The sequence below is a fragment of the Paracoccus albus genome, from assembly GCF_027913035.1.
GTDB classification, from domain to species: domain Bacteria; phylum Pseudomonadota; class Alphaproteobacteria; order Rhodobacterales; family Rhodobacteraceae; genus Paracoccus; species Paracoccus albus.
The window spans coordinates 1293203-2187500 of sequence record NZ_CP115775.1; the positions used below are offsets into that span (position 1 = coordinate 1293203).

Here is an 894298-nt window from a genome sequence, read left to right on the forward strand (position 1 = left end):
ACGGCATCCCTGCGCGCAGAGTTTGACGATAGCGTGCAATTCGCCCAGCTTGACGTGCGCGACAGCAGAAGCTGCAATGGCTTTGTTGAAGGTGTCATCGCGGCGCGGGGTCGCGTAGACATCCTCGTCAATGCCGCGGGTATCTATGAGGAGGCCGCGATTGCCGGCCACTCAGACCGCATCTGGGACGACACCATCGACACAAACCTGACCGGCAGTTTCAAGATGATCCGCGAGGTCATGCCTTCAATGCTGACCCAAGGTTGGGGTCGGATCGTGAATATCGCCTCGGTCGCGGCTCATCAGGGCATGGCGAACAATGCGGCCTATTGCGCAAGCAAGGCGGGTTTGCTGGGCCTCAGCCGCTGTGTGGCACTGGAAGGCGCTGCGAACGGCGTCACGTGCAACACCATCAGCCCGACATGGGTGCAAACAGAAATGCTGCAATCCTTTATAGAGGCAGATGTCGCTGAAGGCGCTTCGCGCGCTGATGTCATGGCGAAATATGAAGCGTCAAACCCGCAAGGAAAGCTGGTGCAGCCTGAAGAGGTCGCGGGGCTGGTCGTTTTTCTGGCCAGCGACGCCGGTCGCGCCATGACAATGGCTGACTATCAGGTGAATGCCGGTTCATTGTGGTGATAGAGGCGGCGAAGCAAAAGCTCCTCGGAATCCGAAATCGCTGAAAAGGGACCGAGCCCGGCGTCCCTCCATGCCTTTTGCGCGTTTGCATTATCGAAGCGCGCATCGGCGCTCAGCACATGCGGGCCCTGGTCGATCAGGTTACGCAGCAACTCTGGCAGCGATGCCTGCGCGCACCATTGATCGGCCGGCAGCGTGTCATAGCCTCTGATGGATAGGTCCGGCGAAACCGGGTCGGTGATGAGGTTCAGATAGCTGACCGTATTCGCTTCACGCGCCTTTATATTTGCCAAGAATGCCGCGGCGGCGCGAACATCGGTCATCGGGAAGGTCAGGCCGTCGGGAATGCTGCGCGATTGCACGCAGGCCGAAAGGATGGATTCATAGATATCCTTGCCATTCGGCGCGTCGAGGTCATAAAGCGAAGGCAGCCGCACAACCGCCGCCGTAACGCCAGCAGAGGCAATCTCTGCCTCGGCCGCCAGCTTGGCGGCACCATAGCCGGATATGCCGGGGTAGGGGGAGGCAGGCTCCTCCGGATGCGGTCCGCCCTGATCTGGAAAAACGGCACTGGACGACGAAAAGCGCAGTTCGGCACCCGCGTCCTTGCAGAAGCGAAGCACGTTCGCCATCGCGGTCTTTGTCCAGGCAACCATCTGTGCAGGCTCCACCGCGAGGTTAACCGTCGCTGCACAGTGAATGAGCAAATCAACCTGTTGGCAGAGTTTCGCATAATCATCGTCGCGAAGTCCAAAGCGCATGCCGTCCACGCTGCCAATCACTGGAATGACCCTTTCGGCGGGCAAGCCCGAGGCAGCAATGATGCTCTCCAACCGCTCCTGCGGATCGCGCCTGCGTGGCCGTATCAGGCAATAGACCACCTGATCTTCTGGCAGACGATTAAGGGCTGCCGCCAGTACATGCTGCCCGAGAAAACCTGTGACCCCGCTCAGCAGGATACCGCGTCGTGACATATCGGGGGCGCCGCCAGCCTCTGCCGTCTGTGCTTGCAACAATTCGTGCAGTCGCCCCAGCGGCAGGTTCAGCGCCCAGTCGAAATCGACGCTTCGCGCATATGTCTGCTCAAGCGCGAGGATCAGGTCCACACACATCAGGGAATCGCCGCCCAGATCGTGGAACGACTGCGCCGGATCGACCTGATCAATCGGGCATCGCAAAATGCGTGCGGCGTGGGCCACGCTGGGCAGTGTAGATTGCGCACCTATATCATCGCCCGGGGCAGGCTGGATGTCGGGCAGGGCGCGATACTCGCACTTACCCGACACCTCATTCAGCGGAATGGCATCAAGCCGGACGAGATATGACGGGATGCAGTAAGCGGGCACGACCTTGCGCAGTTCCCGCGCGAGCAAGGGTGAAATCCGTTCGCTGTCGCCCCGCATCTGCCAGCGGAGATTATTGATCTGCGCCTGCTCCTCATCCGCGACGTAGTACAACACCAGAGCCGTGCCCTGATCGCCAATGTCTTTGATCCAGGGTATGGCATGCGAGAAGGCGATAAGCTCACTCAGCGTCGTCGTCAGTTCACTGATCTGAATGCTATGGCCGCGCAGTTTCAGCATATGCGCTTCGCGGCCCAGTATGACGATATTCCCATCCGGCTCGATATAGCCTCGGTCGCCAGTGTCATACAGCCGCGTGATATTTCCATCTATCGAAACATCTCGAAAGCGTCGCGCCGTCTCATTCGGGCGGTTCAGATAGCCGGGGGCAAGCATCCTATGCCCTGCGAAATGCAGCAAGCCGGGCTGACCGGGCGGGCAGGGACGATCGGCGTCGTCAAGAACAATGGGGCGGAGATGCGGCATTGCCCTGCCAACCCGCACACCGGTGGAAAGTGCAGAATCTGTCGTATCACGCTGATCGGTCACATCCGACATGCTGACATCGTGAGTTTCACAAATGCTATAAAGATTCCAAAGCCTTGCCTGCGGAATTTTCGCTCGCGCCTCTGCGATAAGGGAAGGGGTGACGATCTCTCCATTCAGGATGATACGGCGAAGGGGCAGGGTTGCGCCCAGTTGCGGCGTGACGCCTTGAAGGATCTTTCCAAGGAAGGACGGCGTGAATAGCATTTCATGGATGTCATGGCGATCTATGAACCTGGCGAGCGCCTGCGGCGACATCAGGTCGTCCAGCCCGGGAAAGCAAAGCTCTGCACCATTCCTCAGCGGGCGGAACATCTCCCATATCGCGAAAATGTAAATCCCTACCTTCATGCCGGGGCGGTACGGCGTGTAGACATCGCGCCAGACATAGGACAGCAGGGCCGCATCATGGGTAACAGGGATGCATTTCGGACGGCCCGTCGTGCCAGATGTAGCGACGAGGTAGATCGGATCATCCGGTTCTACCTTCGCAGTGGCAAGAACATCCACCGGCCTTGCGCCGATCAGCGAAGCCCCATCGACGGTCGCGATATGATCCGGCAATTGTCCGTGTCGCGGCGGTTGCGCGATCAGGATAAGGCTGATGCCAAGCTCTTCGATGACATTCTGCAGCACCGGATCAGGCATCGCCGGATCAAGGTGAACAAAAGGTTTTCCCGCGATGACACATGCCGTGGCAAGCGCACCAAATAATGCAGACGGGGCGCCGAACACACCAATCGCGCCATGACCATCCATCTGCTGCTGGCAGCGTGCGACGAACCCGCCCAACTGCGCATAGCTCAAAGCCATCCGCTCATCGCGCATCGCGGTATGATCCGGATAGCGCGCAATGGCATCGGCCAGTTGGGCAGAAATGGGGGGAAGGTCATCATGCATGGAGAAAACAGCGGTCCGTACTAGAATATGCGGGTGCGAGATAAGCGAACGGAACTCCGCTGCCGGTTTATTCCATCCGACGCACTACAGGTGTGATATGTTGCGTCGCCTCAGGCGATTTTCAAGCCATGATCTTGCCGCGCCTAAGGCGAAAAAAGGATCATGACACGGTTAGGAAAGCGCGAACTGTCATTTTTCGCGTTGGCCGAGGTTGTCAACTGTACAGTTCGCATGATTGTCGTCGAAGTCGTTTTTTATAGAGAATTTGTACTTCGGACGTGAGACCGCCCAGGTACAGGTATTATTTTTATAATCTGTATTATGTAACTTAATACTTTTGATTGCACCTGAGACCGGCGAAGCGCAAAAACCGGGTATGGTTGCAACACGGAGGAATACCATGGCCGTAACACCACCCGTATGCGATTTTGGTGCGCCGATGCCGCAGTTTACATTGCCTGATCCACACGGATCGACCTTTGCCTCGGAGCAGTTACGCGGCGCGAACGGCACGCTCGTGATGTTTATCTGCAATCATTGTCCATATGTTCAGGCGGTGCTCGACCGGATCGTGCGCGACGCAGCAGAGCTGCAGCGGGATCACGGGATTGGTGTTGTCGCGATTTCAGCGAATGACGTTGCCGATTATCCGAGCGATGCGCCTGAATTCATGAAGGCGGAGGCTGAAAGGCACGGTTTCAGTTTTCCATATCTCTACGATGAATCTCAGGCCGTGGCACGGGCGTTCGGCGCGGAATGCACGCCTGACTTCTTCGGCTACAATGCCGATGGTGAATTGCAGTATCGCGGCCGGCTGGACGCGTCTGGCCGCAAACCCGGCCCGGCGGACGCCAGGCGCGAGTTGTTTGAAGCGATGGTTCAGATCGCCCGAACCGGACACGGCCCCAAGGATCAGACGCCCTCGATGGGATGTTCTATCAAATGGAAAAGCTGATCAGGGATCTATTCCGAAGGCGCGTTTGACATTCGCTGTCCAGCCTAGGAAATGCTGGCCTTCATGCTCTATCGCCGGGCGTTTCATCAGCGCCGGTTTGGCGGCAAGCATATCCTCTGGCGCGGCGGAACGCTCTTCCTCGGACATGCCGCGCCATGTCAGGCTGGCACGATTGACCAGCTTTTCCCCAAAGGCGTCCAGCATTTTCGTCCATTCCGCCTTGCTGGGCGTGTCTTCTTTGACGTCGTGAAACTCTACCGTCCAGCCGGCATCTTTCAGCGCTTTCTGCGCCTTCTGCACCGTGGAACAATAGTCCAGACCATACATTTTCAGCGTCTTGGACATGATCAGATCAGCGGTACGAAGGGTACATTGCAGGCGGACAGTGCAAGGACCGCCGCGACAGCGAGGATGAATTTCATAGTTCTGCTCCTGTTTTTCGTTGTTATCGCGAAACCTTCGCTGCACGTCCAGTCACGATTGATGTATTGCCGCTTTCAGCCGCCTCAGCCCCAGCCACGCCAGCAAAGCAACGATAGGCGTCGCTGCCGCCATCAGCAGCGCCTTGTCGATACCGGAAGATTTGGCGACCGGTGCAAGAAGATAGCCGATCAAACCGACCGCATAGTAACTGATGGCAACGACGGACAGCCCTTCGACGGTGTGCTGAAGCCGCAATTGCAGCTCTGCCCGTCGATCCATGCTTTGCAAGACATGCTGATTCTGTGTGCTCCGATCGACCTCGACCCGCGTCCGCAACAATTCGCTCGCCCTGCCCGTGCGTTCAAGCATCTGGGCCAAGCGTTCTTCGGTCGATTTTACGGTTCGCATCGCCGGGTCATAGCGGCGGATCATGAATTCCGAAAATAGCTGATGGTCCTGAAAGCGTTCTTCGCGCAGGGCCCTGATGCGGTCGTTCACAATCGCCTCATAAGCGCGTGTGGCACCGAAGCGGAACGCGCTTTGCGTGGCCAGCGATTCAAGCCGCGACGCGACGGAAAGAAGCTGGTGCAGCGTCGTTTCCGCCGGGCCGTTTTCCATTTCATCGACCATGCCCGAAAGTTCCGGCTCCAAAGCGTTCAGCCGTTCGGACAGCTTCCGGGCACGCCCCAAGCCCAGCATCGACATGGCCCGATATGTCTCGATCTCGCACAAGCGCTGAATGATCCGACCCGTGCGCCCTGCCCCAACGCTATCGCGCACGAAAACGGCAAAACGCATCCAGCCATTCGGGTCGATTCTGAAATCAGAGGCGACGAGTGCCGAGTTTTCAAGCACCCAGCAGGCCGCCAAACTGTCCTTGCTGAACCACTTGCGAAGATTGTCATTCACCGACGACAGATCATCAGGCAGCGGCTCGACCCGGATCATTGCGGCAGTGACCCGCTTGCCGGGCGCCTCCGCTTGCCAATCCGACGCAAAAATATCAGCGCAACTGGGATCAAACGGCTGTTCCGCCACGCCCTCGGCAATCGCGGTGTAGCTGACAAACTCTGTGTGGCTTTCCCAGATCAGCCGGTGGCGGCCCAAAGCTGCGGAATAATGGCTGTCACCGATACTCGGCTTGGGCGCACCGTGGCGGTCGACAAGTTCGCGAATATGGGAAATGTCTCGCTCACGGTCGCGCGCGGCGGCATCGCCGGGTTCCTTGAAGGCCATATATACTGCGTGGCACGGTGCCTTCACACGCGGTGAAGGACGAGCATGTAGCTCATTGACAAGGGTGCTGCGCATCGGGTGATCAAGTGTACGGTCCATGGCAAAAGCGTAGCCGAGTGAATCGCTTTGCGGAACAATGACGTAGCGCCGCAGATCAAGCTTACGTGAACTGTGGTGCCATTGCACCGCCCGGCCCCCGCGTCCACAATAGGCATGAGGCAGAAAAAACGCGAAGGGACAGCTATGCGGCGGGACTTCCTTAAATTGATGCTGGGCGGGGCAAGCCTTTTGGCGATTTCGGCCTGCTCTAGTTCGACAACGGACACGCGGTTCAAATCCTACAGCGGCCCGCCGGTCACGCGGGTGAACCTGTTCAAATCCCGCCGATTGATGCAGGTCTATTCCGGCTCGACTGTTATCAAGCAGTACAATTTCGGATTGGGCTTCGCGCCGGTCGGGAATAAAGAATACGAAGGTGACGGGAAAACGCCAGAAGGCCTATATTATATCGACAGGCGCAACCCAAACAGCCGATATCACCTTTCGGTCGGAATCAACTACCCAAATGAGGCGGATATTGCACGTGCACTCGCCCAGGGGGTTCAGGTCGGCAGTGATATCTTCATTCACGGTCAGGGCCCGGAGGGCCGGGTTGCGACCGAACGTGACTGGACAGCTGGCTGTATTGCCGTAACCGATGACGAGATCGAAGAGATCTATGCGATGGTTCCCGACGGCACGCCGGTCATGATCTATCCCTGATCTGGGATTATGCCGCGTTCGGCAAAAACCTCTGCCGCCGCGTTCAGCCCGTTGATCGCGGCCGGCATCCCGCCATAGACGGCCATCTGCCAGATCGCCTCCAGGATTTCTCTGGGCTCTGCGCCAGCAGCCAGCGTATGGCCGATATTCACCTTCAGTTGCGGCCCGGTCTGCCCGCCTAGCGCTGTCAGCGCGGCCACGGTGCAAAGCTGCCTTGTCTTGAGGTCCAGCCCCGGCCTTGCGTATTGGTGGCCATAGGCCCAGCCGATCAGGCTTTCGGACATGCCGGGCAGCATGGCGTCGTATTTCGCGGCAAGCGCATCGCGCAGGCCGGGGCTAAGCTGTTCGGCGATGCGCTCGCCCTGCTCCAGATATGTGTCGGTCATGGTCTCGTTCCATCTCTCGATAGGTTTCGATCTTGGCATCGAGGAGATCCAGCGAGCTGTTCAGCATGGCAATCTGATCCGCGACCGCAGCGCGATGCGCCTCGATCATCTGGCGGCGTTCAGCCAGCGTCTCATCGCCCTCGCGGCGCAGATCGGCATAGCGGACGCGGTCGGCCTGTTTCATGCCGGTGGCATTCAGCCGGGCCAGAAAGGCGATCCAGTCCAGCACATCCGCATCGTAATCGCGCCGCCCTGCCTCATCACGGGCCGGACGGTCGATCAGGCCGATCTTTTCGTAATAGCGCAGCGTGTCGATGCTGAGCCCGGTTCTCGCCGCGATTTCGCCGATCTTCATGGCCGATTCTCCTTGCCGACGCCCTTTCTAGGTGCTGGAGCGCAGTCCAGATCAAGCGGAAACTTTGGCTTTAAGGCGCTTCTTATTGTTCGACGCATGGGCGTTGACGAATCCTTATTTATGTAATAATGTAATTACATGATTACGGAACTTGAGATGGACCGTGTTTTTTCCGCCCTTTCGCACAGCTCGCGAAGGGAAATGCTTGACTTGGTCCGCGACAAACCGGGCCTGAGCGTAGGGGAGCTTGCCAGCAACTTCGACGTCTCGCGCATCGCCGTGATGAACCATATCAAGGTGCTGGAGGAGGCGCAGTTGGTCATCAGCGAAAAAGATGGCCGCGCCCGACGTCTTTACCTGAACGCTGTGCCGATTCAGGCGATCCATGAACGGTGGACGGACAATTTTTCCGCTCATTGGCTCGATCGGATGAGCCTCATCAAATCCGTGGCGGAAGCTGCGGCATCAAGGAACAGAAGGGACAAGGACGAATGAACTCTGCGACGACACAGATCAATCGCGTTTTTATCCGCGCACCCAAGGAGACGGTGTGGAATACGCTCGTCAAAACAGATGAGGCGTTGCCGTTCTTCTTTGGTGCCGTCTGCGAAACAAAGAACGGTATGCGATCCGGCGTGAATTACCGAATGGTCAGTGCGAACCGTAAGGTTGCGATGGTCGTGGGAGAGGTTTTGCAGTTCGATCCACCGGATATCTATTCCCACACGTTCCGCATGACGAATATCGACGAGCCGCCTGTAACGGTCACCTATAGATTGACAGAAAAGGATGGTGGAACGGAGTTCGAGCTCGGATCGACGACATGGTGCCGGGCAGCAAGCTGGCGAAAGAGATGGAATCGTCGCAGGGTTTTATCGCCAAGAACCTCAAATCAATTTGCGAGACGGGAAAACCGGCATTCTCCGGCCGCATGGTTGGCTTGCTTGGTCCCGTCTTTACCCGCTTCGCCAAGAAATCACAGGCCGCAGAGAACTGGCCATTATAGCTTCACTTGAACTGGCGAATTGAGATGACAACTGCCACCTTCCCTCTCTGGACCCGCATCACCGCACCTATTGCAGCAGTTTGGTATGCGTTCGGAATGTCGCAAGCAGCCAACCAGTATCTGGCCGATGCAGCGTCTGCGCCCACGGCAATCTGGATCGCCTATGCTGCCGCCTGCATCGCGGGGCTTTTGGGCGCCACCATGCTATATTTTAATCCGGCAGGCGCATCACTGGCTTTTGGCCTGTCGCTTGTCTTCGCCGTGATTTATTTCGGCTGGACATTCACCACTGGCGCGGTAACCGGCGAAGAATACGGTATCGGCGCAATGGTCATGGGAGTCACGCTTATATTGATGCTGGTCTCGCGGCGGTTTCGTAACATCTGATACCCCAATCCACGTCACCATCCAGCAAAAAGCCCCGCCATGTCCGGCGGGGCTTTTCTTTACAACTTATTCGAAGATCACTCTACCAGCGGCAACAGCGCATTGATTGAATCTTTCGCGTCGCCATAGAACATCCGCGTGTTTTCCTTGTAGAACAGCGGGTTCTCGATACCGGAATAGCCGGTCCCCTGCCCCCGCTTGCTGACAAAGACGTTCTTGGCCTTCCAGACCTCCAGCACCGGCATACCGGCGATGGGGCTGTTGGGATCGTCCTGTGCGGCCGGGTTCACGATGTCGTTCGAGCCGATGACGATGACCACATCCGTATTCGGGAAATCATCGTTAATCTCCTCCATCTCCATGACGATATCATAAGGCACCTTGGCCTCGGCCAGCAGCACGTTCATGTGCCCCGGCAGACGTCCGGCGACCGGGTGGATCGCGAAGCGGACATTCTTGCCGGCCGCCCGCAGCTTCCGGGTCAATTCACTGACCGCCTGCTGCGCTTGAGCGACCGCCATGCCATAGCCGGGAACGATGATCACCTCATCCGCTTCATTCAGCGCGGTGGCCACCCCATCGGCGTCGATGGCAACCTGCTCGCCCTCGATCTCCATCGCAGGTCCGGTTTCACCGCCGAAACCGCCAAGGATCACGCTGACAAAGTTCCGGTTCATCGCCTTGCACATGATATAGGACAGGATCGCACCGGAAGAGCCGACAAGCGCACCCGTCACGATCAGCAGGTCATTCGACAGGGTGAAGCCGATGGCTGCCGCCGCCCAACCGGAATAGCTGTTCAGCATGGACACGACGACCGGCATATCTGCGCCGCCAATACCCATGATCAGATGCCAGCCGATAAAGCCCGCCAGCAGCGCAATCAGGATCAGCCAGAAGGCTGCCGGTCCCATATCCCCGATGTAAAGCAGCCCGAGGATCAGCGACAGCGCCGCAGCCCCCGCATTCAGCATATGGCCACCCGGCAGCTTTTTGGGCTTGCCGTCAATCTTACCGGCCAGTTTGCCGAAGGCGACGATAGAGCCGGTGAAGGTCACGGCACCGATGAACACGCCAAGAAACACCTCGATCTGAAGCATGTTCAGCTCTGCCGGTGTCTTGTGGGTCAGAACTTCGGCAAAGCCACGAAACGGGTTGACGGGAATGACTGCCGCGGCACGTTCGCCGGTGACGGCAATGGCGTCGGGCAGACCTGCGGCCTTGGCGCGCAGCACTCGGCCCAGTTCAAGCTGGGCGTTGAATCCGACGAACACAGCGGCCAGACCGACAAGGCTGTGCATCGCCGCAACAAGCTGCGGCATTTCGGTCATCTGCACGCGCTTGGCAACGACCCAGCCGACCGCACCACCGATTGCAATCAGAACGACCGACAGGAACCAGTTGCCCGCCCCGGGCCCGAACAGAGTGGCGATAACAGCAAGCGCCATCCCGACGATGCCATACCAGATCGCGCGCTTCGCGCTTTCCTGATTGGACAGCCCCCCCAGCGACAGGATGAACAGGATAGCCGCGACGACATAAGCGGCTGTGGTAAATCCGAATTCCATCATCCCCTCCTTACGATTTCTGGAACATGGCGAGCATGCGCCGGGTGACAAGGAAGCCGCCGAAGATGTTCACCCCGGCCATCAGCACGGCAAGTGCGGCAAGGATCACAACCAGCCATGAACCAGAGCCGATCTGCATCAGCGCACCAAGAATGATGATCGACGAGATCGCATTTGTGATCGCCATCAGCGGCGTATGCAGTGAATGGGCAACATTCCAGATCACCTTGAACCCGACAAAACAGGCCAGCACGAAGACGATGAAATGCGACATGAAGCTTGCCGGGGCAACGAGGCCAATCAGCAGCAGCACGATTGCACCGCCGCCAAGAAGCATGACCTGCTGGCGCGTTTCCGCCCTGAACGCCGCGACTTCCTGCGCCTTGCGCTCTTCCGCCGTCAGTTCTTTTTTCTTCTCTTTCGGCTTCTGCGCCGCGATGGCCGCAATCTTCGGCTTGGGCGGTGGCCATGTGATGTCATGATCGTGCACCACGGTCGCGCCGCGGATCACGTCGTCATCCATATTCTGGACCAGCTCGCCATTCTTCTCTGGCGTCAGGTCTGTCATGAAGTGGCGGATGTTGTTGCCGTAAAGCTCTGACGACTGCGTCGCCATGCGCGACGGGAAATCCGTGTAGCCGATGATTGTCACGCCGTTTTCGGTGACATGCTTCTCATCGGGTATGGTCAGTTCGGCATTGCCGCCCTTTTCCGCCGCGAGGTCGACGATAACCGAGCCGGGCTTCATCGCCTCGATCATGTCCTTCGTCCACAAAACCGGCGCATCACGGCCTGGGATCAGCGCCGTGGTGATGACGATATCCATATCGGGCGCAAGTTCGCGGAATTTCTCCAGCTGTTTTTCGCGGAATTCCGGGCTGGACGGCGCCGCATAGCCACCCGTCGCCGCGCCATCGGTCTGCGCTTCCTCGAAATCCAGATAAACGAATTCGGCGCCCATCGATTCGATCTGCTCGGCCACCTCGGGGCGAACGTCGAATGCATAAACCTGCGCGCCCAGGCTGGTCGCGGTGCCAATCGCGGCAAGACCCGCAACGCCTGCGCCGACGACCAGGACCTTGGCTGGCGGCACCTTGCCAGCCGCAGTCACCTGCCCGGTGAAGAAGCGACCGAAATTATTCGCAGCCTCGATCACCGCGCGGTAACCGGCGATATTGGCCATCGAGGACAGCGCATCCATCTTCTGCGCGCGGCTGATGCGCGGCACCATATCCATCGCAATGGCGGTAATGCCCTGTTCCTTCGCGGTTTCCAGCAATTCGGCATTCTGCGCCGGATAGAAATGCGAGATCAGCGTCTGACCTTCGCGCATTGCGTGAATTTCGCCGGTCTCAGGCGGGCGGACCTTGGCGACGACATCTACCGTGTTGATCAGATCATTCGCCGTTGCGTCGACGGTTACGCCCGCGCCCCGGTAATCCTCATCGGTAAATCCCGCCGCAGCGCCTGCCCCGCTTTCGACGTGAACCTCATAGCCAAGTTTTTGCAGATACCCGGCGGATGAGGGTGTGATCGCCACGCGGTTCTCCCCCGCCTGACCTTCCTTCAATGCCCCAATCTTCATTGCCATCCCCTTTCGACGTCGGTCCGGAAGTGTCTAGCATTGCGCAATAAATATTCACAAGTCAGTGACGCTGCGCCATTTAGGGAAATATTCAGCGCGAAAGCTGCAATCTCAGGCAAGTGTTACGAAAAACGCCGCCGCAAACGGGTTGCGACGGCGTAATTTTGCGGATTGGGCGTGATGAACGCCCTTTCCAATCAGTTGGACGTTTCCGGCTCAACCGTAACAACGGGCTCTTCGGTAGCGCCATCAACGGCGTCGCCAGCTGCATCCGCGGCGTCAGCGGCTGCGTCGCCCACGGCATCGGCGGCATCGCCCGCAGCGTCCGCTGCATCAGCGGCCGCGTCGTTAGCAGTCTCGGCTGCGTCAGCGGCGGTGTCGGCGGCTGCGTCAGCCGCATCATCGGCCGTATCAACAGCAGCATCTGCGGCGTCATCGGCGGCCTCACCAGCCGAATCTACGGCATCCGCGGCGGTGTCCGCCGCATCGTCTGCGGTGTCAGCAGCAGCATCGGCAGCGCCATCAGCGGCATCCGCTGCATCGTCGGCAGCTTCGGTTGCGGTGTCCGCCGCATCGTCTGCGGTGTCAGCAGCAGCGTCCGCTGCATCGTCAGCGGCTGCTTCTGCATCGTCTGCGGTGTCTTCCACTGCTGCTTCAGCGTCCTCAGCCGCTTCTTCAGCAGGTTCTTCGGTCGTCGCGGCAGGATCGGCGGCAGGCGCTTCTTCCGTAGCTTCAACCACCGGTTCTTCGACAACTTCATCGTCATTGCCCATGAAGCGGGTCAGGACGAAATAGGCAAGCGCCAGGGCCAGCAAGATCCCAATGATCAGCGGCAGAGGGGAAGAGCGCTTTTCTACCGGCTCGACATAGGTTTCGCGTGGTGTTGTCTTGTCGGGATCGTTTGGATCGTAGTTGGCCATTTATGGTCTCCTTCAATTCACTCTTGAGGGCCTTACCCTTACAAACCATGCACTTACCTTCATGGCTTGCGAGGCAGCTATCCTGCGCTTAACTCAAGCGCAACGGACAAGTTCCCGCATCTCAAGCATTTTCTCGGAAGGTGAAAACATGAACCAGCCCGTACGCCATCAGACTCCGACGCTTCTTTCGGATTACAGGCCCTACCCTTTCACATTGCGCCAAACCCGACTGGATGTGCGGCTGGACCCCAAGGAAACAGTTGTTCTGGCTGAACTTGACCTGACGCGGCGGGACACGGGCGATCTGGTTCTGGACATTGGCGCGGGCGTCGATCTGCGCAGCATCAGCATCGACGGGCGGAAGCTTTCATCGGCGGATTATCGCCGTGAAGAGGAGGTTCTGTCCATTTCAGCGCCCGATGGCGACTTCACCTTGTCGACCGAGGTCGTCATAGACCCGTCGGCCAATACCGCTTTCGAAGGGCTCTATCTTTCGAACGGCATCTTCTGCACCCAATGCGAGGCAGAGGGGTTTCGCCACATCACCCCCTATCCCGACCGGCCCGATGTCATGGCGCCGTTCGAGGTCACGATCCGATCTGATCTGCCCGTGCTGCTTTCCAACGGCAACCCGGTCTCCTCTGCGGACGGCGTCGCTGTCTGGCACGATCCCTGGCCGAAGCCCGCCTACCTGTTCGCGCTCGTCGCCGGTGACCTGCGCGCTGTCTCGGGTGATTTCACCACGAAATCCGGGCGGCATGTCGATCTGAATGTCTGGGTGCGCCCCGGTGACGAGCCACGCGCCGACTATGCGCTCGACAGTCTGATCCGGTCGATGAAATGGGATGAGGATACTTATGGACGCGAATACGATCTGGACGTTTTCAACATCGTCGCCGTTGATGATTTCAACATGGGGGCGATGGAAAACAAGGGTCTGAATATCTTCAATTCCAAGCTGGTCCTCGCCACGCCGGAAACCGCGACTGACAATGATTACGAACGGATCGAAGGGGTGATCGCGCATGAATATTTCCACAACTGGACCGGCAACCGTATCACCTGCCGCGACTGGTTCCAGCTTTGCCTGAAGGAAGGGCTGACCGTTTTCCGTGACCAGCAGTTCACGGCGGATATGCGAAGTGCTGCGGTGAAGCGTATTCAGGACGTGCGCACACTGCGTGCACGTCAGTTTCGCGAAGATCAGGGTCCGCTGGCCCATCCCGTGCGCCCGGAATCCTATGTCGAGATCAACAATTTCTACACTGCGACTGTCTATGAGAAAGGTGCCGAGGTTATCGGTATGCTCAAACGACTCGTCGGTGAGGAAGGTTATGCCAAGGCGTTGGACCTCTATTTTGATCGCCATGACGGCGATGCCGCGACGATTGAGGACTGGCTGAAGGTTTTCGAAGATGCGACGGGCCGCGACCTGACGCAATTCAAGCGTTGGTATTCAGACGCAGGCACGCCGGAACTGACGATGGCAGAGCATTGGGATGGCGATGCGGGCCGTCTGAGACTGGAGTTCACGCAGTCCACGCCCCCCACCCCCGGTCAGGACGAAAAGCCGCCGCGTGTTATTCCGGTTGAGATTGGCCTGCTGTCGCACAACGGTGATGAGGTACTGCCTTCGACCGTGCTGGAAATGACAGAGGCGACGCAGAGCTTCAACTTCGACAACCTCTCTTCGCGCCCGGTTGTCTCTGTTCTGCGCGGCTTTTCCGCACCGGTCGTTCTGAAACGCGATATTGATTCGGCTGGGCTGGCGTTTCTGCTTGCCCATGACACTGACCCTTTCGCCCGATGGGAGGCAGGGCGACAGCTTGCCCGGCAGACATTGCGCGCGATGATCGGCGGACAGCGGCCGGATTCGGAATATATCGATGCGTTTGGGCGAATTCTTGCCGATGGCGATGCGGACCCGGCATTCCGCGCCCTCTGTCTGGAACTTCCAAGCGAAGAGGAAATAGCCGTCGCCATAGCCGCTGAGGGTGCAACACCGGACCCGGACGCAATCCATACCGCCCGCGAGGACCTCGCCGCCGCAATTGCCAATGCGCATGAGGGCGACCTGAAGCAGGTTTTCAACGACATGAAGCTTAGCGGCGCGTATCGCCCGGATGCGGAATCGGCTGGAAAGCGGTCGCTTCGTCTCGCCGCGTTGTCGCTGCTCAACCGGATTGACGGTGGTGCGGGTGCCGCTGATCTCTACGCCTCGACCGACAATATGACCGAACGTGCAGCGGCGCTTTCAATGCTGGTTTCTGCCGGTGTCGCGGAAAGCCAGATTCATTCTTTCTATACCGAATTCAGACACATACGGTTGGTCATGGATATGTGGTTCATGATCCAGACGATCAGCGCAGAACCGGATCGGGCTGTCGCGGTCGCTCAGGAACTTGCAGCGCATTCTGATTTCGACTGGAAGAACCCCAACCGATTCCGCGCCCTGATCGGCGGGCTCAGCGCGAACCATGCGGGCTTCCACCGTGCCGATGGCGCGGGCTATGCGTTCCTGGCTGACTGGTTGATCCGGATGGACGGCGCCAATCCGCAGATCGCTGCACGGATGTCGACCGCGTTTGAAAGCTGGACGCGATACGACCCCACCCGACAGTCCCATGCCAAAGCCGCACTCGACCGGATACTTGAAACCCCTAACTTGTCGAAAAACCTCGGAGAAATGATCACCCGTATCCGTAACGCTTCGTAATAGGCGGCACGATGCCAACGCCCTCTTGCGGGTGGGCGTTGGCGGGGCGATAATCACGGCCATGAGCAGCGAAAGCCTGACCCCCCGTGATGAGATGCAGAAGCGTCTCGACCCGCTGATCGAAGAGCGGGCACCGTGGTTATTCTCGGGGCGGATGCATCACAATGCCGCGCGGGCTTTGCTTATGCGGATGCTGGGCTATCCGACCACGCTCGATCTGGGCGCGAAGTTTCGTGACATCCCGACCGATCAGATTTTCCAGTCGATGGAAAACATGATCATCCGCGATCTGGAGGTTTCTGGGCTGGAGCATATTCCGAAGGACGGACCAGCCCTGATCGTCGCCAATCATCCGACGGGAATTGCCGATGGGATCGTGCTTTATTCGCTGATCGGGCGGGTCCGTAAGGATCTGTTCATCTACACGAACCAGGATATTCTGCGCGTCTTACCACAGCTTGAGGATATGATCGTCCCGGTGGAGTGGCGGCAGGACAAGCGCACCCACGCCAAAACCCGTGCGACGATGGAACAGACCCGCGCCTGGCTGGCAGAGGATCGAATCGGGCTGATCTTCCCATCGGGCCGGCTGGCCAAGCGGCGAAAGCTGACCCTGCATGAACGCCCGTGGATGGCCTCTGCCGCGATGATTGCGCGCAAAATGGACGTGCCGGTCATCCCGCTGCGGATCAGGGCGCGCAACTCTATCCTGTTCTACCTGTTCGACGCGATCCATCCGACATTACGTGATGTGACGCTGTTCCACGAGGTGCTGAACAAGGCCGGTCAGCAATATCAGATCACGATCGGCGCACCGGTCCCGGCGGGATCATTGCCAGTGAAAAGTGAAGAGGCGATCGAGATGTTGCGCCGGATCGTGCTGTCGCTGCCGGAACCCGCGGATACCCGCCCGGTTTCGACCACTCGTTTGGTCAAGCGACGTATCTTCAAACATATCTGAGCGCCCGACGCTGCTTTGACCCGGCCGGACTGCATAAAAAAAGGGGCCGCGAGGGCCCCTTTCTTTGGTTATATGTGCACTTACTGTGCTGGCGCTGCCTCTTCCGATGCAGGCTCGGCGGGTGCGTCGGTCGCGCCTTCTGCAGGGGTCGCGGCGGGCGTTTCTGCCGGTGCTGCTGCTTCAGCGGCCGCAGCCGCTTCGCGCATTTCCGCAACGGCTGTTTCAAGCTCTGCATAGCCTGCTGTGAAACCGGTCAGCGACATGGTCAGACCGACCACCTGATCCGCACTTGCGCCATAGGGCAGCAGGCTGACAGTCGCCGCATTGCCACGCTTCAGAGAGTTGAGTTCACCTGATGTCAGCCCCAGGCGGGCCACACATCCGACCGGGGCGCAGAAGTTGAACGGATAGACGTTCGCCGCGCCCGAATCGATCTGCAGGCGAAGCCCTTGCGTCAGGTCGGTTTCAAGCGGGGTCACAATCGTTGCCCCGGCAACGGCTTGGCCGCCATTGCTCAGCGGGATCAGCGTGATCTCCGCGACAGAGTTGCCCTGCCCGTCAGTCATAAGCTGATACAATTCGCAGGGATCAGCGCCGTCGGCAGTCCTGATGCAGCGCAGCGTCCAGTCGCCATGTGTTGTGCGCGGATAATAAGCACCAACCGGCGGCTCTTCGGATTCGGCCTCCGTCGCACCTTCTGCCGTAGCCTCTTCTGCGGCGGGGGCGGTTTCGGCGGGCGCCTCTTCCTCTGTCGGCGCTGCTTCTGATGCCTCTTCTTCTGCAGGTTCTGCTGAATCCGTTACGGCATCCGCCACAGCGTCGGCCGCGTTCTCTGCCGCTGCGGCGGCGTCACTGGCAGCGGCTGCCGCTGCATCGGCGGCGGCTTCTGCGTTTTCGCCGGTCGCTTCGGCTGCACCTTCGGCAGCATCAGCGGCCTGATCGGCGGCGCTTGCAGCCGCAGCGGCTGCATCGCTAGCTGCGTCTGCGGGCGCATCGGCAGGCGGCGCTTCGGTCGTGGTTTGGGCCAGAACTGGCGCAGCGCTCAGCGCGAAAATCAACGCTAGTGCGGTCGAGGTAGTCTTCGGTGACATGCGTGTCTCCTTCCGTAAACGCGGTCTCATCGTCAACGCGATTGGAAGAGCGTTAGCACCTGCGCGGAAGATTGTCAGGTCAGAACCTCTGCATTTGCCACACAGATTCGTCACAGTCCGGTTTAGGGTAAATGCTCACCGATTTTCCGGGATCGAACGGCAATTTCTCAGAGAACGAATTAACAAAACGTTAAAAAGGGCCACGCAGGCGTGACCCTTTCTCTCCCTGCCGGACTGGCCGGTCTTCTGATTGCCGAAACGGTAATAGGGGGTATAAGTTGCGTCAACTATTCTTTCGGATATTTTGATCAGCGTCATGTAAAATTTGAATGACATTGTTATCCTCCCAAAAAAGCCGCGCCCGAAGGCGCGGCAGTCCAACAGGGAGGAATTGTTCGCGAGAAACTCAGATAGTTCCACGAACACCCCCACTGTGGCACAAAAAATCTAAATTAGTATTGTCTTTCCGCACGCATGTTGCAGAAAACGGCGAAAATGCGCGAAAGGATGCCTATGAACAACATCGATATGGAAAGCGGCAGCATCTTCGTCGGGGGTGCGGGCCCGGATTACGCAGAGCCAGAGGTGCTTCTGACCGGTTACGCCAATCGGCACGGGCTGATCGCTGGCGCGACGGGCACGGGCAAGACTGTGACGCTGCAGACCCTGGCCGAATCGCTGTCTCAATGCGGTGTCCCCGTTTTCCTTGCCGATGTGAAAGGTGACCTTTCCGGTCTGGCGAAGTCCGGCTCTGCAGAGGCAAAGCTGCACGAGGCATTTGCCAGACGCGCCGGGCAGATCGGGCTGGAGCTAGATTACCAACAATATCCTGTCACATTCTGGGATGTGTTCGGGCAAAAGGGTCACCCCGTCCGGACAACGCCAGCGGAAATGGGGCCGTTGCTGCTGTCCCGCCTGCTGGGCCTGACGGATGTTCAGGAAGGCGTGCTGAACATCGCCTTCCGCGTCGCCGACGAGCAGGGGCTGGCGCTTCTGGACCTGAAAGATCTTCAGGCGATGCTTGTCTGGGTTGGAGAGAACTCTTCAGAACTGTCGCTTACCTATGGCAATGTCAGCACGGCATCGGTCGGTGCAATCCAGCGGTCCCTTCTGACGCTGGAAAACGAAGGCGGTGACCAGCTTTTCGGCGAGCCGGCGCTTGAACTGAACGACATCCTGCGTGTGGATGGCAATGGCAAGGGGATGATCAATATCCTTGCTGCCGATAAACTGATGAATGCGCCGCGCCTTTACTCGACATTCCTGCTGTGGCTGCTGTCCGAACTGTTCGAGCAACTGCCAGAGGTCGGCGACCCGGCCAAGCCGGTCTGTGCCTTTTTCTTCGATGAGGCGCATCTACTGTTCGATGATGCGCCCAAGGCCCTGATCGACAAGATCGAACAGGTCGCCCGCCTGATCCGATCCAAAGGCGTCAGCGTGTGGTTCATCAGCCAGAATCCAACCGATGTGCCGGAAGATATCCTCGGGCAGCTGGGCAACCGCGTCCAGCATGCCCTTCGCGCTTTTACGGCAAAAGATCAGAAGGCCCTGCGTCTGGCGGCGGAAAACTATCGTCCCAATCCCGATTTCGACATTGCCGACGCGATACAGCAAGTCGGTACGGGCGAAGCGGTGACCTCTTTCCTTGAACGAAAGGGGGTGCCGGGTGTGGCCATGCGCACGTTGATCCGGCCGCCCTTTTCTCAACTGGGGCCGATCACGGATGAGGAACGTTCGGAGGTCCTGAAAACCTCTGTCATGGGGCAAAAATATGATACGCCGCTGAACCGCGAATCCGCACAGGAAATTCTGATCGAGCGTGCGCAGGCAGCAGCAAAAGAGGCACAGGAAACCGCGACACCGGATGATGACAGCGACCTTTGGGTTGTCGGCGGACAGAAGGATGAGGAATTCACCCGCGCCCGCCGCTATAATCCGAAGCTGACCATTCCTGCATCCGGGAAAGATGGAAGTTCGACAAAAAAGAGAAGCTCCCGCCGCGACTCGGTTCTGGAGACCTTCGGCAAATCCGTTGCAAGAGAATTGGGACGCCAGGGTACCCGATCCGTCATGCGCGGTGTGCTGGGTGGCCTGTTCCGCGGCCGCTGAGGCTTTGTCACCGCGCACCGCGTGATTGCTGTGCACGCGCAGACCCTTGCACTGCGGTCAGTTCCGCCAATAGCGCGATCAGCAACATGATATGACGATGGACGTCGTAATCGGCGCGTCCTGCGCGCCGGGCGTCCTCACATGCCTGCTCTGCCGAATGCAGCAGACGCGACACGATATGCGGCGACGGCAGTTCGTCACGCCCAATCAGTCGCGCCAGATCCCGACTGGGATTCCACCCGGACTGCCCTGAACGGGCGGCTCGAATCAAAGGTGCCGGTCGCTTCAACCGTTGTTGCGGTTGCGGAAATGTAAAAATTTTGGGGTCGTTCATGAAGCTCATCTTCAAGATCCTCACAGGTTCAAGCGCGCTCACCTTCGCACAACTAATGGTTGTGTTGCACATCTGACTGTTGCAACGCTCGATTGTGAATTAATTCTTTAATGTTTGCTTAGCAATTATGCAGTTCTTCTTAACCATAACCTGGTCGAACGAACGGCATTTTAACGAAAGGATCAGCCATTGCCGTCCGGCCTGTTTCAACAAAAGGGAAGACAATGACCGTTCTTAAGCCGGATTTCGACATGGCCCAGCCTGTGACTGCCAGCACAAGTGAGATGACGGAAACAGCCTTGGTGCTGCATCGGGACATCGCTTGTGAAGGTGAGCTTACAGATGGGGCACGGCTTTATCTCCGGCATGTCGAAAATGGTGAATCGATACGCTCAATCGCACGGGCAGAGGGCTGCCACCCGTCCACCATCCTGCGCCGTATCCGCCGTTTCGAAGCGCGGCGCGATGATCCGCTGGTTGATAATGCGCTGCGCAAGCTTGGCCATGATGGCGCGCACAAACGTAGCCTGCGCGATCAAGGGGAACAGAACAGGCGCATCCTTCGTCGTCTCGCCGAAAGCGGGGCAGAATTGGTCGTCGCGGCGTCAATGAAAAAGGCGATCGTAACGCGTGCCGATATCCGCACGATGGTGCTGGAACGCAGCGAAGCAGAGCAGCTGGCACTCCGGAACTGGATAAGCCCTGTCGCACAGGGCAAGAAAATGAGCCGCTACCGAATCTCTGCCGCCGGACGCGCCGCCCTGAGAAGCCTTGGACAGGGCGATGGCGGGCTACCGCGTGCCCGCGACTTTGCCGATGCAAAACCTGTTTCCAGCCAAGGCATGGAAGAAGCCGCCGCGACGTTTCACCACGCGGACCAGCACCGGGTCTGGGAGGCACGCACATTGCCCGACCCAGAAGAAAACAAGCCGCGGCGGATGCGCGTCAACATCGCTGAAAGTCCGTTGCTGCTGCTGGCGCGGCGCCGCGATGCCAAGGGCGATGCGTTCCTGAACCCGCGTCTGGTCGCTGCGGGTGAACAATTGCGCGAAGACTTCGAACTTGCGCAGATGGGGCCGCGGATCACCCAGAACTGGCAACGCTTCATGACCGCCGGTATTGACAGCGGCACATTCGGCGCGTCGTCGTCCGGCGGATCGGATTCCGCCCGCAACCGCGTGGCAGAGGCGCTGCGCGAGTTGGGCCCAGGAATGGGCGATCTGGCCCTTCGCGTCTGCTGCTATCTGGAGGGTTTGGAGATGACAGAACGCCGCCTGGGCTGGTCTGCCCGATCCGGCAAGGTGGTGTTGAAACTGGCTCTGGAACGTCTCGCCCGGCATTATGAGGGGCGATATGGTCCTGGTGGGCCGTTGATCGGATAGGCAAGTGAAAGGCTGCCGGAAAAGGTGGCCTTTCCTTTCGGCATGTCGGCTGGCACGTTCATCGAAAATATCAGGAACAAAAATGCCAGAAGCCCCCTATTCCATCGCCGCCCGCTGCCCGACAGTCGATGAATATCTTCACTTGCGACAAGTCTGCGGACTGAGCGCATTCTCAGCAGCAGCTGCCGAACTCGGCCTTCCGCGCAGCATCTTTGCCGTCGTTGTCGAGGTTCACGGACAGGCCATTGGCATGGGCCGGATCATCGGCGATGGCGGCTGCTTTTTTCAGATTACCGATATTGCGGTTGATCCCGCCCATCAGGGCAAGGGGCTGAGCAAGCACATCATGAACGCCTTGATGGATCATGTGCTGAATGAATTACCTGATACCGCGTATGTCAGCCTGATTGCCGACAAGCCTGCCGACCGCCTTTACCGGCAATATGGCTTTGCGGAGGTGTCGCCTGCCTCGGTGGGGATGGCGCTGCGCCGCAGCTGAACCGTGCATGGCAGCCCTGCCCCACACGCCGTTGATCACGCAGCGGAAAGCGATTACTTCTGGTTCTGATACCGATCAGAGGCCGCCATGACCGAACAGCCCCCTGCCCTTCGCGCCCTTGCGGCCCGTGCCCGCCACCCTGAAAAGGCCCATCGGCCGGATCAGGCGCAGCCGAAAAAGCCGGATTGGATTCGTGTAAAGGCGCCAACCTCGCAGGGCTACAAGGAAACCCGCGACATTCTGCGCGAGAACAAGCTGTCAACGGTGTGTGAGGAAGCCGGCTGCCCTAATGTCGGCGAATGCTGGTCGCAGGGTCACGCCACGATGATGATTATGGGTGACATCTGCACGCGCGGTTGTTCCTTCTGCAATATCATCACCGGCAAGCCAAATGCGCTTGATCCTTTTGAACCCGGCCGCGTCGCCCATGCAGTTCAGAAGCTGGGCCTGAACCACGTCGTCATCACCTCGGTCGACCGCGATGATCTGGAGGATGGCGGGGCAGAGCATTTCGCCCAGGTTATCCGCGCCATCCGCCACCGCTCGCCGGGTTCGACCATAGAGGTGCTGACCCCGGACTTTCTGAAATGCGGTCCCGAAGCGCTTGAAATCGTTGTCGAGGCGCGCCCCGACGTTTTCAACCACAACCTCGAAACGGTTCCCGGCCTTTATCCCTCGGTCCGGCCCGGTGCACGCTATTTCCACTCTCTGCGGCTGTTGCAACGGGTCAAGGAACTCGACCCCGCGATGTTCACCAAATCCGGCATCATGGTGGGCTTGGGCGAGGATCGGCAGGGCGTTATGCAGGTCATGGATGATATGCGCGCGGCGGATGTCGATTTCATGACTATCGGCCAGTATCTGCAGCCGACGCCGAAACATCACCGCGTCGACCGATTTGTCAGCCCGGACGAATTCAAGGGTTATGAAAAATCGGCCTATGGCAAAGGCTTCCTGATGGTTTCAGCCACGCCCCTGACAAGGTCGAGCTACCACGCCGGCGACGATTTCGCGCAGCTTCGCGATGCAAGGCTGGCCAAACTGGGCCGGGCCTAACGCGCGGGCGGACGCCAGCCTTCGGCATCCCAGCGACGCGCGACCTCGCCCAGCCCGTTCATCAGGACGCGCAATTCCAGCCCGCGTTCGGTCAGCGAATAGGTGACCTGCGGAGGGATCGTCGCAGCCTGCTCTCTATCCAGAAGGCCCGCAGCCTCCAGCATCCGCAGCCTTTCTGTCAGCACCTTGGTGGAAATTCCCGGCACCAGACGCTGCAACGCGCCGAATCGCTGCGGCCCGTTCTCATGCAGCACCCACAGCAGATAGGCCGTCCACTGCCCGGACACGACGCTCAGAAGACGTTCGACCGGGCAGCAGTTCAGATTTTTTTCGTGCAGGGCGCGCTCAGCTTTCACAGTGAATCTTCCTCGTGGGTAACTCGGTTACCAAAAGGTGCCTACTTTCCTTCTGAAAGTAAAGGTCGCAGCTTCCTGACATCAAAACCAAAGGAAGCGACCATGACCAATATCGCAATCATCTATTACAGCGGCTATGGCCACACCGCCAAGCTGGCTGAGGCCGTCATTCAGGGCGTCCGAGACAAAGGGGCCACCCCTTTCGAAATCCGCATCCCCGATGACGGGGTTATCGGCGATGCTGACTGGGCGGCCATCGAAGCGGCCGACGGTCTGATTTATGGCAGTCCGACTTACATGGGCAATGTCGCATGGCAGTTCAAACGCTTCGCCGATGCCAGTTCCAAGCCGTGGTTGAAACAGGCATGGGCAGAAAAAATCGCGGGCGGCTTTACCGTCTCGGCCAGCACCGTCGGCGACAAGGGTGAGACGATGTCATGGCTGATAACTTTCGCGCAGCAGCATGGTCAGTTATGGGTCGGGCCGGCGCTTCTGCCAAACAATGCCTTGTCGCATACGCCAGACGACGTGAACTGGAGCGGCTTTTCCACCGGGCTGATGGGGATCGCGCGGTCTGATTCTACGCCCGAGCAGGGTCCCTTCCCCGGCGATCTTCAGGCCGGGCGGCTTTACGGTCAGCGCATCGCCGAACTGGCCGCGCATCATGCCATAGCACGGCAAGTCGCGGCCTGAACCACGCCCGACGGACGGCCATACCCGGCGGCTCCCCCTTGCCGCCGGGCGCTTTTCCGGCTATCGCAATGGTCGCATTGGCCCGAGTGGCGGAATGGTAGACGCAGCGGATTCAAAATCCGCCGCCGCAAGGCATGCCGGTTCGAGTCCGGCCTCGGGTACCAGCCAGTTGCAGAAGCAAGCGCGTAAAGGAACAGTGATGGCGATACGCGCCCTGCCCGCTTTGATCCTTGTGCCGCTGATGCTGGCGGCCTGCGGGGATCGTGCCGGCGATTATCCTGACCTGCTGCCCACGGATCAATTGCTGGCAGAGCCAAGCATTCCCAGCCACGCGCAGATTGCTGCTGGCAGCCCTGATCAGGTGCGTTCGGATCTGGAATCGGCCGGTGCCGCCCTTGCGGTATCCTCGGCAGAGGTCACCGCGCAGGATGGCGCAATCGATCCGGCCCTGCCGCCTCGGGCCGAAGCGCTGCGCCGCAGGGCGCGTGCGCTGTCTGACGTCGATCTGGATTGCGAAGACCCGCTTAACCCAGAGACCTGCTAGTCTCACCGACCGGCGCAGGCCAGCCGGGTGCCTCATCAAGTGCGGGGGACTGGCTTTCTCCGCCGCTGGATTCTGCGGTGCGGGCCAGCATGTCATGGACAGTCGCGGTGTCCGAAAGGATCAGAAGCCGCGTCACCTTGCCCCACTTGATTGTCACGACATGGACGCCAGCCGTGGTGGTCGCGACGCCATCTGATGCTTCATTGCTTTCGAACCATTCCACAACAGCGATGGTGTTCCACGGCCCGCCTGCCACATCTATGCGCTGCGGATCAAAGGTGATTTTGGGCAGCAGCCGGTAAAGGCGCGCGTACCATTCCGCAGTCTGTTCGCGGCTGATACGCCTGCCGGCCATTGCGTGATCGCCGATGAAAATATGCTCAAATTCCGGTGCCAGCCCATCGAGAAAGGGCTGTGCGTTGCCCTGATTGATATGTTCGAAAAGGTTGCGGATCCGGCGGCGGACGAAGGAATGATACATTCAGAAACTCCCACGAAATACCAATGTAAGAACCGTTAACATAAGAAACGATATCGCGCCAGCCCGTGGAATCCCTCGTTCTGTGACGGGGAAAAGGTTGTCTCGCTGTTCAAGAAAAACGGGGGCGCGTGGCCCCCGTTCCGGTTTCAGTCCGATGGCGGGGCAAGCCCCGGCGGCGGCCCGGCAAGCGGGTCCATGCCGCCAGATGATACGCCGCTTTCCTGCGCAGCTTCGGGCGCGGCATCTGTCCCGGCCCCCTCGCCGTCTGCGGGCGGCTCTGCCGGTTCGCCGAAGCTGGGCGGGCCACCGAGATCGCCAAGCCCGCCGCCCAGACCACCAGACGTGGCGCCATCATCAGATGCATCACCCGGTGCTGCATCGTTGCCGAAAGGCGAACCGCCCAGACCGCCAAGCGCGCCAAAGCCACCCAGACCGTCATCGTCGCCGCCCATCGGAATATTGATCTCGACATTTTCCATATCCACCGGCGCACCCTTGTAGTGCATGACCAGGCCGGGGAAGAGGATCACGACCGCGATCATTGCTATCTGGATGAATACGAAGGGCACGGCACCCCAATAGATATGGCTGGACTTGATACCGTCGATCACCCGTCCCGTGATACGGTCCGTATAGGCCACGCGCGGCGCAACAGATCGCAGGTAGAACAAGGCAAAGCCGAATGGCGGGTGCATGAAGCTGGTCTGCATGTTCACGCCAAGGATGACCCCGAACCAGATCAGGTCGATACCAAGGCTTTCGGCGGCAGGGGCCAGCAGCGGTACGATGATGAACGCCAGTTCGAAGAAATCGAGGAAGAAGGCCAGGAAGAATACCATGATCGAAACCACGATCAGAAAGCCATATTCCCCGCCCGGAAGCGATGTCAGCAGATGCTCGACCCAGATATGGCCGTTGACGCCGTAGAAGGTCAGCGAGAACACCCGCGCCCCGATCAGGATGAACATCACGAAGCTGGCCAGACGCGTGGTCGAGGCAAGCGCCGACTTGATCACCTCCAGGTTCAGGCGTCCTTTCATCGCCGACAGAACCAACGCGCCAACTGCGCCCATCGCCCCGCCCTCGGTCGGGGTGGCCCAGCCAAGGAAGATCGTGCCGAGCACGAAGAACACAAGCGCCAGTGGAGGCACCAGCACGATGATGACCTGCTGGGCAAGCCTGCTGGTGATGCCGAAGCCGTGGCTTTCATGCCAGGTGAAGTCGATGACACCGGCAATCATGCGGATCACCGCCGAATACAGCACGAATGCCAGAATGGCCGCGCCAAAGACACTTGCGATCAGCACGCCCGTGCGGGTGTTCGTGCTGAGCGCCTGCACCGGGTCCAGCCCGTTGACGAAATGCAGTGCCATCCAGGAAAGCGCCGCACAGACGATGCCCGCCGCGACCTTGATCAGGAAGCGCCAGCCTTCTTTATCGGCCGTCGCGATCAGATACATCGCCGCGACGGCAAGCGCCGCGCCCAGAATATCTGCATTGGTGCCCTGCGACGGCGACAGGAAGTGATGCGCCGCATAGAAGATTGCCACGCCAAGAACGACCAGAACCAGCAGGGAAATGACGCCGGAGCCGAGCGTCCGCGCCTCTTTCGGCAGGGCCGGAACCGCGCTTGGCCGGATGATCGACATGACGAAGATATACAGAAGGTAGATGCCGGTCAGCACGAGGCCGGGAATCAGCGCACCCTTGTACATATCCCCAACGGAACGGCCTAACTGGTCTGCCATCACGATAAGCACAAGCGAGGGCGGGATGATCTGAGCGAGCGTACCCGATGCCGCGATCACGCCCGATGCCAGCCGCCGGTCATAGCCATAGCGCAGCATGATCGGCAGCGAAATCAGACCCATCGCGATCACCGACGCCGCAACAACGCCCGTCGTCGCCGCCAGCAGCGCACCCACGATCACGACCGCGTAGGCCAGACCGCCGCGCACCGGGCCGAAAAGCTGACCGATCGTGTCCAGCAGGTCCTCTGCCATGCCGGACTTCTCCAGCAATATGCCCATGAAGGTGAAGAAGGGAATCGCCAGCAATGTCTCGTTCGATAAGACACCCCATAAGCGATCGGGCATCGTGCCCAGCAGGTTCCAGTCCAGATAGATAGAGCTGGACAGCGGTGCCAGTTCGACCCCGATGACAAAGAAAAGCAAGCCGTTCGCCGCCAGAGCAAATGCCACCGGATAGCCGAACAGCAAGAACAGGATGAGAGAGGCGAACATGATCGGCGCCATGTTCTGCGCAATAAGTTCCATCATGCGCGCGTCCCCCGCCCATCATCAGTCTTGTCCGCATCAAGATCGGTTAGCGGATGGTCAGGTTCGGCAAATCCCGAATCGGCGCGCAGCGCCGGATCAATCTCCAGCGGCGCGTGATGGCCTGACAGCGCGTGGGGATCTTCGATCAAGCCGCGCATGACGGCGATCTTCTTGATGATCTCTGATATGCCTTGCAAAAACAGCAGCAGAAAGCCGACCAGCAGGATCGTCTTTGCCGGCCACAGCAGAAGCCCGCCATAGCTGGCAGAGCCCTCGCCCCGCTCATACGAACGGACGGCATAGGGATAAAGGAAATAGATCATCAGGATCGTGAAGGGCATCAGGAAAAGCACATGCCCGATCAGGTCGATCCAATGCTGCACCCGACGTGACCATGCACCGTAAACCAGATCGATTCGGATATGTTCGTTTTCCAGCAGCGTGTAGGCTGCCGCACCCATGAAGGCCGCGCCGTACAGATACCATTGCAATTCAAGCCACATGTTCGAAGATGCACTGAACACCTTTCGCACAATGGCATTCCCGGCACTGACCAACACGGCCAGCAGGATCAGCCAGGACACTGCCTTGCCGACCGCCGTATTAAGGCGGTCGATGCCGCGTGCCAGGCCCAACAGGCCACTCATGAGAAATCTCCCTCTCTGTCGCATCTCGTTCGTCGGATGCGCATCCCTTTGTGGAAACCCTCTTATCGTGACGCGAGGTTCTGTCAAAGCCCCAACCGTGGGGATGCTGCAATAGCAGGCATTTACGGCAAGTGTGGCTGGGTTTTGTGCACGCGAACCGGAAAGCCGGAAACCGCGCAACGCGACAAAGGCAACGATCGGGACTTGTGCGGTCGCGCTTTTTGCCTAACCTTGCCCCATTCCGGCGCCGAAAGACGCGCCTAAGACCAACAGGGAGACGACCCCATGAATAAGTTTCTGATGAGCACCGCGCTGACAATGGCGCTAACCCTGCCAGCCGCCGCAGCAACAGTTGCAGAAGGCGACGAACTGGCCGAGACGCAGGAATACAACTTCTGGCTGCTCGACGCGATCAAGACGACCGATCCGCAGAAGAATACCGATGTCGAAGGTTCTGACGTATTGCGCCAGATCTTCGAAGGTCTGATGAATGAAGATCTGCAGGGCGGCATGATCCCGGGCGTTGCGTCGGATTATGAAATGTCCGAGGACGGCCTGACCTATACGTTCACCCTGCGCCCCGAAGCCAAGTGGTCGAATGGCGAGCCCGTGACCGCCAAGGATTTCGTCTATGGCTGGCAGCGTGCCGTCGATCCTGCGACAGCATCGGAATACGCTTGGTTCATTGAGTTGATGAATGTGGTGAACGCCACCGAGATCGTAAATGGCGAGGCAGAGCCGAACACGCTTGGCGTGACCGCGATTGACGACAACACGCTGGAGGTGAAGCTGACCCAGCCGACCGCCTATTTCATCAAGACATTGTCGCACCCGACGACCTTCCCGGTGCTGCAATCGGTGGTTGAGGAGCATGGCGATGCCTGGACCCAGCCCGGCAATCTGGTGGGTAACGGCGCCTATACGCTGGCCAGCCATGATCTGGGCGTCCAGATCACCATGGAAAAGAACCCGGAATACTGGGACGCCGAGAATGTCATCCTCGACAAGCTGACCGGCATCACCGTGAACGACATCAATGTCGCCCTGACCCGCTACCAGTCGGGCGAGCTGGACCGGGTCGATATTCCGGCAGGTCAATATCCGCGCCTGAAAGAAGAATCCCCGGATGAGGCCTATTCGCTGCCCTATGCGTGTTCCTACGGCTATTTGGTGAATATGTCCGACAAGGGCCGCGAAGAACTGAAGGATCCGAATGTCCGCCGCGCCCTTGCGCTCGGTCTGGACCGCGACATCATTGTAGAGCAGGTTCTGCAAGGCGGGCAGCGTCCGTCCTATAACTGGACTCATTGGGCGATGGAGGGCTTCGAGGTGCCCGAAATCGAAATGGCCTCGATGAGCCAGGAAGATCGCACGGCCGAAGCCAAGCGCCTTCTGGAAGAAGCAGGCTTTACCTCAGACAACCCGCTACGCCTGACGCTGAACTACAACACCTCGGAAGATCACAAGAAAATCGCCGTGGTCGCCCAGCAGATGTGGAAGCCTCTGGGGGTCGAACTGACGCTGAACAACATGGAGTGGAAGGTCCACACCGACCGCATGCAGAACCAGGACTTCGAACTGGCCCGCTATGCATGGTGCGCCGATTATAACGAAGCCTCGACCTTCCTCGATTATTTCCGTTCCACCGGCTCGAATTACGGTGAGTTCAACAACGCTGAATATGACGCGCTGCTGGATGAAGCCGTGACCTCGGAAAATCCGAACGAACAGTATACGGCAGCGGAAGAGATCCTCGCGCAGGAGCTGCCGATCATCACGATCTACCACTATGCGCAGGTCGACATGATCAAGCCCTATGTGAAGGGCCTTCCGCTCGATAACGTGATGAACTCCTGGTACGGCAAGGACATGTACATCACCCAGCACTGAGCCATGCTTTGCATGATGTGCTAGACTGAACGAACCGGGACGGGCTTTCCCCGTCCCGGTATTCGGTCATTCCTTCGAACCAGCCCGCCCTCGCGGCACCTGACGGAACCAGAGGATGTTTGGATTCATTATTCGACGATTGGCCGTGGCAATTCCCACACTGCTGCTGCTGATCATTTTTTCATTCGTGCTGATGCATGCTGCCCCCGGCGGCCCGTTTACTCAGGAACGAGAGGTGCCTGCGCAGGTGCTGGCAAATCTTGAGGCTAAATACGGCCTGAACGATCCGATGTGGAAGCAGATCGCGGATTACGTCTGGGGCATCGTGCGTCATTTCGATTTTGGCCCCAGCTTCGTCTATCCCGACCGCACGGTGAACCAGATCATCGCGCAGGGTTTCCCGATCACGCTGACCTATGGTCTGCTGTCATTCGTTCTGGCCGCGGTCGTGGGTGTCACCCTGGGCGCAATGGCCGCCATCCGTCAGAACACATGGCTGGATTATCTGGCCGTCGGTATCTCTATCGGTGCACAGGTTCTGCCCAACTTCGTGATGGCGCCCATTCTGGTGCTGATCTTCACATTGACGCTCGGCTGGCTGCCCGGCGGCGGGTGGAGTTTCCAGAACGCCGATTACTGGATCATGCCGGTTATCGCGCTTGGCACGTCTTACATGGCATCCATCGCCCGGATCACCCGATCCTCGATGCTGGAAGTTCTCAGTTCCAACCACATCCGCACAGCGCGCGCCAAGGGTCTGCCCTCGCGCAAGATCATCATGCGCCACGCGCTGAAACCCGCGCTTTTGCCGGTGATCTCTTATCTCGGCCCATGCTTTGTCTCGATGATTACCGGATCGGTCGTCATCGATATGTATTTCTCGACCGGAGGGATCGGAAAAAGCTTCGTGGATTCGGCGCTGAACCGCGATTACGCGGTGATGATGGGCGTGACGATCCTTGTTGGTGCGCTGACCATCCTGTTCAGCCTTATCGTCGACATCATGTACGCGTGGATCGACCCGAAGATCAGGTATTGATGCCATGACAATGATTGAGCACGATAAAATCAAGGGCCTGTCCGATCGCATGGCGGCGGCCGAGGTCAAGGGCCGTAGCCCCTGGGCAGATGCCCGCAAGCGCTTTTTCCGCAACAAGGCCGCTATGGTGGCAGTGATCGTCCTGCTGCTTGTGGTGCTGTTCGCGATCTTTGGAAACCTTATTGCCGTCTGGACCTACGATTCCATCGACTTCTCGGTCATGGGCTCTGCCGCGACGCAAGGTGCACCTTCGATCGAGAACGGCCATTATTTCGGCACCGACGACCTGGGCCGCGACCTGTTCGCACGCACCATCCAGGGCACCCGCATCTCACTGATGGTCGGCATTGTCGGCGCAGGCGTCGCGGTGATCGTCGGCACGCTTTACGGCGCGACCTCGGGCTATATCGGCGGGCGAACGGATGCGATCATGATGCGCACCGTCGATATCCTGCTGTCCATCCCCTATATGTTCGTGCTGATCCTGCTGCTGGTGATCTTCGGGCGCTCGCTGTCGATGCTGTTTCTTGGCATCGGGCTGATTTCATGGCTGGAAATGTCGCGCATCGTGCGCGGCCAGACCCTGACGCTGAAGAACCGCGAGTTTATCGAGGCTGCACGTGCCACCGGCGTGCCCACATGGAAGATCATCATCCGCCATATCGTGCCTAATTTGCTGGGCGTCGTCGCGGTCTACGCCACCCTGCTGGTCCCGCTGATGATCCTGACAGAGAGCTTTATCTCCTTCCTCGGCCTTGGCGTGCAGGAACCGCTGACCAGCTGGGGTGCGCTGATCTCTGAAGGGTCGGGCACGATGCGCTACGGCACCATCTGGCAACTTGCCTTCCCTCTTGGCTTCTTCATCGTCACGCTTTTCGCCTTTTTCTTCATCGGCGACGGCCTGCGTGATGCGCTAGACCCGAAGGACCGCTGATATGGCACTGCTTGACATCAACGATCTCAGCGTCACCTTCACCACCAATGACGGCGAGGTTCATGCCGTCAACAACGTGAACCTGTCGCTGGACCGGGGCGAAACGCTTGGCATCGTGGGCGAATCCGGTTCTGGTAAGTCACAGCTTTCCTTTGCGGTGATGGGCCTGCTGGCCAAGAACGGACGGGCGACGGGCAGCGTCAAATTCGACGGTCAGGAGATCCTGAACGCGAAACCGAAGTTGCTGAACCAGATCAGGGCGGAAAACATCGCCATGATCTTTCAGGACCCGATGACTTCGCTGAACCCGTATATGCGGGTATCCGATCAGATGGCCGAAGTGCTTATGCTGCATCACGGCCTTTCAAAACGCGCCGCGGTTCAGGACTCCATCCGAATGCTGGATGCCGTGCGCATCCCCGATGCCAAGGGTCGTGCGCGCCTTTATCCACACGAGTTCTCCGGCGGGATGCGTCAGCGCGTCATGATCGCAATGGCGCTGCTGTGTCAGCCTGACGTGCTGATTGCGGATGAGCCGACGACAGCACTGGATGTGACGGTGCAAGCGCAGATCATGAAGCTTCTGGATGACCTGCAAACGGAATTCGGCATGGCCATGATCCTGATCACCCACGACCTCGGCGTCGTAGCAGGTTCGTGTGAGCGTGTGTCGGTCATGTATGGCGGGCGCATCCGCGAGGAAGGCGAAACCGACATTCTGTTTGCCGATCCGACGCATCCCTATACCAAGGGGCTGCTGGCCGCGATTCCGCGCGTCGATCAAAAGGGCGACAAGCTGTCGGCCATCCCCGGCAGCCCGCCCAATATGTCGAATCCGCCACCGGGCTGCGCTTTTGCGCCGCGCTGCGATTTCGCGATGGAGATCTGCCGCAGCGACCGCCCGGTGCTTACACCCTTTGCCGAGGGCCGCTCACGGTCTTGCCACGCCGGGATCGACGCAGTTCGCGCGGGCGCTGTCACCCATGACGATCTGCCGATGGAGGCTGCGGCCGACGAAACCGGCGATCAGGATATCGGTGATCCGCAAGACCACATCGAGGATGGGCTGACCGTCGGCCCCGCCACTGCCGGAACCCCGCAGGAGCTTCCAGATGACAAACGCTAAGCCGCTGCTCGACGTGCAGGACATGCGCGTGACCTTCCCGATCCGGCGCGAGGGCGACATGCCCTGGACCGCGCCGCGCCTGCTTCATGCAGTGGGCGGCGTCAATTTCACCCTGAACCCCGGCGAGACGCTCGGCATCGTGGGCGAATCCGGTTCAGGTAAATCGACGCTGGCACGCGGGCTGATCGGCCTTGCGCCAGCGAAGGGACGCGCAATCTGGCAGGACGGCACCGATCTGATCGGCCTGTCGCCGCGCAAGATGATGAAATACCGCAATGACATCCAGATGGTGTTTCAGGACCCGCTCGCATCGCTCAACCCGCGCATGACCGTGGGCCAGATCATCGCAGAGCCGCTGACCACCCACCACCCCGGCCTGAAACGCGATGAGGTCAAGCGCCGCGTCAAGGAAATGATGGAGCGTGTAGGTCTGCTGCCCAACCAGATCAACCGCTATCCGCATGAATTCTCGGGCGGTCAGTGTCAGCGCATCGGCATCGCGCGGGCACTGATCGTCGAGCCAAAGCTGATCATCTGCGATGAACCGGTATCCGCGCTTGATGTCTCGATTCAGGCGCAGGTCATCAATCTGCTGGCCGATCTGCAGAAGGATCTGAACCTCGCGCTGATCTTCATCGCGCATGATCTTTCTGTGGTGAAGCATATCAGCCACCGCGTGCTGGTCATGTATCTTGGCCGCGTCATGGAACTGGCCGAGGCGGAATCCCTTTATGCGGCCCCCCAGCACCCCTATACGCAGGCGTTGCTATCGGCGGTCCCGGTTCCCGACCCCGAACTGGAGCGGACCAAGACCATTATCCCGCTCACCGGAGAGTTGCCTTCACCCATGGCGCCACCTTCGGGCTGCGTTTTCCGCACCCGCTGCCCCCGCGCGACAGCAGCCTGCGCGGCAACCGTGCCGGAACTGATGGGAAGCCCGAACCACCTGACCGCATGCCATTTCCCCGGCAAGCTGACAGAGGAAGAAGTCGCAAGAGCGACAGCGCTTGAAGCTGAACCGGCCTAGGCTCACATCTACAAAAACCGTTCGCGGGTTAGTATTTTTCAACGCTTACACTAGTTGAATTTATTAACCAGATCTGCTCAAAGAATCCCGGTATAGCTGATTCCGGCCAAAGTTACTTCGCTGAGGTTCCCCGCCGGATTTTTCGTGCAGGAGAAGAACTGATGGCTGATTATTCGTTCGGTAGTCTCATCGATGCGACGGGCGCATTTACCTGGGTCTCTGGCGGGGACGACCCCGGCTCGACCATCGACGAGTTGGGCAGCGGCTTGCCCGAGGCTACGGCGGGACAGGTATATACCTACAATGCCCGCGAAAAATATTCGGTGGTTGTAACAGATGACGACGGCGGCTTCGTCGAGGCCGACAACTCACAACAGACGCTGGCACAAGCGGCGACCATCAACGGCATCACCTACCTTCCCCCAACCCGTATAACCAGCACCGGGGAGATCGTTTTCAAAGATACGGCGACCGATATCGAATATCGCGCCTATACCGGTACGGTAGGCACGAACAGCGACGCTACGGCAAGCCCGACCTCATTCTATATCTGGCAGAACGGCGACGCGCCTCCGGACGGTGCGACCCTGACCGTCGTGTCAAGCACCCAGCCAAGTTCTATCCCCTACAGCTCCCTCCCTGCGCCGTGCTTTTGCAACGGCACGCTGATCGACACGCCAGACGGCCCCCGGCCTGTCGAGACTCTGGCAGTAGGCGATCTGGTTAACACGCTGTCTGGCCGGGCGCTTCCAATCCGCTGGATCGGCTCTCGTGAGATCAGCACGGAGGCGCTGCGCGCGATACCGAAACTGCGCCCGGTGCTGATTGGACCCGGCAGCCTTGGACCGGACACACCCGAAACAGAACTGGCCATATCACCTCAACACCGGGTGCGCGTCTCCTCAGCGCTCACCGCGGAACTTACCGGGACCGCCGAACTGCTGATCCCGGCTAAAAAGCTGCTGGGCGTGCCGGGCGTCCGACCCTATCAGGGCGAAGCACCGTTCACCTATTTTCACCTGCTGCTGGATGAACATAGCTGCGTGTGCAGCAACGGAGCCTGGACAGAGTCTCTGTATCTGGGCAAGGAGTTTCTGGGCAGCCTGTCGCCGGAGGGTCGGGCTGAACTGGCACTGATTTTTCCCGAGCTGTTCGGTGCGGATTTCAGCTATCCGCCTGCTGCCCCCTTCCTCTCGCGTCGGAAGGATGTTGACCGTTTGCTCGCGCATCATCTGAGCGAATCCGCCGCGCTGAACTCATCCGGTTCACCGCGAGCGGCGGGACAGCCCATGTCATCCACCTCCGAAAATAGGGAGGCCCTAGCCTGAACATCTGACAATCCCAAGATTCCCGTCTCATGCGCACTGCTCTAGCTTTCTTTCGCCCGTCCCCAGGATGCATCCTGCATCTCGCGCAAGCGTGACGCGGTGCGTTCGAATTCAAAGCTGCCTTCGCCTTCTATATAAAGACGTTCCGGCTCTGCCGCGGCAGAGGCGATGACCCTCACCTTCGCCTCGTAAAGCGCATCGACAAGCGTCACGAAGCGCTTGGCTTCGTTGAAGTTCGACGATGAAAGCTGCGGAATATCGTCTATCATCAGGAGATCGACAGCATTCGCAATCGCAAGATAGTCCGCTGCACCAAGCGCACGAGAGCAAAGGTCCCAAAAGCTCGCCCGCCCCATCCGGCCAAGGTGCTGCGCTATCTCAACTTTGCGACCATGAACCTCCACCGTCATCGGTGGCGTGGGCTGGCCATCGGTCAGCTCTGTCCAGATCGCTTCCATGTCCGCACGGGTTTCACGGTTCAGCGGGCTGAACCAGACCTGCTCGCCTGTCGTTCTGCCCTGTCGGTGATCGTGCGGACTATCGAGGGGCAAAACCTCCATCTTCTCATGCAGAAGATCAATGAACGGCAGGAAACGGTGACGATTGAGGCCGTTCTTGTATAACTCCTCGGGTGCGCGGTTCGAAGTGGTGACGATACACACACCGTGCGAGAACAGCGCCTCGAACAGACGCCCGACGATCATCGCATCGGCAATGTCGGTGATCTGCATCTCATCAAAGCACAGAAGCCGCGCTTTCGCCGCCACGCCATCGGCAACGGGCCTGATGGCGTCGCGGTCGCCGCGCTTGCGTGCTTCGTTCAGGCCAGCGTGAATTTCCTGCATGAACTCATGAAAGTGAACCCGACGCTTGTCAGGGATAGGCGCGGCTTCCATCAGCAGGTCCATAAGCATGGATTTGCCGCGACCGACGCCGCCCCAGATATACAGGCCCCTCGTGCCTTCGGTTTGTGCCTCATCCTCGGTGCCGAACCAGCGTCGCCAGCCCGATCGCGCCTGTACGGGACGCGATTGCGCGACCGATTCGAGAACCGCGTCGAACGCCGGCAAGGCGCTGCGCTGCGCCGCGTCATCTTTAAGCTGCCCGGACCCGACGCGGGATTCGTATAGCGCGGTAACGGTGGTCATCAGGGGACGAAGTTCTCGAATGTGATTCCATCGGCACGCTGCCGGGCCTCTGCTGCCTCGTCGGCGCTGCGCACCGTCCAGCAAAGCACCGGCACGCCTTGTGATCTCAGCGCTTCGACAGCTGGATTTGTAAGGTCGTGCCAGTCGTGAGACGCAAACTCTGCACCGACGCGTTCGAAATCACGTAATTCCGACAGCTTTTTACGCGTCTCATCATCCAGCATTGGCCAGTCGTTCTTGTCGAAAGCGCAGCTTGTCAGCCCCCGCGTCACGTTCGGTGCCGCCTCACCAAAAGCTGCAACAGTGTTCGGATTGAACGACATGACCGCGACCGGGCCATCGTAGTTTTGCAGCAAAGCAGCAACGCGGCTGTGCACCTCGCCTATCGTGGTGCCCAGACGCCCATCCTGATCTTTGATCTCGATCAGCAAGGGGACCCTGCCCGCAATCTCTCGCAGGGTTTCGGCAAGGGTCGGAATCTTCTCCTCGGTGCCCAGAAGCTTCGCCTTGGCCAGATCATCCAGATCCATGTCCGAGATATAGCCTTCATCGTCGCACATGCGCATCAGATCGTAGTCGTGAAACACCATCGGTGTTCCGTCCGCCGCGGGCTGAATATCAAGCTCTATCCCATAGCCCGCTTCGACCGCCGCGCGAAATGCAGGCAAGGAGTTTTCAGGCACGCCGTCTGAGTGCAGACCGCGATGCGCAATGGGTAAACGGATGAAATCTGGATGAAGCGCCATCACGCCACCTCAAAAATAGCTTCGATTTCGACGGCGACACCACGCGGCAGGGCGGGTGCAGAGACTGCTGCGCGCGCATGTCGGCCAGCATCGCCGAACACTTCGACCATCAGATCAGAGCAGCCGTTCACGACCTCTGGCTGGTCACCGAAATCCGGTGTCGAATTCACGAATGCGGTCAGTTTGACGACGCGGGTCACCTTATCAAGTGAACCAAGTGCTGCGCGCGCCTGTGCCAGCAATCCCAGCCCGCAGCTGCGCGCAGCTGCAGCGCCCGACGCGACATCCATATTCGCGCCCAGCTTGCCCTTGATCAGGCCGTCCGGTCCGTTGGAAATCTGCCCCGAAATGAACAGCAGGTTACCGCTCCGCTGATAGGGGACATAATTCGCAACCGGCGCGAGTGCGTCGGGCAGGTCTATCTCAAGCTCGGCCAGTCGGGCATCATGGGACATTGGGCAGCTCCGTCATAAATCGGGCCGATCCTAGGACGGAACGACCCGATTGTGAAAGCCCATAAGCGACTTGCGCGCAGCGCCAATCAGTCGCGCAGGGTTTTAAGCGCTGCGGACCATTTTCCAAGTTCCGCAATCATGGCATCCGCGCTGTCGCGAACGATCTTCGGTGCGGAAAAGACGCCATCTTTCAGATGCTCGAAAACCATCGGAATCATGACCTGTTCGGGCAAAGGCATGACTTTCACGGTCGTCAGGATTTCCTTGGCGCCCTGGCTTGCGCGAATGCCGCCAGACACACCGCCATAGGACACAAATCCGGCGGGTTTATAGTTCCATTCCAGTGCCAGATAGTCGATGGCGTTGAAAAAGCCGGGTGGCGGGGCGTAGTTATATTCCGGCATGACAAAGACAAATGCGTCTGAACCCTTCACGATCCCGGCCCATTTCTTCGTGTGTTCATGCGTGTATTTCTGCGCGCGCGGATGATGCGGCTCGTTCAACAGGGGAAGGCCAAGCTCTGCCAGATCGGACAGAATCACCTCATCAAAGTCGCCGCGATTTTCGGACGCATATTCATGGAACCACTGACCGACAGGCTCTCCGTTGCGTTCGGGTCGGGTGCTGGTGATGATGACGTTCAATTTCATGGCAGTTTCCTTAAATCTATTGAGGTCGACCTATGACGAGTGCTGCGTTGCCGCAAGGGGAAGGCAGCTATGCGCAAAGGACAAATATGGCAGGCTTGGACGACAAAATGAGGGTGCAGACATCTCTAAAGCCGTGGCTGAGTGAGTGGCATCTGGTGCCCGATGGGCCCGCATTTTCAACGCATCATGCCAGATTGATGCCGGTGCTTTATGGTCCTCAGCCAGCGATGCTCAAAGTTACGGAAAACGCCGATGAAATTCACGGCGGTGCCATCATGGAATGGTGGAACGGCCAAGGTGCCGCACGCGTCCTGAAACGCGCTGACGGCGCACTGCTGCTGGAACGGGCGCAAGGAGGGAACTCTCTTGCTGATATGGCGCGAAACGGGGACGACGACGAGGCATGCCGCATCATTTGCGCCGCAGCGCAGCAACTTCACCTGAAGCGACCTGATCCACCCGTACCAGTCCCAATCGCGGTGTGGTTCCGAGAGCTGCGATCGGCCGCCGCGACCCATGGTGGACTGCTGGCTCAATCGTGGAGGACGGCAGAAAAGCTGCTGGCGACGCAAGACGGCCCTGTGATTCTTCACGGTGATCTGCACCACGACAACGTGCTGGATTTTGGTCAGAGGGGTTGGCTGGCGATTGATCCCAAAGGCATTTACGGAGATCGTGCCTTCGATTATGCCAACATCTTCACCAATCCTGACCTGTCAGATCCCACCCGGCCTGTCGCGACCCGGCCGGGCGTGTTTCAGCGCAGGCTTGACGTTGTCTGCAAGGCTGCGGGAATAGACCGGCTGAGATTATTGCAGTGGATACTTGCCTGGACAGGCTTGTCGGCCGCATGGTTCATCTCAGACAACGACCCTATGGCAGAAATTGACCTGCGTATTGCCGAACTTGCGGCGGCTGAAATCGCGACTCTCACGCCACCAACTGTTCCGCCCTTTTCAGGTCGACGCTGACAAGCTGGCTGACACCCTGTTCGACCATCGTTACGCCAAACAAACGGTCCATCCGCCCCATCGTCACCGCATGGTGGGTGATGATCAGAAAACGCGTTTGGGTCCGGCGCGTCATCTCATCCAGCAAATCACAGAAGCGCGAAACGTTCGCATCATCAAGCGGCGCGTCAACCTCGTCCAGCACACAGATCGGTGCCGGATTGGCAAGGAAAACGGCAAAAATCAGTGCCAATGCGGTCAGCGTCTGTTCACCCCCCGACAGAAGGCTGAGCGTCGAGAGTTTCTTACCGGGCGGCTGGCACATGATCTCAAGGCCGGCCTCCAGCGGATCGTCGGATTCGACCAGCACAAGCTTGGCCTCACCGCCGCCGAACAGATGCGTGAACAGCGTTGTGAAGTTGTTGTTGACCGTTTCGAACGCGGCCAGCAGCCTTTCACGGCCTTCACGGTTGAGGCTGGCAATACCCGCGCGTAATTTGCGGATCGCCTCTTCCAGATCGTCTTTCTCTCCGGCAAGCTTTGCGCGTTCTTCCTCCAGTTCGCGCTTGTCCTCATCTGCGCGGAGATTGACCGGACCGATAGCGTCCCGGCTTGCACGCAGACGGGCGATCTTATCCTCTAGCGCTGTCGCGGTCAGATCGGTGTCACTGTCGCCCAGACTTTCCAGCAGCGCCTCTGGTGTGGCTTCGGTTCCCTCGAAGATGCGTGCCCGAGCGGCGGCTTCGGTATCTCTGGCAGCTTCCGCGCGCGCCTCTCGTGCCGCACGCGCCTCACGCGATTCCGAGGCGATCCGTTCTGCATCGCGCTCCGTTATCGCAGCAAGGCGCAGGGCGTTTTCGGCTTCTGACAGTGCCTCTCGCGCCTTCGCCAGACGAGCCTCACCGGCCGCTTCGGCCTGTTGCAGGCTGGTGCGCTTTTCAGCGAGGGTTGCGGGCTGTCGCTCTGCCAGGGCCAGTTCAGCCTCGCTTTCCTCGCGACGGCCGTTCAGCTCTGCCGCGCGCGTTCCGGCTTGTTCCAACCGCTGTTTCCAGCCAGATTCCTCTTTTGCAATCTCCTGAAGGCGGCGCGTGCGGGCATTCGCTTCGCGCTTCAACTCATCCAATGCGCTTCGCCGTGTCATTGTTGCAATGCGCGCAGCCTCGACACCGGTTTTCGCGGCTTCAACGGCTGCGGCGGCGGCACCGCGATCCGGCAGCGCATCAAGCTGACGCTGCGCCTCTGCCAGCCGCGCCCGGGCATCCGAGGCATCTTCACGGTGACGCAGCAACTCGCTGCGTGCCGATTCCGCCCGGGCCCGCGCCATCGACAGATCGCTTTCAGCGCGCGTGGAGGTTCGGGCCGCGTCGGACAATGCGCGTTCGGCCTCTCGTCGTGCCTCACGGGCCGATTTCTCCGCCGCGCCAGACTGGTTGAGCTTCGCCTTCGCCGCATCATGGACTGCAGTCGCATCGGCAGCTTTTGATACCGCCAGCTCTGCAATGGCACGCAGCTCCGTCAGCCGGTTAACCTGTTCCAGATGACGCGCGGCCGCAGAACTCGCATCCCCCGGCAAAGACGTCAGCCCATCCCAACGCCACAAACCGCCATCGCGACTGACCAGGCACTGGCCCGGTCGCAATTGCGGCTGAAGCGCCTGAGCATCGGCGCTTTCGGTGACAATGCCAATCTGAGACAGCCGACGCTTCAAAAGGTGCGGTCCCTCGACCTGCCCGGCCAGAGCCTCCGCCCCTTCCGGCAAAGCTGCCGTTTCATCATATTCAGGCAGCTCGACCCAGCCAGAACCGCCCGTGGCAATAGGAACCGACAGATCGTCGCCAAGTGCCGCGCCCAGTGCCAGTTCAAAGCCTTTTGTCACGCGGACCTGATCAAGCAGCGCAGTGCCGTCACCTGCACCGCGCGCAACCAGTTTCTCCAAAGCGGTCATTTCCGCGCGCAGCGCACCTGCCTCGCCTTCCAGTTCGGCGCGCGTCGCGCGAGCGGTGCTTTCATCATTTTCTGCAGCGGCGCGTGCGGATTCTGCTGCCGCCAGTTGCCGCTCGGCGTTCTCCGCAGCCTTTACAGCGGCCTGATGTGCCGTCTCTGCAGATGCCAAGGTTGATTCGGCTTCCGAACCCGCTAAATCGGCGCGGGAAGCGGCAGCTTCTGCTTCACCGGCAGCTCTTTCCGCCCGATCCCGCATAGAGGTCAGGTCCGACACAAGCCGTTCCGCCGAATGCGCCTGCGCCGTCAGCCGCGCAGATTCGTCCGTCAGTTCCGCAAGCTTTGCCTCCACCTCACGCAGAACATCTGCCGATTCATCGGCCTCTCGCGCCGCGGAATCCTGCTTGTCATTATGGCCCTGCCCGGCTTTTTCCAGCTCACGCTTTTCCCAGGCCAGGCGCTCAACAACCTCTGCCGCATCCCGGTTCAGCTGACCCTCGCGTTCGATGTCCCTGACCAATTGTGCGATCCTGCCGCGAAGGGCGGCAATCGCGGCTTCCGCCCGCGCCTCTGCCTCATCCAGGGCTTCGCGATCAACGACGGCACGGGACAAGACGGCCGCCGCAATCTGTTCTTCTTCGCGCAGCGGCGGCAGAGCGGCCTCGGCCTTTTCGCGAGACGACAACGCTTGTTTTGCCGCAGCTTCGGCAGTCGACGCAGCGCTGATCGCCTCGCGCAGGGCCGCGGCTGCGGTATCGCGGGCCTGATCGGCCTCTGCCCAACGCCGGTAAAGCAATACGCCTTCGGCAAGCCGCAGGGCCGTGCCGATCTCGCGATACTTCGCGGCTGCGCGGGCCTGCCGCGCCAATTGTGCCGCTTGGGTCGCAAGCTGATCCAGCGTGTCATCGACGCGCGTCAGATTGTTTTCGGCACCGTTCAGCTTCAGCTCCGCCTCATGCCTTCGCGCATACAGGCCGGATATCCCCGCCGCTTCCTCAAGAATGCGTCGTCTGGCCTTTGGTTTGGCGTTGATCAGTTCTGATATCTGACCCTGCCGGACAAGCGCGGGCGAATGCGCGCCGGTCGAGGCATCGGCAAACAGCATCTGCACGTCGCGGGCGCGGGCTTCCTTGCCGTTTATCTTATAGGCAGAGCCTGCATCGCGGGTGATGCGCCGGACAATATCAATCCCATCGGCATCATTGACCGCCGCAGGCGCAAGCCGCTGCGTGTTGTCGATGCTCAGCGTGACCTCGGCATGTGCCCTCGCGCCCCGCCGGGATGTGCCCGCGAAGATAACATCTTCCATTCCATCGCCACGCATGGCCGTCGGACGGTTTTCACCCATCACCCAGCGAAGCGCCTCCAACAGGTTGGACTTACCGCAGCCGTTCGGCCCCACCACGCCGGTCAGACCTTCGCGAATGACCAGATCGGTCGGATCGACAAAGGATTTGAAGCCGTTCAGCTTAAGTCGGTCGAATTTCACGCGCTGCCCCGGAATCGGTTTTGTTTTCCGTAATCTTCCGGACTGAGCAAACCAGAGTCAACAAAAACCGCTATATCTAGCATCTGCAGATATGTTATCCACAACCTTTTGGGCGATGAACAAAATATAAGTTAGTCTGAAACGCGCTATTTCGCGGACAGGCTGCCCCGTGACCAAGCGCTTCATTGCAAAACGTAATTACGCTTGGCAGCGTGCCGTTCTTGCACAACTGACAATAACAACCCGCCTTGCTTGCCCCTAGCCACTTTGCGCAATGTTGCTTAACTTCCCGGCCATGATCTCTGCCCTGACAATCATCCTGTCCTTCCAGCTTATCGGAGAGGTCGCCTCACGTGGGCTGGGCCTGCCTTTACCGGGCCCGGTCATTGGATTGGTGCTGCTGGTGATTGCCAGCAGCACCTGGGCAGGTTTCGCCGAAAAGATTCGCGCGGTCGCACAAGGGGTGCTGGGTCACCTGTCGCTGTTCTTTGTACCGGCAGGCGTGGGTGTCGTGGCACATCTGCCAACGCTTTCGCAGCACGGCGCCGGCCTTGCAATCGCGATTATCGTTTCAACCCTGCTGGCCATCGCAGCCGGGGCCCTGGCCTTCGTCCTTGTCGCTCGATTATCGGGGGCGTCCGATGAATGACCCGGCCCTGATCTGGTCCTATCTGGCCAGCCAGCCGCTGCTATGGCTGACGGCGACTCTGGCCGCCTATTGGGCGGGCGACCTGCTTTTCCGGGCCTCTGGCCGCAGCAGTCTTGCGAACCCGGTGCTGATCGCGGTCGTTATTCTGGCAATCGTATTGGGGATAAGCGGCACAAGCTATCGAACCTATTTCGAAGGTGCGCAATTCGTGCATTTCATGCTTGGCCCCGCAACGGTCTGCCTCGGCCTGCCCCTCTATGACAACCTGCGCCGCATCCGCCGCGCTGCACTTCCCGTTCTTGCGGCACTGCTGGTCGGATCTCTCACCGCCATTGTCTCAGCGCTGCTCATTGCCCGGTCATTCGGGCTGGATCAGAGCCTGCTCGCCTCTCTCGCTCCGAAATCGACAACCGCACCGGTTGCAATCGGCATCGCGGAGCGGCTGGGCGGTCAACCGACACTGACCGCTGTTCTGGTTCTGCTGACCGGAATATTCGGCGCTATTGTCGTGACGCCGCTGCTGAATATGTTTCGCGTAACGGATTGGCGCGCCCGTGGATTAGCGGTTGGGGTGGCCGCCCATGGTATCGGCACGGCGCGCGCATTTCAGGTAAATGAAACTGCCGGGGCATTTGCCGGGATAGGCATGGGGCTGAACGCCGTGCTGACGGCTATCATAGCTCCGCTTGTGCTGAGGGCTTTCTGATGGAGCTTTCTGTTTCCGTTCATCAGGCGATTGCGGAAATTCCAGCCAATGACTGGGACGCAACGGGTGCCGCGACGAACCCATTCACCACCCACCGCTTCCTTGCCGCGCTAGAGGCCTCCGGCTCTGTCGGGGAAGGCACTGGCTGGATTCCGGCACATCTGGCCGCACGCAGTGGCGACAAGGTTATGGGGGTCGCACCGGCCTATATCAAGCTGCACTCTCAGGGAGAGTATATTTTCGACCATGCCTGGGCGGATGCCTTTGAACGTGCGGGCGGGCAATATTACCCGAAACTTCAGTGTGCGGTGCCGTTCACGCCAGTCACCGGGCCGCGCCTGATCGCTGATAACCCGGCGGTGCAGCGCGGGCTTTTGAATGCAATGGCTCAGCTTTGCGTTCAGAACGGGCTGTCGGGCGCTCATGTAACCTTTTGCTCGGCCGAGGAGGCTGATCTTGGCGCCGAGGCGGGCTTTCTGCCGCGCTCGACTCAGCAGTTTCACTGGGTGAACGATGGCTATGCTAGCTATGCCGAGTTTCTTGATCGCCTGTCCTCGCGCAAGCGCAAGAACCTGAGGAAAGAGCGAGAGCGGGCGCAGGACTTCGGCGGCAAGATTATCCAATTGCGCGGCAGTGAAATTCAGCCCCACCATTGGGATGCCTTCTGGATTTTCTATCAGCATACCGGCGCAAGGAAATGGGGCCGTCCCTACCTGACGCGCGCCTTTTTTGAGCGCCTGCATGAGACAATGCGGGATGATTGTCTTCTGGTTCTGGCCGAACGCGATGGCGAACCGATAGCAGGTGCGCTGAACCTGATCGGCCCCGATGCCATCTATGGCCGCTACTGGGGCGCGATTGAGGAGCATCCCTTCCTGCATTTCGAACTCTGCTATCATCAGGCAATAGATTTCGCGATTGCCGAAGGGTTGGAACGGGTCGAGGCTGGCGCGCAGGGCGAACACAAGCTGGCCCGTGGTTACCTGCCCACCGAAACGCATTCCTTGCATTGGGTCGCAGAACCCGGCTTCCGCGGCGCGTTGGAAGAGTATCTTGACCGAGAGCGCTCAGCGGTCGGCGAGGAAATCGAGTTCCTGCGGGATTGGGGACCGTTCCGGCGCGGCTAGAGTATATCTTCGTTTAATGGCTCTTTCATTGAATGAATTCTGTTTAAAGACCGATAGATGAAGGCGACCTTCGCGTAGGCGGATTCTGATTGCCACGCAATAGGTACGGATCAAGCGTTGTGACCCGGCAAAAGAGGCGACGCGGACTTGGCTGTATGGACAACCGATTGCTTCTTTATACCGTGCTGTGGCTATCACGGAGGCGTCTTTAGCATTCGAAAAGACAGTATCTTCGTCAAATATCCGCCTCAATTTCGAGAGTGAAATCACTCTGATCACTTGGATAAACACACCCTCCAGTTGTTCAGTCCCTGCTATTCAAGCCCCGCAGACAGGGCAGTCATGGCGTGATAGATATCTGGCTTACCGGGAAACAGCGTCTCGACAGGGCGGCCCGACGCGTCGATTTCGGCGTACCAGCCGCCATGTTCGTGATCGATATGGTGCGCGTCCAGATGCGTCCAGAGTTCGTCTATGTTGCCCAGCCATACGTCGTCTCCCGTTGCGCGATGCAGTGCGTGGCTGGTGGCCACGGCCTCTGCAACCGGCCACCACAGACGTCTGCGATTGTCGATATTTCCGTTCCAGTCCAGCGTATAGGCGAACCCGCCTTCGGGTAGCCACGCATCGCGCATTGCGCGGCTGAAAAGCGCGGACGCGGCCTCTACCATCCAGTCATCCTGCGGGTCCATGCCGCCGGTCTCGCGCAGTTCCAGCACCAGCCGCGCCCATTCAATCGCATGTCCGGGCGTAGTGCCCGGCGGGCGGAACATCGGGTCGCCTTCGAAATCGCGATCGACCTTCCAATCCGGCGTGAAGTGTTCCGGCACAACCCAGCCCTCTGCCCGCGCATGTTGATCGATCATGAAACGTGCAATCGCCCGCGCCATGTCAAGATCAGCCGGGTCGGACCATGTCCGATGTGCGGCGATCAGCGCCTCTGTCAGGTGCATATTGGCATTGCCGCCGCGATAGGCAGGCGGGTTCGTCCAATCTTCGTCAAATGTGTCAGACACCGCGCCCGGATCATTTTCCCAGAAGCGGCTGCGCAAGACCGTCATCACGGTCTCGCGCAGGCGCGCCGCATCCGGATGCCCGACACTTCCCGCCGAAGCCGCCGCCAGAAGCACGAAAGCATGGCCGTAAGCCTGCTTTTTGGTGTCGATTGGGCCTGCGTCATCCACACTCCACCAGAAGCCCCCATTCACCGGGTCCAGATGGCCGTCAAACAGAAACTTCATGCCATGATCGACGATCTGATGCGCGGCCGGATGGTTGAGCTGAGCGCCTTGGGCGTAGGAATGGATCATGCGCGTGGTTTCGTGCAACTCACGCGTATTGCCCTGCCCGCGCGGATCGTCAGCCAGTGGCGATCCGTCTGCGGCCAGTTTGTAGAAGCCGCCCTTCGCGTTCAAAGCACGCGCGTGAAAGTCCAGCAGCTTCTTTGCTTCGTTGCGTTTCCAGCCCGGCCCGTAATCCGTCACCGCATCCTCCGTCAGTGGCAGCGCTATCATAGCGACATGACTTGCCCGTTCGTGCAAAACAGTCAATATGTCTCAGCAAACATAACGGGTTCGATCATGCGTTTTTTCCACCTGATTTCTGCAGTGATGTTGGGCGCCGCCTTTCCAGCCGATGCCGAACAGGTCACCGTATTCGCTGCCGCCTCGCTAAAGACGGCACTGGATGAGGTCGCGCAGAAATTCACGAAACAGACGGGCAATGAGGTCGTCATCAGCTATGCGGGGTCCAACGCACTGGCCCGACAGATCATCGCGGGGGCGCCGGCAGATATATTCATCTCTGCCAATGTCGCCTGGATGGATGAGATCGAGAAGGCGGGTCAGATACAGGCGGGAAAACGTCGCGATCTGTTGGGGAACAGCCTTGTTCTGATTGCGCATGGTGACGCGGCACCGGTCGAGGTCGGTCCGGAACTGGATCTGCCGGCGAGGCTGGGTGATGAAAAGCTGGCGATGGCGCTCGTCGATTCAGTGCCAGCGGGTCAGTATGGCAAGGCAGCGCTTGAAAGCCTCGGGTTATGGGACGGCGTAAGTGCTTCGGTCGCTCAGGCCGATAATGTTCGCGCAGCGCTCGCCCTTGTCGCGACGGGAGAGGCGCCGTTCGGGATCGTTTACGCCACGGATGCGAAGGCAGAAGACGCTGTGCAGTTGATCGGCACCTTTCCGGCGGAAAGCTATCCGCCGATCGTCTATCCTGCGGCAGTCTTGAAAGAGGCAAATGATGCCGCCGATCAGGTTTTCTTCGATATGTTAAGCAGCCCGGATGCCGCCGCGATTTTCGAGCAGCAGGGTTTCACGGTGATCGACTGAACGGAATGGATTGGCTGACACCACAGGAATGGCAGGCTGTGCTGCTGTCGCTGAAAGTTTCGGTTGTCGCTGTGGCTGTCAGCCTGCCGTTGGGGATCTTCTGCGCATATGCTCTGGCGAGATGGCGCTTTCCGGGGCGGTTGATGTTGAATGGCCTGGTGCATCTGCCGCTGATCATGCCGCCCGTTGTCACGGGCTATCTGCTGCTGCTGGCTTTCGGTCGACGCGGCTTTATCGGTGAACCGTTGGAGGCATGGTTTGGCTTCACCTTCGCCTTCCGCTGGACCGGTGCCGCCCTTGCTGCGGCCGTGATGGCCTTTCCGCTGATGGTCCGAACGATCCGGCTGTCCATCGAGGCCGTCGACCCTAAGCTGGAACAGGCTGCATCAACCCTTGGTGCCAGTCGTCTATCGGTCTTTGCCAGCGTCACCCTGCCCCTGATCCTGCCCGGAATTATCGCGGGCAGCATCATCGCCTTTGCCAAGGCAATGGGTGAATTCGGTGCAACTATTACCTTTGTGTCGAACATCCCGGGCCAGACCCAGACCCTGCCGACGGCAATCTATACTGAATTGCAGGTTCCGGGCGGAGAGACGCAGGCAGCGAGGCTTGTAGTGATTTCGCTAGCCATCGCATTGTCTGCCCTGCTCGCCTCGGAGTGGGTCGGTCGGGCCGCTGCCCGCAGGGTTTCGGGCGCATGACGCTTTCGGCAGAGATCAGACACGGCTTTCCGGATTTCTCGTTGGATGTGCGGTTTCGGGCCGGCAAAGGCGTGACCGCGCTTTTCGGACGGTCGGGTGCCGGGAAGTCCACGATCATCAACGCAATTGCCGGACTTTTGCGGGCCGATCACGCGAGGATCGTGCTGGATGGAAACATTTTGGCGGATGGCGGAAAGGGTATATTCCTGCCGCCGCATCGGCGTCGCATCGGCTATGTCTTTCAGGACGCCCGGCTTTTTCCGCATCTCAGCGTGCGGGCCAATCTCGATTACGGTCGCCGCTTCGCGCCAAAATCAGAGCGTGCGCCCGAGGCGCGTTTCCGGGAGGTCGTCGAAATTCTTGGCATCCACACTTTGCTTGAGAGGCGACCCGGTGCGCTGTCGGGCGGTGAACGTCAGCGTGTCGCGCTTGGCCGCGCCATCCTGTCAGCGCCGAAACTGTTGCTGCTGGATGAACCGCTGGCCGCATTGGATGAGGCGCGCAAAGCAGAGATATTGCCCTATCTGGAAGCATTACGTGATATTGGCCTGCCCATACTCTATGTCAGCCACTCGGCATCAGAGATCAGCCGGTTGGCCAGCCATGTTGTCATGATTGAGAAAGGCCGCGTCATCGCATCGGGCTCTGCCACGGATGTGCTGTCCGATCCGCTCAGTGCATTGTCGTTGGGACAAGATGCCGGGGCCGTGCTGACAGCGCAAGTTGTCGCACAGGACGCCGATGGGCTTGCGAGGTTGTCCACTGCTGCGGGCCCGATCTGGGTTGCGAAAGGCGATTTGCGACATGGCATGTCGGTCCGGCTGCGCATCCTCGCCCGGGAAGTGATGCTTGCCACTGCGCCGCCGCAGGGTATTTCGGCGCTGAATGTGCTGACCGGCACCGTCGACCGGGTCGAGAATGAACAGAGCGGCAGCATACTTGTCCGCGTAAAACTGGCGGAGGATGCGGCGATCCTGTCCCGGATCACCGCGCGTTCTTGCCGCACGCTTGAAATCACGCCCGGCAAGAGAATTCACGCTATCCTGAAATCGGTTTCGATTGCCGATGTAGCAGCGGGCTGACACGCCGGTGATCAGGCGTTGAACAGGAAGTGCAGGACGTCGCCGTCCTTGACCTCATAGCTTTTGCCCTCGACCCGGAGCTTGCCAGCCTCTCGGGCACCCGACTCTCCATTGCCCGCGATATAGTCGTCATAGGCGATCGTTTCGGCACGGATAAAGCCGCGCTCGAAATCGCCGTGAATGACGCCAGCGGCGGCAGGGGCAAGCGTGCCTTGGCGGATCGTCCATGCGCGGGCCTCTTTCGGGCCGACGGTGAAATAGGTCTGAAGACCAAGCAGGTCGTAGCCCGCCCGGATCAGCCGATCCAGCCCGGCCTCTTCCAGCCCCATCTCGGACAGGAACATCTCTGCCTCTTCGGCGTCGAGCTGGCTGATCTCTTCCTCGATCTTGGCGGAAATCACCACCTGCCCGGCACCTTGTTCGGCCGCCATCTGCGCAACCCTTTCGGAAAGCGCATTGCCCTGTGCGGCCTCATCCTCGGCGACGTTGCAGACATAAAGCACAGGCTTGGCGGTCAGCAGTTGCAGCATGTTCCACGCCTTGCGGTCGTCATCTGCGACCTCGACCGTGCGGGCCGGTTTTCCCGCTTCCAATGCCTCTTTCGCGGCATTCATCAGGCGGGCGTCTTCCTTGGCCTGCTTGTCGCCTGCATTGATCTTGCGCGACAGGTTGGCCAGCCGTTTTTCAAGGCTTTCCAGATCGGCAATCATCAGCTCTGTCTCAATCGTTTCGGCATCCGCGATGGGATCGACGCGGCCCTCGACATGGGTGACATCGCCATCTTCAAAGCAGCGCAGCACATGGGCGATGGCATCGACTTCGCGGATATTTGCCAGAAACTGGTTGCCCAGCCCTTCGCCCTTGCTGGCCCCCTTCACCAGACCGGCAATATCAACAAAGGTGATCCGCGTCGGGATGATCTGCTTCGAACCGGCGATACCGGCCAGCTTGTCCAGTCGCTGATCGGGGACGGCAACCTCGCCGACATTCGGCTCAATCGTGCAGAACGGAAAATTCGCCGCCTGAGCGGCTGCGGTGCGCGTCAGCGCGTTGAACAGCGTCGATTTGCCGACATTCGGCAGCCCGACGATCCCCATGCGAAAGCCCATGTCGTGGTCCCATAAGATAGGTTTGGTTTGGCCGCGTCTTTACGCGCCATGCGCCGCAACGTCCAGTCGCGTGCATCGCGGCTGGATGGGGCACCCCCAACACCCGGTCTGAACCAGCAAAGCCTGTGCGGCGTTATCTTAACGACATATCCGCGCCAGTTCACAGAAGGGAACCGAAGACCATGAGTTGGAATCCAACGCTTTCGCCAGGTAATCCTGATGAAATCGGACTTGATGCGATTGAGACCATGATCGTTCCGCGCGCACGTGATATTGGCGGGTTTGAGGTCAAGCGTGCCCTGCCCGCCCCTCAGCGGCAAATGGTCGGACCGTTCATCTTCTTCGACCAGGCCGGACCGGCAGAGTTCCTGACGGGTCAGGGCGTCGATGTGCGCCCCCATCCGCATATCGGGCTTGGGACGGTGACCTATCTGTATCAGGGCGATTTTCACCACCGCGACAGCATCGGAACAGATCAGGTCATCCTGCCGGGCGCCGTCAATTGGATGGTCGCGGGCAAGGGCGTTACCCATTCCGAACGGACATCGGAACAGGCGCGGCAAGGTCCGCACAGCCTGTTTGGCATCCAGACATGGATTGCATTGCCCGAAGACCAAGAGGATATGGACCCGATCTTCGAACATCACGGCAAGAATGCCTTGCCAAGCTTCGAGGCAGAGGGGTTCAGCGCCAAGCTCATCCTCGGCAGCGCATATGGAGAAACCGCGCCGGCAACGCTCTATTCCGAAACCTTCTATCTTGACGTGACGCTGGCACCAAACGCGCGGTTTCCGTTGCCGGACGACCATGAGGATCGCGGTCTTTACATCACGCAAGGCTCGGTCACGATTGCGGGCGACGTGTTTGAGGCGGGGCGGATGATGATCTTTCGGCCCGGCGACCGCATCACTGTCGCCGCAGGTCCGCAAGGCGCCCGGCTGATGGCGCTTGGTGGGGCCACGCTGAACGGGCCGCGCTATATCTGGTGGAACTTCGTCGCATCCAGCCGCGACAAAATCGACGACGCGCGGAATGCGTGGCGCGCCGCCGATTGGGGCGAGGGAATGTTCGAATTGCCTGAGGGGGACCAGAGCGAATTCACCCGGGCCCCCGAAAGATAGGATCAGCGCCAGCCAAGCGCAGGTGCGACGTGGCGCAGGATGCTGTCGAGAACATGCACGTTATACTCGACGCCCAACATGTTCGGGACGGCCAGCAAAAGCGTATCAGCCTCTGCAATCGCCTCATCCTGACGCAATTCTTCGATCAGCTGATCCGGTTCTGCCGCGTATCCGCGACCAAAAATCGAACGGGTCTGGTCGATGATACCGACCTGATCCTCTTCCTTGCCACCGCGCCCGAAATACATCCGGTCCTCTGGCGTCATCAGCGCAAAGATCGAACGGCTGACGGAAACGCGCGGCTCACGTTCATGCCCGGCGGCCTTCCATGCCTCCCGATAGGCGCGGATTTGCTTTGCCTGCTGGATATGGAAAGGCTCTCCGGTCTCGTCGGTCTTCAGGGTAGAGCTTTGCAGGTTCATGCCCAGCTCTGCCGCCCAGATCGCCGTCGCGTTTGACGCGGCCCCCCACCAGATCCTGTCGCGCAGACCTTCCGAATGCGGCTCAAGCCGCAACAGACCGGGTGGATTGGGAAACATCGGACGGGGGTTCGGCTGGGCAAAGCCTTCGCCGTCAAGCAAGCGCAAGAACACTTCGGCATGGCGGCGGGCCATATCGGCGTGATCTTCACCCTCCTGCGGCTCATGGCCAAAATAGCGCCAGCCGTCGATCACTTGTTCGGGCGAGCCGCGACTGATGCCAAGCTGCAGACGGCCATCCGAAATGAGATCGGCAGCGCCCGCATCCTCGACCATGTAGAACGGATTCTCATAGCGCATGTCGATGACGCCGGTCCCGATCTCTATCTTAGAGGTCCGCGCACCGATTGCAGAAAGAAGAGGAAAGGGGGAGGCAAGCTGGCGGGCATAATGATGCACGCGGAAATACGCCCCATCCAAACCGATCTTTTCAGCCTCGACAGCCAGTTCGATTGACTGATGCAGCACATCCGATGCGTTGCGCACCATCGAGCCGCGATCAGGGGACCAATGCCCGAAAGACAGAAAACCAAGCTTTTTCATAATGCAGACCTTTATGTCACAAAGCCCGAAGGCCGTTTGGTGACAAACCTAGTCATCCGATCCCGCGTCATTCAACCCACGCATGGCAGCCCTGCATCCCTTCTGTGGCAGGTGTTACGCACCCGCAGTGGCCCGAACAGGATCATATAATGATTTTTCGTGCCGAAGCGTATCCACTTGAAAATCGCACAGTTTATTCACGCGCTAGAAAGTTGGCATCCCGGCCAACCCTCAGGCTGACTCGATAACGTACGAATTCCTTCGCATCCACAGATGCGAAAGATTCTTGACGCTACCGCTGATTCCCCATCCCGAAGATGTTTTGCGGCCTGCTTCTTATCTTGCGGCACGGTCGCTGGTGGCGGAATTTTCTCGACAGCAAACTTTCGTCGGATGCGGATCGGTCTATGCCCACAAAAAGCAGCTTTCACGCGCTTCGAATGGCGGCAAGACCCCCAAACTGACCTGAATGATACAGAAGGGGTGGCGCCGCGGGGGCAGTCTCCAATTGTCGGACACGACCCAGAAAAATGACATGATCACCTGCTTCCAGCTGCCGTACGACATCCGCAATGATGACGGCTGAGGCATCTTTCAGAATGGGCAGACCGTGACGATCATGAAAGGGATCTGGTAGCGTTTTATCCGGACGACCTGCGAAATGCGTAGCGTATCGTTGCATCCCTTCCGACAGGATGTTCACCGCATATCGTCCCGATTCCCGAATTCTGGCCAGCATCTTCGCGCCCTGCCCGACCGAGATGCAGATGAGCGGTGGATCGAGCGAAACAGACATAAACGCACTGGCTGTCATGCCGTGATCACCCTCTGCGGTGCGCGTGGTGATGATATTGACGCCGGTCGCGAAACGGCCGCAGCAATCACGCAACTCTCGCGGGTCAATGGTATCGGAAGCACTGCTGTCAAACATGTCAAAACACCTTTTGCATGGGTCTCAGGCAGAAAGTTCCTGCCGGATGATCTCTGCCCCCGCGCTCAGCGCCGCCAGTTTGCCACGCGCGACCTGCCGGGACAGCGGGGCCATGCCACAATTCGTGCAGGGGTAAAGCTTGTCAGCGTCTACAAATTCCAACGCCTTGCGCAGGACATCGGCAACCTGCTCAGGCGTCTCGATGGCCTCATTCGCCACGTCAATCGCGCCGACCATGACCTTTTTGCCGCGAATAAGCTCTATCAACTCCATCGGCACGTGCGAGTTCTGACATTCCAGCGACACCAGATCGATATTCGACGCCTGAAGCTTCGGGAAAACCTGTTCATACTGACGCCATTCCGCACCCAGTGTCTTTTTCCAGTCCGTATTGGCCTTGATGCCGTAGCCATAGCAGATATGGACCGCCGTTTCGCATTTCAGACCCTCGATCGCCCTTTCCAGCGTCGCGATGCCCCAATCGCTCACCTCATCGAAGAAGACGTTAAATGCCGGTTCGTCGAACTGGATGATGTCTACGCCCGCGGCCTCAAGCTCTTTCGCTTCATCGTTCAGGATCGCGGCGAATTCCCAGGCGAGTTTCTCGCGGCTTTTGTAATGGGCGTCGTAAAGCGTGTCGATCATCGTCATCGGACCGGGCAGAGCCCATTTGATCGGCGCATCGGTCTGTGCGCGCAGAAATTTCGCATCCTCGACAAAAACCGGCCTTTCACGAGCTACCGCACTGACAACGGTCGGCACGCTGGCGTCATAGCGATCCCTGATCCGCACCGTCTCGCGCTTTTCGAAATCGACGCCGGAAAGATGTTCAATGAATGTCGTGACGAAATGCTGGCGGGTCTGTTCGCCGTCGCTGACAATGTCGATGCCTGCTCGCTGTTGTTCGGACAAAGAAACGCGCAGCGCATCCTGTTTGGCCTCGATCAATTCATCACCCTGCAGTTTCCAGGGCGACCAGAGTTTTTCAGGCTCTGCCAGCCAGACGGGTTTCGGCAGGCTGCCGGCAGTGGATGTGGGAAGTAGTTTGTGCATGTCAGTTCACTTCTTGATGTCTTGTCACACGGCCAGCTTCGTGGACCCTTCGTCCAGAAACGCACGGAGCGGTTTGATAAGGTGCTCTTCCGCGTATTTACCCTGCTCGACCGCAAGCCTGCTGCGTTCGTCGCGGTCATAGGTTACGCGGGTCAGCGAATAGTCCTGATGCTTCAGGCTGGGCCTATAGCTTTCACCGGCGACGGAATTGGCGTTGTAGATCTCTGGCCGGTAGATCTTCTGGAAGGCCTCCATCGTGCTGATCGTGGCGATAAGTTCCAGATTGCTGTAATCGTTCAGCAGATCACCGACGAAGAAAAAGGCCAGCGGTGCCACGCTGCGTGGCGGCATGAAATAGCGAACCTGCAGACCCATTTTCTTGAAGTACTGTTCGGTTAACGAAGATTCGTTGGGCTCATATTCGATACCCAGGACCGGATGGCTGTTGGCCGTCCGCCGATAAGTTTTACTGTCAGACACACTCAGGCAGATGACCGGGGGCTTGCGGAAATGCGCCCTGAACGCGTCGGATGCGACGAAGGATTTGAAAATCTGTCCATGCAGTTCACCAAAGTCGTCCGGCACGCTAAAGCCCGCGCGGCCCGTGTTATGTTCAGGAAGACGCACGCTGAAATCGTAGTCTCGAACATAGGACGAGAAGTTATTGCCCACGAGCCCGTCAATGCGCGCGCCCGTCTTGCGGTCAACAATCGTTGGCTTAAGGATCTCGATGGCCGGAAGTGCTTCCTTGCTGCCTTCGACGGTCATCTCGACAGAGACAATGTCCAATTCCACCGCGTAGCGATCCCCCCGCGGATTGTCCCACCGCGCCAGATCGTTGAAGCGATTGTCGATCATTTTCAAAGCATTTGACAGGTTTTCCTGCCGATGCTCCCCCCGTGCGAGGTTGGCGAAATTGGTTGTCAGCCGCGTATTGTCGGCGGGCGTATAGGTTTCGTCGAAACGAAGTTCCTTAATCGCGAATGTAAAGCTCTCGGTCATCTGGTCCGGTGCCCGTATCTGTCGGTGTCCTTGGCACAACGCAGCCGTCATACGGCGCTGCGCTGCGTTCGATATCCACTATATGGACCAGCCGCTCCATGAAGAAAAATGACTTATTTTAAGAAAAACATGAATACGCGTCATGTAACGCGGTGAGAAGCGATGGAGACAAACCGACGCGTCAGACGCGGACCTTCGTGGCCAGATCAATGAAGCCTTTCAGATAGCTGGCGATTTCCCCCCCGCGATGGCCCAGATGAATGGATTTCGGGATGCCCTCGCCGATCCGCACGCCCGTCACGCCGCTGACCCCGCGCAGCAGCCAATCCGGCGTCGCGCTGACCGCCCGGCCCGAAGCCACCAGCCGAAGCATCAGATCGGTGGTTTCCACCGTCCGGTGACGACGTGGCAGCGCGTTGGCGGGAACGAGAAAGCGGGTGTAGATATCCAGCCTTTCGCGGGCAACGGGATAGGTGATCAGCGTCTCGCGTGCCAAATCCTGTGGTTCAACCCGTCCCCTCTTCGCCAGCGGGTGATTATTGGCCACCGCAAGAACCATTTCGTAATCAAAAACGGGTCGGTATTCCAAGCCCGGACGTTCGATGGGATCCGGGGTTACAAGAATGTCGATCTCATGCCCGAGCAGCGCTGCCAAGCCGCCGAACTGGAATGCAGTTGTCACATCCAGATCGACATCCGGCCATTCCGCCAGAAACGGATCCACGACACGCATCAGCCAGTCCTGACAGGGATGACACTCCATCCCGACCCGGATCGCGCCGCGGCGACCGCGCGCGTAATCTTCCAGCACCGAAGCACCATGTTCCAATTGCGGCAGAACCCGCTGCGCCAGCGTCAGAAGATACTGGCCCGCAGAAGTGAGACGCAGCTTGCGGCCCTCTCGCTCCCAAAGTTTAACACCATGACGTTCCTCGAACCGGCGGATTGCGTGGCTGACGGCCGATTGCGTCAGGCAAAGCTGATCCGCCGCCTCTGTCAGGCTGCCCGTTCGGTCGATCTCTCGAAGAATGGTCAGAGGCTGGATATCAATCATGAGTTATGACCCGTTGTCATGTTATTTGCGAAATAGCGCCCAAACAAGTCATACTCAAGCTTGAACGGATGCTCAAAATCGCCCCATATTCAGATGCTTTCGGTTTCCAGCCAAAAAACACGTGCTCTCTGAAAAGCGATAGAATTGACGACCTGCGCCGGTTGAGTGGAAATATAGGCGGGTCGGATTCTGTCCGTCTTGGCTGCAAGTCCGAACAACTGGATCGTCTCGACAGGTCAAGCAGCATTCCTGGATAGGATGATCGGCCGTGCGCATGCACGCTCGTCCTTTCTCACAGGACGGTGCAAAAGGTGCGATCTGTGTTGCTCCATAACGGTAAAACATGCGGCAACGCTGTCGCATAGCAGTCGCAATTCTTATAGTTTGCCATATAATCTATTGTGCGACCGTGGAACCCAGCATCGGCGTCCCCGGCGAAATACCGGGTAACTTGTTCAGTCAGCCACGTCCGGAGGAGCGACGCCAATGACCGAGAAGCATGTGACCGGAAAACCATCCAGTGCTGCCGGCGGATGGGGAGCGCTGAAAAGCGTCGGGCGCCAGTTGATGGGCAGCGGCCAGCCGCTGCGGGGGGCGAAGACTCTGCTCAGCCTCAATCAGGCTGACGGGTTCGATTGCCCCGGATGCGCATGGGGCGACCCGGAACATGGATCTTCTTTTGAGTTCTGCGAAAACGGCGTCAAGGCCGTTGCATGGGAGGCCACACGGGCGCGGATCACGGCGGAGTTTCTGGCGGAACATTCCGTCACCGAGTTGCAGGGCTGGAGCGATTACGACCTGGAACATCAGGGGCGGTTGACCCAACCGCTGCGTTACAATGCCGAAACCGATCACTATGAGGAGATCGGTTGGGACGACGCATTCGCGGAAATCGGCGCGGCGCTGAACGCCCTCGACAATCCCAATGAGGCGGAATTCTACACCTCGGGCCGGGCCAGCAATGAGGCTGCTTTTCTTTATCAGCTTTTCGTCCGTCTCTACGGGACCAACAACTTTCCCGACTGTTCGAACATGTGTCACGAAGCCAGCGGCGTCGCCCTGACCGAGGCCATCGGCATCGGCAAGGGCACGGTCCTGCTGGAAGATTTCGAAAAATGCGATCTGGTCTATTGCGTCGGTCAGAATCCCGGCACCAACCATCCCCGCATGCTGGCCACCCTGCGTGAGGTGGTAGAGCGCGGCGCCAAGGTCTGCGTTATCAATACCCTGAAGGAAAAGGGCCTGCGCCGGTTTGCCGATCCGCAGAATAAGCTGGAAATGCTGCATGGTGGGTCCGAGCCGACCTCGACCGATTATTACCGCCCCCGCCTTGGCGGCGACATGGCGGTGTTCCGCGGCATGTCGCGTCTGGTGCTGGAGGCGGATGACACGGCCCGTGCCGAAGGCCAACCACCGGTCATAGACCGCGACTTCATCGCCGAACACACTGACGGTTTCGACGCATGGGCGGATATGGTTCGCGTGACACCCTGGGATATAATCGAAGAGCAATCCGGTCTGACCCGCGACGAAATCGCAGAGATGGCGGGAATGTATATGCGCGCCGAACGTGTGATCACGACATGGGCGATGGGGATCACACAGCACCTGCATTCGGTGCAGACCATACGCGAGATCACCAGCTTCATGCTTCTGCGTGGCAATATCGGTCGCGAAGGCGCAGGGTTGTGTCCGGTGCGCGGACATTCCAATGTTCAGGGCGACCGCACGGTCGGCATCAATGAAAATCCGCCCAAGGCCATGATGGATGCGATGGAGGCAGAGCTTGGCGTGCCCCTGCCCCGCGAACCGGGCCATAATGTTGCCCATGCCATTGGCGCGATGCTGGACGGATCGGCGAAGGCGTTCGTGGCTCTTGGCGGGAACTTCGCGCGCGCGGTGCCGGACAGTTCGCTGGTCGCGGAAGCGCTTGGCCGTCTGGATCTGACGGTGAATATTGCGACCAAACTGAACCATTCCCATCTGATGCCCGGTCAAAAATCCTATGTCCTGCCCTGCCTTGGCCGAACGGAAATCGACCGCAATGCGGCGGGCGAGCGCCAGATGATCACGGTAGAGGATTCCATGTCGATGGTGCACGGCTCTGCCGGGATCAACCCACCTGCGTCGAAGGATCTGCGTTCCGAGATAGCCATCATCGCCGGCATTGCCAAGGCCACGGTGGGAAGCGATGTCGTGAATTGGGATATTATGGCGCAGGATTACGACAAGATCCGCGACATGATAGCCCGCGTGTTGCCGATCTACGGGGATTTTAACCGCGATGTGCGCCAACCGCGTGGGTTCTGGCTGCGCAACGGGGCCTCGCATCGCGAATGGAACACGCCCACCGGTCGGGCGAATTTCGGGTTGGACGGCTTGCCAGAACGGACCGAATGGCAGCAGGTGCAGGACCGGGATGGGCAGTTTGTGCTGCAGACCTTCCGTTCTCACGATCAGTATAACACCACGATCTACGGCATGGATGACCGCTATCGCGGCGTATACGGCGCGCGGAAGGTCGTGTTTATCAACCCGGACGACGCCGCTGGAATGGGTCTGTCAGCGGGTGATCTTGTCGATGTGACGGGATGCTATGACGATGGCCGGTTGCGGCAATGCCTTGGCTTTCGGGTTGTTCCTTATGACATCCCGTTCGGCTGTCTTGGCGGCTATTATCCCGAGATGAATGAGCTGGTGCCACATCAGGCTGTCGGCGACAAGAGCTTCACGCCGACTTCAAAATCAATCATCGTGCGTATCACTCCGCATCGGCAATGACTGCCGAGGGAGACGCGCTCCGCCGTTCCTTTGACACCGCCGTCGCGTCGGGAACGGTGTTTCTGACACCGATGGGACCGTTGATTCTGGCCGCGGCGGGGCTGGAACTTGCCCTTGACAGTCGCAGCTTCGCCCGGCGATTTGGCGTGGCACATGCGCTTGTAATCCGTGAATGCACCAGCTTGTCCGATGATCTGGGCCTGATCAAGACAGAGTGTCGAGGCGGAAGGTCGCAGAGGCTGTTCTATCGGCTGACCTCTGCGGGCGAACACTCGCTGGGGCTGAAAGGGCGCTAATCGTGCAGGGTCGCGCAAGCTTCTTTCAGGTTCTACTACACCACGTCAGGTGTGCTTCGGCGGCAGGCGTCTGTTGCCGAAGCAAAGCTAAACACCGCTGGTTCTGTGCTTCAGCACATACCCAGCTGTGACAGTTAAAGCCCAAGCCCTGACGCGATAACTTCGATCAGATCAGCGTGCGTCGCGGCACGATCCGTGCCTTCGGGGTCTGTACAGATCGGGTCATCCTCGTCTTGCGCCAACATTTCGGTGGCACCCTCCTGACAAGTACCAAGAAAGGTAAAATGGTTTGCAGGCGCGATCTCTTCATAGGACGCGCCGGGCAGCCGGTTGGCCAGATCATTCCCTTCCGGTCCGACATCAGCGGCGCGCAAGCGTTCCGCATCGCCAAGGTTGATCAGAAGCATTTCGGGAAGAGCATCCCTGACTGTCACCGGATCGGCCGCACCGCCGAAACCCGGATCTACGATCACGGCCTTCGCAACACGCCGGTCGCGCATATCGGCTTCGAAGCCAGGATAGTCCGCAAACCGCACAGCGCCCCGCAGGAAGAACCGGCAATCGGCCGCGTCCGGATTCGTTGTGCAATTTCGGTCCTGCACCGTCCCGTCAAAACGCACACCCGACAGGCCAAGCGCGGTCGCGCCGCCCAGCGAGAATCCAACGACGCCGATCCGTGCCTCGTCTATGAAAGGCGCTAAGGCCGGATCGGATAGGACCATATCCGCCGCCGCTGAAAGATCATTGGCCCGTGCCTCCAGATCGACAGAACGTCGCGGCGAGCTGTCGCCGCTGGAGGAGCCCGGATGATCGACCGCAAGGACAATCGCACCTCGTCCAACCAGCCCGCTGCTCAGCCACCCCAAAGAATCGGCATTTCCACCGGACCCGTGCGACAGAAGAATCAGCGGATATTTGCCCTCGGCAATGGCCGCGCCGACGAATGCGAAAGTAGGTTCGAATATCGGGCCGTCGCCGATGGGCGCGCGATAAGTCGGATTGGCTGCCGGATACCAGATAGATGCTGAAACAGGACGGGCGCGATGATCCGCATTCAGATCAAACCGGTCATATCCGGGCAGCATTTCCGCCGCGACGGGCAATGCGTGAGAAAAGGCAAGGATGGTAAGCAGTGTCAGTCGTTTCATGGCAACCTCCGTTTGAACGATGGCCGGTAGGTGCAAAAAACCCGCGAAACCTGCGTCCTGATTCCGGGATTCAGGTCGCCACGATCCGGATTTCGAACCATAGCGCGTCAGTGCCTATGCTACCGATCGCTGCCTTTGTGCCCCCGTTCTCTGCTATCTTACGATTAGCGCATATCCATCAGACGCAGACACTTTCTGATCGCGCTTTCCTCCGCCTATGCGATGTAGCCTCTGGTCGTGAAACTGGCGGGCGGTTCTCGGGTCGAATGTTCGCGTACGATCTGCCGGTCAGCGCAGTAATGCTGCTACCACTGGCCTCGCTTACCTTTCAGGCTGCATTGGATTAACAAAGCAACGCGTCGCGCGATGGCCATGCACCAAGTGGCACCTGCTTCTGCCTTCTTCTGCCGCGATTTCATACCCGAAACGACCGATATCTTTGTTCGGCTTTTCTTCTCAGCCTATGGCTGCGCGATCCCTCTCGGGTTGCGCGGAACATCCGGTATGCCACCTGCACACCGTAAGCGCCGACCTCCAAAGGGCCTGACGACGCTTGTCTTGGTATTGACAGATCGCAATGCGTCAACACCGGTACGAGCCACGACCTGCGGTCACAACGATATCTTTCGTGAACGCAACCTGCGTACCGTCACGAAAATCATCAGAGCTGCCGCAGCGAGCAGTAGCGCGGCACTGACCGGACGCTGGATCAGGATGGAGGGTGAGCCCCCGCCCATCATAAGCGAAACTTGCAGATTGAACTCTATCTGCTTACCCAGCACCGGAATCTGATCGGATCCCGCCGGGAAGACGCGATGTTCGAGGGAGAATTCAGGCTGGGTGTTCTGGAATCCGTCGGGCTGACATGGCTGCCCAGACTGATCGATGAAATGCGCAAGCGATATCCTCGCCTCACTCCTCATCCAGAGATAAACACATCGGCCAACCTGCTGGACCGGCTTGAAAGGCGGCAGATTGATCTGGCCGTCCTGACCGACACGGGGACATTACCCAGCGAAAATCGCTCGATCGAACTCGCACAGCTACAGATCGGCGTGTTTGGCGCGCCCGCGAAGGTCAAGAACATGGGCTCACTTTGCATCGAAGAGCTTCAGGAAATTCCAATCATCGCCCACAGCCAGCTTTCGGGAACGCAGAAGACGCTTAATTCTTTCATGCGGAGGCGCGGCATATACCTTGAGCCGCACATATCCTCGAACAGCCTTTCGGTAACTGTACATCTTGCTGCATCAGGCATGGGTTTCGTATTTCTGCCACGCGGCGTTTTAATGGCATTCAGTGCCAGCCTGATCGGACTCTTTCTGTCCAACGCCATGCTGGGAATCGGTCAGACCCTGGTCCTTGCCGGACTTCATATTTCGACGTCGCGATGTTCGACGCGCATGCATCGCGATATGATTCTGGGAAATTACATGGTCGCCATCTCGCTGGGTCAGGCGGCCGGTCCCTTGATCGTTGGCATCGGACAGGCGCAACCCGGTTTCCTTGTTCTACCCTGCCTTCTAAGTCTGCTGTTGACCTGGGCAAGCGTGGTTCTGGTCCGACGTCTGCCAAAGACTACGGCGTCAGGTCATGGGCCGCCCAACCTGCGAAACGTCGCAAGAACGCCGGGGCTTTGGTGGCTTGTTATGATCGGTGCAATATGCGTCGCATCGCAGGATCTCCTGCTGGCATTTCTGCCAGTCTACGGTGAAGAGGTCGGCCTCAGCCCTGCATTCGTTGGCATTCTGTTAAGCATTCGGGCATTGGGGGCGATTGTCTCGCGTGCGCTCTATGGTCATATGGTCGCGCGGATCGGGCGCATCCGGGTGACATTTCTTTCTGCGCTTATCGGTGGGTTGAGCTTGACGGTACTGGCGTTTCCGAACTTCCCGCCAGCGTTGATCGCGACCTTTATGGCTGCGGTGGGTTTTGGCCTGGGTCTTGCTCTGACTGGTTCTGTCGCGCTGACGCTGCTGATTGTTCCGTATCAGGTGAGGGGAACGGTGCTGTCGATGCGCCTGACAGTTATCCGGGTTGCGCAGTTCGTGATACCGATTTGTGCAGGTATTGCAGTTGGAAGCTTTGGCGCCGGCGCGACTTTTGCCCTGTCTGGCGCGGCGCTCGTCGGGACAGCGGGCCTTCGCCCGAAGGGTATGTCGCTGAAGAATGTTGGGCGAAAATCGCGGTGTATAAGCTCTTAACACTCGCGGCTGAGCAGTTCATCGCTTCAGTGCTTGGCCTTTTTTTCAACCTTTAAGCAAATCAAACCGTAAAAAAATCCTCGCTCAGCGCATCGGCATTATCCGCAACACGCTCTGCCCCGGCATTCAGCAGGTTTTCCCTGTGTCCGGGATAGCTGTGCAAGCCGCCGGCAAATCCAAAGACGCGCATACCTGCGGCCAGTGCAGCCGTCACACCAGCAACGCTGTCCTCCAGAACCACACAATCGTCAGGATCAACGCCACATTGCTTTGCCGCAAAAAGAAACACGTCCGGCGCCGGTTTTCCCCGCGCCACCTGACTGGCAGAGAAAACCGCCGGTTCAAAGAAATCCAGCAATCCGCAGATTTTCAACGAACGGCGAAGCTTTGGCAGCGCGGATGAAGAGGCGACGGCCTTTCGTTGCGGCAGCCGTCGCAGTGCATCCGCTATGCCCTCGACCGGACGAAGCTCTGTTTCCATCCTTTCCAGCAGCAGACGATCTGCGCGATCCAGAAGCCCCACCGGCCATTCTTCGCCGCGTTGCCCGGCAATGTCTGCCCATATTTCCGCTTTTGGTCGCCCGATATAGTTGCGGATCAGATCGCTGGCCGTCACCGGCCAGCCTGCTTCTGTCATGAGTTCGGCGTCGATGGCGTTCGAGATAATCTCGCTATCCACCAGAACGCCATCGCAGTCGAAGATAATCATTCGCCGTAAGGCACCCAGATATTCTTCACCTGCGTGGCGCGGGTCAGGAACAGGCGGCCCTGCCCCTCTGCCCCGGTCCAATCACGGGCAGCCCCGTCTTCAACCCAAGTTTGTTTCAGGTTGCCGGCCGAGGCTTCCTCGACCATCCGACCGCCTGCTTCCGTGCCGAAATACCACATGGCGTCAACAGCATCATGTTCCGCCAGCGTTTTCGCCAATACATCACGTTCGCCCGTGACGATGTTGATGACACCCCCCGGCACGTCAGAGGTTTCCATGACCTGATACAGGTCGGTCGCGGCCAGTGGATGAGGCTGAGACGGCACAGCCACCACGCGATTACCCATCGCGATTGCGGGTAGCACCAGCGACACGAAACCCAGAAGCGGTCGCGCCGCCGGGCAGGCGATTCCCATGACACCGATCGGTTCATTCATGGCCAGCGTCACATGCGCCGACTTGGTCTGGTGCACCGCACCGTCGAACTTGTCGGACTGCGCGGCATACCAGAAAATACGGCGGATCGACGTTTCGACCTCGGTCTTTGCGGCAGAGGCATTCTGACCGAAGCTCTTCAACCGCTCGACAAACTCATCCGCGCGGGCCGAAAGATTCTCAGCCAGATAATAAAGGACCTGCGCGCGATTATGACCCGTCTGTGCGCCCCAGCCCGACGCCTTATGTGCGGCCTCGACCGCATTGCGGATATCCTTGCGGTTGCCCATGCCAGCCAGGCCAACGGGCCCCTTTGATCCGGCAACCTGATAGGAATAGCCGCTGTCAGGACGTGCCTGTTTGCCGCCGATATAAAGCTTTGCCGTCCGGTCGATCATCCCCGCAGGCAGGCTTTCAGCCGGGCTGGCATCCAAGGCGTCCGCTGCCGCCTCGGGCCTCTTCGCTTTTGGCGCTGCATGACGCAGATAGGCCCGCATCCCTTCACGACCGCCCTCTCGCCCGAAGCCGCTTTCACGATAGCCTCCGAAGCCGGCGCCTGCATCAAAGATATTGGCGGAATTTATCCAGACCACACCCGCCTTGACCTTGCCTGCGACATCAATGGCGAGGTTGATGTTTTCCGACCAGACGGACGCCGCAAGACCATAGCGGGTGTTATTGGCCAGATCGACCGCATCGGCGGGGGTCCGGAACTGGGTCAGCGTGACCACCGGACCGAATATCTCCTCTGTCGCGAGGATGGATGCGGGTTCAACCTCTGTCGCCAGCGTGGGCGGGTAGAAGCAGCCGGCAGGTGCCTTACCCTGATGGATCGTCACACCTTCCTTGCGCCCCTGTTCCACCAGCGTCGTGATCCGTTCCAGTTGAACCGGATGGACAATCGCACCGATATCGGTCGATTTCTGCAACGGGTCGCCTGTGATCAGCTTCTCCATGCGCCGGCGCAACAGCGTGGTGAAACGCTCTGCCACGGCCTCTGCCACGAGAATGCGAGAGCCCGCGCAGCACACCTGTCCCTGATTGAACCAGATGGAATCGACGACACCTTCGACCGCTGCATCGAGGTCGGCGTCGGCAAAGACGATGAACGGGGATTTACCGCCCAGTTCCAGCGTCAAGCCCTTGCCCGAACCGGCGATCTGCTTGCGGATGATGCGGCCCACCTCTGTCGAGCCGGTGAAGGCGACCTTGTCAATTCCCTCATGTCCGACAATCTCGGCGCCCGTTTCGCCATCACCCGTCACGATGTTGAGGACACCTTTCGGCAGCCCCGCCTCTCGGCAGATCTCGGCAAAGGCGAGTGCTGTCAGCGGCGTGTATTCTGCCGGTTTCAGGACGACCGTGTTGCCAGCCGCGAGCGCAGGCGCAACCTTCCATGCCAGCATCAGCAAGGGGAAGTTCCACGGGATAACCTGACCGCAGACGCCGTAAGGCTCGGCACCCGGAAACTCATCGGCCAGGATCTCTGCCCAACCTGCGTGGTGATAGAAATGGCGCACGACAAGAGGGATGTCGATGTCGCGGCTTTCGCGGATGGTTTTGCCATTGTCCAGTGTCTCCAGCACGGCGAGAAACCGGGAATGCTGCTGAATGTGTCGCGCGATCGCATAAAGGTGGCGGGCGCGGTCATGGCCGCTGAGCGCCGCCCATTTGCCTTGCGCCGCCCGTGCAGCCTTGACCGCAGCCGACACATCTTCGGCTGTGCCCTGCGTGACCTTAGCCAGCCCCTTCCCCGTAGCCGGGTTATTCGCGGCGAACAGCTTTCCGGGCTTGGTAAACTCACCATTGATGAAATGGCCGAAACCGTCCTTGTGATCGTTCAGCCAATCGCGGACGATGCTCGAATCCTCAGGTGCAGGGCCATAATCCATGGTGTTCAGGATATCCGTTATCTTGGTCATTTTGGTTCCCCTTACGCCAAGGCGAGGCGAGATGCGGACGAATAACGCCCGGTGACATAGTGTTCGAGCTGGCGTTCGATATCACCAAGCATGGATGACGCGCCCAGCCGGAACAGATCCGGCTCCAGCCAGTCGCGGCCAAGCTCTTCCTTCATCAGGAACTGCCAGTTCATCGCATCCTTGGCCGATTTCATCCCGCCTGCCGGTTTGAAGCCAACGCGATGGCCCGTGGCATCCAGATAGTCGCGCAGGGCACGGACCATCACCAGACTGACCGGGATCGTCGCGTTCACGCCCTCTTTGCCGGTCGAGGTCTTGATGAAATCCGCCCCCGCCTGCATGGCCACCATCGAAGCTGCATAGACATTCCGAAGCGTCTGCAGATCGCCGGTGGCGAGAATGGCCTTCAGATGCGCAGGCCCGCAGGCCGCACGCATCGCCGCAACCTCGTCATACAGCGCCTGCCATTCTCCGTTGAGGACATATTCGCGTGTAATGACAATGTCGATTTCGTCCGCGCCCTGATCGACGGCATAGCGGATTTCCTCCAGCCGCAGGTTCAGCGGCATCAGACCGGCAGGAAATCCCGTTGCAACCGAAGCGACGGGGATGCCGGTTCCCTGCAAGGCGCGGGCAGCATGTTCGACCATCGTTGGATAGACGCAGACCGCGCCCGTCGTCAGGCCGTAATTGCCCAAACCCAGCCCATCGACGATATGCGCGGCAAGGGGGTTCCGCGCCTTGGCGCAAAGCCTGCGCACGCGCTCTGCCGTGTCGTCACCTGCCAATGTGGTCAGGTCGATGCAGCGCACCGCGTTGATCAGCCAGGCCGCCTGCCACTCTTTCTTGACGCTGCGCCGACTGGTCAGCGAAGCAGCACGGCGTTCTGCGGCGCTGCGATTGACGCCGTGGCCTTCGAACATGGCCGTGTCCAGACCGATGCCCGGATTGCGATGATCGTTCCTCAACTGTGACGAGGCGGCGATATCTGCCGCGGCGGTTTCATCGTTCATGTGCATGCTCCAATGCATAATTGGCAGTGCCCTCATCCGTGATGAGAACATTGATCAGCCCGGCTTTCAACGCGCCGAGCGTTACCTTGTATTTCGCAGGTCCGACAGCCAGCCCGATCACGCGGTCGCGGCTACGAAGGTTCGACAGGCCAAGCCCGATGGTTCTCGCATCAATCTCAGGGTCCACGATCTCACCCCGACCATTGATAAAGTGGCCGAGGATATCCCCGACTGCGCCCGCCCGCACAAGCGCCGCCATCTCTGATTGCAGCACGTTGCCCGAGCGCATCAGGACCGAATCCTCTCCGGCGCTGCCCAGGGAAAAGACCAGCACCTGGGCAGAGCGCGCATTGCGCAGCACATCGGCAACGATGCGATCCTTTTCCAACACCTCACGCGTGACGGCTTCGCCAACAATTGCGGGAACTGGCAAAGGGATCATGCGCCCATTTCCCTTGCGTGCAAAGATTTCGGCGACATCGTTGTAATAGGCTACACCCGGTATCGGGGCGACGGTGCCGTTGATCTGAACGACCGTCACGCCGTCGGCCCAGTTCGGTGGCAGCCATTGCGCGAGCGCGGCCATGGTCCGTCCCCATGACACACCGATCGTGCGCGGCTTCGGCTTCATCGCCGCCAGATATTGCCCGGCCGCCTGCGCGACGCCTTCGACACCCTGTTCGACCGGCCCGGGCACGACAACGGCGTCATGCAGGCCAAACGCTTCGCTAAGCCGCGCCTCCAGATCGGGATCGCGCAAGGTTCGTGGCACGATTTCGATCCGCACGACACCCAGATCGCGGGCCTCTTGCAGCAGCCGGCTGACCTGCCATCTGTTCAGCCCCGTCTCGTCAGCGATTTCCGTCAGGGTCTTGTTCTGCTGATAGGTCATACGCGCGACCCGAACCATCAGATGATCGCGCGCCTCATCGACAGGCAGCCGATTTGATCTTCGCTGGCTGTCCTCGGTCATGTCACACCCCCTGCAATTTTGCCGTCGGCAAGATCATGAAGCAGAGGCTTCATTACGTCCACCGCGTGCCGATACTGGGCAAGCAACTGCCGGTATTGCGCGTGCCGGTCCATATCCGGGTCGACCGCCTGAATGTCCGGGCGCAGCGCCGCAGCCGCCGCCTTCAGATCTGGCCACAGGCCAAGCCCCACCGCCGCTGCGACCGCATTACCGTAGAGCGTCAGGTTGTCATCGGGTGCAAGGCCGACAGGTTTGCCGATTGCATCAATCGTAGCCTGCAACCAGACCTGATTGCGCATGATCCCCCCGGCCAAAACGATCCGGTCGATCATGACGCCCTGCGCCTCCAGATCGGAAATCACATTGGCCGAGCCGAGCGCCACCGCAGTCACCGCCGCCCGATAAAGCGAGGCGCGGTCATGCGACAGCGACAGCCCCAGAAACGCCCCCCTCAGCCGCGCATCGCGATAAGGTGTGCGATTGCCCATCCAGAAATCCAGTGCCAGCAAGCGTGTATCGGCGGGCTCAATCTTCTCGACCTGGTCCAGAAGTTCAGGAAGATCGGAATTGTCGATGCCGAAAATATCCTGAGACAGCCATTTCAGGATCGACCCGGCAGAGACCTGCCCGCCTTCGATCATTCGCAGATCCGGCGTCAGCGCGTGCGGATACGGCCCCCACACGCCAGTGATCTTTGCACCGTCATCCGGCACCTGTGTCAGATGCACGTTGGATGTTCCACCGATCAGAAGCATGGATCCGGGGGCAATACAGTCCGCACCGAAACTGCCCATATGCGCGTCGATCCCGCCCTGAACGACGATTGCACCGGGATCGATTCCCCAATCCCGCGCAACGCCGGGATCAAGCGTACCGATCACCGCCCCGATATCGACGATACGCTGCGGCAGGCGGTCGGCAAGTTCCGGAACGCCAAGCTGATCATACAGATCGCGGCAAAACTCCCGCGCGCGGCTGTCGTAGTTCCACTTGCAGGTCGCGTTCATCATCGAGCCAGCCCATTCGCCGGTCAGACGGAAATTGACGAAATCGAGCGCCTCGCAAATGACCTCTGTCCGCGACCAAAGATCGGGTTCGTGCCGAGCAAGCCACATCGCCTTGGGCACAAGCCATTCGACAGCGTTCGAGCCACCGCAATAGGCCAGCACCGGGTGGTCGATACCCTCCGACGCAAGCGCCTCTGCCGATGCGCGGGCATCCATCCACAGGATCGCCGGGGCCAGCGGCCGGCCTTTTTTGTCCGCCACGACCACCGTAGAGGAAAAAGTCGCCACCGTGATTGCCGCTATCTTTGGCGAGCCTGCCTCTGCCATAGCGGCGCGCACCGCCAGTCCAAGGGCGCTCCACCAGTCCTCTGGATCCTGCTCTGCTCTGTTCGGCGGCAGGTGACGGGTCGGGTATGGGGATTCGGCCTTGGCAATCAACCCCCGCGCATCGGTATCGTAGATACCGGCGCGGGCACCGTTGGTGCCAAGATCCAGCGTCAGGATTATCGTCATCTCCCCCCTCCCCTTGTGACCCGACTATGGCCTGAAAAGGACCTTGGAGAAATGAAGATCCTTCTTGTCGAACCGCTCGAAGATACCGGGCAGTTCGGCCAGATCCAGATCGTGCGAGATCATGAATTCCCATTTCAGCTCACCAGTGCCGAATTTCTCCAGCGTGGTGGTCCATTGCGGACCGGGGAAAGGTGCGCCGAAGCTGTTCCACGACCCATGCAACGAAATCTCCTGCCGAAGGAAATACTGGAACGTCGCATTGGCCAGCTTCACATCCGGGACGGGAATCCCGATGAAGGAGACATGGCCGCCCGGCCCGGCCAGCATCACAGCGCTGTTGATCGTCGCATCAAGACCAACTGCCTCTACCACCAGATCCGCACGGGCCTTGTTCTGATCCAACTCTGTCGACAGAACGGTGATAGTCGCCCCGGCCTCTTTCGCGAGCGCGAGCTTCTCCTCGGACACATCGACGGCAATCACGTCCGAGGCCCCCATCAGCCGCATCCATTGGATCGCAAACAAACCGATGGGCCCACAGCCGACCACGCCACCCGTTTGACCTATACGGATGCCGCCAGCTTTCCAGATGGCATGAAGCGCAATCGAAGCTGGGTCGGTCATCGCAATGGCGCGCGGATCGACATGCTGCGGCGCTTTCAGCAGATTGGCGACAGGGATCGCTACATATTCTGCATATGCACCATCCCGGCGGCTGCCAAAGTAATCATAATCACGGCAGCGCGAATAATTGCCCGTCCGGCACTGATCGCATTCATGGCATGGCAATAGCGGCGCGACCGCCACCAGTTCGTTCATATCCCAGCCGGTGACGCCCTCGCCAATCTCGGTAATATGACCGGCGAATTCATGCCCGGTGATAAGCGGCATTTTCCAGGCGCCTTTCACCAGCATACGCGGCAGATCAGAGCCGCAGACACCGACCGAAGCGACGCGGACGACAACCTCACCCGGTCCGGCTGTGGGCTTCGGACGATCTTCGAGTCGGATATCTTTGGGGGCGTGCAGAACGATGGCGCGCATGGCTGAAATACCTCATCAGTGATGAATTGTCACATATGTGGGTACTATCTTCAGCCGATTCGAGCAAGCATAATCACAAATATGATTCTTTTTCACATATGTGATGAACTGCCGAGTTTCTCACCTATGCGCGAAAATAGCGGCGACATGGTTTCCATCGCGTCGATGTAAGAATCGATATAGGGGCGATACTGCGCCGTGGCATCCGGGTCAGCGCGGGTGACAAGCCGGGGTTCACCGGCGAACCGCCGCGCGGTATCGCGAAGATCCGGGAAAAGGCCGACCGCGTGGCCCGCGACGATGGCCGCGCCAAGAGTGCCGAACTCATCCCGGTCCTGTATGCTATAGTCCAGACCCAGAGCGTTCGCCTTGATCTGCCGCAACTCGGGCGACCGCGCCCCGCCCCCGATATTGATAGCGAAGCGCGGATCATAGCCCGGCGCGAGTTCTCGCACGGCACGCAGGTAGAAGGCATATTCATAGGCAATACTTTCCATGATCGCGCGCACCATATGCGCCTTGCTGTGACGCCATGTCAGACCCAGAAAAGCGCCGCGCATGGTCGGATCATTGGGGGTATTCCGCCCGGAAAGATGCGGCAGGAAGATCAGCTTTTCCGCACCCGCAGGCACATGCGCCGCCGGCGCGGTCAGCGCTTCATAGGGATCGCGCCCCTCTTCTTCCCAACCGGCTTTCTCCAGTGGAGAAACCTCGTCGCGGAACCAGCGCAGATTCAGCCCACCGCCGGCGACATAGGACATCGGAAAATAAAGGCCCGGCACGACATGCGGGCAGGTCATCAGACAACGATATTTCGTATCCGTGCCGAAATTGTCGATCACCGTCGCAAAAACCGAGGCAGTTCCCGAGGTATCAAAAACCACGCCGGTATCGACCAGACCGCCGCCCAGAACATTCGCACTCTGATCGCCGCAACCTGCCGCGATAGGCGTTCCCACTGCCAACCCAAGCTCATCCGCCCAATCGGGCTGGACCTCGCCGATGATCTCCCACGGTTCGACGATGCGGGGCAGCTTTTCGGTCGTCAGGTCGAAGCGGGAGAGCAGTTCTTCATTCCAGACGGATCGCTCACCGCTGCCAAAACCGGAAAACACCAGATAGGTGCGATCCATGAAAGCATCTCGCCCCTTTAGGCCTGCGAGACGTCCGGCAACGAAAGCCGCTGGCTGAATGAAGCTTGCAATACGGTCCCAGACCTCAGGCTGATCGCGCCAATACAGAATCTTTGGCGCGTGATTGAAAGCAAGCGCCATGCCGCAGGTCTTGATGATATCCTGCTCATGCGGGCGAAGCTGGTCCAGCCAAGGCGCACATCGCGTATCAAGCCAACTGTCGTAATGGGTGACGGGCTGCCAATCCGCGTCCACAGCCATGATCCCCGCCATCTGCCCATCAAGCGCAATTGCAGCAATCTGATCGGGCCGCAGACCGGCGTTGCGCATTGCAGCTCTTACGGTCCGCAGCACGGACTGAAAGATCTCTTCCGGGTCCTGTTCCACCTGACCGGGGCCGGGATAGCGCAGAACGGATTCCTCGAACGCCTCGCCTTTCAGAACACCGTCACGATCATAGATCCCGGTTTTCGTGCCGGTGGTGCCGATATCAACTCCGATAACGTGATCTTTCATGAAAGCCTCCCCTGCTTCATTGGGATTTCTCGTCAGCCGGTCAGCCCGTCCTCATCGGATGCGCTCCAGTCTGTGACGTCGCGCAGTGGCAGATCGGGCTGCTGCGGATAAATGATGATCTTTCCAGAGACGGTGCCATCGGCGACCACTTTCATGGCCTCCGGCAACGAATTGAGGCCAGCGACAGCGGCGATATTGGCGGAGAGGTCAAGAGTCCCGCCACACACGCGCGAAAAGACATCCTTCATGTCACCTAACGTGCAGCCGGTCGAGCCGGTAATCCGCATACCGCTGAGCGCGACGGCGGCCAAATCAATCTCCAGCAGCTTGCCATAGGGAAAGCCCGCGAACAGGACTAGTAGCCCATCCGGTGCCAGCCAACCCGAGGCAGCTGCAATCGCCAGCGGATCAGGTGCCACAACGGCGATATCATCCAATCCATCAGGCGCAAGTTCCTGAACAAGGTCGTCTAGTTCGTCGGGCTCCGCAACGATCAGCCGGCGACCGTTAGACAGAGCCAGTGGTGCGAAGTCGCTTTGTAGATCGGATAACCGCTTGCCCTTTCGCGACGATGCAATGACGATGCGCGGTCCATCAGGCAATTGCAGCAGCCGATGCACATGAATCCGGCCCATCGCACCCCCCGCACCGTGAATGAGGGCGACGCCCCCCGGGCGCACATCAAAGCGAGCAGCAGATGTATCAAGCGCGTTATCCAGCACGCTGTCGCGTGTTCCCAGAAACGAAAGCCGATCATAATGAATGCGCGCCGGATCAATGGCGACCGGGCCGGGCGACGCGCCGCTTCGCGCCTGAAGCAGCAACCCACCGACATCCAGCCGCGCAGATAGGGCGGCGAGGGTTTCCGCATCCAGGTCCCCGAGCGCCAGAATATCGTCAAAAGGTCCGGTTAACTCCGCGACGCTGTCGGCGCGTGTCACGTCACGCGATGCCAGAAATGACGGCACTGCTCCTATTACAGTCACCTCGGCCCAATCCGGCACACGACGCAATTCGTATTTCTGCGCCCCGGCAGAGACGATCAGCGCGCGACCCGCCGGTTTGAAATCAAGCCTGACATTCGGCCGCCACGCACGCTCGACGCAACCATAAGGTTCCAACAGCGCCACAGAGGCGGCTGCAACATCGTCAGGCACCGCCATAACCTGATCGTTCAGCGCCTCGGATCCAAGGCGCAGGTATTGCGCAAACCCCCCCGGACGATCCATGCCGATGATGCTGCGCTTGCCATTGACGATCAGCGCCGGCTGAAGCGCCAGCCGTTGTCCCGGACGGAAACGACCCGCGTGCCCCTCGCCCACCGCATGGACACGCAGGCAGACCTCGTGCCCCAACACGGTGTCCAGTTCGTCCCTGCCTTCGGCGAAAAGCGGGTGATCGCGTCCCATCCGAACAACTTTTACATCGGATGAACAGATGGAAACGGCCTCTACCTTGGCCACCAGTTCTTCTTTCGCCGGTGACGGAACATCATCATTGCGCGCTTGCGCGTTCAGCAGTTCGTCAAACGTCTCACCACGGTAGGGCCACAACCGGTTCAGCGCAGCTGCCGGATGGTCATTCCTGCTCATTCTGCTGCCTCATGCTGCGGCTCTGACGGATGATCGCATTGCCATGCTCGACCGAGGCGGCAGAGGCGTCGAAATCCCTGACCGCCACCAGCGAATACAGCGCGTCAATCGCGATCAACTGGCCGAATTTGCTGACCATGCTTTCATAGATCGGCTCTTCCCCCGAAGGCGCATATCCCGCCGGTGTCAGGATCGTCAGATCCGCCTGACGTGTCAGCGGGGATTCCGGGAAAGCCGTCATCGCAATCGTCGCGGCCCCGCTTTGCCGCGCTGCCGCCAGAGCCGTCACGGTTTGACTGGTCCGGCCGGAATCGCTGATGCCGATCGCAAGCACATTGCCCTTCAGCGCCGCCGACATCAGCAGCTGATTGTTCCGGTCCCTGTGGAACACCACCGGTTTGCCGATGCGCGCAAAACGCAACACAGCACTCTCCGCCGCCAGAGCCGACAGCCCCGCCGCGAACAGGTAAACCACGTCTGCGGCCCGTACCATCCGCGCGGCCTGTTCCATCGCATCGGACGAAATGGTCGACAAACAGTCGCGCGCGACATCAGCGGTGCGGTGGACGACCTTGTTCAGAATGCTGACGGCATCGTCCTGCCGACCGATATTTTCGTAGATCTGGCCGTGATCCGCCTCATTACCCCGCGATGACGATCCCGCAATCACCTCGGATGCGAGCCGCAGCTGAAAGTCACGGAAATTCGCCAGACCAATTCCCCTGACGAATCGACTGATCGAGGCTTCGGACACCCCGCAAGCCGTCGCAAGTTCGTTCAGCTTCTTGCTTCTCGCAGCTTCCGGGTTGGCGAGAATTGAGTCCGCCACCTGCTGAAGCGCCGGCTTCATGCTGCCGCGAAGCCCCTGAATATGCGTGATAATGCTTATATCAGATTTCATCTGAATCCATCTTCCAGAGTTGCGCACCACCCAGCTTAGCGCGTCGTAAAGTTTGCACCTATGAAATTAACTTTCAAGAAAATAAAAATTGTAGACAGTAAAATTTCCTGCTGTTAGCGTTTCAGAAATATCGATTCCGGCGAGGAGGCTGTTTGAAGCAGCAGGAGGGCCCGGAATTGTCGATGCGAGTCAGGGAGGACAATCATGCGCATCTCAGCACCAAGGAAAATCTTTCGCTGCATCAAACTCGCCGGATTGGCAGGAATTCTGACGACCGGCGCGGCCTTCGCTCAGGATGAAAGCGGGCGAAACTATGTCTATGCATCGCAGTTGCAGGGCCATCCCTATCTGCTCGACAGCCTGCTGGGCATGGACTACGCCGAGGATCGGTTCGGCGTGACAGTTGAACGGCTGGGCCCGCAGGGATGGGACCCGGTTGCCGGTGCCGAAGCAGTTGAACAGGCCATCGCGCGTCAGCCCGATGGTATCATCACGACGTTGTGGGAGCCGGGCGCCGTTCCGGGCATCCGCCGTGCAATGGAACAGGGCATTCCGGTCGTGGTGATCGAAGCCGTGACAGAGGATAATGGCGGCGCGCTGACCTTCATCGGACTGGACAACTATGCGGCAGGCGAAGACACGGCGAGAGAGCTGATCGAACGCGGCGGCGACAGCGGCACGTTGGCGATATCCGGTAACTGGGGCGCATCGAATACCGATGCCAAGGTGCAGGGCCTGACCGATTATCTGGCAGCGAACAGCAGTTGGGAGGTCGCCGGACGGGTCGATGACAAGGCGACAACCTCAACCGCTATTGACGCCGCGAAGACGATGTTCAACACCTATCCGGACATCACCGCTGTGGTTGGTCTGGACAGCTCGTCCGGCAGCGGCATCTGCCTTGCGGCGGAAGAACTGGAAAAGGACATCACCGACCTGACCGTCATCGTTCATGATCGTGAGGACGCGGTGCTGGAGTGCATTGCCGATGGTGTCATCGACGCGACCATCATCAACAAGACCGCTTTGCAGGCCTACCTCGCAGTGCAGATGCTGGAAGCCTATAATGACGACAATGTCGGGCTGGCTGCGGTTCCCATTTCAGCAGACAACGCTGGCGCAGGTGTGAACCCCTTCCCGCAGGCCGTCTATATGGGCACAGAAGTCATCGATCAGGAAAATGTCGAGCAGTTCATGCGCGGCAACCTGCCAAGCTTCTGAACCCAAACGGGGCGCGGCCCAGGTCGCGCCCTTTCCCGTTCTTACGGAATCCGCATTTTCGGGACCGATGATATGAGCGCCGATCCAATTTTGAGCCTAACCGGAGTCAGCAAAAGCTATGGTGCCGTAAAGGCGCTGAGCGACGTCAGTTTCTCTGTCGTGAAAGGCGAAGTTCATGCCATCCTCGGTGAAAACGGCGCAGGCAAAAGCACCACGTTGAAAATCATCAATGGTGAAATCGAACCCGATGAAGGCCAGTTGTCCATAGCTGGGCGCACCACCTCGGCCGCTGATCGCGCGCATGGCGATATCGCGATGGTGCATCAGGAGCTTGCCGTTTTCACGAATATGTCCGTTGCCGAGAATATCTTCGTCGGCAGGATGCCTCGGCATCGCGGGCGCATTGACTTCGCCAAGATGTACGCACGCAGCCGCGAGCTTCTGAAGCTGTTCGGACTGGACATTGATCCGCGCGAAATTCTGGGCCAACTCACACCCGGCCAGCAACAGATCGTGGAAATCCTTCGCGCCGTTGAAAGCGACGCCAGCCTGTTGATCCTGGATGAACCGACATCGGGCCTGAACAATGTCGAGGCAGAGACGCTGGTCGGGCTGGTCAAGCAGTTGCAGGAATCCGGTCACACGATACTGTATGTTTCGCATCGCCTGCATGAAGTGCTGGATATTGCGGATCATATCACGGTGCTGCGCGACGGTGCTTTCGTCGGAACGCTGGCGAATGACGGCCTTAGTGAAGATGACCTGATCCGCCGAATGGTCGGGCGCAATCTGGATTCGCCCACACTGCCAGACCTGATGCGTCTGAATAATGCAGAGGTGGTCCTCAGCATCCGAAACATGACGATGCCGGATGGTTTTGAGGATATGGGCCTTGATCTGCATCGCGGCGAGATACTGGGCATCTTTGGGCTGGAAGGATCGGGGGCAGAGGCGTTTTCCCGCGCGCTTTTCGGGATCGTTCCGCCCGTTTCCGGCCAGATGGAGCTGATCGGGCAGCCGGTGCACGATCTTTCCCCGGCCCAACTGATGAAGCAGGGGATGAGCTATCTGTTCAGCAATCGCAAGGAAGCCGGGCTGTATATGGAGCGAAGCATCGCCGACAATGTTTCGGCCCCTGTCCTCGACCGGCTTTCCAAAATGGGGCTGGTTGACCGCAGCGCCGTCCGGCAACAGGCTGTGGAGGACATCCAGCGTTTCGCCATCCGCGCGCCCGGGCCGCAAAGCCTGCCGATGCAGCTTTCCGGCGGCAACCAGCAGAAGGTGATGATCTCGGCCTGTCTGGCGAGCGAACCCGAGGTAATCGTTCTGAACGAGCCGACGCGAGGCGTTGATGTCGGCGCAAAAGCGGAAGTGCACGAGGTCGCACGCCGCGAAGCGGCAAACGGACGCGCCCTGTTGGTCTTTTCATCCGATCTGCCGGAACTGCTGCGGCTTGCGCATCGGATCGTCGTGATGCGCTCGCGTCGTCACGCCGGGGAACTGGCCGGCGCGGATATGAATGAAGAAGCCGTGATGGCGCTTGCGGCAGGTAAGGGCTGAAACATGATCGACCGGATCAAACTGCCGAACGAGAAAACCTCTGTCCCCACCGCATCGGTCGAGGCTGCCCCTTCACGTTCTGCGCGCAACCCGCGCTTCGGCGCGAACATCCTGCCGCTTGCGCTTATCACGCTGGCCATTTTCGCGTTTCTTGCACTGACACGGGACAACTTCGCGACTGCACAGAACCTCAACTCTATCCTTTTCGCTGTATCAATCGAATTTCTCGCGATTGTCGGTTTCACCTATCTGATGGTCATGCGTGAAATCGACCTGTCCGTAGGGTCAGTCTTCGCGATGACAGGGATGCTGACGGGCTCACTGCTGGTGGCCGGATGGGGCTTCTGGCCTGCCGCAGCACTCGCGCTTGGCGTGGCAGGGTTGATCGGGTTTATGAACGGTTTTCTGGTCGTGCGCTTCAACATCAACTCTCTGATGTTGACCATCGGCACGATGCTGGTCGTAAGAGGGCTGGCGAACGTGCTGGCCAATGCATTAGGCGGTCGCACCTATCCCCGAGAGTTCCGCAGCCTTGCACGCACGGATGTTTTCGATGTGCGGCTGAGCATCGTGATGATGGTGGTCCTTGTGCTTGCGGCATGGGCATTGCAACGACGCGCCGCCCTTTATCGCAAGATGTGCTTTATCGGTGAGAATATGAGGTCCGCGACAGTCCACGGCATCAATGTCGGCCGGATCAAGATCGCAACCTTTGTCGTCAGCGCGATGACAGCCGGGCTTGGCGGAATTTTCACCGCATCGCGCATTACGAGCGCGGATGTGCGCATGGGGCTAGGGCTGGAATTCGTCATGGTGACCGCCGCGATTATCGGCGGCGCCAGCCTGTATGGCGGGCGCGGCGATTTGCGCGGCTCGGCGCTTGGGCTCCTGCTGCTTGCTCTCGTTCTGAACGGGATGATCATGTACGATATAGAGCCTGTGTTTCAGCAATTTGTCATAGGCTTCCTTCTGATCGCCACCGTGACCTTCGACACCCTCATGAACCGCCGGAAGGGCTGATCCGCATGAGCATGACCCGGAAAACTCCGCTTCTTCGCGCATGGAGGTTAGAGCAGGAAAGCCTGACCTTTGCGGCAACGACCCTGATAGCCGTGGTTCTGGCGATGATCAGCCCGGCCTTTCTGGATCGCAACAATCTTGCGTCGTTGCAGACCTCGATCGCGCCGAACCTGATCGTCGCGATTGGTATGATGACGCTGTTCATGATAGGTCGCTTCGACCTGTCGGTCGGCGCGGTCATGGGCATTTCAGGCATCACCGCCGCCATGACACTGAGCGCAGGTGCGCCGGTCTTTGTCGGCGTCGCCGTCGGACTTCTGACCGGGATCGCCATCGGTGCCTTCAACGGGCTCATGGTTGCGTGGCTGGGTATCAACCACCTGATCGTGACACTAGGCGTCCTGTATATGACACGCGGCATTATCGAGGTTATCATGTCCGGTCAGGGTCTGGGCGGTTTCACCAGCTTTCCGTCCGGCTTCAACGCTCTTGGGCAATGGGACATAGGCGGGCTGTCCGGGATATTCCTGTTCGCACTGCTGCTGTGTCTTGGGTTCGAGCTGTTCCTGCGGCTGACCTTCCCCGGTCGCAGCCTGCTGTTTCTGGGTGGCAACGCACAGGCCGCTGAAGCCACGGGTCTGAACCGCCGCCGGATCGAGTTTCTGGCCTTTGTCCTGTCGGGCGGGCTGGCCGCATTGGCGGGCGTATTGATGACCGCACGGGTCGGCATGGCGAACCGCTATATGGGTGAGGGGCTGGAGATGCAGATATTCATCGCCTGTCTGATCGGCGGCGGGTCCATTGCAGGCGGGAAGGGATCGTATCTTGGGGCGTTGATCGGTGTGATCTTCATCGCCCTGCTGACAAACGCGTTCAACTTGCTGACGGTGCCATCGGAATGGCAGGCTGTCGTGATCGGTGGCGTTCTGATCGTCGTCGTCGTGGCCGATGCGACAATGGTCCTGCGCAAAACGGGTCGACCCTGGCGAAATATCTTCGGCTTGCGACCGGCCCATCTAAGGGGCTGAGGGCCGAGACAGGGATTGTAAAGAAACGGGCGATCCCATTGGGTCGCCCGTGCTTCTTGCAAAGATGCGGCCGCCTATTCCTCTAATGGGTTACCGCTGACAAAGCCGCCATCCACCTCAAGACACATGCCCGTCACATAGGCCGCCGCCGGAGAGGCCAGGAACAGGCACGGCCCCACCAGGTCGGCTGTGCTGCCCCACCGGCCAAGCGCCGTGCGATCCGCAACCGCCTTGTTGCCATAGGGAACCGACCAGATCGGCTTGGTCATATCGGTCTGGTGATACCCCGGTGCAATGGCGTTGACCCGTATGCCTTCTCGCCCCCATTTATGGGCAAGCGCACGCGTCAGCCCCAACACCCCCGTCTTGGAGGCCGTATAGGCCGGCACCCCCGGATCGGCCATATAGCTAAGCATCGAGGCCACGTTGATGATCGACCCCTTCGCCTCTGCCAACCGTTCCCGAAGACCTATCGCAAGCCGGAACTGGCTGTTCAGATTGACCTCCATCGTGTCGAGCCAGACGTCTTCGTCCCATTCCTCGCCCCCGCGTGCGACACCGGCACCGTTGACCAGCACATCGCAACGCGGCTGTGCCGCGCAGAAGTCGCGAACGGCGTCGCGGTCGCGCACATCAAGCGCCTTGAACCGGATATTCGCAGGTTCACCCGCCAAAGCCGCAATCTTTTTTTCCGAAGACCCGGTGGCGGTCACATCCGCGCCCAGACCGGCGAAGCCTCGGGCGATGTCCAGGCCGATGCCGCTTGTCCCGCCAGAGACGATGACATGCCTGCCCGCGAACAACTCCGCGCTGAAGCTTGCCAATATATCCTTCATATCTGCGTCGATCATCATGTCCTCCCCCTCAACTCAACTTGCGCAGCGCATCCATCACCATGTCCGGCGTGATCTTCTTCGGTTCATTGTCCATCAGATCGTTTGGACGGCAGGCGCGTTCCCCCACCTTGCGCAGCTTTTCATCGGTCACTTCAGTGATCCCGATATCCGACAAGCGAACCGGCAAGCGCACCGATTTGCAATATTCGCGGACTTTCTCGAACTCGTCCTGCCGGTCATAAATCAGCAATGTTGCGAGAACGCCAATCGCGACCTTCTCGCCATGCAGGTAGCCATGCACATCATGCAATTCGCACAAGCCGTTGTGAATGGCATGAGCGCCCGCGACGCCACCGGATTCGAAGCCTGCCCCTGACAGCAGGATATTGGCCTCCACGATCCTCTCAAGCGCCTCACCCACCTTGTTCTCATCGCATTCCGCCAAAGCCTCTGCGCCGAATTCGACAATCGTATCGCGGCAGAAACGCGCAATTTCAAAGGCAAGCGCGCTGCCATGCGTGCCCCAGCTGTTTTCCGCCCCGGCCTCTCGGCAGCTTTCGGCCTCGTACCAGGTGGCAAGCGCATCGCCGATCCCGGCGGCCAGAAAGCGCGCGGGCGCATCGGCGATGATCTGCGTGTCAACTAGAACCAGATCGGGATTGCGCGAGAGGAAGTAATCGTAATCGACTGTGTGATCCTGCTTATAGACTACGGCGAGCGCCGAGCATGGCGCGTCGGATGCCGCAATCGTCGGCACGATCACACAAGGCAGACCGTCCAGGCGATAGGCCACCGCTTTTGCCGTATCCAGGGTCTTGCCGCCGCCGATGCCGATAATCAGATCGACACCTGCCTTTCGACCGGCATCTACACCGCGCGTGATTTCCTGTTCCGAACATTCGCCGCCATGAACCAGCAGTTCGACAGCAAGCGGCGCAGCGCCGCTGCGCACGGCGTCGCCCTGGCTATCCGCCAGAAAACCGTCCAGCAGGATCAGTGCCGATTTACCAAGCGATTTGGATTCCTCGCCCAGACGAGACAGCAAACCCTGCGCCTGAATATAGCGCCCCGGAAACCGGGCCCCGGTTATTTGCATGATCTTTCCCTCCTCACCAGCAGGTATAGCCGGCATCGGCCAGCACGATTGAGCCCGTCATCAGACTTGCCGCGTCAGAGGCCAGAAACAGGATGACAGAGGCTACCTCATCCGGGTGCCCCATGCGGTTCTGCGGTGTGCCCCCGATCCAGTGGCGCATCAATTCCGGGTCGTCATAGACATAGCTGTTCATCTCGGTCTCGATATATGTTGGGGCTACGGCATTGACCCGGACGCCACGAGGCGCCCATTCCGCCGCAAGCGAGCGGGTCAGTTGGTGCACCGCTGCCTTTGAGGCGTTGTATTGCGACTGCTCCTGCGGGCGGTTGACGATATAGCCGGACATAGAGCCGACATTTACAATCGTGCCCTGCCCGCGTTCCAGCATCTGGGCACCGAACGCACGGCAGCACCAGAAAACACCATTGAGGTTAATGTCGATCACGGATGACCATACATCGTCTGTCATGGTTTCGGCGGGCTCATTCGACCGCGCGATACCGGCATTGTTCACCAATATATCAATCTGGGGATAAGCCTTGGCCAGTGCGTTGACCGCTGCGGAATCTGTGACCTCCAGCCTGTCGGCGCTGACATCCAGCCCTTTCTCCCGCAGTTGCCTTGCAGCACTTTCCGCAGCGTCGGCATCGCGGTCGGTCAGCATAACGCTTGCACCTGCCTGCGCCAGTGCCTCTGCAGTGGCGAAGCCGATCCCGCGCGCGCCGCCCGTGACCAATGCGTGGCGGCCATCCAGCCTGAAACGGTCCAGATACTTCATGTTTTCCCTTCCCGGATCATGCAGATCCCTGATCGAGCCTGTCGAGATCGTTGTAAAACTCTCGCGACGAAAGATAGAGGCGGTCAAAAACGGGCTGCATCCGCGCATAGATTTCCTGCTTCGCCGGGTCGGGCAGGACTTCGCGTCCGATACCGACCAGACGAGAGGCAGCGGCCGCGGGATCGGACGCATCGCCAATGGCAATGGCTGACAGGATTGCACAACCGACCAGACCACATTCGGCTTCGGCCGGGATGAGAATCCGCTTCCCGTAGATGCTTGCCTTGATCTGAAGCCACAGATCGGCTTTCGCACCGCCGCCCGAGGCGATCAATGTCTCTGGCTCTGTCCCAGTCGCGCGTTCCATGATGCGCAGGTGACGGTTTACAGCGAAGGCAACGCCCTCCAGCACGGCGCGATGCATTTGCGGCAGCCCGTGACGCGCGGTCAGCCCGAAGAACTGCGCCCGCGAATTGCGATGCGCTCCCAGTCGTTCACCGACAAGAAATGGCAGAAAGAACAAAGCATCCGACCCGGCAGGCGCCGTCCCTGCCTCTTGCAGGATATCGCCATAGGAGGTGGCGTTGTCATGGAACGCCCGCCGCGCCCAACGCGCGCTGTCACCGCCCGCTTCAAGCAGCACGAATGCGCCCCAATTCCCTTCAGGCGTGCCGACATTGCTGATTTCCGGATCGAGGACCGGCTTCTCTGCAACCAGCGTCAGAATAGACGAAGTGCCCGCGACCTCGGAGGCAAGACCGGGCTTGCACACGCCAGAACCAAGCAACGCAACCGGATAATCGCCACCACCAACAAGAACCGGCGTTCCCGTCTTTAACCCGGTTTGCGCTGCTGCTTCGGCTGTGACCTCACCTAGAATTTCCGACGGATAGCGGATCGGCGCCATCATTCCGCGATCCAGCCCCAGGCGTTCGAACACCCTTTCTGACCATTGCCCGGTCTGTGCGTCGATCAGGAACGAGCACGCGGCTTCGGTCCAGTCCACTGCCCGCTCTCCGGTCAGGCGCAGGTTGATGAAATCTTTCGGCATCATCACCGAAGTCGTGCGCGCCCATGCCTCTGCGTCGTTGTCCCGCAGCCATTGCAGCTTGAATGCAGGCCATGCCGGTGTCGGGGGATTGGCCGTCAGCGGCAGCCAGTCTTTCAGATCCTCTGCAGCCTCAAAATCCCGAACCAGTTCCAGCGTGCGTTTATCGTTCCACAGCGGCACGGTGTCGCGCGTCAGGTTCCTGTTATCGTCAACCATCACCGTGCCATGCATCTGACCGCAAGCGCAGACCGCCGCTATCTGAAAGCCTTCCGTCTGCGCATGGGCTGTGACCTGTTTCAGCGTTTCGCAAGTGGCGGCCCACCAATCTTCCGGGCGCTGCTCGGACCAGCCGAAGGCAGGGGTGATCTGGCTGTATTCGCGGGCGGCGACGAACAGGACTTGCCCTTCCGAGGACATCAGCGCCGCCCGTGTCGATCCGGTCCCTATATCTATCGCAACCGTGGTCTTCATGGCCTACCTGCGAAACAGACTTGTTCCGTTCTGGATCAGAACCGCGACGACGATGATAATCCCAAGATAGACCTGCTGATGATAGCCCGGCACACCGGCAAGGTTCATGATATTGCCGATCACGCCCAGGATCATCACGCCGATGAAGGTATTGATCACACCGCCAACGCCACCCATCAGGCTCGCCCCGCCGATGACAACCGCGGCGATCACGTCAAGCTCGTTCCCTGCCCCGACCGACGCCGATCCGACACCGGAACGCGAGGTGACAAGGATCCCCGCCACCGCCGCCAATGCGCCGGAAATCACATAGACCGACATGACATACCAGGACACGGGGATACCCGACAGCCGCACAGCCTCTTCGTTCGAACCGATGGCTTTGATCAGGCGACCAAAACGGCTGTAGTTCAGGAAAATAAAGGCCACTGCGAACAGCGCGATCATCAGCAGCGCAGGATTAGGAACGCCAAAGGTGAATGAGGTACCGAATGTCTGAAGCGGACGTCCCGCATCGCCCGGCATGATCGGCTGGCCGTCTGAAAAGATCAGCGCGAAACCCCGTGCGGCGGTCATCATCGCAAGTGTTATGACAAAGGCCGGAAGCTTGAAGAATGCGATCAGGATACCGGAGGCCAGTCCGCAGAGCGCGCCCAGTCCGACGACAATCGCAATTGCAACCGGCAACGGGTAGTCCTGAACCACAATCGCCACCGCGACAGAGCCCAGTGCCGCGATGGAGCCAACCGACAGGTCGATGCCCCGTGTCAGGATGACGAAAAGCATACCGATCGACATCACCCCGATGCCGGACATCTGGCGCAGCACGTTCATGATATTGCGCTCGGTCAGAAACGCATCGGATTGGGCCTGAGCGACGAGGATCAGCAAAATGAAAATGATGAAGGTGCCATATTGGCGGAACATCTTGCCGAAACTGAACCGGCGATGGGTTTCTTCTTCATTGATGGTCGCGGCGTTCTCGCTCATGCTTGCGCCTCTGCAGGTTCGGGCTGACGGGGTGTCATGGACAGCGTCAGCAGTTTCTCTTCTTCGAAATCCTCGGGCAGCAATTCGCCGCGCAACTCGCCTTCGCCCATGACGAGAATCCGGTCGCAAAGCCCAAACAGTTCGGCATGTTCAGACGAAATGACGATCACGGCCTTTCCCTCGGCGGCAAGGCGGTGGATCAGCGTGTATATTTCGGTCTTTGCGCCCACATCCACGCCGCGCGTCGGTTCATCCAGAATGATCAGGCCCGGCTCTGTGTTAAACCATTTCGCAAGAACCACCTTCTGCTGATTGCCACCCGACAGGCTGGACACAGGATCGTTCATCGACCCCAGCTTGATGCGCAGGGAATTGATCAGAGACTGGACGAGAGTGCGTTCGGCGGCGGGCCTGAAAAAGCCCATAGACGTGACCGGATCGGTATTTGCTGCCGTGATGTTCTTGCGGATCGACATATTCAGCACGATCCCCTGCCCCTTGCGATCTTCGGGCACCAAAGCGATGCCGCGACGAACCGCAGCGCGGGGCGAGCGTGGTTTATATACTTCCCCGTTCAGGGTCAGATCACCCTCGGTGATCGGATCGGCCCCGAAAATCGCCCGTGCAACCTCTGTCCGGCCGGAGCCGACAAGCCCGCCCAGTCCCACAATCTCCCCCTTGCGTATGGAGAAGCTGACATCATGCACGCCGTTAGGCAGCGACAGGTTAGAAACTCTCAGCGCCTCTTCACCAAGCGTGGTGTCGGGTTTTTCACCGAAAAGCTGTGATAGCGGTCGGCCCACCATCATGCGGATAAGACTGTCGACCGGGGTCGAGTCCGGCGTCACCGTATCGACACGGCGCCCATCCTTCATGACGGTGATGCGGTCGGCGATCTCATATATCTCGTCAAGCCGGTGCGAGATATAGACGATCCCGACACCACTATCGCGCAGGTCTTTGATGATCTGCAGCAGCCGCCGGGCATCGCCTGTCGACAACACAGCGGTTGGTTCGTCAAAGACGATCACACGCGCATCGCGAGACAGGGCCTTTGCGATCTCAACCACCTGCTGATGGGCGACGGACAGATCCGAAATCTGTTCCCCCGGCTTGATGTCGAAACCAAGGTTGGAAATCAGGCTGCGCGCGCGTTCACGCAGGCGGGCCCAGTTGATTCCGACCGGCAGCGCACCCAGAAAGATATTCTCGGCAACGGAAAGATCCGGCGCAAGCGCCATCTCCTGATGGATGACGGAGATCCCGCGCCTGATCGCATCGGTCGGACCGTTCAGCCGGACCTCTTCTCCCTCGATCAGCGTGCGGCCGGCGTTCGGGCGCAACTCACCGCCAAGCACACGCATGAGCGTCGACTTACCGGCACCGTTCTCTCCGCAAAGCGCGTGGACCTCGCCCGGATACAGATCGAAATCGACTTCGGTCAGGGCGTGGATGCCCGCGAAGGATTTGGTGATGCCCTCTAGTTTGACCAGTTCAGCCAAGTGCCCCTCCGTCACCTAAGGTCACAACCGGGCCGCCGAATTTCAGGCAGCCCGAGAAGCATGTGCTTTATCCGTGCCGTCTCAGAAGACGGATTCGGGATCGTAGTAATCGTCGACGTTTTCCTGCGTCACGACGGCCGGTTCGGTGAAGGTGTATTTGGTCAGTTCCTGCTCTTCACCATTCAGCGCCTTAAGACCGACTTCGACGGCCAGTTCGGCGACGGCTGCAGGATCGTTCAGACCCGTGGCGCCATATTCGCCGTTCTTGATCATCTCATAGGCCTCTTTCTGCCCGTCTGCGGCAGCGACCAGAAGAACACCCTCCAAACGGTCGGCCGCCCTCAGCGCCTCACGAGCGCCGATCACCATCGAGTCGTTCTCGCCCAGGACAACGTTGATGTCGGGGTGCGCGGTCAGCAGGTCCTCCATCGCGCTGAGCCCCCCTTCGGTGGACCAGTTGCCCCAGCCCTGCCCGACAATTTCGACATTCGCATTGCCGAAATTCGTCAGTTGCGCATCAATGAGACCACTGAGAACGCCCATGCGGCGTGCCTGCCCGACCACGTTACCCTGAGAGCCGGACAGAAGCGCAATCTTCAGCGGTTCACCATTGGTCTCGTTCGCCAGCCATTCGCCGACGAGCTCACCATTGTCACCGTTCGAGGCGGAGACGTTGGTGATATAATCACCCGACGGATCCAGCATGGAATCCATCGAAACAACATGCACGCCCGCAGCCGTCGCCGCATTGACGGCCGGAATCAGACCCTGCGGATCGCGCGGGTTGATGATAAGGACATTGACGCCGGACGCGACCATGTCTTCAACATCCCCGATCTGCTTGACCATGTCATTCTGCCCGTCCGCCGTGCGCACGGTGCATCCGGCAGCCTCTGCCGCCTCACGCGCGGCAACTTCCTGCGCTGCGAAATACGGCGCACCAAGCGTATACATCGACACACCGACAGAGCAGTCCCCCTGCGCGAAGGCCGCGCCGCTCATCATCAGGGCACCAAACAGGGTACCCGCCACAATCTTCACTTGCATCCTCAACTCCTCCCAATGATCCCGCCGCCCGAAAATCGTCCCCCGAACACGGCAAACACGTTTGATCAGTGCCGCGATGCTAGGAGGGCGACCCGTAGCAGTCAACGGGTTTTCTCATATTTTTGTAGTTTTGATAAAAAAATATTGTCCGCATGGGGATTCTCGCCTAGCATTCAGTCCATATCCGTATTTTTACTACCGTATATTTGGGGGGAACCTATGCAGCTTGCCGAACCGCGCCTTTGTGGCATCTCCATCAAGACGGGCATGTTGGAGAATGCCGACGGCCATTATCGCAAGACATATCGCGACCTGACGGGTCTCTATGCCGATGCAGAAGCGTTCGAAGAGATCCTTTCCGAAAAGGCGGATGAGGTCGCGTATGAAGTCACATCTTACACCCCCGGCGCGCAGACATCTGACCTGATCATGGGCGTCACGCGGATGGAGGCGGGCAAGGTTGGCCGCGAATATTTTCTGACTCGCGGCCACATTCACGCAAAGGGAAACCGCCCCGAGATCTACCAGACCCTTTCCGGCCGCGGGATCATGCAGATGGAAAGCCCCGATGGCCAAGTCCGGCTGGTGGAAATGGGTCCGCAGCAGGTCTGTTATGTTCCGCCCTTCTGGATCCACCGTTCCGTAAATATCGGTGAGGAGGATTTGGTGATGTTCTTCGCCTACCCAGCCGATTCGGGGCAGGATTACGGCATCATCGAACGCTCTGGCGGGATGCGTGTCCGGGTTATGGATGACGGGAATGGCGGCTGGAAGGCCGAGGACAATCCTGCATGGAAGAACCGTAGCGAAGAAGATCTGAAGGCAATTGCCGCAGCAGCGGAGGGCGTAGCATGACAAGTGTATTCAAGAAAATCGCTGAAATCGGCGTCGTTCCCGTGATCGCTATCGAAGATGCAGCACATGCGCGCCCGCTTGCCGAGGCCTTGCTCAAGGGTGGGCTTGGTGTCGCGGAAATCACCTTCCGCACCGATGCTGCGGCAGAGGTGATCGAGACGCTCAGCCGTGATTGTCCGGAACTGCTGACCGGCGCGGGCACAATTCTGACTCGCGAACAGGCAGAACGGGCTGCCAGTGCAGGCGCAACGTTCGGGCTGGCACCGGGCTTCGACCCGGATATCGTGGACGCAGCGCAGGCCCTGAACATTGAATTTGCGCCGGGGATCATGACCCCGTCAGATATCTCACTCGCCGCGGCGAAAGGTTGCCGGTTGATGAAATTCTTTCCTGCAACGCCTGCTGGCGGGCCATCCATGCTGAAGAACATAAATGCTCCTTTCGCCCATATGGGACTGCGCTTCGTCCCGACTGGCGGTGTGACGCTGGATACGATGAAGGACTGGCTGGCGCTGCCCGAAGTCGCAGCCGTCGGCGGCACATGGATCGCGAAAGCCGAACACATGCGCGACGGCGACTGGTCCGGCATTGCCGAGCGCGCCCGCGCAGCCGTTGCGCGCGTTGGGGAGATACGCGGATGAACGATTACTCACCGGCAACCAAGCCAACGCTCTATTTCATCGGCGTGACGACCGGCAAAAGCTCTATCATGAAGGTCTTTCCCGCATGGGCAGAGGAGCTGGGCCTCGGCGATGTGCAGATCGTCGGCATGGATTTTCAGCCACATTCGGACCCTGACGCCTATCGCGAGGCCGTGGCCTTCATCCGCGACGATGCGAACTCGCTCGGGGCGCTTGTCACCACTCATAAGATTGACCTGTTCAACGCATGTCGCGATATGTTCGATGTGATCGACCCTTTCGCCGCGTTGATGAAGGAAACCTCCTGCATCTCCAAGGCGGACGGCAAGCTGGTCTGCCATGCGAAAGATCCGATCTCATCGGGCCTCGCGATAGATGGCTTTCTTGGACCTGACTATTTCGCGCGAACCGGGGCGGATCTGTTCTCTATCGGCGCCGGGGGATCGACAATTGCGCTGACATGGCATCTGATGCGGAAGGAACGCGGGGAAGATGTTCCGGCGCGCATCATCGTATCGAACCGCTCTCAGCCACGCCTTGATGAAATCCGGCACATTCACAGCCAGATTCCTACTGATACACCGTTAGATTACGTGCTGGCACCCCGGCCAGAGGACAACGATCGGGTGATTGCCGACCTCAAACCCGGCTCACTGATCATTAATGCCACAGGGCTCGGCAAGGACGCGCCCGGATCCCCGATCAGCGACGCGGCGGTCTTTCCAGAGAATGCTGTCGTCTGGGACCTGAATTATCGCGGCGATCTGGTTTTTCTGGATCAGGCCCGTTCTCAGCAGAAAGAGCGCGATCTGACAATCGTGGATGGCTGGACTTATTTCATCCACGGATGGACACAGGTGATCGCCGAGGTATTCCACGTCGAGATCGGGACAGACGCAGCAACTATTGCCCGACTGACCGAAGTCGCGCAGAACGCGGTGCGGGGATAGGTCATGGCGCGTATCCTCATCACTCCCCGTTCGCTGACATCCGAGCCGCCAAAGGAACTTGACCCCCTTCGCGTGGCCGGACATGAACTTGTCTTCTGCACAGCCGGAAAAATGCCGGATGAAGCAGAGCTTCTGGCCCTTGTGCCTGATATTGATGGCTGGCTCGCTGGTGTCGAGCCGGTGTCGAACGCGGTCATCGCGGCAGCAGAAAGGCTGCGCGTCATCAGCCGTAACGGCTCGGGCGCCGACAATATCCCGATGGAGAAGATCGATGAACGCGGCATCGTGCTCGAACGTGCGATGGCCGCTAATGCGACCGGCGTTGCGGAATTGGCCATAGCACTTGCGCTCGCCGCCTGCCGCAAATTGCCAGAGGTGGCAACAGGTGTTCGCGAAGGCGGTTGGCCCCGTCCTAAGGGACGCGAGATTGAAGGCATGACTGTCGGGGTTGTCGGCGTCGGCGCAATCGGTCGTAAATTCGCGCGCGTCATGGCTGAACTCGGCGCAAATATAGTCGCTGTCGATCCGGCCCAGCCCGATCTGGGATCGCTGGCGGGCAAGGTCGAATATGTCGGATTTGATGAGTTGGTTAGGCGCGCCGAGATCATCTCATTCCACTGCCCGATGCCTGCGGACAACCGTCCGCTCCTTGACGTCGGGCGCATAGAACGCCTGCGCCCTTCTGTCATCGTGATCAACACCGCGCGGGCCGGCCTTATCGACGAGGCGGCCATGCTTGACGCTTTGGGTCAGGAGCGCGTCGCAGCCTACGCGACCGATGTTTTCAACACCGAGCCACCTCCTCCGGGCGGGCTGGCGGCGCATCCGCGTGTCATTGCGACCAGTCATATCGGCGGCTTGACCGATGAAAGCATCAGCCGGGCCACACGAATTGCCGTCGAAAACCTGCTGAGGCACCTCGGAACGGAAAAGCAGAATGCGGCTAAGTGAACAACCGCTTGAAAGGCCGCTGCGCGAGGTTCTCGCCCAGCCGCCGGGCGAAGGACTGCGGCTGTTTTGGCTCGGTCAAGCCGGTTTCGTGATCGATGGCGCAGGCCGCAGGGTTGTTATCGACCCCTACCTGTCGAACTCGCTGGCTGAAAAATACCGAGGCAAGAAATTCCCCCATACGCGATTGATGCCCGCCCCGGTCGCTGCGGATAAGGTCGCCCATGTCGATCTGGTTATCGCCACCCACGCACATTCCGATCACCTTGATCCGGGCACATTGCCGGCGCTGATGGGGGCCAATCCACTGGCTCGTCTGATCGCCCCGGCCTCCGCCAGCGAGGTCGCAGTCGAGCGGGCGCGAATCGTGCCCGAAAGACTGATTGCCATCGATGCGGGCGAAACGATCAGCCATCGGGGCATCAAGATCACTGCCACCCGCGCAGCACACGAAACAATTGAGACCGACGAAGCGGGCAGGCACCGCTTTCTTGGGATGGCGATTGGAATTGCTGGACGGGTCGTCTATCATTCAGGCGATACGGTCCCCTTCGAAGATCAGACTGCAGAGGTGGCGAGCCTGAACGCCGATTTGGCCCTTTTCCCTGTCAATGGTCGGGACGATCTGCGTGCCGGAAACGGCGTTCCCGGCAATATGACATTGGACGAGGCAATTTCACTGGCGCGTGCTGCCGGCATCGGGACCGTAATCGCGCATCATTTCGACATGTTCGAATTCAACACCCTGCCGCGCGACACAGTAGAGCGTGCTGCAGCGGCATCGCAAAACCCGCAGCTACTGGCAGCGCAGATCAACTTGTCATATGTTCCGGCGCCTGAAACAATTGAGCGGACATCATGACAGACCCGGTCGACAGCCTTGCTCCACGGAACATCCTTGAAACGGTCCGCACCATGCGCCCGGAAATGCGCCGTTCCGACCGCAAGGTTGCTGACGCGGTTCTGGAATATCCGCGCAAGCTGATGAACGCCACGGTGGCCGAAACCGCCGAGATTGCCGGTGTCAGCCAGCCGACAGTGATCCGGTTCTGCACCGCGCTCGGCTGCGAGGGGTTTCAGGACTTCAAGATACGACTCGCCCAAAGCCTCGTTTTGGGCACGCCCGCCACGCAATCGGCAATCAATATCGACGACACCCCAGATGAGGTCGCGGCGAAGATATTCGATTACACAATGACATCGCTGGACTGGGCGCGACACAAGCTGGACATGGTTCAGATCAATGAGGCTGTGGAGCTGATCTTGCAAGCACGAAGCCTTGAGATCTTCGGCTTCGGGGCCTCCGGTATCGTGGCACAGGATTTCCAGCAGAAGTTTCCGCTGCTGGGCGTGCCTTGCCGTGCGACTGTCGACAGCCATCAGCAGCTTATGGCAGCCTCGATGATGCAGCCCGACGACGTCGCCGTCGCCATTTCGAACACAGGCAAAACCATGCTGGTGATCGAACTCGCCCGTCTCGCGAAAGAACAGGGCAGCAAAGTGATCGCCATCACCGGATCGGACCACAGCGCCCTGGCTAATTATTCCGACATCCTAATCAATGTAGAGACATTGGAAAATACGGATGTCTTTACCCCGACCACATCACGCATCGCAGCACTTGTGGTCGTCGATATAATCTCGACCTTGGTCGCCCGAAGATTGGACAAAGTCGCTAACCAACGGCTGGTCCGCATGAAGCGCTATCTGAGTCAGGTGCGCCAGAACGAACCTTTCTAAGTAGTTACAGCTTTCGCGTTTGGCTTGATAGGCGCTTTTGAACGCGTCGCGCATTTGCGCTCAAGTCTCGGCTGACGCGCTGCGTGCCATAAGATAGTTCGAAAACACCCTTGCATTGTTGCCACAATGTTGATGAGCAAAAGCTTCCCTTTGGTCAGCGCGACAGAAGTTTTGACGTGCCGGGAAAAGACTGTCACATTTCCTTCATAAACTGGTTGCTGATTTGTCATGGAGGGGCGTTACCACGCCGACTGATCTCAACCCAACAGGAGGGAAGTGAAATGAAACTTATTCTCACCGGTACGGCGATGGCCGTAGCCATGTCCGTGACTGCTGCAAATGCACAAACCGAGGTGCAGTGGTGGCACGCAATGGGCGGCGAACTGGGCGCCAAGCTGGAAGAAATCGTTCAGGGCTTCAATGACAGCCAGTCCGATTACAAGGTCGTCCCCTCCTACAAGGGCACCTATCCCGAAACCATGACCGCTGCGATTGCTGCGTTCCGTGCCAGTGAACAGCCTGCCATCGTTCAGGTCTTCGAAGTCGGCACCGGCACGATGATGGCGGCCGAAGGTGCTATCGTTCCGGTTCACCAGCTTATGGAAGATCAGGGCGCCGCATTCGATCCGCAGGCATTCCTGCCGCAGGTCGTCGGCTATTATACCGACACCGATGGCAACATGCTGTCGATGCCGTTCAACAGCTCGACCCCAATTCTGTATTACAACAAATCCGTCTTTGAAGAAGCCGGACTGGACCCGGAAACCCCGCCCAAGACCTGGGCCGAGATGGAAGAGTTTTCCAAGCAGATCATGGAATCAGGCGCGGCAAGCTGCGGCTTTACCACCGGCTGGATCAGCTGGATCCAGACCGAAAACTTCAGCGCCTGGCACAACCAGCCGATCGGCACGATGGAAAATGGCTTCGGCGGGCTTGATGCGCGCCTGTCCGTAAATGGCCCGGTTCAGGTCAAGCACTGGGAAAACCTGAAGAAATGGGCTGACGAAGGCATCTTCAAATATGGCGGTCCGGTCGGTGGCGATAACGCACCGCCGATGTTCTACAGCCAGGAATGCGCGATGATCATGAACAGCTCGGCCAGCCGCGCCGGCGTTCTGGCCAATGCGACCGATTTTGAGGTCGGCTTCGGCATGCTGCCCTATTACGACGATGTCGAAGGTGCGCCGCAGAACTCGATCATCGGTGGCGCTACGCTTTGGGTGCTGTCGGGCCGTCCGGATGAAGAATATGCCGGCGCCGCGAAGTTCTTCGAATACCTCTCCAGCCCGGAAGTTCAGGCTGATTGGGCGTCCTTCTCGGGCTATCTGCCGATCACGCAGGCGGCCGCCGATCAGATGTCAGACTTCTTCACCGAGAATCCCGGTGCCGATACCGGTCTGAACCAGATCACGCTGAACGAGCCGACCGAGAACTCCAAAGGTCTGCGCTTCGGCAACTACGTTCAGATCCGCGGGATCATCGACGAGGAATTCGAGCAGCTGATGTCCGGATCGAAGGATGCGCAAGGCGCACTGGATTCCGTCGTCGAGCGCGGCAATGCGCTGATCGAAGAATTCCAGGCGCAGAACCAGTAAACTGAACTTTCGGGGGCCGTTCACGCGGCCCCCGTTTCCTTCGGCCCGAGTGACAAGATGAAGCGCACGATCTTCAACAACCAGCTTTTGCCCTGGCTGCTGCTGGCCCCGCAATTGGCCATTACCTTCATCTTCTTCATCTGGCCCGCCGCTCAGGCTGTCTGGCAAAGTTTCCTTCGAGAAGATGCCTTCGGAATAAAAACCACCTTCGTCGGGATGGAAAACTACTGGCGGCTTCTGGACAGCCCCGAATATATGAACTCTCTGCAGGTGACGGCGGTTTTCGCGGTGTCCGTCACGCTGTTGTCGATGGGCTTTTCACTGCTGCTGGCGGTGGCCGTCGACCGGATGATCAAATCATCGCAGATCTATACCACGCTTCTGGTCTGGCCATATGCCGTGGCACCAGCCGTTGCGGGTATCCTGTGGTGGTTCATTTTCAATCCGACCATCGGCATCCTGCCCTATGTGCTGGATCAGTTCCGCTATGACTGGAACCACATTTCCGACAAGGGAGATGCGATGCTGCTGGTTGTCATCGCCAGTGCGTGGAAACAGATAAGCTATAACTTCCTGTTCTTCGTGGCAGGGCTGCAATCAATCCCGTCCAGCCTTCGGGAGGCCGCAGCAATTGACGGTGCGGGCCCGGTCAAACGGTTTTTCACAATCACCCTGCCGCTGCTGTCGCCGACCACCTTCTTCCTGATGGTCGTCAACATCGTCTATGCCATGTTCGACACCTTCGCCGTGATCGACAGCACGACCGAGGGCGGGCCGGCGCAAGCCACCAATATCATGGTCTACAAGGTCTATTTCGACGGTTTCGTGGGCCAGAATCTCGGCAGCTCCGGCGCGCAGTCGGTGATCCTCATGCTGATCGTGATCGCGCTGACCGTGATCCAGTTCCGCTATGTCGAAAAGAAGGTGGAATACTGATGATCGAGAACCGCCCCGGCCTCAATTTTCTGGCCCATCTGGTGCTGATCTTCGGTGTGGCCATCGTTGCCATGCCGGTCTGGATCGCCTTCGTCGCCTCGACCCATACCGCGACCGACTTTTCGTCCGGTACCATACCCATGCTGCCCGGACCGCATCTGGTGGAGAATTACAGCCGTATGCTGGACAGCGGCCTGTCGACCAGCGGGACGCCGCCGGTCGGCTGGATGATGGTCAACAGCCTGATCATGGCGCTGTCGATCGCAATCGGAAAGATCGTGATCTCTGTCCTGTCGGCCTTCGCCATCGTCTATTTCCGTTTTCCGTTCCGCAATTTTGCCTTCTGGTGCATCTTCATCACCCTGATGCTGCCGGTCGAGGTGCGGATCGTTCCCACCTTTCAGGTTGTCGCAGGCCTTGGCCTGCTGAACTCATATGCCGGTCTGTCGATCCCGCTGATCGCGTCAGCCACCGCGACATTCCTGTTCCGGCAGGTTTTCCTGACCATTCCTGATGAGCTGACAGAGGCTGCGCGGATCGACGGCGCCGGTCCGATGAAGTTCTTCCGCGACATCCTGCTGCCGCTGTCGCGCACGAATATCGCGGCGCTGTTCGTGATCCTGTTCATCTATGGCTGGAACCAATATCTGTGGCCGCTGCTGGTGACCACGGATTCCAGCTATTACACCATCGTCGCGGGCATCAAGCGCATGGCCGACGCGGTGGACGGGCTGCCCCAGTGGCACCTTGTGATGGCGACCGCCATCATGGCGATGCTGCCGCCCGTCGCCGTCGTCATCGCCATGCAGAAGCTGTTCGTCAAAGGTCTTGTCGAGACGGAGAAATAAAAGTGGCATCAATTACACTCGACAATGTCGGCAAGGTCTATCCCGGCGGCAATCGCGCCATTGGCGATGTGAATCTGGATATCGCGGATGGCGAATTCATCGTGTTGGTCGGCCCGTCCGGCTGCGGCAAATCCACCTTGCTGCGCATGGTCGCTGGACTGGAATCGATCACCGACGGTACGGTCAGGATCGGTGATCGTGAAGTTAACCGCGTAGAACCGGCAGAGCGTGACATCGCGATGGTCTTTCAGAATTACGCGCTTTATCCGCATATGTCAGTGCGCAAAAATCTGGAATACGGCCTGAAGAACCGTGGCACCCCGCGCGCCGAAATTAACCGCCGGGTTGAAGAGGCAGCCAATATCCTGCAGATCGGCCCTTATCTGGAACGCAAGCCCCGCGCCCTGTCCGGCGGCCAGCGACAGCGCGTTGCGATGGGTCGTGCCATCGTCCGCGAACCTGCCGCCTTCCTGTTTGACGAACCGCTGTCAAACCTTGATGCGAAGCTGCGCGTCACCATGCGGCTGGAGATCAAGGATCTTCAGAAACGTCTGCGGACAACAAGCCTTTATGTCACCCATGACCAGCTGGAGGCGATGACGCTTGCCGACCGCTTGGTGGTTCTGAACATGGGCCAGGTCGAGCAGATCGGCACCCCGCTGGAGGTTTACCGCCGACCCGCCAGTGCCTTTGTCGCCGGCTTCATCGGCAGCCCGGCCATGAACCTGATCCCGTCCCGCGCGGTGCCGCACCTGCCGGGCAGCGCCCATGCAGGCCTGCTTGGCATCCGCCCCGAGGACGTGAGCATCGATTCGAACGGCCCGATTGAACTTCGCGTCGGAGCGGTTGAAGAACTGGGCGCCCAGCGTCTCGTGCACGGACAGGTTGGTGGAGAGGGGTTCACTGTCACAATGCCCTCTAATGCCGAGCTTTCCGACACGATCCGCCTGTCTGTCCCGCCTGACGCGCTGCACCGTTTCGACACCGAAAGTGGCAGACGGCTGGACTGACGTCGGGGATTGCGGCGGCAATCTTGGGTCGCCATACCTCAACAGCACTGGAAAACCCGTGTCCACCATGCGAGGTCTCTCGCGCAAGGAAGAGATATGGTTGAGCCAATGAAAATTTCCATTCAGACAAAGCTTGAATACGACCTTGAAACGCCCGGACCAGCGGTTCTGACAGTCGAAACGGCAGGTGCGGACGGCCAGGCGATCCTACAAGCCGAGATCGACCTTGGCGATCTGGAAAGCTTTGCCCGTGTGCCGGGGGATGAAGGGATCGGCGAACGCATGGTTATCCGGCCCCGTGCGCATCTGTCCTGCAATTACACCGCAACGGTGCAGGTCGAGCGTCCCAGACCGGATTTTGTATCCCTGCCCGCGACTCCGTTCGAGCGGCTGCCCGGCGACGCCCTGCGCTATACCCTGCCCTCGCGCTATTGCCCGTCAGAGCGTTTCGGGAACTTCGTTCACAAATGCTTTGGCAACCTGACCGGAGGTGCCCGCGTGGCAGCGATGCGCGACTGGGTTGAAGAAAACCTCGATTATGTCGCGGGAGTCTCAGGGTCGGAAACAACAGCGGTCGATACATTTCTGGAACGCCGCGGCGTCTGCCGGGATTACGCGCATGTGTTGATCTCCTTTTGTCGCGCCGCGAATATTCCTGCCCGCATGGCCAGTGTATACGCACCCGATGTCAATCCGCCGGATTTTCACGCCGTGGCAGAGGTTTTTCTGGACGGCGCATGGCATCTGATTGACGCAACGGGCATGGCCCATGCCGACAATATGGCGATCATTGCGGTGGGCCGCGACGCCACCGATGTGGCGTTTCTGTCCTCGGTCCAGATGGCGACACTGGTTTCCCAGTCGATTACGGTCAATCGCGCAGACTAAGTCCCCGGGCTCAAACTTTCACAAAAAGCGCCCAGATAACCCTTGACGTTAACATTAGTGTCAATGGTCTAGCCCGGTCCGGGAAAGGGAGCTGACGATGCAGATCAAGGAAGCCGCAACGCAATTGAAAATCAGCCCGCGCAGCCTGCGCCATTATGAGCAGACCGGGCTGCTTTCGCCTGCGCGCGACGCCAATGGCTACCGCAGCTATTCGCCCGCCGACATCCGCAAGGCCGGTCGCATCCGTGACATGATCGCAACCGGGTTTTCCACGCGCGAGGTGTTGGCGATGGCGCCTTGTCTGACCGATGAAGGTGCCGGCGCGTGTGAGGCCGGACTGGGTGATCTGCAACACAAGCTGACGCAAATAGATCGGCTCATCGCAGATCTTCAGACACGCCGGCAGGCAACGCAAAGCCGGATCGCAAGCTTCGAAAGCGCCCTTTCGCCACGCAATGACGAAAGGGAAAACCCCGGACATGACACCTCATACCCTCATCCTGTTTCTGATCGCCTTTCTGGTTGGAAGTGACGAATTCCTGCTTGGCCCGATCCTGACGCCGATCGGTGCCGATCTGGGTGTCGCGCCAGAGCGGATTACGCTGTTCATCGGCGCTTATGCGCTTCCGCTGGCGCTGTTGTCGCCTTTTCTGGGGGGCTTATCGGACCGCCTCGGTCGTCGCGCGGTCCTGCTGCCATCTGTTGTGATGTTCTGCCTGGGATCGCTGGGCACAGCCCTGTCGCCGTCATATGGCGTCGCGCTCTTTACGCGTGTTCTGACCGGGATCGGGGCGGCGGGTATGTTGCCGATTGCCTTCTCAAGCGCTGCCGATAGCGGGGCAAAGCGCGCACCGGCCAACATCGCCGCCGTTCAGGCCGGGCTGACAAGTGGTATTATCCTTGCGCCCCTGTATGGCGCTGCCGTCACCACAATGTTTGGCTGGCACTGGGCTTTTGCAGGGCTTGCCGCTGCGGGGGCGCTATCGCTTCTGGGCATTGGCCGCCTGCCTGTCGCCCAGGATGGACAGGACCAGCCTGGCTCGGCCGGACCTGTGCTGGTGCCGGGTGCTTTCGCCGCCATCGCGGCGATGGGTCTCGGGCTCGGCGGAGCCATCGGCATCTATGCCATTGCTGGCGAGCGGTTCCGAGACCTGACGGAATTCGGGACTCGCGGCGTCGGTGCTGTCTATGCGGGGTTCGGCATCATGACACTTGTCGGCAACCTGTTGATGCCGCGTATCATCGGTCGCACAAGGGATGGTCGGCAGCTTATGCTGTTCTGCCTGCTGGGGGTCATGGTGGCAATCGTCGCGCTGTTCAGCCTGACGCTGAGCGCCGTGCTTGCATGTCTGGCGATGGCGATATGGGCGGTCCTTGGCGGGATCGGTGCCCCTGCCCTGCAAACATATCTCGCCAGCCTGTCAGAGGCGCGGCGCGGCGTGCTTATGGCGCTTGGCGCAAGCGCGATGAATCTTGGCGTCGCCATCTGGTCCGCAGTGGCGGCTGCCTTTTTTGCCACGGCGTCCAGCCTTGTGGCGCTGCTTGGCTTTGTGCTGATCGGGATAGCCTGTTTATTCCTGGCATCTCACAAGCGGGAGGATAGGGTCGCCAGAGCGTAAAGCAACGCATCAACCGCGACAAAAGACAAGATCGGGCCGCCGGGGGAGGACGGCGGCCCGATGATCGGATCAGTTTTTCTCGACGAGGCGATAATAAACGAAATCCGATGTCGCGCCGTTCACATAGCCTGTGACGGCGTTGTTCATGGCCACCTGATAAGCCGCCTGGAACATGATCACGATGGGAGAGTCTTCCTGAACTTTCTTCTGAAGGTCCTGATACATCTCCGCCCGTTTTTCCGGGTCCGCCTCGGACAGGGCCGCCATCGTTTCAGCATTCATTTCATCCGGCACGGCCCATGCGTTGCGCCAGGTGGTGGTGGCGGCGTAATTCTCGTCCGAATTATCCGAGTTATAGGCGAAGGCCTTGGCGTTGGAATGCGGGTCCATGAAGTCCGGGCCCCAGTACAGCAGCATCGCCTCATGGCTGCGCTCGCGGTATTTGGTGATGACCTGACTGCCGGTACCGGGCAGGATCTCGAAGTTGATGCCGGCATCGGCAAAGCTGGCCTGAAGCGACTGGGCCATGTCCGTAAAGGGTGCCGAGTTGATAACATCCAGCGTCACCGTGATCGGCGTGTCGACCCCGGCATCAGAAAGAATCTGCTTGGCTTTTTCAGGGTCATAGCTGAACGGCGTTTCGTCATATGAACCGGGGAAGCCTTTTGGCCAGAACGCCTGATGCACCTCCATCTGGCCGTTGATGATCGTGTCGGTCATGCCGGTGTAATCCACCAGATAGCGCGCGGCCTCCCATAGCGCGGGATCGGTCAGGCTCTCCGTCTTCTGGTTGAAAGAAAGGAAGTGCACGGCGGCCTGCGGATAGGTCTCAACCTTGATTTCCTCGCTGTTTATCGAGGCGATCTGATCCGGCGTCAGGTTGCGGGCCATGTCGATATCGCCCTGCTCCAGCAGCAATTGCTGGGTCGCGGATTCTGCGACATGGCGAATGATGACACTGCTCATCGCCGGGGCGCCGTTGAAGTAGTTTTCATTTGCCGACATGCGAACCATCTGCGCGGGCTGATAGCGGTCCAGCGTGAAGGGGCCCGAACCGGCTGCATTCTCGTTCAGCCACGCATTACCCATGTCGCCATCGACTTCGTGTTCCATGACTACGGCGCTGTCGACGATAGAGGCCGGGCGGGCGGCAAGCACGTTCAAAACGAAAGCCGGAGAGAAATCGCCCTCATATTTCACGGTGACGGTGTTCCCCTCACCCGTCACCATTTCATCGACATTCTCCGGGGTCCAGCCAAGCTGTGTCAGAATGAACGCGGGCGTCAGATTCAGCTTGATGACGCGGCTGAAAGAATAGATCACATCGGCAGCAGTGACAGGGTTCCCCGAAGCGAAGGTCGCACCGTCCCGCAGCGTGAACGTGATGGTTTTCGCCTCTGCATCGGCCTCCCACTCGGATGCGAGGCCACCGGCCAGCACGGTCGTATCATCAGCGTCATACTGAACCAGCCGGTCATAAAGGTTGGTGACCAGTTCACCCGACGTAAATTCATAGGCCTGCGCCGGGTCGATGGCGACGATGTCGTCAATATTCTGCGCCACGACAAGCGCGTCGTCCGGTGTCTCGGCAAAGGCGGTCAGCGGCAGCGCCATGGCACTGGCCAGCAATACGGATCTGAGATTGTTCACGGTCTTCTCCCTTCAGGTTTCATTCTGGCGATCACGTTTCGTTTGCTACGGTGGCGCGATCCCTGCGCGAAAGTTCGGGCAGTTGCATCCCGCCCGTGCGGTTCAGAACAGCCAGTGTTCCTGTCCACAGCAGGCGGGCTGGCTGATCGGTGCGGTTGCTCCACGCATGAGGGGTCTGGCCGCTGTAGTGCAAGCAATCGCCAACCGTCATACGAATTTCCTGACCGCCCAGTTCCTGAACAAGCTCGCCTTCCAGCACGAAGATCATCTCTTCGCCCTCATGACTGACCGTTTCAGAAGCGTATCCCGGCGGCACCGTCAGCACAAACCCGGACAATTCGGCACCCGGAAAATCTGCCGCAAGGTTCTCATAGGTCATGTCTGAACTTGGCAGCGAGAATTGCGGGCGACGTCCGGCACGGGTCAAGCCGTCGGTCGGCTTCGGCGCAGAAATGAAATAGTCCAGCGACACATCGAGGGCGTCGGCAATCTGCGCCAACGTTCCCAGGCTGGGCGTCGCATTGTCACGTTCGACCTGACTGAGATATCCGACCGATACCGCCGCCCGATCGCCTAGCGCCTGCAGGGTAAGCTGCATCTGTTTCCGTCGCTTGCGAATCGCGGGACCAAGGCGCGGTTCTGCCTTCGGTTTCGTTTCTGACATCTTAACGCTGGTCCCCTGCCAGTTTCAGCCGCATTCTGCGCCGCGTCGCTTGATGCGGCTTGATTAAGCTACAAAAATTTTTTTGGTAAGGCAAAAATATTTTTGCGTTCTGGAAAAATTCCTCTATGCAACGGCGGCGGACAAAGTTGAGATTTCTGTCTGCCGAAACGACCGAAGGAGGAACAAGGATGGCCGCGGACGCCGCAGCGCGCGGAAGATTTCATCGGGCGGCGAAGTCAATAGCCGGCTTCGTTATCCTGACCGTGCTGACCTTCATCGGCCTGCTCGCGATCACGTTCTTCATCGGTCGCGTTGTGCCTATCGACCCGGTGCTGTCGGTCGTCGGCGACCGCGCCACGCAGGAACAATACGATGCAGCCCGTGCCGCGATGGGGCTGGACCGGCCAATGATCGTGCAGTTCTTCGACTATGTCGGCGACGTGTTCCGCGGCGAACTGGGGCGCTCTATTTCGACCAACCGCCCTGTGGCGCAGGATCTGGCCACCGTCTTTCCGGCGACGCTGGAAATGGCGACGCTGGGAATCCTAATCGGCGTCGGACTTGGCGTTCCGCTTGGGGTCTGGGCCGCGTCGCGTCAGGGAACATGGGTCGATCAGCTCATCCGGGTCTTTGCCCTGCTGGGTTATTCCGTGCCCGCTTTCTGGCTGGGGCTGGTCGGGCTGGCGCTGTTCTATGCCGGGCTTGGCTGGGTGGCAGGGCCGGGCCGCGTCGATATTTTCTATGAAGGACTGGTCGAGCCGGTTACCGGCCTGATGCTGGTCGATGCAGCAATCGCCCGCGATTGGGAGGTGTTCATGAATGCGCTAGACCACCTGATCCTGCCTGCCGCGATCCTCGGTTTCTTCTCGCTTGCCTATATCGCACGGATGACGCGCAGCTTTATGCTGGATCAGTTGGGGCAGGAATATGTCACCACCGCGCGGGTGAAGGGCGTTGCCGAATGGCGGGTCATCTGGACCCATGCCTTCCGCCCGATCCGCGTGCCCCTGATTACCGTGATCGGCCTGTCCTATGCTGCCCTGCTGGAGGGGTCTGTGATGATTGAGACCGTGTTCAGCTGGCCCGGTATCGGCAATTACCTGACCGTCGCGCTGCTGAACGCCGATATGAATGCCGTGCTTGGCGCGACGCTGGTGATCGGCGCGGTGTTCATCCTGATCAACCGGCTCTCGGACGTGCTGTATCGCGTCCTTGATCCACGCAGCCGCTAAGGAGGCCCGAACATGAGCACGACCCGCGAGTGGCTTCTGGATGAATCACCTGCTTCGCGCCTTCAGGCAAGCCTCGGACGCAGCTATCGCGTGATTCTGGCGCTGATGCGCAACCCGCTGGCCGTGCTGGGTGCGTTGATCCTGCTTGCGCTGCTGATCGCGGCTGCATTCGCGCCGTGGATCGCGCCCCACAGCCCGTACGGTCAGGACCTGGGCGCAAGGCTGCTGCCACCCTCTGCCGAGCATTGGATGGGCACGGACGAACTGGGCCGCGACATCTTCAGCCGGGTCATCTATGGCGCACGCATCACGCTGATGATCGTGGCGATGGTGGCGGTCATCTCGGCCCCGCTGGGGCTGCTGATCGGAGCGGTGTCGGGTTATTTCGGCGGTTGGGTCGACAAGATAATGATGGGGCTGACAGATGTGTTCCTGTCCATGCCAAAGCTGATCCTTGCGCTTGCCTTTGTCGCAGCCCTTGGTCCGGGTATCGAAAACGCAGTCATAGCCATCGCTATCACGGCATGGCCCGCTTATGCGCGTATCGCGCGGGCAGAGACTTTGACCTTCCGCAATTCGGAATTCATCGCTGCGACCCAGCTTCTGGGCGTATCACACCTTCGGATCATCACAGGTCATGTCCTGCCGCTTTGTACGTCCTCGATGATCGTGCGGGTGACGCTGGACATGGCCGGGATCATCCTGACCGCCGCCGGCCTCGGCTTCCTGGGCCTGGGCGCGCAGCCGCCCCTGCCGGAATGGGGGGCGATGATCTCTCGCGGGCGGACCTTCATCCTCGATCAGTGGTGGGTGGCGACCATGCCGGGTTTCGCGATCATCCTTGTCTCACTGGGCTTCTGCTTCCTGGGGGACGGGCTCCGCGATGTTCTGGATCCGAAACAGGGGGGCAAGTCGTGACCGCGCCGCTTCTGGAGATTGAGGATCTTCGCGTCAGCTTCCCGACGCCGAAAGGCCGGGTCGAGGTGGTCAAGGGTCTGTCCCTGACCCTTGGTCGCGAACGGCTGGGCATCGTCGGCGAAAGCGGGTCGGGAAAGTCGATGACCGGCCGCGCGATCCTGCGTCTGATCCGCCGCCCCGGACGGCAGGACGCCAAACGGATGGTCTTTGACGGGATCGACCTGACTGCAAAATCCGAACGTCAGATGCGGGCGCTGCGCGGGGCGCGCATCTCGATGATCATGCAGGACCCGAAATTCTCGCTGAATCCTGTGATAACGGTGGGCGACCAGATTGCCGAGGCGCTGATCACCCACGAACGCCTCGCCCGCCGCGATGTCCGCGACCGCGTGATCGAGATGCTGCATTCGGTGCGCATCAACGATCCCGAGCGGGTGGTGAAGCTGTATCCGCATGAAGTCTCGGGCGGGATGGGGCAACGCATCATGATTGCCATGATGCTGATCCCCCGCCCCGATCTTCTGATTGCGGATGAGCCGACCTCGGCGCTCGACGTATCGGTGCAGGCGCAGGTGCTGGACCTGATCGACGAACTCGTGCGCGATCACGGGATGGGTCTGATCCTGATCAGCCACGATCTGAACCTCGTCGCCCGTTATTGCGACCGCATTCTTGTAATGCATTCAGGCGAAGTCGTCGAAAGCTGTGCCGCGCGCGACCTTCACAACGCCAGCCATCCGTATACGCGCGGCCTGCTGGCCGCCGTGCCGCGGATGGAGGAAACGCGCGACGAGCTTCCTGTCCTCGACCGCAGCGCATGGGGTGGAACATGAGTGCCATTGTTCTGAAAGACCTGAATATCTCCTACGGTGAGACACCTGTCGTGCACGACGTGAATATCGAGGTGGCCGAGGGAGAGAGCTTTGCACTCGTCGGTGAGAGCGGATCGGGGAAGTCGACCATTCTCAAGGCGATTGCAGGGCTCGCGCCTGACTGGACGGGAGAGATCACCGTCCTGGGTCAGCCGCGCGGCCACAAGGTCGATCACGGCTTTGCGACGCGCTGCCAGATGGTGTTCCAGGACCCCTATGGCTCGCTGCATCCGCGCAAGACGGTCGATGCTGTGCTGTCCGAACCGCTGCGAGTCCACGGTATCGGCAACCGCCCTGCCCGCGTGGTAGAGATGCTCGCCGCGGTCGGGCTGGAACAGCGGTTCCGCTTCCGCTTCCCGCATCAGCTGTCCGGCGGTCAGCGCCAGCGGGTGGCCATCGCCCGCGCGCTGATGCTGGAGCCGAAGGTGATGCTGCTGGACGAGCCGACATCTGCTCTGGATGTATCGGTTCAGGCAGAAATCCTGAACCTGCTGAAGAAGCTTCGCCGCGAACAGGGGCTGACCTATCTGATGGTGACGCACAATCTGCCGGTGGTTGGCTTCATGTGCGACCGCATGGCGCTGATGAACAAGGGCCGTGTGGTAGAGATCGCGCCAGCTACCGCGCTGCATGACGGCAGCTTCAAGGACCCTTACAGCCAGGCGCTCTATGCCGCATCTGGCGGCAACCCCGACCGCAAGGACATCACATGACCGACCACGACGCCATCGCCCATTTTACCACGGCACTTTCGGATGCGCGCAGCGAAGCCCAGGCCTATGACGCGCTTTGTGATCTGGCAAAGCAAACGGTGGGCGCAAAGCTGTTCACCGTCATGACAGCCGATATGCAGGCCATGCTGGCACGCCGCGCCTATACCGACGATCCGCTGAACTACCCCACTTCCGGCACCAAACCGATTGAAATGGATCGCTGGTTCGAGCAGGTCCACACCCGCCACGAAACCTTCGTCGCGAACACATTGGCAGAGATCGATACCGTGTTCCCCGATGCCGAATTGATCGGACAACTTGGCTGCGGGTCGGTCGTAAATCTGCCGGTCATACTTCGCGGGGAAATGGTCGCGACCGTCAACATGCTGCATGAAGAAGGTTTCTATACGCCCGAACGTGTTGCCGCAGTCCGCAATGTCGTGACACTTCCAGCGATGACAGCGATGGCGCTTGCGGAAACTTTTGGCGAAAATATCGCTTGATATTTACAGCTTGTCTCCGGCACCTTTCGATGTTCAGAATTTCTTATCCATCTTCACGCCATAACGGCTTAGATGCACCGGAAATTCTCCATACCCTTAACAGCTCGCTGAAATAGTCCCGGATCCGGAACGCTGACCCTGCATCACGGCTGCGTCACGCGAACGCGCTGCCTCTTGGCGCGTTCGGTGTCTGCGCCGGGGGCGTTTCTCTGCTTCATGAGGCAAGCAAGCTGGGGCAGTCTGGCGAGGTTGTTGGCGGCCATTGTCAGGATGAACGGCGACCGAACGCGTTCGACGCCGCGAAAACCGTCTGCGCCGTGCCGCCAACGGTTTTCGTCCAGCCGAAGGCCTCTTCGATCTTCTTTCGGTGTCTGACCGACAGGGCGTAGCCCTCATGCCGGCTGGTTCGGCCGTCGATTGCCGAATGTCTCGTCTTCTGAGCGATATGTGGCGTGACGCAGGCCTGCCGCAGATCGGCGACGAACCCGGCCGCGTCATATCCCTTATCGGCACCCGACCGCAGCCGCCGGGGTGATCCCGGGGACCGGCGGTGGATCATGTCCAGAGCTGCCTTTCGCCAGGCCTGGCCGTCGGCCCGGGTCAGGTCGCCCTGCATCTTCCCGGCCGATGCGCTTCGACATGATCTGTGATGCCAACGGGATCGAGCATCGCCTGGCCAAGCCCAATCACCCATGGAGTTTGGAGGATCAGAAAACAGTCCGGGGGACAGTTTTCCCGCCAAACGGTCAGGTCGAGCGCATGAACCGGTCAATCAAAGACGCAACCGTCAAACGCTTCCACTACGACAACCACGACCAATTTCACGGCCGCTTACAATTTCGCGCGCAGCCTCAAGACACTCAGCGCCCTCACGCCCTACGAATACATCTGCAAGATATGGACTTCAGAGCCAGATAGATTCACCCTAAATCCGATCCACCAGATGCCAGGACTGAACACCCAGGGCCACGGTCGCGATCCTTCAGACCATAATAGTCAAGGTCGCGGATGATCGGTCCGTCGTCAGAGTTTTTCGGACTTCTCGGGTCGTTTTGTAACGGAGGTTCTGGTTCGGTTTCTGTTCAAGTTTAGGCGGCAGCGGCTTGGTGCTGCAACCGACGGTTTCGGATAGTCTGCTTCTTGGTCTCCTCTCTCTTTTTCAGGATTTTCGCGCCGCGGCCGTGATGGACGTCGGCGGGTGTCAGGTTGGCCAGGCTCTCATGATCGCGGCGATTGTCGTAGTGGTCGACGAAGGCGCCGATCTGCCTTCTCAGGTCGCCGGGCAGGAAGTAGTTCTCCAGCAGAACACAGTTCTTCACGGTCTGATGCCAGCGCTCGATCTTGCCTTGGGTCTGCGGATGACGCGGGGCGCCACGAACATGGTCCATGCCCTTGTCCTCAAGATAATCGGCCAGATCGGAAGCGACGTAAGACGCGCCATTGTCGCTGAGTAGCCTAGGACCATGGCTCATAGCCAACAGATGACGGTTGCGGCGAGTTCGATTGCCGAGAGGAAGACCTTTGGGCATCTGTCGTATCGGGTTGCCACGCGTCGCCAGTCCTTCAGCCTGCCGAACATGATCTCGATGCGTTTGCGTCGTTTTTATCGGCGCTTGTCGTTCTTCACAGTTTTCTTGCGCTGTTTTTGACCGGGGATGCACGGGCGTATCCCTTTGTCTTTCAATGCTTCCCGGAACCAGTCGGCGTCATAGCCGCGGTCTCCGAGTAGCCAATCGACATCCGGTAGGTTGCCAAGCGATGCCCGCGCGCCGATGTAGTCGCTGACCTGACCGGCGGTGACAAACAGGTTGAGCGGGCGGCCATGCTGGTCGCGGTCCGGTGCGCCTTCAGATAGGTGGCGTCAATCATGACCTCTTCTCCTCACCGCGCTCGGCGGCCAGGCCAGCCATGATCTGCTCGAAGACGCCCTTGTCGCTCCACCGCTTCCAACGGTTGTAGAGCGCCTTGTGCGGACCGCATTCAACAGGCGCGTCACGCCAACGCAACCCATTGAGATTGATAGAAATAATACCGTCCAACACACGCCGATCATCGACGCGCGGCTTGCCGTGGGGCTTCGGGAAATAGGGCTCAGGACGCGCCATCTGCGCATCTGTCAGCCAGAAGAGATCAGACATGTTCACGCTCGTTTTCGGGCGGTGGAGCACGTAGACCAACAGAAATCAATGGGTCATGACCCTACCAGCATACCCCGCATAAAGCGGTTCTGGACGAAGGAACCTGCACAAAAATACAATCAAAGGTTGAGCTGATGGTGAAGGAGTTTCTCACACAACCCTGGTTACTGCAGCAGCTCCTGCCCTCTAGCCGAGCGCGTAGCCCGTACCACGCACGGTCCGCACGGGATTGTCGCCTCCGTTCTGCATCAGCGCTTTGCGCAAACGCCCGACATGGACGTCGATGGTGCGGGTATCAACATAGATGTCACGACCCCAGACCCGGTCCAGAAGCTGTTCACGCGTCCAGACCCGGCCCGGCTTTTCCATCAGCGTTGACAGCAGTCGAAATTCGGTCGGCCCCAGATGCAGCGCCTGCCCCGCGCGGAAAACGCGATGTTCGCCAGCATCAAGGATAATATCGCCGAAACTCAGCCGCTCTCCCATAGTTGCCGGGCGCGTCCGGCGAAGCTGGGTGCGCAGGCGCGCCATCAGCTCCACCACTGAATATGGCTTCACGACATAGTCGTCGGCGCCGGTTTCCAGCCCGCGCACCCGGTCCACCTCGTCGCCGCGCGCGGACAGCATGATAATCGGGATCTGGCGCGTCTGTGGGTCGGCCTTGATGCGCCGACAGATTTCGATCCCCGAGACATTGGGCAGCATCCAGTCCAACACGATCAGGTCGGGCTGTTCTTCCTGAACCAGAAGCAGCGCCTCATCGCCGTTTTCCGCCATGATCGCCTCGAAACCCTCGGATTCGAGGTTGTATCTCAACACCTCGCGCTGAGCGCCTTCGTCTTCCACGACCAGAACGCACGGAGTTTGTCGTGCGGACATGCCCTTATCCTTCCACCGCGCCTGCTGGGGTCTTCACAACGCCATCCTTCTTCGGACGCGCCTCATCCGGCAACTCGCCAGTGACCAGATAGATCACCTGCTCGGCGATGGTGGTCGCATGATCGCCCATCCGCTCGATATTCTTGGCGATGAAGTGAAGGTGCACGCAGGCGGTGATATGACGCGGATCTTCCATCATATAGGTCAGGAATTCGCGGAACAGCGCGTTATACATCTGGTCCACTTCCAGATCCCGGTCACGCACATCCGCCGCCAGATCGGCGTCACGCTGGATATAGCTGTCAAGCGCGTCCTTCAGCAGACGCTCAACCGTCACCGCCATCCGACGCAGCGCCATGCCCGCCCCTTCGATCACCGGAAGATGGGACAGGACATGGCTTCTTTTGGCCATGTTCTTCGCATAGTCCCCGACCCGCTCCAGCGAGGCCGAAATCTTGATCACGGTCAGCACCAGACGCAGATCCGTCGCCGTCGGCGCGCGAAGCGCGATCAGCCGCGCGGCCTCTTCGTTCACCTGAAGGTCAAGCCGATCGATTTCCTTGTCACGGCGGCGGACATCTTCGGCCAGTTCCTCGTCAAAGGTTTCAAGCGCCTTGGCGGCATCGATAATCGCTGCCTCGACCAGCCCGCCCATGCGGACGACCAAGGCTTGAAGCGTCTCAAGATCGCGGTCAAAAGCCGAAGCGATATGTTTGGTGTCACTGCTCATATTACGTCTCCCAGTCGCGATTCAGCCGATCCGGCCCGAGATATAGCTTTCCGTCCGGGGGTCCTGTGGTTTGGTGAAGATGTCATCCGTCAGGCCGTATTCAACCAGATTTCCCAAATGGAAAAATGCGGTTCTCTGACTGACACGCGCAGCCTGCTGCATTGAGTGTGTCACAATAACCACCGAAAATTCTTTGCGAAGCTGGTCGATCAGTTCTTCCACCTGGCTGGTGGCAATCGGGTCAAGCGCCGAGCAGGGTTCGTCCATCAGCAGCACTTCCGGCTGCGTCGCCACAGCGCGAGCGATACACAACCGCTGCTGCTGTCCGCCAGAAAGTCCGGTACCGGGTTCCTGCAGCCGGTCCTTAACCTCATCCCACAGCGCAGCACCACGCAGTGACCTCTCGACGATTTCGTCCAACTCGGCCTTGTTTGCGGCTAGGCCGTGGATCTTGGGACCGTAGGCGACATTGTCAAAAATCGATTTCGGGAACGGGTTCGGCTTCTGGAACACCATGCCAACACGGGCGCGCAGCTGCACTGGATCGACACGGCGGTCGTAAATATCCTGACCGTCAATTTCGATGTTACCCTCGATCCGGGCGATGTCGATCGTGTCGTTCATGCGGTTGATGCACCGCAGAAAGGTCGATTTACCGCAGCCTGACGGGCCGATAAAGGCCGTTACCGTCTTGTCGAGAATATCGACATCCACATCCTTGATTGCGTGTTTGTCGCCATAATAGACCTGCACCTTGCGTGCGGTTATCTTGACGTCGTTGTCCTGCGTCACTTGGCGCTCCACCATCGTCATGTCGTTCATTGTATCCATTCCTGCCACCTTTCTACCAGCGGCGTTCAAACTTGTTGCGGAGGAAGATCGCCAGGGCATTCATCATGACCAGAAAACCCAGGAGAACCAGAATTGCGGCCGACGTCCGGCTGGTAAAGCCACGCTCGGGGCTGTCGGCCCAGATATAGATCTGCGTCGGCAGCGAGGTCGCCGCATCAAGCGGTGTCGAAGGTGCGGCCGTAATGAAGGCGTTCATCCCGATCAGCAGAAGCGGTGCGGTTTCGCCAAGTGCCTGGGCAAGACCGATGATCGTGCCGGTCAGAATGCCCGGCATGGCCAGCGGCAATACGTGCTGGAACACCACCTGCTGACGCGAAGCGCCAACGCCAAGTGCTGCTTCACGGATCGAGGGTGGCACCGCCTTCAATGCGTTCCGCGTCGCGATGATAATCGTTGGCAGGGTCATCAGCGACAGCGTGATCCCGCCCACCAGCGGCGCCGAGCGTGGCAGGCCGAACCAGCCAAGGAACACTGCCAGCCCCAGCAAACCGAACACGACCGACGGCACAGCGGCAAGGTTATTGATGTTAATCTCGATCAGGTCGCTTATGCGATTCTTGGGCGCGAACTCCTCAAGATAAATCGCGGCACCGATGCCAACCGGGAAAGAAATCATGAAGCAGACCAGCAGGGTATAGAAAGAACCGATCAGCGCTCCTTTCAGACCCGCGGCTTCCGGGAAGCGCGAGTCGGCATTGGTGAACAACGCGGTGTTGAAGGGCAGCGAAACCAGGCCGGCACCCTCGATTTTCTCAAAGACCACGATGTCTTCCGGTGAAAAGCGACTGCGGCTGCCTTCCTCGATCTCGCGGCCATATACACCCTTGTTCAGCTGGTCATAGGGATCCGACGCCGCGACTTTCATCTCAACCGTCTGGCCAATCAGCGAGGGATCGGCAAGGATTTCGTTACGGATCTCGAAACGGGCCTGGCTGGTCAGCATATCCTCGGCAGTGTCCAGCTCATCTTCCGTCAGGAAGTCAAAACTCTGCGCAACAGCAGCCGAGAAAAGACCACGGAAATCACCATCTGCCGGCGCATCCGGTGAAACATATTCCTGTGTGATCGGCACAGTCAGCGTCATGTGGGTCTGGCGGAATGCCTTTGCCCCTTCGCTGAGAAGCGTCCACAGCAGGATCACCAGCATGGTCACGGCAATGCCAAGCGCGGCAATGCCAAGGGATTTCAGGATCGTCTCACCACGGTGCCGCTTGCGCAGATGCGCTGCAGCGCGGGGCGAATTCCACTGGCCGGTCTGGCCCTCAATATCTGGTTGGGTCGCCATTTAGGGCCTCAATCGTAAAGTTCGCGGTACTTGCGGACAATCCGCAGCGCGAGAATGTTGATGAGAAGCGTGAAGATGAACAGCATCAGACCAAGCGCAAAGGCAGCCAGGGTCTTCGGACTGTCAAACGAGGTATCACCGATCAGCAGCGTCATGATCTGCACGGTGATCGTCGTCACGCTGTCCAGCGGATTCAGCGTCAGGTTCGCCATGATACCGGCGGCCATCACCACGATCATCGTTTCACCAATTGCGCGGCTGACGGCCAGCAAAACGCCGCCGACAATGCCGGGAATAGCCGCCGGGAACAGAACTTTCAGCATGGTTTCCGAACGTGTGGAACCAAGCGCAAGGCTGCCATCACGCAAGCTGCGCGGCACTGCAGACAAGGCGTCATCTGTAAAGGAAGAGATGAACGGGATCAGCATAACCGCCATGACGCTGCCCGCGGCAAGCGCGGTGTTCGGCGAGACAGAAATACCCAATGACGCACCTGTATCGCGCAGGAATGGCGCTACGGTCAGCGTGGCGAAAAAGCCGTAAACGACAGTTGGGATACCGGCGAGGATTTCCAGAATCGGCTTGATCATCTTACGAACTCGCGTCGAAGCGAATTCGTTCAGGTATATCGCCGAGAACAGACCGATGGGCACCGAAAAGAACAGGGCGATGCAGGTGATGACAAGCGTGCCCGTCAGAACCGGCAGCCAGCCAAAGGCACCTTCCGCGGCGATCTGGTCGGCACGGATCGGAATCTGGGGCTCCCAACTGGCACCGAACAGAAATTCGGTGATCGGGACCATTCGGAAGAAGCGGATTGCTTCGAAAAGAAGCGAAAAGATGATGCCGATGGTGACAAGGATCGCGAAGACAGAGCAGGCGATCATGATATAATGAATGATGGATTCTGCGCCCTGCCGGGCCCGGAAATCGGCACCGACACGGCGGCGGGCAAAGGCCAGAAGCCCCAGACCTGCGCCTGCTACGACCAGCAAAAGCAACCAGTTCGATGCGTTTTGCAGGCTGTTCATCCGCTCTGCTGCGGCCACCTTCCAAGGCTCGGGCTCGCCGAAGACCTGACCAGCAGCGATCGATGAAATCTCTGCTTTGACCAACTGCTCCGCGCCTGATCCCATACCTTCAAGCGCTTCGGAAGGCAGTGAGTTCATCACCATCATGTCTATGACGGGACCACGCAGCGCCAGCCAGACCAAGGTAAGGATCAAAAGCGGTACCAACACCATCAGCGCAGCATAGAGACCGTGGAAATAAGGCAGAGAATGAAGACGCGCACCATCCGCACGAATGGCGACGGCGGCTCTTCGGTTAAGGGCATAACCGACAATCGATGCTGTCAGCAGCAGGGCAAAGGCGAAAAGAACCATAGAACGCGTCCGCTTTTGAAGTAGCGGCTCCGCCCCGGGCGGGGCGGAGCCTTCAGGATTTCAGGGCTGATTATTCAGCCGGTGCTTCCATGGCAGCGCCTTCCAGCACGGCTTCCTGAAGCGAAGCGCGCTGATCGTCGTCCAGGGCAACCAGACCACGCTCGGACAGGTAGCCGCCAGCGGCCAGAGCATCATCCGACATATAGGCTTCGATGAACTCGTTCAGGTTCGGGATCACGCCGCGGTGTGCGTTCTTGACATAGAAGAACAGCGGGCGCGACAGCGGGTAGGAACCGTCACCGATGGTTTCCATGCTGGCTTCGACTTCGTTCAGAGCGATGTCGCGGAGCTTGTCCTGGTTTTCGAACAGGAAGGAATAACCGAAGATGCCAACGGCGTTCGGGTCGGCTTCCAGACGCTGAACGATCAGGTTGTCGTTCTCACCTGCTTCGATGAACGGACCATCGGTCCGCATGCGCGAACAGTTGTTCTCGAAGAAGTCTTCGTCGTCCGAAGCTGCAGCCAGCTCTTCCATTTCCGGGATCGATTCGCAGCCGACGATCATGCCCAGCTCAACGAATGCATCACGGGTACCCGAGGTGGGGGGCGGACCGAAAGCGATGATGTCGGTGTCGGGCAGCGAAGAATCGATATCCGACCACTTCTGGTTAGGGTTGTCTACCAGTTCGCCGTCAACCGGAACCTGAGCGGCGAGTGCCATGTAGACCTGTGCCAGAGTCAGGCCGGTCAGTCCTTCATTTTCGACAGAGGTCGCGATCGACAGACCGTCATAGCCAATCATTGCTTCGGAAATGCTGTCCACGCCGTTCCCGGTGCAGAGGTCGTATTCCGACTTCTTCATCGCGCGCGATGCACCGGTGATGTCCGGGGTATCTTCACCCACACCTTCACAGAAGATCTGCATGCCGCCGCCGGTGCCGGTCGATTCGACGATCGGGGCCGGGGCGCCAGTTTCGGCTGCAAACTCTTCGGCAACGGCCTGAGTATAGGGAAACACGGTGGACGATCCCACAATGCGTATCTGGTCACGTGCCGAAGCAACGGTGGCCGAGGCTGCGATGATTGCCGTGGCAGAAACAATCACTTGGATCTTGCTCATAATCGACTCCATAGTCTGAGGGCAGTTACTTGCTCCGCCGCCCGTCTAACGCCTGAATATGTCACCTTTGTGACAAAGAAGTGACGCTTAAGTGTAGTTTGGACCATGGCTCATATCCAATAGATGACAGTTGCCGCGAGGGCGATGGCTGAGAGGAAAACCTTTGGGCATCTGTCGTATCGGGTTGCCACGCGTCGCCGGCCCGTCAGTCTGCCGAACATGATCTGGATGCGGTTGCGTCGTTTGTATCGGTGCTTGTCGTTCTTCACAGTTTTCTAGCGCTGTTTTCGACCGGGGGTACACGGGCGTATCCTTTTGTCTTTCTATGCTTCCCGGAACCAGTCGGCGTCATAGCCGCGGTCCCCGAGTGGCCGATCGACATCCGGTAGGTTGCCGAGCAACGCCCGCGCGCCGATGTAGTCGCTGACCTGACCTGCTGTCACGAACAGGTTGATCGGGCGGCCATGCTGGTCGCGGTCCGGTGCGCCTTCAGATGGTGGCGTCAAACATGACCGTCTTCTCCTCACCGTGCTCGGCGGCCAGGCCAGCCACGATCTGCGCGCAGACACCCTTGTCGCTCCACCGCTTCCAACGGTTGTAGAGCGTCTTGTGCAGGCCGTATTCAACAGGCGCGTCACCTAGGGCCGGAAATCTGCCCGGTCGGCCAATATGTCAGACATTTGCCACCGGACGACCCTTGCTCCAGACAGAGCGTATGACAGGCATACGGCCCGTCTGTGTCACCCGGACGAGATCTGCGCGCAGGCCCGCTTCGATCTTTCCTCGGTCGGTAAGGCCGGTTGCCTCGGCCGGAGCCTGTGTCACGGTCCTGATTGCGCGCGGCAGATCGTTCCAGACCTCGGCAAGCCGAAATGCCGCAAGAATCAGACTGAAGGGGATATAGTCTGATGAGAGAATATCCAGCAGCCCGGCACGGGCCAAATCTTCTGCGGCAACATTGCCCGAATGACTGCCGCCGCGTATCAGGTTCGGCGCTCCCATGATCACTTTTATGCCCGCATCGCAGCTACGCTGCGCCGCTTCGAGTGTTGTGGGAAACTCAGCCAGTCTCACACCGTGGCCCGCGCTGATATCGACCTGGCCGGCAGTCGTATCGTCATGGCTTGCCAGCGTCGCGCCGAGCCGACCCGCGATGCGCACGACAGCCGCTTCATGCTTTTTGCCGTTGCGCGCACTGAGGCCTTCAAGCTTCGCGACATGATCGGCAAATTGCGCATCGCTCATTCCGTGCTTGCCCTTTTCATATTCCGCCAGCTTTGACAGGTCGCGGAACTGGCGTTGACCGGGCGTGTGATCCATCAGGCTGACCAACCGCACCCGATGGTCGTCTCCGAACGCTTCCATCTCCTCGATCAAGGTTTCGGAACAGATTTCTGCGCGCAGATGGATAAAATGGCTGATACGCGTGACCCGTTGTGCGCTCAGCGCGTTAATTTCATTGGCGAGAGCAAGCGCATAGGGCCCGTAACCTCTACCATAAATTGAACCCACCCGCAGCGCATCAAATACTGTTGTGATGCCAACCGAGCCAAGTTCGCCGTCATGGGCAAGAATCGCTGCCTCATGCGGCCAGTCAACGCTGGGGCGGGGACGTATGTGGCGCTCAAGATTGTCGGTATGTAGTTCGATCAGGCCCGGAATCAGCAGGTCGCCATCACAATCCACCGCCCCGAAAGGCACATTATCACCTTCGGAAATGCCGGTTATTGTTTCGCCTTCGATATGAATGGCACCGCGCATCACGCGGTCGGGCAAAACCAGATCGGCATTGGCGAGGATCATTTGGAAAGCTCCTGAACGGCGGAGGTGAAGGCGGACTTTGAGGCAGAAAGATCGCCGGAATTGTCAATGTTGATGACGGTCAACCCGGCTGGATCAAACTCTGCTTCGCGATTGATCCGGGCAGGTATTTCATGCGCCGTTTCGCGCCCGCGTTCGGACAAACGCGCAGACAGAACGTCGGGACTGGCGGTTACATGAACAATGGAAAGCTCTGGCAGGACCATTGCCGCCTGCCGCAGGATACGACGGGACAGGTTGACCAGGCGCAAACCACTCCCGGTTTCGCGCGGGATACCATAGCGCAGACCATGCGCCTGCCATTTCAACACAAACGCGTCGCGTTCTTCCCGCCGCGCAAACTCCGCCTCCGACACGGGTTCGAACTCTTCGCTCTGATCGGCAGAGGCGCGTGTTATGACGCGGCGCACTTGCGATATGCCCGGCAAACTGTCGCAGGCCGCCCGCATCAACGTGTCCTTCCCTGCACCCGATGGGCCAACGACAGCGATGTAGCGCAAGCTCATGTCAGTCTCTCCGGCGTGAATCCCGTCACATCGACCTGCCGGTCACACAGCCTGTCACGCGCGTCTTCATCGTGGAAAATTCCAAGAATGGCAGCACCCCTGTCCTTCGCCTCTTCTATCAGACGAAGCACGGTTTCGCGATTGGCAGCGTCAAGGCTGGCTGTAGGCTCATCAAGCAGCAACGCGGGATAGGGGTGCACGAAGCCGCGCGCGATATTCACCCGTTGCTGCTCGCCGCCGGAAAATGTCGTGGGCGACAGACCCCACAGGTTCTCGGCAATGTTCAGCCGGCCCAGAAGGTCGGCAGCGCGTGCCTCTGCCTCATGCAGGTGCACACCAAGCGATAGCAGCGTCTCTGCCACGACGCGCAAAGTGGGGACGCGCGGCACCACACGCAGGAACTGGCTGACATATCCAAGCGTCGCGCGGCGAAGCGCGATCACCTGACGCGGCTCTGCCCCTGAAACGATCGTATCACCGACGCGGATCTTGCCATGATCGGTGCGGTAATTGCCCCAGATCATGCGCATCAGGGTAGACTTGCCCGACCCCGATGCACCCGTCAGGGCCACGCATTCGCCCGGTGCCACCGACAGCGATGCGTCCTGCATCACGCGCAGCACCGTGCCACCCTGATTGTGCAGGGTGAACTCTTTCGCAACATTCATTGCTTCGATCATCATCACACCTGCAAGACAGAGGAAACCAACAGCTGCGTATAGCTGTGCTGCGGATCGTCAAGAACCTGATCGGTCAGCCCGCTTTCCACGACCCGCCCATCCTTCATCACCATCAGCCGGTCGGCCAGCAGTCGGACCACGGCCAGATCATGCGTGACAAGCACAGCTGACAGACCCATATCGCGAACCAGCCCGCGCAACAGATCCAGAAGCCGCGCCTGCACACTGACATCAAGCCCGCCTGTCGGTTCGTCCATAAAGGCCAGCTTCGGACCCGAGACCAGATTGCGTGCAATCTGCAAACGCTGCTGCATCCCGCCGGAAAAAAGCGAAGGACGGTCGTCAATACGCGATTGATTGATCTCCACCCGGTCCAGCCAATCCGCAGCGGTTGCCCGAATGCCTCCGTAATGGCGGCAACCGGTGGCCATAAGCCGTTCACCGACATTCCCCCCGGCGCTAACGCCCATACGCAGCCCGTCGCGCGGGTTCTGATGAACGAAAGCCCATTCAGTGCGGACCAGCAGGCGACGGTCTGCCTCTGGCATAGTGATTGTATCGACCGGGCCCTGCGCGCCGTGATAGACCACCTGACCAGCATCCGGGCGAAGCTGACCGGACAGACAGCCCAGCAGTGTGGATTTTCCTGAACCGCTTTCACCCACGACACCCATCACCTCACCCGGCCACAGATCAAAGCTGATATCGTCGCATCCGATCCGCGCACCGTAACGCTTGGTCACACCGCGCGCGCACAGCAGGGGCGTGTCGGGATCGGGGTATTTTTGTGAAGAAGAAAGTCGCCCTTCTTCTTTACCGGAAATACCCCCGCCGGAGGCATCTGACAGCAACATCACGTACCGCCTTTCGCATTTTCAGAACAAAAATCCGTGTCGGAGCAGACAAACATCCGCCCGCCCTGATCGTCGGTAATGACCTCGTCCAGATAGCTTTCAGACGAGCCGCAGATCGCGCATTCTTGATCCGCCTTCGATGCAGTGAAAGGATGGTCATCGAAATCGAGACTGACCACCTGCGTATAAGGTGGCACGGCATAGATTCGCTGCTCGCGACCGGCGCCGAAAAGCTGGATCGCCGGGCTGTCGTTCATCTTGGGATTATCGAATTTAGGAATCGGCGACGGATCCATGACATAGCGGCCTGCGACCTCGACCGGATAAGCATAGCTGGTGGCGATTTCGCCGTGCCGCGCGATGTCTTCATACAATCGCACCTGCATCAGCCCGTAATCGGCAAGGGCGTGGATGCGCCGGGTTTCGGTCTCTCGCGGTTCAAGGAAGCGCATCGGTTCGGGGATTGGAACCTGATAGACAAGGATCTGTTCTTCGGACAGCGGCGTTTCCGGAATGCGGTGGCGGGTCTGGATGACCGTGGCCTCACTCGTGCAAGCTGTTACTGCGACCCCTGCCGTGCGCTGAAAGAACTTGCGGATGCTGACGGCATTGGTCGTGTCATCCGCGCCCTGATCTATGACCTTCAGCGTGTCGCCCGGCACCAGAGTCGCTGCAGTGACCTGAACCCCGCCAGTGCCCCAGCCGTAAGGCATCGGCATTTCACGACTGGCGAAAGGCACCTGATAGCCCGGGACGGCCAGCCCTTTCAGGATCGCGCGGCGGATCATCCGCTTGGTGTCCTCATCGAGATAGGCGAAATTATAGGCCTGATCGGTCATTCCGCAGCCTCCTTTGCGGCGCTTTCCGTGCCTGCGCGAAGCCGCCGCACAAGCTCCAGCTCGGCCTGGAAATCGACGTAATGGGGCAGCTTGATATGTTCCAGAAAGCCCGTTGCCTGGATATTGTCGCAATGGGAAAGCACGAATTCCTGATCCTGCGCGGGTGCGCCCTGATCTTCCTCGCCCAGTTCCTGCCAGCGGAGGGCGCGGTCAACGAGCGCCATGGCGATGGCCTTGCGCTCTGTCTGACCGAAGGTCAGGCCGTAGCCTCGGGTGAATTGCGCGGGCTCTGATTTCGAGCCTTTGAACTGGTTCACCGTTTCGCATTCGGTCAGCTCGACCTCGCCCAGGTCAACCGCAAATCCCAGTTCCGGGATGTCCATCTCGACAGGCACGGTTCCGATGCGCAACTCGCCCACAAAGGCGTGGTTGCGTGCATAGCCGCGCTGTGTGGAATAGGCGAGGCCCAGCAGAAAACCTTCGTCCCCACGGGCGAGAGCCTGCAAACGCAGAGGACGATCGGCCGGCAGCTCCATCGGTTCGCGGGTCAGATCGGGCGGGATTGTGTCATCCGGCGGCGCGTCCTCGATCAACCCGTCTCGGTTCAGGAAGGACAGGATATGCGGCACCTGTTCGGGTTCGGCCTGCGCGGTTTCGCCAGCCTCCATCGGCAGCTCACCATCGGCCGCCAACCGGAAATCCAGCAGACGGTGAGTATAGTCGAATGTCGGGCCAAGGATCTGCCCGCCCGGCGCATCCTTGAAGGTCGCGCTGATCCGGCGCTTCACCTGCATCCCGCCGGTATCGACAGGTTCCGAGGCACCAAAGCGCGGCAGGGTCGTGCGATAGGCACGAATCAGGAAGATCGCCTCGATCATATCGCCGCGCGCCTGCTTGATCGCCAGTGCAGCAAGATCGGGATCGAACAGCGAGCCTTCTGCCATCACCCGCGCCACCCCTGCTGCAAGCTGGTCACGGATCTGCGCTGTATCAATCACGGGCTGGTCGACAGGTCCGCGACGTGCGCGGTCCAGCCAGCCATGGGCGGCATCAATTGCTCGCTCCCCGCCTTTGACAGCGACATACATCAGCATACCTCCGTCGAGCGGGGCAGCGCCGCGAGTTGGTTGCCGCCGCAAAAGAACGCGTCCCAGCCAAGGGGAAAGCGGCTGTGGTTGGTGTCAAAAGCAGCGCGTTCAGGCAGCGCAAGCGCGGCACTTCCATTAATACCCGGACCCCGCAGTTCCACCGCCTCACCGTCGAACGAATGATTGTCCACGATCAGCGTGGCGGAGCGGTCGGGATATTCTGGCGTGCCGATCGAAAAGCGGTCGAGCGGCGCGAGATCGACCCAGTGACCAAGCGCGAATGCCGCGTCTTCGGCCGCAACGATCGGCGCGCCGCAGTGAAATGCAATCCAATCACGAAGGCCCGGATTATCATGCGCTCCTGCCAGATGAAGCGGTGTCGTGCGGTCGGTCAGCACCAGCAACAGCGTCGCCGCGGCGGCAGAGATCGGTGCGGGTCCATGATGGGACGCGAGACGTTGGATCTGGCCGGGACGCGCCATTGCGTTCAGGATGGCACGAAATGCTGTTGCGGATTCCACGGCGGCATTGCTGAAGCCGCCCGACAGATCGTTCATTCGTCCTCTCCCCGGACCAAGGTGAAAAACTCCACGCGCGTTCGCGCTGCCTCTGCCGCATTCGCGGCGCGACGGGCTTCTTCGTCGGCGCGCAAGGGCGTCAGTATCTCTGTTTCTATTTGTTCTGGCTCATCCTGTGCCATCGCATCGGCGATGGCGACGCGGCGGGCGTGGTCCTTGTCGCGGCCCTGCACATAACCGTGCCCGACCCGCCCGCTGCCCGCCAGTTTGACCGATGCGCGCGTCACCGTCATCTCACCAAGGTTGAACGCGGCACCTTTTCCCCCTGCCCGGCCGCGCACCATCACGGTTCCGATTTCAGGGGCGCGCAGCAGATCGTGATCTGGCAGATCGGGCAGCAGTGCCGCCAGTCGCTCCGGCTTTGCCCGCGCCATAAGGCCCAGAGCCTCTCGCCGGAAGTCCTGCAATTTGTCAGGTGACATCATCGGAATCCTGAACTATACAACTAGACATCTAATAGCCCGATCGCGCCTGACGGGCAATGTGGGATGCATGAATATTTGGTGACAAATGAGTCTATGGCAGAGCATCGCCGACACGTTGCGCGGTGAAATCGCCGCCGGTCAGTGGCGGCCCGGAAACCAGCTTCCACCCGAGGCGCAGCTTGCGGCGCGGTTCGGGGTCAATCGTCATACTTTACGCCGCGCAGTCCGATCTCTGGCTGAAGAAGGCCTGTTGTATTCACGTCGTGGCGCGGGTGTCTTCGTCGCCGCAGCGCCGCTTGAGTACCGGCTGGGTGAACGCGTCCGCTTTCATCGCAATATAGAACTGGCCGGTCGCGTTCCGGGCCGGAAGATTGACAGCGTCGTGACCCGGCAATGTGACAAGACAGAGGCCACGGCGCTGAACATCCCCCCCGGCAGCAAGGTTCTTGCAGTCGAAGGCGTATCGACGGTCGATTACCGTCCCGTTGCGCTGTTCCGTTCGATTTTCCCCGCTGATTTGTCACCCAAGCTGATTGGGGCGCTGTCCAAAGAGGGCTCGATCACGCGGGCATTGGCGCAATGCGGAATTTCTGATTACACCCGCGTCAGCACGCGGATGGCCGCGGCGCTCGCCAATGAGACACAAGCCGCGACGCTACAGATTGATCCCGGCGGCGCATTGCTCCGGACGGAATCCATTAACGCTGCCAATGGTCGCCGGATTGAGCGCGGGCTGACATGGTGGGCCGGAGAGCGGGTCACCCTGTTCCTTGGCGATCAGGATTCATAACGCGTCAGGAAATCGGCGACCGGCAAACTGCGAAAGTCGGGCAAGGCCTGTCGAAGCTGGTCATGATCCCAGTCCCACCAGCCAAGCCGCATCAGCCTGTCGCCGATTTCTTCGGTGAACCGGCGGCGCAGAGGCACAGCCGGACAGCCCGCGACGATCATCCAGTCCGGCACATCTTTTGTCACGACCGCACCCGCCGCAACGATGGCCCCGTGGCCGATGCGGATTTCGGGTTTCACGATGGCACCATGTCCGATCCATGTGTCATGCCCGATCCAGGTCCGCCGCGCGGCGCGGGCCGCGAAGAAATCTGGATCGGCTTCCGCATCGTCCCAGTAATATTCCGAACGATAGATGAAATGGTGCAGGCTCGCCGTGGTCATCGGGTGATCCGTGGGCCCGATCCGGGTCAGCGCGGCGATATTGGCGAACTTGCCGATGGTGGTATTGGCAATGTCTGCAAGCCGGTCGCAATAGCTGTAATCGCCGAAGCTGCAGTTCAGCACGCGCGCCCCGGCACCAACCTCACAATAACGGCCGAATTGCGAGGCGGCGACGTCGGCGCCGTCAAGAATCAGCGGTTCATCCGCGCTTAAACGCGCCATGTCAGCCCCGGATCAGGCGCGCGCGGATCTTGCCGGATACCCAATCCATCGCGACAACCAGCAGCACGACCAGCACGATGTAATAGGTCACATGCTCCCAGTCCTTCTGGGTCTGGATCGCCTGAACCAGCAACAGGCCGATACCGCCGCCTGTGATGGCACCAATGATCGTGGCGCTTCGCGTATTGGATTCGAAATAATACAGAAGCTGCGACAGGATCACTGGCGCGATTTGCGGCATCACGCCCCACCTGACACGCGGCATCGCGGCAGCACCGGTCGACCGCAGCCCTTCAATCGGCTTTTCATCGACATTTTCCAGAGCTTCCGAAAACAGTTTACCGAAGGTCCCGGTGTCGGTCATCAGGATCGCCAATGACCCGGTCAGAGGCCCCGGCCCGAAGGCGCGCGACAGCACAATGGTCCAGATCAGCGCATCGACACCGCGCAGGAAATCGAACACGCGCCGGAAGGCTTGGCGGATAATGCGCGAGGGCGCAAAGTTGTTCGCGGCCATAAACGCGATGGGAAGCGCTATCAGCCCTGCCCCGAATGTCCCCAGAAACGCCATCAGCAGTGTTTCGAAAATCGCCCAGGCCACATCGCCATGATGCCAGACGCTGTTATACCAGAAATCCGAAGCCATCGCGGCGATATTGGACCTGCCGGGAACAAGCTGATCGCTGCTGAATACCAGCCCGACGAGCTGCGGAAGCGATTTGCCGTAAAACGGGCTGGAGAGATCGAAAAAGAACAGCTCCCAGCCGGGCGAGCGGCGAAACACCTCTGTCCGGGACCGCGTGACGGTCAGTCGCGCCCCTGCGGGCAGGTTCGCGGTCAGGCGCTTGTCAGACAGGTTCATCCAGCCGGGCGGATCGGCAATATCGGTGGTAATGCCTTCTGCCGTGGGGGTGATGTGATAGGCCCCTCCTTCCGCCTCCAACGTGACATCGCCATTAGCCGCGATTGTGACATTGTTTCCGCCGCGCAGAGCAACACGGGTGCCGCCATCCGGCATTGGCTGAACCCATTCGGGTTCCTGCCCCGGTGCATAGGTGGCGTTGCGCATCCCCTCGATCGCGGTGACGACTGCGCCGTCGCCGCGGCGGTTTTCCCGCGTCACATGGGTTTTGTATGACCAGAAATCCTGAAGCAGAAGCGCGCCGTTATCCCATCTGGCACGAGAGGCCAGACCGGCCAGATCAAAGGCTATCGCGATATAAATCAGATAGGTCAGCACCGCCGCAGGCACGGCCAGAGAAAAGAAGCGGCGTCGCCTAAATCCGGCATGAACGCCCGGGCTGAGTTCCGCCATCGCCATCAGATACGCCCCCCGACATTGCCGCGCACCAGACGCTCACGCGCCATGCTGGAAAGCTGATCGAACAGGACGATGGTCAGAAACAGCAGGATGAAGATGGCAGCCGCCGCGTCATAGCGGCCCTGCCCCCAGCTTATGGCATTGCGCAATTCGTAACCGATGCCACCGGCGCCTACAAAGCCAAGGATTGCACTGGCCCGGATGTTGATCTCAAAGCGCAGCATGGCATAGCTGATCCAGTTCGGTGCAACCTGCGGTATAACGCCGAACCACATGCGCTGAACCCAGCTTGCGCCAACTGATTCCAGCCCCTCGACCGGCTTGGTGCTGGCGTTTTCCGCCACTTCCGAGAACAGCTTGCCAAGTGCACCCACAGCGTGAAAGGCGATGGCCAGCGTCGCGGGCACAGGTCCGCCGCCCAAAATGAAGATGAACACAAGCGCGATGACCAGTTCCGGTATGGCGCGCGCGATATCCAGCATCCGCCGGAACAACGGGATCAGCCGCGGCCAGGGCGCCAGCCCCGGCGTCGACAAAAGCGCCATGATGCCGCCGCCGATCACCCCGATCAGCGTTGCAACCGCCGCAATGTTGATCGTCTCGATCAGTGCGGGAAGATAGCCAACCATAAGGCCGGGCAGGTTCGCGGCCTTGCCCGCCGCCTCGGAAATCAGCTCTGCCGGGAAATCGAAAACCTGCGGCAGACCGTCCCAGAAGCCACCTGCATTGCGGTCATTCGCCAGATTGAAGCCCGAAATCATCAGCAGGGCAAAAAGCCCCCAAAGCAGCCCGGAATACAGGCGTTTTCGGCCCGATGCGGCGCGGTAATCCGCAGAGATCTGAGAGATATCGGTCATCGGAAATCCGTTGCAATGGCGGCGCGAGCCCCTGCCCCGCGCCGCCTGCCCTATGCCTTAGCTACCGGCCTGTTCTTCGGCCTTGCGGACCTCGATAATGGTCTTGTACGCATCATGGCTCACCGGCTCGAACCCGGCGGTCTCGCCGCTGGCCACGCCATAGGCGCAGTCGATATCTGTGTCATGCAGATTGGCGAGCAGATCAGTGAAGGTCGATTTGACGTCTTCGGGCAGCGCCTTGCGAACGACCATCGGTCCTTCCGGGATCGGGTTTGAGCGCCAGATCTCGACCAGATCGTTCATATCGACGATGCCGGAATCCACGGCCTTGCGCAGCGCACCGGAATTATATCCGTCTTCCCAGTCTCCCAGACCATCGGCCCAGGTCACGCCGGCGTCAATATCGCCGTTATTGACCGCAACAATGGTCTGCTCATGACCACCGGTGAACTTGATGTCGGCGAAATACTCGCCCGGCTTCACCGAAAAACCGGCCTCCGGCATTTCAACCGCCGGGATCAGATAGCCCGAGGTCGAGTTCGGATCGCCGAAGCCCAGAACCTTGTCCTTGGCGTCTTCCAGCGAAGTGATGCCGCTGTCGACACGGGCAAAGCCGACCGAATAATAGGTCGAAGCACCGTCAACATTGGTCTTGACCAGAACCGGCTCGACCGCCTCGGGGTCGGTCAGATAGGCCTTGGCATAGCCCGATGCACCCAGAATGGCCGCGTCCAGCGTGCCACCCAGAAGGCCCTGGATCACACCATCATAATCGGCCGGCGTAAAAAGTTTGACCGGAACGCCAAGCGCCTCTTCGGTGTAGCTGCGAAGACACTCGTTCGAGGTCATGCGGTCCTGGGCATTTTCGCCGCCCAGCACACCGATGTTGAATTCGCTGATCTCTTCTTGCGCTGCGGCAAGATGGGGCATGGCAAGTGCCGTCGAAAGGGCCATAAGGGTCAGGGTCCGTTTCATCGGAATCTCCATTGGGGGTTGAAACTCAGTCAGCAAGCATCCGGTCGGCAAATTCATTGTCTCCGACGCGGTCACTTGGGATAGAGGTCGAGGTCGTGCCTTCGCTGAACTCGGCACCTGCGCCATAGATGTCGCGTGCGACACCAGTCGTCAGCTGCGCAGGTGTACCGTCAAAGACGATGCGCCCCTTGCGCATCCCGATCACCCGGTCGCAATAGCGCCGTGCGGTATCCAGCGTATGCAGGTTGGCAATCACGGTCCGGCCGTCCTGCTCATGGATCTGGCGCAGGCTGTCCATCACCACCTGCGCGTTCATCGGATCGAGGCTGGCGATGGGCTCATCGGCGAGGATGATCTTCGGGTCCTGCATCAGCGCCCGCGCGATGGCGACGCGCTGCTGCTGGCCGCCGGACAGCGCCTCGGCGCGTTTCGGTGCCTGCTCGGCGATGCCCAGACGGTCGAGAATGGCAATGGCGCGGTCGATATCCTCGCGCGACCAGATATTGAAAAGTGTGGACAACGTGCCGCGCTTGTTCAGCAAACCGTGCAGCACATTGGAAACCACGTCGATCCGGCCAACCAGATTGAACTGCTGAAAGATCATCGCACAATCGGCCTGCCAGGCCCGTTTCGCCTCACCCTTCAGGGCCAGTACATCGCGACCCTCGATCAGCAACCGCCCGCCGCTGGCATCGGTCAGCCGGTTAAACATGCGCAGCAGGGTGGATTTCCCGGCGCCGGAACTGCCAATAACCCCGATCATCCTCGGCTGGTCTATGGTGAAGCTCGCATCATCGACGGCACGGGTGGCGCCGAAGATACGCGTAATTCCCTGAGCTTCGATTCTCATAGTGACTGCATGCCGCTTTCAACTTCCTTTGCGGCAGCAATTAGGCGGCGGTTGCGACAGTCACACGTCGGACAGGTAACACTCTGGTGACGTCTCAGTCGTCATAAAGTCGCAAATTCTAGCAAAATTTATCTAAAACAATCATATGCGACCGGAATCGCTCTCGCTCACATCAAAGTTTTCCGTTCGGTCGACGTATGATTTGTGGGCAAGTTTTCACGGTTAATGACTAATCAGCAACCGTAAGAATTTCATTAAGCGGCTTCTTTATCTTTGCCACCTTCGGCACCTTTGCATCGTCGCGCGGATGGCCGACAGCCACGATCATGATTGCCTTCTCATGATCCGGGCGACCCAGCATCTCATTCAGGAATTTCATCGGGTTCGGCGTATGCGTCAGCGCAACGAGCCCCGCATGATGCAGCGCGGCCAGCAGAAAGCCCGTCGCGATGCCCGTGCTTTCGGGGACATAGTAATTCTTGAACCTCTCACCGTCGTCAAAGTACCCCCAGCGTTGCGCAAAAATGACGATCAGCCACGGCGCATCCTCCAGATGAGGCTTGCTGTCATTGGTGCCGATAGGTTCGAGTGCTTTCAGCCATTCGTCGCCTGCACCGCCTTCGTAAAACCGGCGCTCTTCCTCTTCGGCCGCGTCGCGGATGCGCTTTTTGAAAGCAGGGTCTGCAATTGCAACGAAATGCCACGGCTGATGGTTGGCCCCGGACGGCGCGGTCCCTGCGGTCCGGACGCAATCCTCGATCACAGCTCGCGCCACGGGACGATCTGAAAAATCCCGAACCGTGTGTCGCGCCTTCATCTTTTCGTAGAATGCGCGGGCGGCGGACTGCATCTCCTCATCGCTCAGATCGATGCGATCCGGCAGGTCGATTGCCTCATATTCAATATGTTCACGCGCAAACATTGACTTTCCTCCTCGGTATTTGCGGTCAGGTTAGTTTCAACGATATGCACTGACAACGCGCATCTCACGTCGGTAAGCCAGCTATGGCTTTTCACGACAATTCGCATAAGGTCGCGGCGATGCATCATTTTTGTCACGCACGCGGCCAGAAGAAGGTTATCAACATGCAGTTTCCACATATCGCGATCCTTGGCGCAGGCACGATCGGGCTAAGCTGGGCCGCCCTGTTCGCCGCAACGGGCAGGCAGGTGACGATTTCCGATCCGTCGCCAGATCCACAGAAGCGGTTTTCGGCTTTTGTGGATGGCGCGGCAGATGCGTTAAGCGCGCTTGGCTGGACACAGGCCGGCGACCTGTCCAGGGTCACATTCGTCTCCGATCCCGCCGAGGCGGTTCGTGACGCCGATTTCATTCAGGAAAGCATCCCAGAAAACCTTGACCTGAAGCATGAGCTTTACAGCCGGATAGAGCAGCACCTGAAAGCCGGGGCGATTATCGGCACATCGACATCGGGCCTGCGGCTCAGCGATCTGCAAAAGGGGCTGTCAGATCCATCGCGGCTGGTTCTGGCCCACCCGTTCAATCCGCCCCACCTTATCCCGCTGGTCGAGATCATGGGCAACGATCTGACCGATGAGAGAAGCCTGAACGCGGCGTGGGATTTCTATGAATCGCTGGGAAAGGTCTGCGTCCGGCTTCATAAAGAGGTGCCCGGCCACATCGCCAACCGCCTGCAAGCGGCGATCTGGCGAGAGTCGATCAACCTCGCAATGGAAGGCGTCGCCAGCCTTGCCGATATCGACAAGGCCGTGGCCTATGGCCCCGGTTTACGTTGGGCGGCCTTTGGCCCGACCACCCTGTTCCATCTTGGCGGCGGCGAAGGCGGCATTCGGAATTTCAGCAAGCATATCGGCCCGCATGTCGAGACATGGTGGAACGATCTGGGTGCACCCCAACTTACCCCTGATGTCGTTGACCGGCTGGCTGGTGAAATGGAGGCACTGAACGCGAAATCTTCGCCGCAGGATCTCGCCCAGCGTCGCGACCGTTTGGTTTTGCAATATATCATGGCCGGACTTTCGGACGCCAAGACTTCCTGAGCACTTGCCTCAGCGCAGCAGATGATCCCGCGCCTCGCAGTAAAGCCGATAGCCCGCGTCGTAAGCGCTGCGGCGCGTGCTATCGGGCAGATAGCAGGCCTCTGCCTCATCAACCGCACGTGAAGCCGCAGTAACATCCGCAAACTGCCCCACCGCAGTCGCCGCCAGCAAGGCGGCACCGCGTGCGCCGAACTCGGAACCTCTGGGCACGCGGACCTCCATCTGCAAAATGTCGGCGATCATTTGTGACCAGAAACTGCTCTGACTGCCGCCGCCGGTCAGGCGCAAACTTTCACTTTTGCCGGGCAGCAACGCGATCAGATCACGCATGGCGAAGGCGACGCCTTCGAACACCGCGCGGATCATATCATCGCGGTTGTGGCGCGCCGACAGATTGGCGAATTGCGCACGCGCATCCGGCGCGACCACAGGGGCGATGATCCCGCTTTCGCTGAGATATGGAAGATAGACGACACCATTCGCCCCGATGGCAGAGCGCTCGGCCATCGCCGTCACGGCATCGTAACGGTCGGGATCTTCGGCCAGATCAGGCGTCAGAACCGAAATCACCCAATCGAGGTTCAGCGTTCCCGCAACATTGACCATCGCCCGGAACCAGTGACCATCGGGCAGCGAGAACAGCAGGCCGATATTGGCGGGTTCGAACATTGGTCGGTCAAGGCAGGTGCCAATCATACAGGTCGTGCCCAGAACCGCCGTCACCTCTTGGTTGGCCAAACCGCCCGCGCCTATGACCATCGAAGGCACGTCGCCCGCACCGATGGCGACGGGCAGCCCCTGTGGCAAACCCGTCGCGGTGGCGGCGCCCGCCGTCAGACCGCCAGCCAGTTCGCCGGATTCCCTGACCTTCGGCAGCAGATCGCGGCGATGGCCCAGACCGAAAAGCGCAATCATCTGTTCGCTACGCCCCTGCTCTGCTGCATCGCCCGGCGCGACCGAAGCCTCGGTCCTGTCCGTCGCGGCCTGCCCGGTCAGACGCATCCGCAGGTAGTCCTTATACCCGAACACATACGCGGCACGGTTCAGCAAGTCAGGCTCATGCCGATCCAGCCATGCGAGGACGGGCAAGGTGCAGCCCTGTTGCAGGGCCGAGCCAGAGCTTTGAAATATCCGCGACATGACGTCGGGGTTGTCCTGCACCATCTCATCGATAAGAGGCTGGCTGCGGTTATCTTCCCAGTTGATACCGGGCCGCAGAGCGTTGCCTTGCGCGTCAACCACCCACGCACCGACCATCGCCGCAGACAGGCCCAGCCCGCCGATCTGATCCGGAGAGACGCCGCTTTCTGCGACAGCTTGCCGCAGCACATCGCAAACGGCGCGCCAGCAAGCATCGGGATCAGCTTCGACCCATCCGTTATGTGGCCGCGAAAGCGGGGTTTTGCGCCGTGCCTCGGACAGCTGGCGGCCATCGGCGGTAAAGACCGCCGCCTTGCACAGCGACGATCCGGCGTCGAGACCGATGAAATAGCTGCCCATCAGGTGACATCCCCCGCCAAGGTCAGAGCCGTTTGCCACCGGCATCAAACAGGAAAGCTTTATCTGCAAGCACCTCTGCCATGACCGTATCACCGGGCGTCAGCAGCGCTTCATCCTTGATCTCGATCACCATCGGTTCTTCAGCCTGGGTATCCGCGTAAGCATAGGACACGCTGCCAAGGTTTTCGACGGCATCGGCAACCAATCTGACCTGTGGGCCTCGACCGGCACCTGCGCCACCGAAATGCTCTGGCCTAAGACCAAGCGTAACCTCGCTGCCGGTTGACGGAGCCTGATCGCGCACACGAACCTGCAGGCCATTCAGCCCCAGCCGCGGCACATCCAGCGTCACCGCATCGGCTGCCGCTTGCGCCGTCACCCGCGCCTCGAAAAAGTTGATCTTGGGCGAGCCGATGAAGCCGGCGACAAAGGCATTGTCCGGGTTGGCATAAAGCGCCATCGGGGGGCCGACCTGTTCTATCCGCCCGTCGCGCAGCACGACGATCTTGTCGGCCAGCGTCATCGCCTCAACCTGATCGTGGGTGACATAGATCATTGTCGCACCAAGGCGCTGATGCAGGGCGGCGATCTCCATCCGCATCTTGACGCGCAGTTCGGCATCAAGGTTCGACAGCGGCTCATCGAACAGGAAAATCTGCGGATTGCGCACAATGGCTCGCCCAATGGCGACACGCTGGCGCTGCCCGCCGGAAAGCTGGCGCGGTTTGCGCGACAGATACGGGGTCAGATGCAGCGTTTCGGCCACACGCGCGACCGCCTGCCTGCGTTCCTCCTTTGACATGCCGGACATTTCAAGACCGAAGGCCATATTCTCTTCGACTGTCATATGCGGATAAAGTGCATAGGTCTGGAACACCATCGCAATGCCGCGATCAGCTGGATCGACGCGCGTCACCTCGCGCGTGTCGATGCGAATGCTGCCGGAATTTGCATCCTCCAGACCTGCAATGGTGCGCAGAAGGGTGGACTTGCCGCAGCCCGACGGGCCGACAAAGACGACGAACTCGCCGCTTTCGACACATAGGTCGATATCGTGCAGCACCTGGAGCTCACCATAGGATTTGTGCAGCGATGCGATATTGAGACTGGACATGGTTCCGGCTTCCTTACTTGACGGCGCCTTCGGTCAGACCGCCGACGAACCAGCGTCCAACCAGAGAGAAAAGGATGATGACGGGCAGAACGGCAAAGCTTGCCCCGGCAAGCAACATGCCCCAGTCGATCTGATACTGGCCGATGATGCCTGAAAACCCGACCGGCACGGTGCGCTTCGCATCGGACACGATCAGCACCGAGGTGAAAACATATTCCGTCCAGGACAGTATGAATGCGAAGATGCCAACCGAGGCGATGCCCGGCATGATCAGCGGGATCATCACGCGGCGCAGAATGACCAGGGTGCTGGCACCGTCCATCACGGCAGCTTCCTCGATCTCCGATGGCAAGCCCGCAAAGAACGAACGCAGCATCCAGATCGAAAACGGCAATGCGAAGGTTACGTTGATGATGACCAGCCCGGTCAGCGTATCGACAAGACCAAGGCGGACGAACATGCCGAACAGCGGGATCAGAACCACGATGCTCGGGAAGGCATAGGCCAGCAGTATGGTGCGATACATGACCTCTCGCCCCGGAAAGCGCATCCGGAAGAATGCATAGGCTGCAGGCACAGCCATCATCAGCGTGATGATGGCCGAAATCGTCGAGACGATCACGCTGTTGAGCATGTAGACCGGGTAATCCGAACTGCCGAGAAGCTTCTGGAAATGTTGAAGCGTGAAGGAATGCGGCACCATGGTGGGTGTGCGGGAAATGATCTCCTGCGATTCTTTGAAAGAGCTGGAAACGACCCACCAGAACGGCAGCAGGATCAGCAGGCCCAGGAACACAAGCGACAGCGTCAGGGCGATATTCATTTGCCAGGAACGGCGCATCACGTTGCCTCCGACCGGCTGATATGGCGCGTGGCCAGCAGCGCGAATGACATCAGCAGCAGCGTTGCAAGGACCGAAATCGTCGCCGCTTCGCTGAGGTTATAGGATTTGAACGCGGTCTCGTAGATCAGCACCGGCAGCGTCCGCGTGCCACCCGCAGGCCCGCCAGAGGTCAGCAGCCAGATGATATCGAAGACGTTGAAAGACAGCAGCGTCCCGATCACCAGCAACACCCCGAGAGTCGGTGCCAGCAGCGGCCAGGTGATCCGCGTGAAGCGCCGCCAGCTGTTCGCCCCGTCCAGCCGCGCTGCCTCATACAGATCGGACGGGATGCGGGTCAGCCCCGCAAGCATCATCAGCGCGATAAAGGGAAACCACCGCCAGGAGTTGATGAAGATCAGCGTCGCCATCGCCGTGGCTGGGGTGTTGAAAAAGCCGATGGGCCGTTCGATCAGGCCAAGTTGCATCAGCAGCGGGTTGATCATCCCCCCGGAAGAGGAAAACAGCCAACGCCAGACGATAACCGTCACCACGGTCGGCACGATCCATGTCAGGATCACCCAGGTCCGCGCGATGCGGACACCGGGAAAATTCTGTTGCAGGGCCAATGCGGTTATCAGCGCCAGAATGGTCTGGACCACCGCATTCGCGACGACCCAGATCAAACTGTTCAACCCGGCGCCCCAGAAGGTCGGATCAGACAGAACCTTGCCATAATGGCTGAGCCCGATCATCTCCCCGCCCGAGCCGATGGCGCGGACATTCTGCAGGCTGAGGATGACGGCAGAGATCAGCGGCCATCCCAAAATGCCCGCCAGCAGCAACATTGCCGGCGCCACAAAGGCTATCGCCAGCGGGGTCGAACGACGCATGGCCCTGCCCTTCAGTTCGCTGCCGCGTCAGACATCTGCGCCTGCCCGGCGGCCACGGCATCGGCCGGGGAATTGCCGCGCACAACGATGTCCTGCAACGTCTCTGCAATCAGGTTCCGCGCAGAGATTGCCGCAATCGAGGGGAAGGTCCGCCCGCTGGTAAAGCCGAAAAGCTGGCCGTTGTGCGAATTGGCGATGATGCCTTCAACCTGCTCACGATACTTTGCGGTCAGCGGATCGGACCAGAAGCTTTCCGCCTCTGCTCCGGTCGCGGTCAGGGGCATGAACAGGCCGGGCTCCATATTAAGGAAGCTGCCGTAATTTTCCGGCTCCAGCAGGAAGGAAAGGAACGCGCCTGCCGCTTCACGCTCTGCCTCTTCGGTAGACAGGATCAGACCGGCATTGGCATAGGCGATGGTGTTGTGATCGCCGTCAGCGGATTTAGCCGGGATCGGCGCGACACCCAGATCGGCAGCATCGCCGGCACCCTGCGTGTCATAGCTGGTGATGACAGAGAATTGCAGGATCATCCCACAGCTTTCCGAGATGAAACAGGCTTCTGCCTCGCCCCATGTCCACGAGGTGCTGTCGGGCGGCGACAGCTTCTGCAGATCGGCATAGGTGGTATAGCTGTCCACCGTTTCGGGGTTGTCGAAACGCAGCGTCCCGTCCTCGTTGAAGATTTCGGTCGCGCCGCCATTCACCATGAAGCTGTAGACCGTCTGATCGGTGTAAAGCTGTTTGTTTGCAGGCAGGCCCAGACCATAAACGCCATCCGCCGACAGCGTTTCGGCAGCGGCCTTCAGATCGTCCCATGTCTGCGGCACTTCGATCCCGGCCTCTGACAGGTCGCTTTTGCGATACCACAGGTTCATGGCCATGTTGTACAGCGGCACCGCCCAGATCCCGTCTTCATAGCTGTAAGCCTCGACCGTGCTGTCGATGAAGTCGTGTTTGCTGTCCAGCTCACTCACCAGCCCCTCGACCGAGGGAATATCTGTCACCTGTTTCAGGATCGGAACGAAATCGGGGGTCACGAACATGATGTCGGGACCCACACCAGCGGCCAAGGCCGCCGGTGCCTTGGCGTAGATTTCGCCCCAGTTCTGCGGCTCTTGCGAGACGGTCACGCCGTCATGGCTTTCGTTGAAGGCGTCAATAAGCTGTTGCAGACGCTCAACGCGGTGGGGCGGCTGCTCCATATGCCAAAGGGTAAGCTCGACATCTTGAGCGAAGGCTTGCAGCGGCAGGATGACAGCCAGTGCCGTGCATGTGGTTTGAAGTTTCTTCATGGTATTCCCCCCAAGGTTTGGCCCGTCCGCCCTTCCGGACAGGCATGCTTTCAAAGATGCGGGTTTCGTCCGCGGTATTTGCGAACCAGCCGGGCGTTATGGTCATTCGCCCCCGGCATATTCGCGCTGCGATAGATCGGCGCATCCCCATCCTGCGACAGCGCGGCAGCGACCTCGGCAAAGATGGCATTCAGGATGACCGCACCAATCACGGTGGACACCGGCGCGACCTTCAGTTCCGATCCCGGCACTGACAGCACCGCATCACCGGGCGGAGAGCCGTTATCCAGAACGATATCGGCGATATCGGCGATCCGGGTCCGGCCATTGGCGGCGGCAGTCGAATAAGCGATAGAGGTCAGCGCGATCACCGTGGCCCCTGCATCCCTGCCGAATTGCGCCGCTTCCACAGGGGCCGCGTTTACGCCCGAATTCGACACGACGATCATCACGTCATTCGGCCCGATGCCATAGCGCTCCAGTATCGGGGCCACGATTCCGCTGGTCCGTTCATACACCGTGCCCGCGACCGCGCCCTCATGCACCATGATCGGCCCGGCCAGGATCGGGACAGTCACGGCCAGCCCGCCTGCGCGGTAATGCAGTTCCTCGGCCATGACATGGGAATGCCCCGTGCCGAACACATACACGCGCCCGTCATTGCGCACGGCCTTAACGATGGCGCGCGCTGCATCGCCTGCCGCATCTGCCGTTTCCCGGCGCGTTTCGTTCAGGCGGGCGATGATCTGGTCGTAATATTCCTCGGTCAGGCTCATTCAATCTTTCCCGGTGTCACATTCAGTTCAGCTTTGATTTCAAACAGATCCGCGCGATAAGAGGAGCGGACATATTCGAACGCCACGCCATTCGCGTCGCGTGTCAGGCGGCGGATGTTCAGGATTGGATCGCCGACGCCGATCTGCAGATGCGTGGCGGTCTTGCGGTCGGCGAGTGTCGCCTTCAGCCGCTGCTCGGCCCGGGTCGGGACGATGCCGTAAGCTTCGCTGATATGGCGATAAAGCGACGTAACCGAGAAATCTATCACGTCAATCAGGCCGGGCATGGCTGAGGCAACAAGAAATGTCGTCTCCAGTGCCACTGGCTCTGCATCGGCAAGGCGGACACGAACAAGGCGATGGACTTCCTCGTCCTCGCCCAGCTCCAAAGCCGCGCGCACCTCATGATCGGGACGGCCCGTCTCGCTGACAACGACAAGGCTGGAACTTTTGCGCCCCTGACTTTCGATCTCCTCGGTGAAGCTGGTCAGGCTGGTCAGTTGCTGCTGAATCTGAGCGTTGCGGACATAGTGGCCGCTGCCACCCCGCGCCTCGACCACACCCTTTGCAACCAGTTCGTGAATGGCGCGCCGCGCGGTCATCCGGCTGACTCCGGCTGCTTCGGCCAGATCACGTTCAGATTGCAACCGCCCACCGATCGGGATCTCGCCGTTGCGGATGCGGATTTCCAGTTCCGTCGAGATTTTCTGATATTGCGGCAAAGTGGCGATCGTCCAAAGTGGTATATACCAACACTAGGGACGGAATATACCAGACGTCAACAGAAATTTTCGCCGTATGGTTGAATTGTGGTTAACACCACCCTGCGAGAGGAAGCAGAATGAAACCCTCAAGAGTTTAATTTAATTTGATTTTACCCCGGACAGCAGTGTGGCCACAGCGACCTCCACTGCATCTGCGCCGACCTTCTCGACCCGCAGCAAACCGTCAAGCCTCAGCGTGGTCAGCCCATGAAGCTGCGCCCAGCACGATGCCGCCAGACCCCGCACCGGTCGGTCGCTTATCCAGCCCGCAGATTGACCGCGCGTCAACGTATCGACCAGAAGCAGAAAGGGCGCCATCGCGCGTGGCTGAAGATGCAGTTCGAACGACCGGGCGACATCGGCACCGAACATGAGGTGGTAGAGCGCGGGGTTCCGGGCGCCGAAGTTCAGATAAGCCCGGGCCATGCCAATCAATTCAGCATCGAAATCGCCGCTATCACGCGTGGGAACCTGAAGAGCCTCGTAAAGCCGGTCAAAGCCGATAAGGGCCAGTTCGCCCAGCAAGACGGATTTATCGGCAAAATGCTTATACGGCGCGGCGTGGCTGACACCGGCACGGCGGGCGACCTCTCGCAAGGTGAAGCGCCAATCGCCGTCCTCAACCAGCATCGCCATGGCGGTGTCGATAACCGCGCGCCGCAGATCGCCATGATGATACGCTTTCCTGGCCATTTTCCGCCCTCTCCCACACAGGTTTTCATCGAATGTTGACAGCATCTACATTACACCCTATCTGACTGTAAAGTTACCATTGTCAACTTCAGGTGACATCATGAACGATCCAGCCGATATTCTGCAGTTGCAGCGCAGCGCTTTTCTGCAAGGTGACCCGCCGGATCTCGCGCAGCGCAGGGCCGATCTGAAAAAGCTTCGTCAGGCCATCATCGCCAACCGCGCACGGATAGAATCGGCGATCAGCGTTGATTTTGGTCACCGCTCCCCTCATGAAACGGCCCTGATGGAGATCGTGCCGACCGTGCAGGGGATCGACTATCTTCGCCGGAACCTGCGCCGCTTCATGCGTCCAGAGCGCCGCCATGTCGCTTTGACCTATCAATCCGGACGCGCCTATGTCGCCTATCAGCCGCTGGGTGTGGTCGGCGTCGTGTCGCCCTGGAACTATCCGCTTTCGCTGGCGATGATGCCGTTGGCGACCGCCCTTGCGGCGGGCAATCGAGTGATGGTGAAACCGTCGGAATATACGCCCGAAACCAGCAGTCTCATGGCAGAAATTCTTGCAGATAACTTTGCGCAGGATCAGGTGGCGGTCATAAACGGCGATGCCGAAGTCGGGGCCGCCTTTACCGCGCTGCCCTTTGATCATCTGCTGTTTACAGGCAGCACGCAGGTCGGCCGCGCCGTCATGAAGGCCGCGTCCGAAAACCTCGTTCCGGTCACGCTGGAGCTTGGCGGAAAATCCCCGGCCATCATCGCCCCCGGTCACGCGACAGAGGAAAATGTGGCCAATATCGCATTCGGCAAACTGGCCAATGCGGGTCAAACCTGCATCGCGCCGGATTATGTCCTTTTGCAGGCTGATGACGTGGAAAACTTTCGTTCGGCCTATGTCAAAGCCGTGTCGCAAATGTATCCGGGCGGGGCCGAAAGCAAAGATTACAGCGCCATTATCAATGACCGCCATTTTCAAAGGCTGACAGGTCTGCTGACAGATGCAGAGGCTCAGGGCGCAGATGTGATAACCCTTGCAGAGGCGCCGCAAAACGCGGGCACACAGAAGCTGCCGCCGTCGTTGCTGCTGAACGTCACCGAAGAGATGAAGGTGATGCAGCAGGAGATCTTCGGGCCAATCTTGCCTGTCATCACATATCGCAGCATTGAAGAGGCCATTGCCTATGTCAATGCAAGGCCGCGCCCGCTTGCGCTATACTATTTCGGTGATGACGACGCGGCGCGGCAAAAGGTGCTGACGCGGACGGTTTCGGGTAATGTCGGAATCAACAACACGCTGATGCACTATGTGCAGGACGACCTGCCCTTCGGCGGCGTTGGGGCCAGCGGGATCGGTGCCTATCACGGGGTCGAGGGATTTCGCGCTTTCAGCCACGCAAAGGGCATCTACAGCCAGCACAAATGGAACGCCGCAAACCTGATACGGGCACCATTCGGCAAGCTGGCCGATGCCGCGTTGCGCTTCATGCTTCGCTGATCGTCTTGTGATCCGTCCGGTTACAGCCCGCCAGAACGATCGCGCTATGCCGCCAACGTCCAGTAACTGGACACGTGCGACAGCTCTTTCGGGTGGCCGATCTGGTCCAGATGCTCACGCAGCGCGGTGATGGCCGAACGCTCTGCCCCGGCCCAGACGAAGCTGTCGGGCGCAGGCGTCCCGCACAGCCGCACCAGAACGTCCGTATCGGCGGTATCCTGCGCGTGCCATGTAACGGTAGCACCCGGCGGACCGTCCAGCGGGATTTGCGCGGAAAGGGCCGCCGCGAGGATATGAACATCCGCCCTTGTCGTCGCAGGCATCATCTCCAGCCAGTTGGCGATGGCGGGAATGGCAGTTTCATCGCCGAGCAGCACATAGGAGGAAGCCGGGGGGAACAGTTTCGACGCACGCGGTCCCGCGACATGAATCCTGTCGCCCTGTGTGGCCGATGCCGCCCAAAGTCCGGCAATGCCATGCCCGTGAAGCACGAAATCCAACACCAGCTCGCCAGCATTCTCATCAAATGCCCGAGGCGTATACTCGCGTGAAATGGCTGGCGGGTCTTCGGGCCAGTGCAGCCGCCCGTCACCTTGCTGAGGCAGGCTGAGGATACCGCTTTTCGGATCAGGAAAGAACAGCTTCACATGGTCGTCCGGGCCAAGACATTTCATCGCCGCCTGCATCTTGCCCCCCACGTCGAAAGCGCCCAGCTGCGGACCACCAAGGGTGATGCGACGCATATGTGGTGTCAGATCTGTGACGGCGACGACCTCCAACTCGCGAAGGGTGATTGGAAAACGCTGAATTTCGTGACTGCTCATTACTGCTCGCCATAATCGTTGACAAAAATATCTGGATAGCCGCGGCCAAAGCTCTGGCCACCGGCAATCGCCAATAAACTGACAAAAAGAATCGGAATAGTCCACCCCAACCACGCGGCAAGGGGGGCCATGGCGACCTGCGCCCCAATAATACGATACGATCCGGGCATCTTCGTTGAAACCAGATTGACGCGCTGCTTACTGCATTGTTGCTGCTGCACATAATTTGCCAGCAATAACTGCGCCAAGACAGCACTGAAGGAAAGCTTTGCAGCGCTGCAAAGTCATTCCGAAAACTGGCAAAACCAAAAAAAGATTGCCAGACACTGTGCAGATATTACAAACTTAAAGAATAAGAACCGCAGCCATAACAAACGAGCTGCAAACTGCAACATGGGAGGAATATTATGACCTTGGACTCCAAGAAGGCCGAGACTGTATCACGTCGTTCGTTTCTACGCCGCGGCGGCACAATTGCAGGTGGCGCGGCAGCGACATCGCTTTTGGCGGCACCGGCGGTATTGGCGCAGTCGCCGCTTGTTCTGAAAATGCAGACCAGCTGGCCGGCCTCTGACATCTGGCAAACCATGGCGCAGCAATATGTCGACCGCGTGCAGGCCATGTCGGGGGATCGGATCCAGATCGACCTGCTGCCCGCCGGTGCGGTCGTGGGCGCGTTTCAGGTCATGGACGGCGTCAGCGACGGCGTGATCGACATCGCCCATTCGGTTTCGGCCTATTGGTATGGCAAGCATAAGGCGGCTTCACTTTTCGGCACGGGGCCGGTCTTTGGCGGCGATCCGACCAATATGCTCAGCTGGTATTACGCGGGCGGCGGGCGCGACCTGTATCGGGAACTGACGCAGGATGTCATGGGCCTGAACGTGATCGGCATGTTCGCCTTCCCGATGCCCGCCCAGCCCTTCGGATGGTTCAAGGAACCGATCAGCACGGTCGAAGATATCAACGGCATGAAATACCGCACAGTTGGCCTTGCCGCCGATCTGCTGCAATCAATGGGCATGTCGGTCGCACAGCTGCCGGGCGGCGAAATCGTGCCTGCAATGGAACGCGGCGTGATCGACGCGTTTGAGTTCAACAACCCCTCTTCCGACTTGCGCTTCGGTGCGCAGGATGTGGCGAAGAACTATTACATGGGCTCTTACCACCAGGCGGCAGAGGCGTTCGAATTTCTGTTCAACCGCGATGTGATGGAAGATCTGGAACCCGATCTGCGGGCCATACTGGAACACGGGGTCGAGGCGGTTTCGACCTATAACACCGCCTTCGCACTGGACAATTATTCATCCGACCTGATGAAACTGCGCGACGAATCCGGTGTGACCATTCACAAGACGCCGCAGGACATCCAGCAGGCGCAGCTTGATGCTTGGTCGGATATGATCACCCAGCTTGAAGGCGATGAGATGATCAAGAAGATCATGGACTCTCAGCGTGAGTGGGTAAAGCGCACCGTCTTCTATGAACTCATGGACAAGCCGGATTACGCGCTTGCCTATGAGCATTTCTTCCCCGGTGAGCTGAAACTTTAATACCTTTGCGCCGCCCCCTTCCAGATCGGGGGCGGCGCAGATCGCAGAGGGCTGCATGATATCTTTTATCCACTTTGCCGACCGCGTCTCGGCCTGGTACGGCAAGACGTTCGGCTGGCTGATCCTGCTGATGACATTCGGTGTCAGCTACGAGGTTTTTGTCCGCTACGTCCTGCGCAGCCCGACCACATGGTCGCTGGATGTGTCTTTCATCATGTATGGCACGCTGTTCATGATGGGCGGGGCCTATACGCTGTCGCGTGGCGGCCATGTGCGCGGCGATTTCCTGTATCGTCTTTGGCCGGTCCGGGTACAGGGCGCGGTGGATTTCGTGCTGTATCTGATCTTCTTCTTTCCCGGCATCACCGCACTGATCCTGTCGGGCTGGAAATACTCTGCCCGTTCCTGGCAATACAGCGAGGTCAGCGTGAACAGTCCGGCAGGCATCCCGATCTATCAGTTCAAAACCGTTCTCGTCGCAGCCGGATTGCTGCTGTTTCTGCAAGGCATCGCCCAACTGCTGCGCAGCGTGATCGCCATGCGTGACGGAGTGTGGATCGCGGCAGAGGAGGATGTCGAGGAAACAGAGCAGCTTCTGATAAGCGAGCACGAGGCGCAAACCCAAGTGACTTTGGACAGATGATGCGCGCCCTGCGCCACGACCAGCCAATGCAATGGAGTTTTCTGACGTGACCGATCCACAGATCGCCCTGATGATGCTGGGCATCTTCATTCTTCTGGTCTTTCTGGGATTCCCGATTGCCTTCACTCTCATGGCACTGGGGATCGGCTTTGGCTATTACGCCTATTTCGATGCCGGGCGCATGTGGCGCGCCTTTGACCGCCTGCCCGAAGATACCGGCTGGCTGACCGAAAAATGGACATGGCTGGAGGGGTTATACAATAACCGCATCTTCGATCTGTTCATAAATCAGACCTATACCGTTATGTCGAACGAGGTGCTGACGGCAGTGCCGCTGTTCCTGTTCATGGGCTATGTCGTCGAACGCGCCAATATCGTCGACCGGCTGTTTTCGACATTGGCCATCGCCTCGCGCAGCATGCCGGGTTCGATGGGTGTTGCAGCTTTGATAACCTGTGCGTTATTCGCCACCGCCACCGGAATCGTGGGCGCGGTGGTTACGCTGATGGGGCTGCTGGCACTTCCCGCCATGCTGAAGGCACGATACGATCCGCGCTTTGCCAGCGGTATCATCTGCGCGGGCGGCACGCTGGGTATCCTGATCCCGCCGTCAATCATGCTGATCGTCTATGCCGCAGCATCGGGCGTTTCCATCGTCCGGCTTTATGCCGGCGCGATGCTGCCCGGTCTGGTTCTGGTCGGGCTGTATCTGACCTATGTGATCGGCCGTTCCATCCTGCAACCTTCCGTCGCCCCGCGCCCGACAGAAGAAGAGGTCCCGACGGTCCCGATCGGCAGGCTTATCTGGATGCTGGTCACATCCTTCCTGCCGCTGGCGCTGCTGATCTTCTCCGTCCTCGGCTCTATCCTGTTCGGGCTGGCAACCCCGACCGAGGCTGCCGCCATCGGTGCACTGGGTGGGATGGTTCTGGCTGTCGTTTACCGCGCAATGACGTTCCAGAGGCTGCGCGAATCCGTCTATCTGACAGTTCGCACCACAGCGATGGTCTGCTGGCTGTTCGTCGGTTCCTACACCTTCTCATCCGTATTTTCCTATCTTGGCGGCGAGCAGGTGATCTCGGAATTCGTCAGCGGGCTGGACCTGACGCCGTTGCAATTCCTGCTGCTGGCTCAGTTGATCATCTTCCTGCTTGGCTGGCCGCTGGAATGGTCCGAGATCATCATCATCTTCGTGCCGATCTTCCTGCCGCTGCTGCCACTGTTCGAAATTGATCCCCTGTTCTTCGGCATCCTCGTGGCGCTGAACCTGCAAACCTCATTCCTGACGCCGCCGATGGCGATGTCGGCCTATTACCTGAAGGGGATTGCGCCACCGGGCGTGAAGCTGACCGATATCTTTGCAGGCGTTATGCCGTTCCTGATGATGGTCTTTATCGCCATGGCGATCATGTATATCTGGCCGGATATCGTCTTTGTGCTGCCGAATATGATCTATGGCTATTGATCCTGCATCCCTTGGCGCGATCCAGTTGCGCGACCGCATCGCCTCTGGCGCGCTTACGGCAGAGGCGGCGACGGCGGCGTGTCTGAAGCGCATCGCCGAGACAGAGCCGCAGCTGAACGCATGGGCCTATGTCGACGGCGAATATGCCATGACGCAGGCACGCGCACTTGATGCACGGCGTCGAAGCGGAGCCGCAACCGGTGCGCTGCATGGTGTGCCGGTGGGCATAAAGGATGTCATCGACACCGAAGGAATGCCGACCGAATATGGCACACCCATCGCCAAGGGGCGCGTGCCTGATAAGGACGCGCATGTGGTAGCAAGGCTGCGTGCGGCGGGCGCGGTCATCATCGGCAAGACCGTGACCACAGAGCTTGCCTATATGCACCCCTCGAAAAGCCGCAATCCCCATGACGTCAACCGAACTCCGGGCGGTTCGTCCTCTGGCTCCGCCGTCGCGGTCGCCGCAGGTCAGGTGCCGCTGGCGGTCGGGACACAAACGGGTGGGTCGGTGATCCGTCCGGCCTCGTTCTGCGGTGTGGTCGGGTTCAAGCCCGGCTATGGCGTCGTGGGCCGGACCGGTGCGCTGATCCAGTCGCCCTTCCTTGACACCATCGGCGGATTTGCCCGCTCGGTTCAGGATGTGGCGCTGTTGGTCGGGGCGATGGCAGGACATGATCCGGATGACACAGCCAGCCTGCTGGCCCCCGCCCCCCGCCTGTGCGAGGCATCGCAACAAGAACCCCCGCTTCCGCCCTTGATCGCCGTCATGACCTTGCCGGGCGCGGGGAACGACATGCAGCAGGCGATTGCCGAACTCGCCGCGACGCTTGGGGATCGCGCGGTAGATGTTCCTGCACCTCCCGGTTTCGACAAAGCCGATGAGATGCGGCGTCTCATCAATCTGGCGGAACTTGCAAAATGCTACTATCCGTTGGAACGGCGTGGCAGAGAGCAGATGTCGCCCGAATTGTGCGAAGCGCTTGATGAGGGGAAACAGACCCTCGCCCGCGACTACCTTGCCGCACTTGACTGGCGGCAGGTTCTGAATGCCGGGCTGGAAAAGATGTTTACCCGCTGCGATGCCATCCTTTGTCCGGCGGCAACCGGCCCTGCGCCGCTGCTGTCGGACAACACAACAGGTTCACCGGCGATGAACGGGCCCTGGACGCTTTGCGGTGTGCCAGCCATCACATTGCCGCTGATGCAGGATCAGAACGGGTTGCCTATGGGCGTGCAACTTGTCGGGCGCAGGGGCGCTGACGCGCGGCTGATGCGGGTCGCGAACTGGCTGATGCAGCGATTTGAAACCATGACCGATCAGAGTGAGGGGAAGACGACATGACCGACCGCTTTCTGGCAATAGCCGCTTATCTGACGCTTCTTGCTTTCCTCGGCATTCTGGTCTGGCACGTTCCGCAGCTTGATCTGGGACTGGTCGTGCTGGCGACCCTGGTGCTGGCCGGGATCGACACGCTTCAGGTCATGCGCCGCCACGACAAGCTGGATCACCCGGCTGACAACGACAGCGACAATCAGTCGCCGCCGCGCTGAACGGCGCAGCGGATTAACCCGGGCCGCCCCTGTGCAGCGATATCCGAACACCATCAGCACCAGCCCGAGGATCACAGTCATCGTCACCATCAGCGCGATGATGTTCAGATATACACCGGCGCGCGACATTCAGCTGACCGCCCGCTGTTCATCCCGTGCCTGGGCGCGAATGTCTGTTTTGGTCATACTTTCTCTCCTCAGTCAGGCCGGACGCCCGTGACGGGCCGGTTTCAACGGGCATTACACCTTCAAGGCCGTTCGTCCGGTCGCTTATCCGATCCCTGACGACCACACCGCCGGAGAGCTGATCCGGGCCATGGGGCGCCATCCGATGCGCCCCAGCCATATGTACTTCATGATGCGGAAGGACGGATATCGCCGCCTGATCAGCCAGGTCTTCGATTCACGCAATGAATATCTGGACAATGATTCCGTTTTTGCGGTCAAAGAAAGCCTGGTCGGGCAGTACAAGCCTGCTCCGAAAGAGCTTGGTGTTGATCTGCACATTGAGTTCGACTTCGTGCTGACTCGCGATGAAGGCGCCAAGGTCGCAACGGAATAAACGGGTGCAGGCGCGTGACCTGCCCATCGCATTGAAAGGAAAGCCGATGCCGATACTTCATTGGTCGCCCAGATCGCCCTTCGTCCGTAAGGCGATGGTTGCGATCCATGAAAAGGGCCTCGCCGATCAGATCGAGACCGTGCGCACGCCCGTCGATCCACTGATCCCGCTTGACGATTTCATGGCGATCAATCCCCTCAGCAAAATCCCGACGTTAGAGCGCGAAGGAGCAGAGCCGATCTTCGATTCGCGCGTCATCATGGAATGGGCAGATCATACCGGCACGACCGGGCCACAGCTGTTTCCGAGCGATCCCGAAGCACGCTGGCATGTCCTGTCGATGGAGGCTTTGGGCGATGGACTTCTTGACCACGCGCTGCTCTGGCTGGTCGAGACGCGGATGCGACCGGAGCAATATCGCTACGACAAACAGATCCAGGTCTATCGCCGCAAGCTTTACAGCCTTGCCGACTGGCTGGAGCCGCGCATCGGCGACATTGCAAAGCGTGATTTCGATGCCGGACAAATCGCCTTGGCCGTAGCCTTCGCCTACATGGATTTCCGCTTTGCTGAGGAGGACTGGCGGAAAGGCCGGCCCGCGCTGAGCCAATGGCATGAGCAGGTTTCGCAGCGGCCATCCATGGTGGCAACCGCATTCCGCGACGATCCGCGACCCGACGCCTGACGATCAGAGTGTGCATGTGAAAGGTTTCGTCGAAATCGCCCGCATTGTTCCGCGCAAGGCGCTCGGCTGAGGTGACTTGCACAGGATGACACTGGTCAACAGACCATAAGTTGGCTAATGGACGGCTGGATCAGTTGTGGACATAATCGCCTTATGTTGGCGCTTCGGCATTACGAACTTCTCGTCACTCTTTCGGAAGAGCTGCATTTCGGACGCGCCGCCGAAAGGCTGGGCATTTCGCAGCCGCAGCTCACGCTTGTGCTGAAACAGATGGAGGAGCTGGTCGGCGCAACCCTGTTTGAGCGTAACAGGCGCAATGTCAGCCTGTCGGCGACCGGCGCGCTACTGCTGCCCGAAGCCCGCGCCGTTCTGCGCCACGCAGCGCGGGCCGAAAACGTCGCCCTGCGGGCCGGACAGGGCGTCATCGGCGAACTCGCCATCGGTTATATCGGTGCGGCGTCGTATAACGGTGTGCTGACGAAACTTCTCAGCAGCTACCGCCAGGTCGCGCCTGATACCCGCCTGCGCCTGACGCTGATGGACCTGGACCAGCAGATACCAGAGGTAGAGGCGGGCAATCTGGATGCCGGTATCGTGCGCCTTCCCTATCCGAACAGGCCCGAGAGCCTGACCTTCCGCACACTTCGGCAAGAACGGCTTTGGATTGCGCTGCCGCTGGGGCACGGCTGGGCGGGTGCGGTCGATGGCGTCGCGCTGTCGGATCTGGCCGGTGAGGCATTTATCGGCACGCATCTGCCATCGAATTCCGGATTTTCCGCATCCATGCATCAGGCCTGTGCGAATGCCGGAGTCATCCCGGATATCGTCCATCGCGCGCCTCAATTCGCGGCGATCGTCAGCCTTGTCGCCGCCGGTCTGGGCGTTGCCATTGTGCCCGAATCGATCCGCCACCTGTCCATTCCGGGTGTGGTCTATCATCCGTTGAAGGGGACCGAGGTGACGGCCAATATCTCGCTTGTCTACCGGACCGAGACAGAAAACCCCTCGCTGGAGGTTTTGCTGAGCTGTCTTGAAGAGGTCGTATTCTGACGCTCAGCCGACCGTCACGCCCCCGCAGACGAACAGCGTCTGTCCGGTGACAAACCCGGCCTCAGGCGCACAGAAGAACGAGACCGCATTTGCCACGTCTTCACCCGTGCCAAGCCGTTTGACCGGAACGCCGTCTATGATCTCTTTGGTCAGAGGCGCATCGGGCGGGTTGTTACGCCAGAAGGCATCGGTCGCAATCGGTCCGGGTGCAACGCAATTGACGGTCACGCCATATGCGCCCAGTTCCAGTGCCCATGTCCGCGCCATAGATTGCGCCGCGCCTTTGGTTGCGGAATAGAGCGTACGCAACTCCTTCCCCCTCGTCACACGGCTGGTATTCATCACCACCCGGCCACCGCCAAGGCGCTTCATGACCGGCAGAAAACTCTGCGTGCAAATGATGGAAGGCCGCAGGTTGATATGCATCAGCCGGTCCAGATCGGGCAGCGCCACATCTTCGATCTTTGCTGGCGCAACGATGCCGACATTGTTGACGAGGCAGGTGACAGGCTCTTGCTCGGCAAGTTGCCGGCAAAGTTCCGCTGTCGCATCGGCATCCGACAGGTCGATCCGGTGAAATATGTCGGCGTCGACGTCCGGTCTTTCGATATCGAGGATGATCGTCCGAAAGCCATCCGCCTTCAACCGGGCAGAGATCGCAGCACCGATGCCACGACCGCCGCCCGTCACGAGCGCCGTTCGGCGCTCGTAGCCTGTTTCGGGAACGCTATTCATCTATCCTTCATCCAAGGTGTTGCGGCCGTTGAAATAGGCCTTTCGCCAAAGGGTGACGGTAACGTCCGCGAACAGATCGCCCTTGTAGAACGGATCATCCTCGATGAATTTCTGCGCCTCCTCGCGCGTGTCTACATCAAGGATGTAAAGCCCGCCGCTGGCCACCTGTCCCGTATCATCCAGCTTTGCGCCGCATGCCATAAGAAGGTGCTGATGCGCGTCCAGATAGGCCAGATGCTGGGATCGCAGCTTCAGCCGAAGATCGACGCTGCCCGGCTTGTCGAAGGTTTCAATCATCCATGCCATGTCACACCGCCATAAAGCCCCAGATGGCGATGGTGCCCAGGAAGATGATCCCCAGATAGAACAGCACCAGCACCATATAGCCCATCAGGTGTTTCAACTGCAGGCCGGAAATCGCCAGTGCCGGAAGCAGCCAGAATGGCTGAACCATGTTCGTCCACTGGTCACCGATCTGGACAGCAAGGGCCGTGGCCGGGATGGAAGCACCGATCTGCTGTGCGGCATCCATCATGACCGGCCCCTGAATAACCCATTGCCCCCCGCCTGAGGGCACGAACAGGTTTACAAGCCCAGCCGAGATGAAGGAAAAGATCGGCAGCGTTTCCGCACTGGAAATTGCGACAAACCAGTTCGAGAAGGTGACGATCAGACCCGATCCGGCAAGGATTGCAAGGATACCGGCGTAGAACGGATACTGGATGATGATCCCGCTGACGACCTTGACGCCCTCATTCACCGCGGCAAGGAAGCGGGCGGGGGTCACAAACAACGTGATCCCAAGGAACAGGAACAGCAGGTTCACGAAGTTCAGCGTCACGCCGCCACCTTCGAACAGGTACAGCGCGACATAGAACAGGCCGAACAGCCCCATGCCCACACCGATGATGGCAGAGTTGTTCAGGCGCTCGGCAAAGGTTCTTTCTGTGGTCGGCTCGGTTGCTGGTTCGACCGCGGGTTCCGGTTTGGCCTCGATAATATCCTCGGCCTTTTTCGGGTGCAGCATGGCATTGAAGAAGGGCAGCGTCGCCAGAATGACCAGGTTCATGACGATGATATAGGGCGAGAAGATCGTCTCGCTCAGCGGCACAAGGCCGATGACGTTTTCCATGAAATGATCCGGCGTGTTGATCAGCAAAGGAACAGAGCCGGAAAGCCCCACACCGTAAACGGCAAAGCCAGAATAGCCTGCAGCGATCACTAGCGGATAGTGCAGCCCGTCAACCTTGCGGCCCAGCTTTTGCGCGACAAGCGTGCCCAGAACAAGACCAAAGCCCCAGTTCAACCAGCTTCCGATCCCACCAAACAGCGTCGCCGCAATCACCGCCGCACGCGGCGTATGGATCCCGGCGATGATCATGTCCATCAGCCGGTCGACGGCGGGCGTCTTGGCCAGGATATAGCCTGCCAACAGGATAACGGTCATCTGCATGGTAAAGGCCAGAAGGTTCCAGAACCCCTCGCCCCAGTAACGGCTTACGTCCAGGAAACCACTGCCCTGAAAGATCATTGCGATGATCGCCGAAAGCGCAGTCAGAATGATTGCCACGACAAGCGCATCAGGCATGTATTTGCTGACGATCCGCGTGAAGAAATTTGCCAATGCGTTCAATTGTCCCTCCCCGGCGCCTCCCGCGCCGCTACGCAGTCCTAGTTATAATTATTGCCAATCACTTAATAACACTTATATTGTCAACAGATTTTTAAGCGGGTTTGGGGTGAGGATGCAACGTCTGGTCATCATTGGTGCTGGTACGATGGGCGTGCGCATTTGCCGGCATTTTTCGACTACGGGGTTCAATTGCGCCCTGATAGATCCGGTGCCCGAGGCGCTCGGCACAGCACGGGTGGAACTGCGCGAAGGGAACGAGATCACTTTCGCTGCAAATCTGGACGATTTACGTACCGAGTGGAAAGATGCCGCTGTCGTGATCGAGGCTGTGCCCGAAAGGCTGGACCTGAAACGGCAGGTCATTGCGGATCTGGAACGTTTTTTCACAGCGGATACGATCATAGCGTCCAACACCTCGGGGCTGGCCACTGCCGAGCTGACATCGGGTATGGCCCATCCTGAACGTTTTGTAATCACCCATTTCTTCAACCCGGCCGATCTCATCCCGGCGGTAGAGGTGGTTCCCGCCGAAGCGACAAAGGCAGAGACGACACAGCGCATCGCCACAATTCTGGCCGAAACAGGGAAGCAACCGGCCATCCTACAAGCCGACATCCCCGGCTTCATCGCCAACCGCCTGCAGCATGCCATGTTGCGAGAGTGCTTTCACCTGATCGAACGCGGCGTGGCAGACGCGCAGACCATTGATACGGTCACACGATATTCCATCGGCGTACGACTTGCGCTGAACGGACCTTTGATGCAGCGGGATCTGAACGGGCTGGACACGCATCTGAACATCGCGAGATACCTTTACCCCGATCTCAGTACCCTTCAGAGGCCACCCGAATTGCTGGAGCATAAGGTCGCACGCGGCGAGACCGGGCGTAAGTCGGGCATCGGTTTCTACAACTGGGATGACGCGCAGAAGGCGCAGGCCGACGAAAAGGAACAGCTGCTGGACCAGCTTGTCTCGCTGGTATCTGCGCAGAATACAGGATCAGGAGTGTAGGACATGCCTGAATGGGTAAACAGGCCCGAGGGTTCCAACTGGGGCGATTTCGGCGCGGACGACCAGTTGGGAACGCTGAATTATATCGGACAGGCAGAACGCCTTGCGGCTGCCGCCACCATACGCGAAGGGCGCGCCTTCTGCCTTTCGCTGCCGCTGGACATCCCGGGAAAGCTGCGCCTGAACCCGCGCCGCCATCCGCCCCGCCTTGCGCCGACTTTTCTGGATGATACGCCATATATCAACTATCCGCTCAGCGAACTCGACCCAATGCTGCGCGATGTCCTCAGCGATGATCAGGTGCTTCTGTCCACGCAATATTCAACGCAGTGGGATTCACTGGCCCATGTCGGGGCGTTGTTCGATGCCGATGGCGATGGCGTCGCAGAACGCTGCTATTACAACGGCCACCGCGCGGGTGTGGATGTTCTGGGGGCCGAAGCAGAGGGAGATCACGCCTCCTTCGCGAAGAGACTCTCGGTCAGTGCGATGGCTGCCCAGCCGGTGCAGGGTCGCGCCGTGCTGGTCGATTTCACCCGGCACATCGGCACTGGTCGCACCATTGTCGGTTGCGACCTGCTGCAAGAGGTGATCGAGGCGCAGAATGTCGAGTTGCGCCAGGGCGACATTCTGATGCTGCGAACCGGCTATGCCGAGGCGCTGTTGGACATGCAGGACTATCCCGACCCCGACGGGCTGGAGCGGACAGGTGCTGTGCTGGACGGCACGGATGCGAAGCTGTGCGAATGGATCACTGACAGCCGGATCGCCGCGATTGCAGCGGACAACTATGCGGTGGAAAATCCGCACAGCGACCCCGCGACCTGTTGCCTTCGCCTGCCCCTGCACCATCACTGCCTGTTCAAGCTAGGCCTGCCTTTGGCAGAACTGTGGTACTTCAGGGAATTGGCCGCGGCATTGGAAGCCGCAGGCCGCTCTGAGATGTTCCTTACCGCACCACCGCTGTATCTGCCCGGCGCCATAGGCTCACCGGTAACACCGGTCGCCACGATCTGAGGCGGTTGGCCTACCGTTACCAGAGGCGTGACTGCGACAAATGGCAGTTGTTCTTCGGCCAGAAGCAGATGCTTGGCGGCCCCGCCCCTGTCCGGCGCTTTTTGCCCGATCTGATGGATCGCGTGCTGGCCGGCAAGATCGAACCCGGCAAGGTTTTCGATCTGGTTCTGCCGATTGCCGAGGTGGCAGAGGGATACAAGTCCATGGACGAACGCCGCGCCATAAAGACGATGCTGCGGGTCGAGGAATAATTGCGCAGCGGGGCCATTGGCTCTGGCGAACGGTGTGACATGGCCGTTAGGGTGACACGGGCGGGCCGGTTACTGGCCTGTCCGCAACCGATACGACCGCCCATATGATCGGCCCGGCCATGTTACACACCGCGATGGAACTGCACCACATTCGCAAAAGCTATGGTCGGGCCGATGGGCCTGTCGAGGTGCTGTCGGATGTCTCGTTTTCGCTTGCGCCGGGCGAAACCCTGGCTCTGACAGGCGAAAGCGGATCGGGCAAAAGCACGATCCTGCATCTTATCGCTGGGCTCGACCGGCCCGATGGCGGACGGATCGTCGTTGCCGGTGAGGAGATCACATCCCTGCCCGACCGCGCCCTTGCCCGGCTGCGCCGCCAGCATATTGCCCTGATCTTTCAGCAATATAACCTGATCCCCAGCCTGTCCGTCGCCGAGAACATCGCCTTTCATGCGCGCATGGCCCGGGGGCTGGACGAGGCCTGGGCCGAAGCCCTGACGGACAGGCTGGGGCTGGGCGAATTGCGCGACAGGATGCCGGATGAGGTTTCGGGCGGCCAGCGGCAGCGCGTTGCTATTGCGCGCGCGATGGCGCTGCGCCCCGCGCTGCTGCTGGCGGATGAACCAACGGGGAACCTTGACGAGACGACCTCGGATCAGGTGATGGCGGCGCTGCATGATCTGGTGGCCGAGATCGGCTGTGCGCTGCTGCTGGTGACGCATTCAGGTAAGATCGCAGCCGGGATGGACCGGCATCTGCATCTCAGCCACGGTCGGGTTGATCAGGCATGACCGGCGCGGTGCTGCTGGCCTTCTGGTCGCATTGGCGGCGCAACCCGCTGCAATTCGTGACCCTGATCCTTGGCATCGCCATTGCAACTGCGCTTTGGACCGGCGTGCAGGCCATCAATGCCGAGGCGCGCGCCAGTATGCAGGCTGCCACCCGCGGCGTAAGCGCTGCAAATCTGGCACGGCTTGAACGGCAGGATGGCGGCACTATACCGGTCGAGGTTTTTGTTCGCCTGCGCCGGGCCGGCGTGCTTGTCAGCCCGATTGTTCAGGGGGAATTCGAAGCCGTGCAGGAACGGTCGCTCATGCTGAGCGGTGTCGATCCGCTCACCGCGCCGGATGGGTTATGGCCCGACGGGGATTTCATGGAGGCGGCGGACAGGGCTGATACGTTATTCGTGGCGCCCAATGCCGGCATCCCGGACATGACCGAAGATGCAGCCGTGCCGGATGGTCAGGCCGTCGCCGATTTGGAAACGGCCATGCGTTTGCTTGGGCGAACGGGATATGATGCGCTGCTTGTGATTTCGCCACAGCCCCTTAACGCCCCTGATCCGCAGCAAATCGTCCCCGGTCTTTCCCTGATCCAGCCTGCGGCGGCTTCCGCACCTGCGGCGCTGACAGACAGCTTCCGACTGAACCTGACCGCGTTTGGCGCGCTTTGCTTTCTGGTCGGCCTGTTCATCGTGCGCAGCACCATTGGCCTTGCCCTTAGCCAGCGGCGGCGCGCCATTGTGGTGCTGCGGGCTTTGGGCGCACCGGCAACGACGCTCGCGCTGCTGATCCTGCTGGAAATGACCCTGATTGCCGCAGCGGCAGGGGGGGTGGGTGTTCTGCTGGGCTATCTGCTGGCCAGCGGTCTGATGCCCGGTGTGGCGGCAACGATGGACGGCATTTACGGCGCGCAGACCGGCTCTGCCGTGTCGCTGCGCCCGGTCTGGTGGCTGGGCGGGCTTGGCATGGCCGTTGCTGGCACATTGCTCAGTGCGGCGGGACCGATGCTGGCGATGGTGCGCAATCCCGTGACAACGCCCGCCGGATATAAGACGCGATGGTGGCTGCTGCCCCTTGGATGCGTCCTGATCGTCTCAGCGGCAGGCCTCGCCCGGTGGGGCGATGGGCTGCTTAGCGGCTTCGCGACCATTGCGGCCCTTCTGCTTGGCGGTGCGGCGCTGATGCCTGCGATATTGGCCGGTCTGCTGCATCTTCTGCGTCGGCGCACAAACGGGGCCATTGCAAGCTGGACAGTGGCAGAGGCGCGCAGCCAGATCCCGCAAATATCGCTTGCCATGACAGCATTGTTGATGGCCCTTGCGGCGAATATCGGGGTGTCCACGATGGTCGGCAGCTTCCGGCAAAGCTTTACCACATTCATAGATCAGCGACTGGCGGCGGAAATCTATGTCGCGACACCCGATGGAGCGGCAGAGCTGGAGAACCTGCTTGATCCGGATGAGCGTTTGCTTCCGCTCTGGTCCATCGACGCCTTGGTGGCAGATCAACCCTCGGAGATTTACGGCGTTGCCGACGACCCGACCTATCGCGGATGGTCGCTGCTGACCGGCGGCACAGAGGCATGGGCTGCCATTCATGAAAACGCGGCGATCATCAACGAGCAGCTTGCCTATCGTGCCGGTCTGTCTGTGGGCGATGAAATTACGCTACCCGACGGGACGAGCGAGATTGCAGGCATCATTGCCGACTACGGCAATCCGCTGGGAAAGGTATATATCTCTGACGAAAGACTGCGTCAGATCGCCCCCGATGAGCCGATCCTGCGCCATGCCGTCCGCACAAGCGATCCAAAATCGTTACTCGACCGGCTGGAAAGCGCAGGAATTGCGCCCGATCGCATCGGCACGCAGGACGAACTCAAGGCAGCCTCCGTCCAGATTTTCGAACGTACCTTCGCGGTCACCGCAGCACTGAATGCGTTGACGCTCGCGGTCGCCGGCATTGCCGTTCTGACATCGCTGCTGGCAAGCGCCGATGCGCGGGTTCCGCGCCTGACGCCGCTCTGGGCGATGGGGGTCAGGCGACGGACGTTGTCGCTGCTGGAACTGGCGCGCGTATCGCTGATTGCCGCGCTCACCTCGGTCCTTGCGCTGCCGCTGGGGATTGCGCTGTCGTGGTTGTTGCTTGCCGTGATAAATGTCGAGGCTTTCGGCTGGCGTCTTCCTTTCCGTGCTGATCCAGTCGGCTGGTCCGTGCTGATCGCATTGGGCATCTTTGCCGCTATGCTGGCCGCGTTATGGCCGGCATGGCGGCTGGCACGCATCTCTCCACGTGCATTAAGCGAGGTCACGACATATGATGGATAGGCGCGGCTTCATTCTGGCCCTTTTGTCCAGCGGTCCCGCCTATGCGCAGGGCTTTGCCGGGCTAGGGGCGGATGCGAACGGTTTTGCCCTGCCCGATGCGCAGCAACCGATTAGCTTCCCGCGCGACCACGGACCTCACCCGGATTACCGCATAGAGTGGTGGTATCTGACCGCCCCCCTGCAATTCACCGATGGAACGCCGCTTGGCATTCAGTGGACCCTGTTCCGCATCTCTCTGGAACCGCCGTCCAAGGGCGGCCGACAGGTGCCGCAGGTCTGGATGGGACATGCCGCGCTCACCACACGCGACCGGCACCTGTTCGCGGAACGCTTCGCCCGTGGCGGGACGGGACAGGCGGGCGCGACCGGAAAATCCTTCGAGGCATGGATAGATGAATGGCAGATGGCAGGCGAGACCCCGGACAGGTTAAGCCTGACCGCAGGCGGCACCGATTTCAGCTATGATCTGGAACTGATCGCAGAAGGCCCGCTGATCCGGCACGGCGCAGAGGGCTATTCCCGCAAGTCGGCATCGGGGCAGGCAAGCTATTATTACTCGCAACCCTTCTACCGTGTGCGGGGAAAGATTGACCTCGGGCAAGGGGCACGAGACGTCTCCGGACAGGGCTGGCTGGACCGGGAATGGTCCAGTCAGCCTCTGTCAGCGGATCAGGCAGGATGGGATTGGTTTTCGCTTTTCCTTGCGGACGGGCGCAAGCTGATGCTGTTCCGCCTGCGCGGGTCCAGCGAGTACCGATCCGGCACGCTGATCGCGGCTGATGGCACGACGACCAGCCTTGGCACTGACCAGATCAAGCTGACCGCCGGCGATAAGGTCAAGGGTATCCCCACGGCTTGGCGCGTAGAGGTCCCGCATCAAGGCATTGATCTGCAGGTCGAGGCGCTGAACCCCGGCGCCTGGATGGGCACACGGATTTCCTATTGGGAGGGTCCGGTGAATGTGAATGGCAGCGCCACCGGTCGCGGCTATCTGGAGATGACCGGTTACGAATGGGGCGGCAACTGACACCCGCGTCACATCAGCCCATCATACACCCAGATATTGATCGGTCACTTCAGGGCTGAGTGCGCCGATATCACCCTGCCAGACTGTTTGCCCGCGTTCCAGTATGACCGCCCTGTCAGCGACAGAGGATATCTCCTTCAGCGACTTGTCCACCAGCAGGATCGACAGCCCCTGTGTCTTCAGCTCGTTCACGCCAGCCCATATTTCCTGACGAACGACCGGGGCCAGCCCCTCTGTCGCCTCGTCCAGAACCAGCAGGCGCGGATTGGTCATCAGCGCCCGCCCGATCGCCAGCATCTGCTGTTCACCACCCGACAGGCTGGCCGCAATCTGGCCCATGCGTTCTTCCAGCCGCGGAAACAAGCGGCAGACACGCTCCATATTCCACGGGCCGGGACGCGCGGCGACGGTCAGGTTTTCCTGCACCGTCAGCGGGCCGAAGCAGCGCCGCCCCTCTGGCACAAGCCCGACACCAAGGCGGGCGACGACCGGCGCCGTCAGCTTTTCCAGCCCCCGACCGGCAAAGCGGATGGTCCCGCCGCTATGGTGCAGCAACCGGCTGATGCAGCGGATCGTGGTGGTCTTGCCCATGCCATTTCGGCCCATCAGGGCAACCACGCTGCCCTCGTCCAGCGTCAGGTTAACGCCAAACAGCGCCTGCACCGGACCATAGCCCGCGGTGACTTCGTTCAGTTCCAGCAGCGCGCTCATGCCTCTTCCCCAAGGTAAGAGCGGCGCACTTCCGGATTGGCGCGGATTTCCGCCACAGAACCCGAGGCGATGATGCGTCCATAGACCAGAACCGAAATACGGTCAGCAAGGGCAAACACGGCATCCATATCGTGTTCGACCAGCAGGATTGGCGCATCGGCTTTCAGTTCCGACAGAATGCCGGTCAACTGCCGCCCGCCCTCTGCCCCCATGCCTGCCATCGGCTCATCCAGCAGAAAGGCGCGCGGACGCAACGCAAGCGCCATCGCGATTTCCAGCTTGCGGCGTTCGCCATGCGACAATTCGGCTGCAGCCAGATTGGCACGCTCGGCCAACCCGGCCTGTGCGATATAGTCGCGTGCGGGGCCGGTCATGCTGTCATCCATCAGCGCCGGGCGCAGGAAGCGATAGACGCTGCCTTCGCTACCGGCCACGGCGAGCATGACATTCTGTAATACGGTGAAGTCCGGAATGATCGAAGAGACCTGAAAGCTGCGGGCCAGTCCCAGCCGCGCCCGTGCCGGGGCCGTCAATTCGTTTATCGGCTGACCCAGAAAGCTGATCGCGCCACAATCGGGCCGGATCTCTCCGGTGATCTGCTTGATGAGGGTCGATTTGCCCGCACCGTTCGGTCCGATCAGCGCATGGATCTCTCCCGGACGCAGGGTCAGGCTGACATCATCCGTCGCCTTCAGCGCACCGAAGCTTTTTGACAGGCCGTTGATTTCCAGAACCGCGGCGTCAGGCATGGCGCTTCCTTCCGCTCAGCAGTCCGATCAGCCCGCCCGGCGCGAACAGCACGATCACCAGCAGCATCAGGCCCAGCAAAGCCTGCCAGTATTCACTGACACCACCCAGGACATGTTCCAGCAGGATATAGATTCCCGCGCCCGCGACCGGCCCGCACAACCGCCCGACCCCGCCGAGGATGACAAAGACCATAATCTCACCCGACATGTGCCATGACAGCATCGTCGGGCTGACAAAACGGTTCAGATCGGCGTAAAGCGCCCCCGCCAGCCCGGTTATCATGCCAGACAGCACAAACGCCGTCAGCAGCACGGCGTAGGGACGAATACCCACGGCCTTGCTGCGCTGACTGTTCTGACGCACGGCCTGCAATGCGAGGCCATAGCGCGATTGAGTGATGACCGCCGTGGCGATCAGTGCCAAGGCCAGCAGCGTGGCGCATATGGCGAAATACTGGATCGGGGCGAATGTGTTCATGACGGGGAAATTGTTGCGGACATAGAAGCTCAGCCCGTCTTCGCCGCCATAGCGCGGCCAGCTGATCGCAAAGTAAAAGATCATCTGGGCGAAGGCGAGCGTCACCATGATGAAATAGACACCGCTCGTGCGCTGCGACAGCGCCCCGATAACAAGTGCCGCCAGGCCCGATGCGATCATCGCAATTGGCCAGATCACCAGCATGTTGTTGCTGCCCGCCAGAAAGGCAAAGATCGGCGTTCCATTCGCCGCATGGCTGGCAAGGATACCGCAGGCATAGCCGCCGATCCCGAAGAACGCCGCATGTCCGAATGAAATCATCCCGCCGTAACCAAGCGCGAGGTTCAGCCCGACCCCCGCCAATGCGAAAATCGCGGCCTTCGTCGCCAGCGTCACGGTGAAGCCCTGCCCCGACAGATGCGCAAAGACGGCCACCGCTACCAGAACCGTGAAGATCAGCAGGTTGATCCATGTTTCGCGTGTGAATGCCTGCCCCATCTCAGACCCTCGCCCCGAAAAGGCCCTGCGGCCGCACAATCAGAACCACGGCCATCAGGATGTAGATGAGCATCGAGGCCAGCGAGGCGCCGATGGTGTTCGCGCTCGACACATCCATGAATTGCGCGAAGAAACCCGGCAGCAGCGCCTTGCCGAGCGTATCGGTCATCCCGACCAGCATTGCGCCGATAAGCGCCCCCTTGATAGAGCCGATCCCGCCAATCACGACGACAACGAAGGCAAGGATCAGCACGGGTTCACCCATCCCGACCTGCACCGACTGGATTGACCCGACAAGCGCGCCCGCCAAACCTGCTAGTGCAGCGCCAAGCGCAAAGACGACCGTGTAAAGCCGCGCAATGTCGATACCGAGCGCGGCGATCATTTCGCGGTCCGCCTCTCCTGCACGAATGCGGATTCCAAGGCGGGTGCGGGAAATCAGCAGCCACAGCCCCACCGCAACTGCAGCACCGACCGCGATGATGACCAGCCGGAACAGCGGGTATTGCAGCCCACCGGGCAGCGTCACCGCGCCGGACAATGCGGGCGGCAGATTAAGGTAAAGCGGAAAGGAGCCGAAAACCCATCGCGTGCCCTCAGAGAACACAAGGATCAGCGCGAATGTGGCCAGCACCTGATCCAGATGGTCACGCGCGTACAGCCTGCGGATCACCAATACCTCGATAATCGCGCCCGCCGCAGCCGCAGCCGCAAGGCTCGCCAGCAGCCCCAGCCAGAACCATCCGGTCGAGGCCGCGACGGTCGCACAGGCAAAAGCCCCCACCATATACAACGAACCATGCGCCAGATTGATCAGCCCCATGACGCCGAAAACCAGCGTCAGCCCGGCCGCCATCAGAAACAGCATCATTCCGTATTGCAGGCCGTTCAACGCCTGCTCGGCCACCAGAAGCACCGGCATTCCTTCCGCGTCAATTTCAATCAGGCAATGCGGGCCAGCGTGCCGGCCGGCCCGAAATGCTCAATCACATGCTGCATTCGCCCGCATAGGCGTCGGCGTGATCGGTCAGCACCGGCTCTACGATCTTGTTGGTCAGCACATCGCCTTCCTTCACCACCTCGCGGATATAGAAATCCTGAATCGGGTGCTGGTTCGGGCCAAAGCTGAACTTGCCGCGCACACTGTCGAAATCAGCCTCGGCCAGTGCGGCGCGGAAGGCGTCGGCATCGGTGATATCGGCCTTGCTCATGGCCGACAGAAGCAGGTTCGCCGTGTCATAACCCTGCGCGGCATATAGCGACGGCAGCCGGTCATACTCGGCCTGGAAACCTTCGACAAAGGTCGCATTGGCCTCGTTGTCCAGATCCTTCGACCAGTTCGCCCCGTTCATCACGCCAAGCGCTGCATCACCGGCGGCCGGCAGAATGTCCTGGCTGAAGCTGAAGGCCGGGCCGATCAGCGGGATATCCACGCCGGATTCGGCATATTGCTTCATGAAGGCAATGCCCATGCCGCCCGGCAGGAAGAAGAACACGGCATCCGCGCCGCTGTTGCGGATCTGCGCGATCTCGGCGGCGTAATCTGTCTGGCCGACCTGGGTATAAACCTCATCCGTAATCTCGCCTTCGTCATAGAAGCGCTTGAAGCCGGTCAGGCTGTCCTGCCCGGCAGGATAGTTCGGCGCCATGATGAAGACCTTGCCGATCCCCGCCTTCTTGGCATAGGCACCCGCGGTTTCGTGCATATTGTCGTTCTGATACGAGACCGAGAAATATTTCGGATCGCAGCCCGACCCTGCCAGAGCAGAAGGCGCAGCATTTGTCGACAGGTAGAACTTGCCCTGCGCCACTGCCGCCGGCACCACAGCCATTGCCAAATTCGACCACACGATCCCGGTCAGCAGATCGACCTGATCGGACTGGATCATCTTGTCGGCGATCTGCACCGCCACGTCAGGCTTTTGCTGGTCATCCTCGATCAGCACCTCAACCTCGGACGCCGCATCGCCCGCCTGTTTCAGCGCCAGCATGAAGCCGTCGCGCGTGTCGATGCCAAGTCCCGCGCCGCCGCCCGAAAGCGTCGTTATCATGCCGACCTTGACCGGTGCCGCTACAGCGGTCGAGCCAAGCATCATCACAACAGCAGCTACGCCGCATGTCAGATAGGATCTGTTCGTCATTTCATGTCTCCCTGTTATCTTTCTTATCAGCTTACTGTGCCGATTTACGTCCGTCCTTCAAGCAGCCGGAAGCGTTGAATCTTCCCGCTTTCGGTCTTGGGCAGCTTATCAGTGAAAACGATGCGCCGGGGGTATTTATATGGCGCGATCATTGCCTTTACATGATCTTGCAGAACCTTGGTCATGCTGTTGCCGGTCTCCGCCCCCTCGCGCATAACGACATGCGCCTCGACAATCTGGCCACGTTCCGGGTCTGGTGCGCCGACCACGGCGCATTCCAGAACCTCGGGATGTGCCAGCAGCGCGGCCTCAACCTCTGGTCCGGCGATGTTATAGCCCGATGACAGGATGATCCCGTCATTGCGGGCAGCAAAATGGAAGTAACCGTCCTCGTCCTGCAAGAAGGTATCGCCGGTCAGGTTCCAGCCATCCAGCACATATTCGGCCTGCTTGTCAGGATCGGACATATAGCGGCAACCGACCGGCCCGCGCACGGCCAGCCTGCCCTGTTCACCACGCGGAAGGTCCTGCCCGTCGGGACCGATGATCTTCGCCTCATAGCCCTTCAGCGGCTTGCCTGTGCAAGCTGCGTGGCTGTCGCCGAAACGGTTCGATATGAAGATATGCAGCATTTCCGTTGAGCCGATGCCGTCCAGCAGCGGCTTGCCGGTCTTTTCAATCCACTCGTCATAGACCGGTGCCGGCAAAGTCTCACCCGCCGACACCGCCGCACGCAGGCTGGACAGGTCTGCGCCTTCCTCCATCGCTTGCATCATCACGCGATAGGCCGTCGGCGCGGTGAAGCAGATCGTGGCCTGGTGCTTCTCGATAATCTCGATCATATTCGGCGGAGAGGCTGTTTCCAGCAGCGCCGCCGAGGCACCGAAGCGCAGCGGAAAGATCGCCAGACCACCCAGCCCGAACGTGAAAGCCAGTGGCGGAGAGCCGACAAACACATCCTCCGGCTGCACATCCAGCACTTCCCTGGCATAGGCATCCGCGACGATCAGCAGATCGCGGTGGAAATGCATCGTCGCCTTCGGCTCACCCGTCGTGCCGGATGTAAAGCCAAGCAGCGCCACATCGTCGCGCCCGGTCCTGACCGCTTCGTAAAGCACCGGCTTTGTCAGGGCGCAGCGGTCAAGTTCAGCGTCGTGATTGGCAGTGCCGTCAAATCCCACCACGGTTTCCAGAAACGCGCTGTCTTTCGCCGCGCGCGTCAGCTCGTCCATCAGCCGCGTATCGCAAAGCGCATGGGTGATCTGGGCCTTGTTGATGATCTTTGTCAGCTCACCCGTCCGCAGCATCGGCATGGTGTTCACCACCACCGCCCCGACTTTCGTTGCCGCAAGCCAGCAGGCCACCATCGCCGGATTGTTGGGCGAACGTATCAACACGCGATTGCCCGGCTTGACCCCGTAATCCTCGACAAGTGCGTGCGCGATACGGTTGGTCCAATCCGTCAGTTCCTTATAGGTTCGGATACGGCCATTTCCGATCAGCGCGGTGTGATCGCCGAAACCCCGCTCAACCATGCGATCGGACAGTTCAACCGCAGCGTTCAGATATTCCGGATAGGTAAACTCACCCAGTTTCAGTTCCGGCCACAGATCGGGCGGTGGCAGGTTGTCGCGTGCAAAGCTGTCAATATGTGCTGAAGGTCCAAGTGGTTGATTGCGCGCCATGACGTTTTCCTTCTGCCCGCAATGGGGCCGATATCCTGCGTATTAACCGCAAATCTGCCACAGGAGTGTTATTTATCAAACACAAAAATTTTAAATTCGAAAGAAAACCGCGCCTATTCGTCACGAACCCGGCAAAAAGGTCGGATCATGCATGATGATGTCATAGTGATGCTTGCCGTGTTGCAAATCAAAGCTGACCTCAACGCCGGCCTTGCGCAGATGCTCGGCATAGCTTCGGCTCTGCCGGACGAATTCGGCGGTGTCGCGTTCGCCCACCGTGACGCGATAGCGGGGGCCGCGCAGCGGCACCATGTTCAGCGGGGACAGCGTTTCGATCTCACCTTCCGTCAGTTGCAGCGGATCATTCACCGTCATCAGCGAAATCGGTTCCAGATCGAAGACACCGCTGATCAGAATGGCATCTGTGACCGTTATCCCGGCTTCGGACAGCGCCGCCCCTTCAAGCCCCAACAGCGACGCAACCAGATGCGCCCCGGCGCTGTGTCCGGAAAGGGTCATCCGCGCGGGATCAAAGCCAAGCTCTGCCGCCTGCCCGGCCAGCCAGATCAGCGCATCGCGGCATTCCGCGATCATGTCGCCCAGCCGGGCCTTGGGGGCCAGCGTATAGTTCAGCGTCGCAAATGCCTGCCCCGCAGCCAGCAGCCCCGGCGCCATACCTGCACTTTGCCGTTGGCTCAGCGCCTGCCAATAGCCGCCATGAATGAAGACATGCAAAGGCGCGCCGGACCCAGCTGCCGGAAAATAGTCCAGAACATGCGCAGACGACGCCCCATAAGACAGGCTTTCCTGCACCGAATGGTTCTCGCGCACCTCCCGGCTCAGCGCGTCATAGGCGGCAAGATAGGGACCGAAATTACCGCCGATCATAGAGCTCGGCTGGTATTCCCGCTCCAGCTCCTCTGCCGTGAACCCGCGATAGTTCATTTTGCCCTGCCCCTCTGCACAAGCTCGGTCCGCAGATCATACAGGTCATGGAAGAATTTCAGTTCGAGCGCTTTTTTCAGAAAGGCCACCCCGCTGGAGCCGCCGGTGCCCGGCTGCATCCCGATCACCCGTTCAACCGCCGTCGCATGATCAAAGCGCCATCGCTGGAAAAGCGTTTCCATATCCATCAGTTTTTCGCCAAGCGCATAGAGATCCCAGTAGCGGTCAATATCGCTGTAGATCGTCACCCAGATCTGCACGATCCGCGGATCACCGGAATAGGGCTGTGAAAAATCCCGCTCCAGCAGTTCGTCTGGCACATCAAAACCCTTGCGCGCCAGAAGCATGATAACCTCGTCATATAGCGACGGTTTGGTCAGCGCCGCATCCAGCATCTCCATCACCTCCGCGTCGTGCCGATGGACTTTCAGGGTCGAGGCATCCTTGTTTCCCAGAATGAACTCGATCTGCCGGTAACCATAGCTTTGAAATCCCGAAGAACTGCCAAGCGCATCGCGGAAGGTCAGATAATCGGCGGGTGTCATGGTCAGCAGCGTTTCCCACGCGCCGATCAACTGGCGCTGAATAGCCTTGATCCGGTCTATATTCTTCATCGCCGGACCAAGCTGGTCCAGTTGCAGGAAACGGCGCGTTTCGACAAGCTGGTGATGCATCAGCTTCAGCCACAGCTCGCTGACCTGATGAATGATGATGAACAGCATCTCATCGGGTTCCGCCGGGTCCTGAAAGGTCTTCTGGATGTTCAGCAGCGTCTTGAGTTCAAGAAAATCGCCATAGCTGCTGCGATGCTTGGTGGCGAAATCCGTAACCAGCGAATCCTCGACACCGCGCTGCAAAAACCTGTCGGGTTTATCGTTTTCTGCCATAGCTTCCTCCGCCGTCAGCCGCGCTGTTTGGGGAACCGTCCCGGCACCAGATGCGCGTTCACCGAAAAAATTTGACGTCAACTCAGCCGGTTGTAAAGCTTGTCTCTGACGAGCCGGAAAAGGAGCGGTGATATGCTGTCGAGACAGGATTGCGCGAAGCTTGACGAACAAGACGAGTTGGCCGGGCTGCGCGACCGTTTTCACCTGCCCGAAGGCGTCATCTATCTGGATGGCAACTCGCTCGGCCCCCTACCGAAGGGGGCTGTCGACACGCTGACCCGCACCATTCATCAGGAATGGGGCGAAGGGCTGATCCGAAGCTGGTCAGAGGCCGACTGGTTCACCCTGCCCGAACGGCTGGGCGACCGGCTGGGCGGGCTGATCGGTGCGGCGGCGGGGCAGATCGTGGTCTGCGACGGCACCTCCATCAACATCTTCAAGGCGTTGAATGCGGCAATGGGATTGCGCCCCGGTCGTGACGTGATCGTATCGGAACAGGGCAGCTTTCCGACAGATCTCTATATGATCGAAGGGGCGACCGGCGCTGCGGCGGGCTATACCACCCGCCTGCTGGGCCGCGACAGCGACAATCTGGCCGACCTGCTGGATGAGCGCGTCGCGGCTGTGCTGCTGTCGAACGTCGATTACCGCACCGGGAGGCTGATGGATATGGCCGCCACGGCAAAGGCGGTGCATGATGCGGGCGCGCTGATCATCTGGGATCTGTGCCATTCCGCCGGGGTTGTTCCGTTAAAGCTTGACGACAGCCAGGCCGATTTCGCCGTGGGCTGCACCTATAAATACCTGAATGCGGGACCGGGTGCGCCCGCCTATATCTACGCCGCGACGCGCCATCAGGATCAGGCGCGTCAGCCGCTGTCTGGTTGGTGGGGCCATGCTGCGCCCTTCGCGTTCGAAAGCGGCTTCCGCCCGGCAGAGGGGATCAAGCGCTTTTTGGTCGGCACACAGTCCATACTTGGCCTGAAGGGTGTGGAGGCCGCGCTTGATGACTTTGACGATGTGGATATCGAAGGCATCCGCGCCAAAAGCCGCCGGATGGGTGACGTGTTCATCGAACTTGTCGAACAGCATCCCCACTGCGCGGGCCTGCGTCTTGTCTCACCCCGCGAAAGCGATCAGCGCGGCAGTCAGGTCGCCTTCGATTTCGACAATGGCTACCCTGTCATCCGCGCGATGATCGAACAGGGCGTGATCGGCGATTTCCGCGAACCGGGGCTGATGCGGTTCGGTCTCGCGCCGCTTTATCTAAGCTGTGCAGAACTGTTCGACGCCGTTCAGGTGATGGGCGATTGTATGCGCCGGCAGGTCTGGACCGATCCGAAATACCAGACGCGCGAGGCCGTCACCTGATCCGGCCTACCCCGACGCGGACGATCAAACACCCTCGACAATGGTAATCTGCGCGATCCCTGCCGCCTCGCGGTGACGGCGCGCATTCTGATAGGTGGGCGAGTTATAGCATTCCAGTGCCTGCGCCATGCTGTCGAATTCGATCACGACATTGCGCGGATGCCCCTCTCCCTCCAGCTGCTCTGCCTTGCCGCCGCGGGCAAGGACACGGGCACCGAATTCACGAAACGCTTCGGACGCGCCTTCGGCATAGAGTTTGTAGGGCTTCGGATCGGTCACGGTGACATGGGCAATCCAATAGGCTTTCGGCATGATGCTCCTCCCAAATGGGGCCGGCCCGGTTACGGACCGGCCAGGTTTGATCACTCTGTCAGCGCGATATCCGTTACGACATGCGACCAGGCACCTTCGGGCGTTTCGGAAATCACCGGATCGGACCCGCCAGCCATCAGGATTTCAACCGTCCGGTCAAAATCCGCCGGATCAAGCGCACCGTCAGAACCCGCCGTCAGCTTCGCGACCTCTGCGGCCATGCGCTTCTGATGCTCTTCGGTCTGGGCACCTGTTTCATCGTTGTCCAGCACGATCATCGCGGCTTCATCCGGGTTTTCCTCGGCATATTTCCAGCCTTCCATGCTGGCCTTTACGAAACGCGCCATCTTGTCGACGAAGGCCGGATCATCCAGATTTTCCTCCATCACATAAAGGCCGTCTTCCAGCGTGGCGACGCCCTCATCCTCATATTTGAAGGTGATCAATTCTTCCGGCGTCATTCCCGCATCAATGATCTGCCAGTATTCATTATAGGTCATGGTGCTGATACAGGCCGCCTGTTCCTGCAACAGGGGATCGACGTTGAAGCCCTGTTTCAGCACTTCGACACCTTCGGCACCGCCTTCGGTCGACAGGCCAAGCGTCGACATCCAGCTGAGGAACGGATACTCATTCCCGCCGAACCAGACGCCCAGCACCTTGCCCTTGAAGTCGTCAGGTCCGGCAACGCCGCTGTCCTTGCGGCAGGTCAGCATCATGCCAGAGCTTTTGAACGGTTGCGCGATGTTCACCAGCGGCAGCCCCTTTTCGCGCGCAGCAAGGGCCGATGGCAGCCAGTCCACCATCACATCGGCACCGCCGCCCGCCATCACCTGCGGGGGCGCAATATCGGGACCGCCGGGCTGGATCGTCACATTCAGATCCTGCGCCTCATAGAACCCCTTATCAAGCGCGACATAATAGCCCGCAAACTGCGCCTGCGTGACCCATTTAAGCTGCAGCGTCACGTCATCGGCCGCAAAGCTGGCAGCGGGCATCAGCCCTGCAACAAGTCCTGTCAGAAGGTATTTCATCTTTAGCTCCCTGTTTGTGGGGTGCGATGCCCCGGTTTGTTATTTCCGCTGGCTTGGATGCCAGAAGGTCAGCCGCGCCTCGATCAGCGCGACGATTCCGTAGAATGCGGTCCCGGCCAAGGCCGCCACCACGATTTCAGCCCAGACAAGCGGCATGTCCAACTGCCCGACCGCGGTTGAGATACGAAAACCCATGCCGCGTGTCGGACTGCCGAAAAACTCGGCAACAATAGCGCCGATCAGCGCGAGCGTGGTCGAGATCTTCAGCCCGTTGAAGATAAAGGGCAGCGCGGCGGGCAGGCGCAGCTTCCACAGCGACTGCCAATAGCCCGCGCTCCACGTCGCGATCAGGTCGCGTTGCAGGGCGTCAGTGGCGGCAAGGCCCGCGATCGTGTTTACAAGGATCGGGAAAAAGACCATGACGACAACGACCGCCGCCTTGGATTGCCAGTCAAAGCCGAACCACATCACAAGGATCGGCGCGATGCCGACAATCGGCAGGGCTGCCACGAAATTCCCGATGGGCAGCAAGCCGCGTTGCAGGAACGGGCTGCGGTCTATGGCGATTGCGGTACAAATTGCCGCCGCAGCCCCGATCAGCCAGCCCGACAATGCGCCCTTCAGGATCGTCTGGACGAAATCAATCCAAAGGGTGCGCGCATTCTCGGCAAAACTGGCGGCGATCTGGCTGGGCGCGGGCAGGATCACGGCGGGCACGTCATAGGCACGCACGGTCATCTCCCACAAAACGATCAGCGAGGCCCCGAAGATCAGCGCCACCAGAACACGTGTCAGCCGCGTATCGAAACGCGAAAGCCATGCGTTCAGCCCCCATGAGCCAAGCCAGACCGCTATGATCGGAAGCGCCGTGGTCATCGCTCCAGCCCCATGCGCCGCAGGGTAATCCGCTCGATCCAACCGATGACGATCACCAGCAGGGCCGCCAGTGCCGCAGCCGTGAACAGCGCCGCCCATATCTGAACCGTCTGCCCGTAATAGCTGCCCGACAGCAGCCGCGCACCCAACCCCGCACTCGCCCCGGCAGGCAACTCGCCCACAATCGCGCCGACAAGACTGGCAGCGATGGCAACCTTCAAACTGGCAAACAGATAGGGCATCGAAGACGGCAGCCGCAGCCGCCAGAACACCTGCGCGGCAGAGGCATTCCACGACCGCATCTGATCAAGCTGCATCGCATCCGGCGTCCGCAACCCCTTCACCGTGCCGACCAGCACCGGGAAAAAGGACAGCCAGGCCGAGATAATCGCCTTGGGCAGCAGCCCGGTGACGCCGATACTCGCCATGACGACAATCACCATTGGCGCGATGGCAAGGATCGGCACAGTCTGGCTGGCAATCGCCCAGGGCATGACCGATTGATCCATCGCCCGGCTGTGAACGATCCCCACCGCCAGCAGAATGCCCGCCGCCGTACCAATGGCAAAACCAGCCAGAGTCGCCGACAGCGTCACCCAGCCATGCCAGACCAGACTGCGCTTCGAGGTGATCTTTTGCCCCGCCAGCCCATCCCAAAGCCCGACCGCAACCTGATGCGGCGCAGGCAGAACCGGGCGTTCCTGCGCCATCGTGTTCTGAAACAGCGCCGAGAAGCTCTGCTCTGCCTCTGCCCGCTCCAATTCACGCTCGGCCCATGGCAGGTTCAGCCGGAATGCCGCCGCATACCAGATCAGGATGATCGCCAGCAGAACAGTCAGCACGGGCAGTACGCGGTTCATGCGGCAACCTCGCGCTGCCAGCCCAGCCTGACATCGGGCAGGCCTTCCTCATTTTCACCCTCGGTTCGCTCCAATTCAGCAAAACCCCGCCGGGCATAGAAGCGCCGCGCCCCGTCGTTCACCTGAAACGTCCCCAGCCAGAGCCGGGCGTGGCGGTCCTGCGCTTCCTGCATCAGGGCGGTGCCTATGCCCTGCCCGCGCTTTCCGACGAAAAGCGCGGTGATCTCCCCGGTCGGTTCATCCAGCGACAGATAGCCCGCGACTGCCTCGCCCAGTTCCGCGACCAGAATGCGGCGTTTGACAAAAGCCCGGTCGCGATAGCTTTGCGCCATCTCCTCGGTCGAGCGAGTGCGCGGCGGCATCCATTCGGTCGTGTCGATCCAATCACTGTGAATGGCGGCGCAAGCCTCCATATCCTCCGGCCGGGCAGGACGTATGATCGGGGCCGGCGCCAGCGTCATCCTGCCCTCACCTGTTCAGGACTTGCGTATATACGCATTACATACGGGTTATATACGCGAAATATACGTATTGTGCGGCACGTCCGGTCACGCATCGCCATGCCCCTCTCGCAGCCCCTCGCGGACCTCATGGGCGACGGCGATAAACTCCTGCGTGTCACGAATTTCCAGCGGACGCTCGCGCGGCAAGGGGCTTTCAATGACCTTCGTGATCCGCCCCGGACGCGGCGACATGACCACGATCTTCGTGGACAGATACACGGCCTCGGGGATGGAATGTGTAACGAAGCCAATGGTTTTCCCGGTCCGCGCCCACAGTTCCAGCAGCGCCTCATTCAGCTTGTCGCGCACGATTTCGTCCAACGCACCAAAAGGTTCATCCATCAGCAAAATTTCGGCATCAAAAGACAGCGCACGCGCAATAGAGGCCCGCTGCTGCATCCCGCCAGAAAGCTGCCACGGATATTTGCCGCCAAAGCCCGACAGATCGACGAGGTCCAGCACACGCTCGATCCGCTCGGCCCGATCACCCTTTGAAAATCCCATAATTTCAAGTGGTAAAGATATATTCTTCGAAATCGTTCGCCAAGGATAAAGCCCCGGCGCCTGAAAGACATAGCCATAGGCCCGCGCCTTCCGTGCCTCATCCGGGGTCATCCCGTTCACGCTCAGCCTGCCCCCGGTCGGCGTCTCCAACGCCGCGATCGTGCGCAGCAGCGTCGTCTTTCCGCAGCCAGAAGGCCCGATGAAACTGACGAAATCGCCCTGATTGATGGTCAGATCGACGCCTTTCAGTGCGTGAACCGGGCCATCGGCGGTCTGAAAGGTCAGGTCAACGCTATCGGCTTCGATCACCGGGCCGGTTTCGACAGCAGCGGTCATTCCGGTATCTCCCACAATTTGGGCGACGCGAATTCAATCGAATTTCCGGCGGGATCGCGAACGTAAATCGAGCGCGCTCCGTTCGGCCAGAAAAAATCGCTTTCAATGGCCACACCGGCATGGCTCAGCCTGTTCACCCAATCGTCAAGCGCGTCCATCGGCACCGAAAAGCACAAATGGCCCGGCCCGTCCGCCCCGTGGGATGGCACCGGCAATACGGCATCGGGTTCCAGTGGCTTGCGCGTAACTTCCGGGCGGAACACCAGCACGACAGTCGTCTCGCAGCGAAAGAAAATGTGCCGACCTTCTCGTGCCGTCAGCTCTGTCAGCCCGAGCAGGTCGCCATAGAAACCGCGTGCAGCCTCCAGGTCGTCGGCATAAAGCGCGGCCTCCAGTACGCCGAGCATTGGTGGCATCATCAGACCCCCGACGCCGGTATCCCTGACCGTTCCACCGCCCTTGGCGCGGTCAGTTCCTTCCATTGCGACAGGGCGCGGTTTACCGTTCCGCGCGGTTCGCGACCGACGAATTCGCCGTGGCCCTCGCGGCTGTCCACTTTGCCCTCGGTCACCACGACGACGCCGCGGGTCAGGGTATAGCGCGGGAGGCCTTTGACCTTCTGACCCTCGAACACGTTATAATCAATGGCGGATTGCTGGCTGTCCGCGCCGATGGTCTTTTCAGCCTCAGGGTCCCAGACGACCAGATCGGCATCGCTGCCGACCAGAACCGCGCCTTTCTTCGGATAGAGGTTCAGGATCTTCGCGCTGTTGGTCGAGGTCGCGGCGACGAATTCATTCGGCGTCAGCCGCCCGGTATTCACCCCATGCGTCCACAGCATCGGCATCCGGTCCTCAAGCCCGCCGGTTCCATTCGGGATCTTGGTGAAATCGCCGACTCCATAGCGTTTCTGTTCGGTCGTAAAGGCGCAATGATCCGTCGCCACCACCGACAGGCTGCCCGATTGCAGCCCGGCCCAGAGGCTGTCCTGATGAAGCTTGTTCCGGAACGGCGGAGACATCACCCGGCGGGCGGCGTGGTCCCAGTCCTTGTTCAGGTATTCGCTGTCATCCAGCGTCAGATGCTGGATCAGCGGCTCCCCCCAGACGCGCTTGCCCTGCTGGCGCGCACGGCGGATCGCTTCATGGCTGTCCTCGCAAGAGACATGCACCACATATAGCGGCACGCCGGCCATATCCGCCACCATGATCGCGCGGTTCGTGGCCTCCCCCTCAACCTGTGGCGGGCGGGAATAGGCGTGCGCCTCGGGGCCGGTATTGCCTTCGGCCAGCAGTCGGGCAGATAACTCGGCCACAACATCGCCATTCTCGGCATGGACCAACGCGATCCCGCCCAGGTCGCCAACCCGGCGGAAGCTGGCAAACAACTCATCATCATTCACCATCAGCGCGCCTTTATAAGCCATGAAATGCTTGAAGCTGGTAATGCCGCGCTTCACCACCTCTTCCATCTCATTGAAAACCTGCTCTCCCCACCAGGTGATCGCCATGTGATAGGAATAGTCACAATGCGCCCGGCCGGATTTGTTATCCCACATCTGCAACGCATCCAGCAGCCCCTGCTGCGGAGAGGGCAGCGCGAAATCCACCACCATCGTCGTCCCGCCCGCAAGCGCCGCGCGGGTGCCGCTTTCGAAATCATCGGCGGAATAGGTGCCCATGAAGGGCATTTCCAGATGCGTATGCGGATCGATCCCGCCCGGCATGACATAGCAGCCCGTCGCGTCGAGTTCCTTGTCACCGCTCAGCTTTTCGCCAATCGCAGCGATCTTGCCGCCCTCGATCAGCACATCCGCCTTATAGGTCAGATCGGCGGTGACGATGGTTCCGTTTTTGATAACCGTGCTCATCCCTTGCTTCCTCCCTGTTGCTTGCCTGTCTTTGGTGTGAAAATACCTCGGGGTCCGGGGCAGAGCCCCGGCCGCCTTAGGCTCACCTCACAACCTCCGCCGTTTCCAGCACCGCATGCAGCAGAACGTCGGCCCCCGCGCTCGCCCATTCCGGACTGATCTCCTCGGCCTCGTTATGCGATAGCCCGTCCACGCAGGGGCACATGATCATTACCGTGGGCGCGACGCGGTTGATCCAGCAGGCGTCGTGGCCGGCACCGCTGACGATATCCAGATGCGAATAACCTAGGCTTTCCGCTGCATCGCGTACTGTTTTCACCAAGCCCTCATCGAAAGTCACCGGATCGAAATGACCGACCGGCTCGATCTCTATGCCGAGGCCGAGATCGGCTGCGATCTTGGGCGCTTCATCCTCCAGCCGCGCCCGCATGGCGTTCAGCTTTTCCAGTTGCGGAGAACGGAAGTCGATGGTGAACACTGCCTTGCCAGGGATCACGTTGCGGCTGTTTGGATAGACATTCGCCTGACCGACCGCGCCCACGGCATCGGGCTGGTGGTCCATCGCAATCCTGTGCACAGCGTCAATGATCCGCGCCATGCCGAGGCCCGCATTCACCCGCATGTTCATGGGCGTCGATCCGGTATGCGCATCCTTGCCGGTCAGCGTCACCTGCAACCACCACAGCCCCTGCCCGTGGGTTACGACGCCGATCTGCTTGTTCTCGGCCTCCAGAATAGGGCCCTGTTCGATGTGATATTCGAACATCGCATGCATCGGACGGCCTCCGACGGGCTCTTCACCGCGCCAGCCGATGCGGTCGAGTTCATCTCCGAAGCGCTTGCCATCCGCATCCTCGCGGCTATTGGCGAAATCTTCGTCATGCACACCGGCATAGACGCCCGAGGCCAGCATGGCGGGGGCGAAACGGGTGCCTTCCTCATTCGTCCAGTTGGTCACGACGATGGGTCGGCGGGTTTTGATGCCCATGTCGCGGATGGCGCGGATCACCTCCAGCCCCGAAAGCACGCCCAGAACGCCGTCATATTTCCCGCCCGTTGGCTGGGTATCCAGATGGCTGCCGATATAGACCGGATCGGCGTCGGGGTCGGTGCCCTCATGGCGCATGAACATATTGCCCATACGGTCGACCTGCATGGTCATGCCCGCATCTTCGCACCAGCTCTGGAACAGGCGACGACCTTCGGCATCTTCATCGGTCAGGGTCTGGCGGTTGTTGCCGCCCGCAACTCCGGGGCCGATCTTTGCCATCTCCATCAGGCTGTCCCACAGGCGCGCCCCGTCGATTCTGATATTGTCGCCTTCCATGCGCTCACCCCTGTTTTTCGTCCATCCGGCAAAGCTTTGACCTTGCCCGTTCTTTTACGCTAACTGCGCCCATACACTTGTCAACATTTCTGGCCCGATGACCGACGCCCCGCCGCAAACCCGCATCAGAAAACGCAATACACAAGCGATCCTGAGTGCCGCGTTGAGTGTTTTTGCGGCAGAGGGATTCCGCGGCGCCACGCTGGATCAGATTGCCGCGGCGGCGAAGCTGTCCAAGCCGAACCTGCTGTATTACTTCCCCTCGAAAGAGGCGGTCTATGTCGAGCTTCTGGCCTCGCAGCTTGAACATTGGCTTGATCCGCTTCGCGCCATCGACCCGGATGGAGAGCCGGTCGCGGAAATGCTCAGCTATATTCGCAGCAAATTGCTGATGAGCCGCAGCCATGCCCGCGAAAGCCGCCTGTTCGCGGGCGAGGTTCTGCGCGGTGCGCCCCATATCGGCGATGTGCTGCAGGGGCCGCTGCGTCAGCTTGTCGATGAAAAGGCGGCGTTGATCCAAGGGTGGATGGATGCCGGGCGGCTGGCACCTTCGGATCCCTATCACCTCATCTTCTCCATCTGGGCGCTGACCCAGCATTACGCCGATTTCGCACCGCAGGTGACGGCGGTGCTGGGGCCCGACCGCGACCCTGTGGACGAAGGGATGCGCTTTACCGAAACATTGTACCGGCGAATGCTGACCCCCTGATTGCGGCATCAGCCTCATTCAGCGGCCTTGGCCATCGGGTTGTTGGGATGCGTCGTCCAGTTGCCGAATTCCGTGACCTCCTGCCCTGTGCGGGGATCGACCTCTCCCAAAGGCAATTCGCGCATTGTGATGCAATCCTCCACCGGGCAGACATCGACGCAAAGGTTGCAGGCGACGCATTCGTCATCCTTCACCTCAAACACGCGGCCCGGCAGCATGGCGATGGCCTGATGGCTCGTATCCTCGCAAGCCGCATAGCAGCGCCCGCATCTGATGCACTCATCCTGATTGATCTGCGCCTTGGTCACATAATTCAGGTTCAGATATTGCCAGTCGGTGACATTCGGCACGGCACGACCGATCAGGTCTGACAATGCGATGTCTTTCTCATCCAGATACTGGCCGAGACCCGAGATCATCTCCTGCACGACCTTGAAACCATAGGTCATGGCCGCCGTGCACACCTGCACATTGCCCGCGCCGAGCGCCATGAACTCTGCGGCATCGCGCCATGTCGTCACACCGCCGATGCCACTGATCGGCAGCCCGCGGGTCTCGGCCGAACGGGCGATCTCAGCCACCATGTTCAGCGCAATCGGTTTCACCGCCGGGCCACAATAGCCGCCATGCGCACCCTTGCCATCAATCGTCGGTTCCGGCGCGAACAGATCCAGATCGACCGACGTGATGGAGTTGATCGTGTTGATCAGACTGACCGCATCCGCGCCGCCGCGCTTCGCCGCCTCTGCCGGTTTGCGGATATCGGCGATGTTGGGCGTCAGCTTCACGATACAGGGCATGCGGCTGTATTGCTTGACCCACCGCGTCACCATTTCGATATATTCCGGCACCTGGCCTACGGCAGAGCCCATGCCACGCTCGCTCATCCCGTGGGGGCAGCCGAAGTTCAGCTCCACCCCGTCCGCGCCCGTATCCTCAATCGCGGCAAGAATGGCCTTCCAGCTTTCCTCCTCGCACGGCACCATCAGGCTGATGACAAGCGCCCGGTCGGGATAGTCGCGCTTGACCTGCTTGATCTCTCGCAGATTCACCTCCAGCGGGCGGTCGGTGATCAGTTCGATATTGTTGAGGCCAAGCACGCGCCGATCAGCACCGTGGATCACGCCATAGCGCGGGCCATTGACGTTGACAACGGGCGGGCCCTCGGCGCCAAGTGTCTTCCAGACGACCCCGCCCCAGCCGGCCTCGTAGGCGCGGCGAACGTTATATTCCTTGTCGGTCGGCGGGGCCGAGGCCAGCCAGAACGGGTTCGGGGATTTGATCCCGACGAAATCAGACCGCAGATCAGCCATTGTTTTCCCCCATCAGATAAGTGTGAATATCCTCTGCCGCGTCACGGCCCTGAGCGACTGCGCTGACGGTCAGGTCCTCCCCCTCTGCGGTGCAGTCCCCGCCTGCCCATATACCAGAGACAGAGCTGCGCCCCGCCCCGGTCACGGCAATCTTGCCGCCTGTCACCGCCAGCCCGTCAGGCAGACCGTCCAGCCGCTGCCCGATTGCTGAAAGAACCTGATCGGCGCGCAGACGGAAGGTTTCCTCCTGCTGCTTCAGCCCGTCGGGGGTATCAGCGGTATAGGCAAATTCGATCTCTGCCCCGCCATCACCCTTATGCAGCGCCACCGGCGTTGCGTTGGTGCGTATGCGTACCCCGCTGCCGGTCGCGTGATCCTGTTCGTGATGCGAAGCGGACATCCTCTCCTGCCCGCGCCGATAAACGATGGTCACATTCTCGGCCCCGAGCAGCCGCGATTGCACAGCCGCATCAACCGCTGTCATCCCGCCGCCGATCACGACGACATCCCGGCCAACCGGCAGAGTCGTCAGATCTTCGGTCTGGCGCAGTTCTGCGATGAAATCGACCGCATCGCGCAAGACGCCATTTGTCGCGCCCAGTCCCGGATCATTCACCGCACCCAGACCGACGCCCAGAAACACGGCATCGAATTCCTGGTGCAACGCATCAAGATAAACATCCCGGCCAAGCGCCTTGCCGCATTCCAGCGTGATCCCGCCGATGGATAGCAGCCAATCCACCTCTCGCTGCGCGAACTGTTCGGTGGATTTATATGCAGCAATGCCAAATTCGTTCAGCCCGCCCGGCTTGGGTCGCGCCTCGAACACGGTGACGTCATGACCGTGCATCGCCAGACGATGCGCACAGGCCAGACCCGCAGGCCCGGCCCCCACAACGGCGACCCGCTTGCCCGTCACGGCCGCGCGGCTGAACGGCTGCGCTTCGCGCATCGCCACATCGGTGGCATAACGCTGCAACCGCCCGATCTCGACCGGCTTGCCCTCTGCCGTTTCCCGCACGCAGGACCCTTCGCACAGGGTTTCCGTGGGGCAAACGCGTGCGCACATCCCGCCAAGGATGTTCTGCGACAGGATGGTTTCCGCCGCGGCTTCCGGCGTCCCTGTCGCGATCTGTCGGATGAACAGCGGAATGTCGATTTCGGTCGGACAAGCTTCGACACAAGGCGCGTCGAAGCAGAAATAACAGCGATCCGCCGCGACCGATGCCTCATGCGGATCGAATGGGGGTTCGTGGTCCGAAAAACCTGCGGCAATCGCCTCGGCAGGCAGACGCGCGGCGGCAAGTCCGGGGGTAAGGGGTGAGTTTGTCACAATCGGCTCCCGATATAAGCGGTGGCTGATTGCAGGATGACACAGGTCAGAATTTTATCAATTGGTAAAATTCCTGAGTGAAGCGCTTTAATTTCAGCATGCTGCAAAGCAGCGCAAATCGACCGAAAAAGCGGCAGTGCAGAAATTTTGGCTGAAGCTTCAGCGGTTGCTGAGGATCACATCGGCTGGCAGGCTGTTTTGAATGACAAGCCGCGCATTGGGTAGATCGTTCAGCCGGACCTTCTCTGGCCCATCCGGCTGTCCGAGCCAGCGTTGCTGCAGACGGGCCTCGATCTCGGCCAGATCACCTTCGACCATGACGGTCAGGTCGAAATGCTGCGACAGCGGCCGCCATGCCGGATCATCCAGCAACAGATAGTTTCCCTCACACAGGATCAGCCGGACGTCAGGCCCGATGATGCGTGCACCGGCACGGGAAATCTCCAGCTTGCGGTCGAACACGGGAACGGCAACGTCGCGCCCGTCATTCGCGACCAGCCGGGACAGCATATGTCCCAGCCCATCCACGTCGAATGTCGGGGGCGCGCCTTTGCGTTGCCGCAAGCCCCACGCATCTAGTACGGCATCGTCATAGTGGAAGCCATCCATCGGCAAGATTGCCGATGCGGACAGGTTTTGGTTTAGCCATTCTGCCAAGGTGCTCTTGCCCGATGCAGGCGCACCGGCAATCGCCACGATCCGGCGTTTTTCTGATGGCAACGCGCCGAGCCACGACAGCAGCCCGGCGCGATCAGTGCGTTCGCTCATGCAGCCTCTGGCGGCGGTTCCTTGGCGCCGGTCATGAAGGCAACCGCGTCGGACATGGTGTAGTCGTCAGGCCGGATCACCGCATGACGCCGGCCCAGCCGGTGCACATGGATGCGATCCGCAACCTCGAACACGTGCGGCATGTTATGGGAAATCAGCACGATGGGAAGGCCGCGCGATTTCACGTCAAGGATCAGTTCCAGCACCTTGCGGCTTTCCTTGACACCAAGCGCCGCTGTCGGCTCATCCAGCACGACAACCTTGGAACCGAAGGCCGCAGCGCGGGCAACTGCCACGCCCTGCCGCTGACCGCCTGACAGAGTTTCAACCGGCTGGTCGATATTCTGGATGGTCATCAGCCCCAGTTCGGACAGCTTGTCCCGCGCGATCTTGCGCATCTGCGCCTGATCCAGCTGACGCAGCCATTTACCGGCGAAGCCGTCCTTCCGTATTTCACGCCCCATGAACATATTGTCCGCGATGGACAAGGCAGGCGACAAGGCAAGGTTCTGGTAAACCGTTTCGATCCCGGCCTTGCGTCCATCCATCGGAGAGTTGAAATGAACGGGCTTTCCGTCCAGCTCGATCACGCCCTCATCGGGCTGAACCGCGCCGGAAATCGCTTTGATTAAGCTGGACTTGCCCGCGCCATTGTCGCCGATCACCGCCAGAATTTCGCCCGGATACAAATCGAAATCCGCGTGATCCAGTGCCGTGACACGGCCATAGCGTTTGACCAGCCCGCGTGCCTTCAGAACAGGGGAGCTCATGCCGAAACCTTTCTGATCCATTGGTCAATCGCGACCGCGAGAATGATAAGCCAGCCGGTCGCAAAGACCTGCCACAGCACGTCGACACCCGCCAGACGCAGGCCCGACTGGAAAACGCCGACAATCAGCGCCCCGAACAGCGCCCCCATGATCGAGCCGCGCCCACCGAACAAAGAGATCCCACCGATCACGACAGCGGTAATGGATTGCAGGTTGCCCTCATAAAAACTCTGCGGAGAGATAGAGCCGACACGCCCGATGGATGCCCAACCGGCGATGGCGCAGATCAGGCCTGCCGTAAGATAGACCGAACGCAGAACCTTGTCGGTCTGGATACCCGCCAGTTCCGCCGCCTCTTTATCGTCGCCCACGGCATAGACATGGCGACCCCATGCCGTCTTGTTCAGCATGAACCACAGCACGATGAAGATAATGATCATCAGGATCGAGCCATAGGTGATCTGCGCCCCGCCGATCGGGATGGAGTTGCCGAAGAATTTCAGGAAAGATGCATTGGCGTCGATATCCGCACCCCGAATGGATTGCGCGCCAGAGAAATACAGGATCAGCGCGTAGAACACGTTCCAGGTGCCAAGCGTCGTGATAAAAGGCGGCAGCTTGACCCGCGTAACCAGAAGGCCGTTCAGCCAGCCGCAGGCCGCGCCCAGAACGAAGGACATGGGCAGCGCGATCACCGACGGCACCCCCATCTCAACCGCCAGCTTGCCCGCAATCACCGAACACAGCACCATGATGGCAGCCACTGACAGGTCAATCCCCGCGGTGATGATGACCAGCGACTGCGCCGCCGCCAGCATCCCGATGATAGAGACCTGCTGCATGATAAGCGACAGATTAAATGCAGAGAAGAAGTTATTGGCGATAAGTCCGAAAATCACCAGCGACAGCATCAGCACGATGACCGGCACCATGGTTGGGTTGCCATGCAGGAAATGCTGCGCCCGGTCCACGAAGCCGGTATGGCGGCCCTCGAAACTGGCGACACGCGTATCGCTCTGCTCCAGCGTGTTTTCATAGTCCTGACGCTTTCGGGGCGTCTGTTCTGTATCCGTCACCGCGGTATCTCCCCCCAAGGCCGGTGTGATGAGGCCGGCGACACGATGCCGCCGGCCGGTCCTTCAGGCGAAGCTGGTCAGCCCCAGCACTGCTCCAATGCTTCGTCAGAGGTGATCGACTCGATCCCGTCGACCGGGTTGTCAGTCACCAGCGTGACGCCGGTGTTGAAGAAATCAAGCCCTTCCGAATTTTCCGGCTTTTCTCCGCTGTCGGCGAAGGCTTTGATCGCGCCGATACCCTCTGACGCCATCAGCAGCGGGAACTGCATCGAGGTCGCGCCGATAATACCATCCTTGACGTTCTGAACGCCGGGACAGCCGCCGTCGATCGACACGATTGTCGCCTGTTCGCTGACGCCCATCGCGTTCAACGCCTCATAGGCACCGGCAGCGGCGGGTTCGTTGATGGTATAGACGACGTTGATCTCGGGGTCCTGCTGCAACAGGTTTTCCATCGCGGTGCGACCGCCATCTTCGTTACCGTCGGTCACATCATGGCCAACGATGCGCGGATCGTCTTCGTCACCTATACGGGTCGGTTCCTTGATGTCGATGCCGAAGCCCTGCATGAAACCCTGGTTGCGCAGATAGTCGACAGAGACTTGCGACGGGTTCAGGTCAAGGAACGCGATTTTGGCATTTTCGGCCTCGTCACCCAGCGTCGCGGCAGCCCACTGACCGATCAACTCACCCGCCTTGAAGTTATCGGTGGCGAAGGTCGCATCGGCGGTTTCCGCCGGCTCGAACGGGGTATCAAGCGCGATGACAAGGGCACCGGCATCCCGGGCCTGCTCGATGGCCGGGGCCAGTGCACGACTGTCGGATGGCGTAATCAGGATGCCCTTCGCGCCAGAGGCCATGCAGGTCTCGATCGCGGCAACCTGCGTCTCCACATCGCCGTCGATCTTGCCGGCATAGGTCGACAATTCGATCCCGTTTTCCTCGGCAGCGGCAATGGCGCCTTCCTTCATCTTGGCGAAGAACGGGTTGGTATCTGTTTTCGTAATCAGGCAAGCGCCGACGGTGTCCTGCGCAGAGGCCGCGCCACCGAAGGACAGGGCAGCCGCACCGGCGAGCAAAGCGAGTTTGGTGTTAAAGCGCATGTGATCCTCCCATGGATATGCGGCCTTCACGATGAAGCCAGATTGATCCACTGTCAATAAATCATTTCAGTTGATTTATTCGGAACTTGGCTTAACTACGAAGACAGGGAGACGGGATGGAGGGGTCACATTGCCCGATTCGGCAACGCCACTGTTCAAGGGCAACAACAAGACCAGTATGCGGGCCGGAAACGAGCGGCTGGTGATCACGCTGCTGCATCGCTTCGGTGTGATGTCGCGCGCGGAAATCGCGGCGCAAACGGGGCTGTCGCCGCAAGGCGTATCCGTCATCATCCGCAAGCTGGAGGCTGAGGGGCTGATTATCGGTGGTGATCCGATACGCGGTCGCGTCGGCCAACCCTCGATCCCGTTCGAGTTGAACCCCGACGGCGCTTTCTTCATAGGCGTCAAGGTGGGCCGCCGCAGCACAGAGGTCGTCCTGGGCGACATGAAGGGCAATGTCCGCGAGGCTTTTCCGCAGACCTATGCCCAACCCGAACCCGAACCAGTCGCGGATTTCGTGCTGCAGTCCGTGGCCCAGATCATGGACACGCCGAATGGCCGCCGCGCAAGCGGCATCGGCATCGCCATCCCGTCTGAGATGTGGAACTGGGGTTCGCTGATCGGCATGTCAGACGCGCATATGGAGGGGTGGCGCGACCTGCAATTGGCCGAACGTATCGCAGCCCGATCCGGCCTGCCGGTTTATACCCGAAACGACGCAACTGCCGCCTGCGGGGCAGAGCTTATGTTCGGTAAAGGCGAACTTCCTTCAGACTTCCTGCACCTCTATTTCGGTTATTTCATCGGCGGCGGGTTGGTGCTTGATAACAGGCTGTATGACGGGCCGACCGGCAATGCGGGCGCCATCGGCTCCATGCCCATCGGGTGGGAGGGCCGGCCGAGGCAGCTGATCGAACTGGCCTCGATCAGCGTGATGGAGCATTGGCTGAAGGATGGCCGGATCATCACCGAGGAAAGCTTTGACGACATCCCTGCCCCTCTGCTGGATCGCTGGCTTGATCAGGCATCGGCAAGTGCGGCCCATGCGGTGGCTGCAAGCTGCGCCTTGCTGGATCTGGACGCCGTGGTGATCGACGGCTGGATGCCATCGCATATCCGCGCCGATCTGGCCCAACGGATCGAAGCCGCTTTGCCCGGTTTCGATTTCTCCGGGATGAGCCAGCCGCGCATCATGGAAGGCACGCTTGGCCGCGCCGCCCGCACCATCGGTGCCATCGCGGTCCCGTTCGGGGCACATTTCCTTGTGGATCAGACCGGCCCCGCCGCGACCGGTGGAAACGACGCCTAGCTGCGCCGGCGCGACAGGGTCGCCACAGATACCGCCGCGATTACAATCACACCGACAAGGATTTCCCGCACATAGCTGTCCACCTTTAACTGCGTCAGCCCGTTGTCGAGGATGCCCAGCATCAGCACACCCAAGAGTGTATAAAACACGCGCGGCTCGCTCTGCCGGCTCATGGTCATACCAAGGAAAACGGCAGCGATGGCATCCAGCATCAGCCCCGACCCCTGCGTCGGATTGGCAGAGGCAACGCGTGAGGCATACATCAGCCCCGCGCCCGCCGCGCCCAGACCGGTCAGCGCGAACGCCAGAAGACGCAGGCGCACGACACGGACACCGGCCAGATGCGCCGCCTCTCGATTGCCGCCGATGGCGTAAAGGCGGCGACCGAAGCTGGTATGTTCAAGCAGGAACCAGCTAGCGAGTATCACCGCCGCAGCCGTCAGCGACAGGAAGGGAACTTTCAGATCACCCATCTGCAAGCCGCCACGGGCAAACCCGGAAAAACCGGCGGGAATGTCGCGGCCAAAGATCGTCTTGCCGTCCGACAACCGAAAGGCGAGCCCCGAAAAGACAGTCAGCGTCCCAAGCGTCGCCACGAAGGGCAGGATGCCGATCACCGATACCAGCACGCCGTTGACCAGTCCGCCCAGCAAACCCACCAGAAGCGCGGCGCCAATCCCGGCCCAGACCGGATAACCCAGGGTAAACAGCACCGCCGCCACGATTCCGGCAAGACTGGCCATCGAGCCGACCGACAAGTCGAAATCGTTCATAACCATGACGATGGTCATCGTCGCCGCCACCACCGCCAGCATCGAGACCTGCTGGCCGATATTCATCAGGTTTCGCGCCGTCAGAAACGTGTCCGGCAGTTGCCATGCGAAGAACAGGATGATCAGCGCAAAACCGATCAGCGTGCCGGACTGGCGCAGGGTCTTGGTCATGTCGCGGCCCTCTGGTCCGTTGTGTCATAGAAATGCGCAAGAAGTGTCGCAGGCGTCAGCGCGTCGCCATCCAGCAGATGTGTTTGCCGGCCATCTTGCAGAACAAGAATGCGGTCGCACATGCCGATCACCTCTTGCAGGTCGGTCGAGGTCAGCATGACGGCGCAGCCCGTTGCCGCGAGTTCGCGGACCAGTTCATAGATCTCATGTTTGGCACCCACATCCACGCCGCGCGTCGGATCGTCCAGCAGCAGCAGGCGGGGATCGCCCATCAGAGCACGGGCAAAAACCACTTTTTGCTGATTGCCGCCCGACAACTGCCCGACGGGCTGTTCGGTGCCGCTGTATTTCAGGCGCACATCCTGCGCCAGCCTTTGCGTTTCACGCCGTTCGCCCCCCTTACGGGCGACCGGGCCGAACCTGGAAAGATAGGGCAGAACCACATTCGACCGGATCGGCATATTCAGCATCAGCGCTTCGGATCGTCTTTCGCGTGGGATATAGGCGACGCCGCGTTTCCATGCGGCGAAGGGGGATCGCGGAAGTGGCATGCCATCGAAACTCGCCTGTCCGGCCGTGATGCTGCTTTTGCCGAGGAGCAGTTGCAAAAGCCTGCCCTGCCCCGCCTCGGCTAACCCGGTGACACCCAAAACCTCACCGGGATGCAGGTCAACCGTAATGCCTGTCAACTCTTCCGCGGCAACATCGCGAAGTTGCAGCAAAGGGGTCTCGCCGATCTTCCCACGACGCGCGGGATACACATCTGATACCTCGCGCCCGGTCATCTCTTCGATGATGCGGCCCTTGGAGGTATCGCCGACCGGACGCGTCGAAACATGCCGTCCATTGCGCAGAACAGTCACCTCATCGGCAATCCGCATCACCTCATCCAAACGGTGAGAGACATACAGCACCGCCGCACCTTCCGCCTTCAGCCGTCCGATCACATCGAACAGCATTTCGGATTCCGTTCCAGTCAGCGCCGCGGTCGGCTCATCCAGAACGTAAAGGACCGGGGCCGGGCCATCTGCAACAAGAGCCGCCGCGATCTTCATCAGCATCCGGTCACCAACCGGAAGATCACCCGCATAGGCACTTACGTCGATGTGATCCGCGCCCAGCCGGAGCAGAGCCGCCCTTGCCCGCTTGCGCAACGTCGGCCAATCGACCGCGACGCCGAAGCGGCGTGGATAGCTGTGATTCAGCATGATGTTTTCCGCCACTGATAGCTGCGGAATGATGTTCAGCTCCTGATGGATGATGCGGAAACCTGCGGCATGGGCCTCTGCGGCATCGCGCAATGATACCGCGCGGCCATCCATCACAACGCTCATGCTGTCGGCGGAAATGACCCCGGCAATCAGCTTGATCAGGGTCGATTTCCCCGCCCCGTTCTCGCCCATCAGGGCATGAACGCGCCCCGCCCGCAAAGGCAAGGTCACATCTGAAAGGGCCGGAACCCCTCCATAGGATTTCGACATATTGGCAAAGACCAAATCCTGCATGAGCGCGCGCGCCGCTAAGCCGTTTATTCTGCCGCGTTTTCCTTGGTTATCAATGTGGTCGGCACATAAACCACGCTGGTTAGTTGCTCCTCTCCGGCAATCGCGCGGGCAACGACTTCTGCGGCCTCGGCACCCATTGACGCGAAATCCTGCGCGACAGAGGCCTCGAAACTGCCGCCCTGCGCGATGGCATCGCGGGCTTGCGGATTGGCGTCGATACCAGTGATCACGATGCCTTCGTCGCCACGACCCGCATCCTCAATGGCCTGCAAAGCGCCAAGGGCGGGCTGGTCCCATGCCGCCCAGACGGCCTTTATGCTGCCGGGTTCAGGGTTCGCGGCCAAAATAGCTTCCATCTGGGCGCGACTGTCAGCGATGCCACCGTCCTGAACATCGGGGGTCACACGATCCAGCACCTCGATATCGGGAAAATTGCCAAAGACCGCATCGGCGATGACACCCCTGATCTGCACCGGCGGGAAGGCGTCAAAGACGAACATGACAACGTTGCCCTCTCCGCCGATCCGGTTGGCCGCGTAGACGGCGGTTTCGGCAGCCATCGCATAGCCGTTCGACGTGACATTGGCGACCAGCAGCGGGTCGTTCCCCGCATCCAGGCCGACAACCGGTATTCCCGCGTCCGATGCGGCCAATAGCCCCGCATTCACCTGCGCCGGATCGACCGCGATTACGATGGCATCGGCATTCTGTGTCACGGCATCCTCGATCCGGCTGATCACGGCGGCAACATCACCTGCGGTATCGACGACATTGACCTCCCATCCCTTTTCGGCCGCGGATGCCTCAAAACCCTCAATCGCGGCCTGAGTGCCGGGCTGGGCCAGATAGGGCGTGACCACGGCAACCGATTGCGCAAGTGCGGCGGTTGTGCAAAGTCCAAGAACGGCGGCGGTCAGGGCGAATTTCTGGATCATGAGTCCTCCTGTCGGTCAGCAGAGTGGATCGTTTGTCGGATCATGTATCAGTCAAATCGCAGCAAATTGCTACACCATCCTGTCAGCCCCTTTGTGCAGCAAGCTGTGACAGATGCTTGCCCAATCCGCCGGCGATGGTCAGCGCTGCTTTATAAATGCCGAACAGTTCGTCATAGAATGGCTGCTGTCGGGGATCGGGCAGATATTCCCCCCCCCGCCGACGCAAGCCTAGCCGCGGCATCTGCAAAATCGGCGAACTGGCCCGAACCGATCCCGGCAATCATGGCGGCGCCCATCACCCCCGGCTCTGCCGCACCTATCGTCTTAAGTGGAACGCCCAGGATATCGGCGCGGATCTGGTTCCACGCCGCAGAGCGGAAGCCCCCGCCACCGCAATGGATCAGCCCGACCTCTGTATCTGCAGATTGGCGCACGGCCTCCAGTGCATGACGGGCCGAAAGTGCCACGCCTTCATAGACTGCGCGGCAGAAATCAGCGCGAGCAGTCCGGCGCGACACATTCAGGAACCCAGCCCGCAGATCGGCATCCCAAAGCGGGGCACGCTCTCCCTCCAGCTGGGGCATGAAAAGCGGCGTCGCCTGACTGCGCGGCGTGGCCGCGACCGCCTCTGCCATCTCGGCCAGGGTCATGCCGCTTACACCGGCGAACCATTGAACCGCATCTCCGCCCGATTGCGTCGGGCCGGCATGAATACGAAGGCCCTGATATTCCGGAAAAACGATAGCGCCTTCCGAGGGTCTGACGGCGCGAGAAGAAATACCCATGACCTCGCTTGTGCCGCTGAGGTAAACCGCTACGCCTTCGCGTCCCGCACCTGCACCGACCAGACCGGCCCAGGCGTCCATCGTGCCATTGACGACGGGAACGCCACGGAACGGCCCGGATGCCATCGTACCCGCAACACCAGTTACATCACGAATGGGTGCCACACGATCAGCCGCCCCCGGAACAAGCGCCAGTACGCCATCGATATAACCCATATCAGCGCCAACCAGCCCGACATTCGAAATCGGATCAGTGGACACATCGCCAGTCATACGCCAGATACAGAAATCCTTGGGCAGCAGGACATACCGCGTTTTGCCCCATATTTCCGGCTCGTGCCGCGCGACCCATGCCATGCGCGCTATGGCATGGCTGGCATCAATCGGCATGGGCGAACCCCACCACTCTTCTTTCTGCGCGTCGGATATACCGGAATCGAGTTCGCCAGCCACCTTGCCGGCCCTGCCATCCTGCCAAAGGATCGCGGGACGCAATGCCTCGCCCGATGCACAGACGAAAACATGCGTGTTGACCTGACTGCACATACCAATCGCCGCAACCTCATACCCGGCGAAGTGATCCAGTGCCTGAGAAACAAGCCGCATCCAGTCGTCGGGCGATTGCTCTACATGGTTCGGGCCGGAGCGATGCGTCGCATAGGATTGCGCAAACCTGTCCAACACCTGCCCATCGGGCGCGATGACCGCCGCCTTGACAGTGGTCGTTCCGACATCAATGCCGATGATATTCCGCGCCGCCATAACTGCCCCCGGATACAAGGCCAGTTCTCCAGCCCGCTTTCTGGGTTAATTAACTACACGCCGCAGCGGGCTCGAAAAAGGAAAATCCCAAACATGCCTAATACGCGATCGGGACGCGGCGGATCACGGAATAGCCTTCCAGCTTCGATCGTAAAAGCCGTTCTCTGCCGCTGCCCAAAAGTAAAGCCGCTGCCTGAACGTCAACGTAACCGCCCGCCTGGGCTGTCGATCATCAGATAAGCAGATCACGCGGATTGTGGTCCGTCGCTATTCAGCCGGAATCAACTCTGCCTGCGGCATCAGCCAGTCCTGCCGGTGATAGGCGCTGTCCCAGAAACGCCATTCGTGCCAGCAGCTTCGCGCGAAGACCCGGCGCATTCTGTCCCGTCCGGCGTCGTCGATTGCAGCGCCGATACTGTCGGTCAGTGCCAGCATCCGGTTCACGCTTTCGGTGAACTCCTCGCCCGAATAGGTCGCGATCCATTCGGCATAAGGATTACCGGGTGCTGCCTCTGCCGCGATGGCGTGACCCACATCGTGATAGATCCAGAAGCATGGAAGCACGGCAGCCAGCCCTTCCGCGAAATCGCCGATGGCACAACAGCGGATCAGATGCGCGACGTAGTGATCGCAGGCCGCCGATGTGCCGGCCTGCCGAAAATGCTCATCGGTGACGCCGTACAGCCCCATGTAGTGTCCGTGCAGCAAACGTTCCACCGCGGCGGCATTGGTGGCGGAACCTGCAAGCTGGGCGATAGCCTGTGGGTTCGGGGCCTTTGAAGCCACCAGAGTCAGCGCGCGGGCAAAACCTTCAAGATAATGCGCGTCCTGAATGATGTAGCCGCGAAACACCTCGGACGGCAGGGTACCGGCTGCAAGCTGCCGGTTGAAGGGCATATCGAGGATCTGGCGACGAAGATCTGCTGTGTCTTGGGTGAGTTGTTCGGTGAATTTCATCGCTTTGTTCCTTCTGCGGCGTAGAAATGATGGACCGGGCCGTGACCGCTGCCGACCGAAAGCCGGTCTGCGGCACCTATCGCGCCTGAGATATAGCTTTTGGCCTGCCTGACCGCCTCTGACACTGACAAACCGCGGCCCAGAAATGTGGCGAGTGCTGCTGATAGGGTGCAGCCTGTTCCATGCGTGTTTTGCGTTCGCGAACGCTGTGCCGTTAACCACTCATGACCGTCTGATGTCGCCAGCAGGTCAGGGCTTTCATCGCCGCCCAGATGCCCGCCTTTCAGCAGTACGGCAGCCGGGCCAAGTGCCAGCAAAGCGCCGGCCTGCCCTTCCATCTGATCACGATCAGTGGCCTCCGGCGCGCCCAGAAGATCTGCGGCTTCCGGCAGGTTTGGGGTGATCAGATCGACGCGCGGCAGCAGCCGGTCGCGCAGCGCCGATACCGCATCGCTTGCCAACAGCCTGTCACCGCCCTTGGCAACCATCACCGGGTCCAGAACGATAGGACAATCCAGCCCGAGCAGCCCTTCGCATACGCAGTCGATGATCCCGGCCGTGCCGAGCATCCCGATCTTCACAGCGTGGACCGCAATGTCATCGCGTATCGCAGCGATTTGCGCCGCAATCATCTCGACCGGGATCAGGTGAACGGCGTGAACACCCTTGGTGTTCTGCGCCGTCAGCGCAGTGATCACACTCATCGCATAACCACCATTCGCCGAGATTGCCTTGATGTCCGCCTGTATCCCTGCCCCGCCAGAGCAGTCGGAGCCAGCGATTGTCAGGATATTGGGGATCATGCCCGCCCCCATGCCTGAACGAGGCCCCTTGCCGCTGCTTCCATATCTTCCGCGCGGGAAATGGCGGACACGACGGCGATGCCTGCCGCGCCGAGGGCCTTGAGGTCTGGAATATCGCCTTGAACGAGCCGCCCGATTGCAATGCAGGGCAACTTGCTCTGCCCGACAATCCTGGCCAGCCCGTCCAACCCGATCGGCGGGGCATGGTCAGGTTTCGAGGCGGTCGCACGCACAGGGCCGACGCCAAGGTAATCCACGCCCTTGGGCACAGCCGCAAGCTGGCCTGCATCTTCGACAGACAGGCCAAGCAGCACATCCGGCCCGATCCGTTTCCTGATCCGCGCGGGATCGCCATCGCCCTGACCTATGTGAAGGGCCGGGGCAGCAACCGCCTGCGCCACCTCAATCCGGTCATTTATCGCAAGCATCGCACCGTGCTCTGGCAGGACTGCCATCAGGCGACGCGCGATTTCAGCAAATTCGGCATCCGGCAGTGTCTTGTGACGCAGCTGGATCAGGCCGACCCCGCCGCGAGCGGCCGCAATTGCCTGTTCGACAATCGGGCGCGGCGCATCCGCGTCGGTGATAAAACAGATGGGCGGGATCATGCCGCCGTGATCCTCGCGCCCCGCGTCACATCCTCGGGCTGCAATTGGTACAGCGCGTCTATGAATGCCGTCTGGAAAGAGGCAGGCCCTGCGGCGCTGCGTCCTGCCACCTCTCCGGCCTGTCCGAAATAGGACAGCGCCGTGACCGTGCCATCGAACGCAGGCTGTCCGGCGATGAAGGCGCCTACAATGCCGGTCAGCGAGCAGCCAAGCGCGGTGATGCGCGGCATCATCTCATGACCATTGGCCACCCGAACCGCGCGCGATCCGTCGGTGACAAAGTCCACCGGCCCGGTCACGGCAACGACGATCCCGTGATCCCGTGAGAGAGTCCGTGCCGCCGCCTCTGCCGCCGCGACCTCGTCAGCGGCATCGGCGCCCTTGCCCGCCGCCTGCGCACCCGACAGAGCCAGAATTTCCGAGGCATTTCCGCGAATGACATCCGGGCGCAGGGCCAGCAGCTTCGCCCCCTGATCGCGGCGGAAAGATGTCGCACCAACGGCGACCGGGTCCAGAACCCAAGGCTTGCCCGCAGCCGCCACAGCCTTGGCCGCCATCAGCATCGAACGTACCCACGGCCCCGAGGAGGTGCCGATATTGATCGTCAGCGAAGACACGAAAGTGGCAAACTCCTCCATCTCGTCTTCCGCATGCGCCATCGCGGGCGAGGCACCTGCCGCCAGCATCACATTGGCCATGACATTCATCGCCACGTAATTGGTGATGTTCTGCACAAGCGGCGCGGTTTCGCGCATTTTTGCAAGGTAGAGACCCGGTTCGTTCATCGTTTTCTCCCTCTCTCGCGCGGCGCAAAGTGAGAGGAACACGGGAAAGGGCGAACGACAGGCGCGGGCCATTTCCTGCGCCTCCCTACGCCGGCATTGTCCGGTTCAGGTTCAAAGGGTGCTTCTCAGCCCGGATAGATCCGAGCGCCCCTGTCGCATCGCGGCATAGCTGGCATGACCAAGGGTAAACGTCAAGCTTCGGATATCTCCCGACTTCTTGTCCTTCGCAGCGTCAGGTGCAAAATTGCTGCGTGAGAATTTCCTTTTCCAACACCCGTCCGTGACCCACCCTGCCGACACCCGCATCATTTTCGAGGATGACCAGATCCGCGTCGTCGCGCAGCCCGCTGGTCGCAGCCATCTGGTAATCACCTTCGGCAATCTGGAGATGCTGGCCGAGGGCAAAAGGTTTTTTGCGGATGCGCCGCTGGCCAAACTGGGGATCAGCGCCATCGGTATCATGGCAAAATCCCCGAACTGGTTCCCGGTCAACAGCATGGAACGCGCTGTTGCTGCGATCCGCGCGATTGCCCGCGATTATAGGACCGTGGTGACTTTCGGCAGTTCTATGGGGGGCTATGGCGCGTTGAAGCATTCGGCGCGGCTGGGCGCCACTCAGGTGATTGCCTGTGAACCGCAATGGTCTATCGACGCCGCTGAATGTGCCATTGCACCGGGCTGGAAGGATTACTTTCGCCCCGACATGTCAGGAATGGGTATCCGGGCCGATGAGGTAAGCGGCAAGGTATATATCCTTCACGACCCTTGGCAATCGCGCGACGACTGGCACGCCAGAAAGATCGTGTCGATCTGCCCGCGCAGCCGCATCGCCCCTGTTTATGGCGCCGGGCATCACGTGATGAAAGTCCTCGCCGGAAGTGCCGTTCTTGGACAGATCATCAACGCATGCCGGAATGACGACATAGCCGCACTACGCCGCTCCATAAGCACCGCACGCCGCCGGAGCGCCATCCGGAAAAGAGAGGTCCTGCGCCGCGCCGCCGATCAACATCCCGCATTGGTATTGCCGCAGTTTCTGCGCCTGCCACCCCGCGCCATTGCACGGGAGTTCCCTGAGTGGCTGGAACCCGTGGCCGCGCAACTCAAGGACAAGCAAGGGGTGAAGGCCGTACTATCCTTTTACCGCTCGGCTTTCCCTCATATCCGAACGCTGGCGGGTCGAAACGCCTTCACTCATGCCACAGCGGCCCTGACTTGCAGCAGGCCGGTTCTGGGATTCGGGCCGGATCAGGTGATGGTCTATGACGCGATGACTGACATAATCCGGCCCGGCCGTCGCGACCCCAAGATCGGCGAAGTTCCCCTGCACCCAGAGATCAGGTCGGGGCGACTGCGCTTGTTCTGCATTGCCGAAGAACTGCGCCTTCCGATCCAGACCGAGCCGGAGGGCGGGCTTGCAGTCGGGCCAGAGAATGCCAGAGCCGCGAGGTTCATGATCGAAAGCCAGTCGGTTTTGGAATTTCGTCTGCGGGCCGGTGATCGCTACCTCACAGTTAACGATCGTGGGCACATCCGCTTGCAAAAAGGGCTTGCCGGGGCGGCCGTGTTTTCGCTGACGCTCTGATGGATTGTTCGACATCCGCGGGCGCAGTTGGAACCGACGCCGAGCCGTTTATCTGCTATTGCCGCTGACAGCCGACGACTGCTTCGGTGTCACACCCGAGATGCTAGAGCAGAGAGCGAATTTGACAGCAACGCGGCGGCCTCAGCCCTCTTCGATCAGCGCGCGAAGCTCGGCGACCTTGCGGTTCAGCAAATCGCGATCCCCTCGCGTTTCGACGTTCAGCCGCAGCAACGGTTCGGTATTCGACGCACGCAGATTGAAGCGCCAATCACCCATATCCAGTGAAAACCCGTCCATCTCATCGCGGCCCTTTGCCTGCTTCGCGAATGCACGTTCCACACGGTCGCGGGCGGCATCGGCATCGGTCACGACAAAGTTGATTTCACCGGACGACGGAAAGGCCGCGCGCCGCTGGTCTATCAGCGCCGAGAGCGGCTTGCCGGAACGTCCCATCAGTTCTGCCACCAGAAGCCAAGGGATCATGCCGCTGTCGCAATAAACGAAGTCGCGGAAATAGTGATGCGCCGACATCTCACCGCCATAGACGGCATCATGTTCACGAAGCGCCGCCTTCTGAAATGCATGACCGGTGCGGGCCTGAATGGCAGTGCCACCGGCCTTGGCAACGATGTCCTGCGTATTCCAGATGACGCGCGGATCGTGAACGATGGTCGCGCCCGGCTCTTTCGCCAGAAAGGCAGCAGCCAGAAGACCAACGATATATTCGCCATCGATGAATTTTCCCTGCTCGTCGAAGAAAAAGCAGCGGTCGAAATCGCCGTCAAAGGCGACCCCTATATCGGCACCGGCCTCGCGTACGGCCTTGGCGGTCACTGGTTGATTCTCAGGCAGCAGAGGGTTCGGGATACCGTTCGGAAAGCTGCCATCGGGTTCATGATGCAGGCGAATGAACTCCAGCGGTGCGCCAAGTGACGCAAGCGCCGCTGCTATGGCATCAAAGGTTGGACCCGCAGCGCCATTGCCTGAATTCACGACGATCTTCATAGGTCGCAAAGCCTCAGTGTCGACAAACGCCATCACCCGCGCCACATAGGCCACCCGCGCCTGATCAGCGACGTCCAGACGCCTACCGCCGGATTTATCCGGCCCGAACTCGCCCGCCTCTGCCAGTCGCTGCACGTGGTTCAGCCCCGAAGCAGATCCAAGCGGGGCAGAGCCGCGCTGAACCATTTTCATGCCGTTATAATCCATCGGATTATGCGAAGCGGTGACCTCTATCCCCCCATCGGCATCGAAATGGGTGACAGCGAAATACATCTCTTCTGTACCTGCAAGCCCAAGGTCCAGAACCTCGCACCCTTCCGCGATCAAGGCGTCGGCGACGGCGTCTGCCAACTCTGCCGATGATGCGCGGATATCGCGCCCGAGCACGACACGTTCAGCAGCAAGGGCCTGCGAGAAGGCACGACTGATGCGATGCGCGATATCGACATCCAGATCGACGCCCAGCCTGCCCCGGATGTCATAGGCTTTGAAGCAGTTCAGGCGCATCAGCCTTTTGCCCCCTGCCCGCGCGCATAGATATCTTCGTAGCGAATAATGTCATCCTCTCCCAGATAGCTGCCGGTCTGAACCTCAATCAGGACCATAGGCAGCTTGCCGGGGTTTTCCATGCGGTGAACGGCACCAAGGGGGATATAGACCGATTGGTTTTCGGTCACGAGTTGCACCTTGTCATCAATCGTAACCTTCGCCGTGCCCTCGACCACGATCCAATGTTCTGCCCGGTGGTGGTGGCTTTGCAGGCTCAGCGCTGCACCGGGATTGACGACGATGCGTTTGACCTGAAAGCGCCCGCCGAGAACCAGCGTTTCGTACCAGCCCCAGGGGCGGTAGTCGCGCGGCAGGATTTCTGCCTGTGGCCGTTTGTGTTTTTTCAGCAGATCAACAGCCTTCTTCACATCCTGCGCGCGGTCCTTGGGCGCAACCAGCACGGCATCAGGCATGGCCACGGCAACGATATTCTCCAACCCGATCCCGACCAGCACCTGCCCCTCGCTTTCGGCACGCAGCAAGGTGTCGCGGCAATCTATCGCCTCCGCCGGACCGGACAGGGCAACGCCGTCCTGATCCGGCCCCTGTTCGCGCCACACCGCGTCCCAGCCGCCAAGATCGGACCAGCCGGCGGAAAACGGGACGACGGCAAGGTTATCCGCCTTTTCCATCACCGCATAATCGACAGAGATTGACGGCGCAGCGGCGTAATCATCGGGCGCCAGCCGCAGAAACCCCAGATCCACAACGGCTTTGCCAAGCGATTGTGTGACGGGGCCTACGACATCCGGCGCATGTTGACGAAACGCCTCGACCATATCGGCCGCGCGGGCCAGAAAAATGCCGGCATTCCAGAGGAAATTACCCGAATTCAGCATCTGCTGCGCCTTGTCCACGTCCGGCTTTTCAACAAAGCGCAGCAGGTCGCGCGTGCCACCGGACTCATCCTGCGAAGCGGCAAGTTCGAGATAGCCATAGCCCGTTTCTGGCCGGTCCGGAGTTATCCCGAATGTGACGATCTTGCCTTCGCTCACCGCCGGCAAGCCACGCCTGACCGCAGCAAGGAAGGCCGCAGAATTCGGTATTGCGTGATCCGATGGTGCGACGACCATCACGGCGTCGCGATCGCTGGCCATCAGATAAAGCGCCGCTGACAGCACGGCAGGCGCAGTATTGCGCGGCTCTGGTTCAATAATGACGGCGCCGGGGTCAATGCCGATTTCCTGCAATTGCTCTGTCACAACAAAGCGGAAATCCGCCCCTGTCACGATCACCGGAGACTGCCATTCCGTCTGTTCGCCATCGCCGGCAAAACGCTGCGCCGCCTGCTGAAAAAGGGTCGTATCGCCCAGAAGTGGAACAAATTGCTTGGGGTAGGATTTTCGCGACAGCGGCCAAAGGCGCGTGCCAGACCCACCGCACAGAATGACCGGATAAAGCTTGGTGGAATTTTTAGTAGTCACGCGGAATATCTCGACTTTTCGGACAGTGACGACATCTTTCCGATGCGCCACAATACGTCCGGACGTTATGCCGGGCGTCACGGCAAGGCAACGCAGAATGGGTTAATGCACCGACAGCCGACGGCTCGCGCGGTGTTCAATTCCGCGCGAGCCCGTCTGCCCTTCGCTTCGGGAATCAACCGTAGCTGGACACATTGCTGCCGGCGAGTGCCGAGATATTCATCAGCCCGCGTACGGTAATGCCCGGCGTGACGATATGGGCGCGGTTCTCCATCCCCATCAGGATCGGCCCGACCTCCAGCCCGCCCGCGACAGAACGCAGCATATTGCGCGCCGCATTGGCGATTTCGGCATTTGCATAGATCAGACCATTCGCGCGGCCCTTCAGTCGGCCATCGGGATACAGCCTTTCGCGCAGATCCGGATCGAGAGCCACATCGGCGGGCATCTCTCCTTCATATTCGAAGTCGAGGTTCATGCCGTCCAATATCTCCATCGCAGCGCGCATGTTCCGGCTGGTTTCGCTGTCCAGGTTCCCGAATTGCGAGGCAGAGCACAGTGCAATCTTCGGCTCTATCCCGAAGCGCCGCATATGCCGGGCGGCCCCAATCACAGTTTCGGCGATCTGCTGCGGATCGGGGTCAAGATTGACCTGCGTATCGGCGAGGAACAAGGGACCCCGGTCCAGAATAATCAGCGAAAGCGCACCGACCGGATGGGCATTGCCGCGCGCCAGAATCTCGCTGACATAGCGAAGGTGCCAGCGGTATTCGCCGAAGGTGCCGCAGATCATGCTGTCCGCCGCACCAAGATGCACCATCATCGCTGCAATCGCCGATGTGTTTGTCCGGATGATCGCGCGCGCCAGATCCGGTGTGACCCCGCGCCTGCGCATCAGTTCGTGATATGCGGTCCAATAGTCACGGTAGCGAACGTCGCTTTCGGGGTTGATAACCTCTATCGCATTAAGGTCCAGCCGGATGCCTTCGCGGTCGAGCCGCTGCTGGATCACCTCTGGCCGACCGATCAGGATCGGCGTGTCGTGGCCTTCCTCGATCAATTGACGGGCGGTGTGGAGGATGCGCTCATCCTCGCCCTCGGCAAAGACCAGCCGGCGGCGAGCGACCTTGTCGGCATCAAACACGCTGCGCATGATATTATAGCTGCGATAGACGCGGCCCTGCAGGCGACGGGTGTAATCCTGAAGGTCCAGTTCGCGCGTCGCCACGCCGGATTCTATCGCGGCCCTTGCGACGGCGGTTGCGATGGTCGGCAGAAGGCGCGGATCGAAGGGTTTCGGAATCAGATATTCCGGCCCGAATGTCAGCGTTTCGCCCCGGTAGGCCTGCCCGACCTCGGCCGAGGTCGTCTCGCGGGCAAGCGCCGCAATCGCCTCGACACAGGCGACCTTCATTTCGTCGTTAATCTGGGTCGCGCCAGTGTCCAGAGCGCCACGGAAAATAAAGGGGAAACACAGGACGTTGTTGACCTGATTAGGGTAATCGCTGCGCCCCGTCGCGATCAGCGCATTCGGTGCTGCGGCGCGGGCTTCTTCCGGCATGATTTCGGGCGTCGGGTTGGCAAGGGCGAAGATGATCGGGTTATCGGCCATCTGCGCCACCATCTCTCGCGTCAGCAGCCCGGGGCCGGAGACACCAAGGAAAAGGTCCGCGCCCTTCATCGCTTCCATGGTGGTGCGCATTTCGGTGTCGCGGGCGAATTCCTGCTTTTCTGGGTTCAGGTCGTTGCGCTGCGTATGCACCACGCCCTTGCTGTCCAGCATGGTGATGTTGTTCTTCTTCACCCCCATCACCATCAGCATTTTCAGACAGGCGATCCCGGCCGCACCCGCACCAAGCGCCACAACGCTGATATCTTCGAATTTCTTGCCCGACAGCCGCATCGCATTGCTGGCCGCCGCTGCGGCAACGATGGCCGTTCCGTGCTGGTCGTCGTGGAAAACCGGGATATTCATCCGCTCTTTGCACAGCCGTTCGACAAGGAAACAGTCCGGGGCCTTTATGTCCTCAAGGTTCACCGCGCCAAAGGTCGGTTCCAGCTTGCAGACCAGATCGGCCAGCTTTTCGGGATCGGTCTCATTCACCTCGATATCAAAGCAATCGACACCGGCGAATTTCTTGAACAGAACCGCTTTTCCTTCCATGACTGGCTTGGAAGCCTGCGCGCCGATATTGCCCAAACCCAGCACCGCCGTTCCGTTCGACACCACCGCAACCAGATTCGATTTCGCGGTATAGCGCATCGCATCAAGCGGATTCTTTTCGATCTCGAGGCAGGCCTCGGCGACGCCGGGGGAATAGGCGTTGGACAGATCCCGGCCAGTATCCATTGGCTTGGTCGCGCGGATTTCCAGCTTACCGGGTTTCGGAAACTCGTGGTAATCAAGTGCCTCCTGACGGCGATCATTCCCAATGTCTTCTGCTGGCATCTTATACCTCCATTACGCCGCTTGGCTTTCCCTAGGGTCAATTGCGCATGTTCCGGGCAGGATTTGCAATGCCCGTTTTGTACGCGACCCGCCTTTGCCGTGCCGTTTCATTAGGTTGTCACTACGGTCCTCAGTTAGGGCGAAGGCCGTCTCCATGTCCGATTTCGATCTTGTCTTGTTCGGCCACGTTGCCCTGACAGCGCAAGAGGTTTCCAACGGTTTCATGCTGCCAGCGATGACAGAATCGCACTGATCGGGAAAGTTCGCGCACCGGCCGATAAAAAACGCATCCGTCTTTCCGGGGTTTGATTTGGTGTCCCCATTTTTCATCAACTATGCGATAGAGCGCGCGACGCTGATCTGACGGTTCATAAACCCGCGGCACAGGTCTATAAGGTCGGCCAGCCCAGATTCTATCGCTGGCTTGTGGCCTAATGAAGGTGTTGAATCTCCTTGCTCTGTCGCTGCAAAATAGCGGCTCGGGCAGCAGATTTTCGACGGGCAGACGGTGCTTGCCAAAACTCGACAGGGCGAATTCCTGCGTCCGCCTGAAACCCTTGAACCAAGGAAAACACCTCATGCGTAATCTTCGTGTACACACCGACCGGATCAGATCGGATATCGAGGCTATGGCAGCGATCACCGATCCCGGTCGTCCGTGGACACGCCGTGCCTTCTCTCCGCGCTTTGACGAGGGGCGCTCATGGCTGGAAACACGGTTCTCCGAAGCAGGTCTCGACGTATCGACGGATGCTGCTGGTAACATGATCGGGCGGCGGACGGGCAGTGTAAAAGGGCTTGGCACGATTTTGATCGGAAGCCATTCAGATACAGTGCCAGATGGAGGACGCTTTGACGGCATCGGTGGCGTGATCGTAGCACTGGAGGTTGCGCGGATGCTGAAGGAACAAAAAATCGTTCTGCGCCATGACCTCGCGGTGGTGGATTTTCTGGCCGAGGAGGTATCGGTCTTCGGTGTATCCTGCATTGGCTCACGCGGCATGACGGCAGCGCTGCCGAAGGACTGGCTTGACCTGACGCACGATGGCAGGACACTCGCGCAGGCAATACGCGATGTCGGAGGTGCGCCGGATAAGCCGGTCGATCCGGGCAAGGTCCGGGCTTTTCTGGAATTGCACATTGAGCAGGGCACCGTCCTTGAAAACGAAGGCACCGATCTGGGCATCGTGACCGCCATCGCCGGGATCGAGCGGATCGAGGTTGTATTAACGGGCCAGCCTGATCATGCCGGAACCACGCCGATGGGGACCCGCGCGGACGCTCTTGTTGCGGCAGCAGCCCTTGTCTGCGACATAGACGCAGAGGCGAAACGTCGCGCCGCGGGACCGGATCACTTCACCGCCACGGTAGGTGAGTTCGGGATCGAACCGGGTGCGGCCAATGTCGTTCCGGGCCGCGTCAGAATGCTGATCGACGCGCGCTCATCGCAACGCGAAGCAATGGAAGACTTTCTGGCATGGATCGAAGAGCGGGCACAGCGGATGCCCGAACGCATCCGCGCTGAAACCCGCCTGATGTCCGACAACCACCCAACCCCGATGGATGACGGACTTATCACGATGCTGGAGTCGGCGGCAGAAACAATAGGGGCCAGCCATCGCCGAATGGTTTCAGGAGCGGGCCATGACGCGGCCTATATGGCAAAGATTGCGCCTGCCGCGATGATCTTTGTACCCAGCAAGGACGGACGCTCTCACTGTCCGGAGGAGTGGACGGAGGCCGGCGACATCGCTCTTGGTGCCGAGCTCATGGCCGAGGCCGTCATCGCATTGGATCAGGAAAGAAACTGAGATGCGCCGAGTCCTGACCTAGAAAGACTTCTAACCCGCCCCCATCAGAGCGGGATACGAGTTCTACCGGCATGGCGGCCAGTCCCGAACAGATCATCCACACAGTCGTGGGCGGATATCGCGCGGAAAGATGCTATTCTCATTCAGAGCGCACGGGGCGAGACGGCAAAGTTATCTCTAATCCCGACGATAGCGGCGGAAATCCCGGGCGGTTTCATCGCCTCGATCCACAATCCGCGGCGGATTTCTTATGTGTCATAACATTCGATCCATGGCGGGATCTCCATGGCGCTGACCATCGCACTTGAAAAGGCGGCAGCCAAGCAGATCGGCGGCGTTTCCATCAATAAAGATTTTCCGAAAAACCGGCCCGTACCAGCCTCTGCCTGCTTGCACGCAAAGTGCGCCAGTCAGGAAGCATCACAGACGTAGAGAGTTAAGCAAAGTGACGCTTCAGCGCGTTCATTTCGGTTTCGTTTAGGTTCTACGGGCTAAGTTAAGCTGACGCGATTGCGACTTGTGGAAAACCGTAACCTCCCCGACATTGCAGATTATGATCCAGCTGAAGCGCGAGACAATGAAAACCATAACGCACCTGTCAGCATTGATGATGGTTGCACTGCTGGCTTTGGCAACGCTCGCGGCACCATCTCAGGCGCAACATGGACCCGGCGGGCCGGGACCGGCCGGGCCGAAGGAGGTCGGCGTGATAGAAGTCGCGCGGCAGGATGTGCCCGTCACGGTCGAATTGCCGGGGCGCGCCGTCGCCTATCAGCGCGCGGCGATACGGCCAAAGGTCGGCGGCGAGATCACCTCTATTCCCTATGAAGCCGGAACCGAGGTTGAGGCCGGAACGGTCCTGTTTCAGATCGAGGATGAGACACTCGCTGCAGAACTGACCGCCCGAGAGGTTGCCGTCACCTCCGCCCAGTCGGCGCTCAGCGGGGCGCAGGCAACGGTCGAACGTTATCGCAGGCTCAGCGGTTCGGGTGTGTCCCGCGCGGATCTTGAGGCGGCAGAGGTTGCGCTGTCAGCGGCAGAAGCCAATCTTGGCGCGGCAGAGGCGCAGCGTGATCTGGCCCGCTTGGCCCTGCGCAGGACGGAAATCACCAGTCCGATCAGCGGCCTTGTTTCGGTGACGCCGTTCAGCGTCGGCGACATTGTCAGCGCCGCTCAGGCCGATGCGCTGACAGAGGTCGCGCAGACCGATCCGATCTATGTCGATGTCTCCGAGTCCCGCGCACGCATCCTGCGCCATCAGCAAAGCCTGGCCGATGGCAGCATGCAGCGTCTCGGCGCACCAGACGATGCCCGCATGACGCTGGAAACGGGCGAGACCTATCCGCTGCCCGGTCGCGTCCTCAGCCCCGGAGCAGAGGTTTCGGCCACAACCGGAACCGTCCCGATCCGCCTGCAATTCGACAATCCAGACCGGCGTATCCTGCCGGGTCAGTTCGTGCGCGTCACGCTGACGGTCGGTCAGGTCAACGCCGTGCTTGTGCCACAGCGTGCAACCAGCCGTTCGGCCGGTGGGCAGCTGACCGCGTTCGTCGCGCGTGACGGCAAGGCAACAGAGGTCGCCTTGACTGAAACCGGCACCTATCAGAACGCATGGATGGTGACAGAGGGGCTGGACAGTGGCGATGCGCTGATCCTTGACGGGCTGAACAATCTGCGCGACGGGGCCGAGGTGACGACAGTCGCAGTGACCATCGACGAAAACGGCGTTGTGCGTGACAAAGGCGAAGCGCCTGAGGCGACTGACGCCGAAGCGCCGGCGAAGCCCCCTGAAAGCACCGAAACCCCGGCCACGGCCTCTGCCGATCCAGCATCGCCTGCGCCTGGCGGTGCGAGACCGCAGGGCGAAGCCACCTCGGGCGGCGGCTGAGAATGGGTCAGTTCTTCATTCACAGACCGGTGTTTGCCTGGGTGCTGGCCATTGTCACCATGCTGGCCGGTATCTACAGCCTGCTTGGCCTGCCGGTATCGCAATACCCGGACATTGCCCCCACAACGATCCGCATCGGTGCCAGCTATTCCGGCGCCACGGCGGAGGCGGTGCAGAATTCTGTCACCACACCAATCGAGGATTCGCTGACCGGCGTGGAAGGCATGATCTATTTCGAATCCTCATCGTCTCAGGGCCGCTCTTCGCTGGAGCTGACATTTGACGACAGCGTCGACCCGACCGACGCGCTGAACGATGTGCAATCGAAGGTCCGCAGCGTTGAATCCCGCCTGCCTTCTGCCGTGCAGGATAACGGAGTCAGTGTCACACGTTCCACGTCTTCGATCCTGATGGTCGGCTCTCTGGTATCTACGGACGGCCAGCACTCGACGGTGGAACTCGGCAATATGCTGGAGGAGATTGTCGAAGGCCCGGTGAAGCGGGTCGAGGGCGTGGGCGATATCAATGTGTTCGGCTCTGGCTATGCGATGCGCATCTGGCTGGACCCGTTCCGGCTGACCCAGTTCGGCTTGCTTCCCACCGACATCACATCTGCGGTGTCGGCGCAGAACTCGACCGTATCGGTCGGGTCACTGGGCACGCAGCCCGTCCTGCCGGGGCAGCAGTTCACATCAACCATTACCGCACAAAGCCAACTGACGGGGGTCGAGGATTTCCGCCGCATCCTGCTGAAAACCGGCGAAGACGGCGCGAATGTCTGGCTGGGCGATGTCGCCGATATTGAGATCGGCCAGCAGCGCTATGGCTCTGACAGCCGCTTCAACGGGCTGAACGCGGCGGGTTTCGGCATCAACCTTGAGACAGGCGCGAATGCCGTCGATACGGCAGAGGGCGTGCGCGAGGTTCTGGCCGAGCTGAACGAGGTTCTGCCCGAGGGGGTGGAACTGCGCGTCGCCTATGACACCTCGCCTTTCGTCGAACTGTCCATCGAAAAGGTCTATCACACGCTGATCGAGGCGATTGTACTGGTCGTCGCCGTGATCCTGATCTTCCTGCAAAGCTGGCGGGCGACGATCATCCCGGTCATCGTTGTGCCGGTGGTGCTGCTGGGAACTTTCGCTGTGCTGGGCGTGCTGGGATATTCCATCAACACGCTGACCATGTTCGCGATGGTGCTGGCCATCGGCCTGCTGGTCGATGACGCCATTGTCGTGGTCGAAAACGTCGAACGTGTCATGCGCGAAGATGGCGTCGACCCGGTGGAGGCGACGGAAAGGTCGATGCGCCAGATCTCTGGCGCGCTGATCGGGATCGCTGCGGTGCTGTCGGCGGTGTTCCTGCCGATGGCCTTCATGGCCGGATCGACCGGCGTGGTCTACCGCCAGTTCTCCGTCACGATCATCACCGCGATGGGCCTGTCGCTGGCTGCTGCACTGATCCTGACGCCGTCGCAGACCGCGACCCTTCTGCGCCCACATCAGGGCGAACCGCGCTTTGCCCCGACCCGCTGGTTCAACCGCAGCTTCGACCGAATGGCGGATGGTTATGCGGCGATCATCGCCCGGCTGCTGCGCCGCCCTGTCCTTGCCATCATCGTGCTTGTGCTCATCGGGGCCGGGGCATGGCAGTTGTTCACCCGCATGAACTCGACTTTCATACCGACCGAGGATCAGGGGGTGATGATGGCACAGATCAGCCTGTCCGAGGGCTCGACCTCACAGCAGACCCGCGCCGTTGTCGAGGAGATCGAGGATTATCTGCTGAACGAAGAACCTGCGGTCGAATCCATCTTTGGTGCGCTTGGCTGGGGCTTTTCCGGCAGCAGTCAGGCCCGCGCGATGATGTTTGTAAAGCTGAAGGATTTCGGCGAACGCAGTGATCCAGAGCTTGCGGCGGCAGCGGTCGCACAGCGGGCGAATGAACGCTTCGGCAATAATCGCGCCGGCCGGATCAGCTTCCTCCAGCCGCCCGCCATTCAGGGACTCGGCAATCAGGCTGGCTTCGACATGTTCCTGATCGACCAGACCGGGCAAGGGACCGACGCGCTGCGCGAGGGCTCTGCTGCGTTGGAGGCTGCGGCAGAAAACGATCCGCGCCTGACAAATGTGCGCGGTCGAGGGGATGAGGATGACGCCGCCCTGCGCCTGATGATCGACGCGCAGCGGGCCGAGGCACTGGGCCTGAACGTGTCCGAAGTGAACGGTATGCTGTCGATCATTTTTTCGGGACGCGAAGTGAATGATTTCGCGATGGGCGCCAACCTGCGCCCGGTCATCGTGCAGGGAACGGCGGAATACCGGATGCAACCCGACGATCTGGAAGCGTGGTATGCCCGCAACTCGGATGGTGAAATGGTTCCCTTCAGCGCCTTCAGTTCATACCGTTGGGAACCGGTCGCGCCCCGCCTGCAGCGGTTCGAGGGGATCGACGCCATTTCCATCTCTGGCGAGGCCGCGCCGGGGACCAGTTCGGGTGAAGCTCTGGACGCAATGGAAGAGCTGGTCTCCGAGCTGCCCGGCGGTTTCGGCGTCGCCTGGACAGAGCTGTCCTATCAGGAACGCCAGTCGGGCAATCAGGCGCCTTACCTTTATGCACTGTCGGCACTGGTCGTGTTCCTGTCACTGGCGGCAATCTATGAGAGCTGGACCGTGCCGATGGCGGTCATCCTTGCCGTGCCGGTCGGAATCCTTGGCGCGGTCGCGGCGGCGTTGCTGTTTGGCCAGTCCAATGACGTTTATTTCAAGGTCGGCATTCTGACCACAATCGGGCTTGCCGCGAAAAACGCAATCCTGATCGTCGAATTCGCCCGCGTGCTGGAACTGCAGGGCCGCAGCACCGTCGCCGCAGCGGTAGAGGCCGCACGGCTGCGCCTGCGCCCGATCCTGATGACGTCCTTTGCCTTCATTCTTGGCGTCGTGCCGCTTGCAACGGCATCGGGCGCGGGCGCTGCGGCCCAGAATTCCATCGGTATCGGGGTCATGGGCGGCATGATCGCCGCGACATTCATCGGGATTTTCCTTGTGCCCAGCTTCTACGTCGCGATCCGCAATATTTCTGGCCCGCTTCGCGCCGCGCCGAAACGCGGCCGTGCGTCGCAGCCTATGCCGGGCGAATGATGATGGCACGGAAATCGTTCACATTGGTCAGCGTCGGACCTGTCACCACCTGATCGCCGATTGCTTCGAAGAAGCTATGGGCGTCGTTTCTGCTCAACGCGTCCTCGGGGTCCATATTCGCTGCCCGCGCTTTGCCCAGCGTGTCGGGGCCGATCACTGCGCCCGCGACCTCTGCCGCGCCGTCCACGCCGTCGGTGTCGCTGGCGATGGCCGAAATGCCCGTTGCGCCCTTCAGCGCGAGGGCAAGTGCGAGCGCATATTCGGCATTTGGTCCGCCGACCCCATCGCCACGCCGCGTGACCGTCAATTCTCCACCCGACATGATTATTTGCGGGGCATCGCCGTCTTTCATCTTCGACTGTTCTGACAAGGCAAGCGATGCGTGTTCGGCAGCAACCTCTCGCGCCTCTCCGCCCAGATCGTCACCAAGGATCATGACACGATAGCCTTCCGCACGCGCCATTTCTGCCGCGGCGTCCAACGACTGAGCGGGCGCGGCAACAACGCGATTGTCCACCCGCGCAAGCCGTTTATCACCCACGGGAATGACGCCGAAACCGTTGAAGAGCACTGCTTTCGCGCTTTCCGGCAGATCAATGCCCCACCGTTCCACAATCGCCTTAGCGTCCTGAACCGTCGAATTATCACCCACAGTCGGCCCTGACCCGATCATCGCCGGATCATCCCCCGGCACGTCCGAGATCATAAGCGTCACGACCTGCGCAGGCGCCGCCGCAGCCGCAAGCTGACCGCCTTTCACACGGCTGAGATGCTTGCGCAACACATTCATCTTGTCGATCGGCGCACCAGAGGCCAGAAGCGCCGCGTTCACCGCCTGCTTTTCTTTCAGCGTCATCTCACCCGCAGGGGCGCATAGCAGCGCCGATGCCCCGCCAGAGATCAGCATCAGAACCAGATCATCCGCGCCCAGCCCCTTCAGCAGTTCCAGCATCCGCCCGGTCGCATCGACGCCGGACTGATCCGGCACAGGATGCGCGGCCTCGACAATCTCGATCCCCTGCGTCGGTCGGCCATAGCCATATCGCGTGATGACCAGCCCTTCACAGGCTCCGAGCTCGTGCTCTACCGCCTCGGCCATGCGGGCCGATGCCTTGCCTGCCCCGACGACCAGCAGCCTGCCCTTCGGTTTCGCGGGAAGGTTCGGTCCGATGAAACGCATCGGATCGGCGGTCTCGACGGCGCGATCAAACAGGCCGCGCAGCAACTTCTTGTCGTCCATCAACTCACCCCAAGGCTGGAAGCGCGGGTGATCAGACTGACCGGCGCGCGAATTTCGGCAGGCGGCATTTCGTCATGTGCAAGCCAACGCAGCAACCGCCCTGCCGTATCATCACCGAAGCGCGCAATATCGCAACTGACCGTGCTGAGCGCGGGCCAGACTTCGGTGCATTCGGCAATGCCGTCAAAGCCAACCAGTCGGATATCCTGACCCACACGACGTTTCCCGCGTGCCAGCCCGTTCATCAGACCAAGCGCGACCATGTCATTGAAACACAACACCGCATCGACGTCATCGGGCAAAATGTCGGCAGCCTCTCGCCCTTCCTGCCGGGTGATCGGCCCGTGCATCAGCCTCGGCTCCAGCCCAGCCTTTTCAATCACCTTCAGATAGCCAGAGGCGCGTTCTATGGTGATTGCCCGTTCGGCCCTGCCACCCAGAAATGCGATCCGTTGCGCACCCATATCCAACAAGTGCTGTGTCGCCGCCTGCCCGCCCGCCCCGTAATCGAAGGACGCAAAGGGGATATCAGCACCGCTTCGCTCGATCTGACGCAAGACCTGCAAGGCCGGTATCCCGGCGGCCGCCAGTTGGGACAGCACCGGTCCCGGATCACCGAAGGTTGGAGATATCACCAGCCCGGCAACGCCATGCTCGATCATCGACTGCACAAGCTGCGCCTGACGCGCCGGATCCTCATCCGAATGGCCGATCACCGTTGCGTAACCCTTTTCGGCCAGGCGCATCTGCATGGTCGTCGCCAGTTCGGTGAAGAAGGGGTTGCGCAGGTCATTGATGACCAGCCCGATCAGCCCGGTCTGTGCCGAACGCAAATTCGCCGCGGCGCGGTTATAGACATAGCCAACCTTAACCATCGCTTCGCGGACGGCCTTGTTGGTCTCATCGCGCACCAGTTCGCTGCCCTGAAGGACAAGCGACACGGTCGATTTCGAAACCCCCGCGGCTTGCGCAACGTCAAGAATCGTGGGTCGTCGCTTCATGCCTCTATGCCATAGACCGCCAGAAGTTTACGCATACGGTTCATGGCAAGATCCGGTTCGTTGAGCAAGCCCGCTGCGGCTGCAAGGCGAAACAGGTCAGCGTAATGGGTGATCGGCCGCGAGGATTGGAAACCAGCAGGCATCATAAAGGCCGGCTGCATCCCATTCAACCACGACAGAAAGGCAATCCCCGCCTTGTAGAACTGCGTGGGCGCACGAAAAAGCTCACGCGACAGGGGTATGGTCGGCCCCATCAGCGCGTCGTAACTGGCACGATCGCCCGCCGCCAGAGCGTCCAGGGCTTGCGCCGCAGCAGGTGCAATCGCCGTGAAAGCGCCCAGAAGCGCGTGGGAATGATGTGTGCCATCACCCGCAATCAGCGCAGCGTAGTTGAAATCATCTCCTGTATACAGCTTCACGCCATCTGGCAGGCGGGCACGGAAGGATTCTTCATGTGCCTGATCCAGAAGAGAGATCTTGATACCGTCCACCTTACCCGGATGCGCCGCAATCAGGTCGATAACCGCATCTGACGCTGCAGCTATATCCGCGCTGCCCCAATAGCCTTTCAGCGCCGGATCAAACATGTCGCCCAGCCAATGCAGGATCACCGGGTCCTTCGCCTGCGTGATCAGCCTGTCATAGACCCGCCGATAGTCATCGGGCACCGCGCCAATCGCGGGCAGAGCGCGGGTGGCCATCAGGATCAGCTGCCCACCCTCTGCCTCGATCGCCTCCATCTGATGTTCATATGCGGCGATGATCGCATCCAGATCGGGCAGGTCCGACAGCATCCGGTGGTCGGTTCCAGCCCCGCAGGCCACACGCGGCTTCAGGGGATGGGACTTCGCCTCTGCCATCGTCCGTGCGATCAACTCCCGTGCGGTTTCCCAATCGACACCCATGCCACGCTGCGCGGTGTCCATCGCCTCGGCCAGTCCCAGCCCCTGATTCCACAGGCTGCGGCGGAAATTCAGCGTCGCTTCCCAATCGACGGCGGGACGGTCCGTCCACGGGCTGCGCTCTGCCAGCGGGTCGCTGACGACATGGGCGGCGGCAAAGGCGGTGCGGGTCCATTCGCGCTGCGGCGCACGCGGCACCAGCGGTTCGCGGGTGATGGCAAAAGGCGCAAGCGTGCCGTCTTGGTCGGGCAGGTTCAGCATGGCTCAATCCTTAACAGGAAGGTCGAAAACAAGGATACCGTCGAGGCCGCCGACAGCATTTTTAATCAGCGCATCGCCCACGCTGCGATGATCGGGGTGCGCCTGATAGGCGGCAAGCGCGTCCCAATCGGTGAAATCCGCGACGAAGCCGTGAAGATAGCCACGTTCGATCTGTTCGGGGCTTTCGCTGCGCCCCGAGGTGATCGATATCACCCCCGGCAGAACCTCACGGATGCGGCGAAGATCGGCGAAGATCGTGTCGATGGCAGCTTCCGGCACATCGTCGCGAAAGCGGATCAGGACGATATGGCGGATCATCCGCGTCCCCCGTGATCTTCCTTGATCATATCAGCGGCTTTTTCCGCGATCATGATGGTCGGCGCGTTGGTGTTGGAGGACACCAGCCTTGGCATGATCGAGGCATCGACGACGCGCAGTCCCTCGATCCCGTTGAAACGCAGGCGCGTATCGACGACCGCCGCCTCATCCACGCCCATCCGGCAGGTGCCCGCCGGGTGGTGATCGGTCTTGGCATTGGCGACGGCGTAATTGATGTAATCCTGTTCGGTCCGGACATCCGGCCCCGGCAGGACCTCACGCAGGACGAAGGGTTTCAGGGCGTCCTGACGCATGATCTCCTGCGCCAGTTTCAGGCCCTTGATCGACATGTCGCGGTCATGCGGGTCGGCCCAGTAATTCGGGTCAATCAGCGGCGCGGCCTTCGGGTCGTTATTGGCCAGCCGAACCGTCCCGCGCGAGCGTGGCCGCAGATAGGCCGAGTTCAGCGTCACGCCGCCATTTGGCATGGCTGCGACGCCCGCCTCGATTCCTGAACCCAGGCCCAGATGGAACTGGATATCGGGGGAACGCGCGCCCTCGCCCGCATACCAGAACCCGCCGGTTTCAAACAGTGACGAGGCCACCGGCCCCTTGCGCGTGAAGACATATTGCAGCCCCGCCACCACTGACCAATGCGGCTTGGCATAGCGGTCATAGGTATGCGGGCCGGTGCATTCGGCGATGACGAACAGATCCAGATGATCCTGCAGGTCCGACCCGACACCCGGCTGGTCCAGCACGACATCGACGCCAACACTGCGCAGATGATCCGCGGGCCCGATCCCCGACAGCATCAGCAAACGCGGCGAGCCGATCGCCCCCGATGACAGGATCACCTCTGCCGCCGCGTCGATCCGTATCACACCATTGCCGTCATCGACACGAATACCGGCGGCACGTCCATTTTCGACCACAATCCCAAGCACCTGCGCCCCTGACATCACCGTCAGATTCGGACGGCTTCGCGCCGGGTCCAGAAACGCCACCGAGGTCGAGGAGCGCCGCGCATGTTTCTGCGTCAGCTGGTAATAGCCCAAGCCTTCCTGATCCTCGCCGGTCATGTCGTGATTGGTGGGAATGCCAAGTTCGCGCCCGGCCTTGAAATAGGCCTCACAGATCGGCAGGGGGGCGGCGGGTTTCGACACGCCCAAAGGACCGCCCTGCCCGTGCCAGCGGTTGTTATGGGTGTCATTATCCTCGGATTTGCGGAAATAGGGCAGCACGTCCTCATAGGACCAGCCCTCGCAGCCCATCTGCCGCCATTCGTCGTAATCGAGCGCATTGCCGCGCGTATAGATCTGCGCGTTGATGCTAGAGCCGCCGCCCAGAACGCGGGCCTGCGTGAAGCGCACGACGCGGTCCTGCATATGTGTCTGCGGCACGGTTTCCCAACCCCAACTGCCGATGCCCTTGGTCATCTTGGCGAAACCGGCGGGCATGGCATAGAAGGGGTGGCGCGGTCGCACCCCGGCCTCGACAAGCAGCACGCTTGCATCGGGGTTCTCGCTTAATCGGTTGGCCAGCACGCAGCCCGCGCTGCCGCCGCCGATGATGATGAAATCGTATCCTTCGGCCATTTCGGCCTCCCTCAGAGTCTTGGAATGGACAGACCGCCATCCACGGCGATCACGCTGCCCGTTGAAAACGCCATATCGCCGCGGACCAGCGGCAGGACGGCGCGACCGATATCGGCGGGTTCGCCCCAGCGGGATGCAGGAACCAGCCCGGCTTCAATCAGCGCGTCATATTTGGACGACACGCCCGCGGTCATCGGGGTCGCGATGATACCGGGGCGCAGTTCGAAGACGCCGATCCCTTCCGCCGCAAGTCGCGTCGCAAACAGCTTGACCATCATCGAGGCGGCGGCCTTCGACATGCAGTATTCGGCGCGTTCCGGCGACACCATCTCGGCACTGACCGAGGTCACGAAGATCATACTGCGATAGGGTTCTTCGCCCTGCCCCAGCATCCGCCGCGCCACCTGCTGGGCAAGGAAGAAGTTGCCGCGCAGGTTGATGTTCATCGTCCAGTCGAAATTCTCGGGCAATATCTCCAGCATGTCGCCCCTGATCCGCGCAGGCACACCCGCATTGCAGATCAGTGAGGTCACGGGGCCAAGATCGCTTTCGACGGCATCCATCAGCGTAGGCACCTTGTCGATCCCGGTCAGATCATGCTGATAATACCGCGCATCCGGGCCAAGCTTCTGCATCACACCTTCTGCCGCATCCGGCGGCTGTTCCGCCACAATCGCCAGCTTCCAGCCCGCCACCTGCAAAGCCTGCGCGATGCCAAGCCCGATGCCCTGCTGGCCCCCGGTGATCAGCGCGACGCTCATGCCCAGTCCTTTTCGCTTATATGCCGTGCCGCCCGCAGGGACAGCGCCGCGATGGTCAGCGCCGGGTTTACAGCGGCAGAGGTCGGCAGGGTGCTGGCATCGGTGATGAACAGGTTCGGATGATCGTGACTGCGGTTATGAATATCGGTCACACTGCTGCCCGGATCGCGGCCCATTTTTGCCGTCCCGCATTGATGGCTGGGCGTGCGCCGGTCGAAGGGTTTCGAAAGCACCAGCGGATAGCCTGCCCGGCGCAATTCTTTTTTCAGCCGCGCGACAAGTGCCTCATGCGCGGTCCAGTTCGACCGTTTCCAGTCCAGCACGATCTGATCGCCTTTCAGGCTCACCCGGCTTTCGGGGTCCGGCAGATCCTCGGACATGGCGTAAAGATCAAGCGCACGGGACGAGATCGCATTCGCCACCGGCAAAGGCAAACCCGACCCGGCTTTAAGGATCGGCCCTGTCACCCGCCCGAGCATCTGGATATTGCCCAGCGGCTCACCATCCGGGCCGCCGGTTTCATAGAAATCGTTCACCATCAGCGTTTTCTGATAAACACTTCTGTTGCGCCGGAACGGATGGATCGCCAGCACCGCCGAGCAGTTATGGTTCATGAAGTTCCGGCCAAGCTGGTCGGACCGATTGGCCAGCCCGTTCGGATGCGTCTCATCCGCCGAGCGCAAAAGAAGCGCCGCCGAATTCACCGCCCCTGCGGCAAGTGCAAACAAAGGCGATTGAAGCCGCCGCGCACCATCCGACCCGCTCACATGCAGCGCCACGATCCGTCCATCCTCACCGCATTCCAGTCGGTCGGCCTGCGTCCCGGTCAGCAATGTCACATTCGGATGCCGCAGCGCCTCGGCAATACCGACCGTTTCCGCATCCATCTTGCCGCCGACAGTGTTCGGATAACCGTCCCATCCGATTTTGGCACGTTCCAACCAACGGGTGAGATCCACCCCGAGCGGAAGGTATGAGGGGTTGAGGCCGATCCCCTTCAAGCGGCGGCGCAGATCGGCGATCTCGGGCTCATCCGGGACGGGCAGGAAGGGATAGTTGCCGGAATGCGCGGGCTCTGTCGGGTCGTCGCCCAACTGCCCTCGGACCTGATACATCTCCTCGGCGGCCTGATACCACGGTTCCATCTCGGCATATGTGATCGGCCAGCCGGGGGTGGTGCCGCCCATATGGCGGATCGGGCTGAAATCGGCCTCGCGATAGCGCAGCAGCACGGCCCCATAGAATTTGGAATTGCCGCCGACATAGTAGAAATTGCCGGGGCTGAAAGGCTGCCCCTGCCCGTCGAACCAGGTTTCCTTGGGCCGGAAATGGCCCAGACCATGGATGGCATAGCCGTCCACGGCTTCGGGGCTGTCGACCATCCGCTCACCCGTTTCGACGATCAGGATGCGCTTCCCAGAGGGCGCGAGCGCCGCTGCCAGCGTCGCGCCGCCCATCCCCGATCCGATGATGATCAGATCGGCATCCATCAGTCCACGATCCTGTCTTCGGTTTCAGGATCGAAGACGACGGCCTTGTCCATATTCACGACGAAATCGAAAGGCTGACCGGGATGAACATCCACATCGGCCCGCATCCGGGCGATGCACGGCTTGCCCGACAGCAATGTATCGACATAGGTATCCGATCCAGCCGGTTCGGTCACCGTGACCGTGTTGTGCAAAGGCTGTGTGTTTTTCGCATTGCGGTCCACGCCTTCGGGATCGGTGATCGCCTCTGGCCTGATACCCAGCACGATGGGGTTGCCCAGATAGCGGCGCAGGTTCGGGCCGTTCTGGGGGAGATTCAGCAGAATCTGCTGCCCTTCGGCGCCTTTCAGTTCTGCCGCCAGCCCGCCATCAACCTCGCGCAGGGTCGCGGGAAGCAGGTTCATCGAAGGGCTGCCCATGAAGCCTGCGACGAACATATTGGCGGGCTGATCATAGACCTCTTTCGGGGTGCCAAGCTGCTGGACATAGCCCTTGTTCATCACCGCGATCCGGGTGGAGAGCGTCAGCGCCTCGATCTGATCATGGGTCACATAGACGATGGTGCTTTTCAGCCGCTGATGCAGCTTCTTGATCTCTGTCCGCATATCCACGCGCAGTTTCGCGTCGAGGTTCGACAGCGGTTCGTCGAACAGGAACACATCCGGGTCGCGCGTCAGCGCCCGGCCCATCGCCACGCGCTGCCGCTGACCGCCCGAAAGCTGCCCCGGCTTGCGGTCCAGCAGATGGTCGATCTGCAGAAGCTTCGCGACCTCGTCCAGTTTCTTCTCACGCTCGGGCTTGGGGATGCCGTGCATCTCCATCCCGAAGGTGATGTTCTGACCGACGGTCATGTTCGGGTAAAGCGCATAGCTCTGGAACACCATGGCGATGTTGCGCTTCGACGGGTGGACGTCGTTGACCACCCGATCCTTGATCGAGATCGTGCCGCTGGTGATATTCTCCAGCCCCGCGATCATGTTCAGAAGCGTTGATTTCCCGCAGCCGGATGGCCCGACAAGGACAAGAAACTCACCCTCTTCGACGCCGATATCGACCCGGTGCAGGACTTCGACATTACCGTAGGACTTGGTGACATTGTCTATATTGAGGAACGGCATCGCGTTATCCCTTCACTGAGCCGGCCATCAGACCGCGCACGAAATAGCGGCCGGCGACGATATAAACGAGCAGCGTTGGAAGTGCTGCCAGGATCGCGCCGGCGAAATCGACATTATAGGCTTTGACGCCGGTGGAACTGTTGACGAGGTTGTTAAGCGCCACGGTCATCGGCATGGAATCCAGATCGGCGAAGGATGCGCCGAACAGGAAGTCGTTCCAGATATTGGTGAACTGCCAGATGATGCAGACCACCGCGATGGGGCCCGACACCGGCAGCATGATGCGCCAGAAGATACGGAAGAACCCGGCTCCGTCCATCATCGCGGCCCGCACCAGTTCGGTCGGGAAGGCCGCATAATAGTTGCGGAAGTAAAGCGTCGAAAAGCCGATCCCATAGACCACATGGACAAGGATCAGACCCGATGTCGTGCCCGCCAGCCCGATGCTCCCCAGAACCCGCGCCATCGGGATCAGGACGATCTGAAAGGGGATGAAGCAGGAAAACAGCATCAGCCCGAACAGGATATTCGATCCCCGGAACTGCCATTTCGTCAGGATATAGCCGTTCAGCGCCCCCAGAATGGTCGAAATCGCCACAGCGGGCACCACCATCAGGATCGAGTTCATGAAGTAGGGTTTGAGCCCCGTCGCCTCGACCCCTATCTGGGCGCTGCCCCAGGCAGAGGCCCAAGGCGCGAAGGTATATTCAGTCGGCAAAGCCATCATATTGCCGCCGGTGATCTCTTCCAGCGGTTTGACCGAGTTGATCATCATGATGAAGAATGGCAGCAGATAGAACAACGCGAAGAAGATCAGCACCACATAGATGAACATGCGGGTGATGCGGCCGGTGCGGATGGCCTGGTCCTGTGCGCCCATGGACATCACTTCTGCTCCTTCAACTCGGCATAGACGTAAGGCACCATGATCGCGGCGATGCCCATCAGCATGATCACTGCGGATGCCGCACCGACGCCCATCTGGTTTCGGGTGAAGGTATAGGAATACATGAAGGTCGCGGGCAGTTCGGTCGCCCGGCCCGGCCCGCCGCCTGTCAGCGCGATGACAAGATCATAGGATTTGATGGCGAGGTGGGCCAGGATCACAAAGGCAGACAGGAATGCCGGGCGCAGCAGCGGGATCACGATGCGCCGATACAGGTTCCAGTTCGACGCGCCGTCGATCTGGGCGGCTTTCAGCATTTCGTTGTCAATGCCGCGCAGGCCCGCAAGGAACATCGCCATCACAAAACCGGATGACTGCCAGACCGCCGCAATCACCAGCGTATAGATCGCGTAATCGCGGTCCTTGATCCAGCCGAACTCGAAGCTTTCCCAGCCCCACATATGCATCGTGTTTTCCAGCCCGATGCCGGGGTCTAGCAACCATTTCCACGCCGTCCCCGTGACGATGAAGGAAAGCGCCATCGGATACAGATAGATCGGGCGCAACATCCCCTCGCCCCGGATCTTCTGGTCGAGGAAGATCGCCAGCAGCAGCCCGATGGCAATGCAGATCACGATATACAGCGTCGCGAAGATCGCGAGGTTGATCAGTGCGGTGGTCCATGCCGACAGGCCGAACAGCCGCGCATAATTGTCGAAACCAACCAGATCATAGCTGGGCAGCATCCGGCTGTTGGTGAAGGACAGATAGACCGTATAGACGATGAAGCCATAGACAAAGACCATCATTGCCGCCAGCGAAGGCGACAGGACCAGCTTCGGCAGCCAGTTCTGCAATATGGTACGCATGTCCTGTGGCGCGCGGGTGGACCCGGCCATGAAAACTCCCCCCTGAAATTTTCGTCATGCTTTGGGATGCGGCGGCAAGGCGCAAGGCCCCGCCGCCGCGAAAGGCTTACATCGCGCCTTCGACCGCGTTCAGCATTTCTTCGGCAGCTTCCTCGCTGCTGTATTCGCCGTTGAAATGCGCGGTGATGACGTCATACATCGCGTTTTTCACCGCCGCCGGGTTGGCGTGGCCATGCCCCATGGAGCCGAGCAGTGTCCCGGCCTCGGAGGCCGCTGCCAGATCCTTCATGCCCTGCTTGCCGCAATCGTCGAAGCCTTCATCCGAAACGTCGGTCCGCGCCGGAACAGAGCCTTTCACCTGGTTGAATGCCGCCTGGAATTCCGGCGACTCCGCAGCCTTTGCCATTTCAAGCTGTGCGGTACGCGCACCTTCGTCATCCTGCTTGAACATGACGAACTGGTCGCTGTTGAAGGTCACCACGTCCTCGGTTCCGGGAACGCGGAAGCACAGGAAATCCTCGCCCGGCACCAACTCGGCCCGCAAAAATTCGCCCTTGGCCCAGTCACCCATGATCTGGAAAGCGGCCTCATCATTGATGACCATCGCCGAGGCGAGGTTCCAGTCGCGACCCGAGAAGTTCTCATCCACTAATTCACGCAGCTGACCCATCTTGTTGAAGGCGTCGACCATCTCTGGCGAATTCAGCGCCTCGGGGTCGAGGTCGATCATCGAAGCCTGATAGAATTCCGGGCCGCCTGCGGCCAGAACCGCGCTGTCGAAGATCGTCGCTTCCTGCCAGGGCTGACCGCCATGAGCGAGCGCGACCTTGCCGGAATCCTTCACTGCCTGCAAAGCTGCAATGAATTCGTCCCAAGTGGTCGGCTGAGCGATGCCAAGTTCGTCCAGAATGCCCTTATTCGCCCAGACCCAGTTGGTCGAATGGACGTTGACCGGCGCCGCGATCCAGTTGCCATCCGGTTTCGAGAAACGCTGAAGCGCCTCTGGAATAACTTCATCCCAGTTCTCGGCTTCGGCGGCCTCGTTCAGGTCAGCCAGAACATCGCCCTGTTCAACCCAGTCGAGGATATCAAAGCCCAGCATCTGCACGGCAGTCGGCGGGTTGCCAGAGGTGACACGGGCACGAAGCGCGGTCATCGCCGCCTCACCGCCGCCACCGGCGACGGGCATGTCCTGCCAGCCGATGCCTTTCGATTCCAGATCCTCTTTCAGCACGTTCAGCGCAGCGGCCTCGCCACCTGCGGTCCACCAGTGCAGAACCTCAACCTCTTGCGCAGAAGCCGCCCCGGCCATCAGACCCAGAGACATTGCCGCAGTTGTCGCAAGTTTCATTTTCAAACGCATGGTTTCCTCCCTATAGCGTTATCTTTTATCGCTAACATTCTGTCTGTCAGCTGTCACGCACCCAGTTTGCGCGTCCGCGTGCAACACGCAACTGGATCGTTTTAACTTCCAGATATTCCTCCAGCCCGTAGCGCCCCAATTCGCGGCCCTGCCCGCTTTCCTTCACCCCGCCAAAGGGCATTTCGGCAAAGCCGTCCATCCAGGTATTCGTCCAGACGGTGCCCGCCTGCACCTTGCGGCTGAAGTTCAGGCAGGTGTGGATATCGCGGCTCCAGACGCCTGCCGACAGACCGTATGCCGCGTTGTTCGCCAGTGCGATGGCCTCATCCTCGTCCGAGAATGTCAGAACCGACAGGACCGGGCCGAAAACCTCTTCCTTGGCGATGGCCATATCGGGGGTCACATCGGCAACCACGGTCGGGCCATAAAAGCGCCCGTCCAGCCCCTCGACGTTCAGCGCCTCGCCACCCATCAGAACCTTCGCGCCGGCCCTCTTGGCCTCCTGAACATAGCTGTCGATCTTTTGCTGATGCGCGTCAGAGATGATCGCGCCGACCTGCGTGCGTTCATCCATCGGGTCGCCGAAGGGGACCTTTTCGGACAGGGACGTGACCTTGGCCAGCAGGCCATCGGCCACATCCTGATGCACGATGATCCGGCTGCCGGAATTGCAGCATTCGCCCATGTTGAAATAGACGCCGAAGACAATCGCATCCGCCGCCGCATCCAGATCGGCATCGGGAAAAATGACCTGCGGGTTCTTGCCGCCAAGCTCCAGCGAGACCTTTTTCAGCGTCCCCGCCGCCGATTCGACGATTTTCTTGCCGACGGCTGTCGAGCCGGTGAAGCTGACCATATCCACACGCGGATCGGTCGATATCAGCGCGCCGACCGGATCGCCATAACCCAGCACGATATTCACCACGCCTGCGGGAATGCCCGCCTCGATCAGCAATTCGCCAAGGATCACCGTGGTGGAAGGGGTCATTTCGGACGGCTTGATCACCGCCGTGCAGCCCGCCGCGAGGGCAAAGGGCAGCTTCTGGCTGACGATCAGAAAGGGAAAGTTCCAGGGCGTAATGATCCCCGCCACGCCGATCGGTTCTTTCAGCACCACTCCCAGCATATCCGGGCCGAGGTTATTGTGGCTTTCGCCATGCACCATCCGCGCCAGCGATGCCGCATAGCGCCACAGATCCGCCGCGCCTTCGATCTCGCCGCGTGCCTGCGCAATCGGTTTGCCGGATTCCAGAACCTCAAGCACCGCGATCCGCTCACGCTCGCGGTCGATCAGATCGGCCACCTTGTTCAGCAGCGCCGCGCGGTCCTTGCCCGGGCTTTCACGCCACGCCCCATCATCGAAGGCCGCACGCGCGGCGGCAATAGCAGCTTCGGTTTCAGCTTTGCCGCCTTTGGCCGATGTGCTGACGGTCACGCCATGCGAAGGCGACACGCGGTCAAACGTCGCGCCATCGGCGCTGTCCTGCCAGTCACCATTGATCAGGTGGCGGCCGGTAAAAGCTTCGGGAAGTTCTGCGCCGCTGGCGCCGATTACAGTCATCTTGGTCATATCAGGTCCCCGGAAAGGCGGGTTTGCGTTTCTCGGCAAAGGCGGCGACGCCTTCGGCTTTGTCATCTGTCGCGCCGATCATGCCCGCGCCAAGCGCCTCGATCAGTGCGGCCCGGTCTTCATTCGCACCGGCATGTATCATGTATTTCGCCACCTCCGTCGCGCGGGGTGAGGTTGTCATTAGCTTCGCCGCGATCACCTGCGCCGTGGCCAGCGGATCGTCCGAGACCTCGGCCACAAAGCCGCAATTCAGCGCCCGGTCGGCACCGATCATGCGCCCGAAGACGGCCATTTCCTTCAGCATCGGTTCAGGGATCAGCCGCGCCAGACGCTGCGTTCCCGACCAGCCCGGCACAATTCCGACCTGCGACTCCGGCAAGGCCAGCGTCGCGCCGGGGGCCATCACCCGAATGTCGCTGCAGGCCGCCAGTTCCAGCCCGCCACCGAAGGCATGGGCATGGATAACCCCGATCACCGGCTTCGACAGCCGGGCAAGGCGATCAAAGATGCGATGCCCATCGCGCACCCAATGCCGCGCAAAATCAAAAGGCGACAGCGGCGCCCATGCCTTGATATCGGCACCTGCGCAGAAGGCGCGATCCCCCTCGCCCCGCAGAATCACGCAGCGGATCGCCGGATCACGCTCCAGCGTCGCGCAATGGGCGTCAAGCTGGGTCAGCATATCCGGCGTGAAGGCATTCAGCCGCGCCGGATTGTTCAGCACCAGCGTGGCGATGCCACCATCGGTTGCAAGATCAAGCGAGGCAGTCATAGCGACAGCTCCAACGCCGCTTTCGACAGCAGCGATTTCGGCATCTCGGTGGCATTCTCCGCCAGTTTCACCCGGCCCTGAGAGGCTTCGACAATATCGCGCTGCGCCTCGATCCCCGGCATGATCTCGGTCGCGATCAGACCATCGCGAGTCAGCCGGATCACGCAACGCTCGGTCACATAAAGGACCTTCTGCCCCGTTTCGACGGCGCGACGGCCCGAGAAGGTGACATGCTCGACCGCTTCGACCATCTTGGTGAATTTGCCGGGCTTGCGGACGCGAAGTCCGTCCTCGGTCAGATCCAGATCGGCCCCGGCTTCGAAGAAACCGGAAAAGACAATTTCGGGGGCATTGGCCGTTATGTCGACAAAGCCGCCGCAACCCGCTGTCAGGTAAGGCTTTTTACCAAGCTTCGAGACATTCACATTCCCCTCCACATCGACTTCGAGGAAGGACAGGAAGGACAGGTCGAACCCGCCGCCCTGAAAGAAGGTGAATTGCTGCGGCGATGGCACGAACGCATCGGCGTTGGACGCGCAGCCGAAGGCGAAGCCGGTCAGGGGCATCCCGCCGACCGCGCCCTGTTCGATGGCCCATGTCACCGCGTCGGGGTGTCCGGCTTCCAGCAGGATGCGCGGCACCATGGCGCTGATCCCGAATCCCAGATTGGCGGTCTGGCCGCGCTTCAGCTCCATCGCGGCGCGGCGGGCGATGATCTTTTCGACACCATATTCCGCAAGACTGAAACTGTCCCATGGCCGCATGATCTCACCCGAAATCGCCGGATCGTAAGGCGTTTCGGTGGTCTGCATCTGATCTTCGGCCAGCACGATCAGATCGACCAGATGACCCGGCACATGCACATCATGCGGGCGCAGCGATCCCCGCGCCGTGACCCGTTTGACCTGCGCGATAACCAGCCCGCCATGGTTGCGGGTGGTGATCGCCTGTTCCATGCCGCCCAGATATGCGCCTTCATGTTCATAGGTCAGGTTGCCATGTTCATCCGCCGTTGTGGCCCGGATGATCGCAACCTGCGGGATAATATTGGGGAAATGCAGCCAGGTCTGACCGTCGAAGTCGCGCCGATGCACGATGGGTTGTTCAGCGGCACGATCATTCATCGCGCAGCCTTCGCGGATCGGGTCGGCAAATGTATCCAGCCCCACCTGAGTCAGCACGCCGGGACGACGTGCGCCTGCATCGCGGTTCATGTCGAACATGATACCGGAGGGTACGTTATAGGCCGCGACCCGGTTTTCGACGACCATCTTCCAGATCTCCGGCATCTCCAGCGAGGACGGCCCCGACGGATAGGACCCGGCCAGAATTCGCGCCAACAGCCCATCTTTGGCGATATGGTCGATGCCCTTCACGCCATACATGTCCCCCGCCGCGATGGGATGCAGCGTAGTCAGGTTCTGCGGATGGCCTTCGGCATCGAAGCGTTGACCAATGGCCGCCAGCACCGCGTCCGGACAACCAAGCGCCGAGGATGACGACACCGTCACCACGGCCCCATCCGGTATGCGCGACGCGGCCTCTGCCGCAGAGACGAGCTTCGACATCACTTCTCCCCGTAATCCACTGCCGTCCGCTGACCCGTCCGGGCCGCCTCCGCCACCGCCAGAGCGACGGCCAGCGATGCGATCCCGTCGCGGCCCGTCGCTGCTGGCTGGCCTTTGCCTTCGACTGCCGCGCCGAACAGGCGGGCGCTGCGGGGATAGACCTCTTCAGGATCGAAGGCGACAGGAGTGACCTCCTTACCACGGCGCAGCATGATCTCGCCGCCGGGGCCCTGCATGACCTCACGCGCGATGATCGAGCCTTCTGTCCCGTGGATCTCGATCCCGGTGCCGGCATGGGCGTGGGTGAAGCTTTCATGCGCCATCACCTGCGCGCCTGACGGCATCGACCAGACCGACATCACGCTGTCCTCAACACCCTGCCCCAGCCCGCCAGAGGTTGCCTGCGCGACGACATCAACCGGGTCTTCGTCCAGATAGAAGCGCACCGTGTCGGCGTCATGAACAACGATATCCAGAATCACACCGCCCCCCGCGCCGGCATTGTCGATGCGCCAGCCCTGCAACTGCTCCGGCAGATGCACCGCATGGAACACGCGCAAGCTGAGGACCTGGCCGATCTCACCCTTCTGCACCAGATCGCGGATGGCGCGGTGATTGGCGCCGTTGCGCAGATGGTGGTTCGTCGCAAAGACCAACCCGGCATCTTCGGCGGCCTTCACCATACGCACCGCATCCGCGATATTCATCGCCAGAGGCTTTTCACACAGCACATGCTTGCCCGCCTTGATCGCGGCCATGGCCTGATCGAAGTGCTTTTCGTTCGTGGAGGAGATATAGACCGCATCCAGCCCCGGCAGCGCCAGCAGCTCATCAATGCTGGTCGTCGCGTTGGGAATGTCGTTCTTCGCCGCAAATTCATCCGCGCGTGACTGCCCGCCGCTTTGGACCGCGATCACCTCATGCCCGTTTTCGCGGAATGCCGGAATCATGCGAACCTCGGCAATATTGCTGGCACCGATCAAACCCAATTTCATCGAAATCCCTCCCCAACCGATCAAAATTTGGACCGTTCCAAAATTTTCTAACCTCACCCTTCGATTCGGTCAAGTCGGCCTAGCGCCGGCGCCAGGCCTGCCAGATCGACAGAAGGATCAGCAGACCTGTTGCGATGGTAAAACCACAGGCGATCGGCCGTTCCAAAAACACCATCGCATCACCGCGAGAGATAAGAAGCGCACGCCGCAAATTCGTCTCGATCAGCGGGCCAAGCACGAAGCCCAGCAGCAGCAGCGCCGGGCTGAAACGCGCGATGGCCAGCAGGTATCCGGCCAATCCGATCAGTGCCACGGCAACGATATCAAAGGCCGAGCCGCGCACCGAATAGACGCCGAGGCAGACGAAAATCAGGATCGCGGGATAGAGAAACCGGAAGGGAATGCGCAGCATCGACACCCAGATACCAATCAGCGGCAGGTTCAGGATCAGCAGCAGCAGGTTGCCGATCCCGAAGCTGACGACGAGACCCCAGAACATTTCCGGCCGCGCCTCCAGCATCAGTGGTCCGGGCTGGACGCCGTGGATCACCAACGCGCCCAGCATCAAGGCCATGATCGGATCGCCGGGGATCCCGAGTGTCAGCGTCGGCACAAAGGCCGTGATCGAGGCGGCGTTATTCGCAGCCTCCGGTCCCGCGACACCTTCGACCGCGCCATTGCCGAAGCGCTCAGGACGGCGGGCGATACGTCGCTCCATCGCGTAGCTGAGAAAGCTGGACAGGGTGGAACCCGTGCCGGGCAATGCACCGAAGAAGCTGCCCAGCCCGGTGCCGCGCAGGGTCGGCCCGATCATCCGGCGCAGATCATCCCGCGTCGGCATCATCTGGCGCAGGCTGACCCGTTCCGGGGCCGCCTGACGTTCGGCATCGCGGATATTGGCGATGACCTCTGCCACGCCAAAAAGGCCCATCGCCAAAGCCACAAGGTTGATACCGTCCATCAGCTCTGTCTGGCCGAAGGTGAAACGCTGCGCGCCGGAATTCACATCCGTTCCGACACAACCAAGGATCAGGCCAAGCACAACCATCGCAAAGCCCTTCAGCGGGCGGTCGGAACCGATGGTCGATGCCGCGACAAGACCAAGGATCATCATCGCCGCGTAATCCGCCGCACCGAAGGCGGTCGCGGCATGGCTGAGCCAGCCGGCAAGCACCACCAGCACCACGATGCCAAGGATCGAACCCGCGAAAGAGGAAACCATTGAAACGAACAACGCCACCCCTGCCCGTCCCTGCCGCGCCATTGGATAGCCGTCCAGCGTCGTCACCGCCGATTGTGGCGTCCCCGGCAGGCGCAGCAGGATCGAGGCGACCGCACCGCCATATTGCGCCCCGTAATAGACGCCGGCCAGCATGATCAGCGCCGCCTCGGGCGTGATGTAATAAGTGATTGGCAGCAGAAGCGAGATCGCTGCCATCGCCCCGATCCCGGGCAGCACACCGATGAAGGTGCCCAGCGTCACGCCCAGCAGGCAATAGATCAGCACGCCCGGTTGCAGGGCGACGCTGAAACCATATGCGATTCCTTCCAGTGTGGTCATGGCAGCCTCAGCAATACCGGCAGGCTCATCTTCAGACCCAGCACGAAAACGAGATAGGTCAGCGCTGTGACGACGACCGCCAGCACAATCCGCCAGAGCCAGCCTTTATGCGGTGCCGGCAGCGAGGCAACAAGCACGGATGCAAAGCAGGCCAGCACGACACCGAGCCGTGACATCCCCAGACCAAAGATCAATATGGCGGCAATCACCGCTGCCGCGTCCCACCACCGGATCGGCTGGGCCTCAGCACGCCTTCGCCATGCCGGAATGGCGATACCGACACCAAGAAGCGACAACAGGACGCCGAGCGTGACCGGAAAGAAGCCGGGGCCCATCGCGCGGACGGTGCCGAAATCCAGCCGCAGCCCGGCATGGATGGCAACACCCACGCCGAGCAGGGCCATGACGGCCCCACCACAGATATCCGCCCAGTCACGATGCATCCCGGCTTACTGCGCCTCGATACGGTCGAGGACACCGCCCCACATCGCTGTGTCATCGGTGATCCGCTGGCTCAGATCCTCGGCGGAGCCGCCAGCGGCCTGCCAGCCCATATCCAACAGTTTCTGCTGCACGCTCTCATCGGCGAGGATCGCGTTGATCTCGGTATTCAGGCGGGCAATGATCGCTGGATCGGTATCGGCGGGGGCAATGAATGCGTTCCAAAGCTCTGCCTTGAAATCATCCGGCATACCGGCATTTCCGGCAATAACCGGCACGTCGGGGACTTGTGCGAACGGCTCTGCCGAGGTGACGCCCAGCATCTTCATCTTACCGGCCTCGACATGAGGCAAAGCTGCCGACGGGGCCATGAAACCTGAATCGATCTCACCACCCATGATCGAAGTCGTGACTTCGGCATAAGCGGTGAAGGGAACATGCAGCATCTCGATCCCGGCTTCGCTGTTGAACAGCTCTGCCGTCAGATGCGCGCCGGAGCCCTGCCCGACGGAACCGAAGGACAATGCACCCGGTTCGGCTTTCGCCAGATCGACGAAGCCCTGCAGATCATCGGCCTCGCTTTCGGCATTCACCGCCAGCACCAGCGGCGCTGTGGCGATCAGTGATATCGGCGCAATATCCGCCTCGACATCATAGCCGATATCGGGCACCAGCCGGGGCGAGGTCGTCAGCGGGCCGTTGATCGACGTGCCAATAGCATGACCGCCATCCGCATTGGCCAGCATCTGCTGGATGCCGATCACACCGCCCGCGCCTGGTTTGTTTTCAACGACAATGGGCTGACCCAGCTTCTCTGCCAGCGGTTCGGTGATGATCCGTGCCAGAAGATCGGGCGAAGACCCCGCCGGGAAGCCGACATAGACGTGAACGGGCTCACTAGGCCATTCGGCATCCTGCGCAAGCGCGGGCGATACGAAAGCGGCGGCACCTATTGCCAGTGCGGCGCGGCGGGTCAGTTGAGTGAACATAAATTTTTCCTCCTGCTTGTTTCAGTTTTGGCGCAGGGCAGGCAGCCCCACGCCGGTTGCATCGAAACCGCCATCCGCAGCGATGGTCTGGCCGGTCACATAGGCGGCTTTGTCAGAACAAAGAAAGACGATCACCTCTGCAATCTCCTGCTCTGTTCCGTATCGGTTCAGAGGGATCGCGTCGTGATAGGCAGCCCGGATTTCCTTGCTGTGAACGGCAAGCGCCAGTTTCGTATCGACGGGTCCGGGGGCGACGCAATTGACACGGATGCCACGCTCTCCCAGTTCCGCCGCCTGCTGACGGGTCAGATGAATGACCGCCGCCTTCGACGTGCCATAGGCAACCCGCAAGGTCGAGGCGCGAAGCCCACTGATCGAGGCGATATTGACGATAGCGCCGCTGCCCTGCGTCATATGCGGGATCACAGCCTGCGAGGTCAGGAATACCCCGTCCAGATTGGTGGCCATGACTCTCCGCCAGATCTGAAGGTCGGTTTCACCCAATGGCCGGAAATCCGCGACGCCGGCATTATTCACAAGCGCATCGACGCTGCCGAAGGCATCCGTTACCTGTGCCACCATCGCCGTCACCTGCGCCTCATCCGAGACATCGCAGGTGATCGGCAGAACGTGGTCCAGACCCTCGGCGGCCTTGGCAAGCGCATCGCCATCCCGGTCGATCATCGCGACCTGTCGCCCCTCGGCCAAAAACAGTTTGGCGGTGGCAAGCCCGATGCCGCGGGCGGCACCTGTGACGATGGCATTTGGCATCCTACTCTCCCAGCAGTCGGACAAGAAACAGCGACATTTCGGGGAAGGCCGCGACCCCGATCAGGCCGACAAGGCTGGCCAGCAAGAATGGCAGCGCGCCTTTCGCGACCTTTTCAATCGACAGTTTGGTCACATTGGCGGCGACATAAAGGTTGATACCGACCGGCGGCGTGATCAGCCCGATGGCAAGGTTCACCATCAGCAGCACGCCGAACCAGACCGGCGACCAGCCAAGCTCATGCACCACCGGCATGAAGATCGGCAAAGAGATGAACATCACCGTAACCGCATCCATGAACATCCCCGCGATCAGAAGGATCAGCATGATGACGATCAGAATGACCCAGCCCTGATCCGACAGGCCCAGCAGCGCCGTGGAATAAGTACCGACCAGATCTTCGACCGTAACGACCCAGCCGAACAGGCTGGCATAGGCGACGACCATCATCACAACCGCCGAGGAAGATGCAGCATCCGCCAGCGATTCATACAGGCCCCCGACGTTCAACGTGCGGTAGATGATCCCGCCCACGGCAAGCGCATAGACGGTGGCAACCAGTGCCGCCTCTGTCGGCGTGAACACGCCGGAATAGATACCGCCCAGGATGACGACAGGGGTCATCAGCCCCCAGAAACTGTCGACAAAGCTGCGCCAAAGGCGCGTGGCATAGCCCATCCCCGCATAGGGATCGGGGCTGATCCGATCCAGTGCCGACCGCCCCTTTCCACGTCCGGCAAAGGGCAGAACGGCCAGCATCATCGCGCCCATGAACATGCCCGGAACGATCGCCGCGATGAAAAGATCTGAAATGGAGGTCTCTGCGATCACACCATAGATCACCAATCCGATAGATGGGGGAATGACGATGGAAAAGGCCGCACCCGTCGCCACCAGACCGGCACCGAAGGCGCGGCTGTAACCGTCCTCCTCCATCGCGCGGATCAGCATAGGGCCAATGGCCGCAACCGATGCCGGGCCCGATCCCGAAACCGCGCCCCAGAACAGGCAGACCACGGTGCCGACAACGCCCATGCCGCCCGGAAGGCTGCCGATCAACACGCGGAAAAAACGGATCATGCGTTCGGCAATGCCGAGTGAGCCCATGAGCGAACCGGCAAGAATAAAGAACGGAATCGCCAGCAGCGAATATTTTGCAATGCCCGCCGCGATCAGGTCGCCGGCCAGGTCAAAGCCGAAACCGATCAGCCACATCGCATAAAGCGCCGACAACCCCAGCGAAAATGCCACCGGCACGCCAATGGCCATCAGCAGGAAGAAAGCCAGCACCATCTGGGTGCCCGCCGGAACGCTGCCCAGAAGCTCAGACATCGGGCACCTCGTCCGGCGCATTTTCGGGGTCGCGCAGGAATTTCACCGCGTATTGCAGATATCTCAAGATAATCAGCGCAAAGCCGAAGGGCACGCCGACCTGATAATACCATGCCGGGATCTGCAGCGCGTAAGAGGTCATGCCGTTGCTGATCATGTTCAGAAGCGCCTGCCACGAAAACCACGCCGACATCGCCAGCAGGAACACGGTCAGCGTGGCGGCAAGCACGAAAAGCAACTTTCGCGCAGCTTTCGGCAGGCTGTCGCTCAGCAGGGTTACGGCCAGGTGTTCACCCCTTCGCGCGGCAATGGCGGCACCGAACACCGTCAGCAGCAGGAAGCCATAGGTCAGCAGTTCCTCTGTCGCGGCAAGCGAATAGTTGGTCAGGTAGCGCGCGCAGACATTGGCAAAGCCAACCGCGGTCATGATCAGAAAAATCACCGCGCAGATGATCTTCTCTGCCTCGTTCAGGATGAAGCGCATCATGCCCCCGTCAAGCGGCGGCGGGCAACGTTGCCCGCCGCACTGCCTTTATTGCACCGAAGCGACAGCGTCCTGGAAGGACTTCACCAGATCGGGCCCGACCTTTTCAGCCCATGTATCAAAGGCAGGCTGAGTTGCTTCGCGGAAGGCCGCGAGCTCTTCCGGGGTCGGTTCGTAAACTTCCATTCCCTGCTCTTTAAGGAAATCCACGCCTTCTGCCGTACCCTCGCGGCTGATTTCGCGCTGATACTGCATCGCTTCGGTCGCGGCTTCCTGGAACTGGGCCTGCGTTTCGGCGTCCATATCATCCCAACGCTCCTTCGAGATACCAAGGAACAGCGGGTCATAGCTGTAATGCCAGGTCGTAATATATTTCTGCATCTCATAGACCTGCTGCGGGATGATCACCGCACCGATCGGGTTTTCCTGACCGTCGACGACGCCCTGCTGCAGCGCGGTCAGCGTTTCGGACCACTGCATCTGCTGCGGATTCGCACCAAGCGCGTTCATGACGTCGATATACATCGGGCCTGCAACGCGGACATTCATACCTGCCATATCCGCGGGCGAGGTCACCGGCTTGGTGTTGTTTGTCAGCTCACGAAAGCCGTTTTCGCCCCAGGCCAGCACCTTGATGCCTTTTTCCAGCAGAATATCTTCAAGCGGCTTGACCGCGTCGCCCTGGGTGGTGGCGTCCACCTGTTCGTAGTTTTCATACATATAGGGCAGCGAGAAAACGGCCATTTCCGGCACCAGAGGCGTTACGTTGATGGCCGAGGTCACAACCAGATCCAACGCACCGCGCCCGACCATCTCGGCCTGTTTCATCTGGTCGCCGCCCGAAAGCTGGGCGTTGGGGAACACGCGCACATCGAAATCGCCGCCGGTCTTTTCGGCCAGAAGCTCTCCAAAACGTTCGGCGCCCTGCTGCCATGTCGTGGTATCCCCGACGTTATGCGACAGACGCAGCGTTTCCGCCTGCGCTGCCACCGCCATGATTGCCGAAGCTGCCAGAGCGGCAAAACTGATGCGGGTAAAGCTCATTTAATTCCTCCCATTGATCTGAATCTTTCATGGCCGGTCGAGTCGAGCCCAACCGACAATCACGATCAACATGGCCCAAGGTCGTCGGGGCATACAAGCCGTATACAAGAATAATTCAAGCCAGCAGGTTATTTTTGGACACCGTGCCTAGCGCAGACGGTCCGCGTGCCAGCGGATATGATCGCCCATGAAGCTTTGAACGAAGAAATAGCTGTGGTCGTAACCCTCTTGCATCCGCATCACCGCAGGTTGACGCCGCGCTGTCATGGCCTGGGCCAGTGCCTCTGGCCGTAAAAGGTCAAGGAACTGGTCCGACGTGCCCTGATCGACCAGAATATCGCCGTTGTAGCCACGCTCTGCCATCAACAAGGTCGCGTCATGCGCCGCCCATTTCGCTCGGTCATCGCCCAGATAGGCGCCAAGCTGCTTGCGACCCCATTCGGACTCGCTGGGGTTCGCGATGGGCGCGAAGGCCGAAACGCTGCGATACGTATCCGGCATGGTCATCGCGATGGTCAGCGCGCCATGCCCGCCCATCGAATGCCCCGTGAGGCCCTGCGCATCCCGACGCAGGGCGAAGCGATCGAACACGACCGACGGCAGGTCTTTCGTGATATAATCCCACATCCGGAAATGCGGCGCCCACGGCTCTTCAGTCGCATTGACGTAAAACCCCGCGCCCTTGCCCAGATCATAGTCCTCACTATCAGCCACGTCGTCCCCGCGCGGCGAGGTGTCAGGAAAGATCACGGCGATGCCTTCTTTCGCAGCATGTTCCTGCGCGCCGGCCTTGGTCATCGCATTTTCATGGGTGCAGGTCAGGCCCGACAAATACCACAGCACAGGCACCGGCCCCTTCTCTGCCGCTGGCGGCAGGTAAACGGCGAAGGTCATATCCGTGCCGGTCGCGGGGGATGCGTGACGGTAAACGCCCTGAACGCCGCCAAAGCTGCGGTTCTCGCTTATGGTTTCAACGGCCATCGGGGCCTCCCTTAGTCAGATCGTGATACATGACGAGCGCATCGACATAGCCGGCATCCGGATGGCAGAACGCCGCAGGCAGGCGACCGACAATATCGAAGCCTGCCCTCTGCCAGCTGTGGATTGCATCGGCATTGGTGCTGACGACAAAATTGAATTGCATGGCGCGAAAACCCTGCCCCCGCGCCCAGTCCTTTGCGTGGCTCACAAGCGATTTTGCCACACCCTGCCCCCGCGCCGCAGTGGCGGTTGCGAAGCTGGCATTGGCGACATGATTGCCACCGCCCGGACGGTTTGCGCCGACGTGGCTGGTGCCAAGGATCATGCCGTCTCGCTCTGCCACAAAAGCGGTGAACGGTGCGCCAAACCAATCCGCCAAGGCATCTTCGCGTCCGATATCGCGGGCGATGCAATATGTTTCGCCCGCCCGGTAAACGGCTTCAAGGATTGCCCATATCGAATCGTAATCCTGCGGTCCTGCCTCTCTGACAGAGACGGGCGTGCTTGCCGCTTCGCTCAATACAGCACCACCGAGCGGATGGATTCACCGGCATGCATCAGATCGAAACCCTTGTTGATCTCTTCCAGCTTGAGCGTGTGGGTGATCATCGGGTCGATCTCTATCTTGCCGTCCATATACCAATCGACGATCTTCGGCACATCGGTCCGCCCGCGCGCGCCGCCAAAAGCCGTGCCTTTCCAGATCCTTCCGGTCACAAGCTGGAATGGCCGTGTGCTGATCTCTGCCCCGGCGGGAGCAACACCGATAATGACCGACACACCCCAGCCGCGATGAGTGCATTCCAGAGCATCGCGCATCACCTTGACATTGCCGGTGCAGTCAAAGCTGTAATCCGCCCCGCCGATCTGATCGAAAGGGGTTTTGGTCAGGTTGACGATTTCCTGCACGGTGTTTTCGACATCGGACGGGTTGATGAAGTGGGTCATGCCGAATTTCTCGGCCATCGCCTTCTTGTCGTTGTTCAGGTCGACACCGATGATCATGTCAGCGCCCGCCAGCCGCAGTCCCTGGATGACATTCAGCCCGATGCCACCCAGACCAAAGACCACCGCCTTGGCCCCGATCTCGACCTTCGCGGTATTGATAACCGCGCCGATACCGGTGGTCACCCCGCAGCCGATGTAACATATCTTATCGAATGGCGCGTCCTCACGCACTTTCGCAAGCGCGATTTCCGGCAGCACCGTATGGTTGGCAAAGGTTGAACAGCCCATGTAGTGGTGGATCGGAGTCCCATCCATCATGCTGAAACGGCTGGTCCCGTCGGGCATCAGACCCTGCCCCTGCGTCGCCCTGATGGCCGTACACAGATTGGTCTTGCCCGACAGGCAGGATGCGCATTCACGACATTCCGGCGTATACAGCGGGATCACGTGATCGCCCGGCTTCACGCTGGTGACGCCCTCGCCCACCTCGACCACGACGCCCGCCCCTTCATGCCCGAGGATCGAGGGGAAAATGCCTTCGGGATCGGCACCCGAAAGGGTGAACTCATCAGTGTGGCAGATGCCGGTGGCCTTGATTTCCACCAGCACCTCGCCGGCTTTCGGACCTTCGAGATTGACGTCCATGACCTCCAGCGGTTTGCCGGCTTCAATGGCGACTGCGGCGCGCGTTTTCATCGTAGATCTCCTTTTCCCGTGGCTAATCTCTGGCACGATCAGGGCCGGGTCAAGGACCGCGCGGAAATTGGCGCCGATATTCCATTTGCTGAAACCGTCCCTGTCTGGCAGGCTGAAATCTGTAATCAGTGTTTGGGGGAGTGCTTACGGTGCGGCTTGTTTCAACACTTTCGGCCTTGACGTTGCTGATAGCGGCATCCGTGGGCAGCGCAGCGGCCCAATCCGTCATCCCCGAACGACGCATTCCCCTGCAGGAAGGCTTTGACCTGCCCGGCGGAGATCTTGGCCCCATATTTGAGATCAACCAGTCAGCCTGTATCGAGGCCTGCCTGACGAATGAGGCCTGCACCTCTGTCACCTATAATGCCGGCTCGCGCGCCTGCTTTCCGAAGTCAAACCCCGGCGATCCGATACCCTTTGCAGGTGCCTTGTCCGGAGATGTGCTGAACGCGGACAGTGCCGATCTGTATGCCGAAGCGTCGCGCCTTGAACGCGCCGAGGGCTGGCTGCGCGAACAGGACCGCACCGCTGCGCGAGAGCAGGCCGCCCGTCTTGGCGAAACCTATCCGGGATATGGCGTCAGTGCGGATGAGCTTCGCTATATGGTGCCGAGCAGTGGCAATGAAGGCGCGATTCGCGTTCAGGGTGCATTGACGGCGATCACCGATGACGCGGCAGATTGGCTGAACCTCTCGGAACGGTTCACCGCCACCGCAAGGGATTCCGAAAATCAGGCCGAATTGCGCCGCCTGGCGCTGTCGGCGGCGACCAATGCCTGGCTGCGCGATGCGGGCAATGGTGCGGCAACGCTGGCCAACTGGGCACGCGCGGCAGAGGCTGTCGATCGCGGCCGCGACGGCCTGCTTGCACTACGCAGCGGTCCTCAGGACGCGCCGGAAATCATGGCGCTGATCGACGAATTCGAGGGCCGATATGGCTTTCGCATAGAAGATCAGCAGGTTCGCGCATCGGGGCCGGAGCCCCGCTTTTGCGTGACGTTTTCCAGCCGCGTTGCCCGCAACGCCGATCTGCGGATGTTTGTCGGACTTCCCGATCCAACCCTGGGGGTGGAACCCACGGGAAATGAGCTGTGCATCACCGGGATGCCGCGTGGTCAGGACATCACCGTCAGGATGCGTGCGGGCCTTCCCTCTGCCGAAGGCGACAGGCTGCGCCGTGATGTCGAGCTGACATCCTATATTCCCGACCGCGACCCGACGGTGCGCTTTCCGGGGCGGGCCTATGTCCTGCCCGCGTCCGGCGATCTTGGGCTGACGCTGTATTCCGTAAATGCGAATGAGGCGAAGCTGTCGCTTTATCGCATGTCGGATCGCAACCTCGTCCGCGCGTTGCGCGACGAAATGTTCGGCACGCCTTTACAGGGCTGGCGCGAAAGCCAGTTCAGGTCGGAACTCGGCACCTTGGTCTGGGAAGGCTTTGCCACCGTTGCCCCGCCCGCCGGTGGCGGCACGCATCCCGTCAATGCAGAGGTCGCGACAAGGCTGGACCTGCGCGGAGAGGCAGGGCCGTTGCAGCCGGGCGTCTATGCGCTGACCGCCGCCGTGCCTGACGCAGATGAAGAAGTCAGCCCTGCTGCAACGCAATGGTTCATGGTCTCTGATCTTGCACTGTCCAGCTATTCCGGCACTGACGGGTTGACAGTAGCCGTGCGCGGCCTGTCCGATGCCGATGCCCGTGACGGGGTGGAAGTCTCGCTCGTCTCCCGTGGAAACGCTGTTCTTGGCACGGCCATGACAGACGAACAGGGCTTTGCGCATTTCGAGGCCGGACTGACACGCGGTCGCGCTGCGGCAGAGCCTGCGCTCATCACAGCCTCGCTTCAGGATGGCGATACGGTCAGCGATTTCAGCATCCTGTCTTTGATGGACCCGGAATTCGACCTGTCGGATCGCGGGGTGGAGGGCAATCCCCCCGCACCGCCGGTTGATCTTTTCGCCGCGCTTGATCGGGGCGCCTACCGCGCCGGAGAGACCGCACATGCGACAATCCTTGCCCGCGACGGCCTGGCCGAAGCGATAGAGGGGCTGCCGCTTTCCGCGCGGATACTGCGCCCGGACGGGGCGGAATATGCAAGGCTGATGCCAACGCCAGCAGCAGCTGGCGGCTATATCCTCGATTTTCCGATTCCGGCCACGGCGCCGCGGGGCGCATGGCAGATTGAACTGCGCGTGGAAGAGGACGGCCCTGCCCTGACCTCTCTGCGGATGCTGGTAGAGGATTTTCTTCCGGAACGGATCGACTTCGACCTTGATCTTCCCGATACGCCACTGCCCGTTTCGGGTCAGGTCAGTGCCGAAATTGCGGCCCGCTGGCTCTATGGTGCCCCCGCCGCTGAACTGCCGGTCGAGGGTGAGATGACCCTGTCGCCCGCCCGCAGCCTGCCGGGTTGGGATGGATATGTCTTTGGCCGACACGATGAAACGCAGCCGCAAGGTGCGGGCATGATCGCCGGGGAAACGGATGCAGAGGGGATCTATGATCTGCAAGCGGAACTGCCCGCGGCAATGGCGCAGGCCACCCGCCCGTGGAACCTTCAGGTCAGCCTGAATGTACTGGAAGGCCCCGGCCGCCCGGTGGAACGGCGCGACACTGCGCTGATCCTGCCCGCGCAGGTGGCGCTTGGTATCCGGCCCGACTTCGAAGATCAGACTGTTCCCGAAGGCAGCGAGGCACGTTTTTCCGTCGTGGCGATCGGCCCGGATCTGCAGCCGGTTGCGGGCGAGTATGACTGGCAACTCAACCGGATCGAAAGCGACTATCAGTGGTATTCGATAGATGGCGACTGGCAGTGGGAAGTGATTACCAATCGGTCCTCTGTCGCCTCAGGCCAGGTGACGATAGGCGCGGACGCACCTGGTACGATTGCAACGCCCGTTGAATGGGGTGAGTTTGAGCTGGTTCTCCGCTCTGCCGACGGGGCAGAGACTTCGACCTTGTTCTATGCCGGTTGGGGCGCTGCAACAGGGGCGCAGGAAACGCCCGACCGTTTGCGCGTCACGCTGGACAAACCCGCCTACCGTCACGGCGAAACCGCGACTGTCACGTTCGAGGCCCCTGCTGCTGGTGCCGCCCTTATCTCCGTCATGTCGAACCGGCTGGTTGCCATGCAGGCGGTCGAAACGTCAGAGGGCGTGAACACGGTTGAGCTCCCGGTGACTGATGAGTGGGGCGCAGGCGTCTATGTCGCTGTCAGCGCAATCCGTCCGGTGGGCGAAAATGCTGGTCACGCGCCGATGCGGACATTGGGCCTTGCACCGGCAAGCGTCGATCCCGGCGACCGGCTGCTGAATGTCAGCCTGAACGCGCCCGAGCAGATTGATCCGCGTCAGGAGGCGGAGGTCACGCTGACCGCCGAAGGCGCTGCATCGGGTCAGACGATCTACGCGACGATCTGGGCCGTCGATCAGGGCATTCTGAACCTGACCGGTTACGAACCGCCATCCGCCAGCGATCACTATTTCGGGCAGCGTCGCCTCGGCGTCGGTCTGCGCGATCTTTACGGGCGGCTGATCCTTGCTTCTGGTGCGGCTGACGGCGCGATCCGGACCGGCGGCGATGCCGGTGCTGTCGGCACCGCCGCGCCGCCACCAACGGAAAAACTGATGGCATGGTTCTCTGGCCCGTTGACGCTGGATGGTTCAGGGAGCGCGACTGTCTCTGTCCCCCTGCCGGACTTCAACGGAGAGGTGCGGCTGATGGCCATCGCCTGGACCGATAGCGCCGTGGGTCAGGCGGACCGGACCATGCTGGTTCGTGACCCTGTGGTCATGACCGTAACCGCGCCACCCTTCCTGGCGCCAGGCGACACGGCGCGTGCCCACATAGCACTGACGCATGTCTCTGGCCCCAGCGGCAATGTCGCACTTTCAGTCGAACCGCAAGGCGACGGTCCCGCCATCGGCACGGCAGATCTGCCCACCAATGTCGCCATTGCCGAGGGGGAGCGTATTCCGCTGAACCTGTCGCTCAGCGCGCCGCCGGTTGAAGGGGCCTCTGCCCTGCGCGTGTCGGCCGTATTGCCAGACGGGCGGACGGTGACGAAGGATCTGAACATTCCGATCCTCGTCAACGATCAGCCGGTCACCCGCGCCACAAGGCTGAGCATCGCGCCGGGTGAAACCCTTAGCCCTGATCTGTCCTCGCTTGGCTCTTTCCGCCCCGGCACTGGCCGGCTGACGGCCTCTGTCGGGGCCTATGCGCTGCTTGATATTCCGGCGGCGCTGACATTGCTGCGCAACTATCCCTATGGCTGCACAGAGCAATTGACCTCTGCCGCGATGCCGCAGCTTTATGTGGGCAACCTGATGCCCGACAGCGCACCGCCGATGCCCGGCGACCTGCCACGCGGCATCGATGACGCGATTGAACAAATCCTGACGCGCCAGACAGCCTCGGGCGGGTTCGGGATGTGGAACGCAAGCGGCGGCGAGCCGTGGCTGGACGCCTATGCCACCGACTTCCTTTCGCGCGCGCGAGCAGCCGGACACGACGTGCCGGATGCGAATTTCCGACGCGCCCTGTCCAACCTGCAAAACCGGCTGAATGCCGCGACCGATCCGGAATATGCCAGCCCGGATGAGGGCGCGGCGATGGCCTATGCGTCTTACGTTCTGGCACGGGAACGCGCCGCTGTGGTCAGCGACCTGCGCTACTACGCCGATACCGGGCTGGACGGGTTTGCAACCCCAATGGCGGCGGCACAAATGGGTGCGGCACTTGCGCTTCTGGGCGATCAGCCACGCGCCGACAGGATGTTTGCTCATGCGCAGGGCCTGCTGGCGCGCAACGCCGACCGGCAGGGCCTGCGCCGCGATTTCGGCACCCTTTTGCGCGACCGTGCAGCCGTGTTGACCTTCGCCGCAGAGGCCGGATCACAGCGCGTCGACCGCAACCGGCTAGCGTCTGACATCGCGCGCCAGATTGCAACGCGCGACAACGGCCGGCTTTCAACGCAAGAGGCCATGTGGACGGTGCTGGCCGGGCAAGCACTGACAGCGGGCGGTGATCCCGGACAGGGGGTCACGATTGGGGGTGCGCCGCTGAGCGCCCCTGTCGTCGATCTTGGCGACGCGGCATCGCCGATGACGCTGCCCCTGTCCAACACCGGCACGCGCCCGGTCGATGTCACCATTTCTGCCACCGCCGTATCGCAGGAACCCATCGCCTCTGGCGGGACGGCCTATTCGATTTCGCGCCGCTACTATACGCCCGAGGGTGCACCGCTGGACCCTTCATTGACGGCACAGGGGCAGCGTATGGTTGTTGTGCTGGAGATACAGCCTTTCGATGAAAATGGCGGACGTCTGATCATCACCGATCCCCTTCCCGCCGGGTTCGAAATCGACAATCCGAACCTGATCGAATCTGGCGAAGTCTCGGGTCTTGATTGGCTGGAAGGCGGCGTTCCGACGGAGATGACAGAATTCCGTTCCGACCGCTTTGCGGCTTCGGTCGAATGGAGCGGCACGGAAAGCTTCCAGCTGGCCTACCGCCTGCGGGCCGTGACGACAGGCCAGTTCCACCATCCTGCGGCAACCGTATCCGATTTCTACCGGCCAGAGCGCCGGGGCTGGACAGACAGTGCGACGGTCACGATCGCGCCATGATCGTCGCCCGCGCGATCCGGCGCGCCGGGCGGGTCGCCGGATCATCTCTGCTGCGCTTGGGCTGCTGCTGATCGGTGCCACCGCCGATACTGCCCGTGATGCCTTCTGGCGATGGATCGACGCGACGCCTCTTCCCATGCTGGCGGTGCAGACCGGGACAGAGGTTCTGGCCCGCGACGGCAGCCTGCTTCGGGCGTTTCAGGTTGAAGACGGCCTTTGGCGGCTTGCCCCACCGGCTGCGGGGGTGGATCAGCGCTTTCAGAAGATGCTGATCGCGTGGGAGGATCAGCGTTTCGACGAGCATGATGGGGTCGATCCCCGTGCTGTGATCCGCGCAGGTCTGCAGGCCCTGCGGCATGGCCGTATCGTTTCTGGCGCCTCGACGCTGTCGATGCAAACGGCACGTCTGCTGGAACGCGGACCTACAGCCGATTGGGGCGGCAAGCTGCGGCAGGCGCGGCTGGCAATGGCGCTCGAACGACGCATCGGAAAAGAAGGTGTATTGGGCCTATATCTGCGCCTCGCCCCCTATGGCGGCAATACCGAAGGGGTTCGCGCCGCATCGCTGATGTGGTTCGGCAAGGAACCCACACGCCTGACGCCGGCAGAATCGGCATTGCTCGTTGCACTTCCCCAAGCGCCTGAGGCGCGGCGGCCCGACATTGCAGAACGCCGCGACACAGCGCTGCTTGCCCGCAACCGGGTCATCGACCGGGCGGAAACAGCCGGCATCCTTGATGCGGAAGCTGCGGATCTGGCACGCGAAGCCGCGCTGCCAACCAAACGCCGGGCGTTTCCCAAGCACGCCGCGCTGATGTCTGAACGGTTGCGGCGGGAAAACCCCGGCGCCTTGCGCATAGAAACGACCATCGACCCCCAGCTTCAGCGCACGGCAGAGGCACTTGCGGCACGCGCCGTCGCCAACATGTCTGATCGTGTCTCTGCGGCCGCCATCGTTGCAGATCATCGCAACGGCGAAATTCTGGCAGAGATCGGGACGGCGGCCTATGGGGATACACCGCGTGACGGTTTCGTCGACATGACACGGGCGCTGCGATCACCGGGATCGACGCTGAAGCCCTTTGTCTATGCGCTTGGCTTCGATGACGGGCTGATCCATCCCGAAACACTGATCGAGGATCGTCCCGCGATTTTCGGCCGCTGGCAGCCCCAGAACTTCGACCGCCATTTCCGGGGAACCGTGACCATCCGCCGCGCGCTGCAGGAGTCGCTGAATATTCCCGTGGTCCGCGTGGCAGAGGCGCTTGGCCCGGCGCGGATCATGGCGGTACTGCGCCGCGCCGGGATGCAGGTCGAGGTTCAGGGCGGCACGCCAGGACTGGCCCTTGTACTTGGCGGTGCCGGTATCTCGCTGCGCGATCTGGTTGGCGGATATGCAGCACTGGCACGGGGTGGGCAAACGATAGAATTACGTGAGCAGCCATTTGCCGGGGACGAACCGGATTCGACCCGGCTGGTCAGCCCTGCAGCGGCGTGGCAGATCGGCTCCATCCTGTCGAAACTGGCCCCGCCTCAGGGTCGTCAGGCCGGGCGTGTCGCTTATAAGACGGGCACGAGCTATGGTCATCGCGATGCGCTTGCGGTGGGGTTTGACGGGCGTTTCGTGGCCGGTGTCTGGCTTGGCCGCGCCGATGGCACGCCGGTCCCCGGCGCGTTTGGCGGCGATGTCGCGGCTCCCGTGCTGTTCGATCTGTTCGATATACTGGGCCCGCGACGCAAACCCCTGCCGCCACCGCCGCCTGAAACGCTGGTTGCGGCGAATCCGCAGCTTCCTCTGCCGCTGCGCCGCTTTACCCCTGCCGGCGGGATGAGCGCGGGCGCTGCGACGGGTCTTGCCATGCTGCCGGCGAGCGATCCTCTGACCATCGTTTTTCCGCCTGACGGGGCGGAATTGGAAATGACTTCGGAAAGCATCCCGGTCCGGCTGCGTGGGGGTGTTCCGCCCTATACCTGGCTGCTGAACGGTGCTCCTGCTGCTGTTGCCTCACCCGACGTGGCAACCCAGATCACTGGCGCACCGGGCATATCCGAGCTGACGGTAACTGATTCTACCGGAACGACACGCCGCGCGCGATTGCGGATGATACGGCCCTGATCACCTGACGTTGATCGGTCTTCAACGCCGGATTTCCTTGCCAAGGGCAGGCAAGAACCCCAAATCTGACAAAAATGCTTTGACAATCAGACGCTCGTCTGATGAAAACACTAGGGAATATCGACCGGGCCAAGGAGTTCCCATGCTGCGCCAGACCATGACCGCCATTTCACTCGCGATGCTGGCCTCTGCCGCACATGCTGCCACGCCCGAAGAGGTTGTGGCGAATTACGCGGATATCGCCGAGGCGGCCTATGGTGACAGCCTGACGACCGCGCGGGCGCTGCGTGACGCAATCGGCGATCTGATCGAGAACCCTTCCGAGGAAACGCTGATGGCCGCGAAAACCGCCTGGACCGTCGCCCGCGCCCCGTATCAGCAAACCGAAGCCTACCGTTTTGGCAATGCCATCGTCGATGACTGGGAAGGCCGTGTGAACGCATGGCCCCTGGACGAAGGGCTGATCGACTATGTGGCCGAGGATACGCCTTCGGCTGAAGATAATGAACTGGCGCAGCTGAACGTGATCGCCACCCCGTCGCTTGAACTGGGCAGTGAAACGCTGGACGCCGCCGAAATCACGCCCGATACCATCCGTGCCCTGCACGAGGCTGGCGGGATCGAGGCCAACGTTGCCTCTGGTTATCACGCCATCGAGTTTCTGCTTTGGGGTCAGGATCTGAACGGGACGGGCCCCGGCGCGGGTGAGCGTCCCTTTACCGACTACGCGACCGGCGAGGCCTGCACGGGCGAAAATTGCGACCGTCGCGGCGCTTATCTGGTGGCTGCCGCCGATCTGCTGATCAGCGATCTGGAAGAGATGGTCGCCAATTGGGAAGAAGGCGGAGAGGCTCGCACCGCCGTCACCACTGATGCGCAGGCGGGGCTGAATGCAATGCTGACCGGCATGGGCAGCCTGTCCTATGGTGAGCAGGCAGGAGAGCGCATGAAGCTTGGCCTTATGCTGAACGACCCCGAGGAAGAACATGATTGCTTCTCGGACCAGACGCATCTCAGCCACTATTATGACGGGCTGGGCATCCAGAACGTTTATCTCGGCCGCTACACCCGCACCGATGGCAGCGAAGTCACCGGACCGTCCCTTTCCGAGCTGGTTGCAGAGGCTGATCCCGCGGTGGATGAGGCGCTGAAAGCCGATCTTGATGCGACCATGACGGCGCTGACCGAATTGCGCGACAAGGCCGAAGCGGGCACCGCCTATGATCAGATGCTTGCACCCGGCAATACCGAGGGTGAGGCGATCATTACCGCCGCCGTCGACGCCCTTGTCGCACAAACGCAAGAGATCGAGCGGGCCGTGGCCGCACTGGGCCTGAACAGCATCGCATTCGAAGGTTCAGACAGCCTCGACAACCCCGACGCCGTCTTTGAATAACTTTCATTAACCCTAGGAAAACCAAGGTTTTTTGTCATGATTGTTTGTCATTGCAACCAGATAACGGATCGCGATATTCGTGCTGCGGTCGACTGGATGCGGGCATCTGATCCTGCTACCATCGTCACGCCGGGCAAGGTCTATCACGCGCTCGGCAAGCGCGCCGATTGCGGCGGCTGCATGAAGTTGTTCGTCGCAGAAATGCGCGCGGCGGACGGATTTGCTGTTGGCGATGGTCTTCAACCTGTGCCTCCAGCTTTGACAGGCCTGCGCCGGAAGGTGACAGGCTGAACGAAAGGATGGCACATGAAGGGCGACGAAAAGGTTATTGAGTACCTTAACGCAGCTCTGAGATCGGAACTCACGGCGGTCAGCCAGTACTGGTTGCATTATCGCCTGCAGGAAGACTGGGGTTATGGCAAGATTGCCGACAAATCCCGCGCTGAATCGATCGAGGAAATGAATCACGCCGACCGGCTGATCCAGCGGATCATCTTTCTGGAAGGGCACCCGAATCTGCAGAAGCTTGACCCGCTCAGGATCGGCCAGAACGTCAAGGAAACGATGGAAGCCGATCTTGCGGGCGAACATGACGCGCGCACCCTCTATATCGAGGCACGCGACCATTGCGAGAAGGTTGGGGACTATGTCTCTAAGATTCTGTTCGAAGATCTGATCTCGGACGAAGAGGGCCATATCGACTTCCTCGAAACGCAGATCGCGCTGCATGACGAGATCGGCGCGCAGAACTTCGGTCTGCTGAACGCCAAACCTGCCAGCGAGGCAGAGTAAACCTTCCGGCGGGCGACGACAGCCGCCCGCCCTGTCCGAACCTGGTGTATTTTCAGTTGCATGTCTTACCCCTTCATATCGCCGATCATCTTTAAAGGCGGTATTGCGGGGTTGCTGAGTGCTGCGCTGATTGTATTTGCGTCCAATCCTTCAGCATCGCAGGAACCGACGGACGCCACCCGCGCCGCGCCGGAAGACCCGGAGGCGCCCGCAATCGCAGATTGGCAGACAGAGCCGCATCTGCAGATCGTGCCCCGGACCGCGGAAGAGTCCGCCCGCATCGCCGGGATCATGGCCCCCCCGAAAGATTTCTCAAAACCGGAAAAGTTTGAACAAAATCCCGCCGGGGCAGCGACGACGCGCTATATGGCTATCGCGGATGCCTTCTCGCAGTTTTCACCGAATATGCCCTTCACCAGCGAGATGGACTTCAAGCTTGGCAATGGCATTTTCCGCAAGCTCTGGATCGGTGCGCCGTCCTCGACCAAGGGCAGCGACGGGCTTGGCCCTCTGTATAATGCACGGGCCTGTCAGAACTGTCATATCAAGGACGGTCGCGGCCACATGCCCGAGGGGCCGGATGACAGCCGCGTATCGGCTTTTTTGCGCCTGTCGATCCCGGGTGGCGATCCGCAGCCCGCTATTCCGGACTACATCCCGACCAGCCCCGATCCAGTCTATGGCGGCCAACTTCAGGACCTTTCACTGGAAGGCTATCTGGCCGAGGCGCGGATGGGGATTAGCTGGACCGATATTCCGGTCATGCTTGCCGATGGCGAAACCGTTACGCTCCGCGCGCCTGAATATTCAGTCGATAACCCCGCCTATGATGCGCCGCATGATGGGTTGATGCTGTCCGCGCGCGTCGCCCCGCAGATGATCGGGCTGGGCCTGCTGGAGACAGTGCCGGTCACTGATATCCTTGAAAACGCTGATCCCGAAGATGCGGATGGCGATGGTATCTCGGGTCGCCCGCAGATTGTCTGGTCAACCGAATATGATCGTCCGATGCTGGGACGCTTTGGTCACAAGGCTGGAAATGCAACGATCCATGAGCAATCGGCATCGGCCTTTGCGGGGGATATGGGCCTGTCGACGCCAATGTTTCCTGATCCGTCTGGCGAATGCAGCGATGCACAGGCTGATTGCCGCCGCGCTCCGGCTGGTCAGGAACCGGGCATCCGCGACGGGCTGGAGGTCGATCAGGAAAGTCTGGATCTGGTGACGTTCTATTCACGCAACCTCGCCGTGCCAGAGCGGCGGAACATCGACGACCCGCAGGTGCTGCGCGGCAAGGAAATCGCCTATTCCATCGGCTGCACAAGCTGCCACAACCCGAAATTCGTCACCCATCGACTGATCGGGCAGCCAGAGCAGAGCTTTCAACTGATCTGGCCCTATACCGATATGCTGCTGCACGACATGGGCGAAGGACTGGCCGACAACCGTCCGGAAAGCCGCGCGACGGGCCAGGAATGGCGTACCGCGCCGCTATGGGGAATTTCCCTGAACAAGCAGGTGACCGGCGTCGAGAGCTATCTGCATGACGGTCGAGCCCGGACCTTGCTGGAGGCTATTCTTTGGCACGGGGGAGAGGCGCAGGCATCGCGGGATGCCGTTATCTCGCTGCCTTCGGAAGACCGTAACGCCCTGCTCCGATGGCTTGAATCGCTGTAGCGCAGGCGGCACCCGAAGGCACCGCCCTGAATTGCCCCGCTGTCCTCGGCCTATTCCAGTTCGACCAACAGGTCTTTCGCGTCGATCTGCTGGCCGGGGCTGACATACACGGCTTTGATCGTACCGTCGCGGTCGGCGTGTATCGCGGTTTCCATCTTCATCGCCTCGATGGTCAGCAGCATGTCGCCCGCCTTGACCACCTGCCCGACCGTCGCCGCGACCGAGGCCACGACACCCGGCATCGGCGCTCCGATATGCGCCTCATTCGTCGGATCAGCCTTTGGCGCGGCAGCAGAGGCCGCACCCTCTGCCCGGTTCGGCACGCGGATATTGCGCGGCTGGCCGTTCAGTTCGAAAAAGACCTTCACCTCGCCCTTCTCATCGGTTTCACCGATGGCCTGCAGACGAATTTCCAGCGTCTTTCCGGGGTCGATCTCGACACTGATCTGGTCGCCCTGCTCCATTCCGTAGAAGAAGTTGCGCGTCGGCAGCGTGCGGACGGGGCCATAGGTGCGGTGGCGGCCCATGTAATCCAGAAAGACTTTCGGATACATGAGATAGCCGTTCAGGTCCTCATCATCGACCTTCATGCCTTCAAGCTGCTGTGACAGATCGGCACGCGTCGCCTCCAGATCGACCGGCTTCATCGCGGCACCGGGGCGTGATGTTGTCGGTTTTTCGCCTTTCAGCACCTTCTTTTGCAGCGCTTCTGGCCATCCGCCGGGCGGCTGGCCCAGATTACCGCGCATCATGTCGATCACGGAATCGGGGAAAGCGACATCGACCTTCGGATCCTCGACCTGAGCGCGGGTCAGACCCTGAGACACCATCATCAGCGCCATATCGCCAACCACCTTCGACGAGGGCGTCACCTTCACGATATCGCCGAACATCTGGTTCACATCGGCATAAGCCTGCGCGACCTCATGCCAGCGATCTTCCAACCCGAGAGAGCGCGCCTGCGCCTTGAGGTTGGTGAACTGACCGCCTGGCATTTCGTGAAGATAGACCTCTGACGCCGGGGCTTGCAGGCCGGATTCGAAGGCAGCGTAATCCTCACGCACGCGCTCCCAATAGTTAGAGATCTCGCGAACCGCATCGATATCCAGCCCGGTGTCACGCTCGGTCCCTTCCATCGCTTCGACGACAGAGCCGAGCGTGGGCTGGCTGGTATTGCCCGAAAGCGCATCCATCGCGCCGTCAACAATATCCACCCCGGCCTCGGCCGCGGCCAGATAGGACGCGCCCCCCATGCCCGAGGTATCATGCGTATGGAAGTGGATCGGAAGCCCGACCTCTTCCTTCAGCGCAGTCACCAGCTTGCGGGCGGCGGCCGGTTTCAGAAGCCCCGCCATATCCTTCAGCCCAAGGATATGCGCGCCGGCATCGCGCAGCTCTTTTCCCATGGAAACATAATATTGCAGGTCATACTTCGCACGATCCGCGTCGAGAATATTGCCGGTATAGCAGATCGCAGCCTCACAGATCTTGCCGCTGTCGATCACGGAATCCATGGCGACGCGCATATTCTCAACCCAGTTCAGGCTGTCGAAGACGCGGAACACATCGACCCCGGATTCGGCAGCCTGTTTCACGAAAGCCTGCACCACATTATCGGGGTAATTCGTATAACCCACCCCGTTCGAGGCACGCAGCAGCATCTGGGTCAGCAGGTTCGGCATCCGCGCGCGGATATCGCGCAGACGCTGCCACGGACATTCCTGCAAGAATCGGTAAGCCACGTCAAAGGTCGCCCCGCCCCAGCATTCGACGCTGAAAAGCTGCGGCAGGTTGGCGGCATAGGCAGGCGCCACCCGGATCATATCGATGGAGCGCATACGCGTGGCCAGCAGCGACTGATGCCCGTCGCGCATGGCGGTATCGGTCATCAGAAGACGCGGCTGCGCGGCGACCCAGTCAGCAACGGCCTGCGCGCCCTTTTCTTCCAGCAGCTGCCGAGTTCCCGCGGGCGGCGGCGAGATGCGCGGTTTCGGCGCGACGGCTGGCCTGACCTCTGCCGGGGGCGCGGCGCGGCCTGCGGTTTCGGGGTGACCGTTCACGGTAATGTCGGCCAGGTAGGTCAGGATTTTCGTGGCCCTGTCCTGACGCTGGCGGAACTCGAACAATTCGGGTGTCGTGTCGATGAACTTGGTGGTGTATTCATCCGACAGGAAGGTCGGATGTTTCAGCAGGTTGATGACGAAATCAATATTCGTGCTGACGCCGCGCACACGGAACTCGCGCAGCGCCCTGTCCATGCGACGGATTGCCTGATCGGGTGTCTGCGCCCATGCTGTTACCTTCACCAGAAGTGAATCGTAGAAGCGCGTAATCACCCCGCCGGCATAGGCCGTGCCGCCATCCAGACGAATGCCCATGCCCGTGGCCGAGCGATAGGCCGTAATACGCCCGTAATCCGGGATGAAGTTGTTCTGCGGATCCTCTGTCGTCACCCGGCATTGCAGCGCATGACCCGACAGAGTGACCTGATCCTGCGACGGAACACCTGTTGCTTCCGCCAGAGTCGCACCCTCGGCGACCTTGATCTGGGCCTGAACGATGTCGATACCCGTCACCTCTTCGGTGACGGTATGTTCGACCTGAACGCGCGGATTGACCTCGATGAAATAGAACTTGTCGCTGTCCATATCCATCAGGAACTCGACCGTACCCGCCGCCTGATAGCCGACCGCCTGCCCGATCTTCAGGGCAAGGGCGCAGACCTCTTCGCGCTGCGCATCGGTCAGGTAAGGCGCGGGGGCGCGTTCCACCACTTTCTGATTGCGGCGCTGCACGGTGCAGTCACGTTCGTACAGGTGATACAGACCGCCATGGGTATCACCCAGCAACTGCACCTCGACATGGCGGGCGCGGGTGATCATCTTTTCCAGATAGCCCTCGCCATTGCCGAACGCGGCCTCGGCCTCGCGACGGCCTTCGCGGACCTTCTCGACCAGCTCATCGGGGCCGTTGATCGGGCGCATCCCGCGCCCGCCGCCGCCCCATGACGCCTTCAGCATCAGGGGATAGCCGATCTCGGCGGCTTCGGCCTTGATGGCATCGAAATCCTCGCCCAGAACCTCGGTTGCGGGGATGACCGGCACGCCCGCATCAATCGCCACGCGACGGGCGCTTGCCTTGTCGCCAAGCGCGCGCATGGTTTCGGCCTTGGGACCGATGAAGACGATGCCGGCATCGGCGCAGGCATCGACCAGCTCGGGGTTCTCGGACAACAGGCCATAGCCCGGATGGATCGCATCCGCACCGCTTTCCTTCGCGACCCGGATAATCTCATCAATGGACAGATAAGCCGCTACCGGACCGAGGCCCTCACCAATCCGATAAGCCTCATCCGCCTTGAAGCGGTGCAGTCCCAGCTTGTCTTCCTCGGCATAGACGGCGACGGTCTTCTTGCCCAGTTCGTTGGCGGCGCGCATGACCCGGATGGCAATCTCGCCACGATTGGCCACTAGGATCTTGTTTATCTCACGCATGATATTCCCCCGAGTTTCAGCGCCCGATTTTCTGCAACTGCGAAATCATTACCCAACGAAATCGCATTGTAAACGCGCGATGACGGCGTTTATCTCTGCCAGAACTTTTCCTATGCCGCCAGATCAACCCAGACCGGGACGTGGTCCGAGGGTTTCTCACCGGCGCGAACCTCTTTATCCACACCACAGGACTGAACAATATCAGCAGCTTGCGGCGATAACATCAGGTGATCTATGCGGATCCCGTTATCGCGCCGCCACGCGCCGCCCTGAAAATCCCAGAAAGTGAACGGCCCGCGCTGCCCGAATGGATCGGCATTGCGCAAAGCATCGGTCCAGCCCTGCGCTGCGATGCGGCGAAACGCGGCGCGGCTTTCGGGCAGGAACAGCGCATCCTTGACCCATTCCCCCGGCTCTGCCGCGTCGCGCGGCTGCGGGATAATGTTGAAATCGCCCAGCATCACCACCGGCATTTCCAGTTCCAGAAGTTCCGCCGCACGAAGGCGCAGACGCTCCATCCACGCCAGCTTATAATCGTATTTCGGACCCGGTGCCGGGTTGCCGTTGGGCAGATAAAGGCCCGCGACCCGAACCGCGTGATCGCCCACCACAGTCGCCTCTATATAGCGGGCCTGTTCGTCCGCATCGTCGCCGGGCAGGCCGCGAGTTACGTCCTCTAGCGGCAGTTTCGAAAGTATCGCAACGCCGTTGAAGCTCTTCTGGCCATGGGTTTCCACATTATAACCCATCTCTTCGAAATGTTCTGCAGGGAATCCGTCATCCACGGTTTTGATTTCCTGCAGGACAACCAGATCGGGCTGCGCGGCGGTAAGCCAATCGCTGAGCGCGGAAATCCGGGCTTTGATCCCGTTGATATTGAAGCTGGCAATTTTCATGCGCGGCATCATGTGTCGGACAGCCGCAATTGGCAAGGCGCGGGTGAGTGCTTATCTTGCATTGGCAGAGGTTTGATATGCGCTTTCTTCCAGTCATCATACTTCTGATCGCGGCCCTGCCTGCCGCCGCGGATGAACAGCGTCCAAAGGCGGGGCTTTTGTGGAAGCAAACCGACCTGCCTGCGACCTTGCCCTTGCAGGTGCAGACCGCGCCGGATGCGGATCATGTCGTTTTCCTGACGGACCCGGATGCGAGGGAATCCGTGATGGCCGGCTTTGTCCGGGGTGGTGAGTTCTTTCGCCTGCTGGTCCCGCCGGGTGAATGGCAGGTCAGCATCGCATCGGGCAAATACTGGCGAGGAAAGGATGATCTGTTCGGCCCAGATACTCGCTGGACAGAACTGACCGAACCTCTGACTTTTCGGGCCGGTGCGGCGACTATGAACGGCTAAAACCGCAGCGCGGAAGTCCACGCCTGCATTCGGTCCTGTGTGACTAGCTCAGATCGAGAAGGAGGTCCCGCAGCCACAGGATGAGGCGGCATTCGGGTTTTCAATGGTGAAACGCGCCCCGATCAACTCGTCCGCAAAATCGATAACAGCGCCTTCAAGAAACGGCAGCGACACCGGATCGACCAGCACGCGCTGACCATTGCCTTCCAGGATCAGATCATCGTCGGCCGGCGCGTCCAGCCGGATGTCATATTGAAACCCCGAACAGCCGCCGCCTTCCACCGCAACACGCAGGGCCTGCGGTGCATCGGCACCGTTATTGATTTCAGCCAGCCGCGCAAAGGCGCGTTCGGTCACAGAAGGGGGCAGGTTCATGGGGCGTTCCCGTTTCGCTTGTCTTCCTCAGAATATAGGGTTTGCCCTGTATCGCTGCAAGGAACCCGCATGACCGCGCCATATGCTTGTCATCCCGAAGACAGTCGCGGCCGGCTTTATTCGGAGAGCCTGTCCAGCTTCCGCTCGCCCTGGCAGCGGGACCGCGACCGGATCATTCATTCCAGTGCCTTCCGTCGGTTGAAGCACAAGACACAGGTTTTCGTCGAGCAGGAAGGCGATGCCTATCGTGGCGATTATTTCCGCACCCGCCTGACCCACACGATTGAGGTCGCGCAGGTCGCGCGCACCATCGCAGGCGCGTTGGATCTGAACACCGATCTGGCCGAAGCCGTGGCGCTTGCCCATGATCTGGGTCACCCGCCCTTTGGCCATACCGGCGAAGATGCGCTGTCGGCCCTGATGGAACCCTATGGCGGGTTTGACCACAACGCACAGGCCCTGCGCATCGTGACCCGGCTGGAGCGTCACTATGCCGGTTTCGACGGGCTGAACCTGACATGGGAAACGCTGGAAGGGATCGCCAAACATAACGGCCCCGTCGCGCCGCCCCTGCCCTATGCACTGGCAGAGGTGAATGCCGATTGGGATCTCGACCTGCATACAAATGCCAGTGCCGAGGCACAGGTTGCCGCAGTCGCTGATGACATCGCCTATAACCATCACGACCTGCATGACGGTCTGCGCGCCGAACTGTTCAGCGAAACGGACCTTGCGGAACTGCCCGTCGTCGGTCCTGCCTTTGCCGAGGTCGATGAGCGTCACCCGGACCTTGAGCCCAGCCGCCGCCGGCATGAGGCGTTGCGTCGTGTATTTGGCGTGATGGTCGAGGATGTGATTGCCGTGGCGCAGAACCGTCTGGCGTCGCTTCAGCCGACATCTGTGGACGAGATCCGGCAGATGGAGGGGCCGATCATCCGCTTTTCCAAGCCACTTTATCAGAACCTGAAGGCGATCAAATCCTTTCTGTTCACCCGCATGTATCGCGCGCCCTCGGTCGTAGATGAGCGCAAGCTGGTCACAGCCATGCTGGACGAGTTGTTCCCCCTGTTCATGTCAAACCCGGAAATGCTGCCCGAACATTGGCGGCCCGAAGCCCTGGCAGCGACCGAAACCGAACGCGCGCGGATCGTTCTGGACTATGTGGCAGGTATGACCGACCGCTATGCTATGGCGGAATGGGAGCGGCTCTGCGGCTAGGCGCTGCCTTCGCGCGCTTATCTCAAGAAGATCAACGCCATGCCGATAACGGCGATCAGCGCCCCGGCCCAGCTTGTTGCACTTGGACGCGAGCCGGTGATGATCCACAGACCGGGCAGGATAAAGACGGGCGAAAGCGCCGACAGGGTCGACACAATGCCCACCTTCCCGCCCTCCAAAGCGTAAAGCATCAGCGACATCCCGATCGCCATTGCCACAATCCCAGATCCCGCGAGCAGTAAGAACAAGGGCAGGTTCAGCCTACCTTTGGGCTTCACCTGCTGGATGGGCATCGCCGACAGGATCGTCAGGCAGGCCGCTGCCGTCCCCACCCGGATCAGACTGCCGGTGAAAGGATCGAAGCCCTGCTGCATCACGGGCCGGGCAATCAGCGAGCCGATGGCCTGCGCCAGTGCCGCAAACAGGCCCAGCAGAATACCGATCCAGATTTTACCGCGCACGGCCTCGAAACTGTGGCTGCCGCTTGCGCCCGGTCTGCCCAGCACGGCCAGGCCCACGCCGCCCGCACATAGCATGACACCCAACCACCCAATCCCGCTTAGCTGTTCTCCCAGCACGGCCCAGCCAAGAATAGCAGCAATCGGCGCGTTGAGCGCAAACAGGGCCCCTGCCCGACGCGGCCCCATGCGGCTGACGGCGACGAACAGAACGGTGTCGCCCATGAAGATGCCGATCAGGCCCGAAAGGATCAGTGGCCAAACCTGCGCCGACGACGCCCCGTGCCACAAGCCGCCCACCAGGACGATGATCGCAAGGACAAGCGCGGTGAAGCTTTGCCGGTAAGTGTTGAATGCGAATGGCCCCAATCGGGTCAGGGGCGGTGTCACCATCAACCCTGTCGCTGCCCAACAAATAGCCGCACCGATGGCAGCAAGCTCATAAACGGGCAAAACGGCGCCTCCACAACATAACTTTTGTCGATTCCGTGAACTTACGCTCGATGGGCGCGTTGTTTCGCCAACTACAGGAGGACGACATGATTACCAAGACCGGTTCCGCAAAATGGCAGGGTGGCATCAAGGACGGCAAGGGCGAAGTTTCGACCGAGTCGGGCGCCTTGTCCTCGCAACCCTATGGTTTCAACACCCGCTTCGAAGGTCAGGCCGGCACGAATCCGGAGGAATTGATTGGCGCTGCCCATGCGGCGTGCTTTTCAATGGCACTGTCCAAGGCACTTGGTGATGCAGGCGTGACCGATGTGACGATTGAAACGACATCGGCCATCTCGCTGGACAAAGAGGGTGAAGGCTTCGCGGTCAAGAAAGCTGCGCTGACCTCGACCGTAACAGGCAATGGCGACAAATCCGCGATTGAGTCCGCGGCAAACGGCGCCAAGGAAAACTGCCCGATCTCTAAGCTGCTGAATACGGAAATCACGCTGGATCTGACCATATCATGATGTATATCCGCTACGGCTACGACATCACGATCGAAGGTGACGGTCCGCTGTCGATGCTGTTGCAGATGTCGGTCCGGCCCGAAAGGCAGCTGGACCTGCGGGGGGTCGAGGAATTCTCGACCGACCCCGGCGTCGCCTATTCGACCTTCGTCGACGATTTCGGCAATTTCTGCCGCAGGCTTTCGGCCCCGGCCGGTCAGTTCCGTATGCGGCAGACCGCGTTGATCGCCGACAGCGGTCTGCCAGAGCCGGAGTTCCACGAGGCCCGGGAAATGCCGATTGAGGCGTTGCCGGACGATGTGCTGCAATTCCTGCTGCCTTCGCGCTATTGTGACTCTGATCTGCTGATGCAGCAGGCTTGGGATCTGTTCGGTCAAGTGCCGGCGGGGTGGGGTCGCGTGCAGGCAATTATGGATTGGGTGCATGACCACATTACCTTCAACTACCAGGATGCCGATGCGACACGCACGGCACATGACGCCTTCGAACAGCGCAAGGGCGTTTGCCGCGACTTCGCGCATCTGGCCATTGCGCTGTGCCGCGCACTGAATATTCCGGCACGCTATGTGAACGGCTATTTGGGTGATTTCGGCATCCCTGCGCCGCCCGACCCGATGGATTTCGCGGCATCCGTGCAGGTCTATCTGTCCGGTCGCTGGTGGGATTTCGACCCGCGCAATAATATGCGCCGGATTGGCCGCCTGCCGGTCGGCTATGGACGCGATGCCACCGATGTGGCATTGATTTCCAGCTTCGGCCTGCACCGTCTGGTGAATTTCACCGTTATTACCGAAGAGATCGACGAGGACGGCAATGTCGTGCCGCCCAAGAAGAAAGAAGCGGCAGAGTAAATCACGCTGCGTCTGAGTGGCTAACCCCGCAAGGGCCGCGCACCTGCGATAAGTTCGGAATATTCGTCGTAGATCGCGACAATACGATCTATCACCCGACGGATATGGGGCAGATGGCGGTCGTCATCATGCATCACCAGATATTGCCATTCGGTCAGATCCTCGATCACCTGTCCCACCCGTGCCAGAGACGGATCGCAATCACCAAGCATACAAGGCATGATCCCGATTCCCGCGCCCGCCCTGACCAATTCGTGCACCGTCGCGACCGAGCTTGCCAGAACCGCGACAGGCACGTCCTGATCATGCAGCCATTGTGCCGCCGGATGCCGCGCATTGGCCGGGTCCATCGCCACCCATTCCAGCAATTCGGGACGCGCCACGGCCCAGCTGCGATACGCAGCGAAGCCTAGCTTGCCCAATTTTCGGGTAGCAAGATTGCCGCCCTCTGCCGCGCGGTTACGAATTCCCAGATCAACCTCACGATGGGCGATATCCAGCATTGCCTCGCTGGTGACGAAATGCAGGCGGAACGGGTCGCCGGGCTGCGACAAGGCACAGAATTTGTCAGCCAGAAAACTGGCGGTTCCGGTCCCGGCTGACAGTCTGACAACCGGTCGCGCTGCATCTGGCGCAAGCAGCGCCTCGACCGGGCGCGCCGCCGCCTGCATCCCGCGCACCTTCTGAAACAGCTCACTGCCTGCGCGCGTCAGCGCATATCCACTTTGCGAGCGTTCAAACAAAACCTGCCCGGTCTGCTGTTCAAGCGACAGCATCCGCCGCCCCACCGTCGCCGGACTGAACCCAAGGGCGCGCGACGCAGCAGACAGACCCCCACTTTCCGCGACGTGAAAGAAAACCTGCAGATCGTCCCAGCTTATATTTTTCATAATTGAAAAGAGCCTTGCGAAACGCACCCGATGAAGGGGCGGTTATCGCAGGCTATCTTATCGGTATCGAAAAAGAAAGGAGCCCGCCAGTGACGCCGATCTTGATACAACCAAAGTTGGACAAGATGACCGAAGACGAGTTCTATGCCACGGGCGCTGATGCCGCCGCCATCATGCTTGCACGCTTGGGCGGGCTGCTACCCCGCCCCAAGCCAAAACAGTCTACTTCCGGTCGCGCGGCTTTCCACGCCATGTATCCAGCCAGCCGGTAAAGCCTTCCCGCGCCTCGCTGAACTCTTGCCCGACGCGGTCCATCGCTGCATCTGTGCGGGCATCGACATTGTCCACAGCCGCACCGACCCGCTTCGCCGCCGGATCAATCGTGCGCTGCCGGAACTGGTTCCACATGCGCCACAGCAGGAACAACAGCGCCCCCAGAACAATCAGGATCAGCATGGCGGGCCAGTTCAGCGGCGACACGTTAGGCCCATCCACCGGCCGCATCGAAATCGCATTCGGATAGATAGAGAACATCGGGATGCGCCAGCCATAGCCTGTCACGCTGACCCATTGCGGGTTCGCACCATCGGAACGGAAATTCGTCGCCTCGGCCTGCAGGTTCGAGCTGTCATATTTGAAATAGGGCGGCCAGATCCAGCCGGTATCCTCGTTGCGGTAGACGAAGACCTTGTTGTTGGGCCGTACCGCCTCAATAAAGCGAATATCGCGCTGACCCTGCGCGTTCTGAACCGTGCCGACATCGGCGGCGGCGTAGAACATCGAATTCGCGCCGATATCGGTCAGGCGATTATAGGTATTGGTAATGCGCAGCGTGTTCTTGCTGGGCAGCGCGTAATCCAGAAACAGGAACACGACCAGCCCCAGAAGCACGCCCAGAACGACTTTCACATAATACATCCCATGCGTCTCCTTACTGCACGTTCACATACCACGCGATCACACCGATCGCGATGGTGGGCAGGATAAATACAAGCCCAACCAGTCGGGCCTTCAGCGTCTTCTGAAACCCGACCATCGAACGCCTCACGAACTCTCTTCGTTCCGGGCTATCTCCTGCACGGTCGGGATGCCGCCGGTCCCATTCATCTTCCAGGGACTCGCGCTTGGTGGATCGCAGATAGATCGAGATCAGCAGATAAAAGATCGCTTCGATCAGAAGCAGCATCACGACAAGGCGCAGCAGGACCATGCGTCAATTCCCCCAGGGGCCGCGGAAGGGACTATGGGCCGGATTGTTTCGCGGATCATAGCGGAGCTGGCCCGCATTGCCCTCCGAAATCTGCGTACCTGCCTGCCTGACAGAGCCCCAGGGCCCGGAAAGCGGCGCCGATGCGGCTGCCGGTTCGTTCATGCCCGGCTCCGGCCCGAACAGCGCCTCTCGCGTGCCCTGCTTGTCAATCTGATATTCGCGGGCAAGCTGATTGGCGATATATTCCTTCTTCGCATCGTCCCATGTCTGGTACAATTTATAGAACAAAGGCTTATGCATGATGAACAGGCTGCGCACGTCATGGGGTGCCAGTTCTGTCAGCATCTGGTTGACCAGATCGCGCGACGGCCCCGCAGTTCCCCTGATGGCATAGAAATAGGCCGGATTGGCGCTGTCGATCACCGGCCACGCCCCGCCTTCTTCGGCATAGCGCAGCAGCGCAGACAGGCCGCGCACCTCATCGGGCAGACCGCTGCCCATCCGCGCCGCCGCGCGACGCAGGGCCGAGCGTGTGCCATTGCCCGTGTCGATATCCAGCCGCGTGGCTGCATCCACAAGGATAAAGTCGATCTTCTGGCGCAGGATCGCCGCACCATCAGCGCCCTTCGCGGTGATAATCGGCTCTGCCAGTGCATTACGGGCCATCCACATCGCGACAGAGTTCGTATCCTGCAACGCCATCATCTTGGCGCTGCTCAGATCGGTGTCATATTTCGGATCGGTGAAGATCGCGGGATCGGTGAAGATCATCGCTTTTTCGCGCGGGCTGCGAAACACATACACACCACCGAACAGCGAGGTCCAGAAATCGGGCACATCATATTCACCCGCATCCAGATGGATCGGGTTGCGGATCACATCGCCGGTTTCCTTGGCCTGCTCGATCATGCGCGCGATCAGGACATCGTCATACCAGGCCTCCGGCTCGGACCGGAAGCGCTCGATCAGCGCGGTGAGGTTGTCGGCACCCGCGACATGGTTGCCGGTCGTGTCGGCGCTGATCCGGATGCGGTTGATCTGCATCAGATCGGCGGGCGCATTCACCTGCCAGACCATATCATCCATCTCGCCCACCACCGCATCACGCGCGGTCAGGCTGAACAGCTGGCTTTCATTTTCATGGATGAACTGTTTCAACAGCTCGCGCAGCACCGACAGGTCGGCATTCAGCAGCGGCGCGGTTTTCTGTTCCGTCGTCAGAAGGATGAACTGGCGATGCGCGCCTTCGGGGTTGAGGTAATCCATATCCCCGATCTCATCCCCGATCTCGGGAGAGAACCCCGCAAGGTCGATATGAAATTCCGGCAGGGCAGTTTCCTTGCCCGTGACAAGCTTGAGAGCCCGATTGTATCGCACCACCCATGCCGGGCTGTCCACCCGGATCATGTTGCCGAACATCAGACCTTTTTCGATGAGGCGTTTCATGGGGTCACCTTAGCACCAGAGAAACCGGAAGGGCAGAGCCGCCGGGCAGCGTCCGGCCGCGGGAGGACGCTGCCCCGGCTGATCGGCACACTTTATCGCGCATCCCCGCTGACCGACTGTTCGGCGCGACCCGGCGAAAAAGCGTCCGCCCGAGCGTGCGGCCGGACGCTGCCCGGCGGCGCTTACGCGCCTTGATTCCGGTCGGGGTCGCAGCGGCAATCTCACCCCTCGCCCCGATACCGCTTCTGCGCCTCGGCCATGCGTTCCATCCCGCGCACCGCCTCCTCAATCGCGGTCTCATCGCTGCTATCCGCATAGCGCCATTCGCTGTCGGCGTAGCGGTTGATCTCCTGCGCGATCATCTCGCGGGTGATGGGCTGGCGCAGGGCCTCGATCATTTCCAGCTTACGTTCGTAGGGCTGGTGCATGAAGGGTTCAGGGCTTTCGAACCACTCGTCCGGCATGTCGAAATCCATTGATCGCGCTTTGATCGCATCTGTGATGTTCTTGATCGCGCGGCCGGTGAAGCGCTCATCCGCGACGGAAATCGCGTGCAGATAGGTGCCGAATTCGGCCAGCGTATCCAGCGGCCCGGTTTCGGAGGTCACATCTTTCCAGACCTTGGCCAGCCCCGCCTCTTGCGGCTGGTTGTGGCGCTCCAGACTGTCGGCCACGGCGGTCTTGATCACCTGCGCCTTCATCAGATCATGTTCGCCGACCGGGATGTCGTGCCGTTTGCCCAGAAGCAGCGCGAGGATGTCGATATAGTCCCCGCGCGTCTTCGGCCCGTCGATCAGGAAGCGGGCGCCTGCCCGCTGGCGCAGCGCGTCGTCGATGGATTCGGCATAGTTGGAAAACATCCCGAAGGTCGCATTGCCGCGCACGATGGTGCTGGCGCCGGCAAAAGCCTCCATCAGCACCGCCGTGATCTCTTGCTGGCCGCTCGACGATTGCTTGTCGCCGCGCTTGCCTGCGATCTGGTCGATATCGTCGATGGTGCCGAAACCGATCACGCCGGGATCAATGACATTGTTGATAAAGGCGCGTGCATTCTGACCCGATTTGCCCTGATAGCTGTCGACATTGTCGATGGACAGGTTGGCATAGCGGAACGGATAGCCCGCCACCGTGCAGTAATCGTTGATCAGGCCCGCCATCATCTGGATCAGCGTGGTCTTGCCGGTGCCGGGCTTACCATCGCCAAGGAAGGTATAGATGAAACCGCCAAGCTCCACGAAAGGGTTCATGCGGCGGTCGAAATCATAGGCGACCAGCATCCGCGACAGCCGCATCATCTGATGCTTGGCAATGGCGTTGCCGACGACCTCTTCGGGTTTCTTGAAGGCCAGTTGCACGGGCTTGCCGCGTGCCTTGGTGGCGGGCGCATAGCCAGCGATCGGGAAATCATCCGCCGCCACACGCCAGCTCGCGCCGGTGAAGGCGCCGGTGCGCGGCACGGATTCCGCGCGGGCCTGAACGGCGGCGGACAGTGCTTCGGCATAGGCGATCACCGTGGCGATCAGGGTTTTGTCGTCATGGGCGCCGCGGGACAGGTTCTGATCCAGCTCCCACAGTGCGCCTTGCAGTGCGGTCAGCGGGTTGTCGGTCAGGATTTCATCCGCCGTGATCCCCTCGACCGTTTCCGGCCCGGCATGTTCTGCAAGCAGAAACGCTGTCGCATTGGCAAAAACCGACATCGCGGCGAGCGCCTCGACCGCAAGCAATTCGGCGAACTCACCGCGCTTCTCTGCCGCCAGTCGGCCTTCCAGATTGGCGCGCTTCAACTCCCCCGCGCCGGAACGGGCCGAGACCTCATCCACGACCGCAAGCGAAATCGCGATGGCACGGCGCAGCGCGCGGGCGACCGTTGCCGCAGCGGGCGATGGCAGATCATCGCCGCCCACGCCTTCGATCCGGTCAATCACTTGAATGCCATCAGCCCGCTGCGTCGAACGCCCGGCCAGCCCCGGCGTCGTCGAGCGGAACCGCGATGTGCGCGGAATACCGGGCGAGCGTTCGGGCTGCTGCACGGGCGCAGTGGCCTTGCCCAGACGCGGCGCGTGGTCGAACCCGTTCAGAAGCGACAGCGCCTGTCCGTAATGGGCGCGGATCTCGGCCTCGGGCAATTCCATTTCGTTACGAACGTCCATTCGGGTCCTCTTTAATCCACAATTCCGGGTAATCGGTGACGAAGCCGTCGGCGTCCACGGCCAGATCGGCAGCAATATCGTGACTGGATGAGGCATAATGCCAGCCAGCATCGGTCTTGCGATAGCTTTGCGGCAGGCGTTTCAGCGACCAGTCCGACGGGTCGAGCCATACCGCCGCAAGTTCCGCACTGTCCTTGCCGAGCGCGCGCAGGCGCCGCAGGGGCAAGGTGTTTGTCGCTGGGGTGAAGCCAAGATCTATATCCTGAAGCCCATGCAGATCGGGCATTTCCTCTCCGCCGATGTGCCAGTCGCCCGCTTCGTTTCGGTTGATCGACAGGCTGAGCGCCTTTTGCCCGACATTTCCCTGCACACGGGCAGAACGGGTGATCCAACGTTCATCACAACTGATGTGATAGCTGAGATGGGCGGGGCCGGCATTGTCCAGCCACACGGCGACGCCTTCCAGACCGCAGCGGCCATCCTGCTGCCAGATGCGGCAGGCATCATGACCAGAACGGTCCAGCCTGCGCCACAGGATCAGGGGATCTCCACGCGCCATCAGCGATAGGCCGTCACGCGGCCATCGGGCAGCGGCACATATTTGCGGATATTGCGGAATCCCTTGGGATCAATCTCTGCCAGCGACTGATAGGGACGCGCGGGCAGCACTAATGCCCGCTGCACGGCACTTGCGCCCTGCCCGTTTCCGCCCAGACCCAGCTTGTCCAGCTTGAATATCTGGCGCTCGGTCACGCCAAATAACCCGGTCGATTCCATAATGGCACGTTCTGCCTGCAAATCCTCGACCGTAAGTGCCACGGCCCAATCCTCGCCAGCAGGGGCGCGCGCATTGTCCAGCACCTCGCGGATCGGACCTTCCTGCGTGGTGAACTGCTGGGAATAGATCGGCCCCATCAGCAACCGGCGCAGGCGGTAAGGGTGCAGCTTGTCGAAATCCTTGTCGAACCCCTGCGCGATGGTCAGCAATTGCAGCGTCGTCACCGACTGCGCCATCAGATGGGCCTGCACTTCGGGCCAGCGGCGGCTGTCCTCGGCCAAGGGCTTGCGGCCGCTGTCGTCGCAATCCATCAGATAGATCACCGGCAGGTTAAGCTGGCTGTCATAAACGGCCCAATGGATCAGCCAGCGACGGCGATTGCCTGCATTTGACAGCCAATAGGCCTGTGGGCTCATCTGCGGCCAGAACAAGCCACCCTTCGCCAGAGCCTCATGGTAGAGGCGCTGCGACATCGCGTATTGCAGACGTGTCGGGATCACCAGATCACCGACGATCTGGCGGATCATATCGTCCCTGATCTGCTTGGTATCGGCGGTCCGGGCAAGCTGTTCATTCGCCTGTGCTGCATCCGCGGCCATCTGGGCGATTTCCGACCAGATCGGATAGCCGGATTCATGGACGTCGATGGTCAGGAACTTCCGCAGCGGGCCATCGACTCGGCCAGAAACAAGATATTTCATCGACAACGCATCGGCAGAGCGCAGCATCGCCGTCAGATAGGACCCGATCACCTCGACCTCTGTCTGGGTGAACAGCCCGTCGCGGACGGTTTCCGACAGCACCGCAGGCAGGGTGGATGCAATCAGCCGCAGCTTCTCGAAATAGCGCCGCGCAATCAGATCGTCCTCGATCTGGCGGTGATCGGCGTCAAGATTGCCGGTACGATCCTTGCTCATATCTGGCCCTTGCAACTCTGGACCGGCGCAGCCGTGAAGGGCCGCGACGGTCTTTGTTCTTACTGCTGACGCGCAGCATCAAAAGCGTTTCACCGGCGTGAAGCCCGCTCAGTTTCCGTAAAGGTTGCTGTCGTGCTTCTTGACGATCTCGCTGAAGCGGCGGGCAAAGCGTTCATCCGCCTTGGCCTTTTCTTCCAGCACCTTGCGGGCAAAGACCATATGATCGCCGTGGGCTTCAAGCATATCGGCCATGCGGTCATTCGTGGCCGTGCCGATAGCGGCCATCTGGGCCTGCGCCTCCTGGTCCGTCTTCACGCCGATCTCGTTGATGCGGTGCGCGACATCCTGCTGCTGCGCCGTCTTCAGCGATTTGGTCAGCGCGTCATACAGAACCACGCGCTGCTTGGTATCCGTCTGCAGCTTGTTGATCAGCACCATCTGCGTCGCGGCCTGATTCTGCAGCGAATCGACCCAGGTCTTGCCAGCCTCGATATAGCGCTCCAGCGTCTGCGACTTAGCGAGTGCGACCTGTTCTTCCTGAACAAGGGCATTGTGCTCCTTGTTCGCATTTGCCAGCTCCGTTTCCAGACGCGTGCGGTCGCTGGGATCGGTCGTGCTGGCAACCTTGTTTTCCAACTCGATCAGTTTCGGGTCCATGGCAGCAATCTTGGCACGCAGATCTTCCAGCGTATCCACGGTCGCCTCACGCTCATCCAGCGTGCCGGTCAGGTTGGATTCGACCTGATCCTTCTGCTTGTTCAGTTCGTCCAACTGGCCCTGAAGCAGCCGCGTAATCACGTCAGATTTCGAAATCAGGTCCTGCAGCTTGTCGTCGATCGAGGCCCCGCGCAGACGTTCCTGCCGCATAGATTCGGCCTTGCCCTTGGCGAAGATGCCAACAAAGCTTTCCCACCCGGTCTTGGAGCGCATCTCCTCGAAATCTTTCGAGAACCCTGCCGTCACATCGTCCAGCCCCATGATGAGCTCGGCGATATTGGCATTCATCGCCTCTGTATGGGCATGAACATCGGCCAGCGTTGCATTCTCAATGTCGATACCGGGCTCTGCCACCTCGGCGCGCGCGGCGGCGCGATCAAGCTGGCTGGTCACCTCCGCCATCTTCTGCTGCGTCAGCACGATCTGCTTCTGCGTGTCGGTCATTTGCTGGTCGAGCGATGCCATGATCCTGCCTCTGTCTCGTTACGGTCGGCCATAAGATTAGGGGGATTGCGCCCCGGCGCAAGGGCGCGCGTGTCAAAGGGCGGCGGCGGGCGGCGTCAGATCGCCCCATTTCAACCCGCGCAACACCAGATCGTCCAGCCCCTCCCTGCCGGTGATGATGGCGAAGTCGCCGCTGGTTTCCAGCACCATCAGTTGCACATCGGACAGACCCGCCGCCCCCGCGCCACGCAGCTTGGCGGCCAGATCGTCGCGGGTCAGCCGCGCACGGCGCAGATTTTCGGATGACAGCGTGCCGGCATGGACCAGCACCAGCGGTTCATTGTCGATCACCATCGAGAGCTTCGGCCAGTGCGTGCGCGTCCAGGTCAGCGCGCCCCGCCCCGCGATCAGCGCGATCAGCCCGTAGATGCCGATCCAGAAACTGTCGCCCGTCGCCGTCATGATCGTCGCCAGCACCGAACCCGTGGCGACGGTCAGCGCGAAATCGAACCCGCTGATCTTGGAAAATGTGCGCAACCCGTTCGCCCGAAGCAACGCGATGATCAGCAAAATGGCAATGAATGTTCTTAAAGCCGTTTCTATGAATGGCATCGTGAAACCTCGCTTCTGTAAATCCCCTGAACAGGGAACGGAAGAATGTCGCGCGTTGTTCCATGCGATCTTGCGCCGTCGATTTTCCCCGGCTAGCGTGACCGGCATGACGCCATTTGAACAGGCAATAACGGCCGCGCGCGACGAGCTGATCAGCCTGACACAGGACCTGATCCGCATCCCGACACTGAACCCTCCGGGAACGCATTACCGCGACATCTGCGAGGTTCTGGAGGCACGGCTGGCGTCCAAGGGTTTCGAATGCGAACTGATCCGCGCCACCGGCACACCCGGCGACAGCCAGAAATACCCGCGTTGGAACGTGATTGCCCGCCACAAAGGCCCCCGCACAGGCGATACCATTCATTTCAACAGCCATCACGACGTGGTCGAGGTCGGCAATGGCTGGACCCGTGACCCATTCGCCGCGGAATATGACGCCGGGGACGATCGCATCTATGGCCGGGGCGCCTGCGACATGAAGGGCGGGCTTGCCGCATCCATCATCGCCGCCGAAGCCTTCATCGAAACCTGTCCCGACCACGCCGGAACCGTCGAAATATCCGCCACCGCGGATGAAGAAACCGGCGGCTATGGGGGCGTCGCCTTTCTGGCCGAACAGGGCCGTTTCAACCACGTCGATCACGTCATTATTCCGGAACCCCTGCACAAAGACCGCATCTGCCTTGGCCATCGAGGGGTCTGGTGGGCCGAAATCGAGACGCACGGCCGCATCGCCCACGGCTCGATGCCGTTCCTCGGCGACAGCGCCATCCGCCATATGGGTGAAGTGCTGGCAGAGATGGAGGCCACGCTCTGGCCCCTTCTGGCAGGCAAGCGCACAGAAATGCCGGTCATCCCCGAAGGCGCACGTTCCTCGACCCTGAACATCAATGCGATTCACGGCGGCGAACCCGATCAGGGCCCGGACTATACCGGCCTGCCCGCCCCCGTCGTTCCCGACCGCTGCCGCATCACCATCGACCGCCGCTTCCTGATCGAAGAGGACCTGTCGGAAGTAAAGGCCGAAATCACCGCCCTGATGGAGCGTATCCGCGCACGCCGGCCCAGTTTCCGATACGAGATTCGCGACCTGTTCGAGGTGATCCCGTCTATGACAGACCGGGACGCCCCGGTCGTGCGCACGACAGCCGCCGCCATCGAACGGGTGCTGGGCACCGAAGCCGGCTATGTCGTCAGCCCCGGCACCTATGATCAGAAACATATCGACCGGATCGGAAAACTTCATAACTGCATCGCTTACGGCCCCGGCGTTCTGGAACTGGCTCATCAGCCGGATGAATGGATCGGCGTGGGCGACATGCTCGATTCCGCGCGGGTGATGGGGCTGGTGCTGGGGGATATCCTTGCGAAATAGCTTCGCGCCGCCGGTCAATCCCTCAGAACCTCGCCGCCAGGATTTACGATATCGCCGCAAACCATCTCCTCAAGGTGAACCGTCGCGCCACGTTCGATAGGCAGATCACTGTTAACCATGACCTTCAGCGTGAAAACCACACCCTCTGCAACCATTGCATCAGCCCCAATCATGCCTTCAAACTCGGCATTCGTGGAGGATAGGTGATCCCCGGCGATCATGTCCTACTGCTCGATCATCACGGACCTGAGCTGAAAAGCACGAAAATGATGCCTGCCCTACTGACCCGGTCAGGCACCCACACAAACGGTTCGGCCCTAAGCGCCAAGCTTCGCCGACGTCCCCAAAACACTCAGTAGGCGACCAGCGAAAGTAGTTCCCGCACAGAGTATAGCGCTGTTTTCCGACAGTCATGTGTCCAAATCTTTCTTTTTGAACAAACATTTATCGACCTCGGTCCGGGTAGACCCATAGGGAAGATGGGCATAAGCTGAACACGAATCAGGAGAGCTCGAATGAAACTGACATCGACCGTCGATATCGACGCGCCGCCCGAGCATATCTTTCCGTTATTCCTTAACGCCCGCATGGATGATCGCATTCCCTTTGCCTTTCGTCTGGGCCTGCCGAAAGCGGTCTCCTGTTCCATAATCGAAGGAGATGGCGGGGTCGGCAGCATCCGGCGCTGCATCACGACGCGCGGCTATATGGATCAGGTGATCGAGGGGACAGAGCCGAACCAACGCTTTGCCTACCGCCTGATTGACAGCGATTACTGGGGTCAGCCCTTCATCGGTCATGTCGCGGACGAAATCACCTTGCGGGCAATTGGCGATAATCACACGCGTGTGCGCCGCGTCACCACCTTCGATGCAAAGGGTATCCTGAAGCTGCCCGGTCGCGTGGTTATGCGTCAGGGTTTCCGTCAGGCGCATCGCTATGCGAATGAGAACTGGAAGCGTCTCGCAACCGCCAATGCGGCCATGAGAGAGACGCCGCGGAACGCGCAGCCCCACGCCGCCGAATAACGCCGGCCCCTCATTCAGCTTGCCCGCGCGCCCCAAATCGCCGGTAGCACATGATCGCGCGTCAGCGGAGCCAGAATGAACTCTTCCGTTTCTTCCGGCAGAATCCAGCGTACTTCCTCGATCTCCGATTGCGCGGTGAAGTCCCCTTCGGTTTCCAGCCGGTACAACTCGGCGATGACGCGCTTGTTTTCCTCATTCGCGGCAACAGCCTCGAACCGGCCGATATAGGTGGCGGAACCGTCGGCGGGTTGCATCGCAAGTTCTTCCGCCAATTCCCGATAAAGCGCGACCAGCGGGGCTTCGCCGCTGTCGATCTTGCCGCCCGGTTGCATGAAGGCATTCGTCCCGCGCTTGCGCACAAGCAGCGTCGCACCATCGGACCGGACCACTACGGCGGCAGCGATGTGAATATCCACGGATGCGCACCTCCCCTTTCCCTTCAAAAATGAAACCACGCACCCCACGAATCGACAATGTTCGCGTGGCGTTTGAATAAGAAATTTTGCCGCAATCGGCTGATTTTCGCCGATAAATAAGGTTCCGAAGCAGATATTGTGGTCGCGGCAGCAGCGCAACATAGACGAAGCGCACGTTCGAACGGCTGACAGCGCAGCTTCCAACCGCGCGACAATCGTGTAAAAATGCCCTCAAAGGCCCAAAGAAGGCCGCAATCCGGGGCAGCCCATGTCACAGCGCCTGTCGCTTTCGACGATCATTATTGTTTTTCTGGCCGTGCTGGCCAGCGTCTATTTTGCCTTCGCCGCCGTTCAGGGCCCGTCGGGGGTGATGCGGCGCATTCAACTTCAGGATGAAACGAAGGCGCTGTTGGCAGAGCGTGATGAGCTTCAGGCCGAAGTCGACCGGATGAAGAATCTGACCTACCGGCTGTCTGACGAATATCTGGATATCGACCTGCTCGACGAACGTGCCCGCGAAGTGCTGGGCCTCATGCGCTCGGACGAGGTCATTATACGTTAGGTCAAGATCGCGGATTGCAGCCCCTCTGGCGATGCGCTACGGATAGTTTAACGCTGAACTATTCCCGTCAGCTTGCAGGAGGAAGCCCACATGGCCAGGACACCCGCAGCCAACAAGCCCAAGACCACAACACGCAGAAAACCCGCTGCATCGCGGGCCTCATCCGCCAAAGCACCGGCGTCATCGGCCAAACCGAACGTGTCGAAGGATGAGCTGCTGAAATATTACAAGGACATGCTGCTGATCCGCCGATTCGAAGAAAAGGCCGGTCAGCTTTATGGCATGGGCCTGATCGGCGGCTTCTGTCACCTCTACATCGGACAGGAAGCCGTTGTCGTCGGATTGGAAGCTGCCGCCGAAGAAGGCGACAAGCGTATCACATCCTATCGCGACCACGGTCACATGCTGGCCTGCGGCATGGACCCGAACGGCGTGATGGCCGAACTGACCGGGCGCGAGGGCGGCTATTCCAAGGGTAAGGGTGGCTCCATGCATATGTTCTCGAAAGAGAAGCATTTCTATGGCGGACACGGGATTGTCGGTGCGCAGGTGCCGCTTGGCGCGGGCCTCGCCTTTGCTGACAAATATCTGGACAACAAGCGCGTGACCTTCACCTATTTCGGTGACGGTGCGGCCAACCAGGGCCAGATCTATGAAACCTACAACATGGCCGAACTCTGGGATCTTCCGGTCATTTTCGTCATTGAGAATAACCAATATGCGATGGGCATGTCGGTGAAACGCTCGACCAAATCCACCTCACTGTTCGGTCGTGGCGAGGCTTTCGGCATTCCCGGCGAACAGGTTGACGGCATGGACGTGCTGGCTGTGAAGGCCGCGGGCGAAAAAGCCGTCGCCCACTGCCGCGCCGGCAAAGGCCCCTACATCCTTGAAGTCATGACCTATCGTTATCGCGGCCATTCCATGTCCGACCCGGCGAAATACCGGACGCGGGAAGAGGTGCAGAAGATGCGCGACGAACGCGACGCTATCGAACATGTGAGAGAGCTTCTGTTGCAAGGCAAGCACGCATCCGAAGACGACCTCAAGGCCATCGACAAAGAGATCAAGCAGGTCGTGAACGATGCCGCCGAATTCTCCAAGGAAAGCCCGGAACCGGCCCTGGAAGAGCTGTGGACCGATATCTATGCCGATGTGGCACCCCAGGAAGAAGCGTAAGGGAGGGAAGAAGAATGGCTACAGAAATCCTCATGCCCGCCCTGTCCCCGACAATGGAAGAAGGGACGCTGGCGAAATGGCTGAAAAAGGAAGGCGATACCGTTTCGGCGGGTGACATCATCGCCGAGATCGAAACCGACAAGGCCACGATGGAATTCGAAGCCGTGGATGAAGGAATCCTCGGCAAGATACTGATCGAGGAAGGCAGCGAAGGGGTAAAGGTCAACACCCCCATCGCCGTCATGATCGAAGAAGGCGAAAGCGCCGACGATATCGACACCTCATCTTCCGCCGCATCTTCGGATGAACCGCCCGCTGAAGAAGGCAAAGGCGAGAATTCAAAGGATGAGGTGGGCGAAACCACCTCTGCCGTGGCCGAAGTGAAAACGCCCGAACCCGACCGTTCGCCCGACTGGCCGGAAGGGACGCAGATGAAGTCCATGACCGTGCGCGAGGCTCTGCGTGAGGCCATGGCCGAAGAAATGCGCCGCGACGACACCGTGTTCCTGATGGGGGAAGAAGTCGGCGAATATCAGGGCGCCTATAAGATTTCGCAGGGCTTGCTGGATGAATTCGGCGCACGCCGCGTGGTGGATACGCCAATTTCCGAGATGGGCTTTGCCGGGATCGGTGTCGGTGCCGCCTTTGGCGGGCTGCGCCCGATCGTCGAATTCATGACCTTCAACTTCGCCATGCAGGCGATGGACCAGATCATCAACTCTGCCGCCAAGACGCTCTATATGTCCGGCGGCCAGATGGGCGCGCCCATGGTCTTTCGTGGTCCCAACGGTGCCGCCGCCCGCGTGGGGGCGCAGCACAGCCAGGATTACGCGGCATGGTATTCGGCCATTCCCGGCCTCAAGGTCGTAATGCCCTATTCCGCCGCCGACGCGAAAGGCCTGCTGAAAACCGCGATCCGCGATCCGAACCCGGTCATCTTCCTTGAGAATGAGGTTCTTTACGGTCGCAGCTTCGATGTGCCCGATCTGGAAGATTTCACCATCCCCTTCGGTAAGGCCCGCATCGCACGCTCGGGCAAGGATGTGACCATTGTCAGCTTCGGCATCGGCATGTCCCACGCGCTTGAGGCCGCCGACAAGCTGGCCGAGGAAGGCATCGACGCCGAGGTGATCGACCTGCGCACCCTGCGCCCGCTGGATTACGACTCGATCATTGCGTCGGTCCAGAAGACCAACCGTCTGGTCACCGTTGAAGAAGGCTTCCCGGTCGGCTCCATCGGCAACCATATCTCTGCCTATGTGATGGAGAACGCGTTCGACTATCTCGACGCGCCGGTCATCAACTGCACCGGCAAGGACGTGCCCATGCCCTATGCCGCCAACCTTGAGAAACACGCCCTGACCAACGCCGCCGAGGTGATCGAGGCGGTGAAGAAAGTCACCTACAAGTAAGGAGCAAGCGAGATGCCCACAGAAATCCTGATGCCCGCGCTTTCTCCGACGATGGAGGAAGGCACGCTGGCCAAATGGCTGGTGAAGGAAGGCGATACCGTATCCTCGGGCGACATCATCGCCGAGATCGAAACCGACAAGGCCACGATGGAATTCGAAGCCGTCGACGAAGGCACGGTCGGCAAGATCCTGATCGAGGAAGGCAGCGAAGGCGTGAAAGTAAACACGCCCATCGCCGTGTTACTTGAGGAAGGCGAAAGCGCCGACGATATCGGCACATCCTCGGGCGGTGGCGAAGCAAAGGCTGAAGCCCCGAAGGAGGCGAAGGAAGAGGCGCCCAAAGCCGATGCCGGCAAGGACGCAGCCCCCGCCAAGGCCCCGCCCGCGCCGAAATCGGGCGATGGCGACCGGATATTCGCATCCCCCCTCGCCCGCCGCATTGCCGCGGATAAGGGTCTCGACCTTTCGGCCATCAAGGGCTCCGGCCCGCATGGCCGCATCGTCAAGGCCGATGTGGAAGACGCCAAGCCCGGCGCGAAACCCGCCGCCGCTGCTGCAGGCGATGCCCCGAAAGCCGCCGCGCCCGCTGCCGCAGCACCTGCCGGTCCCTCGGCAGAGGCGATCCTCAAGATGTATGAGGACCGGGAGACCGAAGAGGTCAAGCTGGACGGGATGCGCAAAACCATCGCCGCACGTCTGGGCGAGGCCAAGCAGACCATCCCGCATTTCTATCTGCGCCGCTCGGCCAAGCTGGATGCGCTGATGAAATTTCGCGCGGACCTGAACAAGCAGCTTGAGGCGCGCGGCGTGAAGCTGTCGGTCAATGACTTCATCATCAAGGCATCCGCCCTTGCGCTGCAGGAAGTGCCGGACGCCAATGCCGTCTGGGCGGGCGACCGCATCCTGAAGCTGAAACCCTCCGATGTCGCGGTGGCCGTGGCCATCGAAGGCGGGCTGTTCACCCCGGTTCTGAAAGACGCTCAGCAGAAAACTCTCTCGGCCCTTTCGGCAGAGATGAAGGATCTGGCCAGCCGCGCCAAGAACAAGAAGCTCGCGCCCCATGAATATCAGGGCGGCAGCTTCGCGATCTCCAATCTCGGCATGTTCGGGATCGAGAATTTCGACGCCGTCATCAACCCGCCCCATGGCGCGATCCTAGCCGTCGGTGCGGGCATCCAGACGCCCGTGGTCGAAGATGGCGAGGTCGTGATCCGCAATGTCATGTCCATGACGCTGTCGGTCGATCATCGGGTCATTGACGGTGCCCTCGGCGCGCAGCTTCTGGAAGCCATCGTCAAACATCTGGAAAACCCGATGGGGATGCTGGCCTGACGCGCCTGCCACGAAAGACAGCAAAGGGGCCGCAAGGCCCCTTTTCCTTTTGGCAGCCTATCGCTTAAAAATGCGCCTTCGGCTCATCCGGGCGACCTGCGGCAATGGCCAGCAGACCGGCAGTCAGGCAGAAGCCGATGGGGAACATGGTGAATACCCCGAACCCGAACGCGTAATAGATCAGCCCGCTTGCGACCAGCAGAAGGATACCACCCCACAGCGCCCGCGAAATCGCCATCGCGCCACCGGCAATCGCAAAAAGCGGCGCAAGGAAGCTGGCTGCACGGATCAGATCGGCATTCTCGACCGCGCCGAACGTCTCGGCAAAGGCAGCATGACTGCTGGCGATCTCTGTATAGCCATAGCTGAAAAAACCGACCAGCATGGCGAAAAGCCCGCCGATCACACCCAGCAACATCGCAGCAGTCCGCATTCGTATTCCTTCCAGACCGGGCGGAATCTCTCACCCCTTGCCAAGATGGGACCTTCCGTCACTGGCTTCAAGCTGATGGAACCGACTTGGCAAGTTGTTGATCGGCTTTAATATCACCCCAACGCTGAAAGAGGGATCATGCCGCAGCTTCACATCCATATCGGCTGGCCAAAAACCGGCACCACCGCATTTCAGCATTTCTGCGCCGAGAACCCCGGCCTGTTGGCGCAGCACGGCATCTCTTACTTTGCCACCAGCCGCGGCCATTCCTGCGGCACGATCAGCCACGCCATCGCGAAACAGGAAAACCTCAAGAAACACCGCAGACAGTTTCTTGAATGGGCTGAACGTCAACGTGATCGCGACATGCTGGTCTCTGCCGAAGGGTTTTCCGGATGCGACCCCGACCGCGTGGCAGAGGTATTTGCCACCGACCGCTGGGACCGCGTCAATGTCATCGCCTATCTTCGTCCACAGGAAGAACTGCTCGAAGGCTGGTACAAACAAATGGTCAAATGGGGTGGCAAGCTGTCTTGGGCACAGTATCTTTCCCCCCGATCAGCGGCATGGAAGCTGGGGGATTTCCGCCCCGGCATGACCAGCTGGTCAGAATGGTGTGACCGCAACCGCCATACCTTCATTCCCGCCATCTTCGAGCGTCGGCATATGCCGGGCGGCAATATCGTTCGCGACATTCTCTCGAAACTGGGCGCGCCGGACATCAGGATCGAGGCAACGCCACGCAATGTTTCGCCGTCCGCCGCGCTGATCGACTTGTACCTTCGCCTGCCGCCTATCGAGAAACTGCAAAAAATCAACCGTTTGATGGTAGCCTCTGATCATCCGGCGGCGACCGGCAGCGGCGATTTGTTCGATACAAAGACTGTCGCCCTGATCCGCGACCGCTACGACGAGGCGAATGAACAAATACGCGCCGATCATTTCCCGGATCGCGACCGGCTGTTTGATCTTGCAGATGCAGGGCATCCCTCCGCGCCCTCAGCCGAGGGGCTAGCGGACCTGCTCATCAACACGCTGGCAGAAACACATGGGCAAGCCGTGGCAGACCGCGCGGCAAAGGCGCTGCTGTGCTGAGAGCACGGCGGTGGAGCGTATATACGCGATATATACAGATAATCTACGCGTTATAGACGCAATAAATACGCCGTTTCAGACCATCATTTCCTTGGTCGCGGTCAGCTTCAGATCCGGGTGGTCCCGTTCCACCCGGTCGATATCCCATTGCAGCCGGGTCAGGTAAACCTGATCGCCGTCATGGTCCGTCGCCATATGCTGCTTATTGGCATTGGCGAAAGCATCAACCTTGTCCTGCGGTCCCGCCAGCCAGCGTGCACTGGTAAACTGCGATGCCTCGAAACGCACGGGGATGCCGTATTCCAGCTCTATCCGGCTAGCCAAAACTTCAAACTGAAGCGCACCCACGACACCCACGATGAAGCCTGAACCGATCTGCGGCTTGAACACCTTCGCCGCCCCCTCCTCTGCAAACTGCATCAGTGCCTTTTCCAGATGCTTCGCCTTCATAGGATCCGTCGCCCTGACCGACTGCAAAAGCTCTGGCGCGAAGGAAGGAATCCCAGTGAATTTAAGGGCTTCTCCCTCTGTCAGCGCATCACCGATGCGCAGCTGCCCGTGGTTCGGAATGCCGATAATATCGCCGGCCCATGCCTCTTCGGCAAGCTCGCGATCAGCGGCCAGGAACAGCACCGGGTTTGACACGGCCATGGGCTTTTTGCTGCGGACGTGAAGCAGCTTCATCCCACGTTCAAAATGACCCGAGGCCAGCCGCACAAAGGCCACGCGGTCGCGGTGTTTCGGGTCCATATTGGCCTGCACCTTGAACACGAAACCGGTGACGTTCTTTTCTTCCGGCGCAATTTCACGATCAGCGGCATTCTGCGGTTGGGGCTCCGGCCCGTAATTGCCGATACCGTCCATCAGTTCGCGCACGCCGAAGCTGTTGATTGCGCTGCCGAACCAGATCGGGGTCAGGTGCCCCTCCAGAAAGGACTTCCGATCGAAAGCAGGCAACAATTCCCGCGCCATTTCAATTTCTTCGCGCAGCTTATTCAACTGCTCTTCGGGAATGTGCTCAGCCAGTTTGGGATCGTCGACACCGCTGATTTTCACTGTCTCGGCAACCTTGTTCCGGTCGGCACGATCCATGATCTCTAACCGGTCATTCAGAAGATCGTAGGCACCGATAAACTCGCGCCCCATGCCGATGGGCCAGCTTGCCGGGGCCACGTCGATCGCAAGATTTTCCTGAATTTCGTCGATGATTTCGAAGGTATCGCGGCTTTCGCGGTCCATCTTGTTGCAGAAGGTCAGGATCGGCAGATCGCGCAGGCGGCAGACCTCGAACAGCTTGCGGGTCTGGCTTTCGACGCCCTTCGCGCCATCGATGACCATAATCGCTGCATCTACAGCGGTCAGCGTCCGATATGTATCCTCGGAAAAGTCGCTGTGGCCCGGCGTGTCGACGAGATTGTAACGGAAACCGTCATATTCAAAGGACATCGCCGAGGCGGAGACAGAGATCCCCCGGTCCTGCTCCATCTTCATAAAGTCCGACCGCGTGCGGCGCGCTTCACCCTTTGCACGCACCTGCCCGGCCATCTGAATCGCACCGCCAAACAGCAGAAATTTTTCCGTCAGCGTTGTCTTGCCCGCATCCGGGTGGCTGATGATGGCAAAGGTCCTGCGGCGGGCGATTTCAGGCGGCAGTTGCGGGCGATTGCTGGTCATTTGGACGTCCTTTTTCTGACGGCGGGGTCTATCCTGACCTGACCGTCAGCGCAAAGAGAAAAAGGGGCGCAGAATGCGCCCCCGTTCAGGTCTTTCTGGGCGCCTCAGCCCAGATAGGACGATACGAACCAAGTATCCTTATCAACATCATTCGACGCGGCTGTCAGGATGTCGGCACTGTTCGGATCGCCGGCCTCATCGGTGGTCTCGATCCCCTCGCGCAGCTTGCCGCCATATTCGCGCAGGATTTCCGCCACCGCCTTCGCATGGGCATCCAGTTTGACCAGATTGGTCGGATAGGGCTTCAGCGTCGATGCCTCGGCCACCTTCTGGACCGTGCTGATCGCCGTTCCGTCAAGCTGCTGCACACGTTCTGCAAGGTTATCGACGCCGTCATCGATGCGCGCTTTCACCTGATCCAGCAATTCGTGAAAGCCGATAAACCCGGGTCCTTTCACGTTCCAATGGGCTTGTTTCAGCGCACGGCTGACGGCGATTCCGTCGGCGACGAGAGCGTTGAGCACCTCGACAGAGGTCTTACGGGCGTTATCGGTCAGGTTCTGAAGATCTACGGACATAAATTTCTCCGATGCATTAATTTATGGCACCGGCGGCTGACTGCCCACCGGTTCTTCCTACCATGCATAGATAGTTAACCCATTGTTCAGTTTCATGATCCCTTTTGAAAATTTGAGGGATAAATTGCCCTAAAGTTGGAACGGAACGCCGCCTGATATGTTGACTAGCATGAAAATTCTGACGCATCCTGCGTTCCATCCGAATGAGGTAAACGATGAGTGACAATACGCTGACGCGCATGGATCTGGCCGAGGCCGTCTTCCGTGAAGTGGGCCTGTCACGCCATGAATCCGGCCAATTGGTCGAAAGCGTTCTGACCCATATCTCTGACTCGCTCGTCAAGGGCGAGCAGGTGAAGATTTCTTCTTTCGGAACGTTTTCGGTCCGTGACAAGAATGAACGGATCGGCCGCAACCCAAAAACCGGTGAGGAAGTACCGATTACCCCACGCCGGGTGCTGAGCTTTCGTCCTTCGCATCTGATGAAGGATCGCGTGGCGGACGGCAACAAGGCCTGAAATGAAAAAAGCAGCAGAGGCATTCCGATCAATCGGCGAGGTTTCGCAACTGGTCGGAGTCGCGCCTCATGTACTGCGATATTGGGAAACCCAGTTTCCGCTTTTCTCCCCCGTCAAGCGTCGCGACGGCCGGCGATACTACCGGCCTGATGACGTCAGGATGGCGGCGGGTCTGTGTGAGTTGTTGCGGGAAGAAGGCGTTTCCATCCGAGGGGCGAAGAAGCAGATGAAGACAGATCGCGGGGCGTCAGTGAAGGCGCGCGGCGGGGCGAGGCTGGGCGCCGAATTTGCCGATGCCGCCACCAGCCAGTCGGGGGCAAAGCGTCCTGAGCCAGCAAGTGCGACGGATACGGCCCGCAAACGCAAGAGCAGCGACTCCACCTCTTTGCCGCTGTTTCCGGATCTGGAAACGCGGAACACAGAAGACGCCGAATCGCATCCCGCCGCGGTTGATACCGCGCCAGCGGCCCCGAAAAGGCCCGCTGCTGCACAAGCTTCCGTGGACTGGTTGGGTCGCTTGGTGCGGATTTGCAATGAATTGCAGCACCAGCCCGACATTGGCGCAGACGATCTCGTGACCATACGGGATCAGTTGGCAAACGCACGCAGACGACTGGCCGCCTGACCAGAACTCATACGATCTGAATTTTGTCACACGCCCCCTTGTGTCCCGACCGCGCTTCGCCCTATATGGCCGGCGTCGGGCCGTGGCGCAGTCTGGTTAGCGCGTCCGTCTGGGGGGCGGAAGGCCGCGAGTTCGAATCTCGCCGGCCCGACCATTACCGAAACGCCCACTCCTTCCGGGGTGGGCGTTCGTATATCCGGGGCACGGCATGAGCGGCGTATTTCCTGACAGCAAATTGCGCGAGTTGATCGGCAGCGGTGCGATTGTGGGCAGCCAGCCCATCACCGACGCGCAGGTCCAGCCCGCCAGCCTTGATCTGCGGCTGGGAAAGCGGGCTTGGCGGTTGCGCGCATCCTTCCTTCCGGGCAAGGGCGCGCGCATCGATGAGCGGCTGGCCGATTTCGAGATGCACAGCATGGATCTGTCCAATGGCGCGGTTCTGGAAAAGGGCTGCGTCTATCTGGTGCCACTGATGGAAAGCCTGCGTCTGCCCGAGGGCATAACGGCGGTCGCCAATGCAAAAAGCTCGACCGGGCGGCTGGACCTGCTGACGCGCCTGATCACCGATGAGGGCACCGAGTTCGACCGCCTGCCAGACGGTTACGACGGCCCGCTTTATGCCGAGATATGCCCGCGCAGCTTTTCCGTGCTGGTCCGGCCCGGCATGCGGCTGAACCAGTTGCGGCTGCGGTCCGGTCAGGCGGTGCTGGACGACGCAGGGTTGCGGGCACTTCACGCCGAAACTCCGCTTGTCGGGGGCACGGCACTGATCGACCAAGGGCTGGGCTTTTCCGTCGACCTGCGGCCCGAAAGCAGCGATCTGGTCGGCTATCGGGCCAAGCCGCATAGCGGGGTCATCGACCTGGACCGGATCGGTGCCTATGACCCGCGAGAATTCTGGGACCCGCTTCATTCCAGAGACGGGCGGCTGATCCTTGATCCCGGTGCATTCTATATCCTCGTCAGCCGGGAATCTGTCGCCATTCCAGCCGATTACGCGGCAGAGATGGCACCTTATCTGGCGATGGTGGGCGAGTTCCGCGTCCACTATGCCGGGTTCTTCGATCCGGGTTTCGGTATTGGCCCGTCCGGCAACGGCGCGCGCGGCGTGTTGGAGGTACGCTGCCACGAGGCACCCTTTGCGCTTGAGCACGGTCAAGTCGTGGGGCGGCTGGTCTATGAGAAGATGCAGGCGCGACCCGACCGGCTTTACGGTCAGGACATCGCATCAAACTATCAGGGTCAGGGGCTGAAGCTGGCCAAGCAGTTCAGCGCATACGCCGGGTGATCCTTGCTGCCTGACGCGCACGTTTGACCGCGTTGCGCGAGGTTTTTGACATCTTCTGGGCCTGTTTGCGTTCAGCCTCGGTCATGTTTTCGGGTTTCTTACCGCGACGGGCAGCATAGTCGATGCCCTTGGTAATGCCGATCGCCATCGCAGCGCGCGTCGCCGCGCGAATCAGGTGACGCCCGAATACGCCGCCGAATTGATTGATATTCATGTCTCTTCCTCCTCGCCGAACAGATCACCGGGACGGCCTTCGTCAGCAATATCGTCATCCTCCTCGTCCCTTACAAGCGGGACAGAGAGAGAGGATGGCGGGCGGTTGTCCAGAAGGCCAGCGGCGCGAAGTTCGGAAAGTCCCGGCAGGTCACGCGCGGTTTCCAACCCGAAATGGTCCAGAAAGCCGTCCGTCACGACGAAGGTGACCGGTCGGCCGGGTGTCATGCGCCGCCGGCCGATCTTGACCCATTCAAGTTCGATCAACTGGTCCAGCGTCCCGCGAGAGGTTGCGACGCCGCGAATTTCCTCGATCTCTGCACGGGTGACAGGCTGGTGATAGGCAATGATGGCCAGCGTCTCGGTCGCGGCGCGGGACAGGCGGCGGGTTTCAACCGTTTCGGTCTGCATCAGGAAGGACAGGTCGGGCGCGGTGCGAAAGGCAAATGTCTCTCCCACCCGCGCAAGCTCTATGCCCCTGCCCTCATAGCGCCTGCGCAAACGCGCCACAGCCTCGGCAGCATCTGCCCCATGCGGAAGCCGGTCGGAAAGATCACGCAGGCTGACGGGCTGGGCAGAGGCGAACAGCATCGCCTCTACCATACGCTCCTGCTCTTCAAGGGGCGGCGGCGGAAAATCGGGTTCGTCGCTCATTTTACCTTGCGTCCATCCTTCGCTGACCTGCGCCGGATCGCGATGGGGGCAAAATTCTCTGCCTGACGGATCTCCAGCTTGCCTTCTCGCGCCAGTTCAAGCGTGGCTGCAAAGGTCGCCGCCGTGGCAGAGCGGCCCCGTTCGCCATCGCCCCAGCCATCGGGCAGAAAATCTGCCAAAGATGTCCATTCGCCTGCAAAGCCGATCAGGTGGCGGACACGTTCAAGCGCCTGTTCCATCGTGAACACATCCTTGCGCTCGAACGCATAGGGACGAAATTCATCTTTGGTCTTCAGCCGCGCATAGGCCCGCATCAGGTCGATCAGCCCGACCTCATATGTGACACTGCGCTTGCGGGCGATCTGTTCGGGCATTCCGCGGACAAAGCGGCTTTGCCCCAGACGGTCGCGCCCCATCAGACGCGTGGACGCCTTGCGCATGGCGTCCAGCCGCTCCAGCTGGAAGGCCAGATGCGCGGCGAGTTCTTCTGCTGAAGGACCTTCATCTTCAGGGTCCGGAGGCAGCAGAAGGCGCGACTTCAGGAAGGCCAGCCAAGCAGCCATGACCAGATAATCGGCGGCCAGTTCGATCCGCAGCTGCCGCGCCTGTTCGACAAAGGCCAGATATTGCTCGGCCAGTTGCAGGATAGAGACCTGCATCAGATCCACCTTCTGCACCCGCGCCATGGTCAGAAGCAGATCAAGCGGCCCCTCATAGCCGTCAATATCTACGATCAGCGCCTCTTCCGCGCGCCGTTCCTCAACCGCGCGGGAGACCTCCAGAGGAGGCTGTTCAGCGCGCCTTGGGCGCAGGGGGGTGACGTTATCGCTCAACCATGCCTCGCAGGATCAGTGCCGCAGGTTCGGCCCTGACCGCCCCGCTGTCAAGCCGCTGGCCACTCGACCTGACCGCCAAGCGCGCGATATTCGGCCAGCAGATCGGCAGTCTGCGCCGCATCAGGTTCGCGCCGATTGCTCAAGGCATGATCGGCACGGCGCTTTGCATCGGGGGTCATCTCGCCCGCATTGGCAACGACCTCTTCCATCTCGTTCATATGACCGTGGCAATGCAGGATCAGATCTATCCCGGCTGCGACAGAGGCCGCGCTTCGTTCCCCAATCGTGCCGGATAGGCCATTCATCGAGATATCGTCGGTCATCAGCAAACCATGAAAGCCGATCTCGTCCCGGATGATGCCAATCATCCTTTCTGACGACGTTGCGGGGGTACCATCAAGCGCGTCAAAGCGGATATGCGCGCTCATCCCCATCGGCAGATCGTTCAGCGCCTTGAAAGCGGCAAAGTCGGTTTGCGACAGTTCTTCATGCGAGGTCGTGACAACCGGGGTTTCGTGATGGCTGTCGGCGACGGCGCGGCCATGACCGGGCATATGCTTCATGATCGGCACCACCCCGGCGGCCAGCAGCCCATCTGCCACGGCGCGGCCACGCGTGGCGACATCTTCGACTGTCCGGCCGAGGCAGCGGTTCTGCAGGAAAGGGTGCGTTTCGTCCGAGGCAATATCCAGCGTCGGTGCGCAATCGCTGTCGATCCCGACGCCCCGCAATTCCTGCCCGATCAGGCGATAGCGCAAGCGCATCGCATCCGGTCCCCGCACGGCATCATCCAGAGGCGGCAGCCATTCCGCCCAATGCGGCGCGCGCATCCGCTGCACCCGCCCGCCTTCCTGATCTATCGTGACAATAGCATCGCGCCCGACGGATTCGCGCAGATCCTGCGTCAGGCGTTGCAACTGCGCCGGGCTTTCAACGTTTCGGGCAAACAGGATGAAACCCCAAGGATCGGCAGAGCGGAAGAAATCCCGCTCTGCCGGTGTCAGTTCGGTCCCCAACAGGCCGAAAATTGCTGCTGTCGTCATTGCGCGGTGGCGGGGTAACAGTCGGTGCCTTCGGCGATCAGCGCCGCGCAGAAGCGACGGGCGTCATCGCGCGATTCAAAACCCGCGACACGCAGACGATAGAAGGTGCGTCCATTTCGATCCGTGGTTTGCACAACCGGCGACTTGCCCGCAAAAAGCGAGGAGAAGCGGCCAGAGATACGACCCCATTCGCCATTGGCGATGTCGTTCGAGTCGAACGCGCCGATCTGAACCAAAGGCGCACCAGAGGACACGCTGGCCTGCTGGACCGGCGGTTCTTCGGCTTCGGTTTCGGCAACGGCTTCGGCCACAGCCTCTTCGACGGCAGGACGCTCTGCCGATGTGGCAGGGGCGGCTGCCGCACGCTGTGCGACAGAAGCCGGACGCGGCGCGGGACGGGCGGCCTGAACGGTGGGGATCGGCGTGATATCTTCAACAGCCATCATATTGGCGGCGGAAGGGTTATCAGCTGACACAATATCGAGCGCGGCCAGATCTGTTGTAAGCCCCGCCGCTGCGTCGGCGTCCGAAATCGCAACCACCGGGTCTTCGGGCGAAACCGGCAGAGTTTCATCCGCTATAGCATCCATTGCGCTTATGTCGGCCAGTTCGCCCATCGCAATGTCATCGGCTTCCAGACCCGTCGATGCCGGGGCGATGGCGATCTCTGCGCTTGGCGGAACCTCGACCCCTGCCGCGACCTCGTTGACCGAAAGACCGCCATTGCGGACCAGTTCCCCGCCGGGTTCATCCGGTGCGGTCCGGGCCTCTCCCTGAACGGCGCGGATCACCGGCACGCCGGATACATCTCGCGCCACCAGTTTGTAGCCCCAGACCACCAGCCCGACGAGGAGGATGACCGAGACCACAGCACCAAGGTAATGCGTCAACCGGCCAAGCCGGACGCCCAGACCATCTGGATACTCCTCGGCATAGTGCTGGTCTTCATCATACCAGCCATATTCCTCGTCGTAATCGTCCTGCGCCTGATGTTGATACTGGTATTGCCGCGCCTGACGAGGCGCGGAATCCGCGAATCGGCGCGAGCCGAAATCGGTAACTGCCATACGATGCCTGCCTGCCGGATTCCCGGCTGTTGATAACTGCCCGAAACCAGCCAGGGCACCTTATGTCAGCGCATTTCCTTGGCTGGAGTCACCCCAAGAATAGCAAGACCTGAAGAAATAACAACGCCAACTGCACGCACCAACGCGATTTTTGCCGCAGTTGCCTTCAGATCGTCTTCTTGCACAAAGCGCAGGCTGGTGTCGTCATTGCCGCGATTCCACAGCGAATGCAGCGTTCCGGCCAGGTCATAAAGGTAGAAAGCGACCCGATGCGGCTCATGCGCGGATGCGGCAGCATCAATAAGACGCGGATATTCCGCCAGCTTGCGGACCAGTTCCAGCTCTGCTGGATGCGACAGTCCCGACAGATCGGACTGCGCCAGAGCGGCGTCAGAGGTATCGACACCCAGCTCCGCTGCCTTGGCCATGACCGAATGCACACGGGCACTGGCATATTGCACATACCAGACGGGGTTATCCTTTGACTGCTCCAGCACTTTGGCGAAGTCGAAGTCCAGCGGCGCGTCATTCTTGCGGGTCAGCATGTGGAAGCGAGTGACGTCGCGGCCCGCCTGTTCGACCACGTCGCGAAGCGTGATAAAGGTCCCCGCCCGCTTGGACATCTTGAACGGCTCGCCATTCTTGAACAGCTTCACCAGCTGGATCAGCTTCACATCCAGCGGCACACGCCCGTTCGACAGCGCCTTGACCGCCGCATTCATCCGTTTGACATAGCCGCCGTGATCGGCGCCGAACACGTCGATCAGCTGGTCGAAACCGCGGTCGATCTTGTCCCAGTGATAGGCGATATCAGGCGCGAAGTAGGTCCAGCTTCCGTCCGATTTCATGACCGCCCGGTCCTGATCGTCGCCATGATCGGTGGACCGGAACAGCGTCTGTTCCCGCGCCTCCCAGTCATCGGGCAGCTTGCCCTTCGGCGGCTCCAGCACACCCTCATAGATCAGCCCGGCCGCGCGCAGCCGCTCAATCGCGGCCTCGATCCGCCCCGACCCATACAGCGCCTTTTCCGAGGAATAGACATCCATCTTCACGTTCAGCAGCGCCAGATCCTGCCGGATCATCTCCAGCATGGCTTCCGTCGCAAATTCGCGGATATCTTCCAGCCAATCCTCTTCGGGCTTGTCCAGCAGGCTGTCGCCATATTTTGCCTTCAGCGCCTCACCCACCGGGATCAGGTAGTCGCCGGGATACAACCCTTCGCGGATTTCGGGTTCCAGCCCGTTGGCCTCGCGATAGCGTTCGAACGCGGACCGTGCCAGCACATCGACCTGCGCCCCGCCATCATTGATGTAATATTCCCGCGTGACCTCATAGCCTGCGAAGGCTAGCAGGCTGGCAAGCGCATCGCCAAACACGGCGCCGCGCGTATGGCCGACATGCATAGGTCCCGTAGGGTTGGCCGAAACGAATTCGACGTTAACCTTGGTCCCCTGCCCCAATTCCGAGCGGCCATAGCCATCGGGCGCCGTCAGCGCCCCACGGATCACCGCGTGCCAGCTTGCCGGATCAAGCCGAAGGTTGATAAAGCCCGGCCCGGCAACATCAGCCGCGCTGATGCGGTCGTCGCCCGTCAGCTGCTGCGCCAGCTTTTCCGCAATATCGCGCGGCTTCATTCCTGCGGGTTTGGCCAGCACCATGGCGGCATTTGTGGCCATATCGCCATGCGCCGCATCGCGCGGCGGCTCTACAGTCACGTTTTTCAGGTCCAGCCCGGCAGGCAGATCGCCCGCTTCCATCATCTGTTCAATCGCGCCAGTCACAACCGCACGAATATCGGCAAAGAGGTTCATGATCTTCTTCCGCTTGTTCCCGCCTGCGATAGCCCCGCCCGGCCCCAAAGGTCAACGGGGTGGCGCATCTGCGGCAAGATGGCGAAGCCCGTGGGTGACATCGGCGCGGATCGCCAGACGCAGCGCGGGCTCGTCCCCCGCCTTCAGCGCCGCAATAATCATGCGGTGATGACGCGGCGGTTCATTTCGTTGCACCCGACCGTAAAGCGCCCGCATCGTCGGCCCAAGCTGCAGCCATACTGTTTCGACGATTGCCAGCATCGCCGGGGCCTGCGCGCGCAGATAAAGCATCCGGTGAAACTCAAGATTGCTGCGGATATAGGACACCGCATCGTGGCGCATCACCGCATCGGCAATGGCACCATTCGCAGCACTTATCCTGTCGATCAACGCGAAATGCGCACGCGGCAAGGCGCGAGATGCCAGTTCAGGCTCTATCAACGCGCGAAGGGCTGCCAGCTCCTCGATCCGTTCAACCGAAAGCTCCGGTGTGGTGACGCGCCCCGAGGCCGACAGAGTCAGCGCCCCTTCCGCCGCCAGCCTGCGCACCGCTTCACGCGCGGGCGTCATGGACACACCGTATTCCGCCGCAATACCGCGCAATGTCAGCGGCTGGCCGGGCGGCAACTCCCCCACCAATATCCGCCCGCGAAGCGTCCGGTAAAGCCGTTCATGCGCGGCGGGGTCTGCGGTCTTGGCTGCTGTCATGACCGTTTTGTGATCACAAAACCGGGCAAGGTCAATCCTTGAAGCGCCATGCCTGCAGCTCTGCCCCATTTGCCCTCAACCACGCCCTATATTGCGCGTGACCCGGCATCAGCGCCTCGACCTGCGCCCAGAAGCGCGGCGAGTGATCCATATGTGCCAGATGCGCGACTTCATGGGCCGCGACATAATCCAGCACCCCGTAAGGAGCCATCGCCAGCCGCCATGAAAACATCAGCCGCCCGTCGGAGGTACAGCTTCCCCAACGAGAGCGCGTGTCGCGCAATGTCAGCGCACGCGCCTTGCGACCCAGATTGGCCGTATGGCGATCAACGGATTCGCGCAGGGCCGCATGGGCCCGATGCTTCAGCCATGCCTGCACAGTCGGACCGATCGCCTTGCCTTGCGGCACAGCCAGCACGCCGTCGGCCAGCGTCACCATCCGCACGGGCAGCGCGCGCAGCACAACCTGCTGCCCCGCGACCGGTATCGTCACGCCGTCCCCCACCAACTGCGGCCCCGGCATCGCCGCTACCGTCCGGCGCAGCCAGTCGGATTTCGACACCGCGAAGTCCCGTCCCGACGCCAGGCTGGCCCGCGGCGGCAATGTCAGGACGACCTCTCCACCCGCGCGAGGCACACGCAGTGTCATCCGTCTTGCGCGCGCATTGCGCCGGACAGCCACGGAAATACCGTCAATTTCGATCCGCTCGGACATTGCCTGATGATAGGCCTTTACAGCATGATATGCTTGTGGCAGGGGAACGCCGATTTACCTAACCGCGGCGTAAGGAGATTACCATGCCCAAAGAGGAATGGGGCACGAAACGCCTCTGCCCGCATTGCGGAGCCCGTTTCTATGACCTGCAAAACGATCCGATGACCTGCCCCGCCTGCGGGACGGAATTCACCGTCGAAAGCCTGACCCAGGGACGCGGCCGTTCGCTCGTGTCGGAAAAGACTGCGTCGAAAAACGACAATCAGGACGATGATGACGATCTGATCGAAGACGATCTGGATGATGATGACAGCGGCGATATAGACGACGATCTGCTGGAAGATGACGACGACAATGACGACGTCTCGCTGGACGACATCGCCGATGTCTCGAACGACGACGACGACAACTGATCGTTACGTCAAAGCACCCGTTGCAAGCGCAGATATGGTTGCGCTTGCAACAAGTTCATGGCTATCCTGATCGCAATATCTACGCAGAACAGGATGATAGCTTGATGAACTACCAAAGCCTTAACCGCTTTGCTCCGACGATGCTCAGTGTATTGCGGATCGCATCCGCGCTGATCTTCATGGCTCATGGCACACAGAAGATCCTTGGCTTCCCAGCCAGCGAGCGCGGCATGCCCGAAATCATGTCCCGCTTCTGGGTCGCCGGCATTCTGGAGCTTGTCGGCGGCGCGCTGCTTGTGATCGGTCTGTTTTCGCGACCCGTCGCGTTCATCCTTTCCGGGCTGATGGCGGTCGCCTACTGGACCGCTCATGCACCATCGCATTGGATTCCGGCGATGAATGGAGGGGACGCAGCGATCCTTTACTGCTTCGTCTTCCTGTACATCTTTTTCGCCGGGCCCGGCCCGCTTTGCCTTGACGCAAGCCTCAATCGCGACCGCTGATCTCAATCGGTCATATCACTGCGAAAGCGGGACCCCAGCGGCCCCGCTTTTCTTTTTGCGAAGCAGCCAAATTTCCCCTTGCGCCGCGCTACCCGAGCCCATATAGACCCCCCACGCAACAGCGCAACGCGCTGACGCGAGACCTCCGGTGGGGCCATAGCTCAGTTGGTAGAGCGCTTGAATGGCATTCAAGAGGTCAGGGGTTCGACTCCCCTTGGCTCCACCATTAAAATCAAACACTTAGATATAATAATCTCTTCAAACTCGTTTATATATTCGGGCATGGGGAACACTGGGGGAACAAGCTCTTTCCAACTTTTCCGCTTGCCCAATACCATTGCTACAACCAAGATTTCATCTTGCATGCCCAATGGAGCCGCCTCGCGATGATGATTATCAACGACCCGACTAAGCGCCCTATGGAAGGCCTTTACCTCAGGGACTGTCTCAAGCGACTTGCTGAAATTTCTGTCCGTGCAGACAGCCTGAGACATGATCTTGAACCGTTGGGTGAAGATGATATTGCCGCCGGGGCCGAGCCGCTTACCGTAGAACAAATCTCCGAAGAGCTTCAAGGCATTGCGACCTTGGCGACGAAAATAGCTCTTGACGACCTGCATGCCACTAATGAAGAATGGTATGCTGCCAACGACAAGATTGAATAGGCTGGAATAAAAACCGGGGGCAGCGCCGCCACCCCCGGTCATGACTGCCCCCGGTGTGAGAGCCGTAACAGTCTGCGCCGCGCCAGAAAAGGAGACACCAGCCGCGCCTTGACGGGGTTTTCGGTCATGGCGACCGGGCACTCACCGTCTGATCCCAGATGCTTCGCTGCCGACATGCAATCAGCTGGGCGCATCCTTGCCCGATCTCGTTAATCCGCCCAGTCGATAAAGCTTTCGGCGTCCTTGAGCGTTGCGGCGTCCAGTCCTGCCTCTTTCGCCCGCGCCATCGCCTCCACCATCGTCGCCAATGCCCGCGCCTTGCCGCCCGCATCGAACGCCTGTGCCGGTCGCACGATGTCGATTTTTACGGCTGGCCCGATTTTCTGCGAAGCTTCCTCAGCCGGCATCATGGCAATGGGTTGCAGCACGATCTGTGCCAAATGGCGTTGTGCTTCCCTGACGAGCGGACCCTGAGCATTCTCAGCGAACAAGGCAGGCAGAACCCCATAACTTGCCATGACCGCGCCACGGGCCGCTGTGAGCGTCTCACGGGGCATGACGCCCTGAATATCCGGGGTAACGCCAGATGCCCGCCAGTCCTGTACGGGGGCGGGACCGCCAGCGGCTGCGACATTCACTGATTCGCGCATCATGACCCGGCCCCGGCGTCCACGAAATCCCCGCACCAGTGTCGTCAGATCGTCTTCTTGGCTTTCGGGATACGGCACGATCTGCGACCCGATAGGCGAGTCCCGGTATACATCGCGCAAGGCAGTTTCGACTTCCTGCAACAGTTCCGCCGTCAGGCTGTCGGGACCTTCTTCAAACCCTCAAGACAGAACTGATATGGCGCCGCAACTGACACACGCCGCGCGAGGTCGAGATCGCCCTCTTCGAATACGTCAATGATTTCTACAACCCACGAAGAAAACACCTAACCCTCGGCTGGAAATCACCCGTAGCCTTCGAACAGAGGGCCGCTTAGCATGAGTAACTGACCGGAACAAAACCGGGTCAGTTCCATGAACCTCAGCAGATTATCGGGGATTTGCTGACCGCCGAGATCAGGTAGAAGCAGGCGCGGTCGGTCAAATACCAGATAACCATTGCCAGGTTGCCCTTGGCAATGGAGCTGAAAGAGTTCAACTTCGAAGCAGCCGAAGCTAACGAAACGCTGATCCGCGACCTGACGACAGGCGACGTCCTCGACAATCAGCGCAACCTCGTGCTGATCGGCGGCACCGGCAAGGGCAAAACCCATCTTGCTGTCAGCATCGCGCGGGCCTGCATCTGGGCTGGAGGACGGGGTAGGTTCTTCAACGTCGTCGACTTGGTGAACAAGCTCGATGCCGAAGCCAGAGCCGAGCGGCAAGGACGCACCGCAGACCTTATCTTCCGGCTCGACTTCATGATCCTTTGACGAACTGGGCGACCTGCCCTTTGCCCAAACCGGTGGTCAGCTTCTGTTCCATCTGATCAGCAAGCTTTACGAGCGCACCTCGATCATCGTCATCACAAACCTAGCCTTCGAGGCATGGCCCAGCGTCTTCGGCGATGCCAAGATGACCACCGCACGGCTCGACAGGCTCACGCTCCATTGCGAAATCGTCGAAACCGGAAACGAAAGCTGGCGTTTCAAGAACCGCGCATAGCACCAACCCAAAACCCCGCAGGCCCGCCGCCCTGCGCTACGTGAGAGCTACGCAGCGCCAACAACGGCGTCAATATTGGAGACCGATAGGGGGTCAAGATTCAACGTCGATTGACATCCTGAACATCGTCGATGATGTCACCCGTGAATGCCTGGGCGCGATTCCGGACACGTCGACTTCCGGCCGCCGCGTTGCGCGGGAACTCACCGCGCTGATCGAACGTCACGGCAGACCCGGCACGATTGTCAGTGATAATGGACAGCACTGACCTCGAACGCGATCCTGAAATGCTGCGCCGAACACAAGATCGAGCGGCATTACATCGCGCCGGGAAAGCCGATGCCAGACACGGCTTCGTGGAGAGTTTCAACGGCCGCATGCGGGACGAGTTTTTCGATGAAACCTTGTTCCACAACCTCGCGCATGCCCGAGACCGAATCGACGCCTGGGTGAGTGATTACAACACCGCGCGGCCACATTCGTCGCTCGGATATCAGACGCCTACAGGCTCCGCCCTGAGCCTGACCACCGCAATCGCCCGCCCCGCCACGCGGGATGAAAGCTCCGCGCGCCGGGCGATTGCTCAACCCGCGCCGATCGGCATAAATGACCTCTGCGCTCCAAGGGCAGTTGGATGAAAGGTCAGGGGCAGGTCACTCTGGTTTGAGTGGGGTGCTTTGGATAATTGCCGCAGCGATCAGAAGTGGATGGCGCGGCCATAGGCTGAAAGGACTGATTCGTGCATCATTTCCGACAGCGTCGGATGCGCGAAGACGGTTTCCATCAGTTCTGCCTCGGTCGTTTCAAGGGTCTTGCCGACAACATAGCCCTGGATCAGTTCTGTCACTTCGGCACCAACCATATGAGCGCCCAGAAGCTCGCCGGTTTTGGCGTCGAAGACCGTCTTGATGAGGCCCTCGGGTTCGCCTAGCGCGATGGCCTTGCCATTGCCGATGAAGGGGAAGCGGCCGACCTTCACATCGTGGCCTGCGGCCTTGGCTTTTTCTTCGGTCAGGCCGACCGAGGCGACCTGCGGGTTGCAATAGGTGCAGCCGGGGATCGAGTTTGGCTTGATCGGATGCGGCTTTTTACCGGCGATCAGTTCCGCCACCATCGTGCCTTCATGGCTGGCCTTATGAGCAAGCCAAGGCGCGCCTGCCACGTCACCGATCGCGAACAGCCCATCGACGCCGGTGCGGCAATATTCGTCGGTGACGACATGTGTGCGGTCGACCTTCACGCCCAGCTTTTCGAGGCCTAGATTTTCGACATTACCGACGATGCCGACGGCCGAAATCACCGTGTCGAATTCCTGCTTTTCGGTCTTGCCGCCGGTTTCGATAGTGGCGACGACCTTATCGGCCTGACGATCCAGCGACTTGACCGTCGCCTTTTCCATGATTTTCATGCCCTGTTTGACGAATTGCTTCTTCGCCAGACCGCTGATTTCGGCATCTTCTACCGGAAGGACGCGGTCCATCACCTCTACCACCGTCGTTTCGGCACCCAGCGTATTGAAGAAGCTTGCAAATTCGATGCCGATCGCGCCGGAGCCGATGACCAGCAGCTTCTTCGGCATATGCGGCGGTTTGAGCGCGTGCTTATAGCTCCACACCCGTTTGCCATCGGCTTCCAGTCCGGGCAATTCGCGGGCGCGTGCGCCGGTCGCGAGGATGATGTTCTTGGCCGTCAGTTCCTCACTGCCCTTGTCGGTCTTGACCGTGACTTTTCCCGGGGCGGGGATATTCGCCTCACCCATAATCACTGTGACCTTGTTCTTCTTCAGCAAGTGGCCGACGCCGCCTGACAGTTGTTTGGCCACCCCGCGTGAGCGTTCGATGACCTTATCGATGTCGTAATCCGCCTTTTCGACGGAAAGGCCGAAATCCTTGGCGCGATGCATAAGATGAAAAACCTCTGCCGAGCGCAGAAGAGCCTTGGTCGGGATGCAGCCCCAGTTGAGGCAAATGCCGCCCAGATGTTCGCGTTCAACGCAGGCGACCTTCAGTCCAAGCTGCGCCGCACGGATTGCGGCGACATAACCGCCGGGGCCTGCACCAATTACGATTACATCGAAATTCTGCGCCATGAAAACCTCCTTCGGCCAAGATAGTTCAGCGTTAAATCAATTACCCTGCGTCAGCAAGCGACACAGTGCCCTTGACAAGCGCGCCGTATCCGCCAGCGTCCAGCAAAGCACGCTCTTGCGGCGTGGTTTCGCGCCCCAGGGGTTCGTTTCGCCAGGGGAAGCGCCCAAAATGGCGGATCACATCGCGATGCAGGTGAGCATGACGAAGGTTTTCGCCCGGCATACGTTCCTCGAACAGGGCGACTGCGCGATTCTGGTCGCCCATTTCTTCGGAATGTTCGAACGGCAGGTAGAAAAACTGCCGTTCGGGTTCGTCGGTGGCAAGATCGTGGCCCTCGGCAATGGCATCGTCAGCCAACCGTCTGGCAAGCTTGTCGGTCGCGAAGCTGCGGGCATCGCCGCGGAACATATTGCGCGGGAACTGGTCGGCCAGGATGATCAGCGCGAGCGAAGATTCGCGACCCTTTGGCCATTCGGCGGCCAGATCGTCGATTTTTTCCCACGCCGCACCAAACCTGTCGCAGATCGTCTGATCAAGTTCCGGGCTAGAGTCGTACCAGCCCTTTTGCCCGACCTCATCCAGCCAGAACGAGATTATGTCATTTGGCTTCATCGTTGCCCCCAACCGCTTTCACCGCTCATGGTTGCAGCAGTGGGCGACACACGCAAGCAGGTATCGCTCAGGAACGGGAGACGTCCTGATCTGACGGCGGATCTTCGGTTTCGGTTGTGCCATAATCCTCTGGCGCGACGAGGTCCTGTGCCGCGTCTGTGGCGACCGGGACGTCAAAATCCGGGACGGGTTCGCCCGATGCCGCCGCGGCATCGGCCGCGTCAGCGTGAATACCTTCATCGTCCTGCGGCGCATCAAAGGAATACTCGACGGCCACCGGGCTGATCGTCGGTGTGACGACCGCGTAACCGCCGGTTTCCGTTGTCGGCAAAGCCTCGCGCTTTTTCATACGCCAAGCCGTGTAGACAGCAAGGGCAGACAGCAGAACGCCGATATAAATCCAGTAACCGTCGGGTCCCACCAGGCCCATCAGCCGGCCGACGATCAGTGGTCCGCCAACCGCACCGAGCCCGTTGAGAAACATCAGCCCGGCAGAAGCAGAGGCCATATCGTCAGCTTCCATGATGTCGTTGGTATGGGCCAGAAGCAGTGCATAGACCGGATTGGCAATACCGCCGATCATCGCCGCGACAAGCAGCGTACCCCAGATGCCGGGATCGAACAGCAGCACCAGTGTGACGGCAAATATTCCGACCAGCAGCAATTGCAACACAAGCTGGCGGCGGTCCGTGCGGTCAGAAAGCCAGCCGATGGGAAACTGCGCGGCAAGCCCCCCCAGATAGATCGCCGCGACGATGGCAGATATATCGCGGACATTCAGGCCTTCGATCGTGCCCCAGACAGAAGTCATGCCGAGCAGGGCAGAAAAGACGCTGCCCATGATGAAGATACCGATGCAGCCAAGCGGCGAGATCTGGTAGAGTTTCCGAAAGCTCATCCGCTTGAGCGTGCCGAATGCGGGCGCCGGCTGGACTGAGAGCAGAATCGGCGTGAAGGCCAGCGAGACCAGCACCGATGGCAGGATGAACAGCATGTAGCCGCTGGGATCGCCGAAGTTGATGAGGAACTGCGCCGAGACAAGACCGATCATCTGGACGATCATGTAAAGCGACATGGCCTGACCGCGTTTGTCATTGCTGGTCGAGGCGTTAAGCCAGCTTTCAGCGGTGATATAGACACCCGAAAACGAGAACCCGATCATGAAACGCAGCAGCGACCAGGCGAGCCAGTTTGGAATCGCCGCATACATGATCAGTACCGCCGAGATAAGTGAACCAAGCGCCGCAAAGACCCGCACATGGCCGACCCGCTGGATCAGACCCGGCGCGATCAGACTGCCCGCCAGAAAGCCACCGAAATAGGCGGACATGACGACGGCAAGGCGATCGGTCGACATTTCCTCGATTCCGCCGCGAATCCCCAGCAGGGTGCCCTGCATGCCGTTGCCGACCAGCAGCAGCATGATGCCAAGCAAAAGCGGCCATGTTGAGCGCAGAACGGAAATCATTCGGACCTCTCGGGGATCAGCAGCGAGGCATCGCCGTATGAGAAGAAGCGGTAGCCGGATTCCACCGCGTGACGATAGATATCGAAGATGCGAGCCTGCCCCATCAGCGCCGAGACGAGCATCAGCAGGGTTGATTTTGGCAGGTGGAAATTGGTCATCAGTGCATCGGTCACCCGGAAGCGATACCCGGGATATATGAAGATTTCGGTACTTTCAGCGAAGGGCCGGACCTGACCATCGTCAGAAGCCGCAGATTCGATAAGGCGCAATGCTGTGGTGCCAACTGGGATGACGCGCCCGCCTTCTGCCTTCGTACGATTGATGAGCGAAGCCGCCTCTTCCGTGACCTCCCCCCATTCCGCATGCATCTTGTGGGTGGTCACATCCTCGACCTTCACGGGCAGGAAGGTGCCGGCCCCGACATGCAGGGTGACATGCGCGAAACGAACGTTACGGGCGCTAAGCTTGTTCAGCAGGTCTTCATCGAAGTGCAGGCTTGCTGTCGGTGCCGCGACCGCGCCAGAATTGCGCGCCCAGACGGTCTGATAGTCGGTCCGGTCGGCCGCATCGGGTGCCCTTTGCGCCGCGATATAAGGCGGCAACGGCATCGCACCCACGCGATCAAGCGCGGCATCAAGCGCGTCGCCTGCCGCGTCGAATTCAAGGACAAGATCCGTCTCACCCATGTCCACCACGCGGGCCGACAGGGCATCGCCGAATCTGATCGTCTCACCCGGCCTCAGCTTCCGCAGCGGCTTTGCCAGGGCCCGCCAGCCCTTTGCGTTAGGTTCCAGCAAGGTGATTTCTACTTTGGCCGTGGCAAGCCCCTGCGGCGTTTCTCGTTCTCGCAGCCCGGTCAGGCGCGCGGGAATGACCTTCGTATCATTGAGAACCAGCAGGTCGCCGGGCTGCAGAATAGACGGCAAATCAAAGACATGGCGGTCGAATATGCCGTTGCGCTCGGCCAACAGCAGGCGCGCGGCACTGCGCGGCCGCGCAGGTCGCGTCGCGATCAGCCCTTCGGGCAGGTGGAAATCAAAGTCTGACAGCTTCATCCGCTGGCTTCTGTGCCCGTGAAACGCGCAGGTCAAGCCCGGTGAAAAGCTTCCGCCGTCAAAATTATCGTGACAGCGGCGAAGCGCATACATAGCGACGCTTAAACAGGGGTTCCGGCCCCCATCACCCGGAACCCCTGCCCCGCACGCATGGACACCCACCACGCAGATTGGAATAGTTCCGGCCTTCTGGCCATGGGAGGTTACTAACCCGATCCGACGATTCGTTGCAAAGCGGAAACGTTTTGCAATTTAATCAGACTGTATCGGGATGCCCTTGAGCGCCAACGAGCGCGGCCAGCCTGGTCGCATGACCGCCAAATCCCGAACACCCTTGACTGCTGATGCAAGATCGTCTCTGCAGCACATTCATTCAACGCTGCAACAGTGCCTCTTCCGGCGGACATGATATTAGACTTTCCACCCTGCCCCGGCCCAGCACTTCACCCGATTGATCGGCAAGGACGGCCCGGCAGCCAGAGCCCCCGCCGTCCAGGCCCACGGAACAGAGTCAATCAATATCCGGAAAGAACTTGCCGCCCGGCGACAGGGTAAAGATATCCGCGCCGCTCGCCGTTACCCCGATCGAATGTTCGAACTGGGCCGACAGGGATTTGTCACGCGTCACAGCTGTCCAGTCATCCGCCAGCACCTTGGTTTCAGGCCGGCCGAGATTGATCATCGGTTCAATGGTAAAGAACATTCCTTCCTCGATCATCGGACCCTTACCGGGGCGACCAAAATGAAGGACGTTCGGCGGGGCATGAAACACACGGCCAAGACCGTGACCGCAGAAGTCGCGCACGACCGACATGCGCTGCGTTTCGGCATATTCCTGTATCGCCCAGCCGATATCGCCAAATGTGGCGCCCGGACGAACAGCCTCGATTCCCTTCATCAGCGCGTCATGGGTGACCTGAATCAGACGCCTCGCTTTTACAGAAGGCTTACCCGCGACATACATGCGCGAGCTGTCACCGTACCAGCCATCGACAATCACCGTCACGTCGACATTCAGGATGTCACCATCTTTCAACAGCTTATCGCCGGGAATACCGTGGCAGACGACGTGATTCACGCTGATACAGCTCGCGTGCTGATAGCCGCGATAGCCGATGGTGGCAGAGGTGGCACCGGCGGCTTCGACGCTTTGCCGGATGAAATCGTCGACCTCACCCGTCGTCGTACCCGGTTGGACAAGGGCCCCGACATCATCAAGTATCCGGGCAGCAAGCTTGCCAGCCTTGTGCATTCCGGCGAAATCTGCCGGTTGGTGAATGCGGATGCCTTCGCGGGTTGTCGTGCCGTCGTTCATGGGTAAACCTTTCGTTGACGGTGACATAACCATAGTGCGCCGCTTGTTCCAGTCCCGGCACGCGCGTAGTGTGGCCGCGTATACGGAGTAACAGATGCAATCCGACAACAAGACAGCCGCAATCCTCGTGATCGGCGACGAAATTCTGTCCGGCCGCACGCGCGAGGGTAACGCACATCACCTCGCCGGCGTCCTGAATGCCGTTGGCATCGACCTGAAGGAAATCCGTGTGGTCGCCGATGAGCAGAACCTGATTGTAGAGGCGATCCGCGCGCTCGACAGTTCTCTGGGCGGGCGCTACGACCTGCTGTTCACCTCTGGCGGTATCGGGCCAACCCATGACGATGTGACGGCGGATTCGGTTGCCGAGGCCTTCGGCGTAGGGATCGAGATGCATGAAGAAGCACTTGCCGCGATGCGAGAGCGTTGGGAAAAACGCGGAGTCCCGGTGACAGGCAACCGCCTGCGCATGGCCCGCGTGCCGCTGACGGCGGAACTTATTACCAACAAGGTCAGCGCGGCCCCTGGCTTCCATATTGGCAATACCTACGTCATGGCGGGTGTGCCAGAGGTCTTCCGGGCCATGGTCGATGCGATTCTGCCAAGCCTGCCAACCGGACGCACTCCGGTAAGCGAATCTCTCGACATCAACCGTGGTGAGTCGGATGTGGCGGATGATCTGAAATCGGTGGCCGACGAATATACGGATTTGTCGCTTGGGTCATATCCCTGGCACCGGGACGGCAGCTACGGGACAGTTCTGGTCGTGCGGGGCCTTGATGGCGCACGCGTGGCGGCGGCAATGGCCGACCTGAAGCAGCGGATCGGCATGTGACAGCTTCCCACGACGACATAGAAAGCGCATTCGAGGCAAGCTGGCCTGCTGCGGACTATGCTGAGGCCGGTGCATTTCGTGTCGGCCGGGGTTTGGGCGGCGGAAAGCGGGTGGCGTCAGCGCGGGCCGTCTCCTCGGACTGGACCGACACCGATATAGACGACGCCATTGAAATTCATCGCCGGTGGAATCAACCGGCGATCTTTCGGGTTCTGGACGGGGAAGACAGGCTGGCTGCGGCTTTGCAATCGCGGGGCTTTCGCGGCCATACCCGAACCAGAATGATGATGGCACCAGTTTCGGCGCTCACCGATCTTGCGGTTCCGCCGGTGACAAGCTTTGCGGTCTGGCCACCATTGGCAATCCAGCACGAGCTTTGGGCCGAGCAGGGCATTGGCCGGGAACGTCAGGCGGTGATGGCGCGGGTTCGGCTTAACAAAGCGGCACTGCTTGGCCGCATAGAGGACCGCGCCGCCGCTGTCGGCTTTATCGCGGCAGCCGGTGATGTCGCTGTTCTGCACGCGCTTGAGGTGCTACCCGCAATGCGTCGCAAGGGACTTGCGGGCTGGATGATGCGTGAGGCGGCGTTCTGGGCAAAAGCAAATGGCGCGAAATCTATGCTGCTTGCCGTGACTGCGGAAAACACGGGCGCTGTGGCCCTGTACCAAAATCTCGGCTTTTCAGGGATCAGCGCCTACCGCTATTTTCAGCCCTGACGCCCCTCTGCACCAAAGCGCCGAAATTCCTTCTTGAGCAGATCAAGCTCTGACCGGATGAGTTCCATCTCTGCCAGCACGTCCTGTTGAAGCGCCTGACCGGCGGATACGACAAGGCTGGCAACCTGCCGCCCCATCGGATCGGCAGGGCTTTCGTCTGAAGCGGACTCGATCAGCAGAAAGGTCGTTACGCCATCGTTTAGCCGATCGACAGGCAGGTTAACCGCCACCTGCCAGACACCCTCGCCCTCCCCCGCTATGCGCGCTTGCCCGACAACATCGCCTTTATGAAACAGGCTGATCGGCTTCGGGGCGTCGCCGCGCCGGATCCGACCCGTCCAGACCCCAGCCTTCAAACCAAGATTCTCAAACTCACTCATCTGCATACCTATACATTCGCACGCAAGTGACGAGAGAAAATCATCTCGCGTATCGAGGCGGCATTCATCACGGGCTTTTCAAAGATCAGGTCCAGCCAGGCCTTATCCAGCCTCTTCTCATTCATTTCGGTAAGCGCCAGATCAAACTCGATCACTTGCGAGTTTGTGTTGCCTGGCTGCAAGCTGCCCAAGTGCCGGATGACTTCTTCGGTATTCGGCCCGCTGCCGATATTCAGGCGGGCATAAACTTCCTGATCGCGCTCCATCCGCACGACAAGCTCAAGCCGGATGATATGCTCGCGGGTCAGACCGTTCAGCACATGTTCCGGCAGGTCTACGGACAGTGACAGAAAGCTGCCGCTGAAATTGAATGTCTCTAGCTGCAAACCAAAAGCCGCAAGGTCTGTCGAATCGACATTACGGATTTGCTTGAAAATCAGCGCACTTGCAGGGCAGTCGTGCCAGATCGCGGCACCCTCGGTCAGCTTCGCACCACTTTGCGGCGCAGCAATGCCATGTTTGCGGATTGCGCCGTCAAGAAACTCTGGACGCCACCGCCAGTCCGTTCCGGCCGGCAGGGGCAAGGTCGCAAGCTCTGCCCGGCTCGCATGGACCCGCTCTGCCGACATCATCAGAAAACGGTCAAGATCTGCGCTCAGCCCGGCCGCATCGGCACGCAGAGCTCGCAGATGCGCGGGGCGCATTGCAGGTGCCTTCTTGCCGATACTGGCCCAGCTTGACGCAGCAATGCGCCGCGCCATCTGATCCAGCCAACTATATGGTCGAAAACCCAAATCCCGCCCTGCCAACAAGAACACTTCAACATTTCTCGGCATAAAGAAGCCGACGACTTGCAGCAAGACGCGTTAAAGCTGTTTTCTTTAAGGCTTTGTTTAGGGTTGGGTCAGTAGCTTCATGGGCGATCGTAATTTCACGAATGTTCATGGAAGGAAAACTCAATTGAAACTTCGAAAAGTTGTCCCGCCATTGGCGGTAATTTTTGCGGTTTCGGGCAGTATTTTCGTGTCCCAGGCCGCATTCGCCGAACTGGTTCCGCGCCCGTCGACAACCTCGCCGCGCCTGCCTTCAGGGGTCGTAAGAATTCAGGGCGGGGGCGAGACCCGAATTTCGCCTGGCGGGGCCGCATCATGTGTACAGACCACCCGGGCAGAGGCCGAAGCAGCGGTTACAGCAACGAATGCCATTCGCGCGCAGCGAAGGCTGAAACCTTTATCCACGAATCTCAAACTGCAACGCGCGGCAGAGGCGCATGCTTGCGAAATGGCACAGCGCGGCATCATGAGCCATCGTGGCAAGGGTGGCAGCGGTCCTGCCGCGCGGGTAAAGCGCAACGGTTTCCGTCCACGGATCACCGCCGAAAACATCGCCGCCGGACGGTTTGATCTGAACCGCGTCATCCATGAATGGGCCAGTTCACGTTACCACCTGTCGAACATAATGCTGAGGCGCGTCACCGAACACGGCATCGGGCACGCGATCGGGGCCGATGGTAAGACGGTGTTCTGGGCGGCAGTTTACGCAAGCGGGCGGTGACGACCGGTATGGGCACAGACCTGGATCCAAGGTCATTTTTGTGCCTGAGCCACTTTCTGGTCGCACGCCCACTAAAGCAGCGGTGTTGCCAGTGCCAAAAGATTGTTGCGAATTCTGCGCCAGAATGACCAGCCCTCAACCTCTTCCACCGTCAGGATGCGGGAACGCTGGATATAACTTTGCTGACGAATATCCAACTGCTCGGTAATTTGGGTGCCGGCCACGACCATGTTCATTTCATAGTTCAGCTCAAAGCTGCGGCGATCAAGGTTGCCGCTGCCGAGCATTGCAAGCCTGCCATCAACCGTCACCAGCTTGGTATGCAACAATCCGGGTTCAAAAAGCCGGATATTCACACCGGCACGCAAGAGACCGAAGTAAAACCCCTCGGACGCGCCCCGAACCAGAAGCGAATCATTTCTCTCCGGCAGGATCAGCGTCACTTCGACGCCACGTCTTGCGCAGGCCTGAATGGCCGTATCCAGAGAGGTCGTGGGAACATAATAGGGCGTGGTGATGCAGACATGCTTGCGTGCGGCCGCAAGCATGGCATGAATGCAGTCTGATACGCTGCCGGCCCGACGGTCGGGCCCAGTCGCAAGAACCTGCGCGACCAGACCCGGCTCCTCCACTGCAGGCACGGTGTTCAGCATCTCCTCACCCAGGTCCTGGCCGGTATAGCTCATCCAATCCGCCAGAAAGACTCCCTGCATCTGGCGAACGACCGGGCCTTCGACCGAAAGCCAGATATCGATCCATGGCGCATATTTCGGCTTCAGGCTGAAGGCTGTATCCGCGGCATTCCGACTGCCGGTAAATCCAATCCCGTTGTCGATCAGCACGATCTTGCGGTGATTGCGCAAATCCAGACGCCGACTTAATGCACGAAGCGGAGAAAAGCCGGTCGGCATCGCCACGACAAGTTCGACACCCGCTTCCTCAAGCGCTCGCCAGGGCGCGCTGCGCGTGAACCTTCGTGATCCTATTGCATCCACGACGGCACGGCAGGCAACGCCGCGACGGGCGGCATCGCAAAGCGCTTGCGCGACCCGTCGTCCGCTTGTGTCATCCAGCCAGATATAGAAAAGCACATGCACATGGTCGCGGGCCGCATCAATGGCGGCAATCATCGCCGTGAAACCATCATCGGTTTCGGCCAGCAACTGCATCCGGTTTCCGGACACCGGAACCATACCCCCGACAGCGCGAACGGTGGAGGTGACACCTGCCAGCCATTCCGGCGGGTCCGCGAGCGCATTCGGACTTGGCGCCCACATACCCGACAGACGTTCCCGGATATCGTTCGCCCTTTGCCGCTCGGCATGGGCGATACGCACTTCGCCAAACAGAAGATAGGCGATGATTCCGGCATAGGGCACCGCTTCGACCACCATGATCCAGGCAATACGAACCGAAGGCTCCATTCTGGGGCGGGTCAGGACCCGCATCACCACGGCCCATGCGACAACGTAATTGATCGCCAGAAATAAGGTGGTCCACATGCCTGCCATCAAAGCCGCGATCATCGGCACACGCAATTGCAATTCGACGCCGCACCCCCTATCTGTGGGCGCGCCCCCGCTCTGGAGCCAATGCAGATGAACTGGATCACAAACTACGTCCGCCCGCGCATCAACTCTTTGTTTTCACGAAGAGAAGTGCCAGAGAACCTTTGGACGAAATGCCCCGAATGCGGGACGATGCTGTTCCATCGCGAATTAGCGGAAAACCTGCAGGTTTGCATGAATTGCGGTCATCATTTGCCGATCCCCCCTCGTGATCGCTTTGCCGCACTGTTCGACACGGGGATATTCAAGGAAGTGGCGGTGCCGGAACCCATCGCCGATCCGCTGCAATTCCGCGACCAGAAGAAGTACCCGGACCGGATGAAGGCGGCCCAGAAGGCGACTGGCGAGAAAGAAGCGATGCTGGTGGCTGAAGGCGAAATCGGGCGGACACCGATCGTGGCAGCGGCGCAGGATTTCGGTTTCATGGCCGGATCTATGGGGATGTATGTCGGCAACGCGATCATCGCGGCGGCCGAACGCGCGGTAGAGCTTCGCCGTCCGCTGGTGCTGTTTTCCGCAGCGGGCGGCGCGCGGATGCAGGAGGGGATCCTGTCCTTGATGCAGATGCCGCGCACCACCGTGGCTATCCAAATGCTGAAAGAGGCGAAGCTGCCCTATATCGTCGTGCTCACCCATCCGACGACAGGGGGCGTGACGGCCAGCTACGCCATGCTGGGCGACGTTCAGATTGCTGAACCGAATGCGCTGATCTGCTTCGCTGGTCCGCGTGTTATCGAACAAACCATTCGTGAGAAGCTGCCAGAGGGCTTCCAGAGGGCGGAATATCTGCTGGAACATGGAATGCTGGATCGCGTCACCAAACGTGGCGACCTGCGTGAGGAATTGATCGTGATTCTGCGCATGATGACAGGCAAGCCACCTGCGGTCATGGGTGAACTGCCGCCCCCTGCCCCTGCGGCGTCCACCGCCGGCGCAACTGCGGAGCCTGCGGCAGCCGACAGCAGTGAAAAACCGGCCACGCCGGTCACGAAAGCCTAGACAAAACGTGGCGGACATGTCTGCGCCCACGGACCATTCCGATGCTATCCTGCAAAGGGTGATGGGGCTTCATCCGAAGATCATCGACCTTTCGCTGGACCGCATGCTGAGGTTGCTTGGCGATCTGGGCAATCCGCAGGACAGATTGCCGCCGGTTATCCATATCGCCGGAACGAACGGCAAAGGCTCAACGCTGGCGATGATCCGCGCCGGACTGGAAACCGCTGGCAAGCGTGTCCACGCCTATACCTCGCCACATCTTGCCCGCTTTCATGAGCGTATTCGGCTGGCCGGCACCCTTATTCCAGAAGCGGAATTGGCCGATATTCTGACCGAGATCGAGGATGTGAATGCAGGCAGGTCGATCACCTTCTTTGAACTGACGACCGCCGCGGCCTTCCTGGCCTTTGAGCGCCAAGAAGCCGATTTCACCCTGCTGGAAGTGGGATTGGGTGGCAGGCTGGATGCAACCAATGTTGTAAGCAGCCCAACTCTGACGATCATCACGCCAGTCAGCATCGACCACACCCAATATCTTGGTGATACGCTGCCCGAGATCGCGGCGGAGAAGGCGGGCATTCTGAAACACGGCGTGCCCTGCATTGTCGGAAAACAGGATGACGCGGCGCTGCAAGTGATTGAGGCTCGCGCAGCGAGACTGTCATCGCCGCTGATTACCGCCGGTCAGCATTGGCACGCCGCTGCCGATGGGGACGGGATGATCTTTCAGGACGAACGAGGGCTTGTCGATTTGCCTCTCCCAACTCTGCGTGGTCCGCACCAGATCGACAACGCCGGGACAGCCATCGCTGCGCTGAGAACGCTTGGCTTCGGCGCAGATGAGGCACTGGGTGCCGTGACACGTGCGGAATGGCCGGCGCGGATGCAGCGCTTGCGGATGGGGCCGCTTGTGGACATCGCGGCCCAGAACGGGTGTGAACTATGGCTGGATGGCGGGCATAATGCCGCCGGTGGTCAGGCGGTTGCGGCGACCCTTGCGGCCATGCCAGAAAGGCCGACGCATCTGATATGCGGCATGTTGAACACGAAAGATGTTGCCGGTTACTTGCGCCCCCTGGCTGCGGTTGCACAGTCGCTGACCGCTGTCTCCATCCCGCAAGAGCTCAACACCCTGCCCGCAAACGAAACCCGCGCCGCCGCCGCTTCGGTCGGACTTCCGGCGTCTGAAGCGGATGATGTCACGCAGGCCGTCCGGCGGCTTGCACAGGAAAATCCCGGTGCGCGACTGCTGATTTGCGGATCGCTTTATCTGGCAGGTCAGGTTTTGCAAGAGAACGGCTGAACAACTCCCGACCTGCGTCGGCAGGATCGCCGATGTGATTTTTCGAGGTGCCGAAGTACGACGTCTTCGGGAATGGCGCCGTTGGACGCCGAGAAATAGCCTCTGCCCCGGAAAGGAAGCCCCAATAGCGCTGAGACCTGCTGACGTGGATTGTTCGTCATAAGCGAGTGGTTGATGATCCGAAGGACCGGCGACGCGTGCCAACCCGATACGACAGATGCCCCAAGGTCTTCCTCTCGGCAATCGAACTCGCCGCAACCGTTATCTGTTGGCTTGAGCCATGGCCCTAGAAGATGCTCTTGGCATGCAATTAGACTGGGGTGGAAAATCTACACCGTTTCAACTTTGCCGACCGGACTTGCGCTCAAGCCGAAATACCCGCAGGCTACGCGATATACTCTTGCTGTCCGAGTGTGTCGAAGGGTTGCCCGTCTTTTCCGAGAGGGCTTATGCGCTCTCCTAAGAGCTATGCCCGAAAGTTGGTGACGGCGTTATCAGGCGGCCGGTTGAAGTTGCTTGATGCCGTCGATGAATGCAATGCCCTGAATGATCTCAGGCATGCGGTTTGATCCGTCGAGTTTTCGCCATTTGCCCTGCGCTGACATCATCAGTTTGAACGCCATTGCCAGCCCGGTTTTGCGGCTCAAGCAGCCCTTGGTTTTGCCGGTTCGGTGACGGACGGTGGCGAAGGTGCTTTCGATGGGGTTGGTTGTCCTGATATGTTTCCAGTGTTCCGCAGGGAAGTCATAGAAAGCAAGTAGCCCCTCGCGGTCCTTGACCAGCTTGGCCACCGCCTTTTCGTATTTCACACCGTAGGTTTCGACGAAGAAGTCGAAGGCAGCGTTGGCCTCGGCCTTCGTCTCCGCCTGCCAGATATCATGCAGATGGCCCTTGGCTTTGGCCTGGACCGACTTGGGCATCGCATTCAGGACATTTCCGGTTTTGTGGAACCAGCAGCGCTGTTCACAGGGGTCTCCAAACACCTCGCGCAGGGCTGCCCAGAACCCGAGTGCGCCGTCGCCAACGGCCAGATCGGGTGCGTGAGAAAGGCCGCGTCGCTTGAGATCGAGGAGCAGCTCACGCCAGCTCTGGGTGCTTTCCCGATAAGCCGTCCGTCAGGCCCAGAATTTCCTTTCGACCCCATTCATCCGCGCCAATGAGAACCAGGACGCATTGTTTCTCTTCCATTCGTGGCTGGAAATACACGCCGTCCGCCCAGACATAGACGATGCGCCGGGCACTGAGGTCGCGTTTCTGCCAACGTGCATAATCCTCCCACCAGTCGGCTTTGAGGCGCGAAATCGTGGTGGATGACAGGCCAGCCGCAGTCGGGCCAAGCAGCGCGGCCAGGGCTTCCTGGAAATCACCCGTGGAAATGCCCTTCAAATAGAGCCAGGGCAGCAATTCCTCGACGGATTTGGCCTTGCGTAGATACGGCGGCAGGATCGACGAGGTGAAGCGCACCTTCTCAGCCTGCTCACCGCGGTCCCGAACGCGCGGCACTTTCACGGCCACAGGGCCGACGCCGGTCATGACCTCGCGCTCTGGCAAGTGGCCATGTCGGACGACCCGAGCATGCCCCATCGGTGTCCTGTCATCGGCAAACTGCGCAAGCAACGCGCCAAGCTCAGCCTCAAGCGCCTGTTCGATCAATTGCCGCGCTCCAGACCGGATCAGGTCGGTGAGCGGATCGGCGGAAAATCCGGATGGATCAGGCAAGCCGGTGATGGTATCTTCTCTCATGTGGCATATCCCTTTCTCTACGAGAATTGACGGCGTCTTGAACACCGCCATGATATGCCGCCCCTCAGGGGCCATCACCAACTTTCAGCTATTCCTCCTACCGCAGCTTAAAACCGACATTATGTGTCAAGGTCTCCCCAGCGGATTGCCATTGTCCAAATCGGATCGCCATGTCCGATTGAAAAATGCCAAAGTCGCTTGCGAAAACGCTATGATGAGTAATTACGGCGCATCGTTAAACATTAAAAGATCGTCTCAGCTAGGCCTCTGTTGCATGCTGCAAGGACCCGATCCATATTCCCGCCACGCCGAGATAGCGCTATGAAACGTTTCAAGGCTTGGCCATTCAGAGCCTCTACAGATTGCATCCAGTTCTGTCAGCTTGAGTTCCCCTACACTTGCTGTCCTTTCTCATGAGGAACGTCTAAGAAGGATGCAGGTGCTGAAGGTACAAATTATCTCAATTATTATATTGAAATGATTGTGCTTTTTTGCCCTCCCGAAGTATCTGCTGGTGCGCAAATCCAAAAAAGGAGAGACGGATCATGCGAACATCAGTAATAGCTCTGTTCTTGATCGGATCTGCAACGCCAACAATCGCTGGCTGCGTAGGACCGGTCATTGGCGGTGTATGCAAGGGCGCGTACGTCAACAGTCAGTCGGTCGGGCAATCTGCTACAGACACTAATGACTATATAGGTTCGTCCGGAAACCGATACCAATACGATTTGAACAACCCGAGCGATCGGATAGAGTATTCTATCGATACGGAGGCCCAACTCAGAGATGCCATAGGCTCAAATATTGGACGCGACTATGACCAGTCTCTTGGACAAAATGGCGGAGGCATCTGGTAGACGGCCCAACACCCACTTGAATATCATATAAGTATGAGAGATGGGCAGAGGTTGCCTTTTTATCTGTGACCTCTGACTACCCATCCATCTTCAACGCCTGAATAAACGCCGTCTGCGGGATCTCTACCTTCCCGAACTGGCGCATTTTCTTCTTACCGGCCTTCTGCTTCTCCAGAAGCTTTTTCTTACGCGTCGCATCACCGCCATAGCACTTTGCGGTCACGTCCTTGCGCATGGCGCTCAGGGTTTCACGCGCGATGACGCGCGAGCCAATCGCCGCCTGAATCGGGATTTTGAACATGTGGCGCGGGATCAGCTCTTTCAGCTTTTCGACCATCACCCGGCCCCGCGATTCCGCGCGGTCGCGGTGGACCATGATCGACAGCGCGTCGACGGGTTCGTCATTCACCAGGATCGACATCTTGACCAGATAATCCTCGCGATATTCGCTGATCTGGTAATCGAATGACGCATAACCCTTGGTCACCGATTTCAGGCGGTCGTAGAAATCGAACACGACTTCCGCCAGCGGCAGGTCATAGACAACCATCGCCCGCTGCCCGGCATAGGTCAGGTCAAGCTGGATGCCGCGCCGGTCCTGGCACAGTTTCAACACATCGCCCAGATATTCGTCCGGAACCATGATCGTGGCCTTGATGCGCGGCTCTTCGATATGATCGACCAGAGTCAGGTCGGGCATATCGGCGGGATTGTGCAATTCCCGCACCTCGCCGTCGCGCATATGCAGGCGGAACACGACCGAGGGCGCGGTGGTGATCAGGTCCAGATCATATTCGCGTTCCAGCCGGTCGCGGATGACCTCCAGATGCAGCAGCCCGAGGAAGCCGCATCGGAAGCCGAAGCCAAGCGCTGCCGAGGTCTCCATCTCATAGCTGAAGCTGGCATCGTTCAGGGCAAGCTTTTCGATGGCGTCGCGCAGGGCCTCGAAATCATTGGCATCGACCGGGAACAGACCGCAGAACACCACCGGCTGCGCGGGTTTGAAGCCCGGCAGGGGTTTTTCGGTAGGCTTTTTCTCGTGGGTGATCGTATCGCCGACGCGGGTGTCGCGGACCTGCTTGATCGACGCGGTAAAGACGCCGATCTCGCCCGGACCAAGTTCGGGGATGTCCTTCATCGCAGGCGTCAGAACGGCCAGCTTGTCCAGCCGATAGGTCGCGCCGGTCTGCATCATCTTGACCTGATCGCCCTTGCGGATGACGCCATCCATGACGCGGATCATCACGACAACGCCCAGATAGGGGTCATACCAGCTGTCCACCAGCATGGCCTTCAACGCCGCATCGCGGTCGCCCTTGGGCGCGGGCAGACGCGTCACGATGGCCTCCAGCACATCGGGAATGCCAAGGCCGGTCTTCGCGGAAATCGGCACCGCGTCGGAGGCATCGATGCCGATCACGTCTTCGATGTTTTCCTTGACGCGGTCGGGCTCTGCCGCCGGCAGGTCGATCTTGTTGAGGACCGGGACGATCTCATGATCCGCATCGATGGCCTGATAGACATTGGCCAGCGTCTGCGCCTCAACCCCCTGCGACGCATCCACCACCAGCAGCGAGCCTTCGACCGCCCGCATCGACCGGCTGACCTCATAGGCGAAATCGACATGGCCGGGCGTGTCGATGAGGTTCAGGATATAGGTCTGCCCGTCTTTCGCGGGATAGGCGATCCGCACGGTGTTGGCCTTGATGGTGATGCCACGTTCACGCTCAATATCCATGCTGTCCAGCAACTGGGCCTTCATGTCGCGCTCAGCGACCGTCCCTGTCAACTGGATCAGCCTGTCGGCCAGCGTGGATTTACCGTGGTCGATATGCGCCACGATGGAGAAATTGCGGATGAGGTTCAGGTCGGTCATGCGCCGCATATACAAGGCCACGCGACCCGCTGGAAGAGGGATTCAGGCGGCACCCCCTTGCGCGTTCGGCCCGACATCAGATCGCGCTCGGGCGGCATGTCGTTATTCGCCGTTTTCGTCGCAGGATCAAACTCATCTGACATGACCAGAGGTCACTGCGGGGTTTACTCTGTCCCGTGCGCGAAGGATCATCGGCGCGTGTGAAGGAGAGCCAGATGACCAGAATCCCCCAGGCGCCGCTTGAAACCCGCATCGCTCAGGGCAAAGGCGATGAACGGGCCGATCTGGTGCTGAAAGGCGGCGTGCTCTGGTGCATGGTCACGGGCGCACGCATCCAGGGAGATGTGGCTATCTGCGGTGACACCATCGTCGGTATCGGCGCAGCTTATAAAGGCAAACAAGAGATCGACGTCACCGGCGCGGTGCTGGTGCCGGGGTTCATCGACACCCATCTGCATATCGAAAGCTCTTGTGTGACGCCCGCTGAATTCGACCGCTGCGTGACACGACATGGTGTGACCACCGCGATCTGTGATCCGCATGAGATTGCAAACGTGACCGGCGCGGCTGGCATCCGCTATTTCCTCGATGCATCCGAAAATATGGTGATGAGCCTGCGCGTGAACCTGTCCTCATGCGTGCCATCTTCGCCGATGGAAACATCAGGGGCGACGTTGAACGCGGCTGACTTGATGGACCTGGCGGATCACCCCGCCGTCGTCGGGCTGGCAGAGTTCATGAACTATCCCGGCGTGATAAACCGCAGTCCAGACTGCATGGAAAAGCTGACGGCCTTCGCGGGCCAGCATATAGACGGTCACGCCCCGCTTCTGTCGGGCCGTGACCTCAACGCCTATATCACCGCCGGCATCCGCACTGAACATGAGGCGACGACCGCCACAGAGGCCATCGAAAAGCTGCAAAAGGGGATGCGTATCCTGATCCGCGAAGGTTCTGTTTCGAAGGATCTGGATGCACTTGCACCCGCGCTGACCCCGCTGACCGCACCCTATATGTGCCTGTGCACCGACGACCGGAACCCTTTGGACATTGCCGAAGAAGGGCACCTCGACAGCATGATCCGCAGACTGATCGGTCACGGTTGCGACCCGCTTGCCGTTTATCGCGCGGCATCACTTTCGGGTGCCGAGGCTTTTGGACTGAAGGATCGCGGCCAGATTGCGCCCGGCAAAAGGGCCGATATCGTCGTTCTGGATGACGTGCAAACCTGCCGCATCCGGCAAGTGATCTGCGGTGGTCACGTTGTGAAGCCCGAAAATTTCGAAAGCACCGCAACGCCAGAACCCGTTGGCCTCCACTCTATTCGCATTCCATCAATCGGTCCCGAGAGCTTCCGCCTTCCCGGATCGGGCGAAACACCCGTAATCGGCATCCAGCCCGGTCGCATCCTCACGGATCACCTTGTTCGCGACATACCAGCGACGAACGGTGACCGAGCCCCCGACCTTCGCAAGGATCAGGCCCGCATCTCCATCGTCGAACGTCACGGAAGAAACGGGAATATCGCCAACGGGTTCGTGACTGGTTTCGGGATGAAAGCCGGTGCCATCGGTTCGACGGTTTGTCATGACCACCACAATATGGCGCTTGTCGGGATCGACTACGCCGATATGGCCCTCGCCGCAAAAAGGCTTGCGGAGATCGGCGGCGGCTTCATCGTCGTGCGTGACGGCGAGATCACGGCCGAGCTGTCCCTGCCCATCGCCGGGCTGATGAGCGATCAGCGCTTTGAACAGGTCCACGATGCCCTTGTGTCGCTGCGCAAGGCGGCGCGCGATCTGGGCGTCGTGCTGCATGAACCCTTCCTGCAACTCGCCTTTCTCGCCCTGCCCGTGATCCCGCACCTGAAGATAACCGATTACGGCATGATCGACGTCGACCGGTTCGGCGTGATCTGAACCCGATCCGCGTCACACCGCGTAAGTGATTCGCTAATCCCGACATGCCGCGCGCAGGCCCGACACAACATATCGTCGCTTCGCCCCGCTCACACGCGATCACTTCGACCAATGCGCTGATTGAGCGGACGACCCATTCTTGTTACTCTCATTTCAGAGGGGCGGAGATCACTGTCCCCAAGAAGGCCGGCAAGGCAACTCAGGCAGAACCGAGGAGACAGAGATGAATCGCATTCTCATCGCCGCAGCGGCGATCGTGCTGACCACCCCATTGGCAATGGCTGGCCCAATCGACAGCGCTTGCGTTCGTTCCGAACGCGGTGCGCGTCAGCAGGCCCTCTGCGGCTGCGTACAACAGGTCGCCAACCAGATGCTGTCGCGCTCGGATCAGCGCCTGGCCGCATCCTTCTTCCGCGACCCCCACAAGGCGCAGGTCGTTCGTATGTCGAAGCGCGATTCCGACAACGCCTTCTGGTCCCGCTACAAAGCATTCGCAGGCGCAGCCGAATCCTACTGCCGCTGATATGCGCATTGTCGTCCTGACCGGCGCGGGGATTTCCGCCGAAAGCGGACTGCGCACCTTCCGCGCCGAGGACGGCCTCTGGGAGGATCACCGGGTTGAAGATGTCGCCACGCCAGAGGCATTCTCGCGCGATCCGGTTCTGGTCCACCGCTTCTATAACGCACGCCGTGCCGCTGTCGCAGATGCGCAGCCCAATGCCGCCCACCACGCTCTTGCCGATCTGGCACGTAAACACGATCTGACCCTTGTGACGCAGAACGTGGACGATCTTCATGAACGCGGCGGATCGCCCTATGTGATCCACATGCATGGCGAAGTGAAGCGCGCCCTTTGCGCATCATGCGGCCATCGCTGGCCCAGCCCGCTTGTGATGGATGTGACGACGCCCTGCCCCGCCTGCGCCAATCTGACCGCGCGGCCCGATATCGTCTGGTTCGGGGAAATGCCGTATCACATGGATGAGATTTCCGAAGAACTCGAACGCGCCGATCTCTTCGCGGCCATCGGCACATCGGGCAATGTCTATCCCGCCGCCGGTTTCGTCCAGCTCGCCCGTCAGTTCCGCGCACATTGCGTCGAACTGAACCTTGACCGTTCGTCAGTCAGCCGCAATTTCCACGAACATCTGACCGGCCCAGCCACGCAGATCGTGCCGGAATGGGTGGCGAGACTGGATTAACCCTCGTCCTCGTCCATTCCGGTGACGTTGATCAGGTGATCCATTGCGAAAGCCGGATCGGTGCAACCCGCATCGCCCATGATCTTTGCCGGAACGCCCGCGACGGTCTTGCAGGGCGGTACGTCGGACAGGACAACAGAACCTGCAGCAATACGGCTGCAACGTCCGACGGTGATATTGCCCAGAACCTTCGCGCCCGCTCCGATGAGCACACCATTGCCGATCTTCGGATGCCGGTCGCCATCCGCCTTGCCGGTCCCGCCAAGCGTCACCGAATGCAGCATCGAAACATTGTCGCCGACCACAGCCGTTTCCCCGATCACGATGGAATGGGCGTGATCCATCATCACCCCCTTGCCGACCCGAGCGGCGGGGTGAATATCGACACCAAACGCTTCCGAGCAGCGCATCTGTACGAAATAGGCCATATCGCGCCGCCCCTCCGTCCACAGCCAATGACCGATGCGATAGGCTTGCAGGGCCTGAAACCCTTTGAAGAAAAGGAAGGGCTGCATCAGGCGATGGGTCGCCGGATCACGCTCGTAAACTGCCCGCAGATCAGCCTCCGCCGCCAGCACCAGCTCTGGGCGAGAGGCATAGGCGGAATCCGCGATCTCGCGCAGAAGCTGCGCGCTCATTTCACCCGAGGACAGTTTCATCGCGAAACGATAGGCAAGCGCGGATTGCAGATTGCCATGATGCAGCAGCCCGGCATGGATCAGCGCACCCAACAGGGGTTCCTGCGCAATCGCCTCGCGGGCCTCTGCACATATCTGCGACCACATACGGGCACCGCCAAGCGGTGCCACGTCCAGTGTTTCGGCTTTCGCGGGACTGTTCATGCGCGACTCCTTTGTTCGCAGATTAGCGCAAAGCCGCAGCGCAGAAAACCCGTCGGATCGCGACGCTACGACGGCAGGCCTACCTCCAGCCAATGCGCCGCAATCCGCAACTTGCCGCCCGTGAAATCGCCACCTTCTGCCGTCAAAATAACAGGTTCGGGCGACCAATAGGTCATTGGCTGCGACAACATACCCCGCGCCCATGACCCCTGCCCCAGACCCAATGACGAACCAAATCGGTCAAGCGCGCCTGCCGTCCCCATCTGCCAGCTTGACAGCGTGCCGGTGATCGTTTCGGACACTCGCGCGGTCAACCCGATCACCATGGCGGCATGGGGGATCACCAGATCGGTAGAAACGCTCTGCCCGGCAGTAATCACCACATCCGTCTCAACGCAACGTGCCAGCAGACCCGCGCCTGATGACCCAAGCGTCAAAGCACCGACCGCCCAGCCCGAGCCGTCATGGATTGCAGGCGCAGCTGCATCCACCACAAACGCACGCATCCCGGCGCGCGCCGCGGCAAACACCCAGCCACCGTTGGAGGCGATTGCCAATTCGCCCTCATGACCAGCCCACGCGCCTTCGGCACCCACGGGTAGCGCAAAACAACTGCCTTCGACCGCCGCCAGTGGCGGAACGATCCGGCTAATGCTCTGCAAGGCAAGGTTCACCAGCCCGTCCAACCGGGCAAGCGCCTCGTTCACGGTCACATGTTTTTGCGCCTGCGATGGCTGAAGCAGAGGCAGGCCAAGACGCTGAGTCATATGTTCGGTCATCAGAAACTCCTCGTGATGAAGGGACCGGGTCCGTACTGATCGGATAGCTGCGCGACAGAGATGGTCAGCCCGCCGCCGCCCGCCTTTTCGGCAAGTTCGCTTGGCAGCGTAAAGCGTGGCGTCGCGGTCTCGAATTCATGCACCTCGCCACCGTCCGAGACCTGGATCAGATAGGCCTCGCGCGCCTCGGCAAGCGGGACCTCACGCAGGTCCCAGCGGTCGCCGGAAACCCGTGTTCTCCGGATGAACGAAACAACGTTGCCGTCCAGCCGCAGATGACAGGGCGACAATGGACGCAAACCCGCACCCTTGGTGATGGTGGACCTCAGCCGATAGCTGTCGTGATCGGCCGGACGTGTCGCAGGACCAATGCGCCAAAAGCGCGTCTGCCCCAGCATCTCCGGATCGAAATCCAACTGCCTCAGCGCCGGATTCAGCAAGACCACAACAGATCCAACCGGCCATTCATCCGGCATCAGCGCATCGGTACCGAACTGACCCCGCAGCCTGTCCTGCAAAGACCACAGATTTCGCTCCACGGCACTGGCCCGCATGAACTGGAACACTTCCCACCGATCGGCAGAGCCTCCGCCGATCGCCATGAAGTTCGCCCCGCTCAGCATCGCGTCAAAAGATGCACCAGACAGCGCGCCAGGGCTGAACCGGACGATCAGCCCCGCGCCCCGGTCCAAAAGCCCCGCCCTGGCGCGGCGCAGCGGCGATTCAGTTAAACCGATCATCGCACCCGCAGGCAGCATTTTGTTCAGCGCATAGCCTTCGCCACGATTGCCAGAACCGTAAACAGCGACAGATCCCGGCCAGGGTTTCGCAGCCACAGCGATATGCGGCGCATGTGGCACCTCGCCGCCGCGCATCATCGGAAGGTCAAGGATGACCGGCCAGACCGGCATTGGCGGCTGATAACGCGTGACGGCAATACCGCCTTCCTGATGATCCGAAGGCCGGTAAACACCCGGCTCCGTCCTGACCGCATCAACGGTAATCGCCCCGGCGCGTTCAACCCGATCGATCCGCCAGCGGCAAGGTGATGCCTCGCCGCGCCGATGCAGTGACACGACATCACCCGGCCCAAGCCCCCCTTTTGAGGGCGGCAGCCGGAAACGGATCGTCTCTCGACTGACCTGCGATTCAGCCAGCCACCGCTCTGCCGTGCCGCGCGCCTCCGCCACGGTTAAAAGCAACGGGATCTCGCTGTCCGAAACGGCAGTCACGGATGAACCGGGCAGACTGGCCTCAACCGTCGAGGTCGCATAGCTGCCATCGACGGCAATATGGGTCAGGCGCAACCGTCCCGCCACCTCTGCAGCCGCAGCCCGTGTGGTTTCATGCGCACCGTCCTCTGCCTCGGCCAGTTCAACCTCATTCAGTGCCGCACTGACATGAGCGTCACGCATCATAAAGCGCAGCACGCCATCGCGCTCAACCGCGTCGAACCCATAGGCAAGCATCAATGGCTGCAAGCTGGCCCGCGCCGTCTCTGCCCCGCCCGCGCGATAACCGCGCACGAGCCCCGACAAGCCGCTGACATCGACGTCATGAACGCCGCCCTCCGCGCAGATATCCGCAACCACAGAGGCCAAGGGCACCGCTGCCGCGCGTCCGTTCAGCCAATGCCCGCGATCCCATGCCGGACCATCTGACCACAGATCGGTGCGCCCCGGAAACGCAGGAAAGGGCCGCGCATCCCAGCACCAGACATGGGCACGCGAGACATCAACCATAGGCCCGCCATAGCTGCCAACCGGATTATGCGCGGGATCGGACCAATAGCGCTGCATCGCCGCCACATATGCCGCCTGCACAGCATCGTCGTGGCTGGCATTCGAGTAATGCGGCAAACGCGATTCGGAACTCATCGCGTCCAGAAACTTGTTCGGCTGGTTCGTTCCCTTGTCGATCGCCGCACAACCCATTTCCGTAAACCAGATCGGCTTGGACCGCGGCACCCATGCCGTCGGCGTGACCTGCCGCGCGCCGCCAATGCGGTCGTGATGGCGGTTGCCCCACCAGCCCGCCAGATCCTTGTAGCGCCAGATCCAGTGCTCGCCATGGGTTCCGTCATGGATCGGCGTTCGCTTCTGTGCATCCCGATGCGCCGGGTCGGCATAATACCAGTCATACCCCTCGCCACCGGCAATCCGGCTTTCCAGATAGCCCGGTGCGTCGATCCGCCGCCAATCCGCATCGGCGTGATCCTCGCCCTCGCGCCAGTCCGACAGCGGCATGTAATTGTCGATCCCGATGAAATTGATGTTCGGATCCGACCAAAGCGGATCGAGGTGAAAGAACACCTCTCCGCCGCCCGGCTGATAGCCGAAATATTCTGACCAATCGGCCGCATAGCTGATCTTAACCTCCGGGCCCAGGATCGCCCGCACATCCGCCGCCAGCCGGCAAAGCTCCTCGACCGCCGGAAAGTTGTCACCCGGTCCGCGAAGCTGCGTCAGCCCGCGCATCTCCGACCCGATCAGGAATGCATCCACCCCGCCAGCGACAGCGCAAAGATGCGCGTAATGAAGGATGAAGCGGCGATAGGACCATTCGTCAGGGCCGGTATAATGGATCGTTTCGCCCTCGGCGCTGAAATCATCCCGCGCGGCCTTGCCGAAGAACCGCCGTACGGCCGCGGTATTTGCCGCCGTGCCATCCGGACTGCCCGCGCCCCCGGGCGCGATTTCTGCCGTGATGCGCCCGCGCCACGGCATCACGGGTTGATCATCGGCACCTGTCCAGGGATCGGGCAAGCCGTTGCCCGCCATCTGTTCCATCAGGATAAAGGGATAGAACACTGCCTTGCGTCCGGACCCTGCAATCGCCCGCAAAGCTTCAATGACAGAGGCGTCGGCAGGCGTTCCGCCATAGATCGGACGTCCATCCTTGCGCGCAACCTCTGCCGCGTCGCGTCGCGCGATCCCACCCGCGCGCCACGCCATCTCCTGGCCGTCCCGTGCCGCATCCTCGACTTTCGGCTGCAACGAGCAATGTCCGACCCGCAGGTCGTCACCAAACCAGGACACGACCAGAGAGACTGATCCGACATTGGGCAGTTCCCGCCCCAGAATATCCATCGAGGCAGCGAAATCCGTCGCGGCAAGCGCGGTGGCGCTGTTTGCGGGCACGACCTCTCCCAGCCCGCGATCGAAGCTCACTGGCGTCGTCGCAAGCGAATACTCTCCTGTGCCCGGTATCATCGCCACGGCACGCACATCCTGCGACAGCCCGCCGCCCGATCTTGCAGCCCGCGTCACCTCAAAACTCAGCTGCGGCATCCGGTTGCCCCACCGCTCCAGTGCCAGATCCTCCAGCACGACATAGGCCGTGCCGCGATACGCCGGGGCATTCTCTCCCTCATGCGCCTTGATGCACGGGTCGGGCAACTGATCCTCGGTGCCCTGATAAATCTGCATGTTAATGTCAGTCGGCGCGATTTCCTCGCCATCCGCCCAGACTCTGCCAACGCCAAGAATAGGCCCCTCGCAAAGCGCAAGCGCTACGCTCAGCCGATAGCTGATATTCGTGACCTTCGGCCCCGACTTGCCGCCGCCCCGTGTCGCGCTGATCTCTTCCAGCGGCGACGCCCAGATCACATGACCAGGCGCACGCAACTGCCCCCACAGGCGCGGGATCGGCACGCCCTCGCCCGTGGTCTGGATGCGCAGCCTGTCGATACGGCCGGTCTCCACCGCCTGAGATCCCGCGCCAAGCAGCCGCTGATCAATCACTCGCCCTGCCGTCGCACCGATGGCACGGCCAATGACGGCACCGCTCATCCCAAGAACAGTACCGCCGAATCCGGAACCGATCGCGGCACCGGCCGCGGAAAGCAATATGGTTGCCATGTTGATCTCCTATGGTTTCGGAAAGCGAAAACGCGCCGCGATGCGCCGCCGCCAAGGCCCGGACAGCGGGCTCTCAACGACGCCGTGCCGGTCATAGGCATGGATAAAGGCAGGCGCATCGCCCACAGCCGAAACCAGACCCAAATGCTTGACCGACGCGCCCTGACGCATTCTGAACAGCAGGATCTGGCCCAACGTTTCGACACTTTCATCAACCAGAAAATGCCTGTGCGACCCCGTCAACAGTGGCTCGCTCGCATCATATTCACCCCAGTCGGAAGAATAGAAAGCCGGAAGCTCTGGCTCATCCCCGTAAAGCCCCCGCCAGACACCGCGGATCAGGCCAAGACAATCCGTCCCGACGCCCTTGACCGAGGCCTGATGCAGGTAAGGCGTTCCCAGCCATTGCCTCGCAATCCGTACCGCGTCATACCCGACATCACTCGATAGCATTCGTCACCTCGACACCGGGCTTGAAAAGTCCTTCGGCACGCTGCTTGCGCTGTTTCGCAGGCGCCATCAGCCAGTCCTCTTCAGGCAGATGCGGAAAGCCACGAAAGTTCAGGAAATTTGCGAATTTCAGGCGACACATCGCGGGTGATTTGTCACAACCCGCAATCATCCGAACCCGCGCGCCGGGAACCGGGTCCAACCCCGGCTTGGTCCACAGTTCAACCTCGCGCTGTCCACCGGGTCGCGCACGGTCATTCTTGACGTGACAGCGAATGCCCTTCGCATCTCCGTCGAGAAACTCGGCCACACCGCGCTCGAACCAGCGATCCTCGAACCCGCCCAGATCAGAAAGATTCAGGCGAGATCCATCAACCGACACGATCCGCGCCTCGCCGCTCAGTCCCGGCCGGCTCAGATCGGCACCACATGCGCCATCCCCCAATATCGCCGAACAGCGCGGATGAAACACCCGCCCGACGGGCTGGTTCAGCGGTTCTGACAAGCCGCGAAGCTCTGCCCGGAACGCGCCACCCGTGCGTGAGACCTCGCCCAAATGCCCCCGAAACACCAGCCGGTGCTGCGCAGGGTCGGACCAGTCCACCTCCCATTGGCACAGTTCCGCGCCGTCCCAGAGACCGGCCATGATATCGGCCTCGCTGATCGCGCCATCCGACAGCGCGCCGATCGCATCGGTATTGTCGACCGACAGCCCTGCCCCCTGCACGATGGCCTGCGCGGTCAAACCTGAATCGGGCCGGAATGACACGCCCGCAAATTCCAGCGGACAGTCATGATCGGTGAAGCCCAGCACCAGACCATCTGATCGCGTGATGGACCACGCCCTTGCCATATTCGCAGTCATAGCCGCACCTCGATCACCGGAACCTGCGGCACTTCACCTGCCTGAAAAGACGCAACGGATACCGCGATCCGGTCGGTGTCAAAGCGCACCGGCACGTCGAATTCGAACCCTGCCGTGACGGGCGCGCCCTCTCCCGCAGGTTCCGTCAGCGTGACGACGCCTGTTGCGGTATCGACGGCAAAGCCCGCACCCTCACGCATTTCGTCACCGCCCACAGCCACGCGCACAGTGCCCTCCACCGGCTTCAGGATCGGGCGCAGATAGCTGCCCGGACCCGACGCATACCGCTTGCACAGCCGGAACGATGTGGCACGGCTGTCGCCATGTCCGATCAACTGGTCGGCACAATGGGGCTGGGCGCTTGGCGAACAGCTTTTGTAATCGGCCCAATCCTTCCAGCGAAACCCATGCATCTGCCCGCCCCGGCCCTCGAAAAAGGCGATCAATGCGTCGATATCGTCCAGCGAGCGCAGGCCCAGCCCAGCGTCATAGTGCCGCCGCGAATGTGCCCAAGGGGTGCTGCGTTCCTCAAAACCATTGGTGAGCGTGACAATTTCGGTGCGTCGCTCCGGACCGCCGACCGACCCGAATGACAGGTTCGCGGGAAAGCGTATTTCGTGGAACATCTTGCCTCACATATTGCGTTGACCGCGCGCCAGGGCACGGCCCATCTGGGCCGCGATCTGGCCCTGACTGCGGGCAAAGCCCGCAACGTCGGGGGTGTTGACGGTGATATTGACGTTGACCGGCCGGGTACCGCCCGATGCCGCGACACCAAGCTTGCCATCGGCACCGCGCGTCAGCGGCATGATGGCTTCCGGCCCCGCCTCACCCATCAGCCCGGTGCCGCCGCGCATCGGAAAATGGGTCGGCTGGGTGACAATGCCGCCCCTGGCAAATGGCATCACCCGCCCCTGCGCAAACGCCGCACCATCGGCAAAGGGCATTACCCCTGACATGACATCGTTGATGCTGCCCGCGATTGCGCCCGAAACCGCATCCCTGACCGGTTTCATCGCAATCCCATAGGCGGTGTCCGCCATTGACCTGGCAATACCCTTCAGCGCATCGCTCAGCTTAAGACCATCGAAAATCATGCCATCAAAGGCGCGCTTCAGCCCGCCGCTGATCCCGCTGGCAAAGCTGTCCACCTCGCGCGAGGTCAGCCACATCGACTGCTGCAACCGGCCCAGTTCGGCCGAGAAACCGGCGGCAATGTCGCCCGACCGATCCATCTGCTGCGCCAAAGCCTCACCGGCATCGTCCAAGCCGTTCCTGTCGGCCATTTCATACCTCCTTTTCTGCTGTGTGATCGGGGAAGGCACGCGCCAGCGTCTCAAGGCGCGACCGTGTCATCGGCGCGGCTGCCGGATTCACGCCCAACATCAGCGCAAGCTCTGTCGGGGTCAGCGACCAGAATTCATCTGGCCGCAGTCCCAATCCCTGCATCCCGGCACGCATCAGGCCCGGCCAATCCAATCCAGCCATGTGCCGCGCCCTAACCCGGCATCGCAAAAGCGCGCGCCAGCAATTGCGCCGCGGCCTGGGCCGCCGCAACCGGCCCGCCGGCGACATCCATCGCCAGCAGATCAGCGCGGTTTCCTCGCCATCCGCCACCACGCAGGCCAGCCACGACGACGCCCATCACATCACTTGCCGAAAAGCGCCCTTCCTCGAACCGGGCAGCAAGTTCCACCATTGAACCGGCGCCAAGCTCGGTCTCCAGCTCAGCCAATGCGCCAAGCGTCAGACGCGCGATATGATCCACACCATCCAGCGTGACCAGGACATCTCCCCGCATCGGATTGACCATCATATCGCCACAAAATTCAGCGCGCCGGCGCTCGCCAATGCGATTTCATAGGTCGCCTCGCCGTTATGACTGCCGGAATATTCCAGCGATGTGATCTGGAACGGCCCTTCTACAATCCCGAAATCCGGTATGATGACCTGACACAGCGGCACCTCACCATCGAAGAACACCTGCCGCGCGCGCCCATCACTCGCCGCATCACGAAACACACCAGAGCCGGAGATCGAGGCAGAGCGAACACCCGCCCCCCCCAGCAACTCGCGCCAGCGACCCTCGCTTTCCAGACTGGTGACGTCGACCGATTCAGCGTTGAAACCAATGCGGGTCGCACGCAGCCCCGCCACTGTCTCAAATGCGCCCGCACCTGTCATATCCATCTTGATCAGCAGATCGCGTCCGTTTTGAACCGCCATGTTTCTTCTCCTCAGTTCAGGTCAATCACTGCGCGGAAGGTCAGGTCGACCCGCCGCTCAGCGCCGTTTCCCACGCGCCTGGCCCGCGACTTCACAAGCCACAGACCGGCAAGCCTCGTCTGGCCCAATTCCATCTGCGCCCCTTCAAGGGCCGTACAGGCAGCGGCTGCGGCCTCTTTCACAGCGCGAAATCCTGCGCCTTCTTCTGTTCCCGCCAGCACGGACACGACGAAATCGTGACGCGCGACCGATCCTGCGCTGTCATGAACACCGCGCATGGCTTCCGGCCCCAGCGACAGATAGACGCCGCTTGGCGGCTCAATCGGCATCGCGTCGAAAACCGCATCGCCCACCAGTGCCGACAGGGCCGGATCATCGCGCAGGCATTGATAGACCGCGCCCTGCAGTGCGACCGAAGCGTGATAGCTCATCTTTCATCCTCTCTGGCCGACACACGCAGATAGCGACCGGCAACATCCGCCTCCGCCACTGCCTCGACATGAAAAATCCGCTGCCCCATGCGCAGCCTTTGCCCGGCAACGGGTCGCCGAGGATCACCCAGCGGAAAGGCACGCAAGCGGATCTGCCAGCGACTGACGCTTTCGGGCCCAACCTCGCCACCGCTCAAACGGCCCGAACCGCTTTTCATGGACGCGTAAAGCAACCCCAAACTCCGCCAGACCGTCCGATACCCACCCATCCCGTCTGCCTCGCGATGCTTCTGTTCGAGCGTCAGCGGTACGTTCATCCGCAGACCGGCCATCAGCGAGCACCCCGCCCGGCAAGCACCCGAACCGCGCGCCAACGCTCGATCAGCGCGCTCACGCCCATCGGCAGGGCACGACGGGCATTGTCATCGCTGCGATCTTCGAAATATCGCGCGGCCAGCATCATGACCGCCTGCGCCAGATCGGCGGGAACACGGTTCCATTCATCCGCGAAGCCAGCGGTAAATCTCAGAACCAGCCGCCCTCCGGCGGGAACCGAAGGTAGCCCGGCACCTCGCGGGCGAATGGCGGGACGCATCGCATCCTCGACCAGCCGCCATCGCGCTCTATCGACGTCGTGCAAGGCGCCGTCCGGCTGCTCAATCAAGATCTCCTCGACCGAACCGACCGGTGCCAGCGGCAAAGGCTGCCCGTCACGATCGCGCCAATCGTCCAGCACCATCCGATAGGAACGCCGCAGCAGTACCTTCCCCGTCCGCCCCTCGATCGTGGCAATGGCCGCGCGCAAAAACCCGGCGAGCGCACGATCCTCATCCTCGCTGGCGGGCAGATCAAAGCCGGATCCCAGCCGCAGATGCGTCCTGAATGCGGCCACCGGCAACACCGCATCCGCCAATGCCGTTTCTTCGACAAGTATCATCCCGAACCTCCCGTCCGAGGGTGGCCAAGCCTGGCCTGTATTCCTGAAAATGCCGCGCCGGCGCATCGCCACGGGCGTGCGCGGACAGTTGCTGAGCCGGCAAGGCGATGCCCGCCGGCGCGACGCTCGACTGCCTGCGATCAGGCGCCGAACTTCATGGCCTTCACGGCGCGACCGTCAACCAGACCACCGCCAACGCGCTTGGTGGCATAGAACAGAACATGCGGCTTGGCCGAGAACGGGTCGCGCAGCACGCGCAGTTCGGGACGTTCGACAATCGTATAGGCAGCCTTCATATCACCGAACAGAATGGAACGGCTGTCCGCGGCAATCTCCGGCATGTCCTCGCACAGCATGATCGGATAGCCCAGCAGTCGCGCGGGTTCCCCGGCTGCGAGACTGTCCGCCCAGATAAACCGGCCCTCGCCGTCTTTCAGCTTGCGCACAGCCGCAGCCGTCTTCGAGGACATCATGAAGGTCGCATTCGCCCGGTGACGCGCGTGCAGAGCATAAACCATGTCAATCAGCTTTTCAGCGGCGGTCGCCTCATCGAAAGCTGCCGCCTTGCCGGTCCGGAACTCACCGACAGAGGTGATCGAACCGACCCCGCTTTCATCGAAAAATGACTTCATAATGCCAAAAGGCTTGCCAACACCGTCGCCGATCAGGAAAGCACTGCTTTCGGCACGGGCAAATTTGTCTGCGATACGTTCGGCAAGCCAAGTCTCAACGTCGAAAGCCGCATCGTCCAGCAAACGCTGGCTGGCCTTTGGCATCGCAGACAACTCGTGCAGCGCGATTGTCACACGTTCGACGCCGCCAGCGTCGGTTTCGGCGGCAGCTTCCTCAGTTGCCCAGCCGGTCTCCAGATCGTCACGGTCGATCAGCACGTCATATGTCGCGGCATCAACCGTCACGACATTGGCAAGCGCGCGCATCGTTCCACCGGCTGCCAGCACGCTCCGCACGTTCTCCGTCACCTGAGGAGCCGCCAGAAAGCCGCCTTCGGCAGAGGTCACCAGTCCCTTCTCCTCAACCGTCAATCCGCGCATCCCGGAATCGTCGCCCGAGCGCAGATAGGCGTTGAACGCTTTCTGATGTGGAACCTCCGGTGCCGCCTCGGTCGACAGCGGGCTGCGGGCGCGAAAGGCGGTCTTGCGTTCAAACATGCTCATGCGTTCATCCTGTGCATTCAGTTTCTTTTCGATATCCTGGCGAAAACCCTTGAGTTCCTCGACGAACCCCAAAAGCGCACCCTTCAGCTCTCCGGGGGCGGATTGCGCCCCGGTCCTGACCTCTGTCATCGGCCTCTCCTTACTGATGATCGGGCCAGCGGCCCCTTGTGCGGGCACGCGCAAACAGCCACGCCCGAACCCTTATCGCGCCGTCCGGGCCTTAGCCCCGCAGCGCCTTTGTCGCAGCGATAAGCGCTGCGGCAATGTCTTCCGGTCGCTCACCCTTCCGGCCCAGCTTGGCCTCGGGCAGCATCGGAAAGGTCACAAGCGACACCTCCCACAGCTCGACCTCGCGCAGCACGCGGCAGCCCTTGCCATCCTTTTCAGCCCGAATGGTGCGATACCCGATCGACAGCCCGTCAATCGCGCCCGCCTCGATCAGCGTCGCGGCCTCCTGCGCCAGCGTCACGCCCTCCAGCAGACGACCGCGGACGAACAAGCCCGTCTCATCCTCGCGGATTTCATCCCAGACGCCGATGGGCTTTGCCGGATCGTGCTGCCACAACATCCGCACCTTGTCGCCCCGCGCCGCCAGCTTCGCCAACGAAGCCGCAAACGCACCCGGCGCAACAATATCCCCGCCCTGATCCGGCAGACCGAAGCGGCTGGCATAGCCCTCGATCACCACGCCATCACGCAGCGCGGGACGCCCGCCTGAGAATTTCAACTCCAGACCGCTATCCATATCAGCCCCCTTTGGATGCAAATTCGATCAGCGACTGCACGGCCTGTGTCAGAATAACGGCAACCACGCCGTAAACCGTCATCCACAGCCGCTTCTCCAGCCGCTCAATCAGCGCCTCGATCCGTTCCAGCCGCTTGTCCACGGCCCCGAATTGCAGCGCCATCACCCGTTCCTGCGCCTCAAACCGCAGATGATGAGGATCGAGGCTTTCGACAAAACGCGACCCCTCCATCTCAGCCCTCCAATGGGGGCAGCCCCAGAAGCGCCCGCTTCTCAGGATCGCTCAGGAATGACACCTCACCGATCCGCTTCCATTGCTGATCGCGCTCTTCGGAAAGCGCAGGGATCTGATCCAGATCAGGCCGCAGATCGACCTCTGCCCCCATATGTTCCGACAGGAACCACGCGACCGAAGCGGCAACCCGCGTGACCAGAGGCAGCACCGTCAGCCGGTAAAACGCCCGATGCGCCTCGGCATAATTGGCGTAAGTCGCATCCCCCGATATCCCCATCAGCATCGGCGGCACACCGAATGCCTGCGCAATCTCACGCGCTGCCGCCTGCTTGGTCTGGTGGAACTCCATATCCGAAGGTGAAAACCCCATCGGCTTCCAGTCCAGCCCCCCTTCCAGCAACATGGGCCGCCCCGCATTGCGTGCGCCCTGATGATGCATCTCCATCTCGACGGTCAGCCGCTCATATTGCTCGGCCGACAGGTTCCCCTGCCCATCCGGCCCCTTATAGACAATCGCGCCGGAGGGCCGCGCCGCATTATCCAGCAAAGCCTTCGACCAGGCCGAGGCGCTGTTATGCACATCCACCGCCACCGCCGCTGCCTGCAACGGCGACAAGCCGTAATGGTCATCGCAAGGATGAAAACTGCGGATATGGCAGATCGGATCGGGACTGCCGGTCATATCGAACCGATGCTTGCGCCCGCCCACAGCATATTCAAATGCCACAGGCCAGCCATCCGCACCCGGCACGACGCTCATCCGGTCCGAGCGCAACACATGCAACTCTGCCGGAATCCCGTCACCCACGCCGACCGCCTCAAGATAGCCGTTGCCGCTCAGCAGGATCTGCCCGAACAACGCCTCAAACAGCTCCGCCCGCCCCTGCGCCGGATTGGGCCGCCGCAACAGTTCCAGCACCGGATGCGTATCATAGCGCCGCTCTGCATCCTGACAAACCAGCGGAACCGCCGCCGCGGCTTCGGCAATCAACCTGACGGCGCGAAAGCCCACCGGATTACCGATAAACCCGCCCCGCGTCAGCGTCCCGGTATCCCGCGCCGACCAGACCACGCGCCCCGCCCCTGCGGCAAGCGAGGCCACCCGCCCCGCCGCACTCGCCTTTCTCTCAATCACCGGCGCGGCCTCTGCCTGCCGGGAAAACAAACGAAACGCCATGCCTCGCCTCCGTATCGCCCCATGAAAAAGGGCCGCCCAAACGGACAGCCCTTCACTCCTCATCAGCCGGTCACAGTGACCGACCGTCTTTCTTCTTCACGCAAATACCCAAAACCACCGCCACAAAAGACCCGCCCCGGAACGATGGAACCTCGGCCGCGTCACAAACTCCGCATCTGCGGCCGCCGGAACCCCGCCGCAGGCTCGATCATCAGCGCATGCACCGCCCAGACCATCGCATCCAGCCGGTCAGGCGACCCCTTCCCCTCATAGCGGCGCAGCGTCATCCGGCACATCTGATCCTCCAACGCTCCAAGCGAAGGTCCCCGCAAATGCTTCACCCGTCCCTGCTCATACAGCGCGGCCACAGGCTCGGCCCGCAATGCCTTGCCGCGCCCCGCCCGCAAGGCACGAAACGGCACCAACGGATCGACCTGCCGCAAAACGCTTTCCACAAGATCCCCGCCCTGATTGACCTCCGCCACCAGCCGTTCCGCCTTGTGCCGGTCCATCGCCGCAATCGCCGCCCGCGCCCAGTCCAGCGGACTGCCTTTCACACTGGCATCCTCGATCACATAGGCCCGCCAATCCTGCGGCGCGCCCTGTGCCACCACACCGGCCACCACAATCCCGCATTCATCCGGTGCAGCACCCGACGACACCGCCGGATCAAGCGCCACAACCACCCGGTCCAGCTTCGGCAGCCGGTCCACCCGCGCGGTCTCAACCATGGCCGTGGTCCAAAGCGCCCCCTCGACGTCTTCCAGCAGCACGCCCTCCAGCTCCTGCCGGCCCATCCGCGTCCCGCCATACCGCGCCTCGACTTCGGCCAGAAAACTCTCGGCCAGATAGGCCCGGTTCGCATCCGTCGGCGCATGGGTCGTCACGGTAGAGGCGCTCTGCAAAATCCGCTTCAGCACCTCGACATTCTTCGGCGTCGTCGTCACCACCTGCTGCGGATGCTCGCCAAGCCGCAGCGCAAACTGCAACATGTCCCAGACATCCTCCGCTTTCTTCCATTTCGCCAGCTCATCCACCCAGGCCGCATCGAATTGCGGCCCCCGCAGCGCCTCGGGCTCATGTGCTGAAAACGCCATCGCCACCGCCCCGTTCGGCCAGACCAGACGACGGCGCGAGGCCTCCCAGACCGGCCTGCGATCCGGCGGCGAGCAGGCAAGGATCCCGCTGTCACCAAACACCATCACCTCGCGCACCTGATCGAAGGTTTCACCCACCAAGGCCAGCCGCGCACATTCCCCCGGCGCATCAGGCACCGCCCCTTCGACCTTGCGCCGCACCCATTCCGACCCAGCACGGGTCTTGCCCGCACCACGCCCGCCCATGATCACCCAGCTTTTCCAATCACCCTCAGGCGGCAGCTGATGCGGCAAGGCCCAGAACTCGAACAACCACGGCAGGCTGGCCAAAGCATTATCGCTCAACCCCTCAAGAAATGCGTCAACCTCCTCCGGCGCGGCGGAGGCAAGCCAGGCGGCGCCCGATTTCATCCCGTGCCGCGTCGAGGTCGAACACGCCGTCCCCGACAGCTCCGGCAGCTTCCTTGCGTAGTTTTTCAACCTTGTTCCTTTCCTCGATCACCAGCTGCGTGGCCGAACGAAGCTCGCGGGCAAGCTTGACCGCATCCTTCAGCTCGCCCATCTCGCCGTCACGCAGCCGCTGCCGCAGGATCGTCAGATCCTCGGCGCAGCCCCGGAACAGCTGTCCCGCGATGTCGATATCTTCCATGCCCGAGCGGGGCTGAAACGGCCCCTCTGGCTGTTCCTTCCCCGGATCGAAATTCACTGTCATGTACCAATGCCCCGCCTCGTGATCTGTCCGCACGAGCCGAAAAACGAAAAAACCGCCAAAGGTCAGCGACCCCGGCGGCTTGCCCATTTCTCCCAGCATGGGAAATTTCTACTTTAGGGCGTTCGGTAAGTCAATGACGCAATTTTTAATTGTTCCAGCGATAGCACCAATTCCCTGCACACACTGCCCAAACTGGCGATGCAACACCACAGTGCATGACCGCGCAACACCCGACGCAAAAGCCTGCAATCCAACGAATCAGCGGGCGCAAGGAACACAACGAAACCTGACAAAATTTACGATGACGTTGGCCAGCGGCAAAGCCGTCACGCTTCATGAAACATCTGCCTCTCGCAAGGGCCCGGATAAGTCATAACTGAAAATCAGAATTATATTTCTATACTTATATCAATATGATAAGATCGGTATCATTCGATGGTCAGGATCTGCCCAACCTGATCGCGACCGGTGGAGATCGATCGTTCGTACACGCAAACGACCGATTAAGAGAATATTGGGGGCGTAATGAAATCAATACCGAAGCTTTTCTTTGCCGCAGCTGCGATCTTCGCGCTTTGCGGAATGGTCTGGGGCATCGTCATGTCAGCCAGCGGAAATCACATGATGGCGCCCGCTCACGGGCACCTCAACCTGATCGGTTTCGTGGCGATGGCGGTTTTCGGGACCTACTACGCCCTGACGCCGCAGGCGGCAGAAAGCTCACTCGCCCGCACGCATTATGCGATTTCAGTTCTGGCAGTGGTCGTCATGGTGCCGGGCATCGCAATGGCAATTTCCGCTCAGCAAGAACTGTTGGCGAAGATCGGATCGCTGCTGGCACTCGTCGCCATGGCGATTTTCGCCCTTATGGTGTTTCGCCACGGGGTTGGGCCGCGGGACCAGTCACCGTAACTTCACAGGGCCACCCTTGACCAGGACGGCCCCGCATCGCCTTGCGCTTCATGCAGCGGCTCAGGCTGTATCCGTCTTGCCGCCCTCGGCCTTGGCGCGTGCTTCATTCGCGGCAGCTACCGCATTCGCTGCTTCATCCTGCACCTGCTGGGCATAGGCGACCATGTTCGCGGCATAGGCCTCATACCAGTCTGCCGTATCCTCGGCCTGCATGGTCTCTGCCTTTTTGCGGACTTCTTCACTCTTGGCTTTCAGCTTGGCAACCTCTCCATCCCATTCGGTCTTGGCGGTTTCCCACTGCGCTTTCACCTGGTCGCTGGCATCGTTGAAATAATCCTTCACCTGCGCCTTCAGGTCGTCATCGCGCTTTTGCGCATTGGCCATCCAGGTCTTCGCGCTGTCGATCATCTCTTCGCTGCGATTGCCAAGCTCTTCCTGCCATTTCGCGGCGCGCTTTTCGAATTCCTGCGCGTTGCGGGACAAGGTGGCGAACATATCGGAAAGTTTCATCGGAAAAATCCTCGGCTGTGTATCACGATGCGGAAACCGCTTGATGCACAACATAAAACCCCGCCCGGAAGTTCCGCGCGGGGCTCAAGGAAATCAGACGGATAGGCGAAAACTCAGCCGCCGCTGGCCGAGCCTCGCTGCGCCTCGATTTCACGCCAGCGGGCAACGGCCGCATTGTGTTCCTCCAGTGTCCGGGAAAACTGGTGCCCGCCAGAGCCGTCGGCGACAAAGAAGATATAATCGGTATCCGCCGGATTAAGCGCCGCCTGAATGGCTGCGCGTCCGGGGTTGGCGATGGGTGTCGGCGGCAAGCCGTCGATCTGATAGGTGTTCCAATCGGTGCGCGTATCCAGTTCCGACCGGCGCAAACCCCGATCCAGAACCCCCCGCCCCTCGGTCACGCCATAGATGACGGTCGGGTCGGTTTCCAACCGCATCCCTTGCTCCAGCCGGTTCACGAAAACACTGGCAACCGTCTCACGCTCATCAGGAATACCGGTTTCCTTCTCGACGATAGAGGCCATGATCAACGCCTCTTCCGGCGTCTCATAGGGCAGCCCGAACGGACGCGCATCCCATGCCTCTTGCAAAATAATGGTCTGGCGGTTTGCCATCTGCGCCAGCAGGTCGCTGCGGCTCGCCCCGTTCGCGACATCATAGCTGTCCGGCGCAAGCGTGCCCTCTGCCGGCACCTCTGACACCTCACCGCTCAGGAAATCGGCACGCTTCAGCGCCTCCACGATCTGCCAGCTGGTCACCCCCTCGGCCACGGCGATGCGAAGCCGCGCGTCCGGCTGTTCTTCGGCAGACAGGATCGCTTCGGGTGCATCCTCGACCGCCGGATCATATTTGACCCGCTCTTCGTAAGCCCCGGTTTCGGGGTTGATGTCGCGCAACACGACGGAATCGGCGCGAACACCGACGCGATAGATCACCTCTGTCCCGCAGGTCGAAGGACCACCGGCGGTAATCGCGGCGACAATATCCTCCATGCTCGATCCCGCGGGCACGAGGTAAGAGCCGAATTTCAGATCCCGCGACTTCCCGGCCTGATCGGCACCGGCACGGAAGATATAGGCATTCGTGATCGCGCCCTGTTCCTGAAGCGTCTTACTGACCGCGGTCAGGCTGGCACCGCGCGGCACCTGCACGCATTGCGCAATCGCACTGGGGCCTTCGCCCTGATACTGCGCCTTGGCCCATGCCACCGCCGCTGCCACCGCGATCAGCAGGACAATGGCCAGCGTCAGGAATGTCGAGACAATGTTTTTCCACATATCAGTCGCGGACCTTCCCCACGATCAGGCAGGCATTCGTGCCGCCAAAACCAAAGCTGTTTGACAGCGCCACATCAATTTTGCGTTTCACCGCCTTGTTCGGCGCCAGATCAAGCGTCGGTTCGACCGCCGGGTTATCAAGGTTGATTGTCGGCGGCGCGACCTGATCGCGCACGGCGAGGATGCAGAAAATCGCCTCGACCGAACCGGCGGCGCCAAGCAAGTGCCCGATGCTGGATTTCGTCGAAGACATGGTCACATCCCTGGCATGATCGCCCAGCAGGCGCTCTACCGCGCCCAGCTCAATCGTATCTGCCATAGTCGAGGTGCCATGTGCATTCACATAATCGACATCGGCAGCTTCCAGCCCGCCATTCTTCAGCGCCGCCTGCATGGCCCGATAGCCTCCATCGCCATCTTCGGACGGGGCGGTGATGTGATAGGCATCGCCCGACAGACCATAGCCAAGAACCTCGGCATAGATCTTCGCGCCACGCGCCTTGGCGTGTTCATATTCCTCCAGCACGACCACGCCCGCGCCCTCGCCCATGACAAAGCCATCACGGTCATCGTCATAGGGACGGCTGGCGGCCTGCGGATCATCGGCGCGCTTGGTCGACAAGGCCTTGCAGGCGTTGAAGCCCGCAATCCCGATTTCGCTGATCGGGCTTTCGGCCCCGCCCGCGACCATGATATCAGCGTCGCCCAGCATGATCAGCCGCGCTGCGTCGCCAATCGCGTGGGCGCCGGTCGAACAGGCGGTCACCACCGAATGGTTCGGCCCCTTGAACCCGAACCGGATGGAGACCTGACCGGAAATAAGGTTAATCAGCGAACCGGGGATGAAAAACGGAGAAACGCGCTTCGGCCCCTTCTCCTTGATCAGCACGGCGGTTTCGGCAATCGTCGTCAGCCCGCCGATCCCCGAGCCGATCATCACCCCGGCACGCAGCTTTTCATCATCCGAAAGATCCTCGACCCCGGCGTCGCGAACGGCCTGTGTGGCAGCGGCCATGCCGTAGAGGATAAAGTCATCGACCTTGCGGCGGTCCTTGGGCTCCATCCAGTCGTCCGGGTTGAACGTGCCGTCGCAGCCGTCACCGAAGGGAATTTCGCAGGCATATTTCGTAACCACGTTTTCGGCATCGAAACGCGTTATCGGACCGGCACCTGACTGACCTTCCAGCAGGCGCCCCCAGGTTTCTTCAACGCCAGAGGCCAGCGGCGTGACCATTCCCAGACCGGTGACAACAACCCTGCGCATCAATAATCATCCTTATTTCGCCCGAAATTTCAGACCTGATACACAGGCGTGCGGCCACGCGCAACGCTGCGTTGCCTTTCGCGTCAGGCTCATTCCGAAGATTATGTGGCAGACCCCGGCACTATTCTTTCGCCATCTCGACGATGACCTTACCCTTGGCCCGCCCGGATTCCAGATAGGCCATTGCCTCTTTCATCTCGGCGAAGGGAAAAACCCGGTCGACAACGGGTTGCAACCGGCCAGCTTCGATCAGCCCTGCAAGCGCCGCCAGATCCGGCCCGCTCGGGCGCATGAACAGGAAGCGATAGTTGGCATCATTTTTTCTGGCTTCCTTTCGCAAATTTCTGGAAATAAACCAGAAAACTGTCGCCATCATCGGCCCCATATCCAGATCTTTCCGCGCTGTCTGCGGCTCTGGCAGGGCGGCCACCGAAACCACCGTCGCGCCCGGTTTAACGATAGCAAAAGCGTCAGTCAGATCATCGCCGCCCGTCAGGTCGAGCGCACCGTCCATATCGCTCAGCCGGTCGCGAAACCTCTGCGATGTATAGTCGATGACCTCGTCGGCGCCCAACCGTTCGACCAATTCCCGCCCACGAGGGGAAGCCGTCGTCGCGACCTCTGCCCCCAGCGATTTGGCGATCTGAATGGCGAATGTGCCCACCCCGCCCGCTCCGGCAGAGATGAACACGCGACTGCCGGGTTTCAGCCCGATCTCATCGCGCAGCGCCTGCAGTGCGGTCAACCCGGCCAGCGGCACACCAGCCGCATCAGACAGGCTCAGCGCATCCGGCACACGCGCCAGGAATTTCGCTGGCACGACGGCATATTCGGCAAAGGCACCCATCTTGTCCTTGGGCATCCGCGCAAAGACGCGATCACCGGGCGCAAATTTGCTGACGCCCTCTCCGACGGATTCGACAATGCCCGACAACTCACTTCCCATCACCGTCGGCAAAGGAAAGCGCAGAATGGCCTTCAGCTTGCCTTCGCGGATCTTGTAATCGACCGGGTTCAGACCCGCCGCATGAACCTTGACCAGCACCTCGTCCCTGCCGGGCTGGGGTCTCTCGACCTCTCGGAACTCCGACGCTGTCGGCCCGCCATATTCCGTCATCACGAAAGCTTCCATTTTCAGCTTTTCCCTTTGATCCGCCGCGCATCACTTTGTTGAAATCAAAGCGCGACGACGCGTTCGTTCAAGCCCGCCTTGCCTGAATTTGACGCCACGTCGTATAAAAACAGGTCAGCCCTATTGACTTACCATCCGCGCTGCACAATCCCTGAACACGAGAGTTTGGGAGGACGACTCAGTGAACTGGAATCAGATACTTGCCGGCCGCATGTCACGCCTGAAGGCATCCGAAATCCGAGAGCTTTTGAAGCTGCTGGATCAGCCTGACATCATCTCTTTCGCGGGCGGAATCCCAGACCCGGCGCTGTTTCCAGCCGAAGCCTTTCGCAAGGCGATGACCCAGGCCCTGTCAGATCAGCACTACGCGACCTCGCTGCAATATTCGGTCAGTGAAGGTTACGGCCCGCTGCGCGACTGGATTGCGGAACAGATGGGCGTGATCGGCGTGCCCTGCACCCGCGACAACATCCTGATCACCTCCGGTTCGCAGCAGGCACTGGATTATCTTGGCAAACTGATGCTTTCCCCCGGCGATACGGCCCTTGTCGGCTGGCCGACCTATCTGGGTGCCCTGGGCGCGTTCAACGCGTATGAGCCGAACTACGCCCCACTCATTCCCGGCGACAATCGGCCCGCGCAGGATTACCGCGATGCAGCGCAGGCCGCTGGCGGGCGGGTCAAATTCGCCTATCTGTCAGCTGACTTCGCCAACCCGACCGGCATCACGACCGATCAGGCGGGAAGAGAGAAGCTGCTGGATCTCGCAGATGATCTCGACATCGCTGTTATAGAAGATGCAGCGTATCAGACCCTGCGCTATGACGGCCAGCCGGTGCCCCCGATCCTTGCAACGGAAATCGCGCGCGAAGGAAATATCAATGACTGCCGCACGATATACAGCGGCTCCTTCTCCAAGACGCTGGCGCCGGGGCTGCGCATCGGATGGGTCTGCGCCGCGCAAGAAGTGATCGGCCGGCTCGTGCTGATGAAGCAGGCCGCCGACCTGCACAGTTCTACCCTGAACCAGATCGCCACCCATATCGTCGCGCGCGACCATTTCGCCGACCATGTTCCCATGCTGCGCCAGACCTATGGCAAACGGCGCGACCTGATGCTGGACGCACTGGAACGCGAAATGCCCGAGGGTGTCACATGGACAAAACCAGAAGGCGGCATGTTCGTCTGGCTGACCCTGCCCGAAGGCACAGACGGGGCAGAGCTTCTGGCACGGTCCCTGAAAACCGAACGCATCGCCTTTGTGCCGGGCCATGCCTTCCATCCCGACGGATCGGGGCGCAACACCATCCGCCTCAGCTTCACGCTGCATGACAAGGCAATGGTCGATGAGGGAATCGCGAGGCTGGGCAGACTGCTGCGCGCCGTCTAGACCGCAGCCGCCAGCACGGCATCCAGCAGACCGGGAAAACGCGCATCGAGTTCATCGCGGCGCAGCCGGTTCATATGCGATACGCCCTCATTACGGGACATGATGACCCCGGCGTCGCGTAAAACGCGGAAATGATGCGACATGCTCGATTTCGGGCGACCGCCGTCAAGGGCGCTGCAACTTGCCTCATCCTCATGGGCAAGCTGACGCACGATGTCCAGACGTATCGGGTCGCTCAGCGCGTGCAGCACATCGGATATGACCACATCTTCGATTTCAGGATGTTTGAACGAACGCATCTGCACGTCTTGACACATCTTCCGGCACAAGTCTATTGTTCGATTATATTCGAACTATGGTAATATTCCAAAAGGAGCCACCACATGCCGGGTCTCTTCGATCCCCTCACCCTGCGCGGTCTGACCTTGCGCAACCGCATCGCCGTCTCGCCCATGTGCCAGTATTCGGCAACCGACGGGCTGGCCAATGAATGGCACAGCGCCCATCTGGCCGGTCTGGCGCGCGGCGGCGCGGGTCTTGTGACCATCGAGGCAACCGGGGTGACACCCGAAGGCCGCATCACCCCCGGCTGTCTCGGGTTGTGGAACGATGCACAGGCAGAGGCACTGGCCCCCATGGTCGCCGAAATCGGCAAATTCGGGGCAGCTTCTGGCATCCAGCTTGGGCATGCCGGACGCAAGGCCAGTGCCAATTCGCCGTGGGAGGGTGACGATCACATCCCGGACAGCGACCCGCGCAGTTGGCAGACCATCGCGCCATCACCCATTGCCTTTGGTGACGAACTTCCCAAGGTCCCGCGCGAGATGACTCTGGACGATATCGCAAGGGTGCAACAAAGCTTTGTCGATGCCACGATCCGCGCCAATGAGATCGGTCTGGATAACCTGTTGCTGCATTTCGCGCATGGCTATCTGGGGCAGAGCTTTCTGTCGCGCCACTCGAACAACCGCACGGATGCCTATGGCGGCAGCGCTGAAAACCGTGCCCGCTTTCTTGTCGAAACCGTAGCCGCCGTTCGCAAGGTGTGGCCGGAAGACAAACCACTTTGCGCGCGGATCGGCGTCATCGAGTTTGACGGGCAGGACGAGGAAACGCTGGCCGAGGCAATAGATGCGATCCGGAAACTCAAGGCTGAGGGGCTCGATCTAGTCGATGTCAGCATGGGCTTTTCGACACCCGAAGCGAATATACCCTGGGGTCCGGGTTTTCTGGCCCCGACGGCAGGCCGCGTTCGTCAGGAAACCGGGCTGCCGACCACCACGTCCTGGTATATCAGCCAGCCGGAACAGGCAGATGAGCTGATCCGAAAAGAACAGGTGGATCTGATTTCGCTGGGCCGTCCGCTGCTGGCAAATCCGCATTGGCCCTATGAGGCCGCGCAGAAACTAGGCGTCGAGAACCCGGCATGGACAACCCTGCCCGCGCCTTATGCGCATTGGCTTCAGCGTTATCGCGCGGCCTGACCCTGCTGCCAACGCGGCTTGCGCTTTTCGAAGAAGGCGGCGATGCCCTCGGGTGCCTCGTCGCCTTCCCACATCGCGATCAGCCGGTCGATGCTATGCTCTATCATAGCGGAATCGATGCGCGGACCAAGGGCGCGCGCCAGCCGCTTGGCCTCTGCCACCGCGCCGGGGGCGCAAAGCAGATAGGGCGCGACTTCTTCCTCGACAAGGGCATCCAGATCCTCGACGTCGGCCAGCCGCGCGACAAGGTTCAGCGTCACAGCCTCTTCGGCGTCGAAGATGCGGCCTGACATGAACACGCGCCGTGCCTTGTCCTCTCCCATCCGGGCCAGAACATAGGGGCCGATTGTGGCTGGGATCAGACCCAGCTTCGTTTCGGTCAGGCCGAACTTTGCTGTCCGTGCCGCGATGACCACATCGCAGACGGACATCATGCCCACACCGCCGCCAAACGCATTGCCCTGCACCCGGCCGATCACCGGCTTGGCCATCGTGTTCATTGCCATCAGCATGTCGGCCAGTTGCCGCGCGCCCGCCCGACGGGTTTCGGCATCCGCCGAAATCTGTTCGCGCATCCAGCCCAGATCGCCCCCGGCGCAAAAGGTCGGCCCGTCAGCCGCCAGTACCACCACGCGGACCTTATCATCATGGCCCAACCGGCTCGCGGCGGCCGTCAGCTCTTCCAGCATCTTCGCGGACAGCGCATTGTGCTTTTCTGACCGGGCCAGCCACAGCGTCGCAACCCCGCGATCATCGCTTTCGATCCTGATGGTTTCATAGCTCATTCGGCCTGCCCTCCTGACCGCAAACCGCGTGCGAAATCCGCAGCCCTTGCAATCACATCCATGTCGAGATTTGTTTCGTAACCATTTGATTTCAGGTGATCGGCGACTTTTTCAGTGGCCACGTTCCCCGCAGCCCCCGGCGCATAGGGACAACCGCCCAAGCCCCCGACCGCCGCGTCGAACACACGCACCCCTCTTGCAATCGAGGCATCAATATTCTGCAAAGCCCGCCCAGCCGTGTCGTGATAGTGACCCGCTAGCTTGTCCGCCGGGACATGCTGCAAGACGGCAGTGAGCATCGCGTCTATCGTTTCCGGCCTGCCCTGTCCGATGGTATCGCCAAGGCTGATTTCATAGCAGCCCATTTCCAGCAGACGCGCCGCAACCCGCGCCACATTTTCCGGCGCTGTCGGTCCATCGAACGGACAATCCGTCACCACGCTGACATAGCCGCGAACCGGTATGCCATCGGCCTTGGCGGCATCCATGATCGGGGCAAAACGCTCGAAACTTTCGTCGATGGTGGCGTTCAGATTGGCCTTTGCAAACCCTTCCGAGGCACTTGTGAAGACCGCAACCTCATCGGCACGCGCAGCCTTCGCCCCTTCATACCCTTTCATATTCGGCGTCAGCACCGCATAGCTGACACCCTTGGCCCGCCGAATGCCCGCCATGACCTGCGCCGCGTCGCCCATTTGCGGCACCCATTTCGGGCTGACAAAGCTGGTGACCTCGATCCGGCGGAACCCGGCATCCGACAGCAGATCGACAAGCGCAATCTTGTCGTCGGAACCGATCATCCGCTTTTCGTTCTGCAAGCCGTCGCGCGGGCCCATCTCGAATATCTCGACATAGCCGCTCATGCCGCTGCCTCTTCCTCTTCCAGCCGGATGAGCGCGGCACCCGCCTCGACCTGATCACCTGCTGCTGCCAGAACTTCGGCCACCACGCCGTCACGCGCGGCGGTCAGCGTGTGTTCCATCTTCATCGCCTCCAGCACGGCAAGCCGGTCGCCCGCACTGACCGCCTGCCCGGCCTCAACAAACACCGCCTTGACCAGCCCCGGCATCGGCGACAGCGTCAGCCCGCCGCCCGCTTCCTCGCCCGCGCGGTCCAGCGGGTCCAGCGGCTTCAGGCTGACCGTGCGCCCACCGAAAACGCTGACACCGGCGGCATGGGTGACGATGCGGTTGCGCCGCAGCGTGTCATCGACCCACCAGCGGTCACCCTGCCAGCGAACCTCATGCGTTGTGCCGTCCAGCGTCACGCGTGCCGCCCCCGGCCCCTCAACCTCAAGCAATGCCTCCCCACCGTCCCATGCAACGGTCTGGCGCAATGGCTGCCAGAGGGTCATGCCACCTGTCGCAGAAGGATCGGCCAGCCCCGCCAGACCAATGACCGCCAAAGCCTGTGCCTTCGGATCGGGTTCGGCGGCTTCGATCAGTTCATCCAGATCGCGCCCGATCAGCCCGGTATCGACATCGCCCTTGCGAAAGCCGTCATGCCGGGTCAGGGCGATCAGAAAATCGACATTGGTGACAGAGCCCGCAACCTCGGTATCCACAAGCGCGGTTTCCAACGCCCGCAGCGCAATCGAACGGGTCGGACCATGGGTGACGACCTTGGCAATCATCGGGTCATACCAGGGGCTGATTGTGTCACCCGGCCTGACGCCGGTTTCAATCCGGGCATGTTCAGGGAACTGCAGATGCGCAAGCGTCCCCGTCGCGGGCAGGAAACCCGCAGGAACATCTTCGGCATAAAGCCGCGCCTCAAAAGCATGACCGCTGATCGAAAGATCTTCCTGCCGCGCAGGCAACGCCTCGCCCGAGGCGACGCGCAACTGCCATTCAACCAGATCGACGCCCGTAATCAATTCGGTCACGGGATGTTCGACCTGCAAACGGGTGTTCATCTCCATGAACCAGAACCCATCCTCGCGCAGCCCGTTTGAGCCATCGACGATAAACTCAATCGTTCCCGCGCCTTTATAGTTGATCGCCTCCGCCGCGCGGGTGGCGGCATCGCCCATCACTTTGCGGACGTTGGCAGGCATATCAGGCGCGGGCGCTTCCTCGATCACCTTCTGGTGGCGACGTTGCAGCGAGCAGTCGCGCTCAAAAAGATGAACCGCCTTTTCGCCATCGCCGAAAACCTGCACCTCTATATGGCGCGGCTGGAGGATATATTTCTCGATCAGAACGTCGGGGTTGCCGAAAGCCGTCTGCGCCTCTCCCTGCGCCGAGGCAAGCGCGTCGGCAAACTCCGTCGCCGCGTCCACACGCCGCATCCCCTTGCCGCCACCGCCTGCGACGGCCTTGATCAGGACGGGATAGCCAATCGCCTCGGCCTGCTGCGCCAGAAACCCTGAATCCTGATTTTCGCCGTGATACCCCGGCACGACCGGCACCCCCGCCTGTTCCATCAGCGCCTTGGCGGCATCCTTCAAACCCATCGCCCGGATCGCCTTGGCTGATGGACCGATAAAAACCAGTCCGGCAGCTTCGACGGCATCGACGAAATCGGGGTTCTCGGACAGAAAGCCATAGCCCGGATGGATCGCCTGCGCGCCCGTATCCTTCGCCGCCTGAATGATCGCATCGCCGCGCAGGTAACTATCCTTGGGCGCAGGTCCGCCCAGATGCACGGCCTCATCCGCCATGGCGACGTGACGCGCCGCGCGGTCGGCATCGGAATAAACCGCCACGGTCGAGACACCCAGCTTGCGGCAGGTGTCTATGACGCGGCAGGCGATCTCGCCCCGGTTGGCGATCAGGATCTTCTGGAACATGTCGGCTCCTGTGGCTGGCGCAGGCCGGGGGCTTCGCGCCCCCGGACCCCCGCTGGGTATTTAAGTGAAGAAGAAGGCGGCCTTGCCGCGATACCGTTTGAGAAATTGGGGAGGACACGGATCATGCAAAATCCTCCACCAGACGAAAACGTTCGCAGACCAGATCCATATCGGGATCGAAGCCGCCGTTTCGGGTAAAGAACTCGATGTGGCCCTGTGGCCAGTCATCGAAACTGCCTTCGCCCTCGGCCAAGGCGAAGTCTTCGGGTATATCGCGCAACGCCCCGCAGGTCGCAGTTTTCGCACCCAACCGCACCAGATCCAGCAGCCTTCCGTTAAGTTCGCGCGAGTCGCCCAATTTGAAACTGATTGTCATTGCGCATTCTCTTTCATAACAAATACCCCCGCCGGAGGCATGATCACATCCGGAACACGCCGAAGCGTGTGGGTTCGATGGGTGCGTTCAGACTGGCCCTCAGCGACAAGGACAGCACATCACGGGTCTTGCGCGGGTCCACGATACCGTCATCCCACAGACGGGCCGAGGCATAGAGCGGGTGCGACTGGCGGTCGAACATTTCGATGGTGGGGCGCTTGAATTCGGCCTCTTCCTCGGCCGACCATGTGCCGCCCTTGCGCTCGATACCGTCGCGACGGACGGTGGCCAGAACGCCTGCGGCCTGTTCGCCGCCCATGACCGAGATGCGGCTGTTGGGCCATGTCCACAGGAAGCGCGGCGAATAGGCGCGGCCCGACATGCCGTAGTTTCCGGCGCCGAAGCTGCCACCGACCAGCATGGTGATTTTCGGCACATTGGTTGTCGCCACCGCTGTCACCATCTTGGCGCCGTGCCGCGCGATGCCTTCGTTTTCATATTTCCGCCCGACCATGAAGCCGGTGATGTTTTGCAAAAAGATCAGAGGCGTGCCGCGCTGCGAACACAGCTCGACGAAATGCGCGCCCTTCTGTGCGGCTTCGGAAAACAGCACGCCGTTATTGGCGATAATGCCGACCGGGCAGCCCTCGATATGGGCGAAACCGGTGATGAGGGTTTCGCCAAACCGCGCCTTGAATTCATCGAAGCGGGAGCCGTCGACGACACGGGCGATGACTTCCCTGATGTCATATGGCGTGCGCAGATCGCCGGGGACCACGCCGAGGATTTCCTCGGGGTCATAGGCAGGCGCTTCGGGCGTTTCCCAGACCACGCTTTGCGGTACCCGGCGGTTCAGATTGGCGATGGCCCGGCGCGCCTGGGCGAGCGCATGGGCGTCATCCTCGGCCAGGTAATCAGCCACACCGGACAGCCGCGTATGCACATCACCGCCGCCAAGGTCTTCGGCGCTGACGACCTCTCCGGTTGCGGCCTTGACCAGCGGCGGACCGGCAAGGAAGATCGTGCCCTGATTGCGCACGATGATCGTCACATCGGACATGGCCGGCACGTATGCCCCGCCAGCCGTGCAAGAGCCCATGACGACCGCAATCTGGGGGATGCCCTTCGCGCTCATCTGTGCCTGATTATAGAAGATGCGGCCGAAATGGTCGCGGTCGGGGAAAACCTCATCCTGATTGGGCAGGTTCGCGCCGCCGCTATCGACCAGATAGACGCAGGGCAGATGACATTGCTCGGCAATCTCCTGCGCGCGGAGATGCTTTTTCACCGTCATGGGGTAATAGGTGCCGCCCTTGACCGTAGCGTCATTGGCGACGACCATGACATCCTGCCCGTGAACCCGGCCGATCCCCGCAATCACGCCCGCGCCCGGGGCGTCGCCATCATACATGCCATGCGCCGCCGTCGCCCCGATCTCCAGGAACGGGCTGCCGGGATCGAGCAGGTTTGCCACCCGCTCTCGCGGCGGCATCTTGCCGCGAGAAGTATGACGCTCCATCGCTTTTTCGCCGCCACCGGCCAGCACGGCCTCGGCGGCCTCGCGCGCGGTCGCGATCAGGCCCAGATGCGCCTCACGATTGGCCTTGAAGGCGTCGGAGGAGGGGAGCGCGGATGATTTCAGCTTCATGATTTATCCTTCCCTGCGGCGTATTGCTCGCCCATCATCTTCTTACTTCTTCGGCAAACCCGGCGCGTTGCAGCCGGATCGCCTGTTCAGCGGTTTCATCCAGCAGGCAGCCGGCGCGGATGACGCCAATGATCGTGCCGCCTTCCCACGGGCGTGCGGCAAAATCGCAGCTTGAATCGCGATAGGCGATCCAGTCGCGCTGCATCTGGCGCAGCAGCAAGTCGGGCGCCATCTCCTGTGTCACACCCGGATCGCCCGAGGGCGACCAGCCCTGCGCATCTGCCATCAGCGCCTGATAGCTTTCATTCAGCAAACCGTCCCAGAAATCGATCTCAGCCGATGTGCAGCTTATCATGCCTGCGGTGGAATCCCCGCCCGGCAGTGACATACAGGCGCTTGCAGTCACGCCGATGCTATCCTGCGGTTCCATATCGACCCCATCCGCCTGCGCGACAGAGACATTGTCAAGGCAGGCTTCAACCAGTGATGTATCAGCCAGAGGCTCCTGCGCAGCAACCTGACCCGCCAGCATGAACAAAAGTGGTATCGCTGTTTTAAGCGGGGCTGTCCTGGCCATCATCCATCCCCCGGCAATCTGAAACCGAATGTCTCGCCTGCCTTGAACGCATTGCGGTCATTGCCTTCGGTCGGGATGCCGCCTTTCAGCATCCGCGCCACGTGCATCAGGTTCCAGCACATGATCGTCGTGTTTCGGCGTGTGAAATCATTGTCGAAACCGGCGCGGCTGCCATCTTCGGCCCTGTCGCCAAAGCTTGGCCCCGGCCCGGCCTCTCCGATCCAGCCGCAATCGGCCTGTGGCGGGATGGTGTAGCCGACATGGTTCATCGCGAAAGCCAGCGTCATGGCGGTGTGCTTGATGCCGTCCTCGTTCCCGGTGATCACGCAGCCGCCAGTCTTGCCATAGAATACCGACTGCCCCTTATCGTTCAGCATCCCCGACATGGCATAGAGACGCTCGATCAGGATGCGGCAGACGCTACTTTCTTCGCCCAGCCAAAGCGGCGTGCCGACGATCAGGATATCGGCGTCGCGGACCTTGGGCCAAAGGATGTCCGGCCAATCGTCGCGCTCCCAGCCATGTTCGCGCATATCGGGATAGACACCAGGGGGCACCTGATGATCCAGCATATGGATATCTTCAACGGCAACGCCCTGCCCGCGCATCAGATCGCCGCAGGCATCCAACAACACCTGCGTATGGCTGTCCGCACTGCGGCGTTGCAGCGAGCAGTTGATAATGACGGCAGAGAGCCCGGCCACGGACTACGCCCCGGCCATCAGTTCCCGCCCGATCAGCATCCGGCGGATTTCGCTGGTCCCTGCCCCGATCTCCATCAGTTTCGCATCACGGAACAGGCGGCTGACCACGCTGTCATTCAGGAAGCCTGCCCCGCCGAGCGCCTGCACCGCCTGATGGGCCTGCACCATCGCCTGTTCGGAGGCATAAAGCACCGCCCCCGCCGCGTCCTGCCGCGTGACCTTGCCCGCGTCACAGGCCTTGGCGACCTCGTAGACATAGGCCTTGGCGGTGTTCATCGCGACATACATATCGGCGATCTTCGCCTGCATAAGCTGGAAATCCCCGATCGGCTTTCCGAACTGCTTGCGTTCCTTGCTGTAGGGCACGACCTCATCCAGACAGGCCGCCATGATCCCTGTCCCGATCCCCGACAGCACGAGGCGCTCGTAATCGAGGCCGGACATCAGCACGCGCACGCCTTTGCCTTCCTGACCCAGCACATTCTCGAACGGGACTTCGCAATTGTCGAAGATCAACTCGCCAGTATTCGAGCCACGCATCCCGACCTTGTCGAAATGCGGACCTTGCGTGAAGCCGGTCATGCCCTTTTCAACGATGAAAGCGGTGATGCCCTTCGATCCCGCCTCGGGGTCGGTCTTGGCATAGACCACCAGCGTGTCGGCATCCGGGCCGTTGGTGATCCAGTATTTCGCGCCGTTCAGCACATAGTAGCCATTGCGCTTTTCCGCCTTCAGCTTCATGCCGACGACATCTGAACCGGCGCCCTCCTCGGACATGGCCAAAGCGCCGATATGTTCGCCCGAGCAGAGCTTCGGCAGATATTTCTGCTTCTGCTCTTCACTGGCGTTCAGCTTCAGCTGGTTCACACACAGATTGGAATGCGCCCCGTAAGACAGGCTGATAGAGGCGGATGCCCGTGCGATTTCCTCTGTCGCGATCGTGTGGGCCAGATAACCCATGCCCGAGCCGCCATATTCCTCGGCCACGGTGATGCCCAGCAGGCCCAGTTCACCAAATTCCTGCCACAGCTCATTGGGGAAGGCATTGTCCGTATCGGTCTTGGCGGCCAGCGGCTTGATGCGTTCCTGCGCAAAGCGATGCACCATCTCGCGCAGTGCGCCGATATCCTCGCCCAGATCGAATTCCATCCCGTGATTGAACATCGGACCTCCCCTTCCGTTTATTTGAACGCTTGTTCATATAATGTGACTTATGCGCGATCCTCCCCCCTCGCGTCAACAGAAGACTGCGCTTTGCGTTGCAATGCGTCAATCATCGGATTGCATAAGCGCCAAGCTTAAAGATTCTCGCCAGCAGCAAGAGCCCGATCAGGTTGTTCGCTTAACCAAGAATTGCCCGTCCGCCCCCCCAATGTCAGCCATCTGCAAAGCACCACAACCTGTCACGCCGAGCAGCAACTGGAAGCGTGCGAGGCCAGCAAATTGTGCCGCGTTGATGTCCAGGCTTCTGCTACCTTAGGTTAGCGCTTTCTGTTTTTGCCGCATGAAGGGCTGCGATCGTGGCGAGATTTAATCAACATTACCGGCGCGACATTCCAAATGACACCTTCCTGCATCGCGCGCTTTGACGGGCCCGACGAATGCAGTTGATCATTGACAAGCATCGTTGGACCTTGATTCTGACCGGGCTGAAAGAAGGTATGATATGTTGACAATCCACGGGGTCACCCGATCACGCGCCTCGCGCATCATCTGGCTGTGTCATGAAATCGGGCTGCCTTTTCGGCAGGTGCCGGTCATTCAAGCGTATAGGCTGGCCGACCCCGATGCGGCTGACGCGCCGCTGAACACACATAGCGCGTCGTTTCTTGAGCTTTCCCGCGCCGGTGCTGTTCCGGTGATTGAGGATGACGGCTTCGTCATGTCGGAATCCTATGCGATCATCCTCTATCTGGCGCGAAAACACGGCGCACCGTTGGGGCCCAAGGACGCGATGGAAGATGCGCTGATGTCGCAATGGAGTTTTTACGCGGCCACTGAAATCGAACCGGATGCGCTGACGCTGCTGTTTCTTCATGGTCGCGGGCAAGCGCAATCGGGCGAGGATCAGGCATTGATCGCCAATGCGGCAGAGCGGTTGATCCGGCCTTTCAGCGTGCTCGACAATCACTTTGCCGAACATGACCATCTGGTGGGGCATCGTTTTACGGTCGCAGATATCGCCGTGGCGGAAACGATCCGTTATGCGCAGGGCTATGGTCCGCTGATGGAACAGTTTCCGGCGCTTCACCAATGGCTGACCGATGCGCAGGCCCGTCCAGCCTTTCAGAAGATGTGGCAGTCGCGGCTGGCAGAGCCGGAATAAACCTAACGCGACGGGCAAACAGAAAAACGGGCGCGGCCTGATCCGGCCGCGCCCCCACTTTTCTTTGCTCAGGCTGCGGTCAGCCGCCTGTCGCACATGCCTCTATCGCGGCCAGATCAGGTCCGGCGGGCGAGCGGCCAAGGTTGAACGGGGCCGAGGCATCACGCCATTTGCTGTAATCCTCCAGATAGGTCAGCATTGACGCATAAACCTTCGCGGAGTTCGGGTTTTCGCAGGCCACCTCGGTGATGGTTTCGTTTGCCATCGTCTGGATATTTTCCAGCGTCGCATCGTCCAGCCGCGAGATTTCGATCCCGGCATCCTGGAAGGACTGATAGGCTTCGGTCGCGCGCTTTTCGGTATTGGCCAGCGACCACAGCATGGTTGCATCAGCAGCCGTCTTCAGCATTTCCTGCGTTTCGGGTGACAATGCGTCCCACGACGCCTTGTTGATCATCACGCCGAACACGGATGACGACTGGTGCCAGCCCGGAGTCGACCAGTGTTTGGTCACCTGATCGAAGCCGCCCGACAAATCGACATTCGGGGTCGAGAATTCTGCCCCGTCGATCACGCCGCGTTCCAGCGACTGGTAGATTTCGCCGCCGGCCATGCTGACCTGGCTGCCACCCAGCTTGCCCAGCAGAATGCCTTGCTCCAGCCCGGAAAGACGCAGCCGCATACCCTGCAGATCCTCGGTCGTCTGGATCGCTTTATCGACGGTGCGGAAGCCGGATTCGTTGTTGGTCACGCCGTATGGCAGATAGACCATACCGAAATTGCCGTAGATTTCGTTATACAGCTCTGCCCCGCCCCAGCCTTTGATCCAGTTCACATAGTCAACCGCATTGAACAGGCTGGCTGTCGTCGACAGCGGAGAAAACGCAGCATCGCGCCCTGCCCAGTAACCCGGCCAGTCGCCACCCGCCTGAATGGTGCCGGATTCGACCGCGCCAAAAACTTCGCCGGCTGGCACGAGAGCACCGCCTTCGAAGAACTCGATGGTCAGTTCCTCATCCGGAACCAGTGCATTGGCGATCTCGACGAATTTCTTGTCGATCTCGATCAGCTCCAGCGAGGCTGGCCAGGTGGTCGTCATGGTCCAGTTTTCGGCAAGCGCGGGGCCTGCCAGAAGTGCGGCCACTGCGGCACCTGTCAGATATTTCGAAAGCATAAGTCTTCTCCCTGTTGGTTATGGTTAGTTTTGGTAGAGCGTTTCCGGCAGCCAGGTTACCAGCTGCGGGAACAGGACGATCAGCCCGCACATCACCAGAACCATGGCGATGAACGGCAGGACGCCGCGGATGATGTCGCCGGTGCTGATATCGGGGGGTGAAATCGCCCGCATATAGAACAGTGCATAGCCGAAGGGCGGCGACAGGAAGCTGGTCTGCAACACGACCGCCATCAGCACAACGAACCACAGCGGGCTGACACCCATTTCGTTCACGATCGGCAGAAAGATCGGAAAGCACAGCAGCACGATGCCGGTCCAGTCAAGGAACATGCCAAGAATGAAGACCGTCACCAGCATGACGACAAGCAGCGTACTGGGGTTTTCCGCCAGTCCCCGGATCAAATCCTGCGTTGCAGTCAGACCGCCCGTGATGTTGAACACGCCGGTAAAGGCCGTGGCACCCACCACGATGAACAGGATCATTGCAGATGTGCGGCCGGTTTCCAGAAAGGCGCTGTAGAAATTGGCTAATGTGAAGCGACCCCGAAAGATCACGATCAGCAGCGCCAGAAGCGCACCAATCGCAGATGCCTCTGTCGCGGTGGCGATCCCCATCAGCATGGAACCAAGGATACCGAGGATCAGGATCAGCGGTGGCACGGCCTCGACAATCAGCATACGCCACATGTCACCGCGCGAGATCTGTTCATGCTCGGACACGCGCGGCGCCAGATCGGGTCGGATCACTGCCAGAATATAGACATATACCGCGTACATCAGTCCAAGAATGACGCCGGGAAGCATGGCACCCGCGAACAATTCCCCGACCGACAAACCCGGCGCATAGGATGCCATCAGGATCAACATGATCGACGGCGGGATCAGAATACCCAGACAGCCAGAGGCACCGATAAGCCCGGTCGTCAGACGTTTGTCATAGCCATATTGCAGCATCGGTTTCAGCGCCATCACCCCCATCACGGTAATCGAAGCCCCGATAATGCCGGTCGTTGCCGCCAGCAGGATAGAGATGAACACGACCGCCAACCCCAATCCGCCGCGAACATTGGCCATCAGGTGACGCAGCGCCTCGAACATTTTGTCGGTCACGCCGCTGTCGGACAGGAACCTTGCCATCAAGACAAACAGCGGAATCGCGATGAGCGTGAAATTGTCCAGCACATCGCCAAAAATCCGGTTGATCGTGATGCCCAGCACCATCGGTTTGCCGGCGATGAAAGCACCCAGAATGGCCGTCCCGCCCAGCACGAATGCCAGCGGGTGCCCCATGAACAGGCCCAGCACCAGCATGCCCGCCATGATCAGCGCAATGGCCCCGCCATCCAGTCCCGGAATGGCCATCCAGCCGACTGACTGGTTTACGAAAGCGATTGAAGCGTCAATGAATTCAGCGAACATCATCAGGCTCCGCCGGGGCGAGGTATTCAACGCGATGCAGGATCAGTTTCAGCAGCTCTGATATGCCCTGAATCAACAGCAGCACGGCTGCGACGCCCATCGCCAGCTTGATCGGGTAAACCGGCAACTGAACTGCGCCATAGGTCTTTTCCCCCTGCGCAAGCGAACGCAGCCCGAACTGCCAGCTATACAGCGCGAACACGATGCTGAAGGGCAGGAAAAAGATCACATAGCCTGCGACTTCAACCCAGCGGCGCAGGCCCGGGCGCATGGTTGCGGTCAGCAGATCGACGCGGACATGGGCCTGATGTCGCAGTGCATAGCCGCCCAGCATGATGAAATAGAAGCCGAAGATCATCTTTGTCAGATCGAAGGCCCAGGGCGTCGGTGCCTTCATGACATAGCGCATAAAAACGTCGTAAATAATGATGGCGGCAAACACGCCCGCCAAAAGCGATACGATTCGTCCGACTGCCTCATTGATCCAGTCTATGACTGCAATCATTCCTGTTGTCCCCCCGTTATTGGGCCGGAGTGTTTCGGGACTTCCACGGCTTGTCAACGATTCCGGCCGAGAGAATGCTATCATAATTGAAGCGTATAGATGACATTGCCCTTGACGTAGCTTCGCCAGATGAAACACGGTCGAGCGAATGTGGGAGGTTGGATGATGCTGAAAGAAGAAGCGACTTTTGACGAAGTTGAACGAAACTTTCAGTGGGATATTCCCGAATTTTATAACATCGGCGTGGATATCTGCGACAGATGGGCGCAACAGGATGCCGAACGTCTGGCGATCATTGATATAGGTTCGGACGGCAAGGCGAAGGAATACAGTTTCGGCGAACTGAAAGCGCGGTCGAACCAGCTTGCCAATGCGCTGTCACAGATAGGCATCGGAAAACATGGCGAGACCGGCGACCGTGTCGGCGTGCTGCTGCCCCAGTCCTTTGAAACGGCGGTCAGCCATGTCGCGGTGTCCAAAATGGGCTGCATCGCGATCCCTCTTTTCACGCTTTTCGGGCAAGAGGCGCTGTTGCACAGGCTGCGCGATTCCGGCGCGCGCGCTGTCATCACCAATGCCGAAGGCGCGGCCAAGCTGGCCGGTCTGCGTAGCGCGCTTCCCGACCTCAAGGTCATATTTTCCGTCGATGGTCCCGGCGATGATGTGACCTGCTTTCACACCGCCTGCGACGGGCAATTCGCCGAATTTGCGCCCGTCGACACCCGCGCCGACGATCCGGCGATTCTGATCTATACCTCTGGCACGACCGGCAATCCGAAAGGCGCGCTTCACGCCCACCGCGTGTTGCTGGGCCATCTGCCGGGGGTCGAGATCAGCCATAATTTTCTGCCCGGTCCCGGCGACAGGTTCTGGACACCTGCCGACTGGGCGTGGATCGGCGGGCTGCTGGATGTGATGATGCCCGCCCTGCATCACGCGATTCCGGTGGTCGCCTGCCGCTTTGCCAAGTTCACGCCAGAGGCCGCCTTCGACCTGATCCGGGATTACAACATCCGGAACGCCTTCCTGCCCCCCACAGCCCTGAAGATCATGCGCCAGCATCCTGATGCGGAAAGCTATGGCCTGAACATGCGCTCTGTCGCCAGCGGAGGAGAGACGCTTGGCGCGGAACTGCTGGATTGGGGCCGCAAGGTTTTCGGCACAACGATTAACGAATTCTACGGCCAGACTGAGTGCAACATGATCGTATCATGCGCCTCGGCCCTGGAAGATCCCGTGCCGGGTTGGATGGGACGCCCGGTTCCGGGCCACACTGTCGCGGTTATTGATCCTGATACCGGGCAAATTCTTGAAGAAGGCGAAGAAGGCGCCATCGCGGTCAAGGCGCCGGACCCGGTGATGTTTCTGAACTATTGGAACAACCCCGAGGCCACGGAAGAGAAATTTATCGAAGGACCGGATGGAAAATGGCTGCTGACAGGGGATCGCGGCACGCGCGATGCGCAGGGGCGTCTGCGCTTTGTCGGGCGTGACGACGACGTCATCAGCTCTGCCGGATACCGGATCGGTCCGGCAGAAATTGAAAACAGCCTGATCTCTCACCCCGCCGTGCAGATGGCCGGCGTGGTGGGCAAGCCGGACCCGCTTCGCGGATCGGTGGTTGCCGCTTATCTGGTGCTGAATGAAGGCTACAGCCCGTCTGACGATCTGGCCCAGCAGATCGCCGGTCACGTCAAATCGCATCTGGCAGCCTATGAATATCCGCGCGTCGTGCGCTTCGTCGAGGCCCTGCCGATGACCACGACCGGCAAGATCATCCGCGCCGACTTGCGGCGCCTGGCCGAGGACGAAGCGGCAGCAGAAAAGGAACATCAATGAGCACGCCATCGGAACGGGTTCTGTTCGAAACACGCGGCGCCATCGCCATCGTCACCCTGAACCGGCCCGAGCAGCGCAATGCGCTCGATCGCGAAACAACCATCGCCCTGCGCGAGGTCTTCGACCGCATTGAAAGCGATGACAGCCTGCGGGTCAGCATCCTTGCCAGCAATGGTCCGGTCTTTTCCGCCGGCATGGACCTGAAAGCCTTCCTGACCGGCGAGGCAGAGGATATTCTGTTCGGGCCGGGCGGTTTCGGCGGCTTCGTCAGCCGGGACCGGGCAAAGCCTGTTATAGCCTGTGTGCAGGGTGCGGCGCTTGCGGGTGGGTTTGAACTGGTGCTGGCCTGCGATCTGGTCGTTGCCGCGCACACCGCCATCTTCGGCCTGCCAGAGTCGCGCCTTGGTTTAATCGCCGGTGGCGGCGGCGCATTCCGTGTGGGACAGCGGCTACCGCCCGTCATCGCCAATGAGATCCTGTTGCTCGGCGGTCGCTTCGACGCGATGCAGGCGCAGGCATGGGGTCTGATCAATAGCGCGACTGACGGCGACCCTATGGACGATGCCATGAAGATGGCCGAACAGATCGCCGCAAATGCGCCCCTGTCCATTGCCGCAAGCCTGCGTGTCGCGCGCGATGCTGCAGCGACGAACGACAGCGGATTCTGGGCCCAGAATGACGCGGAACTGCGCGCCCTGATCGCCAGCGACGACGCAAAAGAAGGCGCGCGGGCATTCGCGGAAAAACGCCCGCCGGAATGGCGCGGGACATAGCGTCACCCTGCCCTTGCGCCGGACAGGTCGCGCTGTTCGCTTAACCATATAAAGGCGCAACACCCCAATCCCTTGCGGCCTGCCCGATCCTGACCGCAAACCCTTGCCCCGAACCGGCGCTTCATGAGATAAACATAAAAATCAATAAATGAGCAGCGCATGGCCGACGATCTCTTTCCGACGACTCAGGACGACAAAAGCTATTCCGCCGCCTCGATCGAGGTGCTGGAGGGGCTGGAACCCGTCCGAAAGCGCCCCGGCATGTATATCGGCGGCACGGATGAACGAGCGCTGCACCACCTTGTGGCGGAAATTCTCGACAACTCGATGGATGAAGCCGTCGCGGGCCATGCCAGCCGGATCGAGGTCGAGTTGCTGGCCGACTATTCTGTTGTTGTCCGCGATAACGGGCGCGGCATCCCGATTGATCCGCACCCGAAATTCCCCGGCAAATCCGCGCTAGAGGTGATCCTCTGCACCCTGCACGCGGGCGGCAAGTTTTCGGGCGACGCCTATCAAACCTCGGGCGGTCTGCACGGCGTCGGCGCATCGGTCGTGAACGCGCTGTCGGACAGCCTTGTGGTGCAGGTCGCGCGCAACAAGGAACTGTTCGAACAGCGCTTCTCTCGCGGCGTCCCGCTTGGTCCGGTTGAGAAAGTCGGCGCCGCCCCGAACCGGCGCGGCACGACCGTCACCTTCCACGCGGATGAGGAGATCTTTGGCCATCACCGCTTCAAGCCCGCGCGGCTGCTGAAAATGGTGAAGTCGAAGGCCTACCTGTTCAGCGGCGTGGAAATCCGCTGGAAATCGGAAATCGACGACGGCGAGACGCCGACCGAAGCGGTGTTCCACTTCCCCGGCGGACTGGCTGATTACCTGACCGAGACACTGGACGGCGTCACCACCTATTCGGATCGTCCCTTTGCCGGAAATGTCGATTTTCAGGGCCGTTTCGGCGTGCCCGGCAAGGTCGATTGGGCGATCAACTGGACACCTTCACGCGACGGGTTCATCCAGTCCTATTGTAACACCGTCCCCACGCCCGAAGGCGGCACGCATGAGGCCGGTTTCTGGGCCGCGATCCTGAAAGGTGTTCGCGCCTATGGTGAGTTGGCGAATAACAAGAAGGCCGCCCAGATCACGCGCGAGGACCTGCTGACCGGCGGCTGCGCGCTTGTTTCCTGCTTTATCCGCGAGCCGGAATTCGTCGGTCAGACCAAGGACCGGCTGGCCACGGTCGAGGCGCAGCGTCTGGTCGAAGGCGCGGTGCGCGACCATTTCGACAACTGGCTGGCGGCGGATCCGAAATCGGCGGGCGCAATCCTCGATTTCCTGATCCTGCGCGCCGAAGAGCGTCTGCGCCGCCGTCAGGAAAAGGAAACGCAGCGCAAGACCGCGACGCAAAAGCTGCGCCTGCCGGGCAAGCTTGTCGATTGTTCGGCCAAGAACCGCAGCGGGACCGAACTGTTCATCGTCGAGGGCGACTCGGCCGGTGGTTCCGCCAAACAGGCGCGGGACCGGACGACGCAGGCTTTGCTGCCGCTGAAAGGCAAGATCCTGAACGTGCTGGGTGCGGCCTCGGGCAAGCTTGGATCGAATGCGGAGATCAGCGATCTCTGTCAGGCGCTTGGCGTTGGCATGGGCACAAAATTCAACCTCGACGATCTGCGCTATGACAAGATCATCATCATGACCGATGCCGATGTGGACGGCGCGCATATCGCATCGCTGCTGATGACGTTTTTCTTCACGCAGATGCGCCCAATGATCGACAAAGGGCACCTCTATCTGGCCTGCCCACCGCTTTACCGGCTGACGCAAGGGGCGGAGCGCGTCTATGTCGCCGATGATGCGGAGAAAGAGCGGTTGATGGAAACGGGCATCGGCGGACGCGGCAAGATCGACGTGCAGCGCTTCAAAGGTCTGGGGGAGATGGATGCCAAGGACCTGAAGGACACGACGATGAACCCCGCCTCTCGCAAGCTGATCCGGGTCACCATTGACGAAGACGCGGCAGGCGAAACCGGCGATCTGGTCGAGCGGCTGATGGGTAAAAAGCCCGAGCTGCGCTTCGAATATATTCAGGAAAATGCCCGCTTCGTGGAGGAAGAAGGGCTGGATGTCTGACGGCGGCGGCGCTTCAGAGGAACTGCGCCTGACCGACAGCCTTGTCCGGCGCGCCAGCCGCGAGGTTGACGGTCTGCTTTACCGACCCGAATGGCATCTGCTTGAGGAAGCCGATCTGGACCGCTTGGCAGAGCAGCTGATTGGCAATCGCCAACGCCCGATTCCGATCTTCGCCTATGGCTCGCTGATCTGGAATCCCGGCTTTGCCGTCGCGGCGCGACACCGTGCCACCGCAATCGGGTGGCATAGGCAGTTCAATATTCCGCTGGACCACTTCCGTGGCACGCCGGAACTTCCAGGACTTATGCTGGCGCTCGCTTCTGGCGGCAGCTGCGAAGGTCTGGTGATGGAGATCGAGCCGGGGACCGAGACCGAATCGATGCGTGCGATCCTTAAGCGTGAACTCGTCGCGCGGGAGCTTTCGGGCAATGCCCGATGGATCGAGGTTGAGACGGCGCAGGGACGGTCAGAGGCGCTGACATTTTATGCCGATCCTGTCGATATCGACCTGACCGATCTGCCTGTCGCCGAGCAGGCAAGGCTGTTGTCGCGGGCCAATGGCGCCGCAGGTTCCGGCGCAGAATACCTGCAACGCACCGCGCAGGGGTTGCAACAGGCCGGCATTCACGACGCCTATATCTGGCAATTGCAGGATCTTGTTGCGAGCGAGATTGAGGGCTGGGGCGAAGAATAGCGATCGGAACTTCATTCCGATGCTGAATGATGCGCCGTCCGTCCCGATCCCGAAATCTGCTGCACCGAAACTGAAGCCAATCAGCCCACCCGCCCAGACCTGTTGTGGCGTGTGTTTACCCGCCTGATCGCGGCTGTATCCGGTCGCAGTTGCAGCCACATTCCGCCATTAAAGTTACCCGAGTGTCACGGCAATTGAGCGTCAGGCTTATTCGCCGGGCGCGAGGAGAAGATCGTGTGTTCGGTCTGCAGGCCCCGGATAGACCTGTTCCGTCAAAACGAGAAATGGCCCGGTTCAGCACCGGGCCATCGTCATTTTCCATAAGCCCGCGCAATCAGACTGCGGTTTTTGCGCTTTCTTTCTTGGCATCGGCGTGAATGATCAGCGGTTTGGCGGAAGCGTTTTCAACCGCTTCCTCGTTCACCACGACCTCTTCAACGCTTTCCATGCCCGGAAGGTCGAACATCGTATCGAGAAGAATGTCTTCCATGATGGAGCGCAGGCCACGCGCACCTGTCTTGCGCTTGATCGCACGGCGCGAGATAGCCGTCAGCGCGTCATCGGTGAAGGTCAATTTCGCGCCTTCGATATCGAACAGGCGCTGATACTGCTTGACCAAGGCATTTTTCGGCTTGGTCAGAATGGTGATCAGCGCGTCCTCATCCAGATCGGTCAGCGTCGCGATGACCGGCAAACGACCGACAAATTCAGGGATCAGCCCGAATTTCAGCAGATCTTCTGGTTCCAGATCCTTGAACACCTCACCCACGCCGCGATCGTCGTCATCCTTGACCTCGGCACCGAAGCCCATCGCCGTGCCCTTATTGCGCTGTGCGATGATGCGATCCAGACCGGCAAAGGCACCGCCACAGACGAACAGGATATTCGTGGTATCGACCTGCAGAAATTCCTGCTGCGGATGCTTGCGCCCACCCTGCGGCGGCACGGAAGCCACAGTGCCTTCCATGATCTTCAGCAGAGCCTGCTGCACGCCTTCACCGGACACATCGCGGGTTATCGAGGGGTTGTCGGATTTGCGCGTAATTTTATCGACTTCGTCAATATAAACGATGCCGCGCTGTGCGCGTTCGACGTTGTATTCCGATGCCTGAAGCAGCTTCAGAATGATATTCTCGACATCCTCACCCACATAACCGGCTTCGGTCAGGGTGGTGGCATCGGCCATCGTGAACGGCACATCCAGAATCCGCGCCAGCGTCTGAGCCAGCAAGGTCTTGCCGCAGCCGGTCGGGCCGATCAGCAGGATGTTGGATTTCGCCAGTTCGATATCCGACTTCGACCCGTGGTTCAGGCGCTTGTAATGGTTATGCACGGCGACCGACAGAACCCGCTTGGCGCGTTCCTGACCGATCACGTAATCATCAAGAACCTGGCAGATTTCCAGCGGAGTGGGGACGCCCTCTCCCGATTTCAGGCCAGAGGATTTCGTTTCCTCGCGGATGATATCCATGCAAAGCTCGACGCATTCATCACAGATGAATACGGTCGGGCCTGCGATCAGCTTGCGGACCTCATGCTGGCTCTTCCCGCAGAAACTGCAGTAGAGCGTGTTTTTGCTATCGGTCTCATTCGCCATGCTTCGTCCTTACGTCTTGGCCGTTCGCCGTCTTTCCGCCCATGTTAGGGGCGCAAGTCGTCCGCCTCAATCCCCAAACGGCATAAGAAACCTTAAGGGTTTTGCGTGCGGCGGTCACTTCTTCTCCGGCTCTGCCTTGCCGCGGGGGCTCAGAACCTCGTCGATCAGACCCCACTCCTTTGCCTCTTCCGGCGACATGAAGCGGTCACGCTCCAACGCTTCTTCCACAGCTTCCAGAGACTGGCCGGTGTGATGAACGTAGATTTCGTTCAGGCGCTGCTTCAGCTTCTGTGTTTCCTGCGCATGGATAAGAATATCCGTTGCCTGACCCTGAAAGCCGCCCGATGGCTGGTGCACCATGACGCGGCTGTTCGGCAGAGAGTAACGCTGCCCCTTCTCACCCGCCGCCAGCAGCAGCGAGCCCATCGAAGATGCCTGACCGATCACCAGCGTCGAAACACGAGGCTTGATATATTGCATCGTGTCATAGATCGACAGGCCAGAGGTCACGACGCCGCCGGGGCTGTTAATATACATCGAAATTTCCTTGGACGGATTTTCCGCCTCAAGGAAAAGAAGCTGCGCGCAGATCAGCGTCGACATGCCGTCATGGACGGGGCCCGAGACGAAGATGATCCGTTCCTTCAGCAGCCGCGAAAATATGTCATAGGCCCGTTCACCACGAGAGGTCTGTTCGACCACCATCGGAACAAGCGTGTTCATGTAAAATTCTGCCGGATCGCTCATGCGTCTTCCCTGCCCGATTGTTTTGGCCCTGCCAAGGTTTCGATTCGAAGCCCAAAGGGCGATGTTCTACCTGTGATAGGTTGACAGAGTCTTAGTAACGCCCGATCTCATCCGCAAGGGATGGATCGAATTTGAGATTGAATGCAGGTGGGTTAGGTCATGAAACTGATCGTCGGACTGGGAAATCCGGGCACGAAATATGCCGGCAACCGGCACAATATCGGCTTCATGGCGCTCGACCGGATCGCGTCGGATCACGGATTGTCACCGTGGCGGTCGCGTTTTCAGGGTGAGATTGCAGAGGGCCGCCTGGGTTCCGAGCGTGTCACTTTGCTGAAACCCGGCACCTTCATGAACCTTTCGGGTCAGTCGGTGGGCGAGGCGATGCGGTATCTGAAGATCGGCCCGGAAGACGTGATCGTGCTGCATGACGAACTGGACCTCGCCCCCGGCAAATGCCGCGTCAAGCTGGGTGGCGGTCACGCGGGCCATAATGGTTTGCGTTCGATCCACCAGCATATTGGCGAAGCCTATCACCGTGTCCGTCTTGGTATCGGTCATCCGGGGCACAAGGATCGTGTGGCAGGCTATGTTCTGTCGGATTTCGCCAAGGCCGACGCCGAATGGCTGGACGATCTCATGCGCGGTATTTCCGACGGGGCCGAGGCATTGGCGGCAGGTGACGGGCCGGGCTTTCAGAATAAGGTGGCGCTACGGGTCAATCCGGGTCGCGGAAAGCCGCAGGCGAACACGAAGCCGGTGCCGGACAAACCCGCCGCGAAGACAGGCGAACCGGAAGAAAAGCCCGCGCAAAGTTTCGCAGAAAAGCTTCAATCGCTGGCAAGCCGTTTCAGATGAGCGATATTCGCACTGCATTCGACGATCAGGCACGGTCGTGCAGGCAGCTGGGTTCCGAGCTTACGGCGCGGATCGTCGAGACACTTGGCGAGGTGCTGAGCCACCATAACGGTGCTGTCGCGCAAAAGGTCCGTGGCTGGCAGGGCGATATCACCTCTCGGGGCCACTCGGTTCCGCTGCGGATGTCGGGTGCATTGCACGGGTTGGTTCTGGATGGCGCAGCACCCGATCTTGAGGTCGCTTACCGCAAAGGAGATGTTCCAGCCTCGCTGATCGCAGAGGTGCTTGTCACACATGAGTTGCGCATCCTTGACTGGCTGCAATTCGCGCCGCAGACGAATGAGGTTGGGCGATCCGCCGCGCTGATTGCCGCCGCCTCCTTCGCAATCGGGCAGTTAGACCACCCTCTGCCGCTGGCCTTGTCAGAGCTTGGGGCAAGCGCAGGGCTGAACCTGAACTTCCCTGATTACGCTCTGACGGTTGGCGGCAAGCGCATCGGTCCCGCCAATGCGCCGATTACTCTGCAACCCGATTGGTCCGGTCCGTTGCCGGGTCACGCTCGCCTGCAAAGCGTGTCGCGGCGCGGCGTCGATCTTTCGCCCCTTGACCATACCGACCCGTTGCGGATGCGCGCCTATATCTGGCCCGATCAACCTGCACGGCTGGAACGACTGGATGCCGCAATCGCACATGCTGCCGATCACCCGCCCGAGCTTGAGAAGGGCGATGCATCGGACTGGCTGGAAACACAAATTTTATACAGACAAGGCGAATTAAGTTTCGTCTATCACACAGTTGCATTCCAGTATTTCCCCGCTGATGTAAAGCGTCGCGTGACAGAGCGGCTGCAGCGCGCGGGCCAAGCAGCCACAGCCTCCGCCCCGCTTGCACATTTCTCGATGGAGGCGGACGAAGTCGCGGGCGGTGCTGCCCTGACGCTGGAACTCTGGACCGGTGATGCGCACAGATGGCATCTTGGCCGGGCCGATTTTCATGGCCGCTGGATCGACTGGCAGCCTCGGACATTATAGCCTTCCGTTGGTCAGACATAACGAGGAAACCCAGATGGAGCCATCACTGAACGTATTGGGCGGCCCGCTCGCCCCTTGCTCCACCAATCCCTTGACCGGCTTCTTCCGCGATGGTTGCTGCAATACCTCTGCGCAGGATCAGGGCAGTCATACGGTCTGCGTCGTGGTGACGGCCGAATTTCTGGCGCTTTCGAAATATCTGGGCAATGACCTGTCGACGCCGCGCCCCGAATTCCGCTTTCCCGGTCTGAAGCCCGGTGATCGCTGGTGCCTGTGTGCCGCGCGCTTCCTGCAGGCAGCGCAGGAATTTGCCGCGCCGAAGGTCGTACTGGAGTCGACGCATGCACGCGCAAGTGATGTGGTGCCCCTGGAACTTCTGCGCGCCCACGCCGCAGATCAGGCATAACTTCGACGCATAACGGAGGAAGTCATGCGCCTTACGCCTATCGCTGCGGCACTGTCCCTTTGCCTCGCCCTGCCCGCTGTCGCCCAGGAAAGCGCTACCCTTGAGGACGGCACGCACATCCGTCCGGATGATGCCGACAGGCTGTCGATGTTCGGCCAGCATTTCGCGGGCGCATTGCGGCAGGCATTTGCCGGCGGCCAGCCAGAGGATATCGCATCGCTCGTCGAAACCCTCAGCGGTCCGGCCATGTCCGCCGATGGGGCGACAGACGCGCTGCAAGGTGACTGGAAGTGCCGCACGATCAAGGCCGGAGAGACATCCCCGCTGGTTGTCTATGACAATTTCGATTGCCGGATTGATGGAACCAGTTTTGAGAAGACCTCGGGGTCACAACGGACGCGCGGCTCCCTTCACTTGGATTCCGAGCGCCTGATCTATCTCGGCACCGGATTCGTGCAGGGCAGCGATGTACCCGCATATGCGGACCTGCCCGCAGACCCGCTGAGCAGCACCGGCGCCGGCCAGATCTGGTCCGATGTCGCAATTGTCGAGGCGGTATCGCCCAACCGCGCCCGGATGATCTTCCCGGACCCGGCACTGGAATCGCAGATGAATGTCATCTAGCTGACGCGTTAACCGCCCGCGTCGATCTCGACGCCCAGATGCTTGGCGACGGTGAAAATGTCCTTGTCGCCGCGCCCTGAAAGATTCACGACCATCAGGTGATCCCTGGGCAAGCCAGGGGCGATCTTCTGGACATGGGCAAGCGCATGGCTTGGCTCCAACGCCGGAATAATCCCCTCGGTCCGGCACAGAAGCTGAAATGCCTCCAACGCCTCCTTATCGGTGACATAGACGTATTCCGCCCGGCCCTGATCGTGCAGCCAGGAATGTTCCGGCCCGATGCCGGGATAATCCAGACCCGCGCTGATCGAATGGCCATCGAGGATCTGTCCGTTCTCATCCTGCAGCAGATAGGTGCGATTGCCGTGCAGCACACCCGGACGCCCCCCGGCCAGAGAGGCGCAATGCTCCATCCGGTCATCGACACCGTGGCCTCCGGCCTCAACGCCGATGATCCGCACATCACGGTCGTCGATAAAGGGATGAAACAACCCCATCGCGTTTGAGCCACCGCCGATACAGGCAATCACGCTGTCAGGCAGACGCCCCTCGGCCTTCATCATCTGATCGCGGGTCTCGCGCCCGATGACCGCCTGAAAATCGCGCACCATCGCCGGATAGGGATGAGGCCCCGCAACCGTGCCGATGCAATAAAACGTATCGCGCACATTGGTCACCCAGTCGCGCAGGGCATCGTTCATGGCATCCTTCAGCGTCCCCTTGCCAGAGGTCACTGAAACCACTTCTGCCCCCAGCAGCCGCATCCGGAACACATTGGGCGCCTGACGTTCCACGTCGGTCGCCCCCATGTAGACGATGCATTTCAGCCCGAAACGCGCACATACCGTGGCCGTCGCGACCCCGTGCTGCCCTGCCCCGGTCTCCGCGATGATCCGCGTCTTGCCCATCCGTCGCGCCAGCAGGATCTGGCCGAGAACATTGTTGATCTTGTGGCTGCCGGTATGGTTCAGCTCTTCACGTTTCAGATAGATTTTCGCCCCGCCGAGCTCCTCCGTCAGGCGCGGTGCGTAATACAGCGGGCTGGGCCTGCCGACATAATGCGCCCACAGATCGTCCATCTCGACCCTGAAGGCCGGGTCGCTCTTCGCCCGCCCATATTCCGCCTCCAGATCCAGAATCAGCGGCATCAGCGTTTCCGAAACGAAGCGCCCCCCGAATATCCCGAAGCGGCCCTGCTCGTCCGGACCCTGGCTGAGCGAATTGATGCGGTCGTCCATATCGGCCTCCTGTGCGATGGCATTGTCGTAACGAAGCGATGGCCGCGCGGCAAGCGGGCTTGCAGAGCGCTGAAACTCACGATAGCAGAGCGCAGTCGGAGGAGTGGCAGAGTGGTTTAATGCACCGGTCTTGAAAACCGACGTGGGTGAAAGTCCACCGTGGGTTCGAATCCCACCTCCTCCGCCAATATCTTCATGATGTTTATTTATTTTCATATATTTAGTGCAAATTCTATCAAAAGAAGCCAACATTTTAACCCACATTCATGACAAGATTATAGTGGACGCCATTACGCTTACCCGGACACGACTTACAAGGTTAGTATGTTGATTTTCGCTGAGAAGTGACCCGGTATTTTCACCGAGAACTGACCCACCTTTTATTATGTCTCTGCGGTCATTTTTTGGTCAATGCAGGGGTTTCCTTTCTCTTTTTCTCTGCGGCCTCTGAACTGGCTTTGTAACGGTAGCTGTCATTGCCGGTTTCAAAGATGTGGCAGCGGTGTGTAAGCCGGTCGAGCAGCGCGGTGGTCATCTTTGCATCGCCGAAGACCTTTATGATCCAGCAGAGTGCCGGAACTACTTCAACGCTGCCGGATATGTCTCAAATTAATCTCGAAACACTTTAGCTGGAACATCAACACCACGTCTAATTATCACGGCAATGATTACCAAATCCGTTCCAACTGACTGGGAGTAAAGTCGAATTTAGAGTTCGTTCCGATGCAGGTCCTCTGAGATTTCAACTAACAGTAGTTCACGTTCCGAAGCGCCTCTCGCATGATTAAGCGCAGCCTGATACTCTGGACTATTGTAGCAGACCTCCCCGGCGTCTAACGTTGAAAATTGTGCAACGACATTGCGCGGTCGCGCGTTGCCTTCGAGCTTTACCAAACGACCGCCGCGCGCCAAAAAGTGGCCACCATGTTTGGTTATTGCTGGACCGGCAAGTTCGGCATATTTTTTATATGCTTCGTCATCGGTGACGGTGACGTGAGCAATCCAGAGTGCAGGCATAGGATACCTCCTTTTATAAGCGGGATTTTATAAGCAAAGCCGATTCTTATGCGTGTCGAGAACTCGTTCAAAGAGCTTCTGACAGTGTGATAATCGTTGTTCCTGTCGTTTCGCGGCGTTCAATGGCTCGATGGATGTCAGGCACATGTTCCAGTCGAACAACCTGTGAGATTTGAGAGGACACTAAACCTGATTTGATTGCATCAAACAGACCGGCAGACATCTCCTGAACAATCCCGGAACGCCCACAAAAGTCGCCAACGTCGGCTTGGCAAGGAACACAGACCCATTTGCCGCCAGATCGGAAATCTCAAACTCGGTCACAGGACCGGAAGACTGCCCTTAGCTTACCAGCATCCCCAATGGCCGCAGGCAGGTCAGGGACTTCCCGAATGTATCAGCTCCGACAGAGTCGAATACCACATCGACACCCTGTCCATTGGTCATCTCCTGAACAGCAGTAGAAAAATCTGTCGTTTGATAATTAATGACATCGATCGCACCGTTCCGACGGGCAATTTCTGTCTTTTCCTCATTACCAACGGTCGCAATAACCCGAGCACCGAGGCGAGAGGCCCAATTGCACAGACGAGATCCGACGCCTCCGGCGGCTGCGTGTATAAGTACCGTGTCGCCTTTCCGGGTGCACCATATCTTGTGGAGAGGATATTGGGCGGTACAACCTTTGACCATCGCGCCGGCTGCATCTCGAAAACTAATTTCATCGGGGAGTTTTACAACGCTCTTTGCTGCAATCAGGCGGTGCTCAGCGTAGGCGCCAAGATTCATTAAATAGGCCACGCGATCACCAGGAGAGATACCCACGACCCCCTCACCGACGGCTTCGACAATTCCAGCGCCCTCAACACCCACAATGGCTGGCAAGCGCGCGTTGCACTGACCTGTTTCAGATGTTCTATGATATATATCAATCAAATTGATTCCCGCCGTTGCCTGTCGCAACAGGATCTCTCCTGAGCTTGGCAGACCGGGATCGTAATCGAACAACTCCAAAACTTCAGGACCGCCCTTTCGGGTAATGCGAATGGCGTTTGACATTATTTGTCTCCCCACGGAGGATTACTTACTCCCAGAAATTCAAACGCAATAGAGCTGTCACGCAATTCCAGACCCCTTGTTGACAGCGAACTGGAAAATTGTGCGCACCAACGAACCCAGAAGAATTTGTAGACCCTGATCCAAAGCGGTTGCCTGACAAAGCTACATCGTTGGCTATGAAGTTGCTTGCGAAGCCGGGCGCGTAGTAATTGTTGATGGGTGCATCTGCTTCCTCCACCGCGACCGGGCAGTAGTTGTCCATTACCCAGCTTTCGCCGCAAGGCTTGGAAATCAAATCTATTCAATTGGATACTCCTTCATCCCAATCGCCTGTTTGATCGTCGCGCGCTCCCAAGTGCCGCCCAAAACGGCTCGCGAGAATTTCGCCAACCAACCCGCGCCGGAATAGTAACACGCAGACCATGAAGACAATGCCGGTCACAATCGTCACCGGAAAATCGGAAGTAGCCAGATAGTTCTGCAAAGTCACAATGACCCCTGCACCGACAATAGGACCTGCCATCGTACCGATCCCGCCAAGAAGAGTCATAAGGATAACCTCGCCCGAGGCCTGCCAAGTCACATCAGTCAGCGTGGCGAATTGGAACACCAGCGCCTTGAGGCCACCAGCCAAGCCCGCCAGCATCGCCGAGATTATGAAAGCCCCAAGCTTGTACCAAGCAACGGAATAGCCCAGCGAGGTCGCACGGGCTTCGTTTTCGCGAATAGACTTCAAGATCATCCCGAATGGAGAGTGGACGACGCGCCAGATTAGGGCCCCGCTACACACGAAGGGGTGCTATTTCGTCCCGGCATGTGCGTTCACTTCCGACATGCGCAGTTCAGCAGCCCTTTCTGAAACGAAATGAGCATCGAGCAAGGCGGATTTTGCAACGGGTTGCACCGAAAACTGTCATTCGCTTCCGACATGCGCAGTTCTCAGTGAACCCGGAATGCAATGCCCCGCTTATTTTGTGACCGTATTCTAAACTGCCGTTATCACTTCAGGCACGGTTGCAACGGGTTGCACCGCATAGGAGTGGCGTCGTTCTTGGATGCACTGGCCCGATTCATTCAGTCTCGCCAGCATACATTGCTGTGAACGAAGGTCTGCCCCGGTTCACAAGCGTTTTTTCAATGGCATGTTGGATGGCAGGTAGCATCAGAAATATATGAAATTATTCAATAAAATCAATGTATCATGGTGGAGGAAGTGTAACAAATACCGAACTCTCTCCCGTGTCGATGGCTTCGGCACGGGACCGCAGCGAAAATCTGCGCATCAACGAGGGACAGAAACACGGTCTTTAGCCGGAAGAGACGCTCGGCCCGCCCTGACCATCATCCGCTCCCAACTGGCGAACGGCCACCAGAAGCTCCTCAATTGCGTGCTCTGCGGCCGCGAGCTTCACAGCCACCATCAGATCCTGCCGTCCCGCCAGCGCAAGGAATGTTCCCAGCACTTCGTCGGAGTGTCGGGCCAGCGAGACCAGGTGGTTACCGCTCGGACCGTACCGTCCGGCGAACCAATTCTTCACTGTCTTCTCGTTCGCCCCGGTCCAGGACGCCACAACCTTCGCCCCCGCCCTGCTGTCGCCGAGTGATCTGCGCAGCGCCGCTGCGATTTCGTCGGCGAACCCGTCCTCGGATTGCTGCCGACCGTTTCCACTATACCCGTTTTCTTTCGGAAAGAACTTGCCCTTTTTCGGAAACGACATTCCGGCCTCCCTCGCTTTACATGGACCGGAGGGATTCAGCCCTGGATTCAGGCGGTTCGGATGGATTTGCCAGCAATACCGAGGAGATGCATGTGTGAGCGGTCGATCTTCGACCATTTCCGGCAAGAGCGACGGTGCGTCAGAGATGGACGTCCCAGCAGTCGCGTATGTGCGGATGTCGACCGATCACCAGAAATACTCGACCGAGAACCAGCTGGACGTCATCCGCAACTACGCTGTCGCCCGCGGCCTGCAAATCCTGCGCGTTTTCGAGGACTCCGGGCGATCCGGCCTGCGGCTCGATGGCCGAGAGGCGCTGCAGAACCTAATGGCCGAGGTTCAATCCGGCCAGGCCGATTTCAAGGCGATCCTCGTCTATGACGTTAGCCGTTGGGGCCGGTTTCAGGATGCCGACGAAGGCGCGTACCACGAGCACGTCTGCTCCCGGGCTGGCATCCGGGTCCATTACTGTGGCGAGCAGTTTGAGAACGACGGCAGCATCGGCTCGAACCTCCTGAAGACCGTCAAGCGCGTGATGGCCGGCGAGTACAGCCGCGAGCTGTCGGTGAAGGTCTTCGCCGGGCAGTGCCGACTCATCGAACTGGGCTATCGCCAGGGCGGCGCGGCCGGATACGGGCTGCGGCGGGTGCTGATCGACGAGCACGGCAACCCCAAGGGCGAGCTGTCGCGCGGCGAGCAGAAGAGCCTCCAGACCGACCGCGTCATCCTGGTGCCCGGCCCCGAGGAGGAACAGCGGGTCGTCCAGCGCATGTACGAGATGTTCGTGAACGAGGGGCGCCCCGAGCGCGAGATTGCGGAGGTGCTGAACGCCGAAGGTCACCGCACCGATCTTGACCGGCCGTGGGCCCGCGCGACCGTCCATCAGGTGCTGACCAACGAAAAATACATAGGGAACAATGTCTTCGCGAAGGTGTCCTTCAAGCTAAAGCAGCGCCGCGTGGTGAACCCGCGCGAAATGTGGATCCGGGCCGAGGGCGCCGATCCGGCCATCGTCGATCAGGCGCTGTTCCTGCGCGCCCGAGAGATCGTGGACGCCCGCAGCCGCCATTTCTCGGATGAGGAACTGCTCGACGCCCTGCGCGCGATCCTCCAGCGACAAGGCATGCTGTCGGGCCTGATCATCGACGAGGAGGAAAACCTGCCGTCCTCCAGCGCCTATCGCATCCGCTTCGGCAGCCTGCTCCGCGCCTACGGGCTGATCGGCTACGAGCCGGACCGCGACTACAGCTACATCGAGATCAACCGGGCTCTGCGACAGGCTCATCCGCAGGTGGTGGCCGAGATCATCGCCGGAGTCACGCGGCACGGCGGGCGGGCGGTCCAGGACTCGGATACAGACCTTGTTCGCGTCAACGACGAGTTCACCGTGTCCATCGGGCTGGCCCGGTGCACCGCGACGGCGGCCGGGTCGCTGCGCTGGCGCATCCGCCTCGACACTGGCCTGGTGCCGGACATCACCATCGCCGTACGCATGGACGAGGTGAACGAGGCGCCGCGCGACTATTTCGTGCTGCCCAGCATCGACATGACATTCGGGAAACTGAAATTCGCCGAGCAGAACGGGCTCGCACTTGATGCGTACCGGTTCGACACGCTCGATTTCTTCTACGCGCTCGCCTCGCGGGCAAGGATCGCGGAGGTGGCGTGATGCCCGACGACATGGAGCCGACCAGCCAGAAGCAGGTGACGCTGATCCCGACAAACAGGGTTCGGGTCCTTAATCCCCGCGTCCGCAACCGGCGCACCTTCGAGGCGATGGTGGAGAACATCGCGCGTATCGGTCTGAAGCGCCCGATCACCGTGGCGCCGCGTGCCGGGACCGACCCGCAGGAATACGACCTCGTCTGCGGTCAGGGCCGCCTCGAGGCCTTCATCGAACTGAAGCAGGACCGCATCCCCGCCATCGTGATCGACGCTGACGAGAGCGATTGCCTCGTGATGAGTCTCGTCGAGAATTGCGCGCGGCGGCAGCACAACCCCATCGACCTGATGCGCGAGATCGGCGCTCTCCGCGAGCGCGGCTACAACGACCGCCAGATCGGGGAGAAGATCGGCGTGTCCACTGAATATGTGAACATGATCGCCGGCCTGTTGGAGAAGGGCGAGGAGCGCCTGGTCTCGGCCGTGGAGACCGGCGTTCTCCCGCTGAACCTCGCCATCCAGATCTCCAAGACCGACGCCAAGGGCGCGCAGAAGGCGCTGATGGACGCCTACACCCAGAACAAGCTGCGGGGACGGAAGCTGGCGCTCGTGCGCCGCCTGATCCAGCAGCGCGAACTGCGCGGCCCGCAGCTCCACAGCAACCAACTCGGACGCAAGCCTCCGAAACGGGCGCTGACGAGCGAGGGCCTTGTCCGGGCGTATCAGCAGGAAGCCACGCGCCAGAAGCTTCTGATCAAGAAGGCCGAGCTCACCCAGAGCCGGCTGATGTTCGTGCGCGAGGCCTTCCGAAAGCTCTGCGCGGATGCGCATTTCATGACCTTGCTCCGGGCGGAGGGACTCGAGACGATGCCCGCCGATCTCGCGCGGTCCGCGGCTGACGGAGCACCGGCATGAAGCGCGACGCACGCGACACCCCGAAGAGCGTCACGCTCGGGTTCGAGGACGACTGTGTGACCCTCCCCTTAGACGCGATCCTACCGCTCCGCGCCCTCGGCAAGTCCGCGAAATCGAGCCGGAAGTACCGGCAGATCGTGGCCTCTATCGCCCAGATCGGGATCGTCGAGCCGCCCGTCGTCGTCCGGAACTCCGACAAGTCCGCGACCTGGTTGCTGCTGGACGGCCACCTGCGGATCGAGGCCTTGAAGGACGCGGGCGAGAGCCAGGTGGAGTGTCTCGTTTCCACGGACGACGAGGCTTTCACCTACAACCGGCAGGTCAGCCGGCTCGCGCCGATCCAGGAACACAAGATGATCCGCAAGGCGATCGAGCGCGGCGTGCCTGAGGAGAAGATCGCGCTCGCCCTCGACCTCAACATGAGCAGCATCCGGCGCAAGGCGCGTCTTCTGGACGGCATCTGCGAAGAGGCCGTCGCGATCCTGAAAGACAAGCCGTGCACGAACGCCGTGTTCGATGCGCTGCGCAAGATGAAGACCATGCGCCAGATCGAGGCGGCCGAGCTTCTGGTCAACGCGAACAACTATTCCGTCGCCTACGTGAATGCGATCCTGGCAGGAACGCCGCAGGCCCAACTGGTCGAGTCCTCCAAGCCGAAGAAGGTCAAGGGCATCACGCCCGAGGCGATGGCGCGCATGGAACAGGAACTGGCCCGTCTGCAGGAGGGGATCGCCTCGATCCAGGACACCTACGGGCAGGATCACCTGCACCTGACCGTGATCAAGGGCTATGTCGGCAAGTTGCTCGGGAACGCCCGGGTCGTGCGCTATCTGGCGCAGAACCATCCAGAATTCCTCGGCGAATTCCAGACCATCACCGAGATCACGCCAGCCGAGGCCGCCGACGCCGAGTAGCGGACCGCTGGTGCACTATGGGGACCCGGACCCGATAAGCGCGGGGACCGCGGGAGACGCCGGACTGTGGGCCGGATCAAGCGCGGCGGTGGGGTGGGGATGGCGGCGAACCCGCTCGGAGCCCACCAGGCCGGCTCGAGTTTTCGCCGGCCGCGCGGCCGCGCTTGCGGTTGTGTCAAACTTCGGGCGTGTCGAGTCGTTGCTCGGCTCGGCACGCTCGTTTCTGATTGAGGATTGACCAGTATTGATTGGGCTAGACGTGTAGTCTTCGCCCAGCGGTAGCCAGCATTGGACTGGCTTACCCTAGCTTGCCCTGATATGTTCAGAGAAACATTGAGGGCGTTGTGATGGCGGATGCGGCTGACCAAGCCATGACCGTGCGGGATGTGGCTGGCTACCTGAACGTCGACGAAAAGACGGTTTATCGGCTCGCAAAGCGCGGCGATCTGCCGGGTTTCAAAGTGGCCGGCGCATGGCGCTTCAAGAGGTCAGACCTCGATGGCTGGATCGATCTGCAGAAAAAAGCTGCGAAAAAAGAAAGTTTGAGGGGACCCGAGTGAGCGATCTGAACATCAGCAATTTTATCTGGAACATCGCTGATGATGTTCTGCGCGATGTCTATGTTCGCGGCAAATACCGGGACGTCATCCTGCCGATGACCGTCATTCGTCGGCTCGACGCCGTGCTTGAACCGACCAAGGACGCGGTCTTGGCTATGAAGGCGCAGCTGGATAAGGCAGCAGTCGCCAACCAGCACGCGGCTCTTTGCCAGGCGTCGGGCGAAGCCTTCTACAACACATCGCAGTTCCGTCTTCGCGACCTCACGTCTCGCGCGCGCCGCCAGCAGCTGAAGTCGGACTTCGAGGCCTACCTCGACGGCTTCTCCCCGAACGTTCAGGAAGTGCTCGACAAGTTCAAGTTCCGCAATCAGATCCCAACGCTTGTCGAAGCGGACGCGCTCGGGTTCCTGATCGAAAAGTTCCTCGACCCATCAGTTAATCTCAGCCCTAAACCCGTATTGCACCAAGACGGAAGTGTGCGTCTGCCTGGGCTCGACAACCACTCAATGGGAACAATCTTCGAGGAGCTTATCAGGCGGTTCAACGAAGAGAACAACGAGGAGGCCGGAGAGCACTTCACGCCTCGTGACGTGGTCGAGCTCATGGCGTACCTGATCTTCATGCCGATCGCGGATGAAATTCAGTCAGGCACCTATCTCGTCTACGATGGTGCCTGCGGCACGGGAGGCATGCTGACGGTCGCGGAAGAGACGCTGATCAAGTTGGCGACCGACCACGGGAAAGAGGTGTCGGTCCACCTCTACGGGCAGGAGGTCAATCCCGAGACATTCGCCATCAGCAAGGCGGACCTCATCCTAAAAGGTGAAGGGGCCGAAGCCGAGAACATGAAGTATGGCTCGACGCTCTCCAGCGATGCATTTCCATCGAGTGAGTTCGATTTCATGCTTTCGAACCCTCCTTACGGCAAGAGCTGGAAATCCGATCTCGACCGGCTCGGCGGCAAGAAGGACATCACCGACCCCCGCTTTGTGATCGAGCACGATGGCGATCCCGAGTACAGCCTGATCACGCGCTCCAGCGATGGCCAGATGGTGTTTCTAGCCAACATGCTGAGCAAGATGAAGAAGGCCACCAAGGTCGGCAGCCGGATCGCCGAGGTCCACAATGGCTCATCCCTGTTCACAGGCGATGCGGGATCGGGTGAGAGCAATGTCCGGCGTTGGGTCATCGAGAATGATTGGCTTGAGGCCATCATCGCGCTGCCGCTGAACATCTTCTACAACACCGGGATCGCGACTTACATTTGGGTGCTCAGCAATCGCAAGGCAGAGTCCCGCAAGGGCAAGGTCCAGCTGATTGATGCGACGGCGTGGTTCAAACCTCTGCGGAAAAACCTCGGCAAGAAGAACTGCATTCTCGGGCCAGATGACATCAAGCGCACCTGCGACAGCTTCCTCAACAGCGAGGAAAGCGAGCAGTCGAAGATCTTCCCCAATGCGGCGTTCGGTTACTGGAAGGTGACTGTCGAGCGGCCCTTGCGCTTGAAGGTCGAACTGTCCGCGAGCGCGCAGCGTCGCTTAGCGAAGACGTGCGCTGAGGCTGCTGAAGAGCCCCTCATTGGCGTTGTGGAAGCGGTGGCTGAGCGGCTTGGGGAAGGCCCCCATCTCGATTTCAACCGCTTCCTTGAAGAAGCCGAAGCAGTGGCGGGCAAGCGCGGCGTCCGTATGACAGCCAAGCGCCAGAAGCTCCTGATGGCTGGGTTGGGCATCAAGGATCCCGGGGCGGAACCGGTCATCAAGAAGGTGTCCAAGATCAAGCCGGGCGCCGATGCTGAATCTGATGTGCTCTACGGCAACTATCATCTGACCGTCGGTGGCAAACCAGCGATCGTCGAATTCGAGCCGGACACGGAGTTGAGGGACACCGAACAGGTGCCGTTTTTGGAAGACGGCGGTATCGAGGCGTTCTTCCGTCGCGAGGTTCTGCCTCATGCGGCGGACGCCTGGATCGATCCCTCCAAGACGGTCATCGGCTATGAAATCTCCTTCACGCGGCACTTCTACAAGCCGCAGCCGCTGCGGACGCTCCAAGAGATCGAGGCCGACATCCGGGCTCTTGAGCAGGAAACCGAAGGCCTTCTTGAAGACGTGCTAACGGGAGGCCGCTGAGCATGGCCACCCAACGGTACTCAGTCACCCCCCATCCGATCGAAACCCTGCTTACCTGGGTGAAGTCCGGCGAGATCGCGATACCGGAAATCCAGCGCCCCTTCGTTTGGGATGCGACCAAGGTCCGCAACCTTCTGGACTCGCTCTATCAGGGCTATCCGGTCGGCTATCTGATCGCCTGGCGGAACCCGTCGGTCAGGCTGAAAGACGGTTCCACATCCTCGGGTAAGCGCATCTTGATCGACGGGCAACAGCGCGTCACCGCGCTCATGGCCGCGTTGCTCGGCCAGGAGGTGCTGACCAAGGATTACGAGACCGTACGCATTCGGATCGCGTTCCACCCGGTCGAGGAGCGCTTCGAGGTTTCGAACCCGGCCATCCAGAAGGACGCCTCGTGGATCCCTGACTTGGCAACGGTCTTCGCGCCTGATGTTAGCCTGACCAAGCTCACGCGCGAATATACAGCGCGCAATCCGGACGTTGATCAGGACCAGATTTCATTGGTGCTGGAGAAGGTCCGCAAGATCATCAACAATCAGGTCGGCATCATCGAGCTGGCCGAAGACCTCGACATCGAGACGGTCACTGAGATCTTCATCCGGGTGAATTCGGCCGGGGCATCGCTCAGCCAAGCGGATTTCGCCATGTCGAAAATCGCGGCGAACGACACCTATGGCGGCAACATGCTGCGCAAGGCGATCGACTATTTCTGCCACCTCGCAGTCGCGCCCGAATTCCTGCCTCGCATCGAGAAGGGCGACAAGGCATTCGCCGCTTCCGAGTTCCTGCCGAAGATGCGTTGGCTGAAGGACGTGAACGACGACCTCTACGACCCATCCTACACCGACATGCTGCGCGTGGCGTTCACGTCGGAGTTCCGCAGGGGCAAGCTTCAGGATTTGGTCGCCCTGCTGTCGGGACGTAACTTCGAGACGAAGCAGTACGAGGAAGCGGTCGCCGAGGAGGCCTTCGACAAGCTGAAGGCCGGTGTCCTCAACTTCATCAACAAGACCCATTTTGACAGGCTCACGATGATCCTGCGCTCGGCCGGGTTCGTCACCTCCGGCCTGATCCGCAGCCAGAACGCCATCAACTTTGCGTACATTCTCTACCTTCGTGGCCGCGCCGAAGGCATGCCGGCCGCCGACATCGAGCGTCTCGTCCGGCGCTGGTACGTCATGTCGCTCCTGCGCGGGCGTTATTCTGGCAGCCCCGAAACGGCCTTCGATTTCGATATCCGTCAGATCGAGTCCCGCGGCCTGGCCACATACACCGATGCCGTGATCGACGCGGAGCTGCCCGAAAGCTTCTGGAACACTCTGCTGCCGCAGGAGATGGACACATCGTCCGCTTCGAGCCCCTATTTCCTCGTCTATCGTGCAGCGCAGGTGAAGCTCGGCGACCTCGGGTTCTTGTCTCGAGACATCACCGTGCGTGACCTGCTGTTGAACCGGAGCGACGTGCATCACGTCTATCCACGCAATCACCTCAAGGGCCAAGGTCTCACACGCGGCCGATACAACCAGATCGCCAACTTCGTCCTCGCCCAGAGCGAGATCAACATCGGCATCGGTGACCGCGATCCGAAGGTCTACTTCGCCGAGCTGGCGGACCAGTGCAACGGCGGCGCCAAGAAGTATGGTGGCATCACGACGATTGAGGAGATGCGGGCAAATCTTCTGATGAGCTGCTTGCCAGAGTGCATGCTGGACGGGGAGATCCCCGCCTTTGACGACTTCTTGGAGGAGCGGCGCAAGCTGATGGCACAGAAGATCAAGACATATTTCGAAGGACTTTAAATTGTACGCTGAATACGCTGCCAGAATTGGGGAATGGTGAATGGCTGAACGAGATGATCTTCTGGCTTCGATTGCAGCGACAACCGCCGACTATCGTGAGGGCGACCTGCCTGCGCCGACGCCGGACCACGTCGGCAGATGGATCTCGCAATTCGATGCAGAGCTGAGATTACCTATGCTCCGAGAGATGGATTATGTTCTCCAGAGAACATACTTTTCAAAGCGCGAAATCGAGAAAGAACTGGCCGACCATGCACGGGTAATCGGCGACGGAGGAAAGGACTTAGACGACAAATTGGCGTGCCCCCATCGGGTGGTCCGGTTTGATTGTTAGTGCATCGTGGGCCTCTGGTCCATCGGGACGATGCTTTCGGGCGCAGGCGGACGGTAACCCAATGCGCTGTGCGGCCTGACTGTGTTGTAGTGGATACGCCATTGCTCGATCAGGACTTGGGCCTCCCTTAGGCTGTAGAAGATTTCTCCGTTGAGCAGTTCGTCGCGGAACCGGGCATTGAAGCTTTCACAGTATCCGTTTTCCCATGGTGAGCCTGGTTCGATGTAAGCCGTTTTCGCGCCGACGGCTGCAATCCACTCCCGCACCTTCTGCGCGATAAATTCCGGCCCATTGTCGGATCTTATGTATTCCGGCGTGCCGCGGAGGATGAACAGGTCGGTCAATGCATCCAGCACATCGGTTGAGTTGAGCTTGCGATCGACGCGGATCATCAGCGCCTCCCTGGTGTGTTCGTCAATGATATTCAGCGTCCGATAGACCCGCCCGTCAGCAGTGCGGTCTTGAACGAAGTCGTATGACCAGACATGGTTTGGACGCTCCGGCCTGAGCCGGACGCATGACCCATCGTTCAGCCAGAGCCGCCCTTTCTTCTTTTGCTTTTGCGGGACCTTCAGCCCTTCACGTCGCCAGATGCGCTCGACCCGCTTGTGGTTCACACACCAGCCCGCGTTGTTCAGCAGACCCGTCACCATGCGATATCCATAGCGCCCGTATTTGTCGGCCAGTTCGATGATGTCATCGGTCAGACGCTCTTCATTGGCGCGGCCCTGCGGTATCTTGCGCTGCGTAGATCGATGCTGACCGAGCGCGCGGCAGGCGCGGCGTTCGGACACGCCGAGTTCCCGCCGCACATGGTCGATGCACTTGCGACGACGCGAAGGGCTTAGAAGTTTCCCTTCGCCGCTTCCGTCAGGATGAGCTTGTCCAAGGTCAAATCGGACACCGCCCGTCGCAGCCGTTGGTTCTCTTTCTCCAGCTCTTTCAGCCGCGTGAGCTGCGACCGCTGCATCCCGCCATAGAGCTTACGCCAGCGGTAAAACGTCTGCTCCGTCACGCCGATCTGGCGCACCGCCTCGGCAATCGTTGCGCCTTGCCCTTGCAGAACTTCTACCTGCCGAAGCTTCGATACAACATCTTCGGGCTTCTCTCGTTTCCCAGCCATCGCTGATCCTCCAATATACGGGACAATCTATCCCAGTTGGTGGACCACTTTCAGGGGGCTACTCCACTTGGGCTACTCGGAATATGATTTTCTTGAGGGCTATATCCGCTTTCTTGTCAGCCAGAACTTGGTTCACGCTAACTATTCCGATCTTCTGATTGACCTCGAACATCGCGAAATGGTGCCAATTTTTATCGCCCCCCTTTCTCGCCGAGGCAACATATTGAAAGACTTCATTTCCAAGAGTGAGGATGATTTGGTGAAGGCAGGAATATTGCAACCAAGCCGATACCGGGCAGCCCAAGAGGCCTTTGTTGAAATGGCCGAGATGTCCCTGTTTCCACGCTTTGATAGGATTACCAAGATTTCGAGGGCCTTGCGATCCAACCTGCGTCATCCGGCTTCCGAAGATTCTGATCCGTTGAAACTAATCATCGAACAACCAGTAGCGGAGGACTGATGCCCGACCTTTCCGCGCTCCTAGCACCGTTCAAATCAACCAAGACAGCCCTTGCGGTCTTTCTGTTCGCAGCGGCTCTGCTATTCGCGCCGTTCGATTGGCTGGGCATCAAGCGCCCAGCCTTCACGACCGAATATGAGACTTTCTTTGTTGTCATCCTGTTCCTGTCTGCGGCTATCCTTGCAGTAGAAATCCTATCAAGCGCACGGCGGCTTGCGATGCGCCCTTACTACGCGAGGAAGCGGAAGCAGATGGTGGAAGAGGCGTTCCTTTCGCTGAACCTCGAAGAGTTGTGCGTTCTTTGGGTGATGACGCAGAGTAGCATCAAGGTCATCAAAGGCGCATTCGATAATCCGGTAATGATCTCGTTGCGCCAAAAGGGCTGCCTACGAGTTCTTTCCGGCCCACAGTCGCTAGCAGAAGTTCATCATTATATGCCCGACGACATCTACGCCATCGTATTGGAGCGCGGACACGACCGGATGCCCGATGACTTCAAGACTTCTATTCGCTTTGACGATGAAATCCGCGAGATTGTGCGCAGATCGACCACATGGCACAGTTGGTAGGCTGGCTGAGTTCCATCCCACCGATTTCAAAGCGTCTGGACGACTTTGTTAGTATCCCCTGTAGTCAGCGATCCCTCGAAGGGCATGTTGAAGCGCAATCTTCGTGTAGCGCGCAACATCAGGCGTTTGTGTGTTTCCGATCTCCGCGTAAAGAATATCGACCGACCGTTTCAATCCATAGGACTGAACCAAGGACGAGCAGTGCTTGTAGGTATCATAGTCGCTGGAAAGCCATAGACTGACATTCCAAAGGTTCCAGTTCGGATGTCCGCTAAAGGGCTGTGCTAGGCTGCGTTTGGTCTCTCTTGCCTGTGTAATGCCTTGTCCATTCGTGATTGGCACAGGACAGATTGGCAAGTTTCAGGCAGGCGGAAATCGGAAGGGCAAAAAAAGTTCAGGCCACCAACAACAGCCTCGCTTCTGCCTTTGCTCTGCCTCAAACTGGATAGAAAAGCAAGCCACAGATGATTGATGGAAGGCAAGTTTTGGATAGAAAAGTAGGCCACTACGCCGCGCGCATCGGAAAAGGTTTCAGGCAGCAGCGTCGAATGGCAAAAGTCAGCCAAGAAGCCGTGGCCACGTTCGCAGGGGTTTCGGTCGGAACCATCAAGGCTATCGAGAAGGGCAATGGTACTTTGCGTACCCTGCTGCCAGCCCTGACCGCCATCGGGCAGAAACTTATCGCTCGCCATGCGCCGGGCGATGCCCTTGTTGCAGGCCTCATCACCCTTCGCAAGCGCCATGGGTTGAGTGCCAGAGGTATCGCCACCCAACTTGGCCTGTCCCGCTCTACCATTGCCAAAATGGAGAATGGCGGGGATAGCCGCATCGCCACTGTTGCCGATTATGCCGCACTGGTTGGTGCAGGATTGGCAATCGTGCCCGCCGACCATTCGCCGACATTCTTTGCGTCTAGCGTCAACGCGTCTGTATTCCACGGCTGGCATACGCCGCCCGACCTATTTGACGCCGTTGAAAATGCTGTTGGAGCCTTCGACCTCGACCCATGCGCGCCGGATGATGGGGGCGGCCATGTCAGGGCGGCAATCAAGTTCTGCGCAGCCGAAGACGGCCTGACAAGAGAGTGGCGCGGCAAAGTATTTATGAACCCGCCATATGGCACCGTGATGCGTCAGTGGATTACCAAAGCCCAGGAAGAAGCAAGGGACGGCTCACAGGTTATCGGTTTAGTACCCGCGCGAACCGATACGCTTTGGTGGCACAATCACATTGCGGGGGAAGCTGATGTAGTATTCTTGAAAGGGCGTTTGGCATTCGGGGATGGGAAAAGAGCAGCACCATTTCCGTCTGCTCTTGTCCTGTGGAACTTCTGCCCGAACATTGCCACCGCAATCGAAGCCGCGACCGGCGGCCATGCCGTTTGGTATGCAAGACGCGAAAACACCAAGAAGGCTGGATGAATGCGTCTCAAATCTCATAGGTCGGGTGTTTTCTGTCAAGTAAAAGCGAAGTAAAACGCCTCAAATCACCTTGTCCCCTTGACTGTGGCACTCCGATGGGGACAATGCAGGTCCGAGGGTTTTTTCGCAGAGGTCCAGCCCTTGTTTTCATTGATTTTTTTTTTGGATTTGCTGCGGACCCTACCGCCGGAGCCAAAAATCCCAAAACTGATGGATTCGAGCTACTGCGACCACTCCCGATTGCGAGAGTCGCGGTGCCCGCGCCATGCAGTTGGCTAGAACGGCTGATACTGAAACTAATCTAAGCGGCTGCAGCCACCCGAAATCCGCAATTTCCTGTCGAACTGTCAGGATCGTTGCGGGTGCGTGAGTGGACGTGGTAGCGGTCGCAATAGCTGATATGGCACAGATATGACCCGCCGCGCTGAACGCGAGCGTAGCCTTCGGTCCCACCTGTCGGATCAAGGGGCGGCAGCTTTCCCGCAGCCGGCAGCGGCCCGAAGCGATCATGCACCCATTCCCAGACATTGCCTGTCATGTTGAACATGCCGAAGCCATTAGGCTCAAAGGCATCGACGGGGGCCGTGCCGATCCAGCCGTCATCGGCGCTGTTATGCATCGGGAATTGGCCCTGAAAAGTGTTCATCGCGTATTTGCCACCCGGCATCAGCTCATCCCCCCAGGGGAATTTGCGATTGGCCAGCCCACCGCGTGCCGCGCGCTCCCACTGTGCTTCGCTGGGCAATTGCAGCCCCGACCAGTTGCAATAGGCCAATGCGTCATACCAGGCGATATGCACGACAGGATGATCGCCGCGAGATTTGATGTCAGAACCCGGTCCCTCTGGCGCGGACCAGCAGGAGCCATCGACCTTGCGCCACCAGGGGACGTTTGGCGGAAATTCGGTAAAACGATCAGCATTATCAAGCAGCAGGTGAAAAACGAAACTCCACCCCTCCTGCTCGGCAACCGTCCTATACCCGGTTTCGGCCACAAAACGGGCATATTCGGCATTCGTCACGGCCGTCGGCGACATGCGATAAGGGGTCAACTTGACCTTGCGGCGCGGGCTGTCGAGGTCATCTGCAAAAGAAGATCTGCGCGTTCCCATTTCAAATATCCCGCCGGTGATCGGCTTCAGACGAGCGCGGAGCTCCTGCCTGATGGCCTCTGATGCGGGAGGAACCTGCAGCGCGGATTGCAGAAAACCCGCATCGCGACCTGCACCGGGCCGCTGTTCGACGGGAGCGCAGCAACCTGTTTTACCTCTCTTCGACAATTCGGGCTCCTTCAACTCTCAGATACTTAAGCGCAAAACCATTCCGAGGGCTACGCTACCGGGCGGCGAAGGCAAACACCCCTATCCCGGAATTGTGCTGTCGCTACGGGGATTTGCTATAATTCACCCGGATAAAGAACCGCGCCACTATCGGTGTCAGAGCTGTCAAGCATAGAGGCCACACGTTCCAGTGTGGCGACGATCATCGCCTGCTCCCAATCCTCCAGCCGATCAAAGTCGGTCGCGAATTTCTGCTGCAACGCATCTGGCGCGCGCGCCAGTGCCGCCCTGCCCTGATCCGTCAGAACGATCATCGTCTGACGTCGGTCGGCCAGGCTTTGTTCGCGGCTGACATGGCCCGCGCGTTCGAGTTTGTCGATTATTGCCGTGACCGTGGCTGGCGCAACATGCATTCTCTTTGCAATCGCCGTACCGGTGCTGGACCCGGTTTCAGCGACGATCTGCACAACACGCAGTTGCACCGGCGTCATGCCAGCGGATTGCGCAAGTTCCCTGCCATGCATTTCGGACGCGCGCAGAATTCTGCGCAGCGCGATCAGGCAAACATCGATCCGATCCACATGGTCTCTCCATACAGCGGTTATGCAATATTCTGGATTCCTCGGGTCTGGTCAATCACCTGGAAACACCGTTCGCGTCATGAAATTTTCATTCAGCTAATCATCCAGCTATTGTTGACGATGACGCCACGAAATTGCGCTATATACGCAGAATCCGCGATGCTGCGGTTGCAAAATGCTCGATATGTGTTACTTAGCACTGCGAAATAAATGAGGATCGCGGCATGAAAGATATGATCGAGCCAGAAATTCAGGAAGAACTGACCTTTCGCAAGCCCGAGCCAGAGGACGGCAGCGATATCTGGGCGTTGATCAAGGCATGCAAGCCGCTGGATGAGAACAGCATGTATTGCAACCTGATCCAATGCGATCATTTCGCCGATACCTGCATCCTGGCAGAGCTTGACGGCGTGCCGGTTGGGTGGATTTCGGGCTATATCCTGCCCGATGCGACCGACACGCTGTTTGTCTGGCAGGTGGCGGTATCCGAAGATGCGCGCGGCCTTGGCCTTGCGGGGCGCATGCTGGACAAACTGTTGTCGCGCGACGACATGGCCGGTGTGCTGCATCTGAAAACCACGATCACCCGCGACAATGATGCAAGCTGGGGCCTGTTCCGCAGTCTTGCAGACCGTCACAATGCCATCCTTTCGGATGAGCCGCACTTCAAGAAGGACGACCATTTCGACGGTGAGCACGCCACCGAGCATATGGTTACGATCCGTTTCCCTGCTCCGGTCGCGCAGGTGGCCTGAACCGGCCCCGCCACCGGACTTCCATTCATAAAATCCCGAGGTAATCCCATGCCGACTGACAAGACGGCCGACACCGCTATTTTCGAGCGCCGCGAATCCGAGGCGCGTTCCTATTGCCGCAGTTTCCCGACGGTCTTCACCAAGGCCAGCGGGTCTATCATGACTGCCGAGGACGGTCGCGACTATATCGACTTTCTCGCCGGTTGTTCGTCGCTGAACTATGGCCACAACGACCCGGACATGAAGACTGCGCTGATCGAACATATCAGTGCCGATGGCATCGCCCACGGTCTGGACATGTTCACAGATCAGAAGGCCGCTTTTCTCGAAACGTTCGAGCGTCTTATCCTGAAGCCACGCGGCATGGACTATAAGGTCATGATGACCGGACCGACCGGCACCAATGCCGTCGAAGCCGCGATCAAGCTCGCCCGCAAGGTCACCGGCCGCCGCAATATCGTCGCGTTTACCAATGCCTTTCATGGCATGACGATGGGCAGCCTTGCGCTGACCGGCAATTCCGGCAAGCGCGAAGGCGCGGGCGGTGGCAGCCTTGCGGATGTGACCCATATGCCGTTCGAGAACGCGATGGGTGATAAGGACACGCTGGAATATATCGAGTGGACGCTGGAAAACCCCTCCAGCGGGATGGATGATCCGGCGGCCTTCATCGTGGAACCCGTGCAGGGCGAAGGCGGCCTGAACGCGGCCAGCAAGGAATGGCTGCAAGGCATTCAGCGCCTTGCCCGCAAGCATGGTGCGCTGTTCATCATCGACGACATTCAGGCCGGGATCGGCCGGACCGGCACCTATTTCTCGACCGAGGAATTCGGCCTGGACCCTGACATGATCACGCAGGCCAAGTCGTTCAGCGGCATGGGGCTGCCCTTCGCGGCCCTATTGATCAAGCCGGAACATGACATCTGGAAACCGGCCGAACATAACGGCACCTTCCGCGGCAACACCCATGCCTTTGTGACTGCGCGTGTCGCTCTGGAGAAGTTCTGGGCCGATGACACATTCCAGAAGGATGTTCAGCGCAAGGGCGATTATCTGCGCGACCGTCTGCAGGCCATCGCCGATCTGATCCCTGGTGCCATACTGAAAGGGCGCGGCATGATGCGCGGTGTCGATGTGGGCAGCGGCGATCTTGCCGGCGATATCTGCGCGAAATGCTTTGAAAATGGGCTGATCATCGAAACCTCGGGCGCCCATGACGAGGTGGTCAAGGTTCTGGCCGCACTGACGACGCCCGACGAGATTTTCACCAAGGGTCTGGACATTCTGGAGGCCGCAGTGCGCGAAGCCACCAGCAACAACCAGATCGCAGCGGAGTAAACCGATATGATTGTACGTGATTTTAACAAGCTGAAGAACACCGACCGCGATGTGAAGGATGCGCAATGGTCATCCGTCCGGATGCTGCTGGCCGATGACAAGATGGGCTTTTCCTTCCACATCACCACGCTGGAAGCGGGTTCGGAACATACGTTCCACTACAAGAACCATTTCGAAAGCGTTTACTGCATGTCCGGCAAGGGCTCTATCACCGATCTGGGCACGGGCGAGACGCATGAGATCACGCCCGGCGTGATGTATGCGCTGAACCTGCATGACAAGCACACGCTGCGGGCCGAGGAAGAACTGGTCATGGCCTGCTGCTTCAACCCGCCCGTCACCGGGACCGAAGTGCATCAGGCCGACGGATCTTACGCCGCGCCCGAGACCGAGGACGCGTAAGCGACCCCTCGCAAGAATAACAATCAATCAGAGGCCCGGCCCGACAACAGGGCCGGGAAAGCGGATTGACCGAACTGAACTTTCCGAATCACACCGTCGAAAAGATCGGCGGCACATCCATGAGCCGCCTGAACGAATTGCGCGACACCCTGCTGATCGGCGACCGCGAAGGCGCGGATCTGTACCATCGCATCTTCGTCGTTTCAGCCTTTGGCGGGATTACCAACCTGCTGCTGGAGCATAAGAAAACCGGAGAGCCGGGCGTCTATGCCAGCTTTGCCAATGCTGCCGACGATCAGGGCAGCTGGCAAGGCGCGATCAACCGCGTATCCGAAGCGATGCGCGCCGCGAATGCCGATATCCTGGAACATTCCGGCGACCGGATGCAGGCGGATGAATTCGTCCGTGATCGCATCGAAGGCGCACGTTCTTGCCTGATCGACATGCAGCGACTGTGCAGCTATGGCCATTTCCGGCTGTCGAAACACATGATGGTCTTCCGCGAATTGCTGTCCGGTCTGGGAGAGGCACATTCGGCCTTCGTGGCGACCCTGCTGCTGAACCGCGCAGGTGTGAACGCACGTTATGTAGACCTGACGGGCTGGCGCGATGAACGCGAGTTTTCGCTGGAAGAGAGACTGACAACGGCCATGGATGGCATCGACCTTGCGACCGAACTGCCAATCGTCACCGGTTATGCGCAATGCACCGAAGGGCTGATGGCAGAGTTCGACCGGGGCTATTCCGAAGTCACGTTCTCTCGACTTGCCGCCCTGACCGGCGCGTCGGAGGCGATCATTCACAAGGAATTCCATCTGTCATCCGCCGACCCCGGACTGGTCGGCGCCGATGTGGTGCGTAAGCTGGGTCACACCAACTATGACGTGGCCGACCAGCTTGCGAACCTCGGGATGGAGGCTATTCATCCAAAGGCTGCCAAAACGCTGCGCCAAAGGCAAATCCCGCTGCGCGTCACCAATGCATTCGAGCCTGACGACCCCGGCACGCTGATCGACGATGCCCGCGCCGAAGCGACAGGGGCCGAGATTGTGACCGGCCTGCCGGTCGTGGTATTGGAACTGTTCGAACAGGATATGGTCGGTGTGAAGGGCTATGATGCCAAGATCCTAGAGGTGCTGACGCGGCATAATATCTTCATCGTCTCCAAGACATCGAACGCGAACACGATCACCCATTTCCTTGCCACTTCCTTGAAGCGGGCGCGCCGCATTGAATCGGAGCTTTCAGAGCTTTATCCCTCGGCCGAAGTCACCGCCCGCTCTGCCGCCATCGCGTCGGCAATCGGTCGCGACCTGAAGGGGCAGCGTGTGCTGATGCGCGGGTTGCAGGCACTGGATCGTGCCGGGATCGAGGTTCAGGCAGCGCAGAAACCGACACGAGCGGTAGATGTGCAATTCCTGCTCAGCCGAGACGATCTGGACGGCGCGATCACGGCGCTTCATGCCGAGTTGATCGAGGAGCGCGAGGTATCCGCCCGCATCGCAGCCTGATTTCGCATCGGAAAAACCGAACAGCGCAGCCGAACCCCGGCTGCGCTTTCGCATATCGCGTAAGTGTGTTGCCGAAACGATGCCTGACGATGTCAATCAACCCGAATAGCCAGCACCGCCAGACAATCACCGCTTTGAACCAGCCCCGGAAAGTGGCGCGCCGCGAGAAGCCCATCACGGTTCGCGCAGACCTCCACTGGCTCAACCCCGCTGCGGTCGTTGGACCATATTCGCGCGATGGGCTGGCCAGCGACGACCTCCGCTCCTAGATCAACTAATGGATGCAGCAATCCGTCGCGAGTTGCGAAATGAAAGCAATCATCGCCGGGCATATCCAGCATGACACTTTCGGACCGCTCCGGCTCGCCCGACAGGATGCCCGCATGGCGCAGCATGTTTCTGGCACCTTTGATCGCGATCTGCGCGGATGAAGCCGTCGCGGTCCCCCCTCCGCCAAGTTCTGTGGTGACAAAGGTTTTGCCCTGGCTCTCCACGGCCGTATCGAACATGCCGACGGCATCAATCTCCAGCATCATCATGGAATAGGGCGCGCCGAACGCCTTGACAGCCTCGACGCATTTGGTCTGCTGATCCTTGTTATCCAGGTAATGGGCGGCGGCATATGGCAGGAAGTCCAGCGTTTTGCCGCCCGAATGATAATCCAGAACGATATCCGCCAGCGGAACCAGCACATCGTTGATGTAATTCGCAATCTTCTGGCTTGGCGTGCCATCTGCGCGGCCCGGAAAGGCGCGGTTCATATTGACCTGATCAATCGGGCTGACACGCGTCCCGGCGCGGAAGGCCGGATAGTTCATATAGGGCAGGATGATGATCCGGCCCGAAACCTGCTCCGGCTCCAGCTCCCACGCCAGCTGCTGAAGCGCGATGGGGCCTTCATATTCATCGCCGTGATTGCCCCCGGTCAGCAGCGCCGTCGGGCCCTGCCCGTTCGCAATCACGGTAAGCGGAATCATCACGCTGCCCCATGCGCTGTCATTGCGGCTGTATGGCAGGCGCAGGAAGCCATGCGCCTTACCCTGACCGTCCAGCGGGATTGTCGGGCGAATGGGGTTCATGACTTCACCAGCATCCGCCGGGGCAGATTGCAGAAAGTCTCTGCCCCGCTTTCAGTGATGATGATGGATTCGGTTGTCTCGTAGCCCCAATCCTCCATCCACAAGCCGGTCATGAAATGGAAGGTCATGCCAGGCCGCAGCTCGGTCTGGTCGCCGCGGCGAAGCGACATGGTGCGTTCACCCCAATCAGGCGGATAGGACAGCCCGATTGGATAGCCGGTGCGGTTATCCTTGACGATGCCGTAACGGTCGAGGACCGTGAAAAACGCTGCCGCGATATCTTCACAGGTATTCCCAGCCCGAGCCGCCTCCAGCCCGGCATCCATACCTTCCAGAACAGCTTTTTCCGCGTCGAGCATGTCCTGCGGCGGCTTGCCCAGAAAGATCGTTCGGGACAGAGGGCAGTGATAGCGCTGATAACAACCGGCAATTTCGAAGAATGTGCCCTCATTGGGCTTCATGGGCATATCGTCCCATGTCAGATGCGGTGCCGCCGCATCCGGGCCAGAGGGCAGCAGCGGCACGATGGCCGGATAGTCGCCGCCATGGGCCGACCATTCGTCATATCGAAGCCCGGCATCATAGATTTCAGCAACCAGGTCGCATTTACGCATCCCGACCTCGACCTTGTCGGCAATGCGCCGATGCATGCGCTCTACGATGCGGGCGGCCTTGCGCATATAGGTCAGTTCTTCATCCGATTTGACGGCGCGCTGCCAGTTCACCAGCCCGGTCGCATCAAGGATCTGCGCGTCCGGCAGGCCGTAAACCAGCCGCTCATGCGCCTTGGCCGAGTACCAGTAATTGTCCATCTCGACCCCGATGAAGCCGCGGTGCCAGCCCCGGTCGGCCAGCTGTGCCCAAAGGTAATCCATCGGGTGACGTTCGACCGACTGCACATAATAATCGGGATAGCCGATGATGTGATCATCGCTCATCCAGACGGTGCGCAATGCACCATTGCCGTCCTGCCCGCGCCCGAACCAGATCGGATCTCCGGTCGGGCCGATGATCACGCATTGATGAACATAGAAGGACCAGCCGTCATAGCCGGTCAGCCAAGCCATATTTGACGGGTCGCTGACGATCAGCAGATCAAGGCCCAGCTTGGCCATGCTGTCGCGGGTCTGGCGGATGCGTCGTTCATATTCGGCCGTTGAAAAACGTTCGGGCGTCCTTTGCAGTTCAGGCATTCGGGCGAGCTTTCGAAAGCGCATCAAGCGCGTGGGTTGCGATTGCGGTGTCCTGCACGCCGGTCCCGGTCAGGTCGGCAATGGTGATCTGGTCCGGGCTGGTGCGCCCCGGATGCTGCCCAGTGATGATCTGACCAAGCTCTGGTATTTCGGTGGTGTCGGCGATGATCCCGGCATTCAGCGCCGCCTGCAATTCACCAAGCGATTGGGTCTGACTGACACGGTCCGCGACATAAAGATCGGCACGGTCGAGGCAAAGTGGGTCGAGTTCGTTCTTCCCGTCCTGATCGCTGCCCATCGCCGTGACATGCTGGCCCGGACGCAGCCATTCGGCGCGCAGGATCGGCTGACTGGCCGGGGTCGTCGTCACGATCACATCCGCCCATGCAGCGGCGCGCTCGGGATCGGCCTCGGCACGGATGTTCAGGCCATCATCCGCCAGCTCCGCCGCGAGGGCTGCTGCCTTGTCCGGATCGCGAGCCCAGATCGCCGCTTCGGCAATCGGGCGGACCAGACGCAGGGCCTGCAACTGCATACGTGCCTGCATCCCGGCGCCGAAGATCGCGGCGCGGCCGGCATCAGCCCGCGCCAGATGTTTTGCCGCCACTCCGCCAGCAGCCGCCGTGCGCAGATCGGTCAGATATCCGTTGTCCAGCAATACCGCCTGCACCCGACCGGTTTCTGACGACAGAACCACCATAAGCCCGGATGTCGACGGTAGCCCCTTCGCAGGATTGTCGAAAAAGCCGGGCGAGATCTTCACCGCGAAGCCGGGCAAACCGGGCACATAGGCAGTCTTGACGTCCACCTCTCCATTCACATCGGGCAGATGCATGGACAGGACCGGCGGCATTTCCACACCCCCTTCGGCCAGTCGCCCAAAGGCCTGTTCGACGATCGCGATTGCCTGCTCATCCAGATGCACATGCTGGCGCAGCTCATCTTCGTGCACGATCAAAACGTCGCTCATGTTTCACCTCTCACGATGGCGGCGTGGCGGTCCGGGTCGATATTCTCACCCGATAGGATCAGCACCAGCGGGCCGTCGGCCTTCAGTTTGCCCGCAAGCACCGCGCCCGCGCCGACCGCGGCCGCGCCTTCGACTATCTCGCTATCCTCTGTCGCAAGGTGGCGGATTCCGGCTGCGATCTCTTCCTCTGTCAGCAGGATCAGGTCGTCCATCAATTCGCGGACCATGCGGAAAGTATAGCGGTTCTCCATGCCCACACCGCCGCCGAGGCTGTCAGCCAGCGTCGCAACCTCTTCAACGTCAACTGGTTGACCTGCACACAGGCTTGCGGCCATCGCAGCGCCGCGTTCCATGCTTATGCCGATTATACGAATATCGGGACGCAGCGATTTCGCCGCCAGTGCCACGCCAGCCAACAGACCGCCGCCTGATAACGGAACCGCAATCGCCGCCGCATCAGGTATCTGGTCAAGGATTTCCAGACCCAGTGTCCCCTGCCCCGCGATCACGTCAGGATGATCGAATGGCGGAAGCAGTGCGAAGCCGTCTTCGCGTTTCAGCCGCCATGCCTCTTCAAACGCCTGATCCTGCGAGGCACCGATGACGCGGGCCTCAGCACCCAGGGCTTCGATCGCATCCAGCTTGTTCTGCGGCACGAGCTTTGAAACACATATGACCGCCGGCAGGCCGATCTGGCGGCCAGCGTGGGCGACAGCGCGACCGTGATTGCCGGTCGAGGCCGTGGTTACGCCTGCCACATCGCCCAATCGCGCGACGGCATTGGACGCGCCGCGCAATTTGAAGGCGCCGGTTTCCTGCCGGTGTTCGCATTTCAGCCAGACCGGGCCGCCTGCAAGCGCGGACAAACTTGGCGAGAGTTTGAAAGGTGTCACCCGAACCATATCCCGGATGCGCCCTGCCGCCGCATGGATGTCGTCCAGAGTGACGTTGTTCGGCTTTACCATGTCCGCACCTGAAAAAGCCTGCCCGGACCCTGAGCCGGTATCTTTGCCTGATCCAGCATCGCCCAGAACAGGGCAAGGTTCGAACTGACGACGGGCTTGCCCAGCCGCGCTTCAATCTCATCTATCACTGATACGGCTGGCAATGCGGTGCAGGACATAAACAAGGCTTCTGCATCGTGATGATCCGCAGCAATTGCGAATTCGATGATACGTTCAGGTGGCAGCAACGCCATGTCCCGATCATCTTCGAAGCCCATGGAATGCCGCCGGACAACGCCCAGCCCCTTCGCCTCGAAATAATCGCCCACCAGATCGGCTGTCGCTGCAAGGTAGGGCGTCATCAGCGCAACCCTGTTCACCCCCAACGCCCTGAAGCCGCGCAAGGCAGATCCGCCGGGCGTCGCCACCGGCCCGCGATGCCCCAAAGCATCACCAACCCCGTCGCCAAGAACCGCAGAAGCAGAGGTGCAGCCAAAGCCGATCCCCTTCAGCTCTACCCCCGGCAGAAGCAGATCAGCCGCTGCACGAAGCCTCGGGCCAGTCTTCAGCAGGTTTTCTCGCGTTGTCGGATTGTCGAACTCGATCCGCGTGACATGCAGCCGACATTCCGAAGGCAAAAGACGCGCGGCGTCACCCTCTATCGTCATGTCGGTCGACAGGGCAATCAGGCCGAAACGGTAAAAGGCAGGATCGCGCCACATGGACGGAATACCTGCGCTCAGACGACAAGAACCGGGCAATTCGCCAGCCCGGTCACCTTGTGGCTGACAGAGCCAAGCAAATACCCCTCGGTCGCGCCAAGGCCACGAGAGCCGACGACGATCAGGTCGCATTCCTTTTCTTTGCCCATTGCGATAATCGTCCGCGCCGGCTGTCCTGCCTTGATGAAGGCAGAGACCTTTTCATGCCCGGCCTCTTTCACACGCTTCTTGGCGTAATCGGCCGCCTCCCTCGCCGCTTCGCGCATTTCCCTGTCCAGATTGCCGCCCCGCTCTGTCGCGCCGCGCACCATCGACAGCGACGCCTCTAACATCGAGTGGTGGCGATAGACGGTGACGATAACCAGATGCGCATCGCACAGCTTTGCCATCTCGACCGCGCGGTCAAGCGCGAGTTGCGCACCGTTCGAGCCGTCATAGGGAACGAGAATTTTAGTGAACATTGCGCCCCCTTACTCGGCAAAGGCCAGATCACGCAGGAACAACGCGATCTGCGGGAAGAAGATCAGAAGGACCGCAACGGTCAACAGCATGAAGATGAAGGGCGGTGTGCCTTTCACCACCTCGGTATAGGGCCGTTTGAAGACGGCAATGGCCGTGAAGATGTCGCAGCCGAAGGGCGGGGTCGCGCTGCCAATGGCAACCTGCAGGGTGATGATCGTACCCACCAACACCGGATCAAGGCCCACATCCGCCACAACGGGGGCAAAGATCGGCACGAGGATCAGGATCACCACGATCGGATCGACGAACATGCAGCCCACGAAAAACGCGACGGAAATCGTGAACAGCACACCGTATTGGCCCATCTGGTCGATCCCGATACCTGCCAGCAACTGCTGCGGGATCTGCGCGAAGCTGATGACATAGGAAAATGCCGCGCCCGCACCGACAAGAATAAACACGACAGCGGTGATAAGCCCGGTGGATTTCGCCGTCGCATAAAGCTCTTTCATCCCCATCTCGCGGAAGATGACCATCTCAAGCAGTAATGCGTACAGAACGCATGCTGCGGCTGCCTCGGTCGGGGAAAAGATGCCGCCATAGATGCCGCCGATGATGATAGCCGGGAAGCCAAGCGGCCAGAGCGCACGCCTGATCGCAGCACCACGCTCCGCCCAGCTTGCCTTCGGTTCTACCGGCACGTTGTTGCGGACCGCGTAGATGTAGGAATAGGCCGAAAACATCGCGAGGATCAGCAGCCCCGGCCCGATACCTGCGATGAACAGCTCGGAAATCGAGGTGCCGGACACGACGCCGTATATGATCATGCCGATGGATGGCGGGATCAGGAAGGCGATATCGGACGAATTGACGATCAGCGCCAGGATGAAGCTGTCATTATAGCCAGCCTTCAGCATACGCGGACGCAGCGGGCCACCCACGGCAACAACCGTGGCCTGGGTAGAGCCGGAAACAGCGCCGAACATCGTGCAGGCACCGGCCGTCGAAATTGCCAGCCCGCCCCTGACATGGCCGACGAAAACCATCACAAGGTCTATCAGCCTGTTGGCCGACTGACCGCGCGTCATGATATCGGCGGCGAAGATGAACATCGGCACGGCGATCAGGCTGGCCGGCCGGATTCCGGCCAGCACTTGCTGCACCATCGTGTCAAGCTGATCGAAGCCGCCGAACAGGCCGACGAAACCGATCAGAGAGCCTGCCAGCAGCGGGATCATCATCGGGAAACCCAGCAGAAGAAGGACGATCATGGTCCCGAATATTGCCCAGATCATGGATCAGACCTCCTCTTCCGCGCTGTCGTCATAACCTTCCAGCGTGCTCGTCGACAGCCAGATATCCTTGTCCATCACGTTCTTGATCGCCGTGAGGGTGTATTGAATGCCCGTCAGCAGGAAGCCAAGCGGCGCCCAGACGATGATCCACCATTGCGGTATCTGCAAGGCAGGCAGCACACGTCCGCGTGACGCCTGTTCCATCACATAGGCAAAGGAATACCATGTCAGCAGGAACATCATTGCAGCGGTTAATGCCGCGATAACCACCATGAGCGTCTTGCGAGGGCGAAAGGGCATAGCATCGAAAAAGGCCGACATCCGGATATGACGCCCATGCCGGGCCGCATAGGAAATGCCTGCAAAGGTAATCAGGATGATCAGCGCCTGATTAAGCTCTTCCGAGAAATAAATGGTGCGCCCGATGACGCGGCCAACCACATTCGCCATCGTGTTGACTGCCATCAGCAAAACACCAACCGCAAGAAGCACAGCCTCCAGCCGCGCGATTGCGACGTCGATCACGCCAAGAAAGCCCGGCAGACCTGAAACATAGTTGGAATCGTCGATATCTTCGTCGACGGCGGCAACCTCGGCGGCGGCAATGACGTCCGGGTCGACCTTGGGCTGTTGTTTGTCGTCAGGCGTCATGCCGCGGGCCTCGCGCTGAATTGGGTGTGTTGGACCAGATAGCCCGGCCGAAACGAAAGTCCGGCCGGGCCGATCGTATCAAGATAGCACCGCCTTAGTTGGCAGTTTCTTCTTCCATCTCCGCTTCGCCCTCGGCAGCAGCGTCTTCAGTCGCCGACTCATCAGCGTCCTCAGTGGCCGGCTCATCAGAAGCAGCTTCTTCCGCGGGCGCGTCTTCCGCCGCTGCGGCGTCCGCTTCAGCTTCGCCACCAGCCGAGGCGGCGGCCTCAAGGTCGGCTTTCATCTGATCCAGAATTGCCTGAGCCTGTTCGCCACCGATTTCCAGGAACTTCGCCTCAACGGCCGCGGCCGTTTCACGGAAGGGCTGGCGCTGCTCTTCAGTCAGCGTCGTGATGGTCATGTCCGGCTTCGCTTCCTGAATCTTGGCAAGCGATTCTTCGGTCAGACCGTCCTGATAATCAAGGATGTAGTCGAACGCAGCCTGCGCCGCATTGTCCACGACCTGCTTATCTTCATCGGACAACCCGTCATAGAACTCTTTATTCGCCATGACAGCGGTCGTGAAGTTGTTGTGGCCGGCGCGGGTGATGTGTTCGCTGACCTCGTACATCTTCGTCGATTCGATAAAGAAGGCCGGGTTTTCCTGACCCTGAACGATGCCGGTCTGCATTGCGCCGTAAACCTCACCCCAAGGCAGAGGCGTCGGCGTCGCGCCGAAGGCCTGATAGCTCTCGACGATCAGCGGGTTGGTCATCACGCGGAATTTGACCTCGTTCAGATCCTCGGGCGAGGCCACGGCTTCCTGCGTGGTCATCATCACTTCGCCTTCGGGGAACATGGTCAGCAGTTCCAGCCCCTGATCCGCATAAAGCGGCGGGAACAGCTCGTTGATCGCCTTCGACTCGCGGAAGAACGAGAACAGCTGTTCCTGATCCTGCGGCAGCAGATAAGGCACGAAGAACACCTGCGCTTCCGGGATCAGCGCGCCGGTAAAGCCAGGGGACTGGTCGACGAACTGCAGAATGCCGGACTGCGCCTGTTCCATGATATCGGCGCTTTCACCCAGTGTGCCAAAGGGGAAAAGCTGTACTTCGTGGTCGGAATTGGCTTCGACCTCTTCCTTGAACTTCTGAGCGTAGATGCCCTGAACTTCTTCCAATGCCTCTTCGAACGCATAGCGCCAGGTATCGGCCTGAGCGAGGCCACTGCCGAGCATAAGCGCGGTGACACTGGCAGCGGTGAGAGTCTTGTAAGTCATATTGTCTCCTGTTGTCAGGTCGCCCCGGCACCAAGGTGCCGGTGACTTCTACATTCCAACTCGGGGCGTTTCCGCCCGATCTCCGGCGTCGAGACTTCGACACAACGGGATATCAAGTCAATTTCTATATTAAATCATGACAATTCGACCGATGGGTGTCAAACAGGTTAGCCCGCATATCATTGAGGCTGCCCCTAATCCGGCAGCAATGACGCCAATATAAGCAGCGCCTGCTCCAGTTCGGGCATACGCGGAGCGCCAAGTGAAAGCCGTAATGCCGGCGTAGAATCGGTGATCGCAAATCCCGACCCAGGTGCCACCGCGACATCCTGTGCAAGTGCAGCCGAAAGGACAGCGCGTTCGTCGCAATCATCAGGCAAGGGCAGCCACCTGTGCAGCCCTTGCGGAAACCCAAGACTGCGCCCGCCCAGAATCTTTTGCGCCATACGGTTACGTTGCACAAGCTGGCTGCGCTGCGCGGCAAGCAACTCATCCGCCACGCCGGATTCGATCCAGTCACGCGCGATTTCGGCAATCATCGGTGTTGCCATCCATGACATGGCAAGATGCCGGTTCAGCGCCCGTTCTGCCAGGCTTTCAGGCATTGCCAGAAAACCCATCCGCAGCCCCGGTGAAAGCGACTTCGACAGGCCGGTAAAATAGAAGCTGTGGTCGGGTGCGAAACTCGCAATCGGCGGCGGCCGGCGCAGCGCGACCGGGCCAAGCGCATCGTCTTCAAGAATGATCAACCCCGCCTCAACCGCCGCCCGCGCAAGTTCTTCCCGACGCGCGCGGTCCACGATCCGCGCCATTGGACCTGCACCAGAGGGCAGCAGAAATACCGACTTCATCCGCCCGGCAGAGGCACGCGCAGCCGCTGTAAGCGCATCGGGCAGCATTCCGCGTTCGTCGCACGCAATACCACGCAGCCGAAGTTGCAGACTTGCCGCCGCGGGGCGCAGCGTGTGGCAGGTTGAACTTTCCGTCGCGATGATATCGCCGGGCTTTGCCACACACATCAGCGCCACGAACATCGCAGGCGTCGTGCCATTGGTGATCAATATGCGCTGCGCCGGGACCACCAGCCCGCAGCGCGCCAGCCAGTTCGCCGCCATCCCACCATAAAGCGCCATCGTCTGACGCGGGCGAAAGGAATACATTGCCGGGTCAGGCAGGTTTTCTGCCAGACGAAGCATGCTGCTGCGCCATGCTTCAGCGATCTGCGGCAGATCAACCGGGGTCATCATAGACAGGTCTATCGGCGGTCGTTCCGCAGGGGCGCGGAACCACGGCACCTCAACCGTTTCGCGCGGTCCGGATTTGACAAAGCTGCCACGCCCGACTTCGCCAGAGATAAGATCGGCGCGGATCAGCTCTTCATAGGCGCGGCTGACAGTCTGCACGGAAAGGTCGAGTTGCCATGCAAGCTCTCGATGCGGGGGAAGGCGATCACCGGGACGCAGGCTGCCGGCATCAATCGCTGCGGCGACACCTTGCGCAAGGCTGCGGTAAGCGGGGCGTGTGATATCGGATTTCGTCAGCGGCCAGTGGGACATGGCCTTAGTCAAGCGGGGCAAGGCCGGCTTGTCCAGATTGACAAAACCAGTCGCGGGCGAAAAAAGCAGGATATGAACCAGACCCGTCTTGATGACCGCGATATTGCGATACTTGCGACGCTCTCACGCGAGGGGCGGATTTCGAAGACTGATCTGGCGGCGCGGGTGAATCTTTCCCCAACCCCTTGCTGGGAAAGGATGAAACGGCTTGAGAAAGCTGGCCTCATCGCTGGCTACCGGGCAGAGGTCAACCTTGCCGCACTCGGTCCGCATGTTCAGGTTTTCGTCACGCTCGAACTGGAAAGTCATCGTGCCGAAAGCTTCCAGATATTCGAGCGGACAATCGCACAGATCACCGAAATCACCGGTTGCTGGGCAATTGGCGGCGGCTACGACTACCTGCTGCAAGTGGTCAGCGAGGATGTTGCGGCGTTTCAGGATTTAATGGACGGGCTGCTGGAAAGCCGGGCGGGTGTACGGCGCTATTACAGCTATATCGTCACCAAGCCGGTGAAGAATGAACCGCCCGCGAGCGCTCTGCTTCACCTGTAGGGTGCGCTTCAGCGCAGCTTGCACGACACATACCCACGCCGACAGAAAAAACCCCTGCTCACTCCAACCACAAAAGAAGAATCCTCCTCCACCGCCGCCATCTTAAGTGAATTCGCCTGCCCCGTCCGGCGCATGATCTTCGCAATGATGGAGGTGCGCGATGCTCGACGATCCCAAGACCAATCTGGCCGACCGACTGTCCGATCCCGATCTGCTGGCCGATGCCGGTGATTTCGCGGGCGATGGCCGTCTGGCGGTCCGCGACCCGGCAAGCGGCGCCGTCGTGGCCAAGGTCACGACCAGCGACGCGGCTGGCGCCCGCGCCGCCGTCGACGCAGCCCAGCAGGCGTTCCCCGGTTGGGCGGGGATGTTGCCGCAGGACCGCGCCGATATCCTGCATCGCTGGTATGATCTGATCATCGCCGCGAAAGAGGATCTGGCTTGTATCATGGTGGCCGAACAGGGCAAACCGATCAGCGAGGCGCGGGGTGAAATTGACTATGCCGCCAGCTTCGTGCAGTTTTACGCCGAAGAGGCCCTGCGCCCGAATATCGAAGGCGTCACAAGCCACCTGCCCGATGCCGAGATGGAGCTGTGGCGCGAACCCGTGGGCGTCGCAGCCCTGATCACGCCGTGGAACTTCCCCTGCGCCATGATCACCCGCAAGGCCGCCGCCGCGCTTGGTGCGGGCTGCACGGTTGTCGTTCACCCGTCGGCGGAAACCCCGCTTTCAGCGCTTGCCCTGTCGGTACTGGCACGGCGGGCCGGTTTCCCGGATGGCGTTTATAACACCGTCATCGGCGATGCCGCGACCATTGTCGGGGAATGGACCGGCGACAAAAGGGTGCGGGCTCTGTCCTTTACCGGCTCGACCGAAGTCGGGCGGCTGCTCTATCGCCAATCGGCCGATACGGTAAAACGGCTGGTGATGGAGCTGGGTGGCCATGCGCCCTTCATCGTGTTCCAACGGGCCGACCTGGATCGCGCAGTCTCCGAAGGGATCAAGGCAAAATTCGCCACCTCAGGGCAGGATTGCCTTGGCGCGAACCGATTCTATATTCATCGCGACATCTATGACGAGTTCTGCACCCGTTTCACCAAGGCCGTCGAGGCGCTGAGCCTCGGGCGCGGGATGGACGATCCCGATATCGGCCCGCTGATCCACGACCGCCAGATCGACAAGCAGAAGGCGCATGTTCAGGATGCACTGGACAAGGGCGCGAAGCTGCTGACCGGGGGTGGGGTGGATGACAGCCTCGGGCCGCTGTTCTTCAAGCCGACCGTTCTGGCCGATGTGCCGGATAACGCCGCGATCATGTCCGAAGAGACGTTCGGTCCGGTCGCAGCGCTGACCCCGTTCGACAGCGAAGAGGAGGTCTATGCCCGCGCCAATGACAGCGAATACGGGCTGGTCGCCTATGTCCACAGCCTCGACCCGCGCCGGATCTACCGCGCCACGCGGGCGCTGCAATACGGCATGGTGGCAGTGAACCGGACCAAGGTGACTGGCGCGCCCATTCCATTCGGCGGGATGAAACAGTCCGGCGTCGGGCGCGAAGGCGCAAGGCAGGGGCTGGAGGCCTTTACCGAGATCAAATATGTCTGCCGTGACTGGGGTTAGAGAGGGGGCAACGGATGAACGAAACACCCGGCCCGGTGTCAAGGGCGAAGCCCGCCGGGCCAGCGTCCGACCACGGACGGACGTCGGCCCTCTGCCGCACTTGGATATGAACGAAGAAGGAAGACAACATGCTGACCAATGACGAACTCGCCAAATGGGACCGCGAGAACTTCATGCACCCCTCGACCCATCTGTCGCAATTCGCACGGGGAGAGGCCGCGCAGCGCATCGTGACCGGCGGCGAGGGCGTGTTCATCACCGACCGCGACGGTAACCGCCTGCTGGACGGGTTCGCGGGGCTCTACTGCGTCAATGTCGGCTATGGCCGCACCGAAATCAGCGAGGCGATCGCAAAACAGGCGCATGAGCTGGCCTATTACCACGCCTATGCGGGCCACGGCTCCGAGGCGAATATCACCCTGTCCAAGATGGTGATGGATCGTGCGCCGGAAGGCATGGCGCGGGTCTACTTCGGGCTTGGCGGCTCGGACGCCAACGAAACCAACGTCAAGCTGGTCTGGTACTACAACAACATCCTCGGCCGGCCCGAGAAGAAGAAGATCATCTCCCGCTGGCGCGGCTATCACGGCTCGGGGCTCGTCACCGGCAGCCTGACCGGGCTGGAACTGTTCCACAAGAAATTCGATCTGCCGCTTGCACAGATCATCCATACCGAAGCCCCCTATTACTTCCGCCGCCCCGAAGCGGGGATGAGCGAGGATGAATTCTCGACATATTGCGCCGAAAAGCTGGAGGAACTGATCCTCTCCGAAGGCCCGGACACAATCGGCGCGTTCATCGGGGAACCGGTTCTGGGCACGGGCGGCATCGTGCCCCCGCCCGCCGGTTACTGGGAAAAAATTCAGGCGGTGCTGGCGAAATACGACATCCTGCTGATCGTGGATGAGGTCGTGACCGGTTTCGGACGTCTGGGGACCATGTTCGGATCGGATCATTACGGGCTGAAACCCGATCTGATCACCTGCGCCAAAGGCCTGACCTCGGCCTATGCGCCGCTATCCGCGACGATTGTCGGGCAGCGCATGTGGGATGTGCTGATGAAAGGCGCGGATGAATTCGGCGTGCTGGGTCACGGCTGGACCTATTCGGCGCACCCGATCGGGGCGGCAGCGGGTATCGCAAACCTCAAGCTGATTGACGATCTGGGGCTGGTGAAGAATGCGGGCGAGGTCGGGGCCTATCTGAACAAGGCCATGGCTGACGCGGTTGGCGGTCATGCCAATGTCGGAGAGGTTCGCGGCGAAGGGATGCTGTGCGCGGTCGAACTGGTCGCGGATCGTGACAAGCGCAGCTTCCTTCCGGCATCCGATGGGACCGGCGCAAAGGTGGTCGGCGAAATGGTCAAGCGCGGCGTCATTGCACGGGCGATGCCACAGGGCGACATCCTTGGCTTTGCGCCGCCGCTGTGCCTGTCCAAAGGCGAAGCGGATCAGATCGTTGCAGCAACCAGCGATGCGATTAAAGCAGTGCTGGGATAAGCGAAGCTTTCACGTCACAGCCTTGCCCTGCCCGTCACGCAACCGTTCCGGTTCGACGGGCAGGCATCAACCCAAAACCGGGCCGAGCGGCTATTTCCGCGACCCGTCCTCTCCAAATCGATGCGCATCGGCGGGGTCATGGATCAGTGAAAGCCGCTCTCCGCGTGCGGGACTGAGCTGGCCCGGCAGCATCGCCAGCACCGGAACATCGTCGTCGGTGCGTGCGTGGATCAGCGTTTCTGCACCAAGGTTTTCGGCCATCTCGACCTGAACGTCGATACCGCCTTCCCCGATGCGCAGATGCTGCGGCCTGATCCCGATCACGCCCCCATCAGCTTGCGGCAGGAAGTTCATGCGCGGCGCGCCGATAAAGCCCGCAACAAACCGGTTCGCAGGTGTGTTGAACAGGTTCAGCGGCGTATCGACCTGCTCGACCACGCCGCCGCGCAGGACAACAATGCGGTCTGCAAGGGTCATCGCCTCAATCTGGTCATGTGTGACGTAGATCATCGTTTTGCCAAGGCGGGCATGAAGGGCCGCAAGCTCTGCCCGCATGGTGCCGCGCAATTCGGCATCGAGGTTCGACAGCGGTTCGTCCAGCAGGAAGGCGGTCGGTTCACGCACGATGGAACGGCCAATCGCAACACGCTGGCGCTGACCGCCGGACAACTGCCCCGGACGCCGGTCAAGCAATGAACCAATCTCCAGCATCCGCGCGGCCTCGTCAATACGCTCGGCAATTTCGGCCTTTGGCATCCGGGTATTTTCCAGCCCGAAGGCCATGTTCTGCCGCACGGTCATATGTGGATAGAGCGCGTAAGACTGGAACACCATCGCAAGGCCACGATCGGCTGCCGAACGACGTGTCACATCCTCCCCGTCAATCAGGATGCGGCCTGAGGTAGGCCGGTCGAGGCCAGAGATCAGGCGCAAAAGTGTGGACTTGCCGCAGCCGGACGGCCCGACGAAAACGGTAAGCTCACCCTCCGGGATGCTCAGTGAGACATTCTTGATGACATCGACCGAGCCGAAGGATTTGCATATATTTTCAAGTTCGATCATGCCCATTATTTAAGTCCCGTTCCGGCGATCCCAGCAGTGATGAAGCGTTGCAGAAAGACGAAGACCACGACCACCGGGATCATCGCCACGACTGTCATCGCAAGGATATAGTGCCATTGAACATTCAGCTCTCCGGCGAAGGTGTTCAGGCCGATCTGCAGCGTATAAAGCTCCATACGCGAAAGGACGACAAGCGGCCAAAGGAAGTCGTTCCACCGCCACACGACCGAGAAGATCGCCAGCACCGCCAGTGCAGGTGCTGCCAGCGGCAAAACGATGCGCCAATAGATCTGCCATTCGGATGCGTGATCCATCCGCGCCGCATCCAGCAGCTCATCGGGGATGGTCAGCATATATTGCCGCAGCAGGAACACCCCCGTCGGCGTGGCCACGGTGGGCAGGATCACCCCCCACAGCGAGTTCAGCAGCCCGGTTGCGGACACCACGGAATAAAGCGGGACAAGGATCACCGACAGGGGCACCATCAGCGTCGCGATGATCAGCAACATCACGGCATTGCGGCCCCGGAACTCATATTTCGACAGGGCAAATGCGGCCATTGAGTTTGTCAGCAAGGTGATGATCGTCGCCATCACCGTCACAAAGACGGAATTGCGCAGGAACAGGAAAAAATCGAACCGCATAAAGGGTTCAGAGTAGTTTTCCGTCGCGAAATCCACATCGCGAACCGCTGTGCGATCGGCAATATTAACGCGGGCAGGTTCCGCGTCCGGGGCCTCGGGGTCTACCATCTGGGCGACGATACCGACGCGGCGCAGTTCCGCCATTGTCTTGACAGTGCCATCCTCCAGCGTGACAGTGTAAAGCGGCTTTTCGGCGCCCTCGATCTCCACCGTTTGCTGGGCATAGGGCAGCATTGTCGGTGGAAACTCTGCCAAGGCGGCGGGTGTCTTGAAGCTGGACATGACCAGCCAGATTGCCGGGCCAAACATTATGATCGTGCCGCCGATCAGCCAGATCCACGTCGCGATGTCGGTCCAGTGCCAGCCCCGCCCGTCTCCGGTGCGACCCCGTCTTGCGATAAGCCAACGCATCAGCGGTTCCCCCCTGCACGACGGCTGAGCCAAAGCTGGATCAGCGTCAGAACGACCAGAACCAATGCCATCAGGATAGAGGCCGCTGCCGCCAGACCCGGATTGCGCAGCAGGTTCGCAAAGCCGCTTTCATAGATATATTGCGTCATAAACATCGTGGACGTGCCGGGGCCACCGCCGGTCAGAACATATGCTTCGTCGAAAATCTGAACCGCACGGATCAGCGCCAGCACCAGCACAACCAGCAGGTTGGGCATCAGAAGCGGCAGCGTGATACGATAGAAGGTGCGGAAAGGCGGCGTGCCGTCCATCTCTGCAGCCTCATAAAGATCGCGGGGTATGGCTTGCAATCCGGCCAGCAGGATCAGCGTGTAAAAGCCCATATGCGCCCAGACACTGACCCCCACGGCCGCAGCAAAAGCCCAGAAACGGTCGGTCAGCCAATTCACCGGCTCAAGCCCAAGCTCGACCATCCCAAGGTTCGCGAGCCCCTGACGCTGCAATATCCAACGCCAGATCAACCCGACCACGACCGGGCTGAGAAGGACCGGGAAAAAGAAGACCGCCCGCCAGAACGCCTTGGCTGGAATGGCACGGTTCAGGATTATGGCAGTGATCATGGCCACCAGCGTCATGATACCGACCTGAAAGATCACGAAACGCGCCGTATTCCAGACCGCCACCCAGAACATATCGTCGCGGCAGCTTCGCGGTTGCAGGTAATTCTCGCAATCCAGAAGGCGCTGATAGTGCTCGCTGCCGACATAGGGGCGGTCAGCCAGAAAGAACTCTACCCCTCCGGTGGTCGAATAAAGCGCGTTCATACCAAGCGGGATCAGCACGAAAACCGTGAAAATCGCCATATTGGGCAGAAGGAACAGGGCGATCATGCCGCCCTGCCCGGTCATGCGTTGCCAGCCGCGCAACGGAATCCCGATGACCTGCGCGAGCCAGCGCAGGGGCGCGGTCAGGTAGTGTCCCACGCCCCCCTCCATCATTGGCCAGAGCCAGCGGCGTTAACCTGCTCGGCCACATCGGCATCAATGCGCGGGAAGATTTCTTCCACCGGCATTTCACCGGCCATTGCCTGACTGATACGATTGACCATGCCGCCGTAGACAGCGTTGGCATAGCGCCATGCCGGGATTTCATTCGCGGCAGGGATCAGTTCGCCGGTCGCTGCAACAAATTTCTCCAGCGCGGCCTTGGCCTGAGGGTCATCCGTCTGGAAATCCAACCCACCCGCTTCGATCACGCCCTTATGTGCGGGCAGGAACAGCGTGCGTTCCGAGAATTCCTTGACGATATCCTCACGCGCAAGAAAGTCCATCACCTTGCCCACATCCTCGGGGTTCTGGGTGTTCTTGTTGGCCACAAGCGCCGCACCACCCGGCAGGCCAGAGCATCCGGCCGATCCGCATGGCGAGCCGATCGCCACCCAGTCGAACCCGTCGCCGATCTTCGTCGACAGGTTCGCAATCTGCCATGAACCGGAATAAAGCATGGCGATATTTGCGTTGATGAACTCATCCGCGCCGGACCGATAGGTCGTGCCCGCCGCGCTGACCCAGACATCCTTCATGTGCTGTCCGCTTTCGGTCCAGTCCACCAGCTTGGTGATAAAGGCCTGCGCGGCTTCATCCAGCGGAGCGGGCTTGCCATCTTCGCCTTTCAGAACCGCGCCCGACGACAGCAGCGGCCCCGTGATCCGGTGGCCCGAGCGGTCGATGACGAAAGCGGCGACAAGCTGCTGGCTTTCCTGCACTTCGGTTGCGGCAGCAACCCAGTCATCCCAGGTCGCCCCCTCACCGGGCATTTCGACGCCTGCCTGTTCGAACAGGGTCTTGTTGGCGAAGCCGCCGACAAGCGTAAGCTGCGTCATGAAGCCGGGGATGATCTCGCTGTCATCGGGGCGCATCCAGTCGAACTGAGCACCGAAATTCTCATTCCAATAGGCAGGGTCCTCGACATATGGCGTCAGGTCCAGCCAATGCTCGGCCTGTTCCTTCAGGTTGGTGACCCGCGCAATATCCGGCCCCTCACCCGCTGCGAGCTGGATCGGAAGCTGTTCCATAATTACCTGATAAGCGACATTGTCGAGCGTCACGGTAATGTCAGGGTTTTCCTCCATAAAGCGGTTGAGCAGGTCCTGCATGACCTCGCCTTCCACGCCGTCGGAATACCACATCATGCGCACCTCGCCCGCCTGGGCCGATGCCGCGATGGCCAGCGACGAGGCCGTCGCCATAATCTTCAGAAACTTTGTCATTTTGCTTTTCCTCCCTTAACGTTGTCAGATTTGCGGCGGACCAACCTCCTGCCGCAGCCCCTCTAGCGACCAGTTTGCCGGATCAAGTACGCGCCCCTCGGCCTCGACTTTTCCGTCAGCATGGAACACGACTTCACCGTATTCGGCATCAGTGACGACAATGCGACCTTTCGCATCGCCGATCAATGCCAGCTTTCCGGCGTCTTCGATAACTTTTGTGATGTTATCGGCCTCTTCCGTGACCCGAATGATCCAGTGTCCGTTACGCCCGTTCAAGCGAAGCTCGTTTCCCGCGCTCGGACCGTCCGCCACGCGGATCAACTTGCCCGAGGCGGCTAGCATGATCGCCGCCTTGTCCTGAACCGCCACGGCACAGGAACCCTCGACCCTGGCCTGATCGAACATGCTTTCGGGAAACCAAGCATGGGTCAGATCCGGCTGCGGTTCCACCCCGTCAAAGACGACGATGGCAAGGCCGCGATATTGCTGAACACGCGGAATACTGGCAGAGCCCCCCCAGTAGGACGGCCGACCATAGCCCGAATGGATAAGTTCCCCCGGCTGGTTGATCCAGACCTGAGCCTGAGGGTTCGAACCGATACGCGCATGGATCAGCGTCTCCTGATAGCCCCAGTCGAACCAACGGTAATGCGCGGCCGAACCCATCGCCGTGTAGCGCGTTTTCCAGTGATAGAGATGCGCGAAACCACCCTCGCCCTGTGTAAAGCACCATTCCTGCCCATTGTCGCGCTGCCAGAGCGCACGGTCTTGCAGATCCGGCAATGCCAGCCCGTGATCGCGCAGACAAAGCGCCAGTTGTGGCAGGCAGTGGAAGCGCGCCCCGAAGCTGCCCTTGCCCCACAACAGCCGCGCAATGGCCGAAAGCTCCAGTGTTTCCCCGGCGCGGAGCGTATGCTCATAACTGCGACCCTGCGCCGCCGTCAGCACCCCCTGATGGGCGCTGTTGGCCACCATCTTGACCAGGCGCGCGATGGATTTGCCGGCGCGTTCACGGATATCGGCATCCGGCGCCAAGGCAAAAAGGGCGCATAATCCTTTTAGATCAATCGGAAAATACGGCGCGCTGTTGAACTCTGCCATTTCGCACTGCTCGAAATGATTCAGCCATGCCCGAACGCGTGCCGCACCGACCTGCGACTGCTCCTGCCCGTTTCTGCCAGAGCGGTGGAAGGTTGCATCCGGCAGTATTGAACCTGCCAGATAGGCAGCGGTATGAAACAGCAGGGCATGGTTTTCGCTGAAGTACCACTGCACATCATTGCCCGGCTCATCCATCCAATAGCGATAGGCAACTATGGTCCGGTCGATCTGCGCCAGGGTTTCCGTCGCCAGCCTGTCCGCGAACCGCATCCGCGACCACAACAATGGCACGAGTGCGAAATCGGCGCAGTCCCAGCAATCCGCAATGGCCGGAAGGGCGCGCAGGATCATCGCATCGGCCTGCTCCCCGACCGCAAGCCGCGCAAGGGCGCATACTGTATCAGGCTCTGCCTTGTCGGCCACCGCGCGAAGTGCCTCATCCGCCCTTTCGGTCAGCGTCGCAGGCGCGGGACCGACGGGATGGGCTATCTCCACCCCAAGGCTGCGTGTCGCAGTGAAACCTTCGCAGCTGATCGTGAACCGGAAGTGCCGGAAATCAGCGGGGAAGTCCACGACAGTTCCCAGCACCAGTTTGTCCTGATCTGGTGCGAGGGGATATTCAAGTTCCATCCGCTCATGCGACATGAAATCGCCCTCGATCAGAACCCTGGCACTGCCAGCTGCCCCAAGCGTTGCGGGCAGATTAACAGCCACCTCACCCTGATCATAAGCGGGACGGTCGAAATGCATGCGTTCCAGCAGAGCTTCCACAGCGCGAACGGTTTCGGTGCTGCCTGAGAAGGGCAAGCCGGCCTCGGCCTCCGGACCGGAAAGATAAGCGAGGCGCAGCAGGAAGCGCGTGTCGCGCTCTGCCAGATCGTCAAAGAAGACGGATATCTCGTTTTCACCGTCGCGCAGCTCGACCTCGAACTCTGCCGCGCTGTTGTAGTTGCGAATATAGGGTGCCATCCAGCCCGCTTCTTGGCCATTCACATGCAGCACGGCCCCGCCGCATGTCGTCAGCCGAAAGCGAGCCGTATCGGCCTTTTCCGCGACCAGAACCGTTCGCGCCCATGCAGCGAGCCGGGTCGGACGAAACCAGAAGCCCGACAGGTCCAGAACATCCTGACCGAATGGCAGGATATTGGTCTGCCACGCTGCCGCACCACGAATATCTGGCCGCTTATCGCGGAACCGCGCCGCAAATTCCGTGCGGCAGGGATATTCATGGGGGATGAAGTTCTTATCCTTGGTCAGGAAAAAGAACGGGTCCATCTCGCCATGCAGCGGCGCATCGGGAATGTCGAAACGTTCCTCTGCAATGTCGGACACCTGCCAGTATCGCAATGCGTCGCCGCGGTTCAACTTCATCTCAGTTCGCTCACCGGGACGGGGGTCACGTCCTCATATGCCTGATTTTCGCCGGTCATGCCCCAGACAAAGCAATATGGCCCGGTGCCCGCGCCCATATGGATCGACCATGCGGGCGACAGGACAATGTCACCATGTTTCACGACAAGATGCCGGGTGTTGTCGGGACGGCCCATGAAGTGGAACACGCGGTCCTCCTCGGCCATGCCGAAATAGCCATAGGCTTCCATGCGGCGCTCATGCAGATGCGGGGGCTGCGTGTTCCAGACCTGTCCTTCCGGCACATCGGTGATACCCATGAGCAGAAGGCAGGACGGTCCCACCTCTGGATGGATATACATCCGAAGCTGACGGAAATTGCCGCGATTCTCTTGCCCGAATTCGACCATTTTGGCCTCTTCACGCGTGATAACGCGGGTTGGGTGATCAGCACCGGCAGGCACCGAATTCAGATAGAACCAGGCGGGATCACCGGCGTCATTGCTGCCAAGGCGAACCTTCTTTGCACCCCTGCCGACATACAGGCAGTCCCTGCTGCCGATTTCGAATTTCTGTCCATCGACTTCGGCCCATCCCGGCCCGCCCAGATTGGCTATGCCGGCCTCACGCGCATCGAAGAAATTCGGCGTACCAACCTCCGCGCCGTCACCGAATTCCAGCGGATCTGCGGTCGGGACTGCGCCCCCCACGATCATCCGGTCAAAATGGGTGTAGGTCATCCGCATCTCACTGGGTTTGAAATGGCCCTCAACCATGAACTCTGCCCGCAGACGATCCGTGTTCATATTGTCTATATCGCCCGGTGCCGCGCCGTAACGCACATCCATCATCATTCTGCCTCCTTCAAAGCTTCGACAAGCGCGAGCATCGCGAGCGACTGGCCATAGCCTGTCGGCTGGATCGGGATGTCGCGGTAAAATTGCAGATCGTGACCCATACGCGTTCCATAGCTGACACCGCCCACCACGCCGTCAGGACCGATCTGGCCCATCACATAGTCCAGAGCCTTCCGCCCCGCCTGCCGCGCGTCGTCGCCGAGCAGGCCAAGACGAGCGCCTTTCAGCAGGCCATAGGCGAACCCGGCGGTGGCACTGGTCTCAGGATAGCTGGTCGGATCGTCCAGAAGGGTGCGCCACGCACCGTCTTCCATTTGCTGCGGGATCAATGCAGCCACCTGATCCCGCAACAGGTCCCGCAGGAACTCTGCCGCATCTGGCGCGATATCGGCCAGATCGAACAGGTCCAGCAGGCAAGCGGTGATCCACGCGTTGCCGCGCCCCCAACGGGCTCGGGCAAAGTTATGCCGTCCTTCGAATGTCCAGCCGTGAAACCACAGCCCTGTCTCGCGGTCGGCCAGAAAATTGGCGTGGACAAGAAACTGCCGGACGGCTTCCTCGACCAACTCGCGACGCCCCGCCGCCTGCCCGTATGAGGCAAGGAACAGCGCGACCATGAACAGCGTGTCGTCCCAAAGTTCGCCCTTGTTCAGCCTGTCGGAAACATCGTGCTGAATACCACCAAAAGGCGTACGCGGGGCCTCTTCCATAACCTTGCGGGCCCAATCGTTCAGTACCTTCTCGAACCGGTCTTCGCGGGTCTCTCGCCACAGGATCGACAGGGCCAGCATAGGCGCCGTGGTGTTCACATTCATCGGAGGCAGGCCACGTGCCAGGGCGCGATCATACCAGCCTGTCAGTGTCTGGGTCAGCGCCGCGTCACGCCCCCGCGCCAGCCACAGTTGAACCAAGCCGTAAAGACCAACGCCCTGCGGCCATTCCCACGCATCGAAACTGACGTAGTCGCCGGGTGTACCGTCCAAGTTGGGTTCGTCGAACTTTCCGTCGAGCCGAAGGCTCTCAAAGCCGGCAACCAGCCGGGACAGCGCATTCTCGATGGTGGTACGATCCAGCATGAATTGAATTATTCCGAGCAAGTATTGGTTTGCACAATATGCAAATTTCTTGCAGCCTGACTGCATGAGACCGGATGGAAAACGTGAAAAGATATCGCGAAGGGTTCGGCTGAAGGATATTGCCGAACGCTGCGCAGTCTCGACGGCGACGGTCTCCCGTGCCTTGTCCGGTCGCGGATATGTGCAGGCGGAATTGAGCGCGCAGATCCACGAGATGGCTCTTCGCCTGAACTATCCCCTACCTTCATCCCTAGCAGGGAGGCGCGTTCTTCTGGCGGTTTCCGGGCCGGCATTGGTCGATCTTGCCCGCAACCAGTTCACCCTTCATGTGCTGGAAGGGATCACCGAACGCTGTCAGACATTGCATATGTCGGTAGAGACAAGGCAGGTCTCTACTGTCGAAGACGAAATTCGTCTGCTTGCCGAAGCAGAGGATGACACTGTGGCGGGCGTGCTGATGGTCACGATTGACGACGACGCCCTGCTGGAACTGGCGCGAAATTGCGCAAAGCCCGTCATCATGGTGAACGGCGATGACCCGGATATGGGTCTGTCATCTGTGACACCGTGCAACCGATCCGCCGCGGCAATGGCGGCGCAGCACTTATGGGATCTCGGCCATCGCCGGATCGTCTTTCTGACCTGTCCGGGCCGACGCACAATCGCTCGCAGGTTAGAGGGCTGGCGGGATGTGCTGGCAGATCATGCCGATCCTTCACTGATCGTAGAGGTAGCCGATTGGCAGCCGGAACTCGCGGATGCAGCGATAACAGAAAGGTTGGCCAAGCGCCGTGACTTCACAGCGATCCTTGCGACCGGCGACGCGCTAGCGATGGGCGCCTATCTGGCACTAAGCCGAAATGGCCTGACAATTCCGGGGGACGTATCGGTCATTTCAATTGACGGGCTTCCACAGACGAAACTGCTGGACCCGCCCATGACCGTCATGGCCATCCCGATGCGAGAGGTCGGGGCAGCCGCGCTCGATCTGCTTTGCGAAACGGCTGCCAATCCCAGCCTGCCGAGGCGGCGCATCGAACTGGCCTGCCAGCTGGTGGAAAGGGGATCCGCAGGCACGGTCAACGCTTGGTCAGAAACTGATCTGCAAATGAGGCCGCCGGGTTGCCGGAAAAGCTGAGCGTTCGACCACCGCCCCTCGACGTCAACGCAACGATCGCGCAGGGTGCTCGAAGTTTCAAACAGTATGGGAGCAGGGTCATGAAACTGGGATTTATCGGTACGGGTGATATCACAAAGGCCATCGTGACCGGGCTGATGTCCGCCGATTATCCGTTGGATGAGATCATTCTTTCACCCCGAAACGCGCAGGTTTCGGCCCGGCTGGCCGCCGATCACCCTAAGGTCGTGGTCGCAAGTGACAACCAGCAGGTGGTCGACGGGGCGGATCTGGTTTTCCTTGCCGTCCGTCCACAAGTCGCGGAAAAGGTTATCCGCGCGCTTAAATTCCCGGCCGACAAGCAGATCGTCAGCCTGATCGCGACTGTCACGCAGGAAACGTTGCAGGAGTGGACAGGAACCTCGCAGCCGATTCCGCGCGCTGTTCCCCTGCCCGCCGTTTCGGACCGGCAGGGCGCGACGGTTATCTATCCGGCGGATGGGAAACTGCAAGAACTGTTCGGCACGCTCGGACCCGTGATAGAGGCAACGACGCTGGATGAGCTGGACGCACTTACCACCTCGGGCGCGGTCATGGGCCTGTACTTTGGCTTGCAAGAGACAATCGTTGCATGGCTCGCTGAGCGCGGGATCTCGGATCGGGATGCCCGGACATTCATCGGAAAGGTGTTTCTGGAACTGGGCCGGACCGCCGCGCGAGAGCCGGAGAAAGATTTTATCACCCTGCGGGAAGAGCATTCGACCGAAGGCGGCATCAACGAACAGATGTTCCGCACGTTCACCGAGCAAGGCGGCACAGAAGCGCTGAATATCGCCCTGAACAGCGTGGCCGGACGGATCCTGTCGGGACGCGGGTAGCGGTCCTGGACCGCGTGCCGGTCCAAAACCCTGCGCCTTTCCCTTGTCAATTTGTGGCGGTCGGTTCAGCGAAACAATCCGCGAAGAATGGCGTATCCGCCGCACCCTGATCGAACCTGATCTAGTGCAGGATCGGCGCTGCGCGCGCCGGTCCAATCACCTCGCCATTGCGGCGCGCATGAAGCCAGACGATACCCAGCATCAGAATACCGACCAGCGAAAAGCCGATGGCCACAACCCCGGAAGAACGCCAGCCCCATCCTGCATCAAGCGCCCAGCCTGCAACCAGCGGACCAAGCCCGTTCGCCGCGTTGAAGGCGGCATGGTTCATCGCGGCTGCCATGCTCTGCGCATTTCCTGCAATATCCATCAGCCGGGTCTGAAGTGGCACGAAAACGCCCGAACCCAGACCAAGCAGAAAGGCCGAGGCGATCATCGCCTGCCAGTTCCCGACAGCCCAGACGGCAAAGGCCTGCGTTATCATCATAAAGATGAACAGCCGGAAACAGGCCCCGATGGGTCCCAAGGCGATGGTCATTCGCGCAGCCAGAATGCTTCCCAGCGTGCTGCCGATACCAAAAGCCGACAGCATGACCGGCACAGCCCAGTTCGGAGGAGTCGTCGTCACCAGCATCGCCTGCGTCAGGAAGGCGTATACCGCGAAAAGCCCCCCGCAGCCGATCATGCCGACAAGCAGTGTCAGAAGAACCGCAGGATTGCTGAGAGCCTTCAGCTCCTCCATCGGTTGCGCATTCGGATCGACGCCGACACGCGGGGCCAGACGCAGGATCAGCACGGCCGCGATCAGCGCCAGCACACCGGGCAAGGCGAAGCCGCTGCGCCAGCCAAGAACGTCGACAAGGATGCCGGCAAATGGCACGCCCACGATATTCGCAACGGTCAGGCCCAGCATGACCTGAGTGACACCCTTGGCCCGCTTTTCTCGCGGAAGGGCATCGGCGGCGAACAGCATACCGACGCCAAGAAAGCCACCATGCGGCAGCCCCGCCAGAAAGCGCATCCCGACAAGGGTCGAATAGCCCGGCAGGATAGCCGCCAGCAGGTTCAGCACACCATAGGCGGCGATCAGCGCTGCCAGATAGCGCCGCCTTGGCAGCCTCGCACCCAAAAGCGTGGTGATCGGCGCACCAACCACGACACCGAATGCATAGGAGGAAATCACATGGCCGGCCTGTGCCTCGGACAGGCCCAGATCCTCTGCGAACCACGGAAGCAGGCCCATAGCGGCGAATTCGGACGTCCCGATGGCAAACGCCCCAAGCGCCAACGAAAGTATCACCAGCGTGAGGCTGGCCGGATTTGTATCTTTTTCGGTCATGTCGACGGATTCAATTGTCTGAGGATTTGACCCCGGATAGCAGAACCACGCCGTTCGCGCTATCACTTCGCGCGAAGAGCCGCCATGCGTTCAGTTCAATGCTCGGGCTCTGGAAAAACCCGATGTCGCACCCGCCGGCTATCAGTTTGCAGCCGCTGAGCTTCGCGCTTCTTTCACCCAGGCGACGATGGTCTGGCGGGCCTCATCATCCATCTGGATCGCGTTTGGCGGAGGCATTGCATGGGTTTTTCCGGCCTGAAGATAAATCTGGTCCGCATGTCGGGCGATGTCGGCAGGGGTTTCCAGATAAACCCCCTTCGGCGCCCATTGCAGGCGACCCCAGGACGGTTCACGGGCATGGCACATGGAACAATTCCCGATGACCACGTTCGCCGCATCCTCGAACCCACCCGCCGCAGCAAAGCGTTGCTCATAAACGGTCAGGTCACGCGCCGCTGATTCCTCATAGCTTTCGCCTGCGCGCGCCGTGGACAGCCAGGCAATTATCACCATCAACAGAACCGTTACGCCCCATGTCCAATGCGGCCCCTTGCCCGTCGCGTGCATCGTGTTGAAGTAGTGACGGATAGTGACGCCGGTCAGGAAGATCAGCGAGGCAATGATCCATGAATACTCCGTCGCGAAGGCCAGCGGATAGTGGTTCGACAGCATCAGGAACACGACCGGCAGGGTCAGATAGTTGTTATGGGTCGAACGCAGCTTGGCGATTTTGCCATATTTCGCATCCGGCGTCCGGCCCGCCTTCAGGTCCGCCACCACGATCCGCTGGTTCGGCATGATCTGGAAGAACACATTGGCCGTCATGATCGTCGCGGTAAACGCACCCAGATGCAGCAGCGCCGCCCGCCCGGTGAAAATCTGGTTATAGGCCCATGACATGAACACCAGGATCGCGAAAAGGATCAGCATCAGAACTGTAGGCCGGTTGCCCAATGCCGATTTGCACAGCTGGTCATAGGCCAGCCATCCGATGGTCAGCGAACCGCCAGAGATCAGGATAGCCTGCCACAGGGCCAGATCGGCTTTGCTGGGGTCGATCAAAAACAGCTCTCCACCGACCCAATAGACGATCATCAGCAGCGCCGCGCCCGATACCCAGGTCATATAGCTTTGCCACTTATGCCAGATAAGGTGTTCAGGCATATTTTCGGGCGCGACCAGGTATTTCTGGATGTGGTAGAACCCGCCGCCATGCACCTGCCACTCTTCGCCGTGACAGCCCTTTGGCATGTTCGGCGCGGGCCTCAGACCCAGATCGAGCGCGATGAAGAAGAACGATGCGCCGATCCAAGCCATTGCTGTGATAACGTGCAGCCATCGCACGGAAAATGCGATCCAGTCCCATATGATTGCAAAATCGTACATGGCGGCCCTCCTGGGAATCGTTGCTATACAGCAGCCTAGGCGAAAAGCTTTTCTTCTGGTATCTATGCAAATCAGCAAGCAACATCAAAAAAACCGGAACAATGTCCTATTTCGACAATATCCGCACATTTGTTCGGGTCTATGAACTTGGCAGCATGTCTGCGGCGGGGCGTGACCTGCGTATTTCTCCGGCGGTGACTTCATCGCGGATTGCCCAGCTTGAGACGCATCTGGGCGTCCGGCTGTTTCAGCGCACGACGCGGAACCTCAGCCCGACAGAGCAAGGCAAGGCCTTCTATCGCAGCGCGGCGGAGATTCTGGAGGCCGTCGCCAATGCCGAAGCCCAGATCGTCAACCTGACCGAAAACCCGAAAGGGTCCCTGTTTGTCGCTGCACCGTTGGGCGTCGGGCGACGGCTGATCGCCCCGCAGGTTGCTGCATTCCTGGACGAATACCCCGAGGTCAGCATGCGCCTGCGCCTGACCGATCGCAAGGTCGACCTGACAAGCGAAGGGCTGGACCTCGCTTTCTTCCTTGGACAGCCAGAGGACAGCAATCTGCGCATTCGCAAGATTACAGACGTTGACCGGGTCCTGTGCGCCGCGCCGGCCTATATCGAAAGGCGGGGAATGCCAGCGGATGGCGATGCGCTGCTGGCCGAGAAGCACGAATGCCTGAACCTGCGTTTTCCGGGCGCGACAGAGTTTCAGTGGCTGCTGTCGACGCAGGACGGCCCAAGACGGTTCCGGGTATCGGGACGCTTTGAATGCGACGACGGTGACGTTCTGACAGATTGGGCGCTAGCCGGTCATGGCATCGCGCTGAAACCGCTGTTTGAGGTTGCCGATCACCTGAAAAGTGGCGCTTTGGTTCAGGTGGCGCAGGCCACGCCGCCAGAGCCTATACAGATGGCTTGTCTGTATACGCATCGCAGGCGGCAGGACCCGAAGTCGCGGCTGTTCATGGATTTCGTAGTTGGAAAGATCGCATCCAAGATCAGGGCCACCAGCCTTGACGGCTGAGGGCAGCATTCAAGCGCAAGCGTGAAATCGCCCCGCAATGCGTCAACCGAGCGGCTCGCCACCGATAGCAAGGGTCAGCTCGCGGGCTGCTGCGGCGACGCACCGGCCCAATTCCTCGATCTTGTCCGAGGTGATCCGGCTGGTCGGCCCGGAAACAGAGATACCCGCCGCCGCTTCGCGGTGAATGTCGAAAACCGGCGCGGCGACGCAGCGCATTCCGGTGTTCCTCTCTTCATCGTCGACTGAATATCCACGCAGCAAGATGACACTAAGCTCCTCTGCCATGCGCGACGGATCAATGATGGTCTTTTCGGTGAAACTCTGCCGAGACACGCTTTGCAGATGTCTACTAGCCCGCTCATTCGGCATATTGGCCAGCAGCGCTTTGCCGATGCCGGATGCGTGCATCGGCGACATGGTTCCCGGCGGAAAGAAGGCACGAATGCTGGCATGTGTCTCGACCTGACTGACGAACAGGACCGATCCTTCACGCTCTATGCCCAGATTTGCCGTTTCTCCGGTCGTTTCCATCAACTGGCGCAGGATCGGACGGGCACGTTCGACAAGGCTTGTCCGGCGCAGGAAGCGCGAGCCCACAACGAAAGCACGTGGCCCGATATGCCAAAGCTGTTCAGCGGCGTCGAACTCTACCAGATCGCGCGCCGACAGGGTCACGAGGATCCGGTAAACCGTGGCTGGCGACTGGCCCAGTTCATTGGCGATGGCGGTCAGCGTGCAGCCGGAGTTCTCGCTGAGGAACTCAAACACCTCCATGGCGCGATCCAGCGATTTGATCGTGTTCTGATCGGTAACATCGTGCCAGCCGCGCGGTCTGCCGCGTGCCTTCCGATCAGGTTCCTTGTCATTATCTTGAGGATCCAAAAAATCTCTCTCACAAAATATGAAACTGAATTTCATGATATGAAAAATTTAACTACCTGACAACAAATAACAATTCGGAGGATAAGCAAAATCTGCCTTGGTTTCAAAAAAATATCGGGTTCGCGGGCGCTCACATATGCTGACCGGAACGATGGAAGGAAACCCCATGAGCTTTCAGAACCCTGTTTTCATTCCGGGTCCGACAAATATCCCGGAAAGCCTGCGTAAGGCTTGTGATATGCCGACAATCGACCACCGCTCTCCGCTGTTTGGTCAGATACTGCATCCCGCGCGCGAAGGAGTACGCAAGGTACTGAAAAGCGATGTGGCAGAGGTCTTTATCTTCCCTTCGACCGGGACGGGTGGATGGGAAACCGCGCTGACAAACACCCTCTCGCCCGGCGATAAGGTATTGGCTGCCCGAAACGGCATGTTCAGCCACCGCTGGATAGACATGTGCCAGCGTCACGGGCTTGACGTTCAGATCGTCGAAACCCCATGGGGCGAAGGGCTGCCCGCCGCTCGCTATGAAGAGATCCTGAGGGCTGACACCGGACACCGGGTCAAGGCCGTTCTGGCGACGCATAACGAGACCGCAACCGGCGTGAAATCCGACATTGCCGCGGTGCGCCGCGCACTGGAGGCGGCAGGTCATCCGGCATTGCTGTTCGTCGATGGCGTCAGCTCGATCGCGTCGATGGATTTCCGCTTCGATGAATGGGGCGTCGATATTGCCGTCACCGGATCGCAGAAAGGTTTCATGCTGCCGCCCGGATTGGCCATTGTCGGCTTCAGCAAAAAGGCGATGGACGCGACAGCAACGGCCGCCCTGCCCCGTACCTTCTTTGACGTGCGCGACATGGAAAAGGCCTATGCCAATAATGCCTATCCCTACACGCCAGCCGTCGGTCTGCTGAACGGTCTGAACGAATCCTGCCGGATGCTGCTGGATGAAGGGTTGGAAAACGTCTTTGCCCGTCACCGCCGCATCGCCAATGGCGTTCGCGCCGCGGTTGACGCATGGGGCATGACGCTTTGCGCCGCCTCGCCCGATGTTTATTCGGACACGGTCAGCGCGATACGCACGCCCGATGGTTTCAACGCAACCGATATCGTGACCCATGCGGCACAGACCTATGGCGTCGCATTCGGCGTCGGTCTGGGCGAGGTTGCTGGCAAGGTGTTCCGCATCGGCCATCTGGGCAGCCTGACCGATGTGATGGCACTGTCGGGCATCGCAACTGCTGAAATGGTCATGGCTGATCTTGGCCTGCCCGTCAGGCTTGGGTCGGGCGTTGCTGCCGCGCAGGAATTCTATCGCTCGAACCCGGCGCTCAGCCGCAAGGACGCAGCCTGATGCGGGGCGGAGACATGCAGATCCCCAACTATGACGACATGCTGGCCGCGCATGACCGGATCCGGCCGCATATCCGCCTGACGCCCGTCCGCAGTTCGGACTATCTCAACGATCTGACCGGCGCACAGCTGTTCTTCAAATGCGAGAATTTTCAGGAGCCGGGGGCCTTCAAGGTCCGCGGCGCCACCAATGCTGTTTTCGGTTTGACCAAAGAACAAGCGAAAAAAGGCGTCGCCACCCATTCATCGGGAAACCACGCCTCTTGCCTGTCCTACGCTGCCATGCGCCGGGGCATTCCGTGCCATGTCGTGATGCCGCGCACCGCGCCGCAGGCGAAAAAGGATACAGTTCGTCGCTTCGGCGGCAAGATCACCGAGTGTGAGCCGTCTACATCATCCCGAGAAGAAGCCTTTGCGCGTGTGCAGGCGGAAACCGGTAGCGATTTCGTGCATCCGTACAACGACTCGCGCGTGATTGCCGGTCAGGGCACCTGTTCAAAAGAACTGATCGAGCAGGCAGACGGGCTGGATATGATCGTCGCGCCCATCGGAGGCGGCGGAATGATTTCCGGCACCTGTCTGACATTGGCCACGCTTGCACCTGAAACGCAGGTGATCGCGGCTGAACCTGAAACGGCGGATGACGCCTTTCGCAGCTTCAAGGCGGGTCAGATCATTGCCGACGATGCGCCGAAATCGGTGGCCGACGGGCTGCTTGTGCCGCTGAAAGACCTGACATGGTATTTCGTGTCGAACCATGTGGCAGAGATATACACAGCCTCCGAGCAAGAGATCATCGACGCGATGAAGCTGATCTGGAAGCACCTGCGCATCGTGGCAGAGCCGTCAAGTTCTGTCCCGCTGGCAACCATTCTGAAAAACCCCGATGCCTTCATGGGCAAGCGCGTCGGCATCATTATCACCGGCGGCAATGTCGATCTGGACAGGCTGCCCTGGACGAAGTGAGGACAGATCCATGAATGCACCCGTCAATCTCGACCAATTGGATGTCGGCTTTGATATCCCTGCCCTGCCCGGCATGGATGCGGCGGACATCCAGACGCCTTGCCTGATCCTCGATCTGGACGCGTTAGAGCGCAACATCAGGAAAATGGGCGAATACGCCAGGGCGCACGGGATGCGCCACCGCGTCCACGGCAAGATGCACAAATCCGTCGATGTGGCGAAGCTACAGGAACGGCTGGGCGGCGCTGTCGGAGTTTGCTGCCAGAAAGTGTCAGAGGCAGAGGTCTTTGTCCGCGGTGGCATCAAGGACGTGCTGGTCTCTAATCAGGTGCGTGATCCTGCGAAGATAGACCGCTTGGCACAACTGCCGAAGCTTGGGGCGCGGATCATCGTCTGTGTCGATGATGTGCACAATGTGGCAGAGCTTTCCGCCGCCGCACAAAAACACGGCACTGAAATAGAGTGCTTCGTCGAAATCGACTGCGGCGCGGGTCGCTGCGGCGTGACCTCGACGGAGGATGTGGTCGAAATCGCGCAGGCCATCGATGCGGCAGAAAATCTGAAATTCAGCGGCATTCAGGCATATCAGGGCGCCATGCAGCATCTGGACAGCTATGCGGCCCGCAAGGAAAAGCTGGATATCGCGATTGCGATGGTCAAGGACGCTGTGGCCGGGCTGGAAGAGGTCGGACTGAAGCCGGAACTGGTATCGGGCGGCGGGACCGGATCGTATTACTTCGAGTCTAATTCAGGCGTGTTCAACGAGTTACAATGCGGCTCTTACGCGTTCATGGATGCGGATTATGGCCGGATTCTGGACAAGGACGGCAAGCGCATAGATCAGGGTGAATGGGAAAACGCCTTCTTCATCCTGACGCAAGTGATGAGCCATGCGAAAGTCGACAAAGCCATCTGCGATGCGGGACTGAAAGCGCAATCGGTCGATAGCGGTCTGCCCTTCATCTACGGACGCGACGATGTGGACTATGTCAAATGCTCGGATGAACATGGTGTCATTTCCGACCCCGACGGGGTCCTGAAGGTCGGCGAAAAGCTTCGGCTTGTACCGGGGCATTGTGACCCGACTGCCAATGTCCATGACTGGTATGTGGGCATTCGCGGCGACAAGGTCGAGGTGGTCTGGCCGGTCTCTGCCCGCGGCAAAGCCTATTGAGGCTGTGACACAGATCCGGTCCATCTGGCCGGAGCAATGCCCCTGCGCCGAGCATATCCAACTGATCGCGCAGGGGTATTTTCATAAAGGAGAAAGACATGCTGATCGTGCCAGAGCGCGAGATCGCCGAGCTGATGACGCGGGAAGCCGCATTCGATGCCGTGGAACGGGTGTTCGCAGCAATGGCGGCCGGAGAGGCCGATAATTTCCCGGTCATCCGTGAGGCCATTGGCCACGAGGATGCGCTTTATGGGTTCAAGGGCGGGTTCGACCGGGCCGGGCTGACTTTGGGGCTGAAGGCGGGCGGTTACTGGCCCGGCAATCTGTCAAAGCACGGGCTGATCAACCATCAGTCGACGGTCTTCCTGTTCGACCCGGACACCGGCAGAGCCAAGGCGATGGTGGGCGGCAATCTGCTGACCGCGCTGCGCACGGCTGCCGCGTCATCGGTTTCGATCCGGCACCTTGCCCGCAAGGACGCGCGGGTTATCGGGATGATTGGCGCAGGCCATCAGGCGACGTACCAGCTGCGCGCCGCGTTGGAGCAGCGAGAGTTTGAGAAGGTCATCGGCTGGAACCTGCATCCGGAAATGTTGTACAGTCTTGAGGCCATCGCTGCCGAAGCCGGTCTGCCTTTCGAAGCAGTCGGTCTGGATGTGATTATCTCCATCACCTCATCTTTCGATCCGATCCTGATGGCCGGTCAGGTCAGTCCGGGCACACATATCGCCTGCATGGGGACAGACACCAGGGGCAAGCAAGAGCTCGATCCGCAGCTATTGGTCCGCGCAAGTATCTATACGGATGAGGTCGCGCAATCCGTATCCATTGGCGAGGCACAGCACGCTGTGCAGATGGGGCTGATCGCGCAAAGCGATATCGCGCAACTTGGCGCGGTCATTAACGGCACCGATCCGGGTCGCAGTTCCGACGATCAGATCACGCTTTTTGATGGCACCGGAGTCGGTTTACAGGATCTGGCCGTTGCCGCGGCTGTCGTTGATCTGGCCATCGAAAAAGGCGTCGCGATTGAAGTTGACATCTGAGGCGGCATTCGCTTGATCCCGGCAACTTAAAACGGGCGACCCCGGAGAAGGGCCGCCCGTTTTTCATAGCCGCGCTCGTGCCTCAGTCGGCTTTCATCGCCACGCCTGCGACATATACCTGCGCGATCGCGCGGTCATCGCCCAGCGTTTGCAAGACGAAAAGTTCTTCTGAGAGCGTCCTGGCCCGATCCATACGCAGTGCCATTGCTGGCGTCGCACGCGCATCGAGAACGACAATATCGGCCTCGCTGCCGGCGGCAAGCGTTCCTATCTTGTCCTCCAGTTCCAGGGCGACAGCATTGCCGCGCGTGATCCAGTGAAAAGCCCGCAGCGGGTGCAGTTTCTGCTTTTGCAGTTGCAGAACCTTGTAACCCTCTTTCAGCGTTTGCAGCATCGAGTAGCTGGTGCCGCCGCCGACATCGGTCGCGATCGCATTTGTGATTCCGCGCGCGCGCAAGCCCTGATCGTCAAACAGACCGCTGCCAAGAAACAGGTTGGATGTCGGGCAGAAAACTGGCTTTGCGCCTGTTTCGGCCAGAACGTCAATCTCACGAGGTTCCAGATGAATGGAATGCCCCAGCAGGGATTTTGGCGTCAGCAGCCCGTAACGTTCGTATACGCCCAGATAGTCTTGCGCATCCGGATAAAGCTCTCTCGTAAAGGCGATCTCGTCATGGTTTTCGCTGAGATGCGTCTGGATGTGGCAATCGGGATGTTCTGCCGCAAGCGCACCCGCCATTTCAAGCTGTTCCGGGCTTGAGGTGATGGCAAAGCGCGGTGTCACCGCATAAAGCGCCCGTCCCTTTCCATGCCATTTCCGGATCAGTGCCTTGCTGTCGTCATAGCTGGATTGTGGTGTGTCCAGCAGCCCATCGGGTGCATTGCGGTCCATCATGACCTTGCCGCCGATCATGCGCATATTGCGCTCTGCGGCTTCGGTGAAATAGGCCTCGGCGGAACTGCGATGGACAGAGCAATACGCCACGGCTGACGTCGTGCCATAGGACAATAGCAGATCGTAGAAATGGCCCGCCATTGTCGCGCAATGCTCTGGATCGACAAAACGCATTTCTTCCGGGAAGGTGTAGTTGTTCAACCATTCCAGAAGCTGCGCACCCCAGCTTGCGATGACCTGCACTTGCGGGAAATGGATGTGGGTGTCGACAAAGCCCGCCATCAGCAGATGCGGCCGGTGATCGACAATTACCGCATCCCGGGCCATCTCATTGACAGAGGCGAAATCTCCGGTCGCGAGGATGTGCCCTTCGGACATCAGGATCGCGCCATCCTCGATATAGCTGAAGGCAGAGGTATGGCTGTCATCCTCTGGCTCTGCGTGGAAATCGAGGATACGTCCCCGCAGCAGTGTCTGGCTGGCCGTCTGTGTCATTGGCTTTTCGTCCGGTGTGTTCAGATTGGATTGAATGTGACAAACGAATGGCGCGGACCGAAGCGCAGAACGTCAGGTCCGCAAGTTTTCCTGGCTTGCCGAACGGCCCAGACCGTTCAGCGGCAAATCAGCGGTCGTCAGGCCAGCTTACTCTGCAAAGAAGGCGAAGCGGATCACAAACAGAGCCGCGACAACCCAGGTTGCAACATGCACCTCTCTCGCGCGGCCGGTCAGCAATTTGATCAGCGCATAGCTGACAAAGCCGAACGCCAGACCGTTGGCGATGGAATAGGTGAAGGGCATCATCAGCGCGGTCAGCACCGCAGGCGCGGCCTCTGTCACGTCGTCCCAGGTGATTTCCGAGAACTCGCGGACCATCAGACAGGCGACGTAAAGCAGCGCCGGGGCCGTTGCATAACCCGGCACAGAACCCGCAAGCGGCGCGAAGAACATCGCCAGCAGGAACAGAACGGCGACGACAAGCGCAGTCAGCCCCGTGCGGCCACCCGCCTGCACACCCGATGCACTTTCCACATAGGCGGTGGTCGAGCTGGTGCCCAGAACCGATCCGGCAAGGATTGCGGTCGAATCCGCCATCAACGCGCGGCTGAGGCCTTTATTCGTATGTGCCGGCCCCTCGGTCAGCAGCCCTGCCCGCTTGGCAACGCCGATCAGGGTGCCCGTGGCGTCGAACACCTCGACCAGCACCATGACCAGAACGACGTGGAAGATGCCGGCGCTCAGCGCGCCCATCAGGTCGAGCTGCATGAAGGTCGGCGCGATGGATGGCGGCATGGACATGATGCCGCCGAACTGGCTGGCGCCCAACATGATCGACAGGACGGTGATCACAAGAATACCGATCAGAATGGCCCCACGCACCTTCAGCGCATCGAGCGCCGCGATAATGAAGAAACCGAGGACGGCCAGAAGGGTGCCCGTCTGCGTCAGATCACCAAGACCGACCAGAGTGGCGGGATTATCAGCGACGATGCCGGATGTCTTCAACGCAATCAGGCCAAGAAACATACCGATACCCGCCGCGATGGCGCTGCGCATGGATTGCGGAATGCCCGCAATCAGCCAGCGGCGGATGCCCGTCACGGACAGAAACAGAAAGATGATACCAGAGATAAAGACTGCACCAAGCGCCTGCTGCCATGTAAAGCCAAGCGCACCCACCACGGTAAAAGCGAAGAAGGCATTCAGACCCATGCCCGGCGCCATACCGATGGGCCAGTTTGCCCAGATCGCCATGATTGCAGAACCAAGCGCTGCGGCAAGACAGGTCGCCACGAAAACCGCGTCACGATCCATGCCCGTCGTCGACAGGATCTCAGGGTTGACGAAGATGATATAGGCCATTGTCAGGAAAGTGGTGACGCCCGCGATCACCTCTGTCCTGACGCTCGTATTGTGGTCCGTGAGACCGAAGTATTTTTCCAGCATGTCCCCTCCCAAGGAAATCGTTCCGCCAGTGCGGTTGCTGTTTCAGGATATCGGATGCGCGCCAAAGCCCCGGCGAGTGCACCGATTGGCGCGCTTCCTTCAAAGGCTGACGGCAGGTTTCTGCGTGTCGTCCTGGCGCCTGCCGAGGAACGGCAGAAACGCAATTACAGGGCAACACCGTGAACGCCCTTCCTGATCTCTCCCATCCCGCATCGGGATCTCCTTGCTTTAGGGCCGCGTCAGTTTCCTTCGGACGTTCGGCAGCCCGTGCTTCGTTTTCACTCCGCCGCGTAAAGCGGCAGAGCTTCGTGGCTATTTCGTTGGCTGTGCATGTCGCCGGTCAGCCGCGCCATCACTTCCGCCGCGACAAATGCCGCGATAACGGCCGGACGTTTGTCGCGGCTGCCGCCTGTTCCGATCGGACAGACCAGATCGTCAAGTTGCAACGCGTCGCTTTGCCCGCGCGCCCAGCTTGCTAATTTAGCCCGCTTTGTCACTGATCCGATCATCCCGACATAGGCGGCATCGCCGCGCGACAGCGCCGCCGATGCAAGCAGGAAGTCCAGCCCGTGATCATGGGTCAGCACAACGAAGGCACTGCCGGGATTGGCTGCGGCAATATCCACCTCGGGCAGCACGGAATTGCGGGTTTCAACCGCGGCACGGTTCATGGCTAGCTCATCCAGTCGCGGATCAATCAGGATCGTACGTACCGGCATATGTTGAAGAAGGTTGGCAAGCGCGCGCCCGACGTGACCGGCGCCCAGAACATAGACCTCCGCGTAGCAGGCCATCTCATAGGCCGCGCGTTCCAAAGCGGCGTCGATATCGGCAGCCGTCATGCGTTTCAGATCAACCGTGATTCTGCCGCCGCAGCATTGCCCGATCTCCGGTCCCAGCCTGATCTCTATGCGGTCCGAGAGATGATGACCCGCAAGCATATTCCGCGCCGCTTCAATGGCACGATATTCCGCCTGCCCGCCCCCGATGGTGCCATGCAACCCGTTTGCGCGGACAAACATCTCTGCGCCGACCTCGCGCGGGGAAGATCCGCGCACATCCGTGATCACCAGCCGCGCGACAGGCTCTGGCCGTTTCAGAAAATCGCTTAGATGGGCATGGTTCAGCATGTTCAGCTCTCCCGCTTCAGGCGCTGAATGGCCATCAGAACACGCTCTGGCGTGGCTGGCGCATCCAGACGCGGACATTCACGGTAATCCGCCACGCTCGCCACCGCCATCGAGATCGCCTCGAAGACAGAGATCCCCAGCATGAACGGTGGCTCACCCACAGCCTTGGAACGCTTGATGGTCATCTCACGATTTTCGGACCAATCGGCGAGATCGACGTTGAAGATACGCGGCCGGTCACTGGCCAGAGGTATCTTATAGGTAGAAGGTGCATGTGTCCGCAGCCGGCCTTTGTCGTCCCACCAAAGTTCCTCGGTCGTCAGCCAGCCCATGCCCTGAATAAATGCGCCCTCGACCTGCCCCTTGTCGATGACCGGGTTCAGAGAGCAGCCCACATCGTGCAGGATATCGGTACGCTCGATCCGGTATTCGCCGGTCAGCGTATCAACGGACACTTCAGAACAGGCCGCGCCATAGGCGTAGTAATAGAACGGTCGCCCCTTACCCGCTGCGCGGTCCCAGTGAATATCCGGCGTCTTGTAAAACCCAGCTGCCGACAGGTGAACACGCGCCTCATAGGCGTGCTGGATGAATTGCGCGAATGGCATGACCTCATCACCGATCTTCACGGCATTGGGCAGGAATGTGACCTTGTCCTGCGGCACGCCCCACTTATCTGACGCAAAGGACACCAACCGCGAGCGAAGCTGTGCGGCTGCGTCCAAGGCGGCCATACCGTTCAGGTCAGAGCCGCTGGACGCAGCTGTGGCCGAGGTGTTCGGCACTTTTTCGGTCGTCGTTTTGGTGATCTTGATCCGGTCGAAATCGACCTGAAAGGTATCGGCCACGACCTGCGCCACCTTGGTGTTCAGGCCCTGTCCCATCTCTGTCCCGCCATGATTCAGCATGATCGAGCCGTCTGTATAGATATGGATCAGCGCTCCCGCCTGATTGTAATTCGTCTTGGTGAAGGAAATGCCGAACTTCACGGGCGTCAGCGCGATTCCCCGCCGGATCAAGCCGCCTTTTGCGTTTGCGTCGAGCACCGCCCGGCGGCGCGCCTTGTAATCGGACGTAATCTCAAGCTCATGCACAACCCGTTCGACAATATTGTCCTGAACCTGCTGATGATAGGGCGTGACGTCGCGTCCATCCGGGCCATAGAAATTCGCGCGACGAACCTCCAGTGTGTCCTTGCCGAGCTTATAGGCGATTTCTTCGATCATCCGCTCTGCCGCGATCACCCCTTGCGGGCCGCCGAAGCCGCGAAATGCGGTGTTTGAAACCGTGTTGGTCTTTTGCGGGCAAGAGGTCAGGCGGACATGCGGGTAATAATAGGCGTTATCAGCGTGGAACAGGGCCCGATCCGTCACAGGACCCGACAGATCCGACGAGTATCCGCAACGCGCCGCGAAATGCCCGTCAACCGCGTGGATGCGACCGTCGTCATCAAACGCAACGTCATAGTCTATGACAAAGTCATGTCGTTTGCCGGTGACTGTCATATCCTGATCACGATCCGGCCGGATCTTGACGGGACGGTTCAGCCGCTTGGCCGCCAGTGCGGCCACCACGGCGAAGATGTTCATCTGGCTTTCCTTGCCGCCAAATCCGCCGCCCATTCTGCGGACATTGACCGTGACCGCGTTTGACGGCACCCCCAGAACTTTCGCCACCATATGCTGGGCCTCGCTTGGATGCTGGGTCGAGCAATGCACGATCACATCATCATCCTCGCCCGGCATGGCGAAGGAAATCTGGCCCTCCAGATACATATGGTCCTGACCGCCAACCAGCATCCGGCCCTGAATGCGATGCGCGGCAGCTTGCTGACCCGACGCTATATCGCCCCTTTCCAACCTTAACGGGTCAGTGACCATCGGCATCCCGGCATCACCTGCGGCAATAGCGTCGACGGCGAAAGGAAGCGGTTCGAATGTCATCTCGGCACGTGCCGCTGCGCGGCGGGCGGCATCGCGCGATGTGGCGATGACCGCAAAGACCGGCTGGCCGTGATATTCGACCAGATCAACCGGGAAAACGGGTTCGTCATCACGATGATCGGGACTGATATCGTTGATCCCGGGAATATCAGCCGCGGTCAGCACATCAACCACACCCGGCGCATTTCGCACAGCTTCCAGATCCATGGTAACGATCCGTCCATGCGCGACATCGGCCACGCCCAGATATGCGTGCAGCGTATCGCGAGGCTCGGCAATATCGTCGGTATAGTCCGCCCGGCCGCTGACCTGCTTGACCGCACTGTCATGCTGCAAATCCTGATGAACGCCGCCGCTGATGATGGTATGATCTTTCATGATCCCCTCCGCCTCATGCGATTGCCAGACGGGCCGGCTGGTCCGTGCTGGCGTCATGTTCATAGAAAAAGCGAAGCAGCAGATTTCCCGCCACGGCCGCACGGTATTCGGCCGAGGCACGCCAGTCGGACAGCGATTTGAAATCATTTCTGACCTCAGCCGCTGCGGCCTCGAAAGTCGCGAATGACCAGGGTTTCCCGATCAGCGATGCCTCTGCGCGATCTGCGCGCTTCGGGGTGGCCGCCATACCGCCATAAGCGATCCGCGCATCAGCAATCTTCCCATCGTTAACCGTGACGCTGATACCGACCGCAACCGACGAAATGTCTTCGTCCCGGCGTTTGGAGACTTTGTAGGCGGCGTCGATCTGACCTGGCTCCGGGCGTGGGATGCGAATGCTGGCGACGAAATCGCCCTGTTCGCGGTCCTGCTTGCCGTAATCTATGAAGAACTCCTCAAGCGGAACAGTTCGCGTCCCGCCAACCTTTTGCAGCGTCACCTCGGCACGCAGAGAGATCAGGGCAGGTGGGGTGTCCCCGATGGGCGAACCATTGGCGATGTTGCCGCCGATGGTCCCCATATTGCGCACCTGCCAGCCCGCAATGCGGTCCCAATATTCGCCCAGATGCGGGAAGGCCGTGCGCAATGCCGGTTCGGCCTCGCTATAGGTGACACCGGCACCGATGGTCAGATCCGTGTCTGAACGCACGATTGTTTTCAGCTGCTGCAGGTGGTTGATAAAAACCACCGGAGAGATCGGCCGCAGGAATTTCGTCACCCACAGGCCGACGTCAGTGGCACCGGCAACAATCGTCGCCTTTGGATTATGCGAAAGAACCTCTGCCAGATCATTCAGATCGGCGGGAAGTATGGCGCGGTCATCTTCCGGGCCAGTTTCGATACGGCCCTGCTGCTGGATCGAGACAAGCCGGTCGGTGCTCGTCGCCCGCTCTTTGTTCAGGTAATCATTTGCGGGCGTGCCGTATGAGTTGACTGCAAGCGCCGCCTTGATGATCGGTTCATATCCGGTGCAGCGGCACAGATTGCCCTGAAGCGCGGTTTCCACCTGCACAGCCGTGGGCGTCGGATTGCCCATCCACAGCGCATAAAGCGACATGACGAAGCCTGGCGTGCAGAAACCACATTGGCTACCGTGATATTCGACCATAGCCTGCTGGACCGGATGCAGCCTGCCTTCCGGGCCCGCCAGATGTTCGACCGTGACGATATGGCAGCCATTCAGTGACGCCAGAAAGCGGATGCAGGCGTTGACCGTTTCATAGCGCAATGCGCCGTCATGCAACCGTCCGACAAGCACGGTACAGGCACCGCAGTCGCCCTCGGCACAGCCTTCCTTGGTGCCGGTCAGATTCCGGTCGATCCGCAGAAAATCCAGCAGCGTCTGAGTGGCCTTCACATCCTGAAGGACTACGTCACGACCGTTCAGGAGAAAGCGTATTTGGCTTTGATATGGCATCCACGCTCCGACAAGGGTTGGTTTGATCGAACCGGATCACGTTACACCCGGACGCCACCCCGACAAACGAGAGCATTCGCAAAGCACTTTCAATAATTTATTGATAATTAACGGTCGGTCGCTTGGATTGCTTGCACCGCCACGACGGAGATCAACGTTTGACGACGACCCCCGCCGCCTCACGGTCCCATGTGGCTTCGCTGAGGCCGCGCTCACGCAGCACGAATTTCTGCACTTTCCCATTTGCCGTCTTGGGAAGTTCGGACATGAATTCGACATATCGCGGGATCGAGAAATAAGACATTTTGCCTTCACAATGCCTGATGATCTCTACCGGATCCAGTGTCACACCTTCGCGCAGAACGATGGCGGTCATGACCTCATCCTCGGCCAGTTCTGACGCGACGGGAAATACAACGACCTCTGAAATCTGCGGATGCGACGACAGTACCTGCTCCACCTCGTAGGAAGAGATATTCTCACCGCGCCGCCTGATCGTGTCCTTCATGCGGTCAAGGAAGCGGTAATAGCCGTCCTCGGCCCGCACCATGCGATCGCCTGTGTGCAGCCAAAGATTGCGCCACGCCTCAATCGTTTTTTCCGGCATCCCGAAATAGCCAAGCGACATTGAGAAAGGTTCATCCGCGCGGATCACAAGTTCACCAGCCTCGCCATCCGGCAATTCGTTGTCCGCCTCATCGACGATACGGGCGTCGAAACCCTCCAGCAGTTTGCCCACCCAGCCCGGCTTGATGCTATCGACGGTAGATCCGATCACCACATTGCTTTCCGTCGCACCATAACCGTCCAGCAGGACAACCCCGGTCCGGCGCGTAAACTCTGCCGCGGCGGGTGCCGGAACACCTGGGGCAAGGGCTACGCGCACGGAATGAGATTGCTCTTCCGCACTTTCGGCGCGCGACAGCAGCATTGGCACCATAGCACCCAGAACATAGGTCACGGTTGCACCGGAGCCTGACATCGCATTCCAGAAACCGGAAACGGAAAACCGCGTCTCTACCACCTGATGGCACCCGTGCAGCAGTGCCTGAAAAAAACAGTTCAGCGCATTCGTGTGAAACAGCGGCAAGGGCGTATGCAGGACATCGCCTTGCTTCAGCCCAAGCATCTGTCCCGTATAAACGCCCCACCAAAAAAATTGAGCATGTGGACAGACGACACCCTTAGACGGCCCGGTCGTACCCGAGGTGTAAAGGATGGTCAGCGGCGCGTCAGGGCGCAGATCCGCGGGCTGCGCCTCGGCTTCGGATTGCGGCAGGTGTTGAGCCTCTATTCCCGCCAGTCTGGGCAATTCCGCCTCACCGATCACCCAGAGTCGAGAGATATCCAGCTTGTCCAGTTCCAGACCGTCCAGAACCTCCAGCAAGGTATCTTCGATAATCAGCAGCTTGGCGCCCGAATTCGACAGTATATGTTGAAGCTGAAAGCCGCGAGATGCCGTATTAATTGGCACAGACACCGCACCCATCCAGCCACAGCCCAGAAACAGCGGCATGAATTCGGCACGGTTGCCGCATAGAATCGCGACCCTGTCGCCGGCGGTAATGCCCGCCTCTGTCAGTGCCGAGGCGGCACGCGCGGCGGCCCTGCGCGTTTCACCGCATGTCAGGCGCAGCCCGTCACAGGAAAACAGTGGCGCATCGCCCATTTGTTCTTCACGAGCGCTCAGCAGCTTCGTCAGAACACGATCCTGAAACGGAAACTCAGCCTTGAATTCTGCGATGCTCGTCATTGGGAACCGTCCTTTTCTGTTCTGTGCTTGGCCAGCAAACCGCGGAAATCTGCTATTGCCTGAGCGCCCGCCCTGCCGCAAAACGCGCCGCGATTGGGCGACAGAGCGTTCAGCTCGTGCAGTTTGACCTGCATCTCCGCCTGCAGCAGCGCGACCGCGACGCAGTTCAGCACCGGCGCGTGATCCACACATAGCCCGCTTTCGCCGCTGATCAGTAATCCGGGCAGGACGCCAGCGGGAACAATCACGTCGCAACCAGCCGCGACCATCGGCGCCGCGATCTCTCGCAATGTGGAAATCATCCGTTCGCTCGCGCCACGATCACCGCGAAATGCATCGGCGAAATAACCTGGCGCGACATTCAGCCCGGCGACATGCGTGACCCGCGCGCCCAGCCCATAAAGATCGGCCTGTTCGTGATGCAAATGCCGAAATGTCTGATCCAGAGTGATCAGGCCAATCTGCCGACCCAGCTGGGCTGCGAAATGCAGACTTGCCTCTCCGACACCGGTAACTGGAATGCCTACTGCCGATTTCAGCTCCATCAGTCCGGGGTCCTGAAAGTGGCCCAGCACGATGGCGTCGAATCCCTCTGCCTCGGCATCAATGGACTGGTCGATGGCTTGAATGGCGCAGCGAAACTCCGACAGTCGGCTGAAGTCGCGGTCAGGCGGCGAGATGCCGCGCAAGACGACTTCTGTACCGGGCGATGCGATCTCGTTCAGATAGGCCGACAGCTTCGCCATATAGTCTGGGTTCGAAGCACCGTCGATAAAGCTCTGCCAGCAGATGCGCATCGCGCCTTTCCCTTCAGGCCAGTGTCAGTTTGACATCAATATTGCCGCGCGTGGCGTTCGAATAGGGGCAGGTCTGATGCGCCTGTTCAACCAGCTTTTCCGCCTGTTCTTGGTCCATTCCGGGCAAATGCACGATCAATTCAACGGCAAGGCCATAGCCGGTCGGAACCTTGCCGATACCGACCTTCGCCGTGACCTGCACATCGTCCGGCACCGACAGTTTCGACTGACGGCCCGCAACTTTCAAAGCGCCGATGAAGCAGGCGGAATAGCCTGCGGCAAACAGCTCTTCGGGGTTCGTGCCTTCACCGCCGGGACCGCCCAACTCCGTCGGAACGGTCAGTTTCAGGGGAAAGCTTCCATCGGGCCGGTTTGCGCTTCCATCGCGCCCGCCGGTCGATGTCATTTCTGCTTCGTAGATGATTTTTTCTGGTGTCATGATATTGCTCTCCTGTCCGGTGAATGGGCCGGGTAAATAACTTCGGTTGTCATGACGTGGTGAAAGACGCCGCCTTCAAATCGGGGATATTGCGCGACGTCGGCCCGCATCTCGTCGCGGACAGACGACTGAAGTGCCGCGCGCAGTTCCTGACTGCTGTCAAACACCACCCTGTTGCGCTGCATGTGCTTCGCGTGGGCTAGCGGAAGTGATGAGATCCAGTCGATCCGCGTCAGCATTTCGACACCGCGTATCCTTGGCAGACGACACATCAGCGGAATGTGCTGGCTGCGATAATGGCGCAACCATTCTTCCGTGTTTTCGGCAGGCCCCGGATAATGCACCATGTAAGAGCAATGCGAACCTGGCGGCGTATCATCCTTATAGCGGCGCAGCAGAAATGCCTGCTGATCAGCCGCACCCTTTGTCAGATGACAAAGCGGATGATCGGCTTTTGCCGCCTCCTCCAACGCTGCGATATCGTCGAACTCCAGTTGAAGGCATTGGGCCGGTTCACCCGTGTCCTGCGGAACGCCCTGAATCACTTCGGCCGACCGAAGCACAACCACGCGGCGCAACCCGGACACCCCGTCAAGTGAAGCGCTGCAAGGGGCCGCCGGAGCACTGTCAGATGGCCAGGTGATGAACAGGGCAAACGCCATCTCAAATCAACGAGGGCAAGAACAGCGCAAGCTGCGGGAAGACGACAACAATGCCGATAAGCACCAATGTCAGCAGAACATATGGCAGCGCGGCAAGTGCCACCGTCGCCAGCTTCATATCGCCGCCAGATGCGCCCAGCACGACGTAAAGCAACAATCCGAATGGCGGTGTCGCCAGCCCGACCTCAATCGCCAGCAGCAGGATCAGACCCAGCCAGACGGTATCGAAGCCATATTGCGCCGCAAATGGCATGAAGATCGGCAGGGTGATCAGCATCATCGAAACCTGATCCATGAACATGCCCAGGATCAGCAGCGTGAAGACCATCAGAAGGATGATCCCATAACGCCCAAGCTCCAGCGAGATCACGGATTGAATGAACCCGTTAGACGCGCCCGAAAAGGCGAATATCTGCGAAAACGTCATGGATGCTGAGATAATCAGGAAAGTCATGCCGGTCACCTTCATCGCGTCGTCCAGCGACTGCCAGACAACCGACCAGCTGAACTTTCCGTAGATCACCAGCAAGATGGCGACGCCCGCGCATCCAAGCGCTGCGGACTCCGTAGGTGTCGCAATGCCCATGATAATCGTACCGACAACGGTGAAGACAAGGAAGGACATGGGGATGATGTTGACCATCACCGCCTTGAACTTCTCTGCCCCGCTGATTTGCGGGACCGGATATTGTGGTGCCGCTTCCGGGTCGATGCGCGTTTGCGTCCAGATCAGCGCGCAGAACATGATGGTCAACAGAAGACCCGGCAGAATACCCGCGATCAACAGCGCACCCACATCGATTTGCGCCAGGGAACCAAGCAGAACCGCAAGCGTGGATGGCGGGATGATCACTGCAAGATTGCCCGCACCCAGCACGGGGCCATAGGCCATATGCGGCTTATATTGGCGCTTCATCATTTCCGGCGCCATCAGTGACGACATCATGCCCGCATTGGCGAGACTGGATCCGGACAAAGCAGCGAATATGGCACCGGCCATCAGGACGACGTAAGACAGCCGCCCACGCAGGTTCCCGACAACGAGGTCGAGCGCATGGATCACGCGTTCCCCCAGGCCAGAGCGGAAGTAAAGGCTGCCCATGACCAGAAACATCGGCAAAGGTGCCAAGGCATAGGTCCCGACGGCTTCCGAGAAGTTGGAAACCATCTGTTCAATCCCGCGCACGCCACCGAAAAACAGCAGCAGACCGGCGATATTGGTGGCGAGGAAAGCGAAGGCAACCGGCAGGCCCAGCCCCATCAGCGTGATGACCAGACCGACGAGAACGGCGAAGGGATATAGCCAATCCATCACAGCCCCTCCGTCTCAAGCGCATTTGTATTGTAGATAGAGTCGCTGGTCAGCAGATAGCGCAGCCACTCCAACGCAGACAGAAGAAACCCGATCAGGATAGGCAGCAAGATCGCCCAACGCGGCATGTCAAATGTCCGGCTTTCGAAGCTGCCACGCGCGACGGCCTCGGCTATTGCGGCGGTCGTGATATAGCCCAGATACAGGCACAACCCGATGCAGATGATATAGACTGCAACCTCTAACGCCTTCTTGGCTGCTGGCGGGAAAAGGGCGCGCAGGAAAATCACAAAGACATGCCCCTTGATGCGCACCAGCCAGGGCATTGAAAGGAAGGTTATATAAAGCAGGCTGTATTCCGTCGCCGAAATCGCCCATGTCATCGCCCGCCAACCGAAATTGCGCGCGACGACATCCGCAATTACCATCAGAATGACGACACCGATCAGCAGCTTGGCGGCCGATGCGCATAGCCACGAAATCCGGCCGATGAAATCAAAGAAAGCTTGCATGACGTGATCCCGCCTTCACATCTTTTCGCATTCGCAAAGTGCTGCCCCGCCCTTTTGGGGGCGAGGCAGAAGCTCAGTTGAAAAGCTCGCGCAGTTCCTCGACATGCGTCGGGTCGCGGCTTTCCATTCGTTCCCAGCTGGACGCAGCTGCTGCTTCAAGGAATCGGTCACGACCTTCGCCCGTCATCTCGACCACCTCCATGCCCTCTTCCTCCAGAAGGGCGCGGGTGTCCTGATCTTCCTTCATGATCGCCTCGGACGCCTCATGTTCGAACTCTTGCGCGGCCTGGTCGAGGATCGCCTTGGATTCATCCGAAAGGTCATTCCAGGCATCGAGGTTCATGGAAATCAGCACATCCATCCCGAAAAAGGCCGGGTCGACGCGATAGCGTGTGAACTTGTCCCATCCGAACGCCTTGTAACCAATAGACGGGTAAGCCAGCCCGTTGATCATCCCGCGTTCCAGTGCCGTATACGTGTCGCCCATCGGCATAACCACGGCCTGCGCACCAATACTGTCGAAGAACTGTTTATACAGCGGCGAGGCTCGCAGCACGAGATCGTCAAACACCAGCATACCGTCATCGGCAAGCTGCGGTTCATCCACCGACCAGATATGGAAGCCCACGCCGGTATCGACCCACGCGATCAGCTTGGCGTTGCCCTTTTCCTGATATATCCGGTCGATCAACTCCCACCCGCCATTCTCACGCGCTTCCCAAGGCGTGATCGTCGCGGCAGAGAAGGCATCGCCTTCGGGGACGATTTCCAGATACAGGCCAGCCGGGTTGTTGATCATGTCGATCAGTCCGCTTTGCTGGGCGGCACCAAGTTGGGTGTTCGGGATGACCTCTGGCCCGCCGCGCACGTCGATGCGGACCACGCCCTCTCCCATTTCGTTCACCTTATCGACGAAGCGCAGGAAGCTTTGCGCAAACCCGACCTGTGTCGGCGTGAAATGAACTGCGTTGATCACATCCTCTGCATAGGCTGGTGCCGACACGGCCCCGGCAATTAGCGCCGCAAAGCTAGCTTTTCTTATGGCATTCATCTGACCCTCTCCCCCTGTCAGCATCGAATCGTTGTTGCTTAATTCAGGAGTATACATGAAATGTCATAAAAACAAATTCAAACTTAAAATATTTAAGCAGAAAGGAGGATCGACGTAGTTTTGCACGATCGTTAAGCATAAATTCTCATCTTGCCTGATCAGGAGGCACAAACTGTCCGCACTGCCATCCTAGGACACATCAGCCCTGCACAAGCGCCAGAACGCGTAGCGGGCTGCCGGTTCCGTTACGGATCTTGAGCGGTGGCGCGATCAGCATGGCCCCCGTCGGCGGCAGGTGATCAAGATTGCGGAGGCACTGAAGGCCGTATTTGCCTGCACCATGCAAGGTGAAATGCGCAGGATATGGCGGTGTGTAATGCGCACCCTGCCCCGCATCGGTTCCGACGGTTTCGGTTCCGAAACCTCTGATATCGCGATCTTCCACCAGCAAGCGAATTGCATCCGGTGTCGGTCCGGGGGAATGAGGCCCATCCTCCTTCATATTCAGATAGGCATCGCCGCTGCGTTTGGACCAATCCGTCCGCATCAGCACCCAGCTGTCGGCGGGGATGCGGCCATGTTCTTCCTCCCACGCCAGGATGATTTCCGGCGTCAACTCAAAGTCGTCGTTCTGTGCCGCCCCTTCCGAACAGTCGATCACCACAACCGGCCCGACGAGCATGGCGGGATCAATCTCATCCACCGCGCCGTTGCGCACGTCGCGCCCGGAAATCCAGTGGCTGGGCGCATCGAAATGCGTTCCCGTATGTTCGCACATGGAAATATTGTTCCACTTCCACGCCGGACCACGATGGTCGTAGGCACTGATCTCCTCCATCCGGAAGCGGGCGCATTGGCCGAACTCCGGTGGGAGAATGATGACCGGAAAATCGGGATCCAGCGTATGCGTCAGGTCGACCACCTGCACGGCACCCTGTGACAGACTGTTCGCAAGTTCGGAAAGTATGGTCATCAGCCGCGCCCCATCGTCATTTCACGTTCCAGCACCTTCGGTCCGGCGCGGAAGCGTTCGATCATATCCTTGGCCACATCGCCGCAATAGACATCTTCCAGCCCGTCACGCAGCCCCTTTACAAGGTCCCTTGCGATTGCCTCGGGCAAGACCTTGGGCGGCGGGAAGGGCTGGTGCCAGTCATCCTCTGTCGGCCCGACGAAAAGGTTCACCACCCGAAGCCCACTGCTGCGAAATTCTGCCCGGAGGCTCTGGCTGAGCGACAGAGCCGCAGCCTGCGAGGCGGAAAAGCAGCCCAGTTCAGGCAGGTTCACCAAGGCATAGGCCGACAGGATATTCACGAATGCTGCCGCCGAATTCACTCCATCAGCCGTCCGCCCGCACATCCCCGGACCGAAGGCCTGTGCCAGACGAAGCTGGCCAAGATAGTTCACCTCCAGCTCTTTCTGAGCGAACACGGTATCACCACGCGACAGTGCGCCACCGGGACGAACAAAGCGGGCATTGTTGATCAGGATATCGACCTTGCCGCCGATCTCGCCCGAAAGTTCGCGCAGGCTGCTTGTGTCGGTTACATCCAGCGGCAGAACCTCCACGCCCGGCACGGCCTTTAATTCGGCGCGGATCGGATTGGGCCGCCAGCATTCGGACTCTCCTGCAAAGATCATGCTGGCGCCGGCCTTGTGCAGCGCTGCTGCGATGGCAGGTGCATTCTCGTTACGTGCATCCGTAATCAGCACGCGGCGGTGTTTCGGGTCCGAGGTCAGGGCACGCAATTGCGGATCGTCCTCCATATTCGCGGTTGGATGTTCGGGCATGGCCAGAATGACGCCCTGCCCCGAGCGATCCAGCCGGTTCCACAGCACCACCCGTGCATTGGCTTCGACATCGCCGTGAACATGGCAGATGATGACCGGACCCACGTCCAGCTTGACAGATCCAGCCCGCCAGGGCGCTCGTTCACGAAAATACAGGTTGGTCGAGGTGCGCACCGTCGTTTCCGCCAAAAGCTGGCCTTTCGGCGAAACATCCTGCCAGTTCAGCGCCGTCGACAAGCAATTGCTGCATGCGTCACGGGCGGGATACAGCACTTCGCCGCACTCACCGCAGACCTGCAACATAAACCGGCCCTCTGCCGCCGCTGCCGTCAGACCCATGGATGCCCGGCTGCGCATTTCCGGCGGCAGCGTCGGCGAAACGGTGCGTTTTTGCGGGTTCTTCTTTGGCGGTGGCGTCAATGGCTGGGTCATGCGCCTTGTCCTTTCAGGATCGCAGCACCTGTGCAGAGCCCACGATCATAATTGATCATACCGAAGCCAGAGATCATCGCCCGTTGGGCACTTGCAACCTGCGTGCCGCCTGCTGTGCCGGTCAACTGGCGGATCGCTTCGACCAGTCCAATAAAACCGCCCGCAGCACCAGCCTGCCCACCCGACAACTGGCCGCCAGATGTATTGTGCGGAAAGTCGCCGTCAATGGTCAGGTCATGATCACGAACGAATTGCGGTGCCTCACCCTTGGCGCAAAAACCAAGATCTTCGATCTGCATCATGGATATAACGGGATAGTCGTCATAGGTTTGAAGCAGGTCGATATCGTCCGGTCCGCAATCCGCCTGCGCATAAAGATCGTCAATATCGACGGTCCAGCCACCACGAAGCTGGATCGGATCTTCCTGATGCGCATTGTGGCGCTCAATCGTACCGGCAATTGTGGCATAGGGCAGGTTGCGCCGCTCTGCCTCGTCGATGGACATGACCAGAAATGCCTCCGCCCCGGCACACGGCATGACGCAGTCGAACAGGGCGATCGGATCCGCAATCGGTCGCGCATCAAGATACTGTTGCATTGTCAGCGGCTTTTTCATGACCGCCCTTGGGTTCTTCAGCGCATTCTCACGTTGCGCGACACAGATACGCCCGAAATCTTCCCGCGTCGCGCCGTATTCCTGCATATACCGGTCGGTCAAAAGCGCAAAATTCGCATTCGGCCCGCCATAGCCATATGGATAGGCGGCGTCCGCGGCAAAGCGCGAAAAGCTGGACAGGAGTTGCCGGAAACTGTCGATATGGTTGGTGTCGCCAGCCACGCAGGCCACGATACTTGCATCCCAGGCTTGCACCGCCCGTGCAGCACGGCGCAACGCAACAATCCCCGCCGCGCCACCCATTGGAATATGGTCAAGCCAGCGAGGAGACAAACCAAGATGCTGCGTCAGACCAACCGCACTATCTGGAAAAAGCGTAAAGCTGGCCAGCGAAAGGCCGTCCAGATCTGCTTTTTTCAGACCCGCCGATTGCAGAGACTGCCGCAATGCCGTGGCGATCCACCAATGAGCTGTTTCAATGGAGTAGCGCTTGTATTCCGTCGAAGCAGGCGCAACCAGTGCGACGCCATCATATGATTGCCGCCCCATCATCGGGCCCGCATGTTATAGATGAACCCAGTCGTCATCACGATCCCCCCATGCCTGACGCAGCTAATCTCTGATACAGAAACGCTCGCTGCCAGCATCATGCGATGGGGCGATCCACCCCGTTCGCATAAAGATGATTATTCATACAATAGCTCATATGGCAAGCATATTCGAACAGCCGGCCTTTGCGGGGCGCATATAAGGTCAGAGTTTTTGCAGATTACCGAGCACGCGCTGCAATGCAGAGAGCATAGCGGCCTGTTCCTGCGCGCTCAGCCCTTCGACCATCGCTTCATTCACACGCGATATCTCCGGATAGATGCGGTCAAATAGCTGCCGGCCCGGTTCGGTCAGGCTGATCATTCGCAACCGGCTGTCGGTATCGCCTGCCTGCCGCTGGACGATGCCCTGCCCTTCAAGGCTATCCAAAGCCCGGCTCATCGTCGGCTGCTCGGCAATGGCCCAGTTGCACAGTTCAGAGACGGTCAGGCTGCCGAAGCTGCGCAGCGATACGATGATTCGCATCTTCAGCGTAGAAACCCCAGCAGAACGCAGTCGCGACTGAAGAACCTGATGATAACGGTGTACAACATGGTTCAGGGTGAACGACGGCATGGTGTCCAGATCGAAGACCGGACCATCGTTGTCGATATCGGGGAACTTCATCATAAAAAGACTGGCCTTTCCGAAAGCGTGCCACAGAGTTCCCGGGATCTGCGCCGGCACAGAGACGTGTTGCATCGTGCATGGGAATAGCAGCGTTCGAAGGCAAAACGCAATCTACTTGCAATTTCATATGATTTTTCATACAATGTGCTGTATGCAACATAAATGGCTGGCGCGTCACTTCAGCGCCAACCGAATGAACCATATACTCAGGGAAAACCATGGCAGAGCGTTCATTCAAGGCCGAAGTCGAGCACTTGAAGCTTGGAGAAGGCGAGATATTCACCGGCGAGGGCATCCTTGCCATCACCAAGTCACTGCTGGAATCAGGCGTCGGGTATGTCGGCGGATACCAAGGCGCGCCGATTTCGCACCTGATGGATGTTCTGGCGGATGCCGAAGAGCTGCTGACCGGGCTGGGCGTCAAATACGAAGCAAATGCGAATGAAGCGGCCGCGGCGGCTATGCTGGCGGCTTCGGTGCATTATCCGATCCGTGGTGCGGTGACGTTCAAAGGCTCTGTCGGCGTCAACGTCGCATCGGACGCGCTCGCCAATCTCGCATCATCGGGCGTGACCGGCGGTGCGCTGATCATTGTGGGCGAGGATTATGGCGAAGGTTCCTCTATCATGCAGGAGCGGACACACGCCTTCGCCATGAAGTCGCAATTCTGGCTGCTGGACCCGCGGCCCAACCTGCCCTCTATCGTGAAATCGGTCAGCGACGGTTTCGATCTGTCCGAGGCATCGAACACGCCGGTCATGCTGATGGTGCGCATCCGGTCCTGCCACGTTACCGGATCTTTCGAGTGCCGCGACAACAAGCCCCCCGAATTTACCGTCAAGGATGCGCTTGCCAATCCACGGTCTGACTTCTCGCGCGTGGTGCTGCCGCCGATGTCCTATGCGCATGAGCAGGACAAGATAAACAACCGCTGGCCGGCCGCAGAGGCTTTTATCCGCGAGCGCAAGCTGAATGAGCGGTTCGGGCCGGACGATGCGCCTGTCGGTATCGTCATGCAGGGTGGCATGTATAACGGCGTCATTCGCGCGCTGCAGCAGCTTGGCCTGGCGGATATCTATGGCAACACCGACATTCCGCTATATGTGCTGAATGTGACCTACCCTTTGGTGAACAGCGAATTTCTGGAATTCTGCGAGGGGAAGGAACAAATACTGGTTGTCGAGGAAGGCCAGCCGGAGTTCATCGAAAACCAGTTGAGCGCATTCCTGTATCGCGCAAAGTCGGACGTCATGCTGCACGGCAAGGACATCTTTCCGATGGCCGGCGAATATACCGGAACGGTGATGCGCGAATCCATTGCGACATTCCTGAAAGACGCCGCGCCCGGAATGCTGGCCGATGCGCTGCGCGCGCCGAATTCCGCGCCGCCCGAAATACCGGATCTTTCGAAAACCGTTCCGATCCGTCCGCCCGGTTTCTGCACCGGGTGCCCTGAACGGCCGATCTTCGCCGCCATGAAACTGGTCGAACAGGAACTGGGCAAACATCAGATTGCCGCCGATATCGGCTGCCACCTGTTCGCTTCCCTGCCGCCATTCGAGATCGGCGGCGCAACGATGGGATACGGGCTGGGACCTGCGGCCAATGGCGCATTCGACGGGGGCGGCGACAAGCGGTCGGTCGCGATCATTGGCGATGGCGGTTTCTGGCACAACGGTTTGTCGTCATCCTTCACCAATATGGCGTTCAACAAATCCGATGGCGTGGCGATTGTCGTAGACAATTTCTATTCTGCGGCGACGGGTGGACAGGACGTCATGTCCTCACGCGCAAACAACGAGACGAAGTCGACGAAAAACCCGATCTCAAAAGCTCTGGCCGGGATCGGCATCAATTGGGTCCGGCAGATCGACCGCACATATGATGTCGGCAAAATGCGGGACACCATCCGAGAGGCACTGACGACCAAGGAAAAAGGGCCGAAGGTCATCGTTGCCTCCTCTGAATGTATGCTGAACCGGCAGCGTCGCGAAAAGCCGCTGCGCAACAAGGCCATCAAGGAAGGCCGTCGCGTCGATGTTCCGCGCTTCGGCGTGGACGAAGATGTGTGCACTGGCGATCATGCCTGTATGCGCCTGTCCGGCTGCCCGTCCCTGTCGCTGAAAACGCTCGACGACCCGTTGCGTGATGATCCCGTGGCCAGCATCGACCAAAGCTGCGTGGGCTGCGGCAATTGCGGCGAGGTGGCAGATGCGGCAATCCTCTGCCCCAGCTTCTACCGCGCCGATGTGATTCACAACCCCGGCAAGTTTGAGATCTGGCGCGCAGGCGTCCGCGCCAAGTTCCGCAACTATCTGACAGAGCGGCGCACGAAACGCCGCCTTGATCTGGGAGCATCGTCATGAACGCCCATGTCAAAACCACAGGCGAAGGCAGCGACCAGTCCGCCGGTATCATCAAGCTGGCGATCCTTGCCGTGGGCGGTCAGGGCGGTGGCGTGCTGACCAGCTGGATCGAATCCGTGGCGCGGGCGAATGGATACGCCGCGCAGGCAACCAGCGTCGCCGGCGTTGCCCAACGCACAGGCGCGACGGTCTATTATGTCGAGATGGCACCGGAGGGTCCGCAAAAGCCGGTATTCTCACTGATGCCCGCTGCCGGTGATGTCGACATCATGATCACGGCAGAGATGATGGAGGCTGGCCGGTCGATCATGCGCGGATTTGTGACGCCGGATCGGACAGTGCTGATCACCTCCTCGCATCGAGCGCTTGCCGTTTCAGAAAAGATGGTTCCCGGTGACGGTATCGCATCAAGTGAAGAGGTCATTGCGGCGGCGCAAATCGCCGCACGCAAACTGATCTGCGAGGATTTTGACAAGCTCGCAGTCGCCAACGGATCGGTCATTTCCGCAACCTTGTTCGGCGCGCTTGCGGGCTCTGGCGCCCTACCCTTCACACGAGACGCCTTTGAAGATGCGATCCGCACCAGCGGCAAAGGAGTTGATGCCAGCCTTCGCGCTTTTGCCGCCGCCTTTGACGTCGCTGCAAATGGCGGCCCCGCACCAAAAGCTGAAACGGCTGCTCACAGTCCTGCCCAACAGGCAATCGGCGGCCCCGACAGGCTGCAAGCTCAGTTTCACGAACTGGCAAGCCGCACGAACGATCTTCGCCCTGAAGCAAGAGAAATGGCACTGACGGGACTGCGCAAAGTTGTTGATTTTCAGGACATCGCATATGGCGCCGAATACCTCGACCGCGTGCAGAAAATTGCCGAGATCGACCGGACCGATGCTCGCATGACGCGAGAGGCGGCGAAATACATCGCCAATGCGATGACCTATGACGACATCATCCGGGTGGCCGATGCAAAAACGCGCGACGGGCGCGACCGGCGCATCGCCGATGAAATGCGCCTGAAGGATGGCCAGCTTATGCAGGTGACAGAGTTCCTGCACCCCCGCGCCGAAGAGATCGTGTCCCTTCTTCCCGCCAAGATGGGCGCTCGCTGGCAAAGCAATCCGCGGCGCATGAAACTTGTCGACAGATTGTTCAATCGCGGGCGCCGTATCCGCACGGACGGTATCATCGGCTTCGGGATGCTCTATCTGCTTGGTGGGGCGAAATCATGGCGCCGCCGCACCCTGCGCCACGCCGAAGAGATGGCGCATCTGGACAGCTGGTTGGGGCGCGTTCATGCCGCCGCCGCGCATGATCAGGAAACAGCGATCGAGCTGCTGCGCTGTCAGCGGCTGATAAAGGGTTACTCTGACACTCATGCGCGCGGTCAGTCAAAGTTCGCTCGAGTCATGGATGGGGCGTCAATGGTCGAAGGTCGAGCCGATGCGGCGGACTGGATACGCCGGATGCGCGAAGCCGCCCTTCAGGACGAGAAGGGAGAGGCATTGGACGGCGCGCTACAGACCGTCCGCAGTTTTGCCTGACTTACCCGCGATGCCCGTTGCAGCGGGCATCACCGGACTTTCAACCGGCTGCTGAAAGGCTGTCACGCAGCCTGCGAAAGGTGTCACGCATACGGTCAAGGTCCTGATCGTCAAGCTCTGACAACAGGCCACCGATCATCTGCAGGTGGTCAGAGGCGAGAAGATCGAAGAACTCTGCCCCCTCTGGCGTCAGACGAACCGATACGCGTCTGCGATCTTCATCTGACAGGATGCGTTCGACCATGCCGTCTTGCACCAGCCGGTTAACCACTGCTGTCGCATTGCCATTGGAGATCAACAACATTCGCGACAGTTCTGACATCGTCAGCCCTTCGCTGCGGCGATGAAGCATGGCCATCACGTCAAAGCGCGGCAGGGTCGTATCATGCTCTACCCGAAGATATTCGCGCAGGCGGTTCTCAATCTGCCGGGTCACACCCAGCATCCTGATCCAAAGCCGCAACCTGCGGGTAGCCAGCGGATCAGCGGCTGCCGGATTGTCATTCAGACCTGCACGATCAGATCCCATCGCTGCCCCCAGTGATTTCATTCTTATACTGTTTCCATTCTCTCTATGGGCAAAATTCTTTCAAGAATAAAAATTTTAAGCTGCGACAAGATGCTTTTCTCCCTCAGATCGGCACCGTACCTATGCTTGCCCCTCCGCAGACGAACAGGGTCTGCCCGGTGATAAAGCCAGCATCGGGATCGGCCAGAAACATGAATGTCCGCGTGACATCTCGAACCGTGCCCAATCGCCCCACGGGAATACGCTTGGCAAGATCGGCTTCCTGATCACTGCCCTTTGGTACAATACCCCAGAAGTTATCCGTCAGTATCGGACCGGGTGCGACGACGTTGACCGTTATTCCATGCTCGGCCAGTTCGAGTGCCCAGGTCCGCGCCATGCCGATCATACCGGCCTTTGACGCGGAATAGGCGGTTCGGGTTTTTGCCCCAAGCGCTGCGCGGGAGGCATTGAACAGGATGCGCCCAAAGCCGCGGGCCTTCATTGCAGGCAGGAACGCCTGCGCCAAAGTCAGCGCCGACGCAAGATGAAGCTGAGTCAGTGCCAGCATTTCATCCGGCCGCGCGTCCTCGATCAGGTTTGGCAGGATAATCCCGGCATTGTGGATGAAATGCGTGACCTCGTGCTTCGCAGCGACATCCGCCGCGGCTTGTGCGACCGCAGCCGGATCGGACAGATCGCAGATCACATGCTCAACCTCCGCCGCCTCGCCCGGATGCCGCGCCAGCGAGATCACCTTCCAGCCCCGCGCGGTCATGTCGGCCGCCAGATCCGCGCCAATCCCCTTGTTTCCGCCGGTGATGACGGCTGTGTATTCGCTCATGGCAGCAACTGAATATTACCGAAGGCCGCATCGCAGTTGAGGATATCGACACGCTTGCCTGCGATTTTGATCCCGCCATCCGTCGCCTTCAGATCATGCGTCACTGTCAAGGCCAGCAATTGCTGTTCATCCAGCCGCGTTTCGACATAGTGCATCTTGGTCATGACCTTCGCTGCATCGTCGGAAATCTCGACGATGCGCGGGCGGTTCAGCACATGGTGGCAGCGGCTTTTCGGTTTCTGACTGAAGGTCCGCGCCCCGGCCAGCCTTTCGATCCGAAGGCGCAGCATGAAGTTGTCCTCATACAGCAGTGAGGTTTCGTTGATCGGGTCCTGCTGGTTCCAGTTCAGCGGCATCCAATAGACCGCATCGGGCAGCCAAAGCTCCAGCCATTCGTGAAACTGGCCCTCATCCAGCATCCACGCCTCGTCATAGATGAAATCGGTGACCTCTTCGCGGTTCATGCCGCACCCCCGATCATGAAGCGTTTCCAGGCATCGAACTGGTTGCGCATCTGGCGTTCGGTCGTGCCATTCAACTCGGCGGTTTCGGTGAAATCCTCGTCGTCCTCGTAAAGCCGCTGAATATTCACCCATTCGAGGCCGTCGGACATCAGCCCTTCCTGCGCGCGCTCATACATTTCCAGATCATCATGCCCGACCATCGAGGTCGGCGCGTTGATCATCCGGTTATACATGGCCGTCCGCGCGGTCAGCTCGGAGGGCGCACCGTCGAGGCTGAAGATCCAGCTTTCGACCAGCGTCTTGTCCGGGCCGAGCGGGATGAAGTTCCGCAATTGCTGGATCGGTCCCTTGATCATGATATTCGGGAAATAGACCGTGTTGTGCCGGTTCTCGCCCAGGATTTCCTGCGCGCGTTCCTCGCCATAGGCTTCGACCATTGCATCGTAATAGCCGGGGATGTCCGAATAGTCGGAATGGATCGAATGATGCACACCGGTATGACCGTGACCGTTCGGCCATGTGCGGATACCCATGTTTTCAAAGAACTCATAGGGCGACATAAAGGGTGCGATGATCTGCATCGCGGGCGGCGTGGGTGTGCCTTCGGGTTTGTCCATCTCCTCCCAGATTTTCACCGCGGTGCCAGCACTGGATTCGTGGGCAACCATCGGGTGGCAGGTATCCGTCTGGTTTTCGACCAGCATCTTCCAGTTGCATTTGTGCATATAGCGCAGCGGCGCACCCGCAACCGTCAGCTTCCCGACAGGAGAGCGGTCGACCATATTATCCAGCGATGACAGGGATTCCCCGAAGAAATCTTCGAAGCTGATCCCTTCCGTCGCCAGCCGCGCGAAGATGAAGCCGCGATAGTTCTTCATGTCGCCCACCGGGGCGAGGCCCTTCGCGGCTTCCGTATCTTCCAGACCCGTGCCCTCATATCCCTTCTTCAGCGGGATCGCGAGCAGACAGCCGTCGGTCTTGAACGACCAAGCGTGATACGGGCACCGGAAGAATTTGCCGGTATTGCCCGCCTTGTCGATGACGATCTTCGTGCCCTTGTGGGGGCAACGGTTATACATGACATAGATTTCGTCATTGCTGTGGCGCACCATAAGCAAAGGCTGATCACCGATCTGCGCGGTGATATAGTCTCCCTTGTTCGGCGTCTGGCTTTCATGGCCGATATAGACCCAGCAGTTCGGAAAGAGATGCTTCATTTCCAGCCGATAGACCTCCGGACTGGTATAAACATCGCGATGAACCTGTTGGGGGCGGATCAAATCGTTGACCCGTTCCTGCAGCGTTGTGGTATCTGTCATGGCTGAAATCTCCTAAAGATCTAGCTTGAGACGGTCTGTCAGCGCGCGGCTGACGCAAATCTGCATGACCTTGCCAGAGTCACGCTCTTCCTTGGAAAGTACGACATCGCGGTGGTCCGGCGTGCCTTCAAGAACATCCGTCTGGCAAATCCCGCAATCACCGCGCTGACAGTCATAGATCAGATCAATGCCTGCTTCCTCCAACGCCTCGATGATCGTCTTGTCCGCCGGCACGGTAATGACCTGCCCGGTGGATGCGACCTCAACCTCGAACGGTTTGTCACCGCTTTGGTGAGAGGTGTTCTCGAACAGCTCGGCGTGAAATTGCGCTTCGGGGCGACCGGCAGCCTCCATCGCCGCGCGGGTGGCGTCGATCATGGGCTTCGGCCCGCAGACATAGATATGCGTCTCGGGATCCGCGCCGTTGACCAAATCTGCAACAGGCACAGGCCCGCCCGCCTGATCGTCATGATGCAGGCTGATCCGGTCGCCGTGACAACCACTCAGCCGGTCGGCAAAGGCGGCCGCTGCGGCCGATCTGCTGGCATAGACCATCCTGAAATCGCGCGAACCCGCGGCAAGTGCCGTCGCCATAGCGATCAGCGGTGTCACCCCGATTCCCCCGGCCAGCAGCAGCACCGGCCCGTCGCCACCATCCAGCGGAAAGTGGTTCTTCGGTCCCGACGCCGAGATTTCATCGCCCGGCCTCAACCCGTGCATGAAGCGAGAGCCACCGTCCCCCTCGTCCTCAAGGCGCACGCCCAGTACGTAAGTTTCTGGCGATGCCGCATTGCCGGAAAAATCAATCAGTGAATAGGCGTTATGCCGGTCGCCGGGCAACGCCACTTCGATATGCGCGCCCGCCTCATATCCCGGCAGAGCCGCACCATCCGCCGATGCAAGTTCGATTTCACGGATCAGTTCGCCGGCATCTTCGACGCGCTGAACGACTAGCTTGAGATCGGACATAAAACCCATCCATCGCTGGTTATGCGTTGGCCAAATTATCGGCATTTGCCCGACTTCCCGTCAAGCTTTAAATTTGAAATAATGAATTTTCATAAATTTCTTGCTTGAAACACCAATGGGTGTAATCTGGCTTTAGGGAATCGCCCCACAGGGCCAGGGAGAACGAAACATGCAACTTAGCAGGAAGACACTCGCCGCTGCGCTTATCGCGCTCGCCATGTCCACCGCAGGCAGCGTGCAGGCGCAGGAAACAACCTTGCGGCTCTCAAACTGGCTGCCGCCCTCGCATCCGGTCGTGAAAGACATCATGGTCCCCTGGGCTGAACAGGTGGCCGAGGCGACCGAAGGCCGGGTAGAGGTGCAAATCCTCGACGCGCCGCTTGGTCCGCCGCCTGCCCATTTCGACCTTGTGTCCAGCGGGGCTGCCGATATCGGTTTCTCGGCCCACAGCTATACGCCCGGACGCTTTACGCTGACGGAAATTGCCGAATTGCCGTTCCTGACCCCCAGCTCCGAAGCGAATTCGGTTGCGCTGTGGAATGTCTGGTCGAACATGCTCGCCGAACAGAATGAACACGCGGGCGTCAAGGTGCTTGCACTGTTCGGCCACGGTCCGGGCCACCTGTTCACGACCGACCGCGCTGTCAGCCCGATGTCGGAACTGGAAGGTGCAAAGATCCGTGTCGCGGGTGCAATTACCGACCAGCTTGTGCAGGGGCTTGGTATGGTGTCGGTCCAGGCGCCTTCTTCCGAAAGCTATGAACTTCTGTCGAACGGGGTGGCCGACGGGATCGTGTTCCCCTATGAATCCGTACCGTTCTTTCGGCTGGACGATGTTGTCACGAACGGCCTTCGCGTCGATGGCGGGTTGTATAACGTGTCATTCTTCTTCGTGATGAATCAGGCAAAATTCGACAGTCTTTCGGAGGAGGACCGCGCAGCCATCGACAGCGTATCGGGTGAAGCCCTTGTGCGCATGGCCGGTCAGGCATGGGATGCCGCCGATGCTGCCGGACTGGCCGCGTTGGAAGGCAAAGTCACCTTCCACGACGCAACCGAAGAAGAGCGCGCCACGATCGAGGAAGATGCGAATGCCATCTACGACCGTGTTCGTGCCGGCTACGAAGCCAAAGGCGTTGACTTCGATGCAGCACTGGCAATGTTCAGGGAAGAACTGGAAAAGGCCGCCCCGTGAACATCGAAACCTTGCGGATGCAGGTCCGCACCGTATCGGCGGTCATCCTTGGGGTGATGCTGCTGGCGCTGACCTGCATCACGGTGCTGGATGTAACTGGGCGCTATATCTTCAATGCGCCCCTGCCCGGCGGGACCGAATTGACAGAGCTGCTGGTCATGGGCGTCATCTTTGCCGGCCTGCCCGCGATCAGTCTGGATGACGGCCACGTCACTGCAGATATTCTCTCACAGCAACTGTCAGATCGAGGCCGCAGCATACAGCTGTTCCTTGCCCGCCTGTGTGCCGTGATCGCGCTGATCCTCGTCTCTATCGAGATGTGGAAACATGGCGCAAGGCTCAGCAGCTATAACCAGACAACCGTCTTTCTTCACATCCCGGTGGGCATCATCGCGCAATTCGCAGCCGGGATTTGCGCGACCTCGGCACTGATTGTCGCTGTGCTGGCACTGACGCGCGCGCCGCATGGAAACTAGGTAGCAACCGCATGGACTGGCCGATTGGAACCGCAATTCTGTTCGCGATGCTGTTTGCCGGCATACCCATCGGCTATGCGCTGACGCTTGTCGGCTTTGTCGGGGTCGCCAGCATTATCGGGATGGACCCGGCACTGGCGATGATCGGGCAGGTCTATGTCGACAGCGGACGAAGCTACACCCTCTCGGTCGTGCCGCTGTTCCTGCTGATGGGGAATATGATCGTCCAATCGAAGATTGCAGATGAGATTTACGATGCTGCCAATGCCTGGCTGCGCCACCGTAAGGGCGGGTTGGCGATGGCGACAGTGGTTGCCTGCGGCGGCTTCGGATCGGTCTGCGGTTCGTCGCTGGCAACTGCTGCGACAATGGGCAAGATCGCCCTGCCCGCCATGCGCCGACACGGCTATTCCGACCGCTTGGCAACAGGGTCCATCGCGGCGGGCGGCACACTTGGCATCATCATCCCGCCCTCTGTGATCCTTGTGATCTATGGCATCCTGACCCAGCAGGATATCGGCAAGCTATTCCTCGCCGGGATCATCCCCGGACTGCTTGGGGTCATCGGCTATATGCTGGCCGTTCGCCTGTCACTCATTATAAGCCGCGAAGAAATCACGCCGCTGTCAAAGCTCAGCCTGACCGAAAGGCTGGTTGCAACGCGCGGCGTCGCGCCTGCACTCGCACTTTTCGCTTTCGTGCTGGGCGGCATCTATCTGGGCGTTTTCACTGCGACCGAAGCCGCCGGCATGGGCGCAGGCGCGTCGATCCTGCTGACCGCGTTTCGTGGTCGGCTGACGCCGCGGGCAACGCTGGCAACCCTGTTCGATACGGGCAAAACCACCGCGGTGATGTTCTTTGTCCTGTTCGGTGCACTGTATTTCCTGAACTACGTCAACCTCTCGGGCCTCTCGACCGATATCCGTGGCTGGGTGCTGGGGCTGGATATGCCGCCCATCGGGGTGATCCTGATGATCATGCTGATGCTGCTGGTGCTGGGCAGCCTGCTGGAAAGCCTGTCCATGGTCATGCTGGTCACACCGATCCTGTTTCCGATCGTCACCGCACTTGGCTTTGACCCCATCTGGTTCGGCGTGTTTCTTGTCGTCGCAACAGAGCTGAGCTATATCACCCCGCCGATGGGCATGAATGTCTTTGTGCTGCGCGTGGTGGCCAAGGACGTGCCAATCGGGCAAATCTTCCGGGGCGTGGTTCCCTTCGTCATTATGGATGTGATACGGCTGATGCTCCTGATCGGCTTCCCCATTCTGGTTCTGCTGATCCCGAACGCGATGTAAGGGCGTGGCGTGCACGAAGCGAGTTCCGAGAAGGCCGGTTTTCTGGACAACTACACTCTGTTCCTGATGGCCGTCGCGAGCGCGAAGGTCAGCAAGAGCTTTCACGAAATCGCTGCAGCACAGGGCCTGTCCGTCGCCGAATGGCGGGTGCTCGCCTGCCTGCATGATCTGGGAACGGCGACGGTCTCTGAACTGTCGCGCCTGTCCTTGCTGGAGCAATCGCGCCTGACCCATCTGATCGGCCGCATTCAGACCCGCGGCCTTGTCAGGCGTTACCGCGACAGTAAGAACCGCAGAAGCGTGCAGGTGAAACTGACGCCTGAAGGGGCAGAGCTTGCAGCGAACCTTGTCCACCAGGCCAAAGAGCATGAGCGCCGCGCCGTCATCGAACGCCTTGGCAAGGCAGATACCGAACGGCTGCACAGATTGCTGCGCAAACTGATGGAAAAGCCGGCCTGAAGGCCCCGTTCAAGCTGACGCAGCCCCGCCGCAGCTTATCGGATCAATCCGGGATGATCGCTGTTGCTTCAATCTCGACCTTGGCACGATCCTCGACCAGGGCAACCACCTGAACAAGCGCCATCGCCGGATAGGATTTGCCGATGGTATTCCGATATGCTTGTCCGATCTGCTTGAGCGACGACAGATATTCAGCCTTGTCGGTCACATACCAGGTCAGCCGAACAAGATGTTCCGGTCGCGCTCCAGCCTCTGCCAAAATCGCGACGATGCTGGACAGCGCTGCCTCCACCTGACTGGCGAAATCGTCCGTCTCGAACTCTTGCTCGGCGTTCCATCCGACGACGCCACCGGTAAAGACCATTCTTCCCGATGCGGCAATGCCGTTCGAATAGCCCGGCGTCGCCTTCCAGCCCCTGGGGTGCAGCACCTCATGTATCATCGGTCAGCTCCTTGAATTCGATAAGTTTGTCCCGCACCTCGTCTGGCCATGGCGTGGCTTTGCCGCCATTGCTGATCCAGACGATTGTCGATGTCGCACGCACACGTTCCTGCCGATCCGCATGGGCCAGAAGGTCCAGCGTCGCACTGGATGTTCCGACGTTCTGAATCCGCAGGCTGAAATCGAGCATATCGCCGAGTCGCGACGGCGCGCTGAATGTGGCCTCAATCCTGACGGTCGGAACGCCCGTACCCTCTTCCATATGCATCCGGCGAAACGGATAACCGACGACTTCGGCAAAGAAGTTCTCCACCACCGAATTCGTCATCTCGAAATAGCGGGGGTAGAAGACGATGCCCGCCGGGTCGCAGTGATTGAATTCAACCTGAATGAAACGGTGATAGCTCATGACATCACACTGCGCGCGATCACCAAACGCTGAACATCGCTTGCACCTTCATAGATGCGCAAGGCACGAATATCGCGGTAGAGTTCTTCGACCTTGACGCCGTGACGCACGCCATCGCCGCCATGCAGCTGGACGGCCATATCAATGACCTCCTGTGCAGCCTCCGTCGCATAAAGCTTGGCCATCGCGGCTTCACGGCTGATCCGGGCCGCACCCTGATCCTTGGTCCAGGCAGCGCGATAGACCAGCAAGGCAGCCGCATCGATCTTCAGCGCCATATCGGCCAGATGCCCCTGCACCATCTGAAGCGAAGCCAGCGCCTCCCCCTGGATCTCGCGGCCTGCCGTCCGCGCAAGTGCCTCGTCAAAAGCGCGCCGCGCCATGCCAAGTGCCGCCGCCCCGACCGTGGGCCGGAAGACATCCAGAACCGACATCGCCAGCTTGAAACCTTCGCCCGCTTTCCCGATCAGCGCCGAATCCGGCAAGAACATGTCGTCCATACGCAACGTGGCAAGCGGATGCGGCGCGATCACCTCAATCCGTTCCGCTATCGACAGCCCTTCACTATCGGCCGGCATCAGGAAGGCGGACAGACCGCGCGCGCCCGGCGCCTCTCCGGTTCGGGCGAAAACAACGTAAAGATCGGCAATTCCGCCATTGGAAATATAGGTCTTCTCGCCATTCAGCCGATAACCCCCATCCACCTTTTCAGCAGTCGTCGCGGTTGCCGCAACGTCTGATCCCGATCCCGGCTCCGTCAGCGCAAATGCCGAAATCGCCGCGCCTGAACGGGTTTTATCAAGCCATTGCCGCTGCTCCGCAGTGCCAAAAAGGCTGATCGCACCCATGCCCAGCCCCTGCATCGCGAAGGAAAAATCGGCAAGTGCATCATGCCGGGCCAATGTCTCGCGGATAAGGCAAAGCGAACGCACATCAATCTTGTCGCCACCCGAATGTTGCAGCCAGCCGGCCTTGCCCATTGCGGCCACCATACCCCGGCAGGCATCATCGACATCGCTATGATCGACCGGCAGGTTCCTGTCGGCCCAGGCATCCAGCCCCTCGGCCAACTCACGATGGCGAGCCTCGAAAAACGGCCAGTCCAGAAAGCTACGATCCATTCTTCTTCACCCCAATACCCCAGGGGGTCCGGGGGCTGGCCCCCGGCCCTGCATCAGTTACCTTCGAAAACCGGCTTTTCCTTCGCCACGAAAGCGCGATAGGCCCGCTCAAAATCGCGGGTCTGCATACAAATGGCCTGCGCCTGCGCTTCGGCCTCAATCGCCTGTTCCAGACCCATGTTCCATTCCTGGTTCAGCTGGGTCTTGGTAATGCCATGTGCGAATGTCGGGCCGGCAGCGATCCGATGCGCCAGCCTCAGCGCCTCGTCCTCCAGGGCATCGGTCGCGTGCAGAGCATTCCAGAACCCCCAACGCTCGCCCTCATCCGCGCTCATGACACGGCCCGTATAAAGCAGATCAGCCGCCCTGCCCTGACCGATGATCCGCGGCAGCATGGCGCAAGCCCCCATGTCACAGCCGGCCAGACCGACCCGCGTGAACAGAAAGGCGCATTTCGCATCCGGCGTCGCCAGCCGCAGGTCCGAGGCCATTGCGATGATCGCGCCCGCGCCGACGCAGATACCATCGACCGACGCAATAATGGGCTTGCCGCATCCGATCATCGCCTTGACCAGATCACCCGTCATGCGGGTGAATTCCAGCAGACCCCTCATATCCATCCCGACCAAGGGGCCGATAATGTCATGCACATCCCCGCCCGAGCAGAAATTTCCGCCGTTCGAGGCAAAGACCACCACGTCGATATCGCTGGCATAGACAAGCGCGCGGAACGTGTCGCGCAACTCGGCATAGCTGTCGAAGGTTAGCGGATTCTTCCGGTCCGGCCGGTCCAGACGGATGATCGCGACGCGGTCGCGCACCTCCCAGAGGAAGTGCCGGGGTTTAATCCCTGCCATCTCGGTCATGTCATTCCTCCTGTCAGGATCATTACTGAACAACGCATGTCAGACCTCACCGCCCGCGATTGCGATTGCCTGTCCGTTCACTGCAGCAGCGCCTTCGCTACACAACCACAATGCAGCCGCACTGACCTCCTCCGGTTGAACCAACCTGCCCTGCGGGTTTGTCGCCGTCAGCGCCTTCATTGCAGCCTCACGTTCGCCACCGGTCTTTTCCATAATGTTGGCAATGGAGCGCTCTGTCATTTCGGTGTCCAGAAAACCGGGACACAACGCGTTGGCCGTAATGTCACGCTTTGCGATTTCCAGTGCCAGACTGCGGATCATGCCGATCACACCATGCTTCGCGCCAGCGTAAGGCGCGACATAGCGATAGCCCTTCAGCCCGGCAGTCGAGGCGACCGCAATCAGCCGCCCCCAGCCGGGCATCTGGATCAGCCCTTCGCGCAATGTCAGGAATGTGCCCGTCAGATTGACCGACAGCATCGCATTCCAGTGATCCAGATCGACGCGGTGAAACGGTGCGCTGTCTGATGCACCCGCATTGGCGATGACGATGTCACAGGTTCCGGCCTCGGCGAACATTGCCTTGACGCTCGCCTCATCCGTCACATCCGCAGTCACCGCGCGCGCGCCAGGCAGGGCTGAGGCGACAGCTTCCAGCGGCTCGACCCGGCGGCCGGTGATGACCACACGCGCACCGGCACGGCTGAAGGCCCGTGCCAGTTCCGCGCCGACACCCGTCCCGCCGCCGGTAATCAGAACCTGTTTCCCCGATAGCGACATAGCCTGCCTCAGAAAAACGCCTGCAACCCGGTCTGCGCCCGACCGAGGATGAGCGCGTGAACGTCATGGGCACCTTCATAGGTATTCACCGTCTCAAGGTTGCACATGTGACGGAAGACCGGGAATTCGTCCGAAATGCCGTTGCCGCCATGCATATCCCGCGCCATCCGCGCGATATCGAGCGCCTTGCCGCAATTGTTCCGCTTGATGATAGAGATCATCTCGGGCGCCATCTTGCCCTCTTCGAACAGCCGGCCCACACGCAGCGCGGCCTGAAGGCCAAGGGAGATTTCGGTCATCATATCGGCCAGCTTCTTCTGGAAAAGCTGCGTCTGCGCCAGCGGCTTGTTGAATTGCTTGCGGTCCAGCCCATATTGCCGCGCCGCGTGCCAGCAGGCCTCTGCCGCGCCCATGGAGCCCCAGGCGATGCCGTAGCGCGCGCGGTTCAGACAGCCGAACGGACCGGCCAGCCCCTCAATCTCGGGGAACATGGCGCTTTCCGGCACCTCGACATTATCCATAACGATTTCGCCGGTGATCGAGGCGCGCAGGCTCAGCTTGCCTTCGATCTTCGGTGCGGACAGCCCTTTCATGCCCTTTTCCAGCACGAAACCGCGGATTTTATTGTCATGCGCTTCGGATTTGGCCCAGACGACGAACACATCGGCAATAGGAGAGTTCGAGATCCACATCTTCGAGCCGTTCAGGACATAGCCCCCATCCGTCTTTTTGGCCCGCGTTTTCATGCCCCCCGGATCAGAACCTGCATCGGGCTCGGTCAGGCCAAAACAGCCGATCCACTCGCCCGAGGCCAGCTTCGGCAGGTATTTCTTCTTCTGCTCTTCCGAGCCATAGGCATTGATCGGATGAATCACCAGCGAGGACTGCACGGACATCATCGAGCGGTAGCCGCTATCCACGCGCTCGACCTCACGCGCGACAAGACCGTAAGACACATAACCCGCACCGATCCCGCCATATTCTTCCGGCAGCGTGACACCAAGCAGCCCCAACTCTCCCATTTCACTAAAGATCGCGGGATCGGTGTTTTCGTTCCGAAACGCCTCACGCACACGCGGTTGCAGCTTTGATTGCGCATAGGCGTTTGCGGTGTCGCGGATCATCCGCTCTTCCTCGGTCAGCTGCTGCTCTAGCAGAAACGGGTCATCCCACACGAGCTTGTTGCTGTCTTTCATGGTCATTCCTCTTTTCTCACGGTCAGTCTGACCCGGTTTGTCACTGTCGGCAGCGCAGAGCCAGCGTTTTCCAGCCTAACCGCGCATATGGCGGCCCGGCGCAGCTTTTCGCTGTAATTCTAGCAACTTCTCTCGCGATTTTTCGGCCTCTCGGAAGGCTTGCATCGCCCCGCTGATATATTGCTTCGGCCAGGACTTCTTGTTCAGAGCCCCATACCAGGCAGCCGCCTGATTGGCGAAGAAAGGGTTCCACAGGTGGGGGCGACCGACGGCCACCAGATCGGCGCGCCGGGTGTGCAGGATGGTGTTGACCTGCGCGGCCTCGGTAATCGCGCCGACAGCCATCGTCGCTATTTTCGGGACGTTCCGGACAGCTTCGGCCAGATGGGTCTGGAACATGCGACCATAAACAGGTTCCTGATCCGGCACTGTCTGGCCCGCCGATACGTCAATCAGGTCGCAGCCAGCGTCGCGGAACGCCTCGGCAATGGCCAGCAAGTCGTCCTCGGTCAGGCCGCCCTCTTTCCAGTCGGTACCGGACACACGCACCGACATCGGCCGATCCTCGGGCCAGACGGCCCTCATCGCCTCGAACACCTCCAACGGATAGCGCACACGGTTTTCAAGGCTGCCGCCATACTCGTCGCTGCGTTGGTTGGTCAGTGGCGACAGGAAGGAAGCCAGCAGATAGCCATGCGCACAATGCAGTTCCAGCATGTCAAACCCGGCCCGCGCAGCGCGTTCGGTCGCCTGTACGAACTCGGCCTTGACACGGTCCATGCCGGCGCGGTCAAGCTCCGCCGGGACCTGACTTTCACCCTCGAACCAAGGGATCGCCGAAGCAGAGACAAGCGGCCAGTTCGCGCCTTCATCCGCAATCGGATGATCCGCCGCCTCCCAGCCAAGCTGGGTAGAGCCCTTGCGCCCCGCATGACCCAACTGCATCGCGACCTTGGCACCGGTATTGTCATGAATGAAATCCACGATTTCTTTCCAACGCCGCTCATGCTCATCGGTCCACATGCCCGGACAGCCTTCGGTGATGCGGGCATCGGCGGAAGGACAGGTCATCTCGGTATAGATCAGCCCCATGCCACCCGTCGCATGCCCGCAATAATGCACCTTCAGCCAATCTGTGGGATTGCCGTCCTTATCTGCGCTGTATTGCGCCATTGGCGACATCACCACCCGGTTCATGACCTCCATCCCGCGCAGCTTGAAGCGAGAGAACATCGGCGTCGGCCGCGTCTCGCGCAGATCCTCGCCGGTTTCGCGCAGATGGCGGGCATACCATTCGTCATCTGCCCTGCGCACGAATTCCGGGTCGCGCACGATCAGATTGTCATATGTGATCGACTTGGCCCGGCACATGACGACCATGGCGAACTGATACGGCTCCATATCCCATGACCGGTTCATGTGTTCGAACCACGCCAGCGAGACGTCGGCATTGTGCTGAATAATCTGGCACGGGGTGCGGCGCGCGTCGTCATAAGCCTGAAACGCCGCCTGCACATCGGTTTCTGCATGTTCCAGCAACGCATCCGACAGCGCGATTGCACATTCCATGGCCAGCTTTGTGCCTGACCCGATAGAGAAATGCGCGCTCGCCTTCGCGTCACCCAGGATAACGATATTATCAACAAACCAGTTTTCGCAGAACACCCGCGGAAAGTTGCGCCAGTTCGACCGGTTCAGCAGCAGGGGATGACCGTCCAACTCTTCGGCAAAGATCTTCTCAAGCTTCGCCTTGGAGCCTTCCTCGTCATATTCCTCGAAACCGTGAGCCTGCCAGGTTTCCTCATCCATCTCGAACACCCAGGTCGAGCGGTCGTCCTGATACTGATAGCAATGCGCGACCATCGGGCCGTGCTCTGTCTCGCGGAAGAAATAGTTGAACTCATCCATCGGCCGGCTGGAGCCCATCCAGCAGAAACGGTTCGACTTCCACACCGTGCTCGGCTGGAAACCTTCCTTGTAATATTCACGGATCGCAGAGTTGATGCCATCCCCCGCAACAATCACATCGGAATCGGCAAAGCGGGTTTTCAGGTTTTCCGGCCTGATCTCTACCCCGAACTCCATCTTCACGCCCAGTTCGGCGCAACGATCCTGTAAAATCGTCAGCAAGGTTTGACGAGAGGTGCCGCAGAAGCCGTTGCCCCCACAGCGCATTTCCTGCCCCTTGAAATGAACGGCAACGTCATCCCAATAGGCGAATTTGTCGCGGATACGTTCGAATACCGGCTTATCGCGGTTCAGGAATTCATCCAGCGTTTCATCCGAAAACACGACGCCGAAGCCGAAAGTGTCATCACGCTGGTTGCGCTCATAAACCTCGACCTCCCAGTCGGGACGCGCCTTCTTCGTCAGAAGTGCCGTATAAAGCCCGCCAGGTCCGCCACCTATCACCGTGATTTTCAAAGCCGTCTCCTGCGAATCGAACAACCAGCACTTCGCAAGACGTACCACATTCGGGCTTCTATTTTAAGTTCAAAATATCTGATTTTGAAATTTTCTGCCTTGGCATTAACCTCTCAGACCGGACCGCCCGCCAACTACGCAAGAAAAAACCCCGGCCGCATTACTGCTTTGCCGGGGTTCGGTTTGGTTTCGCCGAGGCGTCTTGTTCAGGCACTTTTCTGCACCAGCGTCTCAATGTCGGCACGGCACAAGCCGATATCGTTCAGCTCACGCTCGGTCAGACGGTTCAGTTCGGCGCGAGTTTCGCGGCGATGCTGCCAGACGCGCAGGGCAGCGGCAATGCGCGCAAACGGGCCTTGGGCTGCGTTCATGCTAATCATGGTCATATCAATATCCTCACTTCCTTCTGCGCCAGGATCGGCGCTTTTCATCGAGTGAGACAAAGATAGGGTTACGCTGCAGCCGCAACCAGCCATTAAAACCGCAAAGCCGCTATGCATTCGGCTCATAAATTACGGTTTTAATAGAATTTTAATCACGCAAACGTCACACCCGGTCGCGATCTCGGCGTATGAATGTGATCGCTATCGCTGCGCTGCAGCATCACCAGTCACCCAAATGCTCCTGAAACAGGGTCAATGCTGAAACCGCAGCCGTATCTGCCCGCAAAATGCGCGGTCCAAGGCTGATCGGCGTCACGAACGTCGCGTCACTCAGGCGCTTTCGCTCCGCGGGGGAAAAACCTCCCTCAGGTCCGATCAGCAGGGCCCATTTCCCGCGATCCAGTTGCGACAGCGTATCCGCCGGACCAAATCGCGACTCATCGGCCCAAAGGATGCGACGACTGGCATCCCAATTCTGCAAAAGGCCGGAAAGCTGTTCCATCGCCGCAACCTCCGGCACAAATGTGCCGCCGCATTGTTCGGCAGCCTCGACGGCATGGGCCTGAAGACGGTCCTGCCGGATACGTTCTGAATTGGTGAAATCCGTCTGTATCGGGACGATGCGGGAAGCGCCGAGTTCGGCCGCCTTCTCGACGATGAAATCGGTGCGGGCCTTTTTGATCGGCGCAAAAAGCAGCCAGAGATCGGGCGGGTCGAGTTGAGGCCTGATCTGCCCCAGCAGCGACAATTCACCCCCGCGCTTTGATGCAGCGACGATCTCGGCTTCCCAGCCGCCGTCTTTACCGTTGAAAACCTCGATCACGGTGCCTGGCTTCAGCCGCATCACACCTGAAATGTAATGCGCCTGATCCGCGTTAAGCGCTACGGCTTGCCCAGAGGCAAGCGGGTGATCTATGAACAGCCTGACTTTTGACATGGGATATTCCTATGAAACCCGCCCTGCAAATACCAGACGCCGTGCGCGATGCCGTCAACGGAAACTGGGTCGATAACGCCGCCCCCGCACATTGGCGGCCCTGGCTGCGGCTGAGCCGCATTGACCGGCCCATCGGAACCTGGCTGCTGCTGCTGCCCTGCTGGTGGGGCGTCGGGCTTGCGATGATGGCGACAGGACCGCGATGGTTCGATCTGTGGATCATTATCGCCTGCGCCATCGGGGCGGTTGCGATGCGCGGTGCAGGTTGCACATGGAACGACATCACTGACCGCCATATTGACGGATCAGTGGACCGGACGGCAAAACGACCAATTCCGTCCGGACAGGTCAGTGTTCGCGGCGCGGTGATCTGGATGGTGATGCAGGCACTTATCGGACTGGTCATGCTGCTGACCCTTGGAGGTGCTGCGATCTGGCTTGGTATCCTCAGCCTGCTGCCGGTCGCGATATATCCATTTGCCAAGCGCTTTACATGGTGGCCGCAGGTATTTCTGGGCATCGCCTTCAACTGGGGTGTGATGCTGGCATATGCGGCGCATCGCGGCGGGCTGGACTGGGCACCCATTATCGCGTGGTTCGGCGGAATAGCGTGGACGGTGTTCTACGACACGATCTATGCGCATCAGGACTACGAATACGACGCGCTGATCGGCGTGAAATCAACGGCACGGCTTTTTGGTGAGGATACCAAGAAATGGCTGACGCTTTTCGGAGCCCTGGCGCTGATCTTGCTGGCCATCGCGATCTCTGCCACCGGAACAAGCGGCACAGGCTGGATGATCGCCATGATCGGCCTTGCAGGTTTTGGCACGCATCTGCTGTGGCAGTTGCGCAAACTGGACCTCAATGATTCAGATATGCAGCTTTTTCTGTTCCGCTCAAACCGCGATGCCGGGCTTGTTCTGGCGTTTTTCCTTGTCCTTGCCGGAATCGTGTAGCTGGCGAAGATTTACAACCTCACCGCACAAGATTAACTCACGCAAATGGCCGAGTTGAATAAATCCAGCAAAAACAGCAGATCGGAAGGACGCGCTGCCCGTGTCATCCTGACACTGTTGGCGCTTGCGACCGCCGGCGCGGCGAGTTGGGAAGTTGCCACCCGCATCGCCGCCGAAATCGAAACCCGCACCCGTTCGCAGGCGCGCGCCGCACTGACTGCAGAAGGGCAGGACTGGGCAAGGATCACAACCGACGGATTGTCGGTCCGCCTGACGGGCACCGCCCCGGATGAGGTCGAACGTTTCCGCGCCCTCAGCGCGGTCAGCAGCCTGATCGACGATCGCCGGATCGACGACCGCATGACAGTGGCGGAACGCGCTTTACTGGAACCGCCGGATTTCACGCTGGAACTGATGCGACAGGGCCAGACGGTATCGCTGATCGGTCTGCTTCCCGCCCGCACGGATCGCGAGGCACTGGCCGAACGCCTGTCGCGCAACGATACAGAGGTCACGGATCTGACCAGCACAGCCGCCTTCCCGGCCCCTGCAAACTGGCGGCAAGCGCTAGATTTTGGCCTGCGTGCGACAGAGATACTGGAGCAGGGAACGATATCCGTCACTCCCGGAACAGTGCGTATCGCAGCGAACGCGGCATCACCCGACGAAAAAGCCCGGATCGAGGCGGAACTGGCAGACGCGACACCAGAAGGGCTGGATGTCCGTTCCACGATTTCGGCACCGCTGCCGGTGATTGCGCCATATCACCTGCGCATGTCACGCGAAGGCGAAACCGCAGTTCTGGAGGATTGCGCCGCCGAAACCGCGGCTGCGTCGGAACGCATTCTCGCCGCTGTGGTAGAGGCTGGCGCGAATGCGGATTCCCTTGAATGCGAACTTGGCATAGGTGCCCCGCCCGGTTGGGATGAGGCCGTGCTGGCGGCTATCGGTGCGGCTGGCGACGGGACGCTGGATATCCTTGATACAGCAGTGCGGATCACACTTCCCGCGACGACGAGCGACGATGATCTGACCGCCACGGATGAGGCGCTGAAAGAAGCTTTGCCGGCGACGTTTTCACTGAGCCTGCAAAGGGCGGAATCGGCACCGGACGCAGGGCCGGCCCGTTTCACAGCCGAAATCGGCGTCACGGCACCGGCAATCATCGCCGGCGTTATTCCAGATGACACGATGCGCCAGACCGTTCAGTCCCTTGCCCGCGCCCAGCTTGGCCCGATCGAGGGCGAGTTGAAGCTTGATCCGGGTGTTCCCGAAGGCTGGCCGCTGCGCGTTCTGGCTGGACTTGATGCGATGGGCGTGGTGGATCGCGGACAACTCAGCGTCACCCAACAGCTTATCCAGGTGACCGGCGTCAGCGGCGACCAGTTCGCAACCGAAAAGGCTGTCGCAGCGCTTGCGACCCGCTTGGGCGCGGGCGCCGATTACGAACTGGCGATTGCCTATGACCGCAGGCTCGATCCGCAGATCGAACAGCCCGACGGCATCAGCTGCGTCGACCGCCTGAACACCGTGATGCTCGAATCTGAAATTGGCTTCGAGCCGGGTGGATCGGGCATCGCAGGTGACATCGGCCCTGTTCTGCGGGAAATGCGACCGATTATGGAAGATTGCGCTGACTTCCAGATTGAGATCGCAGGCCACACCGACGCGCAAGGCGGTGAAGATTCCAATATGCGCCTGTCGCTCGGTCGCGCAGAAGCCGTGCTGAACGCCATGCAAGAGGCCGATCTGCCAGTTCAGAACATGGTGGCGCAAGGATATGGTGAGACGCGCCCCATTGCCGAGAACGACACACAGGAAGGCCGCGAAGCCAATCGCCGTATCGAAATGACCCTGCTGTCACCCGACCCCGTGGCAGAGCCGCTACCGATTGCGCCCTCGACCACTGGTACCACGCCTGGCGCGGAAGCCGCGACCGAGGCATTGCTGGCGGCGATGGATAATGCGCCGGTGCCCGATCCCGATATCCCTGCAACACCGTTTGACACCGAATCCCTCGCCGTGCCGCCACGGATAGAGCCGCCTGCGGAAGTTCTGGAGGCCACGCCAGACACACCCCGCCCACCAGACCGGCCCGAAATAGACATCGAGGTCGAGGACATCACCGAGGAGACGCAATGACACGCGAAGACTTCATCGTCGCAACCGCCCTGATCCTGTTCGCGTCATTCGTTCTCGGCTGGTTTTCCTGCTGGCTGGTCGGTCGACTGACACGACCGGGCCGGGCGGAGTTTGCGCGCCACAACCAGCTTACCGCGGATCTGCACGCGGCCGAAAACGCAAGGGATCAGGCGATCACGGAAGGCAAGGAACGCGAAGCGGCGTTACACGAACGGCTGGCCTTCGCGACGAGTGAACTGACTCAGTCGAGGGCCGCACTTGCCGAGGCTTCCGTCGAAATAGAAGAGCTTCGCGACTATATCGACCGCAACCTTGGAAAACCCGTTTAGGCAATAGAGCGCGCCGCGCAGAGGGAAGCGCGCGGCGCGGCATTTCGGTATCCGGCCCTGATCAGACGCCAGCCTCGACAATGGCACGCGCCAGAACCGGAACGCTGTCCTTGTTCAGACCCGCAATGTTCAGCCGCGAATCCCCGACCATATAGATCGCCGAGTCCTCTTTCATCCGGGCCACCTGTTCCGGCGTTGCGCCCAGACGCGAGAACATGCCGCGATGGTCGGCGATGAAGTCGAATTTATCCGTACCCGACAGGCTGCGCAGTTCTTCGGCAAGTTGCGTGCGCAGACCCAGCATGGTCAGGCGAACCTCTTCCAGTTCGGCTTTCCAGTCGGCGCTCAACGCCTCATCGGTCAGGATCGTCGAAACGATTCTTGCGCCGTGATCGGGCGGGAAACTGTAGGTCTGCCGGTTCAGATAGGCCATCGCGCCCTGCGACATCTCACGCGCCTTATTGTCTGCGGTCAGGGCCATCAGAATGCCCGTACGCTCGCGGTAGATCCCGAAATTCTTAGAGCACGAGGCCGCAATCAGCACCTCTGGCAAGCGCTCGGCGATCATGCGCGTCGCCGCGGCATCCGCATCAAGCCCGTCGCCGAAACCTTGATAGGCCAAGTCGATCATCGGGATAGCGCCGGTTTTTTCCAGCGATGCCGCAACGGCATCCCATTGTTCTGCCGTCGGATTGGCACCGGTCGGGTTGTGGCAGCAGCCATGCAGCAGCACGACGTCGCCCTGTTTTGCTTTGCCCAGTCCTTCCAGCATCGCCTCAAAGGCAACGCCGCGCGTGTCATTGTCGAAATAGGGATATTCGACAAATTGCTGGCCCATGAATTTCAGGATCGACAGATGGTTCGGCCATGTCGGGTCCGATACGTGGATGACGGCATCGGGGTTCGCCATGCGGACCAGTTCCAGCCCCTGCCGGATCGCGCCAGTACCACCGACCGTTCCAACCGAAGCGATACGATCACCTGCCACACCGCCCAACACCATCGAGGCCATCGCATCGCGATATTCTTCGGTGCCCGCAAGGCCGGTATAGGCCTTTGTGTCCTGGCTTTCCCAAATCTTCTGCTCGGCGGCTTTGACAGCACGCATGACAGGCGTCAGCCCGGTCGGGTCCTTATAGACACCGACGCCAAGGTCGATCTTACCCTGTCTTGTGTCGGCCTTGTATTCGCCCATCAGGGCCAGGATTTTATCGGGGGCTTGTGGCTTCAGGTTGCCCAGCATCATGCGTCTCCGGTTGCGATCTTGCTGTCTGGATGGGCGCCCCATTCGGTCCAGGAACCATCATAGAGCGCGTGATTGCGATGCCCCAGCCTCTCCAGGGCAAGCGAAAGCGAGGCGGCGGTGATCCCCGACCCGCACGTCGTAATGACGGGACGCGACAGATCCACCGACGCATCGTCGAATTGGGCGCGCAGGGCATCCCCGGATTTCATCGTTCCGTCCTCATTATAGAGCCGATCGAATGGCAGGTTCTTCGCACCGGGCATATGACCGGAGCGCAAACCCTCGCGCGGCTCTGGCGCTTCACCGCGAAAGCGTGGCGCGGCGCGGGCATCCACGATCTCATGCGTGCCCAGCTGTGACGCGGATGCGACCTCTTCACGATTTCGCACCAGTGCCGCATCGCGACTGGCCTGCACATCTTCACCGAGAAGGCCGGTAACATCCGCCGTCACGGGCCGGTTCTCTGCCAGCCACTTGCCCAATCCGCCATCAAGGACGGCGACATTGGAAAACCCCATCAAGCGGAACGTCCACCACGCCCGCGCAGCACTGCGTGTGGCGGCATGGTCATAGATCACCACCTGCTGACCGGGCCCAATACCCATCTGACCGACCTTCCCGGCAAAAACCGCGGGTGAGGGTGCCATGTGCGGCAGATCGCTGTCAGGATCGGAAATGGCGTCGATGTCGAAGAACTGCGCACCGGGAATGTGGCGTTCATCAAATTCCGCTTGGGCATCCCGGCCTGCGGCAGGCATATGCCAGCTTGCATCAAGTATACGAATATCCGCATCACCCAGCCGCGCCGCCAGCCAGTCCGTTGAAACCAGCGTTTTCGGGTCATCAGTCATACGCGTGCCCTTCCTGCTGCGGTTCATGCCGATCCGATCTATCGCTGACGCCAAGTAGGAGCAAGCTTTATAAGGCAAAACGTCGGTCCCGCGTTGCACCGGGGCTGCGCGGAAGAGTGCAATCCACCACAACCGCGCGTCTTTACTTCCCGCCGACGCGCCCCTATCTCTGCGCGATCATGGCCAAGAAAAACGACGATCCGAATTACAAAGTCATTGCGGAAAACCGCCGCGCGCGCTTCGATTACTTCATCGAAAGCGATCTGGAGGTTGGCATCATCCTGACCGGGTCCGAGGTGAAGTCGCTGCGCACAGGCCAGTCCAACATCGCCGAAAGCTATGCCTCGGTTGAGGATGGGGAGCTTTGGCTGATCAATTCTTACATCGCCACCTACCTGCAAGCCGGCGTTTTCGGGCATGAGGAACGCCGTCGCCGCAAATTGCTGGTTTCAAAAAAGGAATTGGCGCGACTATGGGCTGCCATCGGGCGTGACGGCATGACGCTTGTTCCGCTGGTGATGTATTTCAACCATCGCGGCCTGGTGAAGCTGAAGATCGGCATCGCCAAAGGTAAAAAGGTCGCCGACAAGCGCGAAACCTCTGCCAAGCGCGACTGGAACCGGCAGAAGCAACGTCTGCTGAAGCAAAACCTGTAATGAGGCAGCAGATCGGTTTGCGCCCGGCATCAACGGGCGCAGCCCCGCCGGCCCCTTCAACACCCGCTCAATGCCCGCGCTTTTGTCGGATACGCAGCGTGATGCGCTGACGGATCTCGGCGTCTTCCTCGGCCAACGCGGACATCAGCGCCTGCATTTCACCACGAAGCCCATGCACCTCGTCCAGCGTCGACATCATGAGCGTTAGCGCTTCGCCGTCCAAACCGTAATCTTCGGTAAGGCTGCACAAAAGCTGCGCACGTGCGCGGTCCACGTCGCGATAGCTGTCACCCGCATCAGACATGACTGGCTGAATTACCCTCAATTCGACATAGCGAGCCAGCCGGGGGGCGGTAAGATCCTCTATTGCGGCGATAAGTTCCTCGGCGGTATAGCGTGCCATCCTAGCCCCCCATGCCCTTGCGCGGATCATAGGCGTGACCCTTGCGCCAGTTTGCCATGAAATCCCTCAGACCATCGTCAATCTCCGAGGGCATGACGATCTTGAGCTGCACATATTGATTGCCGCCTTTGATGCCCTTGCCTTTCAGGCGAAGTCGCTGACCCGTGGACGCACCTTTCGGTACATTCATCGCGACTTTTCCGGTCAGGGTCGGCACCTCGATCTTGCCGCCCAAAACGGCCTCATCAATCGAGATCGGCAGCGTAATCGTCACATCATTGCCGTCACGAGACCAGTCGGGATGCTCGCGCACATGCAGCGTCAGATAGGCATCGCCCCGCGCCCCCTCACCATAGCCTTCGCCGCCCTTGCCGCGCAGACGTATGTTCTGGCCGTCCGTTGCACCTTCGGGAATCTTAACGTCGAGCGTGTTTCCATCCGGCAAAGTGATGCGCGTCGTGCCACCATTCGCCGCGGTCATGAAGTCGACATCCAGATCATAGCGCAGATCCTGACCGCGCATATTGAACCCTTGCTGTCCCGCACCCGAGCGCCGGTAGCCCTGAGCGGACCCGCCAAAATCGCGCGGATCGAAACCGCCGCCCTGTCGTCCACCAAACAAATCCTCGAAAACATCCGAGAAATCGCCGTATCCGGCTGATGAGTGCTGGCGATAGGGACTGTCGCCACGCTCGGCAAAATCGCGATAATATTGCTGCTGGGGACGTTCCTGCCCCTGTGCGTCGATTTCGCCAGCATCGAAGCGCGCCCGCTGCTCGGCGTCTTTCAGCAGGTCGTAGGCTGCGGATGCGGCCTTGAACCGCTCTGACGCTGCCGGGTCCGGGTTCAGGTCCGGGTGATCCGTCTTGGCGATCTTGCGATAGGCCTTCTTGATTTCGTCCTGCGTTGCGGTCTTGGCGACGCCCAACGCCTTGTAAGGATCATCCATGACCCTGCCCCCCTTTATTTCGTGATCAACGCGACTCTGCCGTCGGGGTTTCATCGCGGAAATAAGACGCGAGCGGTTCGGGAATCGCAAACTCCTTAAGTGCGCGTGCCCGCGCCATTGGCGACATCTTGCGGGCGGTCAGGCGGACGATACGGTCCATCTCCTCTGCCGTCTGGGTTTCGGAAAACGGGGCCATGTAGTGGCGCATGAAGGTGAAGACGGCGACATCCTCCATCGCCTGTACTTCGTCATCGCGCTTTATGCCTTCTTTACGCAGCATCTTTTCGGCGTGATCCGCATCCTTCTGATCGTAGCCGACGTCAATCATGATCTCAGCCACCCGCGCTGCATGGCGTCGGCCCTGTTCGGTGCGCCATTGCAGGTAACCCTTGCGGTCGTCGGGATAATCCTTGCGCGGCAGCTTCCAGCGTTCGATATGCTGGCCCCGGCAGGCGATCTGCAGGGGTTCGGACGCATCAGGATACAGCCCGCGCTGTTCCGTGGTCATCCGCTGCCCATAAAGCAGCTCTGCCGGCTGGCCATTTTCAAGATTGGGATCTTCGGCATTGGCGGCGTCGATCCGGGCGAAGGCTTGGTCGAGTCTCTGTGTCATGCCGCCATCTTGCCGCGCCGCTTCGGCCATGTCATGTGCTATTCATGCTGACCAATGCCGATATCACCGAATTGACCGCGCTGCGCCGCAAAATTCATCAGGCACCCGAACTGTCGGGCGAGGAATATGCCACTGCCTCGCTGCTGGCGGGATTGATGCAGGATTTCGGTGCGGATGAGGTGATCGCTGGCGTCGGCGGGACCGGCGTTGTCGCGGCTTTTCGCGGCACCGAACCGGGGCCGGAGATCATGTTCCGCGCTGAACTGGACGCATTGCCGATAACCGAGGCCGCTGGACCCGCGCATATATCCGTAGCGCCAGGTATTGCCCATCTTTGCGGGCATGACGGCCATATGGCTGGTGTCGCCGGGCTTGGCCGGATGATGGCGCGAAACCGTCCGAAGCGCGGCACCGTCTGGCTGCTGTTCCAACCGGCCGAGGAAAACGGCGCAGGTGCGGCCGCGATGTTGCAGGACAGCCGGATGCCCCGTTTCGACTACGGTTTCGCAATCCACAACTTCCCCGGCGTGGCGCAGGGGCATGCCCTGCTTTCGAAAGGGGCGATGAATTGCGCCTCGGTGGGGATGCGGGTCTTGCTGGACGGCGCGACTTCACACGCGTCAGAGCCGGAAAAGGCGAAGACACCATCGCTGGCGCTTTCCGCGATCGTTCCTGCGCTGCTCAGCCTTGCCCACAGCGATGTGACGCAGCCCGATTTCAGGCTTGTCACAATCACCCATATCAACATGGGGGAACCGGCATTCGGCATCACGCCCGGTGCGGCAGAGATCTGGGTGACATTGCGCACGCAGCGCGATGATGCGATGGCCGCGCTGCGGCAGGAGGCAACGCATATCGTCGCAGAGGCCGCATCTCTGCATGACCTTTCTGTGGCGTTCGAATGGCACGATGAATTTGCCGCCTCGATCAATCATCCCGAAGCTGCTGAGATCATGGCACGCGCGGCAGAGGTGGTCGGGCTGCAAGTCTCTGACGCGCAGTTGCCCATGCGGGCATCAGAAGATTTCGGGCGTTTCGGCGCAACGGCCAAAACTGCGATGATCCTGCTTGGGGCGGGCAAGGATCATCCGCCGCTTCATGCAGAAAACTACGATTACCCGGACGAGCTTATTGCGCCCTCTGTCAGGCTGTTCGAAAAGATCGTCCGCGACCTTACCGGTTAAGCGCCTCGCGCAGCATCAGGTATGATCCCTTCGGCGTGCGTTTCTGCGTTTCGTAATCCACATGCACGATGCCAAAGCGCGGACCGTAGCCATGTGACCATTCGTAATTGTCCAGAAGCGACCATTGGAAAAAGCCGCGAAGGTCGACCCCGTCGTCTATGGCGCGCTTCGCAGCTGCCAGATGGTCGCGGATGTAGGCCTGACGGATATCGTCGCTGACATGACCGTCCAGCACACGATCATCCCAAGCCATTCCGTTTTCCGTGACATAAAGCGGCGTTCCTTTTGCCTGCTGTCCGACGCGCATCAGGAACTCATACAGCCCATCAGGTCGGATTTCCCAGCCAAGCTGCGTCTTGGCCAAAGGTCCGGGAATTGCTTCGCCGGCTGGCCACGGACCATCGACAGCCCGATAGATCGCCCGCGTATAGTGATTGATCCCGATCCAGTCGAGCGGCGCGGCGATGGTTTCCATATCCGCCTGCCAGTCTTTGGGCAGATGCGGCTGAAGCCCCTCTAGCGCCGCGGCGGGATAGCCTGCGCCTGTCACAGCCTCTATGAACCAGCGGTTATAGATCGCATCCTGACGCAGCGCTGCCTGCATGTCATCGGCCCTGCGGCTGGCCGGATGCGCGGTTTCAAAGTTCAGGACAATGCCCAGGTTGTCGTGACCTTCCGCCCTCAACGCCGCCATCGCAGTGCCATGCGCCAGCAAAGTATGGTGCATCGCATGTGCGGCAGCACGAATGTCGCGCAACCCCGGCGCGTGGACACCCAGAAAATGCGACAACCACGCAATACACCAAGGCTCGTTCAGCGTGGCCGTCATGTCGACCCGGTCACCCAGACGCTTCATCACGGCAAGCGCATAGTCCGTAAACCGGGGGGCAATGTCGCGGTTGGTCCAGCCCCCCTTCATCGCCAGATCGGAAGGCAGGTCCCAGTGATAGAGGGTCAGCGAAGGCGTCAAGCCGCGCTCTGCCATGCCATCGACCAGCCGGTCGTAGAAATCCAACCCCTCTGGGTTGGGCGTGACACCATCGGGCATGACCCGCGCCCAACTGGTCGAGAAACGATAGGCGTCGAAATTGCCGTCCCGGATCAGGTCAAGATCCTGTTCCCAGAAATGATAGTGATCGCAGGCGACACCGCCCCCCTCTGCCAAAGTCACATTGCCCGGTGTCGCGGCAAAGGTATCCCAATGGCAGGCACCTGCGCCGCCGAACCGGCTGCCTTCGATCTGATAAGCCGCGGTCGAAACGCCAAACAGAAAACCTTCGGGAAAATCTTTACGGGTCGGCATGGGGCTGGTCATCGGGCACCTCCAATCTGCCCCCATTCCTACGACTCCCGCCTGCCCGCGCCAATCCCCGGATTGATCCCGCCGCCCCCACACGCTACCCCGATGAACAATGACGGGAGAGACGCATGAGCCGAATCGACGCAACTTTCGAACGCCTCCGGGCAGATAACCGCAAGGCATTCGTGGCCTATATCATGGCCTGTGATCCTGACCGGCAGAGATCTGCGGAAATCCTTGCCGGACTGCCAAAGGCAGGCGTCGATATTATCGAACTCGGCATGCCCTTCACCGACCCGATGGCGGACGGCCCGACGATCGAAGCAGCAGGCCACCGCGCCCTTGCTGCCGGCGGCAGCGTCACAGAAACGCTGTCGATGGTGCGCGACTTCCGCCAGCAAGACAGCAGCACGCCGATTGTCCTGATGGGTTACTTCAATTCGATCTATGCGCGACCCGGCGGCGTGGACGGTTTTCTGAAAGATGCGACCGACGCAGGCATCGACGGCCTGATCATCGTCGACCTGCCGCCCGAAGAGGATGCAGAGCTGTGTCTGCCCGCACAGGAAGCCGGGCTGAATTTCATCCGGCTGGCGACACCGACGACCGATGACCGCCGCCTGCCCGCAGTGGTCGCCAACACGTCCGGCTTTGTCTATTACGTTGCCGTGACCGGCGTCACCGGCGGGGCTTCGGCCAATGCAGACGCTGTTGCCCCGGATGTCGCCCGTATACGCAAGGCTTCTGGCCTGCCCGTCGTCGTTGGTTTCGGCATATCAACGCCCGAAGCCGCGCAGTCGATAGCCGCCGTCGCTGACGGCGCCGTGGTGGGCAGCGCCATCGTCAAAAAGATTGCAGAAGGCAAGCCCGCCGCCGACGTCCTTTCATTCGTGGCATCGCTGGCTGAAGGGGCGCACAAAGGCTGACGGGACGCGCATGTCGCTTGAATTCGACCATATCGTTGTCGCCGCCGCCGACCTTTCCGAGGGCGAGGCATGGCTCAGCGGATTGCTTGACGCAGCACCCGAGCCGGGCGGCAAACATGATTTCATGGGCACGCATAACCGGCTGTGGCGCATGGGGGTTCGCGAATACCTTGAACTGATTGCCGTGGACCCGGATGCCAACCAGCCCAACCATCCTCGCTGGTTCGGTCTGGATGATTTTCAGGGCCCGCCAAAGCTTGTCAGCTGGGTCTGCCGGACGAACAAACTGCAAGCGCCAGAGGCTGGCCGCATCATGAAAGCGCAGCGGGGCGACCTGCACTGGCGGATCACGATACCCGGCAGCGGCGTCTCTGGCACCGATGGGCTGGAGCCATTGCGCATCGACTGGGGCGACGGCCCGCATCCCGCCGACAATATGCCAGATCACGGTTTCCGGCTGCTGGGTCTGGATGTGACACATCCGAAACCGCCGAAGCTGCCCGTTTCCGATCCGCGCATACGGCTGAAAGCAGGCGACACAGGCTTGGTGGCCCATATCTCGACACCACATGGCAAGGTCACCTTGTGATCTTCGCTGCGTGGGCGGCAGAGGTTGCTGAAGTCGGCGCGCCATTGGACATCAACGGGGCGTTGGCCAAATAATGCAGCTGCCATCGCCCAGCGTCGTTTTATTGATACTGGCGGGCCTTTCGGCGGCCAGTTATCAGATTCGTGGCACGACGATGGATCCGCCGGACGCAAAGGCGCGGGCGGTCAAGACTGCGGCGACGCTTCTTCTTGGCATCGCGGCGCTTATGGGTCAGGCTCCGGTAGCGATTGCGCTTGGTTTATTGGCCGGCGCGGTTGGGGACTATTTCCTCGCCCGGCAGGGGGACCGATTCTTTCTGGCGGGCGTGTTCGCCTTTGCTTTGGGTCATCCTTGTTACGCGGTCTGGATGTTCACACCCGAACATGCCGCCCATGCGCTCTGGGCCATTGCTGTCGCGGCATTGGCCATTTCTGCGGAATACTGGTTACTTCCGCGAACCGGCGAACTGAAGCTTCCCGTCAGGATCTACGTCTGGATCATAACGGCCATGGCAGCAGCGGCGGCAACGCTGCCAGCAGGCCATTCAGTCGCGATTGCGGGCGCCGCACTGTTCGTCATATCCGATCTGCTACTGGCGCTGCGGCTTTTTGTCGCCAGTGAAGCGTCAAGGCAGAGGCTTCTGTCACAAATGGTCTGGCCCGCCTATTTTATCGGGCAAGTGCTTATTCTGATTGGCAGTCTCGACCATCACTAGCGCAGCGCGGCAAATCCAGTTAGCATCTGCAGAATGCTGGACGTTGCCGCCGCCCCTGCCCCCGAACTTCCCCGCCCGCGCAGTTTTTGGCGGCGGATCGTTGATCGTATGGCCGCCTTTGTGGGCGCTCAACGACCGGCGACTCCGCCAGAGAAATCCGTGGCATTCACCATTGCCGTAATTGCCCTTGGCGCAAAGCTGGCCAAAGCGGATGGCCGCGTCGACCGGGCAGAGGTTGCCGCCTTTCGCCGGGTCTTCACCATTCCGCGCAGTGAGGAAAAGAATGCCGGCAGGGTCTTCGATCTGGCGCGAAAGGACATTGCCGGTTACGACGCTTGGGCGCGACGCATCGCGCGGATGTTCAGTCCAGGCGACGCCATCCTGGAAAATGTCGTCGAGGGCCTGGTTATCGTCGCGACCGCCGACGGCACGATGCATACCGCAGAACGTGAGATGCTGGACGAAATCGCCGCAATCTTCGGCATCTCGGCAGAGCGCATGGCCGGAATCATCGACCGGCACGATCCGGATTCTGCCTGCCCGCCCTGTAAGATACTGGGCATTCCGCCCGATGCCTCGCTGGATGCGGGCCGGAAGCGGTGGCGTGAACTGATCCGGGAAAACCATCCTGACCGGGCAATAGCTGAAGGTCTGCCGAAAGAGGCGATCCGTCTGGCAGAAGCCCGTACCCGCGCGATCAATGACGCATGGCAGAAATTCCGCAAAAGCCGCGAGTCGCTGCAAAGCTGATCGGGAACCGCGCCGCGCTCGCTGCCGTTTTCTTCAGCACAGGAGTAAGGGGGTGCCCGAAATGCCACAGAAACCGCTTGCCGTTCTGACCTTGCTGGCTTGTCTTGCCGCGCCGGTTCATGCGCAGGACTGGCAGATGCCTCAGGCCGATGATCCGCCTGCCGCTGGCACAGACGATCCGCTGGGCGATCTTGGTCAGGATCTGGGTGATGAACTCGACGGCGCGATGAACCAGCTGTTCAACCGGCTGCAACCGCATCTGAACGCACTTGGTGACGAGCTCGCCAATACGATGAACGATTTCGCACCCGCTTTGAATGAAATTTCGGGCCTGATCGACGATATCCGAAATTATGAACGACCCGAGCGGCTTGATAACGGCGACATCATCATTCGCCGGCGCGCCGATGCCCCGCCCCCGCCCTCGCTGGACGAGTTGCAGCGTCTGCTGCCCGAACGCGATGGCAGCCGGCCTGAAGGACAGTGGCCGCCGCTTGATCCATGGTCGCGGCCAGATAAGAACGACCTTGAAGGCACTATTGTCCCGCAGACCGAGCTCTGACCATTTAGCTCACTCTTATGAAAAAGGGGCGGTCATGCCGCCCCTTTCGCAACTCTGTCGCCGTAAGGTCAGCGAATGATCATGACACTGACGGGAGAGTGCCTGACGATCCTGTCAGCCTGACTGCCGACCCGGAAGGTCCGCATCTCATCGGGCGAGCGTGAGGCCATGACGATCAGGTCGGCGCTGATCTTGTCCGCCATCTCCAGTATCGTTTCCGTCACATGGCCATGTCCGACATGCGTTTTGATACGTATGTCATCCAGCATTTCCTTGGCAACAAGTTCGCCAAGGCTTTCCTTCATCGCATTCAATGCCTGCTTTTCATACCCTTTGGGCAGATAGCTTGCGACCCAGGCATTGCCGACATCATGGACAATGCCCAGCAAATGCAGCTCGCCCCCGTCGTCAAGCAGCTCTCGGGCCACGGGTATGGACTTTTGCCAGCTTGCTTTGTGCTGGACGTCGATGGGCAAAAGGATGGTTTTATACATGATCCACTCCTATCAGGCTGCTGCGGCGCGTTGGACCGGTGTCGCCTCGCCGGGACCCGCCCGCCGACGCTGCATCCAGATCACAAGCGCAAGAAGCGCGAAGGCCGGAATATACATCCAGTATTTCGACGGCGCCTCGGCCGGTGCACGAACCTGCAGGATCTGTTGATCCCAGTCCAGTCCGGCTTCCTGCGCGGGGGTGTCGAATGCGACATTGTCGATGATGACCTCATCGCCGTTCTGAATGGTCTCCACACCAAGTGCAGCCAACCTGTCTTCGCCGGTCTCGCCTTCCGGCACCGGAAGCTGGACACGGAACTCTACCGGGTCCCCGACATCGTTCAGACCGGCAACGACCAGCCTGAAAGGCTCACCTACGGGCGACTCTTCAAGCGCCTGAGCAAGCTCGGCTGGCGGTCGGTCATCCCAGGGCGGTGCAACCATATCCATCCAGAAACCCGGGCGGAAGATGGTGAAGGCCACCAGCAGCAGCGCCACGGATTCCAAGATGTTGTTGCGCGTGATGAACCAGCCTTGGGTCGCAGCAGCAAACAGCAGCATGGCAACCGTCGCGGTTACGAAGACGAAGATGCCGTGGATCCATCCCACTTCGATCAGCAACAGATCCGTGTTGAAGATGAACAGGAATGGCAGCGCCGCCGTCCGCAGGCTGTAGAAGAACGCCACAACCCCGGTCTTGATCGGATCACCGCCAGAAACGGCAGCCGCCGCGAAGGAGGCAAGCCCGACCGGGGGCGTCACATCCGCCATGATCCCGAAGTAGAACACGAACAGGTGCACCGCGATCAGTGGCACGATCAGCCCGTTCTGCTGCCCAAGCGTCACGATGACCGGGGCGAGCAGCGCCGAGACGACGATATAGTTCGCCGTTGTCGGAAGGCCCATACCAAGGATCAGCGACAGCACGGCTGTCAGCAGCAGGATCGCCAGCAGGTGACCGCCCGACAGGACCTCAACCACATCGGCTAGGGCGGAACCCACGCCGGTCTGGCTGACCGCGCCCACGATGATACCGGCGGTCGCCGTGGCGATGCCGATGCCGATCATGTTGCGCGCGCCAGAGATCATGCCGTCGACCAGGTCGCCAACACCCGCCTTCAGCGCACCACCCACAGAGGTGATTCCGTGGCGGTCCTCGCCCCGCAGCATCACCATCAGCGGGCGTTGCGTCAGCAGGATGAAGATCATGAAGGCCGTCGCCCAGAAGGCTGACAGGCCGGGCGACAGTCGATCAACCATCAGCGCCCAGACCAGCACCACAACCGGCAGGATGTAATACAGGCCGGAACGCACGGTCGGACCGGGCATCGGCAGCTCTGTCACCTCGGCATTGGGATCGTCGATCTCCAGCGGGGCCTCGCGCGAACCGACCCAGACAAGTGCCACATAGGCCGCGCAAAGAAGCGCGAAGATGATATACGGCGCAGCACCTCCGAAGGTCGGACGGATCCAGCCCATGCCGTAATAGACGAACATGGACAGCGCACAGATAAGCATCACGCCAAAGACGAAGCCGACAAGGCGGCGCATCCACGGACCGGGCTCATAGGGGCGCGGAAGACCCTGCATCCCGGCCTTCATCGCCTCCAGATGCACAATATAGACAAGCGCGATATAGCTGATCGTGGCCGGGATGAAGGCGTGCTTAACGACGTCGAAATATGGGATACCCACATATTCCACCATCAGGAAGGCGGCGGCCCCCATGACCGGCGGCATGATCTGCCCGTTCACGGAAGAGGCAACCTCTACCGCGCCGGCCTTTTCACTACTGAAGCCCACCTTCTTCATCAGCGGGATGGTGAAGGTGCCGGTGGTCACGACGTTGGCGATCGACGAGCCCGAGATCAGGCCGGTCATGGCAGAGCTGACCACGGCGGCTTTCGCAGGACCGCCGCGCATGTGACCCATCAGCGAGAACGCCACCTGAATGAAGTAGTTGCCCGCGCCGGCCTTATCCAGCAATGCGCCGAACAGCACGAACAGGAAGACGAAGCTTGTCGAGACACCAAGTGCGATGCCGAACACACCCTGCGTGGTGATCCACTGGTGGTTTGCGACCTCTGCCAGCGAATTGCCGCCATGGGCAATGATGCTGGGCATATAGGGGCCAAGGAAAGTGTAGATCAGGAAGACCGAGGCAACGACCGTCAGCGCCGGGCCAAGGGCACGGCGCGTGACCTCCAGCAGCAGCAGAAGGCCAGCCACCGCGATGACCAGATCCTGCGTGATCGGCCGACCGATGCGGCGGGCGATCTCATCATAGAAGAAATAGATGTAAAGCGCACAGCAGACCGAAACGATTGCGAGCGCCCATTCCCAGGGCGGCACCCAGTTCTTTGGGCTGCCCAGCACGATGGCGACAACGATGCCGATACCGATCAGCGCGATCCACCACATAGAGCCGCTTGGCCCGGCATTGATGAAAAGCAGCGTCAGGATGATCGGCACGCCAAGCGCCAGACCCATCTGAATCGGCGAGCGTTCGGCCGGATAGGCCAGATAAGCAAGGAACATGGCGAAAGCGAGGTGGAACGAACGCTTCTGCGTTTCGTCAAAAATCCCGACTTCCAGGATGAATGGCAGCGGTGACGCGATCCAGATCTGGAACAGCGACCAGCAGAAAGCCACGATCAGGATCAGCCGACCGACCCAGCCCGCGGGCGTCCGCGCACCCGTGTCAGAGGAAGCGACAAGTTCGTCCAGTTCGGACTGGCTCAGCCCGCCCGCGCCAGAGGCGACGTTTTCAACCGCCGCCGCCTCTCGCTGATTGCCGCGAATGTTGCGGTTGTCGTGACCGCCCCCACCCGCCTTTGGATCTTCGTCACTGTTCATCTTTATATCCCTGTTCCTGACCGGTTTTTCCCGGCATCATCTTGGACGTTATCACTTAATTGTCATAAAAAAGCGGCCCCGCTGCAAGAGCGGAGCCGCAATCTGTATATTCAGCATACGGGTTTGACCCCGATCAGGCTTACTCGATCCAGCCTTGCTCTTTGTAATACTTCTCTGCGCCGGGATGCAGCGGCGCCGAATTACCTTCGGTGACCATGGCTTCCTGGGTCAGGTTTTCAAAGGCCGGGTGCAGCCCCTTGAAACGGTCGAAATTGTCAAAGACCGCCTTCACGACCTCATACACAACCTCATCCGGAACATCGGCAGACGTTACAAAAGTTGCCTTCACGCCGAATGTGTTGGTGTCTTCATCCGTACCGGCATACATGCCACCCGGAATGGTCGCCTTGGCGTAATAGGGGTTTTCCTCGACCAGAGCGTCAATTTCCGGGCCTTCGACCGGCACCAGATTGGCCTCAACCGTCGAGGTTGCTTCCTGGATCGAGCCATTCGGGTGGCCGACGGTGTAGACGATGGCGTCAACGTTGTTGTCACCCAGTGCAGCGGACTGCTCGCTGGGCTGCAGCTGCGATGCCAGCGAGAAATCGTCCATGGTCCAGCCTTTGGCGTCCAGAACGACCTGCATCGTTGCCAGCTGCCCGGAACCCGGATTGCCCACATTCACGCGTTTGCCCTGCAGATCGTCAAAGGTTGCGATGTTGGCATCCTGACGCGCAACAACGGTGAAAGGCTCTGGGTGAACCGAGAACACGGCGCGCAGGTTTTCAAACTTGTTGTCGCCTTCGAACTCTTCCGAAGAACCATTATAAGCATGGTACTGGATGTCCGACTGAGCGACGCCCATGGTCATGTCGCCCGATTTGATGGCGTTGACATTAGCCACAGAGCCACCGGTCGACGGCGCGGTGCAGCGGATGCCAGTGGTTTCGGTGTTGCGGTTGACCAGACGGCAGACCGACTGACCGACAACGTAGTACACGCCGGTCTGACCGCCGGTACCGATGGTGATAAAGGTTTCTTCCTGCGCACTGGCAACGCCCGCCACTGACGCAAATGCAAATGCCGCTGTTACGGTCTTGACGAAGTTCATTACTTTCTCCCCGGTTGGTTCATGGATCAAACGTCCGATATCTTCGCGAAAAGTGCAACAGCGGACTGCATTTCATACATTTTCGCAGATATTTCCTGCAAGATTATGATATAACTAATTATTGTCAGGTCAAAAACGAAACCCGGACAACATTTATCTGTGCTGCCTAATTGGCCATGCAGAATTCGCGTCGCACAAGCCTAACTGCCGTAAAGCACCTTGGCGCGGGCCTCGAACGCCCTGACAATCCGCCCCATCGCCTCATCAAAGACGACGCCGATCAGCCTGCCCAGAAGCGCGTTCTTGAATTCGAAATCGACAAAAAAATCGACCTGACAGCCGCCTTCCGGCAGGTCGTGAAAAGCCCAGCCAGAGTGAAGGTAGCGAAAGGGTCCATCCAGATAATCCGTGTCGATCTTCATCGCATCGGGCCAAAGCGTGACACGGCTGCCAAATCTTTCGCGAAATACCTTGAAGGAAATAACAAGGTCCGCCTCTATAACTTCCGAGCCGTCCGGACGTTGATCCCGCGACCTGATTCTTGCAGCACTGTTCCAGGGCAAAAACTCGGGATAGCTTTCAACATCGGCCACCAGATCATACATCTGGCGTGCTGAGTAAGGCAGCTTGCGGCTTTCAGAGCGTTTGGGCAAATCAGGTCCATATATGTCGGTGCGCCATCGGAGGCGCAGCAGAAATAACCGAAGGTGCGAACATGAACAACCTGACCTGGCTGATGAGGGCTTCACAATGGGCACGACGCCCACCCAGCAAGAAGATGGTGATTCTGGTTTTTTCGATTATCGCTGCGGGCCTTGTGATGCTCGGCCTCGAGAAGCTGGATCTTTGGCCGGACTGGGCCACGATAGAGCGGAACCGGGGGCCCAAGCTGCCGAAATGATGGGATATGGCAGCCCGGGCCATTGGTGATCCGTCAGAGGCCTGCTTCGGCGAAGGTGTTGCACGATGACAGTTCGCCCGCCTCAAAGCCGCGCATGAACCATTCCTGACGATCTGCGGAGGACCCGTGCGTGAAGGCATCCGGCACAACGGCCCGACCCGCGCTTTCCATCAGTGCATCATCACCAACGGCAGCCGCCGCCGTCATCGCCTCGCCAATATCTTCCCGCGTGATTTGCAGGTCCCGCGAAGAGCTGCGCGCCCATAGCCCGGCAAAACAATCAGCCTGCAATTCGGTCAGCACCGACAGCGCGTTCGAATCTTCCTGACTGGCTTGCTGGCGCATCTGCGTCACCCTGGGCAGAATACCAAGCTGGTTCTGCACGTGATGCCCGACCTCATGCGCGATCACATAGGCCGGTGCGAGGTCACCATCCGCACCCATGCGATTCGCAAGAACGTTGAAGAAATCCGTATCAAGATAGATCGTCTGATCGGCCGGGCAGTAAAACGGCCCCATCTGCGCCGAAGCGCCGCCACAACCAGACTGCGTAACACCGGAATAAAGCACCATTTGCGGATCGGAATAGGACTGGCCCGTCGCCTCCGGCACGATTTCGCCGAAGGATGTTTCCGTCTCACGGAGGATCACAGAGGCGAAATCGCCCATCTGTTGCTCCTCTGCCGTCAACTCACGGGGCTCTCCGCTGGGTTGGCCCGTCTGGCTGACCAGTGGCGAGATGTCTATGCCGAAGAAATAACCAAACGCCAGAACCGCCAGCATACCGACAGCGCCGATGCTTCCCGCACCGCCCACGCCCATTCCGCGCCTGTCCTGAACATTTCGGCTACCCTGCCGTCCGCGCCATTCCATTTCCTGCATTCTCCCGCAAAATGTTCCACGCCAGTTCTGCCTGCGCGGACTCCGTAGCCGATATCAACCCTATGCGGGCTTGACGGTTCCGGCAAGCCGGGCGAGACCGGGCTAAAATTATGTGGGGTCGTCAGATGTTTGAGTGGGTCGTTTCGGTGATCGAGGCATGGGGCTATCCCGGTGTGTTCCTGCTGATGCTGGCCGAGAACCTGTTTCCACCGATCCCGTCGGAGGTCATTATGCCCCTTGCCGGCTTCCTTGTCGGCGAAGGAGAGATGAACCTCGCCCTGACGATCCTTGCCGGCACCGCAGGCTCTGTCGCAGGGACGAGCGCGTGGTATTTCGTCGGTCGCCTTTTCGGTGCAGAGAGGCTGAAACGTTGGGCTGCACGCTGGGGCCGCGTGCTGACAATGTCACCTTCGGACATTGACGGAGCCGTCGGGTGGTTCGACCGGCACGGCGGCGCCGCGGTCTTTTTCGGACGAATGCTGCCCGCGATCCGAACGCTGATTTCCGTGCCCGCCGGCATCGCACGTATGAACTTCGGGCGTTTTCTGATCCTGACGATTGCGGGCAGCGTGATCTGGACGGTTCTTCTGACGGTTGCCGGTCTGATCCTGCAAGAGCGGTTTGAGCTTGTCTCTGGCTTCATAGATCCGGTGTCGAAAACGATCGTATTCGCGGTGATCGCGATTTATCTCTATCGCGTGATCACCTGGAAACCGCATTGACAGCGGACGGCTCAGCGCCGATTTTCCGCGCGCCTCCAGCCAGTTAACGGATCGATCATATGACGCTTTCTTCACGGCAACTCGCAATCATCGCAGGCGCAGGTTCTGCCGCGCTGCTGATCACCGCGCTGATCTTTCAATCCATCGGATATGTCCCTTGTGAGCTGTGCATCCTGCAACGGTGGCCACATCTCGCGGCGGCGGCCATCGCGGCATTGCTGATTTTCATCGACAGACGCGTGCTTCGCTGGCTGGGCGTGCTGGCAGCGGGGTTGGCATGCGCCTTTGCCATTTATCACACCGGGGTCGAATTCGGCTGGTGGGAAGGGCCGTCGGCCTGCACGGGGGGCTTGGGCGATATCGGCGCACTCTCGGCCAAAGACCTGATGGCGCAACTGCAAACGGCCGAAGTCGTGCGCTGCGATCAGCCGCAGTGGTATTTCCTTGGCCTGACGATGGCAGCCTGGAACGCAATCTGCTCGGCGATTCTGACAGGCATCTGGCTTCGCTCGGCTTTCGGGCACGGCATAAGCATCCGATAGCGTTGCACCCAAGCCCGCGTAGGTGCTATACCGCGCGGCAACAATATCTTGAGGCGTGAGACGTGGCTGATACCCCCGAAGACGACGATCTGGAACTGGCCGGAAATGGCAATGACGGCGGGGATGACACGCCAGAACGCGTTGTCATGCATCATGACGGTCCCCAGATCGACATCACCGACGAAATGCGGTCGAGCTATCTCGATTATGCTATGTCGGTTATTGTCAGCCGCGCGATCCCGGACCTGCGTGACGGTCTGAAACCGGTGCATCGCCGCATCCTTTACGCGATGCACGAAACCGGCAACACGCATGACAAACCTTACCGCAAATCGGCCCGCCCGGTTGGCGACGTCATGGGTAAATATCACCCCCACGGTGACGGCGCGATCTATGACGCGCTTGTACGGATGGCGCAGGATTTTTCCATGTCGCTGCCGTTGCTGGACGGTCAGGGCAACTTCGGTTCGATGGACGGCGACCCGCCTGCGGCGATGCGCTATACCGAAGTGCGCATGGCAAAGCCCGCCGATTATCTGTTGGCCGATATCGACAAGGAAACGGTCGATTTTCAGGATAACTATGACGGTAAGGACCGCGAGCCCACGGTCCTGCCCGCACGCTTTCCGAACATGCTGGTCAATGGTGCGGGCGGTATCGCTGTCGGCATGGCCACCAACATCCCGCCCCACAATCTGGGCGAGGTTGTCGATGCAACGCTTTCACTGATCGAGAATCCTGACCTGTCGACCGAACGGTTGATGGAAATCGTGCCCGGTCCGGATTTCCCGACCGGCGGTACGATTCTTGGCCGTTCCGGCATCCGCAAAGCCTATCTGGAGGGTCGTGGTTCGGTCATCCTCCGCGCCAAGACCAGGATCGAGGAAATCCGCAAGGACCGCTATGCGATTGTAATCGAAGAAGTCCCGTATCAGGTCAACAAGGCCACGATGATCGAGAAGATCGCCGAACTGGCCAAGGAGAAGCGGATCGAGGGCATTGCACATGTGCAAGACGAATCCGACCGTCACGGCGTTCGCGTCGTTGTCGAGCTGAAGCGCGATGCAACGGCAGAGGTCGTGCTGAACCAGCTGTTCCGCTTCACGCCGATGCAAACCAGTTTTGGCGCGAACATGCTTGCGCTGAATGGCGGCAGGCCGGAACAGCTGACTTTGCGCGACTTCCTGACCCATTTCATCTCGTTCCGAGAGGAGGTCGTCGCCCGTCGCACCGCCTTTGAACTGCGCAAGGCGCGCGAACGCAGCCATGTGCTGTGCGGTCTGGCGGTTGCCGTTTCGAACGTGGATGAGGTGGTTGCGACCATCCGCTCTTCCGCCGATGCGGCCGAGGCCCGACGGCGCCTGATGGAGCGCCGCTGGCCAGCCCATGACATCCTTGAATATCTCAAGCTGATCGACGATCCGCGCCACCCGGTCAACGATGACGGCACCTATAACCTGTCTGAAACGCAGGCTCGTGCAATCCTCGACCTGCGCCTGCAACGCCTGACCCAGCTTGGCGTTCAGGAAGTTACCGACGAATTGCAGGAACTGGCAGATGCGATCCGCGAATATCTTGCGATCCTTGCCAGCCGCGAACGGATCATGGGCATCATCTCGGACGAGTTGAACGAGGTGAGAGATCTGTTCGCTGTGCCCCGCCGCACAGAGATCCTCGAATGGTCCGGCGATATGGACGATGAGGACCTGATCGAGCGTGAGGATATGGTCGTCACCATCACTTCTGGCGGCTACATCAAACGGACCGCGCTTGCCGAATTCCGCTCTCAGAAGCGGGGTGGCAAGGGACTTTCCGGGATGGCCACGAAAGAGGATGACGTTGTCACCACCCTGTTCGTCGCCAATACCCATACCGAATTGCTGTTCTTTACAACCGGGGGTATGGTCTATCGCCTCAAAACCTGGCGTCTGCCGCTTGGCGGGCGGACCGCGCGAGGCAAGGCACTGGTCAATATCCTGCCCATCGACAACGGAACCTCTATCGCCGCACTTCTGCCGATGGATGCGCCGGAAGAAGAATGGGACAACTATCAGGTTATCTTTGCCACAGACGGTGGCGAGGTGCGCCGGAATGCCCTGTCCGACTTCACCAACATTAAGTCGAACGGCAAAATCGCGATGAAACTGCCCCAGGACACCAGCCTGATCGGTGTGCGCATGGCCACCGATGATGACGACGTCATGCTGGTGACCGCGAAGGGCCGCGCAATCCGCTTTGCCGCAACCGATCTGCGTGTTTTCCAAAGCCGTTCGTCCACCGGCGTGCGCGGCATCCGCCTGGGTGCGGGCGATACGGTCGTTTCCATGTCCGTGATCCGCCATTTCGAAGCCGACCCAGCCGAACGCGCCGCCTATCTGAAAATGCGCCGCGCTGTTGCCGGCGCATTGGATGATGGTGCAGAGCCGGATGAAGATGACGACAACGTTGCGGAAGGCAGCATCACGCAGGAACGCTATGCCCAGATGTCTGCGGCAGAGGATTTGATCCTGACGATCACGGCCAAAGGGTCCGGCAAGATCAGCTCCAGCTTCGATTACCCGCTGCGCGGTCGCGGCGGCCAGGGTGTGATGGCCATGGACAAGGCGCTTCGCGGCGGTCAGCTTGTCGCCTCTTTCCCGGTAGAGTCTGACGATCAGATCATGCTGGCCACCTCGACCGGACAGTCGATCAGGGTGCCGGTTGAAGGCATCAGCTTCCGCTCAAGATCTGCGGGCGGTGTGCGCGTCTTTAACACATCCAAGGGCGAAACCGTTGTTTCCGTTGCACGTATCGCGGATCAGGGCGAGGATGAGGCAGAAGACAACGCCGAATCCTGATCGCGAGGACAAAATTGGAGCAACAGAATCAGCTTCTGCGTGACCGGCTGCAAACGGGGTTTCTCGGCGTCATAGCCTTTGCGCTGCTGATGTTCCTGCTGGTTCAGGCCAAGTTCATCCTGATCTGCCTTGCCATCGCGATTATCATCTTCTCGCTTACCTCTGACGCCATCGGAGCGATTGCGCGTCAGAGGGTGCCGAACTGGCTGGCGACGACCATCGCACTATTGCTGATCGCCTTTGGCCTCCTCTGGGCCGCGGCAACCGTCGTCAGCCAGATCAATGAGGTTGTGACAACCTCTATTTCCTATGCAGAACAGATGCAGGCCGCCCTGCCCTCATTGCTGGAATGGCTGGGACCAGAGGCGCAGGAAACCGTCGATACCATCATTCGCAACATAAATGTGACCGGATGGATGCGCACGGCGGCTGGTGGTGCCTCAAATTTGTTGTCGGCGACTGTGCTGATCATCCTGTTCGTCGGCTTCATGTTTGCAGAAAGGGTCTGGTTTCCACTGAAAATCGAAAGCCTGCTCAGCGGGGATCGCGCATCGGCCGCGCATGTGCGCCAGATCATCACGTCTATCATGCGGCGCGTGAACAGGTATCTGATCGTCAAAACGATTGTCAGCGGCGCAACGGCTATCTGCGTCTACGGGATTTTCACACTTGCCAAACTGCCGCTTGCAGGGGCCATCGCGCTTCTGACCTTTGCGCTGAATTTTCTGCCATCGGTCGGGTCGATCATTGCGACGGTGATCGCCGTTGCGCTGACCTATGTGCTGACGGCCGATGTCGGCACAACACTTGCCATCGCCGCCGCCTGCAGCGCGGTGCAATTTGCCATCGGCAACGTGATAGACCCGATGCTGCTAGGTCAGACGCTGCGGCTGTCGAGCTTTGGCATCATCCTGTCGCTTGCCTTCTGGGGGGCTATCTGGGGCATTCCGGGCATGTTCCTGGCGGTTCCGATCATGGTCGCAATCATGATCGTCTGTGCGCATATCCCCTGGATGCGGCCCATCGCCATCATGCTATCGCGCGAAGGCCATCCCGATGACGGAATGGCCGACGAATAACCTCTCAGTCGCGGAAGTTCCGGCTTTCCTTGATCTGGTCCCATGCCCAGACAACTTCTGCAAGACGCTCTTCGTCAGAGCGGTCGCCGCCATTCATATCTGGATGAAGAACCTTAACCAAAGCCTTGTACTGCTTTCGTATTTCTGGCCTCGTCCAGCCATCCTTCGCTTCCAGAATATCAAGCGCGCGTCGTTCGGTCGGTGGCAGCTTGCGCCGCAGCCCGGTTTCACGAACGGACGGATCCGTGCCGTTCGATCCCAGAATTTCCAAAGGATCGCTGACACCGTGGCGCGCCCATGCCTGTTCCTGCGCGGCCTTTCCGAATGGCTTGGTCGGGCGTTCCCACACGGTGGCGTTGTCCAGAAACTCCTGAAACTCTTCTTCCGACTGACCCTGAAAATAGTTCCAGTTCAGATTGTATTCGCGAACGTGATCCTTGCAGAACCAGTAGTAGTCATCCAACGACCGGGGAGATTTCGGCGCACGGTATTGACCCGCCTCCTCACAGCCCTCTTTGTCACAGATACGCGTCGACGTCTCAAACGCCCCCGTCATCCCGCGACGGCCCTTGGAACGGCGTTTTTTGTCAGTTTTAGCAGAAAGATCGAATCCGAAAGGGTCGTCGTTGGTCATGCCAGTGCCTTGTTCTCGTAGGGGTCGACATACTAAGCTATTTGCGACCGGATGAAAGGGGGCTTCGATGATTGCCGACCAGATGCGCGAAAGACTGCAGGGTCTGTCACCCACAATGCTGGAGATCGTCGATGAATCCGAACAGCATCGCGGTCACGCCGGCTTTCGCGAAGGCGGGCAGTCCCATTTCAGGATCCGCATTGCCTCGCCCTCTTTCGCAGGGAAAAGCCGCCTGGAACGGCATCGGCTGGTTCACATCACGCTTGGCGACATCGTTCCGCGCATTCATGCACTTGCGATCGAAATCACAGCCTGAGAGCGGTTCGTTTCAGCAATCATAAAAGCAAAAAGCCGGGCGCAGGCCCGGCGTTTGCTGGAAGAAACTGGAGCGGGCGATGAGATTCGAACTCACGACCCTAACCTTGGCAAGGTTATGCTCTACCCCTGAGCTACGCCCGCATCCGTTTCTGGCCGGTAGCCTTGGCCGCCGGTGAGGGGTCATTTAGGTCAGCACGCCCGGGGGTGCAAGCGGAAAAAACGCAAAGAGCCGAAAAAATTTGCCTTGCGCCCAAACGACCAGTCGGCACAGTGGCCCAGTCAGAGGTTTGTCATGCGTCAATCGGATCAACTCGCGGGTTTTGTCCGCAACGCCCTGCAGTCCGGCCGCAGCAGTGCCGAGATCGACGCGGCATTGTCAGACGCGGGATGGTCGCCCCGGGAACGCGAGGACGCACTTAGCGCCTGGGTCGAGGCTGACGGTTTTCCGCCCGTTCCGCGACCGCGCCCATACGTTTCGGCGCGCGAGGCGCTGCTTTACGGATTGTTGTTTATTTCTCTGGGCATGATCGCATTTCACCTGACCCAGCTGGGCTTTCGCCTGATCGATACCCTGCTGCCAGAGGACCAGGACAGCTTGCCCTATATCCGCGCCGGGATGCGGTGGCCGATGGCCGCGCTGATTACATTTACGCCTGTATTCCTCCTGCTCAATAATTGGATTCAGCGACGCACATCGGCCGATCAGGGGCGGCGCAGATCCCTTGTGCGCAAATGGTTTGCCTCGATCACATTGCTGATCGCGGCCCTCACGCTGATGGGTGATCTGGTCGCGACGGTCTATGCCCTGCTCAACGGCGAAATCACGATGAGTTTCGCGCTGAAGGCCCTGCTGGTCGCAGCCGTCGCGGGGCTGGTGGTTGCTTACTATCGGGACGAACTCAATGACTGAGACGAAGGGCAAAGCGACCGCCGCCATTGCAATCACCGCCGCACTTGCCGTCATTGCCGGTTTTTTTGTCAGCGGTGGCCCGATGCAGGCACGGCTGGAACAGCGGGATCAGACTCGGCGGGACGATATCGGGCTGATCAACCAGAACATCCGTTGCCAGGCGGACCTGCTCGGCCGTTTGCCTGAAGCCCCGCAGGAAACCGGCGCTTGCCCGGCTGACCTGCCGACCGAGGACCCTTCCGGCGAAGGTACATACGAATACAGCATCATCGATGAGCGCGTGTGGCAGGTCTGCGCGCCCTTTGAACAACCCGGACAGATGCGGCGCGGCTATGAGTCCGCTTACGAAGAGTTCAATGCTGAGACCGGCTGCTCCGTCAGCAGGCTTCACGGTTCCGGCTCATTACCGGCAGAAAACGAGCCGATGGATCAAAACACCGTCGAACCGTCCAACTGACCGGCTGGACGACCCTGCCCGCACAGGCTAAGCCATGCCCCAATTCAAGGCAGGAGTTTCCATGGCCAAACGCCCGGTTTTCCAGGAAGTCACGACCGAGACACCTCGCGCAGCCCCGCCATCAGGCGGCATGATCGATTCCGCACCGAAGGGCGCGCGGCGCGCGATCCGAGCGTGGCTGATCGTGATTTTCGTCATGGTTGCAGCGATGATCGCGCTTGGCGGCGCGACGCGGCTGACCGGTTCTGGCCTGTCCATTGTCGAATGGAAGCCTGTCACCGGCGTGATGCCGCCGATGAGCGATGCCGCATGGCAGTCGGAATTCGACGCCTATCAGCAAATCCCGCAATTCACCGAAGAAAACCCGGATATGGATCTGGCCGGCTTCAAGCGAATCTATTGGTGGGAATGGTCCCACCGTTTGCTTGGCCGTCTTGTCGGGTTGGTTTGGGCGGCCGGCTTCCTGTTCTTCTGGGCCACGAAACGTATCCCTACGGGCTGGACGCCGCGCCTTCTCGGGCTTGGGGTCCTGGGTGGCCTGCAGGGTGCGATAGGCTGGTGGATGGTCCATTCGGGTGTGGCGACGACGACGCTGACCTCCGTCGCCAGCTATCGCCTTGCCATTCATCTGGGCCTTGCCTTCGCCATCCTTGGTCTGATCGCTTGGTACGCCATGCAGCTGTCGCGACCAGAGGCTGCGCTGATGCGGGCACGCCGCGCGGCAGAGCCGAAGCTGTTTTCGATGTCCACCGGGCTGATGCATCTGGCCTTCGTCCAGATCCTGATCGGTGCGCTCGTGGCTGGCATAGATGCGGGGCGTCAGTATACCGGCTGGCCGACAATGGGCGGCGAATGGATACCCGCCGCCATCTGGGATCCCGCGCTTGGCTGGCGCAACCTGTTCGAAAATCCGGCACTGGTTCAATTCACGCACCGCATGGTCGGCTATCTGCTGTTCATTTTCGGCATCGTCGTTTGGCGGCGGTCACGCCGTTCGCCGCATTCGGTCACGCGCGGTGCCTATACTGCGATGCTGGCAGCTCTGCTGTTACAGGTCGTGCTGGGAATCATGAACGTGATCCATGCCTCGCCACTGATGCTGGCGCTGATCCACCAGCTTGGCGCGGTGCTTCTGTTCGTGCTGATCCTGCGTGCAAGGCACCATGCCCGCTATCCCTTTGAAACCTCGATTCGTGGAACGGTGAAATGAGCGATCTCGACGCATTGATGGAATTCCAGCGGACGAGCGAGGCTCTGTCCTCTGTCGCAGAACGCCTTGGCTGGGATCAGGAAACCGTCATGCCACGCGGCGCTGCCGAGCAGCGGGCCGAGGAAATGGCGGCGATGGAGGCCGTCTTGCATGAGCGTCGCACCGACCCCCGCATCGGTGAATGGCTGGATGGCGCAGCATCAGAGGTTGAGGACGAAGAAGACGCAAGAATGCTGGAACTGATCGGCCGCGACTTCCGCCGTCAGACCCGGATTCCTGCGCGTCTGGCGATGGAACTGGCCCGCCTGACCTCTCTCGCGCAGGGTATATGGGCAGAGGCCCGCAGCACCGAAGATGTCGCCAGCTTTATACCGACCCTGTCGGACATCCTGATGTTGAAGCGCGAAGAAGCCGCAGCGCTTGCCGATGGCGGTGACGCCTATGATGCGCTTCTGGACGATTACGAACCCGGTGCAAGCGCCGAATCCATTTCGCGCATCTTCGCCACGCTTCGTCCGCGGCTCGTCCAGCTTCGTGACGACGTTATGGGGGCCGAACGCCAGCCAAAGGCGCTTGACGGACAGTTTCCGGCAGAAACCCAGCTCAGGCTGGCGCGGCAATGCGCGACTGCATTCGGCTATGACTGGACGCGCGGAAGGATGGATATTGCGGTTCATCCATTCAGCTCTGGCCGGTGGCAGGACAGCCGCATCACGACCCGTGTCGTCACCAGCGATCCCTTCAACTGCATTTATTCCACCATTCACGAGGTGGGGCATTCCAATTATGAGCTGGGCATCGACAGCGATTACGCCTTTACGGCACTGGGTCGCGGCGTCTCGCTGGGTGTGCACGAATCCCAATCGCGCATCTCTGAAAACCAGATCGGACGTTCCCGCGCCTTCACCGGCTGGCTGTTCGACCGCATGCCGGACGCCTTCGACGGGCTGAACATCGACAATGCCGATGACTTCTACGCCAGCGTGAACCGCGTCAGCCCCGGCTATATCCGCACCGAATCGGACGAGGTGCAGTATAATCTGCACATCATGATGCGCTTCGATCTGGAACGAGATCTCATCGCGGGCCGGCTTGATGCGACCGACCTTGAAGAGGCGTGGAATGCGCGCTTCCTGAAGGATTTCGGCGTCGCCGTGGACAAGCCGTCAAACGGCGTCTTGCAGGATGTGCACTGGTCTGTTGGCCTGTTCGGCTATTTCCCGACATATGCGCTTGGCAATGTCTATGCAGGGTGCCTGAACCAATCGATGCAGGCCGCGTTGCCCGAACTGGATGCGGCGCTTGCCGAAGGCGACGCGACGCCCGCCGTGGAATGGCTGCGCGAAAACGTGCATCGCCACGGCAGTCTGGTCGCACCTGTTCCCCTGATCGAGCGTGCGACCGGGACGCAGGTTTCTGCGCAACCGTTGCTGGACTATCTGGAAGAGAAATTCGGCGCCATCTACGCGCTTTGATCCGTGGCAGAGGCAAGCATTTCCAGCTTGCTGGAAAGTAAAATGGCGCGGGACGTTTACGTTCCCCTATCGATGTAAAGCATGGTCATCGTCCTTCCTTGCCATCTGACCGCGCCCCCCGGCCGGGCTGTCAATCTGGCCGGTGACCGCCCCATTTCCCCTGCGCGAAGACGAGAGGGCGGCCCGGTCGTTCCTCAGCCCTTAAGACACGGCCGATGACCAACGTATGGTCCCCGGCATCATGCGACGCCTCTAACCTGCAGTCAAAGCGGCACAGCACGCCGGGAATGATTGCGACCCCATCTGGCGATTCAGCCAGATCCAGCCCATCGAACTGAGCCCCACCTCGGGTAAAGCGATCCGCCAGATCCTTTTGATCTTCGGCCAGCACATGAACGCTGAAGAACGCCGCCTGCGCAAACAGATCGTGACGACGCGAGAATTTGCCGGGCGACCATAACACCAGCGGCGGGGCCAGAGAAACAGACGCGAAACTGTTCGCCGTCACCCCTTCCGGCCCGTCCGGCGTCGCAATCGTCACCACCGTCACGCCGGTCGCAAAGTTGCCGAGCGCGTCGCGAAACCTGCGCGCGTTTGCGTGGTCGGGAATGAATGAGGTCATGCAACCTCGTGGCCGAGTGCCGCCTGATACAGAATGAACCAGTCCTCACGGTCCAGCGATACGCTGAATGCCTGTGTTAACGTTTCAATACGGCTCATCGTGTTCGTTCCCATGACCGGCACGATACCCGCAGGATGGGCAAGAAGCCATGCCACCGCCAGGGCCGCCAGATCACAATTTTTCGCCTCCGCCATCTGCCGCATCACCTCTACCAGTTCGGGCTGCGCGCCCGCGAAAAGCGAGCCCCCGGCCAGCGGAGACCAAGCCATTGGAACCATGCCATGATTCTGGATGAACGAAAGCTGACCGTTTGAAAACGGGTCTGGTGCACCAAGTGAAATCTCGATCTGGTTGACGCAAAGCGGCTGATGCATCACGCTCTGCAGCAACTCCGTATCGTCGCGCAGAAAATTCGAAACGCCGACCGCGAGCACCTTCCCCGATTCGACAAGCTGATCCAATGCTCGCCCTGTTTCGTCAGCATCCATCATCGGGTCGGGACGGTGGATCAGCAGAAGGTCGATCCGGTCGGTGCCGATGTCCTTCAGACTTGCCTCGACCGCCTCCTGGATATGCGCGGCAGAGGTGTCGTAATGCTTCACACGCGCGTCACCATACCGCCCCGTAGGCGCTATGATTCCGCATTTGGTGACGATTTCAACCTGATCGCGCAGACCGGGCGATTCCTTCAACGCGGCACCCAGCAAGGCCTCTGCCGTATAGCCACCATAGATATCGGCCTGATCCAGTGTGGTGATACCCTGCGCGAGACATGCGTCTATCTTGGCGCGGATATGCCCAGGGGTGGTGTCACGATCATCAGCGATGCGCCACATTCCATAGGCCATCCGGCTGAGCGACACATCATCGGCTATCTGGATACGCTCCATCTTCATCGGTGCGCCCTTCTGCAAAGAAACAGTCTGCGTTCGAACAATGACATAAGCCGCAACCGGAGAGTAAACCAAGCCCAGATAAAATTATTCGATAAAGAAAAGGCTTCTCTCGCACAATTTTACGCCATTGGAGCGCAGACAATTGAAGCAATCAATAAAAAATTAGTTGAAATAACATCCAATTAGAGGTTCACGCTTAACCGTGCCGGTTTGTCGCAAAGCCAATCAAACAACTATAAATCAGACGTATCCCCGCGCAGCAGAGATGGGGACTGGAACGTTTCTCAAAACGAAAAGTGAAAAGCAGACGGCAGGAATCAGTTCCACCGTCCGCATCCATTTCCCGATCAGCCGCCCATCCGGCGCAGATAGGTCCACGTGGGCACACGTGCGTTGCGCGCCACTGACCAGCTTTCAGCATCGCCCAGGTAGGCAAAGCCGCAATTGGTCAGCACACGGGCAGAGCCGGGATTGTCCTGAAACACCTCGGCGAACAGCGTGCGGGAATTGTGCGGGTTTTCTGCCACAAGGCCAGAGACAGCCTCGCTGGCGAAACCGGTGTTCCAGAAGCCGGCCCCGACCCAGAACCCCAGTTCCGACTGGTCGTCTTCCATCCGCGTCAGAGACACCACGCCCAGAACTTCGCCCAAGCCGTTTGCCGAACCGTCAATTGCCCAGACATCTTCGCTCCGCTCTGGGTCCATCGCGCGTGCGACAAAGCTTTCCGCAGCACCTGGTGGCAGTGGGTGGGGAATGGCGCGCGTGCCTTCGGCCACGCGGCGATCAGCGGTGTAATGCGCAATCAGACCGACATCAGAGCGCCGCAACGGTCGAAGCTCCAGCCGTTCGGTCGTTATCACCGGCTGATCTTTCGTCAGGTCCGGGGCGACTTGCGCAAGTGCTGTCATGTCATCTCCTCCACAGGGGTGATACGTCACCCCGAAACGCGAAGGGGGATCGGCTTTCGCCGATCCCCCTGATATTGCCGGGTTGTTATCGGCTTATTCGGCAGCCTCAGCGCTCGCTGGCATGACCGAGATATAGGTGCGACCCTTGAGACCTTTCTTGAAGGTCACTTCGCCGTCGGTCAGCGCGAACAGGGTATGATCGCGGCCCATGCCGACATTGGCGCCCGGCCACCAGGTGGTGCCGCGCTGACGCACGATGATGTTGCCTGCTGCTGCGGCCTGACCGCCATACAGCTTGACGCCAAGGCGGCGACCGGCAGAGTCGCGGCCGTTACGGGACGAACCGCCTGCTTTTTTATGTGCCATGGTTTCAGTCCTTCTTGTCTTTAGCCAAATCCTTGGCCTGCTTGATCCATTCGTCGCGTTCAATGCGACCATGGAACGACAACTGGTCGTCCATGTATTCGATCTCTGCCTTTTTCCAGGCGGCGATCTGGTCAAAGTGGAAAACGCCGTTTTCGTGTAGCAGCTCTTCCAGTTTCGGTCCCACGCCCGAGATCAGTTTCAGGTCGTCCGCACCGCCTTCGCGCGCTTCGCTCAGCAGGTTGGCCGGGCGGGTGCCGACTGCTGCCTTCGGCGCGTCATCAGCCTTTGCGGCACGCTTTTCGGCCTTTTCCGCTTTCTTCGGCGCGGCTTTCTTGGCGGCAGGCTTGGCTTCGGCAACATAGGATGCGCCGGCGGTGCGTGCACCGATGGCTTCCTTTACGCCAGACTTGTCGCCGCCTTTTTCCAGCACGTCGGTGACGCGCAGAAGCGTCAGTTGCTGGCGATGGCCACGGGTCCGCTGCGAGCTGTGCTTGCGGCGGCGCTTGACATAGGTGATGACCTTGTCAGCCTTGATCTGTTCGATCACTTCGGCCTGAACGGCAGCACCGTCAACCAGCGGCGCGCCGACGGTCGAACCCACCATCAGAATTTCGTTGAACTGGACTGTTTCACCAGCATTAGCGGCCAGCTTTTCCACGCGCAGCACGTCGCCCGCCTGAACGCGGTACTGTTTGCCGCCCGTTTTGAGAACTGCGAACATTCATCTTTCCTTCGTATCCCGCATCCTGCGGCCCCGGCAAATTCCCGGCGTTGGGGGAGGTTTTCCCGCCTTCGGACAGCGCACCCTTATGGGTGATGGTTCAAAAACATAGCACCGGTCAAAGGCTCTCGCCCGACCGGTAGCGCGCATATGGGGGATTCGGCGCAACAAGTCAAGCTTCGGCGGGCCCGATTTGTCCACGCATTTCCCGCGCTTTCGTATTATTGCACGATTTCAGGCCGTCTTGAAACCCCGCCCGCACCTGCTATCAGGGGCGCAACCCTGTCTGAAAGGATGTTGCCATGGACCTCGAAGCCCGCCGCAAGGCCGACCCACAGCATTGGAACCTCGCCACCGCGATCCGCGTCCTGGCAATGGATGCCGTCCAGGCGGCCAATTCCGGCCATCCCGGTATGCCTATGGGCATGGCCGATGTCGCCACAGTGCTGTTCACCAAGCACCTGAAGTTTGACCCGAAAGCGCCGAACTGGTTCGACCGCGACCGCTTCATCCTGTCAGCTGGCCACGGCTCTATGCTGCTATATGCGCTGCTCTATCTGACGGGCTATGAGGATATGACGCTGGAAGAGGTCAAGAACTTCCGCCAGTGGGGCTCCAAAACGGCCGGCCACCCGGAATACGGCCATGCCGACGGGATTGAGACGACGACCGGTCCGCTGGGCCAGGGCATCGCCAACTCGGTCGGCTTTGCGATGGCCGAAGAAGCCGCGCGCGCCGAGTTCGGCGAAGAGGTCTGCGATCACCGCACATGGGTTATCGCCGGTGACGGCTGCCTGATGGAAGGCATCAGCCAAGAGGCGATTTCGCTGGCAGGTGCACAGGGTCTCGGCAAACTGATCGTGCTGTGGGACAATAACAACATCACGATCGACGGTCGCGTCACGCTGGCCGATAAGACCAACCAGCATGAACGGTTTGCCGCTTCGGGCTGGCGCGTTCTGTCCTGCGACGGCCATGACGCGGCGGATATCGACCGTGTTCTGACCGCCGCCAAGGAATCCGATGGCCGGCCGACGCTGGTCGATTGCAAGACCATCATCGGATTCGGCTCTGCCAAGAAGCAGGATACCTCAGGGGCGCACGGCTCTCCCCTTGGTGAAGAGGAAATCGCGGCGACCCGTCGCGCCTATGGCTGGGATCATGCGGAGTTCGTTATCCCGGACGACATCCTGAGCCAATGGCGCGAGGCCGGCTCGCGTGGTGCCGAAGACCGCGACGCATGGCAGAAGCGCGTCGACGCCCTGCCCGGCGACACGCGCGACGAATTCGCACGCCGCATCTCGCATGAGGTCAGCCCGAAGCTCCGCCCAGCGATTGCCGCGTTGAAAGAACAGGCGCTTGAAGGCCAGCACAAGGTTGCCACCCGCAAGGCCTCCGAAATGGTACTGGAGGTAATCAACCCGCTTCTGCCGGAAATGTTCGGCGGCTCTGCCGACCTGACAGGTTCGAACAACACCAAGACCGGCGATCTGGGCATTTTCGATCTGCAAAACCGTGGCGGCCGCTACGTCCATTTCGGCATCCGCGAACATGGTATGGCCGCGGCCATGAACGGGATATTCCTTCACGGCGGATATCGCCCCTATGGCGGCACTTTCCTGACCTTCACCGATTACGCACGCGGCGCGATGCGCCTGTCTGCCCTGATGCAGGTCGCGCCGATCTATGTTATGACGCATGACAGCATCGGGTTGGGAGAGGACGGACCGACCCACCAGCCGGTCGAGCATCTGTCGATCTGCCGCGCGACGCCGAACACTTTGGTTCTGCGTCCCTGCGACCTGATCGAAACGGCGGAGGCATGGGAAATCGCGTTGGAAACCACTGACGCGCCCTCGGTTATGGCCCTGTCGCGCCAGAACCTGCCGCTGCTGCGCGAAGATGCGGGTGAAAACCGCTCTGCCAAGGGCGCCTATATCCTGCGCGAGGCATCTGCCGAGCCGAAGGTGATCCTGATCGCCTCTGGTTCCGAAGTGGAAATCGCCGTGAATGCGCGGGAGACCCTGGAAGCTGCGGGCATCCCGACCCGCGTGGTTTCCATCCCGAGCATGGAGCTTTTCCGCGACCAGCCCGAATCCTATCGCCGCGAGGTCCTGCCCAAAGGGACCGCGCGTATCGGAATTGAGGCAGGCGTTCGTCAAAGCTGGGACTGGCTGCTTCTTGGCGAAGGCGGATCAGAAACAACCTCGGCCTTTATCGGTATGTCGGGCTTCGGTGCCTCTGCCCCCGCAGATGTCCTTTACAAGGAGTTCGGCATCACCCCGGAAAATGTCGTCAAGGTGGCGAAGGAACTGGTTTGATCGCAATCGCACCTTCAACGCATTGCACTGACAGCGGGCCGCAGCGAAACAGATTCGCTGCGGCTTCGGCTTCCTGATGCGCGCCCTGCCACGTGCCTTTGCCCTTTTCGGGCGTGAGCGTGACGGCAGGGGCCTGCCGCATGGCAACGATCAGACACGCGGCATCATTTTCCTGCTGCTGTCCGTCTTCGTTTTCACGCTGATGGATGCGACGGCAAAATATCTGGGGCAGTTCTATTCCCCTGCGCAGGTCGTCTGGGCGCGTTATATGGGCAATCTGGCCGTGGTGCTGATCTTCTACCGCGCGCGCTTTTTACCCAGCCTTCGCTCTCGCCAGCCGATGTTCCAGCTGGTGCGGGCCTTGTGCCAGCTTGCCTCTGTTTCGCTGTTCTTCACCGCCATCCAGTATATCGGCATCGCTGAGGCGACGGCGATCATGGATATGAACCCTGTGCTGATTACCCTTGGGGCGGCGCTGTTTCTGGGGGAATCGGTCGGCTGGCGCCGCATTGCCGGTATCGTCGCCGCGATGATCGGCGCAATGATCATCATCCGCCCCGGATTCGGGGTCTTTCACCCCGCATCCATCCTGACGCTGATCGGGGCGTTCACCTATGCAGGCGGCGCCTTGCTGACGAGGGTCGTGCGGACGGATTCTCTTGCCACCTCGCTGATCTGGACCGTGGTTGTCGGCAGCATCGCCAGCAGCCTTGTGGTGCCGTTCTTCTGGCAAGCGATCGAGGTTCAGCACCTTTGGGCCTTTTTCCTGATCGGCCTTTTCGGCGCGGTGTCGCAGGCGCTGCTGATCCACGCATTTTCTCTGGCAGAGGCAGGGGCAATCGCACCTTTCGGATACACAGGACTGGTCTGGGCGGCGCTGTGGGGCTGGCTTTTCTGGGGCGTGCTGCCCGACCGATGGACCGTAATCGGCGCGTCGATCATCGTCGCCGCTGGTCTGTATATCTGGTATCGGGAAAGCCGTCTGGCCAATGGACAAAGCCGCGGATGAGTGACAGCCGAAACAACGATGAAGCCGAGCAGGTCGATCTTGCCGACCGCATCGCCAATGCTGCCTTCCTTGCCGTCATGGGGTTTGCCCAATTGCTGCCTTATAAGAAGCGCATTCCGCTGGTCGGCTGGATCTTTTCGCGGGCACTTGGACCTGTTGCAGGCTGGTCGCGCCGGGCAGAACAAAACCTTGCCCTAGCCATGCCGAATCTCTCCCAAAAGGACCGCAGGGAAATCGCCCGTCATGTCCTGAACAATGCCGGCCGCTCTATGGCAGAGATCTATTCGGGCGAAGAGTTCACCAACCGCATCCGCGCATCCGCGCCGCTCACGGGTCCGGGCCTTCCAGCGTTGGAACAAGCTGCGGCCGAGGACCGACCCGTCATTCTCGCCTGCGCCCATTTCGGCAATTACGACGCGATGCGGGCGGCCTTGTCGGCGCGCGGCTGGCCCGTGGGTGCATTATACCGGCCAATGAACAATCCGGCTTTCAACGCGCATTACATCCCCGCGATGCGCAATATCGCAGAACCGATATTTCCGCGCGGTCGCGCCGGCTTTGCTGCCATGCTGAAATTCCTGCGCGGTGGCGGGATGCTGGCACTTGGCTTCGACCAGTTTGTGCATGACGGAACGGCGCTGCAATTTTTCGGCCTGCCTTCCCGCACCGTTCTGACCCCGGCAGAGCTGGCGCTGCGCTATGATGCGCTGCTGGTGCCGATCGCGGGGGTTCGGCAAGCGGATGGTCTAAGCTTTTCAGTCGAGGTCGGGACGCCCATTCCACATGGCTCCGCAGAGGAAATGATGCAGGCCCTGAACGATGATCTCGAACGACAGATCAGGACGCATCCCGGTCAGTGGTTCTGGGTTCACCGGCGATGGAAGAAGCGCGGCGGCTGACAGGTCTATCCGCCGCCGCGTGAAGACATCGCTTCGTCGAAGCGTGCTCTAACCCGGCAACTCCCTCGGCGATTTACCACCATTGCCGTCGCTGGCACTTTCTTCCTCGTCCGGCTGACTGCCTTCGCCGTCGCCCTTACGGACAGCCTTCGCCTCTGCCTTGGCCTGTTCGCGCTGTTTACTGCTTTCTTCCGCCTCGCGACGGATCTTTTCTGCCAGCTCGGGCGGCATCATGGACACGATGCGCATGCCCGGCTTTCCAGTCAGTTCTTCATCCCGGCCCACGAAACGCACACTGCCGTCCTGCACGACAGCCAGCGGGATCGCGCCTTCCCGTGCGGCCTGCCAGTCCTCCAGCGTATATTCCTCTGTCAGGCGGGTGGCGCGGAAAATCCAGCCATCAGCGAGCAGTTCGAGATATTGCGCCAGTGTGCGCCCACCATTGACGCCCTGCCCGCCAAGCTGGTTCGGCAGAGCATGACGCGCCTGATCCTCTTTGACGCGCGAAATCTGCCAGATCGCATTGCGTCCGAATTCCGGCGCAAGGTCGGTCGTGACAAGGGTGTTATAGGCGTCGTTGTCGGACGCAGCAAAAATCGTGGAATAGCTGATAAACTCGACACCGTGATCGGCGCTTTCCGACAGGATGTCACCGTAATAAGTATGCACGCCCGCCGCCCTGGCAGAGCGCAACTGCCCACGGTTCGGATCGGTCACAAGCACCTGAACCCCCGCATTCTCCAACGCCTGCGCAAGCCCGGTGGTGAAGCTTGACCCACCGACAATAATCATGCCCGGCGTTTCGGATGAGGTCAGCCCCAGCTTCTGCGCCAGCGGCTTCAGCGTGAAACCATGCAGAACGACAGTTGTCAGCACCAGAACGAATGCCAGCGGCTGCAACACCGCGCCATCAGCCACGCCTTCCGCCACAAGGCGTTGGGCGAAGATGCCGGAAATGGCCAGAAGGACCACCCCACGTGGGCCGGTAAATGCCACCAGCAGACGCTCATTCATCGGGATAGAGGTCCCGGCGAGAGAGAGCAGCACCGTCAGCGGTCGCACCAGCAGGATAACCGAGAAAATGAACAGCGCAGAGCGCCAGTTCAGCAGATCCAGCGTTTCCAGTTGCACATTCGCTGCCAGCAAGATGAACACACCCGACAGCAGCAAGGTCGTCGCCTGCTCTTTGAAGCGATAGATCTCTGTGTATGACGGCAGATTGGCGTTGGCGATGATCAGCCCCATGACCGTCACGGCCAGCAGCCCCGATTCATGCAGCACCGCATCCGATACCGCGAAAACCGCCAGAACCAGAACGAACAACAGCGGCACCTTCATATATTCCGGCACAAGTGAGCGGCGGAAGACATTGACCACAAGCAAGGCCGCGCCAAACCCAACGAGGGCCGCGAAGGATATGCCCCAGATAATCGTCCAGATCGCACTCGCGACGCTTTGCTGCTGCTGGATGACCATGACAACGACAAAAGCGACGACGCCGACAAGGGCGCCAACCGCGTCATTTACGATGGCTTCCCATTGCAGAAGCTGTGCCGGGCGGTTGTGCAGCTTGGCGGCCCGAAGCAGTGGCGCGATCACGGTCGGGCCCGTAACGATCATGACACCGCCGAAAACGACAGAGGTTTCCCAGCTGAGACCGGCGATAAAAATCAGCGCCAGCGAAGACAACAGCCAACCCAAGGGCGCCCCGATGACAACCAGTCGCCTGACGCCCGGCCCCGCATCCTCAAGCTGCTTGAAGTTCAGCGTCAGCCCGCCTTCGAACAGGATCACCGCCACAGCCAGAGAAATCATCGGCCCCGTCAATGCGCCGATATCACGCGACGGAACGAAGATGCCGGTGAAGGGGCCAAGCGCCAGACCCGCAATCAGCATCATGACGATACCGGGTAGCCTGAAACGCCAGGCCAGCCACTGCGCACCAACACCGACGACGCCGACTAAAGCGAATGCCTGAACGGGGCTAAGCCCGGCTTCTGCGGAAATTGCCATGGATATTCCTTCGATCAATCATCGGCCAACCGTTGGTTATGCGATTCTGTTCCCCATCTATCGCAACCGAATGTTGTTTTTTTTGACAAGATTGACGAGTAACACTGATTAAGCTAGGGCAATTCGCGTCTGCATCCGGCAGACGAACGAGGGGCGTAGAATGGCGTCCCATTTTTAATCTGCGCAATTAGTGCAGCATATGGACGCAAATGATCAAATTTTCCGACCTTAAGTTAGATCCGAAAGTACTCAAGGCGATTGCCGAAGCGGGTTATGAAAACCCGACCCCGATTCAGGCGGGCGCTATCCCTCCGGCTCTGGAGGGGCGCGATGTCCTTGGCATCGCCCAGACCGGCACCGGCAAGACAGCCAGCTTTACGCTGCCGATGATCACACGCCTGTCTCGGGGCCGGGCGCGGGCGCGTATGCCGCGCAGCCTCGTGCTGTGTCCGACGCGCGAACTCGCCGCGCAGGTGGCCGAGAATTTCGACATTTACGCCAAGAACACCCGCCTGACCAAGGCACTGCTGATCGGCGGGGTTTCCTTTGCCGAGCAGGATAAGCTGATCGACCGGGGCGTAGATGTGCTGATCGCCACACCGGGCCGGCTGCTGGACCATTTCGAGCGCGGCAAGCTGCTGCTGACCGGGGTGGAGGTCATGGTTGTGGACGAAGCCGACCGGATGCTGGATATGGGCTTCATCCCCGATATCGAACGCATCTTCCAGCTGACGCCTTTCACCCGCCAGACGTTGTTCTTCAGTGCCACGATGGCGCCCGAGATCGAGCGCATCACCAACACCTTCCTGCATTCGCCCGAACGGATCGAGGTCGCGCGTCAGGCGACAACCTCTGAGACCATCACCCAGAAGCTGGTCGAGATAACACCGACCCGCAAAGATCAGACCGCCAAGCAGAAGCGCGAATTGCTGCGCGCGCTGATCGAAGCAGAGGGAGAACCGCTGAAAAACGCGATCATTTTCTGCAACCGTAAAACCGAAGTCGATATCGTCGCCAAATCCCTGAAAGCGCACGGTTTTGATGCGGCACCGATTCACGGCGACCTGGACCAGACGCAGCGCATGAAAACGCTGGATGCCTTTCGCGATGGCAGCCTTCGCTTCCTGGTCGCCTCTGACGTCGCCGCGCGCGGGCTGGATATTCCGGCGGTCAGCCACGTTTTCAACTTTGACCTGCCCAGCCACGCTGAAGACTACGTTCACCGCATTGGCCGCACCGGTCGCGCGGGACGCCAGGGCACGGCCTATTCGATTGCGACACCGGCGGATGAAAAATATCTGGCTGGTATCGAAAATCTGGTGAAGCAGGCCCTGCCGCGTGCCAACCCGCCAGAAGGCTTCTCCCTGTCCGATGCCGCGCGCTCTGCCCCGCGCGAGAGCAGTCGCAGCGGCGGACGGTCGCGCTCGCGCTCTCGCCGCGACGACCGGCGCGAGGAACCTACGCAGGAGGCGCAAGACCCGCAGGAACAGCCCAAAAGCGACAGCCGCCAGAATGCTCGCCCGGAACAGCGCGGCGACAATCGCGGTAATCAGCAAAGCGACCGCCGCAATGACCGTCGCCGCGACGACAATCGCGATGGTGGCAGGCAGGTTCAGGGCATGGGCGATCATGTCCCCGATTTCCTGAAGCACAGCTTCGCCGACGCGCTTGCCGCCACAGCAACGGCGATGGAACAGAACGACGTTGCAGAGGCTAAGAAAAAGGCCGATCAGCAACGCGCCAAGGACAAGAAGCGCAAGGCCGAGGAAGCCGCGAAAGAGGAGGTGGCTGAACAAGCCGCTGCGCCCGATGAGCAGGCCGACAATGCGGATGTCGCTAAGGACGCTCCTGAAGCGGCGGCCGAAGAAAAACCCAAGCCCACGCGCCGCCGTCGCACCAAGAAGGCGGCCGATCCGGCGCCGGAAGCGGATGCCGAATCGGAAACGAAGCCCACAGAAGCTGAGGCAGCGCCAGAAGCAACACCGGACGCAGAGCCCGTGGAAAAGCCCAAGCGCCGCCGCGCCCCGCGCAAAACCGCGGCCAAAGCGACCAAAACCGATGAGACGGCTGCTGCGGCGGATGAGGCCAAGGAAACAGACGCTGCACCAGAAGCGGCACCGGCCAAGCCGAAACGTCGCAGCACGCGCAGCCGCAAAACACCCCCTCCCGCCGAGCAATCGGACACGCCAGAAAGCTGATGCGCGGCGCGCGCGATAAGGTGGCAGGTCACTGGCATCGCGGCTTGCGAGCTGTCCTTGTCGACGCGCTGCTTGGTGCGGCGGTGGCAACCGGCCAGGCCCCTTGGGGCTTGTGGCCGCTCAGCCTGCTAGCCCTGTCGATCATCTTCTGGCGCATTGCTGCCGCGCGAACTGCGGCGAGCTGCGGCTGGCGGGCACTCGGCGCCGGAATGGGCTATTTCGCGCTTGCGATGAGCTGGATCGTCGAGCCGTTTTTCGTGCAGCCCGAAATCTACGGCTGGATGGCCCCCTTCGCGCTGCTGTTCATGGCTCTCGGCGGTGGACTGTTCTGGTCGGTGCCCGGCTGGATCGCCGGACGTATAGCCGGACACGGCAACGCTATCGTTGTCGCATTCGCTGCCGGGCTGGTCCTGTCGGACTGGCTGCGAGGATGGATATTCACCGGCCTGCCCTGGGCGCTTCTGGGCCATATCTGGATTGACACTCCGGTCGCTCAGTCCGCTGCATATGCAGGCGCTATCGGGCTTACGGCGCTGACTGTGGCTGTTGCCGCATTGCCGGTTATTTTCCGCCGAAACGGCACGGCAGCGGCGTTAAGCCTGTGGCCGGGCACGGCACTGTCCGTCCTTCTTGTGGCCACACTATGGGTGGGCGGACTAAAGCGCCTTGATACGCCAATCGTTGAGACGGGAGTCACATTGCGCCTTGTCCAGCCAAATGCGGAACAAGCTCTGAAATGGGACCCCGAATGGGCGCAAATCTTCTGGCAGCGGCTGCTGCAGGAAAGCGCTGCGCCCGCCGACGGCCCCGCCCCCGATGCCGTCATCTGGCCGGAAACCGCTGTCAGCTTCCCACTGAACGTCGCCGGGGAAGCACTGCCGGTTCTAAGCGAGGCGGCAGGGACCACGGTGCTGATGGGCATCCAGCGGGATGAGGATGCGCGCTATTACAACTCTTTCATCGAGGTCGCACCTGGCGGTGAGGTGCGGCAGATCTACGACAAGTTCCATCTTGTTCCCTTTGGCGAATACATTCCCTGGGGCGACCAGATGGCCAGGATTGGAATCCGGGCATTCGCGGCGCAGCTTGGCTTTGGCTATTCCGCCGGTTCCGGGCCTGCGGTGATGCAGTCCGAAGGCCTGCCGCCCTTTCAGCCGCTGATCTGCTACGAGGCGATCTTTCCGCAGCACCTTCGCAGTGTCGAGGGTGCTGAATGGCTGTTGCAGGCGACGAATGACGCATGGTTCGGCACGCTGTCCGGACCCTATCAGCATCTCGCGCAGGCAAGGCTGCGGGCGATCGAATCCGGAATGCCGCTGATGCGTGCTGCAAATACCGGGATTACGGCGTCAATCGACCCGCTGGGACGCATCACAGCGTCATTGCCGCTGGGTGTCGTGGGGCATATCGACGCGCCGCTTCCAGCTGCTCTGCCTCGGACAATATGGATGAAGTTTGGCCCTTTGCCGATTGTTATTATTTCAATTTTATTGATTGTCGTAGCAGGCTTTCATCGCCGCCCGCACCTGAAACTGGGCGACAATACAGCGCATCATGAATGCAAAAAAAGGCGCCGCTGCAAAGCGACGCCTTTTATTCTGAGGTCCGCAGCCGCCGGATCACCGATCGGGCTGCAATGCAAGATCCTTACTTGATCTTGCCTTCCTTGTATTCAACATGCTTGCGCACAACCGGGTCGTATTTGTTGACCGTCATTTTCTCGGTCATCGTGCGGGCGTTTTTCTTGGTGACATAGAAATGCCCGGTCCCGGCCGTCGAGTTCAGACGGATCTTGATCGTCGTCGGCTTCGCCATCGTTATTGCTCCTGCTGCGGCGGCGCCGGACGGCCACCGTGGAAATTCATGAAGCCCGCTATTTAGCGTCTGCACGGGCCGTGTCAACCGGAAAACATGCGCATAGGCCGGGTTTTCCCACGCCTTTGGCAGATAACACGCGGATGGCCTGTAAGCCGGATTCTGTCCGGGGGCGAGCCCCCTGGATGACCATTCCTCTGCGCAGCGCATTACTGCGTGCGTCAAGCTGCCAACCCGGATCTTCTGGCGCAAGGCGGCGCTGCCGTTGCCGGCACGAGATCCCTATTCGGCATTGCTCCCGGTGGGGCTTGCCATGCGGGGTCTGTTGCCAGCCCCCCGGTGGGCTCTTACCCCACCGTTTCACCCTTGCCTGCGGCCTGCGCAAGCGGTCTGTTCTCTGTGGCGCTTTCCCTGGGGTTACCCCCGCCGGGCGTTACCCGGCACCGTTGCCTCATGGAGTCCGGACTTTCCTCGGGGGGCGCGCCCCCGCGGTCATCCGGCCATCCGCGTGAGGGGGATATGAGGGGTTTTGCCGCCTCGGTCAAGACGCGCCCCGGGCAGTTCCGGGGCGTATTCTTCCCGTCCATAATCCGTATTTAAACCGTATATAACGCGTATATACACTTAATTCGGGCGAGCGAGTTCTTGCGAAGAACGACAAAGCACCAATACGTCACGCCTTGTGTCGCGCGATTTTTCCGCCGGTCATCGGTGCGGGGGCGCCGGTTGTCATCGGGAAGCTGATCGGCAGGCCGCGCAGCGTCCGCATGGCGAGGAAAGCGAAACATTCTGCCTCTACCGCGTCGCCGCGCAAGCCCACATCTTCGGCAAGCAGGACCTCTGCCCCGGTGCGGCGCGAAAGCTGGTGCATCATATGGGGGTTACGGCGACCGCCGCCGCAGACGATCAGCCGCTTGGGCACCCCGCCCAGTAGGTCGAGCGCCTTGCCAACGGTCCCGGCAGTAAAGGCGGTCAGCGTCGCGGCACCGTCTTCCAGAGACAGCCCGTCCGCCATCGAGGCCGGGAAGTCGAAACGGTCGAGGGATTTCGGAAACGGTGCGGACAGATAGGGATGTTCCAGCAGCTTCGCCAGAAGCGTTTCATCTACCGTCCCGCTTGCAGCGATTCTGCCGCCTTCATCCATTGCGGCACCTGTATGCGCCCTGATCCAATCATTGACCGGCGCATTGGCGGGACCCGTATCAAAGGCCACCATCTGCTGGCCGTCAAAATAGCTGATATTGCCCACACCGCCGAGATTGAGGATCGCCGTGTCAGTGCCCGCGCCAATCTTGTCCAGCATGGCCTTGTGATAGACCGGCGCCAGCGGTGCGCCCTGCCCGCCTGCCTGCACATCGGCGCTGCGGAAATCATAGGCGACGTCGATCCCGGTGATCTTTGCCATCAGCGCGCCCAGACCAAGCTGACGGGTGTTGCCCCGGCGACCGGGCTGGGGCGCGGCGTGCAGAACGGTCTGGCCGTGAAAGCCGATGGCGGCAATGTCGCCCGCCACAAAGCCGTGCTGCGCGATGAAGCGATTCACGGCCTCTGACTGGGCCTCGGTCAGCGCGGTTTCGGCTTCGCGAAAGATCTCGGGTTCGGGGCCGGTGAATTTCCACTCTTGCGCGGCGGCCAGCGTATCGCGCAGAAGATCGCTGAGGCCCTCGGGATAGGGGGCGAGCTCCCACGGGCCGAATTCTTGGATGGTTTCGCCATCGGTGCGGATCATTGCAATGTCGATATTACCGTCCAGAACGGTTCCGGTCATCAGGCCGATGGTCCATGCAGGGGTCATTGCAGGCGGTTTCCTTCGTCACATTGTCGCGCCTGGCGATAGCAGCTTGTCCGGGCCGCGAACAGTCCGGGGCGCGGATCAGGCGCTTTCCAGCCCGCACCAATCGGCGATGAACAGCGCGGTCGCCTGTGTCACGCAGCGCATGGAGTCCAGATCGACGCGTTCGTCGAAACCGTGGATATTCTCGGCCTTCGGGCCATAGACCAAGGCAGGGGTCTGGCCGTAGATGCCGAAGAAACGCGCATCGGTGGTCGCGGTGATCGGCTTGCGTTCCAAGGGGCCGCCGGCGACGGTCTGATGCGCCGTTTCCAGTGCGCCGATGGCCGCCATGGCCGTGGCGGAGCGATCCTGCGACAGCGCATAGCCTTCGGCGGCAAAGCCGTGCCATGTGATACGGGGCGGGTTGTCGCGCAGAAAGGCGGATGCCTGTGCGCCCTCTGCCACGGCAGCGGCGATTTCTTCGCGGGCATCGTCCAGCGACTGACCGGGAAACAGCCCCATGCGCACCTCAAACACGCACCATGCGGGGACAGAGCTGGTCCAGTCGCCGCCCTCGATCCGACCGATATTGAGGTTCAGCGCGTGGTCGTGATGTGCGAAATCGGGGCTGCGGTGGCGGGGCTGGTTCCAGCGGGATTCGAGACGGTGCAGCGATTCGAATACGGGCTGCGCGGCTTCGATGGCATTTGCCCCTTCAGCCGCATAGGCGACATGGGTGGGCAGGCCGGCAAGCCGGACCTGAAACCACAGCACGCCGACCTGTGCGGAGACCAGCGTTTCAGCGAAGGGTTCCGGGATCAGCGCGGCATCGGCGCGGTATCCGCGTTCCAGACAGGCGAGCGCGCCATTGCCGGTGCATTCCTCCTCGACCACGGATTGCAGATGGACGGTTGCGGCTGGTTGCAGGCCAAGATGGCGCAGCGCCTTGAGCGCATAGAGGTTCGCGGCAAGCCCGGCTTTCATATCACCCGCGCCGCGCCCATACAGCCAGCCATCGTCAATACGCGGCTGGAATGGCGGCGTGGTCCAGAAATCTTCCGGCCCGGCGGGCACCACGTCGATATGGCCGTTCAGGATCAGGCTGCGGCCTTTGGTGCTGCGGGACTGATGGGTGGCGACGACATTCTGCGCATCCTCGTAATCGCCGATGACCGGGGAAAAGCCCGGCAGGTTGCGGATCCGTTCCAGTTCGATCCGCCAGTGATCGGTGCTGAGGCCGTGATCGGCGTATTGCCGTGCCATGAAGGCCTGCGCCGATTGTTCCTGCCCGCGGGTCGAGGCGTGAGCGGTCAGTTCGGAAAGCGCCGCGACCTGATCGTCGAACAGCGCATCGACGGCATTCATGATGTCGGTGGCGGTGGTCATTCGTGCGACCTCATGCCGCTTGCATCACCGGCAGGCCCACCTCTGCCGCGAAGGTATCGAGGCTGTCGCGCAGGAGGTCCATGATCTCGTCTATCTGGGCCTCGGTCACGATCAGGGGCGGGCAGACCATGAAATGATCGCCATGCGTGCCGCCGCGTGTGCGGCGTGAATAGATGATCAGCCCACGCTCATAGGCCAGATCGACGAGGCGCAGATGGGCGTTCAGATCGACCGGCAAGGTCTCCATCGTACTGCGGTCGCTGACCAGTTCAAAGGCCTGCAACAGGCCGAGGCCACGCACATCGCCGATGAAGGGGTATATGTCCATCAGGCCGCGCAGCCGGTCTTGCAGGATGGCGCCCATGCGTTCGGCATTGCCGGTCAGATCCTGATCCTGCAATTCGCGCAGCACCGCCGCACCGGCCGCGCAGGCCAGCGGGTTGCCGGCATAGGTGTGGCCATGCAGAAAGCCGCCCGCATCAAGCACGGCATCGACGACATGACCCTGCGCCACCATGGCGCCAAGGGGGACATAGCCTGCCGCGAAACCCTTGGACATCGCGACGATATCGGGAATGACTCCCCAATGCTGGCTGGCCACGAAACGGCCCGTGCGGCCGGCGCCGGTCATCACCTCATCGTAAATCAGCAGGATGCCGAATTCGTCGCAGATCTCCCGGATGCGGGTGTAATAGCTGTCCGGCGCGACAAGTGCGCCGGTCGAGGCGCCGCCGACGGGTTCCATGATGAAGGCAAGGACGGTGTCTGGGCCTTCCGCGATGATCCGGTCGCGCAGCATCTCGGCATATTTCAACCCTCGGTCATCGTCGGAGAGGTTGTCGCGGTCGAGATAGCATGTGGGCGCGGGAATGGCGGGCATCTGACGCATCATCGGCGCGAAGGGTCCGGTGAAGCTGTCCATGCCGGTCAGCGCCAATGCACCGAGGGTAGAGCCGTGATACGAGGGGAAGCGCGAGATCACCTTCCATGCAGCAGCCCGCCCTTGGGTCAGCGCATATTGGCGGGCAAGTTTCACCGCGCTTTCCACAGCCTCTGACCCGCCGGAGACGAAGAACACCCGGTCGAGACCGTCCGGCATCAGTGCTGCGGTCATCGCAGCCAGATCTTCGGCGGGCTGGTTCTGGAAATGCAGCCGGTATCCGAATGTCGAACGCTCCATCTGCTCGCGCATGGCGGCCAGAACACGGGGGTTGGAATGGCCGATATTGCTGACCATCGCGCCGGACGATCCGTCCAGATAACGCTTGCCGTCAGTATCCCAAAGGTAAATCCCCTCTGCCCGGTGAAGCGTCGGGCGGGCAAGGCGGGATTGATAGAAAAGATGGCTCATTCCTGATCCTGAAGATGTTTTCGCAAAAAGTTGCGTGTGCGTTCGTTTTCGGGATTTCGGAAGATGACGCTTGGCGGGCCCTCTTCGACGACGACGCCCTGATCCATGAACAGGACGCGGTCGCATACCTCTGCCGCGAAGCCCATTTCATGGGTGACGATCAGCATGGTCATGTGTTCCTGCGCGAGGCGTTTCATCACGGCGTTCACCTCATCCACCAGTTCGGGATCGAGGGCGGATGTCGCCTCGTCAAAAAGCATGACCTTGGGTTTCATCGCAAGCGCACGGGCGATGGCGACGCGCTGTTTCTGGCCGCCCGACAGGCGGCTGGGGTAGTAGTCGATGCGTTCGAGCATCCCCACATGGTCAAGCTGTTCCTCGGCCAGCTTGTTGGCCTGCGCGTCGGACATGCCCTTCAGCAGCTTCGGGCCAAGCGTGACATTGCCCCGCGCGGTCAGATGCGGGAACAGGTTGAAGTGCTGAAACACCATGCCGATATCCTGCCGCACGCGGTTGATATGGCGTTCATATTCACGCGGCGGCAGTTTGCGGTTGATCTGTTCGCCTTCAAGAAGGATCTCGCCCCCTGTCAGGGGGTCGAGTTCGTTGATGGCACGCAGCAAGGTGGATTTGCCAGAGCCGGAAGGGCCGATAATCGCCACGATCTCGCCCCGGTTCACGGTCAGGCTGATATCCTTCAGAACCTCTAACGCGCCGTAGCTTTTGGCGGCGTGCCGGATTTCCAGCATGGGTGTTTCGGTCATGTCGTCCCCTTATCGCGAAACCGAGATGCGGCGTTCAATGCGGCGCTGAACGGCCTCCATCACCAGATTGATGAGATAGTACAGCACCGCCGCCGCCAGATAGAATTCGAACGGGCGGTAGGTCCGGCTGATGGCCTGCTGAGCGCCAAGCGTCAGTTCGGCAACGCCAATGACCGACACCAAGGCCGAATCCTTCAGCAGCGCGATCATGTTATTGCCGATCGGCGGAATGACAGCGCGCACGGCCTGCGGCACGATCACATGGCGCAGCGCCTGAAAGCGCGACAGGCCGATGGTCCGCGCGGCCTCATCCTGTCCCTTGTCGACCGCAAGGATGGAGGACTGGATCAGTTCAGAGTTATAGACCGCAAAATGCAGCCCCAGACCGATGACCCCCGCGACGAAGGCGGGCAGGTCGATGCCGATCTGGATCAGGCCGAAATAGATCAGGAACAGTTGCAACAGCAGCGGTGTGCCAAGAAAAAGCCACTCGAAAACGCGGAACGGCCAGCGGATGATGGCGGGGCCGTAAAGGGCAATCACCGCAAGCGCGATACCCGCCACGAAAGACAGCGCCCCGGCCGCCACCGACAGCGCCACGGTCCACGCCATGCCCAGCAAAAGCACGTCCCAGTAGGGCGGTATTACGGAAAAATCGAGACCCATCGCTTTTCCCCTTCACTCTATCTGGACACGGCGGTCGATCCAGCCGATCAGGCGGCCGACAGCCAGAATGATGATGAGATACAGAACACCCGCCAGCAGGAACATTTCGAACGGCCGGTAGGTCGAGCCGATATAGCGCTGCGCGGTATAGGTCAGCTCTACCACCGAAATCGGGGCGACAAGCGCGGTGCCCTTGATCAGCGCGTTGATGTTCACACCCAGCGGGCGAACCATCAGGCGCATGGCCTGCGGCAGCACAACCTGCCGCATCGTCTGCCAGCGTGACAGGCCGATGGCGCGGGCAGCCTCTGTCTGGCCCTTATCGACCGAGATGATCGCCCCGCGCATGGTTTCTGTCATATAGGCGCCGATGTTCAGCCCCAGACCGATCACACCGGCCCAGAACGCGCTGAGCTGGATGCCTATCTGGGGTCCGCCGAAATACAGCAGGAAAAGCTGTATCAGCGCGGGCGTGCCGCGAAAGACACTGACATAGGCCGCCCCGATAAAGCGCAGGATCGAGGAACGCGAAAGCCGCGCCGAGGTGCCCAGCGCCCCCATGATCAGGCCAAGGATCGTCGTCAGAACCGAAAGCTGGATCGTGACCCATGCGGCTTCGATGAAGAACGGGAAAACCTGTTTGATAAGCGCAAAATCCATCAGCCTGCCCCGCCATGATGATCGCGCCGCTTCATCGGGCCGAGGGCGCGCATTTCGCCGATCAGTTCGGCGCAGCGGGTGATGGCCGCGTCAAGAAATTGCTTGCCGGTTTCGGGCGTGGCTACGGTCGGGTCGCCCATCGTCCCGTCGGGAGAGATATCGGACCACCACCGCATCAGCATGGCCCCGCCGCCGCCTGCCGCAAGGTCGAGGTTGAAAAAGCGGCTGTCGGGATCATGGGTATTCCGGGTTTCGGCCTTGGACAGATCGACCAATTCGGGGTGCAGATGCATGTAGACGGCTGTTTCCATTTCTCCGGCATGGGCAATGCCGCCGGTCTCTGACCTGCGGATCTTGCCGATCTGGTCGGGAATCAGGTTCCACCATGACGCCGACACGCAGATGATATTGGATCGGATCACCGTCTTGCGCGCGGCAAGGTCCAGCACCGCGTGGTTGGAACCGTGAGAGTTCAGCAGCAGCACCCGGCGGAAACCGTGATGCGCCAGCGATTCCGTGATGTCGGTGATGAAAGCGATAAGGGTTTCCGGCTGAATCCAGATGACGCCGGGAAAGTCCTTGTGATGCTCGTTAAAGCCGTAAGGGACCGGCGGCATGACCAGCACCTGATCGGGAATGCGTTCCGCCACACCCCGCGCGATGGCCATGCCGATCACCGTATCGGTGTCCAGCGGCATATGGGGACCGTGATCCTCTGTCGCGGATACATTCAGGATGACCACCCGATCCTTGTCGGCATCGCGGATTTCCTGCCAGGTCAGCTGGCCGTATTCGGTTTTCATCCGGCTCCTCGTGGCGGGTGGGACGGCTGGGCTGGGCTGGCGGGCCGCGTCGTGCCCGCCAGCCTGTTCAGGGAAACCGGATCAGCGGATATCGCCGCCGACCCATTCATTGGCGATTTCCATATAGGTGCCGTCTTCCATCACCTCGTCCAGAGCGGCCTGCATCGCGTCTTTCAGTGCCGGGTTATCCTTGCGGATGGCGATACCGGCATCGACAGGCTCTGATTCCAGCCCCTCCAGCGTGCGAAGCTGCTGCTGGCCCTCGTTGATGGCAATCATCACGGGAATGGTGTCGTTCACGATGGCATCGACGCGACCATTGTTCAGTTCCATCAGCAGTTCGGGCAGGCCCTTATAGGTCTTGACGTTATAGCCCTGATCGCGGGCCCATTGGTCATGCGTTTCGCCCAGGGTCACCCCGACGGTGATATCGTCGCTTTCCAGTTCCGAGATATTCTGCAGCGGCGATTCCTCGGTGACGAAGATGTTGCGATAGGTGCTGTAGTAAGGACCGACGAAATCGACGACTTCGGCGCGTTCTTCCGTGATCGACATAGAGCCGACAACGGCATCATATTTATTCGCAAGCAGCCCGCCTATGATCCCGTCCCAGGCGGTGGTCACGATCTCTGCCTCTACCCCCATCTTTTCGGCAATGGCCTGACCGATGGCCGGGTCGAAGCCCACCACCTCATTCTGATCGTTGACGAAGTTGAAGGGCGGATAGGCACCTGACATGGCGATGCGGATTTTGCCGGCTTCCTTGATCGTGTCCAGATCTTCGGCAGAGGCGGTCGTCGCGCCGAATGCCAGGGCGATGGTGGCAGCAGCGGTCAGCGTTGTCAGGCTGCGGTTGATGATTCCCATTGGGATCCTCCGGTCGTTGGGTTTTCAGTTTTTCTTGTGACGACAAGCTTGCGCGGTGCTTCATCATAGTTCAAACACATATTGAACTATGTCAGCCATTATTGTGATTTATGGACTACCCCGGACAGCGCTTTCCCTGGCAGTTTGACTGGAACCTGCTGCGGACCTTCATCGTGATCCTCGATCAGCGCAGCATCACCGGCGCGGCCAATGTTCTGGGCGTTACCCAGCCCAGCGTTTCAGCGTCGCTGAAGCGGCTGGAGGATGCGCTGCAGGTCAAGCTGATCGACCGTGGGTCGCGCCATTTTCGTGTCACGCAGGCCGGCCTTCAGCTTCAGGAGCAGGCAGGGCATATTTTCCAATCCATCAACGAGTTGCCCAACACCCTGCCCTCTCGCTCCGAGGCACTTAGCGGGACGTTAACGCTGGCGATGGCCAGCCATGTCGTATCGCCGCATTTCGACCGCGTGCTGGCCGGTTTCGCGCAGGCGCATCCTGCGGTGAATTTCGCCTTGCCGGTCATGGCGAGTGACGAGGTCATGGCATGGGTGCGACAGGGACGCGCGACGGCGGGGCTGTGTCTGATCGAGGGTAAGCCCGCAGGGTTGGATTGCCGGCCGCTATATTACGAATATTTCGCGCTGTTCTGTGGCCGGGATCATCCGGCCTTTGGAAGAGCAGAGATCGCCCCGGATGAATGGGCAGGCTTCACCTCGGTCTGTTTCCAGACAGAGACACGCGATGGTTCGCTGCGCCGGGTGCGAGAGATGCGCGACCGGATCGGGCTGACCCTGCATCCGCGTGGCATGTCCTCCAGCCTGCATGAGGTGCGGCGAATGATATGCGCGGGAGTGGGCGTCGGGGCGCTGCCGATCCATGCGGTGGCCGAGGATGTGCGGCAGGGCCGCCTGTGGCAGATGAATGCGCCGGTCCCGCCAGCACGGATCGCCGTCTATCTTGTGACCCGGCAGGGTGCGGCCCAGGGCGGTGCGGCATCGGCCTTCCTTGCGGCGCTGAACCGGATGCGCGAAGAGACCGCTGAGACAGAGCTTGATTATGCCTGAACGTGCGATCCGACCGCAATCGTCACCGCCGGCACGAACTGGAGAAGGTTTCGGATGAGCAGCTATCAAAACGCCGATCTGGTTTTGTTCAACGCCGAGATCTGGCCGGGTTTCGGCATGGCCCCGGCTCAGGCCATCGCCCTTAGCGGCAATCGTGTGCAGGCGCTTGGCACGACGGAGGATATGCTTGCGCTTGCGGGGCCAGCGACAAGGCGCGTCGATCTGGGCGGGCGTTTTGTCATGCCGGGGCTGAACGATGCCCATCTGCACCTGATCCAGACCGGGTTGCGGCTGGCCGAAGTCGATGTCTCGCCCGAAGCCGCACCGACGCGTCACGCGATGCTGGATGCGCTGCGTCATCGCGCCGCGCAGACGCCAAAGGGGGATTGGGTGCTTGCGCAGGGTTTCGATCAGACGCGCTATCCCGACCACCGGATGCCCACGCTGGCCGAGCTTGACGCCGCCCTGCCCGATCATCCGCTGGCGCTGACCCGCGCCTGCCTGCATATCGTGCTGGTCAATTCACGTGCCTTCGAACGGGCCGGGATTACCAGTGAAACCCCCGATCCGGATGGCGGGCTGATCGAAAGAGCGGACGGACGACTGACCGGCCTGATCGCCGAAAATGCGATTGGGCTGATCGCAGCGGCACAGCCGCGCCCCGGTTACGATGACCTCGGCAAGGCGATTACAGATGCCGGACGGTTGCTGAACGCCTATGGTATCACATCCTGCATGGATGCGGCTGTCGGGCTGACCGCCGGGATGGACGAAATCCATGCGCTTCAGCAGGCCGAGGCCGATGGCAGTCTGCTGGTGCGGGTCTGGGCGACTCTGCTGGGTGATCCCGGCCGCTCCATCGTCGAGGCTTGCCATGCAAGGGGGCTCGTCACCGGGCAGGGCAGCGATATGCTGCGTATTGGCGGGGTGAAGCTGTTTCTTGACGGCTCTGCCGGGGGACGCACGGCATGGATGAAGGAAGCCTATGCCGGTCAGCCCGAGAATTTCGGTTTGCAGATGCTGTCGGATGACAGGCTGCATCGGCTGGTGCAGCGATATACCGGCATGGGCTATACGATGGTCTGCCATGCCATTGGCGACGCCGCAATTGATCAGCTTGTCACAGCATATGAGGCAGTCCAGCCAAGTGATCCCAGCCAGCGACGCCGCCACCGGGTCGAACATTGCGGCTATGTCAGCGACGCGATGAACCAGCGGATGCGGTCCGCCGGTATTCTGCCCGCGCCGCAGCAGGCTTTTATTCATAATTTCGGGGATGCCTATATCGAGACGCTTGGCCCGTCGCGCGGGCTGCGATCATATCCCATCGGAACATGGTCGCTGCTTGGCATGAAGCCATCGACCGGCAGCGATTCCCCGGTCTGCGATCCGGCACCCATGCCGAACATTCACGCGATGATCACCCGGCAGACGGTCAACGGCACCGTCATGGACGCCAGTGAGCGGTTGAGCAATGAAGAGGCACTGCGGGCCTATACCGAATACGGTGCCTATTCACAGGGTGCAGAGGCGGAAAAGGGAAAGCTGCTGCCCGGAATGCTGGCAGATCTTGCCGTGTTCGACCGCAACCTGCTGAGTGCGGGGCCAAATGAGATCCTGCATCGCAGCCGTTGCGAGATGACGGTTCTGGGCGGAAAGATCGTTCACGACTTTCTTTAAGCCTCTGCTGCACGTGCAGGGCGCCTGACATGCAGCAGCATCGGGGCATTTTCCACAACGAATAACCCGAACGCCGCGATCCACAGGATACCGGCCGCCTCCATCATCGCGATCATGCCGCTGAGGTCTGCGACAGGCCGCAGGAGAGCCGCGGCAAAAAGGCACAGATAGGCGGCGATGGTCATCCGCGACGCACTCAGCGAGCGCCCGGTATGGCCGCGCGTGGCCCGCGACATCACCGCCAGCATCATCGTCGCAATCACGCCCACCGTAAGAAGATGCAGCGACGAAGTCTCTGAAACAGCCCCGAGTGCTGTCGCAGCGATGGCCAGCAAGCCCAGCGGGACGAAACAATATGACAGGTGCAGAACAAGAAGCAGCCATTCCTGCCCGACCAGCCAGCCACGCCAGCGTGCGAGCCTGACGGCGTTCAGCATTGCTGCCGCGGATGACAGGGCCGCGGTGACAGGCGAAAACGGCAGCGCCACCCAGAAAAGCAGCGCGATTGCCGAGACAGCAATGGTGCCTAGATCGAACCGGCCAAAGGGGACCGGAAGCGCCTGCGAGCCACGCTGGCTCAGCCAGTTGCGGGTGAAGCTGGGAATGATCCGGCCACCGATGATTGTCACCAGAACAACATAGCCCGCGACAGCAAAATGCAGCCAGGTCCGGGCATTGCCTGCAGTCAACATGGCAAGGTGAAAACCGAGATTCCCCGCCGTGACGACCGCCACGCCGGCAAGCACCATGAGGTTCTGCCATTTGCGGCCCCCGATGATCTCCCTTGCGCAAAGCCAAATCAGCACCGGCAGAAAAGCGGCATCCAGCAGCGCGGCGAGCCCGATACCTATCAGACCGGCCAAAAGCATACCAATGCGCCCGATCAGCCAGAGCGCAAACAGCGCGATCAGCGGACCGCCCGAAACCGGCAGACGACCCGTCCAGTTCGGGATCGCCGTCAGCAGAAACCCGGCCAGAACAGCCGGTGCAAAGCCGAATGTCATCTCATGCGCGTGCCAGAGCGAGCCGCCGTAATCACCGCCAATCGCGACACCGTGGGCAAGCGCCGCTATCCACAGCGCCATGCTGACAATCGCCCAGACGGCCCCACCCAGAAAGAACGGTCTGAAGCCGTAAGACCAGAGCGCCGCCCCGTCCTGTTTCAGACCACGCGGGGTTCGCGGACGTTTCGGCTGTTGCATCACGGGCTCCTTCATTCTGTTGCAGCCTTCCCGGACAGCCCGGAAAAAAGGCTGCTCTGTGGCCTGCGGCAAGCAAAACGCCGATTTAGCTGTCGATCCTTGACATGGCGCAACGATGGGGGGTCGCAAGGCGGATAATTTCGCCTCAACCGGACGACAACCGGCCGGAAGCCTTTGCATTGCTAGAGCAAAAGAAAGAGGAAGATTAATGACATCCATTCCGTTCAGCCGCCGCACATTACTTGCCGGTGCCGCAATCGCAGGCGCCATGACCCAGCTGCGCACTGCCGCGGCGCAATCGACCGAGGTTCTGACCCCTGCCGAGCCGGTCGATATCGACAGCCTGCCGCGACAGAAGGTGCAACTGGTCGATCCGCCCTTCGTGCATGAGCACGAGCAGGTCGCGACGGGCGGTCCGAAAGTCGTCGAATTCGAAATGGACATTATCGAAACGAAAATCACGCTGGACGACAGCGGGGCGGAATACTGGGCCTCGACCTTCAACGGGACGGTGCCCGGACCGCTGATGGTCGTGCATGAGGGTGACTATGTCGAACTGACACTGATCAACCCAGATACGAACGAACTGATGCACAATATCGACTTCCACAGCTCGACCGGCGCATTGGGTGGTGGGGACCTGACGCAGGTCAGCCCCGGCGAGAAATGCGTGTTGCGTTGGAAGGCAACAAAGCCGGGGGTGTTTGTCTATCACTGTGCCCCGCCCGGTATGGTCGCTTGGCATGTCGTCTCTGGCATGAACGGCGCGATCATGGTCCTGCCGCGTGACGGGCTGAAGGGCGGCGACGGAGAGGCGGTGACCTATGACAAGGTCTATTATATCGGCGAGCAGGATTTCTATGTTCCGCGCGATGAGGAAGGCAATTGGAAAACCTATGAAACCCCCGGCGAAAGCTACGAAGACACACGAGAGGTGATGCGCACCCTGACACCCACTCATGTCGTGTTCAACGGTGCAGTCGGTGCGCTGACCGGCGACAATGCGATGACTGCTCATGTCGGCGAAACGGTTGCCTTCGTTCATTCGCAGGCCAATCGCGACACGCGCCCGCACCTGATCGGCGGGCATGGCAACTATGTCTGGGCGACGGGCAAGTTCAACAACCCGCCCGAAGTGGGTCTGGAAACCTGGTTCATTCCGGGCGGGGCGGCCGGCCTGATGGTCTATACCTTCGAGCAGCCGGGCGTATACGCCTATGTGAACCACAACCTCATCGAAGCCTTCGAACTGGGCGCGGCCGCGCATGTCGTCGTCGAGGGTGAGTGGAACGACGACCTGATGATGCAGGTCGTGCCGCCAAGTCCCATCGACGCCTGACAGACAAGACGACGCGCCGCATGGGGGTTTCCTTGCGGCGCGGCCCCTCCCCAATGTTCCGAGATGGAGGATTTGAGGTGAATACGCCGTTCCTGATTGCGTCTGCCGCTGCGGTAGCAGTTGGGCTGACACAGTTGGCGGGCTCGGACGCTGCGCGTGGTACTGCCCTGCCCGATATTCCGGACATGATCCGGCTGGAACCTGCGCCTTTCGAACACCGCATCGACGGCGACTGGCGGCGCGACGGCTTGTCCGTTGATGCGCCGATCCACACTGTCGCTATCGCCGCACCGATAGAGATCATGGCGGTGCCGGTCAGCACCGGCCAATGGCTCGCCTGCGTGGCGGATGAGGTTTGCACCTTGCATGATGGTCAGTCTGACCTGCCGGATCTGCCTGTTGTCGGCGTCAGCTGGAACGACGCTCATATTTACGCCGCATGGTTATCGCAAAGGACCGGCGAACGATGGCGGCTGCCGACGGATGTTGAATGGGCCCATGCAGCAGCCGAATTGTTCCGAGACGACGCAATCGGCGTGCAAAGCGACCCGCACAATCCGGCCGTTCTGTGGCTGGCCGAATATGCTGCGGAAACCGCTCGGCAACGCGATTTGGATCGTGAGGTCCGGCCCGTTGGCAGCCTGAATGTAAATTCTCTTGGGGTGCGCGATATCGGCGGCGCCGTCTGGGAATGGACATCGACATGTCTGCGCCGTGGCGAGATCGACGGCGAAGGTCGTATTGTCCGCGAAGCCGACAGTTGCGGTATCTATATCGCCGAAGGGTTACACCGCGCGGCGATTACCGATTTCATTCGTGACCCGCAAGCGGGCGGCTGCTCTGTCGGGGTGCCGCCGGCCAATCTGGGCTTTCGACTCGTCCGTGAACTTTGACTGCACCGCCACGCCGGTTATCGGGTGGCTGTTTATCGGTGGTCGCCAGGGTCGACCGTCACTGACGCAGGTGGTCTTGGGCTGGTCACCGATCAAGATCAGCTTGTCGGATCATCCTGACGTCAATGCGCAGAGCAGACATATCGCAAGCAGCCAGAGGCCGAGCGGAAAGGTAAAAGCGCCCAGCCAGCCCGGCGCCGCGTCGAGATGAAGGAACCGGCCCAAGGTCAGCCGGGCCTTCAGCCATCCCAGAAACAGCAGCCCAAACACGACGGCGATGCCCGAAAATCCCGAAAACAGTGCCGTTGCGCCGGTAAGCGCAATCAGAAGCAGCCATGTCCGGGTCAGCCTGTCCATCGCCCCTACCAGATCAGATAAATCACTGGCAGAATCAAAACCCAGACCAGATCGACCATATGCCAGAACATCGCGCCCGCCTGCACAGAATCGGCATCCACCCTGATCGCGACAAGCCCAAGAACCGCCACGCCCGCGATGACATGTGCGGCGTGAAATCCGGTCAGCAGGAAATAGAAGGTGAAAAAGGGATGGGTCTCCAGCCCGATTCCAAGGCTGAAATCATGGCTGTATTCAAGCGCCTTTACCCCCAGAAAAAACAACCCGCCCATTGCCGCCAGCATCAGATCCATGCGGGCAGCACAACGTCTGCCCATTGCGGCATTGTGCTCTGCCCGTGCGGCGAACAGGCCGGACGTGACCAGAACGACCGTATTCAGCGCCGCCAGCCGCCCGTCGATCTGAGACTGTGCAGCCGCGAAACCCTGCGGATCCATAACGCCCTGCACGACCATGACCGATATGCCGGCGGCAAATATCAGGACCTCCGAGACGATCAGAATCCAGAGGATCAATTCGCCGGGCAGGTCGTCGATGCGCATCACCGCACCAATTGCCGATAGATTTCCGGCAGGGCGGTGATCAGCCGGTCGGGCTCTCGGATCACCTGAAAGCCGCCTTGCCCGAAGATGCGCGGAAACCAGTTCTTCGGCTCTCGTTCGATTGTGATACCGAAAACGGCGTGCCCCGCCCGCCGCGCCTCTCGCACAGCCATCGCGCTGTCCTCGATGCCGTGGCGCCCCTCGTAATGATCCAGATCGTTGGGCTTGCCGTCGGTGATGATGATCAGCAGGCGGCGCGATTTGGCTTCCTGTGACAGACCGTGGGCAGCGTGGCGGATCGCGGCACCCAGACGCGTATAAAAACCGGGGCGAAGCGCATGAATGCGTGCTTCGATCCTGTGCCCCATTCTTTCGTCGAAATGCTTGCAGTCGTGTATCCAGACACGGTCGCGACGAAGCGATGAGAAACCCTGAATGGCAAAACGGTCCCCGCAGGCTTCCAGCCCCCAGGCAAGTGCTGTCAGCGCTTCGCGCGCGATGTCGATGACCGGACGTCCTGTGACTGCGCTTTCGGTCGATCGGGACACATCAAGCAGCACCGAGACAGCCAGATCGCGCTGCTCTGGCCGGGACTGCGTCCAGATCCGGTCCGAGCCTGCGCCGGTCGCCCGAAGATCGGCGACAGAGCGAAGCGTTGCGTCAAGATCCAGATCGTCCCCATCGGGCTGAGCGTGTCGCCTGACCCGAGCGGGGCGCAGAGCCTCGAACTGACGCTTGACGGCCTGAATACGCCGACATGCTGCGCTGTCGCTCACCCCTGCGAATTCCGGCGAAGGTTCGACCGGCGCGGCCAGAACACGGCAATGATCGGGCAGGTATGCACCGGCCTTGGAGTCCCATTCCGGGTAGACGAAGCTGCCTGCTATACGCTCTCGGTCCACATCCTCTGGCGAGAGGTCCAGATGCAGCTTCAGCTTTGTCGCCGGGGCTTTCGAAATCTGGACAAGGACGATTTCCTCATGATCCGCTGCCGCCTTTTTCGCATTGTCGAGATCGTCATCCTCGACGCGCCTGTTGATGTTCATCATCTCTGCCCAGCTCAGCAGAGCCTCAAATTTGTACAGAATAATGCTGTCCTTGCGCTCGATCTGGTCAGCTTTCATCCGCCTTGATTTGCGCGCTGTGCCATCGCCCGCCTCTTCCGCGGCACCCGTTGTTGCGACCGTTTCCACTTCGGTCGCGGTGCCAGAGGTCACTTGGCGCAGGTCGGGCCACATGGGCACCGGCAGGACGGGGCGATAACCTTTGGGTGCGCACCACCCGGCTGGCGGGTCGGCGAATGCAGCCAAAAGCGATGGCTGTGGCATGACCGGATCGCCCAGCAAGTGGCGGGTCAGCAGTTCCACCTGTGCCTCTGTCCCGCGCAGCTGCGGGGTTCTGCGCAGATGCAGGTGCGCGGCCGCAAGCCGGCGCCATAACGCGCGCAGACCAGGTGCCGCCGCAAGCGTGGCGCGGGTCATGGTGATGCCTGCACTGATCGTGGCAAGATCGGCAAGCAGCGGATCGTTTGGCACCGTTGCCGCGGGCGCATTGGCAGCACATGCCGCCAACCAGAGGTAGAGCCCTTCGTTATCCTCGCGCTGTGGAAAGACAGCCAGTTCAGCGGGCAGCCGAAGGCAATGACCGTCAAAGCTGGACCGGGCTGCATAATCGGCATCAAAGGCCAGTTTGCGCCGCAGAGATATCCGGTTCCGGCCGGCAACATCGGCGACAGGTTTCAGTTCGACATCCTGCCCCCCGCCGAGGCCGCGAAACAGCACGGCTGCCCTGCCCTGCATCGCATCGAACCCGACCGCCGCATCCGCAAAGCGCGGTGGCGGGTCCATCCGGGACGCAAGCAAATGCCAGATTTTTCCGACTGTTTCCTCTGGCTCCCACGGGGCAAGGTCAAGTTCGGACATCGACTATCCCGTCACCGCGACGACCAGATCAAGCAGGCCCTTGCGAATATCCGGATCATCGGTGAGCGGTTCGATCATCGCCGCGCTGATGGCACGATGCATCCCCATGCCGCCAGCGACCAGCGTTGCAGCATAAATGACAAGCCGCGTCGATACGCCCTCTTCCAGATCCTGCCCCTTCAGGTCGCGCAGCTTATTAGCCAACCGGACCAGCAGCGCGACACGATCCGCATCCAGCCCGCTTTCATGCGCAACCACCTGTACCTCGTGCCGGGGCTGGGGGAAGGTAAGCTCCATCGCCAGGAAGCGCTGACGGGTCGAAGGCTTGAGGGTTTTCAGGATGTTCTGATAACCCGGATTATAGCTGGCGACGAGCATGAAGCCCGGTGCCGCAGATAGCTCCTCACCGGTTCGTTCAATCGGTAACATACGACGATCATCAGTCAGCGGATGCAGCACAACCGCGACGTCCTTGCGCGCCTCGACCACCTCATCGAGATAACAGATCGCTCCCTCGCGCACGGCGCGCGTCAGCGGCCCGTCCACCCAGACGGTTTCACCGCCTTTCAGCAGATAGCGCCCGATCAGGTCGGCAGCTGAGAGGTCGTCGTGACAGGCGACGGTATACAGCGGACGCCCCAGACGCGCCGCCATATGGGCAACGAAACGAGTCTTGCCGCAGCCGGTCGGTCCTTTAAGCAATACCGGAAGATCATTGGCAGCAGCGGCGGTGAACACTTCGCATTCATCGCCCTGCGGCTGGTAAAAGGGGGCGTCTGCCGCCGCCATTGGCACACCGTCCATCGCCTCACTCCGCCGCATGCTGGACCATTGGTCCGGGTTCGATCACCTCGCGGCGCGGAACCAGCAGAGAATAGATCAGCAGATAGGTACCAAGAACGACGGTGACGCCCGCGCCAAGCCGCATCCAGTAGAACAGCACGATCTGATCCTGCACCTCCATGTAGTACTGGCCCAGGACGCGTTGCAGATGGGTCTGGATGGTGCCTGCAAAGGTCAGAACAAAGGTCATGAACAACATGCCCGAAGACATCAGCCAGAACGCCGCCATATTCATCACCTGATTATACGGATCACGCTTGCGAAGAATGGGCAGCGCATAGGTAAACAGCGCGATATTCAGGCAGACATAGGCACCGTAGAAAGCAAGATGCCCATGCGCCGCGGTGACCTGCGTTCCGTGGGTGTAATAGTTCACCCCATGAAGTGTATGCAGGAAACCCCAGACACCGGCACCGAAGAAGGCAAGGACCGAGCAGCCAAGGCTCCACAGCAGGGCGGCCTTGTTGGGATGGTCACGCCGCCCCTTCCAGACCATGACAAAGGCAAAGGCCATCATTGCGAAGAACGGCACCACCTCGAAGCTGGAAAAGATAGATCCGATCCACTGCCAATAGCCCGGCTGGCCGATCCAGTAATAATGATGGCCGGTGCCGAGAATGCCTGAAAACAGCGCGGTGGCGACGATGACATACAGCCATTTCTCGACCACCTCACGGTCGACGCCGGTGAGTTTCAGCATCAGGAAGCCAAGGACCGATGCCATGATCAGCTCCCACACACCTTCGACCCACAGGTGGACGACGTTCCACCAATATTGCTTGTCGAGTCCGAGGTTGTCGGGATTGTAGAAGGAAAACAGGAACAGCAGCGCCAATCCCCAAAGCCCCATCAAAAGGATCGAGGAAATCACTGTCTTGCGGCCCTTCGCCACCGTCATCGAGACGTTCCACAGGAAGATCAACGCGGCCACGACAATGCCTGCCTTGACCCATTTCGGCTGCTCAAGAAACTCCCGCCCCTCTCGGCCCAGCAGAAAGTTTCCCTCGAACAGGTTGAAGATATAGGTCACAACGACGCCGGCTGTTCCCAGCACAAGGATAGCAAGCTGGATATAGGCAGCTTTCACCGAGTGGATTTCACGCTCTGCCTCTTCCGGGATCATGAAATAGGCCGCGCCGAAAAATCCGGTCAGCAGCCAGACAATCAGCGAATTGGTGTGCAGCATCCGCGCGACAGAGAAAGGCAGCAATTCGGACAGGAAGTTCGGCTGAACATAGATATATCCCAGCACGACACCCATCGTTACCTGAATGGCAAACAGGGTCAGCGCGACCAGGATATAGGCCAGTGCTATCTTTTGCGATTGATATTTCATGACTACCTCTTCCGCTCAGCCGGCATCATTGGGCGGCCAGCCCTGCGTGTTGATATTCCCTGTCCAGATCAGGAAATCGGAAAGCCCGCGGATTTCCTCATCCGTCAGGTTGAATTGCGGCATCTGGCGGCGGCCTTCGATGCCCGAAGGCTGCGCCTCCATCCAGCCCTTCAGCACCTCGAACGCTGCATCGGGGTCTTCCTGTACGCCCCAGCGGGTCATGACATTGCCAAGCTCAGGCGCGAAATAGGCGCCCTCGCCAAGGATAGAGTGGCAGTTCACGCATGCCTTCCGCTCCCACACGTGCTTTCCATGCGCGACAGAGTCCGTCAGGCTGGCGCTGTCCGTCGATACATTGACCACATACCAATGCCCGTGGGCGAACAGTCCGATAAAAATGAGGACGAAAAAAAGCGACCCGCCATAGAAGATGTTCCGGGCCATGCTCTTGGTCAGAACTTCACGCATGGCGAGAATCTCCGGGAGCTGTTGTCGATGATCCCGGAATGCGCCTATGTCGGGCCGCGCTCCTTAACTGAAGTCAAGGAAGATACATTTCCCCTGCGGCATTTTATCCCGGCAGGTTAGGTGGTTAGTGCTGATGACGACGGATAGAAACTGGCCGGTCTGGAAGCTTGCGCTGCTGCTATATCTCTTTGCGACAGGCGCAGTTGCGATCAATCTGTTCATGCTGGGGCTGCTGTCGCAATCCATCGGCCTGACAGCCCTATCACCGCGCGCGTCGATAGCACTGGCACTGCCACTGGGTGTTCCGGCGGCATGGGCGGCGGGGCGATGGGTGCGGCATTTGCTGGATGAGGCCGCCGCGGACTAAGGGCGACGACGCCGCTTTCCACACTTTGCCCGATCTGCCGCGTTCATGTCATGAAAGACAAGAGGCGCGTGTCGGGAAATGCCGCAAGCATCCGGGTGACGGAGCGCTTGTCCTGCATAAGGCAGGCAGCCGTGGTTAGTGCATCCGCCATACCTGCCGAGCGGGCGGAGATCGATACGACGGTGTCTGGATCGTCGGGGCCTGCCCCATGCGCCGGATGAAGAATATGGCCGACACGGCCCTGCGGATCGAATACGGTGCCGCGTCGGGCGGATGTGGCGACCGCCCGGTCGCGCAAGGTGATCCGCTGACCGCCCTGTAATGTGACAGGCCAGTCCTTTCCATCGGGCGTGCTTCCCGCGGCCACGACTTCCCCGGCATCGACCAGCACATCTGTCAGCCCCTCATGGCGCAGCAGTTCGGCCACGCGATCAGCAATGACGCCTTGCGCGACACCGTTCAGCGTAAGAGCCATGCCGGGACGCAGCAGCCTCACCTCTGCCGGATCGAATTGCACGTCCTGCCAACCCGTCTGCGCCGATGCGCGCCTGATATCTGCGTCATCCGGACCGCCATCTTGTGCCCAACCCTTTGCATAGGCAGACCACAATGGCTGAACGGTAGGATCAAACAAACCTCCGCTGGCAGCATGGACACGGTCGCAAAGCGACAGGCACTCAAGCAATTCAAACGGCGGCGCAGAAAGCCTTCCTTCCGCATTCAGCCGTGAAAGCGCGCTGTCATCGCGATACAGGCTGAACACACGCTCCAGCCGGTTGATTTCGCCAAGGGCGACATCAATCAGGCGATCCGCGTCAGGATGCTCCATCGCTATCGTCGCAGCAGCCCCGAGTGCGGTGCCATGCCATTGCCGAACAGAGGGCGCGGCAAGAGACGGGAAGGCCGGAGCGACGGCCAGACCAGCCGCTATGGACAGAAAACGACGACGTTTCATGGCTTCTCCTTTTTTTCATCCGTCAAGCCGCGAAGACGTTCGGCATAGTCTTCGGCTGATGATCCACGCGGGCCAGCAGCCGGGATGTTGCCGGTCATCGCCCCGTCAGGGCCCAACACATCGGCCTTTCCGATATCAGCGAGATGCGAAACCTGACCCCCGTGTCGTTCCGCGAAGTCCTGTGCTGCACGCTCATCGGAAAACGATACGGCCTCCGGCGTTCCCATACCGCCCATCCGAGTTGATCCGATGACAAAATAGGCGGCGTCCGCGTCGATCCAGTTATCGATACCCGGACGCTCCCAACTTGGCGCATCGCCCATGTCACTGACATAGAATGCCACGACCTCTCCGGCCTGTTCGGGCATCATTCGAAACGCCATTGCATCCATGACCTGCCCGAAAAACAGCGCATTGGGATTATCCTTCAAAAAGATCTGCGCTTTGGGTCCGGGATGTTCGATGATGTTCATCTGGCAGAAATAACCAACCGCCTCGGGTGTCATGGTCATCGGTCCCGGCAAATTTTGCGCTGTCTCGTTTCGACAGGCCGGCAGAAGCAGCAGCGCGGAAAGAAAAATGTATCGCTTCATGGATTCACACGACGAAAGGCCATCAGCGCCAGCAGGAAGCCCGCGACCGGCCAAATCAGCAGCGCGGCCAAAGACAAGGTCGCCGGGACAGCGTTTGCAGCGCCGCCCAGACCGGATGCGGCAGAAGTGGCCGCACTTGCTGTCAGGTTGTACAGGCGAAATGCATCTGCAGGATTGATCAGAAGCGCCGCTGGCAAAATGCGCGTAACAATCCCATCCCCGCCATCAGCCACGATCATCGCAAGAAGGGCAAGATCGTACAGAACCACCGCGATCACCCAAAGGCCAATGGCCAGTCCTGCCGCCCCCGACGAGCGGCGCGAAAGGCTGGACAGGGCATAACCCAGATTCAGAAAGACAACGCCAAGCAGCAATGACGTCACGAACAGGCGGATGACAGCAGCTACGCCCGACAGCCCATCATTTCCGAACCAAACGGCAACGATTGCGGCCAGACCATATCCCGCCAACAAGGCCAGCGACAGGACGCAAAGATGCGCCAGAAGCTTCCCGCCCAACACTTCTGCCCTGCTGACCGGGTATGTCAGAAGCAATGGCAAGGTTCCGCGTTCCGCCTCTCCGGCTATGGCATCGAAGGACAGCAAAAGTCCCAGAAGCGGTACGAGGTAAACCGCAAGGCTGGTGAGGCTGGCCACCACGATCGACAGCCGATCCGCCCCCACAGCGCCGGTGGGCGCGGAACCAGCCGCGCTCAGCACAAGCGAGAACAACATCATCAGCAGTACCGCAATAAGGACCCAGCGATTGCGCAGGGCTATACGGAACTCTGTCAGGGCGGTGGACAGGATGCGCGTCGGGTTCATGCAGCTTCTTCCGCGCTTTGAACAGCGCTGTAATAGCTGTAGATATCTTCAAGACTTGGCGGCGCGATATCGATATCGGCGACGCTGTCGCCGGCCTCGGTCAGTCGCCGCAAAAGCGGCATCTTTTCCTTCTGGGTGACATGGAAACAAAGCCTGCCATCGTGGTTCCGCGCATCAGGGAAACGGCTCAGCACGGTGTCATGTGCATCGGGCGACGGCGTGACCCTGATCGTCACGGGCAGTACTGCTTGCTGCCGCAATTCTTTTATTGATCCTTCTGCCACAACCCGTCCCTGCGACAGGATGATGATGGAATCGGTCTGCGCCTCGACCTCTGTCAGGGCGTGTGAAGACAGCAGGATCGCTGTTCCCTGACGGGAAAGATCGTCCAGCAGGTCATAGAAACTTCGACGCGATACAGGATCCAGCCCGCTGGTCGGTTCGTCCAACAGCATCAGCTTTGGCGACCCGATAAGGGCCTGCGCAAGGCCAACACGCTGACGCATACCCTTGGAATAGGTGCCGATCCGTCGGTCCAAGGCATCCGCAAGACCTACGCGCGCAAGCAAGTCGCCTGCCGAAGATGACCTTTTCTGACGCAGGCGCAGATAATGGGCAATTTGCTCGCGCCCAGTCAGGGCCGGGTGAAATGACACGTTTTCTGGCAAATATGCCACCGCATTGCGGACTTCGGCATCGCCAGTTGCACCACCGATGACCTCGACCGCACCGCCGTCGAACCCGATCAGTCCCAGCACGATCTTCATGAGCGTCGACTTGCCCGCGCCGTTATGGCCCAAGAGCGCCACTCGCTGGCCGGATGCGACGCTTAGCGTTACATCATCAAGCGCAGGCACCGGCCCGAATGTCTTAGTGAGCGCCGATATCTTCAGCATCGTTTCGTTCATATCCTTCAAGAAGCCATGCCGGTTGGGCGGCTTCCTCCATTTCTTCATATGCCGGAGCGACCGCAGCAGAGGCGGGTGCGACCAGTGGAAAACTGTCGACCACACCGCCGGGTTGGATCGCAGGAAAACGGGATTGCGACCAGCGGACAAGTTGAACAGCCGGAGAGCCGATCAGCGCCGCGGCCGCGGGCTGTGACCACATTATGTGATCCATAAGGTCGTTCGGCCGGTAGGCGCTGTCGCCGATGCCATCTCCGTTCAAATCGAAGGCGGGGTTATCGGACCAGTAATTGCCGCGACCGTCCACGCTCCATTCGACATCGGTGGTGCCGACATATCGAACTTGCTCGCGATTATTGATGAAGCTGTTTTCCGTCAGGCCATTCCGTTCTGACCCGGCGGTGAAGTGTATGCCGATCTCGCAGCTCTCAAAGCGGTTACGCGCAATGAGGTTATTGTAGGAGTTATAGATGAAGGTGCATTTCTGCGCTCCGCCCCGCACCAGATTGCCTACGGCGTCGCCGCCATTGGCAAAATTCAGCATCACGCCATGATCGCGGTCCCGCAGCGACAGGTTGCCGACCACGCTGACCCGGTCGGAATACATGATCGCATAGCCAAGATGGTTGCCGATCGATACATTGTCCGAGACCTCGCTGTCATGGGTGTACATGTAATGCACCGCGAAACGCAGATCGCGGAAAACGTTGTTGCGAAAGACATTGCGCTGCGAGGCATTGACAAATATCCCGTCGCGCCCCCAGCGGATATCATTGCCCTCCACCACGGCACCCGGCGCGTTCCAGACATAGACGCCATTGCCCCGATCATTCATCCGCGCGTCACGACGGCCTTCGATGACATTGTTCCGCGCCACGCTGTTACGTGCACCGTGAATGTCGATCCCATAGAGATTTCCGGTCAGGCGATTGTCCTCGACCAGCACATCGCGGGCGGTTTTTGTCAGTTGAACGCCGCTGTCGATGGTTTCATGGTCGCTGCCCGATCCGTAAATCGTCAGTCCGCGGATCGTTATCTGCTGTCCGGTTACGGTGATGACGGAACCCTGCCCGTTACCGTCGATTTCCGCGCCTGATGTGCCTTGCAAGGTCAACGCTTTTTCCAGGATCACAGGGCCGTTGTGACGGCCCGGCTCCAATATCAGCACATCGCCGGGCGCGGCCCCGGCGATGGCGTTCTGCAACGAATCCTGACCGGCTGGCACATCGCGTTCCATCCCCGCCACTTCGGCGGGAATAGCATGTACGCAAAGGCAACAGATCAGGACTCGCAGGCTCATGTCACGCCGACCGCGGGTTCACGATCATCCGGCCGCGCATTTCCATGTGCAGGGCGTGACAGAACCACTGGCAGTAATACCAGTAAACGCCGGGCTGTGCCGCAGTGAAGGTGACAGAGGACGTCTGCTGTGCGCTGACCTCCATGGCCACGCCGTGATTGTTCAGCGTGAAGCCATGACTGAGATCGTCGATATCGTCCAGGTTGGTGACTATGACAGTGACCTCATCGCCCTGATTCACCTCGAACTGCTCGAGCGCGAAATTGGGCGCCTGCGACGAAATATAGACGCGCACCTTGGTCGGATCCTGCTCATCCCGGATGACAATATCCTGCCAGTCATCCAGATCGACGCCATCCGCCTCTGCCTGCGCACGCGCGTCGGCCCACATGGGATCGTTGCGGTCCCAGACTGACAGCGGGTTCACCTTCGAGGCGTGGACAAGGATCGAATCGTGCGGCTCGGCGAATGTCGGCCCGTCGTGCAAGAGGGTCAGATTGGTGCCATCCATCGAGAAAAGCTGTTCGTTTTCAGGCTTCAGCGGGCCGACATTCAGGAAACGGTCTTTGGAAAATTTGTTCATCGAGATGAACCATTTTCCGTCCGCCTCCTTCGTTTCGCCCATCGTGGTCGAGTTGTGACCGGGCTGATAGTGCACATCTGCCTTGGATTTGATCGGATCGACCGCTTCTCCATTATGGGCGCGGATGGCGTCTTCTATGTTCCAGACCACGACCTGACTGTCGAGGAACAGCGTGGTTATGGCGTTCCCCTTTCCGTCAAAGCAGGTGTGCAAGGGGCCAAGCCCCAGTTCCGGCTGTGCAACGATGACGGATTCCGGTTCGGCCTCATCCGCGAAGATCGCATCGAAAAGCGTCACGTCGAGAACCGAGACAGTCGGCGAAAGTTTACCCGCAACACAAAGGTAGCGCCCGTCGGGGGCCATGTTGCAGCCATGCGGATTGTTGGGGATCGGGACATAACGTGTGTAATTCTTGTTCTGCCCCTTGCGGCCATCCAGAACACGCACGCCGTTCTTTTCCTCGAAGTCGCCGGCTTCCAGTCCTGCCTCGATCTCTTCGATGTTGAAGATAACAACATGGTCCAGCTCTGCCTCCATCATCTCGGCAGAGGTCATCCCCATCTCAGAGTTATAAGAGGTCGAGAAGGCGTATTTGCCGGTGTAATCGGCATCCGTATTATCGAGGTTGCCCGACACCATGATCTGCCAAGCGACTTCCATCGTTTCGGCGTCAATCGCGGTATAGTAGTTCACGTAATCCGCCGGATCCAGCATTGTGCCGTCGTTCACCAACGGGGTTTCATCCTCGCCATTGGCGAACACATATTTTGTATGCGGCGCCTTCTGGGGGCGCAGTCCGTGAATTGCCTTGGCGTTCGGCACCTCGACGATTTTATCGCATTTCATGACATCGCAGCGGATCCGGGCGACACGCGTGTTCGCCTTGTCGTTCATGAACAGATATTTACCGTCATAGGTGCCGTCGGTGAATGACATATGCAGGTGATGAAGATCGCCATTGTCGTGAATGCGCTTACCCTGCGCCGCCAGATATTCGCGCGTCTGCGGCAGCATGTTTTCCGTCAGCACCTTCAGCGATTCATTGGTCTGCCCCCAACCCGTGGCCGAACAGCGGTTGAACACCGGGATCCGCATCAGCTCTCGCATCGAGGGCACGCCGAGGATGCGAACTTCACCCGTCTGGCCCGATGACCAGAAGCCGTAATATTCGTCCAGCTGGCCGGGGTGAGGGGTGGCTTCGGCAGCGGGTTCCTGGGCCGCTGCGCTTGTCGCCGCCGTCGCCCCAAGACCGGTCGTTCCGGCGATAAATGCACTGCGGGTCAATCCGGCGCCGCCTAAAACAGCAGCGCCGCCCGCGGTCGCCCCCAGAATGCCGCGTCTGCTGATCCCACTTTTTTTGTGATCGCTCATCTTCAAACTCCTTGAGGTTTTATATTGGGATGGTTGCTCAGCCCCTCACGTGCGGCAGGGGCAGGTTGAGGCTTTCCGGAATCGGCCAGTTTTGCCCGGCGCTTGTCACTTTTAATGACAACCGGGCATTTCGTGTGGCTGTGATAGAGAACCTGGCAATGCATACAGTTCAGGCACTCGTTCGGATTGATCTCTCCGGTTGGGTGAATGGCCTGAACGAAGCACTCATTTCCGCAGGTCTGACACGGATTGCCGCATTCGTTATAGCGTTTCAGCCAGTCGAACATCCTGATCCGCGCGGGGATCGCCAATGCCGCGCCAAGCGGGCACAGATAGCGGCAATAAAAGCGTTCCACAAAAAGTCCGGCAATCAACAGTGCTGCCGCATAGGAAACGAAAGGCCACGCGCGAACAAAATTCAGGACGATGGCGGTTTTGAAGGGCTCGACTTCGGCGAGATGTTCAGCCTGCTCCAGCGATGCCAGAGAAACACCGAACAGACCGAGGAAGATCATGTATTTCACCGGCCAGAGCCGCTCATGCAGCCCCCAGGGCAGGCGGAACTGCGGAATGCCAAGTCGTCGCCCGATCTGGTTCAACAGTTCCTGCAAGGCACCAAAAGGACACAGCCAGCCGCAATAAGCACCGCGCCCCCAGAATATCAGCGCGGCAGCAACGGCGAACCATAAGATGAAGGTCAGCGGGTCCAGCAGAAACGCCTGCCAACTGAAACCGCTGGCCAAGCTGTTGGCCAATGCCATGATGTTGACGACTGAAAGCTGTGCGTTCCACATCCAGCCAAGTACGAACAGCGTGACACTCAGAAACGACATGCGGAACCAGAACACCGCGCGCTCTGACCGGCTAAGCCATTCCTGAAAGAAAAAGGCCGCTGTCAGCACGGAAAGCATGGCGACCAACACGATCACTTCCAGCTTTTTGCCTTCCCATATGCGTTTCCACAAAGCGGCCTGGGCCGTGGCCTCATCCTGCTGGGCAAGCAGTGCCGCATCACCTGCACCTGCTTCGGCGGATTGGCCCTCTGTGCCGGTTGTTGCAGGGGCGGTTGTCACCTCTGCCTCTGGGGCGTCGGACGGGGCTTCTGCCGGCAATGCACGAAGATACTTGTCCGGCAACTGGTAGCTGAGATCGAATGTCGTAAAGACCTTTTCGATCGCTGCGACGTCACGGTGAACCAGAAGCTGAATTCGAAACGGCTTGGTCGGGTCAAAGCCGCTGTCTGCAGGTATCCTGAACAGGTCCACTTCAGAAAATGACGGCGCATCCTGAACGGCCAATTGCGCGCGGCGGTGCATCCGATCCCGGAACCGGACCGACATATCATCCTGTATCAGGTGGATACGGTCGAATATCCCGCCGCGCACATAGCCAGAGCCCTTGAAACTGTATAAACCGCGACCCGCGATCAGAATGGCGTGGTCACCTTCCGCCAGCCAGCTTTCAAGATTTGCATATTCGGCCTGACCCAGCAGCGTTCGCCCGATGCCAGGCACGCTGACCAGGGCGGTCTGCATTTCGATAAAGGTGGTCTCCGGCGGCTCGGTCAGGGCCCGCGCGTCGGATCGTGGGTCACCCAGTGCGGCGAAAGCTTCGTTGACCTCCGCCACGGTCAATTCCAGCTTCCGAAGCGTCCCATCCCCTTCGAGCACGGACCAATCATCCGCTGCTGTGGCGTCGGGATCTACCTCCGCGGTGGCACCGCTTTCTTGTCCTGCCGACAAACCGCCAAGTCCCAGGGCCCGCGCGACCTTCAAAGAGGACCGGACGATTGAATCATCGATTACCATGACGGTGACGGTCGCGCCCGACACGATGTTCAGTTCATGCGCGGAACCGCCCGCCTCAGCCTCTGCGACGAGGTCGAGGCCGGTGTAACCTTCAGCCACCGCGAGCATTTTCGATTCAGGAATGCCGACGAGCACGATCGGTTCAGAGTGCTTGACCAGTCGGACCCCAAGGACTTTCGCATCGGGGCTGACCGCGACCATCGTGTGAATAGGCTTGCCGGAATACCCGGTGGTGCCAACGAAGTCAGAGGTGATGAAAGCATAGCCCACCGTGTTCGCCCCGCTCAGCACGGGTGCGACAGGCAGATCGTCGCGAACCGGCCCATAGCCATCTGCGCCGGGCAACAGTTCTGCCGCCGGAACCTGTTCCAGATACGTGCTCAGAACCGGCCCCTGCCGGATCTGCGCCACAGCCGGAAACGAACCGGCAAACCCGACCAGCAGCACAAAGAAGATGTTCAGGACCCAAATCATAAGCCGCATCGGCCAGTTCTCTCCTTCGTCGAAAGTTGACGCTGGCCAACTTCACGCAATCGCGGCGAACGTTGCCCGTCTCAGCAACAGGCAGCGCAGAAGCCCACAAAAGCGTCTGCACACGGATCAGCGCTAGCAGCAGATGGAGAGTGCCGCCTTGAGTTATGTCATGCGATAAACTTTACAGTTCGTTGACCCGGCGGCAGGCTCGACCTTTATCGCTCGATCGCCAGCATCACCTTCGCGCATCCGTCCCGGCGAGACGGTGTTTCGTCAGCACGATATCTGGCGAATGCAGTCGACAAGCTGCGTGACGAGCATGCCTGCCAGGAACAGTTTCTGCGGGGGGGGAATGGTGCTGCCGGAGAGATTTGAACTCTCGACCTCTCCCTTACCAAGGGAGTGCTCTACCCCTGAGCTACGGCAGCGATGTCGGTCAATGACCGTGCGGGCCATTTAGACGAGGGGGGCGGGTAGCGCAAGGGGGCAGATCGGGTTTTTCGCGAAGCTGTCGAGGCTTTATCGAAATTTTCTTATTGTAGTTTATGGCGCGGTTTAAACGACAAACGCCCCCTTCCGATGAGGGGGCGCTCCTTCACTTCGTACTACCAGTTACTCGCGGATTTCGCCAGGATCGACGCCCCAGATCGCGGTTTTGGGCAGCCAGCCCTTTGCGCCCGCGCCGGAGACGCGGCACCACTCGGTTTCGCATTCGCCCAATCGGACAATCGCGCCACCTTCTGCCATCGCGATGACGCCCGCGTTCAGGTCGGGACGAGAGCGAAGCTCTACCATTTCCTGCTGAATGATCGCGGTCCGCACGCCGGACAGAAGCTGATAGTGAACCCAGCCGCCCGCGCCATCCCGATCTTCAACCCGGCGCCAATGACCGAACTCGCCTACGACGCGCAAGGGCATTCCGGAATGCTGGAATACCCAGTCTATGCGATGCGACAGGGACGGGCCACGTCGCACGTTCCCCTGTTCGCCCTTCAGCGAGACATAGCGCGGAATAGGCAACCGGGTCACCGGGCCGCGCACGATTTCAACCGCGGGTGCGGTCGGGGTCACGCTGGCAACCTTGACGGGCCGGGCCGCAGGCCGCGTCGCATCCGGTGCCTGCGCAGCCACTGGTGTGGCGGCGGGCTCTGCAACCTGTTCGACTGCCGCCTGTGTTACGGTCGCTTTATCCTTGTCATTGCTCGCAGCCTCGGCGGGGGCCAGAACAAACACCATGAGCGTCGCGCAAGACAGCGCCAGAAATGCCTTCGCGGGCCAGCCGAGCGCGCGCCAGACCGACACCGCCCCCTGACCGTACGATGCGCGCATCGCGTCTCGATTGAATCCTTGTTTCTTCGCCGAGCGATATGCACGACGGAACGATGGTGAGATATGTCCCATCTTTCCTTACCTGCCCCAATCCTGCGGTCATTGCCGCGAACCTGTTCCGCGACCTGCGCCGCGCTGCCTCACATCACTGCGTCGTTTTCCGCGCAGTTTTTAACGGGACTTGTGCCTGTATCCCGTTCAGGTCAGTTTGCCCCAAGCAGAAGCAGCTTGGAAGGGATGAAGTGATGAGCCCCGCCAATTCTCGCCTACATGTGGCCGTTACGCGACGCTTGCCAAAAATTGTCGAGGAGCGGATGCGTGAGCTTTTCGACGTCCGGCTGAATGACGATGATCATCGGCCCGACCGCGAAGAACTGGCTGAGATGCTGAGAAATAGCGATGTGCTGGTGCCTTCTCTGTCTGACCGACTTGATTCCGATATGCTCATGCAGGCCGGCGACAGGCTGAAGCTGATCGCGAATTACGGCGCAGGCGTGGATCACATCGACCTGAAAGCTGCTGCCGAAAACGGCATAATGGTCAGCAACACACCCGGCGTCCTGACCGAGGATACTGCCGATATGGCTATGGCGCTGATCATTGCTGTCACGCGAAGGCTGAGCGAGGGGGTCTTGGCGATGCAAAGCGGCTCATGGGAGGGCTGGTCCCCCACTGCTTTTCTTGGCGGGCGCATCGGTGGTCGTAAGCTGGGGATCGTGGGCATGGGCCGGATCGGCCGGGCCATCGCAAGGCGGGCGACAGCCTTCGGCATGGAGATCCATTATCACAACCGCACCCGTCTGCGCCCGGAAACAGAAGCCGAACTGCGAGCGACCTGGTGGGACAGCCTTGATCAGATGCTGGCGAGGATGGATGTGATCAGTGTCAATGTCGCCCACAGCCCCGCGACCTTCCATCTGCTGTCGGCGCGGCGACTGAAGCTGCTGCAACCCTCTGCCGTGCTGATCAACACATCACGCGGAGAGGTGATCGACGAAAATGCCCTGACCCGTATGCTGCGAGCCGGTGAAATCGCTGGTGCCGGGCTGGATGTTTACGAACACGGGCACGAGGCCAATCCACGCCTGCGCAACCTGCCGAATGTCGTGCTGCTTCCGCATATGGGCAGTGCAACCGTCGAAGGCCGGATCGAGATGGGCGAAAAGGTCATTGTGAACATCCAAACCTTCGCGCATGGGCATCGCCCGCCGGATCTGGTTATTCCTTAGCGCCCCACGGCTGCCATCGTCTGAAGGCCGCCGATCAGCGGGCGCCCGGCAGGTACCGCACGGGATCAGATCTTGGTCGGGACCTGCAAACGCACCTTTCGCCATCACCTGCGATCCGATGCCACCAAAGGAAAAAGCCGACGGTGCCATTCCGCACCGTCGGCCTCAGTCTATCCCGGGTCGTTTGATTAGGGAGAAGTCACGTCGCAGCGCTGACCCTGCGCGGCAACACGTTGGCATGTTTTCGAAGCGGCAGACTGCGACAGCCCGACCAGAGTAGCCTCATACCCCTTGGAGGATTCGCGCACATGGCGCAGCGCACCGTCCAGCAGTTCGGATTCCTGCATCGCGATCTGCACGAGGCGCGCATCCGCCTGATTGCGCGACTTGAAGCGTCCCAGCGACACGCCCCAGCTTTGCCCACCGGAAGAGGAGGCCCGCGCCACCCGTTCCGTCGGCTTACGCTCTGGCCCGCCGGCGGTGCCCGAACCGACAATCACCGTTTCCGAGCGACGTTGCGGCTTGGTGGAGGAATCAAGCTGCAGGTCCTCGGTCGTCGGAACGACATTCGCGGTGCTTGCAGCCGCCACGGCGGCGGCAGGCTGATCGGTTCGGGCGTCCGCACGGCGGCGCGGTGACGCAACGGGCCGCGCCGACACGCGCAGAACTGTCGCGTTGCCGCCTGCATCAGCCATCGCCAGCTTGACAGCTTCATCGGCGGCGGTCGACGCGCTTGCCGTAGCGCTTCCGGGTTTGGCCGGTGGACGTGCGCTGCTGGCCAGTCGCACTGGGGCCGAACTGCGCTGCTGTGCTGGTTGCGCGGGTGGAGGTGCCGCTGCGGCCTGCGCCATCGCCTCGTTCATTGCGCTGTTCAGACTGCTGGCAGCGACCGATGCAGATGCCGCTCGTACAGCCGGACGGGCAACAGGTGCGGTCGAGGCAACTTTCCGACTGGATTTGCGATCGACGATATATTGCGGCGGCGCTGGTTTGATTTCTTTTACGCGGGTCGGTGCACGCCCAAAGCCCATATCAAGCAGTTGCGCAACAGTTGCATTCCGCTGCGCGGTAGAGGTGCCGCCGAATACCGTCGCGATGATCCGTTTGGACCCCCGCTGCGCGGACGCCGTCAGGTTGAAACCTGCGGCGCGGGTGTAGCCCGTCTTGATCCCGTCCGCACCGGCGTAATTGTCAAGGAAGGTACGGTTGGTCGAACGAACCGTGGCAATCCCGGCATCGGCCGAACGCCGCGAGAAGATCGAATAATATTGCGGGAAGTCATAGAACAGCCGACGCCCCAGCGTCGACATGTCGCGCGCGGTGGAGAAATGGCCCGACTGGGTCAGGCCGTTGGCATTGCGGAACTGGGTGTTGTTCATCCCGAGCGCGCGCGCCATGCCGGTCATCTGCGCAGCAAAGCGATCCTCTGACCCGGCAAGATTTTCGCCAATGGCAGTGGCCGCGTCATTGGCCGATTTAACCGCTGCGGCGCGGATCAGATAGCGAAGCTCTATCCTTTGGCCAGCACGCAGTCCAAGCCGAGAGGGCGGCTCTGCTGCGGCGTTGGATGAAATGGTGAACTTGCTGTCCAATCGGACCTGACCACGCTCAATCGCGGTGAACGCCATGTAAAGCGTCATCATCTTGGTCAGTGATGCTGGGTGAAGCCGCGTATCGGCGTTCTGCGCATGGATCTGTTTGCCTGTTCGGCCATCCATGACAAAAGACGCAAAAGGCGCGGCTTGCGCGGCAAGGGGAATCAGGAACGCCAAGAGCGTCAGCAGTCCTGCGCGGAACAACGTGCGGATTCTGGTCACTGTCTCGATCTCTTCTGCCTGCTGCGGCCGTGTTGTTTTAGATGGCCGTCGTTAATTTTTCTACAGTAGCACAGCAAATCCGATGCGAAAACCTTGCATTTGACGTATTATCGCGATTTCCGGACCCGATGGCCGGAATTCGCCGGCCCGTTCGACATGGCGGGCTTTCATTACCAGGAAAACCGCCTATATTAGGGGCCAACCGAAAAATCACCCGATAATCAAACATGCCACAGGATCCCGGCCACCGCGAGGAGACTGACCTCGTTGTCAAGACGCAGCCGAAGACAAAGCGCCCGCCGATGTACAAGGTGTTGCTGCTGAACGATGACTTCACACCGATGGAGTTCGTCGTTCATGTGCTTCAGCGCCTGTTTGCGATGTCTCATGCGCAGGCTGTCGAAATCATGCTGACCGTTCACAGGAAAGGCGTCGCGGTTGTTGGCGTCTTCTCTCATGAGGTGGCCGAAACAAAGGTCGCCCAGGTGATGGAGCTTGCGCGCCGTCAGCAACACCCGCTGCAATGCACGATGGAAAAAGAATAACTGATGCGCCACGCCCGACTGTCGCTGGCATTCCCTGAACCACCGCAAGGGCGCGTGATGCTTTTCGGTGCTGACGGGGCCGAAGATATTTCTGCCTTCGTCCCACAGAACACAACCGTGATAGAGGGCATGGCCCATCACCATGCTGCGTTGCAGGCACGCGGCTATCAGGTGGAAACCGCCGCAGATCAACTGCCTTCGTTCGACATTGCGGTCGTGACCTTGCCGCGCTCTCGCGAGGCGGCGCGCGCGCGGATTTTCTTGGCCGCGTCAAAGCTGTTGCCCAATGGTGATCTTTGGATTGACGGGCAAAAGACCGATGGCATCGAAGCCGTGCTGAAGGAAATACGCGCGTTCTCGAACATTGCCGAATTGCATTCTAAAGCACATGGCAAGATCGCGAGGCTCTCTGATCCGGGTGCAATCCCAGCGGACTGGGCAGGTGCCAGCTATACACCTGCCCCCGGCTTTACGACGAAAGCCGGTATTTTCTCGGCAGAGACGGTTGATCCTGGTTCGGTCGCACTGGCCGCAGCCCTTCCGGAAAAGCTGCCGACCAGAATTGTTGATCTGGGTGCTGGTTGGGGGTGGCTGTCGGCGCAGATCCTTCGGCATCCGGGTGTCGATGTGCTGCACCTGGTCGAAGCCGATCACACCGCACTGGAATGCGCCAGGACCAACATAGATGATCCACGGGCGCAGTTTCACTGGGCGGATGCCCGCAGTTTCAAACTGCCCGAGCCGGTCAATGGTGTCATCATGAACCCGCCTTTCCACAGCGGACGCGCGGCAGACCCCTCGCTGGGCATCGCTTTCATCCGCGCCGCCGCGTCACTGCTGACGGGCGCGGGCAAGTTATGGGTGGTGGCCAACCGCCACCTGCCCTACGAGGCTGAGCTTTCGCATCATTTCGCGGATGTCTCGGAGATTGGTGGGGATAACCGTTTCAAAATCCTAGCAGCCACTGGTTCAGGCGCAAGGAACAGGAGAAGCAGATGAGCAATTCCGTCGAAGGCAGAACGGCCATCGTCACTGGTGCCGCAAAGGGCATCGGTCTGGCCATCGCAAGGCAGCTTCACGATCACGGCGCGAATGTGATGTTCGCGGATTGTAATGAGGCAGCCCTTGAACATGAGATGGAGCGTTTCGGGGACGATTCACGCGCCAGAAGCTTTGCCGCCGACATGTCGCAGCGTCTGTCGATGGCAAACCTTCTGTCGGCAACAATCGATTCATTCGACCGCGTCGATATTCTGGTGAACGCGCATCGCCTGGTGAAGCCGGGCGATCCGCTGGAATCGATTGAGAACGGCTTGGAAGAGATGCTGCGCCAGAATCTTCTGGCGGGTCTGATGATGTCCAAGATCGTTGCGAAACGCATGATCCAGCAGTCAAAGGACAGTGACGATGACCGCATGGCGGGCGCGATCGTCAATCTGACAACCCTAGCGGCACAGCGCCCGCATCCCGAATTGATGGCCTATTCCATCGCCTCTGCCGCGCAGGATCAGGCGACGCGGGCCTTGGCGCTTGCACTCGCGTCCCACCGTATTCGCGTCAACTCTGTCGCTTTCGGTTCTGTCATGACGACAGAAATGAAAAAGACGCTGAAGGAAAACCCCGACCTGCGCGAAGGCATCATCAAGGGCACGCCGATGGGCCGCATCGCCGAATCGGAAGAGCTTGCCGATGCCGTCCTGTATCTGGCGGGCGACGGTGCGGGCTTCGTTACCGGCCAGATTCTGAACGTAGATGGCGGGCGCAGTCTGCTTGACCCGGTTCAGGCGGCAATGTTCTAGGCATCATCCTCGGGATATGCTGCCTTGCATTGGCGAACGACCTGTTCGGCCCGTGCTGTTTCGGTCTCAAGCTTCTCTCGCAGGTAATCCCTGCTGCGCATTTCCGCCGCGGGGTCGATGGGCACGCGATAGCGTTCGGTATCCGTGACCCTGCGCCAGCAACTGCGCTGCACGATATGCGCCTCACCATCCTTGTCGCGAACAACCTGCGGACAGAAATCGAGTTCGGTCCGCCGGACCTCACGCTCTTCCCACGCATAACCGCGCGACAGATTGGCCTCTGTCTCGGCCAAAAGTCCGCTGAGCACCCGATATTCCTGTGTATTGCCGCGAATACAACGCTCTTGCTCTGTCCCGCAGGCTGTCAGGGCAAGAAGCGGCAGAAGTATCGAAAGCTTGCGGATCATATGGGCGCCCCGTTTGAATTGTTGCAGGAAGCCTAGCGGCAGCGCCGTGAGACAGCAATTCAACTTTTATTCTTCCTGCTTCGGCGCATTCCAGATCAGGTTTCAACAAGCGGGCCTGCGCCAGCACAGCAGCAAATGCACAATACGCAAGCCACGCGCCCCGGCAAAATTGCAGGTATTTCACCGGGGGGCACGGGCGCACACGCTAGATCGGTTGACAATCCAGCCTATGCGGGCCACCGCAGCTTCGCAAATTGCAATGGTGAGGAAGATCATGGACGACATGCTGCCCGAGCGCCGTGAGGCCGCCGATTGGTTTCGCAGCCTGCGCGACGAGATCACAGCCGCATTCGAGGCATTGGAAGATCGCGGCCCGGACACTGCGGCACCTGGCAGGTTCGAGGTGACGCCGACCGAACGCGCAGATAACGGCGGTGGCGGGATCATGTCCGTGATGCGCGGCGGTCGGGTGTTCGAAAAAGTCGGCGTCAACTGGTCCGAGGTTCATGGCACCCTGCAACCCCGCGCCCAGACCGCAATGGCCGCGCGCGGCGTTCCGGGGATCGGGGATGATCCGCGCTTCTGGGCGTCGGGTATCAGCCTTGTCGCCCATATGCAGAACCCTCATGCGCCAGCCGTGCATATGAATACGCGCATGTTCTGGACACCGGGCGCATGGTGGTTCGGCGGCGGTTCCGATCTGAACCCGTGCCTCGAATATGCCGATGATACGGCGCATTTCCATGCAACGCTGCAAAACGCCTGCGATGCGCATGATCCGGAATATTATGCCCGGTTCAAGGCGTGGGCGGATGAGTATTTCTTTATTCCTCACCGTGGGCGGGCTCGTGGCGTCGGTGGGATCTTCTATGACGATCTCAACAGCGGTAACTGGCAGGCCGATTTTGCCTTTACCCGTGCCGTCGGGGCCGCGTTCCTGCCCGCCTTTCTGCCACTGGCCGAGGCGCGCATGTCGCAGCAATGGAACGCTGCCGACACGGATGCGCAGCTTATACATCGTGGTCTCTACGCGGAATATAACCTTGTCTATGACCGCGGAACGAAATTCGGGCTGGAGACCGGGCATAACCCCGATGCCGTGCTGATGAGCTTGCCGCCAATGGCGAAGTGGGTCTGACGGCTCAGCTTGCTGCGGCGACTGGCCGCGCGGCTTGTTCCGCCAGAGGATAAAACCGCAGCATGGTCAGCGCACGTGTCGCATTCAGCACCATTAAGGCCGCCCAAAGCCCGTGATTGCCCCAGAGCTGCGGCAGGATCATCAGGGCCACAACATAGATCGCCACGGCTTCAAACATGGCGCGGCGCATTTGCGCCGTCAGTGTTGCGCCGATGAACACACCGTCCAGCATCCAGCTGGCGATGCCGATCAGCGGCGCAAGTGCCAGCCACGGCAGATACTGCTTGGCGTCGGCGCGGACAGGCTCTGAAGTGGTCAGAAGGTCAATGATTGCCGGTCCGAACAGTGCAAAGACGACGCCAAGCAATACCGCGCCCCCAACCGCCCAGCCAGAACTGACCCTGACAGACCTGCGCACAAGATCGGACCGCCGCGCGCCCACCGCCTGCCCCACCAGCGTTTCGGCCGAGAAGGCAAAGCCGTCCAATGCATAGGCCGTGATTTCAAGAAACTGCAAAAGCACCTGATTGGCCGCGAGTGTGACATCGCCCTGCCCCGCAGCCATGAACATGAAGGTTGTGAATGAGCCCTGCAAAAGCACCGACCGGATCATGATGTCCGAATTGACGCGCGCCAGCCGCGCCAGCCTCTTCCGTGCAAACAGGCCCGCCTGCCTTCTGGCAGCGCGCAGGGCATCGCGGCAGAACCAAAGACCAAGGGCAAGGCCCGAAAGCTCTGCAATCAGGGTCGCTGCGGCCACCCCGCCGACGCCCCAGCCCAGCCCCAGAACGAACCAGATATCCAACGCCACATTCAGCCCGTTCTGCAGAAGCTGAAGCAGCAGCACATCGCGCGTTCGTTCCATCGCGATCAACCAGCCGGTTATCGCGTAAAGCGCAATCGTCGCGGGTGCGCCCCAGATTCGGATCGACAGATATTGCCGGGCCAGCGTCTCGACCTCGTCGCTGGCAGGGGCAAGCATGAACGCGCCCGCAAACAGCATCGGATGCAACAGGATCAAAGAAAACCCGGCGGCAAATGCGATTGCAAGCGCGCGCAGCAGATGCGCCCCGACCTCGACATCATCGCCAGCACCATGCGCCTGTGCGACAAGACCAGAGGTCCCCATACGCAGAAAACCGAACATCCAGTATATTGAGGCGAGGATGACTGCCCCAATCCCGACTGCGCCGATCGGTGCCGCCTGCCCCAGCTGACCGATCACCCCTGTATCCACCGCACCAAGGATCGGCACGGTCGCATTGGACAGCACGATGGGCAGCGCAATCGCCAGCACGCGCCGGTTTGTCACCTCTTTTGCGCGCAATGCTCAGCCCTGCGGCATCAGGAAATGTGCCGTCGCCTGCGCGAACAGCTTGGCGCGATTGTCCTGCCACGCCTCGACATGAACGCTAGCATAGCGGCGGCCCGAACGCACGACCTTTGCGCGGGCATAGGCATCGCGCGGCAGGCCAGAGCGCAGATAATCGACCGTGAAGTCAATCGTCTTTGGCAATCTGGGGATGGAACCCGGTGCACTGGAATCCGGCGCGATCCGACCGGCCTCCATATCCTCCCACATCGCGGACCAGGCGAGTTCCACGATTGCCGTAATTTCAAGGAAGGCCGCCGTGGCACCACCGTGAATGGCAGGCAGAATCGGATTGCCGATCAGCTTGTCGTCATAGGGCATGACGGCGGTCAGCTCGTCCCCGCGACGGTCAAAATGAATGCCCATCCAGCGCATATAGGGTACACCCTCGATCAGCGCGTTCAGCGCGTTGTCGCGGCGCAGCTTGATTTGCTGTAGCGGTTCGTTGCGATCAGCCATGCTCAACGCTCCACCGTGAAGGCGCCAGTGGCCGTGGCGACCGGATTATCGTGATCTTCATCCATCGCCTGCGCCCGCACGAAGGCGACCGAGCGGGTGATGTGATAGCAATGCGCCTTGGCGGTGATGCGCTGCCCCGGTTTGGCGGCACGCATATAATCTATGCGCAGGTCAATCGTCGCGGTCGATCGTGGTGCCGAACCATGTGCCAGGACAGCCGCACCGCTGCATGTATCCATCAGGGCCGAAATAACCCCTCCATGAATGATACCGCTATGAGGGTCGCCAACGAAATCGGCATTCCAGTCCATAACGATCTCTGCCTGCGCATCGCCCAGATGAACCATCCTCATGCCAAGCGCACGCGCATGCGGAAGCGCTTCGATAAATTGCTGTGCGATGCGGTCTCGGGTTTCTTTTGACGACCGTTCGTCCGCGCCATCCTCTGTCACTGTCATCCCGCATCCCTCTGTCATGTTCCACTCAAAGCTCTAGCCTCTGCGGGCGCTTCGCCGCAATAGTTTGGGTCAACTTGCGGTAGGCGAAGTTAGGGTTTAGCCTGCCTGCAAAATCGACGCTGTACAGGTTCGGTATGCCCGATTCAGAAGAGTTGAGTTTCAAGGAAATGTGCGCACGTTTCGACGTCACACCGCGGACGCTGCGCTATTATGAATATATTGAACTGCTTCAGCCCCGGAAGGATGGGCGGTCGCGCTTCTATTCCGGGCGTGAAGTGGCGCGCATGACACTGATCCTGCGTGGCCGTCGCTTCGGCTTCAGCCTGGAGGAGATCCGGCAGTGGCTGGAGATTTACGATCAGAAGGGCGATCGGGAGCAATACGAGGTCTGGATCGACAAGGCCAACAGGCAGCTTGGCGTTCTTGAGGAGCAGAAGGCAGAGATCGACGCCGCAATGTCCGACCTGCGTGATTTGCGCGACGAAACGGCCGAAATCCTGCGCAAAATGGGTTAGGCCTTTGGGCAATCGTCTTGATGCGATGAGGGTGGCCACAAGGTTCCAGTTTGCCGCGTAGCCGCAATCAGCCGTCAAACATCTGGCTCACTTCGCCGCGATGGTTCGAGCAGAAAGTAAACTCGTTCAGATTCGTCCGCATGTACTGGTGGCTGGTCGAGAGGTGAAAGTCGAGTGTCGGTTTCTTCCTCACAGGTCGCCCACTGTTTCGCGCCATACTTGACCGCAACATGCGTATATCCTTCGGATGCCAGTAACTTGCAGGATATGAGTTCATCGTTCGAAAAGACAGAACACTTTTCGACCCTCACCATAGCTTCGGCTTTGTGGGTTTTCATCTTTACATCAGGTATGATTCCCGTAACCAAACGCCCGCCACGCTATTTAAAAACCATGACGATTGTCTTGCCAGCCGGGCCGCGACATCGCTTTCCGGGGCACTGCCCAGCAACATAACCTTCTTCAATCTCAACGTGGCCGGATGGAGACGCCTTGATATCGCGGTTGTCCATCTGCTCACAGATTTTATGTCCCATTCGCCATGCGGTTTTGTAGGTCACGCAAACATGGCATTGTAGCTCCTTGGCAGAAACACGGTGGCGAGTCGTGGCAAAAAGGTAGATCACACAAAGCCACGATTGAATGCGGATATTCAGAACCGTTGTCGCTGCGCCTCGATTTGATAGCCGATGGCGAGGACAGCCACAGGTCAGCCCAGCCGGGACTCATGGAGGAGTTGTCTCCATATGAATATGTGGCTTCAGACCTTTTCCGCCAGCTTCTTCTCAATAGCTTCCCAGATCATCGCGGCAGCGTTAACCCCATCAAACCGCTCCAACTCCTGAAGACCGGTAGGAGAGGTCACGTTTATTTCTGTCAGCCAGCCGTCTATCACGTCAATGCCGGTGAAGAGCAGTCCTTTCTCGCGCAGCGTCGGGCCAATCGCCGCACATATCTCCTTTTCACGTTCGGTCAGTTCTGTTTTTTCAGGTCGGCCACCGACATGCATATTTGAGCGTGCCTCACCACTGGCCGGAACCCGGTTGATTGCACCAATCGCTTCGCCATCGACCAGAATAATGCGCTTGTCGCCTTGCTTAACGGCTGGCAGGTATTTCTGGACGATGACCGGTTCGCGATTGAGAACCGAGAAGATTTCCAGCAGCGACGAAAGATTTGGGTCTTCCGGCGACAAATGAAAAACGCCCGCGCCGCCGTTGCCGTAAAGCGGCTTCAGGATAATGTCGCCATGCTTCGCCCGAAACTCCCGAATGTCGTCTAGATTCCGGGTGATAAGCGTCGCAGGCGTTAGATCTGGAAAGTCGAGCACCATTAGCTTTTCGGGGCAATTCCTCACCCAGAACGAATCGTTGACGATAAGTGTCTCTTTGCGAACGCGATCAAGCAGGTGGGTCGATGTCACGTATCCCATGTCAAATGGCGGGTCCTGCCGCAGCCAGACGACGTCAAACTCAGTCAGGTCGACTGTCGCCCAATCCCCGAAATCGACATGATTGCCTGCCTCGCGCCGCAGCGTAACTGGCCTGCCCCTTGCGCGGACCCGCCCCTCGCTGAAGCTGAGACCATCAACAGTATATTGAAACAGTCGATGCCCACGCGCCTCGGCCTCAACGCCGATACGAAATGTACTGTCTGCATCAATAGCGACCGCTTCAATCGGATCCATCTGCAAGGCGACGTAAAGGCTCATGGCGTAGTCCTCTGCTTTTTGCAGACTTGTCGGACGTTCTGGCTGACAGTGCAAGCCGTCACGTCCTCTGAAGACCTCGCGCGCGACTATTCGGCCCCAAACGCGGCTTCTATGATCTGCACACGGCCATACTGATCCACCAGTGCGGCATCCATTCTCATGTCAGTCATCTGGCCAGACGGCAGCGAATCGCAATATTCGCTCGCCGCCATGCAGATTCTGTTCATCTGCCGCCTGCTGATGCGATCTGCCGCTCGCGAAAAGTTCTTGGAGGATTTCACTTCCGTAAATACGAACTGGTCCCCGCAACGAAGGATCATGTCGATTTCGCCGGCCTTTCCGCGCCACCGGCGTTCCACCACTGTATATCCCGCGTCAACGTAGTGATCGGCAACGCTCATTTCTGCAAGGCGACCGGAATCATAAGACGTGCGTCCCCTGATTTCGCGGGCAGAACATCGCCCCACATTTCTGACGGCAGACGGCTTGGTCGGCATGGCCGCAGCGACAGCATCAAAATCCAGAGTGAGTTGCATCAAGTCTTCTTCTCCAATGCAAGTGCCAGCTGGTAGGCATCCCGACGAGAAACGCCGTAACGATCAGCGACCGCAGCGGCTGCGTCCTTCACCGAATTTTCAGCAAGCAGATCCATCAAGGCACACTCAATATCCTTCGCATTCATCTCGCGCTCGGTCGGCTTGTCGACAAGCAGAACAATTTCGCCCTTTAGGCCATCATCCGCTATCTGGCGCGCGATCTCGCCGGGCGTTCCCCGAAATGTTTCCTCAAACTTTTTTGTCAGTTCCCTACACAAGACAGTAGGACGATTCGGGTCAATCTCGCACAACATTTCCAACGTTTGCTTAACGCGTCTTGGACTGTCGAAAATGATGCAGGTCGCGTCGGTCGCTGTGACCTCTGATAGCCAGCTTTTTCTGGCGCCGCGCGGCTGCGGGGCAAAACCTGCGAACAGAAATCTGTCGCTCGGAAGGCCCGATATGCTCAGTGCCGTCAGCGCAGCTGATGGTCCCGGAACGACATGCACGCGCTGCCCGGCCCGCACGGCCTCGCGGACAAGGCGGAAACCCGGATCCGCAACAAGGGGCGTGCCGGCATCAGAGCAATAGGCGATTGATTTGCCGTCAGCCGCCGCGCCCGCCAGGGCCCTGGCCTGATGTTCCTCATTGTGGTCATGTGCCGCGATGATCCGCCTGCCCCTAAGTGGAATGCCGTGGATCTCCATAAGGTGACGCAATGTCCGGGTGTCTTCAGCCGCAAGCAGATCGGCTGCGTTCAGCACATCCAGTCCACGCAGCGTGATGTCACGAGCGCGTCCGATAGGTGTGGCCACCAGATATAGTCCCGGCTCCAGATTCGTTGCCTCAATGCGGGCCTGCACCGGGTTCGGGGATTGTTGATCTTCGGTCATGGAAATCCTGCTGAGGCTGCCCCGCGTTGCAAAGGCGGGGGGTTTAAGAATAGGCTGCGGCGCAACGCCACCGAACAAGACAATAGGGAATCATTCGAATGTTCACCATTGCCAAGCGAATCACGCGGCGCGCTGCGCTTGCGGGTATTCTGGGCGCAGGGCTTGCCACTGCCGCCTGCCAGCCGACAAGCCTCGGCAGTTCCGGTCCGGCTATCGGGCCGCAGATCGACCCGCGCCAACCGGTACAGGTTGCACTGCTGGTCCCGGGCGGCACCGGCAATTCCGACCTCGACTGGCTTGGCCGCTCTTTGGCCAATTCGGCGCGTATGGCCGCCGCCGATGCGGATGGTGCGCAGATCGATTTGCGTGTCTACACCACGACCCCCAGCGAGGAATCGGCCGTATCCGCCGCAGAAAAAGCTGCTGCCGAGGGCGCGAAGATCATTCTCGGCCCGCTTTTTGCTGACTCTGCAAACGCAGTGGGCAATGCGATGAAAGACAATAACCTGAATGTTCTGTCATTCTCGAACAATCAGGAAATCGCAGGCGGAAATGTTTTCATCCTCGGCAGTACGTTCCAGAATGTCGCCGACCGTCTGGTCAGCTATGGCGTCAGACAGGGGTTGCGCCGTTTCCTGATGATCTATGAGAACGACGCCGCAGGCCAGATTGGTGCCGGCGCGATTCAGGCGGCCATCGCGCAAAATGGCGCGACCCTTTCCGGCAAGCAGCAACATGCCCTGTCGCAGGAGAGCATCGATGCGATCATCCCCGCCGTGTCGGCGGCAGCCAAGTCCGGCAATATTGACGCGATCTTCATGACCGCCAACCAGCAGGCTGTTCTGCCTTACCTGACCGACCAGCTTAACGATGCAGGCGTGACTTCGCGCGATGCGCAGTTCATGGGCCTGACGCGTTGGGATACGCCTGCCGCGCGGCTGCAGCTGCCCGGCGTACAGGGCGGCTGGTTTGCCCTGCCCGATACCTCGCTTCAGTCGCAATTCGTGTCCCGCTATCGCTCGGCCTATGGCGAAGCGCCGCATGACCTCGGTTCTCTGGGCTATGACGGCGTGGCGGCTGTCGCGGCACTGGTTTCCGCTGGCAACCGCAATGCCGTTAACACAATCGGGCTGACCCGGTCCTCGGGCTTTACCGGCGTCAATGGCGTATTCCGCCTGCGCCCCAACGGCACGAATGAACGCGGCCTGGCCATTGCGACGGTCACCAATGGCCGCGTCGTCGTCATTGATGCGGCACCGCGCAGCTTCCGTGGTGGCTTCGGTTTCTGATTTGGGCGAACGTCTGGATTCATTGCCACAAAGCGCCCCGGCATTGCCCGGGGCGCATTCCATATTCGACGCCGACAGCTTTTTGCCCGTCTTGGAAGGCAAATTGGCCGAAGCCGAGGATGCACGCGCGAAACGGGCGGTTACGGTCGCCGAATTGCAGACTGCTCGCAATGCCGCGATGGACGACATCATAAAGGGATTCGACAGCCATCCCCGCGCAGCGAGGGAGACCGTTCGTGCGATTGCGAGCCTGACAGATGCCATTGTCACCACCGTGCATTGGGTCGCCGTCACCCACCTTCACCCGCAGCAAAGCCCGACCGATGCCGAGCAGCTGGCCGTAATAGCCGTCGGCGGTTATGGACGCGCCGAAATGGCACCGCAGTCCGATGTCGATCTGTTGTTCCTGACGCCGTATAAGACCTCTGGCTGGGCGGAAAGCGTGGTCGAATCCATGCTTTACATGCTGTGGGATCTGAAGCTGAAAGTCGGGCACTCGACCCGCAGCGTCGATGATTGCATCCGTCTGGCGGGTCAGGACATGACCATCCGCACGTCAATGGTCGAACACCGCGCGGTTGCGGGTCAGCTTTCCCTGGCCGAAACGCTGCGCGAACGCCTTTGGTCGGAACTTTTTGAGAGTTCCATTCCCGAATTCATCGAGGCCAAGCTGTCCGAACGCGATCAGCGCCACACACGTCAGGGCGGGCAGCGATATGTTCTTGAGCCGAATGTGAAAGAGGGCAAGGGGGGGCTGCGCGACCTTCAGACCCTGTACTGGATTGCGAAATATATTCACCGAGTCGAGCGCGCCTCGCAGCTGGTGGAGCTGGGTTTTTTCACGCGCGACGAACATCTGGCATTCTGGCAGGCCGAAGATTTCATGTGGGCGGCGCGTTGTCATCTGCATCTGATCGCCGGGCGTCCGGTGGACGTTCTGTCATTCGACATGCAGGTCGAGGTCGCGCGACGCATGGGTTATCAGGATCGTCCCGGCCGTCGCGGGGTCGAAGTATTCATGCAGGACTACTTTCGCCACGCCACCCGAGTGGGCGACCTGACGCGCGTATTCCTGACCGCCCTTGAGAGCCATCACGTCTTTCAGCAACCGCTTCTCAGCCGCATTTTCCGCAGGCGCAGAAAGCTGCGGCCCGCCTTTGCGGAACTCAACGGCAGGCTCAATTTCGCGGAACCTGAAACGGTCCTGAACGACCCGCTGAACATCCTGCGCATCTACGAAGAGGCGCTTCGCACAGGTGTGCTGATCCACCCCGAGGCAATGCGGCTGATTGCATCGAACCTTGAACTGATCGACGACGATATCCGTGAAAACCCCGAGGCGGTGCGGATCTTCCTCGACCTGCTGCTGAAGCACGGCAACCCGGAACGCGGGCTGCGACGGATGAACGAGCTGGGCGTGCTGTCAGCCTTCATCCCTGAGTTTGAGCCCGTCGTGGCCATGATGCAGTTCAACGTCTATCATCATTACACGGTAGACGAACATACGATCCAATGCATCGTCGCCCTGTCGGAGATCGAACAGGGACATGAGGTAGAGGATCTGCCGATTGCCAGCCGGATCATGTCGTCAGGCACGGTCAACCGCCGTATCCTCTATCTTGCGACGCTGCTGCACGATATCGGCAAAGGGCGGCCGGAGGACCATTCTATCATCGGTGCACAGATCGCCCGCCGCGTGACGACGCGGCTGGGTTTGCCGGCAGAAGAGATCGAAACCGTCGAATGGCTGGTCCGCAACCATCTGCTGATGTCCGATATTGCACAGAAGCGCGACATATCCGACCCCCGCACGATCCGCGACTTTGCCAAGGCGGTGAAGTCGCGCAAGCGTCTGGACCTGCTGCTGGTTCTGACCGTCTGCGATATTCGCGGCGTCGGGCCCGGCACATGGAACAACTGGAAGGCCGTTCTGCTGCGCCAGTTATACGAGCAGACAGAAAGCGTGCTGGAAAACGGGATGGAGGCGCTGAACCGCGATCAGCGCCGCGATGAGGCCAAACGATCGTTGCGCCATCTGCTGGCCGCGAAAGGCTGGGAAGCCAGGGAAATCCGCGCCGAAACTGCGCGCCACTATGCGAATTACTGGCAGGGCCTGCCCACCCAAACGCATGAGGTGTTCGCCCGGCTTCTGAAAGATCTCGGCAATGACGAGATCCGGATCGACCTGCATCCCGACGCCGACCGCGACGCCACGCGGGCGGCCTTTGCACTGGCGGATCATCCAGGCATCTTCTCTCGCCTTTCCGGTGCGCTTGCCCTGGTCGGGGCGAACGTTGTCGACGCGCGGACCTATACGTCGAAAGATGGTTTTGCGACGGCGGTTTTCTGGCTGCAGGACAGCGAAGGTCATCCCTATGATGCCGATCGTCTGCCACGCCTTCGCAAGATGATCGACCGGACCCTGTTGGGCGAACTGGTCGCGCGCGATGCCTTTGCGGACAAGGATCAGATGAAAAAGCGCGACCGCGCATTCAAGTTCCCGACCCATATCACCTTCGACAATGAAGGCAGCGATATCTACACCATTATCGAGGTCGACACCCGTGACCGCCCTGGCCTTTTGTTCGACCTGACCCGAACGCTGGCCGCCAACCATATCCAGATTGCCAGTGCGGTGATTGCGACCTATGGCGCACAAGTGGTGGACAGCTTCTATGTCAAGGATGCTTTCGGGCTGAAATTGCATCAGCCGGGCCGCCGTGAGTCCTTGGAAAAGCGCCTGCGGCAAGCCATACGGGACGGGGCAGAACGGGCCAGCCCCGACAAGGCAGGAGCATAAGAACATGAAGGGAAGCCTGGTGCGCGGCTTTGTGGCCGTCAGCAGCTGGACATTCATTTCGCGCGTCGCCGGATTCGTGCGCGACATGCTCATGGCCGCCTGGCTTGGTTCCGGACCGATGGCAGAGGCTTTTGCCGTCGCGCTCCGCCTGCCGAATATGTTCCGCCGTTTCTTCGCCGAAGGTGCTTTCAACACCGCCTTCGTGCCGATGTTCGCAAAGAAGCTGGAGAACCGGGCCGAGGCCACCCGCTTTGCTTCAGAGGCGTTTTCCGGCCTGTTCATCACCGTGCTGATGCTGTCGGCGCTCGCGATGATCTTCATGCCTGTCATGGTCATGATGATGGCATCGGGCTTTGCGGGGGATGAGCGATTTGCTCTCGCCGTTGAGTATTCGCGGATAACCTTCCCTTACATCCTCCTGATCTCACTCGCCTCGATGATTTCGGGCGTGCTGAATGCCAATGGCCGGTTTACCGCCGCCGCGGCCGCGCCCGTGTTGCTCAACCTGCTTTTCATCGTCGCTATGCTTCTGGGTCGCTGGCGAGGTTGGGATCTCGGCCTGACGCTGGCGTGGGCCACACCCGTGACGGGCATCGCGCAGCTTGGCCTCGTCTGGTGGGATGCGCATCGCAATGGCTGGACATTCTGGCCGAAGCGCCCGCGCCTGTCGCCAGAAATGCGCAATCTGATCCGGGTCGCCCTGCCCGCCGCATTTGCCGGCGGTGTCGTGCAGATCAACCTGCTGGTTGGTGCGCAGGTCGCATCGTATTTCGAAGGCGCTGTCGTCTGGCTGTACTATTCGGACCGTCTTTACCAACTGCCCCTCGGCGTAGTCGCAGGCGCGGTTGCCGTGGTCCTTCTGCCCGAACTTGCCAGGCGCCTGAGTGCACAGGATGAGGCGGGCGGTCAAAGCGCGTTCAGCCGCGCGACAGAATTCGGCCTGTTCCTGACCATGCCCTGCGCCTTCGCCATTGCCGTTATAGCCTATCCAATGGTCGACACGCTTTTCGGGCGGGGTGACTATGGCCAGCATGACGTGCTGATGACCTCTTACGCGCTGATGGTCTATGCGCTTGGCCTGCCTGCATTCGTGATGCAGAAGATCCTGCAACCGCTCTATTTCGCGCGAGAGGACACCAGGACTCCCTTCCGCTATGCGCTTGTGGCGATGGTGGTCAACGCGGCCGTCGCCTTTGGTCTGATGACCTCGATCGGCTTCCTGGCGGCAGCGATTGCCACGACGGTGGCATCCTGGGTCATGGCCGCGCAACTGTGGATGGGCACCCGCAGCATGGGACAAGCCGCACGTTGGGATAGCAGGCTGATGCGTGCCGTTCCGCGTATCCTTCTGTGTTCAGCGCTGATGGCCATTGCACTGTGGCTGACGCTTCGCTGGACAGATAGCATCGGAATGGCGCGTATACCTGAACTGGCATTGCTGGTATTTGGCGGCGCGGCGCTTTATTTCGCGCTCAGCTTTGCGACGGGTGCGATCTCGATCCGCGATCTGCGCCGGAACGTCCGCCGTTAACCCAGTTGGCCCAGAACGGGGAAGGTTTCCAGCATCCAATATGACAAATCCGCCATACGCCCGCTGACCAGCAGGATGCCCACGACAACCAGCAATCCGCCCATCACGCGTTCAACAACCTTCAGATGCGGTTTGATGCGGTTCATGAAGCCGATGGCGCTGTTGATGAAGATCGCTGACAGCAGGAACGGGATCCCAAGGCCAAGCGCATAGACCGCAAGCAGTCCGGTCCCGCGCCCGATCTCTCCCTCACTGGCGGCAAGGGCCAGGATCGCACCCAGCAAAGGCCCGATGCAGGGCGTCCATCCGAAGGCAAAGGCAAGGCCTAGGACATAGGCACCAAGGGCAGACCCACCCTGATCGCCGGTATCAAGCCGCGCCTCCTGATCCAGCATACGGATGCGGAAAACATGCAGGAAATGCAGCCCCATGACGATGACCGCCAGGCCACCGATACGCGCCAGCCAGATCTGATATTCCAGAAACAATCGCCCGAAGGCCGATGCGGCGAAGCCCATGACCAGAAACACCGTCGAAAGGCCCAGAACGAACATCATCGCTGCGGGAACCGCGCTCCGCTCTCCGGTTTTCAGCCCGTTGACGCTGATTCCGGTCATATAGGCCAAATAGGGCGGCACCACTGGCAACACGCAGGGGGAAAGAAACGACAATATGCCTGCCAGCACAGCAACGCTTGCGGCAGACAGAAAGCCCGCATCCATGAGGTCAATTCCAAACATGGGCGCGACACTAACTGGTTTTGCTTCCGACGCCAGAGGACAAGAGGTCACAGTCGCGTGCGGCAAACCCCGGATCGGAAAGAAAAAAGGCCCGCCAGCTTTGGCGGACCTCCTTTTCTGGCTATGGCTGCGATCAGCCCATCGACCACCAACCGCGGCGCTTGGGCCGGGTCGGCTTTGCTGTTGGCGCTTCCTCGACCGTTTCGGCAACGGCTTTGTTTGGCGCATCGGCAGCAGCCTCGCTCGGTTGCATCACCGGTTCGGCCTCTGGCGCGGGGGCTTCTGCCACCTTTTTCACCTGTGGCGCAGTCGCCTGCTGTTCTTCCGCGACAGCAGCTTCTGCTTCACTGACGGCCACAGGATCGACGGATTCAGCAGGCTCCGACGGGGTACGGGTCAGATCACGCAGATCAACGATCTCTGCCGTATCGACCGAAGCTTCGGTGTCCGTCGTCTCCGCGGCAGCGGCGGCGACAGCCGCATCCCCCTGCTCCGCCTCGGTCCTGGCTTCCGTCTTGCGGCGGGTTCGCGTCCGAGAGCGTGAGCGGGATTTGGGCTTCGCACCCTCCTCCGAAGGCTCGTCCTTGGCCGCTTCCACCGCGTCAGCCGCGGCGTCGGCGGGTTGCTCCGACCCTGCTGCGATCACCTCTTCGCTGCGCGTCTCATCGCTGCTTTCGCTGCCCTCTGTGCGATCTTTTCCACCGCGACGGCGGCGACGGCGGCGGCGCTTGGAACGGCCACCGCCTTCACCATTATCCTCGCCATCATTGCGATCTGCCGCCTTGGCATCACGATCATCGCTGTCTGCGGAATCGTCGGCGGTGTCGGTCTGATCCTCATCATCGTCGATCTGCGCCATAAGCTGCGCATCCACAGACACAACCGGGGCCGCCAATTCGGGCACTGACCGTGTTGCGGTCTTGAACTTCTCAAGCGCAAAGTCGGGGGAGATCAGAACAGGATCGGCCTCGACACGAACGGACATGCCATAGCGCGCCTCGATCATGGCGATATGTTCGCGCTTGCCATTCATCAGGAAGTTGGAAACAGCCACAGGGGCCTTGACCAGCACCTCACGGCTACGCTTGCGCGTCCCCTCTTCCTCGATCGCCCGCAGGATGGTCAGCGCAAGGCTGTCATCAGAGCGGATCAGCCCCGTTCCGTGGCAATGCGCGCAAGGCTGCGTCGTCGATTCCAGCATTCCCGGACGCAGACGTTGACGCGACATCTCCAGCAGGCCGAAGCCAGAGATCTTGCCGACCTGAATCCGCGCCCGGTCGGTCTTCAGCCGGTCCTTCAACCGCTTTTCAACGGCAGAGTTGTTCTTGCGCTCATCCATGTCGATGAAGTCGATCACGATCAGCCCGGCGAGATCGCGCAGACGAAGCTGGCGGGCGATTTCATCGGCGGCTTCAAGGTTGGTCTTAGTCGCCGTATCCTCGATGCTTCCTTCCTTGGTCGCCCGGCCCGAGTTCACGTCGATGGCGACAAGCGCCTCTGTCACGCCGATGACGATGTAACCGCCGGATTTAAGCTGAACGGTCGGATTGAACATCCCGCCAAGATAGCTTTCCACCTGATAGCGGGCGTAAAGCGGCATCGGGTCGTGGTAGTGTTTCACGTTCTTGGCATGGGACGGCATGATCATCTTCATGAAGTCCTTGGCCGTGCGATAGCCACGGTCGCCTTCGACCAGCACCTCGTCAATTTCGCGGCTGTAAAGATCGCGGATCGTCCGTTTGATCAGATCGCCCTCTTCATAGATCGGGGCGGGCGCCATCGACTTGAAGGTCAGATCGCGGATCTGCTCCCACAGGCGCATGAGATATTCGTAGTCACGCTTGATCTCGGTCCGGGTGCGCTGACTGCCTGCCGTGCGGATAATCAGGCCCGCGCCCTGCGGAACCTTCAACTCCGCGGCAATATCTTTCAGCTTCTTGCGGTCAGCGGCATTGGTGATCTTGCGCGAAATCCCGCCGCCACGCGCGGTATTCGGCATCAAAACGCAATATCGACCGGCCAGCGAAAGATAGGTCGTCAGCGCCGCGCCCTTGTTGCCACGCTCTTCCTTGACCACCTGCACCAGCAAAATCTGGCGGACCTTGATCACTTCCTGAATCTTATAGCGGCGCGGACGCGGCTTCTTGGGCACACGGATTTCTTCGGCAACATCCTCATCCGCAACGGACTCGATGCTGTCATCTTTTTCCGCCGCATCCGGCGCATCACCGCCCTTTTCCTCGACCGCGTTTTCATCGCGGCCATCCTCTTCAGCGGCGCTGCTGTCATCGTCGCCGTCGTGATCGACGACTTCCATGCCCGGAATATCCTCGGACACGGCCCTGGCGTCGCCTGTTTCTGCCTTTTCGGCTTTGGCTTTGCGGCGGCGCGAGGATTTCGGCTTTTCATTCGCAGCCTCTTCGGCGGCGACGGCTTCCGCATAGGCCCGTTCTTCCTCGATCAGAGCCTGACGATCGGCGGCCGGAATCTGGTAATAATCGGGATGAATCTCTGCAAAGGCCAGAAATCCGTGCCGATTCCCGCCGTAATCCACAAAGGCCGCTTGCAGCGAGGGTTCAACCCGCGTGACCTTTGCCAGATAGATGTTGCCAGCAAGCTGCCGCTTGTTGACGGTCTCGAAATCAAATTCTTCGACCTTGGTTCCGTCCACGACGACCACGCGGGTTTCCTCCGCATGGGTCGCGTCGATAAGCATTTTCTTTGCCATTGGTTATACTTTCACGCAGACACCTGCCCCGGCCTTTGACCGGGCGCTTATATGTGTTGCGCTGTAATGGGGACGCGGTGGCGGCATTGACGGGGTCGAAAAGAAGGCCCGTGGGGTTTGCCCCGGACAGCGCCTGATCCGACCTGTATCGCGCGCGATGCATCGCGTCTGTTACCTCTTGGCCCCGGTCTGACAACGCGGGGCAGTGAAAGACTCCCCCGCGCGAATTGCGCCGCAGGGCGGTTTTCTTGGCGAGTGGCTGCCTTTCCTCAGGTCAGCCTCCGCTGCGAAACTGATGGCGCACAATCTGCCTGAAGGCATGAGTTGCGCGCATGTTCTGAACATAAGGGCGGAAGGCAAGGAAGTTCAATGGGGAATTGGCACCGACCTTCCGCTAGGCGGGAACCGGCATCTGCGCAATACGGACCGATTTTCACTGCGCCAGCGACAAGCGCAGCGTTTCAGCCCAGAGAACGGCTGCAAGCGGAACGGCGACGATGAGGCCGCAAAGCAGCAAGCTTACCCATTTCCCATCCTTTGCAAGCCCAGCCATGAATCCAGCTAAGCAAACCGCCAGGACCAGGCCAACCACCACAAGCCCGATCACGACAAGCACCAGAGGGCCCAGGTCATAGCCGCCAAGAGGCTCTGCCTTAGGCGGCACTCACCTGTCAGGGAAGTTTATGATCAAAGATAATCGCTGCGCTGCAGACCGTATTTCGCCATCTTCTCGTTCAGGGTCCGCCGTGGCAGGCAGAGTTCATCCATAACCGCAGCAATGCTACCCTTGTGACGGCGCATCGTATTGTCGATCAGCATCTTTTCGAAGCTTTCGACGTACTCCTTCAGCGGCTTACCCTCGGTCGTCGTGGCCTGCGCCTGATCCTCGTCACCTTCGGTCATCAGAAGCGACGTGATCGAGCCCGTGCCACGCCGGTTCTGCAGGACCGCCCGCTCTGCCACATTGATAAGCTGCCGCACATTGCCGGGCCAAGGCGCCTGCAAAAGCTGTGCAGCCTCCTGCGCGTTCACCTGCGGCGGATCACAACCGTACTCATCGGCAAACTGCTCTGTCATTCGGGTGAACAGTGCCAGAATATCCTCTCCTCTCACGCGCAGGGGCGGCACGGTAATCTGCAGGGCCGACAGGCGATAGAACAGGTCGGGCCGCAAAAGGTCCTCGGGCTTTTTGCCGTCGCCGCGTGCATTCGATATCGCAATGATCCGGGTTTCGGCAGGGCTGCCCTGATCTGCGATAAAGCCCAGCAAACGCGCCTGCAGCGCATCGGGCAATGCCTCTATATCCTCAAGGCAAAGCGTGCCGCCGCGTGCTTCCTCGACGGCAGGTATCCCATCCTCCAGCGGGCCGAACAGCCTTGCGGCGAGTTGCTCGGGATCAAAAGCGGCGCAGGCGATCGGAATGAATTTCTTAGAGGCGCGCGGCCCCACTGCATGCAGTGCATGAGCAACCAGCGTCTTGCCCGTTCCGGTTTCACCGTCAATCAGGACGTGGCCATCAGCCTGCCCCAGATCCAGAATATCCTCGCGCAGACGCTCCATCGCCGACGATTGGCCGACCAGCTTCGACATGACCTGCTGACCTTCGGAAAGGTCGCGGCGAAGGGCGCGGTTGTCCAGCGTCATCCGCCGGGTCTGCGTCGCTTTCTTTGCCAGTTCGGTCATGCGGTCGGGCTTGAATGGCTTTTCCATGAAATCCATGGCGCCCATCCGCATCGCCTCGACGGCCATAGGAACGTCGCCATGCCCGGTTATCATGATCACAGGCAAAGCCGAATCGATGCTCATCAGGCGTTTCAGAAAGGCCATCCCGTCCATGCCGGGCATCCGGATATCGGAAATGACGACGCCCGGCCAATCCGGCCCGATCTCTTTCAACGCGTCTTCGGCGGTTGCAAAGGTCGCGGTGTTGAAGCCCGACAGGACCAGCCACTGGCTGATCGATTCACGCATATCGGGTTCATCATCGACGATGGCAATGCGCAATGTCTTGTTCATGCTTCTTCTTCCTTCTTACTCAGCCGCCAGCGGTTTCTCCAACCGGCTGCCACCGGGATCGTAGAGTGGCAAAGCAAGCACGAAGACCGCGCCAGAGCCGTCCTCGGCATTATGCGCTGTCAGACGGCCACCGAAGTCTGCCACGATCCCTGACGAAATTGCCAGTCCAAGCCCGGTGCCTTCACCCGGTTTCTTTGTGGTGAAGAACGGTTCGAACAATTTGTCCAGATCACTGACGCCCGGACCGTTGTCACGAACCGTCACAACAGCTTGAGCGCCTGTCTCAATTCCTATCTCAATACGTGCGTCTTTCGTCGATTTGGTCGCATCAATAGCATTTCGCAGCAGGTTGATCAGAACCTGCTCCAGCCGGATTCTGTCACAATAAACCATCACCGCGCGGCGTGGAAGGTTGCGAAGAATACGCACGGGCCTTGTGCGCAACTGCGGCTCCATCATGGTCAGCGCACTGGACAGGGATGCGCGAAGATCGACAGGCTCAAACGCCTCGCCCCCCTTTCGGGCATAGGATTTTAGCTGCCGGGTGATCGTACCCATACGATCCACAAGATCATCGATGCGCTGAAACGAGGACAGCGCCTCATCGGCGCGGCCCCGATCCAGCAGCAACCGCGCGCCGGCAAGATAGGTTTTCATCGCGGCCAGGGGTTGGTTCAGCTCGTGGCTGACGCCCGCGGACATTTCGCCAAGGGCTGCCAGTTTGGATGACTGCTGCACGGTCTGTTCGGCCACGCGAAGCTCGCGCTGCACCCGCTCACGCTCTGCAATTTCGCGTGTCAGACGGGTGTTCAGCGCCCTCAGATCGGCTGACTCCTGCATATAAGCGACAGAGCGGCGCTGAGCGCGGCGCGACATGATGTAGAACACCAGTGCCGCAAGCACCGCGAGCACCATCGCCTCAAACGCCAGAACGGTATTCACCCGCTCGCGAATGGATACATAGGTGGTGAAATTATACATCCGCCAGCCGCGGAACGGGATGCGCATTTCGGTCTGCATCACCGCACGCCCTTTGACATAGGCATCTGCGGGATTGTTCGCCCAATCGGTCGAGACCTGAAAGGCGCGTTCAATCGCGCTTGGCGCGGGACGCACGGAAAGCGCCTCTTCCAGTTGCAGGCTGCGCCAGCGTGCCTCGGTCGACAGGATCACCATGCCCGTCGAATCTGTGACCGCGACCGCATCGGTGATACCGGCCCAGTTCCGTTCCAGTTGCTGGAGGTCAGCGCCCACGACAATAACGCCCAAGGTGCCGGAACTGTCCGCGATGGCGCGGGAATAGACGAACTCAAATCCCCCGCCCTCCGACGGTGCAACAGTGAAAACAGTATCGCGAGATCGCATGGCATCGACAAAATACGGCGCGGCGACATAGTTGGTGCCCAGCAGTTGTCGTTCCGTCGCCGCAACCGTCCGCCCAGACGCATCCAGCAGCCTGATGGATGCGACCCCGATTTCCTTCTGCGCTGAAATCAGCCGGGCAGATGTGAACGCAAAATCCTGCGAGGCAAGCGCCGTAATTAGCGCCGGATCGCGGGCCAGCATCATCGGCACAACGGCATTGCGCTGCAGCTCTGACTGAAGCTGACCGGAATATAGCGTCGCCCGCAACTCTGCCCGGACGCGGGTCGTTTCCGTCGACCTTTCGGTCAGCCAGTCATTCGTTGCCCAAAGCAGAAGACCACCCATGCACAGCAGCAGGACAAGCGCCAGCCGCAGCGGCCATTGGTTAACGGTCGCATCCTCGCCCGTTGAATCCGGTGCCTTTCTGTTCAGCAAGAAATTGGTCAAATAGGGGCATCCCCGACGAACACCAGTTCAGACAATGTATGCAAAGCAACGCATTCTGCCAAGAAGATGCGACCGCCGGTCACATTCTTGCCAGATGAGCAGTACTGGAACGGCCCGCGTTGTCAGATCAGGCCGACACCACCGCATCGACCAGCGAGGTGAACATCGCCGCGCCGTCCGTCCAGCCCTGCGCAGTTTCCACCGCACGCTCGGGATGCGGCATCATACCCAACACGCGCCGGTTTTCGGACAGAACACCAGCAATATCGGCGACCGAGCCATTGATGCCCGGCGCATAGCGAAAGGCGATCCGGTCCTGATCCTGAAGCACCTTCAGCCCATCCGGGTCGATCTGGTAGTTGCCATCATGATGAGCCACCGGCACGGACAGGCTCTGCCCCTTCTGATAACCAGCGGTGAACACGCTGTCGGCGGTCACGACTTCAAGCCCGACCGGCCGAGAGATGAATGTCAGCCCCGAATTGCGCATCAAAGCGCCCGGCAGCAGCCCAAGCTCTGTCAGCACCTGAAAGCCATTGCAGATCCCCAGAACAAACCCGCCGCGATCGGCATGGTCGCGAATGGCCCGCGCAATCGGTGACTGTGCCGCAATCGCGCCGCAGCGAAGGTAGTCGCCATAGGAAAACCCACCGGGCACCGCGACCAGATCCGTGTCATCCGGCAAGCTTGTGTCCTTGTGCCAGACCTTGGCGACATCCGCGCCGGCTAGCTCAAGGGCAACACGCAGATCGCGGTCACAATTCGATCCGGGGAAGGTGATGACGGCGGCTTTCATGCAGGCTCCGTTTCGCGGCATTGGTGCGAGAGCCGATAACGGATTTCACCTGTCTTGGAAAGACTGAACGCCGGTGCCGAATGTGAAAGGACGCCCCGGCGCGATTCCCTGGACCCCAGGACCGCCAGAGCGCCCTTTTTAAATTGGACCGGCGCCAGGTCCACATAACTAATCATAATATAAAACCGTCAATAAATCGACATATTGAACATGACAGAAACGTCAGGTTTACGTTACGTCAAGTTATTAATGATTATTCAGCGCTTACAGGCAGTAAACCGCTCGAAAGAAATTTAATGTTTCAGCGCTGAAATATTCAATTTCCTTTTCTGTTGCATTTTCGCCAGATCAAAGCCGGTCCTTATTCGGCGGTTTATCGCTGAGTCGTCTGAAGATGTCGCTCACCTGAAACCCGTTCCCGCTTGTTGCATTGGCCTTACAGCACGAACAGTTTCAAGGATCACCATGTTTAGAAATATTGCCATTTCCAGCCTCCTCCTCGCCACTTCGGGATCGTACGCACTCGCTCAGGATGCAGCCCCAAATCAGGTCCAAGGCATATTTACCAATGCCTTCGCGAAGGGTTTCGTGACCGAGATCGAGGATTTGTCACAGAAAAGAATTCAGACCAATCCGCAGGCCGGTACGATCAAGGCGATCTACGGAAATGAGGAGGATACGCGTTTCGCGGATGTCCAGCTTGCACCCATGCCTCCCTCGGGGTTCGAACCGCGCTTCGCTGGTTTGCGCAACGCTTATGAGGATATCAGCGAGATGCCGGTCGAGGAATATGACCTCACCAGCCCCGACGGCCTTCCACTTGCCTGCTTTAACCACCGCAGGGCAGATCAGGGTTACGTCAATTGCTTCGCAGAGATGCGCGGGCGCCTTTTCCGCGTGCAGATCGGCGCGGTCGTCGATGCGGATGCGGAGGCCCTGCCGGACGACATTCAGGAGCGTGACGGAAATCTGGCGGGCCTTTTCGCGGATTCCGTGAACGCGGCACCTGACACAGAAGGCAGCGCGAACGATCCGCTGCCCGCGCTGAACGAACCGGCGGCTGAAGAAACGGCGCCCGCCGAAGGATCAGATGGCGCGAACGCGGCCGATATGTCGGACATCGCCCCGCAGGATACGCCCTTCGCAAAGGCACTGCCTGAAAACATCGACGACCGCACGATTAAAGAGATCAGCGTTCGTGGCCCGAAAACCACCTATGTCGCGACCTACAATGACGATAACGGCGATACGACACAGGTGACGCTCTTTGCCGAACATGGTGACGATCCCAGCGGATTGCGCAGCTTCGAGAAAAATCTTCTCGGCGAAGTGAAGGGCGATCTTCGCGACGTAGAAGCCGAAAGCCCCGACGGCGTCCCGATGCAGTGCTTCCATGCCGTCAAAGATGCCGGCGCGGCGCATAATATGTGCACTGCCGTCGTCAGTGCCGGGATTGTAGAGATTCAGGCCATGGCGCGTGTCGAGGACAATGTTGCCGACGCGCCCGATGACGTTATCGAATGGGCGCAGGATCACGCCGGCAAGCTGACGGATGCGTTGGCGGAACTACCCTGATGCCGACGCAGTAAATAAAAAAGGCCGGGCAGCGATGCCCGGCCTTTCTCATATCAGACGCCGATCAGTTCAGCGCCTTGTTCAGATACTCATCGACCTTTTCCAGATAGCCCATGGTCGACAGCCATTTCTGATCCGGCCCGACCAGCAGGGCGAGGTCTTTGGTCATGAAACCATCCTCGACCGCGCGCACGGTGACCTTTTCCAGCGTCTCGGCGAAGTTCATCAGCTGTTCATTGCTGTCCAGCTTGGCGCGGTGCTTCAGACCGCCGGTCCAAGCATAGATCGACGCGATGGAGTTGGTCGAGGTCTCATTGCCCTTCTGATGCTCGCGATAGTGGCGCGTCACGGTACCGTGTGCGGCCTCGGCCTCGACCGTTTTCCCGTCCGGTGTCATCAGAACCGAGGTCATCAGACCCAGCGACCCGAAGCCCTGCGCAACCGTATCCGACTGCACGTCGCCGTCATAGTTCTTACACGCCCAGACATAGCCGCCATTCCATTTCAGCGAACTTGCGACCATGTCGTCGATCAGGCGGTGCTCATAGGTGATACCAGCGGCCTTGAACTTGTCGGCGAATTCTTCGTCAAAGACCTGCTGGAAGACATCCTTGAAGCGCCCGTCATAGGCTTTCATGATCGTGTTCTTCGTCGACAGATACAGCGGATAGTTACGCTGCAGCGCATAGTTCATCGAGGCGCGGGCGAAATCGACGATGGAGGGGTCGAGGTTATACATCGCCATCGCCACACCGGCGGCGGGCGATTGGAACACCTCATGTTCGATGGTCTCGCCATCCTCACCCACGAATTTGATCGTCAGCGTGCCCTTGCCGGGGAATTTGAAATCGGTGGCGCGATACTGGTCACCGAAAGCGTGACGGCCAACGATGATCGGCTTGGTCCAGTGCGGAACAAGGCGCGGTACGTTCTTGGCAATGATCGGCTCGCGGAAAATCACGCCGCCCAGAATATTCCGGATCGTCCCGTTTGGAGAGCGCCACATCTTCTTCAGCCCGAATTCTTCGACGCGGGCCTCGTCCGGGGTGATGGTCGCGCATTTCACGCCGACGCCATATTCCTTGATCGCATTCGCCGCATCGACCGTGATCTGGTCGTCGGTGCGGTCACGCTCTTCAATGCCCAGATCGTAATATTTCAGGTCGATGTCGAGATAGGGCAGGATCAGTTTTTTCTTGATGAAGTCCCAGATGATCCGGGTCATCTCGTCGCCGTCAAGCTCGACAACGGGGTTTTCTACCTTGATCTTCGACATGGATGCCTCTTTCGGTTCGAATTCGCTTTGGCCGGGGTATAGCTTGTTACGTCACGGAACGGAAGGCGGTATGCCGTCGTATGCAGGGCTGCGAAACGCGCAATCGCTTTCCGGCGGCAACCATCTTGCCGCGAGACAGCACCGATCATGTAATCAGCCCATCCAACCGAAATGCCGGCGCAGCCTGTCATGCAGAAAAGCCCAGACAGAGGGAGCGCCGCGTTTGATCTTCTGCCCCACCCGGTCAACGACATTCTCATAGGTGACATTGAAGCGCGTCCACCCTTCCCCGTCCGATGCCAGATTCTGCACCAGCGGCTGTGTTCGGTCCAGCGATTTGGCGAAGATCGCGTCGGGCGTTTCCGCCGCCTCGAACTCCTCCCAAAGTGCAAGGAAAGCATTGCCTTGCGCCTTTGGCAGCAGGCCAAAGATACGCCGCGCCGCCCTGGCTTCTGCCGCCTGAATTTCAGCGGAGTCATGCGCCGTGCCATCACCGGAATGCAGTGGCACGTCACCCACATCAATCTCCACCAGATCATGCAGAAGCAGCATCCGGATCACCCGGCCAATATCGACCTCTGGCCCCGCCTGATCCGCCAGCACCATCGCATAAAGCGCAATGTGCCAGCTATGCTCGGCGCTGTTTTCCTGTCGTGACAGGTCGATCAGGGTGTTCGCCCGCTCTACCGATTTCAGCTTGTCCGCCTCTGCCAGAAAGGCAAACCGGGCCTCCAGATCGCTCTCATTCATCGTTAGATCCGTGTCTTGCATCTGCGTCAAGCATCGCGATCGACGCGGCAATGACAAGCTGTCAAACAGTTCAAAAACTGAACAGGCAGGAACCAACCCGAAACAATGCGTCCGGGCTGGACACCTGATCCTAAACTACTGCGCCGAAGCCAGCAGATCGGTGATCCGGCGGACCGAAGCGCGGCGGTTTTCCCGCTCGCTCAGCAAGGTCGGTATCTTCAGATACTCCTCGCCATAGCCCTGCACGACCAGATTTTCCGGCGGAACGTCAAAATATTCCGACAGGGCCAGTGCGACGGATTCCGCGCGACGATCCGACAGGGCGAGGTTATAGGTCGCAGCCCCTACCGCGTCCGTATGCCCCTCGATCAGGAATATCTCCTGCGGGTTGTCACGGATCGAATCCTCGATCACCGTACCCAGAGAGGCAAGCTGACGCGCCTGATCGGGGTTGATCGCGGCCGAGCCTGTATCAAAGGTGATCGCGTTGATATCGACCGGGGCGACGATATTGCGGACCTCCGGAATCGTGCGGATCTGGCTGAGCGTAAAGCGGCGGCTGACCGCGGCTTCCTGAGCAAGTGCCTGCCGCAATTCCTCTTCATTGGTCGGTGTTGCCTCCGGTTCGGCAGCGGCGGGCAGTTCTGCGACCTCGACCGGCGGCACCTCCACGGAATCGTCGATCAGGATCGTTTCGCGCCCGTTCGGCGCCACGTGAATACGGCGCAGAACGCTCAGGTCGGATCCTCGAATGGTGATGACCTGCGAACCATCCCGGCGCGTGACGACAGTGCGCGAAGAACCGTCAGAGTAATTTTCTGTCTGCACGTCATTGCCAGCCTGACGCAGCAGCGCATTGTCATCTTTCAGCACTTGCTGGCTGCCATCCGCGCGGGTGACGACCACGCGATCACCCGTGTTCAGCGCGACCTGACGCTCTCCGGACAGAACCTGACCGACCGCAAGTGCACCAAGGCCCGCAAGTGCAATCTTGGCAAGATCGCTGCCGCTGTCGTCATCGTCATCGTCGTTATTCGAAAGCTGAGTCGCTCGGGTCAAAGCCTCTGTCAGGCTCATCTCGAAATCTTCGGCAGAGCTTCGCGCCTCGGACGAGGCCACGGTTTCACGCACGACCTCACCCCTGGCGCCTTCGTTGAAAGCCTCTGCGGTGGGGGCTGCTGCCTCTGCCGCCTCACGCGCGGCGGCAGTGTTGGAACCCCTTGCACGAAGCGTGCCGTCTTCATTCACAATATATTGCTGCTGCGACATCGGGCCGATGATGATCCGACCGTTCTGCGTCACCTCTGCCGTGACCCCGCCGGGCGACACAAGCGCCATCCCGTCGGCACATGGCCGGGCAGAGCCATTGATGCATTCCAGACCATCCGCTGTCAGGCCAGCCGTGATTTCGCGCTGCAATACCTGGTTGAGCGCACCCATCGCGGCAATCCGCTCTGCTTCGAATTTCCTGGCGTCGGCATTGGTGATCCGGCGTTCCTGCGCGGCATACCGATCCGCACGCGCCCGCTCTGCCTCTGCGCGTTCGGCTGCGGCGCGTTCCGCCGCTGCTTCCTGCTCAGCCGTCGCTGCTGCCTGCGCTGCGGCCAGTTGCCGGGCCAGTTCTTCCTGCCTCTTGCGCTCTGCCGCTTGTCTGCGCTCTGCTTCGCGGCGCTGCTCATCTTCGACATTCCGGGCAGCGAGGCCACTCGCGACTTTGCCTTCGCGCTCTTGCCGGGCCGCCTCTGCTTTTCGTTCGGCTTCTGCTGCCGCTGCTTTGCGCTGCGCTTCGGCCTGACGTTCTGCGGCGGCTTTTTTATCCGCTTCTGCCTTTCGATTCTCTGTAGCCTTGCGATCTGCTGCTCCCTTGGCATCGGCCGCTGCCTTCTTTTCGGCCTGCGCCTTGCGCTGCGCGTCCTGCTTTGCCTGTTTTTCTGCCGCAGCCTTGCGCTCGGCAGCAGCCTTGGCCTGCGCTTCGGCCTTTTGCTTGCGCGCAAGTTCGGCTGCCAACTCTGCCTCACGGTTGCCAGCCGCCTTCTCTAACCCTGTCGCGACCGCCTGCTTCGCTGGCGCGGCCCGATCGAAGGCAGCGGCAGCAGCTGCGTATTCATCCAGGTTCTGGTTTGCCAACTGCGCCAGATCGCCACCGCGCGTGCTGGGCATGCCTTCGGGTGTCATGGCGTAAGGCTGCAAACCAACGGGCGCCAGGATCATGCCCCCATTCGCAACCAGCTGCACCGATACCCCGGTCGGGGTCATCAGCGGCATATCATCCGCGCAAGGCCTCTGCGAACCATCCAGACAGCGCAGTGCGCCCTCTTTCAGCCCCGCCGCAAGTTCATCCTTCAAGGCGGTCGCGAGATGCGGCATTTGCCCTGCCCGCTGCGGCGCAAGCTCCTGCGCTTTCTTCGGCGGGATCCTGATCTCTGCTTTGGCTGGCGCCAGCACACCAAGCGCCATAACAGCAACAAGCGCGCTGCCCGTGTAAATGAAGCGTGACATAGAATCCTCCCGAAGATCTTGCTTTTTCACGACAACACGAATCTGAACCGCTTCGTTCCGACATGTCATCTGAACAAGCCGTGATGAGGCTCCGATCTTGCAGGCCTTCGCAACCGGGACGATGTCTCACCATTGATGGAAAAGCTGCAAGCGGCAGGCGGAACCATCACCCGCACGGCTGACGAGCCACCGCAAGGCGGTTTGCGCGGCTATGTCGCCGATACCGACGGTCACCTGTGGGAAATCGCGTGGAACCCGGATTGGCAGATCAGTCCAGAGGGCTATGTGACCATGCAAGCCTGAGCGAAAAAGGCGCGGCTGTTTTCAACCGCGCCTTTCTCTAAATTCCACCGAAGAAATCAGATGCCGTCGCCAACAAAGGCCTTTTCGACCACGAATTCCTTCGGCTCTGAATTCGCACCTTCGCGCAGGCCGAACCCTTCCAGCACCGCCTTCACATCGACATTGAAGGCCAGACTGCCGCAGATCATGGCGCGGTCGTTTTCCGCGTCAATCTTCGGCAGGCCCAGGTCGTCGAATACTTTGCCAGAGGTCATGTTATCCGTAATCCGGCCCATCAGCGGCGAATCCTCGCGCGTGGTCGTGGGATAATACAGCAACCGGTCGGCAAAACTTTCGCCGTAAAGCTCGGTCAGCAGCGGATCGTTTTTCAGATCCTCGACCAGTTCACGGCCATAGGTCAGTTCCTCGGCGGTGCGGCAGGTGTGCATCATGACGACCTGCTCATACCGTTCATACGTCTCGGGGTCGCGCATCAGGCTTGCGAAAGGCGCGATGCCGGTCCCGGTGGCCAGAAACCACAGCCGCTTGCCCGGAAGCAGCGCGTCGAGCACCAACGTGCCAACGGGTTTCGGGCGCAGAATGATCTGATCGCCTTCCTTGATGTGCTGCAGCTTCGATGTCAGCGGGCCGTCCGGCACCTTGATCGAATAAAATTCCAGCTCCTCGTCCCAATTGGGCGAGGCAATGGAATAGGCGCGCAGCAGAGGTTTGCCATTATCGCCCAACAAGCCGATCATCACGAATTCGCCAGAGCGGAAGCGCAGGCTGGCCGGACGGCTCACCCGAAAGGAAAACAGCCGGTCGGTCCAATGCTTCACCGAGGTCACCGTTTGCGCGTCGGGCAAGGTCGGCTTTTCGCGATTCGGGGCGGGGGCGTCGTCGTTCACGGCAATATCCAATGTCATCTGCAATCCTGCGTCATCTAGGCGAATGCCAAGCGTCGTTGAAGCCTTGAGAAGATGCCGAAACATCCCGCTCAGGCCAATTTAGTCGGATATATAGAATAATTTCCGCCTTTAGTGCAGGGTCAGCGCAAGGATAAGGACAATTAGCCACTCAACCAAGGGGCAGGGAAAATTTTTCCCAAAATCTGCTGCGCGACGCGATGGGCTTGCCGCTGACCCGGCTGTGATCAGGACGGATTGTCTATCTGTTCATCCACGACGGAAAGAATATCGGGCACAGCGGGACAAGGCAGCAGATTGTTCTGCGCCACATCCGCAAGCGTCGCGTTATGCAGGAAAACATAGACATGCGCCGACAGGCTCTGCCACAGGCGATTGGACAGCGTCTGCGCGCGCGACCCTGACAAACCGCCAGACGCACCCGCCCCGACATGCAGCGCGCTGACCGTTTCATCCACCGCCGACAGCACTTCGGACACACGGATTTCCGTCGCCGGGCGAGAAAGCTTGTAGCCGCCACCGGGACCGCGGGCAGATTCAACCAGCCCGGCGCGGCGCAACCGGACGAACAACTGTTCAAGATAAGGCAGGGAAATATCCTGACGTTCAGAGATATCCGACAATGTCGTCAGCGCATTTGGCGGTTGCAGCGCCAGATCGGCCAAGGCAACCATCCCATAGCGACCCTTCGTTGACAGTTTCATCTTATTCTCCCCCGCCTCGTACTGTTGCGCGACATTCCTGCACGCCTGAATATTGACGAGTGGGCGGCGCTCGGGCTAACTGCGTCGGTTCAGGCGGCCCTTGCGCAGCCCGGTCCCGCACCACATCTTCGGGGTCAGCAAATAGTTGCCGCCACTTAATGCGTCAAGAAACAGGTTTCGCGAAGGACCCCGATGCCCGAATTGATTTTCCCCGGCCCTGACGGCCGCCTCGAAGGCCGCTACCATCCGCAGGCCATGCCGGATGCGCCGATTGCCATCATCCTTCATCCGCATCCGCAATATGGCGGCACGATGAACAACCGGGTTGTCTATAACCTGCATTACGCCTTTCATAAGATCGGCTTCACGGTCATGCGCTTCAATTTCCGCGGCGTCGGGCGCAGCCAGGGTGAATTCGATCAGGGCATCGGAGAGCTTTCGGATGCCGCCTCTGCCCTCGATTACCTGCAGGCCATGAACCCCAACAGCAAGCATTGCTGGGTCGCTGGTTTCAGCTTTGGTGCATGGATCGGTATGCAACTTCTTATGCGCCGGCCAGAGATTACCGGTTTCATCAGCGTGGCACCGCAGGCCAATCTGTACGATTTCAGCTTCCTTGCCCCCTGCCCCGCATCCGGGCTGATCATCAATGGCTCAGCCGACCGTGTTGCGCCCGCCAAGGATACCGATGGTTTGGTCGCCAAACTGCGCGAGCAGAAAGGCATCACCATCAGCCATGAAGTGGTAGAGGGCGCGGACCACTTCTTCCGCGACGACGAGGCGCATATGGCGCCGATGATCGACAAGGTGCAGACCTATGTGCGCCGCCGGCTGACCGAAAGCACACGCTGATCCGGCGAAAGGTTCCACTGGCACACAGGCTCGTGTGCCGCACCTGCGAATCTTTGCCGTGCTTTGGGCGACATCGCGCTGAATGTCGCCCAAACCGCAGGAAAAACGGCCTTCACCTTGTGAAACCATCGCTGTGGTCATTCGTTATTCCGTGCAAGGTCGGCACCAAGCCCCGGCCATAGAACGGAGAAAGTTATGACGAATTTCATCAAGACCACCTCCTTTGCAGCCGCGCTTGCGCTTCTTGGCGTTCCGGCCATTGCCCAGATCACGCCAGAGCAGGTCGTCGAGTCGCTCGAAGGTCAGGGCTATACCGAGGTCATGATCGTCGAGGATGAGCAGGACAACTCGGACGCTGACACCCTTGTTGCGACCGCGAATAATGCCGACGGCGTGGCTGTCACTGTTGTCTATAACAAGGACACCGGAGAAGTGATCTCGGCCACCCCGGCGGAAGGCCAGACTGGCATGGCAGGTGAAGATACTGGCAGCGAGGGCGAGCCGGTAGATACATCTGATGAAGAAGGCGCCACCGTGGAAGCCACGGAATAACGTATTCCGACAAGACCTTATTCTGGCCGGTCCGGGCATCCGGGCCGGCCTTTTCATTGCGCCGACGCTAGGACCGGACGCCCTCACGCCCCTTGGCAAGCCGATAATGCGCCCAAAGCGCGCGCGCCGCGACCGATCGCCACGGCCGCCACACCTCTGCCATCTCGGTCAGTGCTTTCGGTCCGGGACGCGCATCCAGGCCATATAGCGAACGCGCCGCTTCCTGCAGCGCCAGATCGCCAGCAGGAAACGCATCGGTCCGGCCAAGCGCGAAGGCAAGGTAAATCTCGGCTGTCCATTGCCCGATGCCCGGCAGAGCCGTCAGGGTCGTAATAACGTCTTCATCCGGTGCATTGCGCAGGGCCAGCCAATCCGGCTCATTCTCTGCAATACCCAGCAAATAGCGGATCTTTGGGCGCGACACCCCGCAGGCTTTCAGCCCATCCTCTCCCGCAGCCCGTATCGCCGGCGGCGTCGTCAGCCCCGCCGCCTCCAGCCGTGCCATGATCGCACCAGCCGCAGAGATAGAGATCTGCTGACCGATGATCGCATCGAGAATGGCCGGGAATCCGTCTGACCTGCGCCGCAGCGGCAATTCCAGCCCCGGCAACGCCGCGGCCCAGACCGGACAGGCGGCTGACAGATAAGCCCGCCCTTCGTCCAGATCCGCGATCTGTGTGATAGTCCTCATGGCTCGCGCCGCGCATCCTCGCGCAGTCGGGTTTCAAAAGCCTTCGAAATATGCGCGCGCAGCGCCGCCTCTGCCGCGGGCCCATCGCCGGACATAAGCGCATCGACAATCGCCTGATGCTCGGCCAGGGCAACTTTCGGCCGCCCTTCCACCGCCAGAGAGCTTTGCGCCATCAGCGCCATATTTCTATGCACAATATCAAGCTGTTGCACAAGATATCTGTTGTGAGAAGCCAGGTGTATCTGGTGATGAAAACGGCGGTTCGAGCGGGCCAGAGCCTCGGCATCCTTCAGATGCTGCCGGTCCTCGTCGATCATTGCCTGCAGGACCCGCAACTCTTCTGGTGCGGCATGACGCGCCGCCAGCCGTGCGGCCAGTGCCTCCAGCTCGGTGCGCACAGTATACAGTTCGGCAAGCTGGTTGTGGTCCAGCGTGGCAACGATCAGGCTGCGCCCGTCGCGCTTGACCATGGATTGCGTTTCCAGCCGCTGCAGGGCCTCTCGCACCGGAGTGCGCGACACACCGAAGCGATCGGCCAGTTCGGATTCAACCAAGCGGTCGCCGGGCTTGTAAATGCCGCCGTCAATCGCTTCGACAATCAGGGAATATGCGTCCTTCATCACGACAGTAGCCGCCATGCGCCGCTGAAATGCAAGCGCGAAGACCGGGCGTTTATTTCATGTGGCACTGCGGCCATGAACCGTTGCACATCATCCGATGCCGCCCTAACAGGTCAGCATGTCATTTTCCCATGTAGAGACCTGGATCTTCGATCTCGACAACACGCTGTACCCGCCAGAGGCGGCACTGTTCGCGCAGATCGAAAAGCGGATGACCGCGCATGTCACCCGCGTTCTGGGTGTCGAGGCGGCAGAGGCCGACCGTCTGCGGATGCATTACTGGCGCGATTATGGCACGACGCTTGCCGGGCTGATGGCCGAACATGACATTGATCCCCACGCCTATCTGCTGGATGTGCATGATATCGACTTTTCGGTTCTGACACCCGATCCCGCACTGTCCGCAGCAATCGCCGCACTTCCGGGGCGCAAGATCATCCACACGAATGCCGACAAAGCCTATGCCATCCGCGTTCTCGATCAACTAGGCATCGGCCCGTTCGAGGCGATCTACGGCATCGAAGAGGTCGCATTTCACCCCAAGCCCGACGCGCGCGCATATGCCGCAGTAATTGAGGCGCATGGGATCGACCCGGCCAGTTCCGCGATGTTCGAGGATGACCCACGCAATCTGGAAGTTCCCGCAAGCCTTGGAATGCAAACGGTTCTTGTTGGTACGGGCCGGCATGGGCCCGACGAACTCGCGGCAGATCATGACCACGGCGCGCATGTCCATCACCGCACCGCTGATCTGACCGGTTTCCTGCGCGCGCTTGTCTGAGCACCCACGCTCTGGCAAACTTCGCGCAACGCGCGCCCTGACCGATATAGAGGTGACAGCCATGTCAGAATCCGCAACCGCCAACCCGCTGACCGACGACGCGCAGGCAACGCCGAACGAAAACCGGCTGGCCGCACGCATCCTTATGGTTATTGCCGTCATCTTGGTTCTCGCCGTCGTCATCGTGGCGATTTTCGGCCTGCCCGCGCTCGGCCTCATCGGTCTGGCCGCGACCGCCGTGATATTCGTCGCCCTGATCTCGATCATGCTCGGGAACTGAGCCGATGCGCCACAGTGGCGATGCAACCCCTACCGATATTCTGATTTCTGGTGGCGGCATCGCCGGGCTGGTGGCTGCCGCATCCTTCGGTGCCGAGGGTCACAGCGTCATCTGCGTCGACCCTGCCCCGCCCGTCACCGATGAAAAATCAGCCGGTGCCGATCTGCGCACAACGGCGTTTCTGATCCCCTCTGTCCGCTTGCTGGAACGCGCGGGCCTTTGGGATCGGCTGTCGCCCCATGCGACACCGCTGCAGATCATGCGCATCATCGACGCCGGCGGCGCCGAACCCGTGGCGCGGCTGACGCGCGATTTCGACGCTGCCGATATTTCGGACGGCCCCTTCGGCTGGAACCTTCCCAACTGGCTGCTGCGCCGGGAAATCCTGAACCGTCTGGATCAGATGCCCAATGTCGATTTCCGTCCCGGCACTGCCACAACCGCACTGACCGCGCGGCAGGAAGAGGCTATGGTCACGCTGTCGGATGGCAGCCGCATCAATGCCCGCCTCGTCGTCGGTGCCGATGGGCGCAACAGCGCCATTCGCCAGGCCCTTGGAATCGGCGTGAAAACCACGCGCTACGGCCAGAAGGCCCTCGCCTTCGCTGTCACCCATGAACGCCCGCATAACAATGTATCGACCGAAATTCATCGCACTGGCGGGCCGTTTACACTTGTCCCACTGCCGGATCGCGATGGCAAACCGTCCTCTGCCGTCGTCTGGATGGAACGCGGCCCCGAAATCGCCCGCCTCATGGCGATGGCGCCTCATGCCTTCGAAGATGCGCTGAACGACCGCTCGACCGGGATACTCGGTCACCTGACCCAGGCGACGACGCTGACGACCTGGCCGATCATCAGCCAGATCGCCGACCGCTTCACCGGCCCGCGCACCGCCCTGATCGCAGAGGCCGCGCATGTCCTTCCGCCCATCGGTGCTCAGGGCCTGAATATGAGCCTCGCAGACCTGAACATGCTGCTGGATCTGTCAAAGGACGACCCCGGCAGCACCGAAAGCCTGCGCATCTTCCAGCGACGCCGCTGGGCAGAGGCGCGCCTGCGCCTTGCCGGCATAGACCTGCTCAACCGCGCCTCAATGATCGGTGCGCCACCGCTGCGCGACCTGCGGGCGGCGGGCCTAGGCGCGATATATGGCATCCGCCCGGTCCGGCGTTTGCTGATGAAGGCAGGGCTGGGCGTCAGCTAGAATTGGGCCACGCCCCGATCAATCTGAATCCGATTGACGCTTCCCCCGCAAAGTCAGAATTTGAGCGCCCATAAAACGGCGAGCCAAAGATGAAAATTCGCGACGCAACGCAAGACGACCTCGCGGCCATTTTGGCCATCTACAATGACGCGGTCCTCAACACGACTGCGATCTGGAACGAAAAGACGGCCGATCTGGAAAACCGTGCCGCCTGGATGGCAGAGCGTCGCAAAGCCGGCTATCCGGTGCTGGTTGCGTCCCGCGACGCAGAGGTTCTGGGCTATGCGACCTTCGGCGATTGGCGCCCCCATGACGGCTATCGGCACACGGTCGAGCATTCTGTCTATGTCCGCCGCGATCAGCACGGGGGCGGCATCGGCAAAGCCCTGATGCTTGCCCTTATCGAAAAGGCGCGGGATCTTCAAAAGCACGTCATGGTCGCGGGGATAGAGGCCGGAAACACCCCATCTATCCGCCTGCATGAAAAGCTGGGCTTTCGGCAAACCGGCTTTCTGCCGCAGGTCGGCACTAAATTCGGCAAATGGCTGGACCTCGCCTTTCTGCAACTTCTGCTGGACGATCGCACCGACCCTGACGCAAAGCCGCAAATGATCCCGCCGCTGCCCTGAAATTTCACCATTGATCTGCGGCCAGTGCAGGGCGATGATCGGCAGACGCACAAACCGCAAAGGCAACCCCATGCGCCTGATCCTCTGCCTGATGACGGCCCTGCCCGTGCTATCCGCCTGTGTGCCCGAAAAGACCGGGCCGGACACGCCCCGCTCTACGCAAGAGGCGGCATGCGCCGCCGCCATTGCCGCCCATGTCAACCGCCCCGTGGCAGAGGTCACGCCACGCTGGCTCTCCGAAACGAACGGTATCGCCACGGTCGAAACGCTGGACGGCAATCGCCGCCACCTGTGCAGCGTGGATGCGTCGGGCCGGGTGACCGGCTATTCGCATCCACGCGACTAAGCGAGGCTATTCGGCGGCAACAGCGGCGTCCGATGAAACGGCAGGCGCCACACGCATCCCCAACCGCGACAGCAGGTCCTGATCCTTCCAGACCGCCGGATTATCGGTGGTCAGCAGCGCATCGCCCACGAAGATCGAGTTGGCCCCGGCCAGAAAGCACATCGCCTGCAAAGCATCGCTCATCCCTGTGCGCCCGGCCGACAGCCGCACCACGCTGGCAGGCATGAGGATTCGTGCCAGGGCAATGGTGCGGATCAGCGCAATATCATCTACGGGACGCGCCCGCTCCTGCACCGGCGTATTTGCGATCTCATTCCACAGGTTGACCGGCACGGATTCGGGATGCGCGCCCAAAGTCGCCAACGTCACCAGCATCGAGATACGGTCATCCACCGCCTCTCCCATACCGATGATCCCGCCGCAGCAGACCTTGATGCCGCCCTCGCGGACGCGATCGACCGTCTCCAGCCGGTCATCCATCGTCCGTGTCGTCGCGATCTGGCGGTAATATTCGGGCGAGGTATCGATATTGTGGTTATAGAAATCCAGCCCCGCATCCTTTAGCCGCGCCACCTGTTCCGGCGACAGCATCCCAAGGGTCATGCAGGTCTCCAGCCCCATCTCGCGCACGCCCCGAACCATCCGACACAGGTTATCCATGTCGCGATCCTTCGGGCTGCGCCATGCGGCACCCATGCAGAACCGCTGCGCGCCAGCCTGTTTCGCGCGCCGCGCAGAGGCAAGCACAGCCTCTACCCCCATCAGCTTCGTGGCCTTCACGCCCGTATCGTGATGAGCGCTTTGCGAACAATAGCCGCAATCTTCGGGACAGCCTCCGGTCTTGATCGACAGCAGGCTGGCTGTCTCGATCACTTGCGGGTCGAAATGCCGGCGATGCGCGGTCTGGGCGCGATACATCAGCTCCGGCACGGGCAAATCGTGGATCGCCCGCGCTTCTTCTATCGTCCAGTCATTGCGGATCATGCCGAATCCCTGCGCATTCCGCGCCAGGCGGCAACGATCGTCAGCGCCAGCACGATCTTTACCAGATCGCCCAGAATGAACGGCGCAAATCCAGCCGCGACGACTTTGCCAGCCGGCACGAAGTTCAGCAGCCAGGCCATCCCGGCGGCATAAACCACCGCAAGCCCTGCCAGCATCGCAGCAGCGCTCGGCACCAGGCCACGCCCCTGCGCCAGCCAACCCGTCAACCACGACGCAATCAGATATCCCAACAGATAACCGCCCGTCGGCCCAACCATATAGACCAGTCCGATTCCCCGTTCAGGGGAACCCGAAAACACCGGCAGACCAGCCAGGCCCGCCGCCAGATAGGCCGACATAGCGGCAAAGCCCAGACGTGGTCCAAGCATCACCGAAATCAGAAGGACGGCCAGGGTATGCAGCGTCATCGGCACCGGCCAGAACGGCACCTGTACCTTGGCCGACAACGTGATCAGCGCTGCCGCACCGATTGTCAGTGCGATATTTCGCCCGGAAATGGCCGATAAGCCAAGGGTGGGTTGTGGGAATTGCATCGGAACGCTCCTGCTAAAGTTCGTATCTATAATACGAATCCCCAGACCCCATCAGGCAACATATTTTATAGATAATTATTCGAGATTCTTGTAACTCATTGAAGTTTCTGGACTGGCAGGAACATTGCTGCGCTTTCCGATCCACCCGACATGGCGCGACAGCAAAGCGCAGGCCCGGTCGGTCTGCCCGCGCCGCAGCGCCGCCAGAATGGCCCGGTGGTCGTGATCGGTCCGCGCTTCCCATTCCGATCTCCAGGCCGCGAACAGGAACCGCGCACTCGCCGAATGCAGATCGTCTATCGCCCCCAACAGTCGCGGCATGTCGCAGGGCGAGAGCAGTAACCGGTGGAACGCGCGGTTCGCCTCTTCCCAGTCGCGCACGTTCCCGGCGGCCTCTGCATCGCGGTTCGCCGCCTCTGCTGTGGCCAACACCTTCTGGTTCAGACGCGGCGCGGCGTGACGAAGCGCCAGCGATTCCAACGATGCGCGCATTTCTGCCACCTCGCGCAACTCGGCCACATCAAAGGACGTCACCCGATAGCCCCGGCGCGGCTGACTGACCGCCAGCCCCCGCGCCTCCAGTTGCCGGAAGGCCTCGCGTACGGGCACATGGCTGGCACCGAACTCTGCCCCGATATGATCCTGACGCAGCCGCGTATCCGGCGCGATCATCCCGGAAATGATCCGTTCGGCCAGAACGGTGGCGATGCGCGTTGCGATGGTATCTGCGGTCGGTTTGCTCATTTTATAGATAAATCCGAACGCAGCCCCGATGTCAAAACCATCGGACACAAAAAAGGCCCGGCATCTCTGCCGGGCCCCTTCGATCAGCAAATCTGCGACAGATCAGCTTTCGTCGATCAGCTGCTGGCGGGCGACACCGACCATCTCGGCCATTTTCGCGCGGATCCCGGCCTCATCGACCTTGCCTTCCAGATCGGCGGCGAGCTTGCGATAGACATCCTCATCGCCCGGCTCTTCGAAATCAGAGGTCACGACGGTCAGCGCATAGGCCTTTGCCTCCTCGCCCGTCTTGCCAAGCACTTCGGCGGCCCATTCGCCCAGCAGGCGGTTGCGCCGCGCCTCGGCCTTGAACTGCAGGTCTGCATCGCGGGCGAATTTCGCCTCATAGGAACGTTCACGGTCGTCAAAAGTGGTCATTCGCATCTCCTGAAACTTCAGCAACACATATGCGCATAGCCCGACTATATCACAACCCTGTATTGCCGCATCACCAGCCAGTATTGCCGCGCGACCGCTTTAAGCATATAGCGTGCTCAACCCCTTACGGCACCGAAAGGATGGCGCGACTCATGGCACCGCGGCGCAAGAAGATTTACGAAGGTAAAGCGAAGATCCTGTATGAAGGCACCGAACCCGGCACGCTGGTTCAGTATTTCAAGGACGACGCCACCGCCTTCAATGCGCAGAAGAAAGCCACGATCGAAGGCAAGGGCGTGCTGAACAACCGCCTGTCCGAATTCTTCATGAACGGTCTGACCAATATCGGCGTGCCGAACCACTTCATCCGCCGCATCAACATGCGCGAACAACTGATCCGCCAGGTGGAAATCGTCCCGCTTGAGGTCATCGTGCGCAATTTCGCGGCCGGTTCGCTGTCCAAGCGGCTGGGGCTGGACGAAGGCACCCAGCTTCCCCGCCCCATCGTCGAATACAGCTTCAAGAATGACGAACTCGGCGACCCGATGGTGTCCGAGGAATATATCGTCGCTTTCGGCTGGGCCACGCAGCAGGATCTGGACGACATCGTCAGCCTTGCCCTGCGGGTGAACGATTTCCTTTCGGGGGTGTTCTTCGGCGTCGGCATCAAGCTGGTTGATTTCAAGATCGAAATCGGGCGGATCTGGGATGGCGATTTCATGCGCCTGATCGTGGCCGATGAAATCAGCCCCGATTCATGCCGCCTTTGGGACGTCAAGACCGGCCAGAAGTTGGACAAGGACGTGTTCCGTCGTGATCTGGGCAACCTGACCGACGCCTATACCGAAGTCGCCCGCCGCCTTGGCCTGATGCCCGCCAATGCGACGCCGATGAACAAACCTACTCTGATCAACTAAGGACTGCCCGAATGAAAGCCCGCGTCACTGTCATGCTGAAAGACGGCGTCCTCGATCCGCAGGGCGAAGCGATCCGCCACGCCCTCGCCAATCTTGGCCATAAAGGCGTCGACGGCGTCCGTCAGGGCAAGATCATCGAGCTTGACCTGACCTCGACCGATGCCGCCGCCGCCGAGGCAGAGGTCAAGCGCATGTGCGAAACCCTGCTGGCCAACACCGTGATCGAGAAGTATTCGGTCGAGATCGTCTGATTGCGGGCGGCCAGCGTGCCGCCCCGCCCATCCCTCGGATCAGATCCGGATAAAGCGCGACGGGCCGTCCTCCCCGAACAGTTCGATCACGACAGCCCGCGCCGGACCTTCACCCGCCACCTCGAACTCAATCGTGGATCGGGACCCGGCAGGCGCATTCTCCGTCACAAAATCGAACACCATGGTCGCGCCATCCCACGGCGAAAGGGACAGCAGCACAGGTTCCGGACCCGCGGCAAGCACCAGTTCGCCGCCTGCATCCCGGACCTCCACCTCTCCGAAATAAGGATGGGCATAGCGTCCGATGCACAAGTCACCCGGCAAGGCCGGGCCGGCATCCACGGGCGGCGATTGCCCAGTGGTCCGGCCCCTTGGCACATAGAATGGCGCGAAAAGCGGCTGATATGCCGCCAGCCAGTCGCGCCGCTCATGCCCAAGCTGCGCCAGTTCGGTAAAAATTTCCGCAATCGCTTCGACCGCGCCGATCGGGGCTGCGTTGGACAGAACCGCAATCCCCAGATCAAGCGACGGGATCAGCGAAAAACATGTCCCCGCCCCCAGATCAAACCCGCCCGAATGGCTCAGCCTGACGCGGCCCGACGGATCGACGCCGACATTGAAACCATAGCCGTAGAAGCCGGCCCGCGCATCCGCGCTGCCGGGTGGTGAGGATATGCTTTGCGGGCTGATCGCCGGCAGCAGCGCATCGCCCGCAATGAACGCGGCACCCTCATGCTGCCCGCCCGACAGAACCATCTTCATCCAGATCGCCATGTCACTGACGCTGGCGCTGACGCCACCCGCGGGTGATTGCGCATCGGGATCGCGCTGATACAGCGGCGCAAAGCCATCACCGCTACGCGCATGGGGAATCGCGCGGTTTTCGCGGCCCATGTAATCGGCAAAGCGCGAACTGGTGCTGCCCATCCCCAGCGGCGCGTAAAGCGATTGCTCCGACAGGCTGGCCCAATCCATGCCCGCCGCCTGCGACACCGCCTCTGCCGCAGCGGTCAGACCGAAATTCGTATAGGCATATGACGAGCGAAACGCCGCCAGAGGCAGCAGGCGCAGCCGTTCCAGAATGACGCGCCGATCAAAGCCAAGATCCTCCAGATCGTCGCCCGCATGATCCGGCAGGCCAGAGCGGTGGCTGTACAGATCACCAATCGTCAGGCGTTCCTTCAACCCCGGATCGGACAATTCGAACCATGGCAGCAGATCTGCCATCCGGGCGTCCCATGTCACGACGCCGTCGGCCACCTGCCGCGCCACGACCGTCGCGCCAATCGATTTGGACACCGAAGCAAGCTGAAACACCGTATCGGGCGTAATCTCTGCCGTCTCACCGATCCGCCGCGGCCCGTAACCGCGCGCCAGAACCGTTTCCCCCTTGTGAACCACTGCGACCGCGATGCCCGGAACGCCGGTCCGCGTCATGATCCCGCCCACGATCTCATCGACCCGGCCAATCGCCGCCCCGATCTGTTCGTCAGGTGCCGCCACGCCGGGCGTCTGCGGCGGCGAAAGCTCGGCAAGCAGCCCCCCCGGTATCAATGCCCCCGCAGCGGCAGAACCGAGAAACAATCGCCGGGACAGAAGCTGCTGGGACATGATGGATCACCCTTTTACGCGAATGACCGCAGGCTAACAGGCCGACCACACCCCAGTCACGGAAAAGAATTCAGCCCGCAGAAAAAACAAAGCACCGGCAATGCTTTACCATAGGGATTTCTTATTCCGACCGAAGATGTATCGGACAAGATGCCCAGAAGTCTTTAGCCACGAGCAGAGAAAAACGCGGCGACCATTCAGGCCGCCGCGCATATCATCTTCAGGGGGTTCGCTGCTCAGAAATCAAACAACTCGCTCAGGAAGCTCTCGCGCTTCTTGCGCTTGCCCCAATAGCGGTAGTCGTCATCATCATCGTCATAGCGCCGCCGCTTGTCATACCGCTCGTCATAGCGGCGATCATCGTAACGCGGGTCGCGGCGGTCGTCATAGCCGCGCTCATCCCGGCGAGGTTCAAGCGGGCGTTCGGCATAGGGGTCTATGGCCGGCTGCTGCAATTGCGGTGCCGGTGCCGCGGGCTGGCCAGGCTGTGCCAACTGGACAGGCGGTTGCGACTGCGCCACGCTGCCGACACTCCTCTCGATGATCTTGTCCAGTTCTCCCCGATCCAGCCAGACGCCCCGGCATTTCGGGCAGTAGTCAATCTCGACCCCATCACGCTGGGTCATAAGCAGGGTCTCATCATCGACCGGACATTTCATCGCGGGCTCCTTGGCTCGTGTTATTCTTGTCCGAAAGATGGGGTCCGCGATGGCGATCACAAGATGCCCTCACGCCTCTGCGACCTGCGCGGCATCATTCTGCCGCCGCTGCCTGCCGCCCGCGAAAATGTATATGCGGATTATATACAGGATATGGACGCGATATTTACGCCGGTCATACGCCGCATCGGGGCGCGGTTGCAGCTTTGGTAAAGGCCGCGTAACACTCTGCGCAGAACCCATGACAGGAGGCCAAGCATGGTCCGCGCCCTTAAATCCGACCGCAAAGGCCCGCAGGATGCCAGCCGGGTTGTCGTGTTCCTGCATGGCTACGGCGCCGATGGCGCCGACCTTCTGGGACTGGCCGATCCGCTTGCCCCGCATCTGCCCGGAACGGCCTTCTACGCCCCCAACGCGCCAGAGCGTTGTGCGAATAATCCCTTTGGATTCCAATGGTTTCCGATACCCTGGCTGGACGGATCGACAGAGGATCAGGCCCGCGCCTCGATGGCGTTGTCGATAGATGACATTAACGCCTTCCTCGACAAAGTCATGGGTGATGAAGGTGTTGCGCCCGAACATCTGGCCGTGGTCGGCTTCTCACAAGGCACGATGATGGCGCTGCACATCCTTCCCCGCCGGGAGCAGCCTGTCGCTTGCATCGTGGGCTTTTCGGGCCGCCTGCTCGTCCCCGAACTGCTTGCGGCAGAGGCCAAATCCCGTCCCCCCATCCTCCTCGCCCACGGCGATCAGGACCCGATGGTTCCCTTCACCGATATGGGCGAAGCTGCCGACAACCTCGCAAATGCTGGATTTCAGACACATACCTATGTGATGAAGGGAACCGGCCACGGCATTTCCCCCGACGGGTTGGGCGCGGCGGTGCAGTTCCTTAAAACCCACCTGAAAATCTAGGCTGAGCGTCCTCCAGCATCGGCAAAAAAGCCTGTAAGACCAGCGAGTTTCCGGTCTCCAAAGACCACTTTGCCGATCGTCATGTTGCCGTTACGCAGCCCCGGTAGAAGGAAACCACATTCTGGGGGTTGCCTGATGACGACCCCGATATATAGTCACACCTAAGGCGAACCGATCCAAAGGATTGGAAGGACGGGGTTGCGGATGCTCGACGACCACCACCACGCGGAATTCAGGACGCAGTTCGTGCGCGAACCGGCGGCGCTCAAACAGTTTCCGGCGCTTGTCCTGAACGCGGATTTCCGACCGTTAAGTTACTACCCCCTGTCGCTCTGGCCGTGGCAAGAGGCGATCAAGGCCGTGTTCCTCGACCGCGTCAGCATCATTGCCGAATATGACGAATATGTGCACAGTCAGAGGCAGGCCTTCCGCATCCCCTCTGTCGTGGTGCTGAAAGATTTTGTGAAACCCCAGAAGCGCGTGGCATTCACGCGCTTCAATCTTTTTCTGCGCGACGGATTTGAATGCCAGTACTGCGCATCAAAAGGCGATCTTACATTTGATCATGTCGTGCCGCGCTCTCGTGGCGGGATCACCAGTTGGGAAAATGTCGTCGCGGCATGCTCGCCCTGCAACCTGCGCAAGGCAAACCGTTCGCTGCGTCACTCGGGCCTGACCCTGCGCCGCCCCGCCCGCCGTCCTACGGCCGAGGAAATGCACGCGATGGGCCGGCGCTTCCCGCCGAACCACCTGCACGAAACCTGGATGGATTTTCTGTACTGGGACGCCGAACTGGAAAGCTGAAGCTCGCGCGCCAACGGCCCGCGATCAATGTTGCTGGTTGTCGCTTCCGCTGAAGTGAACAACCCCTGCCGCGATCAGCGCGGCCAAGGCCAGGGCCACCAACGGAACACCGTGGGCAATGCTGACCCACAGCGTCGCGGCAGCCGCCAGAATGACAGCGACCATCAGGATAAGGAAATGCGGCAGCGGCATGACAGGTCCCCCTTTGACGACAATATGGGGAGGCTGCCCGGGAATGGAAAGGTCCGAGACGAAACCGCTGCAGATTATGGACAGTGTTCCTTTTTCGTTCTAGTCTTGCGCTATGCTGCCGCCAAGAAATCCCGACGAATCCCTGAAAGCGCGAGGAAGCGACACACGCCCCGCGAATCGCTTCGATCAATACCATGCAGAGCGTGAGCATGACGGCTGGGATATACCCGAGGACACGCAGCTTCTGCGCACGCAGGTCACAGACGAACATCCGCGCAGTATCATCACGCGCAACCGCTCTCCCGATGTGCCCTTCGACCGGTCCATCAACCCCTATCGCGGGTGCGAGCATGGCTGCATTTATTGCTTCGCGCGCCCCAGCCACGCCTATTGGGGCCTGTCGCCCGGACTGGATTTCGAGACGAAGATTACCGCAAAACCCGATGCGGCCCGCCTTCTGGCGGCAGAGATCGCAAAACCATCCTATCGCGTGGCACCCATCGCCTTCGGGACCAATACCGACCCCTACCAGCCGGTCGAGGCGAAGCGGCGCATCATGCCAGAGATGTGGCAGGTACTGCTCGACTGGAACCATCCTGCAAGCCTCGTGACCCGTGGCCAGACCGTGCTGCGCGATCTGCCCCTGCTGGGACAAATGGCCAAGCGACAGCTTATCCATATCGGCATCTCGATCACGACGCTGGACGCAGACCTTGCCCGCAGTCTGGAGCCGCGCGCGCCCACCCCTGCGACCCGCCTGCGGATGATCCGTGAACTGGCCGCAGCGGGCATACAGGTCCGTGTCATGGTCGCCCCGGTGATCCCGGTGCTGACTGAAGCGGAGATAGAGCGGATCCTGAGCGCCGCGCGTGAGGCAGGGGCGACAAATGCCAGCATGATCCCGTTGCGCCTGCCGCTGGAAGTCGCGCCCCTGTTCCGCGACTGGCTGGACCGCCACCGACCTGACGCTGCCGCACATGTCATGAACAAGGTGCAGGCCATGCGTGGTGGTCGCGACAACGACCCAAGGTTTGGCAGCCGGATGCGTGGCGAAGGAATCGAAGCGGAACTGATGATGAAACGCTTCAAGCTTGCGCGAAAAAGGTTGGGCTACGCCGAAACCACCCCTCCGCTGGATTGTTCCCGCTTCGGCCCACCGCCGCGCAAGGGCGACCAGTTGGCGCTGTTCTAGCCCGCGGGCCAGCCGGGGCGGTCGTCGATGGGCGCGGCCACGGACAGCCCGCCGCTGCTTTCGGCCGTGCGGTTCAGCGTGCCAATCAGCGGGATCATGTCAGTGAGGATCAGCAGCCGCGTCATCTTCCCCCAGCGAAGATGGATGACATGGACGCCCCCGTTTTGCGTGAGGACGCCATCGGTGCCGGTATTACTCTCGGTCCACTCGACGGTGGCAATCGTGTTCCACGGCCCGCCGGCAATGTCGATCCGGTGAAGCTCGAAGCGCAGATCGGGCATGATCCGGCGCAGCCGCTCATACCAGGCGCGGATCGAGGCCGGGTTGTCGCGGCGGCCGGCGAGTGCGTGGTCCTCGCCCAGAAAGACATGCTCGGCATCCGAAGCGAAGGCGTCGAGAACCGGCTCGATCTCGCCGCGATTGATGGCCTCGAACAGGCCGGTTATGCGGCGGCGGACTATGGCGTGATACATGCTGACCTCGTGACCCGGAGTGGCGGTGACTCGCGACTTCCGGCGAATGTAAGCACCCATCACATTCCGGCGGCAACACGTCTTTTAGCAACTCAGCCAAGCGGCCCCGGCCTGCGTTCTTCCGAGAGCATGACGTTGGCCTCGACCTGTCCCAGCCCCGGCAGCGTCATGATCCGGCGGCGCAGGATGCGCTCGAAATCGGCGATGTCGCGGGCGACGATGCGCAGCCGGTAATCGAACTGCCCGAGCACATGCTGCACAAGCTGCACCTCTGGGATGGCGGTGACGGCGCGTTCGAACTCTTCGAGGCTGGTGCGCCCTTTCGTCGCCAGCCTGATGCCCAGAAACACCGTCACGCCAAAGCCGAGCGCGGCATTGTCCAGCACCACACGTTGACCGGCAATTACCCCCGCCTCTTGCAGCCGCCTAATCCGCCGCCATGCTGCGGGCTGCGTCATGCCGAGGGCCCGCCCGATCTCGGCCGCGCCCAGCGTGGCATCGCGCGAAAGCCGTTTCAGGATCAACAGATCGGTCGCATCGGGAGTCACAGCGGCAGCTCCACGCTGTTCTTGATGGTCGAAACCAGCATCAGGGCATCGCTGGTTTCCACATTCGGCAGGGTCAGTATCCGCTCACGATAGACTTCCTGCCAATGCGCCATGTCCCGCGCGATGACCGACAGGCGAAAGTCTACACTGCCCAGAAATGTCTGGATCTCTATCACCTCGGGAACCTCACGCGCCGCTGCTGTAAATTCGTCGAAGGCGCGCGGGTTGGTCTTATCCAGCGTGAAGCGCAGGCTGACTTCAACCTCATATCCCAGCTTGCGCCAGTCGATCACCGCCTGCTGCCCCGCGATCGTCCCCGCCGCCCGCAGCTTTTCCAGCCGACGCCACAGCGTCGCTGACGTAACCCCGGCGCGTTCTGCCAGTTGGGCGGCGGCAAGCTCTGGCTCTGCCAGAAGCTGGCGCAGGATTCGTCGGTCAGTTGTGTCGAGCATGATTTTTTCGAATCTTGATGCTTATAGGCATGATAGTCATCTTCCCGCGCCATTATCTGCGAAGATTGAACAAATCACCAGCTATATCGCGCCTATAACATTGCCAGAGATCAATAAAAGGAGCGCCACCATGCGCGTGTATTACGACCGTGACTGCGACGTTAACCTCATCAAGGACAAGAAGATCGCCATTCTTGGCTATGGATCGCAAGGTCACGCCCATGCGCTGAACCTGCGCGATTCCGGTGCCAAGAACGTCGCTGTTGCGCTGCGCGAAGGCTCGCCGTCGAAAGCCAAGGCCGAAAGCGAAGGTCTGCAGGTCATGGGGATCGAGGAAGCCGCGAAATGGTGCGACCTGATGATGTTCACCATGCCCGACGAATTGCAGGCAGAAACCTACAAGAAATATGTCCACGACAATCTGCGCGAAGGTGCGGCAATTGCGTTTGCCCACGGGCTGAACGTGCATTTCGGCCTGATTGAGCCGAAAAAGGGTGTCGATGTCATCATGATGGCCCCGAAAGGCCCCGGCCACACCGTGCGCGGCGAATATGTCAAAGGCGGCGGCGTTCCCTGTCTGGTGGCTGTCGATCACGACGCGACCGGCAAGGCGATGGATATCGCGCTGTCCTATTGCTCGGCCATTGGCGGCGGGCGTTCGGGCATCATCGAAACCAACTTCCGCCAGGAATGCGAAACCGATCTGTTCGGTGAGCAGGCCGTTCTCTGCGGTGGCCTGGTCGAACTGATCCGCATGGGCTTCGAAACCCTGGTTGAGGCGGGTTACGAACCCGAAATGGCCTATTTCGAGTGCCTGCATGAGGTCAAACTGATCGTCGACCTGATCTATGAAGGCGGGATTGCGAATATGAACTATTCGATCTCGAACACCGCCGAATATGGTGAATATGTCAGCGGCCCGCGCATCCTGCCCTATGAGGAAACAAAGCGCCGCATGAAAGAGGTTCTGACCGACATCCAGTCGGGCAAATTCGTGCGCGACTTCATGCAGGAAAATGCCGTCGGCCAGCCGTCGTTTAAGGCCACCCGCCGGATCAATGACGAGCACCAGATCGAGCAGGTCGGTGAGAAGCTGCGCGAGATGATGCCGTGGATCTCCAAAGGGAAAATGGTGGACAAGGCGCGGAACTGAGGTTCCCGCTGATGCAATAAGGAAGGCCGGGAAACATTTTCCCGGCCTTTTTTACTGACAAGTCGAGCTGATGTTTTCCCGGCGATGAATAGCGGCACGGAATCGCGATTGACCTATCCTGCTTGAGTAGCCGTTCCTTAACACCCCATCGGCTGATTGTCGTTCGGCACGGTTTCAACCAGGGTTTTTTGCTGTGTATTTGGTCTTGCCAGTCAATGACAGCAAGCCAAGCGTTGCCAGAAGGAAAGAGGCGCCAGAGGCTAGTGTTCTCATCACATTCCAGAACTGCCATGGTGATGAATATTCGTCCCACATCACCCTGGCATCCGCTAAATTGGTTGGCACCTCTTTGAGAGCAAGCGCTTCGTTCATCGGCACATTGACTGCCATCGTTAACACTAGCCCAAAGCACAGATAGGTGACGGAAGACGCCGCAAACCACGCCGCGCTACTGTTCATCCGAAGCCGCCACAAGGACATAGCTGACGCAGCCAGGACCAACGGCGTCAGAAAGAATGCCGGAAAGAAAACCACATTGCGGACCGAGGCATTCATGGCCTGCATCGCCTGAATTGCCACACGAGGGTCGGCTGCGTCCAACCCCCACATCGTCGAACAGACCCAAGCGTAGAAAAATCCGAAAATCGCCGCGCTGAACAGCATTGAAACCGAGATTATGACCTTGGTGTGCACAGGTAATGACATGACAGTTTTCCGTATAGGTGTGTACGCCTTGATATGAGGTGTACATATCTATACGTTTTCTTCCTGTCAAGATGGAGCGTCGTATGAAAGAAGAAAGTAAACAGAAGCGCCATGCGCAGATTGCAAATTGCGCCTATGACGTGCTCGGCACGAGCGGATATTCCGGGGCCTCCTTGCTGACCATTGCCAAGGCGGCCAAAGCCTCAAATGAAACACTCTATCGTTGGTACGGCGGCAAACTGGGATTGTTTGAAGCCATGATCCGGGATAACGCGGCAGAAACCCGGGAAAGGCTTGAAGCTGCGATAGGATCGGAAGCTGATCCGATGCAAACGCTGAAGGCTATTGCACCGGTGCTGCTTGGCATGGTGTTGGGGGAGAAGGCCGTCCTGCTCAACCGCGCTGCTGCAGCAGATCCATCGAATGAGCTTGGCAAGGCGATCGCCCGAAACGGACGCGACAGTCTTGCCCCCTTGATCGGAAACGTCATGGCGCGCCTGTCGACCGGCTCTGGATACAGCCACCATGAAATGACGGACATGTTCATCAGTTTGCTGATCGGGGACCTTCAGGTCAGACGGGCTATCGGCGCCATGTCTGAACCGGACGCATCCTATACCGAAGCGCGAGCGAATACGGCCATCGATCGCTTCATCTCAATCATTGGTCAGCCGGTTTCCTCTACCGCTGCGAAAAGCTAAGTGTAGAACAATGCAGCATTGGTAAGCCTGGTTCGAAACAGACCTTCATGACGGCGATTGCGAGTGACGACTTCTTTTTGTCACGATCACGCGCCGAGGAAGGCACCCACCCGGTCGAGATGCAACACGAGGGCTGGCAGGCGATCCTCGATAATGTCGCTCGGTTTGTCGAACAGGAATAGTGTCCCTAACGGCGCGGATGGGCATTGCGGTAGACCTCCATCAGCCGGGCATCATCGACGCCGGTATAGACCTGCGTCGTGGCAAGGCTGGCATGGCCCAGCAATTCCTGAATGGTGCGCAGATCGCCGCCGGCTGAAAGAAGATGCGTGGCAAAGCTGTGGCGCAGGGCATGGGGCGTGGCCGTGGGCGGCAGGCCGAGGGATTGGCGCATCTTTGCCATCGCCCCTTCAAGGACGCCTGCGCGCAATGGACCGCCACGGGCGCCGTAGAAAAGCGGGCTATCCTTTTCCAGCGGATAGGGGCAAAGGCGCAGATAGGCGGCAATGGCATCTATCGCCACGGGCAGGACCGGGACCATGCGTTCACGCCCGCCCTTGCCGCGTATGGTCAGGGATTCGCGCATGGGCCATTCAGCACCGGTTAGCGAAAGCGCCTCTGATATGCGCAAGCCACAGCCGTAAAGCAGCGTCAGCACCGCCATGTCGCGGGACGCAATCCAAGGTTCGGCGTGGTGGCTGCCCGCGTGGTCAAGAAGCTCACGGGCCTGATCGGGCGCAAGCGGACGCGGGAGGGACCGCTGGTATTTGGGGCCGCGCGTCGACAAGGCGGCTGACAGGTCATAGCCCTCTCGGTCGGAAATCCATCGCAGGAAGCTGCGGATCGCCGAAAGCCGACGGGCCAGCGAACGGGCAGACAGGCCCCTGGCCCTTTCCGCAGCCGCAAAAGCACGCATATCAATCTGCTTGAGCGAAGCGAGGGATTTCGGGGTCGCGCCTTCTCCATAATGCCCGCCAAGGAAGGACAGAAAGGCCAGCGTATCATCGCGATAAGCGGTGATGGTGTGGGCAGAGCGGTCCCTGGCGGCCGCTTCGCCCTGAAGCCATTGCGCCAACGCATCTGCCATCGCGGGCGTCAGCGCCAGCGGCGTGCTCATTCGTCCAGCCAGCGAAGCAGGATCAAGCGGAACGCCTGACCAAAGAAGCGCAGCAGATCGGTGCCTTGCGCAGCACTGAACCGTCCCGGCTCGTCCGAGCCCATCAGCAGCAGCGCAGGCATCCGGTTTGCGCCCAGATCCAGCGGAATCAGTGCCTCGGACGCGACAGGCGCACCATGCAGCCCCGCGCTGACCGACGACGCGCGGCGCAGCATCACTTCGCCAGAGCTTTGGCCGCGACGCCCCGCCGCAATCGCACGGGATACCGTTCCTGCCGGCACCATCGTCAGCGGGCCGCCCATTTCCGGCGTGCCTTCCTTGGTAGAGGTTTCCATCACCAGAACAAGCGTATCGACCCGCAGGATATCGGCGAGGTCAGTCTGCATGTTCTCAAGAAAATCTTCGAAATCCACGGGCTGCAACAGCGACAGGACCGCACGGTGGATGGTATTCATCCCCGACTGGTTTTCATAGGCGGCAGCGATGACCGTTTCATGCGCGGCTTCCAGCCGGTCCAGCCGCGATTCCAGAGCCGTCATGGCGCGGCCGCGAATGTCGATGACATTGTCGCCGACGCCTTCCTCATGCGCGCCGACAATGGCCCGCATGAGGTCGCGATCCATCAGGATCGAGCTGGGATCGTCCAGCAGCGCCTGCCGCTGTTCGGGGGACAGCGCCTGTTCGGTCATTGGCCGATCTTCTGACCGGTCTTGGCCCAGTCCGCGTTGAATTGCGCCAGGCCCTTATCGGTCAGCGGGTGGGTCGCCATCGACTTGATAACATTCGGCGGCGAGGTGATGACATCGGCACCGATCCGGCCCGCTTCGATGATATGGTTCACCGAACGGATCGAGGCGGCAAGAATCTGCGTCTCGTAGCCGTAATTGTCGTAAATCTCGCGGATATCGGCGATCAGTTCCATCCCGTCCAGATGGATGTCGTCCAGACGCCCGATGAACGGGCTGATGAAGGTCGCGCCAGCTTTCGCCGCCAGAATAGCCTGCGCGGGCGAGAAGCAGAGCGTGACATTCACCATGTGGCCCGCATCCGATAGCACACGGCAGGCTTTCAGCCCGTCCCAGGTCAACGGCACCTTCACGGCAATATTATTGGCGATCTTTGCCAGGTGCTTGCCCTCGCGGATCATGTCATCGGCTTTTTCGGCAACCACCTCGGCAGAGACAGGGCCCGGGATCATGTCGCAGATCTCGCGGGTCACTTCTTCAATATCGCGGCCCGCCTTCAAGATCAGCGACGGATTGGTGGTAACCCCGTCAACCATTCCCAGATCGTTCAATTCGCGGATGGCATCGACGTCGGCTGTATCGACAAAGAATTTCATGGCGCACTCCTCAGCAGCGTTTGGCAAAGTGATAGCGCATTGCCTTGCTTACCGAAAGCGGCAGTGCTTGTTTTTCCGCGCCACTCGCGGCAGTGTGCCGACCTTATCCATCTCTGCGGGCTGATTGTGACTTTCCACCCCCAAGGCGCACGCATCGGCGTTCTGACAACCGAACCGGTCGGGCTGCTGGATTATCTTGCGCCCGAAGGAGGGGCAGAGGACGGTCAGATCGTGATCTGCCCGCTTGGACCGCGCCGGGTGATGGGCGTTGTCTGGGGCAAGGGTGAGGGGACATTCGATCTTGCCAAACTGCGCCCGGTGTTACGCGGTGTCGATGCAGCGCCGCTATCGGAAGAACTGCGGACATTTCTGTCCCGCGCGGCGGAATATACGCTGACACCGCTGCCGATTATGCTTCGCATGGCAATGCGTGCGCCCGATCTGGACAAACCCCCGGCAGAGCGGCGGATCATCCTGCGCGCCGGACCGGAGCCGTCGCGGATGACAGAGGCACGGGCAGCCGTGCTGCGCGTGATCGAAGAACACGGCGGGGCCAGTTTTGCGGCGTCCGAACTGGCGCAGCTGGCAGGGGTCGGTACCAGCGTCGTCAAGGGGCTGGTTGCCGCCGGCACGCTGGTCGAGGTGACCGCGCCCAAGGACCTGCCCTATCCTCGGCTTGATCCTGACCTGCCGGGCAAGCCGCTCGCCCCCGATCAGGCCGCAGCGGCAGAAAAACTGCGGGAATCGGTCAGCAGTGGCAACTATGGCACCACCCTGCTGCGCGGCGTGACCGGGTCCGGCAAGACAGAGGTTTATCTTGAAGCGGTCGCCGCCTGCCTGCGCGCAGGCAGGCAGGCTTTGGTACTGCTGCCTGAGATCGCACTTTCGGCGGAGTTTCTGGACCGGGTGGAGGCGCGTTTCGGCGCCCGCCCCGGCGAATGGCATTCCGGGATCAGCCGGACAGAGCGGCGGCGCTTGTGGCACATGGCCGGACGCGGTGAGGTTTCGCTGGTCGTAGGCGCGCGCTCTGCCCTGTTCCTGCCATTCCGCGATCTTGGCTTGATCGTTGTCGACGAAGAACACGATTCGTCCTACAAACAAGAAGATACGGTCTTTTACTCAGCCCGCGATATGGCGGTATTGCGCGCTGCTGTTGCCTCGGCCCAGGTCGTTCTGGCATCGGCCACACCTTCGCTAGAGACATGGGTGAATGCTGGCAGCGGCAAATATGAAAGGCTTGAATTGCGCTCCCGCTATGGTGATGCGGAATTGCCGGATATGGCGACAGTAGACCTGCGCGCTGAGGACATGCCGGGCGGACAATGGATCTCGCCGAGCTTGGCAAAGGCGGTCGAGGCCCGCATCGCCCGGGGTGAGCAATCGCTTTTGTTCCTGAACCGGCGCGGCTATGCGCCGGTCACGGTGTGCCGTGCCTGCGGCGAACAGATCGGCTGCCAGCAATGCGACGCCCGAATGGTCGAACATCGTTTTCAGAACCGGCTGGTTTGCCACCAATGTGGGGAATCGCGCCCCATCCCGGTCGAATGCCCTTCTTGCGGGGTTGAGGGCAAGCTTGCCCCCGTCGGTCCGGGGGTCGAGCGATTGGCGGAAGAGGTCGCCGCGCGGTTTCCGGATGCGAAACTGACGGTACTGTCATCCGATCTGTTTGGCTCGGCCCGTGCGCTTAAAGAGACAATTGCCGAGATCGCGCAAGGCGATACGGAAATCATCATCGGCACGCAGCTTGTCGCCAAGGGGCACAACTTTCCGAAGTTGACTCTGGTCGGTGTGATCGACGCCGACCTTGGACTGCAAGGCGCCGATCTGCGCGCGGCAGAACGATCGTTTCAACTGATGCGTCAGGTTGCGGGTCGCGCCGGCAGGATGCCGGGCGATCGACCGGGACTGGCGCTGCTGCAGACCCATCAGCCTGATCATGCAGTGATTCGCGCGATACTGGCCGGTGATGACGAAGGATTCCTGCACGCCGAAGCCGGTATGAGGAGGGCGGAATCCATGCCGCCTTTCGGTCGGTTAGCTGGAATTATCCTCTCGCATCCTGACCCGGCGACGCTGTCTGATTTCGCGCGACATCTTGCCATGATTGCCGGACCTATCCGTGAGGCGGGCGCCGAACTGTTCGGCCCTGCCCCTGCCCCAATCGCCCGCATTCGCGGGCGGCACAGGATGCGTATGCTGATCCGTGCACCCCGGCAGGCTGCCATTCAGCAGGCTATCAGCGACTGGTTGGCGCCAGTCAAGCTGCCGACCAATATGCGTCTGTCTGTGGATATTGACCCGCAGAGCTTCTTTTGAGTGGCTGAGGGGCGCTGCCCCTCGCCGCTGCGCGGCTCACCCCGAGGTATTTGGACACCAAAGACGGAGTCTGAAAGATCGAGGCACCCCTGACCTGCCACGGGATTTTTCCTCCACCTGCGATTAGAGTCCGGACCAAATTGAGAACGGAACATGAAGCGAACAAGATACAACGAAGAACAAATCATCGGCATTTTGACTGAGCATGAGGCCGGGGCGAAGTGCGCCGGCCTTTGCCGCAAGTACGGGATGTCGGAAGGCACTTTTTATGCCTGGAAGGCGAAAAATTCCGGGATGACGGTGTCCGAGGTGAAGCGTCTGCAGGGGCTTGAGGACGAGAACGCCAGGCTGAAGCGGCTGCTGGCCGAGCAGATGCTGGACATGGCGGCGATGAAGGAGCTTTTGTCAAAAAAGTGGTGACGCCCGCTGTGAAGCGCGAGGCTGTCGCGCATCTGAAAGCTCAATTGGGTTTGTCGGAACGGCGTTCGTGTCGGATTATCGGTGTGGATCGGAAAACAGTGCGGTATCGATCACGACGCGCACCCGATATAGCGCTGCGGGATCCGGCGAATGAACGGCGCAGGTTCGGCTATAAGGCGGCTGTTTGTCCTGCTGCGCCGCGAGGGCGAGCCATTTGGGATCAACCGCATCTACCGGCTTGATCGCGAGGAAGGGTTAATCGTCCGTAAACGGCACGCGCGCGGCAAGGCGATCGGCACCCATTGCGTTTCGTTGACAGGAATATTTGTATCAGTCAGCACGGTCGGCTCGTATTCGCAAATCGCATAGAGATCGCTCACGACGCTTTCTCCAAGTTTTGGCGGAACAGATCGACAAGATCGAAAATCCCGCGTTACACTTTGCCGAGCCGGAAGAAGCTTTGCCGGGCAGAAGAAAATATCTTCGTCCGACATCAAGCCCGACCAACTGTCGTCGATTACGTCGCCGCTCAGGATCAATTCGTTATTGAAGACAAGCGATTCCGTGCGGCTTGGTCCTTTATGTTGTCGGCTTCCGCGCGGGCGCGGCCAGCTTCTGTTGCTTTTTCATCTGATGCGGACGACAGGTTTACTGCTTCGTCCGCCTGCATGTCCTGCACGCGTTCTTCACGGATGCGTTCCGGATCGCGGCCTAGTTCGCGCTGAACGCCTTGGCAGCTGTTCAGCCCGGACTCGACTTCTTCGATCATCGCCGGGATTTCGCGCGTCGGATCGACAAGGATGCGGCGTGGCGGGGTCCAGTCGAGCGTAAAATCCATTCCCGCCTTTCCGGATACAGAGAGGCCGTTCCGAAACCAGCGCTCGATCCCGCCGCCAAATTGGGCGATCATGATGTTGCGCTGCCACATCCGAACAAGTCGGTCCATTTCGTTCCGGCCGTAGCGAGCGGATGAGAAGTTCACGCTTTCCAGATCAACGGCAAGCGACTCGTAGGTAATCCCGATCCCCGCTGCGATTGCCTGCAGACCCTGCTTCATGAAGGCGGGGTATTCCTCGACGCGCGGCGGATCGACCGGTACCGGCTCCGCACCTTCCGGAAGGTGGAAAATTGCGCCCGGTTCCGACTTGTCGAGGCCCTTCTCCGATTTACCGACGCCGACTCCGCCCGTCCATTTCAGCATGAACGCAAGCAGCCACGACATACGCTGCTTCATGATCTGGGTTTCCTGATAATCGGACAGTTCGCCGATGGTCATCATTACCGGAGCCAGCCAAGGCACCCCGCGCAATTGCTCCGACCGATTGAACCGCCGGCCGTGGATCACATCAATCGCAGAGACGCGCGAGGTGGTTCGGCTTCGCGGGATCTCGACCGATCCGGGATGATAGGGCGGGAGGTGATATGCTTCGATCTGGCCTGTCGGGCCGTATTCGACCCCCTCAACCACCTGATTTAGGCCATGTGAGGTAATCGATTTATCCAGCCGGTCCGCCTCGATCATCTCGAACTGAAACGGCAAGGCGAGGCCCGTCGCAAAGGTTCCTGTCCGTGGTCGCCACCGCAGAAAGCACTCGCCGTCAGCGAATACCGTGGACATGAATACCTGCTGCATCTCGAACAGATCGTATTCGCCGCGGGCGTCCAATGCGGGCGTCAGAAGGTGCAAGCGAAGCTTTTCCTCGATGAGTTTTTTTATGCCCCTTATCGCTGCATCGAACGGAAGGCGCGTTGCCTTCACCGACCACATTGGCAACCACCACATCACGCGCTCGCGCCGCGTATCCCTATGCGTGGGAGGCGGAGTTCTATATCCCAATGACGATATTGAGGCGGCAGAAGTCAATAACGATCATCCTCTGGCTGCCGATGGCGGTACAGTAGTTTTTATGACCGAGGGCGAAAACAGCCGTAGACGACTGGTTTGCTCAAGATGACAAGGGTTAGGCTCAAGGGGATCAACCGGATCAAGGCCAAATTGGCGGACGGGTCTGCCAGAGAATATCACTACGTTGGTCAAGGTCGCGGAGCGGGTAAGTTCTGGGAAAGTGCCAGCGATTTGCGCATCGGTTCGCCCGAATATATCGCCGCATTCACCGCGGCTGCCCAGCCCGCCGATCAGGCAGCCGGGAAGTTCAGATCTATCATTGTTCGCTTCCTCGAAAGCCAGGATTTCAAAGGTCTGGCCCCACGAACCCAGAAGGACATGCGCTGCTCCATCTTCCATGCAAAGAACGGCATAGATAAGCGGTTCGGAGATGCCCCTATCGCGGCCCTGAACGACACGCGCATCCGAACGCAGGCACTCGACTGGCGGGACAGCATTGGTGGGAAGGTCGGGGGTGAACACATCAGGCATTTACAGCGGATTATGGGTTTCGCGTTGGACCGAGGGCTTATCCGTGAGCACCACCTCAGACAGATCAAAGGCGTCTATAAATCCAGCCGTTCCGATATCTTCTGGATGCCCGAAGAGGTTTCCGCCTTTGTTGATGGTGCCCCCAAGCACATCGGCAGAATTTTGATAGCAGCCACCGAAACCGGTCTGCGGCCAGATGATCTGGCGACTATCACCCGCGCCAACCTACACCCAACACCTCATGGTCAGCGCCTCGTGGTATTTACGGCCAAGCGGAAGCGCATAGCGTCTATACCCGTCACTGACCGAATGTCAGTTTTGATTGCCGAAACGCCAGATGCTCAGAGCCATCTGATCGCCACGGCGTCGGGGCAACCCTACAAGCACGCCAATTATCTGGGGGACGCTGTAAGCGAATGGCGAGACAGGCTGAAGTTGCGGCCTGAACTCCGCCTATATGATGCTCGCGGGACCGCCGCCACTCGACATCTTGAGGCTGGCGCTGAGTTGAGGGAGATCGCCACGCATATGGGCTGGTCGATCATGCACGCCGTTGAGGTGATTGAGCGATATGTCGCACTGGCACCGGGAATGACTGATTGGCTTGCCGAGAAGCTAAAGCGGGCCGAATCCAGAACGAAAAATGCAAAATGAACTGCAAAACGGCCTGGTTGAAAGTCGGCTAAGTGCTGGTCGGGGCGATAGGATTCGAACCTACGACCTACGGTACCCAAAACCGTCGCGCTACCAGGCTGCGCCACGCCCCGACGAAGGTGCTTCTAACCGCAGTTGCGGCGGGTGGAAAGCCCTAACGACACGGTTGAGCCGCCATTGATTGATCTAACCTTGGAAACGCCATCGCCATCCCTACCTCCAGACCGATTCTTTCGGACTCCCCACCCCCGACTTCCAGAACCATTAACCGATTCGGGTCCGGATCATCAGCTGTGTGTCCGGGGATCGGTGTCAGGTCGCCCGGCTTTGCCGAGGGATGGATGTGCCGGATCACCCCCTGCGCATCCATGAAAATCATGTCGAGCGGGATCAATGTGTTCTTCATCCAGAAGGACGCGGGCCGTGGGCTCTCATAGATGAACAACATGCCCGTCATCGGCGCCAGACCCTCGCGGTTCATCAGCCCCTGCGCACGTTCTTGCGGATCGTCGGCAATCTCTAACCGGATGGAGGCATCGACCGCCGGAAAAACCGCCACATCGTCCTCGCAAACCGGGGCTTCCTGGGCCGAGGCGTGGTTCAGCCCAATAAAGGTGGTCGCGCAGATGACAGCTAAGATCTGACGACTGAACATGATCATCCCCCCAATGGAGTGTCCGTTTTGTCTTTATTCCCTGCTCGCTCTGCTTCGTGACTGCCACGCTCCCACGCGGTGATTTCTGCTGCCATCAACCCACGGCGACCCTCGACGACACGAAGGGAGACTGCTTCGCCGACGCTCAGATCCGACAGGCCAGAATGGCGCAGGACCTCCGAATGAAGAAACACATCTTCCGACTGCCCGAAAACGTTTGCAAAGCCGAAACCTTTGGCTTTGTCGAACCATTTTACACGCGCGGGCAGGAAAGGCAGTGCCGCCAGAACCTCTGGTGGGGTATCGGCCAGATCGCTGATCGGGGGGGTGCCATCACTTTCGGGTGGTTCAATCGAAAGAACCTTAACCGCTTGCAGGCCCCGCGCCGTGTGTTGAACCAGAACAGTTATGCGTGCACGATCTGCGACCGATCCTTGTCCGAAGTTCCGCAGTACATTGGTGTGCAGAAGGATATCCGGCCCATCTTCATCGCTGATAATGAAACCAAAACCACGTGTTGGATCAAACCATTTGATCGACCCGCTGACCTCGGTAACAACAGTTCCATCGGCTATCGTCATAATACCGCTTTACATTAACCCCTGGTCACAATCGGGGGCCACAGTTTCACAATTCCTTAAGGAATTGTCACACATGTCGCGCCTGTAGTCCCGATTAAAATACATAAGATGACGTAACGTAAAGGGCCTGCAAGGCCATACATTTCAATAATATAAGAACATAGATCAATCACGGCGCGAGTCGTGCGACGCTCCAGCCACCGGGCAAAAGCGAATCCCCTTTAGCTGTCTCCGCAGATAGCTTCCACTGAAAACGATCGTGCAGGCGGAACTGACCGTCCGCCCAGAATTCGATCTGAACAGGCTTTATCCTGAAACCACCCCAGAAAGGTGGCCTGGCAGGTTTGGGGCCGTGACGCAGGCCTTCCTTCGCGACTGCCCGCATCAGAGCGGAGCGTGATTCGAGTGGGCGGCTTTGCTGCGATGCCCATGCGCCGATACGACTTTGCAAGGCACGGCTGTCGTAATAGTCATCGGCTTTCCGTCCCTCTTCACGCTTCACCGAGCCACGCACCCGTATCTGGCGGCGAAGCGATTTCCAATGCATTACGAAGGCGGCCTTCCCGGAAGCCTCTATCTGCAGTCCCTTCGCACTTTCATAGTTTGTGTAGAACACAAAAGCGCCCTGCCCGGCCCCTTCGCTTTCGATTTCCTTCAGCAGAACCATCCGCACATCCGGCAGCCCGTCGCCGTCAACCGTGGCCAGGGCCACCGCGTTTGCATCATTGGGTTCCACCTCCTCTGCTTCGGCCAGCCAGCGGCGGGCAATGATGAACGGATCATCGCCGACGAAGATGCTGTTTTGTCTGCTCATGCTTGATGCTCCCGGGCCTTTCGCCTAATCCTGCCAAAAAGGTAAGACGGAGAGGGGCATGTCAAGCAGCGAACGCAAGGGCCTGATGGCTGGACGTCGTGGGCTCATTATGGGGCTGGCGAATGACAAGTCCATTGCTTGGGGCATCGCCAAGGCTCTGGCCGACGAAGGCGCAGAGATCGCGTTGTCCTATCAGGGCGAGGCATTGAAGAAGCGGGCAGAACCGCTGGCGCAGCAGCTGGGTTCCACGCTGCTGTTTGATTGCGACGTATCGGAAGAAGAAAGCGTCGCGCAGATGTTTGCCGATATCGGCAAGGCCTGGGGCAAGATCGACTTTCTGGTCCACGCCATCGGCTATTCTGACAAGGACCAGCTTCGCGGTCGATACGTTGATACGACGCTGCCGAACTTCCTGAAAACAATGGATATTTCGGTGTATTCCTTTACCATGGCCGCACGGCACGCGGCTGCGCTGATGACTGATGGCGGCAGCATGGTGACGCTGACCTATTACGGTGCCGAACGCGTTATGCCGCATTACAATGTGATGGGCGTCGCCAAAGCGGCGCTTGAGGCATCCGTCCGCTATCTGGCCGAGGATCTGGGCAAGGATGCGATCCGCGTAAACGCCATCAGCGCCGGACCGATCCGGACTTTGGCGGCCTCTGGCATCGGTGACTTCCGCTATATTCTGAAATGGAATGAGCTGAACTCTCCGCTGCGCCGCAACGTGACGCAGGATGAGGTCGGCAAATCGGCGCTGTATCTGCTGTCGGACCTTGGCAGCGGCGTAACAGGCGAAACCCATCATGTCGATGCAGGCTATCATCTGGTCGGCATGAAGGCCGTGGACGCACCGGACATTGACGCTGTGACCGGGCGCAAGGACGGCTGATCTGGGCGGGCTGGAACCCTATGTCGCGCTTGTCGGGCTGATCTCGGTCGCATTGCTGTCGCCCGGTCCTGCGATCGTGGCCGCGATTCAAACCTCCTTCTCGCGCGGGCGCGAAGTTGCCCTGCCCTTCGGGCTTGGCCTCGCGCTTGGCGCATCACTGTGGTGCCTGTTCGCACTTGGCGGTCTGTCGCTTCTTTTCAGAACATATCCGGCGCTTTACCACGCAGTTAAGATATTAGGCGGTGTCTATATCCTGTGGTTTGCCTGGGGCATGTGGCGCGGCGCGGCAGCCCCCCTGCCCGAAGCGGCAGAGAAAAAATTCGGCCGCGGCTTCATCGGCGGCGTCCTGCTGAACCTGTCCAACCCGAAGCCCGCATTGTTCTATGCCGCGCTGATCCTGCGGCTGTTTCCAGGACCATTAAGCCTGATCGACAATGCCTCTATCTACGTCGTTGCCCTTTCGACAGAGCTTTTCTGGTATGCAACTGTCACAATTGCCATGTCGACAGCACCCATGCGCCGGCGCTATTTCGGGGCGAAGTTCTGGATCGACCGAACCGCAGCACTTGCCCTGTTTGCACTGGGATTGCTGCTGATCTTTAAAAGCTGAGAGAGAAAATGACCGACTCGCTTCTGCCACATGAAAAAGGCTTCCACGTCAGCTGGGACCAACTTCACCGCGACGCCCGCGCACTTGCCTGGCGCCTTGACGGCACACCCTGGCGTGCCATTGTCGCCGTCACACGCGGCGGCATGGTCCCCGCGATGATCGTCGCGCGCGAATTGGACATCCGCACGATCGACACGATTTCGATCAAATCCTATCGCGGCGTCGGCGCAGAGGCAGGGCAAAATGAGTTGCAGGTGCTGAAGCAGCCCGACCCTGAACTGATGGGCGATGGCAATGGGATCCTTGTGGTCGACGATCTGGTCGATTCGGGACGAACGCTGGAACTGATCCGCGAAATGTATCCCAACGCGCATTTCGCGACGGTCTATGCGAAGCCGAAGGGTAAACCGATGGTTCAGTCCTATATCACCGAGGTCAGTCAGGACACCTGGATTTTCTTCCCCTGGGATATGGCACTGCAATATGTTCGCCCTTATCGCGGCGACGACTAATCATTGAAAAGCAAAAGCTTTCAAAACCATCTGCTGCCGGATGCGCGGGTTCCCGCCGCCGGCAGAATTTTTTTGCGGAACCAGAAGGACTGACTGCGGATTGGTCAACCGATGCGGGTGCTGAACCCGGCACCAGCGAAATGACCAAGGAGAAGCTACATGCGTAAGATCCTTCTGACAACCGCCCTCGTTCTTCCGCTTTCCGGTTTTGCCTATGCGCAAGATGCCGAAACGACCGAGACGATGCCTGAAAACGCCGCAGAGACGGCAGCAGATTCCACCGCAGAAGCGGCGGATGCCACGGCAGATGCCGCTGCCGATGCTGCTGAAGGCGCCGCCGAAACCGCTGACGATGCAGCCGATGCTGCGGGCGAGGCCGTTGATGACGCGACCGATGCTGCTGGCGATGCTGCGGACGCGACCGCAGATGCGGCCAGCGATGCCGCTGACGCAACCGCAGACGCGGCTGATGACACCGCAGATGCTGCCGCTGAAACGGCAGATGACGCTGCAGACGCTGCCGCCGAAACGGCAGATGCTGCAGAAGATAACGCTGACGCTGCCGAAGCAGAGGCCGACGCCGCTGCTGAAGAAGCCGACGCTGCTGCAGATAACGCTGATGCTGCCGCCGACGCTGCAGAGGACACAGCAGAATCGGCCGAGGAAACCGAAGCTGCCGCTATGGAAGCCGAGATGGCCAACAGCGACAAGGTTGCCCGTGAGCAGGCCGCGAATGAGCTGCGCATCGACTGGGTGACGGGTGCAAACGTTACCTCGCCGACCGATGAAAATATCGGTGAGGTTCGTGACGTTATCGTCGACGCTGAAAACGGCCAGATCATTGCCGCTATCATCGGTGTGGGCGGTTTCCTGGGTATCGGTGAAAAGCAGATCGCCGTTCCGTGGGATCAGCTGACCATCAACTATGACGCACAGGAAATCACCAGCGAGCTGACCCAGGAAGAAGCTGAAGCCGCCCCGGAATATGTGTTCCGCGAGCGTGAGGCAGCCCCTGCCCCTGCCCCGGCACCTGCTGCTGACCCGGCCGCCGCCCCGGCGGATCCGGCAGCCGCTCCCGCCGATCCGGCAGCCGCTCCGGCTTCGAACTGATCGCTTAGCGGTTAGGTTTGAAAAGGAAAGGGCGACCTTCGGGTCGCCCTTTTCCATTGCGCTGTTTCCTGTTCAGAAGTCAGCCATTGCCGCGCACGAAACGCGACGCTTCCTCTGCCGCGCGTTGCAGGGCACGGGACTTGTTCACCGTTTCCTGAAACTCAGCTTCTGGATCGCTGTCATAAACGACACCCCCACCCGCCTGAATATAAAGCTGGCCGTTCTTGATGACGCCGGTGCGCAGCGCGATACACATATCCATCTCGCCATTGGCCGAAAAATATCCGACCGCGCCGCCATAGACGCCGCGCTTTTCCGGCTCCAGCTCGTCTATGATTTCCATAGCGCGAACCTTGGGCGCGCCTGAAACGGTGCCAGCGGGCAGCCCGGCCAGCAAGGCCGACAGTGCATCCTCGCCCTCACGCAACTCCCCCACCACGTTCGAGACGATATGCATGACGTGGCTGTAGCGCTCGATGACGAATTTCTCTGTCGGGCGCACGGTGCCGATTTTTGCGACGCGGCCCACATCGTTGCGCCCCAGATCGAGCAGCATGAGATGTTCGGCCAGTTCCTTCTGATCCGCCAGCAGGTCCTGTTCAAGGGCGCGATCCTCTGCTTCATTCGCGCTGCGCGGGCGGGTTCCGGCGATAGGGCGGATCGTCACCTCTCCATCGCGAAGCCGGACGAGGATCTCCGGGCTTGCGCCGACAATCTGGAATGAACCTTCTTTGGGCTCCAGATTAAGGAAGAACATGAAAGGAGACGGATTGGTGCGCCGCAAGCTGCGATAAAGCGAGAAAGGCGGTAGGGGAAAATCCAGGGCCCAACGCTGCGCAGGAACAACCTGAAAGATATCCCCCGCGCGGATATAGTCCTTCGCTTTTTCGACTGCCGCCAAATAATCCGCATGAGTGAAATTCGATGCCGGTGCACCGATCTGCTGACTGCCGCCCATTTCGCGCGGCTCATGCGGCAGACGGTCAAGGCTGCGCAGCGCTTCCGTCAGCCGTTCGGCCGCCTGCGCATATGCAGCACGGGCTGGAATCGCCGGATCGTGCCAAACCGGGGCGCAGAGCGTAACTTCTCCTTTCACGCCATCCAGAACAGCGACGACCGAGGGACGGGTCAGGACCGCGTCGGGAACCCCGATCGGGTCGGGATTGACGTTTGGCAGGTGCTCTACCAGCCGTATCATGTCATAGCCGAGGTAACCGAACAGCCCTGCGGCAGCGGCGGGTATACCTTCGGGCATCTCGATCCGGCTTTCGGCGATCAGCGCGCGCAGGCTGTCCAGTGCGGGCTGATCCTCATCCTTGAACTCGTCGGCATATCGCGCCTCGCGATTGATCCGCGCCCGCCCCGAACGGCATTCCCAGATAAGGTCGGGCTTCATCCCGATAATCGAATATCGCCCCCGGACCTCTCCGCCAGTGACGCTTTCCAGCATAAAGCTGTTTGGCGCCGCCTCTGCCAGTTTCAGCATCAGCGAAACAGGCGTGTCGAGATCGGCAGCAAGCCGCAGCGTCAGAAGCTGGTTTTGTCCGGCCTTCCAACCGGGACCGAAACCTTCAAAATCAGGTGTGATCTGCATCGTCACATCTGCGATTCAACGGCTGCAATTGCCGATTGATTGAGGGTGATACCGCTTTGTTCCTGAACCGCACGGGCGTAATACTCGAACATATCGGCAGCCAGAGAGGCATCAAGCCGCTGGCTGAGTGTCGACTTGACCTCTGCCGCGATATCGCTGTCAAGCGCTGCCGCCTCGATCCGGTCAACGCGGACAAGGGCAACACGCTCGCCGTCATCAATGACCTCCGTCTCGCCTTCCTCAAGGTTGAAGGCCTGTTCGATCATCGCCGGTGGGGCATCTTCCAGCCAGCCGTCGCGCAGCAACCCGGTCTCTGTTCGCCACTCAACCTGAGCCGAGCTCGCATTGTCGGCGATTTCGGTGTCCTCTGTCGCCGCTGTCGGCGCCGCCGCATCAGGGCTTTCTGTTGCACCGTCAGCAGGTGTCGCCTGCTCGCTTGGCGCGACCTGAGGCATGGTTTCGGAAACGGCTTGCAGCTTCAGTTCCTCACCAAGGGCGACCAACTGACGGCGTGCCTCTGCGGTCGACCAGTCTGTCGCAACATCGTCGCGGACCTCGGCGAAAGGGATCAGCGTCGGCGGCACGACCTCATCCAGACGCAGGGCGAAGATGCCGCCATCATCCAGTTCGAAAAGTTCGGGATAATCGCTTTCGGTAACTGCCGCCGCCTGCTCACGGAACGCGGTATAGCCGCCGATTTCACCCGGGACCGGTTCGTTCTGGGTGGTCCAGTCGATCTGGCCGAGTTCCAGATCAGTTTCATCGGCAACCTGTTCAAGCGATGCGCCACCGGCAAGCAGATCTTCAATCTCCGGCGCGCGGTCGGCGATCAGGCGACGCGCGCGATCAGCTGCGGCTTCAGCACGCAGATCCGGCAGCGCCTGTTCAAAGGTGACATTGATCGGATCGAGAATAGCATTCACGGAAAACAGCGCCGGACCCAGATCGCTTTGCACAGGTCCAAGGACACCGTTATCGGCGGCAGCAAAGACAGCCTCACCGGCAGAGCCGAGACCAGCCTGCGTCATCTCACCCAGTTCTGTATCCGCAAGCGTCAGCCCACGCTCTTGCGCAAGATCTTCGAAGCTGGCTTCGCCTGAATCGATGCGGGCCTTGGCGGTCTCTGCCGCCTCTGTGCTTTCGAAAACCAGCCTGCCGACCAATCGGCGCTCTGGCTGGATATACTCAGCGGATTTTGAATCGTACAGCTCGCGCAGCGCGGTTTCATCCAGTTCGACCGTCTCTGCCAGCATCTCGGGCGTCAGCCAGACATAGCTGATCTTGCGGACTTCCGGTGCGGTGAATCGGTCAGCATTGGCCTGATGCCAGGATTCCAGCGTGGCATCGTCAGGAACCGCAACGGGTTCTGGCAGATCCTCTGCCGTCAGCTCCTGCCAGGATATATCGCGCCGTTCCAGCATCCATCCCGCGCCCAGATCGACCTGTGCATCAGGGGCCGACACGCCGGAAACGACACCCTGCTGAAGGATCTGCGCGGAAATATCGGAACGCACATCGCTTTCATAACTCTCTTCCGACAGGCCCTGACGGCGCAACGTCTCGGTATATGCGGCGCGGTTGAAACCGCCCGGTCCCTGGAATGCGCGTTCCTGCGTAATCGTCTCGGCAACGCGCGCGTCACCGACAGAGACGCCGATCTTGCGTGCTTCCTCCTCCAACGCGGCGCGGGTGAAAAGCTGCGCCTGAACCGCCTGCGTCAGACCTATTGCACGCGCCTGCTCGATGTTCATCTGCTGGCCAGTCTGCTGCGAGAACTGCATCATCTGCCTTTGCAGCACGCGCCCGTAGGTCTGGGCATCCACTTCTGTCTCACCGACAGAGCCGACTTCCGTCGCCCCTCCCGAGAAATTGGTCACACCGAAGCCGCCAAGGCCAAGCAGAAGCAATGCCATCAAAATCCAGACAATGGTGGATTTGCCCTTGGTGCGCAGGCTGCTCATAATTGATCTTCCTTCGTCATCTTCGGCAGGTTTGTAGGATGCGCGCCGCGCCGCTTCAAGTGCGTAGGCGTTCAGGGTTGCCAGTCAGCCAGCCGCTGCGCCATCGCGCGGATACCGGCTGAATCGGCATTGGCATATGCGACGCGCAGGTGTTGTTTCCCGCGCCCCTCGGGCATGAACATCGTGCCGGGCAACATCAGGATGCCTGCCTCTGGCACCAGTCGCTGCGCCAGTTCATTCGAGGGGATCCGGAAAGGGTGTTCAACCCACGCAAAATAAGCGCCGGCCGAGACAATGTCCCAGCCACCGGTCTGCGCCATCGCATCCTGCATGGCCGCGCGGCGGGACAGGATTTCCGCACGCTCTCCAGCCAGCCAGTCCGACAGATTGCGCAGGCCCCATTCGGCACCGATCTGGCCGATCTGACTGGTCGAGATCGCAACCGTATCAAGGAACTTCTCCAGCTCTGCCATGCGGGCGGCACCCGTCAGAACCGCACCGACGCGGTGGCCGGTCAATCGAAACGCTTTGGAAAAGCTGTATAGCTGGATCAGGACATCCTCTGCTCCGTCTCGGCCCAGAAGATCATGCGGCGCACCGTCACGGCTGTCGAAATCGCGATAGGTTTCATCGACGATCAGGGCAATGCCACGCGCTTTGGCCAGGTCAAAGAACGCGGCCAGCGTTTCCGCCGGGTATTCGGCCCCCGTCGGGTTGTTCGGGCTGATTAGCACGATGGCGCGCGTCCGGTCCGAGATCAGCGCCGCCGCGTCATCCGCACGCGGCACCATATCCGGCCCGCAGGTCAGCGGCACAGCGGCGATCCCCTGCATGTCCAGCCACATCTTGTGATTGAAATACCACGGCACCGGCAGGATGATCTCATCCCCCGCCGCAGCGATGGTCGAAATCGTTGCGCAGAAGGCCTGATTGCAACCTTGCGTGATGGCGATCCGTTCTGGGCCAACAGACGCGCCGTAGAAGCGTGACCAGCTTTGCGCCAGAGTATCCCGAAGATCGGTATTGCCCAGCACCGGCCCGTAAAGATGGGCATCCGCGCGGTTCAGCGCAGCATCGGCCATGACACGACGCAATTCCTCTGGCGGTGGGTCGACGGGCGCGGCCTGACTGACATTGATCAACGGCCGCTCAGCAGGAAAGCTGACGCCCTGCAACCAGCGACGCGCTTCCATCACGGGCGGCGCGAAGGCAGCGGCGATATTCGGGTTTACCGGGGTTGGATGGGTCATAGCGGGCTCATCATTGGCAAGACGGGGATGTCCAAGTCAGGCGAGGGGCGGTTGGCGGCAGGCTGATCGGATGCGGGCTCTGGATCGGCTTCATCAGACGGCGCATCTGCCGCACCTTCGTTTGCGCCCGATGCCGGTTCGCTCACCTCGTCATCCTGTTCATCACCGGCAGCCGGTGGCGGCGGCGGGACTGATTCCCGCGTCGGGTCGGGCGTTTCCAGCGAAGGGGGTTGCGCACGGTCGTTTTGGACGTCACCTGCCTCTGTATTGCTGACAGGTGGCATCCCGTCCTGGTCCGGCAGAGGACCGGTGGTTTCCTCTGCCCCAGTCTGGGTCTCCGGCCGATCTGCGGCGGTTTCGGCACCTGTCGCCGGATCGGGCGAATTTTCATCTGCAGGCGCATTCGGCCGCGCGACTGCACCCGTTTCGGGCAAGGCGTCTTGCCCCGGCAGCGCTGTCTGCTCTTCCTCTTCCGGCGCGGTGGGCGCGGCGCGCGATGCGGCGGTCAGGCTGGCATCCTGATCCGGCGGGTCGATGCGGGCGGGTCTGCGGACAGTTTGCGGCTGCGACACTTCCGCAGCGGGGGCGTTTATCTCCGTTTGCGATTCGTCTGCTGCGCGCGGGGTTTCGGTCTCGTCCAGGGTATCGGGTCGACCGGCCGGGCCGGTCGTCGGCTGCGGGCGTGTTTCCGCCGCGGGTTCGGCGACCTCTGACACAGAGCCGCCGGGCGCGGGCGCATTGGCGGATGCCGGGACGGTTGGCGGCAAATCCTCTGCGGCCCGGGCGAATTCGGAACCAGTGGGCGGTGCCATCTCCGTGGCCGGAGCGGCATCAGTGGTGTTCTGGGTCAGTCCGGCGCTGTCCTGCGCCGGTGCACCTGCATTGGTGTCAACCTGCCCGGCGGCCTCTGGCGGCTTCACGGTTTCAGGCGTCGGACCGGTGGGCGACGTCTCGGCAGAAGGCGACGGCGTCACCACTTCAGCAGGCATCAACGCTGCTTCGTCAGCATCAGATACAGGCGCTTCGCCCAACGGAAATGCCAGCGAAAGCCCTGCCAAAGCCGCTGCACCGATCAGCGTGCCATGCAGAAATCCGCGCCCGATTCCGTCCGTTCTTGCCATTCGCGCCCCAATTTGTCGCATCGGGCGGCTTGCCCCGCCCGGTCATTTCGCACATCTATAAGACGTGATCCCGCCGGGTTCACCCCTAATCGCTACGGACTGACATGATCCTGCTTATCGACAACTATGACAGCTTCACCTGGAACCTTGTCCATTATCTTGGCGAGGAAGGCGCAAATGTCGAGGTCAGGCGCAACGACAGTATCACGGTGGATCAGGCGCTTGCGATGAATCCTCAGGGCATCGTCATCTCGCCCGGCCCCTGCGATCCTGCGCGCGCCGGGATCTGCCTGTCGCTGATAAAGGCGGTGGCGGATCGTGGCGACATTCCGCTTTTCGGCGTGTGTCTGGGCCATCAGGCGATTGGTGAGGCTTTTGGCGGCCGCATCACGCGTGCGGAACGGATCATGCATGGCAAGATTGATGAGATCATCCATGACCAAGCCGGTGTATTTGCTGACCTGCCCACCCCGCTGAAGGCAACGCGCTATCACTCACTAACGATCGCGCCAGAAAGCCTGCCCAACAACCTTCGCGTGACGGCGCGCGCACCTGACGGCACCATCATGGGCGTTATCCATGACAGCCTGCCGGTCGAGGGCGTGCAGTTTCACCCCGAATCCATCGCCTCGGAACATGGACATGCCATGATCCGCAACTTCCTGAAACGCTGCCGATCCCCGGAAACTGCATGACTGTCGATATCCGCCCGCTGATCGGGCTTGCCGCCGAACGACCGCTGACACAGGACGAAGCCGATGGCGCCTTCGCCGCCCTGTTCGAGGGCGCAGCCACCCCTGCGCAAATGGGTGGTCTGCTTATGGCAATGCGCGTGCGAGGTGAGACCGTCGACGAAATGGCCGCCGCCACACGCGCCATGCGCGCCAGAATGCACAAGATCAAATCGCCGAAGGGCGCGATTGATATCGTCGGCACGGGCGGGGACGGACGTAAGACGCTGAACATCTCGACCGCAGCCGCTATCGTCGCGGCGGGTGCGGGGGTGCCGGTCGCAAAGCATGGCAACAAAGCACTTTCTTCCCGGTCCGGTTCCGCCGACGCGCTGACCGAATTGGGTATCAATATCATGGCCACGCCTGAGCAATCGCAGGCAGCACTGGATCAGGCAGGCATCTGCTTCATGATGGCCCCGGTGCACCATCCGGCCATGCGCCACGTCGGCGCGGCACGGGCCGAGCTTGGCACGCGTACGATTTTCAACCTGCTTGGCCCGATGACCAACCCTGCCGGGGTAACCCGACAGTTGACCGGCACATTCGACGCGGCGTGGTGCCGCCCGATGGCTGAAACGCTGCGAGAGCTTGGCTCTCAGCATGCATGGCTGATCCACGGATCGGATGGCACCGACGAATTGGCAATTTCGGGCGATAGCTTCGTTGTCGAGCTTAAAGACGGTGACATCCGGGAAATCACCGTGACACCAGAGGATGCAGGCCTGCCTCGTCACGATTTTGATGAGATCATCGGCGGAGATGCCGCACATAACGCAGCCGCTGCACGGGCCATCCTGAAGGGTGAGCGGAATGGTTACCGCGATGCCGTCCTGCTGAATGCGGGCGCGGCGCTGTTGGTGGCCGGTGTCGCGGCCGATTTGCGTGAAGGCGCAGTGATGGCCGCTGAAAGCATCGATTCAGGCGCCGCGGCCGAAAAGCTCGCCGCACTTGGCAAAGCCGTTCCGCTGTGAAGCCGCCGGCCAACTGGGCGCACCTGCACTTTTTCGACAGCGAATGGCCCGTGATACGTGACCGGCTTCTCGGCCTGGAGTTTCTGCCGGGACCGCAAGCGATATTCCGTGCGCTTGAAATGACCCCTCCCAGTCAGGTGCGTGTCGTCATTCTCGGCCAGGACCCCTATCCGACGCCGGGACATGCCGACGGGCTGGCCTTTTCAGTCACCAAGGGAACGCCCCTTCCCCGCTCTCTGAACAATATCTTCAAAGAAATGCGAGCCGATATCGGGGAAGCGCCGGATGAAGGTGATCTCAGCCATTGGGCACGGCAGGGTGTCTTGATGCTGAACACGTCGCTTTCTGTCCTGCCGGGCGCGGCGGGTGCACATGCAAAGTGGGGTTGGGCGAGGCTGGCCAGCGAAGCGGTCTCAGAGGCACAAAAACACGGGCCGCTTGCCTATATCCTTTGGGGCAACCACGCACAAAAAGCACTGGCGGGCTTGCCCCGACCAGAGGATTTGCTGATCGAGACCGCCCATCCGTCGCCGCTGTCGGCCCGTCGCGGCTTCTTCGGTTCGCGCCCATTTTCGCGCGTGAACGACTGGCTGCGAGATCAGGGCAGGACGCCCATAGATTGGACCGGACAGTCGGGCTGAGCCCTTCTTCTGCGCATTCGAAACGGTTCCGGCAGGGCTTCCCTCGGCCACGGCTGCGCATTACTGTCTGCGCATGGATATCCTCGACAAGATAAAAAGCTACAAACTCGACGAAATCGCCTCTGCCAAGGCTTCCCGCCCGTTTTCGCAGGTTGAAGCTGCGGCACGCGCCGCCACGGCTCCGCGAGGCTTTGCCGATGCGCTTTCCGCGAAAGCCGCAGATGGCTACGCGTTGATTGCCGAGATCAAAAAGGCCAGCCCATCCAAAGGGCTGATCCGCGCCGATTTCGACCCGCCTGCACTGGCCCGCGCCTATCAGGCCGGTGGTGCCGCATGTTTGTCGGTTCTGACGGATTCGCCCAGTTTTCAGGGCGCGCCGGAATTCCTGACCGAAGCCCGCGATGCGGTCGGCCTGCCGGTTTTGCGCAAAGATTTCCTTTACGATCCATATCAGGTCACCGAGGCGCGCGGCTGGGGCGCCGATGCGATCCTGATCATCATGGCTTCTGTCGATGATACCCTTGCGGCGGAATTGGAAGACGCCGCGCGGCACTGGCGAATGGATGCACTGATCGAGGTACATGACCGCCAAGAGCTGGAACGCGCGCTCAAGCTGAAATCACCGCTGATCGGGGTCAACAACCGCAACCTCAAGACATTTGATCTTGATCTGGGCACAACCGAAGACCTCGCCCCGCATGTCCCGGATGACCGGCATCTGGTCTGCGAAAGCGGGCTGTTCGCCACCGCAGATCTTGACCGCATGGCAAGGGCCGGTGCGCGTCGTTTCCTGATCGGCGAAAGCCTGATGCGGCAAAGCGACGTAACAGCTGCGACGCAACAAATCCTGGGCCTGGCATGAGCCTGACGCATTTCGACAATGACGGGCAGGCACATATGGTCGATGTCTCGGCCAAGCCCGTCACCGCGCGCGAAGCCGTTGCCGAGGGCGTCGTTATCATGCGTCCGGAAACGCTTGCACTGGCGCAAGGCGGAGCCGCCAAGGGTGATGTGCTTGGCGTCGCGCGTCTGGCCGGGATCATGGCGGCGAAAAAGACGTCGGATCTTATCCCGCTGTGCCATCCTTTGCCGATCACGAAGGTCACGCTTGATTTGACCCCGGATAACGACCTGCCCGGCATCCGCGTCAGCGCAACTGTCCGAACCTCTGGCCAGACGGGTGTCGAGATGGAGGCGCTCACCGCCGTTTCGGTCGCGTGCCTGACAATCTACGACATGCTGAAGGCCGCTGAAAAATCCATGCGTGTAGAGGGCATCCGGTTGATGAAGAAAAGCGGCGGAAAATCAGGATATTATGAGGCGGAATGATCACGGTTGAGGAGGCCTTGTCACGCGTTCTTGCGCTTGCCGGTCCGGTGCAGGTCGAAGAAATCGCGCTGCAGGATGCTCTTGGCAGGGTGCTTGCAGCCCCGGTACAGTCAAGGATGACCCAGCCGCCATTCAATGCGTCTGCAATGGATGGATACGCTATCCGGCGTGTGGATCTTGGTAAAGATCTGCTGGTCGTTGGGGAGGCAGGCGCGGGTCAGCCGTGGACAGGGACAGCCAATCCCGAAACCGCAGTCAGGATCTTTACCGGCGCCCCTGTTCCTGATGGTTACGATCATGTGGTCATACAGGAACACGTCGAGCGACAAGGCGATACCATCAGAATATCGGGCGAAAACACGAACATAAATATGCGCGCCGAGGGATCTGATTTCAAAAAGAATTCGGAGTTTTTTCCACGTCATCCTCTGACGCCTCGCGACCTTGCTCTGCTTGCTGCGATGAATATCGGCAGGCTCAGCGTGGCGCGTAGACCCAAGGTTGCCATTATCGCCGGTGGAGATGAGTTGGTCCCGCCGGGGGCAGAGCCCGCAGCAGGACAGATCATCTGCTCGAACAATATCGCCGTCGCCGGAATTGCGCGGCTGGCTGGTGCCGATACTCAATGCCTGCCGATTGCCGCCGACAGCTTCGAAAGCCTGCGCGAGCGGTTCAATTCTGCTGCAGGTTCTGACCTCATCGTGACCATCGGCGGTGCCTCAGTCGGCGATCATGACCTGATCGGCCGGATCACCGAAGAGTTCGGCATGGACCGCGCTTTCTACAAGATCAGAATGCGACCGGGCAAACCACTGATCGCAGGGCGTATTGGCAATTCAGCGATGATTGGACTGCCCGGAAATCCGGTATCTTCAATAGTTTGCGCAGAATTATTTATGCGGCCGCTACTGCGTCAGATGCAGGGACTTGGATCAGAGGACCGCCTGCGCACTGGTCGTCTGGGCGTGGATATCGCGCCAGAGGGCGACCGTCAGCACTACCTTCGCGCGTCGCTTCGCCGCGAAGTTGAGGATGTTGTCGTCACGCCATCTGACGATCAGGATTCTGCCAGATTGGCTGTTCTGGCCAGGGCAGACGCACTACTGGTCAGGCCCGCCAACGATCCCGCAAGGCGGGCTGGCGAGAAAGTGGAATATATTGCGCTCGATTAACGATTTCTTCAGCCTGATTATGCGAGACAGTTGACGGATTCGCGTGATCGTGGCAGAACATTTATCGAACGCGGAGGTAACGGGGCCGGAACATGCTGACCAAGAAGCAGATCGAATTGCTGGAATTCATCCAAAAGCGTATGGCACGGGACGGCGTGCCCCCGTCTTTCGATGAAATGAAAGTCGCGCTCGATCTGCGATCAAAGTCTGGCATTCACAGGCTGGTTACCGCTTTGGAAGAACGCGGTTTCATCCGGCGCCTGCCGCATCGCGCCCGTGCGCTCGAGATCGTTCGCCTTCCGGATTCTCTGGCTAAATCAGCGCCCGGCTTTTCACCACGTCTGATTCAGGGAGATAAAAAAACCGCGCCGCCGCCGCCCTCCGGTGCGTTTGAAGTCACATCAGACGCGTTCCAGCTCCCTGTAATGGGCAAAATCGCCGCCGGTGTCCCAATCGAGGCGATCTCGGAAGTTTCGCACAATATCTCTGTCCCCGGCAGCATGCTCTCTGGACGTGAAAGTCACTACGCGTTGGAGGTTAAGGGGGATTCCATGATCAACGCCGGCATCAATGACGGCGATATTGTGGTGATCCGCGAACAGGAACTGGCCCAGAACGGCGATATAGTCGTGGCTCTGGTAGAGGGCCATGAGGCCACATTGAAATACTATCGCCGGAAGGGCGCGATGATCGCACTGGAGGCAGCGAACCCTGCCTATGAAACCCGCATTCTGCCAGAGGATAAGGTTCATGTTCAGGGTCGCCTTGTCGGGCTGATCCGCAGCTACTGATCGCTACCGTCCATCTCCGCCGCCTTTATGCCGACGGCGAGACTGCGGTGTCTTTTCCGATAGAGGCCAAACGGAGCCGGACACGCTTGATACGGCGCGGGTCCGCATCGACAATCTCGAACTCCGCGCCGGATTCGTGAGGGATAACCTCCCCTCGAACAGGGACACGGCCCGTCAGCTTGAAGATCAGCCCGCCAAGCGTATCGACATCTTCGTCATCCTCTTCCGGCGTCAGACGAAGGCCGGTTTCCTGCTCCAGTTCGTCAAGCGGCGCCCGGGCCTGAACCAGCCATTGACCGGGTTTTTCGGCGATCCACATGCCGCCTTCAACCTCGTCATGTTCATCTTCGATCTCGCCGATAACCTGTTCGATCAAATCTTCAATCGTCACGAGCCCGTCAACGCCGCCATATTCATCAATCACAAGCGCCATATGGATCCGGTCCTTCTGCATCTGCTGCAAAAGAACGCCGATCGGCATGGATGGGGGCACATATAGAAGCGGGCGCAGCATAGGCCGCAGGCTGAATTTGCCGGCCGGCCGGGACCCGAAGCCGTGCTTCAGCGCCAGATCCTTCAGGTGGACCAGTCCCAACGGACTGTCGAGCGTACCGCGAAAAACCGGCACCCTTGAAAACCCATGCTCGCGGAACATCTCGACCAGTTCCTCAAGCGAGGCGTTCACCGGTGCGGCGACGACCTCCACCTTTGGTATCGCGACATCATCCACACGCATCCGCCGCAGGTTAAGCATCCCCGGCGCTGCGGGCTGGGGTGCGCGATGCTCTTCCGGGATGATATTTTCATCCTCACCAGTCGAGAACGCGCCGAACAATCGGCCGAGAAAGCCCCTAGATACGGGTAGATCGCGCCCCTCGCTGCCGATGCCGTCGGCCCATCCGGCTGGATCGGCGCTGACATCGGCGGGGGGCGCGGGACTTCGCGATGGTTCGCTGTTCATGTTTCCTTCTCCAAATAGGGGTCTTCTATACCAAGCGGCGCCAATATCTGCCGTTCGGCATCCTCCATAACGGACGCGTCCGCGTCATTCAGATGGTCATAGCCAGCCAGATGCAAAATGGCATGGACCAGCAAATGCGTGACATGAGCGTCAAACCGCTTGTGCTGCGCCTGACTTTCGCGGACGCAGGTCTCATATGCGATGGCAATATCGCCAAGCTCTGCCACAGCAGGGCGCGCGGGATGCGCGCCGGGCGCGTGGGCGACGTGTTCGACCGCAGGCCATGACAGAATGTTTGTCGGCTGCGCCTTATCTCGGAAATCACCGTTCAACGCGGCGATACGCGCATCATCGCAGCCCATAACGACGATGTCCGCATCCATGCCCAGCCAGTGCAGGGTCGCCAGCCCTGCCCGCTCGGCCAGCGTTTCAAGTCCGGCGTCTTCCCATCGTTCATCCTCTATGACGGTATCGACCTCAGCCATTGCGGCTGGCCTGCGACGATCCGGGCGCGCGGCGCGGCGGATAATTGCCCTGCGAGTTATCTTCGCCCCGCGCCAATGCTTCGGCATCGGCCGCATCATAGGCTTCGATCACACGCGCGACGAGATGATGGCGCACGACATCCTTCGCGGTGAAATAGTTGAAGCTGATGCCCTTGATCCCCGCAAGAATACGCTCGGCATCGACGAGGCCGGATTGCGTCCCGCGCGGCAGGTCGATCTGGCTGCGGTCGCCGGTAATCACCATGCGCGACCCCTCACCCAGACGGGTCAGGAACATTTTCATCTGCATGGTCGAAGCATTCTGCGCCTCATCCAGCACCACGAAGGCATTGGCGAGCGTGCGGCCACGCATGAAGGCGAGTGGCGCGATCTCGATCCGCTTTTCCTCCATCAGCTTGGCAAGCTGCTTGCCCGGAAGAAAGTCGTTCAGCGCGTCATAGAGCGGCTGCATATAGGGATCGACCTTCTCCTTCATGTCTCCGGGCAGAAAACCCAGACGCTCACCGGCCTCGACCGCCGGGCGCGACAGGATAATCTTGTCGACATGACCGCCAATCAGCATGGTAACACCGACCGCCACGGCCAGATATGTCTTGCCGGTACCGGCCGGACCAATGCCGAAAGCCATCTCATTCGCGAACAGATTGCGCACATAATCCTTCTGCGCGTCCGTCCGCGGCTCTACCGTCTTTTTGCGGGTCCGCAACTCGATTGGGCCAGAACCGAACATTTCGAGCTGTTCATCGGGCGACAACGATGCCGGCTCTGCCTCGGGTCCCATTCGCAGCGCCGCGTCGATTTCTGCCGCAGTGACCGGACGCCCTTGTTCCAGCCGGGCATAAAGTGCCTGAAGAAGCTGCGCGGCATCGTCACGCACCGCCTGCGGCCCAACGACTGCAAGCAGGTTTCCACGGCGCAGGATATGCACGCCCAAAGCGGCCTCGATCTGCGACAAATGCGCATCGGCTGGGCCGCAAAGCTCTATCAGCAGCCGGTTATCGGGAAATTCCAGAAGCGTCTCGCCTTGCGTAGCGGCGGACGGCGCGGCGATGTCGGGTGCGGTAGGGGTCAGGCCCAATGAGGTCTCCGGATTATCAGCCCCCCTATGGTGGGGTGCGTGATGCGTTTGCACAAGTGCTTGTGTAAGAAACTGCGCATCTGTCGCAAAAGTTTCACATCAAACGCCAATCAGCGCCGCCAGATGCCACGTATGAAGTCATGAAGATTCGGCTCTTCTGCGGCATCCATCTGCGCTATGCCGCCCTGCCAGACAAGCTTTCCCCCCGAGAGCATCGCCACACGGTCGCCCACGCTGCGCACGGTCGTCATGTCATGGGTGATCGTGATCGCGGTTGCCCCGGTTTCTGTCACGATGGTCCGGATCAGGTCATTGATGCGTGCCGAGCGAATCGGATCAAGCCCGGTTGTCGGCTCGTCGAAGAAGATCACCTTGGGATCAGCCGCAATGGCCCGCGCAAGACCAGCCCGCTTCGCCATCCCGCCCGACAGGGCAGCCGGGTAAAGATCGGCAACCTCTGGCCCGAGCCCGACACGCGCCAGCTTTTCAATGGCGATCTGCCTTGCCTTGTCGTCGCCAAGCGGTTTGCGCAGCCGGAAAGCGACATTCTGCCAGACGGTCAGGCTGTCAAACAGAGCCGCGCCCTGAAAAAGCATACCGAACCTGTTCATGAAACCAGCACGGTTTTTCGCATCCAGCGGCTGCCCCTGCCAGCTGATCTGCCCTGAATCCGGGCTTTCCAGCCCCAGAATACATTTCAGCAAAACCGACTTTCCCGTACCGGATTGCCCTATAACGACAAGGCTTTCCCCTTTGTCGACGGACAGATCGAGCCCGCTCAGCACCGGCTGACCGGCGAAGGACTTGTGCAGGTCGCGCACTTCCAGAACCGGGATCATCCGAAAAACAGCCCCGTCATGATGAAGTTCGCCGCGAAGATTCCGACAGCCGCGACGACGACCGCATATTTGGTCGCCCGACCGACGCCCGCCGCGCCGCGACCCGCGTTCATGCCGCACCAGCAGCCGGACAATGCGACGATCAGCCCGAAGACCGCGCCCTTCAGCAGCCCGGAAATGACATCCCAGCTTTCCAGGAAGGACCAGCTTCCGCTGAGATAGGCGGCGGATGTGAAACCCAGCGACTGCGTGCCGACCAGCCAGCCGCCCATGATCCCGATAATATCGCCGACCCCGACCAGTGCAGGTACCGCGATGATCGCCGCCCACAGCCGTGGTGTCACCAGATGCCGCTGCGGATCGGCGGAAAGTGTAACAAGTGCATCGATCTGCTCGGTCACGCGCATGGTGCCGATTTCCGCCGCAATGGAAGAGGCGACGCGCGCAGCCACCATCAACCCGCCAAGCACCGGGCCGAGTTCGCGCGCCATGCCGATGGCCACAACCGCCGGGACAACCTCTGCTGCCGAAAAGCGCTGACCGCCGGAATACATCTGCAACGCCAGTGCGGCACCGGTGAACAGCGCGGTCAGCCCGACCACCGGCAGAGAGAGCCAGCCGATCTGGATCAGTTGGCGAAGCAACTCGCGCGGATCAGGGCGCATGAACAGGCTGCGACCGGCAAATATCGCAACCCGGCCAATCCGACGGATCATTCCAAGCGTCGCCCGCCCGGTCAGTGTGATAGGCGCAAGTGCGTTCATATGATACGGCGTTCGTAGCGCCCGCCAAGCTGGGTCAGCAATTCGTATCCGATGGTCCCGATCACATCGGCGACGTCGTCGACCTTCTGCACCGAAGAGATAAGGTCAAGGCTATCAGGCACTGTTTCAAGCGCCGAAACATCCGCTGTAATCAGGTCCATCGACACACGCCCGACTAGCGGACAGGGCGTGTCGCCCGCCAAAAGGTTGATGCGCGCGCGATCACTGTCCGAGGACAGGGCGCGGTGGATACCATCGGCATAGCCCGCCGCAACCGTCGCAACCCGTGTCCGGCGCTGCGCCGTCCATGTATTGGAATAGCCAACGGTCTCGCCCGCCTCGACGATGCGGGTCTGGATCACAGGAAGGGACAGGCGGATGACCGGGCGCGCATCGGCAAAGGGCATCCCGCCATACATGCCGATCCCTGCCCGTGTGATGTCGAAATGGTAATCCGGCCCAAGCAATATCCCACCCGTAGCGGCAAGGCTGCGCGGCACCGTTATCCCGTCCGTCATGTCGCGAAACGCGGCAAGCTGGCGCGAATTCATCGGGTGGTCAGGTTCATCCGCGCAGGCCAGATGCGACATTACCAGCTCAGGACCCGCAGCCATAATTTCGGATTTAAGACCGGCCCATTCGCCCGGCTCGAACCCAAGGCGGTTCATGCCGGAATCCAACTGAACGGCGAAAGGCTGACCCGGACGTATCGCGCGATCACGGAAGAACTGTTCGGGACTGTTCAACACCGGAATTGAATCGCCGAAATCCGCGCCGTCCATATGGCCGGACAAAATGAATATCCGCGCAGACGGACCGGTAGCCTCGCGCACCGCTGCCGCCTCGGACGCGATGGCGACGAAGAAGTCCTGCGCGCCTGCCTCTGACAGTGCGGCCGCGACCATGCCTGCGCCAAGACCATAGCCATCCGCCTTGACGACGCCAGCCGTACGCGCACCGGGCGCCTTGTCTGCAAGGGCGCGGTAATTGGCCTGCAGGGCCGAGCGATCAATTTCCAGAACCATTTGCCCGATTTCCTCTATCCCCGTTCCGGCGTCAAGATTGCGTCGTCGCGGTCACAGTCACTTGCATCCTTGCAACATCGGCGGAATTTCCGATGTCGGTGTCATTTGGTTGATGCTTCATGGCTGATAGTGATTGGGCATGCGCATTAGATTTGCGCCGATTTTTTTTGGCCCACACGACGGCAGAGGTCGTGCGGGTCCGACAATATGAGAAGCTCGCTTCGGTGACCTGCCGCACGAAGCCCAGAAGCAACAGCGACCCAGAATGCCATCCGTCAGGCTGCCCTTCATGCGACATCTCGCACCCGTTCTGATAATAACTTTAGCGTCTCCGGTTTCTTCTGCCCCGTCCCTTGCAACTGACATGGAAGGAAAGCCGATCACGGTGCCGTCGGGTCAGTTGATCTACTGGCAAGATATGATCACCGGCAATCCGGGGGCGCATGGGCTGACATATCGCTTTCGCTTTGTCGCACCGGATCTGGCGAACCTGGTGCCAATGGCTTCTCCCGCACCGATGGAGGCCCTGACGGAAGAGGATATGGCGGCACTGGATGCGCTTGCCGAATCAGAAGGCGGGGCCGCGACAATCATCAGCGACGCGATTATCGAAGGGCTAATTTCATCGACGGAACTGGATCAGACACCCGTAATCTCGCTGCCGCTTGATATGCCGATCGACGAGATTGCCGAATCGCCAACGGATTCGGCGACCGGCGATTTCGTTCTGCCGCCCGCACCGGACAGCCTGCTTCGCGATCCGATGCATGACGACATCGTGTGGCTGTGTGAAAATTTCGTTCTGCCGCGTATTGCAAGCCCTGCCCCACGGCCAAGCAAAATAGTGATCTCGCTGGCGGATCGTCCACTGGACAGCGCCGGCCTGGAACCCGGTGCCGTCCAGCTTTTTGAGGCGTTCAGCCTGCCGGCCGATCGTGACGAATGCATCTGGGAACCTCTGTAACCGCTGATGCAAGGCTGCCACAGATCGGCGAAGTCGCGCCGAAGCGTTAACCCGCCCGCTATCGCGCTAACGAAATCTTACCTAGAATCATGTCGTCCACGCATGACGTGCGACAGAAATCGACAAAAAGGGGTGTGAAGCCCCATCTTACAGGAGCAGACAATGTCGAAAAAATTCGCGCTCGCCCTCGTGGCCCTGGGCGTTCTCGCAGCTTGCCAGCCGCGTGAGCCGGAAATCACCACGATGCCGGTCGCCGTCACGCAAGAGCCGGTGTATCAGGGCAAATACGGCGCCAACTGATCTTGGATGCCGGGCGCGCGGGCGGTATGACTGCCCGTGCGATCAAAAGAAGTGCGAGGCGTCGATTTGCTGAAACATCGCGGATTTCCATCCCGGCTGCCATCATCGGACTACCAGTTCACCATTCGTCGTGCCAATCCAAAGGGCGCGACCAAACTGGCCGCGCGCGAACGATTTCGTGATCGCAGCGCCGCCGACAGACGCGCGGATGCAGGCTTTCTGGCCGCGCTGATCGAACATTTCGGAGAGGAAGAGTTCGAACGCGGCAATCTGGATGCCGGTCGGCTATCATGGCTGCTTGGTTGCGAGGTGGTGGCCATAGGCAAGCTGGACCCAACTTCTTATGATCAGTTGTTCCGCGTCGATCTCGGCAAGGCACAGGCCAGCTTTCCCGAGATTTTCGCGCAGGACGAACCCGATTTCGTCGAGGACTGGGACGACGGCTTCGATAGCGACGAAGACTAAGCGAAACACCGCCGGTCTGTCATTTCGGCAACGCTTTGCCGTTTCACGGCTTTTCACGCGCTTGTCAGTTTTATCGCCCAAGTTGTTGTGGCAATGTGACAATCGCAAACAATCAGGCCCGGAATCGGGCGAACACTCAAGAAAAGGCAGAGTTACATGCAGACCAAAACCTCGATCCGCCTCGTCGGCGCAATCTTTGCAATCGCAGCGCTTTCTGCTTGTCAGCAGGGTGCATACGGCACCGGTATGTCGGCTGACGCGCAGCGTGCGCTTGTTGGTGCAGGTGCAGGCGCTGTGGCAGCCAAGGCATTTGACGAAGATGTCGGCACGGGTGCCGTTCTCGGCGCTGCTGCTGGCGCGCTGTGCGACGATGCAGGCGTTTGCTACGCGCAATAATCAAACTGGCTTGACGGCCGCCCTTGCGGCCGTCGCCTAAACCCGCGACAGCTGGCGCGAAACCACGCCTCAGCGGTCCTTTAAAAGAGATTTCCCATGACCAAACTTCACATTGCGGCCGCGGCCGCGCTGTTTTCGCTTGGCCTTGCAGGCTGTACTCAGAACATTAACCCTACGGATTTCGACCGCGCAGCGATTGGCGCTGCTGCCGGCGCGACCATCGCCCATGTCGCCGACAAGGATGAAAGCGACGTCTACAAGGGTGCCGCAATCGGTGCTGCCGCGGGCGCATTGTGTAACGACGTGCGGTTCTGCCAGTAACGCCGATCACCTGACAAAAAAGCGCCGACTGGTTGCCGGTCGGCGCTTTTCTTTTGGCATTGTTCGCACGCACTCGCCATCCGTGCGAAGCCCGGCTAGGCTGCAGGAGATTTACCTCAGCGGCAGGCGGCGATCCGAAATATCCCGCCATAACAGCGGATGCTTTGGACGCGATGACCCCTCCCCTTGATGAAATTCTGGCACCTCAGGCCCAATCGGCGATGATTGCGGGGCTTTTTCTGGCGGCTGGCTGGTGGGTCGTGGCCTGGCAGAGCCGCAGACGGGACGCGAAACATCGGGCCGATCGCGTGCGCGACGTACAGCGCGCCCTGTTTGCAGAAATAAGAGCCTACCTGGCCGTTCTGCAGCGCGATCAGATCGAGGAATACGGTGCCGAAATTGCGCAAAGAATTGAGGAAGAAGATGGCTATTTCCCGGTCATCCCGACCGAACATAATGACGCAATTTTCCGGGCAATCGTGGCGGAACTGCATATCCTGCCCCGCGATACGGTTGACCCCATCGTGCTATATTACAGCCAGTTGAATGCGATTGGCGCGATGATCACCGATCTGCGATCTCTCGATCTGGTCAAAATAGGACCCGAGCGCGCAGCGGCGATGTATCGTGACTATATCTCAATGAAACTAGGCGCTATCGAACTTGGTGAAAGCGCATTGGCGGCGATTCAGTCCAACGTGGACGGTCGCGGCGCGATCAGTAGCCGGGACGAGGACCCGTCCTGACCTTGATGGGTTTGGGTGCGTAAATCGTAGACATGACGCAATCTCCACTCTGCTCAGTTCAAATATAGGCGTTCAGGGCCGATTTCGCAAGAATCATGGTGTCAGCCACCCCGCCCGATTTCTTCGCGTCTCAACGGAAACTTGTCGATGGCCCGGGAAATTTCGCGCACGCTCCACGGTTGCGGCTTGCGCTGTTTGATCTGACCGTCCTTGTCGATGATCACCAGTGAGAATCCGCGCGGATGAAGCTTGCTGCGCCATGCACTGTTGGCGGCAGGTTCGGTGTCGGTGATGACGACCACGTCACGCTCTGCCAACTCCCCCGGCAGACGTCTTAACTCAGCTATTTGCGCGACAAATGCCGGATCGGCGGCGGTATCGGCAAAAACAATAACCGGCCGGGCCTGCCACAAAAACTCCTCCGGCGTTGTCTCCGACGCGGCAAGTATCTGAAGTTCATCAGCGGCGGTCGGGCTGCCTATTTCCTGACTTTGGGCTGATTGTGCGGCATCGACCTCTGCCGAAGATGGTGGGTTGACCCGAGAGGGTGGCGAGGGATCGCCGCCAGAACCCATACCGGATACCAGCATTGCAACTGTAAGCAACATAATCAAACTACGCATCTTCACCTCTTCTGACATAGATATAGGCGATAAGCGAGCGGACGAAAGGACTGTCCGCCATCAGATGAAACTGGGGTGGAGACATTGCCGAAAGCCTCGGTTACGAATTGCGCATGACTATGCACCGCGCCCCTGATCGCCTGCCTGATGATTTCGCCGCACGGATTGGACATGCCGTAGCCGGTTTCGGTTTTCTTGAAGAAGCCCTGAAGCGAGCGATCTTCTCTCTCTCCCGCAACGGGCTGGGCAAACGCGCGGATGATCGCGCGGTGGCAGCATGGCTGCGCCGGATGGAGGATATTGCAGACGACACGCTTGGCACGCTGATCGACCAGTTCGTCAAACAGATGGGCAACGCGCAGGTGAAAGGCCGTGACGATCTGGCCCGCGACCTGCGCCAGATAAGGCGTCACCGCAACTTGCTGTGCCACGCCTCGTGGAAGGCTTCCGAAGCGCCGGGCCGCTGGCACCCGTCCTTTCTGAACACGAAGGGAGAGACTTTCCCCGGCGATGTCGGCAACGAAGATCTGGAAAAAATCCACGAACTGACTCTGGCTGCCGCATCCCGCGTCGTGACCATCATGCGCCAGACCGGAATCGAGGGCGAATGGGTCGGCCATGACGAGGATTAGAAAGACGTCGCGCGTCGATGAACGACAATTTTGTCCGTCCGCCGATCCGCACGGCATGACCGTCAACTGTTCAACGTCATGTTGATTTGAAGCTTTCTGGCAGCAATCGCTTTAACTGTTGTGACGATCTGGGCCGCACTCGCGTTGCAACGGCCCGCGGCTCGCGCTAACAGGCTGGACAAGCGAAAAAAGAGGCTTTCATGTCCGCCCCATTAAGGCTTGGTATCGCCGGGCTTGGCACTGTCGGTATCGGTGTCGTGAAAATCATCCAGAAACATGCCGATCTGTTATCGGCACGTTCGGGTCGTCCTGTCTCTATCACGGCGGTGACAGCGCGTGACCGGATGAAGAACCGCGACGCGGATCTGTCAGCCTATGAATGGTTGGACGATCCGATCGCCGTCGCAACACGCGAAGATGTGGACGTTTATGTCGAACTCATCGGCGGCGACGAAGGCATCGCGCGCGATTCGGTCGAGGCGGCGCTGAAGTCCGGCAAGGATGTCGTGACCGCAAACAAGGCGCTTCTGGCGATCCACGGTCAGGCGTTGGCACAACTGGCCGAGGAAAAAGGCCGGGTCATCCGCTTTGAGGCGGCGGTGGCGGGCGGTATCCCGATCATCAAATCCATGACCGAATCCATGGCGGGCAACCAGATCAACCGAGTCATGGGTGTAATGAACGGCACCTGCAACTATATCCTGACACGGATGGAAAGCGCCGGCCTGCCCTATGAGGCCGTGTTCGAGGAAGCCCGCCAGCTTGGTTATCTGGAGGCCGATCCGAACCTTGACGTGGGCGGCATCGACGCCAGCCACAAGCTTGCCATTCTGTCATCCATCGCCTTCGGAACACAGGTCGATTTCGGCGCTGTCGAGATCGAGGGGATCGAGCGGGTCAGCATCGACGATATCCGCCGCGCGGCCGATATGGGTTACCGGATCAAGCTGCTGGGTGTGGCCCAGATGACCGCGCGGGGGCTGGAACAACGCATGTCGCCTTGCCTCGTCCCTGCCGACAGCCCGATCGGGCAGTTGCAGGGCGGCACCAATATGGTGGTAATCGAAGGCGATGCGGTCGGCCAGATCGTTCTGCGTGGCGCAGGCGCGGGCGAAGGGCCAACGGCAAGCGCTGTCATGTCCGATGTGGTCGAACTGGCGCGTGGTGTGCGGCTGCCTGTCTTTGGCCAGCCTGCTTCGGGCCTGACCCGCGCGCAGGCGGCGCGCACCGCGGTTCCCGCCGCCTATTACATGCGGCTTGCGCTTCTGGACAAGCCGGGTGCCCTGGCAAAGGTCGCGGCGGTGCTGGGCGATGCCGGTATCTCCATCCATCGGATGCGGCAATATGATCACGAAGGCGGGCATGCGCCGGTTCTGATCGTCACGCATAAGACGACACCCGACGCCATAGACCATGCAATCGAGATGCTGCCGAAAACGGGTGTGATTGCCGAAGACCCGGTCGAGTTGCGGATCGAAGAGGTTTAGGGCGAAAAAGCCGGGGGCGCTGCCCCCGGACCCCCGAGGTATTTTCGCACCAAAGATGATGCTAGACTGCTGCCATGAGTCGCAAGCTGGTCAATCAAATCTGCGGGCGTTTCCCCGGAGCGGAACATTCCGATCCCTGGGGCGGCGGGCATGATTGCTGGAAAGTGGGCGGCAAGATCTTTGCGCTGATCGGGGCGATGGAAGAACGTGTCTCTGTGAAATGCGACAGTATCGAAACAAGCGCTATGCTGATCGAGGCCGGGGTGGCGGCGAAGGCGCCCTATATGCACCGAAGCTGGGTGGCCCTGCCCTGCGATGCCGCCCGCGATGAGCTGGAGCATCGGATTCGGCAATCTTATCTGATCATCCGGGGTGGGCTACCCAAGACAGTGCAGGCAGATTTGGCTCCCGTCCGTTAAGCGACTACCTGAACAGGATCAGGCTGGAAGGCGACCATCCGACCGAGCCGCGCGTACCGACATTCGGAATGTCCCGGCCGAAAACATTGCGCATCGAGATACGGACAGGTTCCGACTGGGTGCCGTCCTCTTCATCAAGCCGGACGTCGTAATAGGTCATGTCGCCGTAATAGACGACCTCATCAATCACGCCGCCATTCTGCCGCGGCGCGCTCTGCGGCTGACCCTCTGGGAAGATGCTGACGGCTTCCGGGCGGAAACCGATCATCGGACCGGAATCTTCGTCGTTTTTCGCAACCTGAGAATGGACAAGTTCGATCTCTCCCAGGCCTTCGACGTCGACACGGATCTGATCGGCGGTCTCGGACAGGATCGTTGCCGGCAGGAAGTTCATCACCCCGATGAAATCCGCCACATGCCGGCTGACCGGGCGGGCATAGAGCGATTCGGGTTCATCCATCTGCGCGATGCCACCTTCGAACATCACCGCGATGCGGTCGGACATGACAAGGGCCTCTTCCTGATCGTGGGTCACAAGCACGAAGGTGATGCCGACCTGACGTTGCAGCTTGATCAGTTCGACCTGCATCTGTTCGCGCATCTTGCGATCAAGGGCCGATAGCGGTTCGTCCAGCAGCAGAACCTTCGGCTTCAGGATCAGCGCCCGAGCGAGCGCCACCCGCTGGCGCTGACCACCGGACAATGCATGGGCCGCGCGCTTGCCATATCCTGACAGGCCGACCATTTTCAGTGCCTCTTCCACCGCGGCCGCCTTTTCCGATTTAGAGCGCGGATCGCGACGCAAGCCGAAGGCGACGTTTTCAGCCACCGTCAGATGCGGGAAGATTGCGTAGGACTGGAACACCATATTGGTCGGGCGCTTATTGGCCGGGACATGAACCATGTCCTTATCGTCGATCAGCACAACCCCCGAGGAGATATCCTCAAACCCAGCGATGGTGCGCAGAAGCGTTGTCTTGCCGCAGCCAGAGGGGCCGAGCAGGGAGAAGAATTCCCCCTCTCGGATGGTCAGGTCTATGCCGCGCAGGGCATGATAATCGCCGTAATATTTGTGAACATCGCGGCATTCTATCATCGGCTTTGCCGCCTGCAATTCGGCGTAACGGTTGGCGGATTTCGGGTTGCGCGGCGCCGTTGCGCGCAGTGCAGGTTCTTGCGGGGCGGCCTTGGTCGTATCGTTCACAGGAAACCCCCATGGTCTTTTTGTCCGGTCCGGGCGACACCACGGCGGCGGAAATATTCGGCGATGGTCAACAGCAGGATCGACATCAGTACCAGAACGGTGCCGAGCGCCATGATGACCGGAACGGATTTCGGAAAACGAAGCTGGCTGAAGATATAGGTCGGCAAAGTCGGCTCGTTTCCGGCAAGGAAGAAAGCGATGATGAATTCATCCAGCGAGATCGTGAAGCTCATCAACAGGGACGATATAATCCCCGGCATCACGAGCGGGAGGATCACAAGGCGGAACGCGCTCCATTTCGTTTCACCGAGGTCATAGGCGGCCTCCTCCAGCGATTTGTCCAGACTGTTGAACGCCGTGGACAGGATCGCGATTGCATAGGGCATACAGATCAGGGTGTGCCCCAGAATGACCGTGACAAGCGAAAGGCCGACCCCCATCGCCAGCAGCACAACAAGCAGCGACATGGCGACGATGATTTCCGGCAGCACCAGCGGCAACATGATCAGCCCCATGATGCCGCCCTTGGCCGGGAAGCTGAAGCGTGTCGTGGCGCGCGCCGCAAAGACGCCAAGCGCCGTGGCGAGGATGGCCGAAGAAACTGCGATAGTCAGAGAGTTCAGAAAGGCCCGGCGCAGGGTTTCATTCTGCGTCATCTGAACGAACCATTCGGCGGTAAAGCCTTTCAACGGAAAGGCGATGATCGTGCCGTTGTTGAAGGCGAACAGCGGCAAGATCAGAATGGGTCCGTAAAGGAAGATCAGGTAAAGGATCGCGTAGATCCGCAGCCCTCCGCCCCTCATTGCCGCACCTTCAGGAAGCGACGGTTGAGGAACAGGAAGATCAGGCTGACGATCGTCACGACGATCATTGCCGTGACGGCCAGGGCTGAACCCATCGGCCGGTTATCAAGCGCCAGCATGTTCGCCTGCACCATGTTTGCGATCATCGGCGTCTTGCCGCCCCCGATAAGCTCTGGCGTTACATAATCGCCGATTGTCGGGATGAATACGATCAGAGTGGCCGCAACCACACCCGGCATCGCAAGCGGCAGCGTCACGCGCCAGAAGGTCATGAGCCTCGATTCACCAAGGTCCTGCCCGGCCTCCAGCAGCGATCGGTCGATCTTTTCCAAGGCAACATAGATCGGCAGGATGGCAAAAGGCGCATAGGCATGGGCCAGCGTGATCACCATCGCCTGAACATTGTAAAGCATATTTCCGAAAGGCGGCTCATTGATGAAGGGCAGCAGCGTCATCACCGAATTGACCACGCCGTTTTCAGCAAGAATGGCTTTCCACAGGAACACGCGGATCAGGTATGAGGTCCAGAACGGAATGGTGATGAGGAACAGCCACATCGCCTTCCGTTCGGCCCGGACATTGAAGGACAGGAAATAGGCCACGGGAAAGGCCAGCACCACCGTCACCAGCGTCACCAACATCGCCACGATGACAGAGCGCAGCATGACCTTGTGAAACACGGGATCAGTCAGGACCGCGCGATAATTGTCCAGCGTGAATTCGTGTACGACCTTCAGGTAATCATCCTTGAAGAAGGAATAGGCCAGAATGGTCAGAAGCGGTGCCGCCAGCATCAGCAGCGCATAGATCAGCGGCGGCGAAACCATCGCCAGCCCCTGGCGCGCCTCGGCGTCGAAACGGGTAGCTGCCATTACTTCTCCCTGCGGCGCGATCAGATTAAGCTTATAAAGCACTGGCAGAGTTGAAAAGCCGCGAAAGTGTAAAAATTGCGCATTGTTCTGCCGGTAGGAGCGCATTGCCGGGTATTTGTGCAGCCAGCGAAAGGCATCAAAGCTCGAGGATGTCGCGGGTTCGAATATTTCGCCCTTTAATGGTCTTTCATCTCGACACAGGGGCGGCTGATATGCACATTAAACGCCAAGCGGGGCCTATGAACCCCGCGCTGTGGAGGATACATGACAGATAAATCCAAACTCGACCGCCGTCGCTTTCTGACTCATGCGACACTGGGCGGTGCGTCAGCCGCCGCTGCAACAACGCTTGCCGCACCAGCCATCGCACAGGAATCGCCGACCATCAACTGGCGCCTGACCTCGTCTTTCCCGAAGTCTCTGGACACGATCTATGGCGGCGCTGAAGTGCTGGCCAAGATGGTCAGCGACGCGACGGAGGGTAAGTTCGTCATCCAGCCTTTCGCCGCCGGAGAGATCGTGCCCGGCCTTCAGGCCGCTGACGCCGCCGCCGAAGGAACCGTGGATTGCGCGCATACCGTTGCCTATTACTATTGGGGCAAGGACCCGACCTGGGCGCTTGGCGCGGCGGTGCCCTTCGCGCTGTCGGCCCGCGCGCATAACGCGTGGATGTATCACGGCGGCGGCATCGACCTGTTCAACGAATTCCTGTCTGGAGAGAATCTCTTTGCATTGCCCGGCGGCAATACCGGCGTGCAGATGGGCGGCTGGTACCGCAAGGAGATCAACAGCATCGACGACCTCAAGGGGCTGAAGGTGCGCCTTGGCGGTTTCGCCGGTGCCGTGGCCGAAAAGCTCGGCGTCGTGCCCCAGCAGCTTGCCGGTGGCGATGTCTATCCCGCGCTTGAGAAAGGCACGATCGACGGTGCCGAATGGGTCGGCCCCTATGATGACCAGAAGCTCGGCTTCGCCAAGGTCGCACCCTATTACTACTATCCTGGCTGGTGGGAAGGTGGTCCGACGGTCCACTTCATGTTCAACAAGGAACGCTATGAAGAGCTTCCGTCACATTACCAGTCGCTCCTGCACACGGCATGTCAGGCCACCGACGCCGATATGCTTCAGGAATATGACTACAAGAACCCGACCGCATTGAAAGAGCTGGTCGCGGGCGGGGCGGAACTGCGTCCCTTCACGCCCGAGGTGATGGAGGCCTTCTATCAGGCCGCCAATGAAGTCTATGCCGAACTCGACGATAATAACGAAAGCTGGAATAAGATCTGGTCCTCGATCAAGGCGTTCCGCAATGACTGGTATCTGTACAACCAGACTGCGGAATACACCTATGATACGTTCATGATGATCCAGCAGCGTGGCGGCAAGCTTTAAGCTTCAGCCACCTTCACGGAAGGGCGCCTTTTGGGGCGCCCTTTTTTGATGGCGAGCAGGCAATAACGCGGGCATTTCCCCTTCCCATCTCATCCAAACCCTGCTATGCGCCCGGCTTCGGCTTCACCCTTGGAGGAAGCCGGTTAACCTGAAAGGAATATATCATGGCCAAAGAGATCCCAGATCTGGTGGCCGAGGCACGTACGGGGACAGGCAAGGGGGCCGCCCGTCAAGCTCGCCGTAACGGCAAGGTGCCCGGCATTGTTTATGGTGACGGTAAAGACCCCGTCGCCGTTCAGTTCGACTTCAACCAGCTTCTGACCAAGCTGCGCGCCGGTCGCTTCATGTCCACGCTGTGGAACCTGAAGCTGGACGGTCAGGATGACGTTCGTGTCATCTGCCGCGGCGTCCAGAAAGACGTGGTGAAGGACCTGCCGACGCATATCGATTTCATGCGCCTGCGCCGGACGTCGAAAGTGAACCTGTTCATCCATGTCGAGTTCATCAACCACGACAAGGCCCCTGGCCTGAAGCGTGGCGGCACGCTGGTGACGGTGCGCCCGGAAGTCGAACTCGTCGTGACCGCAGGCGACATTCCGGAAAGCATCGTTGTCGATCTGGAAGGCAAGGAAATCGGCGATTCGATCCATATCGGCGATATCAAGCTGCCTTCGGGCGCGAAGCCGACGACCGACCGCAATTTCGTGATTGCAAACCTCGCCGCACCGTCCGCTCTGGTCTCTGAGGAGGCCGAGGAAGATGCAGCCGATGCAGACGCCGAAGTCACCGAGGCCGCGGGCGAAGACGCAGCGGAAGAAAACGCAGAAGAGTGATCTTCAGCACCTGCGAAACAGAAAGGCGGCGTTCGATGCGCCGCCTTTTTCATTGCAATAATGCAGCCAAAGAAAATTCCCTTTACGTGCCGCTTTATGAAAGTTGCCTATCAGAAGTTAGCTTGGAAGGTTTCTTAACGTGTTCAATAATTTAGAATTAATAGGCTAGGAGTTAAAAGGGGCCTATTTACTTAACTATCCTCTATTGACGGCTTGCGCACCCTCAGGTGCGTAAGCTTTCAGTCTTCAGCCAAACCGAACTCCATTTGATCCCATAGGCTCGACGAAACATGGCCTGCTGCCGGTTTCGCGGACACCCGGATAGGGTGTTTATGAAACTGGAGAATCTACATGGCGAGAAAAGCATTCAGCCGCGAGTTCAAGCGGGAAGCGGTGGAATTGATAACGAAGCGTGTCGTCAGCACTGGCAGGCTTCAAGGGGTCTTGGAATACAGGCGACTGCGCTTCGCCGGTGGGTGCGGGCATCTGCGACAGACGGGGCGGCTGCGCTTCCTGGTCACGGCAAGCTAACCCCGGAACAGGAACAGCTCAGGAACCTGCGGCGCGAAGTGTCGAAGCTGAAGGCGGAGCGGGACATTCTAAAAAAGGCCGCGGCCTACTTCGTCAAGGACCAGCTGCGATGTTTGGACTTGTGGCGAAACACCGAGGGGTCTGGCCAGTGAGTTGGATGTGTGACGCGCTCGGTGTGTCACGAAGCGGCTTCCATGCCTGGTTGACGCGACCACGCAGCGACCGGTCGATCCGCGACGAATAGCTATCGGCAGTGATCCGCAGAAGTTTTCTGCGTTCAGACCAGAGCTATGGCGCACGGCGGGTCTGGCATGATCTTCTTGAAGAGGGCTATTCCTGCGGGCTGCATTGCGTCGAGCGACTGATGCGGCAGGCGGCCTTCAGAGCTCGCCCAAAGCGTCGAAAACCAACTGAAGACGAGGGCCCGAGGTCGATCATAGCTGCCAACGTGCTTGAACGTGGGTTCGATGCGGATAGCCCGAACCAGAAATGGGCGGCGGACTTCACCTGTATCTTAACAGCGGAAGGCTGGCTCTATGTCGCCGCCGTCATTGATCTCTTCTCGCAGCGTGTCGTTGGATGGTCCATGAGCGACCAGATGACGGCCCAGATGGTCACGGACGCCTTGATCATGGCGATCTGGCGCAGAGGCAGGCCGCAGGATCTGCTGCATCATTCCGATCAGGGCAGCCAGTATACCAGCGAACCGTTCCAAAGGCTGATGGCCGATTACGGCATCGCCTTTTCGATGAGCCGGTCCGGAAATGTCTGGGACAACGCTGCGATGGAGAGCTTCTTCTGTTCGCTGAAAACCGAACGTGTCAGGCGGAAAACCTACCGCACAAGAAAACAGGCACGCGCAGATGTCTTCGACTACATCGAGCGGTTCTACAATCCAAAGCGCCGATACTCGACCATCGGCTACCTAAGCCCTATCACATTCGAGGAGCGAGCTATGAAAGCTTAAGTTACCGTCCGGCAGAAGGCTACCCTGGCTTTCGCGACAGGTTAAGCGAAGCGTGCCCTCGACAAAGATCACCATCCCGTGACGCAGCGTTTTTGTTTACGTTTACGTCAACAAGCACCACTATTTCATCCGTGAACTTTAGCGGAAGAGGAGCCGCCAGGGATGAGCGACAAACTCATGACCATCCGCCAGATGTGCGATGCCTTCGATGTCACGCCGCGCACCTTGCGCTTCTACGAGGCACGCGAATTGATTTCACCAGAGCGTCGCGGGCAGCATCGCCTGTACGATCGCCGGGACCGGGCGCGCCTCAAACTGATATTGCAGGGCAAACGCTTCGGCTTCAGCCTTGAGGAGATCCGCCAGCTGTTGGAGTTGTACGATCCCCGCGACAACAACGTGACCCAGCTGGCAGCCACGCTGGATGCGGCGCGCATCCGCCTGGCCGACATGATCCGCCAGCAGGACGAACTCGGGCAGGCAATCAAGGACCTGACCCAGCAAATAGATGAAACAGAACGCCTTCTGAACGCCCGCAAGGCCGGCTGAAACCGAAATTCTCGTATCAACGAACAGGACCGAACATGCCGATTTACAATGCCCCCGTCCGCGACATGCAGTTCATTCTTCACGAGGTGCTGAATGTCTCCGCCTCGGGCCTGCCCGGACATGATGAACTTGATCGCGATTTCACCGAAGCCGTTCTTGACGCTGCGGGCAAGCTGGCCAGCGATGTCCTGACGCCGCTGAACCGCGTCGGCGACGAACAGGGATGTGTGCTGGAAAACGGTGTCGTGCGCACGCCGAAAGGCTTCAAGGAAGCGTTCGACCAGATGAAGGAAGGCGGCTGGACCGCGCTTGACTGCGATCCGGAATATGGCGGTCAAGGCATGCCCTATGTGCTGGGACTGGCGACCGGCGAACTGTTCGTGTCGGCGAATATGGCCTTCAACATGTATCAGGGCCTGACCCATGGCGCCTATTCCGCCATCCACACCCACGGCTCCGACGAACAGAAGCAGAAATACCTGCCTAAGATGGTGTCCTGCGAATGGACCGGCACCATGAACCTGACCGAACCGCATGCGGGCACCGATCTGGGCATGCTGCGCACCAAGGCGGAACCGCAGGATGATGGCAGCTATCTGATCTCTGGCCAGAAGATCTTCATCTCCGCCGGCGATCACGACATGGCCGACAATGTCATCCATCTGGTGCTGGCCAAAGCCCCCGGCGGTGGTGAGGGCACAAAGGGCATCAGCCTGTTCATCGTGCCGAAGTTCCTCGTGAACGAAGATGGCTCTCTGGGTGAACGCAACGGCGTCAGCGTCGGCAACCTTGAAGAGAAGATGGGCATTCACGGCAACTCGACCTGCGTGATGAATTATGACGAAGCGAAAGGCTGGCTGCTCGGTGATCTGCACAAAGGCATGCGCGCCATGTTCACCATGATGAACGAAGCCCGCATCGGCGTCGGCCTGCAAGGCTACGCGGTCGCCGAGGCCGCCTATCAGAACGCGGTCGAATATGCCAAGGACCGCCTGCAGGGCCGCGCCGTCACTGGCACGGAAAACCCGAAAGGCCCGGCCGATCCGCTGATCGTACATCCCGACATCCGCCGCAGTCTCATGGATCAGAAAAGCTTCCTGGAGGGCGCACGCATGCTGTCCTTCTGGGCTGCACACCAGATCGACAAGGCGAAGAATGGCGATGATGAGGCGGAGGGCGCTGTCTCACTGCTCACGCCAGTCATCAAGGGCTTCCTGACTGACAAGGGCTTTGACACGACCGTGCTGGCGCAGCAGGTCTATGGCGGGCACGGCTATATCGAAGAGCACGGGATGAGCCAATTCGTCCGCGATGCCCGCATCACGATGATCTATGAAGGCGCAAACGGCATTCAAGCGCTCGACCTTGTCGGCCGCAAGCTGGCTCAGGATGGCGGCAAGCATGTCATGGCCTTCTTTGAAGAGGTGAAAGGCTTCATCAAGCAAAACGAAGGCAACGAAGCACTGAAGGCGGATTTCCTCGAACCGCTGAAAGCGGCCTCGAAAGACCTGCAGGCAGCCGCAATGTTCTTCATGCAGAACGGCATGAAGAACCCGAACCACGCGCTTGCGGGTTCCTATGACTTCATGCACCTGTTCGGCCATACCGCACTTGGCTTCATGTGGGCGCGGATGGCAGTTGCTGCGCAGAACGCGCTGAATGACGGTTCAGGCGACACGGGGTTCTACGAAGAAAAACTGGCGACCGGCCGCTACTACATGAAGCGCCAGCTTCCGATGACCGCGACGCACAAGGCACGTATCGAGTCAGGTGCGGATCCGGTGATGGCGCTCGACGCAGAGCAGTTCTGACAAATGCGTCATTCAGCTGCCCCGGCACAGACGAGCCATGGGTTCATCGACGCGACCGCCTCCGGCGGGGGTATTTGAGTGAAGAAGAAGCGGCCCCGGCCCGAACCGGACGATCTGCGACGGGTTCGGACCGGGGCTTTCTCCTTCAGCGGTCATCGGCTCCCCAGCCTGTACCGCGAGATCAGGCATAAGGAACAAAGCTTGAGTTTCGGTTAAGCAGGCGGTTTCTTCTTCATAAAAATACCCGTGAACGTGCGGGCCGGTAAACCATCGTCAAACAGGGAGGAGCTACAGATGACCGCACAACTCTATTGCTTCGGAGAATCCGGTAACGCCTATAAGGCGGCGCTGACAATGGAGCTGGCGGGCTATGACTGGGAGCCCGTCTATGTCGACTTTTTCAACGGAGAGGGTCGCACGCCTGAATTCCGCGCCATGAATGAAATGGGCGAGGTGCCTGTGTTCCGCGAAGATGATCTGACACTGACACAATCGGCTGTCATACAGCTGCATGTCGCGGAAAAGACGGGTAAGTTTCTTGGCTCGGACCGCAACGAGGTTCTGCGTTGGCTGATGTTTGACAATCACAAGCTGTCAGGCCAGGCCGGGCCAGCACGTTTTTTGCAGAATTTCATCCCAGAGGATAAGCGACCGCAGGGTGCAATCGATTATCTCAAGGGTCGCCTGAATGCGGCTTATAAGGTGCTCGATACACATCTGACGGAACGTAACTGGGTGGCTGACGACGCGTTCACCATCGCGGATGCGGCCTGTTGCGGCTATCTTTTCTACCCGGAACCCTTCGGCTTCGACAGGGCCGAATGGCCAAATATCGACCGCTGGCTTGACGGCATAGCTGCCCTGCCCGGCTGGAAACACCCATATGACTTGATGCCCGGCAGCCCTGCCGACCGGGCGTAACAGGAGGAATTATGACCGACGCCTTTATCTATGACGCCGCCCGCACGCCGCGCGGCAAGGGCCGCAAGGATGGCAGCCTGCACGAAGTCACCTCGCTGGCGCTGTCCGCAGGTCTGCTGAATGCCGTGAAGGAACGCAACGGGCTGGAAGGCCACGCAGTTGAGGACCTCATCTGGGGCAATGTCACCCAGGTCAAGGAACAGGGCGGCTGCCTGGCGCGCTCGGCCGTGCTGGCCTCGGATCTCGATGAATCGATCCCCGGCCTGTCGATCAACCGCTTCTGCGCAAGCGGAATGGAGGCCGTGAACCTCGCCGCCAACCAGATCCGGGGCGGGGCCGGGAACGGCTATATCGCCGGCGGGGTCGAGATGATGGGCCGCGTGGCCATGGGCAGCGACGGGGCGGCGATTGCCGTTGATCCCAGCCTTGCGATGAAGACCTATTTCGTGCCGCAGGGGATCAGCGCCGACATCATCGCCACGGAATATGGTTTCAGCCGTGAAGATGCCGACGCTCTGGCCGTCGAGTCCCAGAAACGCGCCGCCAAGGCATGGGAGGAAGGCCGTTTCGATAAATCCATCGTCCCGGTGAAGGACCAGAACGGGCTGACCATTCTGGACCGCGACGAATATATGCGCCCCGGCACCTCGGTCGAGGATCTGGGCAAGCTGAAGGCCAGCTTTCAGGAGATGGGAGAGATCATGCCCGGCTTCGACAAGGTGGCGATGCTGAAATACCCGCATCTGGAGAAGATCAACCATATCCACCATGCCGGGAATTCCTCGGGCATCGTGGACGGCGCCGCCGCCGTGCTGATCGGGAATGAGGAATTCGGCAAGGCCAATGGCCTGAAGCCCCGCGCCCGCATCCGCGCCACCGCGAAGATCGGCACTGATCCGACGATCATGCTGACCGGCCCGGTGCCGGTGACCGAAAAGATCCTGCGCGACAGCGGCATGTCGATCGGCGATATCGACCTCTTCGAGGTGAACGAAGCGTTCTCGGCGGTCGTGCTGCGCTTCATGCAGGCCTTCCAGGTCGATCCGTCGATCATCAACGTCAATGGCGGGGCCATCGCCATGGGCCACCCTCTGGGCGCCACCGGCGCGATTATCATCGGCACGCTGCTCGACGAGCTTGAGCGTCAGGACAAGACGACCGGCCTTGCCACGCTCTGCGTCGCATCCGGCATGGGCGCGGCCACCATCATCGAGCGGGTCTGATGCCGAAGATCGACATCGACAAGGCGCCGGTCACGACGGCCTCGATCTACCCCGAGCCCTATGCGGCGCAGATGGCGGGGCGATCCTCGCGCGGGCTGGGTCAGGCGGCCGGGCTGACCCAGTTCGGGGTGAATATCGTCACGCTGGCGCCCGGCGCGGTCGCCAGCCTGCGCCACTGGCATCTGAACGAGGACGAATTCGCCATGGTCCTGACGGGTGATCTGATCCTGATCGAGGATCAGGGCGAGATCCCCATGCGCCCGGGCGATTGCGCCGCATGGCGGGCGGGCGTCGCGAACGGGCATCGTTTCGTCAACCGGTCGGACGCGCCGGCCAGCTTTCTGGTCGTTGGCAGCAAGGCTGCCAGCGAAACCGTGACCTATGCCGATGTCGACATGATCCTGCGGATCGACGGCGATGGCATCGAGATGACCTATCATGACGGCAGCGACTGGTCCGGCCCCCGCGACCTCGCGCCCAAGGGAGACAGGAAATGACCGAATTTACCATGAACAAGGACGCCGACGGCGTCGCCACCATCACCTGGGACGTGCCGGGCAAGTCGATGAACGTGCTCACCGAGGCTGGCATCCGCGAGCTTGACGGCCATATCGACACCGCGCTTGCCGACGATTCCGTCAAGGGGATCGTCATCACCAGCGGCAAGCCCGACTTCGCCGCCGGCATGGATCTGAACGTGCTCGGCTCGATGAAGGACGAGGGCGGCGCGCCGGCCATATTCGATCTGGTGATGCAACTCCATGGCGTGCTGCGCAAGATCGAGCGCGCCGGGATGGATACCAAGACCAACAAGGGCGGCAAGCCAATTGCGGCCGCCCTGCCCGGCACCGCTCTTGGTATCGGGCTGGAGCTTCCTCTGGCCACGCATCGCATCTTTGCCGCCGACAACCCGAAGGCCAAGATCGGCCTGCCCGAGATCATGGTCGGTATTTTCCCCGGCGCGGGTGGCACGACGCGGTTGGTGCGAAAGTTGGGCGCTATGGCTGCGGCTCCGCTGTTGCTGGAGGGCAAGCTGAACGATCCGAAGAAGGCGAAATCTGCTGGCGTCATTGATGAGGTTGTGGACGATCCCGTCGCCGCTGCTCGCGAATGGGTGCTGAACGCAACCGACACCGATATCGTGAAGCCGTGGGACCAGAAGGGCTATAAAATGCCCGGCGGCGAGCCCTTCCACCCCTCGGGCTTCATGACCTTTGTCGGCGCGAATGCGATGGTTCATGGCAAGACGATGGGCGTCTATCCGGCGGCCAAGGCTCTGCTGAGCGCGGTCTATGAGGGCGCTCAGGTGCCCTTTGACACAGCGCTTAAGATCGAGGCGCGGTGGTTCACAAATGTGCTGATGAACCCGTCCTCGGGCGCAATGATCCGCAGCCTGTTCATCAATAAGGAGGCTTTGGAGAAGGGCGCAAACCGTCCCGATGTGCCGGATGAGAAGGTGAAAAAAGTCGGCATTCTGGGCGCGGGCATGATGGGGGCGGGGATCGCCTATGTCAGCGCCAATGCCGGGATTGAGGTCGTGCTGATCGACGCCAAGCAGGAATCGGCGGATAAGGGCAAGGCCTATTCCGAAGGCATCCTCGACAAGGGGATCAGCCGCAAGAAACTCACCGAAGAGAAGAAGGCCGAGGTTCTGGCCCGCATCACCGCGACCACGGACTATGCCGCTCTGGAAGGGTGCGACCTGATTGTCGAGGCCGTGTTCGAAGACCCCGGCGTCAAGGCCGAAGTTACCAAGAAAGCCGAAGCGGTGATCCCCGATACGGCGATCTTCGCGACCAACACCTCGACCCTGCCCATCACGGAACTGGCCAAGGCGTCCTCTCGCCCCGAACAGTTCATCGGCATCCACTTCTTCAGCCCCGTGGATAAGATGCTGCTGGTGGAAATCATCAAGGGCAAGCAGACCGGTCCCCGCGCCGTGGCGAAAGCGCTCGATTTCGTGCGCCAGATCCGCAAGACGCCAATTGTCGTTAACGATGCGCGGTTCTTCTATGCCAATCGCTGCATCATCCCCTACCTAAACGAGGGGATGCGGATGCTGGCCGAAGGCGTGAACCCGACGCTGATCGAGAACGCCGCGAAGATGATGGGCATGCCTCTGGGTCCGCTGCAACTGGTCGATGAGACCTCGATTGATCTCGGCGTGAAGATCGCCAAGGCAACCAAGGCCGCGATGGGCGATGCCTATCCCGATGGCGCCGTCGATGAGGTGCTGTTCTGGATGGCCGATCAGGGCCGCATGGGCCGCAAGTCGAATTCCGGCTTCTACGCCTATGATGAGAAGGGCAAGCGTCAGGGTCTGTGGGACGGGCTTGAGGAGAAATTCCCCGAAGCCGACGACCAGCCCGAACTGACAGAGGTCCAGCACCGCCTGATGTTCGCCCAAACGCTGGAAGCCGTGCGCGCGCTCGAGGAAGGTGTGCTGGAAGACATCCGCGAAGGCGATGTCGGCGCGATCCTTGGCTGGGGTTTCGCGCCGTGGTCTGGCGGTCCGTTCTCATGGCTCGACATGCTGGGTGCGGCCCGCGCGGTCGAGATCTGCGATAATCTGACCGCCGAACATGGCGAGCGCTTCAAGGCCCCGGCCCTGCTGCGCGAAATGGCCGAGAAAGACCAGACTTTTTACGGTCGCTTCGGAGCGCAGAAAAAGGCTGCCTGACGCAACAGCCATGTGCAGTCAAACGGGGGCTTTGCGGCCCCCGTTTTTCTTTGACCGCCGTTTCGCCGCCCGCGTGCTGACCCGCATCAGACGCTGAAAATTCGGGCAGTCCAAATGTGAAGGTGCGGGACATTCGGCGACGTGACGAAGCACCGCGACCAGAGTCCGCATCTCTTGCATCTGCCGTTCCAGATCATCGGCCTTGCCATGCAGATCATCCCTGCAAAGCGTTGGACGCCCTTCCTTGCCAAAGATCCCAGCGATCTCTGTCAGCGAAAATCCGGCAGACTTGCCCATATTTATCAATGCCAAGTGCAGCAGTACGCCAGACTGGTATTGCCGTCGTAGCCCGTGCCGTCCGGCAGAGGAAATCAGCCCCTGCTCCTCATAGTATCGCAGTCCCGAGGCACTTACGCCGCTGGCTTCGGCGACTTCGGCAATGTCGAGAAGTTTCATCCTTGACCTCAAGTTCACTTGAATTCGTAGCCTGCCTTCTCATTGACGAATTCTCAAGAGGATCAGGATGACCAAAACACAAACCTCAGAGATCGGGCCGCTGCGAAACGACCCAAGAGGTATTGCCCTTCTTCTGGCAGCAAGCCTTACCGTGATGGCGGCAGCGACGATCAGCCCGGCACTGCCGGGCCTCGAACAACAGTTCGGCGACGGCCCCAATGCCGCTTACCTTATCCGCGCTCTGGTGCCTGCGCCTTCGCTGACAGTTGTGTTTATGGCCGCGTTTTGCGGTATCGTCGTCGACCGGATTGGGCGCAAGCCGGTGCTGATTACGGGTATCGCATTGTTTGCTCTGGCAGGCAGCGCGGGCCTTGTCTTGCAGGATCTCGGGCACCTTCTTGCAAGCAGATTGGCCCTTGGCCTCGCGCTTGCAATGGTAATGACGGCTCAATCGGCACTTGTCGCTGATTACTACGCTGGCGCCGCGTTGCACCGGATGACAGGCGCGCAGGTCGCAGCACGAAATTTCGGCGGCTTCGTCTTTATTATGCTCGCCGGTGGGCTGGCCAGCGTTGCGACGCGCCTGCCCTTTCTTGTCTATGCGCTTCCAGCGATTTTTCTGCCATTCTTCCTGAAGGTCATTGTCGAACCGGCGCGGAACAAAGAGGCGCCGAATCGGGCGGCCCATGATTCCCCCGCCGGGTGGTGGATGCCGATAGCCCTCCTTGCTGGCGGACAGATGATCATAACCATCATCTTTTTCACCATGCCGACGCAAATGCCGTTCTTTCTTTCATCGCAGGGCTACGACAATCCGGCTTTAACCGGCGCAGTGCTGGGCTGCCTGATGATTGCTGGGGGGATCGCAGCCACTTTCTATCAACGGCTTCGCGCTACAATCGGAGATATTGCCAACCGCATTGCAGCAATTGCACTGATGGCGACCGGATTTGCGCTGCTGAGCGGGGTTCCGACAGTTTACGCGATCTTTGCAGGTGCAGCAGCCATTGGCGCAGGCTATGCATTGGCGATTCCGGGTTTCATTGCGGTGGCGTTGGGCGTCACCCCTGCGCAGCGACGCGGTACGACAGCGGCGATGCTGACCGGGTCGGTATTCCTGGGCCAATTCGTTTCACCATTCGTCAGCACGCCTGCGATCGCGAACTGGGGTTGGCGCGGCGCGGGGTTGGGACTTGCCGCCTGTCTGGGCATGGTGGCATTGATCCTTATGATTGCTGCCCTGCGGAAACGCCGCACATAGTAGAGGCGCTACCTTCGGAACTTTCGCAGGGGACATACTGTTGATCCGTCGTGAATAAAGCCTATTCTGCGCTGCAACAGCTGTACCTGACGCAAGGAAGGAAGAAGATGACGACCGAGACGCAACGCGCCGCCACCCAGTCGCAGACCCAGGTGGAGGAGGTCACATCTGTTGTCCTGCCCGAGCCGCAATCCGATCTTGTGCCACTGGAAGCGGCACCTGCACCGGTGGCCGACGAAATCCGCCAGCGGATGAATGAGATCGACCTGAAGAATTCGGGTTCGATCGTGCATTTCGGGACGGGCGCGCAGTCGGAGCTGCAAGAGATCAGCCAGAAAATGCTGGCCGATGTGAAGAACAAGGATGTGGGCCCCGCGGGCGAATCGTTGCGCAATATCGTGACGACCATTCGGGGCTTTTCGGTCAGCGAACTTGACGTGCGTCGCGAACGCAGTTGGTGGGAAAAGCTTCTGGGCCGGACCGCGCCCTTCGCCCGCTTCGTCTCGAATTATGAAGAGGTTCAGGGCCAGATAGACAAGATCACCGAGGATCTTATGGGCCATGAACACCGCCTGCTGAAAGACATTGAATCCCTTGATGTCTTGTATGAGAGGACTTTGAACTTCTACGACGAACTCGGCCTGTATATCTCGGCAGGAGAGGCCAAGCTTCGTGAGTTGGACGAGGATCTGATCCCGGCCAAGGAAGCCGAAGTTCAGGCCAGCCCTGCTGACGGTCAGGTTTTGGAGGCGCAAGAGCTTCGCGACCTGCGCAGTGTGCGCGACGATCTGGAGCGCCGCGTTCACGACCTCAAGCTGACCCGGCAGGTCACGATGCAGTCCCTGCCCTCCATCCGGCTGGTTCAGGAAAATGACAAGTCCTTGGTGACGAAGATCAATTCGACGCTGGTGAACACCGTCCCGCTTTGGGAGACCCAGCTTGCGCAGGCCGTTACCATCCAGCGTTCTGCCGAAGCCGCGGGCGCGGTAAAGGACGCAACAGATCTGACCAATGAGCTGCTGACTAAGAATGCCGAGAACCTGCGTCAGGCCAACAGCGCCATCCGTACAGAGATGGAGCGTGGCGTTTTCGATATCGAATCCGTGCGCACCGCGAATGCAGAGCTTATCGCAACGATTGAGGACAGCCTGCGCATCGCAGACGAAGGCAAGGCGCGTCGTGCCACCGCAGAAGAAGAACTGGTCCGGATGGAGGATGAGTTGCGCCGCACCTTGTCATCGGCACGCGCCCAATCGCCGCAAGTTCAATCACAGGCCAGTCAGACGTGACAGAAATCGCTGCCCTGATACCTCGCCGGCTCAGAAGCCTGCCCGGTCGGGGCGGGCTGGCCTTGTTGCTGGCTTTCTCACTTGCCTCCTGCACCGAAGACAGCGCCCCGCCCGCAGCCCCGCCGCCGTCCGAACCCGCAGCGGAACCGCCACCCCGCATTGCATCGGCGCCGCCCGTCCGCAAGCCCGGATCGGCCCTGCGCGCTGCACGTGCGCACCGCGCCTCGCTTCAGGCAGATGCGGCGCAACAGGCGTCCAGCACGCCCGCAAGCCAGTCGCTGCACGGCTATTTCGAAGGCGTAGAGGATATGCTGGATGCGCGTGGTCAGCTTCGCCGCGACGATGGTAGCAGCATTGCCATAACGGCAGAGCAATTGGCGGCGAATTTCGTCAATATCGCGCTCTATGACGAATATTCGCGCAATGGTGCCGATCTGGTGCCCGACGCCCGTCCATCGCGGCTGCGGCGGTGGGACAAACCCGTCCGCATCGCGATAGAGTTCGGGCCTTCTGTCCCGCCCGCAACGCGAACACGCGACCGGGCAGAGGTTCAGGCCTTTGCTGAACGTCTGGCGCGCCTGACCGGGCATGACGTCGCCGCGACGCCGGGCGCGGGCAATTTTACCGTCATGTTCCTAAGCGAGGATGAGCGCCGCCAGATCGGACCGCGCCTTGCCGCGGTGGTGCCGGGTATTCCGGCCGGGGATATTGAGGCGATTCAATCGCTTCCGCCGCAAAATTACTGCACCGTCTTTGCTTATTCAATCGGCAGCAACCCTGTCTATTCCGAAGCCATTGCTGTTATCCGCGCTGAACTTCCGCCCCGTTTACGCTCTTCCTGTATTCACGAAGAGCTCGCGCAGGGGATGGGTCTGGCGAATGATGATCCGGGTGCGCGACCCTCGATCTTCAATGATGACGAGGAATTCGCGCTGCTGACTCAACATGATGCGATGCTGCTGAAAATGCTGTATGATCCGCGCCTGACCCCCGGCATGAATGCCGAAGAGGCCGGGCCGGTCATTCAGGAGATCTCGGCCGAGTTGATACCGTGATGCGGCGGCGACGCATGATTGACACGTCCCAGCGGCAAGGGTTCATCGTAAGGCATTTTGCCAGCCTGACTGCCGGAACCTGACCGAACCGCTAATTGTTTGATACGCGAACCAAACTACGGAGACCCCCATGGCCCTGTTCGACTTCCTCTCGGGTGAATTCATCGATGTCATCGAATGGACGGATGACACCCGCGACACGATGGTCTGGCGGTTCGAACGCCGTGGAAACGCCATCAAATACGGTGCCAAGCTGACCGTGCGCGAAGGTCAGGCGGCGGTTTTCGTGCACGAAGGGCAGATCGCCGATGTGTTCGGACCGGGCCTGTATATGCTGGAAACCAACAACATGCCGATCCTGACATCGCTTCAGCATTGGGATCACGGCTTCAAATCGCCGTTCAAGTCCGAGATCTATTTCGTTAACACAACGCGCTTCAACGACCTGAAATGGGGTACGAAAAACCCGATCATCGCCCGCGATCCCGAGTTCGGGCCGGTGCGCATCCGCTCTTTCGGCACTTATTCGATGCGTGTGACCGACCCGGCAAAGTTCATGGCCGAGATCGTTGGCACCGATGGCGAGTTCACCCGCGACGAGATTACTTTTCAGCTTCGGAACATCATCGTGCAGGAATTTTCACGCATGATTGCCTCCTCCGGCATTCCGGTGCTGGATATGGCGGCGAATACCGATCAACTGGGCAAGATGGTGGCGAAGGCGATTGCACCGACCATTGCCAGCTACGGCCTGTCCATCCCAGAATTTTATATTGAAAACATAAGTCTGCCGGATGAAGTTGAGGCCATTCTGGACAAGCGGACCTCTATGGGGATCGTCGGTGATCTGGAACGCTTTGGCCAATATGCGCAGGCAGAGGCGATGCTGAACGCATCCCAGAACAACGCTGGGGCGGGTGCTGGTATGGGTGCCGGACTGGGTGCCGCGATTGGCATGGGCATGGCGGCGCAACGTGGCCCTTGGGGTCAGGTCGCGCAGCAGCCGCAAGCACAGACGGGCGCATTGCCACCGCCTGTGCCGGGCAACCGGGCGGAAACCGTGTGGCACATCGCCAGAGACGGTCAGTCTGACGGGCCATACGGTCGCGGTCACCTTGGACGCCTTGTGAAAGAGGGCAGCTTTACACGCGAAACGCTGGTCTGGACGCCGGGACAGGACGGCTGGCTGCCTGCCGATGAAGTGCCAGAGCTTGCGCAGCTTTTCACCATTTCGCCGCCGCCTCCGCCGGTGCCGCTTCCGGGTCCGGCAGGCTCCTGATCCACGCAGGCAGGAGACCCGGACGCAATGCCGACGCCCCCCAGCGAATTCCGCTATCCCTGCGACAATTGCGGGGCCAGCCTGACCTTTTCGCCAGGCGAGCAATCGTTGAAATGCCCCTATTGCGGGCATGTGCAGTCGATCGGTCCGGGTGCGGCCCGCGCGCCCGCCCGCTCGGCAACGGATGGGGTCGATGGCGAGCGTGTGCTTTTGCCGGAACCTTCGACCGGTCGCGCCCTGCAATGGGATGCGGGCCACAAAGTCCCGCAACTGGCTGAAATCCCGCTGGAACGCGGCTTGCGGCTGGATGCAGGCAGCGATCTCGCGCAGGAAAAGCGGATGCTGTCCTGCCCCAATTGCGGCGCAAAGTTCGAACTCGGCGGCGACAGCCAGTCAGCGAATTGCCCGTTCTGCGCAACGCCTGTTGTGACGGAAACCGGCGCGAGCCGCCAGTTGAAGCCGCAAGGCGTCTTGCCCTTTGTCGTGTCCGAAGATCAGGCAAGATCGGCGCTAGAAGATTGGATGGGCCGCCTGTGGTTCGCGCCATCGGGCCTGCTGGCCTATTCCCGGCGCGGGCGGAAAATGACGGGCGTCTACTCTCCCTTCTGGACCTTCGATGCAGACACAACTTCCGATTACGCGGGTGCAAGGGGCGACTGGTATTACGAAACGGTCTATGTCACCGAGACCGTCAACGGAAAAAGCCGCCGCGTTGCGCGTCAGGTGCGCAAGACCCGCTGGACATCGGTCCGCGGTCGCGTTGGCCGTGCCTTCAACGATGTGCTCGTCCTTGCCTCATCCGCCCTGCCCCGGCGCATGACCGACGCGCTGACGCCTTGGGACCTGTCCCATCTGCGCAGCTACGATCCTCAATATCTCGCCGGGTTCGAGGCGGAGGGCTATACCATCCCGCTGGAATCCGGTCATGGCATCGCCCGGCAAGAGATGGAGGGCGTGATCGCGATGGATATCAGGCGCGATATCGGCGGGGATGTGCAGCGCATCAGTCAGGCCCGTACAGCCTATTCGGCAGAAACCTTCAAGCATGTCCTGCTGCCCATCTGGTCCGCCGCCTATCGCTATAATGGCAAATCTTACCGCTTCGTCGTTAACGGCCAGTCGGGCCGCGTTCAGGGAGAGCGCCCCTATTCCATCTGGAAGATCACGTTGGCCGTCATCATTGGCTTGCTGCTGCTGGCGGCGATGCTGTTCATAGCCAACCAGTCCGGCTATGTGCAATTCGATGCGAACGGCTTCGACGCGGGCGGCTTTTCCTCGCCAGACGACTATATTATCCAAGGCTACTAGCTTAACCCAAAGGAAACTAAATGATCCTGTGCTGCGGCGAATCGCTGATCGACATGGTGCCAGACCAGGGCAGCTTTCTGCCACTGCCGGGTGGATCGGTCTATAACACCACGGTCGCGCTTGGCCGGTTGGGTACGCAAACCGCCTATCTGTGGCCACTGTCGCAGGATTCATTCGGCGACGCGCTTCGCGTTCCGCTGGAAAAGGCCGGGGTCGATTTGTCGCTGTGCCCCTCTACCCCACGGCTGACGACGCTGGCACTGGTTTTCCTGAATGACGGCCATGCCTCTTATAGCTTCTACGACGAAGGCACCGCTGGCCGGATGTTTGATGTCGGCGATCTGCCAAACCTTCCCGACGATATCGAAGCACTGTTCATCGGCGGCATCAGCCTGATTCAGGACCCCTGTGGCGCGACAGTCGAAGAACTCGCCCATCGCGCGGCAGAGCGCGGGCTGGTCACGATGGTAGATCTGAATATCCGCCCCAATCTGATCGGCGATGATCGCGCCACGCGCGAACGGCTGGGCGCGCTGATGCGCATTGCCGATATCGTAAAGATTTCAGACGATGACGCAGCATGGCTGTTCCCCGAGCACGCGCCCGAGGATACCGTCCTGCAATTGCTGGAGCTTGGGCCGAAACTGATCCTGCGCACGCATGGCGCAGATGGTGCAACCGGCATCACCAAAACGTTGAAGGTCAACCGTCAGGCAGATTCGGTCGCTGTGGCCGACACGATCGGGGCGGGCGATACATTCAATGCCGGTTTGCTAACGGCATTGTCCGAAGCCGGTGTGCTGACGCGCGATGCGCTAGACACCCTCGACGAAGAGGCCTTGTTCAAGGCACTCGATCTCGCGTCGCGGGCGGCGACTGTCACGGTATCTCGTCCCGGCGCCAATCCGCCCTGGCGCGAAGAGCTTGAGGAAAGCAGAGGCTGAGGACGAAAACGCCGCCCATTAGGGCGGCGTCTTTCATTCCCCCCAGATGGTGCGGCAGTTATGCGGCCTCGGCATCCTCTGCGGCCTGACGGCGTTCACTTTCTTCGCGCGACAGCGCGACAGAGGTACGGACACCTTTCGAAACGAATTCCATCAGGCCTTTCACAACCCGCTCATTCGGGTCGATTCCGGCGCAGGACAGAACCTCGCGCCCATCGCGCGACCGCGCCCAACGCGCAATCTGTTCCGGTCCGTTTCCATATTTCTTGTCATCTGCAATAGCATCATCCAGGGCAGCAAGAACGACCGCAGCAAAAAGCTTGCGGGCACGCTGTCCCTGTTCAAAATTAAAGGCCGAGCCGTCGACAAAATCTCGCATCTTTACCGTCCTGACAAAATGTGTTGCGCTGCCCCATGTGGGACGAATTCCAGGGCTTGCTTCTGGGTGGTAGCGGTGTCTACCTTATTTCCACCCTGATTCGGTATTACGCTAACGTCATGGCTGCTATGCGACGACGTCATGCCTATCGGGCAATGCTGCCCAAATGCTGAACGTATCTCAACCCCGGTCGGTTTCCGTAGAGATGGTATTTTTATCAAAAAGATCAAGCTGCCCGTCATTTTGTTCTTCTTTGACAGCCAGTCCTGACAGCGTCACCCCCAGCAATCTGACACCGCGCGGATCCGGCATGACGCCCGTCAGCAACTCCTGAGCGATGCGCAGCAGTTCAGCACCATCTGCGACGGGCCGCTGCAAGGAATGCGCGCGTGTAACCTGCCGGAAATCCGAAAATTTGACCTTTAATGTGACTGTTCGCCCCCGCGCCTCGTTTCGTTCGGCATGCCGCCAAACTTTTTCAGCTAAAGGCTCAAGCGCCTGCTGACCTTCCGCCAAAGCATACAGATCATCAAAATACGTCGTTTCGGCACCTATCGATTTTCGTATCCTGTCGGGTTTCACTATGCGGTTGTCGATGCCGCGCGAAATATCGTGATACCAGCGTCCTGATTTTCCGAAACGCGCTTGCAGGAAATCCAGGCTCTGCGCGCGCAGGTCTGCGCCGGTCTCGATCCCCAGACGGGCCATCTTGGCCGCCGTTGCCGGTCCGACGCCGTGAAACCTGCCCACCGGCAAATTCGCGATGAAGTCAGCGCCCCGTTCCGGCGTTATGACAAACTGCCCGTTCGGCTTCCTTTGGTCCGAAGCAATCTTCGCCAGAAACTTGCAATAGCTGATCCCCGCACTTGCCGTCAGCCCGGTTTCGGTCAGGATGGCCGCACGAATTTCGGCAGCTGTTGCGGTAGCGGTCATACCGGGACCCAACCTGCCTGTCAGATCAAGATAGGCCTCATCGAGCGACAGGGGCTCGATCACCGGGGTATAGCGGGCAAAAATCCCTCTGATCTGGGCACTGACGGCGCGATAGACATCAAAGCGCGGCTTCACGAAGATCAGATCAGGGCAGCGGCGGGAAGCCGTCACCGATGGCATGGCAGAGCGGACGCCAAACTGCCGTGCCTCATAGCTTGCGGCGGCCACGACGCCGCGCTTGCTTGCTCCGCCGACCGCAACCGGCTTACCGCGCAGGTCCGGGTTATCACGCTGTTCTACCGATGCATAAAAGGCGTCCATGTCGATATGGACAATGCGGCGCGGTTCTGCGCCGTCGCTCATTCAGCGCGAACCGGCACGCCCCCGGCGGTCATGCCATCACCCAAACGATCAAAGCGCAGATAGGCAATGCCGCGCCCACCCGACTGGGTGTGAATAACGCCCGCCTCACGTCCATCTGCGGTCATGATCGGGGTGCCAGGCGGAACTTCACCGTCCAGAACGACGCGACGCAGCCCCTTCTTCAACTCGGTCTTGTGCTTCATCCGGGCCGTCACCTCTTGCCCGACATAGCAGCCCTTGCGGAAATCGACGCCATTCAGACGCTCAAACCCCATTTCAAGAATATAACTGTCATTCGGCTTCAGCTCGACCCCCGCCTCTGGCACCAGATGGGCGACCCTCAGGGCATTCCAGTCGGTCGAATCCTGCGCTGCGTCGCCATAGCTGCGCCAGCCCAGGGCGGGATCGCGCGGATCGGCAATTGCGCCTTCCGGTGCCGGACCGGTCCCACGGCCAACGCGGCGCGGGTCTTCCGCGATTTCGACCTTCGCGCGCAGTTTGTACATCGACAGCCGCCGCAGAAGGTCATCAGCCTGGTCCGCGGCCACGTCCACCAGCAACGCATCCGAACCGTCGGGCACGATGAAGAAATCGGACAGGTATTTCCCCTGTGGCGACAGCAATGCGGCATAAACTGGCGCGCGGCTCACGTCATTCGTGACCAGCCCCTGAAGAAACTCGACCCGATCAGGTCCCGTCACGCGCAACAGGCGTCGTTCCGTCATGATGTCATATCCCCGAATTGCATCCGGACAAGTGCTGCATATGCGCCGCCCTGTGCCATAAGCTGGTCATGGCTGCCTTGTTCGACAACCCTTCCGCCGTCCAGAACGACAATCTTGTCGGCGTTTCGGATCGTGGAAAGTCGGTGGGCAATCACCAGCGTCGTGCGGTCGCGCGACAGATCATCAAGCGCATCCTGAACCAGACGCTCTGACGCCGCATCCAAGGCCGATGTCGCCTCATCAAGCAGCAGCACAGGCGCGTCGCGCAAAACCGCACGCGCTATCGCCACACGCTGGCGCTGCCCGCCCGACAGCGCAGAGCCACGCGTCCCAGCCGGGCTGTCCAGCCCCGCAGGCAGACCTGCGGTAAAATCATCCACATGCGCGGCCAGGGTCGCACGTGCCACAACAGCGGCCTCAACCTCGCGACCAAGCGTGATATTGTCCCGGATCGTCTCGTCAAACAGCGCCGGTTCCTGCGAAACCACGGAAAATTCATCGCGCAAGGTCGACAGGTCGTATTCACGCAGATCCACCCCACCCAGCGTAATGCTGCCGCTGGCTGGGTCGGTCATGCGCGTCAGAAGGTTGAAAACCGTGGTTTTGCCCGCGCCGGATGGGCCGACAAGCGCCGTGGTCTGCCCCGCCTCCGCCACGAAGCTGAGACCGCGAAGAACGGAGGTGTCGCCGTAATTCAGTGTCACATCATCGAATTCAATGCGTGTCGATGGCGGCGGCTCTGTCCGCTGGCCTGAGCGGATCGAGGGTTGCGTATCGAACACCTGATAAATCCGCTCCAGACTGGCCGCGGCAATCTGCCAGGACCCCGCAAGCCCGCCAAGCCTCCTTAATGGCTGGAATGCCAGCGACAATGCGGTGAAGAAAGCCATGAAGTCGCCGACAGTGCGTTCGCCGCGTGTGACCTCTGCGCCGCCAAGCGCCAGCACGCCGACAAAGCCCAGCCCCGTCACGATGTCGATCATCGCGGGCACAACTGCGCCGGTGGCGGCAATCTTGACCTCTGCCCGCCGGATGCGGTCGACGATTGCGGCGAAGCGCGAGGACTGTAAATCCTCGATCCGATTCAGGCGGACCGTGCCGATCCCGTGCAGAACCTCATCAATCCGCGTCGCACGGTCCGAGGCATTCTGCCGCGTCGCCCGTGTCTTTCTGCGGACATAGCGCTGCACGATGACCGTCGGCAGGATCAACAGCGGCGCACCGATCAGTGCAGCCGCTGTCCATTCAGGGTCGATCCGCAAAGCAACATAGAACAGTGAGACAAGCGCAACCACGTCTCGGCCCGCGCCCGTGATGAAGGTCTGCCAGATGCTCTGCACAGCCTTTGTGTCGCCCTGAATACGCTCGATCAGCGCACCGGGCGGGTTCTGCTGATAGAAGCTCATATCAAGACGCATGATGTGGGACAGAAGATCGACCTGCATCTTCGTCGCCACGCGCTGTTGCACGGATACCAGCAGACTGCGATTGATGACCGATGTGCAGGCACGGATCAGAAACAGCGCAAAGATCGTGCCACCAACCCACCACATCGCATCGCTGTCGCCGCCGACAAAGACCCGGTCGAAAAGCGGCTTCAGCATCCAGCTCAGCACCGCGAGAGTGGAGCCTTCGACGATCATGAAGAACATCGCAACCGACATACGCGGCCAGTACTGGCGCAGGTAATCGCGCCATATGCGCTTGAAAAGGTTGCTTCTGGACGAGTTTGCCATGATCCGATCTAGCCTGTCGCGGCACCGGGCCGCAAGTCGCACTATTTGCGCTGAATAGCGCGGAACGCTGCGCTTGCGCCCCAGCCGGCAAACCCGGCGATAAACAGCGACATCAGCCCATAGATAAAGGGGCGGTCCATGGCCAGCCGGTAAAGCCAGCGTTCCAGCCCGACCTTGCGCACCTCTATCGGCGTCGAGTAGGCGTCGATCACCCTGCCGTCACGCAGCAGGAAAATGCGGGTCTTGTAAGCACCCTCTATCAGGTTCGCAGGCAAACGGAAATCTGCACGGAACAGGGTTTCCTCTTCAAGTTTGACGCCACCTGCGTCGACACGATAGCTGCCATCGGCGATGCGCGTGTTTATCATCGCCTCGGTGAAATCGACGGGATCTTCGACACTGAAAGGACGCGCAAAGGATCGCATGGCGGTCGGCACGGAAATTCTGTACCGCGCATCCTCTTCTTCACTAAGAATAACTGACAAAGGCAGCGTCGTCGCGACCGAGTAAAAGCTGGGTGCTGCACCGACGACAACGCTTTCGGTGTTCACCCAGATGCCAAACCGCCGGGCCTTGCGCCGTATCGTGACACTGCGCGGCGGCCCCTCAACCGTCACCGCGATGTCTAGCTGGCTGTCGTCGGGGATAGGCGTCTGACGCTTGATCGCGCCATAGATCGTGACTTCCGAACCATCAAAATTCGTGGTGATCGCAACGCTGTCCGACGACAGGCCCGCCACCACCGTTTCTGGCTTCTCTTGCTTGGCCTGTTCAATATCCAGCGGTGGCACAATCTCACCACGAGGTGCCTCTGGCGAGGGAAAAGACATGATTTCCGCGCCACCTGTCACGGCCTCAGCCGGTACGCTGCTCTGGTTGCCTGCTTCCTGCGCCAAAGCGGGCAGCGCGATGAACGCGACGAGGACCGCCAGACCCCGCATCACACAATCCCCGGCGTCAGCGAAAACAGGTTATCGGGCCGCAGGAACAGATCCATCGCCAGCTTGGCACAGACCGCCAGCACGACCAACGCAAGCAGGATCCGCAACTGCTCTGCCCGCAGCCGCGCGCCAAGCTGTGTGCCAAGCTGAGCTCCGATAACGCCCCCGACAATCAGCAGAACCGCAAGCATCACATCGACCGTGTTATAGCTGACGGCGTGCATAAGCGTCGTAAAAGCCGTGACAAAAGTGATCTGAAACAGCGAGGTGCCGATGACAACCTTCGTCGGCATCCCCAGAAGATAGATCATCGCTGGCACCATGATGAAGCCGCCACCGACCCCCATCATCGCCGACAGCACACCGACCAGCAGTCCGACCGCGAGGGGGGGCAAAACGCTCAGATACAGGCCAGAGCTGCGGAATTTCACCTTGAACGGCAGCGCATGGATCCAGCCGTGATGCCTTCGGGCGGTACGTTTGCCCGACCGCGTGCGCCGCAATGCGCGCAGGCTTTCGATCAGCATCATAGAGCCGACAAAGCCGAGCATGATGACATAGGAGATCTGTACCACCAGCTCGACCTGACCCAGCCGGGTCAAAAGGTTGAAGACCAGAACCCCCAAGGCAGATCCGATCAACCCGCCGATCAGCAGAACTGTCCCCATCCTGAAATCGACCGTGCGCCGTTTCACATGGCCCAACACGCCCGAAACCGATGAGGCTACGACCTGATTTGCCCCCGTGGCAACTGCGATAGCGGGCGGGATGCCGATGAAGAACAACAAGGGCGTAATCAGGAACCCACCGCCCACGCCGAACATACCGCTCATCAGCCCGACGATTCCGCCAAGGCCGACCAACGTAAAGGCGTTCACCGCCACTTCTGCGATGGGTAGGTAGATCTGCATGAACCGGTACCTGCTCCGCTCATCTCATGTAGTCCGGCGCCAGCGTCAAGGTCAAAGGGGGATTTCTGTAAATTTGCCCGGTTGCCGCGCTTTCCGGCGAACGATAATCATGAGGCGCAGCAACAGGTGAAAAATGCGAATTCTTATCACGAATGATGACGGCATCAACGCGCCGGGTCTGAAGGTCGCGGAAGATATCGCGGCAGAGCTGGCGGGTCCGGATGGCGAAGTCTGGGTCGTGGCACCCGCTTTCGAACAATCGGGCGTTGGCCATTGCATATCCTATGCCCATCCGACGATGATCGCGGAACTCGAACCCCGTCGCTACGCGGCAGAAGGCAGTCCGGCGGATTGCGTGCTGGCCGCCGTGCACGACATTCTGGTGGATTCGCCGCCCGATCTGGTGATTTCCGGCGTGAACCGGGGCAACAACTCTGGCGAAAACGCTGTCTATTCAGGCACGATCGGTGGCGCGATGGAGGCCGCATTGCAGGGCCTGCCCGCCATTGCGCTGTCCCAATATTTCGGGCCGGAGATGTTGGGGCTTGATGATCATTTCGAATGTTCCCGCCTGCACGGCGCAGGGGTCATCCGGCAATTGCTGGATCTGGCGGATTGGACCTCTGACGCGGATTTCCGGCTTTTCTATAACATCAACTTCCCGCCCGTGCCGGCTGCGAAAAGCAAGGGTATCAGGGTCGCCGCGCAGGGCAGACGGCGCGGGGTCGGATTTGGCGTAGAACCTTTCGTCGCGCCCAATGGCCGGCGCTTCCTTTGGGTCCGCGGCGCGCCGCAGGATACCGAGGCCACGGCGGGCAGCGATGTCATGGTCAATCTTGACGGTTACATATCGGTCACGCCGATGCGCGCCGACCTGACCTGCCACGCTTCTCTCGACTCGCTACGAACGGCATTGGGCGCATGAAAAGGCCGGCGGCATGAGCGCGGATGACGACGACGATATGTCAGGTGCAGAGCGCAAGATGCGCTTTCTGTTCCAGCTGCGCGCGCATGGCGTCACCGATCCGCGCGTACTCGGCGCGATGGAGAAGATAGATAGGGGAGAGTTCGTGCGCGGCCATTTCGAAGACCGCGCCTACGACGACACGCCTCTGCCAATCCAATGCGGCCAGACGATCAGCCAGCCCTCTGTCGTGGGGCTGATGACACAGGCGCTGAACCCAGGACCGCGCGACACCGTGCTGGAGGTCGGGACCGGCTCTGGCTATCAGGCTGCGGTGCTGTCGGGCCTGTGCCGGCGCGTCTATACGGTCGAGCGTCATCGCAGGCTGGTCAACGAGGCTGACGCCCTTTTCCAAAGGCTGCGCCTGCCGAATATCACGGTCCGGCTGGCAGATGGCAGCCACGGCTTGCCGGAACAGGCGCCATTTGATCGCATTATCGTCACTGCAGCTGCCGAAGATCCGCCCGGCCCGCTCTTGGCGCAGCTAAAAATTGGCGGTATCATGGTTGTGCCGGTCGGACAGTCCGATGCGGTGCAGACTTTGATCCGGGTCAACCGGACAGATACAGGCTTTGAATATCACGAGTTGCGTCAGGTGCGTTTCGTTCCACTGGTCGAAGGTCTGGGCCCCAGTTAGCCCGCCCCGGTATCAACGGCTGCGCCTTGCATCTCGTGACAAAACGAACGGGCGCGTGATGAGCAGAACAGTTTTCAGGGCTATGACGGCCGCCTCTCTGGCTATGGGGCTTGCAGGCTGTCAGACCTTTCCGGCAGTGCAGCAGGATCTGGCATCCATCGGCGGTGCCCGGTCGAACGCCAGCAGCTTTCCCGGCTTCGGCGGCGGGCGAGCGGGCGGCGCGACTGGCGGGACAACTGCGGGTGGCGGCACGCAGGTCGTGACGGATCCCTATGCCGGTCAGGGCGTGGCGCAGCCTGATATACCTGGCGGCGGGGCGCAGTCGGGACAAAGCAGCGGTTCGCGACAGAGCTCTTCGACCACAACCACAACCGCGCCTGCCCAGAAACATCGCGTCGTTGCAGGCGAAACGGGCTGGTCGATTTCCCGAAAATACGGGATCACGCCACAGGATCTTGCCGCTGCCAACACGCTGGATGAGGCGATGACGCTGCGCGTCGGGCAAGAGCTGAACATCCCCGCGCGGACGGTGACGCGCGCAAACGATGCTTCTGCGCCGGGGCAAGGTACGCCCACGCCCACACCACCATCCGCGTCGCAGCCGCTTCCGGAAGAAGAAACTGCGCCATCGTCCGCGCCGACAGCCAAGCCCGAGACGCCGAATCTTGGCGCGACGCGAACGGCAGCCTCTGGCTCTGGCCGCTTCCAGATGCCGGTGGCCGGTTCCATCGTCCGCCCCTATAGCAAGGGCAGCAATGAAGGGATCGACATTTCGACTGCAGCCGGGACGCCGGTCAAGGCTGCGGCAGGCGGCACCGTGGCGGCGGTGACTCGCGATACCGATGGCGTTCCCATCGTGGTGATCCGGCACGAAGGTCAGTTGATGACCGTCTATGCAGGCATGGCCGCATTGTCGGTGCAAAAAGGCGACCAGGTTTCGGCGGGTCAACAGATCGGCACAGCGGGCAATGCCGGATCTGTTCACTTTGAGGTCCGTCAGGGCTATGACAGCGTCAATCCCGAAGATTATCTGTAATCGGTGAGGTTGAGCGCAGATCAAAACCTCTGCGCTCAATTGACGGGTCAAATAGCTCCCAGCTGCCGAACAAGCGCCTGCTCGGTGCGTTTACCGTTTTCCCTGCAAATATCGCAACACGACTCGCCGTTGATAGAAACCGGACGGATCCGCGCGATCAGGCTGCCTTCAATCCTGCGGCGATGGCTGCGTTGACCTCTTGCCTGACGACGAGGCGGAGATTGCGGCTGATCCGTGCCCCCATCTCTCCCTGCAGCTCCTGGCGGATCACATCGCGCACGAGATTCCGCAGCGCGTTTCCGCCTGAGAACTGATCGTGATCTTCCCTCAGATCGGTTGTGAAAAGGTCGAACGCATCCGCCTTTGGAACCGCCGCGTCAGCTTCCTTGCGTGTGATCGCGGCTACTTCGTTCAGGGTCATGTCCATGTCCTTCTGGATACTTTCCATTTGATCTTTGCAAGAGACGTGCGGGGGGATCGCCGCGATATGCCGCTGCTTGCTATCCCGCGCGACAGCCACTGCCGTGTCATTCGTCGAGGTTTCGACTGTCGGCGAAAACGGTGGTGAAGTCACTGCATCGACAGCCGTGCCCTGAGGCGCAGCATCGCCGGTTTGGCCTTCGCCAAGAACCAACCTTTTCCCTCCGTTATAGCGGTCAGCTGCGTCGCGACGCATCGGCATCCGCGGACACGAACGCCTGTCGGCAGGGTGCAGACCCAAGTCGCGATTTGGTTCACCTATGCGGGGTCTTGCAACGCCCGCCGGAGCCACCCCTTGGTCAGCGACCAGACGCCGGATGGAGCTGAGAAAGTCACCGATATCAGAACTTGGAAATTGGGCGGCATGCTGTTCTGTCATGACCGCCCCCTTAAATCGGGCGAGTGTCGCTTACCTGTTGAGCGCGCGCAGAACGCGGTCCAGGTTGTCGCCCTGTTTGCTGGTATAGGGCGCGTCGCGCACCGCATTGTAGTAGGCAGATGGGTCATAGGTGGGAATCCCCAGTTGCAGATCTTTCACTGTCAACAAACCCATAGAGGACAATAATTGATAATGTGCTAACTGCAGATTGGCCTCAGCAGTAATCTTGTCGGCCCGCGCCTCCAGCAAGGATTGCTCTGCGTCAAGCACATCCAGGGTAGTACGCGCACCCAGCGTCGCCTCTTCCCGCACGCCGTCATAGGCCTGCTGGGCCGCAGATATCTGCTCGTCAATTGCACGAATTTGCGCAGCGGCCACGTCAATATTCGCCCACGCGATACCGACTGCCTGATTCACCTGTCGAGAGGTGTTCAGCAATGTAGCGCGCGTTTCGTCGCGGTCAGCCATGGCGCCGCGGTGCGCGGCTGACAACCTCCCGCCCGAATATAGCGTTTGTGACATTTGCAGGCCAAGCTCCATTTGTGAGCCGCCATCCTTATTGGCCCGACCTGAAATGGAACCCGAGATTGACGGTTTCCGATCTGCTGCAGCAGCGGCAATTCCCAGCTCGGCAGACGCAACCATACGGCTTGCCTGCAAGATGGCCGGATGGTTCTTCTGTGCGATAGCCTGCGCCGCCTCAAGCGAAGCGGGTCGTGTCGGCAAAGGGGGTGGCGCACTCAGCCCTTGAGGCTTCGCACCTGTAGCTGCCGCGTAATCTTCAAGTGCGACACGCAGATCGCCCTCAGCCGACGACAGGGAAGCACGCGATGCTGCAAGCTGGGCATTGGCCTGAGCCACGTCGGTCACCGTAATCTCACCGACATCAAACCGATCTTGGGCGGCCTGCAATTCCTGCCCCAGAACGCGCACCGAGTTCTGCTGAAGTTCAACCTGCTCGGTCGCTGCCCGGACCGCCATAAAGGCCTGCACGGCTGTCAGCAGGATGTCCTGTTCGACGCCCATCAACGCGTATCGCGTCGCAAGAACCACCTCTTTCGTGCCATCAATCGTCACCTGCGAACGGCCGAAATCGAATAGTGTCATGGAGGCTGTCAGCGATGCCGTCGTCGAAGTCGATTCGAAACCTTCGCTTTCAATGAACTGATGCTCCAACGTCCATTCCAGAACCGGACGCAGCGACGCCATTGCAGTCGCCACATCCTCGTCAGCCGCGCGCAGCACTGCGCGTTGCTGATCGAGCAAAGCAGAATGGCGGTAAGCTGCCACCAAGGTGTCGCCAAGGGTCTCGGCCATTGCGGGAAGCGCCGCGCCAACGAGAAGCGCCGCAAGCACAGAGCGTCGCAAAACGGGCCTAATCAGCCCTACGAGGTCGATCACCATCGTTCTTCTACCTCTCAAAAATGAAATGCTTCGGACTTGCGAAATGCCGGTAATACCGGAACCGAGCCATTGAACGCATAGCGCCAATTAACAGTGCCATCAATCTTATGTCCGATCCGGGCCACGCCAAGGCGCCCCTCATCGAAGATCGCACCGACACGACCGCCATCCTTCAGCTGATCGGCAATGCCGTCCGGCAAGGTTTCAATCGCGCCAGAGATCAGGATCACGTCATATGGTGCCTGCTTGGCAAACCCTTCTGAAAGATCACCCGTTACAACCACAACGTTGTCCACGCCCTGTTCGGCCAAAGCAGCCTCGGCACGGGAAGCCAGTGCCTCATCGGATTCGAGTGCAACGACCGCCTGAGCCAGGTGGGCCATCACAGCGGCGTCATAACCAAGACCGGCACCGATATTCAGGACCAGCTCATTCGGCTGGATATTCAACTCCTCCAACAGCTTGGCGAAGCTGCGGGGTTCCAGCATCCAACGCTCTTCCGAAAGCTGCACATTTTCGCCCATATAGGCGACTGATTTTCGCGTTTCCGGCACGAAAGCCTCGCGCGGCACGTCAAGCATCGCTGCAATAATCGGATATTTCGTAACGTCGTTGGGCCGAACCTGCGTATCCACCATCATGGTGCGGGCGTGCGTAAAATCGACCATCGGTAGTGCCTTTGAATTGTGTCGCCCCTGTTTGCCACGAAAGGCCGGGGGGAGCAACGCACGGATTTCGCTGTTCCGGCTTGCAAGCTTGCGCGGCTTCGATTATCTCAACCGGACCTCGCACCGGCGGTGGGTTGGCGGAGAGGTTACGCACCGGATTGCAAATCCGTGTAGACCGGTTCGATTCCGGTACCCACCTCCAATGCCGGCCCCTGCCCTGATGATGAAAGGACGACGTTGCTGTATCGCGGCGCATCCTGGTTGGCTGGCGCAATGCTCGGGCCGATTGCCTCGGGCGATCTGGCCCAGCGGATGATGCGTGACGAAGATCAGCACGGCGATGTCTGCGACATCTGGATTCATGGGGCCAGCGTGGGCGAAGTTGTGTCTGCGCAGCCAGTCATCGAAAAAATCGCACGGCACGCGAGCGTGATCGTCACCACGAACACGACAACCGGGCGCGGCGTTGTCCGGGAATGGGGCCTGCCGGCACGGCTCGCGCCGCTGGATACGCCGCAATCGCTTGGCCGTTTCCTGCACAGATACCAGCCGCGCGTCGCGGTCACACTGGAAAATGAACTGTGGCCGAACCGCTCGAAGATGCTTGCCCGTGCCGGCGTTCAGCAATTCGTGATCGGCGCGCGAATGTCGGAACGCTCTGCGCGCAGATGGGCAAAGCTGCCTTGGCTGATCGGCCCGATCCTCGACCGGATCAGCGGACTGTCTGCGCAGAATCAAGGTAGCGAAGAGCGGCTGACAGAGCTTGGCCTGCCTTCCGCTGCAGTGCTTCCACGGATGCAGCTCAAGCTGCTTGGCCCCGCACGGACGCGCCCCGGCATCCCGCCGGAAACGCGATCACGCACAATCCTTGCTGCCTCTACGCATGAGGGAGAGGACGAACTGATCCTTGACGCCTTCATGAGCGCGCGCCGCTTGGTGCCCGGCCTTCGTCTGATCATCGCGCCCCGCCATCCGCAGCGTGGCGACGATATTGCGGAAATGTTTGCCGCGCGCGGGTTATTCGTCGCCCGTCGCTCTGAAGGCGCGGATGAGCAGGCGCCGCTTTTGCTTGCCGACACATTGGGAGAGATGGGCCGCTGGTACGATGCCGCCGCCATCTGCATTACCGGCGGCTCACTGGTGCCAAAGGGCGGCCATACGCCCTGGGAACCGGCTGCTCATGAATGCGCGATCCTGCACGGGCCGCATGTGTCAAATTTTGCCGAGGATTATGCGCTTCTGCACGCCGCGCAAGGTGCCGAAACGCTGTCCACCGATGCCGGTGCGACGCTTGCCGGGCTGGCCGGAACAGCGGGCGATGCGGCCCGGATGGGCATCCGCGCCCGCGCATTGCTGCTGAAACGTGCAGGTGATGCCGCGCCGCTGGTTCGGATTATCCTGCGGGCAGCAGGGATTGCGCCAGGCAGCGGCAATACCGATATATAAGATGACCTGGAACACGACGGAAGGCGCGCAAATTGATACGCTATGATCTCAACTGCAAGGACGGACACCGTTTCGACGGCTGGTTTGCGTCGTCCGATGCGTTCGAGGCGCAACGCGATGCCGGTCAGGTGCAATGTGCGATCTGCGGCAAATCCGATGTTGATCGTGCCGTGATGAGTCCGCGTGTTCCCGCAAAGACCAACAGCCTGAAAGAAAAAGATAAAACGCCACTGGAACAGTTGCGCGACCATGTGGAGTCGAATTCGGATTATGTCGGACTTCGCTTCGCGGATGAGGCACGCGCCATGCATGAGGGCCGCAGCGACCATCGCGCCATCCACGGCGAGGCGAAAGCCGAGGAAGCCAAAGCCTTGATTGAGGAGGGCGTGCCCATTGCACCGCTGCCCTTCATACCAAGGCGAAAGACGAATTAAGAAAGGCCGCACCGAAGTGCGGCCTTTTCGGTTTGGATGTGGTTCTGTCAGTCCGGGTCAGTAAATGTCACCGAAACCGGCGCCAGCCCTTCCACATCGCCGACAAGATGATCACCCGGCTTGACGGGACCAACGCCCGACGGCGTACCCGTCATCAGGATATCACCCGGCGCAAGGTGATAAAGATGCGAAAGCCGTGATAGCAATTCCGGCACTGTCCAGACCATATCGGAAAGCGGTCCGTCCTGCCGCAAGTCACCGCCCAGACGCAGGCGAATACGCTGATCTGCGACTGGCCCGAATTCCGCGACCGTAGTGATCGGCCCGATGATCGCCGATTCCTCGACATCCTTGGCCATATCCCACGGCTGACGCTTGTCTTTAGCGCGGTTCTGAATATCGCGACGGGTCATGTCCAGCCCGACCGCATAGCCAAAGACCGCATCCGCCGCCTCTTCAGGGCTGGCCTTGAACAGCGGCTTGCCCACGGCCACACAGAATTCCACCTCGTAATGGTAATCTTCGGTTCCGGGCGGATAGTTGCTTTCCATCCCGGTGGGCAGGAAAGCCAGAGCCGATTTCGTAAAGAACATCGGCTGTTCGCGATCGACCTCTCCGCCCATTTCGGCAGCATGGGCGGCATAGTTCTTGCCCACGCAGAAAATGCGGTGGACGGGATAAAGGCCCTGCTCGCCCTGTACGGGCAAACTTGGCCAGGGCGGGGAAGGAAAAAGATTTTGTGTCATATCATCTGCTCCTTTTTCGTTGGGCAGAGGCTAGCGCGTTGTTCAGCTGCGCGCCAGAAATTCAGTGACGACGCGCCGCACCGGTTCTCCGGCCAGACGCGCCTCTGCAATCGCGGCGCGCAAATCCTGAAGACTGATCTTGCGGATCAGATGCTTTACCGGCCCGATAGAGGCAGGGCGCATCGAAAGGCGCCTGATACCCAGTGCGGCGAAAGTCACGGCCTCTACCGGCCTGCCCGCATCCTCACCGCAGAAGGACAGCGTCACGCCTGCCTCCTCACAGCGCGCGATCACCTGATCCAGCAGCGCAAGGAAAGGCTCGCTCAGCGTGTCATAGCGGCGGCGGACACGCTCATTCTCACGGTCAGCGGCAAAGAAGAACTGCTTCAGATCATTCCCGCCGATAGACACGAAATCGCATGAGCGGAAAAAGCTGACCGGCGCAAAAGCCAGAGAGGGCGTTTCCAGCATGGTGCCGACACGGATATCAAGCGGCATCGCGTGACCAAGCCGCTGTTCGCGTGCGATTTCCTCCATCAGCATCTTATGGGCCATGTCGAATTCCGACGGCTCCGAGACAAAGGGGAACATCACATGCAGCGGACGACCGGCCGCACCCCGGATCAGCGCCTGCAACTGCATCCGCAACACGCCGCGCTTTTCCAGCCCCACGCGAATCGCCCGCCAGCCCATGGCCGGGTTCGGCTCGTCCTGCGGCTTCATATAGGGCAGCACCTTGTCCGAACCGATATCCAGCGTCCGGAATACGACATGGCGGCCCTTCGCGGCCTCCATCACGCGCGTATAAAGCGCCGCAAGTTCCGAGCGCCGGGGAACGCGCGTCCGGGTCAGGAACTGCAATTCCGTCCGGAACAGCCCAACACCTTCGGCACCCGAATGTTCGAGGCTGGGCAGATCGGCCATCAGACCGGCATTCATGAACAGTTCCACCCGCGTGCCGCAGGTCGACATCGCAGGCAAGTCCCGCAGCCCGGAATAGCGCTTCTGCGCCTCTGCCTGCATGGCAATCTTGTCGCGGAACGCCTTGGCGACGCTTTCCTCGGGTCGCAAGTGAACCACGCCGACATCGCCATCGACCATTATGCCATCGCCGTTCAGCGCCTCGGACGTGATCCGTGCGGCGTGAATGACCAGCGGGATTGCCAAAGCACGGGCAACGATTGCAGCATGGCTGCCAACGCTGCCTTCTTCCAGAACCACACCCTTCAGCTTGCGACCGTAATCCAGAAGTTCCGCCGGCCCGATATTACGCGCAACAAGGATCGGGTCATCCGGCATCTCTGCCCCGGTATCACTGCCCTGCCCAGTCAGGATACGCAACAGCCGGTTGGACAGGTCGTCCAGATCATGCAGCCGGTCGCGCAGATAGGGATCGGCGGCCATCTCCAGCCGCGCACGTGCCTGCGACTGTTCCTTTTCCACCGCAGCTTCGGCGGACAGGCCGAGCTCGATATCCTCTTCCATGCGCCGCAGCCACGACCGTGAATGCGCAAACATGCGATAGGCTTCCAGAACCTGTGCATGATCGCCATCAGCGCCCATATCTGCATTCGCCAGCATGGAATCGACACGCTGGCGAAGGGTCTCGACCCCTTCCAGAAGCCGCGCCTTTTCCTTGACCGGATCGTCGCCCACCGGGTTGGCGACGACGACGCGCGGCTCATGCAGCCAGACGCGCCCCTCTGCCGCACCTTCCTGACCGCTGGTGCCACGAAAGAAGCTGGGGAAGCGATGGATCAGCGGCAGGCTGTCCTCGGCAGTGCCCTGAAAGGCGCCAAGCTCCGCCATCTCGGCCAGAACCATCGCCACAACCTCAAGGCCGTAGACGTCATCTTCTGTAAACTGGCGGGCTTCGCGGGACTGGACGACCAGAACGCCCAGCTTCTCTCCGACTCGCTGGATGGGCACACCAAGGAAGGACGGATAAACCTCTTCGCCCGTTTCAGGCATAAAGCGAAAGCCCGGCTCGGCCGGCGCATTGGCTGTATTCACGTGGCGGCCCGTGCGTGCAACGCGCCCCACAAGCCCCTCGCCCAGCTTCAGGCGGGTCATGTGCACCGATTCCGCCTTCAGACCTTCGGTCGCACACAGCTCCAGCGTATCCGCGTCGCGGAACAGATAGACCGAACAGACCTCCGTTCCCATGGAATCGGCGATATGATGGGTGATCTCGTCCAAGCGGTCCTGGCTTGCACCAGCCGCCGCAAGCGTGTCACGCAGCCGCCTGAGCAACTGCCGGGAGTCTCTGTCGTCGCGATTCGGCATCTTCTCCTGCCATTCTCGCGTAACGTGCTGCCGAGTTACGCAGTTTTTTCCAGTTCGAACGCATCATGCAGGGCCTGCACGGCCAGTTCCATGTATTTGCGGTCGATCAGCACGGAAATCTTGATCTCGGAAGTGGAGATCACCTTGATATTGATGTTTTCATCGGCAAGTGCCCGGAACATACGCGCCGCCACGCCCGCATGGGAACGCATCCCGATGCCGACAACGCTGACCTTGGCCACATCGGTGTCGACGATCAATTCATCATACTGGATGGTGCCGGATGTCCGCGCATCCTCCATCGCCTTCTTGGCACGCTCGACCTGATTGATCGGGCAAGAGAAGGTCATATCGGTCACCGAACCCTTATGATCCTCGTAATTCTTTTCAGAAATATTCTGAACAATCATGTCGACATTGACCCCGGCCTCGGCCAAGGGCGCAAAGATCGCGGCTGAAATACCGGGCCGGTCCTCGACCGTGACCAGGGTGACCTTGGCCTCATCGCGCGAAAAGGCTACGCCAGAGACGACTTTCGATTCCATGATATCATCCTCATCGCAGACCAGGGTGCCGGAATTTTCATCTGTATCCTCGAAAGAGGACAGCACCCGCAAGCGGACATTATAGCGCATCGCCAGTTCGACAGAGCGGGTCTGCAGAACCTTCGCCCCCAGGCTGGCAAGTTCAAGCATCTCTTCGAAAGCGATGCGGTCAAGCTTCCGCGCCTTCGAGGTGATGCGCGGATCGGTCGTATAAACGCCATCGACATCGGTATAGATATCGCAGCGCTCGGCCTCGAAGGCGGCGGCAAAGGCAACGGCAGTCGTATCGGAGCCGCCCCGGCCAAGTGTCGTGATCCGTCCATCGGGTGCAATGCCCTGAAAACCGGCAACTACGGCGACCTTGAACCCTTCGGCGAATTTCTGGTCGAGATTCGCGCGCGGAATGCTTTCGAACCGGGCTGCGGAATGCTGCGCGGTCGTGTTGATGGGCACCTGCCAGCCCTGCCAGGAACGGGCCGGAACCTCCATCTCCTGCAGGGTCAGCGCCATCAGACCAGCGGTGATGTTTTCGCCCGAACTGACAACAGCGTCGTATTCACGCGCATCGAACAAGGGGGACGTCTGCTCGACCCAGCCGACCAGCTCATTGGTTTTGCCCGACATCGCACTGACGATTACAATGACGTCATAGCCGCGATCAACCTCACGCTTGACCTTCTGGGCCGCGTTCCTGATCCGGTCGAGATCGGCGACGGATGTGCCGCCGAATTTCATCACCAACAAGGGCATGCCGTCCCTCCATTCCCCTGAATTGGGGCGCCTTTAAATCGGGCACCTTCTAGGACCGCACCGGATGACGCGCAAGGCCGTCCGCAGCCCGAAGCCCGAAAAACGCCCCGTTTGCGATATGAAACTGTCGAAACAAAACAGGCCCGCCTCGCGGCGGACCCGTCTTTGGTGTCAAAATACCTCGGGGTCCGCGGCAGAGCCCCGGTCCGGCGGCGACGTTTATTCGCGGTCTTTATAGATATCGATCAGCTTGCCCAGCATTTCCAACGCATCTTCGCGCGAACGCTGGAAACTGTTGCGCCCGATGATCGAACCGTTGCCACCGCCATCGCGGATGGCACGCGCATCGTCATAGACCGCATCGGCCCCTTTTGCCGCACCGCCGGAGAACACGACGATCCTGCGCCCGCCAAATGCCGCCTCCATACAATGCTGTACCCGCTTTGCCTGGGTCGACACGTCGATCCCCTGCCCCTCATAGACCTTCTTGGCATCCTTGTTTTCAAGGTGGTCGGTGGACAGCTTGATCTTGATGATATGCGCGCCCAGCAGCGCCGCGATCTGCGCCGCGTAGGCGGCGATATCAATGGCGGTTTCGCCGTCCTTGCTGATCGCCTCGCCTCGCGGATAGGACCAGATGACGGTCGGGATACCGACCGCAGCGGCCTCGGCGCGCAGCTCGGATATCTCCTCGAACATATCAAGGGCCATGTCAGAGCCCGGATAGATCGTGAACCCGATTGCTGCGCAGCCCAGGCGAAGCGCGTCGTTCACCGATGCCGTCACCGCCTGGTTTTTGCCGGCGGTATCAGACATCAGGCTGTTGGCAGAGTTCATTTTCAGAATCGTGGGAATTTGCCCCGCGAAGGTGTCGGCGCCCGCTTCCAGCATTCCCAGCGGAGCTGCATAGGCGTTCAGGCCGGCATCAATCGCCAGCTTATAATGGTAGTGCGGGTCGTAACCGGCGGCGTTCGGCGCAAAGCTGCGGGCCGGCCCATGTTCGAAGCCCTGATCGACCGGCAGGATGATCATCTTGCCCGTGCCGCCAAGCTTACCCTCCATCAGCATCCGGCAAAGATTGCCCTTAACGCCCGGATTCTCACCTTCGTAATTGGCGAGAATTTTCTTGACTGTGTTCGTGACCCTCATGGCTTCCCCCGAAAAACTAAATTCCACGCGTCTTAGCAGACCGAAGCCCATCGGCAACGAGAGGTTGCGCTAACGGCGCGATGTTAGCGACGACGATAGGATAAAACGCCCGATTTGGCTGCATATTGACACCAAATCCAGTGCATGCTGCCGCAAGTGCCATTGACTGGAATGGCCCATGATCGTCTCGTTGCTTGCTCTTCTTCTCTCTCTTGCCTACAGCCCCGGCCCCGCAAATATGCTGTTCCCCGCAAACGCCGCCCGCTATGGTATCAAAGCCTGCCTGCCGGCCCTGAGCGGATACCACATTGCATCCTAACAGGCCGCCGGGTCCGGAACGCTGTCCCTGCATTACGGCTGCGTCACGCGAACGCGTCTCGCCCCGGAGTGAGGGCAGGAATGCCATCGGTTTGAATGACTGGCCGAGCGGACTCGGCATTCCGGTGGTGTGCCGTTCCGGCGCAATCGAGGGGCGGCCGAAATCGATGTAAAGCGACCCTAACGCCGCATCGAGGCCGGCCATCGCATCATTGACCACCTGTCTGATCTTGCGCAGCCGGTGGCGCGGCGCGATGCGCTCTTCCAAATCGACATCGCCAAACAACGACCAGATCACGTCCGCCGTTAACGTGCCAAGCGTGAATCATCTTCTCACATCGCCGTCGAGGGCCGATTATGTCAGCGGCCTGTTGTTAAATCGTGACAGAATGCTAGCAGCAGAAAGGACATTCTGAACGAAGCGCAGATTTAGCCACCTTACGCTGTTCGGAAAGACTCCAGATCGAACGATGGCGGCTGATGAAGATGGGTGCCACGGACATCGCCCGAAGACTTGGTCGACATCGTTCGACCGTGCTCCGAGAATTACAGAGAAACCGGCATCACGACGCCGAAATTCCTCAACTGACAGGCAATTGGGGCGTCGTCGCGCAGAAACTGGCGCCACCTCGCCTCTGGTCGCCGCAAGCGTCGCGGGTATCTACGTAGAAAGTGGCCGCCGCCAAAATTTGCGCCGGGCTGAACGCGACGCCGCGGAAGTGCCTGGGTTACCGCACGCCCGCAGGGGTGTTCCGGTCCAATGTCATCGGCCACGGCTACAGAACAGAGAAGCTGTCAAGCCAACCGAAGTCGAACCGCTCTAGGTTCTGTGGGCTCTTGGGATTCCATTTGGCTTTGAAAGCTTATTCCATGCTCCGGCGGCAGGGAGATTTGCCATGGGAACGTTGGAACGTCTGGTCTCGTCCGATCTTCAGTGGGATCGAATCTCGGCTCACATCATCGGTGACAGCCGCACGCGCGGCAGCAGCGGTCGCAACAATCGGATGTTTGTCGATGCAGTGCTGTGGATCGTGCGCACCGGTGCGCCTTAAGCGGGCGTGCGGCGGCGTTTCGTCTGAAGGCGTCACCCGTCACGGGCGCGCATTGGGCACATCAGGTGCAAACAAAGGGGCATGCGGAACCGGCACCCCAAGGCGACGCCGCGCGGCAAGGGAAAGCTGGCACCGCATCGGGCGTTTCTGGAAGAGTTGATCGCACAAGACCCGGATATCACGCTTTTCGAGTTGCCCGATGCGTTGTCTGAGGCAGAGGGCGTGCAGGCCCACCACTCCTCGATTACCAACTTGCTGTCCCGGCTTGTTTTCACATACAAGAAAAGTCGCTGGTCGCCACCGAGCGCCGTCGCGCCAGGGTAACGCCGCAACGCGCTGATTGGCTCAGGCACCGCTTGCCCGCCATCGCATTCCTGCCGAAGAACCTGGCCTTCATTGACGGACCCGCCGTGAAGACGAACCTGACCCGACGGCTTGGCGTGGCAGGGCCAGGCGAGGTGAGCGGCTGACGATGGACGCGCCGTTTGGAAGCTGGGATAAGGGTTGCAGCGAGGACGATAAATGCTGTGAAGCTGTGGTCGGCTTTGCATGAGCGCATCGCGATCCAACTGTTTTCATTAAATTTTCCGAAGATATTATCGATCAGGCGCCGGCATTTGTAGGTTTCCCTGTCGAATTCTGCGGGGGAAACGCCGGTTCGATTTGGGAGGAACAACCGCGACGATATCGCGGTCCGCCAGATCGGACCTCAGCCAGTCGGCATCGAAAGCGCGGTCTGCCAGAAGATGGCCGATGGTCAGGTCTGGCACACCGCGCAAATCGTGCGCCTGTCCCGGCAGCAGCCGGATATCAACCGGATTTCCGAGTGCGTCGCTCAGCGGCAGGATCCTGGTTGTCACGCCGCCACGAGAACGCCAGATGGCCTGACCGTGAGTCCCCCTTTGCCGCCCTGACCCGAGCGGTGGCCGGTTGTGTCCAGATCAAGCTGGCCGCCGCAGAGACCTCGAACAAGCCCACCATCAAGAAATTCATCCACTTGAAGGTGATGAAAGGCTGCCAGCCAATTCTGGGTTGCACTTCGCTGGAGGTGGCTCTTTCTGGAACATGAGCCCCAGCCATATTGATGATCGCCGGATGGAAGGTTAACTCTGTTGTGGTATGGATAGGAAAGCTGTGTCATGCACCTGATGGGCCTACCGCAGGAACCGCGGCATCTGTTCGTCGCGAATGAAGAAGGCGTGATCTCTCCGCACTGGTCGATCCACGCCGGTGCGGGTACCGGGGAATATACTTTCATCTGTTCGGCGGCGGCTAGCAATGTCGACTATGCCGATACGGAGTTCAGGCAGCAGAAGGATATGTGCTGATGGCCGATCTGTTTTCACTGGCTGGTCAGCGTGCGCTCGTGACCGGCGCCAATACCGGAATCGGCCGCGCCATTGCAGAGGCCCTTGCTGCCCAGGGCGCACGAGTGAGCTGCGCCGGACGGCGGTCATCATCCGAAACCATCGCCGCTATCACCAATGCGGGAGGCACAGCGGAGGAGTTGCTTATCGACTTTGCCGACCCGCTGGCGGCAAAGGATGTCTTTGCGGGCGCGGGTTATACTCTGCTCATCAACAATGCCGGCATCATCCGGCGCGAAGATGCCGTCAGCCATTCCGAGGCCGACTGGGATGCGGTGATTGACACCAATCTGAAGGCGGTGTTCTTCACATGTCAGGCGTTCGGCAAGGAGTTGATCGAACGCGGACAGGAAGGGGCGATCGTCAACATCGCCTCGTTGCTGTCATTTCAGGGTGGCATCCGGGTTCCGGGATATACGGCCAGCAAGCATGGTGTCGCAGGGATTACCAAGCTGCTGGCAAACGAATGGGCGCCGCACGGCATCACCGTCAATGCCATCGCGCCGGGCTATATCGCAACCAACAATACCCAAGCTTTGCGCGAGGATCCCGACCGCTCGCGGCAGATTCTGGAACGGATCCCGGCGGGTAGGTGGGGCAAGCCCGAGGACGTCGGCGGCACCGCAGCATTCCTTTGCTCTTCCGCTGCGCGATACATCACCGGCGCCGTGCTGAACGTCGATGGCGGTTGGCTGGCAAGGTAACAGCCGGAGCGCTTAAAGGGGGCATTCTGGGCACTGCATCATGACCCGGCGCATTCGTGAGGCGGGAGGATTGGCGATAATGGGCCTGCGGCAGGAATCCCAGTCGGCGCTGTTTTATGAGTTTTCGCTGGAGGATCACGTCCAGCAGGATCATCTGCTGCGGTCGATTGACCGCTTTGCCGATCTAGGCGATATCCGCACCTATTTGGCGGATTTCCACAGCCACACAACTCGCCCGTCCATCGACCCGAAACTGCTGATCCGGATGCTTCTGATCGGCTATTGCTTTGGCATCCGGTCTGAATGACGGCTGGGGGAAGAGGTTGCACCTGAACCTGGCCTATCATTGCTTCTGCCGTCTGGATCTGGTGTATCGTGCGTGTCAATTGGTATCTGGTCGTGGCCCCTTGTCGGCGCCCATAATTGACCCCCTTGGATCAGAGCTGGCCCGTCGCCGCGTAGTCTAGTATAACGCAGTGCCTTAGGGCCAACGGGGTTCTGCTTGCCCTAAGCCTGGCTCTTGAAGCGCCAGCTTTCGTTCTCGTCCAGGTCGGACCGCCATGGATAGATCTCAGGACGCAGCTGCATTGTGCGGTCATACGTGAACTCGGTCGCGTCTGAGCGGATGACCTTGCGCACGGTGGTCCGGGACAGCCGCAACTCACGGCAGATATCCTGGCTTGCATTCATGAAGATCTTCAGTGGACGACCCTTGGCGTGGTTACGGTATGCGGCCCGGTGTTCAGCCCGCCTTCCGTGCGCCCTATCAGACGCCCACGCTCATCGTCGTCCCTCTTTTTCGCCTGCAGGCTCGAAGCGGTACGGTGCGCCTTCAGGTAAGTCGCGTCGATCATGATGACCTTCTGATCGGTACCTCCGTAGGCGGACCCCTTCATCATCTGGGCAAACCCTCGTGTCACGCCACCGCTTCAAACGGTTGGAAAGGTTTTCGGCGGGCCATACCAACGCGGCGCAGCGCCTAACCTAGACCGATTGCGACCGATGACGATTATACCACTTGGAACTCTCCGGTCATCGACCCGCGTCTTGCCATGGCTCTTCGGAAAGCACGGCTTCAACAGTTCCAATTGCTCGTCCGTAAGGGTGCTCGTCATCACCCCATCAGTCCGCGAGCTTGCATACGCTGGCAGAGCGGCCTCAAGTCGATTAACGGGTCCTGACACCAGCCAATGACCGGCCAAAGCCCAGCCGGGCCTTTGCCAGAGTGTAGCAGGGATCAGCCTGCGGCTTTAACCTTTGTCGCAAGATCCCGCGCAATGCCATAGGCGCCCTTGATCCGCTCTCCATCCGTCGTCCAATCCCGGCGGATAACGATCTTGTTGTCAGTGACCTTGGCCTGTCCGCGCTGATCGGTCAGGAACTCGACCAGACCGGCAGGGTTCGGGAACTTGTCGCCGTGGAACTGGACAGTTGCGCCTTTCGGACCGGCATCCAGCTTGGCGATATTGGCGCGTTTCGCCATCGCCTTGATGCGGATGACATTCATCAGCATGGTCACCTCCCGCGGGACGGGGCCGAAACGGTCGATCAATTCGGCGGCAAAGCCCTCCATCTCGACCTTAGACGATATATCCGCCAGCCGCCGGTAAAGCCCCAGCCGCACGTCGAGATCGGGGATATAGCTTTCCGGGATTGTCACCGGCACGCCAAGGTTCAGCTGCGGCGCCCATTCGTCTTCGGGTGTGCCCTCCAGCTCGCCGGATTTCAGCTTGGCAATCGTTTCCTCAAGCATCGCCTGATAAAGTTCGAAGCCGACTTCCTTGATATGGCCGGACTGTTCCTCGCCCAGCAGGTTGCCCGCGCCGCGCAGATCGAGATCCTGCGAGGCGAGGTTGAAGCCCGCCCCAAGCCCGTCGATATTGCCAAGAAATTTCAGCCGCCGTTCCGCCTGCGGCGTCAGGGGGCTGCGCGGTTTCGTGGTCAGATAACAATAGGCGCGAGTGCGCGACCGCCCGACCCGGCCCCGGATCTGATACAGTTGCGCAAGGCCGTAAATATCGGCACGCCAGACAACCATCGTATTCGCGGTGGGAATATCAAGGCCGCTTTCGACGATCGTTGTCGCCAGCAGCACATCGGCCTGCCCGTCATAGAAGGCGTTCATCCGCTGATCCAGATCGCCCGCCGCCATCTGCCCATGCGCCACGATAAAGCTGACCTCTGGCACGTTTTCGCGCAGCCAATCCTCGATCTCCGGCAGATCGGCGATGCGGGGGACGACGAAGAAGCTTTGGCCGCCACGATATTTCTCGCGCAGCAGGGCCTCGCGGATGGTGACGGTGTCGAATTCCGAAACATAGGTGCGGATCGCCAGCCGGTCCACTGGCGGGGTTCCGATGATCGACAGATCGCGCACACCAGACAGCGAAAGCTGCAGCGTACGCGGGATCGGCGTCGCGGTCATCGTCAGTACATGGATGTCGCTGCGCAATTCTTTCAGGCGTTCCTTGTGGCCGACGCCGAAATGCTGTTCCTCGTCGATGACCAGCAGGCCGAGATTCCTGAAACGCACCGCTTTGGCCAGCACGGCATGGGTGCCGACGACAATATCAACCGTGCCATCAGCCAGCCCGGTACGGGTCGCGGCCGCATCCTTGGCGCTGACGAAACGCGACAGGGCGCGGACATTCAGGGGCGTGCCGCGAAAACGCTCGGCAAAACTGCGGGCGTGCTGACGGGCCAGCAGGGTCGTCGGCGCGATCACTGCCACCTGCTTGCCCTGCGACGCAGCGATATAGGCGGCACGCATCGCCACCTCGGTCTTGCCGAAGCCGACATCGCCGACGATCAGCCGGTCCATCGGACGGCCCGCCGCAAGGTCGGCCATCACGTCGTCGATTGCGGCCATCTGGTCGTCCGTTTCCGTATAGGGAAAACGGGCCGAGAAGCTTTCCCATTCATGATGTTCAGGCTCCAGCACCGGGGCGGTGCGCAGCAAACGTTCGGCCGCAACCCGCATCAGCCGGTCGGCGATCAGGCGGATGCGTTCTTTCAGTCGCGCCTTCCGCGCCTGCCAGGCCCCGCCGCCAAGACGGTCCAGCAGCCCCTCTTCATGGCCATAGCGGGACAGGAGTTCGATATTCTCAACCGGCAGGAAAAGCCGGTCGCCGCCCGCATATTCCAAGGCCACGCAATCATGCGGGACGCCCGCGGCGCGGATCGTTTCCAGACCCGTATAGCGCCCGATCCCATGTTCGACATGAACGACCAGATCACCGGGTGACAGCGCGGTCGTGTCCTTCAGGAAATTCTCGGCCCGGCGGCGTTTGCGCGCCCCCCGGATCAGCCGGTCGCCCAGCACATCCTGTTCCGAGATCACCGCGATTTTGCCAAGCGCGGTTCCGTCAGCGACAAAGCCTTCCTCCAACGGCCATACGGCGAGACCAAGCGCGCCCGGCCGGTCTGCCAGTTCATTGTGGCGGGTGATGTCCGTCGCGCCCTCAATCCCCTCATCGGCGATCAACCCGCGCAGACGTTCACGCGCGCCATCGCTGAAAGAGGCGATCACGACACGATGCGTCTTGCGCAACTCGCGCAGATGGGCGGCGAGCGCGCCGAACAGATCAAGCTGTTCCGACTGGCGTTCGGGTGCGAAATTGCGCCCGATCCGGCCACCTGCATCCAGCACGCCCGGACCGGGCGGGGCCGCATTGACCGACAGGCGCAGCTGACGTCGCGTGGACAGCCATTTTTGCCATTCGACCTCAGGTGCAAACATCGCCTCGGGCGCCACGGGGCGATAGACGCTTTCCGCCCCGCGTTTCGTCGCAGCATCGCGCCGCGCGGCATATTGTTCGGCGATCATCTCCCACCGGGCATCCATCACCTGTTGGATACGATCGTCCAGCATGACAGAGGCAGCGGGCAGGTAGTCGAAGATACTGTCGAGGCTTTCGTAGAACCAGGGCAGCCAATGCTCGGTGCCGGCCAGCTTGCGCCCGGCGCTGACGGCCTCATACAGCGGATCGTTCGATCCACCGCCATATTCCGCGCGATAGGTGGTGCGGAAGCGGGTGATGGCGTCCTCATCAAGGATCACCTCGGACATCGGCACCAGTTCCAGCCGGTCCAGCTTGTCCTTGCTGCGCTGCGTTTCGGGGTCGAAACGGCGGGCGCTGTCCAGCACGTCTCCGAACAGATCCAGCCGGATCGGGCCGGACGGGCCCGGCGGCCAGATGTCGATGATGCCGCCCCTGATCGCATAATCGCCCGGCTCGGTCACGGTCGGGGCCTGAACGAAACCCATGCGAGCCAGCCACGCGCGCAGCCCCGCCTCATCCATGCGGCTGCCGACGCGTGCGGTGAAGCTGGCATCTGTCAGCGCGGAACAGGGCGGCACCCGCTGGATTGCCGCATTCAGCGTCGTCAGCAGCACGAAATTTCCCGGCACCGCGTCGTGAGCGAGCGCGGCCAGTGTCGCCATACGCGCGGCCATCACCTCGGATGCCGGAGACACGCGATCATAGGGCGTGGTGTCCCATGCAGGAAACTCCAGCACGGTCAGGCCGGGGGCGAAGAAGCGCAGCCCCTCGCGCATGGCATCGGCGCGGCGGTCGTCGCGGGCGATGTGGATGACCGGCCCACGCTCTGCCTCACGCGCAAGAAGCGCGGCGTCATAGCCCTCTGGGGCGCCGGAAAGGGTGATGATGTCAGACATGGGATCCAGATAAAGTCACAGCCGTCAGCGTCAAGTCACAGCCCGTTGGGATGAAGGACAAGCCACCTTGCGGCCCAGAATGCGGTGACGGTCACCGACAGTAGCGAAACCGCCGTATGCTGCAGGCGATAGCGGTTGATGCGCCGCATCGCCTCTATCGCGGCGGGCCGGACGGGCTGGCCGTATCGCGCAGCCTCCATCACCCATTCCAGTTGCCCGGCAAGGCGCAGACGCAGGATCAGCAGCAAGGCGACGGGAATGCCGATCAGCGCCAGTGCTTGCGCCATCTCTAACTGATAGCGGAAACCCAGAACTGCCAGCACGCTGAGACTGAACGCGACAATCGCGCTCATCGCCATGCCCATTGCCCGGCCCAGCTTCCAGCGTGGCAATTGCAACGACAGCCAGTCCAGCAGCAGTTGCGCCTCTGCCGGGTCGGGATCGTCGCTTTTGCGCAGCGCTTGGCTGGCACCAGCCAGAACGTCATTGGGCACACCCAGCACACCACGCCCGGCAAGCGTCCAGACCGATACCAGCACCAGCCAGAACCAGGGCGATGAAAAGGAACGTGCATCAAGGAGGGAGAGGATGTCGGATAGCATAATGCGGGAAAGGCCTGTCTCGGGTTTGCCCGCTTGCCGGGGCACCGCCGCGACCTTAGAACAGGGGCCGAACAAGGAAAAGGACGAATACCCATGTCCCCGCACCCCATCCTGGCCCCCTTCCCCATGTCCCGCCCGCGCCGTCTGCGCCGGACGCAGGGTCTGCGCGATATGGTGACCGAAACCGGGCTGAGCAGCAAAGACCTGATCTGGCCCGTGTTCGTGACCGAGGTTGAGGGCGCGGATATCGAAATCCCGTCCATGCCCGGCGTGTCGCGCTATACCGTCGACAGCGTCAAGGGGGCGGCAGAACAGGCGGCGAAGCTGGGTATTCCGGCGATCTGCATCTTCCCCCATTCCGACGAGGCGTTGCGGACCGAAACCTGCGAACGCGCCTGGGACCCGGACAATATCGGCAATCGCGCCATACGCGCGGTGAAAGAGGCGGTGCCGGAAATGCTGGTCATGACTGACATCGCGCTCGATCCCTATAACGCGAACGGACATGACGGAATCGTGCGCAACGGGATCATCCTGAATGACGAAACGGTCGAGTGTCTGGAGCGCATGGCTTTGGTTCAGGCGGAAGCCGGTGCCGACATACTTGGCCCCTCTGACATGATGGACGGCCGGATCGGGGCCTTGCGCCGCGCATTGGAAAAGCGCGGGCATAAGGATGTAGCAATCATGTCCTATGCAGCCAAATACGCCTCGGGCTTTTATGGGCCGTTCCGCGATGCGGTTGGTGCCGCGGGTCGGCTGGTGGGCGATAAGAAAACCTATCAGATCAACCCGGCCAACCGCGAAGAGGCCATGCGCTGCGTGGCACGCGACCTGTCAGAGGGTGCGGATATGGTCATGGTCAAGCCCGGAATGCCCTATCTGGATATCTGCCGAGAGGTGCGCGACCGCTTCGGCGCGCCGACTTTCGCCTATCAGGTCAGTGGTGAATACGCGATGATCGAAGGCGCGATCCGGCAGGGCTGGCTAAGCCGGGATGTCGTAACGGAAAGCCTGCTGGCTTTCCGCCGCGCCGGATGTGACGGAATCCTGACCTATTTCGCCCCGCAGGTCGCGGAAGCTCTGGCCTGAACAGCGCAAATTCGGTATCCTGCCCCAAAATGATGGGGCACACGCATGTATACACACAAGGTTTTGACACGTCGCGGATTCATTGCGGGCGCAGCAATGCTTGCCGTTGCGGCCTGCGATAATGGCACCGGCACCAATGCGACGCAGACGCTGGAAGGGCGCGTGAACGGCACCCTGAACGAGCTGATCAGCACCTATCCGAATGCGCGGCCGGTTTTGGAAAACGCGCATGGCGTGTTGGTCATTCCGGTGATGACGCAGGCCGGCCTTGGGATCAGCGGCTCTTACGGCGAAGGCGCGCTGCGCATCAACAATCAGACCGCTGATTATTATTCAGCGACGCAGGCTTCTGTCGGGTTTCAGGCGGGCGCGCGGCAATATGCGCAGGTTCTGGTGTTCCAAACAGAGCAGGCGCTTGCCAATTTCCGCGCCGCACCGGGTTGGGTCGCCGGTGCCGGTGCCTATTACGCCCTGCCCAAGGACGGGCTGAGCTATGGCACCGACACCATCACCCGCGATCATCCGGTCGTTGCGATGGTCTTTGGCGAGACCGGCATCATGGCCGGTGCTGCGATCGAAGGCACGAAATATACCCGCATCATCCCGTCTTCGATCAGCACGCTGTAAGCTGATTGAGGTTTGAAAACGACAAAAGGGGCCAAGCAGCCCCTTTTTCATTGGCATTTTACTGAAACCTCAACCGCCTGCGATAATCCGCACATAGTTGCGGGTTTCGCGATAGGGCGGGATGCCGCCATACTTTTTCACCGCGCCCGGACCGGCATTATAGGCCGCAAGCGCCAGACGCCAGTCACCGAACTGATTGTACATCATGCGCAGGTAACGCGCGCCGCCTTCCAGATTCTGAACCGGATCACGCGGGTTCACGCCCAGATTGGCCGCCGTTCCCGGCATCAGCTGCGCCAGCCCCATCGCGCCCTTGTGCGAACGTGCGTTCGGGTTCCAACGCGATTCCTGATTGACCAGGCGCAGGAACAGCGATTCGGGAATACCGTATTTCCGCGCCATCGCCTGAGCGTGCGGAATATAGGCAGAGCGTTTGCCGCTGTAAGCCTTGGTCGAGATCGTCGGTGACAGCTCCATCGTGGTGACATTCACGACCTGCCGGCCCGTCGGACGCAGGCGCTTGGATTGCTGATACTGGCTGGCCAGACGCGAATCCATCAGCTGCTTCTGGCGCGCGAACTGCGCCTGCCGGTTCCGTTCGCTGACAGCTTTAAGGTTAAGCCCGTCCGCGGCGGCAGGCATAGGCAGCGCGGTCGCGCTGACACAGGTTGCAATCACCCCGATCTTCACTGCGACGCCGAGGCGACTGAATGCTCTGCCGATCATGTCCCTACCCGTGACTTGTTATTTTTCACAGTGACTATACGCGAATTCGCCGATTCCGCCAGAAGCTTTGAAATCGGGTTCCCCACACCCGACAGATCGGCAGGTTTTCGCCGAGCCTAACGGTTCGATTCTAGCGCGAAACATTGGGGGCGCGCCAGTAATCATCTTGCCCGCAGGGTCATGCTCGCGTTAGACCTGCCGCACTATCAGCGGAAAGGTATGTTATGGCAGGCAGCGTCAACAAGGTGATCCTGATCGGCAATCTGGGCGCCGACCCCGAGGTTCGCACGTTCCAGAACGGCGGCAAGGTGGTGAACCTGCGCATTGCCACCTCGGAGCAGTGGAAGGACCGCAACACCGGCGAGCGGCAGGAGCGTACGCAGTGGCACTCGGTCGCGATCTTCGCCGAGCCTCTGGCCCGCGTCGCGGAACAATACCTGCGCAAGGGAAGCAAGGTCTATCTGGAAGGCCAGCTTGAAACCCGCAAATGGCAGGACCAGTCCGGCCAGGACCGCTATACGACAGAGGTCGTCTTGCGTCCCTATCGCAGCGAGTTGACCATGCTGGACGGTCGCGGCGAAGGTGGCGGCAACCGCAGTGGTTCCGGCGGCGGTTATGGCGGCGGCGGCGGATATGATGACGGCGGCTACGGTGGCGGCTCATCCGGCGGCGGCAGTCAGGGCGGCGGCGGTCGTGCGGATTTCGACGACGAAATCCCATTCTGATTCGCATCTCATTCCGACAAACAGGCCCCGCAATTCCGGGGCCTTTTTGATTTCAACTTTACCTCCTCGCGCCGCCCGCAAAGCTCTGATTGCGATACTGTCTTCGAAATCTTCCGCACTTCGTTGCCAGCGATGCATCTCTGTCGTGCCCGGTTCGCCCTGCCAGCTGTCAAGTCTGCAGTTCTCCGACGGGCTTATTCTTAACCTTAAAGCAATCTTTGCCTGTTTTCCTTCGCCGATGCTACGATGCTACAATGATCCCGCACGGTTCCTGCCAGAGAGATCTGGTCGGTAGGCGCGCGAAGGACGATAGGTTGACCGTTACCGAGGATACAGCGAGGTCAGCGGGACGCTGCAAGAACCGCCGAAAGGTTGTCGCTGCTCACCTCATCTGTCACGAAAGCTCTCCCAATGCCTTCAGCAAGGATAAATCGCAGCTTACCATCCACGACCTTCTTATCCTGCCCCATCAGCGCGATCAGGGCGTCATCATCGGGCAGTTGGCCCGGTACGTCAGACAGGCGCGATGGCATCCCCATCTCTGCCAGATGGGCGCCGATACGCGACGGTTCCTCTTGACTGCACAGGCCCATCCGGGCGGATAGCTCGAACGCGAGCGCGCAACCGATCGCCACGCCTTCACCGTGCAAAAGCCGGTCGGAATATCCCGTCGCGGCCTCGAGTGCATGGCCGAAAGTGTGGCCAAGGTTCAGCAGCGCGCGCTCGCCCTGCTCGGTTTCGTCCCGAACCACAATGCCAGCCTTCATCGCGACCGAATGGGCCACGGCATGCGCGCGCGCGTCCATATCGTCGCGCAGCCGCGGCGCGTTCTGTTCCAGCCAGTCGAAGAAAGCGGCATCGCCAAGAAGTCCATACTTCATCACCTCGCCATAACCGGCACGGAAATCGCGCGGGCTCAGCGTGTCCAGCACACCGATATCGGCAAGCACCAGTATAGGCTGATGAAAGGCCCCGATCAGGTTCTTGCCCTGCGCAGAGTTGATGCCGGTTTTCCCCCCGACCGAACTGTCGACCTGCGCAAGCAGCGATGTCGGGATCTGTACGAAGCGCACGCCGCGACGCAGGATCGCAGCCGCAAAACCGACGAGATCACCGATCACACCGCCGCCAAGCGCAATGACGATATCGCGCCGCTCTACCTTCTGCTCCAGCAACCACTCGACAACGCGCGTCAGTTGCGGCCATGACTTCGTGCCCTCTCCCGCCGGCAGCGTCAGCGCCTCTGACGCGACCCCCCCGGCCCGCAGCGCGTCCTGCAACGCACCAAGATGCCGCGCCGCGACATTCTCATCCGTCACGATCGCCACACGGGGGCGGGCCAGAAAGGGCGCAATCTCTGAACCCGCTGAAGCAATCAGCTCCGCACCGATGCGGACATCATAGGCGCGTTCCCCCAGCGGGACATGGACGGTTCGTGTCATTTCAACTCCAGAAAATCGGGGCGGAATTTGCGGATCGCGGCGACCGCACGACGCGCCGTCGCCTCTATATCAGAGGCGGAATCCGTCTTAAGCCGCAGATCAGCGCGGGCATAGATCGGGTTGCGCTTCTCGATCAGCGCCATCAGCGTGCCGCGCGGATCCTCGGTCAGCAAAAGCGGGCGGGTCGGGCGTTGGCGCACGCGGTGCCAGAGCGTGTCAATATCCGCGTCCAGCCAAACCGACAGTCCCGCCGCGCGGATCAGGGCGCGGTTCTGCGGCTGTATCCAGGCGCCGCCCCCGGTCGAGATGACACCGAGCGGACCGTCCAACAGGCGCGAAAGCACAAGCGATTCGCGGTCACGGAAGAACGCCTCGCCATCACGTGCAAATATCTCGGCAATCGACATGGCCGCCGCACGCTCTATCTCTGCATCGGTATCGGTGAAAACGACACCCAGCTGCCGCGCGATTTCCTGCCCGACAGCGGTCTTGCCGACGCCCATCATTCCGACCAGTGCGATCTGTCCCTGCATCCCTGCATCCCGTTCAATTCATGCCGTGAATGGCGTGATCTTTCCGAAAATGCCAGTTATAAAGCAGCAAAACCGGTTGAAAGCCGGGATGAGGCAGTTCGCGAAAGGGCCTAAGATGCGGTTGTTGAAGTTACTGATCGGGCTGGTCGTGCTGGGGTTTCTGGCGCTTGTCGGTTTCGCCTATCTCGGCGATATGTCGCCGCGACAACAGGAAATGCGCCAGCCCGTCGCCCTTGATACCGGGGCTGCCAGCAGCACAGCGGCACCAACGGCTTCAGACCAAGCAGAAGACGAAGCGGAGGCACCACCCGAAGGCGAGGCCGCGGAAGCTGACCCGAATGATCTCGATTAAGCGGTTTGTCACAATCAACGGATTGGCGCTGCTCCTTTCTACGGCAGCGTTGACCGCACCTTTGTCAGCACAGCAGGGGCCACTTTCGGCGAATGACTGGCTCAGCAGCGGGCGACCGCCTTCGCGCGATTCAAGCGCGTGGCGTCCGGGCGATCCGGTGCCCCCGGATGCGCAACGTCTGCGGGTTGAGGATCAGGCCGAACCGGGTGCCGGGCCTGACGATGTGGCCCAAACTGCGGCGACGGTGCCCATTGCCGTCCGCCGCCTGAATGCAGCCGATCCAGATGGGGCAGGCATAATCTCGGCCCGTCAGGCCGGGCTGCCAGAGGATTTCTGGGCTGGCACCGATCTGAAGACGGCGACGCGGATGATCGGCGCGGCGCCGACCCTTCCCGCTTCGGCCCAGATTGCCCGCCGCATTCTTGAAGCCCAGCTTGCCCCCCCGGATATGCCTGCCGATCAGCCCGCCGGTGAATTTTTCGCACTGCGCGTCGATCAGCTGGTCAGTGACGGTGCCCTGCCCTCTGCCCGTGACCTGCTGCAAGGCGCGGGTCAGGATAACACCGAAACATTCAGGCGGCTGTTCGACCTGTCCCTTCTTCTGGGTGGTGAGGAACAAACCTGCCGCAAGATGAACGACGAAACCGGCATTCTCAGCGATCCCTCGGTGCGCATCTTCTGTCTGGCACAACAGGGGGACTGGAATGCCGCCGCCGTCCTGTATGTGGGCGCCAAACGGCTTGGCCTGATCGACGCGCATATGACAGAGCTTCTGTCTCACTATCTTGACGATGCCAGTTCGGAAAGTGGTGAGGTTCTGACGCCGCCGGAAAAGATGACACCGCTTGCCTTCCGCCTGCACGAGGCGATCGGGCAGCCGCTGCCGACAGGCGATCTGCCTGTCGCCTATGCCTGGGCCGATCTGGAAAACCACTCCGGCTGGAAAGCGCAGCTTGAGGCGGCAGAGCGTCTGGCCCGCGCCCGCGCCCTGCCCGCTTCCATTCTGTATCAGCTTTACACCTCGCAACGGCCTGCAGCGTCAGGCGGGGTGTGGGAACGTGCGGCAGCGGTCCAGGCACTGGATGCCGCATTGCTGACACAGGACCCGGCGCGGATCGGCCCCGCCCTGACTGCGGCGTTTCAGCGAATGGAACAGGCCGGTCTGCGCGACAGCTTTGCCGATATGATGGCAGATCGTCTGCAACCGGATACCCTTGTTGCAGAGGCCGCGCATCTGGCGCTTTGGCTGCGGCTTTGGTCCGGAGAGACAGAGGTGGCACGCGCCCCTGAAGACAAGCTTGACAGGGCCCTTCTGGCGCTTGCGACGGGCGGCCAGCCAGAGCCCCTTACACCGGCGCTTGGTGCACTGGCACCGATCTTTGCGACCGAATTGCCGCCGCAGCCAGACCCGGATGACGGCATCGCGCTTGCACCGGCGTTATACGGCGCGCTTGCCGATGCTGATGCGGGGACGCAGGGCGATGTCACGCGGGCTGTGCGCGGCGTTCGGATGCTGCGCGAATTGGGCCTGATCGCCGATGCCCGCCGCGTCGCCACGCAGATCGCGCTTGATCCCCTTTTGAAGGCAGCCGCGGAATGACCGCGCTCAAGACCCGCATAGCGACGTTTCTTGATGCTCAGGCAGCCGAAGCGGGCGCGGCCAGAAACACCGTTCTCAGCTATGGTCGCGATCTGGCGGATTTTGCCGATTGGCTGACCGCCAACAAGTTGGGTTTCGAAGCGATCAGCCGTGATTGCATCGTCGACTACCTCGCCCATTGCGAGGCGCAGGGGCTGGCCCGCGCGACACGCGCCCGCCGGTTGTCGGCCATCCGCCAGTTCACCAGCTTTGCCCTTGAGGAAGGATGGCGCAACGACGATCCAGCCATTCGCATCACCGGTCCGGGCAAGACGCAGCGCCTGCCCAAGGTGCTGTCACAAGACGAGGTGACACGGCTTCTGGACGCCGTGCCCGACACCGGCCGCACAGAGGTCGATCGCGCCCGCAACCGCTGCCTTATCGAATTGCTTTATGCCACTGGGATGCGGGTCAGCGAGCTCGTTTCGCTTCCGGTCGCGGCGACGCGCGGCGATCCGCAACTGCTGCTGATCAAGGGCAAGGGCGGGAAAGAGCGTATGGTGCCCTTGTCCAATGCCGCCCGCGATGCGCTGACCGATTGGCTGCGCCATCGCGACAATGCGGCAAAGGATACGCCGCTTGGCAAGCTTGTCACGGGCAAAGGCGCGCGCTTCCTGTTTCCGGCGGCCTCCAAGACCGGGCATATGGCGCGAAAGTCGATGAATGACCTGATCCGCGACCTTGCCTTGTCGGCGGGAATAGACCCTGCGCGTGTAACACCTCATGTCATCCGCCACGCATTCGCCACGCATCTGCTGGAGGGCGGCGCCGATCTTCGTGCCATCCAGACCCTGCTGGGACATGCTGATTTATCGACGACGGAAATCTATACCCATGTGCTGGATGCGCGAATGCGTGATCTGGTACTGAACCATCATCCACTTGCCCGCGTTTGACCGCATCATGATGACCCCATACCTGACTTTCTCCGCAGCCGCTGCTGCACAGACCCCCGCCCCGCCGACCGAGGCCACCGGAGCAAGCCCGATGATCTGGGCATTCGGCATCGCGATCCTTTGCCTGCTGGTCGGATCGGCCTTCTTTTCGGCATCGGAAACCGCGCTGACAGCGGCCAGCCGCGCCAAGCTGCGCAACCGGGCCGACAAGGGCGATCACGGTGCGGAAGCCGCGCTGAACGTCACCCGCGACAGCGACCGGCTGATCGGGGCGATCCTGCTTGGCAATAACGTTCTGAATATTCTGTCAGCATCTCTGGCGACGGCGTTGTTTACGGCACTCTTCGGCTCTAGCGGTGTGGCGATTGCGACCTTTGTGATGACAATTCTGGTGCTGATCTTTGCCGAGGTGATGCCCAAATCCTATGCCATCGCCAACTCGGAATCGCTGGCGTCTTTGGTTGCGCGACCGATGTCCATCGTCATGCGGCTGCTGTCGCCCATCGTGATGATCGTGCGTGCCATTGTGCGTGCGATCATGCGCGTGTTCGGGCTGCAAAGCGATCCCGACGCGAATATGTTCTCTGTCCACGAGGAAATCGCAGGCGCGCTGTCCATCGGCGCGGAATCCGGCGCGGTGGAGAAAGAGGACCGCGACCGCCTGCTGGGTGCGCTCGATCTCGGCAATCGGACGGTGGACGAGATCATGAAGCACCGATCCGAAATCCAGATGATCGACGCCGAGCTGGCACCGGCAACGATTCTGGAAACGGTGCTGACCAGCCCGCATACCCGCCTGCCCGTCTACAAGACAGAGCGCGAGAATGTCGTCGGCGTCATTCACGCCAAGGACGTGCTGCGTGCGATCCATAAATCCGCCTACGATAACAAAGGCGATCCCGCCGATGCCGTGCGCGATTTCGATGTGATGTCTGTGGCGATGAAACCCTATTTCGTGCCCGACACGACGGCGCTTGACGAACAGATGCGCGAATTTCTGAAGCGGCGCACGCATTTCGCGCTCGTCGTCGATGAATATGGCGCGTTGCGCGGTCTGATCACGCTGGAAGACATCATCGAAGAAATCGTGGGCGAGATTGCAGACGAACATGATACCGAAGCCGATCACGACCTGAAACCCGGCCCCAATGGTGACTATCTGATCGACGGCTCCATGACGATCCGCGACCTGAATCGTGCACTGGATTGGAACCTGCCGGATGAAGAAGCCAATACCGTGGCCGGTCTGGTGATCCATATGGCGCAATCGATTCCGTCTCAGGGACAGGTCTTTTCGTTCCACGGCTACCGGTTCGAAGTGGTGACGCGGAAGGAAAACCGGATCACCAAGCTGCGCATCCGCCCGCTGGCCGCACCCGCAGATTAACTTCCTGCCAGTGCAGCGGCCAGTGCGGGGCTACGCCGGATAGCGTTTGCAAACAGCTCATCACGCCGGGACATCAGGTCAAGATACCAGTCACGACGATGGGCAACCTGCTGGGCCATCATGCGGCCCTGCCTGACCTCTTCCCATGCCGTAGATGCAACGCGGGTGCGCAGTGCCGGATCGGCCGCGAGTTCGATCAGTAAGTTCGACCAATCCTCTGGTTTGCGGACGATAAAGCCGTTCTCCCCATGCCGGATCGTCGCTTCATATACCGCCGGAGAGGCCACGGCGACGACACCCCTGCTGGACGCCTCGACCCATTTGACATCGGATTTGCCCAATTCATCCGGCAGGCCCTCCAGCGGCATCAGCAGAATGTCGCATTGGCCAAGCAGATCCAGATAGTCGCGATAGGGCAAAAACTCCCGGAATCGTTTACCCTCGCCGGGCAGAGCGTCGAAAAACACCCGGTCATGGATGACATCCATCTGCAGGTCGGGCACCGCCTCTATTGCCGGTGCCATCAGCGCCGCAAGTTGGTCCGATCCGGTCCTGTTCAGCCCCCCGTAAAGCACGCGCAATGGTCCCGGTTCATGCTGACGGATCGGCGCCAGATCCTCTGCTCCATTCGGGAAAACCCTGACTTCCGGGTTCCAGCGGCCAAACTGCTGCGCCAGAACCGGGGTGGAGGTCTGTACCGCATGTGCAAGTGCCATATTGCGCGCATAGATATGCGGAACGTCCACCCGTGGCAGCACGCGGGCGACCAGCGAGGGATCATCGTCATATTCGATGACCACGATGATGCCCTTACGCTGACACTCGGCAACGTAGTCTAGAATACGCCGGGGATCTGAAACGCGGGGGCGTTGCAAAAGCACGATTCCGCCAGCCGTGCCGAAATCGGGAACGGTCAGATCTTTTACGCTATGGCTGACTTGTATTGCGGGCTCTGCCGACAGCGCTTCAGCTGGAATGCGCGTGCGCACATCCATTCCGACTGCAAGCTCTGAAAGATGGAAACGCACGGGCGGCGCGATTGACTCAGCCGGAAAAGGACGCGTCGCAACAGCGACGAAATGGGTTGTGAGCAAACGTAGTTCTAACTGGTTGAGGTCCGTTCCGCTTTCGATCCCGACCCGCATCAGGCCGTCGAAGCATTGCCTGTCCGAAACCGGCAGCCGCCTTCCCCGCACCCGCTGCAAGACAAGGCCGCATCCCTTCATCAGCGCGGGGATTTGTTCCTGCTGCATAGCCGCAGGCGTGACGGGCTGACCTGCAAGCCGATCGCACATCCGCGACCAATGTGCGTCATTCTCAAAACTCGCGACCAATTGCCCGCCGGGCTTCAGGCGTGCGGCAAGTTGGTCAAAAAGCAGCACCGGGTCTTTCGAACCCTCTGCCGTTCCATTCAGCACAACAAGGTCAAACAAACCATCCGGATCATTTGCCAGCCCTTCGGGGTCCAGCACTCCGTCCACATCATCCGGATCGCAGTTACCAAGCGCCGTCAAATGCACCAGAGGATTGCGACGCCGATAGGCCCGCGCCAAGGACCCGCCGTTGCAGATCAGCACATCACGCGCCGAAAGCGGCATCAGTGCCAGAAGCTCGGGGATATAATCCTGATCGTCATGCTGCGTGTTCTGCATATTCTACCTTTAAGATGCAGAACGTCCGTCTGTCAGCCTGCCTTATCGGCCAGTAGCAGCCATTCTTCTTCGGCCGAGTCAAGTGCCGCCTGCCGCTCGGCCAGTGCTTCCGTCGCCTTCTGGGCCTTGGCCGGTGCCTCGTTATAGATTTCTGAATTCGAAAGGAATTCTGATAACTTGGCGATCTCTGTCTCCAGCCGGGATATCACGGCAGGCAGCTCTTCCAGCCGGTGCTTCTCGGTAAAGCTCAGGCCGGTTTTCGGGGGCCTTTCACGCGCCGGGACAGTGCTTGCCGGGGCCGGACGCGGCTTATCGGGCTGTGGCACGGGCGCGCGCGCCGGCTCTCGCTGCGCGCGATAATCGCTCCACCCGCCGGGGTAGATGATTGCCCGCCCGTCGCCCTCCATCGCCACGGTGCTGGTTGCGACGCGGTCGATGAAATCGCGGTCATGGCTGACCAGCAGAACGGTGCCGTCATATTCGCCCAGAATATCCTGAAGCAGGTCGAGCGTTTCGACATCCAGATCGTTTGTCGGCTCGTCCAGAACCAGCAGGTTGGACGGTCGCGCCATGATACGCGCCAGCAGCAATCTCGCCTTTTCGCCACCCGACAGGCTGCCGACGGGCGCACGCATCTGCGCGTCGTCGAACAGGAAATCCTTCAGATAGCCGACGACATGGCGCGGCGTTCCGCGCACCATCACCTGATCCGCACGGCCAGAAACCGCCATGCCGGGATCGGTCGTCATCGCATCCCAAAGGCTGATTTCGGGATTGATCGCGCTGCGGGCCTGATCGAAAACGGCAATGTCCAGATTGGTGCCATGCACGACGGTCCCGGAATCCGGCTCGACCTCGCCCGTCAGCATCTTGATCAGCGTCGTCTTACCGACACCGTTCGGCCCGACAAAGGCGACACGATCACCACGCAGGACGCGCAGATCAAAGGGCCGCAGCAGCACGCGGTCGCCGAATGCTTTCGAAATCCCTTTCGCCTCGATCACGCGCTTGCCCGATTGCGGGCCTGCATCCAGTGCCATCACGGCCGCTCCCTGACGCCGGATCTGGGCGGCACGTTCGGCACGCAGATCCTGCAGTGCCCTGACACGGCCCATGTTGCGCTTGCGCCTTGCGCTGATTCCTTCGACGGCCCATCGCGCCTCTGCCTTGATCTTGCGGTCAAGCTTGTGACGCGCCTCATCCTCGGCCGCCCAGGTCGCTTCCCGCCAATCCTCGAACGCCTCGAAGCCCTTGTCCTGACGCCGCACCTCTCCTCTGTCGATCCACAGGGTCGAGCGTGTCAGAGCACGCAGGAAAGCGCGGTCGTGGCTGATCAGCACAAAGGCGGCACGGGTCTGGGACAGCTGTTCTTCCAGCCAGCCGATCGCCTCGATATCAAGGTGGTTCGTCGGCTCATCCAGCAGCATCAGCTCTGGCGCGTCGGCCAGCAGCCGCGCAAGGGCCGCGCGCCGCCGTTCTCCGCCCGATGCCGTGGCAACGGGGCGGGATGCGTCGAATTTCAGGCCCTCTGCCGCCATTTCCACGCGGTAAATCTCACCCGGCAGCAAGGTTGCCGCAGCAAAATCGCCCAGTGTTTCGAACCCGGACAGATCCGGTTCCTGCTCCATATAGCCGACGCTGACACCGGCAGGTGTGACCACCTCACCCCGGTCAGGTTCGACCAGACCCGCCATCACCTTCATCAATGTCGATTTACCAGAGCCGTTTCGCCCGACAAGCGCAACACGCTCACCCGGCTGAATGGTCATGTTCAGGTTGTCGAAAACCGGATTGCCGCCGAAGGTCAGCGAAATATCGGTAAGCTGAAGAAGAGGTGCGCGTGCCATGCCCTGCGCGTTATCCGCCCTGCCCGACCAGGTCAATCGCCATGCTCGGAGAATTCCCGCCGTATTTATCATAGTATTTTAATCAACCATTGACGGCGCCCGATTTCCGACGGATTGTGGGCGGACCCGTGCGGCTGGGTACCTTCCCTAGCCCTTGCTGCGCGGGCACCTGCTGACCCCTCGCAGGCTCTCGACGTCCGGCCGCCTTGCGCGACCGGACGTTTTGATATGAGGTGCTGGCAAAAGATCAAAGGGACGCGCATGGCACAGAAGATCATCATCGACACTGATCCGGGTCAGGACGACGCGGTTGCGATCCTGCTTGCGCTTGGCTCGCCCGAGATCGAGGTTCTGGGCATCACCACCGTCGCAGGCAATGTGCCGCTGTCACTGACCACGCGAAATGCTCAGCTGATCGTCGGGTTAAGCGGTCAACAGGTGCCGATCTACGCTGGCTGCGACCGTCCCCTGTCACGCGATCTGGTGACGGCGGAATATGTGCATGGCAAGACCGGCCTCGACGGGATCGAACTGGGAGAGCCGGAGGTGCCGCTATCGGGCGAGGACGGCGTCGGTTTCATCATCGAAACCCTGCGCCGCGAGGAAGCCGGAACCGTCACGCTGGTGCCCATCGGACCGCTGACCAATATCGCAACGGCCTTTGCCCGCGCCCCGGATATCGTCCAACGCGTCAAGCAGGTGGTGTTGATGGGCGGTGCCTATTTCGAGGTCGGCAATGTCACCCCTGCGGCAGAGTTCAATATCTATGTTGACCCCGAAGCAGCGGCGCAGCTTTTCGCCTCCGGCGTCGATATCGTGGTGATGCCACTGGACGTGACGCATCGTGCGCTGACCTCCGCCACCTGGATCGAGGGGCTGCGCGCGCTCGGCAATCGCGCGGGAGAGGCGGTTGCAAGCTGGACCGACTTCTTCGAACGTTTCGACCGCGAGAAATACGGATCTGCCGGTGCACCGCTGCATGATCCCTGCACAATCGCATGGCTGATCCGCCCCGAGCTTTTCACCGGGCGGCATATCAATGTCGAGATCGAGACAAGCGGGACTTACACAACCGGCATGACGGTCGCGGATTGGTGGGGCGTCACGGGGCGACAGCCGAATGCGCTGTTCGTCCGCGACATCGACCGCGACGGCTTCTTCGCGCTTCTGACAGAGCGGATCGCGACGCTGCCCTGACGCCTACTGCTGCGGCTGCGCCTGCTGATCCAGCAGCGGTGGCGGCATACTGGCGCGGCCGGGATCGATTGGCGCGGGTGGCACCACGCCATCCGCGGGCGGGTTCTCCTGGGCAATCGGAACATCCGGCAACTGCCCACCATCGCCGACATCGCGGTCCATCCGCTCTATCAGCTGCTGCGTGATATCGACGGCATTGGTGGCGGCCATGACCTGCCGGCGGTCAAGCACCACCCCGGCAGAGCGGTCCTGCATAATCGCAGCGATCACCGGCAGCGCGGCATCCACAAAAGCAGTGCGGTCGGCCTGCGCCCGTGTGCCCAGATCAACCGCTGCCTGCCTGCGCTCGCGCCGGACTTCCTGGGCGCGCAAGTCGAAAACCTCTGCCTTTTCCCGGAACTCCGCCGGTGAGAGCGTTTCACGCTCTGCCGCGAGGGCGCGTTCCTCACTAACGAGTTGCTCTTCCATGCGGGTGTTTTCGGCTTCGATTTCTCGCGCGGCCGCTTCGATATCGCTTTGCGCCCGCTGGCCCCATTCCGATGCAAGATAGGCCTGCTCTACATCCAGGATCAGAACCGCCGTTTGTGCAGGCAGTTGCATGGCAGGCGATGCGCCAAGGAATTGGTCCGGCCCGGTCGCCTCATTCGCGGCGGGGGGGGGTGCGGCCTGCGCTTCGCCTGCCGGTTCATCCTGCTGCGCTGCACCGGCCTGCGGCAGGCAAGCCAGTGCGACGCAAAGCGCAATCCGCCCCACCAGAAGGCGGAACGACATCAGAAGCTCGTCGACAGGGTCAGATCGAATACCTGCTCTTCGTCGTAATCCTGTTTCTCCACCGCCTTGGCGACGTTCATCCGCAGCGGGCCGATCGGCGTCGTCCAGAACAGTGACACACCGACTGCGGCGCGGGGATGCATGCTGTCATCAACCGTCACCCCGTTGGCACCCGTCGTCTTGTCCAGCCCCCAGATAGAGCCGACATCCGCGAAGATACCGCCCGTCAGGCCATACTCTTCGGGCAGGCCGATGGGGAACTGTGCCTCGGCACGGGCAACCCAGAAATAGTTGCCGCCCAATGCGTCCTCATTCGGCGCCTCCAGATCGCGAGGACCGATGCCATTGGCCTCAAAGCCACGGACACGCTGGCCACCGAAGCGGTCGATCACCCGGCTGGACTGATCGTCCAGCATGTGGATAGACCCTGCCTCGAATTCGGCACGCATTGTGACATTGGGACGCCACGCGGTGGATTCGACACCGGCAGACAGCAACGTTGTGACCGATTTTACGTCTCCGCCAAAGCCGGCGAAGTCTTGGGTGAAGCTTAGCTTCGTCGCCGTACGCGGATTCAGCCCGACACGGCGACTGTCATAATTGTAACGATAGCCAAGAGCAGAGGTCCACAGTCCGCCCTGCTCATCGACCAGGATCGGGGACGAGCCTACCAGCTCTCCGGTTTCTGGGTCGGTTCGGATTTCCTCAACATCGCGGATCGTGTCCTTGGACAGCTTGTAGTGCAGGTCCAGACGCCCCGATGCCGAGACCGGGAACTCAATCCCGGTCTGGAACCCGACAGAGCGTGTATCGAATTTGGAGTTGTCGTTATCCGTCTCGCGATACCAGGCGCCAAAGCTGAAGCGCAGGTCACGGCCAAGAAAAGCCGGTTCCGCGAAATTGAAGGTGCCCGAACGCGAACCGCTGGCGGTCGAGATGCCGATACCAAGTTCCTGCCCACGGCCAAGGAAGTTCCGCTCTGACAGGCTGGCATTCAGGCCGACGCCCGAGCTGGCACCGTAGCTTGCGCCAAATTCAAGCGAGCCGGTCGGCTGTTCTTCGACGTTCACGTCAACAATGACCTGCTGCGGGCTGGAGCCTTCGCGGGTATCGACCTGTGCATCCGCAAAATAGCCAAGCGCACGGATACGTTCGGCAGAGTTGCGGATCTCGCGCGGGTTGAAGGGGTCGCCTTCGACGGTCTGGAACTGACGGCGGATGACCTGATCAAGCGTGGTCGTGTTGCCCTCGATATCAATACGTTCCACGAAGACGCGCGGGCCGCGGGTCAGCGCAAAGACCAGATCCAGCGTCTGGTTGCGCGGGTTACGGGTCACGCGGGGCTCGATATTAACGAAATCAAGGCCCTGCTGAAGCGCAATGGTTTCCATCCGGCGGATGGTCACATCAATGATTTCCGGGCTGTACCACGCGCCCTGCCGCACACGGTTCTGGGCTGCGAAGGCCGAAGCATCGACGCCCGCGATCTCTGACACGGTATCGACCGTTCCAAAGCGATAGCGCGGGCCTTCGGTGATTGCATATGTCACGAAATAAGCGTCGCGTTCGCGGGTCAGTTCAGGTGCTACACCCTGCACCTGGAAATCAGCATAGCCCTGTCCACGATAGTAATCCGTCAGCAGTTGCTCATCCAACGCGAGGCGTTCGGGGTTATATGTATCGGCCCGAATGAAGGTCCGCAGGATACCGGCCTGCTTGGTCGCAAGCACGTTGCGCAAGCGGCGGTCAGAGAATGCACGGTTTCCGGTGAAGCCGACACGCTCGATCTCTGTCACGTCGCCTTCGCGCACCTCGAACACCAGATCGACCCGGTTACCACTGCGCGGAATGATCTTGGGATCGACGCGGGCGGCCAAACGGCCCTGCTGCGAATAGGCCTGTGCGATATTGGCTGCATCCGTTTCGGCCAGCGACGGCGAATAGACGCGGCGGGCCTGCGACTGTGTCACCTCTGCCAGCTGTTCGTCATCAATCCGGCGGTTGCCCTCAAAGCTGATCTGGTTGATCGTCGGCCATTCCTGAACGCGGATCACAAGGGTGTTGCCCTGCGGCTGAACCTCGACGCTTTCGAACAGGCCGGAATTCTGAAGGCGCTGAAGGGCATCGTTCACTTCACCCGCCGATACCTCTACCCCGTGGGTGATATTGGCAAATGAAATGATCGTCTCAGGCTCGATCCGCTCATTCCCCTCGATCCGGACCTGCGTGAAAACATAGGCATAGGCGACGGTCGGTACCGACAGGGTCGAAAACCCGGCAGCCAGCCCTACGATAAGCGCCAGCGTGCATGTGCTGCGTTTCAGTTTCATTTGGCCTGCCCCTTCGATTTGACCCTGGCGCCCTTTAGCACCTATTTTGCCGGTGAATCTACAGGGATACGGATATGGGTGTCAAAACCCCATTTGCCCGATCAGCAACGTAGATCGTTGCTGAGGCCAAAGAACATCAGCCCGACAACAAGCGCCAGCCCGATCGCGGTCAAAAGGTTCAGCGCTTTGGGTGAGGGCGGGCGGCCAGTCAGGGCCTCCCATGTATAGAAAGCCAGATGCCCGCCATCCAGAACCGGAATGGGCAGAAGGTTGAGGAAACCGATCGCAACCGACAGAACCGAGATCCACCAGACGAAGTTGCCGAAGCCCGCATTCGCCGCCTGCCCCGTGCTTTCAGCGATAGAGATCGCGCCGCCCAGATTACAGCTTCCGATCTGGCCGGTGATCATGGCCCACATGCCGGTCAGGCTGGACACGATGATATCCCAAACCTGCACCATGCCCATCCAGATCGCGGCAAAAGGACCGACAGATTCAGCGGCGGGGCTTAAATAGCTGCCTGCGGAAATTCCGATCAGCCAGCGTTTTTCGAACCCGCCCTCGGCGCTTGGGATATCCTGCTCCTTCGGCGACAGCGTGACATCGGATTCCGCCCCGTCCCGGCTGATCGTCAGATTGAGCGGGTTGCCCTGCGCGTCTTCGACATGACGGCGGATGGCATCGAAGCGCGTCACCGGCTCGTCATTGATCGCGGTGATGATATCTCCGGGCAGCAGCCCCGCCGCCGCAGCAGCACTGCCCGGCGCGACGCCACCGATCACGGGCGGCACCGGATCCGGGCCGGCGACAGTAATCTCGGCACCGTCACGCAGGACTCGCCATTCCTGGCTGCTTGCCTCGGGCAAATCGGCGGCGATGGTATAGATGTCCCCCCATTGCGTGACCTGTTGACCCCCAATCGCAAGGATCTGGTCGCCTGCCTGCAATTCGTTGGCGAAACCGGGCGGCGGTGTGACGACCTCGCCCACGGTCGGGGTCTCTACCGGAACACCACGGATCAGCATGAAAGCCGCAAAAATCAATGTGGACAGGATAAAGTTGAAAACCGGCCCCGCCGAAACCGTCGCAAAGCGCGCCCAGAGCGGCGCACCGTCCAGCGTCTGGCGGCTCAGCGCGGGGTCGACCTGTTGCGCCGCGCCTGCGCTCGCCGCATTGGAATCACCAAGAAACTTCACATAGCCGCCAAGCGGAATCGCCGCGACCTGCCACAGCGTCCCGCGCTTGTCACGGCGCGACATCAGCTTTGGCCCGAAACCCAGCGAAAAGACCTCTGCCCGGATGCCGGACCAGCGACCGACGATGTAATGGCCGTATTCATGGACCGCGACGATGATCGACAGCGCCACGAGAAAGGCGATCAGCGTCCAGATACCGCCGCCCAGTCCTGCCAGAAAATCCATCTACCGTCCCCCGTGTCGTGCAGCCCAGCCAGCCGCGATTTGCCGCGCCTGCTGATCCCAGTCCAGCACCGTCGCCAGATCACTGGGCGATGTGGTGAATCCGGCCCGGCCCGTCAAGTCGTCCAGCGTCGCCTCGACTGCACGGGCCATATCGGGAAAGCGGATGCGCCCGGCAATAAAGTCATCCAGTGCCTGCTCTTTCGCGCCGTTCAGCACCGCGCCCGCCGCGCCACCAGCCGCAATGACCTGCCGCGCCAGCCGCAGGGCGGGCCAACGTTCTTCATCCGGGGCGCGGAATGTCAGGCTGCCAATGCTGGCCAGATCCATTGGCGCGACAGGCAGGTCGATCCGCTTCGGCCAATGCAGCGCATAGCCGATGGCATGGCGCATATCGGGAGAGCCGAGATGCGCGATGTTGCCACCGTCGCGATGCGTCACAAAGGCATGGACGATGGATTCAGGATGAACCAGAACCTTGATACGCTCAGGGTCTATGCCGAAAAATTCCCGCGTCTCAATGACTTCAAGCGCCTTGTTGAACATAGAGGCACTGTCAATCGTGATCCTCTGGCCCATCGCCCAGTTGGGATGGGTCGAGGCCTCTGCCACTGTGGCCTGCGCCAACCGCTCCATCGGCCAGTCGCGAAACGCGCCGCCAGATGCGGTAATGCTGACCGACGATACATCTTCGATATTGTCCGCACCGAGCGCCTGAAAAATCGCGGAATGTTCGGAGTCGACAGGCAGAATCCTTGCGCCGGTCCGTTCGGCGGTTCCCATCACCAGGCGCCCCGCCGTCACCAGCGATTCCTTGTTCGCAAGTGCCAGCGTTCCGCCGCGCTCCAGCACACGCAGCCCTGGCGGCAACCCTGCCGCCCCCACAATGGCCGATAGTGTCCAGTCGGCAGGCATATCGGCCGCCTCGACAATCGCGGCTGGGCCTGCCGCACTGGCAATGCCGGACCCCGCCAGAGCATCGCGCAGATCGTCCAGATGTTCGGGATAGGCCGTCACGGCAATTTCTGACCGCAAAGCGCGGGCCATCTCGGCCAACCGCGCGATATTCGCGCCGCCAGTCAAGGCCATGACCCGCCAGGCCTCGGCCCCGCCGGAACGCATCAACAGATCAAAGGCGCTTTCCCCGATCGAGCCGGTCGCGCCAAGCACGGTTACGCTGCGCATTCGTTCAAACCCCGCTCAAATGCCCAGCATATACAGGATCAGCGCCACCAGAAACGCCCCTGACAGCGCGTCGAAACGGTCCATCACCCCGCCGTGTCCCGGAATCATGTTGGAACTGTCCTTGACCCCGACGCGCCGCTTCAGCCAGCTTTCCCCAATATCGCCGAATTGACCGGCCAGAGCTATTGTCGGTCCTGCGATCAGCATCGACCAATCCGATCCGCCGGTCACGAGCAGTAGGATCAGCGCGAAAAGAAATGCCCCGACCCAGCCCGCAACGGTCCCGCTCCACGTCTTCTTGGGGCTGATCGACGGCCAGAACTTGGGTCCGCCGAAATAACGGCCCGCGAAATAACCGGCAATGTCCGAGATGACGACCGTCCCCGCGATCCAGAAGGTGGTCAGCAACCCGTAATCGTTGCGGATGACGAAAAGCCCGTAGCCCGCGCCAAAGATGCCTAACGTGAACAGTGCGAAGGGGACGCGGTGCTGCGGCTGCACGCGTGGCCAGCCAAGGATGACCGGTGCAAAGGCCAGAACCGCAGCCCACCAGCCCGGCAACAGCAATGAGACCAGCATCACCACACCAGAGAGACAGGCGATGATCATCGCTTGGCTGTTATCGCCGATGGCCGCGGTCATGCGGGTCAGTTCCCACATCATCAGCCCGACAAGAACCGAAACCCCGAACATCAGCAGCAAACCATGCGAGGCCAGCAGACCAAGGCCCAGAACGGCCAGAACCACGCCGGAAATCACCCGCACCCGAAGGTCGGTCCAACTACCTTTTGTGCCAGCCTTCGTCATACGCCGCCGAAGCGACGGTCGCGCAGCCCGAAACGATCGAGGATATCCGCCAGATGTTCCGGCGTGAAGTCCGGCCACAGCGTCTGCGTGAATTCGTATTCCGCATAGGCCGCCTGCCAGGGCAGAAAGTTCGATGTCCTCGTTTCGCCAGAGGTGCGGATCACAAGATCCGGGTCCGGCGTGCCCGCCGTGTCGAGGCAGTCGGCAAGTTCGGCCTCGGTCGGGTTTTCAATCCGTCCGGCGGCAATCTTTTCGGCCAGTTTGGTGCTGGCACGGATCAGTTCGTCGCGCCCGCCGTAGTTGATTGCCACGGTCAGGTTCAGGCGGCTGTTGCCCGCCGTGCGTGCCTCGATCCCGGACATCAGTGCCTGCAACTTCGGATCAAGACGCTCTCGCCCGCCGATGAAACGCATTCGAACGCCCTCAGCCGCCAGCCCATCGGCCTCACGCTGGATATAGCGGCGAAAGATCTTCATCAGGCCCAGAACTTCCTCGGTCGAGCGTTTCCAGTTCTCGGTCGAGAAGGCGTAAACGGTCAGCCAGTTCACCCCCAGATCGGGACAGGCACGAACGATCTGCTTCACGCGTTCGGCCCCGCGCCGGTGCCCGACAAGTCGTGGCCAGCCCCGATTCTGGGCCCAACGGCCGTTGCCGTCCATAATGATCGCGACGTGGCGGGGGGGCGCTGTACTGCCCGGCTGAGGCGCGGGATTCAGAGCCATCATCAGACCTGCATGATCTCGGCCTGCTTGCTCTCCAGGGCTTCATCGACCTTACCGATCATGCGGTCCGTCAGGGACTGAACCTCATCCTCCCAAAGCTTCTGGTCGTCTTCCGACATGCCGGCGGCTTTGGCCTTCTTGATCTGATCCATACCGTCGCGGCGAACGTTGCGGATCGCGACGCGTGCATTTTCCGCATATTGCGCGGCAACCTTGGTCAGTTCGCGGCGGCGTTCCTCGTTCAGTTCGGGGATCGGCAGCATGATGATCGTGCCATTAAGCTGCGGGTTGATCCCAAGCCCCGATTCGCGGATCGCCTTTTCGACCTTGCCGACAAGCGACTTGTCCCAAACATTGATCGTGACCATGCGCGGCTCGGGCACGTTCACAGTGCCGACCTGATTGATCGGGGTGGGCGAGCCGTAAGCATCGACCATCACCGGCTCCACCATCGAGGCAGAGGCACGGCCGGTGCGCAGGCTGCCGAATTCGTGGCGCAGGGACTCCATCGCGCCGTTCATACGGCGTTCAAGGTCGTCAGTATCAATCTCGATTTCGTCGGCCATGCACGTCTCTCTCTTATACCTTTCGGCATGTTCTAACCCGACCAGCCGCGCATGGCAAAGCCCTATCGGCGGACTGACGCAGGCGTGAGATCAAACATTCATCTGCCGGGGCACCCGTATAGCGTGCGACGGCGGCCTTTCCCCAGTACACACAGTTTAAATACAATACAGCATATACTTCGAAAGCGGCGGTGACGGAGGATCGCAATTGCAACATAAGGACTGGACGGCATGGGCAAACCCCTCGCCGATTCCGGTGCGACAAGGCTGAAATTGCACGGGAGTTGCGGCAGAGCCCCCTGATTGTTCAATGACATCAATGTGAGGATCCCAGAGCCTTGCCAGCTCCGCAGAAAAGTCGATCCGTCGTCAGTTCAGGAAGTTTCAAGCTTCCCGAACATGTTGTCAGTGCTTGACCGTTTCCAAACGCGTGCTAGCGTCCTGATAAGCAAGCAAGGAACTCGTCATGGCCCTCGACCGCAAGCCCGCCCCCAACGACCTCAGCGCCTTCTGGATGCCTTTCACATCGAACCGGCAGTTCAAATCGAGCCCGCGTATGCTGGTTGGTGCGAAGGACATGCATTACACGACCTCTGACGGGCGGCAGGTGCTGGACGGAACGGCGGGGCTGTGGTGCTGCAATGCCGGCCATTGCAGGCCGAAGATCAACGAAGCCATCGCCGCGCAGGCGGCAGAGATGGACTATGCCCCGGCTTTCCAGATGGGTCATCCGGCCGCGTTTGAACTTGCCAATCGCCTGATCGACATCGCGCCCGATAATATGGCCCATGTCTTCTATGCCAATTCCGGATCGGAATCCGTCGATACGGCGCTGAAGATCGCGCTAGCCTATCACCGGGTCCGGGGTGAGGGCACACGCACCCGATTCATCGGGCGCGAAAGGGGTTATCACGGTGTCGGCTTCGGCGGTATTTCGGTGGGCGGAATCGTCAACAACCGCCGCTTCTTTGGCACGGCTCTTGGTGGGACGGATCACCTGCCTCATACGCATCTGCCGGAAAACGCCTTCACCAAAGGCATACCCGAACACGGTGCCAATCTGGCCGACGATCTGGAGCGTCTGGTGACGCTGCACGGTGCGGAAAACATCGCCGCCGTGATCGTGGAGCCGATGGCCGGCTCTACCGGTGTGCTGATCCCGCCAAAGGGCTATCTGGAAAAGCTGCGGGCCATTACCAGCAAGCACGGCATCCTGCTGATCTTTGACGAGGTTATCACCGGTTTCGGTCGCATCGGTGCCCCCTTCGCCGCGCAAAAGTTGGGCGTCCTGCCCGACATGATCACCTGCGCGAAGGGCCTGACCAATGGCGTCATCCCGATGGGTGGCGTGCTGACCACGGCAGAGATCCACGATGCCTTCATGTCCGGCCCTGAACACGCGATCGAACTGTTCCACGGCTATACCTATTCCGGCAACCCGGTCGCTTGTGCGGCTGGCCTTGCGACGCTGGATACATATGTCGAGGAAGGGCTGCTGACCCGCGCCGATGAACTGGCAGGCAAGTGGGAGGATGCGCTGCATTCGCTGAAGGGCCTGCCCCATGTCATCGACATCCGCAATATGGGCCTTGTCGGCGCGGTCGAGCTTGAGCCCATCGACGGCCAGCCCGGCAAACGCGCCTTCGATGCCTTCGTGAAAGCGTTCGAGGCAGGCATCCTGATCCGCGTCACCGGCGACATCATCGCGCTGTCCCCGCCGCTGATCGTCAGCGAAGCCCAGATCGACGAGCTGGTCGGCAAACTGGCCGAGGTGCTGAAATCGGTGGAATAGGTAAAATCGCCCAATTCGGCTGGCGGTTCGCGCTTTTTTACATGGCCTCGGCACGGATTTCCTGCTGCCAACGCTTCTGGGCGTGCCGGTTGGCGCATTGCTGGGCTGGCTGATCTTTGGTCTGGCTTTTCCGCTGGCGCCTTACGGACAGAAGGCGGCGATGCCATGAGCATGGCTGGACGCGGTCAAAGCTTGCTTCTATCAGACCGCCATGCCAGAGATTTCCCCACCCGCCGCGCCGCCCGAAACGAAACACAGCGCGCTCGACGATGCACAGGGGCTCGCCTATGGCAGCTTCATGGCGGCGCTGTCCGTCGTGGTGCTGACCCATCTGGGTTTCGTGACGGGCCAGACGGCAGGGATCGCCTTGCTGATTTCCTACGCGACGGGCTGGGACTGGGCATGGGTGTTTTTCGTTGTGAACATCCCGTTTTATTGGGTTGGCTGGAAGCGCTTCGGCACCACATTCGTCGCCAAAAGCCTGTTCGCCGTGACCGTTACCTCTGCCCTAGCGGCGATTTTGCCCCATTATATCAGCTTTGCCGAACTGAACCCGCTGCTGGGCGCGGTCATGATCGGGGCCTTCACCGGTTCCGGGCTGATTGCTCTGTTCCGTCATGGGGCCAGCCTTGGCGGAATCGGGATCGTCGGTCTGTATGTTCAGGACGCGACGGGATTTCGCGCGGGCTGGGTGCAGCTGATCGTAGACGCGCTGATCTTTGCCCTTGCACTGCTTTTGCTTGATCCCGTGGCGGTCGGCTGGTCCTTCCTTGGCGCGCTTGTCGCGAACCTGACTATTGCCATCAATCATCGCCGCGACAGGTATATCGTTTGATAATTGCAGGAACTGTTTGGAATGTCAGGACGTTGCCCCCTGAAACCGGAAAAAAGGGGACAAGAATGAACTCCATCATCTATATCGTCGGCCTCGTTGTCGTGGTGCTTTTCATCCTGTCTATGTTGGGCATGCGCTAAGCAAGGCGGCATCGCTACAAAAAGGCGCTGATGGGGAACCGTCAGCGCCTTTTTGTTATGCACAGCCACACCTCGCCACGGGTAACAGGGACATTCCCGCTGGCCTTTGCGCCTGCTCTGCGTTAGGGGGGCGCAACTTTTTCTTACAGGCCGCGTCTTATGGATATCCGCAATATCGCCATCATCGCCCATGTCGACCATGGCAAGACTACCCTCGTTGACCAGCTTCTGAAGCAATCGGGCGCATTTCGCGAAAATCAGGCCGTGGCTGAGCGCGCCATGGACAGCAACGATATCGAGCGTGAGCGCGGCATCACCATTCTGGCGAAGGCGACCTCGGTCGAATGGAAGGGCACACGGATCAATATCGTCGACACGCCCGGCCACGCCGATTTCGGCGGAGAGGTCGAACGCATCCTGTCCATGGTCGATGGTGTCTGCCTGCTGGTCGATGCCGCCGAAGGCCCGATGCCGCAGACGAAATTCGTGACCTCGAAGGCACTGGCGCTTGGGCTGAAACCCATCGTCGTTCTGAACAAGGTCGACAAGCCGGCGGCGGAGCCCGAACATGCCCTGAACGAGGTGTTCGACCTGTTTGCCAACCTTGGCGCCAGCGACGAACAGCTTGATTTCCCGCATCTTTACGCATCCGGCATCGGTGGCTGGGCCGTTGCCGATCTGGATGATGAGCGCAAGGATATGTCGGCCCTGTTCGATCTGGTCCTGAAACATGTCGACCCGCCGAAGCAGGTCGAAAAAACCGACGAACCGTTCCGGATGCTGGCAACGACGCTTGGTGCCGATCCCTTCCTTGGTCGTATCCTGACCGGCCGCGTCGAATCCGGTCGCGCCAAGGCAGGCGACACGGTCAAGGTTCTGAACCGCCAGAACGAACGGGTGGAACAGTTTCGCATTTCCAAAGTGCTGGCCTTCCGGGGCCTGACCCAGCAGCCGATTGATCTGGCTGAGGCTGGCGATATCGTCAGCCTCGCCGGTATGGCCAAGGGCACCGTCGCCGACACGATCTGCGCCCCCGAGGTTGAAGAGGCGATCCCCGCCCAGCCCATCGACCCGCCGACGATCAGCGTCACCTTCGGGATCAACGATTCGCCCTTGGCCGGTCAGGACGGCAAGAAGGTACAATCCCGCGTCATCCGTGAACGCCTGATGAAAGAGGCGGAATCCAACGTTGCGATCAAGGTCGAGGACACGCCGGGCGGCGAGGCGTTCATCGTATCGGGCCGTGGCGAATTGCAGATGGGCGTGCTGATCGAAAACATGCGCCGCGAGGGGTTTGAGCTGTCGATAAGCCGTCCCCGCGTCATCTACCGTGAGGAAGACGGCCAGCGGATGGAACCGGTCGAGGAAGCCATCATCGACGTTGATGACGATTACACCGGCGCGGTGATCGAAAAGCTGACCGGCGACCGCAAAGGCGATCTGATCGACATGCGCCCGGCCGGTCACGGCAAGACCCGCATCGTCGCCCATGTGCCGTCGCGCGGACTGATCGGCTATCACGGCGAGTTCATGACCGACACGCGCGGCAACGGTGTTCTGAACCGCATTTTCCACGGCTGGACGCCCTTCAAGGGGGCCATTCAGGGACGTCGTCAGGGCGTTCTGATCTCCATGGAGAACGGCGTTTCGGTGGCCTATGCGCTGTGGAACCTTGAAGAGCGCGGCAAGCTGTTCATCGGCGCGCAGGAACAGGTCTATACCGGCATGATCATCGGCGAGCACAGCCGCGACAACGATCTTGAGGTCAACCCGCTCAAGGGCAAGAAGCTGACCAACGTCCGCGCCTCCGGCACCGACGAGGCGGTCCGCCTGACGCCGCCCGTGCGTATGTCGCTGGAAGAGGCCATCGCCTATATCGACGATGACGAGCTGGTCGAGGTCACGCCAAAAAACATCCGGTTGCGCAAGCGTCATCTGGACCCGCATGAGCGCAAGCGGGCAGCACGTGCCGAATAAGCGAAACGGCCGGGGCAATCCCCGGCCGTTTTCATTCGCAGAAGGCGCTGCTGCCTATTCGCCGAAATTCTGCGTGATCCACCCGTTGATGCGTGTCGCGACCGGCGCCGTCTGACCGGGCGACAACACGTCCCCCGCGATCACATGCGCGGACGGGTCGTCTCCCGGTCCCATCGTCACCGGCATTTCCGTCACCGGCCCGCCCCAGCTTCCCATCGCGGCTTTCATCGCCCCGATATCGACGACCTGATCGTCATCCGACCACAGCATCAACAGCGGCTGTCTGGCATCGGCATAGCTGACGCTGTTGGCCTGTGCGACAAGCGCGGCTATCGGCAGCGTCGCTGTGATCGGGTAGCATGTCGTCCAGTATTCGCGATGCCGTTCATTGCGTGGATCAAAACAGCGCTCTCGGCCCGCGATCAATGGCAACCACTGCCGCGCCAGCGGCTGACGCAACAGGAACGCGCCGCGCGCCTTCAGCCCGAAATTGGGCGAGATCAGCACAACACCGTCAATCTGCGGTCCCAGGACAGGGTCCCGCGCCGCTTGCGTGGCAAGCGTTCCGCCCGTCGAGGTGCCGATCAGCACGACCTTTTCACCGATGCGTTTGCCGATTGCGACCGCCTCTGCCACGTCGCGGGCCCAGTCCGACACCCGCGCCTGATCCAGTGAAGCGCCGTCCAGCCCATGCCCGGCGAGCCTTGCGAAATACAGGTTCGCACCCCGCCATGCCGCGATCAGGTCAGGCACCGGCCGGATTTCCTGCGACGTGGCCGAGAAGCCGTGCAGATAAACAAGCGCAACCGGCGTTTTGGTGGCGGGCCTGCCGGCCCAAACGATCCGGCGGGAAACCTCTGGCCGGACGCCGGTTTCCTGCTGATACAGCCAGGCATCCAGATCCTCCGGCAGCTCAGCAATCTCCGGAGGCTGAAAGCGCCCCGGTTCCCGCGGACCGAAGAACCACAACAGCAGAACAAGAGCGATCAGACCTGCCAGAAGAAGCATAAACATTCTGAGTACCGGTCGCCTTTTGCGGGGTTTGGATTCAGCCTGTGCCGCGGCGGGATTGCCCCGGCGCGGCTGCTTCGCCTTCGCGGCGGATCGCTGTTTTTTTGCCGTCCTCGGCTTAGCCACGAAGTAACTCCGTCAAGGCATCCTCGATCAGACTCAGGCATTCGGGGGTGGAGAAGCGGTGATCCGCGCCCTTCACCAGCAAAAGCCGCATATCCGGGCTGTCGGCATGATCCAGCAGCCGCATCGCCCAATCGACGGGAACATCCTCGTCGGCTGTGCCCTGCAACAACCGCACCGGAAAAGGCAGGGAAAGCGGGCTTTCCAGCACGAGATGCTTCGCCCCGTCTTCGATCAGCCGGAGTGTGATGACATAGGGCTGATCGTCATATTCAGAAGGTAGTGCTATCCGGCCACTTTCGGTGACGGTTCTACGCTGTTCATCTGTAAAGCCTGCCCAGAAACCGTTCTTGGTAAAATCGGGCGCGGCGGCGATGCCGACAAGTCCCGCAACACGTTCCGGCATCGCACGCGCCACCAGCAGCGATATCCAGCCACCCATCGAGGACCCGACAAGAACCTGCGGTCCCTCCGTCAATTCGCTGATCGCCGCCATCGCATCTGCGGACCAGTCACCGATGCTGCCATCTTCGAACGCACCATCGGATTCGCCGTGGCCGGAATAGTCCAGCCGCAGAAACGCTCTGCCGGTCCGGGCCGCCCAATCGGCAAGGTATTCCGCCTTTGATCCGCGCATGTCCGACTTGAACCCGCCCAGAAAGACGACGCCCGGGCCCTGCCCCGCCTGGCGTTCATAGGCAATGCGCCGACCCTGCGGCGTTTCCAGAAATTCAGTCATCAGCGTTCCGTCAGTTTCAGCTCTATCCGGCGGTTGCGCGCACGGTTTTCCGCCGTGTCCTCTGGCGCAATGGGTCGCGTATCGGCGAATCCCGTCGGTGCCAGCCGATCAGCCGGAAAGCCCAGATCGTCTATCATATAGCGTACCACTGCAAGTGCACGGGCCTGCGACAGTTCCCAGTTGTCGCGATAACGACCCACACCGGAAAGCGGTGTGGAATCCGTATGACCATCGACGCGGATCACCCAGTCGATCTCCTCGGGGATGGTGTCCGAGATTTCCTGAAGCATGGATGAAACACGCGCGACGCTGGTTTCGCCCGCCTCGGACAAGGTGGCTTCGCCCGTGCCGAACAGCACCTCGGACTGGAAGACAAAGCGGTCGCCGACAACCTGAACCCCTTCGCGTCCCTGAAGGATTTCGCTGAGCCTGCCGAAGAACTCCGAGCGATAGCGGGCCAGATCGGCGGCCTCCTCCTCCAGCCGGATACGTTCGGCCTCTTCCAGTGCCAGACGCTGGCGCTGCTCTTCCGAGGCTTGCAGCAATGCCGCATTCAACTGGGCGCCAAGCTCTTCCAGCTTGATCTCTGTTTCCGCATCGTCCGAACGGCTGATATCCAACGCACGCTGGATAGAGGCAAGCTGCGTGTTCAGCTCTGCCACCTGCTCGTTCAGAAGCGCAACCCGGCGTTGCGCCTCGGTCGAGGCTTCTTCCTGAGAGGCCAGCTGCTCTTGCGCGAGGGCCAGCAGCGCTGCCTGCCGCTCTGCCTCTGTCGCGCTTTGTTCGGCCTTGGTGCTAAGCTCAGCGCGGGCGGCATCGGCTGCGGCCAGAAGGGTCAGCGTGTCTTCAGCTTCCTGACGGCTTTGTTCCAGCGACAGGGTCATTGCGGTCAGTTCAGCCTCTGAATCGCGCAGCTGCTGACGCAGCCTTTCAGCCGCCGCAGCCTCGGCAATGCGGTTCTGCTCCGCCTCGGACAGTTGCGACCCGGTTGCCGCCAATTGCGCCTGTGCCTCTGTCAGTGCTGCGGCGGTTTCGGTATTCTGCGCCTCCAGATCACGGGTAAGCGCTTCCAAAGCCTCACGCCGGGCAATGGCCAGCCTTGCCTCTTGCTCCTGCTTGTCAACTTCTGTCCGGGCGACGCTCAACGCCTGTTGCGCGCGTTCAAGCGATCCTTGTGTGGTCTCCAGCGTCTGCTCACTCAGCGCCAGTGCCTGCTCGCGCGATGCAAGGGTTTGTTGCGTCGAAGCCAGGGTCTGCTGCGTGCGGTTCAGTTCAGCCTCGGCGACACCGGCACGCCGCGCCTCTGCGTCGCGGGACGCAATCAGCCTTGCAATCTGAGATTCGAAATCACTGATCTGCTCTTGTGCCTCGGTCAGGCTGGATTGAGCGGCTTCGCGTTCCCGTTGGGCAATAGACAGTGTTCCGGTCAGTCCGGCGACCTGCTCGCTCAACTGGCCAAGCTGGCTTTCCTGACGATCAACCGTATCGCGCAGCACCGACTGGACGACCATGAAGATGGTGATGACAAACATCAGCACCATCAGCAGCGCCGTCATCGCATCGACGAAGCCCGGCCAGATCGTTGATGAAAAGCGGTTTCCGCCCCTGCTGCGCGACAGTGCCATCACTGGCCTCCAAGGGCACGAAGCGCCTCTGTCAGTTCGACGATTTCGCGCCGCAGGTCTTCGGTCGACAGATGCCGCGCAGCCGCCGTTTCTTCAACCAGCCGGCCCATCGCGTCGTCAATGGAGCGCAGATGCACCCGCGATTCATCATCCTGATAACCCTGACCGCCGCGCCGTGCATCCATGCTTGCCAGCCGCTCCTGCGCCTCGGCCAGACGGGCCATGATCCGGTTCGCCTCTGCCCTTTCTTCTGGCAGACGTTCCCCGGCCCGGACCAGCCTGTCCTGCCCTTCGGCAAGACGGCTCAGCGCGATACTGATTCCCGACATATCGGGCTGACGCGCCTCTGCGGCGCGGATCAGACGGTCCTGCCCTTCGTTGATCTGGGCCATGGCCTTCGCCATCTCGCCAAGGTTGGACACATTGGCCTCGGAATCGTCCAGCATGAACTGGCCCAGACGTTCCACATTACGGGCCATCAGCAGGACACGTTCATCGGCCTCGATCGCTTCTTGTTCCCGGATTTCGTCGCGCTCGGCATAGAACGCCTGCAAATCCCCCATTTGTTGGGCGATCTGGTCAAGGAAACCCATCAGGCTGGCCTGATCCAGCCTTTCGCCATCGTCACCGGCGATACCCAGCCGCGTGAATCCGGAAAGCCATTCCTCCAGCTCGCGGTAAAAACGGTTCTGGCCATGCGTTGCGAACAGTTCCAGAAGCCCGACGACCAGCGATCCCGCCAGACCCAGCAGAGAGGACGAAAACGCAACCGCCATCCCGCCAAGCTGTGCCTCAAGCCCGGTCATCAGCTTTTCAAAGACCTGCATTCCCGTCTCGCCCTCTTGCGGGGCCAGGGCGCGGATCGTGTCGACCACGGCGGGAACCGTGGTGGCAAGCCCATAGAAGGTCCCAAGCAGGCCAAGGAAGATCAGCAGGTTCGACAGGTAGCGAGTAATATCCCGCGCCTCATCAATGCGGGTCGCCACCGATTCAAGGATAGAGCTTGCCGATCCCGTCGAAATCACACCGCCAACCGGGCCCCGCGCGCCCAGCAAGGCCGCAAGCGGCGCCAACAGCCGCGGCGCGCGATCTTCGCCATCGCCCAGTGCCGCAACGCCACGTTCTGTCGCGTTTCTGCGCCGTTCTGCAAAGCGCTCGATCCAGCTGACCGACTGGATCAGTTGCGCAACCTGCCAGAAGCAGGCCAGCACGCCGATCACGAACACAGTCAGGATCAGCCCGTTCAGCCACGGGTTCGCGGCAAAGATCGGCAAAATGCGGCCATAGGCGAACCAGCCGCCGAAACCGACCAGAACCGAGACGATCAGCATCAGCACGATCTGCCGCACGGGCTGGCTGAAATGGGGTTGCGCCATGCGACGCTCTTGCGCGCGCCGCGCCGTCAGCCGCCGCGTCCGTCGCGGCGCGGGATCGGTGACGCTGCGCCCCGTCGCCGCTGCCGCCCGCATCTCATCCGCGGGACGGTTGCCATCGCCTGCTGTCGGGCCGGTTGCCTTTTCGGCGTCTGGCTTTCCTTCAGGCGGTGTATCGGAATTCATATGGCGTCTCCGGACGGGTGCAAGATCGCGGCGAGTTTAACAGTCGTGCAGGCCCTGCCAAGCATTCATTCGTGATCTCAACCGCATAGGCGCCTGACCTGCGCGGCCAGTGCCTCCATGTCGGAATCGGGCAGGCCGATCTCCTGCAAATGGGCGGCGGTGTTGAACAGATAATCGCGGTTAGGTCCGCGCCCACCCTCGGCACCGGCGATGATGCGTGCCTGTTCTTCAACGCACAGACCGCCTGCATATTGCCAGTGATCGGGCTGCATGACATAGCCGATGGCATTCACCTCTCGCCCATCGCTCAGCAAAAGCGGCAAAACCTCTTCACGGTAAGCGTCCGTCAGGAGTTCGCGCGCACGCACATCTGCCAGCACCCGAGGCCAGTCGGCATCCGTGATGCGCAGCGCCACCCCACGGCACGAGGCACCCTTGCTGGCATCCAGCCCCAGCACCAGACCGGGGTTCTCATATGTCCCGCGATATTCGACGGATCGCAGGCAAAAACTGCGGTGAAACCCTTCCACCGTTGCAACGGCACGCTCTGCCACCTCAAAGCCCGGATCCCACATCAGGGAACCATAGGCGAACAACCAGTTCTGATCGCGCATCTCTGCCTCTTTCCTCAACGGCCATTCTAGGCTTACATGCTGCCGGTTCAAGCGTCGGGCGAATAAACGGAGATTGGCGTGAAGAAATTGCTGATCATATTGGCAATCCTCGTGATTCTGCTGAGCGGAGCCTGGTATGGCGCCGAAACATGGATGAGCAGGCTTGCCCGTGATGCGATTGCGGGCAGGCAAGATGTGTCAGCCGAGATCACGCCGATGCGAAAGGCGGGCATGCTGGGTCTGCAATTGCAGAATGTCGAGCTTGCGGGCGGGAACGGACAGGCCAGCTTTCCCGATGCGCAGACCTATGTCAGTTGGCGCGCGCCATCTACCTTGGCGGTCGACCTGCCCGATCAGGTCACGCTTCGTCCCGCAAATGGCGCACCCACGACTATCGCGCTGTCGCAGGGGCAAGCCGTAACCACGATTGCCGCAACGCGCGGTTTCGCGATCAGCCATGTCGGGCTGACCGGTCGCGAGGTCATGATCGACGAAATCCCTGTTGCGGATGCCATTGATGTAACCGCCGATCTGACACATCGGGGCGGCGCGGCCCCAGCCGGTTCCGTGGCATCCTATCGCGTTAACCTGTCCGGGTCGGGGCTCGCCTTCGGCGCGCTGCCCGAGCGGCTGGATGTCTTCGGCCCCGTTCAGGTCTGGCTGGACGGCTTGCCGGATCGTGCCACGCTGGATGGCAGCGCACCGCCGCCTCAACTCACAGGGTTGCAGACCCAAAACCTGACATTCACCCTGGGTGAGATGACCGCACGCCTGACCGGCCGGGTCGAGGCTGACGCCGAAGGTTTCGCAAGCGGGCAGGCCGCGATTTACACGACAGACGGGCCGGCCTTTGTCGAAGCCGCCGTACAGGCCGGGCTGCTGCCACAGGATGTCGCGGGACCGCTTCAGGCCATCCTGACGCGCGCTGCGGGGGAACCTGCCGATGCCGATCCCGATGACGCAACGCCAGAGAACACCGATGAGAACGCGCTCGCTGATGAGGTCGTGACGCTGCCACCCGCCGCTCCGGGAGAGGTCCGCCTGCCGATATTCATGCAGGACGGCATGATGCGGTTTGGCCCCGTGCCGCTAGGTCCTGCCCCTCGCATCGCAGGATTCTAGGCGCGTCAGCCCCCGGTCTCAGGCACATCCGCTTTCGCGGCTCTCGACCTCAATCGTCGCATGGTTGATGCCAAAGCGTTCGGCAAGCAACTGTTTTGCGCCCGCGATAACAGGCGTGAAATCCACGCCATCCTCAATCACCAGATGCATCTCGGCAGAGCTTCGCTTTTCGTCGATCTGCCAGATATGCAGGTGATGCGCCTCGACCACGCCCGGCAGTTCGGCCATCGCCTGCTTTACCTTATCGGCGTCGGTGCCGGGCGGTGCGCCCAGCATCAGGATGCGCAAGACCGGCCTGATATCGCCCGCCACATGCCACAGGATCGCGACCGAGATCAGGATCGTCAGGATCGGATCGACCCGCATCCAGCCAAACGCCCAGACGAGCGCGCCGCCGATGATAACCGCAACAGACACGCCTGCATCGGTCAGGTTATGCAGCAAGGCCGCACGCAGGTTCAGACTGTTCTTGGCGCTGCGCCAGACAAGCGCCGCCGTCGCAAGATCAATCACGACCGCCAGACCGGCCAGCAGCATCACGACACCCCCGGCAACAGCGGGCGGATCCGACAAACGCATGATCGCCTCATATCCAAGCCAGATCGAGATGACGACCAGGCTGGCATAATTCACGAATGCTGCAATGATTTCAGATCTCTGCCAACCAAAGCTCATCTCCGATGAAGCGCCGCGCTTTGCCAGTCGTCGCGCACCGAATGCCAGCACAAGCGCCATCGCATCCGACAGGTTATGAACGCCATCGGCAATCAACGCGACCGAATCTGCCCACCAACCGCCAAGGATCTGGGCACCGGTCAAGACAAGGTTGACCACCACCGCCCAAAGGATCGCACGGTCGCTGCCGAACTGTTCGGCATGTGAATGCCCGTGCCCGCCATGTCCGTGGCTGTGGACCGAATGGTCATGCCCGGAATGATCGTGGTCCGAATGGTCATGGCCGGAATGGTCCCCGGCCTGATGATCGTGCTCGTCGATTTTGCGGTTCTCTGCCATCAATGCGCCTCTGCCCAGCTTTCGCCTGTCCCTGCGTCAACAACCAGCGGAACCGATAGTTTCACCGCAGGCTCGGCGGCACCCTCCATCACGTCGCGGGCGGCAGCGATCAGATCATCGACCGCGTTATCTTCCACCTCGAACACCAGTTCATCATGGACCTGTAACAGCATCTTTGCAGGCAGCCTGCCAATTGCATCCGGCATCCGGATCATTGCCCGGCGAATAATATCCGCTGCCGCCCCCTGAATCGGCGCGTTGATCGCGGCGCGCCGCGCACCGCCTGCCGCCGGCCCCTTGGTGTTGATGCCCGGCGTCATGATGCGGCGACCAAAGATCGTGCGCACGAAGCCGTCGCGCTTCGCATCCGCGACCGTGCTGTCCATATAGGCGCGGATTTCGGGGAAACGCTCGAAATAAGTGTCGATGAAGGCCTGCGCCTCGGCCCGCGGGATGCGCAGATTGCGCGACAGGCCGAAGCCCGAGATGCCATAGATCACCCCGAAATTGATCGCCTTGGCCTGACGGCGGATCATCGGGTCCATGCCCTCGATCGGGACGTTGAACATTTGCGAGGCCGTCATGGCGTGAATGTCGATCCCGTCGCGGAAGGCCTGTTTCAGCGCCGGAATATCTGCCACATGGGCCAGAATCCGCAGCTCGATCTGGCTGTAATCGAGCGCGACCAGCCTGTGCCCCGGCGTGGCGATGAAGGCCTCGCGGATGCGGCGGCCCTCTTCGGTGCGGATCGGGATGTTCTGCAAATTCGGCTCGGTCGAGGCGAGCCGCCCGGTCTGCGCCCCGGTGATGGAATAGGACGTATGGACCCGCCCTGTATCGGCATTCACATGGGTTTGCAGCGCGTCGGTATAGGTGGATTTCAGCTTGGACATACCGCGCCAATCCAGCACGCGGGCTGGCAGGTCATGGCCCTCGGCGGCCAGATCCTCCAGCACATCGGCGCTTGTCGAATAAGCGCCGGTCTTGCCCTGCTTGCCGCCCGCAAGCCCCATCTTGTCGAACAGGATTTCGCCAAGTTGCTTCGGGGAACCCACGTTGAATTTCTGCCCGGCGAGTTCGTGGATCTCATCCTCAAGCCCTGCCATTTTCTGCGCGAACACATTTGACATGCGCGACAGATGTTCCGGATCGACCTTGATCCCAGCCATCTCCATTTCTGCCAGCACCGGCACCATCGGGCGTTCCAGCGTCTCATAAGCCGTCGTCACCGCATTGGGCACAAGCTGCGGGCGCAGCATCTGCCACAGCCGCCATCTCACCTCGGCATCCTCGGCGGCATAGGGCGCGGCCTTGGCGATCTCGACCTGCTCGAACCCGATCTGCGACTTGCCCGAGCCTATCAGATCCTTGATGGGCATCGTTGTATGTCCCAGCACCCGCTCGGACAGCGCATCCATGCCGTGACCGCCATCCCCGGCGGACAGCGCATAGGACAGCAACATCGTATCCTCAATCGGCGTCATACGGATGCCGAGCCGGGCGAGGATCTTCCAATCATACTTGATGTTCTGCCCGATCTTCAGGATCGACGCATCCTCCAGCACCGGCTTCAGCTTTTTCAGCACCAGATCGGCGTCAAGCTGCCCCTCGGCCTTGTCGCCGGATCCAAACAGATCGCCCCCGCCCGCGACATGGCCGACCGGGATGTAACAGGCCTGCCCCGCCGCCACGCAAAGCGAGATGCCAACCAGATCGGCGGTCATTTCGTTCAGCCCGGTGGTCTCGGTATCGATGGCCACCGCACCGGCATCGAGGATCAGCCCGATCCACGCATCAAGCGCTTCTTCGGTGGTCACGGTCTCATAGCCATCAAGCTTTATTTCCGGCCAGTCCGGCCCGGTCGCAGCCTCACCCTGCGGCGCGGCGGGCGTATCGGGCACGGCGGGGGCCTCGACCTCGAATTTCTCGGCCACGCGATTGGTCAGCGTGCGGAACTCCATCTGGGTCAGGAAACCCAGCAACGCCTCAGGCTCGGGGTCGCGCAGTTCCAGCGAATCCAGCGAGAAATCCAGCGGGGTCTCACAATCCAGTTGCACCAGCTTTTTCGACACCCGGATCTGTTCAGCGAAATCGATCAGGGTCTGGCGGCGCTTGGGCTGCTTGATCTCACCCGCGCGGTCCAGCAGCGTTTCCAGATCGCCATATTCATTGATCAGCAGCGCCGCCGTCTTGATCCCGATCCCCGGCGCGCCGGGCACGTTATCGACCGAATCCCCGGCAAGCGCCTGTATATCAACGACCCGATCCGGTCCGACGCCAAATTTTTCCTCGACCTCCTCCGGGCCGATTTCCTTGTTCTTGATCGGGTCCAGCATCGTCACGCCGCCGCCGACAAGCTGCATCAGGTCCTTGTCCGAACTGATGATCGTCGCCCGCCCGCCCGCATCCCGCGCCTGGCAGGCAAGCGTCGCGATGATGTCGTCGGCCTCGAAGCTTTCGATTTCGATGCAGGCGATGTTGAAGGCCCGCGTCGCCTCACGGGTCAGCGGGAATTGCGGCTTCAGGTCCTCCGGCAGGGGCGGACGGTTCGCCTTGTACTCGGCGTAAATGTCATTGCGGAAGGTCTTCGAACTGTGATCGAAAATCACCGCGACATGGGTCGGCGCATCGCCCCCCTTGGCGTCCTGCACATATTTCCACAGCATATTACTGAATCCCGCCACCGCACCGATGGGCACCCCATCGGATTTGCGAGTCAGCGGCGGCAGCGCGTGGTAGGCGCGGAAAATGAAGGCAGAGCCGTCGATCAGGTGAAGGTTATGGCCCTTGCCGAAGCTCATGATATGCGTCCTTTCGCGGCTGTCGCGTCGTTTTGCCACGATCAGGCCGCAGGGGTAAAGGGCAGCGAGGTCGTTTCAGTGCAGCGCCAAAGACACGCGAACAGCAAGCGTCGTCGGCGTCCAGCCACCAAAGGGCAGACCTGCACGTCGCAAAGTCCGGCTTATCCATTGATTGCAGGTGTTGATGATTGAAAACCGCCCTTCTGCCGCGAAATAACTGTCGCTCGGCGCGAGCAGACCGCGCGCAATAGGCTGTTCTGAAAGTGTATCCGCCAGGATCGTTGCCCGAAGCATGTCATATTCCGCGGCTTTGAGGCTGATCGTCATTGGCGGCGTAAATTGCCCCACAGGCTCAAAGCGCATCACCCCGCTGTCACCGCTGATCGCACGCCAGATAGCCCCTGCGCTCAGGTCTGCATAGGTGCCGACAGTGGTGTAGAATTCGCGTGCGCCCCAACCGACCGACAGCCATTCCGCGCCTTGAGGTATGTCCACAAATTCGAAATCCTCCCGGGTTTGCGCCGTCAGCGGCAACAGGAAATCGGTATGGATCGCGCCTTGGATCAGACCGATCACGACGACCCCGCCGTTTTGATCAGCTGAAACCTGCGTGACCGGACCTGTCAAGACTGCACCACAAAGAGGAGCCAGAAATGCAATACCCGAGCCGAGCAGAAGCGCGCGAAAAACAGGTCCTATCAATGATCCCCGATCACATGCCCGGCGTCGATCACGAAGCGCTTGTCGCAGTAACCACAATCGACATAGCCGACCAGCGGCGAGATCTGCAGCCACACTTTCGGGTGCCCAAGGCCGCGCGTTTCATCGCCTGCACAGGCGACCTTCAGGCTGTGCACGGTTTCGGTTTCCAGCGGCGGATGCTGGCTCTCTCCATCCTGTCCGGTGGACAGCGGGTTCTCGGGCGGTACGAATTCAACGTCTGACATGGCGGACCTTCTTGTCGGTCGGGGCTGGATCGGGTCTAACCCCAATTAGCCGACAGCCCCCGCAATAGGCAAGGGACCGACATGACTAACGCGACGAATGCCATCGAAATCGCCGGATTGCGCAAGACTTACCGCGCCGCTGGCAACGCCCCGCCGAAAGAGGCGCTGAAGGGCATCGATCTGAACATCCCGTCGGGGTCGATCTTTGGGCTGCTGGGCCCGAACGGGGCTGGGAAGTCCACGACGATCAATATTCTTGCCGGGTTGGTGAACAAAACCGCGGGCAAGGTCACGATCTGGGGGTTCGATCAGGATGTGAACCCGCGCAATTCCCGCGCCGCTATTGGCGTCATGCCGCAGGAACTGAACATCGACCCGTTTCTTACCCCTCGCGCCAGTCTGGAGGTTCAGGCGGGCCTTTATGGGGTGCCAAAATCGGAACGCTGGACCGATGACCTTCTGGCGCTTGTCGGCCTGTCGGATCAGGCAGAAAGTTATTCGCGCAACCTCTCTGGCGGTATGAAGCGGCGGCTGCTGCTGGCCAAGGCGCTTGTTCACCGCCCGCAGGTTCTGGTTCTGGATGAACCGACGGCAGGGGTCGATATCGGGCTGCGCGAAATGCTGTGGCAGAATGTGCGGCGCCTGAACGAACAGGGCATGACCATCATCCTGACAACGCATTACCTGGAAGAGGCCGAACAGATGTGCGACCGCATCGCCATCATCGACCGTGGCGAGGTGCTGATCGAAGATACCACCCATGCGCTTGTCTCGCGCGCGGATGGCAAAACGCTGGTGATAGAGACCGACGACACCGCCCTGCCCGACCTGCCCGAAGGTGTCGTGCCAGAGCGGCGCGTCGATGGTCGGCTGGCGCTATCCTATCAGCCCTCTCGCATTCAGCCCGACGCCATCATCGACGCGCTGCGCGGTGGCAGCGTCCCGATCCGCGACATCGCAATCGAACAGCCAAGGCTGGAGGACGTGTTCGTCGAGTTGACAAGGCACTAGCAGCGCCCCGCGCATCAATCGCGCAGCTGCATCACCATCGGTCCGATCACGCGGCCGCCGAGGATATGCAGATGGAAATGCGGCACTTCCTGCACGCCATCGTTTCCGGCATTGGTAATGGCGCGAAAGCCATGCCCGCCCGATCCGGTGGACAGTCCCTCTTGCTTCGTGACCTGTGCGACGGCGCGCATGAAGTCCATGATTTCCTCGGCAGGCGCATTTTCGGCAAAATCGTCGAAAGTCACATATTTGCCCTTCGGGATCACCAGCACATGGCTGGGCGCTTTGGGCTGGATGTCGCGAAACGCCAGCGTATGCTCTGTTTCCAGAACGGTATCATTCGGAATCTCGCCGCGCAGAATTTTGGCGAAGATATTGGCATCGTCATAGTCATAGGCCATGTCAGCCTCCTCAATCGTCGAAAAGATGTGGTGTGGATGCGATCAGATTGGCGCTATCCTCGTCCACCCGCAGAAATTCGGCAACCGCACGGGCATTCCGCGCCAGACCTGCATGGGCGCCGATGACAGAAACTTCCGCCGATTCGAGCGCTCTCACGCGGTCGAACTCCTGTCGCAGATCGTCGCGCACGTCGGGAACAAGCTGGCTGACCACCTCTGGCGGGGTCGACTGGTTGGCCAGACCCACGCGACCGATATGCCCGCGCAAATAGTCATCGTCCAGCTCCGCTTCGATCAGCAGGACACGCGTCTGCCCCTGGTCGTTTGTAAAATCGCTGATCAGGTCGAAAGCCGAAGGATCAAGGCAGATCACCAGACGGGCATCGCCGAACTCATTCATCAGCAGCCGGATCAAAGCGCGGCGATGACGTTCCCTTTTAGCGACCGTCGTGCCGATACCACCCAGATCGGGAAGGCCCGCATCCGTTTCATTGAACAGGTATTCCACCGCCGGAATGTCGGTATAGCGCCGGATCGCGGCTGTCAGCCGCTTGGCGACATGCCATTTCTTGGCGACGACAATCAGCAATTCGCTTTGCTTCCCAAGCGACGCCCTTTCTTCCCAGAATCGGGGGGCAAAGCGCTGCCCAATCCGCCCGCGTCCGGTCAGGTATTCGAAAAGGGACTTCCCCTCGCCCGAAATCGCGAAATGCTGGTCTTCTGCCTGCCACAGCGCGCCCAGCCTTTCCTTCAGCTCCTTCGCTTCGGGGCTGATCTTGCGGGCGAACAGGAAATCCTGACGAAGCAGCATGTCGTAGTGATCGTTATAGAAAACCACCGGCATCCCGTAGTCGGTAAAGATGATCTTCGTCAGCGTGCGAGACCGGATTTCCTTGCGCGGAATCACGTGGCGCACAACTGTCTGAAAAAAGGTTTCGTCCGGGATCCACGTGGTCGAGAAAAAACGTAGTACATCAGGACGCTGCTTACAGAACCTCAGCACTTTCTCGATCGTTTCGCGACGCAGGCACCACCATTGGCTGCCGATCATCATCTGGATATCGTCAGGTATCTTCCGCCTCAGCGCGAAACGCTTCTGGAACTCATAGCTGAGATAGAAACGCCGCGGCTGTCTGCGCTCGTTGAACCAGTGGCGATAGATCAGCCGGTCCTCTTTCATCCCGGTCTTGATCCAGTCCGAGGCGAAGAAATCGAAGCTTTCGATATAGTCCACATGCTCTGCATCCAGCAGCGCGTGGGCATATTCCGCCGATTTGATCGGCATGCAGTCGCCCGACAGCATATAGAAATGCGTGGCAGTCGGAAACGCGTTGACCGCTGCGCGCAAAGCCTCCAGCGTGGCGGCGACAAGCGACCACGCCCCCCAGCCGCATTTGTGCCGACGCGTTGCAAAGGTGACATTGGGATTTGCACCCAGCACCGATTTTATCCGTTCATACGCCTGCGCCGGCGAATTGCCGTCAAAGTGGATCGCGACGTAGTCACCGGTCGCAGTCAGCCGCTCTGCCTGCGCGATCAGCCCGTCGGGATCCTTGTGGGCAAGCAGGATGAAGGCGATCTTGGCCATGTGGCTCCGTGCAGTAGTCAATTTTTATGGCACGGCATTCCGTTGGAGGCCGTTGAAATCCCTGCGCCAATCTGCTTTTGTCTCTACGATTTTCGCGGGTCTCGCAACCCGTCACTAAATGCAGAGGGATAGGCATGGGGTTTCCAGGGGTCTGGATGACCGAAAACGAAAGCTTGGTCTATCGCGTCGTCCCGAAATGCGCCTGTTCGACCATCGGGCAGATCATGTATTTCTCGGATCACAACCGCTATTTCGAAGGCGACATTCACGACGCCAGTGAAGGGTTGCACAAATGGGGCATCGACAGCAGCCAGAAGGTGATCGAGGATGCGGTGCTGTCTCGCCGCGGTGTGTCCTTCACCTGTGTTCGCAACCCATATTCACGCATCCTGTCATCCTTTTTCGATAAAATTGCGGGGATTCAGCGCAATGGCCGCCGCTATCGTGGCAACCTTGTTCCGCAACTGACCCAGCGATACGGGATCGAAGTCGGCAGCCCCGAGGACAACTTCGACTTCGATCAGATCAGATCCTTCCGCCGCTTTCTGCTGTTTGCCCGTGACACCATTCGCTGGCGTCGCCCGATGGAGCCTGACATCCACTGGTCGGCCATGTCCGGCCATATCTCGACCTTCATCGCCAATGGCGGTCACTACGACCAGATTTTCTTTACCGAGAAATTCAACGAAGGCATGCAGAACGTCCTCGACTCGGCTGACACGCAGGTCAAAGTCGATGTCGAGGCGGTGCCGCGCTTTAACGAATCCGAAGGTCATGGGCCGAAACGTGCCCATAAGGTCAGCGACTATTTCGACGATCTGTCGCGCCACCTTGTCTGGGAAGCCTACAAGAAGGATTTCCAGCTGTTCCATTATGATTTCGACGACCCGGACAACAAGATGCCCACCGGCGAGGTCGACCTGGAAGAGGTGCATGCCAAGCTTGGCCGCTAGGGTTTACGCGCCTGCCCGCTGATCTCTCCGGGATGGGCTTCGGCAAGGTTCGCGTCACTTAGCAAACGCCGGTATTTCTGCGCCTGCCCCAGAACATGCTCGAACCGGGTGATACCTTTCGCCTCCAAAGCGGGCAGCATTTTCAGAAATGCCTGCGCCGTCGCCTCTGCATCGCCCATTGCGGTATGGCGCAGTCCGTCGGGAATGGTGATCCCCAACCGACCGCATATGGCATCAAGGCTGTGGGTCGCCGCCTGCCCCCAGATCATTGCAGACAGCAGGACCGTATCCATCACGCGGTTCGGGAAATGCTGCCCGGTTTCCGCTTCGGCTGCGCGCAGCAGGCCCATGTCAAAAGGCGCATTATGGGCAATCAGCACGGCACCCTCGGCAAAGTGGTGAAAGCCGCGTAGCGCCGCGCTCATATCCGGGGCATCGGCCACCATCTCATCGGTGACGCCGTGTATCTTCGTCGAAGCGGGCGGGATCGGGCGTCCCGGATTGACCAGAGTTTCGAATTGTTCGCCCGTCTTGCGCCCGCCCGCGATACGCAACCCGGCGATTTGCACGATCCTGTCAGAAAGTGAAAGACCCGTCGTCTCTGTATCGAACACAACGCAGGTCAGCGCCTTCAGCGGGCGCGTATCCGGCGCACCCTGACCGGCCAGAGCGAAATCATAGGTGACAGCGGGCCGCGCCTCTCTCGCGATGGCTAAAATCGCCAGTGGCAGCACAAGCCATCCCTGCCCGGGCGCTGCCTCTGGCCAGATACCCGTGCCATGCGCGGCCAGTATCGCAGCGCCGTCCAGTTCAGGGTGGTCGGGATCGGGCGCCTGTTGCAGCCATGTGTCAAGCTGATCCATCGGCAAAGCCGGACCGCCCCAGCTCAGCCGAAGCTGTGCCTCTTCGCCATTTTTGACAATAGATGCGGTTGGCGCACGCCCCGACCCTTCCAGCTTTTCACCAAGCATGGTCAGCAACCCGCCCACCTGCCACCCATCGGCGGCAAGCGTCAGCGGCTCTATCTGGCCAAGCGGCAGGGCCAGCCCCCGCGCCAGTTCCTCTGCCGCGACCCGGCGCTGACGCGGCGCGGGCGGGGTCAGGGCTGCTTCCAGCTCATGCAGCGCCGCGGTCAGCCCGCGCCCCTCATCCCGGATCACCTTGGTCAGCGGCTCTGGCAAGGGTCCGCTCAGATCATCCAGCAGCGGGGTCAGGGCCGAGGCATGACGGCGCAGGGCTTCCATCGGACCACGTGTCGGTGCAATTTCGCGCCGTGCCGGGCGCAGGATCAGGACATATCCGCCATCCTCATCGGCCAGCCTGCGCAGGCGCCCGCTCAGCCGCGCGCCATCCACCCCGATCAGCGCCACATCCGTCGCATCGGCGCCGGCCTCTATCCGCGCACGCGCCGCCGAAATCCCGCCGGGGCGAAGATAGCGGCCCAGATCGCGGTCCAGAGCCAGCCCCGGCAAAAACTGCACGGCGGCCGCATTATAGAACAACACATGTCCCTCTGGTCCGGTCAGGATCGCGCCCGCACCAATATCTGACAGGATCTTCTCCAGCATCGCCTTTTCGCGGGCCTCCGCCTCTGCATGGGCCTCCAGTGCCTGCTCCAGATCGTCGCGGGCGCGGGCCTGTGCCGCTGACGCGGCCCTGACCGCCGGGGCCAGATCGGCCAGATAGCGTCCCTCCTCCGCATCCGGCGCGGCGCCTGTCAGTAGCCCGCCCGCCAGCCTTTCGATGGCGCGGGCGACATGGGTGTCGAACAGATACCAGACCCCCGCGATCAGCAGCAAAGAGCCAAGCCCGCCAACCAGCCCTGCAAGCGCAAGCGCATCGCTCATTCCCGGTGGCCCCGCACCCGGATCATCCGGCGACGCGCCCAACAAGGTCGCTGCTGCAAGGAACAGCCCGACACCGATCAACAGCACAATGGCTGCCGCCATTCCGGCAAAGATCAGAAAGACCCGCAGCCGCAGCGACAGCCGGGACATCATGGCCGCAATTCCAGCACGCGCGCCATTTCCGCCCGCAATTCTGACAGCTCAAACGGCTTGGCGATAAAACCGTCGGCGCCCAGTTCCAGCCCCTTGCGGCGCTCGACCCGCGACCCCCGCGCGGTCATCATCAGCACACGCATCTTGCTCAACTCAGGATCGGCCCGCAAATCCTGCACGATCTGATAGCCCGAAACCCCAGGCAGCATGACATCCAGCAGAACCAGATCCGGCCGCGCCTTTCGCAACGCCTCGACCGCGCCGGCCCCCGTTTCCAGCCGGTCATGTTCATGCCCGTCGCGCGTCAGCAGGAAATCGAGCGCGGTTGCGATATTGTCCTCATCCTCGATCACCATGATCCGGGCCATGATGCGCCTCCCGCTTTCAGTTTATCCGCTGGTGCAGACCGCGCCAAATGCCGGGTCGCCAGCCACGGCTTGCCGCCATTCCTCGCCCGGCGGGCGTGTTTCACCGGTGGCGCAGTTGATCCCCTGCTCAACCGTGACACTTCGCTTCCAGCGTTCCAGAAGCATGACCGGCACGACTTGCGCACCGGCGTCGCCCTCTGCCTCGCGCACCGCATTGGGGTCTATCAGGGCCAGACGGGCGGTCGGTGCCACGATATAGGTCCAGGGGCGCAGCGGGCTTTGCACGCTGCCCTCGGCAATCACCTGAACGCGTTCCGGCAACTGGTCCTTCACGCGCCCGGCCCAGCTATATTCGTTCCATGTCGCATAGCCGATCATCGACAGCCCGATCCCCACCGGCAGCACCCAACGCGGCAAAGGCCTGCCTGCGCTGCGCATCGCATGGCCAAGCGCGTAAAGCAGCGCGGCCGCACCGATTGCCACGGCGAAAGTTCCAAGAAGATCGGCGCCGAGGCCGCTGAGTTCATTCATGATAGGGTCCCTTTTCCCTGACCAAGGGCAGATTGCATGGTGCGCACGACGACAAAAGCGTCGCGCAGATGGCTGCGTTCGAAATCCGGCAGATCCGACGGCGACAGATAGTTGTCCGGCTTCCTGCCCGATTTGACCAGTGCCGCCTGATTTTCCAGCCGCAAGGTGTGGATCAGATCATAAGCTGCAATCAGATCCCGTGCGCCCGCGCCCGAAATCACGCCGGCATCCTCAGCCGCTTCCAGCCTTGCGCGGGTGTTCACCGGCGTCAGCCTTCCCTGCAGCGCATAGACCCGCGCCATATCGGCCACCGGGACCACCCCATTCATCTTCATGTCGATATGACCCTGATGCTCGCCCGAGCGCACCGTCGCAAAGCCCCGGATCAGGCCAAGCGGCGGGCGATGTTTCAGCGAGTTGGCGATCATATGCGCCACGAAGATCGAATTTTTCGACGCCATCGCCAGCGTCTCGGCCTGCAAACCTGCCAGCAACGACGCGTCGCCCCCAATTGCCCGCAGATCGAACATGACGGAGGCCAGCATCTGCGCCTCGGCAGAGGGCTTTTCGATCCAGCCCCGGAAATAGTCCCGCCACACCGATCGCGGCTGCCGCCATCTCGGATTGGTGGCCATCATATCGCCGGGGCAATAGACATAGCCCGCCGTATTCAGCCCGTCGCTTACGAACCGTGCCATCTTTTCGAAATAGGGGTCGTCGGGCTCTGTGCCGTCCGACAGGATCAGGATATTATCCTGATCCGAAACCCCGGTCTGGTCCTGCCTGCCCTGACTGCCGCAGGCCGCCCAAAGGTATGGCGCGGGCGGCGGGCCAAGCTGTTGCTCTGCCATCGCCAGCAGACGGCGGGTGACGGCATCGGCGATATCGGTAATCAGCCGGGTCACGACCTCATGTCGCTGATTGGCGGCGACAAGGCTGACCAGCAGATCGGGGATATTCGCCGTCGCCTCTGCCATGTCAGCCACGTCAACGGCCTGCGCCACATCGCGGATCAGCACCGGGGCGGAAATCGCCTGCACCCGCATCAGGTCAGTCTGGGTAATCATGCCGACGAAGCGCCCGCCCTCGACCACCGGCAAATGGCCGACGCGACGCTCCATCATGGCGTTCAGCACGTCAGAGCCGAGTGCATCGGGCGGAAGCACAACCGGGTCGGCGGTCATGATCGCGGAAACCGGATCGGCACTGTCACGACCCTCGGCCACGACGCGGTTGGACATGTCGCGGATTGTCACCAAACCCCGAAGCCGCCCGTCACTATCCACGACCCCCAGCGAGGATACTTTTGCCTCTCGCATCATCCGCGCGGCTTCGCGGATCGGCGTCTCTGGTCCGGTCGACAGCGGCGCCCGCGCCAGCAGGTCCGAGACTTTCAGCGTGGTGACATTCGCCGTCTCGCGTGCGGGAACAGGCCGGCCGCGCGTGAAAAACCGGGCGAAGGCGGGGCTTTCACGAACGAGCCGCCGAAATTCCGCCGCCGGCAACATCAGGACCCGGCCCGGCGCGGTCACTGTGGCGTTGGTCGCCGCCAGCCCATCGGCCAGCAGGCCGCGTTCCCCGAAGGAGTTGCCGCGCCCGAGGATCGAAACCAGTTCGTCATTCCGATCCGTGATCTCGACGCTCGCCCCTTCAATCAGGAACAACCCGTCCAGCCGGTCGCCATATCTGTAGACCGTCTGACCCTTTGCCCAATCGGTCGCGACGAATGCGTCGGCCACCCGGATCAGCGCATCTTTTTCAAGTGAATCGTAAGGATGCACGCTGGCTATGAACTTGATGACCTCGTCCATCCCGCACGCCCTTTGTCAAAAGTGAATAATCTGTGTGGGGCACCCCCGGCTTTCACCGGGGATACCATTGTCACGATCAGTGATGGATGGCCGCATCCGCGCCGCGCGGAACGCGGATCGATTCGACCAGTTCGACCACCTCGACCGGCGGCTCTTCCGTCGCGTTCGAGACGACATAGGCCACGATGAAGTTGATCAGCGCGCCAATGACCCCGAAGCTTGCCGGAGAGATGCCGAACAGCCAGTTCGCCGCATTATCTTCAAGCATGTTGGTGCCGGCAATGAAGAACCAGCCCTTATAAGTGAAGATATAGAACAGCGTTGACAGGATACCGGCCAGCATCCCCCAGATCGCACCCTGACGATTGATGCGGGTCGAGAAGATGCCCATCATCAGAACCGGGAAGATCGAGCTTGCAGCAAGGCCAAAGGCAAGCGCCACCGTCTGCGCCGCAAAGCCCGGCGGGTTCAGACCCAGAAGCGTCGCGACCAGGATCGACACCGCCATGGCGATACGGGCGGCCATAAGCTCTCCCTTCTCGCTGATCTCCGGTGCCAGCCAGCCCTTCACAAGGTCGTGCGACACAGCGCCGGATATCGCCAGCAGCAGACCCGCCGCCGTTGACAGTGCGGCCGCCAGACCGCCGGCCGCCACAATGGCAATGACCCATCCCGGCAGGTTGGCAATTTCCGGGTTGGCCAGAACCATGATGTCATTGTTCACGGTCGGCAACTCGTTGCCCTGCAGGTTCTGATCGGCAATTGCTGCCGCCAGTGCCTCGGACGGTTCGGCCTTGTCATTGTAGTACTGGATCAGACCGTCGCCATTCTTGTCTTCCCAGCCAAGCAGACCGGTGACCGCCCAATTGCGCATCCATGCCTTATCCTCATCGTTTTCGATGGATTCAAGCGACACGGCTGGCTGACTGAAGGTCTCTCCCTCTGCCGCGCCCGGCCACATGGTGGTGGTCAGGTTGAAGCGCGACATCGCACCGACAGCCGGGGCAACGGTGTAAAGCAGCGCGATGAAGACAAGGGCCCAGCCCGCCGATTTCCGCGCATCCGCGACTTTCGGCACGGTGAAGAAACGGATGATGACATGGGGCAGACCGGCGGTCCCGATCATCAGCGCCAGCGTGAACAGCGCCATATCCAGCGTGCTGGTGTGGTGCGCCGTATATTCGCGGAAGCCCAGATCGGTCACGACCTGATCCAGCTTGGCCAGGAACTTCGTGTCCGTCCCGCTCAGCGTCCCGAACAGACCCGTCTGCGGCAGGAAATGCCCGGTCAGTTGCAGCGCAATGAAGATCGCCGGGATCGTATAGGCGATGATCAGAACGATGTACTGCGCCACCTGCGTATAGGTGATGCCTTTCATCCCGCCCAGAACCGCGTAGCAGAACACAAGCGCCGCACCGATCCACAACCCGGTGGAGTTCTCGACCTCCAGATAGCGCGAGAAGGTGACGCCCACACCGGTCATCTGCCCGATCACGTAAGTAATCGAGATGATCAGCAGGCAGACAACACCGATGATCCGCGCAGTACGCGAATAGAAGCGGTCGCCGATGAATTCCGGCACGGTGAACTTGCCGAATTTCCGCAGATAGGGCGCCAGCAGCATCGCCAGCAGCACATAGCCGCCGGTCCAGCCCATCAGATAGGTCGAATTGTCATAGCCGGTAAAAGCGATCAGACCCGCCATCGAGATAAAGCTGGCCGCCGACATCCAGTCAGCCGCCGTGGCCATCCCGTTCATGACCGGGCTGACACCACGGTTCGCCGCGTAGAACTCGCTGGTCGAACCGGCACGGGCATAAATCGCGATTCCGATGTAAAGCGCGAAGCTGAGGCCGATGAAAATCAGGTTAAGGGTATACTGGCTCATCTTACTCCTCCACGCCGTGTTCGCGGTCGAGCTTGTTCATTCGCCAGGCATAGGTGAAGATCAGCACGATAAAGACCAGGATCGATCCCTGCTGCGCGAACCAGAAGCCCAGATCGGTGCCACCAACCTTGATGCCGCTGATCAGCGGGCGCAGGATGATCGCGAAGCCATAAGATGCAAGCGCCCAGATGGCCAGGCAGATCCAGATTATTCGCAGGTTGGCCTGCCAATAGGCATTTGATGATGTTCTGTCACTCATGTCCGTAGTTCCTCCCTAAAGGGTGTCGTGACGTATGCTGCCTGTTATTGACGCGCCCTTGCACGGCAGCAGGGCAAAGGCGACGATCATGATCCCGGGCGCAGTATCGTCACCGTGATCGTGAATTTTCGGCCCATACGGGCCTTCGTTCAGACAAACCTCCCTCGTCCTGCCGGAACACCGGCAAGCTTCATTATCTTCGGCTTCGGGTTTGCAGAGCGAAGTCCAGGCTTATGGCTGCAATTTGCCGGCTTCCCCCTGCGGCTCTGTCGTCCTGTTGTCAGTGCGACAGGGCCAGCCTTTCGGCCAGCCCTGCTTCTTTGTTATTCCTTGTTCATCCGGTTCTCGATCAGCTCATCCACCACGCCCGGCTCTGCCAGGGTGGAGGTGTCGCCAAGCGCACCGTAATCATTCTCGGCAATCTTACGCAGAATGCGACGCATGATCTTGCCAGAGCGTGTCTTGGGCAGGCCGGGCGCCCACTGGATCAGGTCCGGTTTGGCAATCGGGCCGATTTCGGTGCGCACCCATGTCTCAAGCTCTTTGCGCAGCTCGTCACTGGGCTCGACATTGTTCATCAGCGTGACATAGGCATAGATGCCCTGCCCCTTGACCTTATGGGGAAAGCCCACAACCGCGGCCTCGGCCACTTTCGGATGTGCGACAAGCGCGGATTCGACCTCTGCCGTGCCCATGCGGTGGCCGGATACGTTGATCACGTCATCCACACGTCCGGTAATCCAGTAATAGCCGTCCTCATCACGCGTGCAGCCATCCCCGGTGAAGTAATAGCCCGGATATTGCTGGAAATAGGTCTCCATAAAGCGCTGATGATCACCCCATACGGTGCGCATCTGCCCCGGCCAGCTATCGGCGATGCAAAGCACGCCGCTTGCCGGATTGCCTTTCTGCACCTTCGCGGATTCCGCATCGAGGATCACCGGCTTCACCCCAAAGAAGGGCAGCGTGGCCGAACCCGGCTTCGCTTCGATTGCGCCCGGCAGAGAAGTGATCATGTGACCGCCCGTCTCGGTCTGCCACCAGGTATCGACAATCGGGCATTTCCCCTTGCCGACATTCTTGTCGTACCAGTTCCAGGCCTCTGGGTTGATCGGCTCTCCCACCGTGCCAAGGATACGCAGGCTGGACAGGTCGTGCTTTGCAACGAACTCATCGCCCTGCCCCATCAGCGCCCTGATCGCGGTGGGCGCGGTATAGAACTGGTTGACCTTGTGCTTTTCACACACCGCCCAGAACCGACCCGCATCGGGCCAGGTGGGCACGCCTTCGAACATCAGCGTCGTCGCACCATTCGCAAGCGGACCATAGACGATATAGCTGTGGCCGGTGACCCAGCCGACATCCGCAGTACACCAGAAAATATCGCCATCCTTGTAGTCGAACACATATTCATGCGTCATCGCGGCATAGGCCAAATAGCCGCCGGTCGTATGCACCACGCCCTTCGGCTTGCCGGTTGAGCCAGAGGTATACAGGATGAACAGCGGATCCTCTGCCCCCATCGGGCGCGGCGGGCAATCGGGGCTGACCTGTTCCATCATCGCCAGAACGTCCACGTCACGGCCGTCGATCCATGTCGTCTGATCGCCGGTATGCTTAACGACTAGGCAGCGCACCTTGTCCGAACAATGCAGCAGCGCCGCATCGGCATTCGACTTCAGCGCGGTCCGCCGACCTCCACGCGGCGCGGTATCAGCCGTTATCACCAGCTTCGCACCACTGTCATTGATCCGGTTCGCCAGTGCATCGGGCGAGAAACCTGCGAAAACGATAGAGTGTATCGCGCCGATCCGCGCACAGGCCAGCATCGCATAGGCGGCCTCGGGAATCATCGGCAGATAGATGACCACACGATCGCCACGCATCACGCCCTGACTCAGCAGGACATTCGCCATGCGATTCACCTTCTCGCTCAACTCGCGATAGGTGATGTGCTTGGCTTCGGCTTCAGGGTCATCGGGCTCAAATATAATTGCGGTCTTGTTTCCGCGCTTCTCCAGATGACGGTCAACGCAGTTCACGCTGGCATTCAGAACGCCATCCTCAAACCACTTGATCGAGACATCACCGAAGTTGAAATTGGTGTTCTTGACCTTCGAATAGTCGGTAATCCAGTCGAGTCGTTTGCCCTCCCGCCTCCAAAAACCTTCGGGGTCCGAAACCGATTCTTCATAAAGGCGACGGTAATCCTCTGGCCCTGCAATGGCATCTTCAAAGCCGGCCGGAATCGGATGTTTCGCAACGTTTTCAACGGTCATGACAATTCCCCCAATGACTTCAGGCGACGGGCGGACTGCGCACAGCACCGCTTCACCTCAATCTGCTGAAGCAAAGTAAAACATATTTTACGCATCCCATAAAGTCTTTTGTTATAAGGATAATTTTGTAAATTTATTGACCGGACGGCTTACAATTTTGTAAAAAATTGACATGCATTTTCGATATCCAGAGCTTGCGGGAATCGAGCATCGGCGGCACCGTCCACGGCATGAACCAGAGTCCCTTCCGCCAGACAGATGAAAAGGCCCGCCAGATTGCTCGCGAGCTTATCGGCAAAATGACCCATGCCGTACTATCGGCGGTGGATCAGACCAGTGCCTACCCATTCATCTCGCGAATATCCGCACAATGCGATGCCGACGGCTCACCATTGGCATTCCTGCGCCAGATCGCACCGACGACCCGGTTGCTGGAAAACAACCCCCGCGGCGCGATGCTGATCGAAGGCAGCGGATCGAAGGACGGGGCGATGGGCAACGCGCGGCTGCAGTTGCAATTTGTCGGACGGCGGATGCCGAATAGCGACAGCAATCACATGATCCGCGCCCAAAAATGGATGCAGCGCGATCAAAAGGCCCGCGCTTTCATACATCTGCCGGATTTCAATTTCTGGCGCCTTGAACCCCAGGCAGCGGTGCTGATCGTAAATTACGGACAAATCTACAACCTGCGCCCAGCCGATATGAAAACGACCCCCGGCTAGAAGCACGGGGATCATATCTTTGTCGCAAATCAGCAGGTGTCAGCCCGGCTCATCCATCCGGGCGCGAATGACAACCTCGCCCTTCACCGGCTTCGACCACTCGACATGCAAGTTGCCCTTGCTGGCTCCCTGCTGCGCCCGCACCCACGGCATTTCTGTGACACGTTTGCCGCTGCTGTCGGTCATAAGTGAAACGGCTGTTAATGAATCGGCATTCCGCGCCCAGCCCAGGAACGGAAGCTTGCGCGACAGCGGCACAACCCAACTGGACTGCGCTGTCGCCTGCTTATGGCGAAGCTGCACGGGGTTGGAGACATAATCGAGCACACCGTTAAAAGTGTTCCCCTCAAACAGGATATTGCGCATCCGCGAATAGTTCATGTCCGCAAAGGTTGTATCGACCTTCTCCACCCTGTTGATTTTAGCGCCCCCGACAATGAACACATTATTTGTGACGGTCAGACCCTGAATATAGTGCCCAGACCCGTATGGCTTGATCGAAATCCAAGCGAAATCGGGCAATACATCATGAACGAAAAAGTGGTTTCCCGTGATGGACAGCCCGCCGAAGGACCAGGAGTTATTCGCGAAGTTCGGCTTCGCGGCGTATTCATTGGTCCATTCAATAAGGCAATTGTCGATATAGTTTCCGGTCACGACCGTCTTGTTGTTTGCATTGGTGAACACCAGGCCCGGCACTCGCTTGCCGACCTGCGTATCGTCGCCCTGAAACCAATGGTTACCGACGATCAAATGACCGCCGCCAGCCGCGACCATAAAGGTGCCGAAGCGGACGACTCGGTTTTCCCGGATCTTGATGTCATTGGCGTTAATGTTGATCGCGACCGCTTTGCGGCTCTGCGCGGGCAGGTGCATTTCGGACGACAGAAAATGGCAGCGATCGACGTGCAGATCCTGACAACCTCGCCCGGCAGAGGTGATCCCCCGATCGCGCAGCCCGGTGATAAAACAGTCACGAAACTGAAACATCCTGCCTTCTGCCGGCAGCATCAGGCAGCTTGCCGCATTGCCCAGCGAAAAATCGAGCTCTGCAAAATTGACATTGCTTGCGCTTTCCATGCCGAGAAAATCGAAGGCATACCGAAAGCGCTCAAAGCGATAGTTGCGCGTCCCTGCCCCACCATAAAGCGGCTGCGAAAGGGTCAGGGTGCCCGCGCCGACATTTTTCGATTTTACATAGATTTCTCGCCCCACACCGGGACCAGTGACATGGCTGCCGACTTCGATATTTGCGACATTGGCGACATTGCTGAGTGTGACCCGATTGGCGGGGTTATAAGTCCCTGTTGAGGTCACGACGTTATTCGCCCAGGCCGGCCCATCGACCACATTGATCTGCCCGTTGCAGATCTGCCGCCTGTTCTGGAAAGAGGTCAGCCCGGGCGCCAGCTCTGTCATCACCAGAGGTTCTTTCAGATCCACGCGGCGTCCACGAAGGTTCAATTCGCAATGATCGGTATAACCAAACAGCGCCTGAAGCGCCCGCTTCATCGCCTCTGTTTCGTCACCGAACGCCGCCGCATAGCTGGGATAATCGAACGAACCCATCAGCGCCAGGCGTGCGTGACGTGGCATGACAAGCGTGCCGGTAAAGCGCACCGGTGACTTGATCGTCAGGTCATCGCCAATGTGATAGCTACCCTCGGGGACCACCAGCACGCGACCCTTGGCAGCCTTGTCCGCTGCAATGAATGCCTTGCGATCGTCTGTCTTGCCATCGCCAACGGCGCCAAAATCACGCACATCAACCCAATCCATCATGTCGCGCAGGAATGTCGAGGTGACATCTTCAATACGGATCGACTCGATCCGTACCGTGCCGCCATTCGGCCCGGTCAGATCCAGCCCGAAATGCCCATAGTCGGGCTCTGCCCCCCAGGCCATATCGACACCACCGCGATGTCCTGTGCCGACGATGGCGCTGACCTCAACCACCGTGCCGAAATTGGGCAGCGCCGTCGTCGGCCCGACCTCATTCAGGCCCGCCACATGACCGCGATCCTTCCCGCCGGCCCATCCTGCGATCCGCACCGAAGGCCGCGCCCCCGCGACGGCCTTGATCCGCGCTGAAACCCTCAGATACGCACCCGACAGTATCGGGGTGCGCCCCATAAAGCGCAGCCGCGTGACATCCGAAACCTTGTTGATTTCTACACAGGAACCGAAATCCTGATCTGCTGCGACAATCGCCGCATGTGGCTGATTCTCCCAGGTTGCGCTGCCCGGCGTGCCATATTCCCGCGACCAGCGGGAAAGCCCCGCAGCAAATGGCGGCGGCGTCAGCTTCACCCCGTCGGTAATGGCGATATTCATGCGCGATCTCCCCTTTGTCTCACAGCCGGACGCGGCCCGGAATGTCAGGGGAATGTCGCGCTGATTTATTTACGGGCTGTTAACCATGCGGGCGTTGCGCGTGAGCACGACGCAACGCCTGGCCCTTCAGGCAGAAAGCTCTCCATTCAGGGCGCGGTTGATCAGCTCATGCGTTTCCGCAACGCCATAAAGCGCAATGAAACCGCCAAAGCGCGGACCCTGATCGGCCCCTAGCAGCACCTGATACAGCGCCTGGAACCAGTTCCGCAGAGGCTCAAATTCGTGTTCCTTGCCAACAGCAAAAACCATGCTTTGCAGCTCTTCAGGATCGGCGGGCGCATCCCATGCTGCCAACCGCGCAGCAAGATCCTCCAAGGCCGCACGCTCTTTCTGATCGGGTGCGCGGAAGGTGCGGTTGGGTGCGACGAAGTCCGCGAAATAGCGCACAGCATAACCTGCTGCTTCATCAAGCTGCGGATGCGTCTCAGGTGAAGCATCGGGCGCATAGCGACGGATAAAGCCCCACAGCCCTTCCTTATCCTTGGCCCCGGCGACCGAGGCAAGGTTCAGCAACATCGCGAACGGCACCACCATATCTGACGAAGGCACCTGCCCACGGTGGATATGATACACCGGGTTGGCAAGCTGCTGTTCGGGTGATTGATCGGGATAGGCCCGCAATTGCTGATGATATTCGTCCACAGCCTTCGGGATCACATCCCACCACAACCGTTTGGCCGTTTTGGGTTTCTGATACATGAAGTAGGACAGGCTTTCACTTGCCGCATAGGTAAGCCATTCGTCAATAGACAGCCCATTGCCCTTGGACTTGCTTATCTTCTGGCCCTGATCATCCAGGAACAGCTCATAAGTAAAATGTTCGGGCTTCTTGCCGCCCAACACCTCGCAAATGCCGTCATAGATCGGCGTGTTGGTGCTGTGATCCTTGCCATACATTTCGAAATCGACATCCAGTGCGGCCCAGCGTGCGCCGAAATCCGGCTTCCATTGCAGCTTCACCTGACCGCCCGTGACCGGCAGCGTCCATTCGCGCCCATCTTCGTCGTCGAAAGTAATCTCGCCCTTCGCGGCATCCACATTCTTGATCGGAACATACAGAACCCGCCCGGTCTCGGGATGGATCGGCAGGAAGCAGCTATAGGTCTGCTGGCGCTCCTCTCGCAGGGATGCCAGCATGATCTTCATGATGTCATCGTAACGCTCTGCCGCCATCAGCAGCGTCGCATCGAACGCGCCGGATTTGTAGAACTCGGTCGCCGACATGAAGTCATATTCGAAGCCGAACGTATCCAGAAAGCGCCGTAGCATGGCGTTGTTATGGCCACCGAAGCTGTCGAATTCGCCGAACGGATCGGGCACCGAAGTCAGCGGCTTTTGCAAATTCGCCTTCAGCAATTCCTGCTGCGGCACGTTTTCCGGGACCTTGCGCATCCCGTCCATATCGTCGGAAAAGCAGACCAGCTTGGTCGGAATATCGGAAATCACCTCGAACGCGCGGCGGATCATGGTCGTTCGCGCCACCTCTCCGAACGTGCCGATATGCGGCAAGCCAGAGGGGCCATAGCCGGTCTCAAACAGCACAAAACCCTTTTCGGGGTCCTTCTTTTCATAGCGTTTCAGCACCCGGCGCGCCTCTTCAAAGGGCCAGGCCTTGGAGGTCATTGCGGCATCGCGCAGGGTGGTCATCGTCGTCTCTCCTGATGGGGTCGATGGCGGCTTATTGAAACCTCCGGCAATCGTCAATATTTTCGCTTCAAACACAGGATGGAACCGTGACTCTCGAACTTTCTTCTTTCTCGCCCTGCGACGCACTGATCTCTGTCATGGTTGCGGTTTCCGTGTCCGATACCAACATCCGCACCTCGGAACTGGTCGCGATAGAGCGGATGGTGAACCACATGCCGGTCTTTGCGGATTATGACGCCGACCGCATCCGCGCCGTATCGCAAACGGTCATGTCCCTGTTCGAGGAAGAGGACGGGCTGGACGCCCTGTTCGGCCTGGTCCGCGACGCCCTGCCCGAACGGCTTTATGAAACCGCCTATGCCCTGGCCTGCGACGTCGCCGCCGCCGATGGCCGCCTGACCGATGATGAGGCCGAATTACTGCGCGAAATCCGGTATGAGCTTAATGTCAGCCGCCTGAATTCCGCCGCGATCGAGCTGTCGGCACAGCTTCGCCACCGCACGCTTCAGGAATAACGGCGAATCCAGCTATCGACCAGTTGCTGCTGCAGGTATTTGGCGCGGTGCGTCCATGTGATAACGCCGTCTGGCAGTTCCTGCCCCTCGGTCGCAGCGCGGCGGGTCATATCGCTGATGAAGGTCGCAAAAATCACATCGCCCCGTCCCGGCAGGGTCCCATAGCCAGCAAGATTAGACACGAAATTCAAAGTGCCGGTCTTTGCCTCCAGCCGCAGTTGCCCGTCCGCCGCCCGTCCACGCGCATCCTGCAGACCGACATGCTTCATCAGCCCGCGCAGATCATCGCGGCTGCCGAGTTCGGCGATCACCTGCGCCATACCCCGCGCAGTCACCCGCGTATGGGGCGACATGCCGGAATGATCGCGCAGGTCCAGCCCGGTGATGCCCTGCTCTTCCACCCACCGCTGCATCGCCTGCGCAGAACCGACAAGGTCCGCCGCCCCACTTGCATGCAGCCCCACGACTTCTGCTGTCAGGTTGGTCGAATATTCCATCATATCGCGCAGGATGTCCCGCAGCGGCGCGCTGTCGACAATAGCGACTTGCGCCGCTCTGTCCGGCGCTTCGTTTGTTACCTGCGGCGTAGGCAGGACAAGACCGCGCGCGCGGCAGAGGGTCTGAAAGACGTCCCCGGCGTAAAGCTCTGGCAAACGCACGGGAAGCCAACGGCTTCCAGCGCGGCGCAGACCGGCGCGGTTGACCGACCACACCTCTCGATCGCCGTCCTGCCGCCAGGAAAACAACGGCCCCTGCGCCCCGGCCGCCGCGCGGATAGAGTAAGCCGGCGGGCTGTTGCGGGCGGCACGCGCCTGAAGCGACATATCCGCCCCACCCGCTTTCCAGGAAAGATGCACGCGGTTGAAGTTCAGCATCATGCCAGAGACGGACGGGTTATAGGCCAGATAATCTGCCTGCTCGGGCGATATCTCGGCAATGGTGGGCAAGACACCACCATAGACCAAGAACCGAAGCGGCGCGTCGCCCGTCCATGCCTTCACGGTCGAATCTGCCAGATTGGCCAAGCGGTCGGTGTCCAGCGTCGGATCGCCCCCGCCAACCAGAACGAGGTCGCCGCCCAAGCGCATGACCCGCGTCTCAAACCGAGCCTCTGCCCCAAGCCGGTCAAGCGCAAACAAAGATGTCAGAACCTTGAGCGTGCTCGCCGGCGCGACAGGACGATCCGCGCCCCGCGCCTCCAACAATTGGCCGGAGAGGTCAAAAACCGCATAGTCGACCTCTGCATTCAGCGCAGCATCTGCTATCAATGCGCCGGGTCGCGGCGGGGGTTTGCGCGGCGGCGGCTCCGCCAGCCCATGAAAGGCTGGCACCTGCGCTGCCACGCTGCCCGCCAGCAATGCGCCTGCAGCGCCGCCAAGGAATGTGCGACGGTCCGGCCAATCTGTCAGGCTCATTCTTCGCTGCCGATCTGGATAAAGCGCGAGCGGTTTTCACGATTGTCGAAAAACGGCACAGATGCTGGTGCCAGCAAAGGGCCATCACCAGAAGCTGCGACAGTCGCTGCGCATTCGGCCAGCACCACCTCTGTTATGAACGGAAGTTCCAGTCTACGGGCCTCTGCCATTGGCACCCAGTGCAGATGCGACAGCTCGTCACAGGCGCGCGAAAAATCGTCGCTGTCACCATGCACCGTCGCTGCATCGGCAAGGAAAAACCGCGCATCAAAACGGCGCGGGCGTCCCGGCGGCGTGATCGCGCGAAAGACATAGCGCAAGCCACTGGCATCCGGCACCAGCCCGGCCTCTCTATAACCTGTCATGTCACTTTGTCCGGGCTTACCGATCAGCAAGCCGGTTTCCTCGGCCAGTTCGCGCAGGGCAGCGACGAGGATCTGCCGCGGCGTGACGTTGCTTTCGGATCGCCCCTCAGCCTGCAGCCGAGCGGTGATTGCAGTGTCAGGCTCTGCCGCCAGTGCGGTTCCGGCATCCTCGGGATCGACTGCACCGCCTGGAAAGACGAATTTCGACGGCATGAACGCCGCCTTTGCACCGCGCATCCCCATCAGCACTGATGGACCATCCACGCCGCGCCGCACCAGCACAACGGTCGCCGCGTCCCGCAACGCGGTCAAATCGCGCGCAGCACCAGCAGCCGTCAATGCATCGCCTCGTTCGTTTCCTGTCCGCCGAAACCGTGCATCCGTCGCGCCCATTGCGCGCCAACCATCGCACCTTTGATCAGCGGCAGAAAAATCAGGCACAGCACGACCGCACCCAGTGAAAACCCGATCAGCATTGAAATCGGCGAAGGCTGGTAGGTCAGGAAAACCCAAAGCAACAAGGGCGCACCCAGATGCGAGACAAGCAGGATCGTCAGATAGGCCGGGCCGTCATCCGCACGCTGATGGTGCAGCGCCTCGTTGCATTCCGGACACCGGTCGCGGATTTTCAGGTAGCCCTCAAACATCGCACCCTTGCCGCAGGCCGGGCATTTGCGCATCGCACCCCGGCGCATGGCAAGTCCCGTTGGCCGCTCTTCTGCGTCGATCGTATTCATCCGCGTCATGCCCTGCTCCGCCCAGATAGTGCAAGAACACATAGCTATTCCGACCGCATCAGGCCAGAGTAATCAGGGTTCAGGCTGTTATGCCGCACCGGTGACCTGTCGAAAATGCTGTTGCGAAGGGGCCGGGGCAACGCGCGCGCCCCAGCAGATTTCTCAGGCGGCATGCATCTGTTTGGACATCATGACCAGGTTGCGCCCAGCGGCCTTCGCAGCCAGCAGCGCCCCGTCTGCCTTTCGCAGGACCTTCTGCACAAGCTGTCCATCCGCGTGTGAGACCTGATCACTGACAGCAACGCCGACTGACACGGAAACCGACACCTGCGTCGGGCCGGTCAGCCCATCCGCCGGCACCGGCTGCGCCGAGACGCGATGTCGGATCCGCTCCGCCAGAGAAACCGCCTCCGCCTCATAGGCTGAGGGCAGCAGAACAAGAAATTCCTCTCCGCCGTAGCGCGCTACGAGCCCCATACCGGCAACTTCTTTCGACAGCGTCCGGGCCACGGCCGTCAGCACCGCATCGCCAGCCGCATGGCCGTGCTGATCATTGATGGTTTTGAAGCAGTCAATATCGATCATCAGGATTCCGAAACCGTGGTCCGAGGATTCCGCAGCCGCCAGTTCGGCAGTGATTTGGCGGCGGTTGATCAATCCGGTCAGCGGATCAAGTGCTGCCAGCCGGCGGGCCAGCCTTGCGTCAGAATGACGCCGCTCACCCTCCAACCCGCGTCGCAGCAGATTGCCCAGCCGCGCCGCCAGCTCTGCCCGGTGACGATCGGCGGACAGATCGGCGGGCAGCACCTCTGCCGCGCCGATTTCCAACGCGCGGGTTTCCTGATCACTCCCCGGATGGCGCTGCAGAAACGCAAGCGCCGTGCCGCGCCCCTCCGCCGCCAGACGCGCGCGCAGATCTGCCATGTTTTGCAAACCCTCGCCCGTCATTCCACCATCAACCAGAACCGCCGCAAGCGACATCGGCATCCGCTCTGTCAATGAGCTTTGCGTCAGCACCGCCAACCCTTGCCCGGTAGCGGCTTTTACTGCGCGCCGCCACTCGGAAGAAAGAGCCGCATCGCCGGTCAGCAATGCGATCTGATCGGGGGGCACGAACTCCGCAGCCGGCTCTGCGAAACCCCAGCCAAGGCCGCCTGCCGGTGCCAGCCAACAACGCAGCCGCGCACGCAAAACCGAATCATGGCACGCGCTGTCGAGGACATACTCCGCCCCGGCGCGAAACGCGTCCTGACGCTGCAGGGAATCGCAGATAGCAATCACCGGAACAGAAACCCGCCGTTTCAACGCCGCGATATCTGCCGCAAGCGCGGATGATGCAACATTGCGTACTAGAACAGCACTGACATCCGTCGCCAATGGCAGCGCCTCTGCCACGCTGGCGGCGGTCAAAACACGATGATTCGCCGCACCCAGCCGGGCCTTCAATGCGAAACGCGACGATACATCGCTGTCGATTACCATCATTCGTCCCAACATGACCGGCTTGCCTCGCAGTTCTTCCGCGGGCAATTTCGCATCAACTGGTTAAAAGAATCTTTCCGGACAGCACCCATGACGACATCTGAAACTCAGGCCCGCGACCTTGCCGAAAAGCTGCTGTTGCATGTCCTTCAAGAGCCCGAACTTCTGAGCAGCCTGATGGGCCGAAGCGGGATGACGCCCGATCAGCTTCGCGAAATCGTCAGCAATCCGGGTGTGCATGAATTCGTTATGGATTTTGTCACCGAATCCGACGATCGCGTCATGGATTGCGCGGATGCAATAGGCGTTGCCGCAAGCGAAATCGGCATGGCCGCGCGCCTCCTTGCGCGGCGGGATTGACGCTATCTTAAACTTCGCGTGCTAGCTGATCCCAAACGGAGGCAGCATGCACGGCTTCATCATCCGCGGTATCGAACTTTTCCTTCGCGCCCGACATGGCGACGGGGTCTGGGCAGATGTATCGGCCGAAGCCGGCATCGACAGGCGTGGCACCATGCTGCTGCGCACCTATTCCGGCGCGGTCGCCTATGCACTGATACAGACCGCCAGTCAGGTCCTGAAGCTGAACCGCGATGAGCTGCTGGAGGATATCGGGGGATGGATACCACGGCTGGACAGCGTGCGTCATGTGATGCGCTTCAGCGGTTCTTCTTTTGAAGATTTCGTGTTGTCACTCGACGACCTGCATGATCGCGGAAGGGTTGTGCTGCCCGGCCTCAACCTGCCGCGCATCGCCACACGCGTGACGGGTCCGCGCCAGTATCTGTTGCGTCTGGCGGCAGAGGATTCCGACTGGTATCCGGTGCTTGCCGGTTTTCTGCGCGGCATGGCCGACGACTACGGCGTGCTCGCCATCGTTGAGGAAGACGACGGCTGCCTCAGTGTCAGCATTGCAGATGATGAATTTGCTGAAGGCAACGATTTTTCCCTTGTACAGCAGTTTTGGGCGACGTGATGACGGCTGGAATGTCTATCGCGGTAGAGCGTGTGGCGATGCTTATGCCCATGCATCTTCTGGTCGGGCCGGAAGGCGAAATCCGTTCCTGCGGGCCGACACTGCGTAAGATGATCGGGCGCGCGCGGACCGTCGGGGCGATTTTCGAACTTCGTCGCGCCCCGCCAGAGGCCGACTTTATGGCCGCGCTCAACAGGGCCGCCTGCGAAGGTGTAAGGATCTTCCTTGGAATCAAGGAAAGCTCGCTGCCGCCTCTGCGTGGCGAGGTATCGCAACTGCCGAATGGCGAAGTGCTGGTCAATCTGGGCTTAGGCATCGGGGTGATAGAGGCGATTGCGAATTACGACCTGACCGATGCCGATTTCGCCGCCAACGAACTGGCGATTGAGATGCTGTATCTGCACAAGTCTAACCAGGCCATCAGGTCCGAGCTTGCGCGCCACAGCCTTAGCCTTGAAGAGGCACGCGAGGCGGCGGAGATTCAGGCCTTCACCGACCCGCTTACCAGCTTGCTGAACCGGCGTGGTTTCGATGTTGCCTTTGGCCGCGCAATCGCTGATCGTTCTGCCACCGGGGAACGCAGGCAGGAATTTGCGCTGCTGCAATTGGACCTAGACTGGTTCAAGGATGTGAACGACCGCTTCGGTCATGCTGCGGGCGATGCCGTTCTGTGCCGGATTGCCGATATCTTGCGCCGCGAGACGCGGGCCGAAGATGCCATTGCACGAGTCGGCGGGGATGAGTTTCTGATCCTGCTGCCGGGCATGGTTTCCGAAGCCCCGCTGTACCAGCTGGGCCGACGGCTGATAAATGCCACGCAGCAGCCGATTGACGTGAATGGCCATCAATGCCGCGTCTCGGCCAGTATCGGCGCGACTATGTCGGACCGGTACGGCACGATTTCGGCTGAGAACATTCTGGCCGACGCAGACATGGCGCTTTACGCCGCCAAAAGAAGCGGTCGCGGCTGTATCCGCCTGCACGGGGCGGACATGTCCGGCGCCATGCGCTGAGGCAGGCCCTTGCGCCGTCTGCCGCACCGACCTACAGCGGCATCATGAAACAAGGGTTTCCATTTGCGGTCGCCGGTCAGAAAGTCGGCTTGCTGGGCGGATCGTTCGACCCCGCGCATGACGGGCATGTGCTGCTGACCGAGCAGGCGCTGAAGCGTTTCGGCATCGACAAGGTCTGGTGGCTGGTCACGCCGGGCAATCCGCTGAAGGAACATCAGCCGGCCCCGCTGGAGGACCGGATCGCCTATGCGCGGCGGTTGATGGACGATCCGCGCGTCGAGGTGACGGGGATCGAGGCGGAACTGGGCACCCGCAAGACTGTGGATACCATCGCCGCGCTGCAAAAGCTTTATCCAACGCTCGATTTCGTCTGGCTCATGGGCTCGGACAACCTCGTGCAGTTCAGCCAGTGGGAGCGTTGGCGCGAGATCGCTGACCGGGTGCCAATCGGCGTGCTGAGCCGTCCGGGTTCACGTCTGGCGGCGCGGCTTTCGAAAGCGGCGCGGGTTATGGCATCTGCGCGTTTGCCAGCAAGGCGGGCTGGTCTGTTGGCTGCGTCAAAGCCCCCCGCATGGGTGATGGTCAATATGCCAATGTCGGATGTGTCATCCAGTGCCATCCGCGCGGCCCGGATCGTCGCGGGTGACGCGCCAAAGGGTGCGGGCACGAAAGGCGACGACTGAACGACTCCCGGCTTGCGCGGGCAGAATCGGCAATGTGCTTTTCGAGGTACTGAAGTAAGATATCTTCGTTAATGACGCCGTTGATCGTCGAGAAATAGCCCCTGCACCAAACGAGCAGCCCCAATAGCGTTTGCGGACATGCGGAAACTCCCGCTGCACCCGATAAGACGAACGGCGATCATATATTTTGCAAATAGTCCGAATGCCGTGATCTGATCGCGCTCAAAATCCTGCGCCCGTTCAATCCTTGGCGGGCTTATTCTCTTTTGGTTCTTCGAGCATCTTCTTCAATGCGCGCTTTAAGTTCTGTGGACAGTTAACTGATCCACAGGACGATTGCGGCGATGGTGATTACAGCGAGGTCTTTTTTGGAGGTCTTTTCGTCTCGTGTTGCGACCTTCGGAAATGTTTGAGCTTGGAAAAGCAGCGTTCCACGGGATGCCTGTGGGTGTAGAGATGACGTGCGCGTGGGTATTTTGATCGCCCGCGATGGGTTCCGCGATGGCGCCCTTGTCTGAGATGGCCTTGCACAGAGCGTCGCTGTCATAGGTTTGTCTGTCATGATAATTCCGGCGGACCAGACATACGGACAGTCCCTCGGTCTGGAGCACATCTACACGAAATCCCCGGGCGCCGGGACCATGCTGTTCTGCATCGGCCATGCGCTGATGGGGAACCGCGACGAACTGATGGTGCAGGGCAATCTGACCCAGACCAATGGCAATGCCGAACGACGCGCCGTGCGGGACATCATCCAACGCCATTCCTGCGGACCGCCCCGGCGCGGGGGCTACGACCTGTCGATCAGGCTCTGCAAACGGATCAAAGAGGCGTTCGGCTGGTCCAATACCATCGAGGGGTGGCTCGACAGTCCATTGCAGCGTCGAAAGGGCGCGCTCCCGTTTCGCGCTGACAATTCTCCCCAACAACCTCACCCGGCCGCCGAGACTACTGGTTGCGGGACGATGAAAAACCTTGCGGGCTACACACACCGGCAGCACCAAAGACAGCGAGACCGGACAGAAAAGCCGAGATCAAAGAAAATCTTTCCCGCTCGGAGACTATTTCAGTAGCACGTCAGAATAGAGCATTAATCGAATCCGAGCCTCTGTTACGAAATGGCCCAAGCAGTCTGAAAACCGCTGTTGAGCTTAGCCGTAGGGGCGAAGTGCGGTGCCGTTCTGCCTGTGAAAACTGTGACTGATCGAATGTCCATCGGCGGTCGAAGCAATCAGATCAGGAAATCGCCTTGTGATCTCTTGATCAACAGCCTTGCTGCCATGATGCCGTAGAAGGTGGTGTGTGAAGCCCTTGACGATATTCTCCTGATGCTCCGGCTTGCGGAATTGTCGTGCCCATGCGCGAAAAAGATAGCGCGAAAGATGCCGGCCATCGTCGGGAGACATGCTAGAAAAGCTGGACTCTGTCTCTGGATTCAATTGCCTTGCTTTCAGAGGCACTAGGAAAAGCCCGAAGATCAGTTGATTGACCGGAACGATATTGTTCAGATCCATTACGGTCTGCCTAACCGCCGAACGGTCCTCGCCAGCTTGCAGCGCGATAATTTTAAGAACAAGCAGATGGATATGGGTTCGCGAGGAAGGCTCTGTCATTTTGATGGCCTGGTCATAGATGGCCACAGCTGCCTCAAGCTGCCCCCTGCTTGCTTCGATCTGACCTCTCAGAGCGAAAACTTCGTCAAATGCGACACTTTGCCTGAACGCCTCTTCGGTAATCCTTCCGGCAAGCGCAAGATAGCCGCGATCGATAAAACGAAGGAGCCTGGCAATCGACAAAAGGAGCCGGGGATTATCATGTGCATCGGGCAATGCCCGCAGAACATGGTCCTCTATTTCCGTCTCAAGCGCGATCCATTTGTCATCGGTTATGGGCGCTCCGTGAACGCTGCGGATCAGCGTTTCATACTTGTTGAGCGCCTGCATGACCGAAACTTCTGCGCCTACAGGCAGTATCGATTTTTCGGATTGAATCCGTGCCGCAGACCCGTACCATTCAGTCTTTTCATCAGACGACATGATCACCGCAGCCTCTGGCCCGCCGTCGGCGAGTGTCGTGTCACGCCAAACCGAACAGACAACCTGACAAGAAATATCTTCGATGAGCTGTAGCTCTTCGCCTTGACGTACGATGCGGCGAAAGCTCTGGATCACTCGTCTCGTTGATCCTTCGCGCAAAGTCATTGCCAGATGTACTTGCCCGCCCTCCTCATGCACTTTCACGTCGAGGATGAAGCCAAGTTTATCGAGACCGTGGGGATCGGGCTCCCACCCCGGCGAGGAAACAACCTTCTTATGACCACCGAGAGCTGAAGAAATTGCCGCTGCTAGCTGATCGGGAAAATCCCCGACGGCTTCGGTATGAGCGTTGTCTCCATAAACCGGACCGATTAACAGGAACGCAGAAACCGGCTCTGGTTTGACCGGATTCGCTACCCAGGAATAACCGACGCCGTAACGTGTCGCGATAAAACGGGAATCCCTTGCGCTGTCACCAAGCCTTTTGCGCAAACGGTTGACCAGATAGTCGATATTCCGCTCGGACAGGACACCGCCGCTACCGTTAAGGCACTTAAGCAGCTCTTCTCGCGTTATAAGTGTGTTAGGTTCCCTGATGAACCGAAGAAGAAGTGCATGCTCTTGCTTTGACAATCGGATTGACGTGCCATCATCGCGCTTCGCGATGAGCATATCAGGCTGAAAGTTGAGATCGTTATAACAAGTCAAATCACGTACCAGAGTTGATTTATTTTACTAATTTCCTGTCTCAGACTCAACCAAAAATTAACGGCTAAATGTTAGGAGATCTGTTCTGACCGAAACGGCACTGCCGCAGGGGTGATCCTGCGGCAGAAATTTGCTTTACTGCTGATCGCGGCAGTATTGAGCGACCTGTTCGTCGTTGAACGGCGTCCCTCTCGCCTTGCGGGCGACAAGTTGTCCGCTCTCGTTGCGCGAGCACGTGACATAATCCGCAAGAGATTTTGCAGGTTTCTGTTGGACAAAGCTCATTGAAGCCACTTGTATGTTCTGATCTCGACAATACTGGGCAACTTCATCGTCACTGAACGGTCCATTGCCTCGCTTGCGTGCTACCAGTTGGCCACTGTCATTGCGCGAACATGTCACATAGTCTGCAATTGAAGCCAATGCCGCTGGTGCCGGTGCCGCAAACGCTGGGGCTGGCGCCGAGGCAATAGCGTCCAGCTCCCTTTGTACACGTTCTGCTTCACGCCGCTCTGCCTGAGAGCAGATGCTGCTGGACGGGATGCTGCCTACCTGGCGAAGGGCAACACATGCAGCTTGATCCCTGGTCGCGATCATCATCAGCGCTGCCTGTCCCTGCCCCATCTGCGCAAGAAGGCAAGCCTCGTCGACCTGTGAGACACCGGCGGATGCGCCGCCACCAATTATGGATATCCCGATACTTCCACTCAGACCGCATGGATGGCCAGAGCCCATCGATGGCGCCTGAACGGCCGGCGCTGTTCGGACCTCGTAAGACCCGCTATATCTATGCTGGTTACTGGTCTGGGTCACGGCTCGTCCCCTCTGGTCCAGATAGACCTGAGCATTTGAACTGCCGCTTGACGAGCGGGCATTCGACGTGCCGCCCGAAGCCTGAGAGCTTGAACCGCCGCTATAGCTCGAAGAGCTTGAAGGTCCGCTTGAAGATGAGGAATACGACTGCGCCGTACTTTTCACCTTTGCGGAACTCGACGAGTTGGAATTCGAGCCACTGACTGCTGTCTGCGCTTGTGCAGGCAGCGAGGATACGGTCAAGACTGCCAGGATTGACGCTGTTGCGACGAGCGCCGATACACTACTTCTGATATAAGTACACATATTACTACAACTCCCCCCCGAACGAAGAGGTGGTAAAGAAGGCCGGAGCCGGTACGTTCGGACACCCACCCCGGCCAACTTAAGCCCAGCTACGCAGGCCTAAGTCTGACACCGTTGATTACGGAAACTTGAAGCCGAAACCGCCAAAGGCACCAGCGTTGCTTCCGTTGGTGCCGCCATAGGTGCCACTTGCAGACGATGCGCCGAAGCCCAACGAGCCACCGGTAGACTCATTTTTGACTCCGCCATTTACTGTGGTACCCGAGGCCGAGCCGGAGATTGCACCACCAAAACCAAGGCCGGTATAACCGACTGCTGAACCGGTCGAGCCCATAGCCATTTCAGTGGTGTTCGTTGCACTTGCCACGCCGTTCAAGACTGTTCCGGCCGAGGTTTGACCGCTGAACGCAGCGCCGCTTTCAGAGCCGGACCAAGAACCGGTTCCAAAAACAGCCTGAGCCGAAGCGGCACCGACCGTCAGAAAAACTGCAGTGGCAGCAATGATAAACTTCTGCATTTGACCCCACATTCTCCAAGTAAGTCGCTGATTTCGCTGTCGTAATCGTGATATTTCGCATATAAATCATGGCGTTGACGGCTGCGAGGGGCGCGTTTCATGGATCACCTGGAGGGTGCGGGCTTGGCGCGGGGAGATCGGGTTGATTTCGACCGCCGTGTGCGTCTGGAGTTCCGTGGTGCGCAGATCAGTTCAGACGGTGGCCTGCTGGTGATGCGCGAGCTTGATGACGTGCTCGGCCTGTCCAATCTGGCGTCGGAGGCGCTGCGAGACAGCCGCACCGGGAAGAACACGCTCCATCGGCTTGACGGATTGTTCCGGCAATCGGTGTTCGGACGACTGGCCGGATACGAGGATGTGAACGATGCCGACCGCTTGGCCCTCGATCCCGTGATGCGTCAGGTCGTTGGCGGCAGGGCCGTCGAGGCGCAAGCTGCTTCGGCATCGCAGATGGGACGGTTCGAGACCGAGACGCTGGCTCTGGCCGCGAACCGGGCGGCGCTGGCCGATCTGAACGGCCAATGGATCGACCGGTTTCATGACCGCAACGGGTTGAAATACATCGTGCTGGACATGGACAGCTCGGTCAGCCCCACCCACGGCGATCAGGAAGGTACTGCCTGGAACGGGCATTTCGACTGCACCTGCTATCACCCCATCTTCTTGTTCAACCAGTTTGGCATGCTGGAGCGCTGCGCCCTGCGTAACGGCAATGTCCACAGCGCCGATGGCTGGCGGGATGTCCTTGATCCCGTCATTGCCCGATATGCTGGCCGCGACCTTGGTGGACGCTTCTTCCGGGCCGACGCTGCCTACGCGATCCCCGCGATCTATATGCGGCTGGAAGAAGCCAGGTTCTTCTACGCCATCCGTCTGCCCGCCAACGCCGTCTTGCGCGAGAAGATCGCGCATCGGCTGACACGGCCCGTGGGACGGCCTTCGCTGACCAAGGTCAAACGGTTCTTCGAGGACTTCGAGTATCAGGCGGCGTCCTGGGACAAGCCGCGCCGCGTCATCGCCAAGATCGAATGGCATCCGGGCGAGCTGTTCCCCAAAGTCGGCTTCATCGTCACCAACCTGCCGATGGAGCCAGACTGGGTGGTGAGGTTCTACAACCAGCGCGGCACCGCAGAGCAGCACATCAAGGAAGGCAAATATGCCTTTCGCTGGACGCGGCTGTCATGCCGGAAGTTCCGGCACAACGAGGTGCGGCTGCAACTGCACGCGCTGGCCTACAACCTGGCAACCTTCCTGCGCTGCATCGAACTGCCCGAGGCCATGGCGGACTGGTCGTTGACCAGCCTGCAACTCAAGCTGATCAAGATCGGCGCCCGCGTCGTCCGCCACGCCCGCGCCATTACCTTCCAGTTGGCCGAGGTCGCCGTCACCGGCCCGATGGTGCGGGCCGTCCTTGCCGCCATCCGCCGTCTTCGAACGCCTCCGTCAATGCGCCCGACCACGATCCATGCCCAAGCTGAACGAAAGCGGCAGGACAGGTCCGTCTGCCGCGCGGAAAAGCGGCTCTGCCGGGCCAGAATGCTGCGGGTTCGAGGCTTGATCCACCCGACTTCGGCCGTTTGCGCGACGACAGACACCGCTCGGGGCGAAAAACGCTTGCCCAGCGAGCAAAATCAGGCGATCTTGAAGTCAAGCGGCAGGCCACTTGGGGAATGTCGGTTGACTAACTCCTCACTAAGGATCGGCACAGCGCCGTTCCATAAAATACGATTAGCAATATCTCGCTTATTATTCAATGTTTAAGCAAAAACTCGCCAATATACAAATTTTCCTTATATATCAGTATATTAAAATATATATTTATTAAATAATTCAAAAACTTATTGCTAGGTAAGCCTGCCTGACTTTTTTAAAAATTTTATCCAAAATATTGCGTCAATCTGACATTTATCTTTGGATAATTCTACCCCACGTTGCATGAGTTTAACAGCATCAACTGACGTTAAATACTCTTACTGCGTCTACAACAGACTCGTTAGGCGAAATCTGGCAACACAAACCAAAATCAAGAAGACAAAAATGTCTTTAATTTATTTTTCGCAAACCTTTCCTCAAATCAACAAGATATTCAGTCAAAAATCAAAAAATCAATTAATTTGCACTTTAATTAGCGAACGCAGGGACAACGGACATCTATCCTCACTAAAAACAAATAATTCAAATGAGAATCGCTTAGAGGCGTGATTCGCCCCTCGACACAATTGCTCACGCAAAAGCGTGTCTCGATTGCCGAACCAGGCACGGCTCATTTGATCGCCTGATCGTTAGACGGGAGCCACACATGTGGCATCACCGTAGCCGTTGCTAGGAAACTGAAGAAATATGTTGAAGGATGGTTCAGGAAATGGCGGACCCGGAGCGATTCGAACGCCCGACCCCCAGATTCGTAGTCTGGTGCTCTATCCAGCTGAGCTACGGGTCCGCTGTAGGGCGCTGTCCTAATTGTAGCCCAAGGGGAGCGCAAGGGCAAAATTACTCCGTCGAGAGATTTTCTATCAGTGCACCGCGTGGAAGCGTAATGAAGAACTCGGTTCCCGTTTCGTCGGTGCGCGTCAGCTCCAGTTTACCGCCATGGCCACGGATGAGATCGGCAGCGATGGCAAGGCCAAGACCCGTGCCACCCTTGCGCGTACCGCCGGTAAATGGCTGGAACAGGTAGTCGCGCGCCTTCTGTGGCAGTCCTGGTCCGGTGTCGCCCACGCGAATGCGCCAGTCCTGATCGTCTTCCGAGGCAGCAATCTCTATCGTGCCGCTTTCACCCGTCGTCTCGATGGCCTGGCGTGCGTTGCGGATAAGGTTCGACATGACGCGATGAAGCTGATCGCGGTCCGCGCGGATCACAAGGTTGGGGCTGACATCGACCACGAAATCGACGGACCCGGCCCCTGTGGTGGCTTCGGACAGCAGGGTCTCTGCCTCTGTAATCTCATCAACCAGGTCACGAAGCGCAAAGCGTGAAAGCGTCGGCGCGGGTTCCTCTGCCTTCCCAAAGGCCAGCGTCGTCTCACACAGGTTCACCGCGCGTGAAATAGAGTTTACCAGCTTTGGCGCGGCCTTCCGGACAGCCGGATCGGCGCTGTCCTCCAGCCGGTCGGCAAAAATCTGGCTCGTGGTCAGGATATTGCGCAGATCGTGGCTGATCTTGGCCACGGCCTGTCCTAACCCGGCAAGCCGCTCTTTCTGTTTGAGCGATTGAGTCACCGTCGTCTGCATGGATGCGAGGGCGGTTTCCGCCTCTCGCACCTCGGTTATGCGCGCATCGGGCGTAATGATAAGTCGAGGATCGTCGGGCGCATCGGCGTAATTGGCCATATGAGAAATCACGCGACGGATTGGTTTCAGGATCAGGCGTTGCGCGGCAAGGTTCAGCAGTGCCGCCGTCAGGGCAATAAGGACGGCAGAGAAGATCAGGACCTGAAGCCCGAACTCCTCCATCGCGGCCAGAAGCGGGCCGGTGGAGAGTGTGATCTCGATCAATTGGCCCGCGTGATTGACGGGCGCGCCGATCACGCGGATCACCTCATCTTCGCGGTTGAAAAATTGTCCGACGGCATCGGCTGCCGCGGACAGGCCGGAATCACTGCGCAGGTCAAAGGTGTTCACAATCGGCCCCGGCAGAGGCGATGACAGCACCAGTTGCCGCACATCGTCACGACGCAAGACCACGTTATAGACACCGGCATTGGCCAGTAGCTCCGATTCAAGTTCGGCTGCAATATTCTCGTTCTCGTCAGTCGCCAGCAGAGACAGAGACGCGATCTGCGCCTTCTCAAGCCGCGTCTGAAGATAATCCAGACGGAAGTTTGAAACGGCGGGGATCAGCACAAAAATCTCGGCCAACGCCACAAAAAGCAGCGTCAGCGCGGCAAACCGGCCTGAGAGCGTGTCGATCGACATTCCTGACAGATCTCTTTACGAGCGATCCGTTACCACCCAAACGCAACACCTAGTGCCAGGCAGGGGCAAATACAAATCATTGTGCTGCCGGCCGCATCGTTCGCGGGTTTTTGTCGCAATTTGGGTGATTGCGTCGTTGACTCAGGCGCGGGCTTGCCCTATTGCGCGGGCTTCGAATTAACCGACGCGGTCGCGTGGGACGGGTTTTTCTGACCCATCACCCAGACCTTCCGCGCCCGCAAAGTGGAGAAACGAAGATGTCGAAGCGCACGTTCCAGCCGTCTAACCTGGTCCGCACCCGTCGCCACGGCTTCCGCGCCCGCATGGCGACCAAGGCAGGCCGTCAGGTTCTGAACCGTCGTCGCGCCAAGGGCCGCAAGCGCCTGTCGGCCTGATCCGGCGAAAGCATACCGGCGTGTCTATGCACGCCAGTCAGGACAATACGATGCCGCCGCATCCCTCCCCCGAAGCTGACGAAACGCAGCTGGGGATTGATGCGGCGGCTTTCGCTGTGCCGAGAAGCGACATATCCGTTTTGCGCCAGCGTTCGGACTTTCTGAAGGCTGCGCAGGCACGCCGCGCGGGAACCAAGGGCTTTCTGCTACAGGCGCGCCGCCGGAACCCGGTCGAGCCGGCGCAGACCGCTGTCCGGATTGGCTTCACCTGTTCAAAAAAGGTCGGCAACGCGGTGACGCGCAACCGGGCCAAAAGGCGGCTGCGGGCTTTGTGCAGGGCGGTAATGCCAGGCGTGGCGCGGCCCGGCTGGGATTATGTCTTGGTGGGCAGGCCGGGCGAAACCGTCTCGCGCCAGTTCAGCGACCTGAAGGACGATCTGATCGGTGCGTTGCGCCGCGTTCATGCCGAGAAGCCGGGAAAATGAGCCCGCTTGCCCATATCGCAGCGCTGCCCGTCCGGGTCTATCGCCTGCTGCTTAGCCCCTGGGTCGGACATGGTTGCCGTTTTCAGCCAACATGTTCGGTCTATGCACTGGAAGCTTTGGAAAAGCATGGCGCGATCCGGGGAAGCTGGCTTGCGCTTCGCCGCATCCTGCGCTGTCATCCGTGGGGCGGTGATGGATACGATCCTGTGCCACCGGTAAGCCATCAACGTGACAGCGAGCCACGGAAGCGAGATGCAAATGAATGAGATCACCAACTTCGATCAAAAAGAGGCAGACGAAGCTGCCGAGATTCACGCGCTGTTCGCTGGGGCTCCAGCCACGACCTCTTTCAAGAAGCTGCGCAAGCGTCTGGTCCGTGACACGCGCGCTGCAATCGAAGATTTCGGGATGGTGCGACCGGGTGATCGCTGGCTCGTTTGCCTGTCTGGCGGCAAGGACAGCTATACTCTGCTGGCGATCCTGCACGAGCTGAAATGGCGCGGCCTGCTGCCCGTCGATTTGCTGGCCTGCAATCTGGATCAGGGCCAGCCGGGTTTTCCTGCGACGGTCCTGCCGAAATTCCTGACAGAGCGCGAGGTCGAACATCGCATCGAATATCAGGACACTTATTCAATCGTCACTGATAAAATAGCACCGGGCGGTACGATGTGCAGCCTGTGTTCGCGCCTGCGCCGCGGCAACCTGTACCGTATCGCGCGTGAAGAAGGGTGTTCCGCCGTTGTGCTTGGCCACCATCGCGACGACATGCTGGAAACATTCTTCATGAACCTGTTCCATGGCGGGCGGCTGGCGACCATGCCGCCAAAACTGCTCAATGAAGAAGGCGACCTGCTGGTACTGCGGCCCCTTGCCTATGTGGCCGAAGCCGACTGCGAAAAATTCGCCCGTGATATGAACTATCCTATCATTCCCTGCGATCTGTGCGGCTCACAGGAAGGGCTGCAAAGGGCGCAGGTCAAGAAGCTGCTGGATGAGTGGGAGAGCCGCAGTCCGGGCCGCAGGCAGGTTATGTTCCGCGCATTGATGAATACACGCCCGTCGCATCTGCTTGATCCGAAGCTGTTTGATTTCATGAACCTCTGGCCGGACGAGGCGAAAAGCAATTCGCCGGACATCCCCGACCTTCGCGAACATTAACCGCTGGCGGCTCGGTCTCGCACCAGGGTCACAGCGAATCGACCGCAAGCCATCACACGCTCGGGTCGATCCAGAGCGCCGATGCAGCGGCAGGTCCGCGAGCGGCAGGATGGTCGCCAAATACCGCCGGATCGCCCGCGCTGCCTGCGTTATCTTGTGAATCGCCTTGACCTTTGCCCGCCCCTTCTGTTGAACCCTGCACTGACAACAAGGGGCGATTATCCGAATGGACGACAACAACCGCAATCTTATCCTTGCCATGGTACTGTCCATGGCCGTGGTGCTGGTCTGGTTTGGATTCTTTGCGCCCGAGCCTCCGCCCCCTGCCGCGGATACAGAGGTCAGTCAGTCACAAACCGACGCTGGTGGTCTTGCGACGCCGGCCCCGGATGCCGCCACGCCAGCGGGCGCCGAGGTCGCAGCCAGCGGTTCGGGTGATCCGTCGGCCTCCGCCGGTCGTGTGACGGTGAAAAGTCCGTCGCTTGAAGGCTCTATTTCACTTGCTGGTGGTCGCATAGACGACCTGCAGCTAACCGATTATCGCGAGACGCTGGACGACAATTCGCCTTTTGTCCGGCTGTTGACCCCAACAGACTCTTCGCATCTGACCACGGTCGCAGAGGGAACGCCGGTCGCCCCCGGCGGCGATCCCGAAGTCACCCTGCAAAAGCCCTATTACGCAGTTTATGGGTGGAGCCCGGCCGCCGGGACCGATCCCGCGGCGGTTCCGAATGCCGTGACGATCTGGGAGGTCGAATCCGGCGGTGATCTGGGACCCGACAGCCCGGTCACGCTGCGTTGGGATAACGGGCAAGGTCAGATCTTCCGTCGCACCTTCGCCCTTGACGACAAATATCTGTTCACGGTCACGCAGAGCGTCGAAAACACGGCCGATACGCCTTTTGCCGCCGCGCCCTATGGGATCATCGCGCGGCACGGCCAGCCTGACACACAGAATTTCTTTGTGCTGCATGAAGGTGCAATCGGCATGACCGATGGCGAGCTGCATGAAACGAAGTACAAGAATATCGTCGATCTGGACCCGGTCGCGCGCGAAGGCCGTGCGGAAATCACCGAGGTGGCCGAGAACGGCTGGATCGGCTTTACCGACAAATACTGGATGACGACGCTTGCGCCCGCGCCGGGCCAACCCTTCACCGCAGTCGTGAAATACGCCGAAGGGGCCGATATATATCAGGCTGAAACGCGTTTCCCGACGGTAACGGTCGCAGCGGGCCAGACGGCGTCGAGCGAATCCTATCTGTTCGCCGGTGCCAAGGAATGGGAAACCATTCGCAACTACGAGGAATCGCCGGGCATTCAACGCTTCGTTGATTCCATCGACTGGGGCTGGTTCTACTTCCTCACGAAACCGATCTTCCGCCTGCTTCACTGGCTGAACGCGCATATCGGGAACATGGGCTGGTCGATCATTGCACTGACCTTCATCCTGAAGGCCATCGTCTTCCCACTGGCGCGCAAATCCTATGTCTCCATGGCGAAGATGCGAGAGTTGCAGCCCCAGATGGAAGCGCTGAAAGAGCGTGTGGGCGACGACCGCACCAAGATGCAGCAGGAAATGATGGCGCTGTATAAGCGGGAAAAGGTCAATCCGGCGGCAGGCTGTCTGCCGATTCTGATCCAGATCCCGATCTTCTTCAGCCTTTACAAGGTGATCTTTGTCACGCTGGAACTGCGCCAGGCCCCGTGGATCGGCTGGATCCGCGATCTGTCGGCGCCTGATCCGTCCTCGATCCTGAACCTGTTCGGCCTGCTGCCCTATGCAGCACCGGCGCGTGACAGTCTGGTCGGGATTATCTCGCTGTCGATCATGGCAATCATTCTGGGCATTTCCATGTGGCTTCAGCAGAAGCTGAACCCGGCACCCACCGACCCGACGCAAAAGATGATCTTTGCCTGGATGCCCTGGGTGTTCATGTTCATGCTGGGCGGGTTCGCATCGGGGCTGGTTCTGTACTGGATCACCAACAACGTGATCACCATAGGCCAGCAATACGCCATCATGTCGATGCACGGCCATCCGCCAAACCTGTTTGGCAACATCCGTGAAAGCGTGCGGCCCGGAAAGAAAAAGCCTTGAAGCGCCTGGCCCAGATCTGGCGGTATCCTGTCAAATCGATCGGGCGAGAGCGTATTGCCCGCGCCTCGGTCGAAAAGGGCGGGAAGATACCGTTTGATCGGCATTGGGCGGTGCTGCACGAAGACTCGGCCAAGCGGCTGAACGGCGATAGCGACGCGTTGGAAGAATGGCTGCCCAAGGCGGCCTTTCTGCGTGGGGCCGCAAGCCCTGCACTTCAGGCCATCGAAGGCGGGCTTGAAAGCGGCAAGCTGAAGCTCCGCCATCCCGATCAGGGTGAAATCATCGTTGATCCATCGGATGAGGATGACGCTGCTTCCCTGATTGTATGGCTGGCCCCGCTGTGGCCGGATGACAAGCCGCCGCCTTTGAAGCTGGTGCGCGGGGCCGAACCGCTGACCGATACCCGCAAGCCCTATATCTCGATCAACTCCCTGGACAGCCTGTCGGCACTGGAGGCAGAAGTCGGTCAGCGCCTTGGCGTTGAACGATGGCGCGGCAATCTGTGGATCGAGGGCGCTGAACCCTTCGCTGAGGCCGATTGGATCGACCGCGAGTTCACGGTTGGGGGCCTGCGGATGATAGGCCGTCAGATGATTGGCAGGTGTTCGGCCACGGCGGCGGACACTGAAACCGGGCAGCCCGACCGCGATATGATCCGTGCGCTGACCGAGGTGACCGGTCAAAGCGACTTCGGCATCTATGCAGAGGTTCTGTCGGGCGGAGATATTGCCGAAATGGACGAGTTGATCCTCTCGCCATCGCCGGAGGACAGCGAATGAAGGTCGCCTTTCCCGTTGCGCCCGAACCCGAGGCAGAAGCCGCAGAAGCCGCGCGACAGCTTTTCGCCGGCCCCGTGGATTTCGTGAAAGGCGTCGTTGCGATGGACGGCCTGCCGCCAGCAGACCGGCCCGAAGTCTGTTTTGCGGGACGTTCCAATGTTGGAAAATCAAGCCTGATCAACGCGCTGACTGGTCGCAAGGGGATCGCGCGTGCATCCAACACGCCCGGCCGTACGCAGGAAATCAACTATTTCGCTTTGGGTCAGCACGGCTATCTGGTCGACCTGCCGGGCTATGGTTTCGCGAAGGCGCCGGTTGCCGTGGTGCAGAAGTGGCAGGCGCTGCTCAAAAACTATTTGGCAGGCCGCCCTACCCTGCGCCGCGCCTTTTGCCTGATTGATTCTCGACATGGCGTCAAACCTGTAGATCACGAAATCATGACCCTGCTCGACCGCTCGGCTGTGCCTTTTCAGGTGGTTCTGACAAAGGCCGACAAGCTGGGACCGAATGCCGTCAAGCCGGTGATCGAACAAGTCGAGGCAGAGCTGCAAAAGCACTCCGCAGCATTTCCGGAACTGGTTCTTACCTCATCGGAGAAGGGTCAGGGAATCGCCACCTTGCGCACGATCATTGCCGGACTCGACTAACGTCGTTCGGCTCGGGCTCTGGACCTTGCCCCTACCGCGCCGTAACCTTCGCCGACCCGTACGGAACGCATCATGAGACAGCAGGACATGACCCGAGATTTCGCCGCCGCAGCGGCCACGCTTTCCGAGGCTCTTCCCTATATGCAGCGCTATTCCGGCGCGGTTGTCGTGGTCAAATTCGGCGGCAACGCGATGGGCGACGAAGCCGAGATGGCAAAATTCGCATCCGACATCGTCTTGATGAAGCAGGTGGGCATTCACCCGGTTGTCGTTCATGGCGGTGGCCCGATGATCAACGACCTGCTCGGTAAATTGGGCATCGAAAGCCGCTTTGTGCGCGGCAAGCGCGTGACCACCAAAGAAACCGTCGAGGTGGTCGAGATGGTTCTGTCCGGCCTCGTTAACAAACGCATTGTACAGGCCATAAACGACGCTGGCGGGCGGGCCATCGGTATCTCCGGCAAGGATGACGATCTGATGGTGTGCGAGGTGGACGACCCGGAACTGGGTTTCGTCGGCAAGCCGGTCGAGATGAATGTTCAGATCATCCGCGATCTTTATCAGGCAGGGCTGATCCCGGTCATTGCCCCGGTTGCAACCGGCATGGAGGACAACGAAACCTTCAACGTCAACGGCGACACGGCGGCCGGTGCAATTGCGGGCGCCTTGCAGGCCGACCGGCTGTTGCTGCTGACCGATGTTTCGGGCGTCAAGGATGGCGCGGGAGAAGTCATCACACAGATGACGCCGGACCAAGTCCGCAGCATGATCGCCGATGGCACGATTGCGGGCGGGATGATTCCCAAGACCGAAACGGCCCTGAAGGCAATCGAGGATGGCGTCCGCGCGGTTGTGATTCTGGATGGCCGTGTGCCGAATGCCACCTTGCTTGAACTTTTTACCGAACATGGCGCAGGCAGCCTGATCCGCTCTACCGAACCGCGCGTGAAACCACGGGGTTTGCGGCAGGGGGACAGCGGCCTTTAGGGCGACGGCGAAAGCGACGCCTCGCTTTGCAGAGGTGCTTGCTCTTCGCGTATAACATATGGCAGGCTCCTGCTGGCACATCTTCGCCATAAGAGGCCGCTTCATATGAATTCTTCCGGCTACAAACGCCTGATCCTGACCCGCCACGCCAAGTCAGCATGGGACGATCCGACGCTGGAAGACTTTGACCGCCCACTGAATGATCGCGGTCGCAGGGCGGCACTGGCGCTTGGCGACTTCATGGCGTCGCGTGGCTATGAGCCGGAAGAGGTGATCTGCTCACCTTCGAAACGCACAAGGGAGACCTGGGAAAGAGTGGCAGGCGCCACGCTGGAGGTCCTTCCCATCCTGCGATTCGAGGACAAGCTGTTTCACGCCAGCCCCAGCGACATGCTTTCGGTGCTGAAAACCGCGACCGCGCCCACCGTCATGATGATCGGCCACAATCCCGGAATTGCCGAGTTTGCAGCGAGCCTGCCCGCGAGACCCCCTATGGACCCCGATTTCCGCCGTTATCCGACGGCAGCAACGCTTGTTGTCGACTTTCAGATCGACAGCTGGGCTGACGTTAACCCCGGAGAGGGCAGCGTCATGGACTTCGTCCGTATCGACGGACGCTGATAACAGGGAGAAAACATGGGTTATCTTAAATCGCATCCCGATGCGAAGGGTTTCTTTGGGCCATATGGCGGGGCTGATCTGCCGCCGGTTCTGGTCGAACAATTCGCCGAAATCGAAAAAGCCTACCTTCGGCTTTCGCGTTCCGCCGATTTCATCAATGAGCTGCGCTATATCCGCAAACATTTTCAGGGCCGCCCGACGCCCATAAGCTATCTGGGCAACCTGTCGGCGGATTGCGGCGGCGCGCAGATCTATGCCAAGCGTGAGGATCTGAACCATACCGGCGCGCACAAGCTGAACCATTGCATGGCCGAGGTCCTGCTGGCCAAGCATATGGGCAAGACCAAGGTCATGGCCGAAACCGGGGCGGGCCAGCATGGCGTAGCCTTGGCAACGGCGGCCGCGTATTTCGGCCTCGACTGCGAAATCCATATGGGCGAGATCGACATCGCCAAGGAAGCACCCAACGTCACCCGCATGAAGCTGCTGGGCGCAGAGGTCGTACCGGTTGGCTTCGGTGGACGCTCACTGAAAGAAGCTGTGGACAGTTGTTTCCAATCCTATGTCGAACAGGCCGAGACCGCGCTTTTCGCGATTGGCAGCGTCGTCGGACCCCACCCTTTCCCGATGATGGTACGCGATTTCCAGCATGTCGTCGGCATCGAGGCGCGAGAGCAGTTTCTTGAAATGACTGGGCGTCTGCCAGACGTTGTTGCCGCTTGTGTCGGCGGCGGATCGAACGCGATGGGCATGTTCGCAGGATTTATCGACGATGAGGATGTGGCGCTTTACGGGGTCGAACCGCTCGGTACCTCGTCCAACCTGGGCGACCACGCGGCAACCATCACCTTTGGCGAGGATGGCGATATTCACGGTTTCAAGACGATGGTTCTGAAGGATGCCGAAGGGAATCCAGCACCCGTCCACACCGTCGCCTCGGGTCTGGATTATCCCGGCGTCGGACCCGAACATGCCTATCTGCACAAGACCGGCCGCGCCAACTATGTCGCCGCCGACGACAAAGAAGCATTGGATGCTTTCTACAATCTGTCCCGGCGCGAAGGCATCATCCCGGCACTGGAAAGCGCCCATGCCGTCGCCTTTGCAATGCGTGAAGCCAGTGAACGTCCGGGCCAGTCGATCCTGATCAACCTGTCAGGACGGGGCGACAAGGATATCGACTATGTAACGGAAACCTACGGCTTCGGCACGAAGGGCTGAAGCAAACGGGCAGCGGCGCGGTACAGGTCCGCGCCGCTGCCAGCCCATCGGGTTCAGCAGCGCGAAGCGCTACATTCGAACTCACTCGCCGGTATAAAGCCCTTCATAAATCGGACCCAGCGTATCGAGTTCGAACAATGAACTGACCGAGGTGCCGTTCCAGATATTGATGATAGCCTGTGCAAACATGGGCGCGGTCGGCACGATCCGAATATTAGAGCAATCCTTGACCGCCTGTGGCTGGTGGATGGAATCGGTGATGACCAGCGATTTCATGACCGATTTCTGCACCCGCTCGACAGCTGGGCCGGACAGCACGCCGTGGGTGATATAGGCGTGAACCTCTTTCGCGCCATGATCGACCAGCAACTGCGCCGCCTTGCACAATGTTCCTGCGGTGTCACAAATGTCGTCCACGATAATACAGCTTTTGCCTTCGACGTCGCCGATAACCGTCATGTCGGCAATCTCGCCCGCCTTTTCGCGGCGCTTATCGACAATCGCCATTGGTACACTGATCCGCTGCGCGATCTCTCTCGCGCGGGCCACCCCGCCGACATCGGGAGAGACGACCATCAGATCGTCCATCTGGCCTTTGAAATGATGCTTGATATCCAAAGCAAAAACCGGTGCCGCGTAAAGGTTATCGACCGGAATATCGAAGAAGCCCTGAATCTGTGCAGCGTGAAGGTCCATCGTCAGGACGCGGTCGACGCCTGCCTTGGTCAGCATATTGGCAACCAGCTTGGCCGAAATTGGCGTGCGGGCCTTTGCGCGGCGGTCCTGACGGGCGTAACCGAAATAAGGGATGACCGCCGTGATCCGGTTGGCCGACGAACGCTTCAGCGCGTCGGTCATGATCAGCAGTTCCATCAGGTTGTCATTGGCCGGGTTCGAGGTCGACTGGATGATATACATATCCTCGCCGCGGACATTGTCGAAAACTTCAACGAATATCTCCTGATCGTTGAAGCGTTCGACACGTGCGTCAACCAGTGCGACATTCATGCCGCGATGCATCGACATGCGCCGGGCGATAGAGGTCGCCAAGGGTCTATTTGCATTGCCGGAAATCAGCTTCGGTTCGGTCATCGCTGGCATGGGTCGGGTCCTTCGCAGGCGGGATTCGGACAATTGCAGCGGACTTATCACCGCGTTAGGTTCCCCGCAAACCTCAACCGTCGGGAGGAAGGCAAATGGCACATATCGATTACTACTTCGGCACCATCAGCCCGTGGAGCTATCTTGCCGGTGACCGGCTGGAAAGGATCGCGCGCGAACATAGGGCCAGCATCACCTACCGCCCGGTGGACCTTATGCAGCTTTTCCCGCGAACAGGTGGCCAAAAACCGGCAGAGCGTCATGAAAGCCGCAAAGAATACCGCCTGCAGGAGCTGACGCGTTGGGCGGCATCGCTGAAGCTGCCGTTCAATCTGCACCCGGCCCATTTTCCGGTAAATATGGCGCCGTCGTCCTATGCAATCATTGCCGCACAGGAAGCTGGCGGCGGGAATGTCGGGGCGCTTGTCCAGGGCTTTCTTCGCGCCGTCTGGGCCGAGGATCGCGATATTTCCGATGATACGGTGATCCGCGACGTTCTGGGCAGAGCTGGCTTCGATCCCGCCCTTGCCGACAAGGGGCTGTTTGTCGGGGCAGAGCAATATGGCCGCAATCTTGAAGAAGCCGTGGCCGCCGGCGTATTCGGCTCACCCTTTTATATCGTCCGCGAAACCGGGCAGAAGTTCTGGGGGCAGGACCGGCTGGAATTCCTGAAGGGTCATCTGGCATCCCTATGAATATAAACCTGCGGCATTTCCCCGGCGACCCCGATCGGCCCGCCATCGGCCTGCATTGCATGATGGGCAGCGGCGGGCTGTTCGAGCCTTTGATGCAGCATCTTGATGGTGCGATCGACCTGCGCGCGCCGGACTTTCCCGGTCATGGGCGCAGCGACGACTGGGTTCCCCCGGCGGACGACATCGACCTGCACACGTTCGCGACACGCTATGCCGCTGGCATGATCGACCGGCCGATGGATCTGATCGGGCACAGCTTCGGCGCGACCGTCGCCTTGCGCATCGCGGTTGGCGCGCCCGATGCGATCCGCAGCCTGACATTGGTAGAGCCGGTTCTGTTCGCCGCTGCGTCGCGAGAGTCCAATCGTGCTGAATATGAACGACTTGCCTCTTTCGAGGCGGCCGATGATTGGGACGGAATGTTGCAGCAATTTCTGGGTGACTGGGGTGCCGCAGGGCCGATACCGACAGAAGGCGCGAAGGCCGATCGGTTGCGCCGGCAGATGAAGATGGTGGTCGACACGAATGACGGGCTTATGTCTGACCGGGGCAATATTCTGCGCGAAGGCGGACTGGAAGGGATTAACGCACCTGTCATGCTGATCTCAGGGCAGGATTCGCCACCAATCGTGCATGAAATAGCTGAGGCACTGGCCGCGCGCCTGCCTGATGTCGGACGCGCCACCATACCGGATGCGGGGCATATGTTGCCCTTGTCGCATCCGAAACAATTCGCAGAGCTTACGCTGATGAACCTGGAACGGGCCTGACCGGGGTTGGCTTAGCCGCGCAACGCCGTCAGCAGTTCAATCACATCCTCTTCACGGCTGTTCCAGCTGCACACGAAGCGCAGCGTAACCTCGTCCAGCGTTTCCTCGCCAAGCGATGTCCATTTATAGTAATTCGCACCAGCCGCGCGGGCCCGGTCGTCGGCATCACCAGGAACAGTTGCAAAAACCTGGTTCGATTCGACCGGCTGGACTAGTGATGCACCCTCGATCTGCTGAATGCCCTCTCCAAGCAATCGCGCCATTGCATTGGCATTTTCAGCCGCCCGCAGCCAAAGATCCCCTTCAAGCAGGGCATAGAATTGCGCAGACAGATAGCGATGCTTGGACCACAGATGCCCGCCGCGCTTGCGCATATAGGCGATCCGGTCGGCCATCTCTCCATCGAAAGCGACGATAGCCTCGGCCCCCATTGCGCCGTTCTTGGTTCCGCCGAATGACAGAAGATCGACGCCCGCGCGATGTGTGACATCAGCCGCAGTGGCCCCGCTGCCGACAACTGCATTCGCAAAACGCGCGCCATCCATATGCAGCGCAAGCCCATGCTGTTTTGCAACGGCGGCAACCTCGCGAACGTTTTCAGGCTTCCAGACCCTGCCCCATTCGGTTGAATTGGTGATCGACACGGCGCCGGGCTGCCCGCCGCCAAGCCCCTCTCCTGCCCAGAACTCTGCCGCGTGATCCAATGCGTCGGCATCTATCAACCCGCCATCGCCGGGCATGAGGGTCAGCTTCGCGCCAGAGGTGAACAGTTCCGGCGCGCCGCATTCCGACGTTTCGATATGGGCATCTTCGTGACAGAAAATCCGCTGCCACGGCTGAACAGCCGACCCCAGAGAAATCGCATTCGCCGCCGTCCCCGTCGTCACGAACATCACCGCGGCGTCGGGGGCATCCAGCACTTCACGGACGCGTTCCTGCGCCGCTTCGGTCAGCGCGTCCCTGCCATAGCCCAGAACATGGCCGTCATTGGCCGCAGACAGGGCTGCAAGGATTTCCGGGTGTACGCCCGATGCGTTGTCAGAGGCAAAGTTCATGACAGGTCCTCGATGATATAGTCTTCCCAGTCTTCTTCCGGGATTTGCGCCTCGGACACGGTCCAGCCGCGAACGGACACCCCGGCGCGATGCACAGCCTTACGGTCGCCAGAGACAAGATAATGCCAGTCAAACAGGGGCTTTCCGTCATGGCGCAGCCGATAAGCGCAGGTCGCTGGCAACCAATAGCTGATCCCGGCAATCTTTTCGGGCGACAGCGTGACGCATTCCGGCACATAGCGGTGCCGCGTCTCGTAGCGGGTGCAACGGCAGGTTTCCCCATCCAGCAGCTTGCAGGCGACCCGCGTGAACGCCAGTTCGTCCGTATCTTCGAATTCCAGCTTGTTCAGGCAGCATTTGCCGCAACCGTCACACAGGGCCTCCCACTCTGCGGTGGTCAGATCCTTGAGCGGCAGTTCCCAGAAACGCTCTCGCATCAGCGCTGCGCCAATATCGCGCGGGCCTCGGCGCTGTCGCGATCCATCTGCGCAATCAACGCTTCAAGGCCGTCAAACTTCATCTCAACCCGAAGATATTCCACCAGGGCGACCGACAGATGCTCGCCATAAAGATCCCCGTCGAAATCGAAAAGGTGAACCTCCAGATTCGGTTCGTTCCTGCCGAACATCGGGCGAACGCCAAGGCTCGCAACGCCCGGCCAGCTTCCCTTATGCGGACCGCTGAGCACATCGGCAACGACCGCGTATACGCCGAGCTTCGGCAGATGCAGCCCTTCAACCGACATATTCGCGGTCGGATAACCCAATTCGCGCCCGCGCTTTTCTCCGTGCAGGACCTCACCCTCTATCCGGTGCCAGTGTCCCAGCATCTTCTCGGCTTCGCGCGGCAGACCTTTGGCCAACGCCTGCCGGATTGCCGTTGATGAGAAATCCTTGCCGTTTTCACCCACCAGCGGCGCGATAGTCACGCCGAAACCAAAGGATTCACCCAAGGATATGAGCGTATCGGTATCACCGGCGCGATTTTTGCCGAAACAGAAATCCTGCCCGACGGTCACATGGGCGACGCCCAGCCCTTCAACCAGCACCTGGCGGGCGAAAGCATCGGGTGTCAGTCCAGCAAGCACCGGGCCGAAGGGCAATTCGAACAGATGATCGACCCCCAGCCTGCGCAAACGGTTTGCACGCGCCTCGGCATTCATCAGGCGAAAGGGCGGCGCATCGGGGGCAAAGAACTCTCGCGGATGGGGCTCAAAGGTGATCACACCCAGCGGCGCGTCGCTAGCCGCGCGTGCGGTTTCTATGATCGAGCGGTGGCCACGGTGAACGCCATCGAAATTGCCCATAGCCACCGTGGTTCCGCGCGAGGATGCGGGAAGCCCCTGCCAATGGTGATGGATCTGCAATGCGCCCCCTTCCGGCCGGGCCGGGCGTCGTCAATCTGTCGCGGTTTTCCCCGCATCAAACGCATATCGCGCAGCATGGGGCGGGTTGCAAGATCAGCCGTTCAACCATTCGGCCGGGCAACGGGAAAGAATCTGCATGGCCTCCAACCTCCGGGGCCGGTCTGTCTGCGGATCAGGCAGGCTCACGATCCTTTGCACACGCTCGATCCAGTCGCTGGGAAGCCGCCGTTCATGCGCCCCGGCCACAACCAAGCCCCGATACCAGTCAAAAGGCAGCAGAGTGGCGTCGCGGCAGGAATCAGGGGCGATATAGGTCACGGCCTGCTCGACCTTATTGTCATGCCGTACGGAAACTGACTGGCGGTCATAGCCGCGCCCGACCCCTTCGATCTGATCCAACAAGGCCAGATCGACATCATCCAGATGGAAAAGCGCGCCATGAACCGAACGCGTTGACGCCCGCAAAAGCGTAGCCTTGCCCGACCCATCCTGCCCGATCTTGTCAAAGGCGATATCGTAGCCCGCAGCCACAGCCGTTCCGATGACCCGAGCCGAAGCGCAACGTGCCGTCAGCCGCGCCGACAGCATATTTGATCCATAGGCGAAATACAGCGCCACCTAGCGCAGCCGACCCATCGCGAAGGTGGGGGTAAGCTGCGCATTGCTGAGCCAGTCGGTCAGCAGTGCCTGATCGGGGTTTTCGACATCTTCGCCGAGTTCCTCTGCCGCGAGCCCGCCTGTGATGAAAATCGAATCGAGCCTCTCGCCTACAGCGCCAGCGATATCGGTTCTGATCCCGTCGCCGATCACCAGAACACGCGCAGCCTCCCGCAGGTTCAGCAGTCGGCGGGCAAGGTCATAGATCGGCGGATGCGGTTTGCCGAAATACAGGCTTTCACCGCCCAATTGCTGATAGAATTCGGCAAGCGCGCCGGCGCAGTAGATCCTGCGGTCGCCCAGATCAACGACAATATCGGGGTTCGCGCAAAGCAGTTTCAGCCCCTTCTCACGCGCCAGCATAAACTGCCCGCGATAGTCTTCCGGTGTTTCGTTTTCCTCATCGAACGGTCCGGTGCAGACGATCCCCTCTGCATCTTCCAAGGAAACCCGCTCTATCGGTTGGGCGTCTGCCCATTGCGCGGGTGGGTCAAAGAAAGCATCGTCCTTTTCAGGCCCGATATGCCAGACCCGGCGGCCCACTGCGCCTGCAAAAAGCGCGTCCTGCGCGGCGTCACCGGATGTAACGATTTCGTCCCAAGCATCGGCTGGGATGCCAAGCCGATCAAAAGACGCTTCGACCTGCGCGGCCGGACGCGGCGCATTTGTCATCAGGCAGACCTGGCCACCCCCGCGACGAAACGCCTGAAGCGCCTGAACGGCAGAGGGATATGCCCGAATCCCATTGTGGACACAGCCCCAAAGGTCACAGAACAGCACGTCATAATCGGTCGAGATTTCGGATAGTGACTGGATGATGCGGGTCATGGCGCGATTCCTGAGCACAAAGAGAAAGGGCCGGAGTTCTCCCCGGCCCGTATTGGCAAATCTGAAGGATCAGAACTTCAGGGCAGGAATGATCTGCTTCTTCCGCGACATGATACCCGGAAGCACGACGTTGTCGCCTTCAACCTTGGCACCGAATGATGCCTCAGCGATCTGCTTGACCTGATCGTTCGGAACCAGAAGCGTTGCCTCTTCTTTCAGAATGTCGACAACGAACAGCAGCACTTCGTCAGCGCCGTCCGCACTCGCAACCGTCGGCATTGCCGCCAGAAGCGCGTCCTTGCGATCCAGCAGCACCTGCGGCGCAGTCGTTTCCAGAACCGAAACGCGAAGCTTTTTGCCCTCAAGCTCGAATTCCTTGCTGTCCATGCGCAGCAGGTCTTCGTCGCCATAGGCGGAGACGTCAGATTTCGCCTCGAACATTTCCGACGCGTATTCGCCAATGTTGATGCCCAAATCAGCGGCCAACTTGTCGGCCACCGCCCTGTCATGAGGGGTGGTCGTCGGGCTGCGGAATTCCAGCGTGTCCGACAGGATGCAGGTCAGCATGACGCCTTTGACCCAATCCGGGGCGGAAGCCATGTCATCGCCGATCAGGTCATGCATGATCGTGGCCGTACAAGCCAGCGGACGGATGGTGATGTTGATCGGCGTTTTCGTCTTGATGCCACCGAAGAGCATGTGGTGATCGATGATCTCCAAGATCTCGGTATCGTTGATATTACCGGGCAGTTCCGCGGGGTTGTTGGTGTCGCAGATCACGACCTGATCGCCCTCTCCCAACTCGGTCACGATTTCGGGCATGTCCTTGTCCCAGCGGGTCAGCATCCATGCGGCCTCGGTGTTGGGCGTGCCCTGAAGGATTGCGCGCGCCGGGGTCTTGCGGATCTCATTCAGATACCATGCCCAGATCAGCGGGGAACCGGTGGCGTCGGTGTCGGGCGATTTATGGGCGAGAACGGTGATCATCGCTTGCTCCTGATCGGTATCTGGTTTCGGGCCGCGCGGGCCGTCTTGGGTTTCGGCGCCCTCCTACCCTGCCCGGATCGCAAAGTCCATCATCGCGGAGTGGTGACAGCGACCAAACCTTCGGCACCGGCCGAGCATGAAGACGCCGGCGCGGTCCAAGCCAGTCGCGGCAGTGGCACGGCGGTTTCAGATCATCGTCTGCTGATGGGCGATCATGCGCCAGCCACCCATCCTGACCCAGCTTGAACTGCACAAGACTCGACGCTCCGGCGCGTTATCTCGGCGGGCGGCGGCGCGATAGGCCAGAACGGTTATTTCGCCGCTTTCTGCAACGAAGCGATCCGTCATCGTGACGCTTTGCCATCGTGGTGCAGAAGCAAGCCCATCGATGATGTCCTGCCCCTGCATGATTCCCTCGGGAAACACCATCAGGCAGTTCGGCGCCATATGACGCGCAGCCTCTGCCGCACCATGCAGCCACCATCCTTCTTCAAGCTGCCAAAGCTCATCGGGCATCAGTCCAGCCTTTCAATCTGCCAGCCATCATCCTCCAGCAGCCGAAGCACGCCCTGCTCTCCCGGAAGATGCAGGGCACCGAATGCGGCGACGATGCTTTTATCCTTCGCCGCTGCCTCTTCCGCTGCCTGGGTGAGCGGCGCTATCCAGTTGCGGTTACGCTCGTCGATCAGAACTTCCTTCGCCTCTGCCGTCAACGCATCGACTTCTTCGCGCGAGAGGCCAGAGTTGTTATAGGCGTCCAGTCGGCCGAACTCCCATATCTGCCAGATATCGCCTTCGGCATAAGCAGCTTCCATCGTGGCGGTGTAGTCATCCGCGTAGCTGGCGACTGGCAGCGAATAGACGATCATGTCGATCTCTTCTTTCGGTGTCAGGCCAGAGAATATCCGCACGAAGGTATCCCAGGGCTCAAGCGCTTCAACCGGCACACCGGCATCCTGGGCCACCTGCATCAATTGCCAGTCGAGCCCGCGCGGCTTGCCACCATTGCCTGCCATTTGCTTCATCGCACAAGGAGAGATCGCCAGAAGCGTGGCGATATACCACGGCTTCATCCGCGAAGCCATGATCGCGGGCACACCCCTGTCCGCCATTGCATCGCCGACCTGCTGCCAATGCTCTTCGCTCAGCCGTTCGGGCAGGGTCGGCCCGCTTGGTTCCATGATCAGCGTCGGGTCGCTGCTCATCGCGCTCAGCATCTCGGCCTCTTCCTCCGGGCCCATCTCAACCAGAAGCCTGTCTGCTGCTTCTAATTGCGGGCGCAGTTTCTCGACCGTCGCGCGATGCATCGGATGGTCAAAATGATAGGTGCCGACAATTGAAATCCGTTCATCGCCCTTGCTGGCCTGCCACAGAATGCCCTGATGGTTCGGCACTGCCTGTGACTGCGCATCAATCCACGCCCGGTCATGCTCGGGCAAGGCGTCGATCAGATTGTCGCCCACACATTCCTGCGCAAAGCCTGCGCCAGCGAAAAGTGAAAGCGCGCAAGAGGCTATGATGGCCTTCATATTCGGCTCCGATCTGAAAAGCTCCACGGGCTACGTCGCGAAGACTTTCACGCTGTTCCGGAAATATCCAGCCCGCAGAAAAATTTAGCTGCCGGACCCGTTGACAGAAAACGGGGCGCAGCCTAGATCAGCGGCATTGGCACTCACCAAGACAGAGTGCCAACAACAGACACTGAAACCTGAAACACCGGAGTGTTAACATGGCCTTCACACCGCTGCACGACCGCGTATTGGTCAAGCGCGTCGAATCCGACGAAAAAACCAAGGGCGGGCTGATCATCCCCGATTCCGCAAAAGAAAAACCCGCTGAAGGCGAAGTCGTCGCCGTTGGCGAAGGCGCCCGCAAAGATTCGGGCGAGCTGATCGCACCGGCGGTCAAAGCAGGCGACCGCGTTCTGTTCGGCAAATGGTCGGGCACCGAGGTCACGCTGGATGGCGATGAGCTGCTGATCATGAAGGAAAGCGACATCATGGGCATTATCGGCTGATCGCCGACGCCCTGACAGACGCTTCAATTCAATAGATATTTCAGGAGAAGAAACATGGCTGGTAAGGACGTCAAGTTCAACACCGATGCTCGCGACCGTATGCTGAAGGGCGTGAACATCCTCGCCGATGCAGTGAAGGTCACCCTCGGCCCGAAAGGCCGCAACGTTGTCATCGACAAATCCTTCGGCGCTCCGCGCATCACCAAGGACGGTGTGACGGTAGCCAAGGAAATCGAGCTTTCCGACAAGTTCGAGAACATGGGCGCCCAGATGGTGCGCGAAGTCGCGTCGCGCACCAATGACGAAGCCGGCGACGGCACCACCACCGCCACCGTGCTGGCTCAGGCCATCGTCCGCGAAGGCATGAAAGCCGTCGCCGCTGGCATGAACCCGATGGATCTGAAGCGCGGTATCGACCTGGCCACCACCAAGGTTGTTGAATCGATCAAATCCGCTTCCCGTCCGGTCAACGACTCGGCAGAAGTTGCTCAGGTCGGCACCATTTCCGCAAACGGCGAAGAATCGATCGGCAAGCAGATCGCTGACGCCATGCAGAAAGTCGGCAACGAGGGTGTGATCACCGTCGAAGAAAACAAGGGCATGGAAACCGAAGTCGAAGTCGTCGAAGGCATGCAGTTCGACCGCGGCTACCTGTCGCCCTACTTCGTGACCAACCCCGACAAGATGGTCGCCGAACTGGAAGACGCTTACATCCTGCTGCACGAGAAGAAACTGTCTTCGCTGCAGCCGATGGTTCCGCTGCTGGAATCGGTGATCCAGTCGCAGAAGCCGCTGCTGATCATCGCGGAAGACGTTGAAGGCGAGGCTCTGGCCACGCTGGTCGTCAACAAGCTGCGCGGCGGTCTGAAAATCGCTGCTGTCAAAGCTCCGGGCTTCGGCGATCGCCGCAAGGCCATGCTGCAGGACATCGCGATCCTGACTGGCGGTCAGGTCATCAGCGAAGATCTGGGCATGAAGCTGGAAAACGTCACCATCGACATGCTTGGCACCGCCAAGAAAGTGCAGATCAACAAGGACAACACCACCATCGTTGATGGCGCAGGTGAAAAGGCCGAGATCGAAGCACGAGTCACCCAGATCCGTCAGCAGATCGAGGAAACCACCTCGGATTACGACAAAGAGAAACTGCAGGAACGTGTGGCCAAGCTGGCCGGCGGTGTTGCCGTTATCCGCGTCGGCGGCATGACCGAAATCGAGGTGAAAGAGCGTAAGGACCGCGTCGATGACGCGCTGAACGCCACCCGTGCAGCCGTTCAGGAAGGTGTCGTCGTTGGTGGCGGTGTCGCTCTGGTTCAGGGTGCGAAAGGTCTGGAAGGCCTGAAAGGCGCGAACTCGGATCAGGAAGCCGGTATCGCGATCGTGCGCCGCGCACTTGAAGCTCCGATGCGCCAGATCGCGGAAAATGCTGGCGTCGACGGCGCAGTCGTGGCGGGCAAGATCCGCGAATCCGACGACAAGGCCTTCGGCTTCAACGCGCAGACCGAAGAATATGGCGACATGTTCAAATTCGGCGTCATCGACCCGGCCAAAGTCGTGCGCACCGCACTGGAAGACGCAGCCTCGGTCGCTGGCCTGCTGATCACCACCGAAGCCATGGTTGCCGAAAAGCCAGAGCCGAAAGGTGCCGCTGGCGGCGCCCCGGATATGGGTGGCATGGGCGGCATGGGCGGTATGGGGATGATGTAATCCCCTGCCCTCATGGCAGAAATGGAAAGGCCGTCCCTCGGGGCGGCCTTTTTTATTGCTGATTAAGCTTTCAACAGGGATTGTGTGAAAGTCCCTCTCTGGGTAGCGTTTTGTGCAACGGGGCGGCGCATTTGTTGGCCGTGCTGCGATTGCTGATGGAAGATAAAAACCCGGATGCGCGGCAGGAGGCCGAACTATGCAAATTCAGTGTGATTGTGGTGCATTCAAAGCGAACCTCACAAACTTTCCGGCGAATTCTCCCGGACGGCTGATGTGCTATTGCGATGATTGTCAGCATTACCTTGAAAAAATTGACCGTGAGGATCTGCTGGACGCATATGGCGGCACCGAGGTCATACCCGTCTACCCATCCGAGATCAGCATTGCACAGGGGCGCGAGCAGTTGGTTTGCAATCAGCTATCGCGCAAGGGCCTATATCGCTGGTCGACGCGTTGCTGCAATTCGCCCATCGGGAATATCAAGGTAGGTTTCCCGTGGCTGGGCATCTTTCACAGCGCTGTCAGGGCGGCCAATCCTGACTACGCCGAAAAACTGGGACCAGTAAAAAGCCGGATAAGCGGGCGTTATGCCAAGGGCGAGCCACCCTTCAAAATTGCCAGCAAGATCGGCTTCAAAGATATGCTGACCGTGCTGCCGTTTGTCGTAAAGGGCAAACTGACGGGCAAGCACAAAAACTCGCCTTTGTTCGAGGCAGACAACAGCACCCCTATTGTGCCACCCCGACAGCTTTGACGCTGATACGACGCTGCCAGATGCCTGACGCTCTGGCGGTGTACGTCAGGTATCTACGATGCCCTCAACCCCCAGCGACTTGCACAGCGACTGAAACCTCGCCTCAGCCACTTCGCCAAACAGCGCGCGGCCTGTTCTGGTCAGCGACAGTTCCAGCTTGTCCTTCTTCTTCGACAGCTTCAACTCCCCCGCCTCTGTCGGGTCCTTGACAGAAAACATCGCGCCGAAACGCATGGCCTTGCCCAGCACCTCGGCATCCAGAATTTCGTCATCCGACAGCATCTTGAACAAAGGCGCCATCGGCGAGCCAGAGCGAGAGTTCTTGTAGCGATGCAGAAGGGCAAGCCCCAGAAACACCCGTTCGGGATGAGACAGTGCAGCCATATTGGCGCGGGTGACATTGTCGAAACAGGCCTCTGCCCGGTAATCGGGATGGGTGCGCCAAGACGTGTCGTGCAGCAGACATGCCGCCCGGATCAGCCGGTCGCGCGCAGGCGGCGCATCCTCGAAAAGTGGCTGAAGAAACTGGTACAATTTCTTGCCAAAGCCGGGCATCCGCGCCATCTGTTTCTCGGTGAACTTCGCCGATTCAAGCAGCGGATCGCGACCGCGCAGGCTGCCGGACATGTGTTCATACAGCAGACCTTCACGGATACCATAAGATGAAATTGCCAGCTCTTGCGGCGCGAAGGTCTGCACCAATTCGCGCAGCACGAGGCTGGCGAGGGGAACAAGTTCTATCCGCGAACTGGAAATCCCGACGCGGCTGCGAAGCGCCTGAAGGTCGCCATCTGCCATCCAGTCGACCGTATCGAGGACATCATCCGGCGTCATGCGATATTCATGCAGGACGGTCATCGGATAACCACGACGCTCCATATCCAGCCGGGCAATGGCCCGCCATGAGCCGCCGACCAGATAGATGCGGTCATGGTCGGTGCCGACGGTCTTTGCCAGTTCCTTCATGATTGCAGCGATATGTTTGGCCAGCCCATCCTGGCCGCCCTTCACTTGCTGCAACCTGAACGGTCCAAGCTGTGATGTCACACGCTTGCCGATACCGCCCGCGCCATCAACCACGGCCAGTTCCATCGAGTTGCCGCCGATATCGCAAACCAACCCCTTCGCATCCGGCCAGCCCAGAAGAACGCCCTGCGCTGACAGACGGGCCTCCTCCTCTCCGTCGATGACATTCAGCTTTAGCCCGGTTTCCTTCTCGACGCGCTTGCGGAAAGCAGGCCCGTCCTGAGCCTCTCTAACAGCTGCGGTGGCAACCACCGTCATCGGCCTGACCTTCATCCCGTCAGCAATGGCAGCAAAACGGCTTAGCGCATCAAATGCACGTTCTACGCCGTCGGGATTCAGCTTGCCGGTCGTGGCCATGTCCTTCCCAAGCCCGGCCATGACCTTTTCATTGTAGAAATAGGCAGGAGAGCGGGCGGCACCGTCAAAAATGACCAGTCTGATAGAGTTTGACCCCACATCGACTACGCCGACACGCGACAGCGCGCGCGCCGCCGTGTCCTCGAACAGGCCCTCGAACGGATCGGTTGTTCTTGCCTTGCCGTTCATCGCATCACTCCCGATCTTGTTCATGCTGGCGCGACTGTTGGTCTTGTTTCTCAATCGGCGCTGTGGGTCAAGGCGGGGACGTCGCCCGCCCCTGCCCTTCCGCGGCCCGACAGTGACGGATTCTCCATGAAGAACCGGTGACAATTGAAAAGATCGTCGCGCCCCTGCGGCAGATGCCGCAGATAGCGGCCATCGGGTTGCAGGATCCAGCTTTGTGCCTCATCGGCCATATTGGCCGCCATGATCTGGCTGACGATCTGGGCTTTGACAGTATCGTTCAGACACTCGACCAGCGTTTCCACCCGCCGGTTCAGATTGCGCCCCATCCAATCGGCAGAACTGAAGAACACCCTGGACTTGCGTGACGGCAAACCGAAGCCGGCACCGAAGCAAACGATACGCGAATGTTCCAGAAAACGGCCGATGATCGACTTGACCCGAATATTGTCCGACAGCCCCGCAATACCCGGCCGCAACCCGCAGATACCGCGGAGCACAAGATCAATCTTCACGCCCGCCCGACTGGCCGCATATAGCGCGTCGATGACGTCGGGCTCGACCAGAGAGTTCATCTTCGCCCAGATCATCGCGGGCCTGCCTGCGCGGGCGTAATCCGCTTCCCTCCCGATCATCTGGATCAGCCGCTCTTTCAGGTCGATGGGCGAGACTGACAGATTTTCCAGCCGTCCGGGCTGCACATAGCCGGACAGGAAATTGAACACCTTGGACGCATCCCGGCCAAGCGCGGCATCGCAGGTGAACAGCGACAGGTCGGTATAAATCCGGGCCGTGATCGGGTGATAATTGCCCGTGCCGTAATGGCTGTAGGTCACAAGGGCATCGCCCTCTCGCCGGACAACCGTCGAAATTTTTGCGTGAGTTTTGTAATTGACGAAACCATAGACCACATGTGCGCCCGCGCGCTCCAGCCGCCGTGATTGCCGGATATTGGCAGCTTCGTCGAACCTGGCCTTCAACTCCACAAAGGCGGTGACGGATTTGCCAGCCTCTGCCGCTTCGCAAAGGGCATCGACAATCGGGCTGTCACGGCTGGTGCGGTAAAGCGTCTGCTTGATCGCCAGCACATTCGGATCGCGCGCCGCCTGCTGCAAAAAGCGGATGACCATATCGAAGGTTTCATAAGGATGATGCAGCAGCATATCCTTCTGCCGGATAGCCGCGAACATATCGCCATCATGATCCTGCACACGCTCTGGCACGCGCGACGTGAACGCTGACCATTGCAGGTCGCGGCGGTCGTCCAGAACCAGTTCCTTCAGATCAGCCACACCCAGCAGGCCCGAAACCTCGACAACCTCATCCGGATTAACATGCAGCTCATCCATGATAATACGGCGCAGCGCGTCGGGCGCACCGTCCGTTATCTTCAGCCGGATGACAGAGCCGCGCCTGCGTCGCTTCAGTGCGGTCTCGAACTCTCGCACCAGATCTTCGGCCTCTTCCTCAACCTCCAGATCGCTGTCGCGCAGAACCCGGAACGCACAGAATCCTGTATCGCGATAGCCGGGAAAAAGGCTGGCCAGATTCATCAGCAGAACATCTTCCAGCCGCAGGAAGCGCGATGTTCCGGGCAGACGGACGAAACGGGGAAGCTGCGCGGGGATCGGCAAAAGCGCCTGCATTTTGCGGCCGTCAGAGTCCCGTGACAGTTCCAGAGCGAGAGAGAACCCCGCATTCGGGATGAAGGGAAAAGGATGCGCCGGGTCGATGGCGAGGGGCGACAGAACCGGAAAGACCTGATCGAGGAAATAGCGGTTCAGGTACTCCGCCTCGGACCGGGTGACGCGATCTCGTGAGAGGATAACGATACCCTCCGCCTCAAGCTCTTTGCGCAGGGTGTTCCAGACAAATTGCTGCGCACCCATCAGGCGACGCGCGTCGGCGTCGATCAGGCGCAGTTGCTCTGTCGGGGTGCGACCGTCGTGCGACGGCAATGCATTGCCCTCTCTGACCAGTTCCCTCAGCCCGGCGACACGAACGGTGTAAAATTCGTCCAGATTGGTGGCCGAGATCGCAATAAAGCGAAGACGTTCGAGCAGCGGAACGCGGGCATTGCGGGCTTCATCCAGCACGCGCCAGTTGAAACTCAGCCAGCTCAGCTCTCGGTTAAAGAAACGGTCCGGCCCCTTGGGTGTGCCACCTGGCAGCGATACAGGCTCGGGAATAGGTTGGCTGAGAAAGTCGGATTGCGTCATGCTTGCCTGTCGAAAAGCGCGTTAGTGCCGGTATGCAACGCTTATGCGGCACAGCGCGCATCCTTTCAACAACCATCATGTATCATGAATATCAGATAATTAGCGAACGCTCTTTGCGTCTTCGGCGCAGCCCATAAGCTGCGCCAGAAGATCACCAGCCAATTGACGCGTAGGGACCCGTTTCTGCGACATGGATTCGTCATCCAGGGCCGCAACCAGCCGTCGTGCGAGCCCAAGATCGCGATCCATGCGCGGCACCAGCCATTCGATCAGCCCGGCGGGCACAGAAAGCTGCCGGTCGGCCAGCAGCTTGACCAGAACGGCGGCCAGCAACCCCTCATCCGGCGCGTTTATCCGCGTCACCGGCATCGCCTCCATCCGGCTGGCAAGATCAGGCAGATCGAGGCCCCAGTGACGTGGTGCAGAACGCGCAGTCAGAAGCAGCCAGCAGTTGCGTTCGCTGCAAAGATTCCACAGATGAAACAGCGCCTGCTCTCCGCCTGCGTTTCCCGCTGCGCGATGCGCATCTTCGATGACAAGCGCGCCGCCCTCGGTAGCTAGATTATCCACAGCATCGACGCGCAGCCCACGGGCGGACATCATCGCGGCGCCGGTCTCTGACGCCCAGATGGATGCAAGATGGGTCTTCCCCGATCCGTCCGGCCCGATCAGCAACATGCGACCCTGCGGCCAAGCCTCGGCATCGCTTAACGTCGAAAGCGCAATCGCATTGGCCGGCGTGACCAGATAATCCTCTCGTCCAAGTGCAGGCTCCAAAGCGAGATCGAGGGTCAGTTGACGGAGCAAGGCTCAGCGCACCTGTTGCGCGGTGGCGCCCTGTTCTTCGCGTTCGGCAAGGCGGTCAGTCAATGTCCCTTCCGGCACGATTTCCACCAACACCGGATCGGGCGGGGGCGGCGCGGTTTTCTCACCCGTATAAAGGGGGCTGTCCTGATAACGCTCTGCCGCATATCTGACCAGGACACCAAGCGCAGCGGCAAGCGGCACCGCGATAATCATGCCGACAAAGCCGAAAAGCGCACCGAAAACGGACAACGCCAGCAACAGCCAGACCGGATGCAATCCGACATGATCACCCACGATCTTCGGTTGCAGATAGTTGCCCTCTACCACCTGCCCGATCACGAAAATCACCGCAACCGCAGCGATCCAGATCGGTTCGTCCCAGAAGGTGAACATGGCAACGCCGATGGCCGTTGCCCCACCGATCAGCGTGCCGACATAGGGGATGATCCCAAGGATCGCCGCGCCCATACCGATGGCGACCGCATAGGGCAGGCCAACCAGCATCAGCGCCAGCGAATAAAACGTGCCCTGAATGAGCATGACTGTGCCCTGTCCACGCACGAAACCAGACAATGTATCGTCGATTTCGCCCGCAAGACGACGGATCGTCGATGCGTGCTGGCGCGGCAACAGTGCGTCCACCCGTTCAACAAGGTGATCCCAGTCGAGCAGCAGGTAAAACGCCACAACCGGAACGATCACGAACAGGGCAATTACACCGACAACCCCTGAAATAGAACTGAGGACAGAGGTCAGCACCTCTCCACCCTTTTCGCCTGCCAGTGAAGCCAGATTGTTCAGCCCGCTGTCAATCGGGCCGCCCTCGGCAAAGAGCGTCGGGAAACGGGCCATCAGAAATGCCTGAAGCCGGTCGATCATATCGGGAACTGACTCGACCAGTTGGGCCGTCTGGCGCACCACGATAGGCGCAAGGAACAGCAGGAAGGCGGCGAATGCCACCAGCGCAACAAGCGTTATCGTCACGACGGCCCAGATCCTGCTTAACCCCGCGCGTTCAAGCCGGTCGGCCAGCGGATCCAGCAGATAGGCCACGCCTGCGCCGATCACAAAAGGCAATATCGCCTGACCCAACAACCAAAGGGTCAGCAAAAGGACGATGCCCGCCGTGCTCCACCATATTACCTGCGCCCTTGCCGACATGACCGATCACCCTTTGCTCTGCCGTGACAGCGTCCTATATCAGTGTCATGGTCGAATACGTCAATCTAATGAAGCTCTGCGTCGGCGCCGAATCTCCGGATGAGTTGGAGAGGTGGCAGAGACAGCGATATGGGAATGCGCCGCGCCAGCATGTCACGCGAATGTGGCCAAAACGAGAAGCAGAGCTTCTGGCGGGCGGGTCCATCTATTGGGTATTCAAAGGCACGATGCTGGCCCGTCAAAAGCTTGTCGGACTGGAAGAGCGCATCGGCACCGACGGGATTCGCCGCTGTGCCCTTTTGCTTTCCCCCGAGCTTGTCCGCGTCGCTGCCGTCCCGCGCCGGCCGTTCCAAGGCTGGCGCTACCTCGCCCGCGACGACGCACCGCCCGATCTGGCCGCCGAACGCGCGCATGACGACGCATTGCCGCCGGATCTTGCCGCTAAGCTGGCAGAGATGGGCCTGCGATGATGCTAACCGAGCGCTTAAGGCCATCTGACGCCGCCTGCACAAATGCTGAAGCCGCAAAGATCGCTGAACCCCGCAAAGCATGCGATTTATTGGGCGATTAGTGATCCTGTGATGCACCTCTTGCGACAATCAGGCATTGCGCGCCCGAGGGCGGCGAAGTAGAAGAAGCAACGCGGCGGGTGTAGCTCAATGGTAGAGCATTTGCTTCCCAAGCAAGTGACGAGGGTTCGATTCCCTTCACCCGCTCCAAACAATGCGCCTCCGCACGAAATTTTGTGGATTGCGAATTTCCAGAGCAATCCGCCCAGCATATTGCAGCACACGAACGAAGTCCCGGATGATTCCGGGAGGGTTCCGCGCCCCACAACGCTCGTTCGGACGAGCGGTTTTGGTGTTTGCGAATCCAGAAAATAGCAGGATCATCAGGAGCCAGGACCGCTATCAGCCAGCCTGCCCCGTCGCGTCGTCTACGAAGTCAGAAACCCGGGCCGCAATCTTACGGTCAATCTGCGCCTTGCCCAGCTTTGCTGTTTGCAAAATCAGGCGCGCCCGCATATTGCGCGGTCTTATATCCATTTCGAATATCAATCGCGAACGATTCTTCGCCAGCGCGATGACCGAGAAATCAATTCTAATATCGAAGGGAACCGATTCACCAACCAGCGCAAATTTCTCTGGCCGGTCGAATTGCACCACAATCAGCGTCAATTCCCGTCTTTGGCCACGCCAATCGAATGCCAGTTTCCACCCACGCCGTCCGTCCGTCATATCATCGACACGCTTTACCGAGACCCCGCGACGGATGAGGATCCGCTCCACCCTGTCGAAATCAGTAACAGAATCAAATAGTTGAAAAGCAGGGGTGTCCTTGTCTATACGGGTAGAGAACTTCATTTGAACTCGATCTTTTACGGCCATCAGGGCGATTTTCTTGGTACAAATCGGTAATGAACCACGCGCCCGTCTACAAGGTTCCCTTAATCAGAAAATTAATTGCACACAACTATAGGTTGCGAAAAATCTACATTTGCTTCTATGTATTTACAACTTATTTCACAACGCCGTGATAACCTGCTTCTGAGATGCCAGTATCACTAATGAACGACGGAAACGAAAAAAAAGACAACGCTTGCCGAGCGCTCAGCGGTTCCGCAATTCAATTGCGAATACTGGCTACGACAGATCTGCACATGAACATTGGGATCGGAGCACGACGCGGCGGCCTAGCAAGGCTTGCGCCGGTCATCGAAGAACAGCGCCGCTGCTTCGATAATGTGCTTCTCTTCGACAATGGCGACCTTATCGACGGCTCTTCCCTCGGGGATGAGCTGGCACGCTCCGGTCTCGGTCCGCTCGAGGTCCATCCGGCGGTAAGTGCACTGAACCGTCTTGGCTATGACGCCGCGACGCTTGGCAACCACGATTTCGCCCATGGCGTCGACTATCTGCGCAGGGCTATGCGGGATGCTCGTTTTTCACTCGTGCTGGCGAATGCCGGTTTGACCGAGGGTCCTGCGTTCTGGTCCGAATCAACGATTATCCGCCGGAAAATGACCAAGGCCGACGGGTCGGAAGCTGAAATCAATGTCGGCGTATTCGGCATTTTGCCACCGCAGACTGCACAATGGCAGCCCGGACTGTCTCAAGAATTGCTGACCGAGGATATCATTGCCGCAAGCCGCCGCGCCGTCTCTGCCCTGCGCGGTCGCGGGGCAGAGGTGATCGTAGCACTCAGCCACGGGGGCATCGGCGACGGCCTTCCGAAGGCTGCTGAAAATGCCGCCGGCCTTATCGCAGAGATTGATGGGGTCGATGCCGTCATTGCCGGACATACGCATGAGGTCGTGGTCCGGCAGGCGACCGACATCCGCGCACCTATCGTCAAGGCCGGTTTCGGAGGCACCCATCTTGCCGCAATATCGCTGTGGATCGACGGCCCGCCCATGGGCCGCCATATCGCACGTTCTGAGGCAGAGGTGGTAGAGGCAGCGCAGGACGAAGCGGATCAGGATCTGATCGACGCGATTCTGCCAAGCCAGACGGAAAAGCGTCTTCAGATTCCGATCGGCTCGATCGGTGAAAATCTGACCAGCCATTTTTCGCTGCTCGGCTCTGATGCCGGGCTGCGGCTGTTCGAAAAAGCGCTTCGCCAGCATGTCGCGCAGCACATGCCGCGTTCGTCGCATCCGGTACTGGTCGCATTGGCACCGTTCAGGACCGGTGGCCGCGGCGGGCCCGAGCATTTCGTGAACATACCTGCCGGTCTGATCCGAAGGGGCGATATTTCGACGCTCTATCCCTTCACGAACCATATTTCCGTGCTTGAAATGTCCGGTGCTGCGATTCTCGATTGGCTGGAACGCGCCGCCTCGATTTTCGCGCATTTGCCACATCCTGCGGGGCCGGAGGAATCCCGTCCGCTGCTGGACGAGAATATCCCCGGTTTCAATTTCGACATGATTGCGGGCCTTGAATACGAAATCGACCTGTCCTTGCCACCAGCCTTCGATGCGAGGGGTAAGCGAATTAACCCGGAAGGCCGCGTCAGGCGGGTGCGGCACAATGGCAAGCGGGTCGGCGTGTCGGATTGCTATCTGCTGGTGACCAACAGTTATCGTCTGTCGGGCACACCACTTTATCGCGACCTCACAGCCAACAGGCGCTGCATACTGCCAGATGCAGCGCGCAGCCGGGTCCGCGATATCATTGCCAGATACATCACCGAAACCCCGCAACACGCCTCGCAACATGGCCCGTTCTTTCGCCTCACCGCGCCGCCGGGAACAGAGGCGTGGTTTGACACGTCACCCGATGCTGACCTGCAAGCCTGTCCTTTCACCGTCAAACACAGTGAAGCCCGTGAAAATGGGTTCAACCGGCTTACAATTTCGCTTTAACCCACTCAAATAAGCTTTATTCCGCCGGTTATGACGAATTTGCGGCACCGGCCTTGCATCGCTGTGCCGTCCCGCATAGTTATGGTGATGAGAGGCTGACACGGGCGAACGCCTCGCCAACCCGGTCAGGTCCGGAAGGAAGCAGCCGCAACGAATTCCGTTCGGGTCGTCGTTCAGTCTCTCACCCTTCTGACAGCTTAGTGCAAGGCTCTGGCCACGCGCCCGGATGCTGATCTTGTCTTGTCGTTCCCGCACCCCCACCTCGCCGGTTGTCGCCCTGCACCGCCCCGGCTAATGTGGCGCGACCCAGACGAGGCGAAATGACCGAGAGTGAACAGAATTATCAGGTGCTGGCCCGGAAATACCGGCCCGAAACCTTTTCCGACCTTGTCGGCCAGGATGCGATGGTGCGCACGCTGAAAAACGCGTTCGCGGCCTCGCGCATCGCACAGGCCTTTATCATGACGGGGATTCGCGGCACCGGGAAGACAACCACCGCCCGTATCATCGCCAAGGGCCTGAACTGTGTTGGCCCCGATGGTGAGGGTGGGCCGACCACGGAACCTTGCGGGCAATGCGAACATTGCGTGGCGATTTCCGAAGGCCGCCATGTCGATGTGCTGGAAATGGACGCCGCCAGCCGGACGGGCGTGAACGATATCCGGGAAATCATTGAATCCGTTCACTATCGTGCGGCCTCGGCGCGCTACAAGATCTATATCATCGACGAAGTTCACATGCTGTCGACAAGCGCCTTCAACGCGCTGCTCAAGACGCTGGAAGAACCGCCGCCGCATGTGAAATTCATCTTCGCCACCACCGAGATCCGCAAGGTTCCGGTCACGGTCCTGTCGCGCTGCCAGCGATTCGACCTGCGCCGGATCGAGCCTGAGGTGATGATCGACCTGCTGCGCCGCATCGCCACTGCCGAGAATGCCGGGATCACCGACGACGCTCTGGCGCTGATCACCCGTGCCGCCGAAGGATCTGCCCGCGATGCGACCTCGCTTCTGGATCAGGCGATCAGCCACGGTGCGGGCGAAACCACGGCCGATCAGGTCCGCGCGATGCTGGGCCTTGCCGATCGGGGCCGTGTCATCGACCTGTTCGAAATGATCCTGCGCGGCGATGCGGCACAGGCTCTGGCAGAGTTGCAGGCGCAATATGCCGATGGCGCAGATCCCATCGCCGTTCTGCGCGATCTGGCCGAGATCACGCATTGGATCTCTATTGTGAAGATCACGCCGGAAGCTTCTGATGATCCGACGATTTCTCCGGATGAGCGTACGCGCGGCGCTGCACTGGCCGAGCGCCTGCCGATGCGGGTGCTGACCCGGATGTGGCAAATGCTGCTGAAATCGCTGGAAGAGGTTTCCGCCGCGCCCAATGCCATGATGGCCGCTGAAATGGCCGTAATCCGGCTGACCCATGCCGCCGACCTGCCCGACCCAGAGGCGCTGATCCGCAAGGTGCAGTCGTCTCAGGCCGCTGGTGAATTCTCGCGCCCTGCCCCTGCTAATGGCGGCAATGGTGGTGCGCAGGCATCGGCGCGCGGACCGGCGCAGGCTGCGCCCAGCAGTCGCAGCGCATCCGCGCAGGGCGGGCCGGTGGCGCAGGGCGGGCCGGCAACGGCGCTTGCTGCCGTTCCCGAATCGATTGTTGCGGCCTATCCGGATTTTGATTCCGTGCTGGATCTCATCCGCCGGATGCGCGACCTGCCGCTGCTGGTGCTGGTCGAAAACCATGTCCGGCTGGCGAAATACAGCCCCGGACGAATTGAATTCGTGCCGACCAATGATGCGCCGCGCGATCTGGCCGCCCGCCTTGCAGACCGGCTGCGAGGCTGGTGCGGGGGCGAGCGGTGGGCAGTCACCATCGTCAATGAAGGCGGCGGCCCCACCATCGCTGAGATTCGCGCTGAAGAGGAGGCCAGGGCCATGACCCGCGCCGCTGAAAACCCCGTCGTGCAGGCGGCACTTGCCGCCTTCCCCGGCGCGAAGATCATTGCCGCAAAGCGCGTAGAGAAACCCGAACCCGCCGCCGATCAGCCGCAAGGGCAAGGCAGCGCAACACATGATGACGGCGCAGGCCCGGTGGCCGAAGCCGAAGAATGGGACCCCTTCGAGGACGAGGAGTAGACGATGTTCAAGGGACTTGGCGGATTTGGCGATATGGCCAAAATGATGTCCGCCGCCAAAGACATGCAGGCCAAGATGGCCGAAATGCAGGACAACCTGTCCAGTATCACCGTGACGGGCGAATCCGGCGCCGGTCTGGTCAAGGCAACGGCCACCGCCAAGGGTGAGTTGACCGGATTGGATATCGACCCGTCGATCTTCGTCGCCTCGGAAAAGGAAGTGGTCGAGGACCTGATCCTTGCCGCTATCAAGGACGCGCAGCGCCGCGCGCAGGAACGTGCGCAATCCGAAATGTCGCGGATCAGCCAGGAACTCGGCCTGCCGCCGGACATGAAGCTGCCCTTCTGATCCCCGAATGGCCGAAGGCAGCGACGACATACAGGCGCTGATCGGTGCGCTTGCAAGGCTGCCGGGCCTTGGCCCACGCTCTGCCCGCCGGATCGTGCTGTCGCTGATCGGGCGCAAGCCGGGCCAGATGATCCAGCTTGCCGAACTGATGGCACGGGTGGCGAAGAACGCCCGCCCGTGCCAACGCTGCGGCAACATCTCGGATCACGATCTTTGCACGATCTGCGCCGACCCCGCGCGCCAGACGGGGGAAATCTGCGTGGTGCAGGATGTGGCGGACCTTTGGGCACTGGAACGCGGCCGCGCCTTTCGTGGCCGCTATCATGTGCTGGGCGGCACGCTGTCGGCACTTGACGATATCGGGCCAGAGGATCTCGGCATCCCCCGCCTGCTCAGCCGGATCGCCGAAGAACAGGTGACAGAGGTAATCCTTGCCCTCAACGCCACCGTGGAAGGCCAGACCACCGCGCATTACATCGCCGACGCCCTGCCCGACGGCCTGACAGTCACCGGGCTGGCGCAGGGTGTCCCCATCGGTGGAGAGCTCGATTACCTCGATGACGGCACCATCATCGCGGCCCTTCGCGCCCGCCGTCAGTTCTGAGGCTTCCCCGCTGCGATGCGTTAGCACTGACCGCAAAAAAAATCGCGGCGCACCCGCCTCATGACAATTGCCGCGAGATGATATCAGCCATTTCTCGCCCGATCCTGCGGCAACCCTCATCCGCCCCGCGATCATGATACAGCCAGAGCGGGGCAATCCACGCGTCCTGCGCCGGCATCAATTCGCACAGATCGGGCGACCAGATCAGGCTGGAAATTGGCAGGAAGCCCGCGCAATTTCCCGACCGGATGGCATGGCGGACCACGCTTTCCTCGTTTGTACGGAATATCCGCCGCGGAGCTTCGACATGGCTGAACAACCAGATGGCCCACGGCGTGTCGTTTTCCAGCACATCGATGCAGGCGAATTCGAAGCGCGCAAGGTCCGCATGAGTCGCCGGCCGCCCCTTTCGCGCGATATATTCCCGTGTCGCGACAAGCGCGATGCCCAGCCGTCCCAGCCAGCGGACCGCCAGCCTGTCGCCATCGGGTTCGGGACCGGTCCGGATCGCGATGGTCCGCCCACCCGACAGGTCCAGACCGTCCATCTCGCTGCGATAGATGATCGGCGCCTCCTGTTCACGCCTGCCGATCTGCATCAGGGCGGGCGCCACCAGCTCACTCAGCAGCGGGGCGGCGCTAATGATATACGGCTCTTTCATGCGGTCCTTCCGATTCGCGCCCACGCTATCACCCGCCGTTGAAGCGCGGGTTAATGCCGCCCGGCCTTGACTTCGCGGCGCCCGCGACGTATCTGCGCAACCAATTCCCGGAAGGTCACCCTTCCGGTCCCCGACTCACGCGCGGGGATCGCCCTCCGTCAGCGCGTCGCGCCCACGGGGGCGTTCGTGCTTTGGCAAGCGCTCGCGCGACCTGCAACGGACCCTCAGGAGGCCCGCATGTTCGAGAATCTTTCCGACCGTCTTGGCGGCGTCTTCGACCGGCTGACCAAGCAGGGCGCCCTGACCGAGGATGACGTCACCGCCGCCATGCGCGAGGTCCGTACCGCTCTTCTGGAAGCCGACGTTTCGCTTCCCGTCGCGCGCAGTTTCGTCAAGGCTGTGACCGGCAAGGCCACGGGCGCTGCGGTCACGAAATCCGTCACACCGGGCCAGCAGGTCGTGAAGATCGTCCATGACGAGCTGATCAAGACCCTTCAGGGCGAGGGCGAGCCCGACGCGCTGCGCATCGACAACCCGCCCGCCCCGATCCTGATGGTCGGGCTTCAGGGCTCGGGTAAAACCACCACCACCGCCAAGCTGGCCAAGCGTCTGAAGGACCGAGAGAAGAAGAAGGTGCTGATGGCCTCGCTGGACACGAACCGTCCGGCGGCGATGGAACAGCTTGCCATTCTCGGCACCCAGATCGGCGTGGACACGCTGCCCATCGTCAAGGGCGAGAGCGCCGTCCAGATCGCCAAACGCGCGAAGCAGCAGGCCACGCTTGGCGGCTATGATGTCTATATGCTCGACACCGCCGGTCGCCTTCACATCGACGAAGTGCTGATGGATGAGGTGCAGGCGGTCCGCGACGTCGCTTCCCCCCGCGAAACCCTGCTGGTCGTTGATGGCCTGACAGGTCAGGACGCCGTCAATGTCGCGACCGAGTTCGACGGCAAGGTCGGAATCTCCGGCGTCGTGCTGACCCGGATGGATGGCGACGGGCGCGGCGGTGCGGCGCTGTCCATGCGCGCCGTCACCGGCAAGCCGATCCGCTTCGTCGGTCTGGGCGAAAAGATGGACGCCCTCGAATCCTTTGACGCGCAGCGCGTCGCGGGCCGCATCCTCGGCATGGGCGACATCGTGGCGCTCGTCGAGAAGGCGCAGGAAGTGCTTGAGGTCGAACAGGCCGAACGCATGATGAAGCGCTTCCAGAAGGGCATGTTCAACATGAACGACCTTCGCGCTCAACTTGAGCAGATGCAGAAGATGGGCGGCATGGGATCAATCATGCAGATGATGCCGGGCATGCAGAAAATGGCCAAACAGGCCGAGGATGCCGGCATGGACGACACCATGATCCGCCGCCAGATCGCGCTGATCAACTCCATGACGAAAAAGGAACGCGCCAATCCGGCCATCCTTCAGGCCTCGCGCAAGAAGCGCATCGCCGCCGGTGCCGGGCTGGAAGTGTCGGAACTCAACCGCCTGCTGAAAATGCAGAAGCAGATGGCCGATACGATGAAGAAGCTGGGCAAGATGAAGGGCGGGATGCTGAAACAGGCCATGCGCGCCATGACCGGCAAAGGCGGCGGGCTGCCGGACATGGCCGATGTGGACCCGACGAAAATGGCTGAAGCCAGCAAGATGCTGCAGGACCCCAAGGGCCTTGGCGGCCAGCTTGGCGGCGCAGGCCTGCCGGGCGGGCTTTCGGGGCTGTTCGGGAAGAAATAGTCGATGGCGGCAGCACAGCATAAAGCGCAGGGCCTGCCCCTGCCCGATGCGCCGGTTCTTGAGACCGAGCGCCTGCTTCTGCATGTCCCGCAACTGTCGGATTTCGAAGTCTTCGCAACGTTCTACACCAGCCCCCGCGCCGAAAGCCTCGGCGGCCCGTTCGACCGCAAGGAAGCGTGGAGCGATTTTGCCTCCGCCGCCGGCCAATGGCTGCTGCGCGGCTACGGCTTCTGGGAAATCACCGAGCGTGAAACCGGCGCAAATATCGGTCGCGCAGGCATCTATCACCCCGATTTCTGGCCCGAACCCGAACTCGGCTGGATGCTCTACGGCAACGAACATGAGGGCCGCGGCATCGCACAGGAAGCCGCCATCGCCGCCCGCGACGGTGCGTCACGGCGTTTCGGGATAACGGCCCCCATGTCCTCGATCGAGGCCACAAATACCCGCTCAATCGCCCTGGCAACACGCATAGGCGCAACACGCGACGGCGAATGGGAAACCCCTTACGGCCCCATGCTACGCTTCCGCCATCAGACGGTGCCAGCATGACCGCCTTCTTCTTCATCCAAATACCCAAATGGCAAGCGCGCGGCATGAACCCGACGCCGGGAGTCCGCGCATGATGGCCCTGCCCCACCCCCCCATCACGACCGACCGCCTGACCCTTCGCACCCCCGAGGCCCGCGATCACGCAGCCTATTCAGCCTTCTTCGCAGATTCAGAGGCCTCGCATTTCTACGGCGGCCCGCTTCTGCCCTATCAGTCATATGGCATCCTTTGCCGCGATATCGGGCATTGGGCGCTGAAAGGTTTCGGCAAATTCGTCATCGAACAGGATGACGCGGCTCTCGGCGGCTGCGGCATCGTCCATCCCGAGGGCTGGCCGGGCCACGAGCTCACATGGTGGCTTCTGCCCGCCGCACGCGGTCAGGGCATCGCGCAGGAAGCCTCGCGCGCTGTGCTCGCATGGGCGGGCACCGAATTGGGGTGGGACCGGGTCGAAACCCATTTCCGCGACGAAAACATCCCTGCCCGCCGTCTGACCGAATCCCTTGGCGGGTTGAGGCAACGCCGCGAAACCTTCCCCGACGGGATCGACCGCGACATCTACGCCATGCCCACCGCCTCAAAGGTGAGCGCATGAGCCCGACCCAAATGCAGATCGCGGAGACCGACCGCCTCATCCTGCGCCGTTCGCAACCGCAGGATCTGAAGGCCTTTATCGCCTATTACGCCACCGAGCGCTCGGCGGGGAATGGCGGCCCGCTGGACGAATTGACGGCATGGCGCGGCTTCGCCATCGAGCTTGGCCACTGGCAATTGCACGGCTTCGGCATGTGCACCGCCATCGACAAAACAAGCGGGGCACAGATCGGTCGCTGCGGCATCTGGTTTCCGAAGGGCTGGCCCGAACCCGAACTCGGTTGGACACTTTATGACGGTGCCGAAGGCAAGGGCTACGCTACCGAGGCCGCAACCGCCATGCGCCGCCACGCCGCTGCGCAATGGGGTCTGCCGCATCTGATCTCGATCATCGCGCTTGGCAATATCCGCTCGGAAGCCGTCGCCACCCGTCTGGGCGCGACGGTCGAATCCGATTGGACCTCGCCCGCCGGGCGCAAGGGCCGGATCTGGCGTCACCCCAAGGAGGCCGCATGATCGCCTTGTCCACAACTCCGGTTCTGGAAACCGAACGCCTTATCCTGCGCGCGCCACAAGCCGCCGACTGGCCGGTATGGCGTGACTTCTACATGACTTCGCGCGCGCAATATTGCGGGGGCGGTGCCGATATCACCCTTGGCCATGCGTGGCGCAGCTTTGGTCATGTCATCGGCCACTGGGTCATGCGCAGCTATGGCAGCTTCGCCTTCACGCTGCAGGGCGACGACACGCCGCTTGGCATGACCGGCCCGTGGCATCCTGCCGACTGGCCGGAAACCGAAATCGGCTGGACCGTCTGGACCCCGCAGGCCGAAGGGCGGGGCTATGCGTTCGAGGCCGCGGCCGCCGCGCGCGATTTCGCCCGCCGCGATCTCGGCTGGACAGATATCGTCAGCTACATCGACGCCGATAATGCGCGCTCGATCAGGCTGGCGGAACGCTTGGGCGCCATCGTCGATCCAGACGCCGCGCAACCGAAACCGGACGAGCCTTGTCTGGTCTATCGCCATCCGAAGGGGGTCGCGTGATGTATATACGGATTATAGACGCATTAAATGCGCCGTTTGGGGGCAGAAATGACTGATCCCGTCGCCCGCGCCGCCGACCTTCTGAAGGAACATCGTGACAGCATCGATCGGCTGGACGCGATCCTTGTCTATACGCTGGCCGAGAGGTTCAAGCACACCCAAAGCGTCGGCCGCCTCAAGGCCGAACACGATCTTCCTCCGTCCGATCCTGCGCGCGAAGCCGACCAGATCGAACGCCTGGAACACCTCGCGCGCGAGGCTGATCTCGATCCGGAATTCGCGCGCAAATTCCTGAATTTCGTGATCGCGGAAGTCATCCGTCATCACGAAAAATTCCAATCATGACGCGTTAGATACGCGGCATAAACACGCCATTTTAAAGGAGAAACGCAATGGCCATGAAAATCCGTCTCGCCCGTGGTGGTTCCAAGAAGCGCCCCCATTACGCGATTGTCGCAACCGATTCGCGCATGCCGCGCGACGGCCGCTTCATCGAAAAGCTGGGCACCTATAACCCGCTTCTGCCCAAAGACAGCGAGCAGCGCGTTCAGATGGATATGGAACGCGTTCAGCACTGGCTGGACCAGGGCGCACAGCCGACCGACCGCATCGCCCGCTTCCTGGAAGCTGCCGGTGTCAAGGAAAAGGCAGAGCGCAAGAACATGAAGAAAGCGCAGCCGGGCAAGAAAGCTCAGGACCGCATCAAAGAGCGCGAAGACAAAGCCGCCGCCGCCAAGGAAGCCGAAGAGGAAGCCAAGCGCGCAGCGGAAGAAGCCAAGAACGCCCCGGCAGAAGAAGCACCTGCCGAGGAAGCCGCTTCGGAATAATCGCATCACGGCCCGCCCCTTCGGCGGGCCGCTGAAATTTCAGGACCGTCATGTTCATCTTACGGCTGATGCGGCTTGCAATCCTGTTGATGCTCGCCTTCGCGGCGGGCATGTTCTTTGAACGCAGCCATCAGATGACGCTTTGCAAGAACTCTGGGGGGGTCTGGTTGCGGGCAGGAATATGCGGAGAGCAGTGAACCATGTCTGACAAAATTTGCGTTGGCGCGATTGCCGGGGCCTTTGGCGTTCATGGCGAGGTGCGGCTGAAAAGCTTTACCACGGAAGCCGCGGACATCGCCGGTTACGGCCCCCTCTGGACCGAGAACGGCGAGCGTAGCTTCACCGTCACGCTGACACGTCCCGTCACCGGGGGGCTGGGTGCACGGCTGTCAGGTATAGCGACCCGTGAAGAGGCCGAGGCCCTGAAGGGCACGACGCTGTGGGCACCGCGCACTGCCCTGCCCAATCTGCCCGATGATGAATTCTACCACGCCGATCTGATCGGGCTTGAGGTCGTCGATACCGGCGGCAAGGTGCTTGGCCGGGTCAGGGCGATCTTCGATCACGGCGCGGGCGATATACTTGAGATTGCCAGCACGCCGCCGCTGCTGCTGCCATTCACCCGGCAGATCGTGCCGACGGTTGACCTGACCGCTGGCCGCATCGTTGCCGATCCACCCGGCTCTGACGAATGAACACGCCTCCGAAATCGCATGGCCGGCTGTCGATTCAGGCATCTGCGCGACCGCGCGAATTGATGTCGGCGCATCAGGCTGCGGGCGCGTGGACGGCAAATGTGATCACACTGTTCCCAGAGGCTTTTCCCGGCATTCTGGGCCTGTCGCTGACCGGCAAGGCGCTGAAAGACGGGCTGTGGAACCTGCGCACCATACCCCTGCGCGAATATGGCATCGGCAAGCATCGCAATGTCGATGATACACCCGCAGGCGGCGGCGCGGGCATGGTCATCCGTCCGGATGTGATGGATGCGGCGCTGCATCAAGCCGGGGGGCGCTTGCCCGTGATCTACCTGTCGCCGCGCGGCAAACCGCTGACACAGGCCCGCGCAAGGGCGCTTGCGGAAGGGCCCGGCGCCACGCTGATCTGCGGGCGTTTCGAAGGTGTCGATCAGCGTGTGCTGGATGCCCACGCGATCGAAGAGGTCAGCATTGGCGACTATGTCCTGACCGGAGGAGAGCTTGCCGCTCAGGTCTTGATTGACGCGACGGTTCGGCTTATACCGCGCGTCGTTGGGAATCAGGCGTCGCTGGCCGAGGAATCCTTTTCCGAAGGCTTGCTTGAGCACCCGCAATATACTCGCCCCGCCGAGTGGGAAGGCCGCAGGATACCGGATGTCATCATGTCCGGCAATCACGCGGCCATTGCTGCTTGGAGGCGCGAACAGGCCGAAAGGCTGACAAAGCAACGCCGCCCCGACCTGTGGCGGGCATTTCAGGACCGGGAAACCGGCGCTGACATGGACCCGACAAAGGACCGACAGCTCTCGGGCGCATCAAACCAAGCAGGGGGCTACCCTGCGCATGACAAGGATGAACAGCGATGAACCTGATCGCAGAGCTCGAAGCAGAGCAGATTGCCGAACTCGGCAAGGATATTCCGGATTTCAAGGCCGGCGACACCGTTCGCGTCGGCTATAAAGTGACCGAAGGCACGCGCACCCGTGTGCAGAACTATGAAGGCGTCTGCATCGCCCGCAAAGGCGGCAATGGCATCGGCGCATCCTTCACGGTTCGCAAGATTTCCTTCGGTGAGGGCGTGGAGCGTGTGTTCCCGCTGTTCTCGACCAATATCGATTCCATCACCGTGGTCCGCCGTGGCCGCGTCCGCCGCGCCAAGCTGTACTATCTGCGCGATCGTCGCGGTAAGTCGGCCCGTATCGCCGAAGTCACCAACTACAAGCCGAAGGCCGACAAGGCCGACGCCAAGGCCTGAGGATCATCGTCATGAAAAAAGACATCCATCCCGATTACCACATGATCGAAGTCAAGATGACCGACGGCACCACCTATCAGGTCCGTTCGACCTGGGGTGCGGAAGGCGACACCATGTCGCTGGACATCGACCCGACCTCGCACCCCGCATGGACCGGCGGCAACGCCCGCCTGATGGACGCCGGCGGCCGTGTGTCGAAGTTCAAGAACAAATATGCCGGTCTGGGCTTCTGATCGTCCCTACCGCGAAGAACGGAAAACGCCGCCTTTCGGGGCGGCGTTTTTTGTGGTCTCGGCTCACTTCATAGAGCTGATGCCGAACATGTTCCCTTCGGTGTCCATACACAGCGAGACGAAGCCAAATTCCCCGATAGAGAATTTCGGTCTTAGAACCTTCCCGCCCGCTGCCTGGACGCGGCCTTCCTCGACCGCGCAGTCATCGGCCGAGAAATAGACGATCGTGCCACCAACACCCGGTGAAGCGCGGCTGGATTTGGACAATGCCCCACCCGCGCCATAGACGCTCATATCCGCCGGAAAGCTGAGCATCTGACTTTCCCCTCCCGGATCGGGAAGTGGCTCTAGCTTGCAATCCAGGACCGTCTGGTAAAACCTCGCCGCGCGATCCAGATCATCCACGAAAATATCGAACCAACCGACGGCATTCATTCCCTGCATCATAGCCTCCTGCAAAAAATTTTCTGTGCAAGAATCAGCTAGCAGGAGGTTCCGTCCGCGTATTGTAGATTTCAGACATCGAACTTCCGCGCATAACGACCGGGGGTATATCCAGTCGCATTGCGGAAAGAGTGGATGAAATGCGATTGATCAGCGTAGGAAAGCGATGGCTCGTCCCGCAGGGAAAGCTGAAGCCGCAGGATCTTCAGGAAGTCATGGGGCCTAAAGCCTGTCGTCTGCTTGAGGACCCGCTGAAGCTGCCGCGATGACAGGGCGCAAAGGTCGGCCATATCCGCGACAGAGTGAATCTCGTCGATATGATGCAGGATCCTTTCGGCGATCCGGTTTTCCACAACGTGCCCGGATCGCGTCAGGGCTTCGACAAAGCCGACAAGCATATCCTGTTTTGCCTTAAAATCGCCCGTTCGCAGTCGCTTGTTCGTTTGGGTCAGCGACAGCTGGCCTTGATACGCTGTCTTAACCTGCCCGTATGAGGTCGGCTCGACCGAACGGTGCCAGACACCAGGGTAGAAGCGGATATTCACAAAATGGAACTCGCGGCCAAGGTTGAACTCCTCTGAAGTCGCATTCAGGCAAGTTATACCGGCGATTTTCGGGTTGATCTGGTCGAAGACCGCATATGTGCAGGCGTCGGGCAGCGCGTGAAAGCGATAGTCTTCCCGCAAGGGCGTGCTTGTGCGGATTTCCAGAAACCGGTGCACGATATGGCGCAGGTGCGGTGGTGGTGCGGCCTCTGCGAAACGGACCGTCTCGGCTGCTTTGTCCCGGCCATTTCCCTTTGGGTCGTACATTTTCCTAAGGTCCGCCTTCAAACCGCATCGCTAAGACTGCCACTGGACGAAGCATCATGAAAGAGGCAGGGCAAGCAATGCTCGAATGGCAGGGTTGCGCCGGAACATGTACCCGGCGGCGCGATTGATCGATCACCTCAGCATTTGAAGGTCCGTTCCCACCAACCGAATGGCGCTCGGCCGGCTGCGGGTTGGCCGGTAACGTGCCTTCCTGCCGCGTCGCTCGTTACGCGTCCGTCGCAGAACTCGTCAGCCGGCACCCGTCCGAACGGCCACGGACAGAGCCAAGCACCCCCTCCTTCCGGAGATCCAACAGGATATGTTCCGGAAAGCGCTGAGGTGCGCCAGAACGCCTTTCCAACCACCGGTTCAGCGCCTATGTTCCCGCGACCCTGAGGCAAGAACAGAAGCGATTCATGGCGCATATCATCGTCGTCGGCAACGAAAAGGGCGGGTCGGGGAAATCCACGACCTCAATGCATTTGGCGACGGCGCTTGCACGGATGGGGCACCGGGTCGCGGCGCTCGATCTGGATATCCGGCAGCGCAGTTTTGGCCGCTATCTGGAAAATCGTATCCATTTCTCGGGTGATAAAGGGCTGAATCTTCCGACGCCGACACTTGGCACGATTGATGCGAAATCGCCCAATGACACCGACCCGCTTTCAGAAGCGATGGCCGGGCTGGAGCCGGATCACGATTTTATCCTGATCGACTGTCCCGGTTCGCATACGCGGCTGGCGCAGATGGCGCATATGCTGGCCGATACGCTGATCACACCGATGAATGACAGTTTCATCGATTTTGACCTGCTGGCGCGGATGTCGCCTGACGGCAAGGTGCTGGGGCCTTCGATCTATGCCGAAATGGTCTGGTCTGCGCGACAGGGCCGGCAGGCGGCGGGTGCGGGGCCGATTGACTGGGTCGTACTACGCAACCGCCTTGGCTCTCAGCAGATGCACAACAAGCGCAAGGTCGGCACGGCGCTGACCCAGTTATCGAAGCGTATCGGGTTCCGCGTCGCCCCCGGCTTTGCCGAACGCGTCATTTTCCGAGAGCTGTTTCCGCGTGGGCTGACGCTGCTGGATCTGAAGGATATCGGAACCGAGCAGCTGAGCATGTCCAACATCGCCGCCAGGCAGGAACTGCGCGAACTTGTCACTACGCTGAACCTGCCGGGTGTGAAGGTAGATTTCTGATTGTTGGGGAAAGGTGCGCTTCAGCGCACCATCCCAACCTGCCCTGTTATAATGCCCGCCAACCGATATCACGGCGGTGAAAGCCTTCGGGCCAGTCAATGCCTTCGACAAGCGCATAGGCCCGCTCTCGCGCCTCGGCAAGACTGTCACCCCTTCCTGTCGCCGCCAGAACGCGGCCGCCGGTGGCGATGATCCCGCCGTCTTTCTCTGTCGTGCCTGCGTGGAAAACCATCTGAAAGCTATCCTCGGGCAAATCATCCAGCCCACGGATTGCGCTGCCTTTCGGATAACTGCCGGGATAGCCTTGCGTCGCCATCACCACAGTCAGCGCATGATCGTCGGCCCAGTTGACTGTGACCTCGTTCAAGCGCCCCTCGGCACAGGCATGGATCAGATCAAGCGCCTGAGCGCCAAGCCGGATCATCAGCACCTGACATTCGGGATCGCCAAAGCGGACATTATATTCGACCAGCCGTGCCTGCCCGTTCTGTATCATCAGCCCGGCATAAAGCACGCCCTGGAACGGGGTCCCGCGCGCTGCCATTTCGGCCACGGTCGGGCGGATAATCTGGTCCATGACCTGCGCCTGAATGGCGTCGCTCAGCACCGGCGCGGGCGAATAGGCCCCCATGCCGCCGGTATTCGGCCCGGTATCGCCTTCGCCGACGCGCTTGTGGTCCTGTGCGGTGCCGATGGGCAGACAATTCACGCCGTCTGACAGCACGAAGAAGCTGGCCTCCTCGCCTTCCATGAACTCCTCAATGACGACTTCTGCGCCCGCATCGCCGAAGGCACCGTCAAAGATCATTTCGATCGCCTCATGCGCCTGCCCGACGGTTTCGGCAACGACCACACCCTTGCCCGCAGCCAGCCCGTCAGCCTTCACGACAATCGGCGCGCCCAGCCTGGTGACATAATCGCGCGCAGCGCTCGCATCCGAAAACCGGGCCCAGGCGGCGGTCGGGGCCGCGCAGGCATCGCAGATTTCTTTGGTGAAGCCCTTGGATGCCTCCAGCTGAGCAGCCGCCTGCGAGGGTCCGAACACCAGCAATCCGGCCGCCCGCAAAGCGTCAGCTACGCCTGCGGCAAGCGGGGCCTCTGGCCCGATCACCACCAGATCAATCGCATTTTCCTGAGCAAAATCGCAGACGTCAGAGCGGGACAGAATGTCCAGATCGGCACATTCCGCCACATCGGCAATACCGGGATTTCCGGGCGCGACGATCAGGCGGTCGCATTTCGGGTTCTGCCGGATTGCCCACGCAAGCGCATGTTCGCGCCCGCCGCCGCCGAGGATCAGGATATTCATGGGGCCGTACCTACAAAGTCTGGTTCCTTCAGACCGCCTCTTAAGAAGTTACGGCGGCCGGGACAAGCCGGAGGCACCGACGCCGGATTGCAACCATTTCGTGAGCGGCCGGCCGTAGACAAGATTTCGTAAGCCTGATATCCGATATCACAGAAGCCATAATCGTGAAGGCAACAAAAAACAATGTCAACGGGCTGGCACAAAAAGCTAAGATCAATTCAAAGAACGGCGCAAGCCGACGACTTTATTGAGGAAGACGACTACAAGCTGGCAACATATATTTCGAACGGTGAATTTTCTTACGAGAAATATAAAGAAATACAGACCATCGGCAACAAGGCGAAGATCGAAAACCAATGGGTCGGTGAAAAACATATAAAGATTCTTGCCAAGCATTTATGTGACAGACATCCCGGCCCAATAAAATATGGCGTCTGTCACGGGACGCGGCGCGGAAAGGAGCAGGAATGGTTCGGTAAACACATTGGAGGTGACGCCGATGTGTTCGGGACCGAAATTTCGGACACCGCGACTGATTTTCCGAGAACAGTACAATGGGATTTTCACGATATAAAACCGGAATGGCTAGGTCATTTCGATTTCATCTATTCCAACTCATGGGATCATACATATGATCCGAAGCTACTGTTTACGACCTGGGCTTCCTGTCTGAACAAGAACGGTTGGCTGCTGATAGACCACGGTTGGAATTATGAACCTGGCAGGGTCGATTTGCTGGACGCATTCGGCATTTCTGAAGATAGTTTGATATCTTTGCTGAACCGTGAATGCAGCGAATTCGGTAAGGTAGAAGATGTGATAGATGGGGGACATCACAAGCGGCTTCCGATCAGAACGATATTCTTCAAGGCTAGGTCATGATCCCTGATGATAGCGGTATCGTGCTCTATTCATGCTATTTCGGTGATCACGAACCGCTGAACATTAACTGTTTGTCACCTGCAACGACTGCTAGAAAAATTGTTTTTACCGACCATGCCGATTTGCGCAGCCGCGGCTTGCCGGGCGATGTGGAGTGCATTCGCCTAGGCAGCGACGATCCTAGGATCGCGTCGCGCCTCGCCAAGATCTGCCCGCATCTCGTCCTTCCGAATACCGCGCAGTGGGCTATCTATGTCGATAACCGCGCCTATCTGAAGGTCGCGCCCGAGACAGTAGTGCAAAATCTTGAAAACCAATTCGGGCTCTGCCCAGACGGGCGATATCTGTTTAGGCACGATTCCCCGCGCGACCCTTATAGAGAGCTGAGAACTGTGCTTGGCAAGGGCCTTATAAGTCAGAGCCAGTATGAACATACCAAAAAGCTGTTTCAGAAATCAGAAATGCCGAGGGGCAAGAATCTGTACGTTAACACCATGATGGTACAGAAAATGGGCGACGCAAGCACCGACCGCATGAACGAGCATTGGCTTGATTTATTTTCAAATGCTTGCCCGCGAGATCAACCAATTCTGCCTTATGTGATGTTTAAGTACGATTATCCGGAACGGATTATTTCGAAAAGTGTATATGATTATATTCAATGGCCAGCCTACAAATTCAAGGACCGGCGACGTTACCGTCGTGAAGCGCTACAAGCAAGAAAACTCCATAGAAGTGCGCGGTGACATCCTTAATGCCACCGATAATTTCCAAATCCTTCGCTCTGTGCGCCGCTTTGGCACGCTCTGATATTGACAGCAACTAACCTCCCATGTCTGACCTTTTCGAAGACCGCGACTGTAATCCCAAAAGCAACAACCCGCCCCTATCAGTTTCGGAAATTTCCGGTGCAGTGAAACGCGTCATTGAGGGCGAATTCGGTCGTGTTCGTGTGCGCGGAGAGATTGGGCGGGTATCAATGCCACGCTCGGGCCATGTCTATTTCGACCTGAAGGATGACCGTGCCGTGATTGCAGCGGTCAGTTGGAAGGGTCAGGTCGCCCGCCTCAGCCAGAAGCCGGAAGAGGGGATGGAGGTCATCGCCACCGGCAAGCTGACCACCTTCCCCGGCCAGTCGAAATATCAGCTTATCGTGGACGATCTGGAACCGGCTGGTGCTGGTGCGCTGATGGCGATGCTGGAAAAGCGGCGCAAGGCATTGGCCGCGGAAGGCCTGTTTGATGCTGAACGCAAGAAGCCCCTGCCCTATCTGCCGCGTGTGATCGGCGTTGTCACCTCGCCTTCGGGTGCCGTCATCCGCGATATTCTGCACCGCCTGCGCGACCGCTTTCCCAGCCATGTGCTGATCTGGCCCGTCGCAGTTCAGGGTGCAGCTTCGGCGGGAGAGGTCGCGGCAGGTATACGCGGCTTCAACGCTTTACCCAAGGATGGCCCGATCCCAAGACCTGATCTGCTGATCGTGGCGCGGGGCGGCGGTTCGATTGAGGATTTGTGGGGTTTCAACGAAGAAATCGTGGTCCGCGCCGCCGCCGAAAGCGAAATTCCCCTGATCTCAGCCGTTGGTCATGAAACCGACACCACGCTGATCGACTTCGCCGCCGACCGCCGTGCGCCGACCCCCACCGCCGCTGCCGAAATCGCCGTGCCGGTGCGGCGCGAGCTTGGGCTGCAATTGCAGCAGGCACGGCTGCGCATGGGACAGGCGATGGCACAGCGGCACGAACGTTCGGCCCAGCGGCTGGTGGATCTGGGCCGCGCACTTGGCCGTCCGCAGGCGCTGACCGAAGGCGCGCGCCAACGGCTGGATTTCCGTGGCGGTGCGCTTGAACCCGCCCTTCGCAACCTGACCCATCGCCGCCGCGACAGGCTGACCGGTCTGCGCCTTACCCCGGCAATGCTGCTACGCCAGACAGAGCGGGCGAGCACCGCATTGGATAACCTCATCCGCCATTTCGGCACCGCAGGAAAAACCGGCAATGGCAGGCGCAAGGATAGGTTTGACGCCCTGTCGCAGCGCCTCGTCAATGGTCGCGCACGCGTTCTGTCGGACGCAAGGCGCGACGCGGCGAAGGGGCGCGAAAACCTGATCCCGCTTGGCGCGCGCCTGAACGCGGCCTTTGCTCGTGGAGTTTCCCGCCGGGGTGAGGCTTTGGAGCGTCTTGACCGGATGCGCGTCTCGCTTGGCTATACCCAAACACTGGAGCGCGGATTTGCCGTGATCCGTGACGAGGCGGGCCATGTGCTGACCAAAGCGGCGGACGCAACGCAAGCGAACCGGATGGAGATCGAATTCGCCGATGGCAAGCTGCCGGTGCGCAATGACCGCGACCCTCAGGGATCTTTGTTCTGATCCATCGGCGGCGGTTTTGGCCGGTCATCCCATTCGTCTGACAGGATTCGTTCGGCATCGCCCTTTGGGTCGTCATATTGCCGCGTCTTGAGGGACCACAAAAACGCGACCAGCCCGCCTGCCCCAAGCAAAAGCGATACCGGGATAAGGATGAACAATATCTGCATCAGCGCAGCCTCAGCGCATTGAGCGTGACGGTGATCGAGCTGAGCGACATGGCAAGCGCCGCCATCAGCGGTGTCGCAAACCCAGCCACGGCAAAGGGAACCGCGACGATGTTATACGCGATTGAGATCGCAAAATTCTGCTTGATCCTCCGGCGGGCGCTTCCGGAAAGCGTCAGCGCATCAGCGACCGGCGCCAGATCCTGCCCCATCAGCACGATATCCGATGCGACCCGCGCCGCATCCAAGCCCGATGCTGGTGAAATCGAGACATGAGCCCGCGCGAGTGCCGCCGTATCGTTCAGCCCGTCGCCCACCATCAGCACTTTCGCGCCGCCACTTGTCAGGGCGGCAATCTCAGCCTCTTTCTGCTGTGGCGTCATTCCGGCACGGAATTCATCTATTCCCAAGGCAGCAGCCGCGTGGGCAACCGCAGTCTTTGCATCGCCGGACAGCATCAGCACCCGTCTGCCCTGCCCGCGCAATGTCGCCACGCACTCTGCTGCGCCGGGGCGCAAAGCATCGGTGAAATGAAGTGGCACGGGGTCGCGGCCTTCGACTGCAAGAACGGTAACGGGCCCCGCAGCCAGTGCCGGCGCGTCCGCACCGATCCAATCGGCGCGGCCAAGCCGGACGTTACGCCCCTGCCACTCCGCCTGGACCCCATATCCCGGCAGCTCTTTAATCTTGAGAATGGCGGCAGGCGCGACCCCATCGGCCTGCAGAGCCTGAACAAGTGCTCGCGACAGCGGATGCCCCGAACCGGCTGCGATCGACAGCGCAACCGGGCGCAGATCGTCAGGCAGAGCGTCGCCGCGGACCCATTCCGGCTGCCCCATCGTCAGGGTGCCGGTCTTGTCGAAGACAACCGTATCAACCTCTGCCAGCCGCTCCAACGCGGTGCCTTCCTTTATCAGCAGGCCGCGCCGGAACAATCGGCCCGAGGCGGCGGTGACAACGGCTGGAACCGCAAGACCAAGTGCGCACGGACACGTAATGATCAGCACCGCTGCCGCCACGTTCAGTGAAACGCGCCAGTCACCCGTTGCTTGAAGCCAGCCCAGCAGGCTTATCAACGCCATCAGATGAACGACGGGCGAGTAAGCGCGGGCCGCACGTTCTGCAAGAGAGGCATAGCGTCCGCGCGATGCCTCTGCATTGGCGACCAGATCGGCCAGTCGCGACAGCGAACTGTCGCGCCCTGCGGCCGTCACGCGCAGATCCAGCGGGCCGGTCAGATTGACTTCTCCCGCAGATAGCACGGCACCGGGTCCCGCCTGCACCGGCAGGCTTTCGCCCGTCAGAAGCGAGCGGTCGATTTCGGACATGCCGTTCACGACTTCCCCGTCGGCAGCGACCCGCGCACCCGGACGGATACGGATGACATCGCCGGGCCGCAGCTCAGCAACATTCACCACCTGCTCTGCCCCGTCACGCAGCAGCACGACACGCGGAACCTCTAATGCAGTGAGTTCCTCCGCCGCGGAACGGGCGATGGCACGGCTGCGATGGTCAAGATATCGCCCGACCAGCAAAAAGAAGCACAGCATGACCGCCGCATCAAAATAAGCGTGATGCCCGGATTGCAGCGTTTCGAAAAGTGAGATCGCCGTGGCGAGTATAAGCGCCAGAGAGATCGGGACATCCATGCCCAACCTTCCGACGCGCAGGCTGCGCCAGGCGCTGACGAAGAAAGGCTGTCCGGCAAAGATAACCGTTGGCACGGCAATCACTGCGGAAATCCAGTGGAACATATCGCGCGTCGCGCCCTCGGCACCCGACCAGACGGCAACCGAAAGGATCATGATATTCATCATCGCAAAACCGGCGACCCCGATGCGCATCAGGATGTCGCGGCCCTGCCGGTCGGCGGCATTGGAGGTAAGCGCAGCACCGTCCAGCTCATGCGCCTCATAGCCGATGGCTTCCAGAACGGGAATGAACTCCTCGGCGCGGCGTCCGGGCGCGTCGATGCTGACGCGGCGCAGGGTCAGGTTGACGCGGGCCGACCTGACGCCTTCCTCTGCCAGCAATGCGCGCTCGACATCGGTGATGCAGACCGCGCAATGCACGCCCGGCAGCGACAGGATCATATCGCCGGTCATGGCGGAAGCGGCGATCCGTCCCGCCAGAGGTGCCGCATCACATGCCGGGCACGCGCTGAGCCGCGCGTCATAATGACGATCTACGCTGAGATCTGCCATATCAGCCCTTCACCAGGCTGCCGGGGTAATCGGCCAGACGCTGACGGAAGATGGTGCCGTCCGGTGCCTCTGCCTGCAGGTGCACGACCCAGGCACCGGGCTGCAAATTCAGATCCGCAACCCAGAGGCCGGAAAGATAGCGCATCTCCGGGCTCACATCATCGCGTTTCTGCGTTGGCCGGCTGACAGTGATGTTCAACGCCTGGACCGGCGCGGGCAGGCCCTGTGCATCGGAAATCTTAACGCTTAGCTGGCCATTTTCGTAAACCGGCTCTGCCCGCCAGCCGAGCGATTGCTGTGCGGCACGTTCGCGGTCGAAATTCTGCGAGGCAACATATGAGTTCGCCACCTCCAGCCCGGGAAAGCTACGCACTGCGGTCACGGCCATCACGATATTTACGCCGATGATGATCCCGAAAAGCGATAGAAAAACCGTCAGCATCCCCCGCCCGGTCAGCGGCGTGCGCCCGGTCAGCAGCAAGAAAGGGGCCAGAAACAGAAGCGCAACCGCCAGCACGATTATCAGACTGATCGTCAGTGGCGAAAGCTGAAGCTCGGGCATCGTGCTATTCCTTTCCGTGAAAGACCGTGGCGACGGTGGATTGCTGTCCGCCCGCATCGCTGACAACCAGGCGCAGATCGGTGGTCGCCTCGCCCGCCATTGTCGATCCGACATCGGCCGTCAGGTAGACGCGCAGCGTCGCTGTATCGTCGGCGGGCACCAGCACTGTCGCGCCCTGCGCACCTTCAACGCGAATTTCGGTCTGCGCGGGCGCTTCGCCCGCATCGCCAACCGCGCTGATCGTGAACTCTTTCGGCTCATGCTGTTTATTGCGCAGACGCAGTTCGTATGTGTTGCGGATAGAGCCGTCCGAGAGGGTCACGTAAAGCGGGTTGCGCACCGGGGTGACGTTCAGATCGAAAGGAGAGCGCATGAACAGCGCCACCAGCAGCCCGACGCCGATTGCCGACCACAGCGTAAAATACAACAGCGTGCGCGGCCGCAGGATGTGGCGGATCAGCGACTGTCCTTCATTGCCGATACGCTCCGCCGTTTCGTCCTTCAGCGCCATATAGTCGATCAGCCCGCGCGGCTTGCCGATCCTGTCCATGATCTCATCACAGGCATCAATGCACAGGGCGCAGGTGATGCATTCAAGCTGCTGGCCGTCGCGGATGTCGATGCCCATCGGGCAGACATTGACGCAGGCGAAACAGTCGATGCAATCGCCTTTGGCCGAGGTCGGATCATCGGATTTCGTCGCCTCGCCCTTGCGGATTTTGCCGCGTTCCTCGCCGCGCCATTCGCGGTAAGCGACTGTCAGCGTGTCTTCATCCATCATTGCGCCCTGAATGCGTGGCCAGGGGCAGGCATAGATGCATATCTGTTCGCGCATGAAGCCGCCGAACAGAAAGGTGGTCGCGGTCATCACGGCGATGGTCATATAGGCGACCGGGTGCGCGTCGCCGGTTAACAGGTTGCCCAGAAGTGTCGGTGCATCGGTGAAATAGAACACCCACGCGCCACCTGTAAGCAGCCCGATCAACAGCCATAGGGCCCATTTCGTTAGCCGCAGCCGGACTTTACGCGCATCCCATTTCGAACGCCACAGCCGGATCTGGTTGTTGCGGTCGCCCTCGATCCAGCGTTCGACATGAACGAAAAGATCGGTCCAGACGGTCTGCGGGCAGGTATAGCCGCACCAGACCCGCCCAAGCGCCGAGGTGAACAGGAACAGCCCCAACCCCGCCATGACCAGCAGGCCCGCAACGAAATAGAATTCGTGCGGCCAGATCTCGATCCAGAAAAAGAAAAAGCGCCGGTTGGCCAGATCAACCAGCACCGCCTGATCGGGCATACCCGGCCCGCGATCCCACCTGATCCAGGGCGTGATGTAATAAACCCCCAATGTCAGCGCCATGATGATCCATTTCAGCCGCCGGAAATAGCCGTGCACGGCACGCGGAAAGATCGGCTCTCGTGCGGCATAGAGGCTCGGCGGGGGACCGGCATCCTGGCTTGACATGAACTGGCTCCTGTTGCGTGTTCATGGGCGTTTAACCCCCGGCCAGCTTGAAGACCTTGACCTGCATCAATCGGCGGAGAAAAATATATATCTGCGATCCATAAATCGGGCGGCGTCCCTTACCCTCCCTGACCAGCGGAAATGCAAGACGGGATGGAAAAATCCGCCCTGTTACATCGGTAGCCGGCCCCTCAGGAAACGCGCGAACAGGACGAGGGGCCGGCGCCATCCCGGCAGCCGAAACCGCCGGAATCTGCATGCATCATTCGCCACCGCCAAGGCTGTGGACATAATAGGACACGGCGCGGATATCGTCTTCCGACAGGCGCGGCGACCAGTTGGGCATCACACCGAAGCGGGCATCGTGAACGGATTGCGTAAGCGATTCCGCGTCGCCGCCATAGAGCCACACCGCATCTGTCAGATCCGGCGCACCCTGGAACCTGTCGCCGGTGCCGTCCTCCATATGACAGGCAGAGCAATTGTCGATGAAAAGCGACTCACCCGGCGCCGCAAGTTCGGCGTTATGCTCCTGCCCTGATATCGCAAGAACATATTCCACGACCTGCTCGATCTGCTCATCATCCAGCAACTCATCGGTGCCGAAACGCGGCATTTCGGAATAACGCGTCTCATCGTCATCTGCGCTGCGGATACCATGCGTGACCGTGGTGTGGATGTCTTCAATCGTGCCGCCCCACAGCCAGTCATTATCCAGCAGGTTCGGATAGCCCCGTGCCCCGCCCGCGCCAGAGCCGTGGCACTGCGCGCACCACGTCGCAAAGACCGCACGACCGGCGTTCATGGCATAGTTTGACAGTTCCTGATCCCCGGCGATTTCCGCCAGTTCAACCCCGGCAAGTCTGCTCTGAACTGCAGCATTAGCATCATCGTAGCGCTGAACCTCTGCGGCGAGTTCCTTGCGGTAATCCGTGTTCAGAAAGCCCTGTGTCGCGCCGTTGATCAGCGGCCACGCCGGATAGAAAATCGTATAGGCCAGCCCCCAGACGATGGTTGCGTAAAAGCTCCACAACCACCAGCGGGGCATCGGGTTGTCGTATTCGGTGATCCCGTCCCAGCTATGGCCGGTCGATCCGACCTCTTCGACCATTTTACCGGCACGAGCCTTGCCGGTGCGCGGGCCGACACGCTTGGGCCTGTGCAGATTCTTACCTTCAGGCTCGCCAGTCGGATGGGCGAGGACGTCTGCCTTGTGCTCATCGTCCGCAGCGGCGCGTTCCAGCGAAATGCGGTTATCGGGGTTCTGAGGGCTGTCGTGATCGTCGCTGGCGGGGGTATTGCTGGCGATCTTGTCGTCACGCTTGTCATTGTCATTATCGGCCATCACCGCGCCTCCTTCTTGGGATCGTCCTGCGGCGCGGGCCGCGTTTCGTTTCGGAAGATGCTGTAGGCTGCATCCTGCTGTGACACGCGTGCGCCGGGACGGAACACGAACAGGATCACGCCGACAAAGATCACGAACAGCGCCAGCAGGGCCCAGCTGTCGGCAAATTGGCGCATCAGGGTATAGATATCCATTGCGTCCTCCTTACCGGTTCGGGTCGGGTTCAAAGGTCGAGAAATCGACCATCGTGCCAAGGACCTGAAGATAGGCAATCAGCGCATCCATTTCCGAGATGCCGGGCTGCCGGTCAAAATCGCGCTGCTGCGCACCGGGATAGCGTTCTTCGAGCCCCGAGGCATCGGCCCAGGGATCGGCCTGCGCCAGAAAGTCTTCGCGCGCGGCGGCGATCATGTCTTCGGAATAGGGCACGCCGACCATGGCATCGGTTTCCAGCCGGTCCACGATATGCTCGCCCTTCAGCATCCGGTTTTCCAGAAAGCCATAGGCTGGCATGATCGATTCCGGCACGACCGAACGCGGGTCGCGCAGATGGTCGATATGCCATTCATCGGAATAGCGTCCACCGACCCGCGCCAGATCCGGCCCGGTCCGCTTCGACCCCCATTGAAACGGGTGGTCATACATCGACTCTGCCGCCAGTGAATAATGCCCGTAACGCTCCACCTCATCGCGCATCGGGCGGATCATCTGGCTGTGGCAGACATAGCAGCCCTCGCGGATATAGACGTCGCGTCCGGTCAGCTCCAGCGGGGTATAGGGGCGCATCCCCTCGACCTCTTCGATGGTGTTGTCGATGTAGAACAACGGTGCAATCTCGACCACGCCACCGACGGTAACCACGAGGAAAGAGAAAACCAGCAGCAGTGTGGCGTTCTTTTCAAGGATCTTGTGCTTTTCAAGGATCTTCATCTCGCAGCCCCTTATTCAGCCGGAACGGCGGCAGTGTTCGGATGGACGCGGTCCTGGCGGGTCACGGTGGCCCAGAGGTTCCACGCCATGATGATCCCGCCCGACAGGTAAAGCGCACCGCCAAGGAAGCGCACGACGTTCATCGCGTATTTGGCCTGCACGGTGTCGGCGAAGGCATTGACCAGGAAGCCCTGATCGTCGACCTCGCGCCACATCAGCCCTTCCATGATCCCCGAAACCCACATCGAGGCCGCGTAGAGAACCAGACCGATGGTCGCCAGCCAGAAGTGCCAGCTGACCAGTTGCAGGCTATACAGCCGCTCACGCCCCCACAGCTTCGGCACCAGATAGTAGAGCGCGCCGAAGGTGATCATCCCGTTCCAGCCAAGCGCGCCGGAATGGACATGGCCGATGGTCCAGTCGGTATAGTGGCTCAGCGAGTTCACGGCCTTGATCGACATCATCGGCCCTTCGAAGGTCGCCATGCCGTAGAAGCCCACCGCCACCACCATCATGCGGATGATCGGATCGGTGCGCAGCTTGTCCCAGGCCCCCGACAGCGTCATCAGCCCGTTGATCATGCCGCCCCAGCTTGGCATCCAAAGGATCACCGAAAACACCATGCCGAGGGTCGAGGCCCAGTCGGGCAGTGCGGTGTAGTGCAAGTGGTGCGGACCCGCCCAGATATACAGGAAGATCAGCGCCCAGAAATGGATGATCGACAGCTTGTAGGAATAGACCGGACGTTCAGCCTGTTTCGGAATGAAGTAGTACATCATCCCCAGGAAACCAGCGGTCAGGAAAAAGCCGACCGCATTATGGCCGTACCACCATTGCGTCATCGCATCCTGCACACCGGCGAAAAGCTGCACCGATTTCGCGCCGAACGGGCTGACCGGTATCGCCAGATTATTGACGACATGCAGCATCGCGATGGTCACGATGAATGACAGGTAGAACCAGTTGGCGACATAGATATGCGGCTCTCGACGTTTCATGATCGTGCCAAGATAGACCAGCAAATAAACCACCCAGACGAGGGTCAGCCACCAGTCAACATACCATTCCGGTTCCGCATATTCCTTGGACTGGGTGGCCCCCAGAATATACCCCGTCGCGGCGAGTACGATAAAAAGCTGATACCCCCAAAACACAAACCATGCAGCATTTCCGCCCCATAAACGGGCGGCACATGTCCGCTGCACGACGTAAAATGATGTTGCGATCAGGGCATTGCCCCCGAACGCGAAAATAACGGCCGAGGTATGCAGGGGCCGCAGCTTGCCGAAATTCAGATAGCCCTGTGCCGCCTCGGAAAAATTAAGCGCAGGCCAGGCAAGCTGCGCGGCGATGGTCACACCGACCAGAAAACCCACGACGCCCCAGAATACGGTGGCAATCACACCGGCACGCACCACCCCGTCCTGATAACTCGCCTCATCGGCAACCGGATGGGGTTCATCCGTGCGCCGGAGGTAATAGATAAAAAACGTCGCTGCGAACAGCATCACGATGGTCATGTTGACCGAATAGGCCAGATCGCGCCCGTAATTGGCCGCAATCGCAGCCATGACAGTGATCAGGCCAAGCACGATCAGCTTGATGTAATCCGACATGGGTTCCTGTCCTCTTTCCATGTGCGAATTACGGCCGAATCACACCGTCTCCGGCGGCTCGGATACTGTTCGCACATCCCCGTGATAGGGGATGGCGCTGATCCGCACTTTGATCTCGGTCAAACCCGGTTGACGAAACGGCCCATATGGTCGCAGCCTGTAATCAACGCCACACCCGTCCGGCTGCAGCCTGGGCCGGGGCCGGGACGAAACGGATCATGCGACCTGAAAGGACACGTCATGGCCTATAAGACGATACTCACCGTGATCACCGCCGAAGATCAGACAACCCAGCTTGACGCAGCGATTGACCTCACCCGGCGCGAGGACGCCCATCTGGAGGTTTTCTGCCTCGGCGTCGATCACAGTCAGGCAGGTTATTACTATGCCGGGGCATCCGCCTATGTGTTTCAGGAAACCATCGACAACGCGATGGCCGCGGCAGAAGCACTGGAAAAGAAAATCCGGACCCGGCTGGAGGCAGAGGATATCCGCTGGTCTATCGACAGCGCCGTCGCGCAGGTCGGCGGGCTGACAACACTGATCGGAATGCGCGCACGCTTCTCGGACCTCGTTGTTCTGACCCGCCCCTATGGCGACGCCGCAGCACCCGATGCTGTCGCTGTGACCGAAGCGGCATTGTTCGAGGGCTCTGCCCCGGTGCTGATCGTACCCGATGCCGGCCTTCCCGCCGATTTTGCTCAATCCATCATGATTGCATGGAACCAGTCGGAAGAGGCGATGACGGCAGTGCGCCGCGCCATGCCTCTGCTGGCCTCAGCAAAGCAGGTCGAGGTGACCGTGATCGACCCCTCGCCCGACGGGCCGGAAGGTCCCGATCCGGGCGCGGCGCTCGCGCAGCTGCTCAACCGTCACGGCATTCAGGTCGATGTCTCAGTCCTCGCCCGCACCCAGTCGCTGATAAGCGACATCCTCGACCGGCATGCCGAAGAGATCGGCGCAAAACTGATCGTGATGGGCGCATATGGCCATTCCCGCTTCCGTCAGGCCATCCTCGGCGGCGCGACACGCAACATGCTCGGCAAATCCCGCGTGCCGATCCTGATGGCACGCTGATCCGCCTCTTCGGTGGCCAAATACCTTGGGGGAGGCCGCAAGGCCGGGGGCAAAGCCCCCTTACCCCGGTTCAGACAAACTGTTCGCGGGTCAGGCGTTCTTCCAGCCCATGACCGGGATCGAACAGAAGGCGGTGACTGATCGAGGGCTCTGACCTGATTTCGACCGACAGGACTGAATCCACCCCGCGCGAATCGGCATCGGCCATGACCGGGCGCTTTTCCGGCTCCAGCACCTCAAAGCGCACGACGGCACCTTTCGGCAGGATCGCCCCGCGCCAGCGGCGTGGGCGGAACGCGGCAATCGCCGTCAGCGCCAGCACGTCCGATCCGATCGGCAGGATCGGACCGTTGGCGCTGTAGTTATACGCAGTCGAACCGGCGGGGGTGGACAGCAGCGCCCCATCGCAAACAAGCTCATCCATCCGCACGCGGTCATTGACGGAAATGCGCAGCTTTGCCGCTTGCGGCCCCGCGCGCAACAGGCTGACCTCGTTGATGGCAAGCGCAACATATTCCCGCCCGTCTGCAGTCTTTGCCGTCATCGCCAGCGGATTGATCGCCGTCTCCTCTGCCGCGGCAATCGCCGCCGGCAGGTCGCCGGTCGCGTAGTCATTCATCATGAAACCGATGGTGCCGCGATTCATGCCATAGATCGGCAGGCCCTTGTTCTGATGCATGACGCTCAGCATCAGACCGTCCCCGCCAAGCGCGACGACCACATCAGCCTCGCGCCACGGCGTCTGGCCATAGCGCGCGGACAACTCGTCAAGCGCCTGCTGCGCTGTCTCCGTCTCACTGGCGATAAAGTGTATTTTCATGCCGCCAATCTTGGCCAGCCTTCTGGCCTTGTCCAGCGTCAAACGCGCGTCTTAGGGCTTTGCCGCTGCAGAAAAAGCCGCTAAACCGCCGCCATTCCCGCTTACAGGAGCCGCCCATGACCCGCGATCAATTCTTCACCGAAACCCTCGCCGACGCCGATCCCGCCATCAGCGAAGCCATCGGGCAAGAGCTGGGCCGCCAGCGTGACGAGATCGAACTGATCGCATCGGAAAACATCGTCAGCCGCGCCGTGCTGGAAGCACAGGGCAGCGTTCTGACCAACAAATATGCCGAGGGCTATCCGGGCAAGCGCTATTACGGCGGCTGCCAATATGTGGATATCGTCGAAAATCTGGCCATCGACCGCGCCAAGGAACTGTTCGGCGCGGAATTTGCCAATGTTCAGCCGAATTCGGGTTCGCAGATGAACCAGGCCGTGTTTCTGGCTCTGCTGCAGCCGGGCGATACCTTCATGGGGCTGGACCTGAATTCCGGCGGTCACCTGACGCATGGCTCTCCGGTGAATATGTCGGGCAAATGGTTCAATGTCGTCAGCTATGGCGTGCGCCAGCAGGATCAACTGCTGGACATGGCGGAAATTCGCGCCAAGGCTCTGGAGCACAAGCCGAAACTGATCGTCGCGGGCGGCACGGCTTATAGCCGCGTCTGGGACTGGGAGGCGTTCCGCAAAATCGCGGATGAAGTCGGCGCTTACCTGATGGTGGATATGGCCCATATCGCGGGACTGGTGGCGGGCGGCCAGCACCCCTCGCCCGTGCCCCATGCCCATGTCGTGACCACGACGACGCATAAATCCCTGCGCGGCCCGCGTGGCGGCATCGTGCTGACCAATGACGCCGATATTGCGAAGAAGATCAATTCTGCCGTTTTCCCGGGCCTTCAGGGCGGCCCCCTGATGCATGTCATCGCAGCCAAGGCGGTCGCGTTCAAAGAGGCGCTTGATCCCAGCTTCAAAGATTACGCCGCGCAAGTTGTCGCCAACGCGCGCGCCATGGCGGATGAGCTGATGAAGGGCGGCATCGACATCGTTTCGGGTGGCACCGACAACCACCTGTGTCTGGCTGATCTGCGCCCCAAAAGCGTGACAGGCAAGGCGGCTGAGGCAGCGCTTGGCCGCGCCCATGTCACCTGCAACAAGAACGGCGTGCCGTTCGACCCGGAAAAACCCTTCGTGACCTCTGGCATCCGCCTGGGTGCGCCCGCAGGCACCACGCGCGGTTTCAAGGAAGAAGAATTCCGCCAGATCGCCCGCTGGATCGTCGAGGTCGTCGACGGCCTTGCGGCGAATGGCGAAGACGGCAATGGCGCGGTGGAAGAAAAGGTGAAGACCGAGGTCGCACAGCTATGCGCCCGGTTCCCGCTTTACGAAGGCATGTAAGCTGAACCGTCACACAGGCCAGACCCGCAGGCTAGAGCATCGCCTCGGCAATTGGGCGCGCGCCCGGTTGCCGGGGCGCGTCTCTGATCTGGTGATGTTCACGCTGAAGATGGGCTGGTCGGCGCTGTTTGGCGGACTGCTTCTCATAGCGATCTTGCTGAGCAAGGCGATCTGGCAGGATGACTGGGCGCTGAACCGCTATGACGCGCTGTTCATCTTTGCGGTGGCGATCCAGATTCTGTTCCTCGCGCTGAAAATGGAAAGCTGGGCCGAGGCCCGTGTGATCCTGCTGTTTCATATCACCGGCACGGCGATGGAACTGTTCAAGACCTATGCCGGATCATGGACCTATCCCGAAGACGCGATTTTCCGCATTGCCGGCGTGCCGCTGTTCTCGGGCTTCATGTATGCCTCGGTCGGCTCTTTCATCGCCCGTGCGATCCGCAATTTCGACATGCGGTACGTCCCCTACCCGCCTTTCTGGCTGACGGTGCTGCTTGCCGTGGCGATCTATGTCAACTTCTTCGCCCATCACTATCTGCCCGATATCCGCTGGTTCCTGTTCGCGGGCACGGTGCTGGTCTATGGACGCACATGGATCTGGTTTCGCCCGCGCGGCTGGTATCGGATGCCGATGGTGCTGTCGGCTTTTCTGGCCAGCATTGCCTTATGGGTCGCTGAGAATATCGGAACCCGCACCGGCACATGGCTTTACGCGGGGCAGAGTGAGGCGCAACTGGTCAGCTTTGCCAAGATCGGATCATGGTATCTGCTGCTCTATGTCAGCTTTGTCACCGTGACGCTTGCAGCCCCCGGCGCTGTAATCGGCGCGCGCCGCCCCGACGCGGATGCAGCAGACCCCATTGCCGAGGCGCAGCGCGACGGATAGCCTGCCGACAAACTTTCGCAGGAGATCATCATGGCCCAACCGCAAAGCTGGGAAAAGCGCGCCGAGGAATTCAGCTTCTACGGCTTCACCGACCTGCCGAGCGTCCATGAACGCGGCACCGTCGTCGTCACACATGGCGAAGGTCCCTATGTCGTAGACACGAATGGCAAACGCTATCTGGATGCCAATTCGGGCCTTTGGAACATGGTCGCAGGTTTCGACCATCAAGGGTTGGCCGACGCTGCCAAGGCGCAATATGACCGCTTCCCCGGCTATCACGCCTTTTTCGGGCGCATGTCCGATCAGACGGTGATGCTGTCGGAAAAGCTGATCGAGGTCTCGCCCTTCGAGCGCGGCAAGGTTTTCTACACGAATTCCGGTTCCGAGGCGAATGATACGCTGGTGAAGATGCTGTGGTTTCTGGGCGGTGCCGAGGATAAGCCGCAGCGCCGCAAGATCCTGACCCGCAAATCGGCTTATCACGGCGTGACTGCTGTCTCCGCCTCCATGACCGGCAAGCCCTATAATGAGGTTTTCGGTCTGCCGCTGGACGGGTTCATTCACCTCACCTGCCCGCATTACTGGCGTGAAGGGCAAGAGGGCGAAACCGAAGAACAGTTCACCCAGCGGCTGGCGAAAGAGCTTGAAGACATCATCGCCCGCGAAGGTGCCGATACGATTGCCGCCTTCGTCGCCGAACCCGTGATGGGCGCCGGTGGTGTTATCCCGCCTTCCAAAGGTTATTTTCAGGCGGTTCAGCCAATCCTGAAAAAGCATGGTATTCCGCTGGTCTCTGACGAGGTCATCTGCGGCTTCGGGCGCACCGGAAACACCTGGGGCTGCGAAACCTACGATTTCGTGCCCGACGCGATCATTTCGTCCAAGAACATCACCGCCGGGCTGTTCCCGATGGGCGCGGTCATCCTTGGCCCTGAATTGTCGGACCGTCTGGACGCCGCTGCCGAAGCGATCGAAGAATTTCCGCATGGCTTCACCGCCTCCGGCCATCCGGTCGGCTGCGCCATTGCGCTGAAAGCCATCGACGTCGTCATGAATGAAGGGTTGGCCGATAACGTCAAACGCCTGGCCCCCCGCATGGAAGAGGGGCTGCGTGGGATCATGGAACGCTCGAACAATATCGGCGAGCTGCGCGGCGTCGGTTATATGTGGGCGCTCGAAGCCTGCCTTGACCCGGCGACGAAAACGCCCTTTGACGGCAAGCTTTCCGTCAGCGAACGCATTGCCAATACCTGCACCGATATGGGCCTGATCTGCCGGCCGCTTGGCCAGTCCATCGTGCTGTGCCCGCCATTCATCCTGACCGAAGCGCAGATGGATGAGATGTTCGAGAAGCTGGAAAAGGCGCTGAACAAGGTCTTTGCCGAGGTCGCGTGACCGAAAATCCGGCCCTTCGGATTTATACCGAACATGCCAATGCCCCGGAAGAGGCATTGGCACCCGTCCTTGATCTGCTGCCGAGGGCGCCGTCCCGCATTGCCGATATTGGCGCAAGACCGACCCGATCCAAGAGCAAAACAAACTGGACGGCGTCCATTGGATCTGGCTGGCTCTGAGCCGCTCCTAACGCCACGTCAATCAGCTTATCTTGTCCAACGTCGCTTGCCCGCCACCTCGGCTGCCGTGATCCAGGCTAGATTTTCGTCATCATGGTGAATCGCAACAGATCCGCTTTTTCGAAGAGCCTGCAAATCCAGCAGAATGCAACGGCCGCCAAGCGGCGCAATCTCACGATCGGAGACGATGATATCCACAAGATCACACTCGCGCGCCGCAGCCTCCTCTGATCCCTTGCCGGTCAGATGCAAAATCTCGACACTGCCGAGCGTCGCGCGTCGCTCCTTGACCGGTCCGGACCAGCCCTGCCGCTTGGCGGCGTCAGCCTGAGCAATCAGATCACCATCCTTCTCCAGCCATTCCCCGACCGTGAATGCACCACCCTTGGCCTTGGAGAGGGCACGCCCGCTTGCCGTCATGATCCCGACCGCATCGCCCTGACGAGATATCAGTACATACGGACGAGCCGTCATCAGCCAGAGCGCGGTCGAAACGAGCAACATCGCGCCACCCGCCCATATCCGCGCATTGCGCCATGCCGGAACATCGCCACGCCACCCCAGAACGGCCATCATCGCGCCGCCACCCATCAGCGGCAGGACCAGCGGGCCGGGCATGATGACAAAGCTGACCGCGCCGTTCAGGCTGGCGATCCATTCGCCAACGGCCAGCATCCACCGCGTCCCTAAACCCATCAGCCAAAGGGCCGGACCTTCCAGACCAAAGGGTGTCAGCAGTGCCGCCAGCGGTCCCATCGGCATGATAAGCGCGCCCGTGACCGGAACCACCAGCAGATTGGCCAGAACGCCGTAATGGGCCATCCGGCTGAAATGCGCGGCAGCAATGGGCGAGGTTGCCATCCCTGCCAGCAAAGAGGTCAGAATCAGCAGAACAAGGGGGCGTATCGGCCACGGCAGACCACGGCACCGCCGCTGCAAAGGGGGATAAATAACGACCAAAGCGACGGTCGCCGCAAAGCTCATCTGGAACCCAGGTGTCAGCAAAGCCTCGGGCGCGAGGGCAAGAATAAAAACGGCCGCAAGTGCGACGGTCCGAAGTGACAATGCACGCCGGTCAGCCAGTATCGCGCCAAGCATCACGGTGACCATCAAAAACGCACGCTCTGTCGCCACGCCGCCACCGGACAGCCATAGATAGGCCCCCGCCGAAAGAATCGCGACGACAGCGCCCAGTTTATGCGCGGGAAAGGACTGTCCCCGACGACTTATGCATTGGAAAAGCACAGCAGCATATCGCGTCGCAGCATAGACGAATCCGGCCAGCATCCCCATGTGCAGACCCGAAATCGAAATGATGTGGAACAGGTTGGAATCGCGCATCATCTGGTTCGTCGCCTCGGCAATGCCGCTGCGGTCGCCTGTCATCAGCGCGGCCGCCAACGCACCTGCCTGTCCGCCGATGCGCTGCTGCATTGCCGCCGAAAGCTGCATCCGCAGCCTGTGTAAACGCAACGCGCCACCCGGTTCCGGCGGGGCGGCGACCGTGACCGGCGCACGGGTATATCCTATCGCACCAAGGCTGGCGAACCATGCGCTGCGCCGGAAATCGAAACCGCCCGGCTCTGCCGGTCCCGGCGGCGGGCCAAGATGCCCGGTCAGCATGACATGCGTTCCGGGTGGCGGGGCATCGGTAGCTCCTGCGGGCAGCGATATACGCACGGTTTCCGGAATACGCCCCGGCGCGATCCGCTCCAGTCGAGGACGATCCAGCGTCAGCCGGATTCGGTCGCGGGCAGAGCGGTCAACCCGGATGACGCGCCCCTCTATCGCGCCGTAATAGCGAAAGCCCAGCACAGGCGCTTCGACGCGCAACGCACGCAAACCGCAAAGCCCAAAGCCAATTGCGATACAGATCGCTGCAAAGCCGCCAAGCCGAAGCAAGGTAGCGTAACTTGGCAGATCAGGAGGCGCAAACCACAGAACCAGCCCGATCGCCAGCAGCGCCAGCGTGACACCATATTCGAGGGTTGAGGGCTGGGCAGGCAAAGCGAACCAGATGCCAATGCCCACAGCCATGTGAAACGGTGCCCAAGAGATCAGACCTGCCCGCTCCGTGACCGCGACCTGCACGCGGTCACTCTGTCGCCCCCGGCGCAGATGTCGCCATAGCTCCTGCCGATCCTGCCACGGAGCATGAACCACCGCTGCATCCGACGCCATTGTCCTTTACCGGCCCTTTCGCTATCCCTCACGGCGACACTAGACCCACACTTGTTGAGAATTGGTTAAGGCCCGGCGCCGGGCAAACCAATGCTTTCGAAAGGCCCCGACATGACAGACGCCAAGCCCGTCATCACCCGCTTTGCGCCCTCTCCCACCGGCTATCTTCATATCGGGGGGGCCCGCACCGCGCTGTTCAACTGGCTGTATGCGCGTGGGCGCGGCGGCAAGTTTCTGCTGCGGATCGAGGATACGGATCGCGCGCGTTCGACGCCCGAGGCGACAGAGGCCATTCTGGAGGGGCTGACATGGCTTGGCCTGGACTGGGATGGGGAACCGGTCAGCCAGTTCGCCCGCGCCGACCGCCATGCCGCGGTGGCACGCGAGATGCTGGAAAACGGCCATGCCTATCGCTGCTACGCCACAGCAGAGGAAATCGCCGCTTGGCGTGAGGCGAACCCGAACAAGCCCTACCAGTCCCCTTGGCGCGACAGTGAACAGCAGTCTGACGCAGCATATGCAGTGCGGTTGCGCGCCCCACGCGAAGGCGAGACGATCATCAATGACGCGGTTCAGGGTGACGTTACGTTCCGCAACGATCAGCTCGACGACATGGTGCTGCTGCGCAGCGACGGCAGCCCGACCTATATGCATGCAGTCGTCGTCGACGACCACGATATGGGGGTAACACATGTCATTCGCGGCGACGATCACCTGACCAATGCCGCCCGTCAGGCACAGATCTATGACGCAATGGGCTGGGAACGCCCGGTTTTCGCCCATATCCCGCTGATCCACGGCACCGATGGCAAAAAACTGTCGAAGCGTCACGGCGCTGTCGGGTTGCACGAATATGCGTCACTCGGCTACCCGCCCGAGGCGATGCGGAACTACCTTGCACGCCTTGGCTGGGCACATGGCGATGATGAGTTGTTCAGCGATGATCAGGCCCTGGAATGGTTTGATCTCAAAGGCATAGGAAAAGCACCTGCCCGTCTGGACTTCAAAAAGCTGGAGCATGTTTCAAGCTGGCATATCGCTCAGATGGACGATGACAAGCTGATGTCCGAACTGGATGGATTTCTTTCGGCAAGCGGCCTGCCCGCCCTGAACGCAACGCAATCCGAAAGACTGAAGAAAATACTGCCAGTGCTGAAAGAAAAGGCCAAAACGCTGCCGGCCTTGCTGGAACAGGGGCATTTCGCGCTGATCGAACGTCCTGTCGAACCCGATGAAAAGGCATCGGGAAACCTGGACTCGGTATCCCGTGGTATGCTGTCGGAATTGACTGCCGCACTGCAGCATGATAATTGGACGCGTGATGAGCTGGAGCAGGCTGCAAAAGCAGTAGCGGAAAAGCACGGAATCGGCCTCGGCAAGATTGCGGCACCGCTGCGTGCCGCACTGGCCGGGAAGACTTCGACCCCCAGCGTGTTCGACATGATGCTTGCGCTTGGCCGTGAAGAGGCCCTTGCGCGGCTGGAAGATCAAGTGGGCTGACCCGCCCACCCCCACGCCCGGCGCCAATCCGCGTCGGCCTAAGCGAAGGAAACCGGAATGGCTGAAAAAAAACCTGCTATCCTGTCCGTCAACGGCAAAGAAATAGAGCTTCCCGTGCTCACGCCGACGTCGGGGCCGGAATGTCTCGATATCCGTAAACTCTACGGTCAGGGCGATGTTTTCACCTATGATCCCGGCTTCACCTCGACGGCATCCTGCGATTCGACGATCACCTTCATCGATGGCGACAAGGGTGAGCTTTGGTATCGCGGCTACCCGATCGAACAATTGGCAGAGCAGTCGAATTACCTCGAAGTCTGTTACCTGCTGCTTTACGGCGAGCTGCCGGACAAAGGCCAGCTGGAGGATTTCGTGAACCGTGTGACAAATCACACCATGGTTCACGAGCAGATGAACAACTTCTTCCGTGGCTTCCGCCGTGACGCACACCCGATGGCAACCATGGTCGGTGTCGTCGGCGCGATGTCGGCCTTCTACCACGATTCGACCGACATCAACGATCCTTGGCAGCGTGAGGTCGCGGCCATCCGCCTGATCGCCAAGCTGCCGACGATCGCGGCGATGGCTTATAAATATTCAGTCGGTCAGCCCTTCGTTTACCCGAACAACGAGCTGGATTACGCCTCGAACTTCCTGAACATGTGTTTCTCGGTCCCGGCCGCGAAATACAATGTCGATCCTGCACTGGCCAAGGCAATGGACCGTATCTTCACGCTCCATGCCGATCACGAACAGAACGCCTCGACCTCGACCGTGCGTCTGGCCGGCTCGTCCGGGGCTAACCCGTTTGCCTGTATCGCTGCCGGTATTGCCTGCCTTTGGGGTCCGGCGCATGGCGGTGCAAACCAGGCCGCGTTGGAAATGCTGCAGGAAATCGGCACGGTCGATCAGATCCCGGAATATATCCGGCGCGCAAAGGACAAAGACGATCCGTTCCGTCTGATGGGCTTTGGCCACCGCGTGTATAAGAACTTCGATCCGCGCGCCAAAGTTATGAAGGAATCCGCTGACGAGGTGCTGGACCTGTTGGGTATCGAAAACAACGAAACCCTGAAAGTCGCCAAGGAACTGGAAAAGATCGCGCTTGAGGACGAATACTTCGTTTCCAAGAAGCTCTATCCGAACGTGGACTTCTATTCCGGTATCATTCTGTCGGCCATGGGTTTCCCGACCTCGATGTTTACGCCGATCTTCGCACTGTCGCGCACCGTCGGTTGGATCTCACAATGGAAAGAGATGCTGTCGGACCCGCAGAACAAGATTGGTCGTCCGCGTCAGCTTTATGTCGGCTCGGAAAAGCGGGAATATGTCCCGGTCGGCAAGCGCTGATCAGAACGCCAATGCGTTACGAAAGGCCCGGGGGTTGCCCGGGCCTTTTCTTTTGGGCTGGCCGTCATCGTCAGACTGCCCAAAGAAAAACGCCGCCCCGAAGGACGGCGTTGTGGTTGATTGCCTGCCCGTTCAACGACGCTCAAACAGCGACCAGCCACCTTTCACGGCCATAGCGGCGATCACGGCCTTGACCACGGCGCCGATCAGGAAGGGCACCATGCCGGCCATCGCAGCCGCCTGCCAGTCCAGACCCGTTACCACCTTCAGCGCAGCAACGCCGGGAATGAACAGCAGCAGCGCGGGGATGAAGGCGGCCAGGAAAAGGCGACCGAAGCCACGGTCAAAGCCGCGCTCGACCATCCAGCCGGTCATCCATGCCATGCCGACAAAGCCGAACAGGAATCCCGAGGTCGGCCCCATCATATAGACTGGGCCTGCACCGCCATTGGTAAAGACCGGCAGACCCATTGCGCCCTCTGCCAGATAGGCGATCAGCGTCACGGCTGCCAATCGCGAACCGTAGGTCAGACCGATCAGCGAGATTGCCAGTGTCTGCAGCGTCATCGGAACCGGGAACATTGGAACCGCAATTTGTGCAGAGATCGCCAGCAGGACCGTGCCTGCCAGAACCAGAACTGCATTCATCAATAGCGACCGGCTTGGCAGCGCGGCTTGGGTAAGTGTCATGGGACTGCCCTCTTGGAAATATCGTCGCAGCAGATCATGCCGTTTCGAGAAAAAAAGTCAAACAAATTGCCCTTCTTGCGCTTGTCTGATTGCTATGCGACAGCATCGCGCATGGATCAGGAAAACCGTAAAACAGCGCTCGTCACCGGCGCATCGCGCGGCCTTGGTGCCGCAATGGCCGAGGCGCTTGGGGCAAACGGCTATCATGTCATCGCGGTCGCGCGAACGACCGGCGCCCTGGAAGAACTGGACGATCGCATTCGCGCAGCAGGTAGCCAGTCAGCCACGCTGGCACCGATGGACGTCAATGAGGCCCCGGCGATGATGCAACTTGCGGCGGCAATTGCCGAACGCTGGGGTGGGCTGAACCTTTGGGTGCATACCGCTATCCATGCCGCCCCCCTGTCGCCCGCCGGGCACGTCGATGCCAAGGATTGGGCGAAGTCCTTTGCCACCAACGCCACGGCAACGCAGAACCTGATCGGGCTGATAGAGCCGCTTCTGCAAAGCCGCAAGGGCGTCGCAGTGATCCCCGATGATAAGCGCGCAGGGCAGCGTTTCTTCAGTGCCTATGGGGCCAGCAAGGCGGCGCAAATGGCCGTCGCGAAAAGTTGGCAGGCGGAATCCGAAAGGCTCGGCCCGAAAGTTCTGTTGCCCGAGCCTGCGCCCATGCCGACCGCCACACGCGCCCGCTTCTTCCCCGGCGAAGATCGCAACCCACTCAGCCCCTGCAAGACAGAGGCGGAGAAGATCATCGCACTGATTTCCGGCTGATCAGAGGTCAAAATCCTCTTCAAATGTCACCGGGCCGATGGCGAGCCAATCGACCCTGATTCTGGCGACACGCGTGTTGCCCCATGTCGAAAAGACAATCGAAAACCCTTCCGGGCCGATCTCTTTGGTATGCATTTCGACACGCTGGTTCGCGCCGGCGTGGATATCCCACATCGAAAAGCCGACATGCACAGCGGGCGCGTCCCGAAAGCTGTCGTCGAACCTGATGTGGTGCAGATGCTCTCTCTGGCCCGAACCGGTCCACATTTCGCTGCCTTCTTCGAAATCCGAAAACAAAACTTCGGACCCCTGACAGATACCAACCGCATGATGACCAATACGCTTCATTTGTTCCCCTCTCCGAGGGTATAAATGTAAGCTATAGCCAGAAAAAGAAAACCCCGGAAAATCCGGGGCTCTCAACAACTTAGGCGATTTTTAGCGTGGAACGCTGGACGAGTTCGGATCCAGACCGATATGAGAGCCAAGGGCCTCCATATCCGCCAGAAGCTTGACCGCCGCCGCAACCGCCGTTTCGGCCGCGCCGCTTTTCTCTTCCCGTGCCTCTGCCGCTTCTTTCTTGCGGATGGCAGTGCGCATCATGTCGTCAAAGACTTCCTGCGTCATTTCGCTGCGTTCGCGGCCAATTTCTGCCAGAAGCGAGATCGAGTCATTGTTGATCTCGGCAAAGCCGCCGGAGATCGCGAATTCATGTTCCGACCCCTTATCGTCGACGACAGTGACCAGACCGGGGCGCAGGTTGACGATAGCGGGCGTATGGCCCGGCATCGCTGCCAGGTCCCCATCGGCACCGGGCAAGCGAACCTCGCGCACGGGAACGGACATCAGGTTCCGTTCCGGTGCAACAAGGTCGAACTGCATGGTATCAGCCATGACGCCCCCTTATGCCGCTTCTGCGGCGAGTTTCTGGGCCTTGGCCTTCACGTCCTCGATCCCGCCAACCATATAGAAGGCCGATTCCGGCAGGTGGTCATATTCGCCGTCCACGACCGCCTTGAAGGACGAGATTGTGTCTTCCAGCGGCACCTGAACGCCGTCCGAGCCGGTAAAGACCTTGGCAACGTCGAAGGGCTGCGACAGGAAGCGCTGAATTTTCCGGGCGCGGGCCACGGTCAGCTTATCTTCTTCCGACAGTTCGTCCATGCCCAGAATGGCGATGATGTCCTGCAGCGACTTGTATTTCTGCAGGATCCCCTGAACGTCACGGGCGACCTGATAATGCTCTTCCCCGACGACGCCCGGATCAAGGATCCGGCTTGTCGAGTCGAGCGGGTCCACGGCCGGGTAAATACCCAGTTCCGAAATCGCACGCGACAGAACCGTCGTAGCGTCCAGGTGGGCAAAGGTCGTGGCCGGGGCCGGGTCGGTAAGGTCGTCGGCGGGAACGTAGACGGCCTGGATCGAGGTGATCGAACCGGCTTTCGTCGAGGTGATGCGTTCCTGCATCGCGCCCATATCGGTGGCCAGCGTCGGCTGGTAGCCCACGGCGGAGGGGATGCGGCCCAGAAGTGCGGACACTTCCGAACCCGCCTGCGTGAAGCGGAAGATGTTGTCGACAAAGAACAGAACGTCGGTGCCGGTGGCGTCACGGAACTGTTCGGCCAGCGTCAGACCGGTCAGAGCGACCCGCATCCGCGCACCCGGAGGCTCGTTCATCTGGCCATAGACCAGGGCCACCTGCGATTCCGCCAGATTGTCCGGCTTGATAACGCCCGATTCCACCATCTCATGGTAAAGGTCGTTGCCTTCACGGGTCCGTTCACCAACGCCCGCGAACACCGAGTAACCCGAGTGCACCTTGGCGATGTTGTTGATCAGTTCCATGATCAGAACCGTCTTGCCAACGCCGGCGCCGCCGAACAGGCCGATCTTACCGCCCTTGGCGTAAGGGGCCAGCAGGTCGATGACCTTGATCCCGGTCACGAGGATCTCGGACGAGGTTGCCTGCGACGCGAAATCCGGGGCAGGCTGGTGAATGGCGCGGGTTTCGGTGACGTTGAGCGCTTCGCCCTCATCCACCGGCTCACCCACGACGTTCAGGATGCGGCCAAGGGTCACATCGCCGACCGGAACCTGAATGGGCTCGCCCATATCGGTAACCGCTGCGCCGCGGACCAGACCTTCGGTCGCGTCCATGGCGATGGTGCGGACGGTGTTTTCGCCCAGATGTTGGGCCACTTCCAGCACCAGACGCTTGCCGTTGTTTTCGGTTTCAAGCGCGTTGAGGATCGCCGGCAGATGGTCTTCGAACTGCACGTCGACGACGGCGCCGATGACCTGGGTGATCTTACCTTTTGCTTTGGCCTCTGCCATGTTTCTACCCCTTTACGGTCAGAGCGCCTCGGCGCCCGAAATGATTTCGATGAGTTCCTTGGTGATCGCAGCCTGACGCGAGCGGTTATACTCGGTTTCAAGCCGGCTGATCATGTCGCCCGCATTGCGCGTGGCGTTGTCCATGGCGGTCATGCGCGCGCCCTGTTCGGATGCGGCGTTTTCCAGAAGCGCGGTGAAGATCTGGGTGGCGACGGCACGCGGCAGCAGCTCGGCCAGAATGACTTCCTCACCCGGTTCGTAATCGTATTCGGCCGAGACCGAATCCGCGATTTCCTGATCCTCGGCGGTTTCGATCACCGCAGGGATGATCTGACGCGCGGTCGGGACCTGGCTGATCACCGATTCAAAGCGGTTGTAGAACAGGGTGGCGACGTCGAAATCGCCGGTCTCGAAACGGTCGAGCACATCATCGGCAATGTCGCGTGCATGTTCATAACCAAGGCGCTTCACCTCGGACATGTCGACATGGTTCACGAAAGCCTGACTGTACTCGCGCTTCAGCTGCTCGCGGCCCTTCTTGCCGACGGTCAGGATGGTGACATCCTTGCCCTCGCCGCGAAGCTTCACGGCGTGCTGACGCGCCAGCTTGACGATGGAGGAGTTGAAGCCCCCCGCCAGACCGCGTTCCGAGGTCAGCACGACCAGCAGGTGACGCTTGTCATCGCCGGTTCCGGCCAGCAGCTTCGGCGCAGTGTCCGAACCCGATGCCTTTTCAGCCAGCCCCGCCATGACCGCATTCATGCGGTCGGCATAGGGACGCGCCTGCTGGGCAGCTTCCTCGGCCCGCCGCAGCTTGGCTGCGGCGACCATCTGCATCGCCTTGGTGATCTTCCGCGTCGATTTGACGCTGTTGATCCGGTTTTTAAGATCCTTGAGGCTGGGCATCTATCCCTCCTCTCAGGCGCGGGTTTTGTTGTAAGCGTCCAGAGCAGCCTTGATCGCATCTTCCAGATCGCCCGAGACCTTGCGGTCATTCGTGGTGATATCGTCAAGAAGATCCTGCTTCTGGTTGCGCAGGAACTGGATCAGCCCCTGTTCCCAGGCGACGACCTCGCGGACCGGAACTTCATCGATATAGCCTTTGGTGCCGGCATAGATGACGATCACGATTTCAGCGTTGGTCAGCGGCTGGTATTGCGGCTGCTTCATCAGCTCTGTCAGGCGGGCACCACGGTTCAGCAGCTTCTGCGTCGCGGCATCAAGGTCCGAACCGAACTGCGCAAAGGCCGCCATTTCGCGATACTGCGCCAGTTCCAGCTTGACCGGACCGGCGACGGATTTCATCGCCTTGGTCTGGGCCGAGGAACCCACGCGGCTAACCGACAGACCGGTGTTCACAGCCGGGCGGATACCCTGGAAGAACAGATCGGTTTCCAGGAAGATCTGGCCGTCGGTGATCGAGATCACGTTGGTCGGGATATAGGCCGACACGTCGCCTGCCTGGGTTTCGATGATCGGCAGCGCGGTCAGCGAACCGCCGCCATAGTTTTCGTTCAGCTTTGCCGAACGCTCCAGCAGGCGCGAGTGCAGGTAGAACACGTCGCCCGGATAGGCTTCACGTCCCGGTGGACGACGCAGCAGCAGCGACATCTGACGGTAAGCAACAGCCTGCTTCGACAGGTCGTCATAGACCATCAGCGCGTCCATGCCATTGTCGCGGAAGTATTCGCCCATTGCGGTGGCCGAGTAAGGGGCCAGATACTGCATCGGCGCGGGATCCGAAGCGGTTGCAGCAACCACGATGGAATATTCCATCGCGCCGGTTTCTTCCAGCTTCTGCACCAGCTGCGCCACGGTCGAGCGCTTCTGGCCGACAGCAACATAGATGCAGTAAAGCGACTTCATGCCGTCATCTTCACGGCCATTATAGTTCTTCTGGTTCAGGATCGTGTCCAGAGCCACCGCGGTCTTGCCGGTCTGACGGTCACCGATGATCAGTTCGCGCTGACCGCGGCCGACCGGGATCATGGCGTCGACGGCTTTCAGGCCGGTCGCCATCGGCTCATGCACGGATTTCCGCGGCATGATGCCCGGCGCTTTCACATCGGCAATCGCCTGCGTCACGTCCTGCAGCGGGCCCTTGCCGTCAATCGGGTTGCCGAGCGCGTCGACGACGCGGCCCAGCAGGCCCTTGCCGACCGGCACTTCCACGATGGCGCCGGTCCGCTTGACGGTGTCGCCTTCCTTGATGTCGCGGTCGTCGCCGAAGATCACGACACCGACATTGTCGGTTTCAAGGTTCAGAACCATCCCGCGGATACCGCCGGGGAATTCCACCATCTCACCAGCCTGCACCTTGTCGAGGCCGTAGATACGGGCAATCCCGTCGCCTACAGACAGCACCTGGCCCACCTCGGCCACTTCGGCATCCTGACCGAAGTTCTTGATCTGATCCTTGAGGATCGCCGAAATTTCGGCAGCCTGGATTCCCATTACCCGACCTCTTTCATAGCATTCTGAAGGGAAGCGAGCTTGGATTTGATCGAACTGTCGATCATCTGCGAGCCCAGCTTGACAATCATACCGCCGATGAGGGTCTCATCGACGCGTGTATTCAGTTTGACCTTTTTGCCCGATTTCTCGGCCAGCGTTGCGGTCAGACGCTTTTTCTGTTCATCGTTCAGCGCAACCGCCGAAACGACATCTGCGGTCACTTCGCCGCGTTCATCCGCGATCAGCTTCTCAAGACGAGTCAGTAATTGCGGCAGGGCGAAAAGACGGCGATTCTGTCCCATCAGGGCCAGCGTATTTGCCAGCGGGGCACCTAAGCCCATTTTCTTGGCGATGGCGGCAATGCCGTCCTGCTGTTGCTGGCGGGTATATACCGGCGACGAAATAAGGTCGCGCAGGTCTTTGCTATCATCCAGCGTCGCACCGAGATCGGCGATTTGGCTGGAAAGTTCGTCGATCCCCCCGGATTCCTTGACGATATCGAAAAGGGCCTGAGCGTAACGCCCGGCGATCGAGGCGGAAATCGAAGCGGAATTGGCCACGGTCATCCTTCCGGTTTGCGCGTAACCCCGCCGGCTGGCCGTCCTTGGCGGGCGGTCGGTCGCGGGGCAGCGTGTCCTGAGGGCCGGTCTTCACCTGCCCGTTATCTCGGGGGCGTCTCTAGCAATTGTTTTCTCGACCCGCAACCGCCTTGAAGCCCAATATGACACGCTTTTTACGCCATCGGCGGACCGGTGCGTGTCAGCCCGCGTGCAGAGGCCGCAAACTGCCGCCACAGATACAGGAAAATACTGCGCTGCTGTGGAATCAGAGCCGTCGCTGAAAGCCCTTGCTGCAATGCGGCGACAGAATGCCGCAATGCGTCACTGATTCTAGTCCACAACGTTGTCATGCCTGCTTCTGTGCCCGATTCCATCGACCACCGGACCTCTGCCCGGTCGTGGCCGAGCGATTCCGCCCAACACGTCCAGTGGGCTGGGCACCGTGACGCGGCTGCCCCGGTCCGTCGGCGCGTGAACCTGCTTTGAGAACTCGGCCCAGATCACGCCTGCGACGAGCATAGAGGCAATGCGCCCCCCGGTTTTTTCCCACCAGATCGCGCCGCGCAACCAGAAGCGGCGGTCCGAAGGCGGGATGTAAATGGCGGCCCCTGCCCGTTCCGCGACGAATCCGGCCGCCTCTGCCTGCCGTTCCAGCTGGCCTGCCGTATAGCTGCGTCCGAAGCCAAAGGGCGTGTTGTCAGTGCGCGCCCACAGCCCGGCGCGGTTCGGAACCATGACGATCATTCGCCCGCCAGGTCCAAGAACGCGCCATGCCTCGGTCAGCAATGCTGCAGGGTGGTCCGATGTCTCCAACCCGTGCAGCATGACCAGCCGGTCGACACTGCCCGTTTCCAGCGGCCATGCGGTTTCATCGCAAAGCACAGAGTGATTGGCCAGTCCTGAAGGCCAGGCCATTACCCCCTGCGGGCCGGGCATCAAGCCGGTGACCCGCCTCGCGCGGGCCAGATACGGTCGCAGCAGCGGAACGGCGAAACCATAACCCGCGACGGTCATTCCGCTAGCTTTGTCGACCGGCCAGTTCATCACGAGACGATCGCGCAGGATGCGCTGCGCCACCCTACCCAATGCGCGGGAATAATAGAATCGGCGCAGGTCGATAACGTCGTGATGCATGGGTCCGGGTTGCAGAGACTGTCTTGTGGGTCCAGACTGACCGAAAACGCCATGAGGTTGCAATGTCGGAGACAGAGATCGTTACCATCCGCTGCCTGCAGGACAACTATGCCTATCTTCTGCGGGCCAACCGCAAGACCGCGCTGATCGACGCGCCGGAAGCGACACCCATCCTTGCAGAGCTTTCAGAACGGGGATGGTCGCTGGACCAGATACTTCTGACGCATCACCATAATGACCATATAGATGGCGTGAAGGAGCTTGTGGACAAAACCGGCGCGAAGGTGATCGGTGCGAAAGCTGACCAGCATCGCCTGCCCGATCTGGATGTGGCTGTGTCTCCGGGCGATACGACCGATGCCGCAGGGCTTGAGGCGCAGGTGATCGACGTCTCGGGGCACACGGTCGGGCATGTTGCCTTCTATGTGGCAGAGGCTGGCGCGGCCTTCACCGCAGATAGTCTGATGGCGATCGGGTGCGGTCGGCTGTTCGAAGGCGATGCCGCCATGATGTGGGACAGCCTGCAACGGCTGAACGCGCTGCCGCCTGAAACGCTGATCTGTTCAGGTCACGATTATTGCACCTCTAACGGTGCATTTGCACTGAGCGTGGATGAGAATAACACCGCCTTGCGGAAACGTCTCGATGCTGTCGCCGCCGCCGAGCAGCAATGTGCGCCCGCCACGCTTGCGGAAGAACGCGCAACCAATCCCTTTCTTCGCGCCGCCGCATTGGCAGACAGCGTCGGGGCGGCAAACCCAGCCGAGGCATTCGCGAAGCTCCGCTCCATGAAGGACAGGTTTTGACCAATGATTGCAGCCTTGAAACCAGAAGGAGGCACGCCCAAATAAACATCACTCACGGATGATTTCATTGCGCCACCGCAGAATTGACTTGCAACGCAGCGAAATCCACCAATCCTTAATATGATGATGACAGTCTGTGCAGGTGGGCCCTTCCGGTCCAAACCGCCGGACAGACTGACAGGAGACGCAAGTGCCCTCTTTTTCGACCTCGCTGGAACAGGCCATCCACGCAGCGCTCGCGCTTGCCAATGAACGCCGGCACGAGCTTGCGACCCTTGAACACCTTCTTCTCGCCCTGACCGATGAACCCGACGCCGTGCGTGTCATGCGCGCCTGCAATGTCGATCTGGCGGAGTTGAAGCAAAACCTGAACGATTTCATCGACGACGACCTGTCGACGCTGATCACCGATGTCGACGGCTCGGAAGCTGTGCCGACCGCTGCTTTCCAGCGGGTGATCCAACGCGCGGCCATCCATGTCCAATCCTCTGGCCGGGCAGAAGTGACCGGGGCCAATGTGCTCGTCGCGATTTTCGCCGAACGCGAAAGCCATGCCGCCTATTTCCTGCAGGAACTGGAAATGACACGCTACGATGCGGTGAACTTCATCGCGCATGGCGTCGCCAAGAACCCGGATTTCAACGAAGCCCGGCCAGTGACGGGGTCCGAGCCTGAACAGGAAGAACAGGGCGCGCCGCAGGGCCAGAAGGAAGAAACCGCGCTTCAGAAATATTGCGTCGATCTGAACGCAAAGGCCATCGACGGCGATGTCGATCCCCTGATCGGTCGTGAACTGGAGGTGGAGCGTTGCATTCAGGTTCTCTGCCGCCGGCGCAAGAACAACCCGCTGCTGGTGGGTGATCCCGGCGTGGGCAAAACCGCCATCGCCGAAGGGCTGGCCAAGAAAATCGTCGAGGGACAGACCCCCGATGTGTTGGCAGGTGCGACGATCTTCTCGCTCGACATGGGCGCACTACTGGCTGGCACCCGTTATCGCGGTGACTTCGAAGAACGGCTGAAAGCCGTCGTCAAGGAGCTGGAGAGCCATGACGATGCCATCCTGTTCATCGACGAAATCCATACCGTGATCGGCGCCGGTGCCACCTCTGGCGGGGCGATGGATGCATCGAACCTGCTGAAGCCTGCACTTGCGGGCGGCAAGCTGCGCTGCATGGGATCCACCACCTATAAAGAGTTCCGCCAGCATTTCGAAAAGGACCGTGCGCTGTCGCGCCGCTTCCAGAAGATCGACGTGAACGAGCCTTCGGTGCCGGATTCAATCAAGATCCTGATGGGTCTGAAACCGCATTTCGAAGCCCATCACGAACTGCGCTATACGAATGACGCGATCAAAACGGCCGTGGAACTCGCCAGTCGCTATATTAACGATCGCAAACTGCCGGATTCCGCCATCGACGTGATCGACGAGGCAGGTGCGGCACAGCATCTCGTTACCGAAAGCAAACGGCGCAAGACGATTTCCCCCAAGGAGATCGAGGCGGTGGTGGCAAAAATCGCCCGCATTCCGCCGAAGAATGTCTCCAAGGACGATGCCGAGATCCTGCGCGATCTGGATACGACGCTGAAACGCGTGGTCTTCGGTCAGGATGCGGCCATCGACGCGCTTTCATCTGCCATCAAACTGGCCCGCGCGGGTCTGCGCGAACCGGAAAAGCCCATTGGGAATTACCTGTTCGCGGGCCCGACTGGCGTCGGCAAGACCGAGGTGGCGAAACAGCTCGCAGATACGCTCGGCGTGGAACTCCTGCGTTTCGACATGTCCGAATATATGGAGAAGCACGCCGTCAGCCGCCTGATCGGCGCACCTCCGGGCTATGTCGGCTTCGACCAGGGCGGATTGCTGACCGACGGCGTCGACCAACATCCGCATTGCGTGCTGCTGCTGGACGAGATCGAAAAGGCGCATCCGGATGTTTACAACATTCTGTTGCAGGTCATGGATCACGGTAAGCTGACCGATCACAATGGCCGGACGGTGGATTTCCGCAATGTCGTACTGATCATGACTTCGAATGCGGGTGCCTCCGATCTGGCCAAGGCCGCCATCGGCTTCGGTCGTGACCGTCGCGAGGGTGAGGATACCGAGGCGATCGAGCGGACCTTCACGCCCGAATTCCGCAACCGTCTGGACGCTGTGATCAGCTTCGCGCCGCTGTCACGCGAGGTCATCGTGCAGGTGGTCGAGAAATTCGTGCTTCAGCTTGAGGCCCAATTGATCGACCGCAACGTCCATATCGAACTGACGGACGATGCAGCGAACTGGCTGGCCGAGCGTGGTTATGACGACAAGATGGGCGCGCGCCCTCTTGGCCGCGTCATTCAGGAAACCATCAAGAAACCATTGGCCGAAGAACTCCTGTTCGGTCGCCTGCAGAAAGGTGGCGTGGTCAAGGTGCGGATCGAGGATGACAAGCCGGTCTTCGACATTCAGGGACCAGAAGCCCCGCGCATCGGCGGAAAGTCCAGACCGCCGCTGCTTACTGCAGACTGAAGCGACTGCCAAGCATCGCGAAAATCCTCATAAAAAAGGGCGCGTTACCGCGCCCTTTTCCATGTCCTTGAGATGGACTCCTAATCCGTCCCGTTTCACCGAACAATTGGCTGTTGAGTCCTCAGCAACCGCGTACAATTTGGTGTTCATGCTGTCCTTCGTGCGCACGATCTGGCGCACACCCCCTTTTCACGCACAGGCTTCCAGGGACGACAAACCGGTGATCGTCGTACGCGATCTGGTGCGGAAATTTGGGGACTTCACCGCCGTCGCCAGTACGTCTTTCGACGTCGCGCGGGGTGAGATTTTCGGGCTTCTGGGGCCGAATGGCGCGGGCAAGACAACCAGGTTCCGCATGTTATGCGGGTTGCTGCCTTGCACCAGCGGGCATCTGGAGGTCGCGGGCCGCGATCTGCGCACTGCCCGCGCGCAGGCCCGCGGTCGGATCGGCTATGTCGCTCAGACATTCGCTCTTTATGGTAACCTGTCAATCCGCGAGAATGCAGCATCGACCCGCTGGCGCGTCGGGACTTCTGACGCACGATCACTGCACTTGCCCAGACCGGCGTGACCATCATCATCACAACTCATTTCATGGAGAGGCCGAATTTTGCGACCGCATTGCCAACCAGGATGCGGGCGAAATGCTGATCATTGGCACCCCGAAGGAAGTTCGCGACCGCGCTGGTGACAGCGCCGGGCAAACGATGAACGACGCCTTCATCGCTGTGGTCGAACAACATCGCGCCGCCAGCAAGGCACAGCCGACGGCGGCATGAGCGGATCGGGCTTCACATCGCGACTGATCGCGTTGACGCGCAAGGAAACCCACCAGATGCTGCGCGATGGCAGCAATCTGGTCGTGGGCCTGTTGCCGTCCGCCCCGTGTATCTGGAGGGCGCGACGCTGCGCGATGTTTCATTCGACCTCGTCCCGCTGCTGGCTGTGGCTGCAGCCACTCTTCCTTCGGCGGCAAGGCTGTTCCGTCATCGGCTAAGTTAGCGGCAAGGTGACACAGTTCTTTTGTTCAGCGCATTTCTTCTCAGCTTCGGCGCCTGAATTGGTCCGCGAAAGGCTATCTCCCCAAAACGGCACAAAGCAGACCTGCAACAGCCGTAACGACCAGGGAATATCGTCCGTTCCATTCAAAACCGACCGTGGAAGGCGACTGACCAACCGCGCCGGAAGCAAGCCGTACCGATACCGACAGGGGCGAGATTCCGGCTGCCACCGACCACGAATAAAGCGCCGTCAGCGCAATCGCTAAAGGCCTCAGACCAAAGTCGGACAACTGTGACGCCACGCCCACAAACAGGGTAACCGATACGATCGCATTCAATCCGAGAATGGATGTGACCACGATGAACAGGTATCCAAGGAAGAGCAACCATCCAGCACCAAGCCCGAAGCGCTCGATCCAGCCGACGAGGGCGTCAACGTCGATCATTGGCAGAATCAGTGCACCCAATGCCCCAGACATTCCAAATATGACGAGCTCAGAGCGCATTTCGACGATTTGCGGCAGCGTTCTGTGCAGAAAGCGACGGGGACCTGCGATCAGAGGCGCAGATTTGCCTTCACCGCGTGCCTGAATGCCCAGCCAGACAATCGCGACGGCCGGTGCCAGCAGAAGGATCGCACTGATCATGCTTATCCCGATCGCGCGACCAAACATTCCTCCGGCAAGCGGCAGAAATGCGATTGCCAACGCTAGTCTGGCCATCAGTGCGGCGCCTCCGGTTACAACGTCGTCAACCCGGTGCGGCACGCGTGCATAGCTTAACCGATCAGTTAACCAGCCTATCAATAGAAGGCTTATTGCGACGCTCGCACCGGATGGAAAAATCTGCCACCAACTCAGGCTCGGCAGTCCTGTGATTACCAGCGGCATTGAAATCGACGTCGGCGACCAAAGCGGCACGGACACGACACCACGCAAAGACGCCAATGTCATGCGTCTCGTCCGGATCATCGCGACAGTATCGCCTGACAGCGCTCGTGTCCTCTCGACGCCACGCGCGATCATCCCGCCCAAAAGCCCGACCGCGCCAAGGCTGAGCAGCACGCCCAGCATGGCGCCTCCCGATGTCAGAACCATGTAGCGACGTCCCGGAGGCTGCCGCAACAGCAGCGCGCCGCATCGGTGAATGAATGGAGATGTGCCAGCTGCTTCCTGAATCATTCCCAGTGAGATCACGAAGAATGCCAGATAAAGGCCTCGATCCAGCGTGTGACGCAACTCTGCCACGGACATGAAGCCGCAGACCAGAAATGAAAGGCCAAGACAGAAGGTCATTTGGGCAAGTATTTTTGCGCTGACAGCCAGTCTTCGCCACTGCAGGATGACAAAAAGCATGAAAGCCGCGATGCCTAGCAGCCCTGCCGCTGAATCTCCCTCAAACAATTCCCAGGCCGCACCAACAGCAATTAGTATAATGACCAGGACACTGGCCCAGCGGCACCACTGCCTCACAACTGCCTCGGACTGGCGGTCCAAAGTGATCAACCCTCTGCACTCACATATTCGGGTAATTGGGCCCGTCTGCGCCTTGCGGTGTTGTCCAGTTGATGTTCTGGCTGGGGTCCTTGATGTCGCAGGTCTTGCAGTGGACGCAGTTCTGGAAGTTGATCTGGAAGCGGGCATCGCCGCCCTCTTCGATCACCTCATAGACGCCGGCCGGGCAGTAGCGCTGCGCGGGCTCGGCATATTGCGGCAGGTTGACGCTGATCGGGATCGAGGGATCCTTCAGCTTCAGATGGCAGGGCTGGTCTTCTTCATGGTTGGTGAAGCTGAAGCTGACATTGGTCAGCCGGTCGAAGGACAGCTTGCCGTCGGGCCTGGGATAGTCGATCTGCTTGTGATCCGCAGCCTTGCCGGTCGCAGCAGCATCCGTCTTACCATGCTTCCACGTCCCCAGCGGGTTCCAGCCGGTCAGGTTCGCCACCCACATATCGAAGCCGCCAAGCGCGAGGCTGGCCCACAGCCCCATGCGTGACCAGATCGGCTTGACGTTGCGCACCGGCTTCAGGTCTTTGGCAATCGGGCCAGAGCGCAGGTCATCTTCGTAAGCGGTCAGCTCATCGCCCTCGCGGCCATCCGCAATCGCCGCCGCCACCGCATTGGCCGCCGCAATGCCTGACAGCATCGCATTATGGTTGCCCTTGATGCGCGGCACATTGACCAGCCCGGCCGAACAACCCAGCAGGACACCGCCGGGGAAGGTCAGCTTCGGGATCGACTGCCAGCCGCCTTCGGTGATGGCCCGCGCGCCATAAGCCACGCGCTTTCCGCCCTCCAGCAGTTCGGCCACCATCGGGTGATGCTTGAAACGCTGGAACTCCATAAGGGTACAGATAGGGGTTGGCATAGTTCAGATGCACGACGAAGCCGACCAGCACCTGATTGTTCTCGAAATGATAGATGAAGCTGCCGCCACCGGCATTCCTGCCAAGCGGCCAGCCCATCGTATGGGTCACGGTCCCGGCTTTGAACTTGGCCGGATCGACCTCCCAGATCTCTTTCATGCCGAGGCCGAATTTCTGGGGATCATGCCCGTCAGAGAGGTTGTATTTCGCGATCACCTCTTTCGACAGAGATCCCCGCACCCCTTCGGCCAGCATCACATATTTGCCGCGCAGCTCCATCCCCGGTTCGTATTGCGGCCCCGGCGTGCCGTCGGCATTCAGACCCATCTCGCCCGCGATGACGCCCGCCACCCGATCGCCATCCATGACAAGCGCCGAACAGGCCATGCCCGGAAACACCTCGACCCCCATCGCTTCGGCCTGCTCGGCCATCCAGCGGGTCACATTGCCCATCGAGACGATATACTTGCCATGATTGCTCATCAGAGGCGGCATCGGCCAGTTCGGCACCCGCATCTGGCCCTGCTCGCCCAGGATATAGAAATTATCCTGCGTCACCTCCTGGCTGACCGGCGCACCTTTGTCCTGCCAATCCGGGATCAGCGCATCGAGGCCGGAGACATCCAGAACCGCCCCCGAAAGGATATGCGCCCCGATCTCGGAACCCTTCTCCAGCACAACGACATTCAGATCAGCATCAATCTGCTTCAGCCGGATCGCCGCAGACAAGCCCGCAGGACCGCCGCCAACAATAACAACGTCAAAATCCATCGACTCACGGTCGGGGGCGGCTTGGGTCATGCTGCGACTCCTTGCTATCGGTTCAGGTCGGAAAAGGGGCGATTTCTCAGGCAACGCCCCTTTCTGGGTATTTAGATGAAGAAGAAGCTCAGAGTTTTTCGGTGAATTCCGGGACGATCTGGAAGAGGTCTCCGACGAGGCCATAATCGGCGACCTGGAAGATCGGGGCTTCTTCGTCCTTGTTGATGGCGACGATGATCTTGGAATCCTTCATCCCGGCAAGGTGCTGGATCGCGCCGGAGATGCCGATGGCCACGTAAAGTTCCGGTGCCACGATCTTGCCGGTCTGGCCGACCTGCCAGTCATTGGGGGCATAGCCCGAATCCACGGCTGCGCGGGAGGCACCGACGGCGGCGCCAAGCTTGTCGGCGAGCTTTTCGATCAGTTCGAAGTTTTCTTCCGAGCCCACGCCGCGACCGCCGGAGACGACGCGCCCGGCCGAGGTCAGTTCCGGCCGGTCGCTTTCGGCAACCTCATCGGAGACCCAGCTGGACAGTGCCGGGTCAGACCCGTTGGCCTGATCTTCGACCGAAGCCGAGCCGCCCATCCCCGCCGCATCGAAGCTGGCGGTGCGCACGGTCAGCACCTTCTTGGCGTCTTTCGACTTCACCGTCTGGATGGCATTGCCGGCATAGACCGGGCGCTTGAACGTGTCGGCATCCACCACCTCGGACACGTCCGAGATCACCATCACATCCAGCAAAGCCGCCACGCGCGGCATGATGTTCTTGGCATCCGTCGTCGCCGGTGCGGCGATGTGGTCGTAATCGCCGGCCAGTTCGACCAGCAGCGCGGCGGTGGGTTCCGCCAGGCGGTGACCGTAAAGATCATCCTCGGCGACCAGCACCTTGGCGACGCCGTCGATCTTCGCGGCCTCCCCGGCGGCGGCTTTGGCCGAGGACCCGGCGCAGAGCACCGTCACATCGCCCAGATCCTTGAGCGCGTTGACCGCCTTGGCGGTGGCATCCGCGTTCAGTTCCCCATTGGTGACTTCAGCAAGCAGCAGAACAGCCATCACACAACCCCCGCTTCTTTCAGTTTCGACACAAGCTCGTCGACATCGCCGACGATGATCCCCGCCTTGCGGCCCTCTGGCTCGGCGGTGTTGGTGATTTCGAGGCGTGGGCTGACGTCGACGCCGTAATCACCGGCGGTCTTTTCCTCCAGCGGCTTCTTCTTCGCCTTCATGATGTTGGGCAGCGAGGCATAGCGCGGCTCATTCAGGCGCAGATCGGCGGTGACGATGGCCGGAAGCTTGACCTCGATGGTCTGCAGACCGCCATCGACTTCGCGGGTGACCTTCGCGGCCTCGCCTTCGATTTCCACCTTGCTGGCGAATGTCGCCTGGCCCCAGCCCAGCAATGCCGCCAGCATCTGACCTGTGGCGTTCATGTCATTGTCGATGGCCTGCTTGCCGGCGATGACCAGCCCGGGCTGTTCTTCGTCAATCACGGCTTTCAGGATCTTGGCCACGGCCAGAGGCTCGATATCGGTATGCACATCATCGGCGGCGACGACCAGAATGCCCCGGTCCGCGCCCATGGCGAGCGCCGTGCGGATCGTTTCCGCCGCCTGCTTCACGCCGATCGAAACCACCACCACCTCTTCGGCCTTGCCCGCCTCCTTCAGACGGATCGCCTCTTCCACGGCAATCTCGTCAAAGGGGTTCATCGACATCTTAACATTCGCAAGATCAACCCCAGAACCGTCAGACTTCACCTTCGCCTTGACGTTATAGTCAATCACCCGTTTTACCGGCACGAGAACCTTCATCGGCTTCCTCCTTCTAAATGACGCGATAGCTGGCGGCGCGGTTCAGCGCCTCTATCATCTCTGTTCTCAACTGGCCCACGATCTCGGCCAGCGGCGCTGTTCGGTTGGTCATGCCAAGACTTTGGCCCGCCGACAGGACGCCACGGCTGACATCGCCGCTTTCATAAGCGGCCCGGCCGATCTTGCCGCTGATCAGCGGCATCAACGCGTCCAGACCGGCATCGGGGCGGGCGGTTTCCAGATCGCGCAGATCTGCCATCGTGTCATTCGCCAATGCGCGGATCGTGTTGCGGATCGTGTGCATCCCGAGCGCGGTATCGTTTTCGGTGGCTGCTATCAGTGCCTGTTTATAGCCGTCATGCGCCCAGATCTCATCGGCCACGAGAAAACGGGTACCGATCACCGCACCGCTGCCGCCCATGGCGAGGATTGCGGCAATCTGGGCGCCATTGCCGACGCCGCCACCGATCAGCCAGGGGATGCTCAGCCGGGTATCGGCCATGCCCGCATTCACGAAACTGCCGATCATGTCGAGACCGGGATGTCCGCCGCATTCCGCGCCCACGATGCTGACCGCGTCGACGCCGATCTCCTGCGCCTTCACCGCGTGGCGCAGGCTGGCCGATTTGTGCAGCACCTTGATGCCTGCATCGCGTGCGATGGGAAGATATGCCTCGGGGCTGCGGCCTGCAGTTTCGATGAAGCGCACGCCTTCTTCGGCGACGAGTCGAAAGATGTCGGCGGTGCGATCACCCTCGATCAGTTTCGGCAGCATCGAGATATTCACGCCGAAGGGCCGGGCACCTGCCAGCTCGCGGCAGCGGCGTATCTCGGCGCGCAGGGTATCGGGCTCGGGGAAACTGGCGGCGGTGATGAAGCCTATGATCCCGGCACGCGCGGCGGCGGCGACGTAATCGGCATTGGCCAGCCACATCAGCCCGCCAGCAACAATGGGCAGTTCAGTGCCGAAAAGGCGGGTGATGCTGGTTTCCACGGTCGGCCTGCGCTGATCGGCCATCTTAGGTTGCTTCGGAAAGGCCGGCACGCGGCGCTGTTGAAACGCTGCAATCCCTTCCGCTGCATCGGCGCTGCCAAGAGCCTTTGCCATTGCGTATTTTTCACGATCCAGTTGATCGTCAAACGGCCCCTCATCCGCTGTGTCCAGCAAAGCAAGGATCGAGGACTGCGCACCTTGCGCGCCGCGGGCCAGCTTTGACGCCAGATCCAAAGCAACATCCAGTGCCTGACCATGAGCGACAAGCCGGTTTATCACGCCCAGATGCGCCAGACGACGGGCCGGATATTTTTCACCCAGAAGCGCGATCTCGGTTGCAAGCTGAGGTGAGAGATTGCGCAGCAGGGATGCCGTACCGCCGCCATCCGGCACCAGCCCGACCTTCACATAGGACATGGACAGATAGCTTTGATGCGTCGCCACGATCAGATCGGCGGCAAGCGCTATCGAGGTCCCTGCACCAGCGGCGCCGCCCTCGACCGCTGCGATAACGGGCTTTGGGCAGCGGCGGATGCGGCGCACCAGATCATGCAGCTGTTCGATCCGCTCTGCCCGTTCGGCCTCTGGCAGGGCCGCGCGCGTCGCAAGCGCGTCCAGATCGCCGCCCGCGCAAAAGAAACCGTTCGCACCCTGAATCACGATATTTGCAATTTCAGGCGTCGCAATCGCGTGGTCCAGACCGCGCAGCAGACCGCTATAGGTGCCGGGGCTCAGCGCATTGCGCTTTTTTGGTGTGTTGAGCGTCAGGACCAATGTCGGACCAACGCACTCGCTGAGCACCGCGTGTTGCGGTTGAAGTTGGATCGCTGCGTCATTCATCGCTTTATGAACACCTTGAATGTAGCGTTACAGGTTGCAAGCAGCCTGCCGGACGCATCACGCAACTCCCCCTCGGCGAATTTCATCGAGCGCCCCCCTCCGGTCACATAGCCGGTCGCGGTTACCAACCCCTCATTGGCGCTGTCGATGAAGTTTACGGCCATCGACACGGTCACCACTGCCGCATCAATGTCGCCAACGGAATTGCGCACCGCGATGCCGCAGCAATTGTCCAGCAGCATGGAGACGATGCCCCCATGCAGCATGCCAATGCGGTTCAGGTGCTGCGGGCCGACGCCCAGAGAGCACGCACCGCGGACGTTGTCGGGCAGGTAGGACCGATAGCCTACGAGGTCTCGCACGCCCGACTGATCCATCGGGATCGCGCTTTCGGCATGGGTTTCGCGGTGCGAGCCGTTTCCCTGCCCGCTATTGACCATCAGACGCCTCATCTGTCGGAAGGATGATGCGCTGAAGGTGGTCGGTGCGGTCGCCAAGCTGGTGATCGATCATGACCAGTCGCTTGGCATAATGCGCACCGGGATATTCCCAGGTCATGCCGATACCGCCATGCAACTGGATTGCCTCTTCCGAGATATGACGCCCGGCGCGACCGATCAGGTTCTTCGCCATAGAGACCTTGCGCGCCTGATCCGGCGTCCCGAAGGCGGCAACAGCGGCAATTGTGATAGAGCGTGCCTGTTCCAGATCGACGAGCATATCGACGACGCGGTGCTGCAGTGCCTGAAAGCTGGAAATGCTGCGACCGAATTGCTGGCGCTGCTTCATGTAGTCGACGGTCAGGTCGATCAGATGCGAAGCCGCGCCCACTGCCTCGGCGCAAAGGGCGATGCGGCCCAGATCAAGCGCGTCCTCTATCTGGGTCCGCGCATCGGCCGACAGGCATTCCGCCGCCAGATCGTCCATCACCAGATCGGCGATGCCGCCACCATCGATCATAGCCGCAGAGATGAGCGGCGGCGTGGTGGTCAGAAACACGCCCAGGCCCTGATCGGTGCGGGCTACGACCAGCACATGATCAGCGCCCGGTGCGCCATAGATCGCGGATTTGCGCCCCTGCAGCTTCCATTGATCGCCGTCCTGGCGGGCCGTGGCCTCGATATGGTCGAGATCAAAGGCGACGCGCGGTTCATAGACCGCAAGCGCGCAACGTGCCTCGCCGCCGACGATCGCTTCGACGATCTTATCCTGCCCGAAATCGGCAAGCAGACGCAGGCCCATCAATGCGCCGAGCATCGGCTCTGCCGAAAGGGCCCGGCCCATTTCTTCGAACACGACCGAGACATCTTCCGCCGTGCCGCCGAAACCGCCCGTTTCCTCGGTGATGAAAGCGCCGACCGTTCCCAGCCCGGCCAGAGATTCCCACATCTCAGGAGAATGATAGGGCGCGGTGTAAGCGGCTTCGTTGCGTGTCTCGATCTCGTAATTATCTGCCAGAAAACGCCGCAGCGTGTCTGACAGCATCTGGTGGTCTTCGGAAAGATTGAAGTCCATGGCGATCACCCCCTGAACAGTTCTTTGGCAACGATGTTGCGTTGGATTTCGTTGGCACCGCCGAAGATCGACAGCTTGCGATGGTTGAAATAGACCGGTGCAGCACGCGCGGATTCCGGCGGGATCGTCAGCTCGTTTTCAGACAGATCGTCCGCAACCGGCGCTGCCTCGGGTCCAAGCGCCGAGCGGTAGAGATCCTGCAACTCCTGCCGGATCTGGGTGCCCTTCAGCTTGAGAAGTGAGCTTTCGACACCGCCCGCCGCACCATCCTTGGTCTTGGCGAGCATCCGCAGATTGGTGATCCGCAGCGCCTCCAGATCGGCCTCCAGTTCCGCGGCGCGGGCGGCATAGGCCGGGTTGTCGGCAATGAGGCGTCCGTCGCGGATGACCTCGCCGGCCAGTTCATGGAAGCGTTCAAGATCTTTTGTCGAAAAGCCGATGCCCGCAATATTCGTGCGCTCATGGGTCAGCAGATATTTGGCGATGGTCCAGCCCTGATTTTCCTCTCCCACCAGATTGGCGACCGGAACGCGCGCATCGGTGAAGAAAACCTCATTCACCTCATATCCGCCGTCAAGCAGGCGGATCGGGCGCATTTCAACGCCGGGCGTGTCCAGATCAACCAACAGGAAGCTGATGCCAGCCTGTGGTTTCACCTCACTATCGGTGCGCACAAGGCAGAAAATCTTGTTCGCGTGCTGGCCCAGCGTGGTCCAGGTCTTCTGACCATTGACGATGTAATCATCACCGTCGCGCACGGCTTTGGTTTTCAGGCTGGCCAGATCCGAGCCCGCGCCGGGTTCGGAATAGCCCTGACACCACCAGTCGGTGCCGTCGATGATGCGCGGCAGAATCTCTGCCTTCTGCTGTTCGCTGCCGAATTTGATCAGCACCGGGCCCAGCATGTTGAGGCCAAAGGGCGGCATGCGCGGCGCATTGTTCAGGGCGCATTCTTCCGAGAAGATGTGCCGTTCCACTGCCGTCCAGCCGGGACCGCCATATTCCTTGGGCCACGTGGTCGCGACCCATCCTTTTTCGTTCAGGATCGCCTGCCAGCGAAGGATCTGTTCCTTTTCCAGCTCTTTTCCATAGGCCACAGCCTGCGCCACATCAGCAGGCAGTTTCGCTTTCAGGAAGCTGCGCACCTCGTCACGGAAGGCCAGTTCCTCTTCGGTAAATTCAAGATCCATCCGCTTACTCCTTGTTGAGATCGGCAAAGCTGCGGCCCGACTGCGCCAGTTCGCGCAGCAAATCCGGTACCTGCCAGTAATAGGGGTCTTCCTTCGCATAGCCCTCGATCCGTTCGACGAGGGCGGCAGCACCAATCCGGTCCGCATAGTTCAGCGGACCGCCCAGATGGCGCGGGAAACCGTAGCCGAAGAGGAAGACAGCATCGACGTCAACAGGACGCAATGCGATCCCCTCTTCGACCACGCGGGCGGCCTCGGAAATCATCGCTGCCATGTAGCGATCAATGATTTCGTCATCGGTGAAGGAACGGGAGACACGTCCTTCCGCCTCGCGTTCCGAAGTCACGATTGCCTCTGCCCCGGGATTAGGCACGCGTGACTTCGGATTGTCATACAAGTAATAACCTTTGCCTGTCTTGCGCCCGAAACAGCCTTCTTCGCAGATCAGGTCAGAAACCCGGCTATACCGCTCTTCCGCAGGCCGCGTCGGCGCCTTGCGCTTGCGCGTCGCCCATCCGATATCCTGACCGGCCAGATCGCCCACCGCAAAGGGACCCATCGCAAAACCGAAATCTTCCAGAGCGCTGTCGATCTGTTCGAAGGACGCGCCGTCGAGCAGCATGTAGTCCGCGACCTTGCGGTAATGCGCCAGAATGCGGTTGCCGATGAAGCCATCACAGACGCCCGAACGGACGGCGACCTTTTTCATCCTTGCTGCCATCGCAAAGGCGGTTGCCACGACATCAGGCGCGGTCTTTTCCGCCACCACCACTTCCAGCAGCCGCATGATATGCGCGGGCGAGAAGAAGTGCAGGCCGATCACATCTTGCGGACGAGAGGTCGCGGCGGCGATTTCGTTCACATCCAGATATGACGTGTTGGTCCCAAGAACCGTGCCGGGCTTGCAGATCCGGTCGAGGTCGCGGAAGATCTGCGTCTTGACCTTCATATCCTCGAACACGGCCTCGATCACCACATCGACATCGGCCAGATGGTCCAGCCCTACCGCAGCCGTCAGTTGCGTAAGTTTCTCATCCCGCGCGGCAGCGGTCATCTTGCCGCGCTTCACCGCACCTGCAAGGTTACCTTCGATACGCTCACGGGCTTTGTCCGCGCCTTCCTGCGTCATCTCAATCAGGGTAACGGTAAAGCCAGACTGAAGCAGCGCGGTGGCGATACCCACACCCATCGTGCCGCCGCCGATGACGCCGGCACTGGCCAGCGGACGCGGTTCGGCCGCGGATTCGGGGATGCGCTTTACGGCGCGTTCGGCCTGAAACGCATGGATCAGACCCTGCCGCTCGGGGCTTTCCATCAGTTCCAGAAACAGAGCGCGTTCGACCTTCATCCCTTCCTCAATCGGCAGGGCAGAAGCGGCAATCGCATCAACGCATTTCAGCGGCGCGGGCAGCGCGGAGCGCTTGGTGGCCAGCTTCGCCTTTGCTGCCACCAAAACAGCCTGATCGGGGGTGAAAGCGATATGCCCTGTGCGCCGAGTCTGAATTTCACCAGACAGAATTTCATGTGCAAGCGTCAGCGCAGCACCACGCGGCGTGTCATAGTCAAGCCCGTCTATGATACCCAGAGAAATCGCCTCGCGCACCGGAACCTGACGGCCCGAGGTTATGATTTCTATCACGCTTTCCAATGGGGCCAAACGCGGCAGTCGCTGCGTGCCACCCGCGCCGGGCAGGAGACCCAAAGTGACTTCGGGAAGGCCAACCCGTGCACCCGGCAGTCCAACGCGAGCATGTGCTGACAGCGCCAGTTCCAGACCGCCGCCCATGGCTACGCCATGAATGACAGCGGCTACGGGCTTATCGCTGTTTTCGATGGCGTTCAGCACGTCCGGCAGGCTCGGCGACTGAGGGGTCTGGCCGAACTCTCTTATATCTGCGCCAGCCGACAGCATCTTGCCTTCGCCATAGATCGCGATGACCTTTACGGCGACATCCGCGTTCAATTGCGCAAGGGCGTCCAGCAGACCCTGCCGAACGGCCTGACCAAGGGCGTTGACCGGGGGGCTTGCAAGCACGATCAGGCCGACATCGCCTTCAACTTCAACGCGCAGCGGCGCAGTCTCGGTTACGGATTTATCCATCATCGTTACTCCACCCGCTCGATAACCATCGCGATGCCCTGACCGACACCAACGCACATAGAAAGGCTGGCATAGCGCCCGCCGGTCTGTTCCAGATAGCGCAGCGCTGTCAGGATGATCCGCGCGCCAGAGGCCCCCAGCGGGTGCCCAACGGCAATCGCGCCGCCATTCGGATTCAGACGGCTGTCATCGGGATCAAGCTCCAGCTGTTTGCAGCAGCCCAGAACCTGGCTGGCAAAAGCTTCGTTGATCTCGATCAGGTCCATGTCCTTCATGGTCAGACCGGCGCGTTCCAATGCTTTCGGCACGGCAAAGCCCGGCCCGATCCCCATGATCCGCGGCGGCACTCCGGCAATCGCGCCCGAAACGATACGCCCGCGCGGCTTCGGCCCCAGATCTTTCGAGCCGATCAGCAGGGCCCCTGCACCGTCATTCACGCCCGAAGCATTAGCCGCCGTCACAACGCCACCTTCATAAAGCGACCGCAGCGACGCCATTTTCTCCAGCGTGGTATCAGGGCGCGGATGTTCATCGGCGTCGACCACCGTCACCTTACCCTTGCGGCCGGCGATCTCGATCGGCTGAATTTCATCCTTGAAGAAGCCGGCGGCCCGTGCGGCCTCATAGCGCTGCTGGCTGCGATAGGCATAGGCGTCGCATTCCTCGCGGCTGATGTCGTAATCCGCGGCCAGATTGTCCGCCGTCTGCGGCATGGCGTAATCGCCGAACTCCGCCGCGATGGTCTTGTTCGGGAAGCGGGTGCCGATGGTAGAATCGTAGATGACGGGCTGGCGATCCCAGGCAGAGGGCGATTTTGCCACTACGAAGGGCGCCCGCGTCATGCTTTCGGTACCACCAGCCAGATACAGATCGGCCTCACCCACCGTGATCGAACGCGCGGCATCAAGCGCCGCCGCCATGCCAGAGCCGCAAAGGCGGTTCACGGTCAAACCACCGGCCTCGACATTAATGCCACTCAGCAGACCTATGAAACGCGCGACATTGCGGCTGTCCTCGCCCGATTGGCAGACATTGCCCATGATCACGTCTTCGATCCGTTCGACCGGCAGGTCCGAGCGCTGAACAAGTGCACGCACAACCTGTGCCGCCAGATCATCGGGGCGGATACCCGAAAGCGCACCGGCATGGCGACCGAAGGGGCTGCGAAGGCCGTCATAGATATATCCGTTAAGCATCTTTACATTCCTTCCATTTGCGACGGCGGCTTTGCAGCCCTGATCCGTCCTGACTTCCGAATTTTCGGGGGTGACGGCCTGCACGTGGTGCAGGCCCGGCTTTTTCGGTTACTCGGCAGCCTCCACCCCGGTTGGCACGTGGCCACGCTGTTTGGCAACCAGCAGAGGGACCGCCGCCAGTGCCGCGCCCGCAATCGCCGTGGTGCCGAAGCCGACACCCGCGAAGGGCATGGCAGGCATGGCGAAGAAGAACCCGCCAAAGGCCAGCATCGCACGCAGCGGCAATTCGAACCGTCCGGCCAGCGTGCCCACGAAGGTCACATAGCCCTGCAGACCCATGCTGATCATCGCGACGCCGATGAAGGCACAGCTGACCGCCAGGAAAACCTCCAACGCCGGAGCATGACCGATCAGCGAAGGATTCAGCACGAAGAGGAAGGGCACCAGATAGATGATGCTGCCAAGCCGCATCGCCTCGAACCCGGCGCGCATCGGGCTGCAATTGGCCAAGGTAGAGGCGGCATAAGCGCCAAGCGCCACGGGCGGCGTGATATAGCTGACCATACCCCAGTAAAGGATGAACAGATGCACGGCGAGGCGGTTCAGTCCGCCCGCTTCCAGTGCCGGGGCAAGCACGATGGCAAGGAAGATATAACAGGCCGTCGCTGTCATCCCCATGCCAAAGATAAACGCCGTCAGCGCACCCATGACCAGCAGGATGAAGACATTATCGCCCGCGATGAACAACAGCTCATTCACCAGCGTGCCCGCCAGCCCGGTGGCCGAGAACGACCCAACGACAAGCCCGACGCCAAGGATGATCGCTGTCAGCTCGGCCAGGCTAGAACCGATCCCCAGCAGGATATCGCAGAACTTGCGCAAACCGATCCGCGTGCGCGGTGAGATCTGGTTGATGACCAGCAGCAAGGCGACCGAATAGAAAGGTGCCGCCGTTTCCTGCCGCATCACCACCATCATGAAGATCAGCAGCCCGAAGACCAGCACATAGGGCCAGCCATTGCGCAGCGTATCGCGCAGACGCGGCACTTCTGCCCGGTCGAGACCACGCAGCCCGCGACGACCTGCATAGGCGTCGATCTGGGCAAACAGCGCGAAATAGAACAGCGCCGAAGGGATGATCGCGGCCAGAACGACCTCGGTATAGGGGATCGCCAGGAACGAAGCCATGATGAAGGCCGTGGCCCCCATCACTGGGGGCATCAGCACACCCCCGGTCGAGGCGCAGGCCTCTGTCGCGGCTGCGGTATTGGAGGAAAAACCGGTGCGTTTCATCGCCGGAATCGACACGGCGCCGGTTGTAAGCACGTTCGAAATAACGCTGCCCGACATGGAGCCCATGAAGCCGCTGCCGAAGATCGAGACCTTCGCAGCGCCGCCGCGATATCGACCGACCAGCCCAAGCGCCAGATCGTTGAAGAAGGTTCCGCCGCCGGTATGCTGCAGTACCGCACCGAAGATGATGAAGCCGATCACCACGCCGCCAAAGGCCTTCATCGGGATACCGAAAATGCTTTCCGATGAATAGACGTGATAGGCGAATGTCTGGCTCAGCGTGCTTTGAAAGCCGGAAAACGGCGCCGGGACATGACCCGCAAAACTGGGATAGAAGGCCACCACCGTGACGATACAGGCAAGGACCAGCCCACCCGCGCGGCGCGTTGCCTCCAGAACCAGTGCCGCAAAGACGAAGGCCACCCATTGCGCGGTTGGCGGGGCGGCGAATTCCCAGCCCTGATTAAGATTCTCCATCGCGTTGACGGCCAGATAGGTGCCCGCAACCAGCGACAGAGCAGCGAGTGCCCAATCGAGAATGCCAGTCTTCATGAAGCGGTGGCCGCGGATGTCGAAGATCAGATATGTCGCGGCGAGGAACAGCGTCGCGAGAATGTTCAGATAACGACCATCCATCAGCACGATGCCGAAGGTCCGGAGGTTGAACAGCTGGTTGATGACCAGCAATATGGCCGCAAGGGTCAGGCCCATCAGTGCGATATTGCGGGCGTTGAACAGGCTGCCGGTTGGCAGGCTTTCGGGGTCTTTCAAGACGTCATCACTGGAATTCACCTTGGCCTCCTCTCAGGCAAAGCTCGGCTGACGGGATGCGGCAGGCCGCATCCCCTTGGCTGCTGGATATTAGCGAAGACTTTTCGTCACTCGATTTGGGTCAGCCCCGTCAGGATGCGGACCCTGCCCGGTTCAGAACACGACCTGCTGGCCCGCTTCCTCAAGCGCGGCGCGGCGGGCTTCGGCCCAGGCGGCCTCCCAATCTTCGGGATCTTCCTCGACCAGCTTGTCCCAGGCGGCTTTCAGGACCGCCTGACGCTCGATCAGCTCGTCATTGCGGGCCTGCGCCTCATCGCTCCAGACCCCGATCTCCTCGAAGTACCGGACCGCACCTTCATGATAGGGCGCAACCCAGGTGAAATCCTGATTTTCGATGGCCCAACCGTTAATGCCTGGCGCCTTTCCGTCATATTGCGGGAAAAGCTCTACCATTGCCTTGGTCATATTATAGACGAGGTCGGGATCGGTCTGATCGATGGTGATCAGCACCGGATAGGCATAGCTGGCGCCGTCAAAGCCCTCGGTCCCGTCGATATTCGCACCCAGCGTCACCCGCGACAGCCTGAAGAACGGCGCGATGTCGGTCATGCGCTTGAAGCCTTCGGTGTCACTGTGATCAATGGGGATCCATTCCAGACCACGCGGACCTGCAGCCGCCTCGTACGAGGGGCCGGTATTCGTCGACGCGAAGACACCGTCCACCTGACCTTCGATCAGCCCGTTCCATGCCGCACCATAGCCGCCGAATTCGACCTTTTCGACATCGTCCCAGGTCAAACCGGCATTTGCCAGATAAGCTTCGATATTGAGGTTAAGGCCCGGTGCGCCGGCAACCCAGGCGAAACGCTTTCCGGCCATGTCAGCGGTTGATTTTATACCGGCATCCGCGGCCACGCCGACCGAAAGCCCGGTGCCGCCACCAGAATTGATCAAGACCACACGGACCGGCTGCGGTCCCCAGTTCCTGGCAGCGAATTCGAAGGCGCCTTCCTGTGCCATGAAACTGCCGCCGACGCCGGTCGCCGAAAAGTCAACCCGGCCCTGCCGCAGTGGTTCGGTCCGCGAAATATCGTTCTTGCCCGGCAGCACGCGCAGGCTGGTGCCCGCGACTTTCTGCAACTCGCCCCCTATCGCGACGGCCTGATTGAATCCGGCAGAGCCAGTGTCATAGGCGGTCCAGGACATCTGACGCGGCAACTGAATATCGTCGGCAAAAGCGGGCGCGGCGATCAGGGCCGCCAGCACCGTGGTGGTGAAGGTGCGTCGCGAAATGTTCATTCTTTCCTCCCTACGGGCCTCATTGGGTTCGCATAGCAGATTTAATGTCCGCATAGCGAACGTATAACATACATGTGACCAAAATCAAGTATCCTTTTGAAAATATGAAAAATTTAATTAGGCAAAGCATTTTGCGCCGGCAGAGAGCAATTAACTACTTGTTTTAAATTAATTATCCTAATAAGTTTTTGTTCTGCTGTGCGGACGAAAGGGTCGCATTTTGCAGGTGCACTGATTTTTACGTCAAGCCAAATTGCACAAAAGGACAGTTGCGACCCAGGCTTCGTTTGCTATGCGAAGCATCTAGTAGTGCCGTGATACCGAATCGCTGCGCGGCCGCAGAACCAGCCAGGCGTCCGCATTGTGGAACAACTGGAGCGCTGCGTCGTTAACTATGGAACAAGCCAGAGTGAGAAAATTATGGCAACCGACGAGCTCCACTCGGATGGTCACGCGACGGAAGAGAACGACCGCCAGTTTGTAACTGCCCTTGCACGCGGCCTTGAAATACTTGCCTGCTTTAAGACGGACGATCGCTATCTTTCTAATCAGGAGATCGCGCAGCGTACACACCTGGCCCGCCCAACGGTGTCGCGGCTGACTTATACACTGATGAAAACGGACTATCTTCTGCGCAACGGCAACAGTGGCGAGTATCGTTTAGGCCCGAAGGTGCTTCAGCTCGGCTTCAGCACTTTGGCTGCGACAAATGTAGCAGAGCGGTTCAGCGACCTGATGAACGACCTTTGCCGTGGTCCGAACGGACATATCACGGTAGCCTTGGCCGAACGTAGCGGAACCCGCGCTGTTTATCTTGCCGTGCATCGCTCTCGGCAGGCGGTGACACTTTCGATTGACGTCGGGGCACGTCTGCCGCTGTTCTATTCCGGCATTGGCCGCGCCATTCTTGCAGGCATAAGCGAGGAAGAGCGCGCGATGGTTCTGAAAAAGGCAATCGATGAATTCCCCGGTCAGCGCGAAAGGCTGGAAAAGAGTCTGGACGAAGCCGTCAGCGACTATGCGAAATACGGCTACTGCACCAGTTTCGGCAGCTGGAAGCCAGAAATCAACGCCATCGCTGCCCCCATCCGCTCATTGGATGGAACGGTGATATATGGCGTGAACGTGGGCGGTCCGTCTTTCCTCGTCTCACCTGAGGAACTGCACGAGGAATATGGTGATCGCCTGCGCCAAGCGGTTAACGCGTTGGGGGAACCCTGACAGCACTGGAAGAAACGGCACTGCCGCGCCCGCAAAGGCGCGGCGGCACCGCAGTCGCTTCCAAGCGGCGGATCATTTCAACGGGGGCAGAATCTTCGCCTCTGTAACAGCCTGCACTTCCTCAAGACTGTTGCCCTCAGTCAGCTCGACCAGTCGAAAACCGTCCGGCGTCACGTCCAGCACTGCGAGATCGGTATAGACGCGGTTAACCACTCCAAGGCCGGTAAGTGGGTATGTGCATCGCTTCAGCAACTTCGGGCTGCCATCTTTGTTGACGTGCTTCATCATGATCAGGATTTTCGGCACGCCGACGACCAGATCCATCGCGCCGCCAACGGCAGGCGGGAACTTCTCGTCCATGGTCGCCCAATTCGCCAGATCGCCGTTTTCCGCAACCTGATAGGCGCCCAAAACCGCAATATCTATATGCCCGCCGCGCATGATCGCGAAGCTGTCGGCATGTTCGAAGAAGGCCGCCCCGGGCGCAAGCGTGATGAACCGTTTGCTGGCATCGATCATCTCGGGGTCTTCCTCGCCCTCCGGCGGGGTCGGGCCGACGCCGATGATGCCGTTCTCGGAATGGTAAAGAACCTCACGGTCTGAGGGCACATAGGACGACACGAAGGTCGGCTTGCCGATCCCAAGGTTCACATAGGCCCCGTCCGGGATATCCAACGCCAGACGCGCGGCCAGTTGCTGATCGTTCAGGCTGTTCATGGACGGGCTCCGTATTCGACGATGCTTTTGACAAAGATGCCGGGGGACACGACAGTTTCCGGATCGAGCGGTGTTTCCGAAAGATGCCGCACTTCGGCGATGGTATGACGCGCCGCACTGGCCATGACCGGGTTAAAGTTCCGCGCCGTGCCGTGATAGTTCAGATTGCCGTAGCGGTCCCCGTTTTCGCCGCGCACCAGTGCAAAGTCGGCCGATAAAGGCTTCTCGAAAACATATCCTTTGCCGTCGATGACCCGCGTGGTTTTCCCATCGGCCAGCCTGGTGCCATATCCGGTCGGCGTCAGAAAGCCACCCAGTCCGGCACCCGCTGCGCGGATGCGTTCAGCCAGCGTACCCTGGGGCACGATCTCCAGTTCGATCTGTCCCGCGGCATAGGCTTTTTCAAACCAGACAGAGCCCTTGGACCGCGGATAGGAACAAACAAATTTTGCAACCTGACCCTCCTTCAGCAGCCGCCCCAGGCCGAAATCTCCGGCACCGGCATTGTTGGAAATGATCGTCAGGTTTTTCGCACCGTGCTCGATCAGTGCATCGATCAGCCCGAAGGGCACGCCGGAATTGCCAAACCCACCAATCATGACGACCGCCCCGTCCGGGATCTGCGCGACCGCCTCGGCAGGGCTGTTCAGTCTTTTATCCATATTCACTTCTCCTGCGATGACGGCCCGGAAGCCAGTTGACGCTTTCCAAGAACCAGATTGACGATGATGACCGCAGCAAGGACACCGACACCTATGATGCTGGTTGTCAGTTCCGGCAGAATGATGAGTATGCCGCCCACTCCGAAAGCCGCTCGGCTGATGAGATCGATCCTTCCGACGCGATAGATCCATCCTTCGAAGGCCGATGTGATCGCCCAGAGCGCGAGAACAGTTACGACGACACGAAAGACAACTTCGGCAAAGCTGCCAGCCATGATCAGCGCCGGATCGTTCACGAAGATGAACGGCAGCACGAACAGCGGCAGGCCAAGGCGCATGGCGCGGAAACCCGTCTCCATCGGTTTCGATCCCGCGATATTGGCCGCCGTGATCGCGGCAAGCGCAACCGGGGGTGTGATATAGGACAGCATGCCCCAATACAGGATGAACAGATGGCTGGCGATCGGGTGCAGCCCTGCTTCGACCAGTGCCGGTGCCAGCAGGATCGACAGGAAGATATAGCAGGCCGTCACCGTCATCCCCATGCCCAGCACAAAGCTGGTCACGGCACCCGCGATCAGCATCAGCGCCACGTTGCCGCCGGCGTAAAGCAACAGTTCACGCGAAAAGGCGCCGGCAATCCCGGTATAGGACAGACCGCCCACGACCAGGCCGATCCCGGCCAGAACGGCGACCAGACCAGCAATGTTGACAGCGATATCGCGCAGCAGATCGATCAGGCGGGTCAGTGTGATCCGGGTTTCCTTGCGGAAGGCCGTCGCGATCAGCATTACAGCCGAGGCGTAATAGGGTGAACGCGCCTCCATCCGCAGGCCCATCAGCACGAAGATCAGGACGGCAAGGCTGAGCAGATAGGGCCAGCCCTTTTTCAGCACGGGCCAGACCGGCGGGATATCCTCGCGCGGCAGCCCCTGAAGACCCCGACGCGCGGCGAACATGTCCACTTGAAGCAGCAGCGCGACATAGAACAGCACCGCCGGGATGATCGCCGCGATGACGATATTCGAATAGGGCACGCCCAGGAACGAGGCCATGACGAAGGCCACCGTCCCCATCACCGGCGGCATCAGCGTCGCCCCGGTCGAGGCGCAGGCTTCAATCGCGGCGGCATAGCTGGCCGGATAGCCGACCTTGCGCATGGTCGGGATGGAAAACGGCCCCGAGGTCAGAATGTTCGAGATCACGCTGCCGGACAGAGAGCCCAGAATGCCCGAGCCCATGACGGCGACCTTCGCGGGCCCGCCGCGGCTGTGACCCAGCAAAGCGGCGGCCAGATCCATGAAGAAATCGCTGCCTTTGGTGACGACCAGGACTGCACCGAAGATGACAAAGCCGATGACCAGCTCGGCCACGACCTGCATCGGGATGCCGATGATCCCCTCGACCCCCAGCACATAGGCACGGATGGTGCCGACCGGAGAATACTGCGTCCCCCACAGGAAACCGGGCAGGCTGTCCGCGTAAAGCGGCAGCGAACCGAACAGCAACGCGGTGATCAGAAGGATCGTACCCCCTGCCCGCCGCACGCCTTCCAGCACCAGCACGATCATGATCCCGGCCATGATGTCGGCCATGGGCGGCGCATCATATTCCCAGCCGCGCTGAATGATATCCAGACCATGCGCACCCAGCCAGAAGCCACTGACAAGGGCGGCACCGGCGAGCACAAGATCAAGCGCCAGCAAAGGGCCGCGCGCGTCCCGCGAAGGCGGCAACACAAGGAATGTCACGGCAAGGAAAATTGCGATCAGGTAATAGAGATAGGCGTTCCCCAGCGGCTGAAAGCCGAACAGGTTCAGCAGGAATTGCTGGTTGATCGCCATCAGCACGCCCAATGTGCCAAGCGCGATGACCATCCAGCCAATGACACGCTGCACGGGCGGCGGGCGGGTAGTGACTTCTTCGGGAGTAACGGCAACGCCGTCATCCCGGTGTGTCTCGGTCGTCATGATTATCTAACCTCACAAAATGGCGCCAACTGGCGGCATTGCCGCCAGTCAGCCAGCCATCAGTTTGCGTTCATTCAAGCCCGGCCACGATCTCGGCGCGGCGTGCCATCCAGGCGGCGGCGAACTCTTCTTCTGCCAGCCCGGCATTTTCGGCTACGAAAGGTTCCCAAGCGGCTATCAGCGCATCCTGACGGGCAATCCGCTTTTCGTTCCAAGCGTCATCTTCGGCGGTCCAGATGCCCTTTTCCTTCAAATAGCGGATGGCACCTTCATGGAACGGCACGTCGATCGGCGGCTTGCCCGCCTGGTCGAGCGACCAGCGTTCCATGGTTGCCGTCCCCTCTTTATAGAGGTCGTAGGATTCATCCAAAGCCTTGATGAAAGCGTAGACATCATCAGCCGACTTATCGGGCGTCGTCGCAATCACGGGATAGCGATAGGCAGCCATTTGTGCGGTTTCACCCTCGGGCAAGCCCGCCGCTACAGTTTCGCTCTGCGGACTCATTATAGGCAAAACTTTCTCAAGTTGCGCCCATCCCTCGGCATTGTCAGCCTCCAGCGGGGGATAATAAATGCCGCGCGGACTCTCGGCCAACTCATAGAACTGGCTTGTCGTGGGTGAGGTGCAGGTCGCATCGGATTCGTTGCGCGTCATGGATGACATTGCCGCAGCATAGGTCGGGAAGGTGACGACTTCGACATCGTCCAGCGTCAGCCCGCCAAATGCCAGAATAGCTTCGCATTTGACGTTGATCGACGGGTTGCCCGCGACGAAAGCGATCCGCTTGCCCTTTGCGTCGGCGACGGTTTCGATCCCGGAATCTGCGGCAGCCGCCATGGCCGTGCTGGCCGGACGGCCTGCAATCGTGCGTAATGGCTGCGGCCCCCATTCCGGCGTCGCAAAATCATAGGCACCTTCGCTCAGGAAAAAAGCCTCGGTCGCCAGGAATGCATAGTCCGCACGACCTTGCAGCAAGGGCTGCAACCGCCCGATGCTGCTGCCCGACGGCTGGATACGCACGCGAGTGCCGAACTCCTTGCCAAAAGCGTCGGCAATCGCCGAGGCCTCGGCATACCCTGCCGAACCGACGTCATATGAACTCCAGATCATCGTCTTCGGCAGTTCCTGCGCGCCCGCCGACATAGCAAAAGCGAGGCTCATCCCCGCCGCCAGGATCAATTTCATCTTCATCCTCTCCCATTATTCGAAAGCCCGCTGTTAACCCGACCTGGCAGCACTGCCCGGCGGATTAAAAACGCCCTCGATACTCCGCGCACCAGACCCGAACCCACTGGCACCGAAACTTCTACACTCACGTTATTTAGCGGACATTATGTTCGCATAGCGAACTTATAAATAGAATCGGGCTGTATTGTCAAGAATATCTGTGAGCCTATACGGCAACGAGCTGTCAGAGCTGCAAACAGCCCGAAGAATGTCTTCCAAAGCTCGTCAGCGCTGTCATGGTATTCGAGGATGTTCCCAGGCTCGAAGGGGACCGGTTGTTTGTCGAGGCGGTGCTGTGGATCGTGCGCACCGGCGCGCCTTGGCGCGATCCGCCAGATGTGTTCGTAGCGTGGAATGTGGCATTTCGCCGGTTCAGTCGCTGGAACTGCAAGTGGGTCTGGTGGCGGATATTCGAGGCGATGTCCGATGACCCGGATTTCGAATATCTGATCGTTAACAGCACCATCATTCGCGCTCATCAGCACGCCGCCGGGGCGAAAAAAGGGGCTGAAGATCAGACAATTGGCCGCCCTCGCGGAGGCTTGAGTACAAAATTGCACATGGCCGTGCGCGGGCATGGATGCCCGGTCCGCTTCGCCCTCCCGCGCGGCAGCCGTCGACCATTCCGGCCAGCGCCCCAACGTCATCCGCCGCTGCCGCCCAGCATGGCGATAGTCCAGCGTGAAGGCCCGGTTGCCGGAACGGTAGATGCAGATGGTAAAGCCCCGCACCTCGCTGTAGAATATCTGATAGTCCCGGCCCGGCTCCGGCGCCGCCTCCCGCACCGATTTTTCGTTCAAGCTCAATCGCTTCACCATGCCCATCGCCTCCTTCTTGCATCCCACATGAGGCTCAGCCTCGCGCGCATGGCAAGTCATACATCGCCCATCAGACCGGCAGGGAGGCGGAAGGTGGCAGAAGTCGGAAGGAGGCGTGCCGGGGGGCGTAAATGGAAAGCCAAGCCAAAGGCTGTTCTGACGGAACCGGCGAAACTCAGTTTCGTTTATGTCCGATGAAGGGCAGCGTTTTAACAACGATTGATCTTGGTTGAGCGCAGGGGATTGCGAGAGCGCGTTAAGACCACGGGCTGTCTAAATCATGGGAGGAAATATTCATGGACAAGAAAACGATTGTTGAGGCGATGCGCGATATGGACCTGTGCTTCATGTCGACCCTTGCCAAGGGCGGGGGCATGTCATCGCGTCCGATGTCGAACAACGCGCAGGTCGAATGGGATGGCAGCAATTGGTTTTTCAGCAATGGCGATACGCGCAAGGTTGAGGAACTCGGTGAGAACCCGGCAACCGAGCTGACGTATCAGGGCAAGGATACCTGGATCGTTCTGTCCGGGAAGTCGAAACTTCATCAGGATGACAAGGAACTGTTCAAGAAGCATTGGACCGATGATTTGGACCAGTGGTTCGAACAGGGGATCGACACGCCCGGTTTGACACTGATCGAAGTGTCAGCCAGCCGCGCGGAGTGCTGGGGCAAGCCGGGTGATGGTGTCGTGAATTTGTGAGGGAGCTGCCTTAGCAAGAACACTGGTAAAAGCAGCCGATGAGCCTGCGCGTCCATCTTGGCGGCAGCGGCGTCGGCCTCTCTTGTGCCGGGAGAAAGAACTCTAGCCAGAACGCGCGGCATGTGCCGCGATGAGACCATTCCAGCGAACGGAGACCTACCATGGACAAGAAGACCCAGACAGGAAACGCAGGTGAAACGCATCAGCGCGCCGGCGACGATCAGCGGCTGACCACCAATCATGGCGTACCGGTATCGGACAACCAGAACAGCCTGAAGGCGGGTGCGAACGGCCCGACATTGCTTGAAGATTTTGTCCTACGCGAGAAGATCTTCCATTTCGACCACGAACGGATCCCGGAACGCATTGTCCACGCACGTGGCAGCGCCGCGCATGGCTATTTCGAATGCACCGACCCGATTCCGGATATGTCCATTGCCAGCCTGTTTGCCGAAAAGGGCAAGCGTACACCTGTTTTCACCCGCTTCTCGACCGTTGCGGGCGGGGCTGGCAGCGTTGATACGCCGCGCGACGTCCGTGGCTTTGCTGTCAAATTTTACACCGACGAAGGCAACTGGGATCTGGTCGGCAACAACATCCCCGTTTTCTTCATTCAGGACGCCATCAAGTTCCCCGACCTGATCCATTCCGTGAAGATGGAGGCCGATCGCGGCTATCCGCAGGCCGCGTCCGCGCATGACACGTTCTGGGACTTCATCTCGCTGATGCCCGAGACGATGCACACCATGATCTGGGCCATGTCCGACCGCGCCATTCCGCGCAGCCTGCGCATGATGGACGGCTTTGGCGTTCATACTTTCCGACTGGTCAACGCGGACCGCAGATCGACCTTCGTCAAGTTTCATTGGAAGCCGAAGCTGGGCGTTCAGTCACTGGTTTGGGACGAAAGCGCCAAGCTGCAGGGTGCCGATAACGACTTTCATCGCCGCGACCTGTTCGAGGCAATCGAGGCAGGCGATTACCCGGAATGGGAACTGGCCATTCAGGTCATCAGCGACGAACTGGCGGAAAGCCTGCCCTATTCGGTGCTGGATGCGACCAAGATCGTCCCCGAGGAAGATGCCCCCCTGCGCGTGATCGGCCGCATGGTGCTGGACCGTTGGCCGGACAATTTCTTTGCCGAGACCGAACAATCCGCCTTCCTGCCGTCCAATGTGGTGCCGGGGATCGATTTTACCAACGACCCGCTGCTGCAAGGGCGGTTGTTCAGCTATCTGGACACGCAGAAATCGCGGCTTGGGACGACGAACTTCCACCAGATCCCGGTCAACGCCCCGAAATGCCCCTTCGCGAACATGCAGCGCGACGGCATGATGCAGACCATGATTCCCAAGGGCCGGGCGAATTACGAACCCAACAGCCTTGATGAGGCGGGCGAGGATCCCGGCCCGCGCGAAACCGGCACCGTCTTTCACACCTATGAGGACAACACTGAACTTGGCAACGAGCCGTCCGAAAAGCTGCGCAAGCGGGATGAGACGTTCGGGGACCACTACAGCCAGCCGCGCCAGTTCTGGCTGAGCCAGACCGACAACGAACGCGCCCATATCGCCAGTGCGATCACGTTCGAGCTGTCCAAGGTCAGCCTGCCGCATGTGCGCGACCGCGTGCTGTCGGTGATCCAGAACATCCATCCTGATCTCGGCAAGCGTGTCGCCGATGGGCTGGGGATTGATCTTCCCAAGGCGGCCAAGCCCTTCCGCGAACCGGTCGAGCTTGCGCCCTCGGACGCGCTTTCGATCCAGAAGAACTGGAAGGACACGCTGAAAGGCCGCAAGATCGGCATTCTGTTCGCCGAAGGGTCGGACAAGGCAACGATCGACAAGCTGAAATCCGATGTCGAGGCGCAGGGCGGCAGCGTGATGCTGGTCGCCCCGAAGGTGGGCGAGATGAAGGTCAAGGGTGGCACGCTTGCCGCGGATGGTCAGCTTGCGGGCAGCCCCTCGGTCATCTTTGACGCTGTTGCCATGGTGTTGATGCCTGAGCAGGTCGAAATGCTGAAAAAGGATGCGGCCGCAAAGGCTTGGGTCAGTGACGCCTATGCCCATCTGAAAGCCATCGGCCATTGCCCAGGCTCCAAGGCATTGCTGGATCATTGCCACATCGAAGCCGATGAAGGCGTCGTCAAGAACGAGGATTTCGTGGCCGCTGCAAGCAAGCGCTATTGGGACCGAGAGCCGAAGGTCCGTGATCTTGCCTGACCCTGACGGGCCGCCGGTTCAGGCGGCCCCTTTTTATTGGATAATCGAAGATGACAGACGGCAAGGACGCCGAAACGCGCAAGGATGATCTGCGGACCGGCAAGCCATATTGGCTGACCACCTCCGGCATTTCCGTGCGACACCGCGCTGACGGCAGAGGCACTGACGTGACAGGGGCGGTCGGTCCTGATCATTGATCGCCTCGCGCCGGTCACCACCACGGCCGGCAGCGCCGCTTCACCTTCGGTCGTTGGCCGGAATGGTCGGTGACCGCAGCGAGGGATCGCGTCAGGGATCTGCGCCGTCAGCTTGATGCCGGCATTGATCTCATAGAGGAGCGCGAAAGCGACCGAGCCGCCCCCCCGCATCGCCGATCTGGTGACGCGATTCATCGAAGAGCATCTGCCAAACCTTGCGGCGCAGAGCGCCTCGGATCAGAAATCCATGCTCGAGCAGTCTGTGCTGCCGGTCTGGCGCAATCGTCTGGTCAGCGATATCACGCCCACGGATGTCGATGCTCTACTGCGCAGCGTCGCGCAGGGCCGCGCCCGCACGCGCAAGACGCCAAGAAAGTGCGAGGCGGGATCGCGCCCCACCCCGGCGCGGGCCAATCGCTGCGGCGAGTTGCTGCACAAGATGTCCAATCTGGCGATCAAATGGAAAATGAGCACCGAATACCCGCGCAGGATACCTTCACACGACCGGAGACCGAACGCGACCGTTTCCTGTCGCCCGAGGAGCTGCCGGCGCTGGCCACAGCGTTGTCGGCAACCGAGGACCGGCACTGCGCTGCCATCGTGCGCATGCCGTTGCAGGCATCTTCCGAGGTCGCTGCGCGAGCGGCCATGTCTATCTGGTCGATGACGATGAGACGGTGCGCAAGGCGCTTGGCCTGCTGTTGGAAAGCCGCCGCGCCGCGATTGCCGCGAAGGCAGGGACATCCTCGGCGGCGGAGCTGACGCGGTTCTGGATCGAGGCGACGGATCCTCCGTAGAACTACGGGGGGCGGTGTGAGAACTCTACGAATGTTGCGGGTCTCGGGCGATAGTTAGCCTGCGATCATCAGTCAACCGAAGGAGACAAAGATGATCCGCAGCCTCGCCCTGACCGCCGCCGAGGCTGCGCTGCAGGCATGCGGTGCCTAGGGCTCCAATTTCAGCGTCGCCGTCGTCGCCCTCAGCGGCGTGACCAAAGCGCTGCTGCGGGCCGATAATGCCGGACCCCACAGCGTAACGGGCAAGGCCTTTACCTCGGCCAGCCTCGCCCTGACCGCCGCCGGCATCGCCGATTTCAATGGCGGCAACTCGCAGAATGACGGCATGCGCGATATGGATCCGCGTCTGGTGATTCAAGGAGGTGGGTTGCCTATCAAGATTGCAGACGCTCTTGCAGGTGGGATCGGTGTCAGCGGTGCGCCCTCGGGCGATCTGGACGCGGTTTGCGACCGCGCCAGGCTGGATGCGATTGGTACGGAATAATACGGCTGGCCCGCACCTCATGGGCGGGCCACATTCACGACTGTCACTGAGAATCCAACGATTTTTTCCAACGTTATCATCATTTGATCGGCCCATCTGTTGCGAGATGAATGAACGACCGGTCTGGTGATTGCTGCCAAGTGGCACCCAGACATCTTGGAGGTCGGCTTGGGTCCGTCCTTGTCTTGGTCGGCCGCTGATACGATTATGGGACGTCGCCGCAGCGCCGCATTGCCGAGCTTGCCGCACCTCCATCAAGCTGATGCCTGTTCTGACCCCGCCTTGTCGTTTTAATACGTTTGTCTAATGGCCATGATCCAACACAGGACCATTTTGCTAAGTTGCGCCATCTGAATGGCTGGCTGTGACACTTGCATCAACCAGCCCTGAAGCCTGCGGCACAAATGGTTTGAACCCAACCGTTGTGCCGCCTATCTTCCCCACATGCTGCCCAAGATCAACGCCTTCCCCCTGCTGCCTGCCCGTGTTCACGAAGCTTGTGGCCCTCTGGCGCTCAGCCTTGCGGCAGTTGCGGCGGCGCAGGCTGTTAATCTGCTGTGGGTCCGCGAAACCTGGCAGCCGCAAAGCACCGGCATCCACGGGCTTGCAACATATCTCGACCCATCCCGGCTTTTGCTGGCCCAAACGCAGAATCAGACCGAAATGTTGGCAGTCGCCGAGGACGCGCTACGCGATGGCAATTTCCCCCTAGTCGTCATGGAACTGACCGCGCCGCTGAGCCTGACCGCCGGACGCCGGTTGCAACTGGCGGCGAAGGCGGGCGGCAGCACCGGGTTATGCCTGATCCCCGAGGGGGTGGGCAGCCCGGCTGCGGAAACGCGGTGGCATATCAGCCCGCTTCCCGATCCGGGCAGCGCCCCGGAAGACTCGACTCTGCAGCGATGGGCGCTTATAAAGAACAAATCAGGAACATTGGGCGTCTGGCATGTTCGATGGAGCCAATCGGCGCACCGTCTCATTGTGGTTTCCAAGGCTCGCGAGTGACCGGGCCTTGCGGCTGCGGCCTGTCGAGGGGCCGTTTGCGCTGACGCTGAAGCAGGACAATACCGACCGGATCCATTGCCTGAATATCGCGGCCGAACGGCAGAGGCTGCATCGCGGCATGGCGTTCTCGGAGGCCCGCGCCTTCTGCCCCGACCTGCAAAGCCGCCCGGCCGATCCGCCATCGGACCGGCGGTTTCTCATGGGTCTGCGCCGCTGGGCTACGCGATATTGCCCTTGGGTCGGGATCGAGGGTGAGGACGGGCTGGTCATGGATGTCACCGGTTCGGCCCATCTTGCGGGGGGCGAGCCGGCGATGCTGGACGATCTGCGCCAGCGGCTGAGCCGGGTCGGGCTGGCAGTGCAGATCGGGCTGGGCGATACGCGCGGCGCGGCTTGGGCGCTGGCGCGGTATGGCGAAGGCGTGGCGGCGCCGGGCGCGGCGCGGGCGGCGCTTGATCCGCTGCCGGTGGCGGGATTGCGGCTGGACGGCGAGACCGTCACGGCGCTGCAAAGGTTGGGCCTTCGCACCATCGGACAACTGGCCGAGGCCGCCCGCGCCCCGCTGGCCCGCCGTTTCGGGCCGGGGCTGCTGATGCGGCTGGATCAGGCGCTTGGGGTGCAGCCTGAACAGATCTCGCCGCAATCCGAGCCGCCCCACTACGGTGTGCGGATGAGCCTGCCCGAACCCATCGGGCTGGAGGCCGATGTGATGGCCGGAACCGAACGCCTGCTGACCCGCCTCTGCGACAAGCTGATCCGGCATGAGGCAGGCGCACGGGTGCTGTGCCTGACCCTGCGGCGCGTGGACAGCCACGCCCGGCATGTCGAGTTGCGCCTTGCCCGGCCCCTGCGCGATCCGGCCCGCATCCTGCCGCTGTTCCAGCGCGGTATTGACGAGGTGGATGCGGGCTATGGCATCGACCAGCTTCGGCTGGAGGCCACGCAGGTCGAGCCGCTTCCGGCCCAGCAGATCAGTCATGTGACAGGCGACAAACCGGACCGGCTGGACGATCTGATCAGTCGTATCGGCACGCGGATCGGGCTGGAAAACATCCTGCGTTTCCTACCCGCCGACAGCCATATCCCGGAACGCAGCTTCATCATGGCTCCGGCGGCTTATTCCAAGCCCACCGGCGGTTGGAACATTCCGCGACCGCGACCGCTCGTAATGTTTCGCCCAGAGGCCATCGCGGCCCTTAGCGCCCGCCCGCCGCAAAGCTTCCGCTGGCGGCGCATGGCGTTCACCACGATGCGCGCGACCGGGCCGGAGCGGATTCTTCCCGAATGGTGGATAGAGGATGAAAGCTGGCGACACGGCGCGCGCGATTACTGGCGCATCGAGACCCATCAGGGGCATCGGCTGTGGCTTTTCTACACCCCACAAAATCCCGGCTGGTTCATCCAAGGGGTTTTTCCATGATCGAGATCAATCCCGAACACTGCCCGGTTGGGGCGCCGCGCAGCAAGGTGCTTGAAGCTGAAGCCTGCAATTATGCCGAACTGTGCGTGACCACGAATTTTACATTTCTGACGGGGGCCTCGCATCCCGAAGAACTGGTGACCCGCGCCGCCGAGCTTGGCCTTTCGGCCATCGCCATTACGGATCGCAATTCTCTGGCGGGGGTGGTGCGGGCTTATTCGGCTCTCAAAATCCTCGCGGAAAAGGCAGAGGATTCGGTGCAAATCCGCTCACAGCACCGGGTTGATAGTTGTTCGCGGCAGACGATTGGCTCACCGCAGGACATTGCGCGACCAGAGATACCCCATCTGCCCAAACTCATCACCGGCTGCCGCTTGGTGTTGCGCGACAGCGCGGTGGAATGGCTCGCGCTGCCGACGGACATTGTCGCCTATAAACGTCTGACGCGGCTGCTGACTTTGGGCAAGAGGCGGGCGGAGAAAGCCGCCTGTGATCTTGATCTCAAGGATTTGCTGGACCACGGCGCGGGCATGATCCTGATTGCCGTGCCGGGGGCGGATCTCCCGGCATCTGCCAAAGACATTCACACAATCCACCGCCGCTTTCCCGGCTCCACCTTCCTCGGCGCGGCCCCGCGTTACGACGGCTCGGATCAGGGCCATCTCGATGCTTGCGCCCGGCTTGCGCAGCGCTGCTCCACCCCCATGGTCGCGATCGGCGATGTGCTGATGCACCGGGCGTCCCGCCGTCCGCTCGCCGATGTGCTGACCTGTATGCGGGAGGGCTGCACGATTGATAACATCGGTAGACGCGCGCTGCTGAATGCCGAGCGGCGGCTCAAGGGCCGCGCCGATATGGAGCGGGTGTTTTATCGCTACCCGGGCGCGCTGCGCCGCACGCTGGAGATTGCCGCGCGCTGTTCTTTCTCTCTGAACGAGCTGAGTTACCAATATCCCGACGAGATCGCGGAAGGCGGCGAGGCCCCGATGGCGCGGCTCACCCGGCTGGCGCATGAAGGGCTGGCCCGGCGATATCCAGAGGGCGCACCGGAACGCCCTCAGCAGTTGATGGCCAAGGAACTCGCGGTGGTCGCGGAACTCGATTACCCCGCCTATTTCCTGACCGTTTATGATATCGTCCAATATGCGCGCAGCCAGGACATCCTCTGCCAAGGGCGCGGATCTGCGGCGAATTCCATCCTCTGCTATCTGCTGGGCATCACCGATGTCCGCCCCGATCAGATCGGCATGGTCTTCGAGCGTTTCGTCTCGCGCCACCGGGGCGAGCCCCCAGATATTGACGTCGATTTCGAGCATGAGCGGCGTGAGGAGGTCATCCAGTGGATCTACCGCAAATACGGCCGCCACCGCGCCGGTCTCTGCGCCACGGTGATCCATTTCCGGTCCCGCGCCGCGATCCGTGAGGTCGGCAAGGTGATGGGGCTGAGCCAGGACGTGACGGCGGGTCTGTCTGGCTCGATCTGGGGGTATTCCAGCGATGGCCCCGATATGGGCCGCGTGCGCGAACTGGGCCTGAACCCCGATGATCGCCGGCTGGCCCAGACCCTGCGCCTGATCGGAGAGCTGATCGGTTTCCCACGCCACCTGTCCCAGCATGTCGGCGGCTTCGTCATCACCAAAGGGCGGCTGGACGAACTGTGCCCCATAGAAAACGCTGCGATGGAGGACCGCACCGTCATTGAGTGGGACAAGGACGATATCGACGCGCTTGGAATCCTCAAGGTCGATGTGCTGGGCCTCGGGATGCTGACCTGTATCCGCAAGGCGTTTGGTCTGCTGGAAGAACATGAGCGTCAGCGCTTCACCCTCGCGACAGTCCCGCAAGAAGACCCTGCCACCTATCAGATGCTGCAAGTTGCCGATGCGGTCGGCGTCTTTCAGGTCGAGAGCCGGGCGCAGATGAATTTTTTGCCGCGTATGAAGCCACGCGAATTCTATGATCTGGTGATCGAGGTCGCTATTGTCCGCCCGGGCCCGATTCAGGGCGGCATGGTGCAGCCTTATCTCAAACGGCGACAGGGGTTGGAGAAGGCGGAGCCCTTCGGCCCCGAACTCGAAGCCGTCACCCGCCGCACCCTCGGCGTGCCGCTCTTTCAGGAACAAGCCCTGCAAATCGCCGTGGTCGGGGCGGGCTTCACCGCCGAGGAGGCCGATCAACTGCGTCGCGCGCTCGCCTCTTTCCGCCGCATGGGCACGATTGGCGAGCATAAGGAAAAATTCATCAATGGGATGCTCGAACGTGGCTACAGCCCCGAGATCGCCGAGCGCTGTTTCTCCCAGATCGAGGGCTTTGCCGATTACGGTTTCCCCGAAAGCCACGCGGCGGCCTTTGCGCTCTTGGTCTATGTCTCGGCCTGGCTGAAACGCCACCACCCGGCGGTCTTCGCCTGCGCGCTCTTGAACTCCCAGCCCATGGGCTTCTACGCCCCCGCCCAGATCGTCCGCGACGCTCGCGAACATCATGTCGAGGTCCGCCCGATCTGCGTCAATCACAGCGCGTGGGACAACACGCTGGAGCGTCGCGCCGACGGCACGCTGGCCCTGCGGCTGGGGTTTCGCCAGATCAAGGGGTTCAAGGAAGACGATGCCGACTGGATCGCCGCCGCGCGCGGGAATGGCTATCCCGACCCCGAATCGATCTGGCTGCGCGCCGGCATCGCGCCGGCGGTGCTGGAGCGCCTTGCCGAAGCCGATGCGTTTTCTTCCATGGGCCTCACCCGCCGCGACGCGCTCTGGCAGGTCCGCGCCATCCGGGGGCAAGCGCCCCTGCCGCTGTTCAACGACCCCATCGATGGCGAGGCGATCTACGAACCCGCCGTTACCCTGCCGCAAATGCATCTGGGCGAAGAGGTGGTCGAGGATTACGTCGCCACCCGCCTGACACTGCGCGCCCATCCGATGGAACTCCTGCGCCCCTCCATGCCGGGTCTCACCCGCCACGATGCCCTCAAAGATGCGCCGCTCCGCCGCACCACCGTCTGCGGCCTCGTCATCACCCGCCAGCGCCCCGGCACCGCCTCCGGCGTGATTTTCCTGACGCTGGAGGATGAAACTGGGGTGAGCAATGTGGTGGTCTGGAAACAGGTTTTTGAGCGCTTCCGCCGCACGGTCATGGGCGGACGGCTACTGCGCGTCACCGGAAAACTGCAACGCGAAGGCATCGTCGTGCATCTCATCGCGCAAAAGATCGAGGATGTATCACATCGTTTGTCTGATCTCGATCATCCGATGGGCGATGTCATCGGGCAGATGGACGCCAAGACCGACCACGCCCCCCGCCCGATGCCCGCGCCGCGCGCCATGCATCCGCGCGATCAGGCAAAGCGGCTGTTCCCCAGCCGGGATTTTCATTAAGTGTCTTGCTTTGGATGATCGAAGCGCGTTCTTTCACGTGACCGGCAGCATACACGTCCACGACTTTGAGCTTCACCAGATCACACCCCCGCAGCTTGCTGTCGATGGCCAGATTGAACAGCGCGAGGTCACGGACATTGTTCGCAATCTCAAGACGGAAACGTATTGCCCAGACGTGCTTGGGCAGAATGGGCCGCTTCTGTCCAACGAGCCGACTCTTGTTCCAGGCTGGACGGCAGGCACGTATGGCAGGCAGGTTTTGAATGGTCATGGAGCTTCATCCGATCCGCCACCACCCCACCTCGTCCTCGGCACCGCGCCGACAGGACAGTACATCACTGCGCAGACGCAGAAATCGGCTGCAATGATCCTATTTTGACTGATGATGCGCGATACGCCAGTGTGTCCAACCTGCAAAAAGCCGACCTAGAGTGCTTTTCGAAAATAGACGACACGGTCCGTTTCTTCGAATCCCACTGCGTTGTGAAACGCATGGCTCGCCAAGTTGTCGAGATATGCATCAGACGCAAGCTCCAAGCAGCCCTTCTCTTGTGCCCAGGATTGAACGGCCTTCAGCAAGAGCTTGCCAATGCCCGAGCCTCGGTCGTTGTTGCGTACGAAGATGCCCTCAAGAAAAGCAACTGGCGAAGTCTCGCATCCGTTTACGTGATCGTGCCTCAAGGCCGCCTCAGCGAACGCCCGAATGACCACTCCATCAATCACGTCCAAGAAGACAATGCACTGGTCAGGGGACTTGGCGAGCATCGCAACGGCCTCGGCTCTGTGTTCGTCAAGCGAAGTATCGTCCCAGAGCCGGGCGCGGAGTTCGACCCAGCCTGAAATATCCGAATGTGTAGCGGCACGTATTGGCATGTATTGCTCTTAATAAGACTCAGGAACGTCCGCAATTGTACGACAAGCGGACGCAGTCACTGTCGTCGGCAATGGATGTTATGTCCCGCTACGCCGACATTCGGGCCGGTATGAGCCTTTTTTCGTTACCAATTTCGGCTTTTGCAAGACGGAGGGCGGCAACGCTTGTGGGTCAGCCTTTTTCGTCGGGCGCATTCCCACAGGGTGGGAAAAGCCTCGATGATGTTTCAAGCAGCACCCCTCTCATCCAGATGTGTGATGCGGCCAGAGAGTTGCGCCGGTGCCACCGCAGTTGAACCTCAAATCCCGGGACCGGCAGGGGAAGCTCGAACGGGCGCAGGCCGTATGTGTCAACGAAACGCTGGGCAAGACGTCTGCCACAGCTGAAAAATCCGTGTCCCGCAAGGGTGGCGCGGGCGGCGGCGTCAAACTCGGGAAGACAGACCCGCACCTCTCGCGCCGTGCCGATCGCGGCAAGTGCGGCATCGACATTCCCCTGCACCCGCCCGCGCGCTGACATGAGGATATGGGGGCGGGCCAGAAAGGACTGGAGATCCATCTCCGCGTCATCGCGCAGCAGCGACGGCGCGGCAAGGCCGACAAAGCTTTCGCTCAGCACCGGCTGATATTCGAACTCCGCCGCACCGTTCCAGACTGCGCCGAGGAAAAAATCCAACGCGCCGATGCGCAGCTCCTCGGCCTCGGCCGGGTGGCGCACCGGAAGGATGTCCATTCGGATATTCGGGGCCAGCGACGCAACCGCCGTGCAGAAATCGGGGCCAATGAGTGCAAGCGCATAATCGTCCATTCCGATCCGGAACCGCAGGGCAGCGGTCGCGGGATCGAAATCGCGGGTCGCGGCGATTCCGGATGCGATGCTGCCGAGCGCGTCGGCGACGAAAGGCCAGAGCTCTTCGGCAGTTCGGGTCGGGATCATCGCGTTGCCCTGACGCTCAAGCAGACGATCACCGAACTGCGCCCGAAGGCGCTGTAGAGCGTTCGACGCGGAAGATTGCGTCAGCCTGAGTTCCTGCGCAGCTTGTGTGACGCCACGATGCCGCATGAGCGCGTCGAACACGCGCAGAAGATTAAGGTCCAGCCGGCTAAAGTCATTCTTCATATCAATGAATGATATCAGCCCAAGCCCTATGGTCAATTATCTGGTCCGGTTCGATATTCTCTCTCGTCACATGCAGGAGATGGACATGAAGATTGGTGTAATGGGAACCGGAATGGTCGGCCATGCGCTCGCCGGCAAATTGGCAGCGCTGGGCCACGAGGTCATGATGGCTGCGCGTGAGGCCGATAATCCGAAGGCGCGGGACTGGGCCAAATCGACAGGGCAGCGTTCGGGCACATATGCTGAGGCTGCCGCCTTTGCCGAAGTTGTGGTGTTCGCGGTAAATGGCTCGGCGCTTCTGTCGGCGGCTGAATCCGCCGGACCGGCGCTTGCCGGCAAGGTGGTCATCGATGTGACCAACCCGCTTGATACCAGCCGGGACGGTATGCCGGTCCTGATCCCCGAGATGTCAAACACCACATCAGCGGGCGAGATGCTTCAGGCGAGCCATCCCGAAGCGCGGGTGGTCAAGGCCCTGAACACAATGAACTGCGCGGTGATGGTCGACCCGGGGCGCGTTCCGGGACAGCACGACGTCTTCCTGTGCGGCAATGACGATGCCGCAAAGGCAACGGTCTCGACACTTCTGCGAAGCTTCGGCTGGGCGGCGCCCATCGACCTCGGCCCGATCGAGGCGGCGCGCGGCATGGAAAGCATGATGCCATTCTGGCTCAGGCTCTGGCAGGCGCTTGGCACCGCCGATTTCAACTATCGGATCGCCCGCTAGCCATGGATGTCCCCGTGATCGCAGGAGCCGCAGGCGGGCCTGGTCTGCAAACCGCGCGCAGCCTCGCGAAACTCGACAATACCGGCATCGTCAGCGCCGCGACACTTGCGAGTACCGGCCCGCATGGCGGCTTCTTCCCGCGATGGACAACCCATCGATTGATAACTTTGTTCAAGGAGATTGCATAATGACCATCCAGACCACCCGCAGACGCTTTGTCATCGGCGCCATGGCCGGGGGCTCGACCCTGCTCGCCACCAGTGCCGGAACGGCCGAGACCGTTTCCGATGGCGTCACAGTGCGCCGTTTTGCTCAAACCACGCCCTTTCCTGTCAACGCCTATATCGTCGAGGGACCGGAGGGCGTCGTTCTCATTGACGGGCTCCTGACCGTCAGCGCGTCGCAGGAGCTTGGCAAGGCAATTGCGGCGACCGGCAAGCCACTGCGCGCCGCGCTTCTCACCCATCCGCATCCAGATCACTATGCGGGTCTGGCCAATGCCGTGGGCAATAGCGGCGCCCCGATCCTGTCGGTCGCCGGCGTCAACGATGTGGTGCGCCGGGACGACAGTGCAAAGGACGCGCAGATCGGCGCGATGTTCGGGCCGGAATGGCCAGTAACCCGCGTTTTTCCGTCAGACACGGTGCGCGAGGGCGACAGTCTGGACTTTGGACCGGGCCTGCGCTTTTCCGTTATGGATATCGGGCCGGCGGAAAGCCATCACGACAGCATCTTCGTGCTGGAGGGGCGTCAGCCAAGGGCGTTTGCGGGCGACCTTGCTTATGGGTTGATGCATGCCTATTCGGCCGACACGCATAACCAAGACTGGCAGAAGGCAATTGACCGCGTGGTCGCGGAACTGCCCGAAGACATGATCTTGATGATCGGCCATGGCACCCCGATCACCACAGGGTTTCTCGGATGGCAGGCCATCTATCTCGACAAATTCGAGGCGGCGATCCGGGCGGCGGACTGGTCGGACCCTGAACTGGCGACGGCAAACGTGATGGAGTCGATGAAAACCTTCCTGCCGCGCGATGATCTGGCGTTTCTGGCCGAGCTTTCGGTAAGGCCGAATGCACGGATACTTGGTCTGATACAGGAGTGAGCTGATCTCCTATACATCAACAACTTTACGCTTCGCTAAAGCTTCCAACGTTCCCCGCACCATCCGTGCCGAAATTTGTATGTCGGCCTGCAGAAGTGTTTGCCATGTACATCTCCGGTTCGTAGGGTAGGATGCGATCGCTTCGCCAGCCTCGCACCGACTGCTGTGGCCCGCTACGCGTCGGGCGGTGCGCTGCCGGAGGTGCAAATAATCATCGTCGCAAAGTGATGACAGCTCTGATTGGCGCAGGCGAGGCGAATTGGGCCTTGTCTTCTATTGCTTGATCGCAAGCGGCCCAGTCCTTTGTGCATGCGCCGAATGACCGGCTCAATGAATGCCGCAATGCTGCGGCGTGACGTAACGAAAGTCTGGAATGGGCCGAAAGCGGTCATTATCTGCAAGAGTGTCAATCGGCATCAAATTGTGCCCCCTCCCCGCGTCCAATATTGCCCCCAAATAGCGAGCTGGCCAGGCGCTGCGTAGTCCTAATGTAACGGAGCGGCGGCAGGCAATCGAATAGCGTCAAGCGTTGCGGCACGCAAACCAGCGGCATACCGCGCGACGAGCTCGTTCTCTACCGCACAGGTCATTAGTCGGGCCTGTCCCTGGACGAGAACCTCTCAAGGCTCGCCGAAGCGCGGCTGGGTTTTGCACCCGACGAAAGCTAGCGCTATTCGCTGGGAATCGACGTGCTAGAGAAGATCGAAGGCCGGACGCTTGCCAAGAATGTTCAGGAAAATGTGGCAGGAGCGCTTGACTAGGAGGACACGGATTTTTCGGTCCGGGATCGCGCGCGGCTGGTGACGCACTATGCTAATGGCGATCCCGAAGCCGGTGCCGATGACGGACAGCATCACTGTGCCTCTTCTACGGGCTTACGGCAACCTTCATCGCCGGCGCGCCGGCCGAACAGGTCAGGTACCGGATGATCGAGCTGGACACGCGCCGCCAGGAGATCGAGAAGCTGCTGGCAAGCGCTGCCAAGCCCGACACGCTGCGCATCCATCATTCGATGGCCAAAACCTATCGCGACCGGGTCGGCCAGTTGATCCGCGGCCTCGCCGATGCCGACGGCATGGAGGAGGCGAAGGAAGCGCAGCGGGCGATGGCCGTGGCGCCCTGACGCCGGATCTTGCCTGCGACGTGCTGCTGATACATCTGCACGGGGCACTTGCTAGCCTGCTGCGTCTGGCGCCGGGTCAGCCGCTGCAGCAGGTCTCGCGGCGTGCAAATGGCGGCACTGCCCCGTGCGCAAGCATCGGAGCCATTGATAAGATTGAAGAATTAGTGTTGGTTGCGGCGGTAGGATTTGGACACTGTTTTTCGCTATTCGGGCTATCTCGCTCGTATGCATGAAACCCCTTAACCAACGGCCTTCAGGTAATGAGCCGATCAGAAGGGAAAATCGGAAAGTGAACGATTTCAGCATATTACGAGATAACCGTTTGATTTCTTGCGATCTCCATTCCTGCATTCGGCTGCATCGAGCGGATTTGGACGGCAAAACATGCGCGAAAACTGCAGCCAAGGGTTGAGGTGGCGTTGAGGTGAAAAGAAATCAGCTGCATCACAAGTCGCCCCACGTACGACCAGCATCGCGACGTTCGGCAGCAAAAACCGCAGAGGTCATTCGTCCGACGACCTTCGCCGAAAGCGCTCAAGCGCTGCGTTCAGATGGCAGGCGACGGCTGAGCGCGCCCAGTCGCCATTGCGCCGTCTGATGGCTTTGACGATCTCTCTGTGCTGCATCAGGCTCTCTTCGACATCAGCATCCTCGTAGATGAAGAAGCCACCGATCACTTGCGGAACTTCGAGAAGATGCTTGCCCGACAGCCTCAGATGGGGACTGCCAGATCCTTCATAGAGCATTTCGTGAATAACCAGGTTTCCCTGATCCATCTTCTTGACCCAATTGGGGCTCTTTGCGGCAAAATGGTGCTCCATTTCTTTGCAGGTCTGTTCAAGCAAAGTGATCTGTTCTTCAGTCGCATTCTGGGCGCACAGATAGGCGCCATGACCTTCGAGCAGGATGCGAAGGGCGAAAACATCGGCGGTATTTTCCAGCCGCCAGGGGGTCACCAGCGCTCCGCGCTTTTCGGCAGGAGTCAGAAGACCTTCGGAAGTCAGGCGCGCGATCGCATTCCGAATGGGTGTGCGACTGACATCGAAATCAGCGGCTAGCGCTTCCTCCTTCAGTTGGGTGCCGGGGTCGTAATATCCGGAGACCAGCCGCCGCCTGAGTTTGGAATAGACCGTTTCGGAAACCTTCATCTTTCTTGTCCTGGATCGTCCTTGGCCGGAAGGCCTTTCTGTGACCGTCGGCAGCACAATACAGATAAAAGAATGGCCACGACAGGTCGCGGCCATTCGCGGCGCAAAGAAAGTTCGCGCCTACTCATCCGCGATTGCAGGCGCGATCTTGTCCTTCCTGCGCGACAACATGCGCTTGAGGATCGGCAGACCGGTGGTCGCGAGAATCAGCGCGATCAGGATCATTGATATAGGCCCTTGGAAGATGCCCAGAAAGCCGTCACTCGAGATCAAGAGCGCGCGGCGCAGGTTTTCTTCGGCAATGGGGCCAAGTATGACAGCCAGAACCGCTGGCGCGGTCGGGATGTCCAGTTTCTCCATGACATAGCCAAGGATGCCAAATCCGAGCATCAGCCAAACCTCGAACATGCTGTTATGGATCGCAAACACTCCAACCGTGGCCAGAATAAAGATCATCGGCGCCAGAAGCTGTGTGGGCATTTTCAGCACATTAACGAATGCACGCGCCCCAAAGCGACCAAGCAGCAGCATGAGCCCCGAGGTCACAAGCATGGCCAGCATGAAACCATAGGTGACCTCGGCGTTCTCACGGAACAGTTGCGGTCCGGGAACGAGCCCATGAACCAGCAAGGCGCCAAGAATAACCGCAGCAACCGAACTACCCGGAATGCCAAGCGTCAGTGCTGGAATCAGTGTCGCGGCCGTGTCGGCGTTGTTGGCGCATTCTGGCGCAGCAATACCCTCTGGGGCACCTTTGCCGTATTTTTCCTTGTCGGGATCGCCGCGACGCTGCTCGTTCCAGGCAAACAGCGCCGCCACGTTACCACCCAGCGCGGGGATGATGCCCGTCACCACACCGATCACAGATGATTTTGCCCAGACAGGAAGCAGGCTCGACCAGCTGAAGCGACTGGCGTCGTCATCCATGCCCTGCACATCGCCGTCAGTCTTGATAGGGCTGAGCGCGAGATCAATCGCAGGAGGAATGGCATAGAGGCCCGTCAGCAGGACGATGATGTTGATACCGCTCAGCAGTTCGAGCTGGTCGAAAGCGAAGCGCTCGATCCCGGTCAGCATATCGATGCCGATCATTCCAACGAAAAGCCCGAAGCAGGCCGAAAGAAGCCCCTTCACAGGATTGTCCGACAGAAGGACTGCAATGGTCATCAGTCCGAAGATTGCCAGCCAGAAATAGTTGGCGGCGCTGAATTTCAGCGCGATCATCGACAAAGGCGGCGCGAGGACCAGCAGCGCGACGGCGCTGACCGCCGAGCCGATACTGGATGAGACCAGCGAGATCCGAAGCGCAAGGTTCGCCTGCCCGTTTTGCGCCATCGGATAGCCGTCGAAAACCGTCGCGATGCCTGCCGGTGTTCCGGGTATCCGCAGCAGGATGGCTGGGATCGAGCCGCCATACATGGCGCCGTTATAGATACCTGCAATCATCCCCAGGGCGGAGACAGGCTCCATGGTGAAGGTCAGCGGTATCAGAACTGCGATGCCCATCGTCGCCGACAGGCCCGGCAAAGCGCCGACGGCGATCCCGATTGCAGTGCCGCCGATCATCGCAATAATGGTCATGGGCGCGAACAGAAGCGGTAGTGCATCTAAAATATGCTGAAAAATCTGACCCATCTCAGCCTTCCATGAATGAAAAGAGGAGTTCGACAGGAAGCGGCACCGCCAGGAAGATGCGGAACACCACGATCAGCAGCAGCATGAAAAGCCCGGTCGCGATCGCCAACCCCTTTGGCTCGCGATAGCCCAACCCGTACGCCACCGCAGGCAGCACAAAGACCGCCGTGGTGAAGAATCCCAGATATTGCATACCGAACAGCAAGAAGAGGCCCGCGACGGCCAGCAGCGCTGCCCCGCGTAACTGCTGCGGTGTAGCGCTGATAATCTCGCCAGAATGGTGACCGAGGCGCGCGATGGACTGAATGCACCATATCGCCGAAAGGGCGACCATCAGCAGCATGACGGCGCGCGGCATCATACCTCCCTCGCCGGAATAGCCCCACGCCTCTATCAGGCCAAATGCACTGAATAGAAGCGAAACCAGGGCTGCCCCGGTCTCGACCTTCGCTCTTTCCATGATGTCCTCCTCCAAAAGGAAACTGCGGGGCGAAGCCCCGCAGTGCCGGTTACTCCTGCGCCCAGGGCTCGGTGGTCCAAAGCTCCTCGAAGGTAGCATTCAGCGACTGCAGCTCGGCCAGATAGGCCTCTGAGTCGAGATAGGACAGCGCAAGATGCTGCTGTTTTGCCTTCTCCTGGAATTCGGGGTCCTCGACGGCGGCCTTGACGGCGGCCTCCAGCTTGTCGGCGATATCTTCGGGGAGATTGGCAGGCGCACCGATTCCACGCATGGAACCCATGACGATGTCGTAGCCCTGCTCCTGGAAGGTCGGGATGTCAGGAGCCCCCGACCAGCGCTCCGTCGCCATCTGGCCGAGCGCATGCAGGCTGCCTTCCTCGACATCGGCCATAGTCTCGGAAATGTTCATGCTGGCCATCATGACGTGGCCGCCAAGAACGGCGGTGCGCACATCCGCATTGCCCGGAAACGGGATATGCTTCAACTCGACACCTGCGATCCGTTCAAATTCCAAAGCGGAGAGATGATCGTCAGAACCCAGGCCCGTCGTTCCATAAGTCACCTGGCCGGGATTCTCTTTTGCATATGCGATCAGATCTTCGATGCTCTTGATCTCGCTACTCGGCAAGAAGCTGAACGCGTCAGGATCGTCGATGACATTGGCGATTGGCGTCAGGCTCTCCAGCGAATAACGCGCGTCACGCTGAATCGGGATCGTCAGCAGGTTCGGTGTGTTGATGAAACCGATTGTGTAGCCGTCCGGTTCGGCCTGCGCCAGCTCCGTGAAGCCGATCTCGCCGCCAGCGCCCGGCCTGTTCAGGACCACGATTGAGGCGTCGTCGCCGAGATATTTCTCGATATAAGGCGCCAGAGTGCGCGCGGCGATATCGGTCCCGCCGCCCGCGCTGTAAGCCACGATCATGTTGATCGGGCGCTCTGGATATTCGGCATAAGCGGCCGAAATACCGGCAGCCAGAATCGTCGATGCAATAGCGAAAGTTCTCATCCCATTCCTCCTTGCGCCCTACTCCTCGTGGGCATTTTTGGATACAAATAAATCTACACAAGACCCCCTGACCCGCAAAGAGACAATTTTTCTATTTATGGTATTTTTCCTATAATATTGTTTTAAAATATTTTTAATCTATCTCCGCTGAGTGTGCGCGCCGCGAGACCTTGGTGTCGCCAGCATCTTCTATTGCATTTTGTCTTTTTTTTGTTCTTTTATAGAAGCTGAGGAGACGCCGATTCGAGGCGTGAGGAGGAGGTCGATTTGACTGATTCGAAGACAACCAAAGACATTCAGCTGCTGGTCGCCGGCTATGGCGCCGCAGGAAGGGCATATGCCTCGGGCTTCAGGGAGGCGGGTGCCGGAGTCACCGCAGTGGACCCATTCGCAGTGGAAGAAGTGAAGAAGGAGGCACAGACACTGGGCATCTCTCTGCTCAAGGAACTACCGGGCAACCTCGGCAGATTTGATCTAGTTATCATTCTGTCGCCTGCGGCAGCCAGCCTCGACATCATCCGGCAACTGGCTGACCGGTCAGGAGTCTGCCCCATCCTTGATCTGACATCTTCTGCGCCAAGCGTCATGCAGCAGGCATCGGCCATACTTGGCGACCGCTTGATCGATGGCACAGTGCTTGGTGCAGTGGGTCTGGGTGGCCTGGCGACGCCGATGGTATTCGCGGGCAGGCAAGCCAAAGGAGTAGCTACAATGCTCCGCAGGCTTGGCTGCTACATTGCCTGCATCGACGGAGAGCCAGGCAGCGCAAGCGCGCTGAAACTGCTGCGCAGTCTGTTCATGAAAGGACTCGAGGCGCTTGTCGTCGAAACCCAGCTTGCTGCGGCCGCGCTGGGGCAAACCGATGGACTGCGCATCGCGCTGGCAGATCTGGCGGAGGTCGATATGCCCGAGTTTCTCGCGGAGATGCTGCGAACCCACCCGAAACACGCCGGACGCCGGACACATGAAATCGAGGCCGCGATATCCCTGATGAGGGACGCGGGGCTCACTCCGTTCATGCTACTGGCGGCAAGGCAACTTTTCGCCAGAACCGCGACAGCCGGGCCCGGTCCCGATGAGTCGCCAGAAGCTGCGCTGCGCTGGCTGGAAAGTCAGTTCAACCCGCATCGCGAGGTCGCCAATGCAACGGCGTAACGTCATCTGGGTAACCGAACACATTCATCCGGACGCAATCGCATTGCTTGCTGCGGACGCCGAAGTGCTTGGACCCGGCCCAATACCCGATGCTCGGCTCAATGATGTGACCGCCCTGATCGTCAGGGCCCGTCCGGTCGACGAATCCCTGCTGGCCAGCCTGCCGATGCTCAAAGTGATCGGCAAGCATGGTGCCGGCACCGATAATATCGACATGGATGCTGCCGAACGGCGCAATCTGCAGGTTTTCCGTGCCGAAGGTGCAAATGCCGAATCTGTAGCGGATTTGGCCGTTCTCTTCGCCATGCTGCTGCTTCGCTCTCCCGACCTTCACGATCAGGCATTGAAGCATGGAAAGTCGGCGCGCGCGGATATTCCCGGCGGCTTCGAGGTGTCGGAACGGCGGATTGGCATTCTTGGGATGGGCGCCATCGGGCGCGCTGTCGCCTCGCGACTGATCGACGGGTTTTCCGCCAATGTCAGCGGCTATGATCCGGCTTTGCCGCACGGCATGTGGCCCGCCTCTGTTCACCGCCACAATGACGTATCCGCCCTGCTGCGAGAGACCGACCTGTTGTTCCTACACCTGCCGCTTCTGCCGCAGACGCGCAATCTGATCGGCAAGGCGGAATTGTCAGCCCTGCGCCCCGGCGCAGTGATGGTGAACTGCGCGCGCGGCGGGATCGTGGATGAACGGGCACTGGCCGATGCCTTGGCATCGGGCCAGATCGCCGCCGCCGCCTCCGACGTTTTCGAGGTCGAGCCGCCCGCGCCAAACAACCCGCTGCTTGTCGGCTCCTGGCGCTTCATCGGTACCCCCCATATCGGCGCCTCGACGAATGCCGGCCTGCGCCGCACCGGAATGATCATCGGCCAGAAGGTTCTGGACGCCCTCAATGCACAGGAAGGAAAAACAGTATGACCATCGGATTCTGCGTCAGGAAGCGCCAGCGTAGCGTCAGCCCGGAGATCGCAAAGGCGTTCAGCAAGCTGCCTGTCGCGAACGCCAGCGACAGCATGTCGCGCATGTTTGCCGGCGGCGCGAAGCTGCGCCCGATCCACGACACCGGCAAGGTTCTTGCGGGGCCGGCCTTGACAGTTCGCACGCGCCCCGGCGACAATCTGATGCTGCATCATGCGCTGGACATCGCCGAACCGGGCGATGTGATCGTGGTCGACGCCGGCGGCGATGTCACCACCGCCACGATGGGCGAAATCATGGTGGCGATCGCGCAGCGCAATAAGATCGCAGGCATCATCGTCAACGGTGCGATCCGTGATGCCGAGGAAATCCGGCAAATGAAGTTCCCGCTTTACGCCGCTGGCGTGACCCATCGCGGCCCCTACAAAGACGGCCCTGGCGAGATCAATACGGCTATCGCCATTGAAGGCATGGTCATCAAGCCCGGCGACCTGATCTTGGCGGATGGCGATGGTATCCTCTGCGTGCCGTTCGACCAGACCGAGACCGTCCTGGCTGCCACGCAGAAGAAATATGATGCAGAACAGGAGGAACTGGCGCTCATCGCGAAGGGAACCGATGATCGAAGCTGGGTGATGAATACGCTTCAGACACGCGGCTGCGAGTTCGAATAGATGGCCCCGCTGACGCCATCGCCAACAGTCGGGACCGTCCGGCGCAAGCCAAACCAGACGCCATGGCGGCTGCGATCCGCGCTTTCTCTGGACGATTTCGAGAGGCGCGCACGGCGTCATCTGCCCCTGTCCATGTTCGGCTATGTCAGCGGCGGCGTCGAAACCAACAGCAGCCTTCGGGGTAACGGCGAGGCCTTTCAGACCATCACGTTTCGGCCGCGCATCTTGCGTGACGTGTCGGCCCGCAGCCAGAAAACGAATCTGTTTGGAAAAACCTACGAGGTTCCTTTCGGCGTCGCTCCGATGGGGTTCAGCGCTATGGTGGCCTATGACGGCGATATTGCGCTGGCGAAGGGCGCTGCTGGCAGCGGCACTTTCGCGATCTGTTCGGCGGCTTCCCTGACACCTTTGGAGCGCGTCGCGCGAGAAGCCGGAAGCCGTTGGTTTCAGGCTTATGTTCCGGGCGACGAAAGCCGCATCGTCGCACTGTTGGAGCGCGTCGCGGCAGCAGGTTTCGATCATCTCGTGGTCACAGCCGACGTTCCGATCACCGGCAACCGGGAAAACAATGCCCGCAATGGCTTTGACGCGCCATTCCGCGTCACACCCCAACTGATCTGGCAGGGCGCGACACATCCCCGATGGACCATTGGCACATTGGGGCGCGAGCTTTTCAATCGTGGTATGCCGCATTTTGAGAACATGGAATCCGTCCAGGGACCGCCACTCTTTTCACGAGATCTGGTTCGTTCGACGATCGCACGGGACAAACTGAACTGGGAGCACCTGAAGATAATACGCGAGAGGTGGCGCGGCAAACTTATTCTAAAAGGTGTTCTGGACCCCGAGGATGCAAAGCTTGCCCAAAAGTTCGGGTGCGACGGCATCATCGTTTCAAACCACGGCGGTCGCCAGCTTGATGGCGCATTGCCCTCCATCGTCGCCTTGCCAGCGATCCGAGATGCGGTTCCCGACATGATCGTGATGCTTGACAGCGGCATCCGGCGCGGCACCGATGTCCTGAAAGCAATTATGCTGGGGGCGGACTTCGTCTTTGTCGGCCGCCCATTCCTATTCGCAGCCGCAACAGATGGCGAGGCCGGGGTGCGCCATGCCATGAGTATATTGCGCGAAGAAATCGACAGGGACATGGCGCTTTTGGGAGTCGTTGCTCCACATGAGTTGAGATAAAGGCCGATGACGCGACTAGGATCGGGCTGAGTGGTCGCAATTACACCGTCCGTAGGTTGCGAGGACACCAGCCGCAATGATAATCTCTACCTTAGCTTCCACCTTGTTCTGGTGGAAAAAGGTGAAAGACTCGCCGATAGGCATCACATCCCGATACCCCACCGGCACGCCTCTCCCTTAGTTCCGCCACCTTCCGCCTCCCTGCCGGTCCGGGTGCCGATGTATGACTTGCCATGCGCGCGAGGCTGAGCCTCATGTGGGATGCAAGAAGGAGGCGCTGGGCATGGTGAAGCGATTGAGGTTGAACGAGAAATCGGCGCGGGAGGCGGCGCCGGAGCCGGGCCGGGACTATCAGATTTTCGACAGCGAGGTGCGGGGGTTTGCCATCTGCATCTACCGCTCCGGCAACCGGGCCTTCACGCTGGATTACCGCCATGCCGGGCGGCAGCGACGGATGACGCTGGGGCGCTGGCCGGAATGGTCCACGGCTGCGGCGCGGGAGCGGGCGAAGGAACTGCGCCGCGATATCGATGCCGGAGGCGATCCGCTGGGCACGAAGGAGGACGGGCGTGACGCGCCCCGGTTCAAGGATCTGATCGACCGCTATGCCGAGGTGCATCTGCCCAATCTGGCGAAGGCCAATGCCTCGGATCAAAGGTCCATGCTGACCAAGCTGGTGGGCACGGAGTGGAACAACAGGCTGGTGACCGAGATCACACCCTATGACGTCGAGAAACTGCTGAACCGCATTGCCGAAGGCCGCGCCAGGCCGCACAAGGCCAAGCCCAACAACCGGGCCCGCAAGCTGCAGGGGGCGAAACCGACCCCGGTGCGGGCCAATCGCGTCGGCGAGGTGCTGCGCAAGATGTTCACCTTTGCGCAGAGCTGGGGCTGGCGCGAGGACAATCCGGCCTCGGGCTTTCGCCGCCGGATCGAGAACCCGCGCGAGCGGTTTCTGTCTCAGGAGGAAATCCGCAAACTTGCCTCTGCGCTGGACGCGGCCGAGGACCGGCGGGCGGCGGATATCATCCGGCTCTGCATGCTGACCGGGGCGCGGGTCGGCGAGGTGCGGCAGGCGCGGTTCGAGCATTTCAACCTCGAACATCTCAGCTGGTCCAAACCCGCCAGCATGACCAAGCAGCGGAAGATCCATCGCTTGCCGATCTCTGATGAAGCCGCAGCCATCGTGCGCCAGCGGCAATTGCTGGTGCCGCGCGGCTGTCCGTTCCTGTTTCCGGGCGATGTGCCCGGCCAGCCGGTGAAGGAGATCCGCCGCTTCTGGCATCAGATCCAGAAGCAGGTCGGGATCGAAGATGTTCGCATCCACGATCTCCGTCATACCTTCGCCTCGCTGCTGGTCAGCGGCGGTGCTTCGCTGGAGATGATCGGCAAATTGCTCGGTCACAGCCAGACACAGACCACAGCGCGCTATGCGCATCTGATGGACTCGCCGCTGCGCGCCGGTGTCGATGCCGTGGCCAGCGCGTTCCGGCCGAAGCCGGTGCTGGTGCATGATGCTGGGCTGCAAGACGGACAGGCACGCAGAAGCGCCTGATCATCCTTGGCGGAGCGCTGGGCGGTGTAGCGGCGAGATCGCGATCAAACACCGCCCTAGACCGTCTCCTGCAGCTCTTTCCATATGGGCCCAAGCTTGCGTCGAATCGTGCTTTCATCGGGAATCTCGCCACCCTCCGAATTCTGCGCGAACCAGTCCTGTGCGATGGCAATCCATTCCCTTGGGTTGCAGGCACGCCCTCAACATGAACGCGGCGGATCAGGTAAGCCAGCACACCTTCCCAGTCGTGGCGCGACGGGGCGCCGCTGTTGACGCGTCGCATCAACCCGTTCGTCGCTTCGAAGCGCTGCATCTCCTCAGCGGCAATCATGAGACGAGAAAGACCAACCTCAACGAAATCCGCGGGATTTTCGATCAGCACCCATTCCTCGGTGTCAACGGGACGAAACCGCCGCAGGGTCGCCGTTCCAGTCGTGTTGTCGCCAGGCCAGAACAAGTCCAAGATATCCGAAACCGGCACGGCGACGAAGCCAGCATAAACATGGCCGCCCTGTAACACTGGCGGGATCGCTGTCACAATCTCCAGCCGTCCGGTCGCGGCCCAGCCGGCGAGCCCGCCCAATGTACAATCCCATCGGAGCGCGGCCTCCTGGACCGTGTAAAATGCGCGTTGCGGCAATGGCATGTCTGCCTCATCTCCTTTTATTCCTTGGCGCTGACGACCCGTCACCCAAGCCAACGCCTGCCTCATCCCACCCACACGCAGGTACATCTCTCCCGATCGCGGGCCTTAGAAAGGCTCGCGTCGTTCGACCGCATCCGGCGTGATTGGACCGCTTTGTTCACCACCATGGCGCGACTTGTCCAGCCGATTTGACTGTGGATAAGCGAGTCTTTGTTCTTGACATGTTCCGCCGTCCTCAAGCGCTGATCCTGTTAGCGGCAACCGGCATAATCAATTCCGCCGGTTGTGGTTTCGACGGCTTTCGACGGCATTCAGACCGGCAGCGAATCACGCTGATTGGCCACGAAGCGTCGCAAACCCAGCAAAACATGGGGCGGCACAAGTCCGGCGTACTTACGCCACCTTCCGCCTCCCTGCCGGGCGCTTTGATGTGATTGTTCTTCTCCCCGTCAGCCCGCCGATCCGGACGGCTAAGAAGGAGGCAAGAGCATGACACAACCCGTGAGTGCGGAACCGGCGATAGAACCGCGCTTGCTGCGCGGCTGGATCAGCCGCGACGATCTGGCCCAGGAGCTGGGACTGACCGTCGACACGCTGGGGCGCTCGGAGCGCCGTCGGAAGGGCCCGGCCTGCGTCCGCGCCGGTCGCAAGATCTTTTACCGGATGAGCGTGGTGCAGGACTGGCTGCAGTCGCAGGAAATGCCGCGTGTCGCCGAGACGAAGCCCAGCAAGACGCGGGGGCGGAAATGAACGCCATGACCCCGATGCCCGCGTCCAACGTCGATTGCGACAGCACGGACGCCGCGCCCAGCACGCCGGACTGGCCTGCCCAACGCCTCGTCGAGGCCCGTGGCATCGTCGCCGATTTCGTTCACCACCCGGACAGCCTGATCATCCTCGCCTGCCGTGCCATCGCCGCGCACAGTAGCGACCCGCAAGAGCGCCGCGAGGCGCTGGCCCTCGCCGGTTTGCTGATCTGCGTGTCAAACCAGAAACCGAAAGGCGGTGACGCATGACCCGCCGCACCCCAGAGGCTGATATCCAGCGCGCCATCGTCCATACGCTGCGCATCGTCCTGCCCCGCGATGCCATCATCCACCATTCCGCCAATGACGTCGGATCAGGCGGCAAGGCCGCACGCCAACGACAGGTGATCCTGACGGGCATGGGGGTCTTTCCGGGCTTTGCCGATCTGATCGTCCTGACCGGCGGTCAGGTGCTGTTTCTGGAGGTCAAAAGCCCCTCCGGCAGGCTGAGCCCGGCGCAGAAGGCGTTCCGCGACATGGTGAAGGCCCAGGGCTTCGGCTGGGCGCTGGTGCGCTCGATCGAGGACGCGCTGGACGCGCTCGCCGATCACGGCATCACGACGCGCGCCCAAGCTCTGAACCCGCGCCGGAGGGCCTGCGCATGAGCCATTTCGCGACCAACTGGGCCATCCTGCAGCGCGGGTTGAAGCCCGCGACCAAGATCGTGCTCTGGCAACTCTGCGACCGTCACAACCCCGATTTCGGGTGCTTTCCGACGCAGGCACGGCTGGCCGCCGATTGCGAGATCAGCCGATCCGCCCTGAACGACCATCTGCGCAAGCTGGAAATCGCCGGACTGATCCGGCGCTGCGCAAGCGTCGACCCGGTGACGAAACGCCAGCAACCGACCCGCTACATTCTCGGTTTCGAGGAGGGGTTCGACGATCCCGAATCCGACCCGTCTCCGGAATCCGGACATGGCGATTTTCCCGGGTTTTCAGGTGATAAGCCTGACGGCGAAACACGCCGGATGTCGGCCAATGCAGCCAACCCGTGTCCGGAATCTGCAAACGGAGCCGTGTCCGGATTTCGGGCAGAGCCGTGTCCGGAAAACGGCGATTTCCGTGTCCGGAATCCGGACACTAACCCTGTAAGAGAACCTTTAAGGGAACCAGTAAAGGAGGAGGAGGAGGACGCGCGAGCGCGCGATGATCGATTTGAGGAATTTTTTGGAAACCTGCTCGACGCCCTCGGTCTGGACACCGATGCCGGGCTTCCCGGCTGGTGGCAGGGCTGGCCACCCCGGGAGCATGTCCGGCGCTGGATCACCGATCTCGGGCTGACCGAGGATCGGATCGTCGCCGTGGCCCGCGACAGTCGCAGCACCCATCCCAATCCGCCGGATGGGCCAAGAGCGCTGGACAGGGCGATGGAGCGGGCCGCGCGGACGGCCGACGCCACGAGGTCCGCTGACGGCGACAAGCGCCGCAAGCGTAGCGGCAAGTCTGCCGAAACGCCCCGCGCCAGCATCGACGAGATTGCGGCGTTTTACGCCGGGCTGGTGAACGGAGACGGCTACCTGCCCTCGAACGCCATCTCCAACACCGTGCGCAATGCCATGCTGGAACGCGGTCTGGTGACCGCCGAGCGGCTACGAGAACGGGGCGCCCGGTTCCCGAGCCGTAGTGCCACAAGCACCCGCACGAAACGCGCGCTGGGCGTTCAGCAGGTGCTGGAATGGGCCTTTCGGACCGAGAAGGCCCGGCTGGAACTGCCTGAACCGCCCGACTCCGAACGCGGCGAAGGTCTGGGCTTCGGCCTCGAATACGTGCTGATGCAACGTGCCGCGCTGGGCTGTCGTATCGATGGTGGCCGGTACAAGCCCGATAGTTCCACGCACGAGGATGCCGAGGTCATCGCGGCCTGTGTCGCCGGCCTGCCGACGACCATTGGCGGTCTGCGCATGGCGATCCGCATCGCAGAACTGGCCCGGGCCGGGATGACTCCCGACTGGATGCCGGGCGCCCTGCCGCGCTGCGTGCCGGTCGAGATGAAGCGCAACCAGCACGGCACCCGCTCGATCACCGTCGCGGTCGGCACAACCCGTGTGCTGTCGCGCGGCAAGTGGCGGACGGTGGAGTTGCGGGCCTGCCCGGTCACCTTCTCGCCGCATCCGGGCCAGATCGCCGCCGCGCATCGCCACTACGCGCAATGGTGGCTGGCGCTGGATTGGGTACGGGAAGGGCTGATCGCGGGCGGCATGCTGCGAAGCATCGAGGTGACCGGTGCCATGCCGAGACGGCAACCATGGGAGCACCCGACGGGCCGCGAACAGATCGGTAACAAAACAGTTTGACATTCGTGCCCCTGTTGACTCATAACCCAAGCATCGAAGACGAGCGCCCGGAGAACATACCCGCTCAGGCGCTCTCCCGATCAAACTCTTCAGCGCTACCCCCCTGCCTTGGTTCCTCCCCGGCGCTGTCCGTATTCGGGGGGGCGCAGCGCGGAAGTTTGCCAGCGTCAGGCGTTTTCACCGGGGAGTCCACCCGGAATCCACCTGGGCCACCGGAGCGCTGTTTCGATCAATAAAACAAGGCTTTAAGCGCCGCCGCAGGGTGGATTCCTGAGGAATCCAGGAAGCCGCCTGCGGGAAGCCAGGGCGTGGCCAGAAGCCACCCTGCGAAGCCAGTTTTGACGCCCCGGTCGGCCCCGGCAAGGCCGAGGAGGCCGGGCGCGCATCACACCTGCCCTGCTTCCTTGTCCAGCAGCCCCTCCAGCTGGTGGTCAATTATGTCGACAGTTCGGTCCCGGTCCTCGCCAGGATGGCTGCCAAACGAAGGACGGGCTATCGGGCGCTTGGATATGTGATGGAATAGCCCCACGGAATTGACAGTGTCCGACACTGGCGGGGAATTGGGGGCGGCGGCACCTATCGGGATCGACCGGACCAGGAAACCGGCAGCGGCACATCCTTGTTCGCCTATTGAAACACGCTGATATGTGCATTATCTTACCAGCGTCTTACTTTGGGAGTCCAACCGATGGCTCAGCCCGACACCCTGATCACGACCGTATCGACCAAGGGACAGGTCATCCTGCCCAAGGCAATCCGCACGCATCGGAAATGGGATGCCGGCACGCGGCTGATCGTCGAGGAGACCCCGGAGGGTGTCCTGCTGAAACGCGCACCCGCATTCGCACCAACCCGGTCAGAAAATGTCTTCGGCATGCTGCCCTACGCGGGCAAGCCGAAATCGGTCGAGGAGATGGAGGCCGGGGTTCTGGCCGAGGCCCGTCGGCACCATGATCGCGATTGATACCAATATCGTCGTCAGATACCTGACCGGCGATCACCCCGAGCAATCTAAACGCGCGCGCGAGATCGTCGACGGGCAGTCCGTATTCGTCCCTGTCACGGTGGTGCTTGAAACCGAGTGGGTGCTGCGCAGCGCCTATGGCTACAATCCGGCGGATGTCGTACGGGCCATTCGGGCGTTCGGCGGTCTGCCGGAAGTGACCATTCAGGATGAGGCCACAGTATCGGCGGCGTTCGATCTGACCGAGCGCGGCATGGACTTCGCCGATGCGCTGCATCTTGGCCTCGCAGAGGCACAGGATGCGCTTCTGACCTTTGACCGCAAATTCGTGAAAGCGGCGACGTCAGCCGGGATCAGCTTCGTCAAAGAGGCGTGAGGCCACATGGACCTCACCTTTGCGCCGCGCCAGATTGAGTTCTGGCCGATCGAGCGGCTGCGCCCCTATGCCCGAAACGCCAAGATGCATGGGCCCGATCAGGTCGCCCGGACTGCCGCCAGCATGTCCCGCTTCGGCTGGACCGTGCCCTGCATGGTCGGCGACGATGGGGGTCTGGAAGGACCGCCAGATGAGGGTACCTAGCGACATCCAGTCTCAATTGGCATATATTGCCAATACAATGCGGAGATACACATGGCCACGCGAAATGTCGTTCTGACCGATGCCCAATCCGAACTGGTCGACCGGCTGGTCGCCTCCGGGCGCTATCAGAACGCTTCCGAAGCGCTGCGGGCTGGACTGCGGCTACTGGAGCGCAATGAAGCCGAGTTTGAAGATTTTCGTCCCCGGCTCGTGGAAGGCCTGGAGCAGGCCCGCCGGGGCGATCTGGTACCGGGCAGCTGCGAGGACGCCATCCGTCGTGCCTTTGCGACTACGCGCGCGAAGTTCTGATGCCGAAACCCTGGCGTCTGACGCGGGCTGCGGAAGCTTCGCTGATAGACATTGCCGGATGGACAATCGACACCTTTGGACCGCGACAGGCCACCGCCTATGAGGTCTTGACCTGCTCCCCATGGAGTCCGCGTTTATAAGTTAGCTCTGTTCAGGTTTGGGTCCTCTTCTGACCGTTGGTGATACTTCCGCCGGGTTGAGCCCGTCGAGGCTCGAATGCGGGCGGTGATGGTTGTAGTCGTCGCGCCATGCCGCAATCATGCGGCAGGCATGGCGCAGAGATGGGAACAGGTGTTCGTTCAGGCACTCCTCGCGCATCCGGCCGTTGAAGCTTTCGACCAGGCCGTTTTGCATGGGTTTTCCGGGTGCGATATAATGCCAATCGGCCTTGCGGTCCTCCTGCCATTTCAGCATCGCGTTGCTGGTCAGTTCCGTGCCGTTGTCGCTGACCACCATACAGGGATATCCGCGCATCTGTGCGATCCGGTCCAGTTCGCGGGCGACACGCGCACCGCCGATGGACGTATCCACCACGGCGGCCAGGCATTCCCGGCTGAAGTCGTCGATCACGTTCAGCACCCTGAACCGGCGCCCGTCTCCCAATGCGTCAGACATGAAGTCCAGTGACCACCGCTGGTTCGGCCCTTGCGGGATCGCCATGGGCATTCTGGTGCCCACGGCGCGCTTGCGTCCGCCGCATTTATGGACGGTTAAGCCCTCTTCACGGTAGAGCCGGTAAAGCTTCTTACAGTTCACTGCCCAGCCTTCCCGCTTCAGCAGGATGTGCAGGCGGCGATAGCCGAAGCGCCGCCGCTCGGACGCCAGTTCCTTCATCCTGACCCGTAGCTCGCTGTCCGCCGGACGCTTCGGCTCACGCCGATAAACGCGCGGATCGATCCCGACCAGGGCACAGGCCCGACGCTGATTGTAACCCTCGGTTTGCATTGCCCAGTCCACGGCATTCCTCCTTGAACCAGGCTTCAGAAGTTTTTTCCAAGCATCTCTTTCAGCGTCGCGACATCAAGCATCTGTTCAGCCAGCACCTTCTTGAGCTTTGCGTTCTCAGCTTCCAGAGCCTTCAGACGCCGTGCCTCGGACACCTCCATACCGCCGTATTTCGACCGCCACTTATAGAAAGTCGCGTCGCTTATGCCGTGCTTGCGGCATAAACCAGCAGCCGTTGCGCCCGCTTGATGCTCCTTCAGAATACCAATGATCTGCTCTTCGCTGAAACGGAGTCTCTTCATCGTCTGTCTCCTCAGTTGGAGAACAGGCTAACCGTAATTCGAGGACACTTCAGGGGAGCAGGTCAGAAGCCATCTTTAACGAATAGTCCTCTATCAGACCCAAGGCCATCCTGCGCGACGCACAGGATGTAGCTGTTGGGCGTCGAACGATAAACCGATGATGCCGTCCCCCTGACAGCTTGGAAACCCGGTGGCCGGAATGATCATAGGGCAAGACAAGTCTTGTAGATCCGACCCCGCGCCGGTTTTTTCTCGGAGATCACCCGCAGACCAAGCTTCTTTTTCAGCAATCCGGAGATCGTGCCACGAATGGAGTGCGGCCGCCACTCCAGTTTCTCGGCGATCTCGACGATGGTCGCGCCTTCAGGCGCCTGCAGCATAGCGATCAGCTGCGCCTGTTTCGTCCCGGGACGCTGGGCGGCGGCGATGGACTCGGGCTTGGCGTCCCGCAATCCGGCCATGCCCTTGACCAACACCGGATCCATGCCGATGGCATCAAGCCCGGCATCGGTGGCGATCAGCGCCGTGCCGCGCCCATCGCCGGTTTCACGCCAGAGCTGTTCATTGCGCCGGAGGTTGGCCGCGACCTCCTCGATGAAGCCACGCTTGAGCATCCGCCCGATGGCTATCTTCGCCGCCGCGCCATGCAGCCCCTTTCGGCAGCGGAAGGGCGAGATTGCCCGGCCGGGCACTGGCGCGGGTCAGGATCAGGGTTTGGGTGTCGGTGAGTTTCGGCATCGGGGACCTCTTCGCATGAACGACTATCGCCACGATGAATGCTCAGACGAGAGGCTAAGTGTATAGAGCTACACGCGAAACTTTAATCCCATGGCTTCCACCAGCTTCGGTTTAGAAGTTACCAATCCAAACGGCCATGGCGAGCATGTTTAGGTCAACATCCAATAACCACGTCAGGATCATTGCAGACTATGCGCGAGGGAGCCAACGGCTGATCATATTTCACGACCTCTGAAGCCGTAAACATGTTGACCTCGGGCACAGAGGGTTAGGACGAATTTACGGTACATCGCCTTCTGTTCCAGATGGCGCGGGTGGGCATTCCGAGAATATCCGATGGGGACAGGTCTCACAGATCTTCGGATCGAGAAGAGGAATGATCTCGGCGATGGCATCGCGTTTGGACAGATGAATATGTTCGCGCGTCAGGGCCTTCATCACCTTGAAGCGGGCCAGCTTGGAGATCGTGCGCGGGGTCTTGGTCTGCAGGTGGAACGATCCGCCCCGGCGGTGACGCCGCGCGGCTTCTTCGATCAGCAGATCGGCCCCCGGCATGTCGATTTCTCCGACGCCCTTGACCACGAAGATCATATGCTTCTGCGCTTTGCGCTCGATCTCGAAACGGCGGAAGATACGGCGGACATGTTCGACGGACCCGAAATAAAGCGGTCCGTCAAGGCGCGCGAACATCAGCTGCGGACATTCCGCCAGCCCATTCTCTGCCGCATTCTTGAACACACGGGTTGGGGTGGACGGATCCGGCGCGCCGACCCCGACGAAAGGCTGCGATGTCTTTTTCAGGAAAAGGGCCAGAGACAGCAGGACACCGGCATAGATGGCGAATTCGAGATCGATAAAAAGCGCTGACAGGAAGGTCACCCCGGCGATGAAGGCCTCTTCCGGCGAGGTGCTCAGGATGTGGCGGATCTCGCGGAAATCGATCAGCCGCGCGGCGACCAGAATGATCACCCCCGCCATGGCCGGGATCGGTACATAGGCAAACAGCGGGGCGACGAGCAGAAGGATCAGCAGCAGGAAGACCGAGGCAAAGATCGCGGCAAGCGGCGTCGCGGCGCCGCTGTCATAATTGACCCCGGATCGCGTGAACGAAGCCGAGCCGGGATAGCATTGGAAAAACCCGCCCCCGACGTTCGAAAGCCCCTGCCCGACGAATTCGCGGTTGCCGTCGATCATCTGCCCGGACCTGATGGCCAGCGCCCGCGCCACGGACATCGCCTCCAGCAGGCCGACAAGGGCGATGGCGACCGCGGCAGAGCTCAGCTCGCTGATCGTATCCAGCGACAGATCCGGAAAGGCGAAGGTCGGGATCACCCCGTCGATGGCTCCGATCGTCTCGATACCGCTCCCTGCCCCGCCAAGCACCACACTGACCAGAGTGGCAAGCGCCATTGCGATCAGATAGTTTGGCCATCGCGGAAGAAATTGCCTGATCAGCAGCGCGGTCCCCAGCGCTGAACCCGCGACCAGCGCCGCACGCCAGCTGGTTTCCGACAGATTGTGAAACAGGCCGGAGGCAAAGCCACCAAGGTCCTCGGGGCGCGGCAGTTCGATCCCCAGGGCCTTGTCGATCTGGCTCAGCGCGATGAGAATTGCGGCCCCGGTCACGAAGCCGGTCATCACCGAATGTGAGACGAAATCGACCAGCGCTCCCATACGCGCAAGGCCCATCGCCAGTTGGATCATGCCGACCAGCACGGCCAGCGTGATCGCGGCGGCGATAAATTCGGGCGATCCCGGTGCCAGCATTCCTGAAAGGGCGCCAAACACAAGCGCCGATATCGCCGTGGTCGGGCCGGAAACGGCATGCCAGCTTGATCCCGCAAGCGCCGCCACGGTCGCCGTGACCATCGCCGTATAAAAACCGTATTCCGGCGGCAGACCGGCAATCGCGGCAAAGGCGATGCCTTGCGGCAGCACGAGCGTCGCCCCGGTCAGCCCCGCGAAAAGATCGGCGCGCAATGTCTGCGGGCCGACCCTGGCGAACCATTCCGGCCGGCCGAAAAGGTCACGAAGATGCGACGTGAGTGCAGCTTTGGCGTCAGGCATGGCACCGCTTTACATTCAAAAGATCAATCTTGTCCGGTCAATCGCATGCCGGACGCGGCAAAGACAGCTGGTGGCGCTTGACCGCACTGGCCGTGCATCAGGGGGCGGCGATCACGGCCAGGCCTGGCCTATTCCGGTTTTTCGCGAAAATCTCCCTTCGCCTTGCCGCGAAGCGTTTCGGTCATTTCCGGTTCCACTTCGCTGCCATCATAGAGCCCCAGCGTGACCCCGCGCCGCGCCGAGTGCGGGCCCATGGCCTCGACCTCCTCATCCGACAGCGCCGTTCGCTGCGACATGCGGCGCGCCCAGGCACCGAGATGCGTGTAAAGGCGATCAATCTCCGCCTCATGTTCGGTCAGTTCGCCGAGGTCATGGAACTCGTCGGGATCGGTTTCGTGATCGAACAGCATCGGCCGGAAACCGCCCTCGAAATGGATCATCTTCCAGCGGCCGTCGAAGATCATGAAGGCGCGGGCATCGCGCGGCTTCAGACCCAGCTTCTTGCGAAGCGGCGTTGTGGAATAGTCGAATTCGCAGATCACATAGTCACGCCAGTCCTGGGGTGGCTTGCCGTGCAGCCAGCCGGTCAGCGCGCGTCCCTCGATCACATGGTCGGGCACCTTTGCGCCGGTCGCCTCGACAAAGGTCGCGGCAAGGTCGATGGACTCGACCAGAGCATCGCATGTCGTGCCGCGCGTCGCATCGGCCTCCGGCCGCGGATCATAGATGATCATCGGGATCTTGACCGCAGCTTCGTGGAAGAAATTCTTTTCGCCCAGCCAGTGATCGCCCATGTAATCGCCATGATCCGAGGTCAGGACGATCATCGTGTCCTCCATCCGGCCGGTCGCCTCCAGATGTGCCATAAGCCGCCCTATCTGGTCATCGCATTGCTTGATCAGCGCCATATAGGCGGGCAGGACCTTGTCGCGCACCTCATCGCGCGAGATGCTTTGGGCAACGCGCGTGTCCATATAGGCCGCATAGACGGGATGCGGGTTTTCGCGCTCGATCTCGCTGCGCATGATCGGGATCAGGTCATCCGGGCCGTAAAGTTCATTGTAGGGCGCCGGGACGATATAGGGCCAGTGCGGCTTGATATAGGACAGGTGGCACAGCCAGGGACGCGCGCCCTCCCGCTCATCGACGAACCGTATGGCTTCGGTGGTCAGCCAGGGCGTCTCGCTGTCTTCCTCGCGGATATTGGCTGGCATGTTTGCGTTTTTCATGAACCATGCCGAGGCGATTTCGCCGTCTTCGGTGATCCCGGCATTCGCGTTCTCGGACCACGGGTTCGCCGCCGGATAGCCCTTTTCCTTGAGGTACTCGTTATAGGGCGACCGGCGTTCGTCGTAAAACCCGTCCGGCCCCTCCGGCCACAGCCCGTCATCGCGGATCACCACGTCAAAGCCGCATTCCGACAGGCGGGCCCCGATCACGCTGTCGGGCGCGATGCCCAGCCGTTCCAGACCCTTGGCATCCGCCTCCATATGGGTTTTTCCGACCAGAAACGCATCCATGCCATTGGCGCGAAGATGGTCGCCAAGCGTCATCTCGCCCACTTTCAGCGGGAAATTGTTGCGATGCGCGCCGTGGCTGTGAACATAGCGCCCGGTATAGAAGCTCATCCGTGACGAGCCGCAGATCGGCGACTGCACATAGGTTCTTGTAAAGCGCACGCCCTTGGCGGCCACGGCGTCGATATGCGGGGTCTTGAGCGTCGGATGCCCGGTGCAGGACAGGTAGTCCCAGCGAAGCTGATCGAACATCACGAACAGAATGTTTCTGATCTGACGGGTCATTGAAGAACCTTTCTTTCTGGTGTCCGTTTCGAGCGGACGAAGTGCAGGACGATCAGGGCAATGCTGAGACCGATCGCGCCCAGGTTGATGACGGTGACCGGCGACATCAGCGCGACGACAAGCGCAAAGCGGACAAGGCGCTCGACGAGGGACAGCCGCATCCGGTCAAATCCGACCAGCGAAGAGCCGCACATGTAAAGCGCCAACCCCAGCCGCAGCACCGCCCAGACCCACAGGCCCGCGGAAAACACCGCGCCGGAATCCGAAACGCCGAGCAGGATCGGGTTGTAGACGAAGGCGAAGGGGATCAGGAAGATCATCGCCCCGACGCGCGTCGCCTCGACCGCGGTGCCAAGCGGCTTGCCCTGCGAAATGGCCGAGGCCGCATAGGCGGCGATGGCCACGGGTGGCGTGATGCCCGCCGCGACGCCAAAGAAAAAGACGAACATATGCGCCGTCAGGGTCGAGACGCCCAGATCGGCCAGCGTCGGCCCCATGACCACGATGATCGCGATATAGGCCGGAAGCGTCGGCATCCCCATACCCAGAACGACGCAGCCGATCCCGGTGATCAGCAGCGCGAGAAACAGCGACGCATCGAAGGCCGAGTTCAGCAGAACGGCAAATTTCGTCGGCACACCCGTCGCCGAGAGCACCGACACGATGATTCCCACAACGCCGATGGCAATGGCCAGTTTCGCCACCGTTCGCCCACCATCGGCAAGCGCCGCGACAAGCAGCAGCGGGTTACGCCGGATTTCCGGGTTGATGGCCGAAAGCGGGATCAGCAGGAAGATTGCGGCGATCGACGCCCCTGCCGGCGACATGCCGGACACGAGCAGCCAGACGATCAGGAAGATCGGCGCGAAGACCAGCACCAGATTCAGCCAGTCCTGCCGCGTCACCTCGGTATCGTCATCGGTCAGATGGATCCGGTCGCCAAGACGCGCACATTCGAAGGCCACCGCCAGAAACAGCGACAGGTAATAGGCCACGGCTGGCACCAGCACGGCCAGAACGACCGTCAGATAGCTGACCCCCACATAATCGGCCATGACGAGCGCTGCCGCACCCATGATCGGTGGCAAGATCTGCCCGCCGGTCGATGCCGTCGCCTCGACGGCGCCGGCAAAGTTCGGTGAAAAGCCACGGCGCTTGATCATCGGGATCGTCACCACGCCGGTGCCGACGACATTGGCGACCGCACTGCCGGACACCGTGCCGAACATTGCCGAGGCGACAATGGCGGCATAGGCGGGTCCGCCGCGAAGATGGCGCATCAGGTGAAAGGAAATCCGGATCATCGACTGTCCGGCACCCACGCCGTCAAGGATCGACCCCAGAATAATGAATGGCAGCACGGTCGACAGGACAATCGCCATGATCGAGCCGACAATCCCCTGATCGGCATCATACCAGATATTCTGCGCCACCGTCTCGGCAATCGAGCTTGTGGCCGTCTGCAACATCCCCGGCCAGTGCTGCCCGGTGACGAGATACAGAAACGCGATCAGCCCCAGCATTGCAATCGGCAGACCCCAAGCCGCCCAACACAGGATCAGCGTGATCAGCGCTATGGCCGTCGCCATCCAAGCCTCGCGGGTGGTGAAGAACATCACCGACTCGTTGAGGATCTTGTAGACGACGTAATAGTCCCAGCAGATCCAGACCGCGACCGACGCCAAAGCAACCCAGCCGAGGATTTCGGGCAGCGAAAGACGGCCCGAGGACTGACGCACGCTAAGATGCGTGAGCACCACGGTCACAATGGAAGCGCCATAGAAAAGCGGCCTGAACCAGCTGACCGGAAAGGGACCGATCCTCGGCAAAACCCCATAGGACGGCAGCACGTTTAGAAGCCCGATCACCGCCACGAACAGCCCCAGCAGAAGCGTGGTGGTTTCAAGTATGGATCGTTTCGCGACGGTGTCGGAACCGGTCATGGTACTCCCCCCTGTGAAATATGGTCAAAGCCCGGCCGCGTGGCTCAGCCGGCCGGGCGCAGACTGTCCGGGATCTCGATGCCCTGCTCTTCGTAATAGCGGGCAGCGCCCGGATGCAGAGGCACGTTAAGGTTCAGGAATGGCTGCTCCTCATCGATCGGGCGCAGCAGCATGTTCTGCGCCTTCATGTCGTCGAGATTGTCCCAATAGGCCTTGGTCAGCGCATAGGCGTTGTCATCCGTCATCGACTGGTTGACCGCCATCGTCATCGTGGTCGAGATCGTCTTGAGATCCTCGTCCCCGTTTGCCTGACCTGAATAGGTCCCCGCCGGAATATCCATGACGGTCAACCCGGCTTCGCTCACAAATCCGTTCAGCCCGTCAGAGCCGACGACGTCGTCCGGCAGGCCAAGAATGCGGATCTCTCGCTGAAGGCTCAGCTCGTTCAGCGATTGCTGACCGACCGCCACGGCGGGAATGAAGACGTCGAATTGCCCGTCCTGAAAGGCCTGCTGTGCCGCGGCCCAGGGCGCACGGATGCCCTCGTAATCCTCGCCATCCTTCAGGCCGCTCGCCTGTTCGATCATGCCGCGGATCTGCAAATTCGCGGAACCGGCCGGGGCACCGATATAGACACGCTTGCCCGAAAGGTCGTCCCAGCTGTCGATGCCGGAATCGGCCCATGCGATCACATGGAACGCCCCGCCCGGAAACCCGAACAGCGACCGGAGGTTCGCGTGCAGTTCGGCGGCCTGCTCACCCTGTGCGGCGTAAGGTCCGGTCCCCTGCTTCATCGCGGCAAGCGCAATCGGCGGTACGACGGCCATATCGGTCTGACCGGCCGCGACCTTGAGGCCCGACTTGGTCAGTGTCTGGCCCAGAACGACCTGCAGGTCGACGCCTTCCTCTGCGGCATAGGTCGCCAGCGTCTGGGGCACCAGCCCGGTCAGCGAAGCCGGTGCCGCGCCCTCCACCGAGAGCGTATCCGCACTCACCGCATGTGTTGCGGCCACCGTCATCGCCGCGGCGATGGTAACATTTCTGATAATCGATTTCATGGTAGCGTTTCCTTCTCCCTGGGTTGTCGACCACAGCATTGCGGCCGGTCTTATGCGCGACGAAAAGCCGACGCCCGGTCGCGCAGCGCTTTGGCGAACAGCGTCACATCTATGGCGACACCGACGAAATTGGCGCCCGCATCACGGCATTCCGAGATCATCTGATCATCGGTGGACAGCACGCCGGCACTGAGACCCGCGCGGCGGATGCGCCGCAGAGCGTCAAGGACCGCTGCCTTGACATCCGGGTGTCCCGGATTCCCGCGATGCCCCATATCGGCGGCGAGATCGGAGGGGCCGATGAAGATCCCGTCGATCCCCTCGACCGACAGGATGTCGTCCAGTGCCTCCAGACCAGCACGGTTCTCAACCTGCAGGATCAGGCAGATTTCGTCGTCCGCCGTCTTCAGATAGTCGGGAATCGCCGCGAATTGCGACGCCCGCGCAAGGGCCGAGCCGACGCCGCGCACCCCCTCCGGCGGATAGCGCGTGGCGCTTAGAATACGCCGGGCCTGCTCCGCCGATTCAACCATCGGAACCAGCAATGTCTGCGCGCCAAGATCAAGCGCCTGCTTGATCCGCGCCGTATCGTCATCCACCAGCCGGACCACGGGCGACACATCATATCCGGCCAGAGCCTGCAACTGGGCAAGGACGCTGCGCGTGTCGTTCGGCGCATGTTCGCCGTCGATCAGCAGCCAATCGAAGCCCGCCGTCGCGGCGATCTCGGCCGCATAGGGATCGGCCATGCCCAGCCAGCAGCCAAATGTCGTCTCTCCCTTGGCCAGCCGGGATTTCAGGGTGTTTTTCGGGGCGCTCATGCGGGATCTCCTGCGAAACTGACGGCGACGGAACCGAACGGGCCGAATTCGGCCTCGATCCGGGTACCGGGCGGGCATTCGATGGGGGCGATGAAGGACCCGGACAAGACAACCTGCCCGGCCTCGATCCTTTGGCCATATTGCTGCATCCGGCGGGCCAGCCAGACCAGCCCGGTGACCGGATCGTCCAGCACCGCCGCGCCCAGCCCGGTGGCCTCGACCGCGCCATTCTTGCGCAGGATGGCCCCGACCCAGCGAAGATCATGGGCATCGGGCGCGTGGCGCTCGGCGCCCAGGACGATGCCGGCATTGGCGGCATTGTCGCTGACCGTATCGACGATCACGCGCGGCTGGCCGGTTTCGGGGTCCTTGCGCATCACGCGGGTGTCGAGAATCTCGATCGAAGGAACGACGGCCTCGGTCGCGGCAAGCACCTGTTCGCGCGTGACCTCGCCATCCAGCGGGGCCTTCATCACAAAGGCGATCTCGGCCTCGATCCGGGGCTGGATGAAGCGGCCCGCGGGCACCGTCGCGCCGTTCTCGAACAGCATATCGTCATAGAGCACGCCGCTGTCGGGGGTTTCGATCCCAAGCGCCTGCTGCATCACCGTCGAAGTCAGCCCGATCTTCCAGCCAATGATCTTGCGCCCGGCGGCAAGCTTGCGGGTCATCTGGGCGCTCTGGATCGCATAGGCGTCATCCAGCGTCATGCCGGGATGGCGACGCGACAGCAGACCGGTCTGCACCCGGCTGTCCTCTGCTTTCAGCAGGTCATCGGCGGCGGCCGCGATCTGTGCTTCGGTCAGCATCATTCGTCCTCGACACCGTTGCGCAGGATGCCGATGCCTTCGGCCTCGACCTCGATCACATCGCCGGGGACCAGCCATTTGGGCGGATCGAACCGCGCGCCCGCCCCGGTCGGCGTGCCGCAGACGATCACGTCGCCGGGAACCAGCGTGCAGAAGGTCGAGACGTAGTTCACGATAAAGCGGAAATCGAACATCATGTTCGAAGTGCGGTCCTGCTGACGGATCTCGCCGTTGACGCGGGTGGTCAGTTCGATGTCATCCAGCTGCGTGGCATCGCGGAACGGCACCAGCCACGGCCCGATCGCGCCGGTAGAATCCCAGTTCTTGCCCTGCGTGACGTTGAATTTCGCATGGCGCACCCAGTCGCGGATCGTGCCTTCGTTGCAAAGCGTCAGCGCGGCGATATGGTCATAGGCGTCTTCGCGGGCGATGCGGCGGCCCGCCTTGCCGATGACAATCGTCACCTCTCCCTCATAATCCAGTTGCGGGCTTTCGGGCGGTCGGATCAGGTTCTGCCCATGTCCGGTAAAGCTGCGCGGAAAGCGGATGAACATGGATGGCTTGGTCGGCTGCGCCTGCCCATCCTTGTATTCGGCGTTGCGGTCGGGAAAATTCACGCCGATGCAGATCAGCTTTTCCGGCGCTGCGATGGGGATGAGATATTCCACATCCTCTTCGGCAAAGGCGGGCTTGCGGGTTTCGGCGGCGCGGATCAGCTCTTCCAGCGCACCGGCCTCGATCACCTGTTGCAGCCCCTTGAAGCGGGTGCCGAATTCCGGTGTCAGGTCGATAATGCCATCATCGGTCACCAGACCGTAACGGTCGGCCCCATTGGCGCGGAATGCGGCGATGCGGGCGGGTATGGCTGTCATGAAAGCCTCCTCAGACTATTCCGCCGAAGCAGAGATATTTGATTTCGACGAATTCCTCGATTCCGTAGCGCGACCCTTCGCGGCCCAGACCAGAGGATTTGATGCCGCCAAATGGCGCTTCGGCGGTGGAAATGAGGCCGGTATTGATCCCGACCATGCCGTATTCCAGCTGTTCGCCGACCTTCCACGCCCGCGCCAGATCGCGCGTGTAGAAATACGAGGCGAGGCCGAATTCGGTGTCGTTGGACATCGCCACGACCTCGTCATCCGCCTCGAACCGGAACAGCGGCGCGACCGGACCAAAGGTTTCCTCATGCGCGACGGCCATGTCCTGCGTGACGCCTGTCAGCACCGTCGGTTCGAAGAAGGTGCCGCCAAGCGCATGGCGATTTCCGCCTTGCGCGATCTGCGCCCCCTTGGCGGTTGCATCGGCGATATGCTCCTGAACCTTGGCGACGGCATTGTCGTCAATCAGCGGGCCGAAGACCGTGCCGTCCTCCAGACCGTCACCGACCTTCAGCGCGGCAAGCTTCGCGCTCAGCTTTTCGGCGAAGGCATCATAGACCCCGCCCTGCACATAGATCCGGTTGGCGCAGACACAGGTCTGGCCGTTATTGCGGAACTTGGCGATGATCGCGCCTTCGACGGCGGCGTCCAGATCGGCATCGTCAAAGACGATGAAGGGCGCATTTCCGCCCAGTTCCAGCGCCAGTTTCTTCACCGTCGGCGCGGACTGACGCATCAGTTCGATGCCCACCTCGGTCGAACCGGTGAAGGTCAGCTTGCGCACCTTGTCGCTGGCTGTCATCACCCCGCCGATCGTGCGGGCCGAGCCGGTGATGACCGAAAACAGCCCCGCCGGAAGTCCGGCACGCTCGGCCAGAACCGCCAGCGCGATGGCTGAGAACGGCGTCTGCGAGGCGGGTTTCAGCACCATGGCACACCCTGCCGCCAGTGCCGGACCGGCCTTGCGCGTGATCATCGCGTTTGGAAAATTCCAGGGCGTGATCGCCGCCACGACGCCGACTGGCTGCTTGATGACGACGATGCGCTTGTCCGGGGCATGGCCGGGGATTACATCGCCGTAAACCCGGCGCGCCTCTTCCGCGAACCATTCGATGAAGGAGGCACCATAGAGGATCTCGCCCTTGGCTTCGGCCAGCGGCTTGCCCTGTTCCAGGGTCAGGATACGGGCCAGGTCGTCGGCATTCTCGATCATCAGATCATACCAGCGACGCAGGATCGCCGAACGTTCCTTGGCCGTTCGGGCGGCCCAATCTTTCTGCGCCGCCTCGGCCGCCTCGATGGCCGCGACGGTTTCCGCCTCGCCCAGATCGGGGACGTGACCGATCACGTCACCCGTCGCGGGATTGCTCACCGCAATCCCCCCGTCCTTGGCCGGGTGCCAGGCGGCGCCGATCAGCGCCGCCGCTTTCAGAAGGGATGCGTCCTTCAGCATGGTGTCCCCTTACGGTGCGATGATCGGGCTGGCCTTCAGCCCGCTTTCCGACGGCTCGACGCCCTGGAACAGCGAGCCATGTTCGAACCAGGACCGCGGCGCGGGTGCGCCCCAGAGGGTCTGGCGCTGCGGGTCTTTGAGGTCCCACTTGATCGCTTCCAGATCGGGATCGACGGTCTGGTAATCCGAGCAATAAATCTCGATCCGGTGACCGTCAGGGTCGAGGATGTACAGGAAGAAGGCGTTGGAAATTCCGTGCCGGCCCGGCCCGCGCTCGATATTGCCGACATAGCCGGTCGTCGCCATCAGGTCGCAGAGATCGATGATGTTCAACGGCGTCGGCACCCAGAAGGCCGTATGGTGCAGGCGCGGGCCGGTGCCGTTGGTGAAGGCGATGTCATGCACGCCGCCCTTGCGATGCGTCCATGCCGCCCAGAGACGGCCGGTTTCCTCATCTTCGGTATATTCGGTGACGCGGAAGCCGAGTTGGTTGTAGAAATCGACGGCCTTGTCGACATCAGTGGCAAAGCAGTTGAAATGGTCGATGCGCAGCGGCTTCACGCCGCGATAGAGCTCGTATTTCTGATGAATCGGCTCAAGGCGGTCCATCTTGAAGTAGAACTCGATCGGCATGCCGAAACAGTCATGCGTGCGCAGCGTGCGGCCCTGATAGGCGCGCTCGACCCATTCGACCGCGTGACCCTGTTCCTTGAACCAGTCATGGGCCTTGTCCAGTTCGCCCTCGTCAAAAACCTTGAAGGCCAGGCTGCGGACATTCGAGTCATCGGATTTGCGCAGCACCATGCAGTGATGGCCGCGTTCCTCCATCGCGCGCAGGAAGATGTGCTCGTCGTCTTCATCGGTGACCTGAAGCCCCAGCGTATCGACATAGAAGGCGCGGCTGGCGGCCAGATCCTTCACGCCGAACACGACATGGGAAAGGCGGATGATGTTGAAGGGCGGATACAGGTTCGGTGCAGGAATTGGCATGGCTTCTCCTCCGGAAAAAACGTCGTTCTGATGGGCGGATCAGCCGCCCAGCTTCGGGATCTTGTGGCTCGCGCGCGGGAATGAGACGTTCACCGTCTCCATGTAGAAATCGAAGGACCAGTCGCCGCCGTCGCGGCCGATGCCACTGGCCTTGACCCCGCCGAAAGGCGTCGGCAGGTGACGGACATTTTCCGAATTCACCCACATCATCCCGGCCTGCAGATTGTCCGTCATCCGCATGGCCCGGTTCAGGTCATTGGTCCAAAGGTAAGCGGCCAGCCCGTATTGCACGTCATTGGCGATCGACAGCGCGTCATCTTCGTCCGTGAAGGGGATGGCGGTCAGGACCGGGCCGAAGATTTCCTCTTGCGCCACGGTCATGTCATTCGTCGCCGCGGTGAACAGGGTCGGCGCGACAAAGCAGCCCTGATCACCGATCTTCTCGCCGCCGGCGGCAATGGTCGCACCTTCCTCGCGGGCCTTTTCGAAATAGGAGAGGACTTTCTCCTCATGCTCGGGATGGATCAGCGGGCCAACAACGGTTTCCGGGTCCAGTGGATGGCCGACCTTGATGCGTTTCGCGACCTCGGCCACGCGGGCGGTGAAATCGTCATAGATGCTCTCCTGCACAAGCAGGCGCGAGGACGAGGTGCAGCGCTCGCCATTCAGCGAATAGATCATGAAGGCGGCGGCATCGACGGCGCGGTCCAGGTCAGCATCGTCAAAGACGATGACCGGGTTCTTGCCGCCCAGTTCGAAATGCACGCGCTTCAGGGTTTTCGCCCCCTGCGCCATGATCAGGCTACCAGTGCGGCTTTCGCCGACAAAGGCGATGGCCTTGATGTCGGGGTGCTCGGTCAGCCGCTTGCCGGCATCCTCGCCAAAGCCGTTGACCACGTTCAGCACGCCCTTCGGCAGCCCCGCGCTTTCGGCGATCTCGACCAGCAGCTTCGCGGTCATGGGCGAGAACTCGGCCGGTTTGTGCACCACCGTGCAGCCCGCCGCCAGCGCCGGCGCGATCTTCCAGGTGGACAGCATGAAGGGCGTGTTCCAGGGCGTGATCACCCCCACCGGCCCGATCGGGCGGCGCGAGGTCGTGTTCATCTGCGTCGGCGTGCGCGTCACCTGCCCGTCTTCGGCAGAAGGTGCCTGATCGGCAAAGAACCGGAAATTCGCAGCACCCCGGATCGCCGCCTTGGACATGAAGCGCAAAGCCTGCCCGGTATCCATGCATTCAGTAAAGGCAATTTCCTCGGCCCGCGCCTCGATCGCCTCGGCCACCTTGATCAGGATCCTGCGGCGTTCCGCGCCGGGCATTTTCGACCAGTCGGCAAAGGCACCCTTTGCCGCCGCGACGGCGCGGTCAATGTCCTCTTCCGCACCTTTCGCCACCTGCGCCAGCACCGACATATCGACCGGCGAGACGGTTTCAAACATCGCGCCGGAAACCGCCGGAACGGATTCGCCGCCGATATGGTTCAGGACGCCCTTTTCGCGAAACCCGGCCATATAGTCGCTGGCCTTGCCAATATTCTCATCAAGAACACTCATGTCTCAGTCCTCTTTTTTAAGCCGAGCGTGGATCGGCGTGTCTTTCCAGCTGAGCGCCGGATTGATCTCCCGGATCCCCAGCGACAGGGCGAAATGTTGGCTGGCGAGCGGCCCGGCCAGACAGTCCTGAAGCGCCGAAAAGATGTGCTGACCGGCCGCCTGCAGGTCTTCTTTCGAGCGCCCTGCACCGACGGACAGCGTGCATGCGGCGAAGTCATTCTCGGGGTGATCATCCGCAACGATGCAGTGATCCGCACAAAAAGCCCGCACCCGGATCCCCGCCAGCGGAAAGATCTCCGCCTCGACCATCGCGGCATGGGCCGCGCTGCACAGGTCCCGGATATCCGCGCGCCGGGCAAGTCCCGGCGAATATTCGATTCTCAGATGCGGCATGATTCCACCTCCATGTATTTAACATGTTAAATTATTAAGCGCTTGTCAATCATTAACTTGTGAAGCAATATACTCTGAAACCAGAAAGATCCGCTTCGGATGACACAGATCAGATCCAACCCCGCCATCGGACTTGCCCGCGCACGCCGGAATCTTCCGATGTCTCTTCTGCGCGCACGCGAACATGTGATGGAACGGTTTCGTCCGATGCTGCACAGGCATGACGTGACCGAACAGCAATGGCGCGTCCTGCGGATCTTGTATGAAAGCGATGGGATGGACGCGACGGATCTGGCGGCCGGTGCCTGCGTTCTCGCACCATCCCTGTCCCGCATCATCAGAACCCTCGAATCCCGAAACATGATCGAGGTGGGGAAAGACCCGAAAGACAGGCGCCGGGCGACGATCCACTTGAGCCTGAAGGGCGAGGAGTTCATCAAGGAAGTCGCTCCCGAAAGCGCCGCGATCTACCGCGAGATCGAGGCAAGGGTCGGCGTCGACCGCATCGAAACCCTGCTCGACGAGATCGACAAGCTCATGGCCGCGCTGACCGCGCCCGAAACCCCGGTCTGACCCGACCACCCCGTTCATGGTCTAGCAGTACAGGGTCTGAATGTCGGTATATTCGGCCAGCCCTTCCTCGCCGAATTCGACCCCGAAGCCCGAGGACTTGACCCCGCCAAAGGGTGCATTGGGCTGAATAGCGCCATGCCTGTTGATCCAGACCGATCCGCATTCCAGCCGCGCGGCGATGCTTTTGGCTTTCTCGACGTCCTGCGACCAGACAGATCCGCCCAGCCCGTTTTCGGAATTATTGGCCTGCGCAATCGCGTCCTCGATATCCGAATATCTGATGATCGGCAGCACCGGGCCGAACTGTTCCTCAGCCACCAGCGGATCATCGGATGAGAGATCCGCAATCAGGGTCGGCGGAAAGAAAAGCCCTTCGCCCGGTTCGCCACCCAGCAGAACACGACCCCTCTTCTTCGCATCCTCGACCAGACGGCTGACCTTGTCGAACTGCATCTGGTTGTTGATCGGCCCGAGCGAGGACGACTCATCCTCGCCATTCCCGACGGTGACGCCGGACGCATAGGCCACCAGCGCGTCACAGACAGCGTCATAGACGTCTTCATGCACATAAAGCCGCTTCATCGCCGCGCAGGTCTGGCCGTTATTGTTGAACCCGCCCCAGAACAGCGCCTCTGCGATCTGGTCCGGTTCGACATCGGGCAGAACGATTCCGGCATCATTGCCGCCCAGTTCCAGCGTCAGGCGCTTCATCGTGTCCGCCGCGCCCTTCATTACCTTCTTGCCCGTAGCGGTCGAGCCGGTGAACACCATCTTGCGGATCCCGTCATGCGCCGACATCGCGCCGCCGATATTGGCCTGCGCATCATCGGAGGTGACGATATTGACGACACCGGCGGGCAGGACCTCGTTCATGATCTCTACCAGCCGAATCGTCGCGATGGGCGTATAGGGCGATGGCTTGATGACCACGGTATTGCCGGTCCTCAGCGCGGGCAGGATATGCCACACGGCAATCATGACCGGGAAGTTCCACGGCGTGATAGACCCCACCACCCCCAAAGGCTTGCGGTGCAGTTCGATCCGGCCTTCGTTATTGTCCTGAATGACCTTCATGGGCAGCGACAACCCGGCGGTATAGCGCGCCCATGCGACGGCACCGCCAACCTCGCGACGCGAACCGCGCATGTTCAGCGGCTTGCCCTGTTCGCGGGTCAGCAGCCGCGCCAGTTCATCCGCATTTGCCTCGATCCTGTCGGCAACGGCCAGACAGGCCCGGGACAGCTCTTCATCCGATTTTTGCGACCAGGACGGAAACGCCCGCCCAGCCGCCGCGACAGCGGCATCGAGATCGTCCAGCGTCGCATTCGCGACCGTGCCGATGCTTTCGCCCGTCGCCGGATTCGTCACATCAAAACTGTTTTCTGCGTCAACCCGACGCCCATCAATCACCATTTCATAGTCAGACATCTTTTTCTCCCATCATGTTTCCGGGTCGATTCGTGGAATTAAGCTCGGCAAGGCCGCTCACGACGCGCCCTTGATGAATTCGGCCGCACGGGCCCCGATCATGATGCTCGGCGCATTGGTATTGCCGGATATGAGATTCGGCATGACCGAAGCATCCGCCACCCGCAGCCCGTCGATACCACGCACCCGCAGATGCGGATCAACGACGCTCATGTCATCCGCCGCATCCCCGATCTTGGCCGTACCGACCGGGTGGTAAACGGTCTTGGCCGAATCGCGGATATGCGCGATCAGGCTGTCCTCGGTGTCAGGCCCCTCTTCCGGCAGACGCCGCCGCCCCAGCACCCTGCTAAGTGCCGGTTGATCGAGCAAGGACAGCGCCAGCCGCAGCCCCTTCAGCGACAGCTCGACATCGCCCGGATCGGTCAGCACACCACCCCTGAAAAGCCCCTTGGTCTCTGGATCGCTGCTGCGCAACTCGACACTGCCGCGCGATTTCGGGCGCAGCACGCACACCGAAAAGCTGATCCCGTGCCCCTCGATCGGAGCGACGCCCGGCGCACCGGAAAAACCGGGCATCATGTGGAACTGAATATCCGGTCGCCCGCCGCCCGAGACGTCCACAAAACCGCCCGCCTCGATCATGTTGGACGACAACAGCCCGCGCCGCTCATAGAGATAACGCAGCATGTGACCTGCGCCACGGAACAGCCGATCCTCGCCATAGACCGAGATCGGCTCGGCAGTTTCGGCCTCGACCGGGATGGCCATATGATCCTGATAGTTCTGACCCACACCCGGCAGATCCGCGACCAGCGGAATACCCAAAGCGTCCAGCTTTTTGCGCGCGCCAATGCCCGAACGCATGAGGATCAGCGGCGAGGCCAGCGCGCCCGCGGTCAGCACGACCGCGCGCGCAGCGGTAATCTGCCGCCCATCGACAAGCCGGACGCCGACGGCACGACCGTTTTCGATCAGCACGCGATCCACGCGGGTTTCGGTCATCACCGTCAGATTCGGACGTTTCAGCGCCGGTTTCAGAAACGCCTTCGCAGACGAACAGCGGCGCCCTTCCGAGATGGTCGTCTGGTAAAATCCGACGCCTTCCTGCCGCGCGCCGTTGAAATCCGGATTGGACCGGATCTGCGCACCGTTGCAGGCATCCAGAAATGCCTCGGCCAGCGGATGGCGGTGACGCGGATTGGACACGATAAGCGGACCGTCCTGCCCGTGATAGGGCTCGCCGAAATCGCGATTTCCCTCCAGCCGCTTGAAAACGGGCAGCACATCGTGCCAGGCCCAGCCTGTTGCACCAGCGGCGGCCCAGTCATCGTAATCCTGCGCCTGACCGCGAACATACAACATCGCATTGACCGACGAGCCGCCCCCTAGGACATAGCCCTGCGGCACAAGGAACGGCCGGTTGTTCAGACCCTCCTCCGCTTCGCCTTCGTACACGATGGCATCGCGACCGCCACGCATTACCTTGAAGAACGTCGCCGGGATATGGATCCACGGATTGATGTCACGCCGCCCGGCCTCGATCAACAGGACTTTCAGGCCCGGATCGGCGCTGAGTTCGGCCGCAAGAACGCAGCCGGCCGATCCGCCGCCTGCCACGATGATGTCAAAATCCGCCAACCTCTACCTCCCCCTCAAACCAGTAATTCTATGCTTGACTACATAACAAGTTAACTATTAACATGTTCATTGTCGAGTCCTATTTCCATCGACATGCATTCGTCAAGTTTCGGGGAGGAAAAGATGAAAGCACTGCACAGCATCGTCGCCGCGACGGTTCTTGCCACGCCTCTGGCGGCGTCGGCTGAAACGACCGTCCTGTTCAACAATTTCCTGCCACCGCCAGACGTTACCAACCGAAACGTCGTGCAGCCCTGGCTGGAAAGCATTGCAACCGCAACCGACGGCAATGTCATGATCGAACAGCCCTCGGCGTCGCTCGCACCGCCGAATGAGCTGCTGAATACGGTTCAGCAGGGAATCGCGGATGCCGGCTTCGTCATGGTCGGCTTTCTGGAAAATTCGAATCCGCTGCTGCAACTGACCCTGCTGCCCGGCATCAACACCAATGCCGAGGATTCATCTGTCGCGCTTTGGCGGACCTATCAGGAACATTTCGCAGAGGCGGACCAGCTGGACGATGTCAAGCTGCTGGGCCTGATCACCGTCACGCCGGGCCATATCTATGCGATGGGCGATGCACCGATCGAAGCGGTCGGTGACATGGCCAACCTGAAAACATGGGGCCTGCCCGGTGTGTCCTCACGCGCCCTGTCCTCGCTTGGCGCCGTTGTGACCCCCGGCCCTGCCGTGCGCATGTACGAGGTAATCTCGGGCGGTGTTGTCAATGCTTTCTGCTGCGTCAACTACCCGGCGCTAGAAGCGTTCAACGTGACCCAGTTCATGAATTCGGCAACCGAGATCCCCGGCGGGTTGTTCGCCCCCACCTTCGCCTTCTTCATCCGCCAGGATATCTGGGACAGCCTGCCGCCCGAAGATCAGGAGGCGATCACGAATGTCTCGGGCGAAACCATGGCGCGGCTGGCAGCCGGAATCGACACGGAATATGCCGAGGCCAGGCAGCGCTTCATCGATTCCGGCGGGCAGGTTCTGGAAGCGTCGGACAGTTTCGTGGCCGATGCCAATGCAGCGTGGGAGCCGCTTCGCGCCGAATGGATCGAAAATGCCGATGCCGCAGGGATCGACGGCACGGCCGCGCTGGCCTTCTATCGGGAACAGCTTGAACAGCTGGCGCAGGAGTAACAACCTTGGCCCGCATCTGGACTGTTACGGAACGCATCCTTCAGGCCGTGATGGTGCTTTTCCTCAGCGCAATGGCGTCGATCACCGCGATCGACGTCGCCGGGCGCTATCTGTTCGGCATCCCGCTGGCCGGCGGCTATGAGATCGTTCAGTACCTCATGGCGTTGGTGGTTTTTGCCGCGCTGCCACTGGCGACACGGGCCGAGGCGCATCTGACCATCGACCTATTCGCCAATCAGGTGCCGCAACGGCTCCGCGCCCCACATCGTGCCATCGTGCTGGGTTTCTCCGCGCTGGCACTGGCGCTGATAGCCTGGCGCATGACAGCGCAGGCCGGCGTCATGACGCGATCCGAGGCCGTCTCGGGCTCTCTGGGCTTTCCTCTCGCGCCGATCGCCTATGCGATGGCCGCGCTTGGATGGTTTTCGCTGCTGATCTGTCTGACATTGCTGGTTCTGGTCGTGCTTGGGAAAGACACCGGACCGACCGAAAACGCTCATCTGGAAGAAATCGAATGACCCTGTCTCTGATCGGTTTCGCAGTGCTTCTGGCGCTGTGCTTCTTTGGCGTCCCCTTGGGTTTTGCCCTTATCCTGACCGGCGTTGCGGGCTTTGCCTGGGCGCGCGCCGATATGGTAGGCCAGGCGCTGGTGTCCTTTGGCGACGGCGGGCTGGAGTTGAACATGCGGGCGGTGAACGCGGCTTTGTCCATGTCGGGCCAGCAGATGTTCGACGTCGCCAGCTCCTATAGCCTGACGGTGATTCCGCTGTTCGTCCTGATGGGTGCATTGATCCACCGAAGCGAGCTGAGCCAGGACCTCTACGACGCCGCCAACGCCTTCCTTGGCCATCTGCGCGGCGGGCTGGCGATGGGAACGATTACCGCCTGCGCAGGTTTCGCGGCAGTCTGCGGATCCTCGATCGCCACGGCAGCCACGATTTCGCGTGTGGCGATGCCGTCCATGCGGCGCTATGGCTATCACGACAAGCTGTCGACCGGCTCCATCGCGGCCGGGGGGACATTGGGCATCCTGATCCCGCCTTCGGTTCCCATGGTCATCTATGGCCTGCTGTCGGAAACCGATATCGGCCAGCTGTTCATCGCCGGCATCATTCCCGGCATTCTGCTGACCCTGCTTTTCTTCGTCGCGATCCTGATCGTGACCACGCTCGATCCGGGGACAGGGCCGCGCGGTCGGGCGATGCCGATGGCGGAAAGGTTTCGCGCGCTGCTGAAGGTTTGGGGGATCGTGCTGATCTTTGCGATCATCATAGGCGGGATCTATTTCGGCGTCTTCACACCGACCGAGGCCGCCGGGATCGGCGTTTTCGCGGCCGGAGCCTTTGCCCTTGCACGCGGCAAACTGACCTTTCGTGCATTGTGGGACAGCATGGTGGAAACCGGCATCACCACCGGCATGATCTTCGTCGTCGCAATCGGCGCGCTGATCTTTTCGAACTTCGTCAACCTTGCCGGTTTCACCCGTGCCATCACCGAGTTCCTGGGCGGGCTGGACGTGTCACCGATCTGGATCGTCGTCGCGATCTGCGGGATCTATCTGGCAATGGGTTGTGTGTTCGATTCGCTGGCAATGCTGATCCTTACGGTTCCGATCTTCGCCGCGATCCTTGAGCCGCTTGGCGTCGATATGGTCTGGTTCGGCATCGTGGCCGTAATCGCGGTCGAGCTGGGCCTGATCACGCCGCCGGTCGGCATCAATGTCTTCGTCGTCAAATCGGCCACCGACAATGTGGATATCTGGACGATCTTCCGCGGAGTCTTCCCCTTTGTGATCGCGATGGTCGCGCTGCTGATCCTAGTGCTTGTCGTCCCGGGCATTGCGACCTGGCTTCCTGGCGTCATGCGCGGCTGAGCGCCATCGCACCTGCAGAAAGGCCCCGGCCCCGATGTCTGAATCGGGGCCGGGGCCGAGCTGTCTTCAGAGACCGGAATGACAGCGCGTCACCCGTTGTAATCGCTGTCCGAAACCTTCTCCATCCATGTCACGGGCGTGCCGTCGATGCTTTCCTGCACGGCGATATGGCTCATCGCGGTGTCGGATGCAGCGCCGTGCCAGTGCTTTTCTCCGGCCGGGAACCAGACGACATCGCCCTGCCGGATCTCCTCGACCGGGCCGCCTTCGCGCTGCACGCGCCCGCGACCGAAGGTGACGATCAGCGTCTGCCCCGCCGGGTGGGTGTGCCACGCGGTGCGGGCGCCGGGCTCGAACGTGACCTGCGAACCACTGGCTCGGCCCGGTTCTTCGGCGGCGAACAAGGGGTCGATCCGGACCGTCCCGGTAAAATAATCCTCGGGGCCGGGATTGGAGGGATTGGCGCCTGCGCGGGTGATCTTCATGGTGGTCTCCTTGGCGTTGCGCGTCAGTCGCGCAGTTTCTCGAAACGATAAGTCAGGGCGGGGCCACCGGGCTGGCCATAGGCAAGCTCGGCGGTGACCATGGCGAAGGGCTCGACAAAGCGCGCGCTGCGCAGCCCGCCCGCCTCGAGCGGGTCGAAACCGATGTCGCGGATCAGCTCGCGCGCCACCTCCTTTGCGCCCTCATCATCGCCATAGATCAGCAATTGCGGGCGCGGCGTCTGGTTTTTGCGGGCGAAGACCGGCGCGAAGCTTTCCGAGGGGCTGGTGTTGAAGCATGACACCCACCGCGCCTTCGGACGCATTCGTGCCAGCTCCTCCGCGCCCGAACTGGTCGTGCCGACCACGAGATCGGAATTGCTGTCATCCAGCGGAACGCAGCAATTCAGCACGATCTTGCCGGAGAGATCCCCGGCCCGGTCCAGCACCTCCGCGACATTCGACCAGTGGACGGCCAGCAGGATGGCGTCGGCATCGCGCACCGCAGCCGCAACCGGCGCCGAGGTCGCGCCTGCCTGCTGTGCCAGCCGGTCCAGCTTGGCTTGGGTGCGGGCATAGCTGAAACAGACCTCATGGCCGCATTCGGACCATAGACGGCCAAGCTTTCCGCCCATCAGGCCCGAACCGAGGATCGCGATTTTCATGGCCGTCCCCTCTCTGAACGGAGGCGGGGCCGTGCCCCGCCTGCGCGATTACTCTGCACGGTTTTCGAACACATCCTTGGCGACCGGCATGGCGGAAAACACCTTGGGCCAGCCCGCATAGAAGGCCAGATGCGACAGCACCGCGCCGGCTTCTTCCTGGGTCAGGCCGTTATCCATGGCGCGGTTCAGGTGGAACGTCATCTGTTCCGGCTGTCCGCCCGCAATCAGCGCAGCGACAGTCACGAGGCTGCGGTCGCGCGGGGCGAGATCGGGACGCAGCCAGAGATCGCGGAACAGCACCTCGCGCGTGTTGTCCACCACGCCCTGGCTGACATCGCCATACTGGCCGCTGACATTTTCCTCGCGCGCGGCCTCGGCCTCTTCATCGAGCGGCAGGAATTCGGGATCGGCGCCGGGCAGGTCTTCGGCTGCGATGCCGCGCGCCTCGAAGACCGGCGCCGCGGCCTCCGCCGCCGCCAGGGCGTTCCCCCAGCCGGTATAGAAGGCCAGATGGGTGATGGTTTCGGAAATCTCGGCAGGCGTGACACCGGCATCAAGGGCCAGCTCGATATGGGACCCAAGCGCCGTGCTGTCCTGCCGGGTCATCAGCGCGGCGAAGGTGACGAGCGCGCGGTCACGCGCGGGCAAGGTCTCATCGGCCCATTCCCCGCCGAACAGCGCGTCATTGGCATAGGCTTCCAAAGCGGGCGCGACCTGACCGACGGATTGCGGCAGCGTGGCCGCGGGGTCCTGCGCAAGGGCCGGAGTCGTGGCGAGGGCAAGGGCGGTGGCAAAGATACGGGTCTTCATGGCGATCTCCTTTTCGGGTGTCGTCTCGCCTTCCATCTGGCCGCGCGAGGCCGCGAATTAATGACCGTATCCCTCACGCCAATCATGATTGGCATTCATCAATCGGGCGATCGCCTTGGCTCGCGCAGCGCGTCGAGAACCAGACCGAAGGCCGATGAGGGGCGTTGCCGGCTGGGGTAGTAAAGGTGAAACCCCGGAAAATACGGCGAAAACGCGTCGAGACACAGACGCAGCGCCCCGGATTCGAGATGCGGCGCGGCCAGCCGTTCCGGGATCAGCGCCAGGCCATGCCCGTCTAGCGCGGCCTGCATCACATGGTTGATCGTGTTGAAACAGGCCTGCCCGCTGACCTTCACATTGATCTCGTGACCGTCACCATCCTCGAACTCCCACGCATAAAGCCCGCCATGATTCGACAGGCGCAGATTGATGCAAGCGTGATCCGACAGATCCTGCGGGGTCTTTGGCGTGCCCTGTCCCTCGAAATAGGCCGGCGCGCCGACGCAGATCATCCGCTCGTCCGGCCCGATCCGCATGGCGATCATGCCGTCGCTGACCTGTTCGCCATAGCGCACCCCGGCATCGCACTGCGCGGCGGCGAGATCGGTATAGCCGTAATCCATCACGAATTCGACATTCACCGCCGGGTGCTCCTTGAGCACGGGTGAAAGTTTCGGCCACAGAAGCGACTCGATTGCATATTCCGTGCCGGAGATGCGCACCGTTCCCGTCGGCTCGCGCTGCGCGTCGTTCAGCGCCCGCAAGCGATCCTCGATCTGCGCGAAACAGGGGTTGAGCGTGGCCAGCAGATCCTCACCTTCCAGCGTGGGGGCGACCGTGCGCGTGGTGCGCGTCAGCAGCCGCAGGCCAAGGCGCTGTTCCAGCCCCTTGATCGTATGGCTCAGCGCGGATTGCGACACGTTCAGACGGGCCGCGGCACGGGTAAAGCTGCGCTCTTCGGCGACGGCGGCGAAGGCGATCAGGTCGTTGATGTTTTCACGGATCATCGGGGCGGCGGCGCCTTCAGTCTGAGGGATCATCTGGCATTGCCTCAACTTACAGGCGGACCATGCGCAAAGTCGATGGGGCGCGTGCATCAAGCGGCGAACGAACCCGGCCAGCCCCCTTTGGGCAGGCTGGCCGGATCGTCAGCCTATCTGCCGATCATTCGGCATATTCCGCGTCGGTGACTTTCACGCCCCAAGTCACGGCCGAGCCGTCCACATTGGCCTGGATGGCGTAATGGGTGACCGAGGTGCTCTCGGTCGCGCCGTGCCAGTGTTCGACACCCGGCGGGCACCAGACCACGTCGCCGGCCTGCATCACCTGCTTTTCCTGCCCGCGCTCCTGCGTCCAGCCGGTGCCGGCGGTCACCACCAGCATCTGACCGGCCGGGTGCGTGTGCCAGGCCGAGCGTGCGCCGGGCAGGAACGTCACCTCGCCCGCGCTGACGTCGTTCATCTGCGCCCCGAAGACCGGCGCGACATAGGCGGTGCCGGAAAAGAATTCTTCGCTGCCGATTTCGCCCGCGCGGTCTTCGTGCCGGGTGATCTCCATCGACTGGGCAAAGGCGGCGGGCGCGGTCAGGGCCAGGGCAATTCCGGCGGCAATCAGTCGTGTCATCAGTCGTTCCCTTCATCATATGCGTTTTCCGATGACCCCAAAGGTAAAGGGCGGAAGCGGCGGCATCATGGCCCGCCTGCTCAGACCGTTCATGAGCCGACCTCATGAGTGCCAGCGATCCGGCGGGCATTATCCCACGCATTTCAATCGCTAGCTTATGCGGCGAACGCAGGAGGCAAGACGGATGACCAATTCCCGAACGATGATCATCGCAGCAACGCTGAGCGGGCTGATCGGCACGTCCGCCCCGGCCCAGACCGACGGAGACACCATGACCCGAATCAACGTGATCCTTGACGGACAGACACTGACCGCAACGCTGGACGACAGCATCGCAGGTCAGGATTTCGCCGCAATGTTGCCGCTGGAGCTGACGCTGAGCGATTATCACGGCATCGAGAAAATCGCCGATCTGCCGCGCGAAATCGACCGCTCGGACGCGCCGGAAAGCTATCAGCCCGAAGCCGGGGATATCACCGTTTACGCCCCATGGGGCAATCTGGCGATCTTCTACAAGCCGTTTCAGGAGTCGCGCGGGCTGATCCGTCTTGGCGCGTTTGACGGCCCGGTCGATGCGCTGATCCGCGATGGCGAATTTCCGGTCAGGATCGAACGGGCCGACTGACCCGCAGCGACACCGAGAACCCGCCGTGCCCATGCGCAGGCGACGGCCTCAAACCCTTGCATCACAGGAGAGCCAAGATGGCACAGGACAATCATATCTTTACCCTGTCTGACAACGTCACCCGGACGCCCGTCACCTATGACAACCGCTATGGCACCGGCATCGCGGCCGAGCTGTATCGGCCGGCCGATTTCGACGAGACCAAGCAATATCCGGCCCTGATCATCGGCGCGCCCTATGGCGGCGTCAAGGAACAGGGCCCCGGCGTCTATGCCAATGAGTTGGCGCAGAAGGGCTTTGTCGTGCTGACCTTCGATCCGGCCTATAACGGCTTTTCCGAAGGCGCGCCGCACCATCTGTCCTCGCCCGACCTGATGGTCGAGGATTTTCTGGCAGGCGTCGATTATCTCGGCACGCGGCCTTTCGTCGATCGCAATCGCATCGGGTCGATCGGCATTTGCGGTTCGGGCAGCTTTGCCCTGTCGGCGGCGCAGGTCGACCGTCGCGTGAAGGCCGTTGCGACCGTGTCGATGTATGACATTTCCCGGATGCACAAGAACGGCTTCGGCGACAGCATGAGCGATGAGGACCGCGCAGGCTTCCTGGATATGATCGCCGAACAGCGCTATGCCGATTTCGAGGCTGCCAGCCCGGCATTGGCGGATCGCGGCTCTCCCCTGGAACTGGACCCCGAAAACGATCCGGTCGGGGCCGAATTTGGTGAGTTCTATTCGCGCCCGCGCGGCTATCACCCCAATTCGATCACCCAGTTCACGATCACGAGCGCGGCGAGCTGGATGAACTTCGCGCTTCTGGACAACCTGTCCTGGCTCGACGGTCGTCCCGTTCTTCTGGTGATGGGTGAGAATGCCCATTCGCGCTATTTCAGTGAAGACGTCTATGAGGCCGCATCCGAACCGAAAGAGCTGCTCATCGTGCCGGGCGCGAACCATGTCGATCTCTATGACAAGACCGATGTGATCCCGTTCGACAAGCTGGTGAGCTTCTTTGAATCGGCGCTCTGACCGCTTTGAAGGTCCCGACCGCCTTCAGCGGCGCGCATCCGGGCGATGCGACGCCGCTGACTGGCGGGTGACATCTATAAAAAGGCAGAGCTCGCTTTGGCGCTAAAGAATCCGGGCCGCAGCGATATCCTTTTTTGCGAAGTCGATCAGGGCCCGTATTTTCCGGGGCACGGCGCGGCCTTCCAGATAAACGGCGTTGAGCGGTGCGGTGCTGCCGGTGAAACCGGGCATCACCTCGACAAGATCGCCGCCGCCAAGCGCGTCGTAAATCGCGAAATGCGGAACATAGGCAATGCCCAAACCTGCAATCGCCAACTCTGACGCGGCACGGGCCGAGTTGACCTGAAAGCGACCGCGAATATTGGCAACGAATTCCTCGTCGTTCCGATACAGCACCCAACGGCGCGGCGCGCGGCGATTGGTATCGACGATACAGCTGTGCCCCGTCAGATCATCCGGCCGCGCGGGATCACCGTGGGCGGCGATATAGGCGGGGCTCGCCACCAGCACCGACCGGACCTCGCCCATCTTGCGGGCCTTCAGCGACAGCATCTCGGGATGACCGATACGAAAAGCCAGATCGATCCCCTCCCCGGCCAGATCGACGAAACCGTCATGCAGCCGCACATCGAAGCTGAGCCCCGGATGCTCCTGAGCGAAACGCCCCAGCATGGCCCCGATATGGACCTCACCGAAGGTGACCGGGGCGGCGACTCGGATCATACCGCTCAGCCCTTGCGAGTTTTCGGCAACCCCGGCCAGCAGATCGTCCAGATCCTCCAGCAGGGCGGGCGCACGGGCCAGCAGATCCTCGCCCGCCTGTGTCAGACCGACCGTGCGCGTTGTGCGCTGCAACAGCCGGACCCCAAGCCGCGCCTCCAGCTGGGCGACGTATTTGGACGTCAGACGGTTTGACACGCCGATCTGGTTCGCAGCGGCGGTGAAAGAGCCGGTCTGGGCGGTGGCCACGAAGGCCCGCAATTCGTCGGTGATATCCATCAGCTAACTAAGAACAGATCATGGAAAGTCATCCCATAAAATCGCCATTTCGTTGATCTATTGCAAACCCTAAATTGGCCGCAACAGACAAACCCGCCAATTCGGCAATCAAAGGATGCAAAGATGAACCGTGATACGAATTCCGATTATGCCGCCGCGCTGCTGCGCGTCACCAGCGGCGTATTGTTTCTGGCCCACGGGCTGATGAAGGTGAATGTCTTCACCATCGCCGGCACGGTGGCCTATTTCGAAAGCCTCGGCCTGCCCGGCCTTTTCGCCTATCTGACCATCCTGGCCGAGCTGGCCGGCGGCGCGCTGCTGATCCTGGGCGTAGCCACGCGTCTTGTGGCCCCGGCCCTGATCCCGGTCCTCCTGGGGGCGGTCTGGGTGCATTCCGGCAATGGCTGGGCGTTTTCGGGCGAAGGCGGCGGATGGGAATACCCGGTGTTCTGGGCCGCGGTGCAACTGGCCATCACCTTGCTGGGTGCCGGGGCCTATGCCCTGAAAATCCCCGCGCTCGAAAAAGCCCTGGGCGCCTACGCATAGCGTTGCGCCCTACCTGACCCACCAGAGGAGCAGAATCATGATGACGACACATACCCTTGCCTCGCTGCGCGACCGGCTTGCCCCCAGTGACCGGATGCCGCTCGTGTTTCTTGGCCATGGCAGCCCGATGAATGCGATCGAGGACACGCAATACAGCCGCGCCTGGTCCGAGCTGGGCCGCAACCTACCCCGCCCCGAGGCGATCCTGGTGGTCTCGGCGCATTGGATGACCAAGGGCACGACGCTGGTCGATGTTTCGGCCATGCCCAGGACCATCCACGATTTCCACGGCTTCCCCGAGGCGCTGTATCGCCAGCGATACCCCGCCCATGGCGCACCCGAACTGGCGCGCAAGGTGGCGAGCCTGCTGGCCAGCCATCACGGCGAAGAGGATGACAGCTGGGGTCTGGATCACGGTGCCTGGGCGGTGCTGAAATTCCTCTATCCCGAGGCCGATGTTCCGGTCTTCCAGGTCTCGATCGACATGACCCGAGGGCTTGATTACCAGCTGGAGATCGGCAGGATCCTGTCCGAATTGCGCGACCGGGGCGTGCTGATCCTCGGCTCGGGGAATGTCGTCCACAATCTGCGCGCCATGCGCCGGGACGGCGCGCCCCAGGATTTCGCGCTGGAGTTCGACACGCTGTTCACGGAGAGAATGACAGATCGCGATTTCGGGGCATTGGTCGACCGGCAAGGTCTGGGCTCGCTGCTGACAATGGCACATCCCACCGTCGACCACTATCTGCCCGCCCTCACCGTCGCCGGCGCATCCGACCGGCGCGACGCGCTGACCTTCATGACCGACGCGATTGATCTCGGATCGGTCTCCATGCGCTCATTCGTCTTTCACGCGACGTGAAGGCAGAGCGGGTCGAGAGCCAGCGAATCCTACGGTTCCATGTAATCGTCTCTTCAAACGTTGATGTGGCGTTGATGTGGATGCGCGCTTGGGATGCTCGACTATTTTCGCTGGCATACAAGCGTTTGATCTTAGGGGAATTTTTGGTTGCGGGGGTAGGATTTGAACCTACGACCTTCAGGTTATGAGCCTGACGAGCTACCGGGCTGCTCTACCCCGCGACAGGTGTGCTTGGCGCACGGTTGCACCGATCTGGTTTTGATGGTGCGGTTTGTTCATCGTTTAGAGAGATTTGCGTTTCTTGTCAGATCTGGCGGTGACCTACTCTCCCACGTCTTGAGACGCAGTACCATTGGCGCGACGGCACTTAACGGCCGAGTTCGGGATGGGATCGGGTGTTTTGCTCGTGCTATGTCCACCAGATCGGAGAAGAAACGCTCAGCGCTCCGGCTTTGGGCCGGGAAGTTGTCCAAGGATGCTTTTGGAAGTGGCGGTCTGGCCACTTCCGGATCAAATCAAGCCTGTCGAGCCATTAGTACCGGTCAACTGAACGCATTGCTGCGCTTACATCTCCGGCCTATCGACGTGGTGGTCTTCCACGGCTCTCAAGGGATACCTGGTTTTGAGGGGGGCTTCACGCTTAGATGCCTTCAGCGTTTATCCTGTCCGTTCATAGCTACCCAGCACTGCCGTTGGCACGACAACTGGTCCACCAGTGGAACGTTCACCCCGGTCCTCTCGTACTAGGGGCAACTCCTCTCAAGTATCCTACACCCACGGCAGATAGGGACCGAACTGTCTCACGACGTTCTAAACCCAGCTCACGTACCTCTTTAAACGGCGAACAGCCGTACCCTTGGGACCTGCTCCAGCCCCAGGATGAGATGAGCCGACATCGAGGTGCCAAACGATGCCGTCGATATGGACTCTTGGGCATCATCAGCCTGTTATCCCCAGCGTACCTTTTATCCGTTGAGCGATGGCCCTTCCACTCGGGACCACCGGATCACTATGGCCGTCTTTCGACTCTGCTCGACTTGTCAGTCTTGCAGTCAGGCTGGCTTCTGCCATTGCACTCAACGAGCGATTTCCGACCGCTCTGAGCCAACCTTCGCGCGCCTCCGTTACTCTTTGGGAGGCGACCGCCCCAGTCAAACTACCCACCACGCAGGGTCCCGGACCCGGATAACGGGCCGCGGTTAGACATCAAGAGTGCGAAGGGCGGTATCTCAAGGATGGCTCCCCGGAGACTGGCGTCCCTGGTTCAAAGCCTACCGCCTATCCTGCACATCGCAATCCTGATGCCAGTGCGAAGCTATAGTAAAGGTGCATGGGGTCTTTCCGTCTAACCGCGGGAAGTCTGCATCTTCACAGACAATTCAATTTCGCTGAGTCCACATTTGAGACAGCGGGGAAGTCGTTACGCCATTCGTGCAGGTCGGAACTTACCCGACAAGGAATTTCGCTACCTTAGGACCGTTATAGTTACGGCCGCCGTTTACCGGGGCTTCAATTCAAGGCTTGCACCTCTCCTTTTAACCTTCCGGCACCGGGCAGGCGTCAGACCCTATACGTCGCCTTGCGGCTTCGCAGAGCCCTGTGTTTTTAGTAAACAGTCGCCACCCCCTGGTTTGTGCCCCCGGCCCACAGTTGCCTGCAAACCGGGCCTCCTTCTCGCGAACTTACGGAGGTATTTTGCCGAGTTCCTTAAATGTGGTTCTCTCAAGCGCCTTGGTATTCTCTACCAGTCCACCTGTGTCGGTTTCGGGTACGGTCTCATGGAGGGCTGTTTCCAGGGACTGCTAAGCGGCCCTTCCAATCCGATAAGGAAGAACAACCGTCGCAATCCGTCACCATCTCCTGGCCCAGGAATATTAACCTGGTTCCCATCGACTACGCCTTTCGGCCTCGCCTTAGGGGCCGGCTTACCCTGCTCAGATTAGCTTTAAGCAGGAACCCTTGGACTTTCGGCGACAGGGTCTCTCACCCTGTTTGTCGCTACTCATGTCAACATTCTCACTTCTGATCACTCCACCGGATGCCTTACAGCCCGGCTTCACAGTCAGAACAATGCCTCCGTTGAACCCGAAGGATCAAAAGAGGCAGCGT

At 60.3% G+C, this 894298-nt stretch carries 849 protein-coding genes, 11 tRNA genes, 2 rRNA genes, 2 other RNA genes, 35 pseudogenes and 1 riboswitch (2 of these 900 cut by a window edge); of the genes and pseudogenes, 376 read left to right on the forward strand and 523 right to left on the reverse strand.

Annotation, left to right across the window (positions count from 1 at the left end):
- Positions 1-639: the 3' portion of an SDR family NAD(P)-dependent oxidoreductase gene (locus tag PAF20_RS06465; protein ID WP_271072891.1), read on the forward strand. The gene continues 132 nt to the left of window position 1, outside the view; only the last 639 of its 771 coding nucleotides appear in the window; the start codon falls outside the window, past its left edge; it ends in the stop codon at positions 637-639.
- Here PAF20_RS06465 and PAF20_RS06470 read toward each other — a convergent pair.
- Complete coding sequence (locus PAF20_RS06470; protein ID WP_271072892.1) at positions 612-3428, reverse strand: AMP-binding protein; 2817 nt, start codon at positions 3426-3428, stop codon at positions 612-614. The two genes, PAF20_RS06465 and PAF20_RS06470, sit on opposite strands and share 28 nt — an antisense overlap.
- Positions 3429-3828: 400 nt before the next feature.
- On the opposite strand from PAF20_RS06470, the gene PAF20_RS06475 reads away from it, so the two are divergent.
- Positions 3829-4383 carry a thioredoxin family protein gene (locus PAF20_RS06475; RefSeq protein WP_271072893.1) on the forward strand — a complete coding sequence of 185 codons (555 nt, stop codon included), beginning with the start codon at positions 3829-3831 and terminating at the stop codon, positions 4381-4383.
- Here PAF20_RS06475 and PAF20_RS06480 read toward each other — a convergent pair whose 3' ends face one another.
- Together PAF20_RS06480 and PAF20_RS06485 are read right to left on the reverse strand one after the other, a co-directional pair.
- A complete protein-coding gene (locus PAF20_RS06480) occupies positions 4384-4728 on the reverse strand; it encodes an arsenate reductase family protein (protein ID WP_271072894.1) in 345 nt (114 codons plus the stop codon).
- 129 nt (positions 4729-4857) lie between these two features.
- The gene (locus tag PAF20_RS06485; protein ID WP_271072895.1) at positions 4858-6141 is read right to left on the reverse strand and encodes a DUF3422 family protein; all 1284 of its coding nucleotides are present in this window, start codon (positions 6139-6141) and stop codon (positions 4858-4860) included.
- Between the two features lie 144 nt (positions 6142-6285).
- Here PAF20_RS06485 and PAF20_RS06490 point away from each other — a divergent pair, with 144 nt between their 5' ends.
- Positions 6286-6804, forward strand: a complete 519-nt coding sequence (locus PAF20_RS06490; protein WP_271072896.1) for a L,D-transpeptidase family protein — start codon at positions 6286-6288, stop codon at positions 6802-6804.
- Here the strand turns inward: PAF20_RS06490 and PAF20_RS06495 are convergent.
- Both PAF20_RS06495 and PAF20_RS06500 read right to left on the reverse strand, forming a co-directional pair.
- Positions 6795-7190, reverse strand: a complete 396-nt coding sequence (locus PAF20_RS06495) for a carboxymuconolactone decarboxylase family protein (protein ID WP_271072897.1) — start codon at positions 7188-7190, stop codon at positions 6795-6797. The genes PAF20_RS06490 and PAF20_RS06495 overlap by 10 nt on opposite strands.
- Positions 7141-7545 carry a MerR family transcriptional regulator gene (locus PAF20_RS06500; RefSeq protein ID WP_271072898.1) on the reverse strand — a complete coding sequence of 135 codons (405 nt, stop codon included), beginning with the start codon at positions 7543-7545 and terminating at the stop codon, positions 7141-7143. The genes PAF20_RS06495 and PAF20_RS06500 overlap by 50 nt, the downstream gene beginning before the upstream one ends.
- A gap of 156 nt (positions 7546-7701) precedes the next feature.
- Between PAF20_RS06500 and PAF20_RS06505 the strand changes: the two genes are divergently transcribed.
- The 4 genes and pseudogenes from PAF20_RS06505 (at position 7702) to PAF20_RS06515 (ending at position 8938) form a co-directional block, all read left to right on the forward strand.
- Entirely contained in the window at positions 7702-8040 is a 339-nt protein-coding gene (locus PAF20_RS06505; RefSeq protein ID WP_271072899.1) for an ArsR/SmtB family transcription factor, read from the forward strand.
- Positions 8037-8312, forward strand: a pseudogene (locus PAF20_RS18840) (SRPBCC family protein); the annotation flags it as partial. The gene PAF20_RS06505 and the pseudogene PAF20_RS18840, both read left to right, overlap by 4 nt.
- A 56-nt stretch (positions 8313-8368) precedes the next feature.
- Complete coding sequence (locus tag PAF20_RS06510; RefSeq protein WP_271072900.1) at positions 8369-8551, forward strand: hypothetical protein; 183 nt, start codon at positions 8369-8371, stop codon at positions 8549-8551.
- Between the two features lie 96 nt (positions 8552-8647).
- Positions 8648-8938 carry a hypothetical protein gene (locus tag PAF20_RS06515; RefSeq protein WP_271072901.1) on the forward strand — a complete coding sequence of 97 codons (291 nt, stop codon included), beginning with the start codon at positions 8648-8650 and terminating at the stop codon, positions 8936-8938.
- A 77-nt stretch (positions 8939-9015) separates the two neighbouring features.
- On the opposite strand, the gene PAF20_RS06520 is transcribed toward PAF20_RS06515, so the two are convergent.
- The 3 genes from PAF20_RS06520 to PAF20_RS06530 form a co-directional block, all read right to left on the reverse strand.
- Entirely contained in the window at positions 9016-10506 is a 1491-nt protein-coding gene (locus PAF20_RS06520; RefSeq protein ID WP_271072902.1) for an NAD(P)(+) transhydrogenase (Re/Si-specific) subunit beta, read from the reverse strand.
- Between the two features lie 10 nt (positions 10507-10516).
- The gene (locus PAF20_RS06525; protein WP_271072903.1) at positions 10517-12091 is read right to left on the reverse strand and encodes a Re/Si-specific NAD(P)(+) transhydrogenase subunit alpha; all 1575 of its coding nucleotides are present in this window, start codon (positions 12089-12091) and stop codon (positions 10517-10519) included.
- 197 nt (positions 12092-12288) lie between these two features.
- On the reverse strand, positions 12289-13011 hold the full coding sequence (locus PAF20_RS06530; protein WP_271072904.1) for a hypothetical protein: 723 nt from the start codon (positions 13009-13011) through the stop codon (positions 12289-12291).
- A 148-nt stretch (positions 13012-13159) separates the two neighbouring features.
- Between PAF20_RS06530 and pepN the strand changes: the two genes are divergently transcribed.
- Together pepN and PAF20_RS06540 are read left to right on the forward strand one after the other, a co-directional pair.
- The gene (gene pepN / locus PAF20_RS06535; RefSeq protein ID WP_271072905.1) at positions 13160-15727 is read left to right on the forward strand and encodes an aminopeptidase N; all 2568 of its coding nucleotides are present in this window, start codon (positions 13160-13162) and stop codon (positions 15725-15727) included.
- Positions 15728-15788: 61 nt separating this feature from the next.
- Complete coding sequence (locus PAF20_RS06540) at positions 15789-16688, forward strand: lysophospholipid acyltransferase family protein (protein WP_271072906.1); 900 nt, start codon at positions 15789-15791, stop codon at positions 16686-16688.
- 80 nt (positions 16689-16768) lie between these two features.
- Here PAF20_RS06540 and PAF20_RS06545 read toward each other — a convergent pair whose 3' ends face one another.
- A complete protein-coding gene (locus PAF20_RS06545) occupies positions 16769-17779 on the reverse strand; it encodes an invasion associated locus B family protein (RefSeq protein WP_271072907.1) in 1011 nt (336 codons plus the stop codon).
- Positions 17780-18292: 513 nt separating this feature from the next.
- Here PAF20_RS06545 and PAF20_RS06550 point away from each other — a divergent pair.
- Positions 18293-19888, forward strand: a complete 1596-nt coding sequence (locus PAF20_RS06550; RefSeq protein WP_271072908.1) for a helicase HerA-like domain-containing protein — start codon at positions 18293-18295, stop codon at positions 19886-19888.
- A gap of 7 nt (positions 19889-19895) precedes the next feature.
- Here PAF20_RS06550 and PAF20_RS06555 read toward each other — a convergent pair whose 3' ends face one another.
- On the reverse strand, positions 19896-20294 hold the full coding sequence (locus tag PAF20_RS06555) for a DUF6477 family protein (protein WP_353620609.1): 399 nt from the start codon (positions 20292-20294) through the stop codon (positions 19896-19898).
- 152 nt (positions 20295-20446) lie between these two features.
- Between PAF20_RS06555 and PAF20_RS06560 the strand changes: the two genes are divergently transcribed.
- From PAF20_RS06560 to lipA, 3 genes are all read left to right on the forward strand, one after another.
- Complete coding sequence (locus PAF20_RS06560; protein WP_271072910.1) at positions 20447-21604, forward strand: DUF6456 domain-containing protein; 1158 nt, start codon at positions 20447-20449, stop codon at positions 21602-21604.
- 82 nt (positions 21605-21686) lie between these two features.
- The gene (locus PAF20_RS06565; RefSeq protein ID WP_271072911.1) at positions 21687-22103 is read left to right on the forward strand and encodes a GNAT family N-acetyltransferase; all 417 of its coding nucleotides are present in this window, start codon (positions 21687-21689) and stop codon (positions 22101-22103) included.
- 87 nt (positions 22104-22190) lie between these two features.
- Entirely contained in the window at positions 22191-23159 is a 969-nt protein-coding gene (lipA, locus tag PAF20_RS06570; protein WP_271072912.1) for a lipoyl synthase, read from the forward strand.
- Here the strand turns inward: lipA and PAF20_RS06575 are convergent.
- Positions 23156-23515: a winged helix-turn-helix transcriptional regulator gene (locus tag PAF20_RS06575; RefSeq protein WP_271072913.1), complete on the reverse strand. Its 360-nt coding sequence runs from the start codon at positions 23513-23515 to the stop codon at positions 23156-23158. The genes lipA and PAF20_RS06575 overlap by 4 nt on opposite strands.
- Before the next feature lie 102 nt (positions 23516-23617).
- On the opposite strand from PAF20_RS06575, the gene PAF20_RS06580 reads away from it, so the two are divergent.
- The 3 genes from PAF20_RS06580 to PAF20_RS06590 all read left to right on the forward strand — a co-directional run bounded on the left by PAF20_RS06580 (position 23618) and on the right by PAF20_RS06590 (position 24752).
- On the forward strand, positions 23618-24208 hold the full coding sequence (locus tag PAF20_RS06580) for a flavodoxin family protein (RefSeq protein ID WP_271072914.1): 591 nt from the start codon (positions 23618-23620) through the stop codon (positions 24206-24208).
- 80 nt (positions 24209-24288) lie between these two features.
- Positions 24289-24372 (forward strand) — tRNA-Leu (locus PAF20_RS06585).
- Positions 24373-24407: 35 nt separating this feature from the next.
- On the forward strand, positions 24408-24752 hold the full coding sequence (locus PAF20_RS06590) for a hypothetical protein (RefSeq protein ID WP_271072915.1): 345 nt from the start codon (positions 24408-24410) through the stop codon (positions 24750-24752).
- On the opposite strand, the gene PAF20_RS06595 is transcribed toward PAF20_RS06590, so the two are convergent.
- The 3 genes from PAF20_RS06595 to PAF20_RS06605 all read right to left on the reverse strand — a co-directional run bounded on the left by PAF20_RS06595 (position 24733) and on the right by PAF20_RS06605 (position 28159).
- A complete protein-coding gene (locus PAF20_RS06595) occupies positions 24733-25233 on the reverse strand; it encodes a nuclear transport factor 2 family protein (protein WP_271072916.1) in 501 nt (166 codons plus the stop codon). The two genes, PAF20_RS06590 and PAF20_RS06595, sit on opposite strands and share 20 nt — an antisense overlap.
- Positions 25234-25379: 146 nt before the next feature.
- Complete coding sequence (locus tag PAF20_RS06600) at positions 25380-27512, reverse strand: TRAP transporter large permease (RefSeq protein WP_271072917.1); 2133 nt, start codon at positions 27510-27512, stop codon at positions 25380-25382.
- Complete coding sequence (locus PAF20_RS06605) at positions 27509-28159, reverse strand: TRAP transporter small permease subunit (protein ID WP_271072918.1); 651 nt, start codon at positions 28157-28159, stop codon at positions 27509-27511. The genes PAF20_RS06600 and PAF20_RS06605 overlap by 4 nt, the downstream gene beginning before the upstream one ends.
- Before the next feature lie 285 nt (positions 28160-28444).
- Between PAF20_RS06605 and PAF20_RS06610 the strand changes: the two genes are divergently transcribed.
- From PAF20_RS06610 to PAF20_RS06635, 6 genes and pseudogenes are all read left to right on the forward strand, one after another.
- Positions 28445-30049, forward strand: coding sequence for a peptide ABC transporter substrate-binding protein (locus PAF20_RS06610; RefSeq protein WP_271072919.1), 1605 nt, complete (start codon positions 28445-28447; stop codon positions 30047-30049).
- Positions 30050-30164: 115 nt separating this feature from the next.
- Positions 30165-31088, forward strand: coding sequence for an oligopeptide ABC transporter permease OppB (oppB, locus tag PAF20_RS06615; RefSeq protein ID WP_271072920.1), 924 nt, complete (start codon positions 30165-30167; stop codon positions 31086-31088).
- Between the two features lie 10 nt (positions 31089-31098).
- Positions 31099-32022: an ABC transporter permease subunit gene (locus PAF20_RS06620; RefSeq protein ID WP_271073266.1), complete on the forward strand. Its 924-nt coding sequence runs from the start codon at positions 31099-31101 to the stop codon at positions 32020-32022.
- 1 nt (position 32023) lies between these two features.
- Positions 32024-32992, forward strand: a pseudogene (locus PAF20_RS06625) (oligopeptide/dipeptide ABC transporter ATP-binding protein); the annotation flags it as partial.
- Between the two features lie 142 nt (positions 32993-33134).
- Complete coding sequence (locus PAF20_RS06630; RefSeq protein WP_271072921.1) at positions 33135-34175, forward strand: oligopeptide/dipeptide ABC transporter ATP-binding protein; 1041 nt, start codon at positions 33135-33137, stop codon at positions 34173-34175.
- A 161-nt stretch (positions 34176-34336) separates the two neighbouring features.
- Entirely contained in the window at positions 34337-35503 is a 1167-nt protein-coding gene (locus tag PAF20_RS06635) for a Hint domain-containing protein (RefSeq protein WP_271072922.1), read from the forward strand.
- 41 nt (positions 35504-35544) lie between these two features.
- On the opposite strand, the gene zapE is transcribed toward PAF20_RS06635, so the two are convergent.
- The 4 genes from zapE to PAF20_RS06655 all read right to left on the reverse strand — a co-directional run bounded on the left by zapE (position 35545) and on the right by PAF20_RS06655 (position 38502).
- Positions 35545-36651, reverse strand: a complete 1107-nt coding sequence (gene zapE / locus PAF20_RS06640; protein ID WP_271072923.1) for a cell division protein ZapE — start codon at positions 36649-36651, stop codon at positions 35545-35547.
- Positions 36651-37397: a glycerophosphodiester phosphodiesterase family protein gene (locus tag PAF20_RS06645; RefSeq protein ID WP_271072924.1), complete on the reverse strand. Its 747-nt coding sequence runs from the start codon at positions 37395-37397 to the stop codon at positions 36651-36653. The genes zapE and PAF20_RS06645 overlap by 1 nt, the downstream gene beginning before the upstream one ends.
- Positions 37397-37852, reverse strand: a complete 456-nt coding sequence (locus tag PAF20_RS06650; RefSeq protein ID WP_271072925.1) for a RidA family protein — start codon at positions 37850-37852, stop codon at positions 37397-37399. The genes PAF20_RS06645 and PAF20_RS06650 overlap by 1 nt, the downstream gene beginning before the upstream one ends.
- 86 nt (positions 37853-37938) lie before the next feature.
- Positions 37939-38502 (reverse strand): NADPH-dependent FMN reductase, encoded by a 564-nt coding sequence (locus PAF20_RS06655; RefSeq protein WP_271072926.1) that lies wholly within the window; start codon positions 38500-38502, stop codon positions 37939-37941.
- A gap of 107 nt (positions 38503-38609) precedes the next feature.
- Between PAF20_RS06655 and PAF20_RS06660 the strand changes: the two genes are divergently transcribed.
- On the forward strand, positions 38610-39473 hold the full coding sequence (locus tag PAF20_RS06660; RefSeq protein ID WP_271072927.1) for an aminoglycoside phosphotransferase family protein: 864 nt from the start codon (positions 38610-38612) through the stop codon (positions 39471-39473).
- Here PAF20_RS06660 and smc read toward each other — a convergent pair.
- The gene (smc, locus tag PAF20_RS06665) at positions 39433-42882 is read right to left on the reverse strand and encodes a chromosome segregation protein SMC (RefSeq protein ID WP_271072928.1); all 3450 of its coding nucleotides are present in this window, start codon (positions 42880-42882) and stop codon (positions 39433-39435) included. The genes PAF20_RS06660 and smc overlap by 41 nt on opposite strands.
- A 295-nt stretch (positions 42883-43177) precedes the next feature.
- On the opposite strand from smc, the gene PAF20_RS06670 reads away from it, so the two are divergent.
- The 3 genes from PAF20_RS06670 to PAF20_RS06680 are packed head-to-tail and all read left to right on the forward strand — an operon-like array spanning position 43178 to position 45364.
- Complete coding sequence (locus tag PAF20_RS06670; RefSeq protein ID WP_271072929.1) at positions 43178-43531, forward strand: CidA/LrgA family protein; 354 nt, start codon at positions 43178-43180, stop codon at positions 43529-43531.
- On the forward strand, positions 43524-44237 hold the full coding sequence (locus PAF20_RS06675) for an LrgB family protein (protein WP_271072930.1): 714 nt from the start codon (positions 43524-43526) through the stop codon (positions 44235-44237). The genes PAF20_RS06670 and PAF20_RS06675 overlap by 8 nt, the downstream gene beginning before the upstream one ends.
- The gene (locus tag PAF20_RS06680) at positions 44237-45364 is read left to right on the forward strand and encodes a GNAT family N-acetyltransferase (protein ID WP_271072931.1); all 1128 of its coding nucleotides are present in this window, start codon (positions 44237-44239) and stop codon (positions 45362-45364) included. Before PAF20_RS06675 ends, PAF20_RS06680 begins: the two co-directional genes overlap by 1 nt.
- A 314-nt stretch (positions 45365-45678) precedes the next feature.
- Here PAF20_RS06680 and PAF20_RS06685 read toward each other — a convergent pair whose 3' ends face one another.
- The gene (locus PAF20_RS06685; RefSeq protein ID WP_271072932.1) at positions 45679-46878 is read right to left on the reverse strand and encodes an AGE family epimerase/isomerase; all 1200 of its coding nucleotides are present in this window, start codon (positions 46876-46878) and stop codon (positions 45679-45681) included.
- Between the two features lie 66 nt (positions 46879-46944).
- Between PAF20_RS06685 and modA the strand changes: the two genes are divergently transcribed.
- Genes modA through modC form a run of 3 tightly spaced genes read left to right on the forward strand, consistent with a single transcriptional unit; the run spans position 46945 to position 49480 of the window.
- Positions 46945-47697, forward strand: coding sequence for a molybdate ABC transporter substrate-binding protein (gene modA / locus PAF20_RS06690; protein ID WP_271072933.1), 753 nt, complete (start codon positions 46945-46947; stop codon positions 47695-47697).
- Between the two features lie 5 nt (positions 47698-47702).
- Positions 47703-48398 (forward strand): molybdate ABC transporter permease subunit, encoded by a 696-nt coding sequence (gene modB, locus PAF20_RS06695; RefSeq protein WP_271072934.1) that lies wholly within the window; start codon positions 47703-47705, stop codon positions 48396-48398.
- Entirely contained in the window at positions 48395-49480 is a 1086-nt protein-coding gene (modC, locus tag PAF20_RS06700) for a molybdenum ABC transporter ATP-binding protein (RefSeq protein WP_271072935.1), read from the forward strand. The genes modB and modC overlap by 4 nt, the downstream gene beginning before the upstream one ends.
- 11 nt (positions 49481-49491) lie before the next feature.
- Here the strand turns inward: modC and ychF are convergent, their stop codons facing one another.
- A complete protein-coding gene (gene ychF, locus PAF20_RS06705) occupies positions 49492-50589 on the reverse strand; it encodes a redox-regulated ATPase YchF (protein WP_271072936.1) in 1098 nt (365 codons plus the stop codon).
- Between the two features lie 182 nt (positions 50590-50771).
- Between ychF and PAF20_RS06710 the strand changes: the two genes are divergently transcribed.
- Positions 50772-51710 (forward strand): pirin family protein, encoded by a 939-nt coding sequence (locus PAF20_RS06710; RefSeq protein WP_271072937.1) that lies wholly within the window; start codon positions 50772-50774, stop codon positions 51708-51710.
- A gap of 2 nt (positions 51711-51712) precedes the next feature.
- Here the strand turns inward: PAF20_RS06710 and PAF20_RS06715 are convergent, their stop codons facing one another.
- From PAF20_RS06715 to PAF20_RS06735, 5 genes are all read right to left on the reverse strand, one after another.
- Positions 51713-52732, reverse strand: a complete 1020-nt coding sequence (locus tag PAF20_RS06715) for an LLM class flavin-dependent oxidoreductase (RefSeq protein ID WP_271072938.1) — start codon at positions 52730-52732, stop codon at positions 51713-51715.
- Positions 52733-53159: 427 nt separating this feature from the next.
- Positions 53160-53663 carry a flavin reductase family protein gene (locus PAF20_RS06720; RefSeq protein ID WP_271072939.1) on the reverse strand — a complete coding sequence of 168 codons (504 nt, stop codon included), beginning with the start codon at positions 53661-53663 and terminating at the stop codon, positions 53160-53162.
- A gap of 24 nt (positions 53664-53687) precedes the next feature.
- Entirely contained in the window at positions 53688-54716 is a 1029-nt protein-coding gene (locus tag PAF20_RS06725; RefSeq protein ID WP_271072940.1) for a methionine synthase, read from the reverse strand.
- A 24-nt stretch (positions 54717-54740) separates the two neighbouring features.
- Entirely contained in the window at positions 54741-55718 is a 978-nt protein-coding gene (locus PAF20_RS06730; protein ID WP_271072941.1) for a DUF1852 domain-containing protein, read from the reverse strand.
- A gap of 181 nt (positions 55719-55899) precedes the next feature.
- The gene (locus PAF20_RS06735; RefSeq protein ID WP_271072942.1) at positions 55900-56772 is read right to left on the reverse strand and encodes a LysR family transcriptional regulator; all 873 of its coding nucleotides are present in this window, start codon (positions 56770-56772) and stop codon (positions 55900-55902) included.
- Between the two features lie 486 nt (positions 56773-57258).
- On the opposite strand from PAF20_RS06735, the gene PAF20_RS06740 reads away from it, so the two are divergent.
- On the forward strand, positions 57259-59553 hold the full coding sequence (locus tag PAF20_RS06740) for an FdhF/YdeP family oxidoreductase (protein WP_271072943.1): 2295 nt from the start codon (positions 57259-57261) through the stop codon (positions 59551-59553).
- Positions 59550-59849, forward strand: coding sequence for a hypothetical protein (locus tag PAF20_RS06745; protein WP_271072944.1), 300 nt, complete (start codon positions 59550-59552; stop codon positions 59847-59849). The genes PAF20_RS06740 and PAF20_RS06745 overlap by 4 nt, the downstream gene beginning before the upstream one ends.
- Before the next feature lie 134 nt (positions 59850-59983).
- Here PAF20_RS06745 and PAF20_RS06750 read toward each other — a convergent pair whose 3' ends face one another.
- Complete coding sequence (locus PAF20_RS06750) at positions 59984-60997, reverse strand: alpha/beta hydrolase family protein (RefSeq protein ID WP_271072945.1); 1014 nt, start codon at positions 60995-60997, stop codon at positions 59984-59986.
- Positions 60998-61812: 815 nt separating this feature from the next.
- Here PAF20_RS06750 and PAF20_RS06755 point away from each other — a divergent pair.
- Positions 61813-63201: an MFS transporter gene (locus tag PAF20_RS06755; RefSeq protein WP_271072946.1), complete on the forward strand. Its 1389-nt coding sequence runs from the start codon at positions 61813-61815 to the stop codon at positions 63199-63201.
- A gap of 61 nt (positions 63202-63262) precedes the next feature.
- On the opposite strand, the gene PAF20_RS06760 is transcribed toward PAF20_RS06755, so the two are convergent.
- The 9 genes from PAF20_RS06760 to PAF20_RS06800 form a co-directional block, all read right to left on the reverse strand.
- Positions 63263-63910 carry an HAD family hydrolase gene (locus PAF20_RS06760; protein WP_271072947.1) on the reverse strand — a complete coding sequence of 216 codons (648 nt, stop codon included), beginning with the start codon at positions 63908-63910 and terminating at the stop codon, positions 63263-63265.
- On the reverse strand, positions 63907-66267 hold the full coding sequence (locus PAF20_RS06765; protein ID WP_271072948.1) for an aldehyde dehydrogenase family protein: 2361 nt from the start codon (positions 66265-66267) through the stop codon (positions 63907-63909). The genes PAF20_RS06760 and PAF20_RS06765 overlap by 4 nt, the downstream gene beginning before the upstream one ends.
- Before the next feature lie 11 nt (positions 66268-66278).
- On the reverse strand, positions 66279-67280 hold the full coding sequence (gene deoC, locus PAF20_RS06770) for a deoxyribose-phosphate aldolase (RefSeq protein WP_434802943.1): 1002 nt from the start codon (positions 67278-67280) through the stop codon (positions 66279-66281).
- Entirely contained in the window at positions 67270-68253 is a 984-nt protein-coding gene (locus tag PAF20_RS06775) for a sugar-binding transcriptional regulator (protein WP_271072949.1), read from the reverse strand. Before PAF20_RS06775 ends, deoC begins: the two co-directional genes overlap by 11 nt.
- A complete protein-coding gene (locus tag PAF20_RS06780) occupies positions 68250-69773 on the reverse strand; it encodes an FGGY-family carbohydrate kinase (protein ID WP_271072950.1) in 1524 nt (507 codons plus the stop codon). The genes PAF20_RS06775 and PAF20_RS06780 overlap by 4 nt, the downstream gene beginning before the upstream one ends.
- A 24-nt stretch (positions 69774-69797) precedes the next feature.
- Positions 69798-70817 (reverse strand): galactitol-1-phosphate 5-dehydrogenase, encoded by a 1020-nt coding sequence (locus tag PAF20_RS06785; RefSeq protein WP_271072951.1) that lies wholly within the window; start codon positions 70815-70817, stop codon positions 69798-69800.
- A gap of 92 nt (positions 70818-70909) precedes the next feature.
- A complete protein-coding gene (locus PAF20_RS06790; RefSeq protein WP_271072952.1) occupies positions 70910-72466 on the reverse strand; it encodes a xylulokinase in 1557 nt (518 codons plus the stop codon).
- 32 nt (positions 72467-72498) lie between these two features.
- Complete coding sequence (locus PAF20_RS06795) at positions 72499-74058, reverse strand: alcohol dehydrogenase catalytic domain-containing protein (RefSeq protein ID WP_271072953.1); 1560 nt, start codon at positions 74056-74058, stop codon at positions 72499-72501.
- Positions 74045-74959, reverse strand: a complete 915-nt coding sequence (locus tag PAF20_RS06800) for a MurR/RpiR family transcriptional regulator (RefSeq protein ID WP_271072954.1) — start codon at positions 74957-74959, stop codon at positions 74045-74047. Before PAF20_RS06800 ends, PAF20_RS06795 begins: the two co-directional genes overlap by 14 nt.
- Positions 74960-75214: 255 nt before the next feature.
- Between PAF20_RS06800 and PAF20_RS06805 the strand changes: the two genes are divergently transcribed.
- The 4 genes from PAF20_RS06805 to PAF20_RS06820 all read left to right on the forward strand — a co-directional run bounded on the left by PAF20_RS06805 (position 75215) and on the right by PAF20_RS06820 (position 79788).
- On the forward strand, positions 75215-76180 hold the full coding sequence (locus PAF20_RS06805) for a substrate-binding domain-containing protein (RefSeq protein WP_271072955.1): 966 nt from the start codon (positions 75215-75217) through the stop codon (positions 76178-76180).
- Between the two features lie 72 nt (positions 76181-76252).
- The gene (locus PAF20_RS06810; protein WP_271072956.1) at positions 76253-77740 is read left to right on the forward strand and encodes a sugar ABC transporter ATP-binding protein; all 1488 of its coding nucleotides are present in this window, start codon (positions 76253-76255) and stop codon (positions 77738-77740) included.
- Positions 77741-77743: 3 nt separating this feature from the next.
- A complete protein-coding gene (locus tag PAF20_RS06815) occupies positions 77744-78760 on the forward strand; it encodes an ABC transporter permease (RefSeq protein WP_271072957.1) in 1017 nt (338 codons plus the stop codon).
- 5 nt (positions 78761-78765) lie between these two features.
- A complete protein-coding gene (locus PAF20_RS06820) occupies positions 78766-79788 on the forward strand; it encodes an ABC transporter permease (RefSeq protein ID WP_271072958.1) in 1023 nt (340 codons plus the stop codon).
- 74 nt (positions 79789-79862) lie between these two features.
- Here PAF20_RS06820 and PAF20_RS06825 read toward each other — a convergent pair whose 3' ends face one another.
- The 8 genes and pseudogenes from PAF20_RS06825 to PAF20_RS06855 form a co-directional block, all read right to left on the reverse strand.
- On the reverse strand, positions 79863-80642 hold the full coding sequence (locus PAF20_RS06825; protein WP_271072959.1) for an SDR family NAD(P)-dependent oxidoreductase: 780 nt from the start codon (positions 80640-80642) through the stop codon (positions 79863-79865).
- A 10-nt stretch (positions 80643-80652) separates the two neighbouring features.
- Positions 80653-81720 carry a glycerol dehydrogenase gene (locus PAF20_RS06830; RefSeq protein WP_271072960.1) on the reverse strand — a complete coding sequence of 356 codons (1068 nt, stop codon included), beginning with the start codon at positions 81718-81720 and terminating at the stop codon, positions 80653-80655.
- Positions 81721-81733: 13 nt separating this feature from the next.
- Positions 81734-82498, reverse strand: coding sequence for an SDR family NAD(P)-dependent oxidoreductase (locus PAF20_RS06835; RefSeq protein ID WP_271072961.1), 765 nt, complete (start codon positions 82496-82498; stop codon positions 81734-81736).
- A gap of 16 nt (positions 82499-82514) precedes the next feature.
- A complete protein-coding gene (locus PAF20_RS06840; RefSeq protein WP_271072962.1) occupies positions 82515-84020 on the reverse strand; it encodes a xylulokinase in 1506 nt (501 codons plus the stop codon).
- A 3-nt stretch (positions 84021-84023) separates the two neighbouring features.
- Positions 84024-85010 carry an ABC transporter permease gene (locus PAF20_RS06845; RefSeq protein ID WP_271072964.1) on the reverse strand — a complete coding sequence of 329 codons (987 nt, stop codon included), beginning with the start codon at positions 85008-85010 and terminating at the stop codon, positions 84024-84026.
- Positions 85007-85885, reverse strand: coding sequence for an ATP-binding cassette domain-containing protein (locus PAF20_RS18940; RefSeq protein ID WP_434802950.1), 879 nt, complete (start codon positions 85883-85885; stop codon positions 85007-85009). Before PAF20_RS18940 ends, PAF20_RS06845 begins: the two co-directional genes overlap by 4 nt.
- Before the next feature lie 141 nt (positions 85886-86026).
- Positions 86027-86527 (reverse strand): annotated as a pseudogene (locus PAF20_RS18945) (ATP-binding cassette domain-containing protein); the annotation flags it as partial.
- Positions 86528-86593: 66 nt separating this feature from the next.
- The gene (locus PAF20_RS06855; protein WP_271072966.1) at positions 86594-87559 is read right to left on the reverse strand and encodes a substrate-binding domain-containing protein; all 966 of its coding nucleotides are present in this window, start codon (positions 87557-87559) and stop codon (positions 86594-86596) included.
- 219 nt (positions 87560-87778) lie between these two features.
- Here PAF20_RS06855 and PAF20_RS06860 point away from each other — a divergent pair, with 219 nt between their 5' ends.
- The 13 genes from PAF20_RS06860 to PAF20_RS06920 all read left to right on the forward strand — a co-directional run bounded on the left by PAF20_RS06860 (position 87779) and on the right by PAF20_RS06920 (position 99589).
- Positions 87779-88414, forward strand: a complete 636-nt coding sequence (locus PAF20_RS06860) for a glucose-6-phosphate isomerase (protein WP_271072967.1) — start codon at positions 87779-87781, stop codon at positions 88412-88414.
- A complete protein-coding gene (gene eda / locus PAF20_RS06865; protein WP_271072968.1) occupies positions 88411-89055 on the forward strand; it encodes a bifunctional 4-hydroxy-2-oxoglutarate aldolase/2-dehydro-3-deoxy-phosphogluconate aldolase in 645 nt (214 codons plus the stop codon). The genes PAF20_RS06860 and eda overlap by 4 nt, the downstream gene beginning before the upstream one ends.
- Positions 89052-90005, forward strand: coding sequence for a shikimate dehydrogenase family protein (locus tag PAF20_RS06870; RefSeq protein WP_271072969.1), 954 nt, complete (start codon positions 89052-89054; stop codon positions 90003-90005). The genes eda and PAF20_RS06870 overlap by 4 nt, the downstream gene beginning before the upstream one ends.
- A gap of 3 nt (positions 90006-90008) precedes the next feature.
- The gene (locus tag PAF20_RS06875; RefSeq protein ID WP_271072970.1) at positions 90009-90956 is read left to right on the forward strand and encodes an NAD(P)-dependent oxidoreductase; all 948 of its coding nucleotides are present in this window, start codon (positions 90009-90011) and stop codon (positions 90954-90956) included.
- Positions 90943-91815, forward strand: a complete 873-nt coding sequence (locus PAF20_RS06880) for an MBL fold metallo-hydrolase (protein ID WP_271072971.1) — start codon at positions 90943-90945, stop codon at positions 91813-91815. The genes PAF20_RS06875 and PAF20_RS06880 overlap by 14 nt, the downstream gene beginning before the upstream one ends.
- Positions 91812-92693 carry a MurR/RpiR family transcriptional regulator gene (locus PAF20_RS06885; RefSeq protein WP_271072972.1) on the forward strand — a complete coding sequence of 294 codons (882 nt, stop codon included), beginning with the start codon at positions 91812-91814 and terminating at the stop codon, positions 92691-92693. The genes PAF20_RS06880 and PAF20_RS06885 overlap by 4 nt, the downstream gene beginning before the upstream one ends.
- A gap of 281 nt (positions 92694-92974) precedes the next feature.
- Positions 92975-94288, forward strand: coding sequence for a sn-glycerol-3-phosphate ABC transporter substrate-binding protein UgpB (gene ugpB, locus PAF20_RS06890; protein ID WP_271072973.1), 1314 nt, complete (start codon positions 92975-92977; stop codon positions 94286-94288).
- Between the two features lie 57 nt (positions 94289-94345).
- Complete coding sequence (gene ugpA, locus PAF20_RS06895) at positions 94346-95224, forward strand: sn-glycerol-3-phosphate ABC transporter permease UgpA (protein ID WP_271072974.1); 879 nt, start codon at positions 94346-94348, stop codon at positions 95222-95224.
- On the forward strand, positions 95224-96072 hold the full coding sequence (gene ugpE, locus PAF20_RS06900; protein ID WP_271072975.1) for a sn-glycerol-3-phosphate ABC transporter permease UgpE: 849 nt from the start codon (positions 95224-95226) through the stop codon (positions 96070-96072). Before ugpA ends, ugpE begins: the two co-directional genes overlap by 1 nt.
- Before the next feature lie 2 nt (positions 96073-96074).
- Positions 96075-97082 carry a sn-glycerol-3-phosphate import ATP-binding protein UgpC gene (locus tag PAF20_RS06905; RefSeq protein WP_271072976.1) on the forward strand — a complete coding sequence of 336 codons (1008 nt, stop codon included), beginning with the start codon at positions 96075-96077 and terminating at the stop codon, positions 97080-97082.
- Positions 97083-97190: 108 nt separating this feature from the next.
- Positions 97191-97970 (forward strand): transglutaminase-like domain-containing protein, encoded by a 780-nt coding sequence (locus tag PAF20_RS06910; protein WP_271072977.1) that lies wholly within the window; start codon positions 97191-97193, stop codon positions 97968-97970.
- A 97-nt stretch (positions 97971-98067) separates the two neighbouring features.
- Positions 98068-98502 (forward strand): MerR family transcriptional regulator, encoded by a 435-nt coding sequence (locus PAF20_RS06915; RefSeq protein WP_271072978.1) that lies wholly within the window; start codon positions 98068-98070, stop codon positions 98500-98502.
- Positions 98450-99589: an MFS transporter gene (locus tag PAF20_RS06920; RefSeq protein WP_271072979.1), complete on the forward strand. Its 1140-nt coding sequence runs from the start codon at positions 98450-98452 to the stop codon at positions 99587-99589. Before PAF20_RS06915 ends, PAF20_RS06920 begins: the two co-directional genes overlap by 53 nt.
- A gap of 69 nt (positions 99590-99658) precedes the next feature.
- On the opposite strand, the gene PAF20_RS06925 is transcribed toward PAF20_RS06920, so the two are convergent.
- Both PAF20_RS06925 and PAF20_RS06930 read right to left on the reverse strand, forming a co-directional pair.
- Positions 99659-101203, reverse strand: a complete 1545-nt coding sequence (locus PAF20_RS06925; protein ID WP_434802951.1) for an ABC transporter substrate-binding protein — start codon at positions 101201-101203, stop codon at positions 99659-99661.
- A 67-nt stretch (positions 101204-101270) separates the two neighbouring features.
- Positions 101271-101903 carry a helix-turn-helix domain-containing protein gene (locus PAF20_RS06930; protein WP_271072981.1) on the reverse strand — a complete coding sequence of 211 codons (633 nt, stop codon included), beginning with the start codon at positions 101901-101903 and terminating at the stop codon, positions 101271-101273.
- 188 nt (positions 101904-102091) lie between these two features.
- Here PAF20_RS06930 and PAF20_RS06935 point away from each other — a divergent pair, with 188 nt between their 5' ends.
- Genes PAF20_RS06935 through PAF20_RS06955 form a run of 5 tightly spaced genes read left to right on the forward strand, consistent with a single transcriptional unit; the run spans position 102092 to position 106141 of the window.
- Complete coding sequence (locus tag PAF20_RS06935) at positions 102092-103135, forward strand: ABC transporter permease (protein ID WP_271072982.1); 1044 nt, start codon at positions 102092-102094, stop codon at positions 103133-103135.
- A gap of 12 nt (positions 103136-103147) precedes the next feature.
- Positions 103148-104053: an ABC transporter permease gene (locus tag PAF20_RS06940; protein WP_271072983.1), complete on the forward strand. Its 906-nt coding sequence runs from the start codon at positions 103148-103150 to the stop codon at positions 104051-104053.
- Positions 104050-104886: an ABC transporter ATP-binding protein gene (locus PAF20_RS06945; protein WP_271072984.1), complete on the forward strand. Its 837-nt coding sequence runs from the start codon at positions 104050-104052 to the stop codon at positions 104884-104886. Before PAF20_RS06940 ends, PAF20_RS06945 begins: the two co-directional genes overlap by 4 nt.
- Positions 104883-105638 carry an ABC transporter ATP-binding protein gene (locus PAF20_RS06950; RefSeq protein ID WP_271072985.1) on the forward strand — a complete coding sequence of 252 codons (756 nt, stop codon included), beginning with the start codon at positions 104883-104885 and terminating at the stop codon, positions 105636-105638. The genes PAF20_RS06945 and PAF20_RS06950 overlap by 4 nt, the downstream gene beginning before the upstream one ends.
- Positions 105635-106141: a GAF domain-containing protein gene (locus PAF20_RS06955; protein WP_271072986.1), complete on the forward strand. Its 507-nt coding sequence runs from the start codon at positions 105635-105637 to the stop codon at positions 106139-106141. Before PAF20_RS06950 ends, PAF20_RS06955 begins: the two co-directional genes overlap by 4 nt.
- A 227-nt stretch (positions 106142-106368) precedes the next feature.
- On the opposite strand, the pseudogene PAF20_RS06960 reads toward PAF20_RS06955, so the two are convergent.
- Positions 106369-106757 (reverse strand): annotated as a pseudogene (locus tag PAF20_RS06960) (transposase); the annotation flags it as partial.
- A gap of 17 nt (positions 106758-106774) precedes the next feature.
- Between PAF20_RS06960 and PAF20_RS06965 the strand changes: the two are divergent.
- Positions 106775-107153: pseudogene (locus tag PAF20_RS06965) on the forward strand (hypothetical protein); the annotation flags it as partial.
- 76 nt (positions 107154-107229) lie between these two features.
- Here PAF20_RS06965 and PAF20_RS06970 read toward each other — a convergent pair.
- From PAF20_RS06970 to phnG, 17 genes and pseudogenes are all read right to left on the reverse strand, one after another.
- A pseudogene (locus PAF20_RS06970) lies at positions 107230-107607 on the reverse strand (integrase core domain-containing protein); the annotation flags it as partial.
- A gap of 2 nt (positions 107608-107609) precedes the next feature.
- Positions 107610-108279, reverse strand: a pseudogene (locus PAF20_RS06975) (IS5 family transposase).
- A gap of 186 nt (positions 108280-108465) precedes the next feature.
- Positions 108466-109158: a phosphate regulon transcriptional regulator PhoB gene (phoB, locus tag PAF20_RS06980; RefSeq protein ID WP_271072987.1), complete on the reverse strand. Its 693-nt coding sequence runs from the start codon at positions 109156-109158 to the stop codon at positions 108466-108468.
- A gap of 4 nt (positions 109159-109162) precedes the next feature.
- Positions 109163-109888 carry a phosphate signaling complex protein PhoU gene (phoU, locus tag PAF20_RS06985; protein WP_271072988.1) on the reverse strand — a complete coding sequence of 242 codons (726 nt, stop codon included), beginning with the start codon at positions 109886-109888 and terminating at the stop codon, positions 109163-109165.
- Positions 109889-109909: 21 nt separating this feature from the next.
- A complete protein-coding gene (gene pstB, locus PAF20_RS06990; protein ID WP_271073268.1) occupies positions 109910-110710 on the reverse strand; it encodes a phosphate ABC transporter ATP-binding protein PstB in 801 nt (266 codons plus the stop codon).
- 22 nt (positions 110711-110732) lie between these two features.
- Complete coding sequence (pstA, locus tag PAF20_RS06995; RefSeq protein WP_271072989.1) at positions 110733-112025, reverse strand: phosphate ABC transporter permease PstA; 1293 nt, start codon at positions 112023-112025, stop codon at positions 110733-110735.
- 8 nt (positions 112026-112033) lie between these two features.
- Entirely contained in the window at positions 112034-113410 is a 1377-nt protein-coding gene (gene pstC / locus PAF20_RS07000) for a phosphate ABC transporter permease subunit PstC (RefSeq protein WP_271072990.1), read from the reverse strand.
- Between the two features lie 70 nt (positions 113411-113480).
- Positions 113481-114530 carry a substrate-binding domain-containing protein gene (locus tag PAF20_RS07005; RefSeq protein ID WP_271072991.1) on the reverse strand — a complete coding sequence of 350 codons (1050 nt, stop codon included), beginning with the start codon at positions 114528-114530 and terminating at the stop codon, positions 113481-113483.
- Positions 114531-114640: 110 nt separating this feature from the next.
- Positions 114641-115166, reverse strand: a pseudogene (locus PAF20_RS07010) (transposase); the annotation flags it as partial.
- A gap of 36 nt (positions 115167-115202) precedes the next feature.
- Complete coding sequence (locus PAF20_RS07015; protein ID WP_271072992.1) at positions 115203-116333, reverse strand: alpha-D-ribose 1-methylphosphonate 5-triphosphate diphosphatase; 1131 nt, start codon at positions 116331-116333, stop codon at positions 115203-115205.
- On the reverse strand, positions 116330-116857 hold the full coding sequence (phnN, locus tag PAF20_RS07020) for a phosphonate metabolism protein/1,5-bisphosphokinase (PRPP-forming) PhnN (protein WP_271072993.1): 528 nt from the start codon (positions 116855-116857) through the stop codon (positions 116330-116332). The genes PAF20_RS07015 and phnN overlap by 4 nt, the downstream gene beginning before the upstream one ends.
- Positions 116854-117537: a phosphonate C-P lyase system protein PhnL gene (gene phnL, locus PAF20_RS07025; RefSeq protein ID WP_271073269.1), complete on the reverse strand. Its 684-nt coding sequence runs from the start codon at positions 117535-117537 to the stop codon at positions 116854-116856. Before phnL ends, phnN begins: the two co-directional genes overlap by 4 nt.
- Positions 117538-117539: 2 nt before the next feature.
- The gene (gene phnK / locus PAF20_RS07030) at positions 117540-118391 is read right to left on the reverse strand and encodes a phosphonate C-P lyase system protein PhnK (RefSeq protein WP_271072994.1); all 852 of its coding nucleotides are present in this window, start codon (positions 118389-118391) and stop codon (positions 117540-117542) included.
- Positions 118391-119230, reverse strand: coding sequence for an alpha-D-ribose 1-methylphosphonate 5-phosphate C-P-lyase PhnJ (locus PAF20_RS07035; protein ID WP_271072995.1), 840 nt, complete (start codon positions 119228-119230; stop codon positions 118391-118393). Before PAF20_RS07035 ends, phnK begins: the two co-directional genes overlap by 1 nt.
- Positions 119227-120318, reverse strand: a complete 1092-nt coding sequence (locus PAF20_RS07040; protein WP_271072996.1) for a carbon-phosphorus lyase complex subunit — start codon at positions 120316-120318, stop codon at positions 119227-119229. The genes PAF20_RS07035 and PAF20_RS07040 overlap by 4 nt, the downstream gene beginning before the upstream one ends.
- The gene (gene phnH, locus PAF20_RS07045) at positions 120318-120875 is read right to left on the reverse strand and encodes a phosphonate C-P lyase system protein PhnH (RefSeq protein WP_271072997.1); all 558 of its coding nucleotides are present in this window, start codon (positions 120873-120875) and stop codon (positions 120318-120320) included. The genes PAF20_RS07040 and phnH overlap by 1 nt, the downstream gene beginning before the upstream one ends.
- On the reverse strand, positions 120872-121318 hold the full coding sequence (phnG, locus tag PAF20_RS07050; protein WP_434802944.1) for a phosphonate C-P lyase system protein PhnG: 447 nt from the start codon (positions 121316-121318) through the stop codon (positions 120872-120874). The genes phnH and phnG overlap by 4 nt, the downstream gene beginning before the upstream one ends.
- Positions 121319-121406: 88 nt before the next feature.
- Between phnG and phnF the strand changes: the two genes are divergently transcribed.
- The gene (gene phnF, locus PAF20_RS07055) at positions 121407-122111 is read left to right on the forward strand and encodes a phosphonate metabolism transcriptional regulator PhnF (protein ID WP_271072999.1); all 705 of its coding nucleotides are present in this window, start codon (positions 121407-121409) and stop codon (positions 122109-122111) included.
- Here phnF and PAF20_RS07060 read toward each other — a convergent pair.
- From PAF20_RS07060 to PAF20_RS07085, 6 genes are all read right to left on the reverse strand, one after another.
- The gene (locus tag PAF20_RS07060; protein ID WP_271073000.1) at positions 122099-122716 is read right to left on the reverse strand and encodes an LbetaH domain-containing protein; all 618 of its coding nucleotides are present in this window, start codon (positions 122714-122716) and stop codon (positions 122099-122101) included. The two genes, phnF and PAF20_RS07060, sit on opposite strands and share 13 nt — an antisense overlap.
- Before the next feature lies 1 nt (position 122717).
- Positions 122718-124037 (reverse strand): phosphonate ABC transporter, permease protein PhnE, encoded by a 1320-nt coding sequence (phnE, locus tag PAF20_RS07065; protein ID WP_271073001.1) that lies wholly within the window; start codon positions 124035-124037, stop codon positions 122718-122720.
- Entirely contained in the window at positions 124037-124894 is an 858-nt protein-coding gene (gene phnE, locus PAF20_RS07070) for a phosphonate ABC transporter, permease protein PhnE (protein ID WP_271073002.1), read from the reverse strand. Before phnE (PAF20_RS07070) ends, phnE (PAF20_RS07065) begins: the two co-directional genes overlap by 1 nt.
- Positions 124895-124951: 57 nt before the next feature.
- Entirely contained in the window at positions 124952-125869 is a 918-nt protein-coding gene (phnD, locus tag PAF20_RS07075) for a phosphonate ABC transporter substrate-binding protein (RefSeq protein ID WP_271073003.1), read from the reverse strand.
- Between the two features lie 25 nt (positions 125870-125894).
- A complete protein-coding gene (phnC, locus tag PAF20_RS07080; protein WP_271073004.1) occupies positions 125895-126719 on the reverse strand; it encodes a phosphonate ABC transporter ATP-binding protein in 825 nt (274 codons plus the stop codon).
- A gap of 229 nt (positions 126720-126948) precedes the next feature.
- Positions 126949-127641, reverse strand: a complete 693-nt coding sequence (locus PAF20_RS07085; RefSeq protein ID WP_271073005.1) for a nitroreductase family protein — start codon at positions 127639-127641, stop codon at positions 126949-126951.
- An 83-nt stretch (positions 127642-127724) separates the two neighbouring features.
- Here PAF20_RS07085 and PAF20_RS07090 point away from each other — a divergent pair, with 83 nt between their 5' ends.
- Positions 127725-128741, forward strand: a complete 1017-nt coding sequence (locus PAF20_RS07090; RefSeq protein ID WP_271073006.1) for a 3-hydroxyacyl-CoA dehydrogenase family protein — start codon at positions 127725-127727, stop codon at positions 128739-128741.
- A 9-nt stretch (positions 128742-128750) separates the two neighbouring features.
- On the opposite strand, the gene PAF20_RS07095 is transcribed toward PAF20_RS07090, so the two are convergent.
- From PAF20_RS07095 to PAF20_RS07130, 8 genes are all read right to left on the reverse strand, one after another.
- Entirely contained in the window at positions 128751-130280 is a 1530-nt protein-coding gene (locus PAF20_RS07095) for a xylulokinase (RefSeq protein ID WP_271073007.1), read from the reverse strand.
- Complete coding sequence (locus PAF20_RS07100; RefSeq protein WP_271073008.1) at positions 130264-131355, reverse strand: ABC transporter ATP-binding protein; 1092 nt, start codon at positions 131353-131355, stop codon at positions 130264-130266. The genes PAF20_RS07095 and PAF20_RS07100 overlap by 17 nt, the downstream gene beginning before the upstream one ends.
- Before the next feature lie 13 nt (positions 131356-131368).
- Entirely contained in the window at positions 131369-132196 is an 828-nt protein-coding gene (locus PAF20_RS07105) for a carbohydrate ABC transporter permease (RefSeq protein WP_271073009.1), read from the reverse strand.
- Positions 132196-133068 carry a carbohydrate ABC transporter permease gene (locus PAF20_RS07110; RefSeq protein WP_271073010.1) on the reverse strand — a complete coding sequence of 291 codons (873 nt, stop codon included), beginning with the start codon at positions 133066-133068 and terminating at the stop codon, positions 132196-132198. Before PAF20_RS07110 ends, PAF20_RS07105 begins: the two co-directional genes overlap by 1 nt.
- 11 nt (positions 133069-133079) lie before the next feature.
- Positions 133080-134360, reverse strand: a complete 1281-nt coding sequence (locus tag PAF20_RS07115; RefSeq protein WP_271073011.1) for an ABC transporter substrate-binding protein — start codon at positions 134358-134360, stop codon at positions 133080-133082.
- A gap of 50 nt (positions 134361-134410) precedes the next feature.
- The gene (locus tag PAF20_RS07120) at positions 134411-135136 is read right to left on the reverse strand and encodes an SIS domain-containing protein (protein WP_271073012.1); all 726 of its coding nucleotides are present in this window, start codon (positions 135134-135136) and stop codon (positions 134411-134413) included.
- The gene (locus PAF20_RS07125) at positions 135133-135858 is read right to left on the reverse strand and encodes a GntR family transcriptional regulator (RefSeq protein ID WP_271073013.1); all 726 of its coding nucleotides are present in this window, start codon (positions 135856-135858) and stop codon (positions 135133-135135) included. The genes PAF20_RS07120 and PAF20_RS07125 overlap by 4 nt, the downstream gene beginning before the upstream one ends.
- A 141-nt stretch (positions 135859-135999) precedes the next feature.
- Positions 136000-136593, reverse strand: a complete 594-nt coding sequence (locus PAF20_RS07130) for a TetR/AcrR family transcriptional regulator (RefSeq protein WP_271073014.1) — start codon at positions 136591-136593, stop codon at positions 136000-136002.
- Between the two features lie 100 nt (positions 136594-136693).
- Here PAF20_RS07130 and PAF20_RS07135 point away from each other — a divergent pair, with 100 nt between their 5' ends.
- Positions 136694-138088 (forward strand): coniferyl aldehyde dehydrogenase, encoded by a 1395-nt coding sequence (locus PAF20_RS07135; protein WP_271073015.1) that lies wholly within the window; start codon positions 136694-136696, stop codon positions 138086-138088.
- A 44-nt stretch (positions 138089-138132) separates the two neighbouring features.
- Here the strand turns inward: PAF20_RS07135 and PAF20_RS07140 are convergent, their stop codons facing one another.
- Both PAF20_RS07140 and PAF20_RS07145 read right to left on the reverse strand, forming a co-directional pair.
- Positions 138133-138912 (reverse strand): siderophore-interacting protein, encoded by a 780-nt coding sequence (locus tag PAF20_RS07140; protein ID WP_271073016.1) that lies wholly within the window; start codon positions 138910-138912, stop codon positions 138133-138135.
- On the reverse strand, positions 138912-139160 hold the full coding sequence (locus tag PAF20_RS07145; protein ID WP_271073017.1) for a hypothetical protein: 249 nt from the start codon (positions 139158-139160) through the stop codon (positions 138912-138914). The genes PAF20_RS07140 and PAF20_RS07145 overlap by 1 nt, the downstream gene beginning before the upstream one ends.
- Positions 139161-139319: 159 nt before the next feature.
- On the opposite strand from PAF20_RS07145, the gene PAF20_RS07150 reads away from it, so the two are divergent.
- From PAF20_RS07150 to PAF20_RS07185, 8 genes and pseudogenes are all read left to right on the forward strand, one after another.
- The gene (locus tag PAF20_RS07150) at positions 139320-140465 is read left to right on the forward strand and encodes a TRAP transporter substrate-binding protein (RefSeq protein ID WP_271073018.1); all 1146 of its coding nucleotides are present in this window, start codon (positions 139320-139322) and stop codon (positions 140463-140465) included.
- A 55-nt stretch (positions 140466-140520) separates the two neighbouring features.
- Positions 140521-141108: a TRAP transporter small permease subunit gene (locus tag PAF20_RS07155; protein WP_271073019.1), complete on the forward strand. Its 588-nt coding sequence runs from the start codon at positions 140521-140523 to the stop codon at positions 141106-141108.
- A 46-nt stretch (positions 141109-141154) separates the two neighbouring features.
- Positions 141155-142573 (forward strand): TRAP transporter large permease, encoded by a 1419-nt coding sequence (locus tag PAF20_RS07160; protein WP_271073020.1) that lies wholly within the window; start codon positions 141155-141157, stop codon positions 142571-142573.
- On the forward strand, positions 142563-143918 hold the full coding sequence (locus PAF20_RS07165; RefSeq protein ID WP_271073021.1) for an amidase: 1356 nt from the start codon (positions 142563-142565) through the stop codon (positions 143916-143918). Before PAF20_RS07160 ends, PAF20_RS07165 begins: the two co-directional genes overlap by 11 nt.
- Positions 143915-144127 (forward strand): hypothetical protein, encoded by a 213-nt coding sequence (locus tag PAF20_RS07170; RefSeq protein ID WP_271073022.1) that lies wholly within the window; start codon positions 143915-143917, stop codon positions 144125-144127. Before PAF20_RS07165 ends, PAF20_RS07170 begins: the two co-directional genes overlap by 4 nt.
- Before the next feature lie 244 nt (positions 144128-144371).
- Positions 144372-144689 (forward strand): annotated as a pseudogene (locus PAF20_RS07175) (dioxygenase family protein); the annotation flags it as partial.
- A 46-nt stretch (positions 144690-144735) separates the two neighbouring features.
- A complete protein-coding gene (locus PAF20_RS07180) occupies positions 144736-145374 on the forward strand; it encodes a glutathione S-transferase family protein (protein ID WP_271073023.1) in 639 nt (212 codons plus the stop codon).
- A gap of 153 nt (positions 145375-145527) precedes the next feature.
- The gene (locus PAF20_RS07185; protein WP_271073024.1) at positions 145528-146424 is read left to right on the forward strand and encodes a LysR substrate-binding domain-containing protein; all 897 of its coding nucleotides are present in this window, start codon (positions 145528-145530) and stop codon (positions 146422-146424) included.
- Between the two features lie 3 nt (positions 146425-146427).
- On the opposite strand, the gene PAF20_RS07190 is transcribed toward PAF20_RS07185, so the two are convergent.
- Genes PAF20_RS07190 through PAF20_RS07200 form a run of 3 tightly spaced genes read right to left on the reverse strand, consistent with a single transcriptional unit; the run spans position 146428 to position 148792 of the window.
- The gene (locus PAF20_RS07190) at positions 146428-147159 is read right to left on the reverse strand and encodes an SDR family oxidoreductase (RefSeq protein WP_271073025.1); all 732 of its coding nucleotides are present in this window, start codon (positions 147157-147159) and stop codon (positions 146428-146430) included.
- On the reverse strand, positions 147160-147465 hold the full coding sequence (locus PAF20_RS07195; protein ID WP_271073026.1) for a YciI family protein: 306 nt from the start codon (positions 147463-147465) through the stop codon (positions 147160-147162). It lies immediately after the preceding gene.
- 1 nt (position 147466) lies between these two features.
- Positions 147467-148792, reverse strand: coding sequence for a short-chain fatty acid transporter (locus tag PAF20_RS07200; RefSeq protein ID WP_271073027.1), 1326 nt, complete (start codon positions 148790-148792; stop codon positions 147467-147469).
- 112 nt (positions 148793-148904) lie between these two features.
- Here PAF20_RS07200 and PAF20_RS07205 point away from each other — a divergent pair, with 112 nt between their 5' ends.
- The 6 genes from PAF20_RS07205 (at position 148905) to PAF20_RS07230 (ending at position 155208) form a co-directional block, all read left to right on the forward strand.
- A complete protein-coding gene (locus PAF20_RS07205; RefSeq protein WP_271073028.1) occupies positions 148905-149804 on the forward strand; it encodes a 3-hydroxyacyl-CoA dehydrogenase NAD-binding domain-containing protein in 900 nt (299 codons plus the stop codon).
- Positions 149805-149807: 3 nt separating this feature from the next.
- Complete coding sequence (locus PAF20_RS07210) at positions 149808-150821, forward strand: cyclase family protein (RefSeq protein ID WP_271073029.1); 1014 nt, start codon at positions 149808-149810, stop codon at positions 150819-150821.
- Positions 150822-150826: 5 nt separating this feature from the next.
- Positions 150827-151072: a hypothetical protein gene (locus tag PAF20_RS07215; RefSeq protein ID WP_271073030.1), complete on the forward strand. Its 246-nt coding sequence runs from the start codon at positions 150827-150829 to the stop codon at positions 151070-151072.
- Positions 151073-151191: 119 nt separating this feature from the next.
- Positions 151192-151863 carry an ABC transporter ATP-binding protein gene (locus tag PAF20_RS07220; protein WP_271073031.1) on the forward strand — a complete coding sequence of 224 codons (672 nt, stop codon included), beginning with the start codon at positions 151192-151194 and terminating at the stop codon, positions 151861-151863.
- Positions 151860-154181, forward strand: coding sequence for an ABC transporter permease (locus PAF20_RS07225; protein ID WP_271073032.1), 2322 nt, complete (start codon positions 151860-151862; stop codon positions 154179-154181). Before PAF20_RS07220 ends, PAF20_RS07225 begins: the two co-directional genes overlap by 4 nt.
- Entirely contained in the window at positions 154174-155208 is a 1035-nt protein-coding gene (locus PAF20_RS07230; protein WP_271073270.1) for a lipocalin-like domain-containing protein, read from the forward strand. Before PAF20_RS07225 ends, PAF20_RS07230 begins: the two co-directional genes overlap by 8 nt.
- A gap of 21 nt (positions 155209-155229) precedes the next feature.
- Here the strand turns inward: PAF20_RS07230 and PAF20_RS07235 are convergent, their stop codons facing one another.
- The 8 genes from PAF20_RS07235 to PAF20_RS07270 form a co-directional block, all read right to left on the reverse strand.
- Positions 155230-155919 carry an ABC transporter ATP-binding protein gene (locus PAF20_RS07235; RefSeq protein WP_271073033.1) on the reverse strand — a complete coding sequence of 230 codons (690 nt, stop codon included), beginning with the start codon at positions 155917-155919 and terminating at the stop codon, positions 155230-155232.
- Complete coding sequence (locus PAF20_RS07240) at positions 155916-156668, reverse strand: ABC transporter ATP-binding protein (protein ID WP_271073034.1); 753 nt, start codon at positions 156666-156668, stop codon at positions 155916-155918. The genes PAF20_RS07235 and PAF20_RS07240 overlap by 4 nt, the downstream gene beginning before the upstream one ends.
- Entirely contained in the window at positions 156661-157644 is a 984-nt protein-coding gene (locus PAF20_RS07245; protein WP_271073035.1) for a branched-chain amino acid ABC transporter permease, read from the reverse strand. Before PAF20_RS07245 ends, PAF20_RS07240 begins: the two co-directional genes overlap by 8 nt.
- A gap of 1 nt (position 157645) precedes the next feature.
- Positions 157646-158566, reverse strand: a complete 921-nt coding sequence (locus tag PAF20_RS07250; protein ID WP_271073036.1) for a branched-chain amino acid ABC transporter permease — start codon at positions 158564-158566, stop codon at positions 157646-157648.
- Positions 158567-158630: 64 nt separating this feature from the next.
- Positions 158631-159785, reverse strand: a complete 1155-nt coding sequence (locus PAF20_RS07255) for an ABC transporter substrate-binding protein (protein ID WP_434802945.1) — start codon at positions 159783-159785, stop codon at positions 158631-158633.
- Between the two features lie 44 nt (positions 159786-159829).
- Complete coding sequence (locus tag PAF20_RS07260) at positions 159830-161470, reverse strand: AMP-binding protein (protein ID WP_271073037.1); 1641 nt, start codon at positions 161468-161470, stop codon at positions 159830-159832.
- Between the two features lie 120 nt (positions 161471-161590).
- Positions 161591-162415 carry an alpha/beta hydrolase gene (locus tag PAF20_RS07265; protein WP_271073038.1) on the reverse strand — a complete coding sequence of 275 codons (825 nt, stop codon included), beginning with the start codon at positions 162413-162415 and terminating at the stop codon, positions 161591-161593.
- Positions 162412-163302 (reverse strand): tryptophan 2,3-dioxygenase, encoded by an 891-nt coding sequence (locus tag PAF20_RS07270; RefSeq protein ID WP_271073039.1) that lies wholly within the window; start codon positions 163300-163302, stop codon positions 162412-162414. Before PAF20_RS07270 ends, PAF20_RS07265 begins: the two co-directional genes overlap by 4 nt.
- 132 nt (positions 163303-163434) lie before the next feature.
- Here PAF20_RS07270 and kynU point away from each other — a divergent pair, with 132 nt between their 5' ends.
- A complete protein-coding gene (kynU, locus tag PAF20_RS07275) occupies positions 163435-164673 on the forward strand; it encodes a kynureninase (protein WP_271073040.1) in 1239 nt (412 codons plus the stop codon).
- Positions 164674-164697: 24 nt separating this feature from the next.
- Here the strand turns inward: kynU and PAF20_RS07280 are convergent, their stop codons facing one another.
- The 9 genes from PAF20_RS07280 to PAF20_RS07320 all read right to left on the reverse strand — a co-directional run bounded on the left by PAF20_RS07280 (position 164698) and on the right by PAF20_RS07320 (position 172295).
- Positions 164698-164985, reverse strand: coding sequence for a DUF1330 domain-containing protein (locus PAF20_RS07280; RefSeq protein WP_271073041.1), 288 nt, complete (start codon positions 164983-164985; stop codon positions 164698-164700).
- A gap of 50 nt (positions 164986-165035) precedes the next feature.
- A complete protein-coding gene (locus PAF20_RS07285; protein WP_271073042.1) occupies positions 165036-166019 on the reverse strand; it encodes an ABC transporter substrate-binding protein in 984 nt (327 codons plus the stop codon).
- A 39-nt stretch (positions 166020-166058) separates the two neighbouring features.
- The gene (locus tag PAF20_RS07290; protein ID WP_271073043.1) at positions 166059-166895 is read right to left on the reverse strand and encodes an ABC transporter permease; all 837 of its coding nucleotides are present in this window, start codon (positions 166893-166895) and stop codon (positions 166059-166061) included.
- Positions 166892-167755, reverse strand: a complete 864-nt coding sequence (locus tag PAF20_RS07295; RefSeq protein ID WP_271073044.1) for an ABC transporter permease — start codon at positions 167753-167755, stop codon at positions 166892-166894. Before PAF20_RS07295 ends, PAF20_RS07290 begins: the two co-directional genes overlap by 4 nt.
- Entirely contained in the window at positions 167752-168216 is a 465-nt protein-coding gene (locus PAF20_RS07300) for a GNAT family N-acetyltransferase (RefSeq protein ID WP_271073045.1), read from the reverse strand. The genes PAF20_RS07295 and PAF20_RS07300 overlap by 4 nt, the downstream gene beginning before the upstream one ends.
- An 87-nt stretch (positions 168217-168303) precedes the next feature.
- Positions 168304-169098, reverse strand: a complete 795-nt coding sequence (locus tag PAF20_RS07305) for an ABC transporter ATP-binding protein (protein WP_271073046.1) — start codon at positions 169096-169098, stop codon at positions 168304-168306.
- Positions 169095-169520 (reverse strand): VOC family protein, encoded by a 426-nt coding sequence (locus PAF20_RS07310; RefSeq protein ID WP_271073272.1) that lies wholly within the window; start codon positions 169518-169520, stop codon positions 169095-169097. The genes PAF20_RS07305 and PAF20_RS07310 overlap by 4 nt, the downstream gene beginning before the upstream one ends.
- Complete coding sequence (gene hydA / locus PAF20_RS07315) at positions 169517-170968, reverse strand: dihydropyrimidinase (protein ID WP_271073047.1); 1452 nt, start codon at positions 170966-170968, stop codon at positions 169517-169519. The genes PAF20_RS07310 and hydA overlap by 4 nt, the downstream gene beginning before the upstream one ends.
- An 82-nt stretch (positions 170969-171050) precedes the next feature.
- Positions 171051-172295 carry a Zn-dependent hydrolase gene (locus tag PAF20_RS07320; protein WP_271073048.1) on the reverse strand — a complete coding sequence of 415 codons (1245 nt, stop codon included), beginning with the start codon at positions 172293-172295 and terminating at the stop codon, positions 171051-171053.
- Positions 172296-172392: 97 nt separating this feature from the next.
- Between PAF20_RS07320 and PAF20_RS07325 the strand changes: the two genes are divergently transcribed.
- A complete protein-coding gene (locus PAF20_RS07325; RefSeq protein ID WP_271073049.1) occupies positions 172393-173004 on the forward strand; it encodes a TetR family transcriptional regulator C-terminal domain-containing protein in 612 nt (203 codons plus the stop codon).
- Between the two features lie 14 nt (positions 173005-173018).
- On the opposite strand, the gene preA is transcribed toward PAF20_RS07325, so the two are convergent.
- The 6 genes from preA to PAF20_RS07355 form a co-directional block, all read right to left on the reverse strand.
- Positions 173019-174317: an NAD-dependent dihydropyrimidine dehydrogenase subunit PreA gene (preA, locus tag PAF20_RS07330; RefSeq protein ID WP_271073050.1), complete on the reverse strand. Its 1299-nt coding sequence runs from the start codon at positions 174315-174317 to the stop codon at positions 173019-173021.
- Positions 174310-175650 carry an NAD(P)-dependent oxidoreductase gene (locus PAF20_RS07335; RefSeq protein WP_271073051.1) on the reverse strand — a complete coding sequence of 447 codons (1341 nt, stop codon included), beginning with the start codon at positions 175648-175650 and terminating at the stop codon, positions 174310-174312. The genes preA and PAF20_RS07335 overlap by 8 nt, the downstream gene beginning before the upstream one ends.
- Before the next feature lie 159 nt (positions 175651-175809).
- Positions 175810-176418: a nucleoside/nucleotide kinase family protein gene (locus tag PAF20_RS07340; protein ID WP_271073052.1), complete on the reverse strand. Its 609-nt coding sequence runs from the start codon at positions 176416-176418 to the stop codon at positions 175810-175812.
- The gene (locus PAF20_RS07345; RefSeq protein ID WP_271073053.1) at positions 176415-177209 is read right to left on the reverse strand and encodes an ATP-binding cassette domain-containing protein; all 795 of its coding nucleotides are present in this window, start codon (positions 177207-177209) and stop codon (positions 176415-176417) included. The genes PAF20_RS07340 and PAF20_RS07345 overlap by 4 nt, the downstream gene beginning before the upstream one ends.
- Entirely contained in the window at positions 177185-178264 is a 1080-nt protein-coding gene (locus PAF20_RS07350) for an ABC transporter permease (protein ID WP_271073054.1), read from the reverse strand. The genes PAF20_RS07345 and PAF20_RS07350 overlap by 25 nt, the downstream gene beginning before the upstream one ends.
- Before the next feature lie 77 nt (positions 178265-178341).
- Positions 178342-179367 (reverse strand): sugar ABC transporter substrate-binding protein, encoded by a 1026-nt coding sequence (locus PAF20_RS07355; protein WP_271073055.1) that lies wholly within the window; start codon positions 179365-179367, stop codon positions 178342-178344.
- A gap of 130 nt (positions 179368-179497) precedes the next feature.
- Here PAF20_RS07355 and PAF20_RS07360 point away from each other — a divergent pair, with 130 nt between their 5' ends.
- Positions 179498-180679, forward strand: a complete 1182-nt coding sequence (locus tag PAF20_RS07360) for an ROK family transcriptional regulator (protein WP_271073056.1) — start codon at positions 179498-179500, stop codon at positions 180677-180679.
- Here PAF20_RS07360 and PAF20_RS07365 read toward each other — a convergent pair.
- From PAF20_RS07365 to thiM, 8 genes are all read right to left on the reverse strand, one after another.
- On the reverse strand, positions 180676-181623 hold the full coding sequence (locus tag PAF20_RS07365; RefSeq protein WP_271073057.1) for an ABC transporter permease: 948 nt from the start codon (positions 181621-181623) through the stop codon (positions 180676-180678). The two genes, PAF20_RS07360 and PAF20_RS07365, sit on opposite strands and share 4 nt — an antisense overlap.
- Entirely contained in the window at positions 181620-183128 is a 1509-nt protein-coding gene (locus PAF20_RS07370) for a sugar ABC transporter ATP-binding protein (protein ID WP_271073058.1), read from the reverse strand. Before PAF20_RS07370 ends, PAF20_RS07365 begins: the two co-directional genes overlap by 4 nt.
- A gap of 23 nt (positions 183129-183151) precedes the next feature.
- Positions 183152-184063 (reverse strand): substrate-binding domain-containing protein, encoded by a 912-nt coding sequence (locus PAF20_RS07375; protein WP_271073059.1) that lies wholly within the window; start codon positions 184061-184063, stop codon positions 183152-183154.
- 170 nt (positions 184064-184233) lie between these two features.
- Positions 184234-185610: a xylulokinase gene (locus tag PAF20_RS07380; RefSeq protein ID WP_271073060.1), complete on the reverse strand. Its 1377-nt coding sequence runs from the start codon at positions 185608-185610 to the stop codon at positions 184234-184236.
- Between the two features lie 267 nt (positions 185611-185877).
- Complete coding sequence (gene tenA / locus PAF20_RS07385) at positions 185878-186567, reverse strand: thiaminase II (protein ID WP_271073061.1); 690 nt, start codon at positions 186565-186567, stop codon at positions 185878-185880.
- On the reverse strand, positions 186564-187370 hold the full coding sequence (thiD, locus tag PAF20_RS07390; RefSeq protein ID WP_271073062.1) for a bifunctional hydroxymethylpyrimidine kinase/phosphomethylpyrimidine kinase: 807 nt from the start codon (positions 187368-187370) through the stop codon (positions 186564-186566). Before thiD ends, tenA begins: the two co-directional genes overlap by 4 nt.
- Complete coding sequence (thiE, locus tag PAF20_RS07395; RefSeq protein WP_271073063.1) at positions 187367-187978, reverse strand: thiamine phosphate synthase; 612 nt, start codon at positions 187976-187978, stop codon at positions 187367-187369. The genes thiD and thiE overlap by 4 nt, the downstream gene beginning before the upstream one ends.
- Entirely contained in the window at positions 187975-188763 is a 789-nt protein-coding gene (gene thiM, locus PAF20_RS07400) for a hydroxyethylthiazole kinase (protein ID WP_271073064.1), read from the reverse strand. Before thiM ends, thiE begins: the two co-directional genes overlap by 4 nt.
- Before the next feature lie 65 nt (positions 188764-188828).
- Positions 188829-188925: riboswitch (TPP riboswitch) on the reverse strand.
- Positions 188926-189043: 118 nt separating this feature from the next.
- Here thiM and PAF20_RS07405 point away from each other — a divergent pair.
- The gene (locus tag PAF20_RS07405) at positions 189044-190348 is read left to right on the forward strand and encodes a hypothetical protein (protein WP_271073065.1); all 1305 of its coding nucleotides are present in this window, start codon (positions 189044-189046) and stop codon (positions 190346-190348) included.
- 141 nt (positions 190349-190489) lie between these two features.
- On the opposite strand, the gene PAF20_RS07410 is transcribed toward PAF20_RS07405, so the two are convergent.
- From PAF20_RS07410 to PAF20_RS07420, 3 genes are all read right to left on the reverse strand, one after another.
- Complete coding sequence (locus PAF20_RS07410) at positions 190490-191863, reverse strand: phosphohexomutase domain-containing protein (protein WP_271073273.1); 1374 nt, start codon at positions 191861-191863, stop codon at positions 190490-190492.
- Positions 191860-193326: a mannose-1-phosphate guanylyltransferase/mannose-6-phosphate isomerase gene (locus PAF20_RS07415; protein WP_271073066.1), complete on the reverse strand. Its 1467-nt coding sequence runs from the start codon at positions 193324-193326 to the stop codon at positions 191860-191862. The genes PAF20_RS07410 and PAF20_RS07415 overlap by 4 nt, the downstream gene beginning before the upstream one ends.
- A gap of 175 nt (positions 193327-193501) precedes the next feature.
- Entirely contained in the window at positions 193502-195775 is a 2274-nt protein-coding gene (locus PAF20_RS07420; RefSeq protein ID WP_271073067.1) for an NADP-dependent malic enzyme, read from the reverse strand.
- A 578-nt stretch (positions 195776-196353) separates the two neighbouring features.
- On the opposite strand from PAF20_RS07420, the gene PAF20_RS07425 reads away from it, so the two are divergent.
- The 4 genes from PAF20_RS07425 to PAF20_RS07440 all read left to right on the forward strand — a co-directional run bounded on the left by PAF20_RS07425 (position 196354) and on the right by PAF20_RS07440 (position 202611).
- Positions 196354-197586, forward strand: coding sequence for a Zn-dependent hydrolase (locus tag PAF20_RS07425; protein ID WP_271073068.1), 1233 nt, complete (start codon positions 196354-196356; stop codon positions 197584-197586).
- Between the two features lie 285 nt (positions 197587-197871).
- Positions 197872-198018, forward strand: coding sequence for a hypothetical protein (locus tag PAF20_RS07430; RefSeq protein WP_271073069.1), 147 nt, complete (start codon positions 197872-197874; stop codon positions 198016-198018).
- Between the two features lie 145 nt (positions 198019-198163).
- The gene (locus tag PAF20_RS07435; protein WP_271073070.1) at positions 198164-199474 is read left to right on the forward strand and encodes an efflux RND transporter periplasmic adaptor subunit; all 1311 of its coding nucleotides are present in this window, start codon (positions 198164-198166) and stop codon (positions 199472-199474) included.
- 2 nt (positions 199475-199476) lie between these two features.
- Positions 199477-202611, forward strand: coding sequence for a multidrug efflux RND transporter permease subunit (locus tag PAF20_RS07440; protein WP_271073071.1), 3135 nt, complete (start codon positions 199477-199479; stop codon positions 202609-202611).
- Here PAF20_RS07440 and PAF20_RS07445 read toward each other — a convergent pair.
- The 25 genes from PAF20_RS07445 to PAF20_RS07565 all read right to left on the reverse strand — a co-directional run bounded on the left by PAF20_RS07445 (position 202595) and on the right by PAF20_RS07565 (position 228568).
- Positions 202595-203851: a glycerate kinase type-2 family protein gene (locus PAF20_RS07445; protein ID WP_271073072.1), complete on the reverse strand. Its 1257-nt coding sequence runs from the start codon at positions 203849-203851 to the stop codon at positions 202595-202597. The genes PAF20_RS07440 and PAF20_RS07445 overlap by 17 nt on opposite strands.
- Positions 203851-204852: a LacI family DNA-binding transcriptional regulator gene (locus tag PAF20_RS07450; protein WP_271073073.1), complete on the reverse strand. Its 1002-nt coding sequence runs from the start codon at positions 204850-204852 to the stop codon at positions 203851-203853. Before PAF20_RS07450 ends, PAF20_RS07445 begins: the two co-directional genes overlap by 1 nt.
- Positions 204849-206015, reverse strand: coding sequence for a dihydrodipicolinate synthase family protein (locus tag PAF20_RS07455; RefSeq protein ID WP_271073074.1), 1167 nt, complete (start codon positions 206013-206015; stop codon positions 204849-204851). Before PAF20_RS07455 ends, PAF20_RS07450 begins: the two co-directional genes overlap by 4 nt.
- Before the next feature lie 3 nt (positions 206016-206018).
- Positions 206019-206333, reverse strand: coding sequence for a Dabb family protein (locus tag PAF20_RS07460; RefSeq protein ID WP_271073075.1), 315 nt, complete (start codon positions 206331-206333; stop codon positions 206019-206021).
- Positions 206330-207931: a GMC family oxidoreductase gene (locus PAF20_RS07465; protein ID WP_271073076.1), complete on the reverse strand. Its 1602-nt coding sequence runs from the start codon at positions 207929-207931 to the stop codon at positions 206330-206332. Before PAF20_RS07465 ends, PAF20_RS07460 begins: the two co-directional genes overlap by 4 nt.
- Positions 207932-207942: 11 nt before the next feature.
- Positions 207943-208692: a 3-ketoacyl-ACP reductase gene (locus PAF20_RS07470; protein WP_271073077.1), complete on the reverse strand. Its 750-nt coding sequence runs from the start codon at positions 208690-208692 to the stop codon at positions 207943-207945.
- A complete protein-coding gene (locus PAF20_RS07475; protein WP_271073078.1) occupies positions 208689-210182 on the reverse strand; it encodes a GMC oxidoreductase in 1494 nt (497 codons plus the stop codon). Before PAF20_RS07475 ends, PAF20_RS07470 begins: the two co-directional genes overlap by 4 nt.
- A complete protein-coding gene (locus tag PAF20_RS07480; RefSeq protein WP_271073079.1) occupies positions 210182-211300 on the reverse strand; it encodes an ABC transporter ATP-binding protein in 1119 nt (372 codons plus the stop codon). Before PAF20_RS07480 ends, PAF20_RS07475 begins: the two co-directional genes overlap by 1 nt.
- A gap of 4 nt (positions 211301-211304) precedes the next feature.
- Positions 211305-212186: a carbohydrate ABC transporter permease gene (locus tag PAF20_RS07485; protein ID WP_271073080.1), complete on the reverse strand. Its 882-nt coding sequence runs from the start codon at positions 212184-212186 to the stop codon at positions 211305-211307.
- Complete coding sequence (locus PAF20_RS07490; protein ID WP_271073081.1) at positions 212186-213085, reverse strand: carbohydrate ABC transporter permease; 900 nt, start codon at positions 213083-213085, stop codon at positions 212186-212188. Before PAF20_RS07490 ends, PAF20_RS07485 begins: the two co-directional genes overlap by 1 nt.
- Before the next feature lie 76 nt (positions 213086-213161).
- On the reverse strand, positions 213162-214418 hold the full coding sequence (locus PAF20_RS07495) for an ABC transporter substrate-binding protein (RefSeq protein ID WP_271073082.1): 1257 nt from the start codon (positions 214416-214418) through the stop codon (positions 213162-213164).
- A 46-nt stretch (positions 214419-214464) separates the two neighbouring features.
- The gene (locus PAF20_RS07500; RefSeq protein ID WP_271073083.1) at positions 214465-215988 is read right to left on the reverse strand and encodes an aldehyde dehydrogenase family protein; all 1524 of its coding nucleotides are present in this window, start codon (positions 215986-215988) and stop codon (positions 214465-214467) included.
- A gap of 1 nt (position 215989) precedes the next feature.
- The gene (locus PAF20_RS07505; RefSeq protein ID WP_271073084.1) at positions 215990-216760 is read right to left on the reverse strand and encodes an enoyl-CoA hydratase/isomerase family protein; all 771 of its coding nucleotides are present in this window, start codon (positions 216758-216760) and stop codon (positions 215990-215992) included.
- A complete protein-coding gene (locus PAF20_RS07510) occupies positions 216757-218328 on the reverse strand; it encodes an acyl CoA:acetate/3-ketoacid CoA transferase (RefSeq protein ID WP_271073085.1) in 1572 nt (523 codons plus the stop codon). Before PAF20_RS07510 ends, PAF20_RS07505 begins: the two co-directional genes overlap by 4 nt.
- A complete protein-coding gene (locus tag PAF20_RS07515) occupies positions 218328-219323 on the reverse strand; it encodes a Gfo/Idh/MocA family protein (protein ID WP_271073086.1) in 996 nt (331 codons plus the stop codon). The genes PAF20_RS07510 and PAF20_RS07515 overlap by 1 nt, the downstream gene beginning before the upstream one ends.
- 79 nt (positions 219324-219402) lie before the next feature.
- On the reverse strand, positions 219403-220884 hold the full coding sequence (locus PAF20_RS07520) for a tripartite tricarboxylate transporter permease (protein ID WP_271073087.1): 1482 nt from the start codon (positions 220882-220884) through the stop codon (positions 219403-219405).
- Positions 220881-221288 carry a tripartite tricarboxylate transporter TctB family protein gene (locus PAF20_RS07525; protein ID WP_271073088.1) on the reverse strand — a complete coding sequence of 136 codons (408 nt, stop codon included), beginning with the start codon at positions 221286-221288 and terminating at the stop codon, positions 220881-220883. The genes PAF20_RS07520 and PAF20_RS07525 overlap by 4 nt, the downstream gene beginning before the upstream one ends.
- A 45-nt stretch (positions 221289-221333) precedes the next feature.
- Positions 221334-222314 (reverse strand): Bug family tripartite tricarboxylate transporter substrate binding protein, encoded by a 981-nt coding sequence (locus PAF20_RS07530; protein ID WP_271073089.1) that lies wholly within the window; start codon positions 222312-222314, stop codon positions 221334-221336.
- A 21-nt stretch (positions 222315-222335) separates the two neighbouring features.
- On the reverse strand, positions 222336-223085 hold the full coding sequence (locus PAF20_RS07535) for an SDR family NAD(P)-dependent oxidoreductase (RefSeq protein ID WP_271073090.1): 750 nt from the start codon (positions 223083-223085) through the stop codon (positions 222336-222338).
- Position 223086: 1 nt separating this feature from the next.
- Positions 223087-224415: a TRAP transporter large permease gene (locus tag PAF20_RS07540; protein WP_271073091.1), complete on the reverse strand. Its 1329-nt coding sequence runs from the start codon at positions 224413-224415 to the stop codon at positions 223087-223089.
- Positions 224408-224899: a TRAP transporter small permease gene (locus PAF20_RS07545; RefSeq protein ID WP_271073092.1), complete on the reverse strand. Its 492-nt coding sequence runs from the start codon at positions 224897-224899 to the stop codon at positions 224408-224410. Before PAF20_RS07545 ends, PAF20_RS07540 begins: the two co-directional genes overlap by 8 nt.
- A gap of 48 nt (positions 224900-224947) precedes the next feature.
- Positions 224948-225943: a DctP family TRAP transporter solute-binding subunit gene (locus PAF20_RS07550; protein WP_271073093.1), complete on the reverse strand. Its 996-nt coding sequence runs from the start codon at positions 225941-225943 to the stop codon at positions 224948-224950.
- Positions 225944-226090: 147 nt separating this feature from the next.
- Positions 226091-226924 (reverse strand): S-formylglutathione hydrolase, encoded by an 834-nt coding sequence (fghA, locus tag PAF20_RS07555; protein WP_271073094.1) that lies wholly within the window; start codon positions 226922-226924, stop codon positions 226091-226093.
- On the reverse strand, positions 226914-227444 hold the full coding sequence (locus PAF20_RS07560) for a GNAT family N-acetyltransferase (protein WP_271073095.1): 531 nt from the start codon (positions 227442-227444) through the stop codon (positions 226914-226916). The genes fghA and PAF20_RS07560 overlap by 11 nt, the downstream gene beginning before the upstream one ends.
- On the reverse strand, positions 227441-228568 hold the full coding sequence (locus PAF20_RS07565; protein ID WP_271073096.1) for an S-(hydroxymethyl)glutathione dehydrogenase/class III alcohol dehydrogenase: 1128 nt from the start codon (positions 228566-228568) through the stop codon (positions 227441-227443). Before PAF20_RS07565 ends, PAF20_RS07560 begins: the two co-directional genes overlap by 4 nt.
- 176 nt (positions 228569-228744) lie before the next feature.
- Here PAF20_RS07565 and PAF20_RS07570 point away from each other — a divergent pair, with 176 nt between their 5' ends.
- The 6 genes from PAF20_RS07570 to PAF20_RS07595 all read left to right on the forward strand — a co-directional run bounded on the left by PAF20_RS07570 (position 228745) and on the right by PAF20_RS07595 (position 240176).
- The gene (locus PAF20_RS07570; RefSeq protein ID WP_271073097.1) at positions 228745-234195 is read left to right on the forward strand and encodes an alpha-2-macroglobulin family protein; all 5451 of its coding nucleotides are present in this window, start codon (positions 228745-228747) and stop codon (positions 234193-234195) included.
- Positions 234170-236311 carry a penicillin-binding protein 1C gene (pbpC, locus tag PAF20_RS07575; protein WP_353620611.1) on the forward strand — a complete coding sequence of 714 codons (2142 nt, stop codon included), beginning with the start codon at positions 234170-234172 and terminating at the stop codon, positions 236309-236311. The genes PAF20_RS07570 and pbpC overlap by 26 nt, the downstream gene beginning before the upstream one ends.
- A 142-nt stretch (positions 236312-236453) precedes the next feature.
- Positions 236454-237707, forward strand: coding sequence for an imelysin family protein (locus tag PAF20_RS07580; RefSeq protein WP_434802946.1), 1254 nt, complete (start codon positions 236454-236456; stop codon positions 237705-237707).
- Between the two features lie 36 nt (positions 237708-237743).
- Entirely contained in the window at positions 237744-237998 is a 255-nt protein-coding gene (locus PAF20_RS07585) for a (2Fe-2S)-binding protein (protein ID WP_271073098.1), read from the forward strand.
- A 15-nt stretch (positions 237999-238013) separates the two neighbouring features.
- Positions 238014-238499 carry a bacterioferritin gene (gene bfr / locus PAF20_RS07590; RefSeq protein ID WP_271073099.1) on the forward strand — a complete coding sequence of 162 codons (486 nt, stop codon included), beginning with the start codon at positions 238014-238016 and terminating at the stop codon, positions 238497-238499.
- Between the two features lie 60 nt (positions 238500-238559).
- A complete protein-coding gene (locus PAF20_RS07595; RefSeq protein ID WP_271073100.1) occupies positions 238560-240176 on the forward strand; it encodes a di-heme oxidoreductase family protein in 1617 nt (538 codons plus the stop codon).
- A gap of 50 nt (positions 240177-240226) precedes the next feature.
- Here PAF20_RS07595 and PAF20_RS07600 read toward each other — a convergent pair whose 3' ends face one another.
- Entirely contained in the window at positions 240227-243670 is a 3444-nt protein-coding gene (locus PAF20_RS07600; protein WP_271073101.1) for a pyruvate carboxylase, read from the reverse strand.
- A gap of 110 nt (positions 243671-243780) precedes the next feature.
- Positions 243781-244566, reverse strand: coding sequence for an exodeoxyribonuclease III (gene xth / locus PAF20_RS07605; protein WP_271073276.1), 786 nt, complete (start codon positions 244564-244566; stop codon positions 243781-243783).
- Positions 244567-244643: 77 nt separating this feature from the next.
- Here xth and PAF20_RS07610 point away from each other — a divergent pair, with 77 nt between their 5' ends.
- Entirely contained in the window at positions 244644-245018 is a 375-nt protein-coding gene (locus PAF20_RS07610; RefSeq protein WP_271073102.1) for a hypothetical protein, read from the forward strand.
- Positions 245019-245066: 48 nt separating this feature from the next.
- Here PAF20_RS07610 and PAF20_RS07615 read toward each other — a convergent pair whose 3' ends face one another.
- Positions 245067-245393: a HesB/IscA family protein gene (locus PAF20_RS07615; protein WP_271073103.1), complete on the reverse strand. Its 327-nt coding sequence runs from the start codon at positions 245391-245393 to the stop codon at positions 245067-245069.
- Between the two features lie 69 nt (positions 245394-245462).
- On the opposite strand from PAF20_RS07615, the gene PAF20_RS07620 reads away from it, so the two are divergent.
- Complete coding sequence (locus PAF20_RS07620; protein WP_271073104.1) at positions 245463-246611, forward strand: deoxyguanosinetriphosphate triphosphohydrolase; 1149 nt, start codon at positions 245463-245465, stop codon at positions 246609-246611.
- A gap of 17 nt (positions 246612-246628) precedes the next feature.
- Here PAF20_RS07620 and PAF20_RS07625 read toward each other — a convergent pair whose 3' ends face one another.
- On the reverse strand, positions 246629-247522 hold the full coding sequence (locus tag PAF20_RS07625; RefSeq protein ID WP_271073105.1) for a DMT family transporter: 894 nt from the start codon (positions 247520-247522) through the stop codon (positions 246629-246631).
- 86 nt (positions 247523-247608) lie between these two features.
- Between PAF20_RS07625 and PAF20_RS07630 the strand changes: the two genes are divergently transcribed.
- Both PAF20_RS07630 and PAF20_RS07635 read left to right on the forward strand, forming a co-directional pair.
- Positions 247609-248031, forward strand: a complete 423-nt coding sequence (locus PAF20_RS07630) for an OsmC family protein (RefSeq protein WP_271073106.1) — start codon at positions 247609-247611, stop codon at positions 248029-248031.
- Positions 248028-248882, forward strand: a complete 855-nt coding sequence (locus PAF20_RS07635) for a transglutaminase-like domain-containing protein (RefSeq protein ID WP_271073107.1) — start codon at positions 248028-248030, stop codon at positions 248880-248882. The genes PAF20_RS07630 and PAF20_RS07635 overlap by 4 nt, the downstream gene beginning before the upstream one ends.
- A gap of 20 nt (positions 248883-248902) precedes the next feature.
- On the opposite strand, the gene PAF20_RS07640 is transcribed toward PAF20_RS07635, so the two are convergent.
- The 9 genes from PAF20_RS07640 to PAF20_RS07680 form a co-directional block, all read right to left on the reverse strand.
- Positions 248903-249772, reverse strand: coding sequence for a LysR family transcriptional regulator (locus PAF20_RS07640; RefSeq protein WP_271073108.1), 870 nt, complete (start codon positions 249770-249772; stop codon positions 248903-248905).
- A 222-nt stretch (positions 249773-249994) separates the two neighbouring features.
- Positions 249995-250690: a DUF1523 family protein gene (locus PAF20_RS07645; protein ID WP_271073109.1), complete on the reverse strand. Its 696-nt coding sequence runs from the start codon at positions 250688-250690 to the stop codon at positions 249995-249997.
- A gap of 13 nt (positions 250691-250703) precedes the next feature.
- Complete coding sequence (locus PAF20_RS07650; RefSeq protein ID WP_271073110.1) at positions 250704-250982, reverse strand: hypothetical protein; 279 nt, start codon at positions 250980-250982, stop codon at positions 250704-250706.
- 3 nt (positions 250983-250985) lie between these two features.
- The gene (locus PAF20_RS07655) at positions 250986-252428 is read right to left on the reverse strand and encodes a DUF6638 family protein (protein WP_271073111.1); all 1443 of its coding nucleotides are present in this window, start codon (positions 252426-252428) and stop codon (positions 250986-250988) included.
- Between the two features lie 221 nt (positions 252429-252649).
- Positions 252650-254578 (reverse strand): AAA family ATPase, encoded by a 1929-nt coding sequence (locus PAF20_RS07660; protein WP_271073112.1) that lies wholly within the window; start codon positions 254576-254578, stop codon positions 252650-252652.
- Positions 254565-255137 (reverse strand): putative glycolipid-binding domain-containing protein, encoded by a 573-nt coding sequence (locus tag PAF20_RS07665; protein WP_271073113.1) that lies wholly within the window; start codon positions 255135-255137, stop codon positions 254565-254567. Before PAF20_RS07665 ends, PAF20_RS07660 begins: the two co-directional genes overlap by 14 nt.
- Positions 255137-256273 (reverse strand): hypothetical protein, encoded by a 1137-nt coding sequence (locus PAF20_RS07670; RefSeq protein ID WP_271073114.1) that lies wholly within the window; start codon positions 256271-256273, stop codon positions 255137-255139. The genes PAF20_RS07665 and PAF20_RS07670 overlap by 1 nt, the downstream gene beginning before the upstream one ends.
- 108 nt (positions 256274-256381) lie before the next feature.
- A complete protein-coding gene (locus PAF20_RS07675) occupies positions 256382-257455 on the reverse strand; it encodes a hypothetical protein (RefSeq protein ID WP_271073115.1) in 1074 nt (357 codons plus the stop codon).
- 72 nt (positions 257456-257527) lie between these two features.
- On the reverse strand, positions 257528-258046 hold the full coding sequence (locus tag PAF20_RS07680) for a DUF421 domain-containing protein (RefSeq protein ID WP_271073116.1): 519 nt from the start codon (positions 258044-258046) through the stop codon (positions 257528-257530).
- Positions 258047-258152: 106 nt separating this feature from the next.
- On the opposite strand from PAF20_RS07680, the gene PAF20_RS07685 reads away from it, so the two are divergent.
- Complete coding sequence (locus tag PAF20_RS07685) at positions 258153-259424, forward strand: acetylornithine deacetylase/succinyl-diaminopimelate desuccinylase family protein (RefSeq protein ID WP_271073117.1); 1272 nt, start codon at positions 258153-258155, stop codon at positions 259422-259424.
- 14 nt (positions 259425-259438) lie between these two features.
- Here the strand turns inward: PAF20_RS07685 and PAF20_RS07690 are convergent, their stop codons facing one another.
- The gene (locus PAF20_RS07690; protein ID WP_271073118.1) at positions 259439-259597 is read right to left on the reverse strand and encodes a hypothetical protein; all 159 of its coding nucleotides are present in this window, start codon (positions 259595-259597) and stop codon (positions 259439-259441) included.
- A 342-nt stretch (positions 259598-259939) separates the two neighbouring features.
- Here PAF20_RS07690 and PAF20_RS07695 point away from each other — a divergent pair, with 342 nt between their 5' ends.
- On the forward strand, positions 259940-260452 hold the full coding sequence (locus PAF20_RS07695) for an SRPBCC family protein (protein ID WP_271073119.1): 513 nt from the start codon (positions 259940-259942) through the stop codon (positions 260450-260452).
- A 14-nt stretch (positions 260453-260466) separates the two neighbouring features.
- On the opposite strand, the gene PAF20_RS07700 is transcribed toward PAF20_RS07695, so the two are convergent.
- On the reverse strand, positions 260467-260868 hold the full coding sequence (locus tag PAF20_RS07700) for an NUDIX hydrolase (RefSeq protein WP_271073120.1): 402 nt from the start codon (positions 260866-260868) through the stop codon (positions 260467-260469).
- A gap of 268 nt (positions 260869-261136) precedes the next feature.
- On the opposite strand from PAF20_RS07700, the gene PAF20_RS07705 reads away from it, so the two are divergent.
- The 4 genes from PAF20_RS07705 to PAF20_RS07720 all read left to right on the forward strand — a co-directional run bounded on the left by PAF20_RS07705 (position 261137) and on the right by PAF20_RS07720 (position 265353).
- Entirely contained in the window at positions 261137-261430 is a 294-nt protein-coding gene (locus PAF20_RS07705) for an FtsB family cell division protein (RefSeq protein WP_271073121.1), read from the forward strand.
- A gap of 90 nt (positions 261431-261520) precedes the next feature.
- Complete coding sequence (pdhA, locus tag PAF20_RS07710; protein WP_271073122.1) at positions 261521-262609, forward strand: pyruvate dehydrogenase (acetyl-transferring) E1 component subunit alpha; 1089 nt, start codon at positions 261521-261523, stop codon at positions 262607-262609.
- Positions 262610-262623: 14 nt separating this feature from the next.
- A complete protein-coding gene (locus PAF20_RS07715; protein ID WP_271073123.1) occupies positions 262624-264021 on the forward strand; it encodes a pyruvate dehydrogenase complex E1 component subunit beta in 1398 nt (465 codons plus the stop codon).
- 12 nt (positions 264022-264033) lie between these two features.
- Positions 264034-265353, forward strand: a complete 1320-nt coding sequence (locus PAF20_RS07720) for a pyruvate dehydrogenase complex dihydrolipoamide acetyltransferase (RefSeq protein ID WP_271073124.1) — start codon at positions 264034-264036, stop codon at positions 265351-265353.
- 64 nt (positions 265354-265417) lie between these two features.
- On the opposite strand, the gene PAF20_RS07725 is transcribed toward PAF20_RS07720, so the two are convergent.
- Positions 265418-265786, reverse strand: coding sequence for a hypothetical protein (locus PAF20_RS07725; protein ID WP_271073125.1), 369 nt, complete (start codon positions 265784-265786; stop codon positions 265418-265420).
- A gap of 138 nt (positions 265787-265924) precedes the next feature.
- Here PAF20_RS07725 and PAF20_RS07730 point away from each other — a divergent pair, with 138 nt between their 5' ends.
- Positions 265925-266881 carry a hypothetical protein gene (locus PAF20_RS07730; protein WP_271073126.1) on the forward strand — a complete coding sequence of 319 codons (957 nt, stop codon included), beginning with the start codon at positions 265925-265927 and terminating at the stop codon, positions 266879-266881.
- 75 nt (positions 266882-266956) lie between these two features.
- Here PAF20_RS07730 and PAF20_RS07735 read toward each other — a convergent pair whose 3' ends face one another.
- Together PAF20_RS07735 and dps are read right to left on the reverse strand one after the other, a co-directional pair.
- Positions 266957-268555 carry a peptide chain release factor 3 gene (locus PAF20_RS07735; protein WP_271073127.1) on the reverse strand — a complete coding sequence of 533 codons (1599 nt, stop codon included), beginning with the start codon at positions 268553-268555 and terminating at the stop codon, positions 266957-266959.
- 104 nt (positions 268556-268659) lie between these two features.
- A complete protein-coding gene (gene dps / locus PAF20_RS07740) occupies positions 268660-269133 on the reverse strand; it encodes a DNA starvation/stationary phase protection protein Dps (RefSeq protein ID WP_271073128.1) in 474 nt (157 codons plus the stop codon).
- Positions 269134-269348: 215 nt separating this feature from the next.
- On the opposite strand from dps, the gene ihfA reads away from it, so the two are divergent.
- The 4 genes from ihfA (at position 269349) to PAF20_RS07760 (ending at position 271564) form a co-directional block, all read left to right on the forward strand.
- Positions 269349-269651, forward strand: a complete 303-nt coding sequence (ihfA, locus tag PAF20_RS07745; RefSeq protein ID WP_271073129.1) for an integration host factor subunit alpha — start codon at positions 269349-269351, stop codon at positions 269649-269651.
- Between the two features lies 1 nt (position 269652).
- On the forward strand, positions 269653-270276 hold the full coding sequence (locus PAF20_RS07750; protein WP_271073130.1) for a MerR family transcriptional regulator: 624 nt from the start codon (positions 269653-269655) through the stop codon (positions 270274-270276).
- A gap of 76 nt (positions 270277-270352) precedes the next feature.
- Positions 270353-270430: transfer RNA gene (locus tag PAF20_RS07755), tRNA-Pro, on the forward strand.
- Positions 270431-270484: 54 nt separating this feature from the next.
- Complete coding sequence (locus tag PAF20_RS07760) at positions 270485-271564, forward strand: 2'-deoxycytidine 5'-triphosphate deaminase (RefSeq protein ID WP_271073131.1); 1080 nt, start codon at positions 270485-270487, stop codon at positions 271562-271564.
- Here PAF20_RS07760 and PAF20_RS07765 read toward each other — a convergent pair.
- The 8 genes from PAF20_RS07765 to PAF20_RS07800 all read right to left on the reverse strand — a co-directional run bounded on the left by PAF20_RS07765 (position 271545) and on the right by PAF20_RS07800 (position 278611).
- Positions 271545-271778, reverse strand: coding sequence for a hypothetical protein (locus tag PAF20_RS07765; protein ID WP_271073132.1), 234 nt, complete (start codon positions 271776-271778; stop codon positions 271545-271547). The genes PAF20_RS07760 and PAF20_RS07765 overlap by 20 nt on opposite strands.
- Positions 271775-272431 carry an SMC-Scp complex subunit ScpB gene (scpB, locus tag PAF20_RS07770; protein ID WP_271073133.1) on the reverse strand — a complete coding sequence of 219 codons (657 nt, stop codon included), beginning with the start codon at positions 272429-272431 and terminating at the stop codon, positions 271775-271777. Before scpB ends, PAF20_RS07765 begins: the two co-directional genes overlap by 4 nt.
- Entirely contained in the window at positions 272428-273243 is an 816-nt protein-coding gene (locus PAF20_RS07775) for a segregation and condensation protein A (RefSeq protein WP_271073277.1), read from the reverse strand. The genes scpB and PAF20_RS07775 overlap by 4 nt, the downstream gene beginning before the upstream one ends.
- 71 nt (positions 273244-273314) lie before the next feature.
- On the reverse strand, positions 273315-274310 hold the full coding sequence (locus PAF20_RS07780; protein ID WP_271073134.1) for a glycoside hydrolase family 3 N-terminal domain-containing protein: 996 nt from the start codon (positions 274308-274310) through the stop codon (positions 273315-273317).
- The gene (locus PAF20_RS07785; protein WP_271073135.1) at positions 274307-275377 is read right to left on the reverse strand and encodes an SPOR domain-containing protein; all 1071 of its coding nucleotides are present in this window, start codon (positions 275375-275377) and stop codon (positions 274307-274309) included. The genes PAF20_RS07780 and PAF20_RS07785 overlap by 4 nt, the downstream gene beginning before the upstream one ends.
- A 65-nt stretch (positions 275378-275442) precedes the next feature.
- On the reverse strand, positions 275443-277188 hold the full coding sequence (gene argS / locus PAF20_RS07790; RefSeq protein ID WP_271073136.1) for an arginine--tRNA ligase: 1746 nt from the start codon (positions 277186-277188) through the stop codon (positions 275443-275445).
- Between the two features lie 51 nt (positions 277189-277239).
- Entirely contained in the window at positions 277240-277896 is a 657-nt protein-coding gene (locus PAF20_RS07795) for a GntR family transcriptional regulator (protein WP_271073137.1), read from the reverse strand.
- 31 nt (positions 277897-277927) lie between these two features.
- Entirely contained in the window at positions 277928-278611 is a 684-nt protein-coding gene (locus PAF20_RS07800; protein ID WP_271073138.1) for a M48 family metallopeptidase, read from the reverse strand.
- Positions 278612-278694: 83 nt separating this feature from the next.
- On the opposite strand from PAF20_RS07800, the gene PAF20_RS07805 reads away from it, so the two are divergent.
- From PAF20_RS07805 to PAF20_RS07820, 4 genes are all read left to right on the forward strand, one after another.
- Positions 278695-279024 (forward strand): FYDLN acid domain-containing protein, encoded by a 330-nt coding sequence (locus tag PAF20_RS07805; RefSeq protein ID WP_271073139.1) that lies wholly within the window; start codon positions 278695-278697, stop codon positions 279022-279024.
- A gap of 104 nt (positions 279025-279128) precedes the next feature.
- Complete coding sequence (locus PAF20_RS07810; protein WP_271073140.1) at positions 279129-279527, forward strand: DoxX family protein; 399 nt, start codon at positions 279129-279131, stop codon at positions 279525-279527.
- Between the two features lie 150 nt (positions 279528-279677).
- Positions 279678-279753, forward strand: a tRNA-Ala gene (locus tag PAF20_RS07815).
- A gap of 160 nt (positions 279754-279913) precedes the next feature.
- Positions 279914-280192 (forward strand): hypothetical protein, encoded by a 279-nt coding sequence (locus PAF20_RS07820; protein WP_271073141.1) that lies wholly within the window; start codon positions 279914-279916, stop codon positions 280190-280192.
- Between the two features lie 209 nt (positions 280193-280401).
- Here the strand turns inward: PAF20_RS07820 and PAF20_RS07825 are convergent, their stop codons facing one another.
- Positions 280402-280983, reverse strand: a complete 582-nt coding sequence (locus PAF20_RS07825) for a hypothetical protein (RefSeq protein WP_271073360.1) — start codon at positions 280981-280983, stop codon at positions 280402-280404.
- Positions 280984-281015: 32 nt separating this feature from the next.
- On the opposite strand from PAF20_RS07825, the pseudogene PAF20_RS07830 reads away from it, so the two are divergent.
- The 3 pseudogenes from PAF20_RS07830 to PAF20_RS07840 form a co-directional block, all read left to right on the forward strand.
- Positions 281016-281177: pseudogene (locus tag PAF20_RS07830) on the forward strand (IS3 family transposase); the annotation flags it as partial.
- 36 nt (positions 281178-281213) lie between these two features.
- Positions 281214-281844, forward strand: a pseudogene (gene istB / locus PAF20_RS07835) (IS21-like element helper ATPase IstB); the annotation flags it as partial.
- Between the two features lie 115 nt (positions 281845-281959).
- Positions 281960-282482: pseudogene (locus tag PAF20_RS07840) on the forward strand (integrase core domain-containing protein); the annotation flags it as partial.
- Between the two features lie 59 nt (positions 282483-282541).
- Here PAF20_RS07840 and lpdA read toward each other — a convergent pair.
- From lpdA to map, 5 genes are all read right to left on the reverse strand, one after another.
- Positions 282542-283933, reverse strand: coding sequence for a dihydrolipoyl dehydrogenase (gene lpdA, locus PAF20_RS07845; protein ID WP_271073142.1), 1392 nt, complete (start codon positions 283931-283933; stop codon positions 282542-282544).
- Between the two features lie 40 nt (positions 283934-283973).
- Positions 283974-284546, reverse strand: coding sequence for a DUF924 family protein (locus PAF20_RS07850; RefSeq protein ID WP_271073143.1), 573 nt, complete (start codon positions 284544-284546; stop codon positions 283974-283976).
- 67 nt (positions 284547-284613) lie between these two features.
- Positions 284614-286014 carry an MFS transporter gene (locus PAF20_RS07855; RefSeq protein ID WP_271073144.1) on the reverse strand — a complete coding sequence of 467 codons (1401 nt, stop codon included), beginning with the start codon at positions 286012-286014 and terminating at the stop codon, positions 284614-284616.
- Positions 286011-287069 carry a tRNA preQ1(34) S-adenosylmethionine ribosyltransferase-isomerase QueA gene (gene queA / locus PAF20_RS07860; RefSeq protein WP_271073145.1) on the reverse strand — a complete coding sequence of 353 codons (1059 nt, stop codon included), beginning with the start codon at positions 287067-287069 and terminating at the stop codon, positions 286011-286013. The genes PAF20_RS07855 and queA overlap by 4 nt, the downstream gene beginning before the upstream one ends.
- 511 nt (positions 287070-287580) lie before the next feature.
- A complete protein-coding gene (gene map, locus PAF20_RS07865) occupies positions 287581-288384 on the reverse strand; it encodes a type I methionyl aminopeptidase (RefSeq protein ID WP_271073146.1) in 804 nt (267 codons plus the stop codon).
- A gap of 94 nt (positions 288385-288478) precedes the next feature.
- Between map and PAF20_RS07870 the strand changes: the two genes are divergently transcribed.
- Together PAF20_RS07870 and PAF20_RS07875 are read left to right on the forward strand one after the other, a co-directional pair.
- A complete protein-coding gene (locus PAF20_RS07870) occupies positions 288479-289219 on the forward strand; it encodes a competence/damage-inducible protein A (RefSeq protein ID WP_271073147.1) in 741 nt (246 codons plus the stop codon).
- Positions 289216-289935 (forward strand): GNAT family N-acetyltransferase, encoded by a 720-nt coding sequence (locus tag PAF20_RS07875; RefSeq protein WP_271073148.1) that lies wholly within the window; start codon positions 289216-289218, stop codon positions 289933-289935. Before PAF20_RS07870 ends, PAF20_RS07875 begins: the two co-directional genes overlap by 4 nt.
- On the opposite strand, the gene PAF20_RS07880 is transcribed toward PAF20_RS07875, so the two are convergent.
- The 3 genes from PAF20_RS07880 to PAF20_RS07890 are packed head-to-tail and all read right to left on the reverse strand — an operon-like array spanning position 289926 to position 291260.
- Positions 289926-290315, reverse strand: a complete 390-nt coding sequence (locus PAF20_RS07880) for a hypothetical protein (protein WP_271073149.1) — start codon at positions 290313-290315, stop codon at positions 289926-289928. The two genes, PAF20_RS07875 and PAF20_RS07880, sit on opposite strands and share 10 nt — an antisense overlap.
- A gap of 8 nt (positions 290316-290323) precedes the next feature.
- Complete coding sequence (locus tag PAF20_RS07885) at positions 290324-291109, reverse strand: DUF6478 family protein (RefSeq protein ID WP_271073150.1); 786 nt, start codon at positions 291107-291109, stop codon at positions 290324-290326.
- A gap of 25 nt (positions 291110-291134) precedes the next feature.
- Positions 291135-291260: a hypothetical protein gene (locus PAF20_RS07890; protein ID WP_271073151.1), complete on the reverse strand. Its 126-nt coding sequence runs from the start codon at positions 291258-291260 to the stop codon at positions 291135-291137.
- Between the two features lie 15 nt (positions 291261-291275).
- Here PAF20_RS07890 and PAF20_RS07895 point away from each other — a divergent pair, with 15 nt between their 5' ends.
- Positions 291276-291869, forward strand: coding sequence for a CAP domain-containing protein (locus PAF20_RS07895; RefSeq protein ID WP_271073152.1), 594 nt, complete (start codon positions 291276-291278; stop codon positions 291867-291869).
- 71 nt (positions 291870-291940) lie between these two features.
- Here the strand turns inward: PAF20_RS07895 and cls are convergent, their stop codons facing one another.
- Positions 291941-293371: a cardiolipin synthase gene (gene cls, locus PAF20_RS07900; protein ID WP_271073153.1), complete on the reverse strand. Its 1431-nt coding sequence runs from the start codon at positions 293369-293371 to the stop codon at positions 291941-291943.
- A 96-nt stretch (positions 293372-293467) separates the two neighbouring features.
- On the opposite strand from cls, the gene accD reads away from it, so the two are divergent.
- A complete protein-coding gene (accD, locus tag PAF20_RS07905) occupies positions 293468-294436 on the forward strand; it encodes an acetyl-CoA carboxylase, carboxyltransferase subunit beta (RefSeq protein ID WP_271073154.1) in 969 nt (322 codons plus the stop codon).
- A gap of 16 nt (positions 294437-294452) precedes the next feature.
- Positions 294453-295739, forward strand: coding sequence for a bifunctional folylpolyglutamate synthase/dihydrofolate synthase (locus tag PAF20_RS07910; RefSeq protein WP_271073155.1), 1287 nt, complete (start codon positions 294453-294455; stop codon positions 295737-295739).
- Between the two features lie 494 nt (positions 295740-296233).
- Here the strand turns inward: PAF20_RS07910 and PAF20_RS07915 are convergent.
- Positions 296234-297482: pseudogene (locus tag PAF20_RS07915) on the reverse strand (IS256 family transposase).
- A 933-nt stretch (positions 297483-298415) separates the two neighbouring features.
- Positions 298416-300215 (reverse strand): translation elongation factor 4, encoded by a 1800-nt coding sequence (gene lepA, locus PAF20_RS07920; protein ID WP_271073156.1) that lies wholly within the window; start codon positions 300213-300215, stop codon positions 298416-298418.
- A 215-nt stretch (positions 300216-300430) separates the two neighbouring features.
- Here lepA and ade point away from each other — a divergent pair, with 215 nt between their 5' ends.
- The 3 genes from ade (at position 300431) to PAF20_RS07935 (ending at position 303336) form a co-directional block, all read left to right on the forward strand.
- The gene (ade, locus tag PAF20_RS07925; protein ID WP_271073157.1) at positions 300431-302134 is read left to right on the forward strand and encodes an adenine deaminase; all 1704 of its coding nucleotides are present in this window, start codon (positions 300431-300433) and stop codon (positions 302132-302134) included.
- Between the two features lie 223 nt (positions 302135-302357).
- A complete protein-coding gene (locus tag PAF20_RS07930) occupies positions 302358-302657 on the forward strand; it encodes a hypothetical protein (protein WP_271073158.1) in 300 nt (99 codons plus the stop codon).
- A gap of 1 nt (position 302658) precedes the next feature.
- The gene (locus tag PAF20_RS07935) at positions 302659-303336 is read left to right on the forward strand and encodes an NAD-dependent deacylase (protein ID WP_271073159.1); all 678 of its coding nucleotides are present in this window, start codon (positions 302659-302661) and stop codon (positions 303334-303336) included.
- Here PAF20_RS07935 and cysE read toward each other — a convergent pair.
- The 19 genes from cysE to PAF20_RS08030 form a co-directional block, all read right to left on the reverse strand.
- Positions 303333-304121 (reverse strand): serine O-acetyltransferase, encoded by a 789-nt coding sequence (cysE, locus tag PAF20_RS07940; RefSeq protein WP_271073278.1) that lies wholly within the window; start codon positions 304119-304121, stop codon positions 303333-303335. The two genes, PAF20_RS07935 and cysE, sit on opposite strands and share 4 nt — an antisense overlap.
- Before the next feature lie 122 nt (positions 304122-304243).
- Positions 304244-304957, reverse strand: coding sequence for a DUF2793 domain-containing protein (locus PAF20_RS07945; protein ID WP_271073160.1), 714 nt, complete (start codon positions 304955-304957; stop codon positions 304244-304246).
- Positions 304957-308817 carry a baseplate multidomain protein megatron gene (locus tag PAF20_RS07950; RefSeq protein WP_271073161.1) on the reverse strand — a complete coding sequence of 1287 codons (3861 nt, stop codon included), beginning with the start codon at positions 308815-308817 and terminating at the stop codon, positions 304957-304959. Before PAF20_RS07950 ends, PAF20_RS07945 begins: the two co-directional genes overlap by 1 nt.
- A gap of 9 nt (positions 308818-308826) precedes the next feature.
- The gene (locus tag PAF20_RS07955; protein WP_271073162.1) at positions 308827-309270 is read right to left on the reverse strand and encodes a C40 family peptidase; all 444 of its coding nucleotides are present in this window, start codon (positions 309268-309270) and stop codon (positions 308827-308829) included.
- Positions 309257-310132, reverse strand: coding sequence for a phage/gene transfer agent baseplate hub protein (locus PAF20_RS07960; protein ID WP_271073163.1), 876 nt, complete (start codon positions 310130-310132; stop codon positions 309257-309259). The genes PAF20_RS07955 and PAF20_RS07960 overlap by 14 nt, the downstream gene beginning before the upstream one ends.
- Positions 310129-310758: a DUF2460 domain-containing protein gene (locus tag PAF20_RS07965; protein ID WP_271073164.1), complete on the reverse strand. Its 630-nt coding sequence runs from the start codon at positions 310756-310758 to the stop codon at positions 310129-310131. The genes PAF20_RS07960 and PAF20_RS07965 overlap by 4 nt, the downstream gene beginning before the upstream one ends.
- A 6-nt stretch (positions 310759-310764) precedes the next feature.
- On the reverse strand, positions 310765-311418 hold the full coding sequence (locus tag PAF20_RS07970) for an RcGTA-type gene transfer agent tail tape measure protein (RefSeq protein WP_434802947.1): 654 nt from the start codon (positions 311416-311418) through the stop codon (positions 310765-310767).
- Position 311419: 1 nt separating this feature from the next.
- Positions 311420-311620 (reverse strand): rcc01693 family protein, encoded by a 201-nt coding sequence (locus PAF20_RS07975; protein WP_271073165.1) that lies wholly within the window; start codon positions 311618-311620, stop codon positions 311420-311422.
- A 10-nt stretch (positions 311621-311630) separates the two neighbouring features.
- A complete protein-coding gene (locus PAF20_RS07980) occupies positions 311631-311945 on the reverse strand; it encodes a gene transfer agent family protein (RefSeq protein ID WP_271073280.1) in 315 nt (104 codons plus the stop codon).
- Complete coding sequence (locus tag PAF20_RS07985) at positions 311945-312358, reverse strand: phage major tail protein, TP901-1 family (protein WP_271073166.1); 414 nt, start codon at positions 312356-312358, stop codon at positions 311945-311947. The genes PAF20_RS07980 and PAF20_RS07985 overlap by 1 nt, the downstream gene beginning before the upstream one ends.
- Before the next feature lie 11 nt (positions 312359-312369).
- Positions 312370-312789, reverse strand: coding sequence for a DUF3168 domain-containing protein (locus PAF20_RS07990; protein WP_271073167.1), 420 nt, complete (start codon positions 312787-312789; stop codon positions 312370-312372).
- On the reverse strand, positions 312786-313106 hold the full coding sequence (locus PAF20_RS07995; protein WP_271073168.1) for a head-tail adaptor protein: 321 nt from the start codon (positions 313104-313106) through the stop codon (positions 312786-312788). Before PAF20_RS07995 ends, PAF20_RS07990 begins: the two co-directional genes overlap by 4 nt.
- 14 nt (positions 313107-313120) lie before the next feature.
- Positions 313121-313726, reverse strand: a complete 606-nt coding sequence (locus PAF20_RS08000) for a head-tail connector protein (protein WP_271073169.1) — start codon at positions 313724-313726, stop codon at positions 313121-313123.
- 140 nt (positions 313727-313866) lie between these two features.
- Complete coding sequence (locus tag PAF20_RS08005) at positions 313867-315030, reverse strand: phage major capsid protein (RefSeq protein ID WP_271073170.1); 1164 nt, start codon at positions 315028-315030, stop codon at positions 313867-313869.
- A gap of 91 nt (positions 315031-315121) precedes the next feature.
- A complete protein-coding gene (locus PAF20_RS08010) occupies positions 315122-315646 on the reverse strand; it encodes an HK97 family phage prohead protease (protein ID WP_271073171.1) in 525 nt (174 codons plus the stop codon).
- Position 315647: 1 nt separating this feature from the next.
- Positions 315648-315878, reverse strand: coding sequence for a GTA head formation protein, RCAP_rcc01685 family (locus tag PAF20_RS08015; protein WP_271073172.1), 231 nt, complete (start codon positions 315876-315878; stop codon positions 315648-315650).
- A gap of 1 nt (position 315879) precedes the next feature.
- Entirely contained in the window at positions 315880-317058 is a 1179-nt protein-coding gene (locus tag PAF20_RS08020) for a phage portal protein (RefSeq protein WP_271073173.1), read from the reverse strand.
- A 161-nt stretch (positions 317059-317219) separates the two neighbouring features.
- A complete protein-coding gene (locus tag PAF20_RS08025; RefSeq protein ID WP_271073174.1) occupies positions 317220-318566 on the reverse strand; it encodes a DNA-packaging protein in 1347 nt (448 codons plus the stop codon).
- A complete protein-coding gene (locus PAF20_RS08030; RefSeq protein WP_271073175.1) occupies positions 318517-318966 on the reverse strand; it encodes a permease in 450 nt (149 codons plus the stop codon). The genes PAF20_RS08025 and PAF20_RS08030 overlap by 50 nt, the downstream gene beginning before the upstream one ends.
- Before the next feature lie 426 nt (positions 318967-319392).
- Between PAF20_RS08030 and PAF20_RS08035 the strand changes: the two genes are divergently transcribed.
- The gene (locus tag PAF20_RS08035) at positions 319393-319779 is read left to right on the forward strand and encodes a hypothetical protein (protein WP_271073176.1); all 387 of its coding nucleotides are present in this window, start codon (positions 319393-319395) and stop codon (positions 319777-319779) included.
- Between the two features lie 60 nt (positions 319780-319839).
- On the opposite strand, the gene PAF20_RS08040 is transcribed toward PAF20_RS08035, so the two are convergent.
- The 4 genes from PAF20_RS08040 to PAF20_RS08055 all read right to left on the reverse strand — a co-directional run bounded on the left by PAF20_RS08040 (position 319840) and on the right by PAF20_RS08055 (position 323962).
- Positions 319840-320289: a hypothetical protein gene (locus PAF20_RS08040; protein ID WP_271073177.1), complete on the reverse strand. Its 450-nt coding sequence runs from the start codon at positions 320287-320289 to the stop codon at positions 319840-319842.
- A gap of 113 nt (positions 320290-320402) precedes the next feature.
- Positions 320403-321566 carry an endolytic transglycosylase MltG gene (gene mltG / locus PAF20_RS08045; protein ID WP_271073178.1) on the reverse strand — a complete coding sequence of 388 codons (1164 nt, stop codon included), beginning with the start codon at positions 321564-321566 and terminating at the stop codon, positions 320403-320405.
- A gap of 1 nt (position 321567) precedes the next feature.
- On the reverse strand, positions 321568-322830 hold the full coding sequence (gene fabF / locus PAF20_RS08050) for a beta-ketoacyl-ACP synthase II (RefSeq protein ID WP_271073179.1): 1263 nt from the start codon (positions 322828-322830) through the stop codon (positions 321568-321570).
- A 121-nt stretch (positions 322831-322951) separates the two neighbouring features.
- The gene (locus PAF20_RS08055; RefSeq protein ID WP_271073180.1) at positions 322952-323962 is read right to left on the reverse strand and encodes an NADP-dependent oxidoreductase; all 1011 of its coding nucleotides are present in this window, start codon (positions 323960-323962) and stop codon (positions 322952-322954) included.
- Positions 323963-324173: 211 nt separating this feature from the next.
- Here PAF20_RS08055 and PAF20_RS08060 point away from each other — a divergent pair, with 211 nt between their 5' ends.
- Positions 324174-325352 (forward strand): aminotransferase-like domain-containing protein, encoded by a 1179-nt coding sequence (locus tag PAF20_RS08060; protein WP_271073181.1) that lies wholly within the window; start codon positions 324174-324176, stop codon positions 325350-325352.
- On the opposite strand, the gene PAF20_RS08065 is transcribed toward PAF20_RS08060, so the two are convergent.
- A complete protein-coding gene (locus PAF20_RS08065) occupies positions 325349-325651 on the reverse strand; it encodes an ArsR/SmtB family transcription factor (protein ID WP_271073182.1) in 303 nt (100 codons plus the stop codon). The two genes, PAF20_RS08060 and PAF20_RS08065, sit on opposite strands and share 4 nt — an antisense overlap.
- Before the next feature lie 84 nt (positions 325652-325735).
- On the opposite strand from PAF20_RS08065, the gene PAF20_RS08070 reads away from it, so the two are divergent.
- Positions 325736-326836: an NADH:flavin oxidoreductase/NADH oxidase gene (locus PAF20_RS08070; protein WP_271073183.1), complete on the forward strand. Its 1101-nt coding sequence runs from the start codon at positions 325736-325738 to the stop codon at positions 326834-326836.
- Here PAF20_RS08070 and PAF20_RS08075 read toward each other — a convergent pair.
- From PAF20_RS08075 to PAF20_RS08110, 8 genes are all read right to left on the reverse strand, one after another.
- Complete coding sequence (locus tag PAF20_RS08075; RefSeq protein ID WP_271073184.1) at positions 326821-327621, reverse strand: crotonase/enoyl-CoA hydratase family protein; 801 nt, start codon at positions 327619-327621, stop codon at positions 326821-326823. The genes PAF20_RS08070 and PAF20_RS08075 overlap by 16 nt on opposite strands.
- Positions 327618-328484: a hydroxymethylglutaryl-CoA lyase gene (locus PAF20_RS08080; RefSeq protein WP_271073185.1), complete on the reverse strand. Its 867-nt coding sequence runs from the start codon at positions 328482-328484 to the stop codon at positions 327618-327620. Before PAF20_RS08080 ends, PAF20_RS08075 begins: the two co-directional genes overlap by 4 nt.
- Entirely contained in the window at positions 328481-330412 is a 1932-nt protein-coding gene (locus PAF20_RS08085) for an acetyl-CoA carboxylase biotin carboxylase subunit (protein ID WP_271073186.1), read from the reverse strand. The genes PAF20_RS08080 and PAF20_RS08085 overlap by 4 nt, the downstream gene beginning before the upstream one ends.
- Positions 330413-330533: 121 nt before the next feature.
- Positions 330534-330788 carry an ASCH domain-containing protein gene (locus tag PAF20_RS08090; protein WP_271073187.1) on the reverse strand — a complete coding sequence of 85 codons (255 nt, stop codon included), beginning with the start codon at positions 330786-330788 and terminating at the stop codon, positions 330534-330536.
- Between the two features lie 43 nt (positions 330789-330831).
- Positions 330832-332436 carry a carboxyl transferase domain-containing protein gene (locus tag PAF20_RS08095; protein WP_271073188.1) on the reverse strand — a complete coding sequence of 535 codons (1605 nt, stop codon included), beginning with the start codon at positions 332434-332436 and terminating at the stop codon, positions 330832-330834.
- Between the two features lie 34 nt (positions 332437-332470).
- Positions 332471-333013 (reverse strand): lysozyme inhibitor LprI family protein, encoded by a 543-nt coding sequence (locus tag PAF20_RS08100; protein WP_271073189.1) that lies wholly within the window; start codon positions 333011-333013, stop codon positions 332471-332473.
- Entirely contained in the window at positions 333013-333717 is a 705-nt protein-coding gene (locus tag PAF20_RS08105; RefSeq protein ID WP_271073190.1) for a flavodoxin family protein, read from the reverse strand. The genes PAF20_RS08100 and PAF20_RS08105 overlap by 1 nt, the downstream gene beginning before the upstream one ends.
- 3 nt (positions 333718-333720) lie before the next feature.
- A complete protein-coding gene (locus tag PAF20_RS08110) occupies positions 333721-334881 on the reverse strand; it encodes an isovaleryl-CoA dehydrogenase (RefSeq protein ID WP_271073191.1) in 1161 nt (386 codons plus the stop codon).
- Between the two features lie 502 nt (positions 334882-335383).
- Between PAF20_RS08110 and PAF20_RS08115 the strand changes: the two genes are divergently transcribed.
- A complete protein-coding gene (locus PAF20_RS08115; RefSeq protein ID WP_271073192.1) occupies positions 335384-336043 on the forward strand; it encodes a glutathione S-transferase family protein in 660 nt (219 codons plus the stop codon).
- A 79-nt stretch (positions 336044-336122) separates the two neighbouring features.
- Here the strand turns inward: PAF20_RS08115 and dctP (PAF20_RS08120) are convergent, their stop codons facing one another.
- The 3 genes from dctP (PAF20_RS08120) to PAF20_RS08130 form a co-directional block, all read right to left on the reverse strand.
- Positions 336123-337217 (reverse strand): TRAP transporter substrate-binding protein DctP, encoded by a 1095-nt coding sequence (gene dctP, locus PAF20_RS08120; protein WP_271073193.1) that lies wholly within the window; start codon positions 337215-337217, stop codon positions 336123-336125.
- Between the two features lie 24 nt (positions 337218-337241).
- Positions 337242-338540 carry a TRAP transporter large permease gene (locus tag PAF20_RS08125; RefSeq protein WP_271073281.1) on the reverse strand — a complete coding sequence of 433 codons (1299 nt, stop codon included), beginning with the start codon at positions 338538-338540 and terminating at the stop codon, positions 337242-337244.
- An 88-nt stretch (positions 338541-338628) separates the two neighbouring features.
- On the reverse strand, positions 338629-339144 hold the full coding sequence (locus PAF20_RS08130; protein ID WP_271073194.1) for a TRAP transporter small permease subunit: 516 nt from the start codon (positions 339142-339144) through the stop codon (positions 338629-338631).
- A gap of 165 nt (positions 339145-339309) precedes the next feature.
- Here PAF20_RS08130 and PAF20_RS08135 point away from each other — a divergent pair, with 165 nt between their 5' ends.
- From PAF20_RS08135 to PAF20_RS08150, 4 genes are all read left to right on the forward strand, one after another.
- A complete protein-coding gene (locus PAF20_RS08135; protein WP_271073282.1) occupies positions 339310-340983 on the forward strand; it encodes an acyl-CoA synthetase in 1674 nt (557 codons plus the stop codon).
- Positions 340980-341756, forward strand: coding sequence for an enoyl-CoA hydratase-related protein (locus PAF20_RS08140; protein WP_271073195.1), 777 nt, complete (start codon positions 340980-340982; stop codon positions 341754-341756). Before PAF20_RS08135 ends, PAF20_RS08140 begins: the two co-directional genes overlap by 4 nt.
- Before the next feature lie 159 nt (positions 341757-341915).
- Positions 341916-343883: a DNA topoisomerase IV subunit B gene (gene parE, locus PAF20_RS08145; protein ID WP_271073196.1), complete on the forward strand. Its 1968-nt coding sequence runs from the start codon at positions 341916-341918 to the stop codon at positions 343881-343883.
- Positions 343876-344577, forward strand: coding sequence for a gamma-glutamylcyclotransferase (locus PAF20_RS08150; RefSeq protein ID WP_271073197.1), 702 nt, complete (start codon positions 343876-343878; stop codon positions 344575-344577). The genes parE and PAF20_RS08150 overlap by 8 nt, the downstream gene beginning before the upstream one ends.
- 334 nt (positions 344578-344911) lie before the next feature.
- Here PAF20_RS08150 and clpX read toward each other — a convergent pair whose 3' ends face one another.
- The gene (gene clpX, locus PAF20_RS08155) at positions 344912-346174 is read right to left on the reverse strand and encodes an ATP-dependent Clp protease ATP-binding subunit ClpX (protein ID WP_271073198.1); all 1263 of its coding nucleotides are present in this window, start codon (positions 346172-346174) and stop codon (positions 344912-344914) included.
- Positions 346175-346288: 114 nt separating this feature from the next.
- On the reverse strand, positions 346289-346921 hold the full coding sequence (locus PAF20_RS08160; protein ID WP_271073199.1) for an ATP-dependent Clp protease proteolytic subunit: 633 nt from the start codon (positions 346919-346921) through the stop codon (positions 346289-346291).
- Positions 346922-347080: 159 nt separating this feature from the next.
- On the opposite strand from PAF20_RS08160, the gene pth reads away from it, so the two are divergent.
- Genes pth through PAF20_RS08180 form a run of 4 tightly spaced genes read left to right on the forward strand, consistent with a single transcriptional unit; the run spans position 347081 to position 349840 of the window.
- Positions 347081-347779: an aminoacyl-tRNA hydrolase gene (gene pth, locus PAF20_RS08165; RefSeq protein WP_271073200.1), complete on the forward strand. Its 699-nt coding sequence runs from the start codon at positions 347081-347083 to the stop codon at positions 347777-347779.
- Positions 347776-348810 (forward strand): DUF2332 domain-containing protein, encoded by a 1035-nt coding sequence (locus tag PAF20_RS08170; RefSeq protein ID WP_271073201.1) that lies wholly within the window; start codon positions 347776-347778, stop codon positions 348808-348810. Before pth ends, PAF20_RS08170 begins: the two co-directional genes overlap by 4 nt.
- Positions 348811-348844: 34 nt before the next feature.
- Positions 348845-349216 carry a DUF2237 family protein gene (locus PAF20_RS08175; RefSeq protein ID WP_271073202.1) on the forward strand — a complete coding sequence of 124 codons (372 nt, stop codon included), beginning with the start codon at positions 348845-348847 and terminating at the stop codon, positions 349214-349216.
- A gap of 24 nt (positions 349217-349240) precedes the next feature.
- Positions 349241-349840, forward strand: a complete 600-nt coding sequence (locus tag PAF20_RS08180; protein WP_271073203.1) for a DUF4893 domain-containing protein — start codon at positions 349241-349243, stop codon at positions 349838-349840.
- Positions 349841-349848: 8 nt separating this feature from the next.
- On the opposite strand, the gene trpB (PAF20_RS08185) is transcribed toward PAF20_RS08180, so the two are convergent.
- Positions 349849-351078 (reverse strand): tryptophan synthase subunit beta, encoded by a 1230-nt coding sequence (trpB, locus tag PAF20_RS08185; protein WP_271073204.1) that lies wholly within the window; start codon positions 351076-351078, stop codon positions 349849-349851.
- Positions 351079-351175: 97 nt separating this feature from the next.
- On the opposite strand from trpB (PAF20_RS08185), the gene PAF20_RS08190 reads away from it, so the two are divergent.
- Positions 351176-351265 (forward strand) — tRNA-Ser (locus tag PAF20_RS08190).
- Positions 351266-351475: 210 nt separating this feature from the next.
- Here the strand turns inward: PAF20_RS08190 and PAF20_RS08195 are convergent.
- The 5 genes and pseudogenes from PAF20_RS08195 to PAF20_RS08215 all read right to left on the reverse strand — a co-directional run.
- Positions 351476-351634 (reverse strand): annotated as a pseudogene (locus PAF20_RS08195) (ATP-binding protein); the annotation flags it as partial.
- Between the two features lie 152 nt (positions 351635-351786).
- Positions 351787-352095, reverse strand: coding sequence for a DUF1330 domain-containing protein (locus PAF20_RS08200; protein ID WP_271073205.1), 309 nt, complete (start codon positions 352093-352095; stop codon positions 351787-351789).
- Positions 352096-352437: 342 nt separating this feature from the next.
- Positions 352438-353154 (reverse strand): quinone oxidoreductase family protein, encoded by a 717-nt coding sequence (locus PAF20_RS08205; protein ID WP_271073206.1) that lies wholly within the window; start codon positions 353152-353154, stop codon positions 352438-352440.
- A gap of 301 nt (positions 353155-353455) precedes the next feature.
- Positions 353456-353947, reverse strand: a pseudogene (locus tag PAF20_RS08210) (branched-chain amino acid ABC transporter permease); the annotation flags it as partial.
- A 514-nt stretch (positions 353948-354461) separates the two neighbouring features.
- A complete protein-coding gene (locus PAF20_RS08215) occupies positions 354462-354872 on the reverse strand; it encodes a hypothetical protein (RefSeq protein WP_271073208.1) in 411 nt (136 codons plus the stop codon).
- A gap of 145 nt (positions 354873-355017) precedes the next feature.
- Here PAF20_RS08215 and PAF20_RS08220 point away from each other — a divergent pair, with 145 nt between their 5' ends.
- The 7 genes from PAF20_RS08220 (at position 355018) to PAF20_RS08250 (ending at position 363185) form a co-directional block, all read left to right on the forward strand.
- Complete coding sequence (locus PAF20_RS08220) at positions 355018-356541, forward strand: recombinase family protein (protein ID WP_271073209.1); 1524 nt, start codon at positions 355018-355020, stop codon at positions 356539-356541.
- On the forward strand, positions 356541-357449 hold the full coding sequence (locus tag PAF20_RS08225) for a plasmid partitioning protein RepB C-terminal domain-containing protein (RefSeq protein WP_271073210.1): 909 nt from the start codon (positions 356541-356543) through the stop codon (positions 357447-357449). The genes PAF20_RS08220 and PAF20_RS08225 overlap by 1 nt, the downstream gene beginning before the upstream one ends.
- A complete protein-coding gene (locus tag PAF20_RS08230) occupies positions 357446-358363 on the forward strand; it encodes a plasmid partitioning protein RepB C-terminal domain-containing protein (RefSeq protein ID WP_271073211.1) in 918 nt (305 codons plus the stop codon). Before PAF20_RS08225 ends, PAF20_RS08230 begins: the two co-directional genes overlap by 4 nt.
- Positions 358364-358710: 347 nt before the next feature.
- Complete coding sequence (locus PAF20_RS08235) at positions 358711-358923, forward strand: helix-turn-helix domain-containing protein (protein WP_101754046.1); 213 nt, start codon at positions 358711-358713, stop codon at positions 358921-358923.
- On the forward strand, positions 358920-361052 hold the full coding sequence (locus tag PAF20_RS08240) for a type I restriction-modification system subunit M (protein WP_271073212.1): 2133 nt from the start codon (positions 358920-358922) through the stop codon (positions 361050-361052). Before PAF20_RS08235 ends, PAF20_RS08240 begins: the two co-directional genes overlap by 4 nt.
- Before the next feature lie 2 nt (positions 361053-361054).
- The gene (locus tag PAF20_RS08245; RefSeq protein WP_271073213.1) at positions 361055-362851 is read left to right on the forward strand and encodes a GmrSD restriction endonuclease domain-containing protein; all 1797 of its coding nucleotides are present in this window, start codon (positions 361055-361057) and stop codon (positions 362849-362851) included.
- A 40-nt stretch (positions 362852-362891) separates the two neighbouring features.
- On the forward strand, positions 362892-363185 hold the full coding sequence (locus PAF20_RS08250; RefSeq protein ID WP_271073214.1) for a phosphoribosyltransferase-like protein: 294 nt from the start codon (positions 362892-362894) through the stop codon (positions 363183-363185).
- Here PAF20_RS08250 and PAF20_RS08255 read toward each other — a convergent pair.
- A protein-coding gene (locus tag PAF20_RS08255; RefSeq protein ID WP_271072460.1) for an IS3 family transposase occupies positions 363182-364308 on the reverse strand; the annotation gives its coding sequence in 2 pieces (ribosomal slippage) (positions 363182-364044 and positions 364044-364308; 1128 coding nt in all). The genes PAF20_RS08250 and PAF20_RS08255 overlap by 4 nt on opposite strands.
- 67 nt (positions 364309-364375) lie before the next feature.
- Here PAF20_RS08255 and PAF20_RS08260 point away from each other — a divergent pair.
- The 3 genes from PAF20_RS08260 to PAF20_RS08270 all read left to right on the forward strand — a co-directional run bounded on the left by PAF20_RS08260 (position 364376) and on the right by PAF20_RS08270 (position 366758).
- Entirely contained in the window at positions 364376-364768 is a 393-nt protein-coding gene (locus PAF20_RS08260; protein WP_271073215.1) for a hypothetical protein, read from the forward strand.
- Positions 364768-365337 carry a super-infection exclusion protein B gene (locus tag PAF20_RS08265; RefSeq protein ID WP_271073216.1) on the forward strand — a complete coding sequence of 190 codons (570 nt, stop codon included), beginning with the start codon at positions 364768-364770 and terminating at the stop codon, positions 365335-365337. The genes PAF20_RS08260 and PAF20_RS08265 overlap by 1 nt, the downstream gene beginning before the upstream one ends.
- Positions 365338-365801: 464 nt before the next feature.
- Complete coding sequence (locus PAF20_RS08270) at positions 365802-366758, forward strand: DNA N-6-adenine-methyltransferase (RefSeq protein WP_271073217.1); 957 nt, start codon at positions 365802-365804, stop codon at positions 366756-366758.
- A gap of 301 nt (positions 366759-367059) precedes the next feature.
- Here the strand turns inward: PAF20_RS08270 and PAF20_RS08275 are convergent, their stop codons facing one another.
- The gene (locus tag PAF20_RS08275) at positions 367060-368052 is read right to left on the reverse strand and encodes a formylglycine-generating enzyme family protein (protein ID WP_353620580.1); all 993 of its coding nucleotides are present in this window, start codon (positions 368050-368052) and stop codon (positions 367060-367062) included.
- Between the two features lie 101 nt (positions 368053-368153).
- Positions 368154-368618 carry a MarR family winged helix-turn-helix transcriptional regulator gene (locus tag PAF20_RS08280; protein WP_271070206.1) on the reverse strand — a complete coding sequence of 155 codons (465 nt, stop codon included), beginning with the start codon at positions 368616-368618 and terminating at the stop codon, positions 368154-368156.
- A 224-nt stretch (positions 368619-368842) separates the two neighbouring features.
- Between PAF20_RS08280 and ectA the strand changes: the two genes are divergently transcribed.
- The 4 genes from ectA (at position 368843) to PAF20_RS08300 (ending at position 372624) form a co-directional block, all read left to right on the forward strand.
- Positions 368843-369373, forward strand: a complete 531-nt coding sequence (gene ectA, locus PAF20_RS08285; RefSeq protein ID WP_271070207.1) for a diaminobutyrate acetyltransferase — start codon at positions 368843-368845, stop codon at positions 369371-369373.
- A 48-nt stretch (positions 369374-369421) separates the two neighbouring features.
- Positions 369422-370711, forward strand: coding sequence for a diaminobutyrate--2-oxoglutarate transaminase (gene ectB / locus PAF20_RS08290; protein WP_271070208.1), 1290 nt, complete (start codon positions 369422-369424; stop codon positions 370709-370711).
- Between the two features lie 6 nt (positions 370712-370717).
- Complete coding sequence (locus PAF20_RS08295; RefSeq protein ID WP_271070209.1) at positions 370718-371113, forward strand: ectoine synthase; 396 nt, start codon at positions 370718-370720, stop codon at positions 371111-371113.
- A 74-nt stretch (positions 371114-371187) separates the two neighbouring features.
- The gene (locus tag PAF20_RS08300; protein WP_271073283.1) at positions 371188-372624 is read left to right on the forward strand and encodes an aspartate kinase; all 1437 of its coding nucleotides are present in this window, start codon (positions 371188-371190) and stop codon (positions 372622-372624) included.
- 92 nt (positions 372625-372716) lie between these two features.
- Here PAF20_RS08300 and doeB read toward each other — a convergent pair whose 3' ends face one another.
- The 10 genes from doeB to ehuR form a co-directional block, all read right to left on the reverse strand.
- Positions 372717-373703, reverse strand: coding sequence for a N(2)-acetyl-L-2,4-diaminobutanoate deacetylase DoeB (gene doeB / locus PAF20_RS08305; protein ID WP_271070210.1), 987 nt, complete (start codon positions 373701-373703; stop codon positions 372717-372719).
- The gene (doeA, locus tag PAF20_RS08310) at positions 373700-374896 is read right to left on the reverse strand and encodes an ectoine hydrolase DoeA (protein WP_271070211.1); all 1197 of its coding nucleotides are present in this window, start codon (positions 374894-374896) and stop codon (positions 373700-373702) included. Before doeA ends, doeB begins: the two co-directional genes overlap by 4 nt.
- Positions 374889-375866 carry a cyclodeaminase gene (locus PAF20_RS08315; RefSeq protein ID WP_271070212.1) on the reverse strand — a complete coding sequence of 326 codons (978 nt, stop codon included), beginning with the start codon at positions 375864-375866 and terminating at the stop codon, positions 374889-374891. Before PAF20_RS08315 ends, doeA begins: the two co-directional genes overlap by 8 nt.
- Positions 375863-376831, reverse strand: a complete 969-nt coding sequence (eutB, locus tag PAF20_RS08320) for a hydroxyectoine utilization dehydratase EutB (RefSeq protein WP_271070213.1) — start codon at positions 376829-376831, stop codon at positions 375863-375865. The genes PAF20_RS08315 and eutB overlap by 4 nt, the downstream gene beginning before the upstream one ends.
- A complete protein-coding gene (locus PAF20_RS08325; RefSeq protein ID WP_271070214.1) occupies positions 376825-377532 on the reverse strand; it encodes a maleate cis-trans isomerase family protein in 708 nt (235 codons plus the stop codon). Before PAF20_RS08325 ends, eutB begins: the two co-directional genes overlap by 7 nt.
- 17 nt (positions 377533-377549) lie before the next feature.
- Positions 377550-377993 (reverse strand): universal stress protein, encoded by a 444-nt coding sequence (locus PAF20_RS08330; protein ID WP_271070215.1) that lies wholly within the window; start codon positions 377991-377993, stop codon positions 377550-377552.
- 9 nt (positions 377994-378002) lie between these two features.
- Entirely contained in the window at positions 378003-379289 is a 1287-nt protein-coding gene (locus PAF20_RS08335; RefSeq protein WP_271070216.1) for a TRAP transporter large permease, read from the reverse strand.
- Positions 379290-379292: 3 nt separating this feature from the next.
- The gene (locus tag PAF20_RS08340) at positions 379293-379940 is read right to left on the reverse strand and encodes a TRAP transporter small permease (protein ID WP_271070217.1); all 648 of its coding nucleotides are present in this window, start codon (positions 379938-379940) and stop codon (positions 379293-379295) included.
- A 94-nt stretch (positions 379941-380034) separates the two neighbouring features.
- Positions 380035-381198 carry a TRAP transporter substrate-binding protein gene (locus PAF20_RS08345; RefSeq protein WP_271070218.1) on the reverse strand — a complete coding sequence of 388 codons (1164 nt, stop codon included), beginning with the start codon at positions 381196-381198 and terminating at the stop codon, positions 380035-380037.
- Positions 381199-381392: 194 nt separating this feature from the next.
- A complete protein-coding gene (gene ehuR / locus PAF20_RS08350; protein ID WP_271070219.1) occupies positions 381393-382754 on the reverse strand; it encodes a MocR-like ectoine utilization transcription factor EhuR in 1362 nt (453 codons plus the stop codon).
- A 72-nt stretch (positions 382755-382826) separates the two neighbouring features.
- Between ehuR and PAF20_RS08355 the strand changes: the two genes are divergently transcribed.
- The 3 genes from PAF20_RS08355 to PAF20_RS08365 all read left to right on the forward strand — a co-directional run bounded on the left by PAF20_RS08355 (position 382827) and on the right by PAF20_RS08365 (position 386426).
- A complete protein-coding gene (locus PAF20_RS08355) occupies positions 382827-383306 on the forward strand; it encodes an Lrp/AsnC family transcriptional regulator (RefSeq protein WP_271070220.1) in 480 nt (159 codons plus the stop codon).
- 160 nt (positions 383307-383466) lie between these two features.
- On the forward strand, positions 383467-384927 hold the full coding sequence (locus PAF20_RS08360) for an NAD-dependent succinate-semialdehyde dehydrogenase (RefSeq protein WP_271070221.1): 1461 nt from the start codon (positions 383467-383469) through the stop codon (positions 384925-384927).
- Between the two features lie 128 nt (positions 384928-385055).
- Complete coding sequence (locus PAF20_RS08365) at positions 385056-386426, forward strand: aspartate aminotransferase family protein (protein WP_271070222.1); 1371 nt, start codon at positions 385056-385058, stop codon at positions 386424-386426.
- A gap of 90 nt (positions 386427-386516) precedes the next feature.
- Here PAF20_RS08365 and PAF20_RS08370 read toward each other — a convergent pair whose 3' ends face one another.
- The 7 genes from PAF20_RS08370 to bglB are packed head-to-tail and all read right to left on the reverse strand — an operon-like array spanning position 386517 to position 395196.
- Positions 386517-387494, reverse strand: coding sequence for an ABC transporter ATP-binding protein (locus PAF20_RS08370; protein WP_271070223.1), 978 nt, complete (start codon positions 387492-387494; stop codon positions 386517-386519).
- Positions 387494-388543 carry a carbohydrate ABC transporter permease gene (locus PAF20_RS08375; RefSeq protein ID WP_271070224.1) on the reverse strand — a complete coding sequence of 350 codons (1050 nt, stop codon included), beginning with the start codon at positions 388541-388543 and terminating at the stop codon, positions 387494-387496. Before PAF20_RS08375 ends, PAF20_RS08370 begins: the two co-directional genes overlap by 1 nt.
- Positions 388543-389526, reverse strand: a complete 984-nt coding sequence (locus PAF20_RS08380; protein ID WP_271070225.1) for a carbohydrate ABC transporter permease — start codon at positions 389524-389526, stop codon at positions 388543-388545. Before PAF20_RS08380 ends, PAF20_RS08375 begins: the two co-directional genes overlap by 1 nt.
- Positions 389527-389537: 11 nt before the next feature.
- Entirely contained in the window at positions 389538-390812 is a 1275-nt protein-coding gene (locus tag PAF20_RS08385) for an ABC transporter substrate-binding protein (RefSeq protein ID WP_271070226.1), read from the reverse strand.
- Positions 390813-390836: 24 nt separating this feature from the next.
- Positions 390837-393284, reverse strand: a complete 2448-nt coding sequence (locus PAF20_RS08390; protein WP_271070227.1) for a hypothetical protein — start codon at positions 393282-393284, stop codon at positions 390837-390839.
- Complete coding sequence (kduI, locus tag PAF20_RS08395) at positions 393281-394117, reverse strand: 5-dehydro-4-deoxy-D-glucuronate isomerase (RefSeq protein ID WP_271070228.1); 837 nt, start codon at positions 394115-394117, stop codon at positions 393281-393283. The genes PAF20_RS08390 and kduI overlap by 4 nt, the downstream gene beginning before the upstream one ends.
- Positions 394114-395196 (reverse strand): beta-galactosidase BglB, encoded by a 1083-nt coding sequence (bglB, locus tag PAF20_RS08400; protein ID WP_271070229.1) that lies wholly within the window; start codon positions 395194-395196, stop codon positions 394114-394116. Before bglB ends, kduI begins: the two co-directional genes overlap by 4 nt.
- Before the next feature lie 64 nt (positions 395197-395260).
- Here bglB and PAF20_RS08405 point away from each other — a divergent pair, with 64 nt between their 5' ends.
- Positions 395261-396334, forward strand: coding sequence for a LacI family DNA-binding transcriptional regulator (locus PAF20_RS08405; protein ID WP_271070230.1), 1074 nt, complete (start codon positions 395261-395263; stop codon positions 396332-396334).
- Between the two features lie 80 nt (positions 396335-396414).
- The gene (locus PAF20_RS08410) at positions 396415-397191 is read left to right on the forward strand and encodes a pyrroline-5-carboxylate reductase (protein WP_271070231.1); all 777 of its coding nucleotides are present in this window, start codon (positions 396415-396417) and stop codon (positions 397189-397191) included.
- Between the two features lie 121 nt (positions 397192-397312).
- Here PAF20_RS08410 and PAF20_RS08415 read toward each other — a convergent pair whose 3' ends face one another.
- Both PAF20_RS08415 and PAF20_RS08420 read right to left on the reverse strand, forming a co-directional pair.
- A complete protein-coding gene (locus tag PAF20_RS08415; RefSeq protein ID WP_271070232.1) occupies positions 397313-398530 on the reverse strand; it encodes an MFS transporter in 1218 nt (405 codons plus the stop codon).
- A 141-nt stretch (positions 398531-398671) separates the two neighbouring features.
- Positions 398672-399916 (reverse strand): urate hydroxylase PuuD, encoded by a 1245-nt coding sequence (locus tag PAF20_RS08420; protein WP_271070233.1) that lies wholly within the window; start codon positions 399914-399916, stop codon positions 398672-398674.
- A gap of 101 nt (positions 399917-400017) precedes the next feature.
- Between PAF20_RS08420 and PAF20_RS08425 the strand changes: the two genes are divergently transcribed.
- Positions 400018-400938: a LysR family transcriptional regulator gene (locus PAF20_RS08425; protein WP_271070234.1), complete on the forward strand. Its 921-nt coding sequence runs from the start codon at positions 400018-400020 to the stop codon at positions 400936-400938.
- A 42-nt stretch (positions 400939-400980) separates the two neighbouring features.
- Here PAF20_RS08425 and bhcR read toward each other — a convergent pair whose 3' ends face one another.
- Positions 400981-401820 (reverse strand): HTH-type transcriptional regulator BhcR, encoded by an 840-nt coding sequence (gene bhcR / locus PAF20_RS08430; RefSeq protein ID WP_271070235.1) that lies wholly within the window; start codon positions 401818-401820, stop codon positions 400981-400983.
- Positions 401821-401986: 166 nt separating this feature from the next.
- Between bhcR and bhcA the strand changes: the two genes are divergently transcribed.
- The 4 genes from bhcA to bhcD all read left to right on the forward strand — a co-directional run bounded on the left by bhcA (position 401987) and on the right by bhcD (position 406362).
- A complete protein-coding gene (bhcA, locus tag PAF20_RS08435) occupies positions 401987-403177 on the forward strand; it encodes an L-aspartate--glyoxylate aminotransferase BhcA (protein WP_271070236.1) in 1191 nt (396 codons plus the stop codon).
- 14 nt (positions 403178-403191) lie between these two features.
- A complete protein-coding gene (gene bhcB, locus PAF20_RS08440; protein WP_434802952.1) occupies positions 403192-404142 on the forward strand; it encodes a beta-hydroxyaspartate dehydratase BhcB in 951 nt (316 codons plus the stop codon).
- Positions 404143-404152: 10 nt separating this feature from the next.
- Entirely contained in the window at positions 404153-405316 is a 1164-nt protein-coding gene (gene bhcC, locus PAF20_RS08445; RefSeq protein ID WP_271070238.1) for a 3-hydroxy-D-aspartate aldolase BhcC, read from the forward strand.
- A gap of 98 nt (positions 405317-405414) precedes the next feature.
- Positions 405415-406362 (forward strand): iminosuccinate reductase BhcD, encoded by a 948-nt coding sequence (gene bhcD / locus PAF20_RS08450; RefSeq protein WP_271070239.1) that lies wholly within the window; start codon positions 405415-405417, stop codon positions 406360-406362.
- An 82-nt stretch (positions 406363-406444) separates the two neighbouring features.
- Here bhcD and guaD read toward each other — a convergent pair whose 3' ends face one another.
- The 16 genes from guaD to PAF20_RS08530 form a co-directional block, all read right to left on the reverse strand.
- Positions 406445-407752 carry a guanine deaminase gene (guaD, locus tag PAF20_RS08455; protein ID WP_271070240.1) on the reverse strand — a complete coding sequence of 436 codons (1308 nt, stop codon included), beginning with the start codon at positions 407750-407752 and terminating at the stop codon, positions 406445-406447.
- Between the two features lie 147 nt (positions 407753-407899).
- Positions 407900-409201: an NCS2 family permease gene (locus PAF20_RS08460; RefSeq protein WP_271070241.1), complete on the reverse strand. Its 1302-nt coding sequence runs from the start codon at positions 409199-409201 to the stop codon at positions 407900-407902.
- Positions 409202-409479: 278 nt separating this feature from the next.
- Positions 409480-410331, reverse strand: a complete 852-nt coding sequence (gene xdhC / locus PAF20_RS08465) for a xanthine dehydrogenase accessory protein XdhC (RefSeq protein ID WP_271070242.1) — start codon at positions 410329-410331, stop codon at positions 409480-409482.
- A gap of 2 nt (positions 410332-410333) precedes the next feature.
- Positions 410334-412652, reverse strand: coding sequence for a xanthine dehydrogenase molybdopterin binding subunit (gene xdhB / locus PAF20_RS08470; protein ID WP_271070243.1), 2319 nt, complete (start codon positions 412650-412652; stop codon positions 410334-410336).
- Between the two features lie 13 nt (positions 412653-412665).
- Positions 412666-414129: a xanthine dehydrogenase small subunit gene (gene xdhA, locus PAF20_RS08475; protein ID WP_271070244.1), complete on the reverse strand. Its 1464-nt coding sequence runs from the start codon at positions 414127-414129 to the stop codon at positions 412666-412668.
- 151 nt (positions 414130-414280) lie between these two features.
- Positions 414281-415882, reverse strand: coding sequence for an ATP-dependent acyl-CoA ligase (locus PAF20_RS08480; RefSeq protein WP_271070245.1), 1602 nt, complete (start codon positions 415880-415882; stop codon positions 414281-414283).
- Positions 415879-416679 carry an aspartate/glutamate racemase family protein gene (locus tag PAF20_RS08485; protein ID WP_271070246.1) on the reverse strand — a complete coding sequence of 267 codons (801 nt, stop codon included), beginning with the start codon at positions 416677-416679 and terminating at the stop codon, positions 415879-415881. The genes PAF20_RS08480 and PAF20_RS08485 overlap by 4 nt, the downstream gene beginning before the upstream one ends.
- A gap of 13 nt (positions 416680-416692) precedes the next feature.
- Positions 416693-417118 carry an organic hydroperoxide resistance protein gene (locus tag PAF20_RS08490; protein WP_271070247.1) on the reverse strand — a complete coding sequence of 142 codons (426 nt, stop codon included), beginning with the start codon at positions 417116-417118 and terminating at the stop codon, positions 416693-416695.
- Positions 417115-417780: an EthD family reductase gene (locus PAF20_RS08495; RefSeq protein ID WP_271070248.1), complete on the reverse strand. Its 666-nt coding sequence runs from the start codon at positions 417778-417780 to the stop codon at positions 417115-417117. The genes PAF20_RS08490 and PAF20_RS08495 overlap by 4 nt, the downstream gene beginning before the upstream one ends.
- A 1-nt stretch (position 417781) precedes the next feature.
- Positions 417782-419092 (reverse strand): TRAP transporter large permease, encoded by a 1311-nt coding sequence (locus PAF20_RS08500; RefSeq protein WP_271070249.1) that lies wholly within the window; start codon positions 419090-419092, stop codon positions 417782-417784.
- A complete protein-coding gene (locus PAF20_RS08505) occupies positions 419092-419604 on the reverse strand; it encodes a TRAP transporter small permease (RefSeq protein ID WP_271070250.1) in 513 nt (170 codons plus the stop codon). Before PAF20_RS08505 ends, PAF20_RS08500 begins: the two co-directional genes overlap by 1 nt.
- Positions 419605-419677: 73 nt before the next feature.
- Positions 419678-420655 (reverse strand): TRAP transporter substrate-binding protein DctP, encoded by a 978-nt coding sequence (dctP, locus tag PAF20_RS08510; protein ID WP_271070251.1) that lies wholly within the window; start codon positions 420653-420655, stop codon positions 419678-419680.
- A gap of 199 nt (positions 420656-420854) precedes the next feature.
- Positions 420855-421628: a cyclase family protein gene (locus tag PAF20_RS08515; protein ID WP_271070252.1), complete on the reverse strand. Its 774-nt coding sequence runs from the start codon at positions 421626-421628 to the stop codon at positions 420855-420857.
- Positions 421628-422878, reverse strand: a complete 1251-nt coding sequence (locus tag PAF20_RS08520; protein WP_271070253.1) for an SDR family NAD(P)-dependent oxidoreductase — start codon at positions 422876-422878, stop codon at positions 421628-421630. The genes PAF20_RS08515 and PAF20_RS08520 overlap by 1 nt, the downstream gene beginning before the upstream one ends.
- A complete protein-coding gene (locus PAF20_RS08525; protein WP_271070254.1) occupies positions 422875-424047 on the reverse strand; it encodes a thiolase family protein in 1173 nt (390 codons plus the stop codon). The genes PAF20_RS08520 and PAF20_RS08525 overlap by 4 nt, the downstream gene beginning before the upstream one ends.
- Before the next feature lie 201 nt (positions 424048-424248).
- Positions 424249-424770 (reverse strand): MarR family winged helix-turn-helix transcriptional regulator, encoded by a 522-nt coding sequence (locus tag PAF20_RS08530; protein ID WP_271070255.1) that lies wholly within the window; start codon positions 424768-424770, stop codon positions 424249-424251.
- Positions 424771-424931: 161 nt separating this feature from the next.
- On the opposite strand from PAF20_RS08530, the gene PAF20_RS08535 reads away from it, so the two are divergent.
- Positions 424932-427079, forward strand: a complete 2148-nt coding sequence (locus PAF20_RS08535) for an indolepyruvate ferredoxin oxidoreductase subunit alpha (protein ID WP_271070256.1) — start codon at positions 424932-424934, stop codon at positions 427077-427079.
- The gene (locus PAF20_RS08540; RefSeq protein WP_271070257.1) at positions 427076-428617 is read left to right on the forward strand and encodes an indolepyruvate oxidoreductase subunit beta family protein; all 1542 of its coding nucleotides are present in this window, start codon (positions 427076-427078) and stop codon (positions 428615-428617) included. Before PAF20_RS08535 ends, PAF20_RS08540 begins: the two co-directional genes overlap by 4 nt.
- Before the next feature lie 40 nt (positions 428618-428657).
- Here PAF20_RS08540 and PAF20_RS08545 read toward each other — a convergent pair whose 3' ends face one another.
- The 5 genes from PAF20_RS08545 to PAF20_RS08565 form a co-directional block, all read right to left on the reverse strand.
- Positions 428658-429167, reverse strand: coding sequence for a MarR family winged helix-turn-helix transcriptional regulator (locus PAF20_RS08545; RefSeq protein ID WP_271070258.1), 510 nt, complete (start codon positions 429165-429167; stop codon positions 428658-428660).
- A gap of 82 nt (positions 429168-429249) precedes the next feature.
- Positions 429250-429969 (reverse strand): SDR family oxidoreductase, encoded by a 720-nt coding sequence (locus PAF20_RS08550; protein ID WP_271070259.1) that lies wholly within the window; start codon positions 429967-429969, stop codon positions 429250-429252.
- Entirely contained in the window at positions 429966-430433 is a 468-nt protein-coding gene (locus PAF20_RS08555) for an aromatic-ring-hydroxylating dioxygenase subunit beta (protein ID WP_271070260.1), read from the reverse strand. Before PAF20_RS08555 ends, PAF20_RS08550 begins: the two co-directional genes overlap by 4 nt.
- Complete coding sequence (locus PAF20_RS08560) at positions 430430-431752, reverse strand: aromatic ring-hydroxylating dioxygenase subunit alpha (RefSeq protein ID WP_271070261.1); 1323 nt, start codon at positions 431750-431752, stop codon at positions 430430-430432. Before PAF20_RS08560 ends, PAF20_RS08555 begins: the two co-directional genes overlap by 4 nt.
- Before the next feature lie 12 nt (positions 431753-431764).
- On the reverse strand, positions 431765-432721 hold the full coding sequence (locus PAF20_RS08565; RefSeq protein ID WP_271070262.1) for a PDR/VanB family oxidoreductase: 957 nt from the start codon (positions 432719-432721) through the stop codon (positions 431765-431767).
- A gap of 169 nt (positions 432722-432890) precedes the next feature.
- Between PAF20_RS08565 and PAF20_RS08570 the strand changes: the two genes are divergently transcribed.
- Genes PAF20_RS08570 through PAF20_RS08585 form a run of 4 tightly spaced genes read left to right on the forward strand, consistent with a single transcriptional unit; the run spans position 432891 to position 436149 of the window.
- Positions 432891-433916, forward strand: coding sequence for a TRAP transporter substrate-binding protein (locus PAF20_RS08570; RefSeq protein ID WP_271070263.1), 1026 nt, complete (start codon positions 432891-432893; stop codon positions 433914-433916).
- Positions 433913-434392 (forward strand): TRAP transporter small permease, encoded by a 480-nt coding sequence (locus tag PAF20_RS08575; RefSeq protein WP_271070264.1) that lies wholly within the window; start codon positions 433913-433915, stop codon positions 434390-434392. The genes PAF20_RS08570 and PAF20_RS08575 overlap by 4 nt, the downstream gene beginning before the upstream one ends.
- Positions 434393-434403: 11 nt before the next feature.
- Positions 434404-435690, forward strand: coding sequence for a TRAP transporter large permease (locus PAF20_RS08580; protein ID WP_271070265.1), 1287 nt, complete (start codon positions 434404-434406; stop codon positions 435688-435690).
- Positions 435691-435699: 9 nt separating this feature from the next.
- Positions 435700-436149 carry a MarR family winged helix-turn-helix transcriptional regulator gene (locus tag PAF20_RS08585; protein ID WP_271070266.1) on the forward strand — a complete coding sequence of 150 codons (450 nt, stop codon included), beginning with the start codon at positions 435700-435702 and terminating at the stop codon, positions 436147-436149.
- A 43-nt stretch (positions 436150-436192) separates the two neighbouring features.
- Here the strand turns inward: PAF20_RS08585 and PAF20_RS08590 are convergent, their stop codons facing one another.
- From PAF20_RS08590 to PAF20_RS08630, 9 genes are all read right to left on the reverse strand, one after another.
- Entirely contained in the window at positions 436193-436591 is a 399-nt protein-coding gene (locus tag PAF20_RS08590) for a RidA family protein (protein ID WP_271070267.1), read from the reverse strand.
- The gene (locus PAF20_RS08595; protein WP_271070268.1) at positions 436581-437000 is read right to left on the reverse strand and encodes an acyl-CoA thioesterase; all 420 of its coding nucleotides are present in this window, start codon (positions 436998-437000) and stop codon (positions 436581-436583) included. The genes PAF20_RS08590 and PAF20_RS08595 overlap by 11 nt, the downstream gene beginning before the upstream one ends.
- The gene (locus PAF20_RS08600; protein ID WP_271070269.1) at positions 436997-438121 is read right to left on the reverse strand and encodes an acyl-CoA dehydrogenase family protein; all 1125 of its coding nucleotides are present in this window, start codon (positions 438119-438121) and stop codon (positions 436997-436999) included. Before PAF20_RS08600 ends, PAF20_RS08595 begins: the two co-directional genes overlap by 4 nt.
- 53 nt (positions 438122-438174) lie before the next feature.
- Positions 438175-438987 carry an enoyl-CoA hydratase family protein gene (locus PAF20_RS08605; RefSeq protein ID WP_271070270.1) on the reverse strand — a complete coding sequence of 271 codons (813 nt, stop codon included), beginning with the start codon at positions 438985-438987 and terminating at the stop codon, positions 438175-438177.
- A gap of 39 nt (positions 438988-439026) precedes the next feature.
- Positions 439027-439767, reverse strand: a complete 741-nt coding sequence (locus PAF20_RS08610; protein WP_271070271.1) for an SDR family NAD(P)-dependent oxidoreductase — start codon at positions 439765-439767, stop codon at positions 439027-439029.
- 8 nt (positions 439768-439775) lie between these two features.
- Positions 439776-440963, reverse strand: a complete 1188-nt coding sequence (locus tag PAF20_RS08615; protein WP_353620581.1) for an acyl-CoA dehydrogenase — start codon at positions 440961-440963, stop codon at positions 439776-439778.
- Between the two features lie 75 nt (positions 440964-441038).
- Positions 441039-443387 (reverse strand): oxidoreductase, encoded by a 2349-nt coding sequence (locus PAF20_RS08620; RefSeq protein WP_271070273.1) that lies wholly within the window; start codon positions 443385-443387, stop codon positions 441039-441041.
- A 206-nt stretch (positions 443388-443593) separates the two neighbouring features.
- Positions 443594-443773 (reverse strand): DUF1127 domain-containing protein, encoded by a 180-nt coding sequence (locus PAF20_RS08625; RefSeq protein WP_271070274.1) that lies wholly within the window; start codon positions 443771-443773, stop codon positions 443594-443596.
- Between the two features lie 217 nt (positions 443774-443990).
- Positions 443991-444707: a 16S rRNA (uracil(1498)-N(3))-methyltransferase gene (locus PAF20_RS08630; protein ID WP_271070275.1), complete on the reverse strand. Its 717-nt coding sequence runs from the start codon at positions 444705-444707 to the stop codon at positions 443991-443993.
- Between the two features lie 11 nt (positions 444708-444718).
- Between PAF20_RS08630 and ubiA the strand changes: the two genes are divergently transcribed.
- The 3 genes from ubiA to PAF20_RS08645 are packed head-to-tail and all read left to right on the forward strand — an operon-like array spanning position 444719 to position 448137.
- Complete coding sequence (gene ubiA, locus PAF20_RS08635; protein WP_271070276.1) at positions 444719-445666, forward strand: 4-hydroxybenzoate octaprenyltransferase; 948 nt, start codon at positions 444719-444721, stop codon at positions 445664-445666.
- A gap of 45 nt (positions 445667-445711) precedes the next feature.
- Positions 445712-447808: an OmpA family protein gene (locus tag PAF20_RS08640; RefSeq protein WP_271070277.1), complete on the forward strand. Its 2097-nt coding sequence runs from the start codon at positions 445712-445714 to the stop codon at positions 447806-447808.
- Entirely contained in the window at positions 447805-448137 is a 333-nt protein-coding gene (locus PAF20_RS08645; RefSeq protein ID WP_271070278.1) for a hypothetical protein, read from the forward strand. The genes PAF20_RS08640 and PAF20_RS08645 overlap by 4 nt, the downstream gene beginning before the upstream one ends.
- 61 nt (positions 448138-448198) lie before the next feature.
- Here PAF20_RS08645 and PAF20_RS08650 read toward each other — a convergent pair whose 3' ends face one another.
- Together PAF20_RS08650 and sseA are read right to left on the reverse strand one after the other, a co-directional pair.
- On the reverse strand, positions 448199-449380 hold the full coding sequence (locus PAF20_RS08650; protein ID WP_271070279.1) for an amino acid aminotransferase: 1182 nt from the start codon (positions 449378-449380) through the stop codon (positions 448199-448201).
- Entirely contained in the window at positions 449380-450234 is an 855-nt protein-coding gene (gene sseA / locus PAF20_RS08655; RefSeq protein ID WP_271070280.1) for a 3-mercaptopyruvate sulfurtransferase, read from the reverse strand. Before sseA ends, PAF20_RS08650 begins: the two co-directional genes overlap by 1 nt.
- Before the next feature lie 179 nt (positions 450235-450413).
- Between sseA and smpB the strand changes: the two genes are divergently transcribed.
- Entirely contained in the window at positions 450414-450890 is a 477-nt protein-coding gene (gene smpB, locus PAF20_RS08660) for an SsrA-binding protein SmpB (protein ID WP_271070281.1), read from the forward strand.
- 67 nt (positions 450891-450957) lie between these two features.
- On the opposite strand, the gene PAF20_RS08665 is transcribed toward smpB, so the two are convergent.
- The 3 genes from PAF20_RS08665 to PAF20_RS08675 are packed head-to-tail and all read right to left on the reverse strand — an operon-like array spanning position 450958 to position 452855.
- On the reverse strand, positions 450958-451293 hold the full coding sequence (locus PAF20_RS08665) for a hypothetical protein (RefSeq protein WP_271070282.1): 336 nt from the start codon (positions 451291-451293) through the stop codon (positions 450958-450960).
- A 1-nt stretch (position 451294) separates the two neighbouring features.
- Positions 451295-452242 (reverse strand): DnaJ C-terminal domain-containing protein, encoded by a 948-nt coding sequence (locus PAF20_RS08670; RefSeq protein ID WP_271070283.1) that lies wholly within the window; start codon positions 452240-452242, stop codon positions 451295-451297.
- 25 nt (positions 452243-452267) lie between these two features.
- Entirely contained in the window at positions 452268-452855 is a 588-nt protein-coding gene (locus PAF20_RS08675; RefSeq protein ID WP_271070284.1) for a DUF4202 domain-containing protein, read from the reverse strand.
- A 44-nt stretch (positions 452856-452899) separates the two neighbouring features.
- On the opposite strand from PAF20_RS08675, the gene PAF20_RS08680 reads away from it, so the two are divergent.
- Positions 452900-454039 (forward strand): amidohydrolase, encoded by a 1140-nt coding sequence (locus PAF20_RS08680; RefSeq protein ID WP_271070285.1) that lies wholly within the window; start codon positions 452900-452902, stop codon positions 454037-454039.
- On the opposite strand, the gene PAF20_RS08685 is transcribed toward PAF20_RS08680, so the two are convergent.
- Positions 454029-455354: a GH1 family beta-glucosidase gene (locus PAF20_RS08685; RefSeq protein ID WP_271070286.1), complete on the reverse strand. Its 1326-nt coding sequence runs from the start codon at positions 455352-455354 to the stop codon at positions 454029-454031. The two genes, PAF20_RS08680 and PAF20_RS08685, sit on opposite strands and share 11 nt — an antisense overlap.
- A 113-nt stretch (positions 455355-455467) precedes the next feature.
- Between PAF20_RS08685 and trpA the strand changes: the two genes are divergently transcribed.
- From trpA to PAF20_RS08710, 5 genes are all read left to right on the forward strand, one after another.
- Complete coding sequence (gene trpA, locus PAF20_RS08690; protein ID WP_271070287.1) at positions 455468-456265, forward strand: tryptophan synthase subunit alpha; 798 nt, start codon at positions 455468-455470, stop codon at positions 456263-456265.
- 10 nt (positions 456266-456275) lie between these two features.
- Positions 456276-456854, forward strand: a complete 579-nt coding sequence (locus PAF20_RS08695) for a VOC family protein (RefSeq protein WP_271070288.1) — start codon at positions 456276-456278, stop codon at positions 456852-456854.
- 103 nt (positions 456855-456957) lie between these two features.
- Positions 456958-457569, forward strand: coding sequence for a lysoplasmalogenase (locus tag PAF20_RS08700; protein ID WP_271070289.1), 612 nt, complete (start codon positions 456958-456960; stop codon positions 457567-457569).
- A gap of 33 nt (positions 457570-457602) precedes the next feature.
- Positions 457603-458319: a TerB family tellurite resistance protein gene (locus tag PAF20_RS08705; protein ID WP_271070290.1), complete on the forward strand. Its 717-nt coding sequence runs from the start codon at positions 457603-457605 to the stop codon at positions 458317-458319.
- A 61-nt stretch (positions 458320-458380) separates the two neighbouring features.
- Positions 458381-458881, forward strand: a complete 501-nt coding sequence (locus tag PAF20_RS08710) for a hypothetical protein (RefSeq protein WP_271070291.1) — start codon at positions 458381-458383, stop codon at positions 458879-458881.
- Between the two features lie 68 nt (positions 458882-458949).
- On the opposite strand, the gene PAF20_RS08715 is transcribed toward PAF20_RS08710, so the two are convergent.
- The 4 genes and pseudogenes from PAF20_RS08715 to PAF20_RS08730 form a co-directional block, all read right to left on the reverse strand.
- Positions 458950-459375, reverse strand: a complete 426-nt coding sequence (locus PAF20_RS08715) for a universal stress protein (protein WP_271070292.1) — start codon at positions 459373-459375, stop codon at positions 458950-458952.
- Positions 459376-459387: 12 nt separating this feature from the next.
- On the reverse strand, positions 459388-462231 hold the full coding sequence (locus tag PAF20_RS08720) for a TRAP transporter permease (protein WP_271070293.1): 2844 nt from the start codon (positions 462229-462231) through the stop codon (positions 459388-459390).
- A gap of 139 nt (positions 462232-462370) precedes the next feature.
- A pseudogene (locus tag PAF20_RS08725) lies at positions 462371-463267 on the reverse strand (TAXI family TRAP transporter solute-binding subunit); the annotation flags it as partial.
- Between the two features lie 275 nt (positions 463268-463542).
- Complete coding sequence (locus tag PAF20_RS08730) at positions 463543-463995, reverse strand: type II toxin-antitoxin system RatA family toxin (protein ID WP_271070295.1); 453 nt, start codon at positions 463993-463995, stop codon at positions 463543-463545.
- 62 nt (positions 463996-464057) lie between these two features.
- Between PAF20_RS08730 and PAF20_RS08735 the strand changes: the two genes are divergently transcribed.
- The gene (locus PAF20_RS08735; protein WP_271070296.1) at positions 464058-464243 is read left to right on the forward strand and encodes a hypothetical protein; all 186 of its coding nucleotides are present in this window, start codon (positions 464058-464060) and stop codon (positions 464241-464243) included.
- Positions 464244-464276: 33 nt separating this feature from the next.
- On the opposite strand, the gene ypfJ is transcribed toward PAF20_RS08735, so the two are convergent.
- Positions 464277-465116: a KPN_02809 family neutral zinc metallopeptidase gene (ypfJ, locus tag PAF20_RS08740; protein ID WP_271073284.1), complete on the reverse strand. Its 840-nt coding sequence runs from the start codon at positions 465114-465116 to the stop codon at positions 464277-464279.
- A gap of 134 nt (positions 465117-465250) precedes the next feature.
- Here ypfJ and PAF20_RS08745 point away from each other — a divergent pair, with 134 nt between their 5' ends.
- The 4 genes from PAF20_RS08745 (at position 465251) to PAF20_RS08760 (ending at position 470305) form a co-directional block, all read left to right on the forward strand.
- A complete protein-coding gene (locus PAF20_RS08745; protein WP_271070297.1) occupies positions 465251-465847 on the forward strand; it encodes a DedA family protein in 597 nt (198 codons plus the stop codon).
- A gap of 59 nt (positions 465848-465906) precedes the next feature.
- Positions 465907-466389, forward strand: coding sequence for a disulfide bond formation protein B (locus tag PAF20_RS08750; protein WP_271070298.1), 483 nt, complete (start codon positions 465907-465909; stop codon positions 466387-466389).
- Positions 466390-466451: 62 nt separating this feature from the next.
- Complete coding sequence (gene gyrA / locus PAF20_RS08755; RefSeq protein WP_434802908.1) at positions 466452-469226, forward strand: DNA gyrase subunit A; 2775 nt, start codon at positions 466452-466454, stop codon at positions 469224-469226.
- Between the two features lie 14 nt (positions 469227-469240).
- Complete coding sequence (locus tag PAF20_RS08760; protein WP_271070299.1) at positions 469241-470305, forward strand: AI-2E family transporter; 1065 nt, start codon at positions 469241-469243, stop codon at positions 470303-470305.
- A gap of 4 nt (positions 470306-470309) precedes the next feature.
- Here PAF20_RS08760 and PAF20_RS08765 read toward each other — a convergent pair whose 3' ends face one another.
- Positions 470310-470939 carry a J domain-containing protein gene (locus PAF20_RS08765; RefSeq protein ID WP_271070300.1) on the reverse strand — a complete coding sequence of 210 codons (630 nt, stop codon included), beginning with the start codon at positions 470937-470939 and terminating at the stop codon, positions 470310-470312.
- 67 nt (positions 470940-471006) lie between these two features.
- On the opposite strand from PAF20_RS08765, the gene PAF20_RS08770 reads away from it, so the two are divergent.
- Complete coding sequence (locus PAF20_RS08770) at positions 471007-471255, forward strand: BolA family protein (protein ID WP_271070301.1); 249 nt, start codon at positions 471007-471009, stop codon at positions 471253-471255.
- Positions 471256-471323: 68 nt separating this feature from the next.
- Here the strand turns inward: PAF20_RS08770 and PAF20_RS08775 are convergent.
- Positions 471324-471398: transfer RNA gene (locus PAF20_RS08775), tRNA-Gly, on the reverse strand.
- A gap of 151 nt (positions 471399-471549) precedes the next feature.
- Here PAF20_RS08775 and PAF20_RS08780 point away from each other — a divergent pair.
- From PAF20_RS08780 to PAF20_RS08795, 4 genes are all read left to right on the forward strand, one after another.
- Complete coding sequence (locus tag PAF20_RS08780; protein ID WP_271070302.1) at positions 471550-472167, forward strand: DUF5671 domain-containing protein; 618 nt, start codon at positions 471550-471552, stop codon at positions 472165-472167.
- Entirely contained in the window at positions 472160-472624 is a 465-nt protein-coding gene (locus tag PAF20_RS08785; RefSeq protein ID WP_271070303.1) for a hypothetical protein, read from the forward strand. The genes PAF20_RS08780 and PAF20_RS08785 overlap by 8 nt, the downstream gene beginning before the upstream one ends.
- 61 nt (positions 472625-472685) lie before the next feature.
- Positions 472686-473834 carry a heme A synthase gene (ctaA, locus tag PAF20_RS08790; protein WP_271070304.1) on the forward strand — a complete coding sequence of 383 codons (1149 nt, stop codon included), beginning with the start codon at positions 472686-472688 and terminating at the stop codon, positions 473832-473834.
- Positions 473831-475309: a carboxypeptidase M32 gene (locus PAF20_RS08795; RefSeq protein ID WP_271070305.1), complete on the forward strand. Its 1479-nt coding sequence runs from the start codon at positions 473831-473833 to the stop codon at positions 475307-475309. Before ctaA ends, PAF20_RS08795 begins: the two co-directional genes overlap by 4 nt.
- Before the next feature lie 130 nt (positions 475310-475439).
- Here the strand turns inward: PAF20_RS08795 and PAF20_RS08800 are convergent, their stop codons facing one another.
- From PAF20_RS08800 to PAF20_RS08820, 5 genes are all read right to left on the reverse strand, one after another.
- Complete coding sequence (locus PAF20_RS08800; protein ID WP_271070306.1) at positions 475440-475931, reverse strand: flavin reductase family protein; 492 nt, start codon at positions 475929-475931, stop codon at positions 475440-475442.
- Positions 475928-476821, reverse strand: coding sequence for an aldo/keto reductase (locus PAF20_RS08805; RefSeq protein WP_271073286.1), 894 nt, complete (start codon positions 476819-476821; stop codon positions 475928-475930). Before PAF20_RS08805 ends, PAF20_RS08800 begins: the two co-directional genes overlap by 4 nt.
- A gap of 353 nt (positions 476822-477174) precedes the next feature.
- Entirely contained in the window at positions 477175-477735 is a 561-nt protein-coding gene (locus PAF20_RS08810; protein WP_271070307.1) for a GNAT family N-acetyltransferase, read from the reverse strand.
- Between the two features lie 93 nt (positions 477736-477828).
- The gene (gene rpmA, locus PAF20_RS08815; protein WP_271070308.1) at positions 477829-478101 is read right to left on the reverse strand and encodes a 50S ribosomal protein L27; all 273 of its coding nucleotides are present in this window, start codon (positions 478099-478101) and stop codon (positions 477829-477831) included.
- A 4-nt stretch (positions 478102-478105) separates the two neighbouring features.
- Positions 478106-478822, reverse strand: coding sequence for a 50S ribosomal protein L21 (locus PAF20_RS08820; protein WP_271070309.1), 717 nt, complete (start codon positions 478820-478822; stop codon positions 478106-478108).
- A 302-nt stretch (positions 478823-479124) separates the two neighbouring features.
- On the opposite strand from PAF20_RS08820, the gene tkt reads away from it, so the two are divergent.
- From tkt to PAF20_RS08835, 3 genes are all read left to right on the forward strand, one after another.
- Entirely contained in the window at positions 479125-481143 is a 2019-nt protein-coding gene (gene tkt / locus PAF20_RS08825) for a transketolase (RefSeq protein WP_271070310.1), read from the forward strand.
- A 76-nt stretch (positions 481144-481219) separates the two neighbouring features.
- Entirely contained in the window at positions 481220-482152 is a 933-nt protein-coding gene (locus tag PAF20_RS08830) for a DMT family transporter (RefSeq protein WP_271070311.1), read from the forward strand.
- Entirely contained in the window at positions 482149-483051 is a 903-nt protein-coding gene (locus tag PAF20_RS08835; protein ID WP_271070312.1) for a lysophospholipid acyltransferase family protein, read from the forward strand. The genes PAF20_RS08830 and PAF20_RS08835 overlap by 4 nt, the downstream gene beginning before the upstream one ends.
- A 48-nt stretch (positions 483052-483099) precedes the next feature.
- On the opposite strand, the gene PAF20_RS08840 is transcribed toward PAF20_RS08835, so the two are convergent.
- Positions 483100-485064, reverse strand: coding sequence for a cation:proton antiporter (locus PAF20_RS08840; protein ID WP_271070313.1), 1965 nt, complete (start codon positions 485062-485064; stop codon positions 483100-483102).
- A gap of 209 nt (positions 485065-485273) precedes the next feature.
- Here PAF20_RS08840 and PAF20_RS08845 point away from each other — a divergent pair.
- Positions 485274-486788, forward strand: a pseudogene (locus tag PAF20_RS08845) (DEAD/DEAH box helicase); the annotation flags it as partial.
- Between the two features lie 473 nt (positions 486789-487261).
- Positions 487262-488917 (forward strand): apolipoprotein N-acyltransferase, encoded by a 1656-nt coding sequence (gene lnt / locus PAF20_RS08850; protein WP_271070315.1) that lies wholly within the window; start codon positions 487262-487264, stop codon positions 488915-488917.
- Here lnt and rpmG read toward each other — a convergent pair.
- The 10 genes from rpmG to PAF20_RS08900 all read right to left on the reverse strand — a co-directional run bounded on the left by rpmG (position 488910) and on the right by PAF20_RS08900 (position 497348).
- Positions 488910-489077: a 50S ribosomal protein L33 gene (rpmG, locus tag PAF20_RS08855; protein WP_011750518.1), complete on the reverse strand. Its 168-nt coding sequence runs from the start codon at positions 489075-489077 to the stop codon at positions 488910-488912. The genes lnt and rpmG overlap by 8 nt on opposite strands.
- 135 nt (positions 489078-489212) lie before the next feature.
- Positions 489213-489585, reverse strand: an RNA gene (rnpB, locus tag PAF20_RS08860) — RNase P RNA component class A.
- Between the two features lie 165 nt (positions 489586-489750).
- Positions 489751-490872: an anhydro-N-acetylmuramic acid kinase gene (locus tag PAF20_RS08865; RefSeq protein WP_271070316.1), complete on the reverse strand. Its 1122-nt coding sequence runs from the start codon at positions 490870-490872 to the stop codon at positions 489751-489753.
- A gap of 78 nt (positions 490873-490950) precedes the next feature.
- Positions 490951-492237 (reverse strand): ArgE/DapE family deacylase, encoded by a 1287-nt coding sequence (locus tag PAF20_RS08870; protein WP_271070317.1) that lies wholly within the window; start codon positions 492235-492237, stop codon positions 490951-490953.
- Positions 492238-492247: 10 nt separating this feature from the next.
- A complete protein-coding gene (locus PAF20_RS08875) occupies positions 492248-493588 on the reverse strand; it encodes an aminotransferase family protein (protein WP_271070318.1) in 1341 nt (446 codons plus the stop codon).
- On the reverse strand, positions 493585-494352 hold the full coding sequence (locus PAF20_RS08880; protein ID WP_271070319.1) for an amino acid ABC transporter ATP-binding protein: 768 nt from the start codon (positions 494350-494352) through the stop codon (positions 493585-493587). The genes PAF20_RS08875 and PAF20_RS08880 overlap by 4 nt, the downstream gene beginning before the upstream one ends.
- A 9-nt stretch (positions 494353-494361) precedes the next feature.
- Complete coding sequence (locus PAF20_RS08885; protein WP_271070320.1) at positions 494362-495018, reverse strand: amino acid ABC transporter permease; 657 nt, start codon at positions 495016-495018, stop codon at positions 494362-494364.
- Between the two features lie 12 nt (positions 495019-495030).
- On the reverse strand, positions 495031-495678 hold the full coding sequence (locus PAF20_RS08890) for an amino acid ABC transporter permease (protein ID WP_271070321.1): 648 nt from the start codon (positions 495676-495678) through the stop codon (positions 495031-495033).
- Entirely contained in the window at positions 495678-496481 is an 804-nt protein-coding gene (locus PAF20_RS08895; RefSeq protein WP_271070322.1) for a creatininase family protein, read from the reverse strand. The genes PAF20_RS08890 and PAF20_RS08895 overlap by 1 nt, the downstream gene beginning before the upstream one ends.
- Positions 496482-496562: 81 nt before the next feature.
- Positions 496563-497348, reverse strand: a complete 786-nt coding sequence (locus tag PAF20_RS08900) for a transporter substrate-binding domain-containing protein (RefSeq protein WP_271070323.1) — start codon at positions 497346-497348, stop codon at positions 496563-496565.
- Between the two features lie 110 nt (positions 497349-497458).
- Between PAF20_RS08900 and PAF20_RS08905 the strand changes: the two genes are divergently transcribed.
- Both PAF20_RS08905 and PAF20_RS08910 read left to right on the forward strand, forming a co-directional pair.
- Positions 497459-498412, forward strand: a complete 954-nt coding sequence (locus PAF20_RS08905; protein ID WP_271070324.1) for a LysR family transcriptional regulator — start codon at positions 497459-497461, stop codon at positions 498410-498412.
- Positions 498413-498466: 54 nt separating this feature from the next.
- Positions 498467-500092 (forward strand): amidohydrolase, encoded by a 1626-nt coding sequence (locus tag PAF20_RS08910; protein WP_271070325.1) that lies wholly within the window; start codon positions 498467-498469, stop codon positions 500090-500092.
- Here PAF20_RS08910 and PAF20_RS08915 read toward each other — a convergent pair.
- The gene (locus PAF20_RS08915; RefSeq protein ID WP_271070326.1) at positions 500089-501294 is read right to left on the reverse strand and encodes an NnrS family protein; all 1206 of its coding nucleotides are present in this window, start codon (positions 501292-501294) and stop codon (positions 500089-500091) included. The two genes, PAF20_RS08910 and PAF20_RS08915, sit on opposite strands and share 4 nt — an antisense overlap.
- 208 nt (positions 501295-501502) lie before the next feature.
- Between PAF20_RS08915 and nirK the strand changes: the two genes are divergently transcribed.
- The gene (nirK, locus tag PAF20_RS08920; protein WP_271070327.1) at positions 501503-502633 is read left to right on the forward strand and encodes a copper-containing nitrite reductase; all 1131 of its coding nucleotides are present in this window, start codon (positions 501503-501505) and stop codon (positions 502631-502633) included.
- A gap of 77 nt (positions 502634-502710) precedes the next feature.
- Positions 502711-503526 carry an SUMF1/EgtB/PvdO family nonheme iron enzyme gene (locus PAF20_RS08925; protein ID WP_271070328.1) on the forward strand — a complete coding sequence of 272 codons (816 nt, stop codon included), beginning with the start codon at positions 502711-502713 and terminating at the stop codon, positions 503524-503526.
- A 111-nt stretch (positions 503527-503637) separates the two neighbouring features.
- On the opposite strand, the gene PAF20_RS08930 is transcribed toward PAF20_RS08925, so the two are convergent.
- From PAF20_RS08930 to PAF20_RS08955, 6 genes are read right to left on the reverse strand one after another with little or no spacing between them, the layout of a single operon-like run.
- Positions 503638-503883, reverse strand: coding sequence for a cytochrome C oxidase subunit IV family protein (locus PAF20_RS08930; RefSeq protein ID WP_271070329.1), 246 nt, complete (start codon positions 503881-503883; stop codon positions 503638-503640).
- Between the two features lie 5 nt (positions 503884-503888).
- Positions 503889-504425: a cytochrome c oxidase subunit 3 gene (locus tag PAF20_RS08935; protein WP_271070330.1), complete on the reverse strand. Its 537-nt coding sequence runs from the start codon at positions 504423-504425 to the stop codon at positions 503889-503891.
- Positions 504425-506347, reverse strand: a complete 1923-nt coding sequence (locus PAF20_RS08940; RefSeq protein WP_271070331.1) for a nitric oxide reductase activation protein NorD — start codon at positions 506345-506347, stop codon at positions 504425-504427. The genes PAF20_RS08935 and PAF20_RS08940 overlap by 1 nt, the downstream gene beginning before the upstream one ends.
- A 3-nt stretch (positions 506348-506350) precedes the next feature.
- Positions 506351-507151, reverse strand: a complete 801-nt coding sequence (locus PAF20_RS08945; protein WP_434802953.1) for a CbbQ/NirQ/NorQ/GpvN family protein — start codon at positions 507149-507151, stop codon at positions 506351-506353.
- Positions 507152-507155: 4 nt separating this feature from the next.
- Positions 507156-508526 carry a cbb3-type cytochrome c oxidase subunit I gene (locus PAF20_RS08950; protein WP_271070333.1) on the reverse strand — a complete coding sequence of 457 codons (1371 nt, stop codon included), beginning with the start codon at positions 508524-508526 and terminating at the stop codon, positions 507156-507158.
- 15 nt (positions 508527-508541) lie between these two features.
- Positions 508542-508994, reverse strand: a complete 453-nt coding sequence (locus tag PAF20_RS08955) for a c-type cytochrome (RefSeq protein ID WP_271070334.1) — start codon at positions 508992-508994, stop codon at positions 508542-508544.
- A 133-nt stretch (positions 508995-509127) separates the two neighbouring features.
- Here PAF20_RS08955 and PAF20_RS08960 point away from each other — a divergent pair, with 133 nt between their 5' ends.
- Positions 509128-509361 carry a hypothetical protein gene (locus PAF20_RS08960; RefSeq protein WP_271070335.1) on the forward strand — a complete coding sequence of 78 codons (234 nt, stop codon included), beginning with the start codon at positions 509128-509130 and terminating at the stop codon, positions 509359-509361.
- Between the two features lie 43 nt (positions 509362-509404).
- Here PAF20_RS08960 and PAF20_RS08965 read toward each other — a convergent pair whose 3' ends face one another.
- The 9 genes from PAF20_RS08965 to PAF20_RS18845 form a co-directional block, all read right to left on the reverse strand.
- Complete coding sequence (locus PAF20_RS08965) at positions 509405-510316, reverse strand: FAD:protein FMN transferase (protein WP_271070336.1); 912 nt, start codon at positions 510314-510316, stop codon at positions 509405-509407.
- Positions 510313-510828: a nitrous oxide reductase accessory protein NosL gene (locus PAF20_RS08970; protein ID WP_271070337.1), complete on the reverse strand. Its 516-nt coding sequence runs from the start codon at positions 510826-510828 to the stop codon at positions 510313-510315. Before PAF20_RS08970 ends, PAF20_RS08965 begins: the two co-directional genes overlap by 4 nt.
- A 77-nt stretch (positions 510829-510905) precedes the next feature.
- Positions 510906-511733: an ABC transporter permease gene (locus tag PAF20_RS08975; RefSeq protein WP_271070338.1), complete on the reverse strand. Its 828-nt coding sequence runs from the start codon at positions 511731-511733 to the stop codon at positions 510906-510908.
- A complete protein-coding gene (locus PAF20_RS08980; protein WP_271070339.1) occupies positions 511730-512629 on the reverse strand; it encodes an ABC transporter ATP-binding protein in 900 nt (299 codons plus the stop codon). The genes PAF20_RS08975 and PAF20_RS08980 overlap by 4 nt, the downstream gene beginning before the upstream one ends.
- Positions 512604-513941, reverse strand: coding sequence for a nitrous oxide reductase family maturation protein NosD (locus PAF20_RS08985; RefSeq protein WP_434802909.1), 1338 nt, complete (start codon positions 513939-513941; stop codon positions 512604-512606). The genes PAF20_RS08980 and PAF20_RS08985 overlap by 26 nt, the downstream gene beginning before the upstream one ends.
- Before the next feature lies 1 nt (position 513942).
- The gene (gene nosZ / locus PAF20_RS08990; protein WP_271070340.1) at positions 513943-515895 is read right to left on the reverse strand and encodes a TAT-dependent nitrous-oxide reductase; all 1953 of its coding nucleotides are present in this window, start codon (positions 515893-515895) and stop codon (positions 513943-513945) included.
- Between the two features lie 2 nt (positions 515896-515897).
- Entirely contained in the window at positions 515898-518186 is a 2289-nt protein-coding gene (locus PAF20_RS08995) for a NosR/NirI family protein (protein WP_271070341.1), read from the reverse strand.
- 344 nt (positions 518187-518530) lie between these two features.
- A tRNA-Thr gene (locus PAF20_RS09000) sits at positions 518531-518605 on the reverse strand.
- A 184-nt stretch (positions 518606-518789) separates the two neighbouring features.
- Positions 518790-519506: an SH3 domain-containing protein gene (locus PAF20_RS18845; RefSeq protein WP_353620583.1), complete on the reverse strand. Its 717-nt coding sequence runs from the start codon at positions 519504-519506 to the stop codon at positions 518790-518792.
- 245 nt (positions 519507-519751) lie between these two features.
- Here PAF20_RS18845 and PAF20_RS09010 point away from each other — a divergent pair, with 245 nt between their 5' ends.
- Positions 519752-520735 (forward strand): 2-hydroxyacid dehydrogenase, encoded by a 984-nt coding sequence (locus PAF20_RS09010; RefSeq protein WP_271070342.1) that lies wholly within the window; start codon positions 519752-519754, stop codon positions 520733-520735.
- A 188-nt stretch (positions 520736-520923) separates the two neighbouring features.
- On the opposite strand, the gene PAF20_RS09015 is transcribed toward PAF20_RS09010, so the two are convergent.
- On the reverse strand, positions 520924-522552 hold the full coding sequence (locus PAF20_RS09015; RefSeq protein WP_353620584.1) for a D-alanyl-D-alanine carboxypeptidase family protein: 1629 nt from the start codon (positions 522550-522552) through the stop codon (positions 520924-520926).
- A 227-nt stretch (positions 522553-522779) separates the two neighbouring features.
- Between PAF20_RS09015 and clpS the strand changes: the two genes are divergently transcribed.
- The 3 genes from clpS to PAF20_RS09030 are packed head-to-tail and all read left to right on the forward strand — an operon-like array spanning position 522780 to position 524896.
- Positions 522780-523097, forward strand: coding sequence for an ATP-dependent Clp protease adapter ClpS (clpS, locus tag PAF20_RS09020; protein ID WP_271070343.1), 318 nt, complete (start codon positions 522780-522782; stop codon positions 523095-523097).
- 3 nt (positions 523098-523100) lie between these two features.
- Positions 523101-524096, forward strand: coding sequence for a class I SAM-dependent methyltransferase (locus PAF20_RS09025; protein WP_271070344.1), 996 nt, complete (start codon positions 523101-523103; stop codon positions 524094-524096).
- Positions 524093-524896, forward strand: coding sequence for an SDR family NAD(P)-dependent oxidoreductase (locus PAF20_RS09030; RefSeq protein ID WP_271070345.1), 804 nt, complete (start codon positions 524093-524095; stop codon positions 524894-524896). The genes PAF20_RS09025 and PAF20_RS09030 overlap by 4 nt, the downstream gene beginning before the upstream one ends.
- Here PAF20_RS09030 and PAF20_RS09035 read toward each other — a convergent pair.
- Complete coding sequence (locus tag PAF20_RS09035) at positions 524893-525303, reverse strand: hypothetical protein (protein WP_271070346.1); 411 nt, start codon at positions 525301-525303, stop codon at positions 524893-524895. The two genes, PAF20_RS09030 and PAF20_RS09035, sit on opposite strands and share 4 nt — an antisense overlap.
- A 274-nt stretch (positions 525304-525577) precedes the next feature.
- On the opposite strand from PAF20_RS09035, the gene hemF reads away from it, so the two are divergent.
- Positions 525578-526441 carry an oxygen-dependent coproporphyrinogen oxidase gene (gene hemF, locus PAF20_RS09040; protein WP_271073290.1) on the forward strand — a complete coding sequence of 288 codons (864 nt, stop codon included), beginning with the start codon at positions 525578-525580 and terminating at the stop codon, positions 526439-526441.
- A gap of 4 nt (positions 526442-526445) precedes the next feature.
- Here the strand turns inward: hemF and PAF20_RS09045 are convergent, their stop codons facing one another.
- From PAF20_RS09045 to PAF20_RS09055, 3 genes are read right to left on the reverse strand one after another with little or no spacing between them, the layout of a single operon-like run.
- Positions 526446-527768: an MATE family efflux transporter gene (locus PAF20_RS09045; protein WP_271070347.1), complete on the reverse strand. Its 1323-nt coding sequence runs from the start codon at positions 527766-527768 to the stop codon at positions 526446-526448.
- Between the two features lie 3 nt (positions 527769-527771).
- Positions 527772-528272, reverse strand: coding sequence for a PaaI family thioesterase (locus PAF20_RS09050; protein WP_271070348.1), 501 nt, complete (start codon positions 528270-528272; stop codon positions 527772-527774).
- A gap of 2 nt (positions 528273-528274) precedes the next feature.
- The gene (locus PAF20_RS09055; RefSeq protein ID WP_271070349.1) at positions 528275-528730 is read right to left on the reverse strand and encodes a PaaI family thioesterase; all 456 of its coding nucleotides are present in this window, start codon (positions 528728-528730) and stop codon (positions 528275-528277) included.
- A 134-nt stretch (positions 528731-528864) separates the two neighbouring features.
- On the opposite strand from PAF20_RS09055, the gene PAF20_RS09060 reads away from it, so the two are divergent.
- Positions 528865-529245: a MerR family transcriptional regulator gene (locus PAF20_RS09060; RefSeq protein ID WP_271070350.1), complete on the forward strand. Its 381-nt coding sequence runs from the start codon at positions 528865-528867 to the stop codon at positions 529243-529245.
- A gap of 67 nt (positions 529246-529312) precedes the next feature.
- On the opposite strand, the pseudogene PAF20_RS09065 reads toward PAF20_RS09060, so the two are convergent.
- The 4 genes and pseudogenes from PAF20_RS09065 to rsmI form a co-directional block, all read right to left on the reverse strand.
- A pseudogene (locus PAF20_RS09065) lies at positions 529313-529724 on the reverse strand (transposase); the annotation flags it as partial.
- A gap of 281 nt (positions 529725-530005) precedes the next feature.
- The gene (gene gshB, locus PAF20_RS09070) at positions 530006-530956 is read right to left on the reverse strand and encodes a glutathione synthase (RefSeq protein WP_271070351.1); all 951 of its coding nucleotides are present in this window, start codon (positions 530954-530956) and stop codon (positions 530006-530008) included.
- 86 nt (positions 530957-531042) lie between these two features.
- Positions 531043-531492, reverse strand: a complete 450-nt coding sequence (locus tag PAF20_RS09075) for a YraN family protein (protein WP_271070352.1) — start codon at positions 531490-531492, stop codon at positions 531043-531045.
- Positions 531492-532385, reverse strand: a complete 894-nt coding sequence (rsmI, locus tag PAF20_RS09080; RefSeq protein ID WP_271070353.1) for a 16S rRNA (cytidine(1402)-2'-O)-methyltransferase — start codon at positions 532383-532385, stop codon at positions 531492-531494. Before rsmI ends, PAF20_RS09075 begins: the two co-directional genes overlap by 1 nt.
- Before the next feature lie 98 nt (positions 532386-532483).
- Here rsmI and PAF20_RS09085 point away from each other — a divergent pair, with 98 nt between their 5' ends.
- Genes PAF20_RS09085 through murJ form a run of 3 tightly spaced genes read left to right on the forward strand, consistent with a single transcriptional unit; the run spans position 532484 to position 538005 of the window.
- Complete coding sequence (locus PAF20_RS09085; protein WP_271070354.1) at positions 532484-533674, forward strand: penicillin-binding protein activator; 1191 nt, start codon at positions 532484-532486, stop codon at positions 533672-533674.
- The gene (locus tag PAF20_RS09090) at positions 533634-536474 is read left to right on the forward strand and encodes a [protein-PII] uridylyltransferase (RefSeq protein WP_271070355.1); all 2841 of its coding nucleotides are present in this window, start codon (positions 533634-533636) and stop codon (positions 536472-536474) included. Before PAF20_RS09085 ends, PAF20_RS09090 begins: the two co-directional genes overlap by 41 nt.
- A gap of 4 nt (positions 536475-536478) precedes the next feature.
- Positions 536479-538005: a murein biosynthesis integral membrane protein MurJ gene (gene murJ / locus PAF20_RS09095; RefSeq protein ID WP_271070356.1), complete on the forward strand. Its 1527-nt coding sequence runs from the start codon at positions 536479-536481 to the stop codon at positions 538003-538005.
- On the opposite strand, the gene PAF20_RS09100 is transcribed toward murJ, so the two are convergent.
- The 6 genes from PAF20_RS09100 to purQ all read right to left on the reverse strand — a co-directional run bounded on the left by PAF20_RS09100 (position 538002) and on the right by purQ (position 546097).
- Positions 538002-538745: a cytochrome c biogenesis CcdA family protein gene (locus PAF20_RS09100; protein WP_271070357.1), complete on the reverse strand. Its 744-nt coding sequence runs from the start codon at positions 538743-538745 to the stop codon at positions 538002-538004. The genes murJ and PAF20_RS09100 overlap by 4 nt on opposite strands.
- Before the next feature lie 133 nt (positions 538746-538878).
- Complete coding sequence (locus tag PAF20_RS09105) at positions 538879-541473, reverse strand: Rne/Rng family ribonuclease (protein ID WP_271070358.1); 2595 nt, start codon at positions 541471-541473, stop codon at positions 538879-538881.
- Positions 541474-541906: 433 nt separating this feature from the next.
- Positions 541907-542137 carry a hypothetical protein gene (locus PAF20_RS09110; protein ID WP_271070359.1) on the reverse strand — a complete coding sequence of 77 codons (231 nt, stop codon included), beginning with the start codon at positions 542135-542137 and terminating at the stop codon, positions 541907-541909.
- A gap of 23 nt (positions 542138-542160) precedes the next feature.
- Positions 542161-543489, reverse strand: coding sequence for a sigma-54-dependent transcriptional regulator (locus PAF20_RS09115; protein WP_271070360.1), 1329 nt, complete (start codon positions 543487-543489; stop codon positions 542161-542163).
- 15 nt (positions 543490-543504) lie between these two features.
- Complete coding sequence (locus PAF20_RS09120) at positions 543505-545199, reverse strand: sensor histidine kinase (protein WP_271073291.1); 1695 nt, start codon at positions 545197-545199, stop codon at positions 543505-543507.
- 229 nt (positions 545200-545428) lie between these two features.
- On the reverse strand, positions 545429-546097 hold the full coding sequence (gene purQ, locus PAF20_RS09125; RefSeq protein ID WP_271070361.1) for a phosphoribosylformylglycinamidine synthase subunit PurQ: 669 nt from the start codon (positions 546095-546097) through the stop codon (positions 545429-545431).
- 465 nt (positions 546098-546562) lie between these two features.
- Between purQ and PAF20_RS09130 the strand changes: the two genes are divergently transcribed.
- Positions 546563-547672 (forward strand): hypothetical protein, encoded by a 1110-nt coding sequence (locus tag PAF20_RS09130; protein WP_271070362.1) that lies wholly within the window; start codon positions 546563-546565, stop codon positions 547670-547672.
- Between the two features lie 64 nt (positions 547673-547736).
- On the opposite strand, the gene PAF20_RS09135 is transcribed toward PAF20_RS09130, so the two are convergent.
- The 3 genes from PAF20_RS09135 to PAF20_RS09145 form a co-directional block, all read right to left on the reverse strand.
- On the reverse strand, positions 547737-548948 hold the full coding sequence (locus PAF20_RS09135; protein WP_271070363.1) for an NADP-dependent isocitrate dehydrogenase: 1212 nt from the start codon (positions 548946-548948) through the stop codon (positions 547737-547739).
- A gap of 153 nt (positions 548949-549101) precedes the next feature.
- Positions 549102-549698, reverse strand: coding sequence for an HD domain-containing protein (locus tag PAF20_RS09140; RefSeq protein WP_271070364.1), 597 nt, complete (start codon positions 549696-549698; stop codon positions 549102-549104).
- 135 nt (positions 549699-549833) lie between these two features.
- On the reverse strand, positions 549834-552197 hold the full coding sequence (locus PAF20_RS09145) for an OmpA family protein (RefSeq protein ID WP_271070365.1): 2364 nt from the start codon (positions 552195-552197) through the stop codon (positions 549834-549836).
- A 123-nt stretch (positions 552198-552320) separates the two neighbouring features.
- Here PAF20_RS09145 and PAF20_RS09150 point away from each other — a divergent pair.
- A pseudogene (locus PAF20_RS09150) lies at positions 552321-552500 on the forward strand (VOC family protein); the annotation flags it as partial.
- A gap of 56 nt (positions 552501-552556) precedes the next feature.
- On the opposite strand, the gene PAF20_RS09155 reads toward PAF20_RS09150, so the two are convergent.
- Positions 552557-553405: a ferredoxin--NADP reductase gene (locus PAF20_RS09155; RefSeq protein ID WP_271070367.1), complete on the reverse strand. Its 849-nt coding sequence runs from the start codon at positions 553403-553405 to the stop codon at positions 552557-552559.
- 227 nt (positions 553406-553632) lie between these two features.
- Entirely contained in the window at positions 553633-554109 is a 477-nt protein-coding gene (gene iscR, locus PAF20_RS09160; RefSeq protein ID WP_271070368.1) for a Fe-S cluster assembly transcriptional regulator IscR, read from the reverse strand.
- A gap of 192 nt (positions 554110-554301) precedes the next feature.
- On the opposite strand from iscR, the gene PAF20_RS09165 reads away from it, so the two are divergent.
- Complete coding sequence (locus PAF20_RS09165) at positions 554302-554961, forward strand: alpha/beta hydrolase (RefSeq protein WP_271070369.1); 660 nt, start codon at positions 554302-554304, stop codon at positions 554959-554961.
- A 195-nt stretch (positions 554962-555156) separates the two neighbouring features.
- Entirely contained in the window at positions 555157-555513 is a 357-nt protein-coding gene (locus tag PAF20_RS09170; protein ID WP_271070370.1) for a hypothetical protein, read from the forward strand.
- A gap of 67 nt (positions 555514-555580) precedes the next feature.
- Here the strand turns inward: PAF20_RS09170 and PAF20_RS09175 are convergent, their stop codons facing one another.
- Both PAF20_RS09175 and PAF20_RS09180 read right to left on the reverse strand, forming a co-directional pair.
- Positions 555581-556204, reverse strand: a complete 624-nt coding sequence (locus tag PAF20_RS09175) for a DNA-3-methyladenine glycosylase family protein (RefSeq protein WP_271070371.1) — start codon at positions 556202-556204, stop codon at positions 555581-555583.
- Positions 556201-556827, reverse strand: coding sequence for a GntR family transcriptional regulator (locus tag PAF20_RS09180; protein ID WP_271073292.1), 627 nt, complete (start codon positions 556825-556827; stop codon positions 556201-556203). The genes PAF20_RS09175 and PAF20_RS09180 overlap by 4 nt, the downstream gene beginning before the upstream one ends.
- Positions 556828-556942: 115 nt before the next feature.
- On the opposite strand from PAF20_RS09180, the gene PAF20_RS09185 reads away from it, so the two are divergent.
- The 5 genes from PAF20_RS09185 (at position 556943) to PAF20_RS09205 (ending at position 560067) form a co-directional block, all read left to right on the forward strand.
- Complete coding sequence (locus tag PAF20_RS09185) at positions 556943-557605, forward strand: pyrimidine 5'-nucleotidase (protein WP_271070372.1); 663 nt, start codon at positions 556943-556945, stop codon at positions 557603-557605.
- The gene (locus PAF20_RS09190) at positions 557598-557885 is read left to right on the forward strand and encodes a hypothetical protein (RefSeq protein ID WP_271070373.1); all 288 of its coding nucleotides are present in this window, start codon (positions 557598-557600) and stop codon (positions 557883-557885) included. The genes PAF20_RS09185 and PAF20_RS09190 overlap by 8 nt, the downstream gene beginning before the upstream one ends.
- A gap of 4 nt (positions 557886-557889) precedes the next feature.
- Complete coding sequence (locus PAF20_RS09195) at positions 557890-559092, forward strand: UbiH/UbiF family hydroxylase (RefSeq protein WP_271070374.1); 1203 nt, start codon at positions 557890-557892, stop codon at positions 559090-559092.
- An 89-nt stretch (positions 559093-559181) separates the two neighbouring features.
- Positions 559182-559721: a GNAT family N-acetyltransferase gene (locus PAF20_RS09200; RefSeq protein ID WP_271070375.1), complete on the forward strand. Its 540-nt coding sequence runs from the start codon at positions 559182-559184 to the stop codon at positions 559719-559721.
- A gap of 70 nt (positions 559722-559791) precedes the next feature.
- A complete protein-coding gene (locus tag PAF20_RS09205) occupies positions 559792-560067 on the forward strand; it encodes a hypothetical protein (protein ID WP_271070376.1) in 276 nt (91 codons plus the stop codon).
- Positions 560068-560073: 6 nt separating this feature from the next.
- Here PAF20_RS09205 and bioB read toward each other — a convergent pair whose 3' ends face one another.
- The 4 genes from bioB to PAF20_RS09225 form a co-directional block, all read right to left on the reverse strand.
- Positions 560074-561051 carry a biotin synthase BioB gene (gene bioB / locus PAF20_RS09210; RefSeq protein WP_271070377.1) on the reverse strand — a complete coding sequence of 326 codons (978 nt, stop codon included), beginning with the start codon at positions 561049-561051 and terminating at the stop codon, positions 560074-560076.
- Entirely contained in the window at positions 561048-561605 is a 558-nt protein-coding gene (locus PAF20_RS09215) for a biotin transporter BioY (protein WP_271070378.1), read from the reverse strand. Before PAF20_RS09215 ends, bioB begins: the two co-directional genes overlap by 4 nt.
- Positions 561606-561680: 75 nt before the next feature.
- Positions 561681-562349 carry a GntR family transcriptional regulator gene (locus tag PAF20_RS09220; RefSeq protein ID WP_271070379.1) on the reverse strand — a complete coding sequence of 223 codons (669 nt, stop codon included), beginning with the start codon at positions 562347-562349 and terminating at the stop codon, positions 561681-561683.
- A gap of 102 nt (positions 562350-562451) precedes the next feature.
- Entirely contained in the window at positions 562452-562766 is a 315-nt protein-coding gene (locus tag PAF20_RS09225; protein WP_271070380.1) for a DUF1476 domain-containing protein, read from the reverse strand.
- Between the two features lie 152 nt (positions 562767-562918).
- Here PAF20_RS09225 and purC point away from each other — a divergent pair, with 152 nt between their 5' ends.
- On the forward strand, positions 562919-563683 hold the full coding sequence (purC, locus tag PAF20_RS09230) for a phosphoribosylaminoimidazolesuccinocarboxamide synthase (RefSeq protein WP_271070381.1): 765 nt from the start codon (positions 562919-562921) through the stop codon (positions 563681-563683).
- Positions 563684-563694: 11 nt separating this feature from the next.
- Positions 563695-563934: a phosphoribosylformylglycinamidine synthase subunit PurS gene (purS, locus tag PAF20_RS09235; protein WP_271070382.1), complete on the forward strand. Its 240-nt coding sequence runs from the start codon at positions 563695-563697 to the stop codon at positions 563932-563934.
- A 39-nt stretch (positions 563935-563973) separates the two neighbouring features.
- Here purS and PAF20_RS09240 read toward each other — a convergent pair whose 3' ends face one another.
- On the reverse strand, positions 563974-565545 hold the full coding sequence (locus PAF20_RS09240; RefSeq protein ID WP_271070383.1) for a serine hydrolase: 1572 nt from the start codon (positions 565543-565545) through the stop codon (positions 563974-563976).
- Between the two features lie 236 nt (positions 565546-565781).
- A complete protein-coding gene (locus PAF20_RS09245) occupies positions 565782-566204 on the reverse strand; it encodes a TFIIB-type zinc ribbon-containing protein (RefSeq protein WP_271070384.1) in 423 nt (140 codons plus the stop codon).
- Between the two features lie 63 nt (positions 566205-566267).
- On the opposite strand from PAF20_RS09245, the gene PAF20_RS09250 reads away from it, so the two are divergent.
- From PAF20_RS09250 to PAF20_RS09260, 3 genes are all read left to right on the forward strand, one after another.
- Positions 566268-566417: a hypothetical protein gene (locus tag PAF20_RS09250; protein WP_271070385.1), complete on the forward strand. Its 150-nt coding sequence runs from the start codon at positions 566268-566270 to the stop codon at positions 566415-566417.
- A gap of 45 nt (positions 566418-566462) precedes the next feature.
- Complete coding sequence (locus PAF20_RS09255) at positions 566463-567119, forward strand: alpha/beta hydrolase (protein WP_271070386.1); 657 nt, start codon at positions 566463-566465, stop codon at positions 567117-567119.
- A 204-nt stretch (positions 567120-567323) separates the two neighbouring features.
- On the forward strand, positions 567324-567923 hold the full coding sequence (locus PAF20_RS09260; RefSeq protein WP_271070387.1) for an HNH endonuclease: 600 nt from the start codon (positions 567324-567326) through the stop codon (positions 567921-567923).
- A 24-nt stretch (positions 567924-567947) separates the two neighbouring features.
- On the opposite strand, the gene PAF20_RS09265 is transcribed toward PAF20_RS09260, so the two are convergent.
- Positions 567948-568115: a hypothetical protein gene (locus PAF20_RS09265; protein ID WP_271070388.1), complete on the reverse strand. Its 168-nt coding sequence runs from the start codon at positions 568113-568115 to the stop codon at positions 567948-567950.
- Positions 568116-568227: 112 nt separating this feature from the next.
- Here PAF20_RS09265 and PAF20_RS09270 point away from each other — a divergent pair, with 112 nt between their 5' ends.
- On the forward strand, positions 568228-569307 hold the full coding sequence (locus PAF20_RS09270) for a PA0069 family radical SAM protein (RefSeq protein ID WP_271070389.1): 1080 nt from the start codon (positions 568228-568230) through the stop codon (positions 569305-569307).
- On the opposite strand, the gene PAF20_RS09275 is transcribed toward PAF20_RS09270, so the two are convergent.
- The 3 genes from PAF20_RS09275 to PAF20_RS09285 are packed head-to-tail and all read right to left on the reverse strand — an operon-like array spanning position 569304 to position 570780.
- Positions 569304-569840: a nuclear transport factor 2 family protein gene (locus tag PAF20_RS09275; protein WP_271070390.1), complete on the reverse strand. Its 537-nt coding sequence runs from the start codon at positions 569838-569840 to the stop codon at positions 569304-569306. The genes PAF20_RS09270 and PAF20_RS09275 overlap by 4 nt on opposite strands.
- A 32-nt stretch (positions 569841-569872) precedes the next feature.
- Positions 569873-570328, reverse strand: coding sequence for an Lrp/AsnC family transcriptional regulator (locus PAF20_RS09280; RefSeq protein WP_271070391.1), 456 nt, complete (start codon positions 570326-570328; stop codon positions 569873-569875).
- Entirely contained in the window at positions 570325-570780 is a 456-nt protein-coding gene (locus PAF20_RS09285) for an Lrp/AsnC family transcriptional regulator (protein WP_271070392.1), read from the reverse strand. Before PAF20_RS09285 ends, PAF20_RS09280 begins: the two co-directional genes overlap by 4 nt.
- 130 nt (positions 570781-570910) lie before the next feature.
- Between PAF20_RS09285 and ilvC the strand changes: the two genes are divergently transcribed.
- Positions 570911-571933, forward strand: coding sequence for a ketol-acid reductoisomerase (gene ilvC / locus PAF20_RS09290; RefSeq protein WP_271070393.1), 1023 nt, complete (start codon positions 570911-570913; stop codon positions 571931-571933).
- A gap of 174 nt (positions 571934-572107) precedes the next feature.
- On the opposite strand, the gene PAF20_RS09295 is transcribed toward ilvC, so the two are convergent.
- Entirely contained in the window at positions 572108-572596 is a 489-nt protein-coding gene (locus PAF20_RS09295) for an anthrone oxygenase family protein (protein ID WP_271070394.1), read from the reverse strand.
- Positions 572597-572721: 125 nt separating this feature from the next.
- Between PAF20_RS09295 and PAF20_RS09300 the strand changes: the two genes are divergently transcribed.
- A complete protein-coding gene (locus PAF20_RS09300) occupies positions 572722-573339 on the forward strand; it encodes a TetR/AcrR family transcriptional regulator (protein ID WP_271070395.1) in 618 nt (205 codons plus the stop codon).
- Between the two features lie 47 nt (positions 573340-573386).
- Positions 573387-573521, forward strand: a complete 135-nt coding sequence (locus PAF20_RS09305) for a hypothetical protein (RefSeq protein WP_271070396.1) — start codon at positions 573387-573389, stop codon at positions 573519-573521.
- Between the two features lie 5 nt (positions 573522-573526).
- On the opposite strand, the gene PAF20_RS09310 is transcribed toward PAF20_RS09305, so the two are convergent.
- Genes PAF20_RS09310 through fsa form a run of 3 tightly spaced genes read right to left on the reverse strand, consistent with a single transcriptional unit; the run spans position 573527 to position 575798 of the window.
- Positions 573527-574456, reverse strand: a complete 930-nt coding sequence (locus PAF20_RS09310; RefSeq protein ID WP_271070397.1) for a tyrosine recombinase XerC — start codon at positions 574454-574456, stop codon at positions 573527-573529.
- Positions 574453-575145 carry a DUF484 family protein gene (locus tag PAF20_RS09315; RefSeq protein ID WP_271070398.1) on the reverse strand — a complete coding sequence of 231 codons (693 nt, stop codon included), beginning with the start codon at positions 575143-575145 and terminating at the stop codon, positions 574453-574455. The genes PAF20_RS09310 and PAF20_RS09315 overlap by 4 nt, the downstream gene beginning before the upstream one ends.
- On the reverse strand, positions 575142-575798 hold the full coding sequence (gene fsa / locus PAF20_RS09320) for a fructose-6-phosphate aldolase (RefSeq protein WP_271070399.1): 657 nt from the start codon (positions 575796-575798) through the stop codon (positions 575142-575144). Before fsa ends, PAF20_RS09315 begins: the two co-directional genes overlap by 4 nt.
- 126 nt (positions 575799-575924) lie before the next feature.
- On the opposite strand from fsa, the gene PAF20_RS09325 reads away from it, so the two are divergent.
- Both PAF20_RS09325 and PAF20_RS09330 read left to right on the forward strand, forming a co-directional pair.
- Positions 575925-578114: a primosomal protein N' gene (locus PAF20_RS09325; RefSeq protein ID WP_434802910.1), complete on the forward strand. Its 2190-nt coding sequence runs from the start codon at positions 575925-575927 to the stop codon at positions 578112-578114.
- 153 nt (positions 578115-578267) lie between these two features.
- Positions 578268-578834: pseudogene (locus PAF20_RS09330) on the forward strand (transposase); the annotation flags it as partial.
- 235 nt (positions 578835-579069) lie between these two features.
- On the opposite strand, the gene PAF20_RS09335 reads toward PAF20_RS09330, so the two are convergent.
- On the reverse strand, positions 579070-580317 hold the full coding sequence (locus tag PAF20_RS09335; RefSeq protein ID WP_271070400.1) for a phage portal protein: 1248 nt from the start codon (positions 580315-580317) through the stop codon (positions 579070-579072).
- A gap of 168 nt (positions 580318-580485) precedes the next feature.
- On the opposite strand from PAF20_RS09335, the gene PAF20_RS09340 reads away from it, so the two are divergent.
- Positions 580486-581565, forward strand: coding sequence for a tyrosine-type recombinase/integrase (locus PAF20_RS09340; RefSeq protein WP_271070401.1), 1080 nt, complete (start codon positions 580486-580488; stop codon positions 581563-581565).
- 36 nt (positions 581566-581601) lie between these two features.
- Here the strand turns inward: PAF20_RS09340 and PAF20_RS09345 are convergent.
- The 4 genes from PAF20_RS09345 to pdxH form a co-directional block, all read right to left on the reverse strand.
- Positions 581602-581678: transfer RNA gene (locus PAF20_RS09345), tRNA-Pro, on the reverse strand.
- A gap of 41 nt (positions 581679-581719) precedes the next feature.
- Entirely contained in the window at positions 581720-582220 is a 501-nt protein-coding gene (locus tag PAF20_RS09350; protein WP_271070402.1) for a DUF192 domain-containing protein, read from the reverse strand.
- A gap of 2 nt (positions 582221-582222) precedes the next feature.
- Positions 582223-582801 (reverse strand): cold-shock protein, encoded by a 579-nt coding sequence (locus PAF20_RS09355; protein WP_271070403.1) that lies wholly within the window; start codon positions 582799-582801, stop codon positions 582223-582225.
- Between the two features lie 169 nt (positions 582802-582970).
- Positions 582971-583615 (reverse strand): pyridoxamine 5'-phosphate oxidase, encoded by a 645-nt coding sequence (gene pdxH / locus PAF20_RS09360; RefSeq protein ID WP_271070404.1) that lies wholly within the window; start codon positions 583613-583615, stop codon positions 582971-582973.
- A gap of 58 nt (positions 583616-583673) precedes the next feature.
- Here pdxH and fabI point away from each other — a divergent pair, with 58 nt between their 5' ends.
- From fabI to PAF20_RS09380, 4 genes are all read left to right on the forward strand, one after another.
- Positions 583674-584510: an enoyl-ACP reductase FabI gene (gene fabI, locus PAF20_RS09365; RefSeq protein WP_271070405.1), complete on the forward strand. Its 837-nt coding sequence runs from the start codon at positions 583674-583676 to the stop codon at positions 584508-584510.
- 52 nt (positions 584511-584562) lie between these two features.
- The gene (locus PAF20_RS09370) at positions 584563-585120 is read left to right on the forward strand and encodes a LysE family translocator (protein ID WP_271070406.1); all 558 of its coding nucleotides are present in this window, start codon (positions 584563-584565) and stop codon (positions 585118-585120) included.
- 8 nt (positions 585121-585128) lie between these two features.
- Positions 585129-585632, forward strand: a complete 504-nt coding sequence (gene gpt / locus PAF20_RS09375; protein WP_271070407.1) for a xanthine phosphoribosyltransferase — start codon at positions 585129-585131, stop codon at positions 585630-585632.
- A 159-nt stretch (positions 585633-585791) separates the two neighbouring features.
- Positions 585792-586742 (forward strand): PRC-barrel domain-containing protein, encoded by a 951-nt coding sequence (locus tag PAF20_RS09380; RefSeq protein ID WP_271070408.1) that lies wholly within the window; start codon positions 585792-585794, stop codon positions 586740-586742.
- Between the two features lie 79 nt (positions 586743-586821).
- Here the strand turns inward: PAF20_RS09380 and trpE are convergent, their stop codons facing one another.
- From trpE to PAF20_RS09400, 4 genes are all read right to left on the reverse strand, one after another.
- A complete protein-coding gene (trpE, locus tag PAF20_RS09385) occupies positions 586822-588336 on the reverse strand; it encodes an anthranilate synthase component I (RefSeq protein ID WP_271070409.1) in 1515 nt (504 codons plus the stop codon).
- Between the two features lie 2 nt (positions 588337-588338).
- Positions 588339-590297 (reverse strand): peptidylprolyl isomerase, encoded by a 1959-nt coding sequence (locus tag PAF20_RS09390; protein ID WP_271070410.1) that lies wholly within the window; start codon positions 590295-590297, stop codon positions 588339-588341.
- Between the two features lie 71 nt (positions 590298-590368).
- Positions 590369-591547 carry an aminotransferase gene (locus PAF20_RS09395; protein WP_271070411.1) on the reverse strand — a complete coding sequence of 393 codons (1179 nt, stop codon included), beginning with the start codon at positions 591545-591547 and terminating at the stop codon, positions 590369-590371.
- Positions 591544-592668, reverse strand: a complete 1125-nt coding sequence (locus tag PAF20_RS09400) for a hypothetical protein (RefSeq protein ID WP_271070412.1) — start codon at positions 592666-592668, stop codon at positions 591544-591546. The genes PAF20_RS09395 and PAF20_RS09400 overlap by 4 nt, the downstream gene beginning before the upstream one ends.
- A gap of 104 nt (positions 592669-592772) precedes the next feature.
- Between PAF20_RS09400 and PAF20_RS09405 the strand changes: the two genes are divergently transcribed.
- The 7 genes from PAF20_RS09405 (at position 592773) to lexA (ending at position 598306) form a co-directional block, all read left to right on the forward strand.
- The gene (locus PAF20_RS09405) at positions 592773-593363 is read left to right on the forward strand and encodes an anthranilate synthase component II (RefSeq protein WP_271070413.1); all 591 of its coding nucleotides are present in this window, start codon (positions 592773-592775) and stop codon (positions 593361-593363) included.
- Positions 593360-594373: an anthranilate phosphoribosyltransferase gene (gene trpD / locus PAF20_RS09410; RefSeq protein WP_271070414.1), complete on the forward strand. Its 1014-nt coding sequence runs from the start codon at positions 593360-593362 to the stop codon at positions 594371-594373. The genes PAF20_RS09405 and trpD overlap by 4 nt, the downstream gene beginning before the upstream one ends.
- Positions 594370-595014 (forward strand): uracil-DNA glycosylase, encoded by a 645-nt coding sequence (locus PAF20_RS09415; RefSeq protein ID WP_434802911.1) that lies wholly within the window; start codon positions 594370-594372, stop codon positions 595012-595014. Before trpD ends, PAF20_RS09415 begins: the two co-directional genes overlap by 4 nt.
- 73 nt (positions 595015-595087) lie before the next feature.
- Positions 595088-595876: an indole-3-glycerol phosphate synthase TrpC gene (gene trpC / locus PAF20_RS09420; RefSeq protein ID WP_271070415.1), complete on the forward strand. Its 789-nt coding sequence runs from the start codon at positions 595088-595090 to the stop codon at positions 595874-595876.
- Positions 595873-596343 carry a cyclic pyranopterin monophosphate synthase MoaC gene (gene moaC, locus PAF20_RS09425; protein WP_271070416.1) on the forward strand — a complete coding sequence of 157 codons (471 nt, stop codon included), beginning with the start codon at positions 595873-595875 and terminating at the stop codon, positions 596341-596343. Before trpC ends, moaC begins: the two co-directional genes overlap by 4 nt.
- Positions 596340-597515, forward strand: coding sequence for a molybdopterin molybdotransferase MoeA (locus PAF20_RS09430; protein ID WP_271070417.1), 1176 nt, complete (start codon positions 596340-596342; stop codon positions 597513-597515). The genes moaC and PAF20_RS09430 overlap by 4 nt, the downstream gene beginning before the upstream one ends.
- Positions 597516-597607: 92 nt before the next feature.
- A complete protein-coding gene (gene lexA, locus PAF20_RS09435) occupies positions 597608-598306 on the forward strand; it encodes a transcriptional repressor LexA (RefSeq protein ID WP_271070418.1) in 699 nt (232 codons plus the stop codon).
- A gap of 25 nt (positions 598307-598331) precedes the next feature.
- Here the strand turns inward: lexA and PAF20_RS09440 are convergent, their stop codons facing one another.
- The 6 genes from PAF20_RS09440 to alr all read right to left on the reverse strand — a co-directional run bounded on the left by PAF20_RS09440 (position 598332) and on the right by alr (position 603488).
- A complete protein-coding gene (locus tag PAF20_RS09440) occupies positions 598332-599267 on the reverse strand; it encodes a hemolysin family protein (protein WP_271070419.1) in 936 nt (311 codons plus the stop codon).
- A complete protein-coding gene (gene ybeY / locus PAF20_RS09445; protein WP_271070420.1) occupies positions 599264-599752 on the reverse strand; it encodes an rRNA maturation RNase YbeY in 489 nt (162 codons plus the stop codon). Before ybeY ends, PAF20_RS09440 begins: the two co-directional genes overlap by 4 nt.
- Entirely contained in the window at positions 599745-600851 is a 1107-nt protein-coding gene (locus tag PAF20_RS09450; RefSeq protein ID WP_271070421.1) for a PhoH family protein, read from the reverse strand. Before PAF20_RS09450 ends, ybeY begins: the two co-directional genes overlap by 8 nt.
- A 110-nt stretch (positions 600852-600961) precedes the next feature.
- Positions 600962-601690 carry an ABC transporter ATP-binding protein gene (locus tag PAF20_RS09455; RefSeq protein WP_271070422.1) on the reverse strand — a complete coding sequence of 243 codons (729 nt, stop codon included), beginning with the start codon at positions 601688-601690 and terminating at the stop codon, positions 600962-600964.
- Complete coding sequence (locus tag PAF20_RS09460; RefSeq protein ID WP_271070423.1) at positions 601687-602454, reverse strand: MlaE family ABC transporter permease; 768 nt, start codon at positions 602452-602454, stop codon at positions 601687-601689. Before PAF20_RS09460 ends, PAF20_RS09455 begins: the two co-directional genes overlap by 4 nt.
- Entirely contained in the window at positions 602451-603488 is a 1038-nt protein-coding gene (gene alr, locus PAF20_RS09465; protein ID WP_434802954.1) for an alanine racemase, read from the reverse strand. The genes PAF20_RS09460 and alr overlap by 4 nt, the downstream gene beginning before the upstream one ends.
- Before the next feature lie 355 nt (positions 603489-603843).
- On the opposite strand from alr, the gene PAF20_RS09470 reads away from it, so the two are divergent.
- From PAF20_RS09470 to PAF20_RS09495, 6 genes are all read left to right on the forward strand, one after another.
- Positions 603844-604443: a DUF6497 family protein gene (locus tag PAF20_RS09470; RefSeq protein WP_271070425.1), complete on the forward strand. Its 600-nt coding sequence runs from the start codon at positions 603844-603846 to the stop codon at positions 604441-604443.
- Between the two features lie 162 nt (positions 604444-604605).
- Positions 604606-604743, forward strand: coding sequence for a hypothetical protein (locus PAF20_RS09475; protein WP_271070426.1), 138 nt, complete (start codon positions 604606-604608; stop codon positions 604741-604743).
- 66 nt (positions 604744-604809) lie between these two features.
- The gene (locus PAF20_RS09480) at positions 604810-605208 is read left to right on the forward strand and encodes a hypothetical protein (protein WP_271070427.1); all 399 of its coding nucleotides are present in this window, start codon (positions 604810-604812) and stop codon (positions 605206-605208) included.
- 156 nt (positions 605209-605364) lie between these two features.
- Complete coding sequence (locus PAF20_RS09485) at positions 605365-605604, forward strand: hypothetical protein (RefSeq protein ID WP_271070428.1); 240 nt, start codon at positions 605365-605367, stop codon at positions 605602-605604.
- A gap of 96 nt (positions 605605-605700) precedes the next feature.
- Positions 605701-605925, forward strand: a complete 225-nt coding sequence (locus tag PAF20_RS09490; RefSeq protein WP_271070429.1) for a YMGG-like glycine zipper-containing protein — start codon at positions 605701-605703, stop codon at positions 605923-605925.
- A gap of 173 nt (positions 605926-606098) precedes the next feature.
- A complete protein-coding gene (locus tag PAF20_RS09495; RefSeq protein WP_271070430.1) occupies positions 606099-606671 on the forward strand; it encodes a hypothetical protein in 573 nt (190 codons plus the stop codon).
- A gap of 101 nt (positions 606672-606772) precedes the next feature.
- Here PAF20_RS09495 and PAF20_RS09500 read toward each other — a convergent pair whose 3' ends face one another.
- On the reverse strand, positions 606773-607294 hold the full coding sequence (locus PAF20_RS09500) for a DUF4174 domain-containing protein (protein WP_434802912.1): 522 nt from the start codon (positions 607292-607294) through the stop codon (positions 606773-606775).
- Positions 607295-607413: 119 nt separating this feature from the next.
- On the opposite strand from PAF20_RS09500, the gene PAF20_RS09505 reads away from it, so the two are divergent.
- From PAF20_RS09505 to PAF20_RS09515, 3 genes are all read left to right on the forward strand, one after another.
- The gene (locus tag PAF20_RS09505; RefSeq protein WP_271070432.1) at positions 607414-607926 is read left to right on the forward strand and encodes a hypothetical protein; all 513 of its coding nucleotides are present in this window, start codon (positions 607414-607416) and stop codon (positions 607924-607926) included.
- Between the two features lie 200 nt (positions 607927-608126).
- Positions 608127-609413, forward strand: coding sequence for a homoserine dehydrogenase (locus tag PAF20_RS09510; RefSeq protein WP_271070433.1), 1287 nt, complete (start codon positions 608127-608129; stop codon positions 609411-609413).
- 74 nt (positions 609414-609487) lie between these two features.
- The gene (locus PAF20_RS09515; protein WP_271070434.1) at positions 609488-609832 is read left to right on the forward strand and encodes an MmcQ/YjbR family DNA-binding protein; all 345 of its coding nucleotides are present in this window, start codon (positions 609488-609490) and stop codon (positions 609830-609832) included.
- Between the two features lie 4 nt (positions 609833-609836).
- On the opposite strand, the gene PAF20_RS09520 is transcribed toward PAF20_RS09515, so the two are convergent.
- The 3 genes from PAF20_RS09520 to PAF20_RS09530 form a co-directional block, all read right to left on the reverse strand.
- The gene (locus tag PAF20_RS09520) at positions 609837-610928 is read right to left on the reverse strand and encodes an ABC transporter ATP-binding protein (protein WP_271073295.1); all 1092 of its coding nucleotides are present in this window, start codon (positions 610926-610928) and stop codon (positions 609837-609839) included.
- 104 nt (positions 610929-611032) lie between these two features.
- Entirely contained in the window at positions 611033-611839 is an 807-nt protein-coding gene (locus PAF20_RS09525; RefSeq protein ID WP_271070435.1) for an ABC transporter permease, read from the reverse strand.
- The gene (locus tag PAF20_RS09530; protein WP_271070436.1) at positions 611836-612711 is read right to left on the reverse strand and encodes an ABC transporter permease; all 876 of its coding nucleotides are present in this window, start codon (positions 612709-612711) and stop codon (positions 611836-611838) included. The genes PAF20_RS09525 and PAF20_RS09530 overlap by 4 nt, the downstream gene beginning before the upstream one ends.
- 264 nt (positions 612712-612975) lie before the next feature.
- On the opposite strand from PAF20_RS09530, the gene PAF20_RS09535 reads away from it, so the two are divergent.
- The 9 genes and pseudogenes from PAF20_RS09535 to PAF20_RS09575 all read left to right on the forward strand — a co-directional run bounded on the left by PAF20_RS09535 (position 612976) and on the right by PAF20_RS09575 (position 623615).
- On the forward strand, positions 612976-614100 hold the full coding sequence (locus PAF20_RS09535) for a TRAP transporter substrate-binding protein (protein WP_271070437.1): 1125 nt from the start codon (positions 612976-612978) through the stop codon (positions 614098-614100).
- 164 nt (positions 614101-614264) lie between these two features.
- Positions 614265-614933 (forward strand): 50S ribosomal protein L25/general stress protein Ctc, encoded by a 669-nt coding sequence (locus PAF20_RS09540; RefSeq protein ID WP_271070438.1) that lies wholly within the window; start codon positions 614265-614267, stop codon positions 614931-614933.
- 351 nt (positions 614934-615284) lie between these two features.
- Positions 615285-616431 (forward strand): annotated as a pseudogene (locus PAF20_RS09545) (IS3 family transposase).
- 162 nt (positions 616432-616593) lie between these two features.
- Positions 616594-616980, forward strand: a complete 387-nt coding sequence (locus PAF20_RS09550) for a MerR family transcriptional regulator (protein WP_271070439.1) — start codon at positions 616594-616596, stop codon at positions 616978-616980.
- 35 nt (positions 616981-617015) lie between these two features.
- Entirely contained in the window at positions 617016-618791 is a 1776-nt protein-coding gene (locus PAF20_RS09555; RefSeq protein ID WP_271070440.1) for an acyl-CoA dehydrogenase C-terminal domain-containing protein, read from the forward strand.
- 294 nt (positions 618792-619085) lie between these two features.
- Positions 619086-619712, forward strand: a complete 627-nt coding sequence (locus tag PAF20_RS09560) for a glutathione S-transferase family protein (protein WP_271070441.1) — start codon at positions 619086-619088, stop codon at positions 619710-619712.
- 11 nt (positions 619713-619723) lie between these two features.
- A complete protein-coding gene (locus PAF20_RS09565) occupies positions 619724-620935 on the forward strand; it encodes an acetyl-CoA C-acetyltransferase (RefSeq protein ID WP_271070442.1) in 1212 nt (403 codons plus the stop codon).
- Positions 620935-621432 (forward strand): cupin domain-containing protein, encoded by a 498-nt coding sequence (locus PAF20_RS09570; RefSeq protein WP_271070443.1) that lies wholly within the window; start codon positions 620935-620937, stop codon positions 621430-621432. The genes PAF20_RS09565 and PAF20_RS09570 overlap by 1 nt, the downstream gene beginning before the upstream one ends.
- Complete coding sequence (locus PAF20_RS09575) at positions 621429-623615, forward strand: 3-hydroxyacyl-CoA dehydrogenase NAD-binding domain-containing protein (RefSeq protein ID WP_271070444.1); 2187 nt, start codon at positions 621429-621431, stop codon at positions 623613-623615. Before PAF20_RS09570 ends, PAF20_RS09575 begins: the two co-directional genes overlap by 4 nt.
- An 18-nt stretch (positions 623616-623633) precedes the next feature.
- Here the strand turns inward: PAF20_RS09575 and PAF20_RS09580 are convergent, their stop codons facing one another.
- Positions 623634-624071, reverse strand: coding sequence for a helix-turn-helix domain-containing protein (locus PAF20_RS09580; RefSeq protein WP_271070445.1), 438 nt, complete (start codon positions 624069-624071; stop codon positions 623634-623636).
- Positions 624072-624138: 67 nt separating this feature from the next.
- Here PAF20_RS09580 and PAF20_RS09585 point away from each other — a divergent pair, with 67 nt between their 5' ends.
- The 6 genes from PAF20_RS09585 (at position 624139) to PAF20_RS09610 (ending at position 631207) form a co-directional block, all read left to right on the forward strand.
- The gene (locus PAF20_RS09585; protein ID WP_271070446.1) at positions 624139-625332 is read left to right on the forward strand and encodes an MFS transporter; all 1194 of its coding nucleotides are present in this window, start codon (positions 624139-624141) and stop codon (positions 625330-625332) included.
- 107 nt (positions 625333-625439) lie between these two features.
- The gene (locus tag PAF20_RS09590; protein ID WP_271070447.1) at positions 625440-626621 is read left to right on the forward strand and encodes a toxic anion resistance protein; all 1182 of its coding nucleotides are present in this window, start codon (positions 625440-625442) and stop codon (positions 626619-626621) included.
- Complete coding sequence (locus PAF20_RS09595; RefSeq protein ID WP_271070448.1) at positions 626618-627676, forward strand: DUF2927 domain-containing protein; 1059 nt, start codon at positions 626618-626620, stop codon at positions 627674-627676. Before PAF20_RS09590 ends, PAF20_RS09595 begins: the two co-directional genes overlap by 4 nt.
- A gap of 130 nt (positions 627677-627806) precedes the next feature.
- Positions 627807-628955, forward strand: a complete 1149-nt coding sequence (locus PAF20_RS09600; RefSeq protein WP_271070449.1) for an SPFH domain-containing protein — start codon at positions 627807-627809, stop codon at positions 628953-628955.
- A gap of 27 nt (positions 628956-628982) precedes the next feature.
- A complete protein-coding gene (locus PAF20_RS09605) occupies positions 628983-630263 on the forward strand; it encodes a TFIIB-type zinc ribbon-containing protein (RefSeq protein ID WP_271070450.1) in 1281 nt (426 codons plus the stop codon).
- A gap of 20 nt (positions 630264-630283) precedes the next feature.
- The gene (locus PAF20_RS09610; RefSeq protein ID WP_271070451.1) at positions 630284-631207 is read left to right on the forward strand and encodes a carbohydrate kinase family protein; all 924 of its coding nucleotides are present in this window, start codon (positions 630284-630286) and stop codon (positions 631205-631207) included.
- A 58-nt stretch (positions 631208-631265) separates the two neighbouring features.
- Here the strand turns inward: PAF20_RS09610 and PAF20_RS09615 are convergent, their stop codons facing one another.
- The 6 genes from PAF20_RS09615 to PAF20_RS09640 all read right to left on the reverse strand — a co-directional run bounded on the left by PAF20_RS09615 (position 631266) and on the right by PAF20_RS09640 (position 637195).
- Positions 631266-631586 carry a DUF6280 family protein gene (locus PAF20_RS09615; protein ID WP_090524829.1) on the reverse strand — a complete coding sequence of 107 codons (321 nt, stop codon included), beginning with the start codon at positions 631584-631586 and terminating at the stop codon, positions 631266-631268.
- Between the two features lie 180 nt (positions 631587-631766).
- On the reverse strand, positions 631767-632882 hold the full coding sequence (dinB, locus tag PAF20_RS09620) for a DNA polymerase IV (RefSeq protein ID WP_271070452.1): 1116 nt from the start codon (positions 632880-632882) through the stop codon (positions 631767-631769).
- Entirely contained in the window at positions 632879-633607 is a 729-nt protein-coding gene (gene ygfZ, locus PAF20_RS09625) for a CAF17-like 4Fe-4S cluster assembly/insertion protein YgfZ (RefSeq protein WP_271070453.1), read from the reverse strand. The genes dinB and ygfZ overlap by 4 nt, the downstream gene beginning before the upstream one ends.
- A complete protein-coding gene (locus tag PAF20_RS09630) occupies positions 633604-635343 on the reverse strand; it encodes an ABC transporter ATP-binding protein (RefSeq protein WP_271070454.1) in 1740 nt (579 codons plus the stop codon). The genes ygfZ and PAF20_RS09630 overlap by 4 nt, the downstream gene beginning before the upstream one ends.
- Positions 635344-635384: 41 nt before the next feature.
- Positions 635385-636284 carry a TIGR02186 family protein gene (locus PAF20_RS09635; RefSeq protein ID WP_271070455.1) on the reverse strand — a complete coding sequence of 300 codons (900 nt, stop codon included), beginning with the start codon at positions 636282-636284 and terminating at the stop codon, positions 635385-635387.
- A complete protein-coding gene (locus PAF20_RS09640; RefSeq protein WP_271070456.1) occupies positions 636284-637195 on the reverse strand; it encodes a sulfite exporter TauE/SafE family protein in 912 nt (303 codons plus the stop codon). The genes PAF20_RS09635 and PAF20_RS09640 overlap by 1 nt, the downstream gene beginning before the upstream one ends.
- Positions 637196-637328: 133 nt before the next feature.
- Here PAF20_RS09640 and surE point away from each other — a divergent pair, with 133 nt between their 5' ends.
- Genes surE through PAF20_RS09655 form a run of 3 tightly spaced genes read left to right on the forward strand, consistent with a single transcriptional unit; the run spans position 637329 to position 639832 of the window.
- Positions 637329-638120, forward strand: a complete 792-nt coding sequence (gene surE / locus PAF20_RS09645) for a 5'/3'-nucleotidase SurE (RefSeq protein ID WP_271070457.1) — start codon at positions 637329-637331, stop codon at positions 638118-638120.
- Between the two features lie 13 nt (positions 638121-638133).
- Positions 638134-638796 carry a protein-L-isoaspartate(D-aspartate) O-methyltransferase gene (locus tag PAF20_RS09650; RefSeq protein ID WP_271070458.1) on the forward strand — a complete coding sequence of 221 codons (663 nt, stop codon included), beginning with the start codon at positions 638134-638136 and terminating at the stop codon, positions 638794-638796.
- Between the two features lie 58 nt (positions 638797-638854).
- The gene (locus PAF20_RS09655; protein WP_271070459.1) at positions 638855-639832 is read left to right on the forward strand and encodes a M23 family metallopeptidase; all 978 of its coding nucleotides are present in this window, start codon (positions 638855-638857) and stop codon (positions 639830-639832) included.
- A 157-nt stretch (positions 639833-639989) separates the two neighbouring features.
- On the opposite strand, the gene PAF20_RS09660 is transcribed toward PAF20_RS09655, so the two are convergent.
- The 3 genes from PAF20_RS09660 to PAF20_RS09670 form a co-directional block, all read right to left on the reverse strand.
- Complete coding sequence (locus tag PAF20_RS09660) at positions 639990-640253, reverse strand: hypothetical protein (protein ID WP_271070460.1); 264 nt, start codon at positions 640251-640253, stop codon at positions 639990-639992.
- Positions 640254-640721: 468 nt separating this feature from the next.
- Positions 640722-642095: a TolC family outer membrane protein gene (locus PAF20_RS09665; protein WP_271070461.1), complete on the reverse strand. Its 1374-nt coding sequence runs from the start codon at positions 642093-642095 to the stop codon at positions 640722-640724.
- A gap of 14 nt (positions 642096-642109) precedes the next feature.
- Positions 642110-642763, reverse strand: a complete 654-nt coding sequence (locus PAF20_RS09670; protein ID WP_271070462.1) for a protein-L-isoaspartate O-methyltransferase family protein — start codon at positions 642761-642763, stop codon at positions 642110-642112.
- 128 nt (positions 642764-642891) lie between these two features.
- Here PAF20_RS09670 and PAF20_RS09675 point away from each other — a divergent pair.
- The 3 genes from PAF20_RS09675 (at position 642892) to PAF20_RS09685 (ending at position 644643) form a co-directional block, all read left to right on the forward strand.
- Positions 642892-642965: transfer RNA gene (locus PAF20_RS09675), tRNA-Cys, on the forward strand.
- Positions 642966-643000: 35 nt separating this feature from the next.
- Positions 643001-644209 (forward strand): 3-deoxy-D-manno-octulosonic acid transferase, encoded by a 1209-nt coding sequence (locus PAF20_RS09680; protein WP_271070463.1) that lies wholly within the window; start codon positions 643001-643003, stop codon positions 644207-644209.
- A 32-nt stretch (positions 644210-644241) separates the two neighbouring features.
- Complete coding sequence (locus PAF20_RS09685; RefSeq protein WP_271070464.1) at positions 644242-644643, forward strand: DUF1178 family protein; 402 nt, start codon at positions 644242-644244, stop codon at positions 644641-644643.
- A gap of 47 nt (positions 644644-644690) precedes the next feature.
- Here PAF20_RS09685 and PAF20_RS09690 read toward each other — a convergent pair whose 3' ends face one another.
- From PAF20_RS09690 to PAF20_RS09710, 5 genes and pseudogenes are all read right to left on the reverse strand, one after another.
- Positions 644691-645389, reverse strand: coding sequence for a fumarylacetoacetate hydrolase family protein (locus PAF20_RS09690; RefSeq protein ID WP_271070465.1), 699 nt, complete (start codon positions 645387-645389; stop codon positions 644691-644693).
- A gap of 42 nt (positions 645390-645431) precedes the next feature.
- The gene (gene ptsP, locus PAF20_RS09695; protein ID WP_271070466.1) at positions 645432-647675 is read right to left on the reverse strand and encodes a phosphoenolpyruvate--protein phosphotransferase; all 2244 of its coding nucleotides are present in this window, start codon (positions 647673-647675) and stop codon (positions 645432-645434) included.
- Between the two features lie 35 nt (positions 647676-647710).
- Positions 647711-648970, reverse strand: coding sequence for an aspartate kinase (locus tag PAF20_RS09700; protein WP_271070467.1), 1260 nt, complete (start codon positions 648968-648970; stop codon positions 647711-647713).
- Between the two features lie 219 nt (positions 648971-649189).
- Positions 649190-650119, reverse strand: coding sequence for a class I fructose-bisphosphate aldolase (locus tag PAF20_RS09705; protein ID WP_271070468.1), 930 nt, complete (start codon positions 650117-650119; stop codon positions 649190-649192).
- Between the two features lie 451 nt (positions 650120-650570).
- Positions 650571-650735 (reverse strand): annotated as a pseudogene (locus PAF20_RS09710) (transposase); the annotation flags it as partial.
- 188 nt (positions 650736-650923) lie between these two features.
- Here PAF20_RS09710 and PAF20_RS18850 point away from each other — a divergent pair.
- From PAF20_RS18850 to PAF20_RS09720, 3 genes and pseudogenes are all read left to right on the forward strand, one after another.
- On the forward strand, positions 650924-651106 hold the full coding sequence (locus PAF20_RS18850) for a helix-turn-helix domain-containing protein (protein ID WP_434802955.1): 183 nt from the start codon (positions 650924-650926) through the stop codon (positions 651104-651106).
- Positions 651107-651333: 227 nt separating this feature from the next.
- A pseudogene (locus PAF20_RS09715) lies at positions 651334-651486 on the forward strand (IS5/IS1182 family transposase); the annotation flags it as partial.
- Between the two features lie 84 nt (positions 651487-651570).
- Positions 651571-651813, forward strand: a complete 243-nt coding sequence (locus PAF20_RS09720) for a hypothetical protein (RefSeq protein ID WP_271070469.1) — start codon at positions 651571-651573, stop codon at positions 651811-651813.
- A 272-nt stretch (positions 651814-652085) separates the two neighbouring features.
- Here the strand turns inward: PAF20_RS09720 and PAF20_RS09725 are convergent, their stop codons facing one another.
- On the reverse strand, positions 652086-652349 hold the full coding sequence (locus PAF20_RS09725) for a hypothetical protein (RefSeq protein WP_271070470.1): 264 nt from the start codon (positions 652347-652349) through the stop codon (positions 652086-652088).
- Here PAF20_RS09725 and PAF20_RS09730 point away from each other — a divergent pair.
- From PAF20_RS09730 to PAF20_RS09745, 4 genes and pseudogenes are all read left to right on the forward strand, one after another.
- The gene (locus tag PAF20_RS09730; protein WP_271070471.1) at positions 652343-652558 is read left to right on the forward strand and encodes a hypothetical protein; all 216 of its coding nucleotides are present in this window, start codon (positions 652343-652345) and stop codon (positions 652556-652558) included. The genes PAF20_RS09725 and PAF20_RS09730 overlap by 7 nt on opposite strands.
- Positions 652559-652628: 70 nt before the next feature.
- A complete protein-coding gene (locus PAF20_RS09735) occupies positions 652629-652817 on the forward strand; it encodes a hypothetical protein (protein WP_271070472.1) in 189 nt (62 codons plus the stop codon).
- Positions 652817-653560: a 2-dehydro-3-deoxy-D-gluconate 5-dehydrogenase KduD gene (gene kduD / locus PAF20_RS09740; RefSeq protein ID WP_271070473.1), complete on the forward strand. Its 744-nt coding sequence runs from the start codon at positions 652817-652819 to the stop codon at positions 653558-653560. Before PAF20_RS09735 ends, kduD begins: the two co-directional genes overlap by 1 nt.
- A gap of 76 nt (positions 653561-653636) precedes the next feature.
- Positions 653637-653928, forward strand: a pseudogene (locus PAF20_RS09745) (transposase); the annotation flags it as partial.
- Positions 653929-654067: 139 nt separating this feature from the next.
- On the opposite strand, the gene PAF20_RS09750 reads toward PAF20_RS09745, so the two are convergent.
- The 4 genes and pseudogenes from PAF20_RS09750 to PAF20_RS09765 all read right to left on the reverse strand — a co-directional run bounded on the left by PAF20_RS09750 (position 654068) and on the right by PAF20_RS09765 (position 658840).
- Positions 654068-654250 (reverse strand): hypothetical protein, encoded by a 183-nt coding sequence (locus PAF20_RS09750; protein ID WP_271073356.1) that lies wholly within the window; start codon positions 654248-654250, stop codon positions 654068-654070.
- A pseudogene (locus PAF20_RS09755) lies at positions 654236-654675 on the reverse strand (transposase); the annotation flags it as partial. The pseudogene PAF20_RS09755 and the gene PAF20_RS09750, both read right to left, overlap by 15 nt.
- 122 nt (positions 654676-654797) lie before the next feature.
- Positions 654798-658238, reverse strand: coding sequence for a transcription-repair coupling factor (gene mfd, locus PAF20_RS09760; protein WP_271070474.1), 3441 nt, complete (start codon positions 658236-658238; stop codon positions 654798-654800).
- Positions 658239-658273: 35 nt separating this feature from the next.
- Positions 658274-658840, reverse strand: a complete 567-nt coding sequence (locus PAF20_RS09765) for a hypothetical protein (protein ID WP_271070475.1) — start codon at positions 658838-658840, stop codon at positions 658274-658276.
- Between the two features lie 93 nt (positions 658841-658933).
- Here PAF20_RS09765 and hemB point away from each other — a divergent pair, with 93 nt between their 5' ends.
- Both hemB and PAF20_RS09775 read left to right on the forward strand, forming a co-directional pair.
- On the forward strand, positions 658934-659932 hold the full coding sequence (gene hemB / locus PAF20_RS09770) for a porphobilinogen synthase (RefSeq protein ID WP_271070476.1): 999 nt from the start codon (positions 658934-658936) through the stop codon (positions 659930-659932).
- Between the two features lie 45 nt (positions 659933-659977).
- Positions 659978-660559, forward strand: coding sequence for a lipid-binding SYLF domain-containing protein (locus PAF20_RS09775; RefSeq protein WP_271070477.1), 582 nt, complete (start codon positions 659978-659980; stop codon positions 660557-660559).
- Between the two features lie 69 nt (positions 660560-660628).
- On the opposite strand, the gene PAF20_RS09780 is transcribed toward PAF20_RS09775, so the two are convergent.
- Positions 660629-661285 carry a lytic transglycosylase domain-containing protein gene (locus tag PAF20_RS09780; RefSeq protein WP_434802913.1) on the reverse strand — a complete coding sequence of 219 codons (657 nt, stop codon included), beginning with the start codon at positions 661283-661285 and terminating at the stop codon, positions 660629-660631.
- A 224-nt stretch (positions 661286-661509) separates the two neighbouring features.
- Between PAF20_RS09780 and ssb the strand changes: the two genes are divergently transcribed.
- Positions 661510-662010, forward strand: a complete 501-nt coding sequence (gene ssb, locus PAF20_RS09785) for a single-stranded DNA-binding protein (protein WP_271070478.1) — start codon at positions 661510-661512, stop codon at positions 662008-662010.
- 341 nt (positions 662011-662351) lie between these two features.
- Here ssb and aroB read toward each other — a convergent pair whose 3' ends face one another.
- Complete coding sequence (gene aroB, locus PAF20_RS09790; protein WP_271070479.1) at positions 662352-663452, reverse strand: 3-dehydroquinate synthase; 1101 nt, start codon at positions 663450-663452, stop codon at positions 662352-662354.
- Complete coding sequence (locus tag PAF20_RS09795) at positions 663449-663985, reverse strand: shikimate kinase (RefSeq protein WP_271070480.1); 537 nt, start codon at positions 663983-663985, stop codon at positions 663449-663451. The genes aroB and PAF20_RS09795 overlap by 4 nt, the downstream gene beginning before the upstream one ends.
- A 115-nt stretch (positions 663986-664100) precedes the next feature.
- On the opposite strand from PAF20_RS09795, the gene PAF20_RS09800 reads away from it, so the two are divergent.
- From PAF20_RS09800 to PAF20_RS09815, 4 genes are read left to right on the forward strand one after another with little or no spacing between them, the layout of a single operon-like run.
- Positions 664101-664337 (forward strand): hypothetical protein, encoded by a 237-nt coding sequence (locus PAF20_RS09800; protein WP_271070481.1) that lies wholly within the window; start codon positions 664101-664103, stop codon positions 664335-664337.
- A gap of 22 nt (positions 664338-664359) precedes the next feature.
- Positions 664360-665937 (forward strand): hypothetical protein, encoded by a 1578-nt coding sequence (locus tag PAF20_RS09805; RefSeq protein WP_271070482.1) that lies wholly within the window; start codon positions 664360-664362, stop codon positions 665935-665937.
- A complete protein-coding gene (locus tag PAF20_RS09810) occupies positions 665934-666872 on the forward strand; it encodes a tyrosine recombinase (protein WP_271070483.1) in 939 nt (312 codons plus the stop codon). The genes PAF20_RS09805 and PAF20_RS09810 overlap by 4 nt, the downstream gene beginning before the upstream one ends.
- 10 nt (positions 666873-666882) lie before the next feature.
- Positions 666883-668259, forward strand: coding sequence for an HlyC/CorC family transporter (locus PAF20_RS09815; RefSeq protein WP_434802914.1), 1377 nt, complete (start codon positions 666883-666885; stop codon positions 668257-668259).
- Here the strand turns inward: PAF20_RS09815 and PAF20_RS09820 are convergent.
- On the reverse strand, positions 668256-669911 hold the full coding sequence (locus tag PAF20_RS09820; RefSeq protein ID WP_271070484.1) for a glycosyltransferase: 1656 nt from the start codon (positions 669909-669911) through the stop codon (positions 668256-668258). The two genes, PAF20_RS09815 and PAF20_RS09820, sit on opposite strands and share 4 nt — an antisense overlap.
- A 32-nt stretch (positions 669912-669943) precedes the next feature.
- Complete coding sequence (locus PAF20_RS09825; protein ID WP_271070485.1) at positions 669944-671758, reverse strand: ABC-F family ATP-binding cassette domain-containing protein; 1815 nt, start codon at positions 671756-671758, stop codon at positions 669944-669946.
- Between the two features lie 261 nt (positions 671759-672019).
- On the opposite strand from PAF20_RS09825, the gene PAF20_RS09830 reads away from it, so the two are divergent.
- Positions 672020-672955: a nucleoside hydrolase gene (locus PAF20_RS09830; protein WP_271070486.1), complete on the forward strand. Its 936-nt coding sequence runs from the start codon at positions 672020-672022 to the stop codon at positions 672953-672955.
- A gap of 3 nt (positions 672956-672958) precedes the next feature.
- Here PAF20_RS09830 and PAF20_RS09835 read toward each other — a convergent pair whose 3' ends face one another.
- The 7 genes from PAF20_RS09835 to frr all read right to left on the reverse strand — a co-directional run bounded on the left by PAF20_RS09835 (position 672959) and on the right by frr (position 680754).
- On the reverse strand, positions 672959-673726 hold the full coding sequence (locus PAF20_RS09835; RefSeq protein ID WP_271070487.1) for an OmpH/Skp family outer membrane protein: 768 nt from the start codon (positions 673724-673726) through the stop codon (positions 672959-672961).
- The gene (gene bamA / locus PAF20_RS09840; RefSeq protein WP_271070488.1) at positions 673726-676056 is read right to left on the reverse strand and encodes an outer membrane protein assembly factor BamA; all 2331 of its coding nucleotides are present in this window, start codon (positions 676054-676056) and stop codon (positions 673726-673728) included. The genes PAF20_RS09835 and bamA overlap by 1 nt, the downstream gene beginning before the upstream one ends.
- 101 nt (positions 676057-676157) lie before the next feature.
- Positions 676158-677477, reverse strand: coding sequence for an RIP metalloprotease RseP (rseP, locus tag PAF20_RS09845; RefSeq protein WP_271070489.1), 1320 nt, complete (start codon positions 677475-677477; stop codon positions 676158-676160).
- Complete coding sequence (gene dxr / locus PAF20_RS09850; RefSeq protein ID WP_271070490.1) at positions 677478-678659, reverse strand: 1-deoxy-D-xylulose-5-phosphate reductoisomerase; 1182 nt, start codon at positions 678657-678659, stop codon at positions 677478-677480.
- 15 nt (positions 678660-678674) lie between these two features.
- The gene (locus PAF20_RS09855; RefSeq protein WP_271070491.1) at positions 678675-679466 is read right to left on the reverse strand and encodes a phosphatidate cytidylyltransferase; all 792 of its coding nucleotides are present in this window, start codon (positions 679464-679466) and stop codon (positions 678675-678677) included.
- Positions 679463-680191: a polyprenyl diphosphate synthase gene (gene uppS / locus PAF20_RS09860; RefSeq protein ID WP_434802915.1), complete on the reverse strand. Its 729-nt coding sequence runs from the start codon at positions 680189-680191 to the stop codon at positions 679463-679465. The genes PAF20_RS09855 and uppS overlap by 4 nt, the downstream gene beginning before the upstream one ends.
- Entirely contained in the window at positions 680191-680754 is a 564-nt protein-coding gene (gene frr / locus PAF20_RS09865) for a ribosome recycling factor (protein ID WP_271070492.1), read from the reverse strand. The genes uppS and frr overlap by 1 nt, the downstream gene beginning before the upstream one ends.
- Before the next feature lie 466 nt (positions 680755-681220).
- On the opposite strand from frr, the gene aptA reads away from it, so the two are divergent.
- From aptA to typA, 3 genes are all read left to right on the forward strand, one after another.
- Complete coding sequence (gene aptA, locus PAF20_RS09870) at positions 681221-682546, forward strand: omega-aminotransferase AptA (protein WP_271070493.1); 1326 nt, start codon at positions 681221-681223, stop codon at positions 682544-682546.
- Between the two features lie 211 nt (positions 682547-682757).
- Positions 682758-683381 carry a YitT family protein gene (locus tag PAF20_RS09875; RefSeq protein ID WP_271070494.1) on the forward strand — a complete coding sequence of 208 codons (624 nt, stop codon included), beginning with the start codon at positions 682758-682760 and terminating at the stop codon, positions 683379-683381.
- 299 nt (positions 683382-683680) lie between these two features.
- Positions 683681-685498, forward strand: coding sequence for a translational GTPase TypA (gene typA / locus PAF20_RS09880; RefSeq protein WP_271070495.1), 1818 nt, complete (start codon positions 683681-683683; stop codon positions 685496-685498).
- 54 nt (positions 685499-685552) lie between these two features.
- Here typA and PAF20_RS09885 read toward each other — a convergent pair whose 3' ends face one another.
- From PAF20_RS09885 to PAF20_RS09905, 5 genes are all read right to left on the reverse strand, one after another.
- Positions 685553-686512, reverse strand: coding sequence for an alpha/beta hydrolase (locus PAF20_RS09885; RefSeq protein ID WP_271070496.1), 960 nt, complete (start codon positions 686510-686512; stop codon positions 685553-685555).
- A 115-nt stretch (positions 686513-686627) separates the two neighbouring features.
- Positions 686628-687371 carry an alpha/beta hydrolase gene (locus PAF20_RS09890; protein WP_271070497.1) on the reverse strand — a complete coding sequence of 248 codons (744 nt, stop codon included), beginning with the start codon at positions 687369-687371 and terminating at the stop codon, positions 686628-686630.
- Positions 687371-688996, reverse strand: coding sequence for a peptidoglycan -binding protein (locus PAF20_RS09895; protein ID WP_271070498.1), 1626 nt, complete (start codon positions 688994-688996; stop codon positions 687371-687373). The genes PAF20_RS09890 and PAF20_RS09895 overlap by 1 nt, the downstream gene beginning before the upstream one ends.
- Complete coding sequence (locus PAF20_RS09900; protein WP_434802916.1) at positions 688996-690555, reverse strand: hypothetical protein; 1560 nt, start codon at positions 690553-690555, stop codon at positions 688996-688998. The genes PAF20_RS09895 and PAF20_RS09900 overlap by 1 nt, the downstream gene beginning before the upstream one ends.
- 77 nt (positions 690556-690632) lie before the next feature.
- Positions 690633-691169 carry a gamma-glutamylcyclotransferase gene (locus PAF20_RS09905; RefSeq protein ID WP_271070499.1) on the reverse strand — a complete coding sequence of 179 codons (537 nt, stop codon included), beginning with the start codon at positions 691167-691169 and terminating at the stop codon, positions 690633-690635.
- Positions 691170-691247: 78 nt separating this feature from the next.
- Between PAF20_RS09905 and PAF20_RS09910 the strand changes: the two genes are divergently transcribed.
- The gene (locus PAF20_RS09910; RefSeq protein ID WP_271070500.1) at positions 691248-692291 is read left to right on the forward strand and encodes a DUF2125 domain-containing protein; all 1044 of its coding nucleotides are present in this window, start codon (positions 691248-691250) and stop codon (positions 692289-692291) included.
- A gap of 18 nt (positions 692292-692309) precedes the next feature.
- On the opposite strand, the gene PAF20_RS09915 is transcribed toward PAF20_RS09910, so the two are convergent.
- The 4 genes from PAF20_RS09915 to PAF20_RS09930 form a co-directional block, all read right to left on the reverse strand.
- Positions 692310-693305 carry a cation diffusion facilitator family transporter gene (locus PAF20_RS09915; protein WP_271070501.1) on the reverse strand — a complete coding sequence of 332 codons (996 nt, stop codon included), beginning with the start codon at positions 693303-693305 and terminating at the stop codon, positions 692310-692312.
- Positions 693305-696106, reverse strand: a complete 2802-nt coding sequence (gene polA, locus PAF20_RS09920) for a DNA polymerase I (protein ID WP_271070502.1) — start codon at positions 696104-696106, stop codon at positions 693305-693307. The genes PAF20_RS09915 and polA overlap by 1 nt, the downstream gene beginning before the upstream one ends.
- A 75-nt stretch (positions 696107-696181) precedes the next feature.
- Positions 696182-696682: a DUF2459 domain-containing protein gene (locus tag PAF20_RS09925; RefSeq protein WP_271070503.1), complete on the reverse strand. Its 501-nt coding sequence runs from the start codon at positions 696680-696682 to the stop codon at positions 696182-696184.
- 122 nt (positions 696683-696804) lie between these two features.
- Positions 696805-697017 carry a zinc-finger domain-containing protein gene (locus tag PAF20_RS09930; protein ID WP_271073300.1) on the reverse strand — a complete coding sequence of 71 codons (213 nt, stop codon included), beginning with the start codon at positions 697015-697017 and terminating at the stop codon, positions 696805-696807.
- Between the two features lie 117 nt (positions 697018-697134).
- Between PAF20_RS09930 and PAF20_RS09935 the strand changes: the two genes are divergently transcribed.
- Complete coding sequence (locus tag PAF20_RS09935; RefSeq protein WP_271070504.1) at positions 697135-698064, forward strand: ABC transporter ATP-binding protein; 930 nt, start codon at positions 697135-697137, stop codon at positions 698062-698064.
- A 14-nt stretch (positions 698065-698078) separates the two neighbouring features.
- On the opposite strand, the gene PAF20_RS09940 is transcribed toward PAF20_RS09935, so the two are convergent.
- Both PAF20_RS09940 and PAF20_RS09945 read right to left on the reverse strand, forming a co-directional pair.
- Complete coding sequence (locus tag PAF20_RS09940) at positions 698079-698465, reverse strand: HIT domain-containing protein (protein ID WP_271070505.1); 387 nt, start codon at positions 698463-698465, stop codon at positions 698079-698081.
- Positions 698466-698475: 10 nt separating this feature from the next.
- Positions 698476-700053 (reverse strand): DUF5928 domain-containing protein, encoded by a 1578-nt coding sequence (locus PAF20_RS09945; protein ID WP_271070506.1) that lies wholly within the window; start codon positions 700051-700053, stop codon positions 698476-698478.
- Positions 700054-700187: 134 nt separating this feature from the next.
- On the opposite strand from PAF20_RS09945, the gene PAF20_RS09950 reads away from it, so the two are divergent.
- Positions 700188-701006, forward strand: coding sequence for a sulfotransferase family protein (locus PAF20_RS09950; RefSeq protein ID WP_271070507.1), 819 nt, complete (start codon positions 700188-700190; stop codon positions 701004-701006).
- On the opposite strand, the gene PAF20_RS09955 is transcribed toward PAF20_RS09950, so the two are convergent.
- The 7 genes from PAF20_RS09955 to acs all read right to left on the reverse strand — a co-directional run bounded on the left by PAF20_RS09955 (position 701003) and on the right by acs (position 710142).
- A complete protein-coding gene (locus tag PAF20_RS09955) occupies positions 701003-703006 on the reverse strand; it encodes a 3'-5' exonuclease (RefSeq protein ID WP_271070508.1) in 2004 nt (667 codons plus the stop codon). The two genes, PAF20_RS09950 and PAF20_RS09955, sit on opposite strands and share 4 nt — an antisense overlap.
- On the reverse strand, positions 703003-703374 hold the full coding sequence (locus tag PAF20_RS09960; protein WP_271070509.1) for a response regulator transcription factor: 372 nt from the start codon (positions 703372-703374) through the stop codon (positions 703003-703005). Before PAF20_RS09960 ends, PAF20_RS09955 begins: the two co-directional genes overlap by 4 nt.
- A 21-nt stretch (positions 703375-703395) precedes the next feature.
- Complete coding sequence (locus tag PAF20_RS09965) at positions 703396-703905, reverse strand: hypothetical protein (RefSeq protein ID WP_271070510.1); 510 nt, start codon at positions 703903-703905, stop codon at positions 703396-703398.
- Positions 703902-705716 carry a DUF294 nucleotidyltransferase-like domain-containing protein gene (locus PAF20_RS09970; RefSeq protein ID WP_271070511.1) on the reverse strand — a complete coding sequence of 605 codons (1815 nt, stop codon included), beginning with the start codon at positions 705714-705716 and terminating at the stop codon, positions 703902-703904. The genes PAF20_RS09965 and PAF20_RS09970 overlap by 4 nt, the downstream gene beginning before the upstream one ends.
- Positions 705717-705792: 76 nt before the next feature.
- The gene (locus PAF20_RS09975; RefSeq protein ID WP_271070512.1) at positions 705793-707604 is read right to left on the reverse strand and encodes a sodium:solute symporter family protein; all 1812 of its coding nucleotides are present in this window, start codon (positions 707602-707604) and stop codon (positions 705793-705795) included.
- 1 nt (position 707605) lies between these two features.
- Positions 707606-707863 (reverse strand): DUF4212 domain-containing protein, encoded by a 258-nt coding sequence (locus tag PAF20_RS09980; RefSeq protein WP_271070513.1) that lies wholly within the window; start codon positions 707861-707863, stop codon positions 707606-707608.
- A 323-nt stretch (positions 707864-708186) separates the two neighbouring features.
- Complete coding sequence (gene acs / locus PAF20_RS09985) at positions 708187-710142, reverse strand: acetate--CoA ligase (RefSeq protein WP_271070514.1); 1956 nt, start codon at positions 710140-710142, stop codon at positions 708187-708189.
- 230 nt (positions 710143-710372) lie between these two features.
- Here acs and PAF20_RS09990 point away from each other — a divergent pair, with 230 nt between their 5' ends.
- Entirely contained in the window at positions 710373-710867 is a 495-nt protein-coding gene (locus PAF20_RS09990; RefSeq protein WP_271070515.1) for a hypothetical protein, read from the forward strand.
- Between the two features lie 39 nt (positions 710868-710906).
- Here PAF20_RS09990 and PAF20_RS09995 read toward each other — a convergent pair whose 3' ends face one another.
- Positions 710907-713201, reverse strand: a complete 2295-nt coding sequence (locus PAF20_RS09995; RefSeq protein WP_271070516.1) for a glycosyl hydrolase family 28-related protein — start codon at positions 713199-713201, stop codon at positions 710907-710909.
- A 126-nt stretch (positions 713202-713327) separates the two neighbouring features.
- Positions 713328-714908 (reverse strand): lysine--tRNA ligase, encoded by a 1581-nt coding sequence (locus tag PAF20_RS10000; protein WP_271070517.1) that lies wholly within the window; start codon positions 714906-714908, stop codon positions 713328-713330.
- 86 nt (positions 714909-714994) lie between these two features.
- Between PAF20_RS10000 and PAF20_RS10005 the strand changes: the two genes are divergently transcribed.
- Positions 714995-715423 carry a tellurite resistance TerB family protein gene (locus tag PAF20_RS10005; protein ID WP_271070518.1) on the forward strand — a complete coding sequence of 143 codons (429 nt, stop codon included), beginning with the start codon at positions 714995-714997 and terminating at the stop codon, positions 715421-715423.
- On the opposite strand, the gene dacB is transcribed toward PAF20_RS10005, so the two are convergent.
- The 4 genes from dacB to PAF20_RS10025 form a co-directional block, all read right to left on the reverse strand.
- On the reverse strand, positions 715414-716838 hold the full coding sequence (dacB, locus tag PAF20_RS10010; protein ID WP_271070519.1) for a D-alanyl-D-alanine carboxypeptidase/D-alanyl-D-alanine endopeptidase: 1425 nt from the start codon (positions 716836-716838) through the stop codon (positions 715414-715416). The genes PAF20_RS10005 and dacB overlap by 10 nt on opposite strands.
- Positions 716835-717542: an NUDIX hydrolase gene (locus tag PAF20_RS10015; RefSeq protein WP_271070520.1), complete on the reverse strand. Its 708-nt coding sequence runs from the start codon at positions 717540-717542 to the stop codon at positions 716835-716837. Before PAF20_RS10015 ends, dacB begins: the two co-directional genes overlap by 4 nt.
- Complete coding sequence (locus PAF20_RS10020) at positions 717539-717949, reverse strand: DUF983 domain-containing protein (RefSeq protein ID WP_271070521.1); 411 nt, start codon at positions 717947-717949, stop codon at positions 717539-717541. The genes PAF20_RS10015 and PAF20_RS10020 overlap by 4 nt, the downstream gene beginning before the upstream one ends.
- A gap of 153 nt (positions 717950-718102) precedes the next feature.
- A complete protein-coding gene (locus PAF20_RS10025; protein WP_271070522.1) occupies positions 718103-719437 on the reverse strand; it encodes a GGDEF domain-containing protein in 1335 nt (444 codons plus the stop codon).
- Between the two features lie 75 nt (positions 719438-719512).
- On the opposite strand from PAF20_RS10025, the gene PAF20_RS10030 reads away from it, so the two are divergent.
- The 4 genes from PAF20_RS10030 to PAF20_RS10045 are packed head-to-tail and all read left to right on the forward strand — an operon-like array spanning position 719513 to position 722094.
- Positions 719513-719782, forward strand: a complete 270-nt coding sequence (locus PAF20_RS10030) for a DUF3572 family protein (protein WP_271070523.1) — start codon at positions 719513-719515, stop codon at positions 719780-719782.
- A 46-nt stretch (positions 719783-719828) separates the two neighbouring features.
- Positions 719829-720398: a heme NO-binding domain-containing protein gene (locus tag PAF20_RS10035; protein WP_271070524.1), complete on the forward strand. Its 570-nt coding sequence runs from the start codon at positions 719829-719831 to the stop codon at positions 720396-720398.
- Complete coding sequence (locus tag PAF20_RS10040) at positions 720398-721411, forward strand: GGDEF domain-containing protein (RefSeq protein ID WP_271070525.1); 1014 nt, start codon at positions 720398-720400, stop codon at positions 721409-721411. Before PAF20_RS10035 ends, PAF20_RS10040 begins: the two co-directional genes overlap by 1 nt.
- A 44-nt stretch (positions 721412-721455) precedes the next feature.
- Complete coding sequence (locus tag PAF20_RS10045) at positions 721456-722094, forward strand: nicotinate-nucleotide adenylyltransferase (RefSeq protein WP_271070526.1); 639 nt, start codon at positions 721456-721458, stop codon at positions 722092-722094.
- Between the two features lie 7 nt (positions 722095-722101).
- Here PAF20_RS10045 and PAF20_RS18950 read toward each other — a convergent pair.
- A pseudogene (locus PAF20_RS18950) lies at positions 722102-722268 on the reverse strand (transposase); the annotation flags it as partial.
- A gap of 467 nt (positions 722269-722735) precedes the next feature.
- On the opposite strand from PAF20_RS18950, the gene PAF20_RS10055 reads away from it, so the two are divergent.
- Positions 722736-723167 (forward strand): hypothetical protein, encoded by a 432-nt coding sequence (locus PAF20_RS10055; RefSeq protein ID WP_271073357.1) that lies wholly within the window; start codon positions 722736-722738, stop codon positions 723165-723167.
- A gap of 78 nt (positions 723168-723245) precedes the next feature.
- Here the strand turns inward: PAF20_RS10055 and PAF20_RS10060 are convergent, their stop codons facing one another.
- The 3 genes from PAF20_RS10060 to PAF20_RS10070 all read right to left on the reverse strand — a co-directional run bounded on the left by PAF20_RS10060 (position 723246) and on the right by PAF20_RS10070 (position 726474).
- Complete coding sequence (locus PAF20_RS10060) at positions 723246-724802, reverse strand: winged helix-turn-helix domain-containing protein (RefSeq protein ID WP_271070527.1); 1557 nt, start codon at positions 724800-724802, stop codon at positions 723246-723248.
- Positions 724803-724973: 171 nt separating this feature from the next.
- Positions 724974-725438 carry a hypothetical protein gene (locus tag PAF20_RS10065; RefSeq protein WP_271070528.1) on the reverse strand — a complete coding sequence of 155 codons (465 nt, stop codon included), beginning with the start codon at positions 725436-725438 and terminating at the stop codon, positions 724974-724976.
- A gap of 637 nt (positions 725439-726075) precedes the next feature.
- On the reverse strand, positions 726076-726474 hold the full coding sequence (locus PAF20_RS10070) for a hypothetical protein (RefSeq protein ID WP_271070529.1): 399 nt from the start codon (positions 726472-726474) through the stop codon (positions 726076-726078).
- Between the two features lie 99 nt (positions 726475-726573).
- On the opposite strand from PAF20_RS10070, the pseudogene PAF20_RS10075 reads away from it, so the two are divergent.
- A pseudogene (locus PAF20_RS10075) lies at positions 726574-727917 on the forward strand (IS1380-like element ISPme1 family transposase); the annotation flags it as partial.
- A 920-nt stretch (positions 727918-728837) separates the two neighbouring features.
- Here the strand turns inward: PAF20_RS10075 and PAF20_RS10080 are convergent.
- Together PAF20_RS10080 and PAF20_RS10085 are read right to left on the reverse strand one after the other, a co-directional pair.
- Positions 728838-728914: transfer RNA gene (locus PAF20_RS10080), tRNA-Arg, on the reverse strand.
- A gap of 50 nt (positions 728915-728964) precedes the next feature.
- A complete protein-coding gene (locus PAF20_RS10085) occupies positions 728965-730389 on the reverse strand; it encodes a sensor histidine kinase (protein WP_271070530.1) in 1425 nt (474 codons plus the stop codon).
- A gap of 257 nt (positions 730390-730646) precedes the next feature.
- Between PAF20_RS10085 and rpmH the strand changes: the two genes are divergently transcribed.
- From rpmH to trpB (PAF20_RS10135), 10 genes are all read left to right on the forward strand, one after another.
- Complete coding sequence (gene rpmH, locus PAF20_RS10090; RefSeq protein ID WP_147097266.1) at positions 730647-730784, forward strand: 50S ribosomal protein L34; 138 nt, start codon at positions 730647-730649, stop codon at positions 730782-730784.
- A gap of 26 nt (positions 730785-730810) precedes the next feature.
- Entirely contained in the window at positions 730811-731269 is a 459-nt protein-coding gene (rnpA, locus tag PAF20_RS10095; protein WP_271070531.1) for a ribonuclease P protein component, read from the forward strand.
- Positions 731266-731535 (forward strand): membrane protein insertion efficiency factor YidD, encoded by a 270-nt coding sequence (gene yidD, locus PAF20_RS10100; RefSeq protein WP_271070532.1) that lies wholly within the window; start codon positions 731266-731268, stop codon positions 731533-731535. The genes rnpA and yidD overlap by 4 nt, the downstream gene beginning before the upstream one ends.
- Complete coding sequence (gene ttcA / locus PAF20_RS10105) at positions 731528-732427, forward strand: tRNA 2-thiocytidine(32) synthetase TtcA (RefSeq protein WP_271070533.1); 900 nt, start codon at positions 731528-731530, stop codon at positions 732425-732427. Before yidD ends, ttcA begins: the two co-directional genes overlap by 8 nt.
- Before the next feature lie 226 nt (positions 732428-732653).
- Positions 732654-734528, forward strand: coding sequence for a membrane protein insertase YidC (yidC, locus tag PAF20_RS10110; RefSeq protein WP_271070534.1), 1875 nt, complete (start codon positions 732654-732656; stop codon positions 734526-734528).
- On the forward strand, positions 734525-735307 hold the full coding sequence (locus tag PAF20_RS10115) for an MOSC domain-containing protein (protein ID WP_271070535.1): 783 nt from the start codon (positions 734525-734527) through the stop codon (positions 735305-735307). The genes yidC and PAF20_RS10115 overlap by 4 nt, the downstream gene beginning before the upstream one ends.
- Complete coding sequence (gene yihA, locus PAF20_RS10120; protein ID WP_271070536.1) at positions 735304-735954, forward strand: ribosome biogenesis GTP-binding protein YihA/YsxC; 651 nt, start codon at positions 735304-735306, stop codon at positions 735952-735954. Before PAF20_RS10115 ends, yihA begins: the two co-directional genes overlap by 4 nt.
- Before the next feature lie 87 nt (positions 735955-736041).
- The gene (argB, locus tag PAF20_RS10125) at positions 736042-736941 is read left to right on the forward strand and encodes an acetylglutamate kinase (protein ID WP_271073301.1); all 900 of its coding nucleotides are present in this window, start codon (positions 736042-736044) and stop codon (positions 736939-736941) included.
- A gap of 105 nt (positions 736942-737046) precedes the next feature.
- Positions 737047-737562, forward strand: coding sequence for a SixA phosphatase family protein (locus PAF20_RS10130; protein ID WP_271070537.1), 516 nt, complete (start codon positions 737047-737049; stop codon positions 737560-737562).
- Positions 737563-737577: 15 nt separating this feature from the next.
- Positions 737578-738783, forward strand: a complete 1206-nt coding sequence (gene trpB / locus PAF20_RS10135) for a tryptophan synthase subunit beta (protein ID WP_271070538.1) — start codon at positions 737578-737580, stop codon at positions 738781-738783.
- A gap of 81 nt (positions 738784-738864) precedes the next feature.
- Here trpB (PAF20_RS10135) and PAF20_RS10140 read toward each other — a convergent pair whose 3' ends face one another.
- A complete protein-coding gene (locus PAF20_RS10140; RefSeq protein WP_271070539.1) occupies positions 738865-739884 on the reverse strand; it encodes a ribose-phosphate pyrophosphokinase in 1020 nt (339 codons plus the stop codon).
- 95 nt (positions 739885-739979) lie between these two features.
- On the opposite strand from PAF20_RS10140, the gene PAF20_RS10145 reads away from it, so the two are divergent.
- Complete coding sequence (locus PAF20_RS10145) at positions 739980-740579, forward strand: 2-hydroxychromene-2-carboxylate isomerase (RefSeq protein WP_271070540.1); 600 nt, start codon at positions 739980-739982, stop codon at positions 740577-740579.
- Entirely contained in the window at positions 740576-741349 is a 774-nt protein-coding gene (locus PAF20_RS10150; RefSeq protein ID WP_271070541.1) for an alpha/beta fold hydrolase, read from the forward strand. The genes PAF20_RS10145 and PAF20_RS10150 overlap by 4 nt, the downstream gene beginning before the upstream one ends.
- Before the next feature lie 11 nt (positions 741350-741360).
- Here the strand turns inward: PAF20_RS10150 and PAF20_RS10155 are convergent, their stop codons facing one another.
- The 8 genes from PAF20_RS10155 to PAF20_RS10190 all read right to left on the reverse strand — a co-directional run bounded on the left by PAF20_RS10155 (position 741361) and on the right by PAF20_RS10190 (position 747771).
- Positions 741361-742404, reverse strand: a complete 1044-nt coding sequence (locus PAF20_RS10155; protein WP_271070542.1) for a threonine aldolase family protein — start codon at positions 742402-742404, stop codon at positions 741361-741363.
- Complete coding sequence (locus PAF20_RS10160) at positions 742401-742841, reverse strand: YcgN family cysteine cluster protein (RefSeq protein ID WP_271070543.1); 441 nt, start codon at positions 742839-742841, stop codon at positions 742401-742403. Before PAF20_RS10160 ends, PAF20_RS10155 begins: the two co-directional genes overlap by 4 nt.
- Positions 742841-743770: a bifunctional riboflavin kinase/FAD synthetase gene (locus PAF20_RS10165; protein ID WP_271070544.1), complete on the reverse strand. Its 930-nt coding sequence runs from the start codon at positions 743768-743770 to the stop codon at positions 742841-742843. Before PAF20_RS10165 ends, PAF20_RS10160 begins: the two co-directional genes overlap by 1 nt.
- 93 nt (positions 743771-743863) lie before the next feature.
- Entirely contained in the window at positions 743864-744388 is a 525-nt protein-coding gene (locus PAF20_RS10170; RefSeq protein WP_271070545.1) for a gamma-glutamylcyclotransferase family protein, read from the reverse strand.
- Positions 744389-745255 carry a TIGR01459 family HAD-type hydrolase gene (locus PAF20_RS10175; protein ID WP_271070546.1) on the reverse strand — a complete coding sequence of 289 codons (867 nt, stop codon included), beginning with the start codon at positions 745253-745255 and terminating at the stop codon, positions 744389-744391.
- A gap of 69 nt (positions 745256-745324) precedes the next feature.
- Positions 745325-746242, reverse strand: coding sequence for a manganese-dependent inorganic pyrophosphatase (locus PAF20_RS10180; protein ID WP_271070547.1), 918 nt, complete (start codon positions 746240-746242; stop codon positions 745325-745327).
- A 186-nt stretch (positions 746243-746428) separates the two neighbouring features.
- A complete protein-coding gene (locus PAF20_RS10185) occupies positions 746429-746758 on the reverse strand; it encodes a DUF4440 domain-containing protein (protein ID WP_271070548.1) in 330 nt (109 codons plus the stop codon).
- Positions 746758-747771: a TraB/GumN family protein gene (locus tag PAF20_RS10190; RefSeq protein ID WP_271070549.1), complete on the reverse strand. Its 1014-nt coding sequence runs from the start codon at positions 747769-747771 to the stop codon at positions 746758-746760. The genes PAF20_RS10185 and PAF20_RS10190 overlap by 1 nt, the downstream gene beginning before the upstream one ends.
- Before the next feature lie 200 nt (positions 747772-747971).
- Here PAF20_RS10190 and PAF20_RS10195 point away from each other — a divergent pair, with 200 nt between their 5' ends.
- From PAF20_RS10195 to PAF20_RS10205, 3 genes are all read left to right on the forward strand, one after another.
- Positions 747972-748259, forward strand: a complete 288-nt coding sequence (locus PAF20_RS10195) for a co-chaperone GroES (protein ID WP_271070550.1) — start codon at positions 747972-747974, stop codon at positions 748257-748259.
- Between the two features lie 54 nt (positions 748260-748313).
- Positions 748314-749966: a chaperonin GroEL gene (gene groL / locus PAF20_RS10200; RefSeq protein WP_271070551.1), complete on the forward strand. Its 1653-nt coding sequence runs from the start codon at positions 748314-748316 to the stop codon at positions 749964-749966.
- A gap of 196 nt (positions 749967-750162) precedes the next feature.
- On the forward strand, positions 750163-750720 hold the full coding sequence (locus tag PAF20_RS10205; RefSeq protein ID WP_271070552.1) for a DUF6151 family protein: 558 nt from the start codon (positions 750163-750165) through the stop codon (positions 750718-750720).
- A 45-nt stretch (positions 750721-750765) separates the two neighbouring features.
- Here the strand turns inward: PAF20_RS10205 and PAF20_RS10210 are convergent, their stop codons facing one another.
- From PAF20_RS10210 to PAF20_RS10225, 4 genes are all read right to left on the reverse strand, one after another.
- A complete protein-coding gene (locus tag PAF20_RS10210; RefSeq protein ID WP_271073302.1) occupies positions 750766-752292 on the reverse strand; it encodes a Ppx/GppA family phosphatase in 1527 nt (508 codons plus the stop codon).
- Between the two features lie 50 nt (positions 752293-752342).
- Positions 752343-754508 carry an RNA degradosome polyphosphate kinase gene (locus PAF20_RS10215; protein ID WP_271070553.1) on the reverse strand — a complete coding sequence of 722 codons (2166 nt, stop codon included), beginning with the start codon at positions 754506-754508 and terminating at the stop codon, positions 752343-752345.
- Positions 754509-754607: 99 nt separating this feature from the next.
- Positions 754608-755315, reverse strand: coding sequence for a P-loop NTPase family protein (locus PAF20_RS10220; protein ID WP_271070554.1), 708 nt, complete (start codon positions 755313-755315; stop codon positions 754608-754610).
- Positions 755316-755318: 3 nt separating this feature from the next.
- Positions 755319-756476, reverse strand: coding sequence for an AI-2E family transporter (locus PAF20_RS10225; RefSeq protein ID WP_271070555.1), 1158 nt, complete (start codon positions 756474-756476; stop codon positions 755319-755321).
- A 47-nt stretch (positions 756477-756523) separates the two neighbouring features.
- Here PAF20_RS10225 and PAF20_RS10230 point away from each other — a divergent pair, with 47 nt between their 5' ends.
- On the forward strand, positions 756524-756946 hold the full coding sequence (locus PAF20_RS10230; protein ID WP_271073303.1) for a DUF1489 family protein: 423 nt from the start codon (positions 756524-756526) through the stop codon (positions 756944-756946).
- A gap of 175 nt (positions 756947-757121) precedes the next feature.
- Positions 757122-757195, forward strand: a tRNA-Gly gene (locus PAF20_RS10235).
- A 192-nt stretch (positions 757196-757387) separates the two neighbouring features.
- Here PAF20_RS10235 and PAF20_RS10240 read toward each other — a convergent pair.
- Positions 757388-757864 carry a hypothetical protein gene (locus PAF20_RS10240; protein ID WP_271070556.1) on the reverse strand — a complete coding sequence of 159 codons (477 nt, stop codon included), beginning with the start codon at positions 757862-757864 and terminating at the stop codon, positions 757388-757390.
- 179 nt (positions 757865-758043) lie between these two features.
- On the opposite strand from PAF20_RS10240, the gene PAF20_RS10245 reads away from it, so the two are divergent.
- From PAF20_RS10245 to recR, 5 genes are all read left to right on the forward strand, one after another.
- The gene (locus PAF20_RS10245; protein ID WP_271070557.1) at positions 758044-759843 is read left to right on the forward strand and encodes a 5'-nucleotidase C-terminal domain-containing protein; all 1800 of its coding nucleotides are present in this window, start codon (positions 758044-758046) and stop codon (positions 759841-759843) included.
- 89 nt (positions 759844-759932) lie between these two features.
- An RNA gene (gene ffs, locus PAF20_RS10250) (signal recognition particle sRNA small type) lies at positions 759933-760029 on the forward strand.
- A 134-nt stretch (positions 760030-760163) separates the two neighbouring features.
- Complete coding sequence (locus tag PAF20_RS10255; RefSeq protein ID WP_271070558.1) at positions 760164-761981, forward strand: DNA polymerase III subunit gamma/tau; 1818 nt, start codon at positions 760164-760166, stop codon at positions 761979-761981.
- A 3-nt stretch (positions 761982-761984) separates the two neighbouring features.
- Complete coding sequence (locus tag PAF20_RS10260) at positions 761985-762329, forward strand: YbaB/EbfC family nucleoid-associated protein (RefSeq protein ID WP_271070559.1); 345 nt, start codon at positions 761985-761987, stop codon at positions 762327-762329.
- A gap of 7 nt (positions 762330-762336) precedes the next feature.
- Positions 762337-762933, forward strand: coding sequence for a recombination mediator RecR (gene recR / locus PAF20_RS10265; RefSeq protein WP_271070560.1), 597 nt, complete (start codon positions 762337-762339; stop codon positions 762931-762933).
- A 58-nt stretch (positions 762934-762991) separates the two neighbouring features.
- Here recR and PAF20_RS10270 read toward each other — a convergent pair whose 3' ends face one another.
- Positions 762992-763594, reverse strand: a complete 603-nt coding sequence (locus tag PAF20_RS10270) for a LysR substrate-binding domain-containing protein (protein ID WP_271070561.1) — start codon at positions 763592-763594, stop codon at positions 762992-762994.
- A 237-nt stretch (positions 763595-763831) separates the two neighbouring features.
- Between PAF20_RS10270 and ffh the strand changes: the two genes are divergently transcribed.
- The 12 genes from ffh (at position 763832) to rpmE (ending at position 770530) form a co-directional block, all read left to right on the forward strand.
- Positions 763832-765325, forward strand: coding sequence for a signal recognition particle protein (gene ffh, locus PAF20_RS10275; RefSeq protein ID WP_271070562.1), 1494 nt, complete (start codon positions 763832-763834; stop codon positions 765323-765325).
- A 3-nt stretch (positions 765326-765328) separates the two neighbouring features.
- Complete coding sequence (locus tag PAF20_RS10280; RefSeq protein ID WP_271070563.1) at positions 765329-765877, forward strand: GNAT family N-acetyltransferase; 549 nt, start codon at positions 765329-765331, stop codon at positions 765875-765877.
- Positions 765878-765947: 70 nt separating this feature from the next.
- Entirely contained in the window at positions 765948-766472 is a 525-nt protein-coding gene (locus tag PAF20_RS10285) for a GNAT family N-acetyltransferase (RefSeq protein ID WP_271070564.1), read from the forward strand.
- Positions 766469-766987 (forward strand): GNAT family N-acetyltransferase, encoded by a 519-nt coding sequence (locus tag PAF20_RS10290; RefSeq protein WP_271070565.1) that lies wholly within the window; start codon positions 766469-766471, stop codon positions 766985-766987. The genes PAF20_RS10285 and PAF20_RS10290 overlap by 4 nt, the downstream gene beginning before the upstream one ends.
- On the forward strand, positions 766984-767517 hold the full coding sequence (locus PAF20_RS10295) for a GNAT family N-acetyltransferase (protein WP_271070566.1): 534 nt from the start codon (positions 766984-766986) through the stop codon (positions 767515-767517). The genes PAF20_RS10290 and PAF20_RS10295 overlap by 4 nt, the downstream gene beginning before the upstream one ends.
- 48 nt (positions 767518-767565) lie before the next feature.
- Positions 767566-767862: a chorismate mutase gene (locus PAF20_RS10300; protein WP_271073304.1), complete on the forward strand. Its 297-nt coding sequence runs from the start codon at positions 767566-767568 to the stop codon at positions 767860-767862.
- Positions 767863-767909: 47 nt separating this feature from the next.
- A complete protein-coding gene (rpsP, locus tag PAF20_RS10305) occupies positions 767910-768344 on the forward strand; it encodes a 30S ribosomal protein S16 (protein ID WP_271070567.1) in 435 nt (144 codons plus the stop codon).
- 50 nt (positions 768345-768394) lie between these two features.
- The gene (locus PAF20_RS10310) at positions 768395-768541 is read left to right on the forward strand and encodes a hypothetical protein (protein WP_271073358.1); all 147 of its coding nucleotides are present in this window, start codon (positions 768395-768397) and stop codon (positions 768539-768541) included.
- A 3-nt stretch (positions 768542-768544) separates the two neighbouring features.
- Positions 768545-769039, forward strand: a complete 495-nt coding sequence (rimM, locus tag PAF20_RS10315; RefSeq protein ID WP_271070568.1) for a ribosome maturation factor RimM — start codon at positions 768545-768547, stop codon at positions 769037-769039.
- Entirely contained in the window at positions 769036-769908 is an 873-nt protein-coding gene (gene trmD, locus PAF20_RS10320; protein ID WP_271070569.1) for a tRNA (guanosine(37)-N1)-methyltransferase TrmD, read from the forward strand. Before rimM ends, trmD begins: the two co-directional genes overlap by 4 nt.
- Positions 769905-770297 carry a 50S ribosomal protein L19 gene (rplS, locus tag PAF20_RS10325; RefSeq protein ID WP_271070570.1) on the forward strand — a complete coding sequence of 131 codons (393 nt, stop codon included), beginning with the start codon at positions 769905-769907 and terminating at the stop codon, positions 770295-770297. The genes trmD and rplS overlap by 4 nt, the downstream gene beginning before the upstream one ends.
- A gap of 11 nt (positions 770298-770308) precedes the next feature.
- Positions 770309-770530, forward strand: a complete 222-nt coding sequence (gene rpmE, locus PAF20_RS10330) for a 50S ribosomal protein L31 (RefSeq protein ID WP_147096545.1) — start codon at positions 770309-770311, stop codon at positions 770528-770530.
- Positions 770531-770593: 63 nt separating this feature from the next.
- On the opposite strand, the gene PAF20_RS10335 is transcribed toward rpmE, so the two are convergent.
- Positions 770594-770974, reverse strand: coding sequence for a VOC family protein (locus PAF20_RS10335; RefSeq protein ID WP_271070571.1), 381 nt, complete (start codon positions 770972-770974; stop codon positions 770594-770596).
- A gap of 71 nt (positions 770975-771045) precedes the next feature.
- Positions 771046-771786, reverse strand: coding sequence for an AraC family transcriptional regulator (locus PAF20_RS10340; RefSeq protein ID WP_271070572.1), 741 nt, complete (start codon positions 771784-771786; stop codon positions 771046-771048).
- Positions 771787-772202: 416 nt separating this feature from the next.
- Between PAF20_RS10340 and PAF20_RS10345 the strand changes: the two genes are divergently transcribed.
- On the forward strand, positions 772203-772985 hold the full coding sequence (locus PAF20_RS10345) for a division plane positioning ATPase MipZ (protein WP_271070573.1): 783 nt from the start codon (positions 772203-772205) through the stop codon (positions 772983-772985).
- A gap of 46 nt (positions 772986-773031) precedes the next feature.
- Here PAF20_RS10345 and purD read toward each other — a convergent pair whose 3' ends face one another.
- Entirely contained in the window at positions 773032-774294 is a 1263-nt protein-coding gene (gene purD / locus PAF20_RS10350) for a phosphoribosylamine--glycine ligase (protein WP_271070574.1), read from the reverse strand.
- Between the two features lie 183 nt (positions 774295-774477).
- Here purD and PAF20_RS10355 point away from each other — a divergent pair, with 183 nt between their 5' ends.
- The 3 genes from PAF20_RS10355 (at position 774478) to xseA (ending at position 777547) form a co-directional block, all read left to right on the forward strand.
- Positions 774478-775176, forward strand: coding sequence for a hypothetical protein (locus PAF20_RS10355; RefSeq protein WP_271070575.1), 699 nt, complete (start codon positions 774478-774480; stop codon positions 775174-775176).
- Complete coding sequence (locus tag PAF20_RS10360) at positions 775173-775922, forward strand: hypothetical protein (RefSeq protein WP_271070576.1); 750 nt, start codon at positions 775173-775175, stop codon at positions 775920-775922. The genes PAF20_RS10355 and PAF20_RS10360 overlap by 4 nt, the downstream gene beginning before the upstream one ends.
- Before the next feature lie 86 nt (positions 775923-776008).
- Positions 776009-777547, forward strand: coding sequence for an exodeoxyribonuclease VII large subunit (gene xseA / locus PAF20_RS10365; protein WP_271070577.1), 1539 nt, complete (start codon positions 776009-776011; stop codon positions 777545-777547).
- Here the strand turns inward: xseA and ccoS are convergent.
- The 8 genes from ccoS to ccoN all read right to left on the reverse strand — a co-directional run bounded on the left by ccoS (position 777529) and on the right by ccoN (position 785833).
- A complete protein-coding gene (ccoS, locus tag PAF20_RS10370; RefSeq protein ID WP_271070578.1) occupies positions 777529-777714 on the reverse strand; it encodes a cbb3-type cytochrome oxidase assembly protein CcoS in 186 nt (61 codons plus the stop codon). The genes xseA and ccoS overlap by 19 nt on opposite strands.
- Positions 777714-779915 (reverse strand): heavy metal translocating P-type ATPase, encoded by a 2202-nt coding sequence (locus PAF20_RS10375; protein WP_271070579.1) that lies wholly within the window; start codon positions 779913-779915, stop codon positions 777714-777716. The genes ccoS and PAF20_RS10375 overlap by 1 nt, the downstream gene beginning before the upstream one ends.
- A gap of 1 nt (position 779916) precedes the next feature.
- Complete coding sequence (locus PAF20_RS10380) at positions 779917-780477, reverse strand: FixH family protein (protein WP_271070580.1); 561 nt, start codon at positions 780475-780477, stop codon at positions 779917-779919.
- A gap of 4 nt (positions 780478-780481) precedes the next feature.
- A complete protein-coding gene (ccoG, locus tag PAF20_RS10385) occupies positions 780482-781942 on the reverse strand; it encodes a cytochrome c oxidase accessory protein CcoG (protein ID WP_271070581.1) in 1461 nt (486 codons plus the stop codon).
- Between the two features lie 262 nt (positions 781943-782204).
- Positions 782205-783053: a cytochrome-c oxidase, cbb3-type subunit III gene (gene ccoP / locus PAF20_RS10390; RefSeq protein ID WP_271073305.1), complete on the reverse strand. Its 849-nt coding sequence runs from the start codon at positions 783051-783053 to the stop codon at positions 782205-782207.
- Between the two features lie 233 nt (positions 783054-783286).
- Positions 783287-783481, reverse strand: coding sequence for a cbb3-type cytochrome c oxidase subunit 3 (locus PAF20_RS10395; protein ID WP_271070582.1), 195 nt, complete (start codon positions 783479-783481; stop codon positions 783287-783289).
- A gap of 10 nt (positions 783482-783491) precedes the next feature.
- Positions 783492-784217: a cytochrome-c oxidase, cbb3-type subunit II gene (gene ccoO / locus PAF20_RS10400; protein WP_271070583.1), complete on the reverse strand. Its 726-nt coding sequence runs from the start codon at positions 784215-784217 to the stop codon at positions 783492-783494.
- Positions 784218-784228: 11 nt separating this feature from the next.
- Positions 784229-785833 (reverse strand): cytochrome-c oxidase, cbb3-type subunit I, encoded by a 1605-nt coding sequence (gene ccoN / locus PAF20_RS10405; RefSeq protein ID WP_271070584.1) that lies wholly within the window; start codon positions 785831-785833, stop codon positions 784229-784231.
- A gap of 240 nt (positions 785834-786073) precedes the next feature.
- Here ccoN and PAF20_RS10410 point away from each other — a divergent pair, with 240 nt between their 5' ends.
- On the forward strand, positions 786074-786910 hold the full coding sequence (locus tag PAF20_RS10410; RefSeq protein WP_271070585.1) for a universal stress protein: 837 nt from the start codon (positions 786074-786076) through the stop codon (positions 786908-786910).
- Between the two features lie 70 nt (positions 786911-786980).
- Here PAF20_RS10410 and PAF20_RS10415 read toward each other — a convergent pair whose 3' ends face one another.
- On the reverse strand, positions 786981-787730 hold the full coding sequence (locus PAF20_RS10415) for an NAD kinase (protein WP_271070586.1): 750 nt from the start codon (positions 787728-787730) through the stop codon (positions 786981-786983).
- A gap of 116 nt (positions 787731-787846) precedes the next feature.
- Here PAF20_RS10415 and glyA point away from each other — a divergent pair, with 116 nt between their 5' ends.
- The 3 genes from glyA (at position 787847) to PAF20_RS10430 (ending at position 791414) form a co-directional block, all read left to right on the forward strand.
- Entirely contained in the window at positions 787847-789130 is a 1284-nt protein-coding gene (glyA, locus tag PAF20_RS10420) for a serine hydroxymethyltransferase (protein WP_271070587.1), read from the forward strand.
- A 94-nt stretch (positions 789131-789224) separates the two neighbouring features.
- Positions 789225-790019 carry a DUF817 domain-containing protein gene (locus tag PAF20_RS10425; protein ID WP_271070588.1) on the forward strand — a complete coding sequence of 265 codons (795 nt, stop codon included), beginning with the start codon at positions 789225-789227 and terminating at the stop codon, positions 790017-790019.
- Positions 790020-790049: 30 nt separating this feature from the next.
- Positions 790050-791414, forward strand: coding sequence for an aminotransferase (locus tag PAF20_RS10430; protein ID WP_271070589.1), 1365 nt, complete (start codon positions 790050-790052; stop codon positions 791412-791414).
- A 206-nt stretch (positions 791415-791620) separates the two neighbouring features.
- On the opposite strand, the gene PAF20_RS10435 is transcribed toward PAF20_RS10430, so the two are convergent.
- Positions 791621-793774, reverse strand: coding sequence for a ComEC/Rec2 family competence protein (locus PAF20_RS10435; RefSeq protein ID WP_271070590.1), 2154 nt, complete (start codon positions 793772-793774; stop codon positions 791621-791623).
- Positions 793775-793885: 111 nt separating this feature from the next.
- Between PAF20_RS10435 and gltX the strand changes: the two genes are divergently transcribed.
- Both gltX and gltA read left to right on the forward strand, forming a co-directional pair.
- Complete coding sequence (gene gltX, locus PAF20_RS10440) at positions 793886-795274, forward strand: glutamate--tRNA ligase (RefSeq protein WP_271070591.1); 1389 nt, start codon at positions 793886-793888, stop codon at positions 795272-795274.
- Positions 795275-795331: 57 nt separating this feature from the next.
- Positions 795332-796624, forward strand: a complete 1293-nt coding sequence (gene gltA / locus PAF20_RS10445) for a citrate synthase (protein ID WP_271070592.1) — start codon at positions 795332-795334, stop codon at positions 796622-796624.
- A 132-nt stretch (positions 796625-796756) separates the two neighbouring features.
- Here gltA and PAF20_RS10450 read toward each other — a convergent pair whose 3' ends face one another.
- Positions 796757-797314, reverse strand: coding sequence for a biotin transporter BioY (locus PAF20_RS10450; protein ID WP_271070593.1), 558 nt, complete (start codon positions 797312-797314; stop codon positions 796757-796759).
- Positions 797315-797425: 111 nt separating this feature from the next.
- Between PAF20_RS10450 and PAF20_RS10455 the strand changes: the two genes are divergently transcribed.
- Positions 797426-798088, forward strand: coding sequence for an SDR family NAD(P)-dependent oxidoreductase (locus tag PAF20_RS10455; RefSeq protein ID WP_271073306.1), 663 nt, complete (start codon positions 797426-797428; stop codon positions 798086-798088).
- On the opposite strand, the gene PAF20_RS10460 is transcribed toward PAF20_RS10455, so the two are convergent.
- From PAF20_RS10460 to PAF20_RS10490, 7 genes are all read right to left on the reverse strand, one after another.
- Positions 798089-798436 carry an H-type lectin domain-containing protein gene (locus PAF20_RS10460; RefSeq protein ID WP_271070594.1) on the reverse strand — a complete coding sequence of 116 codons (348 nt, stop codon included), beginning with the start codon at positions 798434-798436 and terminating at the stop codon, positions 798089-798091.
- A 90-nt stretch (positions 798437-798526) separates the two neighbouring features.
- Positions 798527-798982 carry an ATP synthase F1 subunit epsilon gene (atpC, locus tag PAF20_RS10465; protein ID WP_271070595.1) on the reverse strand — a complete coding sequence of 152 codons (456 nt, stop codon included), beginning with the start codon at positions 798980-798982 and terminating at the stop codon, positions 798527-798529.
- Positions 798983-798991: 9 nt separating this feature from the next.
- Positions 798992-800422, reverse strand: a complete 1431-nt coding sequence (gene atpD, locus PAF20_RS10470) for a F0F1 ATP synthase subunit beta (RefSeq protein ID WP_271070596.1) — start codon at positions 800420-800422, stop codon at positions 798992-798994.
- A gap of 18 nt (positions 800423-800440) precedes the next feature.
- Entirely contained in the window at positions 800441-801328 is an 888-nt protein-coding gene (locus PAF20_RS10475) for a F0F1 ATP synthase subunit gamma (protein WP_271070597.1), read from the reverse strand.
- A 12-nt stretch (positions 801329-801340) separates the two neighbouring features.
- Positions 801341-802876 carry a F0F1 ATP synthase subunit alpha gene (atpA, locus tag PAF20_RS10480; RefSeq protein ID WP_271070598.1) on the reverse strand — a complete coding sequence of 512 codons (1536 nt, stop codon included), beginning with the start codon at positions 802874-802876 and terminating at the stop codon, positions 801341-801343.
- Positions 802876-803442 (reverse strand): F0F1 ATP synthase subunit delta, encoded by a 567-nt coding sequence (locus PAF20_RS10485; protein ID WP_271070599.1) that lies wholly within the window; start codon positions 803440-803442, stop codon positions 802876-802878. Before PAF20_RS10485 ends, atpA begins: the two co-directional genes overlap by 1 nt.
- A 324-nt stretch (positions 803443-803766) precedes the next feature.
- The gene (locus PAF20_RS10490; protein ID WP_271070600.1) at positions 803767-804570 is read right to left on the reverse strand and encodes a class I SAM-dependent methyltransferase; all 804 of its coding nucleotides are present in this window, start codon (positions 804568-804570) and stop codon (positions 803767-803769) included.
- Between the two features lie 62 nt (positions 804571-804632).
- Between PAF20_RS10490 and gloB the strand changes: the two genes are divergently transcribed.
- The 4 genes from gloB (at position 804633) to PAF20_RS10510 (ending at position 808667) form a co-directional block, all read left to right on the forward strand.
- Complete coding sequence (gloB, locus tag PAF20_RS10495) at positions 804633-805376, forward strand: hydroxyacylglutathione hydrolase (protein ID WP_271070601.1); 744 nt, start codon at positions 804633-804635, stop codon at positions 805374-805376.
- Positions 805377-805566: 190 nt separating this feature from the next.
- Positions 805567-807888, forward strand: coding sequence for an ATP-dependent Clp protease ATP-binding subunit ClpA (gene clpA / locus PAF20_RS10500; protein ID WP_271070602.1), 2322 nt, complete (start codon positions 805567-805569; stop codon positions 807886-807888).
- A 148-nt stretch (positions 807889-808036) separates the two neighbouring features.
- Entirely contained in the window at positions 808037-808459 is a 423-nt protein-coding gene (locus PAF20_RS10505) for an ATP-binding cassette domain-containing protein (RefSeq protein WP_271073307.1), read from the forward strand.
- 73 nt (positions 808460-808532) lie between these two features.
- Positions 808533-808667 (forward strand): hypothetical protein, encoded by a 135-nt coding sequence (locus PAF20_RS10510; RefSeq protein ID WP_271070603.1) that lies wholly within the window; start codon positions 808533-808535, stop codon positions 808665-808667.
- Positions 808668-808963: 296 nt separating this feature from the next.
- Here the strand turns inward: PAF20_RS10510 and PAF20_RS10515 are convergent, their stop codons facing one another.
- From PAF20_RS10515 to PAF20_RS10570, 12 genes and pseudogenes are all read right to left on the reverse strand, one after another.
- Complete coding sequence (locus tag PAF20_RS10515; protein ID WP_271070604.1) at positions 808964-809962, reverse strand: hypothetical protein; 999 nt, start codon at positions 809960-809962, stop codon at positions 808964-808966.
- Positions 809963-810404: 442 nt separating this feature from the next.
- A pseudogene (locus PAF20_RS10520) lies at positions 810405-812055 on the reverse strand (electron transfer flavoprotein-ubiquinone oxidoreductase).
- An 88-nt stretch (positions 812056-812143) separates the two neighbouring features.
- The gene (locus tag PAF20_RS10525) at positions 812144-813070 is read right to left on the reverse strand and encodes an electron transfer flavoprotein subunit alpha/FixB family protein (protein WP_271070605.1); all 927 of its coding nucleotides are present in this window, start codon (positions 813068-813070) and stop codon (positions 812144-812146) included.
- Positions 813070-813828, reverse strand: coding sequence for an electron transfer flavoprotein subunit beta/FixA family protein (locus PAF20_RS10530; protein ID WP_271070606.1), 759 nt, complete (start codon positions 813826-813828; stop codon positions 813070-813072). The genes PAF20_RS10525 and PAF20_RS10530 overlap by 1 nt, the downstream gene beginning before the upstream one ends.
- 13 nt (positions 813829-813841) lie before the next feature.
- Positions 813842-815662: an oxepin-CoA hydrolase, alternative type gene (locus tag PAF20_RS10535; RefSeq protein ID WP_271070607.1), complete on the reverse strand. Its 1821-nt coding sequence runs from the start codon at positions 815660-815662 to the stop codon at positions 813842-813844.
- Positions 815659-816114: a PaaI family thioesterase gene (locus tag PAF20_RS10540; protein ID WP_271070608.1), complete on the reverse strand. Its 456-nt coding sequence runs from the start codon at positions 816112-816114 to the stop codon at positions 815659-815661. Before PAF20_RS10540 ends, PAF20_RS10535 begins: the two co-directional genes overlap by 4 nt.
- The gene (locus PAF20_RS10545) at positions 816092-817177 is read right to left on the reverse strand and encodes an acyl-CoA dehydrogenase family protein (RefSeq protein ID WP_271070609.1); all 1086 of its coding nucleotides are present in this window, start codon (positions 817175-817177) and stop codon (positions 816092-816094) included. Before PAF20_RS10545 ends, PAF20_RS10540 begins: the two co-directional genes overlap by 23 nt.
- A 5-nt stretch (positions 817178-817182) precedes the next feature.
- The gene (locus PAF20_RS10550; RefSeq protein WP_271070610.1) at positions 817183-818367 is read right to left on the reverse strand and encodes an acyl-CoA dehydrogenase family protein; all 1185 of its coding nucleotides are present in this window, start codon (positions 818365-818367) and stop codon (positions 817183-817185) included.
- 4 nt (positions 818368-818371) lie between these two features.
- The gene (locus PAF20_RS10555; protein WP_271070611.1) at positions 818372-820468 is read right to left on the reverse strand and encodes a 3-hydroxyacyl-CoA dehydrogenase NAD-binding domain-containing protein; all 2097 of its coding nucleotides are present in this window, start codon (positions 820466-820468) and stop codon (positions 818372-818374) included.
- 5 nt (positions 820469-820473) lie between these two features.
- Positions 820474-821664 (reverse strand): acetyl-CoA C-acyltransferase, encoded by a 1191-nt coding sequence (locus PAF20_RS10560; protein WP_271070612.1) that lies wholly within the window; start codon positions 821662-821664, stop codon positions 820474-820476.
- Positions 821665-821772: 108 nt separating this feature from the next.
- On the reverse strand, positions 821773-823749 hold the full coding sequence (locus PAF20_RS10565) for a TRAP transporter permease (RefSeq protein ID WP_271070613.1): 1977 nt from the start codon (positions 823747-823749) through the stop codon (positions 821773-821775).
- A gap of 132 nt (positions 823750-823881) precedes the next feature.
- Positions 823882-825027, reverse strand: a complete 1146-nt coding sequence (locus PAF20_RS10570) for a TAXI family TRAP transporter solute-binding subunit (RefSeq protein ID WP_271070614.1) — start codon at positions 825025-825027, stop codon at positions 823882-823884.
- 363 nt (positions 825028-825390) lie between these two features.
- On the opposite strand from PAF20_RS10570, the gene PAF20_RS10575 reads away from it, so the two are divergent.
- Positions 825391-826248: an IclR family transcriptional regulator gene (locus PAF20_RS10575; protein WP_271070615.1), complete on the forward strand. Its 858-nt coding sequence runs from the start codon at positions 825391-825393 to the stop codon at positions 826246-826248.
- 72 nt (positions 826249-826320) lie between these two features.
- On the opposite strand, the gene PAF20_RS10580 is transcribed toward PAF20_RS10575, so the two are convergent.
- The 4 genes from PAF20_RS10580 to PAF20_RS10595 form a co-directional block, all read right to left on the reverse strand.
- Complete coding sequence (locus tag PAF20_RS10580) at positions 826321-826965, reverse strand: 3-oxoacid CoA-transferase subunit B (RefSeq protein WP_271070616.1); 645 nt, start codon at positions 826963-826965, stop codon at positions 826321-826323.
- Complete coding sequence (locus PAF20_RS10585) at positions 826962-827627, reverse strand: 3-oxoacid CoA-transferase subunit A (RefSeq protein ID WP_271070617.1); 666 nt, start codon at positions 827625-827627, stop codon at positions 826962-826964. Before PAF20_RS10585 ends, PAF20_RS10580 begins: the two co-directional genes overlap by 4 nt.
- Before the next feature lie 2 nt (positions 827628-827629).
- Complete coding sequence (locus tag PAF20_RS10590) at positions 827630-829597, reverse strand: TRAP transporter permease (RefSeq protein WP_271070618.1); 1968 nt, start codon at positions 829595-829597, stop codon at positions 827630-827632.
- A 70-nt stretch (positions 829598-829667) separates the two neighbouring features.
- Positions 829668-830783, reverse strand: coding sequence for a TAXI family TRAP transporter solute-binding subunit (locus tag PAF20_RS10595; RefSeq protein ID WP_271070619.1), 1116 nt, complete (start codon positions 830781-830783; stop codon positions 829668-829670).
- Positions 830784-831094: 311 nt separating this feature from the next.
- Here PAF20_RS10595 and PAF20_RS10600 point away from each other — a divergent pair.
- Positions 831095-831442 (forward strand): annotated as a pseudogene (locus PAF20_RS10600) (IS5 family transposase); the annotation flags it as partial.
- On the opposite strand, the pseudogene PAF20_RS10605 reads toward PAF20_RS10600, so the two are convergent.
- Positions 831425-831643: pseudogene (locus PAF20_RS10605) on the reverse strand (Arm DNA-binding domain-containing protein); the annotation flags it as partial. The pseudogenes PAF20_RS10600 and PAF20_RS10605 sit on opposite strands and share 18 nt — an antisense overlap.
- 296 nt (positions 831644-831939) lie before the next feature.
- Here PAF20_RS10605 and PAF20_RS10610 point away from each other — a divergent pair.
- The 8 genes and pseudogenes from PAF20_RS10610 (at position 831940) to PAF20_RS10640 (ending at position 841846) form a co-directional block, all read left to right on the forward strand.
- Positions 831940-832347: a pyridoxamine 5'-phosphate oxidase family protein gene (locus tag PAF20_RS10610; protein WP_271070620.1), complete on the forward strand. Its 408-nt coding sequence runs from the start codon at positions 831940-831942 to the stop codon at positions 832345-832347.
- 161 nt (positions 832348-832508) lie between these two features.
- Positions 832509-834569, forward strand: a complete 2061-nt coding sequence (locus tag PAF20_RS10615; RefSeq protein WP_271070621.1) for a catalase — start codon at positions 832509-832511, stop codon at positions 834567-834569.
- A gap of 50 nt (positions 834570-834619) precedes the next feature.
- Positions 834620-834766, forward strand: a complete 147-nt coding sequence (locus tag PAF20_RS10620; protein WP_271070622.1) for a hypothetical protein — start codon at positions 834620-834622, stop codon at positions 834764-834766.
- 181 nt (positions 834767-834947) lie between these two features.
- A complete protein-coding gene (locus PAF20_RS18955; protein ID WP_434802917.1) occupies positions 834948-835433 on the forward strand; it encodes a hypothetical protein in 486 nt (161 codons plus the stop codon).
- A 296-nt stretch (positions 835434-835729) separates the two neighbouring features.
- Positions 835730-836047 (forward strand): annotated as a pseudogene (locus tag PAF20_RS10625) (GlcG/HbpS family heme-binding protein); the annotation flags it as partial.
- Between the two features lie 444 nt (positions 836048-836491).
- Positions 836492-837052: an ImuA family protein gene (locus PAF20_RS10630; protein WP_271070623.1), complete on the forward strand. Its 561-nt coding sequence runs from the start codon at positions 836492-836494 to the stop codon at positions 837050-837052.
- Positions 836994-838472, forward strand: a complete 1479-nt coding sequence (locus tag PAF20_RS10635; RefSeq protein ID WP_271070624.1) for a Y-family DNA polymerase — start codon at positions 836994-836996, stop codon at positions 838470-838472. Before PAF20_RS10630 ends, PAF20_RS10635 begins: the two co-directional genes overlap by 59 nt.
- Positions 838469-841846, forward strand: coding sequence for an error-prone DNA polymerase (locus PAF20_RS10640; protein ID WP_271070625.1), 3378 nt, complete (start codon positions 838469-838471; stop codon positions 841844-841846). The genes PAF20_RS10635 and PAF20_RS10640 overlap by 4 nt, the downstream gene beginning before the upstream one ends.
- Before the next feature lies 1 nt (position 841847).
- Here the strand turns inward: PAF20_RS10640 and PAF20_RS10645 are convergent.
- From PAF20_RS10645 to PAF20_RS10655, 3 genes and pseudogenes are all read right to left on the reverse strand, one after another.
- Positions 841848-842117: pseudogene (locus PAF20_RS10645) on the reverse strand (integrase); the annotation flags it as partial.
- A gap of 155 nt (positions 842118-842272) precedes the next feature.
- Positions 842273-842719, reverse strand: coding sequence for an aminoglycoside 6'-N-acetyltransferase (gene aac(6'), locus PAF20_RS10650; RefSeq protein WP_271070626.1), 447 nt, complete (start codon positions 842717-842719; stop codon positions 842273-842275).
- A 172-nt stretch (positions 842720-842891) separates the two neighbouring features.
- Positions 842892-843839: a LysR family transcriptional regulator gene (locus PAF20_RS10655; protein WP_271070627.1), complete on the reverse strand. Its 948-nt coding sequence runs from the start codon at positions 843837-843839 to the stop codon at positions 842892-842894.
- A 4-nt stretch (positions 843840-843843) separates the two neighbouring features.
- Here PAF20_RS10655 and PAF20_RS10660 point away from each other — a divergent pair, with 4 nt between their 5' ends.
- Both PAF20_RS10660 and PAF20_RS10665 read left to right on the forward strand, forming a co-directional pair.
- The gene (locus PAF20_RS10660) at positions 843844-844566 is read left to right on the forward strand and encodes an NADPH-dependent F420 reductase (RefSeq protein ID WP_271070628.1); all 723 of its coding nucleotides are present in this window, start codon (positions 843844-843846) and stop codon (positions 844564-844566) included.
- A 187-nt stretch (positions 844567-844753) separates the two neighbouring features.
- On the forward strand, positions 844754-845674 hold the full coding sequence (locus PAF20_RS10665) for an MBL fold metallo-hydrolase (protein WP_271070629.1): 921 nt from the start codon (positions 844754-844756) through the stop codon (positions 845672-845674).
- 692 nt (positions 845675-846366) lie between these two features.
- On the opposite strand, the gene PAF20_RS10670 is transcribed toward PAF20_RS10665, so the two are convergent.
- Positions 846367-846528, reverse strand: a complete 162-nt coding sequence (locus PAF20_RS10670; protein ID WP_271070630.1) for a hypothetical protein — start codon at positions 846526-846528, stop codon at positions 846367-846369.
- Between the two features lie 71 nt (positions 846529-846599).
- On the opposite strand from PAF20_RS10670, the gene PAF20_RS10675 reads away from it, so the two are divergent.
- Positions 846600-846797: a hypothetical protein gene (locus tag PAF20_RS10675; protein ID WP_271070631.1), complete on the forward strand. Its 198-nt coding sequence runs from the start codon at positions 846600-846602 to the stop codon at positions 846795-846797.
- A gap of 503 nt (positions 846798-847300) precedes the next feature.
- Here the strand turns inward: PAF20_RS10675 and PAF20_RS10680 are convergent.
- From PAF20_RS10680 to PAF20_RS10695, 4 genes are all read right to left on the reverse strand, one after another.
- On the reverse strand, positions 847301-847945 hold the full coding sequence (locus tag PAF20_RS10680; protein ID WP_271070632.1) for a GntR family transcriptional regulator: 645 nt from the start codon (positions 847943-847945) through the stop codon (positions 847301-847303).
- Positions 847946-848065: 120 nt separating this feature from the next.
- Positions 848066-849580: a tripartite tricarboxylate transporter permease gene (locus tag PAF20_RS10685; protein WP_271070633.1), complete on the reverse strand. Its 1515-nt coding sequence runs from the start codon at positions 849578-849580 to the stop codon at positions 848066-848068.
- Position 849581: 1 nt separating this feature from the next.
- Positions 849582-850040, reverse strand: coding sequence for a tripartite tricarboxylate transporter TctB family protein (locus PAF20_RS10690; RefSeq protein ID WP_271070634.1), 459 nt, complete (start codon positions 850038-850040; stop codon positions 849582-849584).
- A gap of 49 nt (positions 850041-850089) precedes the next feature.
- Positions 850090-851046, reverse strand: coding sequence for a tripartite tricarboxylate transporter substrate binding protein (locus PAF20_RS10695; RefSeq protein ID WP_271070635.1), 957 nt, complete (start codon positions 851044-851046; stop codon positions 850090-850092).
- 267 nt (positions 851047-851313) lie between these two features.
- Here PAF20_RS10695 and PAF20_RS10700 point away from each other — a divergent pair, with 267 nt between their 5' ends.
- The 16 genes and pseudogenes from PAF20_RS10700 (at position 851314) to PAF20_RS10775 (ending at position 862144) form a co-directional block, all read left to right on the forward strand.
- Positions 851314-852201, forward strand: a complete 888-nt coding sequence (locus PAF20_RS10700) for a DUF1932 domain-containing protein (RefSeq protein ID WP_271070636.1) — start codon at positions 851314-851316, stop codon at positions 852199-852201.
- The gene (locus tag PAF20_RS10705) at positions 852188-853123 is read left to right on the forward strand and encodes an NAD(P)-dependent oxidoreductase (protein WP_271070637.1); all 936 of its coding nucleotides are present in this window, start codon (positions 852188-852190) and stop codon (positions 853121-853123) included. The genes PAF20_RS10700 and PAF20_RS10705 overlap by 14 nt, the downstream gene beginning before the upstream one ends.
- Complete coding sequence (locus tag PAF20_RS10710; RefSeq protein WP_271070638.1) at positions 853120-853797, forward strand: RraA family protein; 678 nt, start codon at positions 853120-853122, stop codon at positions 853795-853797. The genes PAF20_RS10705 and PAF20_RS10710 overlap by 4 nt, the downstream gene beginning before the upstream one ends.
- Entirely contained in the window at positions 853798-854988 is a 1191-nt protein-coding gene (locus PAF20_RS10715; protein ID WP_271070639.1) for an alpha-hydroxy acid oxidase, read from the forward strand.
- A gap of 283 nt (positions 854989-855271) precedes the next feature.
- Entirely contained in the window at positions 855272-856543 is a 1272-nt protein-coding gene (locus PAF20_RS10720) for a tyrosine-type recombinase/integrase (protein WP_271070640.1), read from the forward strand.
- 205 nt (positions 856544-856748) lie between these two features.
- Positions 856749-857060 carry a hypothetical protein gene (locus tag PAF20_RS10725; RefSeq protein WP_271070641.1) on the forward strand — a complete coding sequence of 104 codons (312 nt, stop codon included), beginning with the start codon at positions 856749-856751 and terminating at the stop codon, positions 857058-857060.
- A gap of 272 nt (positions 857061-857332) precedes the next feature.
- Positions 857333-857623 (forward strand): hypothetical protein, encoded by a 291-nt coding sequence (locus PAF20_RS10730; RefSeq protein WP_271070642.1) that lies wholly within the window; start codon positions 857333-857335, stop codon positions 857621-857623.
- A gap of 55 nt (positions 857624-857678) precedes the next feature.
- Positions 857679-857939, forward strand: a complete 261-nt coding sequence (locus PAF20_RS10735) for a transcriptional regulator (RefSeq protein ID WP_271070643.1) — start codon at positions 857679-857681, stop codon at positions 857937-857939.
- The gene (locus PAF20_RS10740; RefSeq protein ID WP_271070644.1) at positions 857936-858205 is read left to right on the forward strand and encodes a hypothetical protein; all 270 of its coding nucleotides are present in this window, start codon (positions 857936-857938) and stop codon (positions 858203-858205) included. The genes PAF20_RS10735 and PAF20_RS10740 overlap by 4 nt, the downstream gene beginning before the upstream one ends.
- The gene (locus PAF20_RS10745; protein ID WP_271070645.1) at positions 858202-858600 is read left to right on the forward strand and encodes a VRR-NUC domain-containing protein; all 399 of its coding nucleotides are present in this window, start codon (positions 858202-858204) and stop codon (positions 858598-858600) included. Before PAF20_RS10740 ends, PAF20_RS10745 begins: the two co-directional genes overlap by 4 nt.
- Positions 858597-858737: pseudogene (locus PAF20_RS18860) on the forward strand (helix-turn-helix domain-containing protein); the annotation flags it as partial. The gene PAF20_RS10745 and the pseudogene PAF20_RS18860, both read left to right, overlap by 4 nt.
- An 816-nt stretch (positions 858738-859553) precedes the next feature.
- Positions 859554-860291, forward strand: coding sequence for a hypothetical protein (locus PAF20_RS10755; protein ID WP_434802956.1), 738 nt, complete (start codon positions 859554-859556; stop codon positions 860289-860291).
- 688 nt (positions 860292-860979) lie between these two features.
- Entirely contained in the window at positions 860980-861255 is a 276-nt protein-coding gene (locus PAF20_RS10760; RefSeq protein ID WP_271070646.1) for an AbrB/MazE/SpoVT family DNA-binding domain-containing protein, read from the forward strand.
- Positions 861242-861631, forward strand: coding sequence for a type II toxin-antitoxin system VapC family toxin (locus tag PAF20_RS10765; RefSeq protein ID WP_271070647.1), 390 nt, complete (start codon positions 861242-861244; stop codon positions 861629-861631). Before PAF20_RS10760 ends, PAF20_RS10765 begins: the two co-directional genes overlap by 14 nt.
- A gap of 6 nt (positions 861632-861637) precedes the next feature.
- Positions 861638-861808: pseudogene (locus PAF20_RS10770) on the forward strand (ParB N-terminal domain-containing protein); the annotation flags it as partial.
- Positions 861809-861886: 78 nt separating this feature from the next.
- Positions 861887-862144, forward strand: coding sequence for a type II toxin-antitoxin system ParD family antitoxin (locus PAF20_RS10775; protein ID WP_271070648.1), 258 nt, complete (start codon positions 861887-861889; stop codon positions 862142-862144).
- Between the two features lie 137 nt (positions 862145-862281).
- Here the strand turns inward: PAF20_RS10775 and PAF20_RS10785 are convergent.
- The 13 genes and pseudogenes from PAF20_RS10785 to PAF20_RS10845 all read right to left on the reverse strand — a co-directional run.
- A pseudogene (locus tag PAF20_RS10785) lies at positions 862282-863391 on the reverse strand (IS3 family transposase); the annotation flags it as partial.
- Positions 863392-863594: 203 nt separating this feature from the next.
- Positions 863595-864083: a DUF3489 domain-containing protein gene (locus PAF20_RS10790; protein ID WP_353620586.1), complete on the reverse strand. Its 489-nt coding sequence runs from the start codon at positions 864081-864083 to the stop codon at positions 863595-863597.
- 325 nt (positions 864084-864408) lie between these two features.
- Positions 864409-866196, reverse strand: coding sequence for a SulP family inorganic anion transporter (locus tag PAF20_RS10795; protein WP_271070649.1), 1788 nt, complete (start codon positions 866194-866196; stop codon positions 864409-864411).
- A 128-nt stretch (positions 866197-866324) separates the two neighbouring features.
- Positions 866325-867998, reverse strand: coding sequence for a sulfatase-like hydrolase/transferase (locus PAF20_RS10800; RefSeq protein WP_271070650.1), 1674 nt, complete (start codon positions 867996-867998; stop codon positions 866325-866327).
- Positions 867995-869941 carry a TRAP transporter permease gene (locus PAF20_RS10805; RefSeq protein WP_271070651.1) on the reverse strand — a complete coding sequence of 649 codons (1947 nt, stop codon included), beginning with the start codon at positions 869939-869941 and terminating at the stop codon, positions 867995-867997. The genes PAF20_RS10800 and PAF20_RS10805 overlap by 4 nt, the downstream gene beginning before the upstream one ends.
- A gap of 44 nt (positions 869942-869985) precedes the next feature.
- Positions 869986-870999 carry a TAXI family TRAP transporter solute-binding subunit gene (locus PAF20_RS10810; RefSeq protein WP_271070652.1) on the reverse strand — a complete coding sequence of 338 codons (1014 nt, stop codon included), beginning with the start codon at positions 870997-870999 and terminating at the stop codon, positions 869986-869988.
- Between the two features lie 50 nt (positions 871000-871049).
- Positions 871050-871820 (reverse strand): HpcH/HpaI aldolase/citrate lyase family protein, encoded by a 771-nt coding sequence (locus PAF20_RS10815; RefSeq protein ID WP_271070653.1) that lies wholly within the window; start codon positions 871818-871820, stop codon positions 871050-871052.
- A complete protein-coding gene (gene hpaH, locus PAF20_RS10820) occupies positions 871817-872629 on the reverse strand; it encodes a 2-oxo-hept-4-ene-1,7-dioate hydratase (RefSeq protein ID WP_271070654.1) in 813 nt (270 codons plus the stop codon). The genes PAF20_RS10815 and hpaH overlap by 4 nt, the downstream gene beginning before the upstream one ends.
- Positions 872629-873501 carry a fumarylacetoacetate hydrolase family protein gene (locus tag PAF20_RS10825; RefSeq protein ID WP_271070655.1) on the reverse strand — a complete coding sequence of 291 codons (873 nt, stop codon included), beginning with the start codon at positions 873499-873501 and terminating at the stop codon, positions 872629-872631. The genes hpaH and PAF20_RS10825 overlap by 1 nt, the downstream gene beginning before the upstream one ends.
- Positions 873502-873511: 10 nt before the next feature.
- Positions 873512-874960, reverse strand: a complete 1449-nt coding sequence (locus PAF20_RS10830; RefSeq protein WP_271070656.1) for an NAD-dependent succinate-semialdehyde dehydrogenase — start codon at positions 874958-874960, stop codon at positions 873512-873514.
- Positions 874961-874969: 9 nt separating this feature from the next.
- Positions 874970-875950 carry a 3,4-dihydroxyphenylacetate 2,3-dioxygenase gene (hpaD, locus tag PAF20_RS10835; RefSeq protein ID WP_271070657.1) on the reverse strand — a complete coding sequence of 327 codons (981 nt, stop codon included), beginning with the start codon at positions 875948-875950 and terminating at the stop codon, positions 874970-874972.
- A 39-nt stretch (positions 875951-875989) separates the two neighbouring features.
- The gene (gene hpaE, locus PAF20_RS10840; protein WP_271070658.1) at positions 875990-877501 is read right to left on the reverse strand and encodes a 5-carboxymethyl-2-hydroxymuconate semialdehyde dehydrogenase; all 1512 of its coding nucleotides are present in this window, start codon (positions 877499-877501) and stop codon (positions 875990-875992) included.
- A 3-nt stretch (positions 877502-877504) separates the two neighbouring features.
- Positions 877505-877894 (reverse strand): 5-carboxymethyl-2-hydroxymuconate Delta-isomerase, encoded by a 390-nt coding sequence (locus PAF20_RS10845; RefSeq protein WP_271070659.1) that lies wholly within the window; start codon positions 877892-877894, stop codon positions 877505-877507.
- Positions 877895-877993: 99 nt separating this feature from the next.
- Here PAF20_RS10845 and hpaR point away from each other — a divergent pair, with 99 nt between their 5' ends.
- Complete coding sequence (gene hpaR, locus PAF20_RS10850; protein ID WP_271070660.1) at positions 877994-878467, forward strand: homoprotocatechuate degradation operon regulator HpaR; 474 nt, start codon at positions 877994-877996, stop codon at positions 878465-878467.
- A gap of 21 nt (positions 878468-878488) precedes the next feature.
- On the opposite strand, the gene PAF20_RS10855 is transcribed toward hpaR, so the two are convergent.
- Complete coding sequence (locus PAF20_RS10855) at positions 878489-879895, reverse strand: aldehyde dehydrogenase family protein (RefSeq protein WP_271070661.1); 1407 nt, start codon at positions 879893-879895, stop codon at positions 878489-878491.
- Between the two features lie 57 nt (positions 879896-879952).
- Positions 879953-881536: a GMC family oxidoreductase gene (locus PAF20_RS10860; protein WP_271070662.1), complete on the reverse strand. Its 1584-nt coding sequence runs from the start codon at positions 881534-881536 to the stop codon at positions 879953-879955.
- Between the two features lie 123 nt (positions 881537-881659).
- Between PAF20_RS10860 and dctP (PAF20_RS10865) the strand changes: the two genes are divergently transcribed.
- The 3 genes from dctP (PAF20_RS10865) to PAF20_RS10875 are packed head-to-tail and all read left to right on the forward strand — an operon-like array spanning position 881660 to position 884552.
- On the forward strand, positions 881660-882679 hold the full coding sequence (gene dctP / locus PAF20_RS10865) for a TRAP transporter substrate-binding protein DctP (RefSeq protein WP_271070663.1): 1020 nt from the start codon (positions 881660-881662) through the stop codon (positions 882677-882679).
- A 5-nt stretch (positions 882680-882684) separates the two neighbouring features.
- The gene (locus PAF20_RS10870) at positions 882685-883197 is read left to right on the forward strand and encodes a TRAP transporter small permease (RefSeq protein ID WP_271070664.1); all 513 of its coding nucleotides are present in this window, start codon (positions 882685-882687) and stop codon (positions 883195-883197) included.
- Positions 883194-884552 carry a TRAP transporter large permease gene (locus PAF20_RS10875; RefSeq protein ID WP_271070665.1) on the forward strand — a complete coding sequence of 453 codons (1359 nt, stop codon included), beginning with the start codon at positions 883194-883196 and terminating at the stop codon, positions 884550-884552. The genes PAF20_RS10870 and PAF20_RS10875 overlap by 4 nt, the downstream gene beginning before the upstream one ends.
- An 89-nt stretch (positions 884553-884641) precedes the next feature.
- On the opposite strand, the gene PAF20_RS10880 is transcribed toward PAF20_RS10875, so the two are convergent.
- The 5 genes from PAF20_RS10880 to PAF20_RS10900 all read right to left on the reverse strand — a co-directional run bounded on the left by PAF20_RS10880 (position 884642) and on the right by PAF20_RS10900 (position 888132).
- On the reverse strand, positions 884642-885037 hold the full coding sequence (locus tag PAF20_RS10880; RefSeq protein ID WP_271070666.1) for a (R)-mandelonitrile lyase: 396 nt from the start codon (positions 885035-885037) through the stop codon (positions 884642-884644).
- A gap of 23 nt (positions 885038-885060) precedes the next feature.
- Positions 885061-885699 (reverse strand): NADPH-dependent F420 reductase, encoded by a 639-nt coding sequence (locus tag PAF20_RS10885; protein ID WP_271070667.1) that lies wholly within the window; start codon positions 885697-885699, stop codon positions 885061-885063.
- Between the two features lie 48 nt (positions 885700-885747).
- Positions 885748-886509 carry a carboxymuconolactone decarboxylase family protein gene (locus PAF20_RS10890; protein ID WP_271070668.1) on the reverse strand — a complete coding sequence of 254 codons (762 nt, stop codon included), beginning with the start codon at positions 886507-886509 and terminating at the stop codon, positions 885748-885750.
- Between the two features lie 98 nt (positions 886510-886607).
- Positions 886608-887549, reverse strand: a complete 942-nt coding sequence (locus PAF20_RS10895) for a LysR family transcriptional regulator (protein ID WP_271070669.1) — start codon at positions 887547-887549, stop codon at positions 886608-886610.
- A gap of 124 nt (positions 887550-887673) precedes the next feature.
- On the reverse strand, positions 887674-888132 hold the full coding sequence (locus PAF20_RS10900; RefSeq protein WP_271070670.1) for a (R)-mandelonitrile lyase: 459 nt from the start codon (positions 888130-888132) through the stop codon (positions 887674-887676).
- A gap of 184 nt (positions 888133-888316) precedes the next feature.
- Here PAF20_RS10900 and PAF20_RS10905 point away from each other — a divergent pair, with 184 nt between their 5' ends.
- Positions 888317-888757: a cyclophilin-like fold protein gene (locus PAF20_RS10905; RefSeq protein ID WP_271070671.1), complete on the forward strand. Its 441-nt coding sequence runs from the start codon at positions 888317-888319 to the stop codon at positions 888755-888757.
- A gap of 77 nt (positions 888758-888834) precedes the next feature.
- The gene (locus PAF20_RS10910) at positions 888835-889782 is read left to right on the forward strand and encodes an alpha/beta hydrolase (RefSeq protein WP_271070672.1); all 948 of its coding nucleotides are present in this window, start codon (positions 888835-888837) and stop codon (positions 889780-889782) included.
- 102 nt (positions 889783-889884) lie between these two features.
- On the opposite strand, the gene PAF20_RS10915 is transcribed toward PAF20_RS10910, so the two are convergent.
- Positions 889885-890781 (reverse strand): LysR family transcriptional regulator, encoded by an 897-nt coding sequence (locus tag PAF20_RS10915; protein WP_271070673.1) that lies wholly within the window; start codon positions 890779-890781, stop codon positions 889885-889887.
- Between the two features lie 123 nt (positions 890782-890904).
- On the opposite strand from PAF20_RS10915, the gene PAF20_RS10920 reads away from it, so the two are divergent.
- Both PAF20_RS10920 and ygiD read left to right on the forward strand, forming a co-directional pair.
- Positions 890905-891327: a DoxX family protein gene (locus PAF20_RS10920; protein ID WP_271070674.1), complete on the forward strand. Its 423-nt coding sequence runs from the start codon at positions 890905-890907 to the stop codon at positions 891325-891327.
- Positions 891328-891364: 37 nt separating this feature from the next.
- Positions 891365-892189, forward strand: coding sequence for a 4,5-DOPA-extradiol-dioxygenase (ygiD, locus tag PAF20_RS10925; RefSeq protein WP_434802918.1), 825 nt, complete (start codon positions 891365-891367; stop codon positions 892187-892189).
- Between the two features lie 144 nt (positions 892190-892333).
- Here the strand turns inward: ygiD and PAF20_RS10930 are convergent.
- The 3 genes from PAF20_RS10930 to PAF20_RS10940 form a co-directional block, all read right to left on the reverse strand.
- Positions 892334-892410: transfer RNA gene (locus PAF20_RS10930), tRNA-Met, on the reverse strand.
- A gap of 87 nt (positions 892411-892497) precedes the next feature.
- A 5S ribosomal RNA gene (gene rrf, locus PAF20_RS10935) occupies positions 892498-892612 on the reverse strand.
- An 88-nt stretch (positions 892613-892700) separates the two neighbouring features.
- Positions 892701-894298: ribosomal RNA gene (locus PAF20_RS10940) — 23S ribosomal RNA — on the reverse strand (it continues 1238 nt past the right edge of the window).

Bases quoted from the DNA above. Each gene is read 5' to 3' on its own strand.
- PAF20_RS10455 (WP_271073306.1), top strand. From the start codon at position 797,426: ATGGATCAGGAAAACCGTAAAACAGCGCTCGTCACCGGCGCATCGCGC.
- PAF20_RS06885 (WP_271072972.1), top strand. From the start codon at position 91,812: ATGACAGACCCGGTCGACAGCCTTGCTCCACGGAACATCCTTGAAACG.
- PAF20_RS06550 (WP_271072908.1), top strand. From the start codon at position 18,293: ATGAACAACATCGATATGGAAAGCGGCAGCATCTTCGTCGGGGGTGCG.
- PAF20_RS09980 (WP_271070513.1), bottom strand. From the start codon at position 707,863: ATGAGTGACAGAACATCATCAAATGCCTATTGGCAGGCCAACCTGCGA.
- PAF20_RS08385 (WP_271070226.1), bottom strand. From the start codon at position 390,812: ATGACAAAGTTTCTGAAGATTATGGCGACGGCCTCGTCGCTGGCCATC.
- phnC (WP_271073004.1), bottom strand. From the start codon at position 126,719: ATGAGAATCGAAGCTCAGGGAATTACGCGTATCTTCGGCGCCACCCGT.
- PAF20_RS09390 (WP_271070410.1), bottom strand. From the start codon at position 590,297: ATGAGCAGCCTGCGCACCAAGGGCAAATCCACCATTGTCTGGATTTTG.
- PAF20_RS10195 (WP_271070550.1), top strand. From the start codon at position 747,972: ATGGCCTTCACACCGCTGCACGACCGCGTATTGGTCAAGCGCGTCGAA.
- PAF20_RS09485 (WP_271070428.1), top strand. From the start codon at position 605,365: ATGCAGACCAAAACCTCGATCCGCCTCGTCGGCGCAATCTTTGCAATC.
- modB (WP_271072934.1), top strand. From the start codon at position 47,703: ATGGATTGGCTGACACCACAGGAATGGCAGGCTGTGCTGCTGTCGCTG.
- PAF20_RS06590 (WP_271072915.1), top strand. From the start codon at position 24,408: ATGGCGATACGCGCCCTGCCCGCTTTGATCCTTGTGCCGCTGATGCTG.
- PAF20_RS07120 (WP_271073012.1), bottom strand. From the start codon at position 135,136: ATGAGCCTGACCGAGGAATATTACGACCAGATCATCGCCCGCCTGAAC.
- PAF20_RS09175 (WP_271070371.1), bottom strand. From the start codon at position 556,204: ATGAGGACTATCACACAGATCGCGGATCTGGACGAAGGGCGGGCTTAT.
- PAF20_RS08035 (WP_271073176.1), top strand. From the start codon at position 319,393: ATGAAATCAATACCGAAGCTTTTCTTTGCCGCAGCTGCGATCTTCGCG.
- bioB (WP_271070377.1), bottom strand. From the start codon at position 561,051: ATGATCCGCAATGACTGGACGATAGAAGAAGCGCGGGCGATCCACGAT.
- PAF20_RS08945 (WP_434802953.1), bottom strand. From the start codon at position 507,151: ATGGACGGTGTGCCAATGGCGGCGGCAGACGCCCCCTTTTACCAGCCG.
- PAF20_RS08745 (WP_271070297.1), top strand. From the start codon at position 465,251: ATGTTTGAGTGGGTCGTTTCGGTGATCGAGGCATGGGGCTATCCCGGT.
- PAF20_RS07470 (WP_271073077.1), bottom strand. From the start codon at position 208,692: ATGAGCGTCGCGCTGATCACCGGGGGCCAGCAGGGCATCGGGCTTGGC.
- PAF20_RS08995 (WP_271070341.1), bottom strand. From the start codon at position 518,186: ATGCGGCTTATGATTTGGGTCCTGAACATCTTCTTTGTGCTGCTGGTC.
- PAF20_RS07550 (WP_271073093.1), bottom strand. From the start codon at position 225,943: ATGAGCTTTACCCGCATCAGTTTTGCCGCTCTGGCAGCTTCGGCAATC.
- PAF20_RS09970 (WP_271070511.1), bottom strand. From the start codon at position 705,716: ATGGACGAGGTCATCAAGTTCATAGCCAGCGTGCATCCTTACGATTCA.
- PAF20_RS08895 (WP_271070322.1), bottom strand. From the start codon at position 496,481: ATGAAAACCGAATACGGCCAGCTGACCTGGCAGGAAATCCGCGATGCC.
- PAF20_RS06485 (WP_271072895.1), bottom strand. From the start codon at position 6,141: ATGGACCGTACACTTGATCACCCGATGCGCAGCACCCTTGTCAATGAG.
- PAF20_RS08110 (WP_271073191.1), bottom strand. From the start codon at position 334,881: ATGTTCAATCACGGGATGGAATTCGATCTGGGCGAGGATATCGGCGCA.
- ectB (WP_271070208.1), top strand. From the start codon at position 369,422: ATGCCGACTGACAAGACGGCCGACACCGCTATTTTCGAGCGCCGCGAA.
- PAF20_RS10705 (WP_271070637.1), top strand. From the start codon at position 852,188: ATGCAACGGCGTAACGTCATCTGGGTAACCGAACACATTCATCCGGAC.
- PAF20_RS07100 (WP_271073008.1), bottom strand. From the start codon at position 131,355: ATGTCCAGTCTCAATATCGCATCGCTGCACAAATCCTATGGTGAGCTC.
- PAF20_RS10435 (WP_271070590.1), bottom strand. From the start codon at position 793,774: ATGGCGTCGGATGCAGCGGTGGTTCATGCTCCGTGGCAGGATCGGCAG.
- PAF20_RS09255 (WP_271070386.1), top strand. From the start codon at position 566,463: ATGGTCCGCGCCCTTAAATCCGACCGCAAAGGCCCGCAGGATGCCAGC.
- PAF20_RS10855 (WP_271070661.1), bottom strand. From the start codon at position 879,895: ATGTCTGACTATGAAATGGTGATTGATGGGCGTCGGGTTGACGCAGAA.
- PAF20_RS07430 (WP_271073069.1), top strand. From the start codon at position 197,872: ATGGCGCTGACCATCGCACTTGAAAAGGCGGCAGCCAAGCAGATCGGC.
- PAF20_RS06860 (WP_271072967.1), top strand. From the start codon at position 87,779: ATGCAGCTTGCCGAACCGCGCCTTTGTGGCATCTCCATCAAGACGGGC.
- preA (WP_271073050.1), bottom strand. From the start codon at position 174,317: ATGGCTGATCTGCGGTCTGATTTCGTCGGGATCAAATCCCCGAACCCG.
- PAF20_RS08960 (WP_271070335.1), top strand. From the start codon at position 509,128: ATGACGACGGATAGAAACTGGCCGGTCTGGAAGCTTGCGCTGCTGCTA.
- PAF20_RS07610 (WP_271073102.1), top strand. From the start codon at position 244,644: ATGCGCTTTCTTCCAGTCATCATACTTCTGATCGCGGCCCTGCCTGCC.
- PAF20_RS08605 (WP_271070270.1), bottom strand. From the start codon at position 438,987: ATGACCGAGATGGCAGGGATTAAACCCCGGCACTTCCTCTGGGAGGTG.
- PAF20_RS10640 (WP_271070625.1), top strand. From the start codon at position 838,469: ATGATCGAGATCAATCCCGAACACTGCCCGGTTGGGGCGCCGCGCAGC.
- PAF20_RS09430 (WP_271070417.1), top strand. From the start codon at position 596,340: ATGATCACGGTTGAGGAGGCCTTGTCACGCGTTCTTGCGCTTGCCGGT.
- PAF20_RS07425 (WP_271073068.1), top strand. From the start codon at position 196,354: ATGCGTAATCTTCGTGTACACACCGACCGGATCAGATCGGATATCGAG.
- pepN (WP_271072905.1), top strand. From the start codon at position 13,160: ATGAACCAGCCCGTACGCCATCAGACTCCGACGCTTCTTTCGGATTAC.
- PAF20_RS07515 (WP_271073086.1), bottom strand. From the start codon at position 219,323: ATGAAATTGGGTTTGATCGGTGCCAGCAATATTGCCGAGGTTCGCATG.
- PAF20_RS08800 (WP_271070306.1), bottom strand. From the start codon at position 475,931: ATGACCTCATTCATTCCCGACCACGCAAACGCGCGCAGGTTTCGCGAC.
- trmD (WP_271070569.1), top strand. From the start codon at position 769,036: ATGAACACGCCTCCGAAATCGCATGGCCGGCTGTCGATTCAGGCATCT.
- mltG (WP_271073178.1), bottom strand. From the start codon at position 321,566: ATGTGGAAAAACATTGTCTCGACATTCCTGACGCTGGCCATTGTCCTG.
- PAF20_RS10380 (WP_271070580.1), bottom strand. From the start codon at position 780,477: ATGCCCGAGCTTCAGCTTTCGCCACTGACGATCAGTCTGATAATCGTG.
- PAF20_RS09010 (WP_271070342.1), top strand. From the start codon at position 519,752: ATGAGCCCCGCCAATTCTCGCCTACATGTGGCCGTTACGCGACGCTTG.
- PAF20_RS08390 (WP_271070227.1), bottom strand. From the start codon at position 393,284: ATGAAGTTGAACCGCGGCGACGCATTGCGATACTGGCAGGTGTCCGAC.
- PAF20_RS07795 (WP_271073137.1), bottom strand. From the start codon at position 277,896: ATGACAGCAGCCAAGACCGCAGACCCCGCCGCGCATGAACGGCTTTAC.
- PAF20_RS07765 (WP_271073132.1), bottom strand. From the start codon at position 271,778: ATGAATATCAATCAATTCGGCGGCGTATTCGGGCGTCACCTGATTCGC.
- PAF20_RS07750 (WP_271073130.1), top strand. From the start codon at position 269,653: ATGAAAAAAGCAGCAGAGGCATTCCGATCAATCGGCGAGGTTTCGCAA.
- PAF20_RS10875 (WP_271070665.1), top strand. From the start codon at position 883,194: ATGACCCTGTCTCTGATCGGTTTCGCAGTGCTTCTGGCGCTGTGCTTC.
- PAF20_RS08070 (WP_271073183.1), top strand. From the start codon at position 325,736: ATGCCGGGTCTCTTCGATCCCCTCACCCTGCGCGGTCTGACCTTGCGC.
- PAF20_RS08975 (WP_271070338.1), bottom strand. From the start codon at position 511,733: ATGAACCCGACGCGCATCCTGTCCACCGCCCTGACAGAGTTCCGTATA.
- ssb (WP_271070478.1), top strand. From the start codon at position 661,510: ATGGCAGGCAGCGTCAACAAGGTGATCCTGATCGGCAATCTGGGCGCC.
- PAF20_RS07305 (WP_271073046.1), bottom strand. From the start codon at position 169,098: ATGACCGCTGCTGTCGAAACCGGCCCGGTGATCGAAGCCGATAGCGTT.
- phnE (WP_271073001.1), bottom strand. From the start codon at position 124,037: ATGGCGATGGCGGAACTCAGCCCGGGCGTTCATGCCGGATTTAGGCGA.
- PAF20_RS18940 (WP_434802950.1), bottom strand. From the start codon at position 85,885: ATGAAGGATGGGCGCCGTGTCGATACGGTGACGCCGGACTCGACCCCG.
- PAF20_RS07725 (WP_271073125.1), bottom strand. From the start codon at position 265,786: ATGCGGACTGCTGCGATGTTGCTGGGTGTGATCGGCGGGCTTTTCGCC.
- PAF20_RS10190 (WP_271070549.1), bottom strand. From the start codon at position 747,771: ATGAAGGCCATCATAGCCTCTTGCGCGCTTTCACTTTTCGCTGGCGCA.
- PAF20_RS10175 (WP_271070546.1), bottom strand. From the start codon at position 745,255: ATGACCCGCATCATCCAGTCACTATCCGAAATCTCGACCGATTATGAC.
- hpaE (WP_271070658.1), bottom strand. From the start codon at position 877,501: ATGAGTGTTCTTGATGAGAATATTGGCAAGGCCAGCGACTATATGGCC.
- PAF20_RS08345 (WP_271070218.1), bottom strand. From the start codon at position 381,198: ATGACTTACAAGACTCTCACCGCTGCCAGTGTCACCGCGCTTATGCTC.
- atpA (WP_271070598.1), bottom strand. From the start codon at position 802,876: ATGGGAATCCAGGCTGCCGAAATTTCGGCGATCCTCAAGGATCAGATC.
- PAF20_RS06920 (WP_271072979.1), top strand. From the start codon at position 98,450: ATGACACCTCATACCCTCATCCTGTTTCTGATCGCCTTTCTGGTTGGA.
- PAF20_RS10290 (WP_271070565.1), top strand. From the start codon at position 766,469: ATGAGCCCGACCCAAATGCAGATCGCGGAGACCGACCGCCTCATCCTG.
- PAF20_RS07150 (WP_271073018.1), top strand. From the start codon at position 139,320: ATGACCTTGGACTCCAAGAAGGCCGAGACTGTATCACGTCGTTCGTTT.
- PAF20_RS09890 (WP_271070497.1), bottom strand. From the start codon at position 687,371: ATGACTGAATTTCTGGAAACGCCGCAGGGTCGGCGCATTGCCTATGAA.
- PAF20_RS09115 (WP_271070360.1), bottom strand. From the start codon at position 543,489: ATGAACAAGACATTGCGCATTGCCATCGTCGATGATGAACCCGATATG.
- PAF20_RS10065 (WP_271070528.1), bottom strand. From the start codon at position 725,438: ATGATGATCGCGACCAGGGATCAAGCTGCATGTGTTGCCCTTCGCCAG.
- PAF20_RS08220 (WP_271073209.1), top strand. From the start codon at position 355,018: ATGGACGTCCCAGCAGTCGCGTATGTGCGGATGTCGACCGATCACCAG.
- PAF20_RS10205 (WP_271070552.1), top strand. From the start codon at position 750,163: ATGCAAATTCAGTGTGATTGTGGTGCATTCAAAGCGAACCTCACAAAC.
- ccoO (WP_271070583.1), bottom strand. From the start codon at position 784,217: ATGAAGATCCTTGAAAAGCACAAGATCCTTGAAAAGAACGCCACACTG.
- pstA (WP_271072989.1), bottom strand. From the start codon at position 112,025: ATGGCGACCCAACCAGATATTGAGGGCCAGACCGGCCAGTGGAATTCG.
- PAF20_RS09690 (WP_271070465.1), bottom strand. From the start codon at position 645,389: ATGACACAAAATCTTTTTCCTTCCCCGCCCTGGCCAAGTTTGCCCGTA.
- PAF20_RS09775 (WP_271070477.1), top strand. From the start codon at position 659,978: ATGTATACACACAAGGTTTTGACACGTCGCGGATTCATTGCGGGCGCA.
- PAF20_RS06775 (WP_271072949.1), bottom strand. From the start codon at position 68,253: ATGACCGAGGACAGCCAGCGAAGATCAAATCGGCTGCCTGTCGATGAG.
- PAF20_RS07660 (WP_271073112.1), bottom strand. From the start codon at position 254,578: ATGGACGTTCGTAACGAAATGGAATTGCCCGAGGCCGAGATCCGCGCC.
- PAF20_RS06680 (WP_271072931.1), top strand. From the start codon at position 44,237: ATGGAGCTTTCTGTTTCCGTTCATCAGGCGATTGCGGAAATTCCAGCC.
- PAF20_RS08750 (WP_271070298.1), top strand. From the start codon at position 465,907: ATGACGCTTTCTTCACGGCAACTCGCAATCATCGCAGGCGCAGGTTCT.
- PAF20_RS10710 (WP_271070638.1), top strand. From the start codon at position 853,120: ATGACCATCGGATTCTGCGTCAGGAAGCGCCAGCGTAGCGTCAGCCCG.
- PAF20_RS08360 (WP_271070221.1), top strand. From the start codon at position 383,467: ATGCTCGACGATCCCAAGACCAATCTGGCCGACCGACTGTCCGATCCC.
- PAF20_RS07680 (WP_271073116.1), bottom strand. From the start codon at position 258,046: ATGCCATTCATAGAAACGGCTTTAAGAACATTCATTGCCATTTTGCTG.
- PAF20_RS10140 (WP_271070539.1), bottom strand. From the start codon at position 739,884: ATGCCAGCGATGACCGAACCGAAGCTGATTTCCGGCAATGCAAATAGA.
- PAF20_RS10595 (WP_271070619.1), bottom strand. From the start codon at position 830,783: ATGAAATTGATCCTGGCGGCGGGGATGAGCCTCGCTTTTGCTATGTCG.
- PAF20_RS06560 (WP_271072910.1), top strand. From the start codon at position 20,447: ATGACCGTTCTTAAGCCGGATTTCGACATGGCCCAGCCTGTGACTGCC.
- PAF20_RS09555 (WP_271070440.1), top strand. From the start codon at position 617,016: ATGCCGATTTACAATGCCCCCGTCCGCGACATGCAGTTCATTCTTCAC.
- groL (WP_271070551.1), top strand. From the start codon at position 748,314: ATGGCTGGTAAGGACGTCAAGTTCAACACCGATGCTCGCGACCGTATG.
- PAF20_RS09340 (WP_271070401.1), top strand. From the start codon at position 580,486: ATGACAAGGGTTAGGCTCAAGGGGATCAACCGGATCAAGGCCAAATTG.
- PAF20_RS07580 (WP_434802946.1), top strand. From the start codon at position 236,454: ATGCTGCGCCAGACCATGACCGCCATTTCACTCGCGATGCTGGCCTCT.
- PAF20_RS07300 (WP_271073045.1), bottom strand. From the start codon at position 168,216: ATGACGCTGGCGCCGGCCCCGATCATACGTCCTGCCCGGCCGGAGGAT.
- phnF (WP_271072999.1), top strand. From the start codon at position 121,407: ATGAGTCTATGGCAGAGCATCGCCGACACGTTGCGCGGTGAAATCGCC.
- PAF20_RS10760 (WP_271070646.1), top strand. From the start codon at position 860,980: ATGGCTCAGCCCGACACCCTGATCACGACCGTATCGACCAAGGGACAG.
- PAF20_RS07475 (WP_271073078.1), bottom strand. From the start codon at position 210,182: ATGGATGCCGATCTGATCATCATCGGATCGGGGATGGGCGGCGCGACG.
- PAF20_RS10055 (WP_271073357.1), top strand. From the start codon at position 722,736: ATGCTGTTCTGCATCGGCCATGCGCTGATGGGGAACCGCGACGAACTG.
- PAF20_RS06735 (WP_271072942.1), bottom strand. From the start codon at position 56,772: ATGATTGATATCCAGCCTCTGACCATTCTTCGAGAGATCGACCGAACG.
- PAF20_RS07540 (WP_271073091.1), bottom strand. From the start codon at position 224,415: ATGTCTGAGCTTCTGGGCAGCGTTCCGGCGGGCACCCAGATGGTGCTG.
- PAF20_RS08720 (WP_271070293.1), bottom strand. From the start codon at position 462,231: ATGAACAGTGACGAAGATCCAAAGGCGGGTGGGGGCGGTCACGACAAC.
- fabF (WP_271073179.1), bottom strand. From the start codon at position 322,830: ATGCGCAGGGTTGTTGTCACCGGTCTGGGAATGGTCACGCCGCTGGCC.
- PAF20_RS07820 (WP_271073141.1), top strand. From the start codon at position 279,914: ATGATGATTATCAACGACCCGACTAAGCGCCCTATGGAAGGCCTTTAC.
- PAF20_RS08955 (WP_271070334.1), bottom strand. From the start codon at position 508,994: ATGCGTGAAGTTCTGACCAAGAGCATGGCCCGGAACATCTTCTATGGC.
- PAF20_RS10360 (WP_271070576.1), top strand. From the start codon at position 775,173: ATGATCCCTGATGATAGCGGTATCGTGCTCTATTCATGCTATTTCGGT.
- PAF20_RS07715 (WP_271073123.1), top strand. From the start codon at position 262,624: ATGGCTACAGAAATCCTCATGCCCGCCCTGTCCCCGACAATGGAAGAA.
- lnt (WP_271070315.1), top strand. From the start codon at position 487,262: ATGCGCGGCGCGCGCGATAAGGTGGCAGGTCACTGGCATCGCGGCTTG.
- PAF20_RS08735 (WP_271070296.1), top strand. From the start codon at position 464,058: ATGAACAACCTGACCTGGCTGATGAGGGCTTCACAATGGGCACGACGC.
- gshB (WP_271070351.1), bottom strand. From the start codon at position 530,956: ATGAGCCTTTACGTCGCCTTGCAGATGGATCCGATTGAAGCGGTCGCT.
- PAF20_RS10345 (WP_271070573.1), top strand. From the start codon at position 772,203: ATGGCGCATATCATCGTCGTCGGCAACGAAAAGGGCGGGTCGGGGAAA.
- acs (WP_271070514.1), bottom strand. From the start codon at position 710,142: ATGACCGTTGAAAACGTTGCGAAACATCCGATTCCGGCCGGCTTTGAA.
- trpC (WP_271070415.1), top strand. From the start codon at position 595,088: ATGGATATCCTCGACAAGATAAAAAGCTACAAACTCGACGAAATCGCC.
- PAF20_RS08020 (WP_271073173.1), bottom strand. From the start codon at position 317,058: ATGGCGTTTCGTTTGTTTTCCCGGCAGGCAGAGGCCGCGCCGGTGATT.
- murJ (WP_271070356.1), top strand. From the start codon at position 536,479: ATGAAGGGAAGCCTGGTGCGCGGCTTTGTGGCCGTCAGCAGCTGGACA.
- PAF20_RS09945 (WP_271070506.1), bottom strand. From the start codon at position 700,053: ATGGCCAAGATCGCCTTCATCCTGCTTGCCCACAAGGATCCCGACGGG.
- PAF20_RS09700 (WP_271070467.1), bottom strand. From the start codon at position 648,970: ATGCCCTTGTTGGTGATGAAATTCGGCGGCACATCCGTCGCCGATCTC.
- PAF20_RS06515 (WP_271072901.1), top strand. From the start codon at position 8,648: ATGTCGCAAGCAGCCAACCAGTATCTGGCCGATGCAGCGTCTGCGCCC.
- rpmH (WP_147097266.1), top strand. From the start codon at position 730,647: ATGTCGAAGCGCACGTTCCAGCCGTCTAACCTGGTCCGCACCCGTCGC.
- PAF20_RS07370 (WP_271073058.1), bottom strand. From the start codon at position 183,128: ATGCAGGATTTGGTCTTTGCCAATATGTCGAAATCCTATGGAGGGGTT.
- argS (WP_271073136.1), bottom strand. From the start codon at position 277,188: ATGAACCTCTTTGCCGATATTCGTGCGGTTGTGACTGGCGCGATTGAA.
- phoU (WP_271072988.1), bottom strand. From the start codon at position 109,888: ATGAGCAGTGACACCAAACATATCGCTTCGGCTTTTGACCGCGATCTT.
- purD (WP_271070574.1), bottom strand. From the start codon at position 774,294: ATGAATATCCTGATCCTCGGCGGCGGCGGGCGCGAACATGCGCTTGCG.
- PAF20_RS06580 (WP_271072914.1), top strand. From the start codon at position 23,618: ATGACCAATATCGCAATCATCTATTACAGCGGCTATGGCCACACCGCC.
- PAF20_RS07520 (WP_271073087.1), bottom strand. From the start codon at position 220,884: ATGACCACACTGGAAGGAATCGCATATGGTTTCAGCGTCGCCCTGCAA.
- ptsP (WP_271070466.1), bottom strand. From the start codon at position 647,675: ATGCCGAATCGCGACGACAGAGACTCCCGGCAGTTGCTCAGGCGGCTG.
- PAF20_RS09395 (WP_271070411.1), bottom strand. From the start codon at position 591,547: ATGACCCATCCAACCCCGGTAAACCCGAATATCGCCGCTGCCTTCGCG.
- hpaR (WP_271070660.1), top strand. From the start codon at position 877,994: ATGACACAGATCAGATCCAACCCCGCCATCGGACTTGCCCGCGCACGC.
- PAF20_RS09520 (WP_271073295.1), bottom strand. From the start codon at position 610,928: ATGATAGAATGCCGCGATGTTCACAAATATTACGGCGATTATCATGCC.
- thiM (WP_271073064.1), bottom strand. From the start codon at position 188,763: ATGAACGAACCGGGTCTCTACCTTGCAAAAATGCGCGAAACCGCGCCG.
- PAF20_RS07380 (WP_271073060.1), bottom strand. From the start codon at position 185,610: ATGGCGGCGCGGAATATCATCGGCATTGATGTCGGAACGACCACTGTC.
- PAF20_RS08625 (WP_271070274.1), bottom strand. From the start codon at position 443,773: ATGACCATGATTAGCATGAACGCAGCCCAAGGCCCGTTTGCGCGCATT.
- PAF20_RS09955 (WP_271070508.1), bottom strand. From the start codon at position 703,006: ATGATGTCCCGGCTGTCGCTGCGGCTGCGGGTCTTTCTGATCTTTGCC.
- gltA (WP_271070592.1), top strand. From the start codon at position 795,332: ATGGCTGAAAAAAAACCTGCTATCCTGTCCGTCAACGGCAAAGAAATA.
- PAF20_RS06635 (WP_271072922.1), top strand. From the start codon at position 34,337: ATGGCTGATTATTCGTTCGGTAGTCTCATCGATGCGACGGGCGCATTT.
- PAF20_RS07085 (WP_271073005.1), bottom strand. From the start codon at position 127,641: ATGTTTGCGCGTGAACATATTGAATATGAGGCAATCGACCTGCCGGAT.
- PAF20_RS08830 (WP_271070311.1), top strand. From the start codon at position 481,220: ATGCGCGCCCTGCCACGTGCCTTTGCCCTTTTCGGGCGTGAGCGTGAC.
- PAF20_RS10430 (WP_271070589.1), top strand. From the start codon at position 790,050: ATGGCCCAACCGCAAAGCTGGGAAAAGCGCGCCGAGGAATTCAGCTTC.
- glyA (WP_271070587.1), top strand. From the start codon at position 787,847: ATGACCCGCGATCAATTCTTCACCGAAACCCTCGCCGACGCCGATCCC.
- PAF20_RS09140 (WP_271070364.1), bottom strand. From the start codon at position 549,698: ATGAATGAGAGCGATCTGGAGGCCCGGTTTGCCTTTCTGGCAGAGGCG.
- PAF20_RS09170 (WP_271070370.1), top strand. From the start codon at position 555,157: ATGACGAATTTCATCAAGACCACCTCCTTTGCAGCCGCGCTTGCGCTT.
- PAF20_RS08540 (WP_271070257.1), top strand. From the start codon at position 427,076: ATGAACGCCCATGTCAAAACCACAGGCGAAGGCAGCGACCAGTCCGCC.
- ccoP (WP_271073305.1), bottom strand. From the start codon at position 783,053: ATGGTCGAAGAGGTCGGATCGACCGGCCATAGCTGGGACGGGATCACC.
- PAF20_RS07665 (WP_271073113.1), bottom strand. From the start codon at position 255,137: ATGGCGCGTGGAGATCCCCTGATCCTGTGGCGCAGGCTGGACCGTTCT.
- xdhC (WP_271070242.1), bottom strand. From the start codon at position 410,331: ATGCTGAACCATGCCCATCTAAGCGATTTTCTGAAACGGCCAGAGCCT.
- PAF20_RS06790 (WP_271072952.1), bottom strand. From the start codon at position 72,466: ATGAAAGATCACGTTATCGGAGTTGATATCGGCACCACCGGCACGAAA.
- PAF20_RS08125 (WP_271073281.1), bottom strand. From the start codon at position 338,540: ATGGCGGGCATGCTGGTGCTGGGCCTGTTCATGGGGCACCCGCTGGCA.
- PAF20_RS09510 (WP_271070433.1), top strand. From the start codon at position 608,127: ATGTCCGCCCCATTAAGGCTTGGTATCGCCGGGCTTGGCACTGTCGGT.
- PAF20_RS09315 (WP_271070398.1), bottom strand. From the start codon at position 575,145: ATGACCGAACAGGCGCTGTCCCCCGAACAGCGGCAGGCGCTGCTGGAC.
- PAF20_RS08645 (WP_271070278.1), top strand. From the start codon at position 447,805: ATGACACGCGAAGACTTCATCGTCGCAACCGCCCTGATCCTGTTCGCG.
- PAF20_RS10150 (WP_271070541.1), top strand. From the start codon at position 740,576: ATGAATATAAACCTGCGGCATTTCCCCGGCGACCCCGATCGGCCCGCC.
- PAF20_RS10560 (WP_271070612.1), bottom strand. From the start codon at position 821,664: ATGCTTAACGGATATATCTATGACGGCCTTCGCAGCCCCTTCGGTCGC.
- PAF20_RS10890 (WP_271070668.1), bottom strand. From the start codon at position 886,509: ATGAAGACCCGTATCTTTGCCACCGCCCTTGCCCTCGCCACGACTCCG.
- PAF20_RS06755 (WP_271072946.1), top strand. From the start codon at position 61,813: ATGTTCGAGGGAGAATTCAGGCTGGGTGTTCTGGAATCCGTCGGGCTG.
- PAF20_RS09225 (WP_271070380.1), bottom strand. From the start codon at position 562,766: ATGACCACTTTTGACGACCGTGAACGTTCCTATGAGGCGAAATTCGCC.
- PAF20_RS08555 (WP_271070260.1), bottom strand. From the start codon at position 430,433: ATGAACCGCGAAGAGGTCACCGATTTCATCTATGACGAGGCGTGGATG.
- PAF20_RS10615 (WP_271070621.1), top strand. From the start codon at position 832,509: ATGGACAAGAAGACCCAGACAGGAAACGCAGGTGAAACGCATCAGCGC.
- PAF20_RS10155 (WP_271070542.1), bottom strand. From the start codon at position 742,404: ATGAACTTTGCCTCTGACAACGCATCGGGCGTACACCCGGAAATCCTT.
- smpB (WP_271070281.1), top strand. From the start codon at position 450,414: ATGGCCAAGAAAAACGACGATCCGAATTACAAAGTCATTGCGGAAAAC.
- PAF20_RS10410 (WP_271070585.1), top strand. From the start codon at position 786,074: ATGGCCTATAAGACGATACTCACCGTGATCACCGCCGAAGATCAGACA.
- PAF20_RS07455 (WP_271073074.1), bottom strand. From the start codon at position 206,015: ATGCTGAACCTGCCCGACCAAGACGGCACGCTTGCGCCTTTTGCCATC.
- bglB (WP_271070229.1), bottom strand. From the start codon at position 395,196: ATGCTGGATCGTACCACCATCGAGAATGCGCTGTCCCGGCTGGTTGCC.
- clpS (WP_271070343.1), top strand. From the start codon at position 522,780: ATGCCACAGGATCCCGGCCACCGCGAGGAGACTGACCTCGTTGTCAAG.
- PAF20_RS09260 (WP_271070387.1), top strand. From the start codon at position 567,324: ATGCTCGACGACCACCACCACGCGGAATTCAGGACGCAGTTCGTGCGC.
- PAF20_RS07035 (WP_271072995.1), bottom strand. From the start codon at position 119,230: ATGACCGATCAGGCCTATAATTTCGCCTATCTCGATGAGGACACCAAG.
- trpA (WP_271070287.1), top strand. From the start codon at position 455,468: ATGAGCCGAATCGACGCAACTTTCGAACGCCTCCGGGCAGATAACCGC.
- PAF20_RS07630 (WP_271073106.1), top strand. From the start codon at position 247,609: ATGATTACCAAGACCGGTTCCGCAAAATGGCAGGGTGGCATCAAGGAC.
- PAF20_RS09940 (WP_271070505.1), bottom strand. From the start codon at position 698,465: ATGGCCTATGACTATGACGATGCCAATATCTTCGCCAAAATTCTGCGC.
- ugpE (WP_271072975.1), top strand. From the start codon at position 95,224: ATGATCGAGAACCGCCCCGGCCTCAATTTTCTGGCCCATCTGGTGCTG.
- PAF20_RS08940 (WP_271070331.1), bottom strand. From the start codon at position 506,347: ATGTCCGAACTTGACCTTGCCCCGTGGGAGCCAGAGGAAACAGTCGGA.
- PAF20_RS09615 (WP_090524829.1), bottom strand. From the start codon at position 631,586: ATGCGAGATTTTGTCGACGGCTCGGCCTTTAATTTTGAACAGGGACAG.
- PAF20_RS08175 (WP_271073202.1), top strand. From the start codon at position 348,845: ATGGAGCCATCACTGAACGTATTGGGCGGCCCGCTCGCCCCTTGCTCC.
- PAF20_RS10160 (WP_271070543.1), bottom strand. From the start codon at position 742,841: ATGCGAGAGCGTTTCTGGGAACTGCCGCTCAAGGATCTGACCACCGCA.
- PAF20_RS06650 (WP_271072925.1), bottom strand. From the start codon at position 37,852: ATGTCCCATGATGCCCGACTGGCCGAGCTTGAGATAGACCTGCCCGAC.
- PAF20_RS10300 (WP_271073304.1), top strand. From the start codon at position 767,566: ATGACTGATCCCGTCGCCCGCGCCGCCGACCTTCTGAAGGAACATCGT.
- PAF20_RS08330 (WP_271070215.1), bottom strand. From the start codon at position 377,993: ATGTTCACTAAAATTCTCGTTCCCTATGACGGCTCGAACGGTGCGCAA.
- PAF20_RS08500 (WP_271070249.1), bottom strand. From the start codon at position 419,092: ATGGATTGGCTATATCCCTTCGCCGTTCTCGTCGGTCTGGTCATCACG.
- PAF20_RS08010 (WP_271073171.1), bottom strand. From the start codon at position 315,646: ATGGATAGCGGTCTGGAGTTGAAATTCTCAGGCGGGCGTCCCGCGCTG.
- PAF20_RS09990 (WP_271070515.1), top strand. From the start codon at position 710,373: ATGAACCAGAGTCCCTTCCGCCAGACAGATGAAAAGGCCCGCCAGATT.
- PAF20_RS08160 (WP_271073199.1), bottom strand. From the start codon at position 346,921: ATGAGCGATCCGGCAGAATTTTACATGAACACGCTTGTTCCGATGGTG.
- PAF20_RS07565 (WP_271073096.1), bottom strand. From the start codon at position 228,568: ATGAAAACGCGCGCCGCAGTCGCCATTGAAGCCGGCAAACCGCTGGAG.
- ade (WP_271073157.1), top strand. From the start codon at position 300,431: ATGACCAGAATCCCCCAGGCGCCGCTTGAAACCCGCATCGCTCAGGGC.
- PAF20_RS07640 (WP_271073108.1), bottom strand. From the start codon at position 249,772: ATGAAAAATATAAGCTGGGACGATCTGCAGGTTTTCTTTCACGTCGCG.
- frr (WP_271070492.1), bottom strand. From the start codon at position 680,754: ATGGCCGACGAAATCGAGATTGATACTGACGACCTTGAACGCCGTATG.
- PAF20_RS07250 (WP_271073036.1), bottom strand. From the start codon at position 158,566: ATGCCGGTGCTTCTGGTGGCCGAGCAGGCGTTGAACGGCCTGCAATAC.
- PAF20_RS09565 (WP_271070442.1), top strand. From the start codon at position 619,724: ATGACCGACGCCTTTATCTATGACGCCGCCCGCACGCCGCGCGGCAAG.
- PAF20_RS07270 (WP_271073039.1), bottom strand. From the start codon at position 163,302: ATGGCAGAAAACGATAAACCCGACAGGTTTTTGCAGCGCGGTGTCGAG.
- PAF20_RS06545 (WP_271072907.1), bottom strand. From the start codon at position 17,779: ATGTCACCGAAGACTACCTCGACCGCACTAGCGTTGATTTTCGCGCTG.
- PAF20_RS08870 (WP_271070317.1), bottom strand. From the start codon at position 492,237: ATGACCACCGCCACCGACATCATGAATGCCGTCGATGCGCTGTTCGAC.
- PAF20_RS07490 (WP_271073081.1), bottom strand. From the start codon at position 213,085: ATGGCCGGGTCCACCCGCGCGCCACAGGACATGCGTACCATATTGCAG.
- PAF20_RS07735 (WP_271073127.1), bottom strand. From the start codon at position 268,555: ATGACCAGCAATCGCCCGCAACTGCCGCCTGAAATCGCCCGCCGCAGG.
- PAF20_RS06600 (WP_271072917.1), bottom strand. From the start codon at position 27,512: ATGATGGAACTTATTGCGCAGAACATGGCGCCGATCATGTTCGCCTCT.
- PAF20_RS10715 (WP_271070639.1), top strand. From the start codon at position 853,798: ATGGCCCCGCTGACGCCATCGCCAACAGTCGGGACCGTCCGGCGCAAG.
- PAF20_RS08560 (WP_271070261.1), bottom strand. From the start codon at position 431,752: ATGACAGATACCACAACGCTGCAGGAACGGGTCAACGATTTGATCCGC.
- PAF20_RS09800 (WP_271070481.1), top strand. From the start codon at position 664,101: ATGCGGTTGTTGAAGTTACTGATCGGGCTGGTCGTGCTGGGGTTTCTG.
- PAF20_RS09500 (WP_434802912.1), bottom strand. From the start codon at position 607,294: ATGCGTAGTTTGATTATGTTGCTTACAGTTGCAATGCTGGTATCCGGT.
- PAF20_RS06800 (WP_271072954.1), bottom strand. From the start codon at position 74,959: ATGAAATCTGATATAAGCATTATCACGCATATTCAGGGGCTTCGCGGC.
- PAF20_RS06655 (WP_271072926.1), bottom strand. From the start codon at position 38,502: ATGAAATTGAACGTCATCATCACCAGCACCCGACCCGAACGCAACGGA.
- PAF20_RS08935 (WP_271070330.1), bottom strand. From the start codon at position 504,425: ATGCGCATCGACGACCTGCCCGGCGAATTGATCCTCTGGATTCTGATC.
- PAF20_RS06505 (WP_271072899.1), top strand. From the start codon at position 7,702: ATGGACCGTGTTTTTTCCGCCCTTTCGCACAGCTCGCGAAGGGAAATG.
- PAF20_RS10335 (WP_271070571.1), bottom strand. From the start codon at position 770,974: ATGCAGGGAATGAATGCCGTCGGTTGGTTCGATATTTTCGTGGATGAT.
- PAF20_RS08205 (WP_271073206.1), bottom strand. From the start codon at position 353,154: ATGTCAAACGCCATTCGCATTACCCGAAAGGGCGGTCCTGAAGTTTTG.
- PAF20_RS10740 (WP_271070644.1), top strand. From the start codon at position 857,936: ATGAACGCCATGACCCCGATGCCCGCGTCCAACGTCGATTGCGACAGC.
- PAF20_RS08665 (WP_271070282.1), bottom strand. From the start codon at position 451,293: ATGGCACGCTATACCGCCGAGGAACTTATCGCCGCAATAGAGGATCTT.
- PAF20_RS18845 (WP_353620583.1), bottom strand. From the start codon at position 519,506: ATGCGCGCATCGTACGGTCAGGGGGCGGTGTCGGTCTGGCGCGCGCTC.
- hpaH (WP_271070654.1), bottom strand. From the start codon at position 872,629: ATGCTGACCGAAGCACAGATCGCGGCCGCCGCCGATGACCTGCTGAAA.
- PAF20_RS09610 (WP_271070451.1), top strand. From the start codon at position 630,284: ATGATCCTGTGCTGCGGCGAATCGCTGATCGACATGGTGCCAGACCAG.
- PAF20_RS09405 (WP_271070413.1), top strand. From the start codon at position 592,773: ATGATCCTGCTTATCGACAACTATGACAGCTTCACCTGGAACCTTGTC.
- PAF20_RS09975 (WP_271070512.1), bottom strand. From the start codon at position 707,604: ATGAGCCAGTATACCCTTAACCTGATTTTCATCGGCCTCAGCTTCGCG.
- pdhA (WP_271073122.1), top strand. From the start codon at position 261,521: ATGGCCAGGACACCCGCAGCCAACAAGCCCAAGACCACAACACGCAGA.
- eda (WP_271072968.1), top strand. From the start codon at position 88,411: ATGACAAGTGTATTCAAGAAAATCGCTGAAATCGGCGTCGTTCCCGTG.
- PAF20_RS07460 (WP_271073075.1), bottom strand. From the start codon at position 206,333: ATGATCCGCCATATCGTCCTGATCCGCTTTCGCGACGATGTGCCGGAA.
- PAF20_RS09130 (WP_271070362.1), top strand. From the start codon at position 546,563: ATGTTTAGAAATATTGCCATTTCCAGCCTCCTCCTCGCCACTTCGGGA.
- yidD (WP_271070532.1), top strand. From the start codon at position 731,266: ATGAGCCCGCTTGCCCATATCGCAGCGCTGCCCGTCCGGGTCTATCGC.
- PAF20_RS08405 (WP_271070230.1), top strand. From the start codon at position 395,261: ATGAGACCGGATGGAAAACGTGAAAAGATATCGCGAAGGGTTCGGCTG.
- aroB (WP_271070479.1), bottom strand. From the start codon at position 663,452: ATGACACGAACCGTCCATGTCCCGCTGGGGGAACGCGCCTATGATGTC.
- PAF20_RS09120 (WP_271073291.1), bottom strand. From the start codon at position 545,199: ATGGGTGGTCTTCTGCTTTGGGCAACGAATGACTGGCTGACCGAAAGG.
- pth (WP_271073200.1), top strand. From the start codon at position 347,081: ATGAAACTGATCGTCGGACTGGGAAATCCGGGCACGAAATATGCCGGC.
- PAF20_RS06530 (WP_271072904.1), bottom strand. From the start codon at position 13,011: ATGGCCAACTACGATCCAAACGATCCCGACAAGACAACACCACGCGAA.
- PAF20_RS09090 (WP_271070355.1), top strand. From the start codon at position 533,634: ATGCGGCACCGCGCAGCTTCCGTGGTGGCTTCGGTTTCTGATTTGGGC.
- PAF20_RS06835 (WP_271072961.1), bottom strand. From the start codon at position 82,498: ATGAAGTATCTGGACCGTTTCAGGCTGGATGGCCGCCACGCATTGGTC.
- kynU (WP_271073040.1), top strand. From the start codon at position 163,435: ATGCTGTCGAGACAGGATTGCGCGAAGCTTGACGAACAAGACGAGTTG.
- PAF20_RS08055 (WP_271073180.1), bottom strand. From the start codon at position 323,962: ATGGAAGCTTTCGTGATGACGGAATATGGCGGGCCGACAGCGTCGGAG.
- PAF20_RS09440 (WP_271070419.1), bottom strand. From the start codon at position 599,267: ATGAACAGCGAACCATCGCGAAGTCCCGCGCCCCCCGCCGATGTCAGC.
- PAF20_RS07910 (WP_271073155.1), top strand. From the start codon at position 294,453: ATGTCTGCGCCCACGGACCATTCCGATGCTATCCTGCAAAGGGTGATG.
- purS (WP_271070382.1), top strand. From the start codon at position 563,695: ATGAAAGCCCGCGTCACTGTCATGCTGAAAGACGGCGTCCTCGATCCG.
- map (WP_271073146.1), bottom strand. From the start codon at position 288,384: ATGAACGACGGCACGACAACCCGCGAAGGCATCCGCATTCACCAACCG.
- PAF20_RS10895 (WP_271070669.1), bottom strand. From the start codon at position 887,549: ATGATCCCTCAGACTGAAGGCGCCGCCGCCCCGATGATCCGTGAAAAC.
- PAF20_RS09155 (WP_271070367.1), bottom strand. From the start codon at position 553,405: ATGACATTGGATATTGCCGTGAACGACGACGCCCCCGCCCCGAATCGC.
- PAF20_RS07985 (WP_271073166.1), bottom strand. From the start codon at position 312,358: ATGGCGGTTCAAAACGGACGCGATCTGCTGATCAAGATGGATATGACA.
- ychF (WP_271072936.1), bottom strand. From the start codon at position 50,589: ATGGGCTTTCGCATGGGGATCGTCGGGCTGCCGAATGTCGGCAAATCG.
- PAF20_RS10280 (WP_271070563.1), top strand. From the start codon at position 765,329: ATGGCGGCAGCACAGCATAAAGCGCAGGGCCTGCCCCTGCCCGATGCG.
- PAF20_RS07155 (WP_271073019.1), top strand. From the start codon at position 140,521: ATGATATCTTTTATCCACTTTGCCGACCGCGTCTCGGCCTGGTACGGC.
- lipA (WP_271072912.1), top strand. From the start codon at position 22,191: ATGACCGAACAGCCCCCTGCCCTTCGCGCCCTTGCGGCCCGTGCCCGC.
- bhcA (WP_271070236.1), top strand. From the start codon at position 401,987: ATGAGCTTTCAGAACCCTGTTTTCATTCCGGGTCCGACAAATATCCCG.
- dps (WP_271073128.1), bottom strand. From the start codon at position 269,133: ATGTCCGTAGATCTTCAGAACCTGACCGATAACGCCCGTAAGACCTCT.
- PAF20_RS08365 (WP_271070222.1), top strand. From the start codon at position 385,056: ATGCTGACCAATGACGAACTCGCCAAATGGGACCGCGAGAACTTCATG.
- cysE (WP_271073278.1), bottom strand. From the start codon at position 304,121: ATGTGGTCGCAGATATGTGCAGAGGCCCGCGAGGCGATTGCGCAGGAA.
- PAF20_RS07855 (WP_271073144.1), bottom strand. From the start codon at position 286,014: ATGATTTCCGTTCTGCGCTCAACATGGCCGCTTTTGCTTGGCATCATG.
- PAF20_RS06685 (WP_271072932.1), bottom strand. From the start codon at position 46,878: ATGATAGCGCTGCCACTGACGGAGGATGCGGTGACGGATTACGGGCCG.
- PAF20_RS06525 (WP_271072903.1), bottom strand. From the start codon at position 12,091: ATGAAGATTGGGGCATTGAAGGAAGGTCAGGCGGGGGAGAACCGCGTG.
- PAF20_RS09105 (WP_271070358.1), bottom strand. From the start codon at position 541,473: ATGGCAAAGAAAATGCTTATCGACGCGACCCATGCGGAGGAAACCCGC.
- PAF20_RS09460 (WP_271070423.1), bottom strand. From the start codon at position 602,454: ATGAACGCACTTGCGCCTATCACACTGACCGGGCGGGCGACGCTTGGA.
- dacB (WP_271070519.1), bottom strand. From the start codon at position 716,838: ATGAGCCTGACAGATTGGCCGGACCGTCGCACATTCCTTGGCGGCGCT.
- PAF20_RS07170 (WP_271073022.1), top strand. From the start codon at position 143,915: ATGACCGACCGCTTTCTGGCAATAGCCGCTTATCTGACGCTTCTTGCT.
- PAF20_RS08650 (WP_271070279.1), bottom strand. From the start codon at position 449,380: ATGCTGGGCAACCTGAAGCCACAAGCCCCCGATAAAATCCTGGCCCTG.
- PAF20_RS08910 (WP_271070325.1), top strand. From the start codon at position 498,467: ATGAGCAGCTATCAAAACGCCGATCTGGTTTTGTTCAACGCCGAGATC.
- PAF20_RS08040 (WP_271073177.1), bottom strand. From the start codon at position 320,289: ATGAAACTTTCCGATATGTTCGCCACCTTGTCCCGCAACGCGCAGGAA.
- PAF20_RS06745 (WP_271072944.1), top strand. From the start codon at position 59,550: ATGACTGCCGAGGGAGACGCGCTCCGCCGTTCCTTTGACACCGCCGTC.
- PAF20_RS10535 (WP_271070607.1), bottom strand. From the start codon at position 815,662: ATGAATGACGCAGCGATCCAACTTCAACCGCAACACGCGGTGCTCAGC.
- PAF20_RS10525 (WP_271070605.1), bottom strand. From the start codon at position 813,070: ATGGCTGTTCTGCTGCTTGCTGAAGTCACCAATGGGGAACTGAACGCG.
- ffh (WP_271070562.1), top strand. From the start codon at position 763,832: ATGTTCGAGAATCTTTCCGACCGTCTTGGCGGCGTCTTCGACCGGCTG.
- dinB (WP_271070452.1), bottom strand. From the start codon at position 632,882: ATGAGCGACGGCGCAGAACCGCGCCGCATTGTCCATATCGACATGGAC.
- PAF20_RS09590 (WP_271070447.1), top strand. From the start codon at position 625,440: ATGACGACCGAGACGCAACGCGCCGCCACCCAGTCGCAGACCCAGGTG.
- PAF20_RS10795 (WP_271070649.1), bottom strand. From the start codon at position 866,196: ATGCCTGACGCCAAAGCTGCACTCACGTCGCATCTTCGTGACCTTTTC.
- modC (WP_271072935.1), top strand. From the start codon at position 48,395: ATGACGCTTTCGGCAGAGATCAGACACGGCTTTCCGGATTTCTCGTTG.
- xth (WP_271073276.1), bottom strand. From the start codon at position 244,566: ATGAAAATTGCCAGCTTCAATATCAACGGGATCAAAGCCCGGATTTCC.
- PAF20_RS08550 (WP_271070259.1), bottom strand. From the start codon at position 429,969: ATGAGCGAATACACAGCCGTCATCACCGGCGGAAACAAGGGGATTGGC.
- PAF20_RS10580 (WP_271070616.1), bottom strand. From the start codon at position 826,965: ATGAACAGCCTGAACGATCAGCAACTGGCCGCGCGTCTGGCGTTGGAT.
- thiD (WP_271073062.1), bottom strand. From the start codon at position 187,370: ATGATCCCCAATATCCTGACAATCGCTGGCTCCGACTGCTCTGGCGGG.
- PAF20_RS08840 (WP_271070313.1), bottom strand. From the start codon at position 485,064: ATGGCAATTTCCGCAGAAGCCGGGCTTAGCCCCGTTCAGGCATTCGCT.
- PAF20_RS08535 (WP_271070256.1), top strand. From the start codon at position 424,932: ATGGCAGAGCGTTCATTCAAGGCCGAAGTCGAGCACTTGAAGCTTGGA.
- PAF20_RS10255 (WP_271070558.1), top strand. From the start codon at position 760,164: ATGACCGAGAGTGAACAGAATTATCAGGTGCTGGCCCGGAAATACCGG.
- PAF20_RS09305 (WP_271070396.1), top strand. From the start codon at position 573,387: ATGACGGCGATTGCGAGTGACGACTTCTTTTTGTCACGATCACGCGCC.
- PAF20_RS06670 (WP_271072929.1), top strand. From the start codon at position 43,178: ATGATCTCTGCCCTGACAATCATCCTGTCCTTCCAGCTTATCGGAGAG.
- nirK (WP_271070327.1), top strand. From the start codon at position 501,503: ATGACATCCATTCCGTTCAGCCGCCGCACATTACTTGCCGGTGCCGCA.
- PAF20_RS09705 (WP_271070468.1), bottom strand. From the start codon at position 650,119: ATGAGGGTCACGAACACAGTCAAGAAAATTCTCGCCAATTACGAAGGT.
- PAF20_RS09195 (WP_271070374.1), top strand. From the start codon at position 557,890: ATGCGCCACAGTGGCGATGCAACCCCTACCGATATTCTGATTTCTGGT.
- guaD (WP_271070240.1), bottom strand. From the start codon at position 407,752: ATGACACAGACGGCCAGCCAGACACTGCTGCGGGGACGTATCCTCGAT.
- PAF20_RS07720 (WP_271073124.1), top strand. From the start codon at position 264,034: ATGCCCACAGAAATCCTGATGCCCGCGCTTTCTCCGACGATGGAGGAA.
- recR (WP_271070560.1), top strand. From the start codon at position 762,337: ATGGCCGAAGGCAGCGACGACATACAGGCGCTGATCGGTGCGCTTGCA.
- PAF20_RS08095 (WP_271073188.1), bottom strand. From the start codon at position 332,436: ATGAAGCTGAAATCATCCGCGCTCCCCTCCTCCGACGCCTTCAAGGCC.
- PAF20_RS09165 (WP_271070369.1), top strand. From the start codon at position 554,302: ATGCCCGAATTGATTTTCCCCGGCCCTGACGGCCGCCTCGAAGGCCGC.
- PAF20_RS10540 (WP_271070608.1), bottom strand. From the start codon at position 816,114: ATGAGGCGTCTGATGGTCAATAGCGGGCAGGGAAACGGCTCGCACCGC.
- PAF20_RS07600 (WP_271073101.1), bottom strand. From the start codon at position 243,670: ATGCGTGAGATAAACAAGATCCTAGTGGCCAATCGTGGCGAGATTGCC.
- PAF20_RS08710 (WP_271070291.1), top strand. From the start codon at position 458,381: ATGCCACAGAAACCGCTTGCCGTTCTGACCTTGCTGGCTTGTCTTGCC.
- PAF20_RS10020 (WP_271070521.1), bottom strand. From the start codon at position 717,949: ATGACGCGGATGAATACGATCGACGCAGAAGAGCGGCCAACGGGACTT.
- PAF20_RS06720 (WP_271072939.1), bottom strand. From the start codon at position 53,663: ATGTTTGACAGCAGTGCTTCCGATACCATTGACCCGCGAGAGTTGCGT.
- hydA (WP_271073047.1), bottom strand. From the start codon at position 170,968: ATGAGCACGGTTATCAAAAACGGAACCATCGTCACCGCCGATCTGACC.
- PAF20_RS06830 (WP_271072960.1), bottom strand. From the start codon at position 81,720: ATGCAAATAACCGGGGCCCGGTTTCCGGGGCGCTATATTCAGGCGCAG.
- PAF20_RS08080 (WP_271073185.1), bottom strand. From the start codon at position 328,484: ATGAGCGGCTATGTCGAGATATTCGAGATGGGCCCGCGCGACGGCTTG.
- PAF20_RS08325 (WP_271070214.1), bottom strand. From the start codon at position 377,532: ATGTGGCGCGATCCTGCCTTTTACCGTTTCGGCCTGATTGCCCTGTCG.
- PAF20_RS10485 (WP_271070599.1), bottom strand. From the start codon at position 803,442: ATGACCGTGGCCAATTCCGCTTCGATTTCCGCCTCGATCGCCGGGCGT.
- PAF20_RS10225 (WP_271070555.1), bottom strand. From the start codon at position 756,476: ATGTCGGCAAGGGCGCAGGTAATATGGTGGAGCACGGCGGGCATCGTC.
- PAF20_RS06610 (WP_271072919.1), top strand. From the start codon at position 28,445: ATGAATAAGTTTCTGATGAGCACCGCGCTGACAATGGCGCTAACCCTG.
- clpX (WP_271073198.1), bottom strand. From the start codon at position 346,174: ATGGCGAATGAGACCGATAGCAAAAACACGCTCTACTGCAGTTTCTGC.
- PAF20_RS08985 (WP_434802909.1), bottom strand. From the start codon at position 513,941: ATGAGCCTGCGAGTCCTGATCTGTTGCCTTTGCGTACATGCTATTCCC.
- PAF20_RS07495 (WP_271073082.1), bottom strand. From the start codon at position 214,418: ATGCGTTTGAAAATGAAACTTGCGACAACTGCGGCAATGTCTCTGGGT.
- PAF20_RS08865 (WP_271070316.1), bottom strand. From the start codon at position 490,872: ATGACCCCTGCATGGACCATCGGCCTGATGACCGGAACCGTTCTGGAC.
- fsa (WP_271070399.1), bottom strand. From the start codon at position 575,798: ATGAAATTCTTTGTCGATACAGCCGACGTCGATGCCATCCGCGAATTG.
- PAF20_RS10910 (WP_271070672.1), top strand. From the start codon at position 888,835: ATGGCACAGGACAATCATATCTTTACCCTGTCTGACAACGTCACCCGG.
- PAF20_RS10070 (WP_271070529.1), bottom strand. From the start codon at position 726,474: ATGCAGAAGTTTATCATTGCTGCCACTGCAGTTTTTCTGACGGTCGGT.
- PAF20_RS06725 (WP_271072940.1), bottom strand. From the start codon at position 54,716: ATGCACAAACTACTTCCCACATCCACTGCCGGCAGCCTGCCGAAACCC.
- hemF (WP_271073290.1), top strand. From the start codon at position 525,578: ATGGACGACATGCTGCCCGAGCGCCGTGAGGCCGCCGATTGGTTTCGC.
- PAF20_RS07230 (WP_271073270.1), top strand. From the start codon at position 154,174: ATGGATAGGCGCGGCTTCATTCTGGCCCTTTTGTCCAGCGGTCCCGCC.
- PAF20_RS10630 (WP_271070623.1), top strand. From the start codon at position 836,492: ATGCTGCCCAAGATCAACGCCTTCCCCCTGCTGCCTGCCCGTGTTCAC.
- PAF20_RS10830 (WP_271070656.1), bottom strand. From the start codon at position 874,960: ATGCTGAAGGACGCATCCCTTCTGAAAGCGGCGGCGCTGATCGGCGCC.
- PAF20_RS09355 (WP_271070403.1), bottom strand. From the start codon at position 582,801: ATGACGATAGCCGATGGAACTGTTGTTACCGAGGTCAGCGGGTCGATC.
- PAF20_RS08950 (WP_271070333.1), bottom strand. From the start codon at position 508,526: ATGAAATATCAATCGCAAAAGATAGCACTGGCCTATATCCTGGTCGCG.
- PAF20_RS06620 (WP_271073266.1), top strand. From the start codon at position 31,099: ATGATTGAGCACGATAAAATCAAGGGCCTGTCCGATCGCATGGCGGCG.
- PAF20_RS09295 (WP_271070394.1), bottom strand. From the start codon at position 572,596: ATGCTGTTCAGCGCGGCGATTTTCGGATTTTTCTACGCTTGGGTCTGT.
- PAF20_RS10915 (WP_271070673.1), bottom strand. From the start codon at position 890,781: ATGGATATCACCGACGAATTGCGGGCCTTCGTGGCCACCGCCCAGACC.
- PAF20_RS08970 (WP_271070337.1), bottom strand. From the start codon at position 510,828: ATGACCATGACACCCGAGGCGGTTGGTTATTTCTGCCAGATGAACATC.
- PAF20_RS10450 (WP_271070593.1), bottom strand. From the start codon at position 797,314: ATGACACTTACCCAAGCCGCGCTGCCAAGCCGGTCGCTATTGATGAAT.
- rsmI (WP_271070353.1), bottom strand. From the start codon at position 532,385: ATGACCGAAGATCAACAATCCCCGAACCCGGTGCAGGCCCGCATTGAG.
- PAF20_RS08515 (WP_271070252.1), bottom strand. From the start codon at position 421,628: ATGACCATACTTTCCGAACTTGCGAACAGTCTGTCACAGGGTGCCGTG.
- PAF20_RS10245 (WP_271070557.1), top strand. From the start codon at position 758,044: ATGAACGACGGAAACGAAAAAAAAGACAACGCTTGCCGAGCGCTCAGC.
- PAF20_RS07320 (WP_271073048.1), bottom strand. From the start codon at position 172,295: ATGGAAGGCGACAATATCAGAATCGACGGGGCGCGCCTGTGGGACAGC.
- PAF20_RS06520 (WP_271072902.1), bottom strand. From the start codon at position 10,506: ATGGAATTCGGATTTACCACAGCCGCTTATGTCGTCGCGGCTATCCTG.
- ehuR (WP_271070219.1), bottom strand. From the start codon at position 382,754: ATGTCCCACTGGCCGCTGACGAAATCCGATATCACACGCCCCGCTTAC.
- PAF20_RS06675 (WP_271072930.1), top strand. From the start codon at position 43,524: ATGAATGACCCGGCCCTGATCTGGTCCTATCTGGCCAGCCAGCCGCTG.
- PAF20_RS08060 (WP_271073181.1), top strand. From the start codon at position 324,174: ATGTCACGCCTGAAGGCATCCGAAATCCGAGAGCTTTTGAAGCTGCTG.
- xdhA (WP_271070244.1), bottom strand. From the start codon at position 414,129: ATGCCATATCAAAGCCAAATACGCTTTCTCCTGAACGGTCGTGACGTA.
- PAF20_RS07615 (WP_271073103.1), bottom strand. From the start codon at position 245,393: ATGAACCTGCCCCCTTCTGTGACCGAACGCGCCTTTGCGCGGCTGGCT.
- PAF20_RS10590 (WP_271070618.1), bottom strand. From the start codon at position 829,597: ATGACGACCGAGACACACCGGGATGACGGCGTTGCCGTTACTCCCGAA.
- PAF20_RS10695 (WP_271070635.1), bottom strand. From the start codon at position 851,046: ATGAGAACTTTCGCTATTGCATCGACGATTCTGGCTGCCGGTATTTCG.
- doeB (WP_271070210.1), bottom strand. From the start codon at position 373,703: ATGAACCCCATTCGCCCGACAATCCCGCTGGACGGTCAGGGTAAGGCG.
- PAF20_RS09855 (WP_271070491.1), bottom strand. From the start codon at position 679,466: ATGACGAAGGCTGGCACAAAAGGTAGTTGGACCGACCTTCGGGTGCGG.
- PAF20_RS09475 (WP_271070426.1), top strand. From the start codon at position 604,606: ATGTCGAAAAAATTCGCGCTCGCCCTCGTGGCCCTGGGCGTTCTCGCA.
- PAF20_RS09825 (WP_271070485.1), bottom strand. From the start codon at position 671,758: ATGGCACGCGCACCTCTTCTTCAGCTTACCGATATTTCGCTGACCTTC.
- PAF20_RS10210 (WP_271073302.1), bottom strand. From the start codon at position 752,292: ATGAACGGCAAGGCAAGAACAACCGATCCGTTCGAGGGCCTGTTCGAG.
- PAF20_RS09575 (WP_271070444.1), top strand. From the start codon at position 621,429: ATGACCGAATTTACCATGAACAAGGACGCCGACGGCGTCGCCACCATC.
- PAF20_RS07510 (WP_271073085.1), bottom strand. From the start codon at position 218,328: ATGTCGAAGCTCGTCTCTGCGGCAGAGGCCGCGTCGCGCATACCGGAT.
- PAF20_RS08235 (WP_101754046.1), top strand. From the start codon at position 358,711: ATGGCGGATGCGGCTGACCAAGCCATGACCGTGCGGGATGTGGCTGGC.
- PAF20_RS06785 (WP_271072951.1), bottom strand. From the start codon at position 70,817: ATGCGCGCCATCGTTCTGCACGCCCCCAAAGATATCCGACTCGAAGAT.
- PAF20_RS08485 (WP_271070246.1), bottom strand. From the start codon at position 416,679: ATGCGCATCTGCTGGCAGAGCTTTATCGACGGTGCTTCGAACCCAGAC.
- PAF20_RS07935 (WP_271073159.1), top strand. From the start codon at position 302,659: ATGCGCATTGTCGTCCTGACCGGCGCGGGGATTTCCGCCGAAAGCGGA.
- PAF20_RS07260 (WP_271073037.1), bottom strand. From the start codon at position 161,470: ATGGCGCGCAATCAACCACTTGGACCTTCAGCACATATTGACAGCTTT.
- PAF20_RS10725 (WP_271070641.1), top strand. From the start codon at position 856,749: ATGAACGCGGCGGATCAGGTAAGCCAGCACACCTTCCCAGTCGTGGCG.
- PAF20_RS07995 (WP_271073168.1), bottom strand. From the start codon at position 313,106: ATGAACGTACCGCTGACGCTCGAACAGAAGCATCGCGAGGCAGACGGG.
- phnE (WP_271073002.1), bottom strand. From the start codon at position 124,894: ATGACCGATATCTCTCAGATCTCTGCGGATTACCGCGCCGCATCGGGC.
- PAF20_RS07530 (WP_271073089.1), bottom strand. From the start codon at position 222,314: ATGTTCACTCAACTGACCCGCCGCGCCGCACTGGCAATAGGTGCCGCC.
- PAF20_RS07950 (WP_271073161.1), bottom strand. From the start codon at position 308,817: ATGGCAACCATATTGCTTTCCGCGGCCGGTGCCGCGATCGGTTCCGGA.
- PAF20_RS09035 (WP_271070346.1), bottom strand. From the start codon at position 525,303: ATGATCCGCAAGCTTTCGATACTTCTGCCGCTTCTTGCCCTGACAGCC.
- typA (WP_271070495.1), top strand. From the start codon at position 683,681: ATGGATATCCGCAATATCGCCATCATCGCCCATGTCGACCATGGCAAG.
- PAF20_RS08180 (WP_271073203.1), top strand. From the start codon at position 349,241: ATGCGCCTTACGCCTATCGCTGCGGCACTGTCCCTTTGCCTCGCCCTG.
- PAF20_RS07280 (WP_271073041.1), bottom strand. From the start codon at position 164,985: ATGCCGAAAGCCTATTGGATTGCCCATGTCACCGTGACCGATCCGAAG.
- PAF20_RS07975 (WP_271073165.1), bottom strand. From the start codon at position 311,620: ATGGCTGGATTGGATTGGCCGGGCCTGATGCGTGCCGGGATGCAGGGA.
- PAF20_RS08115 (WP_271073192.1), top strand. From the start codon at position 335,384: ATGTTGACAATCCACGGGGTCACCCGATCACGCGCCTCGCGCATCATC.
- PAF20_RS08810 (WP_271070307.1), bottom strand. From the start codon at position 477,735: ATGACAGCACTTGCGCAAGTCGCCCCGGACCTGACGAAAGATCAGCCG.
- PAF20_RS09300 (WP_271070395.1), top strand. From the start codon at position 572,722: ATGAAAGAAGAAAGTAAACAGAAGCGCCATGCGCAGATTGCAAATTGC.
- PAF20_RS08335 (WP_271070216.1), bottom strand. From the start codon at position 379,289: ATGATCTGGGCAATATTCGGGACCATGATCGTCCTTCTTCTGCTGGGT.
- PAF20_RS06510 (WP_271072900.1), top strand. From the start codon at position 8,369: ATGGTGCCGGGCAGCAAGCTGGCGAAAGAGATGGAATCGTCGCAGGGT.
- PAF20_RS10295 (WP_271070566.1), top strand. From the start codon at position 766,984: ATGATCGCCTTGTCCACAACTCCGGTTCTGGAAACCGAACGCCTTATC.
- PAF20_RS08890 (WP_271070321.1), bottom strand. From the start codon at position 495,678: ATGGATTTTGCGCTTATCAAACAGGTTTTCCCGTTCTTCATCGAAGCC.
- PAF20_RS06765 (WP_271072948.1), bottom strand. From the start codon at position 66,267: ATGACCAAGATAACGGATATCCTGAACACCATGGATTATGGCCCTGCA.
- PAF20_RS10285 (WP_271070564.1), top strand. From the start codon at position 765,948: ATGATGGCCCTGCCCCACCCCCCCATCACGACCGACCGCCTGACCCTT.
- PAF20_RS08885 (WP_271070320.1), bottom strand. From the start codon at position 495,018: ATGGGTCTCGATTTTTCCGTAATACCGCCCTACTGGGACGTGCTTTTG.
- PAF20_RS09835 (WP_271070487.1), bottom strand. From the start codon at position 673,726: ATGTCGTTCCGCCTTCTGGTGGGGCGGATTGCGCTTTGCGTCGCACTG.
- PAF20_RS09275 (WP_271070390.1), bottom strand. From the start codon at position 569,840: ATGGGTGCTTACATTCGCCGGAAGTCGCGAGTCACCGCCACTCCGGGT.
- PAF20_RS08100 (WP_271073189.1), bottom strand. From the start codon at position 333,013: ATGGCCAGGACAGCCCCGCTTAAAACAGCGATACCACTTTTGTTCATG.
- PAF20_RS07970 (WP_434802947.1), bottom strand. From the start codon at position 311,418: ATGGCCGACAGGAACGGCTTGGACGATGCCGGTGAGGCTTTGGCGCAG.
- PAF20_RS07205 (WP_271073028.1), top strand. From the start codon at position 148,905: ATGCAACGTCTGGTCATCATTGGTGCTGGTACGATGGGCGTGCGCATT.
- ybeY (WP_271070420.1), bottom strand. From the start codon at position 599,752: ATGGCTGAGGTCGATACCGTCATAGAGGATGAACGATGGGAAGACGCC.
- phnH (WP_271072997.1), bottom strand. From the start codon at position 120,875: ATGAACGATCTGTCGGGCGGCTTCAGCAATGCCGCCGTGGAATCCGCA.
- PAF20_RS08695 (WP_271070288.1), top strand. From the start codon at position 456,276: ATGTCGCTTGAATTCGACCATATCGTTGTCGCCGCCGCCGACCTTTCC.
- PAF20_RS09995 (WP_271070516.1), bottom strand. From the start codon at position 713,201: ATGAATATCGCCATTACCGACGGGGTGAAGCTGACGCCGCCGCCATTT.
- PAF20_RS07655 (WP_271073111.1), bottom strand. From the start codon at position 252,428: ATGAAACGCCTCATCGAAAAAGGTCTGATGTTCGGCAACATGATCCGG.
- PAF20_RS06915 (WP_271072978.1), top strand. From the start codon at position 98,068: ATGCAGATCAAGGAAGCCGCAACGCAATTGAAAATCAGCCCGCGCAGC.
- atpD (WP_271070596.1), bottom strand. From the start codon at position 800,422: ATGGCAGAGGCCAAAGCAAAAGGTAAGATCACCCAGGTCATCGGCGCC.
- PAF20_RS07760 (WP_271073131.1), top strand. From the start codon at position 270,485: ATGAGCGGCGTATTTCCTGACAGCAAATTGCGCGAGTTGATCGGCAGC.
- PAF20_RS09265 (WP_271070388.1), bottom strand. From the start codon at position 568,115: ATGCCGCTGCCGCATTTCCTTATCCTGATGGTCGCTGTCATTCTGGCG.
- PAF20_RS07870 (WP_271073147.1), top strand. From the start codon at position 288,479: ATGCAATCCGACAACAAGACAGCCGCAATCCTCGTGATCGGCGACGAA.
- PAF20_RS08000 (WP_271073169.1), bottom strand. From the start codon at position 313,726: ATGATACTTGTCGAAGAAACGGCATTGGCGGATGCGGTGTTGCCGGTG.
- PAF20_RS08835 (WP_271070312.1), top strand. From the start codon at position 482,149: ATGAGTGACAGCCGAAACAACGATGAAGCCGAGCAGGTCGATCTTGCC.
- PAF20_RS06820 (WP_271072958.1), top strand. From the start codon at position 78,766: ATGAGCATGACCCGGAAAACTCCGCTTCTTCGCGCATGGAGGTTAGAG.
- PAF20_RS06495 (WP_271072897.1), bottom strand. From the start codon at position 7,190: ATGACCGACACATATCTGGAGCAGGGCGAGCGCATCGCCGAACAGCTT.
- PAF20_RS08615 (WP_353620581.1), bottom strand. From the start codon at position 440,963: ATGAAAGACAGCAACAAGCTCGTGTGGGATGACCCGTTTCTGCTAGAG.
- ihfA (WP_271073129.1), top strand. From the start codon at position 269,349: ATGAGTGACAATACGCTGACGCGCATGGATCTGGCCGAGGCCGTCTTC.
- gpt (WP_271070407.1), top strand. From the start codon at position 585,129: ATGACCGACTCGCTTCTGCCACATGAAAAAGGCTTCCACGTCAGCTGG.
- argB (WP_271073301.1), top strand. From the start codon at position 736,042: ATGACCCGAGATTTCGCCGCCGCAGCGGCCACGCTTTCCGAGGCTCTT.
- PAF20_RS09310 (WP_271070397.1), bottom strand. From the start codon at position 574,456: ATGAGCACGCCGCTGGCGCTGACGCCCGCGATGGCAGATGCGTTGGCG.
- PAF20_RS08480 (WP_271070245.1), bottom strand. From the start codon at position 415,882: ATGACGAGCATCGCAGAATTCAAGGCTGAGTTTCCGTTTCAGGATCGT.
- PAF20_RS07180 (WP_271073023.1), top strand. From the start codon at position 144,736: ATGCCGATACTTCATTGGTCGCCCAGATCGCCCTTCGTCCGTAAGGCG.
- cls (WP_271073153.1), bottom strand. From the start codon at position 293,371: ATGTGGACCACCTTATTTCTGGCGATCAATTACGTTGTCGCATGGGCC.
- PAF20_RS09205 (WP_271070376.1), top strand. From the start codon at position 559,792: ATGCGCCTGATCCTCTGCCTGATGACGGCCCTGCCCGTGCTATCCGCC.
- PAF20_RS10675 (WP_271070631.1), top strand. From the start codon at position 846,600: ATGATCGAGCTGGACACGCGCCGCCAGGAGATCGAGAAGCTGCTGGCA.
- dctP (WP_271070663.1), top strand. From the start codon at position 881,660: ATGAAAGCACTGCACAGCATCGTCGCCGCGACGGTTCTTGCCACGCCT.
- PAF20_RS10505 (WP_271073307.1), top strand. From the start codon at position 808,037: ATGCTGTCCTTCGTGCGCACGATCTGGCGCACACCCCCTTTTCACGCA.
- PAF20_RS10045 (WP_271070526.1), top strand. From the start codon at position 721,456: ATGAAACAAGGGTTTCCATTTGCGGTCGCCGGTCAGAAAGTCGGCTTG.
- PAF20_RS10635 (WP_271070624.1), top strand. From the start codon at position 836,994: ATGTTCGATGGAGCCAATCGGCGCACCGTCTCATTGTGGTTTCCAAGG.
- PAF20_RS09635 (WP_271070455.1), bottom strand. From the start codon at position 636,284: ATGCGGGGTCTGGCGGTCCTCGTCGCGTTCATCGCGCTGCCCGCTTTG.
- PAF20_RS07440 (WP_271073071.1), top strand. From the start codon at position 199,477: ATGGGTCAGTTCTTCATTCACAGACCGGTGTTTGCCTGGGTGCTGGCC.
- PAF20_RS07525 (WP_271073088.1), bottom strand. From the start codon at position 221,288: ATGGCCCTGCTCGGCGTGGGTGTTGCCATCCATGCCGGGCTGCGGCTG.
- PAF20_RS07140 (WP_271073016.1), bottom strand. From the start codon at position 138,912: ATGAGCAGTCACGAAATTCAGCGTTTTCCAATCACCCTTCGCGAGTTG.
- PAF20_RS09135 (WP_271070363.1), bottom strand. From the start codon at position 548,948: ATGTCGAAGATCAAGGTAGAAAACCCCGTTGTCGAGCTTGACGGCGAC.
- lexA (WP_271070418.1), top strand. From the start codon at position 597,608: ATGCTGACCAAGAAGCAGATCGAATTGCTGGAATTCATCCAAAAGCGT.
- PAF20_RS09220 (WP_271070379.1), bottom strand. From the start codon at position 562,349: ATGAGCAAACCGACCGCAGATACCATCGCAACGCGCATCGCCACCGTT.
- PAF20_RS09915 (WP_271070501.1), bottom strand. From the start codon at position 693,305: ATGGCAGAGAACCGCAAAATCGACGAGCACGATCATCAGGCCGGGGAC.
- PAF20_RS10680 (WP_271070632.1), bottom strand. From the start codon at position 847,945: ATGAAGGTTTCCGAAACGGTCTATTCCAAACTCAGGCGGCGGCTGGTC.
- PAF20_RS09470 (WP_271070425.1), top strand. From the start codon at position 603,844: ATGGAAGGAAAGCCGATCACGGTGCCGTCGGGTCAGTTGATCTACTGG.
- PAF20_RS09530 (WP_271070436.1), bottom strand. From the start codon at position 612,711: ATGGCAGCTACCCGTTTCGACGCCGAGGCGCGCCAGGGGCTGGCGATG.
- PAF20_RS06955 (WP_271072986.1), top strand. From the start codon at position 105,635: ATGACCGACCACGACGCCATCGCCCATTTTACCACGGCACTTTCGGAT.
- lpdA (WP_271073142.1), bottom strand. From the start codon at position 283,933: ATGGCGCAGAATTTCGATGTAATCGTAATTGGTGCAGGCCCCGGCGGT.
- polA (WP_271070502.1), bottom strand. From the start codon at position 696,106: ATGAGCTTCGGCAAGGGCCATAACCTTCACCTGATCGACGGCTCTGCC.
- PAF20_RS07800 (WP_271073138.1), bottom strand. From the start codon at position 278,611: ATGTCCGAGCGGATCGAAATTGACGGTATTTCCGTGGCTGTCCGGCGC.
- nosZ (WP_271070340.1), bottom strand. From the start codon at position 515,895: ATGAGCGATCACAAAAAAAGTGGGATCAGCAGACGCGGCATTCTGGGG.
- yihA (WP_271070536.1), top strand. From the start codon at position 735,304: ATGAAGGTCGCCTTTCCCGTTGCGCCCGAACCCGAGGCAGAAGCCGCA.
- PAF20_RS09505 (WP_271070432.1), top strand. From the start codon at position 607,414: ATGCACCGCGCCCCTGATCGCCTGCCTGATGATTTCGCCGCACGGATT.
- uppS (WP_434802915.1), bottom strand. From the start codon at position 680,191: ATGATGGCTCTGAATCCCGCGCCTCAGCCGGGCAGTACAGCGCCCCCC.
- PAF20_RS08140 (WP_271073195.1), top strand. From the start codon at position 340,980: ATGAGCACGCCATCGGAACGGGTTCTGTTCGAAACACGCGGCGCCATC.
- PAF20_RS08505 (WP_271070250.1), bottom strand. From the start codon at position 419,604: ATGCAAGCTTTCTTTGATTTCATCGGCCGGATTTCGTGGCTATGCGCA.
- PAF20_RS10825 (WP_271070655.1), bottom strand. From the start codon at position 873,501: ATGACAGCCATACCCGCCCGCATCGCCGCATTCCGCGCCAATGGGGCC.
- PAF20_RS07210 (WP_271073029.1), top strand. From the start codon at position 149,808: ATGCCTGAATGGGTAAACAGGCCCGAGGGTTCCAACTGGGGCGATTTC.
- PAF20_RS07355 (WP_271073055.1), bottom strand. From the start codon at position 179,367: ATGCGCTTTAACACCAAACTCGCTTTGCTCGCCGGTGCGGCTGCCCTG.
- PAF20_RS08250 (WP_271073214.1), top strand. From the start codon at position 362,892: ATGGCTGAACGAGATGATCTTCTGGCTTCGATTGCAGCGACAACCGCC.
- PAF20_RS10000 (WP_271070517.1), bottom strand. From the start codon at position 714,908: ATGACCACCCTGCGCGATGCCGCAATGACCTCCAAGGCCTGGCCCTTT.
- PAF20_RS10040 (WP_271070525.1), top strand. From the start codon at position 720,398: ATGACGGCTGGAATGTCTATCGCGGTAGAGCGTGTGGCGATGCTTATG.
- PAF20_RS08570 (WP_271070263.1), top strand. From the start codon at position 432,891: ATGCAACTTAGCAGGAAGACACTCGCCGCTGCGCTTATCGCGCTCGCC.
- atpC (WP_271070595.1), bottom strand. From the start codon at position 798,982: ATGGCTGATACCATGCAGTTCGACCTTGTTGCACCGGAACGGAACCTG.
- PAF20_RS08315 (WP_271070212.1), bottom strand. From the start codon at position 375,866: ATGAGCGACGTTTTGATCGTGCACGAAGATGAGCTGCGCCAGCATGTG.
- PAF20_RS08065 (WP_271073182.1), bottom strand. From the start codon at position 325,651: ATGCGTTCGTTCAAACATCCTGAAATCGAAGATGTGGTCATATCCGAT.
- PAF20_RS07930 (WP_271073158.1), top strand. From the start codon at position 302,358: ATGAATCGCATTCTCATCGCCGCAGCGGCGATCGTGCTGACCACCCCA.
- PAF20_RS08875 (WP_271070318.1), bottom strand. From the start codon at position 493,588: ATGAGCCATCTTTTCTATCAATCCCGCCTTGCCCGCCCGACGCTTCAC.
- PAF20_RS09665 (WP_271070461.1), bottom strand. From the start codon at position 642,095: ATGGTGATCGACCTCGTAGGGCTGATTAGGCCCGTTTTGCGACGCTCT.
- PAF20_RS06795 (WP_271072953.1), bottom strand. From the start codon at position 74,058: ATGAGCAGGAATGACCATCCGGCAGCTGCGCTGAACCGGTTGTGGCCC.
- trpD (WP_271070414.1), top strand. From the start codon at position 593,360: ATGACTGTCGATATCCGCCCGCTGATCGGGCTTGCCGCCGAACGACCG.
- PAF20_RS10660 (WP_271070628.1), top strand. From the start codon at position 843,844: ATGAATGATATCAGCCCAAGCCCTATGGTCAATTATCTGGTCCGGTTC.
- phoB (WP_271072987.1), bottom strand. From the start codon at position 109,158: ATGTCCGCACGACAAACTCCGTGCGTTCTGGTCGTGGAAGACGAAGGC.
- PAF20_RS07810 (WP_271073140.1), top strand. From the start codon at position 279,129: ATGAACTACCAAAGCCTTAACCGCTTTGCTCCGACGATGCTCAGTGTA.
- PAF20_RS09935 (WP_271070504.1), top strand. From the start codon at position 697,135: ATGACTAACGCGACGAATGCCATCGAAATCGCCGGATTGCGCAAGACT.
- PAF20_RS10920 (WP_271070674.1), top strand. From the start codon at position 890,905: ATGAACCGTGATACGAATTCCGATTATGCCGCCGCGCTGCTGCGCGTC.
- PAF20_RS10035 (WP_271070524.1), top strand. From the start codon at position 719,829: ATGCACGGCTTCATCATCCGCGGTATCGAACTTTTCCTTCGCGCCCGA.
- PAF20_RS08525 (WP_271070254.1), bottom strand. From the start codon at position 424,047: ATGATGGGGCGGCAATCATATGATGGCGTCGCACTGGTTGCGCCTGCT.
- PAF20_RS08630 (WP_271070275.1), bottom strand. From the start codon at position 444,707: ATGTCAAAAGTCAGGCTGTTCATAGATCACCCGCTTGCCTCTGGGCAA.
- rpmG (WP_011750518.1), bottom strand. From the start codon at position 489,077: ATGGCGAAGCCGACGACGATCAAGATCCGTCTGAACTCGACGGCCGGG.
- PAF20_RS09570 (WP_271070443.1), top strand. From the start codon at position 620,935: ATGCCGAAGATCGACATCGACAAGGCGCCGGTCACGACGGCCTCGATC.
- PAF20_RS10185 (WP_271070548.1), bottom strand. From the start codon at position 746,758: ATGCCCGATGAGCTTTGGCAGCTTGAAGAAGGATGGTGGCTGCATGGT.
- PAF20_RS08675 (WP_271070284.1), bottom strand. From the start codon at position 452,855: ATGACACAGAGACTCGACCAAGCCTTCGCCCGGATCGACGCCGCCAAT.
- PAF20_RS07670 (WP_271073114.1), bottom strand. From the start codon at position 256,273: ATGAGCAAGGATCGTACCGGCAATCTTGACGCCGATCACCGCCAGATC.
- PAF20_RS10805 (WP_271070651.1), bottom strand. From the start codon at position 869,941: ATGACCGGTTCCGACACCGTCGCGAAACGATCCATACTTGAAACCACC.
- PAF20_RS09905 (WP_271070499.1), bottom strand. From the start codon at position 691,169: ATGCGCGATCAGAACTGGTTGTTCGCCTATGGTTCCCTGATGTGGGAT.
- PAF20_RS07465 (WP_271073076.1), bottom strand. From the start codon at position 207,931: ATGGCCGAAGGATACGATTTCATCATCATCGGCGGCGGCAGCGCGGGC.
- PAF20_RS07240 (WP_271073034.1), bottom strand. From the start codon at position 156,668: ATGCCTGACGCCGCGGTTCTGGAAATCAACGGCCTGTCAAAAAGCTTC.
- PAF20_RS08130 (WP_271073194.1), bottom strand. From the start codon at position 339,144: ATGATTGCAGTCATAGACTGGATCAATGAGGCAGTCGGACGAATCGTA.
- PAF20_RS09875 (WP_271070494.1), top strand. From the start codon at position 682,758: ATGCCAGAGATTTCCCCACCCGCCGCGCCGCCCGAAACGAAACACAGC.
- PAF20_RS09650 (WP_271070458.1), top strand. From the start codon at position 638,134: ATGAGCGCGGATGACGACGACGATATGTCAGGTGCAGAGCGCAAGATG.
- PAF20_RS09885 (WP_271070496.1), bottom strand. From the start codon at position 686,512: ATGTTTATGCTTCTTCTGGCAGGTCTGATCGCTCTTGTTCTGCTGTTG.
- PAF20_RS07005 (WP_271072991.1), bottom strand. From the start codon at position 114,530: ATGAGCAAGATCCAAGTGATTGTTTCTGCCACGGCAATCATCGCAGCC.
- PAF20_RS10145 (WP_271070540.1), top strand. From the start codon at position 739,980: ATGGCACATATCGATTACTACTTCGGCACCATCAGCCCGTGGAGCTAT.
- PAF20_RS07130 (WP_271073014.1), bottom strand. From the start codon at position 136,593: ATGGCCAGGAAAGCGTATCATCATGGCGATCTGCGGCGCGCGGTTATC.
- PAF20_RS08715 (WP_271070292.1), bottom strand. From the start codon at position 459,375: ATGTATAAAACCATCCTTTTGCCCATCGACGTCCAGCACAAAGCAAGC.
- zapE (WP_271072923.1), bottom strand. From the start codon at position 36,651: ATGACCACCGTTACCGCGCTATACGAATCCCGCGTCGGGTCCGGGCAG.
- PAF20_RS09540 (WP_271070438.1), top strand. From the start codon at position 614,265: ATGGCCAAAGAGATCCCAGATCTGGTGGCCGAGGCACGTACGGGGACA.
- PAF20_RS06630 (WP_271072921.1), top strand. From the start codon at position 33,135: ATGACAAACGCTAAGCCGCTGCTCGACGTGCAGGACATGCGCGTGACC.
- PAF20_RS09200 (WP_271070375.1), top strand. From the start codon at position 559,182: ATGAAAATTCGCGACGCAACGCAAGACGACCTCGCGGCCATTTTGGCC.
- PAF20_RS10585 (WP_271070617.1), bottom strand. From the start codon at position 827,627: ATGGATAAAAGACTGAACAGCCCTGCCGAGGCGGTCGCGCAGATCCCG.
- surE (WP_271070457.1), top strand. From the start codon at position 637,329: ATGCGAATTCTTATCACGAATGATGACGGCATCAACGCGCCGGGTCTG.
- PAF20_RS07090 (WP_271073006.1), top strand. From the start codon at position 127,725: ATGGCTTTTCACGACAATTCGCATAAGGTCGCGGCGATGCATCATTTT.
- PAF20_RS08075 (WP_271073184.1), bottom strand. From the start codon at position 327,621: ATGAGCTATGAAACCATCAGGATCGAAAGCGATGATCGCGGGGTTGCG.
- PAF20_RS09245 (WP_271070384.1), bottom strand. From the start codon at position 566,204: ATGAAATGTCCGGTCGATGATGAGACCCTGCTTATGACCCAGCGTGAT.
- PAF20_RS06480 (WP_271072894.1), bottom strand. From the start codon at position 4,728: ATGTCCAAGACGCTGAAAATGTATGGTCTGGACTATTGTTCCACGGTG.
- PAF20_RS09215 (WP_271070378.1), bottom strand. From the start codon at position 561,605: ATGCAATTCCCACAACCCACCCTTGGCTTATCGGCCATTTCCGGGCGA.
- PAF20_RS06930 (WP_271072981.1), bottom strand. From the start codon at position 101,903: ATGTCAGAAACGAAACCGAAGGCAGAACCGCGCCTTGGTCCCGCGATT.
- rpmA (WP_271070308.1), bottom strand. From the start codon at position 478,101: ATGGCACATAAAAAAGCAGGCGGTTCGTCCCGTAACGGCCGCGACTCT.
- PAF20_RS10460 (WP_271070594.1), bottom strand. From the start codon at position 798,436: ATGAAGCGTATTGGTCATCATGCGGTTGGTATCTGTCAGGGGTCCGAA.
- PAF20_RS06825 (WP_271072959.1), bottom strand. From the start codon at position 80,642: ATGATGATCGACGCAGATATGAAGGATATATTGGCAAGCTTCAGCGCG.
- PAF20_RS09820 (WP_271070484.1), bottom strand. From the start codon at position 669,911: ATGCAGAACACGCAGCATGACGATCAGGATTATATCCCCGAGCTTCTG.
- PAF20_RS07635 (WP_271073107.1), top strand. From the start codon at position 248,028: ATGATGTATATCCGCTACGGCTACGACATCACGATCGAAGGTGACGGT.
- PAF20_RS10425 (WP_271070588.1), top strand. From the start codon at position 789,225: ATGTTCACGCTGAAGATGGGCTGGTCGGCGCTGTTTGGCGGACTGCTT.
- rimM (WP_271070568.1), top strand. From the start codon at position 768,545: ATGTCTGACAAAATTTGCGTTGGCGCGATTGCCGGGGCCTTTGGCGTT.
- PAF20_RS10510 (WP_271070603.1), top strand. From the start codon at position 808,533: ATGCTGATCATTGGCACCCCGAAGGAAGTTCGCGACCGCGCTGGTGAC.
- PAF20_RS09795 (WP_271070480.1), bottom strand. From the start codon at position 663,985: ATGCAGGGACAGATCGCACTGGTCGGAATGATGGGCGTCGGCAAGACC.
- PAF20_RS10240 (WP_271070556.1), bottom strand. From the start codon at position 757,864: ATGGCCGTAAAAGATCGAGTTCAAATGAAGTTCTCTACCCGTATAGAC.
- PAF20_RS06555 (WP_353620609.1), bottom strand. From the start codon at position 20,294: ATGTGCAACACAACCATTAGTTGTGCGAAGGTGAGCGCGCTTGAACCT.
- PAF20_RS06880 (WP_271072971.1), top strand. From the start codon at position 90,943: ATGCGGCTAAGTGAACAACCGCTTGAAAGGCCGCTGCGCGAGGTTCTC.
- PAF20_RS07265 (WP_271073038.1), bottom strand. From the start codon at position 162,415: ATGAACTATCGCGGGTTCACGGCAGAGGAGCTGGAGCGGGAATACCAG.
- PAF20_RS07245 (WP_271073035.1), bottom strand. From the start codon at position 157,644: ATGGGGCAGGCATTCACACGCGAAACATGGATCAACCTGCTGATCTTC.
- PAF20_RS09670 (WP_271070462.1), bottom strand. From the start codon at position 642,763: ATGGTCGATTTTACGCACGCCCGCACCATGATGGTGGATACGCAGGTT.
- PAF20_RS06715 (WP_271072938.1), bottom strand. From the start codon at position 52,732: ATGAAAAAGCTTGGTTTTCTGTCTTTCGGGCATTGGTCCCCTGATCGC.
- PAF20_RS08015 (WP_271073172.1), bottom strand. From the start codon at position 315,878: ATGGAGGGGTCGCGTTTTGTCGAAAGCCTCGATCCTCATCATCTGCGG.
- PAF20_RS09660 (WP_271070460.1), bottom strand. From the start codon at position 640,253: ATGACCCTGAACGAAGTAGCCGCGATCACACGCAAGGAAGCTGACGCG.
- sseA (WP_271070280.1), bottom strand. From the start codon at position 450,234: ATGACTGATGACCCGAAAACGCTGGTTTCAACGGACTGGCTGGCGGCG.
- PAF20_RS06750 (WP_271072945.1), bottom strand. From the start codon at position 60,997: ATGAAACGACTGACACTGCTTACCATCCTTGCCTTTTCTCACGCATTG.
- PAF20_RS18850 (WP_434802955.1), top strand. From the start codon at position 650,924: ATGGGTGCCACGGACATCGCCCGAAGACTTGGTCGACATCGTTCGACC.
- PAF20_RS09965 (WP_271070510.1), bottom strand. From the start codon at position 703,905: ATGAATGAACTCAGCGGCCTCGGCGCCGATCTTCTTGGAACTTTCGCC.
- PAF20_RS09270 (WP_271070389.1), top strand. From the start codon at position 568,228: ATGCTGCCGCCAAGAAATCCCGACGAATCCCTGAAAGCGCGAGGAAGC.
- PAF20_RS08640 (WP_271070277.1), top strand. From the start codon at position 445,712: ATGGCCGAGTTGAATAAATCCAGCAAAAACAGCAGATCGGAAGGACGC.
- PAF20_RS09720 (WP_271070469.1), top strand. From the start codon at position 651,571: ATGCGGAACCGGCACCCCAAGGCGACGCCGCGCGGCAAGGGAAAGCTG.
- ugpA (WP_271072974.1), top strand. From the start codon at position 94,346: ATGAAGCGCACGATCTTCAACAACCAGCTTTTGCCCTGGCTGCTGCTG.
- trpB (WP_271070538.1), top strand. From the start codon at position 737,578: ATGGGTTATCTTAAATCGCATCCCGATGCGAAGGGTTTCTTTGGGCCA.
- ubiA (WP_271070276.1), top strand. From the start codon at position 444,719: ATGAAACCCGCCCTGCAAATACCAGACGCCGTGCGCGATGCCGTCAAC.
- PAF20_RS07945 (WP_271073160.1), bottom strand. From the start codon at position 304,957: ATGACCGAACATATGACTCAGCGTCTTGGCCTGCCTCTGCTTCAGCCA.
- PAF20_RS08425 (WP_271070234.1), top strand. From the start codon at position 400,018: ATGTCCTATTTCGACAATATCCGCACATTTGTTCGGGTCTATGAACTT.
- PAF20_RS09655 (WP_271070459.1), top strand. From the start codon at position 638,855: ATGAGCAGAACAGTTTTCAGGGCTATGACGGCCGCCTCTCTGGCTATG.
- PAF20_RS08030 (WP_271073175.1), bottom strand. From the start codon at position 318,966: ATGCTGGGAGAAATGGGCAAGCCGCCGGGGTCGCTGACCTTTGGCGGT.
- PAF20_RS08085 (WP_271073186.1), bottom strand. From the start codon at position 330,412: ATGTTCCAGAAGATCCTGATCGCCAACCGGGGCGAGATCGCCTGCCGC.
- PAF20_RS07705 (WP_271073121.1), top strand. From the start codon at position 261,137: ATGTCACAGCGCCTGTCGCTTTCGACGATCATTATTGTTTTTCTGGCC.
- PAF20_RS07780 (WP_271073134.1), bottom strand. From the start codon at position 274,310: ATGACGACAGCAGCAATTTTCGGCCTGTTGGGGACCGAACTGACACCG.
- PAF20_RS08905 (WP_271070324.1), top strand. From the start codon at position 497,459: ATGGACTACCCCGGACAGCGCTTTCCCTGGCAGTTTGACTGGAACCTG.
- PAF20_RS10570 (WP_271070614.1), bottom strand. From the start codon at position 825,027: ATGAACATTTCGCGACGCACCTTCACCACCACGGTGCTGGCGGCCCTG.
- PAF20_RS07040 (WP_271072996.1), bottom strand. From the start codon at position 120,318: ATGTATGTCGCTGTCAAAGGCGGGGAGCGAGCAATTGATGCCGCCCAT.
- rpmE (WP_147096545.1), top strand. From the start codon at position 770,309: ATGAAAAAAGACATCCATCCCGATTACCACATGATCGAAGTCAAGATG.
- PAF20_RS07690 (WP_271073118.1), bottom strand. From the start codon at position 259,597: ATGATTGGGGCTGATGCAATGGTTGCAGAGGGTGTGGTTTTCACGCTG.
- PAF20_RS07015 (WP_271072992.1), bottom strand. From the start codon at position 116,333: ATGATCCTCGCCAATGCCGATCTGGTTTTGCCCGACCGCGTGATGCGC.
- PAF20_RS08915 (WP_271070326.1), bottom strand. From the start codon at position 501,294: ATGCAACAGCCGAAACGTCCGCGAACCCCGCGTGGTCTGAAACAGGAC.
- phnL (WP_271073269.1), bottom strand. From the start codon at position 117,537: ATGATCGAAGCAATGAATGTTGCGAAAGAGTTCACCCTGCACAATCAG.
- PAF20_RS10745 (WP_271070645.1), top strand. From the start codon at position 858,202: ATGACCCGCCGCACCCCAGAGGCTGATATCCAGCGCGCCATCGTCCAT.
- PAF20_RS08150 (WP_271073197.1), top strand. From the start codon at position 343,876: ATGTCTGACGGCGGCGGCGCTTCAGAGGAACTGCGCCTGACCGACAGC.
- PAF20_RS10025 (WP_271070522.1), bottom strand. From the start codon at position 719,437: ATGTTGGGACGAATGATGGTAATCGACAGCGATGTATCGTCGCGTTTC.
- PAF20_RS06605 (WP_271072918.1), bottom strand. From the start codon at position 28,159: ATGAGTGGCCTGTTGGGCCTGGCACGCGGCATCGACCGCCTTAATACG.
- PAF20_RS06500 (WP_271072898.1), bottom strand. From the start codon at position 7,545: ATGAAGATCGGCGAAATCGCGGCGAGAACCGGGCTCAGCATCGACACG.
- PAF20_RS10030 (WP_271070523.1), top strand. From the start codon at position 719,513: ATGACGACATCTGAAACTCAGGCCCGCGACCTTGCCGAAAAGCTGCTG.
- PAF20_RS08595 (WP_271070268.1), bottom strand. From the start codon at position 437,000: ATGAGCTATCACCGTTTCATTCAGGTTGAATTCAATCACTGCGACCCG.
- PAF20_RS09335 (WP_271070400.1), bottom strand. From the start codon at position 580,317: ATGTGGTGGTTGCCAATGTGGTCGGTGAAGGCAACGCGCCTTCCGTTC.
- PAF20_RS07500 (WP_271073083.1), bottom strand. From the start codon at position 215,988: ATGACCAAGATGACTGTAATCGGCGCCAGCGGCGCAGAACTTCCCGAA.
- lepA (WP_271073156.1), bottom strand. From the start codon at position 300,215: ATGACCGACCTGAACCTCATCCGCAATTTCTCCATCGTGGCGCATATC.
- PAF20_RS08490 (WP_271070247.1), bottom strand. From the start codon at position 417,118: ATGACACCAGAAAAAATCATCTACGAAGCAGAAATGACATCGACCGGC.
- kduI (WP_271070228.1), bottom strand. From the start codon at position 394,117: ATGATGATGGATGTGCGTTACGGCGCGGCACCGGGCGATATAGACAAT.
- ygiD (WP_434802918.1), top strand. From the start codon at position 891,365: ATGATGACGACACATACCCTTGCCTCGCTGCGCGACCGGCTTGCCCCC.
- PAF20_RS10810 (WP_271070652.1), bottom strand. From the start codon at position 870,999: ATGAAATCGATTATCAGAAATGTTACCATCGCCGCGGCGATGACGGTG.
- PAF20_RS08705 (WP_271070290.1), top strand. From the start codon at position 457,603: ATGCTGGACGTTGCCGCCGCCCCTGCCCCCGAACTTCCCCGCCCGCGC.
- PAF20_RS07960 (WP_271073163.1), bottom strand. From the start codon at position 310,132: ATGACTGCGAATATGGCAAGGGCGTGGTCCATCACGCGATCAGATGGT.
- deoC (WP_434802943.1), bottom strand. From the start codon at position 67,280: ATGAACGATGAAACCGCCGCGGCAGATATCGCCGCCTCGTCACAGTTG.
- PAF20_RS08565 (WP_271070262.1), bottom strand. From the start codon at position 432,721: ATGTCCGATCTCAAGCTAGTCGTTCAGCGCGTCGAAGATGCCGGCGAA.
- PAF20_RS07365 (WP_271073057.1), bottom strand. From the start codon at position 181,623: ATGACCAAGACCCTGCGCCAGTCCGGCACGCTGATCGGTTTTGCGCTG.
- PAF20_RS07445 (WP_271073072.1), bottom strand. From the start codon at position 203,851: ATGGACGACAAGAAGTTGCTGCGCGGCCTGTTTGATCGCGCCGTCGAG.
- PAF20_RS10260 (WP_271070559.1), top strand. From the start codon at position 761,985: ATGTTCAAGGGACTTGGCGGATTTGGCGATATGGCCAAAATGATGTCC.
- PAF20_RS08795 (WP_271070305.1), top strand. From the start codon at position 473,831: ATGAGCGATCTCGACGCATTGATGGAATTCCAGCGGACGAGCGAGGCT.
- PAF20_RS08025 (WP_271073174.1), bottom strand. From the start codon at position 318,566: ATGAAATCGGGCGCCGCCTGGCTTGCCTCCGCCGCGCCGGAGGAGGTT.
- oppB (WP_271072920.1), top strand. From the start codon at position 30,165: ATGTTTGGATTCATTATTCGACGATTGGCCGTGGCAATTCCCACACTG.
- PAF20_RS08200 (WP_271073205.1), bottom strand. From the start codon at position 352,095: ATGCCTGCACTCTGGATTGCTCACGTCACCGTCACCGATGACGAAGCA.
- rnpA (WP_271070531.1), top strand. From the start codon at position 730,811: ATGCACGCCAGTCAGGACAATACGATGCCGCCGCATCCCTCCCCCGAA.
- dctP (WP_271073193.1), bottom strand. From the start codon at position 337,217: ATGCTTTCGAAATATCTGACAGGTGCCGCAGTGGCCGCACTTCTGGCA.
- rseP (WP_271070489.1), bottom strand. From the start codon at position 677,477: ATGGATTTTCTGGCAGGACTGGGCGGCGGTATCTGGACGCTGATCGCC.
- PAF20_RS08900 (WP_271070323.1), bottom strand. From the start codon at position 497,348: ATGGGAATCATCAACCGCAGCCTGACAACGCTGACCGCTGCTGCCACC.
- dctP (WP_271070251.1), bottom strand. From the start codon at position 420,655: ATGAATGCCATAAGAAAAGCTAGCTTTGCGGCGCTAATTGCCGGGGCC.
- PAF20_RS09185 (WP_271070372.1), top strand. From the start codon at position 556,943: ATGTCATTTTCCCATGTAGAGACCTGGATCTTCGATCTCGACAACACG.
- PAF20_RS07585 (WP_271073098.1), top strand. From the start codon at position 237,744: ATGATTGTTTGTCATTGCAACCAGATAACGGATCGCGATATTCGTGCT.
- PAF20_RS08295 (WP_271070209.1), top strand. From the start codon at position 370,718: ATGATTGTACGTGATTTTAACAAGCTGAAGAACACCGACCGCGATGTG.
- yidC (WP_271070534.1), top strand. From the start codon at position 732,654: ATGGACGACAACAACCGCAATCTTATCCTTGCCATGGTACTGTCCATG.
- PAF20_RS07060 (WP_271073000.1), bottom strand. From the start codon at position 122,716: ATGGCGCGTTTAAGCGCGGATGAACCGCTGATTCTTGACGGCGCCGAC.
- PAF20_RS07535 (WP_271073090.1), bottom strand. From the start codon at position 223,085: ATGCCAAATGCCATCGTCACAGGTGCCGCCCGCGGCATCGGGCTTGCC.
- PAF20_RS07675 (WP_271073115.1), bottom strand. From the start codon at position 257,455: ATGGCATCGCTCGACCAGCAAATGACCGACACGCAGAAGCAGATCGTG.
- PAF20_RS09525 (WP_271070435.1), bottom strand. From the start codon at position 611,839: ATGAGGGGCGGAGGGCTGCGGATCTACGCGATCCTTTACCTGATCTTC.
- PAF20_RS08765 (WP_271070300.1), bottom strand. From the start codon at position 470,939: ATGACCAACGACGACCCTTTCGGATTCGATCTTTCTGCTAAAACTGAC.
- PAF20_RS09900 (WP_434802916.1), bottom strand. From the start codon at position 690,555: ATGAATTCCGATACACCGCCTGAAGGAAAGCCAGACGCCGAAAAGGCA.
- PAF20_RS08460 (WP_271070241.1), bottom strand. From the start codon at position 409,201: ATGCTGGAAAAATACTTCGGTCTCACGGACCACAATACGAGCGTCAGG.
- tkt (WP_271070310.1), top strand. From the start codon at position 479,125: ATGGACCTCGAAGCCCGCCGCAAGGCCGACCCACAGCATTGGAACCTC.
- PAF20_RS07480 (WP_271073079.1), bottom strand. From the start codon at position 211,300: ATGCCGTTCCTCAATATAGACAATGTCACCAAGTCCTACGGTAATGTC.
- PAF20_RS08410 (WP_271070231.1), top strand. From the start codon at position 396,415: ATGAAACTGGGATTTATCGGTACGGGTGATATCACAAAGGCCATCGTG.
- PAF20_RS09055 (WP_271070349.1), bottom strand. From the start codon at position 528,730: ATGACAGTGACAGAGGATGGCGCGGACGAACGGTCGTCAAAAGAAACC.
- xseA (WP_271070577.1), top strand. From the start codon at position 776,009: ATGTCTGACCTTTTCGAAGACCGCGACTGTAATCCCAAAAGCAACAAC.
- PAF20_RS07225 (WP_271073032.1), top strand. From the start codon at position 151,860: ATGACCGGCGCGGTGCTGCTGGCCTTCTGGTCGCATTGGCGGCGCAAC.
- PAF20_RS07185 (WP_271073024.1), top strand. From the start codon at position 145,528: ATGTTGGCGCTTCGGCATTACGAACTTCTCGTCACTCTTTCGGAAGAG.
- PAF20_RS07105 (WP_271073009.1), bottom strand. From the start codon at position 132,196: ATGCGCCGTTCCTGGCAAATGAATATCGCCCTGACGCTGTCGCTTGTG.
- PAF20_RS10270 (WP_271070561.1), bottom strand. From the start codon at position 763,594: ATGAAAGAGCCGTATATCATTAGCGCCGCCCCGCTGCTGAGTGAGCTG.
- PAF20_RS07340 (WP_271073052.1), bottom strand. From the start codon at position 176,418: ATGAGCGAACGCACTGATCGCGCCGGGCTGCTGTCGTGGCTCGGCGCG.
- gloB (WP_271070601.1), top strand. From the start codon at position 804,633: ATGTCGGAGACAGAGATCGTTACCATCCGCTGCCTGCAGGACAACTAT.
- PAF20_RS08610 (WP_271070271.1), bottom strand. From the start codon at position 439,767: ATGTCGCTATCGGGGAAACAGGTTCTGATTACCGGCGGCGGGACGGGT.
- PAF20_RS10515 (WP_271070604.1), bottom strand. From the start codon at position 809,962: ATGCTGGGCGTGCTGCTCAGCCTTGGCGCGGTCGGGCTTTTGGGCGGG.
- PAF20_RS06910 (WP_271072977.1), top strand. From the start codon at position 97,191: ATGAAAATTTCCATTCAGACAAAGCTTGAATACGACCTTGAAACGCCC.
- ttcA (WP_271070533.1), top strand. From the start codon at position 731,528: ATGAATGAGATCACCAACTTCGATCAAAAAGAGGCAGACGAAGCTGCC.
- PAF20_RS10670 (WP_271070630.1), bottom strand. From the start codon at position 846,528: ATGCTGTCCGTCATCGGCACCGGCTTCGGGATCGCCATTAGCATAGTG.
- PAF20_RS08785 (WP_271070303.1), top strand. From the start codon at position 472,160: ATGACTGAGACGAAGGGCAAAGCGACCGCCGCCATTGCAATCACCGCC.
- PAF20_RS10665 (WP_271070629.1), top strand. From the start codon at position 844,754: ATGACCATCCAGACCACCCGCAGACGCTTTGTCATCGGCGCCATGGCC.
- pdxH (WP_271070404.1), bottom strand. From the start codon at position 583,615: ATGAGCAGACAAAACAGCATCTTCGTCGGCGATGATCCGTTCATCATT.
- fghA (WP_271073094.1), bottom strand. From the start codon at position 226,924: ATGGCCGTTGAAACCATAAGCGAGAACCGCAGCTTTGGCGGCGTTCAG.
- PAF20_RS07650 (WP_271073110.1), bottom strand. From the start codon at position 250,982: ATGGTCCTGCTGCGCCTTGTCGTGATGCTGCTTCTGATCGAAGCGATC.
- PAF20_RS06565 (WP_271072911.1), top strand. From the start codon at position 21,687: ATGCCAGAAGCCCCCTATTCCATCGCCGCCCGCTGCCCGACAGTCGAT.
- PAF20_RS09630 (WP_271070454.1), bottom strand. From the start codon at position 635,343: ATGGCAAACTCGTCCAGAAGCAACCTTTTCAAGCGCATATGGCGCGAT.
- PAF20_RS06660 (WP_271072927.1), top strand. From the start codon at position 38,610: ATGAGGGTGCAGACATCTCTAAAGCCGTGGCTGAGTGAGTGGCATCTG.
- PAF20_RS09085 (WP_271070354.1), top strand. From the start codon at position 532,484: ATGTTCACCATTGCCAAGCGAATCACGCGGCGCGCTGCGCTTGCGGGT.
- PAF20_RS10355 (WP_271070575.1), top strand. From the start codon at position 774,478: ATGTCAACGGGCTGGCACAAAAAGCTAAGATCAATTCAAAGAACGGCG.
- PAF20_RS06875 (WP_271072970.1), top strand. From the start codon at position 90,009: ATGGCGCGTATCCTCATCACTCCCCGTTCGCTGACATCCGAGCCGCCA.
- ygfZ (WP_271070453.1), bottom strand. From the start codon at position 633,607: ATGACGGAACGACGCCTGTTGCGCGTGACGGGACCTGATCGGGTCGAG.
- scpB (WP_271073133.1), bottom strand. From the start codon at position 272,431: ATGAGCGACGAACCCGATTTTCCGCCGCCGCCCCTTGAAGAGCAGGAG.
- PAF20_RS07805 (WP_271073139.1), top strand. From the start codon at position 278,695: ATGCCCAAAGAGGAATGGGGCACGAAACGCCTCTGCCCGCATTGCGGA.
- bhcC (WP_271070238.1), top strand. From the start codon at position 404,153: ATGAATGCACCCGTCAATCTCGACCAATTGGATGTCGGCTTTGATATC.
- PAF20_RS08265 (WP_271073216.1), top strand. From the start codon at position 364,768: ATGCCCGACCTTTCCGCGCTCCTAGCACCGTTCAAATCAACCAAGACA.
- PAF20_RS07325 (WP_271073049.1), top strand. From the start codon at position 172,393: ATGACCGACGCCCCGCCGCAAACCCGCATCAGAAAACGCAATACACAA.
- PAF20_RS09350 (WP_271070402.1), bottom strand. From the start codon at position 582,220: ATGTTCAGTCGTCAGATCTTAGCTGTCATCTGCGCGACCACCTTTATT.
- accD (WP_271073154.1), top strand. From the start codon at position 293,468: ATGAACTGGATCACAAACTACGTCCGCCCGCGCATCAACTCTTTGTTT.
- PAF20_RS09100 (WP_271070357.1), bottom strand. From the start codon at position 538,745: ATGTTTGGAATTGACCTCATGGATGCGGGCTTTCTGTCTGCCGCAAGC.
- fabI (WP_271070405.1), top strand. From the start codon at position 583,674: ATGTCAAGCAGCGAACGCAAGGGCCTGATGGCTGGACGTCGTGGGCTC.
- PAF20_RS09455 (WP_271070422.1), bottom strand. From the start codon at position 601,690: ATGATCCCGGTTCTGGAAGTGCGCGACCTGCACAAGTCCTTCGCCGGT.
- PAF20_RS10085 (WP_271070530.1), bottom strand. From the start codon at position 730,389: ATGTCGATCGACACGCTCTCAGGCCGGTTTGCCGCGCTGACGCTGCTT.
- rplS (WP_271070570.1), top strand. From the start codon at position 769,905: ATGAACCTGATCGCAGAGCTCGAAGCAGAGCAGATTGCCGAACTCGGC.
- moaC (WP_271070416.1), top strand. From the start codon at position 595,873: ATGAGCCTGACGCATTTCGACAATGACGGGCAGGCACATATGGTCGAT.
- PAF20_RS09515 (WP_271070434.1), top strand. From the start codon at position 609,488: ATGAGTCGCAAGCTGGTCAATCAAATCTGCGGGCGTTTCCCCGGAGCG.
- ypfJ (WP_271073284.1), bottom strand. From the start codon at position 465,116: ATGGAATGGCGCGGACGGCAGGGTAGCCGAAATGTTCAGGACAGGCGC.
- PAF20_RS08090 (WP_271073187.1), bottom strand. From the start codon at position 330,788: ATGACAATCAGTTTCAAATTGGGCGACTCGCGCGAACTTAACGGAAGG.
- PAF20_RS08780 (WP_271070302.1), top strand. From the start codon at position 471,550: ATGCGTCAATCGGATCAACTCGCGGGTTTTGTCCGCAACGCCCTGCAG.
- PAF20_RS07290 (WP_271073043.1), bottom strand. From the start codon at position 166,895: ATGACCACGGCGCTTCCGATCATAGCGGTCTGGCTTGGCTCATGGGGG.
- bfr (WP_271073099.1), top strand. From the start codon at position 238,014: ATGAAGGGCGACGAAAAGGTTATTGAGTACCTTAACGCAGCTCTGAGA.
- PAF20_RS07685 (WP_271073117.1), top strand. From the start codon at position 258,153: ATGACGCCATTTGAACAGGCAATAACGGCCGCGCGCGACGAGCTGATC.
- ilvC (WP_271070393.1), top strand. From the start codon at position 570,911: ATGCGCGTGTATTACGACCGTGACTGCGACGTTAACCTCATCAAGGAC.
- pstC (WP_271072990.1), bottom strand. From the start codon at position 113,410: ATGGTTCTTTTCGCCTTTGCCCTGCTGCTGACAGCATCGATTGTCGGT.
- PAF20_RS09145 (WP_271070365.1), bottom strand. From the start codon at position 552,197: ATGTCACGCTTCATTTACACGGGCAGCGCGCTTGTTGCTGTTATGGCG.
- modA (WP_271072933.1), top strand. From the start codon at position 46,945: ATGCGTTTTTTCCACCTGATTTCTGCAGTGATGTTGGGCGCCGCCTTT.
- PAF20_RS08215 (WP_271073208.1), bottom strand. From the start codon at position 354,872: ATGTCGTTTCCGAAAAAGGGCAAGTTCTTTCCGAAAGAAAACGGGTAT.
- PAF20_RS08520 (WP_271070253.1), bottom strand. From the start codon at position 422,878: ATGACCCAGCCATTGACGCCACCGCCAAAGAAGAACCCGCAAAAACGC.
- parE (WP_271073196.1), top strand. From the start codon at position 341,916: ATGGCCGACGATCTCTTTCCGACGACTCAGGACGACAAAAGCTATTCC.
- PAF20_RS08590 (WP_271070267.1), bottom strand. From the start codon at position 436,591: ATGATACATGAGGTGCTGCACCCCAGGGGCTGGAAGGCGACGCCGGGC.
- PAF20_RS10880 (WP_271070666.1), bottom strand. From the start codon at position 885,037: ATGAAGATCACCCGCGCAGGCGCCAATCCCTCCAATCCCGGCCCCGAG.
- PAF20_RS07890 (WP_271073151.1), bottom strand. From the start codon at position 291,260: ATGAACATTCGTGAAATTACGATCGCCCATGAAGCTACTGACCCAACC.
- PAF20_RS09550 (WP_271070439.1), top strand. From the start codon at position 616,594: ATGAGCGACAAACTCATGACCATCCGCCAGATGTGCGATGCCTTCGAT.
- PAF20_RS08820 (WP_271070309.1), bottom strand. From the start codon at position 478,822: ATGTTCGCAGTTCTCAAAACGGGCGGCAAACAGTACCGCGTTCAGGCG.
- PAF20_RS06740 (WP_271072943.1), top strand. From the start codon at position 57,259: ATGACCGAGAAGCATGTGACCGGAAAACCATCCAGTGCTGCCGGCGGA.
- PAF20_RS06490 (WP_271072896.1), top strand. From the start codon at position 6,286: ATGCGGCGGGACTTCCTTAAATTGATGCTGGGCGGGGCAAGCCTTTTG.
- PAF20_RS10800 (WP_271070650.1), bottom strand. From the start codon at position 867,998: ATGACCCGTCAGATCAGAAACATTCTGTTCGTGATGTTCGATCAGCTT.
- PAF20_RS10130 (WP_271070537.1), top strand. From the start codon at position 737,047: ATGAATTCTTCCGGCTACAAACGCCTGATCCTGACCCGCCACGCCAAG.
- PAF20_RS07545 (WP_271073092.1), bottom strand. From the start codon at position 224,899: ATGCGCTTCATCCTGAACGAGGCAGAGAAGATCATCTGCGCGGTGATT.
- PAF20_RS10720 (WP_271070640.1), top strand. From the start codon at position 855,272: ATGGTGAAGCGATTGAGGTTGAACGAGAAATCGGCGCGGGAGGCGGCG.
- PAF20_RS07485 (WP_271073080.1), bottom strand. From the start codon at position 212,186: ATGTCCATGGGCGCACAGGACCAGGCCATCCGCACCGGCCGCATCACC.
- bhcD (WP_271070239.1), top strand. From the start codon at position 405,415: ATGCTGATCGTGCCAGAGCGCGAGATCGCCGAGCTGATGACGCGGGAA.
- PAF20_RS09050 (WP_271070348.1), bottom strand. From the start codon at position 528,272: ATGGCTGATCGCAACGAACCGCTACAGCAAATCAAGCTGCGCCGCGAC.
- trpE (WP_271070409.1), bottom strand. From the start codon at position 588,336: ATGCAGATCACACCTGATTTTGAAGGTTTCGGTCCCGGTTGGAAGGCC.
- PAF20_RS07255 (WP_434802945.1), bottom strand. From the start codon at position 159,785: ATGACGAACAGATCCTATCTGACATGCGGCGTAGCTGCTGTTGTGATG.
- phnN (WP_271072993.1), bottom strand. From the start codon at position 116,857: ATGAGCTTGCGCTACATCGCTGTCGTTGGCCCATCGGGTGCAGGGAAG.
- ctaA (WP_271070304.1), top strand. From the start codon at position 472,686: ATGGCCAAACGCCCGGTTTTCCAGGAAGTCACGACCGAGACACCTCGC.
- PAF20_RS10395 (WP_271070582.1), bottom strand. From the start codon at position 783,481: ATGGATATCTATACCCTGATGCGCCAATTTGCCGACAGCTGGGCCCTG.
- PAF20_RS10900 (WP_271070670.1), bottom strand. From the start codon at position 888,132: ATGACACGACTGATTGCCGCCGGAATTGCCCTGGCCCTGACCGCGCCC.
- queA (WP_271073145.1), bottom strand. From the start codon at position 287,069: ATGAAGCTGTCAGACTTTGATTTCCACCTGCCCGAAGGGCTGATCGCG.
- PAF20_RS10765 (WP_271070647.1), top strand. From the start codon at position 861,242: ATGATCGCGATTGATACCAATATCGTCGTCAGATACCTGACCGGCGAT.
- PAF20_RS08930 (WP_271070329.1), bottom strand. From the start codon at position 503,883: ATGGACAGGCTGACCCGGACATGGCTGCTTCTGATTGCGCTTACCGGC.
- PAF20_RS10310 (WP_271073358.1), top strand. From the start codon at position 768,395: ATGTTCATCTTACGGCTGATGCGGCTTGCAATCCTGTTGATGCTCGCC.
- PAF20_RS09605 (WP_271070450.1), top strand. From the start codon at position 628,983: ATGCCGACGCCCCCCAGCGAATTCCGCTATCCCTGCGACAATTGCGGG.
- PAF20_RS09400 (WP_271070412.1), bottom strand. From the start codon at position 592,668: ATGGCAAGAACGGACGGAATCGGGCGCGGATTTCTGCATGGCACGCTG.
- PAF20_RS09735 (WP_271070472.1), top strand. From the start codon at position 652,629: ATGCACCTGATGGGCCTACCGCAGGAACCGCGGCATCTGTTCGTCGCG.
- PAF20_RS07345 (WP_271073053.1), bottom strand. From the start codon at position 177,209: ATGGATCAGAAAGGTTTCGGCATGAGCTCCCCTGTTCTGAAGGCACGC.
- PAF20_RS07115 (WP_271073011.1), bottom strand. From the start codon at position 134,360: ATGAAGAAACTTCAAACCACATGCACGGCACTGGCTGTCATCCTGCCG.
- PAF20_RS10690 (WP_271070634.1), bottom strand. From the start codon at position 850,040: ATGGAAAGAGCGAAGGTCGAGACCGGGGCAGCCCTGGTTTCGCTTCTA.
- PAF20_RS10885 (WP_271070667.1), bottom strand. From the start codon at position 885,699: ATGAAAATCGCGATCCTCGGTTCGGGCCTGATGGGCGGAAAGCTTGGC.
- ectA (WP_271070207.1), top strand. From the start codon at position 368,843: ATGAAAGATATGATCGAGCCAGAAATTCAGGAAGAACTGACCTTTCGC.
- ccoS (WP_271070578.1), bottom strand. From the start codon at position 777,714: ATGCAGATATTGTTCATCCTTATCCCGGTATCGCTTTTGCTTGGGGCA.
- PAF20_RS06950 (WP_271072985.1), top strand. From the start codon at position 104,883: ATGAGTGCCATTGTTCTGAAAGACCTGAATATCTCCTACGGTGAGACA.
- PAF20_RS06940 (WP_271072983.1), top strand. From the start codon at position 103,148: ATGAGCACGACCCGCGAGTGGCTTCTGGATGAATCACCTGCTTCGCGC.
- PAF20_RS08245 (WP_271073213.1), top strand. From the start codon at position 361,055: ATGGCCACCCAACGGTACTCAGTCACCCCCCATCCGATCGAAACCCTG.
- PAF20_RS08135 (WP_271073282.1), top strand. From the start codon at position 339,310: ATGCTGAAAGAAGAAGCGACTTTTGACGAAGTTGAACGAAACTTTCAG.
- PAF20_RS08670 (WP_271070283.1), bottom strand. From the start codon at position 452,242: ATGGATGATCCTTACAAGGCGTTGGGCGTCGCCAAGACCGCAACGCAG.
- PAF20_RS07955 (WP_271073162.1), bottom strand. From the start codon at position 309,270: ATGCTATCGAGTGATGTCGGGTATGACGCGGTACGGATTGCGAGGCAA.
- PAF20_RS06645 (WP_271072924.1), bottom strand. From the start codon at position 37,397: ATGGCGCTTCATCCAGATTTCATCCGTTTACCCATTGCGCATCGCGGT.
- purC (WP_271070381.1), top strand. From the start codon at position 562,919: ATGGCACCGCGGCGCAAGAAGATTTACGAAGGTAAAGCGAAGATCCTG.
- hemB (WP_271070476.1), top strand. From the start codon at position 658,934: ATGTCCCCGCACCCCATCCTGGCCCCCTTCCCCATGTCCCGCCCGCGC.
- doeA (WP_271070211.1), bottom strand. From the start codon at position 374,896: ATGCCTGAACTGCAAAGGACGCCCGAACGTTTTTCAACGGCCGAATAT.
- PAF20_RS10735 (WP_271070643.1), top strand. From the start codon at position 857,679: ATGACACAACCCGTGAGTGCGGAACCGGCGATAGAACCGCGCTTGCTG.
- aptA (WP_271070493.1), top strand. From the start codon at position 681,221: ATGGCCCTCGACCGCAAGCCCGCCCCCAACGACCTCAGCGCCTTCTGG.
- PAF20_RS08340 (WP_271070217.1), bottom strand. From the start codon at position 379,940: ATGACGCCTGACGACAAACAACAGCCCAAGGTCGACCCGGACGTCATT.
- PAF20_RS07850 (WP_271073143.1), bottom strand. From the start codon at position 284,546: ATGAAGCCAAATGACATAATCTCGTTCTGGCTGGATGAGGTCGGGCAA.
- xdhB (WP_271070243.1), bottom strand. From the start codon at position 412,652: ATGAAAGATCATACCATCATCAGCGGCGGCGTTCATCAGGATTTGCAG.
- PAF20_RS10060 (WP_271070527.1), bottom strand. From the start codon at position 724,802: ATGCTCATCGCGAAGCGCGATGATGGCACGTCAATCCGATTGTCAAAG.
- PAF20_RS08805 (WP_271073286.1), bottom strand. From the start codon at position 476,821: ATGGAGCGTATCCAGATAGCCGATGATGTGTCGCTCAGCCGGATGGCC.
- bamA (WP_271070488.1), bottom strand. From the start codon at position 676,056: ATGAAACTGAAACGCAGCACATGCACGCTGGCGCTTATCGTAGGGCTG.
- rpsP (WP_271070567.1), top strand. From the start codon at position 767,910: ATGGCCATGAAAATCCGTCTCGCCCGTGGTGGTTCCAAGAAGCGCCCC.
- purQ (WP_271070361.1), bottom strand. From the start codon at position 546,097: ATGAAAGCCGCCGTCATCACCTTCCCCGGATCGAATTGTGACCGCGAT.
- PAF20_RS07880 (WP_271073149.1), bottom strand. From the start codon at position 290,315: ATGAGTGAGTTTGAGAATCTTGGTTTGAAGGCTGGGGTCTGGACGGGT.
- PAF20_RS10340 (WP_271070572.1), bottom strand. From the start codon at position 771,786: ATGTACGACCCAAAGGGAAATGGCCGGGACAAAGCAGCCGAGACGGTC.
- PAF20_RS07695 (WP_271073119.1), top strand. From the start codon at position 259,940: ATGAAACTGACATCGACCGTCGATATCGACGCGCCGCCCGAGCATATC.
- PAF20_RS06760 (WP_271072947.1), bottom strand. From the start codon at position 63,910: ATGATTATCTTCGACTGCGATGGCGTTCTGGTGGATAGCGAGATTATC.
- PAF20_RS09560 (WP_271070441.1), top strand. From the start codon at position 619,086: ATGACCGCACAACTCTATTGCTTCGGAGAATCCGGTAACGCCTATAAG.
- PAF20_RS06815 (WP_271072957.1), top strand. From the start codon at position 77,744: ATGATCGACCGGATCAAACTGCCGAACGAGAAAACCTCTGTCCCCACC.
- PAF20_RS08880 (WP_271070319.1), bottom strand. From the start codon at position 494,352: ATGACCGAAACACCCATGCTGGAAATCCGGCACGCCGCCAAAAGCTAC.
- PAF20_RS06540 (WP_271072906.1), top strand. From the start codon at position 15,789: ATGAGCAGCGAAAGCCTGACCCCCCGTGATGAGATGCAGAAGCGTCTC.
- phnK (WP_271072994.1), bottom strand. From the start codon at position 118,391: ATGTTGCTGTCAGATGCCTCCGGCGGGGGTATTTCCGGTAAAGAAGAA.
- PAF20_RS10775 (WP_271070648.1), top strand. From the start codon at position 861,887: ATGGCCACGCGAAATGTCGTTCTGACCGATGCCCAATCCGAACTGGTC.
- PAF20_RS06595 (WP_271072916.1), bottom strand. From the start codon at position 25,233: ATGTATCATTCCTTCGTCCGCCGCCGGATCCGCAACCTTTTCGAACAT.
- PAF20_RS09640 (WP_271070456.1), bottom strand. From the start codon at position 637,195: ATGCAGATCTACCTACCCATCGCAGAAGTGGCGGTGAACGCCTTTACG.
- PAF20_RS09765 (WP_271070475.1), bottom strand. From the start codon at position 658,840: ATGCTATCCGACATCCTCTCCCTCCTTGATGCACGTTCCTTTTCATCG.
- PAF20_RS09495 (WP_271070430.1), top strand. From the start codon at position 606,099: ATGACCCCTCCCCTTGATGAAATTCTGGCACCTCAGGCCCAATCGGCG.
- PAF20_RS09960 (WP_271070509.1), bottom strand. From the start codon at position 703,374: ATGGCCCGGATCATGGTGATCGAGGATGAGGACAATATCGCAACCGCG.
- PAF20_RS10375 (WP_271070579.1), bottom strand. From the start codon at position 779,915: ATGGCAGATCTCAGCGTAGATCGTCATTATGACGCGCGGCTCAGCGCG.
- PAF20_RS09030 (WP_271070345.1), top strand. From the start codon at position 524,093: ATGAGCAATTCCGTCGAAGGCAGAACGGCCATCGTCACTGGTGCCGCA.
- ugpB (WP_271072973.1), top strand. From the start codon at position 92,975: ATGAAACTTATTCTCACCGGTACGGCGATGGCCGTAGCCATGTCCGTG.
- PAF20_RS08600 (WP_271070269.1), bottom strand. From the start codon at position 438,121: ATGGATCGTAGCTTTCTGGACTGGCCGTTTTTCGAGGCTCGCCATCGT.
- PAF20_RS06475 (WP_271072893.1), top strand. From the start codon at position 3,829: ATGGCCGTAACACCACCCGTATGCGATTTTGGTGCGCCGATGCCGCAG.
- PAF20_RS07285 (WP_271073042.1), bottom strand. From the start codon at position 166,019: ATGAAATACCTTCTGACAGGACTTGTTGCAGGGCTGATGCCCGCTGCC.
- PAF20_RS09600 (WP_271070449.1), top strand. From the start codon at position 627,807: ATGGCCCTGTTCGACTTCCTCTCGGGTGAATTCATCGATGTCATCGAA.
- PAF20_RS07235 (WP_271073033.1), bottom strand. From the start codon at position 155,919: ATGAGCGCGCTGCTGGAACTGAACGAAGTCACCGCGGGCTATGGTCCG.
- PAF20_RS09075 (WP_271070352.1), bottom strand. From the start codon at position 531,492: ATGCAACTCACTCTGGATTTTGATGCTGTCGCTGCGGCCATGCCGACC.
- PAF20_RS10685 (WP_271070633.1), bottom strand. From the start codon at position 849,580: ATGGGTCAGATTTTTCAGCATATTTTAGATGCACTACCGCTTCTGTTC.
- dxr (WP_271070490.1), bottom strand. From the start codon at position 678,659: ATGCGCAGCGTAACCGTGCTTGGCGCGACCGGCTCGATCGGGGAAAGC.
- PAF20_RS08420 (WP_271070233.1), bottom strand. From the start codon at position 399,916: ATGTACGATTTTGCAATCATATGGGACTGGATCGCATTTTCCGTGCGA.
- PAF20_RS10475 (WP_271070597.1), bottom strand. From the start codon at position 801,328: ATGCCCAGCCTCAAGGATCTTAAAAACCGGATCAACAGCGTCAAATCG.
- PAF20_RS09950 (WP_271070507.1), top strand. From the start codon at position 700,188: ATGGGGTTTCCAGGGGTCTGGATGACCGAAAACGAAAGCTTGGTCTAT.
- PAF20_RS09285 (WP_271070392.1), bottom strand. From the start codon at position 570,780: ATGCTCGACACAACTGACCGACGAATCCTGCGCCAGCTTCTGGCAGAG.
- PAF20_RS10755 (WP_434802956.1), top strand. From the start codon at position 859,554: ATGCTGGAACGCGGTCTGGTGACCGCCGAGCGGCTACGAGAACGGGGC.
- PAF20_RS09025 (WP_271070344.1), top strand. From the start codon at position 523,101: ATGCGCCACGCCCGACTGTCGCTGGCATTCCCTGAACCACCGCAAGGG.
- kduD (WP_271070473.1), top strand. From the start codon at position 652,817: ATGGCCGATCTGTTTTCACTGGCTGGTCAGCGTGCGCTCGTGACCGGC.
- PAF20_RS07730 (WP_271073126.1), top strand. From the start codon at position 265,925: ATGCCGCAGCTTCACATCCATATCGGCTGGCCAAAAACCGGCACCACC.
- PAF20_RS07785 (WP_271073135.1), bottom strand. From the start codon at position 275,377: ATGGCAGTTACCGATTTCGGCTCGCGCCGATTCGCGGATTCCGCGCCT.
- PAF20_RS06935 (WP_271072982.1), top strand. From the start codon at position 102,092: ATGGCCGCGGACGCCGCAGCGCGCGGAAGATTTCATCGGGCGGCGAAG.
- PAF20_RS08230 (WP_271073211.1), top strand. From the start codon at position 357,446: ATGAAGCGCGACGCACGCGACACCCCGAAGAGCGTCACGCTCGGGTTC.
- gltX (WP_271070591.1), top strand. From the start codon at position 793,886: ATGACAGACGCCAAGCCCGTCATCACCCGCTTTGCGCCCTCTCCCACC.
- PAF20_RS07375 (WP_271073059.1), bottom strand. From the start codon at position 184,063: ATGATCCAGAAATTCGCCCTGACCGCCGCCGTTCTTGGACTTTGCACA.
- phnG (WP_434802944.1), bottom strand. From the start codon at position 121,318: ATGTCACCTGACAAATTGCAGGACTTCCGGCGAGAGGCTCTGGGCCTT.
- PAF20_RS08355 (WP_271070220.1), top strand. From the start codon at position 382,827: ATGAACCAGACCCGTCTTGATGACCGCGATATTGCGATACTTGCGACG.
- PAF20_RS07595 (WP_271073100.1), top strand. From the start codon at position 238,560: ATGTCTTACCCCTTCATATCGCCGATCATCTTTAAAGGCGGTATTGCG.
- PAF20_RS06730 (WP_271072941.1), bottom strand. From the start codon at position 55,718: ATGACCGAGAGCTTTACATTCGCGATTAAGGAACTTCGTTTCGACGAA.
- PAF20_RS08170 (WP_271073201.1), top strand. From the start codon at position 347,776: ATGAGCGATATTCGCACTGCATTCGACGATCAGGCACGGTCGTGCAGG.
- PAF20_RS08370 (WP_271070223.1), bottom strand. From the start codon at position 387,494: ATGGGCATGATCGAACTTGAAAATATATGCAAATCCTTCGGCTCGGTC.
- PAF20_RS10530 (WP_271070606.1), bottom strand. From the start codon at position 813,828: ATGAAGGTTCTCGTGCCGGTAAAACGGGTGATTGACTATAACGTCAAG.
- PAF20_RS06845 (WP_271072964.1), bottom strand. From the start codon at position 85,010: ATGAGCGAGAACGCCGCGACCATCAATGAAGAAGAAACCCATCGCCGG.
- PAF20_RS07190 (WP_271073025.1), bottom strand. From the start codon at position 147,159: ATGAATAGCGTTCCCGAAACAGGCTACGAGCGCCGAACGGCGCTCGTG.
- PAF20_RS09830 (WP_271070486.1), top strand. From the start codon at position 672,020: ATGGCACAGAAGATCATCATCGACACTGATCCGGGTCAGGACGACGCG.
- PAF20_RS08270 (WP_271073217.1), top strand. From the start codon at position 365,802: ATGATTGATGGAAGGCAAGTTTTGGATAGAAAAGTAGGCCACTACGCC.
- PAF20_RS10620 (WP_271070622.1), top strand. From the start codon at position 834,620: ATGACAGACGGCAAGGACGCCGAAACGCGCAAGGATGATCTGCGGACC.
- PAF20_RS07990 (WP_271073167.1), bottom strand. From the start codon at position 312,789: ATGAGCTATCACGCTTCGGTCGCACTGCAGGGCGCGGTCTATCAATGC.
- PAF20_RS09780 (WP_434802913.1), bottom strand. From the start codon at position 661,285: ATGATCGGCAGAGCATTCAGTCGCCTCGGCGTCGCAGTGAAGATCGGG.
- PAF20_RS10490 (WP_271070600.1), bottom strand. From the start codon at position 804,570: ATGCATCACGACGTTATCGACCTGCGCCGATTCTATTATTCCCGCGCA.
- PAF20_RS09585 (WP_271070446.1), top strand. From the start codon at position 624,139: ATGACCAAAACACAAACCTCAGAGATCGGGCCGCTGCGAAACGACCCA.
- eutB (WP_271070213.1), bottom strand. From the start codon at position 376,831: ATGGTAAAGCCGAACAACGTCACTCTGGACGACATCCATGCGGCGGCA.
- trpB (WP_271073204.1), bottom strand. From the start codon at position 351,078: ATGGACGACCGCATCAATTCGCTCAGCCAGGGTCCGGACGAGCAGGGC.
- PAF20_RS06870 (WP_271072969.1), top strand. From the start codon at position 89,052: ATGAACGATTACTCACCGGCAACCAAGCCAACGCTCTATTTCATCGGC.
- PAF20_RS10905 (WP_271070671.1), top strand. From the start codon at position 888,317: ATGACCAATTCCCGAACGATGATCATCGCAGCAACGCTGAGCGGGCTG.
- PAF20_RS09490 (WP_271070429.1), top strand. From the start codon at position 605,701: ATGACCAAACTTCACATTGCGGCCGCGGCCGCGCTGTTTTCGCTTGGC.
- PAF20_RS07110 (WP_271073010.1), bottom strand. From the start codon at position 133,068: ATGCGTCGTTCGACCCCGCTGGCGATAGCCTTTGTGGCGCCGGCAATG.
- PAF20_RS10180 (WP_271070547.1), bottom strand. From the start codon at position 746,242: ATGATCACCGTTCTCGCCCATAAATCGCCCGACACCGACGCCACCGGT.
- thiE (WP_271073063.1), bottom strand. From the start codon at position 187,978: ATGATCCCGCCCATCTGTTTTATCACCGACGCGGATGCGCCGCGCCCG.
- PAF20_RS07965 (WP_271073164.1), bottom strand. From the start codon at position 310,758: ATGTTCCACGAAATACGCTTTCCCGCGAACCTGTCATTCGGGTCGGTC.
- PAF20_RS10815 (WP_271070653.1), bottom strand. From the start codon at position 871,820: ATGAGCGCCCCGAAAAACACCCTGAAATCCCGGCTGGCCAAGGGAGAG.
- PAF20_RS07435 (WP_271073070.1), top strand. From the start codon at position 198,164: ATGAAAACCATAACGCACCTGTCAGCATTGATGATGGTTGCACTGCTG.
- PAF20_RS07620 (WP_271073104.1), top strand. From the start codon at position 245,463: ATGACCGCGCCATATGCTTGTCATCCCGAAGACAGTCGCGGCCGGCTT.
- tenA (WP_271073061.1), bottom strand. From the start codon at position 186,567: ATGAAATTCACCGAACAACTCACCCAAGACACAGCAGATCTTCGTCGC.
- PAF20_RS06925 (WP_434802951.1), bottom strand. From the start codon at position 101,203: ATGGCGCTGCCGCTGACCGCCTTTGCCGAGACACCGGACGACGCGCTT.
- PAF20_RS06780 (WP_271072950.1), bottom strand. From the start codon at position 69,773: ATGACGATAATCCTGACGCTGGATCTTGGCACCAACGGTGCCCGCGCC.
- PAF20_RS09535 (WP_271070437.1), top strand. From the start codon at position 612,976: ATGACAGATAAATCCAAACTCGACCGCCGTCGCTTTCTGACTCATGCG.
- PAF20_RS09240 (WP_271070383.1), bottom strand. From the start codon at position 565,545: ATGTCCCAGCAGCTTCTGTCCCGGCGATTGTTTCTCGGTTCTGCCGCT.
- PAF20_RS09060 (WP_271070350.1), top strand. From the start codon at position 528,865: ATGCCCGATTCAGAAGAGTTGAGTTTCAAGGAAATGTGCGCACGTTTC.
- PAF20_RS09580 (WP_271070445.1), bottom strand. From the start codon at position 624,071: ATGAAACTTCTCGACATTGCCGAAGTCGCCGAAGCCAGCGGCGTAAGT.
- PAF20_RS10555 (WP_271070611.1), bottom strand. From the start codon at position 820,468: ATGGATAAATCCGTAACCGAGACTGCGCCGCTGCGCGTTGAAGTTGAA.
- PAF20_RS07195 (WP_271073026.1), bottom strand. From the start codon at position 147,465: ATGGCATGGATGATTGAAACCTTCGACAAGCCGGGCAGCGTCGATCTT.
- PAF20_RS08770 (WP_271070301.1), top strand. From the start codon at position 471,007: ATGATTGCCGACCAGATGCGCGAAAGACTGCAGGGTCTGTCACCCACA.
- PAF20_RS08685 (WP_271070286.1), bottom strand. From the start codon at position 455,354: ATGACCAGCCCCATGCCGACCCGTAAAGATTTTCCCGAAGGTTTTCTG.
- PAF20_RS07295 (WP_271073044.1), bottom strand. From the start codon at position 167,755: ATGAACCGCGTACTGCCCGTGCTGACTGTTCTGCTGGCGATCATCCTG.
- mfd (WP_271070474.1), bottom strand. From the start codon at position 658,238: ATGTCTGACATCATCACCCTTTCCGGCGCCCCAGAGGGCTATGACGCC.
- PAF20_RS10550 (WP_271070610.1), bottom strand. From the start codon at position 818,367: ATGGATCTTGAATTTACCGAAGAGGAACTGGCCTTCCGTGACGAGGTG.
- PAF20_RS10545 (WP_271070609.1), bottom strand. From the start codon at position 817,177: ATGGACTTCAATCTTTCCGAAGACCACCAGATGCTGTCAGACACGCTG.
- PAF20_RS09250 (WP_271070385.1), top strand. From the start codon at position 566,268: ATGCCCTCACGCCTCTGCGACCTGCGCGGCATCATTCTGCCGCCGCTG.
- PAF20_RS09810 (WP_271070483.1), top strand. From the start codon at position 665,934: ATGACCGCGCTCAAGACCCGCATAGCGACGTTTCTTGATGCTCAGGCA.
- PAF20_RS10610 (WP_271070620.1), top strand. From the start codon at position 831,940: ATGGACAAGAAAACGATTGTTGAGGCGATGCGCGATATGGACCTGTGC.
- PAF20_RS10655 (WP_271070627.1), bottom strand. From the start codon at position 843,839: ATGAAGAATGACTTTAGCCGGCTGGACCTTAATCTTCTGCGCGTGTTC.
- PAF20_RS08580 (WP_271070265.1), top strand. From the start codon at position 434,404: ATGGACTGGCCGATTGGAACCGCAATTCTGTTCGCGATGCTGTTTGCC.
- PAF20_RS08680 (WP_271070285.1), top strand. From the start codon at position 452,900: ATGCTGACCAATGCCGATATCACCGAATTGACCGCGCTGCGCCGCAAA.
- PAF20_RS10215 (WP_271070553.1), bottom strand. From the start codon at position 754,508: ATGACGCAATCCGACTTTCTCAGCCAACCTATTCCCGAGCCTGTATCG.
- PAF20_RS08980 (WP_271070339.1), bottom strand. From the start codon at position 512,629: ATGCTGAAGATATCGGCGCTCACTAAGACATTCGGGCCGGTGCCTGCG.
- pstB (WP_271073268.1), bottom strand. From the start codon at position 110,710: ATGAACGACATGACGATGGTGGAGCGCCAAGTGACGCAGGACAACGAC.
- PAF20_RS09895 (WP_271070498.1), bottom strand. From the start codon at position 688,996: ATGGCACTGTCGCGCAGCAGGGGCGGAAACCGCTTTTCATCAACGATC.
- PAF20_RS06470 (WP_271072892.1), bottom strand. From the start codon at position 3,428: ATGCATGATGACCTTCCCCCCATTTCTGCCCAACTGGCCGATGCCATT.
- PAF20_RS09815 (WP_434802914.1), top strand. From the start codon at position 666,883: ATGACCCCATACCTGACTTTCTCCGCAGCCGCTGCTGCACAGACCCCC.
- phnD (WP_271073003.1), bottom strand. From the start codon at position 125,869: ATGAAACGGACCCTGACCCTTATGGCCCTTTCGACGGCACTTGCCATG.
- PAF20_RS09750 (WP_271073356.1), bottom strand. From the start codon at position 654,250: ATGAATGCAAGCCAGGATATCTGCCGTGAGTTGCGGCTGTCCCGGACC.
- PAF20_RS10415 (WP_271070586.1), bottom strand. From the start codon at position 787,730: ATGAAAATACACTTTATCGCCAGTGAGACGGAGACAGCGCAGCAGGCG.
- PAF20_RS08375 (WP_271070224.1), bottom strand. From the start codon at position 388,543: ATGCGTTGGCTTATCGCAAGACGGGGTCGCACCGGAGACGGGCGGGGC.
- PAF20_RS08495 (WP_271070248.1), bottom strand. From the start codon at position 417,780: ATGGCGTTTGCCCTGTTCATCACCTGGCCATCTGACAGTGCTCCGGCG.
- PAF20_RS10845 (WP_271070659.1), bottom strand. From the start codon at position 877,894: ATGCCGCATCTGAGAATCGAATATTCGCCGGGACTTGCCCGGCGCGCG.
- bhcB (WP_434802952.1), top strand. From the start codon at position 403,192: ATGCAGATCCCCAACTATGACGACATGCTGGCCGCGCATGACCGGATC.
- PAF20_RS08415 (WP_271070232.1), bottom strand. From the start codon at position 398,530: ATGACCGAAAAAGATACAAATCCGGCCAGCCTCACGCTGGTGATACTT.
- PAF20_RS07645 (WP_271073109.1), bottom strand. From the start codon at position 250,690: ATGTATTATGTGAAAGTCGTTCTGGGCGTGCTTCTGGGGCTGGTCGTG.
- PAF20_RS07220 (WP_271073031.1), top strand. From the start codon at position 151,192: ATGTTACACACCGCGATGGAACTGCACCACATTCGCAAAAGCTATGGT.
- PAF20_RS09380 (WP_271070408.1), top strand. From the start codon at position 585,792: ATGCGTAAGATCCTTCTGACAACCGCCCTCGTTCTTCCGCTTTCCGGT.
- PAF20_RS07165 (WP_271073021.1), top strand. From the start codon at position 142,563: ATGGCTATTGATCCTGCATCCCTTGGCGCGATCCAGTTGCGCGACCGC.
- PAF20_RS08005 (WP_271073170.1), bottom strand. From the start codon at position 315,030: ATGACAGAGGTCAGGACCGGGGCGCAATCCGCCCCCGGAGAGCTGAAG.
- PAF20_RS07505 (WP_271073084.1), bottom strand. From the start codon at position 216,760: ATGACTGCCTCGCTTGATCTTGCAACCGATGGTGGCATCGCCACGCTG.
- ccoG (WP_271070581.1), bottom strand. From the start codon at position 781,942: ATGTCAAGCCAGGATGCCGGTCCCCCGCCGAGCCTCTATGCCGCACGA.
- PAF20_RS06840 (WP_271072962.1), bottom strand. From the start codon at position 84,020: ATGAAGACCACGGTTGCGATAGATATAGGGACCGGATCGACACGGGCG.
- PAF20_RS07450 (WP_271073073.1), bottom strand. From the start codon at position 204,852: ATGAAGCGACGACCCACGATTCTTGACGTTGCGCAAGCCGCGGGGGTT.
- PAF20_RS06810 (WP_271072956.1), top strand. From the start codon at position 76,253: ATGAGCGCCGATCCAATTTTGAGCCTAACCGGAGTCAGCAAAAGCTAT.
- PAF20_RS08225 (WP_271073210.1), top strand. From the start codon at position 356,541: ATGCCCGACGACATGGAGCCGACCAGCCAGAAGCAGGTGACGCTGATC.
- hpaD (WP_271070657.1), bottom strand. From the start codon at position 875,950: ATGCCAATTCCTGCACCGAACCTGTATCCGCCCTTCAACATCATCCGC.
- ccoN (WP_271070584.1), bottom strand. From the start codon at position 785,833: ATGTCGGATTACATCAAGCTGATCGTGCTTGGCCTGATCACTGTCATG.
- PAF20_RS07135 (WP_271073015.1), top strand. From the start codon at position 136,694: ATGAACGATCCAGCCGATATTCTGCAGTTGCAGCGCAGCGCTTTTCTG.
- iscR (WP_271070368.1), bottom strand. From the start codon at position 554,109: ATGAAACTGTCAACGAAGGGTCGCTATGGGATGGTTGCCTTGGCCGAT.
- PAF20_RS06710 (WP_271072937.1), top strand. From the start codon at position 50,772: ATGAGTTGGAATCCAACGCTTTCGCCAGGTAATCCTGATGAAATCGGA.
- PAF20_RS06855 (WP_271072966.1), bottom strand. From the start codon at position 87,559: ATGCAAGTGAAGATTGTGGCGGGTACCCTGTTTGGTGCCCTGATGATG.
- PAF20_RS07420 (WP_271073067.1), bottom strand. From the start codon at position 195,775: ATGCCAGCAGAAGACATTGGGAATGATCGCCGTCAGGAGGCACTTGAT.
- PAF20_RS07980 (WP_271073280.1), bottom strand. From the start codon at position 311,945: ATGGTCAATCCGATGCGGGGAGATGTCCTGGTCACGCTGGATGGTGTG.
- PAF20_RS08545 (WP_271070258.1), bottom strand. From the start codon at position 429,167: ATGAAATCACTGGGGGCAGCGATGGGATCTGATCGTGCAGGTCTGAAT.
- PAF20_RS10230 (WP_271073303.1), top strand. From the start codon at position 756,524: ATGGTCGAATACGTCAATCTAATGAAGCTCTGCGTCGGCGCCGAATCT.
- PAF20_RS08965 (WP_271070336.1), bottom strand. From the start codon at position 510,316: ATGAAACGTCGTCGTTTTCTGTCCATAGCGGCTGGTCTGGCCGTCGCT.